The sequence below is a fragment of the Flavobacterium sp. 5 genome (assembly GCF_002813295.1).
Lineage (GTDB): Bacteria > Bacteroidota > Bacteroidia > Flavobacteriales > Flavobacteriaceae > Flavobacterium.
Map to the genome: position 1 here is coordinate 403,701 of NZ_PHUE01000001.1, position 922,746 is coordinate 1,326,446.

Here is a 922,746-nt window from a genome sequence, read left to right on the forward strand (position 1 = left end):
GCAAATACAAATTATAAAAATGAAAATGCAACTTTAAAAATCGATATTCTTTCAAAAGAAAATAATATTTTGTCATTAAAAAATGAGAATCAAAACATAATTGGAGAAAGACAATTAGTAAGTGAGCAAAACCAAAAATTGTCATACGAAATTGACCGATATTCAAAAAGAAATGAAGAACTATTAGACAGACAAATTATTTCTGAATTTCTAAATAGAAACAATTTGTCTGAGACAAAAAATATTGGAGTTCCAAAAATTATTGAAACATTCAAAGAACTAAGAGAACAAAACTTAGAAACTGAATTTTTAACTGTCGCTGAATGTATTTATGGTACTAATCTCACTACTGGAATAGAGATGAGTCGTGCCGAAAAATACGTAGAAATGAATTTAATTGAAATACATAACGGATATAAAGATAAACGGAGTATTTCAAGTAAAGATATGGATTTGACATCTCAAGGTTATTCTATTTTTGCAAACAAAATTATACTTGAAAATGCATTAAAAAAAATCACTGAATAAAAAAACTACCACTAACAGCCGTTACAATATACTTAGGCATTTGGCTTAATTTAAAGATGGTTTTGTATTTGGAAAATTTGTGCATAATGGAAAAAACTCGCATCTTTAACCCCAAGCATCTTGTAGCGCCAGGACGTTATGTGCAAGCTTAAAACAACACTCATTTGAAAGAAGACGTAAAATATAAACTAGACCAAATAGCTAATGTTTGGAATGATTTCATTTGGGAATATGGCATCTGCAAAAAAACTATAAAATTCACATCTGACATACAAACAAATTATTTTGGGGATATTTTAAGTTACTTCCAAGACACTTTTGACATTATATTTGACAATAGTGAATCTAAATCATATTCTGATAAATTTTCAAACCAGATAAGTTTATTACAAAGTATTTATGTTCAGCAAGACTTTATAGAAGAATTATTAATTATTTTCAAATGTGGTATAGATAAAGGGGAATTAAAGAAAGACTCTAATTATTTCATAAATCGTGAAATAAGAAATGAATTAGTTGGCCATCCAATTAGAAAAAATAGAGGTCAATTTATTTCTTCTTGCCTATTTAGTTATGAAGGAAGAAGTGACAAAATTGCTTATCTAAGATATCATAAAGACAATAATTACGAATTTGAATCAATGGAATTTGAAATTTCAGACATTGTTTTACGGCATAGGGACTTTTTGATAAAGTACTTTGATAAAATCTTGGATAAACTAAAACGTATTTTATCAAGTTTTGTAAAAGAATTAGAAAACTTGGAAGTTTTACTAAATTCTAAAAGTTTTGAGGAACTCCTTAATATTCTGACTGTCTTTTATGAAACAATTTTTAAATATGATTTCATATATGACAAAGAATCTTTATTAAATATTTATTCACGAAAAGATGAACATAGAAGGTATCAAAATATTATTGATAATTTTTACAGAGATTTAAAAAGTTCGTTAAAAGAAAAAAAAGAATATGCAATTGAAGTTTTTGAACCAAATAAAATATTCGAAGAATTCGAAATTGAAAGACCTGAATTTGATATTAAAATAATAAAATTCATTGATGCTTCAACAAGAACCAAAACTGAAAAAACAGAAATACCTGTAACATATAATTACGAACTTGGAAAAATTGCAACAAAACGAAATATAATAGATTTCCGTCATTTTGGAGGTACACTAAAACGAAAATGTGCGGAAAATCAAACAGTTCTTAATGAATTGGAGCATATGGAATTGAATATTGATGACGAAATTGAATATTTTTCAGCATTTAAATTAATTTGGAATGAACTAAATAACGACGATTAAAAAGCCAGCACATAACAGCCGTTACAAGAGATTTGGGCATTTGGCTGAATTTAAAGATTGTTTTGTACTTGGAAAACTTGTGCATAATGGAAAAAACTCGCATCTTTAATCCCAAACCTCTTGTAGCGCCAGGACGTTACCAGCAAGCGCCGATTAGAACGAAATTGGAACAGAAAAAGAGATAATAAAAACTTGAAAAATCAATCTTTTTTAAAGTAATTCACAAACATTTAAAGTATTTTTGACAGAGAAATTTACAGATAAATAAATCTAAATTATATGAAAAATGTTGATAAAAATAGTTTAGAAAATGCCTATCGTTTGTTTGATTCAAATGATATTGATAAAATAGAAATTGGTACAACCAAAGGTTTGAAACAAATTCATAACTATTTGTTTAGTGGATTATATGATTTTGCTGGAAAAGTGCGTACTCTAAATATATCAAAAGGTGGTTTTAGATTTGCCAACGCTTTATATCTAAACGAAATTTTAGTTAAAATTGAACAAATGCCTGAAACCAGTTTTGAAGAAATTATTGCTAAATATGTAGAAATGAATATTGCTCATCCTTTTATGGAAGGCAACGGAAGAACAATGCGTATTTGGTTGGATATGATTTTAAAAGCCAGACTTATAAAAATGGTTAATTGGCAATTAGTAGATAAATCACTTTATTTACAAGCTATGGAAAGAAGTCCAATTAACGATTTGGAATTGAGAACTTTATTGCAAAGTAATTTAACCGAAGAAGTAAATAATAGAGAAGTTATTTTTAAAGGAATTGAGCAATCTTATTATTATGAAGGATATACGAAAGAGGACGATGATGAATAATCCACTCACATACTCCATTTAAAAGATGCCAGCTGGTAACAGCCGTTACAAGAGATTTGGGCATTTGGCTGAATTTGAAGATAGTTTTGTACTTGGAAAATTTGTGTTTAATGGAAAAAATTACGCATCTTTAATCCCAAACCTCTTGTAGCGCCAGGACGTTAGTGGTAATTTTGCCGTAAAAACAGACAAAACCCTTATGAATAAAGAGAATATTAAGAATGAATTAATATCAGAAGTTCAAAAACAATTGAATTTATCTGAAAATAAAATCGGAGGAAATTCAGGCTTGGGAAAAATTCAAGCAATGGCTGAACATATGGGAAAAGCTGATGATTTTAGTAAAAAAATTGTGGATTTATTAAATGAAATTTTAGTGAAGAACAATGTTGAATTTATAGATGAAAAAGAAAAAGATACTTTAATAGCATATCTAAAACCTACAATTACAGAATCAATTCAAAAATTCATTTTAAACGATTAAAATATGAAAAAAATAATATTTACATTTTTACTTTTGACTCTAACATCAATTTCATTTTCTCAAAACAAAACAAAAACTGTTGCTAAAGTAAATACAACTGCAACAACAAAACTAACTACAAAATGTACAGCCGAAATTAGTTGTAGCCAAAAATTTGGTGTTACTGTTTATGACCGAGAATATTTATTAACTGTTATTTTCGACAACAAAGAAATTAAATTTTCAACAAAAGAAAATCCGATTGATAAAATTATGAATAGCTATGTTATTACTAAAAAAACTGAAAAATATGTCGTCGCTACAGACAAAGAAGGAAACTATTCTTTTTTCAACATAAAGAAAAAGCAATTTTATAATATTGATTATTATATGAATAGGTATTTAACAGCAGGTTACGGAACAGAGACAACTGAAATACAAAAAAGTACTGAAAAAATGATGGAATCATTAAAAAGCGGAAGTACACAAAAAGACGTAATACAAGATTTGATTAAGCAAGCCGAATACGATTTCTAAAAAAACTACCACTAACAGCCGTTACAGGATACTTGGGCATTTGGCAGAATTTAATGATGGTTTTGTATTTGGAAAATTTGTGCATAATGGAAAAAACGCGCATCTTTAACCCCAAGCATCCTGTAGCGCCAGGACGTTACTGGATAGTTGTCGCAGAATCAAGAATATTTGCTGTAAAAAAAGATAAATTTTAGAAATGAAAAGTAAGATAGTAATTTTAATTTTGATGTTTTCAACTTGTATTTATTCACAAGAATTAAAAAAAACAATTGGGCTATAAAAATTAACACTTTACAATTAGTTGATAATTTTTCATTTCCAACTTTACAATTATCAGCTGAAAGAAAATTAAACTCATATTTAAGTTTGAATATTGAAGCTGGTTATCAAATTTACGATAACTCTACATCGGCTGATACAATATTTTTAAAGCAAAAAGGTTTTAAAACCAATATTGAAGGAAGAATTTATCTCCAAAAACTCCTTGCCTCGAGAGTTAAATCTAATAGAAGTGAATTATACGTTGGACTTCAATTGTTTTACAGAGAAAACCAAACAACGAACACATTAACTTATGTTTCGAGTGACCCAACAAATAATAACACGTATGAAGATGATTTTGGAGTAAAGAAAAGAGCTAAAGGAATTAATTTAACTTTCGGAAACCAAATTTCAATTACAAAGAAAGTTCTTTTGGAGCCATTTATAGTACTTGGTTATATGAATAAAAAAGTAATCAATACCAATATGCAATATGATGAAAATAAACATTCAACTGATTTAAATGATGGAGTACCAATACTAGTTGGCAAAGATTTAGAAAGTAGTTCAGGAAATATGATTAATTTTGGATTTGGATTTAGAGTGGGATACAGATTTTAAATATATAAAACCAGCACACAACAGCTAGTTCAACGGATTTGGATGAGTTGGTAAATCCGAAGAATGGGCTTGATTTAGTCCCAAACCTGCTGTAGTAGCGGAACGTTATGCCGAAATTACGCAGATAAAAACAATTTGAAAATTGAAATGTGAAAGCTGGAATGTGCCAACAGAAACTTAAAAAGTTTGCGGTTAAATTCATAATTTCGGCAAAAAACAACCATCCAGTAACAGCCGTTACAAGAGATTTGGGCATTTGGCTGAATTTAAAAATGGTTTTGTACTTGGAAAATTTGTGCATAATGGAAAAAATACGCATCTTTAATCCCAAACCTCTTGTAGCGCCAGGACGTTACTGGCAAGTTGCGCCGAAAATACGCAGATGAAAACAATTTGAAAATATGAATTTGTTTACGCAGAAAACTTCAAAGCAGAAGCGTGAAAATTGGAATCTAAAAAGCAGAAACTTGAAAATTGAAGTTTGCCAACAGAAGCGTGAAAATTGGAATCTGAAAAGCAGAAACGTGAAAGTTGGAATCTGAAAAACAAACCAACAAAACTGAAAATTCAAAAAGAAATATATCGAAAATTACAAACCGAAAAGCAGAAACGTGAAAGTTGGAATTTGTCAATTGAAGCGTAAAAAGTTTACGGTTAAATTCGTATTTTCGACAAAACAACCAGCCTGTAACAGCCGTTTGGCGAGATTGGGGTTTTAGGCTTAATTTGAAGTTGGTTTTGTATTTGGAAAATTTGTGCATAATGGAAAAATTACGCATCTTTATTCCCCAACCTCGCCAAGCGCCAAGACGTTGTAGGCAATTTTAGCGCACCGACGTAAAAATCACAAAATGAAATTTAATTAAAATGAAAAAAATTTACACTATTATTTTATTGGTTTTTTTATTTCCAATTTTGGCACAAAACAAAAACATAGAATATGTTAATGTGGAAGAGAAATTAGATAGTATAAAAATTACAGAAAATAAAATAATTGGTTATGCCGACACTACTATTGTAAAAATTAAGGGTAAAATTATTAACAAAGAAAATGTTGGTGTAGATGAAACCGAGATATTGATAACAAACTTAAATTCTAAAGAAATTAATACATTTAAAACTAATGAAAAAGGAAATTTCGATATTAATATTGAAAAAGGAAATTATTCAATATTATTCAGTAAACTTAATTTTGGAAAAATATTAATAGAAAAAAATGAATTTAAAGAAGGCCAAATTCAAGAAATAAACATAAATTTTGGTTCAAGGATAAAAACAACTAAATATCAATGGATTCCAGGCGAAAGTTTAATATTAAAAATTCCAAATCAAAACAAGAAGAAAATTAAAACAAACAAAACCATCCGCTAACAGCCGTTACAAGATATTTGGGCATTTGGCTTAATTTAAATATGGTTTTGTACTTGGAAAATTCACTTCGTCCGTTCGCTATCGCTCGGGTGTGTATAATGGAAAAAACTCGCATCTTTAATCCCAAACATTTTGTAGCGCCAGGACGTTGTACGACATACAAAAAAAAACTCGTACAAAACGAACAGACAAATTATGATTAAAATATTTTTTCAAATAATAATTTTCTTGACAATCTCTCAATCTTGTAAGGGACAAACAGACAATACTGTTTTACATAAGGCGAATTATATTGACAGTATTCAGAACACAAAACAAATTACTGACCTAATTTCAAAAATTGATAATAGATACAAAGAATTTAAACCAAATGACAGTTTGGAATTCGCTGACAAAAAATGTCAAAATCTAAGTGACAGTTTAAAAGTTCAACCTTGGACAAAGACCGATTTTGACAACAACGGACTAACTGATATTTTAGTTATTGGAAATTGGAATGACTATTCAGTGATTTGTATTTTAGACAAAGATGGTAAATATGAAATAAATCATATAACAAGAAGAAGTTTTCAAGAGTGTACTTTTCCTGTGGTTGAGAATAATAAGATTAAATATTATTTTGAAAATGAGCAAGAACGTGGGAAATGGGACGAGCCTCGAAAACTTAAACAGATTACATTAACATATAAATTTGGCGACTTCATTGAAGAAAATCAAACACCTGCAAATCATAAAATTAAAAAAATCGAATATTCGACTACGGGTTGTTATGGAACTTGTCCAATTTTCAAGCTAACAATCAATTTCGATAAATCTGCGAAGTGGAAAGCAGAAATATATAACGAAATAAGTAACAAAGAAGTAATCGGAAATTTCAATTCAAAAATCACAGAAGATAAATATAATGAAATTGTGGATTTACTTAACTATATTGACTTTAAAAAATTAAAGGATAATTATGCTGTTGATTGGACAGACGACCAATCTTCAACATTAAAAATAACTTATGACAATGGTAAAACTAAATCGATTAGAGATTACGGTTTAATTGGAACATATGGACTTGACAGAGTTTATCACTTGTTATTTGAACTAAGAGAAAATCAAAAATGGAAAAAATAAAAACTGCCTACAACAGCCGTTACAAGAGATTTGGGCATTAGTCTGAATTTAAAAATGGTTTTGTACTTGGAAAATTTGTGCATAATGGAAAAAACTCGCATCTTTAATCCCAAACCTCTTGTAGCGCCAGAACGTTAGCTGCAAGCAAAAAAAAACGATACGAAACCGCATTTGAAGAATATGAAAATGAAGATGATGATGGAAGGCATAGACTTGTGTACGCTTACTTTGGTCTTGCAGTTTATTTTGGTCAAGTTTTAGAAGAAGCTTTTTCTATAATGTTATGGACAAATCGTATTTTTAAAAACCAAGCAAAATCCACTAAAGAAATAAATGATATTATAGATACCATCGAAAATTCCAAAAAGACAATGGGTAATTTACTCAATGAAGTTAAGCAGAATTATGGATTGTCAGAAAAGCATCTTATGACTTTAGAGGACGTTTTAAACCGCAGAAATTATATAGTTCATAAATTCTTCAAAATTGAAATCCATAAATTTCATTCTGAGATTGGTAAAAAAGAAATGATAAAGTATCTCTGCGATTTTACAGATGATACTGTAGAAATAGATGCAGAATTAAATCAGTATTTTCAAGATTATAAATTACGATTAGGGTTTACTGACGCTAGAATAGACGAAATAGTTGCAGAAATGAAAGAAAAGGAATTAGCACGAGATAACAAATAACTGCAGGTAACAGCCGTTTGTCGTGATTGGGGTTTTAGTGGAATCAACGTTTTTATTCATATATTCGTTTAACCGAAAATACTCGGCTTCGAAATCCCCAACCACGACAAGCGCCAAGACGTTAGCCGTAATTAAATGACAAATCCTCATAAGAAATGAATCAAATAAAAGCTCTTTATAAATACCTAATTTCTTATTTTAAAAATGATTGGAAATTCAAGGATTATCCATTAAAAACATGGAATAACCAAAATGCAGAAATAGACGAACTAAAATTTGGAGCATCTTTTACAAATTGGACGATGTTTGTAGCACATGGAAACCGAAAAGAAGTTGCAATTGATAATTTAAAAATACAATTTAAAGACTATAAAGCTAAAAACGATGTTCTTCCTCGTCCAGGTAAAAAAGTACCTATTCAATATGCCGAAAGCACTGAAATTGAAAAATATGAAGACATTGCTATAGACTTCTTTGACGAAATAATTGAAATGGATTATTTTAGTTGTTTTATTTCGGATCATAGTAGTTTACACGAATTTGATATAGACACATTAGAAGCTGTTGAAAAAATAAAATCGAAATACCATATCGAATTAGATGAAGATTTAATTCTTGTTGATATTTTTAAACAGATAAAATTTGCCAGCGCCTAACAGCCGTTTGCCGTGATTGGGGTTTTAGTGGAATCAACGTTTTTATTCATATATTCGTTTAGCCGAAAATACTCGGCTTCGAAATTCCCCAACCACGACAAGCGCCAGAACGTTGGTAGCTAGTTACGCGCAGAATTTCAAACGACAAACTTTCGTATATTTGAAAAAAGTTTCCAATGACCACAAAAGAAAACATATTAAAAGTATTAAAATCAAATAAAATAAAACTTTCGAAATTTGGTATTCGAAATGTTGGTTTATTTGGTTCATACATTCGTAATGAACAATCGAAAGAAAGTGATATCGATTTACTAATTGATTTTGAGCCTGAAAAAGAAAACTTTGACAACTATATGGCAGTTTATGATTTATTTGAAAAAATTTTCAAAAACGAAAAAATAGAAGTCGTAACTAAAAATGGATTGAGTCCTTACATTGGTCCTAAAATCTTAAATGAAGTTCAATATGTCTAAAGACCCAAAAGAATATCTTAGACATATTCAAGACGAATGTTCGTATATTATTTCTGTTACCGAGAATTTATCTTTCAACGATTTTATAGAAGATGAAACCTTAAAGCAAGCGGTAGTAAGAAGTTTGGAAATTATTGGTGAAGCAACTAAGAAAATAACTGCAGATTTCAAAGTGAAATGGAATACCATCCATTGGAAAAATATGGCAGGAATGAGAGATAGATTAATTCACGATTATATTGGTGTAAATTATGCAATTGTTTGGGATGTTATGAAAAATAAAATTCCCGATACTCATAAACAAATTTCTGAATTCCTAAATGAAAATAAAAACTAGTGGAGCCGTTACAAGAGATTTGGGCAAAAGGCTGAATTTGAATATGGTTTTGTACTTGGGAAATTTGTGCATAATGGAAAAAACTCGCATCTTTAATCCCAAACCTCTTGTAGCGCCAGGACGTTGGCAGTAATTATCCGGCAGAATCGGAAACTTATAGAAACTTTTTTCCTAAATTTGAATTATGATTCTAATAGAAAGAAATATTGACCGTCTAAAAATAATTTGTTCAACTTACAATGTGGACAAAATGTATCTATTTGGCTCTGCTTTAAATTCAAACTTTAACGACAAAAGCGATATTGATTTTTTAGTTAAATTCAAATCTTTTGAATTATCTCAATATTTTGATAATTACATAAATCTGAAAGAAAATTTAAAAAATTTATTTGGAAGAGAAGTCGATTTACTTGAAGAGCAAACACTTAAAAATCCAATTCTGATAAATTCAATAAACAAATCTAAAGAACTTATTTATGGATGAGAGAATCCTAAAATGGTTGTTTGATATTAAAATGGCTATCGATGAAATTGATAGTTATTTCATAAATGAATCAAAAGATTTTTTTAAATATCGAGATAACTTGATGTTAAAAAGAGCGGTTGAAAGAGATTTAGAAATTATTGGAGAAGCAACTAACCGAATTATTACACGAGATAAAACATTTGAAATTAAAATAACAAATGCAAAAGCAATAATTAGTTTGAGAAATCAAGTAATTCACGCTTATGATAATATTTCAGATGAAAATATTTGGTCTATACTGACAAATCATCTTCCAAAACTTAAAAAGGAAATTGAAAATCTAATCCACGAAAAATAACTACTGCCAACAGCCGTAGTTTATTTTACTTTAACACTTTCAATTCCGTTTTCCGTTATAATGATAACCGTTATATTTTCAGCTCGCTCATTGTCGGAATACTTTAATTCCAATTGTAAGCCTATTAAATCTTTCGGTATTATTGTCAATTCTCCATCAGCTTCTTCTGATGTTCCGTGAAAATATTTCTCATATTTAGCCTCTAAATCTCTCGATTGAAAAGGTTGTAAATTATTAATTTTTGGTAATTCTTCAATAAATGTAAAATTATTTCCTTTACTCAATTGTGATAATTGTAAATTGTATGCTGGAGTTTCAGAATTATTATGTATTACGATGGAAAAACTCCATCTTAAACCCCAGTGAACATATAAATCTGTTCCAGCCGGAATTGGCTGTTCAAAAACTTCTATATTTTTAGAGCTATAACCATTGTGTACTCTTGAGTAATGTGACCAAATTAATTCAGCTTCGAGATAAGGTTTTGTTCCCCTAATTTTTTTGCCTTCAATTGCGTGACTCATTTGCTCTTCTGCATTTTTCTTCCATTGCTCTAAAACTTCTTTAGTATATTTTGCAACATCTCTATCAATCATAATTGAGCAGTTTGAGCATAACCAAATTCCATTATTTGGATATTTTCTTTCGGCTTCTGTTAAGTTAGGATTAAATCTTGGTCCATTTTCAGATGCGGCAGTGATATGTGCAGCAATTCCAACAATAGTAGCTTTTTGCACATCTGTATTTGGTCCAACAGTATGTTTATTACAATTAGGATTTGAACAAATATATCCAACTCTTTTGGCTAAAATATCAACTGTTTGTTTTGTGAAATTATCTCTCATTAGTTCGGTTTTACACGAATTTGGTGGGCATTACCACTAACGTCCTGGCGCTACAAGAGGTTTGGGATTAAAGAGGCGAGTTTTTTCCATTATGCATAAATTTTCCAAGTACAAAACCATCTTTAAATTCAGCCAAATGCCCAAATCTCTTGTAACGGCTCCTATGTTTGTAAATTCATATATTTAAGTAATAATAAAACAAAAATTGAAAGAACAAATGAGCAAAACAAGATATTGTAACGGCTTAGGCATTATAGCTTCACTAACATGATTATCCCTGCTCATTTCTTGCTTCAAACCGTACAGTTTATTTGAACATAAAGTTCGTGCTAGGATCGTTGGTTGTATTGCAAGATTTGTTCTATCAATAAAAAATAAAAGTAAAGAAAATGGAAAACAAAAACAACTATTGTGGAATTGATGTTTCGAGTGAAACATTAGATGCTTATTTTAAAAATAAGAAGGGTATTGAACAACATTTGCAAGTTTCCAATTCCGTATCTGGATTTAGAGAATTGATAAAAGAAACAGGAAAAGAAACTCACTTTGTTATGGAATCAACAGGTGTTTATCATTTGAGTTTTATATTCTTTTTGAATACCAAAAATATAAAATTTAGTGTTGTGAATGCGCTTCAAATCAAGCGTTACATTCAAATGCATTTAGAGCGCAATAAATCGGATAAGAAAGATGCAAAACGGATCTATGAATATGGATTAGATCGTCATCCAGAATTATATCAAATGCCTGACAACACTTACTTTGAATGTCGTTCTTTAAATAATTGTATACACGATTTAACCAAAGAAATCACCAAGTTCAGCAATCATATACATAGCTTAAAGAAGTGTCCTTTTGATACGAAATCGGTAGAGAAAAGCTTTGATAAAATCATCAAAAAACTAAGAGAAGAGAAGCAAAATTTAGAACTTGAGTTACAAGAAAAACTCGTTGAATGGGAAGGAGAAACTTTAAAATTAGTACAGAGTGTAAAAGGAATTGGAACTAGAGCATCAGCCGAATTAATTATCTATACTAAAGGGTTTAAAGATATGAATTCCTATAAACAATTGATCTCGTATGCAGGGTTAAGTCCCACCGAATATCAAAGTGGAAGTAGTATAAGAGGAAAGGTTAGAATCTGTAAACAAGGAGGAAAACAACTACGTAACATCTTATATATGTGCGCGCTAAATGCAAAGAAAACCAATGCACATTGTAGTGCATTATATGACCGATTAGTAGCTAATGGAAAGAACAAAAAAGTAGCTCTAATTGCAGTGTGCAATAAGCTGCTGAAAATTGTATTTGGAGTAGTCAAAAACAGAACTTTATACCAGAATATTTATTTACAAAAAACGGCTTGTTGGTAGCTGGTTATTTTTGTCGAAAATGCGAATTTAACCCAAACTTTTCAAGCTTCTATTTACAAACTCCAACTTTCAAGTTTTAGCTTTTAGTTCGCAGTTTTCAATGCATTATTTTTTAAATTTCTTTTTTCTGTTTGTAATTTCTGCGTTCAATTTTTCAAGTTTCAATTAGCGATTCCGACTTTCACGCTTCTGCTTTTCATATTCCAATTTTCAAGTTTTCACAATTAAACATCAACTTTTCAATTTCGGATTTCAGACTTTCGCTTTTCAATTTTCTGCGTAAAGAATTGCGTTAATTTCTTATGATTTCCGTCTGCGTATTTTCGACCGTAACTAGCTACCAACGTTCCCTTGCTACAAGAGGCTTGGGGTTAAATTAAGCCTTATTTTCGGATTTGCCTAAACTTTCCAAATACAAGACCATTTTTAAATTAAGCCAAAATGCCCAAATCTCTTGTAGCAAGTGTTGGGCAATCGTGTTTTTAATTCATTATTAATTTCGATGAGGCTACTTTTAAATTTTCAAAATTTACTTTTACCACATATATCCCTTTTTTAAAATTTGATACATCAATTTTTATATCAGAGATATTGGAAACGTTTTCATAGTGAACACGTTGACCTAAAACATTATAAAATTCAATAGATTTAGCTTTTTCAGCAGTATTAGATTTAATAGTTACAAAATCAGTTGCCGGGTTGGGATAGATGGCTATTTTGTTTGATAATTCAAAATCTGTGGCACTCAACGTTCCTGTGGTATATTGGTAGGTATCTGAATAAATCACATTCCCATTGTTATTGGCAACTAAGCGGTAGTAATAGGTTTGATTGGGCAAAGGATCGTTGATTATTGCGCTTATCAAATTAGTGTTATACCCATAAACAGAATTGGGTGTTGCCGATAGTGTCGAACCAAAACTGTTAGTAACACCATATTCGAAATGAATGTTTGTTAAATAAGAGCCATAACTATTAATCAGTCCTTTCAATGCTAAAGCATTTGGAGTTTCACCTGTTGCACTACCAACTAGTATAATGTTTCCTGAAAAGTTAAAAACTCTTTCAGTGCTATAAATTACTTGTCCGTTCTGCATGGCTTTCAATCGGTAATAATAATTCAAATTGGGATCCAGGCCAATAAGGATTGCACTAACATAGTTAGAATTGTCAGCATCGACTTGTGAAGGATCAGTTGAAATACTGTTTTCATATGCAAGAGTACCATATTCAAATACTATGTCGCTTATAGCTTGACTATAAGATGTTACATAGGCTGTCAAGTTCACGTCTGTTCCATTAATAGTGGGACTGTAAAGATTTATACTACATTCCGGATAAGTTGTAAAGGACTGAACAGCACCATAAATATCCTGTCCTTGATGAGTTGCTTTGATTCTATAATAGTAGCGTGTTGCTGGTTGTAAATTAACTAAATTCCCTGTAACATTTTCTGTGGTATGTCCTACTACAGTGGTGGGTGATCCACTTATAGTGCCGTCAAGAGTATCAGCGCTCATGCCGTATTGAAAACCTACATTGGTAATGTCATGCTGATTAGAAACTATAGTACCTGAAATTTCCGCTGTAGTCGTCTTATAATTATAGGTATAATTTGTTTCTATTTGATAATCGGGCAGTGTGATGAAGCTTAAAATTGGGCTATAATAAATATTTGAATTCTGTGTTGCCGTTAATCTATAGTAATAGGTAGTGTTTGATTGTAAGTTTAGTAAATCACTTGTTACATTCGAAGAGTCATTGGCAGCCACTGTACCAGGTGTTGCAGCAATACTAGTACTGAAAGAGGAATCTAAACTATATTCAAATTGAATGTTTGCAATAGGCAGTCCGTTAGAAGTAGCATTACCCGCTAAGCCGGCACTTGAATTAGTGATTTTTTCAGCAGGATTAACAGTCAAAACTATGGGGTGATATTGTACATCACTTCTATAAATTCTACCACCCGTTCCTGCAGTAAATATTTTATCAGTAGTAAGCTCAATGTCGTTTATGCCACTTCTATCTGTAAGGGATTGCCAAGTTATTCCACCATTTTCCGTCTTAAAAAGGCTTCCGTAATCGTCTGTAATGTAGCCAACGTTTTTGGTATAAAAATTGACTTTTTTATAGTATCCAAATGGAACTTGTAATTGTACCCAGTGCGTTCCACCGTCATTTGTTTTATAGCATAACCCTTGGTCACCTACAAAATACCCATTGTTTTCATCTATAAAATCAAAGCCATTAATCCAACTGTCAGCTAATTTAATACTCACGTTCCAAGTATTTCCACCATCTGTAGTTTTATACACTATACCATTAGAATACCCTGTGTTAATGGCATATCCTACCTGATTATTTAGGAATTGCATCTGACCGAATCTTTGATCAAGAATTTGTGTCCAGTTGGAACCACCATCAGTGGTTTTCATTAGTTTTCTTCGATTAAATCCTCCGGAAATAAAACCAGTATCCTGATCTAGGAAAACAATTGAATTTATTCCTTCGTCAACATAGATGTTCAATTGATTCCATGTAATTCCACCATCTATTGTTTTAAATACATCTCCAGATGGGCTGTTCGTTCCACCTCCAACAGAGTACCCAACATTTTCATTAACAAAATAAAATCCATTGCAATAACTAAAATGATTAACGGTAGATAAATAAGACCAATTGTCTCCAAAATCGATGGTTTTGTAATAGTTATTTCCCGACCTAGCAATGCCTATACCACTACTAAATAATTTAATGCTATTAAAATTTTTATAAGTCATAGAATTTGAAGTCCAACTAATGCCTCCATCGGTTGTTTTCATAATACGGCCATTAACACCTGTAACGTAGCCGGTGTTATTGTCTTCAAAATAAATCCCATAGATGTCATTGCCCCCTACAAACCCATTCTCAAAAAATATAGTATTCCAGGTAATTCCTCCGTCCGTTGTTTTATAGGTTGCACCATATTCACCGGAAGCAAAACCGTTAGTGTCGTCTAAAAAATAAAAATCATGCATTTCCCTAATATTTCCTGAGACCTCCATCCAAGTTTCGCCTCCATCTGTAGTTCTGTACATATTACTATATTCCTGTGATGAAAAACCTAAATTTTTATTAACAAAATATATAGAGTAAAAATTGGAATAATTTGTAACTAAGCTTAGTGTGGTATGCCAATTTACTCCGCCATCAGTAGTCTTTAAAATAGTTCCGTTAGCGCACGTTGCATGTCCTACCAACGAAGAGGTGAAAAAAGTTTTGACTACAGTGGCGTTAGGCACACTCAAGCTTTCCCAGGTACTTCCGCCATCAGTAGTTTTCACGATACTATTGGATGTGGATAGTATTATATTGTTATCATCAAGGATGGTAATGGTATTAAAGTTACCGCTGAAACCGGTAGCTATTTGATTCCATGATGTTCCGTTATCTACAGATTTCAGCACATATCCATTGTCACCTACAATATAACCTGTTGTACTATAAAAACTCATATCATTTCCACTAGCGATATTTTGCTTTTTTGACCAAGAGTTTCCGGCATCCTGCGTTTCCAATAATTCATTAGATGTAATAATGTATCCAATAGTGTTTGTAACAAAGTCAACATCTTTACCTGAATTAACTGTTGGTTTAGGGTTTAATAACTCCCAATTTGTTTGAGAGTGAATTTTATTTATACATAAAATAGCACAAAACAATATAAGTAGATTTTTTTTCATTTCAATTTATTCAGTTTATTCAACATGTTGCCCAACGTTCTGGCGCTTGTCGAGGTTGGGGATTTCGAAGCCGAGTATTTTCGGCTGAACGAATATATGAATAAAAACGTTGATTCCACTAAAACCCCAATCACGACAAACGGCTGTTACCAGTAGTTTTTTTATTTAGTTCCAGAATTTCGACCATTTTTTGTTTTCAGATTTTTGATTCTGCCTTTTTTCTATTTCTAATAGTTTTTCTAATTCTCCATCTAAATAATCCCAATTATGGGTTGTTTTATTGTCACATAAAAATCCTTCAAAGTATTTTTCTGAAATAATTATGTCCATTTTAATTTCGTCCGTTGCAATTAGAAAGAAGAAACTATCCCATTCAATTGTAAACATTATTTCTTTGTCGGTTGAATAAATGTAATAATCATTATAATCAAATTTTTCTAAAAATTCATATTCTGTGAACTCGTTTAGATTAATTGTTTTTATATTCTCATAGAATTCATCAACAAATAATATTTCATTTTTATTGAATAATTTAAAAATTCTATAGATTCCAATTTTAGAAAAAACATCAAAATTTCCTTCAGTTGGATTCCAAATATTATTTTTTGTTGTGTAAGTATTTAGTTTTTCACTCAATTCAGGTTTGTTAAAAATCTTTCTTAAAGCTCCAATTGAAGTTCTTAGAGCTTTATTTATATCAGTATTGTCTTTTAAACCAATTTCATTTATAATTGTTTTCCAATTAATAATTTTACCGTTGTTATAAATTTCAAAATCTGTTGGATAATCTTCATTTGAATAACTTAGTATTTCAGCAATTGGTACTTGAATATTGTTTAAAACATCAATTTCCTTCTTTGCATTTTCTAATGTTATTTTTTCAAATTTTTTATAGTTGTCGCTTTTTGATAAATGATTTTCAATTCTGAAAAATGGTAAATATGCAACATAGACACTATTGTAAAAGTCCTTAAAGTGGTCTTTAATTTTTCCATCGTGAGGATAAATATTTTTGCCTTCGAAAATGTTGCGCAACTTGCCTGTAACGTTCTGGCGCTTGTCGTGGTTGGGGATTTCGAAGCCGAGTATTTTCGGCTAAACGAATATATGAATAAAAACGTTGATTCCACTAAAGCCCCAATCACGACAAACGGCTGTTACCAGCTGTATCTATTTTTCAACTACAAAATCTAATCTTCCAAACATTTCAATAGTCTTTCCGTCAATTTTCATTTCGGTTATTACACGTAGTAAACTATCTTTTTCAGTTTTAGGTTTAAAATCAAAATTAAAATTAGGTTCAGTCAAATTTTTTGCAACTAAAGTTTTCTGTTTAGTAATGTTGTCTATTACGTATAAATTATATTCAGGTATTTTTTCAAATCGTGTGAAGCTACCAGAAATTTTATTTCCATTGCGGAATTTAATTTTAGTCTTTGGTTCAAGCAACATTTGCAAGTTCTCAATTTCTTTGCTTTTTCTATAATCTAAGGTTTCTTCAAGTTTTTTGTTTTTAGCTTTTAGTTCAGCAATTTCCGCAACAAGTTTTTCATCTTTGTTATTACACGAGAATAAAATCAGAAATAGTATGGGAAAAAGTATTTTTTTCATATTTTTTGGTTTGGTTTTCTCTTCTGCGCGGATATAGTTGGTAACGTCCTGGCGCTACAAGAGGTTTGGGATTAAAGATGCGAGTTTTTTCCATTAAACACAAATTTTCCAAGTACAAAACCATATTTAAATTTAGCCAAATGCCCAAATCTCTTGTAACGGCTCCTATGTTATATGATGGTTGTTTTTGTCGAAAATGCGAATTTAACCGTAAACTTTTTCACGCTTCTGTTGGCAAATTCCAACTTTCACGTTTCTACTTTCAGTTCGCAATTTTCAATATTTTTGTTATTAAATTTCTTTTTCAGCTTGTGAATTCTACGTTCAACTTTTCAAGTTTCAATTATCAATTCCGACTTTCACGTTTCTGCTTTTCACATTTCAATTTTCAGTTTTCAATTGTCAAAATCCAACTTTCGCGTTTCTTTTAGCAGATTTCAATTTTCAAATTTTCACAGTTAAACATCAACTTTAAAAATCTTAAATTTTTCAGCGCTCGCTTTTCAATTCTCTGCGCAAAGAAATGCGTATTTTCTAATGATTTCCGTCTGCGTATTTTCGACCATAACTATCATATAACGTCTTGGCGCTACAAGAGGTTTGGGATTAAAGATGCGAGATTTTTCCATTAAACACAAATTTTACAAGTACAAAACCATTTTTAAATTCAGGCAAATACCCAAATCTCTTGTAACGGCTTAGCTGTGGTTTATTATTTTACGTTTTTTTTAATATTTCTTTAATTTTCAATTTTCCACTTTCACTTATTCCACCGAACTTCATATTTGGCGAAAAATTTTTAGAAAATGTCATTCCACAATCTTTCAAGCAAATCCATATTTTATTTATTTCATTTCCGTTTTTGTCGAAAAATCTCAATATATATTCAGCCTCATTTAGTTCCCAAGTAGTTTCTCCGTAATCAAAATTATCAGGATTGTTAAAAAAAGCGATTATTTCATTCTTTTTGGTTTCATTTACTTTTATTGAATTTAATCGACTAATTAAAATATAATTTTTACCCGTTGGGTGTAATTAAATTATTTGATTTTTAATATTATTTATAGGTCTATCAAAGATGAATTTATTGATATATTGAACCAAAGTTAGAGCTGTTATTTTCGCTAAAATTCTTGTTTTAAAACCTTCAAAAGTTTTGGCATAATTTCTTCGAATTAAAAATTGGTCACATAATTGCGAGAACAATGTCTCTATTCTTTTTCTTGATTTTCTAAAAATATAAGATTGTGGCTTATAGTTTTTTTGATTACTTCTTTTTGGAGTTTCTAATTTGACATTTACGGTTTGGAATAAATCCAATTGGATTGTTTCAGATAGATATCCTCTATCACCAAGAACCACACAATCAGACATTTGTTGTTTTATGTTTTTTAAAAAATGAACATCATGGACTTCTGCCTTTGTAATATCTAAAGAATGAAAAATTCCAGCGATTGAGCAAACACCATGAAGTTTATATCCATAAAACCAATTGTTTTGAGAGGCGCAAAATCCTTTTGAAGGAGCCGTTTCAAATTCATCTTTACAGATTTTAACCCTATTGTGTCGAGAAAATTTACATATCTCTAACGGCATACTATCTACAATATAATAGTTCTCAAATTCAAGAAAAAAAGAAGCTAATTTAGTTCTAACTTCTTCTAAAAATAAAAACAACTTTCTTCGCCTTTTATTAAACTGACTTCTATCGATAAGATTTAAAATATCATTAGAATTTATCTGTTTGAAAAGAGCATTTTCACTGTCAATAGACATAAATTCAGCAGTTAAACTCAGTGCAACAATCTCTAAATCAGTCATTTTTTGTTTTCTCCCAACATCAGATTTGAACTCTAATTCACAATTCAAAGAACTTATAACTTCTAAAACTCTTAGATAATTTTTTACTATATTTGACATAGATATTGTTTTGTTTGGCGACATCAAGATACTGAATTTCAGTATCTTGAACAATATCTAATGTCTCTTTTTTATTTCAAATAATTACACCCAACGGGTTAATTTTTATAAATCCTTATTGAATTAATTTCGGTTTTTGAAAAGTTATATTTTGGATTTCTGAAGTTTTTTTCAAAAGTTTTTTCAACTTCTTCTGTAGTTTTATAATTCAAGAATTCTGATTGAAATTTTTTATTCAATGATCTTTCAGCAAAATTTTCTCGATCAAAATAGTCAATTACAATTAGTGTTAATACTAATGTAGTTACAAATATAAAGATTAGTATTTTTTTGTTAATTTTCAATTTTCGTCGTTTTCGGTTTTAAATCACAGCTAACGTCTTGGCGCTTGTCGTGGTTGGGGATTTCGGAGCCGAGTATTTTCGGCTGAACGAATATATGAATAAAAACGGTAATTCCACTAAAACCCCAATCACGACAAACGGCTGTTAGTAGCCGGTTATTTTTGTCGAAAATGCGAATTTAACCCAAACTTTTTACGTTTCTATTTTTAGATTCCAACTTTCAAAGTTCAGCTTTTTAGCTCGTAATTTTCAACGTATAATTGTTTAAATTTCTTTTTTCTGTTTATAATTTCTGCTTTCAACTTTTCAACTTTCAATTAGCGATTCCGACTTTCACGCTTCTGCTTTTCACATTCCAATTTTCAAGTTTTCAATATTAAACATCAACTTTAAAAACCGCAATTTTTGGCGCTTGATTTTCAATTCTTTGCGTAACACAATACGTGAATTTCTTATGTTTTCCGTCTGCGTATTTTCGACCGTAACTGGCTACTAACGTTCTGGCGCTACAAGAGGTTTGGGATTAAAGATGCGAGATTTTTCCATTATGCACAAATTTTCCAAGTACAAAACCAACTTTAAATTCAGCCAAATGCCCAAATCTCTTGTAACGGCTCCTATGCACGAATAGTTGCGTAAGGAATGTTGGTAACTTTTTTAAAACCCGTAGGGATTTTTTTAAAAAAAAGTTATCAATGTTCCGATTACATTTAAGTAAATTTGATCAAATTAATAACCTAAAAATGGTCAACGTATTTTAGGACAAGACCTTACGAAAATTCCAAAACAGAAATAATTGAAAAAAAACTTTCTAAAATTTGCAAATAGTTATCTTTTAGGATAACTTTGTAAAATGAATAGAGAGCTAATTTTTTACGAAAATCATTTCATAGATTTTTACCAAGTTCAAGATGAAAAGGTTAAAGGTAAAATTCAATATGTATTTGAACTTATAAAACAAGTTGAGAAAGTTCCTGAAAAATTCCTCAAACACTTAACTGGAACCGACGGTTTATATGAAATCAGAATAGAATATCAATCAAATATTTATCGAATATTTTGCTGTTTTGATGAAGGGAAATTAGTTGTATTGTTTAATGGATTTCAAAAGAAAACACAGAAAACACCTTCAAATGAAATTGAAAAAGCAAAAAAATTAAAGGACGAATATTTTAAACAAAAGTAAAATGAAAAATTATAACAACATAAAAACATTTGATCAACTTATTGAAGTTGAACACGGAAAAATTGGAACTGAAAGTAGAAATACTTATGAAAAAAATTCTCAAATGTTTATAATAAGTGAGATGCTTAAAGATGCCCGAAAAGAAGCCAAAATAACCCAAGAGCAATTAGCAGAAAAAACAGGAACTAAAAAAAGTTATATTTCGAGAATTGAAAATGGAAGAGGAAATATACAACTCTCTACTTTAATAAGAATCTTTGAAATTGGGCTTAATAAAAGAATTGGGTTAACATTTTTGTAAATATATTACATCGCACAGCCGTTACAAGAGATTTGGGCATTTGGCTGAATTTAAAGATGGTTTTGTACTTGGAAAATTTGTGCATAATGGAAAAATTACGCTTCTTTAATCCCAAACCTCTTGTATCGCCAGAACGTCAGGCTGTGAAAAAACTAAGTCAAAAAGAGAAACTATTCGGATACCTGTCAGAGAAAAATTTCATACAGACGATTCTCAGAGGCTTAATTTGAGTTTATTCACAGACTGACGTTGTGCGACGGCTTGCTCGCGAGCAGGAGAAATTTACAGCTAAAATTGTATTTCTTATACATCAAAATATTTCGTATTTTTGAAGTATGAGTAATAAAATTCAAATAGAGCAAGATTTCATAATTGATAAGTTAACTGATTCAATTTTAAATACTATTTCGGGAGACAGTTTTCAAACTGAAGTTAGCAGAATGACTACTGTAGACTTGAAAAATGTAACTAAAAAGAATGGATGGAATTTTGATTGGAAATCAGAGTTTAAAGATTTACAAAAAGAAGTTTATAAACTAACAATTGTAAATAACTCATCAATTTTACAAGGTCTTTTAAGTATAACAATTGAACAAGACCACATTTATATGAATTTGCTTGAAAGTTCTCCATTCAATATTGGAAAATACAAACTTTACGAAGGTGTTGCGGGGAATTTAGTTGCTTATGCTTGTAAAGTTTCTTTCCAAAAAGGTTTTGATGGTTTTATTGCATTTACTGCAAAAACAAACTTGATAAAACATTACGAAGAAAATTTAGGAGCTTATCATTTTAAAAATCAAAGAATGATTATTGAAACTGAATCAGCAAAAAAATTAGTTAAAAAATATTTTAAATCTTAAAGATATGAGCTTAATAAAAGAACCTAAAGGTGTAGATTTTATTATTCAAAGTCCTCCTTTAACAGAACAAGAAAGAAAAGAAATTAGTGATTTTATCGCAAGTAGAAAAACTAAAAAAATTGTTGCGAAAAGAACGCCTAAAGAAAAAGTAACGGTTAAAAAATAAAGCTGATCTCACAACATAGGAGCCGTTACAAGAGATTTGGGCATTTGGCTGAATTTAAAGATGGTTTATATTCAAAAAAATAGTGTAGTTTTATTCTCGAATTTTGGAACCAAATCATTCAAAATTTGGTGCAAAAATGCGGGAAATAAAACGGCAAATTTAAAAACCAAAAAATTGCGCTAGAAACTTGAAACCGCCAAACCTCGTTTTTCACTTTATTTATTACAAAAAGGCATTACTATACTTCTATAAATTCATTATAAAGCAAGCTTTTTTTTAAGAAGCAATTGACAACTGATTTTCAAAACGACTTATAAAAAGCTTAAAATAGGTTGTTTTAAAATCAAAACAACCTTTTATCTTGTAAGGTGAGTTCCATTTCTTGAGTTTGGCAATTAATTCTGGTACTCCCAAAATATTTATACTGCGTTTGATGTTGTACACCAGCATTATTAAACTGTGTTCACCATTTACTTTTTCGAGTCCCATTAAATTAGTATGATTATAACCCCATTGCCGTTTGATTGTCCCAAAGATATGCTCATTTATTTCTTGGCGTTTGCGGTACAATTGCTGGTTTTCTTGATATCGTTTATTGTTTTCTTCAACAGCATCGGCATACTGGCTTCTGTCAATTTCTCGTCCGTCTTTTCGGTTAGTACAAAGTGATTTTACAAGACATTCTTTGCAAGCTGAAGTGCGGTATTTTTTAAATTGATAACTATCTTTTTCATTACTTTTCTTATGCCAGCTTCCTGTAGTTTTTAAGCTTACGCCTTGAGGACAAGTATAGCTGTCGTCATCTTTATTGTATTTAAATTTTGATACCAAATAATCAGGCAGGGTGCCGTTTTCATTACTTCTCCCTTGTTCAGGATGCGCCACAATAGTGTTGATCTTTTCATTTTTACATTGGGTGATTTCCCGACCATTATGATAGCCTTTGTCTACCAAAACTGTAAAGGTTTCTACCGATAAGTTTTCTTTTGCTTCGAGTACAATAGCAGTCAAAGCATTGCGATCATTGCGATTAATAGTATGTGTAGCAACCACCAAATTATGCTTGGCATCAACCGCAGCTTGAATATTATAACTTACTTCCACGACTTGTCCTTGAACCAAAAGTGCTCGTGAGTCTTCATCAGTAGTGCTAATTTGTGGTTCTCCACTACTTTGAAGCTTTTTTTCTAGGAGTTCGTAGCGGATTTTATTCTTTTTTAATCGTTCTATCTTTTCTTGAATTTTGGTAATGCCACTATTGTTTTCCTGTTGGTCATTTTTATCTAATTCATCTAAATATTGTTGTACTTTTTCTTCAATATAAGCCAAGTGTTTATCTATCTTCTTTTGATTGAAATTAGCCTTTTTACTGTTGTGAGCTCTGCTTTTAGTACCATCAATAGCAATGGTTTCTCCTGCAATCAAGTCAGCATCTTTTAAAAATGAAACAAAGAGTTTAAACAACTTTTTAAGTCCTATTGAATTCTGTTTTCTAAAATTGGAAATACTGTGATAATTAGGAACTATTCCACATAAAAGCCATTGTAATTCTATATTACGAACGCATTCCTTTTCTAGCTTTCTAGAACTTCTAAGTCCATTTAAATAACCGTATAAATAGATTTTAAGAAACACTGTGGTGTCAAAGCTCGGACGACCTTCACTTTTAATAGTTTGGACAGAAAACCCTAAAGAATTCAACTCTAGAATTTCTACAAAAAAATCTATAAAACGAATAGGATTATCTAAAGAAATAGTGTCTTCTAAACTCGAAAAACACATTTGATTACGTGGAATTCCTGTGACATGTTGCATACTTAAAAATACAACTTTTCTTATCGTGATACAATTCTTTTGTTATATTTGAAGAATAACAAACGGAGGGTTTTTCACAGACTGACGTTAGTGGTCATGCTAAATTGGTATCACAGCTTAAAATAAACTTTTTTCCCCAGAAAAATTCTAAGGTAAAAGCGTAAAAATTAGAAATTAGCTATTGAAAGTTGGGATTTAACAACAGAAACTTGAAAAATGCAATCTAAAATAGAAGCATAAAAAGTTTTAAACTCTATATCCAATTGCAATGAAATATATAATTGTCATTTTTTAGCATAATGAAGAAATTAAACCCTTCGATTAAGCATCATTTACTGATAGGAATCTCCATTAGTATCTGGCTTTTCATTTTCGCATTTTTTATAAGGCCATTTGATGATGGGACTATAAATTCTAAAATGTGGCTTTTTATAAGTGTTGGATTTAGTATGATTGCTTTTCTATGTTACGGAATACTTACTATAATTCAAAAAAGTGTGTATCAAAAAGTGTCCAAATGGAATTTGGGTTTTGAAATAGCTAGTCTTCTATTTTTTCACTTACTTTTTTTAATAAGTACCTATATTTTTTATAAATCTCCCATACTAAATGGAGGATATATATTTTTTCAATTTTTAAGAATAATAATTCTTAAATCAGCTTTGATTTCAACTCCTATAATACTATTAGCCAGAGCTTATTCAATTAAACTGATTCCTGCAACACAAAATCATATAGCGATTCGAGGTGAAAATAAATTAGATATTTTACAAATAAGAAAAGCTGACTTGGTGTGTGTCTCAAATTCGCAAAATTATGTCGAGATATTCTATATGGAACAGAGCCGACTAAAAACAAAATTAATTCGGAGTACGCTTAAAAAAGTGCAACATGATTTTGACTTTTTAATTCAAATTCATCGGTCACATTTAATAAATCCATCCCATTTTAAGGCTTGGAAAAATCAAGACACCATTTTTCTTACTCAAATGGAACTACCAGTTTCTAAAAATTATAAAGAGCAATTATTGGCTTTGTAATTTTTCGTCCCTAAAACGCCCTGTTTCATACCTAATCTCTCTTTACAAGCTGAATCAAAGTGTGTTTGAGTTTATTTTTGTTTCATCAATTCAAAATAAATACTTTATGAAAAAACGATGGGGTAAGAGATTTCTATATACGATTATGATAATTATAGTCGTTTTTATTGGCGTTTTCATGTGGGCAGATCATGAATTATATAAAGTCTTGGGTAGCTCAACTAAGACTATAAATATTGCCTCTATTGTTAAACAATCCAAAACAATTCAAATAAAAAATACTAATGTTCTTTCAGAAGATTGCAACCATTTTATAAAAAATCAAGATGTAATTATTAAAGATGGTATAATCATTACAATAGGCAAAAATCAACTACTGGATAGTTCATCTGCTATTATTGATGGCACAAAAAAATATTTAATCCCAGGTCTTATAGATTCTCACGTTCATGTAAAAGAAAGTGAGAATGATTTATTTTTATATTTAGTCAATGGTGTTACCTCCATTAGAGAAATGGCTGGAAGGCCTGTTGCTTTAGTATGGAGGAAATCAATCCAAAAAAATGGCATAGGTCCAAGAATGTTTATTGCTTCTCCACCAATATTTAGTGAGAGTGGATTAATGGGCTATTATTATAGTTGGACTAGGCAATCGATCAATTATTCTAATAAAAATGATGCAAAAAAAGCAATTCAGAAAATAAAAGAACAAGGCTATGATGCTATTAAAATGTACGGCTTTGTAAATCCAGAGATATTTAAAACAACCGTAGAGATTGCTAAAAGTTATAATCTTCCTGTTATTGGTCATATCCCATTAGTAAATTTGGAAACTTTTTATCAATCTGGTCAAATCGAGGTTGCTCATGTTGAAGAAATAATCGTAAAAACAATTGATGATTTTGGAGAATCAATAGCTCAAAACCCAGAAGAATATCTCAAATATTTAAAAGCTCGTTCTGGGCAGATTGCAAAAAAACTAAAAGAGAATAACATTAGTGTTACCTCCACTGTTTGGTTGTGTGAAAGTTTTTTGAACCAACGCTTTAATTTAAAGTCTAAACTAAAAGAAATAGAATTAAAATATGCTAATCCAAAAATTATTGAAGGAACGCCATTATACAAATTAGGTTGGTTACCAGGCACCAATGGATATGAATATGATGGCAAAAATGAACCTAATGCCATGAAATTATCAATGACTTTTTGGAAAACATATGTACAAACTATTCATATCATGACAAAAGCATTGGTTGATAATAAAGTTACCATTATGGCTGGAACGGATGCCAATGTAGCTACAGTTGTTCCAGGGTTTTCTCTACATAATGAATTAGAGTCTTTATCTAAATCTGGAATGACAAACTCACAAGCACTGTACTCGGCAACAGTTGCACCAAGTAATTGGATGAAAAGCAATACTGGAAAAATAAAAAAAGGATATAATTCCGATTTAATACTACTTACAAGAAATCCATTAGAAAACATTAAAAATACAAAGACTATCGAATATGTGTTTTTTGGCAAATATATGATCGATAAAAAACAAATCATGACCATTTTGAAAGCCATAGAAGATGCAAATAATAAAAATAGAAGCATACAAATTGATCAATACTTATGAATTACATACTGTATCTGAAAAGTAAAATAGCAAATGAACTTTTTAAAACAAACAATTTAATGATGCGCTTCTTATATTTGTGTAGCTAATTCAAAATTATAAAAGTGGCTGATAATAACCCTAATGTTGTTGGAAAAGGATTTGATCGTATTACAGTTGTATATGATGCTGTTGTATGTATTTCGTCATTCAATAGGATCAATAAAAGCCAGCTGGCATTTCTATCACATCTCTCTACCCAAAAAATGGGTTTAATATTAGGTGGTGGTACGGGGTATTTTTTACAGAAAGTATTGGATAAAAATGAACAGATTCATATAACATATGTAGATGCTTCGGCAAAGATGATTGAGTATGCCCGAAAGCGTATCAAAAAGAACAGACCAAATGCTTTACACCGAGTAACGTTTATTTGTTCTGGTGTTGAAGATCTTGAGTGGCAAAATTACGACCTTATTGTCTGCAATTATATTTTAGATTTGTTTGATAACGCGTATGTACAAGTACTGGCTGAAAAGTTCAAAAAACATCTAACTACAAAAGGATTATTATATGTAACTGACTTTCATATTGCAGAAACAAATGGCTTTATGAAATGGGGTACACAAACAGGCTTAAAAGTCTTATATACACTTTTCAGGTGGACCACTCAACTGCAAACAAAACAACTTCCTGAGACAGAAAGACTTTTGAAAGAACAAAGATTCGTTATTACACAATCAGAATATTTTTTGAATGGAATATTAGCTTGCCACTTATACAAAAGGACTGATTAGAGAATAAGTATTTTTTTAATGAAGTTGAATTCCTTGTTCTCCCACTCTATCTTTAATTATCTTTAATTATCTTGAATTAGGTAAAGGTACATACTCGGTTTCATTAGGAACTTTAGGAAACTTTTGATCAATCCAGTCTTGCTTTGCTTTTTCAATTATTGCTTTGTCCGAATGCACAAAATTCCAATAAATAAAATGTTCTTCGGGAAAGGCTTGTCCTCCAAAAATATAAATGGTACTGTTCTCACTCATTTCAAACTGACAAAGACTGCTTTCTTTGGCAACCAAGATTTGTTTTGAAGTATAGGTATTTCCATCATTTTTGATTTCGCCTTCTAGTATATACAAAGCGCTTTCCCCAAAAAGATCTTTGCCTATATTGAGTGTCGCTGGGATTGTACTTTTAATTTCTATCAAGTACAAAGGACTATAAACTGGCACAGGTGACTTTTTTCCAAAAGCCTCGCCAGCAATAAGCTTTATACTAACATTATCTTGTTCCCATTTTGGAATATCTTTAGCTTCAATATGTACAAACGAGGGTTCAATATTTTCCTTTTCTTTTGGTAATGCAACCCAAATTTGTAAACCATGAAGACTTTTATCCGTCGTTCTTAAATACTCTGGTGTTCGCTCCGAATGTACTACTCCACTGCCTGCTGTCATCCAATTAACCGCGCCTGGTGTAATTTCCATTTCGGTCCCCACGCTGTCACGATGCATTATGGCTCCCTCAAACAAATACGTAAGTGTTGAAAGTCCAATGTGTGGATGCGGAGGCACATCCAAATTTTGGTAATCTTTAAGTTTTGCTGGCCCCATGTGATCCAAAAACACAAAAGGTCCTACCGCGCGTTTTTCACGAAAAGGTAACAATCTACCCACAAGAAAATTTCCAATATCGGCAGCTCGTTCTTCTATGATTAATCCAATGTTTGACATGTTTATAAAGTTTACATTATTGATGTTTAAAATACTATCTCACTACTTTCCAGAAAGAATAATCTAAATTAATTAAAAAAATGATAATTAAGGATTAATTGATCTATTCTAGTTAAGTTTCTTAATCGCCGTAAAGTTGCATGAGGGATCGAAACGGCATCCTTTTATTTTCCTTCTTTAGGAAAATAAAAGATATAGTGAAGAGCCCGACCCTTGCGGTCATGCCCTAATTATAATTCTTCCAAAGTCTTGCAACTCTTTTACAAAAAAGTGTAACATATCTCAATAGTATCGCCTGAACTTTGTAGTATAAAAACACATTCAAAATGACAACTTCAAATACCTATACTTTTTATATTCCGCTGGAAAATGTGGAAAGCGAACATTGTGCTCTAATCGTTGATAATGGAATAAGTAAAGTAAAAAACATTACCTCTCATACAGTTGAACTCAACAATAATAGAGCGGTAATTACCGCTACCAATCCCGAAGCCTTACCCCAAGCAATACATACTATTCGAGATTTGGGTTATGGAGTAACAACGATAAAAAAAACCTTTCCAGTTCTTGGAATGACTTGTGCTTCCTGTGCGATTGGGGTAGAAACAGCTATTCAAATACAAGCTGGGATTGTTACATCATCGGTTAATTTTGCCACAGCAACTGTGTTGGTAGAATATTTACCGAACATGATTTCTATACCCGAAATAAAGAATATAGTACAACAAGCGGGTTATGATTTATTTATTGATGATGATGAAAAACAAACCGAAACACTAGAAGAAATTCATCAAAAAATGTTTAGTCAATTGAAACTAAAAACCCTTTGGGCGGGATTACTCACAACACCAGTAGTTATCATCGGAATGTTCTTTATGAATATCCCCTACGCTAACTACATCATGTGGATTTTATCGACTCCAGTGGTGGTTTGGTTGGGGCAGAATTTCTATATTAATGCATGGAAACAAGCCAAACACCGTTCTGCCAATATGGATACATTGGTTGCTTTGGGTACAGGAGTAGCATATATTTTTAGTGTGTTTAATACAGTATTCCCTCATTTTTGGCATGACAGAGGCTTACATGCTCATGTCTATTTTGAAGCCGCAGCAGTAATTATCACTTTTATCTTGCTGGGAAAATTATTAGAAGAAAAAGCCAAAGGCAGTACCTCATCGGCTATCAAAAAACTAATGGGATTACAACCCAAAACAGTAACAATTATCAATGATAAAAACCAACAGATCGCAATACCTATTGATCAGGTACGACATGGAGATAGTATCGTTGTAAAGCCTGGAGAGCAAATTGCAGTTGATGGTGTTGTGACCAAAGGAAATTCCTATGTCAATGAAAGCATGCTGAGTGGCGAACCCATTTCACTCTTGAAAAAAGAAAATGATAAAGTCTATGCCGGAACCATCAACCAAAAAGGAAGCTTTGTATTCCGTGCCGAAAAAGTAGGCTCCGAAACCATGCTTGCCAATATCATCAAGATGGTTCAGGAAGCACAAGGCAGTAAAGCACCCGTTCAAAAACTGGTTGATAAAATTGCAGGAATCTTTGTCCCTATTGTAATCATAATTGCCCTTATCGCTTTTGCATCATGGTTTATATTAGGAGGTGAAAATGGGTTTTCGCAAGGGCTAATAGCGTTGGCAACGGTATTAATTATTGCCTGTCCTTGTGCTTTAGGTCTTGCAACTCCAACCGCAATTATGGTAGGAATTGGCAAAGGAGCCGAAAACGGAATATTAATTAAAGATGCTATTAGTCTGGAATTGGCTCAAAAAATAAATGCAATTGTTCTGGACAAAACGGGTACCATTACCGAAGGCAAACCGGTTGTAACCGATTCATATTGGAATGATGAAACCCCTTTTCTTAAACAAATCTTAACCAGTATCGAACAACAATCCGAACACCCTTTGGCGGAAGCCGTAATCAATCATTTTGAAGCTATAACTGGAATTCCTTTGGATCATTTCGAGAGTATAACTGGCAAAGGTGTTACAGCATCTGTAGAGGGAAAAAACTATTGGGTAGGAAACAAAAAACTAATATTAGAAAAAAACATTGCACTTTCTGAGACGCTTCTTGAAAAAAGTAATCAATGGAGTGCCGAGTCAAAAACGGTTATCTATTTTTCAGATGAAAGTCATGCAATAGCCGCAATAGCCATCGAAGATAAAATTAAAGAAACATCAATCGGTGCCATCAAACAATTGCAGGAAGCCAATATAGCCGTCTATATGCTTACCGGCGATAACGAAGCAACAGCAGCTTCAATCTGCAAAAAAACAGGTATTACCAATTATAAATCCGAAGTGCTGCCCGAACAAAAAGCCGCCTTTGTAAAACAATTACAATCCGAAGGTAAAATTGTAGCGATGGTTGGCGACGGAATAAATGATAGTACCGCGCTGGCTCAAGCCGATGTTAGCATTGCCATGGGAAAAGGAAGTGACATTGCAATGGATGTCGCCAAAATGACCATCATTTCGTCCGATCTTAGTAAAATTCCCGAAGCCATCAAACTCTCCCAACTCACCGTAGCAACCATCAAACAAAACCTGTTTTGGGCATTGTTTTATAACGTAATTGGTATCCCAATAGCAGCCGGAATTTTGTATCCCATCAATGGATTTCTTTTAAACCCAATGCTTGCCGGTGCAGCCATGGCGCTTAGTAGCGTATGCGTGGTAAGTAATAGCCTTAGACTAAAACTAAAAAATATAAACCTTAAAAAACACCTTATGGAAACCAATTCAATAAAAGAAAATGAAATACTTTATACCTTCAAAACCAATATCAACTGTAGCGGATGCATCGCCAAAGTCTCCCCTACACTAGACACTGCAAAGGGAATTCAAACCTGGAATGTCGATACGACCAATACTAACAAAGTCCTTTCGGTGGTGTCCAAAGGCATTTCAAAAGCAGAAATCATAGCCTCAGTTCAAAAAGCGGGATTCGAAATCGAAACTTTAGAATAAAGTACATTATTTTTTTATACCTTTAGTTTACAGTAAATTGTAAACCAAAATTTAACAAATATGAAAAAGAAACTTATTATCACAGCACTACTCTTTGGCACATTCACATTTGCAAATGCACAAAGCATGGGAGACATTACAAAAGCGACCAGCTCTGCAACCAAAACAGCCACAGCAGCTACAGCAAGTACATTTGATGTTACCAGTATAGCCAATCAGGTTATGGGTGTTTTATCTCCCAAATTAAAATTGACCGATGCCCAAAAACCGGCTGTCAATTCATTAGTAAATGAAATACTAAAGAAAAAGAAAAGCGTTTTGCCTACCAAAAAAACAGATCCTGCTGGTTATGCTTCAAAAATGACTGCCACAAGAGAATCATTTACGACCAAAATAAAAAAATTAATAACTCCAGCACAATTTACAGCCCTTACCCCTTTATTACCAAAATCGGCTCAGTCCCTTACACCACTAGCACAAATGTTGTTTTAATAGCGATACTTATTAATAATACGAAAACCGATTAAAGCAATTTAATCGGTTTTTTGCTATCTATTCATTACATCAGTAAGATAAAGATCAGGAGCTATTTCCTGCTATTCGTTTCAATCTTGTGGGCTGAACCCCAGCCCACAAGGATTTCCACTACTATCAGGGCTAGGGCATCAGGTTTCATAAAAACTTTTTTAAGAATAAGACACAGAGGCAAACTATACAAATCGAATAGTACACTATACAATTTGTATAGTTCACATATCTATTTAGTAGCTACAACTATAATTTTAGTATAGTATAACATTCAAAATTTAATGGCACATGTATACAAATAATACGGCATAGCCATTCATTTACTATAGCATAGCCATACAAATAATATAGTACAGCCTATCATTTAGCATAGCACAACCTTACATTTTACATAGATAGCCAATAAATTAGTATGCAACCACCTTCATTTTGGTATAGTACTACCTTACATTTTGTATAGACAACCTATAAATTAGTATAGTACAACCATACATTTAGCATAGACCCCTTCCTATTTATTATGCTCCTCCCTATTAAACAGATAACATGACCTTACATTTAATAAAGCCTCAGTAAGTATTTTTAATAAATAAATTCGTATTTTTATAATAACATCTAACTTTTACTAAATTATGATTACAATAAAAACAGGCGAAATACTCACAGCATACTGCAACCGCAAAGGAGTTCTTAAAAGCAGACTATCACAAAAAACTGGCATCGAATATCAATCACTTTTAAAACACCTTAGATCAAATACATTGAGAGTAGATCTCTTGCTGAAAATTTCGGAAGGTTTGGAACATAACTTTTTCATGGACATAGCTGCTCAACTCCCAAAAAGCTATTCTAGTGATATCTCCCTAAATGAATCACTTATTAATGAAAACGAAACTTTGAAAGAAAAAATAAAACTCTTAGAAACCGAAAAAAACATTTTATTGCAGGTAACTGGAGTCAAAGGGTAATTCGAGATATTATAAAGCATCAAAAAACAATAAAACTTTTATTTATTTGTGATGATGCTCCTTTTCAGATATTTAAGTCTAGAATTGCTAATTATAATTGGATTCCTTTTCTTTGCTTATCGAACATATTATTATATTCAAAAAAACAACAGAAAACACATAACGATAATAAAATCAAATAAATAAAACTAATTATGGAAATATTAAAAAAATCATCAGGTTATATTTTAATACTAATTGCTATACTACTATCAATTGCAGTAATAGCAACTTTTCCAAATAATATTGAACAATGCATTACAAAATTTAAAGAATCAGGAACTATAGGCATAGCCTATCTTTTTGGATCCTTAATTGGAGATGTAATATTTATTTTTATAATACTATTTATGATAAAAAGTGGCTTAAAACTAATTAAAAAAGACAGGAAAAGTAATAATTCAATTAAACAAATTGAATTGTAAAAGACTACTGGCCCGATTGCCCATATTTACAACCAAGAAAAGGAAACATATAACGAAACTCTTGCTTATCAAAAATGGACCACTACAATAAAGCCATTACATATACATTCACAAAGTACAGTTTCGGCTGTACTTTTTTATTGGGTAGAATCATAAAAAGTCACTTTTTTGTGCGTTTGTACACCAGTAAGTAACAGGTAATTCTTTCAAAATATTACATTAGAAATAAATATTTTGAAAAAAAAAGTGGCAACCTATTTTTTCTCATTGATATATCAACTACATTTGCGCCAAATAAATATATATGGTGCTAAAAAATCCTACAAAGACTGTTCTATATACGATTGAAAAAACAATAAAAGAATATAGAAAAATTGCACAGAGAAACATAGGAAAAGTTGTCAATGATATAACAGTTGATCAAGGATTAATATTAATAATACTGGATCAGAATTCTAATTACTCTCAAAAAGAAATAGCAGAATTAATTTTTAAGGATAATGCTTCAATCACCAGAATAATTGAACTAATGGTGAAGAAAGATTATCTGACAAGAAAAATAAACGAATTAGACAGAAGAAAATTCAACCTTGAAGTAACAGAAAAAGGAAAAAAAACAATTGAATTATTAACACCAGTTATACAAACCAACAGAAAAAAAGCTCTTGAAGGATTATCCCAAGATGAAATTGAATCTCTTGATAAAATCCTAAATAAAATAATCACAAACTGTGCAAATTAAAACGAATCAAATCATACAATTATGAAAAACAAAAACACACTGTTTTGTTTGCTTTTTTTGTTTATTTCTATTCTTACTTCGGTTGCTCAATCCAACCAACCGACTGTTACAGCTATGGAACAACAAGTTGTTATTGATTCGATCAATCACCTATTGAATAAAAATTATGTTTTCCCGGAAACAGCAAGCACAATGGCAAACCTACTGTCTGCTAATCTTAAAAAAGGAGATTATACAACTACTACCGATGCTGTTTTGTTTTCGGAACGACTTACCTCAGACTTACAATCGATCAGCAAGGACAGACATATTCGAGTAAGACTTAATCCCGAATACATTAAAGAAGTAAACGAAAGTAAATCACAAAACCCCAATAATAATCAAATTCCTCCTGCTATGCTCGAAGAATTGAAGATGAAAAACTATGGTTTTAAAGAAGTTAAAATTTTAGATGGAAATATTGGCTATCTAGATCTTCGTAACTTTGAAGATCCACAGTTTGCTGGTGAAACAGCGGTAAGTGCGATGAACTTTCTCGCCAATTCCAATGCCTTAATTATAGACTTACGTAAAAACGGTGGCGGAAGTCCAGCAATGATTCAGCTTATCAGCAGTTATTTATTTACTGCAGAACCTGTGCATCTAAATAACTTCTATTTTCGCCCTTCCAATGAAAATACTCAAACATGGACATTGCCCTACGTTACAGGCAAGCGACGCCCAGATATAGATGTCTATGTATTGACAAGTAAAGGCACTTTTTCTGCAGCAGAAGAGTTTACCTATAATTTAAAAAACTTAAAACGGGCTACCATAATTGGAGAAACCACTGGTGGAGGTGCCAATCCAGGTGATGAACTAATTATCAACGATCGCTTTACTATCTTCGTTCCTTTTGGAAGAGCAATTAATCCAATTACAAATACCAATTGGGAAGGCACAGGGGTAAAACCAGATATTGAAGTACCTGCATCCGATGCGCTTTTCATTGCTCAACAAAAAGCATTAGAAAAATTAGCAAAAAAAGAAACTAGTAATCCGCAAAGTATTTATCCTTGGTTATTGACATCTCTAAAAGTGAAACAGAATCCTGTAAAACTTGACGAAAAACAACTAAAGGAATTTGTCGGTAGTTATGGTTCAAAAACGGTAACCCTACAAGGGGATAAACTTATCTTTTCTTTATCAAGCTATCGCCAAGCAGTCCTTATACCTATGGGAGGCGATCTATTTGATGTTGAAGAAAAGTTAATACATGTTCAGTTTATCCGAGAGGGAAAGAAAATTACAGGAATACGTATCGAAAACGTTAATGGCAATACAGAAAGTTACAAGAAACTGAAGTAACTATAAATATCTCGGCTGTACAACTCAAGAGAATTTAGATAATACCACAACAAATAATGCCACTAAATAACCTTGCTTTAAGTAATTAGAGCAAGGTTTATTTTTCCCATAAAACAACAAGTATTCTATCAAAGCATAACTTCTTTATTATATTTACTTCGGTAATCAATTGGTGACATACCTGTTATTCTTTTAAATACTTCCCGAAACGCTTTTACATCCGAATATCCTACTTCATACATTACTTCATTAATGGTTTTTCGACTGCTTTCAAAAGCTTTTTTTGCCGATTCTACTTTTACCCTTTGCATATATTCTACAGGAGTATTACCAGTAGCTTTAATAAAACGTCTATCAAAGTTTCTTCGGCTCACCGAAAACGTAGAGGACAAATGTTCTACAGAAATTTTTTCATGTAGTTTACTCTCAATATAGGATTGTGCTTTTTTTACAGTATCATCTTCATGTAATTTCTGCCCAGTAAAGATGGCAAATTCAGACTGGCTATTTCTATCCATTTCAATCTGAAAAACCTTGGAACAATAAATAGCGGTTTGTCTATCGAAATATTTCTCTATCAGATAAATAATTAAATTTAGAAAAGAATACGCACCCCCATTGGTATAAATTCCATTCTCATCTGTAATCAATCTATCGGTTTGTAAATTGACCTTGGGAAACATAGTTCTAAAATTTTCGGCAGCTGCCCAATGTGTAGAACAACTTTTACCATCCAATAAACCTGATGAAGCTAGCATAAAAGCTCCCGTGCAAATACTTGCAACCTCTGCCCCATTTTTATATTGCTTCTCAATCCAATTAATTAAAGTTTTGTTTCCTTCCAAAGCTTTTACATAATTGTGATTCAATGATGGAATAATAATCAAATTGGTTTTGGTTATTTCAGCAATATTCACATGAGGTCTTACTGAAAACAGTCCATCATAAAATCCAACCTCTTTAGAAATACCCGCCAACTGAATAGTAAACAATTCGGTATTCTTAGTTTGCTTCCAATAGTCATTGGCTCTTGAAAATATTTTATAAGCACCAACAATACTACTTAAATTATTTTCACCCTCTGGAACAATTATAGTAAGATGGTTCATAGCATATTATTTTAAGCAAAGATACCATTAAATCGTGTCCAAATCAACCCTCTATAATGTCCATATTACAACCTATAGCGATAACATTTAGACAGTACCTTTACCATAATAATTTTAATTCTTTAGTATAACAACTAAGATCAGAAAAGAAAATCAAGACTTGACATAAATACAAAACACTAAAACAGAATAGTTTAACAAATATAATTAGAATTCAATATCAGTATTATTTGTAAATTAGCTATCCTTTATAATAAAATTAAAATGGAAACAGAAACTAAAAATTATACTTTCAGTATTGAATCGTCCCAAACGCCAGAAAATATTTTTGAAACGCTAATTGATGTTCGAAAATGGTGGATAGGTTTGTTTGGAGAAGATATTCAAGGTAACAGCAATACACTCAACGAAGAGTTTACATTTAATGCTGGAAATGGAGTACATTATACCAAACATCGATTGATTGAATTAGTGCCTAACCAAAAAATCGTCTGGCTGGTAACAGAGAGTAATCTTTCCTTTGCTGAAAAAACAGATGAATGGACCAACACAAAATTTGGTTTTGAAATATCAAAACTAGGAGACAAAAGCAAAGTTACTTTCACTCATCAAGGCTTAGTTCCTAAATTTGAATGCTATGGGAATTGCTCAAGCGCATGGACTCAGTATTTAGAAAACCTTGCTGAGAAACTGAAATAAATACAATAAACAAAAATCAAATCATATGGAAAATCAAGATTTTACATCGACCATTTTGGTTGATAAAACACAAACCGAAGCCTACAATGCAATTCAAAATTTTAAAGCTTGGTGGAGCGAAGATATTGAGGGCGAAACAGATCAACTAGGTGAAACTTTTTTCTATCATTACAAAGACCTTCACCTATGCAAAATAAAACTTATTGAAAAAGTTCAAAACCAGAAGTTAGTCTACCAAGTGCTAGCAAATGAATTTAATTTCATCGAAGATAAAACGGAATGGGTAAATACCAAACTTGTTTTTGATATTTCTATAGAAGGTACTGAAACCAAAGTCGTATTTACACACGAAGGTTTAACACCAACTGATGAATGCTATAATATATGTCATGATGCCTGGACAGGATTTATTCAAAACAGTTTAAAGAACTTAATTAATACAGGCAAAGGACAACCCAATCCAAAAGATGGAACCAACGAAATTAATGCTGAGAACATCAAAAAATGGAATATCACCAATTAAAAAACTAGTTTAATAACTACAAAAGTCAATTAAATAAAACATTTAAAAAGTACAGTTTAGGCTGTACTTTTTTACATTTGTAAAGATCAACAAAATAGAGCGATGGCGAACAGACGAAGTTAATTAACGCTATAATCTTCAACCAAGCTGACATAATCAAACTATTTAAAGTTTAAACTAAAATGAACGACAAGATAAAACAAGCCATTACAGATTTTGTAAAAGGTGGTGATAACAGCGATACAATACTTTTGGAAAAAGTATTACATAAAGACTTTCGTGTAACCAATAATGGTTTTATGGGAACTTCGGGAGTAACAGTAATTGACAAACAAAAATATTTGGCTAACATTCGAGACGGAATTTTTGGTGGACTCCCAAGAATAATGACAATTGAAAATATTGATGTGAACAATACAATTGCTTCAGTTAAACTTCGTTTGGAGAGTTCGGAAAATTATTTTGTTTCCTACAATTCATTGGTTTTGGATACTGATAATGAATGGAGAATAATAAATAATTTAGCCGTTGTTGAAACAAAAAAATAATACTTAATTATAAAAATATAATAGATAAAAAATGACAAAAGAATTTGCAACAGCATTTGCCGAAGAATGGGTAACAGCATGGAACTCTCACGATCTTAATATAATACTATCTCATTATTCTGAAGACTTTTCAATTGAAAGTCCATTAGCTTTAAAACGATTTCCTGAAACGAAAGGAACTGTAGTTGGAAAAGATAATGTTAGAAACTATTGGACTTGGGGATTAGAAAATAATCCAACCTTAAAATTTGAACTTTTAGACTTATTAATTGGAGTGAATAGTCTGACCATTTATTATATCAACACTGCAACAAGTAGAAAAGCCGTAGAAGTGATGAGTTTCAATAGTGATATGAAAGTAGATAAAGCCATTGTAAATTATTCGGAATAAAAATTATGTACATTCTTGCCTAACTCTCCATACTCCAACGCTTTGGTTTCACACCAATATGCGCTTCAAAAAGTCTGGTGAAATGACTCAGATTACTGAAACCTAAGCGGAAACCTACTTCCGATACTGAAAGTTTATGCTCCCGAAGTAAATTGGCAGCTTCCTGCATTCGGAAGGATTGATAATAATTAAAAAGACTAGTGCCAAAAATTTGCTTGAAAAGACGTTTGAGCTTCGATTTACTAAAATTAGCAATGGTTGCCAATTCGTCAAGATTAGGTGCAATTTCCAATTGTTTGAGCATTGTGTCTCGTATTTTATAAATTGTCTGTACATCGTCAATATTCAATGCTGACATGGCTGCATTTTCTCTTTTTAACAGTTCGGCAATCAATAGACATATCAATTCTTCCGCTTTTACCTTGTGATAAAAATTATTTAAATTGCTTGGAATAGGATTTACCAACATTTCATGAACCACTTTTTGTATGCTTGCTGGCATCAGTTCTTCAAACAAAAATGACTTGTCTTTACCTGTAATAGTGTTTAGAATAGTGTTTTCATAATCTCCCTTTAGCAATTCTTTGAGATATGCTATTTCAATGCCTATTATAATTGATTTAAACAAAGTCTTGCTTGAAAAAAACTTTTCTGTTTCTAACTTCCCTGAAAAAACCTGAATCGACTGCAGCTTTTTTGTATTAATAGTCGAATCATAATTTTCAGCATTTGATAAAAAGAAATTGTGAAACGTGATAATAACTTTTTCAGTATCATTTTGCGCAAAAGTTCTTTTTACCATCAAATCTTCTTTTAGCTCAAAATTCTGAATCATCATCCTAAGGTTTTTGTTAAAAATAAAACCTTGCAAGTACCCATTACCAAATTGCTCTGGAATAATGACTTTGCCACTACTATCAATAGTCGTATTAAGCTTATCTGCAAAGCTACTTAATAAATTAACTCCAGCATTCAATACTATCTCCATAAATGAGCTTTTAAGACTAAATTATAGTCAAATGTAACTATTTTAGTTTATAATATCCATGTAGTTTTGCATCATACAAAATATCAATACATAATGAATCTACTAAAAGACAAAACTCTAGCCATCATAGGTGGTGGTCCAAGCGGACTAACATTGGCAAGACTTTTACAACTCAAAGGAGCAAATGTAAAAGTATATGAAAGAGATTTTAATAAAAACGCAAGAGTACAAGGCACTATCCTTGACTTACATTTTGAGTCGGGTTTAAAAGCAATTGAATCAGCAGGTTTGACGAATACCTTCAAAGACAACTACAGTCCTGGTGCCGACAGAGCCAGAGTTGTTGATGAAAATGCAACCCTCTATTATGATAAACTTAATCAAGAGTCGACTGGTGATTTTGGCGATGAATGGTTCCGTCCCGAAATTGAAAGATTCGCATTGAGAAAAATTCTATTAGATTCCCTTCAGCCCGACACAGTCGTTTGGGACAGCCATATTGTTTCGCTTGAAAACAATACCAATGCTTGGAAAATATTTTTTGAAAATGGCAGTACTGCTACAGCCGATATAATTATTGGAGCAGATGGTGCAAATTCCAAAATCCGTCCATTCGTTACACCAATTAAGCCTTTTTATTCGGGCGTTACTTTTTTACAGTGTGATGTTTATAGCAGTGAAAAAAAGAAAATTCATGACCTTTTGAAAGATGGAAAAATCATGGGCTATGGTGATTCTAGAATGTTAACTATTGTTACCAAAAATGATGGTCATTTGCTTTTTGGTGCCAGTTGGAAAGAAGACATCAATTGGAGCAAGGATAGAGGAATTGACTTTAAAGATAACAAACAAGTTTTGGAATGGTTTAAAAAAGAGTACTCCAATTGGGATCCTATTTGGCACGAATTGTTTGAATGCGAAAAATACGAATTCAAGCCCAGACCATTGTACTGTATGCCATTAGATCAATATTGGGAAGCGCAATCTAATATAACATTGCTTGGAGATGCTGCACACCTAATGCCTCCTTTTGCAGGCGAAGGTGTAAATATGGCGATGCTTGATGCCTTAGAATTAAGCGAAAATTTAACCAACGGAGAATTTACTTCTTTAAAATCGGCAATAGCGAATTACGAAAAACAGATGTTTGCAAGATTTGCCGAAATTGGAAAAATCACAATGAATAACACCGAATGGATGCACTCGCCTGATGGACTAAAAAAAATACTACTATTAATCCAATCTAAAACTAAAAATACTACTGCATAAAATAACAAGTTTTGTGTAAACGCCATAATAGTACTAAATTTGAGACTATACAAAAGCCAATGAATACCGAACTAGAATTAAGAACTGCTCTACCCGACCCCACGCTTTCTGAGTTTGTAGGTAGCTTTTGGATGCTTGTTAATAATTCTGATAAAGACAGGGAACTGGCTGTTTTGCCCGATGGAAGAGTTGATGTACTTTTTTCTTATTCTAGCAAAGAGCCGTTCGATGCCATGCTTATGGATTTGGACAGACATTCTTCGCAAACCATATTTGCATCCACAGCCACCATTTTTGCGGTTAGCTTCAAATTACTTGCTGTCGAATATATTCTGGAAACTTCTATTGCCGACCAAAAAAATCATCCATTGGTACTGCCCGATAACTTTTGGGATATCGGCATTGATGATCTAAATGACTTTGACCGTTTTATAAAGAAGATTTCAGAAAAAATCCACCAAATTCTCAAAGAAAAAAAAATAGACGATAAAAAGCGTAAATTATTTGAACACATTTATGCTTCAGATGGTTCATTGACCGTAAAAGAATTAGCTGATAAATCATTTTGGTCAAGCCGACAAATCAATCGCTACTTTAATCAATATATTGGAATCTCCTTAAAAGAATATTGCAACATTCTGCGATTCAAAGCATCCTGGCCACAAATCAAAGAGGGCAAATTTTTCCCTGAACAAAATTTTACAGACCAAGCTCATTTCATTAAAACTGTCAAAAAACATTCGGGATTGACCCCAAAAGGATTGAATAAAAATGAGAATGACCGATTTATACAATTTTTAGACTTACCCAAAAAGTAATTTTGCTCTGTAATTATAAAACACTGTAAAATGAATTTACTTAAAAACAAAACAATAGCCATCATTGGCGGAGGACCAGGGGGATTAACATTAGCTAGACTTTTACAAAAAAAAGGTGCTGATGTAAAAGTATACGAAAGAGATTTTAATAGAGAGGTAAGAGCGCAAGGTGCTACACTTGACTTGCATCACGAATCGGCATTAAAAGCACTTGAAGAAGCGGGTTTGATGGATGCTTTCAAAGCAAATTATAGACCCGATGCAGATCGACTTCGTATAGTTGATGAAAATGCAGAAATTTTCTTTGATGAACATCACGAAAACAGTAAAGGTGATTTTGGCGATGAATGGTTTAGACCCGAAATTGATCGTGGACCACTGCGAAATCTTTTATTAGATTCTTTAGCAGCAGACACCGTTGTGTGGGACAGTCATATTCTTTCGCTTGAAGAAATCGATAACCAATGGAAAATTATTTTTCAAAATGGTAATACTGCCACTGCCGATATTGTAATTGGGGCAGATGGTGCTAATTCAAAAATTCGTCCATTTGTTACGCCAATCAAACCTTTTTATTCAGGTGTTACGGTATTGATGGGGAATATTTACGATTCTGAGAAAAATACACCTAGAATTAACGCCTTATTACAAGGTGGGAAAATAATGGGTTTTGGCAATTCACAGACATTAAGTGTAAGTGCCAAAGGCGATGGAAGTTTAGATTTTTACGCAGGTTGGAACATAGATCCCGATTGGATTAAAAACGCTGATATTGATTTTAAAAATGACTCACAAGTTTTAGAATGGTTCAAGAAAGAATACTCGAATTGGGACAGTATTTGGCTTGAATTATTTGAAGCCGAAAAGAATTATCTCATACCAAATCCTTTGTATTGTATGCCCTTAGACCAATCTTGGGAAGCACAATCTAACATTACATTAATTGGTGATGCAGCACACCTTATGCCTCCTTATGCTGGCGAAGGTGTAAACATGGCAATGCTCGATGCTTTGCAATTAAGCGAAAGTTTAACCAGCGAAAATTTCACTGATTTAAAATCGGCGATAGCACATTATGAAAAACAAATGTTCGAAAGATTTGCCGAAGTAGGAAAAGAAACATTGGATAATACTGACTGGATGCACTCCCCTAATGGGTTAAAAAAAATAATAGAAATGTTTAATTGGGAGTCTAACTAAAAACATCCTTCCTAAAAAATGATTGATTATCAATTTAGCAAAGAATTCAAATTTGACTTCTTCTTTATATGCTAAATAGGTAATCAATCTTTATTTTTCAATAAACTAATGTACCTTAGCAATACCCTTAAATCATTAGTCCTTTTTTGACAAAAACCACTTAGAAACAAATTATGTCCGAAATATTCAAACACCATTTAGAAAAATTCATCGAAGTAAATGATACTGAATTCCTCGATATTTTAGCTTTTTTTCAGGTTGTAAAAGTCCGAAAGAAAGAGAATTTACTTCTCGAAGGTCAAATATGTAAATCAAATTATTTTGTTCTTAACGGCTGTTTGAGGAAATTTTTTGTCAATGAAAAAGGGACTGAACAAACTACCGAGTTCGCCATCGAAAATTGGTGGATTACCGACAATATCGCTTACGAAAACCAACAAGCTTCCGAATTTTATATTCAAGCTGTCGAAAATTCAGAGATTTTAGTCATTGATCATCATTCGCAGGAAAAATTATTAGCAGAATTTCCTAAAATGGAACGCTATTTCAGGTTCATTTTCCAGCGGGCTTATGCCGCTTCTCAAATGCGGATAAAATATTTATATAGTTTTTCTAAAGAAGATTTTTATCATCAGCTCAATAGTAAATATCCCGATTTTGTACAACGAATTCCTCAATATCTTATCGCTTCTTTCTTAGGATTTACTCCCGAATATTTAAGCGAAATAAGAAATAAAAAGCGTTCTTAAACCAGTTTAAGTTTTATCTGCTATGTTATTTCGAACTTTGTCCTATCAAAATTAAAAAACATAACAAACATGGAAAAGAGAGTCGACATTAACGAAACTGCCCCACAAGCCTATAAAGCAATGTACGCTTTAGAAGGGTATTTGGCAACCACACAATTATCAAAAACACATAAAGAATTACTAAAAATTCGTGCTTCGCAAATCAACAAATGTGCCTATTGCATCAATATGCATACCACAGATGCCCTAAAAAACGGAGAAACACCTCAACGTATATTTTTACTAAATGCTTGGCGTGAAACTGATTTATTTACTGAAGAAGAAAAAGTGATTTTGGCCATTACAGAAGAAATCACATTAATTCACAATCACGGATTATCTGATGAAGTGTATAAAAAAGCAACCCAACTTTTTGACGAAAGTTATATCGCCCAACTTATAATGGCTGTTGTGACTATAAATGCCTGGAACAGAATTGCGATTAGTACCAATATGCAAATCGAAAAATAAACCTTCGCAAAGCATTCTAGTAAACCAACTTAAAACCTCTTCACATTTCGAAAAACGAATGCGAAGAGGTTTTTTATTGACTAAATTCTCTACAAAACTCCAATTTTTAATATACATATATAAAATTTTAGAGTATTAAATTAAAACTTTAATTAAAGACAATTAAATTTTAAATATTCTATTTAAAATTTTAATTATATATCTTAAATTTTTAAATAGCTTCATTAAAATTTTAAACAAGAAACTTAAAATTTTATAGTTAACATATAAAATTTTAATGAAGCTATTTAAAATTTGGCGTTATACAACCCCATTCATGGGGTTATTTGAAGATAACCACTATGCATTGCAATCTATTTTTACCATAGATTGACAAATGATAAGGATTAGTAAAAATTTGTTTCAGTATTTTCAAAAATGAAAAGGTATTAGTAGATACCAATGGCAATGATTAACTTTACATAGATAATCTAAAAGAGAATGCGTAAAACGACAAGATCCATTCCTGTAAATCCATTAGCCGAAGAATTTGATACAGGTATTGCTATCAGAGAAATTTCATTTGGCGATGTACACCTTTCAGAAGAAACCAGTCACTCACACCGTCACAATTATCACTTCTTTTTATTACAAGAAAAAGGCACATCGATCATAGAAATTGATTTTGAAAATTATGATATAAAAAATTCGGCAGTCGTATACATTCATCCCAATCAGGTACACCGTATTCTGAAAACAAATGATGTGACCTGTTATATTCTAGCCATGAGTAGCGATCGGCTTAATCGCGAATATCTGGAATTACTCGAAGACCTCGCTCCTGTTCATCCTTTGGCTGTTACAACACAAAATTTCTCTGTCATAGCCCACGTAACAGAACTCTGCGTAAACATCTTTAAAAACAAACAAACCAAACTATACCAACCTTTGCTAAAAGATTGTTGCAACGCCTTAGTCGCCCTAATTATATCGCAATATTTAGAAGAATCTAATCTCACGGACAAACTTTCACGATTTGATAGCACAACCAAAGCCTTCAAAACGATATTAGAAAAGGATTTTGCAGTTGCCAAACGCCCTGCTGACTACGCAAAAAAGTTAAATATCTCGGTGGCTTACCTAAATGAATGTGTGAAAAATGCGACTGGCTTTTCAGTTTCACATCATATTCAGCAACGTGTTATTCTAGAAGCCAAACGCCTACTACATCATTCTAACAAATCTGTTAAGGAAATTGCTTCAGAATTAAACTTCGATGATTACGCCTATTTTTCCCGACTATTCAGCAAGGTTTCTGGAATGACCGCTTTAGCATTTCGAAACAAAAACCACGATTAGTCCAATACTTACCTCTTTCGCTCATTGTTTTCTATACCCGTTCATTGTTCCTTTGTAGTACACTAAAAGCCTCACAACAATGTCACATACACACAACCATAATCATTCGCCCAAAGATGGCCTTACATTAGCCTTTTGGCTTAACCTCCTATTTTCGATTGTAGAGGTTATTGGCGGAATGGCCATCAACTCTACTGCGATTATTGCTAATGCCTTTCACGATTTTACAGATGCTATCGCCATTGGTTTAACAGTACTGCTAGAAAAACAATCCAATAAAAAACGTACCCCAAAATTCAGTTATGGATTCAAGCGATTTTCATTACTGTCTGCTCTAAGCATGTCTATTTTTCTGCTAATTGGTGCGATATTTATGTCTATCAGTGCCTATAAATCATTCATAACCCCCCAAATTATAAATAGCAAAGGAATGTTATGGTTGGCCGTTTTAGGTATCACTATCAATGGTCTTGCCTTTTTAAAAATAAAAAAATCAAGCGAAGATTCCCATCAAGGTGAGCACTCACACGAACATCAAGATGAACAGTCACACTCCCACTCACATAACAGCAAAGCCGTAATGTTACATTTGTTAGAAGACGTATTAGGCTGGGCAGCGGTTATAGTTGGTGCAATTGTAATCCATTTTACAAATTGGTATTGGATAGACAGCCTATTGACTTTTGCAATTGCAATTTTCATCGGCTACAATGCAACGAGTAACTTAATTAGTACCATGAAAGTGCTATTGCAAGCCGTTCCCGAAAACATCAATATTGAGGAATTATCCAATGAACTCCAACAAATCAATGGTGTCGAAAACATCCACGATCTGCACATTTGGAGCTTAGATGGGCGATACAATATTGGCTCACTACACGCTGTTATAAAAATGGAGGATCAAATTCAGAAAGATGCTATTTTTTCGGCCATTTATAAAGTAATGAACGAACACAAAATTCAACACCCAACCATACAAATTGAAAGTAATACAAATAGTTGTAAATTGGTAAACTGCTAAAGGGATGCTTTATATTTTAAAATAAATCATACCTCATCCAAGGATTTTCTAGAACCAGATCGTATATTTTTAAAATGACTTGGTGAAAGCCCTGTTACTTTTTTAAACTGATTACTAAGATGCGCTACACTAGAATAATTCAGCTGAAAAGCAATTTCTCCCAAAGACAATTCATTGTAAGCCAGTAATTCTTTTACACGTTCTATCTTCTGGGCGATAAAATATTTTTCGATTGTAGTTCCTTCAATTTCAGAAAAAAGATTAGAAAGATAAAAATAATCATGATACACATTCTGACTCAAATAATCAGATAAGGTTATTTTCAAATCATTATTTTGCTCATGTATTAATACAATGATTACCGATTTTATTTTTTCAATGTATCTACTTTTTTTATCATCGATTAATTCAAAACCTAAATCTAAAAGAATTTGATTGAGTTGTTCTTTTTTATTGGTATCTAAATCGGTATCAATAGTTACTTCTCCCAACTCCACTTTTTGAGCCGAAATACCAAGTTTATCTAATTCTGTTTTGACTACCATTTTACAACGGTTACAAACCATATTTTTAATATAGAGAATCATTATTCTTAAAATTTAATACTTGTAAAGATACGCCAAAATACTCTATTTCATTTTTAGTAATACAATCTAAAATCAAGTAGTTTACATAAAGCATAATGTTTTTGGTGTAATTCTTCTACTATATCCACCACATCATCCAGTTCCTGACATAAGCTAAAGAATGCTTTGTCCAATGAGTTACTGTTCACATCCCTAAATGCTGATCCATAACCCGAAACTGCAACAGCTCCTGTAATATCCAGAAAATATTGTGCTTCTTCAGGCTTTAAATCAAGTTTTTTTGTATTAGCAAAATGCAAAATTTTACCTTTCATTTTCCCTTCGAAGAGTTCTGCTATTTCTTCAAAACTATAGTAATAATTATTGAGGCAAATTGTATTCCTTTTGCCTTGCATAACTAAGTAAATAATTTCATAGTCCTTAAAGTTGTGATCGTCATAAAGCAGTGTATTCAAACTTTCTTCAAGTCCTTCAATAGTATCACAAGTTTTATAAATACTTGTAATTCCTTCTTCAAGTGCTAGTTGTTCTAAGTTTTTAATTACAGCTGTAGTTGTAACTGTTTCAACATCGGGAACAGCTTCTAGGCAAAAAATAAATTGCTCATAATCTTCTGAATTATGTTTATGTGGCAGATTCAAAATACTTCTTTTAATGGTTACTTAATTTAAAATTGAAGATAATAATTAAAAAATTAAATCTCTAAAATTTAACGACAAACCTAACTAAATTTAAGACTAATTTTAGCAAAAAGTTATAATAAGAGATTGAAAATCCTTACTATCTTAGCCAAAAACAAAAAACTCGTAAATACACTCTTCTATGGCTACATTTAGCAAACAATTATCTTTTCGTTGGTCTGATTTAGATCCCAATTTTCACTTACGCCATAGTGCCTATTATGATTTTGGAGCACAACATCGTGTTGAAATACTAGAACAATTAGGATTGTCATTAAGAGTCATGCAGACAGAACACATTGGTCCAATATTATTTAGAGAGGAATGTGTTTTTAGAAAAGAAATTAAACTCTCCGACCCTATAATAATGCAAACCAAAATGGCAAAAATGAAAGCCGATGCTTCACGTTGGTCTATAATTCATGAATTTTATAAAGAAGATGTATTGTGTGCAGTGATTACAGTGGATGGTGCTTGGATGGATACTAAACTAAGAAAGCTAGCCACTCCTACCCCTCAAGTAGTTATCGATGCTTTAAGCATTTTTCCAAAAACAGATGATTTTATAAATTTGTAATTAATTCTAAATTCTATCAATATGTTTACAATAGAAGAAATTAAAGATGCGCATTCTAAAGTAAAAAGCGGAGCCGATTTTCCAAATTACATACAAGATTTAATCATTTTGGGTGTAAAAGGATACGACACCTTTGTAAATGATGGTCATGTTCAATATTATGGAGTAAACAATCATAATATCACCGCAGATGAAAAATATCCTGAAATTAAAGTAGCCGATTTTCCAAATAAAGAGCTTTTTATTGAGCTTTTGGTAAAACATCAGCACGGCGAAACCGATTATTTGACTTTTTGTAATCATTCAGCGCAATGCGGTATTGCAAAATGGCGTGTAGATATTATCGAAATGACATGCACCTATTTTGATAAAGGCGAAAATGAAATATTAATTGAGAAAATCTCAGTTTAGACCTAATAAAAAAGGAGGCATAAAATATGTCTCCTTTTTTATACTATCAAAATCTTTTATAATTAAACCAAGTCGAAACGATCAAGATTCATAACCTTAGCCCAAACTGCTACGAAATCTTTAATGAACTTGTCTTTAGAATCTCCACATCCATAAACCTCTGCAACAGCACGAAGTTCTGAGTTAGAACCGAAAATAAGATCAACACGTGATCCAATCCATTTTAATTCTCCTGTTTTTCGATCACTTCCTTCAAACACTTCTTCAGAACTTGATGAAGCTTTCCAAGTTGTTCCTAAATCGAGTAGATTCACAAAGAAGTCATTAGTAAGTGTTTCAGGATTAGTAGTAAACACACCAAGTTTAGAGGCATTGAAGTTGGTATTAAGAACACGTAAACCTCCCAAAAGTACTGTCAATTCCGTAGATGTCAGTGTCAATAACTGCGCTTTATCAATTAACATCTCTTCAGAAGATATTGTGTATTGAGCTTTCTTATAATTTCTAAATCCATCAGCTTCTGGTTCTAAAACTGCAAAAGACTCAACATCTGTTTGTTCTTGTGAAGCATCTCCTCTACCTGCGGTAAAAGGGATATTGACTGAATAACCAGCCTTTTGAGCTGCTTTTTCAACACCTACATTTCCTGCCAAAACAATCAAATCTGCAAGTGACACTTTTTTATCTCCCGATGTACTAGCATTAAATGCACTTTGAATTCCTTCCAAAGTTGCTAAAACTTTAGATAACTCTGCAGGATTATTTACTTCCCAATCCTTTTGTGGAGCTAAACGAATACGAGCACCATTGGCTCCACCACGTTTATCAGAACCACGAAAAGTTGATGCCGAAGCCCAAGCTGTCGAAACTAATTGAGAAACTGACAATCCAGAATCAATTATATTTGCTTTCAAAGCAACAATGTCTTGTTCGTTAATTAATGTATGAGTAACTGCTGGAATAGGATCTTGCCAAATTAATTCTTCTTTAGGAACTTCTGGACCAAGATAACGTACAATAGGCCCCATATCTCTGTGAGTTAGTTTGAACCAAGCACGTCCAAAAGCATCTGCAAATTTATCAGGGTTTTCAAGAAAATCTCTTGCAATAGGTTCGTAAATAGTATCAAACCTCAAAGCCAAATCTGCAGTTAGCATTGTTGGTGCATGACTTTTTGATGCATTATGAGCATCTGGTACTGTACCCGCACCTGCACCATCTTTTGGCTTCCATTGGTGCGCTCCTGCAGGACTTTTGGTAAGTTCCCATTCAAAACCAAATAGATTTTCTAAATAGTTGTGACTCCATTTTGCTGGTGTTGTAGTCCAAGCTCCTTCAAGACCACTACCAATTGTATATTCACCACTTCCTGTTTCAAATGTATTTTTCCATCCCAAACCTTGCTCCTCAATACCTGCTGCAGCTGGTTCAACACCAACATACTGACCCGGATCAGCTGCTCCATGTGTTTTACCAAATGTATGTCCACCAGCAATAAGTGCAACAGTTTCTTCATCATTCATAGCCATTCGGGCAAAAGTTTCACGTATATCTCTTGCAGACGCTACTGGATCTGGATTACCATTTGGCCCTTCTGGATTTACATAAATTAATCCCATCTGAACAGCTGCTAAAGGATTTTCCAATTCACGATCACCAGAATACCGATTGTCATCCAACCACTTTCCTTCAGATCCCCAATAAATATCTTCTGCTGGTTCCCAAACATCTGCACGTCCTCCAGCAAAACCAAAAGTTTTAAAACCCATCGATTCAAGAGCACAGTTTCCAGTAAGAATCATCAAATCGGCCCATGAAATTTTATTTCCATATTTTTGTTTTATTGGCCATAACAACAAACGTGCTTTATCAAGATTCACATTATCAGGCCAACTATTAAGAGGTGCAAAACGTTGAGTACCAAAACCTGCCCCACCACGACCATCTGCAATACGATACGTACCAGCACTATGCCAAGCCATTCTTATAAATAATGGTCCGTAGTGTCCATAATCAGCAGGCCACCAATCTTGTGAGTCGGTCATAAGATCAAAAAGATCTTTTTTAACAGCACTCAAATCAAGACTTTTAAAAGCCTCTGCATAATCAAAATCGGCTCCCATAGGATTAGACAATGATGAATTTTGACGAAGAATCCCTAATTTTAACTGATTAGGCCACCAGTCATTGTTTCTTGTGCCTGAACCCGCACTTTGTTTTGGACTACTTCCCGAAAATGGACATTTACCTTCTCCGGTAGAATTCTGATTTGTGTTATTTTCCATAATGTGATGATTTTTAAAAACTTGATTACGAATTTACAAATTTTAATTTATGTAAATATTTTTCTTAATAGATAAAAACTATAGTAATAGTTCGATACTTTTAACTTTCAAAATTGAATAAGGTGTTTAAAGTTACTACTTAAATTCGTATTTTAGTTAATACATAAACCTTTTCAAATTTTTCAAAAGAAACAAAAAACTGTATTTGTAAAAATAAAAAAATGAATATGAAAACTGAGTTAATTTCTGTTAATGAATACATTAAACTTTTCCCAAAAGAAGTTCAATTACTTTTAGAAAAAGTTCGCGACATAATTATTAGCAATGCTCCCAATACTATTGAAAGCATCTCTTATGGAATGCAAGCCTATAAAACAAACGGAAAGCCATTAGCCTATTTTGCAGCTTATAAAAAATTATATTGGTTTTTATGCAACTCCAAAAGGACATACTGAATTTGCCAACGAACTTTCGAAATATAAACAAGACAAAGGATCTGTTCAATTCCCTATAAACCAACCAATACCTTATGAACTAATTGAACGTATCGTTATCTTTAGAGTAAAAGAAAACGAATAAAAAGTCAATAAATAACAATCGACTACGCATCACAAAATAATTTATTCTATAGTTTAAATCTACTATATTTACTACCAAAATAAAAAAAGACACGAACAAACTAACGTTGATTGCAATTATAAAACCATGCAGAGAAGAAACTTTATCAAAACAACACTTTTATTTGTTACATCCACACAAGTGTTTTCAAACAATACTTTTTATACAAACTTATTAGCAAAAAGTAATTTCAAATACATTTATACAAACAGTAAATTAAGAAACGAGTTCTCAAAATTTTTAAAAAATGTCTTTAACCTATATCCAGAGAACAAATTCCAAAAACTAATTTATGATACTACAATCCATAAAAGCAACGACCACGAAATTTATACTTCAGCTCAATCAAAATTAGATGACATTTCGCCTTCATTCTCTAGCATTAGATATCAGTTGCCTGCCTTAATGAACCAAAAAGATGAAATGGCGAGACAAACTGTAGAACTATTAAAAGAAGGTTCCGTTTTTAATGGTTATTTAGAAATTGGTTCTTCTGGAAGATATCTGGATTATCTAGAAGAAAGTGTTACTATTAAAGGTAAAAAATATTATGCCGATGGCAAAGAACCCGGATACGCTATTACCGAAATGATAGACAGAGGCCAAATAAGCAAAGGCGCAACTTACATTCCTCTGGCTAATTACAAAACTCAATATTCCAAAATCATTCCGCCCAAAAGCTTAGATCTTGTTACTATTTATATTGGTTTTCATCATTGTCCATTAGACTTGCGGGTTCCTTTCATTTCATCCATACGAGATACAATGAGAGTCGGAGGCAAATTAATATTACGTGATCATGACTGCAAAACCGAAGATCAAAAAACACTAGTAGCACTTGCTCATGATGTGTTTAATATGGGTACAAATGAATCCTGGGAATACAATCATAAAGAAATTAGAAACTTTTATTCCTTAGATTTTATTTGTCATTTTGTCGAAAAAATTGGATTTAAATTCAACCACAAAACACTCTTTCAAGAAGGCGATCCTACCAAAAATGCATTAATGGTTTTCACAAAGATATAAACGCCTCCTTCAACATATTTATGAAACAACTTTTCAATCTACTTAGATTACTGTATCGCTATTTTTGTATCCTTATTAAATTCATTTTTTCAGGATTAAAGAAATCAATTCGATTCATTAATAGCAAAAAGACATTATACATCCCTTTCTATAGCTTCATTGCATTTGTACTATATATAATTCTCCTTATCCAATTTTCGGGAGACCCAACCTTCAACAAAACACTGGAGAACAAACGTATAAATGACGTAACCCAATTAAATTCAATTCAGGTCAATAAAATCATTAAGCCAAAAACACTTAATGAAATCATTCGTGCCATAAAAACCACAACAGGACCAATATCAATTGGTGGCGGAAAATACAGCCAAGGAGGGCAAACAGCTTTCGAAAACAGCTTGCATATCGACATGAGATCTTTTAATAAGATTGTAAAACTCGACAGAAAAAATAAACAAGTTACAGTTCAAACGGGTATTCGATGGAGGGATTTACAAAAGATAATAGACCCTTATGATTTGTCTATTAAAATAATGCAAACCTATTCCAATTTTACTGTTGGAGGCGCCATATCAGTAAATTGTCATGGACGATATATTGGTCACGGGCCAATTATATCCTCTGTTTTAGGTTTAAAAATAATTACAGCTTCAGGCGAAATTATAAAAGCCACACCTACAGTAAATCAAGATATATTCAACGCTGCTATTGGTGGCTATGGTGGAATTGGTGTCATCGCAGAAGCAACACTTCAATTAGTAGACAATGAAAAAGTAGAAAGATCCAATCAGCTTTTAGATGCCAAAGACTACAATACTTACTTTAACGCCAATATTAAAAACAACAAAGATGTTATTTTCCAAAACGGAGATTTGTACCCTCCCAATTATACTCAAATCAGAAGTGTAGTTTGGAAAAAATCAACCAAAGAATTAACAGATCAAGAAAAATTAAACGCCGAAGATGAAAATTATTGGTTAGAAACCAACGTAGAAAAAATTGTTTCTTGGGGCAATTCAGGAAAATGGATCCGAGAAAACATAATAGATCCGCTCTTTTTCATCCCCGAAAAAGTACGATGGAGAAACAAAGAAGCCAGTTATAATGTAAAAGAATTAGAACCCTCATCAAGAGACGCAGAAACCTATGTCTTAGAAGAATACTTCATACCTGTCGAAAACATAAAATCATTTATACCCAAAATGAGAGCTATTTTTCAAAAACATGAAGTAAATGTGATGAATGTTTCATTAAGACACGCCTTGCCCGATACCAAAAGCTACCTTTCATGGGCAAATAAAGAAGTGTTTGCTTTTGTAATTTACTACAAACAAAAAACAGATGATAAAGCGAAAGAAGCCGTAAAGCAATGGACACTAGAAATGACCGATGCCATCCTAAGCGAAAAAGGAACATGGTACCTTCCCTATCAACCCCACGCAACTTTAGAGCAGTTCAAAAAAGGTTATCCTAATTCTGATAAATACTTTGACTTAAAAAACAAATTAGATCCAAATCAAAGATTTACCAATAAGCTTTTAGACAAATACAATCCCTACAGCAAAAACAAACTCTCGGTTGCAAAAAATGAAATAAAAGGATATTACAGAGCCGAGGAACAAACAATACTTACTGTACCCGAATGGTATTTGGTATTCAACCCAAAAGAATACTCAGATTACCTCGAAAGCGGCAAGAACCCATCCAATTTTCCTTTCTACAAATCCATAGACGAATACTGGACACTTTATGACCGTTCCTTAAAATTAACATCAAAAGCCTATCCCGAAAACCCCGAATACAAAACCATGCTTCAAGTCATAGGAGTAAGCATAACCATGGAATATGGTGCCAAAATGATTTATGAAAACACAATCGGAAAAATCTTTTCGCTCTTTTCAGAAGAAAAAATATCAAACGAAGAAAAAACAATATTTCAAGCCCAAAGAGCCTACAGCAATTTCATTTATCAAACCGCTTGGTACGAATTCAAGTTTTTACCCTGGATAAAACAAGTCTGGAACACATCAAGCTCTTCCAATTGCAGTACAATTCGAAAATGGGAACGAACTTTACTCTTTACCTGCGAGTTTACATTCAAAGCCTTCTATGCACAACTCATACAATGGGCAGCCGGTTCAAGTTACGAAACACCAGTAAACAATATCTACTTAATTGTTTCAAACGATGGTTCAATACAAGAGAACAACAATCTCAAAATAATAAAGAAAGAAGGAGATAAAATGATCATTTCAATCACTCGATGGGGAGTATTTACAGAAGAATTAAAAAAACTGTCCAATCAAAATATAACCATCTACGAAATATCAGGCAACGACGAAATCGCAGTTTCACTAATAATGGATAAATCCCAAACACTAACAAATCGTAAAACACAACTATTATATGAGTCCCAAATAGTTTCAAACAATAAATTAAAGAGAAGTCTTTACCTCTTGCCCGTCAACGAACTACTATCAATCATCAGAGAATCCAAAAAACAAAACTGCACACTTGAGCACCTTTATGATTATTGATAAAGAAAACCAAAAACTTCAAAGTTCATTTTACTTAGGAGCTATTTCCTGCTGTCCACTATATCTTTCCTGTCCTAAAGAAGGACAGGAAAGGATGCCGTTCCCATCAGGGCTAGGGCATCCCGTTTCATAATATTGATTAGCTCTTTCATTTGAAAACAAGCCTAAAAACTTTATTTTATATACAAAATAAGTTTTATTAAGTACTTAACTAGCCTACTTAGTACCCTATAAGTATTCATTCCCTATCAACTCAAAATTCTCTTCTTTACTAGATTTGTATGAAGGATAGATTTTTTTTCCTTAAAAAAAAGAAAAAATATAGCGGACAGTCTGACGTTGTTGCTCCTAAAATAGTATTAAAAACTAGAATGTTGTATAACGAGGACACTCCCAAACAGAATCATATATTTAATCAGAATTCACTTTCTGCTTATTAAAAATCATTCTATTTTAGAAAAAAAAATAAAATTAAGTATTGAAATTAAGTATTACTACGTATATTTGCGTAGTAATACTTAATTAACAGATTATGATTAATGTAATAGTAGTCGGAAACGGCATGGTAGGTTATAAATTTTGCGAGAAGTTCGTTTCGAAATCTGGGCAAGAAAAGTATCAAATTACAGTATTTGGAGAAGAGTCAAGACGTGCTTATGACAGAGTTCACCTAAGTGAATACTTTGCAGGCAAAAGCGCCGATGATCTATCACTCTCAACCACAGAATGGTATAAAGAGAATAACATCTTACTAAATACATCTGAGTTAATTGTAAACATCAATACACAAAACAAAACTATAAATACGCACTTAGATAAAACGTATGAGTATGACTACTTAGTTTTAGCTACAGGTTCAGCTGCATTTGTCCCTCCAATTCAAGGAGTAGAGAAAGAAGGCGTTTTTGTATACAGAACCATAGAGGATCTGGATGCAATTATGACCTACGCAAAAAAAATAAAAGCCAACGGTGCTACAGAAGCTGCAGTACTTGGTGGTGGTTTATTAGGTCTTGAAGCTGCCAAAGCAGTACGTGATCTAGAATTAAATGCACATGTTGTAGAATTTGCTCCACGCCTAATGCCAAGACAATTGGATCAAGCAGCAAGTGACATGTTACAATCAAAAATTGAAGAGCTTAATATAGGTATTCACCTTAACAAAGCGACTCAATACATAGATGGTGAAGAAAGCATAAAGGGAATGATGTTTGCCAATGATGAATTGTTAAAGGTTGATATGTTGGTTATATCGGCAGGAATTAAACCTCGTGATGAGCTAGCTAGAGTTGCTGGACTTGAAGTTGGTGTGCGTGGTGGAATTGTTGTAAACAATCAAATGCTAACATCTGACCCTTATATATACGCAATTGGTGAAGCTGCCCTATACAACGGAATGATATATGGACTTGTAGCACCTGGTTACGAAATGGCCGATGTAGCTGCCGAACAAATCCTTAAAGGGGATAAAACGATGAGAGAAACCATCGATATGTCTACTCAATTGAAATTAATTGGAGTTGAAGTTGCGAGTTTTGGTGATCCTTTTATCGAAAATGAAAACGTTACTGCAATTGTTTATGAAAACAAATTCAGTGGTATCTATAAAAGAATCAATGTCACCAAAGATGGAAAAACACTTTTAGGAGGAATCCTAGTAGGAGATTCATCAGATTACAACGGATTATTCCAAATTTATAATAATGCAATGGCTTTGCCTGAAAACCCAGAAGATCTAATCTTGGGTTCAAGAGGAGGAGAAACTTCTTCTTTTGGAAGCGCAAGTGACTTACCAGATTCAGCAGTAATCTGTTCTTGTGAGAATGTTACCAAAGGCGCAATTTGTTGCTCCCTAATTGATGGAACGACAAGTACATTTAGCGATGTAGTAAAACTTACCAAAGCAACTTCTGGTTGTGGTGGTTGCAAACCAATGGTTGTAGACATTGTAAAAGCAACTCAAAAATCATTAGGAAAAGAAGTAAAAGAAAGTATTTGTGAGCATTTCAATTACACTAGACAAGAATTATTTGATATTGTAAAAATCAATAAATACTCAAATTTCTATGATGTAATTGATCATCACGGAAATGGAGACGGTTGCGAGGTTTGTAAACCAGTAGTAGCTTCAGTTTTCTCTAGTCTTTATAATGATACAGCTAACAAACACGTTACCACACAAGATACAAATGATAGGTTCTTAGGTAATATTCAAAGAAACGGAACGTATTCAGTTGTACCTAGAATGGCTGGTGGTGAAATCACTCCTGAAAAATTAATTGTTATTGGTGAAGTAGCTAAACAATTCGATTTATATACCAAAATAACAGGAGCGCAACGCCTTGACTTATTTGGTGCACAATTAAATGATTTACCAGCTATTTGGAAAATATTAATTGACAACGGTTTTGAAACGGGACATGCTTACGGAAAATCATTAAGAGCTGTAAAAAGCTGTGTTGGTAACGCTTGGTGTCGTTACGGTATGGATGATAGTGTTGGGTTTGCTATTGAATTAGAAAACCGTTACAAAGGAATTCGTGCTCCTCATAAGATCAAAGGAGGTGTTTCAGCTTGTATCAGAGAATGTGCTGAAGCAAGAGGAAAAGATTTTGGATTAATCGCCGTTGAAGGTGGCTGGAATCTTTACATCTGTGGAAACGGAGGTGCAAATCCTAAACACGCTGTTTTATTAGCAGAATCTATTGATAAAGAAACTGTACTTAAATACATGGACCGTTTCTTGATGTATTATATCAGAACTGCGGGACCTTTAGTTCGTACTTCAACTTGGTTGGAGAAACTGGAAGGTGGATTAGATTACTTAAAAGAAGTTATCATTTTTGACCGTATAGGAATTTGTGAAACACTAGACTCAGAAATGGCATCTTTAATAAACAGCTATGAATGTGAGTGGAATCAAGTAATAGAAAAACCAAGATTAATGAAGCGTTTTACTCACTTTGTTAATACAGACGAGAGAGACGATAATCTAGAATATATCCCTTTAAGAGACCAAAAAATGCCAAAATCTTGGTAAAATAAAAATTGCACAAATCAATTCGAATAAAAAAAATAATATTTCTAATCTAGGCTCTGTTATTCCTCATGTAGCGGGGCTTGGTTTTAGAAAATAAAACAAAACATCATGGAAGAACTATTAAACCGATACGAAACCGTAAATTTAAGTGCAGTAAAAATCTGGTTCAAAGCAGGAGAAATTAAAGATTTTCCAAGCAACAGAGGTGGGTGCATTAAATACAAAGACAAACAAATTGCTATTTTTAACTTCGAAAGAAGAAACGAATGGTATGCTTGCCAAAATGCTTGTCCTCATAAAATGGAAATGGTGTTATCAAGAGGAATGACTGGTTCAACAGATGGAATTCCTAAAATTGCTTGTCCAATGCATAAAAAGACTTTTTCATTAGTAGATGGATCTAATTTAAATGGTGATGATTTAAAAATAGCCACTTACCCTGTAAAAATTGAAGGAGAAGAAGTATTCGTTGGGTTTTTAGAATAATGTATGTATCTTTGAAATAAGCATACCAATATGTGATATTAACTTATTATTTGAACACACAAAGTGTATTCATCCATAAAAGTTAGTAACTCCCAATGAATCTATACTTTTTCAAATGAAAACAATGCCTTTTTTAAACGCAAGTGCGTGGATTGATGCCGAAAACGAAGCCGATCCAAACAGTGAAATATATCAAGAAATAACCTATCCAAAGGAATTACTATATTCAGATAGAATGTACGAAAGGCTAATGACCTTTCAACCCACTGCTTCCGAAGAAGTGCAAATAGCGGCCAAAGCACAACACATTTGTCGTTGGAAAATAGCCCGAGAATCCTATCCAATGGATCGTGTAGGCTATTTAAAATGGCGAGAAGATCTAAAAAAATTCCACGCCAAAACCACAGCCGACATATTACAAAAAGCAGGTTATGAAGATGCTTTTATAGATCGTGTTTCTTTTTTGATTGAAAAAAAATTACTTAAAAAAGACGAAGAAACGCAACTTTTAGAAGATGTAATTTGTCTGGTTTTCTTAGAATTTTATTTGGATCCATTCGTTCACAAACACGATGAAGAAAAATTAAAAAATATTATTCTGAAAACCTGGAATAAAATGTCAGACAAAGGACACCAAGAAGCGCTAAAAATTGAATATACTCCAGAAAACCTTCAATTAATAAAAAACGCTTTAGGATTATAAATCAATTTAATAATTTTGATTTACACATCCCTAACCTGAAAAATCAGTTATAATTGGTGATACTTTTCTTCTATGAAAAAAAAATCCAAAGTATCTTTTGATAAAATTTCTTTTAAAAAATTAAGGCGATTATACATCTTCGCCTTAATTACTATTGCTGTAACAGTACTACTGAGTCAGCTGCTCATCCAATACAATCTCTACAGTCAACTCAGCGATTCCAGAATTATTAATATTTCGGGAAAGCAACGAATGCTTAGCCAAAAATTAACTAAAGAAGTTTTAGTTCTCAATTTCATAACTGATTCTTTGCAAGAAAAAGAGCAGATCAATAAGATTTCTAAAACCATTTTACTTTGGAAATCAAATCATAACTCATTAGTAAATGGCAGTGACCGCTTAGGATTTCCAAAAGAAAAAATCCTAAACTAACGCGATATTTCAAAAACATAAAGCCCAATTTTGACACTATAATTAAGGTTACAAATACTTTTTTGACCAACAAAAAACTAAATAAAAACGAACACGAAAACAAAAAACTCGTACAAACTCTACTAGCTAACGAAACGATTTTCCTTTCGAAAATGAATCAAATCGTCAGTGAATATGATACTGAAGCATTAGAAAAAGTAACCCTGCAACGCAAAACAGAATACATTCTTCTTGTCTTTACACTATTCGTTTTACTATTAGAATTTTTGTTTATTTTCAAGCCCACCACCAAAAAAATTGAGTTACTTATTTCGAACCTGTTATCTTCAGAAAGGAAAGCATTAAAACTCGCTCAGGACACCGAAATAATTAGTGAAGCCAAAGAAAACTCAGTCAAAGAATTAAAATCGCTCAATTATGCGATGGAAAATACGTTACTCTATTGCCGAATTGCAACTGATGGTACCATTATTCATATTGGTGAAAAATTTTCAAAACTACTTCAATACAATCCTTTCAATTCCGAAACTAAATTCGGTGAAGTTCTAACTCCAATTGAAAAAGAACAACTTTTCATTGACAGAATCGTACTTCAAAACAACCGCAGAGGCTGGCAAGGCGAATTAAACATTACCACCCGAAACGAGCAAACTCTTTGGTTAGACTTATCCATGATTCCGGTAACCATAAAAAAAGATGAGTCCGAGCTTTTAATAATATGCTTTGACATAACCGAGCGTAAAAAAGCTGTTCAGGAAGTAGAGCGTTTGAATACCGCCAATATTGAAAACAAATTAAATCAGCAAAAAGTAATTTCGAGTAAAATTGTCGAAAATCAAGAAAACGAACAAAACAGAATTGCCAGAGAAATTCATGACGGAATAGGACAAATGCTAACTGGATTAAAATTCAGTCTTGAAAGTATCAATCTTGACGACAAAGAAAAAGCTGCCATAAAAATAGAATATTTAAAAAAATTATCTCTCGACATCATCAAAGGAGTTCGTACGGCTACTTTTAATTTAATGCCTCCTGAATTAAGTGATCACGGAATCAATTCTGCACTTTCTAAACTCACTTTAGAACTTTCTAAACTCACTGGAAAGAACATTTTATTTTATAACAAAACTGATTTCAACGCACGATTGGACTCTTTAATCGAAATAAATATTTATCGATTAACACAAGAAGCTATCAATAATGCCATCAAATATGCCGATTCTACACATATAATTGTGCAACTTTCACACAGCGCAACCCTTTTGAGTATCATCGTTGATGATAACGGAAAAGGATTTGACATTAATACAGTAGAGAAAAAGAGAAATAGTGAATCTGGAATGGGTATGCTCTTCATGAAAGAACGCATTCAATATATCAATGGTCGCGTTTTCTTTAATTCTATTCCAAACGAAGGAACGCGAATTACATTTAACATTCCTATTTAAATAATTATTGGGGCGTGCTACCATCTCAATAAAAGGGCTATTATTCTTTGCCTTTATTTGCCCTTTTACCGGTATGCTGTCGTGCTGTCCGCGTTACAAGGTAACTTGCTCACATCACTCACGCGATCTAACAGCTTTACTTTTCAGTTTACCTTTTAACCTGAACTCGATTATTAAAATCGACACCGCTCTGATGGAGCTTAAAAAATACTGCCATTTAGAACTTCTATAAATAGTATAGTCCTATGGAGCTAAAATTTCTTAACCTACATTGAATTTAGCCACAGAGTGGCAAGATATAAATAGAAATCAATAACCGTTTAATACATCAGAGCTCCTCCATAAGAGCGAAATATAAAGACATATTAATAATCGAGTTCGATTTTTAAAAAATCCAAAAAGATACTCACTAAGTAATTTCACTATTCAAAATTCAATTTTTAAATTTATTTTCAAAAAATACGTATCTTAGCATGCAAATTAGATGAATCTACGTAAGAAGTAGTATTGAGTAATAAGTAGTACATTATGAGTGATAAAATTCAAGTAGTTCTTGCAGACGACCACGTTTTTGTGAGAGATGGTATAAAATCATTATTAGAAAACGAAGCCAACATAACTGTTATAGGAGAAGCCACAGATGGTCTCGAAGCATTAACAGCAATAGATGAACTAAAACCAGATTTATTAATTCTTGACATCAGAATGCCCAACTTAACAGGTATCGAAGTTGTCGAACAATTAAGAGCAAAAAATAATTTTGTAAAAATTATAATGCTTTCTATGCATGAGTCCGAAGAATACGTATTGAAATCTATTCAAGCTGGAGCTGACGGATACTTACTAAAAGGATCAAGCAAAGAAGAATTTTTAAAAGCAGTTCATACGGTTTCTAATGGTGGAAAATATTTTAGTGGTGATATTTCATCAATTCTAATTGGACAATTAACTAATCCTTCGCTTATCACTGAGCCAAAACAATCATTAGGAGAAGAACAGGTAATTACCAAAAGAGAAAAAGAAATCTTAAAACTTTTACTTAGCGGAAAAGGCAACAAAGAAATAGCTGAAGCATTAGATATTAGTAAAAGGACTGCCGAAGTTCACCGATTCAATCTAATGAAAAAATTAAAAGTTAAAAACCTAATGGAGCTTTCCAATAAAGCAACAGAATACGCACTTTTATAGCGAGTTCTATACTTTCTAACTAAAAATAAGTATTCTAATATTTGTAAATACGTATAAATACTTAATTATTTTTCAAAAGCTGCGTTTTCGCAGCTTTTCTATTTTGCATACTACTTAGTTTTGTATAAAAATAATAAGTATTATGTCAACAACAAACTCCCTTTCATTATCGCACCGAATTTTATTTCTAAATACTTTAGCTTTCACGGTGTGTTTCGCTTGCTGGACTCTTAATGGGGTTCTGGTTACTTTTTTAGTAGATAACGGAATCTTCAAATGGGATGTTGTCCAAGTAGGATGGCTTTTAGGAATTCCTATATTAACTGGATCAGTTATGCGTTTACCAATAGGAATATTAACTGATAAATTTGGTGGTAAGTATGTGTTTTCAATTTTGCTGCTTCTTTGCTCTATTCCTTTATTTCTTTTACCATTAGCAGATAGTTTTTTTATGTTTGCACTTTTAAGCTTTCTGTTTGGTATGGTGGGAACCAGCTTTGCAGTTGGTATTGGATTCACTTCTATTTGGTACCCAAAAGAATGGCAAGGCAGAGCTTTAGGAATTTTTGGAATGGGTAATGCTGGTGCTGCCATAACGACATTCATGGCTCCTTCTTTATTAAATGAATTCTCAATTGATGATCCACAAAACGGATGGAAAATGCTCCCAATTATATATGGAGTTGCATTAGTTGTAATTGGTATTATCTTTTTGATTTTTACAAAAAACAAAAAAATGGAAAACCAAACTAAGAGTGTTCCTCAAATGCTGCAATCTTTAAAAAGTACTAGAGTTTGGAGATTTGGAGCTTATTATTTCTTAGTATTTGGTTGTTTCGTTGCTTATTCTCAATGGTTGTTACCCAACTTTATGAATGTCTATCAAACGAGTTTGGTTATGGGTGGTATGTTTGCAACAATGTTCAGTTTACCATCAGGTGTTATTCGCGCATTTGGAGGTTATTTGTCAGATAAATTTGGAGCTCGTAAAGTAATGTATTGGGTACTGGGATCATCAGTAATTCTAAGTGCGCTATTAATGATTCCAAAAATGGATATTACCACTTCTGGACCAGGAGTTATGGCAACAAAAAAAGGAATCATCACTGCCGTTTCAAACACACTTGTGAAAGTTGGCGAAAAAGAATTTCCAATTAATTTAAAAATAAACAAACCTCTAGAAAATACAATATTTCCAACTCGTAATTCTTGGCAGGAAGTGGTTGTAAATCAAAATCAAGAAGTAAAGAAAAAAGAACTTATTGCTAAAGGTGTTACTGCTATTCACTTTAGTGCTAATATGTGGGTGTATCTAATCCTAGTAATTCTAATTGGAATTTCATGGGGAATTGGTAAAGCTGCAGTATACAAACATATCCCGGAATATTTCCCAACCGAAGTAGGTGTTGTAGGTGGTATGGTAGGAATGATTGGAGGTCTTGGAGGATTTTTTGGACCAATAATTTTCGGATATTTATTAACCACTACGGGAATTTGGTCTAGCTCATGGATTTTTATTTTACTCTTATCAGCAGCCTGTTTAATTTGGATGCATGTTACAGTAACCAAAATCATGAACGAAAAACAACCAATCTTATCAAAAGAAATGGATAGAAAAAAATAATGCCTTTTTAATTACTTGTGTATAGCTGCTCTCCTAACCTCTTACTTGGAGAGCAGTTTTTATTTTTATTAATCATACTATCACAATAAAAAGCCCTTTACTAAGTGGTCAAGAACAGCTATGCCCATTCCCAAAATCATTTTTAAATCTTCAAAAGAACAAGAGCAGATACACATCACCTAAATTATATTTTTAAAATTACTGAGCATAACTAATCTCACCAGAATATTAACCAAAAACCAAAAGACCATGAGAAAACTAGCCTCAAACTTAATTGCACTTTTGGTAATAGTATTTACTGTTACCGGTTTTAAAAGTCCAGATACAAACAATTCAATTTTAAAAAAGAAAATTACACTCGAGCATAAGCGAACTAACAAAGTAAACCCACCAAAAACAAAAAAACTACCTGTAGAAAAAGCAATCTTAACTATTGGCTTTATAAAACTTACTGATATGGCTCCATTAGCAATTGCTAAATTCTTAGGCTATTTTGAAGAGGAAGGACTTACTGTAAACTTAGAAGCCCAAGCCAATTGGAGAGAAATTCTAGACAAAGTAATAGAAAATCAACTTGACGGTGCTCAAATGCTTGCTGGGCAACCAATCGCAGCTGCCGTAGGCTGCGGAAGACAAGCTCAACTTGTTACCTCCTATTCTATGGATCTCAATGGAAATGCCATTACGGTATCAAATGAAGCTTGGGCAAAAATGAAAGACAGCATACCTCAAGAATATGGAAAACCAGTTCACCCTATTCCTTCTTATGCTTTGAAACCTGTTTTGAATTTTTACAAACATGCAAACAAACCTTTTACCTTTGGAATTGTTGGTGCTTATTCAACTCATAATTATCAGTTGCGCTATTGGCTGGCAGCAGGTGGTATAAATCCAGGATTTTACAGTAACACCAACATTCAAGGAAGTAAAGGAAATGCTGGTGCCGATGTACAGTTGAATATTACAGCGCCTCCGCAAATGCCAGAAACATTAAAGGCAGGTACTATTAACGGCTATTGTGTTGGAGAACCATGGAATCAACAAGCAGTTGAGGAAAGTATAGGAGTTCCTATAGTTACCAGTAAAGAAATTTGGAAAAATCATCCTGAAAAAGTATTCGTGATGACTAAAGAGTTCGTTACTAAATATCCTAATACTGCCATCGCTATCACAAAAGCATTAATAAGAGCCGGAAAATGGTTAGACAATCCTGAAAATCGGAAAGAAGCTACTAGAATTTTGTCAAAATCCGCATATGTAGATGGAAGCAAACGAGTAATAGACAATTCAATGTTAGGTACTTTTGAATTTGAAAAAGGGGACGTTCGATCTGTGCCCGACTTTAATGTTTTCTTTAAATACAATGCAACCTATCCTTATTATTCAGATGGAATTTGGTACATGACTCAAATGAAACGTTGGGGTCAAATAACTGAATCAAAGCCTAATGAATGGTATATCAGTAAAATTCAAGAAGTTTACAAGCCGGATATCTGGTTTCAAGCAGCAAAATTACTCCTAGAAGAAGGCTTTATTTCTGAATCGGATATTCCTGTAACAGATGGTTTTAAAGCTACAACTAACGAATTCATTGACGATATGTTCTACGACGGAAGAAAGCCAGTTGAGTATATAAATAGCTTTAAAATTGGTCTGAAAAACTAGTTTTTGCTTCTCTATCTTTTAACAAAAAACAAAGAAAAAAATACCACCAAAAACAAGTTTCAATCCATTAAGAACCTGATGCATTTTTCAAATGCATCAGGTTTTTTTTTGATTAATTTCTAAAACTATAAATTTATATAGATTCTCGGAATTATAGTATTTCTCGCGTAAGGGATTGTAGTGGAGCTCTTTTTATATTTGGTGATTTTTCTTCACCAAATATAAAAAAGCGGGAACGGAAAGCCCGACCCGACCTTTTTGGGAGGGATACGCCCACATGATTTTTCAAGAACTGACGAAGTAAGTCAAAGTTTCCTTTTCAAGGGAACTCAAAAACTATTCAATTGAAATATAATTGCATTTACGCTGACTAAAATCTAAAAACTTCGATTTCTTTTTATCAAAGTTGCAAAACATGATTATCGTTATGGATTTACACCCCAATTATTCTAATAATTCAAAATATTGAACCTATTTTTAGCATTCTAATTATATTGAATGTAAACGCTAAAATAAAATTAATTTTATACGTATTAATACGTAATTATTACTTACTTTTGTCTGCGTACATTGTACATACAATCCTTAGATGATTACTTCATAAATAAAGATATACATAATGCAAAATACAGAAATCAAAACTACGTGTTCCTATTGTGGAGTAGGATGCGGAATTATTGTAAAAAATGATTCTAAAAATGGAGTGACGGTTACAGGCGATAAAGATCATCCCGTAAACAGAGGAATGCTTTGTTCTAAAGGGATGAATTTACATTATGTTGTCAATGACACTTCGGATAGAATATTATATCCTGAAATGAGATGGAGTAAATCACATCCAAAAGAAAGAGTAAGCTGGGATGCAGCTTTAGACCGCGCAGCAGCTGTTTTTTCTTCCATCATAAAAAAACACGGACCTGATAGTGTTGGTTTTTATATCTCTGGACAATGTTTGACTGAAGAATATTATTTGACTAACAAATTAGTAAAAGGTTTTTTAAAAACTAATAATATAGACACCAACTCCAGACTCTGTATGAGTTCTGCAGTGGCTGGTTACAAAAAAACCTTTGGAGAAGACTCCGTTCCTATTGCGTATGCTGATATTGAACTGGCTGATACTTTTATGATAACCGGAGCAAATCCTGCATTTTGTCATCCCATTCTTTTTAGAAGATTAGAGCAACACAAAGAAAAAAATCCTAAAGTAAAAATAATCGTTGTCGATCCAAGAAAAACCGACTCAGCACTTTCTGCCGATTTACACTTGCAGATACTTCCTGGAACCGATATTGTTTTATACCACGCTATTGGAAAACGATTAATAGAAAAAGGATATGTTGACACAGATTTTGTAAAAAACCATACCGAAAACTATCAACTATACAAAGAACTTGTATCTAACAGTTCTTATGAAAATGCGTCCAAAGTTTGTGGTATTTCTGTAAATGACATTCACTTAGCAGCAGAAATGATTGGCAGAGCCAAAGGATTTATTTCTATGTGGGCTATGGGACTTAACCAAAGTGCTATTGGCGTTGATAAAAATACTGCTTTATTGAACCTTTCACTGGTAACTGGTCAAATTGGAAAACCAGGATCTGGTCCTTTCTCATTGACAGGGCAACCCAATGCAATGGGAGGCCGCGAAGTGGGCGGAATGGCTAACTTACTAGCAGTTCATAAAGAATTAAACAATCCAGAACATCGCAAAGAAGTAGCCGATTTTTGGGGAGTAGATTCCATTTCGGAAAAACCAGGACTTACAGCCACCGAAATGTTTGATGCTTTAGAATCTGGGAAAATGAAAGCGGTTTGGATTATCTGTACTAATCCAATGGTCAGCTTACCAGATTCACGCAGAGTTGAAAAAGCATTAGCAAACGCTAAGTTTGTTGTCGTTCAAGATATTTCTCATAGTGCCGACACCGCAAAATTTGCCGATTTATTATTACCCGCAGCAGGTTGGTTAGAAAAAGAAGGTACAATGACCAACTCTGAGCGTCGTATCTCTTATCTGCCAAAAGGAATTAATCCTCCTGGAGAAGCTTTATCGGATGTTGAAATTTTGTTGAATTTTGCAAAAAAAATGAAATTTTCAGGTTTCAATTTCGAGAATACCGAAGCTGTTTATAAAGAATATTGCCTTATGACCAAAGGCACTAATATAGATGTCTCTTATTTAAATTATTCAAGACTAAAAAACGAAGGAACTTTTCAATGGCCTGTACCAGATTATGGACACCCGGGAACACCTCGTTTATTTTCGGATAAAAAGTTCTTTACCCCATCGCAAAAAGCAATTTTCAATATCCCAACAAGTATCGAAAATACTTCGGAAAAACCATCGGCACAATACCCATTTATATTAACTACTGGACGTATACGTGATCAATGGCATACGATGACCAAAACTGGAAAAGTATCGCGATTAATGACACACACTCCTAGTCCAGTTCTTGAAATAAATCCTATCGATGCTTATAAAGCAAAAATTAAAAATGGAGATATTGTTATAGTAGCCAGTAAAAATGGAGAAGTACGTGTAAAAGCCAAAGTAACCGATACTATCAAAGAAGGTGTTTTATTTTTGCCAATGCACTGGGGAAAACAATTGGATAATGATTTGAACAGAACCAACAATCTAACCAATACTATTGTTGATCCAATCTCCAAAGAACCTGATTTTAAATTCACTACCGTTTCAGTAACAAAATACGTTAAACCTTTTCAAAAAATCGCAGTTATTGGAGCAGGAGCCGCGGCTTTCCGTTTCATTCAGAATTATAGAGAAATCAATACTGTCGATGAAATTATTGTTTTTTCAAACGAGGAAAACCCATTTTACAATCGCGTTTTATTACCGGAATATGTTACAGCCGAATTGTCTTGGGAAAGTCTTTTAAAAATAAAAGATGATGCTTTGGGACAATTAAATATTACTATGAAATCGGGCGTAGCGATTGAAAACGTAAATGCAACCGATAAAATTATAACCGACAGTCAAGGTAAAATTCATCAATTTGACACCTTGATTATGGCTACCGGAAGCCGTCCTTTCATTCCCGAAAATGCGCAATTGCATCTACCAGGTCGTTTTACCATCCGTAAGAAAAATGATGCTGACCGATTAAAAGATTACTTAGAGGGAACTAATTTACCAGCAGAAGAACAACACGTAGTTATTGTAGGTGGTGGTTTATTAGGACTTGAATTAGCAGCAGCGCTTAAACACAAAAAAGTTAAAATAACAATTATCCAAAGAGCTTCCCGTTTAATGGAGCGTCAACTGGATCGTATATCCAGTAAATTATTGGCTGAAGAAGTACAGCTTCGAGATATTCAAATCTATTTTGATAATGAGGTAAGTACTGTATTCGAAACTGAAAATGCTAACGAAATAGAAATTGCCCTAAAAAGTGGACGAATCTTAACTGCAAATGCTATTGTTTACACTATTGGAACTATTCCAAACATTGAATTAGCAAAGGAAACAGGGCTTATTTGCGGTCGCGGTGTCAAAGTAAATCAGTATTTACAGACATCCAATCCAGATGTATTTGCTATAGGTGAAATTGCTGAATTCAACAATCAGTTATTTGGAATCACTTCTGCTGCCGAGGAACAAGCTGATATTTTGGCGAACTTCATTGCTGGTGATATCAGTAGCTATTACAAAGGATCGGTATTGATGAATATTTTAAAACTGGAAGATATCAATCTTTGTAGTATTGGAGAAATCGAAGTACCCGAAAATGATGATTCTTACGAAGAAATTGTTTTTGCCGACTTAGGGAAACGCTATTATAAAAAATGTATCGTTAAGAATGATCTACTAGTAGGTGCTATCCTGATGGGAGATAAAAACGAATTTGCTGAATTCAAAACCATGATTGAAAGCAAAATCGAATTGGCAGACAAACGAAACACATTACTAAGAGGAAGCGGTTCTGAAGCAAAACCTGTGATAGGAAAATTGGTTTGTTCCTGCAGTCAGGTTGGGCATGGTAATATTGAAGAAACCATCAAAAGTGGTGTAACCAACTTTACCGAACTATGCAAAACCACTGGTGCAGGATTGGGCTGTGGCAGTTGCAAAACTGAAGTAAAAGAGATATTAGCTAAATGTAAATAAGTTATAAAGTTGATAGTTAATAGTTGTTGGTTGATAGAAAGAAGTCAAAAGAATCTTTTTGAATCCCAACACCAATCTACTAATAACGATCAACAAACAACTACTCATTAAAAAACAACAAAATGGAATTAACGAGACTCATTGTAAAAGGTGGCGTAATTTCTCCAGGAGAATTACGCGAGATTGTAAATATGGGACTAGAACAAGGCCTTGATACCATATCTTTTGGATCAAGACAAGACATTATATTCCCAAAAGGATTCCAAAGTAATACTGCCGAAAAAATTGGAAAACATCATTTTGTATATCCCAACGAAAAAAGCGGTAACAATATCGTTTCTTCTTACGTAGCAACCGATATTTTAAGCAATACTCCTTGGCTTACCGGAAATAAATTCCTTTATATACTCGAACAATTCAAGGAAAATCCAAAGCTAAAAGTCAATATAACCGATCCCAAACAACAAATCGTTCCTCTATTTACGGGACACATCAACTTTATAGCCTCACACCATGAAGACTATTGGTTTTTATATATTCGTTTGCCAAAATGGGACAAAATGGAACTTTTCCCAGTATTAATTTACAGCTGGGACATTGGAAAAATCTACTACGAAATAGAAAAAATACTTCAGGAAGAACCCGATACAATTGACATGATTTTTCAACTCGTTAGCGACTTGGACACCAACAATAGAACCATCGATCAGCCATTAAACATTTCCTTCTATCCGTTCCCGTACTACGAAGGAATGAACAGACTCGGAATCGATCAATACTGGCTTGGACTCTACTGGCGCAACAACTTATACGACTTACAATTCCTAAAAGAAATGTGTGATTTGTGTTTTGATTGCAAAATCGGAAAAATATGTATCACCCCTTGGAAATCTTTCATTGTAAAAGGAATCCCTAAAGAGCGTAAACTCGATTGGGAAAAATTCTTAGGCAAAAAAGGAATCAACGTACGCCACTCTTTACTTGAGCTTAACTGGCATTTACCTGTTGCAATGGAATGGGCATTGAACCTCAAAACCTTCCTTGTACGTACCCTCGACCAATTCGATATCAGTACTTATGGGCTTACCTTCGGGCTATCCGATTACAATCGTGAGGGACATTATTTTACCTCTATTGTAATCGAAAAAAATGATCCGCCAAAAGATCTCGAATCGATTAAAATACGAGACACTTTCAACATTTTGCATGCCAAGAATTTCGATCCTAACACTCGCGAATACATCGTTCACGCACAGGATGTCGATAAACTGGAATTACCTAATATTCTTATCGAATTAAGTAAAAAATACTTTGAAGAATTAGGAACCAGCGTACTCGAATTTCAAAATGCCACAACCAAAAAAGAAACCAAAACACTAGACATTCATCAATGTCAAGAATGCTTAACCATTTATAATTCAGAATACGGAGATGTTATTCAAGGCATCGAAAAAGGAACACTATTCAAGGATCTCCCAGAGGATTATTGCTGTTCTTTATGCGAAGCTCCAAAAGAAAATTTCACCCCTTTAGAAGAAGCCAAAGTATAATTAAAACAATAAGGGCGAGCCACCATAAAGAGAAAGAGCCAATTCATCGTTGCGGTGAGTCGGCTCTTTCTCTTTATGCTGTCAGGCTATACGCGCTACTTTGGTAGCTTGCTTCTATCCTTCTCGCGGGCATTACGCAATTACAAGAACAATATTCGATAAAACAATACCCTATATTTTATCAACTTACTCAATCCAATTCTCCTATATTCTTATCCTGCACCTATTCTATTAGCTTTCGCGCTTAAACATTTATCTAATTTACAAAACAGAGAAAACACAATGAATTTAATTTCATAAAAACTGGCAACCCAATTTATGGTTTAATCCCCTATCATCAAATAACAAATTCATGAATAAACCATCAGTAAGATACAAAACGACATTCTAAATAGATAATAACTTATTCAAAGATCGTTTTAAGGAGACGGAAGTACGTTTGATGGACACGGAAGCTTGCTTCAAGGAGACGGAAACTTGTATCAGGTCGACGGAAGCATTCATCAGGCTGACGGAAGCTCGTTTCAAGGACACGGAAGGTTGCATCAGACCGACGGAAGCACGCATCAGGCTGACGGAAGCTCGTATCAGGGCATTATTCTTTCTTCGGAGCCCCATTTTTACTTGGCGGAGTACAAAAAACAGCCAAAATAACTAAAGATACGAGTAACGATTTATAATTTTTAAATTTCTATATTTGATATAAAGCAAAAACTGAGACAAACTTTCGTTAATCTACACTAATTTGAGTGTATATGGGAAAGTTTATGGCGCATATAAATGAGTTGGTGGCTATTGGCCCGTAGAAAACGATGAAAAAGAAAATATACTTCACTATTTGTATAATTTTGGCATTAATTATATTGCCATTAATCTATTTATTTAATGAACCAAAATTTACATCTGAATATTGGTTACAGAATAAAATTGATAAAATAAGGTACGAACCAATCAAATTTTGCAAACTTGGATTAAAAAGAATTAAATACCGAATTAATAATAACAATGAAATTAATTTTGAAATTGAAATTAATGATTTAGGATTTTTAATAATAAAAAGGAATGGCTGGTATGAAAATAGTAAAGATGTTAAAACATACTATTTGAATTTCAATCCTAGTAAATTTGCCGAACTTGAAAAACAGTTCAAAATGCAATTTCCACATTCACATACAGAAAATATAGATGATCATTTTTCAGGCAAATATTTTGAACTCCAATTTTCAGATATAAATGAAATAAACAATAATATTGAAGTTGCATATTACAATATTGAACCAGATGAAAACTTTATAGATTTTAAAAACGAAATTATTGAATTGACAAAAGAAACTTTAAATAACAGCCACTAAGCCGTTACAAAAGATTTGGGCATTTGACTTAATTTAAAAATGGTTTTGTATTTGGAAAATTTGTGCATAATGGAAAAAACTCGCATCTTTAATCCCAAACCTCTTGTAGCGCCAAGACGTTGGCAGACATTTTACCGCAGAAACGAAAAATATGAAGAAAAAAATACCTTTACAAATTTTAAAAACATTAGAACCTTTTTTAAAAAAAGAGTCTACAATTTTTGAAATCATTCCTCAAGATCAATATTTAATTAAGTTTGTCGATAAAGACAAAAAATCAGATTTTCATTTTATAATCGAAGAGTTTAAAAACCAACCTGCATTTTCTGTTTTAGTAAATCGTAAACCTCACAGTGATTTAGCGACTAAAATTGATAGAAAATGGGTTAATGTAAATCTTTTAGAAAAAGAGTTTCAAAGTTGGGTAAATATCTTGGAAGAGTACGACAATATAAAATCCATATTTGATGACAATATTGTAGAAGCATTTGCAAATGAATATTATACTGAATTTGAAATTATTGATGAAGATGCCGGAATAAATCCATTAAAGGTCAAGCAAATTCTATTATTAGATGAACATTTAGAAAAAATTCAAAATAATATTGAAAAATATAAGACTGAAAAGAATGAAGCTGAAATTGACAATATTATAAATGAAGTAATTGAATTAAGAGAAAACTTAACCAAAAAATCAAAAAAATGGGTAATTAAAAAATTATCCTTGGTTTGGGGAAAAATATCTAAACAAGGACCAATTTTAATAAAGGAGTTTTTATCCGAAACAAGTAAATACTTAATAAAAGAAAGCGTGAAATTTATAGTCGAAAAAGGAATAGACTTATTGCCTTAAATAAAAAAACGACAGCCGTTACAAGAGATTTGGGCATTTGACTTAATTTAAAAATGGTTTTGTATTTGGAAAATTTGTACATAATGGAAAAAACTCGTTTCTTTAATCCCAAACCTCTTATAGCGCCAAGACGTTGTGCGACATGCTTAAAAAACTGCTTATGAAATTTATTTTTTTAATTACTTTTTGTTCGCTAATTACATTTGGAAAACTCTTTGCATCAAACGATTCAATAATTTCACTTCGATTAAATGAATTGAAATCGAAAGGTATTAATAATAGTTTTGTCATGGAAACTTATTCTACAGGATGTCATTGTTGCGGAACAAACGATAATTGCAATTACGAATCATCACAAATCTATTTTTTTTGGCGTGATAAAGACAAGGACTTTATCCAAACATATAACAAATGTGGTTCTCCCATAAAAGCTATTCACAATAAGGTTTTTGATTTTTATCTTCAAAACCGAAAGACGATTTTAAAAGAAGAAGTGAAAAGCTATCTAATCTCAGAGAAAGATGGATTAGTAATGGAATTAATAATTGACGATTCTCGCCATGTAAAATTTTATCTGGGAGCTGGAGAAAAATATATCGTAAAAGAATATGATGCTTATCAACTTACAAATATGGAAAACGACCAACCTAATCAAAATTTCGAACGAAATAATTCATTAAAATTGGTAAAATTGCAAAAGTCAATTGATGATTTAATCAATACTCAATAATAGCAAGGTCGCACAGCCGTTACAAGAGATTTGGGCAAAAGGCTGAATTTAAAAATGTTTTTGTACTTGAAAAATTTGTGCATAATGGAAAAAACTCGCCTCTTTAATCCCAAACCTCTTGTAGCGCCAGAACGTTGTGCGATAGCTTCCCAAAAAGCACGAAAATGAATTGAGCAAATGAAAAATCTTTATGCTTACAATGAAGAAAATGAATTAATTCATATTAATAACGTTGAAAAAAAATCAGCACAGAATTATTTTTGCATTAATTGTGAAAGTAAAATGATTGCAAGAAAAGGCGAAATAAAAGCTCATCATTTTTCTCATAAAGCTGATAGCAATTGTAGTTTTGAAAGCTATTTACACAAATTAAGTAAAATTCAATTTTACAACGAATACATAAAATGTCTTAATAACAATGAAAGTTTTAATATTCAATATAAAACTTATAGAAATTGTACTTCTTGCAAAGAAAAAGAAAACCTAAATTTAGTTTGCAAACTTGACGATAAAATAAGTTTATTAAATTTAACTAAATGGTTTGATAAGATTACAATAGAAAAATATCACAATGGATTTATTGCGGATATTTTACTTGAGTCTTCAAAAAGCGAAGAAAAACTCTTTATCGAATTTGCTGTTTCTCATAAATGTGAAATAGCAAAAATTGAAAGTAAAATTAGAATTGTTGAAATAAGTTTAATCAATGAATTAGATTTGAAATTTATTAGCGAAAGGAAAATACCTATTAATCAAGAAAATATAATATTTCACAACTTTATAATAAATCAAAAAAATGAAGATTATTTTTTACCAAATGAATGCAACAAAATGTTTAGTTTCTTTGCAATTTATCAGAACAATAAAGCAATAAGCAAGGAATTAAGAATTAAAGAAATAATCTATAATTTAAACATTCACAATTACAAACATTTTCAAATCTTAAAACCAAAAGAAATAGATTATGAATATGATGACGAAATAGAAAGTTATAGTGGTGGACAATTTATTGATTTAATAATTAAATCAGCCTTTGAAATTAAAGATTTTAAAAATTGTTATTCTTGTAGATTTTCAGCAGAAAACAATAATTATTTTTCACGCTATGAATTTGGACATACCCTTTTTTGCAAAAAATTTAAAGCAGTAATTACCAATTCAAACGATGGACATAATTGTGAAAAATATTGGAGAATTGAAAAACCGAACATAGAATAAAACCATCACACAACAGCCGTTCCAAGATATTTGGACATTTGGCTAATTTTAAAGATAGTTTTGTATTTGTAAAACTGTGGATTTCGAAAACAAAAAGCAACAAAAAAAACTATGAGAACAACAGATAACACAACTCATTTTGCTCCCGAACTGCACATTCCCAACGGGACATTCAACATAGATTTTTATATAAAATTTGGTGCTATTGAACATTTTTGTTTTCGCAATGAGGATGGAAGCATTCATGTAGTAGAATTGGAAATTAATGGTGCTATTTTTCATCTTCACGAAACTATGCGTGATGCTCTAGAGCCAATAAGTGCAAAGGGTGTTACAGCAATCATAGGTTTATTTGTACCAAATGTTGATGCAGTAATGCAAAAAGCTATTCAAGCAGGTGCCATAGAAATTAATCCTGCCGAAGACCATGATTATGGTTACAGACAAGGAATGTTCAAAGATCCTTTTGGGCATTATTGGCAAATACAGAAAAAAATATAACCCAATATATTTAACAACGCAGTTAATAAATATCAGAACATTATTGGTCATTTATAGTACAGTACAAAAACTACATACGAATAATAGAAATGAAAAAAATATTTATAACTTTAGTACTCCCGCTTTTCACTTTGATATCGTGCAATGAAAAAAACACAAAAACCAATAAAATGGAAATTGAATCAACAGAAAAATTAAATTTTAACAGTGGATATTCAGACGCAAATGGACTAAAAATGTATTACGAAATTTACGGACAAGGAAAACCACTTGTATTAATTCACGGTGGTGGTTCGACTATTCAAACAAATTTTGAAAAAGTTATTCCATTATTTGCCAAAAACAGAAAAGTGATAGCGGTTGAATTACAAGCACACGGACGAACAACCGATAGAAACTCAGACTCTACGTTTGAACAAGATGCAGACGATGTTGCTACACTTCTCAAAAACTTAAACATCGAAAAGGCGGATTTCTTCGGTTTTAGTAACGGTGGAACAACTACTTTACAAATAGCTATTCGCCACCCTGAAATAGTTAATAAAATAATTTTAGGCTCAGCACTTGCCAAACGAAATGGAGTTCCCGATTGGTTTTGGGACTTTATGAAACAAGCCAAATTGGAAAACATGCCCGAACAACTAAAAGCTGGATATAAGAAAGTGGCAGCCAACCCCAATGGTTTACAAGTAATGCACGACAGAGATGCCAAAAGGATGCTTAATTTTAAAGATATTCCAAACGAACAAATCAAATCCATTAAAGTACCAACTTTAATCATAATAGGTGACAAAGACATTATTACACCTGAACACGCTATTGAAATGCACAGACAAATTACCAACTCAGAATTAGCAATAATTCCAGGGGGACATGGAGAATATATTGGAGAAATAACAACAATAAAACCTGATTTTAAAGAAAGTCAGCTTGTTATTCCAATGATTGAAAAGTTTTTAAATGAAAAATAAACAACCACAGCTATTCATTGGTCTTACAAAAACCAATAAATCTTAACTGTTAGTATCATTGTAAAACGACGACACTTCCGTACAAAAGACAAAATAAATACAATGGATATGGATGAAATTATTGAACTGATAAAAACAAGCAAAAATGACCTTTTAGAACAGAAGCTAAACAACACCCCTTCTCTTGCGGAAATCAAAACGGAACAAGGAATTTCTCTTTTACAATTTGCTGCTTATTGCAGAAATAATTTTGCAATTGACATTTTAAAAAAACATAAAAAAACACTTGATATTTTTGAAGCTGCCAGTATTGGAGACATCGAAACAATCAGTCAATTATTAGACAAAACCCCTGACTTATTTAATTCGTTTTCCGCTGACGGTTTTACTCCTTTGGGACTAGCTTCATTCTTTGGACATTTGTCTCTTGTAAAACTACTTCTTGACAAAGGTGCAGACCCAAACATTGCATCAAACAATTCATTTAAAGTTGCCCCCATTCACTCCGCCTGCGCAATTTCTCACTTTGACATTGCCCAGCTTTTAATAAAACATGGTGCCAACGTAAATGCAAAACAAATGCAAGGATTTACACCATTACATTCTGCTGCGCATAACGGAGAGACAAAACTTTCAAAACTTCTGATAGACAACGGTGCCGAAATTAATGCCAAAACGGATAATGGACTAACCCCTTTATTTATGGCAAATGAAAAGAACTTTCAAGAAACAGCCGAATTAATAATTAAACATGGTGGACAATAATTATGGACAGAGGCTATAAATAGATCATTTGAAAAACACAATTTAAGCTTAGGCTTCTTACCTTTGTACGGATAAACAACAATCCTAAAATTCCAAACTAGAGTATTAAAAATTAAACTCTTTTATAGAATAGTATAATAAAAAAGATATGACAAGAATTGCTTTTATAACAGGTGCAACTTCAGGAATAGGAAGGGCAACTGCAATTAAATTTGCCGAAAACGGGTATAATTTAATCCTATGCGGACGCCGTGCAGAGAAACTGGAAGAATTAAAAAATTCATTACCAGAAACTGTAAAAACTCATAGTTTGGTTTTTGATGTTCGCAATAGACAGGAAGTTGAGCTTCAAATCAACTCTTTACCAAACGAATGGAAAAATATTGACATTTTGGTAAATAGTGCTGGCAATGCTCACGGGCTCTCTTCGATAGACAATGGCGATATTGAAGATTGGGATGCTATGATTGACGGAAACGTAAAAGGATTGTTGTATGTTTCAAGAGCCATAATTCCGCAAATGGTCGAAAAGAAAAAAGGACATATTATCAATTTAAGTTCAGTTGCCGGAAAACAAACGTATGCAAATGGAACTGTTTATTGCGCTTCCAAAAAAGCAGTAGAAGCAATAAGCGAAGGAATGCGACTTGACTTAACCCAGCATGGTATTAAAATTACGAATATCGCACCAGGTGCTGTTGAAACAGAATTTTCAGAAGTTAGATTTAAAGGTGATAAAGAAAAAGCTCAAAAAGTATATGAAGGTTACGAACCATTATTACCACAAGATATAGCCGACTTGATATTTTACACTATCAATGCTCCTGATAGAGTAACCATTGCCGATGTAACTATATATTCTAAATCACAATCAGCTCCTACAATGATTTATAAAAAATAAACTTAGTATAATTTATAGCCAAAAATCAAGCTAGCTACCTGTAAAAGACACAATAATTCCGAATAATTATATAACAGTTTATTGCCTTATTTAAATCATTTTTACAAAAAATAAAGCGAAATGAAAAAATTGATTATACTATTTGGAATTATTGCATTTATGTTATTGTCCTGCAAGAATGGAGATAAAAATAAAGTTGTTACTACAAAGAAAATACCCGTTCGAAAAGAACCCAAAAATGTTTCCTATACTCTGGAAAACACTAAAGAATGGCTTAAAAAAAATAAAAGCGAAGAAAATTTAGAAATTGCTCTAGCAGTAAATAGAACCGATAAAGAAAACTTTATAAAAATGGATTCTGTTATCATTCCATCATATCTTAATGGTGACATAGTATATTATTTGCCTTTTCCGCTGCAAGTTACTTCGTTACAAGAAGTCGATAAAATTATTTTCTTCTCATACCCTACTCAAACTTTTGCAACCTACGAAAATGGAATTTTAATCCGTACTGGTCCAACCAATATGGGTAAAAAAAAGGACCCAACACCAACAGGATTGTTCTTTACGAATTGGAAAGCCGAAGAAACCACCAGCACATTCAATGATGAGTGGGAATTAAAATGGAATTTTAATGTCGAAAATAAAAAAGGTGTTGGATTTCACCAATATGAATTGCCTGGTTATCCAGCATCACATTCGTGTATGAGATTACAGGAAAAAGATGCTAAATATTTATATGAATGGGCAGATCAATGGGTTTTGGTAAATGATGAAAATGTAAAATTTAAAGGAACTCCAGTAGTTGTTTTTGGAAGTTATAATTTTGATGCACCTAAACCTTGGTTACAACTCGTTCAAAATCCTAAAACTTTAACTATTCCAGAAAGTGAAATTAAAGAAATCATTACACCATATTTAAGCACTATCTTAAAGGAACAGGAAAAAAGAAAAAATAGCAAATAAAAACAGCTTCATTATCTACTAAAAATTGTTCATTTATAAAGGTAGAAATATTGGTTTTGATTAAACCTCAACATTCAAAAAAACCCTTGAAACAATTAATTTCAAGGGTTTTTATATAATTTATTTTTTCTCTTAAACTATCTTAACTGAGTGGTATCAACTCTCGATGGTGTATCTTTTCCACTAATAATAGATGAAGAACTCAAAGCAATGGCCTTAATAATTTCGGTCATATTATCAATATCTAATGTTTCAAATTCATCATCAGCAGTATGATAATTTGGTTCGCTATCCATTTTTGATGTTGAAATGGTATGTGCAGGAACTCCTAATTTTGCCAAAGTAGCATTGTCAGAACGATAAAATAATTCTTGCTCTGGATAAGGATCTGGATAAAACTTAAAATTGGTTTTCTCTAAATTCTTTTGTAAAATCTCTCCCATATTCGATTTTTCAAATCCTGTTATATAAGCAGAGTTCTTCCCCCATTTAGATTCTGTACCTATCATTTCTAAATTGAACATGGCAATTACTTTGTCCGCAGAAAGTTGTTTAGAAAAATATTTAGCTCCAAAACCACCTAATTCTTCAGCAACAAAAGTGGTAAAAATAATAGTACGTTCGTTGTTATTTAGTTTTTTAAAATAATTAGCCAACATAACTACTGCAGTACTTCCTGCTGCATCATCATTTGCACCATTATAAATAGAGTCAGTTGCAGTATGAGGTACACCTTCTTCTGGAGAACCTACACCAAGATGATCGTAATGCCCAGAGAAAATTACGTATTCATCTGGTTTGCTTTTACCAGGCAATACTCCAACCACATTATTCAATGATTTTTTAGAGATAGTATTGGTTAGTTCAACAGAAAAAGTGTTTGCTTCTGAAACTCCAAAAACAAACAAAACAGTATTAGTTCCAGGATTAGAAGTGATTCTATCAATATGTTGAAGATTAGGTAAAACATTATTAAATGAAGCATCAACTAATACCAAATAACTCTTAGAGCTCTTATAATACTCATTAAATTTCTTTCCAAGATTATCCCCTTTACTGATTTTGACAACTGTAATATCACTTTTCTCTGTTAAGGAAACCTGAGGTTCATAAGAAAAAGCAACCACTTGATTGTTATTGATTTCTTGTCCATCAATAGTAATTTTTGAGTCTTTAGCTTTAGATTCAGTCATAGAAAACTCTTGTCTAAAATTTGCAGCTCCCATAAAAGGTTGCAATCCTGCTTTTTTGAATTCCGATTCAATAAAGGCAGATGCTTTGTCAATACCAGGAGTAAAAGTTCTTCTCCCTTGCATATCATCTGCAGAAAGTACTTTTTCGATACGAGAAACTTCTTTGCTGGTAACGATTTTATCAATCGATTGTCCATGAATACTAAAACACAGACCTAGAACAAATATACTTACAATACTTTTTTTCATGTTTTACTTTTATAAATAATAACTTAGTCAAACCAAAAGTATATTATTTATTTGTAAAATAATACTGTAAATATGATTTTTTAATTAGAAAAACACAAGAAAACTTCTAATCATTAAGAATACTTCAAAAGGAACAAAATGAGATTATGCTCCAAGAAAATGAGGTAATAAAGCAACAGTGTCGTTACTTTTTAGAATCAGATTAGAAAATCTATCTATTATTTTTTGATTAACAGCCACGCTAAAAGGAAACTGATTCAATTCATATTTTCGTTCTAGCTCAACTAATAATTGACTTAATTTCAAATCTGAAAAATAGATTTTTTCACCTCTGCGTCTTGTACGAGCGACAAGAGCTCCAAAATATTTTATCTTAATCATAGCATTTCATTTAGATTTTGTAAAATAAATTCATCTTCAAAAGAAGAATCAAAAACCAATTCTTCTTCTATATATTCAGTTAGTTTTGAAGCATTTTTAACTACTTCACCAATTACTATAATTGCAGGAGAAGCTATTTGGTTTTCTTCGACTAATGCTGATATCGAACTGATAGTTCCAATTACTTTTTTTTGAGTTGTCTTGGTTCCGTTTTGAATGATAGCTATTGGCAAATCATCGGTTCTATTGTTTTGATACAACGCGACAATTTCATCAAGCTTATTCATTCCCATCAAAATGACAACCGTAGCCGAAGATTGTGAAGCCAAATTAACATCTTTAGACAATTTATGTTCCGAAGTAGTTCCAGTAATTACCCAAAAACTCTCTGCAACTTTTCTTTGAGTCAAACTAATTCCGTTTGAAGCTGGTACTCCCATTGCAGATGATATTCCAGGAACAATTGCTGTTTCAATTCCAAATTGACTTGCAAAATCTATTTCTTCACTACCTCTTCCAAAAACGAAAGGATCTCCACCTTTTAAACGAACTACATGGCCTTTATTTTTAGCCATTGAAACAATTAAATCATTAATCTGATCTTGAGTGTAAGCATGGCATCCAAATCGTTTTCCAACAAATATAATTTCAGCTTGCTGTGCATATTGCAATAGCTCTTCATTAACCAAGGCATCATATAAAACAACATCAGCACTTTCCAATGCTTTAATTGCTTTCAGAGTAATCAATTCTACATCACCAGGCCCCGCTCCTACTATTGTTAATTTTGGTTTATTTATTGCTATCATGATTCAAAGTATAAAAGTTCAACTTTTGATTAACTAAGTATTAATACTTATACAAATATAAGTATTTTTTCTAATAACAATCTGTTAAAATCAAAATAATGAAAAAATTAACTCATTTGAAAGAAAACAATTATACCCAATTGAAAATCAATCGTTTTCGTTAATAAAAATGTAAGTTATCAAACAAAAAAGTCTTAAAGTATAAAACTTTAAGACTCTCTGATATTCAATTACTTTTTACTCTTTTATTTATAAAAACTCTTATTCAATAGGTAAAACAAGTGTAGCGGTAATAGCTTCTAACACTTGAAAAGCAGTTTCAGCCATCTTGTTACCTTTAGTATCTAAAAGTGGATTTACCTCAACAAATTCAATGCAGACTACTTTCTTCGACTGAATAATCTGGTTGACAATTGCTATAATTTCATATTGATCAAAACCTCTAGAAACTGGAGTTCCTGTACCAAAAGAGATTAAATCACAATCCATAGCATCTACATCAAAAGAAATATACAAAACATCACAATGAGATAATTTAATCAATGCTTCCGAAACACAGTTTTCAAGACCTCGATAACGAGTCTCCTCTACTTTATAATTTCGGATATTCAATTTTTCTATTTGTTTATCCTCTGCTTCTTCAGTATCACGAACTCCAAAATATATCAGATTTTCTGCTATTATTTTTGGACCTTGAATACCGATATTTTTCATTTCAATCCAATGTTCTTGTGTATCGGTTGCTACTGGATTAACCTGAGAATCGAGATTATCATCACCCAGTACAGCAGCCAAAGGCATTCCATGAATATTTCCAGAAGGAGTTGTATAAGGCGAATGTAAATCGGCATGCGCATCAATCCAGATAACACCAAGAGTCTGTTCTTGATAAGCAGCTTTCACACCGCTAATAGTGCCTAAAGCAGAAGAATGATCTCCTGAAAGTACTATTGGAAAATAATTATTATTTAGATTTTTTGTAACTGAATTACTAACTCGTGTACATTGCTCTACAACATGTTCGATTCTTTTGGCTACTGAACTTCGGTATTTATCATATATTGATTCATTATGCGTTTTTACATCTTCAAACTCATACAAATTAAAATAATCACTATTTTTATTTATGGCAGCAATTTCAATTGCATCTATCCCCATATCAGATCCACGAGTTCCTGCTCCAATATCGGATCGATTTTTAATAATCTTAATAGCTTTCTGCATTAAAAACTATTTTTTAAAATCATTTAAAGCTTTCTCAATAATTGAAAGACATTCTTGAATTTGAGCTTCTGTAATTACCAATGGTGGCGCAAAACGAATTTTATTGCCATGAGTTGGTTTTGCCAATAGTCCATAATCTCTAAAACGAAGACAAATATCCCAAGCTAAATCTGAATCTTCTCCACAGTTGATGACAATAGCATTAAGTAATCCTTTGCCTCGAACCAATTCGATTAACGGATTACGTGCTGCAATTTCATTAAGTCCTTTTCTTAAAATCAATCCTAATTTTTGAGCGTTTTCAGATAAATTTTCTTCACGAACAACTTCAAGAGCTGCTATAGCAACTGCTGCTGCAATAGGATTTCCACCAAAAGTAGATCCATGCTGACCTGGCTTAATGACGTCCATAATTTCATTATTCGCCAAAACAGCAGACACTGGATAAACTCCGCCCGAAATAGCTTTCCCCAAAATTAAAATATCAGGCTGCACATTTTCGTGATGTACGGCTAATAATTTACCGGTTCTTGCAATTCCTGTCTGAACTTCATCTGCAATGAACAATACATTATGAGCTTCACAAAGTGCTTTAGCCTTTGCCAAATATCCCTCACTAGGAACATATACTCCAGCTTCTCCTTGAATAGGTTCTACCAAAAATCCAGCAATATTAGTTGATGATTTCAATACTTTTTCTAAAGCTTCAATATCATCATAAGGAATTTTTATAAATCCTTCGGTAAAAGGACCGAAGCTTTTGCGAGCGCTTTCGTCATTCGAAAAAGAAATAATGGTAGTTGTTCTTCCATGAAAATTACCCTCGCATACAATAACTTGAGCTTGATTTTCAGGAATCCCTTTAACTTCATACGACCATTTTCTACACAATTTCAAAGCTGTTTCCACAGCTTCGGCTCCAGTATTCATCGGTAACACTTTATCAAAACCAAAATACTTAGTTATATATTCTTCATATACTCCTAATTGATCATTGTAAAAAGCACGGGAAGTCAATGTCAATTTTTGAGCTTGCTCTACCATAGCCCCAACAATTTTTGGATGGCAATGACCTTGATTTACGGCTGAATAAGCAGATAAAAAATCAAAATATTTTTTTCCGTCAACGTCCCATACAAAAACACCTTCCCCTTTTTCTAAAACGACTGGTAACGGGTGATAATTATGAGCTCCATATTTATTCTCTTTTTCAATTAAAACTTCCGACTTTAAAGAAAGTGCTTGTGTTGTATGTTCCATTGTCTATAATTTTATTAAAATATCCATACAAAAGTAACAAATGTTTTTTATTTACCAAATAAAAAGTTAAATTTGACTTTTATAAGCATCTTTTAAAAAAAATATAATTTATTTATAACAAAAATAAGTCATGTTGTTATTTTAACACTTCCGAAGATACTCAACAAAAAAAATAACTAAAAAACAATTACTTTTACCTCAATAAAAAGTGATTTTAACTTTAAAAAAGCAGAATATGGACATATTAGATGAATTTGACATCAATATCATAAAAGAATTAGAAAAAGACGGAAGAATGGCTTTTTCTGCAATAGCAAGTAATCTTAAGATCTCAAACACTATGGTGCACCAACGCATCAACCGATTAATAGAGCAAGGAATTATATCTGGAATCAAACCCGTTTTAAACGAAAAAAAAATAGGTTATGACTGGGGAACATTTACTGGAATCACTTTAAAAAAGGATCAGGACTCTGCAAAAGTTATCGAAGCTTTAAAAGAAATACCCGAAATAACTGAATGCTATTACATCACAGGTTCTTTTACGCTTTATATAAAAATGATTGCAAAAGATCACGAACATATGAGACGATTACTTTATGAGAAAATCGATTCTATTCCAGGTATTTCAAAAACTGAATCCTTGATCGAATTAGGTTGTGCTTTCAAAAGGAATATTAGTTTATAAATAATCTCTAAATATAATTAGCATAACTACAACCTTGAAAGAAGGCTTTTTTCAAGGTTTTTTTTATATCAATTAATAATTCAGATATTTGTAAAAAATAGTGCTATGGAAAACTTAAAATATATTTTTTTGGGAATCATTTTAATTAGTATTCAAACATTTGGACAATTAAAACCTGTACAATACAAAGATGGAAATCAGATTCTGAATGGTTTTAAAATCGTGCCTTCACAAAAAGGTTCTCAGAAACCAGGTATCTTAATTCTACCAGCTTGGAAAGGAATTGATAAACTATCTAAAGACACAGCCGAAACTCTTTCAGAATTAGGGTATTATGCTTTTATCGCTGATATATATGGAGAAGGAAATTATCCAAAGGATAATGGTGAAGCTGGAAAAGTTGCCGGATTTTACAAAAAAGACTTTGTAGCCTATCAAAAACGAATTTCATTAGCATTAGAACAATTAATTGCTGCAGGGGCCAATCCTGATAATATTGTAGTTATTGGTTATTGCTTTGGAGGAACTGGAGCTCTTGAAGCTGCTCGCGGGCACCTTAATGTAAAAGGTGTTGTTTCTTTTCATGGAGGCTTAGGTAAAGATGCCACTAGAGCAACTGAACCTATAACTGCAAAAGTATTAGTATGTCATGGAGCAGATGATCCATACGAATCAAAAGAAGAAATTGCTACTTTTCAACAAGAAATGCGTGACACAAAAGCAGATTGGCAAATGATTTATTATGCCAATGCAGTTCATTCCTTTACCAATCCTGAATCAGGTACAGACAATTCAAAAGGTGCTGCTTACAATGAAAAAGCCGCAAAAAGATCTTTTGAACATCTTAAGTTATTCTTAAACGAAGTATTAAAAAAATAACAAATTAAATAGTAAATATTAATCACCAAAAATTCTAAATGAAAAAATTCTTATCTCTATTTATATGTATTGCATCTCTAAATTGTTTCGCTCAAAAGAAAACAGAGAACAACGATAATGCAACAAAGTTCATGAATACCATAACAGCAGAACAATTAAAAACAAAACTTTACATAATTGCTTCTGATGAAATGGAGGGTCGTGATACAGGTTCTAAAGGACAAAAAAAAGCCGGAAAATATCTTATTAATCAATATAACAAAAATAAAATATCTTATCCAAAAGGAGCGAATAATTATTACCAACACATTCCGGCATCCTACTTAAATGCTAATTACAACGAAAACTTACCAGATTCAGAAAATATATGGGCATATATTGAAGGTTCAGAAAAACCAAACGAAGTTCTAGTTATTTCGGCACATTATGATCATGTAGGAGTAAAAAATGGCGATATTTATAACGGTGCTGATGATGATGGATCAGGAACAGTTGCAGTACTTCAAATCGCAGAAGCCTTCCAAAAAGCTCAAAAAGAAGGCCATGGACCAAAACGTTCCATATTATTTCTTCATGTAACAGGCGAAGAGCATGGTTTACATGGTTCTCGTTTTTACTCTGAACATCCTTTATTTCCAATAGCTAACACAATAGCTGACATTAATATCGATATGATTGGCCGTCGTGATTTTGACCACCCTAATACTAATAATTATGTTTATGTAATTGGTGCTGATAGATTATCCAGTGATTTACATAATATCACTGTTGCGCAAAACGAAAAATATACACATCTTGACTTAGATTTTAAATTCAATGACCCGAAAGACCCTAATCATTTCTATGAGCGTTCTGATCATTATAATTTTGCCAAATTTGGTATTCCTGCGGTATTTCTATTTAATGGGGTTCATGCCGATTACCATAAAAAAACAGATAAAGTTGAGAAAATAGAATTTGATGCGTTAGCAAAAAGAGCACAACTGGCATTTGTAATTGCTTGGGAATTAGCCAACAGATCTGAAAGAATTGTAGTTGATAAACCTATAAAATAAACACTAAGTATATATAATATTAAGGGGCTTTGAAGAAATTTGAAGCTCCTTTTTTATTAATCCACTTACCTCTTAAAAAAAACATATTTATAATCAAAACAGTATCAATATATTTGGAGTTCTATTAAACGATATGTACATTAGCTTCTAAGGAATATATTATGTAGAAACCCCAAGACTCTTCAATTAATCTTTTTTTGCCATTAGCAACAAAAGAATTAAAACACTAACATTTGTAATACCAGACAATGACAGGAAATCATAATTTAATTTCAGATTCGGGTAGCAAATATCTATTCGAACATTTTTTTGAACTATCTGCCGACTTGCTATGTATAGCAGGATTCGATGGTTTTTTCAAAAAAATAAATCCAGCTGTTTCAAAATTATTAGGCTACACAAATGATGAACTCCTTTCAAAACCAATTAATGACTTTATATACATTAAAGATCAAGAATACACATCAACAGTTAGGAAAGAACTACACAGAAACAAACCACTTTTTAATTTCGAAAATCGATATGTAACAAAAAGTGGCGAAATTGTATGGTTCTCATGGACATCTATGCCAATTACTAACGATAAACTAGTTTATGCAATTGCTAAGAATATCACACACAATAAAAAACTGGAAGAAGAACGAAATTTACTTCTTACAAAATTCACAAAAATCAATAACGACCTCAAAAAAATAAGCTATACCAACTCCCACGATTTGAGATCTCCTGTAAACAATCTACTTTCTATTTTTACTCTTTTGGATGTTTCTAAAATTGAAGATTCTGAAACACTTCAGTTTATAGAAATGTTGAAATCGGCTACCGAAAGTTTAAAACAAGCTTTAAACAACTATGTAGATGTCTTAATTCTTGAAGATAAAGCAATCGCACAGATTGAAGAAATAAATTTTACAGATTCTCTAAATTCAGTTATTCTTTCGATAAATTCATTAATTCAAAACTCCAAAGCAGTTATCAATGTAGACTTTTCTCAACTTGAAAATATTAATTTCAATAAAGCCTACTTAGAAAGTATATTTTTAAATTTAATAACCAATTCAATTAAGTATTCAATTCCTACTCATTCCCCTATTATTTCCATCAATTCCAGAAAAATTAATGGTGTTGATCAATTGATTTTTTCAGATAATGGCATTGGCTTTGATATGGAACTTGTAAAAGACAAAATTTTTGGTTTACACCAAAAGTTCAACAATCATATAGACAGTAAAGGAATTGGGCTTTATTTAGTAAACAACCACATTACAACCTTAGGTGGTAAAATAGATGTAGAGAGCAAAATCAATAAAGGAACAACATTTACTATTTCATTTAAAAAGGAAACAATCTTTTTGTAAAATACAGACGAAAATGTATTCCACAAAAAAAGCCTCGAATTACTTCGAGGCTTTTGCCTTTTGGGTGGATGACCGGGTTCGAACCGGCGACCCTCGGCACCACAAACCGATGCTCTAACCAGCTGAGCTACAACCACCATTTGTGCTTAGCGGTGGCAAAGATAGAATAAATGTTTACTTCTACAAACAAAAAAACAAAAAAAATTCAGCTTTTTTACTTCAAATCACCTAAACTATTGACTGCCAAATACCTTTCAACTGTAAAACCTTCGGCGTGTTCTACACCTGTTAACCTTCCTAAGTCTCTTGAACGATAATTCAGGCTTTCTAAGAAATTTTTACTCGATATTGGCGACTCTGGTTCTTTAGAATTTGGATCATAAAATTGCGAACCATAAGCCAAAATTGCCTCTATTTTAGTATCTGTGAATCCTGTAATATCCACAACAAAATCTGGTTCTATATTTTTCCATTGAATATAGTGATAAACTACTTTGGGTCTCCATGGTTTTTGAAGTACTCCATCCAGTTTTGTTTCAATTTTCATCAACCCAGATAAAAAGCAAGCATCCGAAACTAATTTACTTCCTTTCCCGTGATCAATATGTCTATCGTCTATTGCATTACACAATACAATTTCAGGCTGATACTTCCTAATCATTTTTATGACTTCCAATTGGTGTTTTTCATCATTTACAAAAAAACCATCTCGCATATTCAAATTCTCACGAACTGAAACACCTAATATTTTTGCAGCATCATTGGCTTCCTTATCACGAATTTCAGCAGAACCACGAGTTCCTAACTCTCCTCTAGTCAAATCAATAATCCCTACTGTCTTACCCAAAGAAATTTCTTTTAAAATAGTTCCTGAACATCCTAATTCTACGTCGTCCGGATGTGCTCCAAATGCAAGTATATCTAATTTCATTTATTTTTTTGTTTTTTTGTTTTTGGATTCAAATTCTAATTATCAACTTTAAAATTGAAACTTTTATACTATTCTCAAAACTCTCTTCATCGTCATTGATTTATTAACGCTTTCCTCCCACTCTTTTTCAGGAATACTTTCTTTAGTTATTCCGCATCCCATATACAAAATGGCTTTATTATCTTTAATCTGCATGCTACGTAAATTTACAAATAAATCAGAACTTATGGCGATTGCAGCCAAACTACTGTTTAATTCACCTAAAAAACCAGTATAAAAAGTTCGATTATAATTTTCATTTTCTATAATAAAGGCCTTTGCTTTCTTTTTAGGTAAGCCGCAGACTGCAGGCGTTGGATGCAAAGTATCAATCACTTCTGCTAAAATTGAATTATCATTTAAAACTCCAGAAATATCTGTTTTAATATGCCATATCGATCCAGCTTTAATGTTGTATGGTTCTGTTACTTTTACAGACCGAGCCACTTCACGAAGTCGTTTTACTATAAAATCAGTTACATATTGCTGTTCTTCTTTTTCCTTTTGCTGCCACAAAATTTCAACTTCTGAATTTGCTTTTTGTGTCCCAGCCAAAGCAGTTGTTTCAAAAACATTTCCATTCGCTTTCAATAACTGCTCAGGAGTTGCACCCATCCAAAATCCAACTTTTGGATGATAGAAACAAAAACTAAAAGTTGTTGGATACAATTGAATTAACTGTTGAAAAGCAGTGACAAAATCAAATTCAATCAAATTAACACTTTCACTTCGAGATAAAACAACTTTCTTGAATTCATCTTGTTTGATAGCCTGAATCCCTTTGGTAATTAAATCTTCAAATTGACTTTTGGCTTCAATATCAAAACCTGAATCATCTATTTCAATCGGATTAATAGTAATATTTTCATGCTCAGAAGTTATTATTTCAGATTCATTTTCTGGAATTAAAATCAATTGTTTTTCATCAAAAGAAGCAAAGACAAAACCTTTTTCGGTGAAATCTGAAACAGTATACAAAACATCATTTTGCTGTAAAAGCCCAATCATTTTATTTGAATTAGGCTTAGAATATAATACAAAAGGAAGTTCTTCTTCTTTGTGAAGTTTTATTTTAGAAAAGAAATTATTCATCATTACTTGTTCTCTTTGGTCAAAACCATATTCGTCAATTTACAAAGTGAAATCAGATTCCCTTCATCATCGGTAATTTTAATTTCCCAAAGATGCAAACTTCTGCCTTTATGGATAATTCGAGCAGTACCAAAAACTACGCCTTCACGAATACTTTTTAAGTGATTAGCAGAAATCTCGATACCACGAACTTCTTGGTTTTTAGCATCTATAAAAAAATGCGAAGCAGCACTTCCAACACTTTCAGCCAAAGCAAGCGAAGCACCACCATGCAGTAATCCCATAGGTTGATGCACACTCGAATTTACAGGCATTTTGGCAACCAAAAATCCCTCACCAGCATCTACAAACTCAATTTTCAGGGTTTCCATCAAAGTGTTTTTGGAAAAAGCATTGCAATATTCCAGTATTTTATCTTTATCCATTGTCATTTTTTTATTTTAAAGAATGTAAAAATACGCTAATTTGATAATTCAAAAAAGAAATAAATCGAACACCAAAAACTGAAAATCTGAAGCATTTAACTAAGCATAAAAACTAATTTAAAAATGCTTCCCTAATAAAAGCTACACTATGCAAGGACAGCTATGATTGCAAAAAAGATAAAAATACTCCAAAATGGGTATTTTATCTTTTTAACTGTAGCACTAATTTTATAAAAATATAAATTTCAAATAAAACCAAAACAATTCTATCATGAAAAATATTTCATTTACTCCATCAAAAGCTTGTAAATTATTTTTTTACTGCCTTATTCTATTTATTAGTTCCTGCAGCAGTGATGAAAACAAAAATGATTCAGAAAACTCAACTGAAGTTAGTGATGCTCTTCATTTAGCTTTTAAAACACCAGATTGGGAACAAAATATTAATTGTGAAAAATTAGACCTTTTTCCTGACGCGCAAAATGATTCTACGAATGTTGTATCTGCATCATCAGCTTCCACTAGAGAAACTTTTTATTTTTCATACCCTAAAGACAGCTCTAAAATTGTAAAAACTAAAATATTATCTAAACATAAAATAATGGAATTAGGCAGTAATAATGAGCCTTTCCAATTTTCACAAAAACTGCCTTTAAATGCCAGCAGCATAGACGACACTACAAAAAGACTCGCAAGTCTTGAAGGCTTATCAGATACTGAATACAATCAAGTTATTGAAATAAAATATTTAAAAAGTGAGTCAAATTATGCAGTATTTATAGTAAAATGTAAATATGAAATGAAAGCATACTTAATAGAAACCCCTGAAACAATTAAAAAAATAACTGGAACATTTTCTTTTAAAATCAGAACTACCAAAGATTAAACAAATTCTATAAACAAATCATCAAAAACCAGAAGTAACTTATGAAAGATACTTCTGGTTTTCTTTATAATATTAAAAAAGATGAGATTTATTTGAAGAAAAAGCTCAGCCTACAATTCAATTAAATACCAATACCTACTAGTTTTTTTCTATTTTTACAAAAATAAAAAACCAAATGTCTCGTATCTACTTATTTTTTTTAACTGGAATATTATTTTCAGTTTATTCATGTCGTAGTGATTTTGATACCGTAAGTAGTACGGGTGAATTAACTTTTTCAAAAGATACAGTGTATTTGGATACTGTATTTACTAATTTGAGTTCTAACACATACGCTCTGAAAGTCTATAACCATTCTAAAAACGATATTAATATCCCAATTATTAAGTTTAACAAAGGCCTTAACTCAAAATACAGAATGTCTGTTGATGGAATTCAAGGAAACCAAGGCAAAATGTTCGAAAACGTTACTCTATTAGCGAAAGATAGTTTGTACATTTTTATTGAAACAACTGTTGAAAGTGGCAACACTACCCCAACAGAATTTCTATACACAGACCAAATAGAATTTGACAGCGGAGCCAATCTTCAAAAAGTAGAACTGGTAACCTTAGTTCAGGACGCCATTTTATTATACCCCAACCGCAATACAGATGGAACTACAGAAACATTACCTATTGGAGATGAAAAAATAAGTGGCTTTTATTTAGACAAAAATGATCCCCTTCATGGTAATGAGTTACTTTTTACTAACAAAAAACCATATGTTATTTATGGATATGCAGCTGTTCCAGAAGGAGAAACTGTAATTTTTGATGCAGGATCTCGAGTGTATTTTCATGCCAATTCTGGTCTTATTGTATCTAAAAATGCTTCAATACATGTAAATGGAACTACATCGACAACTGCTAAACTAGAAAATGAAGTGTTTTTTGGTAGCGACCGTTTACAGCCTGATTATAGTTATATACCTGGACAATGGGGAACGATTTGGTTACAAAATGGAAGTACTAATAATATCATACAAAATCTTACTCTTAAAAACGCCACTGTTGGACTATTAGTTGACAATAACAACGGAACGCCTTTATCAATAAAAAATTCTCAGATTTACAATTGTACTCATTACGGGATTCAAGCTAAAAATGCCTTGATTGAGGGAGAAAACATTGTAATCAATTATACTGGGCAAGCGAGTTTGGCATGTACTTATGGAGGGAACTACAAATTTACACACTGCACCTTCAACAACAACTGGTCAAGTCCAGAGCAGTTAGCTGTATATATCAGTAATTATAATACTGAAGCTACATCAGAAACTAAAGACTTAACAGCTGCTACATTTAACAACTGTATTATCTATGGTTCTTATTCTTACGAAATGATTTTGGATAAAAACCCAGAAGCACTTTTTGAATACCAATTTAACAATTGCTTACTAAAATTCAACAACATTAATAATAAATATACTAGCGATCCACTTTACAAATTTGATACAGATCCAGCACACTACAATTCAATAATCCTCAATAAAGATCCAAAATTCTTTAATTCAAATATCAATAATTTCAATATTGACAATAGCTCTTCTGCTTTCGCAAAAGGAAGTGCCGCTTATTTAGTTCCACTTGATATTTTAGGAATAACTAGAACATTACCGCCAGATTTAGGAGCATACCAGAATAAGTTATTTCCAAAATAATATAGATTTCAAAGTAAGTTTTGAATGTTTTTTAATGAACTCTCAATCACAATAAAGTATCTAACAATTCGAATATTTTTTCTTTTTTCAAAGGTTTTGTAATATAACTATCAAAACCTAATGACAACATTCGTTCTTCATCTTCTATTGATGCATGTGCAGTTTGAGCTATAATAGATAAATTTGGCTTAAGGTTTTTTATATTTTCAAAAGCCTTAATCCCATCCATTACAGGCATTTCAATATCCATAAAAACTAAATTGATTTCCTGACTTCCTTTACACATATCAACTGCTTCCTGACCGTTATTTGCTCTAATAATTGTGTAATTTCTAGCACTTAAAATCTTCTTTAACAATATAAAATTGATATCATTATCTTCTGCAATCAAAATAATTTCATTACCTGAACTAATAGATACATTATTTTTAGTTTCAAGTAAAACTATTGATTTTGGATCAGCATATTCAAAAGGCAATGTTACTACAAAAACAGTCCCTAATCCCACAACAGAGTCTACAATTACTGCCCCTCCCAAGAGTTGAATATAAGCCTTTGAAATAGCCAAACCTAATCCTAACCCACTTGCTTTAGCTGTTGAATTTGAATCAACCGTACGAAAGCGATCAAAAATATATTGCAACCCTTCTTTAGTAATTCCTTTACCTGAATCTTTCACAGTAAGCTCAATAGTTCGCTCAATTTCATTAATTTCAAATCCAAAAGAAACAGATCCAAAATCAGTAAACTTGATAGCATTACCAATTAAATTCAGCATAATTTGCTTTAATTTAATTTCATCTGTCAAAATCAGTTGAGTTAAAGACCTTTTACTTGGAATAATATGCAACTCTATTTTCTTATTACTAGGTATAGTTATAGCAATGGATTCCTGTAATTCTTTAAAACATTTATTTAAATCAACTTCACATATTTTTGGCGCAACTTGATTAGCATCAATCTTTGACATTTCAATAAGATCTTCAATAATAGACACCAAATCATGCCCACTTTTATTAATAATCATCAAATATTCATTTCTTTCTTCATCACTTATATTCTGACCTTTTATTAAATCACTAAATCCTACAATGGCATTCATCGGAGTTCTTATCTCATGAGATAAATTAGCCAAAAAAGCAGATTTGAGTTCTCCATTTTCTTCAGCTATATTCTTGGATAATATTAATTGTTCTTTTTGACGAATATTAATTTGAAAAAGTTTACTGATATAGCGAAACTCACCTCCATATTTTTTTAGTTTATTGATTGCGTTTCTATCTCCAGTTGCAAGAAAAGAAGTCACTATTTTTAATGGATCAAAAAACCATTTATTCAATAAATAGCCCAAAAAAACTACACTGAGTATTGATAAAAGCAACACTATTAAAATATTTTTAATTCCTAAAGAAAAATTCAAATCGAATTCTCTATCAAAACACATTTTTGCAATAACATTATTATTACTGTCTTTTAAATTAATTTCAGATCTAATCAATTTAGAACTAATTTCAGACGTACTAGTCGTATCAGTTAACAATTGAGTTTTAGAATGAGTCAAATTCCCTATATAATCAACATACCCTTGATCTAAAATTCGAACTAAAAAAAGATAACCCAAAGGTGCCTTTTCTTTTGCAGGATCGTCCGAAGTATTTAAAATAGTACCAAATACTTCAAAAACACCATCCTCGTTTTTAACATAATACCGAATATGTTTATTTACATAAAGCTCTGAGAATTTTTTTTCGGGAACAAAATCGATTACTCTAATCCTCTTTTTACCATAAAAAATTAGTTTTTTGTCTAAATTATAACCTCCAACAAAAACCTTATTATACTCCAATAGTTTAGTCATTCTACTATCAAAATACTTTGTGTTTTTGGTATTGACAGCATCTACCAATTCATCTGAATTAGAAATAATACTGATTAAATCTGTTATGTTTTTTGAATTTTGCTGAAAGATAGTTTCAGTTTCTTTTTTAAAATTATTCGAAGTGGCTTCATAAACCTTATCCACATTATCATTTAAATAAAAATCAAGCACATAAGAAAAAAGCAGAGCAAATAAAATCGTTGTACCTAACAAAATTAAAAATCTCCAATATGTATTTACTATTTTTTTAATATTCATGATAGGGGGTTAAAAAATGACTATATATTGAAAGAAAAAAGATATTAATAAATAAATGATAATTAATCACAAAATTAGCCATCACTTTATTAAAAATAAGGCGCTAAAAATAGTAAAAAATCTATTCAGTATTCATTTATAAATTCCAAAAAAATAAAATCTATAAACAATTATGTTACAATACTTAAGTGTATTTTATACACCTAAAAAATTAGACACATATAAACAGAAAACTACTACTCTTTAATTATTAAAAACATTATTTTACTGATATTTCTAATAATTAAATATTATTGATTTTAGAACAATAACAATCTTATTTGTTAAATAATAAAAATACAATTCTATTAACAATTCATAGATAACCTAGAGTATATTTTGGAAAATAAATTAAGATTGAATAAATCCCTAAAAAGGGAAAAATTGCGACAAATTCAAAAACATTTAATTACAACTAAAACCATGAAATTTTGCTTTTTATTATATCAATTTAGAACAAACTACTTTTAAAAAAAACTATCAATCAAACTTCAATACAGATAACCACCTTCCAAAAGGAATTTATTTATCAAAATAGCAGATAATTATACCTCTGCAAATAAAAAGATAATAATCAACTAATTAAAAGCTCTGCAACCTATTAAAAAAGCAACTAAATTGTCCCTTTATTTTTATTCGGTTTTTAATCTTATATTAACTAAATTTGCACCGTTAAATACAACAAACTACACAACAATGATCCATTTCTTTGAAAACCAAAGCAAAACTGTTTTTGCAGTACAAACGCAAAACGAAATTTCAGCTCAAGACATTTCAAAACTTAATTGGCTTTTTGCCGACGCAAATAAAATAGAGAAATCCGCTTTGACGGATTTTTTTGTTGGTCCTCGTGCCGCAATGATTACGCCTTGGAGTACCAATGCGGTAGAAATTACTCAAAACATGGGGATTTCTGGAATCATTCGTATCGAAGAATTTTTCTATGTTTCAGAAAATTTCAACGATTTTGACCCAATGCTTTCGCAAAAATACACTGAGTTGAATCAAGATATTTATACTATCAACGTTGAACCAGAAGCTATTTTAGAAATTGATGACATTGCTGCTTACAACAAATCAGAAGGTTTGGCTTTGAGCACTGAAGAAGAAGATTATTTGAATAATTTGGCAACCAAATTAGGTAGAAAATTAACTGATTCTGAAATTTTTGCTTTCTCGCAAGCGAATTCAGAACACTGTCGTCACAAGATTTTCAACGGAACTTTTGTAATTGATGGTGTAGAGAAAGAAACTTCTCTTTTCAAATTAATCAAAAAAACATCGCAAGAAAATCCGAACGATATTGTTTCGGCATATAAAGATAACGTGGCTTTTGTAAAAGGGCCAAGAGTACAGCAATTTGCTCCAAAAACGGGTGACAAACCTGATTTTTATGAAGTAAAAGAATTTGATTCAGTTATCTCTTTAAAAGCAGAAACGCACAATTTCCCAACAACAGTAGAACCTTTCAACGGTGCTGCAACTGGTGCTGGAGGAGAAATTCGTGACCGTTTAGCAGGTGGACAAGGTTCATTGCCATTGGCGGGAACTGCTGTTTATATGACTTCTTATTCTCGTTTGGCTGATGATAGAAACTGGGAAAATGGTGTTGCCGAAAGAAAATGGTTGTACCAAACTCCAATGGATATTTTAATCAAAGCATCAAACGGAGCTTCAGATTTTGGAAATAAATTCGGTCAGCCACTTATTACTGGTTCAGTTTTAACATTCGAACACGAAGAAAACAACCGCAAAATTGGTTACGATAAAGTAATCATGCAAGCGGGTGGAATTGGATACGGAAAATTAGATCAAGCAATTAAACACAAACCACAAGAAGGAGATAAAATTGTAATTCTTGGTGGAGAAAATTATAGAATCGGAATGGGTGGTGCTGCAGTTTCTTCTGCAGATACAGGAGCTTTCGGTTCAGGAATCGAGTTGAACGCTATTCAACGTTCGAATCCAGAAATGCAAAAACGTGCTGCCAATGCAATTCGTGCTTTGGTAGAAAGCGATAACAATCCAATCGTATCTATTCACGATCACGGTGCAGGTGGACACTTAAACTGTCTTTCTGAATTAGTAGAAGAAACCGGAGGTTTAATCGATTTGGATAAATTACCTGTGGGCGACCCAACTCTTTCTGCAAAAGAAATTATTGGTAACGAATCTCAAGAAAGAATGGGATTGGTTATTGGCCAAAAAGACATTGACACTTTACAAAGAATTGCTGACAGAGAGCGTTCTCCTATGTATCAAGTTGGTGACGTAACTGGTAATCACCGTTTTACTTTTGAATCAAAAACTACTGGTCTAAAACCAATGGATTATGCTTTGGAAGATTTCTTTGGAAGTTCTCCAAAAACTGTGATGACAGATAAAACGATCGATTACAACTATAAAAATTTAGAATATTCTAAAGATAAAATCGCAACATATTTAGAAGCAGTTTTACAATTAGAAGCAGTAGCATCTAAAGACTGGTTGACTAATAAAGTTGACCGTTGTGTAGGTGGAAAAGTAGCTAAACAACAATGCGCTGGACCATTACAATTACCTTTGAACAATGTTGGGGTAATGGCTTTAGATTATTTAGGAAAAGAAGGAGTTGCAACCTCTATTGGTCACTCTCCTATTGCTTCTTTAATTGATCCTGTTGCTGGAACTAGAACTGCTATTGCTGAATCTTTATCAAACATAGTTTGGGCTCCAATCAAAGGCGGAATGGATGGTATTTCATTGTCTGCTAACTGGATGTGGGCTTGTAAAAATGAAGGTGAAGACGCTCGTTTGTATGCAGCTGTTGAAAGTTGTTCTGAATTTGCAATCGAATTAGGAATCAATATTCCAACAGGAAAAGATTCACTTTCGATGAAACAAAAATATCCAAACGATGAAGTTATCGCTCCTGGAACGGTAATTATTTCTGCTGGTGGAAACTGTATTGATATCCAAAAAGTAGTAGAACCTGTTTTACAAAAAGACGGTGGCTCTATTTATTATATTAATTTGTCACAAGATGAATTCAAATTAGGAGGTTCTTCATTTGCTCAAACATTAAACACAATTGGAAACGAAGCGCCAACTATTAAAAGTGCTTCTTTCTTCAAAAATGCTTTCAACACCCTACAAGAATTAATTCTAGACAATCAAATCCTTGCTGGACACGATATCGGAAGTGGTGGTTTAATCACAACTTTATTAGAAATGTGTTTTGCTGATGTGAATTTGGGAGCTAAAATTGATTTCTCTGTTTTTGAAGAAAAAGACATTATCAAATATTTATTTGCAGAAAATATTGGAATCGTTTTCCAAGCGAAAGAAGATTCAGTTTTGGAAAGCAAATTAAATGCAAACGGAGTTTCATTCTACAAATTAGGAACTGTAACATCTGAAGCTAGTTTGAATTTTGGTCCATGTCAATTAGATATTGCAAAATACAGAGATATTTGGTTTAAAACTTCATTCTTATTAGACCAAAAACAAGCTAAAAATGGAACAGCTCAGGCGCGTTTCGACAATTACAAAAACCAAGCATTAAACTATACATTCCCAACTCATTTTACAGGAAAAAAACCTGTGATTGATGATTCAAAACCACGTCCAAAAGCAGCTATTATCCGCGAAAAAGGAAGTAATTCTGAGCGTGAAATGGCTAACGCAATGTACTTAGCTGGTTTTGATGTAAAAGACGTTCACATGACCGATTTGATTTCTGGTCGTGAGACTTTAGAAGATATTCAATTCATTGGTGCTGTTGGAGGATTCTCTAACTCTGATGTTTTAGGTTCTGCTAAAGGTTGGGCTGGAGCTTTCAAATACAACGAAAAAGCAAATATAGCTTTGAAAAACTTCTTCAAAAGAGAAGATACTTTATCAGTTGGAATCTGTAATGGTTGTCAATTATTCATGGAATTGGAAGTAATTAATCCAGAGCATAAAGTTCATGGAAAAATGTTGCATAATGATAGTCACAAACACGAAAGTATTTTTACTTCTGTTACGATTCAAGAAAATAAATCGGTGATGTTATCGACTTTGGCAGGAAGTACTTTAGGAGTTTGGGTTTCTCATGGAGAAGGAAAATTCAATTTACCTGAACCAGAAGAGAACTACAACATTGTTGGAAAATACGGTTACGACAGTTATCCAGCAAATCCAAATGGTTCTGACTTTAATACTGCTATGATGTGTGATGTTACTGGTCGTCACTTGGTAATGATGCCACACATTGAGCGTTCAACTTTTCAATGGAACTGGGCAAACTATCCAAAAGATAGAAAAGATGAAGTTACTCCTTGGCATGAAGCTTTTGTGAATGCTAAGAAATGGATTCATAATCAAAAATAATAAAAGATCATCTTATAGTTAAAACTTAATTTCCTTAGCCCGTCTCTTTATAATTTTAGAGACGGGTTTTTCATGAAAGATTTTAGTTCGAAGTCACAAATAATTTTAAAAATCCCCCAATGAATTTTTTAAAAAAATCTCTTTTAATTTTAAGTATCCTACTCTTTATCAATCCAGTATTAGCACAATCTATTGATCTCTCCCTGAAGACAAATCCTTTTCTTCAATTAAGTTCTAATACAAAAGTATTAGGATTAAAAGGAAGTGTAAAAGAAATGCAAGAACACAAATTTGTAATAAACATTCAAGATCAAACAACAAATGATTCTGCATCAGTTAGTAATCAATATCAATTTGATCAAAATGGCTTAACTAAAGAAATGGAGGAGATTTTCACAAATGTAGAATCAAAAAAGAGTTTTTTTAGTTATACCAACAAAGGTTTTGTCTCACATATTGATATCGAAACGACACTTTTTTCTAATAACAAAGACACAACTGACACCACTACTGTGAATACCACAGAGAAAGATCCAATCTTTTCTACAGTTGATTACAAGTATGTACAAAAGAAAAATATTTTATTCAAAGGAGAAGATTATGTAGCGGGTACCCCTAAAAAAGTAACTACTCGAAATGAATACTTTTACCATTTTAATGATGATGGTCAAATTTTTCAAATAGACTACCAAACTATTGATTTAGTAACCAAATATAATTACGATGCTAATGGGTTAATAAAAGAGTCTTTGACATTAAAGTCTGGAGTAGCATTTTACAAAAACATTTATAAATATGATCGTAATAACAGACTAATTAAGATGGTAACTATTAACTCCGATAACATTTCAAAATATCCTAATGAAGAAATAGTTATATCCTATAAACTTGATCCTAACGGAAATATAATTGAGAAAAAAGTACAAAGCTATCTTTATTCTCCAAAAGGTTCTAAGACATTTACAGAAGGTTATTTATATCTTTATAATTACAAGTATTTATAGTTTTTTTATCTAAAATTCAGTTTGTATATTAGCTTAAAGTTCAAAAAATTTCCTAACCCATATCTAAAAAGTAACTCCCTTTACTGATTAGCATTTTACAATTAACCTACACCCCATGAAAAATTTCACATTACTACTAACAGTACTTATACTAAGTACGGCACATTCTTTTGCTCAAATAAAAATCACAAAAATTAAAGATAAAGACAAAGACCGATATATTGCTACGGTTATAGGTTATCCAATTACAGGTCTGTACACTTATGTGAACCAAATCACCCCTACAACAATCCTTAATGAAGATGGAACTGGGATAATGCAAAATGAAGATCTCACGAAAGATCCTATCATTTGGGGAATTGAATGTTCCGAATCGGGAATTCCAATTTTCAAAGAAGGATTCAATAGTGCTTCTTACTCTTTTTGGTATAAAAAAAGTACTTCTACTACTAAATCAGAAGATGATGATGAGTGGACTTTACAGCAATTTTCTATCCATTATGACCAAAAAAAAATGTTCATTTCTGGTGAACGCGTAAAAGAATATATAGAGTAATCTCTTTAAAAGAAAACACTGTAAATCCTTGTGCCACTTCTATTTTAGAAAATTTATTTTTAAAACAGAGTGTTCAGGGATTTTGTTTTATTAAACCAATTCGTTCAAATTTAGCTCATTTAAGAAATCGATTTCGTTGATTACCACTATTGTAATTATATAAATGATAATTAATCTTTCGAAAATAAAAATTATTATTATTTTTTATTTAATTTGCGATAAAATTTAATAATCTTATAATGATAACGATCACCCGTCTCTTTGATTTCCCATATTATCAGTTAGAAAAATACAACCTATCAGATGCTTTAGTAACAAAGCAGAACGGTGTTTGGGTGAAAACATCTACTCAAGAATATATCGATAAAGCCAATGCTATTTCTAGAGCGTTGCTGAGAATGGGTATTCAAAAAAATGATAAAATAGCTATTATTTCAAGTAATAATAGAACGGAATGGCATATCATGGATGCTGGTATTTTACAAACAGGTGCTCAAAACGTTCCCATATACCCAACCATCACTGAAGAAGATTATGATTATATCTTAAATCATTCAGAAGCGATGTATGTTTTCGTTTCGGATCTTGAATTATATAATAAAATCAATGCAATAAAAGGGAATGTTCCTTCTTTGAAAGAGGTTTTTTCTTTTAATGAAATTGATAATTGCAAAAACTGGACTGAATTATTAAAATTAGGTGAAGATACTAGCAATCAAGATGCTGTTGAAGAACGAAAAAACAATGTTAGTACAGAAGATTTAGCAACAATTATTTATACCTCTGGAACAACAGGAAGGCCAAAAGGTGTAATGTTATCTCATAAAAACATTGTATCCAATGTTTTGAATAGCGCTGACAGAATCCCTTTTGATCCAGGAGTTAGTCGCGCACTAAGCTTCTTACCAATTTGCCATATTTATGAGCGAATGGTAACTTACATTTATCAATTTTATGGTTGTTCCATTTACTTTGGAGAATCTATTGAAAAGATTTCAGATAATATTAAAGAAATCAGTCCATCAGTAATGACTGGTGTACCGAGACTTATTGAAAAAGTTTACGAAAAGATTATCGCCAAAGGATCTGAACTTACAGGAGTAAAAAAGAAATTATTCTTTTGGGCAGTGGAAGTTGGTCTGAAATATGAGCCTTATGGAGCTAATGGCTTATGGTATGAATTACAATTAAAACTAGCTCGAAAACTAATTTTCAGTAAATGGAAAGCAGGTTTAGGAGGAAAATTAGATTTGATTGTAAATGGAAGTGCTGCGTTACAACCAAGGTTAGCGAGAATTTTTGCTGCAGCAGAAATATACATTATGGAAGGTTACGGATTATCTGAAACCTCACCAGTAATCTCTGTAAATGATTATAGAAACAAAGGGTTTAAAATTGGAACAGCAGGTAAAGTAATCAACAATGTAGAAGTGAAAATAGCCGAAGACGGTGAAATTCTTTGCAAAGGACCTAATGTGATGATTGGATATTATAAAGACCCTGAAAAAACAGCCGAAGCAATAATTGATGGATACTTTCATACAGGAGACATTGGTAATATTGATGAGAATGGATTTTTAAAGATTACTGATCGTAAGAAAGAAATGTTTAAAACATCCGGAGGAAAATACATAGCGCCTCAACTTATAGAAAACACCATGAAACAATCTCGATTTATCGAGCAAATTATGGTTATTGGTGATGGCGAAAAAATGCCTGGTGCATTTATACAACCAAGTTTTGAATTCGTCAAAGAATGGGCAAAATTACACGGGATTGACCCAGGAAAAACCAATGAAGAAATCATTTCAAATCCACAGGTTATTGCACGTATTAAGGAAGAAGTAGATCATTTGAACACCAAATTTGGGAATTGGGAACAAATCAAACGTTTCGAATTAACACCAGATGTTTGGTCAATTGATGGTGGACACCTCACTCCTACTTTGAAACTAAAGCGTAAAATAATCAAAGAGATTTACAAAGATCTTTACGCAAAAATCTACGTACACAACTAAAACCAAATATTATAAAACCTGAAAAAGGCAGTCTATTCTAGACTGCCTTTTTTATTTCATTTCTTTAAAACAATATCAAAAAAAAACGATACCAATTATTTTCCAACATAATTAGGGCATCCAAAACATTTTTTATCCAAATTAAACTGATAAGCGAAAGAAAGCTCATAGATCCCACCTGTTTTACCAATTTTAGAGGTGTTTAAATCGTAAGAAAGACCTAAACGCAAATGTTCATATTGCAATCCTGTGAAAAAATTCACAGACGTTAATAAATCGTTGCCAATTCCATTTTTCGCAGGATTAGTAACAAAAGATGTTCCAAAAAACATTTTTTCGAATAATATTGAAGTAGCTAAATCTAACCGATTATAAGGTCCTTGTTGCATATAATTTGAAGAGACAAACAGTTTTGTTGCATAAGGAAAAAAATGAACGTCAATATAATCAGCCAATAGAAATTCATACCCAGCACTTAATGAAAAAAAAGATTCTAAAGGCAAGTTCCCATTCGAGCTAAACGCAATATTTGGTCTATTAAGGTGTTTCATAGACAAACCAATCCAAAGATCCTCAGTATTGAAAACCATACCTGCCGAGATATCAAAAAAAGTAACTTTATCGTTTACTAATAAAGGATCGACAGAATTTGCATTATTATGACCTGACTTTATATTAATTTGGTCTTCAAGTAATAAGTTTTGAAATGCAAATGATTTTAAACCATAACCAGCTTCAATAGCAGGACGAAAATCCCATTCGTCACTTATTTTTACTTTGTAAGCATAATTGGCATTAATTTGCGTAAAATTATAGTTAGTTGCATTTTCTCTTTGATTCAAAATACTTACACCAAAGCCACTGTTCATTTTGTCACTCCATGTATTAACAAAAGCATAGTCTGTATTTATTTTTAAATCCAAATTTGGCCATTGCTCACGGTGTATAATTCCTGTGTATGTGGTTTCCATAAACCCAGAAAAACCAGGATTCAAAGTCTCAGGAAATAAAAAATATTGTGTAAAAATAGGATCCTGTGCTTGCGTTTTGGTATAAAAACAACATGTAATAATTATAATAAATAGTTTTAATCTCATTTTCTTAATATGCTGTTTTTATTTAATTAGTGTAAGTACTCCTTTTTCTGTTATCGTGTGATTATAAAAGGTTTTTGCTGTAATTTTAAAATAATAATTACCATTTTCTGCATCTAAATCTTTTACTTTCCCATGCCAACCACGAATATTCTCTCCACTTTCTGAGTATATAATGCTACCCCATGTGTCAAAAACATCCAGTTTTATATTTGTCAATCCAAGAAAAACTGGAGCAAATGTATCATTATATCCATCATTATTTGGTGTAAACGCATTTGGCATAATTAAACTATATCCTTTTTCTACACCTAATACCGAACTATAGCTATATTGACAACCAAAAGGATAGGTAACAGTTTGCTTAATAGTGTAAGTACCTACTTTGGTATAAATGTGCTTTGGATTTTCTTCATCAGAAAAATTTCCATCTCCAAAATCCCAAGAAATTGCAGTAAAATCTCCAGTAGCTAAGTTTGTAAATAATATAGGATCGTAAATAGAATACAAATCATAAACATCTTTCCCATATGAACTTGTAGAAAAATTGGCTTTTCCTAAAACTGGAGTGTTCACATTATATGGATAATCAGCTTTACAACCAAAACTATCAGTTACACTAAAAATCACTAACCCATTATTATTGGTATTCATTATCTCGCCGTTAATACCTGTCACAACTCCATCCGACCAACTTAACTGATAAGGAGGAATTCCACCTTTTACATGACCTACAAATGTTTGGTGAACGTATTTGGTATCACAATTAAAATCAGTTAAAACTTCGATAGTTGGAGTCAGTTGTTCAAATCGGGTAATTTTCCATGTATCAGCTTTTTTACAGCCATTAGCATCAGTTACTGTAACGGTATAATTCCCTGGTATAAGATTTTCAAGATCTTCAATTATCGCACCGTTAGACCAAGAATATGAAAACGGAGGTGTTCCGCCTGTAACCACTAAATTGATAGCTCCTGTATTGGCTTCAATACAATTTAAAGGATTAGAAACCGTTGCATTTACTTCTAATAAAGGTGGTTCAACAATAAGATAAGTCCCTTTTATTACACAAGATTTAGCATCAGTAATTATTACTGTATATTCCCCAGGTCCTAAATTATTCCGTTCGATTCCTGCAGTAGCATCATCATTCCATACTAAAGTGACTGGTAATTGTCCCCCAACAAGATTTAATCGGATATGTGCGTCCCTTTCACCAAAACAAGAAATTTGTTTAACATCTGGATCGATTGTAAAAACCGGTGCATTATCAATCACAATTGTGAATTGCTTAGTACAGTTTAGCGCATCTGTAATTGTAATTACATAGGTTCCAGCTGATAAATTATCTTGTATTAGCCCCGAGCCTAAATTACTCCACTTTATAATATAAGGATCTCCAGTTGTAAATGGAATACCCCCCGTAATAGAATTAATAGTTATAGAAGCATCTGAATAACCGTAGCAAGCTATTTCAGTTTTAGTATAATCAATTTTAATCTCATTATTCTGTTTTAGAATCACTTGCAAATTATCTGTACAACCTGAATTGTCAGTTACGGTTAAATTATAAGTCCCTGCTGCAAGATTTTTTGGGTTTTGAATATAGCTACTGTAACCATTTGGACCAGTCCAATAATAACTATAATTAAAAACACCTGGACTTATTTCTGTTGTTCTACCACCAATTGTACTAACATTAATTTCTCCTGTATAATCTCCGTAACATAGAATATCAACTTGGCTTACAAAACTTACTTCTAATAAAGGTGGTTCTATAATGGTATACGTTTCTTTCAAAATACCACAATTATTCAACTCGGTAATAGTGACTCCGTAAACACCGGGACTCAAATTATAAAGACTTTCAGTAGTTGCATTATAGGGATTTCCGTCTTTTGTCCAAACAAACTTATAAGGCTGGGTTCCTCCAGATGTGCTCAAATTTATGTTTCCGTCATTTAATCCGTAACAGCTTATATCATTTTTATTACCTGAAAATTGAAATTTAGCAGGTTCTTCCACATAATAACTTTTAGAGAAGGGACAATTACCATTATCATTTATGGTTAAGTAATAATAACCAGATTTTAGATTAGAAATATCCTCATCAGTACTTGCAAATCCGTTTGGACCAGTCCAAGAAAAAGTATAAGGTTTCCCTGTTGTAAATGGAATTCCTCCAGTCACATTAATACTAATAGCACCATCACTCAATCCAAAGCAAGTGATTTTTTTTACAATTTCATTCGCGTTTATCAATGGATCAACTGTTACCGTAACTGTAAAATCAGGACCAGGACAAACTTTAGATATTGGAGATACGGTATAAATTACTGTAGCAGGAAATGCGGTATTATTAGTCAATGTTTGGCTAATACTCGTTGTAGGCGTAGATTGTGCATAAGCTCCACTCACAGCACCCGCAGGAGAAATAGTTGGATATGACCAAATGTATGTAGTACCAGCTGGCACATTATCTGTTCCGTTAGTCACTGGTGAGATCAAAAAGCTATTACCGCTACAAATTTCAGCTGTTTTTGGCTTTATAACGGGAGAAAGAACTAAATCTACAGAAAAATTTCTTATTGCTGTAGCAGTACCACAACTATTAGTAACACTAAAAGTAGCTTGATAATTACCACTTTTTGTATAATTAATAGAGCCCGGGTTAAATGATGTCGATGTCGAAGGAGTCCCACCAGGAAAACTCCAAAGATATGTTAGTTCTGAAGTAGGAGAACAACTTTCTACCACTTTACCAACAGGTTTAATTGTCGCCGAATTACAATAATCAGAAATAGGGTCTAAAGTAATTACAGGCTTCTTCTTTACTTCTATTAATTGTGAGGCATATTGATATAATCCGCAGGAATTTAATGTTCTTAATCTCAATTCATAAGTACCTGGATTACTAAAATTTATAACCGGATCTTTAGAATTGTAACCTGTCCCATTTACAAAGTTCCATTGCCCTCTTCCTTTTCCACAAAAACCTTCATAATAATTCATTACTTCCCAATAGTAACTTTCGGTGCCACAACTCTTACTTGTATCAGTGGTATTTGTTATCTGAACATTTTCGGAAGCACATGCTTTTGCAACAGTAAATTTAGGTTGCAAAATAGGTTCTACACATATTGTCTGAGTATAAGTATTTCCTATTCCACAAGGAGTTGTCGCCGATAATTTGATAGTATAATTTCCCGGTCTTGTATAAACATGACTAGGAGAAACTTCTCTCGATACTGAACTTCCATCACCAAAATCCCAAGTGTAAACATTATAAGTGCTGCAATCATTAGTATAACCTGCAAGAGTTGAATTATTAAAACTAACGTAAGTATTTGCACAGACTATAGGACTTACACTAAAGCTTACCGTTGGAACATCTAAAATAATAATGGGTCCAGCAGTAAGATAAGTACTTCCACAAGATGTAGTGATTGTCAAAGTAACTGTATTACCACTAGGGCAATTAAACCTTGTAAATTTATGAGGTATAGGATAATTTTGTGATACTTTTGGATTCAAACTATTGTAATAACTAGAGCTTTCCAGTTGCGCCTGGGATAGATTCAATACTGTACCATCTCCATAATTGACCTGATAATTTGTATCCGAAGGATTAAGTGCCCAAGAACCAATAGCAAAATCCATTGGAGCTACTGGTATACATAAATTAGTTGTATTTCCAGGTGCTATAAGCGCTCCTATCGGGTTATTAGAGTTTTTAACCACATAAGTAATCGAGTTTTCGCAAGCACTATTTCCAATTCCTGTTACAACCATATTAAACGAACCTAATTTCATATAGGTATGTGTTTTAGGAAAAGTAACACTGGTTTCTAAATTACCATCTCCCCAATCAATATTATATGAAGCGATACAGGAAACTGAACTAGAATTGTTGGCTAATTTAATAGTATATTTTGGATCTGAATTATTATCACCACATTTTTCAAAAGGAGTACTAGAACCAATTGGCGCATTTAGATTGGTAAATTTTAAATCTGGTTTTTGTTTTACCGAAACATTTTTTGATATAGAGTTGACCTCACCATTTGCATCAGTAACAGTCAATTTAACAGTAAAGTTTTGAGTTCCACAGCCAAGTGCTGTAAAAGTATGATTTGGGTTACTTATTGAAGAAGTACTTCCATCTCCAAAATCCCATGAATACTTAAAAGGAGCATTCCCACTTACAACAGAGGTAAAATTAATTGGCGTTCCTGAACAAGCACCGTCGCTGGTAAAACTAAAATTAACATTGGGAGGTAAAATTAAATCTCTAAAGCTTTTATCACGATAATTACTATTATTAGTAGTACAAAGTCCATAAACTGAAGCCGTTTTTATTAAAAAAAAAAGTATGTAAAAAAAGTAAAGTTTCCTCATAGAGTATAATTCGTTAATTTCAATGACCAAAAGTATGATTTTTTTAATCAAACAAAGATTACAGTACATTCTTTTTTAAATAATATTTAAAATCAGAAAAAAATTACTTAAATTAAAAGATATATTAACACAATACAAACTTTTATATTGTAAAAAAGATTAAAACTTTAAATTAAATAAACAAAATCCGTTGTCAAAACACATACAAATAGACACCTGAAAATTAATTACAATAACCTTTGAATACATAAAAGTTTTCTTGAAGTATTAAACTAAATTTTAAAGCATTGCACTATCAATATATTTTCTTTTGCAAAAATGGAAATCATCCTCACAATATGATAAGCAAAAAAAATGTTTTACAAGAAATTATTCAAATTTTAAGACACACCGATAGCTGCCATTTTTAAGTAAGATTGAATTTGAAAAAATTCAAAAAGTGTTATCAAAAACAAATATAAAAGCATCATTAAGAAGTTTTTTGCATATATGTCTCCCAAGTTTTAAAAAACTTCTATTCCTAAAAAAATTAAAATACTACGCATGCATAATATTCCCTAAACCTCATATTTTTCAGGAGTTTTTTAATTATATTTATAAAAAAATAAAAAAATATTAAATTTATTATGCATGCATAGTATATTTTTTATTACATTTGAAATCGATATAGTAGCATATGAAAAACAAAACACTAGATTATATCCTAAGAGCAACCTGGCAAGCCGTATCCAGAATGTATAATGAGGAAGCGAATAAATATGACGCAACAATGGCAACTGGATTTGCATTATTAAGTATGGATAGAGAAGAAGGAACACCTTCGACAGCATTAGGCCCTAGAATGGGAATGGAAGCTACAAGCTTGACGAGAACCCTAAAATCTATGGAGGAAAAAGGGCTAATTATCAGAAAAAAAAATCCAGAAGACGGTAGAGGAGTTTTAATTTATCTAACCGACTTTGGAAGAGAAAAAAGAGAGCTTTCTAAGAATACCGTTTTGAAATTTAATGAATCCGTACGACAACATGTCTCAGAAGAAAAAATCAACAACTTCATAGAGGTTGCTGAAATTATAAACGAACTAATTCAAAATAAGCACATATTTAAATCTGAAGATGGAGATAAAAACGCCACAATTCAAGAAACTAAAAAATAATGAAATGAGGCGTTTTTAAATCCAAATAAGAGTGTAATTATTTTAAGAATTAAAATTAAATATACCCAATGGGTTGTGACTAATAAAAAAGCAATAAACATCAAAATATGAAACGCATTATTAAAAAAGTAGCAGTAATTGGATCTGGAATTATGGGTTCAGGAATTGCCTGTCATTTTGCCAATATTGGAGTCGAAGTCTTATTATTAGACATTATTCCTAGAGAATTGACTGATGCAGAAACCAAAAAAGGACTTACGCTTGAAAGCAAAGTTGTCCGTAACCGTGTGGTAAACGAGCACTTGGCCAACTCATTAAAATCGAAACCCTCTCCTATTTACAGTCAAAAATTCGCTAGCCGAATTACTACTGGAAATACGAGTGATGATATGGGAAAAATTGCTAATGTCGATTGGATTATTGAAGTTGTCGTGGAGCGTTTGGATATTAAGAAATTAGTATTCGAGCAAATCGAAAAATTCCGTAAACCAGGAACTTTGGTTACTTCAAACACTTCTGGAATTCCAATTCACTTTATGAGTGAAGGAAGAAGCGAAGATTTTCAACAACACTTCTGCGGAACACACTTTTTTAACCCAGCGCGTTACTTAAAATTATTTGAAATTATTCCTGGTCCAAAAACTTCAACAGAAGTATTGGATTTCTTAAATGAATACGGTTCAAAATTCTTAGGAAAAACTTCGGTTGTTGCTAAAGATACTCCGGCATTTATTGGAAACAGAATTGGTATTTACGGAATTCAAAGTTTATTCCATTTAGTTAAAGAAATGGGATTAACTATCGAAGAAGTTGATAAATTGACTGGTCCAGTAATTGGTCGTCCAAAATCGGCTACTTTCCGTACTGTTGACGTTGTTGGTTTAGATACTTTGGTACACGTTGCCAACGGTATTTATGAAAACTGTCCAAACGACGAACAACACGAATTGTTCAAACTTCCTGAGTTTGTAAACAAAATGATGGAAAACAAATGGCTAGGTAGTAAAACTGGTCAAGGTTTTTACAAAAAAGTTGACAGAGATATTCTTTCTTTAGACTTAGATACATTAGAATATCGTCCGACAAAAAAAGCTTCGTTTGCAACTTTAGAATTAACTAAAACTATCGATAAACCGATCAATCGTTTTAAAGTTTTGGTTAAAGGAAAAGACAAAGCTGGTGAATTTTACCGTAAGAGTTTCTCTGGAATGTTTGCTTATGTATCAAACAGAATTCCTGAAATCTCAGACGAATTATACAAAATTGATGATGCTATGAAAGCAGGTTTTGGATGGGAAAATGGTCCATTCGAAATTTGGGATGCAATTGGTGTTGAAAAAGGTATCGAAATGATGAAAGCAGAAGGTTTAGAACCTGCTGCATGGGTAACAGAAATGTTAGCATCTGGAAGTACTAGTTTTTATACTGTAAAAGAAGGAGCTTCCTACTTCTACAATATTCCAACAAAATCTCAAACTAAAGTTCCTGGACAAGATTCATTCATTATTTTGAACAACATTCGCGAAAGCAAAAAAGTTTGGAGTAACAGCGGAGCAATCATACAAGATTTAGGAGATGGAATTTTGAATTTAGAATTCCAATCTAAAATGAATACAATTGGTGGTGATGTACTTCAAGCTATCAATAAAGCAATCGACTTATCTGAAAAAGAATACCAAGGTTTAGTAATTGGTAACCAAGCAGCGAATTTCTCTGTTGGTGCTAATATTGGTATGATTTTCATGATGGCAGTTGAGCAAGAATACGATGAATTGAACATGGCAATCAAAATGTTCCAAGATACTATGATGCGCGTACGTTACTCAGGAATTCCTGTAGTTGTTGCGCCTCACGGAATGACTTTTGGTGGTGGATGCGAAATGAGCTTACACGCTGATAAAGTGGTAGCTGCTGCTGAAACTTACATGGGATTAGTTGAATTTGGAGTTGGTGTACTTCCTGGTGGTGGTGGATCTAAAGAAATGGCTTTAAGAGCGGCTGATTTATTCCATAAAAACGATGTTGAGTTAAATGTTCTTCAAGAGTATTTCTTAACAATCGCTATGGCTAAAGTTTCTACTTCAGGGTACGAAGCTTTTGATACTGGACTTTTACAACACGGTAAAGATATTATCGTAGTAAACAAAGACCGTCAGATTGCTGAAGCTAAAAAACATGCTTTGTTAATGGCAGAAGCGGGTTACACTCAACCAATCAGAAGAACTGATGTTAAGGTTTTAGGTAAACAAGCATTAGGAATGTTTTTAGTTGGAACTGACCAAATGCAAGCTGGAAAATACATTTCTGAACACGACAAAAAAATCGCAAACAAACTTGCTTACGTAATGGCTGGTGGTGATTTATCTGAAGCGACATTAGTATCTGAGCAATATTTATTAGATATCGAACGTGAAGCTTTCTTATCACTTTGTACAGAAAGAAAAACATTGGAGAGAATTCAATACATGTTAACCAAAGGGAAACCTCTAAGAAATTAATCAAATGAAAACAGCATATATAGTAAAAGCTTACCGTACTGCGGTCGGAAAAGCACCAAAAGGAGTTTTTAGATTTAAAAGACCTGATGAATTAGCTGCAGAAACCATTCAATATATGATGAATGAACTGCCTGATTTTGACAAAAAACGTATCGATGACGTTATGGTAGGAAATGCCATGCCGGAAGCAGAACAAGGTTTAAACGTTGGACGTTTAATTTCCTTAATGGGATTAAAAGTAGAAGACGTTCCTGGTGTAACTGTGAACCGTTACTGTGCTTCAGGACTTGAAACTATCGGAATGGCAACTGCTAAAATCCAATCTGGAATGGCAGATTGTATCATCGCTGGTGGTGCCGAAAGTATGAGTTTCATTCCAATGGGTGGTTACAAGCCAACTCCTGATTATGCTATTGCAAAAGAAGGACACGAAGATTACTACTGGGGAATGGGATTAACTGCTGAAGCAGTTGCCAAACAATACAATATTTCACGTGCTGACCAAGATGAGTTTGCTTATCAGTCACATATGAAGTCCTTAAAAGCACAAGCTGAAGGTAAATTTGACAAACAAATTGTTCCAATCACAGTTGAGCAAACTTTTATCAATGAAAATGGTAAAAAAGAAACCAAATCGTATGTAGTTAACAAAGATGAAGGCCCTAGAGCTGGAACTTCTGTTGAAGCTTTGGCTGGATTACGTCCCGTTTTTGCTGCTGACGGAAGTGTTACTGCTGGAAACTCTTCTCAAATGAGTGATGGTGCTGCTTTTGTATTAATCATGAGCGAAGAAATTGTAAAAGAATTAAACGTTCAGCCTATCGCACGTTTGGTAAACTTTGCCTCAGCAGGTGTTGAGCCTAGAATCATGGGAATTGGCCCAGTAAAAGCAATTCCAAAAGCATTGAAACAAGCTGGATTAACTTTGAACGATATCGACTTAATTGAATTGAACGAAGCATTTGCATCTCAAGCTTTGGCTGTTACGCGTGAATTAAACTTGAACCCTGACATTATCAATGTCAATGGTGGTGCAATATCATTGGGACACCCTCTAGGTTGTACAGGAGCAAAATTGTCTGTTCAATTATTTGACGAAATGAAACGTAGAGGTAACAAATACGGAATCGTTTCGATGTGTGTGGGAACCGGACAAGGAAGTGCGGGAATTTACGAAGTATTGTAGATAAAGTGTTAAGTTCTGTTTATCATTCTAAAGGATGATAAGATTGGGGTTAAATTATAATAAAAAAACTAAACAAAAAGATAAAGTCATGAGCGACAAAACAAGAGGTGGTCAATTCATCGTAAAAGAAACAAAATGCGAAGATATCTTCACTCCGGAAGATTTCAATGAAGAGCAATTAATGATGCGTGACTCTGTAAAAGAGTTCGTTGACAAAGAATTGTGGGCACACAAAGATCGTTTTGAGAAAAAAGATTATGGGTATACACAAGAGTGTATGAAAAAAGCCGGAGATCTTGGTTTCTTAAGCGTAGCAGTTCCGGAAGCTTATGGCGGAATGGGAATGGGATTTGTAAATACGGTTTTGGTATGTGATTATATTTCGGGAGCAACGGGGTCATTCTCTACTGCTTTTGGAGCTCATACTGGAATTGGAACTATGCCAATCACATTATACGGAACCGAAGAACAAAAGCAAAAATACGTTCCTAAATTAGCCTCTGGTGAATGGTTTGGAGCATACTGCTTAACTGAACCAGGTGCAGGATCAGATGCTAACTCTGGAAAAACAAAAGCAGTTTTATCTGAAGACGGAAAAACATATTCGATCACAGGACAGAAAATGTGGATTTCGAATGCAGGATTCTGTTCAGTATTTATCGTATTCGCAAGAATTGGTGATGACAAAAACATTACAGGATTTATCGTAGAAAACACTCCAGACAATGGAATTTCTATGAATGAAGAAGAGCATAAATTAGGAATTCGTGCTTCTTCTACCCGTCAGGTTTTCTTTAATGAAACTAAAGTCCCTGTGGAAAACATGTTGTCTGAAAGAGGAAATGGTTTCAAAATTGCAATGAATGCTTTGAATGTGGGTCGTATCAAATTGGCAGCAGCATGTTTGGATGCACAGCGCAGAGTAATCACGGGTGCTGTTCATTATTCTAACGAAAGAATGCAGTTCAACACCGCTATTTCACAATTTGGAGCTATTCGTTCTAAATTGGCCGAAATGGCAACATCTTGCTACGCAGGAGAAAGTGCTACTTACCGTGCTGCAAAAGATATTGAAGACAGAATTACAGCTCGTGAGGCTGAAGGTGTTTCTCACCAAGAATCAGAATTGAAAGGTGTTGAAGAATATGCTATCGAATGTTCTATCTTAAAAGTAGCCGTTTCTGAAGACGTTCAAAATTGTGCAGATGAAGGAATTCAAATCTTTGGTGGAATGGGATTTTCAGAAGACACCCCTATGGAAAGTGCCTGGAGAGATGCCCGTATAGCTCGTATCTACGAAGGAACCAATGAAATCAACAGAATGCTTTCAGTGGGTATGTTAATCAAAAAAGCCATGAAAGGACATGTTGATTTATTAGGACCTGCTTCTAAAGTTCAAGAAGAATTAATGGGAATTCCATCTTTTGATACTCCTGATTATTCTGAATTGTTTGCTGAAGAAAAAGAAATGATAGGTAAATTGAAAAAAGCATTTCTTATGGTTGCTGGTGGAGCTGTACAAAAATACGGACCAGATTTAGATGCTCACCAACAATTATTGATGGCTGCTTCTGATATTCTAATCGAAATATATATGGCTGAGAGTGCAATTTTGAGAACCGAAAAATTAGCCAAAACAAATGGTGAAGATAAAATCAAAGAACAAATTGCAATGGCGCAATTGTACTTGTACCAAGCAGTAGATATTATTACACAAAAAGGAAAAGAAAGCATTATTTCTTTTGCCGAAGGTGATGAACAACGTATGATGTTAATGGGATTACGTCGCTATACTAAATATACCAACATGCCAAATGTTGTTGGTTTAAGAGAAACAATCACCACAAAATTAGTTGCAGAAAACCAATATTGTTTCTAATACACAACCTTTTTAGTTTTTATTTGTTAAAAAGCCACAACTGTCCCTGAATGACATTGTGGCTTTTTGTATAGAATTGAGTTCCATCCAACAGAATAATTTTATATTTCTCTTAAATGAGAGAAAAAATATTACTATTTCTTTACCTTTACTAGTTAATAAACTATTAAACATCAAAGATATATAGAGAGAAAAATATCTATATCAAGAAAAGATTCAGAAGAATCTCCTTTCAAAAAGAAATAGTAAATAAAGGTTTAGATTGTACCATCAATATGAATCTTTATACTTTTATTTTAAAACTAAAAAAAATGTACAGTACTATATTTTATTCGCTGCTTGGCGTATTCTTGTTTATATTTAGTACTCTATTAACGCTGATATCTTTAGCTTAATCATAATTCACTTAATTCTCAACAAACTTAAAAATACTTAAGATTAGGATTATTTCTAGCATCAAAATATGTTACAGAATTCAACTTCCAAAAGCAAAAAAGACCACTCAAATTTTGGTGGTCTTTTTTTTTTTTTGCATTATTATAACTTAGAAAAAATTATTTTTTAATCACTTTGATTACTGAAGATTTATTAGCCGAAATAATTTTTATAAAATAAGCACCTTCGGCCAAAGAGGACAGATCAACCTTTGTTCGAACTGAATGAACCGATTCTCTAATCAACTGCTGACCAATAAGATTCATTACAATAACTTCTTCGATTTCCTGATTCATCTCAACATTTACAGTATCGCTGCTAGGATTTGGATAAACTAGTCCCGAATTTTTATCTTCTTCAAAATCAGGATTAGACAAAGCAGAACCGACATAATATGCTGTACTATCTATTGTCCAATTATTGCCATCCGGAGCAGTATTCTTATCGGCTTGAATAGCTGTAAGAATAGGGTTTTTTGTGGCATCAAAAGTAGTTATATTACTGTTGTTTTTATTTTCAATATTTAAAGTCATCAACTGATTATTAGAGCAATCCAAATAATTCATAATCACATTTTTGGTCACATCTAAAGTGGTTAATTGATTAAAAGAACAATCTAAATAAGTCAAAGCAATATTTTTGGTTACATCCAAAGCTAAATCAGTGGTTAAAACAATCTTTTTAGCACTGCTTTTTGTATCTCCTAATTTATTATGAGAGCAATTCAAATAAGTCAAAGCCAAATTTAGTGTTACATCCAAAACGATTAATTGGTTGTATGAACAATCTAAATAAGTTAAAGCAGTGTTTTTGGTTACATCCAAAGAAGTCAATGAATTTGAACTGCAATCCAATATTTCCAGAGCGACAAAATCCTGAATACCTGTCAAATTTGTAATATTTCTGCTTGCAAGTTTCAAACCAGTTACATTGGTAATATTGGCAGTAAGTACTTTTCCATCTATGTTACCAGAATCTATTCCTTGATCAATCAAAGCTTGTTCAAAGTTAGGATCAGGAATAGCAGTGTATGTGAGTGGATTACAAGCGATAGTACTATAATTTGCCGTAGCATCTTTTTCCCAACCACTATTTAGAGCAGTGGAGCTATCGGCTTGAATGCAAGTAAGATTTGGATTCAATGTGGCATTAAAAGTGGTTATCTTGTTATTATTCCCATTTTTAATATTCAAATTTAGTAATTTATTAGAAAAGCAATACAACTGGGTCAAATTTGTATTTTTGCTTATATCCAAATTAATCAACTGATTATTAGCACAATGAAAACTAATCAAAACGGGATTTTTAGTTACATCCAATGTGGTCAGTTGATTTTGAAAACAATTCAAATATTCTAAATCGGGATTTTTTGTTACATCTAAAGCTGTCAATTTGTTACTACCACAATATAGAGCATTTATAACAGTATTTTTGGTTATATCCACAGCAGTCAATAGATTATATGAGCAATCCAACGAAGTCAAACCTATATTTGAGGTTACATCTAAAACAGTCAATTTATTATTATTACAATTTAAATCAACCAAAGTTTTACTCCTTGTTAAACCTAAAGAGGTAAGTTGATTAGAATAGCAATATAGCTTAGTCAAAGCATTATTTTTGGTTGCATCCAAAGCTGTCAATTTATTTGAACTACAATCTAAATAAGTCAAAGCTGTATTTTTACTTACATCCAAAGAAAATAATTGATTTGAAAAACAACGTAAATCAGTCAAAGCTGTATTTTGTGTTACATCCAAAGCTGTCAATTTATTTGAATTACAATCTAAGTTAATCAATCCTATATTTTTGGTTACATCTAAAGCTGTCAATTGATTACCAATGCACTCCAACTCAATCAAAGTTGTATTTTGTGTTACATTCAAAGTTGTCAATTGATTATAATCGAAATATAGACCTATCAAAGCTGTATTTTTACTTACATCCAAAGTGGTCAATTGATTTCTATTACAATTCAACAAAGTCAAAGCCGTGTTTTTGGTAACATCCAAAGTGGTCAATTGATTGTTATTGCAATACAAGTTCTGCAAAGCCAGAAAATCCTGTATCCCAGTTAAATTTGATATATTTTTACTTGAGACATTCAAACTGATCACATTAGCAATATTTGAAGTAAGTACTTTTCCGTCTATGCTACCAGAATCGTATCCTAAATTAATCAAGGCTTGTTCAAAGTTCGTATCTGGGATATTGGTATAGGAATATACTGAACAAGAGGTAATGCTATAGCTCGCAGTTGCATCTTTTTCCCATCCAGAATTTGGAGCATTAACATTATCCGCTTGAATACAAGTAAGCTTCGGATTAGCTGTAACATTAAAAGTAGTTATTTTGCTATTATTACCGTTTTTAATATTTACAACAGTCAATTGATTGGCATAACCTTGCATCGTATTCAAAGCAGTATTTTTGCTTAAATCTAAACTGGTCAATTGATTTGAATAGCATTTCAAATAAGTCAAAGCTGTATTTTTTGTAACATCCAAAGTAGTCATTTGATTATTATTGCACCACAAAGTAGTTAAAGCAGTATTTTGACTTACATCTAAAGTGCTAAATTGATTTGAATAACCTTGTAATACCGTTAATGCTGTATTACTATTTAAATTTAAATTAACTAACTTATTATCAAAACAATACAAAATACTTAAGTCGGTATTTTTACTAATATCTAAAGTGGCTAATTTATTGCCACTGCAATACAATGTAGTGACAGCTATATTTTTGGTTACATCTAAAGTTGTCAATTGATTATCATTACACACCAATGTATTCAAAGCTATGTTTTTTGTTACATCTAAAGTAGTCAATGAATTTGATCCACAATTCAATTCTGTCAGAGTTGTATTTAGACTTACATCCAAAGCTGTCAATTTATTGCCCCAGCAAACAAATTGAATCAGGGAGGTATTTTTACTCACATCCAAAGTGACTAATTCATTACCATTACAAATCAAAATAGCCAACGCAGTATTTTTGTTTACATCCAAAGCGGTCAATTTATTTGCTCGACAATTCAAAGCAGTCAAAACTGAGTTACGGGTTACATCCAAAGTGGTTAATAAATTTGAAGAACAATCCAAAGTTTTCAAACCCACAAAATCCTCTATACCTGCCAAATTTGAAATATTCTTACTAGAGACATTCAAACTGGTTATACCGTTAATATTATCAGTAAGTACTTTTCCATCTGTATTACCAAAATCATACCCCATAGCAATCAATACTTGTTCAAAACTGAGGTCTGGAATAGCTGTATAACAGGCAGTAATGTTATAATTTGCAATAACATCTTTGTTCCAACCAGAATTTGGAGGAGTTACACTATCGGCTTGAATGCACTTAAGATTAGGATTGTTTCTAGCATCAAAAGATGTTACATTAACGTTATTTCCACTTTTAATATTCAAAGTCACCAATTGATTATTATTGCAATACAACTCCGTCAAAGCAATGTTTTTACTCACATTCAAAGTAATCAATTTATTTTGTGAGCAGTTCAAGGTTTTCAATGCTACAAAATCCTTTATCCCTGTTAAATTTGAAATATTTTTAGCAGATACATCCAAATTGATTACATCAACAATATTGGAAGTAAGTACTTGTCCATCTATTGGAGTAGAATCATAACCCAAATCAATCAATGCTTGCTCAAAATTGGTATCGGTTATGGAGGTATATCCTAGTGAAGTGCAAACGATGTTATAATTTGCAGTAGGATCTTTTGTCCAACTACCATTTGGAGGTGTTATACTATCGACCTGAATACAGCTGAGTTCAAAATTGTTTGTGGATTTGAAATACGTTAATTTGCTATTGTTTCCGTTTTTAAGATTCAAGTACTTTAGTTTATTTGATCCGCAATCCAAATAGGCCAAATCAGTGTTGTTGCTAATATCCAAAGCAGCCAATTGATTTGAATTACTATAGATTTCTTTCAATGCAGTACTTTTACTAATATCCAAAGTAGTCAATTGATTTTCACTACAATCCAAATAGATTAAAGCAGTATTAAACTGTAAATCCAAAGCGGCCAATTGATTTTTATTACAATAAAAATTAGTCAAAGCCATATTTTTGCTGACATCCAAAGTAGTCAATTGATTCATAAAACAATAAAATGTAATCAAACCAGTATTATTTGTTACATTCAAATTGGCTAATTGATTATTATAGCAATAAAATGTAATCAAATCAATATTATTGTTCACATCCAAACCGGTCAATTTGTTGTTACTACAATCAAAATCGGTTAGAGATACATTTTTACTTACATCCAAAGTAGTAAATTGATTTATTGAACAATGTAAATACGTTAAAGATGTATTTTTAGTTAGATTCAAATCAGTCAATTGATTAGAACTACAATCTAAAATGGTCAAAGCTGTATTTTTGCTTATATCTAAAGTGGTCAATTTATTATAACCACAATTCAAATTTTTCAAAGCTGCAAAATCTTGTATTCCTGTTAAATCTACAATGTTTTTATTAGTAAGATCCAAACTAGTTATACCAGCTATATTACCAGTAAGTACTTTGTGATCTATAGAACCAAAATCGTAACCTAAAGTAATCAGGGCTTGCTCGAAATTAGCATCAGGTATTAATGTATAAGCAGTCGTACAAGCTGTATTGTTATAACTAGCCGTATCGTCTTTTACATTTGCCCAATTGGTGTTGAAATAATCTGCATCATCAACCAAAATACAGGACAAATTTGGATTTGTCGTGAAATTAAGATTAGTCAACTGACTATTAGTTCCATTTTTTAGATTTAAAGCATAAAGATTGTTTTTATCAGAATGAATCGTTGTTAAATTAATGTTTTTAGACAAATCCAGAGCAGTCAATAGATTCGAAGAACAATCTAATGAGACTAAAGGAAGATTGTTAGATAAGTCAAGTCCCACTAACGCATTTCCTGCGCAATTAAGACTGGTTAATGCAGCGAAATCCTTAATTCCTGTTAGATTGACAATATTGCTAAAGGAAACATCCAAAGTAGTTAATGAAGATATATCCCAAGTTATAACTTTACCATTTTTACCATCAGTATCAATGCCTAATGCTATAAGCTTGTCTTCAAATTTTGGATCGGGAATTAAAGTATATGTATTACAATCTACCTCATTATATTTTGCATAAAATTCCAGTTTATCTATCCAATTCGCTTGAGAATACGCAACGCTATTAACCAAAATACAAGTTAACTTGTAATTATAAGTACAATCTAACCTGAAAATTGAAATTGTCTTACCGGTTTTTAAATTCAATGTGGTTAATACTGAATTGCTGTTACAGTTCAAATCTGATAATACTGCATTTTTAGAAAAATCCAATCTTACAAATTTATTATTATAACACCCTACGGTTTTTAATAAAATATTTTTGGAAACATCCAGACTGGTTAATTGATTTTCTGATACTTTCAAGTTAATCAAAGCAACATTTGATGTAACATTTATACTCGTCAATTTGTTAGAATCACAAAAGAAAGAAGTCAACGCAACATTTTTAGAAACATCGAGCATAGACAGTTCATCTGAACTACAATCTAAACTCGTTAATGAAACATTCTTCGAAACATCTAAACTCTTCAACGGATTATTGTTACATTTAAGGACTTGTAAAGCAGTGTTCCTGGTTACATCCAAAGCATTCAAATAACTCCAAGAGCATTCAAAATTAATCAAAGCAGTATTTTGAGTTAAATCTAAAGAAGTAAAATTATTTTCAGTAGAATAAAAATCTGTCAAATGAATATTTTTTGTTAAATCCAGAACTGATAATTCATTTGATCCGCATCGCAACTGTGTCAAAGCAGTATTTTGAGCTACATCCAAAACTGTCAAATGATTTAAAGAGCAATTAAATAGAGACAAAGCAATATTCTTACTTACATCCAAACCCCACAACTGATTAGTCTCGCAATTCAAATCAGTCAAAGCTGTATTGTTTGATACATCTAAAGTCGCGATTAAATTTTTAGAGCAATCTAAAGTATTCAAAGCGGTATTTTGAGTTACATCTAAAGCGATTAAATTATTATTAGAACAATTCAACTTTTCCAAAGCAGCAAAAGCCTCTATTCCTGTTAATTTATTGATAGATTTAGACGAAACATTCAAACTAATTATATTAGCAATCGCAGAAGTAAGTACTTTTCCGTCTATACTACCAGAATCGTATCCTTGATTGATTAAAGCCTGTTCAAAGTTGACATCAGGGATAACTGTGTACTGTGCTTTAGCAGCAAAACACACAAAAAATGTTACAAATAATGTTATAAAGAGTTTGTTTTTTCTCATATCAGTTATAGTTAAATTTAACTATTGCAAGGTATTGTATTCTCTTATGCCCCACAAGAAAATTATTACCTTTTCTATAATCAGAAAAATAAAATCACAAGTATCACTTACATTTTTAACACTTTGTATTAAGGTTTTTTATTGAAGTTCTTATGATTGATGAGTTTATGAATTTAAAAATTCTGTGTTTTTTGATTAGCTTAAATTTGTTTAAAAAGACTAATCCATCGCTCTAAAATTCCATCTTCACCACACGACTGGGAGTGTTTTTATTATAACAAATTTGTGGATGATATAACATAAAACCAAGTCTATCATAAATTAAAAATTCCAACTTTAGTATTGTGAAACTTGAAGTAAAGTTTTTTTTTCTATCAAATTTTGAATTTCATTAATTGCTGAACCTTTTGTTTCTTTTGATACCAATCATTGTAAACTAAATACAAACTATCAACTTTTAAAGTTCCAAAATCATGATTTTTGTATTTCTCAATATAGTTCATAAAGCTAGCAACATCTTTTAATTTTTCCTTAAACCTTATGACAGTTATATGTGCTGTTATTAATGGGTACCTTTTATCTATGCTTTGTTGCAAAATGGATTGACTGAAATTGTCTCTCAAATTTTCCCGAATAGTATTTAAAGTATTGTCTTTGGGGAAACCCTGAATCATAATAGCCGATTCGGAAGCTGTAATCCCTTTAAATTCAATTTCAAATTCATTTATTGATTCAAGACTTTTACTAATTATTTTGGAATATTCACTGACTGAGATATTCTCAAGATTAAATCCAACATAACAGGATATAATGGACAAAACCGTTATGTGCAAATCAGAATTTGGGTAATAATATTGTTCTGGCTCAAGAATTTTTAGTTCATTCAAGAATTTTTGAATATCATTCTTGACTTCAATTTGAGGCCTTATCAATAATGTCATTCCAAATCTTTGGTCTAATGCATTATCTATCTTTTCATCAATTGAATACTCGCCTTTCAAAATTTTAGGATAAGCCTGATGATATAAATCCTGATATACTTTATTTAATTTTTTATTGTGCATAAAAGATTGAAGAAAATGGTCAATTGGTAAATAAACTACTTTGGTAACAGTCTCTAAAGATAACGTCTATTGTAGGCAGTGCTTTATTTTAATACTTTATACTTCTTATTGTTCAACATTTTCTGTTTTATCCATTGAATTGAAATATCAAAGGGTTCTGTACTATTGGCAAAAACAGTATTGTGCCCTAATGTTGAAAACAAGGTATATTCGAAAAGTTTACCTTTAACTTTAAAGGCATTTAATTGTTCTATACACAGCTTAACTGGAATCTGTATATCTTTCTCTCCAAAAAGCCAAAGCCCAGGAATTGAAAGAGTACCCAGAGAAGTTTTTGGGTCAGTAGCAGTAAATTGATATCGGTCAGAATCATTTTTAATATGTTCACGAGCTTCCGTTTCTGTATGATTTTCCCAAAAATCATTATTTCCATTGGTATAAAACTGAAATCTAAGTTGTTCCAAAGTTGTAATGGTAGGACAACTAAATAGAACCATAAATTCGATTTGTGGATTTTTGGTTGCAGTAATAGGAATTATCCATCCTGCTTGACTGAAACCAACTAATCCGATTGGTACTTTTTTATCTTTCAAATAGGTTCGAAATGTATTTACAGCAGAACTTGCATCGTTCGATAATAAATTAAGATTTGTAGTATCAATATTATTCGTACCAACAGATGGACCGACATACACACCGCCAGATTCTCCAACTCCACGTTTATCATATGTCAATACAGCAATACCTTCTTTGGCAAGACGTTTCGCGAATTCCATTTCTCTTTTTACTGGGTCAGACCCGTGAACAATTACAACAGCTGCAAAGGGGGTTTTAGGTATTAAAATTGAGCCTGCAAGCATGACACCCTGACTTTCAAACTTTACATCTTGAATGGTAAAGTCGGATTGCGAAAACGCAATTTCTGGTAATGCCATTAATAAAAACCAAAGAAATATGTTAGAAAAAAAGTTAGGACTCATTTTAGTTTAATTTAAAAATTTATTTTGATTTGTCTTCTGCGGGGTATTGTCTACAAGGTTCTGGCGCTTGGCGAGGTTTGGGATTAAAGATGCGAGTTTTTTTGATTATGTACAAATTTTCCAAATACAAAACCATCTTTAAATTAAGTCAAATGCTCAAATCTCTTCTAAAGGCTGTTACCATCTGTTGTTCTTTAGATTTTTTTTTATTTGGTCGTTTTCATTTTATCAATTTATTCTTTTCTAAGATATTTACTTATTTTCAAGAGACACAACTTCTATAATAACCTTTTGGCCATCTTTTAAATATCCTGGGTAATACATATCTCCACCTAATGCATTTTCGGCTAATACTGAGATATCATATATTTTAGTAGTGTCAATTTTAACTTTAACAGAACCCGTAGAATCTGTTTTATATTTTCCAACTCTTTTAAAAGTCTTCATTAAGTACCCAATTCCTTCTTTTCTAACTTCAACATCATCAAACGTATTAATTCTAGGGAGTTTGGTTTTACTGTCAACTGAATTTATTGTTATAGTAATTTGGTTGTCTAAATCAGTTTTTCTACTACAATTTGAAATTAATAAAGCTATTATAGAAATACTTATCACTATTTTCATTTTGGAAATCTTTGATTGCATAATCTATTATATTTATTTACAAAGTGTTTTCATGTAAAATTGCGTTAGATTCTTGAGTCTGCGATAATATTACTGCCAACGTTCTGGCGCTTGGCGAGGTTGCGAACTTCGGAACCGATTATTTTCTGTTAAAGATAAAATTTCTTACGAAATGTAAACGTGAATTTACCACAAAATTCGCAATCTTGCCAAACGCCTGTTAGCCGTTCGGGCTTTTATTTATTTTCAAGTTCCAGCCATTTCTCATAAGTTATTATTCCATTTTCTGGTTTTGATTCTCCTTCCAAAACTGATATAAATTCTAAAGAATGTCCATCTGGATCTTCAAAATAAATTGAAATTGCTGGAACCCAAGCAAAAACCATTGGTTCTTCTTTTCCATTACTTAAAAAATTTCTTGGTTTTAAGTTATGTGATTTTAAGAATTCAAAAGATTCATTAAGTATAAAATCAGTTTCACATTTAAACGCAAAATGACGTTTGTCAATTTGTTCTTTTGGTTTTTCCCAAATTCCTAACATAGCCTCTTTAGTTTTCCCAATCCAAAAAAAAGCAACTCTTCTTTCTTTTTCTGAATAACAAAAATCAAGGCCAAGAATGTTTTTATAGAAGTCAATTGAGATTTCTAAATTTTCAACGTACAAATGAGTTTCATAAAGTCCTTTTATCATTTTATTTGATGCTAATTTTCTTTCTTTTAGTTAATTTCCACTTTCTGCGGTAGCCTGACAGCTAACGTCCTGGCGCTACAAGATGCTTGGGGTTAAAGATGCGAGTTTTTTCCATTATGCACAAATTTTCCAAATACAAAACCATCTTTAAATTTAGCCTAAAACCCAAGTATCTTGTAACGGCTCCTATGTTTGTAAATTCATATATTTAAGTAATTAAAAAACAAAAATTGAAAGAACAAATGAGCAGAAAAAGATAGAGTAACGGCTGGCAGATGCCAGAATATTTAGTTTTGTAATCTCCATTCATTATTTTGCAAATCATCAAAACCAATTACTCCTTTATTTTGTTCAAAATAGATATTCTTTAAACTTGGTAATTGCCAATTTGCATTTGGGAAAGGATTTGGTGTAATATCGATTTTTCTGACTTTATTATAAATCACTCCATTTATTGTCATATCTATTAATTGTTCTGTATAATCTAAAAATGCACTTTGTATTCCAGTCACAAATGGTACTAAACCAATATTTGTTATAAACTTTGAATCTTTTGAAATTACAATTGGATTTGTCTGAAATGTTTTTGGCCATCTTTTCAAACTTAAGTAAAATGAGCTATTGCAACAAAAATCTCCTTCAGCAAATAAAGTTGATTGCATTTCAATTCTCTGTTCATCGTAATAGAAATATTTTGTAAAGCCATTGACAAAATCACCTCTGCTTTCAAGTTGCTTTTCGGTTTTGTTTTTCAATACTTTAAATTTCAACTCAGCATTATTTTGATTTTTATATATTAATATTTTTCCAACTTCTGTTGAGTTTACAAATTTATCATTATCAATCTGCAAAAAAGAAAAATAAGGAAGTTCGTTTCCAACTTCTGATGTGTCTGATGAGCAACTTAAGTTTAGTATTAATACAAATATTAGAATTAGTTTTTTCATAAATTTTCTTTTTTTTCCAATTTTTCAACTGGTTTCTGCCAACGTCTTGGCGCTACAAGAGGTTTGGGATTAAAGATGCGTATTTTTTCCATTATGCACAAATTTTCCAAATACAAAACCATTTTTAAATTCAGCCAAATGCCCAAATCTCTTGTAACGGCTGTTAGGCGACGGCTATTTTTAACGGAAATTTTAATTTCCACCGTGAACTTTTCACGCTTCTATTTTTAAATTCCAACTTTCACGTTTCTGCTTTTCACGTTTTCACATTTTCAATTCCAACTTTCAAGTTTCTGCTTTTCTATTACAATTTTCACGTTTCTACTTTTCACGTTTCTGCATTTCCATTCCAACTTCAAGTTTCTACTTTTCAAGTTTCCACATTTCGGTTCCAATTTTCAAGTTTCTGCTTTTCAAGTTTCCACATTTTCAATTCCAACTTTCAAGTTTCTGCTTTTTTAGTTTCTGCTTTTCGATTCTAACTAAATCTAAAATCCTTCTTTAAAATGTTGTTTTTCAGTGGATTTTTTCACATTGTAGCTGTCGCCTAACTTGTATATACACGCTACGTTATAACGTTTATACACCAAAATACGGGCTGATTGTCGCAATTATTTACGCATTATTATTTTCGAAGATATTAAAATATTCTTACAAAGAATTAAAAAGTCTATAGTAGTTTATGATCCATTACTTTTTTGCTTTGCTATTGGTGATTGAGTATTTCCCTAAAGGCATCTAACTGTATTTCCATTTTCTGGATTAGTGCATTTTTCTCAGCTAGATCTTATTTCAAGGCTCTTTCGCGGATGCTTTCAAAACGATACGGTAGGTACTCACCTAGTTGCGCTATAAAATTGTGTTTTAGCACTAGACTCAGTTTCCATAAAACAGCAAACTGTAACGTATCTTTCTTGCAATAGTCCCCCAAGCCTTTTGGGAGTATGCCCAATGCTTTGGCTATCTCGGTTTTGGTTTTTGTTTGCTGTGAGATGTGATAATTGATAAAGTTCCCTATCAAAGGGTATTGTTCGCCTCGGTCAAAGCTATGTTTGGTATTCCTGCTTGGCATAATTATCACTGTTTTATGGGTTACAGAACAAAATATAAGTAAAATCTTCTTATTTAACACTTTACATCTCCTACAAATAGGAAGCTTATCTACCCAAAAACGGTAGTATACCTCCCCCCTTTCAGGGAGTAATACCCTCTAAAATAGGGAGATAAATGGGGCAACAACAGTAGGTATACCACCCAAAATGGGGAGTTATAGGGGGTAAAATAAGGAGGTAAGCTACCCTAAATAGGGGTAGGTACACTCCCTATTTACAGGAATAACACTACGTTTTTATGGGTATATGATTCCTATAAATCATTGTTTTGACGAAAATTAGCAATCCAAAACAATTATAGACTTACTAATTGAGCATAAAAAAGCCCCATTGGTAAATGGGGCTGAGTATTGTTCTTAAAGTAAAAGGAAGGGATTGGTATTTTTTGCCTTTTTATACGTTTGTGGGCCCGCGTGAGGGATAGAAGCTAGCTACCGAAGTAGCGCGTATAGCCCGACCCCGTTTAGGAAAGGGGCTGTATACCCGTTACTATTGTAAGCCCCTTTGCTAAACGGGGGCACGCCCAAATGAATTTTAGTAAACTGGGAGAGTAATTTATTCTTTCAAATCGTTTTGAACAACGGTGTTTCCTGGTTTGTCGTCCATCCAGGCAACAAATAATTTATAGCCTATTGAAAACACGATTGGCCCTACAAACAAACCGATGAATCCTGACATCATAAATCCGCCAATTACTCCAAGAAAAATAACAAGCATAGGTACCATTGCTCCTTTTCCTAATAATAATGGTTTTAAAACGTTATCTGAAAGTCCGCTCACGGCGAAAAACACTGTCCAAAGCAAAGCTGCAGTGGTATTGTCTAATGAAAAAAGATAAGCTATTACTCCAAGGTTGATAATAATTGGTCCAACTTGAATTATGGATAACATTAGACACAATACCGTAAGTACACCTGCAAAAGGAACGCCGCATCCAAAGAGTCCAACGGCTTGTATTAGGGTTTGAATTATGGCTACACCTAATATTCCTTTTACAACTTGATAGACTGTCGATATTGATATATTTAAAAATTCATCACCCGATTCGCCCGATATTCGCTTGATAAAATTGGTTGCCAAGTCTTGTGCACTTGTCGAAACCATCAATACTCCCGCAATGATAACAGAAAGGATAATCGACAATAAAGAGGCTATTGAACTCGCTGCTTTGGACAATACAGTTTTGGAAACTTCTAGGATTTGTGCTTTGTACTCCAATAATCCTTTCTCCATATCGGTAGATAATGCATATAGAAAATTGTATGCCTTATCCCCTATTAAAGGCCAATCTTTGATGTTTTGACCTGGGGTTGCAACTTTGATGGTTCCGTTTTCAACTCCTGTTTTTAAATCTACCACAGTAGAAGTAACCGAATTAAAAAAGGCTACTGTAGGCAAAATAATTAGTGCTAAAATGGTGAGTGTAATAATGGTTGATGCCAGACTTTTGCGCCCTTTTAATTTTTTTTGTAAAAAATTGAACATCGGATACAATACAATAGCTAATATAATTGCCCAAAGAATTGGCATCATAAAAGGTAGTAAGAGTTTGAAACAAAATCCTAAAATAAGGAAGACAATACCTAACTGTAGAATGGTTTCAAAAATCTGTTTACTTTTAATTTCGGACGAATCTTTCATGTGGTTTTATTTTAATGATTAGATAATTTATGAATTGGGTAATGTTTTTTCTTTCTTTTTAGATTTATTTTCACTGGCATTTGATACAAGACGGCCTATTAAAATTACAGGATACAATACTCCTATTATAGCTTCGACTTGTACCATAGCGCGTGCAAAAGGATGCAAGGGCACAATTTCTCCAAATCCTGTTGTGGTAATTGTAATATAACTAAAATACATAAAATTAGCTTCTAAAGTATTGCTTTCAAATGGAGGCAAAGTAATTTGGAAAGCGCCCGGAATATGCTGATAAATAAACGAGTAAATAACAGACCACAGATGTGCTAAAAGCATGTAAACTACTATTGAACCAATAACTCTATATTCGGTAATAGGTCCTGGCTCAAAGACTCTGGTTAAAACCAATACAATCAATAACCCAAAAGTCAGCACCGTTAAAACTATATCTGCCAATTGCACAAACGGACTGTTTTCAAAAACCATAATCCAGTTAAAAAGGACAAATAAAAAGGGTATAATCGACAGTAATACAGTTCTCTTTTTGGTTCTGGATAAAGTAATAATTCCAGCAATTAGAAACAACATCCAAAATATGTTGATAATAATCATAAAGGCTGAATAACTACTAAACAACGGAATTATAAAAAAATGCATCGCAAAAAGCAACACCAGCATTCCGCTGAGTCCACTTTCTTTGGTCCAAAAATGATTTAAAAAACGATATTTTTTTTGTGATGACATATTCTGATTTTTTATTATAAATGTAAAACAAATGTTTTAAAATGGAATGGGTTCTACAGCCACACTTCCTATTGGTCTTCGAGCCATTTTGAACAATAAAAGTATCAATATGGGGAAGAAACACAATGCCGACATGACCAGATAAATATCTTTGTACGCCAGCATCATTGATGACTTAGCGGTTTGATTCGAAAGATTTTTTTCGGCATTCTTTTGTGCTTCGGCAGCCGATAATCCCTGACTTAAGTAATAATTCTTTGATTTATTCAATTGGGCTTGCGCCAAAGGGTTTAAAGCAGTTAATTGCTGACTTAGACCTGTTTTGTGCTGTACATTCAGATTGGAGATAAAGGTTCCTAAAATTGCTCCTCCCAATAATGATGCAAAAATGACACGGGCAATAACACCGCTCATCATTCGGGAGTCTCCCAAAGGTTTTGGAACATTTTCGGAAATATAAAGCGAGGCTGCAGGATACAAAAAGCCAATAGCCAATCCTTTGAAAATAAAAGGTCCGAAAAAATCAGCCGAGTCTATTTCTGGATAAAATCTGAAATAAAGGATGGCATGATACATTCCGTAACAAGCAAAACCTACAACCCAAATTGTAGAAAGATAAATTCTCTTGAACAAAAGATAAGTCGATAATGGAATGGCGATAAAAAGACCAATGAGAATCGCCAAATGAGTTCTCGCCACATAAATTGTATCAAAACCCAAAATATTGGTCATAAAACCCGTTACTATCCCTCCTGTTCCATTCATCATCCCGGTATAAAAAAAAAGAAGAGAACCAAGAACTACATTTTTGTATTTGTAAACATCGGTATTGATTATAGGAGCTTGGGTTAATCGAACGTGAATCAAATAAACTCCAACTATAATCAGTAAAAAAGCAAATGCCATAGCTACTTTTGGATCACTTAACCAATTGCGAGTTTGTCCTTCGGCGCAAAGAAAAAGCACAATTGTAAAAAATAATAGTATGATAATCCAGCCTCTCCAATCAAATTGAAACGGGGTTTTCATTGGAGCTATATCTTTTTTATAAAATATCCAAGCCAAAACAATAGCTATTAAAAAATTAATATTTAAAAAATAAACTCCAAAAGTCCAATTGTGAATACTCGTCATTTGTGTTCCAAAATATTGATACAACTGCTTGCTGCCCTGCATAATAAATTGAACAATTCCGTACAAAATAGGCATATTGAAGACGGGATTGTATTTCATAAGTATTGGAAGTAATGAAGCAAAAATTCCAATAATAGATAAAATTGCTAATAGTGAACGCCAAACGGTAAACCACTCAATAGTCGTCGCATACAAAGTAGCTGTATTGCAAATAAGTGACAAGAAACTAACTGATAAAATCATAGTTCTTATCTTAATTTGTTTTCCAATTTTCAAGCTCAGGGGTAAAAATCCCAACATGGCAAAAAATGGAATATAGGTTGAATACGTAAAAGCGATAGTAGAAGCACCAAAATGTCCTAATATTTGTGAATTGTCATAAGAGGTTACATTCAACGCATTAAAAAAAGGAATCGTAAGAACATAAAGTCCTACAAGAGTAAAAATACTTCCTTTTTTGATTGAAATCATACTGTTATTTTTTTACCTCAACAGAAACATTCATACCAGGCTTAACCTCTTCCAATTCTTTTGCAGAAGCTTCAAAATCAATTTTCACAGGAATTCGCTGTGTGATTTTGACAAAATTTCCTGTAGAATTATCAGGTTCCACCATAGAAAATTTAGCTCCTGTTGCAGGTGAGAAACCTGTCACTTTTCCTTTGAATTCTTTGTTATCAAGCGCATCGATGGTAATTGTAACTTCCTGACCTTGCTTGATTTTTTCAATTTGAGTTTCTTTAAAATTGGCAGTAACCCATAACTTTTGATTTAAAACTAAAGTCGCAACCACTTGATTAGCATTGATTAATTCGCCAACAGAAATAGTCCTCTCCCCTACATAACCATCAGAAAGCGCCATAATATGTGTATAAGATAATTGTAATTTTGCATTCTCTAAATCAGCTCTTCTTCTAGCAACTGTTGCTCTTGCAGATTCCAGATTAATAGAACTTTGTTCGGTCATCGAACCGCTTGCCAATAATTCTTTTTCGGCAGCTTTGAGATACGATTTAGTCGATTGTAATTTTGAGATTACCTGCTCATATTGATTGAGCGTTACAGCTGAATCGGCATACATATTTTTGAAACGGTGGTAATCTTTTTCAGCTTTGTCAAGATTTGCTCTGTCTCCTTCTAATTTATCTTTGACTACTCCTTGATTTGAACTTGCTGTAACAATAGATTGTTCTAACGAATGTAGATTTCCTTCGGCGACAGCCAAATCTGCTTCGGCTTGTTTTACTTTTATTCTAAATTCTTCATCATCAAGAATTACCAAAGTATCTCCTTTATGCACAAACTGATTGGCTTCAAAACGTATTTCTACAATATGCCCTGTGGCTCTGGCTGTCACACTGCTGATATAGGATTCTACTTGAGCATTATTTGTTGTTTCATAGCGATGGAAGTCGAAGAATAAACTCAATATCCAAATACCTCCAATTAGTATAAAAATAAAAGAAAGAACAGTTAATATTCTATTTCTCTTTTTTTCGCTTTTCAAAGCAATTTCATTACTTTCATTTTCTTCGCTCATAAAAATATTTTAAAGTTTACCCATTGCGTATTGCAAGAAATAATATTGGATTATTGAATCTATATTGGCATTGTTTAATGAAATTTTGGCTTCATTCAGTTGTAATTCAGCATCAACAATGTCACTAATCACGGCAAAATCATTGTCATAACGGCTTTTTACTATTTTGTAATTACTCAATGCTAAATCCACATCTTTTTTAAAAGTCGAAATATTCTTCACGCTTTCAGCAAAACGAACAAAAGCTGATTTTACATCTTGATTGATCACATCTTTGGTTGCTTCAAGAGCGATATTACTTTTGTTAATTTGCTCCTGATCACTGTTAATTCGATGTTTTATATTGTAGAAACTTGAAACATCCCAATTGAGTGAAACTCCAGCTCCCCAATAATTTAGGGTATTAGTAGTGTAATTTGGCCATTGCGCAGGATATTGAGTATTCAATAATAAATTAGCATTGATATTGGGTTTGAAACCACTCTTGGTAATATCCAAAGATGATTCAGCTATTTTAACATTGATTTCCGAACGTTTGATTTCATATCTATTTTGATAAGCTTCAGACAAACTTTCGTCCAAACTAGAATCTGTTTTAGGAATTAAAATACCGTCTAAAACAGGCTTCAATTTAGTATTAGTAGGCAACCCAGTTAGTATATCCAAATAATTGCTGATTAACTCAATCGAATTGGTACTACGAAAAACGGACACTTCAAAATTAGATTGCTGCAATTCAGTTCTTAGTAAATCACTTTTCAGGTTTTGACCATTTTCAACCCTTGATTTTAATTGCTTGATTCGTAACTCCGTATTGATAATATTTTGCTTCGTTACTTCAATTTGTTTGTATAACTTTTCGAGTGTAAAAAACTGTGAGGTAATGGTTTGTTTAATTTCTGTCTCGGTCATTTTTACAACCGATTCCTGCATACTGACAATCAATTTTTGTTTATCAATTTGATTGTTAATCACACCCCCATAATACAATGGCATTGATGCTAAAAAAGAGGCTGAAGCTTGATGATTAAAATAATCAACATCAATACTCTTTTCATAAAAACCATCATAAATTTTAGGATTCCCAATATAATTATACCCCATGTTTAGTCCTAAAATCGGGGTTTTGGCAATTTTGGTCTGACTCAAATTTTCATTAGCAATTACAACATCAGAGTTGGCTAATTTAATTTGATTGTTATTCTGAATTCCTAACTGTATGGCTTCATCCAGTTTAATAATTCTGACCGTTTCATCATTTTGAGTATATCCAACTCCTCCAATAAAACAAGTAATTATTAAAATGAAAAAATCACTTTTTATATTTTTTAAAATTGAACAACTCATTCAGTATTTTTAATTTAATAATTCAGATGGAAACATACTATTTAAAAGAAAACATATTGGTAAGAAAAAGTAACCGAATCGTAATTTAATCCTAAATCTTTGAAAACCCCCGTGTTAAACTGCAATTTAATCGATTGACTTCTAGACAAAGGCATGGACCATGTTGCTCCAATTCTGGAACTATTGATAACACTTCCCGCAGGCAATTCATCAACAGCGGTTTTTCCTCCACTAAACCAAGTCCCATTCACACCAAGCCACATTTGATTTTTAAAATAATAACAAACATGTCCTTGAAAATTTAACACAGGGTCTTGTTTTAAAACATTATCTCCAAGATATTCTTTGTTTTGGGTATAAAACCAAACTCCAGAATAAAATTCTGTATAAATATGCTCAAAACGTTTTGAAACACCCGCTTCAGGTTTAAATCCCCAACGATTAGTACCAATATTAATTCTTTTATCAGGATAATAGAGACCTATAGGAACTGAAGTAACCAAACTTACTCCAAATATTGTCTTTTGCTGGTATTGACTAAATTCTTTTCTACCTAATGCTGGTGAACCCAACAAATTAATTCCAAGTCTAATGCGCATATCTCCAAAACCATTTCTGTTCCCAGTTATTTTATCCCCATTTACCGTAGCGTGACCATCCATAAGTACAAAAGGGAGAGCAACTTGGACTCTTGCTAATTTATTAGCTAAACCAAAAGTATGTAAATAACCGACTCCAAAATTATTACTTGTAATAATAAAATCGTCAATTGGTAATGTTGCTTCTGATACCACATCTCCTTTCATATAACCGTAACTTGCTACAATAACATTACCGTCTTTTGGCATGTTTGCATAAGCTCTGGGCTCCAGATCTTGTGCATTTAATAAATTGCTAATAAAAAAAAGACTCATGAATAAAAAAACATTTTTTCTAACACAAGTAAAATCAATTAAAGCCATACTTAAAATAATAGGAAGTTAATAATTTATTTAATATTATAATTTGTCACTTGTATTTAACAAGTCATTATTTAAAATTAAAAAACCTCAAAATTTGAGGCTTTACATTTATCTATTGCTCTCTAAAACCTATATCCGATACTAATACTATATCTAAATCCTACAGCAGTAATGGACTGTACTCCTTTTTTTTGAAATCCTTCATCGCCAGTTAAATCTCCTATATTAGGATATTTGTCTTTCAAAGCCTCTATTATTTTTTGCAAAGTTTCATTTTCATCAAGTCCAGGAATATCGTTATCCAATTTGGCATTAAAACTATATCGGGTAATTGAAGGCCCAAATAAAATACAATCCACAACAAATCTATCCCATAAAACAAATTGATAACCTAACTCTCCACCAAAATTAGTCATATTCAATTTTGATATAAAATTAGTTGAACTAACAGCTCCATTGTCAGGATTAGTATATAACAATTCCCTATCTGTTTTAAATTGAAAAAAACTAACAAAGGGAGCCAAATAAACACCTCTAGGCGCACTATATTTATTAACAGACCCTAAATAAAATCTATAATCTGCTCCAACAGAGTATCCGTTTCTATTATTATTTTTACTAAAATTGGCATTATCAATATCAACCGTAAATAATTTAAATTCTTGATATCCACCAAATACATTCAAAGTCTGGTTCTTCTTCATAACTCTCTCATAAGCAAACTGATAAGAGTTGTCATAAAGCAACATATTCGAAACATTAAACTTCACCGAGTTTTTAAAATCTCTTGGCGATCCTTGCGCAAACAAAGCATTTGAAGAAATCAAAAATACTGCTACAAAAATGAAGGTAATTCTAAAGGGAGTAGTTAAATTTTTCATTATTTGATTTTTAGTTTATATAAATATCAAAAAGCTTATTCAAATTTAACATTTTTTTCTACAATAAGGAAACAAAAATTAACACTTTTATTATAAATAAACTTATAATTAAAAGAATTCATTTGGTTCATCCCAATCAAAAAAGAAAATCATACCTAAAACTACAAAAAAAGAGTGCAATACTAATATTACACTCTTTTTAAAGTCATTAAGCAAACTTCTTATTTTACTTTTGTCATATCTAATTCCCCAACAAACGGTATTGCATTTTGCAAGCTACTTCTAATTTCCGTTTGTAAATAAATTTCAAGTTGAATAAATTTAGTTGCATTTATAGCTCCAACAGCTTTTTTTACTTTTTCATAATACGAAGAGTATAGCTTGTCATAATCAACATTGTTTTTTAAAGCTTGCTTTGCAATTGCATCCGCTTTAGCGTCTGTTAAAGTTCCATAGTCAGTCGCATATTGATTTATTAGTTGGATTTTTTCTTGTCCCAATTTTTTTCTTTCAGTTTCATAAGCCTCATAAATTTTTGTAAAATCTGCAGCTTGAGTCCCAGTTAATGCCATATATTGGCTCACTAATTCCGTTTTAGATTTTCCATAAACTGATTGCACAACATCAACATCATCTTTTAAGGTAGACTGAGCAAAACCCACTGTTGAAAATATTACTGCTAATAATAAAAATACTTTTTTCATATTCGTTTGTTTTTTAATTATATACAAAAACAAATATAAGGATTTATCCCTACTAGCTTAAATAAAAATTAAAAAAAAGATATCAAAAACATATTTGTTATAACTAATTTAACTTAAACATACAAAAGAAAAAAATCTTCAAAAAGTTTCGCCTGCATTCAAATAAACTCCATTAAAATGATTTCCCGCTGCATAATCTAAAACAAGATTAGTTCGAGTAGCTTTATCTATTAAAAGTCTTAATCCAACCCCAAATGCTGGCTGGATGTATTCAAAAAGACCAACATGCTCATTCTTATTACTAGCGGTTGTGTAATTTGTAAAAACTGTTCCACTAAGAGTTTGACTACAGGTAATTGGAAATCGCAACTCTACTTGTAAATATGCCAAATTATTCCCTCTAAACAATCCTTGAGTATATCCTTCTCCACTTCGATTTCGTTGGTCCCAACCTATTGCTGGCAAATTTAAATAAGGCACCACACCCTTAGTCACAAATTGTCCAAAAGTCCAAAAACCTAAAATAAAATGCTCTTTTTTAGGGTCTAGTGGCAAAAAATATCTGAATTCCGTATACAATATATTACTCCCTTTTTGTTCGTTAAATAAAGCTGAATTAAACCTATAGTTTAAATTTGCATACCAACCTTTCCTTGAATTAATTTGATTATCTCTTGAATCATAAATAAAATTAAGACTTAGCCCATTTACAAAATACTCCTTATCATTAAATCCATTCTTAATACTATAATTGTAATGATCCGTAAATTTTCCATTTTCAACATCGAGATCTTCATCAACGATGGAAGAATACCAATCAATATTAAGGCCTCCTCCAATATAAAAATTCTTCTTTACTTCCCAAGAAATCGTTTGATGAAACTTAAAATAATTATAATCCATTGGCTCTTCAATTGATTCAATATCGAAATCTGGATCTTTTTTGTCGCTTGAGATATTATTGGTACCTAAACCATAATTAGGCTGAGTAAAAACATACATTCTAGAATCCCCACTTAAGTAAATTTTATTGTTTTTTAACAGAATATTGTTTTTAATATTAACCATCAACTGTTTTTTGGTTGTAAAAACCACTCCAATATTTGCAGATGAATATTTATCAAGAACGTCTTGACCTTTAAAAGTATATTGAGCTGTCGCTCCATAACTAAATCCAGTGGCGGGTTGTACCCCAATTATAGGAATTATAAGAAAAAAACTGTTTTTAATTGGCTTTACTACAATGAGCGAATCTTTCTTTTTAAATAAATCAAAAATTGTTTTGGGAGGACAAACACTACTACTGTCTGAATTAATTTGAGCATTAACCAAACTTTGATTCAAAAAGAAAATAAATACAAAAGGAGCAAAAAATTTTAACATATAGCTTTTCATTTTAGAAGATGCTGTAAATCGTTGAATTCTGATAAAAGCAAAAAAATTCTTTAAATTATACTCCGTTAAATTAATTAGCACCAAATTATTCTTAAAAAAAACTAACTATTTTACAACTTTAAGTTTACCTATATTCCCTCTATAACTAATTGCACTACGATTTGTAGAATTGATTAACAGATTAGCACCTCCATCAAAATATACTGTCAAAAAAATATCATATGAATCGTTATCTCCTTTTACGGTAGCTTTAATTGTATAACTTTTTTTTTCTTTTTTTAAAGAATAATCTTTAATAGCTCCTTTAAAACTTAATCCTGCATCTCCTCCATAGCCAACACCACTATAAGCTCGTCCAAAAAATGGCATTTCACTATGAATAGTATCTTTTTGGAATCGTAAATAATTAGAGTTTGTAGTCAAATCAATACTTCTAGTTCCTTGAGGATAGGCCATTATTGCTTCAAATTCATATTCTTTTGATTGAACTAAAGCATCTATTTCTTTTTGCTTTACAGCTTTTTGTTCTTCTTTTATTTGTTGTTTTGTTTTTTCTTGAGCAAAACCAATCAATACCGAAAAAGAAAGAAAAAGAGTTGTTATTATTGTTTTCATAATTTATCAATTTATTTTTATTTTCAAATAATCAAAAGACAAGAAAGAATAATGAAATTATTTTTGGTGATTGAATCGCATCATCACAATATCACCTACCAATAAGTTTAAGGTTTTACCCTCGTCTGTTATGGTATATGTTTCTATTTTCTGTAAAATTTCCATATAGAATGAGTCTCCATTACCTTGACAAGCCATCATTGTCATACCCATTTTAGCTTCTTTAAAATCAATTTTTGAACCATCTAGAATTAATGCTCCAAAGTATTGATTACAACTATTATTCCCCGCAACTTTATTATTTATAATATCAAATACAATTGTTGGTTTTTTATTAGGATACAAACCATCAAAAGCAATTTTAGGTCCAGTTATATAATTTAGCTGCCAAGTCCCTTCGAGTGAAGTTGTTTCTAAAGTAGTTTTTTTTGTCGTGCAGGAAGTAAAATTTATGCAAATAAACACTATGAGAGCCATTATTTTCTTCATAAATCTAGATTTAAAATTCAAATTATCTCATGTAAATATAAAAAATTTAATACGAAAAAAAGACGTTTTGCTTTCTAATTTGCTTTTTAAAAAAGGTATAATTATTTTCGTAGAAAAGAAAAAATCATGACACTACTAGGAATAGGTTCTCGAATTGAGCATCCCGAATATGGAAAAGGGGTAATTACCAATGTTTCATCAAAAGAATATTGGGTAACATTTATAGAAAATGGTCTTGAAACCATTGCTCTAGATGATGAATTCAAAGTTATTGAAGCTACTGTAGATGAAGTTGATACGGTAAGTTTCTCGGAAGTTGAACAATCGTTAAGAGATCTTCTTAAAAAATGGTCTGATGTTTCCGAAATTGTACCCATTGGAGACAAATGGAAAGGCGGTAAACTAATTTTAGAACCTGGACAAACTGGATTGGCTCCCAAAGAAATTCCGATTGACACTTTCTTTCATAAAATCATAATGGTTCGGGACCGTTTACGTGTAATGGAACAAAAAATAAATAGCAGTAAAATAGAAGAAATAGAAAAAATTGAGTTGCAACAATACATTACCCGCATTTATGGAAGTTTGACATCATTTAATATATTGTTTAAATCACCAACAAACCATTTTGTAGGAGAAAAATCAAAATAGATTTTCAGCATCCTTAATTTTAATACGCTTTTTTATACGTAATTTTATAATCTAAATAAATTTCGCACTTATGAAAAAAATAATCTTCTCTATCGCACTTATCATTATTGCAATCATTGGTTGTAAACCAAAAAGCAATTCAAGCGATTCTAAAAGTTTAAACATAGCTTTCGAATCTAAAAGTAATAGTAATGTTACTGGAACAGCTACATTCATTGAAAAAAATGGCAAAGTAACATTTGTAGCCAAAATTGCTGGATTAAAACCAGGAATCCATGCTATTCATATTCACGAGAAATCAGATTGTTCTGCAGCAGATGGAAGTTCAGCAGGAGGACACTGGAATCCTACTTTCAAAAAACACGGAAAATGGGGTGAAGCAGAATATCACAAGGGAGATATTGGTAATTTTACTGCAGATGAAAAAGGAAATGGCACTATAACATTAACAACAGATGAATGGTGTATTGGTTGTGGAGATGCCGCAAAAGACATTCTAGGAAAAGGACTTATTGTACATCAAGGAGCTGATGATTTTGTAAGCCAACCTGCAGGGAATGCTGGAGCAAGAGTTGCTTGTTCTGCAATTATCAAATAAAAAATAATCTCACTTGAAAGAGAAAGAACAGCATTATTTTAAAGACGCAGCAACTTGGCGAGAATGGTTACATCATAATCATGATTCGTCAGTTGGTGTGTATTTAATTTTTTATAAAGTGAATAGCCCTTTCGAAAGTATGCGTTGGGAAGATGCTGTTCAAGTTGCTATTTGTTATGGTTGGATTGATTCGACCGTAAAAAATATTGACGAACACAGCAGAAAACAACTATTTACTCCAAGAAAAATTAAAAGCGTTTGGAGTAAACTCAACAAAACTTATATTGAAAAACTTACCGCTGGTAATTTGATGCATGAAAGTGGGTTAGCTAAAATTGAAATTGCCAAACAAAATGGTTCTTGGACGTCTTTAGACGCTGTTGAAGATCTAATAATCCCAGAAGATCTAACATTAGCATTCAAACAAAATAAAATCGCACACGAGAATTACTTAAACTTTAGTCCTTCATACCGTAAAAGCTATCTATACTGGCTTAATCAAGCTAAAAGAGAAGAAACCAGAAGCAATAGAATTACGACAATAATTGATCTTTGTGCTCAAAATAAAAAATCAAGAGATTAATTTATTTGTATCCTTCACTTACTTAAGCCTCAAATAAAATTGAAAATATTTATTTGTTTTTTCTTTAAAAATAAAAAGATTGCAACAAATAGCAGGAACTATACTATATTAAAAACTTCTACTTTTTCCGCTTCAAAAAAATATCCAAATTAATATTTAAATAGAAATATAGTTTTTTTAAAATTAAATTCACATTGTACTCAAATTCAAAAGTGTGATTTCACAAAAAACACTAGATATACCATTTTATAACCCTCAGAATTAGGTATTGATTGATAAAAAAACATAGTTTTGCATAATCAAAATAAAGCAATGATTAACCCTTCGGCATCAGGTTGGATAGAAAAATTTTTTACAAAATTAAAGTTATCAGAACAGAGTGTATCTGAAACTGAAGCAAGCTTTTATCAAAAATTAAGAAACACAGGCTTTATATACGGTCATATCATTTCTTTTGACACTACTTTCGAAATAGAGACTAAAGGTTGGTTCAATGAAGAGATTTCAAAAGTAGCTTTACTGAATGCTCTATACAGTATTTTTTCATTAACAAATAAAGAAAAAGACCCTTCTAATTTTATTGAACAAGCCAATCTTTTTTACAAAGAAATGCATCCTGAAGGATTTAGTTTATTCAAAAAAATTGTTCCAAAAATTTCGCCTGCATTAACTTTAGAAAAAATAATTGACGAACGTGTACAAACAAATGACAATATAATAAACAAAAACTTTTCTCATTTAGTTACCAATGCACTGTTGTTTATAGATGTTTTGGCTTTTCGCCAATATCTGATACAAGGTCAAATACCTGAAAAATATCTAAAAAAAATTGAAGAAACTATTGTAAACATTGTCATTCTTGCTTTAAAAATAAAGAATAACAAATCACAATACGATGATTTATTAATTAAATTATTTGAAGCGTCAGTTCGATATAGTAAATTTTCTAAAAAAGAGAATATTACACTAGAAACTCTAGATCTAGACTATTTTACTGCCGAATTAGAAAAAAAATACTTAATTGATATCGCTGGAATGGCTTTATGGAGCGATGGCTTCATGGAGAATAATGAATCTTACTTTTTGCACACATTAGCAAATTCTCTACTTATTGAAGATGATTTTGTAGATAAAGGTATTATCAATACAGATAATTTTATAAGTAAACACAAAAAAGAAATCCCATATTTTAATTATTCAAATCCTGTAAAGCATTTTTACGATCAAACTACAAAAAGTGTTATTACCTTAATATCCCGCAATAAATCGAGATTAATTAAAGAAATAATTGGAAGTAAAGAATTAATGTTGCTTTTGGCGCATTCTACTCATAGGGATTTGGATGAAAAAGAAAAGAAAAAAGTAAAAAAACAGTTATTAGATATTTGCAAAACAATACCGTCTTTAACCATATTTTTACTTCCTGGAGGAAGTTTATTATTACCAATCCTGATTAAATTTATCCCGAAGCTTTTACCCTCTACATTCAATGAAAATTTAGAACAAGACGATTAATAAAAAAGGCTGTCTAAAATTATAGACAACCTTTCTTTTTTCTAATTTATTCAATACTTACTGTACAATTTATTACTTTTTGATGTTAAGTTGGTAAACTTCATCCAAATCTTCATTCGAACTAAAATTAACTCCCAAGTCGGTTACAAATCCCGAATTTAAACCATAAACCCAGCCGTGAAGAGACAAATCTTGTCCGTTTTTCCAAGCTGATTGCACTATAGAAGTTTTTGCTAAATCAAAAACTTGTTCTTTTACGTTAATTTCTACAAAAGCATTAAAACGTTCAGTTTCATCAGTAATTGAATCTAAATATTTATCATGTAAACGGTAGACATCTTTAATATGGCGAATCCAGTTATCAATAATCCCTATTGAATCATTACCCATAGCCGCTTTTACACCTCCACAACCATAGTGTCCACAAACTATAACGTGTTTAACTTTTAATACATTCACAGAATAATCCAATACACTCAACATATTCATATCCGTGTGAATTACCATGTTAGCAATATTTCTGTGAACAAAAACCTCTCCTGGTTTTGCTCCTATTATTTCATTTGCGGGAACACGACTGTCAGAACAACCTATCCACAATAAAGGTGGTTGCTGTCCTTTAGCTAAATCTTTAAAGAAATCTGGATCCAAATCTAATTGTTCTTCAACCCATCTTTTATTATTGTCTAATATTTTTTTATAAAAATCACTCATTTTAATTTATTTTTTAAGTCTGTTTAATTAGTTAAAATCGATACAAAATAGGTATCTGTTCGCTATTGTAAATTTACAATTATTTTAAAAATCTTTGCTAATGATTTTCTTATCTACCATTTCTCTTTTCGCAAAATCATAATGACGCTCAATCGTAACATGATTTTGTGATTCATCAGTATTCTCTAACGCATACTCTTTTTTAAATCCTTTCAATTTTACTTTAATATTATCATCAATAGCTCTTGTTGTTTTAAATTCATGTATCAAATCTAAAATATCATGAGCAATATAAACTGTATCCTGTGCATCAATAATCACTTTGCTGTTTTTTGGAATTTTAGACAAAGTCATTTTTATTGCTGCTTTATTTAAGAAAGAAACCTCCTGAGCTAAATCGATATGAATAATATCACCATCAACATATTCTTTTTTTCTAAAACTGTACGCTCTTTTAAGATTTCCTCTCAAAATAAATACAATACAAATTACAATTCCCAAAACAACTCCTTTTAATAAATCTGTAAATACAACTCCTAGAAAGGTAGCTATAAAAGGTAAAAATTGGTATTTTCCATAATTCCAAAAATGTTTAAATGTTGCTGGTTTTGCTAACTTATATCCAACTAAAATCAAAACTGCAGCTAAAGTAGCTAGAGGAATTTTATTTAAAATAAAAGGAATTGATAAAGCACATACTAATAATAATACACCATGAATTATTGCTGATAATTTTGATTTAGCCCCTGCTTCATTATTTGCAGATGTACGAACTACTACAGATGTTAATGGTAACCCACCTATTAATGAACACACTATATTTCCAATTCCTTGAGCTCTTAATTCTACATTTGTATTAGTATATCGCTTATGTACATCCATCCTGTCGGCAGCTTCAATACACAAAAGAGTTTCTATAGAAGCAACAACAGCAATAGTAACACCAACAACCCAAACTTGTGGATTCATGAAACCTGCAAAATTAGGAGTAACAATAATTGCTTTAAATTCATTAAATGATGTTGGTACAGGTAATGAAACTAAATGTTCTTTCTGAATAGCTAATGAACTTCCAGATGATATAAAAAATTCATTCAATAATATACCAACAATTACAGCAACCAACGCACCTGGTATTAACTTCAATTTTTTTAAAGCTGGAACTTTATCCCATGCAATTAAAATTGCTATAGAAATTAATGTTATCACTATTGCTCCTAACTGTAAATGATTAAAAACATCAAAAAGAGCAGAAAAAGTATTATCTCCAGCTGCTTGAGAGAAAGATTGATCACCTTCAAAATCGGCATCATATCCAAAAGCATGTGGCAATTGTTTCATAATAATTATAACTCCAATACCGGCTAACATTCCTTCAATAACATTGGTTGGGAAATAATTAGAAATACTCCCAGCCTTTAGCAAACCTAAAGTTAATTGAATAAGTCCTGCAATAAAAACAGCAGTTAAAAAAGTATCAAATCCACCTAAACTGGTAATGGCAGTAAGTATTATCGCTGTTAAACCAGCAGCAGGTCCTGAAACACTTATTTGAGATTGACTTAAAAACCCAACGACAATCCCTCCAACTATTCCTGTAATAATTCCAGAAAACAAAGGAGCGCCAGAGGCCATAGCAATTCCTAAACAAAGTGGCAAAGCCACCAAAAAGACTACTAAACCAGATGCAAAATCCGATTTAAAGTGAGCAAAAAGATTAGTTTTATTTGACATAAAAAAAGTTATTATAATAAGATTGATTAAGATTCGCTTTACAATATTATACTGTAAAAACAAACACTTAGTCTGTAAAACTAAGTATCGAAAAAAATATTTCATCATTTTATTAGCATCTGTAATAACAAATACTAAAGCAATTAATCACATCTGCACATCTAGAGCAACGTACACACTAATAACATTTGTATACAATATTTCATAGCAACTTATTCCAATTAGATATGGGATACTATTACATACTGCTAATATACTACATATTTACAAATTAAAATCTGTAAATAAATGAGTAATCAACTACAAATAATGATGAAAATGGGGGAGTAAGACTAAAGTTTATTTGGTGGAGGTATAAATATTGAAGCATAATTTAAATCATGTTTCGATAAATTTTCAAAAATGATAACCCCTGATGCTTTTTTTAAATTTAAAAAAGAAATTTCAAAAAAAGAGTTAAAAGTATAATACTTTATATCATGTTTTATTTCTTCAAAAGAAGAAGAAGGACCACAATTTCCGCAAAGACTAGTATTATCCTTGTCTTTTTCTAAGCATGCCACTATTGTAGGCGCCGCCAAAAATAAAACAAAAAACAATAATATAATACTAGCAAAAATTTTCATGTCAGCAAAAATAGCAGATAGAACTTGAACAAAAAAATTAGTTTTACAAAATTAATCTAATTTTAACACAAACATATAATCTAAATATTATCAAAAACATCAAGGCTATTACTCAAAATTTAATGATTACAAACTCTCTTCTAACCAGGCTTTCATCATCCAAATGGTTTTTTCTTGCTCAACAATAAAGTCACTCATCATAGAATTTGTTCCTTCATCATTAATATCTGAAGCTTTACTTAGAATTTCTCTTTCTATTTTTAATAGCTGAGAAAGAGAAGTAACTATTAACTGGATACTTGTTTCATCATTTGAAATATTTTTCCCAACTGTTAGTTGATTGAATTTTATATAATCTTCAAAAGTATGCAATGGTCTTCCTCCAAGAGTTAAAACTCTTTCAGCTATCAAATCAATTTTCAGTTGAGAATCATTATATAACTCTTCAAATTTTAAATGTAAATCAAAGAACCTTCTTCCTCTAATATTCCAATGTAAACCTCTTAGACTTTGATAATAAACTTGATAATTTGACAACAATACATTCAATTCTACTATTATAACTTCTGATTCTTCAACGGGTAACCCCAAAACATTTACTTTCATATCTATATTTATTTTGACTCTCAATAAATTAGAGAATGCTATTTATATTTTATTTATCCAAAATTATGTAATAAACCAAAAAAACCACTATAAATTAAATTGATTGTTTTTATATTTGCATAAAAATATACTATTCAATGACTATCACACAACTCAAATATGTTTTGGCAGTAGCCGAACACAAAAATTTTACTCTAGCAGCCGAAAAATGTTTTGTAACTCAGCCAACGCTAAGTATGCAAATTCAAAAAATTGAAGAAGAACTTAATATTCAAATTTTTGACAGAACAAAAAAACCAATTCAACTTACTGATATTGGTCAAAAAATTGTAAATCAAGCCAAAAATATTGTCAATGAAGCCGACAGAATTCAAGATATTGTAGAACAACAAAAGGGATTTATTGGCGGCGAGTTTAGACTTGGAATAATTCCGACAATAATGCCGACATTATTACCAATGTTTTTGAATAATTTCATCAAAAAATATCCAAAAGTAAAGTTAATCATTGAGGAATTAAATACAGACGAAATTATTATAAAATTAAAAAATGGAAATCTAGATGCAGCTATTGCTGCTACACCTTTAGAAGACGAAAAAATAAAAGAAATTGTTCTTTATTTTGAACCTTTTGTAGCTTATATACCTGAAAATAATGCTATTTTTCAAAAAGAAGAAATTGAAATAGACGATCTTAATATTAATGAAATTTTACTTCTACAGGATGGACATTGCTTTAGAGACGGAATTTTAAATCTATGTAAAAATCGTAACGAAACAGGACTTAAATCTTTCCAAATAGAAAGCGGAAGTTTTGAAACACTTATAAAACTAGCTGATGAAGGACTAGGCACCACACTACTACCCTATTTACACACATTGGATTTAAAAGATTCTGACAAATTAAAACTCAGACATTTTAAAGAACCGAAACCAGCTCGTGAAGTAAGTTTAATTTATCCTAAGAGTGAATTAAAAATCCAAATTATTGATGCTTTAAGAAGTACCATTTCTGGAGTTGTAAAAGGAGCAATCGTTTTCCAAAATGTACAAATTGTTAGCCCACTTTTAAAAAAATAATAATCAAAAAAAAGGAACCAAATTGGTTCCTTTTTTATTAGCTCTACCCAATATATATCAAACATGGTTTTAATTCTGGCTTTTCATCAGTGAAGAATAGTAACCATTTTTTTAAATGTTCAATCTCATAAGGCAATAAGTTCTTAATAGCTTTTTTTAATTCCTTTTCAAAAAGTTCAGGATCGAAGCTTACTCTTTCGAGCACCATTTTGGTATAATCATAAATCATTCTAGACATAACAAAAAGGTTTAAATAATTTTGTCTTAGTAAACAGGTGCAAAAGTATTGAAATAATTCAATACTCCAAATAAAAACAATCCATAAAAAACAAAATAAATCGTCAAACAACCTGTTTTGTAGTTTTATTGTAAGTTATTTATTCGTTTCATTAAGAATTATCTAAATAAAAAACAAATTCATAAAAAAAGAGGAATCATTAAAATGATTCCTCTTTTTTTATGAATTAACAATTATTAGACATTGTTTTAATTCTGGTTTTTCGATGGTGAAGTCAAACAACCACTCTCTTAATTGATCCAATTCGAAAGGTAATAGTGTTCGAATCGCTTTTTCTAATTCTTTACAGAAAAGTACTGGGTCAAAACTCACTCTTTCTAACACAGATTTTGTGTAATCAAACATTATTTTAGACATAATAAATTAAGATTTCGGGGTTTATATCTTGATTTTAATACTGTAAATGTACATTTTTTTTCAAATACAAATCTTTTTTTTAACACAGAAATGTGAAAATTATAACGATTTCGTAGCGAAGCATTATAAACAAAGGAGTTCATGAAAAAATTATTTTTTCGCTCTAAACATTTCTCTTTTCCCAGGAGGACCAGCTAATTTTTCGACAGTAAATCCAACCTCTATCATATTCCTTTTAATAACGCCTCTTGCGGCATAAGTTACTAATACCGAATTTTCTTTAAGCGACTTAAACATTCTTTCAAATACAGCAACACTCCATAATTCGGGCTGAACACGATATCCAAAAGCATCAAAATAAATTAAATCAAACTTTTCAATATCATCAATTTCTTCAAAAAACTGTTTCCTCTTAGTTAATGAAAAATTTTCAGACAACTCAAATTTTTCTCCCCAATTTTCAGAATGCATTTTATCAAAAATATTTTTTGAATCTAATGCATTCAATTCTTCCGGATAATTCATGGATTGAAGCTCTTCTTCCGAAATAGGAAAAGCCTCTACTCCTACATAATCAATTGTTTGATTCAATCCTTTGGATTCCAAAAAAGTAATAAAAGCATTCAAACCTGTTCCAAATCCAATTTCAAGAATAGAAACTTTTTGATTCGGGAATAATGCTAATCCATTTTTAATAAATACATGTTTAGCTTCTTGAATCGCTCCATGTTTAGAATGATAACATTCGTCCCATTCTTTTATATGAATTGTTGTAGAACCATCAGATGTGTGTATAATTTCTCTTTCCAAAGTATTGTTTTTGAGTTGATATAGCATTTCAGCACTCTATATTGCTTTCAAAAATAAATAAAAGAATTTCTTATCGTTATCTAAAAACCATATTTTTTATATATTCCACAGAATTTAACATGATTTTCTAAATAAAATTATACAATAATTAAATCACAGTTAAAGACCATAATTAATGATTTTTTGACAACATTTTATCTGATTTTTATTTAATTTTGCAATCAGTAATAAAGGGCACAGATAATTTTCTTTACTGAAACCGTTTATTTACTAAACAACTCTTTTTTTTAATACTATAAGCAATAATTATGAGTACCACTCAAACCAACAAAATAGAGACAATAAAAGCAGCTACTTCAAAAATAAATGAAGTTGATTTTGATAATTTATCTTTTGGAGCTGTATTTACAGATCATTTATTAGAATGTGATTTCATCAATGGAGAATGGCAGCAACCAGTCATTAAGCCTTATGCTCCACTTTTACTTGATCCATCTGCAAAAGTGTTTCATTATGGCCAAGCCATTTTTGAAGGTATGAAAGCTTATAAAGATACAAATAATGATATTTGGCTTTTTAGACCAGATGAAAACTACAAACGTTTTAATACTTCTGCTGTACGTATGGCTATGCCTGAAGTACCAGAATTTGTTTTTATAGAAGGTTTGAAACAATTATTAAAATTGGATGAAGCTTGGGTAAAAAATGAAAATGGAAGTACTATGTACATAAGACCTTTCATGATTGCTACCGGAGCTGGAGTTGTTGCGAATCCATCAGAAGATTACAAATTCATGATATTATTATCTCCTGCAAAAGCATATTATTCTGGAGAAGTAAAAGTATTAATAGCAGAGCACTTTAGTAGAGCTGCAAATGGCGGTATTGGTGCTGCAAAAGCTGCTGGTAACTATGCTGCACAATTCTACCCTACTACTTTGGCTAACAAAGAAGGGTTCCAACAAGTAATCTGGACTGATGATGCAACGCATACAAAACTAGAAGAAGCTGGTACAATGAACGTATTTTTTAGAATAAATGACACTTTGTTGACAGCACCTGTGAGTGAAAGAATTCTAGACGGTATAACTAGAAAAAGTCTTATCGATATGGCCAAAAAAGAAGGAATCAATGTAGAAGTTCGCCCTGTATTAGTTTCTGAATTAGTAGAAGCTTCTCAAAAAGGAACTTTAAAAGAAATTTTCGGAGCTGGTACTGCTGCCGTAGTAAATCCAATTGCTGGTTATTCATATAAAGATGTTTATTATGAATTACCTAAACTAGAAAATACTTTTGCTGGTTTACTAAAAGAAAAGCTTACTAACTTGCAAAACAAACTGGTTGAGGATACATTTAACTGGACTGTTAAAATATAGTTTGCCATTTATAGATTAAAAAAAATCCCAATTACCTAACGTAATTGGGATTTTTTTTAATCTCTTTTTTTGGGGTTTATCAACAATAAAAAACTATACAAGTATTTTAGAAAAATCCGGTTTAAAATAATTTGGGCCTTTCATTACTTTTCCATCTTCTCTATAAATTGGATTTCCATCTTCACCTAATTTACTCATATTACTGCGTTGGATTTCGTCAAAAACTTCTTCTATTTTATTTTGTAATCCATGCTCAATGATTGTTCCGCACAAAATATACATCATATCTCCAAGAGCATCAGCAATTTCAACCAAGTCATTATTCTTGACAGCCTCAAAATATTCTTCATTTTCCTCTTTCATTAAGTTATAACGAAGTTCTTTTTTACTTTCTCCTAAATCAGCAATTGGAGATTCACTATGTCCTATTCTAAATGCTGTGTGAAATTCCTTAACAGCGTTGATTTGTTTTTGCATCCTAATATAGTTATTGATTTGAAACGGAAAATTAACAACTATTTCTAAACTATTACCTAAATTTGTAGAAAATTATTTCAACATGTTCAGCCAAGGTCAACTAATATTTGCACTCTGTTTTTTTATAGCTTTTGTAATTGCAATGGTGTTTGCTTACCGAAAAGATGCCAATCTACACAAAGTTTTTTACAAAGGAAATTATAAAATTTTAATTGGTTTTTTGATATTTATAGGATTATTATTCGTTATCAAAATCTACTTTAAGCATTAGATACACAAAAAACGTCAACGTAAATGTTGACGTTTTTTTGTTTTACATTTCAAACTGACATTTGTAAATTAAAAAATGAATTCCTCTAGAAGAATTTAAGATTTTATGAATGGATATTGTAGTATAATTAATTAAATTTCTAACTTTACAACAGAATAAATCATCTACCCCATTATGAGAATTATTAAATATCTTTTTCTTTTATTACTATTGAGCCTTGTGGCACTTACAATATATATTGCAACACAAAAAGGAAATTTCACTGTAGAAAGTAGTAAAGTAATTAATTCTCCAAAGGCTACTGTTTTTAATTATGTTAACGATTATAAAAACTGGCCAAAATTTAGTAGCTGGATTTCCAATGATACATCAATAAAATCTTCATTCTCTCCTTCGACTATTGGCAAAGGAAGTTCATTCACTTGGGAAGGAAGTGCTATCGGCAGTATTCAAACTTTATATACTAAGGAGAATGATAGCATTGTTCAGAAAATGGAATTTAACGAAACTTCCTCAGATGTCTATTGGAGCTTCAAAGATACTATAGGTGGTACAAAAGTAACTTGGAAATCAGTTGGGAAAATGGATTTTATGTTAAAGGTAAGTTCGTTTTTTAACGTAGGTGCAAAAAACACTTTATCTAAGGTATATGATAAATCTTTGGCTAATCTTGACAAAACACTTGATTTTGAAAACAGTACATATTCAGCCAAAATAAATGGAATCGTAAAAAAACTAGAAACATATTACTTAAGACAATCATTCACTAGTAAAATTTCCGACATCAGTAGAAATGCTAATGTAGTTTTTCCTAAAATTATTGCCTTTTGCAAACAGAATAATATTAAAATGAATGGAAGACCATTTATCATTTATCAAACTTACGATACAATTAAGGATTTAACCAGAGCTTCGTTTTGTATCCCAATCACTGAACAAATTTTCACTAGTGACGGAAGCGATATATTATCTGGAAAACTGGAAGCTTTTGAAGCATTGAAAACTAGTTTAACTGGAAATTATACATATAAAAACAAAGCCTTAGGCGAAACAACGGCATATACAACAACAAAAAACATTCTAACTGGCAGTACTTTTTCACATTTAGAAATTTTCACAAGAGGTAAAAACGAAACTCTAAGCCCATCAAAATGGCTAACAGAAATGTATTTTCCAATAAAACCAAAAGTGATACCCCCAGTATATAAAAGAGTTGTAAGAGATACTCTAGCCCCTAAACCTACAGTCAAAAAACATGAAGACGAATTTGATTTTTAAATAATTTAAAATCAGATTAAACCTTTTCTATTTTTTCGCATCAAAGATTAAAAACACAGCAAATTGCAGGACGAAAAGGAATTTATTTTTAGTCTATTGAATCCACAAACGCAAAATCAAGCGTTTCAAAAACTCATGCAAGACTATCAAAAACCTTTATATGTACATGTACGAAACATTGTTTTAAGCCATGATGACGCTGATGATGTTTTACAAAACTCATTTGTTAAAGTATTTCAAAATTTAAAAAACTTTAAAGGAGAAAGTAAATTATTTACTTGGATGTATCGCATTGCAACCAATGAAGCATTGACTTTTTTAAATCAAAAAGCAAGGAAAACTGGAATTTCATCGGTTGAATTACAAAACAAAGCGATTGATAATTTGAAAGCTGATATTTATTTTGACGGAGACGAAATTCAAATTAAATTGCAAAAAGCAATTACCGAATTACCCGAAAAACAACAATTAGTTTTCAAAATGAAATATTTTGAAGATTTAAAATACGAAGAAATATCAGAAATACTAGGAACATCTGTAGGTGCATTAAAAGCCTCCTATCATCATGCAGTAAAAAAAATAGAAGCTTTTGTAACAACCAATTAAACCTTTTAAACACAGTTTAGTCCAATATACAATTACAAATAAATATTTTAATGACATTTAAAAAAGACAATTAAATCATTTTTTTTTCATTAAAAATAAAATTAATAACACATGAAACCTTTTAAATTAGATGACGTACCAAAAATAGAATCAGGCTTTAAAACTCCTGACAACTACTTTGAAAATCTCTCGACAATTCTTCTTGAAAAAATATCTCAAGAACCAATTGTTAGAGAACCTAAAGTACTATCAATTTTTAGAAAAAGAAAAGCAGTGCTTTTTGCTGTTGCTGCAGTTTTAATGCTTGCTTTAATGATACCAATATTATATCAATCGTACACAAAAAGTAAAGATATTGATTCCATTACTATTGAAAATTATTTAGCAGAAGAAGGTCATCTAAATCAAGATGAAATAATAAGCGAAATCGAGCCCGAAAGTAATGCCATTATCTTAAATACAAAAAAAATAGAAACACAAACATTAGAAGACATGCTGGTTTCCAATCCAAATATTGAAAATCTAGTTATTGAAAATCAAAATTAAAATTTAAAAAAAACAATCATGGCCTTAAAAAAACTATTCCCGATACTTTTTTTATTTTTATCCTTTAATTTCTATGCTCAAAATGATAATTTTAAAGAAAAAAAAGAGCAAATTAGAGCAATGAAAGTTGCATTTTTGACAAGTGAATTGGATCTTACGTCCAGTGAAGCTGAAAAATTCTGGCCTCTTTACAACACCTTTGATGACAAACAATTTGAATTAAGACATCAAAAAATGAAAGGCTATTTTAAAAGAATGCAAGGTGATAATATTGATAAATTATCAGAAAAAGATGCAAGTGCACTATTAGATCAAATTGAGGATAATGAAGAAGATTTATTCAATTTAAGGAAAAAATTCATAGCAAATTTAAAAGAAATCCTTCCTTCAGTTAAAATAATCAAATTAAAAAAAGCAGAAGAAGATTTCAGTAGAAAATTACTTCAGCAATATAAAGACAAAGGTTCCAATAAATAATTGGTTATTAATTCACTAATTCCCGTTTTATAAAATCTATATAAAACGGGAATTTTTATTTAAACCTAATACGAATCATTTTATTACTTCCAGCAGCAATAACTGTAGTCTCATTTACAAATCGGATAGTAAACAAACTCGAATCTTGACTAAATTGAATCCAATTACTCCCGCCATCTGAGGAATAATACAAACCTGTTGCACCAACAACTACAATCCCTTTTCCTTTACTTTTGGGAACATATTGGATACAGGAAGTATACCCAGAGCCTATATTATCAGCTATAAGTTTCCAAGTTTTTCCTCCATCTTCGGTTATTGCTTTATTACCGAAATTTTGATTTAATATTTCATAATTTCCTCCAGCTACAAAACCATTTTTTCCATCATAAAAATCAGCTGTGAAGATTCCTGTCATTTGTTTACCTTCAACAATTGGTGTTTGAAAGCTTTTCCAGGAATCCGCCTTATCTGAAGAATGAAAAACTCTTGCTTTTTTTCCTCCAGAAACAATCCAAGTATCATTCCCTTTAATAACTATATTAGTATTACTTGCTGCAAAATGAGCCTCACCATCTACGATTTCGGGAAGTTTACTTTCTGGCAATTTATTCCATGTAAGACCTCCATCAATTGTTTTCAATACACAAAGATGATTGGTTAGAGGATCACCAATAGCAATTCCTTCGGTATTGTTCCAAAACTGCATACTATCATAAAAAACCTTTTCGCCTCTTTCTTGATAAACTAATTTAGTGTTTTTTCCGTCTTTACTAATTTGATATAATAGAGCAGGATTAGCAACGCTAAGGACATATATATTTTTATCTGTTTTAGCGATACTTCTAAATTCTATTTTCAATGTATCTTCAGCTATCTTATTCTCAAATTTTTTATTAATTTTTAAATCATAAAAACCATATCGATTTTTATCTCCTGCATACCAAACTTTATCGTTATCCACCACAATTGCCCTAATACTTATATTATCTTGAAAAAGAGTATCAATTTTAACCGCACTAAAACTTTTTGAATCAATTTTATTTTTATTTAAATCCTGGGCTGATACAGAATACAATCCGCTAAATAACAACAAACTAATAAATTTTTTATTCATCATAATTCACCTTTTTCAATCAAATATATAATTTTATTTAAAATCCATTACTGATAAATCATATTTCTGGCACAGTTGTTGTTTACATAGTAACATAACCAATTAATTTAAAAATCATGAAAACCAAAATACAATTAGCCGCAATTATCGCTACCTGTTTTGCCTTTCAAGTAAATGCACAAAATAGAACTACAATAAATGCAATGAACTCAGATATTAGTGATAATCTTGATTTAACAGCGGTATCATCAATTTTTGGCGAATCTCAAAACTTAAATGACTTTGAAAGACGTTTAAATGATCCTAAACTTCAAATTTCAAATTTAGACTTAAATAACGACAATCAAGTTGACTATTTAAGAGTAATAGAATCCATTGAAAATAATACACACGTAATAGTTATACAATCAATCCTTGGTCGCGATTTATACCAAGATGTTGCTACTATAGAAGTAGAAAAAGATAGAAGTAATAAAATTTCAATCCAAATTGTTGGGAACGCATTCATTTATGGTCAAAATTATATTTATGAGCCACAATATTACTCAACTCCACAAATATATGCAAGTTTTTGGGCCAGTTATTACCGTCCTTATTATTCAACTTGGACATGGAATTTATACCCAACTTTTTATATTGCATGGAATCCGTATCCTGTATATACCTATAGACAAAATGTTTATGGTTGTGTAAATTATCATAACACATATAACTACGTAAACTACAGAAGATGTTACAGAGCTCCAGCAATATACACCTCTTATAGTTGTAATGGTTATGAAAGAAAACATCCTGAATATGCATTTTCAAGAAGAAACAGTAGCTATTCAAACAGATATGAATTAGATCAAAAAAGATATAGCAACAATAATAGAAATGAAGTTGCATATTCTAGAAACAATTCAAACAACAATAATTACAATAACGATCAAAGAGAATATTCTCAAAACAGAACAAGTTCTTCAAGAACAACAAACAAACCTATGATTGAGTATCAAAAGGATTACACTCAAAACAGAAACAATACTTCAAGAGTTACAAATATTCAAAGAAGTGAGCCTCAAAGAGACTATGCACAAAACAGAGCAAATTCTTCAAGAGAAAATTACTCTCAAAGAGATTATTCTCAAAATATGGCTAGTACTTCAAAAGAAAATAATGTTCAGAGAGTACAACCCCAAAGAGATTATTCTCAAAACAGAAACAGTACTCCTAGAGAAAATTACTCTCAAAGAGATTATTCTCAAAATATGGCTAGTACTTCAAAAGAAAATAATGCTCAGAGAGTACAACCTCAAAGAGATTATTCTCAAAACAGAAACAGTGCTCCTAGCGAAAATAATTCTCAAAGAGCACAACCTCAAAGAGACAATTCACAAAACAGAAACAGTAATCCTAGAGAAAACAACAGTCAAAGATCTGAATCACAAAGAAATAATGATTACGCCTCCAGAGGCAACAATAAAAGAATGTAAATAAATATAAAAACTTCAAAAGAGGCTTAATACTAACATATTAGGCCTCTTTTATTATTTTAATAAATAAGTCCCTTTTTATTATTGAAAAATAGTAAATTTGACCCAGTTTTTATAAAAATATTAGATGAGCGCAACGCACAAAGACCTCCATAGTAAATTAACTCTAGGTGGTTTATTAATTTCTTTAGGAATTATTTATGGAGATATTGGTACTTCTCCTTTATATGTAATGAAAGCCATACTTGGCGATTACATAATTAATGCTGATGTTGTTTTAGGAGGCGTATCCTGTGTTTTTTGGACACTTACACTACAGACTACAATCAAATATGTGCTGATAACATTAAGTGCTGATAATCATGGAGAAGGCGGAATTTTTGCCTTATATGCCTTAGTTAAAAAAACTAAAATTAAATGGCTTATTGTTCCTGCAATTATAGGAGGAAGTGCTTTGCTTGCAGACGGAATCATTACTCCTCCGATCTCTGTATCTTCAGCCGTGGAAGGAATGAGAAGTTATTTTCCACACATTAATACTGTACCAATTGTTATTGGTATTTTGGTTATGCTATTTACTATTCAGCAATTTGGAACCAAATTAGTTGGAAAGTTTTTTGCACCAATGATGTTAATATGGTTTGGAATGCTTGCAATATTAGGTATTAGTCAGATCTCATTGCATCCAGAAGTTTTCAAAGCAATAAATCCATATTATGCTTACCATTTATTATCTATTCACCCTGAAGGATTTTTTGTTTTAGGATTTGTTTTCCTATGTACAACTGGAGCTGAGGCATTATATTCAGACATGGGCCATTGTGGAAGAAAAAACATTAGAATAAGTTGGATTTTTGTAAAATCAGCATTGGTTCTAAATTATTTTGGACAGGCTGCATTTTTAATACATCATGAAGGAGTTACTTTACAGGCTTTAGGCGGTGATTTTGCCAATCCTTTTTACATGATAATGCCATTATGGTTTAAGCCATTTGGAATTGTGATTGCAACAGTCGCTACAGTGATTGCATCTCAAGCTCTTATCTCGGGTTCTTTCACTTTAATCAATGAAGCAATGCGATTGAGTTTTTGGCCAAAAGTCAAAATTAAATATCCAACAGAACTGAAAGGTCAATTATACATTCCTTCAATAAACTGGCTGCTTCTTATTGGCTGTATTGGAATTGTATTACATTTTGAAGAATCAAGTAACATGGAACACGCCTATGGTTTGGCCATTATTTTATGTATGATAATGACAACAGTCTTATTGAACTTTTACTTAATAATGAAACGTGTAAAATGGTACTTTTTTGTTCCATTAATTACTATTTACCTTAGTATAGAATTAAGTTTCCTTGCAGCAAATATTACAAAATTTGCAGAAGGCGGTTACGTAACTCTTTTCATAGCCATGATTCTTATTGCTGTAATGACTATTTGGTACAGAGCTAAACAAATTAACAAAAGCTATACTAAATTTGTAAAAATTGATGATTACAAAAAAGTACTAAGTGAACTAAGCGCTGACTTATCTATTCCAAAATACGCCACCCATTTGGTCTACATGACAAACGCCAACCGCAGTGATGAAATAGAAGAAAAAGTAATGTTTTCTATCCTGCAAAAAAGACCTAAAAGAGCAGATATATATTGGTTTGTACACGTAAATATTTTATCAGAACCTTATAAAACAGAATACAAAGTAAGGGAAATACTTAAAGACGATTTATATAGAGTAGATTTTAATCTAGGATTTAGAGAGCCCACCAAAGTAAACTTAATGTTTAGAGAAGTAATCAAAGATATGGTAAAAAATGGCGAAGTAGATATTACCAGTAGATATGAATCTCTAAACAAAAACAACATTATTGGAGATTTTAAATTTGTACTTTCTGAGAAATTTTTATCTCCTGATAGTGATTTATTATGGCATGAAAAATTAATTATGAACTCTTACTTCTTAATTAAAAAGCTAAGTTTATCAGAAGAAAGTGCTTTTGGTTTAGACAGTAGTTCTGTAAAAATAGAAAAATTCCCAATGGTGCTTCATCCACCAGAGAATATTGGATTAACGAGAGTCTTCGTCAAAAGCTAAATAAATATCAAAAAACACTGTTCATGAGCAGTGTTTTTTTTTGAATACAATATAAAACATAGTTTTTAACCAATAAATAGTACCTTTGCATTTCAATTATTTAAAATGAGATTACACAGAAATTTAGTTTATACCACTATCGATGCCCTTAATGCTATTTTCAACGAAGGAGAATATGCAGATAAAGTAGTAGCCAGATCCCTAAAAAAAGACAAACGCTGGGGAAGTTCAGATAGAAAATTTGTTGCAGAAACCATCTACGAAATTGTTCGTTGGAAAAGATTATACGGTGAAATTGCCGAAGTAAAAGAACCATACGACAGAGATAATCTTTGGAGAATGTTCTCTGTTTGGGCAGTTTTAAGAGGTTATCCTATTCCGGATTGGAGACAACTAGAAGGAACTCCTGAAAGAAAAATAAAAGGACGTTTTGATGAACTTTCAAAAACAAGAGCTTTAAAAGAATCTATTCCTGACTGGATGGATGAATTAGGTGTAAAAGAATTAGGAGAAAAAGTTTGGGCAACCGAAATTGCTGCTCAAAACCAACCTGCTAAAGTAATTCTAAGAGTAAACACACTTAAAACTACCAAAGAAAACTTAAGAGCAATTTTGATGGATTTAAACATCGAAACTGAATTCTTGAAAGATCAACCTGATGCACTAGTATTAAAAGAAAGAGCAAATGTTTTCCTGACGGATGCATTCAAACAAGGATTTTTCGAAGTACAAGATGCCAATTCTCAACTTGTCGCTCACTTTCTAGATGTAAAACCTGGAATGAGAATTGTAGATACTTGTGCTGGAGCTGGAGGAAAAACATTGCATATTGCTTCTTTAATGGAAAATAAAGGACAATTAATTGCGATGGATCTATACGAAAGTAAACTAAAACAATTAAAGCTTAGAGCTAAAAGAGACGGTGCTTTCAATATTGAATACCGTATCATTGACTCAACAAAAGTGATCAAAAAACTTCATGAAAGAGCTGATAGAGTTTTAATTGACGCTCCATGCAGCGGTTTAGGAGTTCTTAAAAGAAATCCTGACTCTAAATGGAAATTAAAACCTGAATTTATCGATAATATCCGTAAAGTTCAATCTGAAGTATTAGAAAGCTATTCAAAAATTGTAAAACCAGGTGGAAAATTAGTTTATGCAACCTGCTCTATTTTACCTTCTGAAAATCAAGAACAAATTGCACGTTTCCTAACAACAGATATTGGAAAACAATTTAATTTCATAAAAGATCAAAAAATATTAGCTTCAGAATCTGGCTTTGATGGTTTTTATATGGCTTTATTGGAAAGAAAAGAAAGTCAAAACATTGCGGAGAAAAAAGAAAAGAATAAAGAATAAGATTCTAACTCATGGGAATGAAACAAAAAAAATCCTCAATATGAGGATTTTTTTTGTTTCAAATTTTAAGCAGAATGTATTCTAGCACAAATGTGAAAAATATTATTTTAATCGTTCATTGAAATCAAGAACTCATCATTCGTTCTGGTTTGTTTGAAACGGTCATTTATCAAAGTCATAGCTTCAACTGGATTCATATCCGAAAGCATTTTACGCATAATCCACATTCTTTGTAATGTTTTTTGATCTAATAATAAATCATCACGTCTAGTACTTGAAGAAGTTAAATCAATCGCTGGAAATATACGTTTATTAGCAATTTTACGATCCAATTGTAATTCCATATTACCAGTTCCTTTGAATTCTTCAAAGATTACCTCGTCCATTTTAGATCCTGTTTCTGTCAAAGCAGTCGCTATAATACTCAAAGAGCCCCCATTTTCTACATTACGAGCTGCCCCAAAGAAACGTTTTGGTTTTTGCAAAGCATTAGCATCAACACCACCACTCAAAACCTTACCTGATGCAGGCTGTACTGTATTATAAGCTCTCGCCAAACGAGTGATTGAGTCTAACAAAATAACAACATCATGACCACATTCTACTAAACGTTTTGCTTTTTCCAGAACGATATTAGCAATCTTAACGTGCTCTTGAGGTTCTCTATCAAATGTAGAAGCGATAACTTCACCACGTACACTTCGTTGCATATCTGTAACCTCCTCAGGACGCTCATCTATCAACAAAACGATTAAATAAATTTCAGGATGATTAGCAGCAATTGCATTGGCAATTTCTTTCAACAACATTGTTTTACCCGTTTTAGGCTGTGCAACAATCATACCACGCTGTCCTTTTCCAATCGGAGAGAACAAATCAATAATTCGTGTTGAAATAGTACTTTGTTTCTCTGCTAATTTAAATTTTTCAGAAGGAAAAACTGGTGTCAAATGCTCAAAAGAAACCCTGTCACGAACCACTTGCGGGTCATGTCCATTAATTTTCAAAACACGTACTAGAGGAAAAAACTTTTCGCCTTCTTTTGGTGGACGCACCACTCCTTTTACGGTATCTCCTGTTTTTAAACCGAATAAACGTACTTGAGAAGTAGATAAGTAAATATCATCCGGTGATGCTAGATAATTATAATCTGAAGAACGTAAAAAACCATATCCATCAGGCATCATTTCAAGAACTCCTTCACTTTCTATAATACCATCAAATTCAAAATCAGCATCTTTAAAATTACTTTTTTTATTTTTAAAATTGGGATTTTGGTTAGGATTCTGATTTTGATTTCCTCCTTGATTTGGATTCTGATTTCCGTTGTTTGGGTTGGTATTCCCGTTTGGATTTGGGTTTATCTTATTATTAGGATTTTGCCCTTTTTTATTTAATTGATTCGGGTTAATAATTTTTTCCGAAACAGTATTTTCTGTTTTTTCAGCTACAATTTCTGGATTAGAATCTGAAACAACAGTTTCCTCAACAACTGCAGCTTCTTTTAAAGCTTCTTTTTCTCTTTGCAAGGCCATCTTTTTCTCATAAGCCGATTTGCTGAACTTTACAACTTTAACTTCTTTTGCATCATTATCAGAAGTAACTTCTTCTATAGGAACAATTGTATCCTTTGCAATAATTTTGGCTTTTTTCTCAGGAGTTGCTATTATTTCTGGTGTTTCCTGTTTTTCTTCATTTTCAAATAGAACAGGAGCAACATTTTTTTGAATTGCTACTTTTTTTTCTGCAACAATACGAGCCCTTTTTGGCTTCTCTCCTTCTAGTGTTTTCTCTTGGGCAGATTCTATATTAACAGACTGATGCTCTAAAATAAGACCAATTAAAATATCTTTTTTTACACCGGTGAATTTAATAGTTTTAGCCTTTTTAGCTATTTCTTGAAGCTCTGCAAGCTTCAATTCTTTTAATACAGAAATATCAAACATGAATGTTCTATTTGTTTAATTAATTTGGAAAATAATACAAAAGATTTTTTAGGTAGTATCTTATTTTAATGTCCCGCAGTATGAAGTGCTTACGGTAATGTTATGCAATAATACAAATAAAATTTATTATACAATAGTATTTATTAAAAAGAAAATATATTTTTGTACAACAATACAAAGACATGATACAAAGAATACAAACTATATATTTACTACTTACCTTTTTGTTAATTGGTATTTTACCATTCATTTTTCCTCTTTGGACATTGAATGATGGTAAAGATTATTTTTTTATGCAAAATCAAATTTACTCCATATTACTTGGTCTAAGTACTGCTATAACCATTTACAGCATCATATCATTTAAAAAAAGACAAACTCAATTTGTTGCCAACAGATTGAATATCATATTAAATTTGATTTTATTAGGATTGTTTGTATATCATTCACTAAATTTATCTGGAGAAGCAGTTGCTGTTTCTGAGAAAGGTATTGGGATGTTTCTACCTATCTTGGCTATCGTTTTTTTAGTTTTAGCTAACAAAGCCATCAAGAAGGATGAAGATCTTGTAAAATCTGTGGATCGCTTGAGATAAACCTATAAAATTTAATTTATTAATGTGCGAAGAAATCCCGAATGTAACAATTCGGGATTTTTTATTAAAAAAACTGATTAAATTTATTATTAGAAAATAACATGATTAAGAATCTTTTTTTTTATAAATTTGAATACAGTTATCAATACTTATGACAAAGAATATTAGAATTCATCTTGCAGATGATCATCAAATAATTATTCACGGAATTCAAACTTTACTCAATACTGTCCCAAATTTTCAAGTTGTTGGCTTTTCACTTAACGGAACTACCGTTTATGAAGATGTAATCAACAATAAGGCTGATGTTCTTGTTTTAGACATTAGTATGCCAGAGAAAGACGGAATTGAAGTTGTTAAAGAATTTGCAAAGAAAGGATTTCCGTGCAGAGTAATAATACTTTCCAGCTATGATGATTTAAAATTAATTAAAGAAATCATGGATATGGGAGTGACTGGGTATTTAACTAAGCAATGTGCCGGAGATAGTATTATCGAAGCTGTGCAGGCTGTTTCCAACGGTGAAGAATATTTTTGCGAAACTATTCGAGAAAAAATATTTAGTCATGCTACCAAAAACAACCCAAAACTAAATACTTATAAGCCAAATGTAAACCCATTATTGACTGAACGAGAAATTGAAATCATAATTTTGATTGCTCTTGAATATAGTGGTAAAGAAATAAGTGAGCAACTCTTCATTAGTATAAATACTGTAGAGACTCATCGAAAAAACATCATGAAAAAACTAAAAGCAAAAAACACAATTGGTATTGTTAAGTATGCTATGAATAATCATTTAATTATATCTTAATTCTTACTATATAAGCTCTGTAATTCCTTTATTTATAGATTCAATAAATATGTTTCAAATCAGGTTTCGACTATTAATTCCATTTTTATTTCTAATCAATTTTAGTCTAAGCTCACTTGCTCAAAACAAAATACTTTCCAATACAGAAATAACCACTTTATTAAAAGATGCCAGAATTAATAGAATCAATGGCCTTTATGAAGAATCATTATTAAAATCCAGAGTTGCATTAGAACAATCAATCAAAAACAAAAATAATGACTTAATTGCAAATTCTTATTTAATAATTGCATCAAACTTTGATGAATTAACAGAACCTTTAAAAGCCTTGCATTATTATAACTTAGGGCTCTATTACATTAACAAAACTAATAATTACACATTAAAGAATCAATTTTACAATAATTTAGGAAACATCTATTTTTTTGATAAAAAACAATATGATAAAGGAATTTATTATTATGAAAAATCACTACTACAAAGTCAAAAAATACTAGACAAAAAACAAGTATTTCTTACAAAGTTAAATATTGCTTGGGCTTATTTTGACATTGGAAAATTCCAAAAAGGCTTACCAAGTTTAGAATACATCAATAAATACCAATCTATTTTTGGTAATGAATCCTCCATTGTGGCTTTAAACATGCTTAATGGTATGTATTACAATTTTACAAACGAAAACGAAAAAGCAGATAGTTATTTCCAAAAAGCAATAGAATTTGGGACAAAAGGAAACGAAAAATCTGATTTATCTTTCTCACATCTAGAGTATTCAAAATTTTTAAACAAGATTCATGAACCACAAAAAGCATATAATAACCTTTGTGCTTTCAATAAAATTACAGAAGAGCTTCATATCGAAGAAAAATTAAACAAAGCTAATATTGTTGGTATTAACCTTGAAATTGATCATTACAAAAGAGAAATCGACAAAATTGAAACCTCATATAAAAACAAACAAGACATACTAATTGAAGAACAATCCAAAAATAAAAAAATTGTAATTATCGTTCTCCTTATTTTAGTATTCAGCATAATTTCATTCTATTACTTCTTTCAAAACATCCATTTGAAACAAAAAAACAAACTCAAAGACGTTCAGAGTAAAATTCAGGAAAACATTATCAATGCCACTATTGATGGTCAGGAATTTGAACGAAAAAAAATCTCAACATTTTTACACGACAATATCAGTTCTCTACTTTCCTCTGCAGGTTTACACTTAAATGTTTTCACTTCACAACAAAAAATACAACCCGAGGAAATTAGCAAAACCAAAAAAATACTCGAAGAAGCACACAAACAAATCCGAAACTTATCACATGAATTGATGCCTTCCCTATTAGTTCGATTTGGACTTTTATATGCATTGGAAGATTTATGTGAAAAAACATCAAATTCAAGAATCAAGATTGCATTTAATTCTTTGATTAAAATAAAAAAAAGATATAATACAGATTTCGAAATGAAATTATATTTTATCATTGCCGAATTAATCAATAATATAATAAAACATAGTAATGCCAACCATTCTGCTATCAATGTTGAAGAAACAGTCACTTCTCTAATCATTCATGTAACCGATGATGGAAATGGCTTCAAAAACAACCAATTTGAAACTTACGAAGGATTTGGAATTAACCAAATAAGAGCTCGAATAAATAATATGAAAGGAGAATTTATTATTGATTCCGCTCCAAATAAAGGCACTACTATTTATCTAAAAGTTCCTGTGATTAATTAAAAAAATTACGCTTTTTTATCTATTTCAATAATTTCCAAATCTTTAATAACCTCACCATCAATTACAAAACGAAGCATCGTTCTTACTTGGTGAAAACCGCTCTTTCCTGCAGCCCCGGGATTCATATGTAATAGATTATTTTTTTTATCAAAAATTACTTTTAATATATGTGAATGCCCACAAATAAACAGTTTTGGCGGATTTGTAGCCATTTCATTTTTCAATGTAGGATTGTATTTTCCAGGATAACCACCAATATGGGTGATCCAAACATCTACACCTTCGCAAAAAAATCGATTGTGCAAAGGAAATTCCAAACGCGCTTTCGCATCATCAATATTGCCATACACACAACGCAACGGTTTTAATGCTTTTATAGTATCGGTAACAATCAGATCACCAATATCACCAGCATGCCAAACCTCATCAGCTAAATTGACATATTTCAATATTGTATCATCAATATGACTGTGTGTATCGGAAAGAAGAAGAATTTTTTTCATATTATTATTAGAAGCTATTTCCTGCTATCCGTTGCAATCTTTTCTATTTTTAAAGGAAAAATAGAAAAGGATTTCCACTACTATCAGGGCTAGGGCATTTCAGCAAAAATAGACATTCTGGTTTTAAATAAAAATAAGTTTTCAATTCAAAAAACTTTGCTCCAAAGCCTATTCATGGCAAAAAAATTAATAAGTATCTTTGTGCCCATAAACATTTAGTTTAATTTCAATCAAAACAATCTGAAATTTGAACTTTAACATCTAAAATTCAGCCTTGAGATATTTTATAAAACTAGCATACAACGGTACACAATATCATGGCTGGCAAATCCAACCCAATGCCGCTTCCGTTCAAGAAACGATGAACAAAGCCTTTTCGGTTATCCTTAACTCTGAAATTAGCCTTATGGGAGCTGGACGAACTGATACTGGAGTTCATGCCAAAGAAATGTATGCCCATTTTGATTTTAAAAATCCAATTGATACTAAAAACCTAATTCATAAACTCAATTCTTTTTTACCAAAAGACATCGTCATTTATGATGTTTTTCCCGTTGCCGACGATGCTCACACTCGTTTTGATGCTACCAAAAGAACGTATGAATACCATATTAACACTTTTAAAGATGCATTTTTACAAGAACAAAGCTGGTACTTTCATCAAAAATTAGATTTGGATTTAATGAATGAAGCTGCAAAAATATTACTAAAACATACCGATTTTCAATGTTTTTCTAAAGTGAATACCGATGTAAATACCTTTGATTGTAGTATATTTGAAGCGCATTGGAAAGAAGAAAACGAGAAATTAATTTTCACCATTTCGGCCAACCGTTTTTTGAGAAACATGGTTAGATCAATCGTTGGAACCTTAATTAACATTGGTTTACATAAAATCACACTGGATGATTTTGAAATGATTTTAGAAAGTAAAAACAGAGATAAAGCTGGTTTCTCGGTTCCTGCTCATGGATTGTATTTAACAAAAATAGAATACGATTATTTATAGTGAAAAAATAAGGATAAAAATCCTAAAAAGAATAAATGGAAGCAAAAGCATTTGACACTCGATTATTTAAAAGAATATTAAAATATACCAAACCGTACCAAAAGCGTTTTAATGGTGTAATTGCATTTGCTATTTTCTTGTCTGTTTTTGCAGCACTACGCCCGTATTTATTGAAGCAAACAGTTGATAGTTATATTCAGCCTAAGGACCAAAATGGTTTATTGGTCTATATTACTTTAATGGGAATTGTACTTTTAATGGAAGTCTTTTCCCAATTTTTCTTTGTGTATTGGGCAAACTGGCTAGGGCAAGATATTGTAAAAGATATTCGGGTAAAATTATTCAAGCACATTTTGAGTTTCCGAATGAAATATTTTGATTTGGTTCCTGTTGGACAATTGGTAACCCGTTCAGTTTCGGATATTGAAGCCATTGCTCGTATTTTCAGTCAGGGATTGTTTATGATTATAAGTGATTTGATGAAAATGCTCGTGGTTCTTATCTTTATGTTTTACATGAACTGGAAACTGACGTGGATTGTAATTGTGGCAATGCCTATTTTGGTTTTTATCACCCGTATTTTTCAAAAAAAGATGCAAGTCGCTTTTGAAGAAGTTCGTACTCAAATTGCTAACATGAACTCATTTGTACAGGAAAGAGTTACGGGTATGAAAATTGTTCAGCTGTTTCATCGCGAAGATATTGAAGCCGAAAAATTTAGAGTAATTAATGACAAACATAATAGAGCTTGGATAAAAACGATTTTATACAACTCGATTTTTTTCCCTATTGCCGATATTATTTCGTCATTGACACTTGGTTTTATTGTTTTGTACGGAGGATTTCATATTTTGGATGGTGACAGTTCGACCACATTCGGAGATTTATTTTCATACACTATGTTTATCGGAATGTTATTTAATCCTTTGCGTCAAATTGCTGATAAATTCAATGAGATGCAATTGGGAATGATTGCTGCTAATCGTGTTTTTGATATTTTAGACACTCAAGACCAAATACAAGACACTGGAACAATTGAAGCTCCATTGTTTGACGGAGACATTCGTTTTGAAAATATTCATTTTGGTTATATTCCAAATGAAGAAGTTATAAAAGGAATCAATCTTGAAGTCAAAGCTGGGCAAACTATTGCTATTGTAGGTTCTACAGGAGCAGGAAAATCAACAATCATAAATTTACTGAATCGTTTTTATGAAATTAATAGTGGTTCAATTTTTATAGACAATCACAATATAGAAAATTACACTTTGAGTTCTTTGCGTAAACAAATTGCTGTGGTTTTGCAAGACGTTTTTCTTTTTGCCGATACCATTTATAATAACATTACACTTAACAATCCCGAAATTAGCAGAGAACAAGTATTGGATGCTGCCAAAAAAATTGGTGTACATGACTTCATAATGAGCTTGCCTGATAATTATGATTTTGATGTAAAGGAACGTGGTGTAATGCTTTCTTCTGGACAACGTCAGCTCATTGCTTTTTTGAGAGCGTATGTGAGTAATCCAAGTATTCTAATTCTGGATGAAGCGACTTCTTCTATCGATACTTATTCAGAAGAATTGATTCAACGTGCTACCGAAACTATTACTAAAGGAAGAACATCGATTGTTATTGCGCATCGTTTAGCAACAATTGTCAATGCCGATAAAATTGTGGTGATGGATAAAGGGCTTATTGTAGAACAAGGAACACATCAGGAATTAATAAATCAAGAAAAAGGATATTACAAAAACTTGTATGATTCGCAATTTTCTGTTTCCAATCAAGATTAGAGTAATGAAATCATCAGTTAAATCTCAATAAATCTGTTAAAAAACCTTTAAAACAAGAGATAAACATCCTTTGAATTTTAATTTTAGTAAATTTGAAAATCTAAATTCAAATTCAAATGCCACAAATTAGAATTTATCCAAACGAACAATTCAAGGAAATTGAAATTGATTCAAAACTAAAACTTCGATATGCTATTTCTAACAAAGGTCGTCTCGTTAGTTTTACTGATGAAATACAAAACGGTCGTCTATTAAAAGGTAGCCTGACAGATGGATATGTTGTATTACGTTACAAAATCAATAAAGAAGGTGAACTCAAAAACAAACAAGTTTTTTTATACAAATTAGTAGCTCAATATTTTATTCCAAAACAATCAGAAGAACAAACTTATGTCCTTCATTTGGATTACGTCAGAAACAATGATGATGTAAATAATTTGCGTTGGGCAACAAGAGCAGAAATGCTTGCTCATCACAAAAAAAGTCCACACGTTATTCAGTCCCAAAAAAATCTAGTTGCATATAATCTAAAAGCTGATGGACGAAAATTGACCTCTACAAAAGTAATCCGAATTAAGAAAATATTAGCCAATCCTGAACAACCGACACGGCTAAAAATGATTGCAAAACAATTTGGTGTTAGCGAAATGCAAATCAGACGTATTGCTAGTGGAGAAAACTGGGGACATATTAAAATTTGATCATAAATCGAATTGGATCTTTTCTGCATTTTCACTAAAAAAAGCTAGAAAACAAATAGCTTTTCAATTCTATTATATAACTTTTTATTGAATCTCTGTGAAAAGGTCAAAATATGAAGTTGTAAAAATAAAAATTGAATCATTTTTTAAAATAATTCCGTAAATTCGCAATCGAAATTAATTATTAAAATAACCATTAAAATGTAATGTGTTTTTTCATATTCCATTTTAGCTAATTAATAAAAAAACAAATAAAAAATTTTGAAATGAAATACGATATTATAGTTTTAGGAAGTGGACCTGGAGGATATGTTACAGCAATTAGAGCCTCACAATTAGGATTTAAAGTAGCTGTGATAGAAAAAGAAAACCTTGGCGGTATATGTTTAAATTGGGGTTGTATTCCAACTAAAGCGTTACTAAAATCGGCTCAGGTTTTTGATTATTTGAAACACGCTTCAGATTACGGACTAACTGTAAACGAATTTGATAAAGACTTTTCGGCTGTTGTACAACGCAGTCGTAATGTTGCTGACGGAATGAGCAAAGGTGTTCAATTCTTGATGAAAAAAAATAAAATTGACGTAATTGATGGTTTTGGAAAGCTAAAAGCTGGTAAAAAATTAGACGTTACTGATAAAGACGGAAAAGTTACTGAATACAGCGCTGACCATATTATTATTGCAACTGGAGCTCGTTCTCGTGAGTTACCAAACTTGCCACAAGATGGTGTAAAAGTAATTGGATACCGTCAGGCAATGACATTGCCAACGCAGCCAAAATCTATGATTGTTGTAGGTTCTGGAGCAATTGGAGTTGAATTTGCACATTTCTATAACTCAATGGGAACCGATGTAACTATTGTTGAATTTATGCCAAATGTAGTTCCTGTTGAAGATGAAGATATCTCAAAACAATTTGAACGTTCTTTGAAAAAAGCTGGAATTAAAATTATGACTAACTCTTCTGTAGAACGTATTGATACTACTGGAGCTGGAGTAAAAGCATTTGTTAAAACTGCAAAAGGAGAAGAAGTTCTTGAAGCTGACATCTTATTATCTGCAGTTGGAATCAAAACAAACATCGAAAACATAGGATTAGAAGAAGTAGGTATTGCTACCGATAGAGATAAAATATTAGTTGATGCTTACAACCAAACTAACATCCCAGGATATTATGCAATTGGTGATGTAACTCCTGGTCAGGCTTTGGCTCACGTAGCTTCTGCTGAAGGAATTAACTGTGTTGAAAAAATTGCAGGATTACATGTAGACCCTATCGATTACGGAAATGTTCCTGGATGTACGTATGCTACTCCAGAAATCGCCTCTGTTGGATTGACTGAAAAACAAGCTAAAGAAAAAGGATACGAATTAAAAATTGGTAAATTCCCATTCTCTGCTTCAGGAAAAGCAAAAGCGGCTGGAACTCCAGATGGTTTTGTAAAAGTAATTTTTGATGCTAAATATGGCGAATGGTTAGGCTGTCACATGATTGGTGCTGGTGTTACTGATATGATTGCTGAAGCTGTTGTTGCCCGTAAATTAGAAACTACAGGACACGAAATCCTTAAATCTATTCACCCTCACCCAACAATGAGTGAAGCGGTAATGGAAGCTGTTGCTGATGCTTATGGCGAAGTGATTCACTTGTAATATATTTTTTAAAACTTACATACAAACCCCGATTTGGAAACATTCAAATCGGGGTTTTCCTTTTTTATTAATTCCTATTAAATTAGTAGAATTAATCAATATGTTTTTGAAAACAAAATTTTCTTCCTTATATTTACTCTTCTAAAAATCTATAATTACTATGATACACAATAATATATTAGAAACTATTGGTAACACACCGCACGTAAAAATTAATAAATTATTTGGTGAAGATGCCAATGTTTGGGTAAAACTCGAAAAAACAAATCCAGGAGCAAGCATCAAGGACAGAATCGCTTTGTCAATGATTGAAGATGCTGAACAAAAAGGGCTAATCCAAAAAGGAAGCACTATAGTTGAAGCAACTTCAGGAAATACAGGTATTGGACTAGCAATGGTCGCAGCCGTAAAAGGATATAAACTAATCTTGGTAATGCCTGATTCAATGTCTGTAGAAAGACGACGTTTAATGAGTATCTATGGAGCCGAATTTGTTCTTACTCCCCGCGAAAAAGGAATGAAAGGAGCTTTAGCAAAAGCAGAAGAATTAATCGCCGAAATTCCAAACTCATGGTCACCACTTCAGTTTGATAACCAAGCTAATATAGATATTCACAAAACTACTACAGCTCAAGAAATCTTAAAAGCTTTTCCTGATGGATTGGATTATCTAATTACAGGTGTTGGAACTGGCGGTCACATTACAGGTTGTGCCGAAATACTAAAACAACATTTTCCAAATATCAAAGTTTTTGCCGTAGAGCCAGAAGCTTCAGCAGTTATAAGCGGTGGTGCTCCTTCTCCCCACCCTATTCAAGGAATTGGTGCAGGTTTTATCCCAACCAATTTGCATACCGAAATCCTTGATGGAACTATCCAAGTAACCAAAGACGAAGCGTATGAATATGCCCAAAGAGCCGCTAAAGAAGAAGGAATTCTTCTTGGAGTTTCATCTGGAGCTTCATTAGCCGCTGTTGCCAAAAAACTAAAAGAGATTCCTGCAGGATCTAAAGTATTAACTTTTTGCTACGACACTGGAGAAAGATATTTGAGTATCGAAGGTTTATTTGAATAAAAAATAAATTCTCTAAATAATCAACCGATTTGTGAAAGCAAGTCGGTTTTTTTTTGAACAAATACTTTAAAAAAAACTACCTTATTTTCAATAAATTAAATAAAAAAAAGAAGATGTTTTTAAAATCCTACAACATATTTTTGTAAATTAGTAGTCCTCAAAAAAAGAGAGATTGCTTCTCTAAAAACAATCAAATGAATTGCTCAGCAAAAAAAATCTACTATTTTTAAACAACTAAAAAACTTGTTTAAAAAACAATTGACAAATACGAACTGCTGGAACTGAACCTAACCTCACTAGACCGTCCTTGCCTATTCGACAGATAAACATTCTCAATAAAAACCATCGATTACTAAAAACGCAGGTTAATTAAATTCAAAAAGTTTTACTTAAATTTAAATGAGATGAAAACAATCAAAATATTTTTAATGAATGCCCTGTTTTTCATATTATTCCTTATTCAAAGCACTAATTTGTACGCACAAGATCCTATAAAAGTTGCTTCAAATGTGTATAAAAAAGTGTTACTCGAAAATGACAAGATAAGAGTTATGGAAGTTGTATTTGCTCCCGGCACAAAGACCGCTTGGCACAGCCATCCCGACCATTCAGTCTATGCATTGAGTAGTGGCAAAATTCAGATTACCGACAAAGGAAAACCAGCAGTAACTATAGACGTCAAAATGGGCACTGCTATGTATCTACCATCTGTAACACATATGGCAAAAAACATTGGAACCACTACTATAAAATTAATAGTAACGGAGATAAAGCCAGTAAAAAAATAGACCCACCTATTTTTTAATCAAAACAATTCGTTTGTTACTTATTGGGAAGCAATTTAAAAAAACTGATTCATTATTTTACGAGTCGGTTTTTTTATTTGGGTGTGTCTTGTTGCAGAAAATATCAGTAAAATAGAAGTTTTAGAAAAGCAACAAGGTCAGGCTATCCACTATATCTTTTTCGTCAGAAACAATTATCTAAAAAAACAACATTCAAAAAAGACGAAAAAGGATGCCGTTTCTATCCTTCACACAAAAAAACAATTTTCATTACAAGTTATATGCAAAATCATTTTTAATTTCTTCCATTACAAAAGAACTCTGAACATTAGAAATCCCTTTAATCACCGACAATTTTTCAATAATAAACTTTTGATATTCATTCATATCATTAACAGCAACTTTCAATAAAAAATCATAATTCCCCGAAACGTGAAAACAACCATTTACTTCGGGTAATACCAGAATGTGTTGTTTAAAATCATCTATTAATTCTCTTGAATGTACTGCCAAAGTAACTTGACAATACACACTTATTGATTTTCCAATTTTGGAAGTATCTAACATTGCAACATATCCTTTGATGTATTGCTTTTGCTCTAGTTTTTTAATTCTTTCAAAAGTCGGAGAAACAGATAGTCCCACTTTCTCAGCAATCTCTTTGGTATTTTGTTTGGCATCTTGCTGCAAAAGCATCAATATTTTTTTGTCTATAGCATCCATTTCAGAATAATTATATGGTTTTGAAAATCATAAATAACAAATACAATACTTATAAACTGTATTTAAACCCAAATTTAGAATTATATATTGAATACTAATCCATATAAAGATTTATAAATTACAAAAAGTACATTTACAGTAAAATTAGACAACATGAAAACCACTTCAAAATCATTATCCGAACAAGACAATCAAAGGTTATTGGAACTAGAACAATACTTAGAAAATGCTCGAGATAATTTTTTAGGTTATCCAGTATCCAAAGATTTTGATTATTCTGAAATCAATCATTTTTTAAAATATCCAATTAATAATTTAGGCGACCCATTTGAAGATTGCACTTATAAAGTACAAACTCATGAACTCGAAAGAGAAGTTGTTGGCTTTTTCGCCAAATTATTTCGTGCCAATCCAAAAGATTATTGGGGCTACGTAACCAATGGCGGTTCCGAAAGTAACTTATATGGATTGTATCTGGCTCGCGAATTATATCCAAAAGCAATGGTTTATTATTCTGAATCGACTCATTATAGCGTTCGCAAAAACATTCACTTGCTTAATATTCCGAGTATTGTTATTCGCTCACAGGAAAATGGAGAAATCGATTATGTAGATTTTGAAAATACAGTAAAAATGAACCGTCATAAACCTGCGATTGTACTCACTACATTTGGCACAACCATGAAAGAAGCCAAAGATGATGTTTCCAAAATCAGAGATATTTTAAAAGGATTAGCAATTCAAGACAGTTATATTCATTGTGACGCCGCTTTATCGGGAAGTTATGGGGCTTTTATGGAACCTAGATTACCTTTTGATTTCAAAGATGGTGCCGATAGCATCTCCATCAGCGGACATAAATTCATAGGTTCTCCTATTCCTTCTGGAGTAATAATAACAAAACGTTCTAACCGAGATAGAATCTCAAAAGGCATTTCTTATATTGGGTCATTAGACACTACAATAACTGGGTCTAGAAATGGTCATTGCCCACTATTTTTATGGTATGCTTTAAAAAAACTTGGAACTGATGGTTTAAAAAACCGCTATCTGCACAGCCTTGAAGTAGCAGAATATTGCGAACAAAGATTAAAAAACATAGGCATTGGAGCCTGGAGAAATCCTAATTCTATAACAGTTGTTTTTCCAAAAATTGCAGAAGAAGTTAAATCCAAATGGCAACTGGCTACAGAAGGTGATATATCACACGTTATTTGCATGCCCAATGTTACCAAAGAACAAATAGATTTATTTATCAATGACATTGAAAATTGTATAGAAAATCCAGAAGAACTGATAGAATTTGGTTTCTAATTAAAAATAAATCGATATAACTATAAATAAGTTTTATTTTTGAATATGGCTTTTAGCAAATCAAAAATAAAATCTCTTTTTGCGTTTATTATGGATGGAAAAATCAAAGTTCCCGATTGGGGATACTTAAGCAGATACAAAGATGAAAATGCTCAAATTACAGCTCTCCCTTTTGAAGAAAAAAGGGTAGTCTTTTTTGGCGATTCCATTACAGCTGGGTGGATGACATATGACCCCAAATTATTTGGCAACAAAAAAAATATCAATAGAGGTATTAATGGTCAAACGACTTCACAAATGTTGATTCGTTTTAAACAAGATGTAATCGAACTGAAACCAGAAACGGTTATTATTTTGGCTGGAACCAATGATATAGCTGGAAATACTGGCCTTATCACAATCGAAAACATTCTTGAAAATCTTAAATCAATGTGTGAATTATCTAAAGCAAATAGCATAAAAACTGTTTTATGTTCTATCCTACCCGCCTTTGATTACCCATGGCGAAAAGGTATGCAGCCTGCTGAAAAAATTGAAACTTTAAATACAATGATTCGTCAATATGCTTTAGAAAATAATATTGTTTATGTAGATTATTATTCGGCTATGGCTGATGAACAAAAAGGATTGAAAGTAATTTATTCAGATGATGGAGTTCACCCAAACAAAGAAGGCTATCAAATAATGAAATCGATATTAGATTCCACTATTTGATGTGATATAACTCCGAAAAAGAAACGATTATGTTATATCTCTTAAAACCTTTTTGTTCAAGCTAATTCTTTGGGTAATCGTTGTTATTTTTTCTAAAAAACACCTTACTTTTACCTCTTCATAAATAACAATACAATTTCATAATCATGACCAAAGATCTGATTGTTCAAAATATTGGTGCTTTAAAAAATGATTTTACTATAAATTATAGCATAAAGACCAAAACTGAAGCCTTTACCGAGAAATTATTTTACACCTTATTCGATTCTAATGCTCCATTAAACGAAAGCATAGATGAATTAGAAAAACAATTCAAAGAAATAGCCTCTTTAGCCTGCAAAAAACCACAAGATTGTTGTGAAAATGCATGGTTTAGTTTTTTAGACAAACTTCCTACAGTATTAGAAAATTTAAATAAAGACGCTTCTTATATCTTAGAAAATGATCCAGCATCCAATGGAATTGAAGAAATTTATCTTGCTTATCCTGGTTTTTATGCCATAGCAATTTACCGATTGAGTCATGAGTTGTATTTACTGGATTTATTACTTTTTTCAAGACTAATGAGCGAATATGCGCACCGAATTACGGGTACAGATATTCATGCGGGAGCCAACATTGCTTCGCCTTTCTTTATCGATCACGCGACTGGAATCGTGATAGGAGAAACTACTGTGATTGAGAAAAATGTAAAAATATACCAAGGAGTAACTTTGGGAGCTTTAAGCGTTAGTAAAGAAATGAAAAATGCAAAAAGACATCCTACAGTAGAAAAAAATGTCTGCATTTACGCCAATGCAACTATTTTAGGTGGGAATACAGTTATAGGAAAAAATAGTATTGTTGGCGGGAATTCATGGGTTACCAAATCAATTCCACATGATTCAATTGTATTGAATACCACCACAACCGAAGTTAAAGTAAAAGAAAAAAAACAAGAATGAATACCTATAAATTAACGGAATTAATTGGAAATACTCCATTAGTTGAAACCATCAATTTGGTAGCCAACAAAAACGTAAAACTGTTATTAAAACTTGAAGGCAACAATCCTGGAGGAAGCGTAAAAGACCGTGCTGCTTTCAACATGATTGCTTCAGCCATTGAAAGAGGTGACATTAAAAAAGGAGACAAATTAATTGAAGCAACTAGTGGGAATACTGGAATCGCTTTGGCTATGATAGCCCAATTATTCAATATAGAAATCGAATTGGTATTACCAGAAGATTCTACTATCGAACGCACACTGACCATGCAGGCTTATGGTGCAACAGTTATTCAAACACCAGCGAATGAAGGAATAATTGGTTCCAGAGATTATGCTGATAAAAAAGTAGCCGAAGGAGGTTATGTAATGCTGAATCAGTTTGCTAATGATGACAACTGGAAAGCACATTACAAAACAACTGGTCCAGAAATCTGGAATGACACCGATGGAACTGTAACCCATTTTGTATCTGCGATGGGAACCACAGGAACAATTATAGGGACTTCTGCTTATTTGAAAGAGAAAAATCCAAATATCCAAATCGTAGGTGCACAACCTAGTGATGGATCTCAAATTCCAGGTATTAGAAAATGGCCACAAGAATATTTACCTAAAATTTATGATGCCTCAAAAGTAGATATCACAATAGATATTAGCGAAGCAGAAGCTCGTGAAATGACTAAAAGATTAGCCAAAGAAGAAGGTATTTTTGCAGGTATGAGCAGCGGTGGATCTGTTGCAGTAGCAGTAAAAATTGCAAACCAACTCGAATCAGGTGTAATCGTAGCAGTAATTTGTGATCGAGGTGATCGTTACCTGTCTTCGGATTTATTTGATTGATTAAAGTTGTTAGGCTACTAAATTTCTAAGTTACTACGAAAACTTAGAAATTAAAAAAACTTAGCGACTCAGAAACTTAAAAACTTAGAAACTCAAAAAAAAAAAATGAACTATCGTAAACTAGGAAAGACCAATTTTAATATATCAGAAATAGCATTGGGTACATGGCAAGTAGGCGGAAAATGGGGTTCTCCATTTAATGATAAAACTGCCGATGAGCTAATCAATACTGCTATTGATAACGGAGTGAATTTTATTGACACTGCCGATGTTTATGAGAATGGATTGAGCGAAATAGCTGTTGGAAGAGTTGTACGTTCCCGTTCTGAACGCATTTATGTTGCTACAAAATGTGGACGTCATATCAATCCACACGTTAATGAAGGATATCAACCTAAAGTTCTTCAAAAATATGTTGAAGACAGTTTAAAAAGAATGGGATTAGAAACGATTGACCTCATTCAATTGCATTGTCCTCCTACTGAAGTATTTTACAGACCAGAAATCTTCGAAATGTTTGACCGTTTGAAAGATCAGGGAAAAATTTTAAATTTAGGTGTGAGCGTAGAAAAAGTCGAAGAGGCTTTAAAAGCTATTGAATATTCTAATGTTACTACGATTCAAATCATATTTAATCTTTTTCGTCAGCGTCCAAGCGAATTATTTTTCCAAGAAGCTCAAAAAAAAGATATCGGAATTATTGCCAGAGTGCCATTAGCCAGCGGATTATTAACCGGTAAGTTTGATTCAAAAACTATTTTCGGAGCTGAAGATCACAGAAACTTCAATAGAGATGGAGCAGCTTTTGATAAAGGTGAAACATTTTCAGGTATAAATTACGAATTGGGTTTACAAGCTGTTGATGCTTTGAAAGCTATTTTCCCAGAAGCAACCAATTTAGCTCCTGTAGCTTTACAATGGATTTTGAATTTTAATGAAATCAGCTGTATTATTCCTGGTGCTTCAAATGAAAGTCACGTTTTATCGAATCTGTCATCATATAATTTACCAAAACTGACTCCAGAAAAAATCACTGCTATGAACGCTATTTACGAGCAATATATCAAGCCACAAGTGCACCAGCTTTGGTAGCAAAAAAATAGTAAACAGATTGCAGGTTTTAGATTGCAGTCTTTGCGAATGAAAAATCACAAATCCGAACAGTTTGAAACCTGTTCGGATTTTTTTATTATATCACTAATAATCAATTATTTAAAACCAATAATTTTATTTATTTTTAAACTAAAAATAAAAAAATATCAAAAAAAATTGCGTAGTTAAATAACTACTCTTATATTTGAAGTCAAATAACTACACAATGATTTTAAGAAGAGATGTTTTCCAAGCTTTAGCCGACCCAACAAGAAGATCAATTTTGTTATTAGTCGCAACACAATCTATGACAGCAGGTGCTATAGCTTCTAACTTTGACACTGCAAGACCAACAGTTTCAAAACACCTACAAATACTTACCGAATGCGAACTTCTTAGACAAGAACAAAACGGAAGAGAAATATCATATTATATTAACGCTCAAAAAATGAAAGAAGTAGCTGACTTCATTGAACCCTTCCGATTAATTTGGGAAGATCGATTTAATAAACTAGAAACTGTAATGAAAAATTATAAACCCAAAGAATAGCAACAATGGAACAAAAAACAAAAATCAATGCCGAAGATGGCAAACAAGATTTGATCATAACAAGGGAATTTGATTTGCCAGTAGATTTACTTTTTAAAGCCTATACTGAAGCCGAACTTCTAGAGCAATGGATGGGAACAAAAGTGATAAAACTAGACAATAAAAAACACGGAAGTTACCACTTTGAAACTTCTCATAATGGCACTCTTATGTTTAAGGCAAACGGTACTATTCATGAATTTATTCCCAATCAGAAAATCATACGAACATTTGAAATGGAGAATATGCCGATTGGTGTTCAGCTTGAATTTTTAGAATTTGAAAAACTTACTGAAGACAAGAGCAGATTGAGAATTCAAATTATTTACAAATCTGTTGCACATAGAGAACAACAATTAAAAATGCCTTTTGCTTATGGCTTAAATATGGCGCACAATCAATTAGAAGAAATAGTAACTAAATTAAAATAAATTATCATGGAAAAAAGAAAAACAATTGCGTATTGGGTTATCACAGGATTACTTTGTTTTTGTATGCTTGGCGGCATCGGACAATTATTTCAAGTTAAAGAGATAGTGGCTGGTTTTGCTCCACTTGGCTACCCTTTATATTTTATATCAATCATTGGATTTTGGAAAACAATGGCAATCATAGCAATACTAATTCCTAAATTTCCATTACTAAAAGAATGGGCTTATGCTGGAGTGTTTTTTGCAATGACGGGAGCATCAATTTCACATATAGCTGTTAATGATTCTGTTTTTCATATCATCGTACCTTTGATAATTGCAAGTTTAGCAATAGGTTCTTGGTATTTAAGACCTGCGTCCAGAAAATAACTACCTAAATAGATTGTCCTATACTATATTTTAAAGGTGCAATATTTTTAATAGCTTTTAGACTATTTTCAAACTAAAAGACTATTAAAAATATTGCACCTTTATTTATGCCCTCACTTTGAGCTATTAATTTTCCTTGATGCCTTTCGATAGTTTTTCTACATAAATACAAACCAATACCAGTCGAAGGTTCATTCAAAGTTCCTACTTTACTCTTTTTTGTAAATTTTTCAAATAATAGTTCACTGTCTTTTGGATCAAATCCAACACCTTTATCTGATATCATAATATTTAGTTTCTCATTTTCTAAATATATTCTAGCATAAATTTGACTACCCGTAAATGAAAATTTAATAGCATTATCAATTAGATTAACTAAAACTCGAACTAATAAATCTTCACTTATTGTAAGGAGAATTTCATTTACCTCAATAGATAAAATGAGTTCAATATTTTTCACGCTCATTTTTTTAGAAACTTGCTTATTCACTAAAGAAAATAAAGGTCGCATTTGAATTATTTTGGGCTGAAAATTACTATTTGCAATTTCGTCTTGCTCTTTTAGTAGCTTTATGATACTTTCTATGAACTGATTTTGTTGATACATAGAATCACTAATTAACTCCGCATAATCTTTTACAGGATCAGAAATATTTTCTTCAAGAATAAGTTTTGATAATGTTTCTGCATTACCTCCAAAAGTTCTAAGATCATGTGAGAGCATATATATTAAATCTTGTTTTTCATTGATGAAAATTTCATTTTCTTCTATCGATTCTTGAATATTACGCATTAATAAACCAGCTTCATCATGAAAATTTATTGGCAAATCGGATACAATTCTATTATTTCTATAGATACTCAAAGCTTTAGACGCTACTTCAATAGGCTTTATTAGTTTTTTTAAAATCAGCAATGTACTTGCAGTCGCTAGTAAAGTCATTAATAATGCAAAAAATAAAATTGACAACGTAGAAACAGAATTACTGTTATACAGAACAAATAATAACAACCCAATTAATGGAATATGAATACCAATAAAAGCAACAAAAAGAAATTTGTATGTATAACTATTTTTTAGAAAACTAATTTGAGACAACTTTTTGTACAATTTCATATGATATATATTTTTCAAATTTCATTATAAACAAATAACGATGTTAAGTTATTGATAAAAAAGGAATTTAAAAAAATTATAAAGAAAAAAAATATAAAAAATCTTACATAAAATCAAAAGCTTTTTATATAGAAATTATTTAATGACGAGGTGAGCTTTGAAAAGCATATAAATACAAACATATCAAATATTTATATTTTCAAATATTTTTACGATATTAAATAGTATATTGACAACCATTAATTTTATAATATTTACTGCCACTTTGACTACTGTTTCTAAAATAAATTATCCCTCAAAAAAAGTTTAAAAATCTAAATTCAGTAATAAACCTTTTATGTCAAATTCAAGTTTCATGCTTTAAAAAACAATAAAATGATTAATAAATCTAATTTTAAAGAGTGGTTTGATCGGTATAAATATTCCGAGTTAGCAGCAACTAGTGCTGCATTAATAACATCCCAATTCAGTAGAATTTTTAGTGCATTGACAACTGCTTACTTAATTACAGCTGCCGAATATTTTGCCTTTTATAGTGTTATAATTTACAAGTCATATAAAACAAAAGTTGCTCAAAACAACAATCAAAAGATTAGCAATAAAGAAATACTTGTTTTGATTCAGCATTTGTTTCTTGAATTTGGTTATCCTGCAGCTCTGGATTTCTTTTTTATCCGACCTTCATGCATGTATTGGATACCTATAGTGACTGGGAATTATTTCGCAGGAATTATTTTAGGAAAAATTACTGCCGATTGTTTCTTTTATTTTTTGTCGATTGTAAACTATGAACTGATTAAAAGAAAATCTAAACCAATGAAATAAAAGAACACTATCTTAAATAAAAAAAGGATTCAGTTTAATTATAGACTAAATCCTTTTTTATTTGTTTTTTTAAACCAAAGTTGCTGTTGTAGAAATCTCGGTGTTAAATAATTTTGAAATCGGACAATTTTTTTCGGCCTTAGTAACTAATTCCTGAAAGATTTCATTTGAGATTCCTTCAATTTTTGCATTGACAGTTAAGTGAGAACTATTAATTGTTCCTTCAACTAAACTAATATCACATTTCGTTTCTATACTTTCAATTACTGCACTCGTTTCGCCAATAAAAGCGGTAAGTTGCATGGTGAAACATCCCGCATGTGCTGCTGCAACAAGTTCTTCGGGATTGGTACCTACTCCTTCTTCAAATCTGGATTTGAATGAATATTGAGTATTTTCTAATGTTGTACTTTGTGTTGTTAATTTTCCGGATCCTTCTTTCAGGGAACCAGTCCAAACTGCGGTTGCATTTCTTTTCATAATTAATTCAATTTTATTGATTCTATCAAATTTAATTTTTTTTGTACTAAAAAAGCTTAAGGAATTGATTTATTTAACTAAAATATAATACTTCCTAAAGAGTAAGTAATTTATTTATTTTTTTCTAACTTTATAATTTACAACAACATATAGCCATTTTATCAGTTTATAAAAAATAAAATTGCATTTTTAAATAAATAAATTCCTCTAATTTCTAATAATAGAATACAAAATTACGTTCTGAAACTCTGCCCCCGATTGAAGTGAAAAACCCGGAGTTATGAAAGCATTATAACACTTGCTTGTAAAGAGCGACCAGCGGAAGCTACTTTTCAAGCTTAGTGGCATGGCGCACAGAACGAGGATTTGCAGCAGAAAGCGGGATTAGGCCAACATAAGAATGCTTTTTTCAATATTTTAAATCTAAATATTCCATTAAAATAAAATTATATTATGAAAAAAATAATTATAACATTCTGTTTATTAGTACTTTTTGGTTGTAAAACTAAAAACGTTAATGGAAAAATAATTGGTAAGAGTATTGAAGCTTCCGAAATGAATCCTGTTGATGAAGCTCAGAAAAACAAGGCCTACGAGTTAGGAAAAAGAATTTTGATGACTTGTAATACATCTAAATTTACTCCTTTTACTAAAAAAGAAGCTACAGACAAAGTCATTTCTAACTCAACCGAAAAAAACGTCAAAGCAATTGGAGCCAAGTATAGTCTAAAATATGGAGCTTTTAAAGATTTACAGTTTGTAGAAATGGTTCCAAATAAGACGGACAATACAAATATCTATAGATTCAAAGCTCTTTTTGATTATGTCAAGGCAAACAAAGAACTCCGAGTGACTATGAATTCAGAAAATAAAGCTTCGGCGATTACGACCAAAGACTGGAAGGATGAATTTGAATAAACAGTTGCCTAACACATTTTAATAAAAAAAATTAAAATTAAAATCTAAAAATAAATCCAAAGCCTTATTTTTGCGCCATGGCAAAGAAAAATACAGACAAGGTTGTCTTTCATCAAATAAAAGTCCTTGATGCAGGTGCAAAAGGCGTTTCGGTAGCAAAGGCTCCCGATGGTAAAGTAGTTTTTATCCCAAATGTAGTCCCTGGAGATGTTGTTGACGTACAAACTTTTAAGAAGCGTAAGGCTTATTATGAAGGGAAAGCGGTTCATTTTCACGAATTATCAGAGCATCGTGTAGATCCTATTTGCGAGCACTTTGGTGTTTGTGGTGGCTGTAAATGGCAAAATATGAACTACGGCCAACAGTTAATCTTTAAACAAAATGAGGTAAAAAACCATTTGCAACGCATTGGTAAAATTGAACTTCCTGAATTTGAATCGATTTTAGGCTCTGAAAAACAGTTTTTTTACAGAAATAAAATGGAGTTTTCGTTTTCAAACAGCCGTTGGTTAACTGAAGAAGAAATTGGAAGCGAGGAAGATTTAGGTAATAGAAACGCACTTGGTTTCCATATCCCGAAAATGTGGGACAAAATCCTTGACATCAACAAATGTCATTTACAAGAAGATCCATCAAATGCTATTCGTAATGAAGTTCGCGCTTTTGCTAACGAACATGGTTTGACTTTCTTTAATCCTAGAGCTCACGAAGGTTTGTTGAGAACATTAATGTTGAGAACGTCTTCGACTGGAGAAATCATGGTTTTGATTCAGTTTTTTGAAAATGATAAAAAGAATCGAGAATTAATTTTGGATCACTTATACGAAAAATTCCCTCAAATTACTTCCTTACAATATGTGGTTAACAATAAAGCTAATGATACGTTGTATGATACTGACATAAAATTATACAAAGGAAGAGATTATATTTTGGAGGAAATGGAAGGTTTAAAATTTAGTATTAATGCTAAATCTTTTTACCAAACTAATTCGGATCAAGCTTATGAATTGTACAAAATTACCAGAGATTTTGCAGGTTTAACTGGAAACGAAGTAGTTTACGATTTATATACTGGAACTGGGACTATTGCCCAGTTTGTATCCAAAAAAGCAAAAAAAGTAATTGGTGTGGAAAGCGTTCCAGATGCTATTAAAGATGCTAAAGCCAATGCAGAGCGTAATAATATTGATAATTGCGAATTCTATGTTGGAGATATGAAAGTAGTTTTTAATGATGCTTTTATTGCACAACATGGACAACCAGATGTTATTATCACAGATCCGCCTCGAGACGGAATGCACAAAGATGTAGTAGAACAAATCATAAAAATTGGACCCCAAAAAGTAGTTTATGTAAGTTGTAACTCAGCTACACAAGCAAGAGATCTGGCTTTGATGGATGAAAAATACAAAGTGACGCGAGTGAGACCAGTAGATATGTTTCCACAAACACATCACGTAGAAAATGTTGTACTTTTGGAAAGACGATAAGCCACTATTAAATGAAAAAAATACTTGCATTTTTAATGATTCTTGGTTTTGCATCTTCTAGTTGCGAACCAGATGATATTTGCGACCCGACTACTCCAACTACACCAAGGATGTTAATTCAGTTTTATGATATTAAGAGTCCTACTGTATTGAAAAATGTTGATGACCTAAAAGTAATAGGAGAAGGAATGACAGAAGGTGTTGTTTTGAATCCAACAGCAACTGGTGATGCCAAATATCTAGCTAATGGTAATAACATATTACTCCCATTAAATACAGAAGCAGATCATGTAAAATATAAGTTTATTCTAAATTATGGAAATAAAAACCCCTTAATCGTAAACGAAGATTATTTAGAGCTTAATTACACTCGAGTATCTAGTTATGTTTCAAGAGCGTGTGGATTTAAGACCACCTTTAATTTAGATGAAGAAAATACTTTTTTAGTAACCGATTCAACGACAGCCGATGAACTGTGGATACAATATGCAATAGCCACACAATACAACATAACATCTGAAAATGAAACAATCATTAAAATATACTTTTAGTTTTTTCTTTTTGTTGTCATTGTTTTTTGTTCAGGCACAAGAAAAAAATACCACAACAAGTACTCCTCCAGAAATAATAGTTAAGGGGTCTAATGGCACTAAAACAGAAAAGAGACCCGAAAAAAAAATCGAGGCTGCTGTCGATACTATAAAACCAAAAACAGATCGATATGGTTTGATTGTTGGTGTAGATGTCTTTAAAGTAGCCAGATCCTTTTATGATTCTGACTATAAAGGAATAGCTTTTGTTGGTGACTATCGACTAACAAAAAAATACTATGCTTATGGTGAAGTTGGTAGTGAAGAAGTTACTGTAGATGATCCTTTATTAAATACTACAACGAAGGGTGCCTATCTAAAAGTAGGTTTCAACTACAATGCTTACACCAACTGGTTGGATATGGAAAACCTTATTACAATTGGTGTTCGCTATGGTTTTAGTGCTTTTACTGAACAATTAAACAATTATTCTATCTATAATCCACATCCTTATTATGGACAAACATCAGGAATAGAATCAGGAAAATCATATGATGGTTTAACGGCTAGTTGGCTCGAAGTCTCTCCAGGAATTAATGTAAAAGTTTTTAATAATGTGTACGTTGGTTTTTCTCTACAATTAAAAGTATTGGTTACCAACTCTGAACCAAACGGATTTGAAAGTCTTTATATTCCGGGATTCAACAGAACTTATGATGGTAATTTTGGAGCTGGATTTAATTATACAGTCTCCTATTTTATTCCAATTTACAAGAAAAAAGTAATCCCAGCAAAACCAAAAACTGCTGCTAAAAAATAAACTTAACTAAGCATAAAAAAAGGAGTACAATTGATTTTATAAAGTCAATTGTACTCCTTTTTTAGTTTGTATCATTAAATTATCCTATTTCCTTAATCCCTTTTACAAATAACCAAGACATGAATAATTTTTCACCATCTTTGGTTTTAGCAGCTTGAAATTTTGGGGCTAAAAGAGTTCCAGCAATAAAGGCCGTCATTGGAATCCAAAATCCAGACAAATTGGTGTATTGTTCCACCAGATAACGAAATGCGACAAACAATATAGCAAAACAGCCTAGATTGTATAAAAATGCTCTTACTTGTAATTTTGACATTTTATTGTATTTAAATATGATTTCCCAAAATTAATTGAAAATCTAGTCAAACTTCAAATAAACATCATTTTTATTTCTACACTTCATTAGGATTTAAAATAAAAATCAATTCATTGTGCCATAACAATAATTAAAACTTATTTATTTTGTATTGATTTATGTACTAATTTTATATTTATCAAACATGATTTCATCATAATCAATTGATAAACAAAAGTAATCCAAAAAAAGCATAATAAACAAACCATTATAAGCCCATTACTATGAAAACTAAAATTCTAATTTTAACCTCGAGTCTCCTTTTCTTACTCAACAGTTGTGTCTCAGTAAAATTGGTACCCGATTATAGTGATGCAATAGAAAACAAAATTATTGAAACCCAAAAACAAAACGAAAAACTGTATTTAGAATTATTAGTTCTTCCTCAGGATCAGAGAACTTATGAAAACACTTCAAAAGAATATTTAGAAGTAGAAAGTAATATCAATTCTATATTATTTCAATATCAATCACGTGAAAGAAATGAAGATTTTGTAAAAATGGCCAAATTGCTAAAAGATAATTTCATTCAATACAAAAATGAACATAAAGACAAAAACACACTCAGTGATAGTGAAATAAGTTTATATATCGCTTACATCAACGGTTTTTGGCAACCGCTATTGACTGCAGAAAGAGCATTAAAAAATATTAAAAATTAATTATCATGAATTTAGACATTAACGAAATTTTAGCCGACATGCTCAATGCAATGAAAACTAGCATAAAAGACGATTGGGTAGTTGTAAAAAAATCAGCTAATAATTTTATACAAAGCAAAAAAGACCGACTCGAACTACTTGCAAATATGAGATTAAACGGAGAGATTAGTGAATCCTTTTTCGATAAAAGATTAACAGATGAAAAAGAAATATTAACCTCCGAATTACATTCAATTGCAATAGTCAATAAAGTAATGGCACAAAACGCGGCCAATGCAGCTATTAATGTACTAAACGATGTCATAACGAAAGCTTTAACAATATAGCTCCTTTAAATCATAAAAAAACCCGATAATTACTATTTTAATATAGCAATTATCGGGTTTTTATTTTTCAATGAAAAAACTAATTATTCCGTATCTACTTGAAACTTGGTTCTTTTACTACCTTCATACATTTCGTATTTCACTAATCTAGCTTCAATACTAGCATTGAAAAGCTTTATTTTTCTCGAAGGTTTCAAACCTACATATTTCAAAGCTTCTAAATTACCTGTAATGAACCATGCATTGGTACCTGGATAATTTTTCTTCAATGTATCACCAATATTTTTATAAAATTCTTCCATATGAATATCCAAACGTTCATCATAAGGCGGATTGAAAACTATATGTAATTTCCCTTGTGAGTTCTTTTCAGTATCAAAGAAGTTTTCTTCTGCAATTGTAATATACTCGGTTAAATTAGCATTCTTAACATTATCCTTAGCTTTTTGAACTGCAGACGGTGCTTTATCATATCCTTTTATAGAGTAATGAAATTCGCGAACGCGTTTCAATAAACTATTCTGAATATTATCAAACAATTCATTATCCCAGTCATTCCATTTCTCAAAAGCAAATTCTTTACGATTAATATTCGCAGGAATATTACAAGCAATCATAGCTGCTTCTACCAAGAAAGTTCCTGAACCACACATTGGATCTAAGAAATCAGTTTGTCCATCCCAACCCGAAAGAAGCAAAATTCCCGCTGCCAAAACTTCGTTTATAGGAGCAATATTAGTAGCAGTTCTATATCCACGTTGGTGCAATGAATTTCCAGAAGTATCCAATGAAACCGAAACTTGATCCTTATCGATATGAATATTAATTCTTAAATCTGGAAAAACTTTATCAATACTTGGGCGTTGTCCTGTTCTTTCTCTAAACTGATCGACAACGGCATCTTTACATTTTTGAGACACATATTCAGAGTGATTAAAATACTCCGAATGTACCGTTGTGTCAATTACAAAAGTTTGATTTGCATTGATATATTTAGACCAATTTGTCCCTCGAATTCCTTTGTATAAATCTTGTTCATTTCTGGCTTTAAAAAAATAAATTGGTTTTAAAATCTTCAAAGCTGTTCTCAAAGACAAGTTTGCTTTGTACATGAATCCTTTATCTCCTTTAAAACTAACCATTCTTACTCCCTGCTCCACATCCTGAGCCCCCAACATTGTTAACTCTTTCGCCAGTATTTCTTCAAAACCAAAAAAGGTTTTGGCAATCATCTTAAAATTATTTTCCATTTCTTTATAAATTCCAATTGTGAGTAATTAGCAGTGTTGTGCTAATTAATTTTTTATTTTATTTTCTTTGAGTTTCATTATACTTTTTACATTAGAAAATAAAACAAGTAACCCTAATAAAGGAGAAATCAGTACCGCCGACCAATAACCAAAATTATCATAAACAAATCCAATTGGCGCCCAAATTTCGGCATCTTCCAGACCGTTTTCAAAACCATTTAGTTCAGTAATTGTCCAAATTGATAATACTGCAAAGGCCAATAATCCAATATAAATTATTCTTTTATGATATTTTATCTTCTCGTCATTTAGAGTGTTTTCTTCAAAATCATTCATTTGCTGATTTTTTATAATTTATATATATCTGTTTTAAATAATTAAAACTTTTATATTCGAAATAGATTCAAATACAAACTAAAAATATTTCACAAACACATCAATTTCATTTTCAAAAAATATTCATATAAAACTAATTAATAAACTTCCAGTGATTAATAAACGATTTTTAAATTTCATTTATTTTCAGGTTCATTTTTTAAACAGATAGTACACAACACTAAATTTCAGGCAAAAATACACTAAATTTGCGGTACTTAAATTAATTGAAAAAGAATAAATGTCCGATTCCACAAATAACAAAACACAAAATCAGAATACTAATCCAGAAAATTGGTTTGCCTCTTGGTTTGACAGTCCCTATTATCATATCCTTTACAAAGAAAGAAACTATAGAGAAGCTCAATTGTTTATGGACAATCTAACCCATTACCTTAATCTTCCTGAGAAAGCTAAAGTATTGGATTTGGCCTGTGGTAAAGGACGACATTCCATATATTTAAATCAATTAGGTTTTGATGTTATTGGAGCCGATTTATCTGAAAATAGTATAACAGAAGCGCAAAAAAACAGTAATAAAACTTTGCATTTTCAAGTACATGATATGCGAGAAGTTTTTGAAGATAAGTTTGATGCTATTTTCAATTTATTCACCAGTTTTGGTTATTTTGAAAACGACGAGGATAATCTAACTACTTTAAAAGCTATCAAAGAAAGCTTAACCGAATATGGTTTTGCTGTAATTGATTTTATGAATGTTACCAATGTACTTAATACTTTGGTTCCCGAAGAAGTAAAAACAGTAGATTCAATTGACTTTCACATCAAACGTTACTTAAAGGACGGACATATTTACAAAGAAATTGATTTTGATGACCAAGGACACCATTATCATTTCACCGAAAAAGTAAAAGCACTTACACTGAAAGATTTTGAACAAATGATGGAAGAAGCTGGGATCTTTTTATTAGATATTTTTGGAGATTATAAATTAAAAAAATTCCACAAAACTGAAAGCGAAAGATTAATCATGATTTTTAAGTAGTTGAATCGGATACAAGTGTATTATTTAATAGTATCTAACTTTTAAACAAATTACCGATTTAAACTAATCAACAATTAAACGCATCAAGATAAAAAAATGAACTACCTCTTACCCTTATTCTCAGTACTGATAGGTTATATTTTGGCTTTGTTTTTAAAACCAAAAAGCAAGACTAATCTCAAACTACTACTTGCTTTTAGTGGTTCGTTTTTGCTATCGCTAACAGTAATGCATTTGTTACCGGAAGTTTACGAAAGCCATAATCCTAAGATTGGACTTTTTATTATGATCGGAATTTTGTTTCAGATTATATTAGAATTTTTCTCCAAAGGAGCAGAACATGGACATGTACACGGTCATGATAAAATGTACCACATGCCTTGGCTGTTATTCATCAGTCTTTGTATTCACGCTTTTTTAGAAGGTTTTCCAGTAGGGCATCATCATGATTTAGCATTAGGAATTGCTATACATCATTTTCCGATAGCCATAATTCTGACTATGTTTTTCATCAATTCTAAATTGAATAAAATAGCCATTTTTATCTTTATGACCACGTTTGCAGTGATGACTCCAATGGGAACACTAGTGTCTGATTTTTTTCCTGTACTAAATACATATTACCCTCAAATTACAGCAGTAGTTATTGGTATTTTATTTCATATTTCATCCACTATCATTTTTGAAAGTAGTGAAGGTCATAAATTTAATATTGCTAAAGTTTCGATGATTGTAATAGGAATTGTGTTGGCTTGTTTTTTATAAGCTTACCCTTTGTAGAACGTTTTGCTATGTTATAATTCAATCTCTTTTTGATTAGGGCGAGAAAATCGCCAAATCTAAAAAGTGTTCTACTACAATTCCTTACGCTGATCAAGTAGTAAAAAACTTCAACAGAATAAATCTAAGCAAAGAAACATGGCTTTCAAACATCTATTCAAAGCAAGACTAAATTGGACTTCCGTTCCAAAAGAAACAGCTCCCACCACAAAACAATATCTTAAAACCCATCAAATTGCTATTGAAGGAAAAGATATTTTAAACATTTCGGCTGCCAAAGCATTCAAAGGTGATCCTGGTTTATATAATCCCGAAGATTTATTATTGAGCAGTTTAGTTTCCTGTCACATGATGTCTTATTTATACGTTTGCTCTCAAAACGGCATTGATGTAATGTCTTATCAGGATGGTGCAGAAGCAACTCTCGAAGTTTTGGAGAATGGTTCCGGACGTATTATCGAAGTACGATTACATCCTAAAGTAGTTATTAAACAACAAGAAAAAATAGCCGAAGCCTTAAACTTGCATAAAAAAGCAAACGAACTTTGTTTTATCGCCAATTCTTGTAATTTTAAAATCGTTCATTATCCTACTTGTACGAATTAAAAACTACAGAATCCTTTCCTTCAATTCAAATTAGATTTACAGCCTTTGACTATTTTTAGTGTTGATGAACTAGAAGTTTAATTAGTAAACGCAACATTATTTCGTTTTAACAAACCTCTTTTTTTCTACAAATCTCTTATATTTACGGAATAGCTACTTTAGCTACCGTTTACAAAAACACCCAATAGTTATAAAATCCAAAAATGACAACATCTATCATTATATCAATATGTCTATTATTGATTCTAGCCTATATCTTCGATATAACTTCATCAAAAACAAAAATTCCCTCGGTTATATTATTACTTATTGTGGGTTGGGCGGTTAAACAAGCTACGAATGCTCTGGAAATAACAGTTCCAAATTTGACCTCAATCTTACCAGTCCTAGGAACAGTAGGACTAATCTTGATCGTTATGGAAGGCTCTTTAGAATTAGAATTAAACAAATCTAAGTTTCCATTTATCGGTAAAACGGCTCTGGTTGCTATTTTACCAATGCTACTTTTTAGTTTTGGACTGGCATTTGTTTTTCAATATTTTGGCAACATTTCATTTAAAGTTGGATTGGCCAATGCCATTCCACTAGCCGTAATTAGTAGTGCAATTGCTATTCCGAGTTCTCAAAATCTTATCTCAAAAAACAAAGAATTTATCACTTATGAAAGTAGCTTATCTGATATTTTTGGCGTAATTCTTTTCAATTTCATAACCCTCAACGACAATATTGGAGCGGCATCCATTGGTGAATTTATAGTAGAATTATTCATTATACTCGTAATAACATTTGTAGCAACATTAGGACTTGCCTTTTTATTAAGCAAAATAAAGCATCCTGTAAAATTCATTCCTATCATATTAAGCATCGTACTGATATACTCTGTTTCTAAAGTTTACCATTTGCCAGGTTTAATTTTCATCCTCCTTTTTGGGCTTTTTCTTGGAAACCTAGACGAACTTAAAAGCAATAAATTTATTCAAAAACTACAACCAAACCTTTTAAATAAAGAAGTACATAAATTCAAAGAATTAACTACTGAAATTGCTTTTTTAGTAAGAGCATTATTTTTTCTGTTATTTGGCTACTTAATCGAAACTCACGAATTATTAAACACCGAAACAATTGTTTGGGCAGTTGGAATTTGCGCAGCGATATTTGCATTACGATATATCTCTCTTAAAATATTCAAACTAAAAATCAAACCTCTTTTATTTATTGCTCCAAGAGGTTTGATTACCATTTTGCTATTTTTATCAATACCAGAAAATCAAGTAACCGATTTAGTCAATAATTCATTAGTTATTCAAGTCATAATACTATCTGCTTTAATAATGATGTTTGGACTTATGACCAATAAAGAAACTATTGACAATGATTTAGAATCCTAACAATTATAAAATCAGCAACTTATTTTTAGGAGCATAAACATCTGGCGTTTTTGTTATTAAAAACCCTTCCGAAGCAAACAATTACCTCACCGAAGACTATAATTCGGAGTCAGAAGCATGTTTGAAGTATACAGAAGACCGTTTACTCCTGCCAGAAGATAGTTTGCCACTGCCAGAAGATTGTTTTCCGCACCCAGAAGCTCGTTCGCCGCTGCCAGAAGCTCGTTTGCGGGCATTCTTATTCCTTCGGAGTCCCCGTTTTACAAGGAAAATCGTAGAAAATGATACAATAACCAAAATTTATCCTTTTCGAGCTAGTAACTATTAATTTCTATATTTGAAAATTAGATAATTAAATAATTTTCACTCAAAAACTTAGCTAATCAAAAACTTAGAACCTTAGTAACTTAGGTTACTACTAGTATTTTCTTTAAGTTTGTAATAGTAAATAAACCGTAACTTTTTTACGCATTTGAAACTCAAAAAACAATGACTTTTACCAAAACCACCGAACAATCATCAAAATACGAACAGCTCGAAAAAATGTCTGTTCGAGAACTAATAAGTAATATCAACCAAGAAGACCAAACCGTCCCTCTTGCTGTAGAAAAAGCACTACCACAAGTAGAAACATTAGTAACCGAAATAGTTGCCAAAATGAAACAAGGAGGTCGCCTATTCTACATTGGAGCAGGTACATCGGGTCGTTTAGGAATATTGGATGCATCAGAATGCCCTCCTACTTTTGGAGTTCCTTTTGATTTAGTCGTTGGAATCATTGCTGGTGGTGATACCGCCATTCGCAAAGCCGTAGAAAATGCCGAAGACAATGCAACTCAGGCATGGTTAGATTTACAAGCATTTAATGTAAACGAAAATGATGTTGTTGTAGGTATTGCAGCTTCGGGAACAACACCGTATGTTATTGGAGGTTTACAAACCTGTAACGAAAACAACATCAGTACAGGAAGTATTTCATGTAATGCTGGCAGCCCGCTTTCGCAAACAGCAAAATTCCCAATCGAAGTTATTGTAGGACCTGAATTTGTTACTGGTAGCTCTAGAATGAAAGCCGGAACAGCACAAAAACTAGTACTCAACATGATTACTACGGCTACAATGATTCAGCTGGGAAAAGTGAAGGGCAACAAAATGGTAGATATGCAATTGAGCAATAGTAAACTTGTGGACAGAGGCGTGAAAATGATTATGGGAGAAATTCCTGTAAGCTATGAAGAAGGATCCAAATTATTAAACACTCACGGAAGTGTTCGTAAAGCAGTTGATTTTTACAATAAACAATAAACCATGGCAAATAAAGATTTATTAGCAAAAGGAATTAAATACGTAACAGGAGCTTTACCATTGATGTTCATAGGGCCAACTGTAATTTACAATGCGTTTATGAACCAGCATACCAATTGGCATTACTTGGTTTTAGGAATCGGAATTATTGCTTGTTTGGCATCTATGTATTTGATGTTTGTGGGTTTAAAAATAATAATGAAAGGCATATTTAACGACTAATTTGTATCTTTACAAAAACTATAGATCATGGATATTCAAGCTGAAATAAATTGGATTCATCAAGAAATTGACAAAGTAAAAGACCCTTCTTTTATCGAAAAGATGAAACATCTTTTGCAATCCATAAATTCAAATAGAGAAGAAACTAATATTGATTATAATAATGATATTGATAATGCTTTAGAAAATATTAAAAACGGAAATTTTTATACCGATGAAGAAGCAATATCAATTTCGAAAACATGGGGAAGAAAATAATTTGGTCTCCAAATGCTTTAGGGCAATTAGAAGACATTCATTTTTATATTCTTTTTGAAAGTAAATCAATCCGAATTGCTGATAAAGTTGTAGAAACCATTTTTGAAAGCACTGAAATTCTAAAAACGCAACCCGAAATTTTTAAAATTGATAAACAAAAAATCAATAACGACGGAACTTTTAGAGTTTATATCGTTTATGACTATAGTATTTCTTATCAAATTACCCAAACTACAATTCAAATTCTCCGTGTGAGACATAATGCCCAAAAATTCAAAAAACTCCCATGGAAGACTTAATACACATTCAAAAAACATTTGAAAAAATCACTTATATCGGTAAGAAAATAAACAATCGTGAATTTGAAGATTGTGTTTTCAAAAACTGTGATTTCTCGAATAGTGATTTCTCAAACAATAGTTTTATGGATTGTGAATTCATAGAATGTAATTTATCGATGACCCAATTGGGAGGTTCTAGTCTAAAGACCGTTTCTTTCAAAAACAGCAAATTGATGGGGATTCAATTCCAGGCATGTCAGGACTTTTTATTCAATGTTCAATTTCAAGATTGTGTTTTGGATTATAGCTCATTTGCGAATAAAAAAATGCCAAAGACCAAATTCAATTCCTGTTCTCTAAAAGAAGTTACTTTTATTGGAACAAATTTGACTCAATCTGTTTTTGGAAATTGTAATTTGGATAATGCTATTTTTAATGACACCGTTTTGGCTGGAGTAGATTTTACAACAGCTTACAATTATAAAATAGATCCTGAATTTAATCCAATGAAAAAAGCTAAATTTTCCAATCAGGGAATTGCTGGGCTTTTGGATAAGTATGATATAAAAATTGAGTAATTATTTGAATTATCTTCTCTATATTGTAGCTACTTAAAATTTAACTCATGGAACTCCAAGAACAATTTTCACACATAACGGCACTCATATCAAAAGCAAAAGAGAGTGCTTACCATGCAGTAAACAAGGAATTGGTAACTCTCTATTGGCATGTAGGAGAATATGTAAGTCAACAAGTAGAAAAGAAAACTTGGGGTAAATCGGTAGTAAAAGAGTTATCTCTTTTTATTCAGCAGTCGGAACCTAATATTGTTGGTTTTTCTCCACAAAACATATGGAGAATGAAGCAATTTGTAGAAACTTATAAAAATTTACCAAAACTCGCAACACTGTCGAGAGAATTAAGCTGGTCACAAAACAGACTGATTTTACCGCTCAAAAGTTCTGAAGAACAAGAATTCTATTTACTTTTTTGTATCAAAGAAAAATGGTCTGTTAGAGAGCTTGAAAGACAAATCAATACATCTTGTTTTGAACGTGTAATGCTTGCAAATGAAAAACTCGCCACACTGTCGGGAGTTTTTCCAAAAGAAATAACAAATACTTTCAAAGACACGTATGTACTAGAATTACTTCAATTACCTGAAAGTCATTTAGAGAAAGATTTAAGAAAAGCAATTGCACAAAACATAACAAAATTTCTATTAGAATTTGGAAGAGATTTTGCATTTATGGGAGAAGAGTATCCCTTGCAAGTTGGCAGCCAGGATTTTGCAATTGACCTTTTGTTTTATAACCGAAATTTGAATTGTATGGTTGCCATAGAACTGAAAATAGAGAAATTCAAACCTGAACATTTGGGGCAACTTAATTTTTATCTCGAAGCACTAGACAGAGATATTCGCAAGCCACACGAACAACCTAGCATTGGTATATTACTATGCAATGGCAAAGATGATATTGTAGTCGAATATGCTTTAAACCGAACAATATCGCCCACATTAGTAGCTGATTACCAAACAAAACTTCCTAGTAAAGAACTATTACAGCGTAAATGGAAGGAGATTTTAGAGTCACTTTCTGATAATAATAACAAACAAAATTGAATAATTATGGAAGCTACTACCTCATATCTTGAAAGTGTAAAAAAACAATTTCTCTACTATAAAATGTTAGGAGAAAAAGCAATGGAACAATTGGAAGCAGAACAACTTTTTGTTGCTGTAAACGATGATACCAATAGCATTGCAGTTATTGTAAAACATCTTTCGGGAAATATGCTTTCCCGTTGGACAGATTTCTTAACCACCGATGGCGAAAAAGAAACACGAAATCGAGATGCAGAATTTGAAAATGATTTAGCAACAAAAGAACAAGTCTTAAACTCTTGGAATGAAGGATGGAATTGTTTTCTGGGAACATTAGAAACCTTGCAACCAGAGCAACTTTCGGAGATTATTTATATCAGGAATGAAGGACATACAGTTATTGAAGCCATCAACAGACAACTAGCTCATTATCCATACCACATCGGGCAAATTGTTTTTTATGCTAAACAATTAAAAAAAGACGAATGGAATAGCTTATCGATTCCTAAAAACAAATCGAACACTTATAACGACGCAAAATTTGCTCAAGAGAAAAGCATTAAAAACTTTACTGAAGAAGAATTTAGACGATTGAAATAAAAATAATGAGAGCCTAATAACCTAATTAGGCTCTCATTAAAAAAATAAAACATAGAAATGAGAAAAATTATCTTCCTACTACCAATACTATCCTTAATGTCGTGTTATGATGCGGAGCGCAACTGCAAAGACTTCAAAACCGGAAAATTTAAATTTGAGTATGAAATTGATGGCGTAAAAAAAACGACCGTTTTTGAGCGTAATGACAGCATTGAAATTGAGACTTTTGAAGGTAAAACGGATACCGCTACAATTCGCTGGATAAATGATTGCGAATATGTTTTACAAAAGAAACACCCGAAAAATAAGGCAGAAGAGAAGGCTATTGACATGAAAATTTTGACAACTACGAAAAATTCCTATACCTTTGAATTTGGAATGGTAGGAGCCGATTCTAGACAAAAAGGAACGGTAATTAAAATTTCAGAATAAAAAACACATAACACATAAAAAACATAACCCCTAACACTACAAAATGGAAGTATTTTTGAACCCTGATGCTTGGATTGCCTTATTAACATTGACTTTCTTGGAAATAGTCTTAGGTATTGACAACATCATTTTTATCTCTATTGCAACTGGAAAATTAGCGATAGAAGACCGTAAAAAAGCGACCAAATTGGGTATGTTTTTGGCTATGTTTATGAGGATTGCATTGTTGTTTGGAATTAATTTCTTAACCCAAATGAAGAAACCTTGGTTTACCATTGATTGGAGCTGGTTGCATGCAGGTGTTACAGGACAAAGTATCATTTTATTATTTGGTGGATTGTTCCTAATTTATAAAAGTACCAATGAGATTCGTGAGAAAGTTGATGAAAAAGGTCATGAAGAAAAGGAATTAGGTAAAGCTACTGCAAAATCTTTCCAGAGTGTAATTCTTCAAATTATAATGATTGATTTGGTTTTCTCTTTTGATAGTATTTTGACTGCTGTTGGAATGACTAATGGTGTTGAAGGTGCTTTGGTTATTATGATTACGGCTGTGATTATTTCGGTATTAATTATGATGCAATTTGCTGTTCCTGTTGGAAATTTTGTCAATAAACATCCTTCCATTCAAATATTAGGATTATCCTTTTTGATTTTAATTGGATTCATGTTATTGACTGAAAGTGCTCATTTGGCCAATGCTCTTGTTTTTGGAAGCCATGTAACTCCAGTTCCAAAAGGGTATTTATATTTTGCTATTTCATTCTCTTTATTTGTAGAAATAATTAATATGAGAGTTACTAAAAAGAAATAATATGCTTCCAAAAAACATAAAGAATGCCTTGATTATTGCCGTTGTAGTGGGAACTATATTAAACGCGATTAACAGTTATGATGTGTTTTGGGAAAGCAATTTTACATTTAGAAATGTTTTAAGAATCGTCTTGACCTATATAACTCCATTTTGTGTTTCTTTATATTCTTCAACATTAGCATCAAAATCATTCGAAAAAGCAAATACTAAAAACACAGTTACCGAAAAGTAGCTGTGTTTTTTTTATCGTAAATTTTAGTTTTTAAAAATATTATACAAATCCAATGAAAAATACCATTTCGCATAGAGTTGCCGATTTTCTTAAGGGCTTCCCTCCTTTTACTTTTTTAAATCAAAATGACATTGAATTACTTTCTGAACAAATTTCAATTATTTATAAAGAAAAAGACAGTGTTATTTTTGCCGAAAATGAAGAAACTCATGACTCCTTTTATGTCGTTCATAAAGGAGCAATAGCACTAAGAAAAGGTGTGAAGAATGATACTATTGACATGTGCGACGAAGGAGATATCTTTGGACTAAGACCTCTTATTGCAAATGAAAATTACAAAATGGAAGCTAGAGCCTATGAAGAAACCATTCTTTATGCCATTCCTATAGCTATTTTTCGACCTTATGCGCTACAGAATAAAGACGTTGGTAATTTTTTAATTCAAAGTTTCGCTTCAAACACAAGTAATCCTTATTCAGAAAGTTACAGAGGAAAGCTGTATGGGGAAACCCTGGCAGGAGACCTTTTGGATAACAATCCTCAAATATTAGATATTCAGCCTGTCAAATATTCGAAAAAAATTATTACTTGTTCATCTGCAACCTCTGCCAAAGAAATTGCTCAAATGATGACCAAAAAAAATGTAGGTGCAATACTTGTAGTTGAAGATAAACTTCCTATTGGTATTATTACAGATAAGGATTTACGAAATAAAATTGTTACTGGCGAATATCCTATTACTTCAGCAGCATCAGTAATAATGACAAGTCCTGTTATTACGTACCCTAAAAAACTGACTACGACACAGGCGCAAATGGCTATGATGAAAAGTAACATCAGCCATATATGTCTGACCAAAGATGGTACTCCAAATACCAAAGCAGTTGGTATTCTTTCCAAACATGACGTGATGGTATCACTGGGAAATAATCCTGCTGTATTGATAAAAGCTGTAAAAAGAGCAAAAAAATATAAGGAAATAAAACCTATACGTGCCAGTATTATGCAATTACTGCAAGGGTATTTAGATCAAAACATACCTATAACTTTGACATCAAAAATCATTACCGAGTTAAATGATGTTTGCATTCAGCAGGTTATTGCTATTGCTTTAAAAAAAATGACTACTCCTCCGCCTGCAAAATTTGCTTGGCTGGCAATGGGAAGTCAAGGTCGCAGTGAACAATTATTACAAACCGATCAAGATAATGCCTTAGTCTATGAAGATGTAGCAGAAGAATTAAAAGAAAAGACTAAAAAATACTTTTTAGATTTGGCTACTCATGTCAACAAAGGATTATTTGAAATTGGATATGACTATTGCCCCGCCGAGATGATGGCATCAAATCCTAAATGGTGTTTAAGTTTAGGTGAATGGAAAGACGTAGTGCACCATTGGATCACAAATACAGGAAAAGATGAAGTGCTTTTATCCTTTATATTTTTTGATTACAGCCTCTCTTATGGTGATAGCGAACTTGCTAATAAACTTTCCGATTTTATTCTAGAAGATATCAAAGCGAATCCCGTATTTTATCTTCATTTAGTGAGCGGAGCTTTACAAAGTCCATCACCTACAGGCTTTTTTAGACAATTTTTACTTGAACAAGATGGTGCTAACAAAGATTTCTTCGATATAAAAAGAAGAGCATTAATGCCATTGAGTGATGCAGCCAGGGTTTTAATTTTATCTCATGCAGTAAAATCAATCAGTAATACGCCCGAGCGTTTTGAAAAATTAGCCGAATTGGAACCTCAAAATAGAGAATTGTATCTATCTTGTGCTTATTCGTATAAAGCACTTTTAAAATTCAGAACAAAACAAGGTCTTCTTCACAATGATTCAGGGCAATATATAGCTTTGGAGCATCTTACCAAATTAGAAAAAATCAAGCTAAAGAGCACCTTTAAAACGATTAAAGAACTACAAGAAATTATCTCCATCCGCTTTAATGCATCAAACATATTGTAATGACGAACTTTTTTAAAGAATGGAAAACCAAACTATTTGATTTTTTAAAAATAACTAAAAAACCAATTGATGAAGCACTTTTACACAGTGTTGAAAGCACTCGCTTTGTCGTTTTAGATACTGAAACTACAGGCTTTGATTATGACAATGACCGAATGCTTTGCATAGGCGCAATTACCCTACAAGATGGTATCATTGCGATTCCTAACGCCTTTGAAATGTATATCCATCAGGAACATTATGATAAAAATAGTGTTCAAATTCACGGTATTCTAAAAGATTTGGTTATGAAAAAACCTTCAGAGTTAGAAGTCTTGCAAAAGTTTTTAGCCTTTTTAGGAGATTCGATTATCATAGCTCATCATACTATATTTGATATCACGATGATTAATCGTGCCTTGGAGCGAAATGAACTTCCGATATTAACAAACAAAACATTGGATACAGCTTTTCTCTATAAAAAGACACTGATTAGATCCAATTTATTAGAATATAAAGATCATTACGCTCTGGATGATCTCGCCGATAAATTTGATATTTCCAAAAAAGATCGTCATACCGCAATGGGTGATGCCTATATTACAGCTATCGCCTTCTTGAAAATCGTAAAAAAATTAAAAGAGAAAAAAAGAAAAGGTGAGTTTCTTCTAAAAGATCTATTTTATTATTAACCAAACTCTGCTCTATTTTTTTTTAGGAGCAGAAGCATTCAGGATTTCAATAACATGAGTCCTGCTCTTCGCTATATCTTTGCTTTTTTAAAGAAAAAAAGCAAAGGATGCCGCTGCGATCACGGCTAAAGATATAGATTTGGCATTTTAAAATCATCTACAATTAGAATCAAACTTAGAATTCTAATTTATCTTTAGTAATCTACAAAACAGCTTTTTTCTCATTATTACAAAAGAAAAATTATTTAGCGACTTATATATTTAGTTTTAGAACAAAAAAAGCATAGAAGCTAATTCCTAGAATTTCAAAATCCTAAAAAAATTTCAAAATCTACATTTTTTTGTAACTCGTTATATTTTTTATTCAAACAACCGATTGTGTAATTATAAATTATACCTTTACCGCAAAAAAAAACATTATTTATTACTGCATTAAAAAAAAAGTAGTTAATAAATTGTATATATAAAAATAAAAACTATTTTTGTGTAATCGATTACATTTAATTAAACTTGCGAAAATTAAACAAAAAACAGATGGATAATCAAAATATAGGAAAATACAGGTGGACAATATGTGGAATGCTTTTTTTTGCAACAACAATTAACTATCTTGATAGACAAGTACTATCTCTAACATGGAATGATTTTATTGCTCCCGAATTTCACTGGACAAATAATGACTACGGAAATATTACCGCCCTATTCTCTATTTTCTATGCAGTATCTTTATTGTTTGCTGGACGATTTGTTGATTGGATGGATACCAAAAAAGGCTTCCTGTGGGCAATTGGAATATGGTCAATAGGTGCTTGTTTGCATGCTTTTGCAGGAATTGCAACATCAGGAGTAATAACAGGAAATTGGTTTGTTGGTTTCGAAGGAGCTAAGGAAGCAATCCATAATGTAAGCGATACCGCTTTAGTAATTAACGTAAGTGTTACTTTGTTTATTTTTGCTCGTTTCGTCCTCGCAGTCGGTGAAGCAGGAAACTTTCCGGCTGCTATCAAAACAACAGCTGAGTACTTCCCTAAAAAAGACAGAGCATTTGCAACAAGTATTTTTAATGCTGGAGCAACAATTGGCGCATTAGCTGCACCGATTTCTATACCATTTATTGCAAAAGCTTTTGGATGGGAAATGGCCTTTATAATCATTGGAGCCTTAGGTTTTATATGGATGGGTTTCTGGATTTTTATTTATGACAAACCTGAAAGTCATTCTAAAGTTACAACAGCTGAGTTAGAATATATTCAACAAGACATACTTTCTGACAGCAAAATTGAAGGCTATGTACCTGAAACTACTACTAAAGTTTCACTTGTAGATTGCTTAAAATACAAACAAACATGGGCTTTTGCATTTGGTAAATTCATGACTGATGGTGTTTGGTGGTTTTTCTTATTCTGGACACCAGCGTATTTAAGTTCAGTATATGGAATGGATTCTACAGAAGCTGCTTTCCCCCTATTTGTTTTATACATGATTACTTTACTTTCAATCATTGGTGGCTGGTTACCAACCTACTTTGTTGAGAAAAAAGGCATGAATCCTTATGAAGGACGAATGAAATCAATGTTAATTTTTGCGTTTTTCCCATTAGTAGCACTTCTTGCACAACCTTTAGGACATATTTCATACTGGCTTCCAATTATTGTTATTGGTATTGCGTTAGCTGCACACCAAGCTTGGTCAGCAAACATTTTTACTAGTGTTGGAGATATGTTTCCTAAAAAAGCAATTGCAACCATTACTGGTATTGGTGGTTTAGCCGGAGGAGTTGGTTCAACTATCATTAATAAAGGATCTGGTGTTTTATTTGATTATAGCAAAAACACAGATATGGTTTTCATGGGGTTCAAAGGAATAGAAGCTGGATATTTTATCATTTTTTCCATTTGTTCTGTTTGCTATTTAATAGGATGGACTGTTATGAAATCATTAGTTCCTAAATACAGCCCGATTACTGATCTTTAAAAAACAAAACAACTCCTAATACTAACCTAACCAAATTAGTAATTATGAATCAAATCAATGCTATTTACAATAAAAAAAACTTAATGTATCCGCTAATCTAATTAAAAATAGCCTAAAATATATTGTTTATTAAAAATTTAAATTACTTTTGTGTAATCGATTACATTAAAAACTAAACCATGACAAAATATAGCTCTAGATATGCTTCAAGTCCAGAAGCCGTAAAACAATATGATACCAAACAATTGAGAGATGAATTCTTGATTGATGATTTAATGAAGGAAGACGAGATTACATTGACGTATTCACACTATGATCGTTATATTACTGGTTCGGCAGTTCCTGTCAAAGATTTAACCTTGGAAACTATTGATCCTCTAAAAGCTGGTTATTTTCTAGAGCGCAGAGAAATGGGAATCATAAATGTTGGCGGAAACGGTTCGGTTGTTGTTGAAGGAGTAACACATGAATTAGGTCTTAAAGATGCCCTTTATATTGGAAGCGGGAATAAAGAAGTCATTTTTAAAAGTGCTGATTCAAAAAATCCTGCTAAATTTTACATTAATTCAGCTCCTGCCCACACCACTTATCCAACTAAAAAAGTAAGTTTAGCAGAAGCTAATAAATTAGAATTAGGCACAATGGAAACTGCAAATCACCGTACGGTAAATCAAATGATCATTGGAGGTGTTGTTACTACTTGTCAATTACAAATGGGTATGACGGAATTAAGGCCTGGAAGTGTTTGGAACACAATGCCAGCTCACGTACATGATCGCAGAATGGAGGTTTATTTTTATTTGGATATTCCAGAAAACCAAGCTGTATGTCACTTTATGGGACAGCCACAGGAAACTAGACATATTTGGATGAATAATCATCAAGCGGTTATTTCTCCGCCATGGTCAATTCACTCTGGATCAGGCACTAGTAACTATACTTTTATATGGGGAATGGCAGGTGAAAACTTAGACTATGGAGATATGGATGTTTGTAAAATCACAGATTTAAGATAAGACAATGATAAATTCATTATTTGATGTAAATGGAAAAATTGCCCTAATTACAGGAAGTACACACGGACTGGGAATGGCAATGGCAAAAGGATTAGGTAACGCTGGGGCTACAATTGTTGTAAACGGTAACTCCTCACAACAAAAAATTGATGATGCCGTTAAGGAACTTCAAAATGAAGGTATCAATGCGGTTGGTTATAAATTTAATGTAACAAATGAGCAAGAGGTTAAAGATGCTATTCAAAACATTGAAAGTAAAGTTGGACCAATTGATATCCTAATTAATAATGCAGGAATCATTAAAAGAATTCCATTAATCGAAATGGAAGTTGCCGATTTTAAAGAAGTGATTGATATTGATTTGGTGAGTCCTTTCATCGTTTCCAAACATGTTGCAAAAGGAATGATTGAAAGAAGACAAGGTAAAATAATCAATATTTGTTCCATGATGAGTGAATTGGGCCGCAATACTGTAGGGGCCTATGCTGCTGCAAAAGGCGGTTTAAAAATGTTAACCAAAAACATGGCTACCGAATGGGCAAAATACAATATACAGATCAATGGAATTGGACCAGGCTATTTTGCTACTGAACAAACTAAACCTATCAGAGTTGATGGACATCCTTTTAATGATTTTATAATCAGTCGTACGCCAGCTGCAAAATGGGGAGATCCTAGTGATTTAGCAGGTGCAACCATATTTTTATCCTCAAAAGCAAGTGATTTTGTAAACGGTCACATCCTTTATGTAGATGGCGGAATCCTTGCAACAATTGGAAAACCTTCAAACGAATAATAATATTTTAATGAAATTATAATGAGTACAAATTTCATACATGACAATTTTTTATTAGAAAACAAATATGCTGAAGAATTATATCATAATTATTCTAAAAATCAGCCTATTATAGACTATCACAATCACTTAAATCCTCAGTTTATTGCCGAAGATAAAATTTTCGACAGTATTACCAATGCATGGATAAATGGAGACCACTACAAGTGGCGGGCTATGCGTACTTTAGGAATCAACGAACAATTTATCACAGGAAATGGTTCGGATAAAGATAAATTTATCAATTGGGCAAAAACAGTTCCATATACAATGCGTAATCCTTTGTATCATTGGACACATTTAGAATTGGCTCGTTATTTTGGTATTACTGAATTATTAAACGAAAAATCGGCAGAATCAATTTACGAACAAGTTTCTGCAAAAATCAATTCTCAGGAATACAGTACACGAAACTTACTTAAAAAAGTAAATGCTGAATTTGTATGTACTACTGAAGATCCGATTGACAACTTACAATATCACCAAAAATTAGCAAAAAGTGACTTTACTACAAAAGTAAGTACCGCTTTTAGACCTGATAAAGCTATTCTTATTTCGAATGATGGATACAATGCTTATATAGACACTTTAGCAGAAGTGGCGGGAGTTTCTATTAATTCGTATGCAGATTTATGTTCAGCATTAACAAACAGAATCGAATATTTTGACAAAAATGGCTGCAAATTATGTGATCATGGTTTGGATCAAATTTATTTTGAAAACTTTACTGAAAATCAGATAAATGTTATATTTAAAAGAAAAAGAGAAAATCAAGTCTTAACTAATGAAGAAACTTTAAAATTTCAAAGTGCCATCTTATTATTTTTATCCGAAACGTATCATAAATACGGATGGGTGCAACAATTTCACTTAGGAGCATTGAGAAATAATAATGCTCGTATGCATAGTATTTTAGGTCCAGATACCGGATGGGATTCTATTGGAGATTATCCACAAGCTCAAAAACTATCTGGTTTCTTGAATGCCTTGGATAGCAAAAATAAATTGACAAAAACAATCATTTATAATTTGAATCCTGCCGATAATGAAGTAATGGCTACCATGATTGGTAACTTTAACGACGGAAGTGTAAAAGGTAAAGTCCAATTTGGTTCTGGATGGTGGTTTTTAGACCAAAAAGACGGAATGACAAAACAATTGAATGCACTTTCAAACATGGGACTTATTAGCTGTTTTATTGGAATGTTGACAGATTCCAGAAGCTTTTTATCATTTCCAAGACATGAATATTTTAGACGTATTCTTTGTAACCTTTTAGGAGATGAAATCAAAAGAGGTGAACTTCCTAATGACATAGAATGGATAGGTAAAATGGTTTCAGACATTAGTTATAATAATGCCAAACAATATTTTAAATATTAATACAATGAATAAAGTAGTTTCATTCGGAGAAATAATGTTACGCCTTTCACCAGAAGGAAATTTACGTTTTGGTCAAGCCCAAGCGTTTGGAGCTACTTATGGTGGAGGTGAATTTAATGTTGCTGTTTCTTTAGAAAATTATGGTATAACCGCAGAATTTGTAACGCGATTACCAGAAAATGAGATTGGAACATGCGCGTTAAGAGAAATACGAAAAATGAACGTAGAATCCAAAAATATCATTTATGGAGGAGAACGTTTAGGGATTTATTTTCTTGAAAGAGGTGCTGGAACAAGAGGAAGTAACGTAGTTTACGACCGTTCACATAGCTCTATGGCGACTATCGAGAAAGGAAGTATCGATTGGGAAAATGTACTAAAAGATGCTAACTGGTTTCACTGGAGTGGAATCACAGCTGCAATATCTGAGAGCGCAGCCGAAGCTTGTTTAGAAGCTATTAAAGTTGCTCATAAATTAGGATTAACCATTTCATGTGATTTGAATTACAGATCCAAATTGTGGCAATATGGAAAAACTCCAAGTGAAGTTATGCCAGAAATGTTACAATACTGTAATGTAATTTTAGGAGATATTGATACGGCGCATTTCATGTTAGGAAAACCTAAAGTAAATCCAAACTATCAAGATGAGAAATCACTTCCGGTTTTGTATACAGCATTATTTGATTTAATTCCGAATTTAAAAACAGTAGCTACAACATTACGCTATTCGGTAAGTGCTTCGCACCAAAGAATTGGCGGAATATTATTTGATGGGGGAAAAATTCATCAAGCCGCTGTAAAAGAAGTTACCCCAGTAATTGATCGAGTTGGAAGTGGAGATGCCTTTATGGGAGGATTAATTTACGGTTTATTAGAATATCCTAATAATAACCAAAGAGCCTTAAACTTTGCTGTTGCTGCTTGTTGTTTAAAACATACCGTTGCCGGAGATTACAATTTGGCGACCTTAAAAGAAGTACAAAACATGGCAGATGGCGATTCTGCTGGATTAGTTTCTAGATAAAAACATAAAATAATTATGGCAAAATATACAAGAATTGAAGTTGCGGCAGTAATGAAAGAAACAGGTTTAGTTCCTTTATTCTATCATACTGATGTATCGTTAGCAAAAAAAGTACTAAAAGCATGTTATGATGGTGGCGCCCGATTAATGGAATTTACAAGCAGAGGAGATTTTGCTTTTGAAATTTTTGGAGAGCTTAATAAATATGCGATAAAAGAATTACCAGGAATGATTCTGGGAGTAGGATCTATAACAGATGCAGCAGCTGCTTCACTTTATATGCAAATGGGAGCCAATTTTATTGTTACTCCAGTTTTCAGAGAAGATATTGCTATTGTTTGTAACCGCAGAAAAGTATTATGGTCACCTGGTTGTGCATCACTCACAGAAATTGCTAAAGCTGAAGAATTGGGTTGTGAAATTGTAAAATTATTTCCGGGTGAAATCTATGGACCTCAATTCATAAAAGGAATAAAAGGACCATGCCCTTGGACAAGTATTATGCCTACAGGGGGTGTCACTACTGAAAAAGAAAATCTAAAAAGCTGGTTTGACGCTGGTGCAACATGTGTAGGCATTGGTTCTCAACTAATAACCAACGAAATATTGTTAAGCCGAGATTTGGATGTATTAGAAATTCAAGTCAGAAAAACTTTAGCTACCATTAAAGAGGTTAGGCAAAAATAAAACTAAAAAATAAGCGGCTTAAAAATAGTTAGATAAGAAGAATTTGGTCCCCAATCCTCATTAAAGGATCAAAAGCAACCATTCTAACAATAAATTCAGTCGCTTATTATTTAAAGAATAAAGTGTAGTTCGAAAAAGAAAAAAGAACCAAACAAATAATATAGTAAAAGGAAAAAATGAAAAATTTAAATAGAAAAAATTTAGGATTAGAGAAATTACAACCTATTAAAGTAATTCAATTTGGAGAAGGGAATTTCCTTAGAGCTTTTGTTGATTACGCTTTTCACACACTAAATAAAGAAGTAGATTTCAATGCTGGTATCGCAATCGTTCAACCATTGAAAGATGGTATGGTAAATATGATTAACGATCAAGATGGTCTTTACACTTTGTTTATGAACGGAATCAAAAAAGGTGAAAAAATTCAAGACATTGAGCTAATTACTAATATTGTAAAAGCAATAAATCCATATAGTGATTTTGCAGATTATTTAGCTTTAGCCAAAGAAGAGGCACTTCAATTTATTGTTTCAAATACTACTGAGGCTGGAATTGAATTTCTTGACAGCGACACACCAGATATGCAACCACCTGCTGCATTTCCAGCAAAGTTGACTGTTTTATTACATGAAAGATTCAAACATTTTAAAGGAGATGCTTCAAAAGGATTGACTATCATTCCTTGTGAATTGATTGATTACAACTCGGAGACTTTAAAAAAATGTATCTTACAATATTGTGATTTATGGAAGTTAGAAGATGCATTTAAAACATGGGTATCAGAAGCTTGTACGTATCACAGTACTTTGGTTGACAGAATTGTTCCAGGATATCCTAGAGCTGAAATTGAAGACTACAATAACAAATTAGATTATCAAGACAATTTAATTGTTGCTGCAGAACCATTCTTCCTTTGGGCTATTGAAGGCGGTGAGGCGCTAAAAGCAAAACTACCTTTCCACAAAACAAATTTGAATGTTAAGATTGTTGACGATATACGTCCTTTCAAAATGATAAAAGTTAGAATTTTGAACGGAGCTCATACAGCAATGGTTCCTATTTCATTATTATACGGTAACAAATTAGTAATGGAAACAGTTAACGGCGATTTTACTGGGAAATTTGTAAACAGTGTAATTAGCGAAATTAGCGGTACTCTTGATATGGATAAGAATGAAATTCAAGCGTATTCTGAAGAAGTAATGGACAGATTTAAAAATCCATTTATCAAACATGCACTTGCTGATATTGCTTTAAATTCTATCTCAAAATTCAAAGTTAGAGTTTTACCAAGTTTATTAGGACACTATAATGCAACTCAAAAACTACCTACTGCATTAACTTTTTCATTAGCTTGTTTAATCCAATTTTACAAAGGAACTTGGAACAATGAAGCATTACCAGTAAAAGATACTCCAGAATTAGTTGAAGCATTCAAAAATGCTTGGGAATTAGGATCTTTAGATTCAGTTGTAGCATCAGTTTTAGCTAATACCGAATTCTGGGGTGAAGATTTGACTAAAATCAAAGGTTTATCTGAAGCTTTAGTAACAGCTTTAAATGAGATTGAAACTAATGGAATTGAAAATGGCTTTGCAAATTTCAGTAAAACAGTTCTAGTTTAGAACTTCAAAAATTATTATCATGCAAAAGAAATTAATAAAAGTAAACCCAGCAGATAACGTAATTGTCGCTTTAACCGATTTGGTACAAAACGAACAAATTACATTTGAGGGAACTACCGTTATACCAACAACTGATGTTAAAGCAAAACATAAAATTGCAGAGAAAGATTTTGCAATTGGTGATGATATCATAATGTATGGAGTTTTAGTTGGAAAAGCTGCACTACCCGTAAAAAAAGGAGAAGTAGTTACCACCGAAAATGTAAAACATCAAAGTGAAAAAGTTTTCGGTAAAACCGGAAATTTAGGTTGGACTCCTCCAAATGTAGATCGCTGGAAAGACAAAACTTTCAACGGATATCACCGTACAGATGGACAAGTGGGTACCAAAAACGTTTGGTTGTTTTTTCCATTGGTTTTTTGTGAAAACAAAAATATCGAGAAACTGAAAGATATTTTCGAAAATGAATTACTACCTAAAAAAGAGGTTTCTTATAAAAATTTATTACGCTCTTTAATTGAAGAAAAAAGTGTTGAAGAAGTTGCAGATAAATCTCCAAATGAGAATCTTTTAGATAATATTGAAATAAAATTCATCAATCATCAAGGTGGTTGCGGTGGGATTCGACAAGATTCAGAGCTGTTAGCAAAACTGCTTGCAGGATACGTAAACAACCCGAACGTTGCAGGTGCAACAGTTTTAAGTTTGGGTTGCCAGAATTTGCAAATTGATATTTTTCAAAAGGCCTTGAAAACAATGAGCCCGAATAGTGATAAAGAAATTTTGATCTATGAGCAACAACAAATTGGAACTACCGACCAAATGTTTCAAATGGTGATTAAAGATTCTTATGAAGCTATTAAAAGAGCCAACCAAATTAAACGTAAACCTGCACCACTTTCAAAACTAAGCATTGGTTTAGAATGTGGCGGATCTGATGGTTTTTCTGGAATCTCGGCAAATCCTTCATTGGGAATTGTTTCAGATATTTTTGCAGCTTTGGGTGGGAAAACCATTTTGGCAGAGTTTCCAGAATTATGTGGGGTTGAACAAGAATTGATGAACCGATGTGTGGACGAAGAAAAAGCAGATAAGTTTTTGACTTTAATGAAAGCTTTTGAAAAATCTGTTGTGGATGCAGGTTCAGGTTTTGATATGAACCCATCTCCAGGGAATATTAAAGACGGATTAATTACTGATGCAATGAAATCTGCAGGTGCAGCCAAAAAAGGTGGAACTTCGCCTGTTGTAGATGTTTTAGATTATGGAGAATATATTTCAAAACCAGGTTTAAATCTTTTGAATACACCTGGGAATGATGCTGAATGTACTACAGGTTTAGTCGGCTCAGGAGCAACCGTGGTTTTATTTACAACAGGTTTAGGAAATCCAATGGGGAATCCGATTGCACCTGTGGTAAAAATTTCTTCAAACACAGCATTAATTAATAGAATGTCAGATATAATTGATGTAAATGCTGGAACTGTGATTACTGGTGAAAAAACCATTACTGAAGTAGGAGCAGAAATCGTAGATTATATTATAGAATTGGCGAGCGGAAACATAGAAACAAAAGCAGATCAGCTAAAACAAGATGTATTTATTCCTTGGAAAAGAGGAGTATCATTATAATATTGAAAATAGTTTTTTAGATTATTATTTGTTTAAATAAAAAGCGGTTAGAGTTGATTTCTAACTGCTTTTTTACTTAGTTAAATCATTCCTTACTGCAATTAATTTTTAATCGATAAAAAATATAATTATGAAAATATCATTTCTTCCTTTTTTACTGTTTTGTGGTATTTGTTTTGGTCAAAACAAAACGGATACAAGTCTGTACATGAAATCGGATAAGATTACTTATCTTACTGATATCGGTTCAGAATCAGGAGATTTATACCAAACAATAGGTCATCACGGACCTGCTATTGAAAACGAATGGATGGCACTACGAATCTATTTTAGTGAAAAAGAAGCCATTGATGTCTATTCAAAACCAAATTTAGGATTAGAACTAAGAAAGGCAAATTGGTACCCTACTCCTGCTCAACAAAAAGAAGGATGGGGAGCTGATTATTATAAAGTTGCCAACACAGTTGGGCTTGGTGGAGTAAAGCTTTGGGATGGAGAAAAAGTAGTTCCATTAAATCCTGTTACCAATCGTTTGGCTCGTGTTGGAAAAACAGATACGACTTCCTACATGGAGATGATTTCTAAAGGTGTTCCATACAAAGGACAAAAAGTTGATATTTTAGTTCGAGTTACTGTATTTTCAGGAAAAAGAGAGGCTAAAGTAGAAGCTATTTGTTTAAGTAAAATCAAAGTACAGTTTGTTACTGGTGTCAATTACTTTAAAGATTTTAAATCAGATAAAGGAGCTAATTATATTGCAGTATGGGGACTTCATCCTGAAGATGTTGCGGCTTCACAAGTTGAAATTGGGGCAGCTATAAAATACAACCCAAAAGATTATACAAAAAATTTAGACGATGGAACTCAATATTTATTGGTCTCTAAACCAACTGAACATTTAGAAACTACAATAATTTCGTCATGTGCTTTGGAAAAAGAAATAAATACTTTTGAAAAATTAGTTTCATTTTTAAAAAAATAAATCTAAGATATATGGCATAAAAAAACTCGCTTAGTAGCGAGTTTTTTTATATAAGTCAAAATAATATCGGAATACTATTTGGAAGATAAACTTCTTGTAGATGATTTTCGGATATGTAATTCAGGGTTTAAAACTACTTTCTTTTCAATTTTTATTTTATCAGTATTATTGATTTGTTCCAGAAAAACTTTAGCCGCCATTTTCCCCATCTCCAAAGGTGATTGATCTACAGACGAAATTGACAACTCCATAAAACGAGTAAAAGGTTCATTACCAAAACCAAAAACACAAAACTCTTCAGGTATCTTCACTCCTCTTTCTTTCAATTCCTGAATGGCTCCTAATGCAGCAAAATCACTCGAAGAAAAGATTCCATCTGGTGGTGGATTCAAACTTAATAATCTTTCTACAGCAAGTCTTCCTGCATCGACACTACTTTTAGTTTGAAAAACATAGTCTTCATTAGATACTAAGCCAAAATCTTCTAATGCTTTATGATATCCTTTGTTTCTATTTTCATATATCTCAAGTGATTGATTTCCGGTTAAATGAGCAATACGCTTACACCCTTGCTCGATAAGGTTTTTTGTTGCTAAATACCCTCCTTGAAAATCATTAATAGTAACAGAACTAACACCATCCATTTCTTTCTTTCTATCAAAAAAGATTAATGGCACGTTTTTATCAACTACATTCTTTATCACATGATCATTTTCCTTGGAAACATTTGAAATCGACATCAGAATTCCATCAACCTGAGCATTCAATAAAGCAGTAATATTTTCAGCTTGTCTGGCTTCGTCCTCATTAGTCTGACAAATTATTACATGATATCCTTCTGGACGCAATTCTTCTTCGATTCCCCGAATTACAGAAGCAAAAAAGTTGCTATCAATACGTGGTACAATAACACCAACGTTATTACTTTTCCCACTACGAAGCGATTGTGCTAATTTATTTTGCTTATAATTCATTTTAGCAGCAGTTTCCAAAACTAACTTCCGAGTGACTTCACTGATTTTGGGATTGTTATTTAAAGCCCTAGAAACAGTAGCTGCTGTAATATCCAGTGCTTTGGCAATATCGTAAATTGTAGTTTTTTGATCCATTCTGGAATTTAAGGTATAATTTATATCGGTAAAAATAAATAAAAAATTCAATTAAAACTGACTAATGTTATCGATTGCATAAAAATTAATTTATTCAATAATTTTTGATTTAAAAGCAAGGACTAAAACTTAATAAATTCATAAAATTAAACATTACTTAAACAATTTCGCAAAAATAATCGGTTTTTATTTTATTTATAATTTTTTAATCGACTTTTTTTTGTTTATATAAAAATTATATGTAGGTTTGTGCAATCGATTACATGATTACAATTATAGACTAAAAAAACTGTCAGATGAAATCATCCAAATTATATACAATTTCAAAAATCATTACAAGCAAAACTATTGTTCTTTTTGCTTGTACTATATTATTTGGTTTTTCACTTTTTGCACAGGAAAATAATCAATCAGAGGAACAATGGAAAAAAATGGAAATCATTGTAAAATCAATCAAGTATCCAACTTTTCAAAATAAAGTCTATAATATTTTAAAATATGGCGCCCAATCAAATTCTACATTCGATAACACTGTAGCTATAACAAGAGCAATACAAGAATGCAGTAAAAATGGTGGTGGAATAGTACTTGTTCCAAAAGGAAAATATGTATCACGCGCAATCCATTTAGAAGACAATGTTAATCTTCATTTAGATAAAGATGCAGAAATTATATTCAGTATAAATCCAAAAGATTATTATCCATTAGTTCACACCTCATTTGAAGGGACAGAATTTATGAACTATTCCCCTTTAATTTATGCTTTCAAAAAGAATAATGTTGCTATAACTGGAAAAGGAACTTTAAATGGTCAAGCAAGTAATGAAAATTGGTGGGCATGGTCCAGTAGTGAACAATATGGTTGGAAAAAAGGCACTCCATCTCAGACAGATCCTCTCAATCGATTGCGTCTAGTCGATATGGCTGAAAATAACATTCCAGTTTCTGAAAGAGTATTTGGTGAAGGGCATTATTTAAGACCAAATTTTGTAGAATTTTTTGAATGTAAAAATATACTCATTCAAGACATTACCATCATTAATGCACCTTTTTGGGTCATCCACCCTATAAAATCAGAGAACTTTATTGTAGATGGAGTTACAATCAATAGTCATGGACCAAATAACGATGGTTGCGACCCTGAATATTCAAAAAATGTAATTATAAAAAATTGCACTTTCAACACAGGAGATGATTGTATTGCAATAAAATCTGGACGTGATGCTGATGGAAGAAGAGTCGCTATGAAAAGTGAAAACATCATTATTCAAAACTGTACCATGTTTGACGGGCATGGCGGAGTTACTATAGGAAGTGAAATATCAGGAAGCGTGAGTAATGTTTTTGTTGAAAATTGCAAAATGAACAGCCCAAACCTTGACATTGCCATCCGATTAAAAACTAATTCTAAAAGAGGTGGCCTAATAGAGAACTTTTATGTACGAAATATAGAAGTTGGTCAAGTTAAAGAAGCCTTATTAAAAGTAGATATGTTTTATAATGTACATGGTAATCAAGAAGGAACATTTATTCCAAGAATAGAAAACATCTATCTGGAAAACATAAAAGTAAAAAATGGAGGAAAGTATAGCATATTAGCAAAGGGCTATAATGAATCTCCTATCAAAAATATCACTTTAAAAGATGTAACGATAGAAAATGTAAAACAAGTATACTCTATCGAAAACGTAACCAATCTCAAATTTATAAACACTTATATCAATGGAACATTAATGAAGAATTAAAAAAGTAAAAACCAATAAAAAAATAAAAACCAACCAAAACAATTAATTTTATGAAAATAAAGCAACATTTTAAAAAAGGTTTAACCTCTTTTTATGCCTTAACCATTTTACTTGGTCTGCTCATGACCAATGAAATGGCCGCTCAAAAAAACACAACGATAAGTGGTGTAATAAAAGACGATACTGGACTAACTATGCCAGGAGTAAATATTATTGAAAAAGGAACTAACAACTCTACAACTACAGATTTTGATGGTAAATTTGCTTTAAAATTAACCACCGATAATGCTGCATTGGTAATAAGTTTTATCAGTTTTCAAACACAAACCATAACTGTAGCTGGAAGAAGTTCTTTAGACATTAAATTAAAATCTGAAGAACAAACATTAAAAGAAGTTGTTGTTGTTGGGTATGGAACTGTAAAAAAATCTGATGTAACAGGAGCGATTAGCACAATAAAACCAGAAACAATTACAGAAAGAAATGTAATTAACCCATTAGAAGCCATTCAAGGTAGTACACCTGGTGTACAAATTACTTCTAGTTCAGGTCGTTCTGGTGACGGATACAACGTGGTAATTAGAGGAAATAACTCTTTATTATCTAATTCTACTCCATTATATGTTGTAGATGGAGTACCAACAGATAATATTGACTTTTTAAATCCTCAAGATATTGCCAGGATGGATGTATTGAAAGATGCTTCATCAGCAGCAATTTATGGTTCAAGAGGAGCTAGTGGTGTTATTATTATTGCTACAAAAAGTGGTACAACTGCTAAAGCTGGTATAAGTGTATCTTTAGAAACATCATATGGTACTAAAAACGCTGTAAGATTGCCTGAAATGATGACCGGTGCTGAATGGTGGCAGTATCATCAAACAGCCTATTTGAGCGCAACACCTTTAACTCAGACTCCAGCCCAACTTGCAACTGCAGCTGGAACAAATAGCCCTTTATTAGTATCTAGAGCTAATAGCGGTTATAGTTTTGATTGGTATGATGCCATACTTCAACCAGGTATGACAGCAAACAATTATATTAATGTATCAGGTAGAGCAGATAATGGATTGAGTTACAATATGGCTTTTGGAATTCAAAATGACAAAGGACTTATTGACAAGGATTCAAATGATAAATACTCTTTCAAATTGGGCGTAAACCATCGTATAAATAATAAATTTTCAACTGGTGCAAATCTTACTATAGCGCGTCTAGAAACTGAACTTGGAAGTGACTTCGCAATGCAAGAGGGTACTAGATTTAGTCCTCTTATGTCACCGTATGCTGTTGATGCTGATGGAAATGAAATTCCAGGACAATTATTCTTTCAACCAGGAAAATTGACTTACCCAGATGGAACATGGGCAATTAATAAAACTAGTACCGTAAATCCATTAATGGAAATTGCAAACTCGTCACAAACTGAAAAAAGCTGGCAAACAATAGGGAATGTTTATTTTCAATACCAGGCTTTGGAATGGTTATCCTTCAAAACAACGTTTGCTGCTGGTATTTTCAATGGAGTAAACAGTTCTGCTTATGGAGCTAAAACAACTGCAGGAGTAAAGTTATCACCAGCAGGTATAAATTCAGCCTCAATCAAAAATATACAAAATTTCAATTATACTTGGGATAATCAGATTGATTTAAAACATACTTTCAACCAAGATCATACTGTTAGTGCACTTTTACTGCAAAGTATGTATTCTAATGTGGATGAAAATTCATTTATGTATTCTAATAATCAACCTTTTGAAGTTGGCTCGAATAATATGGGATCTGGAGTTCAAACCAGTTACCAAATTACATCTGGTTATGCAAAAAACACTTTGAACTCTTATGCTGTCCGTGTTAATTATGGCTATAAGGACAAATATCTGATTACAGCATCAAATCGTTGGGATGGTTCATCTGTTTTATCCGAAGGCAATAAATGGGCAAGTTTTCCTTCTGTTGCAGTAGGTTGGAATATTAATAAGGAATCCTTTTTAGAAAACAACAATACTATTTCTAATTTAAAATTACGTGTTAGTTTTGGTTACACAGGAAATGACAATGTCGCTCCTTACACTTCACAAGCTTTATTAAATCAACAAACATTCTATGCTAATGGCGGAAATACTGTAGCTGGTTGGCAATCTAAAAATTTAGCTAATACAGATTTAACTTGGGAAAAAACGAGAGAGTTGAACTTAGGACTTGATTTTGGTTTCTTAGGAAATAAAATTACTGGTAGTGTAGATGTTTATGACCGTTTGTCTGATAAATTAATTTACGAACAAAAATTACCATACGAAACGGGCTGGGATAAAACCTTCTCCAATGTAGGATCTGTGAGTAACAAAGGTATTGAGGTTGGATTAACAACTAAAAATATAAAATCAAATTTAGTTGATTGGGAAACTAGTTTTACTTTTACTAAAAACGTAAACAAATTAGAATCAATTTACAACCAAGACCAAGTAAGTGATATTGGAAATACATTAATTCTTGGTTCAGAACTAAAACCTAACTACAACTATGTGTATGATGGTGTTTGGCAAGAAAGCGAAGCTACTCAAGCTGCTACTTATGGAATGTATCCTGGGCAAGCAAAGATAAAAGATGTAAATGGAGATGGCAAGTTTAATGCAGCTGACAGAACAGTAATTGGTAATGCTAATCCAGAATGGCAAGGAAGTATTTACTCAAAATTAAAAGTAGGTCAATTTGATTTAAATTTTTCTATACTAACAAGCCAAGGACAAACTGTATTGAGTACTTTTCACCAAAATTTTGCTGATGTTAGTGGTAGATCTTTTCAAAAAATTCCAATGGATTATTTTGTTCCTACAAATGGTGCTGGTTTACAAGCAAATGCTTCAAACGCAAACCCGCGTCCAGGTCCTGCGTCTACTACCGCTGGTGCTGGTCCTTTCTGGAGTTCAGGAATGGCTTATTACAGAGAAGTTGATTATGTAAAAATTAAAAATATATCTTTAGGGTATTCATTCGGACCTGATTTACTAAAAAAACTAAAAATGAGTAATCTTAGAATTTATGTAAATGTATTAGATCCATTCGTATTTACTGATTTTGACGGATACGATCCAGAATGGGCAGGTGCCGCTTTTGGAATTAATCGTCCAGCATCTGTTACTACACAATTAGGGTTAAGTGTTAAATTTTAATAAAACTAAAAAATGAAAAAAATAATAATATTATTAGGATTAATAGTCACTACATTTAGTTCTTGCAACGATTATATAGAAGAAGAAAGTCTATCAAATGTTCCTGCCGATGCTACTTATAAAACTGCTTCAGGATTTCAATTATTAGTTAATTCAAATTATGCAACTCTAAAAGATATTTATGGAGGAGCACCTTGGTTGTTTTGTGCCGGTACAGACATGTATTCTGAAGGACCTACAGCAGAACCTGCTGGTTTAAGTCAATATGGACAATTAATCCCCTCTTCTGAAGGAGTTGAACAATTGTATTTAACTTGTTACAAATCTATTCAGTCGGTAAACAAAACCATATATTATTCGACAATTACAGAACAAAATGCTAATATTCCAGTCTTAGTAGGAGAAGCAAAATTCCTAAGAGCTAATGCGTATTTTTTATTGGTACAAACTTATGGTGGAGTACCTATTGTTGACGAAAATATAACTACAGCAGTTTTAGCTTTCGATAGAAATACTGCTGAAGAAGTATACGCTCACATCATTAAAGACCTTGAAGAGTCTCTTGAAAGCGTAGGAACAGCACCTTATGCAACTACAGGAAAAGTAAATAAAAGAGCCGTTCAAGATTTATTAGCAAAAGTATATCTAACAAGAGGATATGAAACTTTTGGAAAAGCTACAGATTTTGCAAAAGCGGCAGCTTATGCCGATGAAGCAATTGCAGGGCAAGCTTTAAATCTACCTTATACGGATTTATTTAAACCAACTAATGATCTAAATGCTGAGACAATTTTCTCTGTACAATATGACAAAGCATCAACAAGTACAAACCCTAGTACACTAGGTAACAGTCAATTCTATTATTTCAGTTCTTATTTAGGTGGATCAGAACTTGGTACTCCTTTAAGAAGTAAGAATTTAATTGCTACAAACTATGCTTTAGGATTATTTGAAAAAGGAGATACAAGATGGGAAGGTACTTTTATGACAGAAATTCTTGAAGGTCCAGAAACGCAAGCAAATGGAACAACTAAAACAATTCTTTACTACCCATATTACAGAAGTAAAGCTCCTGCAACATTAAAAGTAAAACACTTTTATGAACCAAAATGGTTTACTCCAGCTGATAGAACTGCATGGGAAACTGCTAACGCATCAAGAATTGCAGCAACTGGTTTTATATATCACCCTTGGGGTAAATACTCTGCAGAATTCACACAAGGCAGTGATCCTAATGCAACGAAAGACTTTTTTGGAATCCCTGTTAAAAAATTTGATGATCCAGAAGTAACTACACCAACTGGAACAGCTACAAACAACTTAGTAAGTACAAGAGACATTATTGTATCTAGACTAGGAGAAACCTATTTAATTGCAGCAGAAGCTTATTTTAAATCTGGTAATTCATCAACAGCATTAGCGCGTTTGAATGAGGTAAGAAGAAGAGCTGGAGGAGGTGTTGCTGGAGTAATTCCTGTACTGACTTCAATTGATATTAATACAATATTAGATGAAAGCGGAAGAGAGTTATTAGGCGAATACCACCGTTGGTTTGACTTAAAACGTACAGGAACGTTGATTGAAAGAACTGTTTTATATAATCCTAAAATTCATAGTGCAAATGTTTTTAACGGAGTAGGTGGTAATCTTAAAATATTAAGACCAATTCCTCAATTAGCAATTGATTTAAATCAAAACAAAAATTTTCCTCAAAATCCTGCTTATTAATCATTTGAATTAGTTTCATTATTTATAAGTTAGTAGAAATAGGAGTTTGAGGTAACAATCAAACTCCTATTTTAAATTATAGAAGTCTTGCAATAGTTAAAATGAGAAAATTACTAACAATATTACTTTTAACATCTATTGCTGTTCAAGCACAAACGAACTTTACTATAGACACTTCATATACCCCTAAAAGTGTATACAATAAAGAAATAAAAAACTATCCTTTCATTAGTTTAGTTCAGTCAAAAAAATACTCCAATATATTAGATAAAAAAGAAATAGTATATTCGAAAATAAAAGACAGAGCATTACATTTTGATGCTTATTATACTAATACAATTCATAAAAATCCAGCCATAGTAATCCTTCACGGCGGAGGGTGGAAATCTGGAAATAAATCACAAATGGAAATGTTTGCACAAGAAATGGCTTCAAAAGGATTTTCGAGTTTCACTATAGAATACAGATTATCAGCTGAAGCAAAATATCCAGCTGCTATTTGTGATGTTAAAAAAGCCATTCAGTTTATCAAAATAAACGCTAAACAATTCAATGTAGATACTTCTAAAATTGCTATATTAGGTTGCTCATCAGGTGGACAAATGGCAGCTTTAATAGGATCAACAAATAACGATAGCCATTTTGAAAACAAAGACTTAAACACTAAAACTACTAGTAATGTACAGGCAATAGTAGATATAGATGGCATCTTAGCTTTTAAGCATCCTGAATCTGAGGAGGGCAAAGTGGCAGGGTTATGGCTAGGTGGAAATTACGAGGAAAAACCAGAAGTTTGGAAAGAAGCATCGGCTTTAACACATACCAATAAGAATACTCCTCCTACTCTATTCATTAATAGCTGCAAAAAACGATTTCATGCAGGAAGAGATGATATGATAGTATTACTGAACCAATATAAAATATATAATGAAGTGAAAACTTTTGAAAACTCGCCACATTCTTTTTGGTTTTTAAATCCTTGGTTTGATGAAACAGTAAATACAACAACTCAATTTCTAAATAAAGTTTTTAAAACAAAATAATAACTACTGATAATTTACACAATGAAAACGATTTATAAAATAACAGTACTGTTACTAATAGGATTAGCTTCTAATGCTCAAAACAAAAATATAATTCCATCAAATGCAAAAACACATGCCGAAATTTCAGTGAAAAATGACGGAAAATGGGACAACAGAAAATACATTGGAGGCACTTACAAAAGTGTTGATAAACTAAAAGTAGCACCAGAGCATACTGATCACTCTTTTGATATCCGTTATGAAGGTCCCGGTTGGGAAAGTAATAAAATAGCCTACCGTTTATACTTAGATTGGAGAAATGCAATTGACATTTTTGGAAAAAAAACCGAAGCTATTATTTTACCACAAGTGGGACAAGATGGTGGTCCTTCTTATCATGAAATGCAAGATTGGGGTTCTGATATTTTAAATTCTGGAAAAGGGATCGGAATTGGTTCTATCAATCGATATTTAAATAATGAAAAAATGCATTTTCGCGAAGTTGATTCTACCATTGCAAAAGTTGAAAATAAAACAAACGAATCTATTGTTACTGTAAACTATTATGGATGGAAAACTGCTACAGATAAAATTGATTTCACTTCAAAATTAACTATTACTCCAGACCAACGTTACACCCAACATACCATTCAAGCTTCAAAAGAAATTAAAGGAATTTGTACTGGTATTGTAAAACAAAAAAATACTGAGTTCCTTAAAAAGGAAAGTCATAATAAGAAATGGGCTTATCTGGCAACTTATGGTAAACAATCATTAGTTCCTGATAATTTAGGTATGGCAATTTTTTATGAAACGAATACTGTAGAATCATTAGAAGATACTGAGTTGGATTATCTTTTGGTTTTTAAACCTACTACAAAAATAAATTCTTTTTATCTTTTAGGAGCATGGGAACAAGAAAAACATGGAATAAAAAACAAAGAAGAGTTTATTAAGTACTTGGATGAAAAATTAGCTGTTTTAAACAAAAAAAGTAAACTTTAGTTTTACTATAAATAAAAAAAGCTTAAACTCTCGTTGATTTAATTAGTATCAATACTGAAAAAGGAAACAAATAGATTTATTTCTTTTGATTCCATAACATTGAATAAAATATAAATAAATTATCATGGTTAACGGAAAAATAAATACTTTAAAAGCAGTTACGATTTTTATCTCATTTGCATTTCTTAGTTGTAAGACTACAGCACAAGAACCTGCAAAAAACACCGCTACACAGAATCAAATAACAATTTCAAAGGATCTAAAATGGTCTGATAAAATGGCTTTGACATTAATGAAACGTCATCCTGAAAGCTATATGATTGACGATGTAAAAACTCCAAAATGGGACTACGTTCATGGTTTAGTTTTGTATTCTTTCCAAGAATTATATAAAAAAAATCCTGATCCTAGATATACAACCTATATTAAAAGTTATGTAGAAAATTTTGTAGAAAATGACGGTTCTATTAAAACCTATGAGCTAGACAAATACAACATTGATATGGTTGTTGCTGGTCGTCTGCTTTTTAATGTTTATGCCACTACAAAAGAGGAAAAATATTTAAAAGCAATGCAGTTGTTACGCAAACAACTTGATGGGCAACCAAGAACTCAAAGTGGTGGTTTTTGGCACAAAAAAATATATCCAAATCAAATGTGGCTAGACGGCTTGTACATGGGAGAACCATTCTATGCTCAATATACTGCCACTTTTGAAAACGGTAAAAATTTAGATGACGTAGCTAAACAATTTGAACAAATTCAAATGCACGCTACTGATGCAAAAACTGGATTATTATATCACGGTTGGGACGAAAGCAAACAAATGCCTTGGGCTAACAAAGAGACTGGAACATCTCCAAACTATTGGTCTAGAGCTTTAGGATGGTATGCAATGGCTTTGGTTGATGCTTTAGATTATTTTCCTAAAGACCATCCAAAACAAAAAGAATTGGTAGGTTATTTGAATAAAGTTTCGGCAAGTTTAGCCAAATATCAAGACAAAAAATCTGGTTTGTGGTACCAAGTTACTGACAAAGCTGGAGAAAAAGGAAACTATCTAGAAGCTTCAGGTTCTTCAATGTTTGCTTATGCTTTTGCAAAAGGAGCAAACAAAGGATATTTACCAGCCGAATATAAAAAACTATCTAATAAAGCATTTGATGGTTTGACCAAACAATTAATGAAAGTAGATGCTGACGGGTCTATTACTTTGACTCAAGCATGTGCTGTTGCTGGACTTGGAGGAAATCCTTACAGAGATGGCTCTTATGAGTATTATGTAAATGAAAGAAAAAATGATAACGATCCTAAAGCTACTGGTCCATTTATATTAGCCGCTTTAGAATTGAATAGATAAAAAAATCATATTCCCCAATTAAAATGAATTTTATAAAAATCACTTCACTTTTTTTATTTTGCATTGCTATTCAAACAGCAATAGGACAAGAGAAGAATGAAAAGCAATATTCCAAAGTTTGGGTAGCAGATAATGGTGATGGTACGTATAAAAATCCAATTTTGTACGCAGATTATTCCGATCCAGATGCTATTCGTGTTGGAGATGATTATTACATGACTGCTTCCTCTTTTAATTGTATTCCTGGCTTGCCAATACTTCATTCAAAAGATTTGATAAACTGGAATTTAATCGGGTATGCTCTTTTAAAACAAAAGCCTTTAGAAGTATTTAATAAAGTTCAACACGGAAATGGTGTATGGGCTCCTTGTATTCGTTTTCATAACAATGAATTTTATATTTATTATCCAGATCCTGATTATGGAATTTATCAAATAAAAGCTAAAAAAGCTGAAGGTCCATGGAGTGACCCCATTATGGTAAAAGAAGGTAAAGGACTTATAGATCCAACGCCATTATGGGATGAAGATGGAAAAACGTATTTAGCGTATGCTTTTGCGGGAAGTCGTGCTGGCATAAAAAGCCAGTTAGCTATTTGCACTATGAATTCCGAAGGAACATCAGCAAACAATGATGATGTAATGATTATTGATGGACATGCAGATGAATCCACAATTGAAGGCCCTAAATTTTACAAGCGAAATGGTTATTACTACATTTTTGCTCCTGCAGGTGGCGTGGCTACAGGTTGGCAAACGGTTTTAAGGTCTAAAAATGTATTCGGCCCTTATGAAAAAAGAAAAGTGATGGAACAAGGAAAATCCAATATAAATGGACCTCATCAAGGCGCTTGGGTGCAAACTCAAACGGGAGAAGATTGGTTTATTCATTTTCAAGATCAGTTTGTTTACGGCAGAGTCGTTCATTTGCAACCAATGAAATGGGAAAACGACTGGCCAATAATTGGTTCTGATGATGATAAAAATGGTATTGGAGAACCAGTAATGAGTTATAAAAAACCAAATGTTGGCAAAAAATCATTTCCAATTGAAACTCCAGATGATAGTGATGAATTCAACCTTCCTAAACTAGGGCTACAATGGCAATGGCATGCTAATCCACAAATAACTTGGGGTTTTCCAACAAGTATGGGATATTATAGTTTGAATTGTATTCCTGTTCCGAAAGAGGCAACTACACTTTATGAAGTCCCAAATTTATTATTACAAAAAATGCCATCGAATGAATTTACTGCTACCGCAAAAATTAAATTCAATTCCCGATTTGATGGTGAAAGAATGGGATTAGTCGTTATGGGATTGGATTATAGTTATATCTGTTTCAAACAAGAAGCAGGTAAATTATACTTATCACAAAAGACCGCTAAAAATAGTGATAAGAAAGGAATCGAAACCGAAAGCACTCCAATTCTTATTAGCAATCAAAACCTTTATTTACAAGTCAAAGTGAAACCAGGAGGGATTTGCACTTTCTTTTATAGCGAAAACGGAAAAGACTTCACTCCTATTGGCGAAGCTTTCACAGCAAAAGAAGGAAAATGGATTGGAGCCAAAATTGGTTTTGTAGCACTAAGACAAGGTATTATTAATGATGCAGGCAATGTAGCTATCGACTGGTTTAGAATAACAAAATAATACACTTTTAACATGAAAAGTTTAAAGAAAATCATCTATCTAGCGCTTCTTTTATTTTTAACTACCCATATTCAAGCTCAAAAAAAGGATGAAATTATATTAAAAGACGAATTCAATATTGTAGTTGACCAAAAAGGAAATGGAGATTTTAAAACTATTCAAGAGGCTATAGATGCAGCGAAATCATACCCAAGTAAAAGAATTACCATTTTTATAAAAAACGGAACTTATTATGAAAAAGTAAAAGTTCATGCCTGGAATCCCTTAATTTCTTTCATTGGCGAAAGCCGAGAAAAGACAATCATAACCTATGATGATTATTTTAATAAAATAGGTATTGGCCGAAATAGTACTTTTTACACCTACACTGTTTTGGTAGAAGGAAATGATTTCTTTTGCAAAAATCTAACCATTCAAAATACTTCGGGTCCAGTTGGTCAAGCTGTCGCTTTGAATGTAAACGCTAACAGAGTAATGTTTACTAATTGTTCTTTTCTAGGAAATCAAGATACACTCTACACTTCGGGTGAAGGAACCAAAAACTATTTTAAAGATTGTTATATAGAAGGCACAACTGATTTCATATTTGGAGACGCTACTGTACTCTTCGAAAATTGTGAAATTCATAGCAAAAGTGACTCATTTGCTACAGCAGCATCTACGCCAAAAGACACTGCTTATGGTTATGTTTTTAAGAACTGTAAACTCACAGCTGATGCAAATGTAACCAAAGCATACCTCGGACGTCCTTGGAGACCTTATGCAAAAACGGTTTATATCAATTGTGAAATAGGTAAACATATTTTACCAGAAGGTTGGAACAATTGGTCAAAACCAGAAGCTGAACTTGGTTCATTTTACGCTGAATATAATTGCATTGGCGAAGGCTATCAACCGAAAAACAGAGTCGCTTGGTCACATCAATTAAAAGCTTCTGAAGCTAAAAAATATACAATCGAAAATATATTAGATTCAGATACTACAGCTTCAACAAAACAATGGTATTTGAAAAATAATTAAAACTGAGAAACATGAAATTTAAACTTCTTATACTTTTCTTCATATCATTATCCTGTTTGGCTCAAAAAAATGATTTCCCTTCTGATAAAGTGGATGAAATAATCAAACGCATTCAACTACCCATAATTCCTTCGTACAAAATCGAAGTAACAAAACTAGGTGCAAAAGGAGATTCTATAAGTAATAGCAAACCCGCTTTTGATAAAGCGATGGCGCTTTGCAAAAAAAATAATGGCGGTACTATTATTGTTCCTAAAGGAGTTTACACTTTAAACGGTCCGATTAATTTTGTAAGCAATGTAAAATTACATTTAGAAGATGGTGCTAAAATTAGATTTGGCTCCAATCCTAAAGATTATCCACTTGTATTAACGAGTTGGGAAGGAACAATACTTTACAATTATAGCCCACTTATTTATGGAAATGATGTAAAAAATATTGCTATTACAGGAAACGGAATTATCGATGGAGAAGCCAAAAACACTTGGATAAAATGGAAACCTCTTGAAGAAAAAGACAAACAACTAAGCCGAGAAATGAACCATAAAAACACACCAATTAAAGAGCGTGTTTTTGGTGAAGGTCATTATTTGAGACCACAATTGATTCAGTTTATCAACTCAAAAAATATACTGCTTGAAAATATTAAACTTGAAGATTCTCCTTTTTGGTGTGTGCATTTGTTAAAAAGTAAAAGCATTACCATTTGTGGATTAAAATACAGTGCACACAACAACAATAATGACGGAATAGACCCTGAATATTCCAGTGATATTTTAATTGAAAATGTTCTTTTTGATAATGCCGATGATAATGTTGCCATAAAAGCAGGAAGAGATGATGAAGGGCGAAGCAATTCCAACACTCCTTCTGAAAATATCGTGATTAGAAATTGTGAATTTAAAGGTTTACACGCCATTGTAATTGGAAGTGAAATGTCAGCTGGAGTTCGAAATGTATATGTTGAAAACAGCAAATTTAGAGGTGATTTAAAAAGAGGCGTGTTTATAAAAACCAATTCTGACCGCGGAGGTTACGTCAAAGACATTTTTTTCAACAACATAGCGTTTGGAAAAGTAGAAGACTGTCTTTATATCACCGCTAATTATCATGGAGAAGGCAGCGGATTATTTCCTTCTAAAGTTTCTGATGTTTCATTTTCAAATATTAGCTGTGTTGAAGCAACAAATACTGGAATTGTAATCGAAGGATTTCCAGATAAAAAGGTTTCAAACATCAAACTAGACAACATCAACATACAATCTGCAAAAAACGGTATGACAACTACCAATTCAGAAAATGTGACTATAAATGAAGTTGTAATTGGCCAAAAAGCAACAACACCAACATCTGCAAAATAAATTTATCAAAAACTAAAGAAGAATAATATGAAATGGATTCCCTTATTTTTAATGTTAATCTCTATCAATTGCTTGGCGCAAAAACCAACTATCTATGGCATTGGCGATTCGACCATGGCTAATAAAGTAAAACCAGAAGAAAACCCAGAACGAGGTTGGGGACAACTGTTTCCAATGTTCCTTACCGATAATAATATCACGTTTGATAATAGAGCTGTAAATGGGCGAAGTACAAAAAGTTTTATCAATGAAAAACTTTGGGACGCTGTTTACAAAGTGCTAAAAAAAGGTGATTATGTTTTTATACAATTTGGACATAATGATGCAAAAGATAAAGACTCTTTGCGTTACACAAACCCACACACAGCCTATCGCCATAATTTGATTCGATTCGTAACAGAAACCAGAGAAAAAGGAGCGACACCAATCCTTTTTTCTTCAATAGCCAGAAGAAATTTTAATGAAAATGGAGTACTAATTCCAACTCATGGAGATTATACTTTAGAAACTCGTTTAGTAGCGCAAGAATACAATGTTCCTTTTATTGATATGGAATATTACACAGAACTCTTAGAACAATCATATGGTCCAGAAAAATCAAAAAAAATTCATTTACACTTCGAAGCTGGTGTAATCCCGTATTATAAAAACGAAAAACATGACGATGACACTCATCTTTCTTTAGAAGGAGCTACTGCCGTAGCAAAAATTGCTGCAGAAGAATTAAAAAAAACAAAATTAGATTTAGTTCAATACTTAAAAAAATAACATAATTCAAAATAGCTATTGATTATGGAAGAGAGAAATAAAACATTAGGGGAATTTATAATTGAAAACCAAAAAGACTTCCAATATTCATCGGGTGAATTGTCTCGAATTTTTAATTCTATAAAATTGGCGGCAAAAGTAATTAGTCATAAAGTAAACAAAGCTGGACTAGTTGATATCATTGGAGGTGTAGGCGAAAAAAACATACAAGGTGAAGACCAACAAAAGCTAGATGTTTATGCCAATGAAGTTTTTATCCAAACGCTTATAAACAGAGAAATTGTTTGTGGCATCGCTTCCGAAGAGAATGATGAATTTATAACCGTTCAAGGAAGTGATAATAGTCATAACAACAAATATGTCATTTTAATGGACCCTTTGGACGGTTCTTCAAATATAGATGTAAACGTTTCTGTTGGAACTATTTTTTCGGTCTACCGAAGAATAACTCCAGTAGGAACTCCTGTTAAATCAGAAGACTTTTTGCAACCTGGCACAGCGCAAGTTGCCGCAGGTTATGTAATTTACGGAACCTCAACTATGTTGGTTTATACTACTGGACAAGGCGTAAATGGCTTTACATTGAATCCTGCAATTGGGACCTTTTACCTGTCTCATCCAAAAATGAAATGTCCCGAAGATGGTTCTATATATTCTGTAAACGAAGGAAACTATATTCATTTCCCGCAAGGCGTAAAAGACTATATAAAATATTGCCAACAAGAAGAAGATGACCGCCCCTACTCTTCCAGATATATTGGCAGTTTAGCTTCCGATATTCACCGAAATATGATTAAAGGTGGCGTTTATTTATACCCAACAAGTTCCAAAGCTATCAAAGGAAAACTTCGACTTTTATACGAATGCAATCCAATGGCATTTATCATTGAACAAGCCGGAGGAAAAGCCTCCGATGGTGTAAATCGAGTTCTAGAAATAACACCAACTTCATTGCATGAGCGAACTGCTTTCTTCTGCGGAAGCACTAACATGGTCGAAAAAATAGAAGATTGTATTCATAAGGCATCACTAAGTAAATACTAATAATCAGTACGTTTAGTATTTTTAGGAGCAGAAACATTTAGCATTCTAAGGAACATACTACCCGCTATTCGTTGCAATCTTTTTATTTTTAAAGAAAAAATAAAAAGGATTTTCACTTCTATCGGGGCTAAAGAGAAACATTTGGTTTTTTAATAAATCATCGAAAATTACAATCTCAATTTAGATGTAAAAAAAAAACAGTTTAGAAATTTCTAAACTGTTTTTTTTTTACATCTAAAACAAAGTAGCCTGTCCATCGTCATCCAATTGAACATCAATATCATCATCCGTTTGGACTTGCACTTCTATTTCTTCCACAACTATTTCAGGCTCTTCATAAGGCAAAGATTCCAGTAAATTAACCTGTTTCAACTTATCTGTTGTTAATTGATTACCGAGCGCTTTAAATCCTTTTACAGCAATAAAAGACTCAATATCTACAGTCATATTTTCTTTCTGAACTCCTTTGATTTTTGTAAAAATCAATTCGGCTACAGGGCGATAATCTGTCGCTACAATTTCCAATCTGGAATTTGGATGTTCCGTGATAAAAGAATCCTCTTTATTCTCTGTTTCAACCAAGAAACGTTTAATATAATAACGTTCTTTTTCACCATCATAATAAATGGCCGAAATAGGCTTTTTAGGAATCCATTTTTCTAAGATAATCATATCTTCGTCAAAATGGGTAGTCAATTCAGGCGTAATAACCTTCAATTTTCCCGATTGCTGAATGATTAGAATTTTATCACTCGGTCTAAACTCTCCTAGCAATTCTCCCCTAGCATCTACATTCAATCGTTGAACAGTATCATCAAACCATACTTTTCTAGGCAACAACGTAGAAATACCTTTCTCTTTCAATTCAATTTTCTTGATAGGATATTTGGTTACCAAATTCCCTTTAGAAGCGCGTCCTTTTATTGCTAAAGAAGCAAAATCAATATCAAATTTCAATTTTTTAATACTTCCAACTTGACGCAATAAAATAGTAATTACCTCAGCTTCTCCATTTGGATTACAAGAAAAATACAAGGTTTGTGAACCTTTCGTTTCATTGGTCAAATCATATAATTTATCACGAGTAACCCCAGAAACATTAAAACGCTTAATGTACGATGGCCCTGATTTTCCATCACGGTAAATCATATTATAAATGGTACGCTTATCACTTTTGTCAAAAATGGCAATATGAATAATATCCTTACCTACAAACGTTTTAGCGTCTACTTTGGTAATCATCATTTTCCCATCTCTTAGAAAAACAATTATATCATCAATATCCGAACAATCAGCAACATATTCATCTTTTTTCAAGCTGGTTCCTACGAAACCTTCTTCTTTATTTACATACAATTTAGTGTTTCTTAAAACTACTTTTGTAGCTTCAATATCATCAAAAATACGTAACTCCGTTTGGCGTTCTCTTCCTTTTCCGTATTTCTCTTTTAATTTCGTAAAATATGCAATCGCAAAATCCGTCAAAAATTCAAGATGATGCTCAACTTCCTTCATTTCATCTTCTAACTTTGAGATAAAATCATCGGCTTTATCAGAATCGAAACGAGTGATACGAATCATTTGAATTTGCGTTAATTTTTGCAAATCATCATCATTTATTTCTCTGACGAATGATTTCTTAAAAGGTGTAAATCGGTCATATAAATAGGCATAAAGTGATTCTCTATCTCCGTATAATTTGAAATCAATATACATTTCTTCACGAATGAAGATTTTTTCTAAAGTAGAAAAATGCCATTTATTTTTTAATTCCTCTAATTGAATTTCCAATTCTTGGCGAAGTAAATCGACTGTTCTTTCTGTTGAAATTTTCAACATATGAGAAACTCCAATAAACAATGGTTTATTATCTTCAATAACACATCCTAAAGGTGCTACAGAAGTTTCACAAGCTGTGAAAGCAAACAAAGCATCAATAGTTTTATCCGGAGAAACCCCAGGAAAAAGATGAATTAATATTTCAACCTCAGCAGCGGTATTGTCTTCAATTTTCTTGATTTTGATTTTGCCTTTATCATTGGCTTTCAAAATACTATCAATCAAAGTAGTTGTATTAGTCGAAAATGGAATTTGAGTAATGACTAAGGTATTCTTATCGAGTTGACCAATTTTGGCACGAACACGAACACGACCACCACGCAAACCATCATTATAATTAGAAACATCGGCAATACCCTGAGTCATAAAATCAGGGTAGAGTGTAAAGGGTTTTCCTTTTAAAATCTTAATCGAAGCATCAATTAATTCATTAAAATTGTGTGGCAATACTTTAGTCGAAAGTCCTACCGCAATTCCCTCAGCTCCTTGAGCTAAAAGCAACGGAAACTTTACAGGAAGATTATTTGGTTCAGCACGACGACCATCATACGAAACTCCCCAGTCAGTAATTTTTGGTGAATATAAAACCTCCAAAGCAAATTTTGACAAACGTGCTTCAATATAACGAGAAGCTGCAGCACCATCGCCTGTTAGTATATTTCCCCAGTTTCCCTGGCAATCAATTAATAATTCTTTCTGACCAATTTGCACCATCGCATCTCCAATACTCGCATCTCCGTGTGGGTGATACTGCATGGTGTGACCAACAACATTAGCAACTTTATTATAACGACCGTCATCCAGCTCTTTCAAAGAGTGCATGATTCTTCGCTGTACAGGTTTAAAACCATCCTCAATAGCTGGAACCGCACGCTCCAGAATTACATAGGAAGCATAATCCAAAAACCAATCTTTGTACATTCCTGTAACTTTGGTAATGGTATCATTTTCATCCTCATTATTTTCGTAAAAATGGTGTCCTCCTGAAACAGCTAAATCATCAAAACCTTCATCAATAGATTCGCTTGAATCATTTGAGTCGTTTTGTGAATCGTCTTCGTTTGAAATGATGTTATCGTCTTCTTCGTCTTTCATTTATTTTGATTCCGAAATTATTTATTTAACCTGAACTTTTTCTATCGCTTCTTGATTTTTACCCTTTTTATAGTTTTTGATAAAAACAAATGTTAATCCAAAACTTAGAATAAATGCTATCAACGCATAGATTAATATTTTTCTACTAGGCATATTTTTAATTTATATTTCTTCAATTGTATCCAACTCCACCTTCAAATTCTTGATAATAAACTCTTGTCTGTCTGGAGTATTTTTCCCCATATAAAAGGACAATAGCTGCTCTATAGAAGTATTTTTGTCCATCATAATAGGATCAAGACGAATAGTTTCTCCTATGAAATTCTTGAACTCATCGGGAGAAATTTCTCCCAAACCTTTAAATCGGGTGATTTCTGGCTTTGGTTTTAGTTTTTCAATAGCATCTTTCCGTTCTTCATCTGAATAACAATAAATGGTTTCTTTTTTATTTCGAACCCTGAAAAGAGGTGTCTGCAAAATATACAAATGTCCTTCTTTGATTAATTCTGGAAAAAATTGCAAAAAGAAAGTAATCAACAACAAACGAATGTGCATACCATCGACATCGGCATCGGTTGCGATTACGATATTATTATAACGCAATTTTTCTAATCCGTCTTCGATATCCAATGCGGCTTGTAACAAATTGAATTCCTCATTTTCATACACAATTTTTTTGCTCATTCCATAGGAATTCAAAGGCTTACCACGTAAACTAAAAACGGCTTGTGTATTTACATCACGTGATTTTGTAATTGAACCAGAAGCCGAATCTCCCTCGGTAATAAACAAAGTACTTTCTAAACTTCTTGGGTTTTTCGTATCTGGAAGATGCGCACGGCAATCTCTTAATTTCTTATTGTGAAGATTCGCTTTTTTAGCACGATCTGTAGCTAATTTTCGGATTCCTGATAACTCTTTACGTTCACGTTCGGCTTGAAGAATTTTTCGTAACAAAGCATCTGCAGTCGTTGGATTTTTATGCAGATAATTATCTAATTTTGTTTTGACAAAGTCATTAACAAAGGTACGTACCGAAGGCATTCCAGGATCCGAACCAATCTCTGTAGAACCCAATTTGGTTTTAGTTTGTGACTCAAAGACAGGCTCCATCACCTTTATACTTACCGCACTCACGATTGATTTACGAACATCTGAAGCTTCAAAACTTTTATTATAAAACTCTCTAATCGTTTTTACAATCGCTTCTCTATAAGCTGCTAAGTGTGTTCCTCCTTGAGTAGTATTTTGACCATTTACAAATGAATGGTATTCTTCGCTATACTGTGATTTACTATGTGTTAAAGCAATCTCAATATCACCTTCTTTTAAATGAATAATTGGGTATTCTAAATCCTCTACATTAATAGTCGCTTCTAATAAATCTTTAAGACCGTTTTCGGAATAATATTTTTCGCCATTAAAAATTATAGTCAACCCATTGTTAAGATAACAATAGTTTTTGACCATTTTAATAACATATTCTAAACGAAATTTGTAGTTCTTAAAAATGGTTTCATCAGGTGTAAAAGTAACTTTTGTTCCTTTACGCTTAGTAGTTTCAATTATATCTTCTTCTAAAACTAAATTCCCTGCTGAAAATTCTGCTGCTTTTTGTTTTTCGTCACGTACAGATTCAACACGAAAATAATCAGACAAAGCATTAACCGCTTTTGTTCCAACACCATTTAAACCAACCGATTTCTGGAAAGCTTTAGAATCATATTTACCACCCGTATTCATTTTCGAAACTACATCGACAACTTTACCTAGTGGAATTCCACGTCCGTAATCCCGAACTGTAACTGATTTATCTTTAATCGTTACTTCTATGGTTTTACCGGCTCCCATCGCAAATTCATCGATACAGTTATCCAGAACCTCTTTGACCAAAATATAAATACCATCGTCTGGCGAAGAACCATCACCTAATTTACCAATGTACATTCCGGGACGCATACGAATATGCTCTTTCCAGTCGAGTGAACGAATATTATCTTCGGTGTATTGATTTTGTTCGGACATTTTTGGTGTTTATCGATTTTTTGCTAATGTACTATATATCGACAAAAAATGAAAGTCAATTTTTTAAAGTTAGCGATAAATTTTACCAAAAAGTTTAAAAAAAATGTTCCTAAAAAAAATTACACCTCAATTCCTAAAACTTGTTTCGCTAAAGCAATCATTTTTGGTGTTCCGGTATGTTTATTTTTTTCGTCAGATAATTTTACAACTCCTTCCCAATGACTATTTTCAGGTTTGGCATCTGTAAGTTTAATTACCATATTCATAGCAGGCAAACCTACATCATTACTGAAATTAGTTCCGATTCCGAAAGACATTTTTATTTTATCTCTACAGAAATCGGCAATCACTTTGACTTTATCAAAATTTAAAGAATCTGAAAAAACAATGATTTTCGACTTAGGATCGATTCCCATTTGTTCATAATGAGCAATTGTTTTTTTAGCAAATTCGATAGGATCGCCGCTATCATGACGAACACCATCAAAAAGTTTGGAATATTTTTTATTAAATTGTTCAAAAAACACATCCGTAGTATAAGTGTCAGTCAATGCAATTCCGAGGTCCCCCACATAAACTTTAGTCCAATTTTCAAGGCTAATCGCATTAGCAACTTTAAATCCATATTGCGAAGCATGAAACATAAACCATTCATGAGCGTGAGTTCCTGATGGTTTTCGATTTTGTAACATTGCCAAATGTACATTGCTTGTTCCTAAAAAACTGTTTGAACCAAAAACATCCAAGGTTTCATTTACTAAACGATGAACTTTATATGAATGACGACGACGAGTTCCGAATTCTAAAATAACAACTCCCAAAGCATTGTACTTTTCTATTTTATCTTTGGTAATTTGTTTGATCTCATCATCTCCAATCCGAATTAAATTTTGCGAAGCATAGAAAAGTTCTGAAATTAAAGCCATCAGCGGCACTTCCCATAAAATAGTTCGATACCAATAGCCTTCAATAATAACTTTCAAGTCACTCCCATCTTGTTCAATTTTCACTTCTGCTGGATTGTATTGATACCCTTGTAAAAAATCCAAATACGTTAGGTCTAAATATGGACAATTATCAGCCAGAAATTGTTTTTCTTTTGCAGTCAATTTTAAATCAACCATTGTATCAACAGTTTCTTTCAATAAAACCGCAAAATTGGGAGGGAAAACATGTTTCCCTCGATTGATAAATGCATATTTGACTTTTACATTTGGAAAAAGTTTGACTACGGCATGCTGCATTGTAAACTTATAAAAATCATTGTCTAAAATCGAATGTAATTGAACTGAAGTCATACTTTCTTAGAAATTATCTGCAATCAATTTTACTAGTTCATTTCGTAATTCAACATTGCTTATTTCACCTTTTTCTACATCAAAATTCTCATTGAAACTTGGCAATGAAAAAACAGCTTTTATATCGGCATTAAAACGAGGGAAATTATTTTTAGCAATTTCTAAAACGCTAGCACCACCTCTGGCTCCTGGCGAAGTAGCCATTAAGAGCATTGTTTTTTCTTGAAATATTTTTGGGTTTATTCGAGAGCACCAATCTACAGTATTTTTGAAAGCAGCACTATAATTTCCGTTATTTTCCGCAAGAGAAACTACTAATAAATCGGCTGAAGCAATTTTATCTAAAAAGGCTTTCGCTAAAGAATGTTGACCAATTGTAGCTTCTTTATCAACACTGAATAATGGCATTTCGTAATCGTTTAAATCCAAAACCTCAACTTGAGCGTTTTCGAACAAACCACTAGCGTAAGTTGCTAATTTTTTATTGATAGATTTTTTACTTGGACTTCCTCCAAAGGCGATAATTTTCATAGTAAATAGTTTTTTATAAAAATAAGTTATAAAATTGAATTTGCAATTTCATTCCCTTATTTTATTACTCTATGATAATATCGTTCTTCACTAAGTTTTTTTAAATTTAATTTTAAACCAAATGAAAGTGGAAAATATTTTCTTAGAACGCTGAATTTTTACCTAAAAATTATTGTTCATTTAAATAGTTAGTAGTAAGTTTGGAAATCTTTTATACTAAAACGATTTAGTAATAAAGTATAATAATTAAAAAATATTAGTATTTATCAGTGATAATACTACATGATAAATAATTTATTAAAACCATTTAACTCATATTATGAACAGAAGAAAAAAGAGTTTAGTACTTATTCTACTAGTAGTGCTATTTTCAAGTTTCACATTAGTGAAAAAAAACAAAAATTTCAAAAGCGACCACTACAGAACTGAGATGCAGAACCTGCATTCAGCTATTGAAAATAATTTCCATGATAAAGTTTCGGGATATTATTTTGTAGAATTAGATCCAACAAAAAGAGAAACAAAATTTGGGCATAAGCGAGAATATAGCTGGCTATGGGCGCTTTGTGCCATGTTTGAAGCTACGAATGAAATTGAAAAAATAGATAAAAATGCAAATTTAGTTGCTGACATTTATAAAAACATGCAGCATTATTACGATCCAGCTCCTCCTAAACCGGGATATGGTGAATACATTGTAAAACTGAGTAAAGGACAACGTTATTACGATGACAATCAATGGATAGGAATTACAGGTTTGGATATTTATGAGCGAACAGGAAAGAAAACCTATTTTGATTTAGGAAAATCAATGTACGACTTTATGATGACAGCTTCAGACACAACACTTGGAGGTGGACTTTACTGGCGAGAAAATGATTTTGAAACCAAAAATACTTGCTCAAATGGACCTGGTGTACTTGTTGCACTTAAGATGTATAAAGCTACCAAAAAACAAGTTTATCTTGATAATGCACTAAATATATACAATTGGACAAATGATAAACTGCAAACACCAACAGGATTGTTTTACGATAATATTAAAATTAAAGATAAAAGTATAGGGAAAGCGATATTTTCATACAACTCAGGTACAATGCTTCAATCGAATGTTTATTTATATGAAATAACAGGAGATAAAAAGTATCTTGAAAGAGCTAATAAAATAGCAGATAGTTCTTTGGCCTATTTTTATGGAGGCGAAAAATTTAGAGATGGTTATTGGTTTAATGGTGTTTTGTTGAGAGGATATCAACACCTTTTAAAATATAATAAGGATTTGAAATACATTTTGGGATTTAAAAAATGCTTAGATAAAGCCTTGAAAGAAGACAAAAATGAAAAGGGATTATTTACATCAAAAGATGGTGCACATAATTTAGTAGAACATGGAGGAATGCTTGAAATATTGGCACGATTTGCTTATCTGGAAGATCATTATGATTTAGGAACTTCTAAATAATTTATTTATAACAATCAATAATTAGCATAGAATTACAAAAAACACATTTATGAATAAATTGAAATTTACCGCTTACTTATTATCTTTCTCCCTATCCTTTTTATTAGTTGAAGATGCATTTTCTCAAAACCTGAATTCGGCAGGAAAATCATTTATTACAACAGAAACTATTGGACAGGTTGAAGGACATGATGTTTTGCAATATACTCTGCAAAATAAAACAGGAATGAAGGTTCAGTTAATTACTTATGGAGCTGCAATTACTAATATAGTAACGCCTGATAAGTTTGGCGAAATGAATAGTGTGGTACTTGGATTCGATTCACTTTCGGATTATGCGGGTTCGCAAAACCAGTTGTTAGGATCTACTGTTGGGCGTGTTGCTAATCGGATTTCAAACAAAAAATTTACAATTGACGGAAAAGAATATACCCTCACTTCTGATATACATGGAGGCGCAAAGGGTTTTGACAAACGTATTTGGAGTAGCAAAAAAATATCCCGAAAAAATGAAGTTGCCATTGAAATGACTTATTTAAGCAAAGATGGAGAAGAAGGTTTTCCAGGGAATTTATTAGTTACGATAACTTTTACTCTCACAAACAGTAACGATTTAGTTATCGATTATAAAGCAACTACCAACAAAGCAACACCGCTTGTACTTACCAACCACTCTTATTTTAATCTTTCGGGTGGAAAAAACACAAAAATACTTGATACAGAATTAACTGTTTATGCCGATAAATATCTTGAATACGGAGACGGTAGTACTATAACTGGAAAAATCATAGATGTAAAAGCAACACCTTTTGATTTTTCTTCATCTAAACCTATAGGAAAGGATATAGACAAAGTACAACAATATACCAACGGTTACGATGTTACGTTTGCATTGCGAAACCAATCTGACAAATTGGTTTTGGCCGCAAAAGCTTTCGAGCCCTTAAGCGGAAGAGAATTAGAAGTTTACACTACAGAACCTGGTGTTGTATTTTATACTGGAAATTGGTTAAGCGAAAAACTCAAGGGACGAAACGGAGTTCCTAACACTAAAAATGGGGCGTTCTGTCTTGAAACTCAACATTATCCAAATTCAATCAACACACCAGCTTTTCCAAATACTATTTTGCGACCGGGTAAAACCTTCACTTCTAAAACAATTTACAGATTCCTTGTTCGCAAGTAAAAATATTAATTTTAATGATGAAGCCAGACTAGATACAAAAAAACCGCAAAATTACTTTTGCGGTTTTTTTATTCTCTTTATTTATCTCTTATAAAAAAGTGAGATTGCTTCGTTCCTCGCAATGACTATACGTTGAAACGGAAATGCATTACATCACCATCTTTTACAATATATTCTTTTCCTTCGACTTTAAATTTTCCAGCTTCTTTACATTTTGCTTCTGAACCGTATTGAACGTAATCTTCATAAGCAATTACTTCGGCACGGATAAATCCTTTTTCGAAATCGGTGTGGATAACTCCTGCTGCTTGTGGCGCTGTAGAACCAATATTAATTGTCCAAGCACGAACTTCTTTTACACCTGCTGTGAAATACGTTTGTTGCTTCAATAATTTGTAAGCAGCACGAATTAAAACAGATGCTCCTGGCTCTGTTAATCCCATATCTTCTAGGAAAACCTGACGCTCTTCGTAGCTTTCTAATTCGGTGATATCAGCCTCAGCTCCTACTGAAAGAATAATTACCTCAGCATCTTCATCTTTAACCAGTTCACGAACTTGGTCAACGTATTTATTTCCATTTACAGCAGAACTTTCGTCAACATTACAAACATACAATACTGGTTTTGCTGTAATTAATTGAAATGACTCCATTAAAACTTCTTCGTCATTACCTTGAGGAATAATTGTTCTTGCAGATTTTGCTTGCAATAAACTCTCTCTGATTCGGTCTAAAAGTGCTTTTTCAGTCTGCGCTTCTTTATTTCCAGTTTTGGCTGCACGGTTTACTTTTTCCAAACGTTTTTCAACATTTTCTAAGTCTTTTAATTGCAACTCAATATCAATCGTTTCTTTGTCACGAATTGGGTTTACATTTCCATCAACGTGAACAATATTATCATTATCAAAACAACGTAATACGTGAATAATAGCATTACATTCTCTAATGTTTCCAAGAAATTGATTTCCTAAACCCTCTCCTTTGCTTGCTCCTTTTACCAAACCTGCGATATCCACGATATCTACAGTTGCCATTTGAACGCGCTCCGGTTTTACCAGTTCTTCCAATTTATTAATTCTTGGATCCGGAACGTTTACAACTCCAATATTAGGTTCGATAGTACAAAACGGAAAGTTAGCACTTTGCGCTTTTGCATTCGATAAACAATTGAATAATGTTGATTTTCCAACATTTGGTAATCCTACAATTCCTGCTTTCATAATATGTCTGTTTACAAATAACTTTAACTGTTACTCGTTTTTTAGTAATTCCTTTTTAAAGTTTGCAAATATAAGATTTAAAAATGCTTGTAAAACAATTTTTTAACATTAATACTTTTTATCCACTTTCTTATATTTTTTTTAACATTATTCATTGTTTTTGTTAAAATATAACTACATTTAAACCGTAATCAACCAATAACCAAACAATCCAACCAATTATGAAAAAAATCATGCTATTATTCTTTTTGCTAAACGTCACATTTATGTTGGCGCAAAAAGAAGTATCGGGAGTCGTAAAAGACAAAACAGGCAATCCTCTTCCAGGGGCTAATGTTCTTGAAAAAGGAACAAAAAATGGTGTTTCTACAGAAATGGACGGTAGTTACAAACTAACTGTAAATGAGGGTGCAACTTTGATTTTTAGTTATATTGGTTACAAAAATGTTACAAAACTAGCCGATGTAGCAATAATCGATGTAGATTTATCAGAAGAAGGAGAACAAGAACTAAAAGAAGTTCAAATTGTAGGCTCAAGAAACTCCAAAAGAACCGTAGTAAATTCAGCAGTTCCTATTGACATTATCAACATTAAAGACGTTACGACTCAAAGTGGTAAAATAGAAATTAACGAAATACTACAATATGCAGCTCCTTCATTCAATGCCAGCAAACAATCAGGATCTGATGGTGCCGATCATATCACACCAGCAACATTAAGAGGTTTAGGTCCAGATCAAACTCTTGTTTTGATTAATGGTAAAAGGAGACATCAATCCTCACTTGTTACTCTTTACGGAACAAAAGGAAGAGGAAACACAGGAACAGATTTAAATGCTATTCCATCAAGTTCTATAAAAAGAATTGAAATTCTTAGAGATGGTGCTGCCGCACAATATGGTTCGGATGCCATTGCAGGAGTGATTAATATTGTGATGAAAGACGATGTTGATCAATTGACTGGAGCAGTAACCTACGGAGCATCAAACACTAATGCTAAAGGAGATTTTCTTCCTGGAACTGCAAATACTAAAGATTTTAGATTAGACCAAAACGGAAATGGGAATTCTTACGGAAAGAATCAATCATTAGATGGTGGCTCATTAACTGTAACTTCTAATTATGGTGTTGCGATTGGTGATAAAGGTGGATACGCTAATTTTACAGGAGAATATATTAACAAAAATAAAAGTTTGCGTCCAGGCTACGATTTCAGAAAAGGATTTGGTGATGCTTCTTTGGAAGGATTTAACTTTTTCGGAAACATGGTAGTCCCTGTGTCTGACAAAACCGAATTTTATGCTTTTGGAGGTCGAGATTTTAGAAAAACTGATGCTTATGCTTTTACTAGAAATAGTACGGAAACTGATGGAGATGACCCTAGTGAACCACAAGTTCCTGCAGCCAATGTGGTAGAATCTGTTTATCCAGGCGGTTATACTCCAAGAATAACTTCAGATGTAATCGATAATTCAATTTCAGCAGGTCTTAGAACAAAAACTGATAGTGGATGGAAAGTAGATATTAGCAATACGTATGGAAAAAATTACTTTCATTATTATATTAAAGGAACAATTAACCCTTCACTAGAACAATTTTCACCTAGTGAATTTGACGCTGGCGGACATAGTTTAAGCCAAAACACTATGAATTTTGATATTTCAAAAAACTATGATACCGTTTTGAAAGGTATGAATCTTGCTTTTGGTGCAGAGTATAGAACCGAGAATTTCGAAATTTTCTCAGGAGAAGTCGGTTCTTATTCAACTTATGATATAAACGGAATTCCAGTAAATAAAAATACTCCAGCATCAGATATTGTATACCTAAAAGATGAAAATGGCAATTATGTGTTAGATTATTTTGGTAATAAAAGGCCTAGACCTGGAAGTTCTCAAGGTTTCCCTGGTTATAGCCCAGACAATGCTGTAAACAAAACCAGAACCAATACCTCATTATACGCAGATTCTGAATTTGATGTAACTGAAAATTTCTTAGTAAGTGGTGCTGTACGTTTTGAAAATTATAGCGATTTTGGAAGTACGTTAAACTGGAAAGTAGCCAGTAGATTAAAATTGGGAAATCATATTAACTTAAGAGGTTCTGTAAGTACTGGTTTCAGAGCACCCTCATTGGCACAAAAATATTACAGCTTACATTTCACCAATATCAATGCAGATGGAGCTGAGGAAATTTTACTTTCTGCAAACGATAGTCCTGTGACAAAAAAGTACGGAATTCAACAATTAAAAGAAGAAACATCATTAAACTCTTCATTAGGATTTACTGCTACTTATGGAAATTTTTCTGCAACAATTGATGGATATTCTATAAATATTGAGAACAGAATCGTACTTACAAGTTATTTCGAAGATGCAACCGCAGCAAGTTTAGGAGTAGATAAAGTGCAATTCTTCGCCAATGCAATTGACACAAAAACCTTAGGATTAGACATAGTACTTACATGGAAGAAAAGATTCGAAAACGCTACTTATGGCGCTAGCTTAATTGGAAATATCAATAATATGAAAATTGAACAAATACATAATGGTAATCTAGATCAAGAAACTTTTTTCGGAAGACGTGAAGCCGCATTTGTTTTAGCTTCAGCTCCAAAAAATAAATTTAGTCTTAACCTTAATTATAGCCTAAATAAATTTGATGCAGGTTTAGCTTTTACACGTTTTAGCGAAGTAGTCTTGGTAGGTTATGATGATTTAGATGATGTATATTCTGCAAAAGTCTCTACAGATTTAACTTTAGGATATCATTTAACAAAAAGTCTTAAATTAAGTATTGGTGCAAATAACTTATTTAATATTTACCCAGACAAACAAGACGAAAGCGGCAACACCGAAGCTGGTGGATACTGGGATGCTGTTCAAATGGGATTCAACGGAGCGTACTATTATACTCGATTAGGTTTTACATTCTAAAAAACAAGTTAAAAATAAAGGACTCTCTCACGAAAGTCCTTTATTTTTTTTAAATTTATTTACACTTTAGTATCTACTATCATGGCAAATTTATTTTCTGGAAAAATGGCTAGCATTTTCGATGCCATGTACCAAACTTTCATCGATTATGATGAGGAATATGAGTTTTTCAATGGATTAATACAAGAAAGAAAGTGTAATTCAATTCTTGAAATTGGAAGTGGAACAGGAAATCTTGCCAAGCGGTTTCAAGAAAACAATCAAAATTACAAAGGTCTTGATTCAAGTCTGAGTATGATTGCAATTGCTCAGGAAAGAAACAAAGATTGCACTTTCATACATGAAGACATGCGTAATTTTAAATTAGAGAACACAGTAGATGCAATCATTATCACCGGTCGATCTACAAGCTATTTAATCAACAATGAAGATGTAATGGACACCTTTGAATCAGTTTATAAAAATTTAAATCCAAACGGTATTATCATTTTTGACATTATTGATGCCAATCGTTTTATCCCTTTTATTAAGGAGAATGAAACAATCATACATAAAGCCTCTTATGAAGGAATAAACTATTTAAGAGAAAGTCAATGGGAGACTACTCCATTTGAAAACTTCACGTTAAATTGGAATGCTAAATACTACCAAACAACAGACAATGAAAAAGAGATTCTTTCTGAGGATTTTTCTACTGTTAGAGTATTTACACTAAACGAAATACAGCTTTTTTTATATCTAAATAATTTTGAAATTCTTAAAGTTATTGACAAAAAAACTTATGCCTATGATACTTATGTAATTATGGCTCAAAAGAAAGCATTCTAATTTAATTGCTGATTTTATTGATAATCTCCAACTCTTTAGCTGTAGGAGTTAATCCAGAAAAATTCCAATAATCAGTCAAAATAGAATTTTTTGCATTAAAGAGTGTCTTATCTTTAAAAACCTGGCTATCATTATAGGTGAAATTTTGGATATTAAAATTAGTCGTTATTAGATTATTCAATATCTCAATATTTTTTATTTCATTACCAACATTAACGCTATAATTGATTTCCTCATTGGAACTAACTAAATAATAATTACCAAGATCTAATCTGTAATTTGTTTTAAACTTAGATCTAATTATATTTTTAGCCCCTTTTGCTGTTTTTTCATCAACAGCAACCAAAGCTTCAGGAGAAATCACTGCTGTTATCTCTATTATTAATTTTCTTTTAACATCATAAACAATTTTAAAATCATCTAACAAATCTGTTGTTTTATCAACAGGTATTGGAGTAGCTATTATATCATTATATCCTTCATTTAAAGCATTTACCTTTACAACAAAAGTATATTTTTTTCTTATTTTCTCATCCAATAATGGTCTCAAAACTGAGAAAACATAATACTTCTCCATCATAGAATTTAAATTATATCCCAAGAGATCCGAAAAAACCAAATCATCAACCAAACCGAAAGAACGATTTTGTTCTAATAATAAAATTGATTTCACCTTTTTTTGTTCTTTATATAATTGAAAATTAATGAGTCCATCATTAAAATAGGTGTAATCTCCATTTAATTTAAAAAACTCTCTAGAATATACTTTTAACCTAGCCGGCACATTAAGAGTTTTAGTTGAATTTTCAACCAAATCTTTAACGATTTCATGTGGATTTTTGCTAGTTATTACAATATCATCCAGTGTATTAAGCTTACTCTTTAGATAAAAAATATTTTCTTCTTGATTTAAAGAAGCCCACTTTATTATAATAGGTAAATAAGAGGAATGTGTAACTTTTAAATTTGATCCACCTTTAAGTTCAAACACAACAGTACCTTCGGTATTAGTCATTAAAACTTGTTTTGTTTTTAAAACTAAAACTACCGCACCATCAACAGGTTGATTCGTATCTACGTCCAACAGTATTACTTTTTTTTCATTGGTTTGCGAAAAAACAGTAAAACATAAAATAAACTGAAACAAAACAAGTATTTTTTTCATATTCATTAAATATAAATAACTAATTCATGAAAAAGCTTTTAAAAATATAAAAAAAAACAATTACAACATCAATTTTATAGAATAAAAAGAATTAAAAAAGTAAGTTTATTATATAAAAAAAACCTGTGCATAAAAACACAGGTTTAGTAAATATAGTGATATAAACTATTATTCGTTGTGTAAAAAAGACTGTCTATTCAATAAAGTCTCTTCAGACTCAACATGATTATCGTCAGGAATACAACAATCAACTGGACATACAGCTGCACATTGAGGCTCATCGTGGAATCCTTTACATTCGGTACATTTTCCTGGAACAATGTAATAGATTTCGTCAGAGATTGGCGTTTGTGCCTCATCTGAATCAACTTCGCTACCATCTGGCAAAATTACTTTCCCTTTTAGTTTTGTTCCATCTTTATATCTCCAATCATCTGCTCCTTCATATATAGCAGTGTTTGGGCATTCTGGTTCACAAGCCCCACAATTGATGCATTCGTCGGTTATTATAATTGCCATTTTTTGTCTAGTTTTTAAAATTGAAAGTTCAAAATCAAAAGTATGATAATTCGAAATACGAATACTCAAACAACTTTTGTCTAAAGCTTATAAAAAGCTTATTTTTGTGCAAAATTACAATCAAAACTTTTCATAAACAAACATTATGACATTAGATACAAAAAAAAGTGCATTTGTTAAACTAGGAGAATTCTTAAATCAATTTAAAGATAAAAATTGTATTAAGAATGAAACTGTATTTGGTAATGATTTGTTTTTTGAAAAATTCATCGATTTAATTCAACTTTCACAATCTCATAATGGTTGGTATACTCCAGAGCAAGTGCGTTTTGCAATTGCATCATGGGCAGAGGCATTAACGGAGGATAATTTAACTAAATGGCTTTCTACCTATGACTTCAGTACTATAAAACATAAAAACGTAGCATTGATACTAGCAGGAAACATTCCACTTGTTGGCTTTCACGATTTCTTATCTGTTATCCTTTCAGGACATAATGCTTTGATTAAAACTTCTTCTAATGACCAAAAGTTACTCCCTTTTCTAGCAAATTATCTAACAACTTTTGACCCAAATTTCAAGAGCAATTTCACATTTGTTGAAGGAAAACTAGAAAATTTTGACGCGGTTATTGCGACTGGGAGTAACAATACTGCTCGTTATTTTGAATACTATTTTAAAAACAAGCCATCAATCATTAGAAAAAACAGAAATTCAGTCGCGGTATTGAATGGCAAGGAAACCAAAGAACAACTACTTGCATTAGGTGAAGATATTTTTAGATATTTCGGATTAGGATGCCGAAATGTTTCTAAACTTTTTGTTCCAAAAGGATATTCATTTGAACCTTTTTTTGAAGCTATTTTTGAATACCAAGATGTTATTCATTATGAAAAATATGCTAATAATTATGATTACAACAAAGCCGTTTTCCTGATGAGTAATTTCAAATTATTAGATAATGGATTTTTGACTATTAAAGAAGATTCGAGTTATGGCTCCCCTATCTCTAGTGTTTTTTATGAATATTATGAAAGCCTAGAAGATTTACAAAACCGTTTGGATAATGAAAGTGAGCAGATTCAGTGTATTGTAAGCAATAATCTTGTAAAAAACAGTATCGAATTTGGAACTACACAAAAACCAAATTTATGGGATTATGCAGATAACGTTGACACCGTTTCTTTTCTATTAACAATATAATTCAATCTTTTTATATTATTATGAATAATTTAATGATTATTCGTACCGTATTTCCGAAATTTGCATTTTTAAAAAATCAGCCTTTAACTATAACTTGAAATTTCCCTATTTCAAAAAGTCCAAAAAAGGATAAAATTGGTAATTTCTTTTGATAGTTAATCGATACAAATAAAAACAAACAGTAACTACACCATGAAAAAACACAACTACAGCCCAGGACCATGTATTTTACCACAAGAAGTTTTTGAAAAATCAGCTCAAGCCATTTTAAATTTTAATGACTCTGGTTTATCTCTTTTAGAAATTTCGCATCGTAGTAAAGATTTTGTCGCTGTAATGGAAGAAGCAAGATCTTTAGTTTTAGAACTTTTGAATTTAAAAGACAAAGGGTATCAAGTCCTATTTCTTGGAGGAGGTGCCAGTTTAGAATTCCTGATGATTCCTTATAACTTAATGAAAGAAAATGGCAAGGCAGCCTATCTGAATACGGGAACTTGGGCATCGGGAGCTATAAAAGAAGCAAAAATTTTCGGTACAACTGATGTTGTTGCTTCTTCAGAAGAACAAAATTTTAATCATATCCCGAAAGGATATACTATACCTGCAGATGCAGATTATTTCCACTGTACTAGTAACAATACTATTTTTGGAACTCAAATGAAAGAATTTCCAGAAACTAATATTCCGCTTGTTTGCGATATGAGTTCTGATATTTTTTCTAGAAAAATTGATTTTTCAAAATTTGATATTATTTACGCTGGAGCTCAAAAAAATATGGGTCCTGCTGGAACTACTTTGGTCGTTATCAAAGAGGAAGTTCTTGGAAAAACTGGACGTACAATCCCAAGTATGTTAGATTATGCTAAACATATCAAAGCAGAAAGTATGTACAATACTCCTCCTGTTTTCCCTGTTTATGCTTCTTTATTGACTTTACAATGGTTAAAAAAACTAGGTGGAATTGAGGCTATCGAAAAGATAAACGATGCTAAAGCGGCTTTACTTTATGCAGAAATAGACAGGAATCCATTATTCAAAGGATCGGCTGCAGTTGAAGACCGTTCTAATATGAATGCAACATTTTTATTAAACGACGAATCACATGCTGCTAAATTTGACGAAATGTGGAAAGCTGCTGGGATTTCTGGATTACCAGGACATCGTTCTGTAGGAGGTTATAGAGCGTCTATGTACAATGCACTTCCATTGGAAAGCGTTCAAGTTCTTGTTGATGTAATGAAAGAGCTTGAGAAGAGTATTTAGTATTCAGATGGCAGATTTCAGTATTTTCAGTAGAGAAAATTGATGTTCTCCTTTAGATAAAGATTATATTAAAACATGAAGCCCTAGCCCTGATAGTAGTGAAAATCCTTTTTGAGGCTTTTTTGCCGAAAAAAGATTGAAACGGATAGCAGGATAAAGCTCCAAAACAACAATTATACATGAAGATATTAGCAAACGACGGAATTTCTAAAAGCGGTATTACTGCGCTGGAAAAATTTGGTTTTGAAGTTATTACCACAAAAGTAGCACAGGAACAAGTTGCTAATTTTATAAACAAAAACGATATTGGAGTTCTATTGGTTCGAAGCGCTACTAAGGTTCGCAAAGATATCATTGATGCTTGTCCTAGTCTAAAAATCATAGGCCGTGGTGGTGTTGGCATGGATAATATTGATGTTGAATATGCCAAAAGCAAAGGAATTCATGTTATAAATACGCCAGCATCTTCATCAGAATCTGTTGCTGAATTGGTTTTTGCTCATTTATTTACGGGTGTCAGGTTCTTGCATGATTCCAATAGAAACATGCCACTTGAAGGCGATATCAATTTTGAAGGTTTGAAAAAAGCATATGCCAATGGTATTGAACTTAGGGGTAAAACTCTTGGAATAATTGGTATGGGTCGAATCGGTAAGGCTGTTGCTAGAATGGCTATTGGTTTGGGTATGAAAGTTATTTATAGCGACATGCACATACCTCATAAAGATCTCAAAATTCATTTTTTTGATGGACAAACTATTAGCATATCACTTAGTTCTCAATCCTTGGAATCTTTATTTGCAGCATGTGATTTTATTACTTTGCATGTTCCTGCTCAAGACGAATATGTAATTGGAGAGAAAGATTTTGAATTGATGAAAGATGGTGTTGGAATTATTAATTGTGCACGCGGTGGTGCCATTGATGAAGTAGCATTGATAGAAGCATTGGATAATGGAAAAGTATTATTTGCCGGATTGGATGTTTATGAAAATGAGCCTAATCCAGAGATTACTATTTTAATGAATCCAAAAATTTCATTAACACCGCACATTGGTGCTGCTACCGAAGAAGCTCAAGATAGAATTGGTACTGAATTAGCACATCAAATTATTCAAATACTTAACTAAGCATTTGATTTAAAATTATATAGTTAGAAATTATTAACTTCTGTTACTAATTTCTAACTTTTTTTTTGATTATATTTGATATGAACCTTTAATCAGAAACTATGTTTGAGCAATTAACACAATTAGTACAAGAATTTGGTCAAGATGCTGTTGTAAAAAACAATGCTGTTCCAAATGAAAAAAATGAAGCTGTAATGCAAGAAGCAGGAAATTCTATTTTTTCGAGTTTGCAAAAAATGGCTTCAGAAGGTGGTATTGAACAACTAGCTGGTTTATTACAAGGGAATAATGCCCAAAACTCTTCTAATCCAGCTGTTCAGAAAATTACTGAACAACTAACAGGAAGCTTGGGAGAAAAATTTGGTCTGGATAGCAATACCGCTTCTGGAGTTGCAGGAAGCATAATTCCTAAAGTACTAGGCGGACTGGTAAACAAAACTAATGACCCGAATGATAGTTTTCAAATTACAGATTTAATTGGAGCAATTTCTGGAGGTGGTGCACAAACTTCGGGGATAATGGATGCTATCTCAAAATACGGAACACAATTTGGTTTGGATCAAAATGCCGATGGAAAAGTTGACATTGCAGATGCGATGGCAATATCAAAAAGTAGTGGCGGTATTGGAGGATTTCTTGGGAAGCTTTTTGGAAAATAATTATCTATTAAATAACTGCTTAAAGCTATATACTCTTTTCATTATCATATTTGCCTTAAATAAATAAGACTCATTTAAATCATATAAGTCATTTAAGTTTATTATCCCTCTAGTATGAAAAATTCAATTTATATATTGCTTATTCTATTTATAATTATTGCTTGCAATACTTCAAAATCTACGATATCAAATACAGAAAAACCAATAACCACAGGTAATGATACTATAAAAATTGTAAATAAAGAATTAGAATATGAAGTCATTATTATCGAAACTGGTTTTGATTCTTGGCTTCAATCTACAGCTTTACCAAGGGGATATTATTCACAAAGTTATTTGGAAGCCAAAAATTATCCATACATTTTAGAATGGAACAACTGCGTACTTCAACCTCAAAGATACTCCCCAAACCTTTATGAAATGACGATCAATTATGAACCAACTATTAATTATGGTTATGAAGTAAACTATCTTATTTATAACTACATGATTTATTTTCAAAACAAATACAATCAAAGATTATATGGTCGTGTTCCTTTGAGATAGTAAATCACAACCTTTAAAATTTATCCCAAAATAAAAGTTAATTTAAAGACTAAAATTCTTCTTGTTTTTCATTCAGCATTAATGTTTTAAATACCAAAACCGTTATATTTGTAAAAAGGAATTAAAATACTAATGAAACGATTGAAACAACGTTGGGGACTAACATCCAATTGGCAATTGGCTATAATATTTGTAGTTTTTGCTATTACCGGATCGGCGTCTGCATGGTTATCAAAACCCTTTTGTATATGGTTAGGAATTGTCAAAGAGGATTTAGGTCATTGGTTTACTCCAGTTCGTTTACTATTAATTTTCCCTATTTATCAAGTTCTATTAGTTGCAATAGGCTTTCTTTTTGGACAATTTAAATTCTTTTGGGCTTTTGAAAAGAAAATGCTAAGAAGTATGGGATTAGGATTTATTTTTAAAGACTAAAATATTTTATTTTCCTTTATTTTATATTATTATTTACGTTTCCTTGAATCCAATATGTATATATCCAAGTCAATGTGAATGATGGAATTACATCGGTAAACGGAATTATTTCTTCTAAAAAAGTTAAAATACCTGCCACCTTACCTACTCGACCTTTATACATTTTTGTAATTAAAAAACCAGCAAATGGTGCCCATACTACATCTGAGAACTCCCCAATTCCAGGAATTACAAATGAAATCATTCCGATTGCATCAAAAACTAATCCTAATAAAAGCTTAGTTACTTTTTGTTTTTGATAAGTAGCTTCTGTCTCTAAATTATCCATTTTCATAAAATTAATTCAAGATATAAATCTACAAAATCCAAATCGGATTACAATTAAAAGTATATACGTTAAAAATTATCGAAGCCATTATAATATCGAGAGAAACTTTTGTTTCTTTGTGAAAACAGTTTCAAAACAATGATACACGCAAAAAACATACATAAATATTACGATCAACTTGAAGTCTTAAAAGGAGTAGATTTGCATATTAAAAAAGGTGAAATTGTTTCTATTGTTGGTGCTTCGGGAGCAGGAAAAACGACACTTTTGCAAATATTAGGAACACTAGACAAACCTAATTCAACAAAAAAAGAAAATCAAAATACTGAAAACGGAACTTTACTTGTTATAAACAATGAAGACATTTTGAAAATGAATGACAAAACCCTGTCAAAATTCAGAAATCTGAATTTAGGTTTTATTTTTCAATTTCATCAATTATTACCAGAATTTACTGCTTTAGAGAATGTTTGTATTCCCGCTTATATTGCTAATAAACCCAAACAAGAAACCGAAAAGGAAGCAAAAAAACTATTAGAATATTTGGGATTATCTCACCGAATAAATCATAAACCAAATGAACTTTCAGGTGGTGAACAACAACGTGTAGCTGTCGCAAGAGCATTAATTAACAAGCCTGATGTTATTTTTGCAGACGAACCTTCTGGAAACCTAGATACGCACTCTGCCGAAAATTTGCACCAATTATTTTTTCAACTTCGAGATGAATTCGGGCAAACTTTTGTAATTATAACTCATAATGAAGAATTGGCAAATATGGCCGATAGAAAATTAATTATGATAGATGGTCAAATTAGCAATCCTTAATTGATACGACTTAACTTAAATATTTTCTAGAATTTATATATTTATTCAAGTTCAATTTAAAATTTCCATTAAATACAAATCAGTTCTAAATAATATCAAAAAAAGGGTTGGACTTTAAAATCAAACCCTTTTTTAAAGCTTAACCTTTTTGAGACAGCACCTCAAAAACCAGCATTACTTTATTATCTAATCAAATAAGTATAGTTTACTGTTGTCGGTTTTCTCTTGTAGTATGCAACTGCAATATCTCTTACTGCATTAATTCTTTGCTTTTCTAAAGCAACATCGTCATTATAACTTTTAACCTTTAAATCCCATTCCTTTTTTTCCGCAATATCAATTTTTGCAGCTGCATTATTTACTAGAATTTGTGATTCTTTGTAACAAGGTGTTGAAGGATCAATTTGACTTAAAGTAGTTAATGCCGAATTGTAATCATTTGATGCCATTTGTGTTTTAGCTTCTTGTAATTGTACTTTACAAGTTTGATTTTGATAGGCTTTGTAAACTTCAATTGATTTTTGTTGAACTTTACTGAAACAACTAACTTCTTCAGGAACTGTCATTAATAACCCTAGTGCTTGCTCATATTCCTGCATCTTTACTAAACTTTCAGAATTTGAAATGATATCTCCACATTTTGATTCGTAATAAGTTGTGATTTTATTTTTACCATTATCAATAAAAATCTGATAGTCCTGATCTTTACTATTGATTTTCGATATTGCGTTTGTTATTGAAATTTGTTTGTCTTTACCATTACCCTTTAATTGTTTACTGATCGTGGCAAAAACTACATTATTGTCAACTTGTTTGATAAATAAACTTAGCTCGCAATTAATTACAGTAATGTCTTGCATACCACTTTCAACTACACTTGCATCATATATCGTAAACTTTGGATAAATGACAAAATTATTGTTGTATCCAGTAGCAGATAGACCTGTAGCTGTTAGAATTTGAGTTATTTTTGTTTCTAATTTGGATAAATTTCCGACAGATAAACCTTCTAAATTATCTGGCATGATGATAGATAATGCAATTTTACCAACAGTATTATTGTTTTGGGAAAATGCCATATTTGTCATTAAGATGACACTTATTACTAAAAGTATTTTTTTCATATGAAATTTATTGAATGGTAACGATTATTTGTCCTCTAGGATATTCAACTTTGCTAATAACATTTATTGTTTTTAAATATTTCCTAATTAATCGACCGAATGATTCAACTTCATAATTCATACCTGTGGCTTGGTCTTTGAGTGGAATTCTAACATCATCATAAATCATTTTCAATGCTGTACTTCCTCCTTTTTTGGCATAATTTTTATAAGCGTTCTTACCCATCCAATCAACTATTGACTCAGAAAGTAAATCACCATCAGAACCTACTTCTGTTTGAAAATTCATAGTAGCATTTTGATCTAATACAAATTCTAAGTAAAGTGAACGACCATTATTTACAATGTCTGTAAACTTCGTTTGCAAAACATTCAAAAAATCTTCCTTCATGACATCAACTGCCTTACCTGCTAACTTAGAAACATCATCTGTATAATATTTTCCAGAAGAAGCATCCTTATTAGACAAAGACCTGCCCGTAGCGGATTCAAATGCTTGAAGGATTATCTTTACTTCTGTTCCGCTTTGTCCTTTTTGAACATCAATATCTACGACTACGAAAATATCTGCACCTGAATTTTTAACAATTACATCTTTTTCATCAGTCTGAGCATCCCCAGAAAAAGCTCCAGCAGCTTCTGATTTTTTTAATTCACCTTCAAAATCATATGTTGTAAAACCTCGTGAATCAAAAGCCTCTTTTACTCGACTTATAGCAATCCTTTTCTGAAAACCCTGTATTGGATCTTCAAGCAATTGCCTATAATTCTGACCTATCGTTTTATAAGGAATCACTATTATAGAGGGCTGAATTTGAGTTACTTGACCACCACTGTTTGTTGCAGCATTTTGCGAGAATGCCGAAAAAATTATACAGTTTAGCAAAGCAAAAATTGTTAATGTAAATTTTATTTTTTTCATATTATTATTTTTTAAAACCCAAACTTCCTTATCAATTCATTATTTTCCAGGTCTTTACGTAATGAGTTATAATTTATTTTTATATCAACTGAAATTTTCTTACCTCCTTTTATTTTAATCAAATTTGAACTTTCAGTAGATGACATCAAGAATTTTCTATAATTTCTTTCGTCAAAGAATTTTTTAAAATAGTCTGCATGATTAGATTTTGCAGTATTTTCATTTTCTATTAAGGGTACATTTAATTCAGTGCCTGGAATACCTTTAAATAAAAGAACATTAAAAGCATTTTTTTGAGCATCCATTATGGCATCAGCTCTATTTCCTCCATAACCTGTACTTTTTATAGCTATAGTTCCTTGAGCCTCTTTATATAAAAAATTTACTTCAGCCGAATAGGGTTGCAATTTAGGGCTGCAACCATGCAGCCCTATTATTACAATTATAAAAAGTGTTTTTAGTATACTTTTCAAAATATTATGATTTAGTAATTATTTGTAGGTTTGCTTTAGCCTCAAATTTTGAATTAATATCTATACCTCCAACATTAACCGAGCAAATAGAGAAATTTTCATCCTCAACTTTAGTAATTTTCAATTCACCAATTTCTTTTTTACGTCTAATTTTTTTTCCGTTTACTTCCATTTCTACAATTTCAACAACTTTTAGCTTGTCTCCTTTTTTTAATCCAAATTCAGATCCTCCAGCTATTAAAATTTTGGTTGCATCACCTTTACTCCCTTTTTCTTGTATCTCGGCTATTGAAAATGACTGTGGAAAATTTGTACTAACAAATAGATCAATTTTTTCTTGAATACCACTTATTGCTTTTGAGATTGCAGCTTCAGGGGTTGAAGCCCCCATGCCGATCATACCAAGCAAGGAATTACCAGATTTAGGCTCAATGGTCTCAGAAGAAATAACCTGTCCAGTAGCTACATCGATAACTTTTAAACTGATTGCTAATTTTGCTTTGTAAGTAACGGTAACATTTCCTTTTCCATCATCAGCTTTCATTGCTTCAGCACTTGCTGAAATCACGTGACCTGAAATCAAAGATGAAGCTCCTAATGAAGCTCCTTGGGCAATGGCAGCTCCATCCATAAAAGCTTCTGTTTTTTGCAATTCTTTTTCGCTTGTTATTGCATCCATTTTTGAACGATCAACTATGTTAAATCTTTTAGTTTTAACAAAAGCATTTGTAACAGTCTCTTGAATAGAATTAACATTTTGAGCACTCGCAGCACCCTGTACATAGGTAAAATTCATAATTCCTACTCCAGTTTTTTCCTGTGCTTGAACAATTGTGCTAAACCCAATCAAAAGGGTTGCTACTGATAAAATAATTTTTTTCATTTTTGTAGATTTATATATTGGGCAATAATAATACAAGCAAAACAAACAATATGAAGCACTTAGTTAACGTGTAAATTTTGAAATTAATCGTAATTACTTGATTTTGGATATTCCTGAGAACTTTAACTTCATAGTACAAAAAAACCGCCTCAAATTTGAGACGGTTGCACCTAATAACTTAACAAATATCTTTTATTTCAAAACTTCTATCTCAGTTCTATAACTACCTTTAACGGGAATTTCAGTATTTCCATTAAGGAAAACTGCTTCAAAATTTCCTTCTACAATTAAGTCTCTTGATGTTGTATCCTCAGATACTTGTGTAACTTTTGTAATCGTATGTTTCTTAGTTGTATTAGGTTTGAAACTTAAATATTTATTAGAGACCTTATCTTCAAATATTATTGAGAAATCATTATTTAAACCACAAACATCTACATCATTTCCAGGATACACTTCATTTTTATCTGTTATACCTGAGTTAGTTGCAATGTTTTTTGTCTTATCACTAAAATCTATATTATTTTCAAAGTGAAGAAAGAAACATTGCACGAATATTTTTGAAGTTTCAATCTGTCCAACAGATTGCAAAAACAAATCTCCATTATTATTACAATTGGCTCTATCACTAAATCCATAAAATCCTCCTTCAGTGTCATTGTATTCAGTTCCGCTAATATTAATCTTTAAAAAAAGATTTCCACTATTGGCAATGTCATTATTATCAGAATCATTAGAACTACAACCTATAAATAGTGAAATGGTAAACAAAAAAACAGAAGCAATAAATAGATTTTTTTTCATAAAATTTGATTTAAAGTAATTTGATTTAATTAGTTGATACGACTCAGAAATAACTTTAATGTATATTGAGTTTTAGACAATTATTTATAGTGTCTTTTTTTATAAAAAACTACAGATTTCACTGCTGTTAAAAGCAGAACATATCGAACATATTCTTTAAAATAATTATTGTATTTCAACATTGTAAAACTCTCCTTTGGAAATGTTTACATATTTAGGTATTGATGAATCAAAACATTTATTATATTCATACCAATTTGGAAATGTTGCAGTATTTGGATAAAAATAAGAATGTGAATTATAATAAAGGTTATGTAAATCCGTAAAATAAAATTCACCACTAATTCTTTTTCCAGAAACCGATGTAATCTTAATTTGACCAATTGTTTTATTATCTATCTCAATTCTTAGATAACCACAAACATTGGCCCAGGCATTGGGTTCATTATTATTTAAAGCAAAATTCCCATCTATATAATCAATTTGAGATATGTTATAAACTTGACCAGCTTTTAACGGCTCAGATGCTGTAAATGAGAATTCAAAAATAACTGCAACATGTGCGTTTTCATTAGAATCAATACCTTTTCTATCTATAATAGCATTCAAACCATATGTAGTAGTTCCATTTTTTTCTAAAGTACTATCCCAATAAACAAGTTCATCGTATTCACCTTTATAATCATTAAAACCATCTAAAGTAAATTTCAATTTTAAATCTGGATTTGATTCATTTGAATTGTTTGAATCTTCACTACTACAATTAGTAAAAGAAATAACTACTAAAACCACAAGACAAATACTTTTTAAAAATCTATTTTTTATCATTTATTATTATTTTAATTAATCGCAACAAAAATATAGCAAATGAATATTTCAAAAAAAGTGAATTAGTTACCGTAAAAATTGAATGATTAACCGTAAAAAATCAGTCTATTTGAAGCTTTATAACAATTGTAGTTCCTTCATTAGGTTTAGAAGCAATAGCAATCGGATTCAAATTACCAACTTGAAATAAAGCGATACGCTCTTTGGCTAAATTTATTCCTTTTGAAGTGTGCAGTTTATTTAAATTACCCGAAATCATTCCTTTTCCATTATCAGCAACCTCACAAAAAAGACAATTATCTTTCTGTTTAAATGAAAGTATAAGTTCTGGATTTTCTGAATGAGAATCAAATGCATGGACAAATACGTTTTCTACAAAAGGTGGAATTAGCATTGGTGGAATTTCAGTTTCAAACAAATCCAATTCGTCATCAATAATTAATTCAATAGTCACTTGATTTTTAAAACGCATATTCTCAAGTGTAATATAGGATTTCAAATAATCAATTTCATCATCCAATGCAATTCTTTGCTCGGATGAATTATTAAGTGTCTGACGAATTATTTTTGAAAATTCACCCATATACATCAATGCATCATCGGTATTATTGTCAATGATATAATTCTGAATAGAGTTCATAGCATTGAAGATAAAATGAGGATTCATCTGGCTTTGTAATGCTTCCATTTTAGTTTCGGCTAAACGTTTTTGAACTTCGGCTTTTCCTCTTTCTTCGTTTTTTATTCTACGAATTCGATTCAAATAAATAAGATAAGTTCCAATTGAAAAAAAAGCAAAACAACCTAGCAAGAACCACCAAGTTTTCCAAAATGGGGGTGTAATTCTCAAATCAATAGCATTTGGGAAAAACATTTCGCCTGTACCGATGTTCTTACCTTCTAATAATATTCTATACTTTCCATTAGGAACTCCTAGTAATTGTATTCTTCCAATAGATTCAAAATTGCTCCAAGTATTTGTTAATCCAACTATTTTATAACGATAAACATTTTTATCAGAATTAAAAGTATTGTTGGATGAAAAGACAATTTCTATATCATTTTGGTCATAATTAAGTTTTATTTTGTCTTTACCAAAACTGCCCCAACGAACTAAACTATCCAATCTAGCGTAGGATTCTCCATTTACTTTAATCGATGTTATCTTTATCGGAGAGATTCTATTCTTTTTGTTTTTTAAAACTTCATCGATATTCAGCTGAATTAATCCATTATTAGTTGCTACCCATAAATTACCTTTTTTATCCTTTATACAATCATTAAACTGAATATCCGCTAATCCTTCTGATTTATTAATAAGTTTGATGAATTTATTATTCTGTATTACATTGATTCCTTTATTAGTTCCAATAAAGTAAGCTCCTTTTGATTGTTCGACAAAAGAAATAGAACTGCCGTAAATTTCCTTAAAGGGATTATAAGTTTTTAAAATAACGAGACTCTTATCATTCCATTTGGTTATATAAACCCTTCCACTGTTGGTTCCAATGATTAATTGCCCTTTATCATTGATAAGCAAATCTTTGATATTGTTTTCTTTGAACAATCCATTAGCATTTAAGGAATAAAATTTATCATTTTTGAGCAAAAACAATCCTTTTGTTACGGATGCAAACCAAATCAGATTACCGTCTTTGACAATTTTAGTTATGTCTTTTGGAACGGATGAGTTATTGAATGAAAGATTTAAAAAATGAGTCCAATCAAATTTATTAGGCATAAAGAAAATATCCGAATACATACTGCCAAAGTAAACTTGGTCTTTTTTATCAAAAATTATGTGACCTCCATCAAAAAATTTAAAAAATTGAATTGCATAATTCTTGTCGAAACAAAAGACACCCCACGTAGTATTTACCCAAGTATTTCCATCTTTGTCGGATACGATGTTAAAGGATGTAAAACCACTCTTCTGTTGAAATCTTTGAAATACAGGATTCGTTTTTGGGTTAATTCCTTTTTGTCTAAAATAAATAGAAAGTTTTATCCACAAGGTAGTTTGGTCAAAAATAGTATATCGCAAGTCTTTATGAAGAAGGATAATGTAATCTTTCGCTCCAATCCAAGTGGTATTGTTGTTATCGTTGTATAATTCTTGAATTTGCAATTCTTTCAAGCCAAAATACGATGGCTCAAGAAATTTAATACTTCTACTCAAATCTACAAGGTATATTCCATTATCGATTGAACCTACCCAAAGTTGCTGCGTATCTTTATCATAAAACAAGCACCATAAACCTGTAGATTTGATATTAGCTCGTTTAGTAATGTCTGTTAAAGTGTTGTTTGAATATTTAAATAAACCACCATTTGGATCTATTACATTCCAAGCAGCACAATAGATATTATTTTTATCATCTTTAGCAAAATCCCAAATAATTGGACACTCATGTTTCAATTCTACTTGAGTAATCAAGTTTTTTGTAAATAGAGTGTGGAAAGCATTTCCAGCGAAATAAGTACTATTATTTACAAAAGAGGAATACGATATTGGTGGCGTAAAAACTGCTTCTAATGTTGATTTCTGGATGTCTTTTTGAATTTTAAGATCAAACACATCACTATAGGAAACCGTTATTAAGATTTTATTAGGTGCTTCATCAATACCAACTACTTGAAACCTTCCAAAATCAGTTTTTTGTTGGAAAGACTTAAAATTTTTAAAATCATAAATTCCAAGACCGTTTTCAGTTGCAAGAATTAGGCATTTATACTTTTTGGAATAATGAATTTTGCGAATAGAATTATTAACTAAACCATCTTTCTCATCGTAATAGGTAAACTTTTTACCATCATATTTTGCAAGTCCTTTGCCGTATAAAGACAACCAAATATTTTTGTTTTCATCTTCCGCAATTGACCAAACTCTGTCGTGTTTTAATCCATTTGTTTCGTTGAATACTTTATAAGCTGAGCCATCATAACAGCATAATCCAGCTTCAGTACCAATCCACATCAAACCTCTGCTGTCTTTAAAAAAGCATTTGATATCATTGCTAGGCAAACCATCATTTATACTGATGTTCTTACTTGGAATTGTTTGCGCTATGACTATTTCTAAAAATAGAAGAAAAGCAACAAGTATTTTATTTCTTTTGAATAATAGCATTTATAAAATCGTCTTTTTTTCTAACGGATACAGGGAGAGTTTCTCCATTGCAAAGTTCTACAAGAAGTTCGTTGGTTTTATTGAATCGAGTAATGTAATTAAGATTTACCAAATAGGATTTGTGAATTCTTTGAAAAATTGACTTTGGAAGTAATTCTTCAATGTATTTTAAAGTTTTAGATAAGACAATTTTTTTCCCATCTAAACAAACAATTTTGCAATAGTTACTATCCGCTTCGCAATACAAAATGGAGCTAACTTTGACCAATTCGTAACCACTTTCTGTTGGCAAAGCAATTTTATTAAACTCAGAACCTCCAATATCAATGTTTTCAATCAGTAGTTTTAATTTATCACTTTGAGAAGCCTTATTCAGTTTTTCATCATACTTCTTAATTGTTTCCAATAAGTCGATGTAATTGATTGGTTTCAACAAATAATCTAAGGCACTACATTTTATAGCATCAATAGCAAACTCAGAATGAGCGGTCGTAAAAATGACTTCAAACTTAACTTTATTAAGTTCCTTAAAAAGTTGGAAACCATTTTTATTAGGCATTTGAACATCCAAAAAAACTAATTCTGGATTAAACTTTTCAATGGATATAATTGCCTCGTCAACATTTTCACATTTGTCGAGAACTAAAAATTTATCTGGAAAATAACGATTTAGGAGTTTTTCCATAAACTCTCTAGCGTTGTATTCGTCGTCTACAATAATGGTCTTAATCATTTTATAAATGTAATAAAACCAAAGCTTATTACTATAATTGAATTAGTAAACGTAGTAAAATCATTAATAATCGTCAGAACTCACTGAAAGAGAGTGAGTTTATTTTAAATAATTATAGATATCAAAAACCTTCGAATATCCCCAAACCAAACAAAGCAAAGTCATATTTAACTGGGTCTTTATCATCTAATAATCTAAGATTAGCATCTAGTTCAGCCAAGGCTTTTCCATCATTTTGTTTTCTATCTAAAAGACCTAATTTTCGAGCTACATTTCCTGAGTGAACATCTAGTGGACAAGAAAGTTTTGATGGAGAGATGTTCTTCCAAATACCTAAATCAACACCTGAATTATCATTTCTAACAAACCACCTTAAGCACATGTTAATTCGTTTTGCAACTGAACCTTTGTTAGGATCAGCAACATGTTTTCTTGTTCTGTTTAAATGGGGAATTTCAAAGAAAACTTCATTAAGAGCGTGAATTGCAGGTTGCAGAGAATCTTTTGTTTGGTGTTTTAAAAATATATCTTCTAAGCTACCGTGATTACTATAAATGTTTTGCAACGCTTTTATAAAAAATTTAAAATCATCCGAATTAAAAGTTCGATGTACAAATCCTTCTAACTTTTCTAATTGATAATCATTGTGATTCATTACAAAATCATACGGAGAATTACCAAGTAAATCCATCATTCGGTGACCATTTTTGGTAATCATCTTTCGATTTCCCCAAGCAATTGTTGAAGCAAGAAACCCTGCAATTTCGACATCTTCTTTTAATGAATACCGATGTGGTACGCTAATAGGATCAGGTTCTATAAAGTCTATGGTATTATATTGAAGTACTTTTGAATCAAGAAAATCTTTTAATTCATTTTTAGGTATGACCATGGTAGATTGGTTGTAAACTATTATTTCTTATGCAAATATAATTCTTTGAATTTATAAATTAATACCACCTTAATTTTATCCAATTCTATTTTTGAGGTTTAAATTTCATACTTCTAAAAACTTTCTTACAATGAATTCATTCAATTCATAATGAATGAGTTATTTTTCATACAACTGAAATATTGATTATTTTTTATGTACATTTAAAAGCATTTACCCTCTTAGTTTTTTAAATCATTACCAAAAAATACATTTTAATAAATGGAGGTATTAATTTATGATTTTATCCGAATCATTTTACCCTTACTCATACTTTGGTGTTTGATATTAATAGGCATTTTAATTATCAACCGATACAAATATGATTTATTTAAACCCAAATTTGATGCAACAAAAAATAAAATCGAGAATTTCCTAACTACCATGATTTTTTCTCCGTTTGATGAGACACTTTACATAATGGAAATTGAACAATTTAAAAAAGCAATTCCTATCGAAAAAAATTGCTGCAAAAAATTATTACTTAATGAAATTATTTTTTTTTGAAATTAAATCTAAAAGGAAAAGTTACGCAACAGTTTCATTTTATATACGAGCAATTTGATTTACTACAATATACACAAAAGCTTTTAAAAAGTCCTCTCTTCTATCTAAAATGCCTTGAATTGTATCAATTAGAATCATTAGATTATAAAAATAGGGAGTCATTACATTACGCCTTTATTAAATCATAAAAACAGAAATATAAAATCTAGAGTTTTTTTAGCATTAATATCTTTAAAGCCAAATAAACTAGAATCCTTAATTGATTTTTCTCATGAAATTACAATTGCAGAAGAAATCAACATCATGGATATTTTACATCAGAAAAAGACATATCTGAGTAGACTTAATTTCAATTCATAATGATCTCTTTTATTTTTCTACCTCTAAAATATTGATTATCTTTATATTTATCTTTTAAACATAAAGATAATTTACCATTAGTTTAGTTTTTACATTGCCCTCAAAAACACACTTTTTATTAATGGAAGAATTTATTCATTATTTTATTCGAATCGTATTACCCATACTAATCGTTGGGTGTACTATATTAATTTCGGTTTTAATCATCAACAGGTACATTTACGATATATTTCAACCAAAATTTGAAACAGTAAAAAATGATATAGAGAATTTTCTAACCAACATGATTTTCTCACCTTTTGACGAAAAACTTCATCATGCAGAAATTGAGCAATTTAAAACAGAAATTCCTTTTGAAAAAAATTGGTGCAAAAAATTATTACTTAATGAAATTATTTTTCTGAAACTAAACCTAAAAGGAGAGATTACCCATAAATTTCACTTTATATACGAACAATTTGACCTATTTCAATATACCCAAAAACTTTTAAAAAGTCATCTCTATTATATAAAATGTCTTGGATTATTTCAATTAGAGTCATTGGATTATAAAAAAGGGAAGGACTACATTACTCCTTTACTAAATCATAAAAACAGAAATATAAAATCTAGAGCTTTTTTGTCTTTAATTTCCTTGAGACCTAATAAACTAGAAACGTTAATTGATTTTTCACATGAAATTACAATTGCAGAAGAAATCAATATCATGGATATTTTACATCAGAAAAAGACAAAAATGCCATCCAATTTGAACGACTGGATTGTTTCTGATAATGCTTCTATAATCAAACTTGGCATTAAGCTCATGATGTTTTATAACTATAATAATGAGAACGATAACATTGTAAAACTACTAAAACACAAAGATAGAAGTGTTCGTCAAGAAGCTATCATGGCTATTAATTTCTTATTCATTTTTGAAGCCGAAACTGAATTGATAGAACAATTTAAGAATGAAGACACACAAAATAAATTAGAGATTTTCAATACACTTTCAAAAATAGGAGCATCAGAATCAGAGAGTTTTATTATCCAATTACTAGAGAACAAAACAGATGAAAACATCAAACTGGATGCTGTTTATTGTCTCGAAAAAATAAATCCTAGCTTTATGGATAATTATTTTTTAGATAATGAGGATTTAAAAAAAATGGTTAAACATGTTAAAACCATCAATAAATGATTAATGATATCCTATCCATATATACAAATTTCATAGGTCTATTTTCAATAACCTACATAATCTTTTATTGCATATTAGCAGCATTATCTTATTATGCAATTAAGAAAAGTCTCAATACAAAATATTTCATTCCTAACAATGTCATTATAAAATCCAATTATATACCAGGAGTTTCAATAGTTGCACCAGCATTCAATGAAGGTGCTACTGTTGTCAATAATGTCAAGTCGCTGCTATCATTAACCTATCCTAAATTTGAAATAGTATTAGTCAATGATGGAAGTTCAGATGATACTTTAAAAAAATTAATTAAAGAATTCGAACTGGTAAAAGTTGATTTTTATTATCAAGAAAAAATTAAAACCCACACTGTTAGAGGTCACTATAAATCCACTAACCCACTTTATTACAAATTATTAGTTGTTGATAAAGAAAATGCAAAAAGCAAAGCAGATGCTGTCAATGTTGGAGTAAATTCTACTAAGTATCCATTATTTATCTGCACTGATGTAGATTGTATTTTAAAAAATGATACTATTATAAAATTAGCAAAACCATTCATCGAGGCAAAGAAAAGAGTTATTGCAACTGGAGCTGGTATAAGAATATCAAATTCGTGTGAAGTAAAAGATGGCTTTTTGGTAAAAATTCATTTCCCAAAAGGATGGCTTCCTAGATTTCAAGAATTAGAATATGTTAGAGCCTTTCTTTTTGGTAGAATGGCTTGGAGCGAAATTAATGGACTTCTATTGGTCTCTGGTGCTTTAGGTATGTTCGACAAAGAAATTGTTATAGCGGCTGGTGGTTATTTCCACAAATCTTTAGGGGAAGATATGGAACTTGTAACCCGAATGAGAAAGTATATGTATGATAATAAATTACCTTTTTCTATACAATACATCCCCGAATCACTTTGCTGGACAGAAGTTCCAACTACAAAAGAAGTCTTTATACGCCAACGTGTACGTTGGTCAAGAGGGTTAGTACAGACATTATTTTTGCATAAAAATGTTTTTTTTAATCCAAAATATCAAAGAACAGGATTTCTAATATTTCCATATTTTTTCTTTTTCGAATTTCTAATTCCTATTCTAGAAGTAATTGGAGTCCTTGTATTAATTCTTAGCTTTATTTTTTTACATGAAGATTATGTTAACTTTCTTTACCTAACCCTAACTGTATATTTATTTTACATCATCGTTACTTTTATATCCATCCTGTTAGATGATGTCATTTATAAAAATTATGCCAATGCCAAAGAAATTATCATTCTAGTATTGATGGCCATTATAGAGCCTTTTTGTTATCACCCAATTAACGTATATGCATCACTAAAAGGATATTATAATTTTTTTAGTCTAAAAGAACAAAGTTGGGGAAATATGCAACGACAAGGTTTTGATACAGCAACAGCAATCAAAAAAGAACATTTTTTTTCACAAAATAGAATTAAAACAGAAATACTTGTTCGTTTCAAATATGTGTATCTCACCACTTCGTTAGTTTTTACATTTTGGTTGTCGACTTTGTTTGAAACGTATTCAAAAGCATCGAACGGTATTGCAATCCCTAATATTGGTTTGAATATTTGCTATAAACTAATCAACGATTTTTGGTCATCCATAATTGTGAGTTTAGTGCTTTTACCCCTATTTATACTCTTTGGATTTATACGAAAAACGTTTTCTATACGATTTATGACAGTCCTTTTTACTTTAATTGTACTGGGACAATTTGCATTGGTAAAATATAGTTCTACTACTCTGGTCAACTTGGGAGCCGATTTACTAGGCTATTCTTTCTCTGATATGTACTTGGCGGTAACCGCATCCGAATCGCTCTCATTTATGTTTTTTTTACCATTTATAATTATTCCTTTATTGTATCTGGGAATCAATTTTGCTTTTACAAAATTGAACAACAAACGAATAATTTTAGTAACCTCATTTATAATGTTACTTATTTTAGGCAGTTTGAAATTATTTCTTCCTGATCTGTCTGACTCTAAATATGAAAATAAATTGGCATTTCTAACCAAAGATATTATCCGATTTGAAGGAGACAAAAACATAGCTAGCAACGTACAAAACATCAAATTCAAATCAGAATATCCGATGCTAAAGCCTTTTAAATCGACTCCGGATGTTTTGGTTCCTTACTTTAATATTACAAATAAAAAACCCAATATTGTTGTTATAATCGTTGAAGGTTTAGGAGACGAATTCATTGGCAAAAACGAATATGGAGGTTTTACACCATACTTAGATTCGATGGTTCCAAAATCATTGTATTGGGAAAATTTTTTAAGTAACGGAGGAAGGACTTATGCTGTACTTTCATCATTATTAGGTTCACTAACGTATGGCCAAAAAGGTTTTTTAGAATTAAATCCGTTTCCAGCGCATCTTTCCTTGATAAATATTCTAAAAGCAAATCAATATACCACGTCATTTTATTCTGGCGATGATTCTAATTTTGATAGAAAAATTAATTTTTTGGAGCAAAATGGCATTGATAATGTAGTCGATAAAAATAATTATGGCCCTGAATATATCCAAACAAAAGCAAATTCGGGAGGTTTTTCCTGGGGATATCCTGACGCTGAAATTTTTAAGAAAGCACTTATCGAAACCAACAAAATTAAACTTCCCCGATTGGATATTATACAAACCCTTACCAATCACGAACCCTTTGATTTTCCAACAAAAAAGGATTATTTGAAAAAAGTTGACAGAATTATTGATACCCATCCAAATCTTAAATCTCAAAAAGAAAACATTAGTTCTTATAAAGACATTTTTGCCTGTTTAAGTTATACAGATAATTCAATCAGAGAATATATGGAAGCATACTCCAAAAGACCAGATTATAAAAACACTATCTTTATAATTACGGGTGACCACCGTTTAATCCCTATTGCACAAAAAGATAAATTATGCCGTTTTCACGTGCCTTTATATATTTTTAGTCCGATGCTGAAGAAAGCTGAATCGTTTAAATCAATTTCTTCACACTGGGATGTTACGCCAAGTTTGGTTTCTTTTTTGTTTAACAATTATAAATTCAACAAACTGGATCAAACCGCTTGGATGGGAAAAGGGCTTGACACTGTCAAAGAATTCAGAAATACTCAAGATATTCCTTTAACTCGAAATAAAGGAACTATTGATGATTATATCTATAAAGATTATTTGTATTCTAGTGGTGAATTGTATAGAATAAAAGACAACTTTGATACCGAAAAAATCAATGATGGCACTATTTTAAATACTATTACCAATAAATTTGATGCTTTTAAACAACTAAATGCATATTTAACCCAGAAAAACAAAATCATTCCAAAATCATTAAATTTAAACAAACAACAAGATATTCAGTTTTCCAAAGAGGAGCAAATCACTATCAACAAATTAACTAAGGGATTAAACCCTGAACAAATGTTCAAAGTAGCCAGGGATTTGGCTTCCAAAAAAGAATACAAAACGGTTCTGTTACTTTGCGATTTTATACTAAATGAATTACCCAATTATGCCGATGTACGAACCTTTAAAGCTAGAATATTAGCTAGAGAAGATGAGTATAAAAAAGCAGAAAACGAATTACTAATCGTTATCAAAAGAATACCGTCTTATGATGACGCTTACTTGGCTCTGATGGATGTGTATTGGTGGTCTGACCAAAACGAAAAAAGCTTCGAAACTGGTACACTAGCATTATCCAGAGGAATAAAAAATCCTGAAATCAAGGAAAAAATGGCAAGATCTCAAAAAAAAATAAACAATTCAAAACAACATAAGTAATGGATACTCTTATAAAAAAAGAAAACAAAAATTTAAAAAAAAATTATATTTTACTAATTATAATTTTATTTTTAAGTCCATTTCAAATGATAGGGCAAGAAAAAGTATATAATAGTGACCCTGATGTTTCATTTAAAACTGCCCGTGATTTAGCATTTAACAAAAATAGAAAGCAAGCACAAGATACTTTGCTACACATTTTGACTAAATATTCCAATTATCATGATGTTCGTGAATTTTTAGGTTCTACCTATGCTTGGGATGGAGATTATAAAAAAGCAAGAGCCGAATTTAAATATATTTTAGGAAAAGATACGAATAGAAAAACCACATGGGTAGCGGCCATTAAAAATGAAACGTGGGGTAATAACCCTTTTCTTGCGTTGAAATTATCTAAAAAAGCATTGAAAATTTTCCCAAATGATACCGAAATATTGGACTTACAAAAAAATGCCCAAGAAAACACAATGATTTCAACCGCTACGGCAGGAGCAGTACAATCTTCAACAAGCAAAATCCCCGATAATTTGACAACCACGGAATCTGAATCAAGTTTAGAAAAAACAACTCTAAATAATACTATTGGTGTTACCTCAGAAATTGATATTTACTCAGAAGTATATGGCTCTATGCTTTACAATGCAATAAAGTATGCGCGCCAAACTAAATATGGAAGCGCTATTGCCAGAGTAAATATAGACAGGAGATTTGGTGATTTAGGTACACAGTTTGAAGTCGACTTATATCCAAAAATTGCTAAAGGAATGTATGCGTATCTAAACTTTGGATTATCTAATTCATATTTATTCCCTGATTATAGATACGGTGCGGAGCTTTTTAAATCTCTACCCAAAAGTTTTGAAGTTTCACTAGGACTTAGAGCTTTATTATATGATACTACTACCATGATTTACACTGGTTCTCTTACTTGGTACAATGGAGATGATTACTGGTCTTTTCGCCCTTATTTTACCCCAGGAGACAATGGATTGAGTACTTCCGGAACACTAACCTACCGAAAATACCGAAGCGATGCTGATAATTATTTTGGAATCAATGCAGGAATTGGGATTTCGCCAGAACTAAATCAGAATTATTTTTTTGCAAATGATGAGCGAATTGTAAATCTTAAATCCCAAAAACTGAATATTGGATATTATTTTTCTACCAATAACAAACAAAATGCTTGGGGAGCACAACTCGGAATGATTCATCAGGAGATTCCTTTTGATCAGGGTAATTATTTCTGGATTTCAACCATCTTATTGTCTTGGGAAATTCGATTTAGATAATAGCAATGACCAAATAAAAACAGAAATTAATTTATTACTCAAATCCTTTTTTTAATACAAATTTCATATATAACGCTATTTTGCATTAAGGATGCTTTGTACGTATATAGCAGTATCGAAATAAGAAACAAAATGAAACAAAAAACACTTAGCTGTTTTAAGATCAATTCTAAAAAAATGCAAACGAAACAATCTATTATTACAATATTGTTTTTTTTGTCTTTTTGTAACTGTAAAATTATGGCTCAAAATTCTTTAAATTTGACAAATACAAAAGGCCATGAAGTAATTATCATTTCATCAAGTGATGAAACAAATAAAGCAGCAACTCTTTTAAAAAATTATTTGGATAAAGCATTTAATGATCCCTTTCATATCCAAACTAAGAATGTAATACATACGAGTAATTCCAAAATAGTTCTTGAAATTAATACCGATGAAAAAAAAATTGATTCGGATTCTTTTATAATTAAAAGCGACGACACTGCAATTTATTTAATTGGTAATAATGAAAAAACGTTGCGATATGCTATTTATACTTTACTAGAAACATGGGGATTTAGAAGATACACTTCAAAAGACAGTTATATACCAAAACTAAAGGAAGTGAATTTCTTAAAAAATTTTCACAAAACCTACTCACCTTCTTTTGAATATCGAGCTCTATTTTATCCAGATTGTTATGATGAGGATTTTAGAGACTGGCACAAACTGGATTGGCACATTCAAGATTTTGGCATTTGGGGACATTCGTTTTATAAGTTACTAAGTGCAAAAGAATATTTCAAGACAAATCCAACGTTTTTTGCTTACTATGAAGGCAAACGAAACGCTGAATCTTTATGTATGACCAATGATACTGTATTCGATATAGTTTCTAAAAAAATGAGTGAAATTATTAATCAAAACCCCGATGCTCGTTTTTTTTCAATAAGTCAAAACGATAATTTTGTGTATTGCGAATGTGATAAATGTAAAACTTTAAACGAAAAACACGGAGGTCCACAAGGTTCGTTGTATTATTTTCTAAACAGAATTGCTAGACAATTTCCAAAAACAAAAATAACTACATTAGCCTATCTTCAAACATATCAAGCTCCAATAAATTTAAAAATTCAATCCAATATTTATACGCTTTTCTGTCCAATTGAAATGAATCGGGGAAAAGCTATTGAAGAAATACCAGACAATAAAACCTTCTTGGATATTCTCAACAAATGGAGTACAGTTACTGAACACTTATATTTATGGGACTACACAGTTGAATTTACTAATTATCTTTCTCCTTTTCCAAATTTTCAAACCTTTTCAGAAAATTATAAATTCTATGAACAAAATAATATCAAAGGCATATTTGTACAAGGATATGCAGATATTCCTGGAGATCTATATGAATTAAGACAATATATTTTAGCCAAATTAATTTGGGACACTAATACTAATGTTGAAACATTAACCAATGATTTTCTAAATGGTTTTTACGGTAACGCAGCTCCATTTGTCAAAAAATATATTGATTTGCTTATTCAAAATCAAGAAAAAAGTAATCGCTATTTAGACATTTATACCAATCCAATAGATAGCAGAAATACCTTTCTCTCCCTAGAAGCAATGGATCAATATGACCAAATAATAAGTCTGGCAGAAACTGCTTCAGTAAATGATCCTGTAATAGCAAAACGAATCTTAAAATTACGATTATCTTTAGAATATGTATATTTTGAACAATCTAAATTTTATGGTAAAGACAAACACGGAATGTTTGCAGACAAAAATAAAGAGGATCAAGGAAAACGACTTAGAGAACGTGTTCTCCAGTTTTCAAAAAATTGCAATGACCTTGGCATCTATGAAATTAGTGAAGGAGGGTTAACTCCAAATCAGTACTATGAAGAATGGTTAGCTATAGAAAAAAATTACATCACTCATTTGGGAGAGAAATATCCAATTCGTTTTTTGACTCCTCCATCCGAGGAAAACAAAGGCAAAGGATCTTATGGTTTGGTTGATGGGATGGAAGGATACAAAGATCCTGCAATTAATTGGATAGGTTGGTACGGAAACAATCCAAAAATTGAGCTTTCTACACAAAAAACAAACTTCAACAGCATTAAAATCAATACTCTAAATGATCCAAGACACTGGATATTTAATCCTAAAAAAATAAGTATTTATGGCTTTAAAAATCACAAATGGCAACTTATTACTCAATTAGAAAAAAATGATGGTATTGAAAGTACTGAAGTAACAATTGAACCATGGGAATTACAATCAAGCAAATTTAAAAACTATAATCTTCTAAAAATTGAAGTTGAAAATCTCAAAGAACTACCCTATTGGAGAAATCGAAAAAATAAAAAACCAATGGTAATGATTGATGAAATTGAGTTGTATAATGAATAAAATTAAACATAGAAATTAAATCTATCAAACCTAATCATAACTACAATTTTTATTATATATCAATCCTTGCTTACAAATATTTGTAGATAAATTTGCATAAAAAAAATAAAAAATGTACTTTTATCTATATTATTATACATTTAATAGATTAAATAGAAAGTTCCTACGGGATAACATGCAAACTTTTATTTTTCATTTAAGGAAATAGCTTAAATAAAGACATCCGTTTTTAAAAGTAAAACCAAATAGAAAATTAATTTCCCCCGCTTTGCAAAAGACTATTTAATTAAGCTAATTCATATAGAAAGTAAATCATCAATAAATCGATAAACACTAGTTACACTTTCTTTAAGCATTTTATATACGAGCAAAAAAACTCTTGTGTATAACTTTATTAATGTTCTTTTTTCTTAACATTTTGTAGGATTCTGACCCAGAATAGATTTATTCATTTTATGTCAAATAAAAAATTAAAAACATTCAACAGTAAAACTTAACAGTTTTTAACAACATAATTCACTCATAAAGAATATTTTACACCCAAAAAAAAATTAAAACTGACAATTGGCACAATTATTGTTTGAGAGGAACTGTCTCAAAAAATACCGCTTTTAAAAATAACATCAATCCCAAAAAGAGTGATTAAATATTAAAACAAAAAAAACATGAACAATTCAGATTTAAAAATATTGATTGCTGAAGATGACATATTAATGATCAAAATTCTTGAATTCATACTTAAGAAAGAAGGATATCAAGTAACGTCATGTAAAGATGGTTTGAGTGCTATCGAAAAAATACCTATACTAATACCCGACTTAATTATTACTGATATTATGCTCCCTTTTCGTTCTGGATTAGAAATTATAGGCTATTCAAAAGACCATTTTGAAAACATCCCGGTTATTGTGGTTTCATCATTAGGTGAAGAAGAAAGTACAGTTATAGAAGCATTTAATCTTGGTGCAGATGATTTTGTTTCTAAACCGTTTAATCCAAATGAATTGTTACTAAGAGTAAAACGCTTATTTGCCAAAACAAAGCATAGTATTAGACCAAACGACAATACGACAATAAATATTAGTGCCTAAAACAAATAGTCCTAATACCACATTAAACCTCTATTTGCAGTCCAAAAACAGCTAATAGAGGTTTTTTAAATAATTTATTTTGAAAATGAATCTTTTTTGAGGTTGTGCAACAGCTACTACTGTTAGGTAATCACTTTTTAATCTGTTACGATAAAATAGTCGTAATCATCCTTAATAATAGTATTTTCAGATAAAGTATTATTGGTTAGGTTAAATTTTAAAAGTTTATATGTAGCAATTCCATTATTATATATAATTTTCTTTCCAATTATTTGATCTGTTTGTGGAAAATAAGTAAGTTGAGAAATATGTTCTGCACTAATATTTATTAAAGTTTTGATTTCTGTGCCATCAACAGGATTGAGTTCAACTATTTTTTTGGTTGCTCTATATGCATATAATTTTCCATTAGTTGCAGGAATTAATTCATCATAACCGTAATAAATATTTTCAGTTATCGAATTGTCAGAAAGTTTTATCTTGCAAAGTTTATGAATGTTTTTCCCATTATTATCAAGAATACCTTTATCTCCCATTATTTCATTTGTTTGAGGATTGTAAATTAATCCATAAAGTTGATCGCTTCCTGTATTTATTAAATTTCCAATTTCGGAACCTGTATTTGGATTTAATTGAATAATACCTTCATACAATTTGTACCCATATAATTTTCCTGTTGTTGTTACGATCAATTGATCATAACCTGCATAAGTTATCTCTGTTATAGTTTTATCTGCAAGTTTTACTTTAAAAAGTTTGAAAGGGTTAATTCCATTGTTATTTGGCTTTATTCCTTGTCCTATAATTTCATTTGTTGGAGCAAAATACTTTAATTCAGTTAAAAAATCAGATTCTAAACCATATACTAGAGTTTTGGTTTCTACACCTGTAGCTGAATTTAATTCAACAACCTGTCCAAATTGTTTGTATGCGAATAGACGATTTGTACCATTTATAGTAATATAACCTGCATTAACTGTTTTACCATTTACAATAAATTGAAGTTGACCAGAAGTTGTACCAACTGGAACTTTAACGCTTATTGTAGTTGAAGTAATTTCTGTAATTTGACCTTTTGTACCATTAAATGTAATAATATAATTTTCATTTGGATTAAAGTTTTGTCCATTAATTATAATAGTATCACCTATATTAGTTGAACTAGTCGAAATACTTTGAATTGTTGGGGTTAGTGATGTCGGATTTTGGATTTCAGTATCTTCTGAATTACTACTTGTACAACTAATTAAAATAAATAGTGTTAAAATTGAAAAAAAATATTTCATTCTGAATGCTTGGTTTTTAATAGTTAGGATATTTTTTTGAAAGATATAAAATATTAATACAAAATAATTCTGCATATAATGTTTTAAAATAATTATTTTCCTCTTTATTGGAAGGCTTATTTTAAAAGTCCAATAAAAGAGATATAGTAGAGAGCAGGTGGAATGTTTATTAAAAAACGAAAAGGTTCTACTCCTAAAAAAAACGATTCTTATTCTGTTCATAGTTATCATTCCTACAACGGAGGAATCACTAAAATTTGCTCATAATAGTGAGATTACTTCGTTCCTCGCAATGACAAAAAACGCAAGATTTTTAAAATGCTGATTAATAACGTACCTTTGCACAAAATTAAAAATACAAATGAGTACTTTCGAACAATTCAATCTCCCTAAATCTGTACAAAAAGCCATAACCGATTTGGGTTTTACAGCTCCTACTCCTATTCAGGAAAAAACTTTTTCTGTGATAATGTCAGGACGTGATATGATGGGGATTGCACAAACAGGTACTGGTAAAACATTTGCCTATTTATTACCGCTGCTTAAACTATACAAATTTACTCCTGGACATACTCCTAAAATTGTAATTCTTGTACCAACACGTGAACTTGTAGTTCAGGTGGTTGAAGAAGTCGAAAAACTGACGAAATACATGTCGGTTCGTACTATTGGGATTTTTGGTGGTGTGAATATCAATACTCAAAAAACAACTGTTTATCAAGGTTGTGATATACTTGTAGGAACACCTGGAAGAATCATGGATTTGACTTTAGATAATGTGATTCGTTTTGAGGAAATGCAAAAACTGGTTATCGATGAGTTTGACGAAATGCTAAATTTAGGTTTCCGTACTCAGTTGACTGCTATTTTGGCGATGATGCCTAAAAAACGTCAAAACATACTTTTTTCGGCGACTATGACTGATGAAGTAGATACTATTTTGAATGATTATTTTGATTATCCAGAAGAAGTTACGCTGTCGGCATCAGGAACTCCTTTAGAAAAAATCAGACAAATCACGTATCAAGTTCCAAATTTCAATACTAAAATTAACTTGTTAAAACATTTATTAGAAACCAATGAAGACATGAGTCGTGTTTTGGTTTTTGTGAACAACAAGAAAATTTCGGATATGGTTCATACTCGCATTGAAGAAGATTTTGAAGGACAATTTGGTGTTATTCACTCAAATAAATCTCAAAATTATCGTTTGAGTACGATGGCTGAATTTCAAGAAGGAAATCTTCGTGGATTAATCACCACCGATATTATGGCGAGGGGTTTGGATATTTCTAATATTACGCACGTAATCAACTTTGAAATGCCGGAACTTCCTGAATTATATATGCACCGTATTGGTAGAACGGGTCGTGCCGATGCTACTGGTACTGCTATTAGTTTTATTGCGCCTAGAGAAGAAGAATTTAAATTTGCCATTGAATTATTAATGGATATGGAATTAGGATTTGAGCCTTTTCCAGAAGAAATTGAAGTTTCATCAAAACTAATTGAACCTGAAAAAGACCGTCAGCCTATTAAGTTTTTGATGAAAAAGACAAAACTAGAAGGTGATGGCGCATTTCATGAAAAGAGTAAAAAGAATAAAAAAGTCAACTTGGGAGGACCTGGTGTAACCAAGAAAAAAACTCATGGTTCTGTAAATAGAAATATGTTGAAAAACCAAGCTGCTAAGAAAAAGAAGAAGAAATAATCCTTCTAGATTAGTATAAAAAAAATAGCCTGAGATTTTCGATCTCAGGCTATTTTTTTATAATGCATTTTGATTTTTAATCTCTATTTTCTCTTTTTAGCATTGGTTCCTTCGTCAAAAATCAAACAAACAGGAGAGCATAAATCAAAACTTTTTCCTGAATCTGTTAATGTTCCTTTCTTCTTATTAATCTTAAAAATAACAATATTATTAGTGTATTGATGCCCTACCAAAAGAAATTTGCCTGTTGGATCAATCGCAAAACTCCTAGGCCCTTTACCCAAAGTACCGGTTTGACCTTTTAATTGTAATTTACCTTTTTTCTTAATTTTAAAAACTGAAATATTGTTAGCTTCTCCTCTGTTTGAAGCATATAAAAATTTACCGTTTGGAGAAATTTCAATATCTGCGGAACTAAATGTACCTTTAAAATCTTTTGCCAAAATTGTCGTTTCAAAAACTTTAGTTAGCTTTCCTTCTTTGTAACTAAACGAAGTTATCTCTCCATTGAGTTCTTGTAACAAATAAACATACTTTCCTTTTTTATCAAACTTCAAATGTCTAGGTCCGCTTCCAGGGGTTACTGAAACACTGTCTTTTAATGTTAATACATCAGAAGTAGCGGTCGAATTATAATTGTACACATATACTTTGTCTGTTCCTAAATCATTACTCAATACATATTTTTTATCTGGCGAAAAATAGACCATGTGTACGTGAGCCTTTTCCTGTCTGTCAGGATTTATTCCTTTTCCGTAATGCTGAACTACTTGTTTAGCTTCTGTCAAACTACCATCTGCATTTTTTCCAAAAACAGCTATATTTCCTCCCGAGTAATTAGCTACAATCACATTATTATCGTCATTAATTAGATAACAAGGATCAGCACCTTTTGAACTTACTTGATTAATTAAACTTGGTTTTCCGCTTGCTTGATCAAAACCAAGAGCGCTTACAGTACTTTCATTCCCATTTTCATTAACTGCATACATAAATTTACCATCCTTAGAAAGCGATACATAACTGGGACTAGCTATACTATCTGAACTCTTTTTCAATCTAAGTTGTGCTTTTTCGGAATTGAACTCATATACATAAATCCCTCTACTGCTGCAGGAATTGGTATAAGTTCCGACAATAAGATTGTGAATATTTTTTTGAGCCTGTATGGAAGCTATAGAAGAAATCAAAAGAAGAAATAAATATAGTTTTTTCATATTAAAAAATTTCGAAGAAGCTAAAATACTTATAATCTTTCAGAATCCCCCTATTTCTTTCCATTTTTGAAAAATAATAGCAACATTATAAGAAACTGTGAACAAATTTGTATTTTTGACACACAGAATTCAAGGAATTCTCCATTGAAACAAACTCTGTGAAGCAAACAAAACCTTAGAATGCATTTTAAACAACCCGAAATTCTATACTTTCTATTCTTATTGATTGTTCCAATTTTGGTTCATTTATTTCAATTAAGACGTTTCAAAAAAGAATATTTTACCAATGTTCGTTTCCTAAAAGCCCTTTCAATACAAACTCGAAAAAGTTCCAAAATTAAAAAATGGTTACTTTTGGCATGTCGTCTTCTATTATTGACTTTTATTATTTTAGCCTTTGCTCAGCCCTTTTTCGAATCCAAGGACAGTAAAAATGCCAGCAATAAAATGTACATTATTCTGGACAATTCCTTTAGCATGCAAGCCAAAGGTAAAAAAGGAGAATTATTAAAACGTGCCATTCAAGAGTTATTAGAAGAAACTCCTGAGAATGCCAGTTTCTCTTTACTTACCAACACAGATAGTTATTGGGATACCGATATTAAAACGATTCGAAATGAATTGCAAAACCTAAAATACAGTGCAACTCCTTTTCAATTAGACAATATTTTAGCAAAAGTAAAAGCACATAAGTCGGCTTTCAAAAAAGATATTGTTGTCATTACCGATGCGGTGGGTCTAACTCCAAATCAATTAAAAAATATTGAAACTTCTACTATTCCTTATTTCATTATTCCAAAGGCAGAACAAAAGAACAATGTAGCAATCGATAGTGTTTTCATTCGTCAAACACTTGATGATTTCTACGAATTAAGTATCAACACGACCAATTACAGTGATAATTTCAAACCTGTTTCTATGGCTTTATACAATCAAAACAAGCTGATTGCTAAAACCATTATCAACTTTAAAAACAAAAAAGAAACCATCAATTTTACTATTCCGAAACAAGCTTTTCATGGTTATGTTTCCATAGAAGACAATGACTTGGTTTATGATAACAAATTGTTTTTTAGTATTTCAAAAATCAAAAAGAACAATATTATCAGTATTGGAACGCCTGAAAAAAATAATTTCCTAAGTAGAATTTACACTAATGACGAATTCAATTATAATTCTTTCACACTAAACTCTTTAGATTATAATGCCATCGACAAGCAAGATGCTATTGTATTGAATGAACTAGATGAAATCCCTCAAGCTTTAGAAACGACTTTGAAATCCTTTGTCAAAAAAGGAGGAAATCTAATTGTAATTCCATCTGAAAAAGTTTCTATATCAAACTTAAATGAGTTGATACAACAATTTGACAACACCCAATTCAAATCATTAGAATCGAATGAAAAACTGATTACCAAAATCAACTTCAGTCATCCATTATTTGCTGGTGTTTTTGAAAACAAAACAAATAATTTTCAGTATCCAAAAATCAAAAAAGATTTTACGATTTCGACAACAAGCCCAGCCGTTTTAAATTTTGATGATCAATCTCCATTTTTAACAGCAATAAAAACAGCAGTTTCTTCGGTTTATGTGTTTTCGGCTCCAATTAATACTGATAATTCTAATTTTCAGCAATCGCCATTAATTGTTCCAGTTTTTTACAAAATGGCTTTAAGCAATCAAAATAATGGCATAAATGCAAACACAATTGGAAACAATACTTCCTACCTCGTTTCTGTGAATTTGGCCAAAGATGAAATTCTAACAGTAAAAAATTCAGACGAACAATTTATTCCGGTACAACAATTATTAAATAATAAAGTTCAATTATTTTTTAATGATTACCCTGAAAAAGCAGGCAATTACATGATTTATGATTCCAAAAAACCAATAGAAAATATTAGTTTTAATTACCCAAGAACAGAAAGTGATTTGAATCAAGTCAACGAAAGTATTTTATCAGATTATAAAACAAGTGATTCCATTACAACCATTTTTGACACACTACAAAGCAACCGAAGTGACAATCAAATTTGGAAATGGTTTATTATCTTTGCACTACTATTTCTAGCATTGGAAATGGCAATTATCAAATTTGTGAAATAACAATCCGATTTCTAAAAATTACAAAAACAACATGAACATAATCATCCGAAGTGCCAAAATTATAGATTCAAAAAGTTCGTTTAACAATCAAACTGTTGATCTTTTAATTGTTGATGGTTTAATAAAACAAATTGGAACAGCAATTCCCAACAATGATGATATTGAAGAACTAAAACTAGACAATCTTCATATTTCTCAAGGATGGTTTGATAGTAGTGTTTCTCTTGGAGAGCCAGGCTTTGAAGATCGGGAAACCATTGCCAATGGACTTGATGTTGCTGCCAAAAGTGGTTTTACTGCCATCGCATTACAACCTAACTCATACCCTGTTATAGACAACCAAGCCCAAGTAAATTTTGTAAAAAACAAAGCTAACGGTTTTGCTACGCAACTTTTCCCAATAGGTGCATTAACAAAAGGAAGTGAAGGCAAAGACATGGCTGAGTTGTATGATATGAAAAATTCTGGAGCTGTAGCTTTTGGTGATTATACAAAAAGTCTAGACAATGCCAATTTGCTTAAAATTGCATTACAATATGTTCAGGATTTTGATGGACTAGTTATTGCTTTCGCACAAGATGATAAAATAAAAGGGAATGGTGTTGCAAATGAAGGAATTGTTTCTACCCGATTGGGATTAAAAGGCATACCAGATTTAGCCGAAGAATTACAAATTGCCCGAAACTTATTTTTACTGGAATACACTGGAGGAAAATTACATATCCCTACTATTTCTTCGGCAAAATCAGTTCAATTAATTAAAGAAGCTAAAGCAAAAGGATTAAATGTTACATGTAGTGTAGCTGTTCATCATTTAGTCTTGACAGATGAAAAATTGGAAGGTTTTGATACCCGTTTTAAAGTAACTCCTCCATTAAAAACCGAAACTGACAGACAAGCATTACTTAGCGGAATACTTGATGGTACGATTGATATAATCACTTCCGATCACAATCCAATTGATATTGAACACAAAAAAATGGAATTTGATTTGGCTAAAAATGGAACAATCGGATTAGAAAGCGCTTTTGGATCTTTGGTGACTGTATTACCTTTGGAAACCATCATCGAAAAATTCACAGAAGGAAAATTGATTTTCAGTATTCCGACTAATATTATTAACGAAGGACAAATAGCCAATATTACTTTATTTAATCCTGAAGGTTCAAGTGTTTTTTCAAAGGAAAACATACTTTCAAAATCCAAAAATTCAGCTTTCTTGGGAACTAATCTAAAAGGGAAAGCTTACGGGATTTTGAACCAAGGGAAATTAATTTTAGGATAACTAAATATCATGAACAACACTATCGAAGCTGGAAAAACCGCAGCCATTACCAGTTATATTTTAGGCATTGGAGTATTTATTGCCATGTCTATGAATTCAGAGGATAAAAATGAATTTGCTTCATTTCATATCCGACAAGGATTAGGACTTACACTTACCTTTATTTCTTTGGGCTTAATCATTAGTAACTTTAATAGTTTAATGATTTCGGCACCAATGTGGATTTTTATTTCTGTTTTATGGTCTTACGGGATTTTCAGTGCTATAAAAGGCGAAACAAAACCAGTTCCATTGTTAGGGACTTATTTTCAAAAATGGCTTAAAAGCATATCATAAAAAATCAATTAACAATCAACAATTGATAATTACCAATTAATTACAAATGAATCTATCTTTAGAATATAAAATAAGAGAACCAAAAGTTATTCTTGACAAAAATCCATTATTACTTTTACTTCATGGATACGGCAGTAACGAAGCTGATTTATTTTCGTTTGCAACAGAATTACCTAATGAATATTATATAATCTCGGCTCGGGCTCCCTACGATCTACAATATGGAAGTTATGCATGGTATGCAATAAATTTTGATGCTGATCAAAACAAATTTTCTGACAATGAACAGGCTCGAATTTCGAGAGATATAATTGCAGATTTTATTGATGAATTAGTTGCAAACTACCCAATTGATGCCAATGATGTCAATCTAGTTGGTTTTAGTCAAGGTTCTATTTTGAGTTATGCAGTAGCACTTTCTTATCCTGAAAAAGTAAATAAAGTAGTTGCAATGAGTGGTTATCTCAATTTAGAGATTGTAGCAGAAGATTATTTAAAAAACAACTTAAGCAAACTTAAAATATTTGCTTCTCACGGAACAGTAGACCAAGTAATCCCTTTGGATTGGGCTAGAAAAACATCTCCAATTTTAGAAAAATTAGGCATAGCCATTACCTACAAAGAATATCCTGTTGGTCATGGAGTTGCACCACAAAATTTTTATGATTTCAAGAATTGGCTGATTCAAAAATAGTTTTTAGTTGATAGTTTTTAGTTTTCGGTCCATCACCTGACAACTAAAAACTATCAACTAAAAAAATTTTACTTTTGATATATAAAAGACTGATTTACTTCAAAAGAAACGCTTTCGTCATCGTTAATGAAATATTTCAACAATACTTCACCCCAATATTCACCATCATTATAATCTGCAATTATCCAACGGTGATTTAGCACTTTTACTTTATTAATTATAAATTTATTGGCTCCCAATTGCTCTTGTCCTGTATAAGGGTTTCCTTTTGGGTTTGTATTAAAATCCAATAATTTACCAGTAACATAAGGAATTAAAGTCGTATAGTTTCGGATTTTATCTGACTTAGCCGATTCGAAATAATTTTGTGCATTTTCATTTTTTTCTAATGAGAAATAATCAGCATCAGACCATTTATTAGTCATTGCTTGTAAACTATCTTTTAATTTGGTAGTCGATTTTTTATATTTATCCTGCTCAAAAGTAACTTCTTTGCTTAAATACATATAGGTATAAACATTAAAAACTAAAGACAAAATTAAAGCGTAAAGGAGTAATGATTTTTTCATTCGTAGATTAAATTGTAATTTCTAAATTGTCGTAAGCCAAGAAAACATTTTCCGGCAATCTTTTTTGAACTTCTTCATGAAAGCCAAGCATGTGGCTAATATGTGTAAGATAGGCTTTTTCGGGTTTCAGCAAAGCTATAAAATCGAGTGCTTCTTCCAAATTAAAATGTGTATCATGAGGCTGTTCACGCAATGCATTAACGACTAAAACTTTGAGGTTTTTCAGTTTATCAATTTCGACTTCATCAATGGTTTTTACATCTGTTAAATAAGCAAAATCATCAATCCTAAATCCAAAAACCTGCAAATCTCCATGCCAAACATTTACTGGAATAGCGGTTTTGTTTCCAATAGAAAAAGGTTTATCATTTTCAATTTCGATGATTTTTACCGAAGGTGCTCCTGGATATCTATTGACAGTTTCGAATATGTAATCAAATCGTTTTTCAATATTGGTAAGTACCCTTTTATGAGCATATATAGGAATTTCTCCTTGTCTGAAATTAAAAGGTCGTATATCATCCAAACCAGCAGTATGATCTGCATGTTCATGAGTAAAAAGAATTCCGTCCAATTTTCTACAATTAGAAGACAACATTTGCTGTCTAAAATCAGGTCCGCAATCGATAACGTAAGAGTGATCTTTCCATGATATCCAAGCCGAAACCCGGAGCCTTTTGTCCTTAAAATCAGTGCTTCTGCAAACTTCATGATCAACCCCAATAATAGGAATTCCCTGAGATGTACCTGTACCTAAAAAATATACCTTCAATTGCGTTTGTTTTTTTTACAAAAATAGAATTAATTCTCTTTCTTTAGAAGCCTAATTAGTTAACTTTGTAACATAATTGCCCAATTTAAACAAAAAAAATGGAAGCCAAAAAGATAAAACTAAAAGGAGACAAAGTTATCGAGCAAATTCCTTCTTTAAAGGATAAAGCACTTCGTATTAATTTGAATGAAAACATATACGGAACTTTTGCTGAAATTGGAGCTGGTCAAGAAACAGTTAGACATTTTTTTAGATCAGGTGGATCATCTGGCACAATCGCAAAGGCAATGTCAGCTTATGACAAAGACTTTAGTGATGCTGTTTATGGAATTGAAGAAGACGGCCGTTACGTAACTGAAAGCCGACTGAAAAAAATGTTGAATTTTGAAGGCGAATTGATTGAAGAACGATTAAGTCGAACAAAACATCCAAACAAGATGTTTTTCAGTTATGCCAATACAGTTGCTACCATTGACTTTGCTAAACAATTCAAAGGGCATGGATGGGTAGGTATTCGCTATCAATTGGACCCAACAGAAGGTTATAATGAAATAATTATTCATATTCGTTTCAAAGAAACGGATTCAAGATTACAACAAGAAACTTTAGGTACTTTGGGTGTTAATTTGATTTATGGTGCATTCTATAAATATAATGATCCAAAAAAATTACTTCGCTATTTATACGACCATCTTGACAAAGACCAATTAGAAATTGACACCATTAATTTCTCGGGCCCCCGTTTTGCTGATGTTGACAATCGTTTAATGAGCTTACAGTTGGTAAAAAACGGTATGACAGATGCAGTAATGTTCAATCCAAAAGGAAAAAATGTTCTGCCAGCAGCCATCCTTTACAAAAAAAACTTACTTGCATTTAGAGGAAGTTTCCGTCCTGTTACCAAAGTAAACATGGATATGTATGCCAACTCTTTAAAGATGTTTTTGGAAGAAAACAAAGTAGAAAAAGAAAACACTTTGGTAATTTTCGAAATTACATTATCTAATCTTCGATCTGATGGTGAAATTGACGAAAGAGACTTTATGGATCGTGCCGAGCTGTTATGCTCTTTGGGACAAACTGTAATGATTTCTAATTTTCAAGAATACTATAAAGTAGTAGAATATTTTTCTAATTATACCAAAGCCCGAATGGGTCTTGCTATGGGCGTTAATAACCTAGTAGATATATTTGACGAAAAATACTATCGCCATTTGAGCGGAGGAATCCTAGAAGCCTTTGGGAAATTATTTTATCGTGATATGAAAGTATTTTTATACCCAATGATTGGCGAAGAAGGAGAAATCATAACTTCCAAAAACTTAAAAGTACATCCAAGAATGAAAGAATTATATAAGTTCTTTAAATTCAACGGAAAAGTAGTAGATATTGAGGATTACAACCCAGAAATATTAGAAGTATTCTCTCGAGAAGTATTAAAAATGATTAGTGCCGGCAAACCAGGCTGGGAGCCGATGCTTCCTCCTGGAGTTGCAGAAATCATTAAAGAAAAAGGGCTTTTTGGTTATCAATCCAATTCACTTTTAGAAGCAAGCAAATAAACTAAACGATTCTAAATTCAAAAAAATCCAAGAAAGACAAAATGTTTTTCTTGGATTTTTTTTTAAAGAAAGAAATACTATTAAGAATTATCCCAATCTGTTCTTTATTTTAAGATTTGGTTGGCATGAACCTTGGTTTTAACATCTGAAATAATATCAGAGATAATACCATTTTCATCGATGACAAAAGTTGTTCTGTGAATACCATCATATTCTCTTCCCATAAACTTTTTTGGACCCCAAACTCCAAAAGCATTAATAACTGTTTTATCCTCATCTGCCAACAACGGAAAAGGTAATTCGTATTTATCTCTAAACTTCGCTTGCGCTTTGGCACTATCAGCACTTACGCCAAGGAGTTCATAATTATTAGCTTGAAAACGTTGAAAATTATCTCTTAAATCACAAGCCTCAGTAGTACAACCTGGTGTTGATGCTTTTGGATAAAAGAAAACAACTAGTTTTTTTCCTTTATAATCGGTTAATTGATGTAATTTTCCATCTTGATCTATACCTGCAAATTTTGGGGCTTGATCTCCTATTTTTAATGTAGTCATATTTTTAAGTTGATGAGTTACTAAGCCACTAAGGTACTAAGTTTTGTAAAATTTGACATTCAAAACACCATTCAAAAAGTAAATAATACTATTTTTACATTCAAAAACATTCTTAGAAACAAAGATTCTTAGCAACTCAAAAAAATGACCAAACAAGAACGCGTAACATTTGTAATAAACACGTTAAAAGAATTATATCCAACTATTCCAATACCATTAGATCATAAAGACCCATATACGCTGCTAATTGCTGTTTTACTGTCAGCACAGTGTACAGATGTTCGTGTTAATCAAATTACCCCTTTGCTTTTTGCTAAAGCTGATAACCCATACGATATGGTTAAGATGTCTGTCGAAGAAATAAAAGAGATTATTCGTCCTTGTGGTTTATCACCTATGAAATCGAAAGGAATTCATGGTTTATCACAAATTTTGATCGATAAGCATAACGGAAAAGTTCCTCAAAGTTTTGAGTTTTTAGAAGAATTACCAGCAGTTGGGCATAAAACGGCTAGTGTAGTGATGTCGCAAGCTTTTGGTGTCCCTGCATTTCCTGTAGATACTCATATTCACCGATTAATGTACAGATGGAACTTAACAAATGGTAAAAATGTCGTTCAAACCGAAAGAGATGCTAAACGCATTTTCCCAGAAGAAATATGGAATGATTTACACCTACAAATTATTTGGTATGGTCGCGAATATTCACCAGCAAGAGGTTGGAGTTTAGAGAAAGATATTATCACCAAAACAATTGGACGAAAATCTGTATTGAATGAATTTGTAAAAAAACAATAACAATCATAAACAACAAATTTCACTAGTTTAATAAAAACTAGTGAAATTTGAATCTATTTTAAATCAATTAAGATTTAAATTTCTTTTTGATTTTAACGAATTAATTGGCTATAATTTCAAAAACCTTTTCCTCTATTTTAAATACTTTCAATGCTTTAGAGTAATTTAATAAAAAAGAAACAACTTCTTTATCTGGTTTCATTTTTTTAGTAGTTTTTAATTCTTTAGAGTAATTCTTTTCCATATGAATATAAATTGTATTTTATATTACAACGGAGGAATCTCCCCTTTATTGTCAATTTGTCAAAACAATTTGATGCTTTTCTATAATTTTTCTTAAATTCATTATAGCATATCTCATTCTACCCAATGCTGTATTAATACTAACCCCAGTAGTTTCTGAAATTTCTTTAAAACTCATATCTTGATACATGCGCATAATTAAAACTTCTTTTTGATCTAAAGGAAGTTCTTCTATGAGTCTACGAATATCCACCTCTACTTGATCTGCAATAATTTGATTTTCAACAGTAAGTGAATCATCAGACATCACAGAAAATATAGAAAACTCCTCTGTCTCTCTGTACATTGGCATTTTTTTGGACTTTCTAAAATGATCAATAATCAAATTATGAGCGATACGCATTACCCAAGGCAGAAATTTTCCTTCCTCGTTATATGAATTTAATTTCAGGGTTTTGATTACTTTGATAAAAGTATCTTGAAAAATGTCATTGGAAACGTCTTTATCTGAGACTTTAGAATAAATGAATCCATATACTTTAGATTCATGTCTTCTTATTAATGTAGCCAATGCATTTTCGTCACCAGCCATATAATCCTTTACTAATAAAGCATCCGTTTTTTGTATATTTGCCATAGCTATTCCTTTTTAGATCGTTAGTTCGTGGGAGTTTTCTAAAAGGTAGTTCTATGCTATAGGCTTACGAGATTTTATTTAAGGTTAAGTATTTGCCAAATTTAACAAATTATTATCAAAAGAAGCAAGAAAAAATAGAATAAATATCATTTTTAAAAATTAACTCTTTAATTTTTAACAAATTAATATAAAAATCCTAATTGTAAAATATTGTTTTACATTGCCATACCAAACAAAGCGCTAAAACTTTAAATCAAACTAAGCGATTCATTTTTATTTTAGCATCAAAATAAAAACACAAATTATACTTACAAAAAACCAACAGTCTTGATAAATCTGACACTCTCACTTTTTCAAAAAAGAATTGCAAGAGTGCCAAAATTAACTAAGAGAACAATTCTATTATTGATATACTTTAATATAATCAATCAAAAATTCCTGAGGAAAAATGGTATCATCAACCTTTGGCCCTCCAAAATTACCTCCTACTGCCAAATTAACTAAAAAATAAAAAGGTTGGTCGAAAGGCCAAGTATTTTCGTCTTTAATTTCTGGTTGAAAAGTATAAATCAAATCTTTATCTACAAAAAAGTCTATTTTATCTTTTGTCCACTCTATCGCATAAATATGATAACCTTCTTCAATATTTGATATTATTGTTTTTTTACTATTAATAGAGTTTCCGTGACTATCTTGTGTATGCAAAGTAGTATACACCGTATGAGGTTCGCGTCCAATATATTCCAAAATATCAATTTCACCACACTTAGGCCAATTCTTTTCCGCTAAATTAGAACCTAACATCCAAAATGCAGGCCATATTCCATACCCTAAAGGTAATTTGGCTCTAGCTTCCAAACGTCCGTATTGAAATTCCTTTTTCGCTTTGGTATTAATCCGAGTGGACGTATAACTATCTCCTTCTTTCTTGGCGGTTATAATTAACTTTCCATTTTCCAACCTATGATTTTGATTAGTATATAGCTCACGTTCATTATTTCCCCAACCACAATTGGGACACCCATCGCCTAATTCAATATTCCAAACTTTATCATTCAAAGTTTTACCATCAAAATTCTCTTCCCAAACCAATTTTCTTTTAGTTTGTTGTCCGAATACAGCCCCACTTATCAGCAGGATTATCATAAATTTATTCATCCTTATTTTATTTTACAAATTGGAATTCCCCTTTTAATGTTTCTACAGAATTACCTCCTATGAAGACTTTAAAATCTCCAGTTTCAGCTTCCCATTTTCTATTAGCAGTAAAAAATTCAATTGTTTTTTCATTTATCTCAAAAGTAACTCTTTTAGTTTCATTAGGTTTTAATTCAATCATTTCAAACCCTTTCAATTCCAAAACAGGTCTAGTGATACTCGCTATTAAATCTCTAATATAAAGTTGAACCACTTCTTTACCTTTAACTTTTCCACTGTTTTTTACCAAAACAGATACTTCTATTTTACCATTTTTCGAAAAAGATTGTGAAGATAATTTCAAATTTGAATATTCAAATTTAGAATAACTTAAACCAAATCCAAAAGGATATAAAGGAGTATTTTTTTCATCTATATAATGCGACCAAAAAACACTATCTGGTTCGTTCATTATAGGTCTTCCTGTGCTTTTATAATTATAATAAATTGGCACCTGAGCCACATTACGAGGAAAAGTCATTGGAAGTTTTCCACTTGGATTGTAATCTCCGTACAATACTTGCGCAATCGCGTTACCACTTTGAGTTCCAAGTTGCCATGCTTCAACGATAGCAGGAATATGTTCCTCTGCCCAAGGAATAGCTAATGGGCGTCCATTGTTAAGTACCAAAACTATATTTGAATTTACTTTATATATTGCTTCCAATAGTTCTTGTTGCACACCTGGCAAACCTAAATCTGCTCTACTTCTACCTTCACCCGATTGCAAACCATATTCCCCTAAAACTAGTATTACAACATCAGCTTTTTTTGCAGTAGTTATAGCTTCCTCAAAACCTGATTTATCAGTGGTGTTTATTTTGGTTTCCAATATAAATTTTGGCGAACCAAGTGCAACATCAGCACCTTTAGCATAAGTTAGCTGATTATCTTTATATGCTTGTAAACCTTCTAAAACTGAAACAGCGGTATTCTCATCGGCTGCAATTCTCCAACTTCCCAACGGACTTGTTTTATCATTTGCCAAAGCACCAATCAAAGCTATTTTTTGTCCAGATTTTTTTAAAGGTAATACATCATTATTATTTTTCAACAAAACAATCGATTTTTTCGCCATGTCCAAAACTTCATTTTGAAACTCCTGTTTTCCAACAGTTGCCAATTCTCTGGCTTCATCACAATATTTATATGGATTATCAAACAACCCCAATTCAAACTTTACTCTAAGTATTCTTCGAACGGCATCGTCAACAGTAGTTTCCTTCACTTTACCTTCGTGAACCAATTGAGCTAAATAATCAACATAAGCACTAGATTCCATATCCATATCAGAACCCGCATTAATAGCAATTTCTGCAGCTTGTTTGTCATCTTTGGCAAATCCGTGCGCCTTCATTTCTTGAATAGAACCCCAATCTGACACAACAAAACCTTTAAATTTCCAATCTCCTTTCAGAACTTCCCTTTGTAAATAAGGATTACCTGTTGCAGGAATACCATTTAGTTCATTAAAAGAATTCATAAATGTTCGAACACCAGCATCTAAAGAGGCCTTAAAAGGAGGAAAAACAACATTTTGCAAAGTTGATTCCCCTAGATCTACCGAATTGTAATCTTTACCCGATTCTGCAAAAGCATAACCTGCAAAATGCTTGGCGCAGGCCAAAATATTTTTATTAGAACTTAGATCCCCCTGAAAACCTTTGACACGAGCAACCGCAATTCTACTTCCTAAATAAGAATCTTCACCTGCTCCTTCCATAACACGCCCCCAACGTGCATCACGAGACACATCCACCATTGGCGCAAATGTCCAATTTATTCCTACGGATGAAGCTTCATCAGCGGCCATTTCTGCAGATTTTTGAATAGCATCCATATCCCAACTAGCTGATTCAGCTAGCGGTATAGGACTAATGGTTTTATAGCCATGAATCACATCAAAACCAAAAAGAAGTGGAATTCCCAATCGGGTTTGTTCAACAGCTATTTTTTGCAAGGCTCTTACATCTTTTACACCTTTTACATTCAACATGGAACCTACTAAACCTTTTTTTAAATCCTCATATTTTTTTGCTGCCAAACCTTCTTTTGGTGTTGGTCCAGTTACATCCCAAAAGCCATTGTATTGATTAAGTTGCCCAACTTTCTCCTCAAGAGTCATTTTCTTTAAAAGTATCTCAACTTTTTTATCAAAAGAAACCTCTTTTTTAACTTTAGTTTGTGCCTTAACTGAGCCTATTACAAACAACCCAACTGCTAAAAAAAACAAAAAAAACCTTCTATTCATTTGTACCATAACTTAATCTTTAAAAAAATAAGAAGACTGAAAACCACTCAATCTTCTTATTTTACATTACTAACCCAAAACTTATTAATAAATATTTATATTATCTACTTATGGTAGATTGTATGAAAGCTATATCCTCAATACTTCCAAAAGCTGAATTCATCTCAACATTTAAGAATTTTAAAAATACAATGAAATCTCAATGAAGTATCTGAATTATCAAATACAGGAACTTGCATTTTAATAGTAGAAATTCCACAGAAACATCAACCAATATAATACCCAATAAAACCTCCACTAGAAAGCTTCTAACACTTTCTATAATTTCTTTTGCAGCATCGAAATTTTCAAAAACAAAGGAGGTTAAAGGGATTAAAAATACTTTTTAACATTTGTAGTATTAAAAAAGTATATTTTCATATTAGATACTATTTATTTTTTAACAGCAAATGAAATCGTAATTCTTTACTTAAAAAATTAAAATTATCGCAATTTCATTTGCTGCTATTTATTATTCTTAACTATCACACTAATTTATTTTTTAATAAATTTATTTCTATGACAATCTTGTTTTTAATATCCAGGATTTTGCTTCCAATTTCCATTAGAAAACTGAATCTCTTCTAAAGGAATTGGAAATAACTCGTGTTTACCAACAACAAAACCACTGATTGCAGCTGCCGCTTTTCCTGTTCTAACCAAATCAAAAAATCGTAAACCTTCTCCAACAAATTCAACTCTTCTTTCTTTCCAGATAGCATCTGTCAATCCTGAACCTGTAGCAGATATTCTATGACTTGTATTACCAAAAGCTCGGTCTCTTACTTGATTTAAATATCCTAATGCTTTAGCATCATCTAAACCTCCACGATTAAGTGCTTCGGCTGCCATCAATAAAACATCAGCATAACGAATAGCTCTATAATTATTAGGATTGGTTAATTTTAAATCATTGGAAGCTTCATTACGCCTTGTTCTTGGTAAGTATTTTTGACTAAAGTAACCTGTATCTTCATTTCCTTTACTATAGGTAACTGGATGTCCAGGTGTACTATTTGCTGTTGCCCAAGCAGCAATATCAAGCACGGAGACATCTCTTCTTAAATCTCCAATTTCAAATGCGTCATGAGTTTCTTTGGTTGGTACATTGAAACTCCATCCTGAAGAATATTTAGGCCCTACATAATCTCTAACGCCGCTAAAGCCAACTGCTATATTTCCTTCACTACATTGTTTACAAACATAACTTGCACCTTCGATATCTGTATACTGCACTTCAAAAATAGATTCTGGTCCATTTTCACCTTCCATTTCAAAAATTGACCCATAATCAGTAACCAAAGAATATTTAGAAGACGCAATTACTTTTTCAAAAGCAATTGCAGCTTCAGGAAATTTATTATCATACAAATAAGCTTTTCCAAGTAAAGCAAGAGCTGCACCTTTCGTAACTTTCCCTTGTACTGAAGCGTCAGCTGATAAATTATCAGCTGCATAAATCAAATCTGACTCTATAGAAGCATATACCTCAGCGACAGAAGAACGTGGTATCTTTGTTTCATCACCTGGAGCAAATCTTTTATCTCCATTTAGTGGAATACCACCAAACCATTTTACCAATTCAAAATGATAATAAGCTCTAAGAAAACGAGCTTCAGCAATAATCTGATTCTTACCCTCAAAATCAGTTTTATCTTTAAACTCTAAAATATAATTTGCCCTTTGAACACCTGCAAACATCCAATCCCAAGTGTTTTTAATATTTTCATTCACCGGAGTGTGTATCATATCATCAATTTGTTGCCAACCGGCAACATCGGTAGCATCTCCACCTCCTGCTAAAGTATTATCCGAAGCAAATTCCCCCATGATAACATTATTATATGTCGTTTGAAGCAAGTCATAAGCTCCAACTAAAGCATTTTGATAATCCTCTTTAGAATTGAAATAACTCTCCGAATCTATCGAATATTGAATAGGACGTTCTATAAAATTATCGCTGCATGAAACAAAAATAGCAGAGAAAAGTGCCATACTTGTTACTGTAATAAATATATATTTTTTCATTTTTTACTGATTAAAAATTAACGTTTAAACCAAACAAATACGTTTTAGGAATTGGATAAAAACCATTATCAATTCCTCCACCAATTGGTGCTCCGTTAGATGCACCTGGATCATAGCCTTTGTATTTTGTAAAAGTATATAGGTTATTAACCCCCATATAAACCCTAAATTTAGTTATACCTACTTTCTTAAAATAGTCAGGATCTACTGAATATCCTAGTTGTACATTTTGAATACGTATATAAGAAGCATCCTCAACAAAATAATCCGAAAGCACATTGTTTGTAGTTGCATCTGTAGTTACTCTTGGAACTGTATTGCTTGTTCCTGCACCATGCCATCTGTCTAGTATGTAATCCAAATGATTAACATCAGTTAATACTTTTTCATAATTTCTTATCATCTCATTTCCTATAGAAGCAAAAGTATAAGCTACAAAATCAAAGTGCTTATAATCTAATTGTAGATTAAAACCCATAGTTGCTGCTGGAATTGGATTACCAATATCTGTTCTGTCAAAATTATTGATTACACCATTTCCGTCAACGTCAACATAACGAATATCCCCAGGCTTAGCCTCGGCACCTAATGCTATTTGAGAAGGAGCTGCGTCAACTTCTGCTTGATTTTGAAAAATACCATTGGTTTTGTAACCAAAGAAATACCCCAACGGTTTCCCTTCTTCCATTCTAGATGGCGGAGATTGTCCTGTACTAAACGATCCGCCTTCAATATAATGAGTACCATTCTTTACTTCTGTTACTACATTTTTAATAAAAGTTACATTATATCCTAAACTCAAAGAAAGTTTATTGGAAAAAGTTTTACTATAATCGATTGCAAATTCAACACCTGTATTTTTTACTGATCCAGCATTCATGGTTGGAGGGCTTGCACCTGGAGCCGATACCCCAAGAATACCAGAAACTGGAATCCATGCAATCAACAAATCTTTTCTATTATCAATAAAATAATCAGCAACAATATTGATTTTGTTTTGAAACATTTTAATATCCAAACCAACGTCAAATTTTTTCGCTTCTTCCCATTTCAAGTTTGGATTTGGGATCTGTCCTGTTGCTTTACCGAAAACAATAGCATCCTTATCAGTAGCATTACTATAAACATAAGCAGCTTCACCACTTAATTGAGAAACATAACCATTAGGAGGAATTTGATCGTTCCCGAGAACTCCATAACTTCCTCTCAGTTTCAAGAAATTTACTGTGCCTTCATTCCCACCAAAGAAGTTTTCATCAGAAATAACCCATCCAGCAGTCATCGAAGGGAAATACGCTACTCTATTATTAGGACCAAATCTTGTTGAAGAATCACGTCTTAACATAGCAGAAAAAAGATATTTACCTTTGAAATCATATTGAGCTCTTGCAAAATAAGACAATCTTCTTTCATCAAAATATTCTGTTCTATTCGGAGGTGTTTTAGGAAATCCATTAGCCAAACTAATATCTGCGTACTCCCATGAATTATAAGGAACATCAAAACCAGTAGCAAACAATTTATTACCATAGTCTTTAAAAACTGTTGTACCTAAAGTTCCTACTATATTATGTTCACCTACTTTTTTAGCATATGTACCATATAGATCCAAAGAATAATTATATGCGAATTCTGCACCTTGAGTAACAGAACTTCTTTTTACATCAAAAACTTTTCCTCCATAATCAACTATTTTTCCAAATACTCTACTTTGTATACTTTGAGTATTAAAACCTAGTGACCCAGACATTGTAAATGCATCAGTTACCTTATAATCCAATCCAATATTTCCATTAAATTTTCTCAACTCATTACTATTGTAAGTATTATCAATCTGTGCTAATGGATTGATAATTTCTGCACCAAATCCCGCTGCAGGTACCAAAGTATAATTTCCGTTACTATCGTAAGGACTTTGTGTAGGAGCAACATTCAAAGCATTAAATAAAGCAGTACCTAATCCACCACCGTCATCATTTAAAGTTTTTCTAGTTTGAAAAGTATAAATTACATTAGTTTTCAACTTTAAGCGATCGGATACATCTGCTCCAAGAGAAATACGTCCTGAGTTTCTCAAAAAACCAGATTTATCACCTCCAACTATACCTTTTTGATCCACATGAGAAGCACTTACTGCATAAGTAATTTTTTCAGATCCACCACTTATTGATAAATCATAATTAATGATTGGTGCTGGATTAAAAATTTCTTTTTGCCAATTAGTTCCTTCTCCTAATTCAGAAACATTTGGATAAGGCAAAGGTTTACCACTAAAAGAATAACTTTCGTTTAATAGATTTGCATACTGAGTTGCATTTAATGTTGGTAAATTTCTACTAGCGACTTGAATACCTGTTGAAGAGTTAAAAGAAATTCTTGCTTTAGAATTTTTCTTACCCATTTTGGTAGTTACAAGAATAATTCCATTAGCTCCTATTGTACCGTAAATAGCAGCCTGAGCATCTTTTAAAACGGTAAGTGATTCAATATCATTCGGACTTAAAGTACTTAAATCTCCTATATATCCATCAATGATGGCAGTTGGTTTATTTTCTCCATTAGTTGAAATACCACGAATACGAACGCTGATGTCGGCACCTGGTGCTCCACCTATTGTCGTAACATTTACTCCAGATACAGTTCCTTGTAATGCTTGTTCAATTTTTACAGGTCTTAGTGTTTCAATTGTTTTACTACTTACCACACTTACAGCACCAGTAAGTTGCTTTTTCTTTACACTTCCGTAACCAATAACAACAACTTCACTCAAAGCTTTCGGTTCGTCCTGCAAGTTGATTACTATATTTGAATCACCTTCATTAACAATATACTCTATTGATTTATAACCTACATATGTAAAGACAAGAGTGGTTCCTGTGGATACTTCTTTAAAAGAAAACTTTCCATCAAAACCAGTGACTTCAGTGGAACCTGATTTTTTGTCCGTAACGTTTACACCATACAAGGGTAAACCTGAACTTTGTTCTTTTACTGTTCCCACAAATCCCTTCTTTTGGGCAAAACCAAAAGCAGAAAAAAGCAAAAAGATAATTAATAAATGATTTAACTTCATAATTTATAAGTTTTAGTTAGTGAATTGCAAACATATTGGGAAGACTTGAAGAAAACGCAAAATGAACCACAACAAAAAACATACAATTCAAAAAAAAACACAATTAATTATCAATACCGCACAGAGGCCTTATAAATCAAGAATTTAAATCTCTTAAATACGAATATAAAAAACACAACAATACATCAATGTTGTGGTAATGTATGGGCGATTTAAAAAAAATAAGGACAACCTATACCTCGACAATATACTCGTAACTACTTGTTCATCTGATAAATCCATCTTTTCACGCAAACGATATCTTTTTCTCTCAATACTTGACAAACAAATATTAAACAAAGGAAATGGTTCCTTAAAAAAAGTAATAATTATGAGTTAAATACATCGCTAAAATCACTTAACATTTAGCCTGGCAGAATAGAATTGATCCTTTTATAAAGCAATTATCCACCTTATCAAAATCTTTAAAATAATATTCAATATTATTTTAAATAATTTCACTAATTAAGTTTATCGCAAGCGATATACACCACATAATACATGACTTTTGATCTAAAAATATCAAATGCTATTGATTTCAATTCGCGAATCATCTTAAGTTATTATCAAGACATTGCTAATTCTATCGTTTTTTAAAATCAGATTATTTGAAATCCAAATATGCAGCAACACTTTGAAATTCGAATAATCATTAATTTACAATCTAAAAACAAATAGAATACTCGTGTGGTATAACTTTACATTAGTATTATTGGGAGTAATAATTTCGAATGCATTTACTTTGGAATCATAAATACAAAAACTATTTATGATTTTTATAAATCCAATTATTTCCATTAAAAAAGGATAGAACTAACTTTTTGAACCATTGGCTCATAAAGTCATTAATTAAAAGTAAAAAGACATTGGTTTTATGATTGTCAAATCAATCAATTTTGATAAATAACCTTATATAAATTTGAGATCTACTTTATAATTTAAAGAAGTTCTTTAGAAAAAATTATTATAAGTATAAAAATTAAGGCAAGTATTTTCTTTTCAAAAATAGATTCTATTTAAAAAGCTAAATCAAAGAATCTGAGTCACCTATGGGTATTTCTAAAAAAATCAGCCCATATGTATAAATATTAAATTCCGCTATAGCAATTTATTTTATTATCATTACTACTATTTTGATTAGTCTAAATCACAACTAGCAAGTTCTATAAATGATGCTAAACTAATTATTTTATAACCATGAATACATCGAAGCCAAAAAAGTGGAGTTTCTAAAAATTTTATTTAAACTGTTTTTTTGTAATACCGTAGCTCTTTTGGGTTGATCTTACAGTCTTCCAAAACTCATTGTTTTGTAGAATCTATTTAATATTCTAATTTTAAATAGTATAAACTACAGCATATCATGCACTTCTCTACTAAATATTCGATACTAAAAGAAAAATAAAAAGTGAAAGAAAAAGAAAAATTAAGAATAAATTAAATTTTAGATATATAGATTTCATAATAAATTAATTTTATAAGTTAAATTTTTACTTCCAAAATCACAACTATGAATTGAAGTTCTAACTAAAGAAAATCCTATTCCCTTTTTAATTATTAAAATTTAAGACTATAATTATTTGGGGAAAATGAGTTTTAAAGTTTATCCCATTACTAGGAGTTAAAACTTCTTTAAAGATTACTCATTTTTTATAATATTTTGCAAAAACAAGAATAACAATCTGATTATAAAATTATGGAAGAGAAAGCTGTTTTAGTGTATTTTGAGTAATAATGCGAATCAAAAGGTTAAATTTTCCACTTTCGATTCGCATTAATTACAAAATGTTTAATAATTTATATTTTTTAAGAAACCATTGTTAGGACATTTGTACGAGTTGTTTTTGCTTTTTTACTAAAAAAGCATTTCTCTTAAAACATCAAATACGGTAATCCTAGTAGAAAGAACCAATATCTTTTTTCTACATCAAAATAATATTCTAAAAAAAAACATTTATTTCATTGATAACTCACTGTTAATAAATCTTTAACCAGTTTAAATGTAACGATCCTTTGTTTAGAAAAATTCGAATTGTGTGTTTACCAGAATTTAGTTTTACTGGTACTTTAGCATTACTCCAAATAAAATCTTTCACAGTGTTTTTTAGTAAAAAGGTTGTTCCTAATTTACCATCTACTTCAATATTTATTTCAGAATCAACAAAACAAGAATATCTTAATTCAAGTGTAAAATCTTTGGTCCTATCTATATCAAACTGATATTCAACCCATTGTTTAGGCAAAAAATCATACAATTCTAAGGATTCATTTGGTGCATCTGTAGTAATTTTTACATGTGGACCATTTACCCAACTACCATTACCTCCATCAGCAATGCTAATAGAGCTATAATGTTCCGCTTCTACAAGTTGTTGCTCAACATAGTATGCACTTTTATCTTGAGTAGACATTTGTACAAATATTTTTCCAAGATCTGTTAATTTTACTTCAGGTGTATTTGTTAAAAGTGCCATGTATGGGAATGCATCTATATTTGATACTCTCGGAGTAAACCATGCATATCTAAAAACATCAGGGTCACTTTCTAAGTAATTTATTACATCTGAAAGGTGTTTTTGTTGACCTTCGGGTGCAAAAGTGTTTTTGTTTAAACCGTCCCATGCACAAAATTCTGTTAACCAAATTGGTTTTCCATATTTTTTAAAAAGTTGAACATAGGATTTAACAGAAGCTGCATTTGGCATATAACAGTGTATTGAAATACCATCAATATCACTTAAAGGCACAAGTGCAAAAAATTCATCCAACCATTTAACAGGATTACTATAGTTTGCTAATGTTCCATAATTCATAGCAGGAGAAATTACTTTTAAACCTAATTCATCTGCAATTGATTTAACATCACCCCATTTTGCAGCAGCTTGTTGAGGTGTCATATTAGCCTGATCAGTTAAGTTTGGTTCATTAAAAGCAAGTAAGTATTTACACTTTGGATGGTCTTTCACATAAGAACGTAAAGCATCTTTATTGATTCCATTCCATGCCATAGGGCAAAAATCTATATCATTTTTTGCGACAGCATCATCAAAAGCAATATTTTGGGAAATACCCCAATTATATGACCACGACATGCCTTTTCCTAAAAGATTTACATCATTAATATTTTGGTAGTTAAAACCTCCTCCTCTTTTTGTACTACGCTTTTGAAAGACTTCTTGTTTTGGAGTATAGTTATCAGTAGAATTATCTTCAGAGTCTGATTTAGAGCAACTACAAAACAAAGATACCGTAGCCAGACAAATTAATTTTAGATTGAATAATTTCATTTTTGCTTTTATTTTATTTGAAATTTACTGTAGCTGATATACTCTAACGTAGTCTACTTGATACAAAACTGGATTATTAAATATAGTGTCATCAATACCTTGTATTCCTCCCCAGTTACCACCAATAGCAAAATTAAGGATAAAGAAAAAGTTTTTATTAAATGGCCAGTCACCAGAATCTTGTAACGGTGGAGTTTCACCAAATGTTGTAGTTTCAACACCGTCAATAGAAATGTGGATTCTATCAAAACCTAATAATTCGTCTTTAACCCATTCCATTGTAATAATATGGAAATCATTAGCTACATTTTCTGCTAATTCCTGAGTTCCTTTAAAATTTTGGCCATTCATACCGTTTTTATTTTTTGTATGAAGTGCGCAATGAATCGCTTTAGGTTGATAACCTACATGTTCCATAATATCTATCTCACCAGCACTAGGCCAAGATCCATAACCAAGCATCCAAAATGCTGGCCATGTACCTTTACCACTAGGTACTTTTAAACGAGCTTCAATTTTACCATAAGCAAAATCTTTTTTATTCGCAGACTTTATACGTGCAGAAGTGTATGCACTACCTTCATAATTTTCTTTTCGAGCTTCTATGGTTAAAAAACCATTTTCAACACGAATATTTTCAGGTCTGTTCGTATAATATTGTTTTTCATTATTTCCCCAACCGTTACCTCCGGTTTCGTAAGCCCAGTTATCAGTATTTAATGTATTTCCATCAAATTCATCAGACCAAACTAATTTATAAGTTCTTTGAGCTACTGTTACTGTACATTGAGCAGTATGAGTTCCAAGCGTAGCTGTAATTATAGCAGTTCCACTTTGCTGAGCAGTTACAATACCATTAAAAACTGTTGCTACTACTTTGTTACTTGTACTCCAAACCAGCGTTTCATTAGTAGATGGAGCTTTTGTAACAGTTAAAGTTTCATTTTCTCCAACATCCATTTTTAATTCACTGTTGTTCAATTCTAATTTTACATCAGAAACAATAGGGTTGTCGTTATCTGAAGAATTGCTTGAACAAGAATAAAAAGCAAATTGTAGTAAGATTATTAAAAATAAATATTTGTGTCGCATTTGTATTTGGGGTTGAATTAAAAAAGTGCTTTTAAATTATTATGGGGAACATGTTATGTTCCCCATAATATATTTATAGATTTATTTTGCTTTTTTGTAATAAAAAATAGCATCTAAATCAATAGTAGTACCTGCTGTACCACCCCCTAAAACTGCAAGGATATTTTTCTTCACTAATGGTTTATCAAAAAACAATCCTAATTCATTTAATTTAGTTACAGGAACTTCTATACTATTCCATTTACCGTCAGTTGTAATTGTTGCAAAAGAAGGATAAGTAGTACCATTATCAACAAAATCTCCACCGATAGAAAATTTCCCATCTGCATTTCCATCATTTACAATAATTGCAATTGGACGACCCGTTTGACTTGTTTTATATCCAATATGCAAGTAATAATCTCCAGGATTATCAAACAAATCAGTCATATCAACAGGGCCAAAATCAGCATTAGTATTCCATCCTGCACCAGACCATCCAACAGTACCTACAACTAAACTTACCCAGCCTTGGCTTAATCCGTAAAAATTAGTTCCTGCAGGAGTACCAGCAGATAAAGTATTTTCCCAAATATATAGATTTTTATTAACATCATCTGGACGTAAATCAGCAGTAACCTTACTTTGAATACTAGCAAAAGAAACATCGTCTAATTGTAAAACAAAGTAATTACTACCTGATAATGAAGGATCAGTAACAACAACATCTTCTCCAGTAACAGTAACTACACAAGTAGCTGTAAAAGTACCGATAGCAGCTACAATTGAAGCTGTTCCTTTTTTAACTGCAGTAACAACACCACTATTATTAACGCTTGCAACTGTTGCATCTGAAGAGCTCCAAGAAACGTTACCAGTAGCACCTGCTGGTGCTAATGTAGCTCCCAAAGTAGCTGTTGCTCCTTCTTTTAAACTTAAGGTTGTTTTATCTAATGAAACTCCTGTTACAGTAATAACATTGCTTCCTCCATTGCCATTATCGTTTCCACCATCATCACTACTACTACAGCCTGTTGTTTGTAGTGTTATAACAGCACATAATAAAGTAAATAATAAAAATTTGATTTTAGTCATGATTTTAATTTTTTTAATTGGTTAATTATTAATTAAGTAATTGAGTTTGTATGTAACTCGGTAATCTCGGAATTGCTTATTGTATAAGAGGCCTCTTAAACAATACAATAACCTACTCAAACAATTAATGATTTATTATTTTAGTAGTTTTTGCAACTCCGTTTGCTTTAATTTTTAATGTATATCTAGATTTACAGAATTTGCTTTTATTAAACTTCATCCCACTAATATCAAAGTTTTGATATAGTAATAATTTGAAACTAGTTTAAAAGAGATCTGATTTTTTTTGCTTCTATTAAATTTCAACTATTAATAATGAAATATAAATACAGCGTCATTTCATCTTCATTAACCTAAAGGTTTATAAAGACTATAAAATGATATTAGTACAAAAAATTGCTTGGTGATTTGGTTTCATATTTATGTTTTTTAGTATGTGGTAAAACTATATGTAACGATTAACAATTAATCAAAACAAACCACAACAAAAAACATACAAAACAAAAAAAAAGCTGTTTTTTTTACCATATTCTTCAAAAACCCCTTGTTTAACTAATAATTAAGAAGTGGTTTTTTTTGTATTTTTTTTGAAGAAATATGATAAAAAACAGCTATGTTGTGGTAATGTATAGGAAAATGATATGCGTAAGAAGTGAACTATACAGCCAGAATATATTCTACTAGACCTTGTTCATGTGTTAAATCCATTTTTTTACGCAAACGATATCTTTTTATTTCTACGCTACGAACAGAAATATTCAATAATGGAGCCATTTCTTTAGAAGACAAATTTAATCTCAAGTAAGCACACAATCTTAAATCATTTGGAGTTAATGACGAATGAGCTTCTTTCATTTTTTTCAAGAAATCTTTATCGGTTTTATCAAAAGCCTCTTGAAAAACACTCCAAGAATCTTTACCACTAATATTTCTATTAATAGTAGAAATTACTGATTTGACACTTTTATTATCACTTTCGTTAGTATTTTTTAAATCTTCATGAATGTAAGCTAGTAATTCATTTTTACTATTTAGATTCATTGCAGAGGCCGCAAGTTCTTTATTAATAGCATCAACGTCTTGGGACAATTGTTCATTCTTAAGACGCATCATTTGATGCTCATTTTCTAATTCTTTAATTTCTAATAGTAAATTATTCTCCTCAATCAATTTTATTTCCTTTTTATGATAATAACTAACATATTGTTCGTGCATTAATTTAATTAAAATCAATCCTAGAACAAAATAAACTATAATAGCTAAAGTTGTGCCATACCATGGTTTTTGAATTGTGAAAGTATATACTACAGTATTATCAAGATTCGAGTTAGCATATTTAGCTCTTACTTTAAAAACATAATCACCTGCAGGCAAATTTTTAAAATTAACCGAAGATTTTACATTCCATTCACTCCAGCGATCCTGAAAACCTTCCAGCATATATTGATACTCTGCATTAATATATTTGTTGTATTCTGGAACCGTGTAATAAAAATTTATATTATTCTCGTCATTTTTAAAACTTCCTTTTTCATGAATTGAATTATTATGACTCGGCTCATTCAAAGCATTAGTTACTACACTAGATAGCAATACTTTATAATCCTTAAAAATCAAATCATTTATATTCATAGTATAAAACCCGTCGGTAGCTCCAAAGAAATAATTAGATGGAGATAATTGTTTAATATTCTCATATCCCAACATTGAATTACTCAATGAAACAGGAATTGGAATACTATTCTGTTTAAGCTGTTTACTTAATTTAGATGCTGAATAATAATTAATATAATTTTTAGAAAACAACCATATTCTGTTAGAACTATCTACAATCATCTTACCTGAAGTGTACTGGTCTTTATCAAAAACAGAGCTTAATAAGACATCTTTTTCAAATTGCTTAGTCTTATCATTTAATTTAAAAACCCCACCTTTATATGCATAATAAATTGAGTTATTAAATTTGACTAAACCAGCATTCTTACCTTTAGTTGGTTCTTTGTATATTGAATACTTTTTGATATTTTGAAGTTTACCATTAGTTTCTAATCTAAAAACTCCCTTGTATTCATGGCTAACATAAATCTCAAAATTATTAGTGATTTCAAGATATCTTGAGGAATATTCAAACCCATTGAGTTTATTTCTAAAACTCCATTCATTATTCTTTTTTTCCAAGACCGAAATACCATAATAGTTCCCTTGTAATAAAAGCTCATTATGACCTGGAACCCTAGTAAAATTCCATGTTCCAGATTTAGAAAAAATAAGATGAGCATTTCCATTATTGACCACAAATGTTCCGCTATGATGACCACAAAACAAGGTTCCATCATAAACAAACAGAGACCATACCTGTCCTTTTGTTCCCTTTACAAAAGTAAAATCCTCATCACTCTTAAAATCCTTGTAAAACAACCCTTGATTAGTTCCTACATACAATTTATCATTATAAAGCTGAGATGTATATACCGTTCCTAAAACCCCCGAATTATCAACAAAACTCTGTATCGGAGATTTTAAATTGATACAACTAATACCATTATCTAAACCAACCCATAAATTATTGTCAAAATCTTCAAATAAAGATAGCGCTGTATTATTACTCAAACCTTTTCTTTGTGTGATATGGAATTTTAATTTTCCTTCTTTACTTAAAATAAAAATTCCATTCGAAACAGTTCCAACAACAAAACCACCATCTGATAGAGTTTCACAACTATACACACTCCCTTCAGAAAACTCATTATCAATCTCTGTAGGGAATTTAGTTAATACATTTCCGGACAATTCATAAAAACCAGAACTTTGAGTCGATATCAATAATTTATCTTCTTTTGCAAAAACATTAACAATAAGATTATTCTTTAATATAGGATTATCAGAAACCAACCTAATCATACCAGCTTCAATCTCATATAACCCTTGATTAATAGGCTGATAATAAATAGAATTTGCAGTTTTAAAAGATTTAAAAATATAACCATTGGGAGAAATTATTTTAAAATCGCCTTTATTAACATCATAAATATAAATTCGGTGCGAAGATTGAAAAACTACCCAATGATCATAACTTAAAATATTCCAGAAATTTTCGTCATCTAAAAACTTCGACTGGACAAATTTACTAAGTGAATGATATTTTAATAATCCATCAGCTTTTCTTTTCCAAAAGCCAAATTCCATGTAACTTCCAGTATAAATTCTATCACCAATTACTTTAACAGACCTAATGATAGTTTCATTGGGAGAAGGATACAATTGCCAATAAGAACCATTAAATTCTAGAAGCCCCTCATTATTTGCAAAAAAAACAAATTGATTTTTATCTTGTGAAATCATCCAGTTTTGATTTCCTGCTCCATATAAATTTGGTGCATAATTTACAATTGGCGGTAAACATTGAGAAAAAACAGAAATAGATAGGAGAAAAAAAAGTGAGGTTAGTTTTGTTTTCATTTAGGCTTGTTTTTGGTTTGTTTTTGGTTTGGAGATTACAAATTTAAAACTAAAACTATTCAATAGATTAAAAAGCTATACATATTAACTATACAATTCTAAAAAACAACTTTCACCTATCAAAATGATTATTGAAGCTAAAATTTGTGATTCGTTCATCTCCAATTCTCAATTGGAAAATGATTACTTTTGTGGAAATTTATTTTTAGTATGTCAATTGATATTTCCAAACTCGATCCAAAGAAGAACATCATTATAAAAGGTGCACAAGTACATAATTTAAAAAATGTAGATGTGGCTATTCCTAGAAACAAACTTGTAGTTATTACAGGACTTTCTGGCTCTGGTAAATCCAGTTTAGCTTTCGATACTTTATATGCAGAAGGACAACGTCGGTATGTAGAGAGCTTATCTTCATACGCCAGACAATTCTTAGGCCGTTTAGACAAACCAAAAGTGGAATATATCAAAGGAATTGCGCCTGCAATTGCTATAGAGCAAAAGGTAAATACAACCAATGCCCGTTCTACAGTTGGTACATCCACCGAAATTTACGATTACATCAAGTTATTATTTGCCAGAATTGGTAGAACGTATTCACCAATTTCTGGAAAAGAAGTCAAAAAAAATACCGTTACTGATGTTGTTACTACTGTCAAAACCCTTGAAATTGATAGTAAATGGTTGCTCTTAGCTCCTATTCATCTCGAAGAAGGCAGACAATTGGAAGATAAATTAAAAGTATTATTACAACAAGGATTTGCAAGGATATTGGTAAATAATGAAATGGTTCGTTTGGATGACTTTACCACTACTGAACAGCATTCTTTAGATCATAAAGACATTTTACTTATTATTGATAGAATTATAGTTAAAGACGAAGAAGAGTTTTATAATAGACTATCAGATGCTGTACAAACAGCTTTTTTTGAAGGGAAAGGAATTTGTTATTTACAAGAATTAAATTCAGATAAAATACTTTCTTTTTCCAATAATTTTGAATTGGATGGTATTACTTTTCTAGAACCCAATGTACATTTATTTAGTTTCAACAACCCGTATGGAGCATGTCCTGCTTGTGAAGGATATGGAAATATCATAGGAATCGATAGTGAATTGGTTATTCCAAACACCTCTCTTTCTATCTTTGAAAACGCAATTTTTCCTTGGCGTGGCGAAAGTATGAGTTGGTTTCGTGACGAATTAGTAAATCATGCATACAAATTTGATTTTCCAATACATAAACCTTTCTTTCAACTTACTGAAGAGCAAAAAGATTTAATTTGGACAGGAAACAAGTATTTCCAAGGACTCAATAGTTTTTTTAAAGAACTTGAAGAAAAAAATTACAAGATTCAAAATAGAGTAATGCTTTCCCGTTATAGAGGAAAAACGAAATGTCATGTTTGCAAAGGAAAACGCTTGAGAAACGAAGCCTCTTATGTAAAGATAAATGATAAAACAGTTTCGGATTTAGTTGATTTACCTATTAAACATTTAGTTGAATTTTTCAAAAACATTGCGTTAGATGAATATGAAAAACAAATTGCAAAACGTTTATTAATCGAAATCAACAATCGACTATCGTTTTTATCCGAAGTTGGATTGAATTACCTGACATTAAATAGAAATTCATCAACTCTTTCTGGTGGAGAATCTCAACGTATCAACTTAGCTACTTCTTTAGGCAGTAGTCTTGTCGGATCCATGTATATTCTAGATGAACCGAGCATTGGATTACATCCAAAAGACACTGAGCGTTTAATAAAAGTTCTAATATCCTTAAGGGATTTAGGTAATACCGTGATTGTTGTCGAACACGATGAAGACATTATGAAAGCGGCCGACATGATTATTGATATAGGTCCGGAAGCTGGAACGCAAGGTGGAAATCTTGTCGCTCAGGGCACTTATGATGAAATATTGAAATCAAGTTCGCTAACCGCAAAATATTTGAATGGTGAGCTTGAAATCAGCGTTCCAAAGAAAAGACGAACATCAAAAAGTTTCATTGAAATAAAAGGAGCTAGAGAAAACAATCTACAAAATATAGATGTTACAGTTCCTCTTGATGTACTAACAGTTATTACAGGAGTTTCAGGTAGTGGAAAAAGTACACTCGTAAAGAAAATTCTTTTTCCTGCTATGCAGAAGAAGCTAGATAATGCAGGTGAAAAAGCAGGCCAATTTACTGAATTATCGGGTTCTTTTTCTCAAATAAAGCATATAGAATACGTAGATCAAAATCCTATTGGAAGAAGTTCAAGATCTAATCCTGTTACCTACATCAAAGCCTATGACGATATTCGGGAATTATATGCCAAAGAAAAACTTTCAAAAGTAAGAGGTTATCAAGCAAAACATTTTTCTTTTAATGTTGATGGAGGAAGATGTGAGACCTGTAAAGGTGAAGGTTCTATTAACGTAGAAATGGTTTTTATGGCCGATGTGCAACTACCATGTGAGACCTGTAATGGAAAACGTTTCAAAAAAGAAGTTCTAGAAGTAGCATTTGATGGCAAAAATATTCACGACATTTTAACAATGACTATTGACGATTCCATTATTTTCTTTGAAAAGAATAAACAAACAAAAATCACACAAAAACTGCAACCTCTACAAGATGTTGGCTTGGGCTATGTCCAATTAGGGCAATCCTCATCAACCCTATCAGGTGGTGAAGCACAACGTATCAAACTGGCTTCTTTTTTGGTCAAAGGAACAATAAAAGAAAAAGCTCTTTTTGTATTTGATGAACCTACAACCGGATTACATTTTCATGACATTAAAAAACTAATGGCTTCTTTTGATGCTCTAATAGAAAAAGGGCATTCAATATTAGTGATAGAACATAATCTTGATTTAATCAAATGTGCAGATTGGGTAATTGATCTTGGTCCTGAAGGAGGAGAAAACGGTGGATTATTACTCGCAGTAGGAACTCCAGAAGAAATTGTAAAAAACAAAAAATCAGTTACAGCAAAATATTTAAAAGAGAAACTATAAGTCAAAATTCAACTATTTACTTTTTTCTAAATAAAAAGCCATGACAATTAATGTCATGGCTTTTCCCATTATACCTTTATACAACGACTAAGTTTTTTTAAACAATTTTAAAAATAACTTAAATTTTATCAAAGATTGACAGTTTTGTACTAATCCAATCTTTATTTTTTAAACGAAATTCTTCCTATCAGTCTGTGGAATTCTATTAGCTAGATTTAAAAAATTAACCCAGATAACATTTTTCTTCAAAAACAACCCCTTCCTCATCAATAGCTACCAAAACCTTTTGATCTTTGGCTGTAACTTGTGTCATATACAACCAAGGTAACGACCACATACCAAGTGTTGCACAACAGATCAAAAAATTCAAACTATGATTGATTTTTTTACCTTCTTTATACAATACAGTAAAAGGTAATTTATCATTTCTCTCTACTACAACAAAACCATTTTGAATTTTATTCGCAATAACTTTTGTAAATAGATTTAATTTATCCTGTTTAATAAAATGATTTTTCATCCTCTAGACATTTAATTTAATAAAGCATTTATCTGGCATTGTGAACTAAACAAATATAATACTCCTTTAGAGACTCTGCAATACCAACTTTTGGTGATATTAAAATTAAAAAAAATTAAATTACTGAATTTCAACAAGTTAAATATTACAAAATCAAAAAAGTGCAAAAATACTCGTCAGACTATGCTGTAAAAAAAAATAAACAATATTTCACCTACAAAAAAAACACAATAAAATTAAAATTTAACACGTGCTTATGTATAAATTTATTTTTTATCAGAAATATTAAATCCTGGGGTCGAATAATCTTTATCAAGATAATCATTTGGAATAGTTGTTCTGTTTCCATCTCGAAGAGAAGTATAATGAGAAGACATAATTTCTAAACCTGCTTCATTAAAACAATCTTGAATATTTTGATGAAGTTTTGAATAAATAGATGGTTGCTGATTTGGTTGTTTGGTATAAGCATTAATTTCATACGAAACATAAAAATCATTTAAACTCGTTTGCAAAACAAAAGGTACTGGAGACTTTTCAAGTGAATCAGTTCTCATAGCGGCAGCAATAAGTGCTTTATGAACATCAACCCATGGCGTATCATATCCAATAGTGATTGTGGTATGAATTAACAATCCATTGGATTCTTTATTGGTGTTTGCAGAATAATTAATTGAAGAACTTGACAAAACAGTAGCATTAGGAATTGTAATATCCTCTTGCTTTGGCGTTCGAACTCTTGTAACCAAAGAACTTTTCTCTGTAACGGTCCCTGTCACATCTCCAATTTTTATAAAATCACCTATCTTAAATGGACGCATATAAGTAATTACTAACCCTGCAACCATATTAGCAATCGCATTCGAAGAGCCTAAAGAAAATAAAATCCCTACAAAAACAGATACTCCCTGAAAAATAGGTGAATTAGATCCTGGCAAATAAGGAAAGACTATAACTATCATAAAAGCATAAACTAGAACTTTTATAATATTAAAAGTTGGCATAGCCCAATCGCTATAAAAACCTTCAATTTTAATTTGTCCACTATGAATTTCATCAACAAAAAATTTGATCACTTTTAAGATGAATCTAAATAGCACGACAATTACTAATATTGAAAACAAATTAGGTAAAAAATGAACAAAACCCATCAAAGCTGCTTTAGCAGGAGAAAATATCCAGTTCAAAAGAACAGATGCATAGTTCTTTGTCTCTGGAAAAACACTAAAAAGAGCAGGTAAAGAAATGTAAAATATAAATATTAAAAAAAATATTCGCACCATTGTCACCAATTTCAAAACAAATTCCAATTGTTTATCGGGTGATAAAACACTAGATTCTTTAATTTTAAATCCTGAAAAATAACGTTCTTTATTTTCGATAATTAAAAATCGTAGCCATCTAAACAATTTATTAATTGCAAATACAATTAGAATTATAAAAGTAATTAGTAACAAAGCAAGTCCAATCCTTTTTGCCCAATCTATATTCTCATTGTCTGATTTTTGAAAAAGAACTGCTTTTTGAATAATCGCTAAATTTTTTTGTGCTAGAGCAAAATCAGTACTCCCCATTGTTTTTCCATCCAAATCAGTAACAGACATTACTAAAAAATCTTTTTTGTATACAATATCAAGGCTAATTTCGGACCTAGACAAACTCAATGAATCTTTACTGAAAAAAGGATCTTTATATAGTATTTCAATTCTACTGGTAATGGCATTAGCACGATTTTGGGCATTGAAAGATCCAATTTTATTATAAACAGTAAATAAAGTATCTCTAAAAGGAGCTACTGGGTAACCTTTTAAATTAGATTTTTTTTGAGAAAGTACATTACTACTAGAGTCTACTGCATTTAAAGTTTCTTCGGGCTTCTTAGTTTGAGAAAATACGAGTATAGAACATCCAAGAAAAACATAAAGCAATATTGTTTTAAAATTTATCATAATTTATTTTTTTAGATTATCTATAACAAGTCTCTTATGTTAGCAAAACAACAGAAACTATACTTACAAATATAAAAAAAACAAAATTATAAAAACTTAAATATCAATTAGAAAACATCGCAAAATCATTCAGTAACAGATTTATTTTCCTTTCCTAATTTTCAAAAAAACTTTATCTAAAGTTTGATTTATTTCTGCCGAAATAACAAACTTATAATTGAGGTATATGTACACCAAAGTCACTAAAATAGATTTTAAACAAATAGCTATAATAGGGTATATCGGAAACTTCCAAAAATAAAACAATAAAAAAACTATAAACGTTATTCCTAATGAATGTAGTGTTTGTTTTGTGAATGGATACAAATGCATTCTTTTTACAACAAAAAGTAATTTAGCAAGGCTATAACAAGTAATAGACAATAAAGTAGCGAATGCAGAACCCATAATTCCATACAAAGGAATAAAAATCATATTTAACACCACCGTTAAAACAACCAAACCAACTCCTAAAAACAAAACAGCGCGATAATACTTTGAATTGAAAATTATAGCATTATTATTTCCCAAAATCAAGTCAAAATATTTAGAAAGTCCAATCATAAACACAACTACAATCCCGCCACTATATTCTTTTGGAACAATCTCATACAACTGAGCAATATTGACAAATATACAGAGCATTACAAATCCACCTACGATTTGCAGATTTATAGAAGTCTTTTTATACAAATCATTCAACTCCTCATATTTGTTCTCGTGCATTAATTTAGCAGTAATTGGATACACAATTTGGTGCATGGCACGACTTGGCACTGAAATAACCAAAGCAATATAGGTCGCAACCGAATAGTAAGCGATGTTCTCAATCTTCATATAGTAATTTAGCATTACTTTATCTCCGTCTAAAAGTAAATTAGCTACACTTCCTGATAAAATAATGTAAAATGAATAAACTAAAATTTCTTTTGCTTTTTCAGGAATACCAAATTCAAAAACAGGCTTTCTTATTTTAAACGCATAAAGCATTGTAACCAAAAAGGCAACAAAATAAATACCCGTAGTTAAATAAATAAAATCAACAGCTGTAATCCATTTAAAATAGAGAGCAAAAAGAGCCAATAATGAAAATAATCGTAAACCTACTTCCTTTATAAAATTACCAAAAACAGAATGCATATGCACTCTTGCCCAAGCATAGAAAATTTCAAAATAGGCCATACAAAGAGCTACGAAAGGGATAAGCCAGATATAACTTTTTACTATTGCATTTTTCTTTGTCATGAAAAAAGCAATCTCATCATAAAAAACGAAACCTAGCAAAACGATTGGAATAATTAACAAAATAGGAAATAATACAGTAAACGATAAAAACTGGTTTTTTTCTTTCTCTGTTTTGCATTGAGAATAAAACTTAACTAAAGTATTTTGCATTCCGATAGCAAACAAGGGCATTATTACATTTGCACAAGACAAGATATAATTTGAAAGTCCATAAAATGTTTTTCCTAAAATAGGCGGAAATAAAAAAAGCGTGCTAATTCCTCCTATTGCAAAACCGATATAAGTTATTATTGTATTTCGTAAAGACTGCTTTAATACTATGCCCATTAATTGGAATTTGAGGTTAAGGTTAAAAAAAAATAAAGTGAATTACCTTAAATTTTTTGACTGAATCAATTGTACCAAATCTTTGGTCAAATTTTTTCTAGAATATTTTTGCAAACCTACACCATAGGATTGTAATTTCTCTTCTAAAAACTGATTATAATATAAAATGATAGTGTTTTTTAGTTTTTCTTTCTCGGTATAATCAAAAAAAACACCTGTATTGGTTTCTGTAATAATTTCAGCAAAATCAGAATCTTTTGGACCAATAGCGATAATTGGTCTATTCGAAACCATGTATTCAAATAATTTACCTGGAATAATGCTTTTGGTTTCATCAGAATTGATTTCAATAAGTAATAAAACCTGAGAATTTCTTTGATGAGCAATGGCTTCCGAATGAGAGACATATCCCAAATTTTTCAAATACGATTCCAAATTAAACTGCGAGATGGTATCCAATACTTCCTGACTAACTGCGCCAATTAATTTTAGTTCTAAATGAGCTTTAAAATTTGGAATTTCCTGAATTAATTCAACCAAAGTTTCCCATAAAATAACTGGATTTCGCTCTGACAGAAAAGAACCAATATGTGCCAAACTAAAATTAGCATCAAGACTTACTTTTTCCACTGGCTCATTATCATAACCATTGGTGATTACAGTTATAGGCCTATTGGTAATTGCTTTAAATTCAGTTTTCGTAGTTTTACTAGTTACAATAATCCTATCAGCAGTATTTAAAACACTATATTCTAATGCCTTGTGTTTTCTTTCTGCACTAGTAGATAATCGTAATGCTTTATGATATCCTATTGTCGTCCATGGGTCGCGAAAATCAGCAAACCAAGTTAATCCTAATTTTTTCTTTAGCCCCATTCCAATTAGATGCAAACTATGTGGTGGTCCCGAAGTAATAACAATGTCAATATCATTTTCGACAATGTATTTTTCTAAATAAATAAGGGAAGGTTTTACCCAAAAAACACGAGCATCTGGTATAAACAAATTACCTCGTATCCACAACAATGTCTTATCTAAAAAAGTTTGTTTCTTCTGATTAGGAATAATACCCGAACTAATTTTTTTAGTTTTGTTTTTTGAAAAAACAGAAGCTAATTGATAGGGTTCAAAAATTTTATTTTTTAAAATGATAACATTCTCTGGAACTTCTTTTTCTAAATTGGCATCAACAATTGGATAAGTTGGATTTTCTGGAATATATACAATGGGTTCAATATCAAAATCAGGTAAATATTTTGCAAATTTAAGCCAACGTTGAACTCCTGGCCCCCCAGCTGGTGGCCAATAATACGTTATAATAAGAATTTTTTTTGAACTCAAAATAGCAAGACATTAGAATTAATACAAAATTTAAGAATACTAGTTAATACTCTTAAACCCCCTTCTTTCTTTCAACATACAATCCACCTACTAAAAGGAATAACATTCCAATACAACTAACCAATGTAATTGTACCTCCCGTTTTTACAACTTGAGGATCAAATTTAAACTCAATACTATGTTTTCCTGCTGGAACCAAAATCGCTCTTAAAGCATAATCTGCTCTCATAATTGGGGTTTCTTTCCCATCAATAATTGCCTTCCATCCTTTTTCATAATACATCTCAGAGAAAACAGCCAAACCTTCTTTTGAATTATTAGAAGTATATTTTAAATTATTAGATTGGTATGAATCTAAAGTTATAGCTGCTGTACTATCTTTAGCAAAAGCTTTATTTTTAATAACTTCAAACTCATCTTTATTAATTACTGCAACTTCTTTAGAATTAAGCTTATCCAAAGCTTTCATTTCTTGATCAGCATTTTTCACCAATTCTACTTTACTCACAAACCACGCATTTCCATTGGCATCTGGGTTGATAATTGGAGATTCTTTTCCTTCCTTATCTGTTTGTATCACGTATTTCACGTTCAACATATTAAGGATTTCCATATTATTTTTAGCAATTTGATAATCAAATAATTGTTGAATTCGTTTTGGACGAACAGCACTATATCCACCAATAGCTTTATGAAAATAAGATGTTCTTGCCTGCATTAACCCTTGAATATCAAAAACTCTGTAATTAGTAGGATCTTCCAAAATCTTTGCATCTGTAGGAGTTTCTTGAAAAGGAACTTCAACATCTCTAGCATTTACAAAATCTTTGTTTGATACATAATTTTTATCAACAAAGAACAAATCGGAAACCATAAATAAACCAACCAAAATGATAGCCGTGTTTTGAGCTATTTTATTTTTAATAAATAACCATAAAGTACCCACTGCAATTATGATAAAAAATCCTGAACGCAATAAATCAGCACTATATAATGACTTTCTATCAGCTTTTAAAGCATCCACAAAACTAGGCCCATAATTTTGAAGAAAATAACTATCATTTGCAGTTGAAAAACTGAACAAACTTTTAGATAAAAACAATACCAAAACAAGTCCAAAACCAACAGCTCCAGATTGTAATAATGGTTTTAATTGTTTTTCTTTTTCTAATTTAAAGAAAGATTGTAAACCCATAATAGCTAATACAGGAAAACACAATTCCAAAATAACCTGAATAGACGAAACTGCTCTAAACTTATTATACATAGGAATATAATCGATACAAAAATCTGTCAATAAAGGAAAGTTTTTTCCCCACGAAAGAATTAATGACAGGAATGCTCCTCCTATGAAAGCATATTTAATTTTTCTTTCATCAGTAAATAAAGCCAAAATACCTAAAAAGAAAACTACTGCTCCTATATAAGCTGGTGCAGATACGATCGGTTGATCCCCCCAATAGGTAGGCATACTGGAAACAAAATTTGTGGCTTGATCTTCAGGAACTCCTTGCGAAATCATGAACTCAAACATACTACTATCCGTTCCTACTTTTTCATTGTTAGAACCTCCAAATAATCTAGGAGCAATCAAATTAAAACTTTCGGCAATCCCATAACTGTATTCGGTAATATAATCATAAGTCATTGCTGAATCAGTTGTACTTTTTGACCCATCAGGATTAAAACTTAAATCACTTTTTCCACGAATACTAAAATTTGCATATTCAGTTGTCGCCAATAAATTACCTGCATTAGAACCAATAGCAAATATTCCCGCTATAAAAAGTGTTCCTATAGAAATTAAGAGTGATTTATACTCTTTAGATTTGATTCCTTCATAAATAAAATAACTCAAAAAAATCAATAACAATATCAATAAATAAAAGGTCATTTGAAAGTGATTTGCATTCAGTTCTAATGCTCCTGCAAACATTACAAGCAAACCTCCCCAAATATATTTCCTCTGAAAAACCATTACAAAACCCGCTACAACCATTGGCATATAAGCAATGGCATGAGCCTTAGCATTATGCCCTACTCCAAGTATAATAATTAAATAAGTTGAAAAACCAAAAGCGATTGCTCCAAAAAAGGCTTTTAATGGATCCGCTTTTAAAACTAGCATTAAGATATAGAAACTCAAAAAGTATAAAAACAAGTAATCAGCTGGACGAGGTAAAAAACGTAATATATCGTCAATTGCCCCTACATAATCATGAGGATATTTAGCACCTAATTGATAGGTAGGCATTCCTCCAAAAGCTGAGTTTGTCCAATACGGTTCCGCATGATAGGTCGCTCTAAAATCATTTTGCTCTTTGGCCATACCCGTATATTGGGCAATATCTGATTGAAAAATTTGTTTTCCTTGTAAAACTGGAAAAAAATAAAGAGTAGAAACGAGAACAAAACCAAGAATGGCAATTGCGTGCGGAAAGAACTTTTGAAGTTGCTTCATTATTTATTATTAAAATATTGGTTTTATTAAGAGTTTTAAACTCAAATATACAAGATTGGTTTTGATTTTTATTATCAATCAATTATTTCCCTACACAAAAACAAAATAAATTTAGAATTTGTATAGAAAAGCATAATTAATCAATTTCTTCATAATCGACATAATCTCCGACTTTTTTGGTTTCGCGAGGATTTTTACTATTGGCTGTATCGATTATAACTTCATCATTACTAGACGTTTTTCGCCAGGAAGATTGCTGTTGATATTGTTGTTGCTGTTGCTGAAAATTTTGTCCCGCTTTTTCTACTACCTTTTTTACTACTAAAGGTAAAAACAATCGAGCCAAAAATTTAAAAATATAATAGAATGCCATCATATAAAATAGCATTTCTATAAAACCCGAAAAAGAGGCTGTTTGCATAATCAAATAATTTTAGTGCAAAATTAATAAATCAATATTGAAACTTCGGAGCAATTTAAAAATATCATTCTTAAAGAAATGATAAAAAAAGACCAAAATACCCAAAAACAGTAAAAAGCACAGCAATAACACTTCTAAAAAACTTTTTCAGACAAACACAAAAAACACTATACAACTTAAAAACAGTTTTAGCGCATCTTTTTTTTAACAAAAACACCAAAATCACGACATAATTTCACATCAAAAACCAATTTTAAATTTCAAAAAGTAAAATTAAAATCATAACAAATTGATACTCAAAACCTAATAAAACCCTAATTCTTAAAATTGCATTAGTTTTTATGGATTATAAACAGTAATTTTGCACCCTATTTTAAAAATATATATGAATAAATTTGAACAATTAGGATTGAGTGAATCGTTACTGAAGGCGATTTTAGATCTAGGATTTGAGAATCCGACCGAAGTACAGGAGAAAGCGATTCCCCTATTATTGGAAAAAGACACAGATTTAGTTGCGTTGGCTCAGACAGGGACAGGGAAAACGGCAGCATTTGGTTTTCCAGTTATTCAGAAAATTGATGCCAACAACAGAAATACACAGGCATTGATTTTATCTCCAACACGTGAGTTGTGTTTACAGATTACCAACGAACTTAAAAACTACTCTAAATACGAAAAAGGTATTAATGTGGTAGCAGTTTACGGCGGGGCTAGCATTACAGAACAAGCGAGAGACATTAAAAGAGGCGCACAAATTATAGTAGCGACTCCAGGTAGAATGCAAGATATGATTAACAGAGGATTGGTAAATATTTCTCAAATTAACTATTGCATCCTTGACGAAGCAGACGAAATGTTGAACATGGGATTCTACGAAGATATCGTAAACATCCTTTCAACTACACCTGACGAGAAAAGCACATGGTTGTTTTCTGCAACTATGCCTGCTGAAGTGGCGAGAATTGGAAAACAATTCATGACTGACCCTATTGAAATTACAGTTGGCGCAAAAAATTCAGGCTCAGCTACAGTATCTCACGAATTTTACTTAGTAAATGCTCGTGATCGTTACGAAGCTTTGAAAAGATTGGCAGATGCTAATCCAGACATTTTCTCTGTAGTTTTCTGTAGAACAAAACGTGACACACAAGCTGTTGCCGAGAAATTAATCGAAGATGGATACAGCGCTGCTGCATTGCACGGAGATTTATCTCAAGCACAGCGTGATGGTGTAATGAAATCTTTTAGAGGAAGACAAATTCAAATGCTTGTTGCTACAGATGTTGCAGCTCGTGGAATTGACGTTGATAATGTAACTCACGTAGTAAATTATCAATTACCTGACGAAATCGAAACTTACAATCACCGTTCTGGACGTACAGGTCGTGCTGGTAAATTAGGAACTTCTATCGTAATTGTAACTAAAAGTGAATTACGCAAGATTTCTTCTATCGAAAGAATCATCAAACAAAAATTCGAAGAAAAAACAATCCCTTCTGGAATTGAAATCTGCGAAATTCAATTACTACACTTAGCTACTAAGATTAAGGATACTGAAGTTGATCACGAAATTGACAACTACTTACCAGCTATCAACAACGTTCTTGAAGAATTATCTAAAGAAGAATTGATTAAGAAAATGGTATCAGTAGAATTTAACCGTTTTATTGCTTACTACAAGAAAAACAGAGATATCTCTAATCAATCTTCAGGTTCTGAAAGACGTGAGCGTGACGATAGAGATGGCGCTCCAAGAGAAAACAATAATGGTGGTGCAACTAGATACTTTGTAAACATTGGATCTAGAGACAACTTCGATTGGATGTCATTAAAAGACTACTTGAAAGAAACATTAGACTTAGGTCGTGATGACGTATTCAAAGTGGATGTAAAAGAAGGATTCTCTTTCTTTAACACTGACCCAGAACATACAGATAAAGTAATGGAAATATTGAACAACGTACAATTAGAAGGACGTCGTATCAATGTAGAAATTTCTAAAAATGATGGTGGCGGAAGACGTGATCACAACGGAAGAAGCTCTGGAGGTTTTGGTGGCGGAAGAAGTTCAGCTCCTAGAAGAGAAGGAAGTTTTGCTCCAAGACGTGAAGGTTCTGGTGGTGGATTTAGAAGCGATAGAAATTCTGCTCCTAGAGAAGGTGGTTTTGGACCAAGAAGTTCATCTGCTCCAAGAAGAGAAGGTGGTTTTTCATCAGACAGAGCTCCAAGAGAAGGTGGTTCTTCAGAAAGAGCACCAAGACGTTCTGAAAGTTTTGGTGATTCATCAAGACCAAGAAGACCAAGAAGAGACTAATACAATTTTGTATTTTCTATATAAAATCTCCCGAAAATATTCGGGAGATTTTTTTTACATTACATCTACATTATCAAAACAACACATATACATTCATTTAATTCAATACACTTAATCCTCTGTATTTATATGACTAAAAACATTCTCTTTTTTTATAAGCCATTAAACTATTTCAAAGTCATAAAGTCCAAATAGCAATAACATTAAACTATGAAATTCAAAGATTTTAAGTAATATATTCTAATAAAAATGTTATAAAAAATCACATATTGTTAATTTTCTTATAATTATAATCGAACAACAAAATATTTAATGTCGTTTTACTACTTTTAAACCTTTAAATCAGTTTATGAAATATATTATACTTTTTTTATTCTTTGTTGCCTCTCTAAATTCAGTTGCTCAAACTACTGAAATCCCACAAAAAATATCTGGCACCATAATCAGTGATAATACTGGTACTCCTTTAGCCAATGTTAACATCATCAATATCAATCAAGTTACAGGTACAACAACAGACAATAAAGGTCATTTTGAACTAGCAGTAACCCAAAGTGATACTCTACACATCACCCTTCTTGGCTTTGAATCTTTACGCGTTCGTGTAACTAATGACTGGATTAAAAACAAAACAACCATAATACAACTTACTCAAAAAGCAATTCCATTAAACGAAGTAGTCATCAGTCCATACTACCTAACAGGCTATCTTGAAATTGATGCCAAATTAATCCCTATAAAAGAAGATCTTCGTTATAATATTTCAGGTTTAGGCCTAGGATACGAAGCAGGACAATATGCTCCCGAAGCTTTTGGAAAAGTATTAGGATCCATCTTCAATCCTGCAGATATGCTCTATAATGTTTTCGGAAAAAGACCCCAACAACTCAAAAAACTCCGAGAAATGCGAAAGGATGATACTGTACGGAAACTATTAGAAACAAAGTATGACCGAGAAACAATCTCACTACTTTTAGGAGTTACACAAGATGAAATTGCCGAAATATTAACCCGTTGCAGTTACTCAGATGCTTTCATAAAATCCGCCAATGACCTCCAAATAATGGACGCAATTAGTGGTTGTTATGAACAATACAAAATATTAAAGAAAAAGTAAAAACACTACCCATATCAAATAACTTTTAGCAATCCAAAAAAGTATTTGGGCGTGCCACCATATAAAAAGGAGCCAACTCAACATGGCAGTGAGTCGGCTCCTTTTTTTATGCTGTCGTGCTGTCCGCGTTACAAGGTAACTTGCTTCCATCACTCACGCGGTTGCAAATCAAGACCTTTTTGATTATAAACAAACTGTCTTTAAGTTAGTTCGTTACTCGTGACTATTCATTTACCAATCACATTCAGTTTGTGTTTCAACATTCCAAAATATTCCTGTACTAAATTCGCTAATTACAAAATCATATATTCCTTTTGCAGATTCTTCAGGAGAAAGTCTTCCTTGAGTACTATTATTTTTCGCAATTGTAGTCCTTACCCAACCAGGATGAAGTGATGCTACTTTTATGTTACCAAAAAGTCTATTCGAAAGAATTTTTGAATACATATTTAATGCCGTTTTAGACATTCTATAAGCTGTAGAATCTGTTCGTTCACATAATTCAATTGATCCCATTTTGGAAGAAACATTTATTATTTTTCCCTCTTCATTTATATTTTCGATTAGTGATTCAGTCAAAAAAGTAGTTCCAGTTACATTAACATCAAAAGTCTGTTTAAAGGTTATTTTATCTGGATTCATAAAATCCAAATCTGGGCCAATTCCTGCATTATTTATTAAAACATCTATTTTCTTTCCTTTTTGACTCAATTCTCGAGTAAACAATTCAATGCTCTTAAATTCTGATAAATCCAATTGTAAAATTTCAAAATTATCATTTTCTATTCCATCAATTTTACCTGATCTGGAAGTTCCAATAACTTTATATCCATTTTCTAAAAATTCATTAGCCAAAGCAAATCCAATACCTTTGCTCACTCCTGTAATTAAAACAGTTTTATTCATATCTTACTAACTTTATTATCATACTCGTTCACAATGATGACTAATATAACACTAATCCCCTAAATCAAACATCAAAATATCTTGCTTCTATTCTCTTAATATCCTTAATAGACTTCTTAGCCCAATCCAATCGTTTCTCTAAAATTTCATCCTCGGTCAATTGCCAATTGATTTCTGAATTACGTAAACGATTTGTTAGATTCTGAATAATAATCGCAGCCGAAACTGAAATATTCAAACTCTCAGTAAAACCCACCATCGGAATTTTAAGAAAACCATCTGCCTTCTTAATAATTTCTTCGGACAATCCATCTCTTTCTGTTCCAAAAAATAATGCACTTGGCTTCGAAATATCAAAATCCTCCAACAAACAATCATTCTCGTGTGGCGTCGTGGCAATAATTTGATACCCTTTATTTTTCAAAGTATCTACACAATTGGTAACGCTATCATAAGTATTAATATCCACCCATTTTTGTGCACCCATCGCAATTTCTTTATCAATACGTTTTCCATACCGTTCTTCAATTACATGCAATTCCTGGATTCCAAAAACCTCACAACTACGCATCACAGCACTAGCATTATGCATTTGAAAAACATCTTCAACTGCAATTGTAAAATGCTTGGTACGAGTTTCAAGAACACTTAAGAATCTTTCTTTTCGATTATCAGTTAATATATTTTCAAGAAATTCCAGGTAATCCAAATCAATCATTGTGTTATCTTTTTTTTGCTAAAATACTAAAAAAGACTAGTTTTATCGTATAATCATTTTCATTACAAAATAACCAAACCCAAAGACTAAAACCCATCATGAAAAAAAAATTAGTAGTACTTACAGGTGCTGGAATTAGCGCCGAAAGTGGCATCAAAACATTTAGAGATAGTGATGGATTATGGGAAGGTCATAATGTAATGGATGTAGCTACTCCCGAAGGATGGTATAAAAACCAAACATTAGTTCTTGATTTTTATAATCAAAGACGCAAGCAATTAAAAGAAGTACAGCCCAATCAAGGCCATCAAATTTTGGCAGAACTCGAAAACCACTTTGACGTTTACATCATTACACAAAATGTTGACGATTTACACGAAAGAGCAGGAAGTTCAAATGTTACTCATTTACACGGTGAATTACTAAAAGTTCGAAGTTCAAAAAATGAAAACTTCATACTTGACTGGCAAGACGATTTGAATATAGGAGACAATGACAAAAACGGCCATCAACTTCGACCACATATTGTTTGGTTCGGGGAACAAGTTCCAGCTTTAGAAGATGCTATTAACTTAACAGAGCAAGCTGATTATTTTGCCGTAATTGGAACTTCTCTTCAAGTATACCCAGCAGCAAGTTTAATTAATTTTACACCAAAAACAACTCCTGTTTATTATATCGACCCCAAGCCTATAAAAATCCCCAACCTTAGAAACTCTCTTGAAGTAATCCCAGATGTAGCTTCCAAAGGCATACTTATTTTAAAAGAAAAACTTCTCGCTAATCTATAATAACAGCATCGAATAAATTCAATAGTCTCAAATCAAGAACAGTACTTTGGTTATCTTCGCTTTTGTTATACATTGGCTTAAATTTGGCTCCATAGATAATCTCTTCAAAAGTATATGAAGTTCGAGTAGCAACAGTAGTACTAAACATATCGTCAAAAGTTTTAATAATCACTATAACCTCACCAATAATAGAATCATAATCCGACTTCGTTAACTCATACAAAGGACTTTCGCTCGTTATAGGATGAACCAATGTCCAAGTCAATGCAAGCGAGTTTATTTTTTGATATTCCAAATCCAACGTAAAAAATTTATTAGTCATCATTCCATTCTCCTCCATTCGCATCCCAAGAGTCACACTTACTTCAGCATCAATATAATTAGTGTTTTTATAGGGTGCTAACCTAAACATCAATGCTTTCCCATTATTAAAGGGAGCAATGATCGCGTTATGAGAAAATTTCAAATAAATAGCAGGTTTACTAAACCGTCCAAAAAATAAACCCGTAGCGATAGCGAAACTCAACAATCCCATTAATGCTTCAGCAGAAGACAATGCGCTTGTATAAAATCCAACGGGACTAACATGCCCATATCCAACGGTTGTAAATGTCTGCGCACTAAAAAAATAAGCTTGTCCAAATTGTACCCATTCATTATCAGTAGTATCTATCCCGTTGAGATGCTCAATACCAATTCCAAAATAAAGAATGGCAAACACAAAATTTATAGAAATATAAAACAACAACAAAATCGAAAGAAATTTCCAAGAAGACATATCTAACATAGTGTGATACCAACTTATTCTATCAAGAATTCCAATGCCCTTTTTTGTTGCATTTACCGATCCGTCTTTATTAATAAATCGTCCGCCTGTAGTGGATGCACTACTTCCAAATCCAGTATTAATCAGTGTTTTTGCTCTGCTATTAAATCGATGAAATAATGCCATAATTTATTTATTAAATACATTGCAAATTACTTAATAAATCTAATGTAACAATAAATAATAACGACACTCTAATTGATTCAAAAAACATTTAATAAAAAAAGAAAATTCTAACAAAAATAAGTTAGAATTAAAGTACCTAGTACATTTAAAAAATTTATGTTTGTAATCTAAACCCTCATTATTATGGAAGTAATTTTTACTTATTGGTGGATATTCTTAATTGTTTTATCCCTTCTTTTTTACAAATTTGTTTTACGCGTTTTCTTTGGAATGGTAATCGTACCTGAAAACAAAATTGGACTTGTCACCAAAAAATTTGTCCTATTTGGTTCAGAAAAATCATTACCCGATGGCAGAATAATCGCAACCAAAGGAGAAGCTGGATACCAAGCCAAAACACTTGCACCAGGACTCTATTGGGCAATGTGGCCTTGGCAATTTTCAATAGATATGGCCTCATTTACTATTATTCCCGAAGGAAATATTGGATTATTATTAAGTAAAGATGGTGCAGAAATCCCAACAGGTAGAATTCTAGCTCAAAAAGTAAGTTCAGATAATTTTCAAGATGCCACATTATTTCTTGACAATGGAGGTCAAAAAGGAAGACAATCGGCTTTTATTACAACAGGTTCGTATCGTATTAATACTCATTTATTTGAAGTAGTCGTATTTCCACAAGTTGTTATTTCCGAAAATATGGTTGGAATTGTTACTGCCATGGATGGTGAACCTATTCCAATTGGGCAAATTGCAGGGAAATTTGTTGAGGGTCATAATAACTTTCAAGACATTGACCAATTTTTAAAAAATGGAGGTAATCGTGGATTACAACCGCAAGTTATGTTAGCAGGATCTTATTATATTAATTCATGGGCAGTTCAAATAGAACAAACGCCAATGACAGATGTCCCTATTGGATATGTAGGCGTTGTTATTTCCTATATTGGAGAAGATGGAAAAGATGTAACAGGAGATACTTTCAAGCATGGAAATATTGTTTCAAAAGGACAACGCGGTGTATGGATGGAACCTTTTGGACCTGGAAAATATGCTCTTAATAAATATACAACCAAACTAGAAGCTGTTCCAACCACTAACTTGGTATTGAATTGGGCTGACGCCAGAAGTGAATCCCATAATTTAGACAAAAACCTTTCGACCATAACGGTTCGTTCTAAAGATGGTTTCCCTTTCAATCTGGACGTTTCACAAATCATTCACGTTCCTGCCAATGAAGCTCCAAAGGTAATTGCCCGTTTTGGAAGTATGAACAATTTGGTTTCTCAGGTTTTAGAACCTACTATTGGAAATTACTTCAGAAACTCAGCTCAGGAAAGTGATGTAATTTCGTTTTTATCTACCAGAAAAGAGCGTCAGGAATCTGCCAAAAATCACATTAAAGTAGTTTTGGATGAATACAATGTTAATGCTGTTGACACCTTAATAGGAGATATTGTTCCGCCAGAATCCTTAATGAAAACTTTGACGGATAGAAAAATTGCTGAAGAAGAGCAAAAAACCTATCAAACTCAAAAAATGGCGCAAGAACAACGTCAAGGAATGGAAAAAGAAACTGCCATTGCAGATATGCAAAAAGAAATTGTAAAAGCTTCGCAAAGTGTCGAAATTGCACAACGAACTGCAGATGCAACAGTTAAGAAAGCAGAAGGAGACGCTACAAGTTTAAAACTAAATGTAAATGCAGAAGCTGAAGCTACCAAAATGAGAGCCAATGCCGAAGCGGAAGCGACGAAAGCCAGAGCTGGAGCACAAGCCGAAGCTACTAAACTAACTGCTAGTGCAGAAGCTGAAAGAATTTCTAAAACAGGTTTAGCTGAAGCTGAAAAAATTATGGCAATCGGTAAATCTACAGCTGAGGCATATCAACTTCAGGTTTCTGCAATGGGCGATGATAATTTTACAAAATACAAAATCACAGAAGAAATTGGAAAAGGAAAAATCAAAGTCATTCCTGATGTACTTATTTCCGGAAGTAATGGAACCGATGGATCAATGAGTGGATTACTTGGTCTAAAACTTATGGAAATGATGGATACCAATAGTCCTAAAACAAATATCAAAAAAGGAGAATAATTATTTTACCAAACTATTTACTAAAAAAATCTGCTATTATAGGCAGATTTTTTTTTAGTATGCTTATGTAAACCTGTAATTAATCACCATACTGTCAATATTTTAAAAAACAAAAAGAAGTACAATTATTACAAAAAATTGTAAGTGTATTAAATTAAATTTATGTAAAAAAGAAATTTAATTCAAACTTTAACAAAAATTTAAAATTTTTTTGTTCTAAAAAATTAAAAATTTAAAAAAAAAGTTATATTTGTTATTCCTAAATTAACTAAAAACCAACTAAATACCACTGAATTATGAATTTAAAACTATCTTTTAGCATTGTACTTCTTGTATTTTCACAAACTTTTTTCGCCCAGGAATCTAAAACTGAAACCGCAAGCACTGAAGTCTCTACAACAACTACCACTACCGACGTAGCTACAGCAACAACTCCAGTTGATTTTAAAAAACAAATACAAGACCTAAAAGATCAGGAAAAAGCATATTTAGCCAAACAAGAAGTTGATAAAAAAGCAGCAAAAATAAAAGCTGATGCAGACAAAAAAGCTGCAGAAGAAGCTCAAAAAGCTGCAGAAAAAGAATCTACTCTTGCAAAAGTAGCTGAGGCTAAAGCAGCTGCTGAAGCTAAAGAGGCTGCAGAAAAAGCAGCAAAAGAAAAAGCCGTTGCTGACAAAGCCCAAGCTGAAGCAGATAAAAAAGCCGCCGAAGCAGCCAAAGATGCAGCAAACAAAACCGCTAAAGAAGCAGCAATTGCCGCAAAAGCCCAAGCTGATGCAGACAAAAAAGTAGCAGACGAAGCAGAGAAAATCTCCAAGGAAAAAATAGCCGCTTATAAAAAAGATGCAGAAGCAGCTAAAGATGCAGAAACTAAATTAGCAAAAGACGTTGAAAAACTTAAAAAAGAAAAAGAAGAAGCCGATCAAAAATTAGCCGAATCAGCTAAATTAGCATTACAGAAATCGACTAAACTCGCCGAACAAATAGCTAAAGCGGAAGCTGAAGCTGAGAAAAAAGCAGCAGCTGAGGCTAAAATAGCCGCAGAAAAAGCACCTAAAAACAATTAATCCCCCAATTAATAATAATAAAACCAAACCTTAAATCTTAACCAATTTAAAACTAAAATCCGTTGAAAAACGGATTTTTTTTATGCTCATTACAACAATTCTTCTTTATATCCACTTTTTAAAAATGTTTATCTTTGCAAAAAAACAAATACCATGCAAAATATAATTGATCGCTTTGTAAGTTATGTAACTATAGACACCGAATCGGATGCAAGCTCAAACACAACACCCAGTACGGCCAAACAGTGGGATTTAGCCAATAAATTAGTTGAAGAATTAAAAAATATTGGACTTGAAGATGTTACTATTGACGACAAAGCTTATATTATGGCTACACTTCCTAGTAATGTCAATCATGAAGTACCAACAATAGGTTTTATTTCACACTTTGATACTACTCCTGATTTTACTGGAGCTAATGTAAAACCTCAAATTATCTCTAATTATGATGGTAAAGACATCATATTAAATAAAGAACAAAACATCATCTTATCTCCATCTTATTTTAAAGATTTGTTACAATACAAAGGGCAAACATTAATCACTACTGATGGAACTACCCTATTAGGTGCAGATGACAAAGCAGGTATTACAGAAATTGTCACAGCTATGGAATTCTTAATTAACAATCCAGAAATAAAGCACGGAAAAATCAGAATTGGATTCACTCCAGATGAAGAAATTGGTCGAGGAGCTCATCATTTTGATGTTGACAAATTTGGAGCTGAATGGGCCTATACTATGGATGGAAGTCAAATAGGCGAATTAGAATATGAAAACTTCAATGCTGCGGGAGCTAAAATTATTTTCAAAGGAAAAAGTGTTCATCCTGGTTATGCTAAAGGGAAAATGATTAATTCTATGCTTATTGCTAATGACTTTATCAATGAATTACCCGAAGATGAAACTCCACAAGAAACAAAAGGATATCAAGGTTTTTTTCATGTACATCATTTAACAGGAACTATTGAAGAAACCGTTTTAGAATTAATCATTCGGGATCACAACAAATTAAAATTTGAAAAACGAAAAGACTTAATTCATAAAATAACAAAAAAAATCAACAAAAAATTCGCTAAGCAATTTGGAGAAGATATCGTTATTACTGAAGTAAACGATCAGTATTACAATATGAAAGAAAAAGTTGTACCCGTAAAACACATTGTCAATATTGCCGAAAGCGCCATGAGAGAAGTTGGAATTAAGCCAATAATTAAACCCATTAGAGGTGGAACTGATGGATCCCAGTTATCTTATAAAGGATTACCTTGTCCAAACATCTTCGCTGGGGGGCATAATTTTCATGGGAAATATGAATATGTTCCTGTAGAAAGTATGCAAAAAGCAGTAGAAGTAATTATACGAATAGCAGAATTGACAGCTAAAGGGGATTATTTAAAAAAATAAAAATCAAACCATTATTGTATGGACAAGATCAATCATTGGGAAACTGAATTGGATATTTTAAAAACAATTATATCCAAAACAACTTTGATTGAAACCAGCAAATGGGGTGGCTCTGTCTATGTCCACAATAACAAAAATATTGTGGGTGTTGGAGGATTTAAAAAATTTTTCACACTTTGGTTTTTCAATGGTGCATATCTTAAAGATGAAAAGAAATATTTGGTTAATGCGAATGAAGGAGTTACGAAATCTTTACGCCAATGGCGATTTACGTCAAAAGATGAAATCATTGAAGATGAAATTTTAGCCTATATACAAGAAGCGATCATCAACGAGGAACAGGGTAAAATTATTAAACCTAAAAAAGAAAAAGAAGCAATAATTATCCCCAATCATTTACAAAAAGTTCTCGATAGTGACATTAATTTAAAATATGCCTTTTCAAAATTCAGTCCATACAAACAAAAGGAATTTATCGAATATATTGAAACCGCCAAACGAGAAGAAACAAAACTCTCAAGAATAGAAAAAATAAAACTAATGATTTTAGACAATATTGGTCTAAATGACAAATACAGATAAAATAGTATTTAACAAATTAAAAAGTCTCAAAAACTGACCCAAGCAGTTTTGAGACTTTTTTTTATATAAAAGCATTAAAAATAATAAACTGTAACTTCTTTCAAAGACATTTTACTATTATAAAATCAGTAAAACCTTAACATTGGAACATAAAAATATTCACTACATTTGTTAATACACACAAAACAATTTGTTAACATTAAGCAAATTACATACAAACTTCACGTTTTAACTACAATAAAAAGAACTCATTAAAAGAACGATTATGATAGAAAAAAAAGAAGAAAAGGTTACTCCTGAAAATACAACTCCTCTAGAGTCTCCAAAAAGCGAAAATTCAGAAGTTGCAAAGACAGTTATCTCAAAGCCAACACCAAAACCTAGAGCACCAAGAACTACTACAGCCAAACCTGTAGCCGCTAAATCAACAACAATAAAACCAACTGCTGTAGTAAAGCCAACTGTTACTAAAACTGCTGTTACAAAAGCTATTTCTACAAAAACAAGACCAAGCAGAGCCAAAGTTATTCCTCCTGCAACTGGAGTTGTTAAAGACACAACTACTGAAGAAATTAAAACAGAAAATGAAGTTGCAATTTCTCAAGAGAGCACCAAAAATAAAAAGAAGAAAAAAAACAAATCAAAAATGAAAGAAAAAGAAAAGGAAAAAGAAAAGGAAAAAGAAAAAAAAGCGAAAGCTAAGGCCAAAGCAAAGAAAAAAGCAAAAAAAGCTAAGAAAGCAAAAAAAGAAAAAGCTAAAAAAGCAAAGCTTAAAACAAAAGCCAAAGAGAAAAAAGCGAAAGCAAAAGCAAAAAAAACAAAAAAGAGCAAGAAAAAATAATCTTAGATTAAATTAAAAAATCCCAAATTCCAATTAGTAAATCGGAATTTGGGATTTTTTAATATGTAATGTAACTATGCTTTTTTAGTCAAAGTAGCGCTTAGCTCTAAAGAAATTGAAGAACGTTCCATTTTCAATTTTCCTGCCATAGTTTCAATAATTACAGTTGCATCAGCAAGCTCAACGATTTTACCGTGAATTCCACTTTTTGTAATTATTTTATCTCCTACTTTTAAGCCGCTTTCAAATTCTTTTTCGTTTTTAGCTCTTTTTTGTTGTGGTCTGATCATAAAGAAATAAATGACTACGAACATCAATAAAAACGGTAAAAATTGTTGTATTTGTCCCATAATTTAAAATTTAGTTTTTGTGTTAAAATTTATTGCGCGATTCCAATTCTTGGAATCACATTTGCTTTTATATATAAAGTTTCAATACCACTTTGTGTATTCGATGTGATTGTAACAGTTTTATTTTGCATTCCTGTTTTACCAGTAGAATTAAATATAACTTTAATTTTTTCTTTTTCTCCTGGCTTAATTGCTCTTTTAGGAAACTCTGGTACAGTACATCCGCATGAACCTATTGCTTCGGTAATCAACAAATCTGAATTTCCAGAATTTGAAAATTCAAATTCTGTGGCAACAATATCACCATGATTAATAGAACCAAAATCATAAGTTTTATTAGAAAAAGTCATTTCAGCAATTCCTTCGCCACTTTTTACTTTTTTCTTATTGTTATCACATGAAAAGACAATAATTGATGTCAAAATTAGCGCAAAATAGAATACTTTTTTATTCATTACAATACCTAATTAAAACTACATTAAACCTCTGCCAATCTTAATGATTCTTTTGTTTCCTTCAAGCTCTTTAACCAAATTATCCAAAATTCCGTTAATAAAAATACTACTCTTTGGAGTCGAATATTCTTTGGCCAACTCTAAATATTCATTTAAAGTTACTTTTACAGGAATCGAAGGGAATTTCAAGAACTCACAAATTGCCATTTTCAGGATAATAGTGTCAATTTCAGCAATACGTTCACTATCCCAGTTTGGTGTTTTGTCAATGTATTCCTTAGCTAATTCAGTTTCGTTCAAAATTGTTTTTCTAAACAAGTCTTTAACATAAGCCTTATCTTCATTGTCTTTGTATAATTTTGGAACTCTAAAATTATCATCTTCACCTTGTTTTATAGCTTTTAGCTGTTTAACAATATGAGTGTTTACCAATGGAATATCATCAATCCATGTTAATTTATCGTCTTCTAAATAATCGTATAACTTTTCATTTGGAACAATAACCTCTGCAAAAATATCAGCTACAAAAGTTCTATCTTCCTCAAACGTATTTACAGTATTACTCATGTATTTAGCATACAATTCGCTTTCTTTAATCGCATTCAGCAAAAGCAAAATGTAATCATCATTCAAAGTCCAATTATTAATCGAACGATTTTCTAAAGCAATACTAAGAGAATTGTTTTCGGCAAGAATTTGAAAAATACTGTTTTTAATAAATTTTTCGTTTGGAGTACGTTCTTCTTTAGTTGCCAAATGTTTTTGGCTTGACAGATGTAAAAAGACAGTTTCCTTTTTACAAATCTCTATCAATGAAGAAAGCATGATAAGGTATAAATCTTGAATGGCGTCAATACTATGCATAAGGAATTTTTCCTCTTTTTCTAAATTATCAGAACCATTTTGATGCATTGCATAAATGGATTGCATGACTTTAACGCGGATGTGTCTTCTATTTACCACCTTGTAAGAACTTTTAAAATTAAGAGTGCAAAATTAATACTTTCACAGCTTAAATGAAAATTTATGAGCGTTTAATTTAAGCTCAAAAAAGAACATCATACTTTGCTGCTACAAAACACACATTAATTAATGTTTTTAATAAATAATTCTAATTCAGAATAAAAAAAAACAGCTCTAAAATATTTTAAAAAAAATTCTAGAACTGCTTTCAAAAAAAACTAGTATAAATACAGTTTAAAAACTATTTAGCATTTTCAATTTTTCTTAAATCGATACGATTTTGAGCAATAGTCAAAGCTGCTTGATGAGTTGTGATATTATTTGCAATAGCATAATCAAAGATTTCCAAGGTAGTATTGTAAATATTCTCAGTTTTGCGCATAATTTCAGCTTTATCATAATGCTCTAATTCAGCATAAACATTGATAATTCCACCTGCATTAATCAAGAAATCAGGAGCATAAAGAATCCCTCTTTCCTGCAAGATTAATCCATGAGTATTTTCGTTTGCCAATTGATTATTAGCTGCACCTGCAATCACTTTTGCTTTTATTTTATTTACAGTAATATCATTGATAGTTGCTCCCATTGCACAAGGTGCATAAATATCAACATCAGCACTATACAAATCTTCTCCAGTAAATACTTGTGCATTATATTTAGCTGCTACTTGATATAATTTTTCTTCATTGATATCAGCAATAAAAACCTGAGCTCCTTCTTTTGTCAAATACTCAACTAAAGTTTCACCTACATGCCCAATTCCTTGAACCAATATTCTTTTACCTTCTAATTTCTCTGAACCAAATTGTTGTTTTGCAGCTGCTTTCATTCCCATATACACACCAAAAGCTGTAACAGGCGATGGATTTCCAGACCCACCTCTTTCCTCAGAAATACCAGTAACATAAGGAGTCACATCTCTTACCAAATCCATATCAGATGTTTCCATTCCAACATCTTCAGCAGTAATATATCTTCCGCTTAGTGAATGTACAAATTCACCAAATTTACGCATCAATTCTGGTGTTTTTTGAGTTTTGGCATCACCAATAATAACTGCTTTTCCTCCTCCAATATTCAATCCAGTAATTGCAGCCTTATAAGTCATCCCTCTGGAAAGACGCAAAACATCATTCAAAGCTTCCCATTCGTTAGCATAATTAAACATACGAGTTCCTCCTAATGCAGGTCCCATAACCGAATTATGAATACCAATAATTGCTTTTAATCCTGTATCTTTGTCATTGCAAAAAACAATTTGCTCATGATCATTAAAAGATAATTGTCCAAAAACAGGATCCATTTTTTGAAGTTCCTTTGCAGTTGTAACAGTAGCATCCATAGTACTATTTTTATTTAGTTAAAAAATACGAATTTATCAAAAATACACTTCAAACATACATAAAAAATAAACATACTGCGCTAAATTTACTTAAAAATAAATATTTAATAATAATAACTAAAAATATTTAATTTAATACAATTGTTAAAATTTAAACATTAAATAAAAAACAAAAACAATTCAATACTGAATCCTCATAATATGAAAGAATTACGCTATTTAAATAAATATTTCATCAAATATAAATTCAGCTTTTCACTTGGTATTATTATCACTATAATCGCACAAATATTTTCATTATTTACACCAAAACTTATTAGTAAATCTTTTAATGAAATAGAAGCTTTTTCAAAAAGCAAAGCAATCGATACCAGTATTATAAGTCAACAATTGATTTCTAATATTTTACTGATTATCGCTACCACAATTATAGCAGGATTTTTAACTTTTCTAATGAGACAAACATTAATTGTAATGTCTCGTCATATAGAATTTGACTTAAAAAATGAAGTCTTCCATCAATATGAAAACCTATCTCAGAACTTTTACAAGCAAAACAGAACAGGCGATTTAATGAATCGTATTAGTGAAGATGTTTCTAAAGTCCGCATGTATGTTGGTCCAGCGGTTATGTATTCCATAAACACATTTATACGCTTTGCTATTGTAATTGGATACATGTATAATGTTTCGCCAAGGTTAACTTTGTATACCATACTCCCCTTACCAATTTTATCCTATTGTATTTTTAAATTGAGTTCCGAAATCAATAAGCGATCTACCACTTTTCAGCAATATTTATCAAAAGTATCCAGTTATACTCAAGAAGTTTTCTCTGGAATCAGAGTTATAAAAGCCTATTCATTAGAAAATCAACATCAAGACAACATTGCCAATTTAGCCAATGAAAGTAAAAGTAAAAGTTTAAGTCTAGCCAAAGTTCAAGCATTATTTGGCCCTTTAATGATTGCTTTGATTGGAGTGAGTAACTTAGTGGTTATTTATTTTGGAGGTTTAATGTACATCGATGGCACTATAAAAAGTATTGGAACTATCGCTGAGTTCATCTTATATGTTAACATGTTAACTTGGCCTGTTGCTTCCCTAGGCTGGGTCTCTTCAATGGTTCAAGAGGCGGAAGCTTCTCAAAAAAGACTTAATGAATTTTTGAAAATCGTTCCAGAAATAAAGAACAAAAACCTAAACAAATCCAAAATAGAAGGCAGTATTGCATTCAATGATGTAAGTTACACCTATGAAGACACTAATATAAAAGCACTTCAAAACATAACCTTTACAGTAAATAAGGGAGAAACTTTGGCAATTTTAGGAAAAACTGGTTCTGGAAAATCTACAATTTTAGCACTACTCTCCCGCTTGTACAACGTTACAAATGGACAACTCTTAATTGATGATATAGAAATTAGTCAGGTTAATTTATTTGATTTAAGAAACAATATTGGTGCTGTCCCACAAGATGCTTTTCTATTTTCAGACACCATCAAAAACAATATAAAGTTTGGAAAAGAAGATGCGAACGATCATGAAGTAGAAGCTGCTGCAAAAAGCGCTGTTGTTCACGATAACATTATTGGTTTTAGCAATGGATATGATACCATATTGGGAGAAAGAGGAATAACTTTATCTGGTGGTCAAAAGCAACGTGTATCTATCGCAAGAGCGATCATAAAAAATCCTGCTATTTTACTTTTTGATGATTGCTTATCGGCAGTAGATACCGAAACAGAAGAAGCAATCCTAAATAACCTTTATGAGATATGCAAGAATAAAACTACCATAATTGTAAGTCATAGAGTATCTTCTGCCAAGAATGCAGATAAAATCATAATCCTTGAAGATGGCAAGATAATTGAACAAGGTTCTCATAATCAATTAATAAACCAAGACGGGTATTATGCAGCTCTTTATTTAAAGCAACTTTCGGAAAAAGAATTGCTGTAATTGTTGTATAATACATATATTTTTATGATTTTTGATTGCTATTAAATAAAAAATGACGAAAAGATTATGAGAGAAAATGATATGTTAGAAAAAGAAGAAATATTCTCAAAAGTTTTAAGAGCTGGAAGAAGAACGTATTTCTTTGATGTTAGAGCGACTAAAGCTGATGATTATTATATTACTATAACAGAAAGTAAAAAATTCACAGAGGAAGACGGTTCGTTTCATTTTAAAAAACATAAAATCTATTTATACAAAGAAGATTTTACTGCATTTTCAGAAATTTTAGAAGACATGACTTCTTACGTTTTAAACCACAAAGGTGAAGAAGTAATTTCTGAAAGACATCAAAAAGATTTCAAAAAAGAATATGCTTTGGATAAATCAGACGAAGATAATGTACCAAATACTTCAAGTTTTACTGATATCGAATTTGATGATATTTAACTAAATAATAAAATTAAAAAAGCCCAAAAATTTAATAATTTTTGGGCTTTTTTTTATCTTGTAATTTATCCTTAGAATATTACAATGACTTTCTAAAAGTCTTTCTTCTACAGTGAATCACTGGATTAAAGTTTTTCCAGATCAATTGAATAGCTATATTATCAGCTAATTCAGGTGTTCTAAAACAATTCTCAACACCATTTTCAGTAAAAGTCTTATGGTATTCATTAAAAATAACCGCCGTTACTCCTTTATTTTGATAATCAGGATGAACTCCAATAAGATAGAATAAAACATCTTTACTACTGCGTTTGGCTTTTAATAAATGTAAAAAGCCAAAAGGAAATAATTTTCCGTTTGCTTTCTGAAGCGCTTTTGAAAAACTTGGCATTACAATTGCAAACGCTACAAGCTTTCCATCTTTATCCTCAACATACTTTATATATTCTGGATTAATAAAACTGATGTATTTTTTCTTAAAATATTCTTTTTGAACATCAGATATTGCAACAAATGAAGATAGCTTAGCATACGATTCATTAAACAAATCAAACATTTTATCTACATAAGGCATTACATCCTTAGCTGATTTAAAGTTAATTGGTTTAAGCTGGTATCGCTTTTTAACTAATTCATTAATTTTTTCAAAAAATTCGGGTTTAGCATTAGCAAATGGAAATTTATTTTCCACATACTCTTTCTCTGTTGAGTATCCTAATTCCTCAAAATGTGTAGCATAATAAGGAAAATTGTACCATGTAATCATGGTACCTAATTCATCAAAACCTTCAGTTAAAACACCCACTTTATCAAGATTAGAAAAACCCATCGGCCCTTCAACATATTCTAGATTATTTTTTTGACCTAATTCATATACTTTTTCAAGCAATGCTTTAGTCACTTCAATGTCATCAATAACATCAAACCAACCAAAACGAACTTTCTTTTTTTGTTGGTGATTGACTTCATCCCAATTGATTATAACTGCAATCCTACCCACAATAGTATTATTTCTATATGCAACATAAAAAGTAGCTTCAGCACTATTAAAAGCAGGGTTTTTGTTTTTATCAAAAGTCTCTAGCTCATCTGAAATTAATGGTGGAACCCAATATGGGTTGTCTTTATATAAAGAAAAAGGAAATTTTATAAATTCAGTTAATTCTTTTTTTGTCTTAGCTTCTTGTATGGTAATCATTGATACTTTTATAGAATATTATTTATTTCTTCGATTTTTTAAATCCTTTTTTTGTTTTAGTTTTTTTAGCCATATTTTCGGCTGCTTCTTCTTCTTTTGACAAAAGACGCACTTCTTTGTAACGACCATCATAACGCCATGATACTCCGACACCGCCATAAAGTAATGAAGGCGTATTTTTAAAATTAGTACTTATTGACGCATCTACTTGAAGGTTCCTATTAATTAAATAGGCGGCACCTCCACGAATGATTGCATCACTGTAAAAATCACTTTTTATCCCTTGATTTTCTATAAAAGCAGACCATTTTGGGCTAATTCCTTTGGTCAAAGTTAATATATAACTCAAACTAGGATAATCTGTAGCAATATAATTATAAATGATATTAGTCACAAAAACCCATGAACCATCGCCTAAATGATTTTGCAATATCAAAGCCGCTTTTGGAGAAATAGTCGCATCAGGTGTAAAAAAATATGGATTATTAGCTCCTGTAAAATTAGCTCCACCAAAAACAGCTACAGCAGGGATAACTTGATGCCAGTCAAATTTATGGTTGGCTTTCCAGCTATAAATATTTGCCTCTTTTTTATAACCTTTATTTGGGTCATAAATCAAATATTTAGCTCCAAGAACGCTTTGCTTAAAATCAGATTTATCTACAACTTGCAAAGGATAATTAAATGTCTCATAAGCATATTGAACATCGGCAATAAATTCTAAATTCTCTAAGAAAGCTCCATATCTCACTTCCATATCAACTCCAAAACCATTAGCATTATATCTTGATAAACTGTGATCTTCTTTAATTCCAAATACTCCTGTTTCAACTTGTATTACAGTTTTTCCAACTGCAAAAGCCGACATGGACTCACCGGGTCTATTGGAGTTAATTTCGTCTGTGTGTTGCCCATAATGAACTGTTGGTAATAAAAAAAGAGAGGCTAAAAATGCTTTTTTGATATTGAACATACTTGATTATTTGAATGAAAAGGTATAACGCATTTCAAATGTACTATATTTTATTGTAACTATCATTTGGTTAAAAATTCCTAAAGAATAATTTAATACTTTAGGACTATAATAATTTTAGAAGTATAAAAATTATGTATTTTTATAAGCATAATATTTACAGACGAGACTAAAAACAGGACTGACAAAGCAATTCGTTTCATTTTTTTTATTTAAAAAAAAATCCCTCTTCAAATGAGATTCGCAGAATTCCTATGAAAATCAAACTTAAATCAACTATTAACTTAACTTGGATTATTATTTAAAAAAGCAATTAACTCGTGAGTTGCTTTTCCCCGATGACTAATGGTATTTTTGGTTTCTAATGAAAGTTCTGCAAAAGTCTCTTGATATCCTACAGGTCTAAAAATAGGATCGTAACCAAAACCTTGATTTCCAGTTTTTTCTATAGTAATTGCACCACGAGCAATTCCTGTAAAAAGATATTGTTCGCCTTTTATATTCAAAGCAATAACAGTCTTAAATTGTGCATCTCTATTGGTTTTAACTTTCAAATTCAAAAGTAGTTTATCCATATTATCTTCAGATGATTTTTGTTCTCCTGCATATCGTGCTGAAAAAACCCCTGGCTCACCATTCAAAGCATCAACTTCGAGTCCAGTATCATCTGCAAAGCAATCATACCCATATTTTTGGGTTACATAATTGGCTTTCATGATAGCATTTTCTTCAATTGTATCGGCAGTTTCAGGAATATCTTCATGACAACCAATACTTTCCAAACTGATAATTTCAATGCTTCCTGGTAGCATACTTTGTATTTCTCTGATTTTATTTTTGTTATTAGTTGCAAAAACGATCTTCATATTGGTATTATTAAAAATAAGAATTCAAAAATACATTTTTGTAAGCAACAAATGAAGGAAATACTTATTTGTATAATTCTCAACTGTACACTATTTTTGTTTAAATCAATTAATTCAATTTGAAATCATGATTATAGATTATATAGAAAATTCATCTCGATATGAAACAATACATCCTTCTTTTAAAATTGCCTTTGACTATTTAAAACAAACCAATAAAGAAGCTTTAGATGGATTAACAGATGAAAAAGCAGGAGTAAAAATGTTTGCCTACAAAGGTGAAGGAAAAAGTAAAATAAAAAGCTTAGAAACATTTGAATGTCATGACAAAAATATCGATATTCAGTTTTGCATTAGCGGAAACGAAGGTTTTTTATGGAAACCAAGGCCAAAATGCATTTCTCCAAATGGAGATTACAACGTAGAAAAAGACGTTCGTTTTTTTTACGACAAACCTGATACCTATTTTGAATTACAAGCCAATCAATTTGTTATATTTTTCCCAGAAGATGTACATGCTCCAATGATTAGTGAAAACGATTTGGATAAAATTGTAGTGAAAATATTGATTTAATCTCTATTTTAATATTATTCTTTTGACTAATAAATATCAACAAACACACCAAGTTAAAATATAGTTAAAAATCTTATTTTAAGCATTTTAAATAAAATAAATTGTAAATTTGAATGTGGTTTTGATTAATTACTTGAGATATAATATCACAAATATTTAAGTATTAGAAAAAATATCTCAATAGTCAGCTATACCGAATTATAGTACAGTATAAGTTAGATAATGATAAATCAGAACGACAAAGGGAAGAGGGCTTTTAAAAGCCCTCTTTTTCGTTTAACAAACTTTCAAAACAACCCTTTAAACGTTAAACTTAGAAAGGTTTTTATATTTATTTTATATATTTAGTAAATAAAATAATCCTCAATTTGTGATTTGCTATATATCTCGATCATGAAGCCAATTCTTTTCAACTTATTTTTAAAAACAGCCGAAAGGATGTCTGCTTTAAATAATAAGGAAATAGTACAAAAAATAACCAATAATTTGGATTTAGCTTTTTTTAATCAAAAAGAGCTTTCTGGAAACGTTTGTTTTGCAAACGACAATGATGTACGTCCAGAATTCAAAGAAATCTTCAGTCAAATTGATTTGCTCAATTACATCTATGCTATTTTATTTTTGTCAAAATACAGAGAAAATCACCAAGAGTTTTTAAAGTCCAATTTCTCATATATTCCAATTCCAAATGATAAAATTAAATTTTGGAAATTAATAAAACTCGGTAATGAATTACGTGAAAATCATTTATTTAAAAATAATATTACCGAGCACTACAATATACAGTATCCTATACATGGTGATAATATAGTTGAAAACACCCTTTTTAAAAATTCATTTTCTTTGAAGGATAGTCATAAAAATATCGGTAAAATTTACATTAACAAAAACCAATATTTCGATAATGTCCCTGAAGTTGCTTGGAATTTTTATATTGGAATTGATCAACCTGCACAAAAATGGCTTAAAGAACGTGAGTACAATAAACTTAATCAAGAAGATATTTTATATTACCAAAAAATGATTCTTATTTTACTCGAAACGATTCGGATAGTGAAAGAAATTGATATAATAGAATTTTAGTCTTAGATTTGGTCTTTACAAAACATAATTTCCATAGAAAGATATAATTGACAAAAACATAACTATGATAGAAATTTTATTAAAAAACAAAAAATTTCACAAAGTCCAAAGTGTTGATGAACTTTCACCATCTAATTTAGATTTTCATGTTTTGCAATTTCTTGATTATAGCGATTCAGAAATAAATTGGCTGGAGAAAAATTATGGCCTTGATTTTTCTATCATGAAACATTTTGAAGACATTGAAATTAGTTCTCACTTTTTAGAAAATGAAAATCAAGCAGCTTTCCATTTTTCATTTCCCTTTTATGAAGAAAAAAAAATAACTGAAGAACCAATATTCATTATAATTTCAAAATCGGGTTTGTTTTTATTTTCTAGTTCCAAACTCGATAACTTTTTGAATAAAATGTATTTAAACAAATTTAAATTTTTAAGAGAATTAGAAGAGTCAAAAGACATTTTAGAATTTCAGTTCAGTTTTATATCAGATTATTTTGCTGATATTACAGAAAATCTGGCACGGAAAATAAAAATACTTGCCAATACAATTTTAATCGAAAAACAATTTTCCAATAATGAAATGGACAGTATTACTGATTATAATTTTAGTAATATGTTAGTAAAAGAGTTACTCATAGAAACTACAAGAGTTTTCAGATTGTATATTAAAAGTAATTGGGCTCAAAAAATGGGCTTAAAAGAAAATATTAAAGCTGACTTAAACGATCTTACAGTTGTATCCGACTATATTCAATTTAATTTTGATCGTTTGGATGATTTGAAAGAGAATATTTCCAGCAAAATTGACTTGGAGCAAAATCATATTTTTAAAATGCTTACGGTTGTAACCGTATGTATTTCACTACCAACATTTATAGCGGGCGTGTACGGAATGAATTTTGAAATAATGCCGGAACTCAAAACTTCTTATGGATATCCGATAGCATTAATTGCCATGTTATGTTCAGCAATTCTTCCATTTATTTATTTCAAAAGAAAAAAGTGGCTGTAATTAATTGTCTCTGACTATTATCTCAATACAAAACAACCCTTTCAGAATTTGAAATCTGAAAGGGTTGTTTTGGAAAATATCGTATTGTTTGATTTTTAATGTTTAGTTACATTCGTCAAATTATCTGGAAAATACGCATCTGACAAATGCCCAAATTCATCTCCCCGCATGAAGATATTAATATCCACTTCTCCAAAACTATTTTTTCCAGCTGCAGCCAAAAGTTCGTTTGCAGCGTGTAAAGTATTTTTATGAAAATGATAGACTCTTTCGGATTTATCGGTTACAACCAATCCTTTCATTAACATTTTATTTTGGGTAGCAACCCCAGTTGGACATTCGTTCGTGTTACAACGCAAGGCCTGAATACAACCCAAGGAAAACATAAAACCACGAGCCGAATTACACATATCTGCACCCAAAGCAATAGCACGTAAAATAGAATACCCTGAAATGATTTTTCCACTGCAAATCACTCTAATTTTATCTCTAATTCCTAAACGAACTAATGTTTTATTTACAAAAATAAGTGCCGGTTCAAAAGGCATTCCAACACCATCTGCAAATTCAAGCGGTGCAGCTCCAGTTCCTCCTTCAGCTCCATCGACAGTAATAAAATCAGGATAACAATTAAGATGAATCATTTCATTGCAAAGATCTTCAAATTCAGAAGTTTCACCAATACATAGTTTAAAACCTATTGGTTTTCCATTTGATAATTCACGCAAATGGGCAATAAATTCAACTAACTCCTTAGAATTTTGGAAAGCATTATGACTTGGCGGTGAAAGAATTGTAGTATGTGGTTCTACTCCTCTAATTTTTGCAATTTGTTCGGTATTTTTTTGGGCAGGAAGAACTCCACCGTGACCAGGTTTTGCTCCTTGCGATAGTTTGATCTCAATCATTTTTACAGCAGGAAGATTTGCTTTTTCTGTAAATTTATCAGCATCAAAATTGCCTTCTGAAGTTCTGCAACCAAAATAACCAGTTCCAATTTGCCAAGTTATATCCCCACCACTCTGATGAAATTGAGTCAAACCTCCTTCGCCTGTATTATGATAAAAATTACCTTTTTGAGCTCCTTTATTGAGTGCTACAATCGCATTTTCGCTCAAAGATCCAAAACTCATCGCTGAAATATTCAGTAAAGAAGCTGAATATGGCTGCTTACAATCTGGGCCTCCAACGAGAATACGAGGCAATTCATGATTGACAGATGCAGGAAACATAGAATGTTTGATTCCTTCATAACTCGATTGGTTTAATACCAGTTGCGTTCCAAATGGAGAAGTTGCATCAATATTTTTGGCTCTTTGGTATATTAGAGAGCGTTGATTTCTTGAAAATGGCTTTCCATCAGTGGTGCGTTCGATGAAGTATTGCTGAATTTCTGGAGCAATCATTTCAAACAAATAACGGAAATACCCCAAAACAGGAAAGTTTCTTAAAATAGCATGCTTCTGTTGAATGGTATTGCAATAGCCTACAATTAGCAGAATTACCATTATTGCAGAAAAGACAAATCCTGTTCTCAAAAAATAATTAAACAACAGTGAAATAATCAATAGTGTTATGCCAATTGTGAATAATTGTTTTCTCATTATTGAAACGATTTAAAGGTTAGAAATGAATTGTATTTTTATCGAAAAGATTAGGTATAACGCAATCTTACAAAAACATGTTTGATTCCTTTTTTGTCTGATTCTCTTTCGTCTATTTCTAAAATTTCTGTTAGAGATTTGAGCATAGGTGTTAGTTTTGAAAAGCCATAATTTCTAGGATCAAATTCAGGTTTTTTCTTTACAATTAAATTACCAACATCACCAAGGAAAGCCCATCCATCATCATCTCCAATTGCATCAAGTGTATCTTCTATGAGTTCGATCGTTTGAGCATCAATTTTGTTTGGAGCGTCTTTTTCGGCAGCTTTTTTAGATTCTGCAATAGCAGTGGTAACTGGTTTTGGTAATTTACTTTGAGCGTTGGTTGTTTTTCGGGTCTTTTTGATTGCCCCATCCAATACTTCTATGAAAATAAATCTATCGCAGGCACTAATAAAAGGTTTTGGTGTTTTTTGTTCTCCAATTCCAATGACTTTCATTCCCGATTCGCGAAGTCGTATAGCTAATCTTGTAAAATCACTATCGCTGGAAACGATACAAAAACCGTCCAATTTTCCAGAATACAATAAATCCATGGCATCAATAATCAAAGCTGAATCGGAAGAATTTTTCCCAACGGTATAACTGTATTGTTGGATAGGTGTGATTGCATGTTCGAGTAAGACTGCTTTCCAACCGTTTGCATTTGGCTTAGTCCAATCGGCGTAAATACGTTTGGTGGTTGGTGTTCCAAATTTTGCGATTTCTTCCATCATACCTTTTACATTGCTGTAAGGTACGTTGTCTGCATCAATAAGTACAGCGAGTTTTAATTCTTTGGAGGTTTGTGACATGAAATTTGCGAATGAAATGTTTTTCCCAAAGATACAGGATTATTCTCAATGCAAAAAGTTATTATTATGCTAAGACACTCATAGAAATCCATACTCTTTCAAAGAAAATATGATCTTAAAAAACGATTAAAAGTTGTAATTAAAAGGTTATTTTTTCAAAATTATTATTAAACTTCCGAAATTTTTGCCTTGATTATTATAAAATAAAAACCTTGTCCAATTATTTATTTGAAAAAGGTTTTTAGTTATAAATGAAGTGTCAAAAAAATTTATTTCAAAAATTATGGAACTAGGCTTTAATTTCGATCTCTTCTTCAACCAATTCTGAAACCTGAATGTTTGCAATTAGTTTAATATTTTCCCCGAGTCCTAAACCGCCTGTATCTGTGAGTATGTTCCAAGTCATCCCAAATTCTATGCGATTGATAATTCCGGTGATTTCAAAACCATGTTTTAAAACACCTTGCCCACTATTTTGTGAACCACCATATTCTACATCCAATGTAATTGGTTTAGTAACTCCTCTTAAGGTTAAGTTCCCACCCATTTTGTAATCGCTGCCTCCAGTATTTACAAACGAAGTGGACGCAAAAGTGATTGTTGGATATAAATCTGCGGCAAAGAAATCGCCATTTTGCAAGTGCTGATCACGTTGTGCCTGATTGGTATCAATACTTTTAACATCTATTTCAAAAGTTACTTTGGCATCATTAAAATCATCTCCATTGGTAACTATTTTTCCATCGAATTTGTTGAAGGAACCAGTAACATTAGAGATAAGTAGATGCTTAATTTTAAACTGTACATCGGTGTGTAGTGGGTCAATAACCCATGTTGTTGTATTTTTCATAATTTTTTTAATTTAAATTTTATTTATAATTCAAAAGTACCTAAATTCACTACCTAAAGTATAGTAGTTACCCAGTGGTAAGTGGTTACCCAGAAGTAAGTGTGTTAAAAAATGAAGAAAAATGAATCAAAAAGAAGCAGTTTGCCAGCAAAGGATGATGGTTACACGAGACGCCTTAGAAGTGATTCAAGGCAAATGGAGATTACCCATCATTATTTCATTAACATTTGGCAACAAAAGGTTTGGAGAGATTCAACGAGAAATTGTTGATATATCACCGAAAATGTTGTCGCAAGAATTAAAAGCTTTGGAGTTGAACAAAATTATCACTCGGACACTCTATGATAGTATGCCAATAACTGTAGAATATTCTCTAACTCCATTAGGCCTGTCAATGAAAACATTGCTAGATGAAATTTTAAATTGGGGTATTCATTTTCGAAAAGAAATTGTTGGTAAATAGCTTAAAATTTCATCTCGTTGATTGAGTTTTTAGTGTTTTATTCAAAAAGTGATTTAACTTTTGGCGACTCTTCCCCTTTTTCGGTTAAATATAAAGCTGGACTATCAGCTTCTAAAAAATTCAAAACTACAGTCAAAACTGTCCCGTCTTTTTTATCATACATAATTGAAAAAATACCAATATCTGATTTCTTGCCTGAATTTTGATTGTGCTTTTTAAAATCAGTTTTGTATTCTACAAAGTAAAAATTATTGTTTTCATCGTAGAATTCTTTTTTAAACTCGATATAATATTTGTTTTCAATGTTATCCTGAGTATTTTTCTTTAAAAGTGTTCCTTCTTTTGTATCAAAAATAAAATCATTTTTCTCTAATGAAAACTCTTGGGGTGGTATACTTTTATATATCGTTTGTACAACGACAGTTTGCGAATACAATTGATTAAAAAAAAGTATCGTAAATAGGTATAATAATTGTTTCATGGTATGTTTGGCATTCCTTTTTATTGTTGAATCCATTCTTGAATATTAGCGTCCAAATATAAAGACAAAATGATACAAATCATTTAAAGAACAAAAGACTTTAATAATAAATTGTTTAAAAAAAACCAAAAAAACATTCTAAAATCAGCTGTCTAGCCCTGATGGAAATGGAAAGCCTCGATGGAATAAATCTATTTTTTCTTGTGCTGGTAGAGCGACCAAAGGAAGCTCCTGCCAGTACAATAGAAAAAAAGGTTTATGACTGAGAGCTTGTAATGGACAGCAGGAAATTGCTCCTGAAAAATAAATTTGCTTAAAAGATGCTAATAAAGTATAAATAATTATTTTTGCAACTTCTTAAAATTAATACTACTACAGATTATATATTATGGTAAAAGATTTATTCGAAAGAATTCAGAACAATAAAGGGCCTTTAGGAAAATGGGCTTCACAAGCAGAAGGTTATTTTGTGTTTCCAAAACTAGAAGGAGACTTAGGCCCAAGAATGAAATTTCAAGGAAAAGAGGTTTTAAACTGGAGTTTGAATGACTATTTAGGTCTTGCAAACCATCCAGAAGTACGTAAATCCGATGCTGATGCAGCGATTGAATACGGTGCAGCTGCCCCAATGGGAGCACGTATGATGAGTGGTCACACTAAATATCACGAACAATTAGAGAATGAATTGGCTGCTTTTGTAATGAAAGAATCAGCTTATTTATTGAATTTTGGTTACCAAGGAATGGTGTCTATTATTGATGCTTTGGTTACTAGAAATGACGTAATTGTGTATGATGTTGATGGTCACGCTTGTATTATTGACGGAGTTCGTTTGCATAGTGGAAAACGTTTTACGTACAAACACAACGATATTGAAAGTATGGAGAAAAACCTGCAGCGTGCTACAAAATTAGCTACTGAAACAGGTGGTGGAATTTTATTCATTACTGAAGGTGTTTTTGGAATGCGCGGTCAACAAGGAAAGTTGAAAGAGATTGTAGAAATGAAAAAGAAATACAATTTCCGTTTGTTAGTTGATGATGCTCACGGTTTTGGTACACTTGGTAAAACAGGTGCTGGAGCTGGTGAAGAGCAAGATTGTCAAGATGGAATTGATGTTTACTTTTCTACGTTTGCAAAATCTATGGCAAATATTGGTGCTTTCGTAGCTGCTGATAAAGACATTATTGATTATTTAAAATATAATTTACGTTCTCAAATGTTTGCAAAAGCGTTGCCAATGATCCAAACTATTGGTTCTTTGAAACGTTTGCAATTGTTGCGTGACAATCCAAGTTTGAAAGACAAATTATGGGAGAATGTAAATGCTTTGCAAGGTGGTTTGAGAAGCAAAGGATTTAATATTGGTGACACTAACACTTGTGTTACTCCAGTTTACTTGGAAGGAAGTGTACCAGAAGCAATGGTAATGGTAAATGATTTAAGAGAAAACTACGGTATTTTCTTGTCGATCGTAATTTATCCAGTTATCCCAAAAGGAATGATTTTATTACGTGTTATTCCAACAGCTTCTCATACTCTATCTGATATTGATCAAACATTAACTGCGTTTGAAGCGATTCGTGAGAAATTAGTAAATGGAACTTATAAAGAGATTGCTTCCAGAACTAAAGTGGATCATGATGCAGTTTAGTTAGCATTCAGCTATAAAATTATAATAGTACACCTGAGAGTTTTCAAAACCTCTCAGGTGTTTTTTTTTTGCTTCATAAAATCAATACTGGCAACCTGTAAAAAAATTAGTATTTTTATGCTTTCAATAATTAAGACCAAAAAATGAAAAAAAAATTTCTTATACTAATACTGCTTTTTACAACAGCATCTAATTTTGCACAAAAAACAGAATACACTACAATTAGCAACATCCCTTATTATAATGAAGCTACAGCCAATACAGGTGCATATATCAAAGAGCGTTGCGTAGTGGATATTTATTACCCTAAAAATGTCAAAGGATTTGCGACAATAGTTTGGTTTCATGGAGGCGGTTTAACCGGAGGAAGCAAAGAACTTCCTGAAGGACTAAAGGACAAAGGCTTTTGTGTAGTTTCTGTAAATTATAGATTATCGCCAAAAGTAAAAGTGCAAAAATGTATTGAAGATGCTGCTGCTGCAGTAGCTTGGACATTTCAGAATATTGCAACTTATGGAGGTGACAAGTCCTTAATTTTTGTTTCTGGACATTCAGCAGGTGCTTACTTATCATTGATGGTGGGACTAGACAAAAAATGGTTAAAAGCTGATGGCATAGATGCTAATTCTATTGCAGGATTGATTCCGTTGAGTGCCCAAACCATTACACATTTTGCAATTCGAAAAGAGAGAGGAATTCCAGAAACCCAGCCAATTGTTGATGAATTTGCTCCTTTGTATCATGTTCGAGCTGATGCTCCTCCATTGTTATTAATTACAGGTGATAGAGAATTAGAAATGTTGGGACGCTATGAAGAAAATGCCTATCTGATGCGAATGATGAAAATTGTGGGGCATAAAGAAACTACTTTGTATGAACTACAAGGTTTTGGACATAATATGACTGAGCCAGCTTTCCCATTGGTTGTCAAAGAAATTCAAAGAATAGTAGCTTTAAAAAAGAAATAAAAAATGATTCCGCACTTATTAATTATTCCGGGACTTGGTGATTCTGGAGAGAAGCACTGGCAAAGTTTTTGGCTGCAAAAATTCCCTAATTCGACCAAAGTAATACAAGACAATTGGGATGAACCTCAACTTGATGAATGGCTAGCACAACTTGATAAAAACATTAAGCAAATAAATGAACCCACTATTTTGGTAGCTCATAGTCTTGCTGTTTCTTTAGTAATGCACTGGGTTTCTCAAAATAATAACCCAAATATCATTGGCGCTTTACTAGTAGCTCCTGCCGATGTAAATTCACCAGAACATACTCCCGATTTTTTAAGACATTTTTCACCAATTCCTACACAAACAGTTCCATTTCCAACAGTTGTAATTGGAACTGAAAATGATACTTATATATCTCTGGAAAGAACCAAAGAATTGGCTTCGTACTGGGGAAGTGATTTTATAAATATTGGACAACAAGGACACATCAACTCTGATTCAAATTTGGAATATTGGGAAGAAGGTCAGGAATTTTTACAACAATTAATTACAAAAATAAACAGCTAAAATGACACATCCAATCGTTTCTGCATCTTGGCTTCAAGCAAATTTAAATAATCCAGAATTGATTATACTCGAAGCCCGATTAGATCAAAATCAGTCGAATTTAGAAAATCAAAATCCTGATTTGCAAATAAAAGGCGCTCGCCTATTTGATATCAAAAATAATTTTAGTGACACAAGTAATCCTTTACCAAATACTTTTCCATCTACAGAGCAATTTACTACTGAGAGTCAAAAATTAGGTATAAACAAAAACAGTATCATTGTCGTTTATGATACTTTAGGAATTTATTCGAGTCCAAGAGCTTGGTGGATGTTTAAAGCTATGGGACATTCTGAAGTTTATGTATTGGATGGAGGTCTTCCTGAGTGGATTAAAGAAGGTTTCCCAACAGAAAATCAACAGCAAACAAATACTTATTCAAAAGGAGATTTCGAAGGCAAATTTCAACCTGAACTGATTAAAAACAAAGAGCAAATTCTAGAAAATATTTCAACCAAAGAAGCAGTATTGATGGATGCAAGATCATCAGATCGATTTCATGCAACTCAAGAAGAACCTAGAGCTGGTATGAGAAGCGGACATATTCCTGGTTCTATAAATACTCCTTTTACAGAACTACAACGAAATGGAAAATACAAATCTCCTGCTGAATTGACTGAGATCCTAAACCTCAACGAACAGCCTTTATTATTTACTTGTGGTTCTGGGATTACTGCCTGTATCGTTTTATTGGCCTGCGAATTGATTTCGGACAATCCAAAAGCAATTTATGATGGTTCCTGGACGGAATGGGGACCAAGTGATCTTCCTATTGAAAAATAAATAAAAAGGGTATTCTTAGAAAACAGAATACCCTTTTTTATTTTAATATCAATTTGTTACTCTACAGCTACTTTGTAAGTTGGGTCTTCTAGAATATTCACATCAATAACCGCATCTGCATTTTGCAATAATTGTCTGCAATTGGAACTTAAATGACGTAACCGAATTGTTTTATTTATTTTCGCATATCGCTCTGTAATTTTATTAACAGCCTCAATTGCACTCATATCCATAATTTTACTTTCTTTAAAATCAATGATGACCTCATTTGGATCATTTACAACATCAAATTTCTCCGAAAATGCAGTAGTTGAACCAAAGAAAAGCGGACCATAAATTTCATAATGCTTCACTCCTTTTTCATCAATATATTTCCTTGCACGAATTCTTTTGGCATTTTCCCATGCAAAAACCAAGGCAGAAATAATTACACCAATCAATACTGCCAATGCTAAATTATGCAGAACAACAGTAATCAAAGCTACTATCACTAACACAAAAATATCATGTTTGGGCATTTTAGTAAAAATTCGGAAACTAGCCCATTCAAAGGTTCCAATTGCCACCATCATCATTACTCCTACCAAAGCTGCAATAGGCAATTTTTCGATTACTGGGGCTCCAAATAATATAATTATCAAAATGGTTATTGCTGCAATTATACCCGACAACCGAGCTCTGGAACCAGCAGACAGATTAACCAGTGTTTGGGCAATCATTGGACAACCGCCCATTCCGAAGAAAAAACCGTTTAAAATATTTGCACTTCCTTGCGCTATACATTCTCTGTTACTATTTCCTTTGGTATCCGTTATTTCATCTACCAAATTTAAAGTCAGCAAACCTTCTGTTAATCCTACACCTGCCATAATTAAGGAATAAGGAAAAATAATTTGTAAGGTTTTAAAATCTAACGGAATATTGGGGATATGGAATGGAGGGAAACCACCACTAATGGAAGCAATATCTTTTACTGTTTTTGTGTCTATATTCAATACTAACACTACTATAAAAACCACAAAAATTGCAGCTAATGAAGCTGGAATCTTTTTTGTCAATTTTGGAAAACCGATCACAACAGCTATTGTCAAGGTTACCAAACCCAACATGACATACAAAGAGTTCCCTGAAAGCCAAACACTTTCTCCATTTACAATCGTTTTGAATTGCTCGATTTGTGACAAGAAAATAACAATCGCCAATCCATTTACAAAACCATACATAACAGGCTGTGGCACTAACCGAATAAATTTACCCAGTTTGAACAAACCAACCAAAATTTGAAAAATACCAGCCAAAGCTACTGCGGCAAAAACATAATCCAATCCATTTGATTTCATCAACGCAATCAACACTATAACAGTTGCCCCTGCACCTCCAGAAATCAAACCTGGTCGTCCACCAAATATTGCTGTTACCAATCCCATTATAAAAGCAGCGTACAAACCGACCAAAGGAGGAAAACCAGCCAAAATAGCAAATGATAGCGATTCTGGAATCATCGTCATAGCAACTGTAAGTCCAGCTAAAATTTCGACTTTATAATCTACTTTTTGATTGAAATTGAATAAATTAAAATAATGCTTCATGAATAGAAATTGTATTTTTTTTAAGGGTGCAAAAATACAATTTTATGATGTTTTTTGACTAAATAAATTTTTGATACTTCTTATTGACTATTAACTTCTATCTCTTTGTTCATTTTCATATTGCGAATCTTAATAGATTTATATTTCCATATTTTACCTATTCGATCTGCCAAAATATCCATTTTACCTTTTTCTTTTTCTCCAGAAACTCTAATAGTTATAGAAATCCTTTTATTATCATTAGAATATATTGTATTACCTTCTAGAATCGCTAATTTATCTATTGACTCAAGTTTACCAAAGTTTTGAATGACCTCCTCATTTTTATTGGCTTTATCAATTGCATTTTGACACAATAAAGGATCTGCATAGGCTTGACCTAAATTTACTACATCATCAAAATTTGAAGTTATAATCAATATAAAACCAATAGCAATTATTACTGTAGACCAAAACCATCTTTTCGTCCAAATCCTTTTTTCTTCGATTATTTCGTTATCCATTTTTGATTTTTTTGTCTAATTGTTTGTGAATAATTATTTCTTGCTACCCAATTCTCAATCCATTTTCAATTTTGAAATCAGGGGCTAATAAAATAACATCTCCCTCCTCACCTACTGCTCCAAGCACTAAACACTCACTCATGAATTTTCCAATTTGCTTTTTAGGAAAATTAACCACAGCTACAATCTGTCTTCCTATCAAAACTTCTTTAGTATATCGTTTGGTGATTTGTGCCGATGTTTTTCGGATTCCGATGGTGTTTCCAAAATCTATTGTGAGTTGAAAAGCGGGTTTTCGGGCTTCAGGAAAATCATTGACTTCAAGTATAGTTCCCACTCGCATTTCTACTCTTTCAAATTCAGTCCACGTTAAATCCATTTTTTTTTTCAATTAAGTTACTAAGTTGCTAAGCTACTAAGAATCTAAGAAAACAGTCTAAAAAAAAATCCCAAACATAATTGTCTGGGATTTTCTATTTGTATATTCAGCATCACTGCCAACTATTAACTGTAAACTGCTAACTCTTACTTAACGTCCATCAATTCAACGTCAAAAATCAAAGTTGCATTTGGTGGAATAACACCACCTGCTCCTGCTGGCCCGTATCCTAAATCAGATGGAATCACAAAACGAGCTTTGTCTCCAACTTTCAACAAAGCAATACCTTCGTCCCAACCTTCAATTACCTGACCAATTCCTAATTTAAATTCGATTGGTTTTTTTCTTGGGTAAGAAGAATCAAAAACTTTACCGCTCTCCAATGAACCTTCATAATGAACAGAAACTGTTTTACCACTTTCTGCTTGTTTACCAGAACCTCTTTGGATGAATTGGTAACGTAAACCACTTTCAGTTTTTTCAAAACCAGCAGCTAATGTTTCCATTTTTGCTTCTGATTCTGCTTTCAAAGCAGCTTCTTTTTTCAAACGAGCACCTTTTAAACCAATGAAAGCTTCAATAGCATTCCATTTTTGAGCTTCTTCACCAACTCTGATAATTTCCAAAGTATCTAATGAATCCCCTTGAGCAACTGCATCAACTACATCTTGTCCTTCAACCACATGTCCAAAAACAGTGTGTTTGTTATCCAACCAAGAAGTTGGAACGTGTGTGATGTAAAATTGAGAACCATTAGAACCTGGTCCTGAATTAGCCATAGCTAAAACTCCTGGTTTATCATGTTTTAAAGATGGGTGAAACTCATCATCAAATTTATAACCTGGATCTCCTGTTCCAGTTCCTTGTGGGCAACCACCTTGAATCATAAAGTCAGGAATAACTCTATGAAAATTTAAACCATCATAGAATTTTTGTCCTTGAGGCTTTATTTTGTTTTCCATGTTTCCTTCTGCAAGAGCAACAAAGTTACCTACAGTTCCAGGAGTCAAATCGTGTGTTAATTTTACTAAAATCGCTCCTTTTGCAGTATTGAATTTAGCGTATATTCCGTTTTCCATGTTGTTTATTTTTTATTGAGGTGCAAATTTACAAATTAATTCAATATCAATTTGTGCTTTCTATTTTTTAGAACTTGGTTTGTATGTAAATCCGTAAACTAATAATGATAATAATGCCAAAACAGCGCCTCCGATAGTAACAGCATGCCATCCTCCCAACTTCCATAACAATAAACCGTAAGCAGATCCGCCAGCAGTTCCTAAAAAACTAAATGACATAAATACAGTATTTAATCTGTTTCTGGCTTCAGGTAACAGTGAATATACCCGGGTTTGGTTTGAGATATGAACACTTTGAATTCCAACATCAATAAGAACTATTCCGACGATAATTCCAATCACACTTTCGGTAGAAAAGTAAAAAACAATAAAACTGATTAAAAGCAATAAACAACCGTAACCAACAGCTATCCTAGAATTTCCTTTGTCTCCTAGTTTTCCAACTAATGGTGCTGCTAAAGCTCCCGAAACCCCTACGACTCCAAAAAGTCCTATTGTAGCACTATTAAAATGAAACGGTGAATCTGAAAGCAACAAAACCATTGTTGTCCAGAAAGCACCAAATTGAGCAAAAGCAAACACATTGATTAAAGTTGCTTCCCGCAAAACTGGTTGTGTTTTTATAAGTGTAAAAAGCGATTGAATTAATTGACCATAAGAACCCTCAAATTGTGGCTTATTTATTGGAAATGTATTCTGAATAACAAAAAATATCAAAAGACAAATTCCAGCAGCAATCCAAAACATAGACCTCCATCCAAAAACCTGTCCAATGAATCCGCTTAATGTTCTGGAAAGTAAAATTCCTATGAGTAATCCACTCATAATAGTTCCTACTACTTTTCCACGTTGTTGTGGCTCACATAAAGTAGCTGCCAATGGCAAAATAAGTTGTGGCACTATTGAGGTGATTCCGATAAGCAATGAAGCAATTTGTAAAATAAAAAAATTCTTTGAAGTAGCTGCAATAATTAAAGCAATAACAGAGGCAAAAGTAGTTACCAGTATTTGCTTTTTACGTTCAATTTTATCACCCAGTGGTACCATAAAGAACAAACCAATAGCGTAACCAGCCTGAGTTAAATAAGTAACTGTCCCGGCATTGGCCTCGGGAATTTTAAATTCCTTGGCAATTAAAATAATTAAAGGTTGGCAATAATACAGATTGGCAACTATAAGCCCAGTACAGGCTGCCATAAACAAGACATTCGTTTTCGATAAATTCATGTTGCAAAAATACTATACTAATTCTGACCCAATCTTTAATTATTTCATAAAATCTTCTCGAATGGGGCTAAAAACATCAATCAGCAAACCATCTTCAAGACAAAGCACACCATGAATTGCGTGAGGCGGAATGTAAAAACAATCTCCTTCTTTCATCACTTTTGTGATACTATTGATTGTCACTTCAAATGATCCTTTGGCTACATTGGTAACTTGCGAATGGTAATGATTATGAAGAACTCCAATAGCACCTTTTTCGAAAAGCACATTCACCATCATAATGGTATCATCATACCCCATAATTTTGCGTTTGATGCCTTCGCCAACCACTTCCCATTCAAATTCATCGTCTTTTATAAATTCTTTGCTTGCTCCAAAACTTTGCATCGTATTTTATTTTATTGTTAAAAACATGTTTTTGTTACACAATTCAATCTCTGTCTATTTCTATGCAAAAATAACTCATTGATTACAATTCAAACAATATCAAAATTATTTAATTGTAATCAATGAGTTATTCTGTAAAAACTAAAACCTTTTTAATACTTATATCTACAAACTTAATTGCTCATCAATAAGATGTGTTAAATCTTGTTCGGAAGTTCCAAATGCAATTACGCTTCCATTTTTGTCTATTAAAATTTTTGTTGGAATTCCCTCTATTTTGTACTTTGTAGTAATCGCATCATCATAATCGAAAACTACATTAAAACTGTATTTCTTATCATTAATAAATGTGGCAACTTTTTCTGTAGTCTCATTATCTTTTCCTTTTTCCCAAGTGTTTACAAATAAAAACACTACATTTTTATCTTTGTATTTCGTTACTAAATCCTGCATTGCAGGAAAAGAGGCTTTACATGGTCCACACCAGGTAGCCCAAAAATCAAGTACTACTACTTTGCCTTTTAGATCTGACAAATTAATTACTTTTCCTTCCAGATTTTTCAAACTAAATTTTATAGCATCTGTGCTACCGTATTTCTTCACAATATCAGCTTTTGCATTAGCATTGCCTGTTTCAATAGACTTTGCTTTAATGGCTTTAAAGTTATCCAAAGGCAAATTTAGTTTTCCATATATTGTTTCCAATTGAGCAAGAAGCACTCTGGAATTCGTTCCTTTTGACAGTTCCTCTTCTATATATTTTTTTGTGATCTCTGGACCTTTAACTTTTTCCATCATACCAGCATAACGTTCTTTTCCACCTGTATCCAATCCTCCCAACTGATAGAGCTTATCCTGATATTGAAAAGCTTCATCAAATCGATTCAGTTTATAAAGTACTAAAGCATAAGTGTCTGCATACATATTATAAGTTTCATTTAATTCTTCAGGAAAATCAGATTGCTTTTGCAAATCAGATAAAATATCTAATGATCTTTTAGATATTTTTTCGGCAGTATCAATGTCCTTTGCAGGAGTTACTAAATCTTGCCCTGATAAATTCCATGCATAATCATTATAAAAAGAAGCCGCTTTGCCTTTACTGGACAATAAATTTTCGTATTGTTCCATTTTTTGAAAATCTTTGTTTGTCACATATATTTTCAATAAACTTTGATAAAAATAATCTTTGTATATTGGAAGAACATTACTAAATCTAGTGGTATAAAGATTTAAACGCTCTAAAATATACGCTTCCGTTTTATCTGGATTGTTAGCAAAATCGAAAAAGAATTTGCTCGATTCAAAATTACCATTCGGATATTTTGCAGTGATTTGATCCTCTACTTGCTTCTTTTCATCAGTCATTTTGAGAGTCCCATAAAGTCTTGCGGCAATTAGCAAGTAGTCTTCCGAGTTCTTTTTTGCGCATTTTTGGGCAAATGACAACATTTCAACTTTGGTTTTTTCTTTATCAAAAGGTTCTTTTATGTATAAATAATTATTATAACTTTTATCTTCCTTCATCATCGGATACTTTGCGTATACTTTATTATATTCTGCTATAATACTTTCCGGTTTTGAATCTAGTTTTAAATTGAGTTTCGAAGTCAATGTATTGTTAGCGTAATTTATAAGATCTATTCTAGCGATTGCACACTTTGCAATATCGTTTGGGTTGGATGAATTTAAACAAGCGTCATATCCCTTATTTTGGTTATTATCTATTACTTGTTTTCCATCAATAATAGCTGCAACAAAATACTTAGTTGAATCGGTTACTTTGAGAGAGAACTCATACCCATTTGTTTTTTTTATCAGTGGTGCAGTAGCACCCGTAAAATCGAAGTCATTATTATATAGAACTCTGACTTTGGCTCCATTTGGAATTTCAACTCCTTTGGGCGGTTGATAAACATAAGTATTTTCTTTTCCGATTTTAATTTTTGAATCTTTCAAATACAGTTTCCCGATTTGTGAAAAAGCGACATTACAACATACCAAAAAAAGTAGCATTACTGATTTATTCATCTTATAGATATTTTAGGTTAGTGCCAGTTGAAAAAAAAATCTAACTGACTGATTACTTAGAAATTCAATAGTAAATATAATTGAATTATACTACAGGAAATTAATATTGTGAAATAATTATGAAATAGACTTTAACTCAAATTAGAAGTCTTAATTGTAGTCATTTAAGTTTAAAATTCAAATCATTTAAATTGTATTCCTCTAATTCATTTTGACATTCTACGAAAGTAATCTGAAATTGTAAATAACGACAGCCATACTATTATTAAGGCTCGCCTCTCGATTTTGTAGGTGTTGCCTATTTTTTTGATAAGCCCTCCTTCAATTTTAATAGGGTCACCTTTAGTTTTAATAGGTCACAACTCAAAAAAAGGTAGGCTTTCCTAGCCATTTAAAAGGTGCTCCTTTTGATTTCATAGGTGTTACCTATGGTTTGGGTAGGTGCTCCTATGATTTGGGTAGGTGCTCCTATGATTTGGGTAGGTGCTCCTATGATTTGGGTAGGTGCTCCTATGATTTGGGTAGGTGCTCCTATGATTTGGGTAGGTGCTCCTATGATTTGGGTAGGTGCTCCTATCAAAATCATGGCAAGCCATGATTTTGACAAATACTGCAGCAACAAAAAAAAAACCTCATTCTAATTGCTTAAAACGAGGTTGGTTTTATATAATTTATCAGAGATTTACTGCCTTTGAAAGTCTTTCGATAGCTACTATTGTTACCTATTATCCTAATTCAATTGATTATTAACTTTTTAGTTTAGAAAATATTTCTTTCATAGTTGCTGGATCTATCACTGACATATCAATAAGTCGAAGGGCTTTGACCATATTGAGTGTAGTGCTTTTGTATTTTTGAAAATGTGGTGTTTTCAAATGTGATTCATAAGCTTCTTTGTTAACATATATTTCCAAAATTCTTATTTGTGTGGGATTATCCTTTTCAAACATTGGAAAAATTGAAATAACACCAGGCTCTATTTCGACGGAAGCACTGGATTCTTCTTTAAGAATTTCAATATATTCTTTAAGAAAATTAGAGTCAATCTCGATTTCTGTTAGTCTTACAATCATTTTGTCTTGGGCATTGATACTACCAATTGAAAAAAATATCAGTAGTAAAATTAGAGATTTTTTCATTTTACATTATTTATAATTTAAACTAATTTATGGTTAATTATACTAAGTAACATTATTCTGCCTCATTAGTCATTCTCACAAACCTATATTATGCTAAATTGTACTTATCTGCTAAGATAATCAAACATAAATTAGTTTAAGTATATGAAAAACTAAACATAATGATTTTAAATATTTTGCACTTCATTAGAAAACACATTATTTATCTTTCTGAAACCGAATGCCCTAGCCCTGATAGTAGTGGAAATCCTTTTTATTTTTCCTTTAAAAATAAAAAGATTGCAACGGATAGCAGGAATAAGCTCCAAAAAAAAATGACATCCTTACGAATGTCATTTCTATGTATTGAATTTGATATAACTATTTTGTTAATAGTCCAGCATTTTTTAAGTATGGTTCGATTTGCATATCGTGACCAATGAATTCTTTGAAAGCTTGGTTTAAATCAACACTGTTTCCTACAGACAAGATGTATTTCTTGAATCGCTCACAGTTTTCTCTAGTCATACCACCGTGGGCTTGCATCCAGTCATATACATTATAATCTAAAGTTTTTGACCATGTGTATGCGTAATACCCAGCTGAATATCCACCGCCCCAAATGTGTGCAAAATAAGGAGTGTGGTAACGTGGTGGTACTTCACTAACCAATAATCCATATTTTTCTAAAGCTTCTTTCTCGAAAACCAAAGTCGGTTTGAAATCAGATTCTTTTTGAACACTATGCCAAGCCATATCAAGAGTTGATGCTGCTAAAATTTCGGTTACATCATATCCTTTATTGAAGGTTTCGGCTTTCTTAATTTTATCGATTAATTCTTGTGGAATTGGTTCTTTGGTTTGGTAATGAATCGCATAATTTTTTAGAACTGCTGGGTCTAATGCAGCATGCTCATTGATTTGAGATGGAAATTCTACAAAATCTCTTGGCACTGCTGTACCTGATAATGATGTATAGTCTTGGTTCGCAAACAATCCATGTAAAGTATGACCAAATTCATGGAACATAGTTGTCACATCATCAAAACTAATTAAAGATGGGTTTCCGTCTACTGGTTTAGAGAAATTGTAAACGTTTACAATTACTGGTTTTTGTTTTAAATAATGTGATTGATTAACGAAAGTACTCATCCAAGCACCTCCATTTTTATTGTCACGAGTATAAAAATCCAAATAGTAAATAGCAATAGAAGTTCCTTTTTCGTCAAAAACCTCATATACTTTTACATCTGGATTGTACACAGGTAAATCTGTTCTGACCTTGAAAGTGATTCCATACATTTGCTTGGCTGCATAGAATACTCCTTTTTCTAATACGGCAGTCAATTCAAAATACGGTTTAATTTGACTTTCGTCCAAATCGTATTTAGCTTTACGTACTTGTTCAGAATAGAAATTCCAATCCCAAGCCTCCAATTTAAAGCCACCGTTTTGAGAATCTATTAAATCTTGAATTTCTTTGGCTTCAACTTTGGCTTTGGCAACAGCTGGAGTAGCAATTTTAGCTAATAAATCCATAGCTGGTTCTGGAGTTTTTGCCATCTGATCTTGTAGTTTCCACTCAGCAAAACTTTTCTTACCCATCAAATTGGCTTTTTGTAAACGTAGTTTTGCAGTTTTCTCCAAAGTCTCACGTGTATCCCCTTCGTCATTCTTTTCGGCACGATACCATGATGCTTTATAGATTTTCTCTCTTGTAGCACGGTTTTTTAAACTCACCAATAAAGGCTGTTGAGTTGTATTCAATAAACCGATTAAATATTTGTTTTCATATCCTGCTTCTTTGGCTTTTTGTTTGGCAGCTTCAATTTCGCCAGCACTCAATCCATCTAAATCGGCAACATTATCAAATAAAACGGCTCCGTTTTTTCTAGCCAATAACAATTTATTTCCAAAAAGAGTACTTAAAGTAGCTAACTCTTTATTGATATCCTTCATTTTTTCTTTATCTGCTTCGGATAAATTAGCTCCGGCTAATTCAAATTTCTGCAAATAATATTCTGTAAGTTTTTTGTCTTCACCTTTCAATTTACTTAAATCGATTGCCTTGAAACGATTGTACAATTTACTGTTTAAATAAATTTTATCATTGTGCCCAGATAATATTGGAGCATATTCTGCTTCAATAGCCTGCAAGGTAGGATTAGTGTTAGAACCAGTTAGATTATAAAAAATATCTGTAGCTCTGTTCAAATCTACTCCAGAGGTTTCTAAGGCTAAAACAGTGTTTTGAAAAGTTGGTTTTGCTGGATTGTTAGCAATGGTTTCAATCTCCTTATCGTGAACTTTTAAACCATATTCAAAAGCAGGTTTAAAATGTTCGTCCTTGATAATACTAAAATCTGGCGCCTGATACTGTAAAGTACTTCTTTGCAATAGTGGATTTTTCATTTTTACATCATTGTTTTGAGCATTTATAGTTTGCGCCTGCATCGAAAGGACAAAACATAATGAATTGGTTAATAATAGCTTATAAAAAACTCGCATATTAAATATTTTTAAATTAGTAAGCTATAAAATTAACAAAAAAAACTATTTAGCATGTTAAAATAACAAACAATGCTAAATCCTTACATTATTTAAAAAATAATACCGAACATCTTCAAAAAATTAAAACAATGCAGACAAAATAAATTTTATATTTGTTAAAACACTTTAAAACTAAAACATGAATTCTATATTCGATAAAAGTGATAACCAATCTATAATAGCCCGAATCAATACGCTGAAACCCGAGAGTACTGCATTGTGGGGGAAAATGTCAGCAGATCAAATGCTGAAACATGCCAATGAAACTATTATTGTAGCTTTTGGTGAAAACCAAGTGAAAGTAAATTTTGTTTTGAGACTTTTGGGGAGAATACTGAAAAAGAACGCTTTTATTAAGGGTTTTGGAAAAAATAGCCCAACTGCAAAAGAGTTTATTTTCATTGATCATTATGATTTTGATGAAGCAAAAACCGAATTGATAAAAAACTTTAGCCGTTTTGCCGAAGGAACACAATCGATCAGCGTAATGAATCATCCTTTTTGGGGAAAAATGACTTATGAAGATTGGAACAAATTGATGTGGATTCACATAAACCATCATTTAGATCAGTTTGGCGTTTAGTATTCAACACAAAAAAAACACTCCTTAATGAGTATTATTAGACATAAACATTACTTCTTATCCTATTCTGAAGAGCACGAACAGGCTGAATGGGCAGCCTATTATTTAACAGGTAAATTGCAGTATGAACACCATTACGAGCGACCTTATTTTAAACAAGATCCAATGGTAGATACTGAATCAGCACATTGGAGAAACTACAAAGACACCGGTTATGACAAAGGACATTTGGTTCCTGCAGCCGATATGAAATTTTCTGAAGAGGCGTACAAAGAAACCTTTCTTACTTCGAATGTAGCACCCCAAAACAGAGACTTTAATGCAGGTGTATGGAATAGACTCGAACAAAAAGTTCGCTTTTGGGCAGATAAATACACCGCGCTTTTCATAGTAACAGGAGGTATTCTGCAAGACAATTTGATTACTATTGGCGATGAAGAAGTTTCAGTTCCTGAATACTTCTTCAAAATCGTGGTTCGGGTTCAAAACGATACTTTGGTTATGATTCCTTTTTTAGTTCCCAATGCAAAATCAGATGCACCACTCTATACCTTTGCCTCTACTATTGATAAGATTGAAGAAATTACAAAAATAGATTTCAACCAAAAACTAGTAGAGAGAATCGAAGAAAAAATTCAAAAAGAGTTGAGTTACAAAGAATGGAGCTTTAGTTAAATCAAAAGCATGTTAGAAATCTACCATGAATTTTGGGTTTAATTTGTACATTTGCCGTTCTTAAAAAAGCAACATGAGAATTGATATTATAACTGTATTACCTGAATTATTAAGGAGTCCCTTTGAAGCTTCGATTATGAAACGTGCCATAGACAAAGGATTGGTAGAGGTTCATTTTCATAATTTAAGAGATTACACTACCAATAAACAAAAAAGTGTTGACGATTATCCTTTTGGTGGTGGTGCAGGAATGGTTATGACTGTTCAGCCTATAGATGCTTGTATCACTCATTTGAAAAGCGAAAGATCATACGATGAAATCATTTATATGTCTCCAGATGGTGAAACGCTAAATCAAAAAATGGCCAACACCATGTCTATGTATGAAAACATTATCATTTTATGTGGGCATTACAAAGGGGTTGATCAACGTGTTCGAGATCATTTTATAACCAAAGAAATCTCAATAGGCGATTATGTACTTTCTGGAGGAGAATTGGGAGCTCTTGTATTATCTGATGCTTTAATCCGATTAATTCCCGGAGTATTAAGTGACGAAACATCTGCCCTGACAGATAGTTTTCAAGATGGCTTACTCTCAGGTCCTATTTACACCAGACCAGCCGATTATAAAGGATGGAAAGTTCCTGATGTACTCTTAAGTGGTCATTTTGCAAAAATTGACAAATGGAGAGAAGACACTGCCTACGAACATACAAAGAACAGAAGACCTGATTTACTAAACGATTAATTTTCGTATATTTATACTTTAAAATAAGAATTAGTTCACTCTTTTGAATAACCTTAAAAGTATAAAATCATGAAAGAATTAATCTTCAAAGCAATTTTAATTATTGCGTTTTTCATATCATCTATTTCATTTGCGCAAGGAATAAATAAAAAATCCTTGTTGAATGAACTAAACAAAACTTATGGCATTGCATTAAGTGAAGATGAAAAAACATACTACGAAAATGCCAACAACCAATTAGTATTGGAATTGTTTACTATCGACGAAAAGAATTTATCAAAAGAAGACCGCAATAAACAAATTGATAAATTATTTGATAAAAGAGACAAAACATTGACTTCGTCACTGGGCATAAACAAATACAGTGATATCAAAGCTAAAACAGATGAAAAAATAGCGCAAACCATACAAAAAATAAAAGAAGCCAAAATGGCTCCATAAATTATTTTTTGGGATACAATTACAACAAAGAGCTTTTATCACTAAAAGCTCTTTGTTTTGAAAAATTTACCAAATAGCCCTATCCTAAAAAAATTCATAATTCATAATTCATAATTCATAATTTATAATTACTTTTGCACCCTCATTAGACCAACCTCTGGCGAAATCCGCGAATGTTGCTCTTTTAAAACCATAAAATAAAACAAAATGGCAGATTTAATGAAATTCGTTCAAGACGAATTTGTAACAAGAAAAGAATTCCCTGTATTCGGAGCTGGAGACACAATCACAGTTTACTACGAAATTAAAGAGGGTGAAAAAACGAGAACACAGTTTTTTAAAGGTGTTGTAATTCAAAGAAGAGGTTCTGCTAACACAGAAACTTTTACAATTCGTAAAATGTCAGGAGCAATTGGAGTTGAGCGTATCTTCCCAGTTAACTTACCAGCTTTACAAAAAATTGAAATCAACAAGAAAGGTGCTGTACGTAGAGCTAGAATTTTCTACTTCAGACAACTTACTGGTAAAAAAGCTAAGATTAGAGATAAAAGAAGATAGTTTACTACACTTCTTTAATAATAAAAAGTCCCATTTCGATGTATATCGAATTTGGGACTTTTTTTTTGATAATTTTTAGGGGTCAAAAATCATAATTTAAGAATCAAATGGCGTTAAAAATATCAAATTAAAAATATCACAGAATACATATTTAATATTATTTTTTTATATTAAATTTAAAACACTATTACAACATCATTTCATATCTTTGCCCGCCTTATCTCAATCGTTATACTTGCTAATAAGGCCAGTTTATAAACTTATGATTTAGATTAAAAAAAATAAAAAAATGACATCAAAAGCTAAAATTTTTTACACACTTACTGACGAGGCACCTTTATTGGCAACCTACTCATTTTTACCAATTGTTCAAGCATTTACTGCTACTTCAAATATCGAAATCGAAACTAGAGATATTTCTCTGGCTGCAAGAATCTTATCTAATTTTCCTGAGTTTTTAAAAGAAGATCAAAAAACAGTTGATGCTTTGTCTGAACTTGGAAAATTAGCAACTACTCCAGAAGCTAACATCATAAAATTACCAAATGTTTCTGCATCCGTACCTCAATTGAAAGCAGCTATTGCTGAATTACAATCACACGGTTATACAGTACCAAATTTCCCAGAAGATCCTCAAAACGATGCTGAAAAGGAAATTAAAGCTAAATATTCTAAAGTATTAGGTTCTGCCGTAAACCCAGTTTTACGTGAAGGAAACTCTGATCGTAGAGCACCAAGAGCTGTAAAGAATTTTGCAAAAGCAAATCCTCACTCAATGGGAGCATGGTCTGCTGATTCAAAAACAAAAGTAGCTTCGATGTCAAAAGGTGATTTTTACGGAAGTGAAAAATCCCTTACTGTTACTGAAGCTAATGATGTAAAAATTGAATTCGTAGCTCAAGATGGTTCTACAACTGTTTTAAAAGCAAGTACTCCATTAAAAGCAGGAGAAATTATTGACAGTTCAGTAATGAACATACATGCTTTAAAAGATTTTGTTACTGAAGCTATAGCAGATGCTAAAAAAGAAGGTATCTTACTTTCTGTTCACTTAAAAGCAACAATGATGAAGGTTTCTGACCCGATCATTTTTGGTGCTATTGTAGAAGTGTATTTCAAAGACGTTTTTACAAAATATGCTGAATTATTTAAAAAATTAAATATCGATACCCGTAATGGTTTAGGTGACGTTTACGCAAAAATTACCGGACAACCAGAACAAGCAGAAGTTGAAGCTGCACTTACGCAAGCTATCGAAAACGGACCAGCTTTGGCAATGGTAAATTCTGACAAAGGAATTACTAACCTACACGTTCCATCTGATGTAATTGTTGATGCTTCTATGCCCGCTATGATTCGTACTTCTGGTCAGATGTATGACAAAGCAGGAAAACAACAAGACACGCTTGCTATTATTCCAGACAGATGTTATGCTGGAATCTATACTGCTACTATCGATTTTTGTAAAAAACATGGCGCTTTTGACCCAACTACAATGGGAAGTGTTCCTAACGTAGGTTTGATGGCTCAAAAAGCTGAAGAATACGGATCTCATGACAAAACTTTCCAAATGAAAGAGGACGGAGTTATTCGTGTTGTTGATACAAATGGAAACGTTTTAATGGAACAAGCTGTTGAAACTAATGACATTTTCAGAATGTGTCAAGCTAAAGATGCTCCTATTCAGGACTGGGTTAAACTAGCTGTAAACAGAGCACGTTTATCTAACACTCCAGCTGTATTCTGGTTAGACGAAAACAGAGCACACGATAGAGAATTGATCGTTAAAGTTGAAAAATATCTTAAAGATTACGATACAACATCTTTAGATATCCGTATCCTTAATCCAATCGCTGCAACTGAATTTACTTTAGACAGAATCATCAAAGGTTTAGATACTATTTCGGTTACTGGAAACGTATTACGTGACTATTTAACAGATTTGTTTCCTATTCTTGAAGTAGGAACTTCTGCAAAAATGTTATCTATTGTTCCTTTAATGAATGGTGGTGGTTTGTTTGAAACTGGTGCTGGTGGATCTGCTCCAAAACATGTTGAGCAATTTATCACTGAAGGTTATTTACGTTGGGATTCACTAGGTGAGTTCTTAGCTTTAGGAGCTTCATTAGAGCATTTAGGTCAAACTTTAAACAATTCAAAAGCGATTGTTTTATCTGAGACATTAGACGAAGCTAATGATAAATTCCTGGCTAACGATAAATCTCCAGCTCGTAAAGTTGGACAAATTGATAATAGAGGTTCTCACTTTTATTTAGCTTTCTATTGGGCACAAGCTTTGGCTGCTCAAACAAAAGATGCTGAATTAAAAGCGATCTTCTCTCCTATTGCTGCTGAATTTGAAGCTAATGAATCAAAAATCAACAGTGAATTAATTGGTGCACAAGGAAAAGCACAAAACATTGGTGGTTATTACCAACCAAATCCAGAATTAGTAAGCAGTGCTATGCGTCCAAGCACAACTTTCAATACGATTTTAGATAAAATTACAGCTTTGAAAACAGCTTAATTTATTTAGTTTATATATTTATTCAAAAGACAACTCGAAAGGGTTGTCTTTTTTATTTGGTTGTAACTCATCTCTTTCTTTTCAAATCAAAAAATTTAACATAATTATTTTTCCATAAGTAAGCGAACATTCATTTATAATTAATACTTTTACTTCATCAAAACAAAAGTCATGAGAACAAGAGACATCAACAAAGAAGAAATCGTAAAGCAAAAAGCCATCGAAATGCTCGCAAAAAAAGGCATCGAAGGTTTTAGCATGAATCGGCTTGCTAAAGACAGTGAAATATCCGTCGCCACTTTGTACATCTATTATTCCGACAAAGATGATTTAATTCAAAAACTCGGAATTGAAATTGGACAAGACTTTTTTCATGAAATGGGCAAAGACTTTTCATCAACAATGCCTTTCAAAGAAGGTTTACGCAAACAATGGGAAAACAGAGCTCGTTTTGCCAAAAAAAACCCTCTAAAGGTAGCCTGTTGGGAATTATTAAGTCATTCGAGTTACAGGGATTTAATTTTAACAGAAAGTCTTGCTAATTTTAAAATTATAATGACTCAGTTCTTCCAAAATGCTGTTACCAAAAAAGAGTTAGTACCAATTAGCCCTGAAGTATTCTGGAGCATTGCTTATGGCCCATTATACTCATTATTACGTTTTGAAAATGAAGGCAAAAATTTTAGTGGAAAACCTTTTAAATTAACCAAAGAAGCTACTGAAGAATCCTTCGAACTAGTTATAAAAGCATTGACACCATAAAATAATCAACTATGGAAAACCATTTAGAAAACGTATTGGTTTTTGCAACCAATATAAAAACCGAAAACGACAAACAAAAAGTAATTAATACACTGGATGAACATTCCGAAATACATGAATGGAATATTGATCAGGAAGACATTGATTGCGTTTTACGAATTGTAAGTAACACTTTGTCCGAAGAAGAAATAATTAACCTTATTGACAAACACAATTTCGAATGTGTTGCATTAGAATAAACAAAAGAAATGAAAGAAAAAAATACTCAAGCACCCCCATTTACATCTTATCAAAAATTAGCAGTTTTTTTACTGGCTATCACTCAATTTACAGTAATTCTGGATTTCATGGTTATGTCTCCTATGGGTGATATCTTAATGAAATCTCTAAATTTGAAACCAGCTGGTTTTGGACTAGTCGTTTCGGCCTATGCATTTAGTGCTGGAATTTCGGGTCTGCTTACAGCAGGTTTTGCAGATAAATTTGATCGAAAAAAATTATTATTATTCTTCTATATTGGTTTTATTGCCGGTACCATTTTATGCGGAATAGCTTCTTCATACCCATTATTAGTAGCCGCTAGAATCATTACAGGTTTATTTGGAGGAGTTATCGGATCCATCTCAATGGCTATCGTAGCTGATCTATTTACTCTTCAGCAACGTGGAAGAGTAATGGGGTTCGTACAAATGGGATTTGGTGCCAGTCAGATTTTAGGAATTCCAATTGGATTATATATTGCTAATGCTTGGGGTTGGCACGCTCCGTTTATCTGGGTAGCCGCGATGGCAGGAATTATAGCATTGATTATAGCCGTTAAACTAAAGCCAATCACAAAACATTTAGAAATACAAAGAGACAAATCAGCTTTCAAACATTTAATCCATACTATTGCAAAAAAAGACTATCGAGTTGGTTTTACAGCCACAGCCTTACTATCTATTGGAGGCTTTATGCTAATGCCTTTTGGTAGTGCTTTTGCCATTAATAATTTAAAAATAACCGAAAATGAATTACCAATGGTATTTATGATTGCTGGTTTATCTACATTAATCGTAATGCCTTTAATCGGAAAACTGAGTGATAGAATAGACAAATACAAAATATTTGCATTCGGCTCTTTATGGACCATTGTAATGATTGCCATATACACTAATCTTGGAGCTACTCCCTTTGTGATAGTTGCTGGTGTAAATGTACTAATGATGATGGGAGTTATGGGACGTATGGTACCATCCACTGCTTTGGTAACTGCAATCCCTGACATGCAGGACAGAGGAGCCTTTATGAGTATTAATTCATCATTGCAGCAAATAGCTGGTGGTATTGCAGCTGCTTTTGCCGGAACAATTGTCGTACAAAAAGATAAATTTAGTCCGCTGGAACATTACAATACTTTGGGAATTATAATTATTTGCATTTCGATTATATCCATATTGTTAATGTACAGAGTAGATAAACTTGGGAAAAAGAGAGCCAAAGAAAAAACAGAAGATCTTTCTTTTGCAATTCAAGAAGTATAATCAAAAAATTAATGCTAGTTGTTATATAACAACTAGCAGAACAATTTCAAAAAACAACAAATTAACACTGATTATAAATACAATAACACCAACAAAACAAGTAATTTCTTAAATACAAAAGTCGTTTGTCGGATATAATTGTTTTTCCCCGATTTAATCAAATATTTTGATTAACCCTCAAACTTACTCAGTACCTTTAATATTGCTAAATATCTGATTTTAATTTTATTACACCTACAGACTAGTAAAAAAGGATTTAGTTATTGCTCCCCACAATAGAATATTTTTTTTAATACCCCATCTCAATCTATTTCAACCTTTATTTTCCAATATTTTTAGTGTATAAATTCACGTGTAAAACTAATTTATAAACGTATGATTTTCTCAAATTATAAGATGTCTAATTAAAAAATGAAATAAATGAAACAAAAATTTACCTTCTCTCGAAACCACAATTTCTACTAAAACTTTTTACTAATAATTTAGGTTTAACTTAAAATCGAATTATTATGAAAAGAAAAATGACTTTTAAGTTTTTGGAAACATTCTGGAGTGATATGAAATATTGCTTGCTTTCCAAAAGAAATAGTACTGAGTTAAATTTACAGAAATCATATAGAGAAACACAATTAGGCGGACAAAGGAGATTTAATAGAATCCTGCAAAGTTCATTGTGTTTATTTAGTCTTCTCTTGATTTTTTTATCAGGTTTCGCTTCTTGGGGACAGACAATTACTCTTACCAATGGAAGCAATGCTCAGGTCAATGCAAATGAATGGGCGGCTGTTTTAAATGCAGCATCCATCACCAAGAAAGCTCTTGTGCATGATAACAACAACACTAATGATAGTCAGTTCACAACAGGATCCAAAGATGCCAGTATACTCCCAAGTGGATGGGAATGGACTAACGGTCAAACCAACAACAAAGGGGATATTTCTAATGCAGGTGCTGCAATTATTGGTGATTATCTATACTTTTTTGGAGACAGAGCTTCTATTAATGGAGATGCCCAAATAGGTTTTTGGTTCTTCCTTAATAATGTTGCCTCTACAGGTGATGGGAAAAAAGCGAGTCCATTTACCGGGACACATGCTATTGGAGATATTTTGATTTTGAGCAACTTCACAAATGGTGGTGGAACTAGTGGAGTCAGAGTCTACCAATGGGTTGGCATTGGGGGCGCTGGTGCTACAGATGGACCTTTTAAACTTCTTCCCGTTTCAGTTGATGATAAAGCAATTGTAAATTCAGGACTGGTTACTGTTCCTACTGGGGTAACTATAGATGGTCAAACATGGGCCTATAAAAATCCTGCTGAAGCCCAATATCCAATTGGCGCTTTCTTTTTAGGGCAAATCAAACTTAATGTAGCAGGCAGGGACATTGAAGGCTGTTTTTCAAGTTTTTTATTAGAAACAAGGAATTCACAGTCTATAGATGCTTCTTTACAGGATTTTGTAAATCACACCTTTGGAGGACACCCTGTACCACTTGTATTGACTGGAAGCAGTATTTGCAGTGCAAGCCCAAATACAGGAACCATTACATCAACACCATCATCAGTAATTGGAATAAACTACCAGCTGTATCAAGATTCAACTCCTGGAGCCCCACCAGCACCAGTTACGGTACAATCTGCTAAAGCTGGTAATGGCTCACCATTAACCTGGTCTGGCTTAGCTTCTGGTACGGGATATTATGTTATAAGTTCTGAATCAGATGATGCAACTTGTAATTCAACAAGCAATTCTGTAGATGTTACCATAACCCCTAATCCAACACCTTTAGTAGCCAACCAGCCTGCATGTGTAGGCCAAACAGCAACTTTTAGTGTGACTAATTTAGTAGGAACCGGCTACACTTATCAATGGAAATTGGGAGCTAATGATATTCCAGGTGAAACAAACCCAACTTACACTACTGGTACATTAGCAATAGGCAACAACGGCAATGTGTATACAGCTGTAGTTACTAAAACTGGTACTAGTTGTACAGCATCTGATCCAGGAACTCTAACAGTAAATCCTAATCCCACTGCCAGTGCAGGACTTGCTCCGCCAGCAGAATGTCCAGAAGTTGGTGGTAACGATTTCAACTTAAGCGGAAGTTTTTCCAATGGAAATGCGCTATGGACAGTTAAAGCAGGATCAGCAACGAATACTGCTGTTGGCTCTGTATCAAGTGGTGGAACTACGGCTACTCCAATAGTACATGTAAATGGAGTTGGCTCAGTAACTTTTACATTAACAGTTACCAGCAACTACACTCCTTCTTGCGGGACTGCAACGAGTGAGGTTACAGTTACAGTTAATCCAGCAGCCATTACCCCATCATTAAAAATAATAGACCCGTCACTCTGCGGTACAAATCCAAATACAGGTAGTATCGAGGTGTGTAGCCCATCTGTGGGAACAAGCTACAAATTATACTTGAATAATGTTCTTTCAAATACAATTGTTGCTGCAGCAGGCACACCTGTAATTTTTAATGGACTTGGTGCGGGAATCAATCCAAGAATTGATGTTACAACTGGAGCAGGCTGTGCTGCCACAGCTAATTGCAATAACAGGGTAACTGATTGTCCAGCTCCAACTGGTAAAATTGCAGCCGCAACTTCAACAAAAGAAGTTTTAAAAAGTGATGATGCCAAAAAAGTAGGTTTTACAGTGTTTCCAGTTCCGTTCAAAGACCAACTCACTGTTAGATACAATTTTGATTATTCATCTCAAGTATTAATTGAAGTATTTAATTCTCAAGGAAACAAAATACTATCAAAAAAAGAACCGAACAGTAATTTGAACAAAGAGGTTCAATTGAACCTTAATCGAAATGCTGAAAAAAATGAAATCTATTTTGTAAAAGTTACTACTGATAGAGAAAGCAGCGTCCAAAAAGTGATTTCATCAAGATAAACATGAACTAATTTTAATTGAAAACATCCGCAACAAACGGGTGTTTTTTTTGCATTATTTAAAAGATGTATATACTAATTGACTAATATTATTAGCCATTTAATCTTACCCATTTAAAATATAAAAAAAAAGATATGAGCCATTAAACTAAAAACCCATTACCGAACACTTAGTGATACAAATGGATAAATCGTCTTTTGACTAGCTAATACAGAGTAGATAAAATTGGAAAAAAGAGAGCCAAAGAAAAAACAGAAGATCTTCCGTTGGCAATTCAGGAAATGTAGAATACTAAATTTAATTTTTTATTTACAAATTAAACCTTTAATCTTTAAAATTATCCAATAGCTAACTAACCGTAAAACCATAGCTTATGAAAGTTATTTTACAACTTCTTTTAACTGTATTTCTTATTTCTTCATGTTCCAAAAACGATCCAGAACCGACCACACCTTCTAATGTTGATGATGATTTAGCTGGCCCTATTTCACGTCCACAAAGCGGATATGGTGCTGATGGAAAATATACTGTAGCAAAGGTATCGTTCCCAAGTCCATTATATAATGGAAAAAATGTAACTATATTTTATCCAAAGGAGATAAATTCTCCAAGGCCTACGATATTTTATTCGCATCCCTATGGTGGTGAAGAAAGTAGCTACAATATTGGATTATATGAATTTATAGCAAAAAAAGGATATGTTGTTGTTTTTGCCCCATATCCAACAACAGGCGTGACCATAGACGAGCGATACAGTACTTTGTGGGAAAGCTTTAAAAAAGCGGTAACAGATTATCCAAATATAATTGATACTTCTAAAGTTGGGTTTATGGGTCATTCCTTTGGAGGAGGAGCTTCTTTTGCTTTAGCACATAAAGGATTTATCGACGAAGGCTGGGGAGAAAACGGTCGTTTTATTTTTACAATGGCGCAGTGGTATGCACACCAAATCACAGACGAAGATTTACAAAGTTTTCCAGCAAATACAAAATTAATTACGCAAGTATATGATGATGATGTAACCAATGACCATAGGCTAGCTATTGATATTTTCAAAAATATCAATATTTCAAATTCAGAAAAAGATTTTATTTTAATAAAAAAGAGTGTACTCCCAACTTATACCTATACTGCCGAACATACTTTACCCAATACCCAAACAGCATTTGACGCCTATGATTACTACGGTATTTACCGTCTTTTGGACGCGCTTATCGACTACAGTTTTAATGGAAGTGCTGCTGGTAAAAATGTTGCATTAGGAAATGGTTCAGCTGAACAGATTACAATGCCAAGTTATAACGGACAAGCATTATCACCATTAGAAGTTACTGATAATCCAACTCCTGCTTACGCTCAAAGCAAATACCAATTTCAATGTAGTTCAATTAATAATCCCCGTATTGGGAATTGCAAATAATTATATAAGTCAAGCTAAAAGCTAATTACAAATCATATATAAACCATTTTGTCAAAATTGTTGTTTTGACAAAATGGTTTTGTTTTATCCAAATTCTCATGTTCTGATATTAACGATAGATTAACACATCTTAAGTACGAATTTAATTGCAATCTATTGATATTTGCAAAATCAAAACCAAAAAAATGATTATAAAGAAAGTTATTTACATTTCCTTGTTATTGCTCTTTTCCTTTCCTGTTTTCTCACAAGAGGCAAAAAATGACGAAACGCACAAACAAAAATTTACTCTTAGCGGAATCATATCGGATTCTAACAGTAATGAAACCTTAATTGGTGTGAATGTTTTAATACCAGAATTAAAAGTAGGCGCTATGACAAATGAGTATGGTTTCTACTCCATAACACTGCCTGCAGGGAACTATAAAATTCAGATTACATCAATGGGATTTGAAACTATCGAAGAAACTATTGAATTGAATAAAAACTCAAAAAAGAATTTCAAATTAACTGGCAACGAAAATCTTTTACAGGAAGTAGTTATTAGTACTGAAAAGACAACAGCCAACATACGAAAACCTGAAATGAGTGTTAACAAACTATCTATTTCGGCTATCAAAAAAATGCCTGTTGTAATGGGAGAAGTTGATGTTATAAAATCTATATTATTTCTGCCTGGAGTTACCAATGCTGGTGAAGGACAATCTGGTTTTAACGTTCGTGGTGGTGGTGCTGATCAAAATTTAATCCTTTTGGACGAAGCAATGATTTTTAACTCATCTCACGTTTTTGGATTTTTCTCTGTATTTAACCCCGATGCTATAAAAGATTTAAAATTATACAAAGGCGGAATTCCTTCTAAATATGGTGGACGAGCTTCTTCTGTATTAGATATTTATCAAAAAGACGGGAATAGTAATGATTTCCACATGAATGGAGGAATTGGATTAATTACCAGCCGAATTCTTGCCGAAGGACCAATTGTGAAAGACAAAGGATCTTTCTTAATTGGAGGTCGTGCTTCCTATGCGCATTTGTTTCTAAAATTGGCGAATAACGACAACTCAGCCTATTTTTATGATTTAAATACAAAGCTGAATTACAAACTCAACACTAATAATAGTTTATTCCTTTCTGGTTATTTTGGTCGGGATGTCTTTTCTTTAAATGAAACTTTTGCTAATACGTATGGAAACGCAACATTAAATTTGAGATGGAATCATCTTTTTAATGATAAAATATTCTCGAATTTATCTCTTATATATAGTGATTATTATTACGGGCTAACACTTGATTTCCTTGGGTTTAACTGGAATTCAGGAATTAGAAATTACAATTTAAAATATGATTTTAAGCATTACCTATCTAATAACTTAAAACTTAACTACGGATTTAACTCTACTTATTATGATTTCAATCCAGGAACAATTGATCCAAGTGGTTCTAATTCTAGTGTTAACTTTAAACAATTAGAAAAGAAATATGCGTTTGAAAATGGTATTTACGTAGAAGCAGAACAAATTATAACCGATAAATTGGCTATCAACTACGGAATACGATATAGTCTTTTTAACCGATTAGGAAGTTCTACAGTTAATTTATACGAAAATAATCAACCTGTAGCTTACGATTCCGAATTAAAAATTTACGAAAAAGGAACTCCAATCGGAACTACTTTTTACAAAAAAAACAAAAGTATTGCTAGTTTTGACAACTTTGAACCTCGCCTTTCTGTAGCTTACGAATTAAGTCAAAACCAATCGGTTAAAGCTAGTTATAACCGCATGGTGCAATACCTGCAATTGGTATCTAACACAGCATCTCCAACCCCAATAGATATTTGGACCCCAAGTGATAACTACATCAAGCCACAAATTGCAGATCAAGTAGCGGTGGGATATTTTAATAATTTTGCATCCAATGAATACACTTTAGAAGTGGAAAGTTTTTACAAGAAAATTAAAAACCGAATGGATTACATAGATGGTGCCAATTTAATTGCCAACGAAGCCATCGAACAAGTAGTTCTTAATGGAGAAATGCGCTCGTATGGTTTAGAGATATTACTGCGAAAAAACACAGGGAAATTCAATGGTTGGATTGCTTATACTTTATCAAAATCACAACAAAGAACACCTGGAAGAACTCCAGACGAAATAGGTATCAATAATGGCGAATGGTATCGTTCTGCTTATGATAAAACACACAATTTAGCCTTTACAGGAAATTACACTTTAAGCCCAAAATGGAATTTTGGAGGAAACTTCACTTTCCAATCAGGTCAACCTGTAACCTTTCCAAATGGAAAGTATGTTTATCAAGATATTAAAGTGCCGAATTATGGCGAACGAAATGCAAGCAGCCTTCCATTATATCACCATTTAGATGTATCAGCTACTTATACACCAAAACCGCTTAAAAAGAAAGGATGGCAAGGCGAATGGGTTTTTAGCATTTATAATGTTTATAATAGAAAAAATGCCGCCTCTATTAGCTTCAGAGAAAATGTAGACACAGGAGCAAACGAAGCTGTAAAACTATCCATTTTTGGAGCAGTTCCATCTGTTTCATATAATTTTAAATTCTAATACCATGAAAAACATAAAACTCTTTATAATACTACTAATTACTTCTTTATCTATTGTAAGTTGCGAAGATGTTATCAATGTCGATTTAGACACAGCACCTCCAAAATTAGTTATAGATGCTTCAATCAAATGGGAAAAAGAAACCACAGGAAACATTCAAAAAATTAAACTAACAACCACAACCGATTATTATTCGAATACTATCCCTGTAGCGACAGGGGCTACTGTTACTGTTACCAACACAACATTAGGAACTCCAGTTACTTTTCAATTTATCGAAGACGGACAAACAGGAGAATATATTTGCAACAATTTCAACCCAATTATCAATAATGACTATGCTCTTACTGTAGTTTATAAAGGTCAAACGTACACCTCAACTTCTAAGTTTATGGCTTCACCAGTAATAGCATCTACTGAGCAATCTGTAAAACCTGGAATTGAAGGCAAAGATGTTTATGAAATTAAATTTTATTGGCAAGACAACGGAGCCGAGGATAACTTTTATCTTGTAGGAGCCAAAAATGCTAACGTATCCTATCCTGAATATGGAGTACTTACTGACGAATTTTATCAAGGCAATCAAATGTTTGCTTTCTATCGAGACGACAAAATCAAAAAAGGGGATGTTTTAGAATTCAGTATACAAGGAATCACGGAACAATACAATAATTACATGAATAAGTTACTTAACATTGCTGGCTCCGATGGAGGAAACCCTTTTTCGGCCCCACCAGCTACCTTAAGAGGAAACATTGTAAATCAAACCAATCCAGATGATTATCCATTGGGCTTTTTCCATCTTTCTGAAATAGATTCTGATACCTATACTATTCAGTAGTTACACTAAAAAATTGCGAATTATCAATTATGAATTACGAATCAAGAAACACTATCTTTGACTACTAATTCATAATTGTCAATTCATAATTCGTAATTAAATATGTCTTCACACCATATCGTTCGCGACGACCAAGAACCAGCTTTAATTATTGCCAACGGTGCCGCTTGTAATCCCGAATTATTAGGACAACTACTTGAATGGTCTCCATTGGTAATCGTACTCGATTCGGCAATAGAACGAGTATTGGAATTGGGAATTAAAGTCGATGTATTACTAGGTGATTTCGATCGTGGATTTGACCCGGAAATTTACAAAGCAAAACAATATCCAATAGAAATTGTACATACTCCAGACCAAGACAAAACCGACTTGGAAAAAGCTTTTGAATACCTCATCGAAAGACAAATTCCAGCAGCAAATGTTGTTTGGGCCACAGGAAAACGTGCCGATCATACCATTACCAATCTTACAAATATTGTTCGCTATCGTGATCTACTAAAAATTGTAATTCTCGACGACCATTCCAAAATATTCTTGCTTCCCAATACGTTTGAAAAATGGTATACCGCTGGTACTCCAATTTCATTAATTCCAGTTGGAGTTGTAAACGGAATCAATTCCAAAAACTTAGTTTATCCTTTAGAAAATGACACCCTCACTATTGGATACCGAACAGGAAGCAGCAATGAAGTTGTCCAAGATGGACTAGTAAAACTAACCTATACAGATGGGGATTTATTATTAATGGAATGTATGGATTAACATTTTCAGAGCAGTATTACGATCATTTTATTACATAAAAAAACCTCGTTTTAGTTATCTAAAACGAGGTTTTTTCTTTATTAACTTAAAATCATTCCTTAACCAATACAATTGTAGCCTTGTATCCAGTACCCACATTCCATGGCTGACTCGTAATAGCAGTTCCTTTATCATCATAAACCTCAAATTGAGCCGTATTTGGTGACGCAAAACCTTCATTCAAAGCTTCAAAATCAATTTTATTAATTCCTGGAACTAAATTTATTTTGAACTCTTTAAAGGTTCCATCCAAACGAACTTCAGCTTCAATCACCTTATCATTCAGATATATTTTAATTTTATCACCATCTACAAAAGCAGCGTCCCGAAAACGAACTGTAGAGGCAAAAGTTTTTGTTTTAAAACTTCCTAAATACTGGTTTCGTCTATAATAAATTCCTACCGAATCCTTTGGCTCTTTGTATAAACTTCTATTTTTAAAAAGTTCTTCCGGATTAATTTCAAAAGGATCTGGCTTTTTCTCAACAACAGGCAGCTCTATTTTTGGCTTGATTTCTTCGGGCGGATTAGCCTTTTTAATATCCATCTTTTTATTTGGAATGGCAATACTTTTAGTATTGAATTCCTCCTGCGCATATCCTTGCAAGGAAATACCTGTAAGCATTATTAAAAACAAAATTGTTTTCATATCATCTAAACTTTAAAAAATTAAAACCTCTATATATAAAACATTCAATTATACTATTTATTGTATTTATAGGACCATGATTACCACAAAACACTCATTCGTAATTTATAACTACAATAAATAAAGAGTATCATTTTTTGGAGCTAATCCCGCTTTCGCCTTTATCTTTTTATCTCGATTGTCATCGATATAAAAAGGATATCGGCTCTATCGGGGCTAGGGCATTTGGTTTCAAAAAACAATATTTTAATTATAAAAAAACCATTTTAGTAAACAAACTACACTAATAATATTTTTAACAAAAAAGACAACAAACACACTTTACTTAACAAATTAAATCCTATTTTTGGGAAAACAATTGTTTTTTCGCAATACAAATGGCTAAAATCAGGATTTTAAATATTCTTAAATTTTAAATAAATAGTCCCTAATTAAGAGTTTTTCAAGACAAACTGAGGCATCATAAATTGAACCATTAAAGAAAAAATTAGCAGAAATAATAAAAGGTGAAACCAAAAAACCATAAATAATAAACGAGATAAAATATTCCTAAATGAAAACAAATCAACTTTCCCAACTATTGAGTGTATCGGCTGTCCTGTTTTTTAGCACGGTAATTTGCAATAAGACAACCGCACAGAATAAAAACTATGCAACAACTATAGCCACTGCAGCAGATAAAATTGAACCAAAAGTAATCGACTGGAGACACGACATACATCAAAACCCAGAACTTGGTAACCGTGAAGTACGAACTGCTGCTTTGATTGCCAAACATTTACAATCATTAGGAATTGAAGTAAAAACCGGTGTGGGGATTACAGGTGTAGTGGGGATTTTGAAAGGAGATAAACCCGGACCAGTAGTAGCTCTTCGAGCTGATATGGATGCACTACCTGTCGAAGAAAAAAATGATTTACCATTTGCTTCAAAAGTAAAAACCACTTATAACGGAAAAGAAACTCCAGTTATGCACGCTTGCGGACACGATGCTCACGTAGCGATATTGATGGGGGTTGCCGAGATATTATCGGGTATGAAAAAAGACTTAAAAGGTACTGTCAAATTTATCTTTCAGCCAGCCGAAGAAGGGGCTCCTTATGGCGAAGAAGGTGGCGCAGCTCTTATGATCAAAGAAGGAGTATTGGAAAATCCAAAAGTAGATGTGATTTTTGGATTACACATGGATGCACAAACTGAAGTTGGAAAAATTGGCTATCGTCCAGGCGGAATTATGGCTGCCGTAGGATCTCTTAAAATTACTGTAAACGGAAAAGGTTCTCATGGAGCTGCCCCTTGGTCTGCTATTGATCCGATCGTTGTTTCGGCACAAATAATCAATAATCTGCAAACCATTGTAAGCCGTAATGTAAACATCACCGAAAATCCTGCTGTAGTAACCATTGCTTCTATTCATGGCGGAAACCGTGACAACATAATTTCAGATAAAGTAGAAATGTTGGGTACTGTAAGAACTTTTTCAGACTCGGATCAAAAACTAATTTACGACAGAGTCAAACAAGTAGCCGAAAAAACTGCCGAATCTGCTGGCGCTACTGCCGATGTAATCCTACCTTACGAGCATTATTACCCTGTTACTTATAACAACGAAAAACTAACTGCCGAAATGTTGCCTACCCTGGAAAAATCTGCAGGCAAGGAAAACGTACTATTGAAACCCGCCATAACTGGTGCAGAAGATTTTTCATTCTTTCAGAAAAAAGTTCCGGGAATGTACTTTTTTATAGGTGGTTTACCAAAAGGCGCCGATTCTAAAACATCTGGTCCACATCATACCTCTCAATTTATTATTGACGACAAAGCTTTAAAAACAGGATTAAAATCGTTGTCAAATTTGGTCTTGGACTATATGGAGATGACAAAAAAATAACATCCTCCACAAAATAGAGTACTCAAGTTGCTCTAAACAAACTGAACATAACCCATACATTTGAAGAGATTTAGAACTCCAAAAATGTATGGGTTATTATTTTTCAGGAGCTATTCCCGCTTTCGCCTTTATCTTTTTGCCTCGATTGTCATCGATACAAAAAGGATATCGGCTCTATCGGGGCTAGGGCATTCGGTTTCATAAGTAACTATTTATTTACTGCACTTTTGCAGGAGTAAACTATACAAAACACATAGCCAACTATACGTTTTATATAGTTTGCATATACATTTACCATGTACAACTATATATTTAGTATGGCAGAACCTATCTTTTACTATAGTACCACCTATAATTTATCATAGTACAGCCATGCTTTTAGTATAGTACCACTTATAATTTAGTATAGTACAACCATTATTTTAGTACAGTATAACCTATCATTTAGTATAGACAGCCTACATTTTAGTATGGTACTACTTATCATTTAGTATAGTGTAGCCATTGTTTTAGTATAGTATAACCTATCATTTAGTATAGCTAGCCTTCATTTTAGTATGGCATACCCTATCATTTGTTATAGTTAACCTCCATATTAGTATAGTATAGCCTACTATTTAGTATAGTTATACCATCAACTTTATACACCTATAACTAAGTTAACAACTTGATTCTGTAGAGTTTTAAATACAATTAAGGTTATTTATCGTATTTTCGTTTAGCAAAAAACACTTAACCTTAAGATCTTAATTTTGTCAAAAGCAAAACATGTGGCTGTGAAAAAACTATTTGAAACCTGTTCCATACAACCGATTCTGAGAGGTCATTTTTAAATTTATTCACAACTTTTTGTAACCTTAAAAAAAGATCCATTATGAAAAACAGCATACTCATTTTGACTTTTATTCTGTTCGCAAGTTTATCATTCGGACAAACAATAAAACGCATTGATGGAACAAAAATCTCCGTTGACAGCATTCAGCATAAAATTGATTATTTGATGAAAGCTGCAAATGTTTCAGGAGTTGCAGTTTCTATTTTTAATGACAATAAACCCGTTTTTAGTAAAACGTATGGTTTTGCAAATGTTCCCAAAAAAGAGCCACTCACACAGAATTCTGTTATGTACGGAGCATCCTTTTCAAAAGCTGTTTTTGCGTATATTGTAATGCAATTTGTTGATGAAAAAATTATCGATTTGGATAAACCCTTATATCAATATCTCTCCAAACCTCTACCCGATTATGATTTTACCAGCAAAAAACGTGGCTATAAAGATTTACAGAATGACGAGAGATATAAAAAAATCACTGCCCGAATGTGCCTCACACACACTACTGGCCTACCCAATTGGCGTTGGATTGAAGAAGATAAAAAACTTAAAATAAAATTTGAACCAGGTACACGTTATAGTTACTCAGGCGAAGGGCTTTATTTATTGCAATTTGTATTGGAACAGATTACAAAAAAGAATCTGGAAGAGATTGCACAAGAAAGAGTTTTCAAACCTTTGGATATGCAATATACAAGCTACATTTGGCAGAAAAAATTTGATAGTAACATTTGTTTAGGACATAATGGAAATGGAGAACCATATGAACTCAATCAAACTCAAAACCCAAATGCAGCAGGTTCATTGAGCACAACACTTTCCGATTATACTAAATTCTTTACTGCATTAATAAAAGGACAAGGAATTAGCAAAAACGCTTTTATAGAGATGACTTCAGCACAAGTCCGTATCAAATCAAGGCGCCAATTTGGGCCACTTGCAAAAATTGATAGCACAGACAATGACGCCATAGCATTAAGTTACGGATTGGGTATTGGCGTTTTCAAGACACCTTATGGAAGAGCTTTTTTTAAAGAGGGACACGATGATGGTTGGGGACATTATTCTATTTGTTTTCCAGATAAAAAAATTGCCATAATCATAATGACAAACAATGATAACGGCGAAAGTATTTTTAAGGAACTTTTAAAGTATTCCATTGGTGACAGTTTCACACCGTGGCAATGGGAAAATTATATTCCTTATAATGCAAAGAACTAAATAATACGAAGGTTTATAAAAACAGCCTACAAGAATAACATTCAAATAAAAAACATGAATAATCTCGACACTCACAATCAACGTATCGCAAAAATGACTTTCGCTACTGTCTATCCTTTGTATCTCGCAAAGATTGAAAAGAAAGATAGAACAAAAGAAGAGTTGCATCAGGTTATAAAATGGCTAACAGGCTTCGATGACGATAAAATTCAAGAACTTATAACTGAAAAAGTAACTTTCGAAGCCTTCTTCGAACAAGCTACGCTAAATCCAAATGCTCAACTCATAACCGGTGTAATATGTGGATATCGTATCGAGGAAATCGAAAATACTTTGACAAAGCAGGTTCGTTATTTGGATAAGCTGGTCGATGAGTTGGCAAAAGGCAGAAAAATGGAGAAGATTTTACGTGGTTAATAAATCGCAAACAAACTTCATTCTCATCCTAAAAATAGCTGTAAACAACTGTTATACCGATTACAAAAATGGTTTCACTATCTTTGCACCGAAATTTAGAAAATGAAATCAATAAAAAATACCGAAAAGACAAGTTTACATCCAAGAAATCCTCATCGATTTGGATATAACTTTGAACTATTAACACAAAATAATCCCGAACTAGGGAAATTTGTTTTTGTTAATAAGCATGACATTGAAACAATTGATTTTAGTGATCCTCAAGCTGTAAAATTACTCAACCAAGCTTTATTACAAACGGATTACGGTATTCAAAATTGGGACATTCCTAAAAATTATCTTTGTCCGCCAATTCCTGGACGTGCAGATTATATTCATTATCTAGCCGATTTGTTGGCTTTATCTAATAAAGGAAAAATCCCAGAAGGGGAAAATGTATTGGGTCTTGATATTGGTGTAGGTTCAAATTGTATCTACCCTATTCTTGGTCATGCAACTTATGGATGGAATTTTGTAGGTACTGATATCGACTTAAAGGCTATCGAAAATTGCAGTAAAATTATTGAAGCTAATCCAAAACTAATCGAGGCTATTAGCTTACAACAACAAACCGAATCTCGTTTTATTTTTAAAAACATTATCACACCCGAAGATAGATTTACTTTTATACTTTGCAATCCGCCTTTTCATAATTCTGCCGAAGAAGCACAAAAAAGCACTACTCGAAAAGTAAATAATTTGAATCCAAAAGCACCGAAAATAGACAAACCTGTTTTGAACTTCGGTGGTCAAAATACCGAATTGTGGTGTGATGGAGGTGAACTCGGATTTATCAAACAAATGATCTACGAAAGTGCCAAATACCCTATGCAATGTTTATGGTTTACCACTTTAGTTTCTAAAAGTGATAACCTAAAAAGCATTTATAAAACATTAGCCAAAGTACAACCTGCAACTATAAAAACGATTGACATGGCTCAAGGCCAAAAAACCAGCCGATTTGTTGCTTGGTCATTTTTAACCGAAGAACAGCAAGAAAACTGGAAGTTTGAGTAATTAAGCTTTCTAACTACATTATGCAGATTTAAGATTTTAATCTCAATTTACAATTTATTGTCTCAAATCTTCAAACTGCAATCTAGTCATTGCCAATAAACTTTGTAACTTTGTAATTCTAAACCTTGAAAAAAGCACATGGATTTCAAAGTAGTTTCAGATTATAGTCCAAAAGGAGATCAACCGCAAGCTATTGAGAAATTAGCTCAAGGTATTGAGGCAGGTGAACAATTCCAAACACTTTTGGGAGTTACAGGCTCAGGAAAAACATTTACAGTTGCCAATGTAATTCAGGAAGTGCAAAAGCCAACTCTAATTTTAGCTCACAATAAAACTTTGGCAGCTCAATTATATTCGGAGTTCAAACAGTTTTTTCCAAATAATGCTGTAGAATACTTCGTTTCCTACTACGATTATTACCAACCAGAAGCTTTTATGCCCGTTACAGGGGTTTTTATCGAAAAAGATTTGTCTATTAATGAAGAGCTTGAAAAAATGCGTTTAAGCACTACTTCTTCGCTCCTATCGGGACGCAGGGATATTATTGTGGTCGCATCTGTTTCTTGCATTTATGGTATTGGAAATCCTGTAGAATTTCAAAAGAACGTCATTGCTATCGAAACCAATCAAATCATTTCAAGAACCAAATTATTAAAAAGTCTGGTTCAAAGTTTGTATTCCAGAACAGAAGCAGATTTTACTCCTGGTAATTTCAGAATCAAAGGCGATACAGTTGAAGTGTATCCAAGTTATGCCGATGATGCATTTAGGATTCATTTTTTTGGTGATGAAATTGAAGAAATCGAAAGTTTCGACACCAAGACTTCCAAAGTCATTGAACGCTTCAAAAAACTTACTATTTATCCAGCTAATATGTTTGTAACTTCTCCAGATGTGTTGCAAAATGCAATTTGGGAAATCCAACAGGATTTGGTCAAACAAGTAGATTATTTTAAAGAGACTGGAAAACATTTAGAAGCAAAACGTTTAGAAGAACGAACTAATTTCGATTTAGAAATGATTCGGGAATTGGGGTATTGCTCAGGAATTGAAAATTATTCCCGTTACCTCGACGGCAGAGAAGCTGGTACAAGACCTTTCTGTTTATTGGATTATTTCCCAAAAGACTTTTTGATGGTTGTGGATGAAAGTCACGTAACGATTTCACAAGTACATGCCATGTATGGAGGTGACCGTTCACGTAAAGAAAATTTGGTGGAATACGGTTTTAGATTACCCGCAGCAATGGACAATAGACCATTGAAATTTGAAGAATTTGAAGCGATGCAAAACCAAACTATTTATGTTTCGGCAACGCCAGCTGATTATGAATTACAAAAATGTGATGGTGTTTATGTAGAGCAAATTATTCGTCCAACGGGATTATTGGATCCAATTATTGAAATCCGACCAAGTTTGAATCAAATTGATGATTTGATAGAAGAAATTCAGCAACGATGTGAATTAGACGAACGTGTTTTAGTAACCACTTTGACCAAAAGAATGGCTGAAGAGTTGGCTAAATACTTAACTAAAGTAAACATTCGTTGTCGTTACATTCACTCAGATGTAGATACTTTAGAACGAATTGAAATCATGCAGGATTTACGAAAAGGAATATTTGATGTTTTAATTGGTGTGAATTTATTGCGTGAAGGATTGGATTTACCTGAAGTTTCATTGGTAGCAATTTTAGATGCTGACAAAGAAGGATTTTTAAGAAGCCACCGTTCACTTACACAAACTATTGGTCGTGCCGCAAGGAACTTAAACGGAAAAGCAATTATGTATGCCGACAAAATCACAGCCAGCATGCAAAAAACAATTGATGAAACTGAATATAGAAGAACCAAACAAATCAATTTCAATACAGAGAACAATATTGTCCCTCAGGCTTTAAATAAAAAAATTGAGAGTGCCTTTACCAATAACAAATTGGTAGAATACGAATTGGGACATATTATGAATGCAGCAGCAGAACCCGAAACTGCTTATATGTCAAAACCAGATTTAGAAAAATTGATTCGCGAAAAACGAAAAGCAATGGAAAAAGCCGCAAAAGATTTAGACTTTATGCAGGCAGCAAAATTCCGTGATGAGATAAAAAAATTACAAGAACAAATTCATTAATTGAGTTGCTCTTGGAAAAGGCTTAAAAGTACTTCGGGAGAAATCATCGCATTAGAAGATTCTTTCATCATCTTTAAAATACGGTTAGTAGCACTTGGATTCAATCCCATGTTAATTGCAATTTGGCGAATGGCTTCTTCTTCTTTTGAATGCAAAACACCGTCGCAATGCATTAACAATGCCAAACGATAAAATTGCTGAATCCTTTCAAACTCTGATTTGATAACTCCGTCAGGCAATTCTTGATGAAACAATTCATTGAATTCATTTTTGTTAAGACCTAGTTCCTGAGCCACTATCCAAACAAATTGATATTCTCTTTCATGCAATCTGCCATCGACAACTGAAAACGCAATCATCTCCGATAATAACTTTATTTTTTCTTCCTGGGTATTCATCAAATTAGTATTTTTAGCTAAAATATTCATTTTTTCTAAATCTAAAATAAATTCGCCTTGAAAATATTTATACTAATTCCGTTTTTTCTAATTTTTGGCATAACAGCTGCTCAAGAAAGTACCGCTTCCAAACAAGTTTCAATTTTTACAATGGAAGTACCTCAATTGAAAACTACAAGAAAAATTTGGTTGTATTTACCAATAGGCTATGAAACTTCTACCAAAAAATATCCTGTTATTTATATGCATGATGCTCAAAATTTATTTGACAAAAAAACCTCTTATGCAGGAGAATGGAATGTTGATGAGAAACTAGATAGTTTGAAGGCTCAAGTAATTGTAGTAGGAATTGAAAATGGCGGAGAAAAACGCATCGACGAATTAACTCCTTATAAAAACGAAAAATATGGTGGTGGAGAAACCGATAAGTATCTCGATTTTATTGTAAAGACCTTAAAACCTGAAATCGATAAAAAATACAGAACAAAACCTAATGCCAAAAGCACCACAATTATGGGGAGTTCATTGGGCGGATTAACTTCTTATTATGCCGTTATAAAATACCCAGAAGTTTTTGGAAAAGCAGGTGTTTTTTCTCCTGCCTTTTGGATTAACCGAACAGAAATAAATGACTTAACTACCAATAGTAAAAAACTAAAAGTCAAAATTTATTTCCTCTGTGGAGATTCTGAAGGAAATGATGACAGCATGGTTAAAGATCTTGACCACATCGAACTTTTACTAAATACCAATCGCTGTTATTGCTTACACCTTAATAAAAAAGTAATTATAAAAGGTGGTCATCACAATGAAAAACTATGGAGAGATGGTTTTTCGAATGCAATTCTGTGGTTAGGTTATTAAAAATTTAGCAAAGATTCTAAAGCAATTTACTTTTTAGAATATTCTTTTTCCATTTGAGTAATGATACTTCTTATAGATTCTGAACCAATTCCTTTAGCTTTAATGACTTTATTTTTATCTAAAATATAAATCACGGGTGTAGTCACTACATCGTATTTGTCTTTTAGGTTATTGATATGAACTCCATCATAAACATTAATCCAATCTACCTTATTGTCGACAATGTATTTTTTATATTTATCAAATTCGTTTTGAGTATAAACCCCAAAAACCTGAACAGCTTTATTTTCTTTCAATAAATCATGGTATAATTCGAGAATTTTAGGTACTTCTTTTTGGCAATGACCACAGTCCACATCCCAAAAAAGAAGAATCAAATAATCTGCTTTTATACTGGATAATGTCACGTATGTTTTTTCAATTTCGTCCTTATTGGCATAATAAATCTTGGTTATTTCATCACTTGTTTTTGCTGTATCAAAACCCATTTTAGCTATTTTATCATGCCCAGGTATATCAATCATATACAATTCGGGAGCAGTTTTCCCAAGTTGTAATGGTGCCAAAACATCACCCCTGTTTATAATAATCTTGATTACACTATCATCATAAACACCTTTGGCTTTTCCTGTTTTAAAATAATTATTAACCATATATACAAACACTTTATCCATTCCCATAATTTTAGGAATCTCGTAGGTCTGAGTAAAATAAGCCAATAACAGCATATTCATTTTAGTTCCTTGCTTCGTTTTTAGCATCATTCTGTCAATTTCCGCACAAATCGAATCTGGATGTTGCACCACAGTGGTATTAAAATATTGCTTTATTTTATTAGCAAAAAATGGATTATTTAACATGGCATCATCTTCGAAATTAACTCCATCCCAAAAATGTTTTTTATAATATGTATAAGAATAAATACTATCGGGTCTGCCGTTGGAAGCTTTTGGAACATCCTTAGCTATTTTTTCAGTCTTTAAATTGAGTATTTCTGAAAGATAGGTGCCTTTGTTTTGAGTAATATAATTTAAATCATTTTGCAGAATAACTTCATTCAAAACTTTTAATTCATTAGCGATAAGCTTAGTTGAATCAGATTTTTTTTCCTCTTTAATAGCTTTTTTAAAGCTGTTGAATTCTTTGTTTTTATCAGAAACAAAACGAATATAATTAAAGAAATTTTCATTTTGTTTAGAGTTGATTGCCTTCAAATTTTCTACTAAACTAGATTTGTCCGTAGTAATTTGTTGTTTTTGAGATTGATCATCAATAATGAAATCAAAATAATTCCCTTTGTCCTGACTGAGTAAAAAGTAAACACCTTTGTCTAATTTCTTCTTCCCTTTAAAAACAATATTTCCATTTACCACTTTTTTACAAGTATCAGAAATATACAATTTATCAAATTGGTAAAAAGCTAAATAAGCAATAGTATCTTTACAATTTTTCAAATTAATCTTAATCTCATGACCAGTCTGTGCTTGTGCAAACTGTAAACAAACAAAAAAAACAAAAGACATTAAAAATTTCTTCATAGTAAAAAATAATCTTTAGGAATAGTATCACTTTATCTTTCAAAAATAATAGAATTAAAATGTATTTTCAAATCTGCGCGATTATTTATTTTATACAGCAGTAATTCGTAATTTTTAATTCATAATTCATAATTTGCAAATGCTTATCTTTGCCCTTTAAATAATAAAAAATGACAAATAACGATATATTCAAAAAACTTCGAGTGGCCTTGATGTTACGCGACGATCAAATAATAGAAATTTTAGAATTGGTAGATTTTAGAATTTCAAAATCTGAATTGGGAGCTTTTTTCCGTGATGAAAAACATGAAAACTACATGGAATGTGGCGATCAGGTTTTACGCAATTTCCTAAACGGGTTGGTAATTCATTTAAGAGGAACCAAAGAAAACCCTAAAAACCCAAATGAAGTTTTAGCTAAACACAAAGCAGAAATTCCGAAGGCAGCAACTTCAAAAGACAGACCAGAATTTAAAGCTAAACCAAAGGATGCAGAAAAATCCAGAGGAGACCAAAGCCCATCAAAATCTGGTTCTGGTGCCAAAAAACCTAACAAAAAAGAATTCCCAAAAGGCAACGGAAAAACTTCTCCAGTAGAAAAAGTAAAATACAATTTTGGTAAAAACAAAAAATCCTAAGCTAGCTTAGGATTTTTTTATATCTTATTTTGATCAATACGTTCGAAAAATACATTTTTGAACGTTGCTCCTATTGGTAATTCTTTGTTATTGATAAAAACAGAAAAACTATCTGTAGAATCAATTTGTTTTAAAGCCACGACAAACGATTTATGAATTTGAATGAAATCATTTTCAGGCAAGGATTCAATAACATTTTTCAAAGACGAATGTGTGATAATCTGTTGCTTTAAAGTATGAATACAAACATAATTCTGGAGACTCTCTACATACAAAATATCATTTAAAAGTAATTTCTGAAATTTGTTTTTACCATCTGTTTTTATAAAAATAAATTCTGACGAACTACTGTTTTCAACTTCGGATTTAGCATCAGAACTCAATTTTGAAACTGCCTGATAGAAACGCTCAAAAGCTATTGGTTTCAGCAAATAATCAACTGCATTTAACTCAAATCCTTCTAATGCAAAATCAGGGTAAGCAGTTGTAAAAATAACTTTTACATCTTTAGAAATAATTTTAGAAAATTGTATTCCTGTTAACTGAGGCATTTGAATATCTAAAAAAACCACATCAACTTTATTGGAATTCAAAAATTCTAATGCTTTTAATGAATCATTAAAAACACCAACCTCTTCAAGAAAAGAAACCTTTTCTAAATAGTTTTTTAAAATACGAGTTGCTGGCGGTTCATCATCAACAATTATACATTTGAATTTCATAAACTTATTTTTAAAGGGATTTTCAAATACATCTTAAAGATATTATTTTCTGCTGTATTTTCAAGTACAAATTTATCCTTATAGGCATATTCCAAACGCTTCATTAAATTATCAAAGCCAATACCCGTAGAATAATAATGCTCTCCTCCCATACTATAATTGAAAGTATAAATTTCTAGAAAACCTTCATTTATTTTAATTGTAATAATCGCTTTTTTATCAGGATCATTTAGTGTTCCGTGCTTAAAAACATTTTCTATAAAATGAATTAAAACAGATGGTACTATTTTTTCAGATGTATAATCTCCTTCGATTGAAAAATCTAGATAAAGCTGATCTTCAAATCTTTTCTTTTGTAAATGAATATAATTTTCTACAAATTGAATTTCTTTAGAGAGTAATACTTCCACTTTATCTGTTTCTGTAATTACGTAGCGAAGTAAATCTGACAATACTAAAACATCTGAAGCCATTTCATCATCTTTGCCAACCAATTGACTATAAAATGTATTTAGTGTATTGAATAAAAAATGAGGACTAACTTGAGATTTCAGCATTTGAAATTCAACTTTTTTATTCTCTAAAAGCAATTCTTGATTCTGTTGATAAGCTTCTTGAAATTTCCAGAATAAAAAACTTAAAGAACTTAGAATCAAAGCAGGTAATCCGAAGAAAAAATTATCTCTGATGTAGAATTCTATTTCTCTGCTTTTCTCTACATAATTATGAATTCCAATAATTTCAAAAAGAATTACCTCTTGAAAAAGGTATCGAACTCCTGCAAAAAGAACTAATGAAATAGGAATGGTTAGTAAGTAAATAAAAATCTTTTTCTTGTTTAAAAACCAATTACAAAAAGTATAAAAATTAATACTATACACCACAAAAAGGGCTAGTAATTGGCTAAATGAAAACAGAAAGAATAGTTTATTAAGAATAGAAGCTCCATCTTTTTCTCCTACACCAATATCCCAGATGTAAAGAGCGACAAACAAGCCTAAGAATAAGACAATATGATAATAGAAAGGAATTTTTAATTTCATAGTAGCTTTAGAATAATATCAAAAATACAATTATACCTTTTAATGAAAACAATATTTATATGAAACATCAATTTCTGGGGATGATCACTCAAAAACGGTACACAACCTTTTTTTTATATCAATTTGACTAGTTGGTAATTTGGAATTTGGTGTTCATCAAAAATTAGAAGATGTTGTTTAAATCACTGCTACTTTAGCATAGAATTTAAATCAAATCATCATGCAAAAAATCATTTTATTATTAGTCCTTTTTACATTGAATGCAGTTTCTGCTCAACCTAAGAAAAAACAAATCCTAGTAATAGGAACTTTCCATTTTGAAAATCCAGGACTCGATGTCGCTAAAGTCAATACGTTTAATGTGATGACTGACAAAAGCCAAAAGGAACTAGAAAACATTACTAACAAAATTAAAAAGTTTGGTCCTGACAAAGTTTTTGTGGAATGGAATTATGAAAAACAAGACAAGCTTGATAAATTTTATAATAGAAATACTGATAGCATCCTTAAAAAAAATGCAGACGAAATTGTACAATTAGCATTACGATCTGCTAAAAAACTAGGTCATAAAAGGTTATTTGGTATTGATTACAATCAGACTAATTTCCCTTATGATAGTTTGACTAAAGGTATGACAGAAGCCAATCAGGTGGGGTTATTAAAAAGTAATTTGGAGACGATGGCTTATTATGAAAACTCTCAAAATGAAAAAATTGCGAAATATAACTTGACGGAACTTCTTGTAGATATAAATACAACAAAATCTAATGCCGAAAATATTGAATGGTATCTTGGAACGGCAAATAGAGCAGGTAAAGTTGATAATTTTGTAGGCGCTTATTTGGTCTCTGAATGGTATAGAAGAAATCTTTATATGTATTCTTTAATTCAGAAACTGACGGAGAGTAAGGACAATAAAGTTATGGTACTTCTTGGTGCTGGTCACGCTGCCATGCTACGAGAATTTATAAAGCATGATCCTAATTTTGAAATTATAGAACTAGCTACTATTTTAAAATAATAAAATAAATCTAACATAAAAATCCTAAGCAAGCTTAGGATTTTTATGTTTTTATTGGTTTACAAGCCTGATTAAGAACTACAACTTAACATCGAACAACCTACTTTGTCTCTGGCCCAATCGGGTCTTTTGGCAAACCATTTTTGGCTGTCAGGTTGTTCGTCATAGGGTTTTTTAAGCAATTCGAAAAATTCATTTACTAGAGAATAATCGCCTTTATCAGCTTCGTCGATACTTAGCTGTGCCATATAATTTCGTAATACATATTTTGGGTTTACAGTATTCATTTGTTGCTTTCTTTCATCGTCAGTAAGTATTTCTTCACTGATTCTATCCGAATAATGATTTAGCCAAGTATGCCAATTATTTAAGGTTGTTTCTGTTATATCCTTTTCGTTATAAAAAGCTTCTTTGATTGTGTCGAAAGCAGCTTCTGTGGTATCTTCTTTTTGGATGTTTCCTAGATTTCTAAAGAAAATAGTCATATCGGTCTCTACCAATTGCAGTAATTCTGTTAGGTTTTCTATTAAAATAGCATCTTCCTCTTTTATTATTTTGAAGCCTATTTTGTTTCGCATCATATTCAAATACTCTTTTTGATAATCGACACTGTAAGCATTTAAGATTTCTTCGAGTGGTTTGGCATCATTGATTAAAAGGTATAAAGCATTCGCTAATTTGTAAAGATTCCACAATGCAATTTCGGGTTGGTTCCCGAATCGGTATCTTTTATTTTGCCTATCTGTTGTATTGGGTGTCCAATTTGGATCGTAATCTTCCAACCATCCGTAAGGTCCGTAATCTATAGTTATGCCGTGAATTGACATATTATCGGTATTCATCACTCCGTGAACAAAACCAACGCGCTGCCAATGCACAATCATATCTAGTGTTGTTCTAGTAATTGCTTGAAAAAAGTCAAGATATTTTGTTATACCCTCGCTTTTAATAGTTGGAAAATGGTGCTTGATGGTAAAGTCTGTCAGCAATTTGAGATTGACACGATCGTTGCGTGAGTAGAATAATTCGAAACTACCAAAACGTATAAACGATGGTGCTACTCGACAAACGACAGCTCCTTTTTCGTAAGCTGGATTTCCATTGTATAGTATATCACGTAGAACTTCGTCTCCCGAAAGCATTAGTGAAAGTGAACGGGTTGTGGGAACGCCTAAATAATGCATCGCTTCGGCGCAAAGATGTTCCCTGATGGAAGAACGCAATACCGCAAAGCCATCGGCGGTGCGAGAATATGGTGTAGGTCCTGCGCCTTTTAGTTGTAAGGTGTAGGATTTATTATCATGAGTGACTTCGGTTAGGTTGATGGCGCGCCCATCTCCTAGTTGTCCTGCCCAATTCCCAAATTGATGTCCTGCGTAAGGCAGAGCAAAGGGTTTTGTATTTGGATAAACTGTCTTACCTGAAAAAACATTTAAAAAATCATCTGATTGAATATCTGACTGAGATAATCCTAATAGATTGGCGACTTCGGCAGAAGCATGAATCAAGGAAGGATTTGACGGCTGTTTTGGTGTTACATACGAAAAACAGGCACGTTCTACTTGTCTTGGAATATTGATTTCACTTGGATCTGCTGGCAATTCGGTTGTGAAATTATTTTGAATATGAAGTTTCATCTGTTGTATAAATTAATATACTGTAAAGGTATTTCATATCTGACAGATTATTGAAATCTTACGATAACTTTATTTTATATGTAGAATCGTTATACTTATAAAACGTAATGAGCAGATAATTTTGAAGATTACAAAATATTAATTTAGTTTTGCGAAAAAAGACATGAAATCATTTGATGTAGCGATTATTGGTAGCGGTCCCGCAGGTGCTTCGGCGGCTTTTGAATTATCTAAATCAGGTATTTCTGCTGTAATTATTGAAAAGGAAACCCTGCCAAGATATAAAACTTGTGGAGGAGGACTTGTTTATAGAGGCCTAAAAAATATGCCATTTGATATTACATCGGTAGTTGAAAAAGAATTTTATGCTATTGATACTTATTTTTCTAAAAAACATCCTTGCATAACAACCCGAAGAGAAAATCCAATTGTAAGCATGGTGATGCGCGATGCTTTTGACAATTTAATAGTTGATAAAGCTAAAAATAACGGAGTCACTTTACTGCAAAACCATAAAGTTTTGGATATTACTTTTGGAGATGTCCTAACCATTCATACTACTGAAGGAGATATTACAACTAAGTTTATTATTGCTGCGGATGGGGCATTGAGTCCGATAGCTAAAATAGCTGGCTGGAAAGAAACGAGAACTCTAATTCCTGCATTGGAATATGAAGTTGAAGTTTCTGCCGCTGATTTTGAACGATTGTCTCACGATGCCCGATTTGATATTGATGCTATTCCTTATGGATATGGATGGTGTTTTCCTAAAAAAAATCATCTCTCTATTGGGGTTGCTGTTGTTGTAAAAACCAACAAAAAAATCAATCTGAAACAGTATTATGCAGACTATTTGAAAACGCTTGGCATTACTGAAATTATTACTGAAGTAGGACATGGTTTTGTTATTCCGGTATCGCCAAGAACTGATACTTTTGTGCGAAAAAATGTTTTTTTGACAGGAGACTCCGCAGGTTTGGCAGATCCATTGGTAGCAGAAGGTATCTCTAATTCTATTTTGAGCGGTGTACAAGCTACCCAAGCTATTATAGAAAGTAATTTGGATCCAGAGAAAGCAGCGTCCTTATATATTGAAAAATTAGAAGCGACTATTTTACCCGAAGTTGAAAAAGCTGGAGTGTTGGCACATCATTTCTATCATAAAAAAACATTTAGAAATATTATTTTAAAAAAATACGGTCAGTATGCTGCTGAAGCAATGACTGATTTGTTTATGGGAGAAAGAACATATCCTAAAGACTATATGAAGAGGATTAGTAGACAAATTAAAGAAGCTATTTTTTAATTCTGATTAAGTTCCTGTTTGTAGAACTACTTAAAAATACTATTTAAACTTTTATTTCATAAAAAAATCCTGAGCTTTCACTCAGGATTTTTAATATATTGATTTTTCTTATTGTATTAAGAAAGGGCAGCTTGTACTTGATCAGCAGCTTCTTGAAACTGAGTAGCTGATAAAATTGGCATTCCAGAATTGTCAATTAATTCTTTTGCAATTTCAGCATTTGTACCTTGCAAACGAACAATGATTGGCACTTTAATAGCGTCTCCCATGTTTTTGTAAGCATCAACAACACCTTGAGCAACACGATCACAACGAACGATTCCTCCGAAAATATTAATTAAAATTGCTTTTACGTTTTGATCTTTTAAGATGATACGGAAAGCAGTTTCAACACGTTTTGCATCAGCAGTTCCACCTACGTCAAGGAAGTTAGCAGGCTCGAAACCAGCATACTTAATTAAATCCATAGTTGCCATTGCAAGACCAGCACCGTTTACCATACATCCTACAGTTCCGTCAAGATCTACGTAGTTTAATCCTACTTCTTTAGCTTCAACTTCGATTGGATTCTCCTCACGGATGTCACGCATATCAGCATATTTCTTTTGTCTGTATAAAGCATTATCATCGATATTTACTTTAGCATCAACAGCTAAAATTTTATCGTCTGAAGTTTTTAAAACTGGGTTGATTTCGAACATAGAAGCATCAGAACCAATGTAAGCATTGTATAATGAATCGATAAATTTCACCATTTCTTTGAAAGCATTTCCAGAAAGACCTAAGTTAAAAGCAATTCTTCTAGCTTGGAAACCTTGTAATCCAACAGCTGGATCAATTTCTTCAGTAAAAATTAAGTGAGGAGTATGTTCAGCCACTTCTTCAATATCCATTCCACCTTCAGTAGAATACATAATCATGTTACGACCTGTAGCTCTGTTTAAAAGAACAGAAACATAAAACTCAGAAGTTTCACTTTCACCTGGATAATAAACATCTTCAGCGATTAAAACCTTGTGTACTTTTTTTCCTTCAGCAGAAGTTTGAGGAGTAATTAATTGCATACCGATGATTTCGCTTGCAACTCCTTCTACTTTGTCAATTCCTTTGGCAAGTTTAACTCCACCACCTTTTCCACGTCCACCTGCGTGAATTTGTGCTTTAACCACATACCAACTTGTACCAGTTTCAGTAGTTAATTGTTTTGCAGCAGCTACAGCTTCTACAGGACTATTAGCTACAATTCCGCGTTGAATGCGAACTCCATAGCTAGCTAAAATTTCTTTTCCTTGATATTCGTGTATGTTCATAATATAGAATTTGTCTGGATTCTGAATCTATTTCAGAATAAAAGTGGCACAAAAATAGCAAAATTTAATTTAATTGAAATTATTTTAATTATATAATCTATATATAAAAGTAAAAATATTGAATCACAGCACCTAAAACGTAATAGTGACTAAAATTTAAAAATAATGAGTTATTTTGTTAAAATAATTAACACTAAAAAGTATAACCCTATATTTATTACAAAAACAGATACAATCAAAAAATTAAAAAAATATTTTTTGCTGATATATCAATTCAAAAGTAAAAAATCAACATTATTATCAATTATTCATTACTTTTTTAATTTTATAGCAAAAATAGAACCTTAGTTCGAGATTCATTAGTTATATGTTATGAAATCTTTAATTTTGTAAAAAAAAATATCAAGCATGAGAGTTAAAGAACAAGGTCTTTATTTACCCGAATTTGAGCACGACAACTGTGGCGCAGGATTTATATGTAATTTGAACGGAATTAAGTCTAATGACATTATTCATAAGGCTCTGGACATCCTAATTAAGTTAGAACATCGTGGAGCTGTAAGCTCGGATGGAAGAACTGGAGATGGAGCTGGAATCTTATTTGATATACCACATGATTTCTTTAAAAAAGTATGTGATTTTGAAATTCCAGAAGTTAGAGAGTATGCTGTAGGTATGGCTTTTATGCCAAAAAGCATTAATCAAGTTGCTTTTTGTAAACAAACTTTTGAATCCGCCATAAAAGATCAGAATCTATCTATTTTAGGATGGAGAGATGTTCCTGTAGATGTTTCTAATTTAGGGCAAATAGCAGCTGAGAAAGAACCAACGGTTAAACAAGTATTTGTTGGTAAAAACGGTTTAGATATTACTGAGCAACAATTCAATGCCAAATTATTTATGGCTAGAAAAATTGCTGAGCACACGATTCGCAACTCAAGAACTTCTGAAAGTCATATGTTTTACTTTTCAAGTTGTTCTACTACTACTATAATATATAAAGGTCTATTGATGCCAGAAGATATCAGTAGATATTATACCGATTTAATGGATAGCGATTTAGTAACTCGCTTAGCATTAGTTCACCAACGTTTCTCTACCAATACTTTCCCATCATGGGATTTGGCACAACCATTTAGATATATGTGTCACAATGGTGAGATCAATACATTAAGAGGAAACGTGAGCAGAATGCGTGCTCGTGAAGAATTAATGAAAAGTGATGTTTTTGGAGATGATTTGAAAAAATTATTCCCAATCATCTTAGAAGGAAAATCAGATTCAGCTTCTATGGATATGGTTGTTGAGTTATTATTGATGACTGGTCGTTCTTTACCAGAAGTTATGATGATGGTTGTTCCTGAAGCTTGGGAAAAACACAAAACCATGTCTGATGAGAAAAAAGCATTCTACGAATACAATGCATGCATCATGGAACCATGGGATGGTCCAGCTTCGATTCCATTTACTGATGGAAACGTTATTGGAGCATTATTAGATAGAAATGGATTGCGTCCTTCACGTTATACTTTAACTAAAAGTGGTTTTGTTATCATGTCATCAGAAATTGGTGTATTGGATGTAAAACCAGAAGATGTAGTTCAACATGGAAGATTAGAGCCAGGAAAAATGTTCTTGGTTGACATGAATGAAGGCCGTATTATTGAAGATGATGAAATCAAACATTCAGTAGTAACTAAACGTCCTTATAGAGAATGGTTGGATAATAATTTGTTACAATTGGCTCAAATTCCATATACGAATAATCCAATTCCAACTGAAGAAACAGAATTCGAAACTAGACAGCGTTTGTTCGGATACACTATTGAGGATTTGAAAACTATCATTAATCCAATGGGAGGTCAAGGTAATGAAGCCTTAAGCTCTATGGGTAATGACACTCCTCTTGCAGTTTTATCAGATCAGCCTCAATTGTTGTATAATTATTTCAAACAGTTATTTGCTCAAGTTACCAACCCTCCTTTGGATGGTATTCGTGAAGAAATAATCACAGATACAAGTTTAGCAGTTGGTGCAGATTACAACATCTTCGATATCACTGATATTCATTGTAAAAAAATAAAAATTCAAAACCCTGTTATCTCTAATGAGGATTTGGATAAAATAAGAAACATTGATCATGCCGATTTTAAATCTGCTACTATTTCTACTTTATACAAAATAGAAAAAGGAGTAAATGGTTTAGAGCGTGCTTTAGAAAAATGTGTACAAGCAACTTTTAAAGCAGTTAACGAAGGTGCAAATATCATTATACTTTCTGATAGAGGTGTTAGTGAAAAAATGGCTCCAATACCAATGTTATTGGCAACATCTTATATTCACCACTCTTTGAATCTTTTAAAAGTTCGTTCAAATTTTGGCATCATCATCGAATCTGCTGAACCACGTGAGCCGCATCATTTTGCTTTATTATTTGGATATGGTGCTAGTGCGATCAACCCTTACATGGTAAATGAAATTCTTCATGACCAAGTAAATCAAGGTTTTATTACAGGAGTAAAAGCAGATTATGCAATTACAAACTATAATAAAGCTATTGCAAAAGGGATTCTGAAAATTATGAACAAAATAGGAATCTCTACTTTACATTCTTATAAAGCAGCTCAGATTTTTGAAATTCTAGGTTTAAATAAAACTTTTACTTCTAAATACTTCCCTTATACTCCTTCAAGAATAGAAGGTATTGGTCTAATGGAAATTGAAAGAGAAGTTAAGAAAAGACACCAAAACGCTTTCCCAAAATCTAAAATTGCAAATCTATTGCCATTAGAAATTGGTGGAATTTACAGATGGAGAAGAAATGGTGAAAAACACATGTTCAATCCAACTACAATCTCAAAATTGCAGCAAGCGGTTCGATTGAATAGCCCAGAAAGCTATAAAGAATACTCTAATATGGTTAATGAACAAAGTGAAAACTTGATGACCATTAGAGGTTTATTTGAATTTAATAATTTAGATCCAATTTCTATTGACGAAGTAGAACCATGGACTGAAATTGTGAAAAAATTCAAAACTGGAGCTATGTCTTACGGATCTATCAGCCAGGAAGCTCACGAAAATCTAGCGATTGCGATGAACAGAATTGGAGGTAAATCTAATTCTGGTGAAGGTGGAGAAAACCCAAAACGTTTCCAAAAAGAATTGAATGGTGACTCTAAAAATAGTGCTATCAAACAAGTAGCATCTGGACGATTTGGAGTATCTATCAACTATTTGACAAATGCTCAAGAGATTCAGATAAAAATGGCTCAAGGTGCAAAACCTGGAGAAGGTGGTCAATTACCTGGTGAAAAAGTTGTGCCTTGGATTGCAGAAACAAGAAATTCTACTCCTTATGTAGGTCTTATTTCTCCTCCTCCGCACCACGATATTTACTCTATTGAAGATTTATCTCAATTGATATTTGATTTAAAAAATGCCAACAGAGAAGCTAGAGTTAACGTTAAGTTAGTTGCTGAAGTTGGAGTTGGAACTATTGCTGCTGGTGTTGCTAAAGCAAAAGCAGACGTTATATTAATTTCTGGATATGATGGAGGAACAGGTGCTGCACCATTAACTTCATTACAACATACAGGTATTCCATGGGAACTTGGTCTTGCCGAAGCACAGCAAACTTTAATATTGAATGATTTAAGAAGCCGTGTGGTTTTAGAATGTGATGGTCAATTGAAAACGGGACGTGACGTAGCTATCGCTGCCTTACTTGGTGCTGAAGAATTTGGATTTGCAACTGCACCTCTTGTAGCTTCAGGTTGTATCATGATGAGAGCTTGCCACTTGAATACTTGCCCAGTAGGTATTGCAACACAAGATCCTGAATTGAGAAAGAATTTCAAAGGAACTCCAGAGCACATTATTAACTTCATGTACTTTATCGCTGAAGAGTTAAGAGAAATTATGGCTCAACTTGGTTTCAGAACATTGAAAGAAATGGTTGGACAATCTCAAAAACTAAATGTTAATAAAGCTATCAAGCATTATAAAGCAAATGGTTTAGATTTATCTACTATTCTTTACAAACCAGAGAAAGCAAAAACAGTTCCAAATCACAATACAACTACTCAAGATCACGCATTAGAAAATGTACTTGATTTTGACATTATAAAAGCAGCTATTCCTTCTATTTATAGAAAAGAAAGAACTAGAGTTACATTTGATATCAAAAATACAGACCGTTCTGTAGGTGCGATTTTAAGTAATGAAATTTCAAAAATATATGGTTCTCAAGGATTACCTGAAGATACTATTCTTGTTGACTTTACAGGTTCTGCAGGACAAAGTTTTGGAGCTTTTGCTACTAATGGATTATCATTTAAGATTCATGGAAACTGTAATGACTATTTAGGAAAAGGACTTTCTGGAGGTAAATTAATTATCAAAGTACCACCTACAGCTACTTTTGTACCAGAAGATAATATTATTATTGGTAACGTGGCTCTATACGGTGCAATCACTGGAGAGGCTTATATCAATGGTATGGCTGGAGAACGTTTTGCAGTTAGAAACTCTGGAGCTACTGCTGTTGTTGAAGGAATTGGAGACCACGGTTGTGAATACATGACTGGAGGAACAGTAGTTATTCTTGGTAAAACAGGAAGAAACTTCGCAGCTGGTATGAGCGGTGGTGTTGCTTATGTTTATGACGACAAAAAGAAATTTGAAGATGGATTGTGCAATATGGAAATGGTTGCCTTAGAAACATTAGAAGAAGAAGATTTAGCTAAATTAAAACGCTTGATCAAAAATCATTCAATGTACACCAATAGTCCTTTAGCGAAACGCTTATTAGGAGATTGGGAAAATGAGAGCAAACATTTCATAAAAGTTATGCCAACAGATTACAAAAAAGCATTACAAAGATTGGCAGAAGAAAAGCAAATTCAAGAATTAATAGCACAATAGTCATGGGGAAAATAGGAGGATTTAAAGAATATAATAGAGCCGACGAAAGTAACGTTGCTGTTCAAGAAAGAGTTACAAATTATAATGAGTTTACAATTCCGTTATCAAAAGAAAAAATCAAAGAACAAGGTTCTAGATGTATGGATTGCGGAATTCCATTTTGCCATAGTTCTTGCCCATTAGGAAATTTAATTCCTGATTTTAATGACATGGTACACCAAGAAGAATGGGAAAGTGCATTGGAAATTTTACAATCAACCAATAACTTTCCAGAATTTACAGGTCGTTTATGTCCTGCTCCATGTGAAAAATCATGTGTACTAGGAATAATACAAGAACCAGTTGCTATCGAGAACATTGAAAAAAATATTATCGAAAGAGGTTTTGCTGAAGGATGGATCAAACCACAAACTCCAGAAGTAAGAACAGGAAAAACTATTGCTGTAATTGGATCTGGTCCTGCTGGATTGGCTGCTGCTCAACAATTAAACCGTGCAGGTCATACTGTTACTGTTTTCGAAAGAGACAATGCAATAGGAGGTTTATTACGTTATGGAATTCCAAATTTTAAATTAGAAAAAGGAATTATAGACAGACGTGTTAAAGTATTAGAAGCTGAAGGAATTACTTTTAAAACGAATATAAACGTAGGTGTTAACTTTAGTGTAGAAGAATTAAATTCTTTTGATTCTATCGTATTATGCGGTGGAGCTACCGAAAGAAGAGGATTACCTACTAAAGGTGCAGACAGTAAAGGTGTTGTTCAAGCAATGGATTTCTTGACACAACAAACTAAAGTAGTTTTTGGTGAAAAAATAGAAGATCAAGTATTAGCTACTGGTAAAGATGTTATCGTTATCGGTGGTGGTGATACAGGTTCTGACTGTGTTGGAACTTCAAACAGACATGGTGCAAAATCGGTTACGAATTTTGAAATCATGCCAAAACCACCAATCGGAAGAAGTGAAACTACTCCTTGGCCATTTTGGCCTTTACAGTTGAAAACATCTTCATCTCATGAAGAAGGATGTGATAGAAACTGGTTAATTAATACTAAAGAATTCCTTGCTAACGAAAAAGGAGAATTAGTAGGATTGAAAACTGTTGAAGTTCAATGGAAATTAACTCCAGGACAAAGACCAGAATTAATCGAAAAAGAAGGTTCTGAAAAGACTTGGCCTTGTGATTTGGCCTTGTTAGCTTTAGGGTTTACAGGTCCAGAAAAAACATTAGCAGAGCAATTAGGTTTAGAAGTTGATTTTAGAACTAATTATAAAGCTACCAATTATCAAACGAATGTTCCTCACATCTTCACTGCTGGAGATATGAGAAGAGGACAATCTTTAATTGTATGGGCTATCTCTGAAGGTCGTGAAGCTGCAAGAGAAGTTGATTTATATTTGATGGGGTATAGCAATTTGCCAACAAAAGGAAATGGTGATTTACCTGCTTTGTAATATTTGAAACAATAAATTAAAAAATCCCTTGATATCATTTTTATCAAGGGATTTATTTTTTAAATCAGATTAAAATTTCAATTCGTTAAAAATTTAATTATTTATCAAAAATTACGTTAACGAATTATTCATTAAATCATTCGATATTTGATTTATTAGATATCTTATAGTTTTTTTTTAAAAACATAAAAGTTAAAAAAATCAACAAACACGAAGTATTTGTTACAATAAAAACAAATTGTTATATTTTGTTAAATAGTTTCAAATTGTTTGGTCGTAATATCAAAGAATAATAAATTTGTAAAAAATTAGAAATAAATAAAGATGCAAGCAAACGATTTACTACACTTAGCAGAACAATTTGGAAGTCCACTTTATGTGTATGATGCAGAGAAAATACAATCCCAGTATAATCGGTTAACGAAGGCATTTTCAAAGGTTGCCAATTTACGCATAAATTACGCCATGAAGGCTTTATCCAATGTTGCCATTCTTCAGCTATTAAGAGATATGGGATCTGGATTAGATACGGTTTCCATTCAAGAAGTACTATTGGGTTTACATGCTGGTTATGCTCCAGAAAAAATATTTTACACACCAAACGGTGTTTCCCTAGAAGAAATAGAAGAAGTACATGCATTAGGTGTACAAATTAATATTGACAACTTATCTATATTGGAGCAATTTGGTGCAAAACACCCACATGTTCCAGTTTGTATACGCATCAATCCACACGTTATGGCAGGTGGAAACGCTAACATTTCAGTAGGACATATCGATAGTAAATTTGGTATTTCTGTACACCAGTTGCCTCATTTGGTACGTATTGTTGAGAATACAAACATGAATATTGTTGGTATCCACATGCATACTGGATCGGACATTTTGGATATTGAAGTATTTTTATATGCAGCTGAAATTTTATTTGATGCAGCAAAAAACTTCAAAAACTTAGAGTTTTTAGATTTCGGAAGCGGATTCAAAGTTCCTTACAAAAAAGATGATATCGCAACTGACATAGATGAATTAGGTAAAAAATTATCTAAAAGATTCAATGCTTTCTGTACAGAATACGGTAAAGATTTGACTTTAATATTTGAACCAGGAAAATTCTTAGTGAGTGAAGCCGGATTCTTTTTAGCTAAAGTAAACGTAGTAAAGCAAACTACTTCTACTGTTTTTGCAGGAATTGATAGTGGATTTAATCACTTGATTCGTCCAATGCTTTATGGTTCTCAGCATTTTATTGAAAACATATCTAATCCAAAAGGAAAAGAGCGTTTTTACTCTGTTGTAGGATACATTTGCGAAACAGATACTTTTGCAACCAACAGAAGAATTTCAGAAATAAAAGAAGGAGATATTTTATCTTTCCGTAACGCTGGAGCTTATTGCTTCTCAATGTCTTCTAATTATAATTCCAGATACAAACCAGCTGAAGTATTATGGATGAATGGTAAAGGATATTTGATCAGAGCACATGAAAAATTTGAAGATTTATTACAAAATCAAATTTCATTGCCAGTAGAAAAGAAAGAAACTGCAACAGTTTAATAACTAAAAATCCCGAAATAACATTCGGGATTTTTTTATGTCAAAAAACTGATTTTGATTACTATTGTAGATAAAAACAAAGAAGTACTATGTTTGTCTTTAGCCCTGATCGAAACGGCATCCTTTTCTTTTTTCCTTTAAAAAAGAAAAGATATAGTGTAGAGCAGGTACAATGTTCCTAAAAATGTCTAATGTTTCTGCTCCAAAATAAAACAATAAAACTAAATTTAAAAAATCAAGGATTAACGAATTTTTCGATACTATTATGTATTGGTTTTATGGTTTTTAAATAAGCATAAATTGCTTTTAAATCATCTTCTTTCATTTTACCATACATCGTCCAGGGCATAACAGTGTTAAAAGTACCTTTTGTTACTTTATTTGGGACGTAAGTGCTGTCTGTGTAGGATTTAAAACGTTTTACAAAATCTGCTTCTGTCCATTTTCCAATACCAGTATTTTTATCCTGTGTTATATTAGCAGATTTAACTATTCCTCCCGTTACCATAGGAAACTCAAAACCACCTGCCAATTCCATGCCTTCAATTGGTTTACCTTTATCCTGTTTAGAATGGCATTCGGAGCATGAAGCTGCATTAAAAAGATAGTCTCCATAAGCAACTGAATTACTTTTAGATGGTATTTTAGAATAATGTGGTGCTTTTGGGATTGTATTAATTATGAAACTCATTGGAAAATCAGCAACCGATTCTGGAACCACATTTTTGATAGATTTTAAGCTTCTTAAATACACAATAATAGAAACCAGATCCTCTTTATCCATTTTACCAAAATTAGGATGCGGCATGACAGGAAATAAAGCCGTACCATTTTTAGTAACACCACTTGTAATTGCCCTTAAGATTTCAGCATCACTCCAATCACCAATTCCGGAAGGAGTAATATTTTTGGAATAAAAACTTCCAGGAAACCCAAATCTTTGATCAAAAACCTCTCCACCTTTACCAAGAGTCCCTTCAACTAATGGTCCTGAAAATTCATTCCAATTTCTAGTTGAGTGGCAATCAATACAAACACAAACATTATTAGCTAAATATTTCCCGCGTTCTAATCTGCTTGTTGTCGACTCAACTTTAAGATATTCTAATTCACCAACATTAGGTAACGCGAATTTTACATACAGCAAGAATGCTACTAAACCAATTACAAGTACCAATAAAATTCTTTTAATAATTCTCTTCATAATTAAAAAATATTTAAATAAAACTATTTCAATTTAACAGTTTTAACTTTAATTATTCAAAAATAACAAAAAAACATATAAAACTAAAAAATCCCATTCGTCTAAACAAATGGGATTTTTTATTACTTCTAAAACAATTTATTTCTTAACAAACAATTCTTCTAAAACTTCAGCTTCTGAACCGTTTGGAGTAGTAATTTTAAGCATTTTAGAAAGAGTCGGAGCAATTTCTGTAATATATTCTTTTTTATTAGATTCACCTTTTGGAACATGCCAACCATAAAAAAGTAACGGCACATTAGTATCATAACTATTAGGAGTTCCGTGAGTAGTTCCTGTCTCTATGCTTTCCAAATATCCCGCACCTTGAAGAACAACAAGATCACCACTTTGTTTAACATCATATCCCTTAAATATAAAATTTAAATAATAATCCTGACCGGTAGCACCCAAAATCTCTTCTTGCGTATATACTCTCTTAATGTAATCTTGTGTCATTAAAAAATCTTTGAAACTTTGTTTTACTTTAGGTAGTTCCAAGCCTTTTTCTTTTATTAGTTCTCTATTTAAGAAAACATTAAAGTTAGAATAATTCGACACTAAATTAACCCCAAATGTATCCGTTGAAAATTTATTAAGGGAATTAAAAATTTCCTTTGAAGGTATGTTTGTTACATTATATTTACGGTCTTTCAAATAAATAGGATTTTCAGCAACAGCATGATCTGCAGTTAAGAAAACCAAATAATTATCTTTACCCACAGTCTTATCCAAATTCTCCAAGAAAGCAGCAATAGTAAGATCCAAACGTAAATAAGTATCTTGAACTTCCATAGATCTTGGACCAAAATTATGCCCTACATAATCAGTTGAAGAAAAACTTACAGCTAAGAAATCGGTAATATTATCTTTTCCCAGTTCTTCTTTATCTATTGCTCTTATGGCTAATTCCGCCAAAAAGTCATTCCCAAATGGAGTTGATTTCAAAACTTCCATTCCACTTTCTTTATAAACTTTACTTAAATCATAAGGAAATACAGGAGGTAATATTTTACCTAAATTACCTTCATAAGGATTATTGTCAGGTAAACTTTCGTTATAAGTTTCAACAGGCTTCAATAAACTCCATCCTTTATCGATATATTTCATGTAATTCTTCTCAGCATTGAATTGAGTAACCCAATCCGGCATTTTATCGCCATAAAAAGTACTCGAAATAAACGCTCCCGATTTAGTACACCAAAAAGCCCAATTAGCAAAATGACCAGCTGGTAAAATAGCACCACGATCTTTAATACTCAAACCAATAACTTTACCCTTAAAGTTTGTTGCCATTCTCAATTCATCGGTAATTGTAGTACTCAAAAGATTTTTCGGAGACATTGCTCCTTCTTTTTCAGCCCCTTCTACTAGTGTTTTAACACCAGCATCATCTGTACAATACATACTTTTTCCAATCGAACGAATGTACCAATCATTTCCAATAATTCCATGTGTAGCAGGAGTAGTACCCGTATAAATGGAAGCATGCCCTGGGGCGGTAAATGTAGGTACATAATTATAATTCATGTTGTTAAAAGTAAACCCATCCTCCATCAACCTCTTAAAACCGTTAGCAGAAAAATCATCCGAAAACCGATATAAATACTCCATTTTCATTTGATCTACAACAATACCAACAACCAATTTTGGTCGTTGTTGTGCCTGACTTTGGATAGCAAAAACACAAACTAAAAGCAAAATAATTTTTCTCATAATATATTTAAATGGTGAACAAAAATACTCTTTATCTTGTAAAAAAACTTAAAAACACAACTAATAAAACAACAAGTTAACCCATTGTTAACCAAAATTTATTAAATACTCAAAACAATCAGGGCGTGACCACAATATAAAAAGGGGCTCCTTTAGATTATCTAGAGATGCCCCTTTTTATATTGCGGTCGGGCTATCCATGCTGCTCCGGCAGCTTATTTCTATCCCTCACGCTCACTCCAATCAAGAAAATTATTTTTACAATCAACTAACATAAAGCAAATTACAAAAGACTACTCAAAATTGACGACATTATAAACTAACACTCGGTCATCATATTTGATATATAACTGTTTCCTGTTTTCTTGATTTTTTCTGGTAATAAACGAAAGTGTACAATCTTCTCCGTTATTATCTTTACAGACAAAAGGATAAATAAGATCTGTTTCACTTTCTTCAGCATGAAGATATTCTACAATTTCAAATAACTGAATTGCTTCCGAATAGATCACAATTCTATTTTTATTGGTATCTAAATTGATTAAAATGTTAACCAATTTTAATTCACTCCAATCACCATATTTGCCATTTGCATCTTTTGCAGCAACACTTAAACCAGTAGTTTTGAATTTATACACTTGACTGAATCCCTGATTTAACCCAAAAAAAAGAAACAGTAATAAAAACGTATTTTTTAACTTAATCATTATCTAAAATTTTGTAGAAAAGCAAATATAGGAATTTTTAAAAATCAAATTGGACAACTTCTTGTTTTGCTTGTTCGAATTCGGCAATCATAGTATCAATTATTTCTTTTACGGGTAATATCTCTTTGATCAAACCAGCAATTTGGCCAATTTCTAATTCTCCTTCCTCTAAATCCCCTTCGAACATGCCTCTTTTAGCTCTGGCTCTTCCCAACAAAGTTGCTAATTCTTCTTTGCCAGGACAGTTACTATATAATTGTTGTACATCTTCGTAAAATTTATTTTTAATTAAACGAACAGGTGCCAACTCTTTTAAAGTCAATTGAGTTCCTCCTTCTTGAAGATCAACGATAGTCTGCTTAAATTTTTCATGTGATGAAGATTCCAACGAAGCAGCAAATCGACTCCCTACTTGTACACCATTAGCGCCAAGAGTCATTGTTGCAAGCATTCCACGTCCAGTTGCAATTCCTCCAGCGGCAATTAACGGAATCGAGATTTTATCTTTTACCATAGGAATCAAAGTAAGTGTCGTAGTTTCCTCTCTTCCATTATGCCCCCCCGCTTCAAAACCTTCAGCAACAACAGCATCTACACCTGCTTCTTGAGCTTTTAAGGCAAAAACAGTACTGCTTACTACATGAACTACCATTATTCCTTTTTCTTTCAAAAAAGAAGTCCAAGTTTTAGGATTTCCTGCTGATGTAAAAACAATCTTAACTTCTTCATCAACAATAATTTTCATTATCTCTTCAATATTGGGATACAACAATGGTACATTTACTCCAAAAGGCTTATCGGTTGCTTTTTTACATTTTTGAATATGTTCTCTCAATATTTCCGGATACATGGAACCTGCTCCAATTAGCCCTAATCCTCCTGCATTACTCACTGCACTAGCTAATTTATAACCGCTGTTCCAAATCATTCCTCCTTGAACGATTGGATATTTAATATTGAAAAGACTTGTAATTTTGTTCATATGTAAAGAGAAAATTATTGTTTGATTAGTTTACCCGAAGATACGTTACCATCCCAATTTATGGTGTAAATATACATTCCAGCTTGTAAATTTTTTAAAGAAATGGAAGGCAGTTCTCTGGTAATTGTTTGTTCTAATATTTTTTGACCAAGAATAGAATAAACTCGAAATATTCCATCATCAAAATTATCAGAAAAAGAAACGGTGCTTAAATTATTAGCAGGATTGGGATATAAAAAAATATCTTTTTTATAAAAATCTTTTACACCTAATCCTCCAGACAAAGCTAAACTAAAATCCGGAATTCCATATCCATATTGATTATTTGGCACAGTATATCTATCTGCCGATTTTATAATTAAATCTTTAATTTCCTGATTGGTTTTATCCGGAAAGGCTTGCCATAAACAGGCTACTAATCCCGCTGTTATTGGGCTAGAAAAAGAAGTTCCGTTTGCTGTTCCAATTACTCCAGATTCATCCGATAAAACAACTGCTTGCCCTTGTGCCATAACATCTGGTTTTATCCTTCCATCAAATGAGGGACCAATCGAACTAAAACTCGTTACCGTTTTTGAGGATTTTACCGCCCCTACTGTAAGCACAGAAATACCATCTGCGGGAGCTCCTATATATGGATTTGAAGTCTCACCTTCATTTCCCGCAGAAACTACTATTATCATTCCTCGAGAAAAAGCAATTTCTGCTCCACGGGTCATAAAAGTAGTTTTACCATCCATCTCTGCATAGGTATGATTATAAGATGTTTTATCAAACTCAAAATATCCTAAAGAGGTATTAATAACATCCACCCCCAAACTATCTGCTTTTTCAGCTGCTTCCACCCAATAGGATTCTTCTACAGGATTTTCACTCGAATCATCTTCAGTTCTAAATAAATAATAGGACGCATCTGGAGCAGTTCCAATAAGTGAGCCTTCTTTATATCCTCCCATGCACGAAAGAACCATAGTACCATGTGAATCTCCTGTATAAAAATCAGCACTTTTATTCACAAAATCATAACCTCCTAAAATTTGATTATTGGCAATAAGCCTTTGAAAAGGCTGAGCTGTATTAACACCTGGAAAACCAGCATCCATAACTGCAATTATTTTTCCAGAACCAGTATAATTTTGTTGGTGTAAATTATCGCCATTAACCATTTGGATTTGGTTCGCCGAACTTCCATAAGCAAAATCAATTTGAGTTTCTAAAACTTTACTAATCGATTTTATTTTAGTCTCAGTAGCAAACCTTGCAGTCGAATTAAGTGTTTTATTAGCAAAATCAACTCTATCAACAATAGATAAGGCTTTCAAAGAATTAATTGACTCCTGTGTACCTCTAACGTATAATGCATTTAGCCATTTAGATTGCGCCATAACAGTAATACCCGAAACAGTTTTAATTTGACTGATAAAACTTTTGTCGATAGGAATATCTTTGGAATCTAAAATAATATTTTGCTTAGTCCTTCTGTCTAAAGCTCTTTGAGAAAGCATTAGCAAAGGATTCTCAAAATAAGATTGAGAATTATTTTTTACTTTAAAATATACCCAAGCATCTTCCTGAGCAAAGCCAGAAAAACAAGAAAAAAACAAAATAAATAATACTATTTTTTTCATGCTAAGCTATCAATTAAAATTTTACTTTATGAAATAACTCCAGAACCAATTAGTTCATCATTCAAATACCAAGCTGCAAATTGTCCTTCGGTAATGGCTGATTGAGGTTCCTCAAATGAAATATACATACCTCTTTCAAATTGATGCAAGATTGCTTTTTGCAAAGGCTGTCTGTATCGAATGCGTACCATTACTTCCATTGTATCACCTTCTGCTAATCTCAAATCTTTACGAACCCAATGTACTTCTGATTTATCAATAAATAATGCTTTCTTGAATAATCCAGGATGCATGCTAGACAAACCCGTATAAATAGTATTAGTTTCAACATCTGTAGCAATAACAAACAATGGATCTGTTGTTCCTCCTACGTTCAATCCTTTTCTTTGACCAACAGTAAAATAATGTGCTCCCTGATGTTTCCCCATTACTTTTCCCATTTTTGGAGTATATGGTAATTTTCTAGAGGCAAAAGACAATCCCTCTTCAACAGATAATTCCTCTTTACTATCATCAGAATATACAGGATCATTTTTATCAATTTGAATAATTGTACCTTCTTTGGGCTGTAATTTTTGTTGCAAAAATTCAGGTAAACGCACTTTTCCAATAAAACATAATCCTTGAGAATCTTTCTTTTCGGCAGTAACCAATTCCATTTCGGCAGCAATTTCTCTTACTTCAGGTTTGGTTAATTCACCAATTGGGAACAACGCTTTAGACAATTGTTCCTGTGATAATTGACATAAAAAATAAGATTGATCTTTATTATTATCTACACCTGCAAGAAGTTGATATACTTTTTCACCATTAACTTCAACTTCACCTTTTCGACAATAATGTCCAGTAGCCACATAATCAGCACCAAGACTTAAAGCGATTTTCATAAAAACGTCAAATTTTATTTCGCGATTACAAAGTACATCAGGATTTGGAGTTCTTCCTTTTTCGTATTCGCTGAACATATAATCAACGATTTTTTCTTGATACTGCTCACTCAAATCAACCGTTTGAAAAGGAATTCCTAATTTTTCAGCAACTAATAAAGCATCATTACTATCTTCCAACCACGGACATTCATTAGAAATAGTCACTGAATCATCGTGCCAATTCTTCATAAAAAGACCTATTACTTCATATCCTTGTTGTTGCAATAAATAAGCTGCAACACTAGAATCTACACCACCTGAAAGACCAACAACTACACGTTTCATATACCAAATTATATTATTTCCCAATAGATATTAGGGATAATTCACATAACCCAATTGGCAATTACAACCAACTAAAGATTATGTTTCTTCATTTTAAAAATTTAAATGCTTGAAATTTTAATCGAATGCAAAAGTACAAATAATAACACTAGTTATAGTTATACAATAGATTGATGAAAACAATACTACAATAATCTAAGTCAATACTTTTGTTACTCATTGTCATCATCCCAAATAATTTTTCATGAAAAACTAATCTGTTTTTACTTTATCTCTCTTAAGTTGTGGCTTTTTCGGTTTATTCATATTTTCTTCTTTAGTTAATTTTCCGTCACTAAAAAACTGCCACATACCTACTTTCTTACCATTTTTAAACATCCCTTTAGCAATAACTTGATCATTTGGATCTTTATAAATGGCCTCTCCTTCATATTCCCCATTCTTAAAAAAGCTACTTTCCATAACAATACCTGTTTCCGAATATTTCTTATAGGCACCTTCTTTTAAGCCTTTTTTATAAATAGTTTCATCAACAATTTTACCGCTAGGGTAATACACCGTTCTGGTTCCTTCTAATTTTCCGTTTTTATAATTCTCCAATGTCATTATCACTTTTGAAGCTTTGTGATAATATTTCCAAGGTCCTTCACGCAATTTATTGATCTCTTTGCCCTCGCTCACAATATTCTTCTTTTGATCATAAAAAATAGTATAGCATGAATTATCCGCAGGACTAAATGTTCTTGTTGCTATAACAGATTGTGCTTTGGTATCATCAAAGAAATTAAAAACACCTATTTCCTTTCCATGCTCAAAAGTACCCTCGTATCTAGGCCTCCCCGATTCCTCATAAAATCCCTTCCACACACCATGTTTTTTTCCTTTATCATCTATAGGATTGTTATCCGTTTGAGAAAAAACAACTTGACAAAATAAAACAAAGGTTAAAACTCTAAAAATAGCAAACATATAATTTTAATTAAATTGTCTAAAAATCAATATTATAACTTTAAAAAAATACTAATAGTATGTTCTTATTTTTTATTTCATAAAAGTACGCAAAACACAGTACTTAAAAATTAATACTCTTTATAAAAAACAAAAAGCTCCTATTTTACAAGGAGCTTTTGCTATATATATCAAATATAATTACTTTTTATCTTTCGCTTTTTGAGCCTCAGCTTGTTCCATAGCAGCTTGTAAACGCTGTTGAAATTTACCTGGTTTTTTAGGCTCTTTTGCTTTATTCTCTTGAATTTGAGCATGTATTTTATCAGAATCTACAATATAATTTTTGATAACAAACATGATTCCAATAGTAATCAAATTCGAAATAAAGTTATACAAACTCAATCCAGCACCATAACTATTGAAGAAAATTAACATCATAATTGGTGAAATATAAATCATGTATTTCATCATTTTGGCCATATCTGGCATTCCTTCTTGTTGAGGAGCTGCCATTTGTTGATCGCCAGAAGTCATTTTCATATAAAAGAAAATTGCTATAGCTGCCAAAATTGGAAATAAACTAATATGATCACCATATAATGGAATATGGAAAGGCAATTTATAAATAGAGTCAAATGAAGATAAATCATCTGCCCAAAGGAAACTTTTTTGTCTTAGCTCAAAAGCCGATGGGAAAAACTGAAACGAAGCATACATAAATGGCAACTGAATCAAAGCTGGAATACAACCGGCCATAGGATTCACTCCTGCTTTATTATACAATTTCATTGTTTCCTGTTGTTTCTTCATTGGGTCTTTTTTGAATTTTTCTCCCAATTCAGTAATATCAGGTCTCAATACTTTCATCTTAGCTTGTGACAAAAATGACTTGTATGTAATAGGAGACATGCAAATTTTGATAATTATCGTAAAAATAATAATTGCAATTCCGTAAGCAATATAAGAACTTAAGAATCCAAATAAAGGAATAAAAATCCATTTATTAATCCATCCAAAAATACCCCATCCTAATGGAATTATTTTTTCTAAATGCTTGTCATATGATTTTAAAGTTTTATAATCTGAAGGTCCAAAATACCAATTCATTTTATAATCTAACTCACCATTAGTAAATGCTAAAGGCATATTAGCTTTAAATTGCTTAACAAAAACAGTATCAATTTTTTCATCAACAACTAAATTATTTGATTTTAATTCTGCCTTTGTAAAAGGAGTATTAGTTAATAAAATAGAAGTAAAAAAATGCTGTTTAAAAGCAACAAAACTAACTTTCTCAGGAGATTCTGCTCCCTCTTTTCCATGTCCTGTATCGCTAATTTTCTCATCACCATACTCGTAGTCTAAAAGAGTATAACGATTTTCGTAAGAGATACTTTTCTCAGTTCTAAACGTTTTCAAATTCCATTGCAAATCCATTGGTTTTGCCGTATTTAAAACTTTATTTAAACCCTGAGAACGAATATCAAAACCAACCATATAATCGTTTGGTTTCAAAATGTATTTGTATTCTAAAAATTCATTAGCTCCTGCTTTCAATTTCATCGAAAGAATTTGCTCATCACCAACTTTAGATAATGTAGGTTCAAAATACAAGTCTTTTGTATTTAAAACTCTACTATCATTTGTTTGCAATTGAATATTTAAATCAGCATTATTATCTTTTATCAAAGAGACTAATTGACCCGATTTTTTCTCAAATTTTTCGAAATTTTTTAAAGTAGCTTCAACAATATAACCTCCTTTGTTAGCGATTTTTAATACTACAAAATCATTTTCGATAGTTGTAACATCATTTTTCGCAGAAGGCAAAGTTGCAGAATAAGCAAATCCTCCTAATGTTTTTTGCAATTGAGCTAATTGTGTAGAATCTCCTGCTACAATAGCTGTTGGTGTCACAATTTGTTTCGAAGCTGCAGCTTTAGCATTAGCTTCTTTTGCAACTAATTCTTTTTTAGCCTTTTCTGCAGCAATTTGCGCCTCTGAAGGTTTGTTTTGGTACATCATCCAAAAGAATATACCAACGATTAATAACATCCCTATAATCGAGTTAAGGTCTAATTTTTTTTCTTCCATTTTATTAATTATTGTTATCTATGTTCTAATCATAATAAATTAGAAACTGATTTTATTAGTCATCAATATACATTTAATGTTACATTGATGATTATCTATTTAGAAAACCTTTATATCTTATTTCTTTTTTCCTTTTACTGCTGCCGCAACAAAGCTTACAAAAATTGGATGCGGATTTGCTACTGTACTTTTGTATTCTGGATGATATTGTACACCTATAAAGAAAGGATGATTTTCTAATTCAACAACTTCCACAAGACCTGTATCCGGATTTACACCTGAAGCAATTAATCCCGCTTTTTGCAATTGATCTACATATTGACTATTGTATTCGTAACGGTGACGGTGACGCTCTGATATAGATGTTTTACCGTAAATTTTATGTGCTAATGAATCTGGCGTAAGATCACACTTCCAAGCTCCAAGACGCATTGTACCACCTTTATCTGTAACTGTTTTTTGATCTTCCATCAAATTCACAACAGGATTTTTGGTTTTATCATTCATCTCAGTAGAATTGGCATCAGCTAACCCTAAAACTGTTCTAGAATATTCAATAATTGCCATTTGCATTCCCAAACAAATTCCGAAAAATGGAACATTGTTTTCACGAGCATAACGAATAGTTTCAATTTTACCTTCAATTCCTCTTTCTCCAAAGCCCGGAGCAACAAGAATTGCATCTAAATCTTGCAACTTTTCTTTTATATTCTCAGAATCGATAAATTCAGAATGTATCGAAATAACATTTACTTTAGTTTCATTTGCAGCACCCGCATGAATAAAAGCTTCCAATATTGATTTGTAGCAATCCTGCATTTCTACATATTTACCAATCAAACCAATATTTACCGTATGCTTAGGCAATTTTAATCTACGCAAGAAAGTATTCCAGTTTTTTAAATCCGGAGCTGCTTTTTTAGGTAAATCTAATTTTTTCAAAGCCACTACATCAAGTCCTTCTTCCAACATTAAATTTGGAACTTCATAAATAGTTGATGCATCAATGGATTGAATTACAGCTTCACGTTTTACATTACAAAATAAAGCTAATTTATTACGGATTTCATCTGAAATCTCATGCTCTGTTCTACAAACCAAAATATCAGCTTTGATTCCGCTTTCCATTAAAGTTTTAACAGAATGCTGCGTTGGTTTTGTTTTTAATTCACCAGCAGCAGCTAAATAAGGCACTAATGTTAAATGAATAACGATGGCATTATTTTCACCTAAATCCCACACCAACTGACGAACTGATTCAATATATGGTAATGATTCAATATCTCCGACAGTACCACCGATTTCAGTAATAACAATATCATAATCACCAGAATTACCCAGCAATTGCATTCTATCTTTGATTTCGTTGGTGATATGAGGAACAACTTGAACCGTTTTTCCTAGAAATTCCCCTCTACGTTCTTTTTCTATTACCGAAAGATAAATTCTACCAGTAGTTACATTATTAGCTTGAGAAGTTGGCACATTCAAGAAACGTTCGTAGTGTCCTAAATCCAAATCTGTTTCTGCTCCATCATCTGTTACATAACATTCGCCATGCTCATACGGATTCAGGGTTCCTGGGTCAACATTTAAATAAGGGTCAAATTTTTGAATAGTCGTTCTATATCCTCTTGCCTGTAACAATTTTGCCAAAGATGCTGCTATAATTCCTTTTCCTAAAGAAGAAGTCACACCACCTGTAACAAAAATATATTTCGTTTGATTCATTCTGAGTTGTTGTTTGTATTGTAGTTGTGTAAAAAACGTGGCAAAAGTACAAAATTTATTGGATACTAGACTCTACAAGTATTAGAATTTTAGACTTATTACATTAATGCTTAATTAACAAACAACTTTACTACAACCATCAAAAAATTCTAATAAATCTTCTGAAATAACTAAGGTTTTGGGTACTTCTTTTTAATATTACGAATTAATTCTTCGAGTCCATTAAGCTTTAATTCATAAATTAACTTTAACTGCTCTCCTAGTTCTCCTTTTGGAAATCCTTTGTTACTGTACCAAACAATATAATATTCGGGGATATCAATCAGAAACCAGCCTTCGTATTTACCAAAAGGCATTTTGGTATGAGCTAGTTTTATAAGCTGTTTTTGATTTTGGTCCATTTTAAAAAGTAAAAGAAGCCCAAATGCAGCGCTTCTTTTATTGAAATTATTAATTATTAATGCTTTTTTTTACTTCCAATTAAAAGTAATTCGCTTTTCAATATCAGTATTCAAACTCAAGAAAACCGGGCAAGTCATTGCAGCTCTTTCTAAAATAGTTTTATCTTTCGATTCGGTAACTCCTTGCATTTCAAAAACAATTTCAATTGCTCCAATGCGTCTTGGCTCTGCATTCATGATTTTGGTCACTTCGGCAGTTGAACCTTTAAAATCAACATCCAAATCTCTTGCTTTTATCCCCATTATCGTCATCATGCAGCTTGCCAAAGCATTTGCTACCGTATCTGTTGGCGAGAAAGCCTCACCTTTTCCATTATTATCAACTGGAGCATCAGATATAATTTCAGTACCCGATTGTATGTGTATTGAGGAAGTTCTTAAATCCCCTAAATAAGTTACTTTTGAAGTCATTATCGTTTTAATTATATATTATTATTGTAAATCATCACAAAAATTCCAGTTCTTTACTTTTAGCCCCGATAGTAGTGAAAATCCTTTTTGTTTTGATTTTTCATCAGAACAAAAAGATTGAAACGGATAGCAGGAACCATCTTAACCAAAAATACCCGATCTTTCTGCTCCTAAAACAGATTCTTCTTTTACTTTGCCTCTTTTACAGTCAAATCAGTGTCGTAATACAAAATGTAAATCCCCTTATTAATATAACCGCCTTCATCTTTTTTATGATACTCAAACTTGTTTTCTACTTGCTCTGTTATCATTGTTTCGGCTGTTTCCTGATAGGTTTTGTCTTGAGACAAACGCATCATTGTATCAAAGGTGATATCGAAACCACGAATGGCAAAGGTGCTTGGATTTACTTTATTCTTTTTTCTATAGCTCTGCATAAAAATTTGAGCTTCAGGAGAGTTATTTTCGCGAGTCGCAGAAGGATACATTAAATGCAGTTTAGTTAAATTTTCGAAACTTATCTCATCTGTATCCAGAGTTTCATTTGGTTCTAAAATAACCAATTGAACTTGATAACCTGCCATAACGCTAACCATAGTGTTTATAGTATATTTAATCATACCCGTATTACCAGTCTCCAGAATAACATAATTCATTTTATCCTTAACCAACTGACTTTTGAAACCTTCTACATTTAAACCACCTGTAGGAGTCAATGGAGCTATTTTTACTTCTTTTTGATTCTCTAAAATGTATTTTCTGATAGTTTCCTTTTTCTTATCAATTACCGCTATTATATTCCCTTGTTTTGCATTTAAAAAATTAAACATAGCCGTTTTTAAATCAGAAGCCGGAACAATCGATTGGTATAAATTTGGAGTTGGATTACCTGTATCTTTTGACAGTGGAGAAATAACCGGTACATTACTTTGACCAAGTAAATTAGCCATTTTTTCTACATTTGCTTGATAAAATGGACCAACAACAGCATCGGCACTGGCAATATCATTATTACTAAAAATAGTCGCAACGTTTGAAGTTGTTTTCCCTTCATTTGAATCGAAAATCTTTACATCCAAGTTAATACCGACTTGCTTTGCTGAATCGATTGCAACTAAAGCACCTGCATAAAAGTCTAAAGTCATATTCAGAAATTTATCATTATTTAATCGATTGACATTAGAACTAATTGTATCACCTCCATTTTTAGCAATATTGAAAGGTAGTAACAAAACTAAAGTCTTTTTATCATTACTATTTTTCGAATTTAAAACAACTTTTTGTTTCGCCGAATTAGATGCAATTTGATTTGATTTTGAAGGCACTTTTAAAACCATTCCGTCTTGAACTCCTGCTGACAAATTAGGATTCAGATCGATCAATTGCTGTTGTGTTAAACCAAACTGCTTTGACAAACTGTAAAAAGTTTCTTTGGCTTTTACACTGTAATCAACATAAGTAACAGGCTCAGATACTGTTGCTGACTTAACAACTGTTGGCTTAACCGGCATTACTTTTGTTTCTACAACTGCAGTTTTTGTCACCGCTTTTGGTCTGTTTCCTTTTATCAATAGCTCATAACCAACTGGCAAATTAGCTACAATTTCAGAATTTTTATGTTCCAATTCTTCAATAGTTATGCCGTATAGTTTAGCTATAGAAAACTTCGTTTCTTTTGGCAATACAGTATGATAAACCACTGTATTCTTAGCCACAACATTTGTTTTTTGGCTATTTTTAGAAGGAATATTCAAAGTCTGACCTACTTGTAAACCATTTTTTTCAAGATCTGGATTCGCTTTTTTCAAATCCTGATCGGTTACATCGTATTTTTTTTCAATTCCAAATAACGTCTCCTTAGCAAGTACTAAATGTGTTTTTGGAAGTTGATTATTTGATGGTTTTACTGGTGGTACAACACTATTTCCTTTACTTCTTGGAATTAACAAAACACTATTAGGTTTCAATACTTTTTGCGCATCTGGATTAAGCTTATAAATATCGTAAGGAGTAACATTGAATTTCTGAGCTATTTGAGCTATTGTTTCACCTTTACCAACGATATATTTATCAATCTTTTCTTGTCCAAAAACTGAAGTCAAAGAAAACAACAACGTACAAATTGCAACACAAAAATAGTTCATATTAGATCGGGTCATTTATATTTTATTTTTAGTAAAAATACTGCCTTTATAACAGATATTTTCTCTAGTGACTGTTAATTTATTCTTTAATTAAATTATTCAGAAACGATATTTGCAATAAACATTTTTTCAAAAAGCGGTTTACCTTGTTTCTGAATGCATTCATATTGTGCTTCCTCTTTAGTTGCAAAAGTTTTTGAATATACATAATACGTAAGCACATTCACATTATAAAAGAAATTACTATCCAAAGAACCTGCATCTGATATTTTTTTAATAAATGCATCTCTTTGCTTAGCATCTTGAAAATTACCTAATACTACATAATAACCTGCTTTCAAATCTTTTACACCTTCTATATTTTCTATTTTTATCGACTTAACTTTAGTTGGTTGTTTAGCCAATTCTTTTTTTACTTGTTCTAATGTAAGGGTCTTTGAAGCAACTGCCTTTTTGTTTTTTGCCTGAGCTTCTGATGCTTTATTTTGATAGCTTTGATTTTTTAATTTCGCCAAATTATCATCGAATGTTCTAGCTTGCTTACTATAAAAGTCAGCTTTACTGATATGTAATCTCAATTCAGCTTTACTTTCTTTATTCAACGAATCCAATTTTGTAATCAACTTTATGTTGTTTAAATCACGAACGCGTTGTTGCATTTCCATAGTCTTCAACTCTGCTGGAGTTAATTTTGAAACTTTTGCTTCAGCTGGTTTTGTTTTACTGTTATCGCGAATACTTTTCTTGTACTCTTGATTTTCTTCCACAGCAATACGCTCCGCTTTGTCCATTAAACCTGAATATACTTTTCTATTATCCGCTAATTGTTTTTTTAGCTGTTGTGATAAGTCATTAGTCTTTTGAATATTTTCGTTAGAAATCTTTTGCAAACGAATAGATTCATCAAGATCAACTAATTCAGTTTTTTTCAAATCAGTTAAATCTTTACTCATAGTGTTCACCAATGAATCTAATTTAACCAAAAGAATTTCCTGAATATTCTTATTAGCTTCTAAAACCATCTTAAGTTTTTCAGCAGAACCTTCTTTTGTATTATCAATCTCTTTTAGATTAACTAAAAGACCATTAACCTTTATTACTTTTTGATTGATTTCTTCCTGCAATACAAGTTTTTCTTTTAAACTATTGATTTCTTTTGTATTCGCTTTTGATTTTTCAACCACCACTTGTTTTTCTGCCAAAGCAAGCATCAACTCTTCATTTTCATTGGTTGGCTTAACTTCTTTAACATTGATTGCCAATTTATTTCCTTCTACCAAACCATTAACAATTTCTGGATTTTGAGATTCCAATTGTTCAACTGAAATACCAAATTGTTTAGCTATAGAATACTTAGTTTCTTTTGGTTTTACCACATAAAAAACGGTTTCAGCATTGATAACTCTCACTCTACCGTCCAGAGTTTTCTTTTTATTTGGAATAGCAATTTCTTGCCCTATCTGCAATCCATTTTTCAAAAGAGCAGCATTGGCTTTATCTAAATCTTCAACAGATACATTATATAGCCTTGCGATGCTAAACAATGATTCTTTTGCCTGAACTAAATGCGTGCTTTTTGCAGCTATGGTTTCTGATTTTGATTCTTGAGGAATAACTAATTCCTGACCAACCTGCAATCCATTAGCAAGAGCAGTAACATTCGCATTTTGAATTGCTTCTACTTTAACATTATACTTTGTTGCTAATCCAAATAAAGTTTCTTTTGGAGCAACAGTATGCGTAATAGAATTTGGGGTTTGAGGGAGTAATTCTGGAACATTCAGTATTTGGTTTTCTGAAATTCCGTTTTGTGCTTCTGGATTTAATCTATAAATTTCAGAAGGAGTTGTTTTGTAGTTTTGAGCGATTTGGGGGATCGTTTCGCCTTTTAAAACTGCATGCTTAGTTGCGGATTGCTGTCCAAAAGAGACATTCGATACAAAAGCAACAAACAATAAAAATCTTGAAAATTCTTTCATAAATAAGTAGGTTTAAACAATTAAGTCGTTACAAATGTAACGACTTAATGTTAAAAAAATTACTATTCCCACTCAATTGTTGCAGGTGGTTTTGAACTAATATCGTAAACGACACGATTCACACCTTTTACTTTATTGATAATATCATTAGAAACTGATGCCAAAAAATCATATGGTAAATGTACCCAGTCAGCAGTCATTCCATCAGTAGATTCTACTGCTCGAAGTGCTACCACTTTTTCGTAAGTACGCTCATCACCCATTACTCCAACACTGTTTACAGGAAGTAAAATAGCTCCTGCTTGCCAAACTTTATCATACAATCCCCAAGATTTTAATCCGTCGATAAATACTTTATCTACATCTTGTAAAATTTGTACTTTTTCCAGTGTGATATCTCCTAAAATACGAATAGACAATCCAGGTCCTGGAAAAGGATGTCTTCCCAACAATTCTGGATCAATTCCTAAAGTTGCTCCTACTCTACGTACTTCATCTTTGAAAAGCATACGTAAAGGTTCAACAATCTTTAATTTCATATAATCAGGTAAACCACCCACATTATGGTGTGATTTGATAGTTGCAGATGGTCCTTTTACCGAAACTGATTCGATAACGTCAGGATATATAGTTCCTTGAGCTAACCAAGTAACATCTTCAATTTTATGTGACTCATCATCGAAAACTTCTATAAAAGCATTTCCGATGGCTTTTCTTTTTAATTCTGGATCACTAACTCCTGCTAAGGCATCGTAAAAACGCTGAGAAGCATCAACCCCTTTTACGTTCAATCCCATTCCTTCGTATTGATCTAAAACACTTTGAAATTCATTTTTACGAAGTAATCCGTTATTAACAAAAATACAATACAGATTCTTACCAATAGCTTTATGTAATAAAACTGCAGCTACTGTTGAATCTACACCTCCTGAAAGACCTAAAACAACTTTGTCGTTTCCGATTTTTTCTTTCATTTCAGCTACAATTTCTTCAACGAAAGCACCTGGTGTGAAATTTTGGGGAACTTCAGCAATTTTTACTAAGAAATTCTCTAACATTTTTGATCCATCTGTAGAGTGAAAAACTTCAGGATGGTATTGAATTGCATAAGTAGTTTCTCCTTCTATTTTGTAAGCAGCATATTCCACATCATGTGTACTTGCTAATTTTACTCCATTAGTTGGTAATGCTTTGATACTATCACTGTGGCTCATCCAAACTTGGCTGTTTTCAGAAACGCCTTCAAAGAAAATTTCGTCCTCTTTAATATAAGATAAATTCGCTCTTCCGTATTCTCTTGTATTAGAAGCAGCTACTTCACCACCACTAAAATGGGATAAATATTGCGCTCCATAACAAACGGCAAGCATTGGTAATTTCCCTCTGATTTGAGATAAATCTGGATGTGGTGCATCTTCTCCTCTAACAGAAAAAGGGCTTCCTCCAAGAATTACGGCTTTATAACTTGATAAATCACTCGGAAAATGATTGTAAGGAAAAATTTCGCAGAATATATTTAATTCGCGAACTCTACGCGCAATAAGCTGTGTATATTGCGATCCGAAATCTAAAATAAGTACGTTGTGTTGCATGCGCAAAAATACTTTATATATTCGGAATTGAAAAATTGTATTTTGAAAAATTTTTAATTTATTTTTTTTAAATAACTTTCCATTAAATACTAATTCAATCTTAACCTCGTTAAAAGATAAAACAGTAAATCTATTAAGTTTCATCTCTAAAAAATCTAAATCTAAAATCTCTCGATAATGAAAACAAAAAAAAATATAGTTATAGGAATGGCAATTTTATCCTTATTTACAATTTCATGTAGTGAAGTAGATAAACTATTGACTTTTACAGTTTCTGATGAAGTAACATTAAAAATAAACAGTGGTTTATCAGTAGACACACCGTTTGAAATACCAACACCAGATATTACAACAAATTCATCAGAAGAATTTAAAAACAATAATACTAAAGCCGATTTGGTTAAAGATGTAACATTGAAAGAATTAAAATTAAGTATTGTAAGTCCTGCGGATAAAACGTTCAGTTTTCTAAAATCGGTTCACATGTACATTTCTACAACTAATGATAATGAAATCGAAGTAGCGTATCTCGATAATATTAGTACAACAGCAAACTCAATTAATCTAACCTGTACTTCCCAAAAATTGGACCAATACATTAAAGCTTCCACTTATAAACTAAGAACAGCTATAGTAACAAAAGAAACTTTTGGCCAAAATATTGAGGTAAAAGCCAATATGCAGTTTAAGGTAACCGCTGATCCTTTTTAGTTACAAAAGAGTAATAAACTACTCTTTAACAATTTTAAACTTCGACTTTACACCTGTATCAAAGTTATCCCAATAATTATGTACTAACATACTTCCTGTATTGTCATAAATCGCAAATTCACCTGTATTTCCTCCTAACTCTCCTCGATTAAGTGCTTCTAAATCTAAAAAACTTAATCCCTCTTTAAGAAAAAATTTAATTTCTTTAAAATTACCGTCAAGAAATAATCTGTTTACCAAAACTTCCTCTTTATAATCATGAGTTATAGTTGTTTTTATGAAATCGCCATCGATAGCCCCGTAATCTCTAATTCTTATAATTAAATATGGTGACTTTGTATGAATAACTCCAAAATCCATGTCTGCTTTTCGGAGATACGAATCATTCTCTTTTAAACCATTATTAACCAAATATTTACTAACACTTTTACTCAATCTATCTCTAATTTCATCCCCAGGATTGATAAACTCATTATCCTTAGGAAGCATTGAAATTTCACTTTTAGTTTTAACCTTATAATCGTCAACAGGATTAGGAGGTGATTGAATTACATTTGAGTTTTTATAAACATTTGGTGGAATAATTATTGGAACATTTGGATCAGTAGGTGGAATATCTTTTTTTTCTGGTTTCGGCTTACTATTAACGGGAGGAATCCCTTTAAACTTATTACTAAACTCGACTTGAGCATACGTACAAGTTGCAAAACCTATTAGAAAAATAAATAAAAAAATTTGTTTCATACTATTAAAAAAAGTAGGTCTTTGTCTTAAATTATATTCCAAAAATAAAAAAACATCATCTATAAAATCATAAAACAAACATAATTTATTTTTATTAAGCTGTTAAGAAATTAAAAATTTCAAAAAAACATCCCTTATAAAGAAGTACAATGACGTGCGAAAATAATTTTATAAAATTTATTTATTAGACACTGTTGGGTGTAACACTACTTTTCAATACCAAAATCATACTTTATAGTTGTTTTTAACAATTAAATTGTTTTAAATAACAATTCTATAGTTGTTATTAACTATTAAATTGTTTTAAATAATAATTTTATAGTTGTTTTTAACCATTAAATTGTTTTAAATAATAATTCTATTGTTGTTTTTAATAATTAAATTGTTTTAAATAATAAATTAATTATACTTTTCTAAACTCCCTTGGTACAATTCCGTAAAAAACAGTTGATACAATTAGGAACAAAGACGATCAGAAATCATAACTTAAGATATCTGTAGGAATTATGTTTTGTATAGTCTGTGTGGTTCTTTTTAAAATGAAACGTCTTCAACAACATATAAACTAAAATAAAATTATTATTTTGTTATAAAAACTACAATTCAACCACAATAAGACTTCTACGTCAAAATCGACACTTTTTTTAATTCTAATTTTTATAAATTCGCACTTTAATCGAAATCTTTGATATCGTATTAAACAACTATTAACAAACTTAAAAAACTAAATAATGAAAAGAGAAAACATCTTGACTGGATCACCTTGGGAAGACAAAATGGGATATTGTCGTGCGGTTCGTATCGGAAACATCATAGAAGTATCTGGAACTGTAGCCATAGTTGATGGTGAAAAAGTAAAAGCTGATGATGCTTATGCACAAACATTAAACATCCTCGAAAGAGTAGAAAAAGTCTTAGAAGATCTTAAAGTAGGAATGAAAGATGTTATTCGTACTCGAATTTTCACAACAGATGTTTCTACCTTTGAAGCTGTTGCTACTGCGCATGCTACTTTCTTTAAAGACATCAAACCAACAACAGGATTTTACGGCATCAACCAATTGGTAGCACCAGAATACTTAGTTGAAATTGAATTTACTGCTATTGCATCAGAGTAATTGTAAAAATTACTATAAATTGCAATGTTTTTATAAAACACCTAGTTTAAAAAAGTATTGCTATTAATGGATTATCAAAAAATAAAACAATTAATGCTTATCACACTCAAATGGTTTTTCATTTGTTGTCTGATAGGCATTTTTTCTGGATCAGCTTCAGCCTTATTTTTAGTTTCTTTAGAATTTGTTACCCAAATTAGAATCCACAATACTTGGATTATTTGGCTATTGCCTTTTGGAGGATTACTTATTGGTTATATTTACTTTATATCGGATTCCCGAATTGCAAAAGGAAATAATCTCCTTTTAGAAGAATACAACAAACCCGAAAAAAAGATTCCATTCATGATGGCGCCGTTAGTTCTTTTGGGAACACTAATAACGCATCTATTTGGTGGATCTGCGGGAAGAGAAGGTACTGCTGTGCAAATGGGCGGAGCTATTGCCGACGTATGCACCTCGATTTTCAAATTAAATCAGTCTGAAAGAAGAACCCTGATAATTTTAGGAATTAGTGCTGGTTTTGCATCCGTTTTTGGGACACCACTAGCAGGAGCAATTTTCGCATTGGAAGTTGTTTATTTCAGTAAAATAAATATTAAAAGTATCTTTTTATCATTTGTAGTAGCCTACATCGCATATTTTACAGTCGAATATTGGCAAATAAAACATACTCATTATAGTATACCGACAATACCCAAGATGAATTTTACTATTCTGTTTTGGATTATTATTGCCAGTGTTTTATTTGGACTTGCAGCATTGCTTTTTTCAAGAAGTACACATTTTTGGGGGAAATTATTTTCTAACAACATAAAATACCCACCATTAAGACCTTTTATTGGTGGTATTGTATTAGCTATTGCAATTTATTTTATCGGAACTACAAAATTTATTGGCTTAGGTGTTCCAGAGATTGTAAATGCTTTTTCTATTCAAAACACTCCTTATGATTTTCTTTTAAAAATACTTTTTACCGGTTTTACACTTGGTGCTGGTTTCAAAGGTGGTGAAGTTACTCCACTCTTTTTTGTCGGAGCAACATTAGGAAGTGCATTATCAGCAATCGTTCCTTTGCCAATTGCCTTATTAGCTGGAATGGGATTTGTAGCTGTTTTTTCGGGAGCAACCCATACTCCTATTGCTTGTACCGTAATGGGAATGGAGCTTTTTGGAATTGATTGCGGGCTTTATATTGGAATTGCCTGTCTAACTGCTTACTTTTTCTCAGGATCTATAGGCATTTATAAATCTCAAATTGTACAAGGTCCAAAGTCTATTTTGTATCAAACTATTAGAAAAAAAGGATTGAAATACCTTTAATCTATATTTCTTTATAATTTCTTAAAAGCTTTCAACATTTAGTTTAAAAAATGTAATTTCGCAAACTATGAATATACAAGACATACAGGCGATACAGTTGTTATTATCAACTCCAAAAAAAATTGCAATAATACCACATAGAGGTCCAGACGGAGACGCCATGGGTTCTACATTAGCATTATATCATTTTTTACTAAAAAACAATCACTTCCCAACAGTGATTTCTCCAAACGATTTTCCTGATTTTCTAGCTTGGATGCCAGGCTCAGAAACCGTAAAAATATACGAAAAAGACAAAGAAAATTGTACCAAAATCCTTGAAGAGGCTCAAGTAGTTTTTACTTTAGATTTCAATGCACTACATAGAGTGGGTGAAATGGAACATGCATTAGAGAAACTTACTGCTCCATTTATCATGATTGATCATCATCAAAAACCTGATGATTATGCAACCTATACCTATTCAAATGTTGCCTTTGGATCAACTTGCGAAATGGTTTATAATTTCATCTCTTTCTTAGACAAAAAACAAGACTTAGACAAAACAATAGCTACTTGTATTTACACAGGAATATTAACAGACTCTGGTTCATTTCGTTTTCCAAAAACAACTGGAACAACACATCGAATCGTAGCAGAATTAATTGACCTTGGAGTCGAAAACACATTAATTCCAGCCTTGTTATTTGACAATAGTTCTTATAATCGTTTGCAATTATTAGGACGTGCCTTGCAGAATATGAAAGTTATGATGGATCATAAAACATCATATACAACGTTAACACAAGAAGAATTAAATAGTTTTGATTATATAAAAGGTGATACTGAGGGCATTGTTAATTATGGTCTAAGTATAAAAGGTATTGTATTCACAGCCATTTTTATCGAAAACAAAGAAGAAGGAATTATTAAAATTTCTTTCCGTTCTCAAGGTACTTTTGATGTAAATCAATTTGCAAGAGATCATTTTCAAGGAGGAGGACACAGTAATGCCGCTGGAGGAAAATCCGAAACTTCAATGGAAGAAACCAGAAGTAAATTTGAAAATTTAGTCCAAAATCTAAAAATATAGTAACCTATGAATTATTTTAAAGTACTACTAATTGTATTTTTCAGTACCTTTTTGGTATCAAGTTGTAAACAACACCAAGAAGCAAGAAAACCTATTTCGCATTCGTCTGGTAGTTTCATGAAACAATCTATTGCTCGTAATAAAAAAATGATAGCAAAAGAAGAAGACCAAATTGAAGCTGTTATTAAGAGCGATCCAAAGAAACAATACATTGCATCCAAAAAAGGATATTGGTATTATTATGAGACTAGAAATCTAACCGATAGCCTTAATCCGAAAAAAGGTGACATTGCCTTTTTTGATTATGAAATAAAAGACCTAAGCGGAAATATTATTTATTCTCAAGAAGAACTAGAACCACAAACCTATAAAGTCGATAAGCAAGAGATTATGATGGGATTGAGAGACGGAATAAAATTGATGCGTAAAAAAGAAAAAGTACACTTCCTTTTCACCTCACACATGGGATATGGTTACCACGGAGATAATAACAAAATAGGAACCAATCAGCCTTTATTTTGTACCGTCACACTTAATGATTTTATGCCTGAATCCGAATATAACAAACAGATGCAACCCGCAACAATTGCAAAAGCAACAGTAACTCCCGCTATAAAATCTAAAGCAATCATAAAGGACACCTTAACAAATTAAAAGAAAGCAGAATGAAAAAAAATGTTTTATTTATATTACTACTCCTTACAACTTTAATTTCTTGTAAAAAAGAATACGACAATTTACCCGATGGTTTATATGCCGAAATTGAAACAAATAAAGGTATTATCTTATTAGAATTAGATTATAAAAAAGCACCTGTAACTGTTGCCAATTTTATTACATTGGCAGAAGGTGAAAATGAATTTGTTATGAATGATACTCTAAAAGGAAAGCCATTTTTCAATGGATTAAAATTCCATAGAGTAATCAAAGATTTTATGATTCAAACTGGAGATCCTTTAGGAACAGGTTCCGGAGATACTGGATACAAATTTAAAGACGAATTTTCCGATTTTAAATTTGATAAAGGGGGAATTTTAGCAATGGCGAACAACGGCCCAGGAACAAACAGTAGCCAATTTTTTATTACACATATAGAAACTCCCTGGCTTGATGGAAAACATACTATTTTCGGACATGTAGTCGATTATAACCTTGAAGTAGTAAATAAAATAGAACAAGATGATTTTATAAAAACTATAACCATTATTAGAAATGGTGAAGAGGCAAAAAAATTCAATGCTGAAAAAACTTTTCATGATTATTTTAAAATAGAATCTGAAAGTCAGAAACAAAAAGTAGCTGCTGAAGCTGCCGCAAAAAAAGAATATGAAGCCAAATACAAATCAGTTTGTGATCAAAAAGTAGCCTCTTTTACTGAATTAAAAAGCAAAGCTACTAAAACCACAACTGGGCTTAAATATGTAATTACTAAAAAAGGTAATGGCAAAAAACCTACTATAGGATCTACTGTTTACATACATTATGCTGGATTCTTAGAAAATGGTACTTTGTTTGATTCTAGTATTGAAGATGTTTCTAGAACTTTTGGTAAATTTGATCCTGCAAGAGCAGCAGCTCATCAATATACTCCAATTCCTTTTCAGACTGGAAAAAAAGATGGTTTAATACCCGGTTTTATAGAAGGAATCGAAAAAATGGCTATTGGCGACAAAGCAATTCTGTTTATACCATCGAATCTTGCTTATGGTGAAGCTGGAGCTGGAGATGTAATCCCACCAAATACCAATATAATTTTCGAAATAGAATTAATGGATAAAATGCCTAATTAATTTATAACTAATTGACATCTAAATTTAAAAAAAATGAAATCTAAAATCCTATTATTACTCTTTTTAGGAGTATTCAATTTACACGCACAAAACACGAAAAAAGCAGTTACCACAAAAAAACCTGCAACCACAGCTGCAAAACCTGCAGTTTCCGTTGAAGGAATTTTCGCGACTATTGCCACTAATAAAGGAAATATTACTGTTCAGTTATTTTTTCAAAAAACTCCAGTTACTGTAGCAAACTTTATAAGTCTAGCAGAAGGAAATAATCCGTTCGTAACAGTTGAAAGACTAAAAGGAAAACCATTTTTTGATGGTCTAAAATTTCATAGAGTTATCAAAGATTTCATGATTCAAGGTGGTGACCCAGATGGTAATGGTTCTGGTGGGCCTGGTTATGCTTTTAAAGATGAATTTAATGATTCAAAATTTGACAAAGCAGGAATATTAGCAATGGCAAATTCTGGACCTACAACTAATGGAAGCCAATTTTTTATTACACATAAAGACACCCCTTGGCTAACAGGGAAACATACCATTTTTGGTCAGGTAACACAAGGAATGGGAGTAGTAAATTCAATTGCACAAGACGATGTTATTACAAAAATTACAATAACTCGAAAAGGAGATTTGGCTAAGAAGTTTGATGCTGTTAAAGTATTTTCAAATTATTTCAACAACAAATCAGAAGATCAAAAAAAGCAAGCTGCAATAGATGCTGAAAACAAGAAAAAACAAGTTGCAGTTGACGCTGAAACTAAAAGGATATATTTAGAAAAATACGGGCCTGTTATTAACGCAAAAACAGCTTATTTTGCTGCCGAAAAATCAAAATCCACTACTACTCCATCAGGATTAGCATATACAGTAGTTACAAAAGGAACAGGAGTTAAACCCGTAAATGGATCTACTTTTTATTTTCACTATGCAGGTTATTTTGAAGATGGAACACTATTTGACAGTAGTTATGAAGAGGTAAGCAAAGCCTATGGAAAATTTGATGCTAATAGAGCTGCGCAAAATGGTTACAAGCCATTTCCCTTTGAAGCTGGTAGAAAAGATGGTTTAATCCCAGGTTTTTTAGAAGGAGTAGCTGTTATGTCTTATGGCGAAAAAGTAATACTATTTATCCCCTCAAATCTAGCTTATGGAGAAAGAGGTGCTGGCGGTGTAATTCCACCAAATGCAAGTTTAATTTTCGAATTGGAAATGTTTGAAAAACAACAATAGTACAATTAATTACAATAAAAAAGCCACGACAAATTATTAAAAATGTTGTGGCTTTTTTTATTAGAATAAAGTGTAAAATTATTTTTTAAACTTCCATTCAAATTCGTCTTTGTTATTAATTATTGCTCCAATTTCAAATTTAACTACTTCATCAAACTCTGTTTGAAAAATAATCCAATTTTCTTCATTAAAGTAGTTTTCAAAAGTGTCAAACTCTTCTTGCGTAAATTTAGTTATCCCTTTTTGAACTAAATCTTTCTTAACATCTGTTATTTTTTTGGATATTATTTTGTTTCCTAATAACTCTAAATCTGGGTTAGACGCTACTAAGTACCCTAATTTCAACTCCTCATCTTTATAAAAAGTTAAACGGGTTTTAAGATTATTATAAACAAAAATTACATTATCATCTTCATCTTTATAATTTTTATTGGGTTTGCCGTAAATGGCTATAACATCATTTTGTTTCATTCCAAAAATGAGTTTGTCAATTCCGTTCTTAAGATTTATTTTCATGCTTATATTATTATTTCATTTGATTACAAAGGTATCTTTTTTTGAGTCAATTGTATTTTTTAGTTAAGACAAAAAATAACCTTCATACATAAACTGATTTTAAATATCAAACAACTACTATAAAACCTCTATTCATTGTTTAGATACTTTTGTCTTTAGAACAACAAACTTTAGCAAATCAAATATAACTCATAGCATATTCACAATTAAGTAGTTATTGTTTTACAATAAAAAATTTAAAATATATTTTATCGAAAAAAAAGCGTATTTTAACGATGAAAAATAATACTGGCATAATTATTGGAAATACTCATAAAAATTTCTTTTTTAAATCTTTCAAAAAAAAAGAATTTCATAAATTAAGTTATTCGATGAGAAATATTTGTAAAATAAACAGATGGCTATTTACTATGATACTATTAGCATTTGCTTCCGTTAATGGTCAAGATAAAAATCCTCAATCTGTAACTGTTCTAAAATTAAAACTCCAAAAAGCAACCGTTGATACTATCAAAATTAACACACTCAATGAGCTTGCTTCTACTTATAAATATTCTGAAGCAAAAGAAGGATTACAGTACGGAAATAAAGCTTTGGCTCTAGCTGAAAAAAAACAATGGAATAAAGGAATGGCTGAAGCAAATGAAAATTTAGGAATTTGCAACCAAACATTATCTAATTACACTGAAGCTCTTTTTTATTTAGAAAAAGCTCTTTATTTAAATAAGCAAACACAAAACCAAGCAAAAATTTCCGGTACATTAAAAAATATCGCCTTTGTCTATTTGTCACAAAAAAAATATCAGCAAGCCATTACATATTTAGAAAAAGCATTAAAAATAAATTACTCAATTAATAACAAAATAGTAATTGTTTATAATTTAAATGATATTGCAGATACTTATTATAACCTAAACGATTATAAAAAAGCACTTTCATATTATGAAGAATCGCTGAAAATAAATGAAACCATAAAAGACCCAAACGGCTATGCCTATTGTCTAAGTCGTATTGGCGAGGTTTTTTCAAAACAAAAAAATTACAAAAAGGCTATTGAAAATTTTTCACTGGCTTTAGAAAAATTTGACAAAAAACAAACTGACAATATCAACAATACACTTAATCAATTAAGCAATGTGTATCTTTTAATGTCTAAATCAGATCCAAAAAACAAACAGAAATACATCACTCTATCTGACAAAACATTAAAAAAAATATCTACAAAACAAGAACATTATTCCCAATCTGTAGATGCCTTAAAAGCATCATTAAATGGAGTAATGGCTGATACTACCAAAATCAATATTCTAAACAGAATTATAAGCAGCTATTTTTACACTAATCCAAAAGAAGGAATACCTTATGGAGAGGCAGCACTCAAACTAGCCACAAAAATTAAGTGGAATAAAGGAATGGCCGTAGCAAATGACAATCTTGGAGTCTGCCAATGGGTTTTGACTGATTACGACAAGGCAATAAATTATTTTTATAAATCACTATATGTATATCAAGAATTAAAAAATCAAAATGGTATTTCTGGTGCTTTTAACAATTTAGGATTAATATATGTTGAAATAAAAAAATATGATTTAGCAGTTACTTATTTTAATAAAGCATATAAAATAAACAAAAAAACCAATAATAAAATATTAATGGTTTATAACCTTAACAATATTGCATTAAACTATTATGTGCAAAAAAATTATACTAAAGCACTTGAATATTATAATAAATCCAAAGACTTAAATCTCTCAATGCATGACATGAATGGCTTAGGCTATTCCTACTCAAAAATGGGTAAAATATATTCTGATCAAAAAGATTATACAAAAAGCATTGACTATTCAACAAAGGCATTAGACAGTTACGATAAAAATCAAAGCTATAACATTGGGAATGCCTACATCGAAATAGGTACCACTTACTATAAAATGGCTTTAGAAAATCCAAACAACAAACAACAATTATTAGCAGAATCTTCCGAATATCTAAATAATGCTATCCAATTATTTTCTAAAACAGAGATACCAGACAGATTAAACATATGTTATTTAGAACTTTACAGAACTACTAAAGCTCAAGGAAATTTTGCTTTAGCATTAAATTACTTTGAAAAACATAACACTTTACAAGATTCTTTATTTTCAAATGAGAATAAAAATAAGTTAGCCAATCTTCAATCCAAAAGAGAGATTGATTTACGAGATAAACAAATTGAAATTCAAAAACTCAAAATAAACAGCGATTCAAAAAAAGTATACTTTCTAATTACTCTAACCTTATCAATAGCAATCTTTTTGATTTTATTCTTATACCTCTACATATCCAAAAGAGCAACAAACAAATTATTGCTAGACAAAAACGAAGAAATTTCAAATATTAATAAACAAAAAGATAGATTTTTTTCCATTATTGCACATGATTTAAGAGGTCCATTTAGTGGTTTTCTAGGTTTAACAGAATTATTAGCAGAAAGCATTGATGATATGGAAAAGGAAGAAATTCAATTTGCCGCTAGCAACATGAGAAGTTCATCATATAGTTTGAGTCGTCTTTTGGACAATTTACTGGAATGGTCCAGAATGGAACAAGGATTAATTCCCTTTTCACCAGAAAAGTATAATTTACTCAAAATTATAAAAGAATGCGTAATAACTCAACAAGATGCTATTAATAAAAAGAAGATACAAATTGAAACCATAATAGACGAATCTCTAGAAGTTTTTGCTGATCATCATATAATACAATCGGTCATTAGAAATATTTTATCTAATGCTGTAAAGTTTACACCAAAAGGAGGTAATATAAAAATTAAAGCTAAAAATGATTCAAGAAATATCATCATTTCAGTAAAAGATTCTGGAATAGGAATGGATGCCAAAATGCTTAACAATATCTTCCTACTAGATGTTAAAAATAACAGAAAAGGAACTGATGAAGAGCCAAGTTCGGGATTAGGATTAATTCTTTGTAAAGAATTTATAGAAAAACATAAAGGCAAAATTTGGATAGAGAGTGAAGTCGATAAAGGTTCAACTTTTTATTTTTGTTTTCCACATGCTATTGCTTAAATTAATGTATTTTTGAAAAAAATACCACATAAATGTTAAAAAAAACACCCATTTTTTTAATTCTATTTTTTACTTTTTATATAAGTCAAGTTCAAGCGCAAAATACTGCCAATAAAATTATAGACTCCTTAAAAACAGAATTAAAAAACGCAGAAACCGATTCAAGAAAGGCAATACTATACAAAGAACTCTCTTCTCATATAGAATATATAGGCCCCGATAATACTATCAAATATGCAAAAAAAGCATTGTATTATGCTCAAAAAATAGATGATGAAATATTAATTGGCAATGCATATGGAAATCTAGGTACGGCTTATGAACTAAAATCGGATTATACTCATGCTTTGAAAAATCTCTATAAAGCGCTTGAGATTATTGAAAAAACTGATGATATTATAGCACTTATTCGAGTAAATAATAATCTCGGATTAATCTATATAGACATAAAAAATTACAAGCAAGGTCTTTTCTACTATAAAAAAGCATTAAAAATATGCTATAAATATAACAAAGAAAAACACGTCTCTATTCTTTTGAATAATATTGGAGATTTCTATTTACAACAACGTGAATACAAAAAAGCATTAAACCAATTTTATCAAGCCCTTATAATAAGTAAGAAACTTAACGATACTGACAAAATAGGTTTAAACCTAACAAATATTGGCATTTGTTATGTCAATATAAAAAACTACGAAAAAGGAGTTGAAATGCTAAATAAGTCAATTGCAACTTATGAAAACAGTTCAAATTTATATAATGCTTACAACTATTATGAACTTGGAAGAGCATATTATTTAATGTCTCAAGATGAGAAATACAGTGCTTCAAAAAGTATATATGTAGACAAATCTGTTAACATTCTTAATTATGTTCTACAAAATTTCAAAAATTACAGCTCTTTAAAAGATATACAAGACACCTATTATTACTTATCTAAAGGTAATAAAGCAAAAGAAAAATTTGATGTAGCATTAGACTGTTTTGAAAAATATTCAAAAATTAAAGATTCTTTATTTTCTAAAGAAAGTGAGAAGAAAATGGCGAATTTTGAATATCAAAGAAAAATCGACTTAAAAGATAAACAAATAGAAATCCAAACGCTTAAAATAAATAGTGACACCCGAAAAGTCTATTTTTTAATTACTATATCCACTGCTGTTGCTATATTATTAGGTTTATTTTTATTTCTATATATTTCTAAAAGAAGAAATAACCAATTACTCAAAGAAAAAAACAAACTAATTTCAGATATAAATTATCAAAAAGATAAATTTTATTCTATCATAGCCCATGATTTAAAAGGTCCTTTCAATGGCTTTCTTGGACTATCGGAATTAATGGCCGAAGATATTGATGACATGTCTAATGAGGAAATTAAATTTGCAGCAACTAATATGAGAAGCTCTGCAAAGAATCTTTTTAATCTTTTAGAAAATTTATTAGATTGGACTCGTATGGAACAAAACATAGTTCCATTTGACCCAAAAGAATACCCATTAGAATCTACTACTCTAGAAAGCATTATCACATTACACGATATTGCTGGCAAGAAAGAAATAAACATCGAAACTAAAATCCCAAGTACTCTATCTGTATTTGCAGATATAAATATGTTTCAAGCTATAATCCGTAACATTGTTTTAAATGCTATAAAATTTACTCAAAAAAAAGGTGCCGTTTATATTCATGCTTTTGAGAATTCTACAGATATAACTATCACAATCAAAGATTCGGGAATAGGAATGCATCAAGATATAATTAATGACTTGTTTAAAATAGACACAAAAAACAACCGAATTGGAACCGAAAATGAACCAAGTACTGGTTTAGGACTAATTTTATGTAAAGAATTTATTGAGAAACATAATGGTCAAATTTGGGTTGAAAGCGAGGAAGGAAAAGGAAGTACGTTTTATATTCGTTTTCCTAAAAACCAAAATACTTAAGAATATTAAATTCTAAAGTTTTTTCCTCAAATTCTCTTTAACCTCATTAAACCATTCCTCTTTTAGAATACTTAATATAATACTATCACGACGCATATCACTTTCATACGTTGGCATGTTGCTTCGTAAGACTCCTTCTACTTTGCACCCTATACTTTTCATCGCAGCAATGCTTAGTTGATTATTATTATCGGCACGAAATTCTACGCGCTCCATTCCCAGTGTTTCAAATGCAAATTGTAGTAAAAGATATTTACAATGTTTATTTAGCCCTGTTCCTCTAAAATCTTTTCCATACCAAGTATATCCTAACTGCAAAGTTTTGAAAGGTAAATTAATATCATAAAAACGAGTACTACCAGCATATTTACCCGATTTTTTATCATAAACGGCAAAAGGAAATTCAGTTTTATTTTCTCTTGCTTTTATTGCCATTTGGATATAGTTTATCAGGTTTTCTTTTCCATTAGCCGGTACTAATGAGTATTTCCACGTATCGGGTTCATTGAGGGAAATATCCAAAAAAATTTCTACATCTGTTAATTCTAAAGGGCGTAGTAAAACTAGTTCGTCTTCGAGGATTGTATTTTGAGGAAATTCTAGAGTGGTCATTATTTTTTTTAGCTAATTTATAAAAAAGACAACATTAATTTATCATAATCAATAAACATGAAACAATTAGTTCGTTTTTAACCATATTAAGAAATATGAGTCCATTTAAGCCGCAATCCTTTTGAATCCATACATTGATAATGATTATTTTTTATCAATATTCACTGATGTCCTAGCCCAGATAAAAGTGAAAAGCCCACAGTATAAAACGTTAATTTTTCTTGTTATAAAAGAGCGACCAACGGAAGCTCCTTTTATAATTTAGAAAAATAATGTTTTATGCGAGGACTTGTAACGTATAGCTGGATTTAGCTTCTAAATAAAACTATTCATTCATTTCGTCGTAACGAACTGGAATTTGAGGATCATACAACGGACATTTGAATTCATCCAAAGTGTCTGCTAAAAGATTCATCGTTTTGCCTTCGGTTCCGTAACAATCGATTTGTATGCTTTGTGGTGTTGTTTTTACTTGAAAAGCACCTTTTCCTTTGGTATTTTTCCAACTGTTTTCATCTATTTTTTCCCAACTTGAAAATACACTATTGATTCTGTTTAGAATAACAGTTACAGGAAGTATTTCCAAACCTTCTACTTCTTGCTCTTCTATCAAAGCTTCATAAACCAAATGATGGTTTAAATAAATTCCTTCTTGATATTGCCAAAAAAGTAGTTCGTACATTTTAATAAAATTAAAAGATTGAAAAAATGAAAAATTTTAATATTCGAAAGTCCCGTATTCGCTAGTGATTGTTAATTTCTTAGCATCAGAAGCTTCTACTCTACCCACAATTTGCGCATCTACATTGAACGATTTTGAAATATTGATAATGTCCTGAGCAATAGCTTCTGGAACATATATTTCCATTCTGTGTCCGCAATTGAATACTTGATACATTTCTTTCCAATCCGTTTTAGATTGTTCTTGTATCAATTGAAATAAAGGTGGAACTGGAAATAAATTATCTTTTATAATGTGAAGATTCTGAACGAAATGTAAAATTTTAGTTTGAGCTCCTCCACTGCAATGTACCATTCCGTGAACTTCTTGTGAAGAATATTTATCTAAAATTTTCTTAATGATTGGTGCGTATGTTCTTGTTGGTGAAAGTACTAATTGTCCAGCATCGATTGGTGAATTTTCAACGGCATCTGTCAATTGAACTTGTCCTGAATAAATAAGATCACTTGGAACTGCTGCATCATAACTTTCTGGATATTTGGTTGCCAAATACTTCCCGAAAACATCGTGACGAGCAGAAGTTAACCCATTGCTTCCCATTCCGCCATTATAACTTTTTTCGTAAGTAGCTTGACCAAAAGAAGCCAATCCTACAATAACATCACCAGCTTTTATATTAGCATTATCAATTACTTTGGAACGTTTCATTCTTGCCGTTACCGTAGAATCTACGATTATAGTTCTCACAAGGTCACCAACATCTGCGGTTTCTCCTCCTGTTGAGTGAATAGTTACCCCAAAAGAATCTAATTCTTTTATCAATTCTTCGGTTCCATTGATAATGGCAGATAAAACCTCAGCAGTAATAACATTTTTGTTTCTTCCAATAGTTGAAGAAAGCAAAATATTATCGGTTGCACCAACACACAATAAATCGTCAATATTCATGATTAATGCATCTTGAGCGATACCTTTCCAAACCGAAATATCTCCAGTTTCTTTCCAATACATATAGGCTAATGAAGATTTTGTTCCTGCTCCATCGGCATGCATTATAAGACAATAATCATCGTCCTGCGTTAAATAATCAGGGACAATTTTACAAAATGCCTGAGGAAATAAACCTTTGTCAATATTTTTAATGGCGTTATGCACATCTTCTTTGGATGCCGAAACACCACGTTGTGCATATCTTTTTGAAGTATCTGAACTCATTTTTCTAGTTGTGTGTATGTGAGGCAAAGATAATTTTAATGTGACAATTATACAATTTTAAATTTTTAAAGTTTCTAAGCTTCTGAGTTCCTAAGTTTCTAAGTTTTTTTTAGTTTAAAACTTTCAATATTATACCTATTCACTCAATCTATTAATTAGCGATAATTTCAATTTCTACACGACGATTGGCTTCCCGTTCTGCTTCATTTTTTTCGGGCAAAGGATACAATGGTTTTGTACTGGAAAAACCAACAAAAGTCATTCTGCTTTTTTCAATTCCGTTAAATTCTAAAAATTTATAAATGGCTTTTGCTCTTTGAGTGCTTAAGTCCCGAAAATCTTTTTGCACACAACAAATATGACCTTGAATTTGTATTTTTAAACCTGGAACATTTGTCATTACCATCAGCAACTCATACATTACTGATCTGGATTGAGGCATTATGGCAAAAGTATCTACAAAAAAATTCATGTTTTCTAACTTGAGCTTTTCACCAACATTGGCTACGCTAACTTTTTTCATAAAAACGGTATCAACTTTTATATTAACCGTCGAACCGTCTGGATTTTCATAAACATAAGTGTCCGAAAATTTAATGTTTGGTTTTTTCTTCTCTACAACTACTTCTTTCTTTTTGGCTATTATTTTTTCTTCATTTACAAAATCTTTTGGCAATATATAATATAAAGTAACTTTTCTATTTTCGGATTTAATGGAAGAGAGCGAATGTAATTCTCCAAAACTTCTTGTTTTAAAATCTTCTCTAACTTTTACTTTACCTTTTATAGTGTTGAATACATAGTCGATCCGTTTTCTTGCCAAGGTATCATTGTAACCAACAGAACCTTCTTCGTCACAAAAGCCATAAACCCCAACGACTTTAACTTCTTTTTTTATTGATATCCATTGGTTTAATTTCAATAATTCTGTTTTATTTAATACAAATTTATTGCTATCAAAAAAGAAAGAAACTTGTTCTTGAGCAAAAGCACAAGAAGCTAAAAAACTTAGTAGTAAGGTTATAAAAAACTTCATGATTTGGGGATTTATATCTTCAAATTTACAATAAAACTTAATCTATTTATGACAACTGAAAATAAATTAAGTACAATAAATTAAACATTGACATCTTTAAATTTGTTCAATTTAGCATATCTAATCAATTGGGTAAAGATTTCATCATTAAATAATGGAATTTCAAGAATAGAATTCAACAGCTTAGTATTAAACTGTTTTGCACTAGATACAAGGTAGGGTTTGAGATGTTTACCAATACTCTCATAATACAATTTCTCGGTAGTATTTTGATATTCGAAATCTGGAGAATCTGGGACTATTGTATAATTAGAATATCCTACTTCATCCATAATCAATTCCAATCCTTTAACGAGGTTTAAACTTTCATGGCTCACAATATTGAGTTGGTGTATATCATCTCTCCTAAAAACAGATACAATTACTTTTGCAACATAATCGACAGGAATAATATTTAAACCCGACATTTTACCGATTGCAAAACGTACATTTTCATGTTCAGTTTTTCGTTGTGCAGCAAAATAAAAGAATTTTGCCAACAGATAGAAAACCATATATTTTGAGATAAAGTATCTATTCTCATCTCCCAACATTTTTCCACAAATAACACTTGGTCGTAGTATTTGATAAGGCAAGTCTAAAGCCTTACATTTTTTAGCAACAAATTTTTCTGAATAAAACTTAGCGTTCTCGTAGGCGTTACGATGCTTTGGAACAAAATCCAGATTATGGAAGTCGTTATCTACAATCCCAGAGCGCTCTCCTGAGGAAAAAGCAGTTCCTATGTAAATGAATTTTTTTATAGAATGATGAAAATTTTCCAAAATAACTTTAGTGATCTTGGTATTTTCTTCAAATATTTTTTCACGATGTGCTTCATCAGTAGATAAATTGACATATCCCGCAGAATGAATAAAATAGGCTCCATCTATTTTACTTGAAAAATTTTCCTGCATTGAATCTAAGTCCGCATCAACTATCTCTATATATTGGTCTAGTTTTTCAATTCCAATATCTTTCAAGAATTGAGGAGTGTAACTACTAGATAGTAATTCATTGATTCGGTCTAAAGCGCTTCTTTTTTTCTTGCTTCTGGAAATCAAGATAAGTTTACCCTTAATTGACTCTTTTACGAATAGTTCGAGAATTTCATACATAATCTGAGAACCCAAAACACCTGTCCCCCCTGTAAGCACTATTTTCATCGGAAGTATTATTTTAATTAAAAACTGAAGTCGATTAATTTACTACGATAAAAAAGGGGCAGAAGTTTCAAAATATTGATATTCAATTATTAAAAAATAATTAAACATCTAAAAGTTAAGTAAAGTTAATTCTTTTTTTTCTCTTAAATTATCGTTTTCAACAAAACTTGAATCCAAATAGTATCCCTTTTTAATATAAAATACTTTTAAATATTTTTCTTTTAACCAACCTTTTCTGAAGTAATTTTATTTGATCTTTTTTCATCTAAAAAAGTTGTTTTTAAGTTAAAATGTTGCTCTTTTTTAGAAGAAATAAAACTATCATTGATTATACATTTAATTTTAAGCATTTTATGCTTTTTTATAAAAAAAATTAACACGTATTTAATTGATTATTAATAGGTTATGCTGTTTTTTTATTTTAAGCGAATCTAAACATTATGTACTCTTATTCGTATTTACAATGCTTTTTATCGTTTTTATTTAACTTATATCGGGCTTTTTAACATTTATACGAAATGTGCTTTCAAAATTAATTAATTTTACTCCGTTACTTTTTAAAGTGATTTAGTTGTCTAAGTGACGGCTAAAAATTAAAATAAATGAATGGTTATTATTCTCTACAGATTGAATCTTTTATAGTCGTTTTTTTTTTTAACTAGAACGGTTCAATTATACAGGAATAAGGTTTTACACTTCTTAATTTTATTTTGAAGTTAGTCATTGTGCTGAAGATTGTATTTACTCAAAGGTACATTTCAGTTTTTTAATCTATTCTAAGCATTAATTTTTTTAATGTTTTATGTTAAAAGCCCCCTTTTTTCAAACCTCCTTTTTGTAATAAAAGAATTTAATTATTGTTCCCCACAATATAAATTTCTTTCTAAGACCGTATACTTCATAGCTACATCTATGAAGGTGTGTTTATTTTCCTATTTAAAAGTTACAGCTATACAAATCTGTTTCTTTTAAATTTACCTAACCAAAATTTTCATTTATGAAACAACACTCACTGGTTTCCCGCAAACCCTATTTCTACTGATCTTTTCCTATTGATACTATGGTCTTAAAACCATATTGATATGAAAAAAATTATTCTTTTTACGATAAAAAGCATGCAAGAATATTGCATTTCTTTTTCCTGTTTACTCAGAACAGGTATTTCAAAATTTAATTTCACAATTCCTTTAAATCAATCATTCAAACTATGGTCTACTAGTTGGCTCCAAAGCCTTGCTTTACCTATAGTTTTTTTAGGGTTTCTCATGATCAGTTATACTACTGTTCATGCCCAAAACATTAAAGGAATTGTCCCAGTATCTTCCCCAGCTGGAGGAGATGCCATTGATGGAGATTTTTTCGCTCATCAGCCTATTGGGACTAATTTTGAAAAAATTGGAGATTTGTTTGATGATCGACACAATCCTTCAAGTCCAGCATACGACCCCAATAATCCAACGGCTCTTCACAATTTAAATCACGGATTAATTGACCCTGTAACGGGAAACGTGCTAAACAAACCACTCCCAGAAACAGACCCACCTACTCCTCAAAATGTTCCGGTGACCTATCAAATAAAAGATCGTTATATAGATGATCTTACGATATTCACACTTTCCAATAAAATAAATGACAATCCAAACACCTATACATGGGGAGCTGGAACATCTCCTAATAAAAATGAAATCCAAAACTGTGGCGCTCATTTTAGTTATGGCGATCCTGCAATAAAAGGAGGTGTAACCAATATGGCAGGTACTTTTATTAGCCCTACTCCAGCTGGAGGTGTATCTGGATTAGCAACCGATTTATGGTGTATGTTTGCTGGTGACCGTCAGGTAACTAACGGTAGCAGCTATATTGATTTTGAATTTTTGCAAGCTCCCCTCACTATGACTGGAGCCACCTTTGGACCAGTTGATCCTTTTACTGGTGTTGCACCAATTAGTGGAGGTAGCGGGAAATTTGTAAGTGCCGCCCCAGATGCAACTGGTGGTCGTACTGTAGGTGACATATTAATTACCATTGAATTTACTCAAGGTGGTGGTGATGCAAATGTAGTAATCAGACAATGGCAAAAAGTTGGTTCAGCTTATGAATATGTTGTTATTCCGAATACTACGTTTCCTGGATTCATTTTTTGTACCAATAATAATGTAACAACTACCGTTCCATTTGAAGCTTATGGTACCAATCCAGGTGTTTATGTACCTAATCAATGGGCAGAAGGAGCTATAAACCTTACTCAAGTACTTACAGCTCTTCATAATCCATGTACTTCAATCAGCACATTATTTATAAGAACCAGATCTTCTGGTAGCTCAGCACAATCTGAATTGAAAGATTTTCCAGGCGCTCCTATTCAGTTGAATTTGGATTTTACTCCAAATGCGAATGCTGGAGCTGATTTTGCAAAAACTTGTATCAGTAACCCTGATGGCAAAGAAATAGGTCAGGCTCCTGAAGTAGGATTTACCTATTCATGGTCACCATCTACAGGATTAAGCGCAACTAATATTGCCAATCCTATTGCCAATCCTACGGAAACTACTACTTATACTGTAACTAAAACCAAAGCTTCTACAGGTTGTAGTGATACGGATCAGGTAACAGTAACAGTAAATAAACCACCAGTGGTAGCAGTAGCAGGATCCGATTTTACCAAAACCTGTACAACGAATCCTAATGGAGGAAATATTGGCGAAGTAGCTGTAACTGGATTTACTTATTCATGGACTTCTTCTCCAGCTGGATTTACTTCAACAAGTGCAAACCCATTAGTTAATCCTAGTGTAACTACTACTTATACTGTAACCAAAACTCATACCACTTCTGGTTGTAGCGATACGGATGACGTTATTGTAACAGTAAACAAACCAACAGTAGTAGCAAACGCCGGAGATGACTTTACTAAAAACTGTTTGATTAATATATCAGGCGGTTCTATTGGTGAAGCTGCAATGGCAGGATATACATATTCTTGGACTTCATCCCCTGTAGGATTTACTTCTACTGATGCTAATCCATTTGTTAATCCTAGTGTAACTACTACTTATACTGTAACCAAAACTCATACCGATTCTGGTTGTAGTGATACTGATGAGGTAACTGTAACAGTAAACAAACCAACTGTAGTGGCAGTAGCAGGTGATGACTTTACTAAAAATTGTTTGATGAATATATCAGGCGGTTCAATTGGTGAAGCAGCAGCCATAGGATATACATATTCTTGGACTTCATCTCCAGTAGGATTTACTTCTACTGATGCTAATCCATCTGTTAATCCTAGTGTAACTACTACTTATACTGTAACCAAAACTCATACCGCTTCTGGTTGTAGCGATACTGATGACGTTACTGTAACAGTAAACAAACCAGATGTAACAGCAAATGCAGGAACTGACTTTACTAAAAATTGTTTGATCAATATATCAGGCGGTTCTATTGGTGAAGCTTCCGCTGAAGGATTCACTTATTCTTGGACTTCTTCCCCAGCAGGATTTACTTCTACTGATGCTAATCCATCTGTTAATCCTAGTGTAACTACTACTTATACTGTAACCAAAACTCATACCGCTTCTGGTTGTAGTGATACGGATGAAGTAACTGTAACAGTAAATAAACCAACTGTAGTGGCAGTAGCCGGAGATGACTTTACTAAAAATTGTTTGATGAACATATCAGGCGGTTCTATTGGTGAAGCTTCCGCTGAAGGATTCACTTATTCTTGGACTTCGTCTCCAGCAGGATTTACTTCTACTGATGCTAATCCATCTGTTAATCCTAGTGTAACTACTACTTATACCGTAACCAAAACTCATACCGCTTCTGGTTGTAGCGATACGGATGACGTTACTGTAACGGTAAACAAACCAGATGTAACAGCAAATGCAGGTTCTGACTTTACTAAAAATTGTTTGATCAATATATCAGGCAGTTCTATTGGTGAAGCTTCCGCAGAAGGATATACTTATTCCTGGACTTCATCTCCAGTAGGATTTACTTCTACTGATGCTAATCCATCTGTTAATCCTAGTGTTACTACTACTTATACTGTAACCAAAACTCATACCGCTTCTGGTTGTAGCGATACTGATGAGGTGACTGTAACAGTAAACAAACCAACTGTAGTGGCAGTAGCAGGTGATGACTTTACTAAAAATTGTTTGATGAACATATCAGGCGGTTCTATTGGTGAAGCTTCCGCTGAAGGATATACTTATTCCTGGACTTCGTCTCCAGCAGGATTTACTTCTACTGATGCTAATCCATTTGTTAATCCTAGCGTAACTACTACTTATACTGTAACTAAAACTCATACCGCTTCTGGTTGTAGCGATACTGATGAAGTAACTGTAACAGTAAATAAACCAGATGTAACAGCAAATGCAGGAACTGACTTTACTAAAAATTGTTTGATGAACATATCAGGCGGTTCTATTGGTGAAGCTTCCGCAGAAGGATATACTTATTCCTGGACTTCATCTCCAGCAGGATTTACTTCTACTGATGCTAATCCATCTGTTAATCCTAGTGTTACTACTACTTATACTGTAACTAAAACTCATACCGCTTCTGGTTGTAGCGATACGGATGAGGTGACTGTAACGGTAAACAAACCAACTGTAGTGGCTGTAGCAGGTGATGACTTTACTAAAAATTGTTTGATCAATATGTCAGGCGGTTCTATTGGTGAAGCTTCCGCAGAAGGATATACTTATTCCTGGACTTCGTCTCCAGCAGGATTTACTTCTACTGATGCCAATCCATTTGTTAATCCTAGCGTAACTACTACTTATACTGTAACTAAAACTCACACCGCTTCTGGTTGTAGCGATACTGACGAGGTGACTGTAACAGTAAACAAACCAACTGTAGTAGCAGTAGCAGGTGATGACTTTACTAAAAACTGTTCAATGAATTCAAATGGCGGTTCAATTGGTGAAGCAGCAGCAATAGGTTATACTTATTCTTGGACTTCGTCTCCAGCAGGATTTACTTCTACTGATGCTAATCCATCTGTTAATCCTAGTGTTACTACTACTTATACTGTAACTAAAACTCATACCGCTTCTGGTTGTAGCGATACTGATGAAGTAACAGTAACAGTAAACAAACCAGATGTAACAGCAAATGCAGGATCTGACTTTACTAAAAATTGTTTGATCAATATATCAGGCGGTTCTATTGGTGAAGCAGCAGTCATAGGATATACTTATTCTTGGACTTCGTCTCCAGTAGGATTTACTTCTACTGATGCTAATCCATCTGTTAATCCTAGTGTTACTACTACTTATACTGTAACTAAAACTCATACCGCTTCTGGTTGTAGCGATACGGATGACGTTACTGTAACTGTAAACAAACCAACTGTAGTGGCAGTAGCAGGTGATGACTTTACTAAAAATTGTTTGATGAACATATCAGGCGGTTCTATTGGTGAAGCTTCCGCAGAAGGATATACTTATTCCTGGACTTCATCTCCAGCAGGATTTACTTCTACTGATGCTAATCCATCTGTTAATCCTAGTGTTACTACTACTTATACTGTAACTAAAACTCATACCGCTTCTGGTTGTAGCGATACTGATGAAGTAACAGTAACAGTAAACAAACCAGATGTAACAGCAAATGCAGGATCTGACTTTACTAAAAATTGTTTGATCAATATATCAGGCGGTTCTATTGGTGAGGCGGCAGCTATAGGATATACTTATTCCTGGACTTCGTCTCCAGCAGGATTTACTTCTACTGATGCTAATCCATTTGTTAATCCTAGTGTTACTACTACTTATACTGTAACTAAAACTCATACCGCTTCTGGTTGTAGCGATACTGATGAGGTGACTGTAACGGTAAACAAACCAACTATAGTAGCAGTAGCAGGTGATGACTTTACTAAAAATTGTTTGATGAACATATCAGGCGGTTCTATTGGTGAAGCTTCCGCAGAAGGATATACTTATTCCTGGACTTCATCTCCAGCAGGATTTACTTCTACTGATGCTAATCCATCTGTTAATCCTAGTGTTACTACTACTTATACTGTAACTAAAACTCATTCCGCTTCTGGTTGTAGCGATACTGATGAAGTAACAGTAACAGTAAACAAACCAGATGTAACAGCAAATGCAGGATCTGACTTTACTAAAAATTGTTTGATCAATATATCAGGCGGTTCTATTGGTGAAGCAGCAGCAATAGGATATACTTATTCCTGGACTTCGTCTCCAGTAGGATTTACTTCTACTGATGCTAATCCTTTTGTTAATCCTAGTGTTACTACTACTTATACTGTAACTAAAACTCATACTGCTTCTGGTTGTAACGATACTGATGAGGTGACTGTAACAGTAAATAAACCAACTGTAGTAGCAGTAGCCGGTGATGACTTTACTAAAAATTGTTTGATTAATATATCAGGCGGTTCAATTGGTGAAGCTTCCGCTGAAGGATATACTTACTCTTGGACTTCGTCTCCAGCAGGATTTACTTCTACTAATGCAAATCCATCTGTTAATCCTAGTGTTACTACTACTTACACTGTAACTAAAACTCACACCGCTTCTGGTTGTAGCGATACTGATGAAGTAACAGTAACAGTAAACAAACCAACTGTAGTAGCAGGAGCTGGAAGTGACTTTACCATTACCTGTAAATTAAACATCAGTGGTGGCTCAATTGGTGAAGCTGCTCAAGTAGGATACACTTATTCTTGGACTTCTTCTCCAGCAGGATTTACTTCTACTAATGCAAATCCATTTGTTAATCCGAGCGTGACAACTACTTATACAGTAACTAAAACTCATACCGCTTCTGGTTGTAGCGATACTGACGAGGTGACTGTAACAGTAAACAATACAAATCCGACTGCATTATCCGTTAAATCTCTAGAAATTTGTTACCCAATACCAGTAAGTCTGCTTTCAGCATTAGTAAGTGCATTGCCAGATCCAAACGTAATAAGTGTAACTTTCTGGACAGATGCTGCCGCAACTACATCACAAGTTACTAATTTGAATTTCTCAGGAACTCCTGGAGTTCATGTCTTTTATGTAAAAGAAGAAGTACTTGCAACAGGTTGTATTAGCATTAGTCAATTTTCTGTAGATGTTAAATCTTGTATTGCTGCATTATGTACCTATACTCAAGGGTATTATGGAAATCCAGGTGGAACGTCTTGTGCGGAAGGAAAACCTTATACAACAGCGGGTCTTATCGCCAAAGCTTTGGCTTCTTATGGTGGTACTATGACAATTGGTTCAAATGGAAATACCGTTTGGATGAAAGCTCCAGAAGACATTGACGATATCATTAGAGTAATGCCTGGAGGTGGTGGAAGCTATGTATTATCTGGAAGTTATGAAATAAGCAATTTACCTAACAGTTACTTGAAAAAAGGAAAAATCAATAATACATTATTGGCTCAAACAATTGCTTTAGGTCTTAACATCGGAATAAACGGTGCTCTTGGTAATTTAGAATTAAAAGCAGGAACTTTTGCAGTTGCTGAACCAGAAGGTGGTTGTGGATCTGATGTTCCTAAAACCAGACAATGTTCACCAGGCGGATACACTCCAGTAATCAATGAGTATAAATATTACTCAATACCTGCGAATGTAATAAATGCTATTTCACCAAAAACTGTTCAAGGGTTGTTTGCTTTGGCAAATCAAGCTTTAGGTGGCGGTTCTACAAATGGTCTTACACTTTCACAAATAGCAAGTGCAGTTGATTTAATTAATAATGCATTTGATCAATGTAGAATATTTGTAGGCTATAATGTTGAACCACTTATATGTGCAACTCCAATAGAGTCTTTGATTATCGATTCAAGTACTTCTAGAATAGCAGACACTTCATCTTTCACAGCTTCTCCAGTTCCTTTCAAAGACCAACTTACTATCAGTTATGATTACAAATTTGTAACTGATGTAAAAATTGAGGCATTCAACTCATTAGGTCTTATAGTAGCTTCTAGCTATGATGCCAATGGTTATTTAAATAAACAAGTTACGCTAAATATCCCATCTACTGGGCAAGCTGAACTTTACATTATTAAAGTAACCACTAATAAAGGAAGCAGTACACAAAAAGTACTTTCTACACAATAACTAAAACCATTTTTAACCAAAAAGCACCCGCCAAAAACGGGTGCTTTTTTATGTTTTAAAAACTGATAAAATTCATTGTCTTTTAAAATAGACAAGTATTAAAACTAATAATAAAACTACTTAGTTAAAAGTAATTCTCGATATTTAGTCAAAGTCCATAATTCATTATCAACTAATAACTCTAGTTTATCACAGTGATTTCTAATCACCTCAAAATAAGGCTTCACATTGTTACAATATGCTTCGGCCATAGCCTGAGCATCTGTCAAATTATTGGCTTTCTTTCTTTCTTCTGTCATCTCTTCTACTTTAGAATTGATTCCTTCAATATGTCCTGAAATCTCTTTTATCAAAATGATTTGTTCCTTTGCAATTGACTCAAATTCTGAACCAAAAATATTTTTTAAACCTTTCACATTTTCGATCAAAGTATTTTGATATCTGATAGCTGTCGGAATTACATGATTTTTTGAAATATCACCTAATACTCTGCCTTCAATTTGAATTTTTTTGGTGTATTCTTCCAATTCAATTTCATAACGGGCATGTAATTCGATATGATTCATAATACCCATTTCTCCAAATAAATCGATAGCTTGTTTTGAAGCTCTCGCTTTCAAGGCTTCCGGAGTAGTTTTAAAATTACTCAAACCTCTTTTTGCAGCCTCTTTTTGCCAAGCGTCACTGTAACCATCACCCTCAAAAAGGATTTTTTTGGATTGTTTGATATATTCTCTTAACACATTGAAAATAGCATCGTCTTTTTTCATGTCTTTCGATTCTATCAAAACATCAACAGCTGCTTTAAAATCTTTCAGCTGCTTAGCTACAATTGTATTTAATGTTGTCATTGCATTGGAGCAATTTGCAGACGAACCCACAGCTCTAAACTCAAATTTATTACCCGTAAAAGCAAAAGGTGAAGTTCTATTTCTGTCAGTGTTATCCAAAAGAACATCTGGAATTTTACCAACAACATTTAGCTTAAGATCTGTTTTTTCTTCTGGAGATAATTTCCCAGTCGAAACTCCTTCTAATTCCGCTAAAACTTTGGTTAACTGTTCTCCTATAAAAACTGAGATAATTGCAGGTGGCGCTTCATTGGCTCCTAACCTATGATCATTACTTGCCGTAGCAATAGCACCTCTTAACAAAGCTTCATAATCATTTACCGCTTTAATAGTATTGATAAAGAAAGTCAAAAACTGTAAATTAGTCATTGGGGTTTTACTAGGGCTCAGTAAATTAACTCCCGTATCTGTTGATAATGACCAGTTATTGTGTTTTCCAGATCCATTTACACCTTTAAATGGTTTTTCATGAAATAATACTTTAAAATCATGACGTTCTGCTACTTTATGCATAATATCCATCAATAAACAGTTGTGGTCTACTGCTAGATTTGCTTCTTCAAAAATAGGTGCAAATTCAAATTGATTTGGAGCAACTTCGTTGTGACGCGTTTTTACAGGTATACCTAATACTATACATTCCTGTTCCAAATCTCTCATATACGTTAAAGCACGAGTTGGGATAGATCCAAAATAATGATCGTCCAATTGTTGTCCTTTAGCAGAAGTATGTCCCAACAAAGTTCTTCCAGTCATAATAAGGTCTGGACGAGAATTAGCTAACGATTTGTCAATCAAAAAATATTCCTGTTCCCAGCCTAATGTTGCTGTTACTTTCTTTACATTTTTGTCAAAATATTTACACACTTCTGTAGCAGCCTCATCCATAGCAGATAAAGCTCTTAATAGTGGAATTTTATTATCTAAAGCTTCGCCTGTGTAAGAGATAAAAATTGTTGGAATACACAAAGTGGTACCAAATATAAAGGCTGGAGATGTTGGATCCCAAGCAGTATAACCTCGTGCCTCGAATGTGTTTCTAATTCCACCATTGGGAAAACTAGATGCATCTGGTTCTTGTTGTACCAATTGAGCACCTCCGAATTTTTCTAGCGGGTCACTTCCGTCATACGAAGTTTCAAAAAAAGCATCATGTTTCTCCGCAGTAGTTCCCGTAAGAGGCTGAAACCAGTGGGTATAGTGGGTAACTCCTTTATTTAAAGCCCATTCCTTCATTCCCATGGCAATATAATCTGCCAGTTTTCTATCTATCTTAGTTCCATGTTGAACTGCTCCTTGCACTGCTTTGAAAGCATCTGAAGTCAAATATTGCTTCATTGCTTTATCATTAAATACATTAGATCCAAAAAGCTCTGATTTTCTACCAGATTCTTGAAAATCTATTAGCTTTCTATTAGAAGCTTCTCGTAAAGCTTGAAAACGAATTGATGACATATCCTATATCTTAAAAATTAATATCCATTGAAAAAACACAGACAAAGGTAAATTATTCTACTCAACAAATAATTAAAGCTTTAGTGAATAAATCATACTCAAAAATTGATTAGTTGTAATACAAAAAAATTACTCTAACTACTTGAATCTCTAGTAAGAGTAATAAAATTCTTAATTAAAATTTAATATTGAAAAAATACGAATTACGAATTTAATCATTATACCCCTCTAAAATTATAATTTTTCAAATATACCCCTTCTAAAATGCAGTAATATCAAAAATTTAAAACACACAAATAAAAATCACCCCCCAATTTTATGACATCAGCAATTTATTTTATATTTGCCACAGAAAAAAATCAAAAAAAATAAATTATAATTATTATGGCTAAAATTAAATTAGAATACCTTTGGTTAGATGGATACGAACCAACACAAAACTTAAGAAGTAAAACTAAAGTTGAAGAGCACGAAAACTTTCAAGGAACTTTAGAAGAAATCGGAAACTGGTCATTTGATGGTTCATCAACTAGACAAGCTGAAGGTGGTTCATCTGACTGTTTATTAGTACCAGTTGCTATCTATCCAGATCCAACTCGTATCAATGGTTACCTAGTTATGACTGAAGTTATGTTTGCAGACGGTACAGCTCACCCATCAAACGGAAGAGCAACTATCGAAGATGATGGAGATTTCTGGTTTGGATTCGAACAAGAGTATTTCATCATGGATACTAAAACATTATTACCATTAGGTTTCCCAATTGGAGGTTACCCTGCACCACAAGGAATGTACTACTGTTCAGTAGGTGGTAAAAATACACACGGAAGAAAATTAGTTGAAGAGCATGCAGATTTATGTATCGCAGCTGGACTTAACTTTGAAGGAATAAATCAAGAAGTTGCTTGTGGACAATGGGAATTCCAATTGTTTGCTAAAGGAGCTAAAAAAGCAGGAGATGAAATCTGGGTTGCTAGATATTTATTAGACCGTTTGACTGAAAAATATGGTTACTATATTGAGTACCACCCAAAACCACTAGGAGATACTGACTGGAATGGTTCAGGAATGCACGCTAACTTCTCTAACAATGTATTAAGAACATGTGGAGATAAAGCAGTTTATGACAAAATATGTGAAGCTTTCCGTCCAGTTGTTGAAGAGCATATCGCAGTTTACGGAGCTTATAACGAACAACGTTTAACTGGTAAACACGAAACGGCATCTATTCATGATTTCTCTTATGGAGTATCTGATAGAGGAGCTTCAATCAGAATCCCTTTATATACTGTTCAACACGGTTGGAAAGGATACTTGGAAGACAGAAGACCAGCATCTAATGGTGATCCATACAAAATTGCTGCAAGAATTATCAAAACTGTTAATTCAGCTTTGTAATTAAAACCAAAATAAACCAAAAAGTGCCTTTCTAATCGAAGGCACTTTTTTTATACAACAAAATCTAGCATTTCAAAGCAGATGACATATTACAAGCCAACTCCTTATTTTTTTAACGCTGAATAATTTTAAATTAAAAAACAAATCTTACATTTGAGTTAAACTAAAAAACAAATCATATTATGACAGTTTGGATATTATTTATAATACTAATCATCGCCATACTTGCCCTTGATTTAGGGGTTTTCAACAAAAACCCACACGTTATTAGTACCAAAGAAGCTAGTAAATGGACTGCAATCTGGTTTACGGTATCCATGCTTTTTTCAGGTGTTGTTTATTGGCTTTACACCACCGATTATGTTTTAAACCCAACTAAACTGAAACCATCAGTTGCAGCGATGAAGTTCATTACGGGCTATTTAATTGAATTATCCTTGAGCATTGATAACATTTTTGTAATTGCATTGGTTTTTGCTTCATTCAATATCTCTAAAAAATACCAACATCGTGTTTTATTCTGGGGAATTTTAGGAGCTGTTATTTTCCGTGGTTTAATGATCTTCTTTGGTGTTTTATTGATTAATAAATTCGCTTGGACAACTTACCTATTCGGTGCCTTCTTGATATTTACCGCTTTAAAAATGTTATTCACTTCTGAAGAAGGTAAAGAGTTTAACCCCAAGAAATCTATTATTTACAAAATCCTTGGAAAATTAATTCCAATAACCCATCATACAGACAAAGAACATTTTTTTATAAAAACCGAAAAAGGAAATGCTGCCACACCTTTATTTGTAGCGCTTATAGTTATCGAAGTAATGGATGTTGTTTTTGCTGTAGATAGTGTTCCAGCTATTTTAGCTATTACCTCGGATCCGTTTTTAGTGTTCAGCTCTAATATTTTTGCTATTCTTGGTTTGCGTTCTTTGTACTTTTTCTTAGCCAATATGCTAGAGAAATTCAGTCATTTAGAATACAGTTTAATTGCAATTTTAAGTTTCGTTGGATTGAAAATGCTGTTGCACGATTTCATAGAAATTCCAGAATGGGCTTCGCTTGGTTTCATAGCGTTATCTTTAATTGTAGGAGTTATTGTTTCGATTAGAATTGCGGACAAAAAAGAGGTATCTAAATAAAAAACTGTTTAAAATAAATATAATAAAAAAAGGAAATCTTACGATTTCCTTTTTTTATTATAACGTTTTGAATTCTAAATTAATTTAAAACTTTCACCTTTGAATCATCAATATTATAAGCTTTAATAACAGCATTATAATCAGAAAGATCTACTTTTGTTGAAGCAGATTTACCCGTTACAGTAGCAGGTCCAGGCACAATAACAATTCTAAAAGTTTGATTATTAATATAACTAGGTGTTGTACTTAAATTATAAGTACCACCAGCATAAATAGTAAAATCTTCTTTACTAAAATCAAAATCATAATCCAATTCACCTTGCGTTAAAAACAAAGTTCTTGGTATTTGTTGCCAAATAGGAGTAGCAGAATCAATAGTACCTGCTAATCTATAAATCAAAAGAACATCTCCATTATATAATACAGGATTTAGCTTTTGATAAATTATATAACCATTATTTGGATCTAAAGAGAAGTTGATATTTCTAAGTTCAAAAACCTCACTAACAAAACCCGGCTCTCCTTTTTGTCCGTCTTGCCCATCAAACCCATCTTGTCCCGGAGGCCCTTCTGGTCCTTCACAACTAGAAAATGTTACTATTCCAAAAACCGCTAAAAGTAAAATTATTTTTTTCATTTTTTTTATATTTAAAAGTTCGATAAAGGTATTTCAAAAATTAAGCCAAAAAAATTATTTATTTAGATTTCATTCAAAAAGATCAATCGTTATCGTTTGAAAGAAGACACCAATATCTATAATTTATAACTCAAAAAAAGCTAAGAAATTATATATCAATCAATAAAAACCCAAATTGGAACATTTTTTTAATTGTTCAAAACTCCATTACTTTTCAAAACTTTACTAAAAAACAATAACTGATACGGCAGTGCATTTTCCCAATATTCCCAAGTATGAGCTCCTGGTCGCTCAGTATAATCATGAGGAACTTTACTATAAACTAGCCTTCTATGTAACTCTCTATTGGGTTCAATAAGAAAATCATCGACACCACAATCGATAATTAATGCTAATTTATTGGCTTTAATTTTATCAACCATTCCCATTACTGCATTTTGCGCATATAAATCCGGGTTGGTACTTTGATCTCCAAAAACAGGCTGCATTAATTTTATAACTTGATCATTTGGCTCTCTACCTAACATTGTTCCCATATCCACAGCTCCACTCATACTTCCAGCAGCACAAAACAACTCTGGGTGTTTAGCCGAAAGAGACAAAGCACCATGACCTCCCATAGAAAGTCCTGCAATAACGCGTCCTTTTTTATCATTAATAGTTCGGTAGGTTTTATCAATCTTCTGGATTACTTCTGAAGTAATATAGGTTTCAAACTGACTGCCTTTATTTACTGGGCTATCGAGATAAAAACTAAACGTTTCTCCTTCCGGCATTACAATTATAATATTATATTGATCTGCTAAATTCTTAACTGTATTTTTATTAGGGGTATTGGACAACCAATCCGAGAAATGTCCATAAGCACCGTGTAAAAGATATAGTACTGGATAAGCCGTTTTTCCTTTGGCATAGGAATTTGGCAAAACGATTGCCGCTTTATAGGTTTTATTCATAGCAACACTAGGAATTTGCAAAGTATCAACCGTCGAAGCGAAAGACAAAATAGTATTGCCAAATAAAAACGCAATACAGACAACAAGTAATTTTTTCATATCATTCATATATAGTGATGAATTGTAAATATACAATTTCCATGAAAAAAAACTTAGTAAGTTTTTACAAACTACTCAATAAGTGATTTTAACTCATGTCTATATTGTGACGCACTTTTACCTGTAAAAGCCTTAAATGATTTATTGAAATGACTAAAATTATTAAATCCGCTTTCGAAACTAATTTCAGTAATACTTTTATTGTTTTCGGATAAAAGCTTTGATGCATGAACCAAACGATAGTCATTTACAAAAGTGGTAAATGTTTTATTGGTAATTTTTTTAAAATACCTACAAAACGAAGGAGTTGTCATACTTACCATGCTAGAAACAGTATCTAACTGAATTGGTTCTTGGAAATTATCTTTCACATAGTTAAAAACCACATTAATTCTATCATTATCCTGAACTTGTAACTCAAGAGCAAAACCATCTGCATTCAAAATAGTGTATTCGTTATTTACCTCTAAGTCATTCAAAATCCTAATCATTCGTAATAATCGATCAAAATTAGATCGATTTTCCATCTCTTCTATTATTGGGCCAATCATTTTTATGGTTTCTTTACCAAATGCAATTCCTCCTTTTGCTTTCTGAAAAAGCTGTTGAATGTTTTTTAATTCTGGAGCATTCAAAAAATCACTTCCTAAAAAATCAGCTGGCATTTGGATTACGATTTCATTCTTATTACCAGTTTCCTCATTTGTAAATCCACAATGAGGCAAGTTACTACCAATAAGTACTAAATCGCCATCCGAATAATAGGATATATGACTTCCTATTTGTCTTTTCCCTGATCCACCATTTACAAAAACCAATTCAATTTCGGGATGGTAATGCCATAAATCAGATTTACAATTAGCATTTTCAACATATCTTGAAAAAGTAAAAGAGCTACCAAAAGTTGGCGTAATAATTTCGAGCGTAGGATTCATTTTTTTCATTAGACCCATTTTTAAAACTACTCAAATTTACCACAAAACTATCTTATATTATCAAAAATTAACATACAACGTTTTCGTAAAGTTAAAATAGCATATATATTAGAAAATTCTGTTGTACTACGAATCCAACTAACATTCTACATTTGTAATAGAAATTTTAATACTAAATAAAAAAACAAAACATATGAAAACGATCTTAAAACTTAGTCTAGTAGTATTAGTTGCAATGACAACAATGAGTACTTATGCAATCAACGGTGATTTTTTACTAAATGTAAGAACAGTAAATGGAAAAGAAATTAGCTTTGCTATAAATCAACTTCAAAGAGCGAATGTGACCATTACAGATAAATTCCATACTGTTATCTACAGTGAAGTAGTAACTGGAAAAGATGGTATTTATAAAACATACAGTTTAGAAGAATTTCCAGAAGGAACTTACTTTTTGGAAGTAGAAACTAATTCTAAAAAAGTAACTCATGAAATTGTAGTTACAAGAGAAGTTTCAACTTTATCAAGAAAATCAGTAGCTGAAGTGCAAAAAGCTGATTTAAAACTAAAAGAACAAAATCTTGCTATCAAATAGTAATTTATTTTAAACTTACTAATTCAAAAAAACAGCTCCAAAATGGAGCTGTTTTTTTGAATTAGTAAGTTTAAAACTACATATTTCTTCTATACTGACCACCAACTTCAAACAAAGCTTCGGTAATTTGTCCCAAAGAACAAACTTTAGTCGCTTCCATCAAATGTTCAAATAGATTATCCCCTTTAATTGCAGCTTCTTGAAGTATGTCTAAATGTTCTTTTACCGAAACAGCATGACATTGATGTAAATTATCAAGCATCTTAATTTGGTACTGTTTTTCCTCTTCGGTTGCACGAATTACTTCCGCTGGAATTACTGTTGGAGAACCTTTAGAACTCAAGAACGTATTTACACCTACAATTGGAAATTCACCAGTGTGTTTCAAAGTTTCGTAATACAAACTTTCCTCTTGAATTTTAGAACGTTGATACATTGTTTCCATAGCACCGAGTACGCCACCACGCTCTGTAATTCTATCAAATTCCTGTAAAACAGCAGCTTCAACTAAGTCTGTTAATTCTTCGATTATGAATGAACCTTGAATCGGATTTTCATTTTTGGCAAGACCTAATTCTTTATTAATAATCAACTGGATAGCCATTGCTCTTCGCACTGACTCTTCTGTTGGTGTTGTAATCGCTTCGTCATAAGCATTGGTATGCAATGAATTACAGTTGTCATAAATAGCATACAAAGCTTGCAAAGTGGTACGAATATCATTGAAATCAATTTCCTGTGCATGTAAAGAACGTCCAGAAGTCTGAATATGATATTTTAACATTTGAGCACGTTCATTGGCACCATATTTATTTTTCATAGCCTTCGCCCAAATTTTTCTAGCTACACGACCAATTACTGCGTATTCTGGATCGACGCCATTAGAGAAAAAGAATGATAAATTAGGTCCAAAATCATTAATATCCATTCCACGGCTCAAATAGTATTCTACATACGTAAAACCATTAGAAAGTGTGAAAGCTAATTGTGTGATTGGATTCGCTCCTGCTTCGGCAATATGATAACCCGAAATAGATACCGAATAAAAGTTTCTAACATTTTGGCTAATAAAATATTCCTGAACATCTCCCATCAAACGCAAAGCAAATTCAGTAGAAAAAATACAAGTATTCTGAGCTTGATCTTCTTTTAGAATATCGGCCTGAACTGTTCCTCTGACTTTTTTAAGCGTTTTGGCTTTTATTTTTTCATATACATCCAAAGGCAATACCTGATCACCTGTTACTCCTAAAAGAAACAATCCTAATCCATTATTACCTTCAGGTAAATCTCCTTGATAATGTGGGCGTTCTACACCTTTTTCTTTGTAGATTTTATTAATAATCTCAGCAACCTCAACTTCTAAATTATTCTCTGTGATATAATGTTCACACTGCTGGTCGATAGCTGCATTCATAAAAAAACCAAGCAGCATTGGAGCTGGACCGTTTATGGTCATACTCACAGATGTCATAGCATGAACTAAATCAAATCCTGAATACAATTTTTTAGCATCATCCAAACAACAGATAGAAACTCCTGCATTCCCTATTTTTCCATAAATATCTGGTCTAATATGTGGGTCATTTCCATACAAAGTAACACTGTCAAAGGCTGTAGAAAGTCTCTTAGCTGGTAATCCTGCGCTTACATAATGAAAACGTTTGTTCGTTCTTTCAGGCCCACCTTCACCAGCAAACATTCGAGACGGATCTTCTCCATCACGTTTAAATGGATACAAACCTGATGCAAAAGGAAACTCCCCAGGAACATTCTCCTGCAAACACCATCGCAAAATATCACCCCAAGCATTATACTTAGGCATTGCTACTTTAGGAATTTGAGAATGTGATAACGATTCCGTATGCGTAGCCATTTTTATTTCCTTGTCACGAACTTTAAAAGTATATACTGGATTTTTGTATTTATTGACTTTTTCATCCCAAGTCAAAATCATTTCCCAGTTGTAGGGATCCAAATCCATTTTTACTTTATCAAATTGATTCAATAAAAGATTAATAAAAATTTTATTATCATCGTGTTCTTTCAAAGCACTTGGAACCACTGAATCATCATCAATTCCTGCTTTGTTAATAGTTGGAACTTTTCCAGAAACACTTTCCAGTGTTTTAAAAATTCCGTATAATTTTTGAGCTACTTGCTCCTGACTTAAAGCAATAATATCATATTTTCTATTATTTTCGGCTATCTCAGATAAATAGCGTGTTCTATGAGGCGGAATCACATAAATCTTCTCACTCATTTCACGAGTGATTTCAAAAGTCGATTTCAAATCTGAATCTGTTTTCTCAACTATTTTGTCCATAATTGATTTATACAACGTATTCATCCCTGGATCATTGAATTGAGAAGCAATAGTTCCGAAAACTGGCATGTTTTCTGGGTTTACATCCCAAAGATTGTGATTGCGTTGGTATTGTTTTTTCACATCTCGAATAGCATCCAAAGCACCACGTTTGTCGAATTTATTCAAAGCTACCAAATCAGCAAAATCAAGCATGTCAATTTTTTCCAATTGAGTTGCAGCTCCAAATTCTGGTGTCATCACATATAAAGAAACGTCTGAATGATCCATAATCTCTGTATCCGATTGACCAATACCCGAAGTTTCCAGAATTATAATATCGTATTTAGCTGCCTTTAAAACCTCAATAGCTTCGGCAACATATTTTGACAATGCCAAATTAGATTGACGCGTTGCCAATGATCGCATGTATACTCTAGGATTATTAATCGCATTCATACGAATTCTATCTCCTAATAGTGCTCCACCCGTTTTACGTTTGGAAGGATCAACCGAAATTAATCCAATAGTTTTTTCTGGAAAATCAATTAAAAAACGACGTACTAATTCGTCTACCAAAGATGATTTTCCAGCTCCACCCGTTCCTGTAATTCCAAGAACTGGAATTTTTGATGTTTTATTTTTTTCGTGAATACTATCAAAGAATGGTTTCGCTATTTCTGGAAAATTCTCGGCGGCCGAAATTAAACGTGCAATAGCTGTTGGCACTTTATCTTCTATTAGGTCTAATTCATTGGTCAATTTATCACCAATAGGAAAATCCGATTGTTGAACCAAATCATTAATCATTCCTTGTAATCCCATGGCACGCCCATCATCTGGAGCATATATCCTAGTAATACCGTAGTTTTGCAATTCAGCTATTTCAGATGGCAGAATTACGCCTCCACCTCCGCCAAAGATCTTAATATGGCTTGCTCCCTTTTCCTGAAGCAAATCATACATGTATTTAAAATATTCATTGTGCCCTCCTTGATAAGATGTCATCGCAATGGCATTAGCATCTTCCTGAATGGCGGTATTAACCACTTCTTCTACACTTCTATCATGACCCAAGTGAATTACTTCAACCCCTGTGGACTGAATAATTCTTCTCATTATGTTTATTGCAGCATCGTGTCCATCAAAGAGTGATGCGGCAGTTACAATTCGAACTTTATTTACGGGTACGTACGGTTTTACTAATTCCATTTTATGAATATGATAATTTAACGGTGCAATTTACACAAATTTTAAAATAAATATCAATAAAAACAATATAAAACACAAAATATGATAATGATGTTTTTTCTTAAGAAAACAAGTCTGTTTTCATAAAAAATTGGTATTTTCGAGCTTTAACATTAACAAAAAGGAAAAACTAAGAATAGTTAAAAATAGAGCTTTATAGCCCGGAAAAGAAACGTTTTCTAACAATATTCCAGTACAATATAGCGACTCTAATTACTATTCTTTTTGAAAATTTAAAACAAATGCAAAGAATTACCATACTTATCCATTGTGAAGATAAAAAAGCAATCGTTGCCTCAGTAACTAATTATATTGCTTCGATTGATGGAAACATTATCTACCTAGACCAACACGTTGACGCTGACGAAAATGTATTTTTTATGCGTTTAGAATGTGAGTTTAGTAAACTTAATTGGAATATTGAATCTATTAAAAGTCACTTTCAGGACAATCTCGCGACTCCTTTCAATATGACTTGGGCAATGTATCCACAAGAACAAAAACCTAAAATGGCTTTGTTTATTTCAAAATATGATCATTGTTTGTATGATATACTGGGACGCTATTGTGCTGGTGAACTTCCTCTTGAAATACCATTAATTATAAGTAATCATGAAGATTTAAAACCAGTTGCCGAGCGTTTTAATATTCCCTTTTATCATGTTCCTTTTACAAAAGACAACAAAGAAGAGGGTGAAAAAGCTCAAATTGCATTACTAAAAGAATTTGATATTGATTTTATTGTTTTGGCCCGTTATATGCAAATTATCACACCAAATTTAATATCTCTGTACAAAAATAGAATTATCAACATCCATCACTCATTCTTACCTGCATTTCCAGGTGCAAAACCATATCACTCAGCTTTCAAACGTGGAGTGAAAATTATTGGCGCTACCAGTCATTATGTTACTGAAGAATTAGACGAAGGCCCAATCATTGAACAGGACATTTCAAGAGTTTCTCACAGCCACTCGATAGAAGATTTTATTATGAAAGGACGTGACTTAGAACGTATTGTACTCGCGAGAGCTATAAAATTACATGCCGAACGAAAAACGATGGTGTATAATAATAAAACGGTTGTATTCTCTTAGAAAATACAACCTTCTTCTTTTTGCCAAAAACAATCTTTAAAGTTAAAAACATTTACATTTTTTTTAGGAAAATTTCAAACTGATAAGAGAGATGATTTATCTACATTTGAAAAAAATAAAAAACAAAATGAAAAAAACCCTACTCCTACTCCTTATTATACCTGCCATTAGTAATGCACAATTTAAAGACATATTAGCTAAAGCTAAAGAAAAAATAAATACAGTTACAAACTCGAACAGTAGCTTAGATATTGCTGCCGGATTAAAAGAAGCCCTTAATAAAGGAGTTTCTGAACAAGTATTTAAACTAACAGCCACTGATGGGTTTTATAAAAATGAAGCTGTCAAAATTGTAATGCCCGAAGAATTAGCAAAACTAGACAAAACCTTACGAAAAATGGGAATGTCAAAATTAGCAGATGAAGGCATTCTAGTTTTAAACAGAGCTGCAGAAGATGCCGTAAAAGAAGCTACACCTATTTTTGTTACAGCAATTAAGAATATAACCATAACAGACGCTAAAAGTATTTTACTAGGGAATGACAATGCTGCAACGGTTTATTTGCAATCGGCGACTACAACCTCACTTTATGCTAAATTTAATCCTGTGGTTCAACAATCTATTGGTAAAGTGGGTGCTGATGTAATTTGGGCTAACATTATTAAACAATACAACACTATGCCATTTGTAGCCAAAGTAAATCCTGATCTTACCGATTATGTAACCCAAAAAGCATTAGACGGAGTTTTCAAAATGATTACTGTTGAAGAAAAAAACATTAGAACTGATATTAATGCAAGAACATCGAATGTTTTAAAGAAAGTATTTGCATTACAGGACAAAAAATAAAAACCAATAAAAATCAGACAGTTAAGTATTTAAAAAATCAGAATTTTAATATGTTAAAATTAAAATGCAAAACTTAACTTTTGAAGATTAACTAATAACAATTCCTTAACAGCAAAACATAAACATTATACTGATCTTTGCAATGTAATAAACTGGTTATTTATTATTTTGGTTTTGGTTAGTTATAAAATTGCCTGCATCTCTAGGATGCGGGCATTTTTTGTTTAGGATATTATCAATTACTGAGCTGTATGTATAAAAGAAAGAACTGCAGTATTGAAAGCATTAGGCTGTTCTACATTTACTACATGTCCACAATTTTCGATTACAAATAATTGAGATGATTTATAATGACTTTCTACTACTTTACGAACAGCCGGAAGAAACATATAATCTTCTTCACCCATAACATAAAGTGTTGGAATATTTAATTCTACTTGTCTAAACCACTTTAGTACAGGATTTATCTCTGCTGTAAGTTTAAACCATTTTATAAATTCTTTTTGGTACAATTTCTTAGCTTCTGTTATAAAAAGCGATCGAGATTGCTTGTGACTTTTTTTAGGCATTATCACAAAAGCAAAAAACTTGTATAAAACCAAATATGGCAATACATATTTAAAAGTATTCCCTAAACGCATTAATATCTGAGAACGAAAATTCATTTTTAAGATAGCTCCACCAAGAATCATGCTCTGTACTCTATCCGGATACATTTCTGCCAATTGTCTAATTAGAATGGTTCCTAATGAAATTCCAACAAAATGTGATTTTTTAATTTTCAGATAATCCAAAACTTCAAGAATATCATGAGCTAAAGCCGAAAATGTATATTTTTGTTTAAAAGCTGTTTTCAAAGTTGTCTTAGATTCTCCGTGACCTCTTAAATCCAATAACAAAACATTGTAGTTTTTTTTAAAATCTCTAATTTGTTTGAACCAAATAGACGAACTTCCTCCTGCACCATGCACAAATGTTACCCATTGCTCGCTATTCTCGTTCTTATATATTGTGTAATTAATCACTTATGTCTTTTTTGTTGCACAAATATAGTTCTTTTCCAACGTTCCCAAACATCATATTTTGTGACTTCTTAGACTATCACAATCAAGAACAATCTTGTTATTCCCTTTTTAAATGCTTTTATGCAAATATCTAAAATAATCCAAAGCCTTTATCAACCTACTTCCATACCAAGAAAACATTTCGCCGTCTACCAAAATAGCTTTTGCATTAAGAGAGTCTTTTATAATTTCATAACCATCTTCTGCTTTAAAAGGAAAGGGTTCTGAAGAGAGCAAGACCAAATCCAAACTTGCATCTTTACTCATTTTTTCGAGTTCAATTTCGGGATATCTTTCTTGAGAAGCATAATGATTTTGAAAATGATTTAGCTTTAATAATTCATCAATAAAAGTCCCTGATCCAGCCACCATATAAGGGTTTTTCCAAATAAAATAAGCGACTTTTTTTACAGGAAGATCTTTAATGAAATTTTCAAAATTACTCAAGGCAAAAGCTAATTTATCATTCCATTTTCTAGCTTCAATCCTTCGATTGAAGAGTTGTCCAAAGTCAGCAATCATTTGAAAATTATCTTCTATAGTAAAAATATCAGTAACCCAAACTGGACAAACCTTTCGTAATTCATCTACAATCTCTTGAGTATTCTCTTCTTTATTGCAAATAATAATATCAGGTTCAAGCGCTAGAATTTTATCGTAATTGACTTTCTTGGTTCCTCCGACTATTTTTTTAGTCGATTTAAGATGATAAGGATGCACACAAAACTTGGTGATTCCAACTATATTCTCTTCCAGACCCAAATCACATAGTAATTCAGTTTGAGAAGGCACAAGAGAAACAATTCGCTGGGGCGAAGTTTCAAAAGAATGTGTTGTTCCTAGTTGATCAGTTAATATTTTCAAGTATTGAATATTTGTTTAAAGTCTAATGTTTAAAGTTGTACAAGATTAGACTTTAAACATTAAAATTATGCCTGTAACATAATCAATTCCATTTCCTTTTGCATTTTCAAAGCTTCGATTCTAGCAACTTCGGCATAATCAGTTCCGTTGGAAGCATAAATTATAGCACGAGAAGAGTTGATTAACAATCCTATGTTATCATTCATTCCGTATTTACAAACTTCCGAAAGACTTCCTCCTTGAGCACCAACGCCTGGAACAAGCAAGAAACTATCGGGTACAATTTTACGGATTTCTGTAAAATATTCAGCTTTGGTAGCACCCACGACATACATTAGGTTTTCAGAATTCTTCCAAGTTTTGGATGTTTCCAATACGTGTTTGTACAATTCTTTACCATCAACTTGTAGCGTCTGAAAATCAAAAGCTCCTTCATTTGATGTCAAAGCCAATAATATAGCGTGTTTATTTTCAAAAGCTAAAAATGGTTCAACTGAGTCTTTCCCCATGTATGGAGCAATTGTTACACTATCAAAATTTAAATCTTCGAAAAAAGCTTTGGCATACATGGAAGATGTATTTCCAATATCACCTCTTTTAGCATCAGCAATAGTGAAAATTTCAGGATGCTTCTCGTTGATATAATTGATAGTCTTTTGTAATGAAGTCCATCCTTTTAACCCATAGGCTTCAAAAAATGCAATATTAGGTTTATAGGCCACAGCAAGATCATGAGTAGCATCAATAATAGCTTTATTGAATTCGAAAATTGGATCTTCTAATTCTAATAAATGTTGTGGAATTTTATTCAAATCTACATCTAATCCTACGCATAGAAAAGATTTTTTAATTTTGATTTGATCGCAAAGTTGTTGTGTTGTCATGTGAAATTTTGTTGTGGTGGCAAATTTACAAACTTGAATCTAAAAAACTTGAAATTTTACAACATTCCTAAGCAATTGTGTAAGAGGTTTTGTGATGACCAGTCCTAAATTTGTAAACAACATCAATAAGATGATTCAAAAAAATGAATATTAATAAAAAAACACATCGTTATTAATACTACAGAAATCAAAGGAAATTGGAACGAAATTGGAACGAAATTAAAGGAAAACTGAAGCAAAAATATGCAGACCTTACAGATGACGATTTATTGTATGAAGAAGGAAAAGAGGATGAATTGTATGGTAAAATTCAAAAAAGAATTGGTAAATCAAAAGACGAAATTACCAAATGGATTGCTGAATTATAATTCGAAAAAACAAAAACTGCCTGTGATGATTTATAATTTATCAATCACGAAATTATAAATCATCACAGGCAGTTCCTTTAAAATATAATAAAACGTAACAATTTTAAAATAAATTTCACGTTCATTAATAAAGCAATTACATATCAAAAAACGATATTTCAGACTATTTTTTAGTACTTTAGTAAAAAATAATTTCGATTATGAGAATATTCATAAAATTTGATTTCAATACTGTTTGTAAAAAAATCCTAGAAGAAAAACTGGATGAATGTCAAATAAAACATAGAATTTTAGGTTTTGGAGAAGTTGAATTTCTAGAAAAAGTATCAATTGAAAAACTAGATTCATTCAGCAATTCACTTTATCCATATGGAATTGAAATAGTTGAAAATCAAAAAACAATTTTAATTCAAAAAATTAAAGATGCTATAGTTGATTTGGTTTTTAATGAGGACAGTAGTATCAATGTAAAAAGTTCCGTTTATTTATCAGAAAAGCTAAACCATTCTTATGGTTATTTATCCAATCTTTTTTCTGAAGTAACTTATACTTCTATTGAAAATTTTATCATTATTCAAAAAATTGAACATACAAAACAATTAATTATTAACGGTCAGCTATCATTAACAGAAATAGCTTTTAAACTAAATTATTCCAGTGTTGCTCATTTAAGTTCACAATTTAAAAACACAACTGGTATAACGCCTTCTGCCTTTCAAAGAATTATAACTAAACGAAGGGAAATTGCCACCAAAAATAAAAACTAACACATGCACGATTCTATACTTATCACACTAGCAGACGACGATGAAGACGATAGATTGTTTTTCACAGATGCTTTTGAAGAATTAAAAATCAATACAATTGTCAACACGGTAAATAACGGAAGAGAATTATTAAACTTTTTAAATCATCCTGAAACCATTTTACCAAACATTGTTTTTTTAGATTTAAATATGCCTATTCTAAACGGAATTGAATGCTTGAAAGAAATAAAATTAAATGACAAGTTTAATGACATTGTTATAGCAATATATTCTACCTCATCATCAGATCAAGATGTGGAAGATACATTTGTTTTGGGTGCCAATATTTACATTAAAAAACCAAGTCATTTTGATGATTTAAAAAAAATATTAACAAATATTGTCACTGTCAATTGGCAATATCACACTAGTGGTTTAAACAAAGATAATTTTTTACTTCGATTATAATCCAATTATAATTTCATGAAATGAACATGACCTAAAATTGGTCGTAAATATGAATGTAGATATGCAAATTACATATGACCAATAAAAAATAATTATTATCTACATATGAAATACATCAGAAATAAGTCTTCCATTTATCACAAAATTATATTTACAATAAGTCTTTTTATACTATTTTTTATTAGCGTACTTACTGTAAAACACATCAAAAATATTTCAAATTCTACAAAACTACTCATGCATACGTATGAAGTAAATCTGGAATTGGAACATTTATACTCCAATATAAAGGATTCTGAAAACGACATGAGAGGTTATATAATCTCAAAAGACAATATTTATTTAATCCTTTATAAAATCGATATAAAAAATATAAACAAGTCTTTTTCAATAGTTAAAAAACTAACTAAAAACAATGTTAATCAACAAGAAAATTTAGAATCATTATATAAAATAGTCAACAAAAGATCAGAACACATAGCCAAATATTCGAATCTAGACAAAAATATTGATTTCTTAAAAAACTATGATTTCAAAAAGAATTTCAAAGAAAGTAGTAATCTTTTAATTGACATTAGAATCAAATTAAATGACATGGTTCACAATGAACAGTCAAATTTAACTCTACAAAATTCTTTATATGACAAGCAAATATATTTTACTCCAATCATCACATTAGGAATACTTTTTACAACCCTTTTACTTCTAATTTTTACATATTATAAAACTACAAAAGACATAGATAAAGTTCAGGCTGCAAATGTTAAATTGAATAAGTCTCAATTTTTAAGTTATCAAGCAGAAATCATTTCGGAGTTTGGTACCTGGGAATGGAATTTTAACTCTAGTGAAATAATCTATTCCGATAATTTATATCGAATATTGGGAGTTGAACCTAAATCTTTTGAAGCAAACCAAGATAATTTCATGAAGTTTGTACATCCAGAAGATGTAGAAATAGTAAATACGATTTTCGAAAATATTATTGTAGACGAAAATTTACAACATACTCACTTTAGAATTATTAGACCCGACAACACCATTCGTATGCTTCGTTCTGTTGGAAAATTGTTTACTGACAATCTGGGAAATAAAACAATTCTAGGAGTAACAAATGATATTACAGATGAGCATGCTAAAAATGAACTATTAAAAAGCAATTATGATGATTTACTTAAGGTTAATAACCAACTAAAAATATTTGATGAATCAAGCAAACAATCAGAAATTCTTGGAAAATATGGTAGTTGGATCCTAAACTTCAACACCTTGAAAATCAATTATTCAGACAATAGATACAGATTATTAGGTTATGAACCTCAAGAATTTGAACCATCTATAGATAATTTATTTAGCTATGTTCATCCAGAAGATAAGAAAACAGTTGACAAAGCATTTAAAAAGGCTATGATTTCAATGGAGCTCCCTTCTATAAACTACAGAGTAATTACTAAAGATGGGAGAATTAGAAATTTTAGAACTATTGCAAAATCATATATTGATTTAAGTGGCACACAAAATATGATTGGAACCACTCGAGATGTTACCGAAGATTATAATAAAAGCTTACAATTAAAACAGCGAAATATAGAATTACAAAAACATGTAAAAGAATTAAATGATTTCAACCAAGTAGCCAGTCACGATTTACAAGAACCTTTACGGAAAATTCAAACTTTTATTTCTCGAATTAATGAGAAAGAAAAAGAAAACATCACTGATATTGGTAAAGAATATTTATCAAGAATGGAAATAGCTTCCGAAAGAATGCGCGTATTAATCAATGATTTACTACAATATTCTAAAGCAAACAGATCTGAAAACAATCTTGTAAAAACAAATTTAAATGAAACATTAAGAGATAGTTTAGCCGAATTATCTCAAAATATAGAAGATAAAAAAGCTGTAATTAATTATACTGAGCTACCTACAATTAATGCTATTCCTTTTCAAATGCAACAGCTTTTCTCTAACTTATTGAGTAATTCATTAAAATATTCAAAAACAAATACAGTCCCAATAATTAGTATTGATTACTCTGAAATTACAGCAAAAACAGAAGTTGTTTTAAACGATAAAAGCACTAAAAAATATTATAAAATAAATTTCACAGACAATGGGATAGGTTTTGAGCAAGAATTTTCTAAAAAAATATTCCTACTGTTCAACCGTCTTCATGGCAAGACTGAATACCATGGAACTGGTGTAGGACTGGCCATTTGCGAAAAAATAGTAGAAAACCATAAAGGTTTAATTTTTGCAAATAGTAAACCAAATGAAGGAGCAATATTTACTATTTATTTTCCTGTTCCTATTTCATAGGAATAGGAAAATAAATTTTATGTGGAAATGATATAAGACTGAATATAAATTATATAATACTTTTTTACTTATTCATGTAGAACTTTGTAACAAAACAAAGGCGATGAAAAAGCTAATAATCCCACAATACATTTTCTACAATTTACTCTTACTTATCACAATCATTTGTATACTATCTTGTACCTATCAAGAAAAACAATACACCGATTCTATTTATAAAATGGAATCACCAAAAGAAGATCCTATAATTGATTTTAACACCATAGATCGTTTGAATGAATCAAATCAAAAAATCATTGAGCTTTCGAGCATATCATTAAGATCAACTAAGAATTTAAAAGCACTACATCTACTTTTAAAAATAAAAATAGACAATCAAAAGATTAATTCTGATTTTAAAAAATTAACAAGCGATAATTTAATAATCATTCCTAAACTTAGTTATCAAATTGATATACATGATGACTCTATAAATAATAAAAGCTCTGGCTTATACATTATAAAAAAATTAGAAACTGAAATTAAAAATCAAATTATCGCATTTGATTGTATCGAAAAAAACACTCAAAATATTGATTTTAAAATATTTTCGATACAATCAAAGAGAAAATTGTACGCCAACAATGATGCATTAAAAACACTTTTAAGTAATTAAAATGAAATATTACAAACAATATATTATTTCATTATTTAAGGTCGTGAAAAATGCTTTCAACGGTTTCTCTGAACATAAAGTCATGAAGATGAGCGCTGCTTTGTCCTATACTACAATGTTTTCAATGGGACCATTACTCTTGGTTATTTTATTTTTATCAGATTTTTTTTGGGGAAGAGAAGCAACAGAAGGAACAATTTATAATCAAATTAAAAACTTTGTAGGTCCATCAAGTGCTGCACAGATTCAAACAATAATTGAAAATTTAGCCATATCTGACAAAGGTAATATGGCTGGATTAATAGGCGTCATAACATTATTGATAGGTGCAACATCCGTTTTTGCAGAAATTCAAGATTCAATTAACACAATATGGGGTATTAAACCTAAAAAGCAATCAGGATTTTGGCTATACATCAAAGCACGCTTACTATCATTTGGCGTAATAGGTAGCTTCGGATTTATATTATTGGTTTCATTAGGAATTTCGACGATAATGGACACATTGAGTAATCGTTTTTTTTCTCAATTTTCAAACTCCTTGTTTTATATTATTTACATCATCAATAACGCAATGACATTTACTGTTATTTCATTATTATTTGGAGCCATTTTTACTATCCTACCAGATGCTGAAATAAAATGGAGGCAAGTTCAATTAGCTTCTTTCACAACTGCTATATTATTTATGGCAGGTAAATTTTTAATTTCATTTTATATTTCGAACTCTAATATTCAAAATGTTTACGGAACAGCAGGTTCATTTGTGGTATTAATGATTTGGGTTTACTATTCCTCTGTTATACTTTATTTTGGTGCTGAGTTTGCGAAGAGTTATGCACTACAATTTTCCAGCGATATTATTCCATCAAAATTTGCAGATTTAGTTCATTTTGTAGAAATCGTTTCGGATGAGCCAACACTTCAAAAAGCAGAAAAAGAGTTCAAGGTGATTAAAGAGCAGAATCTCTAATAAAAATCGAATTTGTGATGAATAGTATTAAACTTCCTTAATTAAGGAAGTTTTTTTTTATTTCATTTCTTACAATTTTTTATAATGGTAATTATATAAAACATCAAAAATATAATGTAACATAAAACAAGGTCTTCGGTTGCAACTTTGTAATATAGAACTTAACAAAAAATAAAAAGTATGAAAAACCAAATCAAATATTTAGCCGCTATTGCTTTTACTGGGTTATCATTAGCCAATATTCAGGCACAAACAAATTCTTCAAATGAACCACAATTTGGGATAAAAGGAGGAGTTAATTTTTCTAATATATATTCTACAGAAGTTGATGACAATAATGTCCTTACTAGTTTTAATGCTGGTGTTTATGCTTCATTCCCTGTTGGTGATATCCTTTCAATACAGCCCGAAGTTTTATATAGTAGAAAAGGTGGTGAATTGACTTATGACAATGCAATCACATCAGGAAAAACACAATTTAAATTGAATTATATAGAAGTTCCTATCCTACTAAAAGTAAATATAACTGACAATTTGAATGTTCAAGCGGGTCCTTATTTTGCTTATTTAATTGATTCAAAAGTAAGTAATGATGCCAATGGAGATGCATTAGATTTTGAAGACTCCTATAGTAATGATGATTTCAACAAATTCGACGTTGGAATCTCAGGTGCTATTGGATTCGATTTTAATTCAATAGGAATTGGAGCTCGTTATAATTATGGATTTACAACTATAGGAAAAGAAAGAAACATTGCTGGCACAACATACACTATACCTGATGGAAAAAACAGTAGTTTAAGTCTGTATCTATCTTATAAATTAAATTAATCACTAATCTTTAAAAATAGAAATCATGTCAAATTTATTATACTTAATAGCAGTTGTATTGGTAATATCCTGGGCATTAGGCTTTTTTGTTTACAGTGCAGGATCTATAATACAATATTTTATTAGTAATTGCAATAATCGCAATCTTACTAAGAATAATAGACGGAAGAGGAATTTCAAAATAATATATAAAAAACAAAACTATGAGAGCTGACAAAACAATAATTGGAATTTTAGGAGGAGTTGCAGTAGGTGCATTATTAGGAGTATTATTTGCACCTGATAAAGGCCAAAATACAAGAAAAAAAATCGCAAAAAAAGGCAACGCTGTAACAGATGATTTAAAAGAGAAACTAGACAGTATAACTAATTCTTTCTCTGAAAAATACAATTCTATAGTAAGCAAAAGCGAAGAATTTATCCAAAACGAAAAGGACAAAGCTAAAGTTTAGTACTTAGAGTCTTTTCTGGTACAGAAAAAAGCATGCAAAATAATTTAACTATTAAAATATACAAAAATGAAAAATTTAAAAATAACATTCGCCTTAGTTGCAACCGTAATAGCTTTTGCATCTTGTAAAGATGAAAAACAGGAAAAAGCACAAAAGTCATTGGAAGCTTACAGTAACTATATAGATTCTGTAAGCAATATTCAACAAGAAAAAGCCATAGAAAACTGGGCTTTAATTGAAAGTGATTACTCTAGATTAAAATCGGAGGCAGAAATTTCATTATCAACGGCAACTGATAAAACAAAACTACAGGACAGCTTAAACACTGCATCTATCAAATACGAAGAATTTAAAACTAACATTTTATCTGAAAAAGAAAAATTGGATGCAACTGATTCAAAAACGGTTATTTATAAAACCTTATTTGGACCAAGTTATGTTAGTGATGATATGAAGTTTAATTGGGTAAATAAAGACAACATTTTAAGTGTCTATGATAACTTCGTAACAACAGTTCAAAAAAACAAAGATTCTTATTCTCGTGAAGATTGGGATGAAATCAAATTGGTTTATGAAGCCTTAGATTCAAGAAAAAACACTGTTGAAAAAGAAGGTTTAACGAGTCATGACAATAATAAAATTGCATTACTAAAACTTAAATTTGCACCAATGTACACCGTTAATAGAATGGGAGCAAAATCAGAAGAAAATGCTGAGGCAAAAAAATAATTCAGAGTTTCCCTCATGAATACCAAGTAATTTTATTACTTACAACCTGAGTACTATTAAAAAAAAAAAAATGAGGTCTTCGCAGACCTCATTTTTTAGTATATAAAAAACAATATTATAATTTTCCTTCGTAAACAGTTCCAACATGAATAACTTCTGTTCTTCTGTTTTGAGCTCTACCGGCAGCTGTTTTATTACTAGCAACTGGTTTTGTAGATCCAAATCCTTTATACGCTAAATTTTCAGGATTAACACCTTTAGCAATTAAGGCATCCATTACTACTTTAGCTCTCGCTTCAGAAAGTTTTTGATTTGCTTTTGGATTTCCTACGTTATCAGTATGACCTTCGATAGAAAATTTAGCATTTGGGTAATTTTTGATAATTTCTTTAATAGCGTCCAATCTTCCATCAGTTTGACCTTTATCAGCACTTTGTAAAACTGCTTTTCCTGTTACAAAGAAAACAGCTCTCGCCTGAACTTTAAGTTCTTTTAATGCTTCAGCAGTTACTTCAGGACAACCTTTATTACTTGCCGGACCAGGAACAGTAGGACAAGCATCTTCTTTATCCGTTACACCGTCTTTATCTGCATCAAGTTCAGGACAACCAGCATTGGCAACCAATCCTTTTTCATTAGGACATTTATCATCTTTATCAAGTACTGAATCTCCATCAGTATCTGGCCATGGACAACCTTTGTTTTCAACAGGGCCAGCAATAGTAGCACAAGCATCAACATTATCTAGAACAGTATCTTTATCAGCATCTCCCCAAGGGCATCCTTTATTTTCAACTGGTCCTGCAACAGTAGGACAAGCGTCATCTTTATCTACAACAGAATCAGAATCAGTGTCTGGCCAAGGGCAACCCTTGTTTTCAACAGGACCTTCAACAGTAGGACACTTATCATCTCTATCCAAAACCTCATCTCTATCTGTATCTTTAAATTTCTTTTCATATACTGGAACTTTGAAACCAAAATATACATCTGCACCTCTTGATTCTTTAGAAAATGCATTTGTAAGCAATGAACTCGAACCAACAAATAGTGGCCCAAAACGCAATCCTGTTCCTACTTGCATTCCACTATATTCCATATAATTTATTGGTAACGAAAAAGTAAACCATCTTGTTTCATAACGAGGAGTCAACATCCATGTATTTTGTGAATGTGTTTTATTTAAAGATTGTTTATCTACTAAACTTAGATTTCCAGTCATATTTAAATAAAACTTCTTGTACATATTCCAATCAGCATCTACATGTAACATGGTAGGCAAATTGGTTTTAGAATCTTTATAAGTAGTAACTGGAGCACCATAATGTTCTTCTAAAAAATCTCCTAAATTATCAAAATCAGAATCCTTAATATCCTGTGCCGAAACTGCACCATTAACATTATATACATCATATCTCATGTTCTTGTAATTGATATAACCAATATCTGTAACAGACACACCAAAACGCAATTTGTATTTATTCAAATCTCTAAAATTATTATCACTCGCTTTAGCTCTGCTCAAATCATAAGATTCATAATCTGGTCTCCACTCATATACCAAACCTAAGTCTGCTCCAATTCCTTTGGAATCAGGATTGAATTTCACATCCTCATTCCCTACAATAAAATCTGGTGTACTTCCTATAGTTATTGTCCCTGTTGTTACTAAAGGACTTGTTACAGGATCACCACTTTGAAAAAAACCAGCCGAAACATTATCTCCATCAACAAAAGAATTAACACCACCTATTAAATATTTAGCTGTTAAACCTCCTTTAAGGAAATGTTGTTTACTTTGCCACAAAACGGCAGCATACGAAGCTCCTATTTCACCCCATGAATGTCCAACGGCTTGTGGATTTCCTAAATCAATTGGAGCAAAACTATCCGCACCATCAAAACCGTCTGAAAATCGGTTAATTAATTCTCCATTTATATTATCCACGTTTACAATTGCTCTCGCTCTTGTATAAATAGCAATAGTGTGTTTTGGAGCTATATTAAACATAAATGAAGGCCCCATAATATCCGAATAGATGATTCCACCATTATTTTTGGTAGGAGTCTTGACACCGTCCTTGTCAAAATCATAAGAACTACTTGTCAAATCAAACAAACTGGCACCGTAGTAATCATTGTTTAATGAACTACTTGTAGAAAATATATTAATATCTGTTTTGAAACGAGAATCTGCAATCGAAGCTGGATTAAAAATAACTCCCTGAATTCCAGCATAGTTATCTGGAATATACCCCATATAGGATTGAGCATTTGCTTTTGCAGCTAAAACTAAAAATATCAAAAGAAGTATTTTTTTGTTCATAAACATTGATTTTAAATTTAAGATAAAATATTGGCTTTTATTTTTTAAGACAAAATTAACAAAAAAAAGCACTTAACAAAGACTAATCTTTAATTAAGTGCTACTCCTTTTTGGGTATTTTTTATTTAGAAAACCTCACTAGCTTCTTTTAGCTTCTCCATGTTGTTAACTAACGCTAACTCATCTACAATTTTCTGAATATCACCATTCATGATATTTCCTAAATCATATAGAGTCAAACCAACACGGTGATCAGTAACACGTCCTTGAGCATAATTGTAAGTACGAATCTTAGCAGAACGGTCACCCGAACTTACTTGTGATGTACGTTTTGTAGCATCTTCGGCTTGTTTTTTGGCCAATTCCTGTTCGTACAAACGGGAACGTAAAACACCGAATGCTTTATCTTTATTTTTATGTTGTGATTTCTGATCTTGACATTGCGCTACCAATCCTGTTGGAATATGCGTCAAACGTACTGCCGATTTCGTAGTATTTACCGATTGTCCTCCAGGCCCTGACGAACAGAAGAAATCCACACGAACATCATTCATATCAATTTGAACATCAAATTCCTCTGCTTCTGGAAGCACCATAACTGTCGCTGCCGATGTATGCACACGCCCTTGAGTTTCTGTTTGAGGCACACGTTGTACACGGTGTACACCCGCTTCAAACTTCAAAGTTCCGTAAACATCTTCTCCTGTAACTTCAAAAATAACCTCTTTGAAACCACCAGAAGTCCCTTCGTTCATATCCACAACCGAAGTTCTCCAGCCTTGACCTTCACAATATTTAGTATACATTCTGAATAAATCTCCTGCAAAAATACTTGCTTCATCTCCACCCGTACCTGCACGAATCTCTACCATCACGTTTTTAGCATCTTCTGGATCTTTTGGAATCAACATGAATTTGATTTCATCCTCTAATACTGGAAGACGTTCTTTGGCTTCATCCAATTGCATTTTTGCCATTTCCGTCATATCGGCATCACTACCGTCAGCAATAATTTCGTTGGCTTCCTCTATATTAGCCAAAACCAAAATATATTCTTCACGCTTCTCTACCAAGTTTTTAATACTCTTGTATTCTTGGTTCAGAAGCACATATCTTTTTTGATCTGCGATTACATCCGGTTGAATAATCAAATCCGAAATCTCGTCAAAACGCTGTTTTACATATTGAAGTCTATCTAACATCTGTATATTTCTTTATTTCTTCTCTATTTATTTATCAAAAGACAAACGAATCTTTAAAACGATTTTTTTTATTCAAAAATTATTCCTTTGATTCGGAGTGCAAAAGTACGACATTTTTGTTGAAAGTTTCAAATTTGGGGTTTCAAGTTTTTTTGGAGCTGTTTCCTGCTATCCGCTGTATCTTTTTATTCGCAAAAAAGCGAATAAAAAGGATGTCGCTTCTATCAGGGCTAGGGGATTTTCGTTTCGAAAGAAAACTAGTGCTAATTTTTAGCAAAATTATTATTTTAAAAGAAGTTAGTTTAGAAGAATATCTAAAACTAAGATTCATTACATCAGTATTTTCGGCATTAATATATATATTTGAAAGCAACTAAATTCTGATATTTATCAATATAAATCAGGATGTATATGTACTGAATTACTCAGACAAAAAAAAACAGTTACCCCGCTCTACGAAGTCTCCCGACTTCGTCACACAAGCCAAACAAACAATACAAATCCACAATCAAAGTCATTGCGAGGAACGAAGCAACCACACTATCAAAAGCAAATCCAACAAATCATTGGAACGGATATAGCAAATGAGATTGCTTCGTTCCTCGCAATGACAAATACACCCTCGCTAACGATAGCTTGCCGCTCTTGAACAAAATTTAAATCCTAATTATAATTAAAACTATCTCGCAAAAACCCATCCGAAGAAGACAATAACTTCTCCTAAGCTTATAATTGAGAGTCAGAAGATGGTTTGAGGCTGTCCGAAGACCATTTGATGCGTTCCGAAGCTCGTTTGAAGGAGTCCGAAGCATGTATCAGGCTGTCCGAAGACCATTTGATGCATTCCGAAGCTCGTTTGAAGGAGTCCGAAGTATGCAACAGGCAGTCCGAAGTTCGTATCAGGGCATTATTTTTTCTTCGGAAGCCTTATTTTATTTAACAATCATATAAAAGTATCTACTTAATCCTAGAAGTAGTAATTTTTACATCAGCATACGCCCAACTTTTTGCAATCAAAGCAGCTGTTTCTTTTGCTTTAGCTTGATTATTCTGTTTTTCATACGCTAATTTCAATCCTTGTTGTGCCCAACCATTATTCGGAAACTTTTTCAAGTCCTCTTGGTAGGTTTTTATGGCATCATTGTATTTTCCTGCTTCAATCTGAACAGCACCTAAATGATGTCGTACAGAGAAAAACCAATCTGGTGGTTCGTTATAATTCAACTTATCTTCTATAGCTATTGCTTCTTTAAGCAAAGAAATACTTTGGGCAAAGTTTTCTTCTGAAGCTAAAATTTCGCCCTTCAATACTTTACTGCCGATGTGCAAAATATTATCTACCGAATTGATGTTCCAAATAGTTATTTTTTTCATGTTTGGATCATTAGCAATAATTTCAAGCGCAGCTAATTCTGTTTTTGCTCTTGTGATGTCTTTTTTACCTAAATAGGCCATTCCTTTAGCATAATGAGCTACTCCAACAGGATATTTTATGGTATCTGACACTAATTTCATTTTTAAAATAGCATCCCATTTACCAAATTTAATAGCAACAAAATAAGGGATAACATAATAATGCTGAAGACCTTCCCAGCCAGGCGTTATCATTGTTTTTGGATGCACCAATTTCGAAGTTTCATTTGCAGCGAGTATTGCCCATTTATAATTCCCTTCCAAAGTGGCACAAGCGGCCATAAAATGATAGTTATGCGGGTAATACCCTAGCGGATATGCACCTTGCGCGTGACACATCGTTACATAAGTACTATCTTTTTTGACTGCATTACTATTCGCTACTGTTCCTTTATGATATTCGCCTGTTCTAATATAAATATGGGAAGACATATGAACCAAATGTCCTGAATTTGGAGCCAGCCCTTTATCAAAAAGGTCAGCCGAAGCATTTCCTCTCTGTGGAGTATTTGAAGCTTCTACTGCATGAATATAAAAATGATTGGCACCAATATGTTTTGGCTCTCGCTTTAATACATTTTCTAAGATTGACTCAATTTCAGGAGTCCATTTTTTTGCAACTCCATTTTTATCATATAAATCCCAAGGATGCAAATTCATAATAGATTCAGCATACAGTGTTGCAATAGTAGTATCATCAGGGAATTTTTCAGCAACCCCCTTCATCGCTTTTGAATACGCAATATCTAATGAATGTCTGTCTTCAACTGGTTTTTCGACATATCTTTTTGATAGTGCGTCAATCAACGCTTTTTCCTTAGCTGAAGCATTTCCAGATAATTTAATGGCTTGCTGAATAGCTTTATAGGCTCTTTGATAATTATCACTATCCATTCCTGCATTGTAATTGGGTCCCAAAACATAGGCATAACCCCAAAAACACATGGCAGATTGAGAATCTAATTTTGTGGCATAATAGAAAGAACGAGCTGCTTCGGCATGATTAAAACCGAAAGCAAAAGCCAATCCTTGATTAAAATATTTTTGAGCTTCTGGATTTTTTGTACGTATCGGATAATCAATAATGTCCATACCTTTAAAAAGAGGTGCTTTAGTATCTGTTTCAAACCATTTAGTATCTGTAGTTGCTGGAGCACAGCTGTAACTGCTTTTTCCGACTAATACTTTCTTTTTCGGTTCAGGTTCTTTTTTACAAGAGACCAATACAACACAAACAATTACGATTAATTTTAAGATCTTGTACATGAGTATCTATTTTTAGTACATCAAATTTAACAATTATCATAAAACATTAAAAATAAAACAGTTATGATTTTATCATCCCTTTTTAGAATTTAAACTTGGTATAACAAATGAAATATCGCTTATTCATCGCCATGACTAACTTTTGTAGAACTCTATTAAATTTCATTTCAATACCAATTTCTAAATTCCTAATTTGCGCCTTCAAATTAGAAGGAAAAAAATGAAGGTCTGTATTGCCGAAAAACCAAGTGTAGCACGTGAAATCGCATCCGTTTTGGGTGCCAATACCAAACATGATGGCTATTTTGAAGGCAACGGTTATGCAGTAACCTATACCTTTGGGCATTTATGTACCTTAAAAGAACCCAATGATTACAAACCCAATTGGAAAAGTTGGGACTTGAATAATCTACCGATGCTTCCCGAAAAATTTGAAATCAAGGTGGTGCAGAATTCAGGTATTCAAAAACAATTTAGAATTATAAAAAGTCTGTTTGACAAAGCCGAGTTGGTCATCAACTGCGGGGATGCTGGTCAAGAAGGAGAACTCATTCAGCGATGGGTTATGAATGAAGCCCAATATAAAGGCGAAGTGCAACGCTTATGGATATCCTCCTTAACCACCGAAGCCATAAAAGAAGGTTTTCAAAACCTAAAACCATCAGCCAACTACGATAATTTATTCTACGCGGGTTTTTCTAGAGCTATTGGAGACTGGTTACTCGGTATGAATGCCACCCGTTTGTACACTGTAAAACACGGAGGATACAAACAAGTGTTGTCTATTGGAAGGGTTCAAACCCCTACTCTAGCAATGGTTGTGGATCGCTTTAAAGAAATTGAGAATTTCAAACCTCAACCGTATTGGGAGTTGCAGACTTTATATAGAGAAACACTTTTTAGTTATGAAGAAGGTCGCTTTTTGAATAAAGAAGACGGGGAAATTTTAGCCAATAAAGTCAAAGAAAGTGAATTTGAAATTGTTTCTGTCGAAAAAAAGAACGGCAACGAGTTTGCTCCTAAACTATTTGACTTAACCGGTTTACAAGTATATTGCAATACAAAATTTGGTTTTTCGGCAGATGAAACGCTTAAAATTGTTCAGACTTTGTACGAGCAAAAAGTAGTTACTTATCCGAGAGTTGATACTACGTTTTTACCAAATGATATTTATCCAAAAGTTCCGGGCATTCTAAAAAACTTGACTAATTACGCCACGTTGACGCAACCCCTTTTGGAAAAGAAGATTAAAAAATCTCCGAAGGTTTTCAATGATAAAAAAGTAACAGATCACCATGCTATTATTCCAACAGGGATACAAAGCAATTTACAATACAATCAGCAACAAGTATATGACATTATTGTAAAGCGTTTTATTGCTGTGTTTTATGACGATTGTTTGGTGGCTAATACTACAGTAGTTGGAAAAGCAGCCGATGTATTATTCAAAACCACAGGAAAAGAAATCTTAAAAAAAGGATTTCGAGTGGTATTTGAAGACCCAAATGCAAAAGAAAAAGAAGCCGATATATTACCCAGTTTTATTGTAGGCGAAAAAGGACCACATGAACCTTCGTTTTTAGAAAAAGAAACGAAACCACCCAATCAATTTACGGAAGCAACTTTACTGCGTGCCATGGAAACCGCAGGTAAACAGATTGACGATGAAGATTTACGCGAATTGATGAAAGAAAATGGTATCGGGCGTCCATCTACGCGAGCCAATATTATAGAAACTCTGTTTAGGCGCCAATATATCGTTCGAAACAAAAAACAGGTTTTGCCAACACCAACAGGTATTCAACTGATTGATACCATTCAAAATGAATTGATAAAATCAGCTGAACTTACGGGCTCTTGGGAAAAGCAGTTGAAAGATATTGAAAAAGGAACCTTTACAGCTGGAGCATTTATCAAGAACATGAAACAGATGGTTGAAGCCTTGGTCTATGAAGTCCGAAGCGAAACCAGACGAGCTAATATTTCGCATGAAGGAAGTATACAAAAACAAGAAGCTGTCGTTGAGAAAAAGAAAGCGGCAGGAATTTTGGCTGAAGTATGTCCGAAATGTAAAAAAGGAAATCTTATAAAAGGAAAATCCGCTTATGGATGCAGTGAATATAAAGCGGACTGTACTTTTGTATTACCTTATACTTTTGCCGATAAAAAAATATCCGAAAACCAATACCAAAGATTACTTCAAAAAGGATCGACTGTAAATATAAAAGGCTTTAAAACTGATACTGGTGCCTTAGAAGGTTTGCTTCGTTTTGATGAAAATTTCAAACTTGTATTAGAAGCTAAAAAAACTACTTCAAAAACAGCTCCCGATGAATTAACTTGTCCCAAATGTAAAAAAGGAATAATCATGAAAGGAAAAACTGCTTATGGTTGTGGGGATTATAAATTGGGTTGTGATTTTAAAGTAACTTTTGATGTGGTTCGAGCGAAACTAAAAGATCAGAAACCAACCAAAGAATTGGTACATTCTATTTTGAAGGAGAGTATTTAGCTTTTTGCCACAGATAAAAATGATTTACACAATTTTTTTTGCCTCTGATTTCAGGAGTTTCTACTAATTATTTTTCATAATTTAGCGTTTCAAAATAATTTTTAATAACAGCATATATGTTTCAAAAAACAACTCTTATACTGATTTTGTTAGCCATTGTTTCCTGTAAAAATACTGAAGCTACCGAAAAAGACAAAATAAAAACAGCTAATTGGTTACTAGGAAAATGGGACACCAAAATTGACGATGGTAATCTTTCTGAAAACTGGAAACAAATTAATGACAGTACTTTTCAAGGAGAATCTTTTTTTATCAAAGGCAAAGACACTTTACATTATGAGTCTATAGTATTACAACAAAAAGGGGAAGAACTTTTTTATAATGCCAAAGTAAAAGGACAAAATGAAGACAAAGCAGTTCCTTTTAAACTGACTTTAGGAAATGAAAAACAATTGGTTTTTGAAAACCCAAAACACGATTATCCTCAAAAAATAATTTACTCTTTAATCAAAAAGGATAGTTTGACTGCAACCATTTCTGGAGTTCAACTTGGCAAAACCAGCTCGGAAAAGTTTGGCATGAAAAATTCCGAATAACAAAATAACAATTTTCATCTTACAAAAAAAGCATTGCTCAATATAGGCAATGCTTTTTTTGTTGCTATAAATGTCTGACTCACAATTGTTAAAATATTTTATTTTTATTTAATCTAAATAAGCTTTGCTGATATAGAATTACTGTTTACATTTGCGGCGTTATTTTTAATAAATCTAAATAAAATGAAGAACGTAATTTTACTATCCTCAGTTATCTTGTTATCGGTAGCTAGTTTTGCACAAGAAATAAAAAAAGATACAGTTAGTAACTTAAAAGAAGTACAAGTCACTAACAAGTACAAATACAAAAGAGAAAAAAGTACCACCGTATCCAAAATGCCACTTAAGGATATTGAAAACCCACAAGTTTATAATACAGTAACAAGTGAATTATTAAAAGAACAAGTTGTTACTAATTTAAATGACGCCCTTAAAAACGCAACAGGTATAACACGTCTTTGGGAATCTACAGGTCGTGGAACTGATGGAGCTGAATATTTTAGTATGAGAGGTTTCGCTGTTCAACCAACAATGACGAATGGTTTACCTGCTGTTGCAAACACTACAATTGATCCAATTAATGTTGATAATATTGAAGTTATTAAAGGACCTTCTGGAACATTATTCGGTAGTAGCTTAATTTCTTACGGAGGTCTAATCAATATTGTAACTAAAAAACCATATAATTTTTTTGGTGGAGAAATAGGATATACTTCTGGAACTTATGGGATGGACAGAGTTACTGCAGATATTAATATCCCACTAAACAAAGATGTTTCTATCCGAATGAATTCAGCTTACCAAAATGAAAACTCATTCCAAGATTCAGGTTTTTCAAAATCATTTTTCTTTGCTCCTTCAATAAGCTATAAAGTAAATGACAAATTATCATTTTTAGTAAATACAGAATTTACAAGTAGAAACTCAGCGATTGCTCCAATGGTTTTCTTGAGCAGATACACTCCTCTAACTTTTCACTCAATGGATTTGTTTGAACAAAATTACAAAAAATCATATAATTCAAATGATTTGGTAATGAGCAACCCTTCTTTCAATATGCAAACACAGATGTTTTATAAAATATCTGAACAATGGACCTCTCAAACAGTTTTATCAAGAAGTAATACCAAGTCTTTTGGTTACTACTCATACCTTTATGATTCAGGAAATGGTGACGAATTTACAAGATCTATTAATAAAGCAAACGGTCAAACGAATACAACGGACATTCAACAAAACTTTATTGGTGATTTTAAAATTGCTGGTTTAAGAAACCGATTAGTAGTAGGTGTAGATTATTATAATTCAAACATCCAAAGCGGAAGTTCTGGATGGGCAGCTAATGGAGTCATTTCATTAGTAAATCAAAGCGATACAGGAGATTTAACTCAAGCTGGAGTAGATGATTTATTGAAAGGGACATTTACAGGAAATACAACAGCCAAAACTCAAGTTCTTAGTACATATGTATCAGATGTTTTTAACATTACAGATCGCCTTTCGGCAATGGCAAGTTTAAGAATTGATAATTTTAAATCTACTGACGCTGATGAATCACATGATCAAACTGCATTGTCTCCAAAATTTGGTATAGTATACCAGATAATAGAAGATAAAGTTTCTGTATTTGGTAACTACATGAATGGTTTTACTAATGTATTACCAAAACAAGTTCAAATTGGTACTACTACCAGTACAAAATCTTTCGATCCAGAGCATGCAAATCAATTTGAATTTGGATTAAAAACTAACTTATACAAAGACATCGTTTCTGCAACAATCAGTTATTATGATATTGATGTAAAAGATAAAGTAATAACAGATCCTGTTACCTTTACTAATTATATCCAAGGAGGATCAGTATATAGCAAAGGTATTGAAGTAAGTCTTACTGCTAACCCAACTAAAGGTTTAAACTTAATTGCAGGTTTTAGTAACAATAAAAGCAAAACAACAAATGAAGTTTTTGCAGGTTCAGGTTATTTAGACATGAGACCAGAAGAGGCAGGTCCAGAAACTTTAGTTAACTTTTGGGCTAACTATGCTTTCCAAGAAGGTAACTTAAAAGGATTTGCATTAGGATTTGGAGGAAACTATGCTAGTGAAAACAAAACATTAAACCGTTCTACTATTGGTACATTCGCATTACCAAGTTATACAGTATTGAACTCTGTACTTTCATACAATACTAGTAAATTTGGTATCTCTTTAAAAGCGAACAACCTTTTAAATGAAAAATATTATTCAGGATGGTCAACTGTAACACCTCAACGTTTAAGAAGTGTATATGCTGGTCTAACTTACAAGTTTCAATAATTATAGTTAGTTAGTAATCTACTTTTTCACAAAACTCCTCATCTTTTTTTGAGGAGTTTAATCTATTTATAAATGAAGAATAATACTTTAAAAAAGGCAATTGGTAAGATACATTTATGGCTTGGACTGTCATCAGGTATTATTGTTTTTATCATTGCCATTACAGGTTGTCTATATGCTTTTCAAGAAGAAATACAGAATTATACCGAAGAATATCGCTTTGTAGAAAAACAAAACAAACCTTTTCTCTTGCCTTCTCAATTGGAACTCATAGCTAGAAAAGAACTACCTAACAAATCACTGCATGCCATCAAATATAATGGTCCAGAAAAATCAGCAGAAGCAATATTCTACCATTATCAACCTGATTATTATTTTATAGTTTATCTCAATCCTTATACAGGTAAAGTTATTGAGACTATCAACATGGATGAAGGTTTTTTCAGATTTATCTTAGACGGACATTATTATCTTTGGTTGCCACATGAAATTGGACAAATGATTTGTGCATCGGCTACATTAATTTTTCTTATACTCATTCTTTCAGGATTGTATCTATGGTTCCCAAGAAATAAAAATGCAATTAAACAACGGTTTTCATTCAAATGGAAAGCAACAACAAAATGGAAACGTAAAAACTATGACTTACATAATATCACAGGCTTTTATATACTTTCAATTGCGCTTATATTCGCTATTACAGGTTTAGTTTGGGGATTTCAATGGTTTGGCTACTCCTATTACACTGTACTTGGCGGGGAAAAATCACTACTTTATGAGGACCCAGCTTCTATAAAAAGCTCCATTCATCCCATAAAACCATTGGATAAAATTTGGATGCAAATGCAAAAAGAATACCCAAATGCAAAATCCATAGAAGTACATCCACCAGAAAATGATAGTACGTCTATTGCCGCCAATGCCAACCCAGAAGAAGGAACATTTTGGAAAACAGATTACCGTTATTTTGACCAATATTCTTTAAAGGAAATTGAAGTCAAACATTTTTACGGGAAATATAAAAATGCAGTCGTTGCTGATAAAGTAATGCGTATGAATTACGATCTTCATACAGGAGCTGTCTTGGGTTTAGCAGGAAAAATATTTGCTTTTTTAATTAGCTTGCTTATTGCTAGTCTTCCTATATCGGGTTTTTACATTTGGTGGGGACGAAATAGAAAAGAAAAAAGAAAAGTAGCTACCTACACTAATCCTATTGATGATCTCCTTATTGAAGCAGAGAAAGTAGAACTTTAATTTAGTTACTATTTATAATTCTGAAGATGCCTAAACTCATCATCATACATAGAAGGAGAATTTAGTCTCTAAATTTTTAAGAAATTGATTTTGAAACTCTTTATTCAAAATCAATTTCTTTTTTGTTATTTTTTTTTAGATTGTTTGAGCTTCTATTTCAATTTATCTAATTCTGGTATTTATAACCTAAAAAAAAACGATTTAAGTGGTAAATATTCAAATATCAATCTAACTTTTACCAAAACATATCAATTTTTATTTAAAGTAAAATCAGAGCAATTTAAATCTCATTACTTTCTAATTCAATAATTATTGGCAATATTGGGCTAGTTTTCAACCCAGACAAAACACAACACTCTAACATAGAGTTAACTACAAATATTTAACAAAATTATTCATAATTAATCTAAATAATATTTGTTAAAGAAGTATTAATTTATACATTTGTTTTATTTTTATTTATTCTAAATAAAAATACTTTAACTTATATATACTTAAATCATGAATTATTTGAATCCAAGAATAACAAAATTCTTATATGCAATTACCTTGTTCTTACTCTTAACAACAATTGTTTCAGCCCAAAAAAAAACAGGGACCATAAAAGGAACTATAAAAAATAATCAAGGCAAAGCCGCCGAATTTGTAAACGTGGACCTAAAAGAAATAAACAAAGGAGCCGTAACTGACGAAAGTGGGGAGTATAAAATAGAGAACATAAAACAAGGAACATATACCATCATAATCTCGGGAATTGGTATAAAAAAGAAAACACAAACTATCGAAATAAAAGCGGACAAAAGTAACTATTCAATAGATTTTGAAGTAGAGGAAAATATAGGACAACTAGATGAAATAGTTGTTTCAGGATTTAGAGAACGTACTTATAGAAACGAGATGTCTGTTGCTTCATCCAAATCTACTATCCCTTTGAAAGACCTGCCACAATCTGTAGGCTACGTTACAAAAGAACTAATTATAGACAGACAAGCTTTTCGAGTAAACGATGTTTTAAAAAACATTAGTGGGGTCAGTCTTAACAACTTTGAAAACCGCTTTTCAATAAGAGGAATTTCTGGAAATAGTTATCAATTCATAAATGGATTGAGAGTAAGCGGAAGATCTTTCAATTCATTAAATCTAAACAATCTAGAACGGGTTGAAGTAATGAAAGGTCCTGCATCTGCATTATATGGAAATACAGAACCAGGTGGCTCAATTAATAATGTAACTAAAAAAGCATTATCAGTAAATAGAAATTCAGCCAATGTAAGTGTCGGAAGCTTTCAAACAATTCGAGCTACAACTGATTTAACTGGACCATTAAACGAATCCAAAAGCATTTTATATCGTATGAATGTGGCATATCAAAATACTGCTACATTCAGAGATTTACAAGAAAGAGAAGACGTATCAATAGCACCAACCATCTCTTTTGTACCTAGCGAAAAAACACGAATTGATGTCGATTTTGTTTATAGTATCATCAAAGGTAGAACCGAAAGAGGACAGCCAATATATGGCCCTTCTACCGATGGTGCCAGCCGTTTATTTACAACTCCTAATTCGCAAAGTATGTCAAGGGCAAGTGATTATTTAAAAGAAAAAACCTTTTATCTATCGGCAATTATGAATCATCAATTTAACAGCAAACTGTCGTTGAATGTATCTTATTTGAAGTATAAATTCTTTGAAGATATGGTAGAACATAGAGGTGGTAATGCATATGCACTAGACGGAACAGGAAAAGAAATCCCCTCTTTATTATTGCAAAGCACAACAGAACGTATGCGTAATCGTTATGATGATAATCTTACCACATACCTAAATTATGATGTAAACACAGGGAAAATAGAACACAAAATAGTATTAGGTGCCGATTATATTCAAAGCTTAGTACCAGTTGGTGGAACAAATGGTGTAGCATCTGGTTATAGAAATGCTGCCAATACAGCTTCGATAGCTACATATAATCCAGACAAGAAGAATCTGTATTTATTAGATGCTAACGGAAATCCAGTACCTAATGTTCCTTTTTACAATTTAGCAAATCCAGATTATTCTGCAGCCGATACTGATAATTATTTTACAACTAGAACTGCTACGGCTCCTACCAAATATTTCTCGCAAAGTATTTACATACAAGACCAAATGAAATGGAATAGATTACAACTTCTTTTGGGTTTAAGACAAGAATTCTATACAGATTATACAAATTATACAAAAGCTACAGAAGCAACAGTGAAGCAACATGCTCTAATTCCAAGAGTTGGATTAGTTTACAGTATAATTCCTCAAATTAACATTTATGGAACTTATGTAGAAGGTTTTCAGCCACAAAGTGCAGGAACTATTGGTGCTCCAGAAATTTATGGCGGGCCATTTGACCCACTTACTAGTAAAATGGTCGAGTTTGGTGCAAAAAGCGATTGGTTTGATAAAAAATTAGGCGTTAGTATTGCTGCCTACAAAATCAACCAAAATAATATTTTAGTAAATGCCAACGACCCTACAAACACACAATTATTAGAACAAAGAGGTCAAGAAACATCAAAAGGTGTTGAAGTTGATATTACTGGAAATATTTTACCTAATTTATCAATAAATGCAAATTACGCATATAACGATGCGCGCATTACAAAAACAGCAGTTGCAGCTGATGTTGATAGATGGAAAGAAGCAGCACCACATCATCAGGGCGGATTTTGGGCAAAATATACCATTTTGCAAGGAAGTATCAAAGGCTTCGGAATTGGTTTGGGCTCAAATTTTGCTTCAAAACAAAGCACTCGATTAGCTTATTTTATTTTACCAGGTTATACACTTATAGATGCAGCTTTGTATTATCAAGTAAAACAGTTGAAATTTTCTTTAAACCTAAACAACCTTCAAAACAAAGAATATATCGTATCACAAGCCAATGCAAATATGGTTGGTCCTGGCTCACCACGAAACTATATGTTCAATATGGGATATACATTCTAAATTAATTAAAACAATTTAAAACATTAAAATGAAAAATTTTACATCAAAATTACTTCTAGGATTTATTCTATTCACAACAACAATTACAAATGCCCATAATACTTACCTACAAGTAAAAGGTTCTGGCAAGATTAACGACAAAGTAGAAATACAGATATTTAAAGCCGAATATGGTAAAGAAGCTCCCGAAAAAGGAACTAAAATAGATAATTTGAAAGCTATAAAAATCTATTTGATTGATGCCTCTGGAAGCAAAACTGAAATTACAATGACCCAAACTGAAACACATTGGCAAGGTTTCTTTGTGCCAAAAACTACTGGAAACTATCAGATAATTGGAATTAATGATCAAAATGAAGTTAAAGATATGTCCAAAAAACATCTTGGACTTGTGCGTAGTATTTTATATCTTAAAACTAACTATACAGTTAAAACTTCTAAAGCTATAGAGAATACTATTTTTCCTTTGGACATTACTGCTCAAAAGCAAAATACAAATTATTTATTGACTGCCTTTAAAGATAAAAAACAACAAGCCAATTTGGCAATAACTGTAATCAATCCAGATGGTTGGGTACAGACACTAGAATCAAATGAAATAGGTCAAGCTAATTTTACTCCAAACAAAAAAGGATTATATCTCGTAAACTTGGAGTGGATCGATAATACTAAAGGTAATTTTAAAGACAAAGCTTTTGATAATACAATTAACAAAACTGTACTGTCTTTAATTATTGAATAACTAAAAATTGATAAATATTTTAAACTATAATAAAGCTCAGAGTATATTCTGGGCTTTATTTATAATAACAAATTGCATTATAAATTTCTATTTTATATAAAGAATAAGGACACAATTCAAAATAGTCAAAAATTTCAACCCAAATTTTAAACCTTTCTTCATTTTTTTAGTCAAAGAATTTCAGACAACAGTAGTATAAAAAGTTTATTATAAACCATAAATAATGATTGCTATTGTATTAATATTTTTTACATTTGCGTTATTTTTATTTATTCTAAATAGATTTTGATGAAATTAATTATAACCACAATTACCAAATAACTTTTACTCGGTATTATGAACAAAAAACTTCTCATTTCATTTGCATTGGTAACTACATTCTTTGTTAGTGCTCAACAAAAAAATACACTTTTGGAACAGTCATTTTGGAAGACAAATCCAGATGTAACTACTGTCCAAGCTGAAATAGCAAAAGGCAATAATCCATCGGAATCTAATGACAGAGCATTTGATGCTGTAACTTTAGCCATTAATAATGATGCCCCAAACACAACAATAAAATTTTTATTAGAACAAGCTGGAAACCCTGTTACCAAAAACACTCACGACAATCGTCGATACTTACACTGGGCGGCCAGCAAAGGAAATATTGAAATTGTAAATTACCTTATATCAAAAGGAGCAGATATTAATTATGAAGATAGTCTTGGAACAACTGCACTTGTTCTGGCAGCAAGCAGTGGTCAAAAAAACACCGCCGTATATGAAGCTTTTTTCAAAGCGGGATTAGACCCTAAGAAAAAATACAAAGACAATGTTACTTTGCTACTTATGGCGATACCATATGACAAAGATCTTTCGTTAACCAATTATTTTATTTCTAAAGGTTTGTCTTTAAAAGACACCGATAAAGACGGAAATACTCCATTTAATTATGCAACAAAAACAGGGGATTTAAACTTTTTAAAAACATTAGTTGAAAAAGGAGTAAAATACAATGACAACGCCCTTATTATTGCAGCACAAGGGAATCGTCGTGAGTCAAATCCTATCGAAGTGTATCAATATTTAGTAGAAATATTAAAATTGAAACCAACTGTTGTTTCTACTGACGAAGAAACTATACTTCACTTTTTAGTTACAAAACCAAAACAATCTGAAATCATTAATTATTTTATCGCTAAAGGTGTTGATGTCAACAAAGTAGATAAACAAGGAAATACTGTTTTAATGAAAGCGGCATCGGCTAGAGAAAATACCGAAGCATTAGAATTGTTACTCCCTATTGTAAAAAACAGTGCTGCTCTAAATACTAAAGGCGAATCAGCTTTAACAATAGCAGTTCAGTCTGGAACTCCAAAGGCTGTCGAAATTTTATTAAACAATGGAGCTGATGTGAAAATTGTAAACAAAGAAGGTTATAATTTAGGAGTAAATTTGATACAATCCTACCGACCACAAATGAATCGTGGGCCAGAAAGTGGGAATGGTCCTAAACAAGATCCTTTTGCTACAAAAATGAAATTACTACAGGACAAAGGATTAGATTTAGCAGCTCCTCAAAAAGACGGAAGTACATTATATCACTTTGCATTATTGAAAAACGACTTAACTTTGCTAAAAAAATTAGCTGATTTAAAAATCGATGTCAATGCCAAAAACAAAGAAGGATTAACAGCCTTGCACAAAGCTGCAATGGTAGCCAAAGATGATGTTATCTTAAAATATCTAATCTCAATTGGAGCCAAAAACGACATTAAAACCGAATTTGATGAAACGGCTTATGCTTTAGCAAAAGAAAACGAAACCTTAACCCAAAACAACGTGTCTGTTGAATTTTTAAAATAATAAAATGAAGTCAATATTTAAAACCGTTATAGCATTTATGCTATTATGCCTTATTTCTTTTCAAGGAAATGCACAAACCAGCAAATACAAATGCATGCTACAAATGTCTAATTATGTAGGCGAAGGTGCTTATATCGTAGTATCACTTGTTAGTCCTAAAGGCGAATACGAGAAAACGCTTTATGTAATGGGAGATGATAAAAAATGGTACAAAAGTTTGAAAGAATGGCATAAATTTTATTCCAAAAAACCAACCGATATTAGCGCTACAACAGGAGCTTCTGTAACTGGAGGAGATCGTAGTATTACCACTTTTGAAATTGAAGATTCTAAAATCAACAAGGGATACAAATTACGTTTTGAATCTTCAGTTGAAGATCAAAAATATTATACTGCCGATTTAGAACTTCCTTTAACAACAGAAGCAATGGCTGATAAAACAGAAGGAAAAGGATATATTCGCTACGTAAGATTGAATAAAATCTAGATTTTCACTATTTAACATATAAGTCATATAAATTTACTTTTTTCTTATGTGACTTATATGTTAAAACATTTAAACATACATATTGCATGACTCTTTCTTTTTGGCGTTACACACACTTAACCTTGGCGATTTTTTCTGTTACATTTTTAATTGTAGCATCTGTTACAGGTACTATACTCGCTGTAGATGCTGTACAAGAGAAGATACCTACCTACCGAGTAGAAAATTTTAAGGAAATAACTTTACAGGAATCTTTATCAAAACTCCGAAAAATTTATCCTGAAATAACCGAATTAAGTGTAGACCACAATCAATTTGTAACCTTACAAGCGATTGATAAAGAAGGAAACGATATCAATGCCTATATTAATCCTTTGACAGGGAAAATTATTGGCACACCACACAAAAAAAGCGATTTTATTAAATGGATTACTTCTCTACATCGCTCTCTATTTCTTCATGAAGCAGGACGTTTATTTGTTGGAATTAATGCTTTTCTTTTACTCTTAATTGCTATTTCAGGTTTTGCTCTAGTAATTAACAGACAAAAAGGTTTGAGGAAATTCTTTTCAAAAATAATTAAAGAATATTTTGCTCAATATTATCATGTTTTATTTGGCCGATTGGCTTTAATTCCAATTTTGATTATTGCTCTTTCGGGAACCTATTTATCAATGGAACGTTTTCATTTATTTGAAAACAAAAAAGAAGAAAAAACTAAAATAGAATCTAATTCTACAACTGTTGCCAAAAGTAAATTTGATTTTAAAAACACGCTTCTCGCAGATGTTACTAAAATCGAATTCCCTTTTTCTGATGATGCCGAAGACTATTATACCTTTGAATTAAATGACCGAAAAATTGAAGTCGAACAATATTCAAAAGAAATAATTACGGAAGAACGTTTTCCAATTTCAGCTATTTTATCGGAGTTGAGTTTGGATTTACATACTGGCCGTGCCAATGCTTTTTGGGCAATTATTCTCGGATTAGCTTCATTAAATATTCTTTTCTTTATTTATTCAGGTTTTGCGATGACATTAAAACGCAGAGCGAGTCGCATCAAAAACAAATACAAAGCTGATGAAAGTAAATTCATTTTATTAATTGGAAGCGAAAATGGAAGTACGTTGCGTTTTGTCAATTCTATTTTAAAACAATTAAATAATCACGGAGAAAAAGCACATCTTGCCCAACTTAATGATTATACTCATTACCCAAAAGCGGAACATTTATTAATTTTTACATCAACCTATGGTTTGGGGGATGCACCATCTAATGCGGGCAAGTTTATATCGCTTTTGGACAAACACAATCAAACACAAAAAATTAATTATTCGGTAATTGGTTTTGGCTCTACATCATATCCAGATTTTTGTGGTTATGCCAAACAAATTGATATTTTATTAGCCAATCAAAATTGGGCACACCGATTAACAGAATTACAAACTGTAAACGACAAATCGGCTGAAGAATTTGTGAGTTGGGTAAAAATATGGAATAAAAAAACAGACATTGAGCTCGCCACTACTCCATCTTTATATAATCATATTCCAAAAGGTTTAGAAAAACTGATGGTTTTAGAAAAAACAACCGTTTCAGATACTGAAAAAACTTTTTTATTGACTTTACGCACTGGCATGCGCAGTAAATTTACTTCGGGTGATTTACTAGCCATTTATCCTGCTAACGATAATCGAGAACGTTTGTATTCAATTGCCAAAAATAATGGAAATATTCAATTGGCTGTAAAACTACACCCTTCTGGATTGGGTTCAGAATTTTTATACAATACAAAAGTAGGAGACGTTCTCAAAGCTCGAATCATAAATAATCATGCTTTTCATTTTCCTAAAAAAGCCAAAAAAGTAGTCTTTATTTCAAACGGGACCGGTATTGCCCCATTTCTTGGAATGATCGAACAAAACACCAAAAAAGCCGAAATTCATTTGTATAGTGGCTTCCGCCAAAAAACTGAAATCACGTCTTATTATGAAGAATTCGCTTCAAGAATGATTCAGAAACAACGTTTAATCAATTTACATTTAGCTTTTTCTAGAGAACAAGACCATCATTATGTAATGGATTTGATTAAAAGAGATGAAAACTTTTTTGCCGATTTATTAAAAAATGATGGAACAATAATGATTTGTGGAGCACTAAAAATGCAATTTGACGTAGAAAATATTTTGGATGCAATTTGCTTAGAGAAAAATAATACTACGCTTGCTCATTATATAACGAAAGGCCAAATTTTAACGGATTGCTATTAGTACTTATTTTAACAACTTCTAAAGCAGGAAAACAAAATGAATACCAAATCAATAACAACTTTTTTTATAATTATTTTTCAGATTGTCAGCTTAAATAGCAATGCCCAAGTTTTACGTAAAAGAAACACAATGTTGATGGGTGGTCGTTTTGATATTACTATTGTAGCCAAAGATTCGCTTTCAGCAGAACAAAGTATCGATGAAGTTATTGTCGAAATTTCGAGAATAGAATACTTAATTTCGGATTGGAAACCTACAACGCAAATTTCGGAAGTCAATCAAAATGCAGGAATCTGTCCCGTGAAAGTAGATAAAGAAGTCTTTGAATTAACCCAAAGAGCACTTCATTTTTCAGAAATTACCAATGGGGGTTTTGATATTAGTTTTGCCGCTATGGATAGAATTTGGAAATTTGATGGATCGATGACCGAAATGCCTTCGGCGGAAGCTATCAAAAAATCGGTAGAGAAAGTTGGTTATAAAAACATTATTTTGGATAGTATAAACTCGACCATTTTCCTAAAACTGAAAGGGATGAAAATTGGATTTGGTGCTTTGGGAGAAGGTTATGCAACCAACAAATGTAAAGAAATGATGCTTGCCAAAGGAATCGAAGCTGGAATTGTAAACGGCACTGGAGATATGAGTACTTGGGGACAACAACCCAACGGAAAACCATGGAATATTGGCATTACCAATCCGTTTCATCCTGAAAAATTATTAGCTGTAGTTCCACTTTCTGGAGCAGTTACCACTTCAGGTTCCTATGAAAAGTTTGTAGTATTTGGTGGTAAACGTTATTCGCACATCATTAACCCTTCAACTGGCTATCCTGTAACTGGTTTATGCAGTGTAACTGTTTTTGGACCTAATGCAGAAATAGCTAATGGCTTGAGCACTTCCTTGATGGTTTTAGGTAAAACAGCAGGATTATCGTTACTTGAAAAATTCCCTGATTACAGCTGCATTATGATTACTGACGCTGGAAAAGTAGTAAAATCGAAAAACTTCAAAATCAAAAAATTCAAAGCCAAATTGTAACTTTTGAATTAATAATCCCTTTTTAATTTAGTAAAAAAATTACGGCTCTTCCTTATTGATAAAGAAGCCAACTTTCCTTTAGAATGTAAATAAAACTCGATGTAAATTCTTTTTAATTTTATTCTCGAAAATTAACATCAAAATTAGCATCAGCTTCCGCTTCTTAGACACAATTTCAGCAGTTTTTAAGGCTAAAACCTCTAATTTATTTCATATTATTAATAAAATTAAAGATAAACTAGTTTTTAAAATATTGTAAATCAGATAAATACACCTTGTTAAAATATTATTAATATTTATTCTAAATAAACTTTGTGAAACCAAATTGACGACCTATATTTGCAATGTTATTTTTAATTATTCCAAATAAACATCATGAAATATATTTTACTCCCCTTGACATTCTTAGCTCTCAGCTTAAATACTCAAGCTCAAGAAATTGCAAGCAATAGTTCACAATCTAATGATAAAGAACTTTACTATTTTTCTTCGGATACTATAAAATCAGCAAATGATACTGTTAAGAAAAGAAAAGGACAAGAATTAAAAGAAGTTATTGTTACTGGAAATAAACCACAAAAACCTGTTTCTGCATTGCGTTCTGGTTTAAAACCAATGGATATTCCCCAGAGTGTTCAAGTAATTGGTTCAGAAATCATTGAGCAACAACAAGCAATCCGCTTGAGTGATGTAATAAAAAATGCCAACGGTGTCTATGTAGGTTCAGCTCGTGGTGGAGCTCAAGAATCATTATTCTCAAGAGGATATGATATGTCTGCCAACAATATGTTTAAAAACGGTTTCCGTTATAATGCAGGTTCAATTCCTGATGTTGCATCTTTAGAAAGAGTAGAATTTCTTAAAGGTGGTTCTGCTTTATTATTTGGAAACGTCACTCCTGGTGGAATCCTAAATTTGGTAACAAAAACACCAAAATTTACAGAAGGGGGACAATTTACAATGCAAATGGGAAGCTATGCTTTTTACAAACCATCTATTGACATTTATGGTCCATTAAATAAATCTATAGCTTATAGATTCAATGCATCTTACGAAAATTCAGAAAGTTTTAGAGATTATGTAAAAAATGATCGTATATATATAAATCCATCGGTATTGTTCAAAATTTCAGACAAAACTCAGATCATAGCTCAAGGAGATTATCTAAGTGCTGACTGGATTCCTGATTTTGGAACTGGAATCGTAAATAACACTAAAACCATTTTAGACATTCCTCGCAATGTGTATTTTGGAGCCCTTTGGTCAACAGGTAACACTAAATCATCAAGTGCATCGATAGTATTTAATCACGATTTTAATGACAACTGGAAATTAGGTTTCAATTCCTCATATCAATCCTATCAAAGAACTCAAAAATCTACATCACAGCTAAGCACAGTTGAAGCCAATGGAAACTGGAAACGTGGTCTAACCCAATCTGACGCCGCCGAAAATATATTTGGTGATCAATTGAGTTTGCAAGGGACTTTCAATACGGGAAAAATCAAACACCAAATTTTTACAGGTATGGATTATGAAAGTTCAACTGCACCAAGCTATACTTTTGGTTTTTATGATCCAGCAAAACCTGCAGATCTTATAACAACAGAAGCTACACCAATAAACCTTTTTAACTACGATTATAGTACGCAAAGTCTAAATGTACCATATCCAACTAGAATAACACAACTAGCTACTACTGATACCCAAAGATTTGGAATTTATGCACAGGATTTACTTTCGATTAACAAGTATGTAAAGGTTCTGGCAGGACTGCGTTGGTCATGGCAAGAAAGTGACGTTACTACAACAAAAGAAGAAATAAAAAAAATCGATAATATAAATACCATTACAACGACTTATGAAAATGCAATTCCTACAACAGGAGGTAAATCTATAAACAGTGCTTTTTCTCCAAAAATAGGATTGGTAATTCAGCCTAATAAAGAATTGTCTTTATTTGCGAGCTACTCAAACTCATTTACTCCAAATACAGGAACAACAGTAAATTTAGAAACATTAGACCCTTCTATAATAGACCAATACGAAGTAGGTATCAAAAAAGATTTCTGGAAAGGCCTTTTGAGCACCAATATAACTGTATATCAAATATCTAATAATAATTTAGCACAAACAGCTCAATATCTAGCTGATGGTGTGACCCAAAACGTAACTACTACTATAAAAGAATTAGTAGGAGCAACAAAAGGAAAAGGAATAGAAATAGACATTACTGCTAGACCTATTACAGGTTTAAATATTAATGCTGGATATAGCTTTAATGAAACCAAAGTTTCTGAGTCTTCTGGTACAAATGGTAGCTTAGTTGTAGGAGACGTTCTAGCAAGAACACCTAAAAACACAGCCAATTTAAGCTTCTTCTACACTTTGCCTAGCGGTGTATTAAAAGGACTTTCTTTTGGAGCTATCGGAAATTATATTGGAAATCGTACTGGAGGATGGAATGATGACTATTTATGGACAGAAAAAACACCTGCAACCAATCCAAAAACATATACTGTAACTATCAGAGATCGTGATATTCCATTAGAGGGATACACAACTGTTGATGCGTCTGTTGGTTATGATTGGAAAAAAATATCAATCTTATGTAAATTATCAAATATTACAAATGAATTGAATTATACTGTACATGAAAATTATAGTGTAAACCCAATTGCACCTCGTCAGGTACTAGTAAGTTTGAAATACAAATTATAAAATATCTCAAGTTAGTTTTATTTTTTTTCAAAAGCTTTTTCGATCACTTTCATCTGTTTGAAACACCGAAAAAGTTTTTGTTTTAAGAACATGAACCATTTTAGAAAAAATACCCGAAGACTTTTAAAACCTCATTTAGCAATAGATGAGGTTTTTTGTTTTTAAAAATGAGCACATTTTTTAATTATATTTACTCACCAACAACAATACTAAATAAATCCTATGACCCATTCCAAAAAGAACCAATTGCAAAAAAGCCTTGGATTAAGTTTTAATATTGCTGTTTTAATTGGAGGAACAATTGGTGTTGGAATTCTTCGTACACCTGGAGCAATAGCAGCAATGCTTGATAATTACTGGCTCATTATTAGTTGTTGGTTTTGTGGAGGAATATATATTTTAATTGGTGCCAATTCGTATGCAGAACTTGCTACAATGCTACCAAAAGCTGGAGGTTCTTACAATTATATAAAAAGAGCTTTTGGGGATTATGCAGGATTTCTTTCGGGTTGGTATGATTATATCTGCAATGCGATTCCTCCTGCATTTTATTGTATTGTTATTAGCGAATATGTGATTATTTTATTTCCTAGTTTAGAAAATCATGCTACTACAATTGCTCTTTCCTTTTTGATTACTTTTCTTTTAATTCATATCGGAGGCATAAAAAACGGAAGTGTTATTCAACAAGTGACCAGTGTGATAAAAGTAATTTGTTTTACCGCCTTAATAGTCTCTTGTTTTATATATTCCGGTGTAAAAATAGCTCCAATAGAAAAGGATACGTCAATTTTTCAAATTGGTCTTTTATTTGGTTTTTTCAAATCACTACAATTAATCATCGGCACTTATGACGGTTGGTATTCGGTTTGCTTTTTTGCCGAAGAAGACAGAAACCCAAGTCAAAACATTCCAAAATCTTTATTTAGCGGAGCTATACTTGTTATATTAATTTATGTTTTACTGAATATGGCATTTTTTCATGTCTTACCCGTTTCAGAATTGGCTAATTCAAATTTGGCTGCAGCAGATGTTGCAAAGGTTATTTTCGGAAAAAATGGAGCAATTATAGTAACTGTTATTGCTATTTTTTCTTTGATTAGTATATTGAATGCTTTCATGATGATTCCAACCAGAATCCTTTATGGCTTGAGTCGAGATGGTTTTTTTATTGAAAAAGGAACAAAAATCAACAAAGGCGGGACACCAATTGTTGCACTTCTAGTTTCATCTTTATTTAGTTTTGTATTGATTTGCATTGGTTCGTTTGAAGTCTTATTCTCTTTTGGAACGTTCATGTCTGTTATTGTTTGGGGATTGGCATATTGCTCACTAATAAAACTTAGAAAAAAAGAACCTAACTTACCTAGGCCATATCGTTCCATTTGGTATCCTTGGCTAACTTATTTAGCTATTGCAACTACTTTAGGACTTTTGCTTGGTTTTGTTTACAGTGATCTGAAGAATTTTATCATCATTGCTATTACGACGCTACTTTCATATCCTTTGTTTTTATTTTTAAATCGAAAGAAAAAAGCATAACTACTATTATAAAAAAACAAACCCGACAAATTCAAAAATCTGTCGGGTTTTACTATTTAAAAGCAAATTGGATTTCTTATTTCAATCCAGCCAAACTTTGCTCGATTGTAGCAATTTTTGCCAAAGCATCTGCCTCTTTTTGTCTTTCGTTAGCCAAAACTTTTTCTGGTACACCGTTCACAAATTTCTCGTTTGATAGTTTATTTTGAACTGATTTCAAGAAACCTTGAGTATATTCTAACTCAGTAGTTAATTTAGTAATCTCAGCTTCAACATCAATATTTCCAGTAATCGGAATAAAATATTCGTTTGATTTTACACGGAAAGATAACGCTCCATCTACTTTATCCGAAACATATTCCAATGCAGAAATATTTCCTAATTTGGTTACGATTGAATCAAAGTAGGTTGAAACCTTATCGTTATTGATCGCTTTCAATTCGATAGCATCTTTGAATGGAATATTCTTGTCTTTACGAATCGTTCTAACTCCTGAAATCACTTCAATCGTGTTTTCAAAATCGGCAATTAAATCCGCATTAAAAGGTTTTGCTTCTGGCCAAGTCGAAACGATTAACGCTTCTTCTATTGTTCTTTCTGCAATATGTTGCCAAATTTCTTCTGTCAAGAATGGCATAAAAGGATGTAATAATTTCAAGTTATTTTCTAGCATTTCTATTGCTTTCGCAAAAGTTACGCTATCGATTGGTTGTTGGTATGCTGGTTTTATCATTTCTAAAAACCAAGAACAGAAATCATCCCAAACCAATTTATAAATCGCCATTAAAGCATCTGAAATTCTATATTTCTCAAAATTATCTTCAATTTCTAGAAGCGTTTGTTGCAATTTAGCTTCATACCATTCGATTGCTACTTTAGAAGATTCTGGTTGTGGAATTGAATCTGAAACTTCCCAACCTTTTATCAATTTGAAAGCATTCCAAATTTTATTGGTAAACCCTTTTCCTTGGTTACATAATTCTTCATCAAACATAATATCATTTCCTGCAGAAGCGCTCAAAAGCAAACCTACACGAACTCCATCAGCTCCAAATTTTTCGATTAATTCTAAAGGTTCAGGTGAATTGCCTAAAGATTTAGACATTTTACGTCTTTGTTTATCACGAACCAATCCAGTTAAATAAACATTTGAAAATGGTTTTTCTCCTGCATATTCGTAACCAGCAATAATCATTCTCGCAACCCAGAAAAACAAAATATCTGGACCAGTTACTAAATCATTGGTCGGATAATAGTATTTAAAATCTTCGTTTTCAGGATCCATAATTCCACCAAAAACAGACATTGGCCACAACCAAGAAGAAAACCAAGTATCTAAAGCATCAGCATCTTGTCTTAAATCAGAAGTTGTTAGTTGCTGATTGTTTGTTCTCTCTTTAGCCAAAACTAAAGCATCTTCAATATTTTCAGCAATAACGAAATCTTCTTTTCCATCACCGTAGAAATAAGCTGGGATTTGTTGTCCCCACCACAATTGACGAGAGATATTCCAATCGCGAATATTATTTAACCAATGCGCATACGTATTATTAAAACGTGCTGGATGTAATTTAATATCGCCATCAACCAGAACTGATTTGATTGCTGGTTTTACCAAATCTTCCATTTTCAAGAACCATTGATCAGACAAACGAGGTTCGATTACCGCTTTTGTTCTTTCTGAAGTTCCAACTTTATTCAAATGGATTTCAGTTTTTGACAAAGCGCCACTTTCTTCAAGTTCTTTTGCAATTTCAGTACGAACCACAAAACGATCTTTCCCTTGATAATGCAATCCAAAACTATTCAAAGATGCATCTTCATTGAAAATATCGATGATTTCCAAATTGTGCTTCTCCCCTAGCGTTTTGTCATTCATGTCGTGAGCAGGAGTTACTTTCAAACAACCAGTACCGAATTCAATATCTACATATTCATCTTCGATAATTGGAATCACACGACCACAAATTGGCACGATTGCTTTCTTTCCTTTCAAATGAGCGAAACGTTCATCATTTGGATTAATACAAATAGCAGTATCGCCAAAAATAGTTTCAGGACGTGTTGTAGCAACTGTCAAGAAGTCTTCACTTCCTTCGATTTTATATTTTAAGAAAAATAATTTTCCGTTTTGTTCTTCATAAATAACTTCTTCGTCAGAAAGAGTCGTTTTGGCTTCTGGATCCCAATTTACCATTCTATATCCACGATAAATCAATCCTTTGTTGTATAAATCAACGAAAGATTTAATTACAGAAGCAGACATATCTGGATCCATAGTAAATTTAGTTCTTTCCCAATCACAAGAACATCCTAGTTGTTTCAATTGTTCTAAGATAGTTCCTCCGTATTTATCAGTCCATTCGTAAGCGTGTTTCAAAAACTCCTCTCTACTCAAATCTGATTTATTGATTCCTTCAGATTTTAATTTCGCTACAACTTTAGCCTCTGTTGCAATTGAGGCGTGATCCGTTCCTGGTACCCAACATGCATTGAAACCTTTTAAACGTGCACGACGAATTAAAACGTCTTGAATTGTATTGTTAAGCATATGCCCCATGTGCAAAACTCCAGTTACATTAGGAGGAGGGATTACAATAGAATATGGTGTTCTATGGTCTGGTTTCGAATGAAAGTAATTATTTTCCATCCAGTAAGCATACCACTTATTTTCAATGGTTTTAGCGTCAAATTGTGCAGGAATTGTCATTTTTATTGATGTATTTAATCGTTAATATGTTTAACAGATTAATCTTTTATTACTATTTTAAATCAAAGATCTATGAATGAAATAAAAGATTAATCGATTAATCAAATAAACTTTTTACTATTGGTCTAATTTTTGTAATTCTAATTAGCGACAAAAGTAAATAATTAAGCACAGTATAAAAAGCGAAATAAAAAATTGTGCGTTAATTAAAAGGTAGTATATTTACTATGCCTCCTAAAAAACAAATAAAAATGAAAAAAATAAAATATCTTATTGCATTACTATTTTTAAGCTATATAAGCTTTGCACAAAATGGTCCTAAAATTGACATTCAACAATCTGATAATACTGTTGATTATGGAAAAGTAAATAAATCATCTGATAATGGGGTTAGAAACTTTACATTTACGAATAGTGGCGATGCACCATTAAGTATTACTGGTATACAATCTACCGCCAGTTTTACTATACTATATAAGCCCAATCAACCCATTGCACCAGGAAAATCAGACAAAATTGAAATAAAATACAATATGAATCCTGGTCCAATTCGCAAAACTATTACATTGGAAACAAATGCAACAAATTATGATGGTGGTAGAGTTCCTCTAAAAGTTAAAGGAGAAGTACTCGCAAATTAATAATAATAAAAACGCTTTTAAAAAGCGTTTTTATTATTTACAAATCATTAATCAATTGAAAACTAAATTTCAAAACTTTACCTTCTCTTTCTATTTCCAAATAAATCATTTTATCCTCTTCTGATTTAAACTTTTCATTCAATTTTTCTAATGAATAACGATAAACAGGTTCTTTATTAATTGATATAATTATATCTCCTACTTTCAATCCACATTTTTCAGCAGCTGATTTTTTTCGAATATTAGCAATCTCATAAACTGGTTTAAGTTCAAATTTGTATTTAAATTCATTTGTAATATTCCTTCCACTTTCATCAAACGTAACTCCACCAGACAAAGGAACAGTTTCCATTTTCACTGTTTCTTTTACCCATTGTATTCCATTGTGTTTTATTTCAATACCGCTTTTATTATAAGTAAATGGCTCACCAAATCTAGAGTTTTTTCTCAAATAAAGTAGTTCATTCTCATAATCAAAAATTACAGAAAAACGTTTTAAAATTTCTCCCCCAACGGATCCTGCTCTATTTTTAACCATCCGAACATTTTTTATTGAACTTGAATCTGGAAAAGCCACAATTGGTAGTTTAAAATTATATTTATCAAATGAAAAGTTAGAAATCCTTGCTCTTTTTCCCTCAATATCACCACTAAATCCTTTTCCTAAAAAATCGTCAAAATTTTTAGAGGGAACTTTAATTTGACTGGATAAATCTTGAAAAAGCCAAACCGAATCGCTATTTCCAGAATCTAATAACATTTTTACAGGTATTTTTATTTCATCAAGATCAACTATTCCCATCAAATAAGGCTTAAGTCTCTCGATAGTGATTGCCATTTTATCGAATTTTTTTTCGATTTTTTTTCTATTAACTTCATTATTCTTATAGACAATTACTTTCTTATTGCCATAATCGATGCGAACCAAATTTTGTCTGAAAAATTGATACCCAATAATACCATTTACTGGAATACCAATTTGCGAAGAAAGATTAAAACTCTGATCTAAAATAACATAAATAAGTTGACGATAAGCTTTGGCTCCATCCATTTCCAAAACATTATTGGTAGTCTTCAGCCCTTCAATAGCAGCTTCGCTGCCCAAACCTTTCAACCTTATTTTTTCAGAATTATAAAAATTAACATTCGGATTATCTTCCAGACTAAAAAGAATAGTTTCCTCTACACCTGTATCTAAGAGAAAATTCAACTCAACTCCATTTACTTTTATAGGAATAAAAGTCAAATTATTGATTAAGGCTATTGGTATTGTAATTTTATCAACTCCTTTATCAAACACAAAACCTTCCTGTGCAAATACAGGTGTTATTGTCAGTAATAAAAGAAAAAAAACACATTTTTTTCTCATTTAGTCATATTTCTATATTATTACCCAATTATACGATAATAATGGGCAAAAAACAACAAAATAGACATATAGTTTACGGTGTTTTTGGAAAATAAATTGCAAATTTGCACCTCAAATTTAAGAATCATGCCTGAAATTTCAATCAGAGGTCGTAGAATGCCAGAATCGCCAATTAGAAAACTAGCTCCTTTTGCAGACATTGCTAAAAAAGAAGGACGTAAGGTTTATCATTTAAACATTGGTCAACCCGATATAAAAAGCCCTGAAATTGCCATTAATGCGATTAAAAATATTGACTTAACTATTATCGAATACGGCCCTTCTGCAGGATACGAAAGCTACCGAAAAAAACTAGCCCAATTTTACACCAAACAAGATGTAAAAGTAAGTTATGAAGATATAATGATAACTACAGGTGGCTCTGAAGCACTTTTATTTGCTCTTGGAAGCATTATGGATCCAGGAGATGAAGTTATTATCCCTGAGCCCTTTTACGCCAATTATAGTGCTTTTTCAGAAGAGTCAAGTGCAAAGGTTGTACCTGTAATTTCTAATATTGAAAGTGGATTTACACTACCTACAATTGAAGATTTTGAAAAAGCAATTACATCAAAGTCAAAAGCAATCTTAATTTGTAACCCTAATAATCCAACAGGTTATTTGTATTCAGAATCTGAAATTAAACAACTGGGAGAATTAGTTAAAAAACACGATTTATTTTTAATCGCAGATGAAGTGTATCGTGAATTTATATATGACGAAAGAGACAAGCACTTTTCTGTAATGAATCTACAAGGAATCGAACAAAACGTAATCATGATTGATTCGGTTTCTAAAAGATATAGTATGTGTGGCGCACGTATTGGCTGTATGGTAACAAAAAACAGAGAGGTTATTTCTGCTGCAATGAAATTTGCGCAGGCTCGTTTATGTCCTCCAACTATCGAACAAATTGCTTGCGAAGCTGCAATTGACACTCCTCAAAGTTATTTTGACGAAGTAATAGTTGAATACAAAGAACGAAGAGATATTTTAATTAGTGAATTAAACAAAATAGAAGGCGTAGTAGTAAAGACTCCAAAAGCTGCTTTTTATTGTATTGCTCAACTACCAATTGATAATGCAGATGTTTTTGCACAATGGCTTTTAGAAAAATACGAATTAAACGGTGAAACAGTAATGATAGCCCCAGCAGGTGGATTTTATTCAACTCCAGGAGTTGGTCTAAATCAGGTTCGCATTGCTTACGTTTTGAAAAAAGAAGACTTAATAAGTGCTGTCAACATTTTGAAAGAAGCACTTACTGTTTATAATTCAAAATAATTTTATCGGCTTTATTTTAGAAACATAGAATATAAAACATTAAAAGACAATAGCATTAATTGGTATTGTCTTTTTTGTTTTCTCATCGAAATAATCAATATTTCTATCGATTTTATGTATAATTAAAAGCTAAAGCTATAGAAAATGTTTCCTTTTTATTAATTATCTTTACCCTCTAAAAATAGACACTCATAATAATAGTACCTTTTAATGATAAACAACGAAGAATTTCAGGACGAAATAGGAAACAATCATATTAGTACAAATGCTCAAAATCCAGTAAGAAAAGACGCTTTTGACATTACCGATGAAGAAAAGATTGAAAAAATAAAAAAAGATGTTGAAAGCATCCTACTTACACTAGGAATGGATTTGACTGATGACAGCATGAAAGGAACTCCTAATCGTGTTGCAAAAATGTTTGTAAAAGAAATTTTTGGTGGATTAAATCCTGACAAAAAACCAAAAGCATCTACTTTTGAAAACAATTACAAATACGGTGAAATGTTAGTTGAAAAAAACATTACACTTTACTCTACCTGCGAACACCATTTGTTACCAATTATCGGAAGAGCACATGTTGCTTACATTTCGAGTGGAAGAGTTATTGGTCTTTCTAAAATGAATCGTATTGTAGAGCATTACGCCAAAAGACCACAAGTACAAGAGCGTTTAACGATGCAAATTGTTCAAGAACTACAACAAGCTCTTGGTACTGAAGATGTGGCTTGCGTTATCGATGCGAAACACCTTTGCGTTAATTCTAGAGGAATTAAAGATATTGAAAGTAGTACAGTAACTTCTGAATTTGGTGGAAAATTTAAAGACCCGCAAACAAAAAGAGAGTTTTTAGATTATATCAAATTGGAAACGAAATTTTAATATTTAGAAAAATCTAATTATTACCTCAAAGCCCTAGCCCTGATTGCAGTGAAAATCCTTTTTTATCATTTTTTTTCAAAGCATAAAAAAGATTGAAACGGAAAGCAGGATTAGCTTCAAAAAATAAATTCTATGTCCTTATATAAAAGTCAGACCTTAAAAATATACAATTCTCTTTCGGGAGAAAAAGAAACATTTACACCAATAAATGAAGGAAATGTGGGTATGTATGTATGTGGACCGACGGTTTACAGCAATGTACATCTTGGAAATGTGAGAACTTTTATGTCTTTTGATGTAATCTTTAGGTATTTATTGCATTTGGATTACAAAGTCCGTTACGTTCGAAACATTACTGATGTTGGGCATATTGTGGATGACGTAGATGAAGGTGAGGATAAAATTGCTAAAAAAGCTCGTCTAGAACAACTAGAACCAATGGAAGTTGTACAGCGTTATACTGTAGATTTTCATGATATTTTGAATGCTTTTAACTTTTTACCACCAAGTATTGAACCAACTGCAACGGGACATATTATTGAGCAAATTGAAATCATTAAAACCATAATTGACAAAGGAATTGGTTATGAAGCCAATGGTTCGGTATATTTTGACGTTGTAAAATTTAACGAAACCAATCATTACGGTATTTTAAGTGGTCGTAATATTGAAGATATGCTTGCCAATACGAGAGATCTTGATGGTCAATCTGACAAAAGAAATCCACAGGATTTTGCACTTTGGAAAAAAGCAGAACCACAACACATTATGCGTTGGCCTTCGCCTTGGAGCGATGGTTTCCCTGGTTGGCATTTAGAATGTACTGCGATGAGTACGAAATATTTGGGTAATCATTTTGATATTCATGGTGGTGGAATGGATTTAAAATTCCCACATCACGAATGTGAAATTGCTCAAAATGAAGCCTGCACAGGACATACTCCAGTAAATTACTGGATGCATGCGAATATGTTGACTTTGAATGGTAAAAAAATGGCCAAATCTACTGGTAATAATATTTTACCTGGAGAGATTTTGACAGGTGATAATGCTTTTTTAAGCAAAGCATTTTCTGCATCTGTAGCAAGATTTTTTATGCTACAGGCTCACTATAGAAGTATTCTTGATTTTTCTGACGAAGCTATTACTGCTGCTGAGAAAGGCTATAAAAGATTGATGGAAGCAATGGATTCTTTAAACGGAATTTCAGCAGGTGAAAATAGTACTTTAGACATCGCTAGCTGGAAACAATTGTGCTATGATGCTATGAATGACGATTTCAACTCTCCAATTCTTATCGCACAGTTATTTGAAGGAGTTCGTTTTGCTAATTTATTAAAAGATGGAAAGGAAACTTTGAATGCCGTCGATTTGCAATTATTCACAAAAACAATGCAAGATTTTATATTTGATGTTTTGGGATTGGAAGAAGAAAAAACGAATGGCAATACTGATAAATTAGAAGGTGTAGTTAATATGCTTATTGGGATGCGCAAACAAGCCCGTGACAATAAAGATTTTGCACTATCAGACCAAATTCGTGATCAATTAATTGCTTTAGGAATTCAATTGAAAGACGGAAAAGAAGGAACTAGTTTTAGTATTCAGTAGCCAGATTTTACTAGGCAAATTACAGATTTTTGAACTTAAGAATTTAAATAATCAGATGTTTCAAAAGATACTAATTTATCCATTTGTATTACTCGTTCGATTTTATCAGGGAGCAATTTCACCTTTTACACCTGCAGCTTGTAGATTTGAACCTACATGTTCCTCTTATATGATTCAGGCATTACAAATTCATGGATTGTTTTATGGTGGTTATTTAGGAATAAAAAGAATTTTGAGTTGTCATCCTTGGGGAGGAAAAGGATATGATCCAGTTCCAGAAAAGAAATGCAGTCATAAACATTAAAAAGAGAAATTCTTACCTTTTAGTTAACACAATTACTCAATTCAAAATAGTATTTTCACAAAAAATAAAAAATTAAATGACACAATCTCTACACAACCTTATTTGGAATCCCTCTGAAGGTATCGATTTAGGTTTCTTTATAGTACGTTATTACAGCTTAATGTTTGTAATTGCTTTTGGACTAGGATGGTACATCATGAAACATATTTTTGATAGAGAAAATATTGCTATCGACAAACTAGACTCCTTATTTGTTTGGACTGTATTAGCAACTTTAATTGGAGCGCGTTTAGGTCACGTTTTCTTTTACGATTGGGAATATTACCGCAACAATCTAGCCGAAATTGTTTTACCAGTTCGTTTTAATCCAAAATTTGAATTTACAGGATACCAAGGTTTAGCAAGTCATGGAGCAACTATTTCAATTATCATTGCGATGTACTTTTTTTCAAAAAAAGTGCTTCAAAAACCATTATTATGGATTTTAGACAGAGTAGTTATTCCTTGTGCTAGTGGCGCTATTTTTGTGAGATTAGGAAATTTCTTCAATTCTGAAATCGTTGGTAAAGAAACAACCTCTGCATTTGGAATCCGTTTTGTGAGAGATCAATTTACACCAAGAGAAGCTGTTAATGCAACTCAACTTCCAACACCAAAAGAAGCATATCATGCTATTGCAACTAATCCTCAATATGTTAATTTATTAGAACAAGTTCCAGCTAAACATCCTGCTCAATTATATGAAGCTTTTTGCTATATATTTGTTTTTGCAGTATTATTTTTCTTGTATTGGAAAACTGATGCCAGAAAAAAATCAGGATATTTATTTGGCCTATTCTTAATTCTTTTATTCACAGTACGTATTGTAGTGGAATCTGTAAAAGAAAGCCAAGGAGGTTTTGAAAACGACTTAGGAAACGTATTATCTACAGGTCAATGGTTGAGTATTCCTTTTATCATAGTGGGTCTATATTTTGCGTTTACAGCCAAGAAAGAAGTTGAAGCATAAGTGTTTCAACAAACAAATAATTAATAAAAAATAGCCACTAAATAATTTTAGTGGCTATTTTTTTTAGTCCATAAACAATTGATTTTTATATAATTTCAAATCATCAATAACACACCCATTTTTCTCAATATACGAAAATGTATACCCTCAAAAGGAGCCATTATCAATACTTATTTCTCTAAAAAACTCACTATGATTCAGAATAAACATCGAGTTTATTAAGCTAATTATTCCTAAACACTTTCGTTTATCAAATCTCTTCATCAGAACCATTCTTATTGATAATACAAAAATATATTCAAATCCTTTCAATACCATTAAAAACAAAAATAACTTTGAAGTAATAATAATTCAGGCTGTTTTAGATTTATTAAACAACAGTATTAAGCGAAAAACAAAGCTTCTTTGTCAAGCATACCCTTAAAAAATACATCTATTTTGCTAACAAAAAGAAAACGTTTTATACTGTGTAATTAAACTAATAAAATGCACTTTTATTTTAAAAAAAAAAAAAATAACTTTAATCAACAATTCAAAACTTTTCTCACTAAATAAATAATCAAAAAAAAAAAAAGGATTCAACTTTCGTTGAATCCTTTTTAATATTATGATGAGTTTACTAACTTTCTTGATGTTGAACTTCAACATTTTTCTTCTCTTCTCTAGAAATTGAATCAACCAATACTGGAGTAGCAATAAATAATGAAGAATAAGTACCAATAATAATACCAATAAGCATTGCAAAGATAAACCCTCTAATTGATTCACCACCAAAAATAAACATTATCAACAATACAAAAATCATTGTTAAAGAAGTATTGATAGTTCTTGACATTGTAGAGTTAATAGACTTATTTACAATTTCAGAGAATGATCCTTTAGTTTTACCATCTAAGAATTCACGTACCCTATCAAATACAATAACCGTATCATTCATAGAATAACCAATAACCGTCAAAATAGCTGCTATAAAGTGTTGATCAATTTCCATACCGAAAGGCATAAATCTCCAACACAATGAATATACCCCTAATACAAAGATTACATCATGTGCTACCGCTGCAATTGCACCCAAACTATATTGCCATTTTCTGAAACTAATAACCAAATACAATCCTACGATAATCATCGCTCCAAGTACAGCCCAATATGCATTAGTTTTAATATCCTCTGCAACCGTCGGTCCAACTTTTGAAGCTTGTACAATACCTAATTTTTTTCCTTCATAAGTATTCACAAATTTATCGTAAGTCATTCCGGCAGCATAATGCTTTTTCAAACTTTCAAATAATTTTTTATTTACATCTTCGTCAGCAGCACTACCTGTTTCTTGAATTTTATATTTGGTTGTGATTTTTAACTGATTATCTTCTCCAAATATTTTAACCTCTGCACTACCAAACACAACAGCCAATTCATCTTTAATTTCCTCTGGCTTCATTGATTTATCAAAACGAACCTGAAAAGTTCTTCCTCCAACAAAATCAACACCTTGATCAAAACCATTTGTTGCTATAGATGCAATACTAACAATAGTTACAACGGCAGAGAAAAGGTAAGTCCATTTTTTAATTCCTAAGAAATCAAAATGGAAATTAGTAAAGAAGTTTTTAGAAAAATTAGTTATAAAATTCAAATCATTTTTACCTGCTATATTTCTATCAATAAAAATTCTTGCAATAAATATAGAAGTAAATAATGAAGTAATAATACCAATTAATAAAGTAGTTGCAAAACCTTTAATTGGGCCTGAACCGAAGATAAACAATACCGCACCTGTTAAGATATGTGTAACGTTAGCATCAACAATAGAACGCATAGCTCCTGTCCAACTATAAGAAGCTTTTACCGCTTCATCAAGTGATTTCCCAGACCTTAATTCTTCTTTAGCTCTTTCATATATAATGATATTTGCATCTACTGCTGTACCCATTGTTAAAACGATACCAGCAATACCAGGTAATGTAAGTACAGCGCCTAAACTTGACAAAATACCAAACATAAACAATAAGTTAACCGCCAAAGCAATGTTAGCATACCAACCCGCTTTACCATAATAAACTATCATCCAAAGAGATACCAAAAGCAATCCAATTACAGCAGAATTAGTACCATTATCGATAGCTTCCTGACCTAAGGATGGTCCTACAACTTCAGACTGAACAATTTCAGCAGCTGCCGGCAATTTACCAGCTCTTAATACATTGGCTAAATCTTTAGTTTCTGTAACATCGAAGTTTCCAGAAATTTCAGATCTACCACCAGCAATAGGTCCACTAGAAACCCCTGGTGCAGAATATACAACATCATCAAGAACAATAGCAATATTACTCTTTTGAGTATAAGCTCTTCCTGTTAATTCTTCCCATTCTTTAGCACCTACATTATTCATTTGCATAGAAACTGCAGGCTTACCTAATTGGTCAAATGTATCACTTGCATCAGTTACAACACCACCTCCCATTGAAGCAACATTATCTCTATTTCCCTTTAAAGCGTATAATTCAACAGCTTCAACTTCTTTGTCTTTTTCACCTTTAATAGTAGTTGGTTTTCCCCAAACAAATTTTGCATAACGCTGCTCACCGGCTAATAAAATTCTGATGTCAGCTCTTTTAAAATAAGAATTGATTACAGCTGTATCTTTTGGAGAGAAAAGACCAAGAACTGGTCCACCGCCTTGAGCAATAATTTTATCTAAAATAGGATTATTACCTTTTTTAGTAGTTGCAGAATCTTTTGCATCAGTCAATAAAGCACTTAAAGAATCTTTTGCAACAGCTTTAGTTTCAACTTTTGCTATTTCAGTTTTTTTCAAAGCCTCATTAGCAGACATTAGGAAATTTCCAATTTCTTCAATTTTATAAGTTTCCCAAAACTCTAATTGAGCTGTACTTTGTAATAACTTTTTGATTCTGTCAATATCTTTAGCACCTGGAAGTTCTACAAGAATTTGTCCAGACTCTCCTAATTTTTGAATGTTAGGCTGTGTTACACCAAATTTATCGATACGCTTTCTTAATACTCCAAAAGCACTTTCTACAGACTCATCAACTTTTCTTTTGATTACTTTTTGAACCTGAGCATCCGTCATTTGAAAAGTAACTCCACCTTCACCTTGCAAACTTCTGTTTGCGAAAATATCAGGTGATGCTAATTTTACTGATCCTTTAGAATTAGCTTCAAAAGCTTCATAAAATGCATCAAGATAAGATTGATTTCCTCTTTGATTTGCAGTGGCATCTGCCAAAGATTTATTAAAAACTGGATTTTTCGAATTATTTGATAAACCTTTCAAAATGTCTTTAACTGAGATTTGAAGAGTAACGTTGATTCCTCCCTCTAAGTCAAGACCTTTATTGATCTGTTTATCTTTTACTTCATTGAATGTAAAATCAGTAAAACCTAAGCTAAACACTTCCACTTTACCAATAGAATCCAAATATTTTACTTCTTTCTCTGGATTACCTCCAGCAAAAGTTTTTGCATCACTTTTAATCTTACTAGAGACAAAAGTGAAAGAAAGTTGGTAAATACTTACCAATGCAAATAGAATTGCGAAAAATTTAATAAGTCCTTTATTCTGCATTATTACTAAAAATTAATTATTTTTATTTATTATTTTTTTGCTTTAAACCCTATAAAATAAGCCATTACGTCGATTTTGAAAAACAAAAAAGAGGTGCACGATTTATATCATTTTTTTTAAACCGAGCAAATATATAATTAACGGAAAGATTAACCAATTAATTTATTAATTAATATGAAAAAAAAGACCGCAAAATTGCAGTCTTTTTTTTTTCCTATGAAAATTATTATACTAAAACCGATTTCAAATCAGCATTCATGTTTCTTACCGCATCAGCACTTTTAGCAAAAGCAGCTTTTTCAGCATCATTTAATGCAATATCAACGATTTGTTCTACACCATTTTTACCTATAATACAAGGTACTCCAATGCAGATGTCATTTTGACCATATTCTCCTTCAACAAAGACAGAGCATGCAATCATTTTCTTTTGATCATTTAAAATACTATCTACCAAATAAGCAACAGAAGCCCCTGGTGCATACCAAGCAGAAGTTCCTAATAAACCCGTAAGTGTTGCTCCACCGACCATGGTAGCAGCAGCAACTTTATCCAATTCTTCTTGAGATAAAAACTGAGAAACTGGAATACCATTATAAGAAGCCAATCTTGTTAAAGGAATCATCGTAGTATCACCATGACCACCAATTACCATAGCCGAAATATCATTTGATGGCTTATTCAAGGCTTTAGACAAATAATATCTAAAACGGGAACTATCTAAAGCTCCACCCATTCCAATAATTCTGTTTTTTGGCAATCCAGTAGCTTTCAATGTCAAGTAAGTCATCGTATCCATAGGATTTGACACTACTACTACAATACAATTTGGAGAATGTGCTAATACATTTTCTGCAACAGATTTAACAATTCCAGCATTAATACCAATTAATTCTTCTCTTGTCATTCCAGGTTTTCTTGGAATTCCAGAAGTAATTACAACAACATCACTGTTTGCTGTTTTAGAATAATCATTGGTAACACCTGAAACATTAGTATTAAAACCAGTGTTAGTAGCGCATTGCATTATATCCATAGCTTTACCTTCGGCAAAACCTTCTCTGATATCTAATAATACTACTTCACTTGCAATTCCTCTATAAGAAATTGAATCCGCACAGGATGCTCCCACATTCCCTGCTCCTACAATGGTAACTTTCATTTTTATTTTGTTTTATATTAATTTCAAATCAAAAATTAAAAAACACAGTTACTCTAAACAACTACGCATCGATATTAGCGTAAACTGCATTTTTCTCGATAAATTCTCTTCTTGGCGGTACTTCATCTCCCATTAACATAGAAAAAACTCTATCTGCCTCAGCAAGGCTATCTATATTTACTTGACGAAGAGTTCTAAAAGCTGGATCCATTGTAGTTTCCCACAATTGTTCTGCATTCATCTCTCCAAGACCTTTATAACGTTGAATACCTGCGCTACCACCCATTCTAGCATTTGCTTGATCACGTTGATCATCATTCCAAGCGTATTCTTTTTTATTTCCTTTTTTAACCAAATACAAAGGAGGTGCTGCAATATATACGTGTCCTTCTTCAATCAATTCTTTCATAAAACGGAAGAAGAATGTCAAAATTAAAGTAGAAATGTGGCTACCATCGACATCGGCATCACACATAATAATCACTTTATGATAACGTAATTTCGAAATATTCAAAGCTTTACTATCTTCTTCAGTTCCAATAGTTACTCCAAGTGCCGTAAATATATTTCGAATCTCCTCGTTTTCAAAAACCTTGTGATGCATTGCTTTTTCAACATTCAAAATCTTACCACGCAATGGCAAAATAGCTTGAAAAGCACGATCACGACCTTGCTTAGCTGTTCCCCCTGCCGAATCTCCCTCGACAAGATATACTTCACATTTCGCAGGATCTTGCTCCGAACAATCAGATAATTTCCCTGGTAATCCACCGCCACCCATCACGGTTTTGCGCTGCACCATCTCACGCGCTTTCTTAGCCGCATGACGTGCTTGAGCCGCTAGAATTACTTTTTGAACAATAATTCGAGCATCATTTGGATTTTCCTCCAAATAAGCTTCAATCATATCACCTACAGCCTGACTTACAGGCGAAACAACTTCTCTATTCCCTAACTTCGTTTTAGTTTGCCCTTCAAATTGAGGTTCTGAAACTTTTACAGAAATAATTGCCGTAAGACCTTCACGAAAATCATCCCCTGAAATATCAAATTTCAACTTATCAAGCATTCCAGAAGTATCTGCATATTTTTTTAATGATCTAGTAAGACCAGTTCTAAAACCTTGCAAGTGTGTTCCTCCTTCGTGAGTATTTATATTATTTACATAAGAAAAAATATTTTCTGAGTAACTTGTATTATAAATCAAAGCTACCTCAACCGGAATCTCTCCTTTTTCATTATCCATCGAAATAACATGAGCAATGATAGGCTCACGGTTTCCATCCAAATAACGAATATATTCTTTTAAACCTTCAGTAGAATAAAACAATTCTGAAAGAAAATTCCCGTCTTTATCTTTTTCTCTTTTATCTGTAAACGTAATTGAAACTCCTTTATTCAAGAAAGATAATTCACGCATACGAGCTGATAAAGTATCATAAGAATATTCTATAGTTTGAGTAAAAATAGAAGGGTCCGGATAAAAAGTAACAATAGTACCTCTCTTAGAAGTTTCTCCGATTTGTTTTACTGGATATAAAGCTTTTCCTTTTTCGTATTCTTGTTCGTATATTTTCCCATCACTACTATGAACTGTAGCTCTCAAATGGTTTGACAAAGCATTTACCACAGAAACACCTACACCGTGAAGACCTCCTGATACTTTATACGAATCTTTATCAAATTTTCCTCCAGCACCAATTTTAGTCATTACAACCTCTAAGGCTGAAACTCCCTCTTTTTTATGAATACCAACTGGAATACCACGTCCATTGTCTTCAACAGATATTGACCCGTCCTCATTGATACTAACATATATCGTATCACAATGACCTCCCATTGCTTCATCGATAGAGTTATCAACTACTTCATAAACTAAATGATGTAACCCTCTTACACCTACATCTCCAATATACATAGATGGACGCATTCTAACGTGCTCCATCCCCTCTAAAGCCTGAATACTGTCTGCTGAATAATTGTCCTTCTTGATTTCTTCGCTCATATAATTTAATCTAAAAAAAATGTGTTTTTCGTCTAACAGCAAATATATAAAAATGTAATCTATTTAAGTGTTTTATTCCAACTATAAGCGTTTAAGTTATCAACATTTAACGTTTATTAAACACAAAAAAACACCTTGAAAATTGAAAGCCTTTTTTTAAATAAATCTGTATAAAAATATTCAGAAACCACATCCCATTCTTTTTCTTTTATCAAAATTAAACCACGCCAATTAACACAAAAAAACAATATAATAATCGAACATCTCAACTAACAAAATCTGCATAAATTGAGCTCAATGCATATGATTAGATTTTTTGTAATAGAAAATTATCCAAAGAACAAAATCTGACTAATCTAAAAACAATATCTATATTTGACCCAAATCGAGTAAAGTATCATTTGGCAATCCACTCACATTCTTTTTCAAAAAAATATTATTCCATTTTTATTTGGAGTTTCTTTTTATTTAACCTTTGAAATTCTATTAAAAACAACTACCCTTTAACCAATGGAAGTCTTAAAAACATACAAATCGCAGTTATTGTTTCATCTGTATCTGAATATAATCTTCAGTATCTTCATTACATTTGCATCCTATTATCATATTCCCCTTATTTCATTTACAGACTCTGGTTTCTATTTTGTTCACTTCATAGCCTTGCAGTTTTCAATATTTGGTTTCTTATACTTTTTAAGCATTAATAAATATGTATTTAAAATACTTTTCCCTATTCTATACTTGTTCATTTCAGGCATTGCTTATTGGGTCTATTTTCAAGACATTACAATATCTCAGAGTATTATTCAAGTATCATTAGAAACAAAAATAGATATCGTGATTGATTTGATTAGTTTCCCATTCGTTATGTATCTTATTCTTAATATAACCGTTATAATTTTCACACTAAGACTCTATAACAAACTAAAAAATAATTCTCTCAAATCACCCTTAACCCTTTTGGCTCTTTTAGCTATAATTAGTCATTCATTAGCTGAAAATTACCGCCCTGGCACGTTTAATAGAAGACTTCCTTACAATATAGCAGTCTCACTTCAAGAATATTTAGAAAAAAACACTTTAATTTTAAAACCAATCAATAACAAAATTAATACACAACGCGATAAACTAACTGTTGTTTTTATTCTAGGCGAAAGTGTAAGAGCAAATCATTTACAAATTAATGGCTATACTAAAAAAACCACTCCATTACTGCAACAAAGAAAAGACATCATAAGCTTCCCAAACACGTATACGCCTTTAACTTACACAGCTATTAGTGTTCCTCAAATATTAACCGATGCAACACTTACAGATAATTACTCTCAACCAAAACATTCTCTGATTCAGGTATTAAATCAAGCAAATATCAAAACCAATTGGATTGGAAATCAAACTCCAGAAAAAAGCTATGAAATTTTCATTAACCAATCATCTTTTCACGAAATCTTAGATCCTTTTCATTCTGATTTGAGTTTTCAAAAAGAATATGACGAAAAATTACTTCCTGTTTTTAAGAAAAATTTCAATCCCCGCATCAATCAATTCACTACTATCCATATGATTGGCAGTCATTGGTGGTATGAAACAAGGTATCCCGAACATTTCAGAGTATTTAAACCTGTTATTAAAAGCAAATACATTCCTTCTAACACCAAAGAAGAAATGATTAATTCTTATGACAACACTATACTTTATTTAGATTATTTCATAAATGAAACGATTAAGGAATTAGAAAAACAAAATTCGAACACCATTCTAATTTACTTATCAGATCATGGTGAAATACTTGGAGAAGAAAACTTATGGTTACATGCACAACAAGGAAAAGCAAGTGAAAATCCAGCGATGCTTATTTGGTGCTCTTCAAAATTCAAGAAGGAATATCCAAATATAATCTCAAATTTGAAATCACATCAAAATCTAAAAACAAATCTTGATTTTTTCTACCACAGTATTTTGAATTTATATCAAATTGAAGGCGTACCTTATGACAAGAGTAAAGTAATTTTCTAATCCAAGTTTCAGTAGTATGATACCTATTAAGCAATTAGATTTTGTACTTCATAAATTCTTTAAACAAAATCAAAAATTCGACAGTAATAATAACAGTTTCGTATTTTTGTAGTATGAATGATAATTTTATAACCGAATTTTTCGGCATAGGAATACAAAACGGTAAAACTCCTGAAAACTTAGGTGTATTATGGAGAACAGCTCAAAACTTAGGAGCCAGTTATATTTTTACCATTGGAAATCGATATGCCAAACAAGCATGCGACACTCATAATGCAGTAAAATCTCTTCCTTATTTCCATTATGAAAACTTTGAAGAATTTTATAAAAACATACCTAAAGGCGCTCGATTAGTTGGTGTTGAATTGGATGACAGAGCAGAAAATTTAGAAACTTTTGAACACCCAAGACGTTGTGTTTATTTATTAGGCGCTGAAGACAATGGACTTTCTAAACAAGCAATTGAAAAATGTCATTTTTTAGTCAAATTCAAATCTGAAAAAAGTTTGAATGTATCTGTTGCCGGAAGTATTGTTCTTTATGACAGAGGACTTAATAAACCTAGGTCGTAAAAATTCAACGGCAATGGCAATTTCAAAAATCAATTAAAAACCAAACCTTTATAAAAAACAAATTTTCAAAACAAGCATCTAAATGCCCACTTTGAAAATTTGTAACTAAAACTTCTATTTCTTGTTAAGCTCTTCAATTAACTGCCTTGTTTCCTCAATTGAAAAACTTTTTGAAAGACATTCAAGTTCCTTTATATTATGCTCCTTTAAAAACACATTAACATCTTCACAATCTCTAAATATGTTCATTTCTTTCTTTTCGAAGTCAATCACCATTCCTCTTGCTTTCCCGTCTCCACCATCAAGCATCACATTATACCTCAATGCTCTTGTCCAAGTTCCAATCAAATCTTCTTCAAAATAAACAAATCGACCATAGCTTGTAGCTCTGCAAAACCTAGAATACTGACCTGGTTCATACCCTCTGTCTTTACGATTGGTCCATTTTCTGTAAGTTTGAAAATACATTTCTCCTTTATATGAAACACCAAGGGGATAATTTACTTTTTTATTGCTATCCTTGAAATAAAAAAAAGCTTTCTCAGGCATTTTTAGTGAGTCTGTATTATTTTTAAAATACACTTCTTCATTCGAACTAGGCTTCATATTTAAAACATCTTCCAAAGTCATATAAACACCATCAGGAAAATCTCCTTTTTTTACATACTTAATTTCTTGACTATAGCTAAATTGAAACAAAAAATATAAGGCTAAAAGAATATGTTTTTTCATTGAAATTGAAATTGATTTTTGTTATTGAAATTGAAAAATCTATTTTCTCAAAATTCGAACATTCATTTCTTCTACTTTTTTATCAGATAAAAGAGATGGCGCTCCAAATAATAAATCTTCACTGGTTCCTGTTTTAGGGAAAGCCATTACTTCTCTGATAGAAGCTTTTTTCTCTAAAATCATCATCAAACGGTCAATTCCCCAAGCGATTCCTCCGTGTGGTGGCGCGCCGTATTGGAACGCTTTATGCATCGTTCCCACACTTCGCATCATTTCTTCTTTATTGTAACCCATATTTCTATAAGTCGCTTCAAGAATCTCCGATTTATGCGCACGAACCGAACCTCCACCAATTTCATAACCATTCAAAATAATGTCGTATTGTTGAGCGATAATCGTTCCGATTTTTTCATTATCACCTTCCATATGCTTTTGCAAGTCATAAATTGCTGGCATAGAGAACGGATTGTGTGTAAACGTCCATCTTCCTTCATCTGTTCTTTCAAACATTGGAAAATCAACCACCCAAGCCGGACGTAATTCTTTTGGATTAATTAAGTGTAACATTCTACCCATTTCTTGACGAACAGCATCCAAAGCCTTGTTAGCCGTTGCATAATCCGCCGCTGAAAAGAATACAATATCTCCAACTTGTGCATTGGTCGCTTTGATAATACCAGCAGCGATTTCTTCACCTAAGAATTTAATAATTGGTGATTGTAATTCGTCTTCATTAACGATAATATAAGCCAATCCACCTAGACCGTTTTGTTGTGCAACAGCAGTAAGCGTTTCAATTTGTCCTTTAGACATACGTTTGTTTCCTTGCTCTTGAGCCGAAACTTTGATGCATTTTACAATTCCACCTTCATCGATAGGTTTACTAAACACCTGAAAAGTCGTTTCTTTTACAATTTCCGTGATGTCTTGCATTTTCAAACCATAACGCAAATCAGGTCTATCACAACCGTAAAAATCCATTGCATCTTTATAAGTAATCACTTCAAAAGGATGCAAAATCCATTTTTTACCGTATATTTTATTAACTACTTCATTGAACATTTTAGTATTCAAATCAATAATTTGCTGCATGCTTGCGTATGCAATTTCCATATCTAATTGCGTAAATTCAGGCTGACGATCTCCACGAGAATCTTCATCTCTAAAACAACGTGCAATTTGAAAATATTTCTCATAACCACTAACCATCAACATTTGTTTGAACTGCTGTGGCGCTTGCGGTAATGTATAGAAGAAACCAGCTTGTTTACGTGTCGGAACAATAAATTCACGTGCTCCTTCATCAGTTCCTGCACTTAAAATTGGCGTTTCAATTTCTAAGAACTCTTCTTCATCTAAAATGTCACGCAATAATTTAATTACTTTATGACGGTTTACAATTGCTCTACGAACCTCATCATTTCTGTGGTCCAAGAATTTGTATTGATAACGAAGTGCTTCATTTGTTTTCGCTGCTCTTTTAATTTCAAAAGGCAATGTTTTAGATAAGTTTAAAATTTCTAAAACCGAAGTTTCTAATTCAATTTTACCTGTACGCAATCCTGCATTGTAATCATCTTCATTACGTCCAACTACGATACCTTTTACCGAAATAACTGATTCCGATTTTATCTTCACCAAATCATCAATATTAGGAAATGATTCTCTACTAATACGAACTTGGAAAATCTCATAACTTGAATCACGCAAATCAATAAACATCAACTCACCGTGGTCACGAACACTCGCTACCCAACCAGATAGAATAACTTCTTCGCTGATGTTTGCTTCGGTTAATTGTGAAATTTTATGTGTTCTGTAAGTATCTTTTATAATAATAGGAATTTCAGGAAGCACTTCTTCTAGAGCTTCTTTATTTTCTGCAACAGTTTCTTTGGAAACATTTTCAGTTGCTTCTTTATTTTCTAAAACAGCCGCCGCACCTAATTGATCTAAGATAATCTGACGAATTACTTTTCCATCAGCACCTTTCCCAACAACTGCTAAAACTTTACCAACTAAAATCCCGGCTTTACCTTGATTTCCTACTTTGATATCATTGGCTACAGCCTCATTTTCTGAAAGCACTTTTGCAATTACTTCTTGGATTTTATCTTCTGAAATAGTGTTTTCTTGAAAGTACTTTTTATAATCAAAAGCATCATCTTTCAAATAACTTGCAAGGGCATTTTGAACTAAAACCGCTGTGATTTTCTCTTCTTTAAATAATTTAAAAATCGCTATAATGTCATTAACATCATTGATTTTAGTATACTCTTCTGCCTTAATATTGTTTGACAAAGTTTTTGCAACAAACGAAGGATCAGCAATCACTTTATTGATAGCTACAAATGTTCCTGAACGCAAAGCATCAGCAGTAAAAAATTTAGCATCTTGTGGCAAAACTCCACCGTGAATCAAAATAGATTCAACAGCAAAAGGCAAAGCATCAGTATCTACTTTAATGGCTTCAATTTCCTTTTTAATATTTACAAAAGGCAAATCTGGCTCCGAAATAAAACGATAATCTGCTTCAAATTCTTTTTTACGCATTGTTTTAGTCTGCTTCAAATCAGCATCCCATAACACAGTCGTTTGATCAGGTCTAAATTCTTTATGCTCTATAAAATAATTGAACTGTTTTTCAATTTCTTCTTTCAAAGCTTCCACCATAAACTTAAACGAGTTCAAGTTTTTGATTTCAGTTCTTGGGTTTAAATCATAGCTGTGTTTTTTACGTAAAGACACAGAAACATCCGATTTAAATTCCCCTTTCTCCAAATTCGCTTCAGAAATTCCTAAATTCTGAACAATACGTTGAATGTATTGCGCGTAAGTAGAAGCGTCTTCAATATTTCTGATACAAGGCTCCGTAACGATTTCGATCAACGGAACACCTGCTTTATTAAAATCGACTAAAGAGATTTTCTTCTCGTGCATCAATTTCGCAGCATCTTCCTCAATATGAACCTGAGTCAAATTTACCGTAAATTGAGAACCGTCATTTCGGTAACAAGATACGTGTCCGTCAGGAATTATCGGATTGTGATATTGCGTAATTTGGATGTTTTTCGGGTTATCTGGATATTCGTAATGCTTTCTATCCCAAGATATCACTTCATTACTAAATGACGAATCTACTGCTTTCCCAAAATAAATAGCTTTTGTAATCGCTTCTTTATTGATAGCAGGCAAAACGCCCATTTGTCCCGTACAAACAGAACATATATTTTCGTTAGGTGTTTCTATTTCTTGATTTGGACAAGAACAAAACAACTTGGTTTTGGTATTCAATCGAACGTGAGTTTCCAGTCCAATTACCAATTCTAAATCGTGGGCTTTTATCGCCGCATTTAATTGCTCCAATTCCATTATATCGTATCTTTTAAGAAGTTAGCAAATTGCATCACTAATTCATCATTATTTTTTGCTGCAGTAATCTGCAATCCAGTACTTGTTCCTTGTGGCACAGTCAAAGTTGGTAATTGTCCTAAACTAAAACCAACCGTATAAGCATCTGATAAATACATTGCCAACGGATCTTTTAAACTGTCTCCTATTTTTGGAGGTGTACTTGGCGTAACTGGCGATAAAATAATATCAACCTCTTGAAAATCTTTACTGAAATTTTCAGAAATCTGATCTCTTAAAGCCAATCCTTTTAAATATATTTCATCTGAAAAACCTTGTGACAACACTTGGTTTCCACCAACAATTCTACGTTTTGTTTCTTCTGAAAAATTTTCAGAACGTGTTGTTGCGTAGGTATCAATTAAATTTTCTCCTTCAATACGGTTACCATAATTTGTCCCATCTAAACGAGATAAATTCGAAGCCGTTTCCGCCATTGCCAACGTATAGTAAGTTGAAACTAAAATATCAGATTTAAAGAAATCTAATTCTTTTACAGCAATTCCTTTGGCTTTTAATTTTTCGATTGATGCTAAAAAGTCTGCTTTTATTTGCGCATCGATAGCATCACTTTCAATAAAGTTTTTAAAATAACCAATTGTTTTTACTGTTGAAGTTGAAATTGCTTCTTCACTAATTTCAGTTGAAACGATTGAAGTTTGATCTTTTGGATCTTTTCCGCTCATAACATTCAACACAATTCGAATGTCTTCAATTGATTTTGCCAATGGACCAACGCAATCTGTAGAAGAAGCGTAAGCCATCAATCCAAATCTAGAAATTCTTCCATAAGTTGGTTTTAAACCGTAAATATGATTGTATCCTGCTGGCTGACGAACAGAACCTCCAGTATCTCCACCAATAGAAAACACAGTATATTCTTTGGCAACATTCACTGCAGAACCACCGCTTGAACCTCCCGCAACTAAAGCTGGGTCGATAGCGTTTTTTACCGCACCAAATATGGTGTTTTCACTAGAAGAACCGTGACCAAAACTATCACAGTTTTCTTTTACCAATGGAATAGCACCCGCATCTAATAATTTTTGAATAGCAGTTGCAGTATACGAAGATTTATAGTTTTTCAACAAATCAGAACTTGCTGTAGTATAAGTTCCTTGCAACATATACACATCTTTAATTCCAAAAGGAATTCCTTCTAGTAAACCGATTGTTTCTCCGTTTGCAATTTTAGCATCAACTTTAGAAGCTAAATCTAAAGCCAAAGTATCTAATAAAGAATTTACAGAGTTATATGTGTTTTGTTTAAGTAAGTCTAATCTTTCTTGTACCAAAGCAGTACAAGTTATTTGTTTTGACACCAATTGTTGGTGTATCTTTTTTATTTGCGAATCCATTTTTTATCCTTCTATAACTTTAGCAACCACTAAAAAACCATTTTTCTTGTTCGGGAAGTTTTCTAAAATTATTTGTTTCTCAATAGCCGAACTCTCTATCACAACATCTTCTCTTAAATCATTTACTGACACGCAATTATAATTGACATTATTTGAAGGATTATTATTTGAAGGATTTGCACTTTTAATCACATCAAATAATTGGTTCACGCTCTCTGAAGGCTGTGCTCCTTTAATACTCGACAAAACGTCGACCGTCATAATTTTGTTCATAATTTTATTTAGTTTTAAAGTCAAACTTTTAAGCTCGCGAAATTACGAAAGTTTTATTTAGGGAGTGGTGTTTTTTTGATGGATTTAAGTGGATTTGACAGCAAAGAGAAAACAATAAACAAACATTTTGTTAAATATCCTTCTATTTAAAGAGTCATTTTTTGAAATAGATAAAAGAATGCAGGTAGTCAAAAATTTACTCAATACCCTCAATCAAATATTTCGTTCCATTAATCTCAAAAGCAAACCCCACATGATTTCCAATTAGATGAGAACCTAAAGGTGATTGTGGTGAAAGCGCAATCACATTAATATCGTCAATAGCAATTTTAGGAAGTGCCGCACTCAAATACAAGTAAATCCCATTGGCTTTGACCAAACTTCCAACAATTATATTTTTAGCAATTATAGTCGAATCAATTTTATCCAGAATATTTTTTTGAGCAATAACTTCTTTCAATTTATGGTTGAGTTTTTCTTGTTCAATATGCATCATAGATAATGCTGTTTCGTGTTTATCGCCTGCCGAACCTTTGGCATCGTTTTTTGAATCCTCAGTCAAGGCTACAATCATGTCTTTGAAAACATCGATTCTATCTTGAACTAATTGTAAATAGTATTGGTGTATTTTTTGTTTGAAAGTCATTTTATTTTTTAAAGCTGCTAAGATACTAAGGTTCTCAGTTACTAAGAAAAGAAAAAAATGATAATTTCAATAAAAATCAATTTACTTTCAACCTGAAATCTATCATTAAAAGATGTCGCTCCGATGGAGCTTAAAACTACTAATATCTATACTTGCTATAAAGATTACACTCCTATGGAGTTCAAAAAAACTTACCTAATACTGAATTGAGCCACAGAGTGGCAGTATATTTATAGAAATTAATAAAAGTTAAAGATATTTGACAGCTCCATAGGAGCGAAATATAAAAACACAATAATTTAGTTAAGCCTTTCAGTTTAAAATTTAACACGTAATTGTAGAATTTTAGTAATACAATCGATAATTTTAACCTTTTAATTAACTTAACAACTATTATGAAAAAAGCTACGATTATTGCTACAATGGCATTCGCAATGACGATGGTATTTACCTCTAACGCTCATGCACAAAAATTCTCAGATTTAGACAAAAGCCCTATGGATATGGCCTCTTATCCTAACGATTACAAAGATGCTAATAAAACTGCAAGAATCATTTACGGAAGACCTCAACTAAAAGGTCGTACATTAAGCGAATTGGCTCCTGAAGGAAAAGTTTGGAGAACAGGCGCTAATGAAGCGGTCGAAATTACTTTTTACAAAGATGTAAAGTTAGGAAACACAAAAATCAAGGCGGGTTCTTATACTTTATTCACTATACCTGAAAAAGATTCTTATACCGTAATTATTAATAAAGATTTAAATGTTTGGGGCGCTTACACCTACAACGAGAAAAATGATGTAGCTCGTTTGAAAGTTCCTATTACTGCTGGCGATCAATCTTTAGAAGCATTTTCAATGGTTTTTACCAAAGCCGATAACGGAATTGTTTTGAATTTAGGTTGGGATAAAGTTCGTGTTGCTGTTCCTTTTACAGAGTAAATTCACTATTAGTTAAACAAAAAAAGCTTCCTAAACGGAAGCTTTTTTTGTTTTCGAATAATATCTATTTCACTATAATTTTTAAAAATCAAATTTATAATTTCCTCCTACCATCACTTGAAAACCTTGAACTGGATAATTCAACCATTTTTCATATCCTTTATTTAAGATGTTATTCGCTTTCAAGAATGCAGTAAATCTTTCGTTGTGTTTGTATCTCACATTTGCATTCAAATCAAAATAACTATCTAAAGTAATTGGGCCTGGAGTAGTCACATAAACGATATCTGTATTTATTTGATAGTCTTGACGTTCACCTACATAAAACATATTCATACCTGCAAACCATTTTTCGGTAATCATAAAATCAGCTTTACCATTCAATTGAAATTCAGGTAAATTCCATGCTTCTTGCTGTGTCTTCTTTGTATAACTACTCACCGTTGCATCTGCTTCAATAGTTACTCCTTTCCCTAAATCTGCTTTTATTTCTCCATAAAAACGCATTGTTGTCAAGTCATCATAAACTACTTGAAATGAGTTTCCGAAACCATAATTAGCATTCGTATTGTTTTCAGTATAGTCATTACTTCTAAACAATGCTTTATTTTCGTCATATATATAAGACGCTCTTACATCATAACTAACTGTACTTGCCAATTTTCCTTTTAATCCTGCTTGAATATCATACAATTCATTAGTGGGTTTAATATTTAATGCAGGCGAAACAAATGGATTTTCATCTACAAAATCTTTATAGGTGTTTTGCTGTAAATTCCCAATAGCACTCGTGTAAAATATCATCAAATCCCCTACTACATTATAAGAAGCGCTAATCGATGGATAAATATAAAACTTATTGGTATCATTTTCCTTTCCCATGCTATAAACTAATCCAGCACCAACATTTATGGTCCAATCTTCTCTTTTCATTACAAAACTTGGCACTATCCCTAAATTTGTAAATCCATAATTAATTGGTGATGTGTTGGTTCCTAAATAATTTTCCTTGAAACTGCCATCAACATAATCGACAAAAATTTTGGTTTTAATTACTTCATCCATTATATCAAACTTAAAAGTTGGCGCTGCTAAAAAATGATTCTCGGCCGAACTAAATGCATCTGAAAAATGTGTAAATTCAAGTTTCACATTATCGACAGCACTTTCTTCAAAAGTCATAGATCCACCTGCTGTAATTGTATTATAAGACTGTTGTGGATTAATCCCATAAACCAAGTTCATACTTTCTGGAAGCGTTAAAGTACTTCCAAAATCAGCAGGCAAACCATACCAATTATAAATTTGATTTTGATATCCCACTTTAACATCCCAAGCCATTTCTTGATTATTGCTTCCATATAGCAAATTGATTTTGGTATCATAAAAGAAATTATCAAGAAGAACATCTTTTATATCACCTTGCGATGAATTGTGACGAAACATACCGCTTGCATACTCATTATTATTAAGGTTTTCGTTCACATACAATTCAGCATTCAAACTGCCATAATTACCAATCCCAAGAGTTGCATAATTCTTAAATAAACGCTCCTGCTTTCCTTTTTCTACTCCTTGGGCGTTCCCTTTGGAAGGAGAAAATGTAGAAGCTACTGGAAAAGGTAAAATAGAATAATTTACATTTTCTTTTTTAGCATTTTCTTCATTGATATTCACCGGAACTTCTTTTACTTTGAAAGCATCAGAAATTGTTGGCGTATATGGTTTTACCACATTTACTACTTCTGTTCCAATATTGTCTTTCTTATCTTGAGCAAATGATAACTGGGAAATTAACAAGATAAAAAATCCCGAAATAATCCTCCCAGAAGTATTGTAAGTAGAAAACATTGATTGCTTTTTTATGAATATTTTTATTTTTTTGATTATCATCTTTAGTCTTTTCTCTTTTATCTAATTTTTGTCTTCTGCTTTACACTTCCCATTCGCCCTTTGCGATGAATTGTGTTTTTCCTCCAATTTTTATATCAAAATTATCTCCAGCTAATTCTCCATCAAAATGAATTCGCGAAGGTCTATTCATAAAATCACCTTGATGATTTACTGATTTTATTTCTTGCGAATGGTATTTCAAAAGAAAAGCCTGTAAACAGGTACTGGCACTTCCTGTTGCTGCATCTTCCACTAACTGATTATTTTCAACACACAGCATTCGGCTATACAATTCTCCTTTATCAAAACAGTAAAAATATAAGGCTCTATGCGCTGTTTTACAATTTGCTATTAACCATTCATTTGTTTTAACCAAGTCGAGTTTTAAATTATCTAAAGCTTTTATTTCTTTTAACGGAACAATCACAAAAGCACTTCCTGTTGTCACTTCTTGAATTTGAAATTCGGAATCGAAATCGGTGTTCTTCAAATTACTAAAAGATAAAAAATCTTCTTTCGAGAAAACATCCCAAAATTGAGGCTGAGCTGCTTGTAGCCAAACCAAATCAATTGATTGCTGAATTGGAATTTCTCCAATTGGAACCGATAATTTAAAATTCTGAGGATTATTTTCTACAATTTTATTCATTAAAACCCATGAAGTCCCTATTATTGGATGACCTGCAAACTGCATCTCTTTTTCGGGCGTAAAAATTCTAATTGCGGCACTATTACTTTCAGGTTGAATCTCAGTTATAAAAGTACTTTCTGCAAAATTAATTTCGCGAGCAATTTTCTGCATTTCTTCAGTACTTAAATTCTTCGCATCTAAAAAAACTGCCAGTTGATTTCCTGCATATTTTTTCTCAGCAAAAACATCTACTATATAAAAAGGTAATTTCATTTTGTTCTTTTTATTTAGTTATTGATGAATTTGTTTTAGACTCTTCTGCTTTTATTTTACTCAATTCTGTTTTTGCTTCTTCAACCACATCTGAATAATCTGTGAAATTTTCGATTACATTATCCAAAACATACGTAGCCTGATAACTATCTTTTAAACCATAATAATTTTTTGCCATTAAAACCAAACCTTTGGCTCCATAATAACGATAACTCGAATAATTTTTAGCTAATTTTTGAATGGCAGTATTCGAAATTTCGAATTTCCCATCTTTGTTTTTAAAATAAGCATCATAATACAAAGCTTCGGCCGCCAGTTCTCCTTTACTAACCGTTAGTAATTTGGCATAAGCAACTTTGGCTTTAGCTTCATCACCAGTTTGCATTGCTGAACGAGCCACAATTATTTGAGCATCACTTTTTACATTTTCTTCGGTTTTTGGATTCGCCAATACCTTATCTGCATATACTACAGAATTTGAATAATCCTTTGTTTCATAATAGCCTTTCATCAAATTTGCTTGCGCAAAAGTTTTATTCTGAGCAAAATCGGCTTCATTTTCTAAACGGACTAAAATAGGAATAGCTTTACCCGAATTTTTCTCTTTCAAAAATATTTGAGCCAATCGAACTAAAGATTGCTCGGTATATTCGCAACGAGGCTGAGCGATCACGTACTCATAATGAGGAACCGATTTACTTTCAGAACCTTCAGCATAATACAATTGTGCTAGTTGAAAATTGGCTTGTAAAATATGTACTCCATTAGGAAACTTAGCCACATAATTACTGTAACCTGAAATAGCTTGTTTGTTGTTACCTTGTCCCAATTGTTTTTCCGAAGCTTCAAAACTGTCGTTATCCAATTCCAAATCAGTAACTGCTACAAAATCCAATGTGCGCACCCAAGAAGCATATTCATCAACTTTTCCATTATCAACATAAATTAATCTAGCCGTAGAAACTGCTTCGTAAGCTTCTGGAGTTTTAGGAAATTCGGAAGTCACTTTTTTAAATTTAGCAATCGCCAAATCATCCTTATCCGAATTATAATAAATCAATCCCTGACGCAAAATAGATTTTGAAGTATAAGAACTGCTTTTATAATTTGCAATTAATTTATCATAAGCCTTTATAGCCAAGTCTTGCTTATTCTCAGCCACATAAGTATTTCCTAGTTCAAACAAAGCATCATCCTGATAATCTGATTTTGGATATAATGTTAAAAATGCATTTAGTTCTTCCAATTTCTTACTGTTTTTAGAAAGAAATCCATAGCAAAGTGCTTTTTGAAAATAAGCATAATCAGCATCTACACTTTTGGATTCGATTACCTTAATATAAGCGTCCAATGCTACTTGATATTTGGTCGTTACGAATCGGCAATCGGCCAATCTCAAATAAGAATCATTTAGACGAAATTTATCTGCTTTATTACTTTCAATTTGCTTTTGAAAATAATCTCCAGCTGAATCATACTCTTTCAATTTAAAATTAGCATAAGCCATATTGTAATTGATGTTTTTGTATTCTGCAGTTTCTTTGGCTTTTGCCAAATCTAAAAACTGCTGATAACTTGATAAAGCTTCTTTGAAATTTTCTAAATTATATTCGGATTCAGCTTTCCAAAAAGCAGAACGAGCTGTAATTAAAGGATCTTTCTGTTCTTTTAATCCTTTTTCAAACATAGACAAAGACCCAAAATAATCTCCGTTAGTGTACAATTCCAATCCTCTGTAAAAAACTACTTTTTGATATACTTCTCTGTTTTCTGATGATTTATTTTTTTCTAATAAAACCAATGCTTCCTTGTAATTCTTAGATGAAACATAAGAATCTATCAACAATTTTTCTATCAAACCATTATTTGCATTGGTTGGATATTTAGTCATAAAACCTAACAAAACTTCGGGAACACTTTGGTATGAATTCCCAATTTCATAACTCAATTTGGCATAATTAAAACTAGCATCTTCTTGCAGTTTTAAATTAAAATTCATTTCAGAAGCATTCTTAAATGCATTCAAAGCTTGTTGCTTTTTCCCAGATTCCAAATAACTTTCTCCTAAATGATAATATGCATTTTGAGCTATGAAATCATTCCCATCAATAATTTTATTGAATTGCGAAATGGCATTTTCATAATCCTTTTGTACATAATACGCGTAACCTAATTGATAAAAATCGGTATTATTCCATTTTCCTTTTTTGCCTTTATACCCAACCAAATAAGGAATTGCTTTATCGTATTGTTTCAGATTAAAATAGCTTTCACCAATAATTTTATTCAATTCAGATTTTTCCTCAGGAGTAGAATTCGGCATTGCTTTAATTCCTAAATCAATGGCTTTTTGAAAATCCCCAGATTTGAAACTCATATCCGATTTGTAGTATGACAACTTCTCAGCATACTTTTCATTACTGGAAACTTGATCAAATTGCTTATTAGCTTCAACATAATCATTGGATTCATACGCCATGAAACCCATATAATATTTACTTTGTGTACCATATTCATCAGAACTGGTTACTCTGCTAAAATAACTTTTGGCTTTTTTTGAATTTTTAGCATCAAAATAAGTATAGCCTTTTTCAAAATTAAACTTGTTGTGTTCGCTGTCTTTCAATACACTTTCATCTACTCTTTCGAACCAATGCATCGCTTCTTTATATTCGCGATGATCGAAATAATAATACGCAACATCTATAAAAGCCTGATTTTGTTTACGGCTTGCCGGATATTCTTCTACAAAACGATTAATAAGATCCTCAGCATTATCCTGATCGGTACGAATTGCACAATTGGCAATATAATAAGCACAATCTGACTCTAAACCTTCGGTAGTTGCCTTCTCTTTTACCTGTTTAAAAATAATTTGTGCCGATGCATATTGTTTGTCCTCATATAAAGAAACTGCTTTATCGAAGTCTTTTAATGGGTACGTATAAATTGTTGATTCTTGAGAAAACAGGGAGGTTATTTGAACAAAAAAAAGGAATAAAAAAAGCCTGATATGTTTACGCATTGTTGTTTTTATTTAGTCAATCAAAGATATTTATTATGTTTCTATAACGAAAGGCTGATTGCTTTTATTATAAACTATTTTTAAACAGATCCCACAATAAGTCCTTCTAATGTGAATAGAAATGGGTTACGCTAATTAGAATTTGGATTTTATCTTTTGTTATTTGTTATTTGGATTTTATCTTTTTACTTTTACCCAATAAACAAATTCTATTATGTCACAATCTGTACTGTCTTTAAAAAACGTAAACATATATCAAGAAGGAAAAGCTATTTTATCTGATGTTAATTTAGAAGTCAATCATGGCGAATTTATCTACATCATTGGCAAAACTGGTTCTGGAAAAAGTAGTTTATTAAAAACATTATATGCTGATTTGCCATTATTGGAAGGCGAAGGCAAAATAGTCGAATTTGACTTAGCCACTTTAAAAGAAGACGATATTCCGTTTTTGAGAAGAAAAATTGGCATCGTTTTTCAGGATTTCAAATTATTACCAGATCGTACAGTAAAAGACAATATGCTTTTTGTTTTGAAAGCAACTGGTTGGAAAGATCCTGCCGAAATGGATGCCAAAATCGAAGAAGTGTTATCTAAAGTAAACATGGAAGGTTTTGCGAATAAAATGCCGCACCAACTTTCTGGAGGTGAGCAGCAAAGTATCGCGATAGCAAGAGCTTTATTGAATGATCCTGAATTTATCCTTGCCGATGAACCGACAGGAAATCTTGACCCACAAACTAGCGCCGAAGTACTTGAAGTTTTAAGACAAATCAATGCTTTAGGTAAAACCGTAATCATGGCAACCCATGACTATGCGCTATTAATGAAATTCCCAAACAAAACCTTAAAATGTGAGGATGCAACTATTTTTGAAGTAGTTCAAAGAACAGTGTAATGCTTTCTATTCTTATTCCGATTTATAATTACAATGCTTTTCCATTAGTTTTGGAATTACAAAAGCAATGTTTAGAATGTAATTTGGAGTTTGAAATAATTTGCCAAAATGATGCTTCAAATGTTTTTTTAATTGAAAACAACGAAATAAACATTTTAGAAAATTGTCATTTTTCCTCTAATGAAACCAATTTAGGAAGAGGAAGAAACATCAATAAAATGGCAAGCAAAGCAAACTATGACTGGTTGCTTTTTTTAGATTGTGATACTTTTCCTCAAAGTTCGGATTTTATAAAAAATTATCTTTTAGAGATTCAGAAAAAAGACAATCCGATTATTTTCGGAGGAATACTTTACGATCAAAAAAAACCAGAAAAAAATCAACAATTACGATGGGTTTACGGCCATAAAAGAGAATCACTTTCGGTAGAAAAAAGAAAAGAAAAACCTAACAACAGAGCCTTAACTTCTAATTTATTACTGGAAAAGAAACTTTTTTCACAATATCCTTTTGATGAAAACTTAACAAAATATGGGTACGAAGATTTATATTTTATGATGATTTTAGAAGAAAATAAAATCAAAGTAACTCATATTGAAAACCCAACTTTTCATTTGAATTTAGAGACTTCTATTTTGTTCTTAAATAAGACAAAAATCGCTTTAGAAAACTTACTTTTTATTTTTAATTCTAAAAAAATAGATTCAAAAGACAGTAAAATTATTTCTACTTATTCTTCACTGAAAAAACTAAGACTTACATCATTTACAGTTTATTTATTTAATTTATTTGAAAATAAAATTTCTACCCAATTAATTTCAAACAATCCATCATTGCTATTATTTGATTTATATAAACTAGGCTATTTTTGTAAATTACAATCTAACAATAATAGTATTTAGAGCAAACTTTCAAAAAGGTCTTGCCATTTTTTCATGATTATTTCCAAATCATAAACGGCAACACTTTCTAATGCATTTTTCCCCATTTGAAATCTCATATTTTCATCTTCAATAAGTAATTCCAGCTTTTGAATAAAAGAGTCTAAATCTCCGTCTTCTATCAAAAAACCATTTGTCCCCCGCTCTATAATTGCTCTGGGACCAGAAGGACAATCATAAGCAACACAAGGCACGCCTGAAACCATTGCTTCAAGCAATACCATGGGAAACGCTTCCGAACGAGAAGTCATTAAAAAAACAGAAGATTGATTGTAACTGCTTTGGAGATCTTTGGTTGGAAGAATAAAATTCACATTATTTGAAATCTTCAAAGAATCAGCCATTTTTTGATATTCCGAATTAGTATCCCATTGACCATAAATATCAAGTATCCAATCAGAATGTTTTTCAATTATCTTACTCCATATCAATAACAATCTATCTAATCCTTTTATATAAGGGTTCATGCAAACAGCCATAGCTTTTTTATTGACTAAATTCGCTTTTTCTATAACCTTAAAGCTTACAGGATTTGGAATAACGATACTGTTTTTGGCATCCCATTCCTTCCTCCCTTCATCAGTTACTGACACAAAATAATCAAATTTTTTTATTGTCTTCTGTTTAAAAAACTGAACTAATTTAGACCTAAACTTAGTGTAGAAACTTTTATTTTTTACTTTTTCAAACGAAGCAGAAAAATGGGTTTCAAAAATTAAAGGGATATCCGTTTTTACAAACCAAGGAATAAATAACCACAACACAGCATCGCAGACTACTATTACATCAGGTTTTTCATTGAGAATTGCTTTTTTTATAAAAAGAATATAGCCTCTTAAAAACAAAAAAGCTCTTTTTGTTTTTTTTATATTATACCATTTTATCTCAGAGTTAAAATTGTAAAAATGATTAGAAAAACCATCATTTACAGACAGAACAACAACTTCATAATTCAAACTCGATACAAAGTAATTCATCTTTAATGAAAGAACTCTAGAAATTCCTCCAGAGTCCGTTATATCAGGAGTTATATAAAGAGTTTTCATTTTTTTGATTCCAAAAATTTATCAAATTTCCGAATATAATCTCCTTCATCAAAGACATCAGATGCCAAAACAAGACAAACTGCTCCCGAAGAAAAATTTTCCAGTTCACGCCAAAAACCAGCAGGAATTAGCAATCCTATATTGGGTTTATTCAAGAGATAACTTTTTTTAGCTTTACCATCATTAATTGTAACTTCAAAACTTCCGCTTAAAGCAATCAGCACTTCCTGTTGTTCAATATGAGAATGTCCACCACGAAAAGCACTACTTGGCACATCAAAAAGATAATAAACCCGTTTGAAATCAAATGGCAGGAAACCGCTTTCTATAACACCTAAATTCCCTCGCACATCATCAATTACTGGGATTTCAAGCAATTGTATTTCTTTAATCATTTCCATTCTTCTTTTTACCAATTTGCATCAAATCTAGCCATTGTTCTCCAATTTTATCTAAAGAAAAATGCTGAATACTTTCTAATGTGTGTTTTTTGCAAAAAAGATACAAATCTTTATCATCAATCAATAAATTCATTGCTTCGGTTAATTTTTCAAGGTTTTGATTTTCAACCAAAACACCATTTACTTTGTCTATAATCATTTCTCCCGGACCTGTTTTACAATCAAAAGCTACAACAGGGGTTTGACATGCCAATGCTTCAAGAATCACATTCGGAAATCCTTCGTTTAAACTACTCAAAACCATAAAAAGAGCCTTTTTTAAATATTTAAATGGATTTTCCTGAAAACCTAAAAAATGTACATATTCAAATATGTTATTGTCTTTTGCTATTTTTTCTAAAATTTCTTTATTTCCATTTCCTAAAATAATAAGATGGATTTCTTTTTTGGGTAAAATAGAATTTGCATAACTCAAAATCAATTTATCAAACTGTTTTATGGAATTTTCGTATTGTCCAATGGCAATTATATACTCAAAATCAATAGTAATTGTTTCATTGCTTCGTTCCTTTACTTCTTCTAGATTAATTGGATTAGGAATTGTTCTTATATTTTTGAATTGATATTTCTTCTTAATTAATTCTTCAATTTCTTTTACAATAGTTAACGTTGCATAACTTTTGTTATAAATTAGACTGGCCAGCCAAGCATTTTTTGGTATATAATAATCGATTAAAAAACTATGTATCGTAAAAATTGTTTTGGCTTTATAAATAAATCGAGCAATAATCAATTCCTGAATAGCCTTTCTTCTTGGGCGAAAATCAATAATAAAATCAAATTTGTTTTCACTTAAGTATTTCCTTAAAAAAAGAAAACGCTTCAATTTGTTACCAAATCCATTCGAATTGTTTTTAAGCAGGCCCAAATTAACAAGTTTCCCAGAATAGGAATACCCTACACTATCCAAAACAATAATATTATGAATTTCAATTCCTTGTTTTTCAAAAAAAAGAGACAAGTTTGCCATTACTTTATCACCCCCGCCTTCGCTCAACCGATACCCAACCAAAGCTATTTTATATTTTTTTTCGGGTAATATCATTTTCAATTTATTATTTTCGTTTCAAATATAACACTAATGCGAATTTTACTTATTGGCGAATACAGTCTTTTGCACAATTCTTTGAAAGAAGGATTGACTGAACTTGGTCATGAAGTAATTTTAGTAGCCAATAGAGATGGTTTTAAAGAATATGCAACTGATTATAACTTTGAAGCCAAGTGGTTATCCAACAAATTATTTACCATTCCCAGAAAAGCAATTTACCGTATTTTCAATCTTGATTTTGCTAGTTTAGAAACGGGTATTCGTTTTTATTTTTTTCTTCCAAAATTAAAAAACTTTGATGTTGTACAATTCGTCAATGAAGCTTCTATAAAAACTTCCAAAAAGTTTGAACTTTTCCTGATGAAGAAAATATATAAAACAAACAAAAAGCTTTATATGTTATCTACCGGAATTGACTATTCTACTTTAAAGTTTTATGTTGAAAATAAATCTAAAAAATCGATACTCCAACCTTTTTTTCAAAATCCAAAACAAGGTAAAGAATTTAAAGCTTTTTTTGACTATTTTGATAAAAATCATATCAAAATACATCAATTCATAAAAGAAAAATTCAACGGAATCATTGCTTCCGATTTTGATTATGTAGAAGCAAACAAAACTAATTCCAATTATTCGGGATTTATTCCTTGCCCTGTAAATACCAAAAAATTAATTTTTAACGAACTAGCAATAAACGACAAAGTTGTTATTTTTCTTGGCATTAGCAAATGGAGTTATCATCAAAAAGGAATTGCCTTTTTTGAACAGGCTCTTGAAATTATTAAAGAAAAATATAACAACAAAGTCGAAATCATCATTGTTAATACAGTTCCATATCCTATTTATATTGAACTCTACAATAAAGCTCATATTTTATTAGACCAATTATATTGTTGTGACCAAGGTTATAATGCCCTTGAAGCTATGGCAAAAGGAAAAGTTGTTTTCACAGGAGCCGAAAATGAATTTACAGAACATTACAACATCACCGAAAGAGTGTGCATCAATGCCACACCAGATGTAGCTTATTTGGTAAAAGAGCTGTCTTTTTTAATCGAAAATCCTGAAGAAATTATTGCAATTGGAAAAAGGGCAAGAACCTTTATAGAAAAGGAACATGATTATATAAAAATCGCAAAAAAATATCTGGAGATTTGGAAGTCATAATAAACCCTTTTTAAATCAGTTATTCTTATTCAGAAACTGATTTATTTACAGGGATAATTACTATCGTTTTCTTATAATATTTTGATAGCTCAATATTTTTCCAATTGTTTTTATCGGTCGTTAGCCCCATGACTTCAGAATTATAAATTGTTTTTGGGCAATTTAGTAACATTGGAACTTGGACGAAAATTTCTTTTGATGATTCAATAATTCGGTTTCTTACACTCAATTCTTTATCATATTTATATGCCTTACCTGAAAGCAAATCAAAATAAGCTTCGGAAATAGGTGTTTCGGAAAAGGTAAGTAGCACTAAAATCATTCCTAAAAAAAGATGCTCTTTTTTATTTATTTCTTTTACAAAATCAAATTTATCCTTATAAAATAGGACAGAACAACATACAAAATACAACATGAATAATAAAAAAAAGAAAAAAACTGAATTTAAAGCTCTATCAGGTAAAACATAATTCTTTATCCAAAATCCGATAAAAAAGCAAGAAAAAATCAAGATAGAGATAATCACAAAACACAATATTGGGTGAATAAAAAAACGATTATTTAATCTATTAGAAATTTCATATACTTTGTTTTTAAATAAATAAGCGGTCAACAAAATAATTGGCATCCATTTGATGAAATATTTTCCTAAATAAAAAAATGATTTGACAATTGAAAGCAAAAGATTATGACTTTTTAGAACTTCTCCCTCTCTAAGTATTCTGGCATCATTTCCAGGAGCAAAAATTACAATTATTGAAAAACTGACAATAATAAAAACTAAAAATATTTCAATAAAATCAATTTTTGGTAAATAATAAAACTTGATTAACACATAGAAAATGCTTGAAAATAATAGTAGTAACATTAATATCTCATTCGAACCGATTGAAGCAATAACAGCTACTATTGCCAAAAAGAGAAATCTTAGCTTTTTACTTTTTTTATATTTAATGAAAGAAGATACAAATACCAAAAACAACACAATTCCAAACTGATAACAAATAGAACTAGAATACCAGAAAAAAGCTTGACAGCAATCTGGAATTTGAAACAAAAATAGAAACACAAAAAAACTTACAATTGACAAAACGGTTACATTGTTTTCTTGCGAAAAAATCAGTTTAAAAAACCAAAACAATACAAAAATAAAGAGACTAATTATGATAATAGGATAAAATCTAAAAACAGAAAATTTAATAAATAGTTCAGGATTTATAGTCATAAACCCAATTGAAAAAAATCGACCAGACCAATTATTATACAATTCAACTTGAGTCTGAATTATTTCTTGAAATGGTCTTTTGAACTCATAATCAAAATCATCTGATCCTGGATTGTTAAAAAATGAAAGCAATAATAAAGGGACTACGGCTAATCCCCCTAAAAGAACAAGAAAATATTTGTTGATTTTTTTAAAAAATTCTGAAAAAATTATCATTGCCAGTTTATCTATTTTCATTTATTTAAATTTATAATAAAGCTACAATATACTATTATTTGGGTCTTTATTTTAACAAAACATCTCCTTCTTCATTTATAAATCCCTCATGTTGATAAGGTACAATAAGATCTATTGCAAAAATTAAACTCATGAATATTATTATTTTTTTTCTTTTTAAAACAAACTCTTTCTAAAATAAACCACCAACACGAGCAAATAGATTAAATTATCCAACACTTGCGCCATTAAAGCACCTTGGATTCCAAAAAAACGAATTAGATAAATACTAGCAACATACAAAACGGCTAGCGATGCTATTTCAGAAATGATAAAAGCTAGGGTTAATCTCTTAGCAAAAAATTGGTAACCCAAAATTAAAAAAGCCACTTTCAAAATATCTCCTAACAATTGCCAAAAGAACATAGAGGCAACAGGAAAAAACTCTTTGGTAAAAAGCAATTCGACTATAAAAAAACGCAATGCATAAACCAGAGAAAGACCGATTATAAACAATGGCAAAATGCTTTTGTAATAGTTCCAAAAAATAGTCTTTGTTTCTGAATTACTTTTGGCACTTGCCAATTTAGGCAAAAAAAACACCGATAAAATAGTGCTTACAAATAACATATAATAGGACGAAATTCGAGTCATTGTTTCCCAATAACCAGCCTGATTGATCCCAACTGTTGCAATGACATTTTTTCGAATGGCTAACAAAACTAATGGGCCTATTACCGATGAGACAAATGCCATGAGCGAATATGAAGACAAATTTTTTATGATTTTAAAATCAAATAAATCTAATTTAATGGCTTCAAAAAATCTGATTTCTCTATTAACAAAATAAAAACTCACCAAGAACAACAAGGATGGAGAAGCTACAATAGCAAGTAAAGCTCCTAGCGTTTGGTAATTCCATATCAGAATCAATGATACCAATAAACTAATAACGTTTCCTAAAATAGTAACCAAAATTACTTTCTTGAACTCTCCCAAACCATTAATAACTGAAATAAAAAAAAGAGAAACAGTATACCAAGGCAAAGCCAATGCTAAAACTTTGAAAACAAACGAATATTCAAAATGAGTCCCAAAGATTTGATTATTCCAATAGGCCGCAAAATAAAACAGAATTCCACTTAAGATAATTGCGATCAACAGTAAACTGATGAAAACAGTCGCTATTATTTTTTGAAGCTTCGATTTGTCATTTTCAGTTTCTGCAACATATTTTACAATTCCGTTTTGAAATCCCAAAGTTGAAATACTTTCCAATGAAGTCATAAAATTTCGCAAATTTCCAACCAAAGCCATTCCACTTGGACCAACAAAAACAGCCAATAATTTTGAAGTAACTAAACCTGTTCCTATTTTAAATAATACACTCAAACTGTTTAAAGAAGAAATTTTAAACAATTGGGTTTGCATTGTATTTTTTATAAACTTCAATTTAGTATTTATTTAAAATGGCAACAATATAACTCACTTCATCATCCGTTAAAACAGGACTAATAGGCAAACTCAAAACTTCCTGATGAATCTTTTCGGTTATAGGAAATGACAAATCATTCCAATTAGACAATGCCTTTTGCTGATGTGGTGGAACTGGATAATGAATCATCGTTTCAATTCCATTTTTCAGCAAATAACTTTGTAATTCATCTCTTTTTTCTATTCGAACAACAAACAAATGAGACACATGATCAGATTGCTTCGTTCCTCGCAATGACAATGTTGGCAATATTATTTTATCATTTTTTATTTCAGACAAATATCGTTTTGCAATTATTCTGCGACGTTCATTATCAGAATCTAAATTGGGTAATTTTAGGTTTAAAAACCCTGCTTGCAACTCGTCCAATCTTGAATTTAAACCGATGTAATCATTACGATATTTGGCTTCTGAACCATAATTCCGCATAGCAGAAACAACTTTAGCTAAATCCGAATCATTAGTAACAACTGCTCCACCATCGCCTAAACAACCTAAGTTTTTACCTGGATAAAAGCTATAAGCAACAGCGTTCGAAGAATATCCTAGTTTTTTCAATTCGTAATTCTCAATTCGTAATTCGTAATTCAGTCTCGCACCATGAGATTGTGCAGCATCTTCTATAACCAAAAGATTATTTTGTAATGCTATTTTATTTATTTCATCCATTTCGGCCAATTGCCCGTATAAATGCACCGCCAAAATAGCTTTAGTTCTTGAAGATATTTTCTCTGAAATTAATTCAGGGTCGATATTGTAGGTTTCTAATTTTGGCTCGACTAAAACAGGTACTAAATCAGCATGTAAAATCGCTAAAATACTCGCTATATAAGTATTGGCTGGAACAATTACCTCATCCCCTTTCTGAAGTTTTCCTAACTGAATGTAACCTTTAAAAATTAACACCAAAGCATCTAAACCGTTTCCGACACCGATGCAATGTTTGGCTCCGCAATAATTGGCAAAATTGGTTTCAAATTCTTGAACTTCTTTTCCTAAAATATACCAGCCCGACTCTAAAACCGATTTCAATTTCTGTTGAAAGGCAGTTTCATAAGGTTCGTTTATTTTTTTTAAGTCTAAAAATTTAATCATTTTAATACATTTTCAAGTTTAGAAAAATGAATAGTTTCCACTTCATAAAAATCATGAACAATGGTGTTTGCTCCAAAACTTTCTTTCCAATACGACAATCCATTATTGAGTACTTTTCCTTGATTTTCATTTGATATTCCAAAATCAAAAAACCGTTTATGAGTAAATACAGTATTTATTAAATGATCATACAAAAAATCCAGACTTCCTAGATTTTCATACTCTTCATACTTTGAAATATATTGGCAATGCGCCACATTCTCGGATTCAAAGATGGTGGTTCCTGCCACAATTTTCTCATTGAAGTATACATTAAATTGTCTAATATTTTTATCAAAATGACTTTTTAACAATTGAATTTCATCAAGAGTGTGAACTGGCTCTGCATTGTGCCTTGATTCTAAGTTTGGAATTAAAACCTGATTCCAAAAGGGTTCAAAATTGTTTTCTTCTTTTATAATTAAGCCATTACTTATCCCTTTTTGAATGCCACGTCTTCTGAGTTTTGAAAACTGAAATGGTTTTGACAAATCAATCACTGCCAAGGCATCTCTTCTGATTAATTGGGCTTCCACCAAAAACAGGGCATAGTTCAACTCCTCAGCTGGTTTGTTATGATAGATGGACGGAAGAGTTTTGAGCTGAATTTTGGCAATTTTATTTTCATTGAGATAAAACAAAATCGTTTTGAAAACCTGAATTACCAAAGCTAATTTTAAATTTCCTTTATAAACCAAACCTCCATAAGTCAAGCCCTGATGTGAATAAAGGCTCTCTCCTACTCTATTAGCTGGTAAAAGGGCAATCAACTTTTTGTTTTCAAAAACCATCAGAGAATAATCTTCAAATCGATCTTTGTGGTAATCCATAAAATTACGGTGAAATAAAAACGTAGCATTTTTGGCCTGGCTTACAAAAGTATTCCAACTAGCATAATCATCTTCCTGATATCGTTTTACACTGTAATTCTTCACAATTGAGTATTAAAGACTGGAAAAGTACGCAATTAGGCTAATATTCTAAATAGTAATTGTAAAAAATCATTAATCGTTTCAAATAGATTTTAATAAGATTACAAGCTGAAGAATAAATTAATTTCACACAGATTCTTCAGATTTAAAAAAACGAATGCTAGTTTGAAGTCCTTTGTTTCTTATTTGCCCGCAAGAGGGATAGAAATAAGCTACCGAAGTAGTATGGATAGCCCGACCGCATCCTGATAAAAGGGCGTATTATCACAAAGAGAATAGCCCTTTTATCAGGATGTGGTCTTGCCCATATATACTTTATTTTTCGTGTTCTAAAGGAGCAAGATGCCATTTGTATTTTACAGCTATCAAACGAATTGCAATAATTACTGATGAAGTGGCCAGGTACAAAACATCATTTTCTACATTCATTTTTCGGAGAGTAAAAAATACGATTCCACCAAAGATGCAAATGGTGGCATACACTTCTTTGCGAAAAATCACAGGAATTTCAACGCATAAAATATCACGGATAACTCCTCCAAAACAGGCTGTCATGGTTCCCAGGGAGATGCAAATAACTGGGTGAAGATGGTAATCAATTCCTTTCTGAATTCCGATTAAAGTAAAAACCCCTAATCCAATGGTATCAAATAAGGCTAATGAGGTGCGGAGTTTATCTAGTTTTTTTCGAAATATAATAGCCAAAACAAACCCCCAAACAATAACATATACATAGGTAGGGTCTTGCATCCATCCTACTGGAGTGCGGCCAATCATAACATCACGTAGGGTCCCTCCACCTACAGCAGTTACAAATGCAATGATGAAAACACCAAAAGGGTCTAACTTTTTGCTCATCGCTGTAAGTGCACCAGACATTGCAAATGCCATGGTTCCGATAATGTCGAGTAAGTGAAACATACTGTAAATGTATTTTTTTGATTGCAGAGTTTGAACTCGACAGATTACAAAATTAAATAAAAAACCACTTATTAGTACTTATTTAATCTTCTCCAGAATATTTGATTTTAACTTTTACCGCAATCACAAAACAGACTGCTCTTTCAATATCACAGATTCTGCTTATCATTATATAAAAAGTATAATTCATTTATACAAAAAGTATAATTCATTTATACGAAAAGTATAATTTATTTATACGAAAAGTATAATTCATTTATACAAAAAGTATAATTTATTTATACAAAAAGTATAATTCATTTATACAAAAAGTATAATTTATTTATACAAAAAGTATAATTCATTTATACGAAAAGTATAATTCATTTATATAAAAAGTATAATTGAACTATATAAAAAGGAAAAATGGCTACCGCAAATTCCCATCAACAAATTTGTGCAATTTGGGTTTAAACACTTTTAGAATGTATTTAAAGTGGATAATTTCAAATCAACTGAGACCAATAAATTTAAAATTTGTAGAAATCTGTGAAATCTGTGGCAAAATGAAACTTCTTTTTAAATATTTTGCTTTCAAAATCAGACTTTTGTCTTTCGACTTTTTGGTTTTAGAATTTAAAAAATGGTAGTACCTTAGCGGATTATAACTTAGCATCTATTCCATTGAAACAAATCGTCAGCCTTCAAAATCCTTTTATCAAATCTTTGGTTCTTTTACAGGAAAAAGCAAAAGCAAGAAAACAATCTGGAACTTTTTTAATAGAAGGAAAAAGAGAAATTTCGATTGCCTTGAAAGGCGGTTATGAAATGGAAACGATTTTATTTGTTCCCGAAATTTGTTCGGAAAACGAAGCACAGAAACTAGCCGGATCATCTGAATTGATAGAGATTTCAAAAGATATTTATCAAAAACTCGCTTACAGAGACACGACAGAAGGTATTTTGGCAATAGCCAAAACCAAATCGACACTATTATCTGACTTACAATTATCTAAAAATCCACTCATTCTAATTGCCGAAGCCCCTGAGAAACCAGGAAATATTGGTGCTTTATTGCGTACTGCCGATGCAGCTCGTCTTGATGCGGTAATTATCGCCAATCCAAAAAGTGATTTATACAACCCAAATGTGGTAAGATCAAGTGTGGGCTGTTTGTTTACTAATCAAATTGCTACAGGAACGACTTCCGAAATCATTGCTTTTCTAAAGGAGCGAAACATCAATTTTTATAGCGCTACTTTGCAAAATTCGACTTCGTATCATACTCAGGATTATACTTCGCCAACTGCACTGGTTGTAGGTACAGAAGCCACGGGATTGACTCAGGAATGGCGGGATGCTGCTACTCAAAATATCATTATCCCGATGCAAGGCGAAATTGATAGTATGAATGTTTCGGTTGCTGCTGCTATTTTAATATTTGAAGCTAAAAGACAGAGAGGCTTTTAGATTATATTTTAAAGTTTTTTAGTCTAAGCCACTTTAAACTTTAAACCAAAAAAACTTAGCAACTTAGAAAATTTACAGCTTAGAAACTTAGAAAACTCCTTGTGTATCTCCTAAAAAAATCTTATTTTTAGGAATTGAACCATGTCATTATGATAGAAATCGATATAGAAAAAGAAAACAAAGCAATTGCTCACGAATACAAAGAATTACTTCGTATTAGTTACCAAACCCTAACTACAGAGGACAAAAAACTAATTCGCAAGGCATTTGACGTTGCTGTTGATGCCCATAAAGACCAACGCCGAAAATCTGGTGAAGCCTATATTTTTCATCCTATTGCAGTTGCCAAAATTGTGGCCTCAGACATTGGTTTGGGAGCGACATCAATTGCTGCGGCCTTAATGCACGACGTTGTCGAAGACACTCCAATTACTGTCAAAGACATTGATAAAATGTTTGGTCCAAAAATCGCTCAACTGGTTGAAGGATTAACAAAAATATCATTGGTACAAAAAGATCTAAATGTATCAATGCAGGCAGAAAACTTCCGACGAATGTTGCTAACCCTCAATGATGACGTTAGGGTAATCCTCATAAAAATAGCCGATAGACTGCATAATATGCTCACTATGGACTCTATGGAGGACCACAAGCAAATCAAACTGGCCTCCGAAACTTTATATATTTATGCTCCATTAGCACATCGATTAGGTCTTTATAAAATAAAAAACAAACTAGAAGATTTAGGTTTAAAATATACCGAGCCTGAAAGATATAACAACATTGTCAGCAGAATAAGAGAAACTAAGGAAGAACAAGATCTTTATATCAAAGATATTTCCGAAGTTCTTCAAAAAGCTTTAGACGAAGAGAATATAGATTACATTATCAAAGGCCGACCAAAATCCATTTATTCTATCAATAGAAAAATGCTGGCTCAAAATGTAACTTTTGATGAAGTCTACGATAAATTCGCTTTGCGTATTGTCTATAAATCAAATCCACATGACGAGAAATTCCTGGCATGGAAAATTTACTCTATTGTGACCGATCATTACAGACCCAGCCCAAGCCGATTACGTGACTGGATATCATCTCCAAAATCAACAGGTTACGAAGCCTTGCACATTACCGTAATGGGACCAAAAGGCCGTTGGGTAGAAGTACAGGTTCGTAGCGAGCGTATGGATGAAATTGCCGAAAAAGGATATGCTGCCCACTATAAATACAAAAACGGAGCTACCGAAGAAAACGGTCTGGACGTTTGGTTAAATCTTTTAAAAGAAGCACTGGAAAACTCAGAAACAAGTGCTGTCGATTTCGTAGAAGATTTCAAAATGAACTTGTATTCCAAAGAGATTTATATTTTTACCCCAAAAGGAGAAATCAAATCCCTTCCAAAAGGTGCAACTTCATTAGATTTTGCCTTTAGCATTCACTCCGAAGTTGGAATAAAAACCAGAGGAACCAGAGTCAACGGAAAATTAGTACCCTTAAATTATGAATTAAAAAGCGGTGACCAAGTCGAAATCATCACTTCGGCCAATCAAAAACCAACGATCAACTGGCTGGATTTTGTAACCACATCGAGAGCAAAAAATAAAATTAGAAGTGTACTCAACGAAAATACCAAAAAAATTGCCGAAGACGGAAAAGAACTTCTTACCCGCAAACTAAAACATCTTAAAGTAAATTTAAACGAGCAATCCATCAATGAATTGGTTAACTTTTTTAAATTAAAAACAAGTCTGGATTTATTTTACAGAGTCGGTGTTGGTTCGATCGACAACCAACAACTAAAGGATTATGCTTCACAAAAAAGCAACACCTTAATAAACTTTTTCAAAAACAAAATCAAACGAAATAACAGCACTGCCGATGCTGATATTCACAAGCAAGTCCTTAGTAATAATTACGACATGCTGGTTTTTGGAAAAACTCAAGATAAACTGGATTACAAATTATCGAGCTGCTGCAATCCAATTCCAGGAGATGACGTTTTTGGGTTTGTTACCATAAACGAAGGTATCAAAATACATAAAAAAGACTGCCCAAATGCCATTGCACTACAGTCCAATTATGCATACCGAATCATGCAGGCCAAATGGATAGATTCCACTCAACAAGATTTCAAAGCCACCATAAACATTATGGGAATGGATAGTTTAGGGCTTACAAACGAACTGACAAAAGTGATTTCAAACATCATGAACGTCAACATTCAAAGCATTTCACTCAACGGTGAAGCTGGTATTTTCAAAGGTCAGGTATCTGTTATCGTTCCTAACATCACCATTTTGAAAAAATTAATGGACAACATCAAAAAAATTGATGGAATCGATAAAGTAACACGAGTGTATAAAAACTAAACCAACACAAAATAAACTTTAGCAATAAAAATTGTGATAATCACAACCGAAAACTATAACGAATAATTTCAAAAAACTTTTGGGCATGCCCTCGCTGAGCAAAGGGGCTTACTCATAGCAATCTTTACAAAGCCCCTTTGCTCAACGAGGTCGGGCTATACGCGCTACTTTGGTAGCTTGCTTCTATCCCTCACGCAGTAATCAGGATCTTTAATTTTCATCAGTAAACACATCAATAAAGCTGCTTTAAGCTCTAAAAAATACAACTGCTGATTCATAATTAAAACCCTATTTTTTTATACTTTTAAAATAATAATTTATCTTTGCCAGATATGACACTCATTTCCACAGATAACAACAAAAATCAAGAGATTGTAAAAAACGTTTTTACAATGTATCTTGAAAACAAAGGACATCGCAAAACCCCTGAACGTTATGCTATCCTTCAAGAAATATACGAAAGTGAAGAACATTTTGATATAGAAAACCTATACCTCAAAATGAAAAACAAAAACTACCGTGTCAGTAGGGCAACTCTTTACAATACCATCGAATTATTACTAGACTGTGCTTTAGTCCGTAAACATCAGTTTGGACAAAACCAGGCACATTACGAGAAATCCTATTTCGACAAACAGCACGATCATATCATTATGACCGATACAGGCGAAGTAATTGAATTTTGTGATCCACGAATTCAAACTATCAAAAAAACGATCGAAGAAATTTTTGATATAGAAATCACCAATCATTCCCTATACTTATACGGAAACAGAAAAAAAGAAAAAACAGAAGAAAACACTCTAGAAAATTCGCTGGAGAATACATTAGAAAATTAACTAAAAATAAAATATAGAATGACCGTAGATTTATTATTAGGATTACAATGGGGAGATGAAGGAAAAGGAAAAATTGTTGACGTTCTTACCTCAAATTATGATATAATTGCTCGTTTTCAAGGAGGACCAAATGCAGGACACACTCTAGAATTTGATGGAATTAAACACGTTCTAAGAACTATTCCATCTGGAATTTTTCATAAAACAGCTATCAATATTATTGGAAACGGAGTTGTAATTGACCCAGTTGTATTTCAAAAAGAAATTGAAGGTCTTGAAAAATTTAATATGGATATTAAATCCAAATTAATCATTTCGAGAAAAGCACATTTAATTTTACCAACACACCGTTTATTGGACGCTGCTTCAGAAGCATCTAAAGGTAAAGCTAAAATTGGTTCTACTCTTAAAGGAATTGGACCAACTTACATGGACAAAACAGGTAGAAACGGATTAAGAGTTGGAGATACTGAATTAGAAGATTTCGAAGAAAGATACAGAGCTTTGGCTGACAAGCACGAAGAAATGATTAAATTCTACGATGTTAATATTCAGTACAATTTAGCTGAAATGGAAAAAGAATTCTTCGAATCAATCGAAGTATTAAAATCATTAGACTTTATTGACAGTGAAGAATATTTAAACCAAGCCCAAAGAGCAGGAAAATCAATTCTTTGCGAAGGTGCTCAAGGATCTTTATTAGATGTTGATTTTGGAACGTATCCATTTGTAACTTCATCAAACACAACAGCTGCTGGTGCTTGTACAGGTTTAGGTATTGCTCCAAACAAAATCAAAGAGGTTTACGGAATTTTCAAAGCGTATGTAACTCGTGTTGGAAGCGGACCTTTCCCAACCGAACTTTTTGACGAAGACGGTGCAACTATGGCCAAAGTAGGAAACGAATTTGGATCAGTTACAGGAAGACAAAGACGTTGTGGATGGTTAGACTTAGTAGCTCTAAAATATGCTGTTCAAATCAATGGAGTAACTCAGTTAATGATGATGAAAGGTGATGTACTTTCTGGTTTCGAAACTTTAAAAGTATGTACTGAATACAATTATAAAGGTAAAAACATTTCACATTTTCCATACAACATTGAGCCAGAAAATGTAACTCCAGTATTCAAAGATTTCAAAGGATGGCACCAAGATTTAACAGGAATGACCACTTACGATCAATTACCAATCGAATTAAAAGAATACATTGAATTTATTGAGAAAGAAGTTGAAGTTCCAATAAAAATTGTTTCTGTTGGACCAGATAGAAAACAAACAATTCTTAAATAATACTACTAACGCTCTGAACTATTTCAGAGCGTTTTTTTTACTATATAAAACTGAATCCCATGAACAATCCAAAATATAAAATACAAAAAACAGAATTACTATCTGACAACTGGTACGTCCTGAATAAAGTTACAGTAGATTATCAAAAAAAGGATAATACTTGGGACACACAAGTACGAGAAGTGTATGACAGAGGCAATGGAGCAGCAATACTTTTATACAACGAAAAAAAGGGTACGGTTATACTAACCCGCCAATTTAGACTACCTTCCTATTTAAACGGAAACAAAAGTGGTTTACTGATTGAAGTATGCGCTGGATTACTAGACGAAGACAACCCCGAAGCCTGTATCATCCGTGAAACAGAAGAAGAAACGGGTTATCGCTTGCATTCAGTTAAAAAAGTTTTTGAATCATATATGTCCCCTGGGGCAGTAACCGAAATTCTATACTGCTTCGTAGGAGAATATGATGCCAGTATGAAAGTAAGCTCTGGTGGAGGACTAGAACACGAACATGAAGAAATTGATGTTATCGAAATTCCTTTTGACCAAGCTTATGTTATGATTGAGTCAGGAGAAATAAAAGATGCTAAAACCATTATGCTCTTACAATATGCTAAAATCCATAATTTAGTTTCCTAAAAAGAACCTTAAGTATTTTATTTCCAGAATTAAATAAAACGCATTAAAACAGCCCAAAAAATTAAAGTAATAAACGATAGCGGTATTCCAAAACCAATCATCATACTACTTAATCTAGGTTTTAGCCCATATGTTGAAGACAAAATACACGCAGTAATCATTGGAGCCATCGCCGATTCTAATACAGCAACCTGAATAGCCTTACTGTGCTGATTAAGAACTATTACATATAAAAAAAAGATAATAGCTGGCGTGGCAATCAATTTATAAAACAATCCCAACCCCAGGAATTCCCAATGCATGCTTCTTTTTTCAAAGCGCAATTGCAACCCCACCGAAAGTAAGGCCAAAGGTGTCACTACACTCCCTATTGACTTAAACAACAACTGTCCCCATTCGTAAAAATCAAATTTAAAAACATTCATCAAACAGGCGATGCAGAAAGTAACAAACGGAGGAAAAAAAGCAATCTTTTTAGCAATTTGAAAGCTATTCAAATTCCCTTTAGAATAAGCAGTAGCAACCAAAACCGCTAAAGTGGAAAGCACCACAAAAGATCCTGGTTGATCTACAATTATAGCTGTTTTCATTCCCTCTTCTCCATACAAAGCTTCAATTATTGGAAATCCTAAAAAAGAGGTATTTCCTAAACCCGAGCAAATAATCAAACAGCCTGTAAGTTTTCTTGGCCATCCCTTTTTATTTCCTAAATAATTGAAAAAAAAATATGAAATAATAAACCCAATCCAAGATACTCCAATAGAGAACAACAATTGATTATCCCATTTAATTTTCGGAATATAATATAAGGCTAATGCCGGAAGGCAAATATAAATAACGACCCAATTTAAAATTTTATGCGCATTCTTAGGTATTTGCTTTACATTTTGCAATACAAGACCAAGTAATAAGAAAATAAAAATGAGAATAAAATTGTTCATCGCATAAAATAGATCGCAAAAATACCATTAAAAAACTTTTAACCCAAAAGCTATACAATAAATTAAGAAATGTTAAATCACTGTATTTTTTTTCAAAATAAGCCCGTGAATTCAAAAACAAGTTCTATATTTGCAATAAATTTTATTACAGTATGATTTCAGGTAAATTTGCCATAACAATTCACATTCTAACTCTACTATCAAAGTTCCCAGATGAATTTTTATCATCTGATTTTATAGCAGGAAGTATGAATTTGCATCCTGTTTTGGTTAGAAAAGAAATTTCAAACCTGAAAAAAAATAATATTGTAGAAAGCAAAGAAGGCAAAAACGGAGGTACTCGATTATTAAAATCTGCTTCAAAAATTACTTTAGACTCTATATTTAAAATGACTTTTGATACTGTAACATTGGGTTTTTCTAAAAATGAACCTAATCCAGATTGTCCTGTAGGCAAACAAATAAATAAAAATTTAGAAAATTTATATGAAGAAATTAATCAAACAATAAGCTTGCAATTGAGCAACATTACTTTGGAAGAATTTTCAAATAAATTTTAATTCTATTTTTTTTACCAAAACTGTAACATTTTTTATTACTTTTAAATATATACAATTATGAAAATCGCAATTATTGGAGCCACAGGATTTGTAGGTTCAGCAATTTTAAATGAGTTAATAAGCAGAAACCATGAAATTACTGCAATTGTAAGAACCCCAAAAGAAACATCAGGAGTAAAATGGGTTGCTACTGATATCTTTAATATCGATTCTTTAGTAGAAGCTCTAAAAGGAAACGATGTTGTCATTAACGCTTACAACCCTGGTTGGACAAACCCAAACATTTATAGTGAAGCAATTGCTGGAGCAAAAGCAATTCAGGAAGCTGTTAAAAAATCAGGAGTAAAACGTTTTATAACTATCGGTGGAGCTGGAAGTTTATACATTGCTCCAAACCTACAACTGATTGACACACCAGAATTTCCAAAAGAGTATTTTGAAGGAGCAAATGCTGCAAGACATTATTTGGAAATCATTAAAGAAGAAAAAGACTTAGACTGGGCCTTTTTTAGCCCTGCTATCGAAATGCATCAAGGAATCACAACGGGTCGAACAGGAAAATACAGACTAGGTTTAGAAAATCCAGTTTTTAATAATGATCAACGAAGTATTTTATCTGCAGAAGATTTAGCTGTTGCCATTGCTGATGAAGTGGAAACTCCAAAACATCATCAACAACGTTTTACAGCAGCTTATTAATTTTGTTTTAATTCAAAAAACAAAAACAGTTTCAAAAACAATTGCATTTTTGAAACTGTTTTTGTTTTCACTACTTTTACTTATCAAAAAGAAAAGTATTTTGCCTAACAACAAAAAAAATCCAAGCGCATTAAACGAAAAAGCTGGTATTTCACCACCCGAAATTATCAGTACAAGTGCTTTGCAAAACATTAAGGAGTTTAGAAAGAAACAACCGTCTGCTACAGAATTAATCAAAGGTATTATATCAAAAGATATCACAGCGTTAAGCCGTGCCATAACTTTAATAGAAAGTACAAATACGGCACATTTATCCAAAGCCAATGAAGTTATCCAAGGCTGTTTACCACATGCAAATAAATCAATACGCATAGGTATTACTGGTGTACCCGGAGTTGGAAAAAGCACGTTTATTGAAGCTTTTGGAAAACACTTAACTAGTTTAGGCTACAAAATAGCAGTTCTTGCTGTAGACCCCAGCAGTACTATTTCACACGGAAGTATTTTAGGCGATAAAACCCGAATGGAAGAATTAGTAAAAGATCAAAATGCATTTATTCGCCCATCGGCATCTGGAGAAACTTTAGGAGGTGTGGCTCGAAAAACTCGAGAAACAATTATTCTTTGCGAAGCATGTGGTTTTAATATAATTCTAATTGAAACCGTTGGTGTGGGACAAAGTGAAACTGCAGTCCACGGCATGGTCGATTTCTTTTTGCTTTTAAAAATAGCTGGTGCAGGAGATGAATTACAAGGAATCAAACGAGGGATTATGGAAATGGCAGATGCCATAGTTATAAATAAAGCCGATGGTGATAATATTAAAAAAGCAACCTTAGCAAAAGTCGAATTTAACAGAGCCTTGCATTTATTTCCTTCTAAAAAATCAGGATGGGTTCCGACAACTGCTACTTGTAGTGCCATAACTCATGATGGAATTGAGAATGTCTGGCAAACTATTTCAGATTATCTAGAGTTAGTACATACCAATGATTATTTTGCAGAAAAACGAAAAGAACAAAATCAGTTTTGGATGAAGGAAACCATAAATGAGCAATTAAAAACTCATTTTTACAATCAACCAAATATCATTGAACTATTAGAAACCAATAGAAAAGCGGTACAAGATAATGAGATATCCCCTTTTGTCGCTGCACAACTATTATTAGACCGTTATTTCAAAAAATAAAACTGTATTATAAATAAAAACTGCAAAAGCTGAATTCAACTTTTGCAGTTTTATTAATTGTTTTTTTTTAAACAGAAGCAGTCCTTCTAAAAAAACAATTATTCTTCGTAACGTACTATCTCTCTATCGTAAAACTCATTGGCAAGAACGATAAGCCCTTCCATTTCAGCATTCAATTCAGCTTCGTCAAGATCTTCGGCTTCTTCCATGAATTCTACTTCATCATCTTTCAAATTGATAATAAATCTTGGATAATCCAAGTGAATTATAAATATATCATCTGGAAAATCTGTATTGTCTCCTAATAAGAATTTTGGTAATTCCATGTGTTTTATTTTTTTAATGTAAGAGTGTAAAAATACGTTTTTTATTGAAATACCCTTTTTAAAAAAGGTCTTAAAAAATTAAAATTATCATTTCGTCCTGATGGAAGTGACATCCTCTTGTGGCGGTGTTCGCCACAAGAGATAAAACGGACAGCAGGTTGAATCTTGTTTTGAAAACGAAAATTACTTGCTCCTAAAATTACTTATCGGATAAAATAACTGGTGCATTTCCTTTTCCATTCATAAAAATAATTTTAGAATTTGAAGAAGCTGCTAACTCTTTTTGGGCCTTAATTTGTTCATATTGTAACTGCTTATCAGTAAGTCCCAATGATATAATTCTCTGATAATCGGCAATACCTTGTGCTTCTACTCTTTTACGTTCGGCCTCTTGTTTTTCTTTTTGAAGGACAAATGTCATTTTTTGAGCATCTTGTTCTGCATTAATTTTACTTTCTATCGATTTTTTGACTGAAATAGGAAGATCGATATTTCTAATCAATAATTGTTCTAGAACTAAACCTCTATTTTTGAAATCAGATTCGATACTTTTGAAAATTCGTTCCTGAAATTCATTTCTTTTGGTCGAATACAAAGCAACTGCATCATAAAAAACAGCATTGTCTCTTATCCTTGTTCTTGTAATAGGTCTCACTATTTTATCAGTATACCCCACCCCAATATTTTTAAAAATTTTTGGAGCATCCGTAGGAATGACACGATACAAAACTGTCAAATCAATTACTACTTCCAGCCCATCATTCGATAAAACACGAATGGCGTCATCTCCTTCTTGAGTTCCCTCGCCATGAATAGCAGACATAGTATAATTTTGTGTCTGTACATCAAATTCGGTAATATCCAAAAGAGGATTTATAATATGTAAACCGCTTTCCAGAACTTCAGAATCTACACTTCCATAAAGAGACTTCACTCCTACTTTTCCAGCATCAATTTGCTTGAACATAGAAGAAAACAGCCCCAAAACAATTAAGATAAATCCAATAATTCTAAATAAACCAGTAAATTTCGAAATTGGATTAACCCTATTGGTTAATATAAATCCAAAAATTAGTAAAATTATTCCAAGAATAATAAGTAGTATCATTGTGTAGTTTTAAATTGGTTCAGTGATTATACGCTAAAACCAATTATAAGTTACATTCTTACAAATGGTTTATTTTTCAGTATGTTTTACAACTAACTTTCTTGTCAAACGAGCAAACCGAATGTACAAAAACAAAGCAGCAGAAGTCAAACCTGCCAAGAGACCGATCCAAACGCCAACAGCTTTCAATTCGGTATATTTTCCTAAATAAAAAGATATAGGAAAACCTATTATCCAATATGCCACAAATGTAATGTACATTGGAATTTTCACATCCTGTAGACCTCTTAAAGCTCCCAAGACTACTACCTGTATTCCATCAGAAATTTGAAAAATAGCGGCTATCAATAATAATTTTGAAGTTATCATAATGATTTCTTTATTATCAAGAGCCTGTGCTGGATCGTGCATGTTCAAAAACAAATGTGGTAAGAAATTATGAAAAACGATAAAGATCAATGCAAATACAGCTTCAGTAATTATTGCTAGTAAAAAAATGGAACGTGCTACAATAATTAAATTTTTATAATCTGATACACCTCTCGAATGACCTACTCGAATCATTGCTGTAACGCTCAAACCCATGGCTACCATAAATGTTGAAGAAGCCAAAATCAATGCAATTTGATTGGCTGCCTGACTATTTTTGCCCAAAGATCCAGAAAGCCATATTGCAGCAGTAAACAATGTTACCTCAAACAACATTTGTAAAGCCGACGGAACTCCAAGAGCAACAATTTTTTTAATAATTGATTTTTTAATTTCTTTAAAAGTAAAATTTTTAAAATACTGACTCATAACAGCATTATGTTTCATTAGATAATGCATAAAAACCACCATCATAATTCTAGAAATTACGGTTCCCAGAGCAGCTCCAGTCACTCCAAGTTTTGGAAAAATCCAAAAGCCATAAATCAATACATAATTAAAAAATACGTGTACTACATTAGTCAAAATAATCGAATACATCGAATATTTAGTCAAAGACAACCCATCGGCAAATTGCTTATACCCCTGATACATTACAACAGGAATCAAAGAAAAAGCAACCCAATCAATATAAGGAGCGGCAAGTAAAACCACTGCTTTTGGCTGATCCATAAAATACATTAATTGCTTAGACAATACAGTTATGATAAACAAAGACACGCCCAAAATAGTACATAACAACAAGCCATGATGAAAAGTAGTTCGAATTTTTTTATCATTTTTCTCCGCATCAGCTTCGGCCACCAAAGGTGTAATCGCAGTAGAAAACCCAATTCCAATAGCCATAGCCAAAAAGATAAAACTATTACCTAAGGAAACAGCAGCCAACTCTGTCGAACCCAGATTTCCAACCATATAATTATCTACAATACCTATCAAAGTATGCCCTAGCATTCCAAGAATTACAGGGTAAGCCAATTTAATATTATAGGTAAATTCTTTGGTGTATTGAGAGAAGTTCATTTTAAATTTATTGAATCGGCAAAGGTAATTAGAACAAATTAATTCTATGAACATTATTTCATTTATAATGAAAACATAATAAAATATGAACCATAAATTATATAAAATTTATGAATAATTCTGTAATAAGACTGCTTGTTTGCTGTTATACTTTTGTAAAGTACTCAAAATAGATGAGTGCATTACTATATTTTTTTTACAAACTAAAATTTTAAAATCATGCAAATCAGACAAAAAATCAAAATCATTATGGTATTCGCAATCTCGATATTATTTGCGAATAACACTAAAGCGCAGGAAACAACAAATTATGATCAAGGTTTTCGTCTTGGAATAGGTGTAACAGGAGGATATGCCGTTCACGATCCTTATAAATTAGCCTTAGGTGCCGATGCCAGACTACAATATGACTTATCCAAAAGATATTCTTTAACTTTAACAACTGGATATAGTCGTTTATTTGTAAGTGAAGCCGATGGAGATGATCTTGGATTTGTTCCAGCAAAAGCTGGTTTCAAAGCTTTCATTTGGAATGATCAATTTTACATAATGGGTGAAGCCGGTGCTGCTTTTGTAACTGACCCTCATTACCACAAAACCTCATTTCTTTGGGCACCAAGTATTGGTTACGCAACAAAATACATTGATGTTTCTTTACGCTATGAACAATACAATGACTTTTTAAGATTGAATAATAGTGGAAATTTAGGCAAAGGTGTTGGTCAAGTAGGCCTTCGCGTAGCTTATGGCTTTGATCTATAAAAAAGTCAACATAAATAAAAAATGTGCTGTAATTCAGCACATTTTTTATTTACTTAAATACATCTGATTCTCTTAATATAATTTTTTATCCGTCAAAGTTTTCATAAAAGCTATTAATTGCTTTTTTTCTAAAGGAGTTAATTTTAATTTATCAGTTGGTAAAGTTTGATTAGGCAAATTAAAACTCAAACCGCTTCCACCGCCTTGATCATAAAAATCTACAACTTCTTCTAATGTTTTAAAAAAACCATTATGCATATAAGGAGCCGTTAAAGCAATATTACGAATTGTTGGTGTTTTAAAAGAATAACGATTCACTTCAGCGTGTGTCAAATCATATTTACCAAAATCAATATCTATCTTTTTGTTTTTCCCAGGAACCCCAAGAACTTCACTTTCCGATCTGTCAAAATTGGGAGGAACAGTTCCATTTGTCAAAGGAATAAAATGACATGTTGCACATTTAGCTTTACCTGTAAATAAATTAAAACCCGCTATTTCGTCGAGATCCATCTGATTTTCACCTCTCATATACCCATCGAATTTGGAATCATAATCACTCAAAGATCGAATGTAAGATGCCAAAGCATTTTTTATCTCAAAAGCAGTAATTTCTTTGTTTGGAAATGCTTTTTTAAAATCAGCAGCATATTTTTTGCTTTTCTTTAAATCCAAAGCTGATTTATCAAGAGATCCATGCATTTCATTTACGTTTGTAATCACAGCAATTGCCTGATCCTCTAAATAATTTACTCTCGAATCATAAAAAAAACTACGCTGAAAAGCGATATTCCTTAATGTTGGTGTATTTCTTTTTACCATCATTGTACCGTCCAATGAAACTGCTTTCTCCAATCCGTCAGTAAAAGCTTTATCCGAATGATGGCAAGAAGCACAAGAACGAGAATTATCACCCGATAAAATTGGGTCATTAAACAATAATTTACCCAAATCTATTTTTTCTTTAGTCGTTTTATAATCTGGAAATCCAGAAAATGCTTCAGCATCAAAAACATTTTTATCAAATAAGGTTTGAGCAGTCACTTTCAATCCACGAGTTTCTTTAAAAAAAGGAATTTTAAAACTTAACTGTGTTTCATAAATAGATTTACTCAAAGGATTTAAATACTTTGTAATAAAATAAGCTCTGTCAAATTCATTAAACCTCGCATTTGTATTCAAATATTCTTTTCCTTGCTTTACTATATTTAAAGCAATGAGAGTTTCTTTATTATCACCGTAAATGTCAAGCTGCTTTTCAATAGTCTCTAATGATGTTATCGCTTCCGCTAAAGAATTTTATGCAATTGGGAAATCAAATCCAGTAATTCCTAATGTAATAATTCTAAAAACCTCTAAACGCATCGCATCAAAAACAGAAGAATCAGTCAAATCATTCGTTTTTGAAACCATTTCTAACCGATATAAATTAGCATTTAGAATCCCAATTTCTTTTAATAAATCATTTTTCGTAATCAAATCGAACTCAGGAAAAAGATACTCCTCAATAACTTGAAGTCCTGCAGGCGGAACTGTCATTCCTTCATCAATCTCATATTCATCTAAAGCTGGCCCATTTATTGCTTTCGAAACTGTTGGAAAATAGTACTCACAAATGGGCTCTACCCTTTTATAACTTTGGTGTACTTTTAAAAACTGAATTTGGAGTTGTTTCGATGCTGCATCAGTTTCAACTAAATGTTGCAACTCTACAACTTCATCTTGTAAAACAACTAAATCCTTTTTATACAAATCATTAATTCGTTCAGCTTCAGATTTAGAATCTGCACAAGAAAACAGTAAAAAAAGAATAAAAAGAGAAAATATATTTTTCATGTAACTGGTTTAAAAATAAAAAACAGAAACCACGATTCTCATAAAAAGAACCGTGGCATTCTTAAAAAAAATATCTAGCCAGCGCTGAAACCAAGTCCTTTTTTATATCCTAAGTGTAAAAATTTTCACATAATTAAACAACAGGATAATTTTATTATTAATCTCTAACATAATCAAAACTCACAGAATCATACAAACTAGAATCTGATAAAGATGATATTTTTATTCTATAGATACCTGAAGGAATATAATCTGTATTTGACGAGCCATTATTTGTTGTTATTATGGTACTCATTAATACACCACTAGAAAAGAGCTCAATCTTTACTTTGTCTGTAGAGATAAATGTTGGATGCCATTGAATTCGAACCCCTGTACCCCCATTAATTTCAGTCATACCTCCAAACGGAAAGGTAATCATATCATTAAGTGAATATAAATCAGGGTATAAATATTTTGATGCAATTAAATCAAAACTAGAAAAACCAATTGAATTCGTCAAACTTGAATTCATTACAGAATTAGGATCGAGATTTTGAGAATTACCTGCAGGTGTGTTAGGTATTATATTATATCCTGTCGGATTAGTATACTCACCCTTGGAATTGAGCTATCAATTTTTACAGTCATTGAATTAACTTTATTCATATAAACTAACGTATTGATATATGCTTGTTTTTTAGAAAAGGATTTAACTGTAAGAAGTGACTTGCCTTTACTTACCATTATATCATTTTCAACAAGATAAAAATTTTCAAAATCTCTAATATTTTCAATTTTAATTCCCTTTTCTAATAGATGAACTATAATAGGATCTTCTATATTTAAAGTTGGAGTTGGTATTAATTGTTGATCTATATCATCGTTGCTATCACTTTGACAACTAACAAAAAATGAACTAGAAAAAGCTAAGAAAAGCGTTAATAAAATGATTTTTTTCATAAGGTTTAATTTAAATTTCAAACAAATAAACCATAATACTTCACACTTTCAATTAATTCAATATTAACAAAACTTTAACAAATAAAAACTTAGATTACAAAGTAGCTACATCAACATATTTATTTCTTCAATTAACACAGAAATATGTCTTGTAAAACACTTAATCAAATACTCATTTAAATTCAAAAAAAGCCAAATTTCCTCTTCAACAAAAAAAGACTACTTTTGAGAGACAAAATCCAGTTGTTAGTTGCATATGAAATTCACTGAACTCAAATTAAAATAAAAGTTAGTGAAATAATCTTTTTCAAGAACTGCTTTTTTTCTAAGCACTTGCAGGAGCTTCCCTTGGTCGCTCTGCCAGTACAAGAAAAAATAGCTGTTCTTTTCAAAAGGATTTCCACTTCCATCTGGACTAGGACATTAATTTACAAAATACATTTAATGGAAAAATTTACACTCGAAATTCTTTTTCACATCATAGGAATAGGTTCAGCCTCTGGACTCATTTACAAGGAAAACAGTTTATTTATCATTGGAGACAACAGTGGTTTTCTATACGAATATGCAATTCCTTCACAAACATTGCAACTACATAAAATAATAGAAAATGCCTCCGAAAATATTATAAAAAGTGAAAAACCCGATTTTGAGGCTATCACTCATTTTGGAGACAAACTCTATGTTTTTGGTTCGGGATCAACCCAAAAAAGAAACAAAATGATTCAAATCAATACGCAAGAAAAAGAAATCAGTACCAACGACCTGACCGATTTGTACTCCGTAATGCAAAGTTTTGGAGAAATTAAACCCGAAGATTTTAATATTGAAGGAGCTATATACACTGGAGAAGAATGGTATTTATTTAATCGAGGTAATGGTGAATCGGCCAAAAATGTAATGTTTACTATTCAAGGAAAAAACCTAATTAATGAATTCAATATTCTATCCAACAGCTACAAATTGCCCAAAATAAAAGGAGTACGCAGTAGTTTTACCGATGCTGTTGCAATTGATGATAAAATATATTTTCTAGCAACTGCCGAAGACACTAAATCGACTTATCATGATGGTAAAATTCTAGGAAGCTTTATCGGCTGTATTGATACCAAAACTATGAAAATCGCTTTTACCAAAAAAATCAGTGATTCACAAAAATTCGAAGGAATAACCATTTATAAAAATACAAACGATACAATAGAGTTTTTACTTTGTGAGGATAACGATACTGAAGTATTAGAAACTACAATTTATAAATTAACAATATCAAAATAAAGCAGCACGAAAATTAAAACCGCGACAAAAAAATAAGAAAATTATTTTATTTTAGGTTTTTGAATTAAAATTAAAAGTAGTATTTTTCCAAAAAAAATCTATGATTCGAATTGCCTCGAAAGTATTAGTAATCCTACTGTTTTCAACTCCCTTATTCGCTCAAAAAAACATTGACCCAACCGATGCTGATTTAACAAAAGCGAAAACACTACGCGAAACTTATACAAAAGACGATGTTGCCATATTAGAAAGTTCTGAAAACATAACTTTTGATATAAACAAAGACCAAACCAAGGTCATTGTAAAACACAAAGTGAATGAACTTTTGATGAATATCAACCATAGAGCTGATATTCAAAAATATGAATTTTACGATAGTGAGTCTAAAATTGAAGAGTTTAGTTTGAATTTTAGAAATGATAAAAAAACAGATTTTAGTATTCACGACGAATTTTACAAAGACAACGATTTATTTTATAATGATGCCCATGTAAAATACATGAAAATTGACTTTCCAGTACAAGGATACACCTATAAATACGCATTGGAAAAAAAATATGACGACGTTAAATATTTTACCGCGCTCTATTTCAATGACGAATTTCCCGTTTTAAAAAAACAAATTACCGTTACTGTACCTTCTTGGCTAAACATTGAACTAAAAGAATTCAATTTTGACGGCAACAATATTACCAAACAAGAAACAAAAGACTCAAAAAACAATACTGTTTTTACTTATACCCTAAGCAATATTCCTGCGATATATAAGGAAGAAGATTCCCCAGGAAGAAGCTATCTGTATCCACATATTTTAGTAATAGCAAAATCATTTAAATACAAAGAGAAAGAAGTTGTTTTATTTAATTCAACCGCAGACTTATACAAATGGTATAAATCATTGATTGATACAATGAAAGATGACCCCACTGTTTTTAAAGATAAAGTAAACGAACTTACTGCAAAAGCTAAAACAGATGAAGAAAAAATAAAAAACATCTATTATTGGGTTCAAGACAATATTAGATACATAGCTTTTGAAGATGGTATAGCCGGTTTTAAGCCAGATGAATCTAATCACGTATTTCAGAATCGTTATGGAGATTGCAAAGGAATGGCCAACCTAATAAAACAAATGCTAAAAGTAGCTGGTTTTGATGCACGTTTAACTTGGATTGGAACCAAACATATAGCCTATGATTATAAAACACCATCATTAGCGGTTGACAATCATATGATTTGTACTGTCTTTCTCAAAGGAAAGAAATACTTCCTTGATGGTACAGAAAATTATGTTCCTTTTGGAGAAAATGCCGAAAGAATTCAGAACAAAGAAGTTATGATTGAAAACGGAAATGATTTTATTATAGAAAAAGTTCCATTGGTTACTGATTTGGCAAATAAAGAATCATACAAATCTAAAATTTTTATCGAAGGAGACAAATTAAAAGGGACTTGTTCCAGAAATTATTCTGGAGAAAGTAGAACTCAATTTTTAAAAATCTACTCTTCTTTTAAAACCGATAAAAAAAGAGAAAAACTTGAAAACTATTTATCTTCTCAGGACAAAAACATCCAAGTTAATAATATAAAAACCTCTGATTTAAATAACAGAGAAATAAAACTAAATATTGATTATGACATTGCTATCGACAATAAAGTCTCAACTTTTGATAATGAAATGTATATTGATTTAGAATACAGTCATGATTTCAAAGATTTAGAACTAAAAGACAGAAAAACTGATTACCAATTTGATTATAAAGAAAATTTTGAAACAAGCACCGTATTTGTAATCCCAACTGGATATAAAGTAAGCAAAATCCCAACTGATCTGATAGTAAAAGAAAATAATTATAGTGTTTCAATAACTTTTCAGAAAACCGACAAAGAAATCATTTACAAGAAGCAATTTGTTTTTAAAAATGCTGAAATAAAAGCAAGCGAAATACAAAAATGGAATGCTTTCAATAAAGACCTTAATTCAAACTATAATCAACAAATTGTACTAACAAAAACACAGTAATACAACATGAAATCTATTTTTACTTTTTTCTTCTTTTTATTAAGTTTTTCAATTTTTGCTCAAGACAAGGCCGAAATTGAAACTTTTTTTTGGGGAAAGTCCGATGAATATAATAAGGTTACGGAAGTTCCTAGCAAATGGAAAGATGAATCGGCTGTTATAATTTATAAAAATGAATATTATGACTATCATAAATTTGGCACAAGTGTAAAATATACTTCTGCTATAAGAAAAAGAATTAAATTACAGGATTTAGCTGCGGTTAAAGAGTTTTCTGAATTCTCTTTTGAAGACAAATTTTATTCGAATAAAGGGTATACTTCTAAAAAGTCAACCAGCATTCTTGGGGTAAAAATACTCAAACCAAATGGTAAAGAAATTATAATTGATATTGAAAAGGAAGCGAAAGAAATTGACAAAGAAAAAAAGATAGCCATTTCAAATCTTGAAGTTGGAGATATAATTGATATGTATTTCTACAGTATTGAACCTTTTAATTCCAAATATGAATTAGGATTTGATCCAGAGGAAACTACACTTGGTGACACTTATCCAATAATGAATTTAAAAATTAATTTTAAAACTGAAAATGATTTTTTTCTAAATTTCAATACTTATAATGGAGCTCCAGAACTCAAAGAAATAAAGACAAACAAAGGTGGCGAAAGACAATATGTATTAGAAGCCAAAGATATTGAAAAGAATGAATTTCCTCGTTGGTTTTATCCATTGGCAGAAATGCCATGTTATAAATTTCAAGTGTTTTTTGCAAGATCAGGAAAATTTGAAGAAAGAGCATATGCCTTTTTATCTGAAAAAGAAAGTGTTGTAAAAAAGACCGTTTCAAAAGAAGAAGTCTTTGAATTTTATAATGATAAATTCAGACCTGCTGGAGATTTATCACCGGTAGAAAAATTTATAAAAAACAATAAATTTTCGAGTGACGAAGAAAAAGTAAGGGAAGTGTATTATTTTGCCAGACATAAGTTCTACACTCAATTCATTGAACCATTGGTGGTAGAAAATCAAAAACTATTTAGTGTCTACAAATATTACCAAGATGACTTTACATGGTATATGGATTCTCAAACAAGATTTATTAATTATTTCATGAAGTTCCTAAAAGAGAACAAAATTGATTATGATTTAATTGTAGCAACTGGTAGAGAAAATGGATCAATCGATGACTTACTAATTCAGCAAAACTTAAAAGTTCTTCTTAGAATAAACACTCCAAAACCTATCTATTTAGATGAGTTTTCGTCATTTTCAAACACGGATATATTTGATAGCAATCTAGAAGGTACAAAAGCCTATGTTATGCAAATTTCAAAAGGAAAAAAAATTGTAGATGCCGTAAATACTACTTTACCAGAAACATCAGCCAATGATAATGCTTCGAAAGTTGTGTCAAACATAACTATTGCAGATGATTTTTCAACTATAAAAGTCAATCGTGAAATGCAATATTTAGGGCACATTAAAGAAGAAGAACAATCTGATCGTGTAAAGTTTTATGATTATGTACATGAAGATAATTCTAAATACATCACAGAATCTTTAAATGATCGTATAAAGAGTAAAAAAGAAAGAGCAAAATACATAAAAGAATACGATGCATTTATAAGTAAACTTAAAGAACAACTATCAGAAAAATATAAAAAAGATATAAGCGAAGAATTTGGTTTTGAAATAGAAGACTATACTTTTTCTACTGTAAACACAGGAAGATACGGAACAAACTCTCCACTTATTTTAAATGAAGGTTTCGCAATCAAAAAGGATTTAATAAAAAAAGCCGGTAATAATTATATCTTTGAAATTGGAAAATTCCTAACCAAACAAGTAGAAATTACCAAAAAAGAAAAGGATAGAAAAAACAATGTGTATTCGCCTTACCCACGTAGCTACGAAAATGAAATTGTATTTGAAATCCCTTCAGGATATACTGCTTCTGGAATTGAAAAACTGAATAAAAAAGTACAAAATGAAACTGGAGAATTTATTAGTACTGCAAAAATAGAAGGCAACAAATTAACTATTAAAACATCAAAGAAATACAATAAATACTATTGGCCAAATGCAGATTGGAAAAAAATGATTTCTTTTTTAGATGAAGCCTATCAATTCACTCAAGAGAAAGTTTTATTGAAGAAAAAGTAATTGCTTTTCTTTTTAATTAAAAATTAAAGTTAAAGATTATCAAAAAAGATAGTAGGTTTTTTTTAAAGAACACTACTATCTTTTTTTTTTTGCCATTATAAAAAACAATATTCTAATTTAGGCTGTCGATTTACCAAAACTAGAAACTATTATTTATGAGCTATCTGTTCTAAAACATAAAATATTTTAATCCCTTCCCAACCTTTTTCTCTTTTTAATCCTCTTTAGTAGAAAGACAACAATTGTGATAAACGAAAACTTAATTTCCAACTGCAAAAAAATGCATCGCGACGCCCAGCGTCAGGTGTATGAGCTTATGGCTCCAAAACTGTATCGCACTTGCAAGCGTTACCTAAAGAAAGAAGAAGAAATAGAAGAAGCCTTAGCCGATGCTTTCTACACTATTTTTACAAAACTCGATCAACTGAAAGAGTTTGGTGCTTTTGAAGCTTGGTGTCGAAAAATCACGGTCAATCATTGTTTGGCAACCATCAAGAAAAAAACCAATTTCAATTTGTATCTCGATGATGTAAAAACTATTTCACAACCTTTTACAGACGAAGTGACAGAACTTGAAGAGGAAGATTTACTCAATTTACTAAATCACATCCCTGACGGTTGCAAAACCATTTTTAATCTTTTCGTTATTGAAGGTTTCAGTCACAAAGAAATTGCAGCTATGCTTAACATTTCTGAAGGCACTTCTAAATCACAATTGAATGCTTCAAAAACCAAGCTCAAAGAGTTAGTAAACAATTTGTATTACCAAAAAGCGAAATAGTCATGGACAATCAAGATAAAATATTCAACAAAATAAAAAATGCTTCCCAAAAAGCAGAAGAAAAAGACTTTCCTGCATTCGAAAAAGTATGGATGCGTGTAGAAGAAAAACTCGATAAAAAAGAAGATAAAAAAACAATTGTTCTTTGGAAAAAGTTAGCTATTGCAGCTTCACTCCTATTGTTTTTTTCACTGGGTTATCAGTTCCTTAAAACTGATTCGAGGATAATCACTCCAAAAGGAACAGAACAAAACAATGTAGTTATTCAAGAAAAAGAAGACACAAATACTACTCAAAAACCTTCAGAAATTATTAAACCTGATGCTGAAATTATACTGAAAAAACAGATTAAAAAACCAGTTGTAATTGAAGAAACAAATATTTCTAAACCTATTATAAACTCAAAAGAAAATGAAACTATTAAAAAATCAGATTTAACAGGCTCTTCTGTTGCTATAATTTCTGCTGAGGATTTAGAAAAAATACCAGTAGTCGTAGATGTAAACGAAGCATTAAAAGGACGTGTAACAGGGGTTCAAGTGACTTCAGCAGAGATTTCAGCGAAAACCAAAGCTATTACCTTAGAAGAAAAAAATGTTACAGCGAAAATCACTTCTTCTTATGATGCTGTCAAAAGAACAATTACAGGAATAATCACTGACGAAAAAAATATTCCTATTCCAGGAGTTAATGTCGTTATTAATGGAGCAAAAAACTATGTTACTACCAACTTCGATGGAAAATTTAGTATTCAAGCTGAGAAAGGAAATCAACTCGTTTTTAGTTATTTAGGATACGAAAACAGTTATGCTACAATCGAAAAATCTGATAAAATAAATATAAAATTAGCACCTAGTTCAATGGCTTTGAATGAAGTAGTCGTGGTTGGTTATGGAACTGTTAAGCACTCCTCTTTAACGGGTTCAATTTCTACAATTAAGAATAAAACAGTCCGTTTGGCAAAGAAAAAAAATAAAGACAAAGTTATTTCAAATTCAGAAAAGGGAACAAATAAAAACAATACAAGTTTTATAGATGAAATTATTCAAAAAAGTGGCAAAGAATTTAGTACAAATGACAAGCCACTGCTTTTTCTTAATGGTTATAAAATTTCGAAAAGAAAATTAAATACTATTGATTTTAATGAATTTCAAACAATAGAAGTTGTAAAAATTATTGACGCAAAAAAAACCTTTGGAAATAAAGGTAAAAATGGAGTTATTATGATAACTTCAAAATATCCAACTGACGAAGAAGAGCAAAAGATTGAAAAAATAGAAGAGGAATTAAACGAAAAAGGAGCTGACTATCATGAATTAGATTTTAAAGACAATATTGAAGAATATAATTCATTCCTTGAAAATCAATTTGAAAACCCAAAAACTGCACCACTATCAACTTTCTCCATTGATGTTGATAATGCTTCATACACCAATGTAAGACGCTTTATCAACAACGATCAAACTGTTCCAAAAGACGCTGTGAGAGTCGAAGAAATGATGAATTTCTTTAAATACAAATACCCACAACCACAAGATCAGCATCCGTTTTCAATTAATACGGAATACAGCAATTGTCCTTGGAATCCAAAACACCAAGTATTAAAAATTGGTTTACAGGGAAAAAATATCCCAACAGATAATTTACCTGCTTCCAATTTCGTTTTCTTGATTGACGTTTCTGGTTCTATGAGTGATGCCAACAAATTACCATTATTAAAACAGTCAATGAAAATTTTGGTAAACGAACTGCGAAAAAAAGACAAAGTAGCTATTGTTGTTTATGCTGGAGCAGCAGGAATGGTTTTGCCTCCAACTGCTGGAGATCAAAAACAAACAATAATTAATGCTCTGGAAAATCTAAATGCGGGTGGAAGTACTGCGGGTGGTGCAGGAATAGAATTAGCCTACAAATTAGCCGAAGAAAATTTCATTAAAGGAGGGAATAATCGCGTAATTCTGGCTACTGATGGCGATTTTAATCTTGGCGCCTCATCCAATACTGATATACAGATTTTAATTGAACAAAAAAGAAAATCCGGGGTTTTCTTGACTTGTTTGGGTTATGGAATGGGGAATTATAAAGATAGTAAAATGGAAACTCTATCTGATAAAGGCAATGGGAATTATGCATACATCGACAATATTCAGGAAGCCAATCGATTCTTAGGAAAAGAGTTCAAAGGTTCTATGTTTGCTATCGCTAAAGATGTAAAAATACAAATCGAATTTAATCCAAAACACGTTCAAGCGTATAGATTGATTGGATATGAAAACAGAAAACTACGTTCAGAAGATTTCACCAACGATGCTATTGATGCAGGTGAATTAGGAAGCGGACATACTGTTACAGCTTTGTACGAAGTAATTCCAACTGGTGTGAAAAGTGATTATATTAACAATCAACCCGATTTGAAATACACTAAAAGTGATTCAAATGAAAGTGATTATTCTGATGAACTGGCAACTATAAAATTCCGCTATAAAAAACCAGATGGAGACAAAAGTATTGAAATGGTTAAAACCGTTGAAAACAAATCCATTCCTTTAAAAAATTCATCTGATGATTTCAAATTTAGTGCTGCTGTTGCTTGGTTTGGATTAAAATTAAGAGATTCGAATTTGGTTTCTAATAAGGCTACAGAAGATATTAAAAAACTAGCCAAAGAAGGATTGTCTAATGATGAAGACGGTTATAAAGCAGAATTTATTCGCTTGGTAGAAACCGTGAAATAGGTTTAAAGACAAAAGAATTAAACGAATTTTATTTATAAAGAAAAAACAACAAACTTTGTAAATACACTTCACTTCTTATATGAAGTCTATTGAGAAGTGAAATATTATTATAAACCAACATTATGAAAAAACACTTAACACTATTAATGCTAATTCTTTGCATCAATGTTTACTCTCAAAATGTTGTCCAAAAAGAATTAAAAGGTAGATGGAAAATGCAAAAAAATGAAAACTTCAATAATACAGATATTAATTTTGGAGAATTTCTAAAATTTAATGACAACGAAATTAATTTTTTCAAAATAGAATCAGGTAAAGAGGAAGAAGAATCTATAAAAAAAATCACATTTATATATGATTTTGGAAACCAACATTATAACAATGATCGCTGTCAATTAATAAAATTTGAAAATGGTGAGGTTTGGGAATTAACTCTTAGATTAATTAATAATGAAACAAGATTGATTTGGGAATTAAAAATGGACAAAAATGGTAGTTTTATAATACTAGCTGATGATAGGGGAGTTATAAAAAATCCTGAGTTAAGAAAAAAAGCTCTTGAAGGGGAAATTAACACTTATTATATTAAGATAAAATAACAGTTTTAAAGAGCCTTTAGCAGATATAATAGATTTCAGATTCACAGATTTTCAAAATAAATCTTTTTTAATCTGTGAATCTGTGGCTAAAAAAAATCGAAGTTACATTATTTCATTCCTTTAAAAATTAGCTTTTTTTTCACACAAACCACAACTTCAAGCCTCATCAAATACCTTAACTTTGTTTTAGAACAAAAGAAATAAAAGATGAACGACTTAAAAAATAAAAATGCTCTAATTACAGGAGCTGGAAAAGGAATTGGAAAAGCAATTGCATTGGCTTTGGCTAAAGAAGGTGTTAACGTAATTTTAATAGCAAGAACACAGGAAGATATCGACAATGTAGCAGCAAAAGCACGTTCATTAAGAGTGAAAGCTTTAGCAATAACTGCAGATGTTGCTGACATCAATTCTGTAAATACAGCTGTAGAAAAAGCTTTAGCTGAATTCAAAACAATTGATATTTTGATTAATAATGCCGGAATCGCAGCCTTTGGAAAGTTCTTAGAATTAGAACCAACCGAATGGGAGCGTATCATTCAGGTAAATTTAATGGGAACTTATTATGTAACCCGTGCCATTCTTCCTAACATGATCGAAAGACAAACTGGAGATATCATCAATATTTCATCTACAGCGGGATTAAACGGAAATGCATTAACTAGTGCCTACAGCGCTTCTAAGTTTGCTGTTTTAGGATTGACTGATTCTTTGATGCAAGAAGTTCGTAAACACAACATTCGCGTTACCGCTTTAACTCCAAGTACAGTTGCAACTGATATGGCAAAAGAATTAAATCTTACAGATGGTAACCCCGATAAAGTAATGCAATCAGAAGATATGGCTGAACTCATTATCGCTCAACTAAAATTAAACAAACGCGTTTTTATCAAAAACAGTAGTATTTGGTCCACGAATCCTTAGCAACCATTTGCTAAAAATATAAAACCATTAAGAGATTAAGTTTATTAAGCTTTGCACTTAATTTTCTTAATCTCTTAATGGTTTAAAAATATTTTAATTTTTACAATATTTTATTACACCTCAACATTCAAAAATTCCATTCTCACACTTCCATCTTCATCAATTTTTGTTAAATTGATTTCGTGCAATGTATTTACTAATTCTGGATTCCAAGGTGTTTTTACTTTTACATAATTCTCCGTAAAACCATGAATATAGCCTTCTTTGTTTTCACTCTCAAAAAGTACCGTTCTGTTACTTCCTAATTGACTCTCATAAAAAACACGGCGTTTTTTAACTGATAAACCACGTAACATTTTGCTACGTTTAGCGCGAACATTAGCAGGAATAATACCTTCCATTACAGCCGCTTCGGTATTATCTCTTTCAGAATATGTAAAAACGTGTAAATAGGAAATATCCATTTCATTCAAAAAATGATACGTTTCTAAAAAATGCTCATCAGTTTCTCCTGGAAAACCAACAATAACATCTACACCAATACAGGCATGTGGCATAACTTCACGAATTTTATTAACTCTTTCGGTATAAACTTCACGTAAATAACGACGCTTCATTAATTTCAAAATATCATTGCTTCCTGATTGCAATGGAATATGAAAATGTGGTACAAACGTTCTGCTTTTAGATACAAATTCTATAGTTTCATTCTTCAATAAATTAGGCTCAATAGAGGATATACGTAATCTTTCGATTCCTTCTACTCTATCCAAAGCCTGAACTAATTCAAGAAAAGTATGTTCGTGTTTTTTATTACCAAACTCCCCTTTTCCATAGTCTCCAATATTTACTCCTGTCAGAACAATTTCTTTAATGTCTTGTTTTGAAATTTCGTAAGCATTTTTCAATACATTTTCCAATTCATCACTTCGAGAAATTCCTCGAGCTAGTGGAATTGTACAATAAGTACATTTATAATCGCAACCATCTTGCACTTTCAAAAAAGCACGGGTTCTATCTCCTATAGAATAACTGCCTACATAAAAATCGGCCTCGGCAATCTCGCAAGAATGCACTTCTCCAAAATCATTTTTAGACAAATCATTGATATAATCAGCCAGCTTGAATTTCTCTGTAGCTCCCAAAACCAAATCTACTCCATCCACATTTGCTAATTCCTCAGGTTTCAATTGTGCATAACACCCTACTGCTGCGACAAAAGCTTTATCGTTTAATTTCATCGCTTTACGTACGACTTGTTTAAACTGTTTATCTGCATTCTCAGTAACCGAACAAGTATTAATTACATACATATCCGCTACTTCTTCAAAATCAACACGGTCAAAACCTTCGTCTTGTAAATTTCGGGCAATGGTTGATGTTTCTGAAAAATTCAGTTTACAACCCAAAGTATAAAAAGCGACTTTCTTTCTGTTTTCCATAATTATCTTAAACTAATGAAATCGTTGTCAAAAAATTTAAGTGTGCAAATTTACAAACAATATTCATGAAAACGAAATTCGAAATAAACTGAATTTCAAGTTCTTATATTTTTATTTTATTTAAACATTTTAAACGATAATTGCATATTACATCCATATAAAATTTGAATCTCAAATAATAAATTTTTACATTTTTTGAGCTATACTAAAAAGTCTAACAAAATGATTATGTGTATATAAAGTTTCATCAATCTAAATATGACCAATAATAACCTTAAATTATTTTAAATATAAAGTAATCTCGATTTTGTTCTTATGTTTTTAAATGTTAATTTCACCTCACCAAAAACAAACTAACGGCAAAAGCTTTATCAACACCAATAAAGTTGCGTTATAAACTCATTTTTGTAAATCAAAAAACTAATTATTCCAAGGAATAATTTAGATCTATTTGATTCTGAAATAAATAAAAGTTTTACAAAAAACAGAGCTAAAGCAACAACATTTCACCATCTGTGTATATTGGTTCGCCTTTTGTTATATGCCACCTGAAAAACAAACGATAGTTTAAATTAAAGATAAATGGGATCACCGAAAACCATAAAGAGTAGGTCAATATTAAATAAATAAAAAATGAAATCAATCTGTCTAACAATCTCCCTACTATTTATTACTCTTTGCTCACAAGCACAAAATGCACCAACAATAGCAACTAAAAATCCTTTTCCAACAATCAGTACTTTGACTAGTTGGGCTAGTTATAACTCACAAGAAAAATTTAATCTTGACATCAGAAGTCTTGGTTTTAAATTTGAAGAAAAATCAGTAGAAACAGCTTCAACATCTTATACTTATATTAGAAAAGTTTCTGTAGAGAACATTAATTATACTGATAGAATTGTTTATAGAATTGCTAATGACAACTCGGCAAGTATTATCTCTCTAGTAACTGCATCAACAGATTTAGTATCATTTTATACTCCTCAATTGGCCAATTACAAAACTGGTAAATGCGAGAATGAAATGTCTAAAGATAAAAAAACAACTTGTACTTGCTACAACAACGAAAAATTTAGCATCGATCTTTGTGACGAAAGAGTGAAACTTACTATGGGAGACGGGAACAATTACTTTATCTCAGTAGCTAAAAAATAATAATTTATATTCTACAAAAAAACCGTTTCATTTAGTAATGAAACGGTTTTTTTATGCTTTAAAATTCAAATTTGTAATTTGAATTTATCTCTTTCTTTAATTCAAAATATATCTTTTTATAACCTCAGCAACACCATGATCATTATTTGAAGCTACAATAACATTTCCTTTATCTCTTAATTCTGGGGTTACATTATCTACCCAAACACCTAAACCTGCATATTCTATCATCGTCAAATCATTACCAGCATTTCCTACAGCTATAATTTCACTTTGATGAATATCTAATTTCTCTGCCAATTTTTTCAAACTATATGCTTTATCAATCCCTTGTTGAGCTACTTCAAGAAAAAAAGGTTTTGACATTGAAATACTTAAATGAGGCATTTTTAATTTCAAATCATCTTCAACAGTTTTCAAATAAGAAGGCTCTTCCAGTAAAATACACTTTACAGCATTTGTCTGAACTTCATCCTTAAAACTACTGACTTTATTATGAGCTAAACCTGTTATATGCTTTTCTATTTCGATATATTCAGAATCGGTTTCGCTAACAATTGCATCATTAACATAGGTTATAATATGCGTTTTGCTTTCCAAACTGTAATCATATAATTCGTGGATTTGTTCTTTGGTCAAGGTTTGTTCAAACAGTACTTTATCAGCTGCCAAATCAGTAATTACGGCTCCATTATAAGAAAGCATATATGAATTATAAAAATCCATTTTCAATTCTTTAGCATATTCTGTCATTGCTGAAGTAGGTCTTCCAGAGGCCAAAACGACATAAACTCCCAATTCTTGGGCTTTAAAAATCATTTCTTTATTCTCATCAGATATAGTATGATTGTCTGTCAACAATGTATCATCCATATCCAAAACAATCATTTTGTATTTAACTTCTTTCATTCATAAATATTATATAGACAGCCCGTTTAATTATACTGTAAACAAGCTAAAAAAAACCTTGATACACTAAGTTCAAGGTAAATCAAAAATTAATTTAACTAGATACTTAACCTAAATTCTTCGATAACTGGATTTGCCTTTGCAAAATCTGTTTCTTGAATAAATACCTCAACTGCTGAGTCTGTATTTGGAAAACCAGACATTCTAGCCGATTGAATATTATTTTTTATAGATGTTTCTACTCCTGCATCTTCAATTTTTTTTTGCAATGCCAAAGCTAAAATTTCACTTCCCGAAAATACTTTCATTAATCCCATAATATTTTATTTTTTAAATTACTGTATATCAAATCTTCAAGTTAAAAAGCGAATTAAATTTTGTTTCTTAAACTATTAGCTATGTTTAAAAAAACACTTTTTTTTATTATTAAAAAAACTATTCTTCTTCGTCACCTATTTCTTCGTCAGATTCTTCAAAATCATCAACATCATGAAACACAGATTCTTCCTCTTCAAAATCCTCTTCATCTTCGTCATACTCTTCATCAAAATCAAAGACAAAAGGTTCTAATAACATTTTATCGGCTAATATTTCGATGCGCTCTGTAATTTTATCTGTAAAAATAATTCGTTGTGTTTTGGTAATACTATTTGAAATTCTCATGATTTTTGTTTCATTTCTCAATTTCAAAATAGAATCGGTATCATCAATAATAAACATCTTCAATCGGTTTACATTATAACCAGCCGTAGTAAACATATCACTTAATTTAACAGGAGTTCCTATAAGAACATCGATTCCAGCTGAAACATAATTTTTATCATATTCCATATCTCCTTTCTCATGAACTCCAAACACTCTCAAATTAGTGAATTTCCCAAACTTTTCAAAAAGTGCTTCCATTTCAAGTACTTTTGCTTTGTCTTCTACAAAAATTAGGGCGCGAGGCGATTCTTCTCCTTCACAAATCAATTGCTGAATTACATTCATAACAATAGTTGTTGATTTACCTGAACCTTTAGACGAAGAAATAATAGCATCTGCTCCACTTTTTATGGTCGAAAAAGTTTCCTTTTGCAATTCATTAGCTTCTATCAATCCACTATCTATTAAGGCTTCCTGCAATACTTGATTTATTTTTTTTAATTTCATTTTTTCAGTAATTAAGCATAAGGCATGAGCCAAAAGCTATGAATTATTACATCTTTACTAACGATGTATTCTTATCTTTAATTTATTTACTTGCAAAAGCCCGAACATCACTCTCAGAAATTTCGTTTCCTCCAAGAATAATCAAGCGTTCAACCACATTTCTCAATTCTCTAATATTTCCTGTCCAATCGTATTCTTGCAACAAACTAATTGCTTTTTTAGAAAAAAGTTTAACTGCATTTCCGTGTTCATTAGCAATTTTAATCGTAAAGTGCTCTACCAAAGCAGGAATATCTTCTCTTCTATCATTCAAAGAAGGAACACTAATCAAAATAACTGCAAGGCGATGGTATAAATCTTCTCTAAAACGACCTGCTGCGATTTCGCTTTTTAAATCCTTATTCGTAGCTGCAATTACTCGAACATCTACTTTTATATCGTTGTCTGCACCAACTCGTGTAATGATTCCTTCTTGCAAAGCTCTCAAAACTTTGGCTTGAGCAGATAAACTCATATCGCCAATTTCGTCTAAGAAAATAGTTCCTTTATTAGCCGCTTCAAATTTCCCAGCACGATCTTTCACTGCCGAAGTAAATGCCCCTTTTACATGACCAAACAATTCACTTTCTATCAATTCACTTGGTATCGCAGCACAATTCACTTCTATCATTGGAGCTGTAGAACGTTCACTTTTGTCATGCAATTGATGAGCAACCAATTCTTTCCCGGTTCCATTTGGTCCAGTAATCAAAACTCTTGCATCGGTTGGGGCAACTTTATCGATCATGATTTTAACAAGATTGATAGGTTCACAATTCCCTATTATTTCGTATTTTTTACTGACTTTCTTTTTTAAAATTTTATTTTCGACAACCAGTTTTTTTCTATCCAAAGCATTACGAACCGTATTCAACAACCTATTTAAATCTGGTGGTTTCGAAATATAATCAAAAGCTCCAAGGCGCATCGTATTTATCGCTGTTTCCATATCACCATGACCTGAAATCATTACAATTGGAACCTCAGTATCAAACTTTTTTACCGCTTCGAGCAATTCGACACCATCCATTCTTGGCATCTTAATATCACACAAAATTAAATCGTAATCATTCTCTTTTATTTTTTCAAGTCCAATAACACCATCCTCAGCAGCATCCACTTCATAAGACTCATTTTCTTCAGCAAGTATCCGAACCAATACTCTTCTAATTGCTTCTTCGTCTTCAATAATCAGTATTTTACTCATATATTTTTTTTAAAGATTCTGAGTTTCTAAGCTTTTTCTAAAATCCTTAAAAACTTAGCGACTTAGTTACTAAGCAACTTCCTTTTTTAATACTTAAGCCACTTATATAACTCGCCCCAACTTGGTTTTTTACCATACATTAAAATTCCAACACGGTAAATTTTGGCAGCAAACCAAACGACACCAAAAAACGATGCGAACAACAAAGATACGGAAATTGCAATTTGCCACCATGGTACACCAAAAGGAATACGCATTAACATTACAATAGGTGATGTCAACGGAATCATAGAAAAAACTACAGCGATAGTTCCATGCGGGTCATTAATCACTGTAAAAAATCCAATATAAACACTCAACATCAAAGGCATGATGATAGGCAAAAGAAATTGTTGCGAATCCGTTTGATTATCAACGGCAGCTCCAATAGCCGCATAAAAAGAACTGTATAAAAAATACCCCCCAATAAAATACACAATAAAACCTATCAAAATACTTGCGATAGGAAGGTTCCATATTTCTTTAATATACATTTGAGCCGTCCCTGAGAATTCTTGTTGCGCCGCGTGCATCATCTCTGGAGAAACTTTAGCGGTTGGAGTAATATTAACCCCAAAAAAAGCTGAAGCAGCAAACATTAATGCCAAACCTATAACTGTCCAAATTATAAACTGTAACAAACCTGCCAATGAAGTACCTATTATTTTTCCCATCATCAGTTGAAATGGTTTTACCGATGAAATAATAATCTCAACGATACGATTGGTTTTTTCTTCAATCACACTTCGCATCACCATATTACCATAAATAATAATAAACATCATAATGAGATAGCCAAACGCTCCACCAATACCAATTTTTATTTCATTTAAACCACGCAGACTCTCTTCACCTGATGCTTTTGATAATTTCAAAACGACTTCGGCTTTTGCCTTTTTAATAGCTAAAGTATCCAAATGAGCTAATTCCAGATTATCCTTCGTTAATTTATCTGCAATAATTCCCTGTGTTTTTTCAATAAAGATAATGCTAGGACTATCATTGGAAACCAATTGAATTTTAGTTTCTAAATCTTTATTAGTAGTCGTTTTGGGTATATAAAGTAAGGCTTCATAATTTTCTCTGGTAATGCTGTCTTTAAGGACCTGAAGATTTATTCTGGAATAATCCAAATATTTATAATCGCTGTTTTTATTGTTTAAAGCCATAAACTCATTAACAAACAAACCCGATTCATCATGAATAGCAATAAGTTTGGTTTCGGGTTTCATGGAACTTAAATAGGCAACAAAACCTGCAATTCCAACAAATAACAACGGACTTAAAAAAGTCATCACAATAAATGACTTATTGCGAACCTTGGCTATAAATTCTCTTTTTATGATTAATGATATAATACTCATTGAATTAATTATGAATTATAAATTATGAATTACAATACTTGAACTAAGAATTTTAAATTATGAATCTGATTTTCACTTCCGAAATCATAATTCATAATTTCTATTTCGTAATTCAAAACTAACTGACTGTTTGGATAAAAATATCATTCACACTAGGAATTTTTTCTACAAAATGTGTCACTTGACCACGCTGCGTTAAAACATTTAGTAATTCATTTGGTGTAGCGTTTCCAATTTGAATCTCTAATTTTATTTCATCGTTTAAAGATTTAAAATTTGCTTGTCCTACTTTAAATTTCTTAGTGATATCAAACATCAATCCTTCTACATTGTCTGACAATATTCCTACTTCAAAACTATTGGTTTTGAATTGTCTTTTTACATCAATTAATTTCCCTTCTATCAACTTATTTGATTTGTGAATTAATGCAATGTGGTCGCATAATTCCTCAACGCTTTCCATTCTATGGGTCGAAAAAATAATTGTTGCCCCATCCTCTTTCAAAGCTAAAATCTCATCTTTAATCACATTAGCATTTACAGGATCAAATCCAGAAAAAGGCTCATCAAAAATCAACAACTTTGGTTTGTGCAAAACGCAAACCACAAACTGAATTTTTTGTGCCATTCCTTTAGATAGTTCTTGAATTTTCTTGTTCCACCAACCTTGAATTCCCAAGCGGTCAAACCAATATTCGAGTTGTTTTTTGGCTTCACCTTTAGTCAATCCTTTCATTTGTGCCAAATACAAGCATTGTTCACCCACTTTCATAGTGCTATATAAACCTCTTTCTTCGGGAAGATAGCCAATATATTGTACATGTTTAGGCTGAAGTTTTTCACCATCAAGAATTATTTCGCCACTATCAGGCATTGTAATCTGATTGATAATTCGAATTAGGGAAGTTTTTCCTGCTCCATTTGGACCTAATAAACCATAAATACTGCCCTTAGGAACCGAAAGAGAAACAGAGTTGAGGGCGACATAATCGCCGTATTGTTTTACTACGTTGTTGACTTCAAGTATATTATTCATACTACTTTTTTAGATTTGCAAAAGTAATCAATTTAGCAATGATTACAGCAGGATTCCGAAACCAATTATAGTTATGAATTGCTTAAATCTTCAGTGTATAAAGCTAAATAAGGAGCTAATTCCAGCTGTCCGTTATATCTGTCTGCCCGAACTCCGGGCACACAGGATGCCACTCCCATCTGGGCTAGAAGAAACATTAAGCCCTTTTAGAAACTTTATTTTAAAATCAAAGAAAAAAAATCACCAAAGCCAATTTATATCAATACTTAAAACATTCATCAAATTAAAAAACATTTTATATATTAGCGTAATAAAAGTCTCATATTTACACTGCTTATAAACAAGTTAACAGTCATTTTGAAAAGCAAAAATCTATGAGTTTAATTGAACTAAAAGAAAGACAGGAAATCTCTGAAAACATTAAATTAAGTAAAATTTATGTTCAGCTTGAAAAACTAGTAAAAGAATTAATAAAAAAAGAACTACCTCATAAAATCATTAAATTAATTAATCAAGATATTGAAGAATTAAATTCTATATCTCTCATAGATAATAAATTCAGAAAATTAATCAAACAGAAACAATCCAAAATTATAAAGTTAGTTGAAAAAGAACTTAAAATCATACCAAAAAACTATTATCGAAATCTTTGGTTATCAATTGGTATGTCCGCTTTTGGATTACCAATTGGAGTTACTTTTGGATTAAGCGTTGGCAATATAGGATTACTTGGAATAGGTCTTCCAATTGGCATGCTAATCGGAATTGTAATAGGCTTAGCAATGGACAAAAAAACTTCCGAAGAAGTAAGACAACTAGATATAGAAATTAAATATTAAATTTTAAGAGATAAACATTAGAAATCAATGACTAAACAAAAACTAATTAAAAGATTAAAAGGTTATTACCCAATGGAAAGATTTCACGCCTTTGTTATATTCCCAACGATTTTTATTTATCTAATCTATAAAAATTCATTTTCAGATATATTTTTCCTTTTATATGGACTTTTACTCTGCATAATAATATTAATACAGGGACAACACTATTGGAAATTAAAACTATACCGACTGATCAATAAATCGTTTGATGAAGAAAAAAACCTAAATATTTTTAAGAATTCCAAAAAATTAAATTTGACATTAATCGCTTTGATTCCAATAATATTCGCCATTCAAATTTATCAAAATAACTGGCAAATTATACCTAAAAACTTAATTTTATGGGGGCTTTTTGTCAATGTTTTTGGAATTCTTGAACACATAAATTATTATAATCGTCAATTAATGATTGACAATCTATCCGACGTAGAATATCTAAAGCTAAATAAAAGACTAAAAACAGCAAGTTTAGCTAAAGATTTAAAAGAAAACAAACTCTAAAACAGACATAAAAAAACATGTCAAGATTGAGTTTTAGTTGAATTTATTTTACCAAAAATATTTTTCTTAAAATCCCGTTTCACATCCAAGAAAAGCTAAAAAAATCCCTATTCTAAAAACAATTAGAATAGGGATTTATATTTTAAACTTTTTTGAAAAGTAATTTAAGAAAACATATCTTTTACTTTTTCAAAAAATGATTTGTCTGATTTTTCAGGACTTGGAGTAAAGTTATCATCCGTCAACGCTTTTTCAAAGAATTGCTTTTGCTCTTTGTTCAACGTTTTAGGAGTCCAAACATTTACATGTACTAGTAAGTCTCCGCTTCCATAACCATTGATACTTGGAATTCCTTTTCCTTTTAATCTTAGAATTTTACCTGACTGAATTCCTTCTTCCAGTTTTATTCTTACTTTACCGTTTACAGCATCAATATCTTTTGAAATTCCAAGAACTGCTTCTGCAAAACTGATATATAAATCGTAGTGAAGATTTTCACCTTCACGTTTCAAAAATTCATGCTCGATTTCTTCGATAACAACAATCAAATCTCCCGAAACACTATTTCCTGGAGCATCATTTCCCTTACCAGAAACTTTCAATTGCATTCCGTCAACAACACCTGCAGGAATTTTTATAGAAACCGTTTCGTCTTCGGCAACCATTCCTTGAGAATCTGCATTATTTGGTTTTTTATCCAAGATTTGTCCCGAACCACCACAAGTTGGACAAGTCGAAGCAGATTGCATTCTTCCTAAAATAGTATTGGTTACGCGCATTACTTGTCCTTGACCATTACAAGTAGAACATGTTTTATAGCTTACGCCTGGTGCTTGAACTTTACGTTTAACTTTTACTTTTTTCTCAACGCCATTAGCAATTTCTTCAATAGTCAATTTTACTTTGATACGTAGATTGCTTCCTTTAACGCGACGAGACCCTCCGCCTCCGCCAAATCCACCGAAACCACCACCAAAAATATCTCCAAACTGGCTGAAAATATCATCCATGTTCATGCCTCCATGACTACCACCGCCGCCAAATCCACCAGAACCATCAAATGCTTGATGACCGTATTGATCGTATTTTGCTTTTTTGGCAGGATCGCTCAATACTTCATAAGCTTCAGCAGCTAATTTGAAATTTTCTTCTGCCGCTTTGTCGTCAGGATTCTTGTCAGGATGGTATTTCAAAGCGCTTTTTCGATATGCTTTTTTAATTTCAGCAGCATCTGCACCTTTTGAAATGCCTAATATTTCGTAAAAATCTTTTTTCATAATTTAAAGTAATTCCAAATTTTAAAAACCTAAACTCCTAATTAATTGGAATTTAACTACCAATTACCACTTTTGGAAAACGAATGATTTTGTCTCCTAGTTTGTACCCTTTTTCAAGAACATCTACAATTTTCCCTTTCATTGCATCAGAAGCTGCTGGTATTTGAGTAATTGCCTCAGCAAAATCAGCATCAAATGAATCTCCAGCTTTAACATCAACTTGCTCCAATCCTTTAGTAACTAAAGTACTTTTCAATTTTTCGTGAATTAATTCTACACCTTTAGTCAACAACTCATCTTCTGATTTGTTGATTTCAATTATTGCTCTGTCAAAATCATCTAAAATTGGCAACATAGCAAGCAATACCTCTTGATTAGCTGTTTTAAACAATTCGATTCTTTCTTTAGTAGTACGTCTTTTGTAATTTTCAAATTCAGCAAATAATCTTAGAAACTTATCTTTTTCTTTCGCTAAGTCTTGTGCTAATTGCTCTTCAACACTTAATTCTTCAATAATAATTTGCTCTCCATTTGCATTATTTTCTAATGTCACATCATCTATTTCTTGATCGAATTCTGTATTTTCTGTAGTCATATTACTTTTATTTTTAAAAATATTCTTAAACATAGTTTTATTCGTTAATTTTTGAATGCAAAAGTACTGCCAAAACTTATAAAATGTCAAATTGTCACACTTTTTTGAAGATTAAAAAAAGGCATTAATAAAACACCTACTTTATGACTAAAAAAATTAATATAATTTTAAGACTATTACGATATAGTTTACCTAAATTTACGCAGATTTCTATTCTAGCCCCAAAGAATACAACTCTCAAATTAGAATTTAAGGTTGTTTTCTATTTATAATTATTAATTCACCATGCCTTATATCAAAAAAAGCTTCGTTTTAAGATAACGAAGCTTTTTTTTATTTTAAAAATTGAACTTATTTAGCTCGAACACTCCATTCAAAATCCATTTCAGAAACCTGTACTCCTTCTTCATTCGTTCCAATAGATTTCATCCAAAACGTTTGGCCTTCACCATTAGCAATCGTTTTTTGAATTGCTTCTTCAATTAAATGTCCATCCTTGCAAACAAAAGTAATTCTGCCTGTTGCTTTCTTGGAATAATTTGACTTATTATTAGCTACCAACATTGATATTTTTTTACCACTGTTTTGAATTTTATCAATCACCATTGCTCCAGTTGTCATTTCAGCAGCCATCGCCTGCACTGCAAAATACATAGAATTAAACGGATTTTGATTAATCCACCTGTGTTTCACGGTCACTACACATTGGTTTTTATCAATAGATTTTACTCGTACTCCGCAAATAAATGCTGAAGGCAATTTAAAAAATATAAACCGATTCAATTTAGATACCGTTAATTCCATAGCGTCATTTTTTTGCTAAAATACAAAAAATACTATGCATACATATAAAAATTTAAGTATTTAAAACTTTGAAAGAATCATCGTCCAAATAAAAAGAGCAAATTCCCTTTGCAGGTTATACCTCTTTTATTTGAATGCGGTCGAACTTTATGCCTTTCAAGGTAACTTACTCTACTTTCATGCACAAAACAAAAAATAAAAAAAAATCCTAAATATACAGTACAAGAAGATTTACATAAGTATTAAGCTTCAAAATAAGTGTTTTTTGTTAATATTCTGTTAATATATACTACTATGTGATACAAGATACCATTCTTTAAACATATATTTGCATAAGAAATTACTAGGTAAGTCATTTAATCAATTTCTGAATCAATCATCAATCAAAAAACGAAATCAAATCATGGAAACTTCAACCGAAAAAAAAATCGCTGCTTTTACACACTTAAGTACATTTAGTCAGTATATCATTCCTTTTGGGAATTATATTTTTCCTATAATACTTTGGACATCAAAAAAAGACGAATCAGAATTTGTGGATCATAATGGCAAACAAGTATTGAATTTTCAATTAAGCATTTTAGTGTATAGTTTAGTTTTAGCCATGATTGCTATTCCAGTATTTTTATATACAGTTCTAAAAAATATCTCATTCAACGATTTAGTACATAATGAAGATATCATTTTTGAACACTTCGATTACGGAAATAGTATTGGATTATTGACCATAGGAGCTCTGGCACTTCTTGTATTTGCAGGAATTAAAGTTGCAGAATTCTTTTTAATCATTTATGCTTCGGTAAAAGCTTCTAATGGAGAAGAATATAATTACCCTTTGACTATTCCTTTTCTTAAATAATTTTTTAAAATTCTTAATACTTATCAAATACCACGATTAACAATAATAATCAATCATCAATCAAGAATGAACAATTTAATCAACTCATCAAATCAACTCAAATTTAAAAATTATGAACATTGAAAACACAAAAGCCCAGATGCGTAAAGGTGTTCTTGAGTTTTGTATCTTATCCGTATTAAAAGAAAAAGACGCTTATACTTCAGAAATATTAGACACTTTAAAAGACGCTAAATTATTGGTCGTAGAGGGAACCATTTATCCGTTATTAACTCGATTAAAAAATGACGGACTACTCAACTACCGTTGGGAGGAATCTACATCAGGACCACCTCGAAAATACTATGGTTTGACCGAGATAGGACAAACATTTTTAAAAGAACTGGATGGTACTTGGACAGAATTGTCTAATGCCGTAAATTTGATAACCAACCAAAACTAATAGTCATGAATAAAACAGTAAATATAAACTTAGGTGGAATGTTCTTCCATATTGATGAAGACGCATACCAAAAATTAACCCGATATTTTGACGCTATAAAACGTTCACTGTCAAAATCATCTGGACAAGACGAAATAATTAAGGATATCGAAATGAGAGTTTCGGAATTATTGACAGAGAAACAAAAAACAGAGAAACACGTAGTAACAATTAGAGAAGTTGACGAAGTTATTACTGTAATGGGACAACCAGAAGATTATATCATTGAAGAAGACGGGCCAAGTACCTCATCAACGAATGATTATTCATCTGCTAGAACAAAAAAACTATACCGTGATAAAGAAAACGGAATGATTGGTGGGGTTGCTACAGGTTTAGGACACTATTTTGGAATTGACTCGGTTTGGTTAAAGATCATGTTCTTAGTATTTGTTTTTGCTGGATTTGGTACTGGGATTTTAGCATACCTTATTCTTTGGATTGTAACTCCAGAAGCAATCACAACATCAGAAAAATTAGAAATGACTGGAGAACCAGTAACCATTTCGAACATTGAGAAAAAAGTTCGTGAAGAATTTGAAAATGTTTCTGGGAAATTTAAGAATGCCGATTATGACAAATTTGGTAATCAAGTAAAAACTGGTGCTGAAAAATTAGGAAACTCTTTTAGTGATTTTATCATGACAGTTTTTAAAATTTTTGCTAAATTTTTAGGGGTGATTTTAATAATGGCTGGTTTATCTATACTTGTACTTCTTTTCATCGGAGTATTTACTTTGGGAACAAGTGTATCAATGGATTTCCCTTGGCAAAATTATGTTGAAGCTGGCAATTTTACTGATTATCCAATCTGGTCTTTTGGTCTGTTAATGTTCTTAGCAGTTGGTATTCCATTCTTTTTTATGACATTATTAGGCTTTAAATTATTGGCTCCAAATATGAAGTCAATCGGAAATATTGCAAAATACACTTTATTAGCACTTTGGTTAATCGCTGTTTCTATAGCAATTTCAATAGGTATCAAACAAGCTTCAGCATTTGCTGTAAATGGCAGAACGGTTCAAAAAGAGACAATCACTCTTGCACCAACAGATACACTTTTTGTAAAATTCAAGCACAATGATTATTTCGCTAAAAACGTTGATGATAGAAATGAATTTATGATTACTAAAGATTCATTAAATAATGATATCATATATTCCAACGAAGTGAATATCAAAATTGAAAAATCTGATGAAACATACGCATACCTTCAAATCGAAAAGGAAGCAAAAGGAAAATCATTATCTGAAGCTAAAAAAAGATCTGAAGCAATTCGATACGGTTATCAAATTATCGGAAACAAATTAATCTTAGACAATTATTTAATCACCGATGCAAAAAACAAATTTAGAGATCAGGAAATAGAAATTACTTTATACTTACCGGCAGGAACTTTATTTAAAGCAGATTCAAGTGTGAGAAATTATGATTGGTCTGATGATAACTTTTTCAACTTACATCACAGTTCAGACAAATACATTTACAAAGTTGAAGATTCAAAAGTAAAATGTTTGGATTGTCCTGCAGATGAAAATGACCACGATGATGTAGATGATAATGATAACGAAAGTAACATAACTATCAATAAAAATGGTGTTACTATTGAAAGTGATTCGGTTGTCAAAACCAAAAAGAATTTCAAAGAGCTAAAAATTAACAAAGACGGTATAATTATCAAAACCGAATAAGCTATACTGTACCATTCAATCAAAATAAAAATCAATAGCCATGTTAAAAGTCATCACATTAATTACGAAATTCATTGTTATTACATTAATCGCATTATTCTTTGGTTCTTGTAATCAAGGTATGTTGAATTCTATAACCGGAAGTGGTCACGTTACCTCTGAAAAAAGAACTGTAACAGGTGATTTTAAAAATGTAGAAGTCAGTAATGCTTTAGACCTAGTTATCGAACAATCGGATAAAACAGAAATAATTGTTGAAGCCGATGATAATTTACAAAAAGATATTACTACAAAAGTAGAAAATGGAGTACTTGTTATTTCTTGTAAGTTTGGTAATTACATAAATGTTGCTTCCAAAAAAATAATTGTAAAAATGCCAATTATTGAAGGACTTGAAGCCTCATCAGCTTCTTCTATCAACTGTAACACAACATTAAAAGGGAGTAGCTTAAATTTGAACTCATCGAGTGCGGGAACTATTCATGCCACTGTAGAATATGAAAGTATTCAAGTAACTAGCAGTAGTGCCAGCAATCAAGTCATCAAAGGAAAAGCAATCCGTTTGGAAACATCTTCTTCAAGTGGTTCAGTTTTAAATGCGCGAGAACTATTAGTAAATGAAGTAGTTGCCGATGCTTCAAGTGGATCATCAATATCAGTTTCTCCTATCGTGAGTTTAAAAGCAGAAGCTTCAAGCGGTGGAAATATTGCTTACAACAAAATTCCAAAATCGATTCAAAAAGAAGAAAATTCAGGAGGTAACGTTCATCAGGAATAATACAATAAAATTAAAAAACATTCATTGATCAGGAATGTTTTTTTTTATTAAAATCAAAATAATTAACCAACAATTTACTACTAAGAATATAATATTTAAAATTAGAAATCATCAATCAAATCAATCTCAACATGAAAAACAATCAATTCAAAGCAAGTTTTTTAGCTTTATTTTTAAGCAGCATGTACCTTCATGCTCAAACTCAACCTTCCAAAGGAGGAGACAATATTAAAACAACATCTAAGTATAACTATCATGATGCATTTGCGCCCAATTTTTATACTAAAAATGGCACCGACACACATTCAGCAAGTGGACAGCCAGGAGTAAAATATTGGCAAAACAGAGCCGATTATCAATTGTCAGCGACCTTGAATGAGAAAAAAAATGAGATTGTTGGAACTGAAATTCTAACGTACACCAACAATAGTCCAGACAAAATTTCCTTTTTATGGATGAACGTTGATCAAAACTTATTTAAAAACAACTCTGTCGGAAAAGCAATCATTCCTGTAACGGGAAGTCGTAATGGAGATAAAGGTCAAATTTTTGACGGAGGTCATAAAATAAAATCTATAAAAATAGTCACAATCCAGAATGGTAAAACTATTGAAAAAGAAGCTAAATTTGAAATAATAGATACCAGAATGCAAGTATTTCTTCCACAGGATTTGAATGCTAATGGAGGAAGTATAAAACTAAAAATTGAATTTTCTTTTATTTCACCTGACTTTGGCTCAGACAGAATGGGGGTTTTGGAAACCAAAAATGGAAAAATATTTACAATAGCACAATGGTACCCTAGAATGTGCGTTTATGATGACATCAAAGGCTGGAACTCTTTGCCTTATCTGGGTGCTGGAGAATTTTATCTGGAATATGGTGACTTTGACGTAACAATAACTGCACCATCAAGTCATATTGTTGTTTGTTCAGGTGAATTATTAAACCCAACCGAAGTATACACCACTGAACAGCAAAAACGCTGGGCTTTAGCTTCGCAAAGTGATAAAACTGTAATCATCCGTTCAGCAGAAGAGGTTACTAATGTAACTTCAAGACCAACGGGAAAAACTACATTAAACTGGCATTTTAAAATCAAAAACGCACGAGATGTTTCATGGGCCTCTTCGGCAGCATTTATAATTGATGCAGCCAAAATCAACTTACCAAGCGGTAAAAAATCATTAGCTATTTCTGCCTATCCTGCTGAAAGTTCAGGTGAGGATGCCTGGAGTCGTTCAACAGAATACACTAAATCATCTATAGAAAATTACTCTAAACGCTGGTTTGAACATCCCTACCCTGCGGCAGTTAATGTAGCTGGTAACGAAGGTGGAATGGAATATCCGGGAATCGTTTTTTGCAATTGGAAATCAAAAGGAGAAGATTTATGGAGTGTAACCGACCATGAATTTGGACATAGCTGGTATCCTATGATTGTTGGCTCTAACGAACGTCTATTTGCTTGGATGGACGAAGGATTCAATACCTTTATCAACTCGCTGAGCTCAGTTGATTTTAATAACGGTGAATACAAATCCCGTCCAAAAAATATGCAAAAAATGGCGAAAACGTTATTCAAATCCGATATGGAACCTGTTATGACAGCTCCAGACGGAATGAAAGAAGCACATTTAGGGATATTGGCCTATGATAAACCAGCTATGGGATTAATCGTGCTGCGTGAACAAGTATTAGGAAAAGAACGTTTTGACAAAGCATTTAGAATTTATACAGAACGTTGGGCTTTTAAACACCCAACACCTGATGATTTTTTCCGCACGATTGAGAACGTTTCTGGAGAGGATTTGAATTGGTTTTGGAGATCTTGGTTTGTAAATAATTGGCAATTGGATCAAGGCATTACAAAAATTAAATATTTAAAAAACGACCCAAAATTGGGTGCTGTTATCTCAATCGAAAACTTAGAAAAAATGGCTATGCCAGTTGTTCTGGAAATCAAAACCAAAAGCGGAGCCATTAGTCGAGTACAACTCCCTATAGAAATTTGGCAACGTAATACATCATGGGCATTTAAAACTGCCACAACTGAAGAAATTGACACTATCACTTTAGACCCAGATCATGTTTTTCCTGATATAAATACAGCTAATAACGTATGGAACTCTGACAAAGGTGAATTAGAGAAAGCAGTAATCTTAGATGGTTATTTAGGTAACTATTCAAGTAAACAACTTCCAGTTAAGCTAAGTTTTACTGAAGAAAATGGAGCTCTTAAAGGAACGCCAGGAGAAGGTCAAGGTTCTGCTATTTCTTTTGAAAGTATTGGTAAAGATAAATTTGGTTCTGAAAAAGAAGGTGGTATTGAAATTCAATTTAATGAATCCAAAAATGAGTTTACATTAAAAATAGAAAATCAAAATTTCATATTTACTAAGGCATAATACGTAGTTAAAATACTAAATAATTATTCTATTTGTAAACTACAATCGCATTGGTCGTAATAATTGTCCTAAAATCAATTATCTAAAAACCAAAAGTTTTTACAATAGTATTTCACTTCATATCACAAAAAAACATCCGTCAATAACGGGTGTTTTTTACTATTTATTTTTAAGAATCCTTTCTTTCCATACTATTTCGAAGCAAAATAAGATAGTGTTTCTAATAAAAACTTAGCATTTCAATAAAGACAAAAACAAAAGACAAATCTTAAGTAACAACTGTAATCTGGGTAAAGTTTTGATTTACAAAAGATTAAAAATAACTAAAAAGGACAATGTTTATATTTTTAAAACAAAAGAAAAGCCTTTTGACGCTGGAATAGATCCTTACAATTATTTAATAGATAGAATTCCTGACGACAATTTGAAAAGAGCAGAAGACTAATTTTTAAATAGAATTTCTAAAACATCCGTTTCATCAAGTATAGAAACGGATGTTTTTTTATATTTGCATTAAACCCAAATCGTATAAAATGAAATACTCACATCTTGTTGTTTTTTTCCTATTGACAACAACTTTAACTATTGGACAAAATAAAGAAAAAATAAAGGGATCGAAAGTGGTAGTCGAAAAACCAATAGAAATTGGTGAATTTACTGCTTTGGAAATTGAAGACAATCTAACTGTTTTCTTAGAAAAAGGGGCAAAAAACGAAATTAAACTTGAATCGGATGACAATCTTCAAGAGGCTATCTCTTTTGACATTAAAGAAAAAACACTTCGTATTTATACTTCTAAAGAAATTGGTAGTTTTAAAAAATTAACTTTAAAAATAAAATATACTAATGATTTAAAATCGGTTACTGCCAAAAACGTTTCTATTATAAATGCGCTTGAAGCAATCCAACTTGATGATATTACTTTTAAATCATTAGATTTTGCCAGATTATACTTGAATGTAAATTCAAAAAGTTTCACTTTGATTTCAGATGATAAATCAAAGGTTGAATTAAATTTAAAGTCCGAAAAGTCTAAAATACAATTGAGCAAAAACGCCCAAGCAAAAGCTTTAATCACTTCAACAGATCTAGCGTTTGATATGTACCAAAAAACTACTGCGGTAATTGAAGGGGAGAGTACAAATGCAATTATACGTCAAGACAATAACAGTACATTTACAGGCGTAAATTTCACAATACATAATGCTGATGTAACTACTGAAAATGAAGCCGTTTGTAATTTAATGGCAGATACAAGCATTATAGTTGATGCAAATAACAAGTCAAAAATATATTTACTAGGAACTCCCAGAATTGAAGTCCGTAAATTTTTAGGCGAGGCACAACTGATTAAAAAAGCAAAATAAATTCAAACACTTTTGACTATAAAAAAAGTCCCAACTTAAAAAATTGGGACTTTTATATTTTAAATAAAGCATTTTAATGTTTTGCAGCCAAATATCTTTCGGCATCCAAAGCAGCCATACAACCTGTACCTGCAGCAGTAATCGCTTGTCTGTACACATGATCTGCAGCATCACCCGCTACGAAAACACCTTCAACATTCGTTTTTGAAGTTCCCGGAGTATTTACAATATATCCTGTCTCATCAAGAGTAAGATAGTCTGCAAAAATATCAGTGTTTGGTTTGTGTCCAATCGCTGAAAAGAATCCTGTAGCAGGAATTTCAAAAATATCTCCTGTAGTTTTATTTTTTGCTGTCACACCAGTAACTACCTGACCATCTCCTAAAATTTCAACTGTATCATGATTCATCAAAATAGAAATATTTTCAGTTTTACGAACACGTTCTTCCATAATTTTAGATGCTCTAAATTTATCGCTACGAACTAACATTGTTACTTTCGAACACAATTTAGATAAATAATGAGCTTCTTCACAAGCTGAATCCCCTGCTCCTACGATTACAACCTCTTGATTTCTGTAGAAAAATCCGTCGCAAACCGCACAAGCCGAAACGCCACCACCCATTTTTAGATAATGTTGTTCAGAATCTAATCCCAAATATTTAGCCGATGCACCAGTCGAAATAATTACAGTTTCACAATGCAATTCTATTTTATCATTAATCCAAACTTTGTGAATATCTCCAGAGAAATCAACTTTAGTAGCCCAACCATCACGGATGTCTGCACCAAAACGTTGTGCTTGTTCTTGCAACTGAACCATCATTTCTGGTCCCGTAACTCCATCAACATAACCAGGAAAATTTTCAACTTCATTAGTAGTAGTCAATTGACCTCCTGGCTGCATTCCTTGGTACAAAACAGGATTCATATTAGCCCTAGCCGCATAAATTGCAGCAGTATAACCCGCAGGACCAGAACCTATAATAAGACATTTTATTTTTTCAATTGTATCTGACATGTTTTTTATTTTTGAGGTACAAATGTAATCTTTATTCCAAAAAATTCATACCCTAATAAATCCAAAAAATTGATACCTAAATAAATTTTAATTATTTTCTAAATTTTCTTTGAAAAGCAGAAATAAACCTTATATTTGCACTCGATTTACGGGGTGTAGCGTAGCTCGGTTATCGCGCCTGCTTTGGGAGCAGGAGGCCGCAGGTTCGAATCCTGCCACCCCGACAAAAAGCCGAACAGCAATGTTCGGCTTTTTTTGTGAAACAACTCAAAAAGTTAAATACTACAACTAAAAACTAATTACAATATCAATAGAATTATTTCTATTTTTGTAACATAAATAAACAATTTAGTTATGCTAATTATAGGAATTGCAGGAGGAACGGGGTCCGGAAAAACAACAGTAGTACATCAAATTATGAATGAACTGCCAGAAGCCGAAGTCGGTATTATTTCTCAAGACTCTTATTATAAAGAAACACACGATTTAAGTTACGAAGATCGTTCAAACATTAATTTTGACCACCCTAGAGCTATTGATTTTGAATTGTTGGTAGCACATCTCAAAGAATTAAAAGCCGGAAATATTATCAATCAACCTGTCTATTCTTTTGTACAACACAACAGAACCGATGATGTTGTTATTACACATCCTCGAAAAGTAATGATTATAGAAGGAATTTTAATCCTAACTAATCCTGAATTAAGAAAGCTTTTTGACATCAAAATATATGTACATGCCGATTCGGACGAACGTTTAATCCGACGTTTAAAAAGAGATATTGCCGAACGTGGACGAGACATGAATGAAGTTTTAAACCGCTATCAACACACCTTAAAACCAATGCACGAACAATTCATTGAACCAACAAAGGCTTTTGCTGATATTATAATTCCTAACGATAGATTTAATACTGTAGCTATAGATGTAGTTCGTGCAGTAATAAATCAACGTATTTTATAATTTTGTTGTAATTTTATTGCATGCTAAGAAGGTAACAAATCTTTGATTATTTATACAACCAAAGTGATACTGAACAAAATTTCGCTTTTCTATTAAAATTAGGCAAAAAACCCAATGAAGAATCCATTTAAAGACAACTATTGGTTTAAATTTCTGAGTAACAAGTACATTTGGGTCTCGTTATCATTTTTAATCTGGATGGTTTTTCTAGATAATTACTCTTATTTTGAACATCGTTTTTTAGACAAACAGATAGATGAATTACAAGATAATGCAACTTATTATCAGGGAGAAATCAAGAAAGATGAAGAAAACATCAAACAGTTAAAAAATCCTTTGCAAATAGAGAAGTATGCCCGTGAAAAATACTATATGAAAAAAGATAGTGAAGATATTTATATCATCCAATTTGATGGTGATACTGTCAAGAAAAAATAATTCTATTGCATATTAAATCTAATTAAAATTAAAAATGGCCAAGAATTTATTCGACGATTTCAGCTCAGTTTCAGCAAAACTTTGGAAACAAAAAATTCAATTTGAACTCAACGGAGCCGATTATAATGAAACCTTAATCTGGAATTCTCCCGAGGGCATCAAAGTAAAACCATTTTACGATAAAGAAGATTTCACCAAAAAGCATTCCTTTTCTACAAAAGCTTCACAATTCAAAATTTGCCAAAACATCTTTGTTTTCGACCTTGATAAATCCATAGAAAAAGCATTAGATTCTATTAATCGTGGTGCAGAAAGTATACGCTTTACAATTCCACAAGAAAATATAAACATTACCAAACTATTGGAAAAACTTCCTTTAGAAAAAATTGTTATTTACTTTCATTTCCAATTCATCTCAATCGATTTCGTTAAAAAGATTGATACAATTGCTAAAGAAAAAAAGGCAACAATTTTTTGTCTTTTAGATCCAATAGGACAATTAGCCAAAGATGGAAATTGGTATCAAACTGAAGAGAAAAATAATTTTGACACCCTGAATATACTTTCAAAAGAAACGGCATCGCTTTCACTTATAAGCATTAATAGTGGTTTGTATCAAAATGCTGGAGCCAATATGGTTCAGCAAATTGCTTACTGCCTAGCACACGCTAATGAATATCTAAACCGAATAGCCGTTATAAACAAACCTATTGTTTTCCAAATATCAGTAGGAACCAATTATTTCTTTGAAATTGCAAAACTTAGAGCTTTCCGACTTCTATTTAAGAAAATTGCTCAGGAGTACCAACACAATCTAGATTGTCACATAATAGTTACTCCAACGAAACGCAACAAAACCATTTACGATTATAATGTAAATATGCTTCGTACCACAACTGAATGCATGAGTGCTATTCTTGGTGGGGCTGATGCTATTGCAAACTTACCTTATGATGCTTTGTACCACAAAGACAATGAATTTGGCGATAGAATTGCACGGAATCAATTGCTGATATTAAAAGATGAAAGTTATTTTGATAAAGTAGATAATCCTGCAGATGGTAGTTATTACATTGAAAACTTAACCAATCAGTTGGCTGAAAAAGCTTTAGTATTATTTAAAGATATTGAATCTAAAGGTGGATTTCTAAAACAACTCAACGAAGGTGTTATTAAAAGAAAAATTCAAGAAACCGCAGATGCCGAACAAGCTTTGTTTGATTCTGGAAAAGAAACATTATTAGGAACCAATAAATATCCTAACAAAAATGACAAGATGAAGCAGGACTTAGAATTGTTTCCTTTTGTAAAAATAAAACCCCGAAAAACATTAATTACACCAATTATTGAAAAACGATTGGCCGAAAAATTGGAACAGGAACGATTAGCTACTGAGTAATTTAATTCATGTCAATATTACATTTTCAACAAAAAAATAAAATCTCTTTCATTCAATAACTAAAGAGATAAAGGCTAATAAAATGAAAAGAAAAGATTTACAACATATAAAGCTTGAAAGTTCCAGTAATTTGGAAACAACTCCTTTGGAAAATGAACAGCATTTTCTAACAGCTGAAGGAATTGAAGTCCATAAAACCTATTCTGAAAAAGACATCGAAACTCTCGAACATCTTGATTTTGCGGCTGGTTTTGCACCGAACTTGCGTGGTCCTTATGCCTCCATGTATGTTCGCAGACCTTGGACAATTCGTCAATACGCAGGATTTTCTACAGCACAGGAAAGCAATGCTTTTTATAGAAGGAATCTTGCTGCAGGACAAAAAGGACTTTCAATCGCTTTTGATTTACCAACTCATAGAGGTTATGATTCTGATCACGAACGTGTAGTTGGTGATGTTGGAAAAGCTGGAGTAGCTATCGATTCAGTCGAAGATATGAAAGTATTATTCGATCAGATTCCACTTGATGAAATGTCAGTTTCAATGACTATGAATGGTGCAGTTTTACCTATTATGGCTTTTTATATCGTTGCCGCCGAAGAACAAGGTATTAAACCAGAACAACTTTCGGGGACCATTCAAAATGACATCCTGAAAGAATTCATGGTACGTAATACCTACATCTATCCACCCACTCCATCGATGAAAATTATCGCTGATATTTTTGAATTCACGAGTAATAAAATGCCGAAATTCAATTCTATATCCATATCAGGATACCACATGCAGGAAGCTGGAGCAACTGCTGACATCGAATTAGCTTATACTCTCGCAGATGGATTGGAATACATTAGAACAGGGTTAGCAACTGGAATGAAAATAGATGAATTTGCCCCGCGTCTGTCTTTTTTCTGGGCGATTGGGATGAATCATTTTATGGAAATTGCCAAGATGAGAGCTGCCAGAATGATTTGGGCAAAACTGTTAAAGCAATTCAACCCTAAAGATGAAAAGTCATTGGCACTTAGAACTCATTGTCAGACATCAGGCTGGAGCTTAACAGAACAAGATCCATTCAATAATGTGGCCCGTACCTGTATAGAAGCGACAGCAGCCGTTTTTGGAGGAACACAATCCCTACACACCAATGCACTCGATGAAGCAATTGCTTTGCCAACCGACTTCTCAGCACGGATAGCCCGAAACACCCAAATCTTTTTACAGGAAGAAACTAAAATCACCAAAACTGTAGATCCATGGGCAGGAAGTTATTATGTAGAAAGCTTAACCAACGAAATTGTTGAAAAAGCTTGGAAACTCATTGAAGAAGTAGAAGAATTAGGCGGAATGACCAAAGCCATTGAAACCGGTATACCAAAAATTCGCATTGAAGAAGCTGCCGCACGTAAACAAGCCCGAATAGACAGTAGTCAAGACATAATTGTTGGAGTTAACAAATACCGATTAGAAAAAGAAGATCCATTACAAATTCTAGATGTAGACAACCAAATGGTTCGACAACAACAACTGGAACAATTAGAAAAAATAAAAGCAACCAGAGATTCAAATAAAGTACAAACATCGCTTCAAAGATTAATTGATTGTGCTCAAACTGGACAGGGCAATTTATTAGAAATTGCTGTAGAAGCAGCCAGAAATCGTTGTACATTGGGAGAAATCAGCAATGCCTTAGAGACAGTTTTTGGAAGATATAAAGCTCAAATTAAATCTTTTAGTGGCGTATATAGCAAAGAAATGAAAGACGACAAAAGCTTTGAAAAAGCAAAACAGCTAGCAGACACCTTTGCCAAACAAGAAGGACGTCGCCCAAGAATAATGATTGCCAAAATGGGACAAGATGGTCATGATCGCGGAGCAAAAGTAGTTGCTACTGGCTATGCAGATGTAGGTTTTGATGTTGATATTGGTCCATTATTTCAAACTCCAGCCGAAGCAGCCAAACAAGCTGTCGAAAATGATGTGCATATTCTTGGAGTTTCTTCACTCGCAGCAGGGCATAAAACACTAGTACCGCAGGTAATCGAAGAATTAAAAAAATACGGCAGAGAAGATATTATGGTAATTGTTGGAGGAGTTATCCCAACACAAGATTATCAATTTTTATTCGATGCAGGGGCAGTAGCTGTTTTTGGTCCTGGAACTAAAATTAGTGAGGCCGCTATTAAAATATTAGAAATACTAATCGACTGACACTTATAATCTCATAAACATTTTTATATTTAAATTCAAAAAGCGCTCAAATGAAATTACTTCAAATGGGCGCTTTTTAATTGAGAATTAAAAAATTAATCTAGTAAACGCTGGCGTTACTATCTGCAACGATAAAAGAAGTATCATAACCTCCAAATCGCAACATATAACTTCTTAATGAAGTACCGTAAGCGTCTTTAAAAAGTCGTTTCCCTTTATATCTGAAATATTTTTTAACAGAACCTACACCAGCAAGATGCGCCGCTGCTAAAATTCCAGACTCTGTAATACGGGTTCCATTCAAAACGGTTCCTTCATACCTGTCAATAATATTTCTGAGTTCCCATTTGTTTTTGGCCAGCAAAGCAATAAAAGCTTTTTCCTGCATTCTGGGACTGTTAAGGAAAGCTGCACTATCGTGTATACCGATAGTTTTTAAAGTTTCAACACCGAATTGGTATTTTCCTAAATAACCAAGAGAATTAATTTTTCTGTATTTTCCCTGTGACTCTTTGAAGCCGATTGCTTCTTTATATCCAATAAAGAAAGTTCCGGTATAAGGAATTTCAGAATTGGTATAATCGTTCACATTTAATGATGGCAGCAAGTAGGATGTATCATCTGTTTCATGAATTAGGAACCATGGGGTTGATTCTAATTTGGATGGTTTAAAACCTAAGCTTAAAAAAGCTACTACAACAATTAAAGTTGTGTAAAAATACCATTTTTTTATCATAAATTAGTTTTCTTCAAACGCTGTCCCGTTATGAAATTTCTATGTGCAAATATACGGCTTAAAAAAATAAAGCTGAAAATCAACCCTTTAAACTTATCAACCGCACTCCGAAAAAACTCCTAACTAACTAAGTCTACGGGCGTTCGAGCTGCTGAAAAAAGTTAATAAAAACTTTAATTCCTCAAAAACCAAGTCAAATTAAGTAAGATTTAACCTGCTTATAAAAAGTAAAAACGTCTTGAAAACGCAAAATTAGACTCAAAGTAGTACTAAATTTTGATTTTACTATATCGTAATAGGTAAAAAAGTAAGTTTTTTCAATTAATTAATAGTATTTTTGGGCATGACCACAAGGGTCGGGCTGTTCATTATATCTTTTCTTTTCCAAAAAAAGGAAAAGAAAAGGATACCATTTCCATCCCTCATGCAAAGTCGTTTTCAAAACACCTTTTGAGTAAAAAGTAGATAAAAAGCTCCAACGTTTTTCAGCCAGCAATTTCACAATAAAAGCAAAAGTTGAAACCAAGTAAAGCATTACCGCAATATTGTCATCCCGAGGAACGAGGAAACTCCACAATATTAGACTTTAAGAACCTTAAGTTATAGTAAATTAATTTAGAATGACGAGTTACTTCTGAAGATATCTGCTTCGTCGATATGACAAAGATTACGTGATGCGGATTATTGAATATCAGATATCAATCCATACAAATAAAGAACGTCACCACTGTAAAATTAAGCAACTAATATCATAAAAAAAGCTTCAAAACTGTCCTTAAACAATTTTGAAGCTTTCTGTAAATCAACAGATTTACTAAATCTTATCGCTGTACTCCTTGGCTATTAATCCATGCCGAATATTTTTCAGCATTTTTATTATGCTCAGACAAAGTTGCCGCAAATTCATGATAACCAAAACGTTCTACACTTGCACAGAAATAGATATAATTATTTTTTTCAGGATTTAAAACTGCTTCAAGTGCTGTAATATCAGGCATTGCAATTGGTCCTGGAGGAAGTCCAATATTCACATACGTGTTATAAGGATTTTTCATAATCAAATCATTATAGAAAACTCTTTTTATAACTTGATTAAAATCATTCGACTTCTTTTTCATTGCAAAAATTACCGTTGGATCTGCCTGCAAAGGCATTTCTAATTTCAATCTGTTCAAATAAACACCGGCAATTCTTGGTCTTTCATCTTTTTTAACCGACTCTTTGTGAACAATCGAAGCCAAAATAGTAGCTTGAATAGGTGTTAAACCTTGTGCAGCTGCTTTTGCCGTTCTTTCTTTATTCCAAAAATTATGATATTCCTTAATCATTTTATCACGAAACTTCAGCGCTGAAGTATTCCAATACACTTCATACGTATTTGGAATAAACATTACGAATACATTTTCATCATTAAAACCGTTTTCTTTCAAAAAGATAGAATCTTTAAACGTATTTAATAACTCCAAACTATCAGGCTCTATCTGAGCTCCAACACGACCTGCTAAATTCTCGACACGCTCCTGATTGTTAAAAGCCAGACTTACAGGGTCATTAAACTTCATCGCTTTGACCAACTCATAACTATTCATCCCTTTCTTTAGTAAAAACCGACCCGCTTTTACATTCTCAGGATAACTTGTTTTTCCAGCCACCATTTCAAAACGGCTTATATCTTTTACATAAGGTGCAAGTAATTGCTTCACCTGTTCATAATTAGAGTCTGTAGGCACATAAACATACAGTTCTTTTTCTTCAAACTTTGTGTTACCACTAAAAATTTGATACATCAAAACGGCTCCGTAAATAATCAATACTGATATTAATGCAACAGATGCTAATGATACTATTCTTTTTAGATTCAAAATATAAAAATTTTAAAATTATAGCGCCAGTTCACTGCCGCTCGTGTTATTATTAATTAATTGAAAGATGGCTTCGTCTTTGTAAACTCCGTTAATCAGAGTCCAATCTTTTTTTACGCCTATTTTTTGGAAACCAAATTTAGTAAAAAGAGCAATACTAGCTTCATTTTCACACCCAATATTTGCATATAATTGATGTAAATTTAGATTATGAAAAGAGTAATGTATAAGTAAGTCTAAAGCTTCCGATCCAATACTTTGATTTCTATTGTCAACATCTTGAATTACAATCCCGACACCTGCTCTATTATTCTTTGGATCAAAATCAAAAAGATCAATTAGTCCCAAAGCTGGAAAATCCTGGTCTTGACAAATAGCCAATCGCAATTGCTTGGCTTCATAAATATCCTGATGAGCATTTTCTAAATATTGCTTCACCAAAAAACGACTGTAAGGTGTTTGTGTATTACTCACTTCCCAAATACGCTGGTCATTTTCGATTGCATAAATAAACTCCAAATCATTGGGTTCAAGTGCACGGATGTAAATGTTGTTGCCTTTTAATGTTTTCATTTAAAATAATTACGAATTATCAATTACGAATTACGAATAAATCTCGTTTAGTTAAGAGATTTATCTTTTTTGTTGCCACAACTATTATCACATACTTGTCATTCTGAGGTACGAAGAATCTCCGCACAGTATTTCCGTAATGTATATCCACACAGTATTACCACCATCGAATAGCAAAGCAATGCAATACTATTGATTTAGATTGTCGAGTTGCTTGTGGAGATTCTTCGTACCTCAGAATGACAAAACTAGCGAAATATTTTCTGTTATTTTTTTCTTAACTAAACGACATTGAATCGTAAATTAAACAGTAATAATACCTTTAAAAACAAATTCTGCTGGTCCTTTCAAGAAAACATTGGTGTACACACCATCATTTTTATCAAAAGAAACGACAAGCTTTCCTCCTTCGACATTAACATTAATAGCGGTGGCATTGGTTTCGCCGGTAGCGTTCATAGCGATGGCTACAGCTGTAGCTCCTGTACCGCAAGCTAACGTTTCGTCTTCAACACCTCTTTCGTAAGTGCGAAGTCTAAAAGTAGTATCGTCTATTTTTTTTACAAAATTAATATTGCTGCCTGCTGTACCATACAATTCTCCGTAGCGGATAGCAGCGCCATTATCTTTTACATTGTAATGTTCCAAATCTTCGACCATTTGTACATGATGAGGAGAACCCGTATTCAAAAATGAATATTCTTTTTTGATATCAATCGCAGGTACATCAATCATTTGTAGAGAAACCAATCCATTATCTTCAAATGTTGCGTGATGCAAACCATCTGTAGCGATAAAAGTAGTTGCATTTTCAATCACTTCTAAATCTTTAGCGAAAGCTACCAAACAACGTCCTCCATTGCCACACATTGAACTTTGATTTCCATCTGAGTTGTAATACACCATTTTGAAATCAGTCTCTGAGTCATTTTCTAACAAAATAAGTCCGTCGCCTCCTATTCCAAAACGTCTGTCACACAAATGAGCAATCAACTGTGTATTGTCTTTTGGAAAAAAACCAGCACGATTGTCAATCATAACAAAATCGTTTCCAGCACCTTGATATTTATAAAATTCTAATTGCATTTTTGTTTCAATTTTAGTACTACAAAAGTACAAACTATTAATGAATTGTTAATCATTGTTAAAGAGCGTTAAACCATATTGTTCGAAAAAAAAAATGCTATAAATTCGTAATGAAATTACTAATAAGCTATTAAGTTTTACTAAGCAGCTTAGCTATTAACTTTAAATTAAAAACACTTAAAAACAAATCTATCAAACTATGAAACAAATTTCAAAATTATTCGTGGTATCCTTGTTGAGTGGCGCAACAACTCTTGGAGCGTATAAATTATTATTTGACAGCAATGGTTATTTTTCGTCTAATAAGCAAGAAATCACTACACTTGCTCCAGAATCTTACGGCAGACAAGTTAATTTAGCTGCCGAAAACATTGATTTTACGGTCGCTGCAGACAAAACAATTCATACAGTAGTTCACGTAAAAAACGTATCTGTTAGAAATGTCTCCAATCCTATAATGGAATACTTTTATGGCTACGGAGGGCAGCAGCAACAAGAACAGGTTGGAACTGGTTCGGGAGTAATTATTTCGGAAGATGGCTATATCGTAACGAACAACCACGTTGTAAAAGACGCTTCGGACATTGAAATCACCCTGAACAACAAAAAAACATACAAAGCAAAACTCATCGGAACTGATTCTAAAATGGATATTGCTTTACTTAAAATTGATGCCGACGAAAAACTTCCATACTCGACCTTTGCCAATTCTGATTCGGTAAAAGTGGGCGAATGGGTATTGGCCGTTGGAAATCCGTATAATTTAACCTCTACAGTAACGGCTGGAATTGTTTCTGCCAAAGCCAGAAATCTGGATACTAGAGGAATTCAATCCTTCATACAAACTGATGCTGCAGTAAACCCTGGAAACAGTGGTGGTGCATTAGTAAATACCAGAGGAGAATTAATCGGAATCAATACTATGATTTCATCTATGACAGGTTCGTATGTTGGATATTCATTTGCCGTTCCTTCTAATAATGCCCGAAAAATAATTGAAGACATCATGGAATTTGGCAATGTACAAAGAGGAATCCTTGGTGTTGAAGGCGGAGAATTAAACGGAACTGCATCCAAAGAACTAGGCGTTATACAAACTCAAGGTTTTTATATTAACAAAGTAGCCAAAAACTCTGGTGCCGAAAAAGCTAAACTTCAAAAAGGAGATATCATTGTTAAACTAGACAATCAGGATATTGCCACATTTGCTGATTTGTCAGGATATGTAAATACCAAAAGGCCAAATGACAAAATCCAAGTCACTATCCTAAGAGACAACAAATCGATGATAGTCCCTGTTGTATTAAGTAAAAATGAATCTTTTAGTACCGATTTCAAAGGAATGGAACTAGAAAATATTAATGCTGATGACAAAAAGAGATTCAAATTGAATTATGGTGTAAAAATTAAAGACATCAGCAATGAAAACTTAGCACAATACAGTGAAGAATTGAAAGGGAACATCATCATTAGCATCGATAATGTAAAAGCGACCGATGTAGAAACCGTTTCTAAAATTTTGAATAATAAAGACGAAAGACAAAGTACCCGTATCGAAATGATAACTAAAAATGGAGAAATCATTCGAATCATTATCTAAAACGTTAAAACCCTAAATCCAAAGTCGGCTTGCATTTGTAAGCCGACTTTTTTTATTCCAAAAAAAACGTAAAAAAAGTTACGAAATCGATTGAAATAAGTATTTTTGCACCGAATTTTAAAAATTAATAACATTTACAAGTTGTTTTGTTATTAAAAAAATGGTCTAACAATACAAAATTTCATCATGACTAAAATGGATTTATACGAAAAAGAGGTTTCGTTACAAGCCGACAGAAGACGTTCAGGAGTAGAATTAATTAAAATCATCAGCGATTTATGGTATGACAAATCCATTGAGCTGGTTTTGTTCCGCAATCAATTAATAGACAGAAATGTAAGTGAGATTATTAACTTACATGAATACGCTGGTAAATTTATTGGTAAACCCATTTCGGTTTCAGACTCAGTTGAAATTGCCAGTGTTATACTTTCTTTAGACTTACCACCATCCAAATTAGATATCGGTAAACTTACTTACGAATACCGATTAGAAGACGAAAAATATCCAGATGTAAGACATTTTGTTTTACACAAACTCAAAAAAGCCAAATTAACCAAAGAAATCAAACCAAAAGACGTTGTCCTTTACGGTTTTGGACGTATCGGACGCTTATTAGCGCGCGAGCTAATGTCCAAAACTGGTAAAGGTGAACAAATGCGCTTGAGAGCCATTGTCACGAGAGACAAAAACGACGCTACAAGTTTAGAAAAAAGAGCTTCTTTATTGCGCTACGATTCCATTCACGGAGATTTTCAAGGCTCAGTTGTGGCAGATACAAAAAACAACGCCTTAATCATCAACGGTACAACCGTACATATCATCACTGCCAATACTCCAGAAGAAATTGATTATACGAACTACGGAATCGAAAAAGCCCTTGTAATCGACAACACAGGTGCCTTCACATCCAAAGAAGCTTTAAGTCGCCACTTGGTATCCAAAGGTGTTGCCAAAGTATTACTTACTGCCCCAGGAAAAGGGATTCCAAACATTGTTCACGGTGTAAACCAAAACGAATACAACCCAGACGAAATCGACATTTTCTCAGCAGCATCCTGTACTACCAATGCCATTACTCCGATTCTAAAAGCGATTGAAGACACTTTGGGCGTTGTAAAAGGACACTTAGAAACTATTCATGCCTACACTAACGATCAAAATTTGGTCGATAATATGCACAACAAATACCGTCGTGGCAGAGCTGCAGCACTAAATATGGTTATCACCGAAACCGGTGCAGGAACCGCAGTAGCCAAGGCATTACCTACATTAGAAGGGAAATTAACCTCCAATGCCATCCGCGTTCCAGTTCCAAATGGCTCATTGGTAGTGCTGAATCTTGAAGTAAACAAAGAAACTTCGGTAGAAGACATCAACGCCATCATGAAAAAATATGCATTAGAAGGCGAATTGGTCGAACAAATCAAATATTCTCTAAATAACGAATTGGTTTCTTCAGATATTGTAGGAACTTCGGCACCATCTATCTATGACAGCAACGCAACTATCGTTTCCAAAGATGGTAAAAATATAGTGCTTTACATTTGGTACGACAACGAATACGGCTATAGCCATCAAGTAATTCGACTTGCCAAATACATTGCCAAAGTAAGACGCTTTACATACTACTAACCAAACCATTTGCAGGTTGGGAAATGCTCTTTTAGTTTTAATTTTAGTTTTTTAGATAATAAAATCACCCCAACCTGAATTCAATAGAAACCCGTCTTGTTCTAGTAACTTGGCGGTTTTTTATTGCTCCAAAAAAAGTATAAGGGCGTGCCCCCGCTATCAAAAGGGGCTTACTTATAGTACTGCTTATACAGCCCCTTTCGACAGCGGGGTCGGGCTATACGCGTTACAAGGTAACTTGCTTCTATCCCTCACGCAGGCAAACGAGCGTAGTAAAAAAGTAAAAACAAACAAACGAGGTAAATTAGCAATATAGAGGTAGGTCGTACCAACACTATTGGTACGACCTACCTGTCTTATTGGTGCTTCGCACCAATACTGTTGGTGTAAAATACCAATAGTACAGGTGTTAAAAGCCAATACTATTGGCCCTTTGTACCTGTGTTATTGGTATTAAGCACCAATAACACAGGTGTTAAACACCAACAGTATTGGTGTTTAACCATAACAGTATAGGTACATAACACCAACAGTATTAGCTTTAAGCACTTGTTTTTAAAAAGAAAAACTTGATTATTACCTAACAATCGCATATTCTATCCTGTACTATTGAGTAGTCAACAAAAAGAACTTCTATGTTACTTCCGAAAAACAACTATATTTGAATTAAATAATACGAAATATACTTTCGCCAATCTACCCAAAAACAGGTATAATTACGAATATTTGTTTCGCTTATAAACAAGTTAGCGGTAATTGTAGCGGAATGAAGACAGATATTATAAAATACGACTTTAAGACAGGACTTCCACAAGAATTTGAAATTGTGGATTTAGCTACATTGTACCAAGAATTCAAAAATACTTTAACCACTACTCACAGGACAGGATTTTATCATATTATTTGGTTTCAGCAGGGGAATCCAACACATTTAGCAGACTTCAATCCAATAAAAATATCACCTAATTCTTTACTTTTTTTAAATAAAGACACCGTTCATCGTTTTGATAAAGAAACCAAATTTGAGGGAAAGATATTATTATTTACGGAGAGTTTTTTCTGCAAGACGAAGACGGACACCAAGTTTTTAAGAAACACTCCTTTATTTAATGAATTGTTTTCTATTACGCCAATTCAAATTCAAAAGCAATCAGAGGTATTTGCAAATCTGATGCAATCAATGGCTGACGAATTACAAAAGACAAAAGACCATTTTCAAGCTGACATTTTACAAAATCTGCTAAAAAACTTTCTTCTACATTCAGAACGAGAATATGAGCAACAAAACCTTTTCGAAGTTAAAAAAGGGGCTGATTTTGATATTGTGATATTGTTTAAAGACCTTTTAGAAGCCAATTTCAAAAATCAAAAGCAAGTGAATTTCTATGCCAAAGCATTAATTATTACCGAAAAACGCCTTAATCAAGCAACTTCGAAGGTAATAGGTAAAACACCAAAAGAAATTATCGACGATAGAATTATCCTTGAAATCAAACGTATTTTGGTTCACACAACCGGAAGCATCAAAGAAATTGGATATAGTTTGGGTTTCGAAGAACCAACCAATTTTATAAAATACTTCAAAAAACATTCCCAAATGACGCCTGTTGAATTTAGAGAGAAAAACTCTTTGGCGTAAAAGTATCATTCAAAAGCCTTTTTCTACCTTTTCCTACTTTCATAAACATAGCAACTTTGCATCGTAATAAAAACATTTAAAAAATGAAAAAAACGATAGTAAGGATTGCGTTAATTTTAATGGTTGGATTATCCGCATCAGCTCAAGAAAGCACAGCCAAATTAAAAAATAAAAAAAGTAATAAAATGGAAATTTCAAACAAACAAAAAGTAGTTGCTCTTTTGAAAAGTATTGAAACAGGTGATGCAACTCCTGTTGGATACATTAACCCAAACAAATACATACAACACAACCTTGGTGTTGCTGACGGACTTGCTGGTTTTGGGGCGTTGCTTTCTCAACTTCCTCCTAATTCTGCAAAAGTAAATACAGTACGTGCTTTTGAAGATGGTAATTTCGTTTTCACTCATACGGATTACAATTTCTTCGGACCTAAAATTGGTTTTGATATTTTTAGATTTGAAGACGGTAAAATAGTTGAACACTGGGACAATTTACAAGAAACAGCAAAACCAAATCCAAGCGGTCACACAATGATTGATGGTGCTACGGCAACTAAAGACCTTGATAAAACAGAAGCAAATAAAACTCTTGTGAGAAATTTTGTTGATGATATATTAGTAAATGGTAAAATGGACAAATTAGCAGGTTATTTTGATGGAAATAATTACATTCAACACAACCCAAATATTCCTGACCAACTTTCAGGACTTGGTGTAACTCTTGAAGCATTAGGTAAACAAGGTATATTCTTGAAATATGACAAAATTCACCAAGTTCTTGGAGAAGGAAATTTTGTATTAGTTGTTAGTGAAGGACATTTCGGCAAAGATTACGATGCTTTCTATGATTTGTTTCGTGTAGATAACGGAAAAATTGCAGAACATTGGGATGTTATTGAACCTATTGCGCCAAAAGAAAATTGGAAAAACAATAACGGAAAATTCTAATAAGAAAACTATTTAACTGAAAAGCCATTTACATATATTTGTGAATGGCTTTTTGGCGTGAAAAAAACAACTACCGCTAACAGCCGTTACAAGAGATTTGGGCATTTGGCTGAATTTAAAAATGGTTTTGTACTTGGAAAATTTGTGCATAATAGAAAAAAAATCGCCTATTTTTAAGCTGTTACTGCAGATACAAAATTTAAAATAGTTGTAAGCAAAAACCTCGATTAAATCCATATTAATCGAGGTTTTGTTATATTTCTAAATGCGTATTCAAGTCTTTAAAAAAGAATTTCATTATTGATTAATCACTACAACACCTCAAACAACTGTTAAAACACAAATAAATACGTATTATTTTGATGTTTTTTGAAGATTACTCAAATAAATATTCTAATTTAGTTCGCCTAAACCAAATCGAAATGAGAAGAACCCTACTACTATTATTTTTGAGTCTGTTTTTGCCCAAAATGCATGCTCAGGATTATTTCCCAAACAGTGAAAGCGTACAAAACAAAAACAACAATTACACTGCTTTTACTAATGCCAAAATTTACATCTCCCCTACTCAAATCATTGAAAAAGGGACATTATTAATCCAAAACGGAAAGGTTGTTGGAACTGGAGATGCGTTAACTATACCAAAAAACTCTACAGTTATTGATCTTAAGGGAAAATTTATTTATCCTTCCTTTATAGACATCTACACTAATTTTGGTATAGAAAAACCAAAAAAGAATTTCAGTGAAGACGATGGCCCTTTGTACAACACCAAAAGAGTTGGTTATTATTGGAATGAAAGCATTCGCTCTGAAATAAATGCGTATGACACTTATAAATATGACCAATCCAAAGCCGAAGAATTATTAAAAGCTGGTTTTGGAGTTGTACTCACCCATTTCCCCGATGGAATTGCCCAAGGATCTGGTGCTTTAATAGCTTTAAACAATACTGTAAGCACCAATCGTGTGGTATCAAACAAAATAAGTAACCAACTCGCTTTTACAAAAAGTGCCTTAACAAACCAAGCATACCCAACTTCATTAATGGGGAGTATGGCATTGTTACGTCAAATGTATCTGGACATGAATTGGTATAAAAACGGAAACTCAACTACCAAAGACTTATCCCTAGAAGCGATGATTGAAAATCAAAAACTGATTCAGATTTTTGATGCAGGAGATAAATTAAACAGTCTTCGTGCTGCCAAAATAGGAAAAGAATTTGGCATCAATTATATTATAAAAGGAGCCGGAAATGAGTTTGAAAGAATCGACGAAATCAAGAAAACTGGTTCAAAATTCATTATCCCTATCAATTTCCCTGAAGCTTATGATGTATCCAATCCATACTTAGCTAATCAAATGGAGTTAAATGATTTCCGCTTTTGGAATCAGGCACCTACAAACCTGAAAGTTTTATCAGATAACGGTATTGTATTTGCTATAACCACTGACAAATTAAAGAAGACAGAAGATTTTAGACCCAACTTATTAAAAGCTATAAAATATGGCCTGGATAAGACAAAAGCATTAGAATCTTTAACTACAATTCCTGCTTCTTTATTAGGAAAAAGCGATGAAATAGGCAGTTTGAAAAATGGAAGTCAGGCAAATTTCATCATCACTTCAGGAGAATTATTTGAAGAAAAAACTATTGTTCACGAAAATTGGGTACAGGGTGCAAAATATACAATAACCGAAATTGTTCCTAATGACATTCGCGGAAATTACGATTTGACCATTGCTAATGAAAAATACAAACTAAATATTGAAGGTGAGTTAGCTGAACCAAAATCTGAAATTACAACTGTTGATGCTAAAAAAGTAAATTCGAAACTAACAATAGCAAACAATTGGATAACAGCCTTAGTAAAATCGAAAGATACTATAAATCCTAACTTCACTCGATTAACTGGATTTATCGAGAATACAGCAGTACTTTCTGGGAAAGCAATCTTAGCTAATGGAAATGAAAGCATTTGGACTGCAGTAAAAACTGCTCCTTTTATTATTAAAAAAGATTCGGCAAAAGTAGATAAACCAAATCATATCATTCCGGTAACTTATCCCAACGTTGCCTTTGGGAATCTACAAAAACCAACACAACAGACTTTATTATTCAAAAATGCTACGGTTTGGACAAATGAAAAAGAGGGAATTCTTGACGAAACAGATGTGTTAATCAAAAATGGAAAGATTACCGCCATTGGGAAAAATTTATCTGATGCTTCTGCAACAACAATAGACGCAAAAGGTAAACATTTGACCTCAGGTATTATTGACGAGCATTCACATATTGCTATTTCTGCAGGTGTAAATGAGGCAGGACAAAACTCTACTGCCGAAGTAACTATCCAAGATGTAGTAAACTCTGAAGACATAAACATATATAGAGATCTAGCAGGAGGAGTTACCACTTCTCAATTATTGCACGGTTCTGCAAATCCTATTGGAGGCCGCTCGGCTATTGTGAAATGGAAATGGGGATTATCCGCAGATGAAATGCTATATAAAGACCAACCTAAATTTATCAAATTTGCTTTAGGAGAAAATGTAAAACAATCCAATTGGGGAATTGACAATCCAACCAGATTTCCTCAATCCAGAATGGGTGTAGAACAAGTTTTTACAGACTATTTTCAAAGAGCTAAAGAATATGAAGCTTCATGGAAAAGTTACAATGTAGGTTCTAAAAAAGACAAGAATAAAGCACCTAGGATTGACCTAGAAATGCAAGCCCTAGTTGAAATTTTAAACAAAGAACGTTTTGTAACCTGTCATTCCTACGTACAATCCGAGATTTTAATGATGATGCAGGTGGCAGAAAAATTTAATTTTAGAATAAATACTTTTACTCATATTTTAGAAGGCTATAAAGTTGCCGATAAAATGAAAGAACACGGTGTAGGAGCTTCTACTTTTGCAGACTGGTGGGCTTATAAATTTGAAGTAAACGATGCCATTCCTTATAATGGACCAATTCTTCACAATCAAGGAATAGTTGTAGCTTACAATTCGGATGATGCAGAAATGTCTCGACGATTAAATCAAGAAGCAGCTAAAGCCGTTAAATATGGTAATATATCTGAGGAAGAAGCTTGGAAATTTGTCACTTTAAATCCTGCCAAGTTATTGCATATCGATGATAAAATTGGAAGTATTAAAGTAGGCAAAGATGCTGATGTTGTATTATGGAACAACAACCCTCTTTCAATTTATGCCAAAGCAGAAAAAACAATCATTGAAGGTGTTGTTTATTATGATTTGCAAAAAGATGAAGCACAACGCAACGCAAATTCCAATGAGAGAAATGAATTAATTACTCAATTATTATTGGAAAAAAACAAAGGAGCGAATACTCAGGAGCCTAAAAAGACAGACAAAAAAGCATACCATTGTGATACTTTAGAACAATAAAAATATGAAAATGACACATACAAATAAAGTGATCGTATTATTGGTATTTCTTTTATCAGTAACTACAAAAGCACAACAAATTCCAGCATCAAAACAAACAAAATCGGTATTAATACTCAATGCAACCGCTCACTTAGGTAATGGAAAAATTATAGAAAACAGTGCAATCGGATTTAAAGATGGAAAACTAACTTTAGTTGCCGATGCGACCACTATTCGATTGGCAAAAGATGCTTATGACACCACTATTGATGCCAGCGGAAAACACGTATATCCAGGATTTATCGCACCCAACTCTTCTTTAGGACTGGTAGAAATTGATGCTGTGAAATCAACAGATGATGAAGATGAAATTGGCAAGTTCAATCCTCACATACGAAGTATTATTGCTTACAATTCCGAATCAAAGGTGATAGAAACCGTTCGCCCAAATGGAATCTTACTCGCTCAAATTACTCCAAGAGGAGGAGGACGTATTTCTGGCACTTCATCGATCGTTCAACTGGATGCATGGAGTTGGAAAGATGCTATTTTAAAAGAAAATGATGGAATACATTTGGAATTTCCTTCTAGTTTCAAAAAAAGCGGTAGTTGGTTTGAACCTGGAAACATTGAACCAAATAAAGATTATAAAACTCAAATAGAAGAGATTAATGCTTTTTTATCTAATGCCAAAGCTTATAATTTAGATACAGCAAAAGAGAAAAACCTAATTCTGGAAGCAACAAAAGGATTGTTTGACGGTACACAAACTTTGTTCATTCATGCTGATGAAGAAAAACAAATTATAGATGCCATACAATCTGCAAAAAGTAATGGAATTTCCAAAATAGTTATTGTAGGAGGATATGATGCCTATAAAACTAGTGATTTACTTCTAAAGAACAACATTAGTGTTCTTTTAAGACGTGTTCATGATATGCCAGAAAAAGCAGATAATGATACTGATTTACCATATAAATTAGCCAAAATATTGACGGATAAAGGAATTTTGGTTGGTTTAGAAAATAGTGGCGATAACGAAAGAATGAATACTAGAAATTTACCTTTCCTTGCTGGTACTTGCGCCGCCTATGGTTTGGATAAAGAAACAGCCTTACAATTAATAACATCCAATACGGCAAAAATTTTAGGAATTGATTCTTTCTGTGGGACTTTGGAATTAGGTAAAGATGCTACTTTATTCATTTCAGAAGGAGATGCATTAGACATGAGAACTAATAAATTAACGCAAGCATTCATTCAGGGAAGAACAATCAGTTTAGAAACACATCAAAGTGATTTAAATAAAAAATTCAAGGCAAAATACAATCAATTGTAATTGAATTTTAAAATAAATTAAACCAACCAACTTATGAAAAAAGCATTTACCAAACTTGTTCTTGTTTTTATCACTATTGCTCTCGTTAGCTGCAATTCAAATAAAAAAGAAAGTAACGACACTACAGACAAAAGTTTTGCAACTTTTGAAACTAATTTTTTAGATGCTTATTGGAAACAATACCCTTCTGCCTCTATAGGAGTAGGTTATGGCAAATATTACGACAAATTAATTATTCCTAATGCTGCTACTTTTGCTAATAACGTTTCTTTTTCAAAAAAATGGTTAGCCGATCTAGAAGCTTTGGACTATGATCAACTCAGTGATAATAATAAAATCAGTAATAATATCATCAAAAATCAGTTGAAAAGCGATATTTGGTATACTACCGTTTTTAAACAACAAGAATGGGATGCTTCTGTCTACAATATTAGTGGTTCTTGCGATTACATCATTAACCAACCTTATGCACCATTAGACGAGCGTTTGAAAATACTAACCAAGTTTTTAGAAAACTCTGATGTTTATTACAAAGCAGCACTGGCGAATTTAAAACAACCAACCAAAGAACATTTGGAAATGGCTATCAACCAAAACAAAGGTGGTTTAGGAGTATTTGGAAAATCACTTACTGATTCTATTGCTGCTTCTCATTTGTCTGCAACCGAAAAAGAAAGTTTGCAAAAAAACATCATCAAAGCAACTACTGCCATGAATGACTACGTGAGCGGTTTAGAAAAAATTGATGCCGACAAGGGTTTTAAATTCAAAGATTACCGCATCGGTAAAAAACTTTTTGCCGAAAAATTTAAATATGACTTAGCTACAGATTTTACTCCAGAGCAGATTTATGCCAAAGCAGTTACTGACAAAAAATTCTATCATAACAAAATGTATGTCACAGCAAGTAAGGTATGGACAAAGTATTATCCAACCCAAGCCAAGCCAAAAGATAGTTTAGAAGTAATTCGAATGGTCTTGAGTAAAATACAACTCAATCACCCTACTCCAGCGAATTTCTACAAATCCCTCAAAAACCAGGTGACTCAGTTGAAAAAGTTTATCATTGAAAAAGATTTATTCGATTTTGATACTATTTCACCACCAATTAAAGTGCGATACATGCCGGAATATGCTAGAGGTTTTGCTTTAGCTAATGCTGAATTTATCCCGCCTTACCAAAAAAAGGGTACTACTTATTTCAACATTGATGACCTCACTCAATACTCACCAGCTAAGGCGGAAAGTGCTTTGCGTGAAACAAATTCTTATTCTTCGCAAATATTATCCATTCACGAGGCGGTTCCAGGACATTGTTTACAAGGAATTTACAACAATAAAAAATCTCCGGATGTATTGCGTTCTGTTTTCCAAAATGGCGCCATGATTGAAGGCTGGGCAGTATATTGTGAAAAGATGATGATTGACGAAGGCTGGGGTAATCATGAGCCCGAAATAGAATTAGCATTGGGAGTTTGGAAACTTCGCGAATTAGCGAATACTATCATCGATTATGATATTCAATGTTTGAACAAACCAAAAGAAGACATCGTAAATCTATTATCAAAAGAATGTTTCCAAACTGATCAACAGGTTGAGGAAAAATATCATCGCGCAACGGTTTCACAAGTACAGCTTTGCTCTTATTATAGTGGTGCAACAGCCATTCAACAGCTTAGGGATGATTATCAAAAGAAAATGGGAGACAAATACAGTTTAAAAGATTTTCACGAGAAGTTTTTAAGTTTTGGTAGTTCGCCTGTAAAATATATTCGTGAACGAATGTTACAGTAACAATTAAACACAGTTATTGCAGAACCAATTAACTCCATCTCTCGCGGAGGTCTCATTAAATCGATTTTTTAGTAGCAAATTCAATGCTAAAATAAACTCTTTAATAATCTTGCAAACTTTATGTTCTAGTTTACAAAGAATTGCCAAAAGTGCTAAATTATATAAATTGCATAATACGCTTTCTTTGTAAACTTGACATATTTTCAGAATACATTCTACTGTTTAATACCTCGTAACATTAAAAAACATTTGTATATTTGCCAACGCAAAATCCAAAAGGCAAATATAAAATGTAAAAAACAATTTCTTTCAGACAAATAAAGATGATATTCCACAAGTTGGTTTACTTCATTGTTTCATCCTCAAAAGAAAGAATATGTTTATTTTACAAAACGTGTCTTATACACATCCCAACAAAGAATTACTGTTTAGCGGCCTCAACTTTACCGTAAACCCTCAAGACAAAATTGCATTAATCGGCAACAATGGTGCTGGAAAATCAACCTTATTAAAAATCATTGCAAAAGATTTGCAACCTTCAAATGGACACCTACACGTTGATTCTGAACCTTATTATGTACCTCAGATTTTCGGCCAGTATAATCATCTGACGATTGCACAAGCGTTAGGTATTGAAGACAAACTAAATGCCTTAAAGGAAATTTTGAACGGAAATGTTTCGGAAGAAAACTTTGATTCATTAAATGATGATTGGACAATTGAAGACCGCTGTAAAGAAGCCTTAAAATATTGGTAATTAAACAATTTAGACTTAACTCAAAAATTAGAAACACTAAGCGGTGGTCAAAAAACAAAAGTTTTCCTTGCCTGCATTTCCATTCATCAACCTGAATTAATTTTATTGGACGAACCAAGCAATCATTTGGATATTTCTAGCAGACAACTTTTATATAATTTTATTCAATCAACAAAAAGCACCTTAATTATTGTTAGTCATGATCGAAAACTATTAAACCTTTTGGGGAAAGTTTGCGAATTGAATAAACATGAAATTAAAGTGTATGGAGGTAATTATGATTTTTATACTGAACAGAAGCAGATAGAAAGCAACGCTTTGAACCAAGACATTCTAAACAGAGAAAAAGCTTTGCAAAAAGCCAAAGAAAAAGAACGGGAGACATTGGAACGTCAACAAAAATTAGACAGTCGTGGAAAAGGAAAACAAGAGAAATCAGGAGTTTCCCGTATAATGATGAATACTTTGCGAAACAATGCCGAAAACAGTACATCAAAAACAAAAAGTGTTCACGCTGAAAAAATAAGTGGTATTTCTCAGAAATTACAAGAGTTACGGACAACTTTGCCAGATATAGATAAAATGAAATTTGGCTTTGACAATTCTTCGTTGCATAAAGGAAAAATTTTGTTTACTGCAAAGGATATTAATTTTAGCTACAACAGACAAAATCTTTGGAAAGACAATTTAAACTTTCAAATTACAAGTGGCGAACGCATAGCCTTGAAAGGACAAAATGGTTCAGGTAAAACAACTTTAATAAAATTAATTTTAGGAAGTTTAGCACCGCAATCAGGAACAATTTCTAAAACTGAAAATAAAGCGGTTTATATCGATCAGGATTATTCTTTACTTGACAACAAATTGAAAATTTACGAACAAGCCCAGCAATTCAATACTTCGGCTTTACAAGAGCATGATATAAAAATGAGACTCAACCGTTATTTGTTTACCAAAGATGATTGGGACAAATCATGCAGTGTATTAAGTGGTGGCGAAAGAATGCGCTTAATCCTTTGTTGTCTAACCATTAATAGCCAATCGCCTGATATTATTATTTTGGACGAACCAACAAATAATTTAGATATTCAGAATATAGAAATAGTAACAACGGCCATCAACGAATATAAAGGAACTTTAATTGTCGTTTCGCATGATGAAACATTTTTGGAACAAATAAATATTGAACATACAATTGAGCTGTGAACTGCAAAACAATAACATATACATTTTGAATCATTTGCAGTGTTTTCCATAAAATTGAATTACTATTTTCTTTAACTTCGTTCTAGTTGAAATAACCTTTAATGTTAGAAAATGAAAACCGAAATACAAGCATATAACGATAAGCAAACTCCCGTTGATAAAGAAATTTGTGACCAACTTGCCTTGACAATTAACAATGAGCTAACAGAAGCAGAAAACAAAATTTGGCACGCAATTCCTGTTTGGTTTTTAGATGGTAATCCGATTGTTGGTTATGGTAAACTAAAAGACAGTGTTAGGCTTTTATTTTGGAGCGGTGAAACATTTGAAGAAGAAAAACTTCAGAAAGAAGGAAAGTTTAAAGCGGCTGATATTCGCTATACATCCACTGATCAAATTAACTCAACAGACTTAACTCGTTGGCTCAAAAAATCAAGAGAAATTCAATGGGACTATAAAAACATAGTAAAACGCAAAGGACAACTTGAACGTTTAAAATAAGAAATTAGCAACATTGTAAATTCTATAAATAACCTTTATTTACGCAAATCTGATTAAAATTTCAAATTGTTATTACAATCCAATCTTTTAAATTGGTAAGACCGTTGTGCTCTTCACTTCTGAAATAATAAAAAAACTATTTATAAGAGATACTTCAGGTAAAATAGACAATTTCATTTGATGAAAATGATGGTAACTTTCCATATCAGGTAGCACAATTTTAAGCATATAATCAAAGCTTCCTGAAACAAAATTACATTCTACCACTTCAGGTAAATTCAAAATAGCCTGATTGAAACTATCCGAAATATCGAAAGTTTGCTTTACTAATGTCACTTGACAATAAACCGTGAGGTTTTTACCTAGTTTTTTTTTGTTTAAAATAGAAACATATCGCTCTATAATACCCTCTTTTTCAAGACGTTTCACCCGATCATGAACAGGAGTTAGGGAGAGATTTATGCTATTCGAAATGTCTTTTAAAGTCAAATGAGCATCTTCTTGAAGAAGGCGCAATATTTTTCTGTCAATTTCATCTAAATTCATAACAAAAAAGGAGTTAAAACAATTAAAAAATAACAATTAAATCCGATTAATTTTCTCTTTTCAAACAAAAAAAAGAACAAATAAAGAATTATTTTATGCTAAATTACTAAATAAAAACAAAATTTTCTTTTTTTTATTTACAATAAACAAAAAATTTCTTTATCCCCTAAATTTGTAACACAATATAAATCAATCACAAAATACAACAGTTATGATAATCGGTGTACCAAAAGAAATCAAGAATAACGAAAATCGTGTTGCTCTTACTCCAGCAGGTGTTGCTGAAATGAAAAAAAATGGCCATAGTGTTTATGTTCAAGCAACTGCAGGTGAAGGAAGTGGTTTTGCTGATGCAGAATATGCTGAAGCAGGAGCTGTAATCTTAGCTACTATTGAAGAAGTGTATAGTATTGCTGATATGATCATCAAAGTAAAAGAACCAATCGCATCTGAATACAATTTAATTAAAAAAGATCAATTACTTTTCACCTATTTTCACTTTGCTTCATCAGAGCCACTAACTCATGCTATGATTGAGCGTCAAGCTATTTGTTTAGCTTATGAAACTGTTGAAAAAACAGACCGTAGCTTACCATTATTAGTTCCAATGTCTGAGGTTGCAGGTCGTATGTCAATTCAGGAAGGTGCTAAATACTTAGAGAAACCACTAAAAGGAAGAGGAATTCTTCTTGGAGGTGTTCCTGGTGTTCCTCCTGCAAAAGTATTAGTTCTTGGTGGTGGAATCGTAGGAACTCAAGCTGCAAAAATGGCTGCAGGTCTGGGAGCTCAAGTAACTATTATGGATGTGAGTTTACCACGTTTACGTCAATTGGATGATATTATGCCAGCTAACGTTACGACTCAAATGTCAAATAATTACAATATTAAAAAAGCAATTACTGAATCCGATTTAGTTATTGGAGCTGTATTAATCCCAGGAGCAAAAGCACCACACTTAATTACTCGTGATATGCTAAAATCTATGCGTCCAGGAACTGTTCTTGTTGACGTAGCAGTTGACCAAGGAGGTTGTATCGAGACTTGTACTCCTACAACTCACGAAAACCCAACTTTTATCATTGATGATATTGTACATTACTGTGTGGCTAATATGCCAGGAGCAGTTCCATACACATCTACACTAGCACTTACAAATGCTACTTTACCTTATGCTGTACAATTGGCAAACAAAGGATGGCAAAAAGCTTGTGCAGAAAATGAAGAATTAAAAAAAGGATTAAATATTGCCAACGGAAAAATCCTTTACAAAGGAGTAGCCGAAGCTTGGAATCTTCCTTTTAATGAAGAATTGGTATTAGAAAACACTGTTTGCTAATATTAAATAAGTGCTTACTACACTAGAAAAACCCGTTTTGACATCAAAACGGGTTTTCTGTTTTTATAAATAAACTAATTTAATGTAAGATTAAAACTGATTAAAGCTATTCTTTTGGTTTCGTTAAATAATATATCGGAATTCCCGTGAGCATTATTAACACTCCCCATCCACAGGTGGAAAATTTAGTCAATAATAACCCAATACAAATAGCAACTGCAACTACAATATAAACCAATGGTAAAAATGGATATCCAAAGGCTTTGTATGGTCTTTCGGCTTCAGGCATTTTTTTTCTAAGAATAAAAATCCCATAAATCGTAAGTATATAAAAAATCAATACAATGATAATTACAAAATCCAATAAATCACCATATTTACCAGTTAAACACAGTGCAGAAGCCCAAAAACATTGAACCCATAAAGCCCAAGCTGGCACACTAGCATCATTCAGATTAGCAGCTTTCTTTAAAAACAAACCATCTTTAGCCATAGTATAATACACTCTAGCTCCCGCCATAATCAATCCGTTGTTACATGCAAAAGTCGAAATCATAATCATTAATGCAATGATAATCGTCCCCATGTCACCAAAAGTATATTGGGAAGCCACTACCGCTACTCTATCTGATTTTGCAGTTGCAATTTCCTGAAAAGGAATAACTGCTAAATACATCAAATTGGTTAATATGTAAATAATAGTCACAATCAATGTTCCTAAAAACAAACTCAATCCAACATTACGTTTTGGATTTTTAATTTCACCAGCTATAAAGGTAACTCCAACCCAAGCATCACTAGAAAACAAAGAACCAACCATTGCTGCTGAAATCCCTGTTAGCAAAGCCGTACCACCAATTGGCATCCAAGATCCTCCTTCAGTATCAAATGCTCTAGAACTCCATGCATTTGACCAGTTAGCATTCCAAATATCAGCTTTGGCTGCTAATATAAAACCAAAAACAATCAATCCGAACAATGATAAAATCTTAATTATTGTTAAAACCGTTTGCATAATTTTACTGTTTTTTACTCCACGACTATTAATGTAAGTCAATAAGACAATCGTAATTATAGAAACAATTTGAGCTGCATTTAATTTGAATGAACCTAATTCGTACAAAATATTTTCATCACTCAAAGGGGGATACAAATAGGCGGCAAATTTCGAAAACCCAACCCCAACAGCAGCTATAGTACCTGTTTGAATTACCGCAAAGAAACTCCAACCATATAAAAAAGCAACTAACTTATTATAAGCTTCTTTAAGATAAACATATTGACCTCCTGCATTAGGAAACATAGCGCTCAATTCTCCGTAACTCACAGCAGCTATCATTGTTATTAAGCCCGAAATAAGCCATATCAATATTAACCAACCTGCAGATCCTACTTGTCTGGCAATATCGGCACTCACAATAAATATTCCAGAACCTATCATAGATCCCACGACAAGCATGGTTCCATCTAGTAAGCCTAGTTCTCTTTTAAATTCTTCTGGTTTGTTTTGTTCCATTTTTTTGGTTTGTTTTTTTGGTTGGTTAAAGATATACTTTTTTTTAAAAATCCATAATCTGATTCTTGCATTATTGAATTTTCAGAAATTAAATCTCCTATTCTTTATTAGTTTTTTTGCAAAGACTCAACTATTAATAATTGCTTATTTTAAAAGGCTACCGATAAATAAAATTTTTATTTATTTTCTTCAGATGAAATCAATATGAAATAATTTACAGTTTATGAAATTCGTATGTTTTTTTTATTAAATTTGAAATGAGTGTTTCAAAAACACTTAAATTCAAATTTCTATTAACAATTATTTATTTATTGTATTAAAAAACTTTAGCCCCCAAAATTTTAAATACAATAAAATAAGACTATCAGATACTTGTTAAAGCAAGAAATAGGGTTATAAACCTACAAACCAAAAAATATGTCGAAAGTCCAAATTTTAAAAAAATTACGTTTTTCAAATGTTTTTATTCTATTATTAATTGTATTAATTTCCTGTGCATTACTAATTTGTATCAATTTTTTTACCATCAAAATTTTATCTGCAAATAGAGCCTATGTAAATGGTGAATCGCATTATTCAAAAGGTCAAAAAGATGCATCCCGCCATCTTCTTACTTATCTATTTACTAAAGACTCAAATCAATGGCAATTATACCTGAAAGAATTAAAAGTCCCTCAAGGTGATGCTACAGCCAGAATAATGCTTTTAAAAGTTGGAGATAATGAAACTTCCCGCAAAGGGTTCCTTGAAGGTAGAAATCATCAAGATGATTTAGATGATCTTGTTTGGTTGTTTGTTAATTTTAAACAAGTATCTTTTTTAGCAAAAGCAATTCATGAATGGGAACAGGGAGATAATTTAATCTCTAAATTATTTGTTATAGGAAATCAAATTGACGTCAAAATAAAACATAACATTTTAACTTCAGCTGAACAACAAAAATTTCTTCAAGAAATTAATGACATTAGTGACAAACTAACCATTAATGAACGTAATTTTTCTAATACTTTGGGGGAAGGAACCCGTAAAATAAAGAACCTACTTATTATTACTAATATCTTTTTTATTTTAATTATCGTTTGCAGTTTTAGTCTTTATTATTCAATAATGGTAAAACGCTTAATAGCTTCAAAAAAAGAAATTGAAATTAAAAATGATAACCTCCTATTGGTAAATCACGAACTCGACCGATTTGTTTATAGTGCATCACATGATTTAAGATCTCCGATAACTTCATTAAAAGGCCTTATTGACATAACCTTATTAGAAGATGATGTAAATCAGATTAGGGAATATCTAAATTTAATGTCCCAAAGTCTTATTAGACAAGATCAGTTTCTTAGCGATATTATAGATTATTCCAAAAATAAACGAAAACAAATAATTATTGAACCTGTAAGTCTCCATGAATTATTTGATGAAGCAATATCACAAGTAATGCATCTAGAAAATGCCAAACGAATCACTATCAAAAAAGAATTATTAGTCGATGAAATCCAGAGCGATGGTTTGCGCTTAAAAATTATCATTTCGAATTTATTATCCAACGCAATAAAATATTCGGATAGTAGCAAAAAAAATATGTTTATCTCTATTAAAACTTATATAGCCGATGGTTTTAATACAATTGAAATATCCGATAATGGACTTGGAATTAAAACTGAATTCATAGAGCACATCTTTGAAATGTACTTTGGAACAAATAAAAACAAGGGTTCAGGACTGGGTCTTTATATTGTACAAGAAGCTGTCGAAAACATTAAAGGTACAATTTGTGTCTCTTCAGAAAATAATATTGGAAGTAAATTCATTGTAACCTTCCCAAATCAAAATGGAATATAAACCAGTATTTTTAATAATCGAAGACAATCTAATAGATCAAATTATCTAAACTCTACTCTTTTATTATTTCAAAACACGATTTACTTGTGCAAAATTCTTGTGATAATATGGTTCTTTCGTTGATGAAACGATCACTCCTGAATGTGTTGATGAATGAATAAATTTTATTTCACCTTCTCCTACTTCAATAACCATTCCTACGTGATTGATATGGCTTCTACCATTAGTTCTAAAAAAAATAAGATCTCCTTTTTGAACATTTTCATCATCAATTTTTTCTCCAAATGAAGATTGTTCAATAGATGACCTTGGTAATTTTATATCAAATGCCCCAAAAGTAGAACACATCAAACCAGAACAATCGAATCCAGCAGTTGTAGTGCCACCGGATCTATATCTTGTCCCTATTTTATCAGATGCCTCCTGAATGAGTTTCTCAATCAAATCTTGATTAGCAATAGGCAACCGAACAGATATACTGTCTTGTGGTTTTTCAACTTGAGAGACAGTCGTCATTTCTTCTTTTACTATTACTTTTTCGACAGTAGTATTTGGAACTTGAATAGTCAATTTTGCGCCAACATCTAATTTTTGTTGAATGCTAGGATTTTGTTTTTCCAGATCTGCTACAGTGATACCATATTTTTTTGCAATTCCGTATTTTGTTTCTTTGGTCAAAACCACATGAATAATTTCTGCTGTTTGACTTTCAGAATCTGTTTTAATTTCTTTAGAAGTATTTATATCAACAACAGGAACTGTTGCTTTAATTTCTGCAACTGGAACTTCTTTTTCTTTTAAGCTCTCATTATCTACAACAGCTTCGTTTTCTTTTAATTTTCCGTTACTTGGAATACTGATTACTTGTCCAATACTTAAGCCCTTTTTACCAATATTTGGATTTGCATTTTGCAATTCTTTCAATGTAATTCCATATTCTTTTGCAATAACATATAAAGATTCTTTAGCTTTTACCTGATGTGTCAAAGGTGCAGGCATCTCTGCAACTTCTTCTACTTTAGTATTTGATAAACTGACGATTTCTTTTTGACTCAAACTTGATGGAACAATAATAGTTTGACCTATTTTCAAGCCTTCCGTTTCTAATTTCGGATTGGCTTTATAGAGTAGTTCTTTGGTAGTTTTGAATTGTTTGGTAATTCCATACAATGTTTCCTTAGCCAATACTTCATGAGTAACTTCGGTAGTTTGTTCGGAAACTAAACTTTCAGTGCTGTTTTCTTTTTTGGATTCAGAATTTGGAATTACTAAAACCTGGTTGAGATGTAAGGTTTTTTTAGCCTTAGGATTTAGCTTATAAATCGATGCAATCGATACATTATATTTTTGAGCAATACTGGAAATTGTTTCTCCTTTTACGATTGTGTGCTTGATATTATTTTCTTGCGAAAAAACACTTATGCTACAAAAAAAAAGTGCTAAAACAATTACTCTAAAATAACTCATTCCTTTTTTATTTTCGTCAAATTCTAATAATACAAACGTATTTATAGACGAATTATTATTATTTATATATTTTCATATCAAAAAACTACTGTTTTCTGAAGAATGACAAATATATGTTTTTAAGTAAATATGAAAGTTAAAGGATTACTAAAATTTTAGTAAAATGTAATAATTGTATGTTATTTAGAAACAATCTTTTGCAATTTCACTCCTTATCTAAAGTAATTTATAAGCTTTTCAAAATGGCGATATAATGAAAAACTGTACCTAAAAGCACAAAGAAATGCCAAACAGTATGATAGTAGTTTTTATATGATTTTACATAAAAATAGACTCCAAAAGTATAACTTAAACCTCCGGCTAAAATCCATAAAAACACCGAAAATGGCATAACGCCCCACAAAGGTTTAATAACGAAAACAATCATCCACCCCATTAACAAATACAATACAGTAGAAACAATCTTAAAACGATTTACATAAAAAATCTTAAAAAAAGTACCTAACAAAACAATTGCCCACATTGTACCTAGAAAAATCATTGCACTTTTGGTATTCAAATACAAAATCATTAAAGGAGAATATGTTCCTGCAATAAGAAAATAAATACTGATATGATCTGCTATTTTAAGTAATTCTTTGCTTCTCTCTTTTTGAACCAAATGATATAAGGACGAAAAACAATACACTAACAACATTCCAACTCCAAAGGTCAAAACTGACAAAACAGTAACTAAATCATGCTGTTTGGAGGCTTTAGTTACTAAAAAAGGAACCGCGATTAAACAAAACAATACTCCTAGAATATGTGAAATTCCATTTGCTAATTCTTCGTTTCGGGTTTGAATTCTGTCTGACATTAATTTTACAATTTTAATCCAATATCACTTAAATCTATAAATTTTCTTCTTCATCAGAATTACTATTCGATTTGATAGTATCAAATAGGATAACTTCGCTTTCTTGATCCTTCGTTTTTCTTTCCTTGAGCTTTGTTTTTACAAATTGGACTACCATTATAAATACCATCAATAGAGCAACTAAAAAACTCAACCCAAAAATTGCAACTGCACCCGTTACACATTTATTCCCATTCATAGTCATTCCTTTCATTGCTAAGAAAAAACTAAAAAAAGTAATAATTACTTGCATAAATAAACTAGCAATACAAACACCTAAATAGTCTTTATACAATAAGTTATTCAAGGATTTATTACCCGAAATAATTTGAAATACCAAAGGAATAAACAATATTAAAACTGAAACTAGTATTAGCATTTAAAATTATTTTTAATAGACTTTCAAAGAATTAGATTAATGAATTACCTAATTGTCACTTTGTAAATTTATTCAAACTTTTTGTACAACAATCCAAAAATAAATTATTTTTTTGAGCTCTAGAATTGAGATTTCAAGTTTTACTAAATGATTCCATAAACACTGTATTCTTTAATTTTAATTCCTAAAAGTGAGATAAATAACATGTTTTATGGCACGAAACCCCAATAGCAAAGATGCCTAACACCTATAGTATTGGTCATTAACACTAGTCTCATTAGTACTAAACACCAATAGCATGGATACTTAATACCTATAATACTGACTATTAACACTAGTCTTATTGGTACTAAGCACTAATAGTACGGGTGCTTAACACCTGTAATATTGGCTATTAACACTAGTCTTATTGGTACTAAACACTAATAGTATGGCTGCTTAACACCTGTAATATTGGCTATTAACACTAGTCTTATTGGTATTAAACCCCCATAGTATTAGTGTTAAGCACCTGTAATTTTGTTTTAAACTCCTGTCTTATTATTTCAAAGCACCTATAAATGATATGACAAATGATTTTATAATACTGCATCACTAGCCCTGATGGGAATGGAAAGCCTTGTGAAATAGACTTGTATTTTTTTCTTGATATAAAAGAGCGACCAACGGAAGCTCCTTTTATATCAAGAAAAAAACAAGGATATAAACAAGCTTGAAATAACAGCAGGATTAGCTCCTTATTTAAATTTTGAACAAAAAAAACTCCCAAGTTGCCTTGAGAGTTTTTGACATATAAACAGTAACATTTAAGCGTTGGCTGCTATTAAGTTCAAGGCTGAACCTGCTTTGTACCAACCAATTTGTCCTTCGTTGTACGTATGGTTTGCCAAGATTGTGTCTTTGCTTCCATCAGCATGAATAAATTCTACTGTTAATGGTTTTCCTGGAGCGAAATCAACCAAATCGGTGAAGTTGATAGTGTCATCTTCTTGGATTTTGTCATAATCAGCTTCGTTAGCAAAAGTCAATCCTAACAAACCTTGTTTTTTAAGATTCGTTTCGTGAATACGAGCAAAAGATTTTACCAATACGGCTTTTACACCCAAGAAACGAGGTTCCATCGCAGCATGCTCACGAGAAGAACCTTCTCCATAATTATGGTCGCCAACAACTACTGAAGGCACACCGGCTGCTTTGTAAGCACGAGCTACTACAGGAACTGCATCAAACTCGCCCGTCAATTGGTTTTTAACAGAATTTGCTTTTTGGTTGAATGCATTGATTGCACCAATCAACATATTATTTGAAATATTATCTAAATGTCCACGGAAACGCAACCATGGTCCTGCCATAGAAATGTGGTCTGTGGTACATTTTCCAAAAGCTTTGATTAATAATTTGGCTCCTGAAATATTTTTACCATCCCATGCATCAAATGGAGCCAATAATTGCAAACGATCCGAAGTTTCGCTTACCACAATCTTCACGCCTGAACCATCGGCAGCTGGGGCTTGGAAACCAGCGTCTTCTACAGCGAAACCTCTTTTTGGTAATTCGTCACCAAATGGAGCGTTTAACTTTACTGCTTCTCCATTATCATTTATTAAAGTATCTGTTAATGGATTAAAATCCAATCTTCCAGAAATTGCCAGTGCAGCTACCATTTCTGGTGAAGTCACAAAAGCGTGTGTATTTGGATTACCATCAGCTCTTTTTGAAAAGTTACGGTTGAATGAATGTACGATTGTATTTTTCTCTTCTTTGTCTGCCCCTGCTCTATCCCACTGTCCTATACATGGTCCACAAGCGTTTGTAAACACTTTGGTTCCCATCTTTTCGAAAGTAGCAATGATACCGTCTCTTTCGATAGTATAACGAATTTGCTCAGAACCTGGGTTAATTCCGAATTCAGCTTTTGGAGTAATTCCGTGTTCAACAGCTTGGTTTACAATTGAAGCTGCACGAGCCATATCTTCATAAGAAGAGTTTGTACAAGAACCTATTAATCCCCATTCTACTTTTATTGGCCATCCATTAGCTGCAGCTTCGGATTTCATTTTAGAAACTGGAGTTCCGCGATCTGGAGTAAATGGCCCATTAATATGTGGTTCTAATTCAGACAAATTGATTTCGATAACTTGGTCAAAATAATTTTCAGGATTAGCATATACTTCTGGATCTGCTGTTAAGTATGACGCTACTTTATCTGCGGCATCCACTACATCCTGACGATCAGTAGCTGACAAATACCTACGCATAGAATCATCATAACCGAATGTAGAAGTGGTAGCACCGATTTCGGCACCCATATTACAAATAGTTCCTTTTCCTGTGCAAGACATTGAAGTAGCACCTTCACCAAAATATTCAACAATTGCACCAGTTCCACCTTTTACGGTAAGAATATCGGCTACTTTAAGAATTACATCTTTAGGAGCAGTCCATCCCGATAATTTTCCAGTTAATTTTACTCCAATTAGTTTAGGAAATTTTAATTCCCAAGACATACCAGACATTACATCCACAGCATCTGCACCACCAACACCGATAGCTAGCATACCTAATCCACCAGCATTTACAGTATGTGAATCGGTACCAATCATCATTCCTCCTGGGAAAGCATAGTTTTCTAAAACAATTTGGTGAATAATTCCTGATCCTGGTTTCCAGAAACCAATACCATATTTATCTGAAACTGATGACAAGAAATCAAAAACTTCTTTTGACTGTTTATTGGCTACAGCCAAATCAGATTCAGCCCCATTTTTAGCTAAAATCAAATGATCACAGTGCACCGTTGTAGGAACAGCAGCTGTTTTCTTACCAGCATGCATAAATTGTAATAATGCCATTTGGGCAGTTGCATCTTGACAAGCAACTCTATCTGGAGCAAAATCTACATAATCAACCCCTCTTTTGTAAGCTTCCTTTGCTACTCCCTCCCAAAGGTGATTGTACAAAATTTTCTCAGTTAAAGAAAGTGGACGGCCAACTATCTCACGTGCTGCATCAACACGACTTACCATGTTGTCATACACTTTTTTAATCATTTCGATATCAAATGCCATAAGATGTATATTAAATTGTTTTTTGTTATTCTTTTTTCGAACACTACAAGGTACAAAAAAATCAGAGTATAAAAAAGCCCGAGTCAAATGACTCAGGCTTTTATAATATAATTAACAAATGGTACGATTATTTAACTAACAATTTATGAGATGGTGCAAACTTAGTTAAGTTGATACCTTCCACCGCAGCTTTATATTCTTCTATCGAAGGAGTTCTACCAAGAACTGTAGATAGTACCACAACCGGAGTAGAAGAAAGTAATGACTCTCCTTTTTTACCTTCTGTATCTTCAACAACTCTTCCTTGGAAAAGACGAGTAGATGTTGCCATTACAGTATCTCCTTTGGCCGCTTTTTCTTGGTTACCCATACAAAGATTACAACCTGGACGCTCTAAATACAACATATTTTCGTATCCTGTACGTGCCACGCCTTTTGGAGCATTATCGTCAAATTCGAAACCAGAATATTTTTGTAAAACTTCCCAGTCACCTTCAGCTTTCAATTCATCAACAATATTATAAGTTGGTGGAGCTACTACAAGCGGTGCTTTAAACTCAACCTTACCGGTTTGCTCTTCAATGTTTTTAAGCATTTGAGCAAGGATTTTCATATCTCCTTTGTGAACCATACAAGAACCGATAAATCCAAGATCTACTTTTTTATTTCCTCCGTAGAAAGATAAAGGTCTGATGGTATCGTGAGTATATCTTTTAGAAACATCTGCATTATTCACATCTGGATCTGCAATCATTGGCTCAGCAATTAAATCTAAATCAACAACAACTTCAGCATAATATTTAGCATTTGCATCTGGTCTTAAAGCTGGTTTCTCACCAGAAATAACCTCTTTAATTCTCTTATCAGCAATAGCAATCAATCCTTTAAGGACTTGAGTAGCATTATCCATACCTTTATCAATCATGATCTGGATTCTACCCTTAGCAATCTCTAAAGATTCAATCAAAGTATAATCTTCAGAAATACAGATAGAAGCTTTAGCTTTCATCTCTGCAGTCCAGTCTGTAAAAGTAAACGCTTGGTCAGCAGTAAGTGTTCCAATGTGAACTTCAATGATTTTACCTTGGAATACGTTTTCTCCTCCAAATTGCTGAAGCATTTGAGATTGAGTAGCGTGAACCACATCACGGAAATCCATGTACCCTTTCATATCTCCTTTGAAAGTAACCTTCACAGATTCCGGAATCGGCATTGAAGCTTCTCCAGTCGCAAGTGCAAGCGCAACCGTTCCTGAGTCAGCACCAAAAGCAACACCTTTTGACATTCTTGTATGCGAATCACCACCAATAATGATAGCCCACTCATCAACAGTAATATCATTCAATACTTTATGAATTACATCTGTCATTGCATGATAAACTCCTTTCGGATCACGTGCTGTGATCAAACCGAAGTCATTCATAAACTTCATCAATCTAGGAATATTAGCTTTAGATTTATTATCCCAAACCGAAGCAGTGTGACAACCAGATTGGTAAGCACCATCAACGATTGGTGAAATCACAGTAGCAGCCATAGACTCTAATTCTTGAGAAGTCATCAAACCTGTTGTATCTTGAGAACCAACAATGTTAACTGTAACACGCACATCAGAACCAGCATGTAATACTTTCCCCGGAGTTGAACCAACTGCATTTCTATTGAAAATTTTCTCAACTGCAGTAAGACCTTGCCCTTCGATAGAAACTTCTTTTGACGGAGCATAAACAGAAACCAAATCAATACCTAAAACCTTTGAAGCAAATGTTTGAAGTTTTTTTCCAAATACAATTGCGTAAGATCCTCCAGCCTTGATAAATTCCATTTTTTGCGGAGTAAAAGCTTTTGAAATATCAATTAGCTCTTTGTCTCCACTATATAATTTTTTTGTTTTTGTATTAATTGTAAGAACAGTACCAGTCGCAACTGAATATACTTCTTCTAAAATAGGATCACCACTTTCGTTTAAAACAGCTTTACCGTTTGCGTCCAGTTTTTTAACCCAGTTTTTAAGATCTAATCCAATACCTCCTGTAACATCAACAGTCGTAAGGAAAATTGGAGAAATTCCGTTAGTTCCTGCAACGATTGGAGCAATATTTATAAATGGAACATAAGGACTTGCTTGTTTTCCTGTCCAAAGCGCCACGTTGTTTACACCAGACATTCTTGAAGACCCTACACCCATAGTACCTTTTTCAGCAATTAACATCACACTTGCTTCTGGATGCTCTGCTTTTAATGCCTCAATTTTATCCTGTGCTTCAGGAGAAATTAAACATTTACCATGCAATTCACGATCAGATCTTGAGTGTGCTTGGTTACCTGGAGAAAGTAAATCGGTTGAAATATCTCCTTCACCAGCAACAAAAGTAACCACTTTAATTTCTTCTACTACTTCTGGAAGTTTTGTAAAAAAATCAGCTTTAGCATAGCTTTCTAAAATTTCTGCAGCAATTTCGCTACCGCTTTTGTAAGCAGCCTCTAAACGATCTGTATCAGCCTCATAAAGATAAACTTGAGTTTTAAGAACGTTAGCAGCTTCTTTTGCAGTTGCAACATCATTACCTAAAGCTAAATCAAGCAATACCTTAATAGAAGGACCACCTTTCATATGTGACAATAATTCAAAAGCAAAAGCAGGAGTTATTTCACTAACCAAAGATTCACCAAGAATAATTTCTTTCAAAAAAGCAGCTTTTACACCAGCAGCAGGAGTAGTTCCAGGAACAGTATTATAAATAAAAAAATTAAGAGAACCTTCGCGGTTTGCGTTATCTAAATCTTTAATTTGAGTAATGATTTCGCTTAACAATTCAGCGCCATCAATAGGCTTAGGATGAAGCCCCTGACCTTTTCTTTCTTCGATTTCGTTTAGATAATCGTTATAAATGTTCATAATAGATCTTTTTCAGCGTTAAAGGCAGATTTTCTTGATTATTTCAAAACCAAATGCCATAATAAGTTCGTGTTTTTTTTGTGATGCAAATTTAATAATTAAAGACGAGAATTTAAAAAAATTTAATGGATGTACGATTTGTAAAAATTATTATTGCAAAATAAAAGATTTCAGTGCATTAAAATAAGAAATAAGCATGTTTTTATAATGAAATTTACAAATTTCGCAATTTGATTTTTTGTTTTAACAAAAATAAAAATTATTGTTAAAACAAAAAGTGTTACATTCCCATTAGAATACAACACTTTTCAATAATTTCTTATTTATTTCTTTTAAATCAGCTTTGCGATTATCATTTCCTCAGAAATTCCTTCTGCATCGGCTTTATAGTTTTTAATAATTCTATGGCGTAAAATTCCCACTGCAACAGCTTTTACATCTTCTATATCTGGTGAAAACTTACCATGAAAAGCTGCGTTTGCTTTAGCAGCCAAAATTAAATTCTGAGACGCTCTAGGTCCTGCTCCCCAATCAAGATAATTTTTTACAAATTCATTCGAAAGCACATTATCAGGACGAGTTTTACTTACCAATGTAACCGCATATTCAACCACATTATCTGCAACTGGAATACGACGAATTAAATGCTGAAAATCAATAATTTCCTGAGCAGTAAATAAAGCATTTATAATTACATTGGAATCAGCAGTAGTTTGTTTTACCACTTGCACTTCTTCTTCAAAAGATGGATATTCTAGTTTTATAGCAAACATAAATCGATCTAATTGTGCTTCTGGCAAAGGATAAGTACCTTCTTGCTCAATTGGATTTTGAGTAGCCAATACGAAATAAGGTAAACTTAATTTATGGTTTACCCCAGCTATAGTAACAGAACGTTCTTGCATTGCTTCTAATAAAGCTGCTTGGGTTTTGGGTGGTGTTCTATTAATTTCATCAGCCAAAATAATATTAGAAAATATAGGTCCTTTAATAAATTTAAATTGTCTGTTTTCATCCAAAATTTCACTTCCTAAAATATCTGAAGGCATTAAATCGGGTGTAAATTGAATTCTTTTAAAATCAAGTCCTAACGCTTGCGCCAAAGTATTCACCAACAAAGTCTTAGCTAACCCAGGAACACCAACCAACAAAGCATGTCCTCCAGAAAAAATACAAAGCAAAATCTGATCGACAACAGCTTCCTGACCTACAATAATTTTGGATATTTCTTTTTTTAATTCATTGCGCTTTTGAACTAAATTTTGAATAGCTGTTACATCCGACATTTTTATATTATTTTTTTAATTAGAAAAGAGTTAGCATTATGAAAACATAAAACTAACTCTTTTTATTTATTTAATGAAAATTATTTTTTTAGCCAGTTACTAGCAAAAGGACAATCTCTATACTCATCTACAACCTTAATATAGGTGTCTTTTATTTTAGTGTCCTGCCATTTTGCAATCGCTTTAATTTGCTTCTCTTTCAAAGCTAAATCTTTAATTTTAATATAATCCTTAGCATAATCAGCAGTATGAGAATCAATTCTATTTGTCACTGTCATGATTTTATAATCCTTTTTCCCTTGAACATCTTCCAAGAATGGCATAGAAATTTCATTATCTTTTAAATTAGAAACCTGAGTATATATACTAGGATCCATGTTGGTCAATTCAAAACGTGTATCTTGAGTCTTAGAATTAACCAAAGCACCACCATTCGCTCTCGTTTCTTTTTCATCAGACATAGTTCTTGCTGCCTCAGCAAAAGTAATTTCTTTATCAAGAATCTTTTTTCTAATTAAAGTAATTTTTTCTTTAGCCTCTTTTAATGATTCCTGAGAAACAACAGGAGAAATTAATATATGCCTAAGTTCAATCTCTTGTCCTTTAATTTTTTCTACATAAATAATATGATATCCATATTGGGTCTCAAAAGGCTCTGATATTTCACCTTCAGCAAGACTAAAAGCAACATCTTTAAACTCCTTTACGAAAGGAGTTTTTCGAGTCATTTTATAATAACCTCCATTTTTACTCGAACCAGGATCTTCAGAATACAAAACAGCTTTGGTCGCAAAACTCGAGCCTTCCATACATTCCTTCCTAAAACCATTTAATTTATCAATAACTTTTTTCTTATCCTCATCAGTCACCTTAGGCTTAACAACGATTTGGGCCACTTCTAATTCAGCACCAAAAACAGGCAAATCTGCAGCAGGTATCTTTTTAAAAAACTCTCGAACTTCTTCAGGTGTAATTTCAACTTTATCAACTATTTTTTTAGTCATTTCACCTGTAAGCTTTTGCTCTTTCAACACATCAAAGAAATAAGTTCTAAATTCTTCTTCAGAATCCTTTTGATAATATTTCACCAATTTATCCATAGAACCAATTTGTTCCAGCATATAATTTAATCTTTCATCCATCATTCCTTTCACTTCAGCATCACTTACTATAATACTATCCTGAACAGCTTGATGTGCATATAATTTTTGCTCAAGTAGATTTCCTAAAACCTGACATCTAGTTACATCTGCCGTAGACCCTCCTTGACTTTTAATCTCCAAAAACCCCTTATCAATATCAGAATCCAGTATCATATAATCTCCAACGGTTGCAACTACTCCATCTATTTTAAGTTTTTTACCTGATGGCACCTCTACTTTAGCAACTGTAACAACACTATCTTTTATAATTTCTTGAGCATTTACAAAAGTCAAAGCAGAAAACAAAAGAAAAAAAGTCAACACAACTTTAATAGTTATGGATTTCATTTGTGCAATTTTTAAAGGCATTTTTTATATTTTTTATTAGTATTATTTCAAAAAAGTTAGTTTTAAAAAAACGCATTCTACTTAAAAACAACGTTTTAAAACTAAAACACATATTCACTTTTAATTCCGAATAATTAAACTGCAATAATTCAACAAAATACTTACAATTATCCGAACTTAAACCAAACAAAAATAACAATTCGAATGCATTAAACAAGTTTCCTTACTAGTATTAACAAAAAATTATTAAGTTCCAATATACATCAATATTACTAGAGTAAAATTCAAAAAAATATACGCTCAATTAAACTTACAATAAATTAACAAAGAAGGCATAAAACCTATTCCCTTTACAATTCTCAATAGAAAAATTATTAATTACTTTATACCTTATAACAAAAATTCAAATATCCATTATTAGAAACAACAAAATCAGTCCTTTATTATAACATCCTTCCTGCTATACTATTTATGTATGGCTATCTAAATAAAAAAGCAAAGAGATATCGATTTATATAAGGACTAAAGTCAAGCTTAGCAATTCTTAGTCAGTATTAATAATTGTAATCAAACTCAGAACCTTATTACAAACAAGTATAAATCTGCTTTTATTATAACTATATATTTTTTTAAATAGCATTTATAAATAGTACTTTTGCAGACAATTGATATAAAAATATGAGTTTTTTAAAAGAAATAGAAAGAAGACGCACTTTTGGGATTATCTCACATCCCGATGCAGGAAAAACCACACTTACAGAGAAATTACTACTTTTTGGAGGAGCTATTCAAGAAGCAGGAGCTGTAAAAAGTAATAAAATAAAAAAAGGAGCAACAAGTGATTTCATGGAAATTGAACGTCAGAGAGGGATTTCTGTATCAACTTCAGTTTTAGCTTTTAATTATAAAGAAAAAAAAATAAACATTCTTGACACTCCTGGTCATAAGGATTTTGCCGAAGATACTTTTAGAACTTTAACTGCTGTTGACAGTGTAATTGTTGTAATTGATGTTGCTAAAGGTGTCGAAGAACAAACCGAAAAATTAGTTTCTGTTTGTAGAATGCGTAAAATTCCAATCATCGTTTTTATCAATAAATTAGATAGAGAAGGAAAAGACGCTTTCGACTTAATGGACGAAGTAGAACAAAAACTTGGGCTAACAGTTACTCCTCTAAGTTTTCCTATCGGAATGGGATATGACTTTCAAGGTATCTATAATCTTTGGGAACAAAACATCAACCTATTTAGTGGTGATAGCCGTAAAAATATCGAAGAAACAATTGCTTTCTCTGATGTTCAAAACCCTGAATTAGAAAAGATAATTGGTCAAAAACCTGCAGATCGCTTACGAGAAGAGTTAGAATTAATTGACGAAGTATATCCTAAATTTGATCGTCAAGATTATTTGGATGGAAAATTACAACCTGTTTTTTTCGGATCAGCTTTAAACAATTTTGGTGTTAGAGAATTATTAGACTGTTTTATTAATATTGCACCATCACCAAAACCTAAAGACTCAGAAACCAGATTAGTCGACCCAAAAGAAGAAAAAATGTCTGGATTTGTATTTAAAATCCATGCTAATATGGATCCTAAACACAGAGACCGATTAGCATTTATAAAAATCGTTTCAGGAACTTTTGAAAGAAACAAACCCTACTATCACGTTCGTCAAAAAAAGAACTTGAAATTCTCAAGTCCAAATGCATTTTTCGCAGAGAAAAAAGAGATTGTAGATATTTCATATCCTGGTGATATTGTTGGCTTACACGATACTGGAAATTTTAAAATTGGCGATACTTTAACCGAAGGTGAAATAATGAGCTTCAAAGGAATCCCAAGTTTTTCTCCAGAACACTTTAGATACATTAATAATGCCGACCCTATGAAAGCCAAGCAGCTGGACAAAGGTGTTGATCAATTGATGGATGAAGGAGTGGCTCAGTTATTCACTTTAGAAATGAATAATCGAAAAATAATTGGAACTGTAGGAGCTTTACAATACGAAGTTATTCAATACCGTTTAGAACACGAATATGGTGCAAAATGTACCTATGAAAATTTTCCTGTGCATAAAGCCTGCTGGGTAAAACCTGATGATGCAAAAAATGATGAATTTAAAGAATTCAAACGTATTAAACAGAAATTTTTAGCAAAAGACAAATACAATCAATTAGTATTTCTTGCCGATTCTGATTTTACAATTCAAATGACTCAAAATAAATATCCAAGTGTAAAATTATTTTTCACCTCTGAATTTGATTAAACTACAAATATTTAAAACAAAAAAAACGCCAATTTAAAATTGGCGTTTTTTATATATACAAATTAAATTCAACCTTAAATACTCGCTAGCAAGATTTAATATTTAGCGCTTTTTTCAAAAGCGTTTTTACTAATAAATGATTTGGCTCAGCTCCAGAAGTCATAAAACTTTTCTTAGAATACATACCGTCATCAGAAAAAGTTTTTCCTATATTCTCTTTAGTTCCCATGAACCAAAGTATAAAATTAGCATTCGAATTTATAATAGAACTGGATACTTTTATTGGATTTTCAATAACAATATTATTATGATTTGTTAATACCTCCTCGGTTGAAATTTCTAAATTTTCCTTTTGTCCAAAAACAGTAGTACTTGAAAAAAAAGCAAACAAAATCACAACAAGTAAAAAACTTCTAGAATTGTTATTTTGCACTTTCAAAAAAAAATTATCCATCTCATTTACTATATATATGGTATATAAACATATATAGACTACGAAAGTAAATCTATAGTTAACTTTGAAAAAAAATAGTCGTTGAAGTACATAAATAGACGTTTAAATACATAAACGTGTTGTCATTGTTAACGAAATAATAATATTTAGGATAAAGGATAAATTACAAATAAAAAAGACTCCATAAAATGGAGTCTTTAATTATAAAATTATGCTTGTCCCGCGGGACCAAAATTTAATGGAATAGGAGGTTGTTCACCCTCTTTTATTTCACCATGTGCTAATTCAAAACGATGAACATTTTCAGCCATTGCTTTGAGTAATCTCTTAGCATGCTGTGGTGTTAAAACAATTCTTGATTTAACTTTTGCCTTAGGAACACCTGGCATAATACAAACAAAATCTAATACAAATTCAGATGAGGAATGATTAATTATAGCCAAATTTGAATAAATCCCTTCAGCTATTTTTTCATCTAATTCAATATTAATCTGTTCTTGTTGTTGGTTAGAATTGCTCATATAGTTTAAGTTTTTCAACACTCTCTCTCTGAATTGACAGAGAGAGAACATTGAGGAAAGAATTAATAAATATACTCTTCTTTATTTGCCATCATATCATTATAGTCTTCTCTAGATCCTACAATTGCATTATCATATTCTCTCATACCTGTACCAGCTGGGATTCTATGACCTACAATTACATTTTCTTTCAATCCTTCTAAGAAGTCAACTTTACCTGCAACAGCAGCTTCGTTTAATACTTTTGTTGTTTCTTGGAAAGAAGCAGCAGAAATAAATGATTTAGTTTGAAGAGAAGCTCTTGTAATACCTTGTAAAACAGGTGTTGCAGTAGCAGTAATTACATCACGAGCCGCAACAAGATTTTTATCTGTACGTTTCAACAATGAATTCTCATCACGTAACTGACGGGGTGTAATGATTTGACCTGCTTTTAAAGCACTTGAATCTCCAGCATCTTCAACCACTTTCATTCCGTAAAGTTTATCATTTTCAACGATAAAATCTTTAGTATGAATCAATTGATCTTCTAAGAATAAAGTATCTCCTGGATCTTGAACTCTAACTTTACGCATCATTTGACGTATAACTACCTCAAAGTGTTTATCGTTAATTTTCACCCCTTGAAGACGGTATACTTCTTGAATTTCATTTACCAAATACTGTTGAACAGCAGCTGGTCCTTGAATTCTTAAAATATCATCTGGAGTAATAGCTCCATCAGACAATGGCACACCAGCTCTAACGAAGTCATTCTCTTGAACTAATATTTGACTTGATAATTTAACCAAGTATTTTCTAACATCACCAAATTTAGATTCAATAACGATCTCACGGTTACCTCTTTTAATTTTTCCAAAAGAAACAACACCATCAATCTCAGAAACTACAGCTGGGTTCGAAGGATTACGAGCCTCTAACAACTCAGTAATTCTTGGTAAACCTCCTGTAATATCCCCAGATTTAGAAGAACGACGAGGAATTTTTACTAAAACTTTACCAGCTTTAATTTTTTCTCCGTTTTCTACCATTAAGTGAGCTCCAACTGGTAAGTTGTAAGAACGAATCAATTCACCTTCTTTACCGTAAACCAATAAAGTTGGAATTAATTTTTTGTTTCTTGCTTCAGAAATTACTTTTTCTTGGAAACCAGTTTGCTCATCGATTTCAACCATGAACGATTGTCCTTGCTCTAAATCTTCGTAAGCAATTTTACCAGTAAACTCAGAAACAATTACACCATTATATGGATCCCATTTACAAATTACAGTTCCTTTAGCTACTGAATCACCATCATTAACATAGATACTAGATCCGTAAGGAATGTTATTCGTACTTAATAAAATACCTGTTTTTTCGTCAATTAATTTAAGTTCAGTAGAACGAGACACTACAATATCAACTGCATTACCTTCACTATCTTCACCTTTAACAGTTTTTAAATCTTCAATTTCTAGTTTACCTCCAAAACGAGTTATAATACTAGATTCTTCAGAAATACCCCCTGCAACCCCTCCAACGTGGAAAGTACGAAGTGTCAACTGTGTTCCTGGCTCTCCAATAGACTGTGCAGCAATTACACCAACAGCCTCACCTCTTTGAGTCATTTTTCCAGTTGCTAAGTTTCTACCGTAACATTTAGCACAAATACCTTTCGTAGCCTCACAAACTAATGGAGAACGTACTTCAACTTTCTCCACTGGAGAAGCTTCAATAGCTTTTACTAAAGCTTCAGTGATTTGTTGACCTGCTTGAACTAATATATCACTAGTTAAAGGATTGATTACATCTTGCAATGCAACACGTCCTAAGATTCTTTCTCCTAATGATTCAACAATTTCCTCATTTTTCTTCAAAGCAGAAACTTCAATACCTCTAAGAGTACCACAATCCTCGATGTTAACAATAACATCTTGAGAAACGTCATGCAATCTTCTAGTTAAGTATCCAGCATCAGCCGTTTTAAGAGCCGTATCCGCAAGTCCTTTACGAGCACCGTGAGTAGAAATAAAGTACTCAAGAATCGAAAGACCTTCTTTAAAGTTAGAAAGAATCGGGTTTTCAATAATTTCTCCACCACCAGCAGTAGATTTTTTAGGCTTAGCCATCAAACCACGCATACCAGTTAACTGACGAATTTGTTCCTTAGAACCCCTCGCTCCAGAATCAAGCATCATATACACAGAGTTGAAACCTTGTTGGTCTTCTCTAATGTTTTTCATTGCCAATTCTGTCAATTGAGCATTTGCTGAAGTCCATACATCAATAACTTGGTTGTAACGTTCGTTATTTGTAATAAGACCCATGTTATAATTCGCAGAAATACCTTCAACTTGCTCTCTAGCATCTGCAATTAATTTTGGTTTTTGTTCTGGGATTCTAATATCACCAAGAGAGAATGATAATCCTCCTTTAAATGCGAATTTATAACCCATATCTTTCATGTTGTCCAAGAAAGCCGCTGTTTCAGGTACACTAGTCGAACTCAATACGTGTCCGATAATGTCTCTTAAGTTTTTCTTAGTCAATACATCATTGATATATCCAGCTGCTTCTGGTACTACTTCATTAAATAATACACGTCCAGCAGTTGTTTGAATAATTTGGTAAACTAATTCACCAGCTTCGTTAAAATCTTTTGCTCTAATTTTCACTTGAGCATTCAATTCTAAACGACCTTCATTCAATGCAATATTTACTTCTTCTGCAGAGTAGAAAGTAATTCCTTGTCCTAAAATAGTTTTCTCAGGTGTAGACAAACGTTCTTTGGTCATATAGTAAAGACCAAGTACCATGTCTTGAGAAGGTACAGTAATCGGAGCACCATTCGCAGGGTTCAAGATATTATGAGAAGCCAACATTAACAATTGAGCTTCCAAAATAGCTTCTGGTCCTAACGGCAAGTGAACCGCCATTTGATCCCCATCAAAATCCGCGTTAAACGCCGTACAAACTAAAGGGTGCAATTGAATCGCTTTTCCTTCAATTAATTTTGGTTGGAATGCTTGAATACCTAATCTGTGCAAAGTAGGAGCACGGTTTAGTAATACTGGGTGACCTTTAATTACATTTTCAAGGATATCCCAAACTACTGGCTCTTTTTTGTCAATTATTTTTTTAGCAGATTTTACAGTTTTTACAATTCCTCTTTCTATCAATTTACGGATAACGAAAGGTTTGTATAATTCTGCTGCCATATCTTTTGGCAATCCACATTCGAACAATTTCAACTCAGGTCCAACAACAATTACCGAACGAGCAGAATAATCCACACGTTTTCCAAGTAAGTTTTGACGGAAACGTCCTTGCTTACCTTTAAGGGAATCAGATAATGATTTTAATGGTCTGTTTGATTCCGTTTTTACAGCAGATGCTTTACGAGTGTTATCGAAAAGTGAATCTACTGATTCTTGCAACATACGTTTCTCGTTTCTTAAGATTACTTCAGGAGCTTTAATCTCGATTAATCTTTTCAAACGGTTGTTACGAATAATTACACGACGGTATAAATCATTCAAATCTGAAGTTGCAAAACGACCTCCATCTAGAGGCACAAGAGGACGCAATTCTGGTGGAATAACCGGAATAACTTTCATAATCATCCATTCTGGACGATTTTCTCTATTCAATGAAGACTCACGGAAAGATTCAACAACTTGTAATCTTTTTAAAGCTTCAGTTTTACGTTGTTTAGATGTTTCATTATTAGCTTTGTGTCTTAAATCATATGACAATTCGTCAAGATCGATACGAGCTAATAAATCCATAATACACTCTGCTCCCATTTTGGCAACAAATTTATTTGGATCAAAATCATCTAAATATTGATTGTCTGCTGGAAGAGTATCTAAAATATTTAAATATTCTTCTTCAGTTAAAAAATCTAGTCTTTGTACAGATTCTCCTTCAGCATTTTTAGCAATACCTGCCTGAATAACTACATATCTTTCGTAGTAGATAATCATATCTAATTTCTTAGATGGCAAACCAAGAATATAACCAATTTTGTTAGGAAGAGAACGGAAATACCAGATATGAGCAATTGGCACAACCAGGTTGATGTGTCCTACTCTATCTCTACGTACTTTTTTCTCAGTAACCTCTACACCACAACGGTCACAGATGATCCCTTTGTAACGTATTCTTTTGTATTTACCACAAGCACATTCAAAATCTTTAACAGGTCCAAAAATTCTTTCGCAGAAAAGACCGTCACGTTCTGGTTTGTGAGTTCTGTAGTTAATAGTTTCTGGCTTTAAAACTTCACCTCTCGATTCTTTCAAAATTGATTCAGGAGAAGCTAGACCTATAGATATTTTATTGAATCTTTTTACAGGATTCTTATCTTTATTGTTGTTATTATTTCTATTATTCATCATAGTTTTTACTATTGATTTATTTGCAATTAAAAATTGATTTTAATACATACGTAGCAATGCTACGTTTTTATTGTACAGATGTTGCACTGCAACGTCTCTACCCTCGGATTACTTCTCTAAACTTCAAACTATTTTTTTTTGAAGTGCTAATTATATAGTTATATAAAAAATCGGAACGGTTTACGGGTATAAATCCTAAAAACTCTTATAAATGCCAAAATAGAGACGTTGCACTGCAACGTCTCTACCATGACAAAATATTATTTATTCTTCTAAACGAAGGTCTAATCCAAGACCTTTCAATTCATGCATTAATACATTGAATGATTCAGGTAATCCTGGTTCTGGCATAGACTCTCCTTTTACGATAGCTTCGTAAGTTTTAGCTCTACCAATAACATCATCAGACTTAACAGTCAAGATTTCACGAAGAGTACTTGATGCTCCATAAGCCTCAAGTGCCCAAACCTCCATCTCTCCAAAACGTTGACCTCCAAATTGAGCTTTACCTCCAAGTGGTTGTTGAGTAATCAACGAGTATGGTCCGATAGAACGTGCGTGCATCTTATCATCAACCATGTGTCCTAATTTAAGCATGTAAATTACTCCCACAGTTGCTGCTTGATGGAAACGCTCTCCAGTACCACCATCATAAAGATGTGTATGTCCGAAACGCGGTACTCCAGCTTCATCAGTTAATTCATTAATTTGATCTAAAGTTGCACCATCAAAAATTGGAGTAGCAAATTTTCTACCCAAGTTCATTCCAGCCCAACCAAGAACAGTCTCATAAATTTGACCAATGTTCATACGAGAAGGTACCCCAAGTGGATTCAATACGATATCAACTGGTGTTCCATCTTCTAAGAAAGGCATATCTTCATGACGAACAATACGAGCAACAATACCTTTGTTACCGTGACGTCCTGCCATTTTATCCCCAACTTTCAACTTACGTTTCTTAGCAATATAAACTTTAGCTAATTTCAAAATTCCTGATGGTAATTCATCTCCAACAGTAATTGTGAATTTCTCTCTACGTAATGCACCTTGTAAATCGTTCAATTTAATTTTATAGTTATGAATTAAATCATTAACCATTTTATTAGTTACATCATCAGCAACCCATTGACCTTTACTTAAGTGAGCGAAATCTTCAACAGCATAAAGCATTTTTTGAGTATATTTTTTACCTTTTGGTAAAACTTCTTCACCCAAATCATTCATTACACCTTGAGAAGTTTTTCCATTTACAATATTGAAAAGTTTCTCAATCAATCTATCTTTAAGCTCAACAAACTTAACTTCGAACTCCATTTCAAGTGCTCCTAAAGCATCTTTATCTTGAGTACGTTTACGTTTATCTTTTACTGCTCTTGCAAATAATTTTTTATCTAAAACAACACCATGTAAAGATGGAGAAGCTTTTAATGAAGCATCTTTAACATCACCTGCTTTGTCCCCGAAGATTGCACGAAGCAATTTCTCTTCTGGAGTAGGATCTGATTCTCCTTTTGGAGTAATTTTACCGATAAGAATATCACCAGGTTTAACCTCGGCACCAATTCTAATCATACCATTTTCATCTAAGTCTTTAGTAGCCTCTTCAGAAACGTTTGGTATATCATTCGTTAATTCTTCATTACCTAATTTAGTATCTCTTACTTCTAATGAGTAATCATCTACGTGGATTGAAGTAAAGATATCATCACGAACAACTTTCTCAGAAATAACAATCGCATCCTCGAAGTTATACCCTTTCCATGGCATAAATGCAACTTTAAGGTTTCTACCTAAAGCTAATTCTCCATTTTGAGTAGCATATCCTTCAGACAATACTTGACCAAGAATAACTCTATCTCCTTTTCTTACGATAGGTTTAAGGTTGATACTTGTTCCTTGATTGGTTTTTCTAAATTTAATTAAGTTGTATGTTTTATCATCAGATTCAAAACTAACCATTCTTTCTTCTTCAGAACGATCGTACTTAATAGTGATAATATTGGCATCAACATATTCTACAACTCCAGGACCTTCAGCGTTAATTAAAACTCTTGAATCTGAAGCTACTTGACGCTCTAAACCAGTTCCAACGATTGGTGCTTCAGGACGAATTAATGGTACCGCCTGACGCATCATGTTAGATCCCATCAAGGCTCTATTCGCATCATCATGTTCCAAGAAAGGAATCAATGAAGCTGAAATCGAAGCAATTTGATTTGGAGCAACGTCTGTATAATGTACCTGTGCAGGATCAATTACAGGGAAATCACCTTCTTGACGTGCAATTACGTTTTCAGCTGTGATTTTTCCAGAATCATCCATTTTAATGTTTGCCTGAGCAATTAACATTCCTTCTTCTTCTTCTGCGCTTAAGTAAATTGGAGTAGACTCTAAATCAACAACTCCTTCAGTTACTTTACGGTAAGGTGTTTCAATGAAACCCATTCCGTTTACTTTAGCATAAACACCAAGAGATGAAATCAAACCAATGTTTGGTCCCTCTGGAGTTTCAATAGGACATAAACGTCCGTAGTGCGTATAGTGAACGTCACGAACCTCAAATCCAGCTCTTTCTCTCGAAAGTCCACCTGGTCCAAGTGCAGATAATCTTCTTTTGTGTGTAATCTCAGCTAATGGATTCGTTTGATCCATAAATTGAGATAACTGATTAGTTCCAAAGAAAGAGTTGATAACTGACGATAATGTTTTAGCATTAATCAAATCAATTGGTGTAAACACCTCGTTATCTCTAACGTTCATTCTCTCACGAATAGTTCTAGCCATACGTGCTAAACCAACACCAAATTGTTGAGACAATTGTTCACCAACTGTTCTAACACGACGGTTTGATAAGTGATCTATGTCATCAATCTCTGCTTTAGAGTTGATCAATTCGATCAAATACTTAACAATAGTAATGATATCTTCTTTGGTAAGCACTTGCTTTTCCATTGGAGTATCAAGACCAAGTTTTTTGTTAATTCTATAACGACCTACTTCACCTAAGTTGTAACGTTGGTCAGAGAAGAATAATTTATCGATAATACCACGAGCAGTTTCTTCATCAGGCGGTTCTGCGTTACGCAATTGTCTGTAGATATGCTCAACAGCTTCTTTTTCAGAGTTTGTTGGATCTTTTTGCAATGTATTATGGATGATAGAATAATCAACTAGATTATTATCTTCCTTATGCAACAAAATAGATTTAACGTTAGAATCGATGATTTCCTCAACATTATCTTTGTCGATAATAGTATCTCTATCAAGGATTATTTCGTTACGTTCGATAGAAACAACTTCGCCAGTATCTTCATCAACGAAATCTTCATGCCAAGTGTTCAAAACACGAGCAGCTAATTTTCTACCAATATATTTTTTAAGTCCAGTTTTAGAAACTTTAATTTCTTCAGCAAGGTCAAAAATCTCAAGGATATCCTTGTCTCTTTCGAACCCAATTGCACGGAATAAAGTTGTAACAGGCAACTTTTTCTTTCTATCGATATATGCGTACATAACGCTGTTGATATCTGTAGAAAATTCTATCCAAGATCCTTTAAAAGGAATAACTCTCGCAGAATATAATTTTGTTCCATTTGCATGGAATGATTGACCAAAGAAAACACCTGGAGATCTGTGCAATTGAGAAACAACAACACGTTCAGCGCCATTGATTACAAAAGTACCACTTGGTGTCATGTAAGGAATTGTTCCAAGATAAACATCTTGTACAATAGTTTCAAAATCTTCGTGTTCAGGATCTGTACAATATAGTTTCAATCTTGCTTTTAAAGGCACGCTATACGTAAGACCTCTCTCTATACATTCTTGAATAGTGTAACGGGGTGGATCAACAAAATAATCAAGGAATTCCAATACAAAGTTATTTCTTGTATCTGTAATTGGGAAGTTTTCCATGAAGGTGTTGTATAACCCTTCGTCGCCTCTTTCGTCAGATTTAGTTTCCAATTGGAAGAAATCTTTAAACGATTTTACCTGAACATCCAAAAAGTCTGGATACTGAGGTATGTTTTTTGTTGAGGCAAAATTCAATCTTTCAGTCTGATTTGTTATCATCAATGGACAAATTTTGATTAAAAAAGTAATTTTTTTGTATAAATAGAAATGGTATTTATACTCTTCTTTTACAACCGCTACATCTTTAAAAACCAATTTAAGATAACTACTTTCTTATTATCTGTTAATTTTTTTTCCTCGTAATGGGTAAAATGAATCTAATTTCAAAAGCTAAATTATAAGAAAATAAACTAGACTTTTGTTATACGAAAAATGGTTTAGGCCATTGAGTGTGTACCCAAGACCTAAACCTTATTCTTAAAACTGAGTTTTACTATTTAAGCTCAACAACAGCTCCAGCTTCTTCTAAAGATTTTTTAAGACCTTCAGCCTCTTCTTTAGAAACACCTTCTTTAACGTTACTTGGAGCTCCGTCAACTACATCTTTAGCCTCTTTCAAACCTAAACCTGTAAGTTCTTTAACTAATTTTACTACAGCTAATTTAGAAGCACCAGCTTCTTTCAATACAACTGTAAATTCAGTTTGAGCTTCTTCAGCAGCAGCTTCTCCACCACCTGAAACTACTACAGCTGCAGCAGCTGGTTCGATTCCGTACTCATCTTTTAATATTGTTGCTAATTCGTTAACTTCTTTAACTGTTAAGTTAACTAATTGCTCTGCGAATTGTTTCAAATCTGCCATTTTTTCTATCGTTTTAAAATGATTTGTAAAAATATAATTTATTTATTGTGCGCTATTTAAGCAACAAGGAAATTGAATTCCCTGTTTTGAGTATTATGCCTCAACCTCTTCGCTATTAGCGAATTGGTTTTGTAAAGCAGAAATAACTCTTTGAGCTGGTGATTGTAATAATCCGATGATTTCACCGATAAGCTCTTCTTTAGATTTGATAGTTGCTAATGCATCTAATTGATCATCTCCAATATAAATTTCAGAATTGATATAAGCCCCTTTCAATACAGGTTTTGCTGATTTTTTTCTAAAATCTTTGATAATTTTTCCAGGAGCATTTGCAACATCTGCAATAAAAATAGCGCTATTACCTGCTAATACAGAAGGTAAATCACCATAATCATTATCAGAAGCTTCCATTGCTTTTGCAAGCAAAGTGTTTTTTACTACCTCTAATTTAATACCTGCTTTAAAACAAGCTCTTCTCAAGTTTGAAGTTGTTTCTGCGTCTAACCCAGAAATATCAGATACATAAACAATATTTGTACCAGCTAACTGTGCAGTTAAATCTTCAATCGCGATTGATTTTTCTTCTCTAGTCATACTAAAAATTATTAACTACCAATTATACTGCTTTAGGGTCCAATGCAATTGCAGGACTCATAGTGCTTGTAAGGTGAATACCTTTAATATAGGTACCTTTAGCAGCAGTTGGTTTAAGTTTGATTAATGTTTGAATAATTTCGTGTGCATTGTCATAAATTTGCTCAGCTCCAAAAGAAACTTTACCAATTCCTGCATGTACGATACCAGTTTTATCAACTTTAAAGTCAATTTTACCAGCTTTAACCTCTGCAACAGCTTTAGCAACATCCATAGTTACTGTACCTGTTTTAGGGTTTGGCATTAAACCTCTAGGTCCTAAAATACGACCTAATGGACCTAATTTACCCATAACAGCTGGCATAGTGATGATAACATCAACATCTGTCCAACCATCTTTAATTTTTTGTAAATAATCATCAAGTCCAACGAAGTCAGCACCAGCTGCCAAAGCTTCCGCTTCTTTATCTGGAGTAACTAATGCTAATACTTTTACATCTTTACCAGTACCATGAGGTAATGTTACTACACCTCTCACCATTTGATTCGCTTTTCTTGGATCTACACCCAATCTAACAGCGATATCAACAGACTCATCAAATTTTGCAGAAGCAATAACTTTGATTAATGCCGCAGCATCTTTCAAAGAATATAATTTGTTCTTTTCAATTTTTGAAGCAGCCTCTTTTTGCTTTTTTGTCAATTTTGCCATGTTTTTCTCTTAATTAAAAAGGAGAATCTCCTGATACAGTTATACCCATAGATCTAGCTGTTCCAGCGATCATGCTCATAGCAGATTCGATTGTGAATGCATTTAAATCTACCATTTTATCTTCAGCAATTGCTTTGATAACATCCCAAGTAACGCTAGCTACTTTTTTACGATTTGGTTCACCTGATCCAGACTTTAGCTTTGCAGCTTCCAATAATTGGACAGCAGCTGGAGGAGTTTTTACAACAAAATCAAATGATTTGTCTTTATACACAGTAATTTGTACTGGGCATATTTTGCCAGGTTTATCTTGTGTTCTAGCATTAAATTGCTTACAGAACTCCATGATGTTTACCCCAGCAGCTCCTAAAGCAGGTCCAACCGGTGGCGACGGATTCGCAGCACCTCCCTTAACTTGTAGTTTAACTACCTTACTAATTTCTTTAGCCATTTTTTAAAAAATTTAACACGACAATCTTTGGAAGCGATTGTGGTGGATATTATAGATGTAACGAAAATTATACTTTTTCAACTTGCATAAAACTTAATTCTAATGGAGTTTTTCTTCCGAAAATTTTCACCATTACTTCAAGTTTACGCTTTTCTTCATTTATTTTTTCAACTGTACCGTTAAAACCATTAAAAGGACCATCGATCACTTTAATAGTTTCTCCTAAGTTGAAAGGAATAGAACGAGTATCTGTATTTACAGCTAACTCATCAACTTTACCTAACATTCTATTTACTTCTGACATTCTTAACGGAACAGGTTCACCACCTTTTGTTTCGCCTAAGAAACCAATAACACTTGTGATAGACTTGATAATATGAGGAATTTCCCCAACTAAATTGGCTTCCAACATAACATATCCAGGAAAGTAAACTTTATCTTTAGACAACTTTTTACCTTCTTTTACAGTAACTACTTTTTCAGTAGGCACAAGAACTTGCGAAACATAATCACTCATCCCTAGACGAGCTATTTCTGTTTCGATATAAGCTTTCACTTTATTTTCTTGTCCGCTTACCGCACGAACGACATACCACTTTTTTATATTATTATCAGCCATTACAAAAAATTATGCTTTTATCCAGTTAAAAAATACAGCTAATGTTTTTGCACATACTTCATCTGTTCCCCATGTTGCTAAAGCAAATACCACTGAAAACACAGCTACAACAATTGTAAGACGTTGCACTTCAGCCCACTCTGGCCAAGTTACATTTGATTTTAATTCCTCAAATGATTCTGATATGTAATTAACAACTTTTGTCATAGTGATTCGATTATTTTGCACGGGCGGAGGGATTCGAACCCCCATCAACGGTTTTGGAGACCGCTATTCTACCCTTGAACTACGCCCGTAGTTATAAAACCAGTGTCATCAAAACGACACTGGTTTTGGTATTTATATAGTATTAACCTACAATTTCAGTAACCTGTCCAGCACCTACAGTTCTACCACCTTCACGGATAGCGAAACGTAAACCAACGCTCATTGCGATTGGGCTTAACAAAGATACATTGATAGTTAAGTTATCTCCTGGCATTACCATCTCTACACCTTCTGGTAAAGTAATAACTCCTGTTACGTCAGTTGTACGTACGTAGAACTGTGGACGGTAGTTATTATGGAATGGAGTGTGACGTCCACCTTCTTCTTTTTTCAAGATATAAACTTCAGCTTTGAAAGTAGCGTGTGGTTTAACAGATCCTGGCTTAATGATAACCATTCCTCTTTTGATAGATTCTTTATCAACACCTCTTAACAATAAACCTACATTATCTCCAGCTTCACCTCTATCAAGGATTTTACGGAACATCTCAACTCCTGTAATAGTAGAAGTTAATTTTTCAGCTCCCATACCAATAATTTCAACTGGATCTCCTGTATTAGCAATACCTGTTTCGATACGACCTGTAGCAACAGTTCCACGACCAGTGATTGTAAATACATCCTCAACTGGCATTAAGAATGGTTTTTCAGTATCACGAACTGGCTCCTCGATCCAAGCATCAACAGCTTCCATCAATTCAATAATTTTTGGCACCCAAGCTGGATCATTATTCAATCCTCCTAAAGCAGAACCTTGAACAACTGGACAGTTATCACCATCATATTCATAGAAAGACAATAAGTCTCTGATTTCCATTTCAACTAACTCTAAAAGCTCAGCATCATCAACCATATCCACTTTGTTCATAAAAACTACCATTCTAGGAATACCTACTTGGCGACCTAAAAGGATGTGCTCACGAGTTTGTGGCATTGGTCCGTCAGTTGCAGCTACAACAAGGATAGCACCGTCCATTTGAGCAGCACCAGTAACCATGTTTTTTACGTAATCCGCGTGACCTGGACAGTCAACGTGTGCGTAGTGACGGTTAGCAGTTTCATACTCAACGTGTGATGTATTAATTGTAATACCTCTTTCTTTTTCTTCAGGAGCATTATCAATTTGATCAAATGATTTTGCTTGACAGTAACCAGCATCAGATAACACTTTTGTGATTGCTGCTGTTAAAGTAGTTTTACCGTGATCTACGTGTCCGATCGTACCAATATTTAAGTGTGGTTTCGAACGGTTAAAGGTTTCTTTTGCCATTTTACTTAATTTTTAATCTAGTTTATATATTTATTTCAATTTCCTACTTACTTGAGCCAACTACGGGAATTGAACCCGTGACCTCTTCCTTACCAAGGAAGCACTCTACCCCTGAGCTAAGTCGGCAGAATCCTTGTTAAGGATTTAAGATTTTCAATTCAGAATTCCAAACCTCAAATCAATTATGTGGGGAGAGCAGGATTCGAACCTGCGAAGTTCACACAGCAGATTTACAGTCTGCCCTCGTTGGCCGCTTGAGTATCTCCCCATTTTTTTTATCAATATTCGCATGAACTATTCCAAATCGCATTGGAAAAAAGAGCCGGCGGAGGGACTCGAACCCACGACCTGCTGATTACAAATCAGCTGCTCTAGCCAACTGAGCTACGCTGGCGATTTCAATAAAAAAAGTCCGCTATTTCTAACGGACTGCAAATGTAGAGATTTTATCTTTTAATCAAAACATTTTTTTAAAAAAATTTAAATTAAATATGTGTTCTTAACTTTTCTTTACGTTTTATCAGCAATCGCTCAATAGATTCGGCTGCTTGCTCGACTGCTTCCTCAAAGGATTTACACTGTTTTTCAACCAAAAAATCATCTCCAGGTACATTAATCTTTATCTCAACATTTTTATTTTCCTTTTCACTTGTCTTTTCTACTTTTAAAAAAACATCAGAAGAGACGACTCTGTCATAATATTTCTCCAATTTATCCATTCTTTCTTGAACAAAATCTACTAGCTTTTTGTCAACAGTAAAGTTAACTGCATGAACATTTACCTTCATAATCAATCTATTTAATGGTTAAACACTTTTTGAATTATTTTTTATTTCTAGGATGCGCATTCTGATATACTTTTTTGAGTTCAAACAAACTACTATGAGTATAAATCTGAGTTGACGCAAGACTGGAGTGCCCTAATAATTCTTTAACTGAATTCAAATCAGCTCCGTTATTCAATAAATGGGTCGCAAATGTATGTCTTAATATATGCGGACTCTTTTTTACCTTTTCGGAGACAGTACTAAAGTATGAATTTATTAATCGATACACAAAAGAATCATTTAATTTTAACCCTTTTTTTGTAATGAATAAATATTCCGCATCAACTATAATATCTAGCAATGAGCGCTCCTTTACATACTTTAATAATTGTTCTGAAACTACAGGCAAAACTGGAAGAATACGCTCTTTATTCCTCTTACCCAAAACCTTTATAGTTCCACTGCCAAAATTCACATTTGCAAGCTTTAAATGAATAAGTTCCGTTCTTCGGATTCCTGCAGTATAAAACAATTCAACTATAAGCTTATTCCTCACCTCTTCAAATCCTTCTGGAACTGGATTTTGAGATAAAGCTTCAGCTAATTCTTTTTCAGAAAAAGGAATCTGAAGTTTTTTTTCCGTTTTTAAAGCTTTATGCTTCAATAATGGATTAATCTGAATTTGTTTTATCTTTAAAAGAAATTTATAAAAAGCTTTCAGGGAAGCTATTTTCCTATTCACAGTACTATTGGAAATACCATCATCTACAAGCGTAACGATCCAACTTCTAATTTGACTATAATTAACCTGCTCAATAGCATCCTGCTCAAAACACTCCTTATTAAACACCTCAAAATAAGAGATATCATTTAAGTAAGCATTTACAGTATATGGAGAATATTTTTTTTCGAGTTGCAGATAATTTCTAAATGCTTCTTTATTATTTGTAGTCATAAAAAAAAACCGTTAGCATCAAAGTTAAGAAACTTTAATAACTAACGGTAAATTATTTTAAAATGCGTTTACAGTATTAGATATTCTCAATACTATCTCTCATATTTTGGATATAAGCCGCTTTTTGGAATTTCATTCTATTGATAACTGATGGCTTAATAAAAGCAGTACGTGCTCTTAATTGTCTTACAGTTCCAGTTTTATCGAATTTTCTTTTGTAGCGTTTAAGTGCTCTATCGATATTTTCTCCGTCTTTAATTGGTATAATTAACATAATTTTATCACCCCCTTTCGTTAAGTCGGCAAAATTAAACATTATTTTGAATCTGAAGCACTTTATTTTATTTTTTTTCAATTTATTTTAAAAAATCAACTGAAACAGATTTACTTCTACAATATTCCTCTATACCGCGATGCGCGTTAAGGATGGAAGCTAGTTACCGAAGTAACGCGGACAGCCTGACAGCTTGCAGAGTAAAGGGCGCATACTCACAAACCGAATGAGCCCTTACTCTGCAAGGTGGAACGCCCAAATATTACTTTAAAATATTCCTTGAAATTACTAATTTCTGGATTTCGGTAGTTCCTTCACCTATAGTACATAATTTTGAATCCCTGTAGAATTTCTCCACAGGATAATCTTTAGTATAACCATAACCACCATGTATCTGTACAGCATCATTAGCCACTTTTACACAAACTTCGGAAGAATACATTTTTGCCATTGCACCTAACGTTGTCACGGGTCTGTGTTGCTCTTTCAGAAAAGCCGCTTTATGTAATAGCAATTCGGAAGCTTCGATTTCTGTAGCCATATCTGCCAATTTGAAGGAAATCGCCTGAAAATCGGATATAGGCTGACCAAACTGATGTCTTTCTTTAGAATATTTCAAAGCTGCTTCATAAGCTCCTTTTGCAATACCCAAGGATAAAGCACCAATTGAGATACGTCCTCCATCCAGAATTTTCATAGACTGAACAAACCCTTGCCCTACTTCACCTAATCTATTTGCATCTGGAATACGACAATTATCAAAAATCAATTCAGCTGTTTCACTCGCACGCATTCCTAATTTATTTTCTTTTTTCCCCGATGTAAATCCTTTTGTTCCTTTTTCGAAAACGAATGCAGTCATTCCTTTAGAATCTCCTTTTTCACCAGTACGAACAATCACCACAGCAATATCCCCAGAAATAGCATGTGTAATAAAGTTTTTAGCTCCATTTACTACCCAAAAATCACCATCTCGAACTGCAGTTGTATTCATTCCCCCAGCATCGGATCCGGTATTATGCTCAGTTAATCCCCAGGCACCTATATGCTCAGCAGTAGCAAGTTTTGGAATCCATTTTTTCTTTTGCTCTTCATTACCAAAAGTTAAAATATGATTTGTACATAACGAATTATGAGCTGCAACTGATAATCCGATAGACGGATCGACTTTGGAAATCTCCTCTACAACTGTAATATACTCATGATACCCTAAGCCTGAGCCACCCAATTCGACTGGAACTAAAACTCCCATAAACCCCATCTCACCTAATTTTTTAAAAAGCTGCGTTGGGAAAATCTGAGCTTCATCCCACTCCATTATATAAGGTCTTATATTTTTTTCGGCAAAATCTTTTATAGATTGCGCTATTAAAGATTGTGTTTCGCTATAATCAAAATTCATCATAAAATGTCATTTATATTAAAAGCTCAAATATAAGCTAATATATTTTGCTTTATCAACAGGAAAGTCGTTAATTTTTATCAAATCCTCAATATTTTTAAAATCACCATTCATACTCCTGTATTTTACAATCTGTCTTGCAAGATTATTTTTAAAATAAAAAAACATCGATAACTCTTTTAAAGAAGCATTATTAATATCTATTTTATTTAAATCAGGAAGTTTTGTAATAGCAAAGTGTTTGTTTAAACTTAGAATCACCTCTGGAGACAGGCCCCAAACTTCTTTCATCTGCTCCATCGATACGAAAACACCTAATTTTTCTTTTTGAGTTAAAATCCTCAATGATATGGCTTCTCCGATTCCATTAATCTTAATTAAATCCTCTTGTGTCGCTTGATTTATATCAATAATCACAATTTTTTCTTTTTTGACAAAAGTCTTATTTGAAAAATTTTCATATTCATTATCACCTCTTCTATGATTAACCCAATCTGGAAATTTAAAAAAAGGGGCGATTGCATTCAACAAAGAATCCGAAACTTTTGTGACAGCCTGAAACTCTTTGGCAGAATTGACAAATTTATTTTGCTTTCTAAAAGCTAAAAGCCTATCAATCTCCTCAACAGACATTCCTAATTTATATCCCTTATAATCTGAAATGAAATTTGGATTAAAAAGATAAATCGTTTGCTTTTCATTGGATTTCAGTAATTTTAGAGAATCTACTTTGGTCTGTAAAGCAAGCCATTGCTGTTTATCTGAGTCATTTTGACTGACTGAACTAAAATCAGCAAAAAAATAGATTAATTGTAAAGCAATAATAATCGCAAAAAGCAAAAAAAATCCAATTCGCTGTTCCTTAGTAAATTTTAAAAACATTATTTGCTTCCTAAAATTCATATAATAAATATCCTAAATTTTTATAAATCATAAATTAAGATAAAGAAAATCATTTTATTAAGAAAAACATCATATCCATATGCTTTTTGATAATTATTTATTTTATCTTTAAGTAAATTTTAAATAGATGAATTTCAGTATTTTAACAAAATACAATGCATTTATCTCTGAAATATTAAAGTTTTTATAACTTAAAAGAAGATAATTGTTTTTATTTTTTATAAAAAACGATACATTTGGAACTTAAATAATAATTAACCAATATATTATAGTATGTCAATTTGGAAAAGAAAACCACTAGCACAACTGCTAGCAGAAGCCGCTGATTCTGAAAAAGGATTAAAAAGAACATTAACTGCTTGGTCATTAATTGCATTAGGCATAGGTGCTATTATTGGCGCCGGTTTATTTGTAAGAACAGCTACAGCAGCAGCACAAAATGCTGGTCCATCTGTAACCATTGCTTTCATTGTTGCCGCAGTTGGTTGTGCTTTGGCTGGATTATGTTATGCTGAATTATCTTCTTCAATTCCAATATCTGGAAGCGCCTATACCTATACTTATGCAACTATGGGTGAATTTTTAGCTTGGATTATTGGATGGGATTTAATACTTGAATATGCCGTTGGTGCTGCTACAGTAGGAATCGCCTGGAGTGAGTACCTCAACAACCTACTAGTCAATGTGTTACACGTCAGTCCAATACCATTTGAATACTCACACTCACCATTTCAAACCTCATCAGATGGAGTAAGTGGTATAATTAATTTACCTGCCTTATTTATAGTAGCAGCTATAAGCTTATTATTAATAAAAGGGATTCAAGAATCAGCTTTTGTTAATGGTATAATTGTAGTAGTAAAAGTGATTATTGTAATCTTAATTATAGTTATCGGATGGAATTTTGTTAATCCTGCAAACCACACACCTTACATACCACAACCTTCAGTTTTTACAGATGAACATGGGGTTGGTCATAGTTACGGAGGTATTATGGGAATCTTAGGTGCTGCTGGTACTGTTTTCTTTGCTTTTATTGGATTTGACGCAGTAAGTACTGCTGCTCAAGAGACAAAAAATCCAAAGAAAAATATGCCAATTGGAATATTAGGTTCTTTAGCCGTTTGTACTGTTTTATACATTCTTTTTGCGCATGTTTTAACAGGTCTTGAGCCAGTTGAATTTTTCAGAACAGAAGGAAAAGAAGCATCTGTAGCTTTGGCTATTAAAAATGCAATGGGAGTTAATTACGAATGGTTAGGTCAATTTGTAACTGTAGCAATTCTTGCAGGGTTTTCTTCTGTAATATTGGTAATGTTGTTAGGACAATCAAGAGTTTTTTACTCAATGGGTAAAGACGGCTTACTTCCTAAATCATTCAGCACATTACACTCAAAATACAAAACACCATATAAAGCTAATATAGCAATATTGGTAATTGTAGGTTCATTTGCAGCCTTTATTCCTGGTGATATCGTGGGTGACATGACTAGTATAGGAACTTTATTTGCCTTTGTATTAGTTTGTATATCCGTAATTATTTTAAGAAAAAAAGAACCAAATATGGTTCGTGAATTCAAAACTCCTTGGGTTCCTTTTGTTCCTTTATTAGGAGTTGCAGTATGTTTTGCAATGATGTATGGTTTAGGCTGGACAAACTGGCTAAGGCTTTTTGCATGGATGGCACTTGGAGTAATATTCTATTTTTCTTATGGTAAGAAAAACAGTGTACTAAACAATCCTGAAAAATAATTTTTTAATATAAGTTAAAAAGGATTATAGAGTAGAAATAACTTTATAATCCTTTTTTTTATTCTTAAAACTCATTGAAGTAGTCCTATCAGTCATCATACAAAAGAACACTTCTTTTCTTAAATCAATCTAAAAATAAGACTTGAGATATAAAAAAAAGAGGCAGTCTAGTATTTAGACAACCTCTTTTAGAATTCTTTACTACTGGGTTTTGGTTACTCCACCAATTCCACCATTTTATATTCTCCTTCAACGGCAACTTTAGTTAAGCCATTTTTAGATAAACCCTTCATTGCTGTATCCCATTTTTTACCACTTAAATTGGCTTTTATTTTCAACTGAGTTAATTCAACTTTATTTTCGTTTGCTTTCAAAAGATCAATAATGAATTTCTCTTCATCAGTCAATTCAATTTGGACTTTTTTAGTTTCAGGTCTCATTTGAGGAAAGAACAACACTTCTTGAATCGAAGCATTATTAGTCAAAAACATCATCAAACGATCCATTCCAATTCCTAAACCAGAAGTTGGAGGCATTCCATACTCCAAAGCTCTCAAGAAATCTTCATCAATTGTACCATTTGCTTCATCATCTCCTTTTTCAGCCAAACGCATCTGATCTTCAAAACGCTCTCTTTGGTCAATAGGGTCATTCAATTCAGAATATGCATTTGCAACTTCTTTACCACAAACCATTAATTCAAAACGTTCAGTTAATTCTGGATTGTCACGGTGCTCTTTACACAAGGGAGACATTTCTTTTGGATAATCAGTAATGAATGTTGGCTGAATATAATTTCCTTCGCATTTCGCTCCAAAAATCTCATCAATCAATTTTCCTTTACCCATCGTATTATCAACGTCAATTCCCATGCCTTTAGCAGCTTCAAAAAGTTCAGCTTCACTTTTTCCAGAAATATCAAAGCCCGTAAAATGCTTGATAGAATCTGTCATTGTAACACGAGCATAAGGTGCTTTGAAATTGATTTTATGTTCACCAAAAATAGCTTCGCTAGTTCCATTTACACCAATAGCACAATGCTCTAACAAACGCTCGGTAAACTCCATCATCCAGTTGTAGTCTTTGTAGGCTACATATATTTCCATTGCAGTAAACTCAGGGTTGTGCGTTCTGTCCATTCCTTCGTTTCGGAAGTTTTTCGAAAACTCATAAACACCATCAAATCCACCAACAATTAATCTTTTCAAATACAATTCATTTGCAATACGCATGTACAACGGAATGTCAAGCGAGTTATGATGTGTGATAAACGGACGTGCAGCAGCGCCACCAGGAATCGATTGTAAAACTGGAGTTTCAACCTCAAGATACCCTGCTTCATTAAAGAAACCACGCATTGCATTAAACAATTTTGTTCTTTTAATAAAAGTATCTTTTACATGTTGATTTACAGTCAAATCCACATAACGCATTCTATAACGCAATTCAGCATCGTTAAAAGCATCGTGAATTTTCCCATCTTCATCTACTTTTGGTAAAGGAAGCGGACGTAATGTTTTACTCAAGAAAGTAAAACCACTCACTCGAATACATTTTGCCCCTACTTGTGTTGTGAACAATTCACCTTCAATACCAATAAAATCACCTAAATCGGTCAATTTTTTGAATACTTGGTTGTACAATGTTTTATCATCGCCTTCACACAAAACATCACGATTCACGTACAATTGAATACGACCTTCGCTATCTTGCAACTCAGCAAAACAAGCTTTTCCTTGATCTCTCACACTCATCAAACGACCAGCAACAATCACCTTCTTACCCTCTTCAAAAGACTCCTTTATTTGTTTCGAAGTATGATTTACAGGAAAAAGATTAGCAGGATAAGGATTGATTCCTAAGTTACGTAATGATTGAAGTTTTTCTCTTCGAATGATTTCTTGTTCTGATAAGGCCATTATATACTTTTTTTTAAGAGTGCAAAGATAGTTAAATTTGAAAAAAGGACAATTTGAAAATTTGAAAATGATTTTTGTTTTTTTAGGAGCACAAAATTCTCGTTTTTCAATACCATTCAACCTGCTGTACACTATATCTTTTATGGCGAACCCCTCCATAAAAGGATGCCGTTTCCATCAGGGCTAGATTGGAAATTTATTTTTTCAAAAACTCTTTACGAAAGTACATTAGTGTATTAAATTGTTAATTATTTTGAAAAACAATAAAATATGTAAGAAAACAGATTAACTTCGATTTTCAAAATTCTAATATCTTATTTCAATTTGATCAAATGAAAAAAATTTTCTTATTGCCCTTATCATTTCTAACTATAAGCTGCCAAGTTACCGAAACCATCCATCTCAATGCTGATGGTAGCGGAACAATTGAAATTGTTGGATTAAGAGAAGAAAACAGCTATATGATACTTGCCAGAGAAAATTATTCGAAGGAAAATGTATATAGAGATACTAGTTATGTTTTTGGTGATTACATCAAGAAACACCACGAGACTTTTTCCAGAACCCCACTGGCTGATCAAAATATATTCTTGAAATATTCCCAAGTGAAAATTCATAAAAAAGAGAGTTCTTATGAAAAAGAATTCAGAACTACAATTACTCAAAATTTCCAAAAAGCTTCGGCTATTGTTGATCTTTATAAAACTGAAGAATATGCTAACGATATTAAAAACAATTATGCTTTAACCGCCGAGGAGCATTATTACAAAGTATGTTATGATTACAATGAAAATCGTTTCAATAGAATTGTAACGATCTCAGACACTTTAGAACAACAAAAACAAATTGAAAAAATTGAAAAGTTTAAAGCGAAAAATAAAGGATATAAACTCGTTCAAAAATATGTTTTGAACTACTATTTCCCTCGAAAAATCCAATCGTTTTCCAATTCTCTTGCTGAAATCAGCTCAGACAAAAAATCTTTAAAACTGGAATTACCATTATTAGAAAGTTTACAAAATCCTATAATTACAAATCTTGAAGTAGTTTTGGAACCAGAAACAATCAATTAATATACTTATCATAACAGTTTTCCTCTTCCCTTAGAATAGATAAACATCCTTTAAAACTTTGTACCTTTGCAAAAAAGAATTTTAGCTTATTAGTTCCTAAGATTCTTCACATCTCAGAAAAAAATGAACAAAACCATTCAACTTCAGGATTTAGGAAATACGGATTATAAGGAAACTTGGGAATATCAAGAAGAATTATTCAAGAGTATCGTCGATCTAAAAATCCAAAACAGAAGAGAAGAAACTACTATTGCAACACCAAATTATTTACTGTTTGTAGAACATCCGCATGTTTATACTTTAGGTAAAAGCGGTGATTTGGAAAATTTATTATTATCCGAAAAACAACTTGAAGCCAAAGGTGCTACTTTCTATAAAATAAATCGCGGGGGAGATATTACCTATCACGGCCCAGGACAAATAGTAGGGTATCCAATTTTGGACTTGGAAAATTTCTTTTCGGATATTCATAAGTACTTACGTTTTCTGGAAGAAGCTATCATTTTAACTCTAGCAGAATATGGTATTGAATCTGGACGAAGCGATGGCGAAACAGGCGTATGGCTTGGTGCTGGAACTCCATTTGCAAGAAAAATTTGCGCGATGGGTGTTCGTGCTTCACGCTGGGTAACCATGCATGGATTTGCTCTAAACGTTAATGTCGATTTGGGTTATTTTGACAACATTATTCCCTGTGGAATTCGTGGCAAAGCCGTTACTTCTTTACAGGTAGAACTAGGTGTTGAAAAAGTTGATGAAGCTGAAGTAAAAACCAAAATAGTAAAACATTTGGCGAGTTTGTTTGAAGCTGAATTTGTTTAAAATCTGTCATTTTTCTCTGTAACCATTTAGCTCCTAATTCAGTTTAGCAACAGCCATATCTCTTTTCTGGAAGCATTTTATAATATCAAAACCTAGTCAAATCCTCTTTTCTAAATATGTCTAAATTCTATTTTATTTGTTATATTTCTGTTTAATAGACTTTTGCGCTATTTTTTTTAATAGTTTTAATCATTCAAAAATATATTTTGTTTCTAAAACTTAAAAAATTATGCAAAGTGTAATTACCGATTTATCTCGATATATGGAATTTAATGAAGCAGAAAGCTTGGCTTTTAAGAGCATTCTCAAATTAAAAACGGTTAAAAAAAACGAACATATTTTACTCGAAGGAGATGTTTGTAATTACGGCATATTTATAGAAAAAGGCTGTATTCGGTATTATTATATGATTGAGGGAATAGAATCTACTGGTAATTTTTTCTTTGAAAATGATTGGTATTCTGATTTTGAAAGTTTTTTATATGGGAAACAGTCTTTGCAGAATATTGAAGCTCTAGAAGATTGTGTATTGTATTTGGCCTATAAAGAAGATTTTGACAAATTAGTTTCCAAATATCCTGTCTTTAATAATTTTTTACGGATTATGATGGAACGAACCATAAAAGGATTGACAGGAAAAAGTATGGCTATGACTCTTTTGCCTCCAGAAGACCGGTACCTGCGATTTATAAAACACTGCCCAAAAGTTGTCGAAAGAGTTTCCCTTAAACACATTGCCAGTTATTTGGGAGTGAAACCAGAGAGTTTAAGTCGGATAAGAACTCGATTAACTTTAAATAGTAAATCTTAACCCAAGTCAATTTTTAAGAAATTTCAGTGTTTTATTTTTGCTTTTATAATTGTAAAGCAAAATAAAATGAAACTTATATCACTGATTATTATACTACTTTTTAGTCTAATTTCTTCTGCTCAAACTGGAGTTGTAAAAGGCAAAATAATTGACAAACAATCTGAGAAACCTATAGCTGGAGCTAAAATTAGTTTAGTTGGAAATGAAAGTATCGAAATAGTTTCTGATACAGAAGGTAATTTTACATTATCTAACATTCCTATCGGAAGGCAGAATTTAAATATTAGTTTCAATGGCTATGAAAACTCTACCGTTTCTGATTTGGATGTGACCACTGGAAAAGATAATCTACTGACTATTTCGATAAATGAAAAATTTAATGTACTCGATGAAATCGTTGTTACTTCGGGTTCGGATAAAGCCAAAGCTATTAACAAAATGGCACTTGTTTCGGTTAAACAATTTACAACCGAAGAAGTAAATAGATATGCAGGAGGGAGAAGTGATGTGGCCCGATTAGTTTCAAATTTTGCAGGGGTTTCAACGGGAGACGATAGTCGAAACGATATTGTTGTCCGTGGAAATTCTCCATCAGGAATGTTATGGCGTATTGAAGGAATGCCCGTTCCTAGTCCCAACCATTTCTCTACTTTAGGAACTACTGGCGGGCCCGTTTCGGCATTAAATCCTAACCTTTTATCTAATTCTGACTTTCTAACTTCCGCTTTTCCTGCGGAATACGGAAATGCAATTGCAGGTGTTTTTGATTTGGGATTCCGAAAAGGAAATCCTGATGATTATGAGTATATGATTAGTGTTGGAGCTTACCCTGGATTGGAATTTATGGCCGAAGGACCGTTAGGAAAAAAAGGAGGCTCGTTTGTAGCTGCTGCCAGATATGGCTTTGTTGGAGCTATAGGATTGGCTGGAACTGAAGCGCAACCAAATTATAGTGATATCAGTTTTAACGTAGATTTTGGAAAAACCAAAATGGGTAATTTCTCAATTTTTGGAATTTATGGAGTTTCTGATATTGATTTTTTAGGAATCAAAATTGACGAAGAAGATCCTTTTGCAGCACAGGATGAAGACAGTTTCGTTACTTCCCAATTTGGTTCTTTTGGATTAAAACATACTTTAGATATTGGAACAAACTCTTATTTAAAAACCATAGTTGGTTACGCTACAGCTGGAAATACCTATAAAAATGATCGTTATTATGATTATCAAACGCCTGCTGAAAACAAATTACGTTTTATGGACACTAATAATTCTGAAAACAGAATTACATTTTCGACTTTATTCAATTCTAAGATCAATAAAAAAATAACACTGAGAGCTGGTCTGCTTTTTGAAAATTACACACTTGATTCTAAAGTATCCTCCCGCGATAGACAACAAGATAATGATGGTGATGGCTATCCCGATTTAGTAAAATTGATTACTCAAAATGGAAATTACAATATTGCACAGCCATTTGTTCAGGGACAGTTTCGATTGACCGAAAAATTAACTTTCAATGCGGGGCTTCACGGACAGTATTTCTCTATAAACGATGAATTTGTTCTTGAACCAAGAACGGCTTTATCTTACGCATTCAATCCCAAAAATGCAATTAGTTTTGGTTATGGTTTGCATCATCAAAGTGTGCCTGTCCCTATTTTATTCTTGAATGAATATGTAGATGGTATTCAAGTACAAACTAATAAAAATTTGGATTTAGTACAAAGTCAACATTATGTATTGGGTTATGATTTACGCTTAGCTAAAAAATGGAGAGGAAAAGTTGAAGTGTATTATCAAGACATAACTAAAGCTGGAGTTGAAACTTTTCCTAGCAGCTATTCAACTTTAACAGAGGGTGCAGATTTTGGATATTCTATAGATAAAACTTCTTTGGTGAGTAACGGAAAAGGATATAATCAGGGTGTTGAATTTACGGTCGAAAAATTTTTTAGTGAAGGCTATTACGGATTATTTACAACTTCACTTTTTGAAAGTAAATATAGTGGAAGTGATGATGTAGAACGAAATTCGCCTTTTAATAATGGCTATGTAATCAATATTTTGGGAGGAAAAGAATTTAAAATTGGAAAGGCAAAGAAAAATGTTTTTTCGATCGACACTAAATTTACTACAGCTGGAGGACGTTATTACACTCCTGTAGATTTAGACTCTTCTAACGATGCAGGGTATGAAATTAAAGATAATGCAAATGCCTTTAGTCAGCAATATGATGCCTACTTGAGATTAGACATTAAGTTTGGAATTAAGATTAATAGTAAATCCAAAAAAAGATTCCATCAGTTTTATGTTGATTTTCAAAATGTAACCAATCATACCAATGTTTTTGCAAAAGAATATAATAGGCTAACTAATAGTATTAATCAAAAAGATCAAATTGGATTTTCTCCAGATTTTGGATATAAGTTTCAGTTTTAGAAAAACTAAAAAGGCTTATCAAATTGATAAGCCTTTTTAGTTTTTAAAGATCCAAAGTAAGTTGTTCTGGCAAAAGTCTGAAACTCATTCTGTGGTATTTGGTAGGACCGTATTTTCGAATTGCTTCTCGGTGTTCCTTAGTTGGATACCCTTTGTTTTTTTTCCAATTATACATCGGGAATTCTTCGTGAATTTTATCCATATATTCATCACGATAGGTTTTTGCCAAAACCGATGCCGCAGCGATACTTAAATATTTAGAATCTCCTTTTATGATACTTTGATTAGGAATTGATTTCAGTAATTCAATTTCTTTTGCTGTGAATTTTTTTCCAGAATTATTTTTCAAACCCAATTTAGCGTTCAAAGCTCGATTGCCATCTACAATGATATATTCGGGAATTGGCGTTAATTTCAAAATACATTCCTGCATTCCTTTCATCGAAGCGTTGAGAATATTGATTTCGTCAATTTCAATTGGATATAAATGCGTTACTGCAAAAGTAATGGCTTGGGCTTCAATAATAGGTTTGAGTTTCTCTCGGACTTTTTCGGACAGTTGCTTACTGTCATTCAAAATACTGTTTTCAAAATCTATCGGCAAAATCACAGCGGCGGCGGTTACTGGACCTGCAAGACAACCGCGTCCAGCTTCGTCGGTACCAGTTTCTAGTAGGAATGAAGAGAAATTCTTTTGAAGCATAGTAAAATTTTTCGAGTAACAAATATTGTAATTTTTTATTGATTTTCTTGTGACATAAATAGTTTTTGGAAAAAATAATGGTGCGGTGATTCTACTTTGGTTGTTGGGACTGCGAGAAGGATAGAAGCAAACTACCGAAGTAGTGCGGATAGCCTGACAGCTGACCGATAAAAGGGCGTATACTCGCAAAGAGAAATAGCCCTTTTATTGGTCTAGTGGCTCGCCCAGATTATTTTGAAATAGAGAGTTGTGGTTTCCAAATAAATTATGTTTTATTGTTTAGTCTATAAATTGGAGTGTTTTTTTATTTATACGTTTTTATCCTTTACCTTTGCTCGATATATCAGTAAAATAATTGCCTAATTATAACCGTTTCAAATGAGGATTTTCTTTTCTTTAATTTTTTTAGCTTTTCCAATTCTCCTGTTTTCCCAGAAAAATAAACAGGTTAATAGTGCTAAAGAAATTGATTATAATAGTAAATACAATTCTTCGGATTCTATTAAGAAGAAAAAAGCGCCAGAGGCAACTTATGATATGTACCAGTTTATATCATTGGATCGTGACACTACTTATATCGATACGACTCAATCTATTAGAAAAGCGTATAGTCATAATTATTTGAGGAAAGACAATTTTGGTCTTTTAGCTTTTCCTAATGATGGACAAAGCTACAACACACTACAATATGGATTGAATGGTTTTTCGCCTTATCCAGAATTTGGTTTTACAGCAAAGCAATTTAATTACATGAAAGCCAATGACATCAAGTATGCCAATGTCGCAACACCTGTAACCGAACTGTATTTTAAAACTACCATCCAACAAGGGCAATCGGCTGATTCATATTTTGCGATAAATACATCTCCTAGACTTAATTTTTCTATTGCTTATAGAGCTTTACGTTCGGAAGGAAGATATATTAATCAGGAGTCTAAAACTGGAAATTTTAGATTTACAACGAGCTATAATACTAAAGATGGGCGTTATATTGCCAATATGCATTACACCTCTCAGAAAATTCAGAATGAAGAGAATGGCGGAATTAGTAATGTAAGTGATTTTACAAGCGGAGATTCCGAGTTTGACAATAGAGCGCGTTTAGGCGTTTACCTTGAAGATGCAAAGTCAACATTAAAAGGAAAACGTTTTTTCTTAGATCAAGCCTTTAGAATCAACCCAAAAAAGGCTGAAAATAATTTATATGTTACCGAACAGTTTAACTACGAAGAAATGTATTATGACTATACGCAGCAAACAGTACAGTCAACAGTTGGAGGGGAATTAGTAAGTCGTTTTGGTGAATCGTTTGTAACAAGTGGAATTAGCAATGAAACGAACTATAATAAAATGTATAATAAACTTGGAGTAGTTTATGAAAACATGACTTTAGGATCTTTTACTTTTTTTGCAGATGATTTACGCTCCAATTATTTCTACAATAATTATTTATACTTAGCTAATGATAAAGAAGTTACAAACTTGTTAAGTCAAAAAATAAATACTGTTGGAGCACAATACAATTATCGTAAAGATAAATGGAATGGTAAGATCTTATATTCAAAATCGATAACAAATCAAAATTTATCTAATTTAGATGCTTCAGCAGTGTATGATTGGAATGACGAGAACCAATTGTCCTTTCGTTATCAAAACATGAATAAGCTACCAAATAATAATTATAATTTATTTCAGAGTAGTTATGAGAGATACAACTGGTCTAACGATTTTGTGAGTGAAAAAATAAATTCTATTAGTGTTAATGCCGATACAAAATGGGTTTCGTTATCAATGCAACTGAATACGATAAAAGATCATTTGTTTTTTGCTGATAGTACTTCAGTTGCAGAAAGAGAAAAGAACATGCAAATAGTAGAACCAGCTCAATATGGTAAAGCCATAAATTATGCTTCGCTAAAGGTTGCCAGGGAATTTGTATTAGGAAATTGGGCTTTGGATAATACATTATTATTTCAAAAAGTAGATCAATCTGATGCCGTTTTGAATGTTCCTGAATTTGTAACTAGAAATACTTTATATTATTCTAATACATTGTTTAAAAAGAAATTATTCTTCCAAACAGGTATTGAATTTAATTATTTTACTAGTTATTACAGCAATAATTATAACCCTGTAATTGGAGAATTTTTTGTTCAGGATAGAGTAAAAATTGGTAACTCTCCTCTTGTTGATTATTTTGTGAATTTTAAAATACAACGTACCCGAATTTATTTTAAAGCAGAGCACATCAATTCTTTGTTTTCTAAAAATGATTATTTTTCAGACACCAATAATCCATATCGTGATTTCTTAATTCGTTTTGGATTAGTTTGGAATTTCTTTAATTAATTTTATAACAAAATCGGTCTAAAAAGTTAGTTTAAATAAAAAATAATACTAATTTTACTTCCATACGAACTATATAGAAATGCTATAGTTTAAGTTGTAACTTCTGAAAAATAACTAAATGGAATACTCTGAAAACATATTAGGAACAATTGGGAATACTCCTTTAGTAAAACTCAATAAAATAGTTGCAGGAATTGACGCCTTAGTTCTTGCCAAAGTGGAGACATTCAATCCTGGAAATTCGGTAAAAGACCGTATGGCAGTAAAAATGATCGAAGATGCTGAAGCAGATGGTCGTTTGCAACCAGGTGGAACTATAATTGAAGGGACTTCTGGAAATACAGGAATGGGACTTGCATTAGTAGCGATTATTAAAGGATATAAATTGATTTGTGTAATATCAGACAAACAATCCAAAGAAAAAATGGATATCCTTCGTGCTGTTGGTGCCAAAGTTGTGGTTTGTCCAACAGATGTAGAACCAACTGATCCTCGCTCCTATTATTCAGTTTCTAAAAGATTAGCAAAAGAAACACCTAATTCATGGTACGTAAATCAATATGACAACTTATCCAACTCACTTGCTCATTACGAGCAAACAGGTCCTGAAATCTGGAAACAAACCGAAGGAAAGATTACTCATTTTGTAGTTGGAGTCGGTACTGGAGGAACGATTTCGGGAGTTGGAAAATTCTTGAAAGAAAAAAATCCAAATATCAAAATTTGGGGAATTGATACTTATGGTTCTGTTTTTAAGAAATACCATGAAACAGGAATTTTTGATGAAAATGAAATTTATTCTTATATAACCGAAGGAATTGGCGAAGATATTTTACCCAAAAATGTTGATTTTTCTTTAATTGATGGTTTTACCAAAGTAACCGATAAAGATGCTGCGGTTTATACCAGAAAGATTGCACTTGAAGAAGGTATATTTGTTGGTAATTCAGCTGGCGCAGCTATAAAAGGTTTATTGCAACTTAAAGAGCATTTTAAACCCGAAGATGTGGTTGTGGTATTATTTCATGATTCAGGTAGTCGTTATGTAGGTAAAATGTTTAACGATGATTGGATGCGTGAGAGAGGATTCTTGGAAGATGATGTAACTAAAGCCGAAGATGTAATCAAAGATCATATTGATAAACCCTTGATTGTTGTCCGTACCGAAGAATTAGTTTCGCACGCCATTGAAAGAATGCGTAAATATAAAATATCTCAAATTCCAGTTATTGATGTTCACGGTTTTGTAGGCTCCGTTGATGAAAGTGATTTGTTCCAAAGTTATGTAGCTGATAAAAATGTAGCCGATAAGCCAATCAAAGAAGTTATGGGTAAACCATTTCCAATTGTAAAATTGGGAACTTCAATAGATGAATTGTATAAATTATTTACCAAAGAAAATGCTGCAGTATTGGTTGATTTAGGAAACGGAAATCATCATATCATTACGAAGTACGACATCATTGGATCTATGAAATAATCAGCTTAAGAATTTAATTATAAAACTTCAAATCTCAATTTTTAATTTAAAATATAAATGAATTTTACAGCAATAGATTTTGAAACAGCCACAGCCTATCATCCATGTTCTGTTGGAATTGTTACTGTAGAAAATGGTGTCATTGTAGATGAATTTGTAACTTTAATCAAACCGCCTAATAATGAATACAATCCTTTTACTATAAGAGTACATGGGATATACCCTAGAGATACTGCAAATGCGAAAACCTTTAAAGAAGTTTTTCCTGAAATTAAAAGAAGACTTCAAAATAGAGTTGTAGTAGCTCATAATGAAAGTTTCGATCGAAATGTTTTATCTAAATCTATGGCACTACACGGGCTTAATTATGATGATTTGAATATAGGTTCTCGTTGGGAATGTACCGTGAAAATATATAAATCGAAAGGTTTAAAACCAACAAAATTAAGTGATTGTTGCAAAGCTATGAAAATTGAACTGAACCATCACGAAGCTTTATCAGACGCAAGAGCTTGTGCAAAATTATATTTGCTTAGATAATTCTTTAAATAATTTGTGCTATTTTTTTTCTTTTTTACTGTAGGTTAAGTTGTCTTTTTTAGCTACTTTAGATTACTAGTCAAGTAACAAAATGTAAAAAAGCAACTGCATGAAAGAAGATTTTCTCCATTATCTCTGGAAGTTCAAAAAGTTTGACACTTTAAATCTAAAAACATACAATAAAGAGGAAATCATTATTAGTAATGTTGGGCAATATTTAGAATTGGCAGGCCCCGATTTCTTCAATGCACAAATTACTATTGCAAATCAAAAATGGGCAGGTAATGTTGAAATTCATGTCAAATCCTCGGATTGGTATGTGCATAATCATGAGAAAGATGCTGGTTATGAAAATGTAATTCTACATGTCGTTTGGGAGCATGATTCAGAAATTTTTAGAAGTGATAATTCCGAAATTCCTGTTCTTGAACTCAAAAATTACGTTAGCTCATCAATACTTGGTAATTATCAAAAGCTATTAACCCCTAAATCTTGGATTTTCTGCGAAAAACAATTAATAGAGATTCCAGAATTTACATTACATAATTGGCAAGAACGATTGTTTTTTGAACGTCTAGAAAGAAAATCAAAGCCAATACTAGAATTATTAGAGGCTACAAATAATGATTGGGAAACCGCATTGTTCTGTCTTTTAGCTAAAAATTTTGGATTGAACACCAATGGAGAAACGTTTCTTAAAATTGCTCAATCTATTCCTTTTTCAGTGATTCGTAAAGAATGTTTTGAAGTTGAAAACCTTGAAGCCCTATTATTTGGCGCAGCTGGATTATTGGATACAGATAAAGAAGATGCGTATTTTAAAGATTTGAAGTTTAGGTATTTTTATTTGCTTCATAAATATCAAATAGAAAAGAGTTTTATAGAACCCGTACAGTTTTTTAAACACAGACCAGATAATTTCCCTACGATTCGCCTTTCACAACTAGCGAACTTATTTCATAAACAACAGAATCTATTTTCTAAAATTAGCAACCTGAAAAGAGTTGAGGATATCTATGAAGTTTTTAATGTTTCGGTAACTTCATATTGGGAAACTCATTATCAATTCGATAAAGAAAGCCCAAAGAAAAAGAAACAATTATCTAAATCTTTTATGGATTTGTTGATTCTAAATACTGTTATTCCACTTCAATTTGCTTATGCCAAAAGTCAAGGCAAAGAAGATTCTGAGGATTTAATAACCATTTTGAATGATGTAGAAGCCGAAAATAATTCAATTGTAGAGAAATTTAACTCTTTTGGCATTAAGGCTAGAAATGCATTTCAAACACAATCATTATTACAACTCAAAAACGAATATTGCAACAAAAATAAATGTTTAGATTGTGCTATCGGAATCGAGTTAATAAAAAGATAGTGATTTATTAAATCATAAATTTTGTATTTTTGTCTAAACTCATAACCCAAAATTATGCGAGCAGTTATACGATTGAAATTCTTTTTGGAAAAATACGGCTTTCATGTATCATCACGATTAGCTGATAAATTAGGAATGCGAGTAACAAATGTTCGTTTGTTTTTTATCTATATCTCTTTTGTAACAGCAGGTCTAGGATTTGGAGTATATCTTACCTTGGCTTTTTGGATTAGATTGAAAGACTTAGTGCGTGCAAAACGTACTTCTGTTTTTGATTTGTAAAACATTTGATAAAAAAAAGAACTTCAAAACTGAAGTTCTTTTTTTTTTTACAAACTATAATTCAAATTAATACTCCATCGATAATTTGCAACTACGTTTCCAGCAGATAAATTTTGATTTATCGGAGCTAAATAGTTAAGACCGATAGAAAAGCGGTCTTTACCAATTTCTACACCAAATTTACCAAACAAAATATCTCCCGAAGTATTTACTAATTCCTGTCCATGTTGGTAATTACTATCATATACTTCACCGGCTAAACCAACCTGTGGCGCTATTGACAGACTATTCTTTTCATACAAATAATAAAAAGTTCCTGAGTAATTAAATTGATTTCCAAATTGATAATGCTTTTGATTTTCGGTTTTAATAACGTAATTGAGCATGGTATTCAAACCAAATTTGTTTCTTCTTATGGTATATTCGGTAGCCAATAAATAATCCCAACTACCTGTTCCAACCTGAAAACTCGGATTTACACCTTCGGAATTTGCTTCATTAAACTTTCCAGTTGGCGCTTTAAATCCACCTCCTAATTGCAAAGTATGACTCACTATTGTACTGTCTTTATGCGTTTGATACAAAGTGTACATTCCTAAAACAGTGATATCGCCAACTCCGTTTATATCTTCCATTCCAGTTGCTGTTTCTCTTTCGTGAAAATGATACGGAATCAAAGCTGAAATCTGTATTTTATTGCTAACAGGAATTCTTCCCCAAACCTGAACCGTATTGAAATTGTCAACATACCAAGGTGAATTACTATACAATCCATCATTTGTTTTGTATTGTTGATTGAAATAACGAATACCTACGAAATTAGCATTCAAAACAGAAGCAAATCCCATGCTCCCACCACTGGCAGAACATCCGCAGGCATCACAGTCGTCATCTTCAAATTCGAATTCAGATTCCACTTTCGAAAAATATTGAAATTTAGCAAAAGGATTGATTGTAGTTAGAGTGTCTTTTTCGGTTGCATTTGCCCATTGAAAAACAACTAGAAAAACGATTAGTATTTTTTTCATTTTTTTATTTTTTTGAAAATAGTTGCTAAGTAACTCAGAAACTTAGTTTCGTAGTAACTTAGCAACTTCTGATTTTAATATTCCGAAAATCGTTTATCAGTTAGATATTGATTATCGGTCAGTGTTTTTAGAAAAGCGATAACTTGGGACTTTTCTGTTTCAGTTAAAGGAATTCCCAGTTTGCTATTTTTATTCAAAATTGGATCTAATGTTTCAGATGCAACAACTCCCGAATTATAATGTTCCAAAACAGCTTCTAATGTAAACAATCGTCCATCATGCATGTATGGCGCTGTTTTCTCGATGTTACGTAAACTCGGCACTTTAAATTTATAATAATCGGTCGCCAATTCGGTAACCCGATAGCGCCCTACATCATTCACCGCTGGGTTTACAGACAATCCGTTATTTCGAAATGAATTATCAGTAAACAAATCGGTTGCATGACAGGTGGAACATTTTGTATTAAAAACTGCGTATCCATCTAATTCTTCCTGAGTAAGTGTTCCGCCAGATTCATGACGACGGTATTTATCAAAACGAGAATTGGATGAAGTTACCATAACCATAAATTGTCCTAAAGCTTTGAGCATATTCTCGGAGTTAATTTCTCCATCAGTAAAAGCAGTTTTGAACAATTTTTGATATTCAGGATCCGCTTTCATCATGGCAATCGCTTTTGTAAAACTACCATTCATCTCAACAGGATTGGTAAATGGAATTATGGGTTGCAAATCCAAATGATCCGTTGCGCCATCATACATAAAAGTAGTTTGATACGCTAAATTCTGAATTGGAGTTGTGTTACGAGTACCGACTGCATTATCAACACCATGACTCACTGTGTGTCCATGATGTGTGAATGCGTCTTGCTGAATATGACAAAATCCACAAGAGACCAATCCATCCGAGGATAATCTGCCATCATAGAAAAGCTTTTTTCCTAATTCGAAACCTTTTTCTGTTGGCGGATTACTAGCCAGATTATAAACTAGTGGCGGAAAATTAGACGGCACTTCAAATGCTAAAGGAATGTTTTGATACACCTCATCATCATTATCAGAACAGCTCCAGAAAAAAGGCAAAATGAGCAATACTAAATATTTTGCTTGCATATTTTTTGTTTTAAAAAGCGGTCAGTTTAACCAACCGCTTTTATCCTTTTTTTAGTCGTTATGCACGTGATTTACAGTAAACATATTAGAAAGATTAGCTGTGATTAATGGCAAGTTTGCACCTCCCATAATCATCGCTCCCATTCCTCCTTCATTATTATCCGAAAGTTTGATTTTATTCGTCCCGTCAATAATTTTGGCAACATCGGCAAAAATATGAACATCTGGAGTAATATCAGTTCTTACCAAAGCTTTGGTCGGCAGATTAAGTGTTACCTCTGTATAATTGTAATCAGTTCCAGTTTGCCCTGTATGCACCATGAACGCAGTTTCTGCAGTTACAGTAGATGAAGTAAACTTACCTTCGAAAAGCACAAATTTATATCCAGCACTCCACGACCACATCATTCCTGCAGCATCAGCAATTGTTAAAAAATTTCCTTGTCCCGTTGCTCCCAAATCAAATTGGGCTTTGTCAACACCAATTCCGAATTTAATTTTGGTATAATCACCAGCGGGAATATTTTCCAATTCTATTTCCTGAGTTTCAGCATCGGATTCATCTACTACAAAATAGCTTTTAGATTTTGGATAAGTAAAAGTAGTTCCATCTTCTTTGGTTAAAACAATGTTACTTACAATGTATTTTACATCAGAAATTTTTAATACCTCACCTTGTGAAGTAGTGTTAGTTTCTGTGTTTAGAATTAAATTCTTGCTCCCAAAAACGTTATCAAATTCTACGCCTAATTTCCCTTCTCCAGTAACCGTTGCATCATCATCATTATTTGAACAAGAACCCAATGCAAGTGCTATAGCAATTACTGCTATTATTTTTTTTGTTTGAAATTTCATTTCTTAATTTTTATTTTTTATACAATGTATTGCAATGGTTTACATCAAAATAATTCATTTTGATACAAGCCATACAAAATTCATCTGCTGAGAACAACAGACTAAATCTTTAAACGTATTTAAAATTTAAGAAATAAAAATCGGAGGGCGAAAGACTGGATCACTATTCAAATAGAAGTATAAGTCAGAATAGTGCTGGTTATTTTTTTTAGTATTCGAAGAATAAATAGTATTGATTTTAAAAGATTTTATCTCTTCAAAAAACAATACTTCTGTTAGTTGAGTAGTTCCTTTTTTATCAGAAGATTTTGGGTTTTCGGCATCGGATGCTTTTGCCAATTCTTTCATCAAATGACATTTCCCATTACAATGCATCATGGGTTTGGCTTTATTTTCACAAAGCACTTTTGAAATATAATCATAATTGACAATGTACTCAACAACAGGAAATATCGGCTTTATGAGCATCATTAGTACAATTATGAATATCATTTTTTTCATGGTGCAAAAATATATATTAAAATTCACTATTAACAGACTAATTTAAAATTTAGATAATAAATTCTCTTTTAATCATGTTAGCAAAAGTGTTTTTCCTTGAAAATAAATAAAAAAAAGCTTGTATCAAGAATTTTAAATCTAAATACAAGCTTTTTAATTTATGACTAATTAATTTTTCCTTTTTAAATTATAAATGGTTTCACTTACTGTAAACCAACAGAAGTAGAAAATACCTACCGAGAAGATAATATCACCAATCATTCTCATCCATTTTAAGGTTTGGATAGTTGGAGAATAAAGCAATTCCGAATCTCTAGCAAAAGAATAACCTTTTGTAATAGAAGTATAGGCTTGTATAATTCCGATTGGCAATAAACTTAAAAATACCATTGCTACAAGTCCAATATTTAAAGCCCAAAAAGCTCTTTTCAATTTTGTTTCGTCCCAAACTCTATCTGAATAAAAACGCAGACAAATTAAAATAAATCCCATTCCTAACATTCCATAAACTCCAAACAAAGCGGTGTGGGCATGTACTGCAGTTGTATTTAATCCTTGAATATAATATAATGCAATAGGAGGATTAATTAAAAATCCAAATACACCTGCTCCCAGGAAATTCCAAAAAGAAACTGCAATAAAAAAGTAAATTGGCCATTTGTATTTTTGCATCCATGACGTACTTTTCAATAGAGACCAGTTTTCTTTTATTTCATACCCCATTAAAGTAAGCGGAACTACTTCTAAAGCACTAAAAGTAGCACCAAGAGCAATCGCTTTTACAGGTGTCCCCGAAAAGTACAAATGATGTAAAGTTCCCAAAATCCCACCTGCCAAAAAGATAGTTGCCGAAGCTACAGAAACTCTTCCAGCAGTTTTAACAGAAATTATTTTCAATTGAGAAAAAATATAAGCGATAACAACTGTGGCGAATACCTCGAAGAAACCTTCCACCCAAAGATGAACAAGCCACCATCTCCAATAATTAATTACAGGCAAACTACTGTTTTCTCCGTACATTAAACCTGAAAAGAAAAACATTCCAATTGCCATTACTGAAATTAACAGTATCGTTAACAAGGATTTTGAAGCATCATTTTTACGAATCGCAAAAATAATATGCTGGCTGACCATAAGTACCCATAATACTAATCCAACACCTAATATTATTTGCCAGAAACGGCCTAAATCCATGTATTCATATCCTTGATGACCAAAGAAAAAGTTCATCGTTAGACTTAAAAATTGGTGCACACCCAACCATTCTCCAAGCATAGAACCTAAAACGATAAACAATAAAGCAATAAACAAAAAGTTTATTCCCAGAACATGGTATTTGAATTCTTTGCCCGAAATCATTGGTGCCAAGAAAAGTCCCGTAGCCAGCCAAGTAGCCGCAATCCAGAAAACAGCCAGCTGCGTATGCCACGTTCTGGTAACCGAATAAGGAAGAAATTTAGATATTTCAAAACCAAAGAAAGCCTGCCCTTCTACAGTATAATGCACAGTAATAATACCTAAAACTATTTGCAAAACAATTAGTAAAGAAATAATAAGGAAGTATTTCAAAACTGCTTTTTGTGAAGGCAGAAATTTTAGATTTACTAATGGATCAGATTGTGGTTTCGTTACTAAATCTCCTTTTTCGTGATTACTAAGATAATAATACGTCAATATTCCGATGAAAAATAATAACAATACAATGGATAAACCAGACCAAATAATAGAACTGTTGGTTATCGTATTATTAATCAATGGTTCGTTTGGCCAGTTTGAGGTATAGGTATAATCTTTATTCGGTCTATTGGTGCTTGCAGCCCAGGAAGTCCAGAATAAAAATGCATTAAGCTGTTCTAATTTTTTAGCATCTGTCAAAGCTCCTTTTGGAATAGCATATTCTGCTTTTCCTTCTGAGAAAATTTTTGTGTAATGTGCTATATTACTTTTAGTCGCATCCAAACGTTCTGCCGAAATACTTATTGTTTTGGTACTTTCATCATACGTATTTGTTTTGATATCTTGAATTAATCGTGCTTTTAGGGCTGCTTTTTTTTCTACATCCAAATTAGCGTAGGCAATATGATATTCTTTCGCCCATTGGTCCAACATAAAAGTCGCTTCTTTATGAAGCCAATCGGCTGTCCAGTCTGGAGCTACATAACTGCCATGTCCCCAAATAGAACCGACTTCCATTCCGCCAATGGATTCCCATACATTTTGACCCGTTTGTATGTCTTCTTTAGTATAAATAACTTCCCCTGTATTTTTTAATATCACTTTTTCGGGAATTGGGGGTTGGGTTTGGTAAATTTCTCGACCAACTCCTATAAGAACTATAAATGAGATTGCTACCACACTTATAAATGCTATCCAGGTTTTTTTCATTTTAATTAATTTAGTTTACTATTATATTGAATTATTTGACTTTCCGCTGAGACTAAACAAAATTTTGTTTAGTTAGGTTATTTTTGGACTCCGCCCAGTAAAATAGGGCTTCCGAAGAAAAAATAATGCCCTGATACGAGCTTCGGACTCCCTGTTACATGCTTCGGACTCCTTGATACGTGCTTCGGACTCACTGTTATATGCTTCGGACTCCCTGTTACATGCTTCGGACTTCCTGTTATATGCTTCGGACTCCCTGTTACGGGTTTCGGACAGTCTGATACCTACTTCGGACTCCTTTAAATGAGTTTATGAATCTGAAATTGAGTCCGCAAAGACGCAAAAACCAGAAAAAATAAAGTTTGTAAAAAATACTCATGATTGATTCATGATAGAAAATCATACTAGTTAAGGATTGTCCTATTGAATTATTACGCTTATTATTATATCTATTTATGTTTTGTCAAAACGATTTTTTTCGTAAAACCCAAGTGTTTTTTTTCTGTCTTAATAATTATTTAAAAGAAAATAACTGAGGATTAACATTAATCATAACCCATGCCCAATTGTTGGTATGATCAACATCACCCCCTTTTACTCTTTGCATAGAATCTGTTCCGAACATTTGAGAATATCCGCCAGTAATATTGATATATTTATGAACTGCATAACTGGCCGTAAAATCTACTTCGGTTCCAAGATAGCTGCTCATTTCGTTTCCATTGGTATCCAAAATTGTATTGGCTGAGTTAAAAACATGTGGCAATAAGTTGAATTGCCATTTATCGACAACGCAATTAAATTTCAAAAAGACATCTTGTAATCCTACTGAATTTTTATAATTTCCTACGTAGAAATAATCCATATATCCATTGAATCCATGATTGGTTCCAAAAATTGGATTGAATGATTTTATATTGGTACTCGTATCTGTTTGGCTTTTTCCCGAAAGAAACTCGTAACCCAAACCTGCTTTAAACTTCACAGTTAATGCATAATTAAAATTAATGGCGCAATCAAAAGCACTCACATTATACGTACTGCTTTTTCCGGTTTGTCCATAGAACCATAGATTTCCATCCCAGTTTTTGTTTTTTGTATTCAAATAAGTTCCAAAAGTCTGCATATAATCTACTTTCAATTCTGGAAGTGGAGCTGGGATTGGTGGTTTTAATTTATTTTCGAAACCTGTGTTTAAGAATAATAAACTCATGCTTATTTTTCCAAATTCAGTATGATACCAAGCATATTGCATGGCTTTATAAGCAGCAACTGTATAAGGAGTTGCAATATCTGTTTCACTATTGGCATTGTAAGCAAACGCCATATCCAATTGGCTCTTTTTATTTTTATAAGTTACCAATGCTGCGTCATGGCTTTGCGCCTGCTGCGCCCAATCCACTTCACCCAGAATACGCTGATTATCGTATGAAATCACCTGACGTCCTAAGCGGGTACTCCAGTTTTCGTCAAAATTGTATTGTGCCCAAGCTTCAAATAGCTGAATTCCGTTGACATCTGATTTTGTATTTGTAGCAACATCTCCCCAAACACGTACATTTTGCATAGTCAGCTTGGTAACAAACTTATCTTGCTTGAAATTTAAGTTCAAACGTGTTCTACTTGATATAAATTGACCTGCTGTTTCTCCAAAAGGAATCGGCGCTTTATACCCATTTCTAAATTCGTAACGCGGTCTGATTTGCAAATTGGCATCAAATTCTTGGGCAAAAGTATTCATGCTGGCCATTGATATAAATACCAATGCCATTTTTTGTAATAGCTTCATTTTGGTGGGATTTTAGTTTAGTTTACCTGCTTCTTCGGTTATTTTTTTGATAGTTTCATCTGAGTTTACCCCTAATCCTTCTTGTTGAAAAGTTAATTCTCCTTCGGCATTAAAAACACTTATAATATTCGAATGAGAGAAATTTAAAGGATCTATTTTTTTGTAATTCACAGCCAAAACCGCTGCAAATTCTCTTGTATTTTCTTCGGTAGAACGTAAAAACTCCCATTGTTCACTGTCCATTTTGTTAGCAATAGCAAATTCTTTGAGACGTTTTGGAGTATCAGTTTCGGGGTCAATACTTATCAAAACCAATTTTACATTCCCTTTGATATTATCCGGCAAACGGGATTCAATATTACGCATATCAGCGACTAAACGCGGACAAGCAGCTTTGCAAGAAGTGTAAATCATAACCATTACCAGCACTTTGCCTCTCAAATCTTTCATTTCGATATTTTGACCATTTTGATTGGTCCATTTGGAAGGCAAATTATAAATAGACAAATCCGAAATAGGTTTTTCTTTGACTACAGTTTCTTTTTTATTACAACTTTCAAAAGTAAAAAACAGTAAAAAAAAGAATAAAGCAAGTAATAAGTCCCAGCCTTTTATATGGATTTCATTAGGCTTTGATGTTTGTATTGATTTCATAGTGTTTGATTTTGTTTAGTTCTCAAATGCCATTAATTATCTTTAGCACATCGAAAACCTAAATTTTTAGTAGTATAGCTAGCCTTAAGACTTCCTCTAAAAGCATAGCGCATAAAAGCAGCATAATTCATCAAATCCGTTGCGTTTATTGATCCGCTTCCGCAAAAGAGATTCTTATCAGTATCCTTATCTTTTCTGGATTCTCCCGAAAGAAAAATACTGTTGAAGTCCGAAGTCCATTCCCAAACCAAACCATGCATATCATAAACACCCCAATAATTTTTGAAAGTATGCCCGATTGGATTCAAATAGGTTTTTGGCTTTTCGTATGATGATAAAATGTATTTATTAAATTCTTCTTTGGTACGGGCATCGCTGCGTTTTTCATCTGCCATGGCAACATATTCCCATTCGTCCATTGACGGTAAGCGTTTTCCCTGACATTCACAATATTTTTTGGCAGCAAACCAAGAAATGTTAGTTATAGGTGCATTGCTCAGATTATTAGCCCCATAATTGAAATCACTTGCCCATTGGTTCAGATAACTTTTATCGGCATACAATCCTTTCATTTTGGAACGGCTGTATTCAGGATATTTTTTTACAAAAGCAAGATATTGCGCATTGGTAACAGGATATACATCTATGCTAAACGAACTTACTTTGACTGGTTTCTTGGCAGTAGCACCATAAAGGGGGACAAAAGTTCCCCCATCTATAGGCACCATTTTAACTTCTTGAGCACAAAGAGTAACACCTATGAACATGGGGATGAACAATAAAAAGATGGCTGTTGTATTTTTAAAAAGAAACATAGGACTCTTTGTGTTTTGCGTTAAAACTATCTTTGAGCTTTCACCATTGCTAGTGTCACTACTTTTTTACTATTACCCCAATTTGCATATACATACGTTAGTACATCTGCAATTTGCTGATCGCTCAAAGCTTGAGGAGGCATAGGCGTAGTGAATTTTTTTCCATTAACTGTAATAGGAGCATTTGAACCTTTGATTACTTGCTTAATAGCACGATTGACATCAGCATTCAAATAATCTGATTTTGCTAGTGGAGGAAAAGCTCCCGGTATTCCCACTCCTGTTGCTTGGTGGCAGGCAATACAGGTTTTGGTATAAACCCCTTTTCCTTTGTTTGCATCCTGGCTAAAACCTTTCAGACTTAATCCGATAAATGCTATCACTAAAATGTATTTTTTCATGACTTATAAAATTTAAAAAATTGTTTATTATTTTCTTTGAGCTTTCACCATTGCTGGTGTAACCACTGTTTTATTATTACCCCAACTGCTGTAAACATATGTTAACACATCTGCAATTTCATCGTCCGTAAGGTTTTGACTTGGCATAACACTATTTATTTTCTTACCGTTTACAGTGATCTCTCCACTTAATCCTTTTATAACAGCTTGAATGGCTCTGCTTGGATTTGCATTCAAGAAATCTGATTTTGCCAATGGAGGAAATGCATTAGGCACCCCTTGTCCTTCGGATTGGTGACAAGCAAAACAAGTTGTTCCAAAGATTGCTTTTCCAGCTTTAATTTGTTCAGGAAGTGATTTAGCAACTGTTGATTTTGCTTCTTTTTTTCCTTCAGGCATGTTTTGAATAGTTCCACCTTCTGGTAAATAAATACCCTCCTGGGTAGTTCCTGAGTAGATTTTTTTACTTTCTTTTCCTTCAACTTTAAGCATTCCCAAAGCTCCTTTATTGAAAGCTCTAAAAATAGAGTGATCTACCAAAATAAAAGTTCCAGGAACATCAACTTTAAACTCTACAATTGCAGAACCACCAGCTGGAATTAATGTGGTCTGTACATTTTCATTAATCGCACTACCTCCTTCAATATGTACTTTATCGAATATCTCTCCAATAACGTGGAAAGAAGAAACTAAATTTGGCCCACCATTCCCCATATAAATACGAACAGTTTCGCCAACTTTGGCAGTAAGCGCATTATCTCCTGCAATGCTTCCCACTTTACCATTAAACACTACGTAATCCGGAGTTTCTTTTACCGCTTTATTCATATCAAAAGGCTGAACTCCTTGTTCTCCATAAGCTCCTTTGGTATAAAAATCACCTTGCATCACGTAGTATTCTTTGTCTACCGGAGGCAGTCCGCCTTCTGGTTCAACAAGAATTAATCCGTACATCCCGTTGGCAATGTGCATCCCAACTGGTGCTGTAGCGCAATGGTACACATATAACCCTGGATTTAAAGTTTTAAAATTAAATACTTTTTCATGTCCAGGCGCAACTATTGATGAAGCCGCTCCACCGCCTTGACCCGTTACGGCATGCAAATCGATATTGTGTGGTAATTTATTATCTGGATGATTTTTTAAGTGAAATTCGATTTCGTCACCTACTCTCGTTCTTATAAAACTTCCTGGAACAGTTCCGCCAAATGTCCAATAGATATACTTAGTCCCATCTACCATTTCTCCTTCTTGTTCTTTAATTTCCATATTGACAACCAAATGCATTGCCGGTCTGTCTCCTACTGGTTTTGGAACAAATGGCGGAGAGGTTAGTTCCGCCTCTTTCTGTCCTTCGACTTTTATTTTTTGATAATAATCGGCATTTTTTTCTTCTTCTTTTTTAGTACAAGAAAAGAAACTGACTGCAGTAAATAATGTCACCGCAAATACCTTAGATAATTTGCTAAAATGAAATGGTTTTTTCATAATTTTTTAGTTTAATAGTAATTTTATATTAGGGATGTTTTTGTCTTTTATTTTAATGTAAATTTAGAGCGTGGTTTTCAAAAAAATAATGATAAATATCATGTTATTAACTTTTTTTTAAGATTCATAATTCAGGGAAAAACGATTGAGTAATAAACACAAAAGACACAGAATATTAAACACTTACAAAATAAAAACCAACTATTCTATCTAATTACTATTTTCAAAAAACACCCAATTATCATCAAGGTATCTTACTCCCAATCCAACAGCCTTTTTTCACCATCAATTTTCTTAATATCGGTAATATCCTGAGACATTTCAATCACTCCTTTGTAGTTTTTATTAGCATCTCTTACAGCAAAATAACGAATGTAAATCAGGCGGTCTTTGTAATTAATCCAAAACGAAGATTCATTTTGTGCTCCTTTTCTAAATTCATCCAAAATTTTAAGTACCGTTCCAACACTTTTTGGAGGATGGCAAAATTTCACTTCTCGCCCAATGATTCCAGCACTTCTGGGAAAAACACGCTCTTCTCCTCTGTTATAAAAAATGACTTTATCATTTTCATCCACATAAGTTAAATCCAGTGGCATAGTTCTTAAAAGTAAATTTACTTGTTCTACTGTCATATACCCTTCATCATAATGCGAAGTGTTTTCCAGCGAAAAAGACAAATCTCTCTGAGTAAAATCCTGACTTGGGTGAATATATTCCCCTTTTGGAAAAGTTGGTGGTGTTTCAGAAAGCATCCAACCGATTTCTTCTTCCCCTTTTCGCATTTCAATCCAATCCTTTTCATCTAATAAATCTAAAGAGTTAGGAAACAAAACAGTTTCTTCAGCGCCCAACAATCTATAAATACCATCTGTTAAAAAAGGTGTATTAGTAGCTATTTTTTCAGGATTATTCATTTTGATATAATACTGAATCAATCGAAATTGTTCTCTCAAATTATCATGAAAAGACCACATTCCTTGTGATGGACCTGTCCAACCGTTTTTCTCCAAAAAAGGGAAAAGCTGGTTTTCTTTGCGGGCAAAACGCTTTTCTATAGTGAGCAATTGATGAAAAACATTGACATACTTTGGTAAATCTTCAAAAGGATTTATTGCTTTAATTTCTTCCAAAAGAGAAATAATTAATTCTTTTTCCTGAAAGTAATTCCAAACTGGATGACCTTCTGGCACTACTGCGTTATTTTCTGTATCTATCATTGTTATTAGTATTTAAAATTAACAAAATCGCTAATCGTAAAATGGGGAAATAATTTCTAAATTCAAATAAAAGACAAATTTATCTTTTATTACTTTGCAAATATAAAAGATATTTTTATCTTTTATTTAAAATATGCAATTTATTTTCAATAAAATTATTTCAAATTTTTAAAGCAATACTATATATAGGTATACTCAATAAACAATCCGCTCTCAAAGTTTTCAACAACAAAATGTTCTTAAGTCGTAGCCGAAATATGATAAAAATCATATTCTGTGTTTTTAAATATTCGTAAAATTATATCATCAAAAAAAGAAGAATCCAAAATCACATCCCTTTAATTTTCAATTCTTTATATAAATAAAAAAATAATATATTTAATTAAGGATAAATTTGTCTTTTATTTAAAATAATCACTATTTTTGTAAAATAAATTTTAATCATAAAAACAATAATATGGAAACTTTAGAGAAAATTACAATTGGTGAATATGTAGCAAAAGACTTTAGAACAGCAGCTTTATTTTCAAAATATGGTATTGATTTTTGCTGCAAAGGCAACAGAACTATAGAGGAAGTTTGTGAGAAAAAAGAAGTGAAACCTGAAGATTTATTAAACGAAATTGAATCGATTTTATCTTTAAAAAGTGATTCGGGAATTGATTTTAATTCATGGCCAATTGATTTATTAGCCGATTATATTGAAAAAACACATCATAGATATGTTTCTGAAAAAACACCCACTTTGCTTCAATTTTTAGACAAATTGAGTAAAGTTCACGGAGCAAATCATCCTGAATTATTAGAAATTAATGAACTTTTCAAAGGTTGTGCAGGAGAACTGGCTCAACACATGAAAAAAGAAGAATTGATTTTGTTTCCTTTTATCAAAAAAATGGTTCATGCTACTATTTCAGATGAATTAATTGCTCAGCCTCATTTTGGAACTGTCGAAAATCCGATTGCCATGATGATGCACGAACACGAAGCCGAAGGAGATCGTTTTAGAACAATAGTAGAATTAAGCAATAATTACACACCACCAGCAGACGCTTGCAACACGTATAAAGTAACTTTTGCAATGTTACAGGAATTTGAACAGGATTTGCACAAACACATTCATTTGGAAAATAATATTTTGTTTCCAAAAGCAATTAGGCTAGAAAAAGATTTTTCAGCACAATCATAACCAATTTAAACACCAAAATCAACAACTATGGGGAATTATGTCATCAAAAGAAATGGAAAATATAAGCCATTTGAAAGTTTTAAAATAAAAGATGCTATTGAAAAGAGTTTCAAGAGTGTTTCCATAGTCGTTGATGACAGTGTTTTTGAACGCATAATTATTCAGCTAGAAAACAAAGAAGTTTGGGCAGTTGAAGAAATTCAGGATTTAATTGAAAAAACATTATTTGAAAAACACTATTTTGAAGTAATGCGTTCTTTCATGCTTTTCCGTCACACCAGAAAGCTACAACGCGAACATATTGAGGGATTAAATGAAGATACTACTTATGTAGACAGCACCCAAACCATTGAAGAATACATCAAGCAAACTGACTGGAGAATCAATGCCAATGCCAACACTTCCTATTCGAATGCCGGATTAGTAAATAATGTGGCGGGTAAGATTATTGCGAATTATTGGCTGGATAAAGTGTACTCTAAAGAAGAAGGTTACGCGCACCGTAATGGTGATATTCATATTCATGATTTGGATTGCCTCACGGGTTATTGCGCCGGCTGGAGTTTACGAGTATTACTTAATGAGGGATTTAATGGAGTTAGAGGTCGTGTAGAAAGCAAAGCACCATCTCATTTTAGAGAAGCTTTAGGGCAAATGGCAAATTTTCTGGGGATTTTGCAAAGCGAATGGGCAGGTGCGCAAGCTTTCAGTTCGTTCGACACTTATCTTGCTCCATATGTTTTTAAAGATAATTTAGGATTTGATGATGTTCTAAAAGCGGTTAGGGGCTTTGTGTACAACTTGAATGTTCCTGCACGCTGGGGACAATCCCCTTTTACTAATATTACTTTGGATTGGGTTGTACCAGATGATTTAAAAACACAGATTCCGACCAAACATGATCATCATATTTTTGAAGACTGCATCACATCAGATTTATTAATCAGGGCCAAAAGAAGAGGTGTTTCTAAAGTAACTGACTTGAGATACGAGCATTTTCAAAAGGAAATGAACCTCATTAATAAAGCCTATTATACCGTGATGACCGAAGGTGATGCTAATGGACAACCTTTCACTTTCCCGATTCCAACGGTAAATATCACCGAAGCGTTTGACTGGGATGGAGAAAATACCGATCTGCTTTTTGAAAATACAGCTAAAATCGGTTCATCATATTTCCAAAATTTCATCGGAAGCCAATATATTTTAGATGAAAATGGCAACCAAATTGAAAACGAGGATGCCTACAAACCCAATGCAGTACGCAGTATGTGTTGCCGTTTACAGCTAGATTTGCGTGAATTGCTAAAACGCGGAAACGGACTTTTTGGAAGTGCTGAGATGACAGGAAGTATTGGTGTTGTTACCATAAATATGGCTCGTTTGGGTTATCTGAATAAAGGAAATAAAGATAAATTATATAATCAGCTTGATCAGCTTTTATACATAGCCAAATCTACTTTGGAGAAAAAAAGAGTGTTCGTTCAGGAAATGTATGACCGTGGATTATATCCATACACTAAACGTTATTTAGAACATTTTAGAAATCACTTCTCGACTATCGGAGTGAACGGAATGAATGAAATGATTGAAAATTTCACTAATAATAAAGACAACATCACTTCTGAAGCCGGTATTGAATTTGCCAACGGAATTCTAGATCATATCCGCACCCGAATGAAAGAATTTCAGGAAGAAACGGGTAACCTCTATAATCTGGAAGCAACACCTGCCGAAGGAACGACGTATCGTTTTGCTAAAGAAGACAAGAAACGCTATGATGATATTATCCAGGCGGGACAAGAGGAAAACATTTATTACACCAATAGTTCACAAATTCCAGTAGATTTTACACAAGATCCTTTTGAAGCTTTAATACTTCAAGATCAGTTGCAATGCAAATACACTGGAGGAACTGTACTGCATTTGTATATGAGCGAAAAAATAAGTTCTTCGGAAGCCTGCAAGCAGTTTGTCAAAAAAGTAATATCCAATTTTAGACTGCCATATATTACAGTTACTCCAGTATTTAGCGTTTGTCCTGTACATGGTTATTTGAACGGAGAGCATGAATATTGCCCAAAATGTGATGAAATTATAATTGAAAAAGAGAGCACAAGCTCAAAACATGAATTTTAAACTTAAAAAATAGTAAACCATATAAGAAATATAAGTCCATATAAGCTGTTGCAATTTTTTGCTATAATGTAAATTAAAAAAAAGACTCCCCAATCTTTAATAACTTTTACCCCCAGATTTACATTAATAAATACTTATATGGGCTTTCATTTTTAAATAATCCATATAAAATACTTAAATCTTAAAACAAAAAAATATGAAATTAACAACAAATCAGATTTTAGAACAAAATCAAGAATCACGCACTAAATGTTTAGTGTACACACGCGTAATGGGCTATCATAGACCCGTAGAAAGTTTTAACATAGGAAAAAAAGGTGAACACAAACAACGAACTCATTTTACAGAAGGAAAGTGTTGCTAGACCAATTTATAGTTTAACACCTTTTACTTTATTAGATTATCCACATAAATCAGCATGTATACTTTGGTTTGCAGGCTGTAATATGAGGTGTCTTTATTGCTATAATCCTGAAATAGTTTTTGGAAAAGGAATTATTTCATTCGAAAATGCAATTCAATTCCTGAATGGTCGAAAACAGTTGTTGGATGCAGTCGTGTTTAGTGGGGGTGAATGTTTGTTGCACAAAAAAATCATTCCTCTCATCAGCGAAGTTAAAAAAATGGGATTTTTAATCAAAATAGACACTAACGGTTCAAAACCCGAAGTACTGGAAGAACTAATCCAAAAAGAACTTGTCGATTATGTGGCACTCGATTTCAAAGCAATGCCTCAAGATTTTGAAAAGATAACACAATCTAAACTTTTCATTCCTTTCGAAAAATCTTTAGATTTATTATTACAAAACGATATTGATTTTGAAGTTCGTACCACCATACATTCTGAATTATTAAATAAGAATGATATTCAGAAAATGATTTCCTATTTAGAAACGGCTGGTTACATAGGAAATTATTATATTCAACATTTTGTAAATGGTGTAAAAACAATAAAGAAACTAGGACATTCATTTAAAGAATTAGAAAACGAAAACCTTTCGACAGAAAAAATAAAAGTCTGCTTTAGAGGATAATTTAAAGCGATTTTAAAACCTAAAAACGTATGAATCATCATCTTTTATTAATCATTCATCTCTTGAGCGCCACCATCTGGGTTGGAGGTCACTTGTTACTCTGCTTTGCTTATCTACCTCAGGCGCTTAAAGAAAAAGATCCTAAAATCATTTTAAATTACGAAAGAAAATACGAACCTGTTGGAATGACTGCCCTTGCTTTATTAGTAATCACAGGTATTTTAATGGCGTACAAATATGGAGTAACTTTTGGCTATTGGTTTCAGTTTGAAACTCCAATTGAGAAAGTAATTTCTTCAAAACTAGTTTTACTTTTACTGACAGTAGTCTTTGCATTAAGTGCGCAGTTTCGAGTTTTACCCAAACTAAAAACCGATTCCGGTAAATTACCCGAAATGACTTTCCATATTATATCTGTTACTATTATTGGAGTCTTGATGCTGATTTTTGGTTCATTTGTTCGTTTCGGAGGATTCTAAATTACTATTAGGAAACAACCAAATCATTATGAAAAAATCTTGGATTTTTGTCTGCTTCATTAATTTTCTTATCGCCTCTCTGATGGGGTTACTGCTTCGTTTGATGTATGTCTACCCTATTAAAGGAATCAATTTTCAATTTTTAATGCACGGTCATTCGCATGTAGCCATGTTGGGTTGGGTATATTTGATGTTGTACTGTTTGATTATTCATTTTTTTGTTCCAAAAGAAGCCCAGCAAAAACCCATTTACAACCGATTATTTTGGATTACTCAAGTGGCTGTTGTCGGAATGATGATTGATTTTCCTGCTCAAGGATATGCGTTTGCTTCCATCCTCTTTTCTACATTGCATATTTTTTGCAGTTATCATTTCGTTCATTTGATTTGGAAAGATGCAGAACTAAGCACTTTCCCTGAAAAAAGAATGTTGCGAACCGCTTTATTCTTTATGGTTTTATCTACACTAGGCGTTTGGTGCTTAGGACCAGCAGTAGGAATAATGGGAAAAGCAAGTGCTTTTTATCAAATTGCTATTCAGTTTTTCCTTCATTTTCAATTTAATGGCTGGTTTATATTTGCAGTTTTGGCTCTGTTTTTCAAACAATCCAAAATAAATATAGAAGAGAAAAAATTCCGTTTGTTCTATAATTTATTTGTTACCGCAACGGTGTTAACTTTGGCTCTGCCTGTGAGCTGGTCGCTTTCCAATCCCATTTTTTACTGGATAAACGCAGTTGGTGTTTTGATTCAATTAATTTCGTTAGTCCTTTTTGCTCAACTTATCCAAACTCAATTCCAAGCATTTTTTAAACCTCTCTCTTCTTTAGAAAAAACCGTGTACCGATTTGCTTTATGTTCATTAGCCTTAAAAATCATCATTCAATTGGTAGTTTTAGTTCCTGAATTGGCACATGTATCGCATGAAATTCGAGATTTTGTTGTTGGATATATTCACCTGACGATGTTGGGAATTATAACTGGTTTTCTATTTGGATTTGCTTTACAGAATGGGTTTTTAAATTCTAAAAAACCAATCATAAAATGGGGAATCAATCTTTTTCTTCTAGGATTTGTAGTAACAGAAATCCTTTTATTCCTTCAAGGCACTTGGTTATTATTGAATAATACGTCATTTCCTGACTATTATCAAAATTTATTTATAGCCAGTATTGCTTTACCCTTAGGTCTATTATTTATAACTGGAAGTTTATTAAAAAAAGACTAAAAATTCGCCATTTTAACCTTCGAAACTCTAGCATTTTAGACCAAAAATGAAACTAATTTCTTAAATTTGTAAAAAACCGATTATGTTTTCTAAAACCTGCGAATACGGCATTCGAGCTACGATTTTCATAGCTTCTCAATCTTATCAAAACAAAAGAGTTGGGCTAAAAGATATTGCCAAAAAAATTGATTCTCCAGAAGCATTTACAGCCAAAATTCTTCAAATTTTATCCAAAGACAACATCATTAATTCCATAAAAGGAGTTGGTGGCGGATTTGAAATTCCAAGAGAAATAATGAAAGATATAAAATTGGCACAAATTGTAAATGCTCTGGAAGGAGATCGGGTTTTTACGGGGTGCGGGTTAGGTTTAGCCCATTGCTCCGAAGACCATCCCTGCCCTATGCATGAAAAATTCAAATCTATTAGAAACGAATTGGCTTACATGCTCGAAAATACGAATCTGGAAGAATTAGCCTTAGGAATAAAGACAGGAGATACTTTTTTAAGATATTAATAAAGTAATCTTATATTTACATGATATTTTTTAAGTAGCTGAACTTAAACCTCAATTATCATGACCAAATCTAAGCAATCTGATTTAAATTCTCTTTTAAAAATAGATTACAAAAACGACAATACCATTTGGCTCACCAATAGTCTGACCCTCCGAAAGATTATTGGTATCATGGGAATGGCCATGCCCCTATTGTTATTTGGATTCTTATATCTTGATAATGGGCTTCAATATCCTTTAGAATCTATTAGTCATTATTACTACACTCGCGTTAGCAGTATTTTTGTTATAATCCTAAGTCTGTTAGCTTTCTTTCTTATTGTTTACAAAGGTAAAGATCCAATTGATTTTTACATTTCTTCATTTGCCGGGGTTTTTGCACTTTTGGCCCTTTTATTTCCTACTAATAATATCACTGAAATATGTGGTGATCCTGCTAAGAAATATGCAATAACCATTCTTCCTGCAAGCGATTTTAGAATGTATTTTCATTATACCGTATCTGCATTATTCTTCATTTGCTTATCGTATATGTGCTTTTTTCTATTTACAAAATCAAATAAAGCAACTAGCAAAAGAGGAGATCAAAAAATCATCCGAAATAGAATTTACAGAACTTGTGCTGTATTAATGTTTTTGGCGATATTGGTCCCATTTGCTGGTTTTCTAAAAATAATTCCTCCAGTCTATTTTAAGACATTCCCAATCACTTTTTGGATGGAAACACTAGCTATTGAGAGCTTCGGTTTTGCATGGTTAGTAAAGGGAGAAGCCATATTGCAAGATTAATACAACTTTGCTGTTTTAACGTTTTAATTAAAATACTATATTTACTAAAAAGGAACATATTTAGCATTTAAAAAAGCCTAATAATGAATACTACTTGTAAAAACTGTCATCAAACCTATACAGGTCATTATTGCAATAATTGTGGACAGCCTGCTGAAACTCACAAAATTAATATTCATTATCTATGGCATGATATTCAACATGGATTATTACATTTTGACAAGGGAATAGCCTATACAGCAAAACAACTTTTTACCAGACCAGGTCATTCTATTCGTGAATTCATTGAAGGTAAAAGAGTAAGACACTTCAAACCGATATCTCTTGTGATGGTTTTGGCAACAGCATATATTGCGTTAATTCATATATTAGATATAGAAATGTTTGTAAAAACGAAAGAGGCTGTCGATACAAATCCAAATATTAATATTGAAAAATTAGGTGACTGGCTGAGCTCTCACTTTGCTTGGATAACATTAGTTTTTATCCCTTTACACACAATAGGTACAGCTATTTGTTTTCGAAAACAAGGCTACAATTTTATAGAATATCTAGTACTAAATACCTACAAAGCATCCCAAAAATTATACATTTCTATACTCTTAATCCCCTTATTTTATTATTATAGTGGGACTACAACAATCTTAACAATAACAAAAATTGTTATGCTCATTGATTTTATCTTATACTTTTGGACCAATGAACAATTTTTCAATCAGTTGTCTAAAACAAAGACCTTCTTTTTGACATTATTAACGCACCTCATATTCTGGTTTATTTTCTTTACAATTATTGTCATTGGAGTATTTAGTTTTGGTGGTATCTAAATAAATCACAACAAAAAAGACCTGATTTTCATCAAGTCTTTTAATTAAAAATCTGAATTCAATTATTATTTTAGAAGCAATAGCATCTGGTATTTTTGGTTAGATAGTGTCCTTGCTCTTTACTAAATACTTTCTTTATTTAAAGGGAAAAAATAAAGATAAATATTTAACAATCAATACTACAACCAGATCGTTACTACTTTTTCATAATCTTCAATAATAATCAAAATCAGATTTATACAGTTGCTAACTCAGGAATAAAGAGCTCCTGTAGCTCATTTTTATACACATCCAATTGGTTTTCGATAGTTTGTTTACTTTTCTCAAACCAATCGTTAGAGGACAATAATGATTGATAATATTCAATACCATCATTCAAATTGGTTCTAAACGCTTTTAATTTTTTGACTTGCGGTGCTGTAATTTGCTCTGAAAATTCATTGATTTCATTTTTCAAATAATCCATGTACATTTTCAATTCATTGATAATTACATTTGGACGCTCTTTATTTCCAAGCACTGATGCATTTCCATAAATGTGTTTCACCATATCCAAAAGAGAAATTTCCCTGTCAAAATAAGCCAAATTCGGTCCTGGGCAAATAACAACCCCTTGCGATTGCCCTTTTATTTTAATATCATTTTCAAGATAAGCGGTATTTGCCAAACCTACACATAAACATGATTTCTCTGTGATGCTGTTTTTCTTTTTATCAAAAGCTACTTTAGACATAGAATCCTTTATAGCATTTAATTCTTCTAATTTTAAATCTTGATAACTTTTAGAAGCTGGACACATTCCTTTTGGGCCATACTCTTTACTCAACGCTAAGAATTTTTTAGGACAAGAACTTCCTGCTTTATCATCTTGAATACGTTTTTGTTTAAAAAACTCATTAGTTGTGCCTTTCACTGCATTAAAACGAATACCTAATGGCGAAATATTACTCAAATAAAAATCATCTTCTTTGGCTTTTTCTAACAATGTTCGAGTAGCTTTATCTACAGAAGTAGCTTCTGGAACTAATAGAAAAGGAGAACCCCAGCCCACAGAATCAACCTGATATTTCTCTAATAAAAAATCATGTTCCTCGGCTGTACCTACACCACCTTGCACCGTAATTTTTAATTCCAACGGTGCCTGAGGAACATGTAGTCCTTTTATTTCCAAAGATTTCACCATCAACTCATGAGCCGATTGTATTAATTCATCTTTCTTTTGTTTAAATTCTTCTAAGATTGGTCCTAATAAATAACCATCTGTAGCAAAGGCGTGACCTCCACAGTTTAAACCTGATTCTATACGATATTCAGAAACCCAAAGCCCTTTTTTGGCTAAGAAATTTCCCTGAATCATTGCCGAACGAAAATCACTTACTTTCAGGATTATTTTCTTTTGTAGCTTATTATTGGTATCAGGATAAAAAACAGGAAAGTTTTCAAAATAAGCGTACAATCTCGGATTCATTCCCGCCGAAAGCACCACTGATGAAGATAGATTACTATTGGCAAAACCACGCAGAGACGCATGAGCATCATTGAATTCTACAGGTAATTGTTCGTCTTTAATAAAATTATCTTTATCGACTTTAGTCATGATATTTACATCAATCTCACCTGGTGAAAGATTTTCTTCAAGGTAATTTTTGATAGTATCTTTAAAAGCAATTCCGTCGTCTATAAGATTTTGAAGTCCTTTTTTAATTTCTGATTTATTAGGTAGCATCGCAATATAATTCTCCAAAGCCTGTTTGCTTTCTGCTAATTCTAATTTGAATTTTTCGAATTTATCTTTTACAATAGTATCCATCAAATTTAAATAAGAAGTAACACGCTCGGCACGATAATCATGGATTTTTTCTGTGATTTCCTGATATGGTATTTTGAATTTTTCGCTATAGAAAGCATTCATTTTTTCAATCAAATCGTCATCTATAATAGAGACAACAGATGATATTCCATATTGAGCCACTCGTATTGGGCTATCAATTGTATAAGCCAATCCCATTACAGGAATATGAAAAGTGTGTAGTGGTTTTTTAGTCGTCATAGGTCTAAAAATTGATTCATTAAAGGTTTGTGCAAATATCACCATACTAATTTGCTTAAAAACTGATAAATATCATACGAACATGAATCATATTGGAATAGATTTACCAGTTGTAAAAACCGCAATGGCATTTTTTTAACAAAAACATCTTTTTTGATACTTTTAGAAAGTCAACGAAATCGTGTAGCTTCAAAGTTTTACCTTATATTTGCATAGAATTAATCTCAATTAAAAAAACACCATTAAAGTTTTTAAAAAATGAAAAGTCTTAAAGAACGTATATTGGAATTAAAAAAAGAAAAAAATGCGGTTATACTAGCGCATTATTATCAAGAATCCGATATTCAAGATGTGGCTGACTATGTGGGAGATAGCTTGGGATTATCTCAAGAAGCAATGAAAGTTGATGCCGATATTATTCTTTTTGCAGGAGTTCATTTTATGGCCGAAACTGCCAAAATATTAAATCCTACCAAAAAAGTAATTTTACCAGATTTAAAAGCAGGCTGTTCTCTAGCTGAATCATGTCCTCCGGAAGATTTCAAAAAATTTACTGAGGCCCACCCTGATCATATTGTAATCACTTACGTAAACTGTTCTGCCGAAGTTAAGGCATTGACTGATATTGTGGTTACGTCTTCAAACGCTGTCAAAATTGTAGAATCTATTCCAAAAGATAAACCTATAATTTTTGCACCAGATAAAAATTTAGGAAAATATGTAATGGAGCAAACAGGCAGAGAGATGCTACTTTGGGATGGATCGTGTATCGTACACGAAGCATTTTCACTAGACAAACTGATAGCTTTGTACAAACTGAATCCAGATGCTCAAATCATTGCACATCCAGAATCTGAAACGCATATTCTAAAAACTGCAAACTATATTGGTTCTACAGCAGGGATGATTAATTATGTAAAAACCAATCCAAGCAACAAATTTATTGTAGCTACCGAAGCTGGAATTTTGCATAAAATGAAACAGGAAGTACCTGATAAAATTCTGATTCCGGCTCCGTCGAACGAAGACAATACCTGTGCTTGTAGTGAATGTGGATATATGAAAATGAACACCTTACAAAAAGTATACGACTGTTTATTGAATGAAACTCCCGAAATTAATGTTCCTGATGACATTAGAGAAAAAGCATTAATCCCTATCGAACGTATGCTCGAATTATCTTAAGAATGATTACAACCAATTATTTAATTATAGGTTCTGGAGTTGCAGGTCTAACATTTGCACTCAAAATGGCCAATCGTTTCCCCGAAAGAAACATTACCATTGTAACCAAAGCAAATGCCGACGAGTCTAACACTAAATATGCTCAAGGTGGTATTGCTATTGTTACCGACAAAACCGAAGATTCGTATCAAAAACATATTGAAGACACCCTAATTTGTGGTGATGGATTGTGTGACGAAGAAGTAGTTAAAATGGTTGTAACCGAAGGCCCTAAACGATTAAAAGAATTGATTGAATGGGGTGCTCAATTTGATAAAAATGCCAAAGGAACTTTTGACTTAGGCAAAGAAGGCGGACATTCTGAAAACAGAGTAGTTCATCATAAAGACCAAACGGGTCACGAAATTCAGCGTGCTATTTTGGAACAAGTAATGAATAAAGAAAACATTACCGTTTTGGATCATCATTTTGCATTAGAATTAATTACACAAGATAATCGTTGCGTTGGTGCTTATGCGCTTGACGAAAAGACAAACGAAATACTTACCTATCAATCCGATTTTACCTTACTAGCCACTGGCGGTATTGGACATTTATACGGACACACCACCAACCCTATCATAGCAACAGGAGACGGAATAGCGATGGCTTATCGTGCGAATGCTGCTATTCAGGACATGGAATTTATACAATTTCATCCAACAGCTTTATTTGATAAAGGAAGTGGCTCAAAATTTTTAATTTCCGAAGCGGTTCGCGGTTTTGGCGCTCATTTGAGAACCAAAAAAGGCGATTTATTCATGGAACGTTATGATCCAAGAGGCGATCTGGCTTCGAGAGATATAGTTTCGCAAAGTATTGATTTGGAACTCAAAAAATCGGGAGACGAATGTGTTTATTTAGATTGTACACACTTAGATATGGTTGGATTCAAAAAACATTTTCCGATGATTTATAACCATTGTAAAAAAATGGGTATTGATCTTGAAAAAGACTGGATTCCTGTAGTTCCTGCCCAGCATTATTTATGTGGAGGAATAGTGGTTGACCGCAGTGGAAAAACCTCTATAGAAAATTTATTTGCCTGTGGCGAATGTTCAAGAACTGGTTTGCACGGCGCCAACAGACTTGCTTCAAATTCACTTTTGGAAGCTTTAGTCTATTCCGATAAAATATACCATTACTTGGCAGATAATCCATTTACAGCGACAAAAACAACTACTGCTATCCCAGAATGGTCTATTCAATCTAAAACAAAAGTATCACCAGAATATATCGCTCTAACTAAAGCAAAACTGCAATTATTAATGCGTCAAAATGCTGGAATCGTTCGATTTGAATCGGATTTATTGAAAGCTAAAGAAACGCTTAAAAGTATGCAAACCGAAATCAATGAAGTGATTCAAAATCATTTAGTTTGTACTGATTTATACGAATTGAACAATATGTTAGCTATCGGAACGCTTATTGTACAACAATCTATTGACCGTAACGGTAATTGTGGCGGATTTGTAAAATTTGATTCGAAAGACATTTAACAAACTACTTTTTGAAATAAAAAAATCCTAGCTATAACTAGGATTTTTACTCAATAAAACTATTTACAATTTTTTATTTTTGTTGTTTTTGATTTCCAGATGGCAAGTAATACAGCCAACTAAATCCTATCAAAAACAAAATTAAAGAAGCTACAAAAGCAGGTATCAATATTTCTCGATTGTTATCTAAAGCGTTATTTAAAGAAGCATATAATAACCAAATCTGAATGGTAACATTCAAAATTAATATAAAAATTAAGGTCGAAAGAATGTTGTTTAGCTTATTAGGATTGGCTTGATTCTGACTGGTTCTAAAAGTACTCATAATAATATATTTTTAGTATTTAAACAGCATGTTCTTCGTGATGAGATGCTTTTACATAGATATCGTTCTCTTTAAAAAACACTTCCAAACTTGGTAAAGCTCTTGGTGGCGGTCCTCCCAAAACATCTCCTGTTTTCGCATCAAATGAACCTTCGTGACAAGGACAGTGAATAATTCCCGTGCCAGGTTTATAAAAAACTGAGCACGATAAGTGTGTACATTTTTGCTCATAAGCCTTGAAATCTCCGTTTTCTAGATGAATCAAAATGTAAGGTATGGTACTGCCTTTGATTACAAAAGCTCTGGTTCCACCCAGAGGCACTTCTTCTTTTTTGCAAACAAAATGTTCTCCTTCTACTTCTTCTTTGGGAAGCAAATAGGCTTTAGCAGCAACTAATCCACTACCTACCATCAATCCGCCCGAAACAAGGGTAAGGAATTTAGCAAAATCACGACGACTAACATTTGTCGCTTGCTGTTTTAGAATTGGAAAATCTTTCTTCCAATTTTTATTTAAATTATCTTCTTTTGACATTCTTTTATATTGTAAAAGTTTCAGATTCCGTTTATAGCTGCTGATTTTAATATATTATCAACTCAGTACTTCCTTTCGGCATCATAATATTCACTTTGGTATTGACGATTTCTTTACCAAAAATAAAACTATTGACTGGTGTACTGTTTGGACGCATTTCTTCAATTTCAGTTCTTGTTCCAAAAAACAAAGCGCCACTTGGACAAACCGTAGCGCACATTGGTTTTTTACCAATACTAGTTCGGTCATAACACATCGTGCACTTCATCATCAAATCATAGGATTCTTCTTTTTTAGGCACACCAAAAGGGCAAGCCATCACACAATTAGAGCAACCAATACATCTTTCTGTATTTGCAGTATGTACAATTCCGTTTTCATCTTTGGATATCGCATCGGCAGGACATACATTCGCGCATACAGGGTCATCACAATGCATACAAACCTGAACTGTGGTTTGCACAGTTGCAGCTCTATCCACATAATTAACGTGAATTAAAGATTCCTGGCCGTTCGTTTCACATTCGGCGCAAGCCAATTCACAGGCTTTACAGCCAATACAACGCTGCATATCTACAAAAAATTCCTCGTTTTTATTGAAACTCGTATAATTCATCTTTCTTTTTTATAGATTAAACGCTTGCATATGCCGTTGATTCTTTAGATGGTGCCGCAATCTCTTTGAGCGGTTCCAAGTGGCAGGCACACACTTTAAATTCAGGAATTTTCGAAATCGGATCTAATGTTCCAGGTGTTAATTGATTCGCCGATTTTTTACCAGACCAATGATATGGAATAAAAACAGTATCCTCCCGAATCGTTTCTACTATATTCGCAGGAAAAATTCCTTCCCCGCGTCGGGTAGAAACTTTTACTAATTCTCTTTGCTTAATCCCATATTGTTGCGCCATTTTGGGATGAATTTCCAATAATGGTTCTGGAAATTGATCTACCAATTTACCAATACGACGAGTTTGTGTTCCGCTTAAATACTGAGACACCACACGACCTGTCGTCAAAATCACAGGAAAATCTTCATCAGTTACTTCACCAGGTAGTTTGTACGGAGCAGGATTAAAATGTGCTTTTCCATCAGGAGTTTTAAACTTTTTGTCTTCCCACAATCGTGGTGTTCCCGGATGACCTATTTCTGGACAAGGCCAAAAAACACCCATTTCATCTTCAATTCTTTTATATGTAATTCCGTAATAATCGGCCGTTCCACCTTTGGATGCTACCCGCAATTCATTAAAAATAGCTTCACTATTTTCATAGGTAAATTTATCTTTTACCCCCAAACGTTTCGCTAATTCCAAAATGATAGAAGTATCTGTTCTAGCATTACCTGGAGGCGTAACCGCTTGACGAATACGAATCACTCTTCCCTCTGCAGATGTAGTTGTACCCTCTTCCTCTTCCTGCAAAGAACCAGCAAGAATTATATCGGCGTGGCGCGCCGTTTCATTCAGGAAAAAGTCAATACACACATAATACTCCAATTTCTCTAAAGCTTCGCGAACGTAATTACTATTTGGTAAAGAAACCAACGGATTAAAACAAATCGAAATCAATCCTTTAATTTCACCACGATGAATAGCTTCGATAATTTCATAAGCCGAAAGTCCTTTTCCAGGCATATCTTTTTCGTCTATACCCCAAACTTCCGAAATATACTTACGGTGTTCAGGATTCTCTATATCTCTGTTTCCAGGTAATTGATCACATTTATGACCATGTTCTCTGCCTCCTTGACCATTTCCTTGACCAGTAATTGTTCCGTAACCACAATATGGCCTTCCAATTCTTCCTGTTGCCAATACTAAATTGATACAGCCCAAAACATTATCTACACCTTTTGAGTGGTGTTCGATTCCACGAGCGTGAAGTAAGAAACTCGTTTTAGCTTTACCCCATAACTCAGCGGCTTCGCGAATTTTATTTTTATCAATTCCAGTTATTTCCTCAGCCCATTCTAGAGTATAATCCTTTACAGCATCAATCGTTTCTTGAAAACCTGAAGTATAATTATCTATAAAATCATGATCCAGCATATCGTGATCCACCAAATATTTCAGCATGGCTCCATACAAAGCCGAATCCGTTCCTGGGCGAACATCAAGATGAATATCCGCAGTTCTTGCCAACGGAATCATTCTTGGATCTATTACAATAATTTTGGCACCACGATCACGAGCTTTCCAAATCCAGTGTGTCAAAGTTGGAAATGTCTCACTAATATTAGCACCCGCAACAATTATCACTTCCGCATACTCTAAATCCGAATAATTATTCGAAGCCCGGTCCAATCCAAATGCTTTTTTGTTTCCAGCACCAGCACTCACCATACACAAACGTCCGTTGTAATCCAGATTTTTAGTTTTCAAAGCCACACGAGCAAACTTCCCAACCAAATAACTTTTTTCATTAGTCAGCGAAACACCCGATAACATAGAGAATGCATCGTTCCCATACTTCTCTTGAATACGTTGAATTTCCGAAACCGTTTTACTCATTGCATCGTCCCAATCCAAAGGCACAAAACCTTGTCCTTCCACTCTTTTCAAAGGCGACAACAATCGGTCTGGATGATTATTTTGCAAATAGCGCTGTACTCCTTTTGGACATAATCTTCCCTCATTAAAAGGAAATTCCATCCAAGGTTCAAACCCCACTACTTTATTTTCTTTCACCAATAATTGAATTCCACATTGCATTCCGCAAAAACAACAATGCGTTTTCACAGCCTCATCTGGCTCATCCCTGCCCACATATCCGTCCTTAGGCGCATAATTAAGCGTAGGTCCAAAATGTTTTACTATATTCTCTTCTTTAACTGGTAATTTCGCCATTTTTATTTTTTTACAGTTAACTGTTTTTTAAAATCATTATCTAAAATCTGAATTCTGCAATCTGAAATTCATTCTCTGGGCGTGCCACCATCCTGATAAAAGGGCTAATTCTCTTTGTGGTTATACGCCCTTTTATCAGGATGCTGTCGGGCTATTCAGGCTACTTCGGTAGCTTCTTTCTATCCCTCACGCAGTCCTAACAACCTTTATCTATAAATGAAACGATAGTATTTATAACATCTTTCAATATTTATCCAAATAAATTCCCGCCTTCTAGCCTGGCTTTCAAATGTGCTTGTGCCAATCGAGATCTTTTACCTTCTGGACTCAAATCTAAATGAGATGTACCGTCTTCATGCGTAAAATCAAAACCCAATTGCTCCGTTACGGTTTTCAAATCCTGAATATGCAGTTTGGTAGCAAACTCCTCGCCTGTATGCGGGCAAACTGCCATTCCCAACTTCCTACCTTGCTTGTTGTAAATATGTGCCCCAATTTGAGCAGGGCGCTGAATTATATGAAAAAACTTTCCAAACGGAATCCAAATCAAAAACATTATCACTGTAACCGCGTGTAAAACAGCCAAGAAATCAAATGCAAATCCTTTCATAAACTGATAGGAATACGTCAATCCCAATCCTGTTACCGAAATGGCAATCAATAAAATTAACGGTAGCAAATCGCCTTCAAAAGACTGAGTGGCAATTAATCCAGGATTCGTCAAACGTCTTCTCAAATAATAAAGAGAACCAAAAATAACCAAGTACGAAGACCAATTCAAAGCGTGAAAAGTCAAAAATGCGGTAATCGAATCCAAATTAAAATCCATTACTTTAAATCCAAAAAAATACGCTTCGTACACCGAAATTGAATTTGGAGCCATCGCAAAGTTAATCCAACCAAAAGTTAGTGGTATCGTAATTAAAAATGCAGAAGTACAACCTACAGCGATCATAAAATGTGCCATCCAACGGTATTTCCCCCTTGGATAAATAAACTTTTGAAAAGCAATATTCTCTACAGATTCCTTAGTAGCAAACCAAAAATGCGAAAACACCTTTCCTGTTATCAAATACGTAATCCCACGTTTGAAATAAATCCAAGTAGGTGGTCTTTGCAACCAAACCGTATAGCGATATATAATTCCAAAAAAAGCGAACACCGTCCCAAATAAATAAGTCACCAGTGCCGCATCAAAATTTTGTAGTTTTCTGGAACCAAAAAAGACAAGAGCAACCATAAAAATCGAAAGCCCGGTTGCAATCAGTAAAGCTTTGGTGTTATATGTTTTGTTTTTCATACTTAAATGCATTTTTCTTATAAATCATAAGTTCAAGTTTAAAGCAGGTTAAAACGAACTCAAGTTTAATTTAAAAACCGTTTTATTTTATTGTAAAATTAGCAAAAGAAACACTAAGTAAAAATACTTAAGTAATTTTGTAAACACAAATGGATAAAAATATGTTACATTATAAAATATTATATGACTATCCTTTTCTAATACTAATTATAGAAAATGGCACACAGATAACACGGATTAAACAGATTCTCACAGATCGAATTTAAAAGTAACTATAAAAATCCGCGCCAATCAGTTTAATCCGTATAATCCGTGGCCTATTTTTTTATTAAGTCCGCATAGCAGACAATCATATAATATTAATATGCTCTATCTCCATATTTACAGAAGTTAGCTTAACTCGGTTTCTCACATCCTTTACGATTATAAAACCACCAATTGACAGTAGTAGCTAATATAGTGAAAAGAATCAATCCTATAAAAAATTGATTTACAGTTCCATTTGCCGAAATATTATTTCCAATTAATATTGAAAAAATAAAAGGTCCAAAAGCAGCAATCGCAGCTGTCCAGCCAATCACACCAGCAGCCTGACGCTGGTTTTCGGAAAAAATGATTGGAAACTGTCTAAATGTACCTGCATTTCCAACGCCTGTAAAGAAAAACATTGACAAAATCACCCCAACAAACAATGGAAATTGATCCATACTCGTTGGAGAAACCAAACCTTGCGTAATCAATATAACAGCACCAGTTAAAATTCCGAATCCAGTGATGGTAGTTAATATAGCTCCCCCTATTTTATCAGCCACAAAACCAAAAGCAACTCTACTAGCAGAGCCAATCAATGGACCGTAGAAAGCATACACCAATGGATCCGGCGCATTTGGAAAATCACCATATAAATATTTAATCATTAATGGAAACGCAGCCGACAAACCTGCAAATGTCCCAAAAGTCATCACATAAGTAATGGTACAAAACCAAGTGTGCTTGTTTTTAAAAATATCCATTTGTTCTTTTATCGAAGCCTGCATCGGAATACTTTTTAAAAAGAACCAACTGATAAGTGCCAAGCCTAAAAGAAATCCGGAATACCAAAATGCAGCCGATTGAATATAGATGTTTATATTTTTAACCGCCTCATTGTCTGGACTAATTTTGTTTATTATTTTTTCGGCCAATTTTGGATTAGCGTTAGCAATCGCTTTTGATTTCACTTTCTGTGGCAATGCTGCAAAAATTTCGACATTTTCATTCGAGCCCGTTGCCGCAATAACCGAATCTAACACCGGTTTTTTTACATTGGCCAAAATATTATTTTGTGCTTTGGTATCCAAAGCTGCAAAAACTTCTTTTTGTTTTCCAATTGTTGAGTCTATAAAAACATTCTGTGTTTCTTTTGCATCGATACTTGTAAATACCGATGAAGCACCGTAGATACTAACACTCAAAATAAGCGGCGTAACAAATTGAGCTAAACTAACACCAAAATTCCCAATTCCTGCTTGAATTCCCAATGCTGTTCCTTTCAGCCTTTTTGGAAAAAACAAACTTGTGCTAGGCATAAAGGATGAAAAATCTCCACCACCAAAACCTGTGGCAAATGCCAAAAGAACAAAGACCCAAAAAGGAGTATTGGTATCCATTACCGCAAATCCAACTCCAATCGCTGGAATTAATTTAAGTAAAGTTGCCACGGTTACTACATGCCTTGTCCCGAAAATAGGCAGAATAAAGGTGTGTATAATTCTTAAAAATCCTGCAGCTAATCCAGGAATGGCAACCAGCCAAAAAAGCTGATCCTTAGAAAATGGAAAACCAAGACCTGGCAATTTCACTGCTATTACACTCATCATAAACCACGAACCAAAAGACATTATTAATGACAAAGTTGTAATTATTAAAGTTCTCCACGCAATTTTACTACCTGTATTTTTCCAAAAATTTTCATCTTCAGGTTCCCATTTGTCTAGCCAAGTTTTCATATTTTTTATTTTTTATTTACATTAATCTATTCCTAAGTTTTAATCCAAGTATTTGCTAATCATCCCAACACAAATACATAAAGACCTATTAGTTTCGCAAATAACAGTACGCATCGACCAAGCAGCAAAAGAATCATTTTTTAAGAAACACTCAATCCAATAGAAATCTTTGATAATCACAATACACTAAAATGCTATAAATCAATTTTGTGTAAGGAAACAAACTGCACATCCGAATCGTTATTCTTAGCTTCTAATTATCTCATTTTTAAATAAAAAAGATAAAAAAGTCCTTAATTTACAATTGTAAAATTAATAGGTATAGAAAAGTTAAAATATGATATTTATCAGCTGAAGAAAAATAAATTAAATAAGACAAACAGTCAAGTATTTACAGCTCTTTAAATAATAGCTGTGCTACTATTTTAACCCTTATTATGAAAAATTAAATTAAGATTTTTTTGTAGAGTCATCTGGTTTATTGAAGTTCCCAATGCCCGTAATTAAATTATGCTTGAAGTAATACAAAATAAACGCTGTATAATAGCTAATATTTTGCTAATGATAGGATAAAACCAGATATTGATAAGCAAAAACATACCTAACAGATTTTAAAAATCTATTAGGATTTACAGCTAAATATGCATTAGTCAAAATCTCAAGTAATGATTCGTATTATTAACGAAAAAAAACGTTTCCTTTTCTGTAGTAAAAAAGAAATCCATCTCTAAATGCTTTTAAGAATGAAAAACTCAAAGAAAATAATTAAACAAGACAATCAGCAACCAAAGAGTCTTCCTTCTTTTTCTTTTTATGCTTCCTATCCATATCCTGAGCCATTTCGGGTAATTTTTCTCTTGACATTTTTCCAATGATACGATGCATCCAAATCAAACAAACTAATGACAATACAAAAATAAACAGCCACGAACTTGTCCAGAAACCAGTAGAAGAAAGTAAATATCCAAAAACGATTGGGCCTATAAAACCTCCTAAACCACCAATCATTCCTACCATCCCTCCAATAACACCCACTTGGTTTGGGAAATATTCAGGGATGTGTTTATAAACGGCAGCGGCTCCAATTCCCCAACAAGCTCCTATCAAAATTACTAAGACCAGATACACCCACATATTTGCATCAAAATGAATTTGTGTAATTCCACTGGCAATCAATTCTTTTTTCTGCACTTTTTGATTTTCTGTAACAACTACTTCTTGCCAAGTGTTTTTAGAGGGGAAATATTTACTAGGCTCTCCATTACTGCCTTTATCATTTACTTTATATTCTTTTCCATCAATAACAATTTTGGATGGAGTAATTTGAGTCACGATTCCTGCTTTTCCTGCCATTAAACCAGCACCTGAAGTATTGATATCCATTTTTGGGAACAACAATAAAAAACTTAAAATCACAGAACTGCTCAAAACCCAATACATTACTTTTCGGGCACCAAATTTATCAGATAAATAGCCTCCAAATGCTCGAATTACCCCCCCTGGTAAACTAAAGCAGGTTGTAAACAATCCCCCTAAAATTAAAGTGGTTTGGTATACATTCATAAAATTTGGCAATAACCACTGAGAAAAGGATACGAAAGAACCAAATAATAAAAAATAATAGGTTCCGAAACGCCATACACGTGCTTCTTTAAGTGGCTGTAAAAATTCTTTAGCTGTCTTAGGTGGAGTTGCTATTTTTTTAGTTTTTGAAAAAAGAATAAAAGTAATTCCCATAATCAATAACACAGTACCATAAATTACGGGTAAATATTTCCATCCATTTACTGGATCAGACTCTGAAAAATATTTCAATAAACTAGGCCCAAAAAAAGGTGTGATTGAAGCCCCTGCATTTCCCATCCCAAAAATACCTAATGCACGGCCTTGCCATTCTTTTGGATACCAAAGCGAAGTATATGCTACCCCTACTGCAAATCCAGTTCCTACCATTCCAAAAGCAAAACTCAACAATGCAAACATCCAGAAATTGGTAGCCAATGGCAATAAAAATAAAGGAATCGAAGCTAAAATCAGCAAGGCAGAAAATACAATTCGGCCTCCAAATTTATCTGTTAAAATTCCCATCGGTAATCGCATAATGGAACCAGTAAGCACTGGAATCCCTAAAAGCCATCCTATTTTAACGACACTCCAATTAAAAATTCCCTGATCTACTAAGAAAGTAACCAAAACTCCATTGATAGTCCAACTGCCAAAACATACTGTAAAAGCAAGCGTGTTTAAAAATAATATTCTGTGGGATTGTGCTAAGTTGCTCATAAAATAAATTTAATAGAATCTCTCTTTATCAATGACAAATTTAAAGACTAAATTCGGTTCATAAGACAAAACTAAGAAAAACTACTTAAGTATTTTTACTTATAAACAATAATATTAAATAATGTTATAATTTTATTCAAATATTGGTCCCTAATAAAGGAGAGATTATATATTCATTTAAGAAAGTATACTCTGTTATCCTTTCCAAAAAATTTCCAGAGAAAGCCCGTTTCTGACTGAATTTATTGAGAGAATAAAAAATTAATTATTGGTATTTAAACAAAACCCCGACAGCTTTAAAAACTGTCGGGTTTTGAAGATTAAATTTTATACACAGAAAAAAAAGAAATTAGTTTAGTCATAATTTTTCTTTCTGTCCATTTCTTCTTTTATCCTTTTGTTGACATCAACTTTGGCACCTTTTAATACATAAATAAAGATTTCAGGTTCTCTTGCATATTTATTAATTCGCTTTCCAGCCAAATAAACAGTATCAAATAAAGGTTTTTCAACTTTTCGTTCTGGATCTTCGTCATCATCTTCTTTGACTAAAATGACATCTTTAATTTTCATATCTAAAGGAAGCCAATTGATATAATCGGCATTAAAAGAATGAGCAGTAACTTTTTTGTTAGTACTGTAAAAATTGATAGCACCAGCTTGTCCATAATTATCACAAAGAATTAAAGTATACTCCATATCCGGCATTGTGGCACAAACTGAATCTACTTTTACAGCCAATTGTTTCCATCCAACCATATCAGCAAAATCTTGTTGCAATATATGTTCCTTTCCATCTTCCCAACGATGCATTCCGAATTTTTGAAATTCTGCGGCATGACTCACAATATATTCAGGACTTTTATTTGGAAAATCAATTTTGTACATTGGGATAAAAATCAACAAAGGAATTACGATAAAAACTGGAGCTAAATATCTCTTCCAGCCTTCCTTTAATTGTTCAGAAAGATACACTGAACCAAAAGCAATATAAATAGGATACAATCCAATTGCATAATAATCTTTGGCTTTGAAATACATAAAAACGGCCAGTGTAAAAAGTAAAGACCAAAATAACGGTTTATATTTCTCAAATGGTTTATAAAACAATAAGGCAAATAATGCAGAAATAATCACCAATAAAGAACCTATAAAAAAAGATAATTGCGATTTTAAAAAATCCAATCTATCGACGTGAACTAGTTGTGTGTCGGCCAGTTCTTTTAAATGATGAATCACTGGAAAGTTGTTTTGGAATTGCCAAAAAAGATTAGGTGAAATGAGTAACAATCCAAAAATAAGTGCCAAATACAATTTTGGCTCAGCAAATATTTTACGTTGTTTCGTTACTAATAATGCTGGAAATAATCCAATGATTAAAAAAACGATATTGTATTTATTTAAAAAACCGAAAGCAAATACAATTGCCCCAATCAAAAGCCATTTTGTATTTTCCGAATTAATGTATTTGATTAAGATAAAATACAAAGTTGTCCAACACAAAACATCAAAAGAATTGGGCTGATATAAAGTATTTAATCGCAAAAGTGATGAAAACAAAATACAAGTCGCTCCCAAAACCAAGGCAAACAAATTTCCTTTTAATTCTTCAATGGCTTTCCATACAACAACGATTGTCAATGCACCAAATAAGGCCGGAAAGAATTTTATCCAAAAAACCGAATTTCCTAAAAGTAAAATAATATACGAAATCCAAGATGTAAATGGCGGAACCGATAAATATCCCCAAGCCAAATGATGCCCTTGATCTAAATGTAAATATTCATCACGCTGTAGATCGTAATCTGAACTTATTAATGAATATTGCAAAACAAATTTGAAAATAATAAAGCCGAGTAATAGGTAGTAGTGGTCGGAAGAAATTCCGGCCACTTATGTTTTAAAGACTTTTGAAGGATCTCCACCTGCCAACGTTATCATTATTGCAGTAATAAGTTCTCTAAGTTCCAAAACAAATCTTCTTTTAGCGGTTTTATAACCAATATTATTTGCTTTTTTATATATAAGGATAAGCATTGCTACAATTAAAGTCATATAAACCATTACTTCTATTCCATTTTTGCTGAGTGAAACAAGATGACTAAAATTGAGTTCTTGTTTGATAAATCTAAAAAAAACTTCAATATCCCATCTTTTCCTGTAATAATCAGCAACTTCTTTAGCAGTAAGTTGAAAATCATTAGTAATAAACCAAAAAACTTTTTCGGGATTTTGTTTGTTTTTCACAACCACTAGCCTGAATTGATTATCGACTTTTTCTTGGCGATGATGTGTGTTCCCTCGCTTGTTTTTTATTGGAACACCTGTGTAAAGGTTGACAATACTGTCTTGAATTAAGATATTTTCTCCAATATCTAAATCCTGATTTTCCAGAATCAAAGACCGTATTTCTTGATGTTTTCGGTTTTCCTTAGACCTGATAACAAATTTGATATTCTTTTTATCAAAGTCTTTCATAGTTCGGGTGGATTGAATACCTCTGTCGATAATGTAAATATTGCTATGTTCAGTATCTTTTTTTACTTGATTTAAAATAGCTTCGGGAAGAGCATTATCTTCTGCTGAATATCTTTGAGCATTAAATATCTCAACACCAGAAGGAAGAATTCCGTCAAAGGAAACACTATATTTTATAAGTTTTTTACCGCTTTTTTGATCAATACCTTCTTTGAGTTTTCCAGCAGCTTCTGCAACAATGGTACTATCTACCCGAATTAAATTATACTTGCCTCTTTCTAACTGATTGTAACTCTCAGAAAAACGATCATACATACATTCAAAAATTTCTTTGAAATAACTCGCATCAATCTTCGAGAGTCTCTCTGAAATTGAACTTCTTCGGATAGTTTCTGATTCATCCAAGTTAAATATAGATTTAAAACCTGAATAGTTAAAGGTGTCTTCCAATGTTCGTTGGCTGAGCTTTTCGTTATCCATTATAGAATATAAAAGCAGATAAAATACTTTTTTGCCATGAAGAACTTTTGAATAATGATCTACTTTAGTACTGGTGGAAAGATGGGATAAGAGAGCCTCTGGAATGAAGCCTAATAACTCTTTAACGGATACTTTGTGGTCTTTAAAATTTGCCATAGATTACTGATTTACCAGTAATAAATATACGTAAAATCAATACTATAAACAAGAAAAATCTCGTTAAATAAATAATTAAAAACAAAAAAAGTCGGAAGATTTTCTTCCGACCATGACTAAGTAATAGGAGTGTTTTTTTAGTCATTTGAGATTTTATTTAAACCAACAAAGCCGATTTATTTTCAATATCATTTTCAAGCAACAGCGATTTGATATTATCATAAGTAACCAAAGCAATCTGCGTTAAAGCTTCGTTAGTAAAAAAAGCCTGATGTGCAGTTACCAAAACATTTGGAAAACTCATTAAACGCTGGATATCATCATCTTGAATTATATCCTCTGAAAGATCTCTGAAAAACAATTTCTCTTCCTGTTCATAAACATCAATTCCTAAATAATCAACAACACCATCTTTTAGAGCCACAATTATATCTGATGTATTGATCAAACCACCACGGCTTGTATTGATAATCATGACATTGTCTTTCATCAAAGCAATAGAATTTCTATTTATTATATGCTTGGTCGCATCATTTAAAGGACAATGCAATGAAATAATTTCACTTTCTTTAAAAACAGTATTCAAATCCGTAAATACAACTCCATCTTTTTCCATTTCAGGATTGGTGATGATATCATAAGCCAAAACTTTGCATCCAAACCCTAAAGCGATTTTAGAGAAAGCTTTACCAATATTTCCAGTTCCTATAATTCCGATTGTTTTACCGTGCAAATCAAAGCCCAATAACCCGTTTAATGAAAAATTTTGTTCTCGAACTCTATTGTAGGCTTTATGCGTTTTTCTGTTTAAGGTCAAAATCATTGCCATCGCATGTTCAGCAACTGCCTGAGGCGAATAAGCGGGAACTCTGCAGACTTTAATATTGTATTTCTTGGCAGATTCTAAATCGACATTATTAAAACCTGCACAACGCAAAGCAATAATTTTTACATTTTTATCTGCTAATTGTTTAATAACCGATTCGTTTACAATATCATTTACAAAAACACAAACAACAGCAGAATTCTGAATTAAGGTAACTGTTTGCGGATTAAGCTGTGTTTCGAAAAAGTCTAATTCGAAACCAGATTCATTGTACTTATTAAAGAAATTTTTATCGTAAGGCTGTGTCGAAAAAAAGGAAATTTTTTGGCTCGTTAAATCAGTTTTCATAAGTCCTTGTATTATTCCTGTTAAAATCTATTAGATGAATAACAAAGCTAACTAAATCTGATGAAGTTATAAGAGTAAAAATTTAAAAATCATCCCCCAATCTTAATCATACTCCTGTTTTGAGAAAACAGTTCAGGATTTTGAAATTTGGCATCATCATCCATACCGCCTCGCATGGCGTGTTTAGATTTTATGTTTTGAAAAATAAGAGGTTCTATTGATTCTCCTGCTCTTAAAGTATCCAGCAAAGAAGTTTCAGTATTAGAAAACAAACAGTTTTTTAGTTTTCCATCAGCGGTCAATCGGATGCGATTGCAAGTACTGCAAAACGGATTAGTCACTGAACTAATTACAGAAAAGCTTCCGTTATAAGATGCTATTTTATGATTTTTAGCGGTATCATTTGGTTTGTCTTGAATTCTTTCTACATTCGATTCAGAATAGAAGCCATTCACTTGCGAAAGGATTTCAGCATAACTCACCAACTTTTCTTTATCCCAACGATTCCCATCAAAAGGCATAAACTCAATAAACCTGATTTGAATATTTCTGTCTTTAGTCAACTCAATAAAATCAACAATTTCGTTATCATTGAAGCCTTTGATAACCACAACATTTAGTTTTACCTTGAAATTATTTTTCTCCAATAAATCGAGATTTTCTATTAGTTTTTCAAAATAATTGCGACGCGTAATTTGGTTGAATTTATCTTTTTTCAAACTGTCAATACTTACATTCAAAGTTGTAATTCCAGCTTCTTTGAAAGTATCTATAAAATCGTGAACCAGAATTCCATTGGTAGTTAAAGTTAGTTCAACTCCAAGTTTTCCGAGTCGTTGAATAATGTCTTTAGCATCTTTTCTAACCAAAGGTTCACCACCGGTTAATCTAATTTTAGTCACGCCCAAATTCACAAAAGTCTGGGCAATAGTAACAATTTCATCCGCAGTCATCAGATGCGCTCTTGGCGTAAGCGCAATCCCCTCGGCAGGCATGCAATAGGTACATCTCAAATTACAATGTTCTGTAATCGAAATGCGGAGGTAATTATGCCCTCTACCGTGAGTGTCCTGCATTTGAATTGTTTTATTTTCCATGGTTAAAACCATTTAGTATTTTGAATAAATGCAATATTGATGGAAAAACAGCATCCATCGATTCACTGGCTCCTGCCGTAGAACCTGGCAAAGCCATAATCAGCGTATTTCCTTTAAAACCTACCACACTTCTGGACAACATCGCATAAGGCGTTCTGTCCTGACCGTAAGAACGAATTGCTTCCTCTATACCAGGAATTCGTCGATCCAATAACGGAATTACCGCTTCCGGAGTAACATCTCTGTTAGACAAACCTGTTCCACCCGTTAGAATAACCAAATCCTTATTACCAGCACACAATTTATTTATCGTTTCCTGAATGTCACTTACCTCATCTGGAATCACCGTAAAATTAGAAATGCTTAATCCTAACTTTTTAATTTTATCCGAAATTACTTTTCCAGCTCTGTCTTCTTTTTTACCGCTAGCCACACTGTCCGAACAAACAATTACAGCTACCGATAAATCCAGATCTTCTTTAACTCCAAAATCTGATTTTCCACCTTTTTTGTGGAGTAATTTTATCGTCGAAATTTCAACTTGTTTGTCGATAGGTTTTAGCATATCATACATTGTCAAAGCTACAATTGATGCTCCATGCATCGCTTCAACCTCAACACCTGTTCTGTAAATTGCTTTGACTGTTATATTAATTACTATCGAATCTTCCAAAAACTCGTACTCAATACCCGTAAATTCAATCGGCATCGGATGACAATCGGGAATAGAGTTAGAAGTATTTTTCACAGCGAATAAACCTGCAGTTCTAGCTACTTCTAACACATTTCCTTTTGGAACAGTGTTATTCAAAATTGCCTGCATTGTCGCTGGAGAACCAACTTTTACAATCGCTTGCGCCGTGGCGGTGCGTTTGGTAATAATTTTATGAGTAATATCAACCATGAAGATTTTTGATTTTAGATTTTTGATTTTGAATTAAGATTTACGCTTATTTTACAAAATCTGTGACAATTTGTATAATCTGTGTTTTTATGAGTTCTTTTTCCAAGTATACGATTCGTCTTCAAAAATTTCTTTTCCAAAAACCGCTGTCTTTTCTTTTATTTCTTCTACCAAAAATTCCAAAGCTTTATAGACCACTTTTCGTCTTGGTGCCGAAACAAAAACAAACAAACAAATCTCCCCTGTTTTTACAGTTCCTAAACTATGATAAATATGTAAACAGGATAATTCATATTTAGCGAAAGCTGCTTCCCTGATTTCATAGAAAGCTTGTTCTGCCATTTCTTCATAAGCTGTGTACTCAATAGCTGTAACTATTTTTCCATCAATTACATCGGCACGAACCTGACCTAAGAAAATATTATGAGCACCAATAGTAGTTTTACTTTGGTGTTTGGCAATCGAATTCCCAATGAACTCTGATGTTATTTGTCCCTGAATGAAAGAATTTTTCTTTGGTTTATCTGTTGACATTATATTTTGTAATTTTTATTTTTATTGAATTGTTATTACAATTGATTATTCAGAGACTCTATCCCTCTTCCTAAATGAAAGACACCTACGAATCCTGATTTTTGGAGATGATGCATTGCTGACAAACTTCGTTGACCCGTTTGACAAAACAAAATGATCTCTTGATTTTTATCCAATTTTTTACTGTATTCTTCCAATTCACTTAACGGAATCTGAATAACATTTTTTCCTTTAAACTCTGGTTTTTCATCCGTTTCCCGAACATCAATAACAACCATTCCTAACTGATTACATTTTTCTAAAAAAGCCTCAGGACTTAGATCTTCTATTGTTTTTTTACGATTCAAAAGCTGACTTCCGTTTATAAATCCTTTTTCGATTGCTTTAGGATTTTTAGCAAAATCAATGATTTGAGTTTGAAAATGCAAAGCGTCATAAATCAATAATTTCCCTGATAAAACTGTACCGATTTCCAATATTATTTTGAGAACTTCAGTAGCTTGTAACGTTCCTAACGTATTAGGCAAAACACCCAAAACTCCAGATTCAACACAATTCGGAACAGCATTCAATCCTTCCTGCTCTGGAAAAAGGCAACGATAACTTGGTCCATTTTTATAATTGAAAACCGAAACCTGTCCTTCAAATTTATAAATCGAAGCATACACCACAGGAATCTTTTTAACTACAGCCAAATCATTTATCAGATAACGAACGGTAAGCGTATCGGTACAATCTACAATAATTTGATAATCCTGAACAATTTCGCAGGCGTTTTGTGCATTAAAAAATTCTGGAAAAACATTTACTTTTAACTCTGGATTGAGTTGTAAAATAGCGTTTCTTGCAGTTTCTGCTTTCCCCTTTCCACAATCTTTCAAAGTATAAAGCAATTGACGGTGCAAATTGGTTTCGTCCACCACATCTCCATCAACAATTCCGATAGTTCCAACACCCCCACCTGCTAAGTTTTGCAAAACTGGACAGCCCAAACCTCCGGCACCAATTACCAAAACACGAGCATTTTGTAATTTTAGTTGACCTGATTCTCCTATTTCAGGAAGCATCATTTGTCTGGAATATCTGTTTATGTTAATCATTTGTATTCTTTTATTTTTAGAACAGTTGCCTGCGTGAGGGATTGAAGTGGGGCTTTTTTTTGAGGCGTTTTTCAGCCTCAAAAAAAGCGGGAACGAAAAACCCGACCCGTAGTTTTTCACGAAGGGTCACGCCAAAATTAAAAATTAACCTCCCGCAAAAGGCGGTAAAAAAGCAATTACATCCTGATCTTTTATATTGTAATCCAAACTACTCATTGATTGATTTACTGCAATCGAGTAATTCATTTTTTTTAATTCTTCGTAAGTCGTTTCTATCTTAGATTTCAAAAAAGAAACTGACGCATTGGTTTCTTCCATAGAAAAAATTTCTTCTTTTTTCTGGGTAATATCAACGAGCGAACCAAAATATTTTAACGTTATGGTCATTTGATTAAATTTTGATATTCTTCTTGTGTGTTTATATTTTGAACTTGATTATTCCATTCTTCCGGAACAGTAATAGTCTGATGTTTAACATCATCTATCACTGTTCTTAATTTTAACTGTTTTCCAGCAATATGTTCACCAAAAACAACCCGCATCGAACGATCGTAAACGCCAACAAGTGGACTTGTTTTATCTCCAATTGTAGTTTGTGTCACCATAAAAGTTTCATCATGACTAGCCACTAACCATTCTAATAATTCAGTTGACACGAAAGGAACATCCACGCTCAAAACTAAATTTACTTTGGTTTTAGAAGCGTTTAAAGCTGAGTATAATCCACCAACAGGGCCTTTGTTTTCAATAATATCTTCCACTCTGGTATAACCAAAAGCATCATATTCCTTATTACTCGAAATAATTAAAATATTAGAACCGACAATAGGCTTCAAAGCATCACAAATATGTGTAATGAATGGTTTTCCGTTTAAATCCAACAAACCTTTATCAGTTCCCATGCGTTCACTTTTTCCACCTGCTAAAATTATTGCGGTTACATTTTTTTCCATTTTCTCGTTTTTACTGGTTATTTGGTTTTGGTTAGTTAATCTGGAAATTATATTATTCTATGTTTATAACGAATGTTTTTCAAGCTGGAGGTCTAAAAATTCCCAACATGCTCTATTGATTTTTTCAAAAGATTCGATAAGTGATTTCCCATAAGGAGTTATAACAGTGCCTCCGCCTTTATTACCTCCTATCTGAGTTGCAATTAGCGGTTCTTTTGAGGCTTTGTTGGAAGCATCGACTAGTTTCCATGCTTTTTGATAGGAAATATTCATTTCCTTAGCGGCTTTATTGAGTGAACCCGTTGATTCTATCAGCTTTAACAACTGAATACGTCCTTCACTAATGATAATTCCTTCATCAGTTTCAATCCAAATTTTACTTTTAATTTTCAACTTAAAATCATTTCGTTATACTTTTACAAATATAGCGAAAGCCTTTTTTATAGAAAAGACAATTGACGATCTATTTGTTAAGAAATTAAACGTTTACTCCTTTTAATGAAATTGCAATAAAAATTTGAAAACACCAATTTTCTTGTTAAACGAAAAAAAATAAACTAATTTTGAATAACCCCGTTACAAACAGACAATTACAGTTTTTGATTGCATAATTTATCCTGCTTAAAAAAAGCTCACAAAACTTAAATGAAAATTAGCATGAAATGGTATCATAAAATATTCTCTAGAATTTTTAATGGGATTTTAATTTTCTTGATGCCCTTAATTTTTCTGCTATTTATATTAGAAAAAGCATTATTACTAATAAAAAAATTAATTTCACCTATAAAAAACAATCTCCCTGATTTACATTTTTTTTGGAATTGGCATTCTCTTCTTAGTAAGTTTGTTTTTCATTCTATTGATATGTTATATTGCCGGTGTTCTCATAGAAAAGTAAAGAATCAAAACATTTATCAATTCAATTGAAAATATATTGACTCTCATCATTCCATTATAAAAAGATATGGCAAAGGAATTACTACAGAGGAAAATTAAATTCTAAAACACCAAATTCTAAACTTAAAAATTAAAGAACATGAAACGATATTCACTTTACTTTTTCATTTTTTTTGCATCTTTTGGGTTTGCCCAAGAAAAAGAGTCAACCGAAGAAGTTTTCAAACCACATCATTCTATAGCCTTGTTTTTAGGCCATACTCATCTTCGTCAAGGTGAAGTTGATGGAGAAAAAAAATGGCTCGCACTCCCTAATTTTGCGCTTGATTACAATTATCTGTTTACTGAAAAATGGAGCATAGGATTACATAATGATATGGTTATAGAAAATTTTAAAGTTGAAGATGAAGACAACCAAATAATCGAAAGATCCAGACCAATTGCCAGTCTTTTGGCTGCTGGATACAAACCAGGAAAACACTTTACATTCGAAGCTGGTTTAGGAGGAGAATTTGCCAAAGAAGAAGATCTATTTGTAACCAGACTTGGCGTAGAATACAGTGTAGAATTACCTAATGAATGGGAGTTTTTAGCCAATTTTGTATATGACAACAAATGGGGAACTTATGACAGTTTGGGTTTAAGCGTTGGTGTAGCAAAAAAATTCGGTAAATAAATCTTCTATTAGTTTGATTTAATCAACAATAAAAATATGATTATGAAAAACACTTTACTCCTTTTTTTCGGGCTGTTTTTTATGACACTATTTGCTCAAAAAGACACTATAACTTTTAAGAACAAAGACATTATCGTGGGTGAACTCAAAGAAATGTCAAGCAACATTTTAACAGTAAAAACGCCTTATAGTGACAGCGACTTCAGTATTACATTCGATAAAGTAGCTACTTTAAACCTTGAACACAGGTACACTGTAGCACTTTCAAATGGACAAAGAGTTTACGGTTATATCAAAACAACGCCTCCCGAAAACACAATTACTATCACAAAAGAAGATAATACTACAGTTATGGTTCAACTGAATCAAATTGTGTCGCTTAGAAAAATTGATGATGGATTTTGGAATCATTTTAAAGGTTCCTTCGACTTTGGCTACGTGATAACCAAATCAAATAATAGTCAACAACTCAATTTTGCTGGAGCTCTCAATTACATTAGCGAAAAATGGATTCATCGGGCACAATACAACCAATTATATACTACCCAAGATGATGTTGACGATATCAAAAGAATTGACTGGTCCATTGATAGTAAAAGATATTTAAAGAATAATTGGTTCATTTCTTCCAACTTATCCTTCTTATCCAATACAAGCCAAGAATTAAGCGGAAGGCTTACTCCTAGTCTTGGAGTCGGAAATTATTTGGTTCGAAATAACAAATTATTCTTTTTGGTCGGAACAGGTTTGACATACAATATTGAAAATTATTCGAACTCTGATGACAATAAAACATCCACAGAGATGCAAATAATCACACAATTTAATATGTTCAACTTTAAAAACATAGACTTATTTGCCTCTGCAATTGGTTATCCAAGTTTATCTGAAAAAGGAAGGTTTAGAGCTGATTATAGCTTTAAAATCAAATATGATTTGCCTTATGATTTTTATATTAAAACCGAATTACAAGCCAACTTTGATAACCAGCCCGTATCTTCAGCCGTTAAAAATGATTATGTTTTCTCAACAGGATTTGGTTGGGAATTAAAATAAGTTGTCAAAAATTAATTACATTAGCTTTTCTTTAATTACCATAACCAATTATAAATGAACATGCAACAAGCCACTACTATAAACGAAGTTATTCAGTGTTTGGATAAAATAATTGAAACATCAAAAATAGAACAATGTGCTATTGGTTTGTTTACGACTTTATACAGAGAAGTTACACTGCAAATAAAAAACGGCATAGAAACAGGTTTATTTCAAAATCCAGAACGGATGGAAAAAATAGATGTCATTTTTGCCAATCGGTATTTAAAAGCATATTATCAGTTTAAAGCAAAAGAAAAATGTTCAGAATGCTGGCAGTTTTCTTTTACGAAAGGAGAAGAATACTGGCCAATTGTTGCCCAACATTTACTAATGGGAATCAACGCCCATGTTAATTTAGATTTAGGAATTGCCTGTGCACAAGTCAGCACTCCTGAAAGTATTTTTGACTTACATTCTGATTACAATCAAATAAATACAATCCTAAGCAATCTGGTAGAAGGAGTCGAAAAATGCTTAGTTGAAATCTGGCCAACATTGACATACATATTGAAATTATCCGGCAAAATAGACAATTTTTTTATTGATTTCAGCATGAAAACCGCAAGAGACGGTGCATGGAAATATGCCACTGAATTTGTACTGCTTCCTGAAAATAAAAGAGAAGCCTCCATACAGGAAAGAGACATCAAAGTTACCAAAATAGCCAGATTAGTTTCGAATCCCGGTTATCTTGTAAGTAGCGTTTTCAAGCTCATTCGATTATTTGAAAGAGGAACCGTGGCTCAAAAAATCATTGAATTAAGCAAAGTACAATACAACCCAATCACAGAAACGGTTATAACTCCTGAATGTGCTGTACTAAGTTAGTTTATATCAACAATCAAAAAAACAGATTAAAGAACATTTTTCATTATCCAAAAAGCAATCTTCTTACTAAGAATGAAGATTGCTTTTTTATTTATCCAAATCAGAAATTTAATCAGTCACCTGTTTACATTGAAGAGAACTAACAGGTTTTTAAAACCTGCTAGATCTAACCTGAATAAATTCAGTATTTTATTAAAAACTTTTAAGCCTGTTCTTTTTCAAATCTGGCAATCACTTCCTCATAATAATTTAAGGTAGTTTTCGCAATAGATTCCCAACTGAATTGTTTTAAAACTCTTTCTCGACCTGCTTTACCCATTTTTGTCGCCAACTCTTCATTATCCAATAATGCATTTACCTTGACAGCGAATGCTTTTTGAAATTCGGTTGAATGCAATGGATTAAAATTAGTTCTAGAAACACTTTCCAATGGAATCAAATATCCTGTTTCTCCTTCGACAAGGATTTCTGGAATTCCACCTACATGACTACCCACAACAGGCGTTTCGCAAGCCATTGCTTCCAGATTAATAATTCCGAAAGGCTCATACAAAGACGGACAGGCAAATACTCGGGCGTGACTGTATAATACTTTGACTTTATCACGAGGCAGCATTTCCGAAATTAGGATTACTCCTTTTCTTTTAGCTTTAAGCTCATCAATAAGGTTGGAAGTTTCAATTGCAATTTCTTCGGTATCGGGAGCTCCGGCACATAGTACAATCTGACAATTTTCATTAAAATATTGAGCAGCTTCAATCAATTGTGAAATTCCTTTTTGACGTGTAATTCTACCAACAAAAAGCACAAATGGAATCTTTGAATCAATACCATATTCAGCCAACAAAGCTTCATCAAAAGTAGGTTTGTAAAACTCAGGATCGATTCCGTTATGAATTACCGTTACCTTTTTGGGATCTACACCATAAGCTTCGATTACATCGGTTTTCATTTGCTCACTCACGGCGATAACACCATCAGCAGTTTTATAAGCATTGGTTTCAATCCATCGGGACATAAAGTAACCATTTCCTAATTGTTCAACTTTCCAAGGGCGATGCGTTTCTAAACTGTGAGTTGTCAATATCAAAGGAACTTGCAATAATTCCCTAGTAAAAACACCAGCCAAATGTGTGTACCAAGTATGACAATGAACAATATCGGCTTTTGGTGTAGCCTGAGCCATTTCTACATTTCGGCTTAAGTTATGAAACATCTTTATGTGTTCATTTTCGGGATCGACCATTTTGGTCAAACAAGAATTTATCCCTTCTACATGCATAGAATCTTTATCTTCTTTTTGATCCCCAAAACATCGAACCTCAACCTGAGCCAACTTAGCCAATTCATGACTTAAAAAATCAATATGAACTCCTGCTCCTCCATAAATATTTGGTGGAAATTCATTACTATAAAGCGCTATTTTCATTTGGCAGATAATTAAAAATTAAAAAAATGACTCAAGTGTAACCATTAAAACTTTGAAACACACTCAACTCTCAATTTAGTAAAAATACGAAACCCCAATCTATTTTATACCCAAACACTTCATTATTTTTTTGAATATTTTTGGTCTTTACCTACAAAAAACATAAATTTTTCACAAAAGACATCATTATTTAATGACAATAATTACTACAATTTAACTAGATTAGCATAATAATACCGTTCCTTTTTTTATTCAACCAAAAAAAATAAAAATGAATCAAAACAACTCAAATTTCTACGGATATAATTTCGAAAAAATTGCCGATACTATTATACGGCTTGGTGTCCTTTTCCTGCTAATAGGCTGGTGTTATGACATTTTAAAACCCTTTGTTTTAATTATAGTCTGGGCAATAGTTATCGCAATAGCCTTCAGTCCGGTTTACGAAAGAGTAGTTAGATTATTTAAAGGCCGAAAAGTCTTAGCCACCATATTTGTTGCACTAATATTACTTACACTTTTAGTCGTTCCTAGCATACTCATCTCACAATCCTTATACGAAGAAATCAATAATTTCGCCCATTACTATCAAACCAATGAGCACTTGATTCCACCACCGCCAGAAACCACTAAAAGCTGGCCAACCATCACAAAACCAATAGTAGAAATTTGGTCATCTGCTTCCGAAGATATTTCCAAAGTTGCACTTAAATATTCGGACCAATTAAAAATAGCCGGAGCTTGGCTATTGCTTGCTTTGGCGGGAATCGGAAAAGGAATTCTGCAATTTATTGTATCCATTATCATTGCGATGGGACTATTATTGTATTCTGAATCATTAATTAAAGTATCCAAAAATATTTTCATCAAACTAATTGGTACCAACGGAGAACATTATGCCGATGTGACTGTAATTACAATTCGTAGCGTTGTAAAAGGTTTTTTGGGAGTAGCCCTAATACAATCACTAATGGCAGGAGCGGGATTCTTCTTTGCCGATGTTCCTTTCGCGGGAATTTTTACAATAATTTGTCTTTTCCTAGCAATAATTCAAATCGGAATTGGACCAATTGCCATCCCAATTGTCATTTATACATTCTCTGTAGCCGACACTACTACCGCAACTTTACTAGCTGTATGGATAGGAATTACTTTGATTTCAGACAATATACTAAAACCAATATTCCTTGGAAGAGGTAATCCTCCTGCACCTATGCTCGTTATATTTCTTGGAGCGATTGGAGGATTTATTTTCAATGGATTCATTGGATTATTCTTGGGAGCAGTTATCCTAACGTTGGGTTATAAATTTTTCCTTTCATGGATAGATATGGAAAAAGACATAGAACTAGGCGAACCATTAATTGATGAAAAACTAGAAGAATAACGTTTATAATTTACATTTGGGCGTGCCACCATCCCAAAAAAAGGGCTTAATCTCTTTGCGGGTATAAGCCCTTTTTTCGGTCTGCTGTCAGGCTATACGCGCTACTTTGGTAGCTTGCTTCTATCCTTCACGCGGGCACACAACAACTTTACAGTCACAAAGAATATAATAATCAGTTTACAACACAAAAAAATCAGTGAAAAAACAAATAGAAATCTAAAACAACTTCATAACAAATAAAATAATTAATTATGGACAGCAAAACATCTAATTTTTCATTTACAATCATTGCTATTATTTTGGGTGTCGTAATTTATAAGCAATTTGATTTCGACACTTTTAAATTTAGAAATACCCCTTTGGCAATTGTTTACATTTTGGCATTCCTTTTTTCACTTTTTATTCTTTTAAAGAATAAACAAAAGTCCGAATAAATACACCTATGTTAAATTATTACTGTTCCGTTCTTCTGCGTGAGGGATTACTTCACTGATATTTTTTTAATCGGAGTTCAGTGAACTTCGTTTATAGTGGAGCTCTTTTTTTATTTCGTTTTTTTTACGGAATAAAAAAAAGCGGGAACGGAAAGCCCGACCCGACCTTTTCGGGAGGGTCACGCCCAAAATACTTTTAAACCTAGAATTTAGCGTTACTGTATAATTCTTTAAATAGAGAAAATGCTACTTTTACAGTGGTATTTTCTAATCATTAAAGATAAAACATGGCAACAGAATTGAAGGAGATGTTCAATAAAAAATTCTATGAGCATTTGGCAACCCAATTTAATAAAGCTGATGCAGGCTTTGACACTAAGCAATTTGTGGAAGCGGTTACAAACGGATTGGAAAGCAGATCTCTAAATGAACGCTTACGTTTCACTACGATAACACTCAAAAATCATCTTCCTGCAGATTTTAAAGAAGCTGTACAACTATTAAACACCGTAATTCCAAACACTGCCAAAGGGTACACTTCGCTTATTTTTCCTGATTATGTTGGGCAATATGGTGTTCATGATTTTGAAACATCAATGGAAGCATTGACCTATTACACACAGTTTGGTTCATCAGAATTTGCCATTCGGGAGTTTTTGAAACACGATTTTGACAAAACTCTTGAAATGATGAAACTATGGGCTGAATCTCCCAATCATCATATTCGAAGGCTTGCTTCCGAAGGCTGCAGACCTCGTTTGCCATGGGCAATGGCACTTCCTGAACTCAAAAAAAATCCAGAGCCTATTTTGTCTTTATTGACCATTCTAAAATCGGATTCATCCGAATATGTGAGACGAAGCGTTGCCAATAATCTGAACGATATTGCGAAAGATAATCCACAAATAGTTATTGAAATTGCCACCAAATGGAAAGGGCAAAGCAAAGAAACCGATGCGATAATCAAACACGCTTGCCGAACTCTTTTGAAACAAGGAAATATCGATATTTTAAAACACTTTGGGCTTGATAGTTCAAAAGTTGCTGTTGCCAATTTTAAAATAGCCACGCCAAAAGTAACTATTGGAAATGCTTTGGAGTTTTCATTCTTTGTTCAAAACAACGACGATAAACCTCAAACTATAAGACTTGAATATGCTATTTATTATCTTCGACAAAACGGACAGCTTTCAAAGAAAGTATTTAAAATAAGTGAACGAATTTTAGAGTCCAATCAATCTTTACACATTAACCGAAAGCAAAGTTTTAAAATAATAACTACTCGGAAATTTTACACAGGACAACAAATGCTTTCTATTATCGTAAACGGAGAAGAAAAAGATAGTCTTACCTTTGAATTGATTGACTAAAAAATCGACAGAAAAAAATGAAAAGAAAAACCGCCTTAACAACTGCCTTATTATTGACATTTGTATTTTCGAATGCGCAAGTTCCGATTTTGAAAAGTAAAATTGAAAACATTTTAAAGGGCAAAAAAGCAACTGTTGGGGTTTCTATCGTTGCTAACCATTACAAAGACACTTTGAATATCAATGGAAACGAACATCTTCCGATGCAAAGCGTATATAAATTTCCTATTGCTCTTGCCGTTTTATCCGAAATTGACAAGAAGAAATTTACTTTACATCAAAAAATAAAAATTACAAAAAATGAGCTTCCTTACCATACCTGGAGTCCAATTAGAGATGAATATCCAAATGGAGTAACTTTGACAATTTCGGATATACTAAGATATACTGTATCTCAAAGTGACAATAATGGCTGTGATATCTTATTGCGCTTCATTGGCGGCACAAAAGTCGTTGAAGATTATTTATCAGAAAATAAACTGACCAATATTTCAATTAAAACAACCGAAGAAGAAATGCATCAGGAATGGGATGTTCAGTACCAAAATTGGGCCACACCAATTGCTTTGAATACGCTGCTAATAAAGTCATACGATAAAACAAACACCCAAATATTATCTAAAGAAAATTACAAATTCCTTTGGAAAGCGATGACCGAAACTTCAACTGGATTGAAAAGACTTAGAGGACAGCTCCCTAAAAAAACAATTGTAGCTCATAAAACAGGACTTTCGGGAACAAATGACAAAAATGTAACTGCGGCTACTAATGACATTGGAGTTATTGTATTACCGAATGGAGAACCAATTTTCATAACTGTTCTAGTCTCCGATTCAACTGAAAATGCTGAAACTAACGAAAAAATAATTTCAGACATTGCAAAAGCAACTTGGGATTATTATTTGAAATAAAAACTACTCACTTTTAAAACTATAGGCTAGCCTATCAAAATCATAGGCACACCTCTCTAAACTGTAGGCTTACCTATCAAAACCATAGGTGTACCTACTAAAAGCAAAAGCTCGCCTACTAAAATAGTAGGTTCACATATCTAAACTGTAGGCTCACCTACTAAAATCATAAGTGCTCCATAATAAAATTGTGGCCAACATAAACAATCTAAAGGTACTACCTATCAAAATCATAGGCGATACCTCTAAAGCAGATAGGCGATCCTATAAATTTTAAAGGTATCACTTAAAAAAACGATAGGTCTGCCTTTCAAAATCAAAGGTGCACCTATCCAAAACGTAGGTTATACCTACAAAATCGAGAGGCGAGCCTCAATAATAGTATGGAGGAGCAATAAATTGTATTTTACACATGTGCCTTTCTTTTTCTGAAATAATTCTTTCACTATATTTGATGAATCCCAAAATAAATATCGACAAAAATGAATTATTCTTTCAGAAAAGCAACAACCTCCGAAATCCCTGCAATATGGAACATTTTACAACAGGCTATAGCTCGTAGAAAAGAAGATGGAAGCGATCAATGGCAAGATGGCTATCCTAATCCTGAGGTGGTAAAAAAAGACGTTGATGCAGGTCAGGGATTTGTTTTGACAGAAGGAGAAAACATTATAGGTTATACCGCAGTATTAGTAAATGACGAACCGGAATACGCAAAAATAATTGGTGAATGGTTATCGAATGACACCTTTGTTGTTTTCCACCGAGTGGCAATTTCAGAAAATTATCTGGGTAAAGGGTTATCCAAAAAGATACTGGATTTTATTGAAGAGTTTGCCCTAAGCAATAATATATACAGCGTTAAAGCAGATACCAATTTTGACAATATTGCCATGCTGAAAATCTTTGAAAAATCTGGTTACAAGTATTGTGGGAAGGTTTATTTTAGAGGAGGCGAAAGAAAGGCATTTGAAAAAGTACTTATTAAAGCCTAATAAAATTCAAAAATAAACCACAAAAAAAGTATGATTAAAATAATCAAAGAAAGGTATAATTTACTCTTTTTAGCATTTTTGTTTTTTTACTGTAATCAATCTTTCGCAGAAGGACAAGAAATCTTCTCTGATATCGTAAATTTTGCATATGCCTTTATGGTCATCACAAATATTTTGGTTTATACAGTAATTATTGGGATAATTATAAGAGCTCTCTTTTTTAAAGATAATTTAAAAATAGAAAATAGAAATCTCAAGTCATTTTCAATTTCATTATTATTGTCAATTTTATTAACTATTATTTTTCAGGATAAATTCATATTTTTAATTTTTGATACTCTTTAATAATCTATTTCATCATGGCAAAAAATAAGACCACTGAAACTGAAATTAACGTAATCGACTTCATTAACTCTTATGTTAATAATGATCAAAAAAAGAAGGATAGTTTTCGATTAATTGAGTTAATGAAAGAATGGACAGGATTTGAACCTAAAATGTGGGGACCAACCATTATTGGATTTGGCAGCTACCATTACAAATATAAATCTGGACACGAAGGTGACGCTCCTATTATTGGTTTTTCCCCTCGGAAAGCAGAATTTTCACTTTATGTATTCAATCCAACCGAAGACAATAAACATTTATTAGACGACTTCGGAAAGTTTAAAATGGGTAAATCCTGCCTTTACATCAAAAAACTATCAGACATAAATACCTCTACTTTAGAAAAACTCTGCAAAACTACTATTGTGTATATCAATGAACATCATGAATGTGCATGTAAAGAAAAGTAGACGCTTAAAATAAGTAAGAAGCCTCCAAAAATCTACAACAAATACACCTCAACTTTATCTCCTTTTTTCAATTCATAATTACCATCTGGAACATAAACTAATCCATTGGAAACTGAAAAAGAGTTCAGCATTGATGAATTTTGGTGCGTTAAAATTTCTGCTTCTCCATTACTAATATTCGCTTTCAAAAACTGAGAACGCGTATTTCTTACTTCATAATCATGAGCAATAGACAACAAAACTGCTTGTTGATAATTGGCTTCGGCACCAGACAATATTGCCAACGTAGGCAAAACATATACATAAAAACAAGTTAGGCAAGCAGCTGGGTTTCCTGGTAAAGCAAAAACCATTTTGTCTTTTAATTTCCCAGCAAACAAAGGCTTTCCAGGTTTTTGATTCACTTTATAAAATAAAGTTTCTACTTCAAGTTCTTTCAAAGCTCGTGCTACAAAATCATAATCACCAACCGATATTCCTCCAGAAACCAATACAACATCATTAGTCGTCAAGGCCTCATTTAATTTATTTTTGGTGTTTTCAAAATCATCATTGACTTCATACAAAGTAACAGCATCATAATACCCATCCATCAATGCCGATTGGAGCATAATTCCATTGCTTTCATATACTTTTCCATATTCAAGCGGTGTTCCGGGCTTAGACAATTCATTTCCTGTAACTACAATTCCAACCTTTGGTTTTTCATACACACTAACTTTTGTAAAACCAAGTCCTGCCAAAAAACCAATCGCAGCTGCATTCAAAAGGGTACCTTTTTCAAGTGCTAAATCTCCAGCCGAAATTTGTTCGCCTATTGGTCTAACATTAGTTTCGGGTAGTACTAATTCGTCCACTACTAATTGTGTACCATTAGCAGTAATCTTTTCAATTTGAATAACTGCCTGTGCCGAATCGGGTACTGCTGCTCCCGTAAAAATCTTTACGGCTTGCCCAGGAAGCAATTCAACAGTATGTGAATCTCCTGCTTTTACTTCTCCAATAACTTCATATTGCAAAGCATCATGTAAACACAAAGCATATCCATCCATCGCCGATTGTCGAAAAGGAGGCATATTAATTGGTGATGAAAGTGATTGCGCTAAAATATGTTTTCTCGCTTCAAAAAGAGAACATTCAACTTTAGGTAAAACGGGTAAATTATTTTGTAATATCGAAAAGGCTTCTTGAACAGAAATCATGTGTACTATGGATTATATTTATTTTCAAAAATACGATTCGAAAATGATTTTATTGTTGCTTCTGCATAAAAGTTAGCAAACATCTACTCTTCTTCTTGTTACAAAATTTTATACAACCGTAAACAAAAGTATTCACCACCCAAATCATTATTACAAATAATATTTTTCCTAAATAAAAGTTAAACCATTAAACCTTTGATTGTTATATTTGTCTTATGGTTATAACTTAAAAAAAACAAAGATGAAAAAATTAATTATTGCCTTAGTATTTGGGATAGGAATATCTGGATTTGCACAAGTAAGCACTCCACAACCGGGTGATCCTAAGATAGAAAAAATGACTCCAGAACAACGTCAGCAAAAACATTTGGCTCACTTAACGAAAGAATTAAACCTAGATGCAAAACAACAAGAAGCAGTAGGCAAAATATTGGCAGAGAAAGGCGATAAAGCACAAGACCTTAAGTCTCAAAAAGAGTCCCGTAAAGATAGTGGAACAAAATTGACTCCAGAAGAAAGACAAGCTCTTAAAACCAAATTGAAAGCTGAGAAAGAAGATACTGAAAACAAAATGAAAGCCATCTTAACAGCTGATCAATATCAAAAATGGCAAACTATGAGAGAAGAGAATAAAGATAAAATGAAAGACCGAATGAGAGAAAAAAGAAGTCAATATTAATACTTTATTATAAGTCTAAATACAAATTCCACTCTTTTAACCAATTTAATGAGGTTATAAGAGTGGAATTTTGTTTAGTATAAATATTCTTAGAACGTTTTGGAGACTTTATCTATTGCATTAATAGTAAAATCCAAATCCTCGTACGTCAATGCATCAGTAATAAACCAAGTTTCATAAGCAGATGGCGCGATATACACTCCTTCAGCTACTAATCCGTGGAAAAACTTCTTGAATGTCTCATTGTCTCCTGCTGCGGCAGATTTAAAATCAGTTACAGGATTCGCATCAAAATGTACTGAAATCATAGAACCAATTGTGTTAATAGTAAACACAACATTATTCGCTTTCAATACTTTTTCGATTCCTGCTCCTAAATAAGCCGTTTTCTCTTCCAATCTTTTGAAAATTGCTCTGTCATTATCTAATGCTTGTAACATTGCTAATCCTGCAGCCATAGCCAATGGGTTTCCAGACAAAGTTCCTGCCTGATAAACAGGCCCAAGTGGTGCTAGGTAATTCATGATTTCGGCACGGGCCGCAAAAGCTCCAACTGGCAATCCTCCTCCAATTACTTTTCCGAAACAAACAATATCAGCTTTGATGTTAAAGAGTTCCTGAACTCCACCTCTAGCCAATCTAAAACCTGTCATTACCTCATCAAAAATCAATAAAATTCCGTTAGCTGTACACAGTTCACGCAATCCTTCCAAAAACCCTTCAACAGGAGGAATACATCCCATGTTTCCTGCAACTGGCTCTATAATTATAGCTGCAATTTCATTTTTGTTGGCTTCAATTAGAATCTTTACATTATCTAAATCATTGTATTTAGCCAATAAGGTATCTTTAGCCGTTCCTGCTGTTACACCTGGACTATTTGGCGATCCAAAAGTTACTGCTCCACTACCCGCCTGAATCAAAAACGAATCGGAATGACCGTGATAACAACCTGCAAATTTGATAATTTTATCTCTTTTAGTAAATCCGCGAGCCAAACGCACAGCACTCATACAAGCTTCAGTACCCGAATTCACAAATCTAATTTTATCAATATTAGGAACCATCGAAACGGCTAAAGCAGCGATTTGAGTTTCCAATTCTGTAGGCATTCCAAAAGAAGTTCCAAGTTTTGCTTTTTCAATTACTGCTTCTACAACAGGCTCATAAGCATGACCCAAAATCATAGGACCCCAAGAATTAATATAATCGATTAATTTATTTCCGTCTTCATCATACAAATAAGCTCCTTTAGCTTTTTGTACAAATATTGGTGTTCCACCTACTGCTTTAAAAGCTCTTACTGGCGAATTTACCCCTCCTGGGATTACTTTTTCTGCTTCAGCAAAAAGTTCACTGCTTCTTTTATAGATCATTTTATTTAGTATATTTTATATAACAACTGTAACTTCAATTTTTAACTATCAACTGACAACTAATTACTCTATTTCACAATCAACTTCTGTCCTATTGAAAGTGCATTGTCGCTAAGATTATTTTTCTGTTTTAATTCTTCAACTGTTAAATTAAATTTCTTCGAAACGGAGTAAAAAGTATCTCCTTTTTGAATCTCATACAAATTGGCTTGGTCTGAACCAAAATCATCCTTTATTAACACCTTGGATTCTTCCTTTTGATTCCCTTTTCCTAAAACCTTGTTGTCATACTCATGCAAATTATAGGTTTCGATATAATTAATTAGCTTTTCAGGGTATTTTGGATCGGTAGCATAGCCTGCTTCACGCAATCCTTTTGCCCACGCTTTATAATCTCCTTTTGATAATTTAAACAAGTTGGCATATCTATTTTTACCTGTTAACACCATAGCATGATCCTTAAACGACTCCGAAGCTTGATTGTACTTTCTGAAACACTCATTAGCAGTATCGTCATCTTTATAAACTTTATCTCCTGTCCAGTCATGACATTTTATTCCAAAATGATTATTTGCAGTTATAGCTAAATCACTTTGTCCTGCACCTGATTCTAAAATTCCTTGTGCCAAGATAATACTGGCGGGAATTCCGTATGCTTTCATATTACTCATCGCAACACTATTATATTGTGCAATGTACCCGTTAACTATTTCACTGGTTGACTTTGTTTGGGATTTAGAACTCCCACTACCGTTTTGAATTGGTTTGGAGTACTTCCATCCCACAGGTTTTTTTGTAGTTTGAATTGTTGATTTTGAAGAGCCACAACTTATGAAAGTTGCAATTAAGAGAAATAAAAATATTTTCTTGACCATATTTTGATATTTGAGATTGATTATTACAATTATTATTGCACTTCAATCAATGTTTTATTTTTGCTTTTTAAAATGGTATTCATCCCTTGAATTCCCTGTAATCCTCCTGTGTGAATCATTAGAATTTTGGCATTATCAAGAAACCAGTTCTTTTGTATTAAATCTATAACGCCAAAAACCATCTTTCCTGTATAAATGGGATCCAAAGGAATTTGTGTTTGCTGATAAAACTGATTGATAAACTGTACCAATTCTTCATTTACCTTTCCGTAACCGCCAAAATGATAATCAGTTACTAACTCCCAATTTTGATTGGTGGCAAATTTACGAATTTCATCTTTTAAAAAGTCTCCTTTTAATGCTGGAAATCCCAAAACTTTTTGGTGTGGCAAAGCACTATTGATAATCCCAGAAATAGTTCCGCCAGTTCCTACGGCACAACATACAAAATCGAAATTAGCATCTTTGTCTGTCAATATCTCTTCACATCCCTTGATAGCATACTCGTTAGTCCCTCCTTCGGGTACTAAATAAAAAGAACCAAATTTATCTTTTAGCTTGGCTATAAAATCAGGTTCCGTTTTAAGTCGATAAGCTTCTCTGGATACAAATTCAAATTGCATACCACAATCCTGAGCAAATTTCAAAGTTGGGTTTTCAGTAATTTTATCACCCAATTCATCACCACGAATTACACCAATAGTTTTAAAACCTTGTTCTTTTCCAGCATAAGCAACTGCTGAAATATGATTAGAATATGCACCTCCAAAAGTAAGTACAGTTTCTAAACCTTCCGATTTGGCCTGAAGTAAATTGTATTTTAGTTTCCTGAATTTATTTCCTGATATAAAGGGATGAAGCAAATCCTCTCTTTTTATTTCAAGAGAAATTCCATTTGGTAATTCGAGTGGAAGTATTTGATTCAAAACTTAGGATTTATTTGTTTTTAAATAGTTTAAAAAACTAAAAAAAGGTCTACTTTTAAGATAATCTATTCGCTCTTCATTGGCATAAGCCTCTCTTTCAAAACTGATGTTTCTATAGGCTAAGTTGGCATTTTTATATTGCAACAAACGTACCGCATATTCAACAAAATACCAAACAAAAAAAGGAAACACTAGTAATTCCAATTGCTGTCTAATATGTATTTTTTCATGATTTACTAGTACTTTGTTTTTGGAGTCAAGCGCGTATTTAATGAGTACAAAAGGAAAAACAGTTAGTCCTCGATATCCTTTAGGAATTAAATATTTGGCAACAATAACAAACATTGTTTATAAAATTTATAGATTTGTACAGATAATTTAGTTCAAATTAAAGAAAACTACAATCGCCCAACGTCGATTTTCTAAATATTATAGTGACCCAAAAACAGAATGGCAGAACAAAGTAATGAAAATAAATTAATAGAAGGGGAAGATTTTTATTATACCCCTGAAGGATACAAATGCTTTACTGAAAAACATCATTTGAAAAGAGGCTATTGTTGCAAAAGCGGTTGTCGTCATTGTCCTTATGGATTTGATAAAAGAACAGGAGAAATCAGGAAATAGAATTCAGATGACTAAAAGCTAAATAAATATCAAATACTCAAAACAGAAATGGATATCCTTTCTTTAAAATATAAAATTAAAATTCACAAGTCCTATCATAGGTCCGATATACGTTATCCTTAGTGGATGATGTTTTTAGTACATAAAAAAGCAACAAACATCATTGTCCTTATGAAAGAATCCTTTCTGGTTTTACGAAAAGATCTTGGTTTACGTGATGTGCGTGAGGGATAGAAGCTAGCTACCGAAGTAGCGCGGATAGCCCGACCACCGATAGGAAAAAGGGCAATGACGACAACGAAACTAGCCCTTTTTTCTAGCGGTGGTCACGCCCAAAATTGCTTTTGAAACGATATTAATTTTAGATTTTAAAAACACAAAACATGACTTTTCAAGAACAAATTCAACAAGGAATTCCTGCTATACTACCACAGCCCAAGCCGTATGAAACCAATATTAATCATGCGCCAAAGCGGAAAGAAATCTTGTCTGACGATGAGAAAAAACTGGCTATTAAAAATGCGTTGCGTTATTTTGAACCGCAACATCACGCCGAATTAATTCCTGAATTCCGAAATGAATTAGAAACATACGGCCGTATTTATATGTACCGCTTGCGTCCTGATTATAAAATGTATGCACGTCCAATCTCTGAATATCCGGGAAAAAGCGAACAAGCCAAAGCCATTATGCTGATGATTCAGAATAATCTGGATTATGCTGTGGCGCAACATCCGCACGAATTGATTACTTACGGCGGAAACGGAGCGGTTTTTTCTAACTGGGCGCAATATTTATTGACGATGAAATACTTGTCGGAAATGACCGATGAGCAGACATTAACCATGTATTCTGGCCATCCGATGGGATTATTTCCTTCTCACAAAGAAGCTCCGAGAGTCGTAGTTACCAACGGAATGGTAATTCCGAATTACTCGCAGCCTGATGATTGGGAAAAAATGAACGCTTTGGGAGTTTCTCAATACGGACAAATGACCGCGGGTAGCTATATGTACATAGGTCCGCAAGGAATTGTACACGGAACGACCATTACAGTTTTGAATGGTTTTAGAAAAATAAAACGTTCTCCAAAAGGAGGATTATTTGTTACTTCGGGACTTGGAGGAATGAGTGGTGCGCAACCCAAAGCGGGAAATATTGCAGGTTGTATTACAGTTTGCGCCGAAGTTAATGCAAAAATCACTCATATTCGTCACAGTCAGGGCTGGATTAATGAAGTCGTTGAAAATATTGATGATTTAGTTAAAAGAGTCGCTTTAGCAAAAGCCAATAACGAAACCGTTTCTATCGCCTACCTCGGAAATATAGTAGATGTTTGGGAACGTTTTGACGAAGAAAATATCCTGATTGATTTGGGCTCTGACCAAACATCACTTCATAATCCGTGGGCGGGAGGTTATTATCCTGTTGGAATTTCATTTGAAGAAGCCAATGAAATGATGGCTAACAATCCAATTTTATTCAAAGAAAAAGTACAGGAAACATTACGTCGACACACGACAGCTATTAATAAACACACAGCAAAGGGAACATATTTCTTTGATTATGGAAATGCCTTTTTACTGGAAGCATCACGTGCTGGAGCTGATATTATGGCGGAAAATAATATTGATTTCAGATACCCTAGCTATGTGCAAGATATTATGGGGCCAATGTGTTTTGATTTTGGTTTTGGGCCTTTCCGTTGGGTTTGTACCTCTGGGAAACCAGAAGATTTAGCCAAGACTGATGCTATTGCATGTCAAGTTTTAGAAGAAATGGCTAAAACAGCTCCAATTGAAATTCAGCAACAAATGCAGGATAATATTCAGTGGATAAAGGGAGCACAAGAAAATAAATTAGTGGTTGGCTCACAAGCTAGAATCCTTTATGCTGATGCCGAAGGTCGTGTAAAAATTGCCGAAGCTTTCAATCAAGCGATTGCTAAAGGCGAGATCGGATTAGTAGTTTTAGGACGTGATCATCATGATGTTTCGGGAACAGATTCACCATACAGGGAAACTTCTAATATTTATGACGGTTCTCGTTTTACAGCTGATATGGCGATTCAAAACGTGATTGGAGACAGTTTCCGTGGGGCTACTTGGGTTTCCATACACAATGGTGGTGGCGTTGGTTGGGGAGAAGTTATTAATGGTGGTTTTGGAATGGTTTTAGACGGTAGCAAGGAAGCTTCAAGACGCTTGGCTTCTATGCTTTTTTGGGATGTAAATAACGGAATTTCAAGACGTAGTTGGGCTCGTAATGAAGGAGCTGTTTTTGCCATCAAAAGAGCAATGGAAGTGGAACCTTTATTGAAAGTTACACTTCCAAATCTTGTAGATGACGATCTATTAAATTAACCTATTTCTAAGAATAACACAATTTGTTAAAATCTTTGGACAGTAAAAATAAATCTGCTAACTTTAAGACAGTAAATCTGGTACGATTTTTGAACTAGTTTATTTTGAACATAAATCACTTAAATCATGAAAACTTTTAGATTCTTGCCCCTATTATTACTTTTCATAGTAGCCTCTTGTGACTCAGTACAAGTATATTCTGATTATGACAAAGCTGTCGATTTCAAACCATATAAAACTTTTGCTTTTATGAAATCTGGAATTGATAAAGTCGAAATTTCTGATTTGGATAAAAAAAGAATTCTGAACGCAATCGATCAGCAGTTGCAAGCTAAAGGAATGACGAAAAGTGAAAATCCAGATTTATTAGTTAATATTTTTACCAAATCCCGTGAAGAAATTAGTGTAAACCAATTCAACGCTGGCTGGGGTTATGGCTGGGGTTATGGTTGGAATCCGTATATGTATGGAGGACAAACCACCGTTAGTTCATCTACTGAAGGCACTTTGTACATTGACCTTATCGACGCCAAAAAGAAAGAACTAGTTTGGCAAGGAGAAGGAACTGGAACACTTAGTAAAGATATGGATAGAAAAGATGAAATCGTCAATAATATTGTAACTCAAATTCTGGCTCAATATCCACCTGCACTTCCTAAAGAGAAAAAGAAATAGTTTATTTTTTTAGGTTATCCAAAATGAATACATTTGTGAACTAAGCAGAAAAAATGAAAAACTTAATTAACATCATTGCCATTATTATAATTATCATTCGATAGCTATGGTGAGGTGTTGTATAAATAAGTAATAAATATACATTTATGAAACCTCCCAGATCGGGAGGTTTTTTTTTGACCAAAACCATGATTTCTAAAACAATAAATAACAATTTCTAAAAAATGGATTTATTTAAAACCATAGAGCAAGCTCAAAAGCAATTACAAGAAGTAATCTCTCCTACTCCGTTGATTGAAAACTTAAATTTATCCGAAGAATTTGGAGCAAGAGTATTGCTAAAACGTGAGGATTTACAAGTTGTTCGCTCCTATAAAATAAGAGGAGCCTACAATAAAATGTGCACCCTTACCGATGCCGAAAAAGTACAGGGAATCATCTGTGCCAGTGCAGGAAATCATGCTCAAGGAGTAGCTTATTCTTGCCATCTTTTGAAAATAATGGGTAAAATTTATATGCCAAAAACAACTCCTAAACAAAAAGTAAAACAGGTCGAATTGTTCGGAAAAAACTATGTTGAAATCATTTTGACAGGTGATACTTTTGATGATGCTTACGCAAAATCCATAGCAGATGCCACCGAAAACAATAAAACGTTTATCCATCCTTTTGATGATTTAGAAGTTATTGCGGGACAAGGAACTGTTGGTTTAGAAATTCTGGATGATTATCACGAACCTGTTGATTATGTTTTCATTCCTATTGGTGGTGGCGGACTGGCTTCGGGTTTATCAACTGTATTCAAACAATTAAGTCCCAATACCAAAATTATTGGAGTAGAACCTCAGGGTGCTCCTTCGATGAAAACGTCTATTGCCAATCACAAGAATACACCTTTAACTACTATAGATAAATTTGTCGACGGCGCTGCTGTAAAACAAGTAGGTGACCTGACATTTGAAATTTGCCAAAAAAACTTAGAAGACATTATACTGGTTCCCGAAGGAAAAGTGTGCACCACCATTTTGCGTTTGTATAATGAAGAAGCTATGGTAGTAGAGCCTGCAGGAGCATTGACCATTGCTGCTTTAGATTTTTACAAGGAAGAAATAAAAGGAAAAACAGTAGTTTGCATTGTTAGTGGAAGTAACAACGACATTGAAAGAACTGCCGAAATAAAAGAACGATCCTTACTCTATGAAGGATTGATGCATTATTTCATGATTCAATTTCCACAACGTCCTGGAGCCTTAAAGGAATTTGTAAACGACATCTTAGGACCTGATGATGATATTACCTATTTTCAATTTGCCAAAAAGAATAGCCGTGAAGTGGGATCAGTAGTTGTGGGATTAGAATTGAAGAATCCAAATGATATTCATGCTATTAAAAACAATATGAATTCTAAAGGATTTGAATACCAATACCTCAACGAAAGACATGACCTTTTCACCCAATTGATAGGATAAATTAACAATTCTTTTTCTATCGAGTTTTTAATTATGAGCTATCTTTGAATAGCCTTTTTACACCTAAAAATATCATGACAAACAAAGACATTTCAAATATAGAAGATATTCAACTATTAGTTAACACCTTTTACTCAACAGTGCAAAAAGACGAATTGATTGGCGCCATTTTTAATGAAAAAATAGGTGACCGATGGCCAGAACATTTGGAAAAAATGTATCGTTTTTGGCAAACAATTTTACTCGAAGAACATACTTATTCTGGAAGTCCTTTTCCTCCGCACAGACAGCTTCCCGTTGAGAAAAAACACTTTAACCACTGGATGGAAATTTTCACACAAACCGTAGATAGTTTATTTGTAGGACCATTAGCTGAAGAAGCCAAATTAAGAGGAGCTAATATGGCTGAAATGTTTAATTATAAAATTGAATATTTCAGGCACGAAGGGAAACACCCGCTTTTATAAAAAACTAAGTTAATGTTCTTGAACTACTCAGAAAGCAAAAGAAACCATATAAAAAATATTTATTACTTTTAACAAATGAAAAAACGGTTGCACATATTTATCATAATTCTAACGCTTGGCTTCTTTCTTTTGCCAGCTTTGACTTATGCATGTGGGACTAAATCAGAAAAAGATTGTTGCAAAAAAGAAGTTTCTTCAAAATCCGAAAAGAAAGAATGCAGCAAAAACAATCATTCAAAAGATAAAAGCGACAACTGTGGTGGAAAATGTGGGCATACAAACTGTACAACTTCATCTGTAAATTTCAGTATAATTTCGTTTTCCGAAATTGAATTCAAAGACAATAATTTTGATTTTTCAGATGAAAAATCAAAATTTTATGATTCAGAAACCTTTATTACTTCAGGTTTTACTTCTGTTTGGCTACCGCCAAAAATAAAATAATTTTAAACTATGACAGCCATAGGTCTGCCTTATTGAAAGCAACCACATTCCTTTCAAAATTATTTATTTACAAAAAATAGTGTCAAAAAAAGGGAAAAGAAATTCATAAGATCTTTTCACCATAAAACATTAATATGAAACAAAGTATTTAAATACTTTGTTTTCAAAAAACATAAAATCATGAGAAAATCAACATCAAAATTATTGGTAGCAATTACAATAATGTTATCAATTATAGCAAGCTATGCACAAAATACAAAAACTAAAACACAAAACGCGAGCGATAGTGAACAAGCAGAGCAAACAGATCAACTTGCAGCAGTTTTCAATAATTATTTTGCCATAAAAGATGCTTTAGTAAAAACAGATGGAGCAATGGCTTCAGCAAAATCAACATTAATGCTTTCGGCAATAAATGCAGTGAAAATGGACAAATTAGAAATGAAAGTTCATATGGTTTGGATGAAAGTTATTGCTGATTTAAAAGAAGATGCCGAACATATTTCGGATACAAAAGATGCAAAACACCAAAGAGATCATTTTAATACACTTTCAAAAAACATTTATGCACTAATAAAAGCATCAAAACAAACAACTCCAACCTATTACCAATTTTGCCCAATGGCAAACAAAGGCAAAGGAGCAAATTGGCTAAGCAAAGAAAGTGCCATCAAAAATCCTTATTATGGATCAATGATGCTGACTTGTGGCAAAACGGTTGAAACTTTAAAATAATTTCATTAAAATGGAAGTAAAAAAAAATAAAAACATAAGACTGCTATCAACTATAGCAATCTTATGTTTTATTTCGACATCCCTTTTTTCACAAAAAATTGTTCGATATGACCTTTACGTTCGCGATACGATCGTAAATTTTGGAAACAGCTCCAAACACGCATTTGCTGTAAATGGTCAGATTCCGATGCCAACCTTAACTTTCACAGAAGGAGATATAGCCGAAATTTATGTACACAATGAATTAAAAGAAAACACTGCCCTGCATTGGCACGGATTATTTCTACCAAATAAAGAAGATGGTGTTCCTTATTTAACGCAAATGCCAATCGCACCAAATACAACACATAAATACAGTTTTCCGATTATTCAAAACGGAACCTATTGGTACCATAGTCATTCTGGACTTCAGGAACAAATTGGTCTATATGGGCTTTTTATCATAAACAAAAAGAAAGGTGATTCTACTTTTAGAAAAGACATAGATGATTTACCAACGATTCCGATTATTTTGAGCGAATGGACTGATTTAAAACCAGAAAACGTTCAACGGATGCTGCACAATGCTAATGATTGGTTTGCTATAAAAAAAGGAACGACTCAAAGTTATGCAGAAGCCATAAAACAAGGACATTTTTCGACTAAAATCACAAATGAATGGAAACGGATGAATGCCATGGATGTGAGCGATGTTTATTATGAGACATTTTTAATTAATGGTAAAAATGAAGAGCAACTTTCTCAATTTAAACCTGGTGAAAAAGTCAGACTTCGAATTGCAAACGGAGGTGCTTCAAGTTATTTTTGGCTTACTTATGGAGGCGGAAAAATAACAGTTGTTGCCAGCGATGGTAATGATGTTCAACCCGTAGAAGTGGATCGTCTGATTATCGCCGTTTCGGAAACTTATGATGTCGTGGTTACGATTCCTCAAGACAAAAAATCCTTTGCATTCTTAGCGACTGCTGAAGACAGAACAGGGTCGGCTTCTTTATTTTTAGGCGATGGTATTAAACAGCCTGTTGCCCATCTTTCGAAATTAAAATATTTTGATGGAATGAAGATGATGAACGATATGATGAAAATGAATGGTGAGATGAACGATATGGATATGAATATGTCATTGAATAAAATGGACATGAATTCTGTAATGTATCCCGAAATCACAGGTGAAGATGAATATTCAAAAGCAACAAATCATTCGGATCATACTATGGAAAACATGAACATGTCAAATGATAGTACCGAAACTGCAGATATAATTACTTTGAATTATGGAATGCTAAAATCTCCAACCAAAACAAATCTTCCGAAAGAGGCGAATGTAAAAGAATTGCGTTTTGAATTATCAGGAAACATGAACCGCTATGTCTGGAGTTTAGACAATAAAGTAATTTCTGAAACCGATAAAATCTTAATTAAGAAAGGAGAAAACGTTCGGATTGTACTGTATAATGGATCAATGATGCGTCATCCTATGCATTTACACGGGCATGATTTCAGAATCTTGAACGAGCATGGTGATTACTCACCATTAAAAAACGTCATTGATATTATGCCTATGGAAACCGACACTATCGAATTTCAGGCAAATGCTGATGGCGATTGGTTTTTTCATTGTCATATTTTATATCATATGATGGCAGGAATGGGGCGTATTTTTAGTTATGAAAATTCGGCTCCGAATCCGTTAATTCCTGATCCGAAAATGGCTTATAAAATGTTAAAAATGGACGATCGTATGTTTCATTTTATGGCAGAAAATGATTTTGCTTCCAATGGAAATGATGGAGAAGCTATGTTTAGCAATACGCGCTGGAGCATAGGAACTGAATGGAGATTGGGTTACAATGATCATCATGGTTATGAAACCGAAACACATATTGGCCGCTATATTGGAAAAATGCAATGGATTATGCCATTCGTTGGCTTTGATTGGCGCTACCGAAAGATGGAGGATGGAGAAACTGAACAAAATGTTTTTGGACAAACTAATACTAAAGATAATCGCTCTGTTTTTAGTGCAGGACTTGAATATGTTTTACCAATGCTTATAAAAGCACAAGCAGAGATTTTTACTGATGGAAATGTAAGACTGCAATTAATGCGAAACGATATTCCAATCTCTAAAAGAGTGCGAATGACCCTAATGTGGAATACTGATAAAGAATATATGGCAGGTTTAAAATACATCATAAAAAGAAACTTTGGTATAACTACACATTACGACAGCGACATGGGAATAGGTTTGGGAATTAATTTGAATTATTAAATCCTATACAAATACTTGAATAGTATTCTTTTAAAACCCTATCAACCCTAGCCCGGATAGCAGTGAAAATCCTTTTTGTATAAAATCTATTTTTTTGTAGCTAATGCAGAGCGACCAACGGAAGCTCCTGCAATAGCTTACAAAAAATGATTTTATACAAAAAGATTGAAACGAATAGCCGGAATAGCTTCAAATACCTTTCGCTATAAATTTAGCATAAAACGAAGGTGAAAACAGGATAAAATTGTAAATTTGCTAAAACTATATCGTTTTCGTTATGAACTCAAAAATAAAAAGCAATCCTCTTTTAGATCGATTACCAAAGCATTTAAAGCAATTTATAAAACCTCAAGATTACAGCGATTACACTCCTATTAATCAAGCGGTTTGGCGTTATGTAATGCGCAAAAATGTAAATTATCTTTCGAAAGTAGCACATAGTTCTTATTTGGATGGTTTGAAAAAAACAGGGATTGAAGTCGATAATATTCCGAGTATGTATGGAATGAATCGCATACTAAGTGAAATTGGATGGGCTGCGGTGGCGGTGGATGGTTTTATTCCGCCGAATGCATTTATGGAATTTCAGGCGTATAATGTTTTGGTAATTGCTTCCGATATTCGTCAGCTCGAACATATAGAATATACTCCTGCACCAGACATTATTCATGAAGGTGCCGGACACGCACCCATTATTGCCAATCCGGAATATGCAGAATATCTGCGCCGTTTTGGAGAAATAGGATGCAAAGCCATTTCCTCACATAAAGATTATGAAATGTACGAGGCTATTCGATTGCTTTCTATTTTGAAAGAAGCTGAAGGAACTCCGCAAAACGAAATTCAAGCTGCTGAAAAAGCAGTGGAAGACCTGCAAAACAATATGGGTGAATTATCTGAAATGGCTCAAATTCGGAATCTGCACTGGTGGACAGTAGAATATGGCTTAATAGGAACTTTGGAAAACCCCAAAATATATGGCGCTGGATTGCTGTCCTCTATTGGCGAAAGCGCTTGGTGTATGACGGATAACGTCAAGAAAATCCCTTATGATTTTTCGGCTGTAAATCAGAGTTTTGATATAACCAAATTACAGCCTCAGCTGTATGTTACTCCCGATTTTACTTATTTGAGTTTGATTCTGGAAGAGTTTGCTAATACTATGGCTTTGAGAACTGGAGGTTTATCGGGTATTCAAAAGCTGATTCATTCCAAAGCGTTGGGAACTGCTGAATTGAGTACTGGTTTACAAATTTCAGGAGTTTTTACAAATGTTATTGAAGAACATGGAAAACCAATTTACTTTCAAACCACAGGAAAAACGGCGCTGTCATATCGTGAAAAAGAATTAGTTGGGCATGGAACTGATACCCATCCAGAAGGTTTTGGCAGTCCGATAGGAAAATTAAAAGGAATCAATTTGGCCATTGAAGACATGAGCCCTAGAGATTTACAAGCCTATAACATTTATGAAGGTCAAACCGCTACACTTGAATTTGAAGGTGATATAAAAGTGGTTGGAGAAATCGTTACTGGAAAGAGAAATCTGCACGGAGAAATTATTCTGATTTGTTTTAAAAACTGTACCGTAACTCACGGAGACACTGTTTTATTTAAACCAGAATGGGGAAATTATGATATGGCTGTAGGCAAAAAACTGGTTTCGGCTTTCTCTGGACCAGCTGATGTGAGCAGTTTTGATTTGATTTTGCACGTTCCTTCGAGCAAAACCATTAAAGCTAAACAAACTGCCGAAAGAGATGATTTGGAAATATTGTATCAAACTGTAAGAAACATTCGTGAATCTAACGACACTTCAACTTCTCTTGAGCCAATCTTCACAAAACTCCAAGAAGAACATCCAAATGACTGGTTGCTTTCTATAGAACTCATTGAACTTTTGAATACACGAAATGAAACAGTTTTAATGCAACAAGTGATTTTACATTTAGAAAACTTAAAAAAACAACGTCCCGAAATCAAAAAATTAATTTCGAATGGATTGGAATTGATTTTTGAAAACGAAGAGACTACTCACTAAATGATATAAAAACGAATTTCACGAATTAACACAGATTATAATTATTTTGTCCATTCGTGAAATTTGTGTTTTAAATATTTTATAACTTCAAACCCTGTTGAAGTGCTTTTTCGTTTTCTATTACTTTACCGTTGTATTCTAGCTTCCAACCCATTGTATTAGTCAGAATCAAAATCTTGGAAAGTTCGCTTATCAAACGATTTTGAGCATTGGATTTCAAGGATGATTTGTCGATTTTCTTAGCAAGATTTGCCTTTACCGATTTATTGATTTTATTGTAATCATCGCCAGTAAAAGGATTCATTTGGCTTTGTTGTACATCATAATATTTTATATCTGGACTTATCTTGATTTCTTCTTTTGGAATACTTATAATGGTAATGATTTTGTTTGCCTCGTCAATATCGTATTTAAGTTGATGCAAATCATATGAAACTGCAACATCGGCATTGACAATGACAATTGCTTTTTTTTCAAAAGAAAGCATATCCATCATGTACTTTTGCTGGTTTTTATAGGTAATCACTTCTGAAAAATGACCTTCAGTAACCACCAATTTACCCACATTCACAATTTGCTGTTGAATCAAATTTGTATTGTACTCTAAGGATGAATCATCTCCTTTTTTGAACTCACAAAATTTGAAAGCCAAAATCACAGCGATTACAATTCCAACTACGGCTAAAATTCTTTTGAGCATATTTTGCATTCTATAATATTATTTAGACCAATTTACTTCTTTTTTTCAAAAGACAAATTAAGTGTTTTATGTTTTTTTTAAAAAGGATATCCAATGGCAATATTAAGCATCAAGTTATCTTTTCTCCAAGTACTACTTCCAAAATCAATATTATCAATTACCCAACGATCATTTTCGGACAACCAAGGTTTTCTTAACGGTATTGCCAAATCAGTTCTTAAAATCAAAAAAGAGAAATCAAATCGTAAGCCTGCTCCAGCGCCCACAGCGATATCTTTCATAAAATCTTTAGAAATTTCGGCTCCAGGTTTATTAGGATCTGCATTTAAGAGCCAAATATTTCCAGCATCTACAAACAATGCTCCATTAACTACACTGAACAATTTTGCTCTGTATTCACTACTGAACTCTAATTTCAAGTCACCCGCTTGATCTGGTAAGTATGAATTTGTTGTGACTGTATTGAAATAACTTCCCGGACCAAGTGTTCTGGCTCTAAAAGCACGAATACTATTGGTTCCTCCTGATACAAATTGTTTTGATGTTGGCATAACATTCGAATTTCCGTATGGCAATCCGATTCCAACAATAATTCTACTTGCCAATTGTGTTTCTTTACTTAGCTTTATGTAATGACGAAAATCTGTCTTAAATTTTACATATTGACTAAGCGGCACATTAAATATCTTTACAGTATCCTTCTTTTTGATATTCGCTCCTGTTAGTAAACCTGTTATGTTTCCTGCCAAATCTAATTCTCCATTAAAATAGATAGTATGTTTTTTTCGCTTTTGCATCGTATTGGTGTAAGTGTACGAATACGTAGGTCCAAAGATCAGCTGTTTTTCGATGACTTTCCCCAAAGCTGCATCTTCATCTATATCTTCCTGATATTCAGCTGTTACATTATTTGGACTTACATAGGTAATATCCATAATATTTAACTGATGTTCTTTTCGAGCACTTTCTCTCCATAAATAACCAAAAGATGCATTAAAAGAATTTAGCGAATACAATTGGGTTCTGTTTTGAAATTCATATCGAACCGTGGCTTTAGTTCTAGGGACAAACTCACTATTTCCTTGGATATTAAATGGAGTAATAAATCTTGGCCATGTCAGACTGGTTTCAGTTCCCAGTTTATATATGTTTTTTCCGTTATTTTCTCCTCCAAGCTGAAAATCTGCACCGCCAAAAACAGATACAGTAAGCAGTTCAGCTCCTCCAAATAGATTTCGGTTATTCCAGTTTACATTAATTTCAGAACCTGTATAACTTGCAGAATTCGTTTTGCCTACAACTTCAACACGAATAAATTTTTTAGGCAAGAGTGTCAAATAATAATAGGAATCTAAAGTGTTTTTTATACTATCCGAAGTTTTGAATTCATTTTTCACAAAGCTGAATGTTCCCAGATTCACAAAACGATTCAGTGTAAGATTATGATCTTTCCGATTATAAAAGTCGCCCTTTTTGAAAAGTATTGCTCTGTCAAAAACTCTGGGATTAAAAGTGTCAGCCGTATCAATAATAGTAAAATCGTTGTATTGAACAATGTCTTCTTTTTTATATTTTACAGTATCTTTTGAAACCGAAAAATTTGGATATACTACAATTTTATCAATCTTATAAGCGATTTTGGCTTTTTCGGGCATTTCATCTTTTATTTTTAATTTGATGTTTACCTGATAATCACCCTTTGTACTATCTACCTGAGCCAAAATATAATCTGGGTTAAAATAGTAAAACCCTCTTTCTTTTAATCTGGCATCAATACGTTCCCGTTCGTTTTTTATAACATCCAGATCGTATGCATTTCCCTCTTTCAATAATGATCTTCGGCTTGTTTTTGCAATTGCTTTTCCTAAAGCAGAAGAATCATCAGGAAATTTTACTTCTTTTATTTTGTATTGTTTTCTTGGCTGAATGATATATTCTGCTGTTACTCTTTTATTTCTCACAGTAGAATCGGCACTGACTCTGTTTTTAAAATAACCACGGTTTTCTGCAAAACTTCTTAAAACAGCTGCGTTATAATCTAAACCAACTTTACTAAAAAGCACAGGAGGCTCCCCAACTTTATTTCTTAGCCAATGTCTTATACCTTTATCTTTTTTAGGTTCGCCAGCTATATTGTAGATCCATAATTTAGGACGCAAGCCTAGTATTTTTTTATTCGGTTTAGGCCGTAACAATTCTTCCAGTGCTTTCTCCAGTTCTTTTCTTTCTTTCTTTTTCATAGTGGAATCCTTTACTGTTACAGAACCTCCTGTGTACAGTAAATCACCTTCTGGCAAATATTTAGTATTGCTACATCCAAAAACAAAAAATATGGACAGCACTATAAAATATTTTATATATCTAATTTTCATATTGCTATGTTTTTTGCTCATTTTCAATTTGATCTTTCTTTTCTTCTTTTGCCTTTTCTTCTTTTTCTTTGAGTTTTCTTCTTTCTTTAAATATTTTTTCTTGCGCAATCATTAGTTTTTCAGCATCCGTACGATGAAATAGTTCTCTGAATTTATTGTAACTCATCGTGATAACAAAAGCTACTCCCGTTTCTATTACCTGACCTTCAACCGCTACCTGATATTCATTTTTGCGATAAGCGCGAACCATATATCTGCCGTCTCTTGTAAGTTGATAATCTAAAGAAACATCACCGGCAATATTTGTAGTTTCTTCATTGGCACGCTCTTTTCCTTCAACACCAAAACTGCTTCCTACAGTAACTTTTAGTCGGTCATCAAGCAGTTTTTTTGAAACTGCGACATTAAGATCCGTTCTGTTTTCCATTGATCCGGAAGTATAATCATCTGTTGATTCTAAATCAAAGTCTAACTCAAATCCTTTTACTAATTCTCCGGCAAGATCATTTAATTGCTGAGAAAGTATTTTACTCACACTTTGTCTTGCTAAAGATTCTGCATTGGTTCCGCCACTTTCACTTGCAAAAGGATTTTCGCCAACAAAACGGTTTAATAATAAAAGTGCAAAAACTTGTTTGTTTAATTCTGCTGGTTCTTGTCTGAGCTGTTCCAATTTTGTCTGAGAGGCCGACACAATATCTGATGAAACTCCATAATTCCCGTCAGGAAGTTTAATATCAAATGTGATTTCGGGTTTGAGCAATTCACCATTCATTTTCAATAAAGTCTGAAACGGAATTTTTTGCTTGTATGTATTTTTGACTGTCGTGCTTACATCTCCTCCCAATTGGTTTCCGAGTAAATCAATTGGAGCCGCATTCATTTTATAAATTGCTGTAATATTTAAGGTTGCCAAAGTTGGTTCTCCATTCCATACAATATAGCTTCCTTGTTGAATTTCAAATTTTCTTCGAATGGCATTAAAATTCATTTCATAAGCTCCGTCAGAAACTTCATATTTCCCTGTAAGAGTTGTTTTTCCTGAAGGGTCAATTCCTCCAGTAAGTTCAGCTTCACCCTTTAGATTAAGGTAATCACCATTTCCTTTATCAATAATCAATGTAAGTTCAGCTTCTTTAACTAAAGAAATATCAACGCTTACATTCATACCAATCAAATCTGACTGATTCAATTTTTTCTTCATCTCAGCAGTTTGTTTCAGATATAAATTATCTTCATCAACAAACTCTACAATTCCTTCTCTGTCTGCAATTGAAGGGTCGGATTGAGGTAAAACAACTGTAAATTTAGTTTCCTTATTTATTTTAATATTTCCGCCTACAATAGGATTTTCGAGTGTTCCTTTTATGTCTAATTGTGTGTCTAAAAATAAATCTCCGTAAAACAAATCATTATCCGAAGCTTTAGAATGTATTGCTCTAAAATCATCAGCCAATACTTTTAAATCAAAATTATAATTTCTAAAATCTGGAGATTGGATTGTACCGCTTAGAGCCAATTTATTATCATTTTCATCATAAAGTGTAAAAGTGTCAAACGTAATTACATCATTGCTGAAAGTGATTTTTTCATTCTCTGTTTTAAAATAAGAATTCAGTTTTGTAATTCTAAAACCAGAATCATTAAAATTTAACTCTCCTGCAACTTTCGGTGTTGCGGTATTTCCTGTGATTTTGAAATTTCCTGATAAAAACCCTGTTCCATCGCTAACATTCCCCATTGAAAAACCCTGAATACTTTTAATGTTCAATTTATTGATGTCTACATTCAAATCTAAATTTCCATCACTAATTTTGTAATTTCCATTAAGATTTACATCGTTTCCTTCTCCACTTAAAACTACATTTGCAACAAGTGTATTTGTAGTTTTGTTATCTACTTTTATTTCCAGATTTCCAACAGGTTCTCCTCTAAAAGCAAAATTATCAACTTTTATATCCGAAGTAAAAATGGGTGATGTCATTGCATTTTCGACAACTGCATTCCCATTGATTAACCCCTGCATCAAGAGCTTATCTTTTTTGACGATGTTCAGAATAGTTTCAATTTTGAAATTCACAAAATCAACCTGAATGGGCGCATTGTTCTGTGGTCCTTGAGATTGTATTTTAAGTTCGTTACCTGAATTATCTAAGAAAAACTTATTAATGTATAATCTGTTATCTCCAAACTCAATTGCATTTTCAGGATTAATATTCCATTTGTCATAATTAAGCACGAAATTATCAGAATTGATTTTCAGGATATTTTTGGCATCCTGACGTAGAAATTCTCCAGCGATGACGTACTGTTCTTTGTCTTTGGTATCTTTTACCTGCAAGGCATACGTAAGAATATTATTTTCTACTTTTCCGGATAAACTCGTAAATGGAACTTTCAATTCACCGCTTTCAATCGTTGCTACTGAAATTTGATATTCTAAAGCATTTTCTTTGGCTTCAATATTTATTTTGCCATCGGCAATTGTATTATTGGCATATACAATTCTTGGAATCGTTCCTTTTATTTCTAAAGAATCTGCCACATTATTATACTTTCCAGTAATTTTAATAGGTTCCAGACCAGTTAATTTAGGCAGGATTTTAAAAAGTATTGGATCATTATCTACCGTCAATGTAAAAGCTAATCGCTGTTCATCTGATTCGCTATTAACTTTTGGATTTTGTAAATCCATATACTTTGACAATGATTTTTTTATTGCTGATGCTAATGTGGTTAGTTTGTATTTCCCATCAACTTCAGTTTTCAAGAACTGTGAAGATATTTTGATATTGTTTCGGGTATTGTCCGAAAAAGCAATTACGCGAATAGAATCTAAAACTATTGGTTCAGCATCCTGCAAAATCTGAACATTCGAAAGAAACACTTTTCCGTTAAGGAAATCAGGATTACTATTGGCAATATCAGCATCTACATTTCCGCGTAATTTCATTGGACCAGCGTGAAGATTCAGCTTTTCTAAATCGGCTATATCGAGATTTAATTTGAGTTTTATCGCTGGGTATTTATCTTTTGTATTTCCGCTTGCTGTAAGATTAAAATTTAAATTTGGATCTTTCATTCCTAATTTTACTGCAAAAGATCCATTTTTGATATTTCCTTTTAAAGATAAATCTTTATAGGTATACCGATTAAATACTGCTTTTTGAACAATTCCATCTAATTCTGCTTGAGCCGTTTTCGGATCTAGACCTTTGCTTTTTACTTTCGCTTTAAGCGTAATTTTTCCGATCGAATCATTTTTTATTAATCGGCCTAAATCGAAATCCTGTAAATAAACCAATGCATCATATTTCTCTTGTTTTTTGATTCGCTGGTCAAAAAAAGCATCTACTTTTGCATTTCCAAAACTGCTGTTTAAAGCCAAATTGGTTTTGAAATTCTGAACTGTTCCTTTGAATTTTCCTTGTACATTAAACTGTGTTGGCAATTGAATATTCTTTGGAATCGTTCCTGTAGGCACAAAAGAATATACATCTTTGGAAGTGCTCGACAATTTTCTGATATTCAAATCATAATATGCCTTTTGACCATTTGGCAGGCCAATAATTTTTCCTGACATTGAAACTCTTGTATTCCCAATTCCGCTCATTTCGAATAAAGGAATATTCAGGTTTTTTATTTTTCCGTTCAATCGGGTATTCAAATACAAAACCGCATTTGGATTACTTTTAAACGGATTTGTCTTTTGTAAATCCGGAGCGAATAATAAAATATCTTTAAAACCGATTTTAGATTGATTTAAATTGGCATCCAAAGTAAGATTGGCAATATCCTTCTTTAATGCATTAAGTGACGGATATGTTACTCTGATTTTATTCTGAAGAAGCGTTTGGGGAGTTCTCAAATACAAATCATTCAGATAGGCATTTTTAGGTCCATAAAAGAAATCTGTTTTTAAAGCCTGAATCTGTAAACCTCTTTTTTCAGTTACAGCCAAAGATTTTATATTTCCGGAAATTGTATCATTCCCATATGATAGATTCTCCGCTTTTAAATTAAATGTATTCAATTCGAGATGATTGTAATCAATTCCTTTTGGCGTAGGTTTCGACTCCATGTTATCAAATTTGAAAGCGACATTTTGTATATCAACATCATTCAGTTTTACTTTCCAACCCGTTTGTTTGATTGCGGTTGAATCTAAATCAGGTGTTTTAATTTGTTTGTCTTTTACACCCAATCGTAGATTTCCTTTTAGATTTTTTAATTCGAAAACATCAAAATCCAAAAGCTGTTTATTCAAATCAATTTCATTAACGGCTAATTCCAAAGTACCCAAACGTATTCCTGAATCCAATTTGGAATCTTTATTATCATAAGAAATATCAATTTTTGACAGGTTGATTTTTCCTAGTTTTAACTTGAAGTCTTTCCTTTTCGAAATTGTATCAGCTGTTTTCACAGAGACTTCAGCAATTTTTTCGACAGCATCCTGATTCAAAACTAATTTCAATCCGTTTAAATTAATCTTCGGAATATTGAAATCCATTTTATCCAAATCAAACTCCTTGAATTTAGTATCAAAATGAGTCAGTTTTACGCGAATATCATTTTTAGTAAAATCATCATTATAATTGAATTTGACATTATCTAGATTTACTTTTACAACCGATATTTTGAATGGCTTACTACTGGGATCTTTTGGTTCATTCGATTCAAAAGCTTTTATAATATAATAGAAATTGAAAACTCCCTCTTTATTTCTTGAAATATTGGCAGTTGTATTCGTCAGGGAAATAGAATTTATTTCGAGTTCACTGTTTATCAATTTAAATAGATCGACATCAACTTCTAAGCGATTTCCAGCCAGTAAAATATCTTTTTTTTGATCTTCAAAATAAAAACCTTCAAGAACAACATCTTTAGGGAATTTAATCGAAATGTGATCTAAAGCAACTTTGGTTTTTATTTTTCCGTGCAGATAAGTAACAGCTTTGTCTTTAACAAAATTCTGAACTGACGGAACCTGAATTAAAATTATAAGAAGTAATAAAATCGCAACTATTGAAGCCACGCACCAAAGGAATACGCGTAGTGTTTTTTTCAGAAAATGAATTTGTTTTGTATTCATAGCTCAATAAAACACGGTTAGATTAAAGTTGCATTATAAAAATTATTGTCATATATATTACAATTTACAAAATTGTAAAAAATATACTTCAACAATTTACATAATTACTCCCAATTGTTCTAAAATTCCACTGAAAAATAATTATTTTCTTTCTTTTTTAGATTAACAAAAAAGATGATTTAAAACTTTATATGAGGAAATTTTTGTGTTAGAATATCGATCTTCTGATTCAGTTTTGATAAGAATTTAAAGTGTTGTTCCGAATTAGGATTAAAGCTTCGGTGGTTTAATCCTTTTTGAATTTCCGAAACTTCTTTCATGGTTTGAAAACTATTTTCAGTAATACAACTTTCACTGAAACGCTCCCAAATGTAATCAATAGCCGTTTGATTTGGATGCAACATATCTTCCGCATAAAAACGATAATCACGCAATTCATCCATCATGATTTCATAGGAAGGAAAATAGTTAATAGTTGATGATTGATGGTTTATAGTTTTGGGTAATGCCGTAAACAAATGTGATTTACTTAATTGATTTTCAATAAAACCATCTTTTATGTGTCGCACTGGAGAAATGGTAAAAATGAAATTGCAATTTGGGTTTATTTGTTTAATTAAATCAATAGTATTTTGAATAGAATTATCAATAATTTTAATCGACAACAACTCCTTTGAAAATTGCTTCTGGGGTACTTTATGGCAATTAGCTACGATTTCCTGACTTTCATTATTTCTGTAAACCCAAGAAGTTCCATAAGTAATAATAATGTGTGTTGAATCAATTAATTGTTGAATCGTAGATTTGAGGATTTTATTTAAGTTCTCTAATAATTCCTCTTTATTTGAATTACTCCAATCCGAATGGATATCAAAACAATGCCAGCGTTCGTTATGAAAAAAGACATCTTTTTCGGTAAACAATTCCTGCGTTACAACTCTTCTGATTATTCTTTCAATCGAAACTGGATTGAAAATAATTCCGAATGGATTTGTCTCATTTTGAAATTTAAAATACTGAAATTTAGCTCCCATATTTTCTGCAAAGCAAGAACCCAAAGAAACAATTTTTGAGTTGTAGTCTATTGGTGATTTGCTTTTAGGAATGGGTATTTGGGTTGTGAATTGCATTTTAAAGAGTTTGACACAAAATTAACTTAATATTAATAAAAAAACCTTTCAAAGTTTAAACTCTGAAAGGTTTTTATAAGTTTTTATACTACTTAATAAAAATATTGAAAAGAAGTGCCATCAACAATACTTGTTTTTGGAAACCCATTGGATTCATAAGTGTATGTACAACTCGTTGTCTCCTCTGATTTGTTAAAAGATGTCCATTCTTCCTTTAATAAATTATGGGATATACCACCTTCTAAGTCATCAAAAAAATCACTAGATTCAGAAATCATAATTTTGTCAAATCCAGTAATGTTTTTGTATGGATTATTTTTGGTATCATAGATATAGGTAACTACATCCTCATAAGTTGTGCTTCCTTGAATATCAGAACTTTCATCCTTGATAATTTCACTATTTAAGAAGTATAATTTCCCTTTTGTAGAAAACATTGTTTGAGAAGTTGCATCCCCATAATAGCCATCATAGGAAATTGTTCCATCTGAATTTCTGGTGTATTCTGTTCTATGCGCATAATTACCTTCTATGTTAATAACTGTAACTAAATTTCCTTGTGAATCATAAGTGTAAAGATCTTTTTCGCTCAATACATTTTTCTCAAAATATTCAATTTTAGTTATTAAATCTCCTGTATAGGTAAAAGAATATAAATCACCATCAGAAAAATTAACAGTAGTCAGTTTTTTGCCATCATAAGTGAAAGTAGTTATAAGCTCACTATCATCATCTTTTGAAATTACTTTCTTTAGTAAAACAGAGCTCGTGTCAGAAGTTTCAGAATCATTTTTTTCATCATTTGAACAAGAATAAATTAGCACTAAAGTTAATGTGCTGAAAAGAAATAAAATTTTTTTCATTTTTAGTAAGTGTATGTATAAATAGTTGATCAAATATAAATAAATCAAAACAAATAATGTTATAAATTTTAACTCATTTTAACAATAAAAAACCCTTAAAAACTATTAAATAGTTTTAAGGGTTTTCAAATTTTGTAATCTTTTCAGTAACAAGCGAATAGATTTATTTGATATAAAAGACTACTTCACAAACTCAACTGCCTTCTCCAAAGCCTCTCCAATTCCATCTACATTTTTACCTCCTGCAGTTTCGAAAAATTCTCTCAAGAGACCGGATTGAAAATAATTCCGAATGGATTGGTCTCGCTTTGGAATTTAAAATACTGAAATTTAGCTCCCATATTTTCTGCAAAGCAAGAACCCAAAGAAACAATTTTGGAGTTATAGTCTATTGGGTTTGGGATTTTAGAAATGGGTATTGGTGTAGTGAATTGCATCTTTACTATTTCGTGTAAATTTCGACATTTTTTAGAAATAAAAGAACCAGATGCTTTTGATCATCTGGTTTATAAAATAAATCTACAAATTAATATGTGTATTCAGTTATATATAGTATTGTTTTTCCATCTCTCGCATAGGATGTCGTTTTTTTAGGATACCCATTCTCCCCATAAATGTAATTGCTGATATAAACAAATGGATCTAATGAACTGCTAGCACTAGTTATATTATTATTTCCAATACCAACCTCATATAACAATAAGTTAAAACCTAAAATATTTTTGAATGGAGCATTTTTATCATCATACTCATAAACCCTTACGTTGTGTTGATCACTGTTAAGAATAAACTCTTCTACCTTAACGAGATTTCCATCTTTGTAATTTAAAATCCCTTGATGATCTTTTACTTCTATATTTGTTTTAGCATCTACCACATAATATACATAAGTAACTTGATTATCCGTATTATATGAGTAAACTGTTTTGTAAATATATTGCCCATTTGGATATTCAGTGGAAAACTCTTTTTTTAATATTCTTGTTTTTAGTTTTCCATTTTCATAAGTATAAGAGACTTCAGTATCTTTAGACTCATTTCCTTTATCGTCTAAATCAAATTTCACTTGTTTAACTATACTATTTCCATCGTAAGTAAAAACAGTTTTTGAATCTTCATCTACTGAAGTTGAAATTTTATTTCCATCATAAGTTAAGATAGTTTTACTATTATCCGAAGCAAATTCAGGGAAAGTCATAGAAATTGTTTTTGGTAAAACTGAATTATCAGCAGAACTCGAAGTTGAATCATCACTAGAACAAGATGAAATTAGCACTAAAAACAAAGCACTTAAAAGAAATAAAAAAATTTTCATTTTTAACAAATTACGTATTAATATATTTACAAATATATCAAAACACAGAACTAAAGACCTAAAAAAACAACTTATTTGAACAAAAAAATCCCAAATAAATTATTAATTAATTACTTGGGATTTTTAAACTTATATTCTATTTATTAATACAACCTAAAGATTGTTTGTGCTAGAAAATTTACTTTACAAACTCAATTGCTTTTTTCAAAGCCTCTCCAATTCCATCTACATTTTTACCTCCTGCAGTTGCGAAGAAAGGTTGCCCTCCTCCTCCACCTTGGATGTATTTTCCTAATTCACGTACGACTTGACCTGCATTTAATTTTTTATCCGCCACTAATTCTTTAGAAATATAACAAGACAACATTGGTTTTCCAGCATCGGCAGTAGCTAATACTAAGAAAATATTTTCTCCTAAAAGTCCTAATTCATACGCTAAATCTTTAGCTCCTTCTGGACTCAAATCAACTTGTTTGGCAAGGAAACGAACTCCATTAATTTCTTGTAATTCCTGAGCTAATTCTCCTTTCATATTTTTAGCTTTATCCTTCAATAAAACCTCCAATTGTTTTTTCAAAGAAGCATTTTCCTCTTGTATTGTTTGAATCGCTTTTACAGGATCTACAGCATTTTTCAACACTTCTTTTATCTCTGCAAAAGAAATCAATTGCGATTCGAAAAAGTCTTTAGCGGCATCGCTTGTAATAGCTTCTATACGACGGATTCCCGCCGCCACAGCTCCTTCTGAAGTAATTTTGAAATGCCAAATATCACTTGTATTTGGCACGTGTGTTCCTCCACATAATTCAACAGAATCGCCAAACTTAATCATACGAACCAAATCACCATATTTTTCTCCAAACAATGCCATAGCACCTTCTTCAATTGCTTGATCTTTTGGAATCGCTCTTTTTTCGATTAATGGCAAACTCTCACGAATTCTAGCATTTACGAAATCTTCTACTTCTTTAATTTCTTCATCCGTTACTTTAGAGAAATGAGAAAAGTCAAAACGCAATGAAGCAGAACGTACCATCGAACCTTTTTGCTCGATATGTGTTCCTAATATTTTTCGTAATCCTTGATGCAACAAGTGAGTTGCCGTATGATTAGAAGACGTTTTTGCTCTTTGATTTGCATCTACAACAGCCGTAAAACTATCCGTTAAATTATCAGGCAGCGATTTGGTAAGATGAACCGTTTGATTGTTTTCTTTCTTGGTATCGATAATATAGATAATGTCGCCGTTTTGAGCTTCAAGATATCCTTTGTCTCCTGTTTGTCCTCCACTTTCACCATAAAATGGTGTTGAATTGAAAACAAGTTGAAAAATTTCACCGTCTTTTACACTATCAACTCTTCTGTATTTAGTAATTTTCACATTGTGTTTTAAACGATCATAACCCACAAATTCCTGTACATCATCTTCAACTAAAATATTCCAGTCACCAGCCGTCACTTTTGAAGCTGCACGAGAACGTTCTTTTTGTAATTGTAATTGTTCCTGGAATCCTTTTTCATCCAATTCTAATCCTTTTTCAGACAATATCAATGCAGTCAAATCGATTGGAAAACCGTATGTATCGTATAATTCGAATGCTTTTTTACCATCGATTACAGTTCCTGAATTAGTATTAATTACTGCATCAAGCAATACCAAACCTTGATCTAAAGTTCTCAAGAAAGAACTTTCTTCCTCACGAATCACATTTGAACATAATGCTTTTTGAGAACGAATTTCTGGAAAAGATCCGCTCATTTGCGCACTCAAAGTTTCAACCAATTTGTATATAAAAGGTTCTTTGGTATCTAAGAACGTAAAACCGTAACGAATAGCACGACGCAAAATTCTACGAATTACATAACCAGCTCCCGTATTAGATGGCAATTGACCATCAGCGATTGCAAAAGCAACTGCACGAACGTGATCGGCAATAACACGGATAGCAATATTTATTTTTTCTTCGGCTTCGTCTTTTGCTTTGATAGTATATTTACTCCCAGTAATCGTTTCAATTTCGCGGATTAGTGGTGTAAAAACATCTGTATCATAATTCGACTGAACTCCTTGTAAAACCATACAAAGACGCTCAAATCCCATTCCTGTATCTACGTGTTGCGCTGGCAATTTCTCTAAAGAACCATCGGCTTTACGATTGAATTCCATAAATACGTTGTTCCAAATTTCAACTACGTGCGGATGATCATTATTCACTAAAGATTTCCCTGAAACTAGAGCTTTTTCTTCAGCAGAGCGAATATCAACGTGAATTTCAGAGCAAGGTCCACAAGGTCCCTGATCTCCCATTTCCCAGAAATTATCTTTTTTGTTTCCAAGAATGATTCTGTCTTCATCAATTAATGTTGCCCAAATATCCCAAGCTTCTTGGTCAAAAGGAACATTCTCTTCAGCGTTTCCTTCAAAAACAGAAACATAAAGAATGTCTTTAGGTATTTTGTAAACTTCAGTCAATAATTCCCATGCCCAGTGAATGGCTTCTTTTTTAAAATAATCTCCAAAAGACCAGTTACCCAACATTTCGAACATAGTATGGTGGTAGGTATCGATTCCTACTTCCTCAAGGTCATTATGTTTTCCTGAAACACGAAGACATTTTTGTGTATCGGCAATTCTTTTGCTTTTTGGTGTTCCAAGCCCTAAGAAGTATTCTTTGAACTGGGCCATCCCTGAATTATTGAACATCAAGGTTGGATCATCTTTAAGAACGATTGGAGCTGAGGGAACTATTAAATGTCCTTTGCTCTCGAAAAAATCTAGGAATTGCTTGCGTACGTCTTGTGATTTCATTGTAAAATTTAAAGATTTAAAAAATTTAAAGATTCGAAGATTATAGCAGAAATAAATTTTTCAATTATTAAATCTTTTAATCTCTCAATCTGTTTTTGCCCCAGATAGCAGTGGAAAGCTTCGAGATTTAGAAACTTATTTTTTCTTGAGATGGCAGAGCGACCGAAGGAAGCTCCTGCCAGCTCATTAGAAAAAAAAGTTTTCTAAACGAGAACTTGCAACGGATAGCTGGATAAGGCACATTATATTTATTATTTAAAAAAAGAGTCGAACATCTGAAACATTTATTAAATTTGTTCGACTAACCTTATACTAATTTGCAAAAATAGGGTATTTTAAAATATGGCGAAAGTAAAATATTATTACGATTCGGTAAATCTGGCCTATAGGAAAATAAAAATCAGAAAAAGAAGAAAATTTGGATTTGCCATTCTGTTTTTATTAGCCTCGGCATTGTTTGGTTTTTTGACTTTTATAATACTATTAAATACGCCTTATTTCGATACTCCTAAGGATCGCTCCTTAGCACGTCAAGTAGAAAATTTGAAGTTAAATTATGCGATCTTAAATAAAAAAATGGATCAAATAGATGATGTAGTTGAAGATCTTGAGGATCGCGACAATAATTTATACCGTGTTTATTTCAATACTGCTGCAATTCCTTTGGAAGAGAGAAAAGCGGGTTATTCTAACATAAATCGATATGCTGCTTTGCAAGGTTACGATAATTCAAAATTGGTAACGAGTACTACAGAAAGAATAGATGCGTTGAGTAAAGAATTGGCTATACAGTCGAAATCATTGGACCAAATTTTAAAATTAGCTAAAGCTAAAGACAAATTACTGGCAGCAATTCCAGCGATACAACCGGTGAAAAATGAAAATTTAAAACAAATGGCTTCTGGTTTTGGGTACAGAACCGACCCATTTACGAAAGCCAGAAAAATGCATGAAGGAATGGATTTTACGGCCAAATCGGGAACTCCAATTTATGCAACAGGCGATGGAGTTGTGGCTAGGGCAGATAATACAGCTTCGGGTTATGGGAATCATATCGTTATAAGACATGGTTATGGATACGAAACCTTATATGGTCATTTAAGTAAATACAACTGCAGGGCTGGAAAGTCAGTAAAAAGAGGCGATGTTATAGGATACGTAGGCAGCACAGGAAGATCTGAAGCACCACACTTGCATTACGAAGTTCATAAAAATGGAAAAGTAGTTAATCCGCTTAATTTTTATTATGGCAATATTTCGGCAATAGAATACGTTGCTATTTCTAAAATTGCTAACCAGGAAAATCAATCGTTAGATTAGGTTTTTGGTTGATGGTTGGTAGATATTTTAAGCGTAACGAAAATTGAATAGTAAGATATAAAATACAGACAGGAAGTTAAGAGTGAAAAGTAATTAATGATTAGCAAAGTGCTAACAACTAATTACTACCAACTAAAGAAATAAACATGCACATAGAATTATCACCAGATAAGAGATATTATAGCATTGGCGAAGTTGCCAAAGCATTTGATGTAAACGCTTCCCTAATTCGGTTTTGGGACAGTGAATTTGATATTCTGAAACCAAAGAAAAATGCAAAGGGAAATAGAATGTTCACTCCAGAAGACATTAAGAATCTAAAACTTATTTATCATTTGGTCAAAGAAAGAGGTTTTACTTTAGAGGGAGCCAAAACTCATCTAAAAGAAGGACAAAAGAAAACTATGGATAAATTTGAAATTATTAGTAAATTAGAAACCATAAAAATGCAGTTGATTAACATTAAAAACGAATTACAATAACAATAAATAAAAACAAACAAACCTTAAATTAAATAAACATGAGAAGATTTTTGCCTTGGATTATCGGAGCAGTAGTAATTATTGGAATTTACAGCTGGGTTAAAGGGATAAACAATACAGCAGTTACACTTGGTCAAACCGTTGAGCAATCATGGGGAGATGTACAAACAGCTTATCAAAGAAGAAATGATCTTATTGGAAACCTAGTAAACACAGTAAAAGGTGCCGCTGATTTTGAAAAAAGTACTTTAACAGCAGTAATTGAAGCTCGTGCCAAAGCTACTTCTGTAACTGTTGATCCAACTAACATTTCACCAGAACAATTAGCAGCGTTCAACTCGGCTCAAAGTGGCGTAAGCAGTTCATTATCAAAATTATTAGTTACAGTAGAAAAATATCCAGAATTAAAAGCCAATGAAAACTTCTTAAAATTACAAGACGAATTGGCTAGTACTGAAAATCAAATCTTGACAGCTCGTACTCGTTTTAACGAAGCTGTTATGCCATATAACACGCATATCAAAACGTTCCCTAACTCTATGTTTGCTGGAATGTTTGGCTTCAAAGAAAAAGCTTATTTCCAATCAGTAGCTGGTGCTGAAAAACCTGTTGAAGTAAAATTCTAAAAAAATATAACCCCGCTTAGGCGGGGTTTTTAAAACTTATACAATGTCAAAAGTAGAAGATTTTTTAAGCCCAGAAGATGAGCAAGAAATTGTTGAGGCTATTCGTATAGCCGAAAAAAACACTTCGGGCGAAATTAGAGTACATATAGAGAAAACGACTTCGCTTGATGCCTATGATCGTGCCTTGGAAGTTTTTCAAGATTTAAAAATGGATGAGACCCAATTACAAAATGGTGTTTTAATCTATATGGCTGTCGAGGACAAAACTTTTGTTATTTGTGGAGACAAAGGCATAAATGATATTGTAACCAATACTTTTTGGGACAGTACTCGTGATGTCATGATTACACAATTTAAACAGGGGAATTTTAAACAAGGATTAATCGATGGTATCTTAAAAGCTGGAGAAAAACTCAAAGAGCATTTTCCTTGGCAAGAAGGAGACACCAATGAATTATCTAACGAAATATCAAGAGGATAATGGAACTAAGACAAAAGTCAGAAAGTCGAAAGTCAAAAGTCGAAAGTCAGAAAACAAAAACTGAGTGGAAATTAATTTTTTATGTTTTCCTTTTCTTAAACAGTAATTTTCTATTTGCACAATTTGACATTCCGGAAAAGCCTAGTTTTCAAACTTCGGTATATGATTATGCAAATGTTTTAAGCCCGCAGGAAAAAGCACAGCTCGAAGAAAAGCTAATCAAATACTCTGATTCTACCACTACTCAAATTGTTGTAATCACTATAGAGAGTCTCAAAAATGAAGACGTAAGTCAATTGGCAACCAAATGGGGACAAACATGGGGAATTGGAGGAACTGCAAAAGACGATAACGGTGTTATAATACTTTTGGCAAAAGCCGAAAGAAAAATAGCGATAAATCCTGGTTATGGACTTGAAGATAAATTAACTGCTGGAACTGGTGGTGAAATCATACGAAATATTATTATTCCCGAATTTAAAGCAGGCAGTTATTATCGTGGTTTAGACAAAGGAACCGATGCTCTTTTTGATGTTTTTAAAGGAAAATACAAAGGAGAGCGCAAACAACAAACCAAAGGAAAAGATTTTCCTGTTTTCCCGATCATTGTCATCGTTATCATCGTTTTGATATTGCTATCCAAAAATAAAGGTGGTGGCAGCGGAAACTCTGGCAACCGTGGTGGTGGCGGTCCCAGCCTAATGGATGTTATCCTTCTAAGCAGTCTCGGAAGAGGCAGCGGTGGCGGATTTGGAGGAGGATCTTCAGGCGGTGGATTTGGAGGCGGTGGCTTCGGCGGAGGTTTTGGTGGTGGTGGATTCTCTGGTGGAGGCTCTAGTGGAGGCTGGTAAAATTAAATTCAGTATTCAATAAAACTTTTAAGTTGAAATTATAATTATATAAAAAAATGCCTTCAGAATCTGAAGGCATTTTTTTATATTTTTAAAACATCATTCTATTGGATTTTTTCTCTTTTCCTGCAAACTTTTCAAGTTTATAAGTCAATGAAAACATTACGTAACGTTTTAATACCGTGTTTTGCTCATCTACAATAGTTGTTGGAGTTATCATTCTCGTGGCGCTTTGATTTTGATTTAGAAGGTCATACACTTTTACTTTTGCCATAAATTTCTTTTCGAAAAAACTATATGCTAAACTAGTATTCCACAAGAAAAAATCTTTTTTAAATCCTGGAGATATATTCGAATTATAAGTATATCCAAAATCGTTACCAAACGTCCAATTTTTAGGCCAATAATTTGTTACTTGAAGATTGAGTTTATGTGTAAAATAATCTGCCTGATCTACATTATAATTTGTAAAACTCGTTTTATTATAAGAATACTCATATGATGGATTTATTGATAAAATTTCTCCATAATCATACCCGAAATTTATTCTTGGAGAAAATACATAGCTTTTTGCAGTGTACAATTCATCATCCGTAAATCCTTTTGAAAAGTTGAAATTATTATTCAATCGTAATCCATACTTAAATGTATGAGCTTCGTTTTTAATAGTTTTATTCCAATAAAAACCTAGCCAAGAATTATACGTTCCAGCAACATTTTCATAGGTTGTAGTTCGTTTTCTATTATCATCATAACTCACAGAAGCCACAACTTGATTATCATAAAAATTCCCTCCTGAATAAAGTCCGTAACCAGAGCGAGTAGCAAAATCAAAATTTCGATACGACAAATAAATACCATGATTTTTATTCAAATCAAGATTTGGATTCCCTATAAAAGTATTTAATGGATCCGCCAAATCTTCTATCGGCAGCACTTGTTTCGATGTAGGGAGATTATATGAATAATTATAATTTACCGATATATTTTTATTGTTAGAAAACGCGTAAGAAGCATAAGCATTAGTATAAGGCAAGACATATTCTTTATTTAAACTCGTAACAACATTCAAATAATCACCTTTATTATCAAAGTTTATTATCGTTGTTCCTAGGTTTAAATATAAATTAACTTTTTTCTTATTTAAAATTATACCCGTATTTGGTGAAAATGTATTTTCGGTGGAATTAAAAATATTCGTCAATTCATCATTAACAACAGAATAGGATTTATTATTCTCATCATAATCAAAAGAATCTCTATTATCTTTCTTTTGCTCAAATTTATATTCAACCCCTAATTTCACTTTTAGAGAATCGGTAACTGGCTGAGTAAACTCAATTTCTGTAAAATAATTATCTCGTATATTTTTAGTTTCATTAAGCTGCTTTCGAATATCGTCTGGCTTTCCATCTTGGTTAAAAACCGTTTTAGAGTCAATATAATCATCATTTGTATTGACAGAGTTATCATTTCTAAAAACTATACTTAGAAATTTACCTTTCTTTTTAAATGATTTAGTGAAGGATAAAGTATTAGTAAACCCATTTAAATCATTTTCATAAAAGTTATCAGAAGTACTCGAGTTAAGCAATGCATCTTGAGCATCGAATGAAAATTGTTCTGAAACAATACCTTTTTTAGAATTGGCTTTGGTAAAATTAGGCTCAAGTATAATTGATGTTGTAGAATCTATTTTAAATTCGAAAACTGATGCAATATTGTGAGTATATCTGTCTTCATTTGAGCTAAAATTAGATCTTGTAGCAAAATCACCTGAAGGCAAAAAATTGACCTGATTCGTTATGTTGTCATTTTTAGTATTAGCAGCAGAATAAAAATAACTTAATGTGGCGTCTAAGTCTTTCCTCCATTCATCAGAGTAATTGATTCCAACTAAATCGGAGCGAGTAATACCGTTTCCACTTCCAAACTGCCTTCCATTAATTCCAAATGTACCATTACTATTCATCCAAACATTAGTATTTCTTCCTCCTCCCATGTTGTCAAAAATTTCATCCATAGAAAACCCCGTAGAATTAATATTATTGGATGAAGCTAGAACACTAATCTTCCTTTTATTTTTAAAATAATTTACGAGTGCACTACTTTCATATCGAGAATCTGACCCCGCTCCTCCCATAAATTTTCCAAAAAAACCTTTGTTTTTATCCTCGTCAATAGTCAAATTGATACTAGCATTATTAGAGCTAGATACTGCACCTGTATTCTCTTCTTTCTTTGTTTTAGTATCCGTAATCTGAACTTTCTTGATGATGTCCGAAGGCAAATTTTGCAAGGCAATTTTCCCATCTTTATCAAAAAAAGGTTTTCCATTTACTAAAATTTGATTTACTTCTTTTCCGTTAACGGTGATTTTTCCATCGGAATCAATCTCAACCCCAGGTAATTGTTTTAATAAAGTTTCAACATTGGCATCTGGTCGAACTTTAAACGATGACACATTAAATTCTAATGTATCTTTCTTAATTCTAATTGGCGGAGCTTGACTTCTCACCACCACTTCATCGAGTGATTTCACGGCTTCTTTTAGGGCTATTGTTCCAAAATCTTTACCTTCTTCAATACTTTTTAATTCAATTTTATAATCTTGATAAGAAACAAAAGACACTTTTAAATGTAATGGCTTATTGCTTTTTTTTGTTTTAAAATCAAATTTTCCAAATTTATCAGTAATAGTATAAGCAATAACTGTTGAATCTTTTATGCTGGAAAGATAGACCGTTGCCGATTCAATTGGAGATTTTGTAGTTTCATCAATAACTTTTCCTTTTAGAGAAATTGAATTTTGTGCAGATACATAAGAACAAATAAAAACCAGTAAGATAAAATAGTAAAATTTCGACATGAATGAGTTTTAATTAATAAGTGTAATAATTACAGCTAATTACTTAATTAAATGTTTAATCCTAAAATTCCTTACAAAAAGTTTAACATATTGTCTATTCCTAAATGTCCGATACAGATCGTGTTTGACAAAAACTTATTTCTTTCTATTTTTATTAAAAAAAAAAGAAGCAAAATTAAAAAGCACAAACTATAACCGGATTATAAAAAAGATTCGGACTTTACGTCACAACAAACTAATTTCAAACTTAACCGAATTCAGTATTTTTTTATTTTTTATCGAGAAGCATCGCCAAATATTTAAATAAAACATTGATTTAATGACTCTTAAAAAAAATAAAATTAGTAAAACACATAACAACTATACTCAATGTCTGTAAGTTTTATATTAAATTTGTAGTATACCCATTTTTAATTAAAGAGATTAAAGATTCAATAACAAAACCTTTATAGGTTTAAACTAAAGCATAACTACTATGAAATTCAAAAAAAACATTACTGTTATTCTATTTTTATTAAGTACAATTTTTGGTTTTTCTCAAACAGGAAGTACAAAAAAGTTAGATAAAATAATAAAAAGAGATTATCAGATTATAGAGTGTACCATATCTAAAATATCTGATAAAGAGCTAGAATACTCATTGCCAAACGAATCATTACAAAATGTACTGAACATTTCACAAATTGCTCGTATTGATTTTTCAAGTGGCCGTTCACAGACTTTTGACACATCTCAAAACAGTAATACCCCCAATAACTCTTCACCTGTACAAACCGCTGCCAATGGAGAAATAAAAGCCAATACTATTGCTGTATTGCCTATTCCTTATGTTAACTCAGATAACCAACAGGGTTCAGAAGATATGGCAAAATTTGCTCAAAACGATTTGTATAATAAACTGATTGACAAATCATCTAATATTTTTCCACTTACTGTTCAAGATTTAAGAACAACCAATAGCTTATTACATAAAGCAGGAATAGACCATAACAATATTGATGACACGCCAATTGAAGATTTAGAAAAAATATTAGGTGTAGATAATATCGTAGCTGCCAAAGTTTCGTATACAACTGCGACCAGTACAACCTCAACAGGTTATAATACTGGAAATGTCAAAATTAGTGACAACGATAAAAAAGCCAAAGTAGAGGATTATAGTGTAGCAAATGCAAATACAGAGCTACATTATTATTTCACAGTGTATTTTGATATGTATAAAAATGCTACAAAAATTTACACACAAACTCGTAAACCAGTATTTTATTTTAAAGACAGTTGGATGGATGCAGTTTCCTATTTATTAAAAAGAAGTCCAATTTATGTTAAAAAATAAAAGATATTTATTTAAATATAAACAATAATACAAAAAAAGTCACCTCATCAACGAAGTGACTTTTGTATTTTTAATGATATCTTTAATTCGATGCTTTTAAAATTAAGTTCCCAAAATTTAAAAAAAGAACTATATTTGATTCTTCAAAAAAACTTTAAAAAAGAATTCAGACAATTTCGTATTCATTTTAACCGTTAATCCGTCCATAATGCTTTCACATAAAACCAAATATGCTCTTAAAGCACTACTCTATTTAGCAAAACAAGATGAAAACCATATTTCAAAAACTATTGAAATAGCGGAAGAAGCTTCTATTCCTAAAAAGTTTTTGGAACAAATTTTGTTGGATTTAAAAAGAGGTCATTTCGTAGGAAGTAAACAAGGAAAGTATGGTGGTTATTATCTTTTAAAAGACAAATCAACAATTACTTTAGCCGATATTCACCGATTATTTGATGGAGCTATTGCTTTATTACCTTGTGCTTCATTAAACTTTTACGAACCTTGTTCTGACTGTAAAACAGAATCCGAATGCAATTTACGTCACGGTTTGATGATTATTAGAGATGAAACTTTAAAAGCAATGCAAGGAATTACAATTGCTTCTTTAGTTAACAAATAAAATAGCTTTAGAATACTTATACAGAAAACCGTTCAAAATTTTGGACGGTTTTTGGGTTTTATGTAATAGCAGAATTTATTTTTCATCATCTTCTTTTATTTCTAACTCAGAGATTGTTGTCGTTTTCTTGATATAAACATCACGTTTGGGGAAAGGAATTTCAATATTATTCGCTTTAAAAGCAGTATCTATAGCAATAAACATATCACTTCTTACTTCATTGGCGAGACTAATGTGTCCAACCCAAAATCTAACAATAAAATCGATAGAACTATCATTAAAATTTGTAACCAAAGCAACTGGAGCAGGATTTATTAATATCAAAGAATGGTTTTGCATTACCTCGATCAATATTTTTTTTGCGTTTTCTAAATCGGTTCCATACCCCACCCCTACATTAATTTCAAGTCTTTTTTTATTATTACCTAATGTCCAGTTTGTTAAATGTTCCTTTAATAAATCTCCATTTGGAATAATAACATCGGCTCCATCAAAAGTGGCAACAACACTACTTCTGATTCCTATTGATTTCATTTTACCTGATTGTCCACCTACCTCAATAATATCGTCTAAATTTACTGGTTTTTCAAAAGCTATAATGAGACCACTAACTAAATTATTAACTAACGTTTGCAGACCAAAACCAATACCAACTCCCAATGCACTAATAATAATTGTTAATCGATCTATTGGTATTCCTGCAGAAGCAAAAGCAATCGTTATGCCAATAGCAAATATGGCGATTTGGATAAGTAAAAGCCAACTACCAAATTTATTCCCTTTTGCACCCGAATCTGTTGTTGATGTATTGGTCGACAAAAAAGAAACAATTTTGGTTAATAATACTGATATAACCAATATTAAAAAGAATATAACAATACTCAAATAGGTATAATTAATATCTCCTAATGTCCTATTTTCATTAAAAAAATTAGCAAAAGGATCTACTATTGTCTGAAAAAAATAAGAGTTTTTACCAATAGAAACTATCCAGCCTGCTACTAAAATAAAAATAACTGATGAAGAAATTTGAATATTTTCAATGGAAGCAATATCCATTTTCTTTTCCTCCTCCGTTTCACCGAGATACTTGGTGTAATTTAGAATTACAACCATCAACTTATAGGTATTTGTAAATAAGTAATACATCAAAATAGTTATTAAACCATTAATCATCAATATTTTTCCTAAATTATAATTACCCATTAAAATAAAAATGATCGACAAAACTTCAAATCCAATAACTGTATACAAGCTATATTTAAATAAATTATCTAATATAATTTTGCTCTTAAAAAGAATATAATAACTGTATAAACTTGTTGCCAGTCCTAAAAACAAAATAAAATAAACTTCAATCACAGAGTGAATTAAAATATTATTATCATATAAGCCCAATAAGATTAAAAAGACATAAATTCTCCAAATTTTTTTATTCTGCTCGCTATCAATTTCTTTATTTACAATAGTTAAGGCAAAAATAGAAATCAACCATATTAATGCTGTATAAACGAAAGGTGGAAATATAAAAAAGAAATTAAATAAGGTAAAAGAAATCAATAATGCAGACGCAACAGGATGTTTAAAAATTTGCTTGGACAATTTTACATCATGATAAATTCCAGAATTATTAAACTTATGTTTTAGAAAAAAAAGATAAACAATAATGCAGATAACAAACAAAACCATCATAGAAACAGTATCCATATGATTAGAAATAAAAAATAACAATATGATTATCTCCTTTTCTATTGAATACCTAAAAGATTCTAAAAATGACTTTTCACCTGGATTATGTTTAAATATATGATCAGTATTAGAAAACAACTTAGTAAATTCATTTTTTCTAATATTATCAGTTACAACAATATCATTTTGCAACTCAAATTTGAATTTATTCCCTCTTACATCAAGTTCTCCAATACTATCCAAAGCATTCCTAAACTTGCTATTTACGAGCGAAATTTCATCACTCATCTCATTAAATTTATTGTAATACAAAACTTTATTCAAAGAATCTTTTGGAACAAAAAAAATAGATTGATCAAGTGTCAAAGAATCAATTTTATTTTGAATCTGAGTAAGTTGATCACTGTTATTCTTAACATTAACTAACTGAATATCTATTCGCGTTAGTAATTCCTTAAGCATAACCAACGTTACTGTGATGTTTCTAACTGTTTGAAAATCATTTTTGTTATTTATAATTCCATCAACGGCCTTTTTCTTAAGGTCAATTACATATTCTAATTCAGTAGTAAAGCTTTTATAATCAACGCCTGTTTTTAGGATGAAATCAGCATTTTGAATTTCTTTATCAATTTCATCAAAAACAATTTTCTGCTTCCTTCGAGCAGAATTATCATTAAATATCTCTTTACTTTTTTCAGGACCAAGGCCTAAATAACCTTTTATGTTTTCTACTTTTTTTGTTTGTTTATTTTTAGTTATATCAATTTCACTTCCATTAACTTGTGCAAAAACAGTAAAATTCCAAATAAATAAAACAACTAAAAAAAATATTCTGATTGGTTTATATTTAGTATCCATAATTAAATATCTATTTGGTTTAGCTCTATCAAGTAAGACTCTAAATTAATAAATAAAAGAATACAAAATAAACAGCAAGATTAATGAATAATTATTCCATGCTTAGTATAAATCCAAGAGTCAAATTATGGTTAATTATATCCTCTATAAAAAAAAATGAAAAAATATTTATTAATTCTACTAATTTTATAGAATTAATTATATATTTGCACCGAGTTTAACGTATGATTAACAATCAAAACTAAAAAAATGCAAGCGAATCAAACCAACAAAAATGTTGTCAGGGAAACAAATAAGACATCAAATTTTCAAACTACAAGAAAAAACTTTTTCAAAATATGTTGTATGTGTATGTGCTAGAAGATTACAAAAAAAAAATTTAATTTAAATTCTACTAATTACATATAATATACATAATAATGAAAACAATTTCAATAAAAACAATTTCAAGTTTATTCTTTTTATTAATTTTCTCAACCTCATATGGTCAGACCCTTTTAGAAGGAGTAGTAAAAAACGATCAAGATGAGCCTATTGAAGCGGTTAATATCGTTTTGAAAGGAACTACCAATACTTCAACCACAGATGTTAATGGTAAATTTACTATAGAAGCCAAAGAACTTCCCTTTACAATTATTGTACAATATGCTGGTTATAATACTAAAGAAATTAAAATAACCGCACTACCAACTAATGATAAGCCTTTACAAATAACTATTTCTACTGGTGAAGAAAAAGTACTATCTGAGGTAGTAGTTACATCAAGACGTAGAATAGAAAAAGTACAAGACATTCCGATTGCTGTATCCGTAATTACAGGAAAACAAGCTGAACAATCTGGATCTTTTAACGTAAATCGTATTAAAGAATTAGTTCCATCAGTACAATTGTATTCTTCAAATCCAAGAAATACAGGAATTAATATTCGTAGCCTAGGTTCTCCTTTTGGACTTACAAATGATGGTATTGATCCAGGTGTTGGATTTTATGTTGACGGTGTATACTATGCTCGTCCAGCAGCAACAACTTTAGATTTTATTGATGTTGAACGAATTGAAGTATTGCGTGGACCACAGGGATCATTGTTTGGTAAAAATACAACTTCAGGTGCTTTTAACATAACTACACGTAAGCCAAGTTTTACACCAGGTGCTGATTTCGAAGTAAGTTATGGAAATTATGCCTTTTTACAAGCCAAGGCTTCAGTTACAGGAGCTTTGAGTGAAAAAATTGCAGGTCGTTTGTCTTTTTCTGGCACACAACGTGACGGTTTAGTAGATAATATCGTAACAGGAAGACCAACTAATACGCTAAACAATCAAGGTATTAGAGGACAATTGTTATTTACTCCAACTGAAAACACCAATATTACATTAGCAGGAGATATTACAACTCAACATAATGACGGATATGCTCAAGTTGTTGCAGGTGTTGCACCGACACAAAGAGCTGGCTACCGTCAATTTAATGCAATCATAGCTGATTTAAATTACCAACTTCCAAGTTTGAATGCTTTTGACCGTAAGATTGATCACGATACCCCATGGCGTTCTAACCAAGATTTAGGTGGAGCTTCCCTTAATATTGATACAAAAATTGGAAACGGAACACTAACCTCAACTACTGCTTGGCGTTTTTGGACATGGGATCCATCTAATGACAGGGATTTTACAGGATTACAACAACTTGCAAAATCACAAAACCCTTCAAGACAAACTCAAATAACTCAAGAACTACGTTATGCAGGTCAACTTACTTCTAAATTAAGTGGTGTCGCTGGTATCTTTTTTATTGACCAAACATCAAAAACAAACGGTACAGAAGAATCAGGAAATGCACAATGGAGATTTGCTCAAGATTCACAAAGTCCATTATGGAAAACTCCAGGTCTTTTTGAAGGATACGGTATACACACCGATGCCAAAATACATTCAACAAGTGCAGCTATTTTTGGACAATTGGACTGGGCAATTACTGAACGTTTACACGTATTACCAGGTTTAAGATACAATTATGATAATAAAGATGCTGATTACGAACGTAAAACTTATGGAGGAATTCAAACTACTGACCCAGCATTACTTGCCTTGAAAAAGAAAGTATATACAGATCAAGAATTCGCATCACAAATTGATAACACTGACTTTTCTGGAAACTTTACAGTAACATACAAAGTGTCTGATAAAATCAATGCTTATGCAACTTATGCAAAGAGTTACAAGCCAGTGGGTGTAAATGTAGCTGGACTTCCTACACCACCAGCAGGTCAGACTTTATCAGATCTTGCAGTAGTTAAACCTGAAAGTGTAAATCATTATGAGGCAGGTATAAAAACTTCACCTTTTAAGAACTCTATATTAAACTTGACAGTTTTTAACACTGATATTAAAGATTTTCAAACCAACGTTCAAGCTGCTGAATTAGGTGTTAATCGTGGATATCTTGCGAACGCAGATAAAGTACGCGTAAAAGGTGCAGAACTAGATGCTAGCTTCGTAATCAACAGACATTTTAGCATTAATGGGGCTGCAACTTATACAGATGCCAAATATGTTAAATTTACAAATGCACCACTTCCATTAGAAGAAACTGGAACTACCGTAGATGGTGTTGCAGTGAGTTTTAAAGATGTATCTGGAACTGATTTACCAGGTGCTTCAAGATGGGCAGGTAGCTTAGGTGGTGAGTACACTAAAAATGCTAAATTCTTCGGAAATATTGGGAAATTTTTCATCGCTCTTGATGGTTACGCTCGCTCTGAATTCTCATCAAGCCCTTCAGCTTCAAAATATTTAGTAGTTCCTGGTTACGCTATTTTTAATGGCCGTTTTGGCTTCCGTACATCAGATGGCTTATCAGTTCACTTCTGGGGACGTAACCTTTTAGGCAAAGATTACTACGAGCAATTATTACCCGCTGGTGGAAATGCTGGACAATACGCTGCTGTATTGGGAGATCAAAGAACCTATGGAATTACATTGAAATATTCTTTGTAACAATTTCAAAATCTAAAAAATTAGTGGGATAATATATCCTGCTAATTTTTTGTTTTCAAATAAAAAGTACCAAATGAAAAGACATAAAAAAACATTATTAGCATCTATACTTCTAATAATCATAGCGAACTTAGCTCCTAATAAAATTGCAGCGCAAGATTTATCAGGAAATATTAGTATCTCCGGAGCATTTGCCTTATATCCTATTACAGTAAAATGGGCAGAAGAATTCAAAAAAAAGAATCCAAAAGTTAAAATAGACATTCAAGCTGGAGGTGCCGGAAAAGGAATAACTGATGTTTTATCTAAAGTAACAGACATTGGATTAGTCTCTCGTGATTTAAATGACGCGGAATACAAAAAGAAAGCATACGCCATAGCCGTTACAAAAGATGCTGTAATTCCAACCATAAGTGCAACGAGCCCTTATAAAGCAGTACTATACAAAAGAGGAATAAAAAAAGAAGCCTTAAATAGCATATTCATTACTGGAAAATACAAAACATGGAACTCTTTAGGTTTCAAAAGTACTGCTGCAATACACGTTTATACTCGATCTGATGCAGCTGGTGCCGCCGAAACTTGGGCGCATTATTTTGGCAAAAAACAAGAAGACTTACAAGGAGTTGCCGTATTTGGAGATCCAGGATTGGCAGAAGCTGTCAAAAGAGATCCTACCGGATTAGGTTTTAACAATATCGTTTATATCTACGATACAAAAACCAATAAACCAACTAATGGGCTTGTGCCAGTTCCTATCGATTTAAACAATAACGGAAAACTAGACCCGGATGAAAATTTTTACAATGATATCGATCAATTGATTGCAGCGATAGTTGCTGGAAAATATCCATCTCCTCCTGCTAGAGATTTGTATTTTGTTACCAGTGGAAAACCTAGTAATCCAATTGTAAAAGCTTTTATTAAATACATCCTTACCGAAGGTCAAAAATATGTTACAGAAGCTGGATATATCAAACTTTCGAACGAAAAATTAAAGAAGGAATTAGAAAAGGTAAAATAATATTTTTTTAAACTCGAATCGTTTTTTTTGGAGCAGGAACATCAGGCATTTTTAGAAACATAGTACCCGCTATCCGTTTCAATCTTTTTGTCCCGATGAAAAATCGGGACAAAAAGGATTTCCACTTCTATCGGGGCTAAAGACAAAAATAGTACCATTATGCCAACATCAGTAAATACAATCAGGCTTAAGTCTTTAAAGAAAAAATCCACCCTAAAACAAATTTTGAAAATCATGAGACGTTTTCAAAAATTTTGCGGGGTGGTTTACTCTGATTTGACGAGAAATAAAAGATTACTCAAAGACCAATTTATCAACAAAACATTCCTAGCATTAACCTTACTATCTATATCAATAGTGGTGCTAATTGCGATAGGTTTGTTCTATAAATCAATCCCCCTTTTAAACAGTGCTTCGCTTTCCGATTTACTATTTTCCTCTGAGTGGAAACCCTTCAAAGAGGCTTTTGGTTTTTATTCTTTTATAGTAGGAACACTTTGGGTAACCGCTATTTCCATTATAATTGCTTTGCCATTATCCATACTCACTGCAATTTATCTTTCAGAATATGCACATGCAAATGTCCGTAAACTAGTTTTACCCTTAATCGAATTGTTATCAGGTATTCCGCCAGTCCTTTATGGAGTTTGGGGAGTTTTGGTTATTGTTCCTTTAATTCAAGATAGAATAGCATCTCATTTTGTAGAATTTTCAACGGGTTATTCTGTTTTGGCAGGAGGAATTGTGTTAGCAATTATGATTTTCCCACTCATCATAAGCATCATAATTGAAGTGTTTGATAATGTCCCGCAGGAATTAAGAAATGCTTCTCTATCCTTGGGAGCAACTCAATGGCAAACGACTAAAAAAGTAGTGCTTCGAAAATCATTCGACGGAATTATAGCAGCTGTTGTCCTTGCCATTTCTAGAGCTTTTGGAGAAACTATAGCTGTTTTGATGGTCTGCGGAAATTTGGCACAAATCCCTCAAAGTATATTTGATTCTGGCTATCCGTTACCTGCCCTTATTGCCAATAATTATGGCGAAATGATGTCTATTCCAATGTACGATTCCGCATTGATGTTTGCAGCTCTGCTCCTGTTCGTCATTATCTTTTTGTTTAATACCATTTCGAGAGTCATTTTATATCGAATCGAAAAAAGAAATACCTAAACCCAATGGAAGCAAGAAAAATAGAAGAAAATATATTCCGATTTCTGATGATCTTAAGTACCATCATCATCAGTAGTACTTTATTCATGATAGTGTATACACTTTTTTCAAAAGGAGTAGGATCATTGAGTTGGGACATGGTATCCAAAATTCCCGAAGGTGGTTTCTATATTGGCAAAGGAGGAGGAATACTAAATGCAATAGTTGGTTCCATTTATATCACATTAGGCTCAACTTTCTTAGGACTTATAATTAGTCTTCCAATTGTAATTTACATTAATGTGTATGCTAAGAAGAATGCAACATTGGCTACACTTACTCGTTTGAGTTCAGACATCTTGTTTGGAATTCCATCTATTGTATATGGTGCTTTTGGATTTACTATCATGGTGTATATGGGTTTAAAAACATCATTACTTGCCGGAATCATTACAGTGACATTAATGATAATCCCAATATTGGTACGCGCTATTGATGAAGTGGTCCGAGTTGTACCTGATGATATGTCTAATGCTGTTTTTGCACTTGGTGGCACTCGATATGAATCTGCAAAAATAATATTGAGACAATCAATTCCTGGAATTGTAACGGCAATATTACTTTCTTTTGGTAGAGCAATTGGTGATGCAGCCTGTGTGCTCTTTACAGCTGGATTTACCGATAGCATTCCAACTTCATTGGATCAACCTGCGGCAACTTTACCTTTATCCATTTTTTTTCAATTAAGTAGCCCTATTCAAGAAGTTCAAAACAGAGCCTATGCTGCGGCAGTTATCTTAACCATTATTGTGTTAATCATCAACATCGTAGCAAAAGTAGCAAGCAAAAATCTTTCAAAAAATAAAATATGATTATTCAACCCCACATAAGTATCCAAAATTTAAATGTCCACATTGGTGATAACCATATCCTAAAAAACATTAATCTTGATATTCCAGACAAGAAAGTAACTTCATTAATTGGCCCATCTGGTTGCGGAAAAACGACACTCTTAAAAACGATGAACCGACTATTAGACCGTCAAAATGACGTACGTGTAGATGGTAAAGTTTTGGTAGATGGCGAAAACATTTATGATCCAAAGGCTGAAGTAACACACATCCGAAAAAAAATGGGTTTACTTTCTCAACGCCCTTTTCCGTTACCAATGAATATCTATGACAATATTGCCTACGGACAACGTATTCATGGAAACCATAAAAAAAAGGAGCTTGACGAAATTGTCGAAAAATACCTCCGAGGCGTTAACCTTTGGGACGAAGTAAAGGATAGACTAAAATCTCCTGCTACCCGATTATCCATTGGACAGCAACAACGTTTATGTCTGGCAAGAGGATTGGCTATTGAGCCTGAAATAATTCTGGGAGATGAACCTACATCTGCATTAGACCCAATTTCGACACAACATATTGAAGAATTATTTTTAGAATTAAAAGACAAATATACTATTGTTCTAGTTACTCATATTTTGCGTCAAGCCCGTAGAGTCTCTGATTATATTGGTTTTGTATACATGGGCGAAATTATAGAGTTTGGTCCTACAGAAGAAGTTCTTTTAAATCCTAAAGAAAAATTGACAAAGGATTATGTAAAAGGTTTTTTGGTTTAGCAAAAAAATAAATTCTATATAAAATATAGAGTTTGTTTACATTTGCCAAAAAATTGAAATTCCTTTCATGAAAATTATCAAAATTATTGGCCTTTTATTATTATCCTTTATTGCTAAAGCTCAAACAGAAAAAAACATAGATCAACAAAGTTTACTTTGGACACGATATTACAATCAATTGACACTAAACCATAAATGGTCTATACATACTGAATTTGATAATCGAATTTTTATAAACCCCACTGAAGAAAACATTTTTGTCTTTCGACTAACAGGACATTATAAAATTAATAACAATGTAGAAATTGGTGCTGGTTATTCCTATTTCTCTGTAGCAACACAGGATCCCGAAATCACAAATGATTTCAAAACTCCTGAACATAGAATCCAGCAAGATATTCTTTGGAAACAAGATTTAAGCACTAGTATTACTTTACTTCAACGTTTTCAAGTAGAAGAAAGATTTATACACAATGCTAATAAAGAGGAATTACTTCCAGGAACTACTTTTTATTGGAGATTCAGATACCGTTTACAAGGAGAATTTTCCTGTTGGAAAAAGGAAAGTCAGTATTTAAAAGCCGTTGTATATGACGAAATAATGATTAATGCAGGAGAAAATGTTGTCAAAAATACTTTCGATCAAAATCGATTTTATGGCGCTTTGCAATATGGCGTTAACAAAAATATAGCATTAGAATTAGGGTATTTAAAAAGTTTCCAACAGCGTGTAAACGGTGTTGATTATTTTGACAGAGATATTATCCGATTTACTTTTTATCATAAAATAAACCTAAAAGGAAAACACAAAGAATTGCCTAATTAAGTTGATTTATTCTGTTTCGTTTTTAGTTTTATTCTATGAAAAGCATCATTTTCTAAACTAGAAACAAACCAAAATGAATACAGAAAAACAAAATTATACCTTACTTGATTTAGCAAAATATTTTCTCAGACTCGGTACAACAGGATTTGGAGGTCCGGTAGCTTTGGTTGGCTATATGCATCGTGATTTAGTTGAAAATAAAAAATGGATTAATGACTCTGACTTTAAGGAAGGGCTGGCGTTATCACAATTAGCCCCTGGTCCATTAGCTGCTCAACTAGGAATTTATATAGGTTTTGTACACTTTGGTATTTTAGGAGCAACGATTTCAGGATTAGCGTTTGTACTTCCCTCCTTTTTAATGGTGATTTTATTGGGTATTGCTTACCAAGCTTATGGCGGGTTGCCATGGATGCAAGCCATTTTTTATGGTATAAGTTCCGCTGTTATTGGCATCATTGTTTTGAGTTCCTATAAACTTACAGCCAAATCAATTAGTAAATTTGAAATCCCTGCCATAAAAAGCAATTGGTTACTCTGGATATTTTACATCATTGCTATTATTCTTACTGCAGTAACTCAACGGGAAGAATTATTATTGTTTGTTGCGCTAGGTCTAATCTATATGATTGTGAAAGCTCCTCCCGAATGGATTAAACGTCCTAAAACTGCTTCCTTTTTTCTTTTAACTACCGCTGGTTTTTCTGCAATTGAGCTTGGAAAATTGGGAGATCTTGCTTGGTTTTTTATCAAAGCAGGAGCATTTGTTTTTGGAAGCGGACTGGCTATTGTACCCTTTTTACATACTGGAGTTGTCAATGAACACCATTGGTTAACCGAAAATCAATTTGTCGATGCGGTGGCTGTAGCCATGATTACCCCTGGCCCGGTAGTAATTACTGTAGGTTTCATTGGGTACTTAGTTGCTGGATTTACAGGAGCTGCTGTGGCTGCATTAGCAACTTTCATTCCTTGTTATTTATTTACTGTAATTCCTGCTCCGTATTTCAAAAAAATATCACAAAACAAAAGTATCAAAGCCTTTGTTGACGGAATAACTGCTGGTGTTATTGGAGCTTTAGTTGGGGCAGTAATTGTAATTGCGATACGCACTATTGTAGATATACCAACAGCACTAATCGCTATTGGTACTGTTCTTACTTTGATATATGTCAAAAAAATACAAGAGCCACATATTATTGTTATTGCTGCTCTTTTGGGTGCTTTAATTAAACTGATCTAATTTTGGATAATTAGTAAAAAAGAAACCTTCTCACTAAAGCTGACCACAAAAAAATTGGGAACAGCTTTATTGAGAAGGCTTTATTTGACTTATAATAATTTTAATTATTCTGATTCTACATCTACAACTTCATATTTATCTTTACCACCATCTTCAAAAGGTTGATAATAAGTATCACCCACTTTTACATAAGTTACATCACCCATTTTAACCTCTTGCCCACCTTCTGGTAAATTTTCAACTATAGTTCCTGCTGTGGGAGGAACTACTGTATAACCCCCACTTGATTTTTCATAATAAGTACCTCCATAATAATAATTATTTGTCGTTTCGTTGACAGGTACAGTTTGAGTATTTGCTGGCAAGGTAGTAATAGTTGCACCAACTGGCGCTTGTACAACAGTATAACCACCGCTACTTTGTGCATAATATACTCCTTGATCATAATGATATTTTTGACTATTAGCCTCTACAACAATAGCAGTTACAGCCAAAGTGGTAAGAACAAATCCCCAAGGATGCCATACTGGCCCCCAATGATATGGACGATAAGGATGATAACGATACGGATGGTAACAATTATATCTGTACCCACCATAAATATGTGGAGGTCTAGCATAAGGGCGATAATTAGGGCTTCTTCTTACAGCTGTATTATGATGACTATTATTAACGCGATTATGACTGTTATTTATGTTCTTACTTTTATCAACATTAATATTTACAGTGTTATTGCCTCCTTTTTTAATACTGTTTTTGTTACCTATATTATTTTTATTCCCGATACTATTTTTATTACTATTATTCTTGTTACCCAAGTTACCATTACTCTTATGATTACCTATACCATTTGTATTAGAAACACTTCTATTAACTGGCTTATTTCCGCCAATCTTATTAGCTGAACCATTAGTTTGAGGTCTTGAATTATTAACAGCTGGTTTATGTGCAGGCATACTAGGTTTACTAACCTGTTTTCCAGGATGAACACCTCCGCCACCTCCGCCATGTGCCTTATGTTGAGCATTTATTAAATTAATATTTAAAAAAAGTGTCACAACCACTACTAAAATTCCAATTGAATTTTGCCTAATTATTATTTTCCCCATAATGATATCTATTTAAATAAAGTTAATGAATTAATTATAAAACAATTACATGATTTTCCCTAAAATAGTAATCTCAGTTTTACCATTTAAAAAAACCTTTGGTATCAAATAGCAAAAGTTAGAGAAATAAATTAAAACCATACTTTATAGCCGATACAAATAAAGTAATTCCAAAAGCTTAGCTCTAACTCTAATCGAAAGAATAAAGATACAATCTTATTTTAACTATTACATAAATTTCCATAAATAACTTACCACCAATACAATAACAAAGAATTGCAATTCATTTTTCTTTTATTGAAAATATAATTTAGTGTAATTAATAAAAAAAGTTCCAAACACAATACATTGAGTTTGGAACTTTACAACTATCTTAATAAACAATTATATAAGATTAATTCATATCATTATTTTCTCTATTATCATTTCCTCCATTATCATTCTCTCTATTCCCCCAATTACCTCTAGCTTCTCTCATTTTTTCCATATTGGCTTTTTCAATCTCTTTCAACTTTTTAAATTGTTCTGGAGTCAAAATTGCTTGTAATTTAGCATCGGTAGCTTTTTTATCTTCTTGTCTTTTTGTTCTGAATGCATCTCTTTCTTCACTAGTCATTTCTTTTCCATTACGATTCATACGTTCTGCTCTAATTGCTTCCAATTTAGCATTTTGTTCTGCAAGAATTGGTTTTAACTGCTCTTGTTGTTGAGAATTCAAGGTTAATTCAGTCGTCAATTTATCCAATTGCGCCTGACTCCTTTGTTCTGGAGTTTGCCTTTCTCTTTTTGGCTTATTTGATTTTTTATCTTCTTGACTTTGGTCTTGTGCAAAAGACGAGACACTAACAAGTAATAATGCCGCAATAATTAACTTTTTACTCAAAACTTTAAAATTGTTTTTTTGGTATTCGTGACCCGAGCCTGAAAGGCGAACGGATGAAATAATTTGTGATTTCATATTTTTTTAATTTTAAGATTACAACTATAAGACTATTATCTTTTTAAATGGTTTAACCTATAATTACCTAAATTTTTATTAAAATTATAAACTTAACCCGTTGAGCGTAATTCTTTTATCTAAATTTTAATCGCATCGAAACATAGACTTTTAATCCATGCCTGGATCTCTTCTATTAGGACCACCGCGTCTTTCTTTCGGTGCAAAACTTCCAATTTTATAGGTTAAAGAAAACATGGCATATCTTTTTAAAACGGTATTTTCTTCATCACGAATTGTCGTTGGAGATATTGTTCTGGTAGCACTTTGGTTATGATTTAAAACATCGTAAACCTTTACTTTTAGAGTCATTTTTTTATCAAAGAAACCATAAGACAAACTGGTGTTCCATAAATAATAATCTTTTTTGAAATCATCCGAAATATTCGAATTGTAATTGTACCCAAAATCATTACCAAAAATCCAATTCTTAGGCCAATAATTAGTGGTTTGCAGATTAATTCTATGCACTACATTCGAACTGGCTTTTAATGACGAATTTGTATAATTTGATTCGTTGTACGTCAAACTATAGGAAGGCGCTACAGTAAGCAACTCACCATAATCATACGAAAGATAAACCCTTGGTGAAAGCCCTAAAGATTTTGAACTGTATAAAACAGCGTTGGTAAATCCTTTATCCAAAGCATAATTACCACTCAAACCCAAACCATACCGCAAAACATGAGCATCTCTTTTTATAGTTTGCCCCCAATTCCCTCCAACAGAAGTACTATAGGTTCCTGTAACGTTTCTATAGGTAGTTGTTCTTTTTCCACTATCATCATAAACCGAAGAAGAGGCAACTTGACTATCATAAAAATCTCCTTTTACAAACAAACTATAACCTGAACGTGTACGTACATCAAAATTTCTATAATTAATGTTTACACTATTTTTTTTATTCAAGTTCAAATCTGAATTTCCTATTATAGTATTCAATGGATTTGCCAAATTTGCTACTGGCATTAATTGGGTTGAAGAAGGAAGACTACTAGAATAATCATATCTTAAAGTTATAAATTTTGACTTTTCAAACTTGTATCTAATTTGCGCGTTCCCGATTGGCAAAACATATTGTTGATTCAAATCGGTGGTTTTATTTAGGTATAACGAATGATTATCATAATCAACAATAGAAGTTTTAGAATTCAAATTAAAAGTAAATTTATTTTTTTCAAAAGTAAGCCCCGCAGTTGGAGTAATTGAATTTTGTCTTGAAGTGGTGTAATTAGTTTGCAAATCATTTAGAATAGAAAATGATTGAGAACTGGCATCATAATCATACGTTCTTGCATCATTTACCTCGTTTGCCCATCCTAATTCTGTACCAATTCTAATTCGCAACGAGTCGGTTATTGGTTCTGTATATTCAATATCGGCTGAATACGAATCAGCTGTATTATTGCTTTTCCCATTTTGATTTCGTTCATCATCAGGTCTGGTTCCTTGATAAAAAATAGTTTTAGACTGATTAAGTGCATCTGAATCACTATTTGAATTAGCATTAGTAAAAACAAAACTCAAGTTACGTGCTTTTCTTTCGAAAGCTTTATTAAAGTTGATGGTATTTGTAAAATTAGTGGATGAGTTTTCTTTATATGAATTTGCATTGCTTTCATTTAAAGATGTTCCATTTTCATCCTTCGAAGCACTAGAAGATTCTGAAGAACTATTAGTGCGAGATTGATCGATTACTGGTGTAACAACCAATCTAGTTGTTGGATTTATTTTATATTCGAATTCAAAATTCGCTTTATTACCTATATTTTCGTTTCTTGTTTTAGAATCGGCTTCGGTCAAAATAGCACCCGTAGGCAAGAATTCGGCTTGATTGGATTTACTTTCGTTTTTATTAATTGTATTCGAAAAATTATAACCCACAGTTGAATTCAATTTTTTTGCCCATTCATCAGAATAATTAAAACCAACCAAATTTGATGTAGTAATCCCTTTTCCAGTTGCAGTAGATCGAGTTGCTTGTTTCGTATTTCTGCCACCGCCCATATTATCAAATACTTCGTCCATGGCAAAACCCGTCGAATTGATATTATTAGCAGAAGCCAGTAAACTTATTTTTTGTTTGTTATTAAAATAATTCAATATAAAGCTATTTTCATAACGGTCATCACTTCCATAACCACCCATTACTTTTCCAAAAAAACCTTTATTTTTCTTTTCATCGATAGTAAAATTGATACTAGCATCATCTGAACTAGATTCTTGCTTAGACAGTTCTTCTTTTTTAGTTTTAAAATCAGAAACCTGAACTTTATTGATCATATCTGCTGGCATATTTTTTAACAGTATGGCTCCGTCTTTTCCAAAGAAAGATTTCCCATTTACTAAAAACTGAGTTACTTCTTTTCCATTAGCAGTAACCTTTCCATCACTATCTACCTCAACTCCTGGTAATTGCTTCAACAAAGTCTCTACAGTGGCATCAGGACGTACTTTATAAGAAGCAGCATTAAACTCTAAAGTATCTTTTTTTATACGGATGGGTGGTGCATCATTTTTTATAACCACCTCGTTTAATGCAGTTTCATTTTGAGATAAGTATAATTTACCAAAATCCTTATTTTCTAAAAGTTTATTTTGCTCCTCAGTATACGTCTGATAGCCCATAAAATTTATCTTTAAAAAAACAGGTTTGTCGTATATTTTAGTGTTAATTTTAAAAAAACCATTTTTATCTGTAGTTGTATATTCAATAACAGTGGAATCTTTGACATTAGAAAAATAAACCATCGCTGATTCTAGTGGCTTTTGAGAATTAATATCATATACAGTTCCCTTAATAACAATGTTATTTTGAGCATTTGCTGCAAAAAAGAAGAACACACACACTAAGGATGAGTAAATTTTAGACATACAGTATTTCAGTTATATAAAGTAATGAGATACCAAAATTCGTAAAAGGTTTAATTGTATTATATTATTTACTTAATAAGTCTTCGATTTAAGCTATAAACATTCAGAAAAAACAAAGCATAAAAAAATCCCGATTGCTCGGGATTTTCTAATTTTATTTCTCTCTGATGTAGATGTCAATTGGCACTCCTGAAAAGTCCCAGTTTTCTCTAATTTTATTTTCAAGATATCTTTTGTAAGGTTCCTTAACATATTGTGGCAAGTTGGCAAAAAACACAAACTGAGGCGTTTGAGTTGGAAGCTGCATACAATATTTAATTTTTACATATTTACCTTTAGTTGCTGGTGGCGGATAAGCTTCAATTACTTTCAACATGAATTCATTGAATTTTGAAGTAGGAATACGTTGTTGTCTGTTTTCATAAACCTGAACCGTTGCTTCCAATGCTTTCAACAAACGTTGTTTAGTTAAAGCTGAAACAAAAAGAATCGGCACATCTGTAAATGGCATTAACTCCTTCTTGATTTTCTCTTCGTAATCACGGGTTGACATGGTATCTTTTTCAACTAAATCCCATTTGTTTACTAAGATAACAACTCCTTTACGGTTTTTCTCAGCTAACCAAAAAATACTTTGATCCTGTCCTTCAAATCCACGAGTCGCATCAATAACCAATATACAAATATCAGCATGCTCAATCGCACGAACTGAACGCATTACCGAGTAAAATTCTAAATCTTCTTTTACTTTCGCTTTACGACGAATACCTGCGGTATCTACTAAGTTAAATTCAAAACCAAAACGGTCAAATTTAGTATCAATAGCATCACGGGTTGTTCCCGCAATATCAGTAACCATAAAACGTTCTTTACCAATAAGTGCATTGATAAAACTAGATTTTCCAGCATTAGGACGACCAACAACTGCAAAACGTGGCAAAACCACTTCTTCCTGAACCGGTTCTGGTTTCACTGGAAAAGCATCAATTAATGCATCCAATAAATCTCCAGTACCACTACCAGAAATACTTGCAAACGTGTAATAATCTCCCAACCCAAGGTTATAAAACTCAAGAGCGTCTTTTTCACGCATCGCATTATCTACCTTATTCACAGCCAATAAAACTGGCTTAGTCACTTTACGCAACAAGCGGGCAACAATATCATCCATTGGAGTAATCCCCTCTTCAACATCTACGACAAATATAATAACATCGGCTTCATCTATCGCCAATTCTACTTGTTTACGGATTTCACCTTCAAAAACATCATCGGATCCACGTACGTATCCTCCCGTATCAATCACAGAAAACTCTTTTCCGTTCCACTCGCTTTTACCGTAGTTTCTATCTCTGGTAACTCCAGAAACTGAATCTACAATAGCTTCTCTTCTTTGTATCAGCCTATTAAAAAGGGTTGATTTCCCTACATTAGGTCTTCCTACTATCGCAACAATGTTATTCATAATATAAATTCAAATATTTATTTGTACCGAATACTGTTTTCCAGTTTCGGCGTGCAAAGGTAGTGTTTAAAACCATGATTATCAATTTTTTTGGTATATTCGCAACAGCTTGTTTTCTTAACCTCTTCATTTAGAAAATTATGGATGCCAATAATGAGATTCGTTTGCGTTTGCGTTTCTACAAAGAAGTCGATCAAAACATCGATTCTCTACGTCAAAAATTCATCCATTTTACCACAACAAAATCTCCCGATTACTTTTTAAAAATAAAAGAATATCACATTTGGATTAACATCAAAGAACCCAAAAAAGCCTATTGGTCACCTCATCTGCATTTAGAAATGGAATCCAAAGGCGAAAACCAAACCCACATTCGCGGTTTATTTGGCCCCGATCCTGGTTTGTGGACCTTCCTAATGTTTTTACATTTCCTGATAGCAGGCACATTTATTATTTTTTGTGGTATCGCCTACTCCGATTATGTTCTCAAGAAACCAACGGCAAGCGATTTTGTGGTAATGGCTATGATGGTTTTTGCCTGGTTTTTACTCTATGTAATCGCCAAACAAATCCGAAGCAATGGCGAAAAACAAATGAATGAAATCGAAAAAACATTCTTAGAAATCATTGAATCCTAACATTTTTTTCTAACCATTAAGAAATTAAGAAAAGTTAAGCTTAATTTTTCTTAATTTCTTAATGGTAAAATTCAAATATTTTAAACAGTAAACTCAAAAGTTGAATACTATTTAGTAGCTAATCCAGCTCTCCATTACAACTCCTCGTTCAAAAAGGAGTTGTTGCAATGCGCTTGCACGAGCTTCCTTTGGTCGCTCAGTAACCACAGCAACAACAACCTTTTTTCACTGTGGGGTTTTCATTTCGATCTGGGCTAAAAAAAAATCAGTACTAGAAAGCAAATTCTAATACTGATTTATATATTACGTTTCAAAACCTTAAACTTGAAACTTTAAACAATGCTTTCTATTGATTATAACCGAATCTCTTCAACATATTAGCGTTGCTTCTCCAATTCTTGTTCACTTTTACAACTAATTCGATGTGAATTTGTTTTCCAAAGAATTTCTCTAAATCCGCACGGGCATCCGTTCCTACTTTTTTCAAAGCAGCACCTTTGTGACCAATGATAATTCCTTTTTGAGTTTCGCGTTCCACCATAATCAAAGAACGAATACGAATGATATTTTCGTCTTCAAAAAACTCTTCGGTTACGATTTCTACTGCGTACGGAATCTCTTTACTGTAATTCAATAATATTTTTTCACGGATTGTTTCGTTTACAAAGAAACGTTCCGGTTTGTCTGTCAATTGGTCTTTTGGATAATACGCAGGTGATTCTGGCAACAACGTAATAATCCTTTGAAAAACTTCAGGAACATTAAAATTCTGCAAAGCTGATATTGGATAGATTTCAGCATTCGGAACTTTAGCAGTCCAAAATGCTACCTGCTCTTCCAATTGTACTTGATTCGAGTTGTCAATTTTATTCAGCAACAACAAAACTGGAATTTTAGAATGAATGATTTTATTAAAGAAAGCTTCGTCTTTCAAATCCTGCTCCCCTATCTCCACCATATAAATCAAAATATCAGCATCTTCAAAAGCAGATTTCACGAAATTCATCATTGATTCCTGCATTTCGTAGGCTGGTTTAATGATACCAGGTGTGTCTGACAAGATCATTTGAAAATCTTCTCCATTTACAATTCCAAGAATCCTATGACGTGTTGTTTGAGCTTTAGACGTAATAATTGATAATCTTTCTCCAACAAAGGCGTTCATAAGCGTTGATTTTCCAACGTTTGGATTCCCTATGATATTTACAAAACCTGCTTTATGTGACATTTCTACTATAATTTATTTTGCAAAGGTAGTTATATCAAGTCAATACAGGAAATAAAACATTTTTTAAAGTTTTCCTTGTTTTTATCTAAATTCGGCGTATCTTTGCACCCGAAACATCGCGGGATAGAGCAGTAGGCAGCTCGTCGGGCTCATAACCCGAAGGTCACAGGTTCGAGTCCTGTTCCCGCTACTAAGTAGCCTTATTGAGATTACAAAACGCACATCGCGGGATAGAGCAGTAGGCAGCTCGTCGGGCTCATAACCCGAAGGTCACAGGTTCGAGTCCTGTTCCCGCTACTAGAAAAGCTTCAGAGAAATCTGGAGCTTTTTTGTTTATATCTACTTTTGTAGATTCTCTTTGCAGATTCACATCGTCAAAATTAAGTAGGCAGAAAAAACAGCTAAGGCTTGAATTTCTCAAAATTAAACAAATCTAGTCTCATACATTAGTATTTCAACTGATAGAAATCCAGATATATTTTTGCAACAACCTTTCAAATCAGCCTCTAAAAAAATTCCTTAAGTTATTTTTATACAAGTACATTTAGTTAATCATTTCTTAATCCCTCAAGAAAATCATTAGTATTAATATAAATTCGTCTTGTCAATTCTTACGAAATAAGCTATGTTTTGATAAAAGACTAATTATCATGATATCCAAAAACAAATCTTTGAAACAACTTTTATATTAAAAAATTGATTTACACAACACTTTTAAATATTGCGATTTTTCAGGGAATAGTCTTGGGCTTAATTATTTTAAAGTCTTCCTTATTCAATAGTAATTCAAATAAATATCTAGCATATTTAATATTTACACTTTCAATTATTTTTTTAAATCATATTTTTGAGATTGAAGAAACATTTGTTTCCTATCCTTTTCTACGTTTTATTGACCATATCGAGTGGTCATTTCTATTACCTGTTTTCATATTTCTGTTTATTATAAACCGGATTGATGATACTGTAAAAAGCAAACAAAAAGTTTATTTGTGCTTTATTCCATTTGCCTATTCCGCTGCCCTTAGTATTACAACTGATCTTGATAGTGTTGCAGGAATTTATAAAATTTCTGAGTCAGAAATCAATATAATCAACATACTTGGCCTTATCCATCTTTTTTTAGCCATTACATTCATCCCCTTCCTACTATTTTACTCTTATTTTATGATAAGACATTTAAAAGATTCACAGGAAAAAAAATGGATAATTACCTTATTAACCCTTGTTTCTTTATTAATATTCTCTTATCTCATTACTTGTCTAGTCGGTTTATTTCTTCAATATGATATTTCTTCTACAATGAACGTTCTGGCTTTATTTGGAACATTCATAATACACTGGACAGCATATATAGGCATTTACAAATACAACCTTGCCAAAAACAAAGATGCTGTTTACAATTTTCTAAATAAAGACTTAACAATTTCGTATGCCAATCTGCCAATTGTAGAAAATTACACCCCAGAAGAAAACAAGGAATCTATTACAGCAGATAATCTTTATTTTCAAAAACTGGAACTTCTTTGCAAAGATCAGCACATTTATACTGACAGTACATTAAACAGAGAAAAAGTCGCTGAAAAACTAGGCATAAGCGCAGGGTATGTTTCACAAATTATAAATACCATAACAGGAGATAACTTTGCTCATTATATCAATCAATATAGAATTGAAGCTGTCAAAGAAATGATCTCAAATTCTGAATATGAAAACTATAATTTGTTGACGATGGGATTAGAATCCGGGTTTACTTCAAAAACTACTTTTTATAAAGCTTTTAAAAAAGTTACTGGTCAAACACCAAACGAATACAAAAACACCAGCAAATAAGTACCATTTTATACATTTTTAAGCTTTTGAAACCTTTGCTATTTTTACTTATGTGAATTTTGGTTTTAAATAATTCAAATCAATTTTTATGAAAAAAATTTTAGTACTAGCTGTTGTTACAGTTTTAGGATTTACAAATGTTAATGCACAAAAAATTAAATTTGGTGCTAAAGGAGGTTTAAACTTCGCATCTATCAGCGGTGATAATACAAAAGGTAGTAATACCGTAACATCATTTAATTTTGGTCTTTTATCAGAGATTCCAATTTCCGAAAAATTTTCTTTTCAACCGGAACTAATGTATTCTGGTCAGGGATATAGTTTCGATGATAATACAGTTGCTCTACATTATCTGAACATTCCTTTAATGGGGAAATATTATGTAGCAAAAGGGTTGAGTGTTGAAGCCGGACCCCAAATAGGTTTTTTACTTTCTGCTAAAAATGAAAAGACAGATGTAAAAGATTCGTTTAATACTTTTGATTTTGGTATTAATTTTGGTTTAGGTTATAAACTTGAAAACGGACTTAATTTTGGTGCAAGATATAATCTGGGATTAACTAATATTAATAATATAGATGATTCTTCCAGTAAAAATAAAAACGGAGTATTTCAATTATCTGTTGGTTATTTCTTTTTCTAAAACTTAATAATTTCAATACTTCTATACGATAGGAATGACTAAGAAAAAAAAGAAACTTTTTTGCCAGTTTGATTTGTACCAGTTTTACCGATTACACGTTTTTTAACATTGGTTATGGTCAAAGATTTATTTTTTTTAAATGGTCAAAAAATGATTAAGAATTGTCCCGTTAGGACTACCAAGAAAAAAGCTTCAGAGAAATCTGAAGCTTTTTTTTGTTTATACAAGACCTTTTAGTCCCGTCCTAATAACTATTAAATCGAAAGCTTTACAAGAAAGTACCAAATCGTTCAAAATGGCAAGTATACCCATTGGGATGTTTTACAAGATAATCCTGATGATACTCCTCGGCCGGCCAAAACTTCTTAAAAGGTTCCAATGTAGTTACTACAGGATCAGGCCAACGTTTTGAGTCATCCACTATTTTTATTATTTCATCAGCATCGCTCTTTTCTTGTTCATTTTTAATAAAAAGAGCCGATCGATAGCTACTACCCCTATCATTACCCTGCCGGTCTATCGTTGATGGATCATGTATCCTAAAAAAATAGTCCAATATCGCTTTGTATGAAGTCGCTCTGTCATCATAAGTAATTTCAATACCTTCAGCATGCCCTGGATGATTTTCATACGTAGGGTTTTCATTATCTCCACCAATGTATCCAACAACTGTATCTACAACACCTGGCTGCACTCGGAAAAGATCTTCCATTCCCCAGAAACATCCTCCTGCTATATATGCTTTTTTTAAATTTTCCATCATTTTTTTATTTTACGTTACATCCCACTGACCTATTTCAGAGAGCAAGAATATTACCAAATTGTTATTCTGTCTTTCTTCGGTAAAAACATTTTATCTCCAGCTTTTACATTAAATGCATCGTAAAAAGGTGTCGTATTCATTAGAACACCATTAACTCGCCAATTTGGTGGAGAATGTGGATTGTTGTTAATCCACAAACGCAGGAACTCGCCTTTCATTTTTACTCTCCATATTTTGGCTAAAGAAATAAAGAAACGTTGGTCTGGAGTAAAACCGTCAATTTTTGTATTTCCTTTTCCTTGTTCTGTCATTTTAAAAGCATCATAAGCAACTGCGATTCCAGCAATATCTGCCGTATTTTCGCCAACTGTCATTTCGCCATTAATGTGTAGATCGCCTAAAACGCTATATGTACTGTACAAATTGATAACCTGTTGTATTCTTGACTTAAACTGTGCATAATCCTCTTTTGTCCACCAGTTTTTTAAGTTACCATCCTTATCATATTGAGCACCTTGGTCATCAAAAGTATGGGTTATTTCGTGACCTATAACCATTCCGATACCTCCATAGTTAAGTGCATCATCGGCATTATCATCAAAATATGGAGCTTGTAAGATACCTGCAGGAAAAACAATTTCATTTGCCGTAGGGTTATTATATGCCGTAACTGTTGGCACCGTAGTAAACCATTCTGATTTATCGACTAGTTTGCCCAATTTTGCTAATTGAAATTGATATGCAACTGTAGCCCCCGAAACCATATTCTCAAAATAGGTATTTCTGGCTATATGCACATTGCTATAGTCTTTCCATTTATCTGGATATCCTATTTTTTTAGTAATGGCGAACAATTTTTCTTTAGCTTTTTGTTTCGTAGTCTGGCTCATCCATTCCAATTTATCAATTCTTTTGGCATACGCTTTTTGCAGATTATTCACCAAGACTAACATGCGTTTTTTGGCATCTTCTGAAAAATATTTCTTTACATACAATTGACCCAACGCGTCGCCTAAGTAATTGTCAACAACATTTGCCATTTTTTCGCCACGTGTTTTTTGAACAGCTTGACCAGAAAGCACTTTAGTATACTCAAATGAAGCATCTACAAAAGGTTTACTTAAATCATCGGCATACCTTTCTATCGAATTTGCTTTCAAATAAATTTTCCAATTAGCAATGGGGATAGTTTTTAAGAGCTTATTAAGCGCATCATAATAGGCCGGTTGGCCAACATTAATAGAATCGGTTTGAGCACCCAACTTATTTAGAAAAGTAGTCCAATCTATATTGGGATGCCTTTTTACAAGATCTGTCACAGCCATTTTATTATAATTTGCCTGCACATCGCGAAGTTCCACTTTTGTTTTATGCGAAACGGCGAGTTGTTTGTCAATATCGTAAACTAAATCAGCATTCTTTTTAGCATCTATAGCATTACTACCTGTTTGCTGAAATAATGCAGTAAGGTATTTTTTATACGCTTCCTGTATGCCGACAGTTGATGGATCTGATTTGAAATAATAATCTCTGTCAGGCAAACCTATACCCGTTTGATAGATTTGGGCAATGTTCCTACTGCTATGTTTTTCATCGGGTGACACTCCAAAACCTATAATAGAAGAATTATCCACTTTTGTTTCATTAACTACAAAGTTCATTAATGACGGTAAATCGCTAATTGCTTCAATTTTCGAAAGTAAAGGTTTGATAGGTGCATAGCCGCGTTTGTCAATGGTTACAGTATCCATACCAGATGCATAAAAGTCACCAACCTTTTGTGCTATACTTCCTGCTGGATTATTGCTTTTCGAAATACTATCCAATATTCCCTGCAGGCGCATTCGTTGCGGGAAATTCATGAACATATAAACACCAACTCCGGCTTGAGATGCAGGTATTTTTACAGAATCATACCATTTACCATTTACATATTTAAAAAAATCATTACCAGGCCGCAATGTGGAATCTATTCCAGTGATCGCAATAGTTTTTTCTCCCTGATGTTTTGAGCACGCTGTAAAAGCTAAGAATGCAATGAAGAGTAATACTGAATTTTTCATAGTCTAGATTATTCTATTAAAGTGAACTTAGAAACGTTTGAAGGCAGCTATTTTAAAATGTATATGCTTGTCCTATTTAATTTTAGCAGAACAATATACAAATTCGGTTTTTAATTCTAAAATTTTTATCAGAATGCTTCCCATTACTAGAAAAAATTCAGAGAAATCTGGAGCTTTTTTTATATATGTATTATTGTAGAATAATTTTTCCTTTGCGAGCGGAACGACAGCACCAGCCTTTTGATACTTTAAGCCAATTTTTGATTAAAATTTCAATTCTAAAGAAAATACTTTTATTCGTATATTTGTTTATTTTGTCATTCTCAAAAAAAACATCAAACAGATATACGTAGTAATTTTTTAATGGATCAACTAATCAGCTTCTTTGTTGCGGGAACAACTTTATTATTTGCATTTTTAATCTTTGCAAATGTCAATCAAGTAAACAATACCGTTAATCGATGGTTTGGATCTTTTATTTTATGCATATTCCTTATTCAGTTTAATGATTTATTAGAAAAAACTGAGTTTTTGAAAACACGGATGCCCATAAATGATTTTTTGGGATTGACAGATTATATAGTAGCTCCGGTTTTTTATTTTACAGTTGCTTATTTTGTTGAACCCAACAGAAAATGGAGGCCGAAAGATAATTTGCATTTTGCATTTGCTTTTATAATGCTATTATTAATTTTAGTTTCAGTCCTCATTGATGTAAAGCAACCTTCGACTGATGCCGATAAAAAAAATGCTGTTATAATCATTACTGCTTTTAATTTAATTTTTTGTTTTCAGGTTATTACTTATGCTATTAAAGCGTACAGAGAAATCACTGCTTATCAAAAAAAATTGTTCCTGTACAGTTCTAACATGGATTCTATCAACTTAAAGTGGCTGCAGAAAGTAGTAATATGCGTGTTGATAATTGCTGGTCTTTGGTTAATTGATATCTTTTTTAAATTAGCAAAAACGAGTGTTTTATTTGACCATTTTGCCAGTCTGGTTTATCTTGTCTGCATCTTTTTTATGGCGTATTTTTCTTTAAAACAAAAAGAAATTATACCGCTTAACAAAGAAGAAAAAAAAGAAATTGACGTCCTTATAAATGAAACTTATGAATTGAAAAGCAATCATAAAAAATTGATTTCTGAGGATGAATTAAAAGAGATGAAATCTAATTTAATTCAGATAATGGATCATAAAAAACCTTTTTTAGATCCAGAGTTAAGCTTGTTTAAATTGGCTTCACAATTGAATATTTCAACTCATCTGCTATCTTACATAATAAATAAGGGCTGTAATGAGAATTTTTATCAATTTATTAATACGTATCGAATCGAGGAAGCAAAAAAAATGATTCAGGATCCTAATCTGGAGCATTTGAGTTTAATGGGAATTGCTTTTGAAGTTGGTTTTAATTCTAAAACAGTCTTTAATACTACTTTTAAGAAACATACTAATCAAACTCCCTCTGAATTTAAAAAAGCAATCCTAACTGTGGTATGATTTTTTGTAACAGGAAATTTTTAGTTGTTTTAAATAGGTTCTGATTCATAAATCAGAACTTTTTGATGGTAAATAATACTAATATTTGTATCGATTTTACTTTCAAAAAAAACTAAAAAACTAAAAATCACAAATGAACTTAAGAAAAACACCTCGAAAATCAAAGCTACACAAAGCTATTGTTGTCAGATTATTATGTCTCTTAACTTTTATAATTTATGCACTCTTTTTTGTCTCCTGCTCAGATGATGATGAAAAAATTCCTGAGGAATATCCGGGAACTGTAATCGATTTAGGAACACATAAACTGATGACCTATACTGTATCAAAAAAATCAAAATATTTAGTTGTTTTTGAATCTGGTCATGGAAATGATCATACGTCCTGGTACAGCACTGGAAAATCTTCAGAGATTTTATACATATCTAATTTTTTAGATTCAGACGTTTTATTATATGATAGAGCTGGTTATGGAAAATCAGAATCTAACACTGAACCTAGAAATATCAATAAATTAAGGAGTGAGCTTGAAAAGGTTATAGATAAATTTGCAAACGGCAGAAAAGTAGTGCTTGTAGGACATTCATTAGGAGGATTGATTATTAGAGACTTTGCTATAAAAAATCCTGAAAAAGTTGCCGGTTTAGTATTTGTTGATGCTTCTCACGAAAAATACAACCATTTTTCGCAGAGTCAGATAGACTCGTTTTATACTACTTTTAAAGCAGATTATGGTCAAAATTCAGGAATAGCATTAGAAACTCTACAATTAATAGAAGACTTTATATATATGGAAGGACTGCCTAATTTGCCCGACGTTCCAGTAATCGCTATAACGAGTATGAAAATTGATGCCGAACATGATTCAGCCGATAGACAGTTATGGTACGACGCTCACGAATCACTTAAGGCAGGAGTAAAAGATTTTACACATATAAAAACAATAAAGTCCGGACATTTTATTCAACTTGATGAGCCTATGCTTGTTTTAGGCAACATCAGGCTATTGTTATCAAAACTACCTTAAGATCACCTTTTTATATCAAATCCTTAGCCACTGAATCTTATTACTCAGCCCGAATAGGATAAAAAAAATAGAAGTGAGTTAAAAAATAAAACTTGACCTAGTTCTTTTTCTTAAACAACTATATGATAAAATCAGTTGCTTTTAAAATTACTTTAGTTATTGGGATTTTAGGATAAGAAATCTAAAACGTAAATACAATAATCTATATAATAATCTTCAATTAATTGGTTAGATATTTCGATAACAGACAATCACACAGCTTTCTATGAGAAAAATTAGGAGATCGGGGTATAAAAATAAATAAGTAATAAAAGTAACTTTAATCGAAATCTCTTTTATTTTTGCCAAATGTTAGAAATTCTTTACCAGGACGAATATATTATTGCAATTAATAAACCGAGCGGATTGTTGGTTCACAAATCATTTTATGCGCGCGATGCAAAAGTGTATGCTATTCAAGAATTGAGAAATCAAATTGGGCAACACGTTTATCCTATTCATCGGTTAGACCGAAAAACTTCCGGGGTATTGTTATTTGCGTTGGACAAAGAAGTTTTAAAAATTATGAATGATCGTTTTGCCACACGCGAAGTCGAAAAAAAATATTTAGCCATTTTACGTGGTTGGTCACCCGAAGAACTAACGATTGATTACGATTTAACCAATGACGACGACATTACACAAAATGCAATAACCTACTTTCATCGTTTGCAAAATGTCGAAATTGCATTAGAATTTAACAATAAACCAACGTCACGATATTGTTTGATAGAAGCGATTCCTGAAACTGGACGCATGCATCAATTACGAAAACATTTCAAACATATTTTTCATCCCATTTTAGGAAGTCGTCCACATGGTTGTAACAAACAAAATAAATTATGGTTGGAGAATTATGAGCTAAAAGGAATGATGCTTCATGCCCATCAGTTAGTTTTTAATCATCCAATAAAAAATGAGCAACTAATCTTGAATGCAAAGATTAATGAAGAGTTTAGCAGAGTAGGTACTATTCTTAATCTAGATTTGAGTAAGTATCAATAGAATACGAATTTGTAAATTACTGTTGAATTTTGAAATTTAAGATGCACATGCTAAAAGATTATAATAATCCTCAAAAAACTGGTTTGCTATTTGAATGCCTCCCACACAAAAAAAGCTTTAGAGGAATCTGAAGCTTTTTTTGTAAAATATTTTCAAAAACCACTTTTGACAGTTTCTAATTTAGAATAACAAGGAAAGGAAGTTATGTTTTAAAGCATATTAAGTCGCTTCATAAGTTCAGGTCTATTAGACCTGCTTACTGGTATTACATCTTTTGCTATTAAAACACTGTTATCTTCGATATCAATAATTTTTTTTATGTTTATAATATACGTTCGATGTACTTTTAAAAAAGAAGATGTGGGAAGTTTATCTTCTATTTTTTTTAATGTAGAATGTACCGTGTAATTTTTGTCCTCCGTTTTTATCAGAATGTAATCTCCTTTGGCTTCAATTACATTTATAGATGCCATATTTATTTTTATAAGTCTTCGGTCTATATTTATATAAAACTCGGTGGCTGTATCATTTGGCAGTACAGGCTGAGCATCTGATGTCTCTGTATAAGAAGGGAGTGTGTGTTTTTTTGCTTCAATTTTATTTATTGCTTTCAAAAAGCGTTCTTCGGTTATTGGTTTTACCAAATAATCAACAATACACTTATATTCGAAAGCTTCGATAGCAAAATTTCTGTCTGAGGTTATGAGGATAACTAAAGGCGGATTTTTAATGGTTTGAATAAAGTCAAAACCTGTAAAACCAGGCATATGAATATCTAAAAAAATAACGTCTACTAGAGTCGTACTTTGGTTAAGAAACTTTAAAGCTTCGACAGCATTTTGAAATTCTTCTATAAAATTTAAAACAGGGTGCTTAATAATCATCTGACCAATAATAGCCCTTGCCATTTCTTCATCATCTATTACAATACAATTCATATAGTTAAGATTATAATGAATCAACAAAATCCTGCATTGTACTAAGTATTTTATTAAACTCTACTTTTAACTCTGCATTACTGTCTGCTGATTGATTTTTTAGGTTACGTTCAAACTCTTCAGTAAGATAATAACTTTTTTCCATTCCCATTATACCAATTTTATGTTTAATCTTATGAATAATTTGAGCAGCTTCTGTAAAATAGCCTTTTTCAATTTGATCATAATATTCCTTTACTTCTTTTGGCAGTTCCTTTTTAAGGGTATTAATGATTTTACCTCTAAAAGCATCATCATTTCCCGAAAGATTATTAATATAGTTAAGATTTGGCTTTTCCATTAATATCGAGAGTAAAGAAAAATGTGGTTCCTTTATTTAAAGCACTTTCGACCCAGATTTTCCCGTTATAAAATTGAACAATTTTTTTTACTATTGAGAGCCCTATTCCTGAAGATGTATCCGAATTGTCTAGCTTAGTAAAGATATTGAAAATTTTATCAAGATAAGCGGCCTCTATACCCATTCCATTATCTTTTACATAAAATTCTAACAAATTATCGCTATTCAATCCGTATCCTATTTCTATAACTCCTTTATCTTTATCATTATATTTAATAGCATTGTTAATTAAATTTTCAAAAAGTTGCTTAAATCTATAATAGTGACCATAGATCTGAGGCAGTTTGTTATCTACTTTTATTTCAAAATTTTCAGGAAGCAAGGACGTTCTGATTATTTCATCTAAGAGCACATTAAAATCAACAATTCTATTTTCGGATTGGAGTTTATCAATTGATGAATAATCTAAAATTCCCTTTATTAGGAGATCCATTTTTTCGACATTCAGTAAAATAAGGTTTAATGAATCTAAGTTATCGGGACTAAGTTTTTCTTTATTGTCTGTAATAAACCATTCTATAAGCGTATTTATACTTCTGAGCGGGGCTTTTAAATCATGTGAAACTGCGTGTGCATAATCACTAAGTTCTTGATTTTGCAGTTCCAGGTTTTTAAGGAGTTCTTCACGCTGCTTATTAATTTTAATTATCTCCTCAGATTGCTGTTTTATATAATCGGTTGCATTAAATTTTTGATCAGAATAGTCATTTACATCAAGATTCATTGAGCTTAATATAAATTCCAGATTCTTATTTACATCTGTAAGACTCCGAGCTTCTTCCCGCAATTTTTCATTTGCTTCAAATAACTCATCAGAACTTAATTTCATTGCTCTTTGCAACAATGCACTTTGTTCATCATAGTTTATATATGAATTATTTATCGCATTCAAGAAATTCTCTAATCCTTCAGGAATAGTACCCCCCAAGTGTTTTGCTATTTGTCTTTCTAGTAATGAGTTCATTATTCGCTAACGAGTGTTAAGGTCATTGTCTGATTGTGTAATTGGCAAATTCTGCTTCCAAAAAACGGTGCCATTTCTCCGTATGAATAAAAGCCAGTTAAAATTGTTTTGCTGTCTAAAACCGATTTTACCTCTTCTAGTTCTTCTTCTACCCGCTGATCCATTACAATTTTTCGTCCCACACAGCTTATCAGAATAGCTAAGCTTGGTTTTGTTTTTCGGTTTCGCATAGCATCTTGAGCGGCTAAATTGGCTCCATTGGCAATGCCATCTACCGATGCCATCATCAACTGTACTTTTGAGTTTAGCGGTACATCTCCAGCAAGAATCATTGATTGATTTTCATTGTCAATATTGAGTATCGTTCTTACCAGCGCATCCTCTTTTCCGGGAGGTGTTACATTTAATGGATATAAAAGCGATGCTTGCGGAAGTTCATTGGCCTTTTCTCCCAGATATTTTTTATATAGTTCTAATGCTGGATGTCCATCTATCTCGTACAAAATATTTCCCTCAGAACGGGTAATAATTCTTTCTGGACCAAACGGCTGCCATCCTCCATAACTGGCAAAACTAATTTCTAATGTTTCACCATAAAAACCAATCAATACGACTTCACCTTCTTTTGGATTTTCATTATAAGAAGCAAGGGTTTTTTCAAATTTCGCATCATCTCCGCACATGCCCCCTGTTATTGAAACACTTGAATCAATAGCATCTTCCAGCCCATTTATCAAAGCACTGCCGTTAATAAAGCTTCCTTCGGAGAGTACAAAAAGATGTTTCAGGTTCTCTTTTGGCATACTTGAATACAGACTTTTCCCAAGAGCAACAGCATCTTTATCATAGTCTAAAATATTACCTGTTTTGATTATGAAACTGCTTTTTTCGAATTCGATAGCAGTTACTGCCGCAGAATTATCCAAAACATTTGTATCAGCAATTTCACCAGATGTAGAACCATAAATAATATGCTCATAAGGGAATTCTTTTTTAATCTCTTTTAAAAAAGCTTCATCTTCCAGCAGTAATCTGTTTGCAAATACCAGTACTAATGGGTTCTTCAAAGCAATTTTATCCGTAAGATAATTCCAAGTAAGATTCTCTTTTTTAAAAGCCTGCACTATTTTCATAACTTTATTTATTTAGCTGTACATAAAATACGGTACCATTACCTAATTCACTTTCTATCCAAATTTTTCCTTTATAATAATCTACTACCTTTTTGACTATAGACAAGCCCAGACCCGTTGATTTTTCACTGCTTGCAAGCGACTGAAATGTTCTGAAGATCTTTTCAAAGTGTTCTTCAGCAATACCAGGTCCATTGTCTTTTACAGAGAAAATATAATGTGATTCGTATTCGTCTGCATTTACTTCAACCAAACCTTGAGGTTTGTCACTGTAGCTTACCGCATTACCAATTAAATTTTGAAACAATTGCTGTATACGAAACTTGTCAGCAACAATGACAGGCATCTTATCCGATATTACTATTTTTACATTCTTTGGAATATCAATAGTATTTACAATATTCTCCACAACCCCCATAGTGTCGACAGGCTGTGTAATTTCAGAATCTTCATTATCTATTTTAGAATACGTTAATATTCCTTGTATGAGCCGGTCCATCTTTTCAATTTTACCTTCTATCATATCCAGATATTGCAGAGACTGTTCTTTTAAATTGGCTCCGTCCTCTTCTTTTATCCAATAAATTAATGAGTTTATACTTCTTAGCGGTGATTTAAGATCGTGTGAAACAATTTGGGCATATTCTTCGAGGTCATTATTGCTTTTTTCTAAGCTGGCTAAAAGGTGTTCTTTTTGATCTTCAAGCATTTTTCGTGCGGTGACATCTTCTTGAATAGCAAAAAAACAAGAGATTTCCCCCCATTTATTGTACAATGCCTGACCTTGAATTTTTACCCAATATTTTTTTCCTGTTTTAGAATAATTAATTATTTCACAACTAAATGGTTCTCCCTTTTTTATTTGCTCACTTAAATAAATTACTGTCTCAGGATTACTCTCTTCGCCTTGTAATAATTTCCCAGGTTTCAATCCAATAAGTTCTTCTACTTCATATCCAGACATGGCTACAAAACTTGAATTAACCCATTCCAACCTCCCTTCGTTATCACAAATTACAACTGCATTTATATTTTTTTCGGCAATAAGCGATAATAAAAACAATTGTTCCTCTTTCTCTTTTTCTTCAGTCATGTCTTCAATGACAGCAAAATATTGCAAGAGTTCACCATTTTCACTATAAACAGGCTGTCCTTTTGTCCGTGACCAAAAAAAAGTTCCGTCTTTTCGTCCATGAGAGATTTCTATATCAAAAGATTCTCCTCTAAGAAAAAGATAGGTCATTTTTTTTACAGCATCTTTATTAGTATTAGAAGTTATGCCAACCTCAATAGGATTTTTACCAATAATGTCTTCTTTTGTAAATCCTGTTACTTTATGATACGATTCATTACACCAAAATATTTTACCAGCAGCATCAGTAAAAACGATTGCATTTTTATTAGCACTTGCGACTAACGAAAGCCTGTTAAGTTCTTCGCCATCTTTATTAAGCGCTTCTCTTTGTTGGTTATGAATTTCGAGTAATTCGTTAAGTTTTTGATTTTTTGATTCTTGCGTTTTTAGTATTTGCAGCAAATCAAACTGAGGATCAAAATTAGCAAAGTCAGATATGCTAAGGTTGTTTTTTTTAACATCTTCTACGGATGTTAACCACGGTGATCCGATAAATAAAAAATAATTATCTATAGCAACAAATTGCCCTCTAATTAAGGAATCCTTATTTATTATACATTCTAAAACTACCAGCTGATTTAAATTTTCTGATATTGTTTTCGCATCTATCTGTTCCATAAATGGCCTTTTGGATGCGAAATAATCCAAAAAATTAGCTTGTTGTTTTATCGAAGGGAAAACTTTTCCCAAGCTTTTCCCATAAGAAGAAATGATCATTTGCTGATCAAGCAAAATGTAAAAAGGGAAAATTTCATTAAACCTCTCAGTAGTAAAATTAATTGAATCCATAGATTACCAGCTTAGTTTAAACACATCTTCAAATTTGTTTAACTGTCTAGATACAACATGCTCAATTACTACTCTACTTCCTAACGCGGTTAGTAGTTGGTTAAAATACCCTTTTAGTATTCTTTCATTTTCGGGGTACTTGTGTAATAATGCAACATTAAAAAATATCATTTACAACAGTAACTTTAAATTCAGAAGAAGTTAATTTGGGGGAAATCAACAACATCCACTTATGAAAGCTAGGTAAATTTAGTAAATAATCTTTTAAATTACTATTTCTTGGATCAATAATAAACAGATATTTCTCACGAGTAACTTTTATTATGTATACTTCAAGATTAGAAAGGAATCTATCTACTGTAAAATTGGAAAGGTTTGATAATTTTTGTGGTAGTTCAAATTTTATGAAATCACTATTGGGATATTAACTCATTTGTACTCCAATATTGAATCATTTTTTCTATTTTATCTACATAGTCCTCATATTTTAGCGGTTTGAGCATGTAGCCAGCAATACCAATTCTGTAAAATGCTAAAAGATCTTTATGGTTATTAGAAGTAGTCAGGACGATAGCCGGTATATACTTTAACACATCATCAGCTTTGAGAATACTTAAAAACTCTATCCCGTTAATTTTAGGCATATTTAGATCCAGAACAATTATATCTGGAATGATTACTTTATTTTCAAGTATTGAAAGTGCTTCTTCGCCATTATTGGCTTCTATTATTTTATGTACTTGCTCTAGGTTTTTTAAAACTTTATTAAATTTCATAACCTCAATAGCATCGTCTTCTATTAATAATATATTTAATGACTTTGACATATAGTTTAGTGTATATAAAAATGAATTGCTCAAATTTAGTTATAGCTTGATTATAAAAATGCTAATCTTCGATAAGCGGTATAAAACTGTAGATGGATGGTAACTATTGATCGTTAAACCGAAATGTTAAAATCACCAAATCAACTCTTTAGACCTTTTGAAATCAATTATCTATAATAGATAGGAACATAGACCTTCATAAACCGACTTAATAACTGTGAATACATGCAAGGCAAAATAAAGAACTGATTATGCTGTTTAACGATTCTTAAAGTCCATTCATCTACAGTAATTGACTAGTTATCTAAAATTGAAAATAACATACTAAAAAGAGATAGATATTTGTACGGTAATAATTGCATTGGCCTCCGACTTTACAATTATATTCCAAAAACAATTTTAGTTAATTTGAAAAGCTCCTCACCACAGGGAGCTTTTTTTATTTAGTTATATGAGGTCGAATTTTCATAGTTAGTGCTTGTTACAATTCTACATTTGAATTCGCAGGCACTTTTTTTACATCAATTCCTCAAGATCTTATAAAAAAATCTAAAAGTGAATTGAATACGTATATCAAACTTTATAGCGATACGAATACTGTTCGATAACCGGTACATCTAAAGTAAATTACCATTGGTCGACACACCAAGTTCAATAGCCTAAAAAACAAAATAATAAATGTTTATAAAAATACATTTGTATCAGATTTAACGCTAAAACACAGTATTATGAAAATCTTAATTGTTGATGATCAGGAGTTAGTATTTCAGTCATTAGAAAAGTTTTTAATAGATCATGGTTATGACTTTACAAATGTATATACCGTAACTGATGTGGTAAAAATTTTAAATACTTCTAAACCAAACCCCATAACTACAGACACAAATATACCTGCAGAGGCTACAAAAAATCAGTCTAAAAAAGAAGACAAAACTTTTAAAAAGAGAAAATAATACAGCCGCTTAAAAATACACCCCCCCAAATTTATCAATCTTAATACCTAAAAAAAATGAACAATTCAGATTTAAAAATATTAATAGCAGAAGACGATACACTAATAGCTAAAATTTTTGAGTACATCCTAAAAAAAGAAGGATATCAAGTAACATGCTGTAAAGATGGTCTGAGTGCCATAGAAAAAATTCCAGTATTCATGCCTGACTTGATCATTACAGATATTATGCTTCCTTTTCGCTCAGGATTAGAAATCATTGGCTTTTCAAAAGAGTATTTTGAAAACATTCCAATAATAGTAGTTTCTGCTTTAGGTGAAGAAGAAATCACAGTTCTAAAAGCTTTTAGCTTGGGAGCAGATGATTTTGTATCTAAACCTTTCAACCCAAATGAATTACTAGTTAGAATAAAACGTTCATTTGCTGCTGCTAAATTCCATTTGAGACCAGAATACGCTGAAACAGAAAACATTAGCGCTTGAATGCATAAAGTCTAATTGTACTAATCTATTTTTTAGCCTTTAAAACACTGATTAGATTTACAGTATAACTATTTTTTATTTCTATTGAGAAAGTAAAAACGGGTAATTTCCCCCAGGTTACTGCCTAATAATTTTACATCATAAAGATATTTGTTATTCTCTAAATAAAAATAAATCTACAGCTACCCTATTCCCAATAAATCCATTTATCATATACTTCATACCAAAAAAATACTGATTCTTTTTTGCTACTCAAAAATAATATCGTAATATTGCAATATAAAAATATTCAAAAATGGGAGCGACAAAGACAGAACACTTTACAGATGCGCAAAATCAAATAGCAACAATTGCTAAAGCTTTAGGACATCCTGCAAGAATTGCAATCATTGAATATTTATTAAAAGTAAACGAATGTATTTGTGGAGACATTGTAAATGAACTTCCGCTTGCACAACCTACGGTTTCACAACATTTGAAAGAACTAAAAAACGCCGGTATTATTAAGGGAAACATCACAGGTAATGCTATCTGCTATTGTATAGACGAAAAAACAATAGACATTTTAAATACTTATTTCACAACAATCACTCAAACTATAACAAAGTCAAAATGCTGCTAGGTTTGAATTACGAATTAACAATTATGAATTACGCTACTCCTAAATATTTCACTAAATAAAAGGTATCGATAAATTATTTAAAACATTTTTTTATCCTACATAATCGCAATATTGCATTTAACAAATAAACTTAATTGCCATGAAATTATCTGAAGTAAAAGAAATTTTACCAACACTAGAAAATGTTGCATTTCAATTAGAAAATAGAACTTTTGTTCCCGAGCATTTCCACGTAACCGAAGTGGGAATGATAACAAAAAACTTTATAGATTGCGGTGGTGTCATTCGAAATGAAAAGGTGGTAAACTTTCAACTTTGGGATGCCAACGATTTTGATCATCGCCTAAAGCCAAATAAATTATTGCATATCATTCAACTTTCAGAAAATAAATTAGGAATCGAAGATTCTGAAATTGAAGTGGAATATCAAAGTGATACTATTGGGAAATATGATTTAAGTTTTGATGGAAAATCCTTTATTCTAAAAAACAAAAGAACAGCTTGCTTAGCACAAGAAGCTTGCGGAGTACCAAATGAAAAACAAAAAATTAAACTTTCAGAAATAAGTACCGAAGCGTGTTGCTCTCCAGAGGGGAAATGTTGCTAATACCCAAAACTTAGAAAAACCTAAAATGATCACAACGAAATCAATTTTATTTCCAGAGATACAAAAGACAATTGAGGATTTTAAAATCACAGCAATTACAGCAGAACGAAAAGCAATTCTACAACCGCTTGTCGAATTCATTCAGACGAAAGTAAATGAGCAAAAAGAAATCAGGCTTAATCTAATTTGCACCCACAATTCCAGAAGAAGTCATTTATCGCAAGTTTGGGCACAAACGGCATCGGCTTATTTCGGTATAAAAAATGTTTTTTGTTATTCGGGCGGAACTGAAGCAACTGCTCTATTTCCAGTTGTTGCAAAAACTTTGGAAAATCAAGGCTTCAAAATCAAAACAATTTCAGAAACTAATAATCCTATTTATGCTATCAAATATGCTGAAAACGAACATCCAATTATTGGTTTTTCTAAAAAGTATGATGATCCTTTTAATCCCAAAAGTGAATTTGCTGCAATCATGACTTGTTCACAAGCCGATGGTGGCTGTCCGTTTATAGAAGGAGCCCAAATGAGAATTCCAATAACTTTTGAGGACCCAAAAGCTTTTGATAACACACCTCAACAAGCCGAAAAATACAAGGAACGCAGTTTACAAATTGCAACAGAAATATTTTATGTCTTTTCACAAATCAAACAATAAGTATGTCTGCAAATAATTGTACTCCTACATTAGAAAGAAAAAAATTAGGATTCCTTGACCGATTTCTAACACTTTGGATATTCCTTGCGATGGCAATAGGTGTTGCTATTGGTTACTTCATTCCGTCAAGCGGTGGTTTTATCAATTCATTTTCAAGCGGAACAACCAACATTCCTTTGGCCATTGGATTAATTCTAATGATGTATCCTCCATTAGCAAAAGTAAAATATGAGCAAATGGGAGAAGTCTTTAGAAACACTAAAATTCTTGGTGCTTCTCTATTTCTAAATTGGATAATTGGTCCTTTATTAATGTTTGCATTAGCCTTATTATTTCTAAATGGGTATCCCGAATACATGATTGGATTAATTCTAATTGGTTTAGCGCGTTGTATTGCAATGGTTGTTGTATGGAACGATTTAGCCGATGGGAACCGGGAATACGGTGCAGGACTAATCGCTTTAAATAGTATTTTTCAAGTATTATTTTACAGTGTTTATGCTTACTTATTTATTACTGTGTTACCTCCCTATTTTGGATACAAAGGTTTTGAAGTCAATATTAGCATCGGTCAAATAGCAGAAAGTGTTGGTGTTTATTTAGGTATTCCGTTTGCGTTGGGCATTATTAGTAGATTTGCATTAATCAAACTTAAAGGAGAAGAATGGTTTCAAAACAAATACGTTCCTATAATTTCTCCAATAACCTTAATCGCATTACTTTTTACCATACTACTAATGTTTAGTCTTAAGGGTGAACTGATAGTACAAATTCCTATGGATGTGGTAAGAATTGCGATTCCATTGGTAATTTATTTTATCGTAATGTTTGTAGTTAGTTTTTTCGTTGGGAAATATTTTGGAGCGGATTATTCTAAATCAACAGCAATTGCATTTACGGCAACAGGGAATAACTTTGAATTAGCAATCGCAGTTTCTATAGGTGTTTTTGGCATCAACAGCGGGCAAGCTTTTGCTGGTGTAATTGGTCCTCTGGTTGAAGTTCCTGCATTAATAGCTTTAGTTAATGTTGCGTTTTGGTTTAGAAAAAAATATTATACCGTTAAATAAAATAAGACATTTAAAATCTTTTGCAATATCACCAACCAATAAAAAAAGCTTCAGATAAATCTGAGGCTTTTTTTATGCATCATTTTAATTCAGATTATTACAGATAAAATAATATTTACAATTTTCCCATTGCGTGGCTAGTATTCCTCAGTAATGTTTTGACATTTCGATTTATTAGTTTTTATAAAAGCAACAGTATTTTTTTAGACAAACATATTTTAAACATTAAAAAAACCTACAGATTTGTCATGAAATCAAATTTTAATCTATTACGATTCATATAACACTACTAAAAAAAAGGAGCAATCCTTTAAGTAATTTCATAAGTTATCGTATTTTTATGCTAATATCAAGTCACTATTTCACCCCGAAATTCCACCATTCATTGATTCGAAACCCTTGACAGAGAAAATAAAACATTTTGAATTTAAAAAACATTATTACCTTTATGCTCGAAAAAGAAGAAGTAAGACTACAACATTTGAATAATATTAAATTCAATACCTTCTAATTAACATCTAAAATGAATGGTAAGAAATAATTTAGCAGCTATTACCGCTGTAGGTGGTTATGTACCAAGTACTATCCTTGATAACTATCAAATTGAAAAAATGGTTGATACTTCTAACGAATGGATACTATCAAGAACTGGAATAAAAGAAAGACGCATATTGAAGGATCCAGAAAAAGCTACTTCCTATATGGCAGTCGAAGCGATCCAAGACCTTTTAAAAAACTCTGGAATCGATCCCTCGGAGATTGATTGTTTGGTATTGGCAACCTCAACACCAGACAAAATGCTAGCACCTACTGCACCTACTGTATGTGAAAAAGCAGGACTTGTAAATGCATGGGGATTTGATCTTAACGCCGCTTGTAGCGGCTTTTTATATGCGTTATCTACAGCAGCGTCTTTGATAGAATCTGGCAGACACAAAAAGGTAATCGTTGTGGGTGTAGATACTATGAGTAGAATTATAGATTATACAGACCGAAACACTTGTATTCTATTTGGAGATGGCGCAGGAGCAGTATTACTGGAACCTTCTCAAAATAGTGGCTTAAAGGATTTTTTACTAAAAACGGACGGAAAAGGTTCTGAATTTCTTTCTATTGCAGGAGGAGGTTCTCTTAATCCTTTTAGTAAAGACACACTAGAAAAAGGTGACCATTATGTAAAACAAGATGGTAAAACAGTATTCAAAAATGCCATCGCAGCTATGACAGCCACTAGCGAAGAATTACTTAATCGCAATAATTTGGATGTAGCCGATATCAATTGGGTAGTTCCTCATCAGGCAAATCTTCGCATCATAAATGCTGTTGCCAATAATCTAAAAGTACCAATGGAAAAAGTATTGGTCAATATTGACCGTTTTGGAAACACGACGGCTGCAACAATACCGCTGTGCTTATGGGATTTTCAAAAAAAATTCAAAACTGGTGACAAATTATTACTTACTGCTTTTGGTGCAGGATTTACTTTTGGAAGCTGTTATCTTGTTTGGGGTAAATAAATCTAATTTACAAAACATCAAAAAAAACAGTCAAAAGCTTTTAGAATTAAAAGCTGTTGACTGTTTTTTTCAACTATATCTTTCTCTTTTTTACTTCTGGAAATATTCAAAAATAATGTTTCTGTAAAATGATAGAATTAGGTTCTGATGTATCTAATAACTTTAATCTTTACTTTATTTAGTATTGATAAATCGTATGCTTTAAAATTTTAAAGATAAATGCAACTATTTAGATACGACTTGACCCATTGTCTCTATTATCAAAAAAACGAATTGGTTTTCTACTCATCGGATTAAAAACGAGTGGTCTTAAAGCTTCATCGGTAGTTAATTCTATTTTGGGAGTCACACGTAATTTAGCTCTAAAATGATCCTTTAATTCTTGTAAAAAATTTGAAGTTGGATTATTAACCGCAATTTTTATCAAAATTTCATCAGTCCCTAAATCATTAGAAGTAATTTCAATAATATAATTTTCAATTGCTTCAAAATCATTCAGAATATCATTCATTGCTGGCGGGTACAATGTGGTCCCTTTGTATTTTATCATTTGTTGTTTTCTTCCAATTACAGGGCCTACACGCAATGTATTTCGCCCACATTGGCATGGCTCTTTATGAAGCTGAACAATATCGCCTGTTTTGAAACGGACTAAAGGCATGGCTTCGATTCCTAAAGTGGTAAATGTTAACTCGCCGGATTCACCATTTTGAACAGGTTTATTATTATCATCCAATACTTCAACAATAATTAGTTCCGGATGATGATGCCCTCCTACTCCATGGCTACATTCGGTAAAAGCTGTACTCATTTCAGTTGAAGCATAAGTAGAGAACAATTTGATATTCCATTTATCGGTTATCTTTTGGGACAAAGCATTGTTACTGAAATCTTGATTTCGAACAGACTCCCCAATACAAATAGCTCCTTTTACACTAGAATTATTAATATCAATGTTATGTTGCTCGGCATATTCAATCATTTTAAGCAAAAAAGAAGGAACGGTAATTAAATAGCTTGGCGAGTATTTTAAAATAGAATCCCATTGTAATTCTGGAATTCCTGCCCCAACACGAATAACACCCACTTTCATTTTTCGAAGTCCTAAAAAATAGGCCAAACCAGCCATAAAACGACGATCTATAGTGGTCATTAATTGCACAACATTACCTTCTTTTATTCCCGCGCAATCAAATGAAATTGCTTCATTGTATGCCAAACGATCCAAATCACTATCTGTTAATCCAAAAGTAACTGGATCACCTAAAGTACCCGAAGTAGTAGCATAATCTATAATTTTATTCCTTGGAACGCATAAAAAATCATTATTATACTTTTGTAAATCTTCCTTTGTAGTAACGGGTAATAAGCCTAGATCTTCAATAGTTTTTATACTAGTAATATCGATATTATTTTTAGCAAAAAAAGAACTGTAAAAGGGCGAATTGGCATTTACATAAGCGAGCAGTTCTTTTAACTTCTCTTCCTGAAACAATTTTATTTCGGCTATAGTCGCAATTTCTATCTTTGGAATCATTATCCTTTTCTTTTACCTTTTTTAAACAATTGTTTCTCTTTTCGTAATACTCTATTTATTCTAAACCAACACTTTCATTAATTTTGTTGACTAAATACTCTTTCCCTAAAATTTCCGAACAAGTCACAACAGCTCCAATTGTAACGCCTAAAACTCCGTGCATATTGACACTTTGACCTGTCAAATAGAGATTTTCTAACTTCGTTTTGGAAGGAATAAATGTTTTCATAGGATTGCTAGAATCCTTATCATAACCATACATATTACCATTGTGTCCTCCTATATAATCCCGATAAGACAAGGGTGTAGAAGTGTGTACAGAACGAATACAATCTTTAATACCAGGAAACTTGAGCTCTATTAATTCTAAAAATCGATTGGTTTTACGCTCTTTAAAAACTTCATAACTTTCGCCTCTATCATTTTCTTCGGCTATGGTATTAAATGAATCCTGCCAGGGAGCCACATCGGCGTATTTCATATAGGTAATAAAAGTCATTCCTTCGGCCCAGCCATCATCTTTATTGGAGACACCCATAGAAGACATAAAGGCTTTTGGCCAATTTTCTTCAGTATAGTCTTGAGCTTCCCATACTTCACTGCTTTCTTTAAAATGGTAATAATTTTTATTTAAATATTTAAAAGTCTTTGGCTTAAAAACAATATATAAGCTAAACGCAGAAATCCCTCCTTCTAAGCTGGAAACTCTGTTTACAAAAGCTTTCCTAAAATGCTCTTCACCTACCAGTTTCAAGGTTACTTTTGGATCTATATTCGAAATAAAATATTTTCCAGAAACACTTGTACCATCTTTCATCTTGGCAGTAGTTATTGTTTTATTTTCAACAACTAACTGAACAACTTCTCTATATTTAGAAACAACACCGCCATATTTTTTGAGTTCTTTTAATAATAATTTAGTGATTTGACCACCACCATTTATACAACGCCAAGAGCTTTGCATATAGGTATTAACAGTCAATGCGTGCACGTAAAAAGGTGATTTTGCTCCACTTCCTGCATATAAAAAATTACTTCCTGCAAAAACAGCCTGTAGCATTTTATTATCTGTTATTTTCTCAATAAATTCTTTTGCATTTACAGATAAAATATCATTATCATATCGTCCTGCTGCACTTACATTATAAAGCGGAAAGGTATTGCAGGTGCTAATAATCGCTTCACAATATTTGTTTATGGCTTCTCTTTCTTCAGGGAAAAATTTCACCAATTGATTTACAAAATTTTTATATCCTTGAGCATGTGGAAATTCTTTATTCACATCTCCAAAAGAAATCATATCGTGTCCATCCTCATCTAATTTTTTGAGTTTCAAACCATCCATAATTCCAATGTATTTGAAATATTTATAGAGATTTTGACCCTCACTCAATCCTCCGATGTAATGAATCCCAGTATCGAAAACTGTTTTATCTCGAACAAAGGTCTGCAGATTACCTCCAAATTGATTATTCTTTTCGAGCACACAAACACTATAACCTTCTTTGGCTAGAATAATAGACGAAACCAATCCGCCTAATCCACTTCCGATTATAACAACATCATAGTGCTTTTTCATTCTATCACTTTTTTTGCAATAATCATTTTTTCAGCTTCAAACTCTATTTCAAAACCCAATGACATGATTATCCCCTTTGATTTTTTATCATTTAATACAATTATGGTGGTTGCCAAATTACAAACCTCTTCCAAATTATTTACATTTTCTTCATCCGAAATCAATACTACATCATATTTCTTATGAATATCTATTTCATTTTGATTCAAATAATTAATTTTTCTTTTCTTAAAGATATAATTACTTTGGGCGATAACTTTCTTCTCGTCTAAAACAATTACAGCATCAATTTTTCTTTGTGGTTCTTGCAAAGCCAATAAGGCATCCAATTGTCCATAATCATTTCCAAAATGAAGTATTTTGGCTTTAGAATCAATCCACTTATTTAAATTATGATATAGTTCTAAATGTTGTTCTAGATCCACTTTTATTGTATTCAAAACCTCAATCTCTTTGAAAGCATAACTATTAATAAGCTTAGCTTTAAAATAATCAACACCTTCTAAATCTAAACGCATCTTTTTATATTCTAGTTTAAAGAAGCTGCTAATCTTTTTAGTTCTTTCGGCGACTGTATTACCAAAAGAGATATCATCATATTGAATTCTATCCAAAATTGTCACCGTAGTTTTTCCACCATTAATAACAAAATCACTTTTAGGTAAAACTTCGGAATATCCGTGAATAATTACTGGAATAATATCCAATTGCAATTGCTCTGCCAAATAAAAAGCTCCTTTATGAAAACGTTTTATAACATTATCCACAGAACGTGTCCCCTCAGGAAAAACCACAATAGAATACCCTTCCTGCACTTTGGAACGCAAATGTTCAATACCATTGTCAATACCGCTGGAGACTGGGTAGAATCCTGCTAAACGAACTCCTTTTCCTAAAACAGGCGAATTATAAACCCAATCGCTAACCAAAAAGATGATTTTAGGACTGAGCATTCCAATCGCCAAAATATCAAGAAACGAACTATGATTGGCAATAATTATGGCAGGTTTCTCAAAGGTTTCATTCGAGATATTAACTATTTTTTGTTTTATGGAAGGATAGCTCATCAAAACTGAATGCTGAAATTTGGACATCACAAAATGAAATCCTCTTAGTTTTGATTGTTTTGAAAAAGGCAAAATTATCATCAAAAGGGTGCCTCCCAATGAGAGTACTATAGATCCTAATCCAAAGTAAGTAAACGAAAGAACCGAATGTACTAATCGCTTAATTTCATAAGGCGCTTTCCCTTTTTTTACTCTATTGGTGACAAAAAAATGAAAAACCAACGGTTGCAAAATAAATGTAATCATTAGTGCTGAAAATATTCCGATAATAGCAATTAATGATATCGATTTTAGGGCTGGATGTTTGGCAAAAATAAGTACCCCAATTCCTAAAATTGTTGTGGCTACCGAGAGTATAATTGAAGTTCTATAACTTGGTAATTCTATTTTCTCAAAAGTATATTCCTTTTGCAAAGCCGAAGTCATAAAGATGCTATAATCGACTCCTATTCCAAAAATCAACGTGCAAACTATGATATTGACCACATTAAATTGTATTCCGAACAATCCCATCATTCCTGTGGTAAAAATCCAACTTATACATATCGGAATGATACTTATAATTGCCAATTCAATTTTTCTAAAAGCAAATAAAAGAACAAAAAACACGGCAATAAAAGAATAATTGACAAGATCTTCAAAATTCATTTTCAGTGTTTCCTGAAATGTTTCATTGGTTTGTTGTCTATCAATTACAATCAAATTTGGCTGTTTTTTTATTTGATTTACAAACACATCTCTTTTTTCTTTCGGAACTTTTACCAAGGTAGAAATAGTAAAAAAATCATTTTTTTGAGCAGCAAATTCATCAAGAAAAAAAGCTTTTACTTTGAAATATTCATCAATAGCTATTGGTTTAAATTTTTTATCAAGTAATTCATAAAAGCCTGAAAAAGCATCAGATTTAAAACCATACCGATTTCCTTCGCTAATTAAATTTTGATGCAGATTTATTTTTTTATGTGAACTCCAAAATTTATTCCAATCTTCAATCTTTTTCTTTTGCACTTCTGAAGAAAAAACAATACCACCAATAGAACTGAAATTTAAAATCCCCTTATAAGATTTGCCTTTTTCTAAAGTTTTGAAAAGGAGATTATTATTGGCTACAACTTGATCATAACTTTTCCCATAAGTCGCCAAATAAATAGATTGTGTACCATCATTATTCGCTATTTTATCTAATTTATTTTCATCCAGTTTCAATTGTGGAGTCATAAAATTTAAAGCCGAAAGATCATTATTAAAAGTAACTTTTGAATACGTAAAAAGAGAAACCACTATTAATACTAGCGTGAAACTTATCAAAAATTTATTTTTATGATACGAATACCCCCCTAGTTTGTCAATTACATTTGGTTGTTGAACAAGAGCTTTAGAATTAAATTTATACAAAACCGGTATTAAAACCAATGAAAAAAAAGTAGTAGAAACTACACTCAATCCTGCAAAAATACCTAAATCTTGCAATGCTTCAGACTTAATAAAAAACAGACATAAAAAGGTAATAGATGTTGTTACACCACAAAGCAATAAAGATTTTGTAATGTCTTTATAAAGCAACTTTACATTCTTGTTGTTCCTTAAATGCGTTAAAACATAAATCGAATAATCAGTAGTTTCGCCCAATAAAATAGAACTTATACCTAACGAAATAGCCGAAATAGTTCCTTTACAGAAATACAAAACAGTCAATGCAAATAAAGCACCAAGCAAAGACGGAATAAAAATGATTATTGGAGTTGTGATACTTCTGTAAAAAAAGGCAAGGATTAAAATCAAAGTAACTCCCGCAAAGATTGAAGTATTTTGCACATCGGCTTTGATTTGTGTGGCATTGGCAACAGCAACAGGAGTTGCACCAAAATAAGACATCTCGACTTTACCTCTGAATTGGTGATTTAGATTCTTTTTTATTTTCTCTAAACTACTAATAAAAAGTGTATTCTGATCCGTTTCGTTGGTCGCCAATTTTGGAGTTATAAAAAGCAATAAATTCTTCCTGTCTTTGGTCAATATAAATCCGTTTTGCAATGCAAAATCATCACCAACACTAAGCTGTTCCATTTTCTTTAAAGCAATAAACGAAATACCAAGTGGGTCACGAAGAATAAAATCTTTGGAAACCAATCCTGCAGGAGAAATTATCGATTTATAATCAGACGCTATACTATTAACAATACTGTCTTTATGTAATTTATGCAGGATCTGTTCGTAATCCTTTTGATCCAAAAAGAGAGGTAGATTATTATATATGAAATCAAAAGTTTCCTGAATATTTTCCTCTTCAATCTTACCTTGAACTTTGGCTACAAAAGGTTTGCAATTGGAATCTAAACTATCTAAAAAAACATTGGCATACTCGGTCAAATTCTCAGAGGAACCCCATTCTTTAGTAGAAATAATAATAGTTATTTTATCTACAAAATTAACCTGATCTAATACTTTTGAAGTAATTCCAGATTGATCATTAGAAGGAATTAATTGATTTATATTTTCCTGAAAAGAGATTCTTGAAGCAAAGAATCCTAGAAACAAAACTATAGCAATTGCAATCCCCAATGAAAGGAATTTTCTAGTAGTGATGAAGGAATATAAATCGAAAAAAAGCTTTTGCATTTAGCTATTTTTTATGTTTTAAATTATCTGCTAAATGAAATAGCAAATAACTAGTAAGACCAAATAAAAGAGCCATAAAAGTCGCTAAAATAAAACTTCCAACAAGATATTGAGTAATGTTTTTTTGAATATCAGCAAACGTCATATTTGCACTCAAAATCAAAGGTTTATCATTAGTTACAAAATAGCTTCCTATTTTGAGTGAACCATAAATAACAAATGGAATAAATGGAGGAAAACTTATATTAGAAAAGGCAAAAGCAATAACTTTATTCAGCTTTAACAAAACAGCTAAAAACAGCACCAAAATGGTTTGAAATCCCCAAAAAGGACAAATCCCAATAAAAATACCTAATGCAATTGAAGAGGCTTTACATATATTAGAATCCTCACTGTGCAAAACATTCTCTAAGAAAAATTGTTTAGGTCCTTTTTTTTTAAGTTTTCTAAAAAAATCTCTTGGCTTAATATAAAGCAGAGTAATAATAACCAAAACCGTATTAAGAATACTAATTCGGGTAAAATCTTTGAAAGGTCTAAAATGAGAAACCCGTTCTTTCGGGTCATACAAAACCTGAATCGGAATGTTTTTTACCGAAATTTCTTTCCAAGCCGAACGTACAATAACTTCGATTTCGAACTCAAATTTAGTAGTAAAATAATAAACTGGTATTCTTTGCAAAGGATACAATCTAAAACCAGATTGCGTGTCTTCGAGCTTATTGCCTGTTTCAAACCAAAACCAAAAATTTGAAAATTTATTTCCAAAACTACTCTTTTTGGGAACATTCTCCTGAACCATATTACGGCTTCCAATCAAGAGTGCATCAGGATTTGTTTCCAAAGCGTTTAAAAAACTAGGAATATCAGATGCAAAATGTTGGCCATCAGAATCAATTGTAATGGCATAATCATAGCTTAACTCTAGAGCCTTTTTAAAACCATTACGAAGCGCTGTCCCTTTTCCTGAATTCTTTGGATGGTGAATTTGAATCAAGTTCGGATAAGTCGAAAGAATTTGTGCTGTACTATCTGTAGAACCATCGTTAACAATAATAATATTTGAAGTACACAATAAAACCGAATCAATGACCCGCTTCAAAGTATTATGATTATTATAAGTGGGTATAATAACACAAACTTTATATTGATTCATACGTGCTGTTTCCGAAAAACTAGTACTCATATTTTTATTGGGACAAATTAAAATTATTGATGCTTTTTAATTACACTTTTCTGTAAACACAGCTTAATTTTAAAGCTATAGTTTCATCAAAATAGCTGACATTTTTAACCTTAACCAAATTGTCCTCCGTTGTAATTACATCCAATTCCAAAAGTAATTCTGGGTTTACAAATGGATTAATCAATGCCGTAAATTTTACATTAGTCAAAGATTCCATAAACAAAGTATTGCCAGTGATTTGTTCTGTCAGTTCTTTGATAATCTGCATCATACAAACACCTGGCATCGTAGGATTCCCTGGAAAATGTCCTTTAAAAATTTCATGCTTTTCATTGATTCTAATTTGGGCACTATATTTAGAATCGGCAGTATTTTCCAATGCCTTTATGGTATAAAAATCTTTTAATAGCATAGCTTTATTTTACATCAACCGTATACTTTCTTCTTATTCCTTAAAATAATTAAGTTCGATTTTTAATTTTATATTCTGATGCTGAATAATTACATTCTCTGCAAAAATATCATTTTTAGAAGTATAAAGAAGGCTGATTATGGCTTTTCTTTTAGAACTATAAACAATCTTCTCTAATTTATTTGCTCCTTTTGAAACGAATAAATAATTCATTTTATTGGTATCCAATGCTTGATAAACTCTTTCCGTATCATTCTCAAACTGACTATTTATCGAATAATGGCTTCGCAATAGCAATCTGAAATCAGTCACTAAAGTATTAATCAGCATTTTTCTATCCAGTTCTTCTAAAATAAAATTGACTTTAAAATCATTCTCTGAAATCTCAAAATCAAAAAGTTTATTTCCAAATTCGGTCGTAAAAACAACTCTGTGCGTGGTGTCATTTATTTTCTTCGCAATAAAGATACCTGTCAATTCCTTTCCATAAACAGAAATATTAGCTTTATAAACATAGTCTATTTTTGGATTAGAAAAAAAGGGAACTTCAAAAACAGTTTTTTCTAAAGCAACTGTTTTATAATCCTTTATCACTTTATTGCTGGAGCATGAAGTTAATAAAAAAAGTAAACAACTAATTCGAAAAAGAAGCTTCATCGACTTTGGCATTGATTACTTTATTTTTTAGAACAATTCGGGTATAATCTGCAGATGATTCTAATAATTTGACCTGAATTACTGTTGCATCCTCTTTGTCAAAAGTCAAATCTATTTGCTTAATATATTTTTTAAGAGTCGCATCTTTCGGAATAAATTTAGCGCTATTTTGGTCTTTATTTTTAAAATACGAAATCGAAAATTCTCTATCATCAAATAAATCTCCACTTACGCTTCCTACAATCAGTTTATTGATTTTTGCAAATAATTTACTGCTTCCAATATCGACTGCACTTTTCTTTCCTTCGTCATTAATTAATATTTTTCCATTCTTAAAAACAATAGAATAGTTATAAGGTTTTTTATATTGCCAAAGTAAAGTATTCGGTTCTTTGAAAACCATTTTTCCCGAAGTTTCAATGTCTTTGGAGAGAAAATCAAGATGTTTGTATTGCACAAAATCGGTACTCAAAGTCTTGATTTTTTTAGAAACTACCGCTACTGATTGTTTAAAAATAGTAATCTCTTTTTCAGTCATCTTCTGTTCTTGAGCCGATGATTGAAAATGGCAGACATTCAAAAAAACCAGTATTAATAAAAATTTAATCTTCATATGCTTTTATATTCAGGAGTTCCTCTAAAGAAACCACACTGTAATTATTTTTTCCCAAAAAAGAGAGCAATTGCTCCAGCACATGTACTGTTTGGATAGATGTGTCATGCAAAAGTACAATTCCTCCAGGTTTAATCCTTTTAATTAACCTTTCTAATAGAAATTTTTCGTTTTTAATAATTCCATCCAGAGATCGGATATTCCAGCCAATTGTTTTGTGGTTGGTTACAGTCAAAGCTTTTCGAATGGAAGGATTTGTAACTCCAAAAGGCGGTCGGAATAAAGTGGTTTTCTTTCCTAAAACAGATGCAATTAACTTATCCGTTTTTTCAATTTCTGTAATTACCTGATCTTTATTATAAAAATCAAAAGCAGAAGAATGACTATACGAATGATTTCCGATGGTATGTCCTTGCTGTATTACTTTTTCTAAAATAGCAGGATATGTTTCGATATTTTTTCCAATGCAGAAAAAAGTTGCTTTAGCGTTGTATTTTTTCAAAACATCCAAAACAAAAAGCGTCATTTCATTTGGACCATCATCAAATGTCAATGCAATCTTTTTTTCGGTTACCAATGGATTACTGCAATAGGTTTTTACATGATAATTGGAACCAATAAATGAGGAACCAATAAATACAATTAAAAACCACAAACATCCAACCAGTAAAAAATATTTGATTTGAACCACCATATATAAACTTGCTACAGCGAGAAGCAAGAGTATCAAAATAAAAGACAAAGTGGTTATCGTATGTTTCATATGCAAATATTTATTGTTCTTCATTGGTCATATGTAATTGCTTCGCCTGTTCGCTATCGCTCGAGTCGCATAACTACTATTCGTGTTTGCGACCAATTTTAGGTCATGCTCATTTCAACAGCTTGAAATTAAAGTAAAACTATGATTTTTCCCATTGCGCTGATTGTACAAAAGAATCGTTTTATAAGTCTCTTTCTCTAACGCATTTATCTTAACAATATTGGGAATGTTTTGAGTTTTGATAATTTTGGCACCTACCCATAATCCAAATGCCGAAGCCGTATCATACTCACCGCTCAAATGCTTGTAATATACTTGTGGTGTATCTGAAAAAGTATTTTGAGATAATTTTTTATAATACAAATCCGAATTCACATCTCCATTATACCCTAAAACTACAGCATCAATATCTTTTAGTTTTAAATTATTGGAATCCAGAAAAGAAATTACTTTATTTTCAACCTCATCTATTGCCAATTTGTTCAGAATTTCAACATCTAAAAGAACAGCTTCAGAATTTTCTTTTAATTCATTTTCTAAAACAAAAAAAGTGGTTCCTTCGCCAAGAACAGCTCCTTTTGAAGTAGATTCTAAAAGTGAATACGGGGCATTATTTTCTTTTTTTACAAGCTCTGCCAGTTGAAATAATGAAGCCGTATAACCAGCCGTTTCATCAATTCCTCCGACTAATACTGAAGAAGCTTCCGCTTCTTCAATTTTCATTTTGGCATCAAAAAGTGCCGATTCAAAAGAAACCGAACCGTTAACATACGTCAGATTATAGGCTTTGCATTGAAGTCCTAAAGCAATTTGACCTCCAACAGTATTGTGAGTCGATTGAATAAAAGAAGTGGGTGTCAAAAACTCTTCATTATTATCTAAAATCGATTTCAGAAACTTATCCGTATCTTCAATACAGCCCATACCCGTTCCTGTAATAATAGCATCAACAGTTTCCAACTGGGCTTCTCTCAAAGCAAGAGTGGATGCCACGATACTATTTTTAACCCCTTTGGCCATTCTTCTGATGGCAATCGGTGAAATAAAATCTTTATAAACGGGCTGAAATATCGGCAGAATGGTCTCTTTTTCATTTAATACTGCTTCTTCAAGAAAAACAGTATCAAACGTTTTTTGAGCCGAAATACAACCTGAACCATTTATATATATTTTACTCATTTTTAAATGATTATTCGCTTTTAGAAAATATCAGAGTCGAACAATTTCCTCCAAATCCAAAAGAATTAGAAAGTACATGTTCTATAGGTTTATGTTTTAAAGTTGTTTGTGGTACCAAATTAAATTCGGTCATTGGAGTCTCAAAATTTAAGTTGGGAAAAACTACATTATTCTTAATTGACAGCACACTGTAAATGGCTTCAACCGCCGCCGCCGCCGCCAAAGTGTGTCCCGTAAAAGGCTTTGTTGAACTAAAATCGGGTACCTTATTTTCACCAAACAATCGAAGAATCGCTTTACCTTCGGATAAATCATTATTGGGAGTTGCAGTACCGTGAACATTAATATAATCAATTTGTTCGGGCTGTAACTGAGCAATTTTAAACGCTTTTTTCATAGCCAAAAAAGCACCTTCACCATTTTCCGAAGAAGCAGTTTGATGAAAAGCATCATTGGCATTTCCATAACCAGAAATTCTAGCCAGAACCTTTTTATTTTCTTTTTTGACCAATTCCTCAGATTCCAGTACTAAATAAGCAGCAGCTTCTCCTAGATTCAGCCCTTTTCGATCATTATCAAATGGTTTATTATAGCCATCAGATAAAATCATAAGTGTTTTGAAACCATTGATTGTAAACTTGGACAAGGCATCAGTCCCGCCAACAATAACACGTTCCAGCTTACCAGATTTTATTAATCGTGCTCCTAACATAATAGCATTCGCAGCCGAAGAACATGCGGTACTAATAGTGGTTACCATACCTTCTAAACTCAATGCTTCAGCTATTTTATCTGCACTATCGCCAGCATTATGACTGCTAATGTATTTTGTGCTTTCAGAATTGTCAAAAAAATCATGAAAGTAACGTTCTGTCATATCCATTCCACCCACAGTGGTGGCAGAGATTAATCCAGTTTTATATTCGTTAATAGCTGTTATTCCTGCATTTTCAACAGCTTGCTTAGCCGCTAAAGTTCCAAGCATAGCAGTTCTAGAAAAATTATTATCTTTCTTTAATTGCAATTCGTCAATTAGCTCCTGATTGCTTTTTTTAATTTCACCAACCTTTATGAGATCAGCATGAATCGTCGCTATATTTTCGATAGTGGTAATACCTGCTTGACTATTCAGTAAGGCATTATAATTCTCCTCAACTGAATTTCCAATTGAAGAAATAATACCCATTCCTGTAATAGCTACTCCTTTATACATTTAGATTGTTAGATACTTAATTAAGCATTTTATATAGTAATTCTTAACTTACTTAACTCTGTGTTCTGTAATATATGTAGCCATAATTTCAATAGATTGAAAAATAGCTTTTCCTTCTTTTGGATCCACTAATTTGATTCCGTAATCTTTGTCCAGCATTACGATAAGTTCTAATGCATCAATAGAATCAAGTCCTAAACCGTCTCCAAATAAGGCATCATCATCATTAATATCTGAAACAGTAATTTCTTCCAGATTTAAAATTTCTATGATTTTACTTTTTAATTCGTTCTTTAATGCCTCCATAATTATTGATTGTATAATTTTTTTAATTGTTCGTGATTGTGTTCTATTTTGCCTTTTTTATCGACTAAATAAAGAAAAGCTTTGTAATCTTCATTATAATATTCGACCCAGCCACATAAGACTTTGTCTGCCTTTTGGGTTTCCAAAAGTATCGTACAGTAATTCTGCATAAATACTGCATCATAATCAGCAAATATAAAAAAAGCATTTTCGCTTTTCAATTGATGTTTAATACTAATTTCTCCTAAACAAATATTAGGCAGTGTATAAACAAAAACCGCTGGACTTGGATAATAATTTTCTGAATCCGAAATGGATTTTTGATATTTCACATCGGTATCCAAACTTGATGATTTATTAGCAAAAACTAAGGCTGTATTGTTGTCCTCTGAATTTTTATTCTCCTCTTTCAAAAGCAATTCTGCTCCTAAAAAAGTCAATTTACTCAAATTATCCATTTTAAAAAACTTTGGATAATTGATTTCAAAATGCTGATAGGCTTTCTTTGAAAAACCAGCAAATAAATCATCCTCAGTACTAAAAACAGTTTCTCCATTCAAAAAAATTTGGTTTTTCTGAATCGTACAAAAAGATTTAATATAATTTTTATTTACTGACATTACTATACTTTTTCAAATAAAACGGCTGTATTGCTTCCGCCAAAACCAGAAGCTGTTTTTAAAAAATAACGAATGACAGCATCCTCATTTTTTTCAATAACATTAATGGGCTGACTCACTCCAATGGTGTCAAAACCTAATGAAGCAAACAACTTACCTTCTTCAACCGATTGTATTCCAATAATAGCTTCTAACAATCCTGACGCTCCTAAGGTATGACCATAATATCCTTTAAAACTATTTACAGGTACATTTTCAAGTCCTAGTCTATTAAAGGCGATAGCTTCCATTTCGTCATTAAACGAAGTCGCCGTTCCGTGAGCAGAAATATAATCAATCTGACTGCTATTTATTTTGGCTTCTGCCAAAGCACTCTGAATACTTCTAAAAAGTCCTTCTCCTGTTCGAGAAGGTCCTGAAATATGGTTTGCATCATTGATGGAGCCATCTCCTATAATTTTTATTTTAGCATTTGCTTTATTAGAAGAAACTAAAACTGCAGCAGCTGCTTCACCCAGTGTCACTCCTGTTCTATTAACTGAATACGGTTTACAAGGCTGATTACTTATCGCTTGAAAAGCATTAAACCCTGAAAGAACAAACTTCGAAACTTCATCACCAGCGACTATAAATATGTTGTCGTATAAATTAGCTTGAATTAATCTTTTGGCTAATGAAACCGCTAATATTCCGGACACACAAGCATTAGAGACTACAATAGGTTCGGCTGTAAATTCGAAGAAATCAGCAATCTTTTTTGCTAATTGATTTAAATAAACCGCTTCAATATTTTCTAAATTTTCTAATGCCCTCACATTTCCTTTGGTTGTAGAAAGAATAAAACCCGTTCGATGATTCAAATCAAAATTGGTCTTTTTAATAATTGGTTCCAATGCCAAAATCATCATTTTTTCTAATCTCGAATATTCATTTGAGATAGACACTTTGCCAAAAGCCAAATTCAACTCATCATCATTTATAATTGATGCATAAAATGGAGTTTGAAATAAATCATTATTATTATGCCATTGAATACCCGAAACTTCATTACCTATATTTTTTATATTAGTAGGTACATCAAACCCAATAGGCGTAATGCAATTCGTCTCGTTGATATATACTTCTCTTAACATTCTATTTTTCTAAGCCTACTTTTCTTTTCCATTCTTGATAAAATGGTGGATTGGTCAACAATAAATCCCCTTCTTTATCTAAAAAAACCTGAAGGGTCTCTCCAGTACAAACAATTTCATTTTTATCATTGAATAGGGTAAACCTAAAAATCATTTTTGCAGCTGGGGTGTCTAAAATAGTTGTTTCTATTCGAACAACATCACCATAACGAAGCGATAATTTGTGTTCAATGGTCGTTTTTACAATGGGAGTTGTACAATTATTAGCAAAAACATCCAAATAAGCAAGTCCGTGTTGGCGTCCAAAAGCTTCTCTTCCTTCTTCAAAATAAGTAATGTAGTGACCGTGCCAAACGATTCCGAGCGAATCTACTTCGCTAAAACGAACACGAATATCGTGTGAAACGGTCAAGGAAGTTGCCTCTTTATAAAGCTCTTTTCTTCGTATCATAAAGCAATGCTAAGGTTGTAGTAATTAAAAAATCCCAACATCAAATTCAAAAATGATGGTTCGTGCAAAAGTACATTATAAAAGCCTTTTAAACTTCAATTTGTTAATGAGGATTGTACAATAGCCTGTATTATTTTAATTAGGATAAACTCAAGAATACGAATTCTGTCAATTGCAGCTATTTTAAAGTAGTAATACGAATCAAGTGCTCAAAATCCGACCTTGAAATCAAAAAATATACCTAATACTTTTTAAACCCTGTTATATAAGAATAAGTTAAAAATTAATTTTCAATTAGTAGCTAGATCATTTAGCCAGAATCGTTTTTATTTGACCTTTGGCTATTTCAACATCATTCAATTTGCTGACAACATCGACCAAAGTAATTCCTCCAAATTCAAGTAAAACATACACTGTAGTTTTAATTTCGTTATTTAGCTTGGGAAGTTCTCTTATTTCTAAATCTTTGATAGAACCAATATAACCCATTGGGGTAAGACCTCCTTTTAAAAAAAAAGTATATCCGGTATGTAAGGCAACAGATTGTGCCATATTCTCAATTATACCAGACTCTGTTAAATAATCATTTTCCAAAAAAACAGAATCCTTTGGAATGGTAAAACCTGAAACTAACTCAGTTTCGGAATAGGAATACAATGTATCTACCATTACAAATGGAAATTTTTGAGGAATTAGATTCTTCACAAAATCTTTACCTCCGATCGGTTTATTTACAAACTCCTCCATTTGTTTCTTTTTTCACTTTAACAAAATGCTTTAATTTTTCTGACACGACTATAAGCTATGTACTTAATTCCAAAAGTCGAAATAGTTGAACCATTGCAGCGGATATTTTCGCAACATACTTTCAAGACTTTCAGTATATTCCTTTAGTAAACCTTTTTCATCACGATGCTTTACTTTGGCTTCCCTAGTGTACAAATGATAATGCAAATTAGGCTCTTTCATTACATATACAAAAACCACAGGAACCTTTAGTCGAGATGCTATAAGAAATGGTCCCGCTGGAAAAAGTGCCTCCTCTCCAAGTAATTTTTCACTTAATGATTTTACTCCTTCAAAGTACCTGTCTCCAGTAAAGCAAACCAATTCATTTTTGGCTAGTGCTGAATTAATTTCAAAAATATGTGACAAATCATCACTGATTAATATAAAATTAATCTTAGATTTTTCGGTAACTCGTTCAAGATATTGTTTGATTGCTGAATGTTCTAAATCGGAAATAACTAGATTTATTTTAAAATTGAGATCAAGTTCACTGAAAAAATTTTCTGCTACAGCAAAATTTCCAATATGAGCACTAATCAGTACACCACCTTTTTTCTCTTCTAAAAGTTTAATGATGTACTCCTGGCCATCATGTTCATAAGTAAACTTACTCTTTAAGCCTGCACCAATGGCAATTTTATCAATAATGGTTTGTCCAAAAGTATAATAACTTTTATAAACCATCATTTTAGATTTTAAATACGGATATCCTAATCTTTTTCTAAAGTAATAAAAGATTGAAACATTACTTTTTTTAAGGAAAATAAAATAATAGGATGCTACGAAATAAAGTATAAAATAAGCAGACTTTACCCCTGCATTTTTTATAAAAAAAACAAAGATTTTATACCCTAGAACAGTGCCTTTTGATTTACCATCCCATTTACTCATTAAATTAGGCCTTTGATTTTATTTTAGTTTCTATTAAATCATAAAAACTTTGAAATGTATCTATTCCTACAAAATCAGCTTCAACTAATTTTACACCAAAGTTAGACTCAATAGAAACAACAAGATCTACATAGTCTAAACTATCCAATCCTAAAGTATCTTTCAAATTAGCATCTAATTGAATATCACCACCATCTACTTCAAATTCATCAATTAAAAACCCATTTACCCTCTCTATGATTGCTTCTTTATTCATTATTTTTTTTATACTTTTTGACAACTAATGCTGAATTTGTCCCTCCAAAACCGAAGGAATTCGACAAAAATATGTCAATTTTTTTATTTAATGTAGTTTTAACTAGATTTAATTTTGCGGCATCTTCATCTGGAGTTTCTAGATTGATATTGGGTGCAATAAAATCATTTTGCATCATCAAAATAGAATAAATAACCTCACTAGCTCCCGCCATCCAACATTCGTGTCCTGTCATTGATTTTGTAGAACTCACATAAGGATTATTTTCTCCAAAGACTTCAAAAATAGCTTTTGCTTCATTAATGTCACCAACTGGTGTTGATGTTGCGTGTGCATTAATATAATCTACTTCACTTGGTTTTATCCCTGCCTCGTCCAATGCTCTTTGCATTGCTATAGATGGACCTTCAACATTTGGAGTAGAAATATGACCTCCATTAGATGAAAATCCATACCCTATTACTTCTGCCAAAATAGTAGCACCTCTTTTTATGGCCGATTCATATGATTCCAATATCAAAGTCGCTGCACCACCACTTGGAATTAAACCATCACGATTGATATCAAAAGGTCTTGAAGCTTTGGTTGGTTCCTCTTCCCTAGCAGAAAAAACACCCAAACCATCAAAACTGCTCATAGCATACTTATTAATTTCCTGTGCTCCACCGCAAATGATTAAATCTTGAAAACCGCTTTTAATTAAAAAATAAGCCATTCCAATAGAATGAGAGCCACTGGCACAAGCCGCACTAATGGTCAAATTAATCCCTCTTAGCTTAAATATAGTAGAAAGATTCATTGTAACTGTTGAATTCATAGACTTAAAAATAGCCCCTGAACCAATTAATGCACTATCTTTTTTCTCCCTAATAATATCATTTGCGTCAATAACAGCTTTAGAAACACTATCATTTCCATACATAATACCGACTTCATTTTCATCAAAAAAGGCTTCATCGATATTTGCATTTTTCAATGCTTCAATAGTTGCCATATAAGCAAATTCTGTTTCTTCTCCTAAACTTATTCTTTGTCTTCTGGTAAGCAAATTCTTCAAATCAGGTTTGGGAACTGTCCCTGTCAAAGCCGATCTAAAACCAAACTCCTTACGTTCGGCATCAAATACAATTCCTGATTTCCCTTCAAATAAAGAATCTTTCACTTCGTCGAGCGATATTCCTATACAAGAATAAATTCCCATTCCTGTTATGACTACTCTATTATTCATTCTCAACTCTATTTTTATGAATAAATTCCACCATTAATATTAATCACCTCACCCGTAATATAACTGGCTTTCTTAGAAACCAGAAAACTGACTAAATCGGCCACTTCGTCGGCTTCACCAAAACGATTTAGAGGTACCATTTTTATTAATTCTGCTTCATCGAGCGCACTGGTCATATCAGTTTTTATAAAACCAGGTGCTACAGCATTTACGGTGATATTTCTTTTGGCTATTTCTTGTGCCAAAGCTTTAGTAGCGGCTATAACAGCACCTTTGGCAGCAGAATAATTGGTTTGTCCAGCAGTCCCTTTAACACCCGATAAAGACACCATATTTACAATTCGTCCATATTTATTTCGGAGCATTTTTTGCATAAAAAAATTAGTCACATTAAAAAAACCATTCAAACTGGTATTAACAACACTGGTCCAATCTTCCTGGCTCATCCACATGAACAAACCATCTTTGGTAATTCCTGCATTATTAACAATTACTTCTACAATAGCTTTAGGATTGGTCTCTTGCCATTGTGTTAATACTGATTGAACTTCGGTAAAATTAACAACATCAAATTGCATAATTTCTCCAGTAGCACCATTTGCAATTACTGTTTCTAAGGTTTCTTCGGCTGCTTTTTTATTGGAATGGTAATTAATCAAAATATGATAATCGGAATCCTGAGCTAATTTTTTACAAATAGCGCTACCAATTCCTCTTGAACCTCCTGTTACCAATGCACACTTCATATTTCTATTTTAGAATTTAGATTACTGCTTACCTTTATTAGACGTTGCGGTGCAACGTCTCTACCTTAAATTAACGTTGCCGTGCAATGTTTCTACCTTTAATAGACGTTGCAGTGTAACGTCTCTACTGGATCAAATATTCTTTTACTTTTTGAACAAAAGGATACATTACCTGATCTTTTTCAAATCTTGGGATAATCACCCGAACATCATCATAAATTTTTCGTGTTATAGATGAAACCTGATCTTTTTGTTCTAAACAATCAATCGCCTGAACGATGGTAATCAATTCTATAGCCAAGACTTCAAAAGCATTTTCTATCACTTTAGCAGTAATTACAGCTGCATTAGTCCCCATACTCACAATATCCTGATTATCATTGTTATTCGGAATACTATGCACATACATCGGGTTCGATAACATCTGACTTTCGGCAGTAGTTGAAGTTGCCGTAAACTGTACGCCCTGCATTCCAAAATTGAAACCTAATGTCCCTAAATTAACAAATGGAGGTAGAATCTCGTTTATTTTTGAATTCAATAAATAATTCAGCTGTCTTTCGGCAAGCATTGTTAATTTGGTAATAACGATTTTTAATTTATCCATTTCCAAAGAAATATAATCTCCATGAAAATTTCCCCCATGATATACATGCTGATTTTTTACATCAATAATTGGATTATCATTTGCGGAGTTAAATTCTTCTTCCAATATAGAAGCCACATTATTAATGGTTTCTAATACGGGACCCAAAATTTGAGGAACACAACGCAAAGAATAATACTCCTGCACTTTCTCTTTGAAAACATTTTCAGTGTTTTCGCCAGAATATAAATGATCTTCTCTTTTTCTTATTAAAGAACTATCTTCAAGATTCTTGCGCATTCTTAAAGCTACTTCTTGCTGACCTTTATGGCGTTTTGTACTGTTTAATTCTTCCGAAAAATGATCGTCATACGCTTGTACAATTTCATTGATTGCACCCGAAAATTTAATCGACCAATCCAGTAATTTATTAGCCTGATGCACATTTACAACTCCAATTCCTGTCATTACAGAAGTTCCGTTCATTAACGCCAAACCTTCTCTAATTTCAACTTGAATAGGTTCTAATTTTTCTATTGTAAAAACTTCCTGAGTAGGTCTTCTTTCACCTTTATAAAAAACTTCTCCTTCTCCAATAAGTACCAAAGCCAAATGTGCCAATTGTACTAAATCTCCACTCGCTCCTACTCCACCATGCTCAAAAATTAAAGGAGTAATTTCTCTATTAATTAACTCTTTCATTAAATGAATAACGGATGGATGAACTCCTGAATTCCCTAATGAAAGTGTGTTTAACCTAGCTAATATTGATGCCTTAACACAAATTGCATTCAAAGGTTTTCCCGTTCCAGAAGCGTGGCTCCTAATTAAATTGTATTGTAGTTGAACACGATCTTCATCTTTAATGCGATATTGAGCCATCGGCCCGAAACCTGTATTTACACCATAAATAATTTTATTAACCGAAAATGCTTTTAAAAAATCAAAACTTTCATGAACTCTATCTAAAACAACTTGACTAATCGCTATTGTATTATTATCAAAAATTACTGATTCAAACTCTTTTAGGGTTAAATATTCCTTTATAGTATTCATTCAACAAGTTATTTTAATAAATTAAATATATTATAATTTAATTTTTATTTAGAATTTAATGTGGTTAAATTTGAATCTACAAATGTACCACAATATCGCTAGAATCAGTAAATCAATATTTTTTATATTGTCACGATCATAAAAACATAACTACAGTAAAACAAAAACACACAAAACAACTTAAATGTCAATATAATAATGAAAGATTTTGGTTCAGATAAAAAAAGTGTCATTCAGTCAAATTTAGATGCTCAAAAGATTGCTTTTGCCCCAGTTATGTTTCAAGCGGCAAAATCACTTCGAAATTTGGGTATTTTAGAATATATATTCGACCACTCCAAAGCGAGTATAGAAACCATTGCCTCAGCATTAAACTTACCTGTATACGGAGTAAAAGTATTACTTGAAGCAGGTTTAAGCTTAGAAATGGTATATTTAAGAGACAATGAATTTATACTGACAAAAACAGGCTATTTCATACTTAGAGATAAAATGACCAATATCAATATGGATTTTACTCAGGATGTAAATTATTTAGCCATTAATCATCTTGAAGAATCCATCGTAAATGGCAAACCCGAAGGATTAAAAGAATTGGGAAATTGGCCTAACGTTTATATGGGTTTATCTGAATTGCCAGAAAAAATCAAAAAAAGTTGGTTTGACTTTGACCACTTTTACTCGGATCATACTTTTCCTGAGATTCTCCCTATTTTATTTGCCTCCAATCCAAAAAACATAATGGATGTTGGTGGCAATACTGGAAAATTTGCTTTACAATGTGCAAAATACGATCCAACAGTAAAAATTACAATTCTGGATTTGCCTGGACAAACCAAAATGGCTCAAAAAAACATTATTGAGAATAATCTAAAAGATAGAATTTTTACCAAAGACATTAATTTATTGGATGACTCCAATACATTGCCAAAAGATTTTGACATCATCTGGATGAGTCAGTTTATAGATTGTTTTTCTTTGGAAGAAATAGAAAAAATTTTCCACAAAGCTCATGATGCCATGGCAGAAAATACCAGTTTTTATATTCTGGAAGCCTTTTGGGATTTACAAAAATTTCAATCTTCCAGCTACATTTTACATGCTACCTCTTTGTATTTTACTGCTGTTGCAAATGGTAATAGCCAAATGTTTCATTCGAAAGATATTTTAAAAATAATTGGAAAAGTTGGTTTTGTAATCGATGAAATACATGAAACAGTTGGGGTAAGCCATACCTTGATTAAATGCAAAAAAAAAGCATTGTAAAATGATAAAGTTCTAAATTTGCATAATATAACAGATAACAACTTAGTACTAATGAGTTATCTTACTTTTTCAAAATATTTAATTGCAAACCATAATGGTACAAGAATTCGTAGATGTTTTAATCATTGGAGCAGGACCTTCTGGATGTGTTTCGGCTTCTTACCTTCATAAAAAAGGAATCAACATTAAGGTTGTCGAAAAAACGAAATTCCCTAGAATTGTAGTTGGCGAAAGCCTTATTCCTAGAGTAATGGATCATTTTGCTGAGGCCGAATTATTTGAAAGTTTGGACGCTATGAACTTTGAAAAAAAACTTGGCGCCCGATTTATTAGAGGAGAACAGATTTGTGTTTTCGATTTTAGCGATAAATTCTCCGAAGGTTGGAATTGGACATGGCAAGTTCCCAGAGCCGATTTTGATAATACTATGGCACAGGAAGTTATTCGAAAAGGCATTGATTTAGAATTTGAATCAGAGGTGATTTCGGTAGCTTTTGAAGGAAAAAATTCAACTACTGTTGTTAAAGACAAAGATGGAGCCTTAAAAGAAATTCATGCCAAATTCATTATAGATTCCAGTGGTTACGGAAGAGTTTTACCAAGACTCTTAGATTTAGATACACCTTCAAAACTAGATCCTCACTCTTCTATATTTACCCATGTAGTAGATACAAACCGTCCTGTAGGTGAAGAAGGAACCATGATTTCGTTTGATATTCTGGAAACGCAGGTTTGGTTATGGGTTATTCCTTTTTCGAATGGAAATACCAGTTTAGGTGTTGTGGGACCAACTGATTTCATCAATTCATTATCTTCTAATAATGATAATGCTAAAGCGCTGAAAAATGCTATTCAACTTTCCGATTATTACATCAAACGTTTTGCAGGAGTTGATTTTCTATTTGAACCAATCAAGTTAGAAAACTACTCACGATCTGTCAAAAAAATGTATGGAGATGGCTTTGCACTTACTGGAAATAGCTCGGAGTTTTTGGATCCTGTATTTTCATCGGGTGTTTCATTTGCAACCGAATCCGGCATGCTTGCCGCTAAATTATTTTTAAAAGAATCACAAGGTATCACGGTAGATTGGGAAGAAGAATTTACAGCCTATATGAAACAGGGAATTGCTGTTTTTACCACTTACGTAAAGGAATGGTACACAGGAAATCTACAAACTTTATTTTTTCATCAACCCGAAAATCCTGATGCCAAAAGAAAAATATGTGCTGTACTTGCTGGTTATGTTTGGGACGAAGAAAATCCTTTTGTAAAAAAACACGATAATCTTATCAAAAACATGGCGCACATCATCGACATGAATAATCAAAATATAAAAAACCAATTATCATAATTACATCCGTTCTTGTGTTACAGCTTATTTTTGGCTTTGATCCAAAATTCTGTATTATAAATATCATTTGCTTATTCGTTTAAAACATATTAATACTTTACACAGGAAACTGTTCCAAAAGATTATATAAACTTTTTTGCAAGCAATAAAGCTGAAATTTACAGTGCAGCAATAGAAGTACAAGGCTACTCATAAAAGATTATTGTAAAAACTTTATTCAGGAAAACGTATAGGGTTTACTTCTTAAATCTTAAAAAAAGATTCGATATTTCAAATTTAATCAGCACTCTAATATTTCACTCTTTTAGATATACTCGTTTATCAAAATAACAGAATAAAAATTTTATTTAAAACCTCTAAAATCATTTAGAGGTTTTTTTATTACAAATATACATATGACTTTGATTACAATTAATAAATTATTAACGTTCACTTATTTTATAATCTGGTTTTTATTTGTAACTTGAAAAACATTTTTTTAATTGAATATCAATACAATAGCGCTATATTTTGTTTAAATTTTATTCTTATAAGAAAGAAAAAAGTGTGAATCATATAACTTTTTAGAAAAGTAATATAATTACTTCTGTTTTTAAAAATTGAACTTTATAATCCTGATTAAAATTCAAATTCTGGGAACAAAAGTTATGATGAAAGTTAAAAAAACATAGAATAATTCTGCAAGAGACCACATTGGATATTGCAAATTAATAGGCCCATTAGAAATCGAAGAAAGAATGAAAACACCATTGCTTTCTCCCGAATTTGAATACGAAAGCTACGGAATGCAAGATCACAAAATAGTATAAATTGAAGATTTATATTATTTGAACTATACGGCTTATGATGGTGTAAACGCTTTGGGAGCTTTCCAACTGGTGCAGTAGTTTTTGACGATACTTTATATAATATATTATGGCGCTGCCGATAAAAGAATTGGATGTGCATCAACGAGTTTATCCAAATTGCTAAAAAAATTAATCCTATATAAAAAAATAAAGTGAAAAATTATACACCAATTGAAAAATTACACACCGATGAAAAATATCCATTTATTTACGACAAGCACGAATAAAGAACTTAAAATTGGTTCTAACAATATCGCGAACTTTCCAAAAAAAGAAATTAAGCTACCTGAAATTTTATTTATTACCACTTATCCTCCTCGAGAATGTGGAATTGCGACCTATTCTCAAGATTTAATATTGGCATTAAATAAACAATTTAAAAAGTCGTTTGTTATAAAAATTGCAGCCTTAGAACTCCAAAGTGAAAAACACACTTATGTAGATGATATATATGCTATTTTGGAAACAGATAATCAAAATTCGTATGCAGAATTAGCTAAAAACATCAATAGAAATAAAACTATAGAAATAGTTTTAATTCAGCATGAATTTGGTCTATTTAGAGGAAACGAAGACGATTTTATTTCCTTTTTAAAATCAATTAATAAACCAATACTAATGGTTTGTCATACTGTATTGCCTCGTCCAGACGAAAAATTCAGACAACATGTTCTGGAGATAGATAGTATAGTAGATGCCTTTATTGTAATGACCAATAATTCTGCCAGATTATTAGAAAGTGACTATAATGTTATCTCCGATAAAATTACGGTAATTCCCCATGGAACACATTTGGTAGAACACTCAGATAAAGAATCTCTAAAAGAAAAATATAATTTATCGGAACGAAAAATCATTTCCACTTTTGGGCTGTTGAGTTCTGGAAAGTCTATCGAAACTACTTTGGATGCTTTGCAAAGTATCATCAAAGAAGAGCCAGAAGTTTTGTTTCTTATTATTGGAAAGACACATCCAAGCGTGGTGAGGCATGAAGGTGAACAATATAGAAACTTCCTGAAAGCTAAAATCAAAGAACTGCAATTAGACAATAATGTAAAATTTGTAGATGCTTATTTGCCATTGGATGCTTTACTGGAATATTTACAGCTAACGGATATTTATCTGTTTACTTCCAAAGATAGAAACCAAGCAGTCAGTGGCACTTTCTCTTACGCCATAAGCTGTGGTTGTCCTATAATTTCAACCCCAATTCCTCATGCAGTTGAAGTATTAAAAAATGGAACTGGTGTTATTATCGATTTTGAAAACTCCGAACAATTAGCTAAAAATGTGATTAATTTATTAGGTAATGAACAATTACGAAAAGACATTGCCCTAAACGGAATTCACAAATTGGCACCAACAGCTTGGGAGAATTCTGCAATTGCACACGGCAGATTATTTGAAAAAACATCTGCCAAAAAAATAGCGTTGCATTATAAAATTCCTAAAATCAATCTTAATCATTTCAAAAGGTTAACCACTCCATTTGCAATGATTCAGTTTTCAGTAATTAATCAACCTGATTTGGCTTCGGGTTATACTCTGGATGATAATGCGAGAGCTTTGGTAGCCATGTGTCAGCATTATGAATTAACGAATGATTCTGCCGATTTACCATATATAAACCAATATTTCAATTTTATAAACTTCTGTTTTCAATCAGACGATTACTTTTTGAATTATGTCTGTGTCGATGAAAAATTCACCAAACAAAACAGTGAAAACCTTGCTGATGCAAACGGAAGAGCCATTTGGGCTTTGGGTTACTTAATTTCTATAAGTGATTTATTATCTCTGGATTTGAAAGAACAAGCGGTATCAACAATGCAAAAAGCATTGACAAATGTTACAAAAATTCATTCTACAAGAGCAATGGCATTCATTATAAAAGGACTTTATTACAGTAATTTGAAAAATAGTTCTAATCAAAACGTGGCTTTGATAGAACATTTTGCCAACAAGTTGCATCAAATGTACAAACATGAATCTAAAGAAAATTGGCTTTGGTTCGAAAGCTACCTTACATATGCTAATAGTATTTTACCCGAAGCCATGTTATGTGCTTATCTAGCAACAGGCGAACACAATTACAAAGTAATTGCTAAAAAAACCTTTGACTTTTTATTGTCTAAAATTTACAGAAACAACAGTATAAAAGTGATTTCAAACAAAGGTTGGCTTATTAATGGTAAAGAAACAAAAGAGGAAGTAATAGGTGGTGAACAACCCATCGATGTAGCCTACACGATACTTGCTCTTAGCAAATTCTATAATATTTTCCGAGAAAAAGAGTATTTGCAAAAAATGGAAATAGGTTTCAGTTGGTTTTTAGGAAACAATCATTTGCATCAAATAATCTACAACCCTTGCACGGGAGGTTGCTATGACGGATTAGAAGAAGATTATATCAATTTGAATCAAGGTGCAGAATCGACAGTAAGCTATTTAATGGCGAGACTTACAATTCAAAAACACTTGAATCACAAAGTCCGAAAAAACAAAAAAAACACAATGATTCCACAAACAAATAAAGTAAAATCAGTCATCAAAGCTGACAATACTATATCCTATATAAGAGCATAAACTAACCCGTTGGATGTAATATAAATTTTAAACGGTATTTCGCTTTGTTAGAGAAAAACATAGCTATGGACCCAAGAATTGGCTATCAAACTCTTTTATTCAAATCGATTAATTGAAATCTTATTAATTATATCAAAAGGGTCAAACTAGAAATTATATAACTTTTCCAGAAAGTTGTATAAGGATTTAATAATCGTTTTTTTAGAATTTTACTTTATAGAAATTAATATAATAATGGGGGTTATTGATATTTAATTTCTATAAAAATAATCAATGTTGTTTCGTCAAGAGAAGAAGCAAATCACCAAAAAATATTTTTTGGTACTAACAAATGACATTGATATTTTTTTTTTAATTATTCTAAAAAATAAAAATATGATACCTAAAATTGGAATTACGGAAGATCATTTACTAAAAGCAAATAGCCTGCTTTCTGTTGTCTTATCTGATGAAATGACATTGTATATCAAAACCAGAAAATTTCACTGGAATGTAACAGGAGAAAGTTTTATGGAATTACATAAATTATTTGAAGCTCAATATACAGAATTGGAAATCATTATTGATGAGATTGCAGAACGTATTGGTAAATTAGGAGGGAAAACCATTGGAACAATGAACGAATTTTCTAAACTGTCTAGAATTAAAGAAAATCCAAAAAAATATCCTCTCCAAAGAACAATGCTTTTAGAATTATTGACTGATCACGAAATCTTAATAAGTGAATTACGAAAAGATATAGACAAATCTGCTGATATAAACCACGATGTTGGAACTGCCGATTTGTTCACAAAAATATTACAACAACACGAGACAAATGCTTGGATATTGAGAAGATATTTAGCTTAGTCAATTTAGTTGAATTAATTTTTTGGTTGGTTAAATGGTTGTCCTGGCAAGGGCAACCATTTTTATTAATGTCTATTCTGAAAAAGCGAAGAATTAAGGTGTGAATAATACAATTTATAGCTAAAGTTATATAAAACAACCCGATAACAATAGTCTTAACTTTACAATACTTACCGTTTGAATATTAGCATTTTACATTATTAACCTAACTGTTTCAAAAATATAAAACTATACTATTTTGACAACATATCTAAAAAATATTTTTGAAGAAACGGGCAATATCACCTTATTTGTCTGCAGGTTTTTTAAAGAACTTTTTAAACCTGTCTTTCAGTTTCGGGAATTCACCAGACAGTGTTTTGCCGTTGGATACAAAACACTTCCATTAATCACTATCACAGGATTTATAATGGGATTAGTATTAACGCTTCAGTCGCGACCAACTTTATTAAAATTTGGAGCCGAATCTTGGTTGCCAAGCATGGTTTCTTTGTCCTTGATTAGAGAAATTGCCCCAGTAATTACTGCTTTAATTTGTGCGGGGAAAATAGCTTCTGGAATTGGTGCTGAATTGGGTTCTATGAAAGTGACAGAGCAAATAGATGCCATGGAAGTTTCGGCAATTAATCCCTATAAATATTTAGTGGTTACCCGAATTTTGGCAACCACATTCATGATCCCCATCTTGGTTTTCTATGCTGATTTTATTGGAATTTTAGGAGGTTTTATCGGCTATAAAATACATGGTGACATAAGCATGCACCTCTATTTTTCGGAAGTGATTGAACATGTTGAATTTCTTGATATACTTCCTGCCACTATCAAAACATTTTTCTTTGGTTTCTTTATTGGAGTAATTGGCTGCTACAAAGGTTTTAATACTTCAAACGGAACAGCAAGTGTGGGAATTGCAGCAAATGAAGCTGTTGTTTTATCTTCTCTTTCAATCTTTATTATTGATATGCTAGCCGTTCAAATAACTGATTTATTTTTCTAAAAAATATGGAAACACAACCCATCATAACGATCAAAAATTTACATAAGTCTTTTGGGAAAAATACTATCCTAAAAGGAATCAATCTTAGGCTAAATAAAGGCGAAAATTTGGTTATTCTAGGCCGCTCGGGTTCTGGAAAATCAGTTACTATAAAATGTATAGTAGGGCTATTGGAACCCGATAAAGGAAGTATTAAAGTTTCAGGCAAAGAAATTACTAATTTAAAATATGATGAACTTAATAATTTAAGGGTTAAAATTGGTTTTATGTTTCAAAATGGAGCGTTATATGATTCGATGTCTATTAGGCAAAATTTGAAATTTACACTAAAACATCATACTCGCGATTTACCAGAAGATGCAATTGAATCTGAAATTATCGAAGCTCTAGAAAGTGTTGGATTACAAGAATCCATTGATAAAATGCCTGCAGAATTATCCGGTGGAATGCAAAAAAGAATTGCATTGGCCAGGGCAATTATAATCAAACCAGAAATTATTTTATATGATGAGCCAACATCTGGTTTAGACACTATTACATCAAGAGAAATTAGTGAATTGATACTAGATGTCCAAAAAAAATACAAAACAAGCTCTCTAATAATTACTCACGATATGGCTTGTGCAAAAATTACTGGGAATAGAATTTTAATTCTGAAAGAAGGAGAAATTATAGCAGAAGGAACCTACGCAGAATTGGAAAAAAGTAAAGACGAATGGGTACGTTCCTTTTTTATTTAATACACTAAAAAAATTGAATCATGAATAAAGAAACTGAATCAAATTGGAAATTAGGAATGTTTGTAGCAATAGGGTTACTATTATTTATCCTTATTATTTATTTTGTGGGAAAACAACAAAACTTGTTTGGATCCAACTTCCAGTTAAAATCAAAATTCAAAACAGTCAGCGGTTTAAAAATTGGCAACAATGTTCGTTTTTCTGGAATAAACGTGGGTACAGTCAGCGAAATCGAATTGGTAAATGATTCTAGCGTTGTTGTGGTTTTAACAATACAAGAAGAAGTCCAAAAGTATATTAAAACAGATGCTAGAGCCAGTATTGGTTCTGATGGTTTAGTAGGTGATAAGGTACTTACTATTTCTCCTGGAACTTCATCTAATAAAATCATTAAAGACAATGCTTTTATTAAATCAACAAGTCCAATAGAAATGGCGGACTTAATGAAAAGTGTAAAAACCAGTGTGGATAACGCAGAGATTATTACAGGTCAATTGGCACTGTTTACTTATAATATGAATAATGGTAATGGAACTTTGGCTAAATTAATGAATGACAAGGATTTTGCAAAAAAATTGGATGCGACAATGTCTAATCTTCAATCAGGATCAAAAGGATTAAGTGAAAACATGGAAGCTGCCAAACATAACTTTTTATTTAAAGGCTATTTTAATAAAAAAGAAAAAGAAGAAGCCAAAAAGAAAGAAGAGTTACAGAAGAAAGAAGAAACGAAAAAAAAGGAAGATTCGATCCATAAAAAATAGCTTTTTCTAATTTTAAAAGAATAAATGGAAATCATATAACTTATCTCAAAAGTTATATAAGTCATCATCTCCTGTATAAATACATCTTTGTAATATGATCCAACTACTAATAAAAATACAAAAATATGATAGATATAGCGAATAAATCAAAACAGGATGACCTTACAACTGAAAATCAGAAAGAAACCATTATTCTAAATAGTGCAGTTAAATATCGTGAAGAAACATTAGAATATAATAAATTAAGAAATCAAGTAGATCAAGAATATTATACTAAAGTTCACGGTTGTTCTGTAAAAGCTAAAGAATAATTCGCATAAAAATAAGAGCTAAAAATTTGGGAAATTTGATATCTTTATAAATATCTAAACTAGTATACTTGAGTTTCTTTTTAATTTATTCATATACTTTTTTCATCTACTTATTATATTCGAAAAAAATTAGCTACTATCCACCGTTTTTTCCAACTGTTCCATACTTGCTCAAATGAAATATCATTTTCTTTATAATGAGTCTTAAACATTGTTTTTGCAATAAAAATATTCTTTTGTTCTTTCAAAAGGCTCAAAAAATCATATTGCTCTTTGTGCAAATCATAAACTGCCAATTTGAATTTGTGCCTCAAAACCACACAATAACTTTCACTTTCAAATGGCAAGCTAGGATGCTTCTCATTTTTAAATTCGGAATAGTATTTTCTTACTGGAAATCGGAACTTAAATAAAGAACATATAGGCACCAATTTTAGTTCATCTTCTGGTGTATCAATCGTTGCTAATTGATAGTCTTCCTCGGCTTTCTCTTCAAAAAGGACTCCAATGGCATATTCAAATTGAGCCAGTTCAATCATGAAATCAATCCAATCTTCTTTGATATCCTCTTCGGCATCTGGTCTGTTGTTTTGAAGATAGTCTGAGAAATGGGTTCCCAAAAAAGACAAATTATAATTATGCGATGGTTTTGAAGCAAGATAATCATCGGCAAAAGCACAAAAAATAGCCTCGCCTAAAGCATATTCCAAAGCGCTAAATTGCTGTGACATGCAATTTCGCAAACGTGCAATATAACTCCGTTGGTAAATACCCAAATGTTCCTGAGCAGTCAATTTTTCAGAATGAGAAATCACATCTTCAATTGAAGTAGCATTTGATGTTTTCGAAAGTAAATCACTTGGATCCACTCCCGTTTGTTGATAAGGATCCAGTAAAAGTTGTTGCATCCATTGCTGAAAATCTTTCAATGGTATTTTGTCCGTTTTATCCATCATTGACATCTATAAAAATTTATCCATCGCAAATATATTCAATGGGTTTGAAACCTGTTCTTTATCAATAGACTGAACTTCATTTTCAACTCCAACAAATGCTGCGTCCATGTATTTCTTTGATTTAAGTAATTCGGAATGATACACATCAAAGGCTGGAATATTACCATCCCACTCCAATAAAACGGATGCTTCACCTACCAATTGATAAGCCTGCTGAAACAATTTCCATACCTGACTGGTTACTTCCCTATCGTGTGTATCGATAATATAATTGCCACAATTCTGATGTCCAGCCAAGTGCATTTGCACTATTTTATCATGTGGGATTCCGTTGATGTATTCCACCGGATCAAAATCATTATTAAACGAAGACACATACACATTGTTCACATCTAAGAGTAATCCGCAGCCCGTTTCTTCAGTCATTATTCGTAAAAACTCCCATTCCGGTAGGGTAGAATTATTAAAAGATGCATACGTGCTTGGGTTTTCTACAATCAGCGGTCGTTCTAAATAATCCTGCACCTGCGTGATTCGATTACAAACATGCTTCAATGATTCGTCATTTAGCGGAAGCGGCAGTAAATCGTGCGAATTGGTTGTTAAAACTCCTGTCCAGCACAAATGATCGCTAATCCAGGTTGGTTTTACCTCAGATGCGAGCTGCTTTAAACTCTTTAGGTAATCAAAATTTAGCGGATCGGTACTTCCTATAGACATAGAAACCCCGTGCATGACCACGGGGTATTTTTCTGCTATTTGCTGTAAGATATGTCTTGGTCGTCCATGCGAATCCATAAAATTCTCAGAAATAACTTCAAACCAGTCTACTTGCGGATTATTTTGAAGAATATGCTCAAAATGTTGACTTCTAAGTCCTAGACCCAATCCTAAATTGGGCAATCCAAGTCTACTTGCCATTGTTTTTCGAACAACAATTTGAAATAGTCTCAGGCAGTTTTTTTGCACTTTCCTCCTCCATCTTCAAAACTCTTTGCTCGGCAGCAGCTTTTCTATCTTTAGGATCGTTTATGTAGGAACAAGATCTTGAACCACTTTGTCCACAAGAAGAATAATCTATACCTGAAGTCCCACGAACTGTGTTTACATATTCATCACTTGGACCGTATTGTTGAGGAGCCACGCCAAATGACTCTCCACTTGCTTCTCTTTTTTCTTCAAAACGTGCTCTTGCCAATTGCCAAACACTAAGCCCTTTATTGGGGCCTTGTGCCATAAAACGAGAAGACAAAATAGGCACACCACAACTCCCTTGATAACGGCAATCATTTTCACCTGGATGACAAAGTTCTTCAGTAGTTCCAAAAATTCCGCAGCCTCCTTGTCCTTTACAGGCATTTAAAGTGTGACACGGATGACCAACTGCTGTTGAACAATCTCCTTTTCCGGCACAATCATTATTTCCTGAATATCCCGCATTTTTACATGAATTAAGTCCCATGCACACATGAAGCTCTCTAGTTACTAATTCTGACATCTTTTTTATTTTTATTAATGATTATGTGTATAAGGTGTACTTGGTACTTTTGGCATATCGGCTACAATACTGTAATCCAATCCTACATCTGGTAAAGAAGGGAAATAATTTTCGCTCTTAATTGCCCAGCCCCAATTAGTAGGATCTGCTTTCGCCAACTGATCAACCAAACTCATAATTTGAGCTTTTGGTCTCAAGAAACTTTTCTCAAATGGAAAAGGTTCAAATGTTAAAGCACCTTTATAAGCTTGATTACCTTTAGTATAGGTGTACTGATTGATTTGATTTCCTACACCACTCAAAAGCCAGATCATCGATTTATGAATACCATACATAAATAAGTCATATTGAGTACTCTCATCTTTATAATAACATGTTTCAATCATTAAAAGAATATAAGCAAAAACCGCATTCCCCAATTCCGAACAAAGTGCCAGTGCAACATTACTAGAAGCCTGGTAATCTGCTGTTTTAGGATTGGCATCTGTATCGTAAACAAAATAGCTAAAGAAATCATCTAAGCCTCTAATTTTACTAAACTTTTCCTGATAATGACCACCAAGACTATATGCTTCGAGGAATTTAGCAAAGTGTGCTACTTCTTTTCCTGTATCATCATAATCTCCTTCCCAAAACTCTACTTTGCCATCTATAACATCCATAGGTATTGGTATTTTATCCGCTCCCCAAATTAGAGTATGTTGTTTCTCCTTGCTTCTTCCTTCTCCTTGTTCTACAATGCGTTCCAAAGCATCAACTGCCGAATGGGCATCGTACACCCCAACTAGTCCTCCACTATCATCACCATTTGCAAATTGTGGATTGTGATCTCTGTCATAATGCACCGTATTCATTGAATTTTGAGAATAGAACGGTCTTGGACGTTCAGGGTTATCTGGAGGAAGCAATTGTGGTTTATAATTATATGGCCCTGGAAAGTCTTCTTTTACACATTCAATAATCATTTCATACAAACGACCAATCGTTTGATAATCAATTGTATTTAGTAATTGTTTCTCTGCATAAGGATCTACAAACGGTTCAGGACTTTCTATTTGCAAAAAGGTAGTCAATTGGTTCAACGATAATTTTGCAGCATTAATTTGAAATTCAGGAATATGCCCGTCCAATTGTGTTGGAAACGACAATATTTTTCCAATCCCCATAAGATCTGGAGGCATTTGACAAACAGCTTGTTTTACATTACATGCCAAAGCCAAGTGCAGCATTTCTTCGATAACAACACTCATAATTAAAGCGGCCGATTTATTTGAATAAACCAATACATCCAGCTTCAATTCTTGTGTTAATGCATCAATTTCTTCATCAGTTCGCTCACCGGATTGTGAAAGTTGCTTATGAATTTTGGCGTACAACTTATCTTGATCCTGTGCTCTGTTTATCGAATAATAAGTAGATAAATATGTTGGAATAGTAGCAAGCTCAAGCGCAATTGCCTGTTGCATTACCTCCTTGATATTCTCTTTTGTTACCGCATTAGAAAGTGTAAAAAGTTTTTTGGTTTTCATGGATTTAAAATTTGAAAGCAGACTAATATTTGTATAAGTATTTAGTCTGCCTTATTTTGGTTAAGTGAATTATTCCGGAGAAATAAATGGGTAATGTTTTTGATCTATAATTTCTTCGATACCAAAAAAATCATTCAGAACAGATTCGGCAGTACAAAATGCTCCTTCCACCCAAGCCTGATCATTTGAATAGGTTTCTCCAACTATAAAAATATCACAATCTGTTTTTGTAATAAGCTGTGATGGTTTTCTAATTTTTCTTTGCACATCGCCTAAACTATAGTGCGATTTATAGGCATGATAACCTGCATTAAAAGGAGGAAGCGACCAGTCCATATATTTTGTTTCTAAAGGTTCAGGTACAGCAGAGTAATCCGTTTGCGGTCCAAAATGCAATGATGCCAATTGCGCGCGAAGCATTTTCACCATTACGGGTGTGGCTTCTCTTGGACCTTCTAATGGTTGTAAATCTCTGGACTCCGGAATTTCACGAGTTGCTTTTGGACCGAGTTCCAAAGCTTTCCAAAATGTTGCATATTGAATATCATCATAACTAGCAAGAATACCATATACTTTTTCTCCTTTTGCATTTCTAGCATTATCACCAAAATAGACTACTTGTCGAATTGGCATATCTGTAATACTTGGACCAATTGTATCTAATTCGGCTACAGTTGCGATTTGTTTTTCTTGTTTAAAAGTCAGACGCTCCTGAATTGCATTTTCTACAGTGGCTATAAAACTAATTTTATCATTAAATGAATTACCAATAATACTGGGACTTTTTGCTAATTCTATTTCTTTAATATAATCGGAAGGGAAATTCTCTTTCTTTAATTTGGCTATTCCTTCCAGTGTTAAAAAGTAACTCGTTAGCTTAGCAGGATAAGTTGGAGTACCATCTACAGTTTCTCTCCACCATGGCGTTTTGAAAAACATTCCTACTTTATAGGAAGGTTCCATAATTACAGACTCCAAATACAGCTGCACTTTTTCGTGATTTAATACATCTAACCCTTCTTTATCACTATATCTACTTGCCTGAGCTACTAATTCTATGGCTGCTCTCGGCATTGCAAGAAATGCGGCATTACATATTTTACTTTCTGCAAGCTTGTCTGGATCTTGGCGGGTTCCTGTTGTAAAATATATACCTGCTTTAGTATGCAAAATAGAACGCAATCGAGTATTTGGAAAATAATTTAGAGTGATTCCTTTTTGTTTTGCTAGTTTTTCAACTTCTTCAAATAAGGTATCAAATAAGCTGGAATATCCTTTTACTAAGGTTTTGTATTCGGTTCCAGGAGTAAACTCATCATTGACATTAAACGACTGAGCACTATGGCTGTTTACTACGTTTGAACTATATCCATTACCATCAGCTAAATAACTAAAACCTTCTTGTCCAAGCATATCGTAACCAAGATTCCAATATCCGATTTCTTTTAGCAAATCTCCTTTTTGAAAGATAGAACTCTCAGGCATATCAATATTGATTTTTCCGTCTTCATAAAATTTGCACCACTCTCTTCTAGTAACAGGTCCGGATGTTTGTGTGATCGCTACGGATTGTATTGTTGTAAATCCATCGTCTGGCGGAGCATCTTCACCATAATTGTTTACATCATACGGTGCTGGCTGATTAGAATTAATATCTGATACATACATGTTTTTAGCACGCAAAGACATTAAGGGATCTGCAGATTCATTAAATGGAATTGAATCTTTCTTAAGATTCAGTTTTTCTATAGTTTTAGTAACTACACGATGTCCTGCTCCCATAGGAGTACCGTCCCAATTAGAATATCTCATGCCTCCCAATTCCAGATAAGAATTGTCTTTATTGTCTTTATAATGCCATGTACAAACACGTGCGCCTGGTTCTCTCGTGCCTGGATTTTTCTTAGAGAAATCATATTTCCCCCAGTCGTAGAGTTCCAATACATCCCCTTTAACAAGCATTTTTTCATTTTTTTCGTGTTTGGATTTTCCTTCCAGTAATCTCCAGGCAGTATAGAGTCCTGCTGCACCTGCTCCAAAAATAGAGTATGTTTTTTTACTCATGATCGTATGTTTTTAAGTTTTTTATCGTTTGATTTGTTATTGCTTTTATTCATTCCCCAGCCTTGCCATTTGCTGTGCCAGATCTTTTTGAGGAATTACAATTTCTACCAGAGTAGGGAGATTTGTTTTTTTCTTGAGCTTAAGAAGTGTTTCGTTTAATTCTGTAACGGTTTCGGCTCGGTAGCTGTTTGCCCCAAATGCCTTGGCAAGTGCTTGATAGTCCCATTTTGGAAGAATATCAAATTCATCAAACTTATGAGATGGTCCAGCCTTAAATGAGTCCATATCTACATAAACCTGTTCTATAGCATATACCCCGTTACTCATCACAAATATTACAGAGTTTATATTGTATTTTACCAGAGTCGAAAGTGATTGTGCAATCATCATAAAACCACCATCACCTGCTACAGTCCATGCCTGTTTACCGCTTCCAAGTTGAGCACCAGAAGCAGCACCGGTTTCAAAACCAATGCACTGCCACGCTGCCGAAGAAATATAGGCATTCTTAGATAATCCGTAAATATTAGTAGCCACGTACATAGATGAGCTTACGCCAAAAGTCATAACAATATCATCCAGCATTTTGTTCTTTTCTAAAAAAGATACCGTATTTTCAAAAAAACGGTTGAACGTTATTACTTCGGGTGTTTGATCATATTTTGGATCCGAGTTGGATCTCCAAGGCTCTGGAAATTTTGGCTGGGCTGGCGCCTTAGTTTTTAACGGATATACTTTTGATATTTTAAAACGCTCTATCAATGCTTTAATAAAATCTTTTAGGCTTACATTATTATACGTAAAATAACCAACCCGCATTTCTTGGGTCGTTGCCTGAATCATATCCGAAAATTTATTTTCTACCAACCATAAATAATCATCTGTAATAATAGTTCCTAAAGATAAAATACAATCAGAAGCTTCAACCAGTTTGATAACTTCGGGGATAGATGCCTGATCCGAATACGTTCCAATAAATTTATCACCTTCTTCATCCAGTACCGTTTTCCCCAGTGAAGTTGTAGTGTACAACATCCCACTCACTTTGATAAGTTCCTCTAATTGACTAGATAAATTGTGTCTCAAGATTTCTACACCTGCAAGAATCAGAGGGGATTTTGCCTGACTAATCTGGGTCCAAGCCTGAGAAACAGCATTTTCAAGTGCTGCTGTTTCACTCTTTATTATTTGAGGTTTTAGTTTTTTATCAGAAGGTTTTGTACAAGGTTCCCCCCACACCTCTTTATAGCATGCAATGTACACAGGGCGTTGGTGTGTAAGCGCTGCAATAATTAAATTATCAATTTTTTCTGGGGCATCGACAGAACTACTTAAGGTTTCGGCAGCAACTGTTACTCTTTCGTAAACTTCCTGATCTGCGTTGAGATTACCAGTAGAATGATGATACAATACATTGTACATACTCCCTATTTGTCGGGCATCTGCTCCAGGAGTAGCACTAATTACAACAACTGGACTGCGCTCTACATAAGCTCCCGCAATAGCATTCAATGCGCTAAAAGTACTTACCCCATATTGTAAAGATACAGCCCCTAATCCTCGAGTACGTGCATAAGCATCTGCAGCATAAGAAGCGTCCAATTCGTTGGAAGTTCCAATAGTTTTAATTCCATCAAAATTTTCTAAGGCCTGTGTAAAATGCTTTACATAATCACCCGGAATTTGAAAAATTTCGGTGACATTTAATTGCTTGAGTCGAGTAAGCAGATAATCTGCAACTGTAAATTCTTTTGTAGATTTCATTTTTTTGATATTCTAAATTAGGAGTTATATTTGTCTTTCTATTATAGACTCCTTGGTTCTTACTCTTTTGAAGATATCTAAATTTTAAATTTTTATACGTACCTGTAGACTACCAATGTTATCGGCTAATCCAACTCCGTATTCCCCATTTAAATCATCGTTGATACATAATTTTAATACCCCACTTTGTCCTGTAGGAGTTGCAACAGGTCCGTTTCCAATTAAGAATGGAGCATTAGTTCCAACTTGTCCTATAAGCGCACCCATATTTACATTTTGAATAGGATAACCAGATTGCGTTACAATAATACCAGTACATCCATTTGCTCCATACAGATTACCATTATTTGTATCTGGGTCTGCAGTCCACTGCCCTGAATTGTAACTTACTGTTATTGATTTTCCAGGTTGTACAGTAATCCCTGTGTCTTGCCAAGGTTGATTTGCATTAACCTGAGCAAACGTTTCAACCAGTTGCAAGGTGTTGGCATCAATATGTAAAAACTGAGTTGGCATACCATTAATCAAAAACTGTAAAACAATATTTTGAATGTATTGTAACTGAACAGTACCATTACTCAAAGTTTCAACATACCAAGTTGTGTTCATTGATAGTACTTTCCCGAAAGAATTTTCAAAATTTATGTTACTTACAGCTCCACCCTCATTAGTAGTACTAACCGTAATACTTGAATAACTCTCGACAGTAATCCCTTTACTATTCAAAGCATCCAATTGCTGAGTCAAAACTGTTGATGGGTCAATAATAGTAGGATCTGTAAACGGTAATTTAGTTCTATCAGCAGTTGGGAAAACTGGATTTCCTGTTCCAGTAGCAACTGGTCCTCCAGTCATCAAAACTGAAACACCATGGGGCACTGAAATTTGTTTGTTGTACTGAGTCATCGGATTTTGTACAGGAATTGGATTTGTGACTGGCACAGTACCCGGGCCATAAGGACCTTCCACTTGATTTTGTATAACATGATAAAGCCAAGTACCATTTTCGGCATGAATCAAGGTGTTTTGAATGGGCTGTGCTCCGCTAGGATCGGCATTGTCTGCTATGTAAACTCTTTGTTCATAAAATAATACTGAGCTTGCCTGTGTAAATTTCCCTTCTCTATTTGGTGCTCCACCAGCTATAGCCGAAAATGAAATTTCTTCGAAATAAGGAAAATTTTTAGTAATATAACCATTTGTAGCATCTGCCTGAGGCAAAGGCATAACATTGTAACCTGAAGCATCTGCACCCGTAGGACTGTTCCATGTACCAATAAAATTATTTAAAAGTCCGAGATTAGAAGTACCAATAACTGGTGGCTGATTTGTTGCTGATACAAGTGGCGTTGTAATGTCTGGAATTACTGCAGCTGTTGTTGCTGCTTGTTGTGCTAGATAAGGACATGTAGGTTGGTCTAAGTTGATTGGATTTGCCATTTTTTTTTATATTTTATTATTTACTATTCGTAAGATTCTTGAGGTTACACTCTCATTTATAAAAGTGGTTTTTGAATTCCACTTTTACTTTATGCTTCTTATTACTATAGTATAACACGTAAAATTTTATAGCTACTATAAAACAATTAGCTTGGTCTTTCGAATTATTAATTAAAAACATATTTTAAAAATAAATCTAGTTCGAATTTTATTTCTATATAAACTTACGATGACACTACAATTTAAATTAAAAAAAAGGTATCAATAGCAAATTTTCATCTATAAGAAACCGAAATAACTGTACAAGATCATTTTTACATTTTAGAACATATCCTTTTATATAAACACTTAAATTCTTTTTAGAATCTACTTTAAACAGCAATCCATTTATTGTTTATCAAGCATTTTTAAAATCATCAAATAGCAACGAAATGGCATACATTAGAATAGTATAATTACTCTACTCCTTTGAAATATACTTATCGCGCATAATTCATTATTAAAAAATTTAAATGCAAGATTAGAATAGGCTATCAATGAAAAGTAAAATAGTTTTGAAGTTTTAAATACTAAAAGTAGATCTCAAGTCTAACCGAAATTATAGTTCTATAGACTCACAGGGAATTTTAAATATTTTGAATTAACTCTTACTCACATCCAATACAAGTGTCTTATTATCAGTAAATCATGTAATTAATACAGATAAAGATATAACACACTATTTTAGATTAATTCGAATATTTGTAATAGATATAATTAACTGATTTAATAGAATACAATATGAAAAAACTAAGCTTTTATTTAATGATGATGGTGTTATCATTAAGTATTTTTCCATCCACAATTATTGCATCGGAGAAAAACACAATTGAAGTTACTGTTAAAAGCAATGAAATGCCAGCAGAAGTAAAAAGTATGCTTAATCGTCTGGAGGAAATAAAAGAAATGGATAAATCTAATATGAGCCGCTCAGAAAAAAAAGAGTTACGCAAAGAAGTTAAAACTATTAAAGCAAATCTAAAAGCTACAAGTAACGGTGTATATCTCTCTGTTGGAGCTATCATTATTATTATATTATTGTTGATTCTTCTTTTGTGATTATAACAGATAAATTCATCAAATCATAAAATCAGCTATTTCATAATAATCACAAAACATAAACTCATTAAACATGAAAATGACTAGTTCTAAATAATCTATACAAATTATTTAGAACTAGTCATTTTTATTCTATTATTCCAGTTAAACAATTTTACGCCAACTAAATCACTCCCTGCATAATACAGTCTTTAACTAGTTGAGCCGTATTTTTACAGGCTGATTTACTTAAAATATTTTTACGGTGTTTTTTTACAGTTAAATCACTAATAAAAAGTTTTTCGGCAATTTCTATACTACTCAAACCATCGGCAATATTCTTAATAATATCTATTTCTCGTTTGGAAAATTCAACGCAATTTTTAATATCACTATCAACATTTAAGTTCATATAAGACGGCTCACCATCTAAACCAATAAGCGAAAATTGATACGTATTATGTTTGGCCAAATGATCAATACGGGTGTGAATGTTAAGTGATTTTCCGTAGCCTCCATTCTCATCCATAGTAAGCATTAAAGCTTGATGATTGCATAAAATATATTCTCCATTTTTAAGTCTTCCCCTTAAATTATAACTTATCTTATATTTCAGAAGTTTTTCGCGATCAATATTATTACAAAAAAAATTAGCAACTGCCCCTTCTGCTTTCGTTACAAACTCGATATCATCGGGATGTATAGTTCCTAGAATATCATTAAAAGAAACATTTTCGGGACCAAACTCATGAAAATCTGTAATAGAGGAACTAACATGAGAAACAGACATATCAAAAAAATCTATTACATAATAATAAAATGGTCCTGTACTGATGATTGAATTGGTAAGATCATCAAAAGTTATTTTAGGCAAAACCGTATTCTGATTTGATTTATTTTGAGAATCTAACCAAATATCGTGAAGTTTTTGTATTTCTACTTTCATAAATTATTAAAATTGGTTGATACATAAATAACCTGAAAAATAGTGAATTTAAAACGATTTATTTCTTATTTATACTTTTCAAAAATACATTATTTTAACAAAAAAATAACAAAAATGATCCGCAATTATCTTTACTGTAGATTAAATTATCAATTTAGATTTTACTTTAAAATGAATTTTATTAAAACGATCATAGTTATCTTAAAACGATTTAATCCAACAAAAAAATCCTTAAACAAAAAAAGACTGTTCTATCAAACAGTCTTTACATAATATATTAGTCAAATAATTTAAACCATGAATAAAGTAAACTTGTTATGGTTGTATAAAACCAAATCATAAGGAACTAATTTTGGAGCTATCTTTTCTGAAGAAACATTAAACTTAATATTGTTGTGTTTTCTGAATAAGTAAATCTCCTTTAAACAATTCGACAAACTTTGATGAATTAAACTTGTAAAAATGGGCAAGGGCTTATCACCAACCAATAAATCAATTTGGTAATTCGAACTACTTTTCGATAGATTATTTCCAATAATTCGTATAGTAAATTTTGTTGGAATTCCGTTTTGCTCTCCTTGATACTGTACTACCATAACTATATAATATTAAAATGAGGTTAAATTAAATTTTCTTCTCTCAACTTTCACAATCAGTTGAATTCTTATTAAAATTAGAAAAAAAAAAGAAACTAGTATAATAATAGTCTATAAATTATCAAATTTATAACATAAGCTATTAATCCAATTTATTCGCTTTACATTAAAATACTAAAACGTTCTTTATCAACAAATAATAAAAAACGAAAAACCCTGTAATGTATGAATTTACAGGGTATTCTAACTAAATGTATTAAAACAAACAACGTTCTTAATCTCTCTACTCTTTCAGAATATCATTTATCCTTTAATCACTGGTAAAGAAACTACATTTCCTATTTCATTTCTCATGGTCATATTCAACTTATCTAATAAAGATAATTTATTTGAAACCAAACCAGAAAACAAATTATAAGATATATTCAATTTTTTTAAATGGGCTAATTTTTCCAACTCTAATGGCACTTGACCTTTAAAATCATTATCAAAAAGATTTAAGTTTTCTAGCAAAATTAGATTTCCAACAGAAGGACTCAACTTTCCTGTAAACCTATTACTGTATAACGAAAGGGTTTTTAATGATTTTAACTCGTAGATAGAAAGAGGTAATGATCCTTGAAAAGAGTTCTCATATAACGACAGACTCTCAAGCATAGACAGTTTCCCTATTTGCAAAGGCAACTCACCTGATAAAATATTACGATCAAGCACTAACACTTGTAAATTAGGAAGTGTACAAATCGAAACAGGAATAAAACCTGTTAATTTATTAAACGAAAGATCTAAAATTTGCAAAGCTTTCAAGTTCCCTATATTAAGAGGAATTTCTCCATTCAATAAATTGGTACCTAAATTTAATTCTTGCAAATTCAGTAAAGTAGTAATTTCAACAGGTATACGTCCTGTCAAATTATTATTTTTTAAATTTATAGAAACTACTTTATCATCCACCACTTTTACTCCATACCATTTATTCATTGGCAAAGAAAGATCCCATTTATTAATCCATTTATCCCCATTAGTGGTTTGGTTTAATTTTATCAAGACTTCCTTTTCTGCCTTTGAGATAGTAGCAAAACTGGATAACGAAAAGAATACAGTAAAAATTAGTAGCGTAATTTTATTACTCATTTGCTTTGTTTAAAATTCTTCGTTTCAAAAATAATTAAAAACTTCGCTAACAAACAAAAAAAATCGATTAATTAACTAAAAAAAAATATTAATAGTAATATATCTTACAAAAAAAAGTGCAACTCTTCAAAATGAATTGTTGCACTTACAAAAAAAAATCAAGTAAAATAAACCTATGAACTAACCATTTTATTATAACAAACCAATTGGTTTTTAACTTAATACATTGAAACCAATTCATTCTATGAACAATTTCATGAACGCAATATTTTATTTTTTTCCTGCCTTTAATCGCCAAAGCGTTTCTATAAAAACATCCACGTCCTGAGTGGTATTATAAAATGCTAGAGACGGTCGAACCGAGGTCTCCACTCCCATTCTTCTCAAAATAGGCTGTGCACAATGATGCCCAGTTCTCACAGCAATTCCTTCTTTATTTAATGCTTGACCAACCTCATCATTGGTAAAACCCTGTAAATTAAAAGAAAGAACACTTGCTTTATTAGCAGCCGTCCCGATTAATCGAACTCCAGGAATTTGTTTCAATAAGTTGGTAGCATATTCTAATAAATAATGCTCGTATTGCCCGATGGCTTCTATTCCGATTTTAGAAACATAATCAATCGCTGCGCCAAGGCCAATGGCATCAGCAATATTACCTGTACCTGCTTCAAAACGATTGGGTGCTTTGTGGTATTTTATCTCCTCAAAAGTCACATCCTGAATCATATTCCCTCCAGATTGGTAAGGCTCCATTTCATTTAACAAATCTTCTTTACCGTATACAACGCCAATTCCTGTAGGTCCAAATAATTTATGACCTGAAAAAACCAACCAATCAGCATTTAGATAACTAACGTCTACTTTCATGTGCGAAACAGATTGTGCCCCGTCCAAAAGTACTTTGGCTCCAACAGCATGAGCCATTTCAACCATTTGCTTTGCTGGAGTCACTGTTCCTAAAGCATTCGAAACTTGCGTGAAAGCAACCAATTTTGTTTTTGAATTTAATAATTTAGCATATTCATCTAACAAAATTTGTCCATCATCATCCACAGGAATTACTCTTAACTTCAAGCCTTTTTTATCAGCTAGACGTTTCCAAGGAACAATATTGGCATGATGTTCTAAATTGCTCACTATAATTTCATCACCAGCTGTCAAATTTTGATCTCCCCAGCTTTGAGCAACCAAATTTATTCCTTCAGTTGCACCGCGAACAAAAATAATTTCGTTTACAGATCGAGCGTTCAAAAATACTTTTACTTTTTCGCGGGCTGCTTCATACGCATCAGAAGCTCTTGCTGCCAATTCATGTGCTGCACGATGAATATTCGAATTTTCGTGTTCGTAGAAATAACTAACTCTATCAATTACAGATTGCGGCTTTTGAGTGGTAGCTGCATTATCAAACCAAATCAATGGTTTGCCGTTTACAGTTTCACTCAAAATTGGAAAATCTTTCTTGATCAAATGAGCGTTGAAATCCGTTCCTCCAAACCCATTAAATTCGTTATGACTTACTGGAGTAACATCAGCTTTTTTAGAATCAAACCTAAAAGGATTTTCATTCAAAAAATAATACGAATTCGGTGTATCAATTATGCCTGGAGTTGTTACCAAAGGTGGAATTCCAAAACTAGAATTAACAGCCTCTAAAGCCGTTTTCAATTCCGCTTCAAAAGAAGAATGTTCTACTTCAAAAGGTAAATAATTTTGATTTAATGTTGATGATGAATTATCTCCACTGTTCTTTAGATTAACATCATTAAAACCAGTTTGAGGATTATCAATATTAACATTGTTTCCGTTTTGAATCCCAGAAGGTGAAGTACCATTTCCTGAAACAGGAGCCGAAGTAAATCCTTCATTCACATCCAAATTAAAATCATTTAATTGTGAAATATTTTCAATAATTGGATCCGAAAAAGCATTAGAATATCCTGCAAAACCTGGCGACTTTCCATATTGCCCTACCGAAGATGAAGCACCGAAACCACCAAATGAGGGCGGAGTTTGCACTGAACCTATCGGACTAGCCGCCACAGCTGGAGTTGCTAATGGTGCAAAACCAGATTGTCCCAACAAAGTATCATGATTACTAACAGGAAATACCGCATCGACACCACCCAAATTACCCGCAGCAAGCAGCGTTTCGGCAATTTTGGTAGCACGAGGATGTTCACTCGCATTCGGGCTCAAAGAGATTTCTTTTGGAAATTCGTTGGGCAGCGCACTGAACAGCTCATTGGCTAACTTTTCCAAGTCATCAATGTTAGGTAATCCCGTATTATTAATATTTGTACTCATGATACTTGCCTATTTCTACGTCTTCTAATACCGCAATAGCATCATCTACAGTTACTGCCAATGAGCAATAAAGTGATACCAAATAAGAAGCAATGGCTTTTTCATTTATTCCCATAAAACGTACTGATAATCCTGGAGACTGTTCTCCTTGTAAACCTGGCTGAATTAAACCAATTACACCTTGACGGCTTTCTCCTGTACGCAATAAAATGATTTTAGATTTACCATCTTTAATAGGCAGTTTATCAGATGGAATAAGTGGAATTCCTCTCCAAGTCAAAAATTGAGATCCGAACAAAGAAGTTGTTGGAGGCGGTACACCACGACGAGTACACTCACGGCCAAAAGCTGCGATTGCCAATGGGTGCAGCAAGAAAAAACCAGGTTCTTTCCAAACTTTTGTCAATAATTCATCCAAATCATCTGGAGTTGGAGCACCTGATCTAGTTTTTATAATTTGCGAAGACGCAACACTATTTAACAAACCATATTCTTTGTTGTTGATTAATTCGCTTTCCTGGCGCTCTTTAATCGTTTCGATTGCCAAACGCAATTGCTCTGAAATTTGATTGTAAGGTTTGCTATATAAATCAGAAACACGAGTATGTACATCAACAATCGTTTGAACTGCTGCTAAATTATATTCACGAGGATTATCGATATAATCCACAAATGTATTAGGCAAAGTTCGCTCATCTCTTGCTGAACAATCAACTTCGATGTGATTTGCATCTTTTACTTTATTCAAACGATACACCCCAGATTCTACAGGAACCCAATGTAAAAGATGGGTAAGCCATCTTGGACTTGTTGCCATTGTAGGTACCGAACGTGTAGCGATTGCTAATTGCCTTGCAGCTACGTCTCCTAACGCAGTTTGCTGTTTTTTTAATTCTGCCATTTTTTGTTTTATTTATATTTATACTTGATTTTTAATTCAACAAAATACTGTTACGCTAATTTAATGTATTACAGATAATTAACCACAATATCAATTCTTTATTTAATCTTTAAAAAATTCAAACCAAACGATTACAAAGCAGTATCAAATAATTCGTCTACGGATAAATATCTTTCTCCAGTATCATAATTAAAAGTCAGAATTACTGCATCTTTAGGTATTTCATTTAGCTTTTTTGAAACAGCAGCTAAGGCCGCTCCAGTTGAAATTCCAACGAATACTCCCTCTTCTTTGGTTATTCTTTTTGAGAAAGCAAAAGCATCCGTTTTTTCAACGGTAATAATTTCATCAATATATTCTCTATTGAAAACTGCTGGAACAAATCCAGCACCAATCCCTTGAATTGGATGTGGCGCAGGTAAACCACCACTTAAAACAGGTGACAAAGAAGGTTCTACAGCAAACGTTTTTAGTTTAGGAAAATGCTGTTTCAAAATTTTTGAAACTCCTGTGATATGCCCGCCAGTTCCAACGCCAGTTATCAAGTAATCAATACCCTCCGGAAAATCATTCAAAATTTCCTGAGCAGTTGTTCTTTCGTGCACGGCAACATTCGCAGGATTATCAAATTGCAATGGCACGAATGAGTTTGGAGTCGAAGCAGCTAATTCATGTGCCTTTTCTACGGCACCTGCTGTTCCTTTTTCTCTTGGAGTCAAAACAAATTCTGCTCCATAGGCATTCATAATTTTTCTTCTTTCAATACTCATTGATTCTGGCATTACCAAAATCACTTTATATCCTTTTACAGCTGCTACTAAAGCCAGTCCAATTCCTGTGTTTCCAGAAGTTGGTTCTATAATAACCGAATCAGGATTTAAAAGCCCTTTTACCTCAGCATCTTCAATCATAGCAAGAGCAATTCGGTCTTTGATACTTGATCCTGGGTTTGCTCTTTCCAATTTAATCCAAACCTCATGTGTTTTAAACAGCTTATTAAGTCTTACATGAGGTGTATTCCCTATTGTTCCTAAAATACTTTGATATTTCATAATTATTATTTTCTAAATGGAGTAAAAAATAGGTTCAGGAAAAGGATTATTATCCTTTATCTTTATTTCATTTTTGTGATACACCACTGAATTAGAAGGAATAGTGTAAGTAAGCCAAACATTTCCTCCTATAATAGAATCCCTACCTACTGTTGTTTGTCCGCCAAGAATAGTACTATTGGCATAAATAATTACGTTATTCTCAATTGTTGGATGTCTTTTTATAAAAGCTTCGTCTTTTTTTACACTCAAAGCACCGAGGGTAACTCCTTGATAAATTTGAACATTATTTCCAATGATTGCGGTTTCACCAATTACAATTCCTGTTCCATGGTCTATCGCAAAATCATCCCCTATTTGTGCTCCGGGATGAATTTCTATACTCGTTTTACTATGTGCATATTCAGAAATAGTTCGTGCCAAAAGTTTCAAATCTTGTTTCCAAATTTGATGTGAAAAACGATAAATTGCTATAGCAAAAAAACCAGGATATGAATACAAAACCTCTTCTAAAGATTTTGCAGCAGGATCTTTTGCCAAAATAGTTTTCGCATCATTTAATGCCTTTTGATATAAACTAGGTAATTCCTCAAAAAATGTTTGGGTTTGCTGTTGACTTCTACCATTTATAGGCGCAAAATCCAATACTAATTCATTAAATTGTACTTCCAATTCCATGAATTTATTCTGAATAATGGCCACATCCCCAAAAGATTTTGATGTATTTGAAAACAAAACAGAAAACAATTCATCTATAAATTGATGAATTAATTTCTTTTTTGGCAGAATCAATAAATCCTGATGTTGTTTCGCTATTTCCTGATAAAAAGATTTCATATTGGCTATTATTATATTTATAAAATCAACAAATAATTACTTATCAAATAATAAAAAAGCAATTATTAGCGTAATGATGATATTGAATAATTGTGCTATTAAAAAAGCATACAATGGCTTTTTACTGTTATTACTGAACAAGTCTTTAAAGTTGGTTTCCAACCCAATACTAGTAAAAGCCAAGGCAAACCAAATTCCCTGCAGATTCTTCAAACTGTCTTTAACAACATCTCTTGTTTCAGTTGAAATTAAGAAAGAAAAAACCAAAGAAGCAGCAATGAAACCAATTACAAACTTTGGAAAACGTTCCCAAATCACTCTTAAAGTTGGTTTGGCAGCAACAACATCAGAAGATTTATTTTGAGCATACGTCCAATAAACCGATATAGCAAATGCAGCTAATCCTAATAATACATTTTGTGAAAATTTCACAATTGTACTAATTTTTAAAGCAGTTTCTCCAACCAATGTCCCTGAAGCCACAACTGCTCCCGAAGTATCAATACTTCCACCCAACCAAGCTCCTGTTACTTCTTCTGGAAAGCCGAAGTGTTTGGCGATAATTGGCATAAAAATCATCATCGGAACTGCTGTTACCAATACCATCGAAATTACATATGAAAGTTTCTTCGAATCACCTTTTATAGCTCCAGATGTTGCAATTGCAGCCGAAACTCCGCAAATAGAAACAGCGCTTGAAATCATCAAGGCTAATTCCTCATCAACTTTTAGTTTTTTACACACCCAAAAAGCAAAATACCAAACCGATAAAACAACCACTAAAGCCTGAATTAATCCTAAAGAGCCAGCCTTTAGTATATCTGAAAATATAATGCTACTTCCCAATAAAACCAATCCAATTTTTACAAAAATTTCTGTAGAAAGTGCTAAACGAAACCATTCTGGGAGTTTGAAAAAATTACCAATAGACAAACCTATGATTAGACTAAAAATAACCGCCTCCAAATTAAACCCTTTGATTGTTGTATTTCCAGCAATAATTAATGCTATAACAGTTAATACATACACAACTGGAAAACCTAATAAAAAATTCTTAACCGATTTCCCTACCAAAAAAATGCCTATAACTCCAATACCAATAAGGTAAATGAATTGTAAAAAAAGGTCTTTTATATTTTGAATATTGAATACATTATTTATTAAATCCGAACCATTAGACCACTTGAAGACAGGAACCGAAGGCAAATAGAGAAAAAGAGAAATTCCAATTATAAGAAATCCTAAGAGAACTACTGTCCAATCTTCGTGAATGGTAAATTGCTTTGTTTTTGATGACATTTTAAATTTTTATTTTCAGTATTATTTCAATTATTTATCCTTCACACAACGAAATCCCAAGTGATTACAAGCACTTGTAGTTTCTCCTTTGCCTCGGCTTCCAGCCACATATCGAATACAATATTGATCACTGCATAAATAAGAACCCCCTCTTTGAACGTGTTTTTCTACTCCTGGTTCTTCAGGATCGTTACTCGTTGAAGGTCCTTGCGGATTATTTTTAGCACTGCTTTTATAATAATCATCTCTGTATAAATCGTTACACCATTCCCAAACATTTCCTTCTAAATCATAAATTCCAAATGGATTTTTTGGGAAAGATTTTACTGGAGCTACACCTGCAAAACCATCTTCGGCAGTATTTTGATTTGGAAAAGTACCTTGAAAAATATTAGCTACCCATTTCCCTTTTGGTTTTAATTCGGTACCCCAATAATATTTGGTTGATGGCCTTTGCGCTCTGGCTGCGAATTCCCATTCAGCCTCTGTTGGAAGTCGCTTTCCAGCCCATTCTGCATATGCTTTTGCATCTAGATAACTAATTTGAACTACAGGATTGTTTTCGAGTCCAACAATACTACTTTTTGGCCCAGCAGGATGTTTCCAATTGGCACCTGGAACATATTGCCACCATTGTTGCATGTTTTCCAAAGACACTTTACCTGTTGGTGGCACAAAAACTGCCGAACCTGGCACTAATTTATCTACAGGAACACCAGGATAATCATCTGGATTTAGAGGTCTTTCGGCAATTGTTACATATTTAGTAGCTTTTACAAAAGCAGCAAATTGAGCATTGGTCACCTCGTGTTCATCAATCCAATACCCTTTCACACTTACTTTATGAATGGGTTTTGCATCTGGATAATTATTGGTACCCATATTAAATTCCCCTCCTGTAATCCAAACCATTTCATTGGTTAAACCCGTAGTATTCTCTTTAGAACTTGTATTGAGAGATTGCATTAACAATGCTTTTTTAGATGTATTTGCTTTGCACATAGCTTGGCAGTTAGTTGCTACTACTATAGCATTACCACCCTGGGCATAAATTGAAAACGAACCTGTAAAGCCAATTACAACAATTAAATTGTATATATATTTTTTCATGATGTGTAAACTCAAAATAATCTGGATTTTATTCTATTAAAATTTTAGTAAGTAAAAAATCAAGAACAACAATACATCAGGCAAGGAATACCAAATGCCAACAAACCTTGCCTTTTCTCTGAAGAGATGTATTGAATTGCTAATCATTTATTTTATTTTTTGTAAATATAAATTCTACTTATTCTATAGAACAAAGATATATTAAAAATACAAACTTCCAAATTTTAATTTATTTTTCTTGCAAGAAAATTAAAATCATAAATCAACAAAATATTTTTGTGCTCCAAAATCAAATTCATAATAGGTCAAATTAGGCCATAAAGGTTTAATCAATCCTTTTTCCCAATTGTGTAAAGCTGTTTGTAATTCTTTTACTTTTTCAGGATTCTTTTGAGCCAAATCAGTTGTTTCTGATTTATCATTTGCCAAATTGTAAAGCCATTGTTCGTGTGTTTTCCCACTAATGATTAATTTCCAATCGCCACTTCGAATCGCTTTGGCATCACCAGAACGCCAATATAAATTTTGATGTGCCACTTGCTTATTATTAACTACACTAACTAAATCAACACCATCGTAAACTCTGTCTATTGGTATTTTTGAATGAATAGCAGCCGCAATCGTACTGAAAATATCCAAAGAAATAACTGGTTTTTCATAAACTGTATGTGGTTTAATCTTTCCTTTCCAAGACAGAGCGAACGGCACATTAATTCCACCTTCAAAATGCGAAAACTTTCCTCCTTTTAAAGGCGCATTGGTCGTAGCGAATGTGTAATCAGCTCCACCATTATCACTTGCAAAAACGATTAGTGTATTTTCTTCTAGACCTTCTTTTCTTACCTTAGCAACAATTCGGCCAACAGCATCATCCAGAGCACTAATCATTGCAAAATAGACCCGTTTGTTTTCGTCTTTTACATTTGGAAAACGGTCATAATATTTTTTGCGAACTTGAAAAGGCGTGTGTGGCGCATTAAACGGAACATAAAGCAAAAACGGTTTTGTTCTGTTTTTATCGATAAAAACTTCTGCTTCTTCAGCAAACTTCTCCGTCAAATAAGCTTTCTCTTCTATAATGGTATTGTCACGACGAATCTTACCAATTCCTACACGTCCATTTCCCCAAATCGTTTTATCGGTAAAATCTTTATGATGGTGATTGATAATATCTGGATTATCATCTTCGGGTGTGTAAAGTGAAAATGCCTGATAAAATCCATAATGATAATCGAAACCTCTATCCAAAGGAAAAAAACCTTTGTTATGTCCCAAATGCCATTTTCCAATGATAGCTGTACTGTAGCCTTGCTTTTTGGCTAAATCAGCAAAAGTAATCTCCGATTTTGGCAAACCTTGAGTAGCAATTGAAGCCTCATTTGGATACTCAATTTTTGGGTTTAATTTCCAATTATTGGTATTAATCAAATATTTGAAAGCATAATATTCTAAATTGTTTTTTGGATAGCGATCACCAGGTTGAAATTCATGACCAAATCGTTCTTGATAACGGCCAGTCAGCAGACCAGCTCTGGATGGCGAACAAATAGAAGCAGAAACATAACCATTGGTAAATGTCACTCCCGAAGCAGCTAAGGAATCGATTTGAGGCGTTGGTGTCGATTTTCCGCCATATAAAGAAATGTCATATTTCCCTAAATCATCAGCCAATAGAATAATAATATTGGTTTTCTTCCCTGCAACAGATCCCGAGTCTTTGGATGCTAAAAATTCCTTTTTGCCTTCGACTAATTTTTTATCCGTTTCTACTAATTTACCATCAGTATTGATAGGCCAGAATAAAAACAAACCAATTAGCACTAGCACGATAAGTATCGAAAAAACAAATTTTCTATTTATTTTGAATGATGCCATAATTTTATTTTTTTAATGAGCCAAAGCCACATCGACGTCTTTTTTCAAATCACCCAAACCATCTTTTTTAAAAATGAATTTACCATTTTGATATAAAATCAAAGTTGGAAAAACCTTTACCGTTTTTAAATCTGCTATGACTTGTGGATTATCTTCTAAATCAATTTCTACGATTTTCAAATTGGTTCCATATTGACCTTTGATTGTTTCCAAAACTGGTTTCACTTTTTTGCAAGCTCCACAATATTGAGATCCAATATCTACCAAAACAACTTTATTATCAGCAATGATTTTATTGTATTCTGCAAGCGATAATTTGCTTTTTGAATTGGAATAAAAGGGCTTTCCTCCTCCTATCCAAGCTGCAATTCCACCTTCCAAAACATGTGCTTCAGAAAAACCATTTTTAACTAATTCATCTCCTAATAAACTACTTCTGTATGCTGCAATTGAATAAATAAACACAGGTTTTGATTTATCTAACCGAGCTACATTTTCGGCATAATTTTTTGATTCCAAATTAAAATTAACTGCACCTTCGACATGATTTATAGCAAATTCTTCAGGACTTCGAGCATCAATTATCTGCGGCTTTTGTTGTTCCTTAACCTTTGCATAAAAGGGCTCGATTTTTAAGGTATTTTGATTTTGGGAAAAACCAGCAATTGTAAATAAAAATACAATTGCTGTGATACTATTTTTAAGATTGAACTGGCTCATATATATTTGTATTTGTTGATGAAACTTCTTGTTTTTGTGAAATTGGTATAGCACGAACACCTTCTGCTAAAGCACTTCCTTCTTTTTTGGATTTGAATATTGGCCAAAGAAATTGTGCGTACCATTCTTCTTGTTTATATGATCTTATACCGTATGATTTTGGAAATTTCCGAGTGATTAAAGCTGTTCCAAAAAACACATCCCAAAGAAAAAACATGTTCCCAAAATTGCCTTTAAAATGACCTATTCCATCCCCGCTAGTATCGGCATGATGCGCGTGATGTGTTGCTGGAGTAGAGATAACGCGCTCTAATACCCATGCAATTGGTTGTAATAATCTGTATTTGTAAAATAGTTTGTCCCAAGCTACACTTGAATGTGCTCCTATAATGATTATACTTTTTAGAACTGCTACAAACAAAGCGGGTAATCCTAAACCTAGATACACCAAAGTAGCTGTTAAATAAATTTGAGAGAAGAATATCGTGTAAATAAAATTTTGCCTATTCAACATCGCTACTCCCATATATGGAGCAGAATGATGTGTTCTGTGAAAACGCCACAAAAATGGCACTTGATGGTGCAATCGATGGTACCAATATTGAGTCAAATCATCGGCAACTGCAATCAAGAAAAAACCTCCCCAAAAAGGAACCCAAGAAAGTGTATTAGCCAAATTTGGAATTAAATATGGTAAAATTTTTAAACTAAAAAAAGCAAATACAGGTGGCAAAAGCAATTTTGGAGCTAAAAAACAAACAATATCTAATTTGCGTTCTTCACCTGTCCATTCGTCATCGTATAAACCTGCAACAAATTCAATAAATCCTAAAACCAACATATAAAACAACTAACCCCCAAGTTTGTAAGTTGGCAAAAACAGGTTTTGCAAATTCTAAAAAGGATGGTAATGTAAGATGTGATTCTGTTACAATACCATTATTCAATTTAAAATAAAGGTAAATTGCCAAGACTGGTAGACTGTATATCAGCAAACTGATGCTTATGTCTCTTTTTATTTTTTTTTGTGTACTTTTTGCTAATGCCATGATGTATTACTTTAAAAAACAGAATTATCAAATTCAAACATTTAATAACTCTGAATGGATTTTATTTACTTTTTACGATTGAACTGGCTCGTAAATATTTTGATTTGTTGGAATTGTTTGATTTGTTGAAACAGTCTCTCTCTTTTGAGAAATTGGTGTAGATAGAACTCCATCTGCTAATGGACTTCCTTCAATTTTAGATTTGAATATTGGCCAAAGGAATTGTGCATACCACTCTTCACTTTTGTATGTTTTAGTTCCGTATGATTCAGGGAATTTTCGAGTAATTAAACCCGTTCCGAAAGTCATATCCCACAAGAAAAACATATTTCCAAAATTACCTTTGAAATGTCCAACACCATCTCCACTGGTATCAGCATGATGCGCGTGATGCGTCGCTGGAGTAGAAATTAAACGTTCCAAAACCCAAGCAATTGGATGCAAAACTTTGTATTTGTAAAATGGTTTGTCCCAAGCAAGACTTGAATGTGCACCTAAAGTGATGATACTTTTTACAACCAAAACAAATAATGCGGGTAATCCTAAACCTAAATAAGTCAATGTAGCTGTCAAATAAATTTGAGAGAAAAACACCGTATACAAGAAGTTCTGTCTTGAAGCCATTGCCATTCCCATGTATGGAGCCGAGTGATGTGTTCTATGAAAACGCCATAAAAACGGTACTTGATGGTGCAAACGATGGTACCAGTATTGTGTTAAATCATCGGCTACAGCAATCAGGAAAAAACCTCCCCAAAAAGGAACCCATGAAAGTGTATTAGCCAAATTTGGAATTACATAGGGTAAAACTGTTAAGCTAAAAAAAGTAATTACAGGAGGTAACAACAATTTTGGAGCTAGAAAACAGATGATATCTATTTTGCGTTCACGTCCTGTCCATTTTTCATCATATAAACCTGCAGTAAATTCAACTACTCCTAAAACGAGCATAAAAGCAATTAACCCCCAGGTCCTAATATTTTCGAATGCAGGTTTTGCAAACTCCAAAAATGATGGTAACACAATATGTGATTCAGTAACAATACCATTATTTAGCTTAAAATAAAGGTAAATCGCCAATACTGGCAAGCTGTAAATTAAAAGACTGATACTTAAGTCTCTTTTTAGTTTTGTTGTATCTAATGCCATGATTACTTATTTTAAAAGTTGATTTACTAATGCTAAACCTCCTGCCAAAATGACTAGTGGAACAAAAAATACAATTGCCCCAACGAGGATTTTTTTTCCTATTATTTGAAAATCTATCAGTTTCATATGTTTATATTTTATTAAAAAAATCAGGCCTTTTTGCTCACTAATAAAAGACCTGAATTTTGATTGTGGAAATTAATGAGAATTTCCAGCTCCTTTTGTTGCTTGTTTAATCAATTCTTGAAGGTTTTGGTTTTTATCTCCACTAGGATTATGAATTCTTCTAGCTAATACATCTTGCCAATCGATTAATGGATACACATTATTCTCTTTGGCTTGCTCATCAAACAATTTTTTAAGTTCGGCTAATTTTTCAGGATACTTAGCTGCCAAGTTATTACGCTCATTAAAGTCTTCATTCAAGTTGTACAATTCCCAAACATCATTATCAAAATTACTTGGTGTTGGAGCTTGGTTTTTACCTGCAGCTTTTAGCAACGTAAATGGATCTGGATGTGCAGCACCTGCTTTCCAACCATCTTTGTAAATAGCTCTATTTCCGAAAATGTAATAGTATTGTATTTTGTGTAATGATTCAGCTTTAGCATTGTTTAAAGAAGTATATAAAGACGAACCTTGAATAATATCCTGTTTAATTCCTTTAATGTTTTCAGGAGCTTTGATACCCGCAATTTCAAGAGTCGTTGGAAGAATATCCGTTACGTGGCTATATTGATTTCTGATTCCACCTTTTTCTTTAATACCTTTTGGATAAAAAATGATCAAAGGATTACGAGTTCCTCCTTCTGATTGTGCATCTTGCTTCCAATTTTTAAATGGTGAATTAGTAGCTTGCGCCCATCCTAAAGGATAATTTGTATTTAAACCTTTAGCTGTTCCAATTTCTCCGATATTCGCCAAATTTGACTCAAGATTTTTTTCATCAGATGTTCCTTGAGCAAAAATATTTTGGCTAATTGTTCCTTGTGTGGTACCTTCTTTACTTGCTCCATTATCACCAATTGCAACAAAAATCAAAGTGTTATCCAATTGATTGCTTTCTTTTAAATAATTAACAACTCTTCCAATTTCGTGATCCGTATACGTAAGATATCCAGCATACACTTCCATGAATCTTGCATAGACTTTCTTTTGATCCGGAGTTAGCTTTTTCCATTCCGTGATAATCGGATTACGTTCAGGTAATACCGCATTAGCAGGAATTACACCCAATTTCTTTTGACTTGCCAATACTTTTTCGCGGTATACATCCCAACCTTCATCAAATTTTCCTTTATAAGCATCACTCCAAGACGCTTCTACTTGGTGCGGTGCATGAGCGGCTCCTGGTGCATAGTATAAAAAGAATGGTTTACCCGGAGCTGATTTTTGTTGTCTTTGAATGTAACTAATAGCTTTATCAGTAATCAATTCATTTAGATGGCGCCCGTCAGGTTTTATATGCGCCTGATCTTCTACCAAATCAGGATTGTACTGATCGGTTTGTGATCCTAAGAAACCATAAAAATGATCAAATCCTTTACCTGTTGGCCATCTGTCAAACGGTCCTGCATCAGTAGCATCTTCATCAGGAGTTACACCATATTTACCTACTGCAAAAGTATTGTATCCATTATCTCTTAAGATCTCAGCAATCGTTCCTTTATCCGATGGAATTCTTCCATCCCAACCCGGGAAACCTGCCGAAAGAATAGTATGTGAAAATCCACTAACATGCACTCTTCCTGAATTTCGGCCTGTCAATAATGCTGCACGAGTTGGTGCGCAAATTGCTGTAGTATGGAAATTAGTGTAGCGTAAACCGTTATTTGCTAAAGCATCAAAAGTGGGTGTTTCTATTAAACCTCCAAAAGCACTAGATGCTCCAAATCCTACGTCATCAAGTAGAATCCATACCACGTTAGGTGCTCCTGTTGGAGCTTTTACTGGCTCAGGCCAATATTCTTTAGAATCAGCTAGCGTTTTACCAATAACTCCTTTGAAATCGGCATCTGGTTTGTTTTGGGCGATACCAAATTGAGCAACAAGTAAAGCTGTAAGCAAAAGTCCCCTTTGAGGAGTTTTGAGTTTTGAGTTGAATTTAAAATTTTTCATTGTTTTATTTTTTTTGCTTTTATTAATTATTATCTAAGGTTTTCCTAACCTTCTATTTAGATCACTATTTTGTTAATTTTCTATAGATTCAAAATATTTAAAATAAATAAATTCTATAGATTTAGTATAATTTAAAAATATAATTAATCTCTAATTTTATAACTCTGAAATTATGAGTAACTGCTATTAATTTATCTTTTATTTGTTATTTACAAGTCTTTTTATAAAACGAACAACAAAAAAAACTCCCATCAAAATGGACAAGGGGAACAAATAAATAACTTCTCTGACTAATCTCATTTTTTTATGATATCAAAATTTATTCGCTTCTTAACTATTTTATTTTTTTAATAAACGGAAGACTTTCTACCTTCAAATTGTTTCTGAGGTTATCTGATGGCTGATACAATCGTATTACCAAAGACACTTTTTGAGTTCCAGTTATTGGGAGCCAATTTTTCTCTTTTTTAGAACTTGATAAGTTAATTTTATAAGAAGTACTGTCTTTTTCATACTTTACATCTTCAAAATTATAGCTATACTTTTCAATTGGATTTTTTATCAAAAAACCATCCTGATCATAAGCTGTAATACTCCAATATCTAGCATCTAATTTTTTTCCGTTTATAACGTAATCCGATTTTGAATCAATGGGGTTACCATCACTATCGGTATTTGTATTGAGATAAATCACTTCCTTTTTTGTCAAAGGATAAGTAGCATAAACTGCTATTTGTGCAATTGACAATAAATCGTCATTGTTTACATCTTTATCTTTGCCTATAGTTTTCCAGTTCCCTATACTTTCCTGTGAACTATTTTTCCAAGTACTAATACTGTAAAAAGCTGTTCCAATCCCCCCTAATATCGCTACAATTACTAATAGAGACAAGATGATACGGTGTTGTATTTTTTTATTTAAAGCCATTTTGAATGTTTTTAAGGTGAATTTTATTCAGCTAGTTTTTCTACTTTAACACTGTGTTGTAAATCAACAAGAGTTTTAAAGGAATATGATTTTGATACTAAATAGCGAAACAATACTAGTCCAGTTTTAGTAGGACTATAAATTATTTTCTCTTTTGGAATATCTTTCAATAAAGCAGAATTAGTTCCCTCATTAGCCAAATAATATTCAAAATTACCATCGACCTGATCATCATTTGCAACAAAAAAATTAGTCGTATTGGCTTGATAAGTGGCAATAGACCAATATGTAGAATCAGGAACTTTTCCAGAAATTTTTAAGACACTATCTTTAATATCGTAATTGATAGAAGAATATAAAAAATCTGGATTAGGCAAAGGAACAACCCTATTATTTTCAGGAGTTGGTTTTTCTGCAAATCGTAAAGTATTAACGCTCGCACTTACTTTTGAAGCAACTTTGTTTTGTACATAATAAGGCGTAAACCAAATCGTAAGATAGTAAAAAACTACAGCTAACAGGATAGCTCCTACCCCGTAGGCACCTATTCTAATTTTATTTTTTGTTGTTGACATAACTTATTTTTTTATTATCAGAGCTACCAAATTTAAATTCAATAGCTCCGAAATAGTTATTACTTGTTTGCTTTAGTCAATAATTCCTGAGTAGACTTCCCTTCCGTAGCTGGTGTTTTATGTATTTTTCTTTGGTAAACATCTGACCAGTCTATTAATGGATACAGGTTATTTTTCTTGGCTTGCTCGTCAAATAGTTTTTTAAGTTCAGCTAGTTTTTCAGGATATTTCTTAGCCAAATCTTTTCTCTCATTGAAATCTTCATTGATATTATATAACTCCCAAACATCTTTATCAAAATCACCATTTAAAACACCTGCTTTTGTTTTATCATTCAAAGCCTCTTTAACTTCAATTGAGTTTGGATGATGCTCAGCTTCAGCTTTCCAACCATCATTGTAAATAGATCTGGATCCAAAAATGTAGTAATGCTGAATTTTATGTGACGATACTACTTTGGCATCATTTAAAGAATTATAAAACGAATATCCTTGAATGCTATCTTGCTTAATTTCTCTGATAGATTCCGGAGCTTTTACTCCAAGAATATCTAGAGTCGTAGGTAAAATATCAATTACATGACTGTATTGAGTTCTAATCCCGCCTTTCTCTTTAATTCCTTTTGGATAATAAACAATCAAAGGATTGTGTGTACCTCCTTCTGCGTTAGCATCTTGTTTCCATTGTTTGAATGGAGTATTTGTTGCTTGTGCCCAACCCAAAGGATAATTGGCATACGTTTGAGGGGTTCCAATTTCACCAATTCGGTTCAAATTATTTTGGAATACCAGTTCTTCTGTTACTCCTGTTACGTATGTTTGTCTGTCTACATCTCCTTGTGTTGTTCCTTCTTTACTAGCCCCATTATCACCTATTAAAACAAAAACAACTGTATTATCCAATTGATTTGATTCTTTTAAATAATTAACCAATCTTCCTATTTCATGATCGGTATAGGTCAAATATCCTGCATAGACTTCCATAAATTTTGAATAGACTTTCTTTTGATCAGGAGTTAATTTTTTCCAATCTCCAATAAGCGGATTACGTTCAGGCAATACAGCATTGGCTGGAACTACACCCAATTTTTTTTGATTAGCGAGTGTTTTTTCGCGATAAGCATCCCAGCCATCGTCAAATTTTCCTTTATAAGCATCGCTCCAAGAAGCAGCAACCTGATGAGGTGCATGAACAGCTGCTGGAGAATAGTATAAAAAGAATGGTTTTTCTGGTGCCACCTTATGTTGTCTGGTAATATAACTAATAGCTTTATCCGTAATTTGTTCACTAAGATGTCTTCCGTCTGGAGTTACATGTGCCTGATCTTCTATCAAATCTGGTTTATACTGATCAGTCGCTGACCCCAGGAATCCGAAGAAATGCTCAAATCCTTTACCTGTTGGCCATCTGTCAAAAGGTCCAGCATCTGTCGCGTCTTCATCGGGAGTCACACCATATTTACCTACGCCAAAAGTATTGTATCCTTTGTCACGTAAAATCTCAGCAATCGTACCATTTTTTGAAGGTAATCTTCCATCCCAACCTGGAAACCCTGCAGACATTATCGTATGTGAGAATCCACCAACATGGACCTTATGAGAGTTACTTCCTGTCAATAAAGCCGAACGTGTAGGAGCACAAATCGCCGTAGTATGAAAATTAGTATATCTCAATCCATTGTTGGCCAGACTCTCTAATACTGGTGTTTCGATTAAGCCTCCAAAAGCACTTGAAGCTCCATACCCTACATCATCTAAAATAATCCAAACCACGTTTGGAGCACCTTTGGGAGCAGTAACTGGTTCTGGCCAATATTCTTTTGATTCAGCCAATGTTTTACCAATAACGCCTTTAAAATCAGCATCCGGTTTATTTTGGGCAAAGCCAAATTGTGCAACAAGTAAGGCTGTAATCAAAAGCCCTTTTTGTGGGCTTTTGATGATACTATTATATTTTATATCTTCCATTTTATCTTAATTTTATATGGTTAATTATTAATAACCTGGATTTTGTGGTAGTCCGACTGGATTAATACTTCGTTCACTTTGCGGAATTGGATACAAATTGTTACGTTCTGAAACAGAATTTTTCGCAGTAACTTTTTTAACTTCAGTAACCAAAGTTCCCCAACGAACAAGATCAAACCATCTTTGTCCCTCTTGAACAAATTCTTTTTTTCTTTCTTCGCGAATAGCTTCTCTAAGTTGGTCAGTTGTTAACCCAACTAAATCTACTGTTACATCTGGCGTAGTGATTGCTTTTCCAAAAGCTCTTCTTCTTACTTGATTTACATATTCAAGAGCTTCAGTAGTTGGCCCGGCACTTTCATTAGTTGCTTCTGCAAAAGACAACAAGATATCTGCATAGCGAATTAGTGGAAAATTAATAGCAACATTACTTGGTGTAGCTAAATTTGTAAGATCTAAATATTTACTAAAAATTGGTTTTGGAAAAGTGTAAAGCGTTCCTGTAGCAGGATTCAATAACTGTTTCGTATAACTCACATCTCTTCTTTTGTCTCCAGCTTCATAAATATCATAAAACAAGGCTACATCCGAAATAATATCCGCTGGTTCTGTGGCTGTAAATCCAGTAAAAGAAGTTGCTTGCCAAGTATTTCCACTTGAACCATTACCTGCCTGATTCTTTTCGAATTGTACAGAAAAAATATGCTCTTTTCCATTCTTTTTTGCTTTATTGAATATATCTCCAAAATTTTCAAAAAGGGCATAACCGTAACCTCCATTTATAACTTCATTAGCTTTAAGAATAGCATTTGGCCAATCTTTTCTAGTCAAATAGACTTTCGTTAATATAGCTTTTGCAGCTCCCGAAGTAGCACGACCAGCCTCATTGGCAGCATAAGTAAGCGGTAAACTCTCTGCTGCTGTCAAATCTGAAATAATTTGAGCATACACTTCATCTACTGTCGCTCTTTTCGTTTTCAAACCCTCTACATTAATTGAAGTTGGTTCATGTAAAACTATTGGAACTCCTCCCCAAAGACGAACCGCCTGAAAATACAATAACCCACGAATGAATTTTGCCTCATTAATCAATCTAGTTTTTACAACATCCGAACCTGAAACTTTTGGAATATTGTCAATTGACACATTAGCTCTATTGATACCGTTATAAATTTGACGCCAAGCCACTTGAACACGATCTGAAGTCGCATCATGAGTTAAACTACTCAATGCTCTTACCTGAGGATTCGTCGCCGAAACCCCAGCTGCAGCATAATCAGAAGCCATATCGGTCAAGAAATAAAGATTTCTTCCAAATAAACTTTGTTCTCCTGGATCAAGACTTAAAGATGCATAAACTGCAGTTACACTGGCTATGGCATCATCCTGAGTTATAAAAAATTTATCTTCGGTAGTAAAAGAGGTTGGTGTGACCTCTAAGTCGGTGCATGATACAAACAGACCAGCACTTAATATGAATGTTATTATTATCTTTTTCATCATTTTATTTTTTATTTTACTTAAAAAGTTACGTTCAATCCTGAGATGAATGTTTTAGAATTTGGATAGGCTCCAAAATCAATTCCAGGATATAAATTGTTTTGCTCATAAGAACTTACCTCAGGATCATAACCTGTGTATTTAGTCCATGTAATTAGGTTTTCAGCCGATACATATAATTTCAAACTTTGAACACCAATTTTTGAAGTAAGACTTTTTGGAAATGTATATCCGAAAGTGATTAATTTCAATCTTAAAAAAGAAGCATCTTCTACATAGCGTTCAGAAACTATTCCTAATGGTGAACTGGATGCTCTAGGAATTTCATTGCTTGAATTAGTTGGTGTCCAACGGTCTAATAAAGTCTCTGCAGAGTTAGTTCCTAATGTAGAAATTTCTAATTGCTGGTTTAAGGCATTAAATATCTTTCCTCCATAAGCTCCCTGAAAAGAAAACAGTAAGTCAAAGTTTTGATAAGCAATTGTATTACTAAAGCTTCCAACAAATTTTGGCTGTGATGTTCCAAGATCTCCTTTATCTGCAGCTGTAATTATACCATCGCCATTAGTATCTACGTATTTTCTATCTCCAATTTTTGTATTGGCAAGACTATTAATTTTTGGCTGTGTATTGATTTCTTCCTGAGTTTGAAAAATCCCATTAGTATGGTATCCCCAGAAAGTTCCCAAAGGCAATCCTACTTTTACTGTTACTGGCTGTTGTTGTAACAAAGATCCATTTGGAACAACTGGAAAAAATTGATTAACTCCATTTCCAATTTCAACTACTTTGTTTCTATTAGCAGAAAATACGAAATTAGAATTCCATGAAAATTTTTCTGTTTTTATATTTTCGGTTATCAAACCAATCTCGATTCCTTTATTCTCAACACCACCAATATTTTGAAGAACAGTGGCATAACCGGATGTTAATGGAACAGGCACATTGATTAATAAATCGTTTGTTTTTTTATAATAGGCATCAAAAACAAAATTTATTTTTCTGTCATACAATGATAAGTCTAAACCAATATTATATTGATCTGTTTTTTCCCATCTCAAATCTGGGTTTGCCAATCGTGTTGGTGCCAATCCTGTTTGAATTGTTCCTCCAAGACCATAATTAACCGAGCCTATTGAAGCTAGAGAAAGATAATTTCCAATCTCTTGATTTCCTGTTGTTCCTGCACTCAATCTAAGCTTTGCATCAGTTACAACACCTTTGATACTTTTAGCAAAATCTTCATCGGTAATGTTCCAAGAAAAACCTGCTGATGGGAAATACCCCCAAAGTGATTCTGAACCAAATCTTGAAGAACCATCTGCACGTGCTGATACTGTTAAATTATATTTCCCTTTATAAGAATAATTTACTCTGGCCAGCCACGATTTTAAGATACTTTCGAATGCGTCACTATATGGTTTTACAGCTACACCGTCTTGCAAAGCGTTGTAAGTATTATTATCATTAACAAAGGTGTTTGCTCCTGCATTTACCACTTCTCCTTGAGTGTATTGAAGTGTATATCCTGCCAAAGCAGAAAATTTATGATCCTCACCAAAGCGAGTATTGTAATTGATTGTGTTTTCGTTCAATACTGTGCTCACTAATCTGTCACCAACCGAGGCTAGTCCTTTGGTTCCTGCTCCTGTTGTTGTTGTAGAAGGAGCATAGTAATTTTGTTTGGTATTAATTACGTCTCCACTAACAGCTACTTTAGCCGTGATTTCTTTGTTTATTTTATATTCACCAAACAAACTGGCCAAAATTCTATCAATTTTAGTTTCGTTAATAGTGTTTTCCAAATCATTAATTGGATTACCTATAACTCCATTAACTGCTGTCGAATAAGGATTATTAGTCAAATTGTATGATCCATCATCATTTCTGATAGGAACTACAGGTGGTGTGTATAAGGCAACAACTAATGGGTTAGGTTGTCTGCCAGCTGTAGATCCTCCATTTGTTCCAATACCATTTGAAAGTGAATTTGTGTAATTAGTATTCACACCAAATTTGAAATTTTGAGAATAATTCCTTTCATAATTCGCACGAAGTGAAATTCGTCTAAAATCAGAACCGATTACAACTCCATCCTGATCAAAAAAACCAGCTGAAACAGCATATCTTGAACGATCATCACCACCAGAAAAGGTCAATTGGTGATTTTGAATTGGTGCTGTTCTAAAAACTGCCGATTGCCAATCATAATCCCCTGAAGTTTTAAGAGCTTCAATTTGGTCTGGAGAAAAAGATGGAGCTTGACCTATGCTCGCCTGAACATCATTACGTAAACTTGCCCATTCGCTGGCGTTTAATAAATCAAGTTTTTTGGAAACCCTTTGAAATCCAATATACCCTTGATATGAAATATGATCTTGTCCTTTTGTCCCTTTTTTGGTAGTAATAATAACAACTCCATTGGCACCACGTGAACCATAAATAGCTGTTGCCGAAGCATCTTTTAATACTTCAATAGACTCAATATCACCTGGACTAATCGTTGATAATACATTGACTCCTGCTCCTGCATTAGCCACTCCAGCAGTTCCATTATTATTGTCATTATAAATCAATATTCCATCTACAACATAAAGCGGTTCATTACCTGCTGTGATCGAATTTCCTCCTCTAATACGAACACTGGAAGTAGCACCTGGTCGTCCTGAACTTTGAGTAACAACCACCCCTGGAACTGCACCTCTCAATAAATTATCTGCGGAAGAAGAAACCTGATTTAAATTTGCTTTTGGAACTGAAGACACCGCGCCTGTTATGTCCTTTCTTTTTTGAGTTCCATATCCTACGACGACTAACTCATTCAATTCCTGAACATCTGGTTTTAAATTAATAATAACAGGACTTCCATCAACTATAACTTCTGTTTTTTTATATCCAATATAATTTACAACTAGAGTATAAGGAAATATTTGTCCCGTTTGAAAATAAAATTTTCCTTCTGAATCTGTTACAACCCCGTGCGTTGTTCCTTTAATATTTATTGAAACTCCTGATAGAGGTTGATTTGTTATTGCATCTTTTACTGTTCCGTCTAATTTAGAATTAATTAATGGCGTAGTCTTTTGCGCATAAATTCCAAATGAAATTAGAAAAATGCCTAGCCACGAAAGATTATATAATATTTTTTTCATTACTTTGTTTTTGGTTTAATAAATAAGGATTCCTGAAGGTTGATTAATCAACTTTCTATCCTTTTTGAGATGAACATTTCTTTTTAAGCCTCGCCATTTCTGTTGCCGCAGAAATGGCTTTTTTTTTATCTACAACACATTATTTTTTTCATTTTATTGTTTTTAATTATTAGTATTTAATTTGTTTTTTAGGCACATCACAAACAATCAAAATAATTTATATGGATTATAATAAATTATTTTAAAAAAGAGTTTTCGAAAATGTAAATGGATATAAATTGAAAAGTTCTAACAGCAACAACACATTCGACTAAGAGTGTCGAATGAAAAAGATCCTTGCGTGATCAAAAAAGAGGTGTTTTTGATTGTTTTCAAAATATTAGTATTAATGATTAATATCGTTTTTTAAACTCTACTATTTCTATAGACAAAATTAAGTTAAAATTTGAAACTACCAAAAAATATTATAACTTTTTACTAATAAAATGTTAACTCGTGTAGAGTAGTAATTAAAAAATATAGTAAATCACTAAAAAACAGTAAATTACAGTCGTTTCGGTTTTTATAAAAATATATTTACAGAAGAAATTTAAGACCAAATTTGCGTCTGAAAATTATTTTATCTCATAAATATCAAAACCTTAGCTTACCAATTTTCCATTTTAAGTCTAATTCTGATTATAATACTAGGTTTGAGTTTTACACCACTCTTCAATAAATTAAAAAAAGCGTAATAATTTTTAAAAAAATTATTACGCTTAAAAAAAAAAATCGAATTTTATTAACTATACATTAATTGTATTATTCATCTGCTGCAAGAACTCCTCTACTCGTATTTACAACTTCAAGTTTAAAAGCAATACCTGATTCATTTCTCATAGTAAGATTAAAACCGTCTTTTTGAGCCAAAGTATTAGGCACAAAACCTGAAAATGAATTATAAGCTAAATTTACTTTTTCTAAATTATCTAACTTAACAATATTAAAAGGTATTTGTCCATTCATTTTATTATCAAATAAACTTAATTTTTCTAGTGAAACTAAATTCTCAACATTTTTACTAATTTGTCCAGAAAAGTTATTACTACTTAAAGCCAATTCTTGCAAATGCTGTAAGTCATATAAAGACGTTGGAAGCTCTCCAGATAATTGATTATTAAATAAACAAACCACTTCTAGTTCTTTTAAATTTCCAATTTTACTCGGCAATTGTCCAGAAAGATTATTCATAAAAATCATTAGTCCTTTTAAATGTTCAATCTCGCAAATAGAATTTGGTATAGAACCGCTTAATTTATTAAACGATAAATTTAATTGTTGCAATTTTTTCAATTTACCAATGTCTTTAGGTATTGTACCAGAAATTTGATTTTTGAATAAATCTAATTCTACTAAATTTTTTAAATCAGTAATTTCTGCTGGTAAGGTTCCAACTAAATTATTGTTAGAAAGATTAATTCCAACAACTTTATCATTTACGATTTTAACTCCATACCAAGTTGAAACTGAAGCATTCAAGTCCCATTTTACAATCCATTGGCTACCATTTGTATTTTGATATAATTTAATCAAAATATTTTTTTCACTATTTGACACATTAGCAAATAAGGAAATCGAAAACGAAACAGTTAAAAATAATGCAACTACATTTTTCATGATCCTTCTTTTTAGATTTAACACTACAAAGTAACTCTTAAACTCATTAAAACACAAATTTTATCGATAAACTACATTTTTTATTTAAAATTATAATCTAAAGATTACAATTATTTATAAACATAAATACATATCAAAAAATTAATTACATTTGAGCTTATAACCTTAAAACCACATAATTATGGAAATGAATTGGATTGCAATTTTAATAAGTGCATTGGCAACATTAGTTGTTGGATTTGTTTGGTATCATCCGAAAGTATTTGGAACTATCTGGATGAAAGAAACAGGACTTACTCAAGAGGAGCTTGCTAAAGGAAATATGTTAAAAATCTTTGGACTAACTTATATTTTCTCTCTTTTTATCGTTATAATCGAATCGGCTCTAACTATTCATCAAGGTGGAGCAGTTAGCATGATTGGTGGACCTATGAAAATTAGCGAAGCACTACCCTCATATCATGCTTTTATGAACGATTATGGTACAGCTTATAGAACATTTAAACATGGCGCTTTACATGGATTCATATCAGGACTGTTTTTTGCATTTCCAATTATTGCAATAAACGGATTGTTCGAAAGAAAATCATGGAAATATATTTTTATTCATGCAGGATTTTGGATACTAACCTTAACCATAATTGGATCACTAATTTGTGGTTGGGTTAAATAAAAAACAAAAAGCCTTATTTCCAACTATTGAAATAAGGCTTTTAGATTATAATAAGTTTTCAATTTGCTGGGCTAGTTCTATATCCTTTGTTGTGACCCCACCAGAATCATGAGTATTCAACCGTATATTAACTTTATTATATACATTGAAAAGTTCTGGATGATGATTCATTCTTTCTGCCAACACTCCTACTTGGACAATAAAACCAAGTGCCTGTGTAAAATTTTTAAATTTAAAATCTTTTACAATTGCATTTTCTTTAAAATGCCAGTCATTTAATGTCTCCAAAAAAGGACTTACTGATTCTTCTGTAAATGTATTCATCTCTTTCTATTTACTGTTTTCTGCCAAACTATCGAACTTAACTCACTAAACATTATTGGTATTAATCATTAACTGTTTATTTATCATAAAAATAGTTAAATTATAACAATCCAATATTAACTTAATATTATTGGTTAATTTTGAATAATATACTTCACTAATTTGAAAACTGCTATTTCTTATCAAATTTACGAAACTAATGAACAACTTCCCGAAAACTGGGATGATCTAGCTTGTAAAAATATTTTTTTATCCAAAGAATATTTTAAAATTCTGGACAAATCAGCTCCAAAGAACATGACGTGTCATTATATAGGCATTTTTAAAGACGAAAAACTTGTAGGTATTGCAATATCGCAGTTTTTAGATTTAAACAAATTAGAATCTTTTGGAGATAGAGATCGATGTCTTAAAACCTCTGCCAGAAAATTTATTTTGAAAAATTTTGCTTCTCATGTTTTAGTAATAGGCAATAATATGCTTACAGGTCAAAATTCATTTGTTTTCTCAGATAGTATATCAAAATCTGAAGGCATCAAAACTTTAAAAAAAGCTGCAAATGATTTAAAACTAAAATTCAAATCAATTGGCAAAAAAATACACATAACCACTTTTAAAGATTATGATGAACAGGATATTGAAAATTTTATAACAGATTCAGATTCCTTTAAAAATAATTACAAATATTGTGTTCAACCTAATATGATCTTTACCATTCCATTCGAATGGAAATCTGAACAAGATTATATAGATTCCTTGATCAAAAAGTATCGCGATCAATATAAAAGAGCTAGAAAAAAAGCAGAAGGAATTGAGAAACGAAAGTTACATTTAGAAGATATTATAGCTCATGAAGAAACCATTTATGACTTATATCATCACGTAGCTCAAAATGCACCTTTTAATACTTTTTTTCTAACCAAAAATCATTTTAGAATTTTTAAAGACACTTTAAAAGATGATTTTTTATTCTACGGCTATTTCAACGATGGTAAACTAATTGGCTTTAATACATTAATAAAAAATGGTGATACGATAGATACTTATTTTCTAGGCTATGACGAAAGTATTCAAAGAGAAAAAATGTTGTATCTAAACATGCTCTACGATATGATTGCATATTCTATAAACAAAGGGTTCAAAGAAATTATTTTTTCGAGAACGGCTTTGGAAATTAAAAGTTCGGTTGGAGCAAAGCCACTACAAATGTTTGGCTATATGCAACATAGCAATTCTCAAATAAACAAACAAGTCCCAAAAATTTTTCCAAGATTAGAACCTGAAATTATTTGGCAGGAACGAAACCCTTTTAAATAATACAATTCTAAGGAACTGCAATTTTCATTTGTTCCCGTAAGATGTGAATTTCTAATTCATTTTGAGTACCACAATATTCTCCATCAATTTGAAAATTAACTGATCGGTCTGTTTTTACCAATGCTTTTTCTGTTGAGATTATTATAATATCATCAGAATCGATTGGCATATTACCAGTAATGATTTTTCCAATCAAGACTAAATCAAGACTTTTTAAAATAATCAATTCAAATTTACCATCGTTCATACTTCCATTTGGATTAATGGTAACTCCTGTTCCGTATTTTTGAGAATTGGCAATTACAATCATTCTTGCAGTATGTTCTATGGTCTCATTATTAGCAGTTACAGAAGCTAGAAATGGTTCTTCTGAATCTTTTAGAGTAGTATAAGCTTGCATCGCATAACCCCAAAAGCCACGTGTATCACTTTCTTCATAATTCTTAACCAAATCAGCATTGATCCCAATATCACTTAAATGAATACATTTTATACCATTGATGCAAATCATATCCATTTCAATGTAATGATGTAGAAAAGCCACTTCTAAATTTTCTTCAAGAGTTGTTGGTAAATTCAAATCTACAGCTAATCCATTAGCAGAACCCGCTGGCAAAATCCCAATAACAACATCGTGTTTTTCCATGGCTTCTGCTACCATTTTTATAGTTCCGTCACCTCCTGCTACAACAATCCGCTCTGGATTATATTCATCATAAAGTGATTGTAATACTGAAACATCTTTTTCTCCAACAGTTTCATAAACCACTAAATCAAAATTATTTATAATTGAAAATTTTTTTACAGTATTCAATAAATCTGATTTATCTATATCTCCAGAAATAGGATTTACAACGAAAATGATATTCTTTTTCAAAATTTCCTCTTTAAAATCGATTAAAATAATTAATTTACAGCTATTATAAAAGTACTAAATTAATGAAACCTATTTTACAATTATATCGCGGTTATGCCAACGAACAAGAATTAATTGTAATGGGGCATGTATTTAAAACGGGATATGAATACGATTTTCAAAAAAAAAGTTTTAAAAATGCCTCTTCTATAGTAAATCTATTTCAGGTCAAAACGATTAAAAATTTTGACGTATATCTCAAATATGGAGATTCAACAGTTCACACCAAAACCTTGGATGATGGTTATTTTAAATTTTGCATTCCACTTGAAAAAGAATTTAATTTTGGGTGGATGGCATATGAAGTGAGTATTAAACATGAAAATCAAACTATAATATCAACAGGTAGTTTTATTAGACCTCACAAAGGAAATCTTGGAATTATATCAGATATTGATGACACTTTTTTAGTCTCACACACAAATAATTTCTTAAAAAAAATATACATTTTATTATTTAAAAATGTTAACCATCGTGAAGTCTTTAAAGATGTTGTTCCTCATTATCAAGCTTTGAGTTCAGCAGGAAGAAACAATAAAGACGAACAAAATGCTTTTTTTTACATTTCGAGCAGTGAATGGAATTTATATCGTTTTATTGTAAAGTTTACAAAGATCCATCAAATGCCTAGAGCAGTAATTTTATTGAAAGATATAAAAACAGGCCTGGCTGATTTTTTTATGAGCGGAAGAGGAAATCATAATCACAAATTCGAAAAAATAAAACATGTTTTAGAATTTTACCCTCACTTGAAATATGTGTTATTAGGTGATGACTCGCAAGATGACCCAATTTTATATGAACAAATTTGTAAAATATTCCCTGTTACTGTAAAAGCTGTTTACATCAGACAAACAAGTAAAAACAAAAAAGAAACCACAAAATCAATTCTAAAAAACTTAGAAAATCTTGAGGTTTCAGTTTGTTATTTTAAAGATAGTAGCGAAGCTATTGCTCACTCTAAATCAATTGGACTAGTTTTATAAAGCTGCCTTCTCAATCTCTTCTTGGACAATTTCCCAATCTAAAAGTAATTGATCTAAATCTGCTTTTTTCTTGTTATAGGCTTTAAAAAAAGAGGCATCTTCTATGTGTTTATCATAATTGGAAGTCAACATTTTATCATCGTGCTGAATGTCTTTTTCCAATTGTTTGATTTGACTTTCCACTTTGCTCAATTTATTTTGTAATGCTTTCCCTTTTTTCTGGTCTTCATAGGAAGCTTTATTACTTTCTTTTCCAATAGTAGCTTTCAAAATATCTTTTTTCTCAACTTCACGCATATTTTCCAAATTGCGTTGCTCCAAGAAATAATTAATATCTCCTAAATATTGCTTGATTTTTTGGTCTTTGAATTCGTAAACGATATTAGACATTCCTTGCAAGAAATCTCTATCATGAGAAACCAATAGCAAAGTTCCTCCGAACTTCTGTAAAGCTGCTTTCAAAACATTTTTAGATTTAATATCCAAGTGATTCGTAGGCTCATCCATCAACAATACATTAATAGGCTGTAATAACAATTTACATAATGCCAAACGGTTTCTTTCGCCTCCAGAAAGTACTTTAACCTTCTTTTCAACATCATCACCTCGAAACAAAAAAGAACCTAGCATATCACGCACTTTCATACGATTCGTATCCATTGCAGCATCTTCCATAGTTTGCAATAAAGTAATCTCACCATCAAGATATTCTGCTTGATTTTGTGCAAAATATCCTAATTGTACATTATGTCCTAATTTAATGGTTCCGTCATATTCAAACTCATTAACAATAGCTTTAATAAAAGTAGATTTTCCTTGTCCATTTTGTCCGACAAAAGCAATTTTACTTCCTCTTTCAACTAATAAATCAATTTCTTTTATAATAACATTATCACCATAAGCTTTAGTCACATTTTCGACTTCAACAACTACTTTTCCAGGTTCTTTCGAAACAGGAAAAGAAATATTCATCACTGAATTATCATCTTCATCTACTTCAATTCGTTCAACTTTATCTAGTTTCTTAATTAAAGATTGTGCCATCGAAGCTTTAGAAGCTTTGGCTCTAAATTTCTCTATTAACTTTTCAGTTTCTTCAATTTTCTTGGCTTGATTTTTTTGAGTTGCCAATTGTTTTTCACGAATTTCATGGCGTAATTCCAAATATTGTGAATACGGTTTATTAAAATCGTATGCTTTCCCTAATGAAATTTCGATAGTTCTATTGGTAACATTATCCAAAAACATTTTATCGTGCGAAACAATAACCACAACACCAGGATAATTACGCAAGAAACTTTCTAACCAAATGATACTTTCAATATCCAAGTGATTCGTTGGCTCATCCAGTAACAACACATCGTTGTTTTGCAGAAGTAACTTTGCTAACTCAATACGCATTCTCCAACCTCCAGAAAAAGTTTCTGTTTGATTATTAAATACATCTCTTTTAAATCCTAAACCTAAAAGAATTTTTTCGGTATCACCCACATAATTATAACCACCCAATAAATCAAAACGATGTGTATAATCAGACAAATCCTCAATAATTTGACCGTACTCTTCACTTTCATAATCGGTACGAGTAACTAATAGATGATTTATCTCTTCTAATTTCTTCTCTACAATCTTTATTTCAACAAACGCTTCATATGCTTCTTCCAAAACAGTACGACCACGTTCAAAATCAATATCCTGACGTAAGAATCCCATTCGAATATCTTTCTCTTGAGAAATAACTCCAGAATCAGGTGCAAAGTCTCTTGCCAGCATTTTGAGCATAGTTGATTTCCCAGCACCATTCTTTCCAACAAGACCAACCCGGTCTCCGGCTCCTAAACGAAAAGTAACTTCCTCAAACAAATAAGAACCACCAAACGAAACCGATAAATTGTGTATATTAAGCATGTATTAATTATTTTATTCCTTTATGTATTAGTAAATTTGTCTCTCAATAGATACAACAAATCATATATTTTGCAAATGTTAAAAAAAGGATCCAAATTATATAGCATTTTAACAGGAACTTGCCCAAAATGCATGAATGAGAGCATGTATGTAGATAAAAACCTATTACATATTGGGTCAATTCTCAAAATGCATGAAAAATGCAGTCATTGCGGGCTTAAATATCAAATAGAACCTTCTTTCTTTTATGGTGCAATGTATGTTAGTTATGGATTGAATGTTGCTGTAGGCATTGGTACATTTATTATAACTTATCTACTTTTTGGAGCAGACATCCAAACTTCATTTATATCGATTATTATTTCTTTAATTCTGCTTTTTCCAATTGTTTTAAGGTGGTCAAGAAACATTTATATTAATATGTTTGTTTCGTACGACCCAAACACAAAAGACAATTAAAATTACTTCTTTCGTTTATTAGTAAATCTTTTAATATCGATTTCCTTATCAAGCAAAATATCGTTTTCAATATTATCAAATAGTGCTTTAGCCATTGCGGGACCAAGCATAACTCCACGAGTCCCCAAACCATTTAGCACATGAGCATTTTTATAATTTTCATGCGTTCCCACTAATGGCCTTCTATCCCTAACAGTTGGACGAACTCCAGCATAATGTTCTACTATGTCAAACTCACAAGAAATTATCTCACAGATTCTATCTATTAATTCCTTTTTTCCTTCCTCTGTAGGTAAATCAGTTTTGTCTTTCCAATTATAGGTTGCTCCCACTTTGAATAATCCATTTCCTAATGGTAAAATAAAAACACTAGTATTCACTATAACATCTAACTTCAATTCTGGAGCCTTAATAATGAACAACTCTCCTTTCGTCCCATCTAGAGGAAGTTCATTGAAAAAAGGATTAGCATGGAGTCCAAAACCTTCTGCAAAAACAATATGCTTAGCTTCAATATCTTTATATGATATGCTCTCTTCCTTAAAAGTTAAGGCATCATAATCAAAAGTCTCCAATCTTAAAAGATTTAAAGTAGAAAGATAATCTTGATACTTAGATAGTAACAAAGCTGTATCAACATATCCTGTTTGTAATACTTCACCATAATCAAAAGGGGAATCTATACCTTCATATTTTTTAAAACATAAAGAAGTTGATAGAAAGGGTGCTAAAGCTTTTTTATCAGAAGCAGCAAACCAATTATTTTGTTCTTCAATTGAGAAAAATTTTCTAAGGATAGGGATTTTAAAATCAAACTTATCCTCTATTCTATTTCTCAAATTAGAATAAAAATCAGTCATTAATTCTAATTGCTCTTGGGCTTGCCATACTTCGCTAAAACGCTTTAAAATAACAGGATTATACAAACCTCCAGCTATTTTCGATGAATTTTGAGAATCATTATTAAAAACAATTATACTTTTTCCATGCAATAAAGCTACTTCAGAGAATGAAATTCCTGCTAAACCAGAACCAACAATTATATAATCAATCATGAACAATAAAATAAACATTCAAAATAAAAAAACTCTTACTTAAATAAAGTAAGAGTTTCTTTTAATATAACACTATGAAATTAGTAATTCCACATATCGTGTTCAAAATCACGAATTTTATCTTTAATTCTATCCGATTCTATTAACTGGTTTAGTGCATTTTCATTTACATATTCAGTTATTAAACGGTCACCATAAACATTTTCTTCTTTGTAGATTACACCACCAAATTGACGTGAATCTAAAATTCTATCAAAAGAAATTGGCATTGCTGAATTTTTTTCATTAAATGCTAAATACTGATGCAGGTAATCACGAATTGATGGATAAAAAATCCAGAATAAATCAATGTAATCAGGGTTTTCACTTCCAACTTCTCTAGCTTCTGGAGCAATTGGGCATATCCCTAATAAACGATATTTTAATTCACTTTGACGCTTATCAAAATACCAATATCCTTTCAATTTGTATCCAGTAATATCTTGTGCAGTAAGTTCTCTTTTATCAATAAATTGAGGATCTAAAACTTTACCAGGACCTGGAGGCCCAACCACTTTAACTCTTTTACCTTTTACTTTTTGATAAGTTACAGATTGTTTTGGATAATACAAATCTCTGTTCGCATTTACTTCTTCTCTACCAGCATTTGTGGTATCTATATAAGTAAAAGAACTACTCATGTCTTTGAATGTCTTTTTAGTATTAAAATAATCATCAGCGTACACTTCAGTTATTTTATTAGTTTTGATACCTTTAATCAAAACATCAAATAAAGATCTTCTGTCTTTTCCAATATTAGTAGAATCTATTGGAAAATAAAGTGGAAAATTAAATCTTTCACTCAAATCTACTATTTCCCAAGTAGTTTTTCCCATTAATATATCTCTGTCATCCACATAACCATAAGCTAAAGGCTTATCATTATCAAGAGATACTTGAGATTTAGTTTTTACACCAATTTGCTCAGGTGTTTTAGCATTCAGCAAATTAGACTGTGCAAATGAAGAAAAACTCCCTGCAACTAATGCAATAACTACTACTAAATTTTTAGTCTTCATCTTATCAATTATTATTAAGTTATCTAAGTAGGTTAAAATTCAACTTAAATATTATTGTATTTCGTAAATTACTGGTGCCGTTCTTGAAAGCATAATATCAGAACCAACTAATTTAGTTTTTATATCAGAAATCGTAACTTGATCACCTCTTGTTGCTCTTGCTAATGCAGTTTTACATTGTGCATTAACTCTATCTCCAGAAACAATTACAGCAGCCTGACCAGCAACTTTTAAAGTAAATCCAACAACATTTAAATTAACATTAAAGTCAAAATCTGGTAATTTAGCAGAAACTTGAGATACTTCTAAACGAGACTTAGCTCCTTTAACAATTCCCATTTCACCACCAATTGCACCAACTGGAGCAGGAATACCTTTAATTCTGAAAGATTTTTTATCAGATACTTTTGATCCATCAGGTAAAGTTCCTGTTACATTAATAACTACTTCAGATCCTTGACCTGGGTTCATGTTATAAGAACCTGCTTTTCCAGCACGACTCAAACCTGCAGCAGAAGCACTAACTTTATCATCAGAAACACCTGCAAATGAAATAGTCATCGGGTTAATAACACCTCTATAAACTACATTCATTTTATCTGCGGAAATAGTAGCTGAATTTGGTTTTGGAACAACCACATAGTTTCCTACAATAGGAATCGCAACTGGTTTACCATCTTCCATAAAAGTAAAGTTTCCGTTGATATCGTGTTCACCAACATTTCCAGCACCGAAACTAAAATCAACTTGACCATCATGTAAAGCTGTAGCTAAATTTAAATTCCCACCATTTACAACAACTTTAGTTGGAACTGTAGATTTATCAAAACGTCCTAAAACGATTTTACCTTTTACAGCTTCACCAGCAAAGAAAGCTGATTTTTCAGGAATAACAATAGCAGTATAGTTTTTCATAGATGCAGCAGCAACCGCTGTAGATCCAGTTAATGTTCCCAAAATTTGATTTTCAATAGTATTAACATCATTTTGAATTGCTGTTAATTTTGCCACTGAAGCAATTAATGGAAAATGCTTAAAATTATAATCTAAATTATTTTTAGTTACACCTTCTTTATCTTTAATATCACCTGTATTGAATTTAGTATTAAATTCTTTCAATATGTCATTAAATTTTGGATCAGTTCCCAAAGCAGATTTAATAGCTGCCTTATAAGTATCAACAGCAGCAGCTACTTCTTTACCTTTTGCTGATAAACCATCACCGCTAAACCAAGATTCATCCAACTTTGATGAGTTATCCATACTTTCATATGGTAATTTTCCATTTTCTTCTCTCTTTACATCTTTAGTTAAATCTGCTTTAAGAGATCCAACATATTTATAAAAAGTAGTTGTAGCACTTGCTACTTTTTTTCCAATTTCATTAGGAACTTTATATTGCTCTGGTTTATCTTGAGCTTTAAGATCTAAATCAGCTAAAATAGCTTCATTTGAAGTTAATGCCAATCCATTTGCAGTTTCAAATCTTTCGTTTATTAATCCAAAAGCAGATAAAACTTCTTTGGACATATTTAATGCTAACATCGCGATGAAAACCAAATACATAAGGTTAATCATCTTCTGTCTAGGGGTTAATTTTCCTCCTGCCATTTTTTCTAATTAGTTTATTATTAAAAATTAAATATAGTTAAAAAACTAATTATCCTTTATTACTCATTGCAGAAAGCATTCCACCATAAACATTATTTAAAGAAGCAATATTTGCAGTCATTGATTGCATTTGCTCTTTTAATTTGCTTGCGTTTTCAGCTATTTCTTTATTTGCTTCAGCATTTCTTGAAGCACTTTCTAATTGTACTTTATATAAACTATTTAAAGATTCCATTTGAGCCGCAGCCATAGACAATTCTTCACTGTATTTTTTTGTAGCAGCAATTGAATCAACTGTAGGTGAAATATTTCTAGATGCTGATTCAAAATTACGAATACTACTTCCAAGACTATTCATTAATTCTCCATCAATTTTCGCTTCTTTCAATAAAGCATCTAATTTTGAAGACAACATTCCATCAGCCTCATCTTTTACAACAGCTTTTTTCTCAGATTTTTCAGCACCTGGTGCTAATTCAGGATACACTAAAGACCAATCCAATTCATGATCAACAGGTTCAAACGCAGAAAGAGCAAAAATGAAAGCTTCAGTACAAAGACCAATTATTAATAACGCACTTGCTCCAGGATAATGTTGTATTTTAAAAAGTGCTCCAATAATTACTACTGCTGCTCCCATACCATAGGTAAAATTCATTGCTTTTTTGCTCAATATAGCCATCGTTTAAAAATTTTAAAGTTAATTTATAGGTTATTTTTATTTAATTGATTTGGATTATTCTCTTATTATTTTTTACTGTTTGCAGTAGTTTGCGTTCCCATATAGTCTTGTACAGTCCTGAAACCTATATAGCTTCTTGCAGAATCTGAATATTCAAATGCACGAGTACTTACTTGCAAGAAATACGACACATCTTTCCAAGACCCTCCTCTTACTACTTTACGTTTATTAGAATTATCTATAACTGCAGGATTCATTGTAGACATGAATTCATATGAATTTGCATCATAAGCTGAATCCGTCCATTCTGAAACATTCCCAGCCATATTATACAGACTGTAACCATTAGGCTCATAAGACTTAGCCTCTACAGTATACAAAGCTTGATCTGCTGCATAATCACCTCTATTAGGCTTAAAATTAGCTAAGAAACAACCTCTATCACTTTTGGTATAAGGACCACCCCAAGGAAAAGTAGCAGATTCTAAACCTCCTCTTGCAGCATACTCCCATTCAGCTTCCGTAGGTAATCTAAAAGAGTTAACATTATCAAAATGATTTTTCTTAGATTTTATGTAAATATTTTTATTTAAAGTTCTCCATTCACAAAAAGCTTTTGCTTGTTTCCATGTAACCCCTACAACAGGATACTCACCATAGGCTTTATGCCAAAAGTAGTCATTATGCATTGGTTCATTGTATGAATAACTATAATCTTTAATCCATACTGTTGTATCTGGATACACTTTTACTTCTTCAGTTCTTAAGAAATCTTGTCTTTTTCCAACTTTAGCTTTAGCCGCAGCTTGAATATCCATCCAAGTATAACGGAATTTAAGCTTATTCACATCCATAGTTCTCAAACCATTATATGAGGCTTCTAAAGGTAAATATAAAGAATCCATTACTTCTACATAATATTCATCTGGATATTTCTTAACATCCTTAACTAGCTTAGCTTTTCTATTTAATCTTTTATAAGCATTTGGATCCTTATCAGTTCCAATACTATAATAGTTATCATACATATACTTATCGTATGCTGTCATTTTTTCTGGATCAGAGTCATTGAAAGCATAATCCGCTATACTACCTGTGTTTTTTCCTTTCCCTTTTGCATCAGTAGTAGTAGCTCCTTGCCCACTTTCTTCTGCCAAAATAGCTAGACGTAAACGTATAGTAGAATCTTTTACCCATTCTACAAACTGACGATACTCGCTATTTGTAATTTCTGTTTCGTCCATATAAAAAGATCGAACAGTAACTGTTTTTGTCGGCGCATCACCAACATTCGCAATATCATCATCAGACTTACCCATGATATACGATCCGCCAGGTACTAGTGTCATTCCATAAGGTTTTTCAGGATGCCACTTTGCTCCTTTTACACCAACCAACTCACCTTTGTCGCTTGATCTACCACAGCTAATCAACACTGTTAAAATTGCCGTAAATGCAATGAAATTCTTCATAAAAATTGGGGTTATCTATTCATTATTATTCAGACTGTAAACCTATTTATTTTTTATTAAAAAAACAATTCTTTTTATAGTCATAAATTATTTGGTCAAATGTATGTTAAAAATTCTTAAAAAAAAATATTTTATCGCTTATGTGTTGCAAAAAAGCGATAAAAAACACTCTTTTAAAAAATTTGTAAGTATTAGATAAATATTTTAAATATTCACACAAAATTAACATTTTTACTATATATTCTATAAGCTCACAAAAACTAAAATCTTACACTATATTCTTTCGCTGTGCTTTCCACCATCTTTCTGGCATTTCTTGATTACAAGCTGCCAAATACTCCTCATAAGAACAGGGTAATAACGTATTTTTTTTCAGTTTATTGCTTGAACTTAAAACAAATGGAATCTCAATCCACCACCTATCTGTTTTATCACTTTTATAAAAAACTAAATCCTCTTCTTCAAGTGGAACAATATACTTTAAATAATTCTCTCTGCTTCCAAAAGGGTACTCATTTGATCGATAATGATACCCTTCGATAAAATACCAACAAATTTGTGCAACTATCACCGCTTCTTGTTTGGAATTATTATGATTAAAAACTCCAAATGAGCTTACCTTATCACTTATCCCTGCATATCTAGACAAAGAACATATTTCCTTACCATTAAAACCATTCGGATTAAAATCTATAAAATTACCTGAATCAGATGATTTTATTGCATTTAAATCTATACTTACTAAATCAGCATCTCTGAAAACAGGCTCTGAAATCGAAATATTATTTGAAACTTCTCCTAAGCGATAGGCATCAAAAAACAACTTCTCAATCAAGTCAATCTCCTCTTGAGAATTATAATAGGTCTGGTAGCCAATATTACAAAAATTAAATAAATTATTAGGCTCATCTATAATTATTTTTGTTAAAAATGAATTAGAACTTATTGCTTCATTTTCTTTTCCAAAATCAAACTTGCTATCTATAGAAACCAAGTTTACCATTTGCTCTAAATCATCGTAAGCCCTATAAAGTGAGTAAGTTATATCTTGTGACCCACCTATAACTATTGGGATAATTTTTCTTTTTATTAAACCTGATGTTATTTTTTTTACAGCAAAATAAGTATCCTCTTTCGAATTTCCTGCAAGGACATCTCCTAAATCAGCAATACTTGCTTTCCAATTACCAGGAAACATACCATACAATTCTTTTCGAATCGCATTTAAATCAACATCAACTATTGCTTTTTTATCACCACTATTATCAAGAACACCAATTATCGCAATATTAATCTTGTCTAAATCTGGAACCGAGTCGTTAGTATGTAGTACAATTTTACTGCCCAAATGTTGAGCAGACAAATCCTGTATATACTTTAGAATATCACTATCTAATGGTACTAAAAAATCAAACTCCATTTTATATTTATTTCTATATTCCCTCAGAATAATCTAAGATTAATTGAATCTAATTCTTTATTTCTTTTTAACCGCTGGTTTCTTAGCAGCAGGCTTCTTGGCTGCTGTTGTTTTTTTAGCAGCAACTTTTTTAGCTGGCGTTTTTTTGGCAATCATTTCCTGAACCTCAACTAATGTCAACTTTGTTGCATCAACATCTTTACTAAGCTCAATTTTTATTTTGCCTTTTGTTATTACAGAACGCCCCCAACGAGCTTTTTCTACTAATATACCTTCGTCTTCCCAGTTATGAAGTACTTTATCAATATTCTTCTGTAATTTATCTTCTATTAAAGCTTCAATATCAGATTGTGAAAGATTATCAAAATCATACTTCTTGCTTACATTTATAAAGATTCCATTCCATTTAATAAAAGGACCAAAACGACCCGTACCTTTTTGCACACCTTCTCCTTTATAAATAGCAATTGGCGCATCAGCAATAGCTTTTTCATCAATTAATTCCTGAGCTCTTACCATTGAAACATCCAATGGATCTTCTCCTCTTGGCAAGGAAATAAAAACGCTTCCATGTCGTACATAAGGACCAAAACGACCATTACTTACTTCTACTTCTTCTTCTTTATAAAGACCCAAATTTTTCGGAAGCAAAAACAAATTCAAAGCTTCTTCTAAAGTAATATTACCAATGTTTTGCTCATGTCTTAGACTAGCAAACTTTTTATCTTCATCTTCGGCATCTCCAATTTGAGACATTGGTCCAAATTTCCCTAAACGAACCGAAACTGGTTTACCAGATTCTGGATCAACTCCTAGTATACGTTCTCCGCTTTCTCTATCAGCATTAGCTTCAACATCTTTCACCGTTGGATGAAATTCATTGTAAAACTCTTGCATCATTTTAGTCCATTCGATGTTACCTTCGGCGATTTCGTCAAAATCATGTTCTACTTTCGCAGTAAAATTATAATCCAAAATATTACCAAAATTCTTAACCAAGAAATCAGTAACAATCGTACCAATATCTGTAGGTACTAATTTTCCTTTATCCGAACCTGTATTTTCTTTAAGTAACTTCTCAGCCAATTTATCAGACTGTAAAGTCAATTGCGTATAATTACGTTCCTGACCTTCTAAATTCCCTTTTTCAACATAATTTCTGTTGATAATCGTAGAAATAGTTGGTGCATAAGTAGATGGACGCCCAATTCCAAGCTCTTCTAATTTTTTCACCAAAGAAGCCTCTGTATATCGTGCAGCTGCTCTCGAATATCTTTCGGTTGCAGTAATATAATTGTTTTGCAATTTTTCGTTAACCTTCATAGCAGGCAACATTCCTTCTTGCTCTTCTTCGTCATCATCATTTCCTTCAAGATACACTTTCAAGAAACCTTCAAAAAGCAAAACCTCACCCGAAGCTGTAAAAACTTCATCATGATTATTCGCTTCAATTTTAACATTGGTACGTTCTAGCTTTGCTTCACTCATTTGTGAGGCTAAAGTTCTTTTCCAAATCAAATCATACAAACGCGCTTGGTCTCTATCAATGTTCACCGTGTGACGTGACATGTCAGTAGGACGAATCGCTTCGTGAGCTTCCTGTGCACCTTTGCTTTTGTTTACGAAAGTACGTGGAAACGAAAATTCTTTTCCGTAAGACTTGATGATTTCAGCCTGGGCCGCATCCATAGCATCTTTCGATAAATTCACACTATCCGTTCTCATATAGGTTATAAGTCCAGCTTCGTATAAACGTTGCGCCAACTGCATAGTGATTCCAACTGGCAAATATAATTTCCTAGCAGCCTCTTGTTGCAAAGTTGAAGTTGTAAAAGGAGCTGTTGGTGATTTTTTGGTAGGTTTAGTTTCTAAATCTGCTACCTTATATATAGAACCGATATTCTTTTTCAAGAAATCTTCGGCCTCTTTTTTAGTATTGAAGTTTTTTGGAAGTTTAGCTTTGAAAGATTTTCCAGCTTCGTTAGTAAATTCAGCCACTACCGAATACGTTGCTACAGCTTTAAAATTCTGAATTTCACGTTCTCTTTCAACAATCAAACGAACTGAAACCGACTGAACACGACCAGCAGACAAACCACCTTTTACTTTTCTCCAAAGTACTGGAGACAATTCATAACCTACTAAACGATCCAAGACTCTACGAGCTTGTTGTGCATTAACTAAATTATAGTCAATTTCACGAGGATTATCAATCGCTTTAAGAATAGCAGTTTTGGTAATCTCATGAAAAACAATACGTTTGGTTTTCTCTTTTTTAAGTTTCAATTCTTCCGCCAAATGCCAAGAAATAGCCTCACCCTCGCGGTCCTCATCACTTGCTAACCAAACCATATCGGCATTTTTAGCTAAGGTTTTTAATTTGGACACTAACGCTTTCTTATCTGCAGAAACTTCGTATTTGGGTTTAAATCCATTTTCGACATCAACCCCAATTTCTTTAGAAGGTAAATCGGCGATATGTCCATAACTTGACTCAACCTGATAATCACTTCCTAGAAATTTTTCGATTGTTTTCGCCTTTGCAGGGGACTCAACTATCACTAAATTCTTTGCCATATTGCTTTTGTTTGAATCGCAAAAGTAATTTTTTTTTTTAAATATCACCCTTTCATTGATTTTAAAAACGATTTAAATCCGATAAACAATCATTCTTACCGTTCAAAACAAACCAAATTGACCTATTTCACAACTCTAAACACATTAATTGTAAGTTCCAAATAAGCAAAAGAAGAAATCAGAAACCTTACTAATAAACTAATTTTTTTAAGGAGCAGAAGCAATAGGCATTTTAAGAAGCATGGTACCCGCTATTCGTTTCAATCTTGTCGCCCGAACCCCGGGCAACAAGGATTTTCACTACTATCGGGGCTAAAGAGAGATATTTTGGTATTTTGAAAACATTAAGCATTTTGAAAATCAATACCATTTACTGCCAATAATCCCATTTTTGACGTTCTGAACCCCAAGTTTGGCGTCCAAGACTCCATGAATGGCGTTATACAACCCCAAATTTCACGTCGCGAACGCCAAATTTCACGTTCCTAACGTCAAATTTGGCGTCAAGAACCTAAAGTTTGGGGTTATAGGACGCCAAACTTTACGTCTCCAACGCCATCGATGGGGTTCGGAACGCCAAACTTGGAGTCCGAAACCCCAAACTTGGGGTTTTTAGCATAATCAACAACACCTCACTTATCATCCATACAATCCCTAATTAGCAATTCACAATTAAAAACTAACTTATACCTATATATTATACCTCAATCGATAATTAATATATTCAAAAACAAAATATATAAGTTAATTACTTAAATTTAACTACGAACAACCCAATCTAAACTTAGACAACCGCCCGATGAATAGAATAGAGCAACTAAAAAAACTCGAAGAAAAACAAATTTGGGACATCATCATCATTGGCGGAGGCGCTAATGGATTAGGAACTGCGGTCGATTCGGCTAGCAGAGGTTACAAAACACTACTTTTAGAAGCGGTCGATTTTGCGAAAGGTACTTCAAGCCGAAGTACCAAATTAATTCACGGAGGTGTTCGCTACTTAGAGCAAGGCAATTTTGCATTAGTTATAGAAGCCTTAAAAGAAAGAGGGTTAATGATGAGAAATGCAAAACACCTCACAAAAAACGAATCCTTCATTATTCCTAATTACAACTGGTGGGGAGGGATTTTCTATACTTTAGGATTAAAATTTTACGATCATTTAGCAGATAAATTAAGCCTTGGAACTTCAAAGTATTTATCCAAAGAAAAAACACTTTCATTACTTCCATCCATAAAAGAAAAAGGACTAAGAAGCGGAGTACTCTACCACGATGGACAATTTGACGACTCTCGATTGGCTATAAATTTGGCACAAACTGCAATAGAAAAAGGAGCTTGTGTACTCAATCATTGTAAGGTCACTCAACTCTTAAAAAATGATAATAACAAAATCATCGGAATCGTAACTATTGACGAGGAAACCCAAAAACAATACACTATAAAAGGCAAAGCGGTGATTAATGCAACTGGTGTTTTCACCAATGCGATTATGAAACTAAACGATACTGATTATAAAAAATATATTGTGCCAAGCCAAGGAATCCATTTAGTTTTTGATAAATCATTTTTACCGGGAGACCATGCTTTGATGATTCCAAAAACGAGTGATGGAAGAGTTCTTTTTGCAGTGCCTTGGCATGATAAAATTGTAGTGGGAACTACAGATACTTTAGTAAAGAAATCGGAATTGGAACCAATAGCACTGGAAGAAGAAATCGATTTTGTATTAGAAACAGCACAAAGATACTTAACTAAAACTCCAACGCGAGCTGACGTACTTTCGGTTTTTGCAGGATTGCGACCTCTTGTTGCGCCCGAAAATAAAGGACAAAGCACTAAAGAAGTTTCGAGAAGCCACAAAATAATTGTTTCTGAAACTGGATTAATCACCATCACGGGTGGAAAATGGACAACCTACCGCAAAATCGCAGAAGATATTGTAGACAAAACCATTGAAGTCCACCAATTACGCAAGCGCAAATGCAAAACCAAAACCTTATCTATTCACGGAAATAGAAAGAATAGTATTAAAGATTTTGAAAATCACTTGTTTGTTTACGGAACAGATAAAATAAGTATTCTACAACTTCAAAAAAGTGAACCCGAACTAAAAGAGAAACTTCATCCTAATTATGATTACACTTTAGCGGAGGTGGTTTGGGCAATTCGAAATGAAATGGCTACAACTGTTGAAGATGTTTTGGCGAGACGTGTTAGGTTGTTGTTTTTGGATGCAAGAGCTTCAATTGAATGTTCTAATAAAGTTGCTCACTTACTGGCTGATGAATTGGGACATGATGAAATTTGGATTCAAAATCAACTGGCAAATTTTAAGAATGTTGCCAATGGGTTTCTTTTGAAAGAATTTCGGGTTTCATAAAAACAATTGAATCTATCAAAACCTGAACTCGATTATAATTACCTTAATAATTCCGCTCCGATGGAGCTCCAGATAGACTGCCAATTTTTGATTTTCTATAAATATTTCGCCACGCTGTGGCTTCATTTAAAAAAACTAGATGTGCAATATTTATAAACCATAGCATTTCACCATTGTTTAGCTTGATTAAAAAACTCCATAGGAGTGCAATATTTATAGACCGTAAATGCATTTTAACCCGAGCTCCATCGGAGCGACATATATCGACAATCAAATACTGGATTTAAAACCAAATCTATTTTGAAACCAAATGCCCTAGTCCCGATTGAAGTGAAAAGCCCGGAGCAAAAAAAGCAAAAGTTTCCTGTGAAAGAAAAGCGACCAACGGAAGCTCTTTCTAGCACTTTGGAAACTTTACTTTTTTTGTGAGGACTTGTAACGAAAAGCTGGAATTAACTCCTAAAAACCCTACCCGTTATAAACTATATAAAAAGTTGTTAATTCTTCGGCTGACATCTTGTCATAATCACCGCAATTGCCGTATATTTGCGCTTTGAAAATACCCTAATGGAAAAGATAATTGAAGAAAGCAAACAAGGGGATAGCCTTGTACTAGAACATAAACCAGAGAATACTAAAAAACTTTTTATAGAGAGTTACGGCTGTGCGATGAATTTTTCGGATAGCGAAATTGTCGCTTCTATATTGTCTGATGGAGGATATAATACTACTTCGGTTTTGGAAGAAGCCGATTTGGTTTTGGTTAATACGTGTTCAATTCGCGATAAAGCTGAACAAACAATTCGCAAGCGTTTAGAGAAATATAATGCAGTGAAACGTATAAATCCGAAGATGAAAGTTGGAGTTTTGGGTTGTATGGCGGAACGTTTGAAAGAAAAATTTCTTGATGAAGAGAAAATCGTTGACCTTGTTGTTGGTCCTGATGCCTATAAAGATTTACCGAATTTATTAAGTGAAGTTGAAGATGGTCGCGATGCGATAAATGTTGTTTTGTCAAAAGAAGAAACTTACGGAGACATCTCCCCTGTTCGATTGATGAGCAACGGGATTACAGCTTTGGTTTCGATTACAAGAGGTTGCGATAATATGTGTACATTTTGTGTGGTTCCTTTTACCCGCGGTCGTGAACGCAGTCGTGAGCCACAAAGTATCATGAATGAAATTCAAGATTTATGGAGTAAAGGATTTAAGGAAATTACACTTTTAGGACAAAATGTTGATAGTTACTTGTGGTATGGCGGAGGATTAAAGAAAGACTTTGTTAATGCTACTGAAATGCAACAAGCAACAGCTGTAGATTTTGATCAATTACTTGAAATGGTAGCGGTTGGTTTCCCAAAAATGCGTATTCGTTTTTCGACTTCGAATCCGCAAGATATGCACGAAAGCATTTTGCATGTTATTGCAAAATATCCAAATATTTGCAAACATATTCACCTACCTGTTCAATCGGGAAGTAACAGAATCCTGAAAGAAATGAATCGTTTGCACAGCAGAGAAGAATACATGGCTTTGATTGATAAAATTCGCTCTATTATTCCTGATGGTGCTATTTCGCAAGATATGATTTCGGGATTCCCTACAGAGACTGAGGAAGATCATCAAGACACTTTGAGTTTGATGGAGTATGTAAAATATAACTTTGGTTATATGTACAGCTATTCGGAACGTCCAGGAACTTTGGCGGGAAGAAAAATGAAAGATGATGTTCCAGAAGAAACTAAAGCACGAAGATTGCAGGAAATTGTCGATTTGCAACAAAAACACGCTTGGTTTCGCTCTGAGGAATTTATTGGAAAGACCGTAGAAGTTTTGGTTGAGAAAGTTTCTAAAAAATCTAAAGAAGAGTTTTCAGGAAGAAATTCACAAAGTATTACAGTTGTTTTTCCAAAAGAGGATTATAAAATTGGAGATTTTGTTAATGTAAAAATTACAAGCTGCACCAGTGGAACTTTGAAAGGTGAAGCTGTTGGATATTCTGAAATGAATTAATTTTTTTTGACCACAAATTACACAAATTTTCACAAATTCATTTTTTTAAATAAGTTCAATATGACTGACTCTACTGAGTATTATTACAAGAAGGATGAAAATTATAAAATTGTAGGTCTATGTATGGAAGTTCATCGATTATTAGGCCCAGGTTTACTTGAAATCATTTACAAAGATGCCTTAGAGATAGAATTCAAAAGTCATAACATTCCATACGAAAGGGAAAAAGAATACAGTGTAGAATACAAAGGAATTATTTTACCACATAAATTTTATGCAGATTTTGTAGTCTATAATGATATTATTCTCGAAGTAAAATCAGTAAAAGAAATCAGTAATGAGCATCTTGCTCAAACATTGAATTATATGAAATTAGCAGATACTCCAATTGGAATAATTGCAAATTTTCAAAACAAATCATTAGTTCACAAAAGATTGATAAATACTTAAAATAAGAATTTGCGAAAATTTGTGTAATTTGTGGTTAAATAAAAATAATGAAATTGCTTCATAGCTAAAAATTATGGAAAGTATTCAAAATATAAAACAACGATTTGAGATTATTGGGAATGACCCAAAGCTTAATCGTGCGATAGAAAAAGCCATTCAGGTTGCTCCTACTGATATTTCGGTTTTGGTAGCTGGAGAAAGTGGTGTAGGAAAAGAGAGTATTCCAAAGATTATTCACTCCTTGTCACACCGAAAACATGGAAAATATATCGCAGTAAACTGCGGAGCTATTCCAGAAGGAACTATTGACAGTGAACTTTTTGGTCATGAGAAAGGAGCTTTTACAGGTGCAACCAGCACTCGTGAAGGTTATTTTGAAGTTGCCAACGGCGGAACTATTTTCCTTGATGAAGTTGGAGAATTACCACTAACTACTCAAGTTCGTTTGTTACGTGTTTTAGAAAATGGGGAATTCCTAAAAGTTGGATCTTCACTAGTTCAAAAAACAAATGTCAGAATCGTAGCTGCTACCAATGTCAATTTATTTAAAGCTATTGAAAAAGGAAAATTCCGTGAGGATTTATACTATCGTTTAAGTACTGTAGATATTGTACTGCCTCCTTTAAGAGAACGAAAAGAAGACATTCATTTATTGTTCCGAAAATTTGTTTCCGACTTTGCTAATAAATACAAAATGCCTCCTCTGAGACTAGAAGAAAGTGCTATTTTGCTTTTGCAAAAATTTCGTTGGAGCGGTAACATCCGACAATTACGAAATGTTGCTGAGCAAATATCAGTATTAGAAACCAACAGAGATATTAATTCTGTTACTCTACAATCGTATTTACCTTCTGAAGATAATAATACTTTGCCTTCTGTGATAAAAGATAAAAAAGGCGATAGCGATTTTAATACCGAAAGAGAGATTTTATATAAAGTCCTTTTTGATATGAAAAGTGATTTACATGATTTGAAAAAATTAACTTTGGAATTGATGCAAAATGGCAGCACCAAAGTCCAAGAAACCAACAAATCTCTCATTACCAAAATATATGGTAACAAAGAAGAAGACAGTGAAATAGATTTTGAAGAAGAACCAAGAACTCAATTTTTATCCAATTCTAATAGAGAAGAGGAATACGAAGAACAAGATTCTAACAATTATCTTCTAGCAGAAACTATTGAAGAGGAAGAAATATTAAGGCTTGAACAAAAAGAAATCGAAATGATTAAAAAATCATTAGAAAAAAACAAAGGAAAACGAAAAGCAGCTGCAGATGAATTAGGAATTTCGGAACGTACTTTATATCGAAAAATCAAGCAATTTGATTTGTAAAAACAAATAAAAAACAAAACTCAATATCAAAAAAAGGTTACTTTTGAAAAAATATTTGCTTTTCCAGTATTCATTTAAGAATAAGCATTTTACTAACACAATATGAAAAAAATACACTTACTAATACTACTTGTTATTCTGATCACTACAAATAGCTGTTCTGTTTATAACTTTACTGGAACTGGTAAAATTGATGCTAATACATACCAAGTGAATTTTTTCCCTAACAATTCCGATCTTATTGAACCTGGTCTTGACAGGAATTTTACGCTTACTTTACAAGACTTAATTCAGAATCAAACTAATTTACACTTGGTAAAAAACGGAGCTGATTTAACATATGAAGGTGAAATTACAGATTACAGAATTAGTCCAATGACTGCAACTGCCGATCAAAAAGCCGCTCAAAACCGATTAAAAATCAGAGTAAATGTTAGATTTACTAATAAAAACAAAGAGAAAGATGATTTCGAAAAACCTTTTGAGTTTTATTACGATTATCCAGCAAGCACACAATTAACAGGAGCTACCAAAGATGCTGCTATTAAAGAAATTTTTGAAAGAATTACGCAAGACATTTTCAATGAATCATTAGCTAAATGGTAAAATAGTGTTCCATTAAGAACATTATAAATAAAATCATAAACACCCAAAATACTGAATACTTAAAAAATGAACGTTAGTAGTTATAATTATTTATTAAATCAACCTGAGGAAATCGACGAAACTCAAACGGTTGCTTTGGAAAAAGTATTGGATGAATTTCCATTTTTTCAAAGCGCAAGAGCGTTGCGTCTAAAGGGACTTTACAATCAAAATAGCTACAAATACAATTTTGCTTTAAAAATAGCCGCAGCTCATACAACGGACCGAAGTGTTCTATTTGATTTTATAACTTCTGAGTCATTTACAGCAATTCAAAAAAAGACCTACGAGAAAAAAATAGAAGAGTTACTCAATATAACTGTGGTTGGTAGTCAAATAATAGAGAAAGAAGAAATTCCGGCAGTCAAAACAACTCCTTTGGAACATTCTATTTTAACATCCATAAAAGAAGCCAATACAAATCCAATTCCAAATAATTCTCTCTTTATTGATAAAATAGAAATTGATAAAAATATTGAACAATCAATTCTTGATACTATTAAAGAAGCTACACCAACAAAAATTGAGGAAGTACCAACTGAAGCTGAAAAAAAATTAGAAATTGGAAAACCAATAGATTTTTCAAAATTCGAAACGCATTCATTCCATCAATGGCTTCAAATATCAAGGATAGAACCTATAATAAGAGAAAATCCAAAAGAAGACCCTAGTATGGCAATAGAACCAGATCCTATTATTGAGGAAAACAAAAAGAAAAAAGCAGAATTAATCAATAAGTTCATAGAAACCAGTCCAAAAATTCCACCAATAAAACCCGGAGTAGTCTTTACTCCGAGTCTGGATCTTAACAAAGAAGATAATTCTTATTTAATGACCGAGACTTTAGCTAAAGTTTATTTGGAGCAAAAAAAATATCAAAAAGCGATACAAGCTTATGAAATATTAATTTTGAAATATCCAGAAAAAAGTAGTTTCTTTGCAGACCGTATAAAGGATATTAAAATAGTACAACAAAATAACAATTAATAATAAATAGTATGTTTTCAATTTTTTTAGTTTTAATTACAATAGTATGTTTTCTATTGATCGTAGTAATCATGGTTCAAAATCCTAAAGGTGGTGGACTTTCTTCTACAATAAGTGGTTCTCAAATGTTAGGTGGTGTACAAAAAACTACTGATTTCTTAGACAAAAGTACTTGGACATTGGCAACTATATTAATTGCATTAATCTTACTTTCTGGTTTGAGTTTCACAGGAACTTTAAGCGATTCAGATTCAAAAATTATTGACAATACTGAAACTACAGCTCCAAAAACAAATGCTCCAGCTCAAAACGCACCTGCACAAAACACACCTGCACCTGCAACTCCAGCAAAATAATTTGTTTACATAAATACATAAAATGCCAGCCTGTCAAAGCTGGCATTTTTTATAAGAAAAAATGTCAGTTTATCCGCTATGGCATAATTTCTGAAAAGACAAACACAGTAAATATAACATAAATATAAAAATCATGACTTTAAACATTAAACCACTTTCAGATAGAGTTCTTATCGAACCAGTTGCTGCTGAAACGAAAACAGCGTCAGGAATTTTTATTCCAGATACAGCCAAAGAGAAACCGCAAAAAGGAACAGTAGTAGCTGTAGGAAATGGGACAAAAGACCATACTATGACTGTAAAAATTGGCGATACCGTACTTTATGGAAAATATGCTGGAACTGAATTAAAACTTGAAGGAAAAGATTATTTGATTATGCGTGAAGACGACATTTTAGCAATCATCTAAAATCAAATACACAAATAAACGAACCAACAAATAAACAATAAAATGGCAAAAGATATAAAATTTGATATTGAGGCACGTGACGGATTAAAACGTGGTGTTGACGCATTAGCAAATGCAGTAAAAGTAACTCTTGGACCAAAAGGTCGTAACGTAATTATTGGAAAATCTTTTGGTGGACCAACAGTTACTAAAGATGGTGTTTCTGTTGCAAAAGAGATCGAATTAAAAGACCCATTAGAAAACATGGGAGCTCAAATGGTTAAAGAAGTAGCTTCAAAAACTAACGACTTAGCTGGAGACGGAACTACAACTGCTACAGTTTTGGCACAAGCTATCGTAAAAGAAGGTTTGAAAAACGTTGCTGCCGGAGCAAACCCAATGGATTTGAAACGTGGTATTGATAAAGCAGTTGAAGCTATTGTTGCTGATCTTGCTAAACAAGCTAAAGTAGTTGGAAGTGACTCAGATAAAATAAAACAAATTGCATCTATTTCTGCAAACAATGACGAAGTAATTGGTGAATTAATCGCTAATGCTTTCGCAAAAGTAGGAAAAGAAGGTGTAATCACTGTAGAAGAAGCTAAAGGAACTGATACTTATGTAGACGTCGTTGAAGGAATGCAATTTGACAGAGGATATCTTTCTCCTTATTTTGTGACTAATCCTGAAAAAATGGAAGCAGAATTAGAAAGTCCATACATTCTTTTGTATGACAAAAAAGTATCTTCTTTAAAAGAATTATTGCCAGTTCTTGAGCCAGTAGCTCAATCTGGAAAACCATTATTAATTATTGCTGAAGATGTTGACGGTGAAGCATTATCTACTTTGGTAGTAAACAAATTGCGTGGTGCATTAAAAATCGCAGCTGTAAAAGCTCCTGGTTTTGGTGACAGAAGAAAAGCAATGTTAGAAGACATCGCAATCTTAACAGGTGGAACTGTAATTTCTGAAGAAAGAGGATATACTTTAGAGAACACCACTATCGAAATGTTGGGAACTGCAAAAAGAGTAAACATTGACAAAGACAATACAACTATTGTTAGTGGTGCTGGAGAAGCTGACATGATTAAAAATCGTGTTAACCAAATCAAAGGTCAAATGGAAACTACGACTTCTGATTATGACAAAGAAAAATTACAAGAGCGTTTAGCTAAATTAGCTGGTGGTGTTGCTGTTCTTTATGTAGGTGCTGCTTCTGAAGTAGAAATGAAAGAGAAAAAAGACCGTGTTGATGATGCACTTCATGCTACACGTGCTGCTGTTGAAGAAGGAATTGTAGCTGGTGGAGGTGTTGCTTTATTAAGAGCAAAACAATCACTTGAAGCTCTAAAAGCTGACAATCCAGATGAAGCTACAGGAATTAAAATTATTTCTCGCGCTATAGAATCTCCTTTAAGAACAATTGTTGAAAACGCAGGTCTTGAAGGTTCTGTTGTTGTGGCTAAAGTTGCTGAAGGAAAAGGCGATTATGGATATAATGCTAAAACAGACGAATATGTAGATATGTTAAAAGCTGGTATTATCGATCCTAAAAAAGTAACCCGTGTAGCTTTAGAGAATGCTGCTTCGGTTGCAGGTATGATTTTAACAACTGAATGTGCATTAATCGATATTAAAGAAGAAAATGCTGGTGGCGGACACATGGGTGGCGGTATGCCAGGCATGATGTAAAAAAGAGCATTGGATTTTAAAAAGAGTCCATTACAATAAATCCGTCTTGATTTTTTCTTGACGGATTTTTTTATTTTATATTTCTAAGATTCTAAAATCAATTAATAAAGAAGTATGAATTTTACAAATAATCCTCATAAAAAAAACCGTCTTGTTTATAAATCAACAAGACGGTTTTTTCTTTTTCTAAAGAAATCTATTTTTAATTATTTGGCAACAACTTTTTTCTTTATCAATTTTAGAAAAACTGGCAACGTTGATATTAGAATTATTCCTATCACAATTTTTTCAATATGCTCTTTTAAGTCAATTCCCCACTGATCTATACAAAAACCATATAAATAATGACCCGAAAATATCAATATAAACGACCACAAAATTGAACTTAATATATTGAAAAACATGAATTTTTTCTTATCCATACTACCAATACCAGCAACTATCGGAGCAAAAGTTCTTACAATGGGCAAAAACCTAGCGTAAATGATTGCTCTGCCTCCATGTTTCTCAAAAAACTCTTTAGACTGAATTAAATACTTCTTCTTAAACAAAAAAGTATCTTCTCTATTGTATAAATAATACCCGCTTTTGGCTCCAAACCAATACCCAACCATATTTCCTAAAACACCCGCTAATGCTACTAACGATGAAAGCAAAACAAGATTTATAAAATCGCTTTCTATAAAAAGAAAATTCTGAATCAAATCACGGCTATAAATTCCCGAAAGAAAAAGTAAACTATCGCCAGGCAGAAAAAAACCGGCAAAAAGACCAGTTTCAGCAAAAACGATAAATAAAACTATATACAAACCTAGTTGAACGCCACCAATTGTAAAAGTTATATAAAATTCAGGATTTACTAATTGGGTCCAATCAAAGTTATTCATAAATTCTTGTGTTTTATTTAGGGTGTGAAATTAAGTATAATTTAGGTGAACCACAATACAATACTCTATTTTAAAATTTTATTAACGATTACAAAACAAATAAAAGCACCGAAATTGACCTATTCTTTTGATGCTTTTATTTTCAGTTCACGAAAGTGCATAAAATTAATTTACACAAATCATTGCTCATTATAATCTCTTAAAAATAGGCTATAATCTATCATATTGACAACATGAATGAAGTTTATCATAATCTTCTTTAGTTGCTTTCATCCCATCTGTATCATGCCCTACTTTTGCAATCGCTTTTTTCACATCAGCCATAGAACATTTCTCTTCGTTTATAATGACACTCAACTGATGGGTTTCAATATTCCAAGTAGCCGATTTCACTCCAGGAACCGAATAAGCTGCTTTTTGAATTCTCTTTTGGCATTGTTCGCAATTCCCATTTACTTCGGTAGTATATTTTGCATTTTTATTTTTATTTTCTTGAGCTGAAACTGATAAACCTACGAAAGTCAACCAAATTACTATTACTATATTTTTCATTATTTTATGTTTTAAATTATTATTTCTTTATTGAAACTATTTTTTTGTTTATTTTATTTTAAATCTTAAGCCCGCATAATACATCTGTCCAAATACTGGAGCATACAAAATAGTGGCATCAAAATTTGGACCAAAAGGATTTTGCGAATCTACGATAGCAGGGCTTTGAGTATAATTCCCAATATTCTCACCACCCACATATACCTCAAAAGTACTAGAAAATACTCTTGTAATTTGAGCATTCATCAAAGAATAAGCTGGAGAATGCTCCGGTAGTTGATAGTCAACAGGATTTGAAGCTGTATAAGGCAATTGTTGCTCTCCTATCCAATTGTAAGTGAAATCAAATTTCCACTGCTGTCCTTTGTCCAGAATATGAGTTTCATACCCTAAATTCCCAAAGAAACGATGTGCTGCCTGCAATGGTCTTTGATATTTTCCTGATAAATAATCTGTTTTGATATCATAGTATTTATAAGCAGTTCTCAACTCTAAATGTTTAGCCAATTCATAATTAAACTCCAATTGAAAGCTATTAGCAAATGAAGCACCATCCAAATTATGAAAAATCACTGATTGCGGACTCTCCATAATATCTACCACAATTTGGTTCTGAAAATTAGTTCTGTAAAAATCGACTGTAACATCTGCATTTCTATTAAATAATTGGAATCCTTGCATAAAACTAATACCATAATTCCAGGCAATTTCCGGATCCAATCCATACAATTTACCTCCTGAATTTATAATATCAAATGTTCTGGAACTTGCAAATAACGCTTGATTTTCGGCAAAAATATTAGCTGGACGCTTACCTCTACCCACTGAAGCTCTAAGAACTCCTTTCTCCCATGGATTATATTTTAAATGCAGTCTTGGTGTTGCAAAAACTCCTAAACGGTTACCATAATCGATTCTTCCTCCAAGAATTAAACTAAAATCATCATGATTATCATAAGTGTATTCGAAAAAAGCTCCCATTGTGTTATCTATTCTACTATAATCTGTTGTATTAACAAACTCCGAATAATCATCATAGGTAAAATTCAACCCTGTAGCAAACTTATTTTTATCATTATCAATAATAGAATTAAAAATCAAATTCGAATAAAAACTATTTTGCTTGATATTATAGCCATTCAAACCAAAATAAGAATCTTGATTATAACTTGAAAATGCGTTCTGAAAACCGATACTTTGATATGGTTTATCCTTAAAAACATAACCTATTTTCGTAGAAACATCAATCTTTTTGGTATCAATTTCGGATCCCCAAGAATTAGTTGTTCCCTTATCAGTATCTGGATTAAAATCAAATTGCCCCATTTGCTTAGTATCATCCATAAATTGAAAATTGATAAAACTAACCCATCCAGTTTCAGCATTATAATACTGATAACGATTGAGGACATTGATTTGTTTTTGCAAAGGATTATCTAAGAAACCATCCTCATTTTTATCCATTTTAGAATCTCGAATATTACCGTGCAATAATAAACTAGTAGCCCATTTATCAGACAATTTTGCATTAAGGTTTGCATTTAATTCAAAACGAGAATCTGTAGAACCATAGACGTTTAACAAAATTGGAACATCAGTTAATGGCTTTACTAATTCCGTATTTATTTGACCTGAAATACTCTCAAAACCATTTACTACGCTCCCAGCGCCTTTGGTAATTTGAATACTTTCGATCCAAGGACCGGGTGTAAAAGAGAGTCCATAAGCCTGTGAAGCTCCTCGAACAGAAGGTACATTTTCCTGAGTCATCATTAAGTAAGGACTAGTTAATCCTAGCATTTTGATTTGTTTCGTCCCTGTTAAAGCATCCGAGAAATTGACATCTATTGTAGGATTTGTTTCAAAACTTTCGGCCAAGTTACAACAGGCAGCTTTTAGCAATTCTTTTTTAGTAACTAAGGTCGTATTTCCTGTAAGAGTATAAGATTTTTGCAATCCCTTTTTCTTGGATTGCACTTTTATTTCTCGTAAGGTATCTTGTGAATAAACTCCAAAAGAAACCAACAACAGCAATAAAAGTAATATTGTTCGTGTTTTCATGATGTATATTATAATGATTAAAATCTGCAAAACCACACAAAATGGTTTCACTCAAATTAAACATTATAATCTATCGTAAAGGAGATATTGGCTATACAGCTTGTAAAGAGGCGGTGCATTCGCATCACAATAGTACGAAAGTGATACATTGTTTTTAAAACTAGGAACAGCATTAAAAAAAGTAGATTGGTATTCTGGAACCAAAAAAGTATAATCAAATTGAAAAGAAAAAGATTTAATAATTCTATCATCTGCTTTTTCCTTAAGAACGATTTTTTTGTCTTTACAACAGCTATCTTTTTTGAGAGCTTTCTTCTGACAACATCCCTCTTCTTTTTGTTCTACTGATGGTTTAGTCGAAGTCAAAGAAATAGAAGCAATTTTATTTCCGCAATAATGCACATTAAAAGCAAACCCAACATTGGAACCCAATATTAGAAATGCTAAAAGTATGCTTATCTGCTTCTTAATTTTCATAGTACAAAAATACCATTATTATTTTCTAAAAAAATCAAACTCTTGTTAAACTTTTTAAAAGAAAATTAAACCTACAATTCAAACACCTGTCCCATTAAAGGCACGATACAATCAAAACCATATTGATTATGAATTTTTTCTCTAAGAGCATCAGCAGGTTCATTTTCACCGTGCATCAAAAAAACTTTTTTAGGTTTTTCCTTCAAATCTGAAAGCCAATTAAGCAAATCCTTTTGATCTCCATGCGCCGACAACCCTTCAATTTCAATGATTTTGGCCTTTACTTCAAAATATCTTCCATGTATTTTTATGTCCGTTGCACCTTCTAATAATTTTCTTCCGCGTGTACCTTCACCTTGATAGCCAATAATAATTACTGTCGTTTCAGGAAAACCAATATATCGTTCCAAATAACTCAAAACTCGACCACCAGTAACCATACCACTAGCTGCAATTACAACCTTTGGTTGTCTATCATATATTGTATCTATTGAGTCTTTATAATCCGAAATCATGGTAAACATTTTGCACATGGCCGTAAACTCATCTACATTCAATCGATGCCACTTTCTATTATTCACAAATAGTTCCAACATACTAATTCCCATTGGAGTATCAATAATAAACGGAATATTTGGAATCCTATCTTCTTCTTTCAACTGCCAAAGCAAATACATCACACTCTGAGTACGTTCTACAGCAAAACTCGGAATGATAATAGTCCCATTATTTTGTATTGTATTATTGATATACATTTGCAATTCATCTTTTGGATCGGTCTCAGGATGAAGACGATTTCCATAAGTGCTTTCAAGAAAAATATAATCTGCTTTTTTGGGTTTTGTAGGAGGAAACATTAGTACATCATTGTCTCGACCAATATCTCCAGAAAAAATAACCACTTTTTTTTCTAGTTGAAGTTCAATTGTACATGCTCCTAGAATGTGCCCTGCATTAGTAAAAACTGCTTCAATTTCGGCATCCAAAGCGATATTTTCATTAGGCATAATAATCTTAAAATGAGAGAAAACTTTTTCAGCTTGAGCCACTGTATATAATGGTTCAGCTATTTCATGTTTAGAAAACTTTCCTTCATTTGCCATCTTAGCATCTTCCTCCTGAATTTTAGCGCTATCCAAAAGAATCAATTTAGCAACTTCAGCAGTGGGGCTTGTACAATATATTTTACCATTAAATCCTTGATTCACTAGTCGTGGCAACCATCCACAATGATCCAAATGCCCATGAGTTAACAAAACAAAATCTATAGTGGAAGGCAAAATTGGTAAAGGCTCCCAATTAAGCTCTCGTAAAGATTTTAGCCCTTGGAATTGCCCACAGTCAATCAAAATTCTAACACCATTACTTTCAACCAAGGTTTTAGAACCCGTAACCGTTCCTGCTCCACCGATACATGTGATTTTCATTTTAATCCAATTTAGAAATAATCCCAACCGCTACAATTATATACTTCTACACAGCTGTAAAGCTTCAGCCAACACGTTCTTTATTCTTCTAGAATTTAGACCTATTTTTTCTAAATCCAAACTGTCATCAATAATATCTTCTACTAATATCACACCTAGAATCAATAATTGTTCTTTTTCTGAAAGTGTCAAGGTGGTTAAACAAGTTATAGGATACAATCTATTTTTATCAATTTTATCTTTTAAGTTATTCGTTTCAGGATAATCCCAACTCAATAATTCTAATCCAACACATTTAGCAAAAACAACAGCGTCTGATGTAAAACGATTATTGGTAACAATACAACATCTGGAAATCCTATCATTATTAGAAAATATCTTATATTCATTCTCTTTCAAATCATTAAAACGAGATAAAATATACATAGGTACTTTCACATCGGTAGCAGCATCTTTTCCTCCATGAAACTTACATTCGATCATGGTGACTATAGCACCTTGCTTAGCAATAACATCTATTTCGTGAGAAACACATTTGCCTTGCAAAACCAAACCTACTTTTGCCTGATACTTTTCTGAGAGAAAAAGTCTAGCAATAAATTTTTCGAAAAAAAAACCTTCAGGTCCCAATAACCGAATAGCTTCTCTTAAATTATATCGAGCAGCATGTGAATTGGATCCTTTTTTAAGAAGGCTAAAAGCCAATTTGTAAATCTGTTTTGTAGAAATCCCTTCATAAACTTCATCTTCAATCAGCTGTAAAACTTTATCAGCGACAGCAGGAGTCGCTCCCGATTTTAGAAGAGATTGCTTCAACTTTTCATGATTAAAGTCAACAATAGATCCTGAATGTTTTACAATTTTCATTACCCTCTAATTAGTGACTAATTCATTCAAACATCCATTAAAGATAATAAAAAAAGAATTATTTTTTCAGTTTTTGAAAATAAAACGCTGGTACAAAAAGAATTACAAACAAAGGTTGAATCAAAAAACGCCTTACATAAAATAGCAGTAAATTTTCCTGATTTTTAAAAAAATAAAGAATAGAGAAGAAAACGATTATCAGAATCACAAAAAGCAAAACATACAAAACTGCTGCAAATGAAATCATTTCTCTATCCTTAAAAAGAAGATAAAGAATACCCAACGAAAGTATCATATTTATAGAAAAGCGAAGTAATAACCCTAAAAAAAGTAATCCAGAATTAAACTCTGGCAAAGACGATTTTAAATAATTTCCTTTAAAATAAACCAAAAAAGGATCATAAAACCATTGGCATTCAAAAGCCCTTACAATTATTAATGCACACACTAATACAATGAGAAAAAAAATACGTGCTTTATTTTGGAGTACTTTATTTAGCATATTTCGAAAATTTATTAACCCAAATTACCCATAAAATAAAAACTATCCCATAAATTATTACTGGAAATAAAACACCATGGAGTAAATGTGTTTTTTCGGGAAAATAATACATCAAAACTATTAATACAGCTATACGAAGCACATTTAGAATATAAATCAATACAGTTCCACCAAAAATAAAAAGCAAAGTATTTTTTAAGCTTCCTGAGAAAGCCACAATAAAAGAAATAAATAAAATAATAACACTTATTCCGTTACAACCTTCCACAATCCGAACGATATATTGATTTTGAAAATACATCCTAACAAAAGGCTCACTAACAACACTTTCAGACTGAACACGCATAAAGAACCATGAAATTACCTTTTCAGAATTTTTGGCAACAACTTGTGTGATTGTATCTACAGTACTACTTCCGAAGCCACTCAAAAAAAACTGGTAGACGAAAGTTAGTAAAATATAGCAACCAAAAAAGCTAGCTAAAAAAACTAAAAAAGGTTTATACTCAACGAAATATTTTTTCAAAATTATTTTTTGCCAAATTTATGCAATTAAAGAATTAGCTTTAAATACTTTTGTAGAAAAAATAACAGAACATGACTTTTCAAGAATTACAACCAAAAATAAAGGAAATAACAACAAATACAGTACTTAACAGAGATGAAAAGCTTTTGACAATTTGTCAACTCTTGAGCGATTCTATTTCATACTACAATTGGGTAGGCTTTTATTTTGCCAATCACGAAACAAAAACACTACACCTTGGTCCTTATGTAGGTGCTGAAACTGATCATACAGTTATACCTTTTGGAAAAGGAATATGCGGACAAGTAGCGGTTTCGAATTCGAATTTTGTTGTTCCAGATGTTAGTGCTCAAGACAATTATATTGCTTGTAGTTTTACAGTAAAATCAGAGATTGTTGTACCACTTTTCGTAAATGGAGAAAATATTGGTCAAATTGACATTGACAGTCACGTAATTGACCCATTTACAGAAGCTGACGAAAATTTCTTAGAATTTGTAAATGAGGAGATTTCCAAATTATTTTAAGCTTTCAAAATAATTTATAATTCATAATTCATAATCCATAATTATTTTCTACTTTTGCACCCGTCTTACAATAGCTGTACGGCATACATAACAATCATTAAATAATATTCGAATGTATTTAACTAAAGAGATTAAAGAAGAAATCTTCGCTAAACACGGAGGAAAAGCAGAAAACACAGGATCTGCAGAAGGACAAATCGCGTTATTCACTTACAGAATTAGCCACCTTACTGAGCACTTGAAAAAAAATCGTCACGATTTTAACACTGAGCGTTCATTAGTACTATTAGTAGGTAAAAGAAGATCTTTGTTGGATTACTTGAAGAAAACAGAAATCAACAGATATCGTGAGATTATCAAAGTATTGGGTATTAGAAAATAATCAATATATGAAAAGAGGTGCGAAAGTGCCTCTTTTTTTTATTTCTCTTTTAGATTTAAAAAAAATATTTAAATTTAATAATTGTCATCAATTTTGAAAAAAATTGACATTTCAATAAAAAAAGTTTGGTTTTTCATTGGGTTTTAGGCATTAACTACGCAACAACTACAACTAACAACACAACTAAAACCCATTGTATAATCAATTAGAAAAAAAATTATGATTCCACAATTATTTGTAGAAAGCATCGATTTAGGTGATGGCAGAAGCATCACAATCGAGACAGGTCGTTTAGCAAAACAAGCAGACGGTTCTGTAGTAGTAAGAATTGGTAAAACTGTTATTTTAGGAACAGTAGTATCTTCAAGAAAAGCAAGCCCAGGTATTGACTTTTTGCCACTTACGGTAGATTACCGTGAAAAATTTGCTGCAGCGGGTCGTTTCCCTGGAGGTTTCTTCAAAAGAGAAGCAAGACCAAGCGATAGCGAAGTATTAACAATGAGATTAGTTGACCGTGTTTTACGTCCACTTTTCCCATCTGATTACCACGCAGAAGTACAAGTTATGATTCAGTTAATGTCTCATGACGATGAAGTTATGCCAGATGCATTAGCAGGTTTAGCAGCATCAGCAGCTTTAGCGTTATCTGATATTCCTTTTGAAACTTTAATCTCTGAAGCAAGAGTAGGTCGTATTGATGGAAAATTCATCATCAACCCATCTCGTGCACAATTAGAATTGTCTGATATTGACATGATGATTGGAGCTTCTACAGATTCTATCGCAATGGTAGAAGGAGAAATGAAAGAAATCTCAGAAGCAGAAATGGTAGAAGCAATTAAATTTGCTCACGAACACATCAAAGTACAAATTGCTGCTCAAGAAAGATTGGCTCAAGCTTTTGGAAAAAAAGAAGTTCGTACATACGAAAAAGAAAAATCAGACGAAGCTATTTACGCTAAAGTAAAAGCTGCGGCTTACGATAAAATTTACGCTATTGCAAGCAAAGGTTCAGCTAAACATGAACGTTCAGCTGCATTTGACGCTGTAAAAGAAGAAGTAAAAGCATTATTTACTGAAGAAGAATTGGCAGAAAACGGAGATTTAGTTTCTAAATATTTCTACAAAACCAATAAAGAAGCAGTTCGTAATGTAACTTTAGATTTAGGAACTCGTTTAGACGGAAGAAAAACTACAGAGATCAGACCAATTTGGAGTGAAGTAGATTACTTACCATCAGTACACGGTTCTGCATTGTTTACTCGTGGAGAAACTCAAGCATTGGCTACAGCAACTTTAGGAACTTCTAGAGAAGCTAATCAAATTGATTCACCATCTGAACAAGGAGAAGAAAAATTCTACTTACACTATAACTTCCCTCCATTTTCAACAGGAGAAGCTCGTCCGTTAAGAGGAACTTCAAGAAGAGAAGTTGGTCACGGAAACTTAGCTCAAAGAGCCCTAAAAAACATGATTCCTGCTGAAAATCCATACACTATAAGAGTTGTATCTGAGGTATTGGAATCAAATGGTTCATCTTCTATGGCTACGGTTTGTGCTGGAACATTAGCATTAATGGATGCAGGTATTCAAATGATTCGTCCTGTTTCTGGAATTGCAATGGGATTGATTACTGACGGAGATCGTTTTGCTGTTTTGTCTGATATTTTAGGTGATGAAGATCACTTAGGAGATATGGACTTTAAAGTAACTGGAACTTCTGAAGGAATTACAGCTTGTCAAATGGACATCAAAATTGATGGATTGAAATACGAAATCATGGAGCAAGCATTGGCTCAGGCTCGTGATGGACGTTTACATATCTTAGGAAAATTACTGGAAACGCTTGCAAAACCAAATGCAGATGTTAAAGCACATTCTCCAAAAATCATCACAAGAACTATTCCTGGAAACTTTATTGGAGCGTTAATCGGACCTGGTGGAAAAGTAATTCAAGAATTACAAAAAGCTACTGGTACTACTATCGTTATCAACGAGGTGGATGAGCAAGGTGTTATCGAAATTTTAGGAACTGATCCTGCTGGAATTGAAGCAGTATTGGCTAAAATTAAATCGATCACTTTCAAACCGCAAATGGGAGAAGCTTATGAGGTGAAAGTAATTAAAATATTAGATTTTGGTGCAGTTGTAGAATATACATCAGCTCCTGGAAACGAAGTTTTATTACACGTATCTGAATTAGCTTGGGAACGCACAGAAAACGTTACTGATGTTGTAAATATGGGTGATGTATTCCAAGTAAAATACTTAGGTGTTGACCCTAAAACTAAAAAAGAAAAAGTGTCAAGAAAAGCACTTTTGCAAAGACCTCCACGTGAGGAGAAAAAAGAGTAATCAGATCTTAGTTTACTAAAGGTTTATTTATAGAAAACCCCGTTTCATAATTATGAAACGGGGTTTTTCAGTTTTTTTCCATATACACTTGAACAAATTTATTTCCTTAACAAACATTCATTCTTAGCAAAAACACTTTCACCAACGCGACTACTTACTCATCTAAAACTCAATTCTCTTAACCTGCAAAAATATTTATAGTCTTTTTAACAGAATAAATCAATACTTTTATAAAAAATAATAAAAACATTACATTATATTCAAAGAAAAAAAATATCTTTAACCCGAAAATAATTAACAAATAATCTAAAAAATAAAAAAAATGAATTCAACAATTTCTATCCCTCCAGGAATACAAATTCCTGAAAAGACTTTTACTGAAAGTGGTACAATATCATTTACAAACAAACGCCCAAGCACCCCTTTACAACCACTTGTTGAGGTGTATTTAGACAGTAACAATAACATTCAAGTAAGTACAGTTTTTTTTATTGATGCTGCTATAACTGGATTAAATGAAAATAGTTTTACAATTTTTCAAGACTATAGTATTAGCGAAATAGGAGAACCAAGATTACAATTTTTCATTAGTTATGATGCTATAGAGACTAGTACCTCAAATTTTCGTGCATATCAAATTTCTTTCCAATCATTACCTACCACATTTTTAAACAGAGACATAACTACAATTCAAACCTTTTTATGGGATATTGACCCTGTGAGTTCAAGAGGAACTGTAACTAATGTACAAAGTTAATCTAGAATAAAAATTAAATTTTATCTTTTCAATATACTATCAAATGAAAAACAAGAGTAATGTATTTAATATTAAATTATTTTTTACACATATACTCTTGTTTTTTTCATTTTTTATATTTTCTCAAGAAAATCCAGCTAAATCTTCATTGAACTTAGAAATAAAAAAAATAGCTAAGAAACATGAGAGAGAAATTAATTTCCAAAAAGCTTCTTCAAATTTTTTGTTAAAGGAATGGGATTCAACGCTGATATATTCTATGAAACAACTAACAACAACACACAACACCAAACTAAATGATTACTGCCATTACTTCAGAGCAAATAGTTTTAGGAAAAAAAAAATGTTTACGGAAGCTAAAAAAGAATATGAATTAATCTCTAATACTTTCCCTTTCTTTTATAACGTTAAAATAGGTTTAGGAGCAATTTTTCTTGAACAGAAAAATTTTTCAAAAGCTGTTTCATATTATCAAGAAATAGAAAAAAATCCAAAAAAAGACAATTTTGATTACAATAGAAGTTCATTATTTCATGATTTAGGAATTTGTTATTTAGAGCTCCAATCCTTTGACAAATCTGAAAAATATTTACTAAAAGCCCTAGCGTTACAACAAATCGAGAAAGACACCTCCTTGATTATTGGATCTTATATGGATATTGCAACATTATATTACAATCAATACAAAGACAATCAAGCGATTCCTTATTTTGAAAAAGCTTATCAATTATCAAAAAAAACAAAATCTTTTGAGCTAAAACAAAACACAGCAATAAACATGGCTGTAGTAGAAGAAAACAGAAAAAATTTTTCAAAAACTTTAGTCTACAGAAAAGAATATGAACAATGGAAAGATTCATTAAACAATCAAAATAAAATATGGGCAGTTGCAGATTACGAAAAAAAATATGCTATAGCTCAAAAACAAAAACAAATTTCGGTACTCAAAATAGAAAACAAACTAAAAGAAACCGAGCGTAAAACAATGTTTTATTCCTCATTGGGTATGTTAGCACTTTTAATTGGAGGCGTTTACGTCTATGCACAAAAAGTAAAAAACGCCAAAATCATACTTACTCAAAAAAACAAACTAGACGAACTCAATGCTACCAAAGATCAATTATTTTCTATAGTAAGCCATGATTTACGTTCTTCTGTTAATGCTTTAAAAACCAGTAACACTAAACTAACGACTTCGCTAGAAGCCAAAAACTACCAACAACTAGACCAACTCCTTCACCAAAACAGTACCATTGCAAATGGTGCTTATACCCTGCTCGACAACTTACTCCATTGGGCATTGCTACAAACCAAACAATTGTATTTTCATAAAGATTCAGTTCATCTGTTTTCTATCGTGCAACAAATAGAATACAACTACAAACCATTACTACTCGATAAAACCATCTCTTTTGAGAATACAGTGTCTAAAAATAGCTTTATCTTCGTAGATCTCGATTCGCTAAAAATAGTTCTTCGTAACTTGCTCGATAATGCTATAAAATTTTCTCCTGAAAATGGCAAAATCAGTATATACACTGTAGAAACCAATACTGATTTCTGTCAACTCGTGATTGAAGATACTGGCTTAGGAATGACACAAAACACTATCGATGAATTATTACAAGACAATGAATTATTAGCTAAGAAAAGCAACTCAGAGATTATAGGGACAGGTTTAGGTATGCAATTATGCAAACAAATGATCAAAAAAAATAGCGGTTCATTAACCATAGAAAGCGAACTCAATAAAGGAACAAAAATGATACTTTTGTTCCCAAAAACCAGATAAAATGGATAATATTAATGTACTTATTATAGAAGACTCCATAGAGCAAAGCAATGAGCTAAGCAAAGTCTTACTGGCTAACAATTACAATATTGTAGGTGTTGCCCAAAATTATACTGATGCACTTACTTTATTTTACAAAAACACTGTCGACATAATCATCATTGATGTTTTTTTGGACGGAAAACCTGAAGGAATAACTTTTGCCGAAACCATTAATATTGTTCCAAATGCTTCCAAGCCTTTTGTTTTTTTGACTAGCTCACAAGATCGTCAAATTTTTGAAAGAGCAAAACTTACTAAGCCTTTTAGCTTCCTAATGAAGCCTTTCAATGAATTAGAAATTCTCTATGCGCTGGAAATGGCTGTCGAAAAATTCTACGAGCAAACGAATGTTTTTTTGAGTGACAATCAAGATACTGTTATCAGTACTGACTACATGTTCATCAAGAAGAAGAATTCTCTCAAAAAAGTATCTTTAAAGGACATTCTATACATCGAAGTCGAAGATCGCTATTGCAACATTATTACCGAAAAAGAGAAATTTGTTATCATGATTTCGTTAACCAAAATCAGTGAATTACTCGACAAAGACAAATTCATCCGAACACACAGGAACTACATCGTAAACGCCGATGTTATAGAAGAAATAATCCTTGCCGATAATCTTATCATTCTCAGAGGAAATCATAAAATCAATCTTAGCGATACCTATAAAGATTTCATAAAGAGAATAAATACTTTATCGTAACTATCTTTTACCACAACAAAACAATAAATCTTCTCCAAATGCGAGAGGATTTTTTTTTACCACTACAGCACCAAAAAAACTGTCCTTGAACTGGTTATAAAGAATATTTCATGACAATAAAAGTCAACTTCGTAACATTTCGACCAAAAATATAAGGATTATCAATATATCTTTAATTATCAAAAATTTCCAAAAAAAACAATACCATGAGATTAGAACTTAATATCCCCTTTAACATGCAATTAAAACCCTTATTAAACAAAATCAATCCTTGGATTGGACTTATAGCATCATTATGCATTATTGTCCCAAGTTTATATGACATAATGGATGCTCCATTAACAATTACAAATGACCACTTCATTCTGGCTGGTGGTACAATCTGTTTTATTGTGTTTTTAAAACAAATCTTTAACCGAATTATCAATTTAGACGAAATAGATTAAAGCCCGCAATTCAAAAAATTACCACAACTGAATTTCTTATTTTAAGAGTAAAAAACATTTGCTGTTAGTACACACATGTTTACTACCCAGTATCAATAATACCCACATAGTCAGAATTTATACTTTCTCACAAATAACGACAAGAATATCATCCAGCGATTATAAATACAGTCGCCATCCTTTTTGATATTTGGTTTACAGCAAAAAATAAAAAAACCTCACTTAATTTGTCTTACAAATTACAATACTAGTTTCTTTGGTTTCGGTATCGTATGACATACCTAAATTGAATGATTTCAATGTTAAAAGTAGTTCACAACTTTCAAGTAACCTTTTAGAATTAGTTTTAGTATTATTTTTAAATAAAAAAAACATTAATTTGATAAAAACCAATTATCAAATCACATTAAACATTTACCCTTCTATTATTAGCATATTTTTCTGTATATCACTGCTACTATTCAACTTATATATTTGATATTTCATAATTTGAGCCATAGTATTAGTTGTTATTAGAATTGCATTATTGATAATAAATAACTTCTTTAAAAAAAATAAAGAGCTAATTAATTAAAAAAATAAACTTTTTTGTAACTTTTTAGATATTCGATACGTATAACAACTTGTACACTTAAAAAATTGAGGAGACAAAAACATGAGACAACTTAAAATCACCAAGCAGGTTACCAATCGTGAAACCGCTTCATTAGACAAATATTTACAAGAAATTGGAAAAGTTGACCTTATTACCGCTGACGAAGAGGTAGAATTAGCACAAAGAATTAAAGCTGGGGATCAAAGAGCCCTAGAGAAATTAACAAAAGCCAATTTACGTTTCGTAGTTTCGGTAGCCAAACAATACCAAAACCAAGGATTAACACTTCCCGATTTAATTAATGAAGGAAATTTAGGTTTGATAAAAGCAGCACAACGTTTTGATGAAACTCGTGGTTTCAAATTCATTTCATACGCAGTATGGTGGATTCGTCAATCGATTCTTCAAGCTTTGGCAGAACAATCTCGTATCGTTCGTTTACCATTAAATAAAATTGGTTCTATCAATAAAATCAACAAAATGTATGCGTTATTAGAGCAATCTAACGAACGTCCACCATCTGCTGAGGAAATTGCAAAAGAACTAGACATGACCGTAAATGATGTAAAAGAGTCGATGAAAAACTCTGGTCGTCACTTATCAATGGATGCACCTCTTGTAGAAGGAGAAGATTCTAACCTTTATGACGTTTTACGTTCTGGAGAATCTCCAAATCCTGATAGAGAATTAATTCATGAATCATTGCGTACTGAAATAGAGCGTTCATTAGAAACATTAACTCCAAGAGAGGCTGATGTAGTTCGTTTATATTTTGGTTTAGGTGACCAACACCCAATGACACTTGAAGAAATTGGTGAAACTTTTGACCTAACTCGTGAACGTGTTCGTCAAATTAAAGAAAAAGCAATTCGCAGATTAAAACATACTTCAAGAAGTAAAATTTTAAAAACATATCTTGGGTAAAACCCAAATTCCTACTAATGGGATTTTACAGCAAACAACAGTCTGATTAACTGTTCGTTTTTTGATTGATGATTGAAACTCCGGCTGATTACCGGAGTTTTATTTTTTATGAATAAAACTTTCGGTCTGTTCGCAAAAAATGCTCGGGTTTCCGGAGTTTTATTTTTTATAATTACCTTTGCAAAAAACTAACAACACAAATGTAAAGATACACTACAGTGTATCTCAAAGTAAAAACTACACAATGAAGAATACACTTATTGCACCATCAGTATTGGCTGCTGATTTCGCTAATTTACAACGTGATATCGAAATGATTAACAACAGTCAAGCCGACTGGTTTCACATTGACATAATGGATGGTGTTTTTGTCCCAAACATTTCTTTTGGAATGCCAGTACTTCAAGCAATTACAAAACACACAAAAAAAACAGTAGATGTGCATTTGATGATTGTAAATCCAGACCAATACATCAAAACATTTAAAGATTTAGGTGCCGATATTTTAACGGTACACTATGAAGCTTGCACACATTTACACCGTACTCTCCAAGCGATTAAAGCTCATGGAATGAAAGCTGGTGTTGCATTAAATCCACACACCAATATAAATTTATTAGAAGATGTAATCAATGATATTGACATGGTCTGTATCATGAGTGTAAATCCAGGTTTTGGAGGACAATCGTTTATAGAAAACACATATGACAAGATTAAAAAATTAAAAAAATTAATCGTTGAAAAAAATGCAAGCACAATAATCGAAATTGATGGTGGAGTAACCAATAAAAACGCTTTACAATTGGTTGAAGCAGGAGCAGATGTTCTTGTTGCAGGAAGCTTTGTATTTAATGCCGAAAACCCAACTCAAACCGTTGCTGATTTAAAACAATTGACAACCATTTAAGAAATCAAAAAGTCCCAATAAACAAATAAGTTTCATTGGGACTTTCTTCTTTAGTAAACACTTAATTTTTAATTATACTGATTAATTAAATACTTTATCAAATCTGTTGTGGTTATTATTCCAACCAAAACATGATCTTCACAAACTGGCAAAGCATGAAATTCTTTATTTGCTAATATTTCAGCGGCTTCTTTAATAGTTGTTTTGGGTGTGATTGTTACCAGCTTTTTTGCCATTACCTGCTCTACAGTAAACATATTGTAAACAGTAGTATCTACAACCTCTTCATCATCATCAATTGCATCTGCAAAAGAAATACGCAACAAATCGGTGTAACTTAACATGCCAATTATGGTAGCTCCATTTACCACCGGAATATGTCTGATTTTGTAATGCTTAAAAAGAGACTCAGCTTTGGTTAAATCATCTTTGATAGTTAGTTTAACTATATCAGTAGTCATAATAGTTGACACGGGAACATGCTGTCTCATAACATCTCTCTTTTAAAATTATATGTAAATTTAAAGATGAAAATTTGTTAAAAACATGATGTTTATCAGACGTTAATAAAAAATATTTCCTGATATTAACGCTTCATATTTAACATCAAAGATACTTTATCATACAAATCTGGGAAACGATTTTTAAACTCCAAAGGGGTCTCAAAATAACATTCTAAGATTACTGCAAGAAATTCAAATTGGTTAGTAAAACCATAAAGTCTAAAATAATTGGATTGTATTAATTGTTCCCTAAATGCTGCATCACTCACTTCTTCATTAATTAAGGCAAACATCCTTGAAAAGAGAATCGAACTACTATCATTTCTTTCTAATGCTTGGTATTGCAAAACGTGAGCAAATTCATGAATTCCAAGATTTAAATTATCCGAAGAAATATCAAATCCCTTTTGAAAATCTTCCCAAGAAAAAGCCACTACTTTAGTATTGGGATTAAATTCTCCTTTATGATATTGCTTAGTAATTCTCGAAAAATAAACAGATGGATAAATTATTATTCTATCAAAAACTTCACAAAGATATTCCCGCATACCAAATGACAACATCACAAATGTAGCAGCCACATATACTTTTACCTCTTCGGTAACTACAAAACCCTCACGTGATACAAATTCGTATTTATCCAAAAAACAGGCTGTTCTATGTTCAAAATACACCTTCTCTTTATTTGACAATCGAATATAAAAAGAAAATTTTGTGTTTAAAAAACGAAGTGAATCAGGGCTTATTTTTTTTGGAAAAAGGCAAAAATGAACGAAAAAAGGCCTGCCAAAAATCAACCCGAAAATATATTCCAAAAACTTAAAAAAGACAACCACTAAAGAAATAACAACAAAAAGAACAAGAATAAAAGTAAAAACTGGCAGTGTATAGTTATTCATAAAAATAATTCTTGTTTTACTTTGTATCTAATAAATTAAAAAAGCAAAATCATAAAATTCATTTATAATTTTGCTTTTAAAGTGACCACGGCAGGGTTCGAACCTGCAACCCTCAGAGTCGAAATCTGATATTCTATCCAGTTGAACTACGCAGTCAAATATTTAATTACGAATTTTAAATTACGAATTACGATAGCATAATTCGTAATTTAAAATTCGCAATTAATTTATACTAATAATTTTTTAACGATGGTAGAAATAGTTTTTCCTTCGGCAGTTCCACCCAATTGAGTAGATGCTAATCCCATCACTTTCCCCATAGAAGCAATTCCTGACGCTCCAGTCTCTGCAATGATTTTTGCAATTACTGCTTCTACTTCAGCTTCGCTTAACTGAGCAGGCAAGAATCTTTCGATTACTGCAATTTGTGCCAATTCTGGTTCTGCTAAATCCAAACGATTTTGCTCAGTAAATATTCTAGCGCTTTCTTTACGGGTTTTAACCAATCTTTGAAGTAATTTAACCTCGTCATCAGCAGATATTTCTTCTTTTGAACCTGAAGCTGTCTGTGCTAATAAAAGCTCTGATTTTATAGCTCTTAAAGCTTCTAATGCAACTGTATCTTTAGCTCTCATGGCGGTTTTAATTTCGTCCATGATTTGAATTGATAAACTCATATTCTGTATTTTAGATTTTTAGATTCTTGATTTTAGATATTGACACTGATTTAAAAAAACTCTTCTTAAATTAAAATCTGGAATATCTTTATTTTGTATTGAAATGAAAAAGGTAATTAAAAATACAAATCTAAAATCTGCAATCTTAAAATCTACAATCTCAAATCATCTGCCCCAGATGGAAATGAAAAGCCTTTTTGGGAGAAACTTTATTTTTTCCTGAACCAGAAAAGCGACCAAAGGAAGCTCTTTCTTGTTCTTAGAAAAAAAGAGTTACGACAAAAAGCTTGTAATGTACAGCTGGATAAGGCTCGACAAATTTAGAAAATTTAACTGGCAATAACAACTACAAGTTTGATGCTTTATAGTCAAAAAATAGCCCGAAAATTCAAAGAAATTTCGGGCTATCTTCAAAAAAAATGGCTTTGTTAATCTACATTATCATGTAAATATGAATTATTGGAACGCAATTGCAAATCATTATTGCTATCTGTTCCTACTGATATTCTTGAAGTTGAATTATTAGTTTGTGAATTATTAAGTTCGATGCCAAATCTCTTATAAGCTGGCTCTCTTTCTAATTCATCTACTTTTGATACACTATCGTGAAATTTATAATTGAAATCTTTTAATTTTCTTCTTCTTTCTTCAGCTCTGAACCTTAATGTTTCTTCGATTGTCATGTCAATCGGAGAATTATTTTCTAAAGTTGGCGCCACTTCCACAATTGGCTCTGCCATTTGCTTCATTGTAATATTCATTTCAGCAGGAATCACTTCTTCGATTTTAGCCACAGGCTTAGATTCTACAAAATCATTCTCTACTTCCATGTATTCTTCTAATGAGTATTTAATAACACCATTATCAGACAATTCGGTTACAGGCACAAACTGAACAGGCTCTACAACTTTAATATTGCGAGTTTCATTTGTTAATTCAAACAAGAAACTATTAGTTTCTTCTTGAACATGTATAGGCTCTGATTTACTCATTGGCAAATCGAATGAGAAAGCAGTTTGCTCTTGTTTTTCTTCGAAACGAACTGGTGCTGACTGTACTTCTCTAACTGATTCTATTACTGGGTTTGTAACAACAAAATCAATCTCTTTCATAGGAGAAACGATTTCAAAAGTCACATCCAAATTTCTAATAAATTCAGTCATTCCAATTAATTCATCTTCATTGATAGCAGAAATTACTGGTTCAGGAATAGTAATATCTTCAACTAAATCAAAAACAACTCTATCTTCTGTAGTAGTAACAGTTGTTTCATTATTTAAGCTGAAACCAGCAACAGTTTTTGCAGACAAATCAAAAACACCTCTTTGTTCTTCTCCAAGTGTGTGAATTATTTTCTTAGGCTCAACATTTACGATTTCGTTTTGTTGTTCTACATTAAAACCTGTCGCAATAATAGTTACAGCAATTGAATCCCCAAGTGAATCATCTTCACCAACACCCATAATAATATTGGCATTTGAACCTGCTTCATATTGAATATGCTCATTAATTTCGGCAATTTCATCGATAGTAATTTCATTAGTTCCAGAAACGATAAGCAACAATACATTTTTGGCTCCAGTAATTTTATTATCATTTAAAAGTGGAGAATCTAAAGCGGCAACGATACCTTCTTTAGCTCTGTTTTCACCTGATGATACAGAAGATCCCATAATAGCGGTTCCACTATTATACAACACTGTTTTTGCATCACGTAAATCAATATTTTGAGTATAGTGATGTGTAATTACTTCAGCGATTCCTCTTGAGGCTGTCGCTAAAACTTCATCCGCTTTTGAAAATCCAGCTTTGAAACCAAGATTTCCATATACTTCTCTTAATTTATTATTATTGATAACGATTAACGAATCGACTTGCTTACGCAATTTTTCGATTCCAATAAGCGCTTGTTCTTGACGAACCTTCCCTTCAAATAAGAAAGGCAAAGTCACAATCCCAACTGTTAATATATCTCTTTCTTTTGCCAATTGAGCAATAACTGGAGCAGCTCCTGTTCCTGTTCCACCGCCCATACCAGCAGTAATAAATACCATTTTAGTATTTACATCCAATACTTTTTCAATATCAGCAATACTTTCTATTGCAGATTGGTGTCCTACATCTGGGTTTGCACCTGCACCTAAACCTTCGGTTAAATTTGCTCCTAACTGAATTTTATTAGGAACTCCACTATTCTCAAGCGCCTGAGAATCTGTATTACAAACGATGAAATCAACGCCTTTAATACCTTGTTTAAACATATGGTTTATAGCGTTACTACCGCCTCCACCTACTCCAATTACTTTGATTACATTTGATTGATTTTTTGGTAAATCAAATGAAATACTTCCAAATTCTGTGTTGCTTGGCATCATATGGGGTTTTAATTTTTTATTAACTTTATCACTAACTACTCTAGGCTTGGGGCAAAAAGGAATTTTGATAATTTATTTATTCTTTTAATTCTTTATTATTATTCTGCGTTATCTAAAAATTCTTTAATCTTGTCCACATATTTATCAAAAAACGATCTTCGAATTTTATTCTCTGTTGACTCCTCTTTTACAGGTTCCACTTGAAGTACTTTTTCAGGTTGTACATATACCTCTTCTTTTATTTCAACAACTGGCTCTCTATAATAACTTACTTTCTCCGGAACTATTGTTGCCTGCATTTTTACTGCGCTTTGAGTTTTATTCTCAATACTGTTCATTACTAAACCAACTGCTGTAGCATATAACGGGCTCGAAATTTCCTCATCTGAATTTCCTGCTAAATGTTCATTTGGATAACCAATTCTTGTATCCATTCCAGTTATATATTCTACTAACTGTTTGATGTGTTTTAATTGAGCTCCACCACCTGTAAGAACAATCCCTGCTATCAATTTTTTGCGAGGATCTTCATGTCCATAAGCTCTTACTTCTGTAAAAACTTGCTCAATGATTTCAACAACTCTTGCATTTATTATTTTCGAAAGGTTTTTTAACGAAATCTCTTTAGGTTCTCGACCTCTTAAACCAGGAATAGAAACAATCTCGTTGTCTTTATTTTCACCCGGCCATGCAGACCCAAATTTAACTTTCAATAATTCGGCTTGTTTTTCTATAATAGAACACCCCTCTTTTATATCATCTGTAATTACATTTCCTCCGAAAGGAATTACTGCTGTATGACGAATGATTCCATCTTTGAAAATAGCTAAATCTGTTGTTCCTCCTCCAATATCAATAAGAGCAACTCCTGCTTCTTTTTCTTCTTGACTTAATACCGCATCGGATGAAGCTAATGGTTCTAGTGTTAAACCTGACAACTCAATACCTGAACTTTGAATACATCTTCCAACATTTCTAATAGACGATGCTTGTCCTACAACCACATGAAAACTACTTTCTAGTCTTCCACCATACATTCCTATTGGTTCTTTTACATCTGATTGTCCATCAATTTTAAATTCTTGTGGCAATACGTGAATAATTTCTTCACCTGGTAACATAGCCAATTTATGAACCTGATTGATTAACAAATCAATATCACTTCCTCCGATAACTTCTTCCGGATTGCTTCGACTGATGTAATCACTATGTTGAATACTTCTGATATGTTGTCCAGCAATACCCACCACAACATCTTTTATTTTATAGCCTGAATTATTTTCAGCTTCAAGAATCGCTTGTTGAATCGATTGAATAGTTTGCGTAATGTTATTCACAACACCTCTTGCAACACCTAAACTTTTAGATTTACCAACACCTAAAATTTCAAGCTTCCCATACTCGTTCTTTTTGCCTATCATGGCAACAATTTTCGTCGTCCCAATATCTAGACCTACTGCAATATTCTCTTTTTCCATTTTCTATTATTTTGTGCAAACTACTTGTTCCGTAAATCTGAGATCTATTATTCTATATTTATCCAAAGAACTATCTAAACTCACCTTTTGAAAAAAAGCCTTATAGTTTTTAAATTTTCGTTCCATGTTTATCAAACTTCCAAAATCAATTTGATAATTATAATTTCTATTCTGCATTAATACGCTACCATTAGGCATAATTTGTATCCCAATGATGTTTTTTCGCAAAAACGCATCATCATAAATTATTTTAAATAATTTAAATAAATCTTTGTTTTTTTTCTTGTTTATCTCCCCAGATACAAGAGGAACTCGAGCCGTAAAATTAGCTGATAAAGGCATGGTATTTCCCTCACTGTCAACATAGAAAGAACCCTCATCATTAAAGACCCTGGCAATAGGTGTCTTTTGTTTTACAACTGCTTTTAGAACACCATCGATACTTACATATACATCTGCTTTCTCGATCATTTCTTGAGCATTTAATACTTGCTCCAATTTATTCAAATCTAGCCTATCTTTTCTTATAGTTGAGAGGTTCGTATTATTTTCTATCAACAATTTATTAACCGTTTCATTTTTTAAAAAAAGAGAGTTTTCACCTACAAAAACAACTTCTGCTTTTATCAATTTTCTTTTAGAATTTCTTTTTGATGTAAACGAAAAAAGAAAAATCACCAAGAAAAACATTAGCACTAATCTTATATTATTCCAATTAAAGACTTTCATATAACGCTTTTTTAATTGAAGGAACCATTTCTCCTAAATCACCTGCTCCAATTGTAACAATCACTGTAGCGTCATTAGCTACAATTTCAGAAATTAATTCTTCCTTACTTACAATTTTTTTGTGATCATTCGTCATTTTATCCATAAGCCACTGTGAATTAATCCCTTCCATTGGCAATTCACGAGCCGGATAAATTTCCATCAAAAATACTTCATCAAAAGCAGATAAACTTCTAGCAAAATTATCAGCAAAATCTCTGGTTCTACTAAATAAATGTGGCTGAAAAACAGCTAATACTTTTTGACCTGGATACAATTCACGAACTGCTTGATGAACTGCATTTATTTCGGTAGGATGATGTGCATAATCATCAATATAAACTAAATTATCTTCTTTAATTTGATATGAAAAACGTCTCCTAATACCTTTAAATGAACCTAAGGCTTTGGCAATAACATCGGTCGGGGTGCCATATGTTACTGCCATAGCCAATGCCATTAAAGCGTTCATCAAATTATGTTTCCCTGGTAATCCAAAACGCAAATTTTTAATAAGCTCGTTTGGGGTTTTAACATCGAAAACATAACTACTATTTTCTATTCTTATGTTGTGGGCACGAAAAACAGCCTCATCATTAACTGCGCAAATAACACCTTCAATCGGTAATTCGTTGGTTATAAAAAGCTTGCTTTTATCTTCAACTTTATTTGCAAATTCTACAAATGAAGCTTCAATCGCATCACTTGTACCGTAAATATCCAAATGATCCGCATCCATAGAAGTAACACAAGCAATATTTGGATGTAAATGCAAGAAAGAACGATCGAACTCATCTGCTTCTACAACGGTAACCGTTTTACCATTTCCAATTAAATTAGAATCATAATTCTCAACAATTCCACCTATAAAAGCCGTAACATCGGCTCCGCTTTCATATAAAATATGTCCCAAAATACTAGAAGTAGTAGTCTTGCCATGTGTTCCTGCTACCGCAAAACAAAAAGTATCTTTTGTAATAATTCCTAAAACTTCAGCTCTTTTTTTAACTTGATAATCTCGCTCTAAAAAGTAATTCCATTCAGAATGCTTAACTGGAACTGCAGGCGTAATAATAACCAATGTATTCTCAGAATAGTAATCACTTGGAATCAAGCTAATATTATCCTCAAAATGAATATCAATCCCACTTTCAATCAATTCATTGGTAAGTATAGAAGGCGTTTTATCATAACCTGAAACTTGTTTACCTATGGCTTTAAAATAACGAGCCAAAGCACTCATTCCGATGCCTCCGATTCCTATGAAATAGACATTTTGTATTTGATTTAAATTCATTTTATTTTATATTTTAATATCTTATCCTTCTTACATCCAATAGAATTATCAAATGATTGATTTCTTTATTTAATCAACTTGACAATCTCGTCTACAATTTGAACTGTTGCATTAGGTTTTGCCAACAATTTAATATTTTGACTCAACTGATCTTGTTTCCCTTGGTCCTTAATCAAAGACTCAAAGACCAAACTAAAATCATCATCCAGTTGCGATTCTTTCAGTAAAATTGCTCCTTTTTTATTAACAATAGCCTGAGCATTTTTAGTTTGATGATCTTCGGCAACATTAGGCGATGGAATAAAAATTACTGGTTTTCCAACTATACACAACTCCGAAACTGAAGATGCTCCAGCACGAGAAATCACAACATCGGCAGCCGCATAAACCAAATCCATTCTTTCAATAAAAGCAACTACCTGAACATTATATTTATTATATTTTTTATAATCTTCTAAATAAAATTTTCCGCATTGCCAAATAACCTGAACATTTAAAGAAAGTAATTTATCTAACTCTTTTTCGATTAATTGATTGATTCGTCTGGCGCCTAAACTTCCACCAAGAATCAATACTGTTTTTTTATTTCTATCTAATTTAAAATGCGTGATAGCTTCTTCTCTTTTAGAATCAATATCTAATAAATCCTGACGAACAGGATTTCCAGTCAAAATTATCTTATCCTGAGGAAAAAATCTTTCCAATTGTTCATAAGCCACACAAATACTATTTGCCTTTTTGCTTAATAATTTATTAGTAATGCCTGGATATGAATTTTGCTCCTGAATAACAGTTGGAATATTCATACTATTAGCTATTTTTAGCAATGGCCCACTAGCAAATCCACCAGTTCCAATAACGACATCGGGATTAAATTGTTTAATTATATTTCTAGATTTCAATAAACTATCTATCAATTTAAAAGGAAACATTGCATTTTGAATCGTCAATTTTCTTTGCAAACCAGCTATCCAAAGTCCTTTAATTTCGTATCCTGCTTGAGGTACTTTTTGCATTTCCATTTTGTCTTTGGCACCAACAAACAAAATTTCAGCATCTGGAAAACGAGATTTTAACTCGTTTGCAATTGCTATAGCTGGATAAATATGTCCACCTGTACCACCTCCACTTAAGATAAACTTATGCTTTGCCATTTTTAAAAATTTCTAAATTGCTTATTTAATGCTAAATTGTAACAAACTACATTATATCCTAATGAACCCAAATTATTTTAACACCGCATTCATTGGGTTAGTTGAATTATCCGTTATTGAATAATCGTTGGTATCAAAATTGTCATTTGCATTTTTAAAATCTGCCTTTTCTACATTACCCTCTTCAAAGTCAGCAGCTATCTCTCGGTCTATAAGTTTTTGAAGTATTTCTTCTCTTTTTTCTTTTTCTAATTTTTCCTGAGCGATCTCCTCTTCTTTTTTGGTCACACTTAAAATAATTCCGAGTCCAAAACAAGTCATCCAAATAGAACTACCTCCACTACTTATCAAAGGTAAAGTTTGCCCAGTTACAGGTAATAATTCGACAGCCACTGCCATATTAATCATAGCCTGAAAAATCATTGGAAATCCTAAACCAATTACTACCAATTTCCCAAAGAGGGTATTTGCTTTATGAGAGGCAATTACAAATCGGAATAGCAAAAGCAAGTACAAAACCAATACTCCCAACCCTCCTACTAGCCCGTATTCTTCAACAATAATAGCGTAAATAAAATCCGAAGAAGATTGTGGTAAGAAGTTTTTCTGAACACTCTTACCGGGACCTAAACCATATATCTGTCCAGATGCAATCGCAATTTTAGCTTTTTCAATTTGATAATCATCTTCATCTGGTTTATCTTGTGTAAAACTCTCTATTCGACTCCCCCATGTTCCAACTCTACTAAAAAATTTTGATTGAGGAAAAGCTTTACCAATTAAGACAAAGAAAGTTAACAATAACACTGCTAATCCTATAATTGAAAATATATATTTTATAGGATACCTACCAATAAACACAAGCATAATTACCATCGAAAAAATCAATGCTGTCGTTGAAAAGTTTCCAGGCAAAATAAAACCTAACGTTATAAAAACTGGAGCCCAAAGCTCAATAAACGAAGATTTGAACGTAATAGGCTCTTGTCTAGTTTTAGACAGATAACGAGCAACAAAAATGAATAAAATAATAGCTGCTAAAGTAGATGTTTGAAAAGACAATCCAATAAAAGGAATTTGAATCCATCTACTGGCATTGGCTCCACCAATTACGGTACCCTTGACCAAAGTAATAAATAACAAGACCCAAACTAAAGGCAATCCAGCTTTAGAAATGGCTCTAAAATAATGATACGGTATATTATGTACCCAATAAATGATCAAAAAACCAATACAAATATGAGCAAAATGTTTCACCAAATACCCTAAAGTATTCCCTGTACCATGACCTAAATAAGCCAAATTACTACTGGCACTAAAAACAGGCATAAAAGAAAACAGAGCCAATAAGGCCACAAATGACCAAATAACTTTATCTCCTTTTAACTTGTCAATTAGATCTTTCATTACAATTTTATTTCAAGATTTATTTTGTTTAAGATTTAAAATTTAGCAATATTAACTCCTAAACTTTTAAACATATTTTATAGATTTTTTACAGCTTGTTTGAATTGTCTTCCTCTATCTTCATAACTTTCAAACAAATCAAAACTCGCACACGCTGGTGACAATAAAACAGTATCTCCTTTTTCAGATAAACGTTGTGCCATTCTAACAGCTTCGCTCATACTATTCACTTCAACCATAATATCAACTACATTACCAAATGCATCAATAATTTTTTTATTATCAACACCCAAACAAATAATAGCCTTTACTTTTTCACGAACAAGTGACATTAGTTCATGGTAATCATTCCCTTTATCAACACCTCCTACAATCCAAACAGTAGGTGTGTTCATACTTTCTAGAGCATAAAAAACAGAATTCACATTGGTAGCTTTAGAGTCATTTATATACTGTACATTTTGTATTTTCAGTACTTTTTCTAAACGATGCTCAACACCTTGAAAATTAGACAAGCTTTCACGAATAGTAGCATTTCTAATTTTCAAAATATTCGCTACCGAAGTTGCTGCCATAGCATTTTTCAAATTATGTTTTCCTTCTAATGAAATGTACTCTGTGTCCATTGTAAACTCTTCTTGATTGATCTTAACTTCCATTTTGTTGTTTTTTAAATAAGCTCCCTCGCTGTACTCATCGGTTAACGAAAAAGGAATTAATCTGGCTTTTATTTTATTATTTTTTAACCACTCTAAAATGGCTTCATCACCTGCATCATAAATAAGGAAATCCTCCTCTGTTTGATTCATTGTAATTCTGAACTTCGAATCTATATAATTTTGATATTTGTAATCGTAACGATCCAAATGATCTGGGCTTATATTTGTTATAATGGCAACATGCGGTTTAAAACTCACAATTCCATCCAATTGAAAACT

General features: G+C 32.2%; 776 protein-coding genes, 9 tRNA genes and 3 pseudogenes (2 of these 788 running past the window's edge). 413 read left to right on the plus strand and 375 right to left on the minus strand.

The window, feature by feature from the left end:
• The 14 genes from CLU82_RS01545 to CLU82_RS01615 form a co-directional block, all read left to right on the plus strand.
• On the plus strand, positions 1 to 528 hold the 3' portion of the coding sequence (locus CLU82_RS01545) for a hypothetical protein (RefSeq protein ID WP_100841426.1). 435 nt of this gene lie to the left of the window's left edge; the window shows 528 of its 963 coding nt (coding positions 436-963); the start codon falls outside the window, past its left edge; it ends in the stop codon at positions 526 to 528.
• 164 nt (positions 529 to 692) lie between these two features.
• Positions 693 to 1,835, plus strand: a complete 1,143-nt coding sequence (locus CLU82_RS01550) for a hypothetical protein (protein ID WP_100841427.1) — start codon at positions 693 to 695, stop codon at positions 1,833 to 1,835.
• A gap of 279 nt (positions 1,836 to 2,114) precedes the next feature.
• Entirely contained in the window at positions 2,115 to 2,672 is a 558-nt protein-coding gene (gene fic / locus CLU82_RS01555; RefSeq protein ID WP_100841399.1) for a protein adenylyltransferase Fic, read from the plus strand.
• Positions 2,673 to 2,871: 199 nt separating this feature from the next.
• Positions 2,872 to 3,156 carry a hypothetical protein gene (locus CLU82_RS01560; protein ID WP_100841428.1) on the plus strand — a complete coding sequence of 95 codons (285 nt, stop codon included), beginning with the start codon at positions 2,872 to 2,874 and terminating at the stop codon, positions 3,154 to 3,156.
• A gap of 3 nt (positions 3,157 to 3,159) precedes the next feature.
• The gene (locus CLU82_RS01565; RefSeq protein WP_100841429.1) at positions 3,160 to 3,672 is read left to right on the plus strand and encodes a hypothetical protein; all 513 of its coding nucleotides are present in this window, start codon (positions 3,160 to 3,162) and stop codon (positions 3,670 to 3,672) included.
• Between the two features lie 237 nt (positions 3,673 to 3,909).
• Positions 3,910 to 4,554 (plus strand): DUF3575 domain-containing protein, encoded by a 645-nt coding sequence (locus CLU82_RS01570; protein ID WP_100841430.1) that lies wholly within the window; start codon positions 3,910 to 3,912, stop codon positions 4,552 to 4,554.
• Between the two features lie 867 nt (positions 4,555 to 5,421).
• Positions 5,422 to 5,925 (plus strand): carboxypeptidase-like regulatory domain-containing protein, encoded by a 504-nt coding sequence (locus tag CLU82_RS01580; protein ID WP_100841432.1) that lies wholly within the window; start codon positions 5,422 to 5,424, stop codon positions 5,923 to 5,925.
• Between the two features lie 195 nt (positions 5,926 to 6,120).
• The gene (locus CLU82_RS01585) at positions 6,121 to 7,047 is read left to right on the plus strand and encodes a DUF6438 domain-containing protein (protein WP_157813303.1); all 927 of its coding nucleotides are present in this window, start codon (positions 6,121 to 6,123) and stop codon (positions 7,045 to 7,047) included.
• Between the two features lie 215 nt (positions 7,048 to 7,262).
• The gene (locus tag CLU82_RS01590; protein WP_198520174.1) at positions 7,263 to 7,739 is read left to right on the plus strand and encodes a hypothetical protein; all 477 of its coding nucleotides are present in this window, start codon (positions 7,263 to 7,265) and stop codon (positions 7,737 to 7,739) included.
• 155 nt (positions 7,740 to 7,894) lie between these two features.
• Positions 7,895 to 8,395: a hypothetical protein gene (locus CLU82_RS01595; RefSeq protein WP_100841434.1), complete on the plus strand. Its 501-nt coding sequence runs from the start codon at positions 7,895 to 7,897 to the stop codon at positions 8,393 to 8,395.
• A gap of 176 nt (positions 8,396 to 8,571) precedes the next feature.
• On the plus strand, positions 8,572 to 8,868 hold the full coding sequence (locus CLU82_RS01600; protein WP_100841435.1) for a nucleotidyltransferase family protein: 297 nt from the start codon (positions 8,572 to 8,574) through the stop codon (positions 8,866 to 8,868).
• Positions 8,849 to 9,205: a DUF86 domain-containing protein gene (locus CLU82_RS01605; RefSeq protein WP_198520175.1), complete on the plus strand. Its 357-nt coding sequence runs from the start codon at positions 8,849 to 8,851 to the stop codon at positions 9,203 to 9,205. Before CLU82_RS01600 ends, CLU82_RS01605 begins: the two co-directional genes overlap by 20 nt.
• 184 nt (positions 9,206 to 9,389) lie before the next feature.
• Positions 9,390 to 9,689, plus strand: a complete 300-nt coding sequence (locus CLU82_RS01610) for a nucleotidyltransferase family protein (protein ID WP_100841437.1) — start codon at positions 9,390 to 9,392, stop codon at positions 9,687 to 9,689.
• Positions 9,682 to 10,029, plus strand: coding sequence for a DUF86 domain-containing protein (locus CLU82_RS01615; protein WP_100841438.1), 348 nt, complete (start codon positions 9,682 to 9,684; stop codon positions 10,027 to 10,029). The genes CLU82_RS01610 and CLU82_RS01615 overlap by 8 nt, the downstream gene beginning before the upstream one ends.
• 20 nt (positions 10,030 to 10,049) lie before the next feature.
• Here CLU82_RS01615 and CLU82_RS01620 read toward each other — a convergent pair whose 3' ends face one another.
• Positions 10,050 to 10,874, minus strand: coding sequence for a hypothetical protein (locus CLU82_RS01620; RefSeq protein WP_100841439.1), 825 nt, complete (start codon positions 10,872 to 10,874; stop codon positions 10,050 to 10,052).
• Between the two features lie 389 nt (positions 10,875 to 11,263).
• Here CLU82_RS01620 and CLU82_RS01625 point away from each other — a divergent pair, with 389 nt between their 5' ends.
• The gene (locus CLU82_RS01625; RefSeq protein ID WP_100841440.1) at positions 11,264 to 12,247 is read left to right on the plus strand and encodes an IS110 family transposase; all 984 of its coding nucleotides are present in this window, start codon (positions 11,264 to 11,266) and stop codon (positions 12,245 to 12,247) included.
• A gap of 482 nt (positions 12,248 to 12,729) precedes the next feature.
• Here CLU82_RS01625 and CLU82_RS01630 read toward each other — a convergent pair whose 3' ends face one another.
• From CLU82_RS01630 to CLU82_RS01645, 4 genes are all read right to left on the minus strand, one after another.
• Complete coding sequence (locus tag CLU82_RS01630) at positions 12,730 to 15,972, minus strand: YCF48-related protein (RefSeq protein WP_100841441.1); 3,243 nt, start codon at positions 15,970 to 15,972, stop codon at positions 12,730 to 12,732.
• A 165-nt stretch (positions 15,973 to 16,137) separates the two neighbouring features.
• The gene (locus tag CLU82_RS01635) at positions 16,138 to 17,007 is read right to left on the minus strand and encodes a DUF2711 family protein (protein ID WP_157813304.1); all 870 of its coding nucleotides are present in this window, start codon (positions 17,005 to 17,007) and stop codon (positions 16,138 to 16,140) included.
• Between the two features lie 135 nt (positions 17,008 to 17,142).
• Positions 17,143 to 17,583 (minus strand): hypothetical protein, encoded by a 441-nt coding sequence (locus tag CLU82_RS01640; protein ID WP_100841443.1) that lies wholly within the window; start codon positions 17,581 to 17,583, stop codon positions 17,143 to 17,145.
• Positions 17,584 to 18,618: 1,035 nt separating this feature from the next.
• Entirely contained in the window at positions 18,619 to 19,452 is an 834-nt protein-coding gene (locus CLU82_RS01645; RefSeq protein WP_198520255.1) for an IS982 family transposase, read from the minus strand.
• Between the two features lie 1,248 nt (positions 19,453 to 20,700).
• Between CLU82_RS01645 and CLU82_RS01655 the strand changes: the two genes are divergently transcribed.
• From CLU82_RS01655 to CLU82_RS20820, 4 genes are all read left to right on the plus strand, one after another.
• Positions 20,701 to 21,033: a type II toxin-antitoxin system RelE/ParE family toxin gene (locus CLU82_RS01655; RefSeq protein WP_100841445.1), complete on the plus strand. Its 333-nt coding sequence runs from the start codon at positions 20,701 to 20,703 to the stop codon at positions 21,031 to 21,033.
• A 1-nt stretch (position 21,034) separates the two neighbouring features.
• Positions 21,035 to 21,334: a helix-turn-helix domain-containing protein gene (locus CLU82_RS01660; RefSeq protein WP_100841446.1), complete on the plus strand. Its 300-nt coding sequence runs from the start codon at positions 21,035 to 21,037 to the stop codon at positions 21,332 to 21,334.
• Positions 21,335 to 21,669: 335 nt separating this feature from the next.
• Positions 21,670 to 22,197: a hypothetical protein gene (locus tag CLU82_RS01665; protein WP_100841447.1), complete on the plus strand. Its 528-nt coding sequence runs from the start codon at positions 21,670 to 21,672 to the stop codon at positions 22,195 to 22,197.
• A 4-nt stretch (positions 22,198 to 22,201) separates the two neighbouring features.
• Complete coding sequence (locus tag CLU82_RS20820; RefSeq protein WP_198520176.1) at positions 22,202 to 22,363, plus strand: hypothetical protein; 162 nt, start codon at positions 22,202 to 22,204, stop codon at positions 22,361 to 22,363.
• Between the two features lie 276 nt (positions 22,364 to 22,639).
• On the opposite strand, the gene CLU82_RS01670 is transcribed toward CLU82_RS20820, so the two are convergent.
• Positions 22,640 to 24,178, minus strand: a complete 1,539-nt coding sequence (locus tag CLU82_RS01670) for an IS1182 family transposase (protein ID WP_232735189.1) — start codon at positions 24,176 to 24,178, stop codon at positions 22,640 to 22,642.
• Between the two features lie 299 nt (positions 24,179 to 24,477).
• Between CLU82_RS01670 and CLU82_RS01675 the strand changes: the two genes are divergently transcribed.
• From CLU82_RS01675 to CLU82_RS01685, 3 genes are all read left to right on the plus strand, one after another.
• Positions 24,478 to 25,218: a LytTR family DNA-binding domain-containing protein gene (locus tag CLU82_RS01675; RefSeq protein ID WP_100841448.1), complete on the plus strand. Its 741-nt coding sequence runs from the start codon at positions 24,478 to 24,480 to the stop codon at positions 25,216 to 25,218.
• Positions 25,219 to 25,324: 106 nt separating this feature from the next.
• Complete coding sequence (locus CLU82_RS01680; protein WP_100841449.1) at positions 25,325 to 26,842, plus strand: amidohydrolase family protein; 1,518 nt, start codon at positions 25,325 to 25,327, stop codon at positions 26,840 to 26,842.
• 104 nt (positions 26,843 to 26,946) lie between these two features.
• Positions 26,947 to 27,618, plus strand: coding sequence for a class I SAM-dependent methyltransferase (locus tag CLU82_RS01685; RefSeq protein ID WP_100841450.1), 672 nt, complete (start codon positions 26,947 to 26,949; stop codon positions 27,616 to 27,618).
• A 66-nt stretch (positions 27,619 to 27,684) separates the two neighbouring features.
• Here CLU82_RS01685 and CLU82_RS01690 read toward each other — a convergent pair whose 3' ends face one another.
• On the minus strand, positions 27,685 to 28,560 hold the full coding sequence (locus CLU82_RS01690; RefSeq protein ID WP_100841451.1) for a pirin family protein: 876 nt from the start codon (positions 28,558 to 28,560) through the stop codon (positions 27,685 to 27,687).
• Between the two features lie 326 nt (positions 28,561 to 28,886).
• Between CLU82_RS01690 and CLU82_RS01695 the strand changes: the two genes are divergently transcribed.
• The 6 genes from CLU82_RS01695 to CLU82_RS01720 all read left to right on the plus strand — a co-directional run bounded on the left by CLU82_RS01695 (position 28,887) and on the right by CLU82_RS01720 (position 35,608).
• Entirely contained in the window at positions 28,887 to 31,559 is a 2,673-nt protein-coding gene (locus CLU82_RS01695) for a heavy metal translocating P-type ATPase (protein WP_100841452.1), read from the plus strand.
• A gap of 60 nt (positions 31,560 to 31,619) precedes the next feature.
• A complete protein-coding gene (locus CLU82_RS01700) occupies positions 31,620 to 32,051 on the plus strand; it encodes a hypothetical protein (RefSeq protein ID WP_100841453.1) in 432 nt (143 codons plus the stop codon).
• Positions 32,052 to 32,719: 668 nt separating this feature from the next.
• Positions 32,720 to 33,055 (plus strand): hypothetical protein, encoded by a 336-nt coding sequence (locus tag CLU82_RS01705; protein WP_100841454.1) that lies wholly within the window; start codon positions 32,720 to 32,722, stop codon positions 33,053 to 33,055.
• Between the two features lie 194 nt (positions 33,056 to 33,249).
• Entirely contained in the window at positions 33,250 to 33,519 is a 270-nt protein-coding gene (locus CLU82_RS01710) for a hypothetical protein (RefSeq protein ID WP_100841455.1), read from the plus strand.
• A gap of 304 nt (positions 33,520 to 33,823) precedes the next feature.
• Complete coding sequence (locus CLU82_RS01715) at positions 33,824 to 34,261, plus strand: MarR family winged helix-turn-helix transcriptional regulator (protein ID WP_100841456.1); 438 nt, start codon at positions 33,824 to 33,826, stop codon at positions 34,259 to 34,261.
• A gap of 21 nt (positions 34,262 to 34,282) precedes the next feature.
• On the plus strand, positions 34,283 to 35,608 hold the full coding sequence (locus tag CLU82_RS01720) for a S41 family peptidase (RefSeq protein WP_100841457.1): 1,326 nt from the start codon (positions 34,283 to 34,285) through the stop codon (positions 35,606 to 35,608).
• A 128-nt stretch (positions 35,609 to 35,736) separates the two neighbouring features.
• Here CLU82_RS01720 and CLU82_RS01725 read toward each other — a convergent pair whose 3' ends face one another.
• Entirely contained in the window at positions 35,737 to 36,717 is a 981-nt protein-coding gene (locus CLU82_RS01725) for a GlxA family transcriptional regulator (RefSeq protein WP_100841458.1), read from the minus strand.
• 264 nt (positions 36,718 to 36,981) lie between these two features.
• Between CLU82_RS01725 and CLU82_RS01730 the strand changes: the two genes are divergently transcribed.
• From CLU82_RS01730 to CLU82_RS01745, 4 genes are all read left to right on the plus strand, one after another.
• Positions 36,982 to 37,416, plus strand: a complete 435-nt coding sequence (locus CLU82_RS01730) for an SRPBCC domain-containing protein (RefSeq protein WP_100841459.1) — start codon at positions 36,982 to 36,984, stop codon at positions 37,414 to 37,416.
• 25 nt (positions 37,417 to 37,441) lie between these two features.
• Positions 37,442 to 37,939: an ATPase gene (locus tag CLU82_RS01735; RefSeq protein ID WP_100841460.1), complete on the plus strand. Its 498-nt coding sequence runs from the start codon at positions 37,442 to 37,444 to the stop codon at positions 37,937 to 37,939.
• Positions 37,940 to 38,121: 182 nt separating this feature from the next.
• A complete protein-coding gene (locus tag CLU82_RS01740; protein ID WP_100841461.1) occupies positions 38,122 to 38,487 on the plus strand; it encodes a nuclear transport factor 2 family protein in 366 nt (121 codons plus the stop codon).
• 31 nt (positions 38,488 to 38,518) lie between these two features.
• The gene (locus tag CLU82_RS01745) at positions 38,519 to 38,878 is read left to right on the plus strand and encodes a nuclear transport factor 2 family protein (RefSeq protein ID WP_100841462.1); all 360 of its coding nucleotides are present in this window, start codon (positions 38,519 to 38,521) and stop codon (positions 38,876 to 38,878) included.
• A 19-nt stretch (positions 38,879 to 38,897) separates the two neighbouring features.
• Here CLU82_RS01745 and CLU82_RS01750 read toward each other — a convergent pair whose 3' ends face one another.
• Entirely contained in the window at positions 38,898 to 39,866 is a 969-nt protein-coding gene (locus tag CLU82_RS01750) for an AraC family transcriptional regulator (protein ID WP_100841463.1), read from the minus strand.
• A gap of 93 nt (positions 39,867 to 39,959) precedes the next feature.
• Here CLU82_RS01750 and CLU82_RS01755 point away from each other — a divergent pair, with 93 nt between their 5' ends.
• From CLU82_RS01755 to CLU82_RS01785, 7 genes are all read left to right on the plus strand, one after another.
• A complete protein-coding gene (locus CLU82_RS01755) occupies positions 39,960 to 41,135 on the plus strand; it encodes an NAD(P)/FAD-dependent oxidoreductase (RefSeq protein WP_100841464.1) in 1,176 nt (391 codons plus the stop codon).
• Between the two features lie 59 nt (positions 41,136 to 41,194).
• A complete protein-coding gene (locus CLU82_RS01760) occupies positions 41,195 to 41,953 on the plus strand; it encodes an AraC family transcriptional regulator (protein ID WP_100841465.1) in 759 nt (252 codons plus the stop codon).
• A 30-nt stretch (positions 41,954 to 41,983) separates the two neighbouring features.
• Positions 41,984 to 43,153 carry an NAD(P)/FAD-dependent oxidoreductase gene (locus tag CLU82_RS01765; protein ID WP_100841466.1) on the plus strand — a complete coding sequence of 390 codons (1,170 nt, stop codon included), beginning with the start codon at positions 41,984 to 41,986 and terminating at the stop codon, positions 43,151 to 43,153.
• Between the two features lie 173 nt (positions 43,154 to 43,326).
• Positions 43,327 to 43,902: a Crp/Fnr family transcriptional regulator gene (locus CLU82_RS01770; RefSeq protein WP_100841467.1), complete on the plus strand. Its 576-nt coding sequence runs from the start codon at positions 43,327 to 43,329 to the stop codon at positions 43,900 to 43,902.
• Positions 43,903 to 43,971: 69 nt separating this feature from the next.
• Positions 43,972 to 44,412 carry a carboxymuconolactone decarboxylase family protein gene (locus CLU82_RS01775; protein ID WP_100841468.1) on the plus strand — a complete coding sequence of 147 codons (441 nt, stop codon included), beginning with the start codon at positions 43,972 to 43,974 and terminating at the stop codon, positions 44,410 to 44,412.
• Between the two features lie 480 nt (positions 44,413 to 44,892).
• Positions 44,893 to 45,750 carry an AraC family transcriptional regulator gene (locus CLU82_RS01780; RefSeq protein WP_100841469.1) on the plus strand — a complete coding sequence of 286 codons (858 nt, stop codon included), beginning with the start codon at positions 44,893 to 44,895 and terminating at the stop codon, positions 45,748 to 45,750.
• Positions 45,751 to 45,829: 79 nt separating this feature from the next.
• On the plus strand, positions 45,830 to 46,771 hold the full coding sequence (locus tag CLU82_RS01785; protein ID WP_100841470.1) for a cation diffusion facilitator family transporter: 942 nt from the start codon (positions 45,830 to 45,832) through the stop codon (positions 46,769 to 46,771).
• A gap of 26 nt (positions 46,772 to 46,797) precedes the next feature.
• On the opposite strand, the gene CLU82_RS01790 is transcribed toward CLU82_RS01785, so the two are convergent.
• Both CLU82_RS01790 and CLU82_RS01795 read right to left on the minus strand, forming a co-directional pair.
• On the minus strand, positions 46,798 to 47,358 hold the full coding sequence (locus CLU82_RS01790; protein WP_100841471.1) for an AraC family transcriptional regulator: 561 nt from the start codon (positions 47,356 to 47,358) through the stop codon (positions 46,798 to 46,800).
• A gap of 53 nt (positions 47,359 to 47,411) precedes the next feature.
• Positions 47,412 to 47,999: a DUF6642 family protein gene (locus CLU82_RS01795; RefSeq protein ID WP_232735190.1), complete on the minus strand. Its 588-nt coding sequence runs from the start codon at positions 47,997 to 47,999 to the stop codon at positions 47,412 to 47,414.
• A gap of 181 nt (positions 48,000 to 48,180) precedes the next feature.
• Between CLU82_RS01795 and CLU82_RS01800 the strand changes: the two genes are divergently transcribed.
• Both CLU82_RS01800 and CLU82_RS01805 read left to right on the plus strand, forming a co-directional pair.
• On the plus strand, positions 48,181 to 48,615 hold the full coding sequence (locus CLU82_RS01800) for a thioesterase family protein (protein ID WP_100841472.1): 435 nt from the start codon (positions 48,181 to 48,183) through the stop codon (positions 48,613 to 48,615).
• 21 nt (positions 48,616 to 48,636) lie between these two features.
• Complete coding sequence (locus CLU82_RS01805) at positions 48,637 to 49,026, plus strand: DUF1398 domain-containing protein (RefSeq protein WP_100841473.1); 390 nt, start codon at positions 48,637 to 48,639, stop codon at positions 49,024 to 49,026.
• A gap of 62 nt (positions 49,027 to 49,088) precedes the next feature.
• Here CLU82_RS01805 and katG read toward each other — a convergent pair whose 3' ends face one another.
• Positions 49,089 to 51,311 carry a catalase/peroxidase HPI gene (gene katG / locus CLU82_RS01810; RefSeq protein WP_100841474.1) on the minus strand — a complete coding sequence of 741 codons (2,223 nt, stop codon included), beginning with the start codon at positions 51,309 to 51,311 and terminating at the stop codon, positions 49,089 to 49,091.
• A 227-nt stretch (positions 51,312 to 51,538) separates the two neighbouring features.
• On the opposite strand from katG, the gene CLU82_RS20920 reads away from it, so the two are divergent.
• The 4 genes from CLU82_RS20920 to CLU82_RS01825 all read left to right on the plus strand — a co-directional run bounded on the left by CLU82_RS20920 (position 51,539) and on the right by CLU82_RS01825 (position 55,495).
• Positions 51,539 to 51,766 carry an iron chaperone gene (locus CLU82_RS20920; RefSeq protein WP_232735191.1) on the plus strand — a complete coding sequence of 76 codons (228 nt, stop codon included), beginning with the start codon at positions 51,539 to 51,541 and terminating at the stop codon, positions 51,764 to 51,766.
• Complete coding sequence (locus CLU82_RS21140; protein WP_369828967.1) at positions 51,711 to 51,890, plus strand: iron chaperone; 180 nt, start codon at positions 51,711 to 51,713, stop codon at positions 51,888 to 51,890. Before CLU82_RS20920 ends, CLU82_RS21140 begins: the two co-directional genes overlap by 56 nt.
• 126 nt (positions 51,891 to 52,016) lie before the next feature.
• On the plus strand, positions 52,017 to 52,958 hold the full coding sequence (locus CLU82_RS01820) for a dehydrogenase (RefSeq protein WP_100841475.1): 942 nt from the start codon (positions 52,017 to 52,019) through the stop codon (positions 52,956 to 52,958).
• A gap of 20 nt (positions 52,959 to 52,978) precedes the next feature.
• Positions 52,979 to 55,495 carry an FAD-binding protein gene (locus CLU82_RS01825; protein ID WP_100841476.1) on the plus strand — a complete coding sequence of 839 codons (2,517 nt, stop codon included), beginning with the start codon at positions 52,979 to 52,981 and terminating at the stop codon, positions 55,493 to 55,495.
• A 30-nt stretch (positions 55,496 to 55,525) separates the two neighbouring features.
• Here the strand turns inward: CLU82_RS01825 and CLU82_RS21060 are convergent, their stop codons facing one another.
• The gene (locus CLU82_RS21060; RefSeq protein WP_255409694.1) at positions 55,526 to 55,657 is read right to left on the minus strand and encodes a hypothetical protein; all 132 of its coding nucleotides are present in this window, start codon (positions 55,655 to 55,657) and stop codon (positions 55,526 to 55,528) included.
• Between the two features lie 370 nt (positions 55,658 to 56,027).
• Here CLU82_RS21060 and nirB point away from each other — a divergent pair, with 370 nt between their 5' ends.
• The 19 genes from nirB to CLU82_RS01915 all read left to right on the plus strand — a co-directional run bounded on the left by nirB (position 56,028) and on the right by CLU82_RS01915 (position 80,023).
• Positions 56,028 to 58,535 (plus strand): nitrite reductase large subunit NirB, encoded by a 2,508-nt coding sequence (nirB, locus tag CLU82_RS01830; RefSeq protein WP_100841477.1) that lies wholly within the window; start codon positions 56,028 to 56,030, stop codon positions 58,533 to 58,535.
• Positions 58,536 to 58,643: 108 nt separating this feature from the next.
• The gene (gene nirD / locus CLU82_RS01835) at positions 58,644 to 59,021 is read left to right on the plus strand and encodes a nitrite reductase small subunit NirD (protein WP_100841478.1); all 378 of its coding nucleotides are present in this window, start codon (positions 58,644 to 58,646) and stop codon (positions 59,019 to 59,021) included.
• Between the two features lie 115 nt (positions 59,022 to 59,136).
• Positions 59,137 to 59,724: a DUF4202 domain-containing protein gene (locus CLU82_RS01840; RefSeq protein WP_100841479.1), complete on the plus strand. Its 588-nt coding sequence runs from the start codon at positions 59,137 to 59,139 to the stop codon at positions 59,722 to 59,724.
• 72 nt (positions 59,725 to 59,796) lie between these two features.
• Positions 59,797 to 60,156, plus strand: coding sequence for a type IV pili methyl-accepting chemotaxis transducer N-terminal domain-containing protein (locus tag CLU82_RS20925; RefSeq protein WP_232735192.1), 360 nt, complete (start codon positions 59,797 to 59,799; stop codon positions 60,154 to 60,156).
• Between the two features lie 152 nt (positions 60,157 to 60,308).
• Complete coding sequence (locus tag CLU82_RS01845) at positions 60,309 to 61,604, plus strand: ATP-binding protein (protein WP_232735193.1); 1,296 nt, start codon at positions 60,309 to 60,311, stop codon at positions 61,602 to 61,604.
• Positions 61,605 to 62,132: 528 nt separating this feature from the next.
• Complete coding sequence (locus tag CLU82_RS01850) at positions 62,133 to 62,792, plus strand: response regulator transcription factor (protein WP_100841480.1); 660 nt, start codon at positions 62,133 to 62,135, stop codon at positions 62,790 to 62,792.
• Between the two features lie 142 nt (positions 62,793 to 62,934).
• Positions 62,935 to 64,416: a nitrate/nitrite transporter gene (locus CLU82_RS01855; RefSeq protein ID WP_100841481.1), complete on the plus strand. Its 1,482-nt coding sequence runs from the start codon at positions 62,935 to 62,937 to the stop codon at positions 64,414 to 64,416.
• Between the two features lie 249 nt (positions 64,417 to 64,665).
• Positions 64,666 to 66,081 (plus strand): CmpA/NrtA family ABC transporter substrate-binding protein, encoded by a 1,416-nt coding sequence (locus CLU82_RS01860; protein ID WP_100841482.1) that lies wholly within the window; start codon positions 64,666 to 64,668, stop codon positions 66,079 to 66,081.
• A 619-nt stretch (positions 66,082 to 66,700) separates the two neighbouring features.
• Positions 66,701 to 70,216, plus strand: a complete 3,516-nt coding sequence (locus tag CLU82_RS01865; RefSeq protein WP_100841483.1) for a nitrate reductase — start codon at positions 66,701 to 66,703, stop codon at positions 70,214 to 70,216.
• Positions 70,217 to 70,338: 122 nt separating this feature from the next.
• The gene (locus CLU82_RS01870; protein WP_100841484.1) at positions 70,339 to 71,766 is read left to right on the plus strand and encodes a rubredoxin; all 1,428 of its coding nucleotides are present in this window, start codon (positions 70,339 to 70,341) and stop codon (positions 71,764 to 71,766) included.
• A gap of 812 nt (positions 71,767 to 72,578) precedes the next feature.
• Entirely contained in the window at positions 72,579 to 73,118 is a 540-nt protein-coding gene (locus CLU82_RS01875) for a hypothetical protein (RefSeq protein ID WP_157813305.1), read from the plus strand.
• Between the two features lie 151 nt (positions 73,119 to 73,269).
• The gene (locus tag CLU82_RS01880; RefSeq protein ID WP_100841486.1) at positions 73,270 to 73,971 is read left to right on the plus strand and encodes a hypothetical protein; all 702 of its coding nucleotides are present in this window, start codon (positions 73,270 to 73,272) and stop codon (positions 73,969 to 73,971) included.
• A 160-nt stretch (positions 73,972 to 74,131) separates the two neighbouring features.
• Positions 74,132 to 74,701: a hypothetical protein gene (locus tag CLU82_RS01885; RefSeq protein WP_100841487.1), complete on the plus strand. Its 570-nt coding sequence runs from the start codon at positions 74,132 to 74,134 to the stop codon at positions 74,699 to 74,701.
• 177 nt (positions 74,702 to 74,878) lie between these two features.
• Positions 74,879 to 75,919, plus strand: a complete 1,041-nt coding sequence (locus tag CLU82_RS01890; RefSeq protein WP_100841488.1) for a competence protein CoiA family protein — start codon at positions 74,879 to 74,881, stop codon at positions 75,917 to 75,919.
• Between the two features lie 111 nt (positions 75,920 to 76,030).
• Positions 76,031 to 76,420 carry a VOC family protein gene (locus tag CLU82_RS01895; RefSeq protein WP_100841489.1) on the plus strand — a complete coding sequence of 130 codons (390 nt, stop codon included), beginning with the start codon at positions 76,031 to 76,033 and terminating at the stop codon, positions 76,418 to 76,420.
• Between the two features lie 170 nt (positions 76,421 to 76,590).
• The gene (locus CLU82_RS01900; protein ID WP_198520177.1) at positions 76,591 to 77,391 is read left to right on the plus strand and encodes an alpha/beta fold hydrolase; all 801 of its coding nucleotides are present in this window, start codon (positions 76,591 to 76,593) and stop codon (positions 77,389 to 77,391) included.
• A 108-nt stretch (positions 77,392 to 77,499) separates the two neighbouring features.
• Positions 77,500 to 78,156: an ankyrin repeat domain-containing protein gene (locus CLU82_RS01905; protein ID WP_157813306.1), complete on the plus strand. Its 657-nt coding sequence runs from the start codon at positions 77,500 to 77,502 to the stop codon at positions 78,154 to 78,156.
• Positions 78,157 to 78,304: 148 nt separating this feature from the next.
• Positions 78,305 to 79,057, plus strand: a complete 753-nt coding sequence (locus CLU82_RS01910; protein ID WP_100841492.1) for an SDR family NAD(P)-dependent oxidoreductase — start codon at positions 78,305 to 78,307, stop codon at positions 79,055 to 79,057.
• A 120-nt stretch (positions 79,058 to 79,177) separates the two neighbouring features.
• Positions 79,178 to 80,023, plus strand: coding sequence for a L,D-transpeptidase (locus CLU82_RS01915; RefSeq protein ID WP_100841493.1), 846 nt, complete (start codon positions 79,178 to 79,180; stop codon positions 80,021 to 80,023).
• 137 nt (positions 80,024 to 80,160) lie between these two features.
• Here CLU82_RS01915 and CLU82_RS01920 read toward each other — a convergent pair whose 3' ends face one another.
• From CLU82_RS01920 to rocD, 5 genes are all read right to left on the minus strand, one after another.
• Positions 80,161 to 81,465: a M28 family metallopeptidase gene (locus CLU82_RS01920; RefSeq protein ID WP_100841494.1), complete on the minus strand. Its 1,305-nt coding sequence runs from the start codon at positions 81,463 to 81,465 to the stop codon at positions 80,161 to 80,163.
• 144 nt (positions 81,466 to 81,609) lie between these two features.
• Complete coding sequence (locus CLU82_RS01925) at positions 81,610 to 81,846, minus strand: MoaD/ThiS family protein (protein ID WP_100841495.1); 237 nt, start codon at positions 81,844 to 81,846, stop codon at positions 81,610 to 81,612.
• Positions 81,843 to 82,655, minus strand: a complete 813-nt coding sequence (gene cobA, locus CLU82_RS01930; protein WP_100841496.1) for a uroporphyrinogen-III C-methyltransferase — start codon at positions 82,653 to 82,655, stop codon at positions 81,843 to 81,845. The genes CLU82_RS01925 and cobA overlap by 4 nt, the downstream gene beginning before the upstream one ends.
• 261 nt (positions 82,656 to 82,916) lie before the next feature.
• Positions 82,917 to 83,879 (minus strand): arginase, encoded by a 963-nt coding sequence (locus tag CLU82_RS01935; RefSeq protein WP_100841497.1) that lies wholly within the window; start codon positions 83,877 to 83,879, stop codon positions 82,917 to 82,919.
• A 6-nt stretch (positions 83,880 to 83,885) separates the two neighbouring features.
• Complete coding sequence (rocD, locus tag CLU82_RS01940) at positions 83,886 to 85,139, minus strand: ornithine--oxo-acid transaminase (RefSeq protein WP_100841498.1); 1,254 nt, start codon at positions 85,137 to 85,139, stop codon at positions 83,886 to 83,888.
• A 235-nt stretch (positions 85,140 to 85,374) separates the two neighbouring features.
• Between rocD and CLU82_RS01945 the strand changes: the two genes are divergently transcribed.
• The 4 genes from CLU82_RS01945 (at position 85,375) to CLU82_RS01960 (ending at position 89,119) form a co-directional block, all read left to right on the plus strand.
• Positions 85,375 to 85,827 carry an Lrp/AsnC family transcriptional regulator gene (locus CLU82_RS01945; protein ID WP_100841499.1) on the plus strand — a complete coding sequence of 151 codons (453 nt, stop codon included), beginning with the start codon at positions 85,375 to 85,377 and terminating at the stop codon, positions 85,825 to 85,827.
• A 105-nt stretch (positions 85,828 to 85,932) separates the two neighbouring features.
• Positions 85,933 to 86,706, plus strand: coding sequence for a dienelactone hydrolase family protein (locus CLU82_RS01950; RefSeq protein WP_100841500.1), 774 nt, complete (start codon positions 85,933 to 85,935; stop codon positions 86,704 to 86,706).
• Between the two features lie 38 nt (positions 86,707 to 86,744).
• A complete protein-coding gene (locus CLU82_RS01955) occupies positions 86,745 to 87,761 on the plus strand; it encodes a M28 family peptidase (protein ID WP_100841501.1) in 1,017 nt (338 codons plus the stop codon).
• A gap of 248 nt (positions 87,762 to 88,009) precedes the next feature.
• Complete coding sequence (locus CLU82_RS01960) at positions 88,010 to 89,119, plus strand: PAS domain-containing sensor histidine kinase (RefSeq protein ID WP_100841502.1); 1,110 nt, start codon at positions 88,010 to 88,012, stop codon at positions 89,117 to 89,119.
• Between the two features lie 63 nt (positions 89,120 to 89,182).
• Here the strand turns inward: CLU82_RS01960 and CLU82_RS01965 are convergent.
• The 4 genes from CLU82_RS01965 to CLU82_RS01980 form a co-directional block, all read right to left on the minus strand.
• Positions 89,183 to 89,256: transfer RNA gene (locus CLU82_RS01965), tRNA-His, on the minus strand.
• Positions 89,257 to 89,333: 77 nt separating this feature from the next.
• Positions 89,334 to 90,050, minus strand: a complete 717-nt coding sequence (gene bshB1, locus CLU82_RS01970; protein ID WP_100841503.1) for a bacillithiol biosynthesis deacetylase BshB1 — start codon at positions 90,048 to 90,050, stop codon at positions 89,334 to 89,336.
• 63 nt (positions 90,051 to 90,113) lie between these two features.
• The gene (locus CLU82_RS01975) at positions 90,114 to 91,181 is read right to left on the minus strand and encodes a chorismate-binding protein (protein WP_100844898.1); all 1,068 of its coding nucleotides are present in this window, start codon (positions 91,179 to 91,181) and stop codon (positions 90,114 to 90,116) included.
• Positions 91,182 to 91,183: 2 nt separating this feature from the next.
• The gene (locus tag CLU82_RS01980; protein ID WP_100841504.1) at positions 91,184 to 91,612 is read right to left on the minus strand and encodes a PaaI family thioesterase; all 429 of its coding nucleotides are present in this window, start codon (positions 91,610 to 91,612) and stop codon (positions 91,184 to 91,186) included.
• A 265-nt stretch (positions 91,613 to 91,877) separates the two neighbouring features.
• Here CLU82_RS01980 and CLU82_RS01985 point away from each other — a divergent pair, with 265 nt between their 5' ends.
• On the plus strand, positions 91,878 to 92,492 hold the full coding sequence (locus tag CLU82_RS01985) for a hypothetical protein (protein ID WP_100841505.1): 615 nt from the start codon (positions 91,878 to 91,880) through the stop codon (positions 92,490 to 92,492).
• 175 nt (positions 92,493 to 92,667) lie between these two features.
• Positions 92,668 to 94,194, plus strand: coding sequence for a hypothetical protein (locus CLU82_RS01990; protein ID WP_100841506.1), 1,527 nt, complete (start codon positions 92,668 to 92,670; stop codon positions 94,192 to 94,194).
• A 46-nt stretch (positions 94,195 to 94,240) separates the two neighbouring features.
• On the opposite strand, the gene CLU82_RS01995 is transcribed toward CLU82_RS01990, so the two are convergent.
• The gene (locus CLU82_RS01995; RefSeq protein ID WP_100841507.1) at positions 94,241 to 96,331 is read right to left on the minus strand and encodes a response regulator; all 2,091 of its coding nucleotides are present in this window, start codon (positions 96,329 to 96,331) and stop codon (positions 94,241 to 94,243) included.
• A gap of 735 nt (positions 96,332 to 97,066) precedes the next feature.
• On the opposite strand from CLU82_RS01995, the gene purL reads away from it, so the two are divergent.
• The 4 genes from purL to CLU82_RS02015 all read left to right on the plus strand — a co-directional run bounded on the left by purL (position 97,067) and on the right by CLU82_RS02015 (position 104,301).
• Complete coding sequence (gene purL, locus CLU82_RS02000) at positions 97,067 to 100,723, plus strand: phosphoribosylformylglycinamidine synthase (RefSeq protein WP_100841508.1); 3,657 nt, start codon at positions 97,067 to 97,069, stop codon at positions 100,721 to 100,723.
• 119 nt (positions 100,724 to 100,842) lie between these two features.
• Positions 100,843 to 101,727 (plus strand): hypothetical protein, encoded by an 885-nt coding sequence (locus tag CLU82_RS02005; RefSeq protein ID WP_100841509.1) that lies wholly within the window; start codon positions 100,843 to 100,845, stop codon positions 101,725 to 101,727.
• 115 nt (positions 101,728 to 101,842) lie between these two features.
• On the plus strand, positions 101,843 to 102,283 hold the full coding sequence (locus CLU82_RS02010) for a hypothetical protein (protein WP_100841510.1): 441 nt from the start codon (positions 101,843 to 101,845) through the stop codon (positions 102,281 to 102,283).
• 239 nt (positions 102,284 to 102,522) lie between these two features.
• Positions 102,523 to 104,301 (plus strand): long-chain fatty acid--CoA ligase, encoded by a 1,779-nt coding sequence (locus tag CLU82_RS02015; protein ID WP_100841511.1) that lies wholly within the window; start codon positions 102,523 to 102,525, stop codon positions 104,299 to 104,301.
• A 95-nt stretch (positions 104,302 to 104,396) separates the two neighbouring features.
• Here the strand turns inward: CLU82_RS02015 and CLU82_RS02020 are convergent, their stop codons facing one another.
• Together CLU82_RS02020 and CLU82_RS02025 are read right to left on the minus strand one after the other, a co-directional pair.
• Positions 104,397 to 105,398: a type IX secretion system membrane protein PorP/SprF gene (locus CLU82_RS02020; RefSeq protein WP_100841512.1), complete on the minus strand. Its 1,002-nt coding sequence runs from the start codon at positions 105,396 to 105,398 to the stop codon at positions 104,397 to 104,399.
• A gap of 18 nt (positions 105,399 to 105,416) precedes the next feature.
• Positions 105,417 to 109,793, minus strand: a complete 4,377-nt coding sequence (locus CLU82_RS02025; RefSeq protein WP_100841513.1) for a PKD domain-containing protein — start codon at positions 109,791 to 109,793, stop codon at positions 105,417 to 105,419.
• Positions 109,794 to 110,469: 676 nt separating this feature from the next.
• Here CLU82_RS02025 and CLU82_RS02030 point away from each other — a divergent pair.
• The 4 genes from CLU82_RS02030 (at position 110,470) to CLU82_RS02045 (ending at position 116,512) form a co-directional block, all read left to right on the plus strand.
• A complete protein-coding gene (locus CLU82_RS02030; protein ID WP_100841514.1) occupies positions 110,470 to 110,949 on the plus strand; it encodes a MarR family winged helix-turn-helix transcriptional regulator in 480 nt (159 codons plus the stop codon).
• A gap of 107 nt (positions 110,950 to 111,056) precedes the next feature.
• Positions 111,057 to 113,447 (plus strand): 3-hydroxyacyl-CoA dehydrogenase/enoyl-CoA hydratase family protein, encoded by a 2,391-nt coding sequence (locus CLU82_RS02035; RefSeq protein WP_100841515.1) that lies wholly within the window; start codon positions 111,057 to 111,059, stop codon positions 113,445 to 113,447.
• A 4-nt stretch (positions 113,448 to 113,451) separates the two neighbouring features.
• On the plus strand, positions 113,452 to 114,633 hold the full coding sequence (locus CLU82_RS02040) for an acetyl-CoA C-acyltransferase (protein ID WP_100841516.1): 1,182 nt from the start codon (positions 113,452 to 113,454) through the stop codon (positions 114,631 to 114,633).
• 88 nt (positions 114,634 to 114,721) lie between these two features.
• Positions 114,722 to 116,512 carry an acyl-CoA dehydrogenase family protein gene (locus CLU82_RS02045; protein WP_100844899.1) on the plus strand — a complete coding sequence of 597 codons (1,791 nt, stop codon included), beginning with the start codon at positions 114,722 to 114,724 and terminating at the stop codon, positions 116,510 to 116,512.
• Between the two features lie 554 nt (positions 116,513 to 117,066).
• Here CLU82_RS02045 and CLU82_RS02050 read toward each other — a convergent pair.
• The 18 genes from CLU82_RS02050 to CLU82_RS02140 all read right to left on the minus strand — a co-directional run bounded on the left by CLU82_RS02050 (position 117,067) and on the right by CLU82_RS02140 (position 140,147).
• Entirely contained in the window at positions 117,067 to 123,276 is a 6,210-nt protein-coding gene (locus CLU82_RS02050) for a T9SS type A sorting domain-containing protein (RefSeq protein ID WP_100841517.1), read from the minus strand.
• A gap of 374 nt (positions 123,277 to 123,650) precedes the next feature.
• Positions 123,651 to 124,340, minus strand: a complete 690-nt coding sequence (locus tag CLU82_RS02055; protein ID WP_100841518.1) for a 2'-5' RNA ligase family protein — start codon at positions 124,338 to 124,340, stop codon at positions 123,651 to 123,653.
• A gap of 83 nt (positions 124,341 to 124,423) precedes the next feature.
• Positions 124,424 to 125,320, minus strand: coding sequence for a S9 family peptidase (locus tag CLU82_RS02060; protein ID WP_100841519.1), 897 nt, complete (start codon positions 125,318 to 125,320; stop codon positions 124,424 to 124,426).
• Positions 125,321 to 125,572: 252 nt separating this feature from the next.
• The gene (locus tag CLU82_RS02065) at positions 125,573 to 125,944 is read right to left on the minus strand and encodes a hypothetical protein (protein ID WP_157813307.1); all 372 of its coding nucleotides are present in this window, start codon (positions 125,942 to 125,944) and stop codon (positions 125,573 to 125,575) included.
• A 236-nt stretch (positions 125,945 to 126,180) separates the two neighbouring features.
• Positions 126,181 to 126,636: a VOC family protein gene (locus tag CLU82_RS02070; RefSeq protein ID WP_100841521.1), complete on the minus strand. Its 456-nt coding sequence runs from the start codon at positions 126,634 to 126,636 to the stop codon at positions 126,181 to 126,183.
• 287 nt (positions 126,637 to 126,923) lie between these two features.
• Positions 126,924 to 127,583, minus strand: a complete 660-nt coding sequence (locus CLU82_RS02075; protein ID WP_100841522.1) for a hypothetical protein — start codon at positions 127,581 to 127,583, stop codon at positions 126,924 to 126,926.
• Positions 127,584 to 128,370: 787 nt separating this feature from the next.
• A complete protein-coding gene (locus CLU82_RS02085; protein WP_100841524.1) occupies positions 128,371 to 128,655 on the minus strand; it encodes a hypothetical protein in 285 nt (94 codons plus the stop codon).
• Between the two features lie 595 nt (positions 128,656 to 129,250).
• A complete protein-coding gene (locus CLU82_RS02090; RefSeq protein WP_100841525.1) occupies positions 129,251 to 130,336 on the minus strand; it encodes an AI-2E family transporter in 1,086 nt (361 codons plus the stop codon).
• A 27-nt stretch (positions 130,337 to 130,363) separates the two neighbouring features.
• Positions 130,364 to 131,080: a potassium channel family protein gene (locus CLU82_RS02095; protein ID WP_100841526.1), complete on the minus strand. Its 717-nt coding sequence runs from the start codon at positions 131,078 to 131,080 to the stop codon at positions 130,364 to 130,366.
• A gap of 36 nt (positions 131,081 to 131,116) precedes the next feature.
• Positions 131,117 to 132,685 (minus strand): MFS transporter, encoded by a 1,569-nt coding sequence (locus CLU82_RS02100; RefSeq protein ID WP_100841527.1) that lies wholly within the window; start codon positions 132,683 to 132,685, stop codon positions 131,117 to 131,119.
• Between the two features lie 4 nt (positions 132,686 to 132,689).
• Complete coding sequence (locus tag CLU82_RS02105) at positions 132,690 to 133,754, minus strand: HlyD family secretion protein (RefSeq protein WP_100841528.1); 1,065 nt, start codon at positions 133,752 to 133,754, stop codon at positions 132,690 to 132,692.
• Between the two features lie 9 nt (positions 133,755 to 133,763).
• Complete coding sequence (locus tag CLU82_RS02110) at positions 133,764 to 135,101, minus strand: TolC family protein (protein ID WP_100841529.1); 1,338 nt, start codon at positions 135,099 to 135,101, stop codon at positions 133,764 to 133,766.
• A 41-nt stretch (positions 135,102 to 135,142) separates the two neighbouring features.
• The gene (locus CLU82_RS02115; RefSeq protein WP_100844900.1) at positions 135,143 to 136,015 is read right to left on the minus strand and encodes a transporter; all 873 of its coding nucleotides are present in this window, start codon (positions 136,013 to 136,015) and stop codon (positions 135,143 to 135,145) included.
• Between the two features lie 170 nt (positions 136,016 to 136,185).
• Positions 136,186 to 136,944: a hypothetical protein gene (locus CLU82_RS02120; protein ID WP_100841530.1), complete on the minus strand. Its 759-nt coding sequence runs from the start codon at positions 136,942 to 136,944 to the stop codon at positions 136,186 to 136,188.
• A gap of 221 nt (positions 136,945 to 137,165) precedes the next feature.
• Positions 137,166 to 137,648 carry a hypothetical protein gene (locus CLU82_RS02125; protein WP_100841531.1) on the minus strand — a complete coding sequence of 161 codons (483 nt, stop codon included), beginning with the start codon at positions 137,646 to 137,648 and terminating at the stop codon, positions 137,166 to 137,168.
• A gap of 138 nt (positions 137,649 to 137,786) precedes the next feature.
• Positions 137,787 to 139,031, minus strand: a complete 1,245-nt coding sequence (locus CLU82_RS02130) for a BamA/TamA family outer membrane protein (RefSeq protein ID WP_232735194.1) — start codon at positions 139,029 to 139,031, stop codon at positions 137,787 to 137,789.
• Positions 139,032 to 139,148: 117 nt separating this feature from the next.
• Positions 139,149 to 139,658 (minus strand): DUF4251 domain-containing protein, encoded by a 510-nt coding sequence (locus tag CLU82_RS02135; RefSeq protein WP_100841533.1) that lies wholly within the window; start codon positions 139,656 to 139,658, stop codon positions 139,149 to 139,151.
• Between the two features lie 57 nt (positions 139,659 to 139,715).
• Complete coding sequence (locus CLU82_RS02140; protein ID WP_100841534.1) at positions 139,716 to 140,147, minus strand: META domain-containing protein; 432 nt, start codon at positions 140,145 to 140,147, stop codon at positions 139,716 to 139,718.
• Between the two features lie 126 nt (positions 140,148 to 140,273).
• On the opposite strand from CLU82_RS02140, the gene CLU82_RS02145 reads away from it, so the two are divergent.
• The 4 genes from CLU82_RS02145 to CLU82_RS02160 all read left to right on the plus strand — a co-directional run bounded on the left by CLU82_RS02145 (position 140,274) and on the right by CLU82_RS02160 (position 143,494).
• A complete protein-coding gene (locus CLU82_RS02145) occupies positions 140,274 to 140,798 on the plus strand; it encodes a hypothetical protein (protein WP_100841535.1) in 525 nt (174 codons plus the stop codon).
• A gap of 70 nt (positions 140,799 to 140,868) precedes the next feature.
• Positions 140,869 to 141,396, plus strand: a complete 528-nt coding sequence (locus CLU82_RS02150) for a superoxide dismutase family protein (protein WP_100841536.1) — start codon at positions 140,869 to 140,871, stop codon at positions 141,394 to 141,396.
• Positions 141,397 to 141,409: 13 nt separating this feature from the next.
• A complete protein-coding gene (locus CLU82_RS02155) occupies positions 141,410 to 141,979 on the plus strand; it encodes a YdeI family protein (protein WP_198520178.1) in 570 nt (189 codons plus the stop codon).
• 312 nt (positions 141,980 to 142,291) lie between these two features.
• Positions 142,292 to 143,494, plus strand: coding sequence for an LETM1-related biofilm-associated protein (locus CLU82_RS02160; RefSeq protein WP_100841537.1), 1,203 nt, complete (start codon positions 142,292 to 142,294; stop codon positions 143,492 to 143,494).
• Between the two features lie 72 nt (positions 143,495 to 143,566).
• On the opposite strand, the gene can is transcribed toward CLU82_RS02160, so the two are convergent.
• The 4 genes from can to CLU82_RS02180 form a co-directional block, all read right to left on the minus strand.
• Positions 143,567 to 144,208: a carbonate dehydratase gene (can, locus tag CLU82_RS02165; protein ID WP_100841538.1), complete on the minus strand. Its 642-nt coding sequence runs from the start codon at positions 144,206 to 144,208 to the stop codon at positions 143,567 to 143,569.
• A gap of 84 nt (positions 144,209 to 144,292) precedes the next feature.
• Complete coding sequence (locus tag CLU82_RS02170) at positions 144,293 to 145,942, minus strand: SulP family inorganic anion transporter (protein ID WP_100841539.1); 1,650 nt, start codon at positions 145,940 to 145,942, stop codon at positions 144,293 to 144,295.
• A gap of 332 nt (positions 145,943 to 146,274) precedes the next feature.
• Positions 146,275 to 146,568 (minus strand): hypothetical protein, encoded by a 294-nt coding sequence (locus CLU82_RS02175; protein ID WP_100841540.1) that lies wholly within the window; start codon positions 146,566 to 146,568, stop codon positions 146,275 to 146,277.
• 126 nt (positions 146,569 to 146,694) lie between these two features.
• Entirely contained in the window at positions 146,695 to 147,174 is a 480-nt protein-coding gene (locus CLU82_RS02180) for a Dps family protein (protein ID WP_100841541.1), read from the minus strand.
• A gap of 137 nt (positions 147,175 to 147,311) precedes the next feature.
• Between CLU82_RS02180 and CLU82_RS02185 the strand changes: the two genes are divergently transcribed.
• Complete coding sequence (locus tag CLU82_RS02185; protein WP_100841542.1) at positions 147,312 to 148,253, plus strand: LysR substrate-binding domain-containing protein; 942 nt, start codon at positions 147,312 to 147,314, stop codon at positions 148,251 to 148,253.
• A 43-nt stretch (positions 148,254 to 148,296) separates the two neighbouring features.
• On the opposite strand, the gene CLU82_RS02190 is transcribed toward CLU82_RS02185, so the two are convergent.
• The 3 genes from CLU82_RS02190 to mnmD form a co-directional block, all read right to left on the minus strand.
• A complete protein-coding gene (locus CLU82_RS02190) occupies positions 148,297 to 148,491 on the minus strand; it encodes a hypothetical protein (protein WP_100841543.1) in 195 nt (64 codons plus the stop codon).
• A 219-nt stretch (positions 148,492 to 148,710) separates the two neighbouring features.
• A complete protein-coding gene (locus tag CLU82_RS02195) occupies positions 148,711 to 148,908 on the minus strand; it encodes a hypothetical protein (protein ID WP_100841544.1) in 198 nt (65 codons plus the stop codon).
• A 150-nt stretch (positions 148,909 to 149,058) separates the two neighbouring features.
• Positions 149,059 to 149,718, minus strand: coding sequence for a tRNA (5-methylaminomethyl-2-thiouridine)(34)-methyltransferase MnmD (gene mnmD / locus CLU82_RS02200; RefSeq protein ID WP_100844902.1), 660 nt, complete (start codon positions 149,716 to 149,718; stop codon positions 149,059 to 149,061).
• Positions 149,719 to 150,026: 308 nt separating this feature from the next.
• Here mnmD and CLU82_RS02205 point away from each other — a divergent pair, with 308 nt between their 5' ends.
• A complete protein-coding gene (locus CLU82_RS02205; RefSeq protein ID WP_100841545.1) occupies positions 150,027 to 151,094 on the plus strand; it encodes a branched-chain amino acid aminotransferase in 1,068 nt (355 codons plus the stop codon).
• Between the two features lie 93 nt (positions 151,095 to 151,187).
• On the opposite strand, the gene CLU82_RS02210 is transcribed toward CLU82_RS02205, so the two are convergent.
• Entirely contained in the window at positions 151,188 to 151,571 is a 384-nt protein-coding gene (locus CLU82_RS02210; RefSeq protein ID WP_100841546.1) for a nucleoside triphosphate pyrophosphohydrolase family protein, read from the minus strand.
• Positions 151,572 to 151,653: 82 nt separating this feature from the next.
• Between CLU82_RS02210 and CLU82_RS20940 the strand changes: the two genes are divergently transcribed.
• The 5 genes from CLU82_RS20940 to CLU82_RS02235 all read left to right on the plus strand — a co-directional run bounded on the left by CLU82_RS20940 (position 151,654) and on the right by CLU82_RS02235 (position 154,749).
• On the plus strand, positions 151,654 to 151,842 hold the full coding sequence (locus CLU82_RS20940) for a hypothetical protein (RefSeq protein WP_100841547.1): 189 nt from the start codon (positions 151,654 to 151,656) through the stop codon (positions 151,840 to 151,842).
• A gap of 174 nt (positions 151,843 to 152,016) precedes the next feature.
• On the plus strand, positions 152,017 to 153,120 hold the full coding sequence (locus CLU82_RS02220; protein ID WP_100841548.1) for an SRPBCC family protein: 1,104 nt from the start codon (positions 152,017 to 152,019) through the stop codon (positions 153,118 to 153,120).
• 63 nt (positions 153,121 to 153,183) lie between these two features.
• Positions 153,184 to 153,726 carry an RNA polymerase sigma factor gene (locus CLU82_RS02225; RefSeq protein WP_100841549.1) on the plus strand — a complete coding sequence of 181 codons (543 nt, stop codon included), beginning with the start codon at positions 153,184 to 153,186 and terminating at the stop codon, positions 153,724 to 153,726.
• Between the two features lie 111 nt (positions 153,727 to 153,837).
• Positions 153,838 to 154,272 carry a hypothetical protein gene (locus tag CLU82_RS02230; RefSeq protein WP_100841550.1) on the plus strand — a complete coding sequence of 145 codons (435 nt, stop codon included), beginning with the start codon at positions 153,838 to 153,840 and terminating at the stop codon, positions 154,270 to 154,272.
• Between the two features lie 18 nt (positions 154,273 to 154,290).
• Positions 154,291 to 154,749 (plus strand): sensor of ECF-type sigma factor, encoded by a 459-nt coding sequence (locus CLU82_RS02235; protein ID WP_100841551.1) that lies wholly within the window; start codon positions 154,291 to 154,293, stop codon positions 154,747 to 154,749.
• 55 nt (positions 154,750 to 154,804) lie between these two features.
• Here CLU82_RS02235 and CLU82_RS02240 read toward each other — a convergent pair whose 3' ends face one another.
• Entirely contained in the window at positions 154,805 to 155,869 is a 1,065-nt protein-coding gene (locus CLU82_RS02240) for an oxidoreductase (protein ID WP_100841552.1), read from the minus strand.
• A 113-nt stretch (positions 155,870 to 155,982) separates the two neighbouring features.
• Here CLU82_RS02240 and CLU82_RS02245 point away from each other — a divergent pair, with 113 nt between their 5' ends.
• From CLU82_RS02245 to CLU82_RS02255, 3 genes are all read left to right on the plus strand, one after another.
• Complete coding sequence (locus CLU82_RS02245) at positions 155,983 to 157,341, plus strand: hypothetical protein (protein ID WP_100841553.1); 1,359 nt, start codon at positions 155,983 to 155,985, stop codon at positions 157,339 to 157,341.
• Between the two features lie 127 nt (positions 157,342 to 157,468).
• A complete protein-coding gene (locus CLU82_RS02250; protein WP_100841554.1) occupies positions 157,469 to 159,439 on the plus strand; it encodes a KUP/HAK/KT family potassium transporter in 1,971 nt (656 codons plus the stop codon).
• 105 nt (positions 159,440 to 159,544) lie between these two features.
• A complete protein-coding gene (locus CLU82_RS02255; RefSeq protein WP_100841555.1) occupies positions 159,545 to 160,798 on the plus strand; it encodes an RsmB/NOP family class I SAM-dependent RNA methyltransferase in 1,254 nt (417 codons plus the stop codon).
• A 107-nt stretch (positions 160,799 to 160,905) separates the two neighbouring features.
• Here CLU82_RS02255 and rho read toward each other — a convergent pair whose 3' ends face one another.
• Positions 160,906 to 162,744, minus strand: a complete 1,839-nt coding sequence (rho, locus tag CLU82_RS02260) for a transcription termination factor Rho (protein WP_100841556.1) — start codon at positions 162,742 to 162,744, stop codon at positions 160,906 to 160,908.
• 182 nt (positions 162,745 to 162,926) lie between these two features.
• On the opposite strand from rho, the gene CLU82_RS02265 reads away from it, so the two are divergent.
• The 3 genes from CLU82_RS02265 (at position 162,927) to CLU82_RS02275 (ending at position 165,898) form a co-directional block, all read left to right on the plus strand.
• Complete coding sequence (locus CLU82_RS02265; protein ID WP_100841557.1) at positions 162,927 to 163,340, plus strand: DUF4293 domain-containing protein; 414 nt, start codon at positions 162,927 to 162,929, stop codon at positions 163,338 to 163,340.
• Positions 163,341 to 163,491: 151 nt separating this feature from the next.
• Complete coding sequence (locus tag CLU82_RS02270) at positions 163,492 to 164,154, plus strand: response regulator transcription factor (protein ID WP_100841558.1); 663 nt, start codon at positions 163,492 to 163,494, stop codon at positions 164,152 to 164,154.
• A gap of 49 nt (positions 164,155 to 164,203) precedes the next feature.
• Positions 164,204 to 165,898 (plus strand): tetratricopeptide repeat-containing sensor histidine kinase, encoded by a 1,695-nt coding sequence (locus tag CLU82_RS02275; protein ID WP_100841559.1) that lies wholly within the window; start codon positions 164,204 to 164,206, stop codon positions 165,896 to 165,898.
• A 5-nt stretch (positions 165,899 to 165,903) separates the two neighbouring features.
• Here the strand turns inward: CLU82_RS02275 and CLU82_RS02280 are convergent, their stop codons facing one another.
• Complete coding sequence (locus CLU82_RS02280) at positions 165,904 to 166,401, minus strand: metallophosphoesterase (protein WP_100841560.1); 498 nt, start codon at positions 166,399 to 166,401, stop codon at positions 165,904 to 165,906.
• Positions 166,402 to 166,675: 274 nt separating this feature from the next.
• Here CLU82_RS02280 and truA point away from each other — a divergent pair, with 274 nt between their 5' ends.
• From truA to CLU82_RS02310, 6 genes are all read left to right on the plus strand, one after another.
• The gene (truA, locus tag CLU82_RS02285; RefSeq protein WP_100841561.1) at positions 166,676 to 167,410 is read left to right on the plus strand and encodes a tRNA pseudouridine(38-40) synthase TruA; all 735 of its coding nucleotides are present in this window, start codon (positions 166,676 to 166,678) and stop codon (positions 167,408 to 167,410) included.
• 35 nt (positions 167,411 to 167,445) lie between these two features.
• Positions 167,446 to 169,206, plus strand: coding sequence for an ABC transporter ATP-binding protein (locus tag CLU82_RS02290; RefSeq protein WP_100841562.1), 1,761 nt, complete (start codon positions 167,446 to 167,448; stop codon positions 169,204 to 169,206).
• A 116-nt stretch (positions 169,207 to 169,322) separates the two neighbouring features.
• On the plus strand, positions 169,323 to 169,907 hold the full coding sequence (locus tag CLU82_RS02295; protein ID WP_100841563.1) for an NUMOD4 domain-containing protein: 585 nt from the start codon (positions 169,323 to 169,325) through the stop codon (positions 169,905 to 169,907).
• 266 nt (positions 169,908 to 170,173) lie between these two features.
• Entirely contained in the window at positions 170,174 to 171,562 is a 1,389-nt protein-coding gene (lpdA, locus tag CLU82_RS02300; RefSeq protein WP_100841564.1) for a dihydrolipoyl dehydrogenase, read from the plus strand.
• Between the two features lie 160 nt (positions 171,563 to 171,722).
• A complete protein-coding gene (gene cysK, locus CLU82_RS02305) occupies positions 171,723 to 172,637 on the plus strand; it encodes a cysteine synthase A (RefSeq protein WP_100841565.1) in 915 nt (304 codons plus the stop codon).
• Between the two features lie 404 nt (positions 172,638 to 173,041).
• Positions 173,042 to 173,425 (plus strand): cupin domain-containing protein, encoded by a 384-nt coding sequence (locus CLU82_RS02310; protein ID WP_157813308.1) that lies wholly within the window; start codon positions 173,042 to 173,044, stop codon positions 173,423 to 173,425.
• Positions 173,426 to 173,692: 267 nt separating this feature from the next.
• Here CLU82_RS02310 and CLU82_RS02315 read toward each other — a convergent pair whose 3' ends face one another.
• On the minus strand, positions 173,693 to 174,145 hold the full coding sequence (locus tag CLU82_RS02315; protein WP_100841567.1) for an Lrp/AsnC family transcriptional regulator: 453 nt from the start codon (positions 174,143 to 174,145) through the stop codon (positions 173,693 to 173,695).
• Positions 174,146 to 174,298: 153 nt separating this feature from the next.
• Between CLU82_RS02315 and CLU82_RS02320 the strand changes: the two genes are divergently transcribed.
• The 8 genes from CLU82_RS02320 to CLU82_RS02355 all read left to right on the plus strand — a co-directional run bounded on the left by CLU82_RS02320 (position 174,299) and on the right by CLU82_RS02355 (position 180,482).
• Complete coding sequence (locus tag CLU82_RS02320; RefSeq protein ID WP_100841568.1) at positions 174,299 to 175,459, plus strand: histidine decarboxylase; 1,161 nt, start codon at positions 174,299 to 174,301, stop codon at positions 175,457 to 175,459.
• Positions 175,460 to 175,504: 45 nt separating this feature from the next.
• Positions 175,505 to 176,173 (plus strand): SGNH/GDSL hydrolase family protein, encoded by a 669-nt coding sequence (locus CLU82_RS02325; protein WP_100841569.1) that lies wholly within the window; start codon positions 175,505 to 175,507, stop codon positions 176,171 to 176,173.
• A gap of 146 nt (positions 176,174 to 176,319) precedes the next feature.
• Positions 176,320 to 177,117, plus strand: coding sequence for a serine O-acetyltransferase EpsC (gene epsC / locus CLU82_RS02330; protein ID WP_100841570.1), 798 nt, complete (start codon positions 176,320 to 176,322; stop codon positions 177,115 to 177,117).
• On the plus strand, positions 177,114 to 178,001 hold the full coding sequence (cysM, locus tag CLU82_RS02335; RefSeq protein ID WP_100841571.1) for a cysteine synthase CysM: 888 nt from the start codon (positions 177,114 to 177,116) through the stop codon (positions 177,999 to 178,001). Before epsC (CLU82_RS02330) ends, cysM begins: the two co-directional genes overlap by 4 nt.
• A gap of 105 nt (positions 178,002 to 178,106) precedes the next feature.
• A complete protein-coding gene (locus tag CLU82_RS02340; RefSeq protein WP_100841572.1) occupies positions 178,107 to 179,093 on the plus strand; it encodes an aldo/keto reductase in 987 nt (328 codons plus the stop codon).
• Positions 179,094 to 179,319: 226 nt separating this feature from the next.
• Positions 179,320 to 179,643, plus strand: a complete 324-nt coding sequence (locus CLU82_RS02345; protein ID WP_100841573.1) for a helix-turn-helix transcriptional regulator — start codon at positions 179,320 to 179,322, stop codon at positions 179,641 to 179,643.
• Positions 179,644 to 179,648: 5 nt separating this feature from the next.
• Positions 179,649 to 180,113: an SRPBCC domain-containing protein gene (locus CLU82_RS02350; RefSeq protein ID WP_100841574.1), complete on the plus strand. Its 465-nt coding sequence runs from the start codon at positions 179,649 to 179,651 to the stop codon at positions 180,111 to 180,113.
• Between the two features lie 6 nt (positions 180,114 to 180,119).
• A complete protein-coding gene (locus tag CLU82_RS02355; protein ID WP_100841575.1) occupies positions 180,120 to 180,482 on the plus strand; it encodes a DoxX family protein in 363 nt (120 codons plus the stop codon).
• Positions 180,483 to 180,555: 73 nt separating this feature from the next.
• On the opposite strand, the gene CLU82_RS02360 is transcribed toward CLU82_RS02355, so the two are convergent.
• Positions 180,556 to 181,581, minus strand: a complete 1,026-nt coding sequence (locus CLU82_RS02360) for a sensor histidine kinase KdpD (RefSeq protein ID WP_232735195.1) — start codon at positions 181,579 to 181,581, stop codon at positions 180,556 to 180,558.
• Positions 181,582 to 181,974: 393 nt separating this feature from the next.
• Here CLU82_RS02360 and CLU82_RS02365 point away from each other — a divergent pair, with 393 nt between their 5' ends.
• Entirely contained in the window at positions 181,975 to 182,424 is a 450-nt protein-coding gene (locus tag CLU82_RS02365) for a hypothetical protein (RefSeq protein WP_100841577.1), read from the plus strand.
• 69 nt (positions 182,425 to 182,493) lie between these two features.
• Here the strand turns inward: CLU82_RS02365 and CLU82_RS02370 are convergent, their stop codons facing one another.
• Positions 182,494 to 182,904 (minus strand): OsmC family peroxiredoxin, encoded by a 411-nt coding sequence (locus tag CLU82_RS02370; protein WP_100841578.1) that lies wholly within the window; start codon positions 182,902 to 182,904, stop codon positions 182,494 to 182,496.
• Positions 182,905 to 183,357: 453 nt separating this feature from the next.
• Between CLU82_RS02370 and CLU82_RS02375 the strand changes: the two genes are divergently transcribed.
• The 4 genes from CLU82_RS02375 to CLU82_RS02390 all read left to right on the plus strand — a co-directional run bounded on the left by CLU82_RS02375 (position 183,358) and on the right by CLU82_RS02390 (position 186,662).
• Positions 183,358 to 183,822: a hypothetical protein gene (locus CLU82_RS02375; protein ID WP_100841579.1), complete on the plus strand. Its 465-nt coding sequence runs from the start codon at positions 183,358 to 183,360 to the stop codon at positions 183,820 to 183,822.
• Between the two features lie 77 nt (positions 183,823 to 183,899).
• Entirely contained in the window at positions 183,900 to 185,312 is a 1,413-nt protein-coding gene (rlmD, locus tag CLU82_RS02380; protein ID WP_100841580.1) for a 23S rRNA (uracil(1939)-C(5))-methyltransferase RlmD, read from the plus strand.
• An 11-nt stretch (positions 185,313 to 185,323) separates the two neighbouring features.
• Positions 185,324 to 185,863, plus strand: coding sequence for a DUF6452 family protein (locus CLU82_RS02385; RefSeq protein WP_100841581.1), 540 nt, complete (start codon positions 185,324 to 185,326; stop codon positions 185,861 to 185,863).
• Positions 185,835 to 186,662 carry a DUF6048 family protein gene (locus tag CLU82_RS02390; protein WP_100841582.1) on the plus strand — a complete coding sequence of 276 codons (828 nt, stop codon included), beginning with the start codon at positions 185,835 to 185,837 and terminating at the stop codon, positions 186,660 to 186,662. Before CLU82_RS02385 ends, CLU82_RS02390 begins: the two co-directional genes overlap by 29 nt.
• A gap of 79 nt (positions 186,663 to 186,741) precedes the next feature.
• On the opposite strand, the gene CLU82_RS02395 is transcribed toward CLU82_RS02390, so the two are convergent.
• On the minus strand, positions 186,742 to 186,978 hold the full coding sequence (locus CLU82_RS02395) for a hypothetical protein (RefSeq protein WP_100841583.1): 237 nt from the start codon (positions 186,976 to 186,978) through the stop codon (positions 186,742 to 186,744).
• Positions 186,979 to 187,241: 263 nt separating this feature from the next.
• Between CLU82_RS02395 and CLU82_RS02400 the strand changes: the two genes are divergently transcribed.
• A complete protein-coding gene (locus CLU82_RS02400) occupies positions 187,242 to 187,679 on the plus strand; it encodes a hypothetical protein (protein ID WP_157813309.1) in 438 nt (145 codons plus the stop codon).
• 5 nt (positions 187,680 to 187,684) lie between these two features.
• Positions 187,685 to 188,005, plus strand: a complete 321-nt coding sequence (locus CLU82_RS02405; protein WP_100841585.1) for a hypothetical protein — start codon at positions 187,685 to 187,687, stop codon at positions 188,003 to 188,005.
• A gap of 83 nt (positions 188,006 to 188,088) precedes the next feature.
• On the opposite strand, the gene CLU82_RS02410 is transcribed toward CLU82_RS02405, so the two are convergent.
• Entirely contained in the window at positions 188,089 to 189,255 is a 1,167-nt protein-coding gene (locus tag CLU82_RS02410) for a class I SAM-dependent RNA methyltransferase (RefSeq protein ID WP_100841586.1), read from the minus strand.
• A gap of 45 nt (positions 189,256 to 189,300) precedes the next feature.
• Positions 189,301 to 189,591, minus strand: a complete 291-nt coding sequence (locus CLU82_RS02415) for a hypothetical protein (protein WP_100841587.1) — start codon at positions 189,589 to 189,591, stop codon at positions 189,301 to 189,303.
• Positions 189,592 to 189,871: 280 nt separating this feature from the next.
• On the opposite strand from CLU82_RS02415, the gene CLU82_RS02420 reads away from it, so the two are divergent.
• From CLU82_RS02420 to CLU82_RS02540, 25 genes are all read left to right on the plus strand, one after another.
• The gene (locus CLU82_RS02420) at positions 189,872 to 190,636 is read left to right on the plus strand and encodes a bifunctional 2-polyprenyl-6-hydroxyphenol methylase/3-demethylubiquinol 3-O-methyltransferase UbiG (protein WP_100841588.1); all 765 of its coding nucleotides are present in this window, start codon (positions 189,872 to 189,874) and stop codon (positions 190,634 to 190,636) included.
• A 96-nt stretch (positions 190,637 to 190,732) separates the two neighbouring features.
• Positions 190,733 to 191,401: a ZIP family metal transporter gene (locus CLU82_RS02425; protein ID WP_100841589.1), complete on the plus strand. Its 669-nt coding sequence runs from the start codon at positions 190,733 to 190,735 to the stop codon at positions 191,399 to 191,401.
• Positions 191,402 to 191,554: 153 nt separating this feature from the next.
• Positions 191,555 to 192,022, plus strand: coding sequence for an OsmC family protein (locus CLU82_RS02430; RefSeq protein WP_100841590.1), 468 nt, complete (start codon positions 191,555 to 191,557; stop codon positions 192,020 to 192,022).
• A gap of 203 nt (positions 192,023 to 192,225) precedes the next feature.
• Positions 192,226 to 193,410 (plus strand): sodium:proton antiporter, encoded by a 1,185-nt coding sequence (locus CLU82_RS02435; RefSeq protein WP_100841591.1) that lies wholly within the window; start codon positions 192,226 to 192,228, stop codon positions 193,408 to 193,410.
• Between the two features lie 489 nt (positions 193,411 to 193,899).
• Positions 193,900 to 194,715: an N-acetylmuramic acid 6-phosphate etherase gene (gene murQ, locus CLU82_RS02440; RefSeq protein ID WP_100841592.1), complete on the plus strand. Its 816-nt coding sequence runs from the start codon at positions 193,900 to 193,902 to the stop codon at positions 194,713 to 194,715.
• Between the two features lie 3 nt (positions 194,716 to 194,718).
• On the plus strand, positions 194,719 to 194,937 hold the full coding sequence (locus CLU82_RS02445; protein ID WP_100841593.1) for a DUF6095 family protein: 219 nt from the start codon (positions 194,719 to 194,721) through the stop codon (positions 194,935 to 194,937).
• A gap of 27 nt (positions 194,938 to 194,964) precedes the next feature.
• The gene (locus tag CLU82_RS02450; protein ID WP_100841594.1) at positions 194,965 to 195,195 is read left to right on the plus strand and encodes a hypothetical protein; all 231 of its coding nucleotides are present in this window, start codon (positions 194,965 to 194,967) and stop codon (positions 195,193 to 195,195) included.
• Positions 195,180 to 195,494, plus strand: a complete 315-nt coding sequence (locus CLU82_RS02455; RefSeq protein WP_100841595.1) for a type II toxin-antitoxin system RelE/ParE family toxin — start codon at positions 195,180 to 195,182, stop codon at positions 195,492 to 195,494. The genes CLU82_RS02450 and CLU82_RS02455 overlap by 16 nt, the downstream gene beginning before the upstream one ends.
• Positions 195,482 to 196,054 carry a pentapeptide repeat-containing protein gene (locus tag CLU82_RS02460; RefSeq protein ID WP_100841596.1) on the plus strand — a complete coding sequence of 191 codons (573 nt, stop codon included), beginning with the start codon at positions 195,482 to 195,484 and terminating at the stop codon, positions 196,052 to 196,054. Before CLU82_RS02455 ends, CLU82_RS02460 begins: the two co-directional genes overlap by 13 nt.
• A 47-nt stretch (positions 196,055 to 196,101) precedes the next feature.
• Positions 196,102 to 197,100: a YhcG family protein gene (locus CLU82_RS02465; protein WP_100841597.1), complete on the plus strand. Its 999-nt coding sequence runs from the start codon at positions 196,102 to 196,104 to the stop codon at positions 197,098 to 197,100.
• Between the two features lie 6 nt (positions 197,101 to 197,106).
• Positions 197,107 to 197,682 (plus strand): DUF1572 family protein, encoded by a 576-nt coding sequence (locus CLU82_RS02470; protein ID WP_100841598.1) that lies wholly within the window; start codon positions 197,107 to 197,109, stop codon positions 197,680 to 197,682.
• 57 nt (positions 197,683 to 197,739) lie between these two features.
• A complete protein-coding gene (locus tag CLU82_RS02475; RefSeq protein ID WP_100841599.1) occupies positions 197,740 to 198,114 on the plus strand; it encodes a DNA topoisomerase IV in 375 nt (124 codons plus the stop codon).
• Positions 198,115 to 198,157: 43 nt separating this feature from the next.
• A complete protein-coding gene (locus CLU82_RS02480) occupies positions 198,158 to 198,928 on the plus strand; it encodes a TerC family protein (protein ID WP_100841600.1) in 771 nt (256 codons plus the stop codon).
• A 1-nt stretch (position 198,929) separates the two neighbouring features.
• Entirely contained in the window at positions 198,930 to 199,160 is a 231-nt protein-coding gene (nrtS, locus tag CLU82_RS02485) for a nitrate/nitrite transporter NrtS (RefSeq protein ID WP_100841601.1), read from the plus strand.
• Between the two features lie 52 nt (positions 199,161 to 199,212).
• Entirely contained in the window at positions 199,213 to 201,132 is a 1,920-nt protein-coding gene (locus CLU82_RS02490; protein WP_100841602.1) for a DUF294 nucleotidyltransferase-like domain-containing protein, read from the plus strand.
• Positions 201,132 to 201,803, plus strand: a complete 672-nt coding sequence (locus CLU82_RS02495; RefSeq protein WP_100841603.1) for a PolC-type DNA polymerase III — start codon at positions 201,132 to 201,134, stop codon at positions 201,801 to 201,803. Before CLU82_RS02490 ends, CLU82_RS02495 begins: the two co-directional genes overlap by 1 nt.
• A 534-nt stretch (positions 201,804 to 202,337) precedes the next feature.
• Complete coding sequence (locus CLU82_RS02500) at positions 202,338 to 203,777, plus strand: MFS transporter (RefSeq protein ID WP_100844903.1); 1,440 nt, start codon at positions 202,338 to 202,340, stop codon at positions 203,775 to 203,777.
• 179 nt (positions 203,778 to 203,956) lie between these two features.
• The gene (kduI, locus tag CLU82_RS02505) at positions 203,957 to 204,793 is read left to right on the plus strand and encodes a 5-dehydro-4-deoxy-D-glucuronate isomerase (RefSeq protein ID WP_100841604.1); all 837 of its coding nucleotides are present in this window, start codon (positions 203,957 to 203,959) and stop codon (positions 204,791 to 204,793) included.
• A 4-nt stretch (positions 204,794 to 204,797) separates the two neighbouring features.
• Positions 204,798 to 205,589: a gluconate 5-dehydrogenase gene (locus CLU82_RS02510; protein WP_198520179.1), complete on the plus strand. Its 792-nt coding sequence runs from the start codon at positions 204,798 to 204,800 to the stop codon at positions 205,587 to 205,589.
• 21 nt (positions 205,590 to 205,610) lie between these two features.
• On the plus strand, positions 205,611 to 207,011 hold the full coding sequence (gene uxaC, locus CLU82_RS02515; RefSeq protein ID WP_100841605.1) for a glucuronate isomerase: 1,401 nt from the start codon (positions 205,611 to 205,613) through the stop codon (positions 207,009 to 207,011).
• Between the two features lie 4 nt (positions 207,012 to 207,015).
• A complete protein-coding gene (locus CLU82_RS02520) occupies positions 207,016 to 208,038 on the plus strand; it encodes a sugar kinase (protein ID WP_100844905.1) in 1,023 nt (340 codons plus the stop codon).
• A gap of 15 nt (positions 208,039 to 208,053) precedes the next feature.
• The gene (locus tag CLU82_RS02525) at positions 208,054 to 208,725 is read left to right on the plus strand and encodes a bifunctional 4-hydroxy-2-oxoglutarate aldolase/2-dehydro-3-deoxy-phosphogluconate aldolase (RefSeq protein ID WP_100841606.1); all 672 of its coding nucleotides are present in this window, start codon (positions 208,054 to 208,056) and stop codon (positions 208,723 to 208,725) included.
• Positions 208,726 to 208,901: 176 nt separating this feature from the next.
• Positions 208,902 to 210,350 (plus strand): tagaturonate reductase, encoded by a 1,449-nt coding sequence (locus CLU82_RS02530; RefSeq protein ID WP_100841607.1) that lies wholly within the window; start codon positions 208,902 to 208,904, stop codon positions 210,348 to 210,350.
• Between the two features lie 19 nt (positions 210,351 to 210,369).
• Entirely contained in the window at positions 210,370 to 211,983 is a 1,614-nt protein-coding gene (locus CLU82_RS02535) for a UxaA family hydrolase (RefSeq protein ID WP_100841608.1), read from the plus strand.
• A 130-nt stretch (positions 211,984 to 212,113) separates the two neighbouring features.
• On the plus strand, positions 212,114 to 212,965 hold the full coding sequence (locus tag CLU82_RS02540) for a DUF4861 family protein (protein ID WP_100841609.1): 852 nt from the start codon (positions 212,114 to 212,116) through the stop codon (positions 212,963 to 212,965).
• A gap of 74 nt (positions 212,966 to 213,039) precedes the next feature.
• On the opposite strand, the gene CLU82_RS02545 is transcribed toward CLU82_RS02540, so the two are convergent.
• Positions 213,040 to 214,074, minus strand: coding sequence for a LacI family DNA-binding transcriptional regulator (locus CLU82_RS02545; protein ID WP_100841610.1), 1,035 nt, complete (start codon positions 214,072 to 214,074; stop codon positions 213,040 to 213,042).
• Positions 214,075 to 214,370: 296 nt separating this feature from the next.
• Here CLU82_RS02545 and CLU82_RS02550 point away from each other — a divergent pair, with 296 nt between their 5' ends.
• The 11 genes from CLU82_RS02550 (at position 214,371) to fbp (ending at position 229,958) form a co-directional block, all read left to right on the plus strand.
• Complete coding sequence (locus tag CLU82_RS02550) at positions 214,371 to 215,819, plus strand: glycoside hydrolase family 28 protein (RefSeq protein WP_100841611.1); 1,449 nt, start codon at positions 214,371 to 214,373, stop codon at positions 215,817 to 215,819.
• Between the two features lie 50 nt (positions 215,820 to 215,869).
• Positions 215,870 to 218,992 carry a SusC/RagA family TonB-linked outer membrane protein gene (locus tag CLU82_RS02555; RefSeq protein WP_100841612.1) on the plus strand — a complete coding sequence of 1,041 codons (3,123 nt, stop codon included), beginning with the start codon at positions 215,870 to 215,872 and terminating at the stop codon, positions 218,990 to 218,992.
• A 12-nt stretch (positions 218,993 to 219,004) separates the two neighbouring features.
• Positions 219,005 to 220,720 carry a RagB/SusD family nutrient uptake outer membrane protein gene (locus tag CLU82_RS02560; RefSeq protein ID WP_100841613.1) on the plus strand — a complete coding sequence of 572 codons (1,716 nt, stop codon included), beginning with the start codon at positions 219,005 to 219,007 and terminating at the stop codon, positions 220,718 to 220,720.
• A gap of 101 nt (positions 220,721 to 220,821) precedes the next feature.
• On the plus strand, positions 220,822 to 221,763 hold the full coding sequence (locus tag CLU82_RS02565; protein WP_100841614.1) for an alpha/beta hydrolase: 942 nt from the start codon (positions 220,822 to 220,824) through the stop codon (positions 221,761 to 221,763).
• 21 nt (positions 221,764 to 221,784) lie between these two features.
• The gene (locus tag CLU82_RS02570) at positions 221,785 to 222,750 is read left to right on the plus strand and encodes a DUF4861 family protein (protein WP_100841615.1); all 966 of its coding nucleotides are present in this window, start codon (positions 221,785 to 221,787) and stop codon (positions 222,748 to 222,750) included.
• Positions 222,751 to 222,874: 124 nt separating this feature from the next.
• Positions 222,875 to 224,110 (plus strand): glycoside hydrolase family 105 protein, encoded by a 1,236-nt coding sequence (locus CLU82_RS02575; protein WP_100841616.1) that lies wholly within the window; start codon positions 222,875 to 222,877, stop codon positions 224,108 to 224,110.
• A 23-nt stretch (positions 224,111 to 224,133) separates the two neighbouring features.
• A complete protein-coding gene (locus tag CLU82_RS02580; protein WP_100841617.1) occupies positions 224,134 to 225,765 on the plus strand; it encodes a glycoside hydrolase 43 family protein in 1,632 nt (543 codons plus the stop codon).
• Positions 225,766 to 225,777: 12 nt separating this feature from the next.
• The gene (locus CLU82_RS02585) at positions 225,778 to 226,785 is read left to right on the plus strand and encodes a pectinesterase family protein (RefSeq protein WP_100841618.1); all 1,008 of its coding nucleotides are present in this window, start codon (positions 225,778 to 225,780) and stop codon (positions 226,783 to 226,785) included.
• Positions 226,786 to 226,796: 11 nt separating this feature from the next.
• Positions 226,797 to 228,146 carry a glycoside hydrolase family 28 protein gene (locus tag CLU82_RS02590; RefSeq protein WP_100841619.1) on the plus strand — a complete coding sequence of 450 codons (1,350 nt, stop codon included), beginning with the start codon at positions 226,797 to 226,799 and terminating at the stop codon, positions 228,144 to 228,146.
• A gap of 27 nt (positions 228,147 to 228,173) precedes the next feature.
• The gene (locus CLU82_RS02595; protein ID WP_100841620.1) at positions 228,174 to 228,914 is read left to right on the plus strand and encodes a rhamnogalacturonan acetylesterase; all 741 of its coding nucleotides are present in this window, start codon (positions 228,174 to 228,176) and stop codon (positions 228,912 to 228,914) included.
• 24 nt (positions 228,915 to 228,938) lie between these two features.
• Positions 228,939 to 229,958 (plus strand): class 1 fructose-bisphosphatase, encoded by a 1,020-nt coding sequence (gene fbp / locus CLU82_RS02600; RefSeq protein ID WP_100841621.1) that lies wholly within the window; start codon positions 228,939 to 228,941, stop codon positions 229,956 to 229,958.
• 234 nt (positions 229,959 to 230,192) lie between these two features.
• On the opposite strand, the gene CLU82_RS02605 is transcribed toward fbp, so the two are convergent.
• From CLU82_RS02605 to CLU82_RS02620, 4 genes are all read right to left on the minus strand, one after another.
• Positions 230,193 to 232,892 (minus strand): DNA gyrase/topoisomerase IV subunit A, encoded by a 2,700-nt coding sequence (locus tag CLU82_RS02605; RefSeq protein WP_100841622.1) that lies wholly within the window; start codon positions 232,890 to 232,892, stop codon positions 230,193 to 230,195.
• Between the two features lie 162 nt (positions 232,893 to 233,054).
• On the minus strand, positions 233,055 to 234,917 hold the full coding sequence (locus tag CLU82_RS02610) for a DNA topoisomerase IV subunit B (RefSeq protein ID WP_100841623.1): 1,863 nt from the start codon (positions 234,915 to 234,917) through the stop codon (positions 233,055 to 233,057).
• Between the two features lie 119 nt (positions 234,918 to 235,036).
• Entirely contained in the window at positions 235,037 to 236,215 is a 1,179-nt protein-coding gene (pncB, locus tag CLU82_RS02615; RefSeq protein WP_100841624.1) for a nicotinate phosphoribosyltransferase, read from the minus strand.
• Between the two features lie 6 nt (positions 236,216 to 236,221).
• A complete protein-coding gene (locus CLU82_RS02620; protein WP_100841625.1) occupies positions 236,222 to 236,746 on the minus strand; it encodes an NADPH-dependent FMN reductase in 525 nt (174 codons plus the stop codon).
• A gap of 385 nt (positions 236,747 to 237,131) precedes the next feature.
• Between CLU82_RS02620 and CLU82_RS02625 the strand changes: the two genes are divergently transcribed.
• The gene (locus tag CLU82_RS02625; protein WP_232735196.1) at positions 237,132 to 238,208 is read left to right on the plus strand and encodes a glycoside hydrolase family 76 protein; all 1,077 of its coding nucleotides are present in this window, start codon (positions 237,132 to 237,134) and stop codon (positions 238,206 to 238,208) included.
• A 49-nt stretch (positions 238,209 to 238,257) separates the two neighbouring features.
• Positions 238,258 to 239,394, plus strand: a complete 1,137-nt coding sequence (locus tag CLU82_RS02630; RefSeq protein WP_100841627.1) for an aldose epimerase family protein — start codon at positions 238,258 to 238,260, stop codon at positions 239,392 to 239,394.
• Positions 239,395 to 239,519: 125 nt separating this feature from the next.
• Here the strand turns inward: CLU82_RS02630 and ychF are convergent, their stop codons facing one another.
• Complete coding sequence (gene ychF / locus CLU82_RS02635; protein WP_100841628.1) at positions 239,520 to 240,614, minus strand: redox-regulated ATPase YchF; 1,095 nt, start codon at positions 240,612 to 240,614, stop codon at positions 239,520 to 239,522.
• A gap of 221 nt (positions 240,615 to 240,835) precedes the next feature.
• Here ychF and CLU82_RS02640 point away from each other — a divergent pair, with 221 nt between their 5' ends.
• Entirely contained in the window at positions 240,836 to 243,550 is a 2,715-nt protein-coding gene (locus CLU82_RS02640; protein WP_100841629.1) for a TonB-dependent receptor, read from the plus strand.
• Between the two features lie 81 nt (positions 243,551 to 243,631).
• On the plus strand, positions 243,632 to 244,378 hold the full coding sequence (locus CLU82_RS02645; RefSeq protein ID WP_100841630.1) for a class I SAM-dependent methyltransferase: 747 nt from the start codon (positions 243,632 to 243,634) through the stop codon (positions 244,376 to 244,378).
• A 1-nt stretch (position 244,379) separates the two neighbouring features.
• Here the strand turns inward: CLU82_RS02645 and CLU82_RS02650 are convergent, their stop codons facing one another.
• Both CLU82_RS02650 and CLU82_RS02655 read right to left on the minus strand, forming a co-directional pair.
• The gene (locus CLU82_RS02650; protein ID WP_157813311.1) at positions 244,380 to 245,543 is read right to left on the minus strand and encodes a hypothetical protein; all 1,164 of its coding nucleotides are present in this window, start codon (positions 245,541 to 245,543) and stop codon (positions 244,380 to 244,382) included.
• Between the two features lie 168 nt (positions 245,544 to 245,711).
• Positions 245,712 to 246,062, minus strand: coding sequence for a 4Fe-4S dicluster domain-containing protein (locus tag CLU82_RS02655; RefSeq protein WP_100844906.1), 351 nt, complete (start codon positions 246,060 to 246,062; stop codon positions 245,712 to 245,714).
• A 145-nt stretch (positions 246,063 to 246,207) separates the two neighbouring features.
• Between CLU82_RS02655 and CLU82_RS02660 the strand changes: the two genes are divergently transcribed.
• The 6 genes from CLU82_RS02660 to CLU82_RS02685 all read left to right on the plus strand — a co-directional run bounded on the left by CLU82_RS02660 (position 246,208) and on the right by CLU82_RS02685 (position 251,299).
• On the plus strand, positions 246,208 to 247,266 hold the full coding sequence (locus CLU82_RS02660; protein ID WP_100841632.1) for an acyl-CoA reductase: 1,059 nt from the start codon (positions 246,208 to 246,210) through the stop codon (positions 247,264 to 247,266).
• A gap of 192 nt (positions 247,267 to 247,458) precedes the next feature.
• Positions 247,459 to 248,529, plus strand: a complete 1,071-nt coding sequence (gene serC / locus CLU82_RS02665) for a 3-phosphoserine/phosphohydroxythreonine transaminase (RefSeq protein ID WP_100841633.1) — start codon at positions 247,459 to 247,461, stop codon at positions 248,527 to 248,529.
• 179 nt (positions 248,530 to 248,708) lie between these two features.
• Entirely contained in the window at positions 248,709 to 249,659 is a 951-nt protein-coding gene (locus tag CLU82_RS02670; protein ID WP_100841634.1) for a D-2-hydroxyacid dehydrogenase, read from the plus strand.
• A gap of 101 nt (positions 249,660 to 249,760) precedes the next feature.
• Positions 249,761 to 250,318, plus strand: a complete 558-nt coding sequence (locus CLU82_RS02675; RefSeq protein ID WP_100841635.1) for a DUF937 domain-containing protein — start codon at positions 249,761 to 249,763, stop codon at positions 250,316 to 250,318.
• Between the two features lie 114 nt (positions 250,319 to 250,432).
• Entirely contained in the window at positions 250,433 to 250,864 is a 432-nt protein-coding gene (locus CLU82_RS02680) for a DUF6146 family protein (protein ID WP_100841636.1), read from the plus strand.
• Between the two features lie 132 nt (positions 250,865 to 250,996).
• Positions 250,997 to 251,299, plus strand: coding sequence for a DUF6787 family protein (locus CLU82_RS02685; RefSeq protein WP_100841637.1), 303 nt, complete (start codon positions 250,997 to 250,999; stop codon positions 251,297 to 251,299).
• Between the two features lie 16 nt (positions 251,300 to 251,315).
• Here CLU82_RS02685 and CLU82_RS02690 read toward each other — a convergent pair whose 3' ends face one another.
• On the minus strand, positions 251,316 to 251,627 hold the full coding sequence (locus tag CLU82_RS02690) for a hypothetical protein (protein ID WP_100844907.1): 312 nt from the start codon (positions 251,625 to 251,627) through the stop codon (positions 251,316 to 251,318).
• Between the two features lie 138 nt (positions 251,628 to 251,765).
• Here CLU82_RS02690 and CLU82_RS02695 point away from each other — a divergent pair, with 138 nt between their 5' ends.
• Positions 251,766 to 252,455 (plus strand): ABC transporter ATP-binding protein, encoded by a 690-nt coding sequence (locus CLU82_RS02695; RefSeq protein WP_100841638.1) that lies wholly within the window; start codon positions 251,766 to 251,768, stop codon positions 252,453 to 252,455.
• Positions 252,456 to 252,637: 182 nt separating this feature from the next.
• Here the strand turns inward: CLU82_RS02695 and CLU82_RS02700 are convergent, their stop codons facing one another.
• From CLU82_RS02700 to CLU82_RS02740, 9 genes are all read right to left on the minus strand, one after another.
• Positions 252,638 to 253,579 carry a hypothetical protein gene (locus CLU82_RS02700; RefSeq protein ID WP_157813312.1) on the minus strand — a complete coding sequence of 314 codons (942 nt, stop codon included), beginning with the start codon at positions 253,577 to 253,579 and terminating at the stop codon, positions 252,638 to 252,640.
• A gap of 7 nt (positions 253,580 to 253,586) precedes the next feature.
• A complete protein-coding gene (locus CLU82_RS02705) occupies positions 253,587 to 254,501 on the minus strand; it encodes a DUF6175 family protein (RefSeq protein WP_100841640.1) in 915 nt (304 codons plus the stop codon).
• 11 nt (positions 254,502 to 254,512) lie between these two features.
• Complete coding sequence (locus CLU82_RS02710) at positions 254,513 to 254,974, minus strand: hypothetical protein (protein ID WP_157813313.1); 462 nt, start codon at positions 254,972 to 254,974, stop codon at positions 254,513 to 254,515.
• Positions 254,975 to 254,978: 4 nt separating this feature from the next.
• Positions 254,979 to 255,857 (minus strand): CsgG/HfaB family protein, encoded by an 879-nt coding sequence (locus tag CLU82_RS02715; protein ID WP_100841642.1) that lies wholly within the window; start codon positions 255,855 to 255,857, stop codon positions 254,979 to 254,981.
• Between the two features lie 192 nt (positions 255,858 to 256,049).
• Positions 256,050 to 256,661, minus strand: a complete 612-nt coding sequence (locus CLU82_RS02720; RefSeq protein ID WP_100841643.1) for a hypothetical protein — start codon at positions 256,659 to 256,661, stop codon at positions 256,050 to 256,052.
• A gap of 165 nt (positions 256,662 to 256,826) precedes the next feature.
• Complete coding sequence (locus CLU82_RS02725; protein ID WP_100841644.1) at positions 256,827 to 257,489, minus strand: hypothetical protein; 663 nt, start codon at positions 257,487 to 257,489, stop codon at positions 256,827 to 256,829.
• Between the two features lie 100 nt (positions 257,490 to 257,589).
• Positions 257,590 to 260,619, minus strand: coding sequence for a histidine kinase (locus tag CLU82_RS02730; protein ID WP_100841645.1), 3,030 nt, complete (start codon positions 260,617 to 260,619; stop codon positions 257,590 to 257,592).
• Positions 260,597 to 261,352 (minus strand): LytTR family DNA-binding domain-containing protein, encoded by a 756-nt coding sequence (locus CLU82_RS02735; RefSeq protein WP_100841646.1) that lies wholly within the window; start codon positions 261,350 to 261,352, stop codon positions 260,597 to 260,599. The genes CLU82_RS02730 and CLU82_RS02735 overlap by 23 nt, the downstream gene beginning before the upstream one ends.
• Positions 261,353 to 261,473: 121 nt before the next feature.
• A complete protein-coding gene (locus CLU82_RS02740; protein WP_100844908.1) occupies positions 261,474 to 262,238 on the minus strand; it encodes a TIGR02757 family protein in 765 nt (254 codons plus the stop codon).
• Between the two features lie 1,033 nt (positions 262,239 to 263,271).
• Between CLU82_RS02740 and CLU82_RS02750 the strand changes: the two genes are divergently transcribed.
• The 5 genes from CLU82_RS02750 to CLU82_RS02770 all read left to right on the plus strand — a co-directional run bounded on the left by CLU82_RS02750 (position 263,272) and on the right by CLU82_RS02770 (position 272,919).
• A complete protein-coding gene (locus CLU82_RS02750) occupies positions 263,272 to 264,333 on the plus strand; it encodes a HEAT repeat domain-containing protein (protein WP_100841648.1) in 1,062 nt (353 codons plus the stop codon).
• The gene (locus CLU82_RS20945; protein ID WP_232735197.1) at positions 264,330 to 268,133 is read left to right on the plus strand and encodes a sulfatase-like hydrolase/transferase; all 3,804 of its coding nucleotides are present in this window, start codon (positions 264,330 to 264,332) and stop codon (positions 268,131 to 268,133) included. The genes CLU82_RS02750 and CLU82_RS20945 overlap by 4 nt, the downstream gene beginning before the upstream one ends.
• A complete protein-coding gene (locus tag CLU82_RS02760; protein ID WP_100841649.1) occupies positions 268,133 to 269,425 on the plus strand; it encodes a YaiO family outer membrane beta-barrel protein in 1,293 nt (430 codons plus the stop codon). Before CLU82_RS20945 ends, CLU82_RS02760 begins: the two co-directional genes overlap by 1 nt.
• Before the next feature lie 261 nt (positions 269,426 to 269,686).
• Positions 269,687 to 271,828, plus strand: coding sequence for a DUF4838 domain-containing protein (locus CLU82_RS02765; protein ID WP_232735198.1), 2,142 nt, complete (start codon positions 269,687 to 269,689; stop codon positions 271,826 to 271,828).
• A 665-nt stretch (positions 271,829 to 272,493) separates the two neighbouring features.
• The gene (locus CLU82_RS02770; RefSeq protein WP_100841650.1) at positions 272,494 to 272,919 is read left to right on the plus strand and encodes a response regulator transcription factor; all 426 of its coding nucleotides are present in this window, start codon (positions 272,494 to 272,496) and stop codon (positions 272,917 to 272,919) included.
• Between the two features lie 137 nt (positions 272,920 to 273,056).
• Here CLU82_RS02770 and CLU82_RS02775 read toward each other — a convergent pair whose 3' ends face one another.
• Positions 273,057 to 274,205 carry an IPT/TIG domain-containing protein gene (locus tag CLU82_RS02775; protein WP_157813314.1) on the minus strand — a complete coding sequence of 383 codons (1,149 nt, stop codon included), beginning with the start codon at positions 274,203 to 274,205 and terminating at the stop codon, positions 273,057 to 273,059.
• A gap of 361 nt (positions 274,206 to 274,566) precedes the next feature.
• On the opposite strand from CLU82_RS02775, the gene CLU82_RS02780 reads away from it, so the two are divergent.
• On the plus strand, positions 274,567 to 275,916 hold the full coding sequence (locus tag CLU82_RS02780) for a DEAD/DEAH box helicase (RefSeq protein WP_100841652.1): 1,350 nt from the start codon (positions 274,567 to 274,569) through the stop codon (positions 275,914 to 275,916).
• 83 nt (positions 275,917 to 275,999) lie between these two features.
• Here the strand turns inward: CLU82_RS02780 and CLU82_RS02785 are convergent, their stop codons facing one another.
• The gene (locus CLU82_RS02785; protein WP_100841653.1) at positions 276,000 to 277,133 is read right to left on the minus strand and encodes a lactonase family protein; all 1,134 of its coding nucleotides are present in this window, start codon (positions 277,131 to 277,133) and stop codon (positions 276,000 to 276,002) included.
• A 180-nt stretch (positions 277,134 to 277,313) separates the two neighbouring features.
• Here CLU82_RS02785 and CLU82_RS02790 point away from each other — a divergent pair, with 180 nt between their 5' ends.
• From CLU82_RS02790 to CLU82_RS02805, 4 genes are read left to right on the plus strand one after another with little or no spacing between them, the layout of a single operon-like run.
• Positions 277,314 to 279,242 (plus strand): BatA and WFA domain-containing protein, encoded by a 1,929-nt coding sequence (locus tag CLU82_RS02790; RefSeq protein WP_100841654.1) that lies wholly within the window; start codon positions 277,314 to 277,316, stop codon positions 279,240 to 279,242.
• Positions 279,243 to 279,273: 31 nt separating this feature from the next.
• Entirely contained in the window at positions 279,274 to 280,527 is a 1,254-nt protein-coding gene (locus CLU82_RS02795; protein WP_100841655.1) for a dihydroorotase family protein, read from the plus strand.
• Between the two features lie 9 nt (positions 280,528 to 280,536).
• Positions 280,537 to 280,863: a hypothetical protein gene (locus CLU82_RS02800; protein ID WP_100841656.1), complete on the plus strand. Its 327-nt coding sequence runs from the start codon at positions 280,537 to 280,539 to the stop codon at positions 280,861 to 280,863.
• A 46-nt stretch (positions 280,864 to 280,909) separates the two neighbouring features.
• Positions 280,910 to 281,557: an alpha/beta hydrolase gene (locus CLU82_RS02805; protein WP_100841657.1), complete on the plus strand. Its 648-nt coding sequence runs from the start codon at positions 280,910 to 280,912 to the stop codon at positions 281,555 to 281,557.
• A 68-nt stretch (positions 281,558 to 281,625) separates the two neighbouring features.
• Here the strand turns inward: CLU82_RS02805 and CLU82_RS02810 are convergent, their stop codons facing one another.
• Together CLU82_RS02810 and CLU82_RS02815 are read right to left on the minus strand one after the other, a co-directional pair.
• Positions 281,626 to 282,126, minus strand: a complete 501-nt coding sequence (locus tag CLU82_RS02810) for a hypothetical protein (protein WP_100841658.1) — start codon at positions 282,124 to 282,126, stop codon at positions 281,626 to 281,628.
• Positions 282,127 to 282,133: 7 nt separating this feature from the next.
• Positions 282,134 to 282,898 carry an MBL fold metallo-hydrolase gene (locus CLU82_RS02815; protein ID WP_100841659.1) on the minus strand — a complete coding sequence of 255 codons (765 nt, stop codon included), beginning with the start codon at positions 282,896 to 282,898 and terminating at the stop codon, positions 282,134 to 282,136.
• 98 nt (positions 282,899 to 282,996) lie between these two features.
• Between CLU82_RS02815 and CLU82_RS02820 the strand changes: the two genes are divergently transcribed.
• Positions 282,997 to 284,460, plus strand: coding sequence for a nicotinate-nucleotide adenylyltransferase (locus tag CLU82_RS02820; RefSeq protein ID WP_100841660.1), 1,464 nt, complete (start codon positions 282,997 to 282,999; stop codon positions 284,458 to 284,460).
• 104 nt (positions 284,461 to 284,564) lie between these two features.
• On the opposite strand, the gene bcp is transcribed toward CLU82_RS02820, so the two are convergent.
• On the minus strand, positions 284,565 to 285,017 hold the full coding sequence (gene bcp / locus CLU82_RS02825) for a thioredoxin-dependent thiol peroxidase (RefSeq protein WP_100841661.1): 453 nt from the start codon (positions 285,015 to 285,017) through the stop codon (positions 284,565 to 284,567).
• Between the two features lie 144 nt (positions 285,018 to 285,161).
• Between bcp and nth the strand changes: the two genes are divergently transcribed.
• On the plus strand, positions 285,162 to 285,815 hold the full coding sequence (gene nth, locus CLU82_RS02830) for an endonuclease III (RefSeq protein ID WP_100841662.1): 654 nt from the start codon (positions 285,162 to 285,164) through the stop codon (positions 285,813 to 285,815).
• Positions 285,816 to 285,915: 100 nt separating this feature from the next.
• Here nth and CLU82_RS20825 read toward each other — a convergent pair whose 3' ends face one another.
• The 10 genes from CLU82_RS20825 to CLU82_RS02875 all read right to left on the minus strand — a co-directional run bounded on the left by CLU82_RS20825 (position 285,916) and on the right by CLU82_RS02875 (position 304,234).
• Positions 285,916 to 286,059, minus strand: coding sequence for a hypothetical protein (locus tag CLU82_RS20825; RefSeq protein ID WP_198520180.1), 144 nt, complete (start codon positions 286,057 to 286,059; stop codon positions 285,916 to 285,918).
• 51 nt (positions 286,060 to 286,110) lie between these two features.
• Entirely contained in the window at positions 286,111 to 286,695 is a 585-nt protein-coding gene (locus CLU82_RS02835) for an RNA polymerase sigma factor (protein ID WP_100841663.1), read from the minus strand.
• A 402-nt stretch (positions 286,696 to 287,097) separates the two neighbouring features.
• Positions 287,098 to 287,853: a family 16 glycosylhydrolase gene (locus CLU82_RS02840; protein ID WP_100841664.1), complete on the minus strand. Its 756-nt coding sequence runs from the start codon at positions 287,851 to 287,853 to the stop codon at positions 287,098 to 287,100.
• Between the two features lie 7 nt (positions 287,854 to 287,860).
• Positions 287,861 to 290,143 (minus strand): beta-glucosidase BglX, encoded by a 2,283-nt coding sequence (gene bglX, locus CLU82_RS02845; protein WP_100844911.1) that lies wholly within the window; start codon positions 290,141 to 290,143, stop codon positions 287,861 to 287,863.
• A gap of 573 nt (positions 290,144 to 290,716) precedes the next feature.
• Positions 290,717 to 292,210, minus strand: coding sequence for a RagB/SusD family nutrient uptake outer membrane protein (locus CLU82_RS02850; protein ID WP_100841665.1), 1,494 nt, complete (start codon positions 292,208 to 292,210; stop codon positions 290,717 to 290,719).
• A 10-nt stretch (positions 292,211 to 292,220) separates the two neighbouring features.
• Positions 292,221 to 295,283 (minus strand): TonB-dependent receptor, encoded by a 3,063-nt coding sequence (locus tag CLU82_RS02855; RefSeq protein ID WP_100841666.1) that lies wholly within the window; start codon positions 295,281 to 295,283, stop codon positions 292,221 to 292,223.
• Positions 295,284 to 297,298: 2,015 nt separating this feature from the next.
• Positions 297,299 to 298,609: a glycosyl hydrolase gene (locus tag CLU82_RS02860; protein ID WP_100841667.1), complete on the minus strand. Its 1,311-nt coding sequence runs from the start codon at positions 298,607 to 298,609 to the stop codon at positions 297,299 to 297,301.
• A 24-nt stretch (positions 298,610 to 298,633) separates the two neighbouring features.
• Positions 298,634 to 299,701: a family 16 glycosylhydrolase gene (locus CLU82_RS02865; protein WP_100841668.1), complete on the minus strand. Its 1,068-nt coding sequence runs from the start codon at positions 299,699 to 299,701 to the stop codon at positions 298,634 to 298,636.
• A gap of 81 nt (positions 299,702 to 299,782) precedes the next feature.
• Positions 299,783 to 300,775, minus strand: coding sequence for an Ig-like domain-containing protein (locus CLU82_RS02870; protein ID WP_100841669.1), 993 nt, complete (start codon positions 300,773 to 300,775; stop codon positions 299,783 to 299,785).
• 657 nt (positions 300,776 to 301,432) lie between these two features.
• Positions 301,433 to 304,234 carry a triple tyrosine motif-containing protein gene (locus tag CLU82_RS02875; RefSeq protein ID WP_232735199.1) on the minus strand — a complete coding sequence of 934 codons (2,802 nt, stop codon included), beginning with the start codon at positions 304,232 to 304,234 and terminating at the stop codon, positions 301,433 to 301,435.
• 210 nt (positions 304,235 to 304,444) lie between these two features.
• On the opposite strand from CLU82_RS02875, the gene uvrA reads away from it, so the two are divergent.
• A complete protein-coding gene (gene uvrA / locus CLU82_RS02880; protein ID WP_100841670.1) occupies positions 304,445 to 307,240 on the plus strand; it encodes an excinuclease ABC subunit UvrA in 2,796 nt (931 codons plus the stop codon).
• Between the two features lie 223 nt (positions 307,241 to 307,463).
• On the opposite strand, the gene CLU82_RS02885 is transcribed toward uvrA, so the two are convergent.
• The 6 genes from CLU82_RS02885 to CLU82_RS02910 all read right to left on the minus strand — a co-directional run bounded on the left by CLU82_RS02885 (position 307,464) and on the right by CLU82_RS02910 (position 315,543).
• Positions 307,464 to 307,760 (minus strand): hypothetical protein, encoded by a 297-nt coding sequence (locus CLU82_RS02885; RefSeq protein ID WP_100841671.1) that lies wholly within the window; start codon positions 307,758 to 307,760, stop codon positions 307,464 to 307,466.
• A gap of 266 nt (positions 307,761 to 308,026) precedes the next feature.
• A complete protein-coding gene (locus CLU82_RS02890) occupies positions 308,027 to 309,709 on the minus strand; it encodes a mechanosensitive ion channel family protein (RefSeq protein ID WP_100841672.1) in 1,683 nt (560 codons plus the stop codon).
• Positions 309,710 to 309,850: 141 nt separating this feature from the next.
• Positions 309,851 to 311,320 carry a lipopolysaccharide biosynthesis protein gene (locus tag CLU82_RS02895; protein ID WP_100841673.1) on the minus strand — a complete coding sequence of 490 codons (1,470 nt, stop codon included), beginning with the start codon at positions 311,318 to 311,320 and terminating at the stop codon, positions 309,851 to 309,853.
• A 42-nt stretch (positions 311,321 to 311,362) separates the two neighbouring features.
• Positions 311,363 to 312,661: a glycosyltransferase family 4 protein gene (locus CLU82_RS02900; protein ID WP_100841674.1), complete on the minus strand. Its 1,299-nt coding sequence runs from the start codon at positions 312,659 to 312,661 to the stop codon at positions 311,363 to 311,365.
• Between the two features lie 52 nt (positions 312,662 to 312,713).
• Positions 312,714 to 315,122: a YfhO family protein gene (locus CLU82_RS02905; protein WP_100841675.1), complete on the minus strand. Its 2,409-nt coding sequence runs from the start codon at positions 315,120 to 315,122 to the stop codon at positions 312,714 to 312,716.
• Between the two features lie 136 nt (positions 315,123 to 315,258).
• The gene (locus tag CLU82_RS02910; RefSeq protein ID WP_100841676.1) at positions 315,259 to 315,543 is read right to left on the minus strand and encodes a DUF4834 family protein; all 285 of its coding nucleotides are present in this window, start codon (positions 315,541 to 315,543) and stop codon (positions 315,259 to 315,261) included.
• A 385-nt stretch (positions 315,544 to 315,928) separates the two neighbouring features.
• Between CLU82_RS02910 and CLU82_RS02915 the strand changes: the two genes are divergently transcribed.
• Both CLU82_RS02915 and CLU82_RS02920 read left to right on the plus strand, forming a co-directional pair.
• Positions 315,929 to 317,860, plus strand: a complete 1,932-nt coding sequence (locus CLU82_RS02915; RefSeq protein ID WP_100841677.1) for a DEAD/DEAH box helicase — start codon at positions 315,929 to 315,931, stop codon at positions 317,858 to 317,860.
• Positions 317,861 to 318,209: 349 nt separating this feature from the next.
• Entirely contained in the window at positions 318,210 to 318,977 is a 768-nt protein-coding gene (locus CLU82_RS02920; RefSeq protein WP_100841678.1) for a carboxypeptidase-like regulatory domain-containing protein, read from the plus strand.
• Positions 318,978 to 319,208: 231 nt separating this feature from the next.
• On the opposite strand, the gene CLU82_RS02925 is transcribed toward CLU82_RS02920, so the two are convergent.
• Together CLU82_RS02925 and CLU82_RS02930 are read right to left on the minus strand one after the other, a co-directional pair.
• Positions 319,209 to 319,883: an SDR family oxidoreductase gene (locus tag CLU82_RS02925; protein WP_100841679.1), complete on the minus strand. Its 675-nt coding sequence runs from the start codon at positions 319,881 to 319,883 to the stop codon at positions 319,209 to 319,211.
• 64 nt (positions 319,884 to 319,947) lie between these two features.
• Entirely contained in the window at positions 319,948 to 320,601 is a 654-nt protein-coding gene (locus tag CLU82_RS02930) for an RNA methyltransferase (RefSeq protein WP_100841680.1), read from the minus strand.
• A gap of 98 nt (positions 320,602 to 320,699) precedes the next feature.
• On the opposite strand from CLU82_RS02930, the gene CLU82_RS02935 reads away from it, so the two are divergent.
• A complete protein-coding gene (locus tag CLU82_RS02935; protein ID WP_100841681.1) occupies positions 320,700 to 321,392 on the plus strand; it encodes an NAD-dependent deacylase in 693 nt (230 codons plus the stop codon).
• Here CLU82_RS02935 and CLU82_RS02940 read toward each other — a convergent pair.
• Positions 321,382 to 322,344 carry an ion channel gene (locus CLU82_RS02940; RefSeq protein ID WP_100841682.1) on the minus strand — a complete coding sequence of 321 codons (963 nt, stop codon included), beginning with the start codon at positions 322,342 to 322,344 and terminating at the stop codon, positions 321,382 to 321,384. The genes CLU82_RS02935 and CLU82_RS02940 overlap by 11 nt on opposite strands.
• A gap of 183 nt (positions 322,345 to 322,527) precedes the next feature.
• On the opposite strand from CLU82_RS02940, the gene CLU82_RS02945 reads away from it, so the two are divergent.
• The 4 genes from CLU82_RS02945 (at position 322,528) to CLU82_RS02960 (ending at position 327,497) form a co-directional block, all read left to right on the plus strand.
• Positions 322,528 to 324,441 carry an SPFH domain-containing protein gene (locus CLU82_RS02945; RefSeq protein ID WP_100841683.1) on the plus strand — a complete coding sequence of 638 codons (1,914 nt, stop codon included), beginning with the start codon at positions 322,528 to 322,530 and terminating at the stop codon, positions 324,439 to 324,441.
• Between the two features lie 296 nt (positions 324,442 to 324,737).
• Positions 324,738 to 325,508, plus strand: a complete 771-nt coding sequence (locus tag CLU82_RS02950) for a hypothetical protein (protein ID WP_100841684.1) — start codon at positions 324,738 to 324,740, stop codon at positions 325,506 to 325,508.
• 153 nt (positions 325,509 to 325,661) lie between these two features.
• Positions 325,662 to 326,915, plus strand: a complete 1,254-nt coding sequence (pepT, locus tag CLU82_RS02955; protein WP_100841685.1) for a peptidase T — start codon at positions 325,662 to 325,664, stop codon at positions 326,913 to 326,915.
• A gap of 18 nt (positions 326,916 to 326,933) precedes the next feature.
• The gene (locus CLU82_RS02960; RefSeq protein WP_100841686.1) at positions 326,934 to 327,497 is read left to right on the plus strand and encodes a YdeI family protein; all 564 of its coding nucleotides are present in this window, start codon (positions 326,934 to 326,936) and stop codon (positions 327,495 to 327,497) included.
• 228 nt (positions 327,498 to 327,725) lie between these two features.
• On the opposite strand, the gene CLU82_RS20830 is transcribed toward CLU82_RS02960, so the two are convergent.
• A complete protein-coding gene (locus CLU82_RS20830; protein ID WP_198520181.1) occupies positions 327,726 to 328,055 on the minus strand; it encodes a hypothetical protein in 330 nt (109 codons plus the stop codon).
• 88 nt (positions 328,056 to 328,143) lie between these two features.
• Between CLU82_RS20830 and CLU82_RS20835 the strand changes: the two genes are divergently transcribed.
• The gene (locus tag CLU82_RS20835; RefSeq protein WP_198520182.1) at positions 328,144 to 328,338 is read left to right on the plus strand and encodes a hypothetical protein; all 195 of its coding nucleotides are present in this window, start codon (positions 328,144 to 328,146) and stop codon (positions 328,336 to 328,338) included.
• A 74-nt stretch (positions 328,339 to 328,412) separates the two neighbouring features.
• Here the strand turns inward: CLU82_RS20835 and yajC are convergent, their stop codons facing one another.
• The 4 genes from yajC to CLU82_RS02985 form a co-directional block, all read right to left on the minus strand.
• Positions 328,413 to 328,688, minus strand: a complete 276-nt coding sequence (yajC, locus tag CLU82_RS02970) for a preprotein translocase subunit YajC (protein WP_100841687.1) — start codon at positions 328,686 to 328,688, stop codon at positions 328,413 to 328,415.
• Positions 328,689 to 328,717: 29 nt separating this feature from the next.
• Positions 328,718 to 329,143, minus strand: coding sequence for a DUF1573 domain-containing protein (locus CLU82_RS02975; protein ID WP_100841688.1), 426 nt, complete (start codon positions 329,141 to 329,143; stop codon positions 328,718 to 328,720).
• An 18-nt stretch (positions 329,144 to 329,161) separates the two neighbouring features.
• On the minus strand, positions 329,162 to 330,073 hold the full coding sequence (gene nusB / locus CLU82_RS02980; protein WP_100841689.1) for a transcription antitermination factor NusB: 912 nt from the start codon (positions 330,071 to 330,073) through the stop codon (positions 329,162 to 329,164).
• Positions 330,074 to 330,347: 274 nt separating this feature from the next.
• The gene (locus tag CLU82_RS02985; protein ID WP_100841690.1) at positions 330,348 to 331,451 is read right to left on the minus strand and encodes a Glu/Leu/Phe/Val dehydrogenase; all 1,104 of its coding nucleotides are present in this window, start codon (positions 331,449 to 331,451) and stop codon (positions 330,348 to 330,350) included.
• Between the two features lie 201 nt (positions 331,452 to 331,652).
• On the opposite strand from CLU82_RS02985, the gene CLU82_RS02990 reads away from it, so the two are divergent.
• Positions 331,653 to 333,413, plus strand: coding sequence for an ABC transporter ATP-binding protein (locus tag CLU82_RS02990; RefSeq protein WP_100841691.1), 1,761 nt, complete (start codon positions 331,653 to 331,655; stop codon positions 333,411 to 333,413).
• 66 nt (positions 333,414 to 333,479) lie between these two features.
• Positions 333,480 to 333,860 carry a PUR family DNA/RNA-binding protein gene (locus tag CLU82_RS02995; RefSeq protein WP_100841692.1) on the plus strand — a complete coding sequence of 127 codons (381 nt, stop codon included), beginning with the start codon at positions 333,480 to 333,482 and terminating at the stop codon, positions 333,858 to 333,860.
• Positions 333,861 to 333,939: 79 nt separating this feature from the next.
• On the opposite strand, the gene CLU82_RS03000 is transcribed toward CLU82_RS02995, so the two are convergent.
• The 3 genes from CLU82_RS03000 to CLU82_RS03010 all read right to left on the minus strand — a co-directional run bounded on the left by CLU82_RS03000 (position 333,940) and on the right by CLU82_RS03010 (position 336,897).
• Positions 333,940 to 335,058, minus strand: a complete 1,119-nt coding sequence (locus CLU82_RS03000) for a GTP cyclohydrolase (protein ID WP_100841693.1) — start codon at positions 335,056 to 335,058, stop codon at positions 333,940 to 333,942.
• A gap of 22 nt (positions 335,059 to 335,080) precedes the next feature.
• Complete coding sequence (locus tag CLU82_RS03005; protein ID WP_100841694.1) at positions 335,081 to 336,031, minus strand: transporter; 951 nt, start codon at positions 336,029 to 336,031, stop codon at positions 335,081 to 335,083.
• A 284-nt stretch (positions 336,032 to 336,315) separates the two neighbouring features.
• Positions 336,316 to 336,897, minus strand: coding sequence for a non-canonical purine NTP diphosphatase (locus CLU82_RS03010; RefSeq protein WP_100841695.1), 582 nt, complete (start codon positions 336,895 to 336,897; stop codon positions 336,316 to 336,318).
• Between the two features lie 127 nt (positions 336,898 to 337,024).
• Between CLU82_RS03010 and CLU82_RS03015 the strand changes: the two genes are divergently transcribed.
• The 3 genes from CLU82_RS03015 (at position 337,025) to CLU82_RS03025 (ending at position 339,569) form a co-directional block, all read left to right on the plus strand.
• On the plus strand, positions 337,025 to 337,471 hold the full coding sequence (locus CLU82_RS03015; RefSeq protein WP_100841696.1) for a YhcH/YjgK/YiaL family protein: 447 nt from the start codon (positions 337,025 to 337,027) through the stop codon (positions 337,469 to 337,471).
• Positions 337,472 to 337,909: 438 nt separating this feature from the next.
• Positions 337,910 to 338,554, plus strand: a complete 645-nt coding sequence (locus CLU82_RS03020; RefSeq protein WP_157813315.1) for a type ISP restriction/modification enzyme — start codon at positions 337,910 to 337,912, stop codon at positions 338,552 to 338,554.
• Between the two features lie 64 nt (positions 338,555 to 338,618).
• On the plus strand, positions 338,619 to 339,569 hold the full coding sequence (locus tag CLU82_RS03025; protein ID WP_100841698.1) for a CorA family divalent cation transporter: 951 nt from the start codon (positions 338,619 to 338,621) through the stop codon (positions 339,567 to 339,569).
• Positions 339,570 to 339,664: 95 nt separating this feature from the next.
• Here the strand turns inward: CLU82_RS03025 and CLU82_RS03030 are convergent, their stop codons facing one another.
• The 3 genes from CLU82_RS03030 to CLU82_RS03040 form a co-directional block, all read right to left on the minus strand.
• A complete protein-coding gene (locus CLU82_RS03030) occupies positions 339,665 to 341,173 on the minus strand; it encodes an FMN-binding glutamate synthase family protein (protein WP_100841699.1) in 1,509 nt (502 codons plus the stop codon).
• A 50-nt stretch (positions 341,174 to 341,223) separates the two neighbouring features.
• Entirely contained in the window at positions 341,224 to 342,027 is an 804-nt protein-coding gene (locus CLU82_RS03035; protein WP_100841700.1) for an NYN domain-containing protein, read from the minus strand.
• A 289-nt stretch (positions 342,028 to 342,316) separates the two neighbouring features.
• Positions 342,317 to 342,877: a YceI family protein gene (locus CLU82_RS03040; protein WP_100841701.1), complete on the minus strand. Its 561-nt coding sequence runs from the start codon at positions 342,875 to 342,877 to the stop codon at positions 342,317 to 342,319.
• 121 nt (positions 342,878 to 342,998) lie between these two features.
• Between CLU82_RS03040 and CLU82_RS03045 the strand changes: the two genes are divergently transcribed.
• Entirely contained in the window at positions 342,999 to 343,340 is a 342-nt protein-coding gene (locus tag CLU82_RS03045; RefSeq protein ID WP_100841702.1) for a helix-turn-helix domain-containing protein, read from the plus strand.
• 37 nt (positions 343,341 to 343,377) lie between these two features.
• On the opposite strand, the gene CLU82_RS03050 is transcribed toward CLU82_RS03045, so the two are convergent.
• Positions 343,378 to 343,857: a hypothetical protein gene (locus tag CLU82_RS03050; protein WP_100841703.1), complete on the minus strand. Its 480-nt coding sequence runs from the start codon at positions 343,855 to 343,857 to the stop codon at positions 343,378 to 343,380.
• Between the two features lie 352 nt (positions 343,858 to 344,209).
• Between CLU82_RS03050 and CLU82_RS03055 the strand changes: the two genes are divergently transcribed.
• The 4 genes from CLU82_RS03055 to CLU82_RS03070 all read left to right on the plus strand — a co-directional run bounded on the left by CLU82_RS03055 (position 344,210) and on the right by CLU82_RS03070 (position 347,818).
• Positions 344,210 to 345,475, plus strand: a complete 1,266-nt coding sequence (locus CLU82_RS03055; RefSeq protein WP_100841704.1) for a pyridoxal phosphate-dependent aminotransferase family protein — start codon at positions 344,210 to 344,212, stop codon at positions 345,473 to 345,475.
• 143 nt (positions 345,476 to 345,618) lie between these two features.
• Positions 345,619 to 346,443: an alpha/beta hydrolase gene (locus CLU82_RS03060; protein ID WP_100841705.1), complete on the plus strand. Its 825-nt coding sequence runs from the start codon at positions 345,619 to 345,621 to the stop codon at positions 346,441 to 346,443.
• Positions 346,444 to 346,446: 3 nt separating this feature from the next.
• Entirely contained in the window at positions 346,447 to 346,995 is a 549-nt protein-coding gene (locus CLU82_RS03065) for an alpha/beta hydrolase (protein WP_100841706.1), read from the plus strand.
• 1 nt (position 346,996) lies between these two features.
• Positions 346,997 to 347,818: a sulfurtransferase gene (locus tag CLU82_RS03070; RefSeq protein WP_100841707.1), complete on the plus strand. Its 822-nt coding sequence runs from the start codon at positions 346,997 to 346,999 to the stop codon at positions 347,816 to 347,818.
• A gap of 56 nt (positions 347,819 to 347,874) precedes the next feature.
• Here the strand turns inward: CLU82_RS03070 and CLU82_RS03075 are convergent, their stop codons facing one another.
• The 7 genes from CLU82_RS03075 to CLU82_RS03105 all read right to left on the minus strand — a co-directional run bounded on the left by CLU82_RS03075 (position 347,875) and on the right by CLU82_RS03105 (position 355,013).
• Positions 347,875 to 349,407 (minus strand): SulP family inorganic anion transporter, encoded by a 1,533-nt coding sequence (locus CLU82_RS03075; protein WP_100841708.1) that lies wholly within the window; start codon positions 349,405 to 349,407, stop codon positions 347,875 to 347,877.
• A gap of 80 nt (positions 349,408 to 349,487) precedes the next feature.
• Positions 349,488 to 349,910, minus strand: a complete 423-nt coding sequence (locus CLU82_RS03080; RefSeq protein ID WP_100841709.1) for a cytochrome c oxidase assembly factor Coa1 family protein — start codon at positions 349,908 to 349,910, stop codon at positions 349,488 to 349,490.
• Between the two features lie 43 nt (positions 349,911 to 349,953).
• On the minus strand, positions 349,954 to 350,289 hold the full coding sequence (locus tag CLU82_RS03085) for a tRNA-binding protein (RefSeq protein WP_100841710.1): 336 nt from the start codon (positions 350,287 to 350,289) through the stop codon (positions 349,954 to 349,956).
• A gap of 146 nt (positions 350,290 to 350,435) precedes the next feature.
• On the minus strand, positions 350,436 to 351,368 hold the full coding sequence (locus CLU82_RS03090; protein ID WP_100841711.1) for a peptidylprolyl isomerase: 933 nt from the start codon (positions 351,366 to 351,368) through the stop codon (positions 350,436 to 350,438).
• Between the two features lie 60 nt (positions 351,369 to 351,428).
• Positions 351,429 to 352,595, minus strand: a complete 1,167-nt coding sequence (locus CLU82_RS03095) for an MFS transporter (protein ID WP_100841712.1) — start codon at positions 352,593 to 352,595, stop codon at positions 351,429 to 351,431.
• 39 nt (positions 352,596 to 352,634) lie between these two features.
• Positions 352,635 to 352,982: a cupin domain-containing protein gene (locus CLU82_RS03100; RefSeq protein WP_100841713.1), complete on the minus strand. Its 348-nt coding sequence runs from the start codon at positions 352,980 to 352,982 to the stop codon at positions 352,635 to 352,637.
• Positions 352,983 to 353,147: 165 nt separating this feature from the next.
• Positions 353,148 to 355,013 (minus strand): TlpA disulfide reductase family protein, encoded by a 1,866-nt coding sequence (locus CLU82_RS03105; RefSeq protein WP_100841714.1) that lies wholly within the window; start codon positions 355,011 to 355,013, stop codon positions 353,148 to 353,150.
• 428 nt (positions 355,014 to 355,441) lie between these two features.
• On the opposite strand from CLU82_RS03105, the gene CLU82_RS03110 reads away from it, so the two are divergent.
• Positions 355,442 to 355,654 (plus strand): hypothetical protein, encoded by a 213-nt coding sequence (locus tag CLU82_RS03110; RefSeq protein WP_100841715.1) that lies wholly within the window; start codon positions 355,442 to 355,444, stop codon positions 355,652 to 355,654.
• Positions 355,655 to 355,759: 105 nt separating this feature from the next.
• On the opposite strand, the gene CLU82_RS03115 is transcribed toward CLU82_RS03110, so the two are convergent.
• Positions 355,760 to 356,152 carry a putative quinol monooxygenase gene (locus CLU82_RS03115; RefSeq protein ID WP_232735200.1) on the minus strand — a complete coding sequence of 131 codons (393 nt, stop codon included), beginning with the start codon at positions 356,150 to 356,152 and terminating at the stop codon, positions 355,760 to 355,762.
• A gap of 360 nt (positions 356,153 to 356,512) precedes the next feature.
• Entirely contained in the window at positions 356,513 to 358,585 is a 2,073-nt protein-coding gene (locus CLU82_RS03120) for a M3 family metallopeptidase (RefSeq protein ID WP_232735289.1), read from the minus strand.
• A 235-nt stretch (positions 358,586 to 358,820) separates the two neighbouring features.
• Here CLU82_RS03120 and CLU82_RS03125 point away from each other — a divergent pair, with 235 nt between their 5' ends.
• The 14 genes from CLU82_RS03125 to CLU82_RS03190 all read left to right on the plus strand — a co-directional run bounded on the left by CLU82_RS03125 (position 358,821) and on the right by CLU82_RS03190 (position 375,030).
• On the plus strand, positions 358,821 to 359,264 hold the full coding sequence (locus CLU82_RS03125) for a DUF1569 domain-containing protein (RefSeq protein WP_100841717.1): 444 nt from the start codon (positions 358,821 to 358,823) through the stop codon (positions 359,262 to 359,264).
• A gap of 27 nt (positions 359,265 to 359,291) precedes the next feature.
• On the plus strand, positions 359,292 to 359,939 hold the full coding sequence (locus tag CLU82_RS03130) for a DNA/RNA non-specific endonuclease (protein ID WP_100841718.1): 648 nt from the start codon (positions 359,292 to 359,294) through the stop codon (positions 359,937 to 359,939).
• A 73-nt stretch (positions 359,940 to 360,012) separates the two neighbouring features.
• A complete protein-coding gene (gene trmD / locus CLU82_RS03135) occupies positions 360,013 to 360,690 on the plus strand; it encodes a tRNA (guanosine(37)-N1)-methyltransferase TrmD (RefSeq protein WP_100841719.1) in 678 nt (225 codons plus the stop codon).
• Positions 360,691 to 360,759: 69 nt separating this feature from the next.
• The gene (locus CLU82_RS03140) at positions 360,760 to 361,131 is read left to right on the plus strand and encodes a hypothetical protein (RefSeq protein WP_100841720.1); all 372 of its coding nucleotides are present in this window, start codon (positions 360,760 to 360,762) and stop codon (positions 361,129 to 361,131) included.
• Positions 361,132 to 361,338: 207 nt separating this feature from the next.
• On the plus strand, positions 361,339 to 361,689 hold the full coding sequence (rplS, locus tag CLU82_RS03145) for a 50S ribosomal protein L19 (RefSeq protein WP_100841721.1): 351 nt from the start codon (positions 361,339 to 361,341) through the stop codon (positions 361,687 to 361,689).
• Positions 361,690 to 361,978: 289 nt separating this feature from the next.
• A complete protein-coding gene (locus CLU82_RS03150; RefSeq protein WP_100841722.1) occupies positions 361,979 to 364,216 on the plus strand; it encodes an NADP-dependent isocitrate dehydrogenase in 2,238 nt (745 codons plus the stop codon).
• A 171-nt stretch (positions 364,217 to 364,387) separates the two neighbouring features.
• Positions 364,388 to 364,978, plus strand: coding sequence for a TetR/AcrR family transcriptional regulator (locus CLU82_RS03155; RefSeq protein ID WP_100841723.1), 591 nt, complete (start codon positions 364,388 to 364,390; stop codon positions 364,976 to 364,978).
• Between the two features lie 11 nt (positions 364,979 to 364,989).
• Positions 364,990 to 365,217, plus strand: a complete 228-nt coding sequence (locus CLU82_RS03160; RefSeq protein WP_100841724.1) for a hypothetical protein — start codon at positions 364,990 to 364,992, stop codon at positions 365,215 to 365,217.
• A gap of 9 nt (positions 365,218 to 365,226) precedes the next feature.
• A complete protein-coding gene (locus CLU82_RS03165) occupies positions 365,227 to 366,501 on the plus strand; it encodes an MFS transporter (RefSeq protein WP_100841725.1) in 1,275 nt (424 codons plus the stop codon).
• 509 nt (positions 366,502 to 367,010) lie between these two features.
• Positions 367,011 to 369,416 (plus strand): T9SS type A sorting domain-containing protein, encoded by a 2,406-nt coding sequence (locus CLU82_RS03170; protein WP_100841726.1) that lies wholly within the window; start codon positions 367,011 to 367,013, stop codon positions 369,414 to 369,416.
• A 373-nt stretch (positions 369,417 to 369,789) separates the two neighbouring features.
• Complete coding sequence (locus CLU82_RS03175; RefSeq protein WP_100841727.1) at positions 369,790 to 370,836, plus strand: alpha/beta hydrolase; 1,047 nt, start codon at positions 369,790 to 369,792, stop codon at positions 370,834 to 370,836.
• 185 nt (positions 370,837 to 371,021) lie between these two features.
• Positions 371,022 to 373,424, plus strand: a complete 2,403-nt coding sequence (locus CLU82_RS03180) for a TonB-dependent receptor (RefSeq protein ID WP_100841728.1) — start codon at positions 371,022 to 371,024, stop codon at positions 373,422 to 373,424.
• A 4-nt stretch (positions 373,425 to 373,428) separates the two neighbouring features.
• A complete protein-coding gene (locus CLU82_RS03185; protein WP_100841729.1) occupies positions 373,429 to 374,265 on the plus strand; it encodes a DUF4249 family protein in 837 nt (278 codons plus the stop codon).
• Between the two features lie 102 nt (positions 374,266 to 374,367).
• Positions 374,368 to 375,030 carry a thiamine diphosphokinase gene (locus tag CLU82_RS03190; protein WP_100841730.1) on the plus strand — a complete coding sequence of 221 codons (663 nt, stop codon included), beginning with the start codon at positions 374,368 to 374,370 and terminating at the stop codon, positions 375,028 to 375,030.
• Positions 375,031 to 375,121: 91 nt separating this feature from the next.
• Here CLU82_RS03190 and CLU82_RS03195 read toward each other — a convergent pair whose 3' ends face one another.
• Positions 375,122 to 375,718, minus strand: coding sequence for a hypothetical protein (locus CLU82_RS03195; RefSeq protein WP_100841731.1), 597 nt, complete (start codon positions 375,716 to 375,718; stop codon positions 375,122 to 375,124).
• A gap of 553 nt (positions 375,719 to 376,271) precedes the next feature.
• Between CLU82_RS03195 and CLU82_RS03200 the strand changes: the two genes are divergently transcribed.
• The 5 genes from CLU82_RS03200 (at position 376,272) to uvrB (ending at position 383,265) form a co-directional block, all read left to right on the plus strand.
• Positions 376,272 to 377,609, plus strand: a complete 1,338-nt coding sequence (locus CLU82_RS03200) for an amidohydrolase (protein WP_100841732.1) — start codon at positions 376,272 to 376,274, stop codon at positions 377,607 to 377,609.
• An 874-nt stretch (positions 377,610 to 378,483) separates the two neighbouring features.
• A complete protein-coding gene (locus tag CLU82_RS03205) occupies positions 378,484 to 379,662 on the plus strand; it encodes a serine hydrolase (protein WP_100841733.1) in 1,179 nt (392 codons plus the stop codon).
• A 54-nt stretch (positions 379,663 to 379,716) separates the two neighbouring features.
• Positions 379,717 to 380,079, plus strand: a complete 363-nt coding sequence (locus tag CLU82_RS03210; RefSeq protein ID WP_100841734.1) for a DUF2200 domain-containing protein — start codon at positions 379,717 to 379,719, stop codon at positions 380,077 to 380,079.
• A gap of 102 nt (positions 380,080 to 380,181) precedes the next feature.
• Positions 380,182 to 381,135, plus strand: coding sequence for a 23S rRNA (adenine(1618)-N(6))-methyltransferase RlmF (rlmF, locus tag CLU82_RS03215; protein WP_100841735.1), 954 nt, complete (start codon positions 380,182 to 380,184; stop codon positions 381,133 to 381,135).
• Between the two features lie 138 nt (positions 381,136 to 381,273).
• Positions 381,274 to 383,265, plus strand: a complete 1,992-nt coding sequence (gene uvrB, locus CLU82_RS03220; protein ID WP_100841736.1) for an excinuclease ABC subunit UvrB — start codon at positions 381,274 to 381,276, stop codon at positions 383,263 to 383,265.
• Here the strand turns inward: uvrB and CLU82_RS03225 are convergent.
• Positions 383,262 to 383,663, minus strand: coding sequence for a TerB family tellurite resistance protein (locus tag CLU82_RS03225; RefSeq protein WP_100844914.1), 402 nt, complete (start codon positions 383,661 to 383,663; stop codon positions 383,262 to 383,264). The two genes, uvrB and CLU82_RS03225, sit on opposite strands and share 4 nt — an antisense overlap.
• Positions 383,664 to 383,720: 57 nt before the next feature.
• On the opposite strand from CLU82_RS03225, the gene CLU82_RS03230 reads away from it, so the two are divergent.
• The gene (locus CLU82_RS03230) at positions 383,721 to 384,527 is read left to right on the plus strand and encodes an alpha/beta hydrolase (RefSeq protein WP_232735201.1); all 807 of its coding nucleotides are present in this window, start codon (positions 383,721 to 383,723) and stop codon (positions 384,525 to 384,527) included.
• A gap of 26 nt (positions 384,528 to 384,553) precedes the next feature.
• Here the strand turns inward: CLU82_RS03230 and CLU82_RS03235 are convergent, their stop codons facing one another.
• The gene (locus CLU82_RS03235) at positions 384,554 to 386,065 is read right to left on the minus strand and encodes a thioredoxin-like domain-containing protein (RefSeq protein WP_100841737.1); all 1,512 of its coding nucleotides are present in this window, start codon (positions 386,063 to 386,065) and stop codon (positions 384,554 to 384,556) included.
• Positions 386,066 to 386,235: 170 nt separating this feature from the next.
• On the opposite strand from CLU82_RS03235, the gene CLU82_RS03240 reads away from it, so the two are divergent.
• Complete coding sequence (locus tag CLU82_RS03240; protein ID WP_100841738.1) at positions 386,236 to 386,703, plus strand: DUF1456 family protein; 468 nt, start codon at positions 386,236 to 386,238, stop codon at positions 386,701 to 386,703.
• Between the two features lie 17 nt (positions 386,704 to 386,720).
• Here CLU82_RS03240 and CLU82_RS03245 read toward each other — a convergent pair whose 3' ends face one another.
• Both CLU82_RS03245 and CLU82_RS03250 read right to left on the minus strand, forming a co-directional pair.
• Positions 386,721 to 387,425, minus strand: coding sequence for a LytTR family DNA-binding domain-containing protein (locus CLU82_RS03245; RefSeq protein WP_100841739.1), 705 nt, complete (start codon positions 387,423 to 387,425; stop codon positions 386,721 to 386,723).
• The gene (locus CLU82_RS03250) at positions 387,422 to 388,468 is read right to left on the minus strand and encodes a sensor histidine kinase (RefSeq protein WP_100841740.1); all 1,047 of its coding nucleotides are present in this window, start codon (positions 388,466 to 388,468) and stop codon (positions 387,422 to 387,424) included. Before CLU82_RS03250 ends, CLU82_RS03245 begins: the two co-directional genes overlap by 4 nt.
• Before the next feature lie 220 nt (positions 388,469 to 388,688).
• On the opposite strand from CLU82_RS03250, the gene CLU82_RS03255 reads away from it, so the two are divergent.
• Positions 388,689 to 389,489 (plus strand): DUF5694 domain-containing protein, encoded by an 801-nt coding sequence (locus CLU82_RS03255; protein WP_100841741.1) that lies wholly within the window; start codon positions 388,689 to 388,691, stop codon positions 389,487 to 389,489.
• Positions 389,490 to 389,560: 71 nt separating this feature from the next.
• Here CLU82_RS03255 and CLU82_RS03260 read toward each other — a convergent pair whose 3' ends face one another.
• Entirely contained in the window at positions 389,561 to 391,126 is a 1,566-nt protein-coding gene (locus tag CLU82_RS03260) for a YdiU family protein (protein ID WP_100841742.1), read from the minus strand.
• Positions 391,127 to 391,289: 163 nt separating this feature from the next.
• Here CLU82_RS03260 and CLU82_RS03265 point away from each other — a divergent pair, with 163 nt between their 5' ends.
• A complete protein-coding gene (locus tag CLU82_RS03265; RefSeq protein ID WP_100841743.1) occupies positions 391,290 to 392,432 on the plus strand; it encodes a geranylgeranyl reductase family protein in 1,143 nt (380 codons plus the stop codon).
• Positions 392,433 to 392,548: 116 nt separating this feature from the next.
• On the opposite strand, the gene sucC is transcribed toward CLU82_RS03265, so the two are convergent.
• Positions 392,549 to 393,742: an ADP-forming succinate--CoA ligase subunit beta gene (gene sucC, locus CLU82_RS03270; protein ID WP_100841744.1), complete on the minus strand. Its 1,194-nt coding sequence runs from the start codon at positions 393,740 to 393,742 to the stop codon at positions 392,549 to 392,551.
• Between the two features lie 408 nt (positions 393,743 to 394,150).
• Between sucC and gltB the strand changes: the two genes are divergently transcribed.
• The 3 genes from gltB to lysA all read left to right on the plus strand — a co-directional run bounded on the left by gltB (position 394,151) and on the right by lysA (position 401,679).
• On the plus strand, positions 394,151 to 398,668 hold the full coding sequence (gene gltB, locus CLU82_RS03280; RefSeq protein ID WP_100841746.1) for a glutamate synthase large subunit: 4,518 nt from the start codon (positions 394,151 to 394,153) through the stop codon (positions 398,666 to 398,668).
• A gap of 2 nt (positions 398,669 to 398,670) precedes the next feature.
• Complete coding sequence (locus CLU82_RS03285) at positions 398,671 to 400,125, plus strand: glutamate synthase subunit beta (protein WP_100841747.1); 1,455 nt, start codon at positions 398,671 to 398,673, stop codon at positions 400,123 to 400,125.
• A 324-nt stretch (positions 400,126 to 400,449) separates the two neighbouring features.
• On the plus strand, positions 400,450 to 401,679 hold the full coding sequence (gene lysA / locus CLU82_RS03290; protein WP_100841748.1) for a diaminopimelate decarboxylase: 1,230 nt from the start codon (positions 400,450 to 400,452) through the stop codon (positions 401,677 to 401,679).
• 235 nt (positions 401,680 to 401,914) lie between these two features.
• Here lysA and CLU82_RS03295 read toward each other — a convergent pair whose 3' ends face one another.
• The 14 genes from CLU82_RS03295 to guaA form a co-directional block, all read right to left on the minus strand.
• On the minus strand, positions 401,915 to 402,883 hold the full coding sequence (locus CLU82_RS03295) for a c-type cytochrome (RefSeq protein ID WP_100841749.1): 969 nt from the start codon (positions 402,881 to 402,883) through the stop codon (positions 401,915 to 401,917).
• A gap of 138 nt (positions 402,884 to 403,021) precedes the next feature.
• Positions 403,022 to 404,638: an alkaline phosphatase PafA gene (gene pafA, locus CLU82_RS03300; protein WP_100841750.1), complete on the minus strand. Its 1,617-nt coding sequence runs from the start codon at positions 404,636 to 404,638 to the stop codon at positions 403,022 to 403,024.
• Positions 404,639 to 404,931: 293 nt separating this feature from the next.
• The gene (locus CLU82_RS03305; protein WP_100841751.1) at positions 404,932 to 405,345 is read right to left on the minus strand and encodes a hypothetical protein; all 414 of its coding nucleotides are present in this window, start codon (positions 405,343 to 405,345) and stop codon (positions 404,932 to 404,934) included.
• Positions 405,346 to 405,382: 37 nt separating this feature from the next.
• Positions 405,383 to 406,327 (minus strand): nitronate monooxygenase family protein, encoded by a 945-nt coding sequence (locus tag CLU82_RS03310; protein ID WP_100841752.1) that lies wholly within the window; start codon positions 406,325 to 406,327, stop codon positions 405,383 to 405,385.
• Positions 406,328 to 406,341: 14 nt separating this feature from the next.
• On the minus strand, positions 406,342 to 407,955 hold the full coding sequence (locus CLU82_RS03315; protein ID WP_100841753.1) for a S8 family serine peptidase: 1,614 nt from the start codon (positions 407,953 to 407,955) through the stop codon (positions 406,342 to 406,344).
• A gap of 26 nt (positions 407,956 to 407,981) precedes the next feature.
• Positions 407,982 to 409,169, minus strand: a complete 1,188-nt coding sequence (mnmA, locus tag CLU82_RS03320; protein WP_100841754.1) for a tRNA 2-thiouridine(34) synthase MnmA — start codon at positions 409,167 to 409,169, stop codon at positions 407,982 to 407,984.
• Between the two features lie 252 nt (positions 409,170 to 409,421).
• On the minus strand, positions 409,422 to 410,138 hold the full coding sequence (locus CLU82_RS03325) for a toxin-antitoxin system YwqK family antitoxin (RefSeq protein WP_100841755.1): 717 nt from the start codon (positions 410,136 to 410,138) through the stop codon (positions 409,422 to 409,424).
• 180 nt (positions 410,139 to 410,318) lie between these two features.
• On the minus strand, positions 410,319 to 412,214 hold the full coding sequence (gene yidC / locus CLU82_RS03330) for a membrane protein insertase YidC (RefSeq protein ID WP_100841756.1): 1,896 nt from the start codon (positions 412,212 to 412,214) through the stop codon (positions 410,319 to 410,321).
• A gap of 117 nt (positions 412,215 to 412,331) precedes the next feature.
• Positions 412,332 to 413,945 carry a CTP synthase gene (locus CLU82_RS03335; protein WP_100841757.1) on the minus strand — a complete coding sequence of 538 codons (1,614 nt, stop codon included), beginning with the start codon at positions 413,943 to 413,945 and terminating at the stop codon, positions 412,332 to 412,334.
• Between the two features lie 170 nt (positions 413,946 to 414,115).
• Complete coding sequence (locus CLU82_RS03340) at positions 414,116 to 414,346, minus strand: DUF3820 family protein (protein ID WP_077377026.1); 231 nt, start codon at positions 414,344 to 414,346, stop codon at positions 414,116 to 414,118.
• 69 nt (positions 414,347 to 414,415) lie between these two features.
• Positions 414,416 to 414,817 carry an OsmC family protein gene (locus CLU82_RS03345; protein ID WP_100841758.1) on the minus strand — a complete coding sequence of 134 codons (402 nt, stop codon included), beginning with the start codon at positions 414,815 to 414,817 and terminating at the stop codon, positions 414,416 to 414,418.
• A 188-nt stretch (positions 414,818 to 415,005) separates the two neighbouring features.
• On the minus strand, positions 415,006 to 416,976 hold the full coding sequence (locus CLU82_RS03350; RefSeq protein WP_232735202.1) for a LysM peptidoglycan-binding domain-containing protein: 1,971 nt from the start codon (positions 416,974 to 416,976) through the stop codon (positions 415,006 to 415,008).
• A gap of 80 nt (positions 416,977 to 417,056) precedes the next feature.
• Entirely contained in the window at positions 417,057 to 418,940 is a 1,884-nt protein-coding gene (locus tag CLU82_RS03355) for a LysM peptidoglycan-binding domain-containing protein (protein ID WP_100841760.1), read from the minus strand.
• A gap of 62 nt (positions 418,941 to 419,002) precedes the next feature.
• The gene (guaA, locus tag CLU82_RS03360) at positions 419,003 to 420,532 is read right to left on the minus strand and encodes a glutamine-hydrolyzing GMP synthase (RefSeq protein WP_100844916.1); all 1,530 of its coding nucleotides are present in this window, start codon (positions 420,530 to 420,532) and stop codon (positions 419,003 to 419,005) included.
• A gap of 177 nt (positions 420,533 to 420,709) precedes the next feature.
• On the opposite strand from guaA, the gene CLU82_RS03365 reads away from it, so the two are divergent.
• The gene (locus CLU82_RS03365; protein WP_100841761.1) at positions 420,710 to 421,243 is read left to right on the plus strand and encodes a hypothetical protein; all 534 of its coding nucleotides are present in this window, start codon (positions 420,710 to 420,712) and stop codon (positions 421,241 to 421,243) included.
• 18 nt (positions 421,244 to 421,261) lie between these two features.
• Here the strand turns inward: CLU82_RS03365 and CLU82_RS03370 are convergent, their stop codons facing one another.
• The gene (locus CLU82_RS03370) at positions 421,262 to 421,987 is read right to left on the minus strand and encodes a hypothetical protein (protein ID WP_100844917.1); all 726 of its coding nucleotides are present in this window, start codon (positions 421,985 to 421,987) and stop codon (positions 421,262 to 421,264) included.
• A 731-nt stretch (positions 421,988 to 422,718) separates the two neighbouring features.
• Between CLU82_RS03370 and CLU82_RS03375 the strand changes: the two genes are divergently transcribed.
• The 6 genes from CLU82_RS03375 to CLU82_RS03400 all read left to right on the plus strand — a co-directional run bounded on the left by CLU82_RS03375 (position 422,719) and on the right by CLU82_RS03400 (position 428,520).
• The gene (locus CLU82_RS03375) at positions 422,719 to 423,105 is read left to right on the plus strand and encodes a RidA family protein (protein ID WP_100841762.1); all 387 of its coding nucleotides are present in this window, start codon (positions 422,719 to 422,721) and stop codon (positions 423,103 to 423,105) included.
• A 66-nt stretch (positions 423,106 to 423,171) separates the two neighbouring features.
• Positions 423,172 to 424,428 (plus strand): voltage-gated chloride channel family protein, encoded by a 1,257-nt coding sequence (locus CLU82_RS03380; protein ID WP_100841763.1) that lies wholly within the window; start codon positions 423,172 to 423,174, stop codon positions 424,426 to 424,428.
• 67 nt (positions 424,429 to 424,495) lie between these two features.
• Positions 424,496 to 425,500: a bifunctional oligoribonuclease/PAP phosphatase NrnA gene (locus CLU82_RS03385; protein ID WP_100841764.1), complete on the plus strand. Its 1,005-nt coding sequence runs from the start codon at positions 424,496 to 424,498 to the stop codon at positions 425,498 to 425,500.
• Between the two features lie 6 nt (positions 425,501 to 425,506).
• Positions 425,507 to 426,154 (plus strand): gliding motility-associated peptidyl-prolyl isomerase GldI, encoded by a 648-nt coding sequence (gldI, locus tag CLU82_RS03390; protein ID WP_100841765.1) that lies wholly within the window; start codon positions 425,507 to 425,509, stop codon positions 426,152 to 426,154.
• An 11-nt stretch (positions 426,155 to 426,165) separates the two neighbouring features.
• Entirely contained in the window at positions 426,166 to 427,290 is a 1,125-nt protein-coding gene (locus CLU82_RS03395; RefSeq protein ID WP_100841766.1) for a peptidylprolyl isomerase, read from the plus strand.
• A 33-nt stretch (positions 427,291 to 427,323) separates the two neighbouring features.
• Complete coding sequence (locus tag CLU82_RS03400; RefSeq protein WP_100841767.1) at positions 427,324 to 428,520, plus strand: peptidylprolyl isomerase; 1,197 nt, start codon at positions 427,324 to 427,326, stop codon at positions 428,518 to 428,520.
• Positions 428,521 to 428,598: 78 nt separating this feature from the next.
• On the opposite strand, the gene CLU82_RS03405 is transcribed toward CLU82_RS03400, so the two are convergent.
• Positions 428,599 to 429,036, minus strand: a complete 438-nt coding sequence (locus CLU82_RS03405) for a hypothetical protein (protein WP_100841768.1) — start codon at positions 429,034 to 429,036, stop codon at positions 428,599 to 428,601.
• A gap of 275 nt (positions 429,037 to 429,311) precedes the next feature.
• Here CLU82_RS03405 and CLU82_RS03410 point away from each other — a divergent pair, with 275 nt between their 5' ends.
• Together CLU82_RS03410 and CLU82_RS03415 are read left to right on the plus strand one after the other, a co-directional pair.
• Positions 429,312 to 432,107, plus strand: coding sequence for a tetratricopeptide repeat-containing sensor histidine kinase (locus CLU82_RS03410; RefSeq protein WP_100841769.1), 2,796 nt, complete (start codon positions 429,312 to 429,314; stop codon positions 432,105 to 432,107).
• Between the two features lie 32 nt (positions 432,108 to 432,139).
• A complete protein-coding gene (locus tag CLU82_RS03415) occupies positions 432,140 to 434,059 on the plus strand; it encodes a tetratricopeptide repeat-containing sensor histidine kinase (protein ID WP_100841770.1) in 1,920 nt (639 codons plus the stop codon).
• Positions 434,060 to 434,071: 12 nt separating this feature from the next.
• Here CLU82_RS03415 and CLU82_RS03420 read toward each other — a convergent pair whose 3' ends face one another.
• The 6 genes from CLU82_RS03420 to CLU82_RS21070 all read right to left on the minus strand — a co-directional run bounded on the left by CLU82_RS03420 (position 434,072) and on the right by CLU82_RS21070 (position 439,159).
• Positions 434,072 to 434,671 (minus strand): GNAT family N-acetyltransferase, encoded by a 600-nt coding sequence (locus tag CLU82_RS03420; protein ID WP_100841771.1) that lies wholly within the window; start codon positions 434,669 to 434,671, stop codon positions 434,072 to 434,074.
• A gap of 325 nt (positions 434,672 to 434,996) precedes the next feature.
• A complete protein-coding gene (locus CLU82_RS03425) occupies positions 434,997 to 435,353 on the minus strand; it encodes a hypothetical protein (protein WP_100841772.1) in 357 nt (118 codons plus the stop codon).
• A 36-nt stretch (positions 435,354 to 435,389) separates the two neighbouring features.
• Entirely contained in the window at positions 435,390 to 436,568 is a 1,179-nt protein-coding gene (locus CLU82_RS03430) for an AIR synthase related protein (protein WP_100841773.1), read from the minus strand.
• Positions 436,569 to 436,719: 151 nt separating this feature from the next.
• Complete coding sequence (locus CLU82_RS03435; protein ID WP_100841774.1) at positions 436,720 to 437,604, minus strand: OmpA family protein; 885 nt, start codon at positions 437,602 to 437,604, stop codon at positions 436,720 to 436,722.
• Between the two features lie 80 nt (positions 437,605 to 437,684).
• Complete coding sequence (locus CLU82_RS03440) at positions 437,685 to 438,809, minus strand: SDR family oxidoreductase (RefSeq protein WP_100841775.1); 1,125 nt, start codon at positions 438,807 to 438,809, stop codon at positions 437,685 to 437,687.
• Between the two features lie 221 nt (positions 438,810 to 439,030).
• Complete coding sequence (locus CLU82_RS21070; protein WP_255409697.1) at positions 439,031 to 439,159, minus strand: hypothetical protein; 129 nt, start codon at positions 439,157 to 439,159, stop codon at positions 439,031 to 439,033.
• 732 nt (positions 439,160 to 439,891) lie between these two features.
• Here CLU82_RS21070 and CLU82_RS03445 point away from each other — a divergent pair.
• Complete coding sequence (locus CLU82_RS03445; protein ID WP_100841776.1) at positions 439,892 to 446,923, plus strand: T9SS type A sorting domain-containing protein; 7,032 nt, start codon at positions 439,892 to 439,894, stop codon at positions 446,921 to 446,923.
• Between the two features lie 116 nt (positions 446,924 to 447,039).
• Here the strand turns inward: CLU82_RS03445 and CLU82_RS03450 are convergent, their stop codons facing one another.
• Positions 447,040 to 449,229: a glutamine synthetase III gene (locus CLU82_RS03450; RefSeq protein ID WP_100841777.1), complete on the minus strand. Its 2,190-nt coding sequence runs from the start codon at positions 449,227 to 449,229 to the stop codon at positions 447,040 to 447,042.
• A 384-nt stretch (positions 449,230 to 449,613) separates the two neighbouring features.
• Between CLU82_RS03450 and CLU82_RS03455 the strand changes: the two genes are divergently transcribed.
• Both CLU82_RS03455 and CLU82_RS03460 read left to right on the plus strand, forming a co-directional pair.
• Positions 449,614 to 450,627 (plus strand): glutamine synthetase beta-grasp domain-containing protein, encoded by a 1,014-nt coding sequence (locus tag CLU82_RS03455; RefSeq protein ID WP_100841778.1) that lies wholly within the window; start codon positions 449,614 to 449,616, stop codon positions 450,625 to 450,627.
• Between the two features lie 182 nt (positions 450,628 to 450,809).
• The gene (locus CLU82_RS03460; RefSeq protein WP_100841779.1) at positions 450,810 to 451,766 is read left to right on the plus strand and encodes a TerC/Alx family metal homeostasis membrane protein; all 957 of its coding nucleotides are present in this window, start codon (positions 450,810 to 450,812) and stop codon (positions 451,764 to 451,766) included.
• A 79-nt stretch (positions 451,767 to 451,845) separates the two neighbouring features.
• Here the strand turns inward: CLU82_RS03460 and CLU82_RS03465 are convergent, their stop codons facing one another.
• The 3 genes from CLU82_RS03465 to CLU82_RS03475 form a co-directional block, all read right to left on the minus strand.
• Positions 451,846 to 452,403, minus strand: a complete 558-nt coding sequence (locus CLU82_RS03465) for a collagen-like protein (RefSeq protein WP_100841780.1) — start codon at positions 452,401 to 452,403, stop codon at positions 451,846 to 451,848.
• 188 nt (positions 452,404 to 452,591) lie between these two features.
• The gene (locus tag CLU82_RS03470; RefSeq protein ID WP_100844918.1) at positions 452,592 to 453,458 is read right to left on the minus strand and encodes an alpha/beta hydrolase family protein; all 867 of its coding nucleotides are present in this window, start codon (positions 453,456 to 453,458) and stop codon (positions 452,592 to 452,594) included.
• A gap of 71 nt (positions 453,459 to 453,529) precedes the next feature.
• Positions 453,530 to 454,402, minus strand: a complete 873-nt coding sequence (locus CLU82_RS03475) for an AraC family transcriptional regulator (RefSeq protein WP_100844919.1) — start codon at positions 454,400 to 454,402, stop codon at positions 453,530 to 453,532.
• A 184-nt stretch (positions 454,403 to 454,586) separates the two neighbouring features.
• Between CLU82_RS03475 and CLU82_RS03480 the strand changes: the two genes are divergently transcribed.
• On the plus strand, positions 454,587 to 454,988 hold the full coding sequence (locus tag CLU82_RS03480) for a DUF3244 domain-containing protein (protein ID WP_100841781.1): 402 nt from the start codon (positions 454,587 to 454,589) through the stop codon (positions 454,986 to 454,988).
• 76 nt (positions 454,989 to 455,064) lie between these two features.
• Here CLU82_RS03480 and CLU82_RS03485 read toward each other — a convergent pair whose 3' ends face one another.
• Positions 455,065 to 458,505, minus strand: a complete 3,441-nt coding sequence (locus tag CLU82_RS03485) for a methylmalonyl-CoA mutase family protein (RefSeq protein ID WP_100841782.1) — start codon at positions 458,503 to 458,505, stop codon at positions 455,065 to 455,067.
• A 281-nt stretch (positions 458,506 to 458,786) separates the two neighbouring features.
• On the opposite strand from CLU82_RS03485, the gene purU reads away from it, so the two are divergent.
• Both purU and CLU82_RS03495 read left to right on the plus strand, forming a co-directional pair.
• A complete protein-coding gene (purU, locus tag CLU82_RS03490) occupies positions 458,787 to 459,641 on the plus strand; it encodes a formyltetrahydrofolate deformylase (protein WP_100841783.1) in 855 nt (284 codons plus the stop codon).
• 127 nt (positions 459,642 to 459,768) lie between these two features.
• Complete coding sequence (locus CLU82_RS03495) at positions 459,769 to 460,491, plus strand: DUF4197 domain-containing protein (protein WP_100844920.1); 723 nt, start codon at positions 459,769 to 459,771, stop codon at positions 460,489 to 460,491.
• Positions 460,492 to 460,730: 239 nt separating this feature from the next.
• On the opposite strand, the gene CLU82_RS03500 is transcribed toward CLU82_RS03495, so the two are convergent.
• From CLU82_RS03500 to pyrF, 3 genes are all read right to left on the minus strand, one after another.
• On the minus strand, positions 460,731 to 461,516 hold the full coding sequence (locus CLU82_RS03500) for an alpha/beta fold hydrolase (RefSeq protein WP_100841784.1): 786 nt from the start codon (positions 461,514 to 461,516) through the stop codon (positions 460,731 to 460,733).
• A gap of 108 nt (positions 461,517 to 461,624) precedes the next feature.
• Positions 461,625 to 462,419, minus strand: coding sequence for an ABC transporter substrate-binding protein (locus CLU82_RS03505; protein ID WP_100841785.1), 795 nt, complete (start codon positions 462,417 to 462,419; stop codon positions 461,625 to 461,627).
• A gap of 65 nt (positions 462,420 to 462,484) precedes the next feature.
• Positions 462,485 to 463,303: an orotidine-5'-phosphate decarboxylase gene (pyrF, locus tag CLU82_RS03510; protein ID WP_100841786.1), complete on the minus strand. Its 819-nt coding sequence runs from the start codon at positions 463,301 to 463,303 to the stop codon at positions 462,485 to 462,487.
• A 197-nt stretch (positions 463,304 to 463,500) separates the two neighbouring features.
• On the opposite strand from pyrF, the gene CLU82_RS03515 reads away from it, so the two are divergent.
• From CLU82_RS03515 to CLU82_RS03555, 10 genes are all read left to right on the plus strand, one after another.
• A complete protein-coding gene (locus CLU82_RS03515) occupies positions 463,501 to 463,671 on the plus strand; it encodes a CsbD family protein (RefSeq protein ID WP_100841787.1) in 171 nt (56 codons plus the stop codon).
• 200 nt (positions 463,672 to 463,871) lie between these two features.
• Positions 463,872 to 464,438, plus strand: coding sequence for an AraC family transcriptional regulator (locus tag CLU82_RS03520; protein WP_100841788.1), 567 nt, complete (start codon positions 463,872 to 463,874; stop codon positions 464,436 to 464,438).
• Positions 464,439 to 464,441: 3 nt separating this feature from the next.
• Positions 464,442 to 464,885 (plus strand): response regulator, encoded by a 444-nt coding sequence (locus CLU82_RS03525; RefSeq protein WP_100841789.1) that lies wholly within the window; start codon positions 464,442 to 464,444, stop codon positions 464,883 to 464,885.
• A gap of 105 nt (positions 464,886 to 464,990) precedes the next feature.
• Positions 464,991 to 467,207, plus strand: coding sequence for a PAS domain-containing protein (locus CLU82_RS03530; protein WP_100841790.1), 2,217 nt, complete (start codon positions 464,991 to 464,993; stop codon positions 467,205 to 467,207).
• Between the two features lie 220 nt (positions 467,208 to 467,427).
• Positions 467,428 to 467,862, plus strand: coding sequence for a hypothetical protein (locus tag CLU82_RS03535; protein WP_100841791.1), 435 nt, complete (start codon positions 467,428 to 467,430; stop codon positions 467,860 to 467,862).
• A 1-nt stretch (position 467,863) separates the two neighbouring features.
• Positions 467,864 to 468,835, plus strand: coding sequence for a YihY/virulence factor BrkB family protein (locus CLU82_RS03540; RefSeq protein ID WP_100841792.1), 972 nt, complete (start codon positions 467,864 to 467,866; stop codon positions 468,833 to 468,835).
• 180 nt (positions 468,836 to 469,015) lie between these two features.
• The gene (locus CLU82_RS03545; protein WP_100841793.1) at positions 469,016 to 469,666 is read left to right on the plus strand and encodes a porin family protein; all 651 of its coding nucleotides are present in this window, start codon (positions 469,016 to 469,018) and stop codon (positions 469,664 to 469,666) included.
• Positions 469,667 to 469,691: 25 nt separating this feature from the next.
• Positions 469,692 to 469,880 carry a lmo0937 family membrane protein gene (locus tag CLU82_RS20675; protein WP_369828975.1) on the plus strand — a complete coding sequence of 63 codons (189 nt, stop codon included), beginning with the start codon at positions 469,692 to 469,694 and terminating at the stop codon, positions 469,878 to 469,880.
• Complete coding sequence (locus CLU82_RS03550) at positions 469,870 to 470,118, plus strand: YtxH domain-containing protein (protein ID WP_100841794.1); 249 nt, start codon at positions 469,870 to 469,872, stop codon at positions 470,116 to 470,118. Before CLU82_RS20675 ends, CLU82_RS03550 begins: the two co-directional genes overlap by 11 nt.
• Positions 470,119 to 470,184: 66 nt before the next feature.
• Complete coding sequence (locus tag CLU82_RS03555) at positions 470,185 to 470,847, plus strand: DUF6565 domain-containing protein (protein ID WP_100841795.1); 663 nt, start codon at positions 470,185 to 470,187, stop codon at positions 470,845 to 470,847.
• A 115-nt stretch (positions 470,848 to 470,962) separates the two neighbouring features.
• On the opposite strand, the gene CLU82_RS03560 is transcribed toward CLU82_RS03555, so the two are convergent.
• Both CLU82_RS03560 and prfA read right to left on the minus strand, forming a co-directional pair.
• Positions 470,963 to 473,173 carry a DUF5723 family protein gene (locus CLU82_RS03560; protein WP_100841796.1) on the minus strand — a complete coding sequence of 737 codons (2,211 nt, stop codon included), beginning with the start codon at positions 473,171 to 473,173 and terminating at the stop codon, positions 470,963 to 470,965.
• 125 nt (positions 473,174 to 473,298) lie between these two features.
• Positions 473,299 to 474,375, minus strand: a complete 1,077-nt coding sequence (prfA, locus tag CLU82_RS03565) for a peptide chain release factor 1 (RefSeq protein WP_100841797.1) — start codon at positions 474,373 to 474,375, stop codon at positions 473,299 to 473,301.
• Between the two features lie 732 nt (positions 474,376 to 475,107).
• Here prfA and CLU82_RS20680 point away from each other — a divergent pair.
• The gene (locus CLU82_RS20680) at positions 475,108 to 475,326 is read left to right on the plus strand and encodes a hypothetical protein (RefSeq protein WP_157813317.1); all 219 of its coding nucleotides are present in this window, start codon (positions 475,108 to 475,110) and stop codon (positions 475,324 to 475,326) included.
• 6 nt (positions 475,327 to 475,332) lie between these two features.
• Here CLU82_RS20680 and CLU82_RS03570 read toward each other — a convergent pair whose 3' ends face one another.
• Positions 475,333 to 477,054, minus strand: coding sequence for a M48 family metallopeptidase (locus tag CLU82_RS03570; RefSeq protein ID WP_100841798.1), 1,722 nt, complete (start codon positions 477,052 to 477,054; stop codon positions 475,333 to 475,335).
• 220 nt (positions 477,055 to 477,274) lie between these two features.
• Here CLU82_RS03570 and CLU82_RS03575 point away from each other — a divergent pair, with 220 nt between their 5' ends.
• From CLU82_RS03575 to CLU82_RS03630, 12 genes are all read left to right on the plus strand, one after another.
• Positions 477,275 to 479,566, plus strand: a complete 2,292-nt coding sequence (locus CLU82_RS03575; protein ID WP_100841799.1) for a type IA DNA topoisomerase — start codon at positions 477,275 to 477,277, stop codon at positions 479,564 to 479,566.
• Between the two features lie 116 nt (positions 479,567 to 479,682).
• Positions 479,683 to 480,162, plus strand: a complete 480-nt coding sequence (locus CLU82_RS03580) for a DUF6265 family protein (protein ID WP_100841800.1) — start codon at positions 479,683 to 479,685, stop codon at positions 480,160 to 480,162.
• A 183-nt stretch (positions 480,163 to 480,345) separates the two neighbouring features.
• On the plus strand, positions 480,346 to 482,478 hold the full coding sequence (locus tag CLU82_RS03585) for a TonB-dependent siderophore receptor (protein ID WP_100841801.1): 2,133 nt from the start codon (positions 480,346 to 480,348) through the stop codon (positions 482,476 to 482,478).
• 72 nt (positions 482,479 to 482,550) lie between these two features.
• Positions 482,551 to 483,735, plus strand: coding sequence for a PepSY domain-containing protein (locus CLU82_RS03590; RefSeq protein WP_100841802.1), 1,185 nt, complete (start codon positions 482,551 to 482,553; stop codon positions 483,733 to 483,735).
• 501 nt (positions 483,736 to 484,236) lie between these two features.
• The gene (locus CLU82_RS03595) at positions 484,237 to 486,720 is read left to right on the plus strand and encodes a TonB-dependent siderophore receptor (RefSeq protein WP_100841803.1); all 2,484 of its coding nucleotides are present in this window, start codon (positions 484,237 to 484,239) and stop codon (positions 486,718 to 486,720) included.
• 28 nt (positions 486,721 to 486,748) lie between these two features.
• Positions 486,749 to 487,462: a hypothetical protein gene (locus tag CLU82_RS03600; protein ID WP_100841804.1), complete on the plus strand. Its 714-nt coding sequence runs from the start codon at positions 486,749 to 486,751 to the stop codon at positions 487,460 to 487,462.
• Positions 487,463 to 487,798: 336 nt separating this feature from the next.
• The gene (locus tag CLU82_RS03605; protein WP_100841805.1) at positions 487,799 to 489,310 is read left to right on the plus strand and encodes an ankyrin repeat domain-containing protein; all 1,512 of its coding nucleotides are present in this window, start codon (positions 487,799 to 487,801) and stop codon (positions 489,308 to 489,310) included.
• 4 nt (positions 489,311 to 489,314) lie between these two features.
• Entirely contained in the window at positions 489,315 to 489,797 is a 483-nt protein-coding gene (locus CLU82_RS03610; RefSeq protein ID WP_100841806.1) for a DUF2271 domain-containing protein, read from the plus strand.
• A gap of 86 nt (positions 489,798 to 489,883) precedes the next feature.
• Positions 489,884 to 492,070, plus strand: a complete 2,187-nt coding sequence (locus CLU82_RS03615) for a PepSY domain-containing protein (RefSeq protein ID WP_100841807.1) — start codon at positions 489,884 to 489,886, stop codon at positions 492,068 to 492,070.
• A gap of 36 nt (positions 492,071 to 492,106) precedes the next feature.
• Positions 492,107 to 493,111, plus strand: a complete 1,005-nt coding sequence (locus tag CLU82_RS03620; RefSeq protein ID WP_100841808.1) for an FAD:protein FMN transferase — start codon at positions 492,107 to 492,109, stop codon at positions 493,109 to 493,111.
• Positions 493,112 to 493,486: 375 nt separating this feature from the next.
• On the plus strand, positions 493,487 to 495,832 hold the full coding sequence (locus tag CLU82_RS03625; protein ID WP_100841809.1) for a TonB-dependent siderophore receptor: 2,346 nt from the start codon (positions 493,487 to 493,489) through the stop codon (positions 495,830 to 495,832).
• A 222-nt stretch (positions 495,833 to 496,054) separates the two neighbouring features.
• A complete protein-coding gene (locus CLU82_RS03630; RefSeq protein WP_100841810.1) occupies positions 496,055 to 497,374 on the plus strand; it encodes an APC family permease in 1,320 nt (439 codons plus the stop codon).
• A 76-nt stretch (positions 497,375 to 497,450) separates the two neighbouring features.
• On the opposite strand, the gene CLU82_RS03635 is transcribed toward CLU82_RS03630, so the two are convergent.
• Entirely contained in the window at positions 497,451 to 500,084 is a 2,634-nt protein-coding gene (locus CLU82_RS03635) for a valine--tRNA ligase (protein WP_100841811.1), read from the minus strand.
• Between the two features lie 251 nt (positions 500,085 to 500,335).
• Here CLU82_RS03635 and CLU82_RS03640 point away from each other — a divergent pair, with 251 nt between their 5' ends.
• Positions 500,336 to 500,725, plus strand: a complete 390-nt coding sequence (locus tag CLU82_RS03640; protein ID WP_100844921.1) for a DUF1573 domain-containing protein — start codon at positions 500,336 to 500,338, stop codon at positions 500,723 to 500,725.
• 37 nt (positions 500,726 to 500,762) lie between these two features.
• Here CLU82_RS03640 and CLU82_RS03645 read toward each other — a convergent pair whose 3' ends face one another.
• Entirely contained in the window at positions 500,763 to 502,094 is a 1,332-nt protein-coding gene (locus tag CLU82_RS03645; RefSeq protein WP_100841812.1) for a PDZ domain-containing protein, read from the minus strand.
• 126 nt (positions 502,095 to 502,220) lie between these two features.
• Between CLU82_RS03645 and CLU82_RS03650 the strand changes: the two genes are divergently transcribed.
• The 5 genes from CLU82_RS03650 to lgt all read left to right on the plus strand — a co-directional run bounded on the left by CLU82_RS03650 (position 502,221) and on the right by lgt (position 507,223).
• Positions 502,221 to 503,417 (plus strand): pyridoxal phosphate-dependent aminotransferase, encoded by a 1,197-nt coding sequence (locus CLU82_RS03650; protein WP_100841813.1) that lies wholly within the window; start codon positions 502,221 to 502,223, stop codon positions 503,415 to 503,417.
• 210 nt (positions 503,418 to 503,627) lie between these two features.
• Entirely contained in the window at positions 503,628 to 504,299 is a 672-nt protein-coding gene (gene folE / locus CLU82_RS03655; RefSeq protein WP_100841814.1) for a GTP cyclohydrolase I FolE, read from the plus strand.
• 132 nt (positions 504,300 to 504,431) lie between these two features.
• Positions 504,432 to 505,910, plus strand: coding sequence for a cysteine--tRNA ligase (cysS, locus tag CLU82_RS03660; protein ID WP_100841815.1), 1,479 nt, complete (start codon positions 504,432 to 504,434; stop codon positions 505,908 to 505,910).
• Between the two features lie 55 nt (positions 505,911 to 505,965).
• Positions 505,966 to 506,214 (plus strand): membrane protein insertion efficiency factor YidD, encoded by a 249-nt coding sequence (yidD, locus tag CLU82_RS03665; RefSeq protein WP_100841816.1) that lies wholly within the window; start codon positions 505,966 to 505,968, stop codon positions 506,212 to 506,214.
• Positions 506,215 to 506,290: 76 nt separating this feature from the next.
• A complete protein-coding gene (lgt, locus tag CLU82_RS03670) occupies positions 506,291 to 507,223 on the plus strand; it encodes a prolipoprotein diacylglyceryl transferase (protein ID WP_100841817.1) in 933 nt (310 codons plus the stop codon).
• Between the two features lie 619 nt (positions 507,224 to 507,842).
• Here the strand turns inward: lgt and secDF are convergent.
• The 3 genes from secDF to gyrB all read right to left on the minus strand — a co-directional run bounded on the left by secDF (position 507,843) and on the right by gyrB (position 513,979).
• The gene (gene secDF, locus CLU82_RS03675; protein WP_100841818.1) at positions 507,843 to 510,812 is read right to left on the minus strand and encodes a protein translocase subunit SecDF; all 2,970 of its coding nucleotides are present in this window, start codon (positions 510,810 to 510,812) and stop codon (positions 507,843 to 507,845) included.
• A gap of 226 nt (positions 510,813 to 511,038) precedes the next feature.
• The gene (locus CLU82_RS03680) at positions 511,039 to 511,974 is read right to left on the minus strand and encodes a malate dehydrogenase (RefSeq protein WP_100841819.1); all 936 of its coding nucleotides are present in this window, start codon (positions 511,972 to 511,974) and stop codon (positions 511,039 to 511,041) included.
• A gap of 61 nt (positions 511,975 to 512,035) precedes the next feature.
• Positions 512,036 to 513,979 carry a DNA topoisomerase (ATP-hydrolyzing) subunit B gene (gene gyrB, locus CLU82_RS03685; protein WP_100841820.1) on the minus strand — a complete coding sequence of 648 codons (1,944 nt, stop codon included), beginning with the start codon at positions 513,977 to 513,979 and terminating at the stop codon, positions 512,036 to 512,038.
• A 510-nt stretch (positions 513,980 to 514,489) separates the two neighbouring features.
• Between gyrB and CLU82_RS03690 the strand changes: the two genes are divergently transcribed.
• Both CLU82_RS03690 and CLU82_RS03695 read left to right on the plus strand, forming a co-directional pair.
• The gene (locus tag CLU82_RS03690) at positions 514,490 to 515,995 is read left to right on the plus strand and encodes a phosphoethanolamine transferase (RefSeq protein WP_100841821.1); all 1,506 of its coding nucleotides are present in this window, start codon (positions 514,490 to 514,492) and stop codon (positions 515,993 to 515,995) included.
• A 113-nt stretch (positions 515,996 to 516,108) separates the two neighbouring features.
• Positions 516,109 to 516,567, plus strand: coding sequence for an RNA methyltransferase (locus CLU82_RS03695; RefSeq protein WP_100841822.1), 459 nt, complete (start codon positions 516,109 to 516,111; stop codon positions 516,565 to 516,567).
• 114 nt (positions 516,568 to 516,681) lie between these two features.
• Here the strand turns inward: CLU82_RS03695 and CLU82_RS03700 are convergent, their stop codons facing one another.
• From CLU82_RS03700 to CLU82_RS03720, 5 genes are all read right to left on the minus strand, one after another.
• Positions 516,682 to 517,299, minus strand: coding sequence for a hypothetical protein (locus tag CLU82_RS03700; RefSeq protein ID WP_100841823.1), 618 nt, complete (start codon positions 517,297 to 517,299; stop codon positions 516,682 to 516,684).
• 39 nt (positions 517,300 to 517,338) lie between these two features.
• Complete coding sequence (gene gatB/aspS / locus CLU82_RS03705; RefSeq protein ID WP_100841824.1) at positions 517,339 to 520,671, minus strand: bifunctional amidotransferase subunit GatB/aspartate--tRNA ligase AspS; 3,333 nt, start codon at positions 520,669 to 520,671, stop codon at positions 517,339 to 517,341.
• Complete coding sequence (locus tag CLU82_RS03710) at positions 520,671 to 522,068, minus strand: amidase (protein WP_100841825.1); 1,398 nt, start codon at positions 522,066 to 522,068, stop codon at positions 520,671 to 520,673. Before CLU82_RS03710 ends, gatB/aspS begins: the two co-directional genes overlap by 1 nt.
• A gap of 3 nt (positions 522,069 to 522,071) precedes the next feature.
• On the minus strand, positions 522,072 to 522,341 hold the full coding sequence (locus CLU82_RS03715) for an aspartyl/glutamyl-tRNA amidotransferase subunit C (RefSeq protein WP_198520185.1): 270 nt from the start codon (positions 522,339 to 522,341) through the stop codon (positions 522,072 to 522,074).
• Between the two features lie 196 nt (positions 522,342 to 522,537).
• Positions 522,538 to 522,987, minus strand: a complete 450-nt coding sequence (locus CLU82_RS03720) for a hypothetical protein (protein WP_100841826.1) — start codon at positions 522,985 to 522,987, stop codon at positions 522,538 to 522,540.
• A 395-nt stretch (positions 522,988 to 523,382) separates the two neighbouring features.
• On the opposite strand from CLU82_RS03720, the gene CLU82_RS03725 reads away from it, so the two are divergent.
• The gene (locus CLU82_RS03725; protein ID WP_100841827.1) at positions 523,383 to 523,928 is read left to right on the plus strand and encodes a DUF2911 domain-containing protein; all 546 of its coding nucleotides are present in this window, start codon (positions 523,383 to 523,385) and stop codon (positions 523,926 to 523,928) included.
• An 81-nt stretch (positions 523,929 to 524,009) separates the two neighbouring features.
• On the opposite strand, the gene CLU82_RS03730 is transcribed toward CLU82_RS03725, so the two are convergent.
• The 3 genes from CLU82_RS03730 to CLU82_RS03740 all read right to left on the minus strand — a co-directional run bounded on the left by CLU82_RS03730 (position 524,010) and on the right by CLU82_RS03740 (position 529,750).
• The gene (locus tag CLU82_RS03730; RefSeq protein ID WP_100844923.1) at positions 524,010 to 525,779 is read right to left on the minus strand and encodes a TonB-dependent receptor; all 1,770 of its coding nucleotides are present in this window, start codon (positions 525,777 to 525,779) and stop codon (positions 524,010 to 524,012) included.
• 82 nt (positions 525,780 to 525,861) lie between these two features.
• Entirely contained in the window at positions 525,862 to 526,725 is an 864-nt protein-coding gene (locus CLU82_RS03735) for a PhzF family phenazine biosynthesis protein (protein WP_100841828.1), read from the minus strand.
• Positions 526,726 to 526,735: 10 nt separating this feature from the next.
• The gene (locus CLU82_RS03740; protein ID WP_100841829.1) at positions 526,736 to 529,750 is read right to left on the minus strand and encodes a tetratricopeptide repeat protein; all 3,015 of its coding nucleotides are present in this window, start codon (positions 529,748 to 529,750) and stop codon (positions 526,736 to 526,738) included.
• Between the two features lie 214 nt (positions 529,751 to 529,964).
• Here CLU82_RS03740 and CLU82_RS03745 point away from each other — a divergent pair, with 214 nt between their 5' ends.
• Entirely contained in the window at positions 529,965 to 530,648 is a 684-nt protein-coding gene (locus CLU82_RS03745; protein WP_100841830.1) for a cell division ATP-binding protein FtsE, read from the plus strand.
• The gene (locus CLU82_RS03750) at positions 530,648 to 531,550 is read left to right on the plus strand and encodes a glycosyltransferase (protein WP_100841831.1); all 903 of its coding nucleotides are present in this window, start codon (positions 530,648 to 530,650) and stop codon (positions 531,548 to 531,550) included. The genes CLU82_RS03745 and CLU82_RS03750 overlap by 1 nt, the downstream gene beginning before the upstream one ends.
• On the opposite strand, the gene CLU82_RS03755 is transcribed toward CLU82_RS03750, so the two are convergent.
• Genes CLU82_RS03755 through CLU82_RS03765 form a run of 3 tightly spaced genes read right to left on the minus strand, consistent with a single transcriptional unit; the run spans position 531,547 to position 534,141 of the window.
• A complete protein-coding gene (locus CLU82_RS03755; protein ID WP_100841832.1) occupies positions 531,547 to 532,635 on the minus strand; it encodes a glycosyltransferase family 4 protein in 1,089 nt (362 codons plus the stop codon). The two genes, CLU82_RS03750 and CLU82_RS03755, sit on opposite strands and share 4 nt — an antisense overlap.
• Entirely contained in the window at positions 532,632 to 533,030 is a 399-nt protein-coding gene (locus CLU82_RS03760) for an FdtA/QdtA family cupin domain-containing protein (protein WP_369828978.1), read from the minus strand. The genes CLU82_RS03755 and CLU82_RS03760 overlap by 4 nt, the downstream gene beginning before the upstream one ends.
• Positions 533,023 to 534,141 (minus strand): glycosyltransferase, encoded by a 1,119-nt coding sequence (locus CLU82_RS03765; RefSeq protein WP_100841834.1) that lies wholly within the window; start codon positions 534,139 to 534,141, stop codon positions 533,023 to 533,025. Before CLU82_RS03765 ends, CLU82_RS03760 begins: the two co-directional genes overlap by 8 nt.
• Positions 534,142 to 534,177: 36 nt before the next feature.
• On the opposite strand from CLU82_RS03765, the gene CLU82_RS03770 reads away from it, so the two are divergent.
• Positions 534,178 to 535,314, plus strand: coding sequence for a glycosyltransferase (locus tag CLU82_RS03770; protein ID WP_100841835.1), 1,137 nt, complete (start codon positions 534,178 to 534,180; stop codon positions 535,312 to 535,314).
• A 25-nt stretch (positions 535,315 to 535,339) separates the two neighbouring features.
• Here CLU82_RS03770 and CLU82_RS03775 read toward each other — a convergent pair whose 3' ends face one another.
• From CLU82_RS03775 to CLU82_RS03795, 5 genes are all read right to left on the minus strand, one after another.
• Positions 535,340 to 536,776, minus strand: a complete 1,437-nt coding sequence (locus tag CLU82_RS03775; protein ID WP_100841836.1) for a DUF6056 family protein — start codon at positions 536,774 to 536,776, stop codon at positions 535,340 to 535,342.
• A gap of 156 nt (positions 536,777 to 536,932) precedes the next feature.
• Positions 536,933 to 538,207, minus strand: a complete 1,275-nt coding sequence (locus CLU82_RS03780; RefSeq protein WP_232735203.1) for an O-antigen translocase — start codon at positions 538,205 to 538,207, stop codon at positions 536,933 to 536,935.
• Between the two features lies 1 nt (position 538,208).
• Entirely contained in the window at positions 538,209 to 539,345 is a 1,137-nt protein-coding gene (locus CLU82_RS03785; protein WP_100841837.1) for a DegT/DnrJ/EryC1/StrS aminotransferase family protein, read from the minus strand.
• Positions 539,342 to 540,319, minus strand: coding sequence for a GNAT family N-acetyltransferase (locus CLU82_RS03790; protein WP_100841838.1), 978 nt, complete (start codon positions 540,317 to 540,319; stop codon positions 539,342 to 539,344). The genes CLU82_RS03785 and CLU82_RS03790 overlap by 4 nt, the downstream gene beginning before the upstream one ends.
• A gap of 312 nt (positions 540,320 to 540,631) precedes the next feature.
• A complete protein-coding gene (locus tag CLU82_RS03795) occupies positions 540,632 to 541,237 on the minus strand; it encodes a trimeric intracellular cation channel family protein (RefSeq protein WP_100841839.1) in 606 nt (201 codons plus the stop codon).
• A 663-nt stretch (positions 541,238 to 541,900) separates the two neighbouring features.
• Between CLU82_RS03795 and CLU82_RS03800 the strand changes: the two genes are divergently transcribed.
• From CLU82_RS03800 to nudK, 5 genes are all read left to right on the plus strand, one after another.
• Positions 541,901 to 542,686, plus strand: a complete 786-nt coding sequence (locus CLU82_RS03800) for an RNA methyltransferase (RefSeq protein WP_100841840.1) — start codon at positions 541,901 to 541,903, stop codon at positions 542,684 to 542,686.
• Between the two features lie 149 nt (positions 542,687 to 542,835).
• Complete coding sequence (locus tag CLU82_RS03805; protein ID WP_100841841.1) at positions 542,836 to 545,055, plus strand: bifunctional (p)ppGpp synthetase/guanosine-3',5'-bis(diphosphate) 3'-pyrophosphohydrolase; 2,220 nt, start codon at positions 542,836 to 542,838, stop codon at positions 545,053 to 545,055.
• A 332-nt stretch (positions 545,056 to 545,387) separates the two neighbouring features.
• Positions 545,388 to 545,894, plus strand: a complete 507-nt coding sequence (locus CLU82_RS03810) for a Fur family transcriptional regulator (RefSeq protein ID WP_100841842.1) — start codon at positions 545,388 to 545,390, stop codon at positions 545,892 to 545,894.
• A gap of 18 nt (positions 545,895 to 545,912) precedes the next feature.
• The gene (locus CLU82_RS03815) at positions 545,913 to 547,184 is read left to right on the plus strand and encodes an adenylosuccinate synthase (RefSeq protein ID WP_100841843.1); all 1,272 of its coding nucleotides are present in this window, start codon (positions 545,913 to 545,915) and stop codon (positions 547,182 to 547,184) included.
• 59 nt (positions 547,185 to 547,243) lie between these two features.
• The gene (gene nudK, locus CLU82_RS03820) at positions 547,244 to 547,828 is read left to right on the plus strand and encodes a GDP-mannose pyrophosphatase NudK (protein ID WP_100841844.1); all 585 of its coding nucleotides are present in this window, start codon (positions 547,244 to 547,246) and stop codon (positions 547,826 to 547,828) included.
• A 29-nt stretch (positions 547,829 to 547,857) separates the two neighbouring features.
• Here the strand turns inward: nudK and CLU82_RS03825 are convergent, their stop codons facing one another.
• Entirely contained in the window at positions 547,858 to 548,769 is a 912-nt protein-coding gene (locus tag CLU82_RS03825) for an AEC family transporter (protein ID WP_100841845.1), read from the minus strand.
• Positions 548,770 to 548,921: 152 nt separating this feature from the next.
• On the opposite strand from CLU82_RS03825, the gene CLU82_RS03830 reads away from it, so the two are divergent.
• From CLU82_RS03830 to meaB, 3 genes are all read left to right on the plus strand, one after another.
• Entirely contained in the window at positions 548,922 to 549,329 is a 408-nt protein-coding gene (locus tag CLU82_RS03830; protein ID WP_100841846.1) for an Rrf2 family transcriptional regulator, read from the plus strand.
• 57 nt (positions 549,330 to 549,386) lie between these two features.
• Positions 549,387 to 550,028, plus strand: coding sequence for an NAD(P)-dependent oxidoreductase (locus tag CLU82_RS03835; RefSeq protein WP_100841847.1), 642 nt, complete (start codon positions 549,387 to 549,389; stop codon positions 550,026 to 550,028).
• A gap of 100 nt (positions 550,029 to 550,128) precedes the next feature.
• Complete coding sequence (gene meaB, locus CLU82_RS03840) at positions 550,129 to 551,217, plus strand: methylmalonyl Co-A mutase-associated GTPase MeaB (RefSeq protein WP_232735204.1); 1,089 nt, start codon at positions 550,129 to 550,131, stop codon at positions 551,215 to 551,217.
• A 98-nt stretch (positions 551,218 to 551,315) separates the two neighbouring features.
• Here the strand turns inward: meaB and CLU82_RS03845 are convergent, their stop codons facing one another.
• The 3 genes from CLU82_RS03845 to CLU82_RS03855 form a co-directional block, all read right to left on the minus strand.
• The gene (locus CLU82_RS03845; RefSeq protein WP_100841849.1) at positions 551,316 to 551,543 is read right to left on the minus strand and encodes a hypothetical protein; all 228 of its coding nucleotides are present in this window, start codon (positions 551,541 to 551,543) and stop codon (positions 551,316 to 551,318) included.
• 199 nt (positions 551,544 to 551,742) lie between these two features.
• On the minus strand, positions 551,743 to 552,651 hold the full coding sequence (locus tag CLU82_RS03850; protein WP_100841850.1) for a prohibitin family protein: 909 nt from the start codon (positions 552,649 to 552,651) through the stop codon (positions 551,743 to 551,745).
• Between the two features lie 69 nt (positions 552,652 to 552,720).
• A complete protein-coding gene (locus CLU82_RS03855) occupies positions 552,721 to 554,103 on the minus strand; it encodes an MATE family efflux transporter (protein ID WP_100841851.1) in 1,383 nt (460 codons plus the stop codon).
• 219 nt (positions 554,104 to 554,322) lie between these two features.
• Between CLU82_RS03855 and CLU82_RS03860 the strand changes: the two genes are divergently transcribed.
• Positions 554,323 to 554,865 carry a hypothetical protein gene (locus tag CLU82_RS03860; RefSeq protein WP_100841852.1) on the plus strand — a complete coding sequence of 181 codons (543 nt, stop codon included), beginning with the start codon at positions 554,323 to 554,325 and terminating at the stop codon, positions 554,863 to 554,865.
• Between the two features lie 72 nt (positions 554,866 to 554,937).
• Here CLU82_RS03860 and CLU82_RS20950 read toward each other — a convergent pair whose 3' ends face one another.
• From CLU82_RS20950 to CLU82_RS03875, 4 genes are all read right to left on the minus strand, one after another.
• Complete coding sequence (locus tag CLU82_RS20950) at positions 554,938 to 556,047, minus strand: cytochrome-c peroxidase (protein ID WP_232735205.1); 1,110 nt, start codon at positions 556,045 to 556,047, stop codon at positions 554,938 to 554,940.
• 117 nt (positions 556,048 to 556,164) lie between these two features.
• Complete coding sequence (locus tag CLU82_RS20955) at positions 556,165 to 556,701, minus strand: hypothetical protein (RefSeq protein WP_232735206.1); 537 nt, start codon at positions 556,699 to 556,701, stop codon at positions 556,165 to 556,167.
• Positions 556,702 to 556,858: 157 nt separating this feature from the next.
• A complete protein-coding gene (locus CLU82_RS03870; protein ID WP_100841853.1) occupies positions 556,859 to 557,215 on the minus strand; it encodes a hypothetical protein in 357 nt (118 codons plus the stop codon).
• Positions 557,216 to 557,265: 50 nt separating this feature from the next.
• Positions 557,266 to 557,643: a hypothetical protein gene (locus CLU82_RS03875; protein WP_100841854.1), complete on the minus strand. Its 378-nt coding sequence runs from the start codon at positions 557,641 to 557,643 to the stop codon at positions 557,266 to 557,268.
• A 444-nt stretch (positions 557,644 to 558,087) separates the two neighbouring features.
• On the opposite strand from CLU82_RS03875, the gene CLU82_RS03880 reads away from it, so the two are divergent.
• The 7 genes from CLU82_RS03880 (at position 558,088) to CLU82_RS03910 (ending at position 568,143) form a co-directional block, all read left to right on the plus strand.
• Positions 558,088 to 558,918 carry a hypothetical protein gene (locus CLU82_RS03880; protein ID WP_100841855.1) on the plus strand — a complete coding sequence of 277 codons (831 nt, stop codon included), beginning with the start codon at positions 558,088 to 558,090 and terminating at the stop codon, positions 558,916 to 558,918.
• Between the two features lie 100 nt (positions 558,919 to 559,018).
• Complete coding sequence (locus CLU82_RS03885; protein WP_100841856.1) at positions 559,019 to 560,941, plus strand: transglutaminase family protein; 1,923 nt, start codon at positions 559,019 to 559,021, stop codon at positions 560,939 to 560,941.
• 6 nt (positions 560,942 to 560,947) lie between these two features.
• Entirely contained in the window at positions 560,948 to 563,104 is a 2,157-nt protein-coding gene (locus CLU82_RS03890; protein WP_100841857.1) for a DUF3857 domain-containing protein, read from the plus strand.
• A 280-nt stretch (positions 563,105 to 563,384) separates the two neighbouring features.
• Entirely contained in the window at positions 563,385 to 563,885 is a 501-nt protein-coding gene (locus CLU82_RS03895) for an RNA polymerase sigma factor (RefSeq protein ID WP_198520186.1), read from the plus strand.
• Positions 563,886 to 563,887: 2 nt separating this feature from the next.
• A complete protein-coding gene (locus CLU82_RS03900) occupies positions 563,888 to 566,620 on the plus strand; it encodes a von Willebrand factor type A domain-containing protein (protein WP_369828980.1) in 2,733 nt (910 codons plus the stop codon).
• A gap of 122 nt (positions 566,621 to 566,742) precedes the next feature.
• Positions 566,743 to 567,219: a hypothetical protein gene (locus CLU82_RS03905; protein WP_100841859.1), complete on the plus strand. Its 477-nt coding sequence runs from the start codon at positions 566,743 to 566,745 to the stop codon at positions 567,217 to 567,219.
• A gap of 207 nt (positions 567,220 to 567,426) precedes the next feature.
• On the plus strand, positions 567,427 to 568,143 hold the full coding sequence (locus CLU82_RS03910; protein ID WP_100841860.1) for a 3-ketoacyl-ACP reductase: 717 nt from the start codon (positions 567,427 to 567,429) through the stop codon (positions 568,141 to 568,143).
• Between the two features lie 113 nt (positions 568,144 to 568,256).
• Here the strand turns inward: CLU82_RS03910 and mtaB are convergent, their stop codons facing one another.
• Complete coding sequence (gene mtaB / locus CLU82_RS03915) at positions 568,257 to 569,585, minus strand: tRNA (N(6)-L-threonylcarbamoyladenosine(37)-C(2))-methylthiotransferase MtaB (protein WP_100841861.1); 1,329 nt, start codon at positions 569,583 to 569,585, stop codon at positions 568,257 to 568,259.
• 633 nt (positions 569,586 to 570,218) lie between these two features.
• On the opposite strand from mtaB, the gene CLU82_RS03920 reads away from it, so the two are divergent.
• Complete coding sequence (locus tag CLU82_RS03920) at positions 570,219 to 570,740, plus strand: hypothetical protein (RefSeq protein WP_100841862.1); 522 nt, start codon at positions 570,219 to 570,221, stop codon at positions 570,738 to 570,740.
• Positions 570,741 to 570,836: 96 nt separating this feature from the next.
• Here CLU82_RS03920 and CLU82_RS03925 read toward each other — a convergent pair whose 3' ends face one another.
• The 7 genes from CLU82_RS03925 to CLU82_RS21075 all read right to left on the minus strand — a co-directional run bounded on the left by CLU82_RS03925 (position 570,837) and on the right by CLU82_RS21075 (position 576,683).
• The gene (locus CLU82_RS03925; RefSeq protein ID WP_100841863.1) at positions 570,837 to 571,649 is read right to left on the minus strand and encodes a Cof-type HAD-IIB family hydrolase; all 813 of its coding nucleotides are present in this window, start codon (positions 571,647 to 571,649) and stop codon (positions 570,837 to 570,839) included.
• Positions 571,650 to 571,747: 98 nt separating this feature from the next.
• The gene (locus tag CLU82_RS03930; protein WP_100841864.1) at positions 571,748 to 571,966 is read right to left on the minus strand and encodes a putative signal transducing protein; all 219 of its coding nucleotides are present in this window, start codon (positions 571,964 to 571,966) and stop codon (positions 571,748 to 571,750) included.
• A 118-nt stretch (positions 571,967 to 572,084) separates the two neighbouring features.
• A complete protein-coding gene (locus CLU82_RS03935) occupies positions 572,085 to 572,801 on the minus strand; it encodes a DEAD/DEAH box helicase (protein ID WP_100841865.1) in 717 nt (238 codons plus the stop codon).
• Between the two features lie 82 nt (positions 572,802 to 572,883).
• The gene (locus CLU82_RS03940; RefSeq protein WP_100841866.1) at positions 572,884 to 574,047 is read right to left on the minus strand and encodes a sigma-54 dependent transcriptional regulator; all 1,164 of its coding nucleotides are present in this window, start codon (positions 574,045 to 574,047) and stop codon (positions 572,884 to 572,886) included.
• Positions 574,048 to 574,133: 86 nt separating this feature from the next.
• Positions 574,134 to 575,450, minus strand: coding sequence for an ABC transporter permease (locus CLU82_RS03945; protein WP_100841867.1), 1,317 nt, complete (start codon positions 575,448 to 575,450; stop codon positions 574,134 to 574,136).
• A gap of 118 nt (positions 575,451 to 575,568) precedes the next feature.
• A complete protein-coding gene (locus tag CLU82_RS03950) occupies positions 575,569 to 576,486 on the minus strand; it encodes an ABC transporter ATP-binding protein (RefSeq protein ID WP_100841868.1) in 918 nt (305 codons plus the stop codon).
• 71 nt (positions 576,487 to 576,557) lie between these two features.
• Entirely contained in the window at positions 576,558 to 576,683 is a 126-nt protein-coding gene (locus CLU82_RS21075) for a hypothetical protein (RefSeq protein WP_255409698.1), read from the minus strand.
• Between the two features lie 177 nt (positions 576,684 to 576,860).
• Between CLU82_RS21075 and CLU82_RS03955 the strand changes: the two genes are divergently transcribed.
• Both CLU82_RS03955 and CLU82_RS03960 read left to right on the plus strand, forming a co-directional pair.
• Positions 576,861 to 577,325 (plus strand): hypothetical protein, encoded by a 465-nt coding sequence (locus tag CLU82_RS03955; RefSeq protein WP_100841869.1) that lies wholly within the window; start codon positions 576,861 to 576,863, stop codon positions 577,323 to 577,325.
• Between the two features lie 27 nt (positions 577,326 to 577,352).
• Positions 577,353 to 577,868, plus strand: coding sequence for a hypothetical protein (locus tag CLU82_RS03960; protein ID WP_100841870.1), 516 nt, complete (start codon positions 577,353 to 577,355; stop codon positions 577,866 to 577,868).
• Positions 577,869 to 578,032: 164 nt separating this feature from the next.
• Here the strand turns inward: CLU82_RS03960 and dnaJ are convergent, their stop codons facing one another.
• From dnaJ to CLU82_RS03975, 3 genes are all read right to left on the minus strand, one after another.
• The gene (dnaJ, locus tag CLU82_RS03965; protein ID WP_100841871.1) at positions 578,033 to 579,145 is read right to left on the minus strand and encodes a molecular chaperone DnaJ; all 1,113 of its coding nucleotides are present in this window, start codon (positions 579,143 to 579,145) and stop codon (positions 578,033 to 578,035) included.
• Positions 579,146 to 579,197: 52 nt separating this feature from the next.
• Positions 579,198 to 579,773 (minus strand): nucleotide exchange factor GrpE, encoded by a 576-nt coding sequence (locus CLU82_RS03970; protein ID WP_100841872.1) that lies wholly within the window; start codon positions 579,771 to 579,773, stop codon positions 579,198 to 579,200.
• A 318-nt stretch (positions 579,774 to 580,091) separates the two neighbouring features.
• Positions 580,092 to 580,544, minus strand: a complete 453-nt coding sequence (locus CLU82_RS03975; RefSeq protein ID WP_100841873.1) for a DUF4442 domain-containing protein — start codon at positions 580,542 to 580,544, stop codon at positions 580,092 to 580,094.
• 403 nt (positions 580,545 to 580,947) lie between these two features.
• Between CLU82_RS03975 and CLU82_RS03980 the strand changes: the two genes are divergently transcribed.
• The 6 genes from CLU82_RS03980 to CLU82_RS04005 all read left to right on the plus strand — a co-directional run bounded on the left by CLU82_RS03980 (position 580,948) and on the right by CLU82_RS04005 (position 588,128).
• Positions 580,948 to 581,403, plus strand: coding sequence for a DUF4870 domain-containing protein (locus tag CLU82_RS03980; RefSeq protein WP_100841874.1), 456 nt, complete (start codon positions 580,948 to 580,950; stop codon positions 581,401 to 581,403).
• 112 nt (positions 581,404 to 581,515) lie between these two features.
• Complete coding sequence (locus CLU82_RS03985; protein WP_100841875.1) at positions 581,516 to 581,845, plus strand: PadR family transcriptional regulator; 330 nt, start codon at positions 581,516 to 581,518, stop codon at positions 581,843 to 581,845.
• A gap of 5 nt (positions 581,846 to 581,850) precedes the next feature.
• A complete protein-coding gene (locus tag CLU82_RS03990) occupies positions 581,851 to 583,575 on the plus strand; it encodes a PspC domain-containing protein (RefSeq protein ID WP_100841876.1) in 1,725 nt (574 codons plus the stop codon).
• A gap of 40 nt (positions 583,576 to 583,615) precedes the next feature.
• Positions 583,616 to 584,353 (plus strand): head GIN domain-containing protein, encoded by a 738-nt coding sequence (locus CLU82_RS03995; protein WP_100841877.1) that lies wholly within the window; start codon positions 583,616 to 583,618, stop codon positions 584,351 to 584,353.
• Between the two features lie 131 nt (positions 584,354 to 584,484).
• Positions 584,485 to 586,761, plus strand: coding sequence for a M1 family metallopeptidase (locus tag CLU82_RS04000; RefSeq protein ID WP_100841878.1), 2,277 nt, complete (start codon positions 584,485 to 584,487; stop codon positions 586,759 to 586,761).
• 533 nt (positions 586,762 to 587,294) lie between these two features.
• Positions 587,295 to 588,128 (plus strand): GIN domain-containing protein, encoded by an 834-nt coding sequence (locus tag CLU82_RS04005; RefSeq protein WP_100841879.1) that lies wholly within the window; start codon positions 587,295 to 587,297, stop codon positions 588,126 to 588,128.
• Positions 588,129 to 588,201: 73 nt separating this feature from the next.
• On the opposite strand, the gene trxB is transcribed toward CLU82_RS04005, so the two are convergent.
• The gene (gene trxB, locus CLU82_RS04010; protein ID WP_100841880.1) at positions 588,202 to 589,149 is read right to left on the minus strand and encodes a thioredoxin-disulfide reductase; all 948 of its coding nucleotides are present in this window, start codon (positions 589,147 to 589,149) and stop codon (positions 588,202 to 588,204) included.
• Between the two features lie 149 nt (positions 589,150 to 589,298).
• Between trxB and CLU82_RS04015 the strand changes: the two genes are divergently transcribed.
• The 5 genes from CLU82_RS04015 (at position 589,299) to scpA (ending at position 594,161) form a co-directional block, all read left to right on the plus strand.
• Positions 589,299 to 589,373, plus strand: a tRNA-Pro gene (locus CLU82_RS04015).
• 130 nt (positions 589,374 to 589,503) lie between these two features.
• Positions 589,504 to 590,112: a uridine kinase gene (udk, locus tag CLU82_RS04020; protein WP_100841881.1), complete on the plus strand. Its 609-nt coding sequence runs from the start codon at positions 589,504 to 589,506 to the stop codon at positions 590,110 to 590,112.
• 114 nt (positions 590,113 to 590,226) lie between these two features.
• Positions 590,227 to 590,550 carry a septum formation initiator family protein gene (locus tag CLU82_RS04025; RefSeq protein WP_100841882.1) on the plus strand — a complete coding sequence of 108 codons (324 nt, stop codon included), beginning with the start codon at positions 590,227 to 590,229 and terminating at the stop codon, positions 590,548 to 590,550.
• Positions 590,551 to 590,584: 34 nt separating this feature from the next.
• Complete coding sequence (locus CLU82_RS04030; protein ID WP_100841883.1) at positions 590,585 to 591,949, plus strand: methylmalonyl-CoA mutase subunit beta; 1,365 nt, start codon at positions 590,585 to 590,587, stop codon at positions 591,947 to 591,949.
• An 82-nt stretch (positions 591,950 to 592,031) separates the two neighbouring features.
• Positions 592,032 to 594,161 carry a methylmalonyl-CoA mutase gene (gene scpA / locus CLU82_RS04035; protein WP_100841884.1) on the plus strand — a complete coding sequence of 710 codons (2,130 nt, stop codon included), beginning with the start codon at positions 592,032 to 592,034 and terminating at the stop codon, positions 594,159 to 594,161.
• A 100-nt stretch (positions 594,162 to 594,261) separates the two neighbouring features.
• Here the strand turns inward: scpA and CLU82_RS04040 are convergent, their stop codons facing one another.
• The 5 genes from CLU82_RS04040 to dapF all read right to left on the minus strand — a co-directional run bounded on the left by CLU82_RS04040 (position 594,262) and on the right by dapF (position 598,418).
• Positions 594,262 to 594,897 carry a peptidoglycan-binding protein LysM gene (locus CLU82_RS04040; RefSeq protein ID WP_100841885.1) on the minus strand — a complete coding sequence of 212 codons (636 nt, stop codon included), beginning with the start codon at positions 594,895 to 594,897 and terminating at the stop codon, positions 594,262 to 594,264.
• Positions 594,898 to 595,222: 325 nt separating this feature from the next.
• Positions 595,223 to 595,474 carry a hypothetical protein gene (locus CLU82_RS04045; RefSeq protein ID WP_157813318.1) on the minus strand — a complete coding sequence of 84 codons (252 nt, stop codon included), beginning with the start codon at positions 595,472 to 595,474 and terminating at the stop codon, positions 595,223 to 595,225.
• Between the two features lie 244 nt (positions 595,475 to 595,718).
• Positions 595,719 to 596,759, minus strand: coding sequence for an endolytic transglycosylase MltG (gene mltG, locus CLU82_RS04050; RefSeq protein ID WP_100841887.1), 1,041 nt, complete (start codon positions 596,757 to 596,759; stop codon positions 595,719 to 595,721).
• Between the two features lie 18 nt (positions 596,760 to 596,777).
• Positions 596,778 to 597,332: a GNAT family N-acetyltransferase gene (locus tag CLU82_RS04055; RefSeq protein ID WP_100841888.1), complete on the minus strand. Its 555-nt coding sequence runs from the start codon at positions 597,330 to 597,332 to the stop codon at positions 596,778 to 596,780.
• Between the two features lie 303 nt (positions 597,333 to 597,635).
• Complete coding sequence (gene dapF, locus CLU82_RS04060; protein WP_100841889.1) at positions 597,636 to 598,418, minus strand: diaminopimelate epimerase; 783 nt, start codon at positions 598,416 to 598,418, stop codon at positions 597,636 to 597,638.
• A 199-nt stretch (positions 598,419 to 598,617) separates the two neighbouring features.
• Between dapF and CLU82_RS04065 the strand changes: the two genes are divergently transcribed.
• The 9 genes and pseudogenes from CLU82_RS04065 (at position 598,618) to CLU82_RS04105 (ending at position 613,240) form a co-directional block, all read left to right on the plus strand.
• Positions 598,618 to 600,018 (plus strand): trypsin-like peptidase domain-containing protein, encoded by a 1,401-nt coding sequence (locus CLU82_RS04065; protein ID WP_100841890.1) that lies wholly within the window; start codon positions 598,618 to 598,620, stop codon positions 600,016 to 600,018.
• A gap of 186 nt (positions 600,019 to 600,204) precedes the next feature.
• Positions 600,205 to 601,653: a glyceraldehyde-3-phosphate dehydrogenase gene (locus CLU82_RS04070; RefSeq protein ID WP_100841891.1), complete on the plus strand. Its 1,449-nt coding sequence runs from the start codon at positions 600,205 to 600,207 to the stop codon at positions 601,651 to 601,653.
• Positions 601,654 to 602,419: 766 nt separating this feature from the next.
• Positions 602,420 to 603,292: a helix-turn-helix transcriptional regulator gene (locus CLU82_RS04075; protein WP_100841892.1), complete on the plus strand. Its 873-nt coding sequence runs from the start codon at positions 602,420 to 602,422 to the stop codon at positions 603,290 to 603,292.
• An 83-nt stretch (positions 603,293 to 603,375) separates the two neighbouring features.
• Complete coding sequence (locus tag CLU82_RS04080) at positions 603,376 to 604,242, plus strand: hypothetical protein (protein WP_232735207.1); 867 nt, start codon at positions 603,376 to 603,378, stop codon at positions 604,240 to 604,242.
• A 422-nt stretch (positions 604,243 to 604,664) separates the two neighbouring features.
• The gene (locus CLU82_RS04085; protein WP_100844927.1) at positions 604,665 to 607,661 is read left to right on the plus strand and encodes an amidohydrolase family protein; all 2,997 of its coding nucleotides are present in this window, start codon (positions 604,665 to 604,667) and stop codon (positions 607,659 to 607,661) included.
• 10 nt (positions 607,662 to 607,671) lie between these two features.
• Positions 607,672 to 608,982 carry an amidohydrolase family protein gene (locus CLU82_RS04090; protein WP_100844928.1) on the plus strand — a complete coding sequence of 437 codons (1,311 nt, stop codon included), beginning with the start codon at positions 607,672 to 607,674 and terminating at the stop codon, positions 608,980 to 608,982.
• Positions 608,983 to 609,015: 33 nt separating this feature from the next.
• Positions 609,016 to 610,776 (plus strand): DUF885 domain-containing protein, encoded by a 1,761-nt coding sequence (locus CLU82_RS04095; RefSeq protein ID WP_100841893.1) that lies wholly within the window; start codon positions 609,016 to 609,018, stop codon positions 610,774 to 610,776.
• Between the two features lie 376 nt (positions 610,777 to 611,152).
• Positions 611,153 to 612,739, plus strand: a pseudogene (abc-f, locus tag CLU82_RS04100) (ribosomal protection-like ABC-F family protein).
• Between the two features lie 111 nt (positions 612,740 to 612,850).
• Positions 612,851 to 613,240 (plus strand): DUF1801 domain-containing protein, encoded by a 390-nt coding sequence (locus tag CLU82_RS04105; protein WP_100841894.1) that lies wholly within the window; start codon positions 612,851 to 612,853, stop codon positions 613,238 to 613,240.
• A gap of 87 nt (positions 613,241 to 613,327) precedes the next feature.
• Here the strand turns inward: CLU82_RS04105 and CLU82_RS04110 are convergent, their stop codons facing one another.
• The gene (locus CLU82_RS04110; RefSeq protein WP_100841895.1) at positions 613,328 to 613,786 is read right to left on the minus strand and encodes an Lrp/AsnC family transcriptional regulator; all 459 of its coding nucleotides are present in this window, start codon (positions 613,784 to 613,786) and stop codon (positions 613,328 to 613,330) included.
• 211 nt (positions 613,787 to 613,997) lie between these two features.
• Between CLU82_RS04110 and ald the strand changes: the two genes are divergently transcribed.
• A complete protein-coding gene (gene ald / locus CLU82_RS04115; RefSeq protein WP_100841896.1) occupies positions 613,998 to 615,122 on the plus strand; it encodes an alanine dehydrogenase in 1,125 nt (374 codons plus the stop codon).
• Between the two features lie 106 nt (positions 615,123 to 615,228).
• Here ald and CLU82_RS04120 read toward each other — a convergent pair whose 3' ends face one another.
• Positions 615,229 to 616,638, minus strand: a complete 1,410-nt coding sequence (locus CLU82_RS04120; RefSeq protein ID WP_100841897.1) for an APC family permease — start codon at positions 616,636 to 616,638, stop codon at positions 615,229 to 615,231.
• A 417-nt stretch (positions 616,639 to 617,055) separates the two neighbouring features.
• On the opposite strand from CLU82_RS04120, the gene CLU82_RS04125 reads away from it, so the two are divergent.
• Positions 617,056 to 618,480, plus strand: coding sequence for a HAMP domain-containing sensor histidine kinase (locus tag CLU82_RS04125; protein WP_100841898.1), 1,425 nt, complete (start codon positions 617,056 to 617,058; stop codon positions 618,478 to 618,480).
• Positions 618,481 to 618,543: 63 nt separating this feature from the next.
• On the opposite strand, the gene CLU82_RS04130 is transcribed toward CLU82_RS04125, so the two are convergent.
• The 7 genes from CLU82_RS04130 to CLU82_RS04160 form a co-directional block, all read right to left on the minus strand.
• On the minus strand, positions 618,544 to 619,947 hold the full coding sequence (locus CLU82_RS04130) for a LysM peptidoglycan-binding domain-containing protein (RefSeq protein ID WP_100841899.1): 1,404 nt from the start codon (positions 619,945 to 619,947) through the stop codon (positions 618,544 to 618,546).
• A gap of 226 nt (positions 619,948 to 620,173) precedes the next feature.
• Positions 620,174 to 620,806: a hemolysin III family protein gene (locus CLU82_RS04135; RefSeq protein ID WP_100841900.1), complete on the minus strand. Its 633-nt coding sequence runs from the start codon at positions 620,804 to 620,806 to the stop codon at positions 620,174 to 620,176.
• Between the two features lie 34 nt (positions 620,807 to 620,840).
• Positions 620,841 to 621,224, minus strand: a complete 384-nt coding sequence (locus CLU82_RS04140) for a hypothetical protein (RefSeq protein ID WP_100841901.1) — start codon at positions 621,222 to 621,224, stop codon at positions 620,841 to 620,843.
• Positions 621,225 to 622,030: 806 nt separating this feature from the next.
• Positions 622,031 to 624,292, minus strand: a complete 2,262-nt coding sequence (locus tag CLU82_RS04145) for an aconitate hydratase (RefSeq protein ID WP_100841902.1) — start codon at positions 624,290 to 624,292, stop codon at positions 622,031 to 622,033.
• A 127-nt stretch (positions 624,293 to 624,419) separates the two neighbouring features.
• A complete protein-coding gene (locus CLU82_RS04150; protein ID WP_100841903.1) occupies positions 624,420 to 627,191 on the minus strand; it encodes a bifunctional aconitate hydratase 2/2-methylisocitrate dehydratase in 2,772 nt (923 codons plus the stop codon).
• Between the two features lie 332 nt (positions 627,192 to 627,523).
• Positions 627,524 to 628,477 (minus strand): MoxR family ATPase, encoded by a 954-nt coding sequence (locus CLU82_RS04155; RefSeq protein WP_100841904.1) that lies wholly within the window; start codon positions 628,475 to 628,477, stop codon positions 627,524 to 627,526.
• 80 nt (positions 628,478 to 628,557) lie between these two features.
• Positions 628,558 to 629,988: a peptidylprolyl isomerase gene (locus CLU82_RS04160; protein WP_100841905.1), complete on the minus strand. Its 1,431-nt coding sequence runs from the start codon at positions 629,986 to 629,988 to the stop codon at positions 628,558 to 628,560.
• Between the two features lie 657 nt (positions 629,989 to 630,645).
• Between CLU82_RS04160 and CLU82_RS04165 the strand changes: the two genes are divergently transcribed.
• Positions 630,646 to 632,235 carry a peptide chain release factor 3 gene (locus CLU82_RS04165; RefSeq protein ID WP_100841906.1) on the plus strand — a complete coding sequence of 530 codons (1,590 nt, stop codon included), beginning with the start codon at positions 630,646 to 630,648 and terminating at the stop codon, positions 632,233 to 632,235.
• Between the two features lie 85 nt (positions 632,236 to 632,320).
• On the opposite strand, the gene CLU82_RS04170 is transcribed toward CLU82_RS04165, so the two are convergent.
• The 20 genes from CLU82_RS04170 to CLU82_RS04265 form a co-directional block, all read right to left on the minus strand.
• Complete coding sequence (locus CLU82_RS04170; RefSeq protein WP_100841907.1) at positions 632,321 to 632,689, minus strand: hypothetical protein; 369 nt, start codon at positions 632,687 to 632,689, stop codon at positions 632,321 to 632,323.
• Between the two features lie 209 nt (positions 632,690 to 632,898).
• Entirely contained in the window at positions 632,899 to 633,210 is a 312-nt protein-coding gene (locus CLU82_RS04175) for a DUF3467 domain-containing protein (protein ID WP_100841908.1), read from the minus strand.
• Positions 633,211 to 633,272: 62 nt separating this feature from the next.
• The gene (gene rpoC, locus CLU82_RS04180) at positions 633,273 to 637,589 is read right to left on the minus strand and encodes a DNA-directed RNA polymerase subunit beta' (RefSeq protein ID WP_100841909.1); all 4,317 of its coding nucleotides are present in this window, start codon (positions 637,587 to 637,589) and stop codon (positions 633,273 to 633,275) included.
• Positions 637,590 to 637,853: 264 nt separating this feature from the next.
• A complete protein-coding gene (gene rpoB, locus CLU82_RS04185) occupies positions 637,854 to 641,666 on the minus strand; it encodes a DNA-directed RNA polymerase subunit beta (RefSeq protein WP_100844929.1) in 3,813 nt (1,270 codons plus the stop codon).
• A 274-nt stretch (positions 641,667 to 641,940) separates the two neighbouring features.
• Positions 641,941 to 642,309, minus strand: coding sequence for a 50S ribosomal protein L7/L12 (gene rplL, locus CLU82_RS04190; RefSeq protein ID WP_100841910.1), 369 nt, complete (start codon positions 642,307 to 642,309; stop codon positions 641,941 to 641,943).
• Positions 642,310 to 642,402: 93 nt separating this feature from the next.
• Positions 642,403 to 642,903, minus strand: a complete 501-nt coding sequence (gene rplJ, locus CLU82_RS04195; protein ID WP_100841911.1) for a 50S ribosomal protein L10 — start codon at positions 642,901 to 642,903, stop codon at positions 642,403 to 642,405.
• Between the two features lie 22 nt (positions 642,904 to 642,925).
• A complete protein-coding gene (rplA, locus tag CLU82_RS04200) occupies positions 642,926 to 643,615 on the minus strand; it encodes a 50S ribosomal protein L1 (protein WP_100841912.1) in 690 nt (229 codons plus the stop codon).
• A gap of 13 nt (positions 643,616 to 643,628) precedes the next feature.
• Positions 643,629 to 644,066, minus strand: coding sequence for a 50S ribosomal protein L11 (gene rplK, locus CLU82_RS04205; RefSeq protein WP_035639405.1), 438 nt, complete (start codon positions 644,064 to 644,066; stop codon positions 643,629 to 643,631).
• 67 nt (positions 644,067 to 644,133) lie between these two features.
• Positions 644,134 to 644,685, minus strand: coding sequence for a transcription termination/antitermination protein NusG (gene nusG, locus CLU82_RS04210; protein ID WP_077370832.1), 552 nt, complete (start codon positions 644,683 to 644,685; stop codon positions 644,134 to 644,136).
• A 9-nt stretch (positions 644,686 to 644,694) separates the two neighbouring features.
• A complete protein-coding gene (secE, locus tag CLU82_RS04215) occupies positions 644,695 to 644,892 on the minus strand; it encodes a preprotein translocase subunit SecE (protein WP_100841913.1) in 198 nt (65 codons plus the stop codon).
• Between the two features lie 18 nt (positions 644,893 to 644,910).
• A tRNA-Trp gene (locus tag CLU82_RS04220) sits at positions 644,911 to 644,981 on the minus strand.
• Between the two features lie 53 nt (positions 644,982 to 645,034).
• On the minus strand, positions 645,035 to 646,222 hold the full coding sequence (tuf, locus tag CLU82_RS04225) for an elongation factor Tu (protein ID WP_100841914.1): 1,188 nt from the start codon (positions 646,220 to 646,222) through the stop codon (positions 645,035 to 645,037).
• Positions 646,223 to 646,276: 54 nt separating this feature from the next.
• Positions 646,277 to 646,348 (minus strand) — tRNA-Thr (locus CLU82_RS04230).
• Positions 646,349 to 646,409: 61 nt separating this feature from the next.
• A tRNA-Tyr gene (locus CLU82_RS04235) sits at positions 646,410 to 646,490 on the minus strand.
• A gap of 52 nt (positions 646,491 to 646,542) precedes the next feature.
• Positions 646,543 to 646,616 (minus strand) — tRNA-Thr (locus CLU82_RS04240).
• Positions 646,617 to 646,707: 91 nt separating this feature from the next.
• Positions 646,708 to 647,010: a ribosome hibernation-promoting factor, HPF/YfiA family gene (gene hpf, locus CLU82_RS04245; protein ID WP_100841915.1), complete on the minus strand. Its 303-nt coding sequence runs from the start codon at positions 647,008 to 647,010 to the stop codon at positions 646,708 to 646,710.
• A 34-nt stretch (positions 647,011 to 647,044) separates the two neighbouring features.
• Positions 647,045 to 647,944, minus strand: a complete 900-nt coding sequence (locus CLU82_RS04250) for a tyrosine-type recombinase/integrase (RefSeq protein ID WP_100841916.1) — start codon at positions 647,942 to 647,944, stop codon at positions 647,045 to 647,047.
• Between the two features lie 76 nt (positions 647,945 to 648,020).
• Entirely contained in the window at positions 648,021 to 648,218 is a 198-nt protein-coding gene (gene rpsU, locus CLU82_RS04255) for a 30S ribosomal protein S21 (protein WP_100431805.1), read from the minus strand.
• Positions 648,219 to 648,480: 262 nt separating this feature from the next.
• Positions 648,481 to 649,620, minus strand: coding sequence for an acyl-CoA dehydrogenase family protein (locus tag CLU82_RS04260; protein ID WP_100844930.1), 1,140 nt, complete (start codon positions 649,618 to 649,620; stop codon positions 648,481 to 648,483).
• A gap of 18 nt (positions 649,621 to 649,638) precedes the next feature.
• Complete coding sequence (locus tag CLU82_RS04265) at positions 649,639 to 650,502, minus strand: ComEA family DNA-binding protein (protein WP_232735208.1); 864 nt, start codon at positions 650,500 to 650,502, stop codon at positions 649,639 to 649,641.
• 294 nt (positions 650,503 to 650,796) lie between these two features.
• On the opposite strand from CLU82_RS04265, the gene CLU82_RS04270 reads away from it, so the two are divergent.
• Positions 650,797 to 652,275 (plus strand): amino acid permease, encoded by a 1,479-nt coding sequence (locus tag CLU82_RS04270; RefSeq protein ID WP_100841918.1) that lies wholly within the window; start codon positions 650,797 to 650,799, stop codon positions 652,273 to 652,275.
• Between the two features lie 215 nt (positions 652,276 to 652,490).
• Here CLU82_RS04270 and lysS read toward each other — a convergent pair whose 3' ends face one another.
• Complete coding sequence (lysS, locus tag CLU82_RS04275) at positions 652,491 to 654,194, minus strand: lysine--tRNA ligase (RefSeq protein WP_100841919.1); 1,704 nt, start codon at positions 654,192 to 654,194, stop codon at positions 652,491 to 652,493.
• 332 nt (positions 654,195 to 654,526) lie between these two features.
• Here lysS and CLU82_RS04280 point away from each other — a divergent pair, with 332 nt between their 5' ends.
• The 4 genes from CLU82_RS04280 (at position 654,527) to CLU82_RS04295 (ending at position 659,342) form a co-directional block, all read left to right on the plus strand.
• Entirely contained in the window at positions 654,527 to 655,267 is a 741-nt protein-coding gene (locus tag CLU82_RS04280; RefSeq protein WP_100841920.1) for a hypothetical protein, read from the plus strand.
• Between the two features lie 123 nt (positions 655,268 to 655,390).
• Positions 655,391 to 656,089, plus strand: a complete 699-nt coding sequence (gene lipB, locus CLU82_RS04285) for a lipoyl(octanoyl) transferase LipB (protein ID WP_100841921.1) — start codon at positions 655,391 to 655,393, stop codon at positions 656,087 to 656,089.
• A gap of 229 nt (positions 656,090 to 656,318) precedes the next feature.
• Positions 656,319 to 656,900, plus strand: a complete 582-nt coding sequence (locus tag CLU82_RS04290) for a Crp/Fnr family transcriptional regulator (protein ID WP_100841922.1) — start codon at positions 656,319 to 656,321, stop codon at positions 656,898 to 656,900.
• A gap of 66 nt (positions 656,901 to 656,966) precedes the next feature.
• Positions 656,967 to 659,342 (plus strand): TonB-dependent receptor, encoded by a 2,376-nt coding sequence (locus CLU82_RS04295; RefSeq protein ID WP_100841923.1) that lies wholly within the window; start codon positions 656,967 to 656,969, stop codon positions 659,340 to 659,342.
• 43 nt (positions 659,343 to 659,385) lie between these two features.
• Here CLU82_RS04295 and CLU82_RS04300 read toward each other — a convergent pair whose 3' ends face one another.
• Positions 659,386 to 660,045 (minus strand): ribonuclease HII, encoded by a 660-nt coding sequence (locus tag CLU82_RS04300; RefSeq protein ID WP_100841924.1) that lies wholly within the window; start codon positions 660,043 to 660,045, stop codon positions 659,386 to 659,388.
• Between the two features lie 378 nt (positions 660,046 to 660,423).
• Here CLU82_RS04300 and CLU82_RS04305 point away from each other — a divergent pair, with 378 nt between their 5' ends.
• The 5 genes from CLU82_RS04305 (at position 660,424) to CLU82_RS04325 (ending at position 666,074) form a co-directional block, all read left to right on the plus strand.
• On the plus strand, positions 660,424 to 662,394 hold the full coding sequence (locus tag CLU82_RS04305) for a putative porin (RefSeq protein WP_100841925.1): 1,971 nt from the start codon (positions 660,424 to 660,426) through the stop codon (positions 662,392 to 662,394).
• Between the two features lie 118 nt (positions 662,395 to 662,512).
• On the plus strand, positions 662,513 to 663,874 hold the full coding sequence (locus CLU82_RS04310) for a pyridoxal-phosphate dependent enzyme (RefSeq protein ID WP_100841926.1): 1,362 nt from the start codon (positions 662,513 to 662,515) through the stop codon (positions 663,872 to 663,874).
• 57 nt (positions 663,875 to 663,931) lie between these two features.
• Entirely contained in the window at positions 663,932 to 664,414 is a 483-nt protein-coding gene (locus tag CLU82_RS04315; RefSeq protein WP_100841927.1) for a 3'-5' exonuclease, read from the plus strand.
• Positions 664,415 to 664,523: 109 nt separating this feature from the next.
• Positions 664,524 to 665,792, plus strand: coding sequence for a DUF2851 family protein (locus CLU82_RS04320; RefSeq protein ID WP_100841928.1), 1,269 nt, complete (start codon positions 664,524 to 664,526; stop codon positions 665,790 to 665,792).
• A 54-nt stretch (positions 665,793 to 665,846) separates the two neighbouring features.
• The gene (locus CLU82_RS04325; protein WP_100841929.1) at positions 665,847 to 666,074 is read left to right on the plus strand and encodes a PspC family transcriptional regulator; all 228 of its coding nucleotides are present in this window, start codon (positions 665,847 to 665,849) and stop codon (positions 666,072 to 666,074) included.
• 47 nt (positions 666,075 to 666,121) lie between these two features.
• Here CLU82_RS04325 and CLU82_RS04330 read toward each other — a convergent pair whose 3' ends face one another.
• From CLU82_RS04330 to CLU82_RS04380, 11 genes and pseudogenes are all read right to left on the minus strand, one after another.
• Positions 666,122 to 667,102, minus strand: coding sequence for a hypothetical protein (locus tag CLU82_RS04330; RefSeq protein ID WP_100841930.1), 981 nt, complete (start codon positions 667,100 to 667,102; stop codon positions 666,122 to 666,124).
• Between the two features lie 74 nt (positions 667,103 to 667,176).
• Positions 667,177 to 668,217, minus strand: a complete 1,041-nt coding sequence (locus CLU82_RS04335; RefSeq protein WP_100841931.1) for a cytochrome-c peroxidase — start codon at positions 668,215 to 668,217, stop codon at positions 667,177 to 667,179.
• 51 nt (positions 668,218 to 668,268) lie between these two features.
• Positions 668,269 to 669,072 carry an MbnP family protein gene (locus tag CLU82_RS04340; protein ID WP_100841932.1) on the minus strand — a complete coding sequence of 268 codons (804 nt, stop codon included), beginning with the start codon at positions 669,070 to 669,072 and terminating at the stop codon, positions 668,269 to 668,271.
• Positions 669,073 to 669,198: 126 nt separating this feature from the next.
• A complete protein-coding gene (locus tag CLU82_RS04345; protein ID WP_232735209.1) occupies positions 669,199 to 669,564 on the minus strand; it encodes a hypothetical protein in 366 nt (121 codons plus the stop codon).
• A 177-nt stretch (positions 669,565 to 669,741) separates the two neighbouring features.
• The gene (locus tag CLU82_RS04350) at positions 669,742 to 671,958 is read right to left on the minus strand and encodes a nitric-oxide reductase large subunit (RefSeq protein ID WP_100841933.1); all 2,217 of its coding nucleotides are present in this window, start codon (positions 671,956 to 671,958) and stop codon (positions 669,742 to 669,744) included.
• Between the two features lie 514 nt (positions 671,959 to 672,472).
• Positions 672,473 to 673,747 carry an alginate export family protein gene (locus tag CLU82_RS04355; protein WP_100841934.1) on the minus strand — a complete coding sequence of 425 codons (1,275 nt, stop codon included), beginning with the start codon at positions 673,745 to 673,747 and terminating at the stop codon, positions 672,473 to 672,475.
• A 12-nt stretch (positions 673,748 to 673,759) separates the two neighbouring features.
• The gene (locus tag CLU82_RS04360; protein ID WP_232735210.1) at positions 673,760 to 674,401 is read right to left on the minus strand and encodes an SCO family protein; all 642 of its coding nucleotides are present in this window, start codon (positions 674,399 to 674,401) and stop codon (positions 673,760 to 673,762) included.
• Between the two features lie 32 nt (positions 674,402 to 674,433).
• Positions 674,434 to 675,168 (minus strand): formylglycine-generating enzyme family protein, encoded by a 735-nt coding sequence (locus tag CLU82_RS04365; protein WP_198520262.1) that lies wholly within the window; start codon positions 675,166 to 675,168, stop codon positions 674,434 to 674,436.
• 74 nt (positions 675,169 to 675,242) lie between these two features.
• Positions 675,243 to 675,572, minus strand: a pseudogene (locus CLU82_RS04370) (cytochrome c); the annotation flags it as partial.
• 72 nt (positions 675,573 to 675,644) lie between these two features.
• Complete coding sequence (gene nirK / locus CLU82_RS04375) at positions 675,645 to 677,105, minus strand: copper-containing nitrite reductase (RefSeq protein ID WP_100841937.1); 1,461 nt, start codon at positions 677,103 to 677,105, stop codon at positions 675,645 to 675,647.
• Positions 677,106 to 677,359: 254 nt separating this feature from the next.
• Positions 677,360 to 678,325: a DUF438 domain-containing protein gene (locus tag CLU82_RS04380; protein WP_100841938.1), complete on the minus strand. Its 966-nt coding sequence runs from the start codon at positions 678,323 to 678,325 to the stop codon at positions 677,360 to 677,362.
• Between the two features lie 457 nt (positions 678,326 to 678,782).
• Here CLU82_RS04380 and ric point away from each other — a divergent pair, with 457 nt between their 5' ends.
• The 9 genes from ric to CLU82_RS04420 all read left to right on the plus strand — a co-directional run bounded on the left by ric (position 678,783) and on the right by CLU82_RS04420 (position 686,527).
• Positions 678,783 to 679,514 carry an iron-sulfur cluster repair di-iron protein gene (gene ric, locus CLU82_RS04385; RefSeq protein ID WP_100841939.1) on the plus strand — a complete coding sequence of 244 codons (732 nt, stop codon included), beginning with the start codon at positions 678,783 to 678,785 and terminating at the stop codon, positions 679,512 to 679,514.
• A 27-nt stretch (positions 679,515 to 679,541) separates the two neighbouring features.
• Complete coding sequence (locus CLU82_RS04390) at positions 679,542 to 681,653, plus strand: ribonucleoside triphosphate reductase (RefSeq protein WP_100841940.1); 2,112 nt, start codon at positions 679,542 to 679,544, stop codon at positions 681,651 to 681,653.
• Positions 681,654 to 681,849: 196 nt separating this feature from the next.
• Positions 681,850 to 682,017 carry an anaerobic ribonucleoside-triphosphate reductase gene (gene nrdD / locus CLU82_RS21145; RefSeq protein WP_157813319.1) on the plus strand — a complete coding sequence of 56 codons (168 nt, stop codon included), beginning with the start codon at positions 681,850 to 681,852 and terminating at the stop codon, positions 682,015 to 682,017.
• Positions 681,971 to 682,687 carry an anaerobic ribonucleoside-triphosphate reductase activating protein gene (locus tag CLU82_RS04395; RefSeq protein WP_100841941.1) on the plus strand — a complete coding sequence of 239 codons (717 nt, stop codon included), beginning with the start codon at positions 681,971 to 681,973 and terminating at the stop codon, positions 682,685 to 682,687. The genes nrdD and CLU82_RS04395 overlap by 47 nt, the downstream gene beginning before the upstream one ends.
• A gap of 29 nt (positions 682,688 to 682,716) precedes the next feature.
• Positions 682,717 to 683,166 carry a CopD family protein gene (locus CLU82_RS04400; RefSeq protein ID WP_100841942.1) on the plus strand — a complete coding sequence of 150 codons (450 nt, stop codon included), beginning with the start codon at positions 682,717 to 682,719 and terminating at the stop codon, positions 683,164 to 683,166.
• 28 nt (positions 683,167 to 683,194) lie between these two features.
• Positions 683,195 to 684,394 carry a hypothetical protein gene (locus CLU82_RS04405; protein ID WP_100841943.1) on the plus strand — a complete coding sequence of 400 codons (1,200 nt, stop codon included), beginning with the start codon at positions 683,195 to 683,197 and terminating at the stop codon, positions 684,392 to 684,394.
• Between the two features lie 82 nt (positions 684,395 to 684,476).
• Positions 684,477 to 684,911: an Rrf2 family transcriptional regulator gene (locus CLU82_RS04410; RefSeq protein ID WP_100841944.1), complete on the plus strand. Its 435-nt coding sequence runs from the start codon at positions 684,477 to 684,479 to the stop codon at positions 684,909 to 684,911.
• Positions 684,912 to 684,971: 60 nt separating this feature from the next.
• Positions 684,972 to 685,700 (plus strand): hypothetical protein, encoded by a 729-nt coding sequence (locus CLU82_RS04415; RefSeq protein WP_232735211.1) that lies wholly within the window; start codon positions 684,972 to 684,974, stop codon positions 685,698 to 685,700.
• Between the two features lie 83 nt (positions 685,701 to 685,783).
• Entirely contained in the window at positions 685,784 to 686,527 is a 744-nt protein-coding gene (locus CLU82_RS04420) for a DUF3667 domain-containing protein (protein WP_100841946.1), read from the plus strand.
• Between the two features lie 235 nt (positions 686,528 to 686,762).
• Here CLU82_RS04420 and CLU82_RS04425 read toward each other — a convergent pair whose 3' ends face one another.
• A complete protein-coding gene (locus CLU82_RS04425) occupies positions 686,763 to 688,577 on the minus strand; it encodes a hypothetical protein (protein WP_100841947.1) in 1,815 nt (604 codons plus the stop codon).
• Positions 688,578 to 688,835: 258 nt separating this feature from the next.
• Here CLU82_RS04425 and nadA point away from each other — a divergent pair, with 258 nt between their 5' ends.
• On the plus strand, positions 688,836 to 689,762 hold the full coding sequence (nadA, locus tag CLU82_RS04430) for a quinolinate synthase NadA (protein WP_100841948.1): 927 nt from the start codon (positions 688,836 to 688,838) through the stop codon (positions 689,760 to 689,762).
• A gap of 2 nt (positions 689,763 to 689,764) precedes the next feature.
• Positions 689,765 to 691,300 carry an L-aspartate oxidase gene (gene nadB / locus CLU82_RS04435; protein WP_100841949.1) on the plus strand — a complete coding sequence of 512 codons (1,536 nt, stop codon included), beginning with the start codon at positions 689,765 to 689,767 and terminating at the stop codon, positions 691,298 to 691,300.
• 73 nt (positions 691,301 to 691,373) lie between these two features.
• Here the strand turns inward: nadB and CLU82_RS04440 are convergent, their stop codons facing one another.
• From CLU82_RS04440 to CLU82_RS04520, 17 genes are all read right to left on the minus strand, one after another.
• On the minus strand, positions 691,374 to 691,625 hold the full coding sequence (locus CLU82_RS04440; RefSeq protein WP_100841950.1) for a DUF6755 family protein: 252 nt from the start codon (positions 691,623 to 691,625) through the stop codon (positions 691,374 to 691,376).
• Between the two features lie 19 nt (positions 691,626 to 691,644).
• Entirely contained in the window at positions 691,645 to 692,160 is a 516-nt protein-coding gene (locus tag CLU82_RS04445; protein WP_100841951.1) for a Rieske (2Fe-2S) protein, read from the minus strand.
• A gap of 46 nt (positions 692,161 to 692,206) precedes the next feature.
• Positions 692,207 to 692,776 (minus strand): 4Fe-4S dicluster domain-containing protein, encoded by a 570-nt coding sequence (locus CLU82_RS04450; protein ID WP_100841952.1) that lies wholly within the window; start codon positions 692,774 to 692,776, stop codon positions 692,207 to 692,209.
• 16 nt (positions 692,777 to 692,792) lie between these two features.
• Entirely contained in the window at positions 692,793 to 695,009 is a 2,217-nt protein-coding gene (locus tag CLU82_RS04455) for a molybdopterin oxidoreductase family protein (protein ID WP_100841953.1), read from the minus strand.
• Positions 695,010 to 695,259: 250 nt separating this feature from the next.
• Positions 695,260 to 696,309 carry an MFS transporter gene (locus CLU82_RS04460; protein ID WP_100841954.1) on the minus strand — a complete coding sequence of 350 codons (1,050 nt, stop codon included), beginning with the start codon at positions 696,307 to 696,309 and terminating at the stop codon, positions 695,260 to 695,262.
• Positions 696,310 to 696,704: 395 nt separating this feature from the next.
• On the minus strand, positions 696,705 to 698,297 hold the full coding sequence (locus CLU82_RS04465) for a NarK/NasA family nitrate transporter (protein ID WP_100841955.1): 1,593 nt from the start codon (positions 698,295 to 698,297) through the stop codon (positions 696,705 to 696,707).
• A 765-nt stretch (positions 698,298 to 699,062) separates the two neighbouring features.
• A complete protein-coding gene (locus tag CLU82_RS04470; protein WP_100841956.1) occupies positions 699,063 to 700,580 on the minus strand; it encodes a nitrate/nitrite transporter in 1,518 nt (505 codons plus the stop codon).
• A 354-nt stretch (positions 700,581 to 700,934) separates the two neighbouring features.
• Positions 700,935 to 702,410 (minus strand): glycosyltransferase family 39 protein, encoded by a 1,476-nt coding sequence (locus tag CLU82_RS04475; protein WP_232735212.1) that lies wholly within the window; start codon positions 702,408 to 702,410, stop codon positions 700,935 to 700,937.
• A gap of 63 nt (positions 702,411 to 702,473) precedes the next feature.
• Complete coding sequence (locus CLU82_RS04480; protein WP_100841957.1) at positions 702,474 to 703,694, minus strand: IS4 family transposase; 1,221 nt, start codon at positions 703,692 to 703,694, stop codon at positions 702,474 to 702,476.
• Positions 703,695 to 703,851: 157 nt separating this feature from the next.
• Complete coding sequence (locus CLU82_RS04485; RefSeq protein WP_100841958.1) at positions 703,852 to 704,868, minus strand: 2-hydroxyacid dehydrogenase; 1,017 nt, start codon at positions 704,866 to 704,868, stop codon at positions 703,852 to 703,854.
• Positions 704,869 to 704,957: 89 nt separating this feature from the next.
• Entirely contained in the window at positions 704,958 to 705,965 is a 1,008-nt protein-coding gene (gene moaA, locus CLU82_RS04490) for a GTP 3',8-cyclase MoaA (RefSeq protein ID WP_100844934.1), read from the minus strand.
• The gene (moaCB, locus tag CLU82_RS04495; protein WP_255409729.1) at positions 705,955 to 706,875 is read right to left on the minus strand and encodes a bifunctional molybdenum cofactor biosynthesis protein MoaC/MoaB; all 921 of its coding nucleotides are present in this window, start codon (positions 706,873 to 706,875) and stop codon (positions 705,955 to 705,957) included. The genes moaA and moaCB overlap by 11 nt, the downstream gene beginning before the upstream one ends.
• An 81-nt stretch (positions 706,876 to 706,956) precedes the next feature.
• Entirely contained in the window at positions 706,957 to 707,403 is a 447-nt protein-coding gene (locus CLU82_RS04500) for a molybdenum cofactor biosynthesis protein MoaE (RefSeq protein WP_100841960.1), read from the minus strand.
• Positions 707,404 to 707,438: 35 nt separating this feature from the next.
• Entirely contained in the window at positions 707,439 to 708,503 is a 1,065-nt protein-coding gene (locus CLU82_RS04505) for a HesA/MoeB/ThiF family protein (protein ID WP_157813320.1), read from the minus strand.
• Positions 708,504 to 708,647: 144 nt separating this feature from the next.
• Positions 708,648 to 708,890: a MoaD/ThiS family protein gene (locus tag CLU82_RS04510; RefSeq protein ID WP_100841962.1), complete on the minus strand. Its 243-nt coding sequence runs from the start codon at positions 708,888 to 708,890 to the stop codon at positions 708,648 to 708,650.
• Positions 708,887 to 709,456 carry a molybdenum cofactor guanylyltransferase gene (locus CLU82_RS04515; protein WP_100841963.1) on the minus strand — a complete coding sequence of 190 codons (570 nt, stop codon included), beginning with the start codon at positions 709,454 to 709,456 and terminating at the stop codon, positions 708,887 to 708,889. Before CLU82_RS04515 ends, CLU82_RS04510 begins: the two co-directional genes overlap by 4 nt.
• A gap of 63 nt (positions 709,457 to 709,519) precedes the next feature.
• Positions 709,520 to 709,849, minus strand: a complete 330-nt coding sequence (locus tag CLU82_RS04520) for a winged helix-turn-helix domain-containing protein (RefSeq protein ID WP_100841964.1) — start codon at positions 709,847 to 709,849, stop codon at positions 709,520 to 709,522.
• Between the two features lie 643 nt (positions 709,850 to 710,492).
• Between CLU82_RS04520 and CLU82_RS04525 the strand changes: the two genes are divergently transcribed.
• Genes CLU82_RS04525 through CLU82_RS04535 form a run of 3 tightly spaced genes read left to right on the plus strand, consistent with a single transcriptional unit; the run spans position 710,493 to position 712,955 of the window.
• On the plus strand, positions 710,493 to 711,029 hold the full coding sequence (locus CLU82_RS04525) for a hypothetical protein (RefSeq protein WP_100841965.1): 537 nt from the start codon (positions 710,493 to 710,495) through the stop codon (positions 711,027 to 711,029).
• A gap of 42 nt (positions 711,030 to 711,071) precedes the next feature.
• Positions 711,072 to 712,085 (plus strand): DUF481 domain-containing protein, encoded by a 1,014-nt coding sequence (locus CLU82_RS04530; protein WP_157813321.1) that lies wholly within the window; start codon positions 711,072 to 711,074, stop codon positions 712,083 to 712,085.
• Positions 712,086 to 712,139: 54 nt separating this feature from the next.
• A complete protein-coding gene (locus CLU82_RS04535; protein ID WP_100841967.1) occupies positions 712,140 to 712,955 on the plus strand; it encodes a DUF5995 family protein in 816 nt (271 codons plus the stop codon).
• A gap of 202 nt (positions 712,956 to 713,157) precedes the next feature.
• On the opposite strand, the gene glgA is transcribed toward CLU82_RS04535, so the two are convergent.
• Positions 713,158 to 714,384 (minus strand): glycogen synthase, encoded by a 1,227-nt coding sequence (glgA, locus tag CLU82_RS04540; protein ID WP_100841968.1) that lies wholly within the window; start codon positions 714,382 to 714,384, stop codon positions 713,158 to 713,160.
• Between the two features lie 271 nt (positions 714,385 to 714,655).
• Between glgA and CLU82_RS04545 the strand changes: the two genes are divergently transcribed.
• The 6 genes from CLU82_RS04545 to CLU82_RS04575 all read left to right on the plus strand — a co-directional run bounded on the left by CLU82_RS04545 (position 714,656) and on the right by CLU82_RS04575 (position 720,278).
• A complete protein-coding gene (locus CLU82_RS04545) occupies positions 714,656 to 715,771 on the plus strand; it encodes an AI-2E family transporter (protein WP_100841969.1) in 1,116 nt (371 codons plus the stop codon).
• A gap of 721 nt (positions 715,772 to 716,492) precedes the next feature.
• On the plus strand, positions 716,493 to 717,575 hold the full coding sequence (locus CLU82_RS04555; RefSeq protein ID WP_100841971.1) for a DNA alkylation repair protein: 1,083 nt from the start codon (positions 716,493 to 716,495) through the stop codon (positions 717,573 to 717,575).
• A 17-nt stretch (positions 717,576 to 717,592) separates the two neighbouring features.
• The gene (gene bla, locus CLU82_RS04560) at positions 717,593 to 718,486 is read left to right on the plus strand and encodes a class A beta-lactamase, subclass A2 (RefSeq protein ID WP_100841972.1); all 894 of its coding nucleotides are present in this window, start codon (positions 717,593 to 717,595) and stop codon (positions 718,484 to 718,486) included.
• Between the two features lie 482 nt (positions 718,487 to 718,968).
• On the plus strand, positions 718,969 to 719,481 hold the full coding sequence (locus CLU82_RS04565; RefSeq protein ID WP_100841973.1) for a GNAT family N-acetyltransferase: 513 nt from the start codon (positions 718,969 to 718,971) through the stop codon (positions 719,479 to 719,481).
• Positions 719,482 to 719,511: 30 nt separating this feature from the next.
• On the plus strand, positions 719,512 to 719,826 hold the full coding sequence (locus CLU82_RS20965; protein WP_100841974.1) for a hypothetical protein: 315 nt from the start codon (positions 719,512 to 719,514) through the stop codon (positions 719,824 to 719,826).
• A 14-nt stretch (positions 719,827 to 719,840) separates the two neighbouring features.
• Positions 719,841 to 720,278: a DUF1801 domain-containing protein gene (locus tag CLU82_RS04575; protein WP_100841975.1), complete on the plus strand. Its 438-nt coding sequence runs from the start codon at positions 719,841 to 719,843 to the stop codon at positions 720,276 to 720,278.
• 32 nt (positions 720,279 to 720,310) lie between these two features.
• Here the strand turns inward: CLU82_RS04575 and glp are convergent, their stop codons facing one another.
• A complete protein-coding gene (glp, locus tag CLU82_RS04580) occupies positions 720,311 to 721,480 on the minus strand; it encodes a gephyrin-like molybdotransferase Glp (RefSeq protein ID WP_100841976.1) in 1,170 nt (389 codons plus the stop codon).
• Positions 721,481 to 721,721: 241 nt separating this feature from the next.
• Here glp and CLU82_RS04585 point away from each other — a divergent pair, with 241 nt between their 5' ends.
• Positions 721,722 to 722,159, plus strand: a complete 438-nt coding sequence (locus CLU82_RS04585; RefSeq protein ID WP_100841977.1) for a hypothetical protein — start codon at positions 721,722 to 721,724, stop codon at positions 722,157 to 722,159.
• Between the two features lie 89 nt (positions 722,160 to 722,248).
• On the opposite strand, the gene hemL is transcribed toward CLU82_RS04585, so the two are convergent.
• The 4 genes from hemL to CLU82_RS04605 form a co-directional block, all read right to left on the minus strand.
• Positions 722,249 to 723,535, minus strand: coding sequence for a glutamate-1-semialdehyde 2,1-aminomutase (gene hemL, locus CLU82_RS04590; protein WP_100841978.1), 1,287 nt, complete (start codon positions 723,533 to 723,535; stop codon positions 722,249 to 722,251).
• Positions 723,536 to 723,603: 68 nt separating this feature from the next.
• Complete coding sequence (locus tag CLU82_RS04595; protein WP_100841979.1) at positions 723,604 to 724,410, minus strand: glucosaminidase domain-containing protein; 807 nt, start codon at positions 724,408 to 724,410, stop codon at positions 723,604 to 723,606.
• Positions 724,411 to 724,442: 32 nt separating this feature from the next.
• A complete protein-coding gene (locus CLU82_RS04600) occupies positions 724,443 to 725,336 on the minus strand; it encodes a 1-aminocyclopropane-1-carboxylate deaminase/D-cysteine desulfhydrase (RefSeq protein ID WP_100841980.1) in 894 nt (297 codons plus the stop codon).
• Between the two features lie 3 nt (positions 725,337 to 725,339).
• Positions 725,340 to 725,681 carry a hypothetical protein gene (locus tag CLU82_RS04605; protein WP_100841981.1) on the minus strand — a complete coding sequence of 114 codons (342 nt, stop codon included), beginning with the start codon at positions 725,679 to 725,681 and terminating at the stop codon, positions 725,340 to 725,342.
• Between the two features lie 105 nt (positions 725,682 to 725,786).
• On the opposite strand from CLU82_RS04605, the gene CLU82_RS20840 reads away from it, so the two are divergent.
• The 9 genes from CLU82_RS20840 to CLU82_RS04645 all read left to right on the plus strand — a co-directional run bounded on the left by CLU82_RS20840 (position 725,787) and on the right by CLU82_RS04645 (position 736,429).
• The gene (locus tag CLU82_RS20840) at positions 725,787 to 725,963 is read left to right on the plus strand and encodes a DUF5522 domain-containing protein (protein ID WP_198520187.1); all 177 of its coding nucleotides are present in this window, start codon (positions 725,787 to 725,789) and stop codon (positions 725,961 to 725,963) included.
• 383 nt (positions 725,964 to 726,346) lie between these two features.
• Positions 726,347 to 728,326, plus strand: a complete 1,980-nt coding sequence (locus tag CLU82_RS04610) for a urocanate hydratase (RefSeq protein ID WP_100841982.1) — start codon at positions 726,347 to 726,349, stop codon at positions 728,324 to 728,326.
• A 126-nt stretch (positions 728,327 to 728,452) separates the two neighbouring features.
• A complete protein-coding gene (locus tag CLU82_RS04615; protein WP_100841983.1) occupies positions 728,453 to 729,001 on the plus strand; it encodes a DUF4136 domain-containing protein in 549 nt (182 codons plus the stop codon).
• 224 nt (positions 729,002 to 729,225) lie between these two features.
• Positions 729,226 to 730,470, plus strand: coding sequence for a threonine ammonia-lyase IlvA (gene ilvA, locus CLU82_RS04620; RefSeq protein WP_100841984.1), 1,245 nt, complete (start codon positions 729,226 to 729,228; stop codon positions 730,468 to 730,470).
• Positions 730,471 to 730,544: 74 nt separating this feature from the next.
• Entirely contained in the window at positions 730,545 to 730,937 is a 393-nt protein-coding gene (locus CLU82_RS04625) for a group III truncated hemoglobin (protein ID WP_100841985.1), read from the plus strand.
• Positions 730,938 to 731,012: 75 nt separating this feature from the next.
• Positions 731,013 to 731,381, plus strand: coding sequence for a hypothetical protein (locus CLU82_RS04630; protein ID WP_100841986.1), 369 nt, complete (start codon positions 731,013 to 731,015; stop codon positions 731,379 to 731,381).
• A 180-nt stretch (positions 731,382 to 731,561) separates the two neighbouring features.
• Entirely contained in the window at positions 731,562 to 732,116 is a 555-nt protein-coding gene (locus CLU82_RS04635; RefSeq protein WP_100841987.1) for a DUF3347 domain-containing protein, read from the plus strand.
• 10 nt (positions 732,117 to 732,126) lie between these two features.
• Positions 732,127 to 734,388 carry a multicopper oxidase domain-containing protein gene (locus CLU82_RS04640; protein WP_100841988.1) on the plus strand — a complete coding sequence of 754 codons (2,262 nt, stop codon included), beginning with the start codon at positions 732,127 to 732,129 and terminating at the stop codon, positions 734,386 to 734,388.
• 277 nt (positions 734,389 to 734,665) lie between these two features.
• Positions 734,666 to 736,429: an aromatic amino acid hydroxylase gene (locus CLU82_RS04645; RefSeq protein ID WP_100841989.1), complete on the plus strand. Its 1,764-nt coding sequence runs from the start codon at positions 734,666 to 734,668 to the stop codon at positions 736,427 to 736,429.
• Positions 736,430 to 736,508: 79 nt separating this feature from the next.
• On the opposite strand, the gene CLU82_RS04650 is transcribed toward CLU82_RS04645, so the two are convergent.
• From CLU82_RS04650 to alaS, 8 genes and pseudogenes are all read right to left on the minus strand, one after another.
• The gene (locus CLU82_RS04650) at positions 736,509 to 737,129 is read right to left on the minus strand and encodes a DUF4230 domain-containing protein (protein WP_100844935.1); all 621 of its coding nucleotides are present in this window, start codon (positions 737,127 to 737,129) and stop codon (positions 736,509 to 736,511) included.
• Positions 737,130 to 737,206: 77 nt separating this feature from the next.
• Positions 737,207 to 739,501 (minus strand): BamA/TamA family outer membrane protein, encoded by a 2,295-nt coding sequence (locus CLU82_RS04655; RefSeq protein WP_232735213.1) that lies wholly within the window; start codon positions 739,499 to 739,501, stop codon positions 737,207 to 737,209.
• Positions 739,502 to 739,505: 4 nt separating this feature from the next.
• A complete protein-coding gene (locus CLU82_RS04660) occupies positions 739,506 to 744,596 on the minus strand; it encodes a translocation/assembly module TamB (RefSeq protein WP_100841990.1) in 5,091 nt (1,696 codons plus the stop codon).
• Positions 744,597 to 744,775: 179 nt separating this feature from the next.
• Positions 744,776 to 745,726, minus strand: coding sequence for a GSCFA domain-containing protein (locus CLU82_RS04665; protein ID WP_100841991.1), 951 nt, complete (start codon positions 745,724 to 745,726; stop codon positions 744,776 to 744,778).
• A 92-nt stretch (positions 745,727 to 745,818) separates the two neighbouring features.
• Entirely contained in the window at positions 745,819 to 746,589 is a 771-nt protein-coding gene (locus CLU82_RS04670) for a hypothetical protein (RefSeq protein WP_100841992.1), read from the minus strand.
• Positions 746,590 to 746,855: 266 nt separating this feature from the next.
• Positions 746,856 to 747,026 (minus strand): annotated as a pseudogene (locus tag CLU82_RS04675) (GSCFA domain-containing protein); the annotation flags it as partial.
• Between the two features lie 89 nt (positions 747,027 to 747,115).
• Positions 747,116 to 747,904, minus strand: coding sequence for a hypothetical protein (locus CLU82_RS04680; protein WP_100841993.1), 789 nt, complete (start codon positions 747,902 to 747,904; stop codon positions 747,116 to 747,118).
• A gap of 178 nt (positions 747,905 to 748,082) precedes the next feature.
• Positions 748,083 to 750,713, minus strand: coding sequence for an alanine--tRNA ligase (gene alaS, locus CLU82_RS04685; protein ID WP_100841994.1), 2,631 nt, complete (start codon positions 750,711 to 750,713; stop codon positions 748,083 to 748,085).
• A gap of 342 nt (positions 750,714 to 751,055) precedes the next feature.
• Here alaS and CLU82_RS04690 point away from each other — a divergent pair, with 342 nt between their 5' ends.
• From CLU82_RS04690 to CLU82_RS04710, 5 genes are all read left to right on the plus strand, one after another.
• Complete coding sequence (locus CLU82_RS04690; RefSeq protein ID WP_100841995.1) at positions 751,056 to 752,033, plus strand: M23 family metallopeptidase; 978 nt, start codon at positions 751,056 to 751,058, stop codon at positions 752,031 to 752,033.
• Between the two features lie 146 nt (positions 752,034 to 752,179).
• Positions 752,180 to 752,515 carry a MerR family transcriptional regulator gene (locus tag CLU82_RS04695; protein ID WP_100841996.1) on the plus strand — a complete coding sequence of 112 codons (336 nt, stop codon included), beginning with the start codon at positions 752,180 to 752,182 and terminating at the stop codon, positions 752,513 to 752,515.
• 38 nt (positions 752,516 to 752,553) lie between these two features.
• Positions 752,554 to 753,141, plus strand: coding sequence for a LemA family protein (locus CLU82_RS04700; protein ID WP_100841997.1), 588 nt, complete (start codon positions 752,554 to 752,556; stop codon positions 753,139 to 753,141).
• 43 nt (positions 753,142 to 753,184) lie between these two features.
• Complete coding sequence (locus CLU82_RS04705) at positions 753,185 to 753,622, plus strand: TPM domain-containing protein (protein ID WP_100841998.1); 438 nt, start codon at positions 753,185 to 753,187, stop codon at positions 753,620 to 753,622.
• Positions 753,622 to 754,473: a YgcG family protein gene (locus CLU82_RS04710; protein ID WP_100841999.1), complete on the plus strand. Its 852-nt coding sequence runs from the start codon at positions 753,622 to 753,624 to the stop codon at positions 754,471 to 754,473. The genes CLU82_RS04705 and CLU82_RS04710 overlap by 1 nt, the downstream gene beginning before the upstream one ends.
• Positions 754,474 to 754,564: 91 nt before the next feature.
• Here CLU82_RS04710 and CLU82_RS04715 read toward each other — a convergent pair whose 3' ends face one another.
• Positions 754,565 to 757,342 (minus strand): TonB-dependent receptor, encoded by a 2,778-nt coding sequence (locus CLU82_RS04715; protein WP_100842000.1) that lies wholly within the window; start codon positions 757,340 to 757,342, stop codon positions 754,565 to 754,567.
• Positions 757,343 to 757,817: 475 nt separating this feature from the next.
• Between CLU82_RS04715 and CLU82_RS04720 the strand changes: the two genes are divergently transcribed.
• Both CLU82_RS04720 and CLU82_RS04725 read left to right on the plus strand, forming a co-directional pair.
• Entirely contained in the window at positions 757,818 to 758,678 is an 861-nt protein-coding gene (locus CLU82_RS04720; RefSeq protein WP_100842001.1) for a hypothetical protein, read from the plus strand.
• 208 nt (positions 758,679 to 758,886) lie between these two features.
• Positions 758,887 to 759,300 (plus strand): Rrf2 family transcriptional regulator, encoded by a 414-nt coding sequence (locus tag CLU82_RS04725; RefSeq protein ID WP_100842002.1) that lies wholly within the window; start codon positions 758,887 to 758,889, stop codon positions 759,298 to 759,300.
• Between the two features lie 75 nt (positions 759,301 to 759,375).
• Here the strand turns inward: CLU82_RS04725 and CLU82_RS04730 are convergent, their stop codons facing one another.
• Complete coding sequence (locus tag CLU82_RS04730; RefSeq protein WP_100842003.1) at positions 759,376 to 761,850, minus strand: mechanosensitive ion channel family protein; 2,475 nt, start codon at positions 761,848 to 761,850, stop codon at positions 759,376 to 759,378.
• A 419-nt stretch (positions 761,851 to 762,269) separates the two neighbouring features.
• Here CLU82_RS04730 and CLU82_RS04735 point away from each other — a divergent pair, with 419 nt between their 5' ends.
• The 7 genes from CLU82_RS04735 (at position 762,270) to CLU82_RS04770 (ending at position 770,721) form a co-directional block, all read left to right on the plus strand.
• Positions 762,270 to 764,846 carry a TonB-dependent receptor gene (locus CLU82_RS04735; RefSeq protein WP_100842004.1) on the plus strand — a complete coding sequence of 859 codons (2,577 nt, stop codon included), beginning with the start codon at positions 762,270 to 762,272 and terminating at the stop codon, positions 764,844 to 764,846.
• Positions 764,847 to 764,919: 73 nt separating this feature from the next.
• Positions 764,920 to 765,870, plus strand: coding sequence for a PstS family phosphate ABC transporter substrate-binding protein (locus CLU82_RS04740; protein WP_100842005.1), 951 nt, complete (start codon positions 764,920 to 764,922; stop codon positions 765,868 to 765,870).
• Positions 765,871 to 766,029: 159 nt separating this feature from the next.
• On the plus strand, positions 766,030 to 767,043 hold the full coding sequence (gene pstC, locus CLU82_RS04750; RefSeq protein WP_198520188.1) for a phosphate ABC transporter permease subunit PstC: 1,014 nt from the start codon (positions 766,030 to 766,032) through the stop codon (positions 767,041 to 767,043).
• Positions 767,044 to 767,048: 5 nt separating this feature from the next.
• Positions 767,049 to 767,894, plus strand: coding sequence for a phosphate ABC transporter permease PstA (gene pstA / locus CLU82_RS04755; protein ID WP_100842008.1), 846 nt, complete (start codon positions 767,049 to 767,051; stop codon positions 767,892 to 767,894).
• Positions 767,891 to 768,652 carry a phosphate ABC transporter ATP-binding protein PstB gene (pstB, locus tag CLU82_RS04760; protein ID WP_100842009.1) on the plus strand — a complete coding sequence of 254 codons (762 nt, stop codon included), beginning with the start codon at positions 767,891 to 767,893 and terminating at the stop codon, positions 768,650 to 768,652. Before pstA ends, pstB begins: the two co-directional genes overlap by 4 nt.
• A 67-nt stretch (positions 768,653 to 768,719) precedes the next feature.
• Complete coding sequence (locus CLU82_RS04765) at positions 768,720 to 769,478, plus strand: DUF2490 domain-containing protein (protein ID WP_100842010.1); 759 nt, start codon at positions 768,720 to 768,722, stop codon at positions 769,476 to 769,478.
• 73 nt (positions 769,479 to 769,551) lie between these two features.
• Positions 769,552 to 770,721 carry a chromate transporter gene (locus CLU82_RS04770; protein WP_100842011.1) on the plus strand — a complete coding sequence of 390 codons (1,170 nt, stop codon included), beginning with the start codon at positions 769,552 to 769,554 and terminating at the stop codon, positions 770,719 to 770,721.
• A gap of 104 nt (positions 770,722 to 770,825) precedes the next feature.
• Here CLU82_RS04770 and CLU82_RS04775 read toward each other — a convergent pair whose 3' ends face one another.
• From CLU82_RS04775 to der, 4 genes are all read right to left on the minus strand, one after another.
• Positions 770,826 to 771,830: a DUF6515 family protein gene (locus CLU82_RS04775; protein ID WP_232735214.1), complete on the minus strand. Its 1,005-nt coding sequence runs from the start codon at positions 771,828 to 771,830 to the stop codon at positions 770,826 to 770,828.
• A 394-nt stretch (positions 771,831 to 772,224) separates the two neighbouring features.
• A complete protein-coding gene (locus CLU82_RS04780; protein ID WP_100842013.1) occupies positions 772,225 to 772,788 on the minus strand; it encodes a hypothetical protein in 564 nt (187 codons plus the stop codon).
• Positions 772,789 to 772,938: 150 nt separating this feature from the next.
• Complete coding sequence (locus CLU82_RS04785) at positions 772,939 to 775,701, minus strand: outer membrane beta-barrel protein (protein ID WP_100842014.1); 2,763 nt, start codon at positions 775,699 to 775,701, stop codon at positions 772,939 to 772,941.
• A gap of 154 nt (positions 775,702 to 775,855) precedes the next feature.
• A complete protein-coding gene (der, locus tag CLU82_RS04790) occupies positions 775,856 to 777,166 on the minus strand; it encodes a ribosome biogenesis GTPase Der (RefSeq protein WP_100842015.1) in 1,311 nt (436 codons plus the stop codon).
• 140 nt (positions 777,167 to 777,306) lie between these two features.
• On the opposite strand from der, the gene CLU82_RS04795 reads away from it, so the two are divergent.
• A complete protein-coding gene (locus CLU82_RS04795; RefSeq protein WP_100842016.1) occupies positions 777,307 to 777,804 on the plus strand; it encodes a hypothetical protein in 498 nt (165 codons plus the stop codon).
• Between the two features lie 346 nt (positions 777,805 to 778,150).
• Here the strand turns inward: CLU82_RS04795 and era are convergent, their stop codons facing one another.
• Positions 778,151 to 779,032 carry a GTPase Era gene (gene era, locus CLU82_RS04800; protein ID WP_100842017.1) on the minus strand — a complete coding sequence of 294 codons (882 nt, stop codon included), beginning with the start codon at positions 779,030 to 779,032 and terminating at the stop codon, positions 778,151 to 778,153.
• A 117-nt stretch (positions 779,033 to 779,149) separates the two neighbouring features.
• On the opposite strand from era, the gene CLU82_RS04805 reads away from it, so the two are divergent.
• The 4 genes from CLU82_RS04805 to CLU82_RS04820 all read left to right on the plus strand — a co-directional run bounded on the left by CLU82_RS04805 (position 779,150) and on the right by CLU82_RS04820 (position 781,508).
• Positions 779,150 to 779,222, plus strand: a tRNA-Met gene (locus CLU82_RS04805).
• 34 nt (positions 779,223 to 779,256) lie between these two features.
• Positions 779,257 to 779,329 (plus strand) — tRNA-Met (locus tag CLU82_RS04810).
• Positions 779,330 to 780,199: 870 nt separating this feature from the next.
• Positions 780,200 to 780,865, plus strand: coding sequence for an AraC family transcriptional regulator (locus CLU82_RS20970; RefSeq protein ID WP_232735215.1), 666 nt, complete (start codon positions 780,200 to 780,202; stop codon positions 780,863 to 780,865).
• 88 nt (positions 780,866 to 780,953) lie between these two features.
• Positions 780,954 to 781,508, plus strand: coding sequence for a porin family protein (locus CLU82_RS04820; protein ID WP_100842019.1), 555 nt, complete (start codon positions 780,954 to 780,956; stop codon positions 781,506 to 781,508).
• Between the two features lie 268 nt (positions 781,509 to 781,776).
• Here CLU82_RS04820 and msrA read toward each other — a convergent pair whose 3' ends face one another.
• Positions 781,777 to 782,268, minus strand: coding sequence for a peptide-methionine (S)-S-oxide reductase MsrA (gene msrA, locus CLU82_RS04825; protein WP_100844937.1), 492 nt, complete (start codon positions 782,266 to 782,268; stop codon positions 781,777 to 781,779).
• Between the two features lie 53 nt (positions 782,269 to 782,321).
• A complete protein-coding gene (locus CLU82_RS04830; RefSeq protein WP_100842020.1) occupies positions 782,322 to 784,334 on the minus strand; it encodes a M13 family metallopeptidase in 2,013 nt (670 codons plus the stop codon).
• A gap of 363 nt (positions 784,335 to 784,697) precedes the next feature.
• Between CLU82_RS04830 and CLU82_RS04835 the strand changes: the two genes are divergently transcribed.
• The 3 genes from CLU82_RS04835 to CLU82_RS04845 all read left to right on the plus strand — a co-directional run bounded on the left by CLU82_RS04835 (position 784,698) and on the right by CLU82_RS04845 (position 787,911).
• On the plus strand, positions 784,698 to 785,840 hold the full coding sequence (locus tag CLU82_RS04835; protein WP_100842021.1) for an AraC family transcriptional regulator: 1,143 nt from the start codon (positions 784,698 to 784,700) through the stop codon (positions 785,838 to 785,840).
• A gap of 133 nt (positions 785,841 to 785,973) precedes the next feature.
• On the plus strand, positions 785,974 to 786,867 hold the full coding sequence (locus CLU82_RS04840) for an alpha/beta fold hydrolase (RefSeq protein WP_100842022.1): 894 nt from the start codon (positions 785,974 to 785,976) through the stop codon (positions 786,865 to 786,867).
• Between the two features lie 348 nt (positions 786,868 to 787,215).
• Positions 787,216 to 787,911 carry a pseudouridine synthase gene (locus CLU82_RS04845; protein ID WP_100842023.1) on the plus strand — a complete coding sequence of 232 codons (696 nt, stop codon included), beginning with the start codon at positions 787,216 to 787,218 and terminating at the stop codon, positions 787,909 to 787,911.
• 209 nt (positions 787,912 to 788,120) lie between these two features.
• Here CLU82_RS04845 and CLU82_RS04850 read toward each other — a convergent pair whose 3' ends face one another.
• From CLU82_RS04850 to CLU82_RS04875, 6 genes are all read right to left on the minus strand, one after another.
• Positions 788,121 to 788,849, minus strand: coding sequence for a LytTR family DNA-binding domain-containing protein (locus CLU82_RS04850; protein WP_100842024.1), 729 nt, complete (start codon positions 788,847 to 788,849; stop codon positions 788,121 to 788,123).
• A gap of 10 nt (positions 788,850 to 788,859) precedes the next feature.
• On the minus strand, positions 788,860 to 789,189 hold the full coding sequence (locus tag CLU82_RS04855) for an Hpt domain-containing protein (RefSeq protein ID WP_100842025.1): 330 nt from the start codon (positions 789,187 to 789,189) through the stop codon (positions 788,860 to 788,862).
• Complete coding sequence (locus CLU82_RS04860; RefSeq protein WP_100842026.1) at positions 789,170 to 790,213, minus strand: ATP-binding protein; 1,044 nt, start codon at positions 790,211 to 790,213, stop codon at positions 789,170 to 789,172. Before CLU82_RS04860 ends, CLU82_RS04855 begins: the two co-directional genes overlap by 20 nt.
• Positions 790,213 to 791,346, minus strand: a complete 1,134-nt coding sequence (locus CLU82_RS04865) for an FIST signal transduction protein (RefSeq protein ID WP_100842027.1) — start codon at positions 791,344 to 791,346, stop codon at positions 790,213 to 790,215. The genes CLU82_RS04860 and CLU82_RS04865 overlap by 1 nt, the downstream gene beginning before the upstream one ends.
• 4 nt (positions 791,347 to 791,350) lie before the next feature.
• Positions 791,351 to 793,270: a PAS domain S-box protein gene (locus CLU82_RS04870; protein WP_100842028.1), complete on the minus strand. Its 1,920-nt coding sequence runs from the start codon at positions 793,268 to 793,270 to the stop codon at positions 791,351 to 791,353.
• 413 nt (positions 793,271 to 793,683) lie between these two features.
• Entirely contained in the window at positions 793,684 to 794,097 is a 414-nt protein-coding gene (locus CLU82_RS04875; protein ID WP_100842029.1) for a response regulator, read from the minus strand.
• A 728-nt stretch (positions 794,098 to 794,825) separates the two neighbouring features.
• On the opposite strand from CLU82_RS04875, the gene CLU82_RS20690 reads away from it, so the two are divergent.
• From CLU82_RS20690 to CLU82_RS04910, 7 genes are all read left to right on the plus strand, one after another.
• Complete coding sequence (locus tag CLU82_RS20690) at positions 794,826 to 795,050, plus strand: response regulator (protein ID WP_157813322.1); 225 nt, start codon at positions 794,826 to 794,828, stop codon at positions 795,048 to 795,050.
• Positions 795,051 to 795,106: 56 nt separating this feature from the next.
• On the plus strand, positions 795,107 to 795,532 hold the full coding sequence (locus CLU82_RS04885; protein ID WP_100842030.1) for a response regulator transcription factor: 426 nt from the start codon (positions 795,107 to 795,109) through the stop codon (positions 795,530 to 795,532).
• Between the two features lie 295 nt (positions 795,533 to 795,827).
• Positions 795,828 to 796,154: a helix-turn-helix transcriptional regulator gene (locus tag CLU82_RS04890; RefSeq protein WP_100842031.1), complete on the plus strand. Its 327-nt coding sequence runs from the start codon at positions 795,828 to 795,830 to the stop codon at positions 796,152 to 796,154.
• A 139-nt stretch (positions 796,155 to 796,293) separates the two neighbouring features.
• The gene (locus CLU82_RS04895; RefSeq protein ID WP_100842032.1) at positions 796,294 to 796,761 is read left to right on the plus strand and encodes a DUF6428 family protein; all 468 of its coding nucleotides are present in this window, start codon (positions 796,294 to 796,296) and stop codon (positions 796,759 to 796,761) included.
• A gap of 25 nt (positions 796,762 to 796,786) precedes the next feature.
• Positions 796,787 to 797,419, plus strand: coding sequence for a low molecular weight phosphatase family protein (locus CLU82_RS04900; RefSeq protein WP_198520189.1), 633 nt, complete (start codon positions 796,787 to 796,789; stop codon positions 797,417 to 797,419).
• A gap of 2 nt (positions 797,420 to 797,421) precedes the next feature.
• A complete protein-coding gene (arsB, locus tag CLU82_RS04905; RefSeq protein WP_100842033.1) occupies positions 797,422 to 798,489 on the plus strand; it encodes an ACR3 family arsenite efflux transporter in 1,068 nt (355 codons plus the stop codon).
• A 527-nt stretch (positions 798,490 to 799,016) separates the two neighbouring features.
• On the plus strand, positions 799,017 to 800,006 hold the full coding sequence (locus tag CLU82_RS04910; protein ID WP_100842034.1) for a beta-ketoacyl-ACP synthase III: 990 nt from the start codon (positions 799,017 to 799,019) through the stop codon (positions 800,004 to 800,006).
• A 229-nt stretch (positions 800,007 to 800,235) separates the two neighbouring features.
• Here the strand turns inward: CLU82_RS04910 and CLU82_RS04915 are convergent, their stop codons facing one another.
• The 20 genes from CLU82_RS04915 to hutH all read right to left on the minus strand — a co-directional run bounded on the left by CLU82_RS04915 (position 800,236) and on the right by hutH (position 820,893).
• Complete coding sequence (locus CLU82_RS04915; protein WP_100842035.1) at positions 800,236 to 801,543, minus strand: AMP-binding protein; 1,308 nt, start codon at positions 801,541 to 801,543, stop codon at positions 800,236 to 800,238.
• A 55-nt stretch (positions 801,544 to 801,598) separates the two neighbouring features.
• Positions 801,599 to 803,122, minus strand: coding sequence for an NAD(P)/FAD-dependent oxidoreductase (locus CLU82_RS04920; RefSeq protein ID WP_100842036.1), 1,524 nt, complete (start codon positions 803,120 to 803,122; stop codon positions 801,599 to 801,601).
• Positions 803,119 to 806,808: an MMPL family transporter gene (locus tag CLU82_RS04925; RefSeq protein ID WP_100842037.1), complete on the minus strand. Its 3,690-nt coding sequence runs from the start codon at positions 806,806 to 806,808 to the stop codon at positions 803,119 to 803,121. The genes CLU82_RS04920 and CLU82_RS04925 overlap by 4 nt, the downstream gene beginning before the upstream one ends.
• 4 nt (positions 806,809 to 806,812) lie before the next feature.
• On the minus strand, positions 806,813 to 807,994 hold the full coding sequence (locus CLU82_RS04930; RefSeq protein ID WP_100842038.1) for a DUF2062 domain-containing protein: 1,182 nt from the start codon (positions 807,992 to 807,994) through the stop codon (positions 806,813 to 806,815).
• Positions 807,995 to 808,034: 40 nt separating this feature from the next.
• Positions 808,035 to 808,406 carry a 3-hydroxyacyl-ACP dehydratase gene (locus CLU82_RS04935; RefSeq protein WP_100842039.1) on the minus strand — a complete coding sequence of 124 codons (372 nt, stop codon included), beginning with the start codon at positions 808,404 to 808,406 and terminating at the stop codon, positions 808,035 to 808,037.
• Positions 808,407 to 808,439: 33 nt separating this feature from the next.
• Positions 808,440 to 809,063 (minus strand): hypothetical protein, encoded by a 624-nt coding sequence (locus CLU82_RS04940; protein WP_232735217.1) that lies wholly within the window; start codon positions 809,061 to 809,063, stop codon positions 808,440 to 808,442.
• On the minus strand, positions 809,041 to 809,676 hold the full coding sequence (locus tag CLU82_RS04945; protein ID WP_100842040.1) for an outer membrane lipoprotein carrier protein LolA: 636 nt from the start codon (positions 809,674 to 809,676) through the stop codon (positions 809,041 to 809,043). The genes CLU82_RS04940 and CLU82_RS04945 overlap by 23 nt, the downstream gene beginning before the upstream one ends.
• Entirely contained in the window at positions 809,666 to 810,439 is a 774-nt protein-coding gene (locus CLU82_RS04950) for a polysaccharide deacetylase family protein (RefSeq protein ID WP_100842041.1), read from the minus strand. Before CLU82_RS04950 ends, CLU82_RS04945 begins: the two co-directional genes overlap by 11 nt.
• 114 nt (positions 810,440 to 810,553) lie before the next feature.
• Entirely contained in the window at positions 810,554 to 811,618 is a 1,065-nt protein-coding gene (locus CLU82_RS04955) for a beta-ketoacyl synthase chain length factor (protein ID WP_100842042.1), read from the minus strand.
• A gap of 10 nt (positions 811,619 to 811,628) precedes the next feature.
• Positions 811,629 to 812,831 (minus strand): beta-ketoacyl synthase, encoded by a 1,203-nt coding sequence (locus CLU82_RS04960; RefSeq protein ID WP_100842043.1) that lies wholly within the window; start codon positions 812,829 to 812,831, stop codon positions 811,629 to 811,631.
• Positions 812,832 to 812,879: 48 nt separating this feature from the next.
• A complete protein-coding gene (locus tag CLU82_RS04965; RefSeq protein ID WP_100842044.1) occupies positions 812,880 to 813,137 on the minus strand; it encodes a phosphopantetheine-binding protein in 258 nt (85 codons plus the stop codon).
• A 2-nt stretch (positions 813,138 to 813,139) separates the two neighbouring features.
• Complete coding sequence (locus CLU82_RS04970) at positions 813,140 to 813,757, minus strand: 3-oxoacyl-ACP synthase (RefSeq protein WP_100842045.1); 618 nt, start codon at positions 813,755 to 813,757, stop codon at positions 813,140 to 813,142.
• A 2-nt stretch (positions 813,758 to 813,759) separates the two neighbouring features.
• Entirely contained in the window at positions 813,760 to 814,890 is a 1,131-nt protein-coding gene (locus CLU82_RS04975; protein WP_100842046.1) for a beta-ketoacyl synthase N-terminal-like domain-containing protein, read from the minus strand.
• A 1-nt stretch (position 814,891) separates the two neighbouring features.
• Positions 814,892 to 815,341 (minus strand): thioesterase family protein, encoded by a 450-nt coding sequence (locus CLU82_RS04980; RefSeq protein ID WP_100842047.1) that lies wholly within the window; start codon positions 815,339 to 815,341, stop codon positions 814,892 to 814,894.
• Positions 815,342 to 815,647: 306 nt separating this feature from the next.
• Positions 815,648 to 816,088: a hypothetical protein gene (locus tag CLU82_RS04985; RefSeq protein ID WP_100842048.1), complete on the minus strand. Its 441-nt coding sequence runs from the start codon at positions 816,086 to 816,088 to the stop codon at positions 815,648 to 815,650.
• 63 nt (positions 816,089 to 816,151) lie between these two features.
• Entirely contained in the window at positions 816,152 to 817,021 is an 870-nt protein-coding gene (locus CLU82_RS04990) for a lipid A biosynthesis acyltransferase (RefSeq protein ID WP_100842049.1), read from the minus strand.
• Positions 817,022 to 817,025: 4 nt separating this feature from the next.
• Entirely contained in the window at positions 817,026 to 817,277 is a 252-nt protein-coding gene (locus CLU82_RS04995; RefSeq protein ID WP_100844940.1) for an acyl carrier protein, read from the minus strand.
• A complete protein-coding gene (locus CLU82_RS05000; RefSeq protein ID WP_100842050.1) occupies positions 817,270 to 818,505 on the minus strand; it encodes a beta-ketoacyl synthase in 1,236 nt (411 codons plus the stop codon). The genes CLU82_RS04995 and CLU82_RS05000 overlap by 8 nt, the downstream gene beginning before the upstream one ends.
• Positions 818,506 to 818,519: 14 nt before the next feature.
• Positions 818,520 to 819,251, minus strand: a complete 732-nt coding sequence (gene fabG / locus CLU82_RS05005; protein ID WP_100842051.1) for a 3-oxoacyl-ACP reductase FabG — start codon at positions 819,249 to 819,251, stop codon at positions 818,520 to 818,522.
• A gap of 124 nt (positions 819,252 to 819,375) precedes the next feature.
• Positions 819,376 to 820,893 (minus strand): histidine ammonia-lyase, encoded by a 1,518-nt coding sequence (gene hutH / locus CLU82_RS05010; protein WP_100842052.1) that lies wholly within the window; start codon positions 820,891 to 820,893, stop codon positions 819,376 to 819,378.
• Between the two features lie 198 nt (positions 820,894 to 821,091).
• Here hutH and CLU82_RS05015 point away from each other — a divergent pair, with 198 nt between their 5' ends.
• The 8 genes from CLU82_RS05015 to CLU82_RS05050 all read left to right on the plus strand — a co-directional run bounded on the left by CLU82_RS05015 (position 821,092) and on the right by CLU82_RS05050 (position 830,608).
• A complete protein-coding gene (locus tag CLU82_RS05015) occupies positions 821,092 to 822,159 on the plus strand; it encodes a class I SAM-dependent methyltransferase (protein WP_100842053.1) in 1,068 nt (355 codons plus the stop codon).
• A gap of 94 nt (positions 822,160 to 822,253) precedes the next feature.
• Positions 822,254 to 823,513, plus strand: coding sequence for an NAD(P)/FAD-dependent oxidoreductase (locus tag CLU82_RS05020; protein WP_100842054.1), 1,260 nt, complete (start codon positions 822,254 to 822,256; stop codon positions 823,511 to 823,513).
• Between the two features lie 1,037 nt (positions 823,514 to 824,550).
• A complete protein-coding gene (locus CLU82_RS05025) occupies positions 824,551 to 826,947 on the plus strand; it encodes a glycosyltransferase (RefSeq protein WP_100842055.1) in 2,397 nt (798 codons plus the stop codon).
• A 375-nt stretch (positions 826,948 to 827,322) separates the two neighbouring features.
• Positions 827,323 to 827,796, plus strand: coding sequence for a Dps family protein (locus CLU82_RS05030; protein WP_100844941.1), 474 nt, complete (start codon positions 827,323 to 827,325; stop codon positions 827,794 to 827,796).
• 238 nt (positions 827,797 to 828,034) lie between these two features.
• Positions 828,035 to 828,793: an ABC transporter permease gene (locus CLU82_RS05035; protein ID WP_100842056.1), complete on the plus strand. Its 759-nt coding sequence runs from the start codon at positions 828,035 to 828,037 to the stop codon at positions 828,791 to 828,793.
• A 5-nt stretch (positions 828,794 to 828,798) separates the two neighbouring features.
• Complete coding sequence (locus tag CLU82_RS05040) at positions 828,799 to 829,533, plus strand: ABC transporter ATP-binding protein (protein ID WP_100842057.1); 735 nt, start codon at positions 828,799 to 828,801, stop codon at positions 829,531 to 829,533.
• 20 nt (positions 829,534 to 829,553) lie between these two features.
• Positions 829,554 to 830,297 carry an MlaD family protein gene (locus CLU82_RS05045; RefSeq protein WP_100842058.1) on the plus strand — a complete coding sequence of 248 codons (744 nt, stop codon included), beginning with the start codon at positions 829,554 to 829,556 and terminating at the stop codon, positions 830,295 to 830,297.
• Between the two features lie 125 nt (positions 830,298 to 830,422).
• Positions 830,423 to 830,608 (plus strand): hypothetical protein, encoded by a 186-nt coding sequence (locus CLU82_RS05050; RefSeq protein WP_100842059.1) that lies wholly within the window; start codon positions 830,423 to 830,425, stop codon positions 830,606 to 830,608.
• A gap of 113 nt (positions 830,609 to 830,721) precedes the next feature.
• Here CLU82_RS05050 and CLU82_RS05055 read toward each other — a convergent pair whose 3' ends face one another.
• From CLU82_RS05055 to CLU82_RS05085, 7 genes are all read right to left on the minus strand, one after another.
• Positions 830,722 to 831,564 carry a DNA-binding domain-containing protein gene (locus CLU82_RS05055; RefSeq protein WP_198520191.1) on the minus strand — a complete coding sequence of 281 codons (843 nt, stop codon included), beginning with the start codon at positions 831,562 to 831,564 and terminating at the stop codon, positions 830,722 to 830,724.
• A 6-nt stretch (positions 831,565 to 831,570) separates the two neighbouring features.
• Positions 831,571 to 832,485: a DUF692 domain-containing protein gene (locus CLU82_RS05060; protein WP_100842061.1), complete on the minus strand. Its 915-nt coding sequence runs from the start codon at positions 832,483 to 832,485 to the stop codon at positions 831,571 to 831,573.
• Positions 832,475 to 833,062 carry a hypothetical protein gene (locus CLU82_RS05065; protein ID WP_157813323.1) on the minus strand — a complete coding sequence of 196 codons (588 nt, stop codon included), beginning with the start codon at positions 833,060 to 833,062 and terminating at the stop codon, positions 832,475 to 832,477. Before CLU82_RS05065 ends, CLU82_RS05060 begins: the two co-directional genes overlap by 11 nt.
• 14 nt (positions 833,063 to 833,076) lie before the next feature.
• Positions 833,077 to 834,591 carry a ferritin-like domain-containing protein gene (locus CLU82_RS05070; protein ID WP_100842063.1) on the minus strand — a complete coding sequence of 505 codons (1,515 nt, stop codon included), beginning with the start codon at positions 834,589 to 834,591 and terminating at the stop codon, positions 833,077 to 833,079.
• Positions 834,592 to 834,660: 69 nt separating this feature from the next.
• Positions 834,661 to 836,655 carry a hypothetical protein gene (locus CLU82_RS05075; protein ID WP_100842064.1) on the minus strand — a complete coding sequence of 665 codons (1,995 nt, stop codon included), beginning with the start codon at positions 836,653 to 836,655 and terminating at the stop codon, positions 834,661 to 834,663.
• Between the two features lie 45 nt (positions 836,656 to 836,700).
• Positions 836,701 to 838,419, minus strand: coding sequence for an alpha-keto acid decarboxylase family protein (locus CLU82_RS05080; protein WP_100842065.1), 1,719 nt, complete (start codon positions 838,417 to 838,419; stop codon positions 836,701 to 836,703).
• 84 nt (positions 838,420 to 838,503) lie between these two features.
• Positions 838,504 to 839,859: a heme-binding protein gene (locus CLU82_RS05085; protein ID WP_100842066.1), complete on the minus strand. Its 1,356-nt coding sequence runs from the start codon at positions 839,857 to 839,859 to the stop codon at positions 838,504 to 838,506.
• 780 nt (positions 839,860 to 840,639) lie between these two features.
• Here CLU82_RS05085 and CLU82_RS05090 point away from each other — a divergent pair.
• Positions 840,640 to 840,957, plus strand: a complete 318-nt coding sequence (locus tag CLU82_RS05090; protein WP_100842067.1) for a hypothetical protein — start codon at positions 840,640 to 840,642, stop codon at positions 840,955 to 840,957.
• A 163-nt stretch (positions 840,958 to 841,120) separates the two neighbouring features.
• Here CLU82_RS05090 and CLU82_RS05095 read toward each other — a convergent pair whose 3' ends face one another.
• The 21 genes from CLU82_RS05095 to CLU82_RS05190 form a co-directional block, all read right to left on the minus strand.
• Positions 841,121 to 841,882, minus strand: a complete 762-nt coding sequence (locus CLU82_RS05095; protein WP_100842068.1) for a helix-turn-helix transcriptional regulator — start codon at positions 841,880 to 841,882, stop codon at positions 841,121 to 841,123.
• 290 nt (positions 841,883 to 842,172) lie between these two features.
• On the minus strand, positions 842,173 to 842,478 hold the full coding sequence (locus CLU82_RS05100; protein WP_100842069.1) for a hypothetical protein: 306 nt from the start codon (positions 842,476 to 842,478) through the stop codon (positions 842,173 to 842,175).
• 303 nt (positions 842,479 to 842,781) lie between these two features.
• On the minus strand, positions 842,782 to 843,612 hold the full coding sequence (locus CLU82_RS05105; protein ID WP_100842070.1) for a Two component regulator three Y domain protein: 831 nt from the start codon (positions 843,610 to 843,612) through the stop codon (positions 842,782 to 842,784).
• A gap of 270 nt (positions 843,613 to 843,882) precedes the next feature.
• Entirely contained in the window at positions 843,883 to 845,922 is a 2,040-nt protein-coding gene (locus CLU82_RS05110) for a family 2A encapsulin nanocompartment cargo protein cysteine desulfurase (protein WP_100842071.1), read from the minus strand.
• On the minus strand, positions 845,906 to 846,823 hold the full coding sequence (locus CLU82_RS05115; RefSeq protein WP_100842072.1) for a family 2A encapsulin nanocompartment shell protein: 918 nt from the start codon (positions 846,821 to 846,823) through the stop codon (positions 845,906 to 845,908). Before CLU82_RS05115 ends, CLU82_RS05110 begins: the two co-directional genes overlap by 17 nt.
• A gap of 131 nt (positions 846,824 to 846,954) precedes the next feature.
• Positions 846,955 to 847,875 (minus strand): cysteine synthase A, encoded by a 921-nt coding sequence (cysK, locus tag CLU82_RS05120; protein WP_100842073.1) that lies wholly within the window; start codon positions 847,873 to 847,875, stop codon positions 846,955 to 846,957.
• A gap of 12 nt (positions 847,876 to 847,887) precedes the next feature.
• On the minus strand, positions 847,888 to 848,712 hold the full coding sequence (gene epsC, locus CLU82_RS05125) for a serine O-acetyltransferase EpsC (protein ID WP_100842074.1): 825 nt from the start codon (positions 848,710 to 848,712) through the stop codon (positions 847,888 to 847,890).
• Between the two features lie 36 nt (positions 848,713 to 848,748).
• Positions 848,749 to 850,011, minus strand: a complete 1,263-nt coding sequence (locus tag CLU82_RS05130; RefSeq protein WP_100842075.1) for a YeiH family protein — start codon at positions 850,009 to 850,011, stop codon at positions 848,749 to 848,751.
• 30 nt (positions 850,012 to 850,041) lie between these two features.
• Positions 850,042 to 851,121 carry a formylglycine-generating enzyme family protein gene (locus CLU82_RS05135; RefSeq protein WP_100842076.1) on the minus strand — a complete coding sequence of 360 codons (1,080 nt, stop codon included), beginning with the start codon at positions 851,119 to 851,121 and terminating at the stop codon, positions 850,042 to 850,044.
• A 255-nt stretch (positions 851,122 to 851,376) separates the two neighbouring features.
• A complete protein-coding gene (locus CLU82_RS05140) occupies positions 851,377 to 852,996 on the minus strand; it encodes a sulfatase-like hydrolase/transferase (RefSeq protein WP_100842077.1) in 1,620 nt (539 codons plus the stop codon).
• A 12-nt stretch (positions 852,997 to 853,008) separates the two neighbouring features.
• A complete protein-coding gene (locus tag CLU82_RS05145) occupies positions 853,009 to 853,716 on the minus strand; it encodes a thioredoxin domain-containing protein (RefSeq protein WP_100842078.1) in 708 nt (235 codons plus the stop codon).
• Complete coding sequence (locus tag CLU82_RS05150; protein WP_232735218.1) at positions 853,697 to 854,557, minus strand: sterol desaturase family protein; 861 nt, start codon at positions 854,555 to 854,557, stop codon at positions 853,697 to 853,699. The genes CLU82_RS05145 and CLU82_RS05150 overlap by 20 nt, the downstream gene beginning before the upstream one ends.
• On the minus strand, positions 854,535 to 854,765 hold the full coding sequence (locus tag CLU82_RS20975; RefSeq protein ID WP_232735219.1) for a hypothetical protein: 231 nt from the start codon (positions 854,763 to 854,765) through the stop codon (positions 854,535 to 854,537). The genes CLU82_RS05150 and CLU82_RS20975 overlap by 23 nt, the downstream gene beginning before the upstream one ends.
• A gap of 72 nt (positions 854,766 to 854,837) precedes the next feature.
• A complete protein-coding gene (locus CLU82_RS05155) occupies positions 854,838 to 855,914 on the minus strand; it encodes a sterol desaturase family protein (protein WP_100842079.1) in 1,077 nt (358 codons plus the stop codon).
• Positions 855,915 to 856,112: 198 nt separating this feature from the next.
• Complete coding sequence (locus CLU82_RS05160; protein WP_100842080.1) at positions 856,113 to 858,032, minus strand: arylsulfatase; 1,920 nt, start codon at positions 858,030 to 858,032, stop codon at positions 856,113 to 856,115.
• Positions 858,033 to 858,366: 334 nt separating this feature from the next.
• Positions 858,367 to 858,960, minus strand: a complete 594-nt coding sequence (locus CLU82_RS05165; protein WP_100842081.1) for a DUF1214 domain-containing protein — start codon at positions 858,958 to 858,960, stop codon at positions 858,367 to 858,369.
• Positions 858,961 to 858,983: 23 nt separating this feature from the next.
• On the minus strand, positions 858,984 to 859,535 hold the full coding sequence (locus CLU82_RS05170) for a DUF1254 domain-containing protein (RefSeq protein WP_100842082.1): 552 nt from the start codon (positions 859,533 to 859,535) through the stop codon (positions 858,984 to 858,986).
• A 59-nt stretch (positions 859,536 to 859,594) separates the two neighbouring features.
• The gene (locus tag CLU82_RS05175; protein ID WP_100842083.1) at positions 859,595 to 861,502 is read right to left on the minus strand and encodes an arylsulfatase; all 1,908 of its coding nucleotides are present in this window, start codon (positions 861,500 to 861,502) and stop codon (positions 859,595 to 859,597) included.
• A gap of 27 nt (positions 861,503 to 861,529) precedes the next feature.
• Positions 861,530 to 863,005, minus strand: a complete 1,476-nt coding sequence (locus tag CLU82_RS05180) for a RagB/SusD family nutrient uptake outer membrane protein (RefSeq protein ID WP_232735220.1) — start codon at positions 863,003 to 863,005, stop codon at positions 861,530 to 861,532.
• Between the two features lie 17 nt (positions 863,006 to 863,022).
• Positions 863,023 to 866,154, minus strand: coding sequence for a TonB-dependent receptor (locus tag CLU82_RS05185; RefSeq protein WP_100842085.1), 3,132 nt, complete (start codon positions 866,152 to 866,154; stop codon positions 863,023 to 863,025).
• Between the two features lie 801 nt (positions 866,155 to 866,955).
• On the minus strand, positions 866,956 to 867,810 hold the full coding sequence (locus tag CLU82_RS05190; RefSeq protein ID WP_100842086.1) for a leucine-rich repeat domain-containing protein: 855 nt from the start codon (positions 867,808 to 867,810) through the stop codon (positions 866,956 to 866,958).
• 181 nt (positions 867,811 to 867,991) lie between these two features.
• Here CLU82_RS05190 and CLU82_RS05195 point away from each other — a divergent pair, with 181 nt between their 5' ends.
• Positions 867,992 to 868,483, plus strand: a complete 492-nt coding sequence (locus CLU82_RS05195) for a DUF1761 domain-containing protein (RefSeq protein WP_100842087.1) — start codon at positions 867,992 to 867,994, stop codon at positions 868,481 to 868,483.
• A 45-nt stretch (positions 868,484 to 868,528) separates the two neighbouring features.
• Here the strand turns inward: CLU82_RS05195 and CLU82_RS05200 are convergent, their stop codons facing one another.
• A complete protein-coding gene (locus tag CLU82_RS05200) occupies positions 868,529 to 868,807 on the minus strand; it encodes a 4a-hydroxytetrahydrobiopterin dehydratase (RefSeq protein WP_100842088.1) in 279 nt (92 codons plus the stop codon).
• Positions 868,808 to 868,969: 162 nt separating this feature from the next.
• Here CLU82_RS05200 and CLU82_RS05205 point away from each other — a divergent pair, with 162 nt between their 5' ends.
• Entirely contained in the window at positions 868,970 to 870,124 is a 1,155-nt protein-coding gene (locus CLU82_RS05205) for a GNAT family N-acetyltransferase (RefSeq protein ID WP_100842089.1), read from the plus strand.
• Between the two features lie 7 nt (positions 870,125 to 870,131).
• Here CLU82_RS05205 and CLU82_RS05210 read toward each other — a convergent pair whose 3' ends face one another.
• Complete coding sequence (locus CLU82_RS05210; protein ID WP_100842090.1) at positions 870,132 to 871,001, minus strand: diacylglycerol kinase family protein; 870 nt, start codon at positions 870,999 to 871,001, stop codon at positions 870,132 to 870,134.
• 62 nt (positions 871,002 to 871,063) lie between these two features.
• On the opposite strand from CLU82_RS05210, the gene CLU82_RS05215 reads away from it, so the two are divergent.
• Entirely contained in the window at positions 871,064 to 872,026 is a 963-nt protein-coding gene (locus CLU82_RS05215; protein WP_100842091.1) for an App1 family protein, read from the plus strand.
• Here the strand turns inward: CLU82_RS05215 and CLU82_RS05220 are convergent.
• The gene (locus CLU82_RS05220) at positions 872,021 to 873,934 is read right to left on the minus strand and encodes an ABC-F family ATP-binding cassette domain-containing protein (protein WP_100842092.1); all 1,914 of its coding nucleotides are present in this window, start codon (positions 873,932 to 873,934) and stop codon (positions 872,021 to 872,023) included. The genes CLU82_RS05215 and CLU82_RS05220 overlap by 6 nt on opposite strands.
• A 75-nt stretch (positions 873,935 to 874,009) precedes the next feature.
• Between CLU82_RS05220 and CLU82_RS05225 the strand changes: the two genes are divergently transcribed.
• The gene (locus CLU82_RS05225; protein ID WP_100842093.1) at positions 874,010 to 874,393 is read left to right on the plus strand and encodes a DUF983 domain-containing protein; all 384 of its coding nucleotides are present in this window, start codon (positions 874,010 to 874,012) and stop codon (positions 874,391 to 874,393) included.
• Between the two features lie 2 nt (positions 874,394 to 874,395).
• Here the strand turns inward: CLU82_RS05225 and CLU82_RS05230 are convergent, their stop codons facing one another.
• The 7 genes from CLU82_RS05230 to topA form a co-directional block, all read right to left on the minus strand.
• The gene (locus tag CLU82_RS05230) at positions 874,396 to 875,448 is read right to left on the minus strand and encodes an FAD-binding oxidoreductase (RefSeq protein ID WP_100842094.1); all 1,053 of its coding nucleotides are present in this window, start codon (positions 875,446 to 875,448) and stop codon (positions 874,396 to 874,398) included.
• Between the two features lie 80 nt (positions 875,449 to 875,528).
• Positions 875,529 to 876,506: a gliding motility protein GldN gene (gene gldN / locus CLU82_RS05235; protein WP_100842095.1), complete on the minus strand. Its 978-nt coding sequence runs from the start codon at positions 876,504 to 876,506 to the stop codon at positions 875,529 to 875,531.
• 51 nt (positions 876,507 to 876,557) lie between these two features.
• A complete protein-coding gene (gene gldM, locus CLU82_RS05240) occupies positions 876,558 to 878,117 on the minus strand; it encodes a gliding motility protein GldM (protein WP_100842096.1) in 1,560 nt (519 codons plus the stop codon).
• Positions 878,118 to 878,166: 49 nt separating this feature from the next.
• Positions 878,167 to 878,799, minus strand: a complete 633-nt coding sequence (gene gldL, locus CLU82_RS05245) for a gliding motility protein GldL (RefSeq protein ID WP_100842097.1) — start codon at positions 878,797 to 878,799, stop codon at positions 878,167 to 878,169.
• A 65-nt stretch (positions 878,800 to 878,864) separates the two neighbouring features.
• Positions 878,865 to 880,271 carry a gliding motility lipoprotein GldK gene (gene gldK / locus CLU82_RS05250; RefSeq protein ID WP_100842098.1) on the minus strand — a complete coding sequence of 469 codons (1,407 nt, stop codon included), beginning with the start codon at positions 880,269 to 880,271 and terminating at the stop codon, positions 878,865 to 878,867.
• A gap of 268 nt (positions 880,272 to 880,539) precedes the next feature.
• Positions 880,540 to 881,691: a formimidoylglutamase gene (locus CLU82_RS05255; protein WP_100842099.1), complete on the minus strand. Its 1,152-nt coding sequence runs from the start codon at positions 881,689 to 881,691 to the stop codon at positions 880,540 to 880,542.
• 57 nt (positions 881,692 to 881,748) lie between these two features.
• Positions 881,749 to 884,268 (minus strand): type I DNA topoisomerase, encoded by a 2,520-nt coding sequence (gene topA, locus CLU82_RS05260; protein WP_100842100.1) that lies wholly within the window; start codon positions 884,266 to 884,268, stop codon positions 881,749 to 881,751.
• Between the two features lie 799 nt (positions 884,269 to 885,067).
• Here topA and CLU82_RS05270 point away from each other — a divergent pair.
• The 9 genes from CLU82_RS05270 to groL all read left to right on the plus strand — a co-directional run bounded on the left by CLU82_RS05270 (position 885,068) and on the right by groL (position 894,518).
• Positions 885,068 to 886,651, plus strand: coding sequence for a glycerol-3-phosphate dehydrogenase/oxidase (locus CLU82_RS05270; RefSeq protein WP_100842102.1), 1,584 nt, complete (start codon positions 885,068 to 885,070; stop codon positions 886,649 to 886,651).
• Between the two features lie 567 nt (positions 886,652 to 887,218).
• Positions 887,219 to 888,664 (plus strand): tRNA (N6-isopentenyl adenosine(37)-C2)-methylthiotransferase MiaB, encoded by a 1,446-nt coding sequence (miaB, locus tag CLU82_RS05280; protein WP_100842104.1) that lies wholly within the window; start codon positions 887,219 to 887,221, stop codon positions 888,662 to 888,664.
• Positions 888,665 to 888,724: 60 nt separating this feature from the next.
• Positions 888,725 to 889,114, plus strand: coding sequence for a GxxExxY protein (locus CLU82_RS05285; protein WP_100842105.1), 390 nt, complete (start codon positions 888,725 to 888,727; stop codon positions 889,112 to 889,114).
• A gap of 73 nt (positions 889,115 to 889,187) precedes the next feature.
• Positions 889,188 to 890,450 (plus strand): sigma 54-interacting transcriptional regulator, encoded by a 1,263-nt coding sequence (locus CLU82_RS05290; protein WP_100842106.1) that lies wholly within the window; start codon positions 889,188 to 889,190, stop codon positions 890,448 to 890,450.
• A gap of 102 nt (positions 890,451 to 890,552) precedes the next feature.
• The gene (locus CLU82_RS05295; protein WP_100842107.1) at positions 890,553 to 891,056 is read left to right on the plus strand and encodes an LptE family protein; all 504 of its coding nucleotides are present in this window, start codon (positions 890,553 to 890,555) and stop codon (positions 891,054 to 891,056) included.
• Between the two features lie 66 nt (positions 891,057 to 891,122).
• On the plus strand, positions 891,123 to 892,082 hold the full coding sequence (locus CLU82_RS05300) for a tetratricopeptide repeat protein (RefSeq protein WP_100842108.1): 960 nt from the start codon (positions 891,123 to 891,125) through the stop codon (positions 892,080 to 892,082).
• A gap of 11 nt (positions 892,083 to 892,093) precedes the next feature.
• A complete protein-coding gene (secG, locus tag CLU82_RS05305) occupies positions 892,094 to 892,438 on the plus strand; it encodes a preprotein translocase subunit SecG (protein WP_100842109.1) in 345 nt (114 codons plus the stop codon).
• Positions 892,439 to 892,571: 133 nt separating this feature from the next.
• Positions 892,572 to 892,847, plus strand: coding sequence for a co-chaperone GroES (groES, locus tag CLU82_RS05310; protein WP_100431955.1), 276 nt, complete (start codon positions 892,572 to 892,574; stop codon positions 892,845 to 892,847).
• Between the two features lie 42 nt (positions 892,848 to 892,889).
• Positions 892,890 to 894,518, plus strand: a complete 1,629-nt coding sequence (gene groL / locus CLU82_RS05315) for a chaperonin GroEL (protein WP_100842110.1) — start codon at positions 892,890 to 892,892, stop codon at positions 894,516 to 894,518.
• 206 nt (positions 894,519 to 894,724) lie between these two features.
• Here groL and CLU82_RS05320 read toward each other — a convergent pair whose 3' ends face one another.
• From CLU82_RS05320 to xrtF, 8 genes are all read right to left on the minus strand, one after another.
• Positions 894,725 to 895,405 (minus strand): DedA family protein, encoded by a 681-nt coding sequence (locus tag CLU82_RS05320; protein WP_100842111.1) that lies wholly within the window; start codon positions 895,403 to 895,405, stop codon positions 894,725 to 894,727.
• 210 nt (positions 895,406 to 895,615) lie between these two features.
• Positions 895,616 to 895,957, minus strand: coding sequence for a heavy-metal-associated domain-containing protein (locus tag CLU82_RS05325; protein WP_100842112.1), 342 nt, complete (start codon positions 895,955 to 895,957; stop codon positions 895,616 to 895,618).
• A gap of 48 nt (positions 895,958 to 896,005) precedes the next feature.
• Entirely contained in the window at positions 896,006 to 898,018 is a 2,013-nt protein-coding gene (locus CLU82_RS05330; protein WP_100842113.1) for a TonB-dependent siderophore receptor, read from the minus strand.
• Between the two features lie 63 nt (positions 898,019 to 898,081).
• On the minus strand, positions 898,082 to 898,495 hold the full coding sequence (locus CLU82_RS05335; protein WP_100842114.1) for a hypothetical protein: 414 nt from the start codon (positions 898,493 to 898,495) through the stop codon (positions 898,082 to 898,084).
• Between the two features lie 71 nt (positions 898,496 to 898,566).
• Entirely contained in the window at positions 898,567 to 899,922 is a 1,356-nt protein-coding gene (locus CLU82_RS05340; RefSeq protein WP_100842115.1) for an MBL fold metallo-hydrolase RNA specificity domain-containing protein, read from the minus strand.
• A gap of 36 nt (positions 899,923 to 899,958) precedes the next feature.
• Positions 899,959 to 900,789, minus strand: coding sequence for an ATP cone domain-containing protein (locus tag CLU82_RS05345; RefSeq protein WP_100842116.1), 831 nt, complete (start codon positions 900,787 to 900,789; stop codon positions 899,959 to 899,961).
• Between the two features lie 58 nt (positions 900,790 to 900,847).
• Positions 900,848 to 901,291, minus strand: coding sequence for an exosortase F system-associated protein (locus tag CLU82_RS05350; protein ID WP_100842117.1), 444 nt, complete (start codon positions 901,289 to 901,291; stop codon positions 900,848 to 900,850).
• A complete protein-coding gene (gene xrtF / locus CLU82_RS05355; RefSeq protein ID WP_100842118.1) occupies positions 901,281 to 901,817 on the minus strand; it encodes an exosortase family protein XrtF in 537 nt (178 codons plus the stop codon). The genes CLU82_RS05350 and xrtF overlap by 11 nt, the downstream gene beginning before the upstream one ends.
• A 71-nt stretch (positions 901,818 to 901,888) precedes the next feature.
• On the opposite strand from xrtF, the gene CLU82_RS05360 reads away from it, so the two are divergent.
• From CLU82_RS05360 to rpe, 9 genes are all read left to right on the plus strand, one after another.
• Positions 901,889 to 902,344: a GAF domain-containing protein gene (locus CLU82_RS05360; RefSeq protein WP_100842119.1), complete on the plus strand. Its 456-nt coding sequence runs from the start codon at positions 901,889 to 901,891 to the stop codon at positions 902,342 to 902,344.
• 112 nt (positions 902,345 to 902,456) lie between these two features.
• Positions 902,457 to 902,726, plus strand: a complete 270-nt coding sequence (gene rpsO / locus CLU82_RS05365) for a 30S ribosomal protein S15 (protein WP_100842120.1) — start codon at positions 902,457 to 902,459, stop codon at positions 902,724 to 902,726.
• 219 nt (positions 902,727 to 902,945) lie between these two features.
• The gene (locus CLU82_RS05370; protein WP_100842121.1) at positions 902,946 to 905,081 is read left to right on the plus strand and encodes a polyribonucleotide nucleotidyltransferase; all 2,136 of its coding nucleotides are present in this window, start codon (positions 902,946 to 902,948) and stop codon (positions 905,079 to 905,081) included.
• 322 nt (positions 905,082 to 905,403) lie between these two features.
• Complete coding sequence (locus CLU82_RS05375) at positions 905,404 to 905,838, plus strand: hypothetical protein (RefSeq protein ID WP_100842122.1); 435 nt, start codon at positions 905,404 to 905,406, stop codon at positions 905,836 to 905,838.
• Positions 905,839 to 906,097: 259 nt separating this feature from the next.
• A complete protein-coding gene (locus CLU82_RS05380) occupies positions 906,098 to 907,630 on the plus strand; it encodes a tetratricopeptide repeat-containing sensor histidine kinase (RefSeq protein ID WP_100844942.1) in 1,533 nt (510 codons plus the stop codon).
• 1 nt (position 907,631) lies between these two features.
• Positions 907,632 to 908,378, plus strand: coding sequence for a LytTR family DNA-binding domain-containing protein (locus CLU82_RS05385; protein WP_100842123.1), 747 nt, complete (start codon positions 907,632 to 907,634; stop codon positions 908,376 to 908,378).
• A gap of 206 nt (positions 908,379 to 908,584) precedes the next feature.
• Positions 908,585 to 908,824: a hypothetical protein gene (locus tag CLU82_RS20695; protein ID WP_157813324.1), complete on the plus strand. Its 240-nt coding sequence runs from the start codon at positions 908,585 to 908,587 to the stop codon at positions 908,822 to 908,824.
• Positions 908,825 to 909,479: 655 nt separating this feature from the next.
• Positions 909,480 to 910,343 carry an RNA polymerase sigma factor RpoD/SigA gene (locus CLU82_RS05395; RefSeq protein ID WP_007804760.1) on the plus strand — a complete coding sequence of 288 codons (864 nt, stop codon included), beginning with the start codon at positions 909,480 to 909,482 and terminating at the stop codon, positions 910,341 to 910,343.
• A gap of 244 nt (positions 910,344 to 910,587) precedes the next feature.
• On the plus strand, positions 910,588 to 911,250 hold the full coding sequence (gene rpe, locus CLU82_RS05400) for a ribulose-phosphate 3-epimerase (RefSeq protein ID WP_100842125.1): 663 nt from the start codon (positions 910,588 to 910,590) through the stop codon (positions 911,248 to 911,250).
• 68 nt (positions 911,251 to 911,318) lie between these two features.
• Here rpe and CLU82_RS05405 read toward each other — a convergent pair whose 3' ends face one another.
• From CLU82_RS05405 to murD, 11 genes are all read right to left on the minus strand, one after another.
• Complete coding sequence (locus CLU82_RS05405; RefSeq protein WP_100842126.1) at positions 911,319 to 911,741, minus strand: CBS domain-containing protein; 423 nt, start codon at positions 911,739 to 911,741, stop codon at positions 911,319 to 911,321.
• A gap of 95 nt (positions 911,742 to 911,836) precedes the next feature.
• Positions 911,837 to 912,652, minus strand: a complete 816-nt coding sequence (locus CLU82_RS05410) for a zinc-dependent peptidase (RefSeq protein WP_100842127.1) — start codon at positions 912,650 to 912,652, stop codon at positions 911,837 to 911,839.
• 82 nt (positions 912,653 to 912,734) lie between these two features.
• A tRNA-Arg gene (locus tag CLU82_RS05415) sits at positions 912,735 to 912,808 on the minus strand.
• A gap of 71 nt (positions 912,809 to 912,879) precedes the next feature.
• A complete protein-coding gene (locus CLU82_RS05420) occupies positions 912,880 to 913,329 on the minus strand; it encodes a GatB/YqeY domain-containing protein (protein ID WP_100842128.1) in 450 nt (149 codons plus the stop codon).
• Positions 913,330 to 913,757: 428 nt separating this feature from the next.
• Positions 913,758 to 915,701 (minus strand): cell division protein FtsZ, encoded by a 1,944-nt coding sequence (gene ftsZ / locus CLU82_RS05425; protein WP_100844943.1) that lies wholly within the window; start codon positions 915,699 to 915,701, stop codon positions 913,758 to 913,760.
• A gap of 101 nt (positions 915,702 to 915,802) precedes the next feature.
• Positions 915,803 to 917,182: a cell division protein FtsA gene (gene ftsA, locus CLU82_RS05430; RefSeq protein WP_100842129.1), complete on the minus strand. Its 1,380-nt coding sequence runs from the start codon at positions 917,180 to 917,182 to the stop codon at positions 915,803 to 915,805.
• A 6-nt stretch (positions 917,183 to 917,188) separates the two neighbouring features.
• Entirely contained in the window at positions 917,189 to 917,911 is a 723-nt protein-coding gene (locus CLU82_RS05435; RefSeq protein ID WP_100842130.1) for a cell division protein FtsQ/DivIB, read from the minus strand.
• Complete coding sequence (gene murC, locus CLU82_RS05440) at positions 917,898 to 919,247, minus strand: UDP-N-acetylmuramate--L-alanine ligase (RefSeq protein WP_100842131.1); 1,350 nt, start codon at positions 919,245 to 919,247, stop codon at positions 917,898 to 917,900. Before murC ends, CLU82_RS05435 begins: the two co-directional genes overlap by 14 nt.
• Before the next feature lie 65 nt (positions 919,248 to 919,312).
• Positions 919,313 to 920,401 carry an undecaprenyldiphospho-muramoylpentapeptide beta-N-acetylglucosaminyltransferase gene (gene murG / locus CLU82_RS05445; RefSeq protein WP_100842132.1) on the minus strand — a complete coding sequence of 363 codons (1,089 nt, stop codon included), beginning with the start codon at positions 920,399 to 920,401 and terminating at the stop codon, positions 919,313 to 919,315.
• A gap of 72 nt (positions 920,402 to 920,473) precedes the next feature.
• Positions 920,474 to 921,808 (minus strand): FtsW/RodA/SpoVE family cell cycle protein, encoded by a 1,335-nt coding sequence (locus tag CLU82_RS05450; RefSeq protein WP_100842133.1) that lies wholly within the window; start codon positions 921,806 to 921,808, stop codon positions 920,474 to 920,476.
• Between the two features lie 77 nt (positions 921,809 to 921,885).
• Positions 921,886 to 922,746: the 3' portion of a UDP-N-acetylmuramoyl-L-alanine--D-glutamate ligase gene (gene murD, locus CLU82_RS05455; protein WP_100842134.1), read on the minus strand. 471 nt of this gene lie beyond the right edge of the window; only the last 861 of its 1,332 coding nucleotides appear in the window; the start codon falls outside the window, past its right edge — the gene reads right to left on this strand; its stop codon occupies positions 921,886 to 921,888.

Bases quoted from the DNA above. Each gene is read 5' to 3' on its own strand.
- CLU82_RS02410 (WP_100841586.1), bottom strand. From the start codon at position 189,255: ATGGAAAATAATTTTAAGATGATTGCCAAAACCTTTTTTGGTTTTGAA.
- CLU82_RS03410 (WP_100841769.1), top strand. From the start codon at position 429,312: ATGAAAAATAATACTGGCATAATTATTGGAAATACTCATAAAAATTTC.
- CLU82_RS03425 (WP_100841772.1), bottom strand. From the start codon at position 435,353: ATGTACGAACTACTTTTTTGGCAATATCAAGAAGGAATTTATTTAAAC.
- CLU82_RS04950 (WP_100842041.1), bottom strand. From the start codon at position 810,439: ATGAAACATACGATAACCACTTTGTCTTTTATTTTGATACTCTTGCTT.
- CLU82_RS04925 (WP_100842037.1), bottom strand. From the start codon at position 806,808: ATGCAAAAGCTTTTTTTCGATTTATATTCCTTCATCACTACTAGAAAA.
- CLU82_RS03075 (WP_100841708.1), bottom strand. From the start codon at position 349,407: ATGAAGCATTATTTTAATTTATTCAATTTCAATCAAAAAGTAGATTAT.
- CLU82_RS02310 (WP_157813308.1), top strand. From the start codon at position 173,042: ATGAAAACAATCAAAATATTTTTAATGAATGCCCTGTTTTTCATATTA.
- CLU82_RS02055 (WP_100841518.1), bottom strand. From the start codon at position 124,340: ATGCACAATAAAAAATTAAATAAAGTATATCAGGATTTATATCATCAG.
- CLU82_RS01805 (WP_100841473.1), top strand. From the start codon at position 48,637: ATGTTTACAATAGAAGAAATTAAAGATGCGCATTCTAAAGTAAAAAGC.
- CLU82_RS01640 (WP_100841443.1), bottom strand. From the start codon at position 17,583: ATGAAAAAAATACTTTTTCCCATACTATTTCTGATTTTATTCTCGTGT.
- CLU82_RS02875 (WP_232735199.1), bottom strand. From the start codon at position 304,234: ATGAAAACAAAACTAACCTCACTTTTTTTTCTCCTATCTATTTCTGTT.
- CLU82_RS04105 (WP_100841894.1), top strand. From the start codon at position 612,851: ATGAAAACCGAAATACAAGCATATAACGATAAGCAAACTCCCGTTGAT.
- CLU82_RS03950 (WP_100841868.1), bottom strand. From the start codon at position 576,486: ATGAATAATATACTTGAAGTCAACAACGTAGTAAAACAATACGGCGAT.
- CLU82_RS02255 (WP_100841555.1), top strand. From the start codon at position 159,545: ATGAGATTACACAGAAATTTAGTTTATACCACTATCGATGCCCTTAAT.
- CLU82_RS05025 (WP_100842055.1), top strand. From the start codon at position 824,551: ATGAAAAATATCCATTTATTTACGACAAGCACGAATAAAGAACTTAAA.
- CLU82_RS01585 (WP_157813303.1), top strand. From the start codon at position 6,121: ATGATTAAAATATTTTTTCAAATAATAATTTTCTTGACAATCTCTCAA.
- CLU82_RS01740 (WP_100841461.1), top strand. From the start codon at position 38,122: ATGAACGACAAGATAAAACAAGCCATTACAGATTTTGTAAAAGGTGGT.
- CLU82_RS01905 (WP_157813306.1), top strand. From the start codon at position 77,500: ATGGATGAAATTATTGAACTGATAAAAACAAGCAAAAATGACCTTTTA.
- CLU82_RS04670 (WP_100841992.1), bottom strand. From the start codon at position 746,589: ATGAAAAAAATTTTATTTCTTTTCAGCACATTAACTTTAGTGCTAATT.
- CLU82_RS04940 (WP_232735217.1), bottom strand. From the start codon at position 809,063: ATGAAGCTTCTTTTTCGAATTAGTTGTTTACTTTTTTTATTAACTTCA.
- nrdD (WP_157813319.1), top strand. From the start codon at position 681,850: ATGAAATTAACAACAAATCAGATTTTAGAACAAAATCAAGAATCACGC.
- CLU82_RS05150 (WP_232735218.1), bottom strand. From the start codon at position 854,557: ATGTTGGTTTTAGGATTTATTGAATTTGTTGCAGGTTTATACGATGAC.
- CLU82_RS03980 (WP_100841874.1), top strand. From the start codon at position 580,948: ATGGAAACTTCAACCGAAAAAAAAATCGCTGCTTTTACACACTTAAGT.
- CLU82_RS01920 (WP_100841494.1), bottom strand. From the start codon at position 81,465: ATGAAAAAAAGTATTGTAAGTATATTTGTTCTAGGTCTGTGTTTTAGT.
- CLU82_RS02030 (WP_100841514.1), top strand. From the start codon at position 110,470: ATGAAAAACAAAACACTAGATTATATCCTAAGAGCAACCTGGCAAGCC.
- CLU82_RS04140 (WP_100841901.1), bottom strand. From the start codon at position 621,224: ATGCTAATACTAGTTTCAGTTTTAATATTGTTTATTCCTTTGGTATTT.
- CLU82_RS01695 (WP_100841452.1), top strand. From the start codon at position 28,887: ATGACAACTTCAAATACCTATACTTTTTATATTCCGCTGGAAAATGTG.
- lpdA (WP_100841564.1), top strand. From the start codon at position 170,174: ATGAAATACGATATTATAGTTTTAGGAAGTGGACCTGGAGGATATGTT.
- CLU82_RS02990 (WP_100841691.1), top strand. From the start codon at position 331,653: ATGAAAGAATTACGCTATTTAAATAAATATTTCATCAAATATAAATTC.
- CLU82_RS04530 (WP_157813321.1), top strand. From the start codon at position 711,072: ATGAAAAACACTTTACTCCTTTTTTTCGGGCTGTTTTTTATGACACTA.
- CLU82_RS04260 (WP_100844930.1), bottom strand. From the start codon at position 649,620: ATGAATTTTGATTATAGCGAAACACAATCTTTAATAGCGCAATCTATA.
- CLU82_RS04080 (WP_232735207.1), top strand. From the start codon at position 603,376: ATGAAAAAAACGATAGTAAGGATTGCGTTAATTTTAATGGTTGGATTA.
- CLU82_RS01875 (WP_157813305.1), top strand. From the start codon at position 72,579: ATGAAAAAGAAAATATACTTCACTATTTGTATAATTTTGGCATTAATT.
- gldL (WP_100842097.1), bottom strand. From the start codon at position 878,799: ATGGCTATATTGAGCAAAAAAGCAATGAATTTTACCTATGGTATGGGA.
- CLU82_RS04305 (WP_100841925.1), top strand. From the start codon at position 660,424: ATGAGGATTTTCTTTTCTTTAATTTTTTTAGCTTTTCCAATTCTCCTG.
- CLU82_RS04860 (WP_100842026.1), bottom strand. From the start codon at position 790,213: ATGAACTCATTACTAGAAAGACAAATAGCAAAACACTTGGGGGGTACT.
- CLU82_RS04110 (WP_100841895.1), bottom strand. From the start codon at position 613,786: ATGAATTTAGATGAAATTGACAGAAAAATATTGCGCCTTCTTCAAGAA.
- nusG (WP_077370832.1), bottom strand. From the start codon at position 644,685: ATGGCTGATAATAATATAAAAAAGTGGTATGTCGTTCGTGCGGTAAGC.
- CLU82_RS02985 (WP_100841690.1), bottom strand. From the start codon at position 331,451: ATGGATGCTACTGTTACAACTGCAAAGGAACTTCAAAAAATGGATCCT.
- CLU82_RS02855 (WP_100841666.1), bottom strand. From the start codon at position 295,283: ATGAAGTTAAATCATTTATTAATTATCTTTTTGCTTTTTTCTGCTTTT.
- CLU82_RS03120 (WP_232735289.1), bottom strand. From the start codon at position 358,585: ATGCAGGCGCAAACTATAAATGCTCAAAACAATGATGTAAAAATGAAA.
- CLU82_RS04500 (WP_100841960.1), bottom strand. From the start codon at position 707,403: ATGTCAACAGATAAACCAAAGAAAAATTCTTTCATTCAGGGACAAATA.
- CLU82_RS02545 (WP_100841610.1), bottom strand. From the start codon at position 214,074: ATGGATCAAAAAACTACAATTTACGATATTGCCAAAGCACTGGATATT.
- CLU82_RS02450 (WP_100841594.1), top strand. From the start codon at position 194,965: ATGGATATTCAAGCTGAAATAAATTGGATTCATCAAGAAATTGACAAA.
- CLU82_RS02575 (WP_100841616.1), top strand. From the start codon at position 222,875: ATGGTTAACGGAAAAATAAATACTTTAAAAGCAGTTACGATTTTTATC.
- CLU82_RS03635 (WP_100841811.1), bottom strand. From the start codon at position 500,084: ATGACAATTCCTGCACAATTTGACGCTAAAACCATTGAAAATAAGTGG.
- ychF (WP_100841628.1), bottom strand. From the start codon at position 240,614: ATGAAAGCAGGAATTGTAGGATTACCAAATGTTGGAAAATCAACATTA.
- CLU82_RS04150 (WP_100841903.1), bottom strand. From the start codon at position 627,191: ATGAACATTTATAACGATTATCTAAACGAAATCGAAGAAAGAAAAGGT.
- CLU82_RS03990 (WP_100841876.1), top strand. From the start codon at position 581,851: ATGAATAAAACAGTAAATATAAACTTAGGTGGAATGTTCTTCCATATT.
- CLU82_RS04610 (WP_100841982.1), top strand. From the start codon at position 726,347: ATGACTTTTCAAGAACAAATTCAACAAGGAATTCCTGCTATACTACCA.
- rplA (WP_100841912.1), bottom strand. From the start codon at position 643,615: ATGGCAAAATTGACAAAAAAGCAAAAAGAGGCTGCTTCAAAAATTGAA.
- CLU82_RS02640 (WP_100841629.1), top strand. From the start codon at position 240,836: ATGAAAAAAATCATGCTATTATTCTTTTTGCTAAACGTCACATTTATG.
- CLU82_RS05115 (WP_100842072.1), bottom strand. From the start codon at position 846,823: ATGGCAGAATTAAAAAAACAGCAAACTGCGTTAGGAGACGTAGCTGCA.
- CLU82_RS04005 (WP_100841879.1), top strand. From the start codon at position 587,295: ATGAAATACTCACATCTTGTTGTTTTTTTCCTATTGACAACAACTTTA.
- CLU82_RS03100 (WP_100841713.1), bottom strand. From the start codon at position 352,982: ATGCAAAGTTTTGGAGCAAGCAAAGAATTTATAAAAGACGATGAATTT.
- CLU82_RS03880 (WP_100841855.1), top strand. From the start codon at position 558,088: ATGGAAAAATTTACACTCGAAATTCTTTTTCACATCATAGGAATAGGT.
- secG (WP_100842109.1), top strand. From the start codon at position 892,094: ATGTTTTCAATTTTTTTAGTTTTAATTACAATAGTATGTTTTCTATTG.
- CLU82_RS05075 (WP_100842064.1), bottom strand. From the start codon at position 836,655: ATGAGTAAAAAAACATACTCTATTTTTGGAGCAGGTGCAGCAGGACTC.
- CLU82_RS01770 (WP_100841467.1), top strand. From the start codon at position 43,327: ATGTCCGAAATATTCAAACACCATTTAGAAAAATTCATCGAAGTAAAT.
- CLU82_RS05170 (WP_100842082.1), bottom strand. From the start codon at position 859,535: ATGTCAACAACAAAAAATAAAATTAGAATAGGTGCCTACGGGGTAGGA.
- CLU82_RS02035 (WP_100841515.1), top strand. From the start codon at position 111,057: ATGAAACGCATTATTAAAAAAGTAGCAGTAATTGGATCTGGAATTATG.
- rlmD (WP_100841580.1), top strand. From the start codon at position 183,900: ATGGCAAAGAAAAATACAGACAAGGTTGTCTTTCATCAAATAAAAGTC.
- CLU82_RS02050 (WP_100841517.1), bottom strand. From the start codon at position 123,276: ATGAGAAAAAACAAACTCTTTATAACATTATTTGTAACATTTTTTGTG.
- CLU82_RS04890 (WP_100842031.1), top strand. From the start codon at position 795,828: ATGGGAGCGACAAAGACAGAACACTTTACAGATGCGCAAAATCAAATA.
- CLU82_RS01755 (WP_100841464.1), top strand. From the start codon at position 39,960: ATGAATCTACTAAAAGACAAAACTCTAGCCATCATAGGTGGTGGTCCA.
- CLU82_RS03555 (WP_100841795.1), top strand. From the start codon at position 470,185: ATGAAAAATTTAAAAATAACATTCGCCTTAGTTGCAACCGTAATAGCT.
- CLU82_RS04700 (WP_100841997.1), top strand. From the start codon at position 752,554: ATGAGAAGATTTTTGCCTTGGATTATCGGAGCAGTAGTAATTATTGGA.
- folE (WP_100841814.1), top strand. From the start codon at position 503,628: ATGATAAACAACGAAGAATTTCAGGACGAAATAGGAAACAATCATATT.
- CLU82_RS03620 (WP_100841808.1), top strand. From the start codon at position 492,107: ATGAATACCAAATCAATAACAACTTTTTTTATAATTATTTTTCAGATT.
- CLU82_RS04055 (WP_100841888.1), bottom strand. From the start codon at position 597,332: ATGAAAACATTAAAAGGCAACAACATTTACATCCGTGCACTTGAACCC.
- CLU82_RS05180 (WP_232735220.1), bottom strand. From the start codon at position 863,005: ATGATGAAAAAGATAATAATAACATTCATATTAAGTGCTGGTCTGTTT.
- CLU82_RS05045 (WP_100842058.1), top strand. From the start codon at position 829,554: ATGAATAAAGAAACTGAATCAAATTGGAAATTAGGAATGTTTGTAGCA.
- CLU82_RS04840 (WP_100842022.1), top strand. From the start codon at position 785,974: ATGAACTTAAGAAAAACACCTCGAAAATCAAAGCTACACAAAGCTATT.
- CLU82_RS02645 (WP_100841630.1), top strand. From the start codon at position 243,632: ATGGCAAATTTATTTTCTGGAAAAATGGCTAGCATTTTCGATGCCATG.
- CLU82_RS03065 (WP_100841706.1), top strand. From the start codon at position 346,447: ATGATTCCGCACTTATTAATTATTCCGGGACTTGGTGATTCTGGAGAG.
- CLU82_RS04155 (WP_100841904.1), bottom strand. From the start codon at position 628,477: ATGTCGGATGTAACAGCTATTCAAAATTTAGTTCAAAAGCGCAATGAA.
- CLU82_RS04775 (WP_232735214.1), bottom strand. From the start codon at position 771,830: ATGGGGAAAATAATAATTAGGCAAAATTCAATTGGAATTTTAGTAGTG.
- CLU82_RS03165 (WP_100841725.1), top strand. From the start codon at position 365,227: ATGAAAGAAAAAAATACTCAAGCACCCCCATTTACATCTTATCAAAAA.
- CLU82_RS02540 (WP_100841609.1), top strand. From the start codon at position 212,114: ATGAAAATATCATTTCTTCCTTTTTTACTGTTTTGTGGTATTTGTTTT.
- ald (WP_100841896.1), top strand. From the start codon at position 613,998: ATGATAATCGGTGTACCAAAAGAAATCAAGAATAACGAAAATCGTGTT.
- CLU82_RS03595 (WP_100841803.1), top strand. From the start codon at position 484,237: ATGAATTATTTGAATCCAAGAATAACAAAATTCTTATATGCAATTACC.
- CLU82_RS20955 (WP_232735206.1), bottom strand. From the start codon at position 556,701: ATGAAAAATATATTTTCTCTTTTTATTCTTTTTTTACTGTTTTCTTGT.
- CLU82_RS04740 (WP_100842005.1), top strand. From the start codon at position 764,920: ATGAAAAGACATAAAAAAACATTATTAGCATCTATACTTCTAATAATC.
- CLU82_RS05015 (WP_100842053.1), top strand. From the start codon at position 821,092: ATGAAAGATTTTGGTTCAGATAAAAAAAGTGTCATTCAGTCAAATTTA.
- CLU82_RS04765 (WP_100842010.1), top strand. From the start codon at position 768,720: ATGAAAATTATCAAAATTATTGGCCTTTTATTATTATCCTTTATTGCT.
- CLU82_RS04465 (WP_100841955.1), bottom strand. From the start codon at position 698,297: ATGAAAACTTGGCTAGACAAATGGGAACCTGAAGATGAAAATTTTTGG.
- CLU82_RS04630 (WP_100841986.1), top strand. From the start codon at position 731,013: ATGAAAAAACGGTTGCACATATTTATCATAATTCTAACGCTTGGCTTC.
- CLU82_RS02925 (WP_100841679.1), bottom strand. From the start codon at position 319,883: ATGAATAAAACTGTTTTAATTACAGGAGTGAGCAAAGGTATTGGATTT.
- rlmF (WP_100841735.1), top strand. From the start codon at position 380,182: ATGAAATCAATAAAAAATACCGAAAAGACAAGTTTACATCCAAGAAAT.
- CLU82_RS03610 (WP_100841806.1), top strand. From the start codon at position 489,315: ATGAAGTCAATATTTAAAACCGTTATAGCATTTATGCTATTATGCCTT.
- CLU82_RS05105 (WP_100842070.1), bottom strand. From the start codon at position 843,612: ATGAGTAATAAAATTACGCTACTAATTTTTACTGTATTCTTTTCGTTA.
- CLU82_RS04720 (WP_100842001.1), top strand. From the start codon at position 757,818: ATGAAATTCAAAAAAAACATTACTGTTATTCTATTTTTATTAAGTACA.
- CLU82_RS02675 (WP_100841635.1), top strand. From the start codon at position 249,761: ATGTTTGAGCAATTAACACAATTAGTACAAGAATTTGGTCAAGATGCT.
- CLU82_RS20970 (WP_232735215.1), top strand. From the start codon at position 780,200: ATGATAAGACATTTAAAAGATTCACAGGAAAAAAAATGGATAATTACC.
- CLU82_RS03000 (WP_100841693.1), bottom strand. From the start codon at position 335,058: ATGATTACCATACAAGAAGCTAAGACAAAAAAAGAATTAACTGAATTT.
- CLU82_RS02670 (WP_100841634.1), top strand. From the start codon at position 248,709: ATGAAGATATTAGCAAACGACGGAATTTCTAAAAGCGGTATTACTGCG.
- CLU82_RS04855 (WP_100842025.1), bottom strand. From the start codon at position 789,189: ATGGAAAAGCCAAATCTTAACTATATTAATAATCTTTCGGGAAATGAT.
- CLU82_RS04865 (WP_100842027.1), bottom strand. From the start codon at position 791,346: ATGAAAATAGTGCAGGCTTTTAAAAAAGAGAATCTTACTTGGAATTAT.
- CLU82_RS04350 (WP_100841933.1), bottom strand. From the start codon at position 671,958: ATGAAAAAAACCTGGATAGCATTTATAAGTGTGGTAGCAATCTCATTT.
- CLU82_RS03190 (WP_100841730.1), top strand. From the start codon at position 374,368: ATGTCTTCACACCATATCGTTCGCGACGACCAAGAACCAGCTTTAATT.
- CLU82_RS03375 (WP_100841762.1), top strand. From the start codon at position 422,719: ATGAAAAGAGAAAACATCTTGACTGGATCACCTTGGGAAGACAAAATG.
- CLU82_RS02915 (WP_100841677.1), top strand. From the start codon at position 315,929: ATGAATAAATTTGAACAATTAGGATTGAGTGAATCGTTACTGAAGGCG.
- CLU82_RS04605 (WP_100841981.1), bottom strand. From the start codon at position 725,681: ATGTTTGTTATTGTTGCCAAATATTTAATTCCTAAAGGATATCGAGGA.
- CLU82_RS04135 (WP_100841900.1), bottom strand. From the start codon at position 620,806: ATGTCAGACAGAATTCAAACCCGAAACGAAGAATTAGCAAATGGAATT.
- CLU82_RS02560 (WP_100841613.1), top strand. From the start codon at position 219,005: ATGAAAAAAATAATAATATTATTAGGATTAATAGTCACTACATTTAGT.
- CLU82_RS02070 (WP_100841521.1), bottom strand. From the start codon at position 126,636: ATGATAAAAGGACTTTATGAAACTCATTTGTACGTTGAAAATTTAGAA.
- CLU82_RS01665 (WP_100841447.1), top strand. From the start codon at position 21,670: ATGAGTAATAAAATTCAAATAGAGCAAGATTTCATAATTGATAAGTTA.
- CLU82_RS01985 (WP_100841505.1), top strand. From the start codon at position 91,878: ATGAAAAATATTTCATTTACTCCATCAAAAGCTTGTAAATTATTTTTT.
- CLU82_RS03845 (WP_100841849.1), bottom strand. From the start codon at position 551,543: ATGGAATTACCAAAATTCTTATTAGGAGACAATACAGATTTTCCAGAT.
- moaA (WP_100844934.1), bottom strand. From the start codon at position 705,965: ATGGAAAATAAAACAATTCAAATGCAGGACACTCACGGTAGAGGGCAT.
- CLU82_RS03860 (WP_100841852.1), top strand. From the start codon at position 554,323: ATGCAAATCAGACAAAAAATCAAAATCATTATGGTATTCGCAATCTCG.
- CLU82_RS03185 (WP_100841729.1), top strand. From the start codon at position 373,429: ATGAAAAACATAAAACTCTTTATAATACTACTAATTACTTCTTTATCT.
- CLU82_RS03570 (WP_100841798.1), bottom strand. From the start codon at position 477,054: ATGTACAAGATCTTAAAATTAATCGTAATTGTTTGTGTTGTATTGGTC.
- CLU82_RS02520 (WP_100844905.1), top strand. From the start codon at position 207,016: ATGAATAAAGTAGTTTCATTCGGAGAAATAATGTTACGCCTTTCACCA.
- CLU82_RS03035 (WP_100841700.1), bottom strand. From the start codon at position 342,027: ATGTCACAAACCTCCAAAGAATTAAAACTCGCTGTACTTATTGATGCA.
- CLU82_RS02075 (WP_100841522.1), bottom strand. From the start codon at position 127,583: ATGAAAAAACTAATTCTAATATTTGTATTAATACTAAACTTAAGTTGC.
- CLU82_RS02725 (WP_100841644.1), bottom strand. From the start codon at position 257,489: ATGATAAAAAATAGATTTTTAAAAAGTATTTGTCTTGTGGTTTTAGTA.
- CLU82_RS04480 (WP_100841957.1), bottom strand. From the start codon at position 703,694: ATGGCAAATTTTAAAGACCACAAAGTATCCGTTAAAGAGTTATTAGGC.
- CLU82_RS03055 (WP_100841704.1), top strand. From the start codon at position 344,210: ATGGTAAAAGATTTATTCGAAAGAATTCAGAACAATAAAGGGCCTTTA.
- CLU82_RS02945 (WP_100841683.1), top strand. From the start codon at position 322,528: ATGGAAGTAATTTTTACTTATTGGTGGATATTCTTAATTGTTTTATCC.
- CLU82_RS03150 (WP_100841722.1), top strand. From the start codon at position 361,979: ATGACATCAAAAGCTAAAATTTTTTACACACTTACTGACGAGGCACCT.
- CLU82_RS02685 (WP_100841637.1), top strand. From the start codon at position 250,997: ATGAAACGATTGAAACAACGTTGGGGACTAACATCCAATTGGCAATTG.
- CLU82_RS04850 (WP_100842024.1), bottom strand. From the start codon at position 788,849: ATGAATTGTATTGTAATAGATGATGAAGAAATGGCAAGGGCTATTATT.
- alaS (WP_100841994.1), bottom strand. From the start codon at position 750,713: ATGAAATCACAAGACGTACGCAAGCAATTCCTAGATTTTTTCGAGAGC.
- CLU82_RS03745 (WP_100841830.1), top strand. From the start codon at position 529,965: ATGTCACAATCTGTACTGTCTTTAAAAAACGTAAACATATATCAAGAA.
- nirK (WP_100841937.1), bottom strand. From the start codon at position 677,105: ATGAAAAAACCATTTCATTTTAGCAAATTATCTAAGGTATTTGCGGTG.
- CLU82_RS05100 (WP_100842069.1), bottom strand. From the start codon at position 842,478: ATGGTAGTACAGTATCAAGGAGAGCAAAACGGAATTCCAACAAAATTT.
- CLU82_RS03740 (WP_100841829.1), bottom strand. From the start codon at position 529,750: ATGCGTAAACATATCAGGCTTTTTTTATTCCTTTTTTTTGTTCAAATA.
- CLU82_RS02135 (WP_100841533.1), bottom strand. From the start codon at position 139,658: ATGAAAACAATAATAACAACTCTTTTTCTTTCTTTTTCGGTATTGATT.
- CLU82_RS02590 (WP_100841619.1), top strand. From the start codon at position 226,797: ATGAAATTTAAACTTCTTATACTTTTCTTCATATCATTATCCTGTTTG.
- CLU82_RS01690 (WP_100841451.1), bottom strand. From the start codon at position 28,560: ATGTCAAACATTGGATTAATCATAGAAGAACGAGCTGCCGATATTGGA.
- CLU82_RS04820 (WP_100842019.1), top strand. From the start codon at position 780,954: ATGAAAAAAATTTTAGTACTAGCTGTTGTTACAGTTTTAGGATTTACA.
- CLU82_RS02045 (WP_100844899.1), top strand. From the start codon at position 114,722: ATGAGCGACAAAACAAGAGGTGGTCAATTCATCGTAAAAGAAACAAAA.
- CLU82_RS05085 (WP_100842066.1), bottom strand. From the start codon at position 839,859: ATGGCAAATCCAATCAACTTAGACCAACCTACATGTCCTTATCTAGCA.
- CLU82_RS01895 (WP_100841489.1), top strand. From the start codon at position 76,031: ATGAGAACAACAGATAACACAACTCATTTTGCTCCCGAACTGCACATT.
- CLU82_RS03935 (WP_100841865.1), bottom strand. From the start codon at position 572,801: ATGAAATTAAAAAAAATAAATCAAGTATTGCAGGAAGCCTTAATAGAT.
- CLU82_RS04650 (WP_100844935.1), bottom strand. From the start codon at position 737,129: ATGCTCAAAAGAATTTTAGCCGTAGTTGGAATTGTAATCGCTGTGATT.
- CLU82_RS03180 (WP_100841728.1), top strand. From the start codon at position 371,022: ATGATTATAAAGAAAGTTATTTACATTTCCTTGTTATTGCTCTTTTCC.
- CLU82_RS01600 (WP_100841435.1), top strand. From the start codon at position 8,572: ATGACCACAAAAGAAAACATATTAAAAGTATTAAAATCAAATAAAATA.
- CLU82_RS04390 (WP_100841940.1), top strand. From the start codon at position 679,542: ATGGGGAATTATGTCATCAAAAGAAATGGAAAATATAAGCCATTTGAA.
- CLU82_RS03005 (WP_100841694.1), bottom strand. From the start codon at position 336,031: ATGTTCAATATCAAAAAAGCATTTTTAGCCTCTCTTTTTTTATTACCA.
- CLU82_RS04655 (WP_232735213.1), bottom strand. From the start codon at position 739,501: ATGAAAATTAGATATATAAAATATTTTATAGTGCTGTCCATATTTTTT.
- trxB (WP_100841880.1), bottom strand. From the start codon at position 589,149: ATGTCAGATACAATTGAAAAAATAAAATGTCTTATTATAGGTTCTGGT.
- CLU82_RS05335 (WP_100842114.1), bottom strand. From the start codon at position 898,495: ATGAAAATTAAGAAGCAGATAAGCATACTTTTAGCATTTCTAATATTG.
- gldM (WP_100842096.1), bottom strand. From the start codon at position 878,117: ATGGCAGGAGGAAAATTAACCCCTAGACAGAAGATGATTAACCTTATG.
- CLU82_RS02655 (WP_100844906.1), bottom strand. From the start codon at position 246,062: ATGGCAATTATAATAACCGACGAATGCATCAATTGTGGGGCTTGTGAA.
- CLU82_RS04930 (WP_100842038.1), bottom strand. From the start codon at position 807,994: ATGAGTACTAGTTTTTCGGAAACAGCACGTATGAATCAATATAAAGTT.
- CLU82_RS03925 (WP_100841863.1), bottom strand. From the start codon at position 571,649: ATGAAAGAAGTTAAATACAAAATGATTGTTTTGGATATGGATGATACA.
- CLU82_RS04960 (WP_100842043.1), bottom strand. From the start codon at position 812,831: ATGTATAAAGGAGTAGCTATTACAGGAATGGGTATTATTTCTTCAATT.
- CLU82_RS04450 (WP_100841952.1), bottom strand. From the start codon at position 692,776: ATGAATTATACGAGTTTCAATAAAAACGAGGAATTTTTTGTAGATATG.
- CLU82_RS04660 (WP_100841990.1), bottom strand. From the start codon at position 744,596: ATGAATACAAAACAAATTCATTTTCTGAAAAAAACACTACGCGTATTC.
- CLU82_RS03430 (WP_100841773.1), bottom strand. From the start codon at position 436,568: ATGAGTTCAGATACTTCAAAAAGATATGCACAACGTGGTGTTTCGGCA.
- pncB (WP_100841624.1), bottom strand. From the start codon at position 236,215: ATGACTTCAGTTCAATTACATTCGATTTTAGACAATGATTTTTATAAG.
- CLU82_RS04290 (WP_100841922.1), top strand. From the start codon at position 656,319: ATGCAAAGTGTAATTACCGATTTATCTCGATATATGGAATTTAATGAA.
- CLU82_RS04845 (WP_100842023.1), top strand. From the start codon at position 787,216: ATGTTAGAAATTCTTTACCAGGACGAATATATTATTGCAATTAATAAA.
- CLU82_RS02430 (WP_100841590.1), top strand. From the start codon at position 191,555: ATGGCTTTCAAACATCTATTCAAAGCAAGACTAAATTGGACTTCCGTT.
- rpoC (WP_100841909.1), bottom strand. From the start codon at position 637,589: ATGATGAATAATAGAAATAATAACAACAATAAAGATAAGAATCCTGTA.
- CLU82_RS02085 (WP_100841524.1), bottom strand. From the start codon at position 128,655: ATGCCAAGCAGGAATACCAAACATAGCTTTGACCGAGGCGAACAATAC.
- CLU82_RS03385 (WP_100841764.1), top strand. From the start codon at position 424,496: ATGAATATACAAGACATACAGGCGATACAGTTGTTATTATCAACTCCA.
- CLU82_RS05350 (WP_100842117.1), bottom strand. From the start codon at position 901,291: ATGCTAAATAAAGTACTCCAAAATAAAGCACGTATTTTTTTTCTCATT.
- CLU82_RS01935 (WP_100841497.1), bottom strand. From the start codon at position 83,879: ATGCAGAAAGCTATTAAGATTATTAAAAATCGATCCGATATTGGAGCA.
- CLU82_RS04485 (WP_100841958.1), bottom strand. From the start codon at position 704,868: ATGAAAACTGATTTAACGAGCCAAAAAATTTCCTTTTTTTCGACACAG.
- mnmA (WP_100841754.1), bottom strand. From the start codon at position 409,169: ATGAAACGTGTAGTTGTTGGTCTTTCAGGTGGTGTAGATTCTAGTGTT.
- CLU82_RS04335 (WP_100841931.1), bottom strand. From the start codon at position 668,217: ATGCAAGCAAAATATTTAGTATTGCTCATTTTGCCTTTTTTCTGGAGC.
- CLU82_RS04130 (WP_100841899.1), bottom strand. From the start codon at position 619,947: ATGAGTTATTTTAGAGTAATTGTTTTAGCACTTTTTTTTTGTAGCATA.
- CLU82_RS03895 (WP_198520186.1), top strand. From the start codon at position 563,385: ATGCATCGCGACGCCCAGCGTCAGGTGTATGAGCTTATGGCTCCAAAA.
- CLU82_RS20690 (WP_157813322.1), top strand. From the start codon at position 794,826: ATGAAAATCTTAATTGTTGATGATCAGGAGTTAGTATTTCAGTCATTA.
- CLU82_RS02580 (WP_100841617.1), top strand. From the start codon at position 224,134: ATGAATTTTATAAAAATCACTTCACTTTTTTTATTTTGCATTGCTATT.
- tuf (WP_100841914.1), bottom strand. From the start codon at position 646,222: ATGGCAAAAGAAACCTTTAACCGTTCGAAACCACACTTAAATATTGGT.
- CLU82_RS01855 (WP_100841481.1), top strand. From the start codon at position 62,935: ATGTCAACAACAAACTCCCTTTCATTATCGCACCGAATTTTATTTCTA.
- CLU82_RS04785 (WP_100842014.1), bottom strand. From the start codon at position 775,701: ATGTCTAAAATTTACTCATCCTTAGTGTGTGTGTTCTTCTTTTTTGCA.
- CLU82_RS02295 (WP_100841563.1), top strand. From the start codon at position 169,323: ATGCCACAAATTAGAATTTATCCAAACGAACAATTCAAGGAAATTGAA.
- CLU82_RS03955 (WP_100841869.1), top strand. From the start codon at position 576,861: ATGAGTTTAATTGAACTAAAAGAAAGACAGGAAATCTCTGAAAACATT.
- CLU82_RS03650 (WP_100841813.1), top strand. From the start codon at position 502,221: ATGCCTGAAATTTCAATCAGAGGTCGTAGAATGCCAGAATCGCCAATT.
- CLU82_RS05270 (WP_100842102.1), top strand. From the start codon at position 885,068: ATGAATAGAATAGAGCAACTAAAAAAACTCGAAGAAAAACAAATTTGG.
- CLU82_RS03125 (WP_100841717.1), top strand. From the start codon at position 358,821: ATGAATTCTATATTCGATAAAAGTGATAACCAATCTATAATAGCCCGA.
- CLU82_RS04095 (WP_100841893.1), top strand. From the start codon at position 609,016: ATGAAAAAAGCATTTACCAAACTTGTTCTTGTTTTTATCACTATTGCT.
- CLU82_RS02835 (WP_100841663.1), bottom strand. From the start codon at position 286,695: ATGGCAAATATACAAAAAACGGATGCTTTATTAGTAAAGGATTATATG.
- CLU82_RS05230 (WP_100842094.1), bottom strand. From the start codon at position 875,448: ATGATTGATTATATAATTGTTGGTTCTGGTTTAGCAGGAATTTCATTC.
- purU (WP_100841783.1), top strand. From the start codon at position 458,787: ATGCAAAGAATTACCATACTTATCCATTGTGAAGATAAAAAAGCAATC.
- CLU82_RS02820 (WP_100841660.1), top strand. From the start codon at position 282,997: ATGGAAGCCAAAAAGATAAAACTAAAAGGAGACAAAGTTATCGAGCAA.
- glgA (WP_100841968.1), bottom strand. From the start codon at position 714,384: ATGAAAATAGCGCTTTATAGTAATGAATTTCCACCAAATATTTATGGA.
- CLU82_RS01990 (WP_100841506.1), top strand. From the start codon at position 92,668: ATGTCTCGTATCTACTTATTTTTTTTAACTGGAATATTATTTTCAGTT.
- CLU82_RS04970 (WP_100842045.1), bottom strand. From the start codon at position 813,757: ATGTCAGTAAATAAAAATTATATTAAATCTTTTTGTACGATTCAGAAA.
- CLU82_RS03640 (WP_100844921.1), top strand. From the start codon at position 500,336: ATGAAAAAAATAAAATATCTTATTGCATTACTATTTTTAAGCTATATA.
- CLU82_RS02445 (WP_100841593.1), top strand. From the start codon at position 194,719: ATGGCAAATAAAGATTTATTAGCAAAAGGAATTAAATACGTAACAGGA.
- CLU82_RS01800 (WP_100841472.1), top strand. From the start codon at position 48,181: ATGGCTACATTTAGCAAACAATTATCTTTTCGTTGGTCTGATTTAGAT.
- murG (WP_100842132.1), bottom strand. From the start codon at position 920,401: ATGGCAAAGCATAAGTTTATCTTAAGTGGAGGTGGTACAGGTGGACAT.
- CLU82_RS01955 (WP_100841501.1), top strand. From the start codon at position 86,745: ATGAAAAAATTCTTATCTCTATTTATATGTATTGCATCTCTAAATTGT.
- CLU82_RS04695 (WP_100841996.1), top strand. From the start codon at position 752,180: ATGCACATAGAATTATCACCAGATAAGAGATATTATAGCATTGGCGAA.
- CLU82_RS03315 (WP_100841753.1), bottom strand. From the start codon at position 407,955: ATGAAAAAAATAGTATTATTTATTTTGTTTTTTTCTTGTTTTTCTGGC.
- hutH (WP_100842052.1), bottom strand. From the start codon at position 820,893: ATGAATACTATAAAGGAATATTTAACCCTAAAAGAGTTTGAATCAGTA.
- rplS (WP_100841721.1), top strand. From the start codon at position 361,339: ATGGCAGATTTAATGAAATTCGTTCAAGACGAATTTGTAACAAGAAAA.
- CLU82_RS03115 (WP_232735200.1), bottom strand. From the start codon at position 356,152: ATGAAAAAATCTCTAATTTTACTACTGATATTTTTTTCAATTGGTAGT.
- CLU82_RS02695 (WP_100841638.1), top strand. From the start codon at position 251,766: ATGATACACGCAAAAAACATACATAAATATTACGATCAACTTGAAGTC.
- CLU82_RS04030 (WP_100841883.1), top strand. From the start codon at position 590,585: ATGGCCAAGAATTTATTCGACGATTTCAGCTCAGTTTCAGCAAAACTT.
- CLU82_RS01580 (WP_100841432.1), top strand. From the start codon at position 5,422: ATGAAAAAAATTTACACTATTATTTTATTGGTTTTTTTATTTCCAATT.
- CLU82_RS02585 (WP_100841618.1), top strand. From the start codon at position 225,778: ATGAAAAGTTTAAAGAAAATCATCTATCTAGCGCTTCTTTTATTTTTA.
- CLU82_RS02550 (WP_100841611.1), top strand. From the start codon at position 214,371: ATGAAATCATCCAAATTATATACAATTTCAAAAATCATTACAAGCAAA.
- CLU82_RS03645 (WP_100841812.1), bottom strand. From the start codon at position 502,094: ATGAGAAAAAAATGTGTTTTTTTTCTTTTATTACTGACAATAACACCT.
- CLU82_RS03460 (WP_100841779.1), top strand. From the start codon at position 450,810: ATGACAGTTTGGATATTATTTATAATACTAATCATCGCCATACTTGCC.
- CLU82_RS01925 (WP_100841495.1), bottom strand. From the start codon at position 81,846: ATGATTAAGATAAAATATTTTGGAGCTCTTGTCGCTCGTACAAGACGC.
- CLU82_RS04730 (WP_100842003.1), bottom strand. From the start codon at position 761,850: ATGGATACTAAATATAAACCAATCAGAATATTTTTTTTAGTTGTTTTA.
- CLU82_RS02940 (WP_100841682.1), bottom strand. From the start codon at position 322,344: ATGGCATTATTTCATCGATTTAATAGCAGAGCAAAAACACTGATTAAT.
- CLU82_RS03025 (WP_100841698.1), top strand. From the start codon at position 338,619: ATGATAGAAATTTTATTAAAAAACAAAAAATTTCACAAAGTCCAAAGT.
- CLU82_RS04875 (WP_100842029.1), bottom strand. From the start codon at position 794,097: ATGTCAAAGTCATTAAATATATTATTAATAGAAGACGATGCTATTGAG.
- CLU82_RS20835 (WP_198520182.1), top strand. From the start codon at position 328,144: ATGAAAGAAAAAGAAAAGGAAAAAGAAAAGGAAAAAGAAAAAAAAGCG.
- CLU82_RS03160 (WP_100841724.1), top strand. From the start codon at position 364,990: ATGGAAAACCATTTAGAAAACGTATTGGTTTTTGCAACCAATATAAAA.
- CLU82_RS03765 (WP_100841834.1), bottom strand. From the start codon at position 534,141: ATGATATTACCCGAAAAAAAATATAAAATAGCTTTGGTTGGGTATCGG.
- CLU82_RS03080 (WP_100841709.1), bottom strand. From the start codon at position 349,910: ATGGATAACGAAATAATCGAAGAAAAAAGGATTTGGACGAAAAGATGG.
- CLU82_RS03245 (WP_100841739.1), bottom strand. From the start codon at position 387,425: ATGAAATTCAAATGTATAATTGTTGATGATGAACCGCCAGCAACTCGT.
- CLU82_RS02065 (WP_157813307.1), bottom strand. From the start codon at position 125,944: ATGAAAATAGTGATAAGTATTTCTATAATAGCTTTATTAATTTCAAAT.
- CLU82_RS02840 (WP_100841664.1), bottom strand. From the start codon at position 287,853: ATGAATAAATTTATGATAATCCTGCTGATAAGTGGGGCTGTATTCGGA.
- CLU82_RS04665 (WP_100841991.1), bottom strand. From the start codon at position 745,726: ATGCAATTCACAACCCAAATACCCATTCCTAAAAGCAAATCACCAATA.
- CLU82_RS02040 (WP_100841516.1), top strand. From the start codon at position 113,452: ATGAAAACAGCATATATAGTAAAAGCTTACCGTACTGCGGTCGGAAAA.
- ric (WP_100841939.1), top strand. From the start codon at position 678,783: ATGGAAACTTTAGAGAAAATTACAATTGGTGAATATGTAGCAAAAGAC.
- CLU82_RS02870 (WP_100841669.1), bottom strand. From the start codon at position 300,775: ATGACTAAAATCAAATTTTTATTATTTACTTTATTATGTGCTGTTATA.
- CLU82_RS05435 (WP_100842130.1), bottom strand. From the start codon at position 917,911: ATGAAAGTCTTTAATTGGAATAATATAAGATTAGTGCTAATGTTTTTC.
- CLU82_RS03725 (WP_100841827.1), top strand. From the start codon at position 523,383: ATGAAAAAAGCTACGATTATTGCTACAATGGCATTCGCAATGACGATG.
- pstC (WP_198520188.1), top strand. From the start codon at position 766,030: ATGCCAACATCAGTAAATACAATCAGGCTTAAGTCTTTAAAGAAAAAA.
- CLU82_RS04415 (WP_232735211.1), top strand. From the start codon at position 684,972: ATGACCAAATCTAAGCAATCTGATTTAAATTCTCTTTTAAAAATAGAT.
- CLU82_RS03355 (WP_100841760.1), bottom strand. From the start codon at position 418,940: ATGAAAGAATTTTCAAGATTTTTATTGTTTGTTGCTTTTGTATCGAAT.
- murC (WP_100842131.1), bottom strand. From the start codon at position 919,247: ATGAATTTAAATCAAATACAAAATGTCTATTTCATAGGAATCGGAGGC.
- CLU82_RS02365 (WP_100841577.1), top strand. From the start codon at position 181,975: ATGATTAATAAATCTAATTTTAAAGAGTGGTTTGATCGGTATAAATAT.
- sucC (WP_100841744.1), bottom strand. From the start codon at position 393,742: ATGAACATACACGAATATCAAGGAAAAGAAATTTTAGCTAGCTATGGA.
- CLU82_RS04025 (WP_100841882.1), top strand. From the start codon at position 590,227: ATGAAGAATCCATTTAAAGACAACTATTGGTTTAAATTTCTGAGTAAC.
- CLU82_RS04070 (WP_100841891.1), top strand. From the start codon at position 600,205: ATGACTAAAATGGATTTATACGAAAAAGAGGTTTCGTTACAAGCCGAC.
- CLU82_RS01915 (WP_100841493.1), top strand. From the start codon at position 79,178: ATGAAAAAATTGATTATACTATTTGGAATTATTGCATTTATGTTATTG.
- CLU82_RS05300 (WP_100842108.1), top strand. From the start codon at position 891,123: ATGAACGTTAGTAGTTATAATTATTTATTAAATCAACCTGAGGAAATC.
- CLU82_RS04545 (WP_100841969.1), top strand. From the start codon at position 714,656: ATGAATCAAAACAACTCAAATTTCTACGGATATAATTTCGAAAAAATT.
- groES (WP_100431955.1), top strand. From the start codon at position 892,572: ATGACTTTAAACATTAAACCACTTTCAGATAGAGTTCTTATCGAACCA.
- pstB (WP_100842009.1), top strand. From the start codon at position 767,891: ATGATTATTCAACCCCACATAAGTATCCAAAATTTAAATGTCCACATT.
- CLU82_RS02565 (WP_100841614.1), top strand. From the start codon at position 220,822: ATGAGAAAATTACTAACAATATTACTTTTAACATCTATTGCTGTTCAA.
- CLU82_RS03720 (WP_100841826.1), bottom strand. From the start codon at position 522,987: ATGACTTTCAAACAAAAAATACACCAATACTATTTACAATTAGTTCAA.
- CLU82_RS21075 (WP_255409698.1), bottom strand. From the start codon at position 576,683: ATGTTTCTTCTAGCCCAGATGGGAGTGGCATCCTGTGTGCCCGGAGTT.
- CLU82_RS04040 (WP_100841885.1), bottom strand. From the start codon at position 594,897: ATGATAAAAAAATGGTATTTTTACACAACTTTAATTGTTGTAGTAGCT.
- CLU82_RS03835 (WP_100841847.1), top strand. From the start codon at position 549,387: ATGAAAATCGCAATTATTGGAGCCACAGGATTTGTAGGTTCAGCAATT.
- CLU82_RS05145 (WP_100842078.1), bottom strand. From the start codon at position 853,716: ATGAGCCAGTTCAATCTTAAAAATAGTATCACAGCAATTGTATTTTTA.
- CLU82_RS05255 (WP_100842099.1), bottom strand. From the start codon at position 881,691: ATGGAGTTTGATTTTTTAGTACCATTAGATAGTGATATTCTAAAGTAT.
- rpoB (WP_100844929.1), bottom strand. From the start codon at position 641,666: ATGATAACAAATCAGACTGAAAGATTGAATTTTGCCTCAACAAAAAAC.
- CLU82_RS02910 (WP_100841676.1), bottom strand. From the start codon at position 315,543: ATGCAAACAGCCTCTTTTTCGGGTTTTATAGAAATGCTATTTTATATG.
- gltB (WP_100841746.1), top strand. From the start codon at position 394,151: ATGAGAGTTAAAGAACAAGGTCTTTATTTACCCGAATTTGAGCACGAC.
- CLU82_RS03265 (WP_100841743.1), top strand. From the start codon at position 391,290: ATGAAATCATTTGATGTAGCGATTATTGGTAGCGGTCCCGCAGGTGCT.
- dnaJ (WP_100841871.1), bottom strand. From the start codon at position 579,145: ATGAAAAAAGATTTTTACGAAATATTAGGCATTTCAAAAGGTGCAGAT.
- CLU82_RS02240 (WP_100841552.1), bottom strand. From the start codon at position 155,869: ATGATGAATAAAAAATTTATTAGTTTGTTGTTATTTAGCGGATTGTAT.
- CLU82_RS02385 (WP_100841581.1), top strand. From the start codon at position 185,324: ATGAAAAAAATACTTGCATTTTTAATGATTCTTGGTTTTGCATCTTCT.
- CLU82_RS05405 (WP_100842126.1), bottom strand. From the start codon at position 911,741: ATGAGACAGCATGTTCCCGTGTCAACTATTATGACTACTGATATAGTT.
- cysK (WP_100842073.1), bottom strand. From the start codon at position 847,875: ATGAAATATCAAAGTATTTTAGGAACAATAGGGAATACACCTCATGTA.
- CLU82_RS02340 (WP_100841572.1), top strand. From the start codon at position 178,107: ATGAACTATCGTAAACTAGGAAAGACCAATTTTAATATATCAGAAATA.
- nadB (WP_100841949.1), top strand. From the start codon at position 689,765: ATGATTACAACCAATTATTTAATTATAGGTTCTGGAGTTGCAGGTCTA.
- CLU82_RS03770 (WP_100841835.1), top strand. From the start codon at position 534,178: ATGCGAATTTTACTTATTGGCGAATACAGTCTTTTGCACAATTCTTTG.
- CLU82_RS03590 (WP_100841802.1), top strand. From the start codon at position 482,551: ATGAAGAATAATACTTTAAAAAAGGCAATTGGTAAGATACATTTATGG.
- CLU82_RS02095 (WP_100841526.1), bottom strand. From the start codon at position 131,080: ATGTCATCACAAAAAAAATATCGTTTTTTAAATCATTTTTGGACCAAA.
- CLU82_RS02420 (WP_100841588.1), top strand. From the start codon at position 189,872: ATGTCCGATTCCACAAATAACAAAACACAAAATCAGAATACTAATCCA.
- CLU82_RS04990 (WP_100842049.1), bottom strand. From the start codon at position 817,021: ATGAGTAAATGGGATGGTAAATCAAAAGGCACTGTTCTAGGGTATAAA.
- hpf (WP_100841915.1), bottom strand. From the start codon at position 647,010: ATGAAGGTAAATGTTCATGCAGTTAACTTTACTGTTGACAAAAAGCTA.
- CLU82_RS03210 (WP_100841734.1), top strand. From the start codon at position 379,717: ATGAATAATCTCGACACTCACAATCAACGTATCGCAAAAATGACTTTC.
- CLU82_RS20825 (WP_198520180.1), bottom strand. From the start codon at position 286,059: ATGGAAAAGAATTACTCTAAAGAATTAAAAACTACTAAAAAAATGAAA.
- CLU82_RS04795 (WP_100842016.1), top strand. From the start codon at position 777,307: ATGGATGCCAATAATGAGATTCGTTTGCGTTTGCGTTTCTACAAAGAA.
- nirD (WP_100841478.1), top strand. From the start codon at position 58,644: ATGGAAGAACTATTAAACCGATACGAAACCGTAAATTTAAGTGCAGTA.
- purL (WP_100841508.1), top strand. From the start codon at position 97,067: ATGATCCATTTCTTTGAAAACCAAAGCAAAACTGTTTTTGCAGTACAA.
- CLU82_RS02530 (WP_100841607.1), top strand. From the start codon at position 208,902: ATGAAAAATTTAAATAGAAAAAATTTAGGATTAGAGAAATTACAACCT.
- CLU82_RS03400 (WP_100841767.1), top strand. From the start codon at position 427,324: ATGAAATCTAAAATCCTATTATTACTCTTTTTAGGAGTATTCAATTTA.
- CLU82_RS03485 (WP_100841782.1), bottom strand. From the start codon at position 458,505: ATGGAATTAGTAAAACCGTACGTACCCGTAAATAAAGTTCGAATTGTA.
- CLU82_RS02185 (WP_100841542.1), top strand. From the start codon at position 147,312: ATGACTATCACACAACTCAAATATGTTTTGGCAGTAGCCGAACACAAA.
- CLU82_RS01975 (WP_100844898.1), bottom strand. From the start codon at position 91,181: ATGAATAATTTCTTTTCTAAAATAAAACTTCACAAAGAAGAAGAACTT.
- CLU82_RS03530 (WP_100841790.1), top strand. From the start codon at position 464,991: ATGAAATACATCAGAAATAAGTCTTCCATTTATCACAAAATTATATTT.
- CLU82_RS04460 (WP_100841954.1), bottom strand. From the start codon at position 696,309: ATGAAAAACAAAACATATAACACCAAAGCTTTACTGATTGCAACCGGG.
- CLU82_RS05195 (WP_100842087.1), top strand. From the start codon at position 867,992: ATGGAAATGAATTGGATTGCAATTTTAATAAGTGCATTGGCAACATTA.
- CLU82_RS02905 (WP_100841675.1), bottom strand. From the start codon at position 315,122: ATGAAGCAACTTCAAAAGTTCTTTCCGCACGCAATTGCCATTCTTGGT.
- CLU82_RS03885 (WP_100841856.1), top strand. From the start codon at position 559,019: ATGATTCGAATTGCCTCGAAAGTATTAGTAATCCTACTGTTTTCAACT.
- CLU82_RS04360 (WP_232735210.1), bottom strand. From the start codon at position 674,401: ATGAAATCAATACAAACATCAAAGCCTAATGAAATCCATATAAAAGGC.
- CLU82_RS03015 (WP_100841696.1), top strand. From the start codon at position 337,025: ATGATTATAGATTATATAGAAAATTCATCTCGATATGAAACAATACAT.
- CLU82_RS05060 (WP_100842061.1), bottom strand. From the start codon at position 832,485: ATGGCAAGTAGACTTGGATTGCCCAATTTAGGATTGGGTCTAGGACTT.
- CLU82_RS02730 (WP_100841645.1), bottom strand. From the start codon at position 260,619: ATGCTATTATTCAAAAGAAATAAAATACTTGTTGCTTTTCTTCTATTT.
- CLU82_RS03495 (WP_100844920.1), top strand. From the start codon at position 459,769: ATGAAAAAAACCCTACTCCTACTCCTTATTATACCTGCCATTAGTAAT.
- CLU82_RS05380 (WP_100844942.1), top strand. From the start codon at position 906,098: ATGAAACAACTAACAACAACACACAACACCAAACTAAATGATTACTGC.
- CLU82_RS03450 (WP_100841777.1), bottom strand. From the start codon at position 449,229: ATGTCATCAATTCGTTTTCAAGCTTTACGAGAAGCTTCTAATAGAAAG.
- CLU82_RS02750 (WP_100841648.1), top strand. From the start codon at position 263,272: ATGGAAGAATTTATTCATTATTTTATTCGAATCGTATTACCCATACTA.
- CLU82_RS04280 (WP_100841920.1), top strand. From the start codon at position 654,527: ATGAAAAAAATTTTCTTATTGCCCTTATCATTTCTAACTATAAGCTGC.
- CLU82_RS03540 (WP_100841792.1), top strand. From the start codon at position 467,864: ATGAAATATTACAAACAATATATTATTTCATTATTTAAGGTCGTGAAA.
- CLU82_RS04595 (WP_100841979.1), bottom strand. From the start codon at position 724,410: ATGGTCAAGAAAATATTTTTATTTCTCTTAATTGCAACTTTCATAAGT.
- CLU82_RS05385 (WP_100842123.1), top strand. From the start codon at position 907,632: ATGGATAATATTAATGTACTTATTATAGAAGACTCCATAGAGCAAAGC.
- CLU82_RS04510 (WP_100841962.1), bottom strand. From the start codon at position 708,890: ATGACCATAACGTTAAAATATTTTGGTTCGCTCGTTGATATTACCCAG.
- CLU82_RS03445 (WP_100841776.1), top strand. From the start codon at position 439,892: ATGAAAAAAATTATTCTTTTTACGATAAAAAGCATGCAAGAATATTGC.
- CLU82_RS02375 (WP_100841579.1), top strand. From the start codon at position 183,358: ATGAAAAAAATAATTATAACATTCTGTTTATTAGTACTTTTTGGTTGT.
- CLU82_RS05410 (WP_100842127.1), bottom strand. From the start codon at position 912,652: ATGAATAACTATACACTGCCAGTTTTTACTTTTATTCTTGTTCTTTTT.
- CLU82_RS03715 (WP_198520185.1), bottom strand. From the start codon at position 522,341: ATGAACAAAATTATGACGGTCGACGTTTTGTCGAGTATTAAAGGAGCA.
- CLU82_RS01725 (WP_100841458.1), bottom strand. From the start codon at position 36,717: ATGAACCATCTTACTATAATTGTTCCAGAGGGTGAAAATAATTTAAGT.
- der (WP_100842015.1), bottom strand. From the start codon at position 777,166: ATGAATAACATTGTTGCGATAGTAGGAAGACCTAATGTAGGGAAATCA.
- CLU82_RS02115 (WP_100844900.1), bottom strand. From the start codon at position 136,015: ATGAGTCTTTTTTTTATTAGCAATTTATTAAATGCACAAGATCTGGAG.
- CLU82_RS04270 (WP_100841918.1), top strand. From the start codon at position 650,797: ATGTCAATTTGGAAAAGAAAACCACTAGCACAACTGCTAGCAGAAGCC.
- katG (WP_100841474.1), bottom strand. From the start codon at position 51,311: ATGGAAAATAACACAAATCAGAATTCTACCGGAGAAGGTAAATGTCCA.
- CLU82_RS01675 (WP_100841448.1), top strand. From the start codon at position 24,478: ATGAAGAAATTAAACCCTTCGATTAAGCATCATTTACTGATAGGAATC.
- CLU82_RS01880 (WP_100841486.1), top strand. From the start codon at position 73,270: ATGAAGAAAAAAATACCTTTACAAATTTTAAAAACATTAGAACCTTTT.
- CLU82_RS04355 (WP_100841934.1), bottom strand. From the start codon at position 673,747: ATGAAGCTATTACAAAAAATGGCATTGGTATTTATATCAATGGCCAGC.
- CLU82_RS04165 (WP_100841906.1), top strand. From the start codon at position 630,646: ATGAGTTTTTTAAAAGAAATAGAAAGAAGACGCACTTTTGGGATTATC.
- CLU82_RS04900 (WP_198520189.1), top strand. From the start codon at position 796,787: ATGATCACAACGAAATCAATTTTATTTCCAGAGATACAAAAGACAATT.
- CLU82_RS04400 (WP_100841942.1), top strand. From the start codon at position 682,717: ATGAATCATCATCTTTTATTAATCATTCATCTCTTGAGCGCCACCATC.
- CLU82_RS05110 (WP_100842071.1), bottom strand. From the start codon at position 845,922: ATGAGTACAAATATTAATAATACGGGATTACCTAACATTGATGACTTG.
- CLU82_RS04525 (WP_100841965.1), top strand. From the start codon at position 710,493: ATGAAACGATATTCACTTTACTTTTTCATTTTTTTTGCATCTTTTGGG.
- udk (WP_100841881.1), top strand. From the start codon at position 589,504: ATGCTAATTATAGGAATTGCAGGAGGAACGGGGTCCGGAAAAACAACA.
- CLU82_RS03795 (WP_100841839.1), bottom strand. From the start codon at position 541,237: ATGTTTCACTTACTCGACATTATCGGAACCATGGCATTTGCAATGTCT.
- secE (WP_100841913.1), bottom strand. From the start codon at position 644,892: ATGACAAAAGTTGTTAATTACATATCAGAATCATTTGAGGAATTAAAA.
- CLU82_RS04985 (WP_100842048.1), bottom strand. From the start codon at position 816,088: ATGGAGGAGTTTGTAAATAAACCGATCGGAGGTAAAGATTTTGTGAAG.
- CLU82_RS01615 (WP_100841438.1), top strand. From the start codon at position 9,682: ATGGATGAGAGAATCCTAAAATGGTTGTTTGATATTAAAATGGCTATC.
- CLU82_RS04625 (WP_100841985.1), top strand. From the start codon at position 730,545: ATGACAAACAAAGACATTTCAAATATAGAAGATATTCAACTATTAGTT.
- CLU82_RS02805 (WP_100841657.1), top strand. From the start codon at position 280,910: ATGAATCTATCTTTAGAATATAAAATAAGAGAACCAAAAGTTATTCTT.
- CLU82_RS02630 (WP_100841627.1), top strand. From the start codon at position 238,258: ATGAATAAATTGAAATTTACCGCTTACTTATTATCTTTCTCCCTATCC.
- CLU82_RS03405 (WP_100841768.1), bottom strand. From the start codon at position 429,036: ATGAAAATAAATCTTAAGAACGGAATTGACAAACTCATTTTTGGAATG.
- CLU82_RS04920 (WP_100842036.1), bottom strand. From the start codon at position 803,122: ATGAAAAAGCACTATGATGTTGTTATAATCGGAAGTGGATTAGGCGGA.
- CLU82_RS02595 (WP_100841620.1), top strand. From the start codon at position 228,174: ATGAAATGGATTCCCTTATTTTTAATGTTAATCTCTATCAATTGCTTG.
- CLU82_RS03225 (WP_100844914.1), bottom strand. From the start codon at position 383,663: ATGAATACCCAGGAAGAAAAAATAAAGTTATTATCGGAGATGATTGCG.
- CLU82_RS03520 (WP_100841788.1), top strand. From the start codon at position 463,872: ATGAGAATATTCATAAAATTTGATTTCAATACTGTTTGTAAAAAAATC.
- CLU82_RS02720 (WP_100841643.1), bottom strand. From the start codon at position 256,661: ATGAAAAAAAATCTATTTATTGCTTCTGTTTTTTTGTTTACCATTTCA.
- CLU82_RS02610 (WP_100841623.1), bottom strand. From the start codon at position 234,917: ATGTCCGAACAAAATCAATACACCGAAGATAATATTCGTTCACTCGAC.
- CLU82_RS02700 (WP_157813312.1), bottom strand. From the start codon at position 253,579: ATGAAAAAAATACTTTTAGTAATAAGTGTCATCTTAATGACAAATATG.
- CLU82_RS03930 (WP_100841864.1), bottom strand. From the start codon at position 571,966: ATGGGATTAATGAAAGTATTTTCGGGAAGTGAAATTTTAGCTTTGGCA.
- gatB/aspS (WP_100841824.1), bottom strand. From the start codon at position 520,671: ATGGAATTGGAGCAATTAAATGCGGCGATAAAAGCCCACGATTTAGAA.
- serC (WP_100841633.1), top strand. From the start codon at position 247,459: ATGAAAAAACACAACTACAGCCCAGGACCATGTATTTTACCACAAGAA.
- CLU82_RS04320 (WP_100841928.1), top strand. From the start codon at position 664,524: ATGAAAGAAGATTTTCTCCATTATCTCTGGAAGTTCAAAAAGTTTGAC.
- CLU82_RS04715 (WP_100842000.1), bottom strand. From the start codon at position 757,342: ATGTCGAAATTTTACTATTTTATCTTACTGGTTTTTATTTGTTCTTAT.
- CLU82_RS04315 (WP_100841927.1), top strand. From the start codon at position 663,932: ATGAATTTTACAGCAATAGATTTTGAAACAGCCACAGCCTATCATCCA.
- CLU82_RS02680 (WP_100841636.1), top strand. From the start codon at position 250,433: ATGAAAAATTCAATTTATATATTGCTTATTCTATTTATAATTATTGCT.
- lgt (WP_100841817.1), top strand. From the start codon at position 506,291: ATGACACAATCTCTACACAACCTTATTTGGAATCCCTCTGAAGGTATC.
- CLU82_RS04995 (WP_100844940.1), bottom strand. From the start codon at position 817,277: ATGAATAAAGAAGCAATCATAGAGAGGGTAAATGGGTTTTTAATTGAT.
- CLU82_RS02795 (WP_100841655.1), top strand. From the start codon at position 279,274: ATGAACATAATCATCCGAAGTGCCAAAATTATAGATTCAAAAAGTTCG.
- CLU82_RS02370 (WP_100841578.1), bottom strand. From the start codon at position 182,904: ATGAAAAGAAATGCAACCGCAGTTTGGACTGGTTCCCTGAAAGAAGGA.
- CLU82_RS04310 (WP_100841926.1), top strand. From the start codon at position 662,513: ATGGAATACTCTGAAAACATATTAGGAACAATTGGGAATACTCCTTTA.
- CLU82_RS02245 (WP_100841553.1), top strand. From the start codon at position 155,983: ATGAAAACCAAAATACAATTAGCCGCAATTATCGCTACCTGTTTTGCC.
- msrA (WP_100844937.1), bottom strand. From the start codon at position 782,268: ATGGAAAATTTAAAAAAAGCATATATAGCAGGAGGATGTTTCTGGGGA.
- CLU82_RS04910 (WP_100842034.1), top strand. From the start codon at position 799,017: ATGGTAAGAAATAATTTAGCAGCTATTACCGCTGTAGGTGGTTATGTA.
- CLU82_RS01605 (WP_198520175.1), top strand. From the start codon at position 8,849: ATGAAGTTCAATATGTCTAAAGACCCAAAAGAATATCTTAGACATATT.
- CLU82_RS03175 (WP_100841727.1), top strand. From the start codon at position 369,790: ATGAAAGTTATTTTACAACTTCTTTTAACTGTATTTCTTATTTCTTCA.
- rocD (WP_100841498.1), bottom strand. From the start codon at position 85,139: ATGGAACATACAACACAAGCACTTTCTTTAAAGTCGGAAGTTTTAATT.
- CLU82_RS01900 (WP_198520177.1), top strand. From the start codon at position 76,591: ATGGAAATTGAATCAACAGAAAAATTAAATTTTAACAGTGGATATTCA.
- CLU82_RS03960 (WP_100841870.1), top strand. From the start codon at position 577,353: ATGACTAAACAAAAACTAATTAAAAGATTAAAAGGTTATTACCCAATG.
- CLU82_RS03905 (WP_100841859.1), top strand. From the start codon at position 566,743: ATGAAAAAACACTTAACACTATTAATGCTAATTCTTTGCATCAATGTT.
- CLU82_RS05050 (WP_100842059.1), top strand. From the start codon at position 830,423: ATGATAGATATAGCGAATAAATCAAAACAGGATGACCTTACAACTGAA.
- CLU82_RS04690 (WP_100841995.1), top strand. From the start codon at position 751,056: ATGGCGAAAGTAAAATATTATTACGATTCGGTAAATCTGGCCTATAGG.
- CLU82_RS03070 (WP_100841707.1), top strand. From the start codon at position 346,997: ATGACACATCCAATCGTTTCTGCATCTTGGCTTCAAGCAAATTTAAAT.
- CLU82_RS03085 (WP_100841710.1), bottom strand. From the start codon at position 350,289: ATGGATTTAACGTGGACTGAATTTGAAAGAGTAGAAATGCGAGTGGGA.
- CLU82_RS03910 (WP_100841860.1), top strand. From the start codon at position 567,427: ATGAACGACTTAAAAAATAAAAATGCTCTAATTACAGGAGCTGGAAAA.
- CLU82_RS01750 (WP_100841463.1), bottom strand. From the start codon at position 39,866: ATGGAGATAGTATTGAATGCTGGAGTTAATTTATTAAGTAGCTTTGCA.
- CLU82_RS03875 (WP_100841854.1), bottom strand. From the start codon at position 557,643: ATGAAAAAAATCATTTTATTAACGCTTTTCTTAGCTTTTTCTAGTTCA.
- CLU82_RS02140 (WP_100841534.1), bottom strand. From the start codon at position 140,147: ATGAAGAAAATAATGGCTCTCATAGTGTTTATTTGCATAAATTTTACT.
- CLU82_RS01620 (WP_100841439.1), bottom strand. From the start codon at position 10,874: ATGAGAGATAATTTCACAAAACAAACAGTTGATATTTTAGCCAAAAGA.
- CLU82_RS01785 (WP_100841470.1), top strand. From the start codon at position 45,830: ATGTCACATACACACAACCATAATCATTCGCCCAAAGATGGCCTTACA.
- CLU82_RS04295 (WP_100841923.1), top strand. From the start codon at position 656,967: ATGAAACTTATATCACTGATTATTATACTACTTTTTAGTCTAATTTCT.
- nadA (WP_100841948.1), top strand. From the start codon at position 688,836: ATGAAAAGTCTTAAAGAACGTATATTGGAATTAAAAAAAGAAAAAAAT.
- CLU82_RS02775 (WP_157813314.1), bottom strand. From the start codon at position 274,205: ATGAAATATTTTTTTTCAATTTTAACACTATTTATTTTAATTAGTTGT.
- kduI (WP_100841604.1), top strand. From the start codon at position 203,957: ATGACAAAATATAGCTCTAGATATGCTTCAAGTCCAGAAGCCGTAAAA.
- CLU82_RS03545 (WP_100841793.1), top strand. From the start codon at position 469,016: ATGAAAAACCAAATCAAATATTTAGCCGCTATTGCTTTTACTGGGTTA.
- CLU82_RS02145 (WP_100841535.1), top strand. From the start codon at position 140,274: ATGACACTACTAGGAATAGGTTCTCGAATTGAGCATCCCGAATATGGA.
- CLU82_RS02705 (WP_100841640.1), bottom strand. From the start codon at position 254,501: ATGAAAAAAATAAAATTTACATTAACAATTTTTGCTTTGCTAAACTGT.
- CLU82_RS05375 (WP_100842122.1), top strand. From the start codon at position 905,404: ATGAATTCAACAATTTCTATCCCTCCAGGAATACAAATTCCTGAAAAG.
- CLU82_RS05155 (WP_100842079.1), bottom strand. From the start codon at position 855,914: ATGGCATTAGATACAACAAAACTAAAAAGAGACTTAAGTATCAGTCTT.
- CLU82_RS03690 (WP_100841821.1), top strand. From the start codon at position 514,490: ATGGAAGTCTTAAAAACATACAAATCGCAGTTATTGTTTCATCTGTAT.
- CLU82_RS04780 (WP_100842013.1), bottom strand. From the start codon at position 772,788: ATGAAATCACAAATTATTTCATCCGTTCGCCTTTCAGGCTCGGGTCAC.
- CLU82_RS05225 (WP_100842093.1), top strand. From the start codon at position 874,010: ATGTTAAAAAAAGGATCCAAATTATATAGCATTTTAACAGGAACTTGC.
- CLU82_RS05090 (WP_100842067.1), top strand. From the start codon at position 840,640: ATGAAAAAACTAAGCTTTTATTTAATGATGATGGTGTTATCATTAAGT.
- dapF (WP_100841889.1), bottom strand. From the start codon at position 598,418: ATGCAATTAGAATTTTATAAATATCAAGGTGCTGGAAACGATTTTGTT.
- CLU82_RS04145 (WP_100841902.1), bottom strand. From the start codon at position 624,292: ATGGCATTTGATATCGAAATGATTAAAAAAGTGTATGACAACATGGTA.
- CLU82_RS03155 (WP_100841723.1), top strand. From the start codon at position 364,388: ATGAGAACAAGAGACATCAACAAAGAAGAAATCGTAAAGCAAAAAGCC.
- CLU82_RS03480 (WP_100841781.1), top strand. From the start codon at position 454,587: ATGAAAACGATCTTAAAACTTAGTCTAGTAGTATTAGTTGCAATGACA.
- CLU82_RS02920 (WP_100841678.1), top strand. From the start codon at position 318,210: ATGAAATATATTATACTTTTTTTATTCTTTGTTGCCTCTCTAAATTCA.
- CLU82_RS03435 (WP_100841774.1), bottom strand. From the start codon at position 437,604: ATGAAGTTTTTTATAACCTTACTACTAAGTTTTTTAGCTTCTTGTGCT.
- CLU82_RS02315 (WP_100841567.1), bottom strand. From the start codon at position 174,145: ATGGATGCTATAGACAAAAAAATATTGATGCTTTTGCAGCAAGATGCC.
- CLU82_RS05020 (WP_100842054.1), top strand. From the start codon at position 822,254: ATGGTACAAGAATTCGTAGATGTTTTAATCATTGGAGCAGGACCTTCT.
- CLU82_RS04265 (WP_232735208.1), bottom strand. From the start codon at position 650,502: ATGTTTTTAAAATTTACTAAGGAACAGCGAATTGGATTTTTTTTGCTT.
- CLU82_RS02280 (WP_100841560.1), bottom strand. From the start codon at position 166,401: ATGAAAAAAATTCTTCTTCTTTCCGATACACACAGTCATATTGATGAT.
- CLU82_RS03415 (WP_100841770.1), top strand. From the start codon at position 432,140: ATGTTAAAAAAAACACCCATTTTTTTAATTCTATTTTTTACTTTTTAT.
- fbp (WP_100841621.1), top strand. From the start codon at position 228,939: ATGGAAGAGAGAAATAAAACATTAGGGGAATTTATAATTGAAAACCAA.
- CLU82_RS04330 (WP_100841930.1), bottom strand. From the start codon at position 667,102: ATGAAAAAAATACTAATCGTTTTTCTAGTTGTTTTTCAATGGGCAAAT.
- CLU82_RS03945 (WP_100841867.1), bottom strand. From the start codon at position 575,450: ATGAGTATTATATCATTAATCATAAAAAGAGAATTTATAGCCAAGGTT.
- CLU82_RS03105 (WP_100841714.1), bottom strand. From the start codon at position 355,013: ATGAATAAATCAGTAATGCTACTTTTTTTGGTATGTTGTAATGTCGCT.
- CLU82_RS02230 (WP_100841550.1), top strand. From the start codon at position 153,838: ATGAAACCTTTTAAATTAGATGACGTACCAAAAATAGAATCAGGCTTT.
- CLU82_RS02760 (WP_100841649.1), top strand. From the start codon at position 268,133: ATGGATACTCTTATAAAAAAAGAAAACAAAAATTTAAAAAAAAATTAT.
- CLU82_RS01860 (WP_100841482.1), top strand. From the start codon at position 64,666: ATGAGAAAACTAGCCTCAAACTTAATTGCACTTTTGGTAATAGTATTT.
- gldK (WP_100842098.1), bottom strand. From the start codon at position 880,271: ATGAAGAATTTCATTGCATTTACGGCAATTTTAACAGTGTTGATTAGC.
- CLU82_RS01865 (WP_100841483.1), top strand. From the start codon at position 66,701: ATGCAAAATACAGAAATCAAAACTACGTGTTCCTATTGTGGAGTAGGA.
- gldI (WP_100841765.1), top strand. From the start codon at position 425,507: ATGAATTATTTTAAAGTACTACTAATTGTATTTTTCAGTACCTTTTTG.
- CLU82_RS03825 (WP_100841845.1), bottom strand. From the start codon at position 548,769: ATGAACAATTTTATTCTCATTTTTATTTTCTTATTACTTGGTCTTGTA.
- CLU82_RS04935 (WP_100842039.1), bottom strand. From the start codon at position 808,406: ATGCTATTAAAAGATTTTTATACCATAAAGGCATTGGAAAATACTGCC.
- CLU82_RS20945 (WP_232735197.1), top strand. From the start codon at position 264,330: ATGATTAATGATATCCTATCCATATATACAAATTTCATAGGTCTATTT.
- CLU82_RS03700 (WP_100841823.1), bottom strand. From the start codon at position 517,299: ATGAAAAAACATATTCTTTTAGCCTTATATTTTTTGTTTCAATTTAGC.
- CLU82_RS03830 (WP_100841846.1), top strand. From the start codon at position 548,922: ATGATTTCAGGTAAATTTGCCATAACAATTCACATTCTAACTCTACTA.
- CLU82_RS04075 (WP_100841892.1), top strand. From the start codon at position 602,420: ATGAAGACAGATATTATAAAATACGACTTTAAGACAGGACTTCCACAA.
- CLU82_RS01910 (WP_100841492.1), top strand. From the start codon at position 78,305: ATGACAAGAATTGCTTTTATAACAGGTGCAACTTCAGGAATAGGAAGG.
- CLU82_RS02120 (WP_100841530.1), bottom strand. From the start codon at position 136,944: ATGAAAAATTTAACTACTCCCTTTAGAATTACCTTCATTTTTGTAGCA.
- CLU82_RS04555 (WP_100841971.1), top strand. From the start codon at position 716,493: ATGGCAACAGAATTGAAGGAGATGTTCAATAAAAAATTCTATGAGCAT.
- CLU82_RS01845 (WP_232735193.1), top strand. From the start codon at position 60,309: ATGAATCAAATCGTCAGTGAATATGATACTGAAGCATTAGAAAAAGTA.
- CLU82_RS03730 (WP_100844923.1), bottom strand. From the start codon at position 525,779: ATGTTTTCTACTTACAATACTTCTGGGAGGATTATTTCGGGATTTTTT.
- epsC (WP_100841570.1), top strand. From the start codon at position 176,320: ATGACCAAAGATCTGATTGTTCAAAATATTGGTGCTTTAAAAAATGAT.
- CLU82_RS02800 (WP_100841656.1), top strand. From the start codon at position 280,537: ATGAACAACACTATCGAAGCTGGAAAAACCGCAGCCATTACCAGTTAT.
- ftsA (WP_100842129.1), bottom strand. From the start codon at position 917,182: ATGGAAAAAGAGAATATTGCAGTAGGTCTAGATATTGGGACGACGAAA.
- bshB1 (WP_100841503.1), bottom strand. From the start codon at position 90,050: ATGAAATTAGATATACTTGCATTTGGAGCACATCCGGACGACGTAGAA.
- CLU82_RS04445 (WP_100841951.1), bottom strand. From the start codon at position 692,160: ATGTCAAAAGAAGATAATTTAAATAAAAATTGGAAGAAAGATTTTCCA.
- CLU82_RS03200 (WP_100841732.1), top strand. From the start codon at position 376,272: ATGAAAACAAATCAACTTTCCCAACTATTGAGTGTATCGGCTGTCCTG.
- CLU82_RS03365 (WP_100841761.1), top strand. From the start codon at position 420,710: ATGAAAACAAAAAAAAATATAGTTATAGGAATGGCAATTTTATCCTTA.
- CLU82_RS03995 (WP_100841877.1), top strand. From the start codon at position 583,616: ATGTTAAAAGTCATCACATTAATTACGAAATTCATTGTTATTACATTA.
- groL (WP_100842110.1), top strand. From the start codon at position 892,890: ATGGCAAAAGATATAAAATTTGATATTGAGGCACGTGACGGATTAAAA.
- CLU82_RS04615 (WP_100841983.1), top strand. From the start codon at position 728,453: ATGAAAACTTTTAGATTCTTGCCCCTATTATTACTTTTCATAGTAGCC.
- rplL (WP_100841910.1), bottom strand. From the start codon at position 642,309: ATGGCAGATTTGAAACAATTCGCAGAGCAATTAGTTAACTTAACAGTT.
- CLU82_RS02150 (WP_100841536.1), top strand. From the start codon at position 140,869: ATGAAAAAAATAATCTTCTCTATCGCACTTATCATTATTGCAATCATT.
- CLU82_RS05420 (WP_100842128.1), bottom strand. From the start codon at position 913,329: ATGAGTTTATCAATTCAAATCATGGACGAAATTAAAACCGCCATGAGA.
- arsB (WP_100842033.1), top strand. From the start codon at position 797,422: ATGTCTGCAAATAATTGTACTCCTACATTAGAAAGAAAAAAATTAGGA.
- yidC (WP_100841756.1), bottom strand. From the start codon at position 412,214: ATGGAAGAAAAAAAATTAGACCTTAACTCGATTATAGGGATGTTATTA.
- CLU82_RS02810 (WP_100841658.1), bottom strand. From the start codon at position 282,126: ATGAAAAAATCATTACTCCTTTACGCTTTAATTTTGTCTTTAGTTTTT.
- ilvA (WP_100841984.1), top strand. From the start codon at position 729,226: ATGGATTTATTTAAAACCATAGAGCAAGCTCAAAAGCAATTACAAGAA.
- CLU82_RS02415 (WP_100841587.1), bottom strand. From the start codon at position 189,591: ATGAATGATTTTGAAGAAAACACTCTAAATGACGAGAAGATAAAATAT.
- CLU82_RS20975 (WP_232735219.1), bottom strand. From the start codon at position 854,765: ATGGCATTAGCAAAAAGTACACAAAAAAAAATAAAAAGAGACATAAGC.
- CLU82_RS03325 (WP_100841755.1), bottom strand. From the start codon at position 410,138: ATGTTTGCTATTTTTAGAGTTTTAACCTTTGTTTTATTTTGTCAAGTT.
- CLU82_RS02500 (WP_100844903.1), top strand. From the start codon at position 202,338: ATGGATAATCAAAATATAGGAAAATACAGGTGGACAATATGTGGAATG.
- CLU82_RS02350 (WP_100841574.1), top strand. From the start codon at position 179,649: ATGGAACAAAAAACAAAAATCAATGCCGAAGATGGCAAACAAGATTTG.
- CLU82_RS03940 (WP_100841866.1), bottom strand. From the start codon at position 574,047: ATGAGTAAAATACTGATTATTGAAGACGAAGAAGCAATTAGAAGAGTA.
- CLU82_RS03550 (WP_100841794.1), top strand. From the start codon at position 469,870: ATGAGAGCTGACAAAACAATAATTGGAATTTTAGGAGGAGTTGCAGTA.
- CLU82_RS02660 (WP_100841632.1), top strand. From the start codon at position 246,208: ATGACATTAGATACAAAAAAAAGTGCATTTGTTAAACTAGGAGAATTC.
- CLU82_RS03455 (WP_100841778.1), top strand. From the start codon at position 449,614: ATGGCTAAAATTAAATTAGAATACCTTTGGTTAGATGGATACGAACCA.
- CLU82_RS03020 (WP_157813315.1), top strand. From the start codon at position 337,910: ATGTCTGCTTTAAATAATAAGGAAATAGTACAAAAAATAACCAATAAT.
- CLU82_RS02405 (WP_100841585.1), top strand. From the start codon at position 187,685: ATGAATTTAGACATTAACGAAATTTTAGCCGACATGCTCAATGCAATG.
- CLU82_RS01730 (WP_100841459.1), top strand. From the start codon at position 36,982: ATGGAAACAGAAACTAAAAATTATACTTTCAGTATTGAATCGTCCCAA.
- CLU82_RS02100 (WP_100841527.1), bottom strand. From the start codon at position 132,685: ATGATTTCAATCAAAAAAGGAAGTATTTTTACTCTTGTAGGACTTTAT.
- CLU82_RS03775 (WP_100841836.1), bottom strand. From the start codon at position 536,776: ATGAAAATAGATAAACTGGCAATGATAATTTTTTCAGAATTTTTTAAA.
- CLU82_RS01790 (WP_100841471.1), bottom strand. From the start codon at position 47,358: ATGATTCTCTATATTAAAAATATGGTTTGTAACCGTTGTAAAATGGTA.
- CLU82_RS04175 (WP_100841908.1), bottom strand. From the start codon at position 633,210: ATGAGCAATTCTAACCAACAACAAGAACAGATTAATATTGAATTAGAT.
- CLU82_RS01945 (WP_100841499.1), top strand. From the start codon at position 85,375: ATGGACATATTAGATGAATTTGACATCAATATCATAAAAGAATTAGAA.
- CLU82_RS02275 (WP_100841559.1), top strand. From the start codon at position 164,204: ATGTTTCAAATCAGGTTTCGACTATTAATTCCATTTTTATTTCTAATC.
- CLU82_RS04835 (WP_100842021.1), top strand. From the start codon at position 784,698: ATGGATCAACTAATCAGCTTCTTTGTTGCGGGAACAACTTTATTATTT.
- CLU82_RS01670 (WP_232735189.1), bottom strand. From the start codon at position 24,178: ATGCAACATGTCACAGGAATTCCACGTAATCAAATGTGTTTTTCGAGT.
- CLU82_RS02425 (WP_100841589.1), top strand. From the start codon at position 190,733: ATGAACTACCTCTTACCCTTATTCTCAGTACTGATAGGTTATATTTTG.
- CLU82_RS04895 (WP_100842032.1), top strand. From the start codon at position 796,294: ATGAAATTATCTGAAGTAAAAGAAATTTTACCAACACTAGAAAATGTT.
- fic (WP_100841399.1), top strand. From the start codon at position 2,115: ATGAAAAATGTTGATAAAAATAGTTTAGAAAATGCCTATCGTTTGTTT.
- CLU82_RS05370 (WP_100842121.1), top strand. From the start codon at position 902,946: ATGATTCCACAATTATTTGTAGAAAGCATCGATTTAGGTGATGGCAGA.
- CLU82_RS03010 (WP_100841695.1), bottom strand. From the start codon at position 336,897: ATGAAGATCGTTTTTGCAACTAATAACAAAAATAAAATCAGAGAAATA.
- CLU82_RS01700 (WP_100841453.1), top strand. From the start codon at position 31,620: ATGAAAAAGAAACTTATTATCACAGCACTACTCTTTGGCACATTCACA.
- CLU82_RS03975 (WP_100841873.1), bottom strand. From the start codon at position 580,544: ATGGAATTAACGGTATCTAAATTGAATCGGTTTATATTTTTTAAATTG.
- nirB (WP_100841477.1), top strand. From the start codon at position 56,028: ATGATTAATGTAATAGTAGTCGGAAACGGCATGGTAGGTTATAAATTT.
- CLU82_RS02290 (WP_100841562.1), top strand. From the start codon at position 167,446: ATGGAAGCAAAAGCATTTGACACTCGATTATTTAAAAGAATATTAAAA.
- CLU82_RS02105 (WP_100841528.1), bottom strand. From the start codon at position 133,754: ATGAGCGAAGAAAATGAAAGTAATGAAATTGCTTTGAAAAGCGAAAAA.
- gldN (WP_100842095.1), bottom strand. From the start codon at position 876,506: ATGAAGACTAAAAATTTAGTAGTAGTTATTGCATTAGTTGCAGGGAGT.
- CLU82_RS02785 (WP_100841653.1), bottom strand. From the start codon at position 277,133: ATGAAAAAACTATATTTATTTCTTCTTTTGATTTCTTCTATAGCTTCC.
- CLU82_RS03380 (WP_100841763.1), top strand. From the start codon at position 423,172: ATGGATTATCAAAAAATAAAACAATTAATGCTTATCACACTCAAATGG.
- CLU82_RS04870 (WP_100842028.1), bottom strand. From the start codon at position 793,270: ATGGATTCAATTAATTTTACTACTGAGAGGTTTAATGAAATTTTCCCT.
- CLU82_RS04250 (WP_100841916.1), bottom strand. From the start codon at position 647,944: ATGACTACAAATAATAAAGAAGCATTTAGAAATTATCTGCAACTCGAA.
- CLU82_RS05070 (WP_100842063.1), bottom strand. From the start codon at position 834,591: ATGAAAACCAAAAAACTTTTTACACTTTCTAATGCGGTAACAAAAGAG.
- CLU82_RS02210 (WP_100841546.1), bottom strand. From the start codon at position 151,571: ATGCAAAAACAAATCAACGCTGTTAAGGAATTTCACACAGCATTTAGA.
- CLU82_RS01775 (WP_100841468.1), top strand. From the start codon at position 43,972: ATGGAAAAGAGAGTCGACATTAACGAAACTGCCCCACAAGCCTATAAA.
- CLU82_RS04345 (WP_232735209.1), bottom strand. From the start codon at position 669,564: ATGATATTCATAATTGTACTAATGATGCTCATAAAGCCGATATTTCCT.
- CLU82_RS05220 (WP_100842092.1), bottom strand. From the start codon at position 873,934: ATGCTTAATATACACAATTTATCGGTTTCGTTTGGTGGTTCTTATTTG.
- CLU82_RS05130 (WP_100842075.1), bottom strand. From the start codon at position 850,011: ATGTCATCAAAAACAAAGCAATTTACCATTCACGAAGATTGGACAGTA.
- CLU82_RS02860 (WP_100841667.1), bottom strand. From the start codon at position 298,609: ATGAAATTATTCAATCTAAAATTAATTTGTCTGGCTACGGTATCTTTG.
- lipB (WP_100841921.1), top strand. From the start codon at position 655,391: ATGAACAAAACCATTCAACTTCAGGATTTAGGAAATACGGATTATAAG.
- CLU82_RS01735 (WP_100841460.1), top strand. From the start codon at position 37,442: ATGGAAAATCAAGATTTTACATCGACCATTTTGGTTGATAAAACACAA.
- CLU82_RS01840 (WP_100841479.1), top strand. From the start codon at position 59,137: ATGAAAACAATGCCTTTTTTAAACGCAAGTGCGTGGATTGATGCCGAA.
- CLU82_RS02235 (WP_100841551.1), top strand. From the start codon at position 154,291: ATGGCCTTAAAAAAACTATTCCCGATACTTTTTTTATTTTTATCCTTT.
- bglX (WP_100844911.1), bottom strand. From the start codon at position 290,143: ATGAATAGAAGGTTTTTTTTGTTTTTTTTAGCAGTTGGGTTGTTTGTA.
- CLU82_RS04635 (WP_100841987.1), top strand. From the start codon at position 731,562: ATGAGAAAATCAACATCAAAATTATTGGTAGCAATTACAATAATGTTA.
- CLU82_RS02345 (WP_100841573.1), top strand. From the start codon at position 179,320: ATGATTTTAAGAAGAGATGTTTTCCAAGCTTTAGCCGACCCAACAAGA.
- CLU82_RS04915 (WP_100842035.1), bottom strand. From the start codon at position 801,543: ATGATTCCAAAGATAGAAATTGCGACTATAGCCGAAATAAAATTGTTT.
- CLU82_RS02395 (WP_100841583.1), bottom strand. From the start codon at position 186,978: ATGTCAAAATTACAAGTAAGAGCATTTTTATACAATCTAGGCTGTTTT.
- CLU82_RS05185 (WP_100842085.1), bottom strand. From the start codon at position 866,154: ATGAAAAAAATATTATATAATCTTTCGTGGCTAGGCATTTTTCTAATT.
- CLU82_RS05215 (WP_100842091.1), top strand. From the start codon at position 871,064: ATGAAACCTATTTTACAATTATATCGCGGTTATGCCAACGAACAAGAA.
- CLU82_RS04980 (WP_100842047.1), bottom strand. From the start codon at position 815,341: ATGATACGAAGAAAAGAGCTTTATAAAGAGGCAACTTCCTTGACCGTT.
- CLU82_RS20675 (WP_369828975.1), top strand. From the start codon at position 469,692: ATGTCAAATTTATTATACTTAATAGCAGTTGTATTGGTAATATCCTGG.
- ftsZ (WP_100844943.1), bottom strand. From the start codon at position 915,701: ATGCCAAGCAACACAGAATTTGGAAGTATTTCATTTGATTTACCAAAA.
- CLU82_RS04125 (WP_100841898.1), top strand. From the start codon at position 617,056: ATGTCGAAAGTCCAAATTTTAAAAAAATTACGTTTTTCAAATGTTTTT.
- CLU82_RS01760 (WP_100841465.1), top strand. From the start codon at position 41,195: ATGAATACCGAACTAGAATTAAGAACTGCTCTACCCGACCCCACGCTT.
- CLU82_RS04575 (WP_100841975.1), top strand. From the start codon at position 719,841: ATGGCAAAAAATAAGACCACTGAAACTGAAATTAACGTAATCGACTTC.
- CLU82_RS03785 (WP_100841837.1), bottom strand. From the start codon at position 539,345: ATGATTAAATTTTTAGACTTAAAAAAAATAAACGAACCTTATGAAACT.
- CLU82_RS03095 (WP_100841712.1), bottom strand. From the start codon at position 352,595: ATGAATTTATCGAAAACGAATGTCTTGTTTATGGCAGCCTGTACTGGG.
- CLU82_RS05285 (WP_100842105.1), top strand. From the start codon at position 888,725: ATGACTGACTCTACTGAGTATTATTACAAGAAGGATGAAAATTATAAA.
- CLU82_RS03140 (WP_100841720.1), top strand. From the start codon at position 360,760: ATGAAAGAATTAATCTTCAAAGCAATTTTAATTATTGCGTTTTTCATA.
- CLU82_RS04735 (WP_100842004.1), top strand. From the start codon at position 762,270: ATGAAAACAATTTCAATAAAAACAATTTCAAGTTTATTCTTTTTATTA.
- CLU82_RS01765 (WP_100841466.1), top strand. From the start codon at position 41,984: ATGAATTTACTTAAAAACAAAACAATAGCCATCATTGGCGGAGGACCA.
- CLU82_RS04120 (WP_100841897.1), bottom strand. From the start codon at position 616,638: ATGGAACAAAACAAACCAGAAGAATTTAAAAGAGAACTAGGCTTACTA.
- CLU82_RS04090 (WP_100844928.1), top strand. From the start codon at position 607,672: ATGACACATACAAATAAAGTGATCGTATTATTGGTATTTCTTTTATCA.
- nth (WP_100841662.1), top strand. From the start codon at position 285,162: ATGACCAAACAAGAACGCGTAACATTTGTAATAAACACGTTAAAAGAA.
- CLU82_RS04770 (WP_100842011.1), top strand. From the start codon at position 769,552: ATGAATACAGAAAAACAAAATTATACCTTACTTGATTTAGCAAAATAT.
- CLU82_RS02570 (WP_100841615.1), top strand. From the start codon at position 221,785: ATGAAAACGATTTATAAAATAACAGTACTGTTACTAATAGGATTAGCT.
- CLU82_RS01560 (WP_100841428.1), top strand. From the start codon at position 2,872: ATGAATAAAGAGAATATTAAGAATGAATTAATATCAGAAGTTCAAAAA.
- CLU82_RS01710 (WP_100841455.1), top strand. From the start codon at position 33,250: ATGGAAATATTAAAAAAATCATCAGGTTATATTTTAATACTAATTGCT.
- CLU82_RS02475 (WP_100841599.1), top strand. From the start codon at position 197,740: ATGAGAAAAATTATCTTCCTACTACCAATACTATCCTTAATGTCGTGT.
- CLU82_RS03260 (WP_100841742.1), bottom strand. From the start codon at position 391,126: ATGAAACTTCATATTCAAAATAATTTCACAACCGAATTGCCAGCAGAT.
- CLU82_RS03090 (WP_100841711.1), bottom strand. From the start codon at position 351,368: ATGGAAAACGGAATATACGCTAAATTCAATACTGCAAAAGGAGCGATT.
- CLU82_RS04300 (WP_100841924.1), bottom strand. From the start codon at position 660,045: ATGCTTCAAAAGAATTTCTCTTCATTCCTACTAGAAACTGGTACCGAC.
- CLU82_RS05295 (WP_100842107.1), top strand. From the start codon at position 890,553: ATGAAAAAAATACACTTACTAATACTACTTGTTATTCTGATCACTACA.
- CLU82_RS05065 (WP_157813323.1), bottom strand. From the start codon at position 833,062: ATGTCAGAATTAGTAACTAGAGAGCTTCATGTGTGCATGGGACTTAAT.
- CLU82_RS03030 (WP_100841699.1), bottom strand. From the start codon at position 341,173: ATGAGAAAACAATTATTCACAATTGGCATAACACTATTGATTATTTCA.
- CLU82_RS20820 (WP_198520176.1), top strand. From the start codon at position 22,202: ATGAGCTTAATAAAAGAACCTAAAGGTGTAGATTTTATTATTCAAAGT.
- CLU82_RS04535 (WP_100841967.1), top strand. From the start codon at position 712,140: ATGAACATGCAACAAGCCACTACTATAAACGAAGTTATTCAGTGTTTG.
- CLU82_RS01610 (WP_100841437.1), top strand. From the start codon at position 9,390: ATGATTCTAATAGAAAGAAATATTGACCGTCTAAAAATAATTTGTTCA.
- CLU82_RS04470 (WP_100841956.1), bottom strand. From the start codon at position 700,580: ATGAGCAACTTAGCACAATCCCACAGAATATTATTTTTAAACACGCTT.
- CLU82_RS02010 (WP_100841510.1), top strand. From the start codon at position 101,843: ATGAAAAATTTCACATTACTACTAACAGTACTTATACTAAGTACGGCA.
- CLU82_RS03335 (WP_100841757.1), bottom strand. From the start codon at position 413,945: ATGAATCAAACGAAATATATTTTTGTTACAGGTGGTGTGACTTCTTCT.
- can (WP_100841538.1), bottom strand. From the start codon at position 144,208: ATGAGTGATTTTTATAAAAAAATATTAGACAATAATAAAAGATGGGTT.
- CLU82_RS02525 (WP_100841606.1), top strand. From the start codon at position 208,054: ATGGCAAAATATACAAGAATTGAAGTTGCGGCAGTAATGAAAGAAACA.
- CLU82_RS01825 (WP_100841476.1), top strand. From the start codon at position 52,979: ATGAAACAACTTTTCAATCTACTTAGATTACTGTATCGCTATTTTTGT.
- CLU82_RS20940 (WP_100841547.1), top strand. From the start codon at position 151,654: ATGTTCAGCCAAGGTCAACTAATATTTGCACTCTGTTTTTTTATAGCT.
- uvrB (WP_100841736.1), top strand. From the start codon at position 381,274: ATGGATTTCAAAGTAGTTTCAGATTATAGTCCAAAAGGAGATCAACCG.
- CLU82_RS02495 (WP_100841603.1), top strand. From the start codon at position 201,132: ATGACGAACTTTTTTAAAGAATGGAAAACCAAACTATTTGATTTTTTA.
- CLU82_RS03890 (WP_100841857.1), top strand. From the start codon at position 560,948: ATGAAATCTATTTTTACTTTTTTCTTCTTTTTATTAAGTTTTTCAATT.
- CLU82_RS03600 (WP_100841804.1), top strand. From the start codon at position 486,749: ATGAAAAATTTTACATCAAAATTACTTCTAGGATTTATTCTATTCACA.
- CLU82_RS01680 (WP_100841449.1), top strand. From the start codon at position 25,325: ATGAAAAAACGATGGGGTAAGAGATTTCTATATACGATTATGATAATT.
- CLU82_RS03060 (WP_100841705.1), top strand. From the start codon at position 345,619: ATGAAAAAAAAATTTCTTATACTAATACTGCTTTTTACAACAGCATCT.
- CLU82_RS03535 (WP_100841791.1), top strand. From the start codon at position 467,428: ATGGAATCACCAAAAGAAGATCCTATAATTGATTTTAACACCATAGAT.
- CLU82_RS03470 (WP_100844918.1), bottom strand. From the start codon at position 453,458: ATGAAAAAATTACTTGTTGTCTGTATTGCGTTTTTATTTGGCAATACT.
- CLU82_RS05000 (WP_100842050.1), bottom strand. From the start codon at position 818,505: ATGAATAATAGAGTAGTCATAACAGGAATGGGAATTTATTCTTGTATA.
- pafA (WP_100841750.1), bottom strand. From the start codon at position 404,638: ATGAGAAAAATTATTTTGCTTTTAGTTTGTGTTTTTGCTATCCAAAGT.
- CLU82_RS02020 (WP_100841512.1), bottom strand. From the start codon at position 105,398: ATGAGATTAAAACTATTTATTATAATTATTACATGTTGTTTTTATACC.
- CLU82_RS02180 (WP_100841541.1), bottom strand. From the start codon at position 147,174: ATGAAAGTAAATGTTTTGGGGTTACCCGTTGAAGAATCAGAAGTTATA.
- CLU82_RS02220 (WP_100841548.1), top strand. From the start codon at position 152,017: ATGAGAATTATTAAATATCTTTTTCTTTTATTACTATTGAGCCTTGTG.
- CLU82_RS01655 (WP_100841445.1), top strand. From the start codon at position 20,701: ATGAATAGAGAGCTAATTTTTTACGAAAATCATTTCATAGATTTTTAC.
- CLU82_RS01820 (WP_100841475.1), top strand. From the start codon at position 52,017: ATGCAGAGAAGAAACTTTATCAAAACAACACTTTTATTTGTTACATCC.
- rpe (WP_100842125.1), top strand. From the start codon at position 910,588: ATGAAGAATACACTTATTGCACCATCAGTATTGGCTGCTGATTTCGCT.
- CLU82_RS04830 (WP_100842020.1), bottom strand. From the start codon at position 784,334: ATGAAAAATTCAGTATTACTCTTCATTGCATTCTTAGCTTTTACAGCG.
- CLU82_RS03130 (WP_100841718.1), top strand. From the start codon at position 359,292: ATGAGTATTATTAGACATAAACATTACTTCTTATCCTATTCTGAAGAG.
- CLU82_RS05135 (WP_100842076.1), bottom strand. From the start codon at position 851,121: ATGAAAAAATATATATACAATTTAATTGTTGTAATTGGCTTTACAGGT.
- CLU82_RS05200 (WP_100842088.1), bottom strand. From the start codon at position 868,807: ATGAATACATTTACAGAAGAATCAGTAAGTCCTTTTTTGGAGACATTA.
- CLU82_RS02455 (WP_100841595.1), top strand. From the start codon at position 195,180: ATGGGGAAGAAAATAATTTGGTCTCCAAATGCTTTAGGGCAATTAGAA.
- CLU82_RS02325 (WP_100841569.1), top strand. From the start codon at position 175,505: ATGGCTTTTAGCAAATCAAAAATAAAATCTCTTTTTGCGTTTATTATG.
- CLU82_RS02620 (WP_100841625.1), bottom strand. From the start codon at position 236,746: ATGAAAATTATCGCCTTTGGAGGAAGTCCAAGTAAAAAATCTATCAAT.
- CLU82_RS03045 (WP_100841702.1), top strand. From the start codon at position 342,999: ATGAATCAAAAAGAAGCAGTTTGCCAGCAAAGGATGATGGTTACACGA.
- rpsO (WP_100842120.1), top strand. From the start codon at position 902,457: ATGTATTTAACTAAAGAGATTAAAGAAGAAATCTTCGCTAAACACGGA.
- CLU82_RS04885 (WP_100842030.1), top strand. From the start codon at position 795,107: ATGAACAATTCAGATTTAAAAATATTAATAGCAGAAGACGATACACTA.
- CLU82_RS04710 (WP_100841999.1), top strand. From the start codon at position 753,622: ATGGAACTAAGACAAAAGTCAGAAAGTCGAAAGTCAAAAGTCGAAAGT.
- CLU82_RS03050 (WP_100841703.1), bottom strand. From the start codon at position 343,857: ATGGATTCAACAATAAAAAGGAATGCCAAACATACCATGAAACAATTA.
- CLU82_RS04725 (WP_100842002.1), top strand. From the start codon at position 758,887: ATGCTTTCACATAAAACCAAATATGCTCTTAAAGCACTACTCTATTTA.
- CLU82_RS20965 (WP_100841974.1), top strand. From the start codon at position 719,512: ATGATTAAAATAATCAAAGAAAGGTATAATTTACTCTTTTTAGCATTT.
- CLU82_RS03250 (WP_100841740.1), bottom strand. From the start codon at position 388,468: ATGAAATTAAAAATTCCTTTCTATTATCATATTGTCTTATTCTTAGGC.
- CLU82_RS03805 (WP_100841841.1), top strand. From the start codon at position 542,836: ATGATAGAAATCGATATAGAAAAAGAAAACAAAGCAATTGCTCACGAA.
- CLU82_RS03760 (WP_369828978.1), bottom strand. From the start codon at position 533,030: ATGATTAAAGAAATACAATTGCTTGAAATCCCAGTAATTGATGATGTG.
- CLU82_RS02320 (WP_100841568.1), top strand. From the start codon at position 174,299: ATGAAAACCACTTCAAAATCATTATCCGAACAAGACAATCAAAGGTTA.
- CLU82_RS04380 (WP_100841938.1), bottom strand. From the start codon at position 678,325: ATGATAGATACAGAAAATAACGCAGTAGTGCCAGAAGGTCATCCAGTT.
- CLU82_RS02690 (WP_100844907.1), bottom strand. From the start codon at position 251,627: ATGGATAATTTAGAGACAGAAGCTACTTATCAAAAACAAAAAGTAACT.
- CLU82_RS02735 (WP_100841646.1), bottom strand. From the start codon at position 261,352: ATGATTAAGACCATTATTGTAGACGACGAATACAACGCTAGAGAGTTT.
- CLU82_RS01995 (WP_100841507.1), bottom strand. From the start codon at position 96,331: ATGAATATTAAAAAAATAGTAAATACATATTGGAGATTTTTAATTTTG.
- CLU82_RS21070 (WP_255409697.1), bottom strand. From the start codon at position 439,159: ATGCTTAAAATTAAATGTATAATCAATGATAGTTTTATTTCTTCTAAA.
- nrtS (WP_100841601.1), top strand. From the start codon at position 198,930: ATGCTTCCAAAAAACATAAAGAATGCCTTGATTATTGCCGTTGTAGTG.
- mtaB (WP_100841861.1), bottom strand. From the start codon at position 569,585: ATGGAAAACAGAAAGAAAGTCGCTTTTTATACTTTGGGTTGTAAACTG.
- CLU82_RS01660 (WP_100841446.1), top strand. From the start codon at position 21,035: ATGAAAAATTATAACAACATAAAAACATTTGATCAACTTATTGAAGTT.
- CLU82_RS02025 (WP_100841513.1), bottom strand. From the start codon at position 109,793: ATGAGGAAACTTTACTTTTTTTACATACTTTTTTTTTTAATAAAAACG.
- lysS (WP_100841919.1), bottom strand. From the start codon at position 654,194: ATGGCCTTATCAGAACAAGAAATCATTCGAAGAGAAAAACTTCAATCA.
- CLU82_RS03615 (WP_100841807.1), top strand. From the start codon at position 489,884: ATGACTCTTTCTTTTTGGCGTTACACACACTTAACCTTGGCGATTTTT.
- trmD (WP_100841719.1), top strand. From the start codon at position 360,013: ATGAGAATTGATATTATAACTGTATTACCTGAATTATTAAGGAGTCCC.
- CLU82_RS05040 (WP_100842057.1), top strand. From the start codon at position 828,799: ATGGAAACACAACCCATCATAACGATCAAAAATTTACATAAGTCTTTT.
- CLU82_RS03295 (WP_100841749.1), bottom strand. From the start codon at position 402,883: ATGAAGAGAATTATTAAAAGAATTTTATTGGTACTTGTAATTGGTTTA.
- guaA (WP_100844916.1), bottom strand. From the start codon at position 420,532: ATGCAACACAACGTACTTATTTTAGATTTCGGATCGCAATATACACAG.
- CLU82_RS03170 (WP_100841726.1), top strand. From the start codon at position 367,011: ATGAAAAGAAAAATGACTTTTAAGTTTTTGGAAACATTCTGGAGTGAT.
- CLU82_RS04565 (WP_100841973.1), top strand. From the start codon at position 718,969: ATGAATTATTCTTTCAGAAAAGCAACAACCTCCGAAATCCCTGCAATA.
- hemL (WP_100841978.1), bottom strand. From the start codon at position 723,535: ATGATCTATAAAAGAAGCAGTGAACTTTTTGCTGAAGCAGAAAAAGTA.
- CLU82_RS04455 (WP_100841953.1), bottom strand. From the start codon at position 695,009: ATGGCGAAATTACCAGTTAAAGAAGAGAATATAGTAAAACATTTTGGA.
- CLU82_RS03310 (WP_100841752.1), bottom strand. From the start codon at position 406,327: ATGAACAAAATTACAAGTCTTTTCAATATTAAATATCCAATCGTTCAA.
- CLU82_RS01745 (WP_100841462.1), top strand. From the start codon at position 38,519: ATGACAAAAGAATTTGCAACAGCATTTGCCGAAGAATGGGTAACAGCA.
- CLU82_RS05160 (WP_100842080.1), bottom strand. From the start codon at position 858,032: ATGAAAAATTTTAAATTCAACTCAAAACTCAAAACTCCTCAAAGGGGA.
- bcp (WP_100841661.1), bottom strand. From the start codon at position 285,017: ATGACTACATTAAAAATAGGAGATCAAGCCCCAAAATTTGCAGGTATA.
- CLU82_RS03110 (WP_100841715.1), top strand. From the start codon at position 355,442: ATGGTTTGGGTAGGTGCTCCTATGATTTGGGTAGGTGCTCCTATGATT.
- CLU82_RS03285 (WP_100841747.1), top strand. From the start codon at position 398,671: ATGGGGAAAATAGGAGGATTTAAAGAATATAATAGAGCCGACGAAAGT.
- CLU82_RS02190 (WP_100841543.1), bottom strand. From the start codon at position 148,491: ATGTCTAGAATGATTTATGATTATACCAAAATGGTGCTCGAAAGAGTA.
- CLU82_RS04645 (WP_100841989.1), top strand. From the start codon at position 734,666: ATGAACTCAAAAATAAAAAGCAATCCTCTTTTAGATCGATTACCAAAG.
- CLU82_RS02490 (WP_100841602.1), top strand. From the start codon at position 199,213: ATGAAAAATACCATTTCGCATAGAGTTGCCGATTTTCTTAAGGGCTTC.
- pyrF (WP_100841786.1), bottom strand. From the start codon at position 463,303: ATGACAACACAACAACTTTGCGATCAAATCAAAATTAAAAAATCTTTT.
- CLU82_RS02130 (WP_232735194.1), bottom strand. From the start codon at position 139,031: ATGTTAAAATTTTTTGCTCCTTTTGTATTTATTTTCTTTTTGAATCAA.
- CLU82_RS02390 (WP_100841582.1), top strand. From the start codon at position 185,835: ATGAAACAATCATTAAAATATACTTTTAGTTTTTTCTTTTTGTTGTCA.
- CLU82_RS01565 (WP_100841429.1), top strand. From the start codon at position 3,160: ATGAAAAAAATAATATTTACATTTTTACTTTTGACTCTAACATCAATT.
- yidD (WP_100841816.1), top strand. From the start codon at position 505,966: ATGTTTCAAAAGATACTAATTTATCCATTTGTATTACTCGTTCGATTT.
- gyrB (WP_100841820.1), bottom strand. From the start codon at position 513,979: ATGAGCGAAGAAATCAAGAAGGACAATTATTCAGCAGACAGTATTCAG.
- CLU82_RS02885 (WP_100841671.1), bottom strand. From the start codon at position 307,760: ATGAAAAATCATTTTATTAAACAGGATAAATTAAATCTATTTACAAAA.
- CLU82_RS02060 (WP_100841519.1), bottom strand. From the start codon at position 125,320: ATGAGTCCTAACTTTTTTTCTAACATATTTCTTTGGTTTTTATTAATG.
- CLU82_RS03735 (WP_100841828.1), bottom strand. From the start codon at position 526,725: ATGAAATTACCTTTTTATATAGTAGATGTTTTTGCTGAGAAAAAATAT.
- CLU82_RS02175 (WP_100841540.1), bottom strand. From the start codon at position 146,568: ATGAAAATTTTTGCTAGTATTATATTATTGTTTTTTGTTTTATTTTTG.
- CLU82_RS02110 (WP_100841529.1), bottom strand. From the start codon at position 135,101: ATGAGTTGTTCAATTTTAAAAAATATAAAAAGTGATTTTTTCATTTTA.
- lysA (WP_100841748.1), top strand. From the start codon at position 400,450: ATGCAAGCAAACGATTTACTACACTTAGCAGAACAATTTGGAAGTCCA.
- CLU82_RS04085 (WP_100844927.1), top strand. From the start codon at position 604,665: ATGAGAAGAACCCTACTACTATTATTTTTGAGTCTGTTTTTGCCCAAA.
- CLU82_RS03750 (WP_100841831.1), top strand. From the start codon at position 530,648: ATGCTTTCTATTCTTATTCCGATTTATAATTACAATGCTTTTCCATTA.
- CLU82_RS03810 (WP_100841842.1), top strand. From the start codon at position 545,388: ATGACACTCATTTCCACAGATAACAACAAAAATCAAGAGATTGTAAAA.
- CLU82_RS04420 (WP_100841946.1), top strand. From the start codon at position 685,784: ATGAATACTACTTGTAAAAACTGTCATCAAACCTATACAGGTCATTAT.
- CLU82_RS03205 (WP_100841733.1), top strand. From the start codon at position 378,484: ATGAAAAACAGCATACTCATTTTGACTTTTATTCTGTTCGCAAGTTTA.
- CLU82_RS03240 (WP_100841738.1), top strand. From the start codon at position 386,236: ATGACAAATAACGATATATTCAAAAAACTTCGAGTGGCCTTGATGTTA.
- CLU82_RS03370 (WP_100844917.1), bottom strand. From the start codon at position 421,987: ATGAAACAAATTTTTTTATTTATTTTTCTAATAGGTTTTGCAACTTGT.
- CLU82_RS03870 (WP_100841853.1), bottom strand. From the start codon at position 557,215: ATGAATTCAAGTTTGACGAATTCAATTGGTTTTTCTAGTTTTGATTTA.
- rplK (WP_035639405.1), bottom strand. From the start codon at position 644,066: ATGGCTAAAGAAATTAGTAAGGTAGTTAAACTACAAGTTAAGGGAGGT.
- CLU82_RS02005 (WP_100841509.1), top strand. From the start codon at position 100,843: ATGAATTTTTTAAAAAAATCTCTTTTAATTTTAAGTATCCTACTCTTT.
- CLU82_RS04325 (WP_100841929.1), top strand. From the start codon at position 665,847: ATGCGAGCAGTTATACGATTGAAATTCTTTTTGGAAAAATACGGCTTT.
- CLU82_RS02850 (WP_100841665.1), bottom strand. From the start codon at position 292,210: ATGAAAAAATATATATTTATTACAGTAACAAGTATGGCACTTTTCTCT.
- CLU82_RS04585 (WP_100841977.1), top strand. From the start codon at position 721,722: ATGAAAAAATTAATTATTGCCTTAGTATTTGGGATAGGAATATCTGGA.
- uvrA (WP_100841670.1), top strand. From the start codon at position 304,445: ATGTCAATTGATATTTCCAAACTCGATCCAAAGAAGAACATCATTATA.
- CLU82_RS02605 (WP_100841622.1), bottom strand. From the start codon at position 232,892: ATGAAAGACGAAGAAGACGATAACATCATTTCAAACGAAGACGATTCA.
- CLU82_RS03900 (WP_369828980.1), top strand. From the start codon at position 563,888: ATGGACAATCAAGATAAAATATTCAACAAAATAAAAAATGCTTCCCAA.
- CLU82_RS03305 (WP_100841751.1), bottom strand. From the start codon at position 405,345: ATGATTAAGTTAAAAAATACGTTTTTATTACTGTTTCTTTTTTTTGGG.
- CLU82_RS02460 (WP_100841596.1), top strand. From the start codon at position 195,482: ATGGAAGACTTAATACACATTCAAAAAACATTTGAAAAAATCACTTAT.
- CLU82_RS02205 (WP_100841545.1), top strand. From the start codon at position 150,027: ATGAGTACCACTCAAACCAACAAAATAGAGACAATAAAAGCAGCTACT.
- CLU82_RS01885 (WP_100841487.1), top strand. From the start codon at position 74,132: ATGAAATTTATTTTTTTAATTACTTTTTGTTCGCTAATTACATTTGGA.
- CLU82_RS04425 (WP_100841947.1), bottom strand. From the start codon at position 688,577: ATGACGACTAAAAAACCACTACACACTTTTCATATTCCTGTAATGGGA.
- CLU82_RS05030 (WP_100844941.1), top strand. From the start codon at position 827,323: ATGATACCTAAAATTGGAATTACGGAAGATCATTTACTAAAAGCAAAT.
- CLU82_RS03465 (WP_100841780.1), bottom strand. From the start codon at position 452,403: ATGAAAAAAATAATTTTACTTTTAGCGGTTTTTGGAATAGTAACATTT.
- cysM (WP_100841571.1), top strand. From the start codon at position 177,114: ATGAATACCTATAAATTAACGGAATTAATTGGAAATACTCCATTAGTT.
- CLU82_RS04365 (WP_198520262.1), bottom strand. From the start codon at position 675,168: ATGTTCATAGGTGTTACTCTTTGTGCTCAAGAAGTTAAAATGGTGCCT.
- CLU82_RS04340 (WP_100841932.1), bottom strand. From the start codon at position 669,072: ATGAAATTTCAAACAAAAAAAATAATAGCAGTAATTGCTATAGCACTT.
- CLU82_RS02995 (WP_100841692.1), top strand. From the start codon at position 333,480: ATGAGAGAAAATGATATGTTAGAAAAAGAAGAAATATTCTCAAAAGTT.
- CLU82_RS05330 (WP_100842113.1), bottom strand. From the start codon at position 898,018: ATGAAAACACGAACAATATTACTTTTATTGCTGTTGTTGGTTTCTTTT.
- CLU82_RS01950 (WP_100841500.1), top strand. From the start codon at position 85,933: ATGGAAAACTTAAAATATATTTTTTTGGGAATCATTTTAATTAGTATT.
- CLU82_RS02250 (WP_100841554.1), top strand. From the start codon at position 157,469: ATGAGCGCAACGCACAAAGACCTCCATAGTAAATTAACTCTAGGTGGT.
- CLU82_RS02650 (WP_157813311.1), bottom strand. From the start codon at position 245,543: ATGAAAAAAATACTTGTTTTGTTTCAGTTTATTTTATGTTTTACTGTT.
- CLU82_RS01625 (WP_100841440.1), top strand. From the start codon at position 11,264: ATGGAAAACAAAAACAACTATTGTGGAATTGATGTTTCGAGTGAAACA.
- CLU82_RS01890 (WP_100841488.1), top strand. From the start codon at position 74,879: ATGAAAAATCTTTATGCTTACAATGAAGAAAATGAATTAATTCATATT.
- CLU82_RS02465 (WP_100841597.1), top strand. From the start codon at position 196,102: ATGGAACTCCAAGAACAATTTTCACACATAACGGCACTCATATCAAAA.
- CLU82_RS05340 (WP_100842115.1), bottom strand. From the start codon at position 899,922: ATGAAAATCACATGTATCGGTGGAGCAGGAACGGTTACGGGTTCTAAA.
- CLU82_RS02270 (WP_100841558.1), top strand. From the start codon at position 163,492: ATGACAAAGAATATTAGAATTCATCTTGCAGATGATCATCAAATAATT.
- CLU82_RS03920 (WP_100841862.1), top strand. From the start codon at position 570,219: ATGAAATCAATCTGTCTAACAATCTCCCTACTATTTATTACTCTTTGC.
- epsC (WP_100842074.1), bottom strand. From the start codon at position 848,712: ATGAAATCTTTTTATCAGGAAATAGCGAAACAACATCAGGATTTATTG.
- CLU82_RS04170 (WP_100841907.1), bottom strand. From the start codon at position 632,689: ATGGATAATTTTTTTTTGAAAGTGCAAAATAACAATTCTAGAAGTTTT.
- CLU82_RS02160 (WP_100841537.1), top strand. From the start codon at position 142,292: ATGATTAACCCTTCGGCATCAGGTTGGATAGAAAAATTTTTTACAAAA.
- CLU82_RS05320 (WP_100842111.1), bottom strand. From the start codon at position 895,405: ATGAATAACTTTGATTGGACCCAATTAGTAAATCCTGAATTTTATATA.
- CLU82_RS02195 (WP_100841544.1), bottom strand. From the start codon at position 148,908: ATGTCTAAAATAATGTTTGATTACACAAAATCTGTGTTAGAAAGAGTG.
- fabG (WP_100842051.1), bottom strand. From the start codon at position 819,251: ATGAAGTGTGCATTGGTAACAGGAGGTTCAAGAGGAATTGGTAGCGCT.
- CLU82_RS03585 (WP_100841801.1), top strand. From the start codon at position 480,346: ATGAAGAACGTAATTTTACTATCCTCAGTTATCTTGTTATCGGTAGCT.
- bla (WP_100841972.1), top strand. From the start codon at position 717,593: ATGAAAAGAAAAACCGCCTTAACAACTGCCTTATTATTGACATTTGTA.
- cysS (WP_100841815.1), top strand. From the start codon at position 504,432: ATGTCCTTATATAAAAGTCAGACCTTAAAAATATACAATTCTCTTTCG.
- scpA (WP_100841884.1), top strand. From the start codon at position 592,032: ATGAAAAGAAAAGATTTACAACATATAAAGCTTGAAAGTTCCAGTAAT.
- CLU82_RS04680 (WP_100841993.1), bottom strand. From the start codon at position 747,904: ATGAAAATTTTTTTATTTCTTTTAAGTGCTTTGTTTTTAGTGCTAATT.
- cysK (WP_100841565.1), top strand. From the start codon at position 171,723: ATGATACACAATAATATATTAGAAACTATTGGTAACACACCGCACGTA.
- CLU82_RS03970 (WP_100841872.1), bottom strand. From the start codon at position 579,773: ATGTTTAAGAATATTTTTAAAAATAAAAGTAATATGACTACAGAAAAT.
- CLU82_RS02895 (WP_100841673.1), bottom strand. From the start codon at position 311,320: ATGGGCATAGTATTAAAGCAGTCTTTACGAAATACAATAATAACTTAT.
- CLU82_RS04975 (WP_100842046.1), bottom strand. From the start codon at position 814,890: ATGTTAAGAGAAGTATATATCAACGAGACGAATTGCATTACGCCTATT.
- miaB (WP_100842104.1), top strand. From the start codon at position 887,219: ATGGAAAAGATAATTGAAGAAAGCAAACAAGGGGATAGCCTTGTACTA.
- CLU82_RS02865 (WP_100841668.1), bottom strand. From the start codon at position 299,701: ATGCGACACAAATATTTATTTTTAATAATCTTACTACAATTTGCTTTT.
- CLU82_RS05325 (WP_100842112.1), bottom strand. From the start codon at position 895,957: ATGAAAAATATAGTAATAGTAATTTGGTTGACTTTCGTAGGTTTATCA.
- CLU82_RS03855 (WP_100841851.1), bottom strand. From the start codon at position 554,103: ATGAACTTCTCTCAATACACCAAAGAATTTACCTATAATATTAAATTG.
- CLU82_RS02975 (WP_100841688.1), bottom strand. From the start codon at position 329,143: ATGAATAAAAAAGTATTCTATTTTGCGCTAATTTTGACATCAATTATT.
- CLU82_RS03755 (WP_100841832.1), bottom strand. From the start codon at position 532,635: ATGAAAACTCTTTATATAACTCCTGATATAACGGACTCTGGAGGAATT.
- CLU82_RS03815 (WP_100841843.1), top strand. From the start codon at position 545,913: ATGACCGTAGATTTATTATTAGGATTACAATGGGGAGATGAAGGAAAA.
- CLU82_RS01715 (WP_100841456.1), top strand. From the start codon at position 33,824: ATGGTGCTAAAAAATCCTACAAAGACTGTTCTATATACGATTGAAAAA.
- CLU82_RS04410 (WP_100841944.1), top strand. From the start codon at position 684,477: ATGTTTTCTAAAACCTGCGAATACGGCATTCGAGCTACGATTTTCATA.
- era (WP_100842017.1), bottom strand. From the start codon at position 779,032: ATGTCACATAAAGCAGGTTTTGTAAATATCATAGGGAATCCAAACGTT.
- CLU82_RS02470 (WP_100841598.1), top strand. From the start codon at position 197,107: ATGGAAGCTACTACCTCATATCTTGAAAGTGTAAAAAAACAATTTCTC.
- CLU82_RS03440 (WP_100841775.1), bottom strand. From the start codon at position 438,809: ATGAAAATAGTGCTTACAGGGGGGACAGGTGTTTTGGGTTCTCAGATT.
- cobA (WP_100841496.1), bottom strand. From the start codon at position 82,655: ATGATAGCAATAAATAAACCAAAATTAACAATAGTAGGAGCGGGGCCT.
- CLU82_RS03255 (WP_100841741.1), top strand. From the start codon at position 388,689: ATGCAAAAAATCATTTTATTATTAGTCCTTTTTACATTGAATGCAGTT.
- CLU82_RS02170 (WP_100841539.1), bottom strand. From the start codon at position 145,942: ATGTCAAATAAAACTAATCTTTTTGCTCACTTTAAATCGGATTTTGCA.
- CLU82_RS04640 (WP_100841988.1), top strand. From the start codon at position 732,127: ATGGAAGTAAAAAAAAATAAAAACATAAGACTGCTATCAACTATAGCA.
- CLU82_RS20920 (WP_232735191.1), top strand. From the start codon at position 51,539: ATGAAAACTGAGTTAATTTCTGTTAATGAATACATTAAACTTTTCCCA.
- CLU82_RS04945 (WP_100842040.1), bottom strand. From the start codon at position 809,676: ATGAAGATTAAATTTTTATTAATACTGGTTTTTTTGAATGTCTGCCAT.
- CLU82_RS04705 (WP_100841998.1), top strand. From the start codon at position 753,185: ATGTCAAAAGTAGAAGATTTTTTAAGCCCAGAAGATGAGCAAGAAATT.
- CLU82_RS02780 (WP_100841652.1), top strand. From the start codon at position 274,567: ATGAGTACTTTCGAACAATTCAATCTCCCTAAATCTGTACAAAAAGCC.
- CLU82_RS02015 (WP_100841511.1), top strand. From the start codon at position 102,523: ATGATAACGATCACCCGTCTCTTTGATTTCCCATATTATCAGTTAGAA.
- CLU82_RS03580 (WP_100841800.1), top strand. From the start codon at position 479,683: ATGTTTCAAAAAACAACTCTTATACTGATTTTGTTAGCCATTGTTTCC.
- CLU82_RS02555 (WP_100841612.1), top strand. From the start codon at position 215,870: ATGAAAATAAAGCAACATTTTAAAAAAGGTTTAACCTCTTTTTATGCC.
- CLU82_RS03710 (WP_100841825.1), bottom strand. From the start codon at position 522,068: ATGGATTCGCAAATAAAAAAGATACACCAACAATTGGTGTCAAAACAA.
- CLU82_RS05175 (WP_100842083.1), bottom strand. From the start codon at position 861,502: ATGGAAGATATAAAATATAATAGTATCATCAAAAGCCCACAAAAAGGG.
- CLU82_RS04515 (WP_100841963.1), bottom strand. From the start codon at position 709,456: ATGGAAAAAAATGTAACCGCAATAATTTTAGCAGGTGGAAAAAGTGAA.
- CLU82_RS20925 (WP_232735192.1), top strand. From the start codon at position 59,797: ATGAAAAAAAAATCCAAAGTATCTTTTGATAAAATTTCTTTTAAAAAA.
- CLU82_RS03625 (WP_100841809.1), top strand. From the start codon at position 493,487: ATGAAATATATTTTACTCCCCTTGACATTCTTAGCTCTCAGCTTAAAT.
- CLU82_RS02950 (WP_100841684.1), top strand. From the start codon at position 324,738: ATGAATTTAAAACTATCTTTTAGCATTGTACTTCTTGTATTTTCACAA.
- CLU82_RS05095 (WP_100842068.1), bottom strand. From the start codon at position 841,882: ATGAAAGTAGAAATACAAAAACTTCACGATATTTGGTTAGATTCTCAA.
- CLU82_RS01630 (WP_100841441.1), bottom strand. From the start codon at position 15,972: ATGAAAAAAAATCTACTTATATTGTTTTGTGCTATTTTATGTATAAAT.
- pepT (WP_100841685.1), top strand. From the start codon at position 325,662: ATGCAAAATATAATTGATCGCTTTGTAAGTTATGTAACTATAGACACC.
- CLU82_RS03575 (WP_100841799.1), top strand. From the start codon at position 477,275: ATGAAGGTCTGTATTGCCGAAAAACCAAGTGTAGCACGTGAAATCGCA.
- CLU82_RS03395 (WP_100841766.1), top strand. From the start codon at position 426,166: ATGAAAAAAAATGTTTTATTTATATTACTACTCCTTACAACTTTAATT.
- rho (WP_100841556.1), bottom strand. From the start codon at position 162,744: ATGTTTGATATTTCTGTATTAAAAGAATTGAAGCTTGCAGAGCTTCAA.
- CLU82_RS01705 (WP_100841454.1), top strand. From the start codon at position 32,720: ATGATTACAATAAAAACAGGCGAAATACTCACAGCATACTGCAACCGC.
- CLU82_RS04505 (WP_157813320.1), bottom strand. From the start codon at position 708,503: ATGATTAACATAAACAGATATTCCAGACAAATGATGCTTCCTGAAATA.
- CLU82_RS04000 (WP_100841878.1), top strand. From the start codon at position 584,485: ATGAAAAACAATCAATTCAAAGCAAGTTTTTTAGCTTTATTTTTAAGC.
- CLU82_RS03985 (WP_100841875.1), top strand. From the start codon at position 581,516: ATGAACATTGAAAACACAAAAGCCCAGATGCGTAAAGGTGTTCTTGAG.
- nudK (WP_100841844.1), top strand. From the start codon at position 547,244: ATGAACAATCCAAAATATAAAATACAAAAAACAGAATTACTATCTGAC.
- CLU82_RS03475 (WP_100844919.1), bottom strand. From the start codon at position 454,402: ATGAAAAAAATGAATCCTACGCTCGAAATTATTACGCCAACTTTTGGT.
- CLU82_RS03040 (WP_100841701.1), bottom strand. From the start codon at position 342,877: ATGAAAAATACAACAACATGGGTTATTGACCCACTACACACCGATGTA.
- CLU82_RS02935 (WP_100841681.1), top strand. From the start codon at position 320,700: ATGAAAAAAAAATTAGTAGTACTTACAGGTGCTGGAATTAGCGCCGAA.
- CLU82_RS01870 (WP_100841484.1), top strand. From the start codon at position 70,339: ATGGAATTAACGAGACTCATTGTAAAAGGTGGCGTAATTTCTCCAGGA.
- CLU82_RS02770 (WP_100841650.1), top strand. From the start codon at position 272,494: ATGAACAATTCAGATTTAAAAATATTGATTGCTGAAGATGACATATTA.
- CLU82_RS05395 (WP_007804760.1), top strand. From the start codon at position 909,480: ATGAGACAACTTAAAATCACCAAGCAGGTTACCAATCGTGAAACCGCT.
- CLU82_RS05140 (WP_100842077.1), bottom strand. From the start codon at position 852,996: ATGGCATCATTCAAAATAAATAGAAAATTTGTTTTTTCGATACTTATC.
- CLU82_RS02890 (WP_100841672.1), bottom strand. From the start codon at position 309,709: ATGATAAATTTTAAAACAATATTGCTTTATGTTTTTCTTGGATGTTCT.
- rplJ (WP_100841911.1), bottom strand. From the start codon at position 642,903: ATGACTAGAGAAGAAAAATCAATCGCGATTGAAGATTTAACTGCACAG.
- pstA (WP_100842008.1), top strand. From the start codon at position 767,049: ATGGAAGCAAGAAAAATAGAAGAAAATATATTCCGATTTCTGATGATC.
- rpsU (WP_100431805.1), bottom strand. From the start codon at position 648,218: ATGTTAATTATACCAATTAAAGACGGAGAAAATATCGATAGAGCACTT.
- CLU82_RS03630 (WP_100841810.1), top strand. From the start codon at position 496,055: ATGACCCATTCCAAAAAGAACCAATTGCAAAAAAGCCTTGGATTAAGT.
- CLU82_RS04405 (WP_100841943.1), top strand. From the start codon at position 683,195: ATGAAAAAATCTTGGATTTTTGTCTGCTTCATTAATTTTCTTATCGCC.
- CLU82_RS03340 (WP_077377026.1), bottom strand. From the start codon at position 414,346: ATGGACCAAAATCAAAAACAGCTTATAAAACTAGCTCATACCAAAATG.
- CLU82_RS01780 (WP_100841469.1), top strand. From the start codon at position 44,893: ATGCGTAAAACGACAAGATCCATTCCTGTAAATCCATTAGCCGAAGAA.
- nusB (WP_100841689.1), bottom strand. From the start codon at position 330,073: ATGCAATCCATTTATGCAATGCATCAAAATGGTTCTGATAATTTAGAA.
- CLU82_RS02960 (WP_100841686.1), top strand. From the start codon at position 326,934: ATGGACAAGATCAATCATTGGGAAACTGAATTGGATATTTTAAAAACA.
- CLU82_RS04965 (WP_100842044.1), bottom strand. From the start codon at position 813,137: ATGGAGGCATTAAAGAACGAATTAAAAAGTAAAATCATAGAAATTTTA.
- CLU82_RS03605 (WP_100841805.1), top strand. From the start codon at position 487,799: ATGAACAAAAAACTTCTCATTTCATTTGCATTGGTAACTACATTCTTT.
- CLU82_RS05190 (WP_100842086.1), bottom strand. From the start codon at position 867,810: ATGAAAAATGTAGTTGCATTATTTTTAACTGTTTCGTTTTCGATTTCC.
- murQ (WP_100841592.1), top strand. From the start codon at position 193,900: ATGACTTTTACCAAAACCACCGAACAATCATCAAAATACGAACAGCTC.
- CLU82_RS02510 (WP_198520179.1), top strand. From the start codon at position 204,798: ATGATAAATTCATTATTTGATGTAAATGGAAAAATTGCCCTAATTACA.
- topA (WP_100842100.1), bottom strand. From the start codon at position 884,268: ATGGCAAAGAATTTAGTGATAGTTGAGTCCCCTGCAAAGGCGAAAACA.
- CLU82_RS01980 (WP_100841504.1), bottom strand. From the start codon at position 91,612: ATGACAATGGATAAAGATAAAATACTGGAATATTGCAATGCTTTTTCC.
- secDF (WP_100841818.1), bottom strand. From the start codon at position 510,812: ATGCAGAATAAAGGACTTATTAAATTTTTCGCAATTCTATTTGCATTG.
- CLU82_RS04160 (WP_100841905.1), bottom strand. From the start codon at position 629,988: ATGCCTTTAAAAATTGCACAAATGAAATCCATAACTATTAAAGTTGTG.
- CLU82_RS05345 (WP_100842116.1), bottom strand. From the start codon at position 900,789: ATGAAAATTGTAAAACATTCAGGATCTATTGTTGACTTTAATCATGAA.
- glp (WP_100841976.1), bottom strand. From the start codon at position 721,480: ATGATTTCTGTTCAAGAAGCCTTTTCGATATTACAAAATAATTTACCC.
- CLU82_RS02265 (WP_100841557.1), top strand. From the start codon at position 162,927: ATGATACAAAGAATACAAACTATATATTTACTACTTACCTTTTTGTTA.
- CLU82_RS02930 (WP_100841680.1), bottom strand. From the start codon at position 320,601: ATGATTGATTTGGATTACCTGGAATTTCTTGAAAATATATTAACTGAT.
- CLU82_RS02715 (WP_100841642.1), bottom strand. From the start codon at position 255,857: ATGAAAAAAATTATTTTATCAGTAGCAACCCTTTTGATTGGGTTTAGC.
- CLU82_RS05450 (WP_100842133.1), bottom strand. From the start codon at position 921,808: ATGAAAGATCTAATTGACAAGTTAAAAGGAGATAAAGTTATTTGGTCA.
- CLU82_RS20840 (WP_198520187.1), top strand. From the start codon at position 725,787: ATGGCAGAACAAAGTAATGAAAATAAATTAATAGAAGGGGAAGATTTT.
- CLU82_RS04440 (WP_100841950.1), bottom strand. From the start codon at position 691,625: ATGAGTACTTTTAGAACCAGTCAGAATCAAGCCAATCCTAATAAGCTA.
- CLU82_RS04065 (WP_100841890.1), top strand. From the start codon at position 598,618: ATGAAACAAATTTCAAAATTATTCGTGGTATCCTTGTTGAGTGGCGCA.
- CLU82_RS01960 (WP_100841502.1), top strand. From the start codon at position 88,010: ATGACAGGAAATCATAATTTAATTTCAGATTCGGGTAGCAAATATCTA.
- CLU82_RS03195 (WP_100841731.1), bottom strand. From the start codon at position 375,718: ATGAAAACAATTTTGTTTTTAATAATGCTTACAGGTATTTCCTTGCAA.
- CLU82_RS05055 (WP_198520191.1), bottom strand. From the start codon at position 831,564: ATGATGGATAAAACGGACAAAATACCATTGAAAGATTTTCAGCAATGG.
- CLU82_RS03695 (WP_100841822.1), top strand. From the start codon at position 516,109: ATGAATGATAATTTTATAACCGAATTTTTCGGCATAGGAATACAAAAC.
- CLU82_RS03235 (WP_100841737.1), bottom strand. From the start codon at position 386,065: ATGAAGAAATTTTTAATGTCTTTTGTTTTTTTTGTTTGTTTACAGTTT.
- CLU82_RS03525 (WP_100841789.1), top strand. From the start codon at position 464,442: ATGCACGATTCTATACTTATCACACTAGCAGACGACGATGAAGACGAT.
- CLU82_RS01850 (WP_100841480.1), top strand. From the start codon at position 62,133: ATGAGTGATAAAATTCAAGTAGTTCTTGCAGACGACCACGTTTTTGTG.
- CLU82_RS02435 (WP_100841591.1), top strand. From the start codon at position 192,226: ATGACAACATCTATCATTATATCAATATGTCTATTATTGATTCTAGCC.
- CLU82_RS01720 (WP_100841457.1), top strand. From the start codon at position 34,283: ATGAAAAACAAAAACACACTGTTTTGTTTGCTTTTTTTGTTTATTTCT.
- prfA (WP_100841797.1), bottom strand. From the start codon at position 474,375: ATGTTAGATAGACTTCAATATGTAAAACAGCGTTTTGACGAGATTTCG.
- CLU82_RS03420 (WP_100841771.1), bottom strand. From the start codon at position 434,671: ATGACCACTCTAGAATTTCCTCAAAATACAATCCTCGAAGACGAACTA.
- CLU82_RS05080 (WP_100842065.1), bottom strand. From the start codon at position 838,419: ATGAAATCTACAAAAGAATTTACAGTTGCAGATTATCTGCTTACTCGA.
- CLU82_RS02355 (WP_100841575.1), top strand. From the start codon at position 180,120: ATGGAAAAAAGAAAAACAATTGCGTATTGGGTTATCACAGGATTACTT.
- CLU82_RS02535 (WP_100841608.1), top strand. From the start codon at position 210,370: ATGCAAAAGAAATTAATAAAAGTAAACCCAGCAGATAACGTAATTGTC.
- CLU82_RS02480 (WP_100841600.1), top strand. From the start codon at position 198,158: ATGGAAGTATTTTTGAACCCTGATGCTTGGATTGCCTTATTAACATTG.
- yajC (WP_100841687.1), bottom strand. From the start codon at position 328,688: ATGGGACAAATACAACAATTTTTACCGTTTTTATTGATGTTCGTAGTC.
- uxaC (WP_100841605.1), top strand. From the start codon at position 205,611: ATGAGTACAAATTTCATACATGACAATTTTTTATTAGAAAACAAATAT.
- CLU82_RS03350 (WP_232735202.1), bottom strand. From the start codon at position 416,976: ATGACCCGATCTAATATGAACTATTTTTGTGTTGCAATTTGTACGTTG.
- CLU82_RS03680 (WP_100841819.1), bottom strand. From the start codon at position 511,974: ATGAAAGTTACCATTGTAGGAGCAGGGAATGTGGGAGCATCCTGTGCG.
- CLU82_RS05290 (WP_100842106.1), top strand. From the start codon at position 889,188: ATGGAAAGTATTCAAAATATAAAACAACGATTTGAGATTATTGGGAAT.
- CLU82_RS01595 (WP_100841434.1), top strand. From the start codon at position 7,895: ATGAATCAAATAAAAGCTCTTTATAAATACCTAATTTCTTATTTTAAA.
- CLU82_RS03850 (WP_100841850.1), bottom strand. From the start codon at position 552,651: ATGATACTACTTATTATTCTTGGAATAATTTTACTAATTTTTGGATTT.
- CLU82_RS02125 (WP_100841531.1), bottom strand. From the start codon at position 137,648: ATGAAAAAAGTATTTTTATTATTAGCAGTAATATTTTCAACAGTGGGT.
- CLU82_RS20695 (WP_157813324.1), top strand. From the start codon at position 908,585: ATGAGATTAGAACTTAATATCCCCTTTAACATGCAATTAAAACCCTTA.
- CLU82_RS05360 (WP_100842119.1), top strand. From the start codon at position 901,889: ATGACTTTTCAAGAATTACAACCAAAAATAAAGGAAATAACAACAAAT.
- CLU82_RS04955 (WP_100842042.1), bottom strand. From the start codon at position 811,618: ATGAGTAAAATATATATAAATGGTTCAGGTTGTATTTCGGCTCAAAAA.
- CLU82_RS02090 (WP_100841525.1), bottom strand. From the start codon at position 130,336: ATGAAAGATTCGTCCGAAATTAAAAGTAAACAGATTTTTGAAACCATT.
- CLU82_RS05165 (WP_100842081.1), bottom strand. From the start codon at position 858,960: ATGGCTTTAAATAAAAAAATACAACACCGTATCATCTTGTCTCTATTA.
- CLU82_RS03560 (WP_100841796.1), bottom strand. From the start codon at position 473,173: ATGAACAAAAAAATACTTCTTTTGATATTTTTAGTTTTAGCTGCAAAA.
- CLU82_RS03345 (WP_100841758.1), bottom strand. From the start codon at position 414,817: ATGACTTCAAAAGTAACTTATTTAGGGGATTTAAGAACTTCCTCAATA.
- CLU82_RS02790 (WP_100841654.1), top strand. From the start codon at position 277,314: ATGCATTTTAAACAACCCGAAATTCTATACTTTCTATTCTTATTGATT.
- CLU82_RS02400 (WP_157813309.1), top strand. From the start codon at position 187,242: ATGAAAACTAAAATTCTAATTTTAACCTCGAGTCTCCTTTTCTTACTC.